The sequence below is a fragment of the Arthrobacter sp. TmtSoilC51 genome (genome assembly GCF_055388015.1).
The window spans coordinates 1888593-2811338 of record NZ_AP035877.1 but is presented as its reverse complement, the minus strand read 5'-3'; the positions used below and the strand labels follow the sequence as shown (position 1 = coordinate 2811338).

Here is a 922746-nt window from a genome sequence, read left to right as displayed (position 1 = left end):
GCGGGGGACCGGCGGGCAACCATGGGAAACGTGATCGCCAGCAGGCACATTGAGAAGGTCTTTCCCGCGGACCAGTATTCGGTGCTGGGCATTGCCGGTACAGCTGGCCTGGCGATCGACATTACGCGGCTCTTCCAAGTGGAACTGGAGCATTACGAGAAGATTGAGGGCACCCTCCTCAGCCTGGTTGGCAAGGCCAACCGTTTGGGTGCCATGATCCGCGGCAACCTCCCCATGGCAATGCAGGGAATGGCAGTAATTCCCTTGTTTGCCGGCTTCGACCAAGTATCAGGCACCGGACGGCTGTTCTCCTACGACGTCACTGGTGGGCGCTATGAGGAACAGGAACACCACTCCGTGGGTTCGGGTTCAGTCTTTGCGCGGGGTGCGCTGAAAAAACTTTGGAAACCCAACCTCTCGGAAGAGCAAGCTGTCGCCGTAGCGGTAGAGGCGCTTTACGACGCCGCAGACGACGACTCCGCAACGGGCGGCCCGGACCCTGTCCGTCAGCTGTGGCCCGTGGTGTACACCGTCAACCGTGCCGGCAACCGCCGGGTACCCGAACGGGACTTGGCTGCGATAGCTGGTACCATCGTCGAATCCCGTGCCATCGCCGGACGGGAGGCCTGAGATGACGCAGCAGTTCTATGTCTCGCCCGAACAGTTGATGAAGGACCGTGCGGACTTTGCACGGAAGGGCATAGCCCGCGGACGTTCCGTAGTGGTGATCAGTTGCGCGGACGGCATCGCGCTGATCGCTGAGAATCCGTCACCGTCGCTGCACAAAATCGGCGAGATCTACGACAAAATAGCCTTCGCGGCAGTGGGCAAGTACAACGAGTTCGAAAGCTTGCGCCAGGCCGGCGTACGGTATGCGGACGTCCGTGGCTACTCCTACGATCGCGAAGACGTGACCGCGCGGGGGTTGGCCAGCGTGTACGCGCAGAGCCTTGGCGCGGTGTTCACGGCCGAACAAAAGCCCTTTGAAGTGGAACTGGCCGTGGCTGAAGTAGGCCTGACGCAGGAGCAGGACCACCTGTACCGGCTCACCTTTGATGGTTCGATTGCCGACGAGAACGGCTTTGTGGTGATGGGCGGCCTTGCCGACCAGATTTCCGACGTCGTTAGCGGGGCTTGGGAGCCTGAGCTTGGTTTTGCTGGGGCAATGCGGCTGGCTTTGCGCGCTTTGGCGGCAGACAAGGAAGCCGACGCCCTTCCGGCTACGGCCGTCGAAGCCGCTGTCCTGGACCGCGCTTCGGAGAGCCACCGGGGTTCCCGCCGGGCTTTCCGGCGTCTGCGTCCCGAGGACATGACACAGCTGCTCACAGAGGAGGCTTGAGATGGACAAGCGCATATTCGGCATCGAGACGGAATTTGGAATTTCCTATTCCAGCCCCGACTCACGTCCCTTGGCCCCCGAAGAAGTGGCCCGCTACTTGTTCCGCAAGGTGGTGAGCTGGGGCAGGTCTTCGAACGTCTTCCTGACCAATGGCTCACGCCTGTATCTGGACGTTGGTTCGCACCCGGAATACGCCACCGCAGAATGTGATGACCTCGCGCAGCTCATCGCCCACGACAGGGCAGGGGAGCTCATCCTGGACGACCTCGTCGATGAAGCCCAGGCCCGCCTCGCTGCTGAGGGTTTCAACGGAACTGTCTACCTCTTCAAGAACAACACCGACTCTGCCGGAAACTCCTACGGCAGCCACGAGAATTACCTCATACCCCGCCGGGGTGAGTTTTCCAGGCTGGCCGAGATTCTTATCCCGTTCCTCGTGACCCGTCAGCTCATCGCAGGAGCGGGCAAAGTCCTGAAGACGCCCCACGGTGCAACCTTCGCCTTTTCGCAGCGGGCCGACCACATCTGGGAGGGCGTGTCCTCCGCCACCACCAGGTCCCGGCCCATCATCAACACCCGCGACGAGCCGCACGCCGATGCCGAGTTCTACCGCAGGCTCCATGTGATCGTTGGTGATTCCAACATGTCTGAAACCTCCACACTCCTCAAAGTGGGTACGGTGGATCTCATCCTGCGAATGATAGAGGCAGGCGTGATCATGCGGGACATGCGAATGGAAAACCCCATCCGCAGCATCCGCGAAATATCCCATGACCTTTCGGGCAGCGCCTTGGTACGCCTGGCCAACGGCAGGCAACTGTCGGCCCTTGACATCCAGCGGGAGTACCTGGCAAAGGTCAAGGAGTTTGTGGCCGCGAACGGCGCACACAACGCCCATGTGCCGCTCATTCTTGATCTCTGGGAGCGGACACTGGACGCCATTGAAAGCGGCGATACCAGCACCATCGATACCGAGGTGGACTGGGCCATCAAGAAGAAACTGATGGATTCTTACATGCGCCGGCACGACCTCAGCCTGGACTCGCCACGCATTGCCCAGCTGGATCTTACCTACCACGACATTTCACGGCAGCGCGGTCTCTTCTTCCTGTTGCAGTCACGCGACGCCGCGCGGCGCCTGGTCCCTGAAACCGAGGTCAAGGACGCCGTGGATACTCCTCCACAGACCACCAGGGCAAAGCTGCGGGGCGACTTCGTCCGCAGGGCGCAGGAACTTGGACGCGACTACACGGTTGACTGGGTTCATTTGAAGCTCAACGACCGCGCACACCAGACGATCCTGTGCAAGGACCCGTTCCGCAGCGTGGATGACCGCGTTGATGCGCTCCTTGACTCCATGGGCTAACGGGTTTTCTGAGGGGACTCCCAGCTTCACGGGCTATTCTTGACTGTGGCCTCTTACCAAGAGGCCATTGCCTTGGATCTGCCATGCGCCTTTCCGAGTGTCCTTTGCCCCGACGAAAGTGTCTTTTTTGTGCGCCGACTCCTAGCAATTCTTCTTCCTGCCCTGCTGCTCATCACCGCGTGCGGGGGAGGGGGCACGCCAGCCGCCGAGCCCACCAGCCAGTCATCCGGCGATGTCTCCAAACTTGATTCCGTCAAGGTAACGGACAACGGAGATGACAAAGCACCCGGCCTGGACTTCACCAAGCCGCTCACCGTCACTGAACCCACCATCAAGGTAGTCAGCGAAGGCGACGGCGATCGCATCAAGGCCGGCCAGGTAGCCGAACTCGCATATATCGCCGTAGACGGCAACGACGGCAAGACCGTTGAAGATGTCTACAAGAATGGCCCGCAGCCCATTGAGCTGAATGACGAGCTCAAGAAGGGCAACGAACTGATCTACAACGCCATTGTCGGCGCCAAGATCGGCTCACACATCGCTTTCGCCGCACCGGGCTCGGCCGCCACTGGGGCGGCAGCGGGCTCTACGCAGTTGGTCGTTTTCAAGCTGCTTTCCGCCAAAGAGGCGGCACCGGTTCTGTCGAAGCCGGAAGGCGAGACCATTACCCCTCCGGCTGGGCTCCCAACCGTCAAGGAAGACGACAAGGGCATCCCGCAGATCTCCGTTGACGGCGCAGCCGCTCCGAAGGAACTCATCGCCCAGGACCTGATCAAGGGTTCCGGCGCTGCCGTGAAGGCAACTGACACCCTGACCGTCAACTACGTCGGCGTCAATCTTGTGGGCGGCCAGAAGTTCGACTCGAGCTTTGACCGCGGGCAGACAGCGAGCTTCGCGCTCTCGGGCGTCATCAAGGGCTGGACCCAGGGCCTGGAAGGCAAGACGATCGGCTCCCGGGTCCTGTTGGTTATCCCGCAGGACCTTGCTTACGGCGCGGCCGGACAGGGTGAAGCCAAGGGCGATCTCGTCTTCGTCGTTGACATCCTCGGCGTCAAGTAGCAGCCACATAATCAGGGACTGGCTAAGCTTGTTCCTGACACCATTCATCCCCCAAACCAAGGAGCAACCATGTCATTTGGTCAGCGTGACTTCGACCGCACCAAGCCGGAAATCGACTTCCCGGAAGGCGATGTCCCCACCGAACTCGTCATCACGGACCTCATCGAAGGTTCCGGCGCCGAGGCCAAGGCCGGCGATACCGTTTCCACCCACTACGTTGGCGTCGCCTGGTCCACGGGCGAAGAGTTCGACGCTTCCTGGGGCCGTGGCGCACCGCTGGACTTCCGTGTTGGCGTAGGCCAGGTCATCCAGGGCTGGGACCAGGGCCTGCTGGGTATGAAGGTTGGTGGCCGTCGACGCCTGGAAATCCCTTCAGAGCTGGCGTATGGATCCCGTGGCGCTGGCGGAGCGATCAAGCCCAACGAGGCCTTGATCTTCGTGGTTGACCTCGTAGCTGTCCGCTAGGACGCAAGCTTCCTGACAAGGCGCGTTACCTTCCGGCTTTGCCGGGCGGTGACGCGCCTTGCTGCTTTCGCCCAGGACTTTAGTAACGTAGCAAGCGTGTCCGCATCCCGCACTGAACGACTCCTGAACCTCCTGCTTGCCTTGCTCAACACCAGGGTGGGCCTTCCGCGCGCTGTCCTGCGGGAAAAGGTCTATCACGACTCCGCCGAAAACGATGTCGCCTTCGGGCGGATGTTCGAGCGCGACAAAGCGGAACTGAAGCAGTTCGGCTTTGAGATCGAGACTCTCACGGACCCCCGCGCCTTTGGGGGCGACGACCCGGCATCAACCCGATACCGCATCGGCAAGGATTCCAACAGACTTCCTGATGTCAGCCTGACGCCGGCTGAATGCACAGTCCTCCTGCTGGCCGCCCAGTTGTGGGAACGGGCTGCACTCGGCAACGCCGCAGTCAACGCCGTCCGGAAGCTGCAGGCCGCCGGTGGATTCACCGACGTCGACCTGCCTGCCGGCGTCCAGCCGCGGATCAAGCCCGCTGGGCAAGCATTCGACGACGTCGTGGCGGCGATGCACGGCCGGCATGCGGTCCGCTTCGGCTACCTCGCCGGAAGCACCGGGCGTGAAGAAGTCCGCGAAGTGGAGCCCTGGGGCCTGGGAAGCCGGTTCGGACAGTGGTACCTCGTGGGATTGGACCGGGGGAGGGCAGCCAAGAGGATCTTCAGGTTGTCGAGGATGACCAGCGCCGTCTCGGCCATACCGGGGAGTTCCTTCGAGCCGCCTGCAGGTTTCAACGCCCGCGCTGAGCTGGACTCACTTAACGAACTTCCCTTGCAGCAGGCGGTCATGGACGTGGACGCCGGCCGACTGCTGGCACTGCGTAAGCGGGCTGTTTCCACAGAAGCTGACAGTGGCCAGGGCGGCCGGGACCGTGTGGTCGTGGAATTCCGGGATCCCGAGCAGCTTGCCGAGGAACTGGCCTCGTACGGCCCCCACGTCAAGGTGGCTGAGCCTGCCGAGTTGCGTGCCGCCGTCGTACGCAGGCTCAAAAGCGCCGCCGCGTTCAATGCGTCTCCTGCCATCCCGGTGGAATTCCCCGAGGCTGCGCGCGCGCAGCGATCGCGGAAACGAACGTCCGAAGACCAGCTCACACGCATGCTGCAGCTGGTGCCGTTCCTCGTCCACCACCAAGGCCTGCACGTCCAGGAAGTAGCGGACCGCTTCGGCATCAGCCGCAAAGCCCTCATTGACGATCTCAAAATACTGATCTGCTCCGGGCTGCCCGGGGGCTATCCGGACGACCTCCTGGACATCCAGTGGGAAAACGACCATGTGTACATCACGGAGCACCTGGACCTGAACCGTCCTGTGCGGTTCAGCGAGGACGAAGCCGCGGCGTTGCTGACTGGATTGTCCATGCTCGGTGACCTGCCCGCACTCGCAGGTTTGCCTGAGGACGAACCGGGAAGCGCCTTGGAGTCAGTGACGATCAAACTGACGGGTGCCGCAGGGCAGGCCGGCCGCATGGCGGGTGCCGTCGCCGGCCAATCAGTAGCCCCCGAGCAATCGGAGGCGTTCGCTACCATTACACGCGCCATCAGGGATGGCCAACAGCTGCGCCTGGACTACCTTTCCCCGCAAAGGGATGAGGTAACGGAACGCGACGTGGACCCCCTGAGGCTCTACTCGTTGGACAACACGTGGTACTTCGAGGCGTACTGCCACAGCAAGTCCGGACTCCGCAATTTCCGGCTGGACCGGGTTCAATCCCTGGAGCCCAATGGCCGGGCCGTCTCCGGAACAGCAACTGCTGACGCAGACTTTCCTGCGAGGCTTTTCACTCCCAGCGACGACGACGTCCTGGTGGTGCTTGAGTTGACCCGGCAGGGCGTTGGCTTGGCTGATGACTACTACGCCGAGCGGACCGCGGAATTGCCGAACGGTGGGCTCTTGGCTGAGGTGCGCTTTGGAAACGTGGAATGGCTGCCCATGTTTGTGTCCCAACACGGAGGAACGGTGCGCGTGCTGGATCCTGCCGAGCTGCGCCAGGAAGCCCAGACGTGGCTCATAGCGGCCCTTGCGCAATACGACACTGACCAGTACGGCACTGCCCAATACGACGCGGTTTCCTCCCCGGACAACGCGGCTGGCTAGACTACTCAGATGCCTTGGTGGTTTTGGATCCTGTTGTGGATCGCGCTCATAGCCCTTTCGTTGCTCCTCCATGTGACCCTGGGTTTTCGGTTGTTCAGGAAGTTCATGGCTACTGTTCACGAATTAGGGGACGCAGGGAAACGTTTCGGCCATATTTCTCCTGCCGCGGAAACCTCCGATGTTGAGGCCCCTGATGGTCGCCCGGAGCCGGGTTCCGCAATTTTTGCCTCGCCGGAGCAGATGCGTCATGATTACCTGACGGCCAAAGCCTTCCGCCAGGAAGTTCGTCGCCAGAAGCGCGTTCAGCGCAAAGCAGAGCGGGGTCAGCCCCAATCCCTGCACGACATTGAATTCAGATAGACGTAGGATGTATCCAAAAGGAAAGGAACTCCCCACATGAGGCTCGAAGGCTGGCATCTCATCATCATCATCGTTCTGGCTCTGGTGCTTTTTGCTGCACCGAAGCTGCCGTCCATGGCGCGCAGCATTGGCCAGTCGATGCGTATTTTCAAGTCTGAAGTCCGGGAAATGAAGAAGGACGGTTCCTCCGAAAAGAAGGAAACCGAGGACCCCTCTGACGCCGTCGAAGGCAGGGTTGTAGACCACCCGGACGTCAAGGCCAAGAACACTGGCGAGACCGACGTTCCGCCCTCCAACCGCGTCTAAGAAGAAGTGGTAGAGACGAAGGGGCGCAAGGCCAACCCCGAAGCCCGGATGGCGCTCCTTGACCATCTTAAGGAGCTGAAGAACCGGCTCTTCAAGGCTGCCATCGGCGTTATTCTTGGGACGGTGCTGGGCTTCATTGTCTATCAACCCCTCTTGGAAGCTTTGATCAAGCCGATCAAAGACCTGAACGAAAAAGAGGGCCGCGCAGCCAGCCTCAACTTTGATGGCGTAGCCAGCTCATTCGACCTCATGGTGCAGGTCTCGGTTTTCCTTGGCGTGATCCTTTCCAGTCCCGTCTGGATCTATCAGCTGTGGGCCTTCATAGTCCCGGGCCTGCACAAAAAAGAGCGTCGGTTGGCTCTGTCCTTCGTTGCGGCTGCCGTTCCGCTGTTTATCGGCGGCGTCCTGTTGGCATGGCTGGTGCTTCCCAACGCAGTGCGTGTCCTGACGGACTTCACGCCCACCGGCGCTTCAAACTTCATTAGTGCCGAAATCTACCTTGCGTTTGTCCTCAGGCTGCTTCTGGCCTTCGGCATCGCCTTCCTGGTGCCGGTGGTGCTGGTGGGGCTGAACCTGGCCGGAATCATCAAGGGCAAACAACTCGTCAAGAGCTGGCGTATTACCATCTTCCTGGTCTGCCTGTTCGCGGCAATGGCTGCCCCGGGTGCAGATGCCATGAGCATGTTCTACTTGGCTGCGCCTATGCTGCTTCTGTTCTTCGCTGCAATCGGCGTATGTCTCTGGAACGACCGCCGGCGGGAACGTCGTGCCATCAAACGGGCTGCTGAGACCGAGGCCACGGCAGATATTGCCACCCCGGCCTCGGATCTGGAGAATCTCTAGACCCCGGGCCATTAGGCTTGGTGCATGTCCTCCATTTCCGGGTCCCAATCACCATCAGAGAGCTACCAGGCGGCGGCGCACCGGGCAGCTGAGGCCAAGACGTATCTTGGTGCCTTTGCCCGTTCCCTGGACTTTGAATTGGATGACTTCCAACGTGAGGCGTGCCGCTCACTGCAGGAGGGCCGCGGCGTCCTCGTTGCGGCCCCAACGGGTGCTGGAAAGACGATCGTTGGTGAATTCGCTATCTACCTGGCCTTGGAACGTGGCCTCAAAGCGTTCTATACGACGCCCATCAAGGCGCTAAGCAACCAGAAATTCTCGGAGCTCGCAGCGAAGTACGGCGCTGCCAACGTTGGACTGCTGACGGGCGATACCACCATCAACGGTGAGGCACCCGTTGTGGTCATGACCACCGAAGTCCTCCGCAACATGCTGTACGCGGAGTCCGAGACACTCGGGGACCTCGGCTTCGTGGTGATGGACGAGGTCCACTACCTCGCAGACCGCTTCCGCGGTGCGGTGTGGGAAGAAGTGATTATTCATTTGCCCACTGAGGTACAGGTCGCTTCGCTGAGCGCCACTGTGTCCAACGCCGAAGAGTTTGGTGCTTGGCTGGATACAGTCCGGGGCGATACCGATGTCATCGTTTCCGAGCACCGGCCTGTCCCGCTCTGGCAGCACGTCATGGTAGGCCGGGAGATCGTTGACCTCTTTGCCGGTGATACCACTTTCGATGAAATCGCCCCTCAGATACCGGACACCGAGGTACCGGATCTCAGCGATGTTGAGGATGCCGTGGACGAAGCCACCCTTCCGGCAGAAGCACGAAAGATCGCTGCCAAGAGTTTTGTGACATCCACGGCCCGGCAGGCAGTAACTGGACCTGAGTTCGAAGTGAACCCGGACCTGCTGGCAATGGCCCGCTCCGAGAGCCGGATGAATTTCAACGGCCGCTTCGGCCATGGTGGCCGGAGCCGCCGTCGGCAGGACCGCTACCGGGATGAGCGGCAGAACACTGAGCAGCGCAGCCCGGTCCGGAAAGCAAGCCGCCCCCAGGTCATTGAGAGCCTTAACCGTCAGGGCCTGTTGCCCGCCATTACTTTCATTTTCTCCCGGGCCGGTTGCGATGCTGCGGTGGCCCAGTGCGCGGCGTCCGGCCTGTGGCTCACAACTGAGCGCGAGCAGCAGATCATTGCCCAGCGGGTGGATGAAGCAAGCCACGAAATTCCTGCGGACGACCTTGACGTCCTTGGTTTTTGGGGTTGGCGGGACGGCCTCATCAGGGGCTTCGCGGCTCATCACGCAGGCATGCTTCCCACCTTCAAGGAAGTAGTGGAGAAGCTGTTTGCCGATGGCCTGGTCAAGGCGGTGTTCGCTACGGAGACCTTGGCACTGGGCGTCAACATGCCTGCGCGTTGCGTGGTCCTTGAAAAGCTCGAAAAATTCAATGGGGAAGCCCATGTCAACATCACCGCGGGGGAGTACACGCAGCTGACCGGTCGGGCCGGACGCCGCGGTATCGACGTCGAAGGCCACGCAGTGGTCCTGTGGCAGCCCGGGACGGACCCAGCAGCAGTGGCGGGCTTGGCGTCACGCCGCACGTATCCGCTGAACTCGAGCTTCACGCCCACCTACAACATGAGCATCAACCTGATTGCCCAATTCGGCCGGGTGCGGGCGCGCGAGATCCTGGAGTCGTCCTTCGCGCAGTTCCAGGCTGACCGTTCCGTGGTGGGCCTGGCCAGGCAGGTCCGTGGACGTGAAGAATCACTGGCTGGCTACGCCAAGTCCATGGAATGCCACCTTGGCGACTTCACGGAGTACGCCCGGCTCCGCCGCGAACTCAGCGACACCGAGCAGTTCGCGGCGCGCGACCACCAGCGCGCCCGGAAATCCCGCGTAGCTGATTCCCTGACCCGGCTCATACCAGGGGACGTCATTAGTGTCTCCAGTGGCAGGTTGGCGGGGCACGCCGTCGTGCTTGATGTCGATCCCAATGCCCGCGAACCGCGGCCGTCCGTCCTCACGTCGGACAACCAGCTGCGTCGTATCGGCGTCCATGACCTCGACGGCCCCATTTCCCCAGTGACCCGGATTCGGATTCCCAAGTCGTTCAACGCCAAGGTGCCTAAGTCGCGGCGCGATCTTGCAGCCTCCATGCGGCACGCGGTTAGCGATGAAGCACCGCGGGCCAGGCGCAACAGCAGGCACGAGGACTTCGGCCTGGGTTCGCGTGCCCAGGACCAGGAACAGAAGATCACGGAACTACGCAGGGCGCTCCGGGCGCACCCGTGCCATGGCTGCAGCGAACGCGAAGACCATGCCCGCTGGGCGGAGCGGTGGTGGAAACTCCGCAAGGAGACGGACGGCCTGATCCGCCAGATCCAAGGCAGGACCAACACGATTGCCAAGACGTTCGACCGCGTGTGCGACGTCCTGTCAGCCTATGGGTACCTGGAAACGAACGACGCCGGAATGGTCACCATCAGCACCGATGGGCAGCGGCTTCGGCGCATTTACGGTGAAAAGGACCTGCTCATCTCGCAGTCCATCCGGCGGGGCGCCATCAATGATCTCGACGCCGCTGAGCTTGCCTCTTTGGCCAGCACCCTGGTGTACCAGGCAAAGCGCGAAGACCGGGGTCTTCGCCCCAGGATGCCGTCGGTTTCACTGGAGGCCGCGGTGGATATAGTGGTCCGCGAATGGTCACAGCTGGAGGACACCGAGGAGCAGAACCGTCTTCCGCTGACTGGTGAACCGGAGTTGGGCCTTATGTGGCCCATGTACAAGTGGGCCAAGGGCCGCCATCTTCAGGACGTGCTCAGTGGCACGGATCTCGCCGCCGGCGATTTCGTCCGTTGGGCAAAGCAGGTGGTTGACCTCCTGGATCAACTGGCCAAGATTCCGCAGCTGGATCCGCGCTTGACGCGGATCTGCCGCGAATCCATCGATCTGGTCCGGCGCGGCGTGGTGGCCTACTCCACGGTCGCCTGAACCAGAACCGTTTTCGATCCCAGACTTTTCTTCAACGCTCGAGGAGCACACAGCATGAGCCAGGCAGGCCTGTCCGCCGGGGACCACCCGCACAATAACGACCGCAAGGTCACCATGTACCGGAATGGTTCCATTTACACGGCTGCCGATCCTTTCGCTACTGCCATGGTGGTGGATGGCGACACTGTCGCCTGGGTGGGTTCCGAGCAGGCAGCGACGTCCATAGCGGATTCCTCCATGGAAATCATTGATCTCAGGGGTGCCCTCGTGGCGCCGGGTTTTGTTGACTCGCACACGCATCTGACGGAGACGGGCCTCGCCTTGGCCGGACTGTCCCTGACCGGCGTGCGCTCTGCCCGGGAACTGCTCGACGCCGTTGCTGCCGCCGGCGGTTCGGGTACCGTCATTGGCCACGGTTGGGATGAAACAACCTGGCAGGATCCCACCCTTCCAATGCTTGAAGAGCTTGAACAGGCCTCGGGCGGGAGGCAGGTTTACCTTTCCCGCGTGGACGTCCACTCCGCTCTCGTATCTTCCTCCCTTGCCGCCGCGGCAGGGCTGGCGGGCATGGATGGCTTCACGGGAGTCGATGCCCGTGTAGTAAGGGCTGCCCACACGGCCGCCCGCCTGGCCGCGCGGCGCTTTAGCGACGCCGAACGGAGTGGGTATCAGGAGCAGGCCCTCCATCATGCGGCTTCCAACGGGTATGTTGCCTTGGCGGAAATGTCGGCACCACACATTTGCGGGCCGGAAGATCTTCACATGGCGACGTCCTGGAACAGGCAGGCCGGAAAACCGCAGGTGCTGCCGTATTGGGGTGAGCTGGCGTCCTCCGAAGATCACGCCCGCAGGATCCTGGAAAGTGTAGTGCCCGGAGTCCTGGGCTTGGCAGGAGACCTGAACATCGACGGTTCCATCGGGTCGCGCACAGCTGCCTTGAGGCATGACTATTCCGACGCGCCAGGGCAACGTGGCAACGTGTATCTGTCTGTGGATGAGGCCGCCAAGCACCTTGCCGCTTGCTCACTCCTGGGTGTCCAGGGTGGTTTCCACGTCATCGGTGACGCGGGCCTTGATGCTGCGCTTGACGCATTGGATGCCGCAGCTGCCGAGGTGGGGGAGCAGCGTATCCGCGCAGCAGGACACCGCTTTGAACACGTTGAGCTCGCCGACCAGTCTGCCGTGGAGAAACTGGCGAAGTACTCCGTGACGGTCAGCATGCAGCCGGCATTCGATGCTGCATGGGGAGGCCCTGGAGGACTCTACGAGCAGCGACTGGGCGACCGCAGCAAGGCTATGAACACGTTCGCGGCGTTCTACGCCAACGGAGTTCCGATCACCTTTGGCAGCGATAGTCCCGTGACGCCACTCAGCCCATGGTCCAGCATCCGTGCCTGCTTGGAACACAGCAACCCTGAGCAGCGCATTTCAGCACGCGCGGCCTTCCTTGGCCACACGCGGGCAGGCTGGCGGGCAGCTAAGCACAGGAACCCCCTCATGGGCCAGCTAGTGCCCGGTGCGCCAGCCAGCTTCGCGGTATGGGAAGTTGAGGAACTTATGGTGCAGGTAGCCGATAGCCGTGTGCAGTCGTGGAGCACCGATCCGCGCGCCCGCACGCCCTTGCTCCCGGCCCTGGATACCGGGAGCGATCCTGTGTGCCTGCAGACCGTGAGGGAAGGCCAGGAGCTCTTCGCGCACCAATCTCTTCGAGTCTGAGCGCATATTTCCCCACCTTCGGCTGTCCCCTGCTGAACTGGGACGATGCACGAATGGGCAGGTCAGCCCGTGGTTGACAGCTTTTGTAAAGTCCGTAACATTGAGGCTCAACAGATCATTAAGGCTTGGGTTCACCCGGGAGTAATTATCTGGTCGCGGCCAGGACTTGGTCTGGTGGCGGTACGCGAGTGGGCAGGCCCATAGGGCCCCAGAAAACGGTTCGTCCGGCAAAATACCTGTCCGGACAACACTGGTCCTGGGTCTATGGACCTGCCCGCAGCACTTAACTGTGTGTGGCCAGGGCCACAGCTGCCTCAGCAGTGCACGCAATCGCCCTATAATGGAGAGTTGCGCCAGAACGCCAGCCCTGAGGCTGGTCCGGCACACTGACCGCTCCATCAAGGAAAGGCCTCTTCTTGCGTGTCCTGACGATCATCCCTACCTACAACGAGCTGGAATCGCTCCCCAAGACCCTGGGCCGGCTGCGGACAGCAGTCCCAGAGTCGGACGTCCTGGTGGTTGATGACAATAGCCCGGACGGCACGGGACAACTTGCCGACGGCATAGCCGCCGAGGACCAGCAAGTGCACGTACTGCACCGTAAAGGCAAAGAAGGCCTCGGCGCAGCCTACATCGCCGGCTTCAAATGGGGCCTCGCCGCCGGGTATGACGTCCTGGTCGAAATGGACGCCGATGGCTCCCACAAGCCCGAGCAATTGCCGCTCCTCCTGGATGCTGTCAAAGAGGGCGCGGACCTGGCGATGGGCTCACGCTGGGTACCGGGGGGCAGCGTTGTTAACTGGCCGCTCTACCGCCAGGCGATCTCACGTATCGGCAGCACCTATGCCCGCATCATGCTTGGCTTGAAAATCAAGGACGTCACCGGAGGCTACCGTGCATTCCGCCGCAGCACCCTTGAAGCCCTCAAGCTGGATGAAGTGGACTCAGTAGGCTACGGCTTCCAGGTTGACCTTGCCTGGCGCGTTGCCAAGCTCGGCCTGCGCATTGAGGAGCGCCCCATCACCTTCGTTGAGCGGGAACTCGGCGCATCCAAGATGAGCGGCAACATCGTGGTGGAAGCCATGATCAACGTGACCAAATGGGGCCTCGCAGCACGCTGGGCCAAGCTCACCGGCAAACAGCCGGCCCTCGCAAAGTAGGGGTAGCTTCCAAAAGAAAAGGCCGGGCCGGTTCCCGAAGGAACCGGCCCGGCCTTTCTGCTTGAGTCTGAAGACTAAGCTGAGCGGCGCTCTCCGCGGCGCTCACGCAGGATGTTCAAACGATCCTCAAGGATCTGCTCCAGCTCTGGAAGGCTGCGGCGTTCCAAAAGCATGTCCCAGTGTGTACGGACTGCTTTCTCGTTGGCATCCACGGGACGCTCGCCATCTACAAGCAAGGCTTCCTTGCCGGTCTTGGAAACCCAAACAGGGGGGATCTCGGCTTCAGCAGAGAAGGTCACGAAGACCTGCTCGCCGTCCTCGCAACGGTATTCAACCCGCTGGCGCGGTGCCGGTTCAACGCCGGACTCGGTTTCCATGCTTTGGGCGCCAAGACGCATACCCCGCAGGCTGCGATCGCTCATGATTACTCCCTCTGTCTGTTCGCGGAGCCTGAAACCCCGCGCTAGCCGTAAGCCGTTTGCACGTTCCTTACGGACTACTTCTGCACACCTTGCATCACTAATTGCAACGCCTGGCCAAGCCTTAATGTTCCATCCACACTGAACCAGCCGGACAAATATCCCATTATACCCGGATGGATAGCGAGCACCCAAAAGCTGTATGAACGCATCGAGCGGCCAGCCTCGCTGGCTGGCCGCTCGCTTGCCTCAAAAGGGAGTTAGTCTGGGGGCCTTGACGCTACTCTGTGGGCCTCGACTGTGCTGCCGGGCTGGACTCGACTGGCGTTGCCGGCACCGGAGCTGCAGCTTTGTTGCTGCCGCCAAAGAGGCCAGCAGTATCCGAGTCGCCGTTGGTGCCTCCGAGCGCGCTGCCGATGCCCTTAAGGGCTTCGCCAACTTCGCTCGGAATGATCCACAGCTTGTTGGAACTGCCCTCTGCGAGCTTGGGCAGCGTCTGCAGGTATTGGTAAGCCAAAAGCTTCTGGTCCGGGTTGCCCTTGTGGATGGCGTCAAAGACCTTCTGGATCGCCTGGGCTTCGCCGTCTGCCCGAAGGATGGCCGCCTTCGCATCACCTTCAGCGGCGAGGATGGCCGCTTGGCGCTGGCCTTCTGCCGTGAGGATTTGCGACTGCTTTGTTCCTTCAGCGGTCAGGATGGCTGCTCGACGGTCGCGCTCGGCACGCATCTGCTTTTCCATCGAGTCCTGGATGGAGTGGGGCGGATCAATAGCCTTCAGTTCAACGCGTGAGACGCGGATGCCCCAGCGGCCGGTCGCTTCGTCCAACACTCCACGCAGCTGGCCATTGATCTGGTCGCGGGATGTGAGCGCCTCTTCGAGGTTGAGGCCACCTACAACGTTACGAAGCGTGGTAGTGGTCAGCTGCTCAACCGCCTGGATGTAATTGGCGATTTCGTAAGTGGCTGCCCGTGGGTCCGTCACCTGGAAGTAGACCACGGTGTCGATCGAAACAACGAGGTTGTCCTCGGTGATGACTGGTTGCGGCGGGAAGGACACAACCTGCTCACGGAGGTCAAGCAACGGCAGGAGCCGGTCGACGAACGGAATCAGGATGGTAAGGCCCGGGTTGAGCGTGCGCTGGTACTTGCCGAGGCGTTCAACGACGCCGGCACGTGCCTGCGGGATGATCCTAACCGACCGGACCAACACGATGATGACAAAAATGACGAGAACAATCAGCACAACTGCTGCCGCTGTTCCTCCTAAACCGTCCATGCGTCTCCTTCATTCCCCAATTGCGTGGCTTGCTATGGCCTTTTGCGGGCAGGCTACCAGACCGTCACCCGCGTAATTCTGATTGTCTTGGCTAAATCAGCGTGGGCTGTTTTCGGCAGGCGAGGCGACTACCGCCGTCGCGCCGTCAATCCTGGTGACCTGAACGGTGGCGCCTGCGTCGAGGACTCCCGCAGTGCTTCGGGCGCTCCAGACATCGCCGCCGATCTTGACCAGTCCACTGGTGCCTGTGACGGCTTCAATGACCAGGGCGGGCTGACCGATGAGCCGGTCAATGTTCGTCCGCTGTTCCGCTGGTCCCTTATGCAGATGCTTCAGGGCGACCGGCCGGACGAAGGCGATCATCAAGAGGGAGACCACGCTGAAGATGACGATCTGGAGCCAGAAATCGGCGCCGGCGAAGTCTGCGATCAGTCCCGCAAGTGCTCCGCCGCCAAGCATGATGAAGAAGAGGTCGAGGGTAAGCATCTCCACCACCGCGAACGCGAGGAAGACGGTGAGCCAGAGGGCCCACCAATTCTCGCCGAGCCATTCGAACATCAATTCCCCCTTGGTCCCGGACCCCGCTGGCGGGATCACAGTCGCTGTTCCTCCATCCTAGCCCGACGCGTAGTCCCTCGTCAGGAAGCCGAAGCCCCCACTGTGAAGAGGCTGATTCGGAACTTCGCTGTGGTTGCCACGGTCCCATCCGCATCGGCCAGCAGTGCGAGTTCTTCGGGCTTGATGTGGTGGCCGGCCGGTCCCATGTAGGCGATGTCGGCCAATTCGGAGCCCGTGAGGAGCAGGGGTACGTCAAGGTCGAAACCTGACGTTGCATGAAAATAGCCTTCCAGTGACTCGGCCAAACGCGCGGCCTTGCCTTCCTCGATGCCAAGCATTCCGGTTCGGGCAGCGATTTCAGCCAGGTGTCCCGGCTGCGGCGTCACGACAATCAGTGTTCCACCCGGCCGCAGCACTCGGGCGAACTCTGCCGGATTTCGTGGGGCAAAGACCACGATGACGACGTCGACCGCGTTATCGGCGACGGGCAGCGGACGCCAAATGTCCCAGACGAGGTTGGCAGCGTGGCCGTTGAGCCGTGCGGCACGCCGGAGTGCGAATTTGGAGATGTCCAGCCCTATGGCTGGAACCGGAGCCTCTTCCAGGACCCTGTGCAGGTAGTGCCCGGTGCCAGTTCCGGCGTCGAGAACCAGGGCCCCCGGCCGCTGCAGCGATGCGGCTGCCAAGCCGGCAACGCGATCAGCCAAGGCGGCATAGTGTCCGCTATCCAGGAACCGCTGGCGGGCTCCAACCATCCCTGCCGAATCAGCTTCGAAAACCGTGCCTTTGCCCGTGAGCAGGTTGAAGTAACCCTGTTTCGCGGCATCGAAAACGTGCCCTGAACCGCAAACGAGCCTCCGCTGCGGATCCTCGACCAGCTGAAACGGCCCTTCGCAAACGGGACAACGGAGGGCGGCAACAGCGTTGGACAACATGGGTTCAATCCTACGGTGGGCCGGAGTGTCTGGTGCCTGTGGCAAGGTGGCAGGGCTAGGCTCACCAACGTGAAACCCGAGCAACTGCCTTTGTTGAACTCCGTCTCCGCCCCTGCCATCCACCCGGACGGCACCAAAGCGGTGGTATCCGTCGTCAGGCCCGATTTCGACGCCGATACCTACGTAGGTCAATTGTGGAACGTGCCGCTGGACACCACCAAGCGCCCACGGCGTATCACCCGCGGGTTCAGGGACACGTCGCCGGCTTTCTCGCCTGACGGCCTTGTTTTGGCCTTCCTGCGGAGTGATGCCGAGGGAAAAGCACAACTGTTCGTCGTGGAATCAGCAGGCGGCGAACCACAGCAGGTCACGGATCAGCACACCGGGGTCAACGGTTTTGCGTGGGCTCCCGATTCCCATCGGCTGGTCTTCACCAGCCGCGTTGCGGAACCGGGACGCTATGGAACCGTCGACGGCGTTGATTCCGGAAGCGAAGACGCCCGGCTTATCGCCGTGAACCAGTACCGGATGAATGGTGTGGGGTACGTCCTGGACCAACGCCAGCAGCTGTTCCTGATTGACGTGCCGGAATTGGGCGGCGAGCCTGTTGTCATTCCACGTGGCAGAGCCGCCCACGAACGGTCTGGGGCCAAGGTGACCGGAGTCCCCGCCGCCAAGCAGATTACGTTTGGCGAATCGGATCATGAGGCGCCCTGCTTCTCGGCAGACGGCAGGTTCCTTTACTTCATAGCCGCACTGCACGACCGGCACGATGAAGACCTCGTGACGTCCGTGTACCGGGTTGATGCATCAGGCGGCCAGCCCTGGCTCGTCAAAATTAACAACCAACGTCTGCAGACGGTCACAGCCGTGCGGGCATCCACCGATGGCCGTTGGCTCTTCTTCACGGCGCAAGACCTCGGCCACACCGGACGGGATTTTGTGGCGCGCAACGGAGTTCTCTATTCAATGCCCGTTGCCGGGGGAGACGCCGTTGCCTTGACCGACGTCGAGCATTTGGACATCTCGGGGCCGCTGGAACCGAGCGGGCCGGACAGCGTCCTTGTGTTGAACACGGCGCTGGGCAGCGTGGAGCTCCTCGATATCACCGCGGAAGGAAGCATCACTCCTCTGGTCCATGGAGCGCGGGTAGTCACTGGAGCCACCGTCGCCGCCAATGGCGAAATTGCCGTGAGCTTCCAGGACGCCTCCACCGCAGGCGACGTCGCCTCCCTGGAGCGAGGTGAACTGCGCCTGCTGACGGACTTCTCGGCGGAACTGCGGAATAGTTCCCGCGTCAGTGAGCCCATGGAATTCCAGGCAGATACCAGTGACGGGTACCCGGTGCATGGTTGGTTGGTGCTGCCTGACGGACCAGGGCCACACCCTGTCCTGCTCACCATCCATGGTGGACCGTTCTCCCAATACACGGGAGCCTTCTTTGACGAAGCGCAAGTCTATGCAGCTGCGGGATATGCAGTAGCAATGTGCAACCCCCGGGGTTCGTCAGGCTATGGACAATCCCATGGGCGCGCCATCAAGGAGCGCATGGGGACCCTGGACATGCAGGACGTGCTCGCCTTCCTGGACGCCGCCTTGTCCACGCATACAACTTTGGATGCTGATCGTGTGGGCATCATGGGCGGATCATATGGCGGCTATCTCACGGCATGGACCATCGCACACGATCACCGTTTCAAAGGGGCAATTGTGGAACGTGGATTCCTGGACCCGGTCAGCTTCGCGGGCACTTCCGACATCGGTTGGTTTTTTGGTGGCGAATACGCCGGAGCGACACCGGGGCAGCTTGTGGCACAGAGCCCATTGGCCGTAGCCGCCTCGGTCCAGACACCGACTCTGGTAATCCACAGCGAAAACGATCTTCGGTGTCCACTGGAACAAGGGCAGCGGTACTTCGCGCTGCTGAGGGAGAGAGGAATTGAGACCTCGTTACTGGTCTTCCCCGGGGAGGATCATGAATTGTCGCGCTCCGGGACCCCGCATCACCGCAAGCAACGGTTCGAACACATCCTGGCATGGTGGGCCACCCACCTGCCTACGGCATCGAACCGCATGCCCGACTGAGGCACGTCACGGAACGGCTAGCTGTGCAGGAAACCAAGGGTCCTGCGCGCGTCCTCAATATCCGGATTGGACCACCGTTCTGAGTGCTCCGCGTTGCTGGAAAGTGATCGCAGTTCCGCCTTGTCCAGGTAAAGAATCCCCTGTAAGTGGTCCGTTTCGTGTTGCACTATGCGTGCCTGCCACCCCGAGAACCATTCCTCCACAGGGCGCCCCTCTGGAGTGAGATAGCTCAATTCCACGTTGCGGTGCCTCGTGACCACTGCCTGGTAGCCGCTGACTGACAAACACCCTTCGTAGAACGCCGCCGTCTCGTTGCCCAACGGCCGATACTGCGGGTTGAGGACAGCCAGGAACTCCAAGGGCTCCCTATGCCGGACCGTTGCCGACTCGGGATCCACCTCGTACTTGTCTTCGAGTACTGCCAACTGCAACGGAATGCCCAACTGCGGTGCTGCCAGCCCGACCCCCGGTGCTGCACGCATGACGTCCCGCATCCGCTCGATGAACGCCGCCAATTCAGGGCCATCAAGCTGGCCGTCATACGGCGCCGCTTGCTGCCTCAGGACAGGATGTCCGGCTTGAACGATCGGCGGAAGTTCCTCTGATTCAAGTAGCCGCAGGACTGCGTCCCTGATCTGAAGGGGATTGAAGTCAGTAGCCGGGCTCGGCGCCTCGGGGTGAGGTTGGTGCGTCATGACTTGAGCCTAACGCGAAGGCCTCGCCTCGTGCCTGGGCATTGCGCTTCCGTTCGCCCTGCCGGGCCGCGCCGTCCGCGTTTCGGCTAGGCTCGTCGGATGAGTATTAGCAACCCTCTGGAACATGTACTCGGGTTTGTCAGGACGGTTGAGGCTGGTGGCGGCGCCGCTGAGATCAGCCCCTACCTGGCCCACGACTTCACACTCACGGAGTGGCCGCACGCCTTGTCCAAAACAGGTTCTACAAGAAGCCTTCAGGAGACGCTCACCGGTGCCGATCACAGCAAGAACATTGTTTCGAACCAGCGTTTTGAGGTGGTCCGCACCACGTGCCAGGGAAACCGCGTTGTGCTTGAAATGAACTGGTCAGCCACTTTGCTCCTGGACCTTCCGCACTGGGATGCGGGTGAGACCATCCGGGCGCGCAGCACTGCCGTCTTTGAACTCCGCGACGGACTGATAGTCAGTCAGGATACGTACGACTGCTACTACACCCTTCCTGATTCGGAGCCCGGCGCTGGGTGACTGAAAACCGACGAGCTAGCGCATAGTGAAGCGCCGCTCGACCAGCGCGGAGACAGCCGGCAGCTCCAAGGCATGGGCAAAAAGCAGGTTTCGGGACGCCATAATTGCCGGATGCAGGGGCCTGCCAAGGGCCATGTTCAACCCGGCCTGCAGCGAAGCACGCGATGCCGCCCGGCGGCGTTTCTCTTCGAACTCCCGGAGTCGCACGCCCACCGCTTCACCCTTCAACGAAGAATCAACTATGGGTGCCAAGGCAGCGGCATCAAGCCATCCAAGGTTCATTCCCTGGCCTCCGATGGGGCTGATCTCGTGGGCGGCGTCGCCCAATAAAACCGTCCTGCCATGGACCATTCTCTTCGCGAGCCTTGATTGGACCTCGAAGGCGCTCAGCATGGTGCTGCTGTCGGGGTCCACGACAACCCCCGTCCTGGCTTCCACCAACGCAGCCAAGCCTGCCGCCGTCGGGCTTCTTGCGGGGACGCCAAGCCGCACCACCCAGCGCCGAATATGGCCGGGCAAGGGGAAAGACTCCACGATGCCATCCGGCTCAAGGTAAAGAACTGCGTCATCTCCGTGCCCTGTGTGGTCGATGAAGTCTCCCATCAGATAGCAGTCCGGATAGCTGCGTACGGAAAGGCCTGGGAGAAGGCGCCGGCGTATCATCGAGTGCGCTCCGTCGGCCGCCAGCAGCAAGCGGCTTGTGTAGGCGAGGGCACCGGACGGCGAGTCGGCCAGGACGCTGACGGTTCCGCCGTCGTCGCTAAATTCCCTGACGGTGGCGCCACGGACAATCGCGTCCGGATCCAATGCCAGTACTGCCTGTTCAAGCACCTGTTCCGTTATTGGCTGCGGCACGGCAAGAATGAACGGAAAGTCGGGGTCCCCGCTAAAAGGCAACTCGGCGACCTTTGCGCCTTTGCTGTACGCAACGCCCCGCTCGATGCGGACGCCGGATGCCACCAAAGCGGGCGCGAGACCGGCATGGTCCAGTTCCTTTAGCGCCGGAGGGTGAATCCCTATCGCCCGGGAACGGCGGCTTCTGTTCGGCCGACGTTCAACTATACGGACGCGGTGCCCCTGTTGGAGCAGGAGAACGCCCATGAACAACCCAACGGGCCCGGCCCCAACGATGACGACGTCAAGCATGCCGGTAGACGAGCAGGTTGTGCCATGGACCGTTGCGTTCCACGTTCCAGCCCGGCGGAGCCGCCTGCTGGAGCTCTGCGGCGGTAAAGCTTCGCTTGATGGAAACCAAGCCGTCCCCGCAAATATAGGAGCCGATACCCAACGGCCAAAAGCCGGCGGCGAACAGCACGTACGCCGCGTTGCTGCGTTTGAGGTCGTTGTGGAGCACTAGTCGCTTGGCGAGCGCCTCGGAGTCCTGCAAGACTGCGGCGAGTTGATCGGCGTCGAGGTGGTGGAGGATGTGGTTGGACAGGACAATATCGAACGCACTGCCTTCAGCGACGAGCTCGGCACTATGGGCCCGCCGGAAACTGACACCCTCAACAGCTGGGGCCCGGCTGGCAAAGCTATAGGCGCGCTTGTCAGGATCGATGGCCGTCACCAGCAAAGAGAACCCGTCCCTCGCGGCCCACTGGGCAAGGCTTCGAGCGACGTCTCCACCACCGCATCCGATGTCCAGGACCGACGCCGTACCGGTAGAGGCCAGAATCGGCCGAAAACGGTCACGGTAAATGCGGTGCCATCCTGAAAGGAGGCCGTTTACCACCGGGAAGCGGGCATAACTACGGTTGAGGCGCTGGAGGTCGCAGTCAGATCGGTCCATCTCCTCAATGATCTGCAGATCCCTGTCCCGCAGGGATCCCCACGGGCTCACAGGCTGGGGGAGACCAGCGTAAACAGGCCCGTCTCCACCGTGAGGCCGGGGCCAAATGCCATGGAACAGATTGGTTCCTCGCGCTGGCTTGGCGTTTCTCCGAGCATGTATTTGAGGACAAAGAGCACCGTGGCACTGCTCATGTTGCCGTATTCCCTGAGTGTTTCCCTTGCTGGAACCAGTTGCTCCTCAGTCAGTTCGAGCTTGGACTCAACCTTGTCCAAAATGCTTCGTCCACCCGGATGGATGGCCCAGTGCGTTATTTCGCGGTAAGGGAGTCCCGCCAGTTGTGGCGCCTTAGCCAGCAACGGCTCCAACGCGCCAGTGATGTGTTCCTCGATGATATGGGGCACATAGGAACCCAACACCATTTCGAATCCTTCGTCGCCGATGTTCCAGGCCATGGCTTCTTCGCCCACGGGCGTGAGAACCGTCTCGAAGTGGTCCAGCCTGATCACCGGCTCAGGCCCCTGGGGTTCCTTGGCCGTTACGATGGCCGCCGCCGCGCCGTCGCCGAATATCGCTGAACCCATAATGGTGTCCGGGTCGTTGGAGGTCCGCACGTGCAGCGAACAAAGCTCCACACAGATAACAAGGACGACGGCGGCCGGGTCAGCCAGGCAGAACTGCTTTGCTGCCTTCAGGGCAGGGAACGCGGCATAGCAACCCATGAAGCCCAGATGGTAGCGCTGCACAGCAGGATTCAGTCCAAGTGCCCGGACTACTTTGTAGTCGGGACCGGGGTTGAAGAATCCCGTGCAGGAAACGGTTATGACGTGGGTGATGTCATCGAGGTCAATGTCAGGGACCCGGGCCACTGCAGCCTTGCCGGCCTCGATGAAGAGTTTGGTGGCTTCCGTAGCAAAGATCTCGTTCCGGACTTTGGTGCTGGGGCTGAGCACTTGGTTGGTAGCGGGATCGAAGAAGCGCGGATTCTCTGGGTGTGCATCCAGGCTTAACTCTTCCACAGCGGTGTAGCGGGTATCGATGGCAGCTGAGTCGAAGCAGGTGGAGACAAGCCGCGATCCCAGCCGCGTCAGGCCTGGTTGGGCTGCGAAGACGTCGCGTGCCTGCGACTGCACGAGGATGGTTGGGGGCACTGCGGTTTCAAGGGACCTCATGTATACCGGCATGCTTCATTGTTAGTGAGTCCGTGGCTGATGACAATGGTTGGCGTGGGTTCCGCTTCGCGTCCTCCCCGAGGCCCGTGGCGTAGGCCGTTAGTGTGGACAATGACCGTTGCCGCATTCGCGACGACGAACGAGAATTTTTACGTACTGACCGAGGCTGGTCAGTCCTAGCCAGGCGACGCCGACGGGGGACTGTTGGGCAGCGCCGCCTAACAGATGGAGCGATCATGAGCATTGCCACGAGCACCGACACTCAGTCTCCTGCGTCGCACGTAGCAGACACCCACGACCTCATACGGGTGCAAGGTGCGCGTGAGAACAACCTCAAGGACATCAGCCTCGAGATCCCCAAGCGTCGCCTCACCGTGTTCACCGGCGTTTCCGGTTCGGGCAAGAGTTCGTTGGTCTTTGGGACCATCGCGGCAGAGTCCCAGCGAATGATCAATGAGACCTACAGCGCTTTTGTCCAGGGCTTCATGCCGTCGTTGTCGCGGCCGGACGTGGACATGTTGGAAGGCCTGACCACAGCCATCATCGTGGATCAGGAGAGGATGGGATCGAATCCGCGCTCAACCGTGGGCACTGCGACAGATGCCAATGCCATGCTCCGCATTCTCTTCAGCCGGCTCGGGCAGCCCCACATCGGATCGCCCAACGCGTACTCGTTCAACGTGCCAACCGTTAAGGCCAGCGGGGCCATCACAGTGGACCGCGGTGAGGGTAAAACCAAGACGGAGAAGGCCAGCTTCCATCGCCTGGGCGGCATGTGCTCACGCTGCGAAGGAATGGGCTCGGTCAACGATTTCGATCTCACCGCGCTGTACGACGACAGCAAGTCCTTGAACGAGGGCGCTCTCAGCATTCCCGGATACACGATGGATGGTTGGTATGGCCGGATCTTCAGCGGGTCAGGCTTCTTCAACATGGACAAGCCAATCGCCAAGTTCAGCAAGAAGGAGCTCCACGACCTCCTGTACCGGGAACCCACCAAGATCAAGGTAGAAGGCATCAACCTCACCTATGAAGGCGTCATCCCCAAGATCCAGAAATCGATGCTCTCCAAGGACGTCGACGCACTTCAACCGCATATCCGCGCCTTCGTCGAGCGGGCCATCACATTCACCACCTGTCCGGAGTGTGAAGGTACAAGGTTGAGTCCGGAGGCCCGATCTTCCAAGATCAAAGGCAAGAGCATTGCCGATGTCTGCAAGATGCAGATCAGTGACCTGGCCGTTTGGATCCGGGAGCTCGAAGAGCCTTCAGTGGCACCACTTCTCAAGGGACTGCAGCACCTTCTGGACTCCTTCGCCGAGATAGGCCTCGGATATCTGTCGCTTGACCGGCCTGCCGGCACGTTGTCCGGGGGAGAGGCGCAGCGGACCAAGATGATCCGGCACCTGGGCTCATCCCTGACTGACGTCACATACGTCTTCGATGAGCCAACTATCGGGCTCCACCCGCATGACATCGAACGCATGAACCAGCTGCTGCTGCAGTTGCGGGATAAGGGCAACACGGTGCTGGTGGTCGAACACAAGCCGGAAACCATAGCGATCGCCGACCACGTAGTAGATCTGGGGCCCGGCGCGGGCACTGGCGGCGGCACCGTATGTTTCGAAGGCGACCTGGACGGGCTGCGGGGGAGTGACACCATCACCGGACGCCATTTGGACGACCGGGCGTCCATCAAGGAGCGGGTTCGTTCAGCCTCCGGCACGCTTGAGGTCCGTGGCGCATCCACCAACAACCTTCAAAACGTGGATGTTGACCTTCCGCTGGGCGTGTTGTGTGTGCTCACCGGCGTGGCCGGATCCGGCAAGAGCTCACTGATTCACGGCTCAGTAGCAAACCGCGAAGGTGTCTTGGTGATCGACCAAGGTGCCATACGGGGTTCACGCCGAAGCAATCCTGCAACATACACGGGACTCCTTGAGCCCATCCGTAAGGCGTTCGCCAAGGCCAACAATGTGAAACCTGCACTTTTCAGCTCCAACTCGGAGGGGGCGTGCCCCACATGTAACGGCGCAGGAGTAATTTACACAGACCTGGGGGTCATGGCCACTGTGGAATCCACCTGTGAGGAATGTGAGGGAAAGCGCTTTCAGGCAGCCGTATTGGAGTACAGGCTTGGTGGCCGCAATATTGCAGACGTGCTTGCAATGTCTGTGGACGAGGCTGAGGTTTTCTTCAGTGAAGGCGAAGCGCGCACACCCGGCGCCCATAAGGTCCTGGACCGCCTGGCCGACGTCGGACTCGGTTACCTGACGCTTGGACAGCCTCTCACCACCCTCTCAGGCGGCGAACGCCAGCGGCTCAAGCTTGCTACGCAAATGTCCGAAAAGGGCGATATCTACATCCTGGACGAGCCGACTACAGGCCTGCACCTTGCCGACGTCCAAAACCTGCTGGGAATGCTGGACCGCTTGGTCGAGTCGGGAAAGTCGGTCATCGTGATCGAACATCATCAGGCTGTCATGGCGCATGCCGACTGGATTATCGATCTCGGGCCCGGCGCAGGACACGACGGCGGCAAGATCGTCTTCTCCGGAACGCCAGCTGACCTTGTGGCTGATCGCTCAACGCTTACGGGTAAGCATTTGGCGGCCTACGTCGGCGCTTGAGACTCAAGTTTGGCCTGAAAAAAGGCCAATCATTCTGGCTTCGACACGGCCGGTGATGGTTGCGGCTATGCACGTTGGCTCGAATTCCTTGACTATTGTAGGTGGTGTACCTCACACTTACTCAAGACATTTGGACTATTTACAGACCATTAAGACTCTTGAGAGCAGGGGGAAAGCATGTCCGCATCTTCGTCAGGGCAGGTCAGCTATGTCAACATCCACAGGAAGGAATCCCGCAGGAGACACTATGTCCGCCTTGCAACCTCCGCAGCGATAGTGACCACGCTCATGTCGGCCACGTCCTGCGCCACGCCACTGGCAAACAACGCCGGGACAGCGGCTGAATGCCGGCAACTTGAGGCCCAAATGGCGTGGCCTGGGGAGGTCCGCGAACAACTACAAAAGACCATTGACGCCCACAGCAGCTGCACCGGAACGGCCCGTGGAGACAAAGCCCCAGTGGCAATCTTCGACTGGGACAACACCGTAGTGAAGAACGACATTGGCTACGGCACCAACTTCTGGATGCTGCGCCACGACAAAGTCCTGCAACCGGCTAACAAGGACTGGAAGAGCACAAACCGCTACCTGACGGACGCGGCCGCTACGGCGCTGTCAACGGCATGCGGCACCGACACGCCCGCTGGCCAGCCCCTCAAAACCAGCAGCAACACGGACTGTGCTGATGAAATCCTCGCCATCCTCGAGGACAAGACGCGCTCGGGCGAACCAGCTTTTGAGGGCTTCAATGCCCGCCACCTCATAGGCGCCTACGCTTGGGGTACGGCCTTGTCTGCCGGCTATACCGAGGAGCAGCTCGGCCAGTTCGCACTCGCAATGAAGCAGGAGAACCTGTCCGCAGCGGAGGGCAGCATGCAGACCGTTGGAAGTCAGCAGGTGGACGGCTACATACGGATCTACCCACAGATCAAGGACCTCATCGGAACCCTCCAGGCGCACGGCATCGAAACCTGGGTGGTGTCCGCATCCCCTGAGCCGGTGGTCAAGGCGTGGGCCAGCGATGTCGGCATCGATGCCGGGCACGTCGTTGGCGTCCGCAGCGTATATGAGAACGGCATCCAAACCTCCCATCTGAAAGGCTGCGGCGGAATACCCGACGGCGAAGATTCCGTCATGACCTACATCGAAGGAAAACGTTGCTGGGCCAATCAGGTGATCTTCGGCGTCGAGGGGCCTTCAGCCTTTGAGCAGCTTCCCGCTGAACGCCGCCAGATCCTGGCCGCCGGCGACTCTGGCACGGACGTTACATTCGTCGGCGACGCCACCGAAGCCAGACTGGTTGTGAACCGGAATAATGCCGAAATAATGTGCCGCGCGTACGACAATGAAGATGGCAAGTGGCTGATCACGCCTATGTTCATCGACCCCAAACCACAGCGTAGCGAGCCCTATGCATGCGCCACCAAGGCGTATACCAATCCGGACAACAGCAAGGGACCGGTGCTCCGCGAGGACGGCAGCGTCATTCCGGACCAGGTGGATCGCGTCCACTAAACGGGAGTTCATCGGTGGCGAGTTGGCGGAGCGCCGCGGTCAACTCGCACCTACTTCTACTCCCGTGGATTGAACGCCGATAATGGACCATATGTCGGGTTGCACTCGGCGAACCCATCCGTCGAATCATACGCGTCCGGCCTTCTCACGGGGTGACCGCGGTCCGTCGGCATCTCGAGAGCTAGACGTTTCCTCAAGGGATTCAATTTGCGTGACCGTCAGCCGAGAACGGATTCCAGCTGTTGAGGTTCGGCATTACCTGTCCTCGGTTGTCGTTCGTTAGCTGAAGCGTTGGACTCGCGGGCAGAGGCAAACGCCGCAATGCATTGTGCGTAGTAGGGCGTCTCCAGCAGGCAGCGCTCACCTAAGGCTCGCTTACAGGCGGCAGCGGCATCCTCGAACGTTTGCCCGCTCCCAAATATTATCGTCAGGAAGTCTTCAGTAGGGTGCGACGTCACGGTGTTAGTAAACCGCGATTCATCACCCTCCAGCTGCTCGATACTAAGCTCCCAGATGACCCGCGTGGTGGCCCAAACGGAGGATGGGAAAGCATGGGGGACTGACACCATTTTGCAGTAGTGGGGGGTGCCGACTTCCATGCGGTATTGCTCGATTACGATGCCTGTTCCAATTACCTCAGCATTGATCGACATCACGTCGCTGTAGCCGGCGTTCTTGTTATGCCCAGCTGGGCGCTGCTGATATTCAAGGGCCTGCTGAGTTTTCAACCATTGCTCAATATTGGCCTGCGCAAACGGCGCGCTCACGTCTGCAGTGACGATCGCGCGGGAGAGGACTAAGTCGTCCCGAACAACAGCACTCATCGGCTCTGCCCTTCCAGCTGTGTCGTGATCCGGCAGAGCTTGCCGTGGACAGTACTTCTCGTTCCTAGACTGACAAACGACAGTGGGTGGGTGTAATACACCCGTCATGCCCGTTTGGTGGAGAAACTTGCGTCATGGTGATCGGCGATCGCCTGTTCGGCGACCCGGAACGAGGCCAGGGCAGCAGGGGCACCACAATAGACCAAAGTCTGCAGCAGTACTTCCTGGATTTGTGCTTCCGTGAGCCCGTTGTTGAGGGCTGCGTGGACGTGTCCTGCCAGTTCCTGAGGACGGTTCAGTGCCGTGAGCATGGCCAGATTGAGCATGCTGCGGGTCTTGTGGTCAAGTCCGGGCCTGGACCAGATTTCTCCCCATGCATACTCGGTAACAAGTTCTTGAACGGGACGGCAAAATTCACTGGTTTGTTTGAGAGCCAGTTCCACGTGGGCACTCCCCATTACTTTTGTTCGCAGGCCCAGACCTTCCGCGTACCTCTGTGATTTTTCCTCGCGTTGTGACACGGCATCCTCCTTTTCTTTTTCAGCTGCTGAGGTCCTGCTCGGTCGTTTGTGTTTGTTTGAACCGATGCAGGGTTGCCTCGGCATGCTTCAGGATCGGACCGTCGATCATTTTGCCGTCGAGCCGGAACACGCCATTTTCGGCCTTGGCCGCCGCTTCTAGGATCCTTTGTGCGGCTAGAACCTCAGTTTCGGAGGGCGCGTATGCAGCGCGCACTACATCTACTTGGTTCGGATGGATGCACGCTTTGAAACCGAAGCCCGAGGCGGCGGCATCGCCGGCTTCGACGGCCAGCCCGTCAAGGTCGAAGATATCCAAGTAGACCGAGTCGATTGCGGGCTTGCCAGCCGCCGCCGCTGCTATGAGCACAGAGGATCGTGCCTGGACCGCGACGTCCCGGTAGCTCCCGTTAGGGCGACGGCTTGATGTCCCACCGATAGATGCCAGCAAGTCTTCGGCGCCCCACATCATGGCCACTACGTTGGGCTCAGCAGCAATGGCGTTTGCATATGCCACGCCCGCGGCGGTCTCGCACAGAGCAACCACTCGGTAGCCATCCAGGACGCGGATCTGTGTGGTGTCCTCGGTTTTGGCCAGCATTATGGTGCGGTAGGGCGTGAGTGCTAGCCACTGCAGGTCCTTTTCAAAGTCTTCGGTGCCTACGCCACTTATCCGAACAATGGTCCTGTCGGGCTCCAGACCGTGGAATTGTCCATGATCGCTAAGCCGGGAGAGGATTTCCCGCCTTGCACCTACCCGATCTTCTGATGCCACGGCGTCTTCGAGGTCGAGAATGACCGCGTCTGAGCGGGCGGCGGCCTTGATGAACCGGTCAGGTCTGTCGGCTGGGCAAAACAGGAGTGCAGGGCCGGTAGATAATTCGATATTCATGAAAGCCGCCTGGAAGCTTTGTGAGCGTCTTCAGTCCACATGAGGGCGCTTCGTGTCGCTACGGCGACAGCAACCATGTGTTGATTTCTGCCGGTGTGTTTCATGACGGCGATCCCCTGCCCGGGCCTGGTGGCGGACAGCCGCTTTTCGAGGACAACGGTCTCGGTGTACAGCGTGTCCCCGTGAAAGAGCGGATGAGGGAAGGAAACGTCGGTCAGCCCTAGCTGGGCAATGATGGTTCCCTGCGTTAATTGAGTTACAGACTGTCCCACCATTGTGGCCAGGGTAAACATGGAGTTGATCAGTCTTTGACCAAGGGGCTGCTGGGCGCTCCATGCGGCGTCCAAGTGAAGAGGCTGGGTATTCATTGTCATGGTGGTAAAGAGCACGTTGTCTGTTTCGGTGACGGTTCGGCCTGGGCGGTGGGCATAGGTGACGCCCAGGTCGAGTTCATCAAAGTACAGCCCACGTTGTTCGACGAGTGGGGGAGCGTGCCCGGGTGAGGGCACAGGGATCTGCGTCATGGTTCTATCGCTCCGCTACAGACCGAGTTCACGGGCGATGAGCATCAGCTGGACTTCAGTGGTACCTTCGCCTACCTCCAGGATTTTGGAGTCTCGGTAGTGTCGAGCTACGGCGAATTCGTTGATGAAGCCGTAGCCGCCGAACACCTGGGTAGCATCTCGCGCGTTGTCCATGGCTGCCTCGCCTGCAACCAGCTTGGCGATAGCAGCTTCGGTCTTAAAGGGTTTGCCGGCTAGCATCCTGGCGGCGGCATCGTAGTACGCAAGGCGCGCTGTGTGGGCTCTGGCCTGCATACGCGCGATTTTGAACTGGATGGCTTGGTACTTGCCGATGTTCTGTCCGAATGCGCTGCGTTCCTTGGCGTACTTCACGGACAGGTCCACGCATCCTTGGGCTGCACCGGTGGCCAGTGCAGCGATCGCGATTCGGCCCTCATCCAGGATAGCGAGGAAGTTTGCGTAGCCGCGTCCTTCCTCTCCAAGCAAATTCGACTCAGGTACCCGGACGTCCTTCAGTGTTAGAGGGTGCGTATCCGAAGCGTTCCAGCCAACCTTGTTGTACGCCTTTTCGGCGGTGAACCCTGGTGTGTTGGTGGGGACCAGGATGGTGGAGATTTCTTTCTTCGTGGCGCCGTCCTCGCGCTCCCGTTGGCCGGTGACAGCGGTGACCGTGACGAGCCGGGTGATGTCCGTTCCGGAGTTCGTGATGAACTCTTTGTTACCGTTGATCACCCATTGGCCTCCATCACGGTGGGCGTGGGTTCGGGTGCCGCCGGCATCCGAACCGGCCTCCGGCTCTGTGAGCCCGAATCCTGCCAGTGCTCGTCCGGACGTCAGCTTAGGCAGCCATTCGTTCTTCTGGTCCTCAGTTCCAAAACGGAAAATCGGCATGGCGCCGAGCGAGACGCCGGCCTCCAAGGTGATGGCTACAGACTGGTCCACTCGCGCGAGTTCTTCCAGAGCAAGGGCGAGTGCGAAGTAGTCGCCGCCCATGCCCCCATATTCTTCAGGAAAGGGGAGCCCGAAGAGGCCCATATCCGCCATCTGGGAAACTACGTCGTACGGAAAGCTGTGTTCCTCGTCGTGTTTGCTTGATACGGGAGCGACGACTTCATCGGCGAAGTCCGCCACCGTCTTCCGGAGTTCTTGGTACTCCTCGCTGAGTTCAAAATCGACCATTTTTGATTCCCTTCTTATTATCTTCTGTCTGCGTTTTGTTTACAGCGCGTGAGTTGAGCTGTTGCGTCCGGCTGCGTCTAAGGAAGAAGTGCCATCCGGTGTGAAGTTCTAAGAGTCAACGGCTTGTGGACCGCGGACCGTCGCCAAAATCTGGTTCGCCCTGACCAGTGCACCGGTGTGCGCGTTTATTTGGACGGTTCCGTCTTGCGGGGCCAGTAGTTGATGTTCCATCTTCATGGCTTCCACGGAGAGGAGGACTTGGCCGGCAACGACTTCTTCGCCGGTACTGACTGCTACAGATACGACAGTTCCCGGCATGGGGGACCGGACTTCGGGGTCTACCGTGCCCTCCGCTCGTCGGATGCTTCCTAGCATCCGGTCGAGGCGGGCCTGACGCGTCAGAATATCCATGCGGCAGGCCCAGCCGTGTTCGCCCAGATACAACGCGGTCGGGTAGTTGATTACTTGTTGTTGATACGAGCTGTTGGTGATGGTAGCGATGGAGTACTTACGGACTTCGCCGTTGTAGCTCAGCAAAATGGCATCGTCGCCCAGCTGGGAGAGAGTAGCGGTATGCGGCGGACCGTTGTCCACGCTTACCTCGAACTCGCTGCCATTGCAGTCCCCGTGGGTGACTGACACAGTCCTCACCTCACCACTGGAAGCACTTAGACTAATGCGCCGTGGCGCGTGCTCTCCCAAGCGCCAGCCTGTGGGTTGGGTCCAAACGTCGGCTTCCAACGCCGGTCGGCCGGCGTCCATCGCGACCAGGTACAGGGCTGTCGCCACAAATTCTCTGTCGGCAGCTGCCCTGAAGGAGAACCCCGGCATCTTGCGTTCGATAAGTTCCGTATCGAGCTTTCCTGCCCGGACCTCGGCGTCGTTGATCAGCAGGCGCAGATACTCCACATTGGTCTCGACGCCAAGTAGCCTGTAGCCCGAGAGTGCGTCATCGAGGGTATCGAGCGCCGACTCACGGTCCTCGCCCCAGGCGATTACTTTGGAGATCATCGGGTCGTAATGGGGTGATATTTCAAGGCCGGGCAGCAGGGCTGAATCGATCCGAACTTCACCTTTCGCCTCTGCCCCGGCTGCCGTCCAAGTTGCCGGTTCGTGTAAGAGCTGAACCGTGCCGGTTGACGGTAAGAAGTTCTGCTCGGGGTTTTCCGCGTAGATCCGGGCCTCGACGGCGTGACCCTTGAGTTCGACATCGGATTGCGACAAAGTAAGTTCTTCACCGGCGGCGATCCTTACCTGCCATTCGACGAGGTCCACTCCGGTGACCATTTCCGTGACGGGGTGTTCCACCTGCAGCCGGGTGTTCATCTCCATGAAGAAGAACTCGTCCGGAGCATCATTGGAGACGATAAATTCGACAGTACCTGCACCGCTGTAGTCGACGCTGCGCGCCGCTTGGCAGGCCGCTTCCCCGATCCGAGCGCGGACGGCTTCCCCATCGTGAAGTCCTCCAAGCAGCGGCGAGGGGGCTTCTTCGATGACTTTCTGATGGCGGCGCTGCAGCGAACATTCGCGTTCGCCTAGATGGATCACGTTGCCGTGATTGTCGGCCAGGATTTGGACCTCGATGTGCCTGGGAGTGCGGACCAGACGCTCAAGGAAGAGAGTGTCATCACCGAAAGCACTGGCTGCGACGCGGCGGGCAGTAGCCAGGGTAGCCGGCAGGTCCGCTGGATCTTCGACAACGTGCATGCCTTTGCCGCCACCACCCGCGGAGGGCTTGATCAGCAGCGGAAATCCGACAGCAGCTGCTTCGTCGATGAGTTGTCCGTCTGTCATACCGGGCTGCGCGATGCCTGGGACGACTGGAACGCCGTAACCGGCAACATGATTCTTGGAACGGATTTTGTCGCCCATGACGTTTAGCGATTCGACTCCGGGACCAATGAAGGCGATGCCGGCCGCTTGAAGTTCACGGGCGAAGTCGACGTTTTCGCTGAGGAATCCATACCCAGGGTGCACAGCGTCGACGCCGGATTCCCGGCAGGCTCGGATTACGGCGCCAATGTTCAGGTAGCTCTCAGTGACAGAGGCGGGGCCGATCCGCACCGCTCGATCTGCCTCTTGCACATGCCGGGCATGGGAGTCAGCATCGCTATACACAGCTACTGACTGGATGCCCAAGGACCGCAGGGTCCGGATGATGCGGCAGGCTATCTCACCACGGTTGGCAATGAGCACAGTTTCGAAGAGGGGTCTAGTTGAGCCGATGCCGGTGGGATTGTGAGCGGAAGAGGTGAGTGAGGGATGAGTCATTGTGGGCTCACATTCTGAAGAGACCGAAGGAGGTCTCCGGCAGTTGTTGGCGGGAGACGACGTCCAGGGCCATCCCCAGGACACGGCGGGTGTCAGCGGGATCGATGATGCCGTCGTCCCAGAGACGTGCGGTGGAGTAGTAGGGGCTTCCCTGGTCTTCGTATTGCTGTTTGATGGGGGCTTTGAAGGCTTCCTCGTCCTCGGTGGACCATTCCTGGCCGGCCGCCTCGTACTGGTCCCTTTTGACCGTGGCGAGGACGCTGGAGGCCTGGTTTCCGCCCATCACAGAAATACGGGCGGCCGGCCACATCCACATAAACCGCGGCGAGTACGCCCGCCCGCACATGGAGTAGTTGCCGGCCCCGAAGGAACCACCGATCACTACAGTCAGTTTCGGCACGCGTGCCGTAGCTACGGCGGTGACCATTTTTGCGCCGTTCTTGGCGATGCCGCCTTGTTCGACGTCTTTGCCCACCATGAAGCCGGAGAGGTTCTGCAGGAAGATCAGGGGAATGCCGCGTTGATCGCAGAGCTCGATGAAGTGGGCGCCTTTGAGCGACGATTCGCTGAAGAGGACGCCGTTGTTGGCCACGATGCCCACTGGATGGCCGTGCAGGTGCGCGAAGCCGGTCACCAGGGTGGTGCCGTAGTTCTTCTTGAACTCGTGGAATTCGGATCCATCAACCAGCCTGGCAATGACTTCGCGGACGTCGTACTGGGCGTTGACGTCCGTGGGAACCACGCCGTAGATCTCTGAAGGATCGACGACGGGCGGCAGGACGACGTCGGACACGTCCCAGGCCGGCTGCGCCGGCTTCGGCAACGTCGCTACGATGTCCCGGACAATTTCCAGCGCGTGCTGATCGTTCTCGGCCAGGTGGTCCGTTACGCCGGAAATCCGCGAGTGAACGTCGCCGCCGCCCAGGTCCTCGGCGCTGACAATCTCACCAATGGCTGCTTTGACCAAGGGCGGGCCACCCAGAAAGATCGTGCCCTGGTTCCGGACGATGACCGTCTCATCGCTCATTGCAGGTACATAGGCGCCGCCGGCCGTGCACGATCCCATGACAGAGGCGATCTGCGGGATCTTGGCTGCGGACATTTTGGCCTGATTGAAGAAGATCCGGCCGAAGTGCTCTTTATCCGGGAAAACCTCATCCTGCTTCGGTAGGAAAGCTCCGCCGGAGTCCACGAGGTAGATGCAGGGAAGCTTGTTCTCCAAGGCGATTTCCTGGGCCCGGAGGTGCTTCTTCACGGTCATGGGATAGTAGGTACCGCCCTTGACGGTGGCGTCATTGGAAATCACCAGAACATGGCGACCATGGACCAGGCCAATACCTGCGATAACCCCGGCACCTGGCGAATCATCGTTGTACATGCCATTCGCAGCCAGAGGCGCGATCTCAAGGAACGGGCTGCCGTCATCGAGCAAGTAGTCGATGCGTTCCCTCGGCAGCAGTTTCCCGCGGGAGATGTGCCGCTCACGCGACTTGGCTGGGCCGCCGAGGGCCGCCGTGGCCAACTTGGACCGGAGCGTGGCTACGAGATCCCGTTGTGCAGCATGATTTGTGGCATATGTTACATCGACGAAATCTGCTGAGCTTTGCAAGGCATGCATGCACATCTTCCATTCCACATAGGTTTCTTGCCCCAAATGGGGGCTTCCTTCACGTCTTTTCGAAAGCCACTGGAGAGCTTTCCGGAGAGATGCTGTGAGGGGCGACTGATACTCAACTACTTCGGTATCACCGCTTTACAAATTGGTACTACCACTCTACGAGTTGTGGACCCGGTGTCAAGAGCTCTGAAGTGGCTACCTATAGAATCGGAGGGTCCGCCAAGAGGTGAATGAGGTAAGGGCCGATGACAATACATGATGGGGAAGTCCACTCCCTCGCCAGCGTCTTCGCGAACGACCCAGTCTCTGCAGCTCTCGCGCGGCTCATTAGGGAACTGCGTCCTGGCGATCGACTTCCTAGTGAACGCGACCTTGCCCTTGAACTGGGAGTGAGTAGGACGGCGTTACGCGACCGTTTGGGGGTGCTCGAGGGTTTGGGAATCCTGCGGCGCCGTACCGGGTCGGGAACATTTGTTGAGACTCTAAACCCAGATGCTCTGGCACTGGCTCTGAACTTGGCCATTGCTTCGTCGCACCTTCCGGTATCTGCTCTTGAATCTGTCCGGATCGCGCTAGAGCGGCAAGCGGGCCGTGAAGCGGCTACATCATCGGATCCCGTCCTTGTTGCTTATATGCAGCGCGCCATTAACACGATGGCATCCACAGATGTCCGAGCAGACGTCATGGATGCCGATCTCGCATTCCACCAGTCCCTTCTTAGGGCGGCAGGGAATCCCGCACTGTCCTTCTTTGCTGAAGCACTCTCTGATGTCTTCGCCCAAGACCTCGCATACCGCAGCGCGCGTCTAAACAGCACGAGACTCACTGACTCCGTCCAAACCTTGTTGGTCGAGCACCATCAGAGGATCCATGACGCAATCGTTGCCGGTGATCCTTCTGCTGCGATGCAGGCAATCGATGACCATTTCGACGCCCTTCGCATCAGTTGAAGCATTCCTGGCCAGCTTCTAACGGGTGACCGACCCTGTCATAGCGGCCACCGGGCGCAGGAACAGAGGTCGCGCCAATCCCCACGCGGCGACCATAGCGGCCAGGGAAGCGGAGAAAATCCAGAAACCAACCCAGCTTTCACCGTCCTGTGCGGCGTACATATGGTTTAGGTTTCGCAGCGTACCCGTGGCCAAAACCAGAGTCACGTGAACAGCAATGAACGAAACCAGATAGAACATCACCCAAAGATGCACCTTGCGGCAGATCTCCATGGGGAGAATGCGACTCAATATGGCGGGGGCCTTTGTCCAGGCCGGGGACATTCGTAGGCCTGTCACTATGGATAGAGGTGAAGCAACGAAAACTGTTGTGAAGTACGCCAACAGTTGCAGCGAGTTGTAGTTGTTCCAGCCGTTCTCCACAGGCCAATTTAGAGAAATGTACTGCAGGGCAGCTGACGCCGCGTTGGGCACGACGTCCCACCCCGTGGGTACAAGCCGCATCCAGTGCCCCGTCGCGAAGATGAGAACGAAAAACACGGCACCGTTGAGTACCCAGAGCGCATCAAGGGAGAGATGAAACCAAAGGTCCAGGCTGATCTTTGTGAGCCCCTTCTGGGACTTCTTCGACCAAATCAGTCTCTTGGGTGTCCAGTACGCAGGCGGTTTGCTTCGAGTTCGAACAAGCCACCCTGATCGGATGATCAGTACGATCAGCAAAGAGTTGAGGAAGTGCTGCCATCCCACCCACGCCGGAATACCTGGTTGCGCTCCTTCGGGCTGGTGCGACTCACCGGGATACGCCGCGATGAAATCTTGTATCGGGCTCATCTCGCGGAGCCACAGTCCCAACAGGACGAATACAAGCAGGATGCCGAGAGCCAGCGCAACCCTGCCTGTTATGTGAACCCAGCGTCGCCTGGCTGTGGGTGGGGCTTTGGACTTAGTAGACATGACAGATTCTCCGTGCTTCCGTGAACCGCGGCAGTTAGCGGATTCCCGAGGATTCAATGAGTCGACAGAGTTCCAAGGTGTAGTCTCCTGCGGTGGCTCCATCAATTACACGATGGTCGAACGTTACGGTGACGTTCGAGAGTGTCCGAACAACCACTGCACCGTCACGGACCACAGGGCGTTGGACAGCCCGGTGGACCCCAATAATTGCAGTCTGAGGATGGCTGATGAGCGGAGTCGCCAAGACCCCGCCTCGTTTCCCGGGGCTGGTGAGCGTGACTGTTGCCCCGGTCATGTCAGCTGGAGTGAGCTTGCCGTCGCGTGCGAGTGCAGCCAGCCGTCGAATCTCTTCCTGGATATCGTCGACTTTTCGGTTTCCTACGTTGCGAATCACCGGGACCATGAGGCCGCGTGGGGTATCTACGGCTATGGCCACGTTGCACTCGTCGAAGCAGACAATTTCCGAGTCCACGACATGGGCGTTGAAGTAGGGGTACGTGGCAGAAAGTTGTCCGATTGACGAGCAGGTGATGGCCACGATCCTGCTGAGATCAACCTCAGTGACGTCACATTCCTCGACAACGTGGACACCCGGGATTTGTGTGTGTGACAGGACCATGCGGTCTGAAATGATTTTGCGGATCCCCGAAATTTTAATGCGACGTTCCCCGGGAGCCGTCGTCGTACTCATATCGGTCACGCTGCGCCTCCCTCTGCGGGAACGGCAGTGGACCTGGCGATCGCGTTCCTTCCGTGTGCCTTACTGACCGCGGCTGCGATGTTTTCGATGCTAGGAACGAAAGCCGCTTCCAACTGTGCCGCGAAGGGAACGGGGGTGTGGGGTGGCTCCACGAAGTCGACAGTGAAACTTGGGAGACCGTCCACCGCACGGATCAGTTGTGCGCAAATTTCGGACGCCGGACCCGCGACAGGCCAGGACTCTTCGGCTATGACCAGGCGGCCTGTTCGTTGCACCGACTTCAGAATGGTGGAAATATCCAAAGGGGCCATCGACCGGGTATCAATAAGCTCAACGTCGATGCCTTCGGCCGCTAAAGCCTTGGCAGCTCGAAGTGCGCGGGAGACCATCAAGCCTGAGGCTACGACAGTGACGTCATTCCCGGGCCGCCGTATGCTTGCTGTTCCTATTTCGATGCTCAGCTGTGTGTCCACCTCTGCCCGTGCACCGTGGAGCAGACTCATGTGTTCGAGGAAGACGACCGGATTGTCATCTTGAATAGCTGCGCGCATCAGAGAGTAGGCATCCTGTGGACTGGTCGGGATGACGATCTTCAAGCCGGGAAAGCCCATCAGCATGCCAATGCACGACTCGGCATGGCCGCGGTGCGGCCCAATCCCAAATTTCGCCCTCACGACAAGGGGAACGGTAACCCCGGACCGGGTGCGATAAGCCACCGATGCGCCTTCAAGAGCCAGCGGCGTCATGGTGAGGGCGAGGAATTCAGCAAACATGAGGTCGATAATGGGGCGGCTGCCGGCCATTGCTGCCCCCACAGCACTGCCAACCATGGACGCCTCAGAGATGGGCGCATCAATGAGTCGGCCGGCGGGACCGAACCGTTCCCACAACCCCTTTGTTGACTGCATTGGACCCTCGAAGATCCCAATGTCTTGCCCCAGAAGGTACACAGAATCGTCTGTGTCCATTGCATCGCCGATCGCCGCAACGATGGCTTCACTGATGGTCATCCTGGTCACGATGCGATTCTCCAGTCCTCGGCAAAGGCCGACGGGTTCAGTACCAAGTTCTCTGTCGGCGGAGCATCTTTGGCCGCCGCAACAATGTCATTCATTTCCGCCATCAGGGACAGCGTCTCCGAGGCAGCTTCGTCGGCCCCTAATTCGCCAGCAACAATCAGCTTCTGCTCGAAGCGTGTGATGGGATCCAGCTTCTCCCAAGCGGCCACTTCGTCTCTTGTTCGATATGTCTCCGGATCATTCATGTAGTGCCCTCCCATCCGGTAGGTGAGCGCGTGGATCAAAGTAGGACCTCCGCCCTCGCGTGCCCGCGCGACCGCTGTGGCGCGGGCACTGATCACTGCCTCGAGATCGTTGCCGTCAACGTCAACGACCTCAAGTCCCAAAGCCTTTGCCCGGTCAGATACTGTCCCCCCGGCAATGGCAGTGGTCGCCGGAAGAGAGGTGGCGTACTGGTTGTTTTGGCAAATGAAAACCAGCGGCAGCTGCAGCATGGATGCAAGATTCATTGACTCAGCCACAATGCCCGCGTTCGCGGTGCCGTCGCCGAATGCACAGACGGCGACGTTTTTCAGGTGTCGCTGCTGCAGATGGAGCGCGGCTCCGGTTGCGTACGCGACGGTGGTTCCGAGCGAACCAGAGAACATCCCGATAAAGCGCTCACTGGGAGTGGGACAGATGTCCCCGCGCCAGTTTCCCCCCGAATTGCTACCATCCGTGCCGAAGACCCCGGCAGCCAGCTCGGCCGGATCACTGCCACGCATGAGGCTAACGGCGCAAGCACCGCGGAAGTGAGGTGCGACGATATCGTCTGCTTCAAGTTGGGCGAAACCTCCGATGAAGACCGCTTCTTCGCCGCGGGCCTCATGCCAATGGTTGTTGTGCCGGCACATGGCTTGATCGAAAGCACGACCCCGGACCATCGCCCGCCACAGGTTCATTCGGCCCTCTGGTGTTCCGTGGTCAAAGCTCATGATGCCTGCACATCAATCAAACCGATGACCTGGCCAAGGCGGACAATGTCCTCGGGCTCACAATCCTGGCTCGCAAGCACGCCGGCCACGGTTGACTCGATTTCGAGGTTGACCTTGTCGGTCATGACCTCGGCGATTGCTTCACCGACAGCGACGGAGTCTCCGACCTCCTTCAGCCAAGCAGCGAATACAGCCTCTTCAACTCCGTCGCCTAGGTCATTAATAGACACCTGAGCACTCATGTGACACGTCCTTTCCGTTCGAAGTCGCCGCGTGTAGAGTGGTACCACCGCCTGACGAATTGGTATCACCACTCTACGAGACGTGAGCTTTCTGTCAAGGGCCTCGTCTCGACGCCATCGCGGGCCATACACGAAGGAGTGTTCATTGAAGATCATCGTGCTCATCAAGCAAGTTCCGGATACCTCCGACGAACGATCGCTCGATATGGCCACCGGCCGCATTGAACGAAGTCCGGACAGTTGCGTCGTCGACGAGATAAGCGAGCGGGCGCTCGAAATGGCTCTGCGATTCAAGGACGCTGACAAAAAAACTGAAGTTGTAGCGATGTCGGTCGGGCCGCGGCAGGCTAACGCGGCACTGCGCAAGTGCCTGTCAACAGGAGCGGATTCGGCCATTCATGTCTGCGACGACGGACTTATCGGAGCTGACTCAGTCTGGACTTCCCAGGTCATCTCAACTGCTCTGCGCGACTCCACATTTGACCTCGTAATCGCCGGAAGCCAGTCCACAGACGGCTGGACCGGAGCGGTGCCGGCCATGATTGCCGAGTACCTGGGCCTGCCTTTGCTCGGCTTCGTCGACGATGTGGAAGTCTCGGCACATCTTGTCAGCGGTCAACGCCACGGAGATGGAACAGTCATGAAACTGCATACGACGCTGCCGGCCCTCGTGACAGTCACAGAACGCTCGCCTGAAGTACGCTTTCCAAACTTTAAGGGCATTCTGTCGGGCAAGCGGAAATCCATCACGAACCTTTCCCTCGCTGACTTGGGCCTGGTGGCATCGGACCGTAACGGGAGCGGCCAATCGGTCGTCGTGTCCACCAACGCCAAGCCGGGAAGGACTGCCGGTAAAAAGATCGTCGATGATGGCGCGGCCGCCAACGATCTGGCCGAATTTCTTATCTCCAGCAAACTCATTTGAAAGAGGAAGCGACGATGCCCAACGTACTAGTGTCAGTTGACACTTCTCCCGAAGGAAAACTCAGCCGGAGCACCCGGGAGGTCCTCGCTGCGGCTTCGCAGCTAGGCTCGCCGGTGGCCGTTCTGGTCGCTTCAAGACCCATAGAGGACAGTGTCGTCGCGGAGCTGGGCAACCTCGGAGCCGAACACGTATTCGCGGCTTACTGCGAGGACGCCGAATCTCTCCTGTTGGCACCTCAGTTGGAGGCGCTGCACCTGGCAGTGGAACACTTTAAGCCTTTAGCAGTTCTTTTGGCCGCTACTCCAGGAGGGCGGGAACTCGCTGGCCGTCTCACAGTCCGCACGAAGGGCGGACTGATCGCCGATGCGGTCGACCTGCAGCTCACTGACGGAACAATAATTGCCACGCACGCTGTTTTCGGAGGATCCTACGCGGTTGAGTCCACGGTTGCCGACGGCCTACCGGTAATAACGCTCCGAGAAGGAGCGATCGAAACACAGGCAAGGCCGGCTACGCCTGCCATGACCACGGCAACGGTACTTTGCGAAAAGAGCAAATCAGTGGTCATCGATGGCTCCTCTGCAATGACAGTTTCCAGTCGCCCAGAACTGCGTGCTGCGACTAAAGTCGTCTCAGGTGGCCGAGGCCTGGCCTCCAAAGAGAATTTCTTGCTCGTCGAGCAGCTTGCCGATGCACTCGGAGCAGCCGTTGGCGCTTCCCGGGCAGCTGTTGACGCTGGTTTTGTCGGCCGTGACTCGCAAGTTGGCCAAACCGGAGTCAGCGTGACCCCGGACCTGTACGTGGCGCTGGGAATTTCCGGAGCGATCCAACATCGGGCCGGTATGCAAACCGCGAAGACGATCGTAGCCATCAACTCGGATCCGGATGCGCCCATCTTCGATATTGCTGATTTCGGTGTTGTTGGAGATGTCTTTTCCTTGGTTCCGAAGCTGATCGAGACCATCAATTCCCGCCGCTGAAAAGACAACGCCATCCGGCAGGCTTCACCTCTCGAAGTCTGCCGGATGGACAACAAATCTGGATGCACCGGCCAGCTTTCCGGTCACGGCTGTCGCGATGCTAGTGGGCCGGCTCCAAGCGAATGAAATGATGGTTTACCGCTGCCATCGCTCGCTCTGGGTCCCGGGCGAGAATAGCTTCGTGGATTTCACGATGTGCATCCAAAAAAAACTCAGTGGAGCTCTGGGAACCTTCTCCGGCAAGCGCCTGGCTGGAGCGCGTCTTGACATCTTGAGTAAGAACGCCAGCTATGGCGTCCGCGAAGAAGGTCAAGGCGGGATTGGAGGCGGACCGGAGCAGCGCCTGGTGGAATTGCCTATCAGCCTCATCCCTCGTTGCCTGATCTTGCGCTGACGCCATAAGGTCCAAAGCGCGATGCATATAGGCGACAAGCACCGGGTCAGCACTCGTCGCAGCCTCCATCGCCGCCTGTCGCTCCAGCGCAATGCGTACCGACTCCAGCGCCTTGAGCGGGAGTTGGGCGGAACTGATGCCCAAATTCAGGGCCATCGATACGGAGGCCGGATTGAACTCCTGCACATAAGTGCCCGAGCCGGGCCGACGTTCCAGTATGCCCAAGCCTTCAAGGACACCCAACCGGTCACGCAACGCGGTTCTACCGACGGCAAGCTGCTTGGTGAGTTCTCGTTCCGTCGGCAATTTATCGCCAGGCTTGAGGCTCTTAACAATGTCCGAGAGCGCAGCAACGAGCGGGTCTTCCTGAGCAAGTGCGTCAAAAGGATCTTTCGCCGGCTCCAAGGCCGGTTCTACCAGTTGTGACATGAACCCTTCAGCTCTCCAGTCGGCCCGCACTCCGCGGGCAGCTCCAGTTGTTGGATGATCGGTCGAATCTACCCCAATCATAGCAACCACGGTCTACCAAATTAAAAAATTGGTGATACCGACCACAAATTGGTAACACCAGGGTTAGACTGGGTTTCATCGGCCCTAGTGGGCTAGGACACAATCAGGAGGTTTTCGAGTGGACCCCGCAACGATGACTCACGAGGACACCAGAGTCTTCCACCGTGATGTCACCAACGTACCCGTCCGGGTAGAGCGCGCTGAAGGCGTGCATATCTGGGACGAGGCTGGAAATCGCCTCCTAGACGCATCTTCGGGCCTCAACGTCGTTGTCAACATTGGCTACGGCGTACAGGAGGTCCTTGACGCCATGCAGAAGCAGGCCGCCCTGGTAACCTTCTGCGGCGGATTTACCAGCGCACCACAGGAGGAGTTGGCCAGAGTTCTTGCCAACATGGCCCCCGGGGACCTCAACCACGTTCGCTTCACATCGGGGGGAGCTGAGGCGACAGAGACAGCCATCAAGCTGGCCCGTCATTACTTTGTCGAAATCGGCCAGCCCTCCAAGTGGAAAATCATCAGCCGATGGAAGAGCTTTCACGGCAACACTTTGGGGGCCCTTGCTGCCTCCGGTTACACGGCGCGACGGCTGGAGTACACCCCGTATCTCAGTAACTTCCCGCACATTTCGCCAGCTTATGACCTGGCAGCAGCCGAGGAACTCGAGGCTGCGATTCTCAACGAAGGACCCGATGAGATAGCAGCTTTCATAGCCGAGCCTGTGGTGGGCTCAGCCGACCTTGCCCGGATACCTCCCGAGGGCTACTTCAAGCGTGTCAGGGAGATCTGCGATAAGTACGACGTTCTCTTCATAGCCGACGAGGTTTTGTGCGGCATTGGCCGCACCGGCAAGAACTTCGCGATTGATCACTGGAATGTGACACCGGACATGATCATCTTCGGCAAGGGCGTCTCCAGCGGTTACACCCCCTTGGGCGGGGTCATCACAACTGACGGTATCTACGATGCAGTCTCAGAAGGATCGGGACTTTTCGACCATGGCTACACATACAGCGGCAACCCCCTTTCGTGCGCGGTTGGCCTAGCTGTGCTGAATTACCTCAACGAGCACCAGCTGGTCGAACGTTCCGCAGAGACAGGTCAATACCTCCTGAATTCGCTTCGGCGGGCCTTGGCAGAGAGCCCGATGGTCGGAGAAATCTCCGGACTGGGGATGCTCACAGGTATTGAGCTGGTTTCAGACAAATCAACACGCACTCCTTTTGCCGCAGCGAAGCGAATCGGAGCAAGGATCGGCAAAGCAACCCGTGACCGGGGTGTGCTCATCAACCCGGGTTTCGGGGCACCCAGTCTTCCCACGGACCCCGAACGGATTGGCGTCTGCCCGTCATTTATTTTCACCAGGGAACACGTCGACGAAGCCGTAGCCGCCCTCTCCGCTGCAATCATGCAGATCGCCCAAGAAGAAGGTCTCGCTTAGTTCCCTGCCTTCCTTTTCCCCAACACCCCAGTAAGGACTCACTATGCGCATTATCAAGCCTTCGGCTCTCGCCGGCCTTTTCGGCGTGTCCGTTTTAGCACTCTCTGGCTGCTCAAGTCCGTCACCGGCAGAGAGCTCAAATCCGTATTCGGGCAAAACCGTCTGCATCGACCAGTACGCGACGGCCACAGCGATCACGGACATCATGGCCGGGCTGGAGACCGGCTTGGCTGACGCCAAGGCTAATGGACTCAAAGTCGTCATCGAGAACCCCAACGCTGACCCGGCCACCGAGCAGAGCATTGCTCAGAAGTTCATCAGCAGCGGTTGCGATGTCATCGGGGGAGTAGGAACTGCAGCAGCGCAGCTACAGGCGAACGCTTCCAACGGAATCCCGGTCGTGTTCCTTGCTTCGTCCACCCCGGTAGAAGCCGGCCTCGTAGCATCAATGGATGCGCCGGGAAGGCACGTCACGGGCGTGGCCGACGTCCTTGACCCAGCTCCCGATATCGACGCAATGATCAAACTGGATCCGTCCATAAAGACCATCGGTCTTATCTGGAAGACGGGTGACCCTGCGGGAGACACACTTGCGAAAGCCGCGCAGAAACACATGGATTCATTGGGTCTCAAGAACATCACATCCACCATTACGACCGGAGCCGACGTTACCCAGGCGGCTCAAAGTCTCGTAGGCCGTGTTGATGCAGTCATGATCCCGGGCGATACAACCACCATCAGTGCCGCCGCGGGAATCACTGCAGTTACAGACGCTGCCAAGATCCCGGTCTTCGGCGGGACAACGTCGGCCGTCGACGCGGGTGCAGTGCTGGCCTCCGGTTACAACTACGTCGACGTAGGCACCGAGGGCGCCAAGCTGATGCTGGGCATCTTGGATGGGAAGGACCCGGCAACCACCCCGGTTGTCATCCCCCACGTCGGAGGCTTCGACATTGCCAACGACAAACTCTCGACCTTCGGTCTTACGCTGCCTGACTCGCTTAAAGACCAGCTCTTGAAGAAGAAGTAGAACGGAAATTCTGTGCTTGAATCAATCACTATCGCAGTCCAGGTGGGGCTGTTGTACATCCCGCTCGTCCTAGGTATCTACATCACCATGGGCGTCCTAAGCCTGCCCGACTTCACGATGCAAGGATCGTTTGGCATCGGCGGAGCGACGGGAGCCGTCCTGGCGATTAATGGAGCGAACCCACTCGTCGCAATCCTGGTCGCAATGATTGCCGGGGCTCTCACCGGCCTCGTGACCGCAGCGATGCACTTGTGGCTTCGACTCAACGTCCTGCTGGCAAGCATCCTGGTCTCGGCGGCCGCATATTCGGTGGCGCTCGTCATCATGGGCAGCGGAAATCTCTCTCTGATGGGCAAAAAGAGCGTCTTCTCCTGGTTCCAGAGTCTGGGGCTGACCCCCCAGATGTCGACGATACTCGCCGGCTCTGCCATCACAATCCTTCTGAGCGCCGCAATTCTGGTCTTCCTCCGCACACAGTATGGTGTCTCCTTGATCGCCTCCGGCCAGAGTATTCAGACGGCCCGAGGTCTGGGTATCCGAACTGAATCCAGGCAGGTCGTCGGTTTGGCGATCGGCAACGGGCTCGCCGGCGTCTCGGGTGCCTTGATCGTCCAAAATCAAGGCTTCATGGACGTCACCATACAAAACGGAATCATCGTCATCGGACTCGCAGGAATGATGGTTGGGCTCAGCCTTGTTCGCACCAACAAGACGACCCTTGTCCTCATCGGACTCATCCTGGGGGTCTTCATCTACCGGCTCGTTGTGGTCTACGCGATCCAACTGGGCATCAATCCTAACCTTGTTCAGCTGATCACAGCAGCACTTGTTGTGCTCGTCGTGTGGTTGCGTAATAACGGCAACATGCTCACCGGACTTACATCCAAACGCGGACGAAACAATCTCCAAATGTCACGCGTCAAATTCTACGAGGAGGACCGTGTTGCTAGTTTCTTCTAACTCAGCCCCCGACCTGGAGATCGTCCATCTTGCCAAGCAATTCAAAGGGCTTGGCAAAGAAGTCAACAAGGTCATCACAAATTTCTCTCTGACCATCGAGAAGGGAACCACCGTCGCCGTCGTAGGATCCAACGGCGCAGGTAAATCCACGCTTCTGAACATGGTCTCGGGAACAGTTCTGCCAGACTCAGGACGGATCTCAGTCCGGGGAAAAGACATAACTTTCCTCCCTTCCTGGAAGCGGGTTCCCCTGGTTCGCCGTGTGCGTCAGAATCCGCAAGACAACATGATTTCATCGCTAACAGTTGAGGAAAACTTCGCCATGGCCCTCTCTGGTACCCGTCAGAGATACAGGCTGACTCCTGCCAGAAACAAGGCAGTTCGAGAGCTGGCCGTGAGGCAGATCGAGATGCTGGGAATGGGCCTTGAAAACCGGCTTCATGCGACCTCAGAGAGCCTCTCCGGAGGCCAAAGGCAAGCGATCGCCCTTGCCATCGCCGCTCTCGGCTCACCGGCTGTCATGCTCCTCGATGAACATACGGCGGCTCTCGACCCAAACAGTGCCCAACGAATCAAGGAAGTCACTGAGCGCATCGTGAAAGAGTCTGGAACAACAGCTCTCATGGTTACTCACGACATGGCGCATGCGCTCAAACACGCCGACCGGCTGCTCATGCTTCACGCGGGAACCATAGTCATGGATCTGAACAAGGACGAAATGCAGCGCCAGAGCGTCCAGCAGATCTCCGCGCAGTTCGCCGCCCACGCGGGGGAGTCCCTACCTGACGAAACAATGCTGACCGCATCGTGAACGGGTACCGTCTCCGGTTCGGTGCACGACTAGAGCGCTAACCAGTGAATGCAGGTGGTGGGCGTAGGACTCATGTAGAGGCTGCGCCCACCACGCCATAGGCCCTCGAGTCGTGCGCTGTGCCCACCCGGAGAGCGCGCCGCCACAAGCCACGTGATTTTCAGCCCTTTGACAGCAGGTAGTACTCATGATCGAGATGTACAGATATGACGGCTGGTCCCTCCTACGAGGTCACTTCGTGGCGGTAAGACGTCGGGACAACGTTGTGCGGAGAGGTTTCATCGAAGAGGCCACTTCAGATTCGGAAGTTATGTGGCTGACCGCAGACGGCACTTGCACTCGACAGATGTTTGAGAAGGCCGAGGACTACGAAGTTTGGGTTTGCGTGAACGCCGCCCAGCCTCAAGTCCCGGACGAGAAAGGAGCCTTGAAATGAAGAAGCGCAGTAATCATTGGGCCCGGACCGGTGAACATTGCCCTATGACAGGGTGGTGGAGCCCCAACGCAGAAGGCCAGCGCACGATGTTTCTGAGCGAGGGCACCTTGATGCCTCCAGCAAAAAGCGAACCGACCACCTGGCGGATGCTACAGCAGCCATCCCTCGGGACACTGCCGGCGTACCACCCCCTCTATGACCTACCCGCGACTGGGCGCAATCAGACCGGACCAGCTTAGGCTCCATTGTGTGGTCGTGCGCAAAGTCGCGCACAATACGCCCTTTAAGCGGCGCCAATTTGAGTCTCATGGAGAGTCCCCGGCCGGTGGGCTCTGGGAGCTGCTTCCGCTCTCGTTCAACTGGCATGCACGGTTATTCATGAGGCGGGAGTAGACCGTTTTGTCGCACGTGACGTTCAACTAAGTCATTTGGGGTCAGGGCCCTATGGTGTTGCTATGGAATGGTACCAACGAGTGGAATGGCACCACGGCTTCGACGAAGAGCCGATCGTGATCTATAGCGAGATAGATGCCAAAGGGTTCGAGACGCGCAAAGTCGAACAGTTCCGGGACGGCTCCACCACCTTCGCGGACGAATTAACGGCCACTGGGAGCAGTTGGCTCTCGGAAGTTGCCCTTCCTTCCTTGGAGGAGATCAACGAGCAGTCTGAGTTCAAAGCAGAGCCGATCGCAGCATCGACTTTCGAAGCCGTCTGGCGATCCGCTCACGAGGAGCGTGGGTAAACCTTCAAGGTCGTTATTTGCGTGCGGCAATGTATTGAGCATAAGCGGCGGCCGAGTCTGTGGCGTGGCGTTCGATGGTTTTGGGGGAGTAGCCGAGGGTTTCGGCGATGATGGCCACGGGTGCGAGTTTGGTGAGTTCGTGGCGAGTTCCAAGTCGTGCGGCCCGCGTGCTGAACAGCTTGCTGATGCGTGTTGTGAGGTGCCCGGGGTGGATATGTCGGCCGGGATGCGTTCGGGGGTGGCGGTGACCAGCCGGTAGACCTGGCTCTCAGAGAGGTTGATGCCGCGGGATCTCAGAAGGGGCATCAACTCGGTGGTCTTCCAGAGGTTGCGCTTCGCCATGAGGGCGCGCAAGTTCCATCCGTAGCCAGGGTGCGTCAGGTAGGCGCAGAACATCGCCACGGCATTGTTGTACGAGCGCAGCGTCGTCAAGCTGATCGGCTTCTCACCGGAACGCAGCCCGGCCAGAAATTCCTCAATGTCCATTGGACGCCATTGCCACGGAAATTCACCCGTGAACTCCTGGAACCGTTCCAGCAACTGGCAGCGCTGCTTGATGGTCTGCGTCGTGAGCCCACGGGCCAGCATCTGTGCCCGCCAGCCATAACGCCAAATTCGTCAAGGAACGGGAGTTCTCGCATCCACTTCTACTCCCGTGCTTGGACTGGCAGCGGGACGTGTTGATGTGGGACGAGTTCATGCCGTCTCGGTGACGTCTTCCGGGCAGAATGGCATTATGCCGACTAATGAACAAATGGACGTGCTCGGTGCGTCACGGTCCCTGATCGTGAACGAATGGGATTGGCCGGTGCACGGACTTCGCCACCCGCCCTCTGGTGGCACAAGTGGTTGGTACGTCTGGACGGGCGAACTTTCAAAGGAAGATGACTTCTTTCGGCCTTGGCATGCGTCTCATCTGGTGGAGCGCTGCCCTGAACTCGGGCATCTGCTGGATCTGCCGCCCGGGACTCGCTTCTTGGTCGCGCCTGGCTATGAAGACATATGGGAGGACCCTTCGCTGCTCGATATCTAGTGGCCCACGGTAGGTCCGAGCACGTCGAAAGCGACTACCAGCGTGGAACCTCTAGGGGCTGATCCTTAATACGGACATCCGAGCATCGGATGGAGATTCCTGCTTCTTCGGACCACAGCATGAAATCAATCAGCCAAAGGGCCGCAGCGTGATCGTAGTCAGCTTCGACCTGGGTGACCTCGGCATACGACCAAGGCCCTGGGATGTTGCTGGTGAAACGGCATTCAACAACATCACTGCAGATCACTAGGTAGTCTTCGGTCACGCCCGTGTCTAGGACGCGGATCCGGAACTCGCTGCGTTGAGTGATGGGGTCCAGTGCGAAGTGGGTAAGGATGCCACCCCACAAATTATTAATTGCTGCGATGGGGGCGCTTCCTCGTTGAGCGCTATCTTCGGTGTTCATTGTTCTGCTTAAGGACCTTTCTGGCTCTGGGCCCTGGCTACTGATTCGATGTATTGGGCGTAGTTCGCTGATGAGTCGATGGCGTGCCGTTCTATGGTGATGGGGGAGTATCCGAGGGCTTCGGCGATGATGGCAACGGGGGCGACGTTGGTGAGTTCGTGGAGGGTTCCGAGCCTGGCAGCTCGGCTGCTGAAGGCTGTTCTGAGTCGTTCGGTGAGGCTGGAGGCTCGGAGGTGTTTCCCGGGTGAGCCGCCGTGGAAGACCCAGTTGCTGTTGGGGTGCGCGGCGGTCTGATCATGAGTGGGGGCGGCAGCCAACGCGCGCCAGGGTTCATCGAGAGGCCGTGTGAGGGCAATCTCGACGCTTCCGAGGGTGATGGTGACTTCCTCGTCGGTGACCGTGACGTGGTCCCAGGTGAGTTTGACGACGTCCGAGATCTGCTGGCCGAAGACCAGGACGAGGATCGCGGCCGCGCGGTCTCGTGGGCTCATTTCGGTTGTGTGGGTGAGGCTCTGGACGATTTCCTGTTGTGTGGCTGCATCGAGTCGGGGGCTGGTGCCGCGGCGGTGGGGTTGCAGCTTCAGGGCCGGGTCGATGAGGCTGGTTTTGGTTGCCCAGTCGAGGAAGCGTGAGGCGATTCCCCGGGTGGTGGTGCCTTCTGCTTGCCAGCGGTCCAGGTGTGCCTGCGTCATGGTTGGCAGGCCGGTGTTGTGTTCGGTGAGCCAGTTGAGCAGTTCGATGGCGACCGTGACTGATTGTTTGGCTCTGAGGAAGGTCCCTTGGGTGACTTCGTCCATTTGGTTCATGCGGCGTTGGTGGTGCCAGCGGATGTAGCGGCGGATCACGTCGCGATGATTCTGGGTCGTGACTCTGCCGATCGCTTGGCCGGCCCAGCTGGTGAATCGTGTGCTGAGCTCGTCACGGCGGGGCAGAACGTTGTGTTCAACGAGGAGGCCGCGGACGTATTCGCGGGTTGGCGAGGCGGGCAGCTGGTCGAGGCCGGCGTGGGTGATGTCGGGAGACGCCGCCAGTTCGCGGAGGAAGCCGGTGACGTGGGGCTGCTGGATCCAGGTGAGGCCGCTGTTGGCTCGTTTCATGGATTTCAGCGCTGTCGCGATGGCTTGCAGTTCAGGGGAAGGACCATGCTCTTCCCGTGTGAGGAGCCGGTCGACTGTTGCTGAGAGGACGCATGCCCAGCAGCGGTTTCCTGAGTGGATCTCATCTTCGTTGCCGCAGCCGATGCAGTCGATATTGAGTTTGACGTCGGAGCATTTGCGGCAGGCCGGGAGCATGTCTACCCGGCCGGGCAGGATACCTTCGTGGCCGCAGGCGCAGGTGCCCCGGGTTCGTTTGGCTTGTTGGTAGCAGTAACCGCAGATTCCGCTGTCGGGCCATCGAACGACGATTTGGTGGTGTTCTGAGCAGCGTCCGCAGGGTTCGGGCCATTTCGTGGGGTCGCTGGGTTTCCGGGGTCTAGGCATCTTCGTCCGGTGGCAGGACCCTGATCCGGCGTGCGACCGGTGAGCCTGGCTGGATTCCGAGGTCTTCTGGCCGTTTGGGGGCGTTGGCGGTCTTGGCCGCGCGCATCTGGACGTAGGGTTCGAACAGGTCGTTGGGTGTGCATTCGAGGATGTCGCAGAGCGCTGCAAAGGTCTGGGCGGGGATGCGTTCCGGGGTTCCTGTGACGAGCCGGTGGACCTGGGCGTTGGAGAGGTTGATGCCGCGGGCTTTGAGGAGGGGGAGAAGTTCGGTGGTTTTCCAGAGGTTTCGTTGGGCCATCATCTGCCGAAGGTTCCATCGGTAGCCGATCCGTCGCTGTTCAGCCATGGGCCGTTCCCTTCGTCAGTACCGCTGCCGCGTAGCCGCTGAGCGATCATCTTTTGGATGGTCTTCTGTTTGAAGTCCGCCGACACGGAAGTATAGAGGGCCGTGGTCGATGAGTAGCTGTGACCGACTTGCTGCTGGATAAACAACGGATCGTAGCCGGCCTCGATCAGGTGGGTGACGTAGGAATGCCGCAAAGTGTGAAGGGACAGCTCCTCCGGCAATCCAGCGGTTTTCCTGATGCGTTGGAAAGCCCGGTCGAAGTTGCGATAAACGGTGGAACCAGAGCGCTCCGAGGGCCACATGCTGGCTGAACGGTCCGCGGTAGCGAAGCGTTTGCGGCCATCGGGGAGAGCCAGTACTCCAACTGACCGACGACCCAATCGAACTCCGGGACGGTCAGTACGGTCCGGCGCCGGGGCCCTGAGCCTTTTGTTCCTTTGGCCCACCGCACCTGGAGTGCACCGAACCGGCCGAACTGTTCAACGTGGGGGTTAGGGCCGAAGTCGACGTACTCGAGCATAGTCAGTTCCCGACGGCGCAGCCCGTAAGCGTAGGCAACTTTGAACGCCGTCGAATCCCGCAACGCCGGCAACCAACGCTTGGAACGTTTGGCGAACTCCGTATCGACCACATCGTCAGCGACGTCGAAGAACGTTTGCAGCTCTGCCCGGGTGAAGGCCCTGCGGCGGGGCGGCATGGCATCGTCAGTGGTATGCCGCGGTGAGTTCCACTCAAATACGACCTGTACCGGGATGTCGGCGAACACCCGTTCGCAAAACGCTGCCCACCCGTAGCGCCCGTCGGTCAGGTACGCGCAGAACGCCTTGATAGCTCCCGCGTTGGACCTGAGAGTGGACAACGCCAGGCCCTTCTCTGAACTGCGCCGGTCCGCAAAGAACTCGTCCACGTGGTGTGCCGACCATGTCCACGGATACTCGTTCGCGTGCTCCTGGAACCGCTCAACGACGCTGCAGGAGCTTTTGATATACGCGGTCGAGAGCCCGCGTGCCAGCATCTGCGCCCGCCAACCATCAAGCATCGCCTCGAAAACCCGGTCTTCAGCCCGCAGCAGCCTAATGTTCTCAGTGTTCAGAAAGGCAGGAATCCGCCCAGGTTCGATGTTCACATGCCAAACTCTACGCAAGAATCTCTCATTTAATGAGAGATTACGCTGCTATTGCGCGCAATAACGCGCCCGAGCCGCCCGCCGCCGTTCAAGGCGATCGCGAACGCACCCATCCCTGACGTGGGAAAACGCTAAATGACAGGATTGGACGAGTTATCTCATCTACTTCTACTCGTCCCACTCGAACGCCGATAATCTACATTATGTAAAGTAGTGGTTTTTCGTATCTCATCAGATGGATCAATCAGTCCCTCTCCTGCTCACCTCGCCGTCGACGCCATAGCTTCAGACGTGCTCTGGCGTTCGGCACAGCTAGGCGTCACTGTATGACTATGCAATCCCCCAACTAATATGTAGTTTCGTTTGTCAATGGGCGTGGGGAAGCGATCCCGGGTTGGTTCCGGGGTCGCTTCCTTTTTGGTCCGGGGGTGTGCTTGTGTTCGGGGGGTCCAGCGTGTCGTTGGCGACGGCGTGGTCAGACTAATATGCGCGGGTTGATTACCGCAGGACGAGGTGTCCGGCCTGGAGATTATCGCTTCTCTAGGGATCGGGCGTGGCCTTGATGGTTGCCCATAGTTGGGTCGCGGGTTGCTCCAAGCGCTGCCGGTGTAACCGGTGGTCCCCTCCTTTTGTGCGGGTGCTCCCCCGGACGTTTAGAGGTTTTGGTGTTGCGTTGTCCGTTGGGCTTCACTGGCCAGTGACCAGCACCACCCGGCAAGTTCGCGGGCGATCGCGACATCGGCGATCACGGGACGTTTCCGGTGTTCCTGGTAAACGAGCCAGCGTTCGTGGAGGCGTTTGTTGCCGGCTTTGCCACGGGCTCTTGCCCAGGGGGTTGCCGCTTCCCAACGGGACAGCAGCTCTTTGGAGGGGTGGGTGTAGGCGCGGCGGTGGTGCCAGGCCGCTTCGACCAGGAGCCTGCGGGCGTGGGTGTTGCCTGTTTTCGTGATGGATCCCTGGGAGCGGTGCCCGCCAGATGAACTCTCGCTGGGAACGAGTCCGAGATACGCGCCTATCGTCGAGCCGGTAAAGCGGGTCCAGTCGCCGATTTCGACGGCCAGACCGAACGCTGTCAGCGTGGAGACACCCCGCAAGCACTCCAAAGAGCGCACCACGGGAGTGTATTCGCTGTCATAGGCCATGGTCCGGATGGCTTGATCGGCCCTGTCACGGCGGACAAGTGTTTCAATGACGGACTCCACGGCGAGGTCGTAGGCCAGTTGCAGTGCCGGTGAGTCAAAGTTCTGGGAGTAGAGCCAGGACAAGTGCTCATGGGTCCAGGTTCTGCCGCCGGTGTAGTGGATGCCTTGGCGCAGCAGGAGTTTGGAAACCCGGTGCCGGGCGCGCATCAGATCACCACGGATATCCTCGCGGGCACGGACCAAGTCCCGGGCAGCTTCCTGAGAGGGGCTCGGGACCGTGACCTCGGTGATCTGGTCCAGTTTCAACAACCGGGCCAGATGCAAGGCATCGTTGCGGTCTGTTTTGACCCTGTCCCCGGGCGGGCGTTGGAGTTTCGAGGGAGCCGCGACCAGACACTCGATCCCAGCAGCCAGCAAAGCCCTTGCCAGCGGAAAACCGGTAGGACCGGCCTCATACACCACCTGGCACGGGCCCGGCAGTGTCTTGATCCATCCCAGAATCTCCTGATGGTCCGGCGTCAGCCGTGCCCGGGAAATCTCGCCGGTCTGACCATCAATCGCGCACGCGACGACAGTCAAAGCGTGGACATCCAAGCCCACATGAGTACGCTCAAACATAGCTGGAACCTCCAAACTTCAAATGTGGCTCTACCCCCCTAAAACGAGTCTGGGGCAACCCACGGGATGCTTTGAAGAGAAGGTTCCAGCCCCACACCCATAGCCCTGGCCCGCCGGAACCCCCACCCCACACGTCCTTCTGATACGGGCCAGACCCGGCCGGGCAAGGCTCCGGAGCGCCATCAACAAACAAACCCCCCGAAGGCCCGCCCAAAGCTGGCGCTCCGAAACCTTGCCCGGCGACAATCGCCCCCTCAGAAGGAAACCAACCAGCCAAACCGCAGCCAGCCCATACATATCGTCTAGAGAATTGGAGGCGGCACGATGGCAAGTGAACGTAATGTCTTGGTTACGGGTGGCGCGCGAGGAATCGGCCGATCCATTTCCGAACATCTCTCAGGACTTGGCTGGAAAGTTGTTGCAACATACAACACCGGCCTCGACGAAGCCAGGGAACTCAACCGCACGCACGGGGTAGACATGCGCCAGCTTGATCTGACAGATCGATCCCGGACGCGGGACTTCGTTCGACGGATCCGTGATGAATTTCAGTTTCATGCGCTGGTCAGCAATGCCGGGATCCTTGAAAAGGAGTCCTTTGAGGAATTCACGTTTGACGTGTGGGACAAAACCTTCGAGGTAAATGTCACCGCACCCCTGATCCTTGCCCAGGAAATCGGCCTCCGTATGCCTCGCGGTGGGAGCATCGTTAACATAGCCAGTATAGACGCGCACATCGGGTCCTTCCGCAGCATCGCTTACTCAGCCAGCAAGGCAGCTCTTCTGTCTGTCACCCGCAGTCTCGCCAACGTGCTTGGCCCCCGTGGAGTTCGAGTTAATGCTGTGACTCCCGGCTGGGTTGACTCCGGCATCCCGACCGAACGTTACGAAGCGGCACGTCTCACTCCGTTGGGTCGCAATGGCAGCCCGGAAGACATAGCCAGGATCGTCGCATTTCTTCTCAGCTCAGATGCATCCTTCATCACGGGCGCTTCCATCGTCGCTGATGGCGGTTACACCGGTGTGGATTACTTCATGAAGAAGGAGAATGATTCCCTCGGCTGAGCGCTCAGCCGAGGAAGGCAAACTCCGAGGCACCCGTATTTCCAGCGTGGGCGCCGGCATGTTTCATTCGTGACTGAACGTCCACCAACTCAGCCACCACACCTGTGCATTGAAGGCAATTGTCCAAGTGGTGGCGAACCTTGTCGTGGGCCGTCCGGCGCACTGCATTTCGGACGTATTTGCCTAAGTAGCGGGAAAAGTCCGCGCAAGGGTCCGTCGCTGATTCCTGCACATGTTTTTGCAGGTATGCCTGGCGGAGACCTTCCCGTGCCCGGATGAGCAATGACGACACAGCGTTTGGAGTCAGTTCCATAGCCCGGGCCGCTGTAGCCGGCTTCATTCCCTCAACGTCCACGTGCCAAAGTACGGCCTGCCAGCGGGATGGCAGGGAACGGAACGCCAGCATAAGGATCGTATTCTCGAAGTCTTTGAGAACAGGATCATCGTTAACATCCATGACCTGACTCTCAACGCCATTCACCGTCGCCGCTGCTCGTCTGCTTTGAAGATTGCGGCGGTGCGACATTCGCCGGACGGTGGTCAACAGATAAGCCCTGAATGAGTCCACCGGTCCCCTGCCACCCAGCAGGGATTCCAGGATCGATGCAAACGCCTCGGAGACCACGTCGTCAGCATCCGTTGGATTATCCGATTCAGTCCGGGCGACATAGGTGGCGATGCTTTGGTGCCGGCGAAAAAGCTCCTCGTAGGATCCAGAGTCACCCCCGCGCACGGAAGCAAGCAGAAATGTTTCACTCTCGCCCGCCACTATTGGGTGTGTGCCCAGTCCCCTCCCCTGCTGGCTAAGTGCAGGCTTCGGAAGCACTTGTACTTGCTGAGCCGTCGTGGAAGATTGGACGCGGCCGAACGGCAGGATGGGAGCAAGCATGGCTGCCTTCCGAAGTGTTTGAGTGGTGACGCCTAGAATCTAGGCAGCAAGTGATTGGTCACACTCAAAACGCAGGCAATTTGTTGGAAGTAGACGTTCCATGCAGGATTTCGACTTTGATGAACGGGACCTCAAACTCCTGCATGCCCTTCAGATCCGCCCCCGGGCACCATGGACGGCATTGGCACCTGGTGTGCGTGCCGATGCAGTCACCTTGGCCCGACGCTGGAATTTTCTTTCCGGTGAAGGGCTGGCATGGGTAGCAACCTATCGTGGGCGAGGTTCCAATGTCGCCTTCGCCTTGGTGGAAGTTGAGTGCTCGCCTGCCAGCATGGCAGCAGTGACCGAAGAACTCGCGGCGGAGCCGGATGTGCTCTCAATAGATCACACCGCAGGTGGCAGGGATATGGTCATCACCGTCGTGTGCCGCGATGAGGCAAGCCTTGGACGGTTCATTTTGGACCGCCTGCCAACCGTGAACGGAATCCGCAGCACAAGAACCCATCTCGGCATCAATCTGGTGGCCGACGCCCGGAGCTGGCGCTTGCGCTCCTTGCAGGACCACGAGGTAAAACTCATAGAACGCGCAGCACCTCAACCAAGTCCGGCCGTGAAGGGCGCATCGGCGGACCTGGAAGAACAACTTTTTTGGATCCTACGCGCTGATGGTCGGGCCTCGATTACTGAAATATCCCAAAAGCTGGGAATCAGCCCACCGCGCGCGAAGAGCGCCCTCGGGGCAGCCCTTGCCCAGGATCGGATCGTTGTCCGGCTGGAAATCGCCCGTACATTGTCTCCTTGGCCGGTCAACGTTTGGTACTTCCTTCGTGTCCCGGCCACGCAGGTGGAGGCAGTGGCGGCCAGGTTGGTCGGCCTAGGAGAAGTGCGTCTGGTGGTCACCACTGGTGGGCTGTATTCGATTGTCATGTCGGTGTGGCTTCGCCGGCTTGAGGACATGACAATCTTGGAGCGGCAACTGGGCGAACGATTGCCCATGGTGGAGATCATGGACCGTTCCGTCGTATTGCGCACCCCCAAGCACGTCGGGGTCAGGCTGGATCCTTCGGGACGACGGATCATGTAGGTGCCCGGACACGCGAATACCTCGTCCAGCGCGCACTGGATGAGGCATTCGTTGTTTCGTCGTTCCGCGCGGCCTGCTACTGCTCCTGTTGTTGCGCTCCTGCAATGTTGACCAGCCACGCGATGCCAAACTTGTCCACGCACATCCCGAAAGTGTCGCCCCAAGGTGCGCTTTCCAGCGGCATGGTGACGGTACCGCCGTCGGCCAGTTTGTCCCAGTAACCACGAAGCTCGGCCTCGTCCTCGGACTGGCCGCTTAGCGAGACCGACATGTTGTTGCCGGGGTTGTAGTCCATGCCGTTGGGCGTGTCAGCGGCCATTAACGTCAATCCGTTGGGGGTCACCAGCATGGAGTGCATGACCTTCTCAGCTTCGGCGGGGTCTTCGCTCGCCTGGTATTCGCCGAAAGTGCTGAGTGTCAGTTCGCCACCAAAGACGGACTCGTAGAAGTTGATTGCGTCCCTGGCATTGTCGCGGAACGAGATATACGGGTTGAGGCGGGTTGTCATTAGTCAGTTCTCCTCATGGTTGTAATCGGTGCGCACGTCACCGTGCGGTAATGCTAGCAGCGCCCAAGGCGCCTGTCCCCCCCAAACTTTCAGTCGCCGTCGTACGCCCTTTGCAGAACGTTGATATCCAGCTTGCGCATCTTCAACATGGCCTCCATTGCCCGCTTGGAACCAGCTGCATCCGGACCGTTCAAAAGCCTGGGCATCTCAGTCGGGACGATCTGCCACGACAAGCCAAACTTGTCCTTCAACCATCCGCACTGGCTTTCTTCTCCCCCTTCCAGAAGCGCATTCCAGTAACGATCCACCTCGTCCTGCGATTCGCAGTTCACCACAAGGGATACTGCCTCGTTGAAGGTGAAGGCCGGTCCCCCGTTCAAGCCCATGAAATGGCGGCCTTCAATTTCAAAGTCCACGGTAAGGACCTGCCCATCTGGTCCGGGCATCGATGTAAGGATGGACGAATTGTCAAATGTCGATGTGTAGAACTCCGCAGCCTCTGCCGCTGTGCCGTCAAACCACAAACAGGTGGAAATCTTCTGCATTCTGCAAGTCCTCCAGGATCGTGAGGAACCTCTTGTCCCCCGACCGAGGCTAGTCGCGAGCGTTCGCATGCACAACGCCTAAAAAATCTCCACGGAACGGTTCGTTGCCGGCTCTCCTAAACGCCCGGACGTTCCGCCTCAATGACCTTTGAAGGCCTCGGCCAGCCACCACGCGCCACCATCAGAAGCGATCCGGGCGTCAATGACCAGGGGCGCATTCTGTGCACCCGCAACCCATTCCTCAACCGGGGCCAGATCAGCGAGGCACCGGACCGTTACGGCCGTGGCACCGTAGCCTGCTGCGATGGATGCGATATCTGTCGTAGGAAAGCGAACCACTTCCAGGTCTTCATCATCCGCATCGAAGTGATGGACCTCGGCGCCGTACGCGGAATCGTTGTAGACAATTACCACCATCGGGATCCGCTCACGGACCAGCGTCTCCAGTTCGGAAATGGCCATGAGGAAGCCACCATCGCCGGTGCCAAGGACTGGCAGGCGTTCGGGGTGGGCAATTGCAGCGCCGATCGCAGAGGAAAGCCCCAGACCGATCGACTGAAAGGCCTGCGTGAAGCAGAATCCAAACTCATCGGGAACTGAGAGATAGGTGCTCGGGTACCCCATGAAATTGCCGGAATCAACGGAAACAATCCGGTTGGCCGGCAGTATTAGGTCCAACTCGCGGCTGAGCACCCGGGGATCAATCGCCTCGGCAGTGGATAGGTCCGCAGTTTCGACCGAGTTCCAGCGGGCATGCCGAGCGATCCGGTCAGCCATCTGTGGGGTACGCAGGCCAACCGCTTGGTGTCCGGCAGAACGCAGTTCATTAAGCACAGCTAAAGCTGTCTCGCCGCAATCACCCAGTACGCCCAGGTCGATGGGTCGGTTTGCCCCCAGTGCTGAGTCATCAAGGTCCACCTGCACCACTTTTGTTCCAGGCCCAATCAGCGAACCATGGCGCATCGTCCACATGTTCAGCGCGCAGCCCCAGCCGACGATCAAGTCCGCTTCCCGCACGGCATCCGCAGTGAAAGGCGAGGAGAATCCGCCGGAAATACCCAGGCTGTACGGGTCGCCGTTGAAGAGACCGTGAGCGACTGCAGAGGTCGCCACGAGTGCTCCCGCAGGTTCGGCGAGCGCCGCGATTTCCGGGCCTGCTTCGCGGCCTCCACGGCCGGCCACGAATACCGGCTTCTTCGCTCCTTGGATGAGCGCCGCCAGCTTCGTGACTGCCGCCTCTGAGGGCCTAACACGTTGGCGGGGTTCCAAAGGCTCCGTGAGGCCGTTTCCTATCGGCGCTTCCATAGTTTGGATGTCTGTGGGCAGGGAAAGGACCACTGTGCGGCGTTCATTAACTGCTGTCCTGTAGGCCCGGATGGTATCTGCTACCGCGCTTTGCGGCGAGTGGATCCGCTCCGCCACTGCGCCGACGCTCCGGGCAAGTGCATCCTGATCGATCGTGAAGTTGGACCTGACGGCGGATGCAGCAGTGTCCGCGGTAACGACGATCATTGGGGTGCGGCTCTTGGCTGCCTCGCCGATGCCGGTCACAGCATTGGTCAGCCCGCAACCCTGATGCGTAGTGACAACTCCGACCTTGCCAGACATCCTGCCGTAGGCGTCGGCCATGGTGGCGGCGCCGCCTTCGTGCCTTGCTGCGGTATAGGGCACCCCTTCCCGGCGGAGCGCGTTTGTCACGACGAAATTTCCGCTGCCTACAACTCCGAAGACGTGACCGATGCCAAGCCGGGCGAGGGTGATTCCAACGAGTTCGGCCACGCTGTCGCAGCGGGATGTGGCGCTCGGCGGGGTGACGTCCTCGTTGAGTACCGGGCTGCCGGTGGTGATAGTCATCGTGTTTGTCCTTCTTTGAGCGCGAACACGCGGGCTGGGCTTCCGGTTCCGCCGACGATTGGCAGGGGCGCAACGATGAGGATTGCTCCGGTTGGGGGCAGTTGGTCCAGGTTTTGCAATGAGGTGACTCCGTACTTGTCGTTCCCCAGCAGGAAGTGGTGGGCGGGAAAAGGGGGGTGCTGTCCTCCTGCAGCCCCTGCATCGATACCAACTGTTTCCACTCCAATGCCGGACAAAGAGGACTCCTCGGCAATCCATCGAGCGCATTCAACTGCGAGCCCAGGAGAGTGTGGGCCGTTCTTGTCCTTGTTCAGGAAGCGTTGGCGGTCTTGGGAGCGCTTGTCCCACCCAGTTCGAATGAGCAGCCAGCCGCCTTCGGGCAGGGGCCCGTACGTTTCCTCCCAAGTGCGGATGTGGTGGATATCGAGGAGAAAGTCGGAGTCGGCAGCGGCTTCGGCGCTCACGTCGAGGACGAGAGCCGGGCCAATGAGCCGGGTGGGTTCGATCTGGGCGACGTCTTTGCCGCCACGCCCGGTGATCCAGTGCACGGGTGCGTCCACGTGGGTGCCGATGTGTTCGCCGGTGTGGATGTTGTGATGCTTCCAGAAAGGGCCTGGGCTGTTGTATGCGGAAACCTCCTCAAGGCTGAAGTCAATAAGGTTTGCGAAGGGCTCCGGCAGTTCCAGAGTGGGAGTGTTCCTTGAGAGCCGGGTAGTCAGATCAATGACATCAATCCTGCCTGCGACGAGGCCGGCAAGTACCTGGGCAAGGCTGCCTTGGCGCACGCCAATATTGGTGCTGGTTTCCATGAGGGTTTCCTTGGGTGTGGGTTCGCCGTCGATGAGGGCGTTGGTGGCCCGTGGCGGTTCACAACGGGACTTGTGGCTGCGACATTAGCAGCACATTCACATCCGCCGGAACAGTGTTTTGGTCCCAATCGCAAGGGTTACCCGGAAAGGCATATCCCCTGGCTAAACAGGCATTCGACGTTCCCCGGCCCCCGGAGGAAACTGAAATCAGCAGCTGTAACGCCCATCACAATCGACTGTTTCGATCATTAAACGGACAACCCTGGTCCACAGAGTTACGGCCAGGACGCCGGTCCGTGATCGCCAGAGTTTTTCGCACTAAAGGAGCAACAATGTCCCATCACCACCACACCCTGCCGGGGCAACGTCCCGGCGTCCGTCGGTACGTTGTTGCCTCGCTCGTGGGCAATGCCCTGGAGTGGTATGACTTCTTCCTCTACGCCACTGCTTCGGCAGTCGTCTTTGGCCGGTTGTTTTTCCCTTCCGACGTCGACCCGCTCGTTGGTACCATGGCCGCCTTCGCCGGTTTCGCCGTCGGGTTCGCTGCCCGTCCTCTGGGCGGCATCATTTTCGGGCACATCGGGGACAAACTGGGGCGCAAGCGTGCTTTGGTCATGACGCTATCCATCATGGGGATCAGCACTGCCCTCATGGGCCTGCTGCCTACCTATGGCCAAGTAGGGCTGTGGGCCCCTGCCTTGTTGATCCTGTTGAGGGTTGTCCAGGGCATTGCCGCAGGTGGCGAGTGGGGTGGAGGCGTCCTGCTGATCAGCGAGAACTCCTCCAATTCCCGGCGGGGTATGCTCTCCGCCTTTAGCCAAGGTGGAATTTCACTTGGTTTCGTGTTGTCTTCGCTTGTCTTCTTCCTCGTCCAGTTGATGCCGGATGCCCAGTTCCTGGCGTGGGGCTGGCGCGTTCCGTTCCTCCTGAGCGTGGTGCTGCTCGCGGTGGGTGCCTACATCCGCTTCCGGCTGCCGGAAAGCAAGGAGTTCACCGCCACCAGCCACAACAAGCAGCACCGTCTCCCTGTGCTTGCCGCCATCAAAACCCACCCCCGGGAAATCCTCGTTGCCATGGGACTTCGCGTGGCAGAGAACGGTGGTTCGTATATATTCCTCTCCTTCTCCATCGCCTACGGAGTTCACGTGGGCGTGGACAAAGGCCTGCTGCTGATGGCCGTGGCAGTATCGATGCTTGTCTCATTTGGAACCTACATCTTCTTCGGCCACCTCTCGGACCGGATTGGACGGCGTCCGGTCTACGCCCTAGGTGCAGTTGGCATGGGCGCCATGGCATTCCCGTTCTTTTCGATGATTGATTCCAATACCCCTGCCGTGGTCATCCTGGCTTTCCTCTTGGGCAACGGCCTCTGCCACGGGGCAATGATCGGAACGCAGCCAGCGTTTTTCCACGAACTGTTCTCCGCCGAGGTCCGCTATTCCGCAATGGCGATCGCCCACGAGCTCGCTGCGGTCTTCGCCGGCGGATTCGCTCCGTTGATCGCTACAGCTTTGCTCCTGCAATACGGTTCCTCCGTCCCTGTATCCCTTTACGTGATTGGCCTGGTCCTGGTCACGCTCGTAGCGCTTGCCTTCTCCCGTCATGGCATCAAAGTCGACCAGAAGGAAGAGGCTGGCCGCGAGGCAGAAGTCCTCTCGTAGGCAGCCAAGATCCTTCTGCTCTGCTTTCATTCTTAGAAAGGATGGCCATGACGGTCTCCATCATCGGGACTGGGCAGTCCCCGTACACCCGGCACCCTTCAGCAGGCACAACCACCTCCCAGGTTATTGCCCGGGCTGTGAGCAAGGCACTGCATGATGCCGGCCTCCAAACCAGTGATGTGGACGGGTTTGCGGTATCCAGCTTCACGCTCGCACCCGATCACGCCATTGACCTTGCCTGGCGCATGGGCCTTCGCCTCTCCTGGCTGATGCAGGACACCAACGGCGGGGCCAGTGCAGGCGGAATGCTCCAGCATGCCGTCCGTGCCATTGAAGCTGGCGACGCCAACGTTATCGTCCTGGCCGCCGGCGACCTCATGGACCAGTCCGCGTTCCGGCGCCTTGTAGCCAGCTACAACAAGGCCACTGAGGAACACCTGGCGCCCTTGCCACTGAACGGACCGAATGCACTCTTTGCGATGCTCACTTCCCGCCAGATGGAGCAGCTCGGACTCTGCCGTGAGGATTACGGACGCATCGCAGTGGCGCAGCGCCAATGGGCCATGGATAACCCGGCCGCCGTCTACCGCAAACCACTGGGCATGGACGAATACCTTAACGCCCCGATGGTTGCCACCCCCTTGGGCCGCTACGACTGCGTACCTCCTGTTACCGGGGCGGACGCCGTAGTTCTGGTGGCAGATCGGAGCCAGGGAACTCCGCACGCCAAAGTCCTTTCCGTGGGGGCCTCCTACAACTCCGACCAACAATCCGACGACGGCCTGGCAACGGGGCTGCAAGCGTGCGCAGCCAACTGCTGGGAGCAGGCCGGAATAGGCCCCGGCGACGTAGGCCTCGCGTGCGTCTATGACGACTATCCGGCAATGGTGGTGGCGCAGTTGGCGGACTTGGGCATTCTTTCGGACCGGGACAACCCTGCCGACTTCATCGAGCGCCGTATTGCGACGCGGTTGTTGCCCGTGAACACTTCCGGAGGCCAACTTTCGGCGGGGCAGGCTGGGGCAGCGGGCGGCATGCATGGACTTGTTGAAGCCGCCGCCCAGCTAATGGGGCGTGCAGGGGCCCGCCAAGTCACGGCACGCCACGCAGTGGTCAGTGGGTACGGAATGGTCCTCTACCGTTACGGGGCCTGTGCCACGATGTCGGTGCTGGAGGCAGCCCAATGAGCGCCGCCATCCAAGCCTGCCTCGCCTGCGGGAGCCTCTTCTTTCCCGAACGCCTCATCTGTCCAAGCTGCGGAAAGGACGAGTTTTGTAAAGTCCTGGCCGAGCACGCAGACGTTACGCAGACAACGCAACTGGCCGACGGCACGCTCCTTGCCACGGTAACCGTCGCGAATGGGCCTCAACTTATTGCCCGGGTGATGGGCGGCACGACAGTGCCGGGTGAAAGCCTGCCGCTCACCAACAACCCAAACGCCGGCCCCGGCGTCCACGCTTATATACCTGTCCGCTTAGACATAAATGAGGATCAGCCATGAACCCTCGGGTAATCGACCCAAGCCCCCGTCCAATGACTATCCCGGAAATGCTCCTGGAACGAGCCCGGAAAGCTCCGAACGCGCCGCTGTATCGCTGCGGTGAAATTCGCCGGGACGGCCAGATGATGGCTGATGCCGCCGCCCGCACCGGTGGGCTGCTGCGCAGTGCCGGGATCGAGGCTGGTCAAACCGTGGTCCTGATGTCCTCCAACCGCACAGAGCTGCTCGATTTCATCTTGGGCTGCGCCTGGATCGGCGCCATCGCTGTCCCCGTAAATACGGCAAGTAGAGGCGAACAGTTGCGGCACGTCCTGGCCAATTCCCGGCCCGCGCTGGTGGTCGCCGAAACTGAACTGCTGCCACATATCGCCGCACTCGGTCCCGTGCCGAACCTTCAGAAGGTGTGGGCACTTGACGGCCCGACGGCGGACCTCACCACGGTTTTCGAGGTCACCCCCGTCCCTGAACCGGTTCCCGCAGTGGAACCTGTGGCTGCGGCGCCGGCAGACACCGCTGCCATCCTCTACACCTCGGGCACAACGGGGGTATCCAAGGGTGTCCTGTGCCCCCAAGGTCAGTTCTATTGGTGGGCCGAGAATATGTCAGACCAGCTGGGACTCAGGCCTGACGACGTGCTCTATACCTGTTTGCCGCTGTTTCACACGAACGCCCTCAATGCCTTCATGCAGGCCGTCGCCTGCGGAGGCGAGTATGTACTCGGTCCCCGGTTCTCAGCTTCACGATTCTGGGCAGATGCATCATCGGCGGGAGCCACCGTGACATATCTTCTCGGCGCGATGGTGGGAATACTCGCCAGCAAGGAGCCTGGACCTGGCGACCGGAGCCACCACATTCGTCTGGCCCTGTCCCCCGCTACGCCTGCCCGGCTGGTGGAACCCTTTCAGGAGCGGTTCGGAGTGCTCCTCCTGGATGGCTACGGGTCCACTGAGACGAACTCGGTGATCGGGTCCACGCCCAAGCAGTGGCGTCCAGGCTACATGGGCCAGGTGCGGCCAGGATTCTCCATCCGCGTCGTAGACGGCCACGGAGTGCCCGTTCCCAATGGGCAACCGGGTGAGCTGCTCATCCGCAGTGACCAGCCCCATGCCATGGCCACCGGCTACCATGCCATGCCCGAAGCGACAACGAAGGCGTGGCAGGATCTTTGGTTCCATTCCGGAGACAGGGTCGTCCTGGAACAAGACGGGTGGGTCCGGTTTGTTGACCGCATCAAGGATGTCATCCGCCGCCGTGGGGAGAACATCTCCTCAGTCGAGGTGGAGCAGGTCCTGCGGCAGCATCCCGCCGTCCAGGAGGCCGCCGTGTACGCAGTCGATTCCGAACTCGGTGAAGATGAGGTCATGGCAGCACTGGTCCTCCGTGAGCCCGTGGATTTTGCCGAGTTATGCCAATTCTGTGTTCCGCGGCTGGCTTCCTTCGCAATCCCCCGTTTCCTGCGAGTCGTAGATACACTGCCCCAGACGGAAAACGGCAAGGTCCGCAAACAGGTTCTTAAAGCCGCTGGCCGGGAAGCGGCCCAGTGGGACCGGGACGTCGCCTCTCCGCGCCGGGCCGCGGCTGCGGGCACCCGCTGATTGCCCCTCCCGTTGCCGGGTGGCAGCAGCCCGCAGGATATCGACCCGTAGGATGAAGACATGGACCTGCGGGCGCTGCTGACCACCCACGTAAAGCTCCGCCACCTTGTCATTGTGCTCACCGTCGCGGAGCACGGCAGCTTGGTCCGGGCGGCCGAAGAACTCTATCTAACGCAACCGGCGTTGAGCCGCGCTTTACGGGAAGCCGAACACGCGATCGGAGCGCCACTTTTCGAACGAACGGCGCGCGGGATGGTCCCTACGCTGGCCGGGGACGCATGCCTGGAGCATGCAAAGGCCATCGTGGGTCATCTCAGCACCCTGCGGCGCCGGGTAGAGGAACTGGCCGACCCGGCGTCGGGCCTTGTTAAGGTGGGCGCCCATGTCACCGGCGCCAATCTCCTGTTGCCGCGGGCTGTCGCGCGCCTCACCACCGAAAAGCCACGCGTGGAAGTCCGTCTCCGCGAAGCGCCTCCTGAGACGCTGATCCAGGAACTGGGCAATGGTGACCTGGACCTGCTGGTAGGCCGTGTGACTGACCATCCCAGTACAGCCCGGTTGCGGCTCGTCCCCCTGTACCGGGAGGACTTTCGCATCGTCGCCGCCCCATGGCACCCTGCCCACGCTATGCCGGAGGTCTCCTTGCAGGACCTGGCAAAACACCGATGGGTGGTGCCCCTGGCCAACACACCCCTTCGGGATGAGCTCGAACAGAACTTCCGGAATGCTGGACTCGCCCCTCCTGCACAACAGGTCGAATCCGGTGCTCCGGCCACCGTGCGTACGCTGGTGGTTGAGGCAGGATTCCTCGCCCTCATGCCGGAGTCCATGGCGTTGGCGGAACCGGATGTGAAGATACTCAGCCTTCATCTGACCGGGCTCGCCCAACAAGTAGGCCTGTTGCTCCATCCGGACAGGCCCTTGGCCCCCAGCGCGGCACTCCTGGCGGAGAAACTCCGGGAAGTAGGGGACGAGATGGCGCGGGAACTTGCAGAGCGGGCGACCGATCCCCCAGCAGAAGGCTGAACGAGGTCAAGGCGAATGGCTCCCTAGCTATTGTCAACAATTGACGATAAAATGAGGCTGCAACCCGTCCTTGAAAGGTAGCCCCATGCGACAAAGTCGTCGCGCATCGCCCTGGAAATTATCTGAGCCTGGAAAGGTTCCACCGCCGTGCTCAGCGTGAGCGTCATTATCGCCGCTGCGCTCGTGACCAGCTTCAGCGCAGTCTCCTTTATGCCGCGGGGCGCGTCTGGCCGCTTGCGGCGTTTCAAGGAAGGGTCCCTATGGCAGGCCGGCATCGGAATCCTCGCACTGGCGTCTGTACTCCTTGCCCTCAACATTCAACTGGGGGCGTGCCGGTGACGGAATCGCCGTCAAGTACTTTCCCCCGCCGGATGGAAACAAACGGTAAGTAACGCGCCTCGGGCTTGGGACGCCGTGGCACTTGGCACAAAACGGCCATACGTCAGCGAAGAACGCAGTTCAACGGAGCCTGCGGTGGCCGGGTGGCAAGCAGACAACGCAGCGGGTCCTGGTGGGCCAGGTTAGCGGCGAAGGCTCTCTGAAGGAAGCTCGCCGAACGTGTCAAGGTAGAGGGCCGAGAAGCGCCCCTGATGGGAGAAACCGCAGCGCTCCGCGATGGAGACAATTGTCTCCTGTCCGGGGGCGGCAGCAAGAAGCAGTTCCCGGGCCCGGTCCAGGCGCACCCTTCTCAACAATTCCGACGGCGTTGCCCCCACCTCGGAGCGAAGAGCCAGTTGCAGGGTGCGCACCGACACGCCCAGGTTTTCGGCGATGTCCGGAACCGCGAGCTCCTCAGAGGCATGCCGTTCCAGCAGTTCCCGGAATTGTCGTATCAAGCGGCTTTCCGAGGCGGGGCTGGAGTGGTCAACATCCGTCGCCGGATCCATTGCCAGGAGCAGCCGAGAAACCATCGTGTCCGCAAGGAGCTTCTGGACAAAGCCCGGAGCTGTTCTTGGCTCCTGGCTGATCATGTCGTCGTGGAGTTCGACGACGGACCTCAGGAAGGCCCGCCCCGCGGGACCCGTGAGGTCCATGGCATAGCCGAGCTTCACGCTATTCTCCGGATCGCGGCCATAGAGTTGAGCCGCTACGGAAGCAAGCGCGAGGCGGCTCACGTAGACAATCAAGTGAGGGGTTCCACGATCCCACGTCATGGTGAACGGGCGGTCGATCGGCGGAACTGTCGCGGTTTTGGGGCTGGAATCTACGGACGACGAGCCCACTTCCATGTGTGCATGGCCCGCAAGGGGAATCTGGATCAGATGGAAGTTCTCCAGGCCTTCCGGACTGATTCGAACGTCCGCGCCATAGTCCAGGAATTCGATGCCAATATCGCCCCGGTGCAGGGAGCGCAGTTTCATATCCACTGACGTCCCACGGGTCTGCGGAACGAGATCGTGGCCGCAGAACAAATCGGCGATCTTCTGATGGGCATCATCCACGTCCGTCGTGGTCACTGTTGGGCGACCCCTGAGGACATCACGGGGAAGGATCCTCACCATCGCGCGTTCCTTCCCAGGTTTTCGTTTTTCGGATGAGCCCTGCGCCAAGCGGATAGACCCGTTTTTCGCCTCTGAATAGAGTCGCTCTTAGAACAAGTATGACGCACGTCATAGAAACGCAGCAATGAAACCCGATGGAAGGGGTGAGCAGAGATGAAGAACGTCAAGCTGGTGCAGGAACGCCGAATCGAGTGGGAGCGGACTCATCCGAAGCCCGCGCCAAGGCCCACTGTCAAGTAGGCAGATTCCCTCTCAAGTAGGCAGAATCACCGTCGAATAGGCAGTAAGCAGCCACTCCCTCGGCAATGACGAGCGTCATGCATAGAGACAACTTCCACCCCATGGATTCACTACGAAAGGTTTGGCCATGTCAGCACTCTCGGGCAGGACCGCAGTCGTCACAGGCGGCGTCACCAAGATCGGCCAAGGCGTCGCCAGGGCGTTGCGCGATGCCGGTGCCACCGTTGTGGTCGCCGACATCGACGCCGACGGCGGCGCCCAGCTCCACACGTTGGGAAGCGACATCAGCTTTTCACTCACTGACATCACAGATGACGCAGCCGTAGCGCGACTCATGGACGATACGGCAGCCTCGCACGGAGGCATCGACATCCTCGTTAACCTGGCCTGCACCTACAGGGATGACGGTGCGGCATCGGACCGGAACGATTGGCTTCAGGCGCTGAACGTCAACGTCGTGAGTGCCGTCATGGCAAGCAACGCGGCGCGCCCCTACCTCAAGGCATCCCGGCACGGAGCCATCATCAACTTCACCTCGATTTCGAGTTCCGTTGCCCAGACAGGCCGCTGGCTCTACCCTGCGGGCAAGGCCGCCCTCGTCCAGCTGACCCGGAGCATGGCAGTAGATCTCGCCGACGACGGCATCCGTGTCAATTCGGTCAGCCCTGGATGGGTGTGGAGCAACATCATGGACACCCTGTCCGGCGGCGACATTGATAAGACAGATTCGGTGGCAGCCCCATTCCACGCCCTGAAGCGGGTGGGACGGCCAGAGGAGATCGGAGCCGTGGTCGCTTTCCTCGCCAGCGACGCTGCCAGCTTCGTGACAGGAGCCGATTGGGCCGTCGACGGCGGCTACTCCGCTTTGGGACCCGAGCGCGCCGAAGAAGCCATCCCACTCCTCGCCGCCGAAAAGAGGTGACGACACATGAATGACATCAGACTCGTACACATCAGTCTCCCCGGCTGGGAACAAACCCATCCCGAACGCACGCCGAGGCCCGGCCAAATATCCTCCCCCATCATTTACGGATGCAGAGACAGCAGAAAGACAAGGTCAACACTATGACACAGCGCCACATCACCATCGTCGGAGCAGGGCAATCGGGCCTGCAACTTGGCATCGGTTTGCTCAAAGCCGGATTTGGGGTCACCACGATCTCCAACCGCACCGCCGAAGAAATCCATGAGGGAAAAGTCTCCTCCAGCCAGTGCATCTTCCACGATGCCTTGGAACACGAGAGGGCGCTCGGCCTGGACTTCTGGCCTGAAGCTCCCACCGTTGACGGAATATCGTTCACGATCCCCCACCCTGAAGTTCCTGGTGAGAAGGCCATCAGCTGGGCATCCCGACTGGATAACCCGGCCAAGTCCATTGACCAGCGGGTCAAGTTCCCGAGGTTCATGGAAGAGTTCGTGGCGCAGGGAGGCGAGCTCGTGTTCGAGGACGCCGGCGTTGAAGAACTCGAGCGGTACTCCCTTAGCTCCGATCTGGTGATTGTGGCTGCCGGCAAGGGAGAAATTGCGCAGCTCTTCACCCGTGATGCCCAGCGCAGCGCCTATGACTCACCGCAACGCGCTTTGGCGTTGACGTACGTCACGGGAATGGAGCCCAGGGCAGAACACTCGGCCGTTTCCTTCAACCTGATTCCGGGGGTGGGCGAGTATTTTGCCTTCCCGGCGCTCACCACCACCGGTCCGTGCGAAATCATGGTTTTCGAGGGCATCCCGGGCGGACCCATGGATTGCTGGAAGGGCCTGACTCCCGGGGAACACCTGGAGACGTCCAAAAACATCCTGAAGCAGTACTTGCCGTGGGAAGCCAGTCGGGCGTCCGACGTCGAGCTGACCGATCCCAACGGGTTCCTGCAGGGCCGGTTCGCACCCACTGTCCGCCATCCCATCGCCACGCTTCCCAGCGGCAAGAAGGTCCTGGGACTTGCCGACGTCGTGGTCCTGAACGACCCCATCACCGGCCAGGGCTCCAACAACGCCAGCAAATGCGCGGCTTCCTACTTGCAGAGCATCGCGGCGCACGGCGAAGGTGCCTTCGACGCGGCGTTCATGCAGGCCACTTTCGAAACGTACTGGAACTATGCACAGCACGTAGCACAGTGGACGAACGCGCTGTTGGCTCCGCCGCCCCCGCACGTCCTTTCGCTTCTGGGAGCGGCCGGTCAGTCGGCCGAAATCGCCCACCGCTTCGCTAATGGATTCAACAACCCGCCGGACTTCCAGGAATGGTTCATGGATCCGGATAAGGCAGCTGCATACCTTGCAAGCGTGAACGCCGCCGTACCCGCGACCTGAGCGTCGCTCCAATCCCCCTGGCAACAACGTTCCACGAAGGAAAACCAGACATGCGAAAGATCGCAATCATCGGAGCCGGTGAAGCCGGCGCCCAACTGGCCTTGGGCCTGCAGCGGGAGGGGTACCAAATCACCCTGTTCTCGGACCGTTCAGCCGCCCAAATCCGGACTGGCAAAGTCATGTCCAGCCAATGCATGTTCCCAACGGCCCTTGCCGCCGAAGCGCAGCTCAGTTCAGCCCTTACCAGGCTTTACGACGGTGACGACGTGCCCGGGATCAACTCGATCCGACTGCGTGTCGAAGGCGAAACCGGCGCAGAGGCCATCGAGTGGGAGGCACCCCTTGAAGGGACCGCCCACTCGGTGGACCAGCGGATAAAGAGCGCGGCTTGGATAGAGGCCTTCGTGGCTGGCGGCGGTGATTTTCGTATAGAGAAAGTCACGCCGCGCATGCTGGAGGAACTATCACGTGACTACGAGTTGGTGATCGTCAGCACCGGCAAGGGAGAGGTAGCCCAGATCTTCCCGAAGGACAGGTCCAAGTCCCCGTTCGATCGGCCGCAAAGAGTCCTCGCCCTGAACTATGTCTCGGTTGAGGGGGCCTCACTCGATACACCCGCCACCAAGGCGACCGATCAGCCCAGTGACAGCATCCGCATGTCCGTAGTCCCGGGCGTCGGGGAATTCTTCACCTTTCCCGGGCTCACTGTCTCCGGGCCGTGCCAAATGATGGTCTTTGAAGGGGCAGTGGGCGGCCCGATGGATAACTGGACCGATGTTGCAAGCCCGGAGGAACAACTCGCCCGGTCCCTGGAAATCCTGGAAGAGCACTTTCCCCACGAGGCGAAGAATTTCGCCAACGCAAGGCTCACGGATGAGGGCGCAACGCTGCTTGGCCGGATCACCCCCACTGTCCGCTCAGCCGTGGGCGAGCTCGGCAATGGCAACCTTGTCTTCGGCCTGGGCGACGCCGTGCTGCTCAACGATCCGCTAACCGGCCAAGGGTCCAATAACGCGACATTGGCTGCCAAGTACTACCTGGATTCCATCGTCCGGCGCGGCCAGCAGCGCTTCGACAAGCAGTGGATGGAACGCACCTTTGACGAGTTTTGGCGGGGCTGGGGTCAGTGGGCCGTGGCGTGGACGAACGACATGCTCAAACCCCGCCGGGAACACCAACAGGTTGTCCTGGCCGAGGCGGCGGACCACCCCGCGCTGGCCGCGAGCATCGCCGGAGGATTCGATGATCCCCGCACGTTCTACCCGTGGTGGTTCGATCCCGCTGCGGCAGCCGAGTTTGTGCAGGCACGCAAGGACGAAGATTCTGCCGCATTTGATCTGAGGGATTTCAGGGGCGCCCTGGGACAATTCGCCACGGGCGTCACGGTCGTTACCACCCTCGGAGCCGACGGACGGAAAGTGGGAATGACGGCCAATTCCTTCACGTCGGTTTCGATGGAACCACCGTTGGTGCTGTGGTGCCCCAGCAAACGGGCCCCGAGCCTGGTGGACTTCGAGGACGCTACGCACTTCGCCATCAACATCCTGGCAAGTGACCAGCACGTCCTCTCCCGCCAGTTCGCAACGCCCGCCACAGACAAGTTCGCCGGCGCGGAAACCACTGAGGGAATTGCCGGAATTCCATTGCTGGACGGCGCTGTGGCCACGTTCCAGTGCCGGACTGTCTCACGGCACGACGCCGGCGACCATGTCATCTACGTCGGCGAGGTGGAAAAGTACGAGAATGCTGGAGGAGCTCCCTTGGTGTTCCACAGCGGCAAGTACCACGCCGCGACCAACCACCCGGACTTCTGAGATGACGGTGCCCTCCATGACGGACTCGACCGAGATTGCAATCATTGGTTCGGGGATCAACTCCTTGGTAGCCGCTGCGGAGCTTGCGATGGCTGGCAAGCGTGTCTGCCTGATTGAACGTGCCGATAGGTTGGGCGGCTTCATCCATTCAGCGGAACGGACGCTGCCAGGGTTCATCCACGATTCCTTTTCCTCCTGGCATCCCCTGTTCGTTTCAGGAGGCGCCTACCAGGCTTTGGGAAGCGAGCTGCATGCTAGGGGACTGGAATACTGCAATTCCGACGGCGCGGTAACGGCAAGCGTCGCAGCCGATCCAAAGACTCGGCAACACAGGGTGGTGGTGGCCCACCGCGATCCAGCGGTCACTGCATCGGCTTTGCAGGCAAACGGGGATGAAGGCGCGTACCTGGCGATGCTGGAGGACCTCGGCCGCAATGCCGGAACCATCTTCGGTGCCTTCGGCGCGGAACTGCGGTCTTTCAGGGAGGTCCTGACGATCGCCGCGGGCGCCCTGCGGCGGGGAAAGGTCAAAGGCACCGAAGCGTTCGTCCGCGATTCCGTGATGAGTGGCCGCAACTACCTCCGCAGCCGCTTTGACGGTTGGCAAACCGATCAGCTGTGGTCCCCTTGGCTCCTCCATGCCGGCCTCGGCCCGGACCAGGCGACCGGCGGCGTCATGCTTCCGGTCATGGCCCTAAGCATGCATGGCTTTGGCCTCCCCGTGGTGAAAGGCGGCGCCTCGAACTTTGTTGCAGCTTTCGAGGCACTCCTGAGGGATAAAGGCGTCCGGATCATGCTGGATACAGAAGCCGAGGAAATCCTGGTCGACTCCAAGGGTGCAACAGGCGTAAAAACCTCCAACGGACTGGTCACGGCACGGACCGTCCTGGCAAACGTGTCACCCCAGGCCCTGTATTCCAAGCTGTTGCGCCAGCCGCCAGCCGGGTTGGCCGACGCAGCGGCACGCTATCAAAATGGCCGCGGGGCAATGCAGATCCACCTGGCCCTGGACAAGCCAGTCCAATGGCTGGATCCCCGTTTGGACTCGGTGCCCCTGATTCACTTGAGCAACGGTTCGGACAGTACCGGCATTGCGTGCGCGCAAGCAGAGGCGGGGCTGTTGCCTACGGAACCTACCGTCGTCGTCGGGCAGCAGTGCGTCCTGGATCCTTCCCGGGCTCCAGCAGGCAAAGCGACACTGTGGCTGCAGCTGCAGGAAGTGCCGTTCGCGCCAGTGGCGGACGCCGCAGGGGCGCTCGCCGTGAACGGTGGTTGGACGCAGGAACTCAAGGAACAGTACATGGAGCGTGTCCTGGCAAGGCTCGAGCAGTTCGCACCGGGCACCAGGGCCTCCGTTCTGGCCTGGGACATCCTGGCACCGACCGATCTTGCCGCGGAAAATCCCAATGCTGTCAACGGCGATCCCTACGGCGGATCCGCGGAACTCTTCCAGAACCTCCTGTGGAGGCCCTTCCCCCAGGCCGCGAACCACAAAACCCCGGTCAAGGGCTTGTGGCACATCGGCGCGTCCACCCACCCCGGCCCCGGGCTTTCCGGCGGATCGGGGCATCTGGTGGCCCAAAAACTGAAATGAACCCACACACATCAATCCGACAGGAGAACAATGTCTGTTCTAAATGAGCTCACCGCAGCCTTGTCATCCGGCGCCATTGACGTCGTCGACCTCACCACGCCGCTTAGCGGTGACACACCCATTTTGAATCTTCCCCAACCCCTCGCCAATACGGTTGGACTTTCGCTGACCCCCGTCAGCAATTTTGACGACGCCGGACCCGCCTGGGCGTGGAACGACGTCACCGTGGGCGAGCACGCCGGGACGCACCTGGACGCTCCCGTCCACTGGATCACCGGCAAGGACGGGAAGTCCGTTGACCGGATCGAACCGCACCGCCTGGTGGGGCCTGCAGTCGTCATCGACAAGACCACAGAAGCCGCCCAGGATCCTGACTTCCTGCTGGAGCCCGAACACTTCGAGCTGTGGCAGCAGGAGCATGGGCCCTTCCCGGAAAACTGCTGGGTCATCTTCCGGACCGGCTGGTCCGCCCGCGGCGGTAACGCTGCGGACTTCATGAATGCGGACGACGCCGGTCCCCACACACCCGGGGTATCGGCGGCAGGCGCCAAATGGCTTGCCGGAAACGCCTCCATCAGTGGCTTCGGCGTGGAAACCGTCGGTATCGACGCCGGCCAGGCCGCCACACTCGATCCCATGTTCCCCGTGCATTCCTTCCTCCTGGGCGCTGACAAATATGGTGTGACATCGCTCCGGAACGTTGATCGCCTCCCCGTCACGGGCGCGACCCTGGTGGTGGCACCCCTGCCGATCGTGGGTGGAACCGGCAGCCCCAGCCGCGTATATGCCTTGGTTGACAGCTCAGCAAGCGCATCAAGCACGGCATCGGAGCCGGGCGCATGAGCGGGGAAGCAAGGGTCTCCACCCTGGTCGGTCAGACATTGGTGAAGCTAGGAGTCGGGCACGTCTTCGGTGTGGTGGGCAGCGGCAACTTCGACGTCACCAATACGTTGATGCAGGCCGGAATTCCATACACCGCAGCCCGCCATGAGGGCGGCGCTGCTACCATGGCCGACGCCTACTCCAGGATGTCCGGCAAGGTGGGCGTGGTGACCACGCACCAAGGCTGCGGACTGACCAACGCGATCACCGGCGTCGGAGAGGCTGCAAAAAGCCGCACACCCATGATCGTGCTGACGGCCGATACGCAAGCGGCCGCCATCCGGTCCAACTTCAAGATTGACCAGGACGCCCTGGCGCGCAGCGTTGGCGCCGTGGCGGAGCGGATCCACTCCCCCGAAACGGCCATCGCGGATACGGTCAGGGCTTTCCGAACAGCCGTGAACGAACGCAGGACCGTGGTCCTCAGCCTGCCATTGGATGTCCAAAGCGGCACCGCCGCAGATACGGTGAGTACCGTCGTCGCGCCTGTTCCAGCCCGGGTTCGTGCGGACACCAACGCGGTGAACCAACTGGTGGAACTGATCGCAAATGCGAAACGTCCCGTGTTCGTTGCGGGCCGCGGCGGCAGGGGCGCCCGCGATTCCATCCTGGCCTTGGCCCGGCATGCCGGGGCGCTGGTGGCGACCTCGGCCGTGGCCAACGGACTGTTCAATGGCGATTCCCATAATTTGGGCATTTCCGGCGGCTTTTCATCTCCGTTGACTGCGGAGCTCATCACGTCGGCTGACCTCATCGTCGGATGGGGTTGCACCCTTAATATGTGGACCATGCGCCATGGCCGGCTGATCTCTGCCGGAACAAAAGTAGTCCAGATCGACGTCGAAGACTCCTCCTTGGGCGCCAACAGAGCGATCGCGCTGGGCGTGCTGGGTGATTCCGCCCTCACATCGGACGACGCCCTGGAAGTCCTCCAGTCGATCCAGCCGGCCGCGGCAGAAAAGTACCGTACCGAGCAGAACGCCCTCGCCATCAAACAGAGTTCACGCTGGCGGGACGTGGAGACTCCGGACCTCAGCACTGCGACGTCCATCGATCCCCGTGTGATCAGCCGGGAACTGGACTCGATCCTTCCCGCAGACAGGATCGTCGCAGTGGATTCGGGGAACTTCATGGGGTATCCCAGCCAGTATCTGGCGGTGCCGGACGAGTTCGGATTCTGCTTTACGCAAGCGTTCCAGGCCATTGGCATCGGCCTTTACACGGCAATCGGTGCTGCAGTAGCGCAGCCACACCGGTTGCCCGTGCTAGGCGCCGGTGATGGCGGCTTCCTGATGGGTATCAGCGAACTGGAGACGGCCGTACGGCTCAAGCTGCCGCTGGTTTGCATCGTCTACAACGATGCCGCGTACGGCGCTGAGGTACATCACTTCGCTGAGCACCACGTCCAGGACGAACTGGGCAGTGTGTCGTTCCCGGAGACCGATATTGCGGCCATCGCCAGGGGCTTTGGAGCCGACGGCGTCACTGTACGCACGCTTGAAGACCTGCAGCCAGTACGGGAATGGGTTGCTGCCTTCCGCGATGGCGGGCAGGACCGGCCCTTGGTGATCGATGCCAAGATCGCCTCTGACGGCGGCTCCTGGTGGCTGGCGGAGGCCTTCCAGGGACACTGATCTCCGGGGTGGAGAGCTGGGAAAGGGTTGTGGCGCGATGCTGCCCCAACCCTTTCCCGACTATTTAAGCTCCCGCTTGCTAAAGGGATGCGGCTGGTACCGGAGGTGATCCGACGATGGACAGTGCATAATCATGGGCCTTCGGACCCAATAATTTGTGAAGCATATTGAAGTGCTCCTGTGCGGCAAGTCCATGCCAATTTTCAGGCTGGTATTCTCCGGGAGCTCGCGGCCGTGCCCGCGGAGCGCTGTACGCGACGGGTTTTGGTGGAAGTGCGGCTAAATGAAATTCAGGCCGGCCCACGGGGTGGCAACCGGCGTTGTCCCTTCGAACACCGAGCGGAACTCTTCATCGAGCAGAGCGCGCATGGTCAGGTCCTGTGAATTTTCCTTGATCTCTTCAAAGCGTGAACCAGACATCTTTGTCTCCTAGTAAGCGCATGGGGAGCGGGACCACCACTCGTGGCGCTCCAGCATGCTTCCAGACACAATTTTATATCGAGAATATGACGCTCGTAAATAGATCGACATATATTTCTACTTCTGCCAAGAGTCCCTTCTTCGGGACAACATTATGCAGGCCAAAAAAGCGCCCCAGACCGCCTGAATCACCAGCGGTAGCAGAGGGGCTGGAGTGGCGACCTGATTGAGCGTAAATTGGCGCCAGGTCCGGGCCCTCTTCACGGCGGGTCCGGGAGTGGGCTGAAAGTGACATTCAGTGAGCGGAAGGAAATCAAGATTGAGTGAAGTCATAGACCGGCTCTTGGTGGCGATGAACGCCCACGACCTCGAAGCGGTTGCAGCCCTGTTTCACGAGGACTACCACAGCGAGCAGCCTGCCCACCCCGGCCGGACGTTTGTAGGCAGGGGGCAGATGCACGCGAACTGGGCGGCGATGTTCGCTGGAATCCCTGACTTCCGGACAGAATTGATCCGTTCAGTCGACGACGGGAACACCACGTGGACGGAATGGTCATGGACCGGCAAGAGGGCTGACGGGGAACCCTTCCAGGCGCGCGGGGTGACCCTCTTCGAAATAGATCACGGCCTGATCACGTCGGGCAGGCTGTACATGGAAGAGGTTGAACGGGACGTGGTGGGGATCGAGCAAGCGGTCGAAAATCTATCCGGACGTCGCCCGGATTCCTCCGGGACCTGAGCCAGGGAGGACCACCATGCTGATCTGTGCAACCTGCGCCGTCGAACGCGACGAACCCGTGCCGGAGTTCTGCCCGATTTGTACGGACGAGCGCCAGTACGTTCCCGCGGACGGACAGAAGTGGCACACGCTGGAAGAGCTGGCGCAGGCTGGACATCAGTTATTGCTGGAGGAAAACGAGCCGGGACTGATCGGCATAAGAGCTGCGCCGAAAATCGGGATCGGCCAGACCTCCCAACTTGTGGTGACACCAGAGGGTTCGCTGCTGTGGGATCCCGTCGGCTTCGTCGATGAGACCACGGTGAAGGCCATCCTCGAGCGAGGCCCGGTTTTGGCTGTCGCCGCGAGTCATCCACACATGTTCGGCGCGCAGGTGGAATGGTCGCATCGGCTCGGTGGCGTCCCTGTGCTTGCGGCGGAAGCCGACCGACGATGGGTGGGACGCAGTGATCCAGTCATCTCCTACTGGTCCGGCAGCAGAACTATCGCCGAAGGGCTGGTACTGCACCAGACCGGCGGCCACTTCCCAGGCAGCGCGGTGGCGCACTGGACTGCAGGAGCCGGCGGCAAAGGGGTCCTGCTGTCAGGTGACAGCGTGTTTCCCAATCCAGACCGTCGCTCCGTGGCTTTCATGCGCAGCTACCCGAATCATCTTCCACTTTCGGGGGCGGTCGCGTTGCGGGTCGCCGCACAGCTGGGAGAGCTTACATTCGACAGGATCTACGGCAACTTCAACAACGTGATCGCATCCCGAGCCAAAGTCGTTCTGCAGGATTCGGCTCGACGACATGCTGCCTGGACCCGAGGAGACTACGACCAACTGACGTGAACGGGCAACCGGAATGACTGGCCGGCCAGCCTGGGAATACCTGTCGACGATGCACAGTTAAAACTGCGCCGACGATGAAACTGGCCATATGTTGAGGAGGTAGCAACGAACATGGCAACCGATTACGACACTCCCCGGACCCTGCCCGACGACGAACAGGGTCTCCCTCTCGAGGGGCTATCCCCCACCAAGGGTTCGCCCGGTGCGGAAGCCATCGACGTGGACGAAGTGGACCTCGCCGATACCTTCGAACTTCCTGGCGCCGACCTCTCCCGGGAGGAACTCCTGGTTGAGATCATCCCAGTACAGGACGACGAATTCACGTGCATGTCCTGCTTCCTGGTCCACCACCGTAGTCAGTTGGCAAGGGAAAAAGACGGTCAAAAATACTGCACGGAGTGTGAAGGCTAAAGGCATCCGTAGCTCAGTGGTCAGAGCAGGGGACTTTTAATCCTCGGGTCGTGGGTTCGAACCCCACCGGATGCACTCTGGTCGACGGCTAGGTTGCCGGACTGGGTCCGGCAACCGCGGCATCGTTTGGCGAGGCGTGTCCCAACAACACAGGGAAGTCCCGGGCCCTGTCCGACTGCAAGGAGGTTACATGTCCAGATGGCCGAGGAACTCACCTGTATAGGGGCAGAGGTACGCGACGGTATCTTTCACGCGAACCGTAAAGTCGGTACCGCCCGGAACCTCGAACCTTTCGCCTTCCTTGTAAGTCGTCCACTCCCCCCGGCCTGCGGGCTGCTGCACGTCCCAGGTTCCGCGCACCAGGTGCATCCACTCCTTGACCGGCGCCTCAAACCTCCACTCACCCGGCTCCATCACCCCGACGGTGAAGTTGCCCTGCTCATTCTTGAATTCGAGGCTGCGCACTTGTCCCTCAAAGTATTCGTTCTGGCCAATCATGGAATGCTCCATTCGTGTTGACGGTCTTCGGCGCGCTGTTGCGGCCTACTGCGAATCACAGTATTGAAGCTCCTCCGCCCAAGCCATCGCCGGAGCGTACTCTTTGCTGAGTAAATAGTGGCCGCCGCGTACAGTACGACGGCGGTAACATGAGGGCATGGCACTTGATGGACAGACGTTCACGGTCACTAAGCTGATCGCGACCAAGGGACTCGGGCTGACGATGGCCCACGAAGGCAGGGCAGGTCAACGACCAGCCGGCATCCCACTGGCCCTTGAGCGCAAGGGCCCCATTCCGGGCCTGCGCGGCGGGGAACTGGTCCTCACCAGTGGACTGCACCTTGGCTCGGACTGGGGCGCCTGGGAAGCGTTCCTTTCGGAAGCCATGGGCGCTGGCGCCTCCGGGTTCATCATCGGGCTCGGGTCCGGGGCAGCATTCGAGACGCTCCCTTCGCAGGTGCTTAGCCTTGCCAACGAGCATGATGTGCCGCTGCTGACTGCCGACTTCGCCGACATGGGACGGATTGCTCACTCCATTACAGCCCTGGTCTCGGATGCCCAGCGGGAGGCCCTGAGACGACCCCTCGATCTGCAGATGGAAATTACCGCAATCGTGACCCGCGGCGGCTCCGTCGGGGACCTGCTGTCCGGCTGGCAACAACGAACCGATGAGCCAGTAGCTGTTTTCGACCGGCTCGGGCGGGCCATGGCCCGAAGCTCGACGTTCCCATCGAGCCTGCTGGCTCCGCTGGGCGAACGCCTCGCCAGTCATCAAGCGCCCCGGCTTGGTGAGCAACTCCGGCTGTCCGCGTCCACGTTGACGGCACAGCCGGACAATGCAACCGGGGAGGCGGAGGCCACGGTCGAGATTTCCCCCTTTGCCGGCAACGACACCGTACGCGGCTACTGCGTCCGGATTCCCTCGGGCCGCGAGACGGCTGAGCTAGCCGCGCCGGCGCTCCGGTCCCTCCTGGCACTCGAATTCGAACGCCTGTGGTTCCTCGACGAGTCGGCACGTCGGAAACGAGCCGAACGGTTTGCGCGCCTTTTGACGCTCACGGAGCCGGGAGGCGCGCGGACATTCCTGCGGAGCCTTGGGATCGATCCAGGCCCACTCCGTGGCGTAGCCATCGAAGCAAGAAATGAGACACACGCCGAAGTGCTCATCGACGACCTCGCTGTGGTGCTCGCCGCGCCCTTTATCCGGCACCGCCACCGCGTCGTCGAGTGCCTGGCAACAGTGGACCCCCGCCAGGCGCTTGCCGACTACGGCCTGGACGTCCCAACGGGGATCGGCACCTCCGGCGCCCCTGAACACTCCGTCCGGAGCATAAGGCAAGCCACCCTGGCCTTGGAGACCAGCCGTCGGGCCGGCACGCCAATCGAGTATGTCGACGGAGCCTCGCACGAGTTCCTGATCAACGCGGCCCCTTCCGACTACCTGGAATCGTTCTCCACCGCCGTCCTTGCCCCGATCGAGAACTCACGAGGAGGTGAAGCCCTCCTCCGCACCTTGCACACCTGGCTTCTCGAACGTCGATCCATCGAAGCAACAGCCGAACGCATGGGCGTCCACCGGCATACGGTTCGGAACCGGATGCAACGGATCGTCCAGATCACAGGGCACGATCTTGACGGCATCGATGCTCAGACCGAGCTCTGGCTCGCCCTCAAGGCCCGGGGCTTCCGCGACAGCGCTGATACTTCACCACTTGGTCCATAACGATAAGTTCAGGTTCGCCACTGGGGCCATATTCCGGTGCGGGGTTAGCTGCCATGATGGTCGTCACATCCATGCGGATCCACCGCACAGACCCGGTATTCAAACGAGGAACGCCATCATGCCCACAACCCTTGTCACCACCGATTCCGTCCCCCGGTCCATGCTCCGCCGAGTCGTCATAGCCAGCGGGCTTGGAACCTTACTGGAGTACTTCGATTACGCCAGCTATAGCTACCTCGCAACTACCATCGCCATGGTCTTCTTCCCCCCGGAAGACCGCGCTGTTGCACTGATGAGTACCTTCGCGGTGTTCGCGCTCTCCTTCCTGGTTCGCCCGCTGGGCGCTTTCGTCTGGGGCAGCCTGGGCGACAAAATCGGGCGCAAGAGCATCCTCGCCACCACGATCATCCTCATGTCCGGAGCGACTTTCCTCATCGGGTTCATTCCGAGCTATGGCATGATCGGCGTTTCTGCACCGATCCTGCTCCTCTTGCTCCGCATGACGCAGAGTTTCTCTGCCTCCGGGGAGTACGCCGGCGCGGGCACTTTCGTTGCCGAGTATGCCCCCGCCGCCAAACGCGGACTGCTTACCAGCGTTGTACCCATCGCAGCAGCTGCTGGCTTCCTGGCGGCATCACTCATGGCCACCGTCCTCTACGCAAGCACGTCGCCGGAGTTCATGCAGGAGTGGGGCTGGAGGATTCCGTTCCTCGTGGCAGGCCCGCTCGGCATTGTTGGCCTCTGGCTCCGGCTGCGCCTGGAAGACACCCCTCAGTTCCGCCGGGTGCTTGAACTCGAAAAGAAGCAACGCGAGATCCTTGTCGATCAGCACCCGGCCACGAGCCGTTGGTCCGAGACGCGCAAGAGCCTGCCGTCGATGTTCAAGGCACTGCTCGTCATGTCACTCAACGCCGGCGCCTACTACCTTCTGCTCAGCTACACGCCCTCTTTCCTCATCGAGGAAGCAGGTATGAGCGAAGCAAACGCGACTCTGGTGGTCACCATTGGCTTGCTGGCACACATCATCTTCATCCCCCTCGCCGCCCGTCTCTCCGACCGCATCGGCCGTAAGCGCACCCTGATGATCTCGAGCATCGCTTTCATCCTCTTGAGCTACCCGATCATGACGCTGCTCTCCTTCGGCGGAGTGGTCCGCGCCTCGGCCGTCCTTGTTGCGTCGCTGATGTTCTTCGCAATGAACGACGCGGTCTTCCCGTCGTTCTTCACCGAGTTGTTCGGCACCCGCTCGCGCTACCTCGGGTTCGCGCTGCCCTTCAACGTCGGCGCCATGCTTTTCGGAGGCGTCGCACCGCTCATCGGCACGTGGCTGATCGCCACCACCGGCAACGCGAGCTCGCCGGCGTTCTTCCTGATGGGCATCGGCGTACTCTCGCTGGCCGGGCTGCTGATGAGCGCAGAGACCGCACGTCGCCCCCTGGCCGACGAGCAAGCTGGGGTGCGGAAGCAGTCCGTCCCATCGATCTAGGGCCGTGAAGCCGAAAAGCTCTGCCGTTTAGCAGCAGCACTGGGCCGTACAGCACTTGCAGCAGTGTTGTGCGGCCCTCACTGCGGAACGTTCAGGCCCGACCGGCACACGATGGGAAATCGTTTGCCGGTGGGTGAATCCACTGTCTTCCAAGTTCCGTCGTCGCCGCGTTCATTCTTGTGGTCGGCACCGGGCGAGTCAGGGACGGCCAGGACCAGCCTTGCTTGAACCCACTGCTCCGCGTACGATCGTACACATAGCGTTCGGGATGCCGTAACGTCTCCCCTTCTCGTTGTCGTCCGTTTCTGAAGCAGGCCGATAGGCCACGTCAAGACATCGCCAGGGTTACACGAGGACGTTCCACAGTCTTGATCCGGAAGGATTTCCATGCCGCCCAGCCTCCTAAAGCCTCAGCGCGCACTTGTCCGTGCCCGGTGGGGCGTGTTCGGCACGTTTGCCGTAGTCGGGTTCCTTTCGGCAATCTGGCTTGTCAATATTCCGGATATCCAAGAGCGGACCGGGACATCCCATGCCGTTCTCGGCGGACTCATCCTTCTTCTTGGACTCGGCGCACTGGTGTCGATGCAGTTCACCGGTATCCTCATTCGCAAGATCGGTAGCCGGGCCAGTTCCTTGTTGGGACTCGGATTCCTGGTCGTCACCGTGAACCTGCCGGGCATGGCCACCGATGCGGTCTCCCTGGGTGCCGCCCTGTTCATCTTTGGCCTCGGCCACGGAATCACCGATGTGGCGATGAATCAGCATGCGGTCGTTGTGGAACGAGGATACAGCCGGCCGATTATGTCCGCTTTCCATGCCTTCTATTCCTTGGGCGGCGCTGTCGGGGCCGTTGCCGCAGCGGCCGGGCAATCCTCCGGCCTGGACCTGGCGTGGATTCTCTTCCTTGCTTGCCTCGTAGGTGCGGCAGGCGCATCATTCTCTGCGCCCAGGCTGCTGTCCACCGCAACCGAACTCCGGCTCGAAGCCGGAGCCGGTCCTGACCCTGTAAACGAAGATGCATCACAAGGCACTGTTATGCCGGCTCGCAATCGGCGTAGGATCGTTGCCCTCGCCGTCATGGCGTTCCTGATACTGCTTTCGGAAGGGGCAGCCAACGATTGGAGCGCGCTCCAGACTGTCGAGTGTCTCAATGAGTCCGAGGCTGCGGCCGCCTTGGCCTATGGTGCATTCGCGTCGGCCATGACGGTTGGTCGGCTGCTCGCCGACCGGGCGGCGCATGCGCTGGGGCCTGTCCGGGTGATTCGCTACGGTTCTCTTATGGCCGGAGCCGGGATGCTGGCTGTCGTCACATCGACGCTCTATCCGCTCTCGATCATCGGATGGCTACTGTTCGGCCTGGGACTTTCAGGGATCATTCCGCAGATCTACACGGCAGCGGGCGCCGCAGGACGGAACGATTCCGGCAAGACGCTCGCGCGGGTGGTTAGCTGCGGGTACGTGGGACTGCTTGCAGGCCCGGCCATTATTGGCTGGCTGGGTGGAATGGTTGGCCTGACGCTGGCGTTCATCTTGCCCTTGCTGTTTTGCGCCTTCGGAGTCATCCTCGCGAAGGCTGTGGCTCCCGCGAGTGACGAAGTAGCACCCGAGCACATGCACAACATCCAGGCGTCCAGTTCGGAACGCTAGACGGCGGCCGGGAGCTGCGGCGGTCGACGACGGGTTAAAACGCCATGGTCGATGGTCCTTCCCTCAGGAGGCCCATCGACCATGGCGAATGGTGGCTGTTAGTTGGAGGGGAAGTTGTAGGAGGCGCCGGAGGCGTGGGTGGGTTCGGGCCAGCGGGAGGTGATGACTTTGCCGCGGGTGTAGAAGGAGACGCCTTCGGGGCCGTAGATGTGTTTGTCGCCGAAGAGGGAGTTCTTCCAGCCGCCGAAGGAGTGGTAGGCGACCGGGACGGGCAGGGGCACGTTGATGCCCACCATGCCCACGGTCACGGAGCGCTGGAACTTCCTTGCTGCGGCGCCGTTGGAGGTGAAGATCGCGGTGCCGTTGCCGTAGGGGTTGGCGTTGATCAGCGCGATGCCTTCTTCGAGGTCGGCGACGCGGACCACGACCAGGACGGGGCCGAAGATTTCCTCGGTGTAGGCGCTCATTTCGGTGCCCACGTGGTCGATCACGGTGGGGCCGACCCAGAACCCGTCTTCGTGGCCGGGGACCACGAGATCGCGGCCGTCCACGACCATGGCCGCGCCGGCGGTTTCGGCTTCGGTGACGATCCGCAGGATGCGTTCCTTGGAGGCCGGGGTGATGACCGGTCCCATTTCGGCGTCGGGCTCGGTGCCGTTGGCGACTTTCACGGCCAGGGCGCGTTCTTGAACCTTTTTCACGATCAACTCCGCGGCGTCCCCGACGGCGACGGCGACGGAGATGGCCATGCAGCGTTCCCCGGCGGAACCGAACGCGGCGGCGGCGAGGTGGTCCGCGGCGTTGTCCAGGTCGGCGTCGGGCATCACGATCGCGTGGTTCTTCGCCCCGCCCAGGGCCTGGACCCTTTTGCCGTGCCGGGTGGCGGTCTCGTGGACGTACTGGGCGATCGGGGTGGAACCAACAAAGCTGATGCCGTCCACGTCCGGGTGGGTCAGGAGCCCGTCAACGGTTTCCTTGCCGCCGTGCAGGACCTGGAACACACCATCGGGCAGGCCGGCCTGCTTCCACAGCTTGGCCAGCAGCATCGGCGCGGACGGGTCCCGTTCGGAGGGCTTGAGGATGAACGCGTTGCCGGTGGCGATCGCCATCGGGGCCATCCACAGCGGCACCATGACAGGGAAGTTGAACGGCGTGATGCCGGCGACGACGCCCAGGGGTTCGCGGAAGGAGAAGACATCGATACCGGTGGAGACCTGGTCCGAGTAGTCGCCCTTGAGCAGCTGCGGGATGCCGCAGGCGAACTCGATGACTTCCAGGCCGCGGCCGATCTCGCCCTTCGCGTCGGAGAGGACCTTGCCGTGCTCGGCCGTGATCAGCTCGGCGAGTTCGTCCACGTGCGCGGCGACCAGTTCGCGGAACTTGAACAGCACCGCGGTGCGCTTGGCCAGGGAAATGTCACCCCAGGACTCCGCGGCCTTCTTCGCCGCCGCGACCGTGGCGTCCAGGTCGGCTTCGTTGGCCAGGCGCAGCTCAGCCGTGACCTGCCCGGTCGCGGGGTTGTAGACGGGCTGGGTCCGGTCACCTTCACCGGACGTTTCGGCGCCGTTGATGAAGTGGTTAATTGTGGTCATGTCTATCCTTTGGAGTCTTGGTGTTGAACTGGCTTTGCGTGGTTTGCCTGGCAGATCAGGCGAAGATTTCCCTGTAGATGCTCTGAATCTGCTCTGCGTTGGGGACGAGCGGGTTGTTGCCCGGGGAACCTGAGGACAGCGCTTGCTCTGCCATCAACGGGATTTTTGCCTCCCAGGCTTCACGATCGATTCCGAACGCTTCGGGTGTGGGGACCTCAAGGTCCCGGTTGAGTGCATGCAATTCAGCCACCAGGGCCTCAGCTGCATACTGGTCCGTACTGCTTGGACTGGCGACACCAAGGGCCCGCGCGCAGTCTGCGTACCGAGACGCGGCAGCGGTCACTGAAAATTCCGTGACCGACGGAAACAACATTGCGTTGGCCAAACCGTGGGCGACATGGAATTGGGCGCCGATGGGGCGGCTCATCCCATGGACCAGCGCCACGCTGGAGTTCGAGAAGGCGATACCTGCCTGAGTGGCGGCGAGCATCATGGCTTCCCGGGCCTTCGTGTCCGTACCGTCGGCATAGACGCGCCGAAGGTTTGAGCCAATTGTTCGGATCGCCGAAAGCGCAAATGTATCGGAGAAGGGGTTGGCCCTTCGGCTTACATAGGCTTCGATGGCATGCGTCAGCGCATCAATTCCAGTGTCGGCTGTCAACCGGGGCGGCATGGAGACCGTAAGTTCGTAGTCAATAACTGCGGCCACTGGCAGGAACGAGATCCCGGCGCAAAGCATCTTTTCATGCGTTTCCGAGTCGCTGATGATGGTGAACTGTGTTGCTTCCGATCCGCTGCCTGCCGTTGTAGGAATCGCTATGACGGGAATAGCCGGCCCTGTGTTGTTTAGCGGAGCCTTGTAGTCACGCATGGCTCCGCCTTGACGGCTCAGCAGCCCCAGGGCCTTGGCAGTGTCGATGGCACTTCCACCGCCCAAGCCGATGATGATGTCCGCATCGTGGTTCCGCGCGGCAACCACCCCTTGATGCAGGGAGTCTGTAGTGGGGTCCGGCACTACGCCCGAGAAGACAGCAGGCTCCAGGCCACTGCTTTTGATGGAATTCAGAAGGGTGTCGACGCTGCCAGTGGTCAGCATGAAGGCATCCGTGACAATGAGCGGTCGGGCGGCCCGCAGTTCCTCCAGGAGCGACCCAACATGTCCGACGGAGCCTCCGCCAACCTTCATGATTCTGGGTAATGCGATATTTGCGACCATTTTTCCTCTATCCATTTACTGGAGCGCAACAGCGCCCCGGCGGTTGATTTCTAATCCCTGCATACAAGTCTCGGCAAGTTATTTGCCCAAAACAATGGCCAAAGATGCCCGTTCCTGTGCAAATATGCACGGTAGTATTGGAGTGTGATTTCGGCAGACGACCTTCGCTTCTTCCTTGAAACCGCCCGGACGGGCAAACTCGTCGCAGCTGCACGTGGTCTCGGCGTGGACCACACAACCGTCGGACGACGGATTTCGCATTTGGAGCGCAGCGCCGGCTCCAGGTTGTTTGTTCGTTCCGCAGGCGGATGGAAGCTTACAGACGCCGGTGAACGCCTCGCGGTTCACGCAGAAGCGGTTGAGTCCTCGTTGTTGGCGGCGGCGGAAGAACTTGGGTCAGGGCCGGGACGCATATCGGGAACCGTCCGCATAGCCACGCCGGATGGATTCGGCGCCTTCGTCCTCAGCCCGGGGCTAGGTGCCTTGAGAAACAGGCATCCGGACCTGGCAGTTGAGATCGTTACAGCTACCCGGCTGAACCTCTTGGCAACGAAAGAGTTCGATGTGGGAATTTCGTTGGCCAAGCCCACCATTCGTGGCGTCGACGCTACAGAACTGGCCGCGTATCCGTTGGGTTTCTACGCTGCCCCGGCGTATTTGGAAGGGAATCCCGTCATATCCTCAGTCGATGACCTGAAGGAACACGCGGTTATCGGGTATGTGGACTCGCTCCTGGATATCCCCGACTTGCGATTCCTGGATGCAGCATTGCCAGGTGTCCGCCCCGTCATACAGACCAACAACCTCACTGGGCAATGGATGTCGGCAGTCGCTGGCCTGGGTGTTGCTGTGTTGCCAATGTTTGTTGGTGAACCCGACAGACGCCTTGTACGGATCCTTGCAGACTCGGTAAGTATCCGCAGGAAATATTGGTTGGCCATACCGCGGGAACTGCAACGCCTGGCGCGGACAAGGGCAGTCCAGGATGCGCTGGTTGAACTTGCATCTGCCCACCCCTATTTAGAAGCGGCTGCATAAGGTCCTGCGAAGCTGGCCGGAGCCGGTGGAGCGCCCTGAGGGAGCGCCCCACCGACAGGGTGTTAGGAGGCCCAGGCTGGTCGTTCGCCAGCGGGCCGGGCAGCCCGGATGTCTCCGGATCGTGCATGGCCTTCGAAGTTCTCCGCCCGTGCTGCCCTACCAAGTAGCTCTCCGAGCTCAGCACTGGCAGCTACTGAAGTGACTTCCTGGTACGTGACAGTCTTGATGTACTTACCCACCCACAAACCGCCGGTGTAGCGTGCAGCATGGCGTGTGGGCAGAACGTGGTTGGTGCCGATGACTTTGTCACCAAAGGAAACGCAGGTGTTCTCGCCGAGGAAAAGTGCTCCGTAGTTGATCATGCTGTCCAGCGCTTCGCGTGGATTCGCCGTCAGGATCTGCACATGTTCGCTGGCGAACTCGTCGGCAACGGCATAGGCCTCTTTCAGGTCATCGACCAGAATTACTTGGCCATGGTCCCGCCAAGCGACTTCTGCGACTGCGCGGGTGGACAAGCCGACCAGTTGGCGATCGATCTCTTCAATGGCCTGCTCGCCGACTTCCCGGGACGTGGTGACAAGAATGGCCGGTGAGTCGGGGCCGTGTTCTGCCTGGCTGAGCAGATCGACGGCGATAAGGAACGGGTCGGCCGCCTCGTCGGCGACAATCAAGACCTCGGTAGGGCCTGCGAAGAGGTCGATTCCTACTTCACCAAAGAGTTGCCTTTTTGCCTCAGCAACGTAGGCATTTCCTGGGCCAGCCAGGAAATCAACGGGGGCTATGGACTCTGTGCCCACGGCAAGTGCGGCGACTGCCTGGACGCCGCCAAGCAAGTAGATCTCATCTGCTCCCGCGAAGTGCATAGCGGCGATTGAAGCATCCGGAACCACTCCCCCGGCGGCCGGGGTGGCTGCTGCGACCCTCCGGACCCCGGCGACCTTGGCAGTGACGATGGTCATGTGGGCAGAGGCCAGCAGAGGGTAACGCCCGCCGGGCACGTAGGCACCGACTGCGTCGATGGGAATGTTCTTCTGGCCAAGTATGATTCCAGGTTCAACTTCAGCCTCAAATTCCTTGAGCGAGTCGAGTTGCAGGCGGGCGAAGCGCTCAACGTTCCGCTGAACTGCCTTAATGTCATCCACGGTTTGTTCGGGGAGCCGTGCAATGGCCGCATCGATCTCGTCCTGCGACAGCAGGAAGGAGGCGGGGGACCACTTATCGAACTTTTCAGAGTAGGCGCGGACCGCGGCGTCGCCGCGTTCGCGAACGTCGGCGATGACGGTTTCAACGGTTTCCCTGACGCCTACTGGCGATGAAGGGTCCGAGATAGTGACTTCAGCGTTCTTAAGGGAGGTGCGCAATGGTTTTCTCTTTCGTTGCTGGAGCCATAGCGCAGGTAGTGCGTGTGCTCCACGTTACTTGGAAACGACTTAACCATAACATTACCCCCATAAAACCGACAGAGTCGAAAGCTTTTACTTATTATTGATTGGCGGACGATCCCAACTCCAGCCAACTGTGCCGTGGCTACCTATAGGATTGCCTTATGACTTTGGCCCAACTTGAAGCATTTGTAGCAGCAGCTGAGGGACACACTTTTACTGCGGCGGCTGCAGCGCTGGGCATGAGTCAGCCCGCAGTTTCCGACCTCATCCGTCGGCTGGAAACCGAACTCGGTGCGCCCCTCTTCAGCCGGAGTGGCCGGACGCTCGTATTGTCGGCCGCAGGGGAAGAATTACTTCCCTATGCGGAGCAAACCGTTTTTGCCGCCAAGCAAGGCGCAGAAGCGGTAAGCGCCCTCCTCTCCCTGGGCGGCGGAACGGCCACCTTTGGCCTTCTGCGAAATGCGGAGTTCTACATCAAGCAGGACCTGGCGAAACGATTCCGACAAAAGCATCCCAACGTTCGTATTCGGCTGGTGGGTCAGAACAGTGCAGAGACCGTGAGCGACGTTGTCGCCGGGCAATTGGAAGCCGGCCTGGTAACACTGCCCGTGGATGATGACCGCCTCGATGTGCTCCCGCTGGCACGCGACGAAGTGGTCTATGTAAGCGCAGCGCCGGAACGGGTACAAACGCCCCCGGATATCGCTGCAATATGCGCCGCTCCCCTCATTCTCTACGACGCCCATTACGCCCAAACCGATCCTGCCCGGAAGCAGCTCTCCGCCCGGGCTCGACTCAGAGGGATGTCGATTAACGCCGGCATTGAAGTCGAGTATCTCTCAGCGGCACTGTCCTTGGCCGCCGACGGCTTCGGAGACACGATTGCATGCAGGGCCGCCCTGGAGTCCGAGGTCTACCCCCTGGGACTGCAGGCTGTATCCATGGCAGAGCCAATGTTCGACACGCTGGCACTGATCAAAAGACATGGACAGCTGTTGTCCCCTGCGACCAAGGAAATGGCCAGATTGGCACATTCGGCTCTCATCGACCATCAAACCTCTGATCATGGGACGGCCGAGATTCTCAACGGCGGACACGATATAGAGGCTTTCCTGGGCGATCGATAACTTCGGCGGTCCGGGATTCTTCCATGAAAAAGCCCGGATTGGAGCCCAGACGCAATGGTGGGCGGCATCTCCAGGGATGCCGCCCACCATGATCTTGGTCGCCAGGAGACCCCGACGCAGTTGATTGCAGGTTGCGTTGATCAACTACCTGCGGCCCAGCACTACCGGCCGGCCAACGAACCAGCGACGCCGCCGACGCTGAAGTACTTGTTCAGCGTCCCAAAGACGATCGCGGGAGGCAGCATCATGATGACGGCTACGGCCATGACCGAGCCCCAGTCCGTTGCATGCTGTTGGAAGAACGTCTGAACACCGATGGGGAGGGTAAATGTCCCGGACGAACGCAGGAAGATGCTGGCTACCAGATAGTCATTCCACGCCATCAGGAAAGTGAAGATGGCAGTGGAGAGGATCCCAGGCAAAGAGTTTTTGAGCACGATATGCCAGAAGCTGCCGAACACTGAGGCGCCATCAATCCAGGCGGCCTCCTCCAGGCTGTCGGGAATGCCGTCCATGTAGGAAGCCATCATCCAGGTTGCTACGGACATCGAACTGGCGACGTAGAGGATGGTTATGCCGATGAGGTTGTCGGCCAAGCCCATGCCAGAGAAGAGGATGAACAAGGGAATGACTGACGTGATAACGGGAAGAGACTGGATCACGAAGAGCAGTAGCGAATAGCCTTCCACGAGCCGGCTTCGACCTCGGGAGAGGACATAACCGGCAGGGGCTGCGACCAGCACGGATACCACCACCGTGGCCAGTGTTACTTGGAGACTATTGAGCAGCCATGCCACCACCTCGGTGTCGCCGATGACATGGATGAAGTTGTCAAATGTCAGGCTGCCGGTGCCGTTGTTTGACCTCAGGGACAAGACAAATGTTCCGGCGATGGGCACCAAGGCAACGCAGGCGACGAGGACCAGGATCCAGAACCGCTTCCATTTACCGCGGTCGGCCGGGTCTAGATTCCGGCGCACCTGAGTGCCTGTACTTCGGGTGAGGCTGGTGGTTGTCATTCGACTCTCGACTTTCGGATCTGCCGGAACAGGATCGTGGCCACCGTCGCCAGCGCCACGGTCATCATGAATGCGATGGCAACGCCAGGGCCGGTCTGGAAGTTCTGGAAAACCGTCCTGTAGGCGAGCACCACGAGGGTGCTTGTTGAGCCAACGGGACCGCCGTGCGTCAGGAGATAGATTGCCGGGAATTCATTGACGCAGAAGATCGTCATGAGCACCCAGGAAATGTAGGTGGGCTTGGCGATGATAGGCAGTGTCATGTGTATGAACTGCTGGCGAGGCGTGGCGCCGTCGATCTTTGCCGCTTCGTAGATGCTTTCATCCACTGACGTGAGCGCAGCACTCATCATGAGCATCATGAACGGGAAGTTCAGCCAGACGATAAACAGACACACCGTGACCTGTGCGAGCAATGGGTCCGAGAGGAACCGCACTTCGCCCAATCCCAGTGACCTGAACAGTGAGGGTATGGGGCTGGAATCGGTGGCCAGCAGCCAGTTCCATGACGTAGACGAAACCACGACCGGTACCACCCAGGGCAGCAGCAGTATGGTTTTCAGAACGCCACGGGCCGGCACGCGCTTCTGCAGCAGGAGGGCAAGGCCCAACCCTGAAATCCAGCTTCCGAAGACACCGGTGATGGTGAAAACGAGGGTGAAGCCTGCGGCTTTCCAGAACGCTTCCCCGCCAAGGACACGGGCAAAGTTATCCAGTCCCACAAACTCACCGGCGTTGATTAATGAGCCGTTGTGTACCGCCTGGAAGGCAGCATAGGCAATGGGATATGCGTTGGTCAGCAACAGGATCAGCACCGAAGGTGCGATCAGAAGCGCCATGGTGGAGCGGGATTGCCCCGGAACGTGGTGGCGCCGTGGCCTGCTGCGCTTCCTGGCGGGCACCACCCCCCGCTGGACGGCTTCAGGCCGCCCAGCGGGGATACGGACTAGTGAGGATTGAGGAGTCATGACGAGGTAACAGACTTAATATCGCTCTGGAGTTTAGTGAGGGCCGTCTTCGCGTCGGTCTTGCCGCCAAGAAGCGTCTGACAGAAGTCAGCCATGGCCTGTCCGCCGTCGATCGCAGCAAGTTTGGCGGAGGACTGGGACCCCTTGGACGCAAGGGTCTTGGCCACGGGCTGCCACTTGTTGACAATGGCAACGTTGGATTGGCTCTCGGTGAAGAACGGTGCCTCGGCGATGGATTTCAGCGCGGGAAGCTGGGTGACCAGCTTCTTCTCCCACAGCACCTTCATATTCTTCAGGTAGTGGGTGACGAATGCTTCGGACGCTTCCTGCGACGGGGTGTTCTTGTACATCATGATGTTGTTGACGTACTGAATGGTGCCGGTGTCGCCGTGAGGGCCCTTCAAGGGGTCCATGACCACGATGTCCTTGTCAGCAAGCTGGTCATCCAGGCCAAGGTAGTAGAAACCCATTCCAATCTTCTTATTGGTCCACTGGGTGACGAGGTCGTCGTCCTTCAGGCTCACGGCCCCGGGATCAGTCAGGCCTCCCTTCACGGCTTCGATGACGAAATCTGCTGTTTCGGCGTTCCGGTCCGTGACGATGTCAAGCTCGCCTCCTTCGTTGAAGAGGCCACCACCGTTGTTGATCATCAGGCTAAGGATGGCCATGGGGCCGAAGTTGCCGCTGCCGCCGCTGATGCCCCAGGCGTAGAAGCCCTTCGCGGCGATCTTCTTGCCGGCTTCCAGGAATTCGTCCCAGGTGGTCGGGGCTGCCACGCCGACGGCGTCCAGGATTGACTTGCGGTACCAGAGAGTCTGGATGTCCACAGCCCACGGAACGGCGACGTAGCCCTCAGGGGTCTTCATAGCGTCCACTACGTGCGGAAGGAAATCATCGTAGAGACCGTTCGACTTGAACGATTCGATGAGTTTGTCCGCGTATTCGACGGCGCCCTGGGCTGCGAATTGGAACGACTGGAAGCCGCCGCCGGTCGAGACGGCAGGTCCCGTCTTCGACGCGATGGCCGAGGAGTAGGTCTCGTTGAAGCCGTTCCACAGAACCTGCTGGTATCCGACGTCCTTGACGTTGCCAGCGCCCTGGAATGACTTGGCGAGCTTCTCGGCTTCTTCTGCGTAGCCGGAAGGGCCCCAAGGCATGTCCCAGAATTTCAGGGTGGTGGAACCGGCGGCGTTGCCGCTCCCACCGCCTGCTGCACATGCGGACATCGAGGCCGTCAGCGCCGCAGCTCCTGCAAGGGAGATAAAGCCGCGCCGGGACATGTTCGTGACCCGCGATGAGTTGTTGTTCATGACTATTCCTCCGGATTAACTGATGGGTTGGGGAGAGGGTTGACCGACGCGTCGAATCACGTCGCTCAAGTAGTGAAAGCTCTTGGTCGCTGCATCCAACGACCCACACTCGACTGACAGGACCGTGTCATGGTCGGCAGCTGCGAGTGTCCGCACGATGCGTTCCCAGTCGATGACCCCTTCGCCGCAGGCACAGCCGAGCATTCCACGGACTTTGCCGCGGTACTTCCTGGCATCCTCAAAGGAGATGTCTTTGGCGTGGAGGTGCGTGACGTTGGCCACGATGTCCTCCAGCCATGCATGGGGGTCGTTCTCGCTGAGGTAGCTGTTCCCGGTATCCAGGTTGATCGTCAGGGCAGGCGAGTCGATCAGCTTCATCAGCCGGTCCAAGCCTGCAGGGGTGGCTGTATACGGGCCGTGGGTTTCAATCGCAATGGCGATCCCCCGTGGCTCTGCGACCAACGCCGCTTCCTGGAGGGTGTACCTCATGAGGATGAGGTTCTCCTCCTCCGTGGTCCACCCAGGCAACGGGCCGTCGTCGACCATGATCATCGGCGCACCGCACTCGGCTGCGTATCGGATGGACTGTTTCAGGTAGTCCACAGCAATGTCAGGTTTGGCGAGGGGTGCGTGGCTGGAGAGCGAGGAAATCTGCAGCCCCCGGCTCTCCGCTGCATGCTTGAGCTTGAGCGGGTCATCCAGCATTGACCGGCTATGGAAGTACCCTGCTTCGCTGAGAAGTTCCCGGCCCCAGTGGACCATGGGTTCGACGTTGCGGTAGCCGATTTCTGCTGCCCGGTCCATGGCCCAGTCAAAGGAGCCGTTTTCGTACCGCGCGAATTCGAGATTGAGTCCAAGCTTGATTTCACCCATGACGATTCTCCCTCGTCAGAACCCGCGCTGGGCGACGTACTCATCACGGGTTTCGCCGTGATAGGCCGGAACGGTGATATCCCACCAGCCAGTCGGGTGCATTTCGGTCCATGGCAGCTCGGTGGCGCTCATTGCTTCAATGACAACAGGACCTTCGGTGGCGAAAGCCCGCTCAATGGCCCCTGCCAGTTTCGCGGGGTCTTCGATACGTTCTGCAGTGCAGCCAAGGGAACGGGCGAATTCGGCAATGTTGGCGAAGTATGGCTTCCCGTCCGGGGTGCTCCAGTTGGTGACCAGGCGGCGTTCGGCGCCAAAGAGGCTGATTTGGAGGTCCTTGATGGCTTCCCATCCGCCATTGTTCAGGACAACGACGACCAGCGGTGTGCCCAGCATGACCGCAGTGGAGAGCTCAGTGCCTGTTTGGAGGAAGCTGCCATCGCCCACCATGGCAAGGACGGGGGTCTCCGGGACGGCGATTTGCGCGCCGATGGCGGCAGGAAGGCCGAAGCCGATGCCAGACATGCCGCCAGCAACGATGTTGGTCTTGGGACCGTAGATGGGGAACTCATTGAATGCCTGGTTGGCGGGGTTACTGGAGTCCGTAACGAGGATGCCTTCGCGCGGCAGGGCCTTGCGGATTTCGACCAGGGCACGTGAGTTGGTCATGGGCAGGTAGTCGGTCTCACGCATGGGGCGCAGGTGCTCGTCCCACTTGGCCTTGAGTTCCTGGAGTTCAGCGAAGTAGTCGGTGGAGTGGTAGTCGGGGCCGGCCCCGAGGGCATCCCTGATGGCGGCCATTGACGTCTTTGCGTCGCCGACGATGCCGACCTCCACCGGGTAGTTGCGGCCAATCTCAAATCCATCGATGTCGATGTGGATCAGTTTGGTGACTGAGGGGATGTTGAACGTGACGTCTTCCTTGTAGGAGGACGTAATGCGGTCGCTGAACCGGCAGCCCACGGCAAGGATGACGTCGGCTGTCCTGGTGACGCCATTTCCGGGGATTGAACCCATGTCGCCGCAGGGCCATGCGTAGAGGTCGTGGTCGGCAGGGAATGCGCCTTTGCCCATGAAGGAGTGGGTGACCGGGGCGCCAAGGCGCTCTGCGATGGCGCGCAGCTCGTCACTGGCCTCAGCGGCAATAACGCCGCCGCCGGCAAGGATGACTGGGCGTTTGGCTGACTTGAGAAGCTCGACTGCTTCTGCGATGGCTGTTGCGTCACCTGTCGCCCGGGCTTGCGCCCTGCGGGAGCCGGTGACTCGTTTGTAATCTCCGTATTCAGCCTGCAGGTCCTGGGGCACGTCCACGAGCACAGGTCCGCGACGGCCTTCGTACATGGTGTTGAAGGCTTGGTCCATGACCATGGGGATCTGTTCGAGGCGGCTGGGCTGCCACCATCGCTTCACGACTGGTTCTGCCATGCGGGGGAAGTTGTTTCCGTGTGGCCTGTCGATTTCCTGCAGGACACCCCGGTTTTCCATGTAAGTGTGGACGGCACCGGTGATCAGGATGAAGGGTTGCGAGTCGGCAAATGCTGTGACCAGGCCCGTCAGAGTGTTGGTGGCTCCCGGGCCGATTGAGGTGCAGACCGCGGCGACTTTTCCCGATGCGCGGTAGTATCCGTCGGCCATGTGTGCAGCGCCCTGTTCGTGCATGGCGGGGATTACTTCGATCTCATCGGCGCGGTCGACAAAGGCATCCAAGAGTGCGGTGTTGCCATGTCCGGGCACGGCAAAGACTCGATCCACGCCTTCGCGGATGAGGCAGTCGACAATCATTTGTCCGCCGGTCAGCTGCTTCTCAGTCATTTTGGTTACTTCCTGTAAGTACGGGTGTTATCGGTAGAAATTGGTGCTGACGTGTCGCGGCCCAGTGTTGGCTGGCACCAGGCACTATGTGGTCCGCAACGCGGAACGCGTTGGCGGCGATCGTCAGCGCCGGGTTCATCACGGGTAGCGATGGGAAGAAGGACGAATCAACAACAAAAAGGTTGTCGACATCGTGGGTGCGGCAGGTGGGATCAAGTACGGATGTCCGGGGATCTTCGCCTGCCCGGATGGTCCCTGCCTGATGGGAGTTCACGGCAATTCCCGTGGTCTCACTGAAGATCATCGGGTAGCCCATCTTGCGCAGGATTCGCTTGACCTCGCGAACAAGAAGCTGGTGAGCCCGCACATTGTTGGGTTTCCAGTTGATTTGAATTGCCTTGTCGTCCCTGAGGATCACGCGGTTCTCGGGGTCGGGAAGATCCTCGGTGAACAGCCACCAGTCCACGCTGTGGCCGGCGGCGATCTCCAACGCCCATTTGGGAATGAGCGGCTTTTGACCAACCAGCATGGCGCCTTGAAGCTTTCCGATCAGCTGAACGTGGCCGAGTGGGTATGGAAAATCCTTGGTGCCCTTGAGAAGGTAGTCGTTGAAATAGAGCGTCTTTTGGAACTCAACCTTGTTTCGTTTGGGGTGGAAGGCAACCATGATGCTGTTGTTGTGCACCATGTAGTTCCGGCCGAGCATCCCCGAAGAATTGGCGAGCCCATTGGGGTGCTGGTGGTTCGCCGACCTCAGCAACAAAGCTGCGGAGTTGACCGCCCCACATGAAACGACGACCTTTCCTGCCTCGATGACGATGGTGCCGCCACCGACAACGAGCTCGACGCCGGTTGCCTTCTGCCCTGAACTATCCGTCAGAACTTTCTCGGCGTAGGCGCCGGTCAGGATCTCGACGTTTCCGGTTTCAATTGCAGGGCGAACGCAGGTGACATCAGCGTCCATTTTTGCCAGGACGCGGCACGGAAATCCATCGCAGGTACGGCAACGGATGCACGTTCCTCCCTGTCGCCAGTCCAGGCCCAAGGGAATGTTGGAAGGAGTCAGGCCCTGCCGGCGCAGGCCATCGGCGACAGTTTGAATTTCCGGCTCATGCCCAATAGCGGGATAAGGAAACGGTTCAGTCCTGGTCAATGTCGGGTCATCGCGGTGATCACCATGCACTTTATAAACGTGTTCTGCCCGTGAGTAATAGGGAGCCAAGGCATCATAATCGAACGGCCACTGGGGCGAAGTCCCCTCCTCATGCTCTGAGGCGGCAAAATCCTCGCGCCGAAAGCGCACCAGCGAGGAGCCGTAGAACTTCGTGTTGCCCCCAACGTAGTAGTACGTTCCGGGACTGAAGGGCTCTCCGGACGAGGAGTACCACTTCTCGGCGTTCTTGTAGCGCCCATGTTCGAAGACCGCATCAGGGTCCCAGTTCTCAGGCTCTTGGGGCACGAAACCCCCACGCTCTACGATCAGCACGCTGGCTCCGCTGTCCTTGAGTGCGTACGCGAGGGTGCCTCCACCCATTCCGCTGCCGATAATTACCACGTCATAGTTCGTCTTTGCTGGACCTTCGGTCTGCAAAGAAGGCTGAACAGTCATTCTTCAAAACCTCTCGGTTGTAGCCATCGCTGGTTTGCATGAGCTTGGGGCTGCTCCATGGACTACGGAGTGTCGTGATCTTGCCAGTGAGGCGCATCACCCATAAGTAAGAGTACACGGTATCTCGATTTACTCAAGCATGAACTTTGGGTAATGAGCACTTTCCGGCATTAACGCATCCGTTTTCGTGATCTTTGGTGATACCCATCACAGGTTTCTAGGCTTTTAGTGTACGATCGTACCTATTGCATGTCTAGTGGACGTACGTACGTATCCCCCTACTGATCGGCAGATTGAGAGATTGCCATGGATGATCCGCAGAAGGCGGTGGGCGCTGGCACCGGCGAAATTGCCGAAGACAGTTTCAGCACCACAGCCATGACCGGCACCCGATGGACCGTTGCACCAGAACGCCCGCATCGGAGTCGTCGTCGCTTTGATCCCAACCGCAGGGAACGGATCGCGGAGGCGGCGCTGGAAGTGGTTGCCGAATACGGAGTGCCTGAAACAAGCCTCCGACGGATTGCCGCTAAAGCTGACGTTCCCTTGGGGTCGCTCACTTATCACTTCGCCGGAATGCAGGACCTTCTGGCGACCGCGTTCGAGAGGTTCATCGCCCGGGAGTTGGACCTGCTGGAGGGTCGGCTTGAGGGAATCTCCACTTCGGCTGACGCCTCACGGGAAATGTTGGCATTGATCGATGAGGGGGCCTTGAGCCCGGCGCGCAGCCTGTCCTTAAGCCGCGAACTCCAAGCACTTGCACTTAGGGATCCGGAATGCAGGAAACTGGCCAGCGCATGGATCAAAGGGAGCGCCCGGATTCTCGAGCGCTACTTCGACCCCCGCACCGCGGAGATACTGGAAGTTCTTGTAGAAGGCCTGACTCTGCGTCGGTTCCTGTCTTCCACGGACGCCTCAACAGGTCTCGCCAAAGACGCGCTGCGGAGAGTACTTGCGGCCGGGTCTTTGCGGGCACCCTAGCTATCCGCCGGGACCTGCCTAACGGCTACCCGGCCAGCAAGGCGCTAGTGCCTCTTCTTGGCCGGGAACCCGGCAAGCCCGTTCGCAGGAGTGCCGTCGGAGAACAACAGGCCCGCGCCAGCGGACGCAACCGGGATGTGCCGGGTTTCCACGGAGGCCAACAGCTTTTCTACAGCCTCGCTGACCAGCTCGCGATCATAGTCCTGGGGCTCAAAGGCGCGGTGGATGGAGAGCCCTTCAACCAAGGCATCCAGTTGCCGGGCAACGTCAGGCTCGAAGTGCCGCTCAAATGCTGTTCGGCTGCGCATCATCCAGTCGTGCGTGAGGTGCCGGAAGGCGGGCTGACGAGCGGCAAGAGTGTATAACTCCATTGTCAAAACCAGCGCGTTCCGATCACCATAGGTATCCTCGAGGATCATCTCCACGACGGCCTTCTTTACATCCTCAACTGAGTTTGCCTCGTTCATGCGGCGTTCGAAGCGGTCGCTGATGCGGGTTGCGAAGAGCGTGAATGCCTCGTGGAGCAGCTGGTCCATGCCAGCGAAGTGGTATGTCATGGAACCCAACGGAACATCTGCCAGAGCTGCTACCTTGCGATGCGATGTTCCGGCGACTCCTTCTGCCGCAATCAGCTCCAGGGTGGCCTCGATAATCCGGTCCCGCCGGTCGGGGTCAACTCTTCGAGTTGTCATGTGTCCACCTACCCAATTGTTCTGATCACCTTTGCCGGGGTTCCCATAGCCAGGACATTCGCCGGCAAATCCTTTGTAACAACTGAACCTGCCCCAACAACACTGTTCTCACCGATTGACACGCCGGCCAGCACGATCACTCCCCCGCCGAGCCAAACATTGTCACCAATGACAATGGGTTTCGCTGCCTCCAGCTTGTCACGCCGGGGCTTGGCCTCCAGGGGATGGGTGGGCGTCAGAAGCTGTACATTCGGACCGATCTGGCAATGGCTGCCGATCTGAATCGCGGCTACATCCAACGCCGTCAGGTTGTAATTTATGAAAGTACCGGCACCAACGGTGATGTTGAAACCATAGTCGACAAAAATGGGCGCGCGAACATGTGCCTCGGCGCCCATGGCCCCGAGCAACTCACGGGCCACACTTTGGGCGGCTTCGACGTCGTCCAGGAACGCGGCCTGAAACTCCCCAGCGAGCCTTATTGCCCTTTGCTGTTTGGCCGTGATCTCTTGGTCGTCAGAGATGTAAAAGTCGCCAGCAATCATCCGCTCGTAATTACTGCGGGGGTCGCCATGGAAATACTCAGAGGCCATATGTACAACTGTACTAAACGATGGTTGATCGCTGCTCAAACACACGCGGCAGCTAAAAGACCAACAAGAACCTCACCCGTACGCTACGAACTAATGCCGGACCTGAGAAGCCCGTCCGCGACGATGGCGAGCATCGATGCCAGTGACTCGGCGGGAAGCCCACTGTTGTCCGCCACCGTAGCCACACCGCCGACAAGCCTGCTGATCTGGATTGCCTCCACACCTGGGCGCAGGGCAGAGTCGAGCTCGTCAATCAGGCGCTGATTCGCGTTGAGGTAGGTCTGGCATTTCGCCGCAAACGGAGACCCGGGATCGCCCAGCGCGGCAGTGATCCGCGCGGCCGCACCCTTATGTTCCGTCAGCATCGCCGCGTAATCCGTCAACCAGGTTATTAACCGCACCCGCGCGGGGGCGTCAAGGGCAAGTGCATGGTCGACGGCGGCTTTCACCTTCTCTGCCCAGGCCTCCAGCACGGCGTCGTACAGGGACTCTTTGGTGGGGAAGTGCCGATAGAGCGTGCCAGGGCCTACTTCTGCCCCCTTGGCGACCTCGTCCATCGAAACCGCATCGAAGCCCTTGGCCCGGAAGAAGGCGCGTGCAACCTCCACGATGCGATCGCGGTTGCGTTGAGCGTCAGCTCGCACAGAAACACCTTTCAAGACATGGTTGCAAAACGGAGAGTGTCTCCGTATAGTTCTAAGCGGAGCATCTCTCCTCTTAGTGTACGTCAGCCATTCGGCTAGAACAGGACACCCCTCATGACACCCACAACCGCCACAAGGGCGCCCGCCGGCATGGCACCATCCAGCGGCCGCGCCGGCAGCATTGGCCTCTGGCTGGTCATGCTTGCCCAACTCATGCTTGTCCTCGACGCGACGGTCGTGAACGTCGCACTCCCCCACGTCGCCACCGACCTCCACTTCAACCGGGCAGAGCTCAGCTGGGTCTTGAACGGCTACGCCGTCGCCTTCGGAGGACTCCTTCTGCTCGGCGGACGGATCGGCGACGTCTTCGGCCGCCGCCGCACTTTCCTGGTTGGCGTCGCAGCCTTCACGCTCTTCTCCCTGCTCGGCGGCCTGGCCCCCTCTCCCCTGCTTCTCGTCATAGCACGCGCGCTACAGGGACTCGGCGCCGCATTCGCGGCCCCCAGCGTACTCGCACTCGTGACCACGAGCGCGAGGGACGAGGGCGCACGGAACCGGGCGCTTGCCTTATTCTCCGCTATCGCCTCCATGGGCGGCGCACTCGGGCTCATTCTTGGCGGCCTCCTCACAGATTTGACCAATTGGCGCTGGACCCTCTTCATCAACGTGCCGATCGGCATCATCGTGCTCATTGCCGTGCCGCGCCTTATCAACGAAACGCCACGGAGGCAGGGTCGCTTCGACATACTCGGAGCAGTGACCGCAACAGGCGGCGCAGTCGCAATTGTCTGGTCCCTCATTCAAGCAGGCGACGTCGGCTGGTCCAACCCGAACACTATTGGCGGACTCGCGGCTGGCGCGGTGCTGATTGCCGCGCTCGCCGTCACCGAGCGTAAGGTTTCCCACCCACTGCTCCGGCCCGAACTGCTCCGAAGCCCGAGCCGAGTGGCGGCCCTGGGCGCGATGGCCGCAACGTATGGCGGGATGCTTGCGATGTTCTTCCTCATGGTCCAGTACTTCGAAGATGATCTGCACTTCGCGCCCATGGTCACCGGGCTGGCCTTTTTGCCGATGCCCCTGAGTATCTTCGCGATGTCGCGGATCGTCCCTCGACTCGTGGAGCGCTTCGGGGCCGTCCGCCTCGTCATCATCGGTGCAGCCCTTCGCGTCGTCGCCTTCCTGCCACTCACACAGCTCAATCCCGACACGCCCTTCGTGATCGTCATGATTGCCCTGCTGTGCACGGGAATCTCGGCTGGCATGACGTTCATGCCACTGACAAACCTCGCGCTCCGGAATGTCGAGCCCGAGCATGCGGGGTCTGCTTCCGGGCTGTTCCAGACCATGCAACAACTTGGCGGTGCCGTGGGTCTGGCCATCGTGGCCTCCACCTTTGCAGCATTCGCAGTTCCCGGTGACTTCCTGACCGGAGGGCGTGCCGGGTTCTGGTCAGCAACCATCCTCTCCGGCCTTGCCTTGGCAGCCGTCCTTGGGCACGTCATCCGGCGTAGGCCCGCCTAGGACGAAACTGCGACAGGGCTTTGCGTTCCACGCCCGCTAGCCGAAGAGTGCTGGCGTTGAAATATTGAGTAGCCGCCGCGTCCAAGTAAAACCCCCGGCTCCGTTGCCGGGATAGAGCCACATGGAACCAGCTATGTCGCGGGCGATGACATCGCCATGGCCGTCGTAGTCAAAATCCCCGGGAGCGGCAACGAGATCCATCTTTTGCCAGCCCCACCCAACTTGTACACGGCCCAACCACCCGCCGGTCCCGTTTCCCGGATAGAGCCACATTCCACCGTTTGCATCCACCGCGAGAATGTCCGGCCTATCGTCCTCGTTGAAGTCATGTCCGCTGAAGATGGATGCCATGATGTTCCATCCCCACCCAACCTGGATGCGTCCGGGTAACCACCCACCAATGCCGTCGCCACGGTACATCCACAGCACGCCCGAACCATCGCGGGCAAGAACATCGGGGTGCCCATCACCGTTCCAGTCTCCCGGTGAAACCATGGCTGTCATCACATCCCAGCCCCAGCCGACTTGCACGGGCTTAGCCCCGCCGGTGCCGGAAAGCGTGAACAACCCGCCATCGCTGTCGCGGAACATCCAATCAGCGCTGCCGTTGCCATCCCAATCACCGGGCATGACCAAGGCGTCTGCGTCCAGGACGACCGTAGGGCCTGGGCCCAGCCCTTGGCCTTCCCATCCAGTGCCGCCCTCGCCGGGGCCGCCCTCGTAGACGGTAACGTGACCCTCGTCCGTGATCGTGGGGAGATCTGAGTAGACCTCACCAAAGTCCCACCAGATTTGGATGAAGTTGTGCCAGGAGTCGTCGGCACGGGCAGGCGAGGCGAACAAGGGCTGGGCAAGAGCCAAGGCGATGGCAGCAGCAATGATTGTGTAAGAACGGCGCACGGCAGCCCCCCGGCTCTTTGCGAATCCCCCAGCGGAATCACATGCCGCGAGGATACCCGGCTCGTAGAACTACTAGCAATATCGATGCAGGGCGGATTACTTGGTCCTGTTCAGAGCGGAACCAATTGTGCAACACTTCTGCATGGATGATCCAAGAAGCCGGATTCTGCCACTCCTACGCCACGGCGAACGCCTCCTATGGGTTGGTCAACCGGACCCTAAGGTTCGTTTTACGGGCGCTGATGCGTTTCTCGTGCCTTTCAGCATCCTCTGGGGTGGATTTGCGGTTGTATGGGAGGCCCTGGCCATTACCAGAACGCAGTCGCCTTTGTTCATTATTTGGGGAATTCCGTTCGTCCTGGTGGGCCTGTACTTTATTTTTGGCCGCTTCATTGTCAAGAAGGGGCGGAAGATCGCCACAGCCTACGGACTCACCGACAATCGGGCGATCGTTTGCACAGGGAACAGGTCAGTCGCTGACACTCCCGTGAGGGCCATGCCAACCAAGGTGGACAAGTCCAGGGACGGCCAACATGTGAGTGTGACTTTCGGGTATCAAGGCGCCATGGGCCTGTTCGGCATGTATCAGAACACGGGATTGGACCTCCTCAGCCTTGGCCTGGGACAAAATGTCGCCTTCTTTGACGTCCCAGACACTGCCGGCTTACTGATGGCTTTGGACCAGGTCCAGGCCGGGCCAGGTGCAGCCGAGGCATCCACCTAGGGCATATAGCGGGGACGATGATGCATTGAACCTAACCCGTCCAGGAGGGCACCATGTCAGCAACCTACACCTTCGACGTATTCTCCAGTCTCGACGGTTTCGGCGCCGCGAGCGGCAACTGGACCGGCTACTGGGGCAAACAGGGTCCCGAACTCCTTGAGCACCGCCTCGCTCAATACAGCCAGGAGCAGCGGATGGTTTTCGGGGCCAACACATATCGGGCATTCGTGGAGATGCTGTCCTCAAGCAGTGAGGAGTCCGAGGTCCGCGATCCATGGGTGACGCGGATGATCAATCTCCCGGCAACAGTAGTGTCATCCACTCTGCGAGGACCTCTCGGCTGGCCGGATGCGACGCTCGTGACCGGCGACGCCGTCGACGTCATCGCACGACTCAAGGAAGAATCCGACATGCCATTGCGTTCACACGGCAGCCTGGCAATGAACCGGGCACTGATGGCCGCCGGACTGGTTGACCGCGTTCAAGTGACAATTTTCCCTGTGATTACTGGCCAGACCGGAATGAGCCCGATTTTTCATGGTGCGCAGGACTTCGACCTTGAGCTGATCGAGAACCGGACACTCGACGGCCACATACAGGAGCTGATCTACCGGCCCACTCTGCACAATTGAACCCCTACGTCCTTTTCCTCACGTCTTCCTCACTCCTAACGTAGCCGGGCGGAACGTGAATGTCTCCAAGATCATGACCCTGCCGGTCCAGTGCCGCAGCGAGCTGGAACACCGCGTCTTCATCCTCCATCCGCGTGCTGGAAGAGCGTTTGTCTTCCTTTGGGACTTAGACCTGAGCGGGTTGTGGGCTGGTATCGGCAATGTCGCCGATGGTCAAGGCTGCGGCGAGGTCCATTGCGTGGTCCGGGCGGGAGAGGTCTTTCTGCGTAAGGGTCTGTATACGGCGCAGCCGTTGCGCCACTGTGTTCGGATGGACCTGCAGCAGTCGCGCCGTGTCCATGCTTATTTGCCCTGCGGAAAAGTAGGTTCTCAGGGTTTTCAGAAGCTCAGTTCCACGGGACTCGTCGTGCCTACGGACGGGACCGAGGGATCGTTCCGTGTACCGGAGCAGCTGGCTGGAATCGTCGAGTTGCAATAGCAGGCCCAGAAGGCCGAGGTCGTCAAAGGTGACTGATGTGTCAGTTCGGCCAGCCAGAGCGAGCATGTTCAGGGCCCCGGAGGTGGACCTATAGGCCCGGGGGTACATGCTGATGCCCGTGATGGGTCCGCGCGATACAGCGGTCGCAGTGGCGTGTGGCCGGCGTGACGCCGCCATTTTCCGGATCCTCTCCACCATCGTCGCATCCGTTGTAGAACTCTCAAGGGAGGTCGGCAGCAACACGACAATTCTGTCGTGATGGATGGCGCAAAGCGGGCGCGGTTTCAGCGTTGAGGCCCAGGCGTTGATCCGTCGGAGCCCCTGCTGCAGGCACGCGTCCTTATCGCCTTGTGCCACGCCGGACAAAGACAGGCCGACCATCGTATGGTCAATGCTCAAGTCGTGGCCCAGGCGCTCGGCACGGGCATGGATGGTGTCCAGCGCGGAAGGCTCTCCGCCGAGCAAGTCATTCAGGACCTCACCTTGGAGGCGCCATTGAGCTTCTTCGGCGGTTCGCACCCTAAGAAGTTCGAGAGAAGTAATCACCGTGGCGTGTTCAACGGCGCGCGTCTCGAGGGGAGTCAACGGTCCGGCCTCGGTCACGGTCCAAATCCTGGCAACTTCACTTTCATTGAGCAGCACCGGAAACACCTTGAAGTTGGCTGACCCCTCATCCCTCATGCCAGTCCTGGTTCTGTCGTCGGGGAATCCTGCGTCGGGATCGGATCGACCAATCACGGCTCCCTGGGAATCTTCGATCAAAACCGGACGCGATATAAGAATCGACAGTGCAGCGGCTATGCCGGGAACACCGCCACCCCTCAGGGCAATGTCAGTGAGTTTTTGGTGAATATCTTCAGATTTTTCCAGCAGATCCCTCTGCGTGTGGAGCTCCCGGTTGAGTAGCACGAGTTCCTCCATCCGGATGGCTTCGGCCGATCGCAGGCGGGAAGTCGTGAGAGCTATCGCCGCATGGTCTGCCAGTACCGCCAGAAGGGCGATCTCTTGTTGACCAAACTTGTGGATACCACTGCGATAGCAGTTCAGCGTCCCAATGACTCCCTGACCCGACTCAAGCAAAGGCACGGAGATCATGGACCGGTACCCCTGCTCCCGCGCGACGCCTCCCCAGGGCGCAAATTGCGGCTCCGCTTGGATGTCTGCAATCGCAACGGGCGCACCCGTTCGAAAGGCCTTGCTGGAAGGAGCTTCAGGTTCCGCGCTTTGGTTCAACAGGACAGGGTGATCCGCATTGACTTGGTCGATGTACTCACGGGAAAGGCCACTTGAACCCTCAATGGTTAGCCTCTGACCGGAGGGGTCAGGCAAGAGCACTCCACAGAATTCGTAACCCATGAGCCCCGCAGCAGTGTCGGCGATCAGGTCTAGCACAGGCGTGAGCGGCTGAGCTGCCACCACCGTCTGAGTGATGGCCCGAACACTGTCCAGCCAGCGATGAATCTCGAGCGATCCCTGGGCTCCAGGGCTGCGGTGCGTCATTCAAGGAGTCTAACCCACGATGTTCCTAGGCACATAGTAAACAGATAATTGTGTTGCTCAGAACATACTTTTGCGGTGACCTGAATCGCATACTGATAGGGATCCTTTCGAGAACGTCAAAGCTGACGAACGACGAGAAACGAGAAACCATGATCGAGCACCTCATGTTCATCAACGGGAAAGATGTTCCTGCCGAGAGCGGGGCATCTCTGACAATTTTCAATCCGGCCACGGGACGGCCGATGGCCACGGTGCCTGACGGCGTCCGTATCGACGTCGACAAAGCAGTTGCCGCCGCCCGTGTGGCTTTTGAAGCAGGGCCCTGGCCCCGCATGAGCCGGACCGACCGGGCAAGAGTCCTGCTTAAGGCAGCAGACGCGCTGGAAGCTGCAAGTGAAACTCTGTTCACGCTCGAAACACAGAACAATGGCCGCCCCATTACTGAGACGCGCGCCCAGCTCTCACGCGTACCGGAATGGTTCCGCTACAACGCGGCCCTTCTCGCCGCGCAACGGGACGCAGTCCTGCCCAGTGACGGACCGTACCTGACCTACCAAAAGCGCACCCCACTCGGGGTGTGCGGAATTATCACTCCGTTCAACCACCCTGCACTGATCCTCGCTCGAAGCCTTTCTGCTGCCTTGGCCACCGGTAACACAGTGGTAGTCAAACCATCGGAGCTGACCCCACTGACAACCCTCGCCATCGCCAAAATTGTCACAGAGGCGGGCGTCCCCGAAGGTGTCATCAACGTTGTCACCGGCGGCCGCGAAGCAGGGATTGGTTTGAGCGAACACTCGGACGTAGCCAAAGTGACACTGACCGGCGGGACCGAGGCTGGACGTTCCGCGGCCGTGGCCACAGCATCACGGTTCGCACGCATTACCGCAGAACTTGGTGGCAAAACGCCCGTAATCGTCTTTGGAGACTATGAGCCTGTGGCAGCCGCCGAAGGTGCTGCCTTCGCTGCATTCGTTGCCTCCGGGCAGTCATGCGTGGCCGGTGCCCGTTTTCTTGTCCAAAGGGAACGGTATGCCGAGTTCGTTGAGGCGCTGGTCGCCAGAGCCAACGCCATCAAGATTGGTGACCCGGCACAGCCGGAGACCCAAATCGGACCGATGATCAGCGCTACGCAACGCCGCAAGGTCCTGGACTACATTTCCATAGGCCAAGAAGAAGGTGCACGCCTGGTTGCCGGCGGCAATGTTCCCGACCTGCCTGAAGACCTCCGTAATGGGTATTTCCTGCAGCCCACCGTTTTTGCCGATGCAACGAACAACATGCGCGTCGCTCAAGAAGAGATCTTCGGTCCCGTCGCCGTGATCGTTCCGTTCGACACAGAAGCAGAAGCCATAGAGATGGCCAACGACAACCGGTTCGGCCTCGGCGCTGCCGTCTGGACCCACGACCTCGCCCGCGGCCACCGTGTGGCGGCAGCCATTGAGTCAGGCATGGTCTGGGTCAATGACCACCACCGGCTTGAACCATCCCTGCCATGGGGCGGCATCAAGGAATCCGGCGCTGGAAAGGACGCGGGAACAGAATCCTTCGACGATTTCACCTGGATCAAAACAATCGTTGTACGAACAGCCGACACCAATGTCGACTGGTACGGCTCAGACACCCCTGGACGTTTGAACTGAGTCAGCCGGCATCCTCGGAAGGGAGTACAAAGTGACGCAGAACAAACCGACTCAGGTGACGCCTGGCTGGCGACAACAAATCACCCGGGTGCAATGGTTGGTACTTTTCGGCACAACCATGGGATGGGCCCTCGATGGCTTCGCCGGAAGTCTCTACGCGCTGGTCCTGGGACCGGCCATGACGGACCTATTGCCGCACTCGGCAATTATGGTCAATTCAGCACAAATCGGCGTATACGGAGGACTGACCGTTGCCCTGTTCCTTGCGGGCTGGGCTACCGGCGGAATCCTCTTCGGCGTGTTGGCAGATTACTTCGGCCGCGTCCGCGTCCTGTCGATCGGCATCCTGACCTACGCAGTCTTCACCGCCGCTGCCGCGTTCGCAGATACATGGTGGCAGCTTGGCATACTCCGTTTCATTGCCGGCCTCGGGTCGGGCGTCGAAGCCCCTGTCGGGGCGTTGGTCGCAGAAGTATGGCGCAACAGATACCGTGCACGGGCTTGCGGGGTCATGATGTCCGGATACGCAGGCGGATTCTTCATGGCAGCGCTGGCCTACGGCCTGCTCAGTGAAAACGGGTGGCGCTTCATGTTGGTCCTCGCGGTTGTTCCGGCCTTCCTGGTCTGGTTCCTGCGACGCTATGTCCCGGAACCGGAAGAGATCAAAGACGTCATCGCCAAGCGCAAAGAACGCAAGGGCAATACCTCGCGGGGACCTGAGGACCATTTTGTTCTCGGCAGGCTTCTTTCACCGCCACATCTACGGGCGACGCTCATCTGTACCGCCCTGGCCACTGGCGCGCTCCTCGCTTTTTGGAGCGTGTCCACCTGGTACCCCCAAATCATTCGCGACATGACCGTCGCTGAATCGCTCCCAATGCAAGAGGCAAACCACCGCGTCGCCATCTCATCCATGCTGTTCAACGCCGGCGGAATACTCGGGTACGCATCCTGGGGCTTTATCGCCGACGCCATAGGACGCAAGAAGGCCTTCCTTGTCAGCTTCCTCATTGCCGGGGCCAGCGTCGCTTACCTGTTTCCCTTCGAGCACTCCTACGCCACCTACCTGATCATCATTCCAATCGTTGGCTTTGGGCTGTTCGGTGCCCTTTCCGGGAACTTCGTTTACGGTCCCGAAATGTTCGCACCGAGCATGCGGGCAAGTGGGATTGCCCTGGCCAACAGCATCGGCCGTTATGTCACCGCCGCTGGCCCGCTCGTAGCAGGTGTGATCGCATCCACGTGGTTTGGAGGCAATCTCGGAGTGGCAACGGCAGTGTTGGCCTCCACGGGAATCCTCGCCCTCGTTGGCCTGTACTTTGCCCCCGAAACCCGCGACGCGGACCTACCAACGGATGCCCAAGCAGGCGCCCCTGAAAACCAAACCACATTGAAAGGAATTTCGTCATGAGCGCCTATGAAGGATCGCGTGCACTTGTTATCGGAGGATCGATCGGGGGACTCACAGCTGCCCTGCTGCTCCGCGACCTCGGATTCGACGTCGACATCTACGAACGGACACCAACAGACCTGGACGGACGTGGGGGCGGCATCGTTCTGCAACCGGACACTCTGCGATGGTTCCAGGAACGCAGTTCCCAACGGCCCGAAGACGTCAGCACCACAACGAGCTGGGTTCAATATCTCGACGGCGAAAACCGCATTATTGACCGGGAAGCCCGGTCCTGGTCCCACACATCGTGGGGCACGTTCTACCGCGCCTTGCTCACGGACTTCGGACGAGACCACTACCATCTGGGAGAGTTCGCCTGCGGTTTCGATCAGGACGAGGATTCAGTCACCGTACGGTTCGTCAGTGGCAGGGAAGAAAAGGCCGCCCTGGTTGTCGTCGCTGACGGCATCACCTCCGCCAACCGGGCTCGAATCGATCCGGATGTCACCCTTGAATACTCCGGCTACATCGGATGGCGCGGGACCGTCGACGAGGCAGATCTCTCGGCAGAAACGGCAAACCTGCTCAATGACGCCGTCACGTACAACGTCGTTCCCCATTCCCAGATCACGATGTATCCCATTCCCAGCGACAGGGGACTTGGGAAAGGACAGCGTCTCATGAACTACGTCTGGTACCGCAACGTTCCAGAAGGTCTTGAGCTCGACGAAATGCTCATCAGCAAGCAAGGATTCCCCGGGAAAGTCTCCGTGCACCCCAACCAGGTCCAGGACCGGTACGTGACTGAAATGCGGCAGGCCGCGTCCCGTCTGCTCGCACCGGCGGCAGCTGAACTGGTCACCTCCACGGAGTCCCCCTTCATCCAGGTGGTCTGGGACTCACGGGCATCGAAAATGGCCAATGGGCGCGTCGCACTCATCGGAGATGCCGCCTGTGCCGCCCGACCACATGCAGCTGCCGGCACAGCCAAGGCGGCCGCCGATGCTTGGGCCCTCAGTGAAGCCTTGACAGCTGCGGCAGGCAATATCGCCGAAGCGCTCGAGAAATGGGAACCGGGCCAGCTCCAGTTGAGCAGCAACCTGCTCACGCGTGTAAAAGCCATGGGCGAACGGTCACAGTTCACGAACACCTGGACCCCGGGCGACCAGGATCTTCGATTTGGCCTTTACGGCCCCGGACGCTAATCACAACAACCCAGGAAAGGACCTCACTATGACGGCCAACAGCTTCCTCAGCGATCTTCCCCTTGCGGGAACCCTTGTCGGAGAGAACTACGAAGGATGGTCCGAGGACCTCCGCCGAGAGTTCGCATCCCATGCCTTTGACGCACACGTCGGGTCCCAACTGCTCAGCCACAATGACCGGGTCAGGGTCTGGGAAATCCGGCTCGCGCCGGGTGAACGTTGGCATGCCCACCGGCATGTTCTTGACTACTTCTGGACCGCCGTCAACGCCGGCAGCAGCAGGCAGCATACCCATGACGGCACAACCCGTGATGTCTCGTACACCGCCGGTGAGACGCGGCACTTCCACTTCGGCGCCGGCGAGTACCTGCTTCACGACATTGAGAACATCGGTCAGACTGACCTCGTTTTCACCACCGTCGAACACCTCGACTCCTACAACGAGCCGCTGCCGCTGGACGCGGCATGAGCGCGGGTTTGATCGACGTTCACGCCCACTGGTTACCTTCGGACTTGTTCGGACTCCCATCCGGCTCTCCATATGGTGCCATGCGGGACCAAGATGGGGAGTTGTTCCTGGGAGACCTGCCGTTGTCTATCCGGACAGAGGCAATGAGCGACGTCAACGCGATCATCGCCGATATGGACGCCCATGAAATCTCGCTGCGGGCTGTGTCGCCACCACCGTTCGCCTTCGCCGTGAACTCATCGTCAGAGAACTACGTCGAGGACTACAACGCGAGTCTTTCAAAGGTGGTCGCCGAGTCGTCCGGTCGCCTGGCTGGCCTGGGACTGACCCGGCTCGATGACGAATCCAGTGCAGTGCGACAAGTCGCCGGCATCGCCAAAGCCGGCGTCCTTGCGGGGGTCGCCATCCCGCCGCTTCTGCGGGGAGAGTCACTGGACACCGGCGTGCTCCGGTCCGTGCTGGAATCGGCGGCCGAACACCGTCTGGCGGTGCTCGTTCACCCCATGCAGCTGCCACGTCCGGAATGGTCCTCCCACTACTTGGCGAACCTCATCGGCAACCCCGTGGAGACAGCAACGGCTGTGGCTGCGGGGATCCTTGGTGGCGTCCTTGAAGAACTGCCTGATCTGCGGATCTGTTTCGTCCATGGCGGCGGATGCGCTCCCGCACTTCTGGGGAGATGGTCACACGCATGGCATGCCCGGGCGGATGTCCGTGCGGGTAGTTCCAGCGATCCGCGGGAACTTTTCCGCTCCGCGTACTTCGACACCGTCACGCACGACCAAAACACGCTCGATCTGCTGGCGGCACACGCCGGACAAGACCGGATCCTCTGTGGAACCGACTACCCATTCGACATGGCAGAAAGCAACCTGCCCGCTTTCGTGGACGAAGGCGGTTTGGACCGAGCCGCACTGCAGCGTAGTGGTCAGACATTCCTGGGCCTGGCCCGAGATCGAAGGGGCCACGATGACTGAATTGTTCGACCCCATTATTCTTCGGCAACTCACCATACCCAACCGTATTTGGATGTCTCCCATGATGCAGTTCTCATCCAATCCGACTGGCCCCGAAACCGGAGCAGCCACCGATTGGCATTTCCAGCACCTCGCCGCCCGCGCACTGGGCGGCGTAGGTCTGGCCATGGTCGAAGCAACCGCTATCAACCCGAGGGGGCGAAGCAGCCAATATGATCTGGGCCTGTGGAACGACCAGCAGGCAATCTCCCACCGCAGAATCATCGAATTCCTTCACGACCACGGGACCGCCGTCGGCATCCAACTGGTGCATGCAGGCCGCAAAGCCGCCAGCGGCCGCCCGTGGGGAGGCGAACGCCCTGAAGAAATGAAATGGGACCGTGTGGGTCCCAGCGCAGTGCCGTTCGGGACCATCGCAGCGCCGAAGGAACTAACCCGGGCGGAAATCCACGCCCTCGTCCGGGACTTCGCTCACAGCGCCCGTCGGGCCCATATGGCGGGCTTTGATGTGCTGGAACTCCACGGCGCCCACGGGTACCTGATCCACCAGTTCCTATCGCCCGCGTCCAATCACCGCACCGACGAATACGGCGGAGCTCTTGGCAACCGGTTGAGGTTGGCGGTGGAAGTCGTTGACGCTGTCCGGCAGGAATGGCCCGACGATAAGCCCCTGTTCTTCCGCGTCTCAGCGACCGACTGGCTGGCCGGGGACACCGGCGACGAACGCACCGGCTGGACCAGTGACGAGTCGGTCCTCCTCGCGAAGACCCTGAAGGACCATGGTGTCGACCTGATCGACGTCTCAACCGGAGGGTTGGTGCCCGACGCGCAGATTCCCGTCCGGCCTGGTTACCAGGTGGGATTCGCCGATCGGATCCGCAGAGAGGCGTCCATCGCAACAGCAGCTGTAGGGCTCATTACCGAACCTGGACAGGCAGCCGACATCATTGCCTCGGGAAAGGCCGACGCCGTCTTCCTGGCACGGAAGCTGCTTCGCAGCCCCAATTGGGCCCAGGAAGCGAGCGAGCAATTAGGCGGACCGGTGAGGTACCCCCACCAATACGCACGGGCGTTCAGAACACCAGTCCAGACCGCATTGTCTCGGTCCTGATACAGGACCCGAAAACCTGTTAATCCTCAAACCCAAGGAGCCATAAGTGATCACACTCGATCACATTGCTGTCTGGTCAGACAACCTATACCGCACCACCGTGGAACTCAGCCGCGAAACCGGTATCGGTTCCTCCGATGGCGGCTACTTTCCAGGGCTGGGATTGGGCCAAAAGATCATCTCACTGGGCAACTACGTCTACATCGAAGTAGAGAGCATAGTCGATCACCGGATGATCACAGACCGCGCCCCAATGGCCCTGGAACTGGAGCGGCAAACGGCTTCCGGTGATTGCTTCGCAGGCCTGTGCCTGCGCACCGACTCGCTGGACGAAATCCACGAATTCGCCAAAGCGCACGGAATTGCGCCGATGGAAGGAATATCCGGTGGCAAAGTCGCCATGGTCCCCGCAGCCGACAAACCATCAATTCCGCACGCTCCCGACTTTTGGAACTCCTGGCGTTTGGGAAAACCCAACATCTACTACGTCCCCGACTTGGGCAGGCATTCGAGTCTGGCGCCGGTTCAGGTAGGCACGGGAGACCACAAGGGCGGCGGAGTCACATCCATCGAACTCGGCGGCAGCGAAGCCGACCTCCAGAAGTGGCTGGGCGATGTCGCCAGCACAAAAGAACTCGGCACGGAAATTACCTACAACGGCGGACCCGATGGACTATACGCAGTCACCTTCGACTCGTCCGCGGGACCACAAACTATTCGACTGAAACCCATCACTCTCTAACGTTCGCAACAGAAAAAGGAGACAAAATGTCAATAACCATCGCAGACGTTGCGGGGCTACAAAAGGCCCGGAGGGTGCGCCGTGCTGCTATCTCCGGTTTCTTTGGCAGCGCACTGGAGTACTACGACTTCGTCATCTACGGAACCGCTGCGGCCCTTGTCTTCGGCAAAGTGTTCTTCTCCGACATGACGGGCGGAGCAGGGGCCCTGGTATCCATCGCAACCTTCGGTGTTGCCTACGTCGCCCGCCCATTCGGTGCTATCTTCTGGGGCCACATCGGGGACCGTCTGGGCCGCCGGCTTGCCCTGATGCTCTCCATCGGGTTGATGGGGTCCGCCACCTTCTTCATCGGTATCCTGCCCTCCTACCAAACCATAGGTTTAGTCGCGCCGATTCTCTTGGTCCTTCTCCGGCTCCTGCAAGGCATCTCAGCAGGCGGAGAGGTGCCCGGATCCAGCAGTCTGACCGTAGAGCACGCCCCCGACGGCAAACGGGCGTTCTACACTGCTTTCTCCATGAGCGGCATGCAGCTGGGCATGTCACTGGGCACTCTGGTCTTCCTGCCTCTGGCCGCAATGCCCCAGGAACACTTGATTTCCTGGGGATGGCGTATCCCGTTCCTTCTCAGTGGCGTCCTGACCATCATCGCCTACCTCCTCAGGCGAAATCTTGAAGAACCCGAAGTTTTCAAGGAAGTACGCGAGGAAGGCAAAACGGATTCACTCCCCATCGTCACCCTTTTGCGTTATCACTGGAAAGCTACACTTCGCGTACTCATCTGCAGCTGCATCAACGTCGTCGGGACCATTTTCAACGTGTTCACCCTGGCCTATGTGTCGCAGAACCAAGGCGTATCGAGCGTCACCATGCTGGTAGCGGTCTCTGTAGGCAACATTGGTGCCGCGGTCATGGCACCCGTGGTTGGCGTATGGGCGGACCGATTTGGACGACGCCCGGTTTACATCATCGGCGCCTTGGGTGCCACTTCCACCCTGTTCGTCCTCTTCAACGCCATCGACTCGGGCAATATCATGCTCATGTTGATCGCGGCGGTCCTGGGAATCAGCGTCTTCTACAGCATGGCCATAGGCGTCGGCGCCGCATACTATGCCGAGCAATTCCCGGCAAAGGTGCGGTATACGGGGATGGCTGTAGGCCTCATGCTCGGCTTGGTTGCGGCTGGTTTCGCCCCAACCATCGCCCAAGCACTCGGCGCCGGGCCAAGCTCCTGGCAGCCGGCAGTATGGTTGTGCCTGGCCGTAGGGATCCTTGGCGCTATCGCAGCCTTCGCGGGGCCGGAAACCAGCCGAAAAACTACGCGTGAACTCGGATGAGCGACTCAACCCGAAGGGCCCGTACAACACGATCCGTGCACAAAGTCAGGCTTCTCAGCTTTGTTTGTGATCGTGAGCGTGAGTATGGGTTTCACCGACCAGTTCGTGTAGCCCTTCAACGGCGGACGCCAGTGAAAGTTCAGCGGAATCAGCGATAAACGGCATGAGGAGCTTGTTCTCCTTATCCAAGTGCAAGGCGAAGAGTTCTTCTATGACGCCGCCGGTCACCGCAGCCTTCACACCGCGGGAAACACTAAGTTGTTCCACCAGACGGACAATTGCTTTGTGCTCTGCCAACATGCCTTCAACCAGAAGCCTGCCCTCTAAAGCTTTCCTGGGGCCTCCATAAAGGGGACCTTCCTCTGCCAAAGCGTGCGGAATCAGCTCATGCTGGCACCAGGCAAGCAACTCCTCCTGTGCGTGATGCTCGGCGTTGGAGTCACGCTCCTCGACCGCCCGTACGAGCGTGGCCACGAGCTCCCGCAGCTTCCCAAGCATCTCGGCGTGATGATGCTCAACGGCCTGGAGTGCGCGGCGTTCTGCTGCCGGATCTTTGTGCGCGTCGTGATGCATAGCGTCTCCTGTTTCCTGCCACGTGAGCGAGCGGGGTGCCAAAGCCAAGCATTTCCACTCTACGTCGCTGGACGTTTCCAGCAACCCCGTTTAGGCGTCCGGGACCGGCGGGGTTGTTCCGCCGTCGTTTGTCCCTGACATTCGCGGCTCCAGCAGCAGGACCCGGAGCTCCTCAAGTAGTTCCAACTGCTGGCTGTTGACGGCCATCAGCCGATCGATCTCGGTCTTCGCCTGCGTGTCCGTTTCATAATCGTGGAGAGCCATGGCTGCGGCTATCGCATCCTGCCGCTTTGCAGCAATCAGCAGTATGGCACCTTGGAGACCGGCCAGCATGGACAAAAAGAGGTTCAGGAGAATAAACGGATAGGGGTCCCATGCCTGATTGGCAAAAATAAACGTATTCATGGCAGCCCAAACTGACATGAATACTAGAAAGAGCCCAACGAAAGTCCAGCTGCCCATGCCATTCCGAAGGAGGTCTGCCGCGCGCTCACCTCGGCTCAGACCCGCCTTATGCTGCCCATGCCACGTTGTCTTTGTTTCACTCATGAGCACAGCGTAGAGGCATGCTCGGAAGCATAGGGACTTTCAGCACTTGTTGGCCGCTTTGTCCGCGCCGCACGCTATTGCTTAAGGACACATACACGACTTAGGAACAAATACACTACCCAGTCCACGGGGCTTCCAGCTGGCAAAAGGCGAGCCAAACACGGCAGCCGGATTCCTCAAAATGCTGGTTCGGCGTTCCGGGGACCTGAATGTAGAAGGAGCGTCCCATGCCCGCATGGCACGAAGTTGTCACACCTGGCCGGTTTGACGGTCAGACCGTCATCGTCACCGGGGCAGCCTCTGGCATCGGTCGTGCGACCGCGCTGCGCGTTGCAAGGGAAGGCGGGCACGTCATCGCCAGCGATGTGAGCCAGGATGGCTTGGACCGGCTTGTTGCCGATCATTCAGAATTGGACCTCGTGCCCGCGGCGGGTGATATCAGCGCAGAGGACGCCGTGCGGCGTGTCGTCGCCGCAGTGAACGGAAGGGTTGACGCCTTGGCGAACGTCGCTGGCATCATGGACAGTTTTCAGCCTGTTCATGAGGTAGACGACGCGACATGGGAGCGGGTTCTCAACGTGAACCTCACGTCGATGATGCGCCTCATGCGCGCGGTGGTCCCCTTGATGCTCGACGCCGGATATGGCTCAATCGTGAATGTGTCATCGGAGGCCGGACTCCGAGGCTCCGCGGCAGGAGCAGCGTATACCGTTTCCAAGCACGCAGTCATCGGACTCACGCGTAGTTCGGCCGTAATGTACGGGCGCAAGGGCATTCGCGTGAATGCCATCTGCCCCGGCGGAACAAGGACCAATATCCATGCCGAGTTCCAGTCCCAGCTCGCGGTTGAAGTTCTTGGCCCGCTCATGCAGGCCAATGTGCCGCCTATCGCAGAAGCCGAGGAACTCGCGGCCGGCATAGCGTTCCTGCTGAGCCGGGACGGATCGAATATCAACGGGAGTGTGCTCCCCTCGGACAACGGATGGGCCGCAATCTGAGAGGGGGCAGCCGCAAGAGGCGGGCGAACCCGCCCGCACATCGGGTACACAGCAGTGACTGCGTGAGGTGAAAGGTTCTTGTCATGATGTGGGGCTATGGGATGGGCAACGGTTGGATGTGGATCTGGGGGCTTCTCACGCTCATCGGCCTTGCGATACTTGTGCTTCTTGCAGTCCGGATGTTCGGCGCGGGGTACGGAACCGGGTCACGCCATACTTCGGATTTACAGTCCCCCGGACGAAGCCCGGCCCGGCAAATACTCGATGAACGCTTTGCGAGGGGGGAACTCACCGCAGACGAATACCGCGAACGGGTCAAGGTTCTCGGTGAAGGACCCTGATGGAGCCCCTCAGCAGACGCTCGGCGTTGTTGCTGGGAAGTCTGGGGCTGGCGAGCACTGTCATGGGCGTGACAGGCCTCGTTATGACGCTGGCCCGTCCCACCACCTCCACCGCTGAACCCGATTTGACCTACCCGCCCGTTTTGAAAAGCTCGGCAGGCAAGCTGGACGTCCAGCTTGAAGCGAGTCACGGCCCTGTGCAGCTCGCGGGACGACAAGCATCCGCCCTTGCCTACAACCACGAAATACCGGGTCCAACGCTTCGGATCCAACCTGGCGACGTCCTAAGAATCCACCTCGTCAATAACCTCCGTGAAGCCACCAACCTTCATGTCCACGGACTGCATGTCTCGCCCCAAGGCCAAGGCGACAATGCTTTTACCGTGGTAGGCCCCGGCAGAGACTTCGACTACGAGTACCGGCTACCTGACGACCATCCACCCGGCGTGTACTGGTACCACCCCCATCATCACGGCAATGTGGCCGACCAGGTCTTTGGAGGCCTCTTTGGAGCGATCATCGTTGAGGACCCTGAGCCCATCAGCACGGTTCGTGAAAGGATCCTGGTGGTTTCCGACACCACATTGGACCCTTTCGGGAACATCCAACAGGTGTCTCAAATGGAGAGGATGGCTGGCCGCGAAGGCACGCTCCTCCTGGTCAACGGCCAACTCAATCCGCGGTTGGAGGCACGTCCCGGGGAACGTGAAAGGTGGCGGATCATCAATGCGTGTGCTGCCCGCTACCTCCGTTTGAGCATTGACGGCCAGCGCCTTCAGTTGCTGGCGACAGACTCCGGCCGCCTCCCACAGCCACTTGCGACAGAGGACCTGCTGCTCGCTCCCGGCAACCGGGCCGACCTGCTGGTCACAACAGTCACCGGCGAAGCGGTCTTGCGAGCCACACACTACAATCGTGGCGTCATGCCGGGAATGCCGGGCACTGAAGGATCGCGGGTGCCAGGTACTGAGGACAATGACAGTACGCCTTTGGCCACGTTACGGGTTGCGGGCAAGCAAGCAGGGCCTTGGCCGGTGGTGCCCGCGGGAAGCCAACGCGCGGACCTAAGGTCGTCCCCGGTCGCGGTCCACCGTCGCCTGACATTCGGTGCCGGGATGGGTATGGGGATGATGGGATTCACGATCAATGGCAGGCAGTTCGACGCAACCAGGACGGACACCATAGCTTCGGTGGGCAGCGTCGAGGAATGGACCTTGGTCAACGGCAGCTCCATGGACCATCCCTTCCATCTTCACGTGTGGCCCATGCAGATCATCGAAGAAGCCGGTCAGGCACTGGATTTCGTTCGACGTCAGGATGTGGTGAACGTCCCCGCGAACGGCAGGGTCACGGTCCGCGTGGCCTTTGATGATTTCGTCGGGCGCTCCGTTTACCACTGCCACATTCTTGACCACGAAGACCTGGGAATGATGGGCGTGATCGAAGTCCGTTAGGAATCCGGCTCCGACCACACCCAGTTCCTGATCTCTGGAAGGTCTTGGAAATGTTCCCGAATGTAGGCTGCGTGGGCGTCAAGCTGGCTCCGGCAATGTTCCAGGAGTTCGTCGCTGCCCATGAATTGCCTGCGGGCCCGGCGTAGCGCCTCCATAACGAGGTGGTAGCGGCTGACCCTGTTCAGGACCACCATGTCGAAGGGGGTGGTGGTGGTCCCTTGTTCGTTGTAACCGCGGACGTGGAATCTCTCGGGATTTGGGCGCCCATGCAGGAGTTGATGGAGGGCCCGCGCGTATCCGTGCCACGCCATCACCACGTCCACGTCCGTAGTAAAGATCTCATCAAACTTCTCACGTGAGAGCCCGTGGGGATGCGCATCCTCAGGCTGGAGGACCATGGCATCCATGACGTTGACCACCCGCACAGTGAGCTTGGGAACGTGACGCCGGAGAAGCCAGGCGGCGGCCAATGTCTCCTGGGTGGGAACATCCCCGGCACAGGCCAGGATGATGTCAGGTTCTGCAGGGACGTGTGAACTGCGGCCCGATTCATTCCCGGCCCACCCCCATATGGATGCACCAACGGCAGCGTGCTCCCTCGCCTCGGCAAGCGTCAAATACTGGGGGTGGTCCTGCTTGTCGATGACAACGAGGTTTACGTAATCCTTGCTCCTGAGCATGTGTTCCGCCGCAACCAACAGGGTATTGGCATCCGGCGGGAGGTAGACCCTGATGACACTTCCGGACAGGGATAGGACCGTGTCGATGAGCCCCGGTCCCTGATGGCTGAATCCGTTGTGATCGTTTCGCCAACATGTAGAGGTCAGCAGGATATTCAGACTCGGGACAGGCTGGCGCCAGTCCAGCTCCCTGGAATGTTGCAACCATTTGGCGTGCTGGACTGTCATGGAGGCGGCCACCATCGCGAATGCCTCGTAGCTTGCGAAGAAGCCGTGCCTTCCTGTTAGCACATATCCTTCGAGCCAGCCCTGGCACAGGTGTTCCGAGAGGACCTCCATGACCCGGCCGCTGGCCGAGACATGATCCTCGGCCAGGGAGACAGCACCGTTAACGGGCGACTCCAGCAGGCACCTGTCCGTGGCTTCAAAGACTGCACCAAGCCGGTTGCTATTGGTTTCGTCCGGGCAGAAAAGGCGGAATATGGGATCATCGGCAGTCTCGATATAGATGTCCCGGAACATCTCCCCGAGTGGTTTGGTGCTCTCGTGCATCAACGCTCCGCGCGGAACAGCTCCGACGGCGTACCGGCCAAGGTCGGGGATCGCGAGGTCTCCACCCCCTACCCCGCGGCTCGCCGGCAGCGCCCCCATGCGAAGGCCGCCGTCGGGAGCCAAAGCCGCCAGTTCAGGGATAAGGCGCCCTTGGTCGTCGAAGAGTTCCTCCGGACGGTAGGAGCGCATCCAGGTCTCCAGTTGCGCCAGATGCTCAGGCTTTTCCCTTACTCCACCCAACGGCACCTGATGTGAACGGCTGGTTCCCTCAACCGGCACGCCGTCCACTGCGACCGGCCCCGTCCAACCTTTGGGCGTGCGAAGGATAATGGCAGGCCATCGGGCGGGACCTATCACGCCTTCTTGGCGGGCATGCGACTGTATGGCCCGGATGGAGATGTATGCCGAATCCACCGCGGAGGCCAATGCTGGGTGGACAAGGTCCGGATCGTCTCCTGCAACAGTGATGGGGTCCCAGCCATGCGCCGCGAGCAACGCTGCGACGTCCAGGTCCGAGCGACGGCCCAAGACCGTGGGACCTGAGATCTTGTATCCGTTGAGGTGGAGAATAGGAAGGACCGCGCCGTCGCGGAGCGGGTTGATAAATGCCAGCGCCTTCCATGAACCCTCCAAGGGCCCTGTTTCTGCCTCTCCATCCCCGACAACACAGGCAACTATAAGGTTCGGATTGTCCATGGCGGCTCCGGTGGCATGCATTAGCGAGTAGCCCAGTTCACCGCCTTCGTGGATGGAACCGGGCGTGGCCGGGCCGACATGGCTGGGGATCCCGCCAGGGGTCGAAAATTGCCTTACTAGGCGCCTCAGTCCTTCAAGATCCCTGCCAACAGCCGGATAAACCTCTGAGTAGCTGCCCTCAAGATACGTATTGGCAACGACGGCGGGGCCTCCGTGGCCAGGGCCAGTCACCAAGAGGACTTCCGCGCTCGTGCGACGGATAAGTCGGTTCAGGTGGGCATAAATGAGAGACAACCCGGGGCTGGTCCCCCAATGGCCCAGAAGCCGGGGTTTGATGTGCCGGGCTTCCAATGGTTCGCGTAGAAGGGGATTTTCCTGGAGGTAGATCTGTGCCACGGTGAGGTAGTTCGCGGCGGCCCAGTATCGGTTGAGCTGTTCAAAGTCCTCGGACTCCGGTCCGGAAATCTGGCGGGTGTCCGGCGTGCTTGGCCTCATCTTGCAATCCTTCCTATTCGTGTTCAGCGAGAAGTGAAGCCGTTGCTTCCGCGATCGCGCGCTCTTCGTCGCTGGGCACCACAAGCACGGGAAATGTGGAATCATCCGTGCTGACCCCACGGATACCTTTCACATCAGCTGAATTCTCGTCCGCGGAGACGCGCAATCCCAACGGGCCCAGCCAGGAAAGGACCTTGGCCCTGAACAGATGGGAATTCTCCCCCACGCCCCCCGTGAACACTAGAGCGTCGGGCCGCTGAACCACCATCGAGTAGGCCGCGATGTACTTGGCGAGACGGTAGGCAGCAGTTTCGAGGGCGAGAACCGCCCGGGGCTCCCCCCGCCCTACCGCCGCGCCAATTTCGCGCATGTCCGCCGTTCCGGCCAATGCCAGGAGGCCCGATTGGTGGTTGAGGACAGCGTCGACTTCGTCTGCAGTGGCTCCCGCACGTTGCATCAACACGATGATGGAAGGGTCCAGGTCCCCTGACCGGGTACCCATGACCAGGCCTTCCAGTGGTGTCATACCCATGGAGGTGTCCACGCTGCGGCCCTCCCTGACTGCCGTCACCGATGCGCCGTTACCCACGTGCGCCACTATTGCGTTCAGGGAAGGACAGGCCACATCAAGAAACGCAGCCGCATCACGGCATGCCATCTCCACGGAAATGCCGTGGAACCCATACCGCCTGACGGGGTGCTCCGTATAGCTGTCTTCCGGAATGGCATAGCGGGCTGCGAATTCAGGGATGGAACGGTGGAACGCTGTGTCGAAGACAGCCACCTGGGGGACCCCCGGCCAGCGTTCTCCAGCAGTCTTCATACAGGCGGCGCTTGAGGGGTTATGCAGCGGCGCCAAAGGACTCAGCCCTTCAATTGCCGCCACAACGTCTGACGTGACGCATACCGGGGTGCTGAACCGGTCACCGCCGTGAACGACGCGATGTCCGATTGCCTCCGGAGATCCTGTACCCATGTTCTTGGCCACTGCGGCACCGATTTCTTCAAAGGTCTCGTGCAGGCGGGAGGGCTCATAGCGGCTATCCGGTGGCAAATTGACCTGTCCCGAAGCCAGGACGCTGTCCTGCCCTGTGGGGTGCGCGGTGTCCCTCAAGTGGTATTTTAGCGATGAGGAGCCGGGGTTCAGCACAAGAACTTGCACATCATGATCCTTCCCGCCGACGTCCAGTGGGAGCTTCCAGCTCTCTGCTGAGGACCCTAACGCACTTCTGCAGGCGGCGGGAAGGACTTCCGGCCCTTGCGGCTGCGGCCACTCGCGCAGATAGTGGAAACGATCACTGTTGGGACTGCGAGGGGAACGCCGTTACGTGAAGAAGCAGATCGTGGCAGCCCTTGATGGTTCCAGGGCGGGCCGGAATGTCGCAGACTGGGCGGCGGCACATGCTGATGCCCTTGGTCTGGGGCTCAACCTCGTTCATGTGGTTCCGCCGGACTGGGCGTTTCCCGTGGAGGGTGAACGAAAGTTGGCCCTGGAACGTGCCAGCGACCTGTTGGGCAGCGAAATCGGGCGGCTCGCAGAGGCGTACCCTTCGTTGGAGGTCTCATCCACGCAGTTGTCCGGAGAACCCGCAGAAACCCTCGCCGGCCTGTCCCCGGAAGCAGACATGCTGGTTGCCGGAACCGACCGCGGGCCAGGGACGGAAGGCCAGGGATACGGCTCCGTCAGTTTCCAGATCGCAGTCACAAGCAACTGCCCGGTCGCTGTGGTTCCGGACATGGCATCCGGAGTCCGCACGGGCGTGGTGGTCGGAGTTGACGGCTCCGCCGATTCGCTCACTGCCTTGGATCTGGCGGCGAGTGAGGCACAGCGTATGGACGAAGAACTGATCATCGTTCATGCTTCGGGTCCGGAGCCCCGATCTCCCGGGAACAGTGGCATCCTGGCTGAAGCCGTTCGCTGGGTCAACGAACGCTACCCGGGGGTATCCGTGCAGGAAAGGCTGGAGGACGGTCTCGGCCCTGGGGACGCGCTGGTGGCTGCTGCCAGGGACGCCCGGCTGCTGGTCATGGGTTGCCGCGGGCGGGGCGGCCTGCGGGTGCTGCTGGGATCCGTGGCACAGCACGTTCTTCTCAATGTCCAGTGCCCCACCATCCTGACACGGCCGTCCTAAGAGCCGGGCGACAAACCAGAACCGCGGAAACCGGGACGTGGGCACCTACCTGGTTACGGCGTCGTCCCCTTCCGCGGCCTCGTCGTCGTCAGATGCGGCAGGATCCACCGGTGGCCACCATTTGGAGGGTGGTGTGATGACAAACCTCCGTCCGCTGATTTCCGTTGGCGTCACCCGCACCAAAATATCCTTGGGACCGGGCTGCCACGGGGACAAGCCGGCATCCACCGCTTCCTGGATTTCTTCGGGATGGGTCACGAACTCGGGGCGTCCCTTGATGATGACGCTCCAGGCAATGGTCCCGTAGCGGTTGAACCCGTCAGCTTCCATCGCAAGCACGGACCCTTCGCGGAGGGCCTTGTGTTTGGTCCCTTGCCCGGTCCTGAACAGCAGCGTCCCGAAATTGGGGATGTAGTTGACCGGGAAGATCTCTGGAACGTCCCCATTGATGAGTGCCACCCTGCACGTGGACGTGGACTGCAGATACTTCCAGCAGTCGTGAACGCTGAGTTCTTTGGTTTCCTGGTCCGGTGATGTGTTCTCCATGGCGCAGAGCCTAACGCCTCAGACGCGGCACGTGTAGGGCAGAAGGTCCTTTCCCAACCGTGCCCTTTGGCCCTAGACGCGTCCCGGTCACTGGTGGAGCCTTTCATCGAACAGGCATCCTGCATTGGAGAAACGATGTCCCCTGGGAATAAACCCCCTGCACCGCTGCCTGCAGCGACCGGAACCGACGGCCTGAGTTCGCGCGCGGCCGCGGAGTTGTTGGCAGAAGCGGGACCAAACGTCCTGCCACAAGCCAGAAAAGTGCCGCAGTGGCGAAAGCTGTTGGGCGAGTTGACGCACTTCTTCGCGTTGATGTTGTGGGTCGCAGCCGCCTTGGCCTACATCGGTGGCATGCCGCAGTTGTGTGTGGCAATCATCATTGTTGTCATCGTCAACGGGGTCTTCGCCCATATCCAGCAAGAACGTGCCCAGCACGCCGCTGAACGGCTGCAGGGCCTCCTCCCGGCCGAAGTGAATGTACGGCGCGATGGCAGGATCCAAAGCGTCCACGCAAGCGACCTCGTGCCGGGAGACGTCGTCATTCTGGCCGCCGGCGACAGGCTGCCCGCGGACATCCTGCTCGTTGCTGCCTCAAGCTGCACGGTGGATGAATCCATGCTGACCGGCGAAAGTGCAGCAGTACCGAAAGGCTGCAATGACCCCGCCTGGGGCGGAACGTTCCTGGTCAACGGAGAAGCAGAGGGCCTTGTCACCGCCACTGGCGGCAACACCAAACTGGCTGCCATTGCGGCACTCACGAGTGGCACCAAGTCACCACCAACTCCCCTGACCATGGAACTCCGAAGGATAGTCCGGCTCATAGCCTTTGTTGCTTTGACCGTTGCAGGCTTGTTCTTCGTCGTCTCACTCTTGGTAGGGATCGTCTGGCGCGACTCGCTTCTGTTTGCGATCGGCGTTGCCGTCGCGCTGATTCCGGAAGGCCTCCTGCCCACCGTCACTTTGTCGCTGGCCATGGGAGCGCAGCGGATGGCTGAACGACATGCGCTGGTTCGCAACCTGGAAGCAGTGGAGACACTCGGTTCAACCACCTTCATCTGCACGGACAAAACCGGTACCTTGACGCAAAACCGGATGAACGCCGTCGAAGTCTTCACTGCCGACGGTGCGGTGAAAATCGTGGGCGAGGGCTACGGCCCCGTTGCACGGATCGAAGGGCAGGCACGCAGCGCGGCGTTGCTGGCTGCTTTGGGTGCACGGGCAGCGTCGCAAGGACGGGCTGTGCAACATGCAGGTGAATGGACGGCCAGTGGCGACCCCATGGAAGCGGCGATTGATTCCCTGGCACGGCGGCTGCTGGGTCGCGAGCCTGAAACGGTCACCACTATGCGGCGCTTCGCCTTTGACGCCACCAGACGCCGGGAGTCTGTCATTGTCGGGGCCACGCTTTTCGTCAAGGGGGCCCCTGAATCCGTTTTGCCCTTGTGCGGGGATACCTCTGGCAACTTGGCCGACGCCGTGGAGTCGATGGCCTCGCGCGGGTTGCGGGTGATAGCAGTGGCAAGCCGGGAATTGCCTGGTACGGCGGAGGACTGGCTGGAACGATCGGCCGTGGAGGCCGAACGCAACCTTGTACCCTTGGGCCTCATCGGGCTCCATGACCCGCCAAGGCCGGATGTCGGTGACGTGATCAAGGCAGCCAGGGGGGCTGGGATCCGGATTGCAATGATCACTGGCGACCACCCATCAACGGCCGGTGCAATCGCCACGGAGATTGGGCTGATGGGTCCGGACAACCTCGTTGTCCAAGGCGTCGATCTCCCGGGGGACGAGCAGATCCTCGGTGCCCTCCTGGACCGCGACGGAGTTGTGGTCAGCAGGGTTTCACCGGAGCAAAAGCTCCGCGTGGCGAAGGCCTTGCAGGCCCGCGGCCATGTGGTGGCGATGACGGGAGACGGCGTCAACGACGGTCCCGCGCTTCGCCAGGCCGACATCGGAGTAGCCATGGGACTCAGCGGCACAGACGTGGCCCGCGAAGCTGCGGACTTGGTTCTCCTGGACGACCATTTCGCTACGATCGTGGCCGCAATCGAACAAGGGCGGGCAACCTACTCGAACATTCACCGCTTCCTCACTTACCACCTCACCGACAACGTGGCAGAGCTGGCACCGTTCGTCATCTGGGCATTGTCAGGCGGCCAGTTCCCGCTTGCGCTTGGTGTCCTCCAGATCCTGGCGCTCGACATCGGAACAGATCTGCTGCCTGCCCTGGCTCTCGGGGCCGAGCCGCCGGGAAAGCTTGTATTGAAGAGACCTCCCGAAAAGCGGCACCTTCTGGACCGTCTACTCATGCTGAGGGTGTTTGCCGTGATGGGACCCACCGAGGCCTTGATCGCAATGACGGCATTCTCAACAGTGCTGTTCGGCAGCGGCTGGGCTCGTGGCCAATCATTGGATCCGGGTGTACTGATGTCAGCGTCCGGGGCTGCCTTTGCCGCCGTTGTGCTGGGCCAACTCGCTACCGCTTTCGCATGCAGAAGCGCAACGGCTCCCCCGTGGAAGCAGGGATGGTTCACCAACCGACTCCTGCTCTGGGCTGTATCCGCCGAATTGGCGGCACTGGCCCTGTTCCTGTTCGTTCCGCCCCTGGCCGGAATCCTCGGACAGGCGCCGCCTACTGCCTTGGGGTGGCTCGTAGCCGTCCTTGCCATTCCTGGCGTCCTTGGCGTCGATTGGCTCTACAAACGGCTGCGCCACCGGCAAAGCGGAACCCCTTCGCCGGCCTGAAAACGTGTCCTTCGGCCCTATCGTGGCACCGTGCGCAGGGCCAAGCTGGTCCCATGAACTCACAATCACGACCGAATCGAATCGTCGTCGGCGTCGATGGCTCGGAATACTCCTCGAAGACCCTCGAAATGGCAGGGCGGATGGCGTCCGCCCTGGGTGGGCCCATTGACGTGATCACGTGTATCGGCATGTCCGATTTCTACATGGCATCGCGTTTCGAACATGAACTGACCCGCTTCACTTCACAGCTTGAGGACACGGCGAGGCGGTTGGTGGACGAGGCACTTGAACGCGCTTTCGGAGAGTCCCGCCCCGAGGACCTGACGGTCACTGTCAAATTCGGCGAACCAGCGAAGGTATTGGTCGAGGAAAGCCGTGGATCACAGTTGCTCGTCGTAGGCAGGCACGGCGCCGGCGGGTTCCTGAACCAGCCCATTGGATCGGTCAGCAAGGCTTGTGCAGCCCATGCCCACTGCCCGGTTCTTCTGGTGGCTACGGAGGACGACGCCTAGCCTGCTTGCTGCGCCTGGACGGCAGTGATGGCTACCGTGTTGATGATGTCATCCACTGTTGAGCCCCTGGATAGATCGTTGATGGGCTTGCGCAGACCCTGCAGGATGGGCCCGACGGCGATAGCACCCGAGGACTGCTCCACCGCCTTATAGGTGTTGTTGCCAGTGTTGAGGTCGGGAAAGATGAAGACAGTCGCCTTCCCTGCCACTGCCGACGAAGGCAACTTGGAGCTCGCGATCGTCGCATCTACTGCGGCGTCGTACTGAATTGGCCCATCCACCGGAAGGTCAGGACGTGCTTTCCTGACCAGTTCCGTAGCGCATCGCACCTTGTCTACGGCAGTTCCGGATCCAGAGCCTCCCGTCGAATAGGAAAGCATGGCCACCCTCGGCTCTACACCGAAACGGGAAGCAGTGTCAGCGGAAGCGATGGCGATTGCCGCGAGTTGTTCTGCGTTTGGCTCGGGAACCACTGCGCAGTCTCCATAAACGAACACCCGGTCCGGAAACAACATGAAGAAAACAGAGGACACCAGGCCCTCCCCCTCCCGGCCCTTCACGAACTCCAACGCAGGCCGTATGGTGTTGGCCGTAGTGTGAGCCGCGCCGGAGACCATGCCGTCTGCTTCACCGAGCTGGACCATCATTGTGCCGAAGTACGCCCCTTCAAGCATGATTTCCCGGGCACGTTCCATGATCATGCCTTTGTGCGCCCTCAAGCGGCAATACTCGGCAGCGAAGCGCTCCCTGAGCGGTGAACTGGCAGGATCAAGGATCTGGAGCCCGCTCACATCGATGCCATGGGCTTCAGCGAGCTCCCGGATCACAGCAACGTCGCCCAGGACCGTTATCCTGCAAACATCCCGGCGTCGAAGGATCTCGGCCGCCCGCAGGACGCGCAATTCTTCGCCCTCGGCCAGGACAATTCTTCGTTCCTGCTTCCGGGCCCTTTCGATCAGCTCGTTGAGGAAGCGGAGGGGTGTCATCGTGGCCGGATGGGGAAGGGCCAAACGATCGAGCATTTCGGTTTCGTTGACGCATCGGGACCACACACCCAGGGCAGCTGCCAGCTTACGGTTCTCCCCCGTGTGGATTTCGCTGCGCACACCTGCGACTTTTTGTGCTGTGGCATACGTATCTGTCGAGTGTGTGAAGACAGGGAAGGGCGCACGCTCCAACAACGGCAGCACGTGTGCACCGGGAAGCAACCCATCCGTCAGGATAATGCCCGCAGGCGTCGGAAGTTCGGGCGACAGGGCCGAGGCCAGGCAGGCCATCATGACGTCGGAGCGGTCACCGGCAACGATGACCAGATCGCCCGGACGGAGGGTCTCAAGGAAGTTATCCACGTTCATCCCCGCCACCTTGATGCTGCGCACATCACGGTCCAGCTCTGTGCTGCCCGACAGACGGGTAAGGCCCAAGGCGGAAGCGACGTCTGCAACAGTCAGGGTGGAAATATGAGGCACTTCGGGTATCACGTATGAAGGGACCTCCCCCGCAGACGCCCTTACAGCTCGATGGACATCCTCCAGTGCCCCGGGATCGGCGCGATTCACCACCAACGCCAGGACCGGGCAGCGCCCGGCCTTGAACTGCCTGACGGCTGCCTCCGCTGCGCCTGCTGTTTGTTCCACCGAGAGTCCCCTTGCGCCAACCACAGCCAGCACAGGCAGCCCCAGGTTGTTCGCCAACCTGGTGTTGAGGTCAAATTCCCTTCCGGCGTCGTTTCCACGGAGATCCGAGCCGTCAACCACCACCACATCGCACTCTTGCGCAATCCCCCTGTACTCCGCGAGGATCCAGGAGAACACTTCGTCCTGGCGGCCCGCCGCGACGTCAGCCCTCGCTGAGTCGAGGGACATACCGCTCCGGCAGCGGGATGGTTCCAGTTCGTAGAGTCGCCGAAGCATGACGATTACGGGGTCCTCCTGCGCCTCGGCGCGATTGACCAGCGGCCGGAAGAAGCCCAACCGTCCCGTCCTGCGATGCAGGGCATCGGCCAGCCCCAAAGCAACCAGCGACTTTCCGGAACCCGGAGCCACGGAAGCAACGTAAACGCCCTGGACCATATGTTTCCCTCCAGACCTGAACTGGCTGCTTCACAGCTTCTCCCGGACAGGCCCCGGAAGCCAGAGCCGAAGGTCATGGTCCCCTGCCTGCCCACAGGACCTTCGACCCTGTTGGGGCCAACACGGCCAGCCGTAGGATCACGGACATCAGCTGTGAGAGGCCCTCCAGCCCGGCAGCCCCTACCTCAAGTGCAGGAGAAAGACCGTGGAAAATGACGAGCGACCAGGCACTATCCTGTCCGAAGCCGACTCATGGAAGGTCCTCGAACGGAACCAGCATGGTCGTTTGGCCGTCAGCGTCCTGGGCGAGCCGGACATCTACCCCTTGAACTTCATCGCACACGAGAAGCGTTTGCTTCTCAGGACGAATCCGGGAACCAAGCTTGCCGAGCTGACCGTCAATGAGAAGGTTGCCTTCGAAGTGGAAGAGATCGTTGACGCCGAAGCTTGGAGCGTGGTCCTCAAAGGGACGGCGCGCGTGATCGAGTCGCAGTCGGAAATCGACGAGGCCGACAAGTTGCCCCTCAAACCGTGGATCCCGACCCGCAAATACACCTACGTGGAGATCACTCCAACGCGCGTCCAGGGCCGTTACTTTGAACTTGGGGATGAACCCGAGCGCTACTGAACGCGGGGCCAAGGGCCCTTGAATGTGGGCTGGCCAGCCGTGGACCAAGCGCCCTGAGCGCATTCAGGATAGTAGCCAAATCCACGAATTCCTGAAGCAGCGCCCCGGCCACGGCGGGGATCACGCCCAACATTGCCACGGCCATCAGGCCTAAGCTCAGGAGTATGCCTGTCCAGATGCTCGTGCGGGCGATCCGCATGGTGTGCTGGCCGATGTCCACCGCAAACGCGGCTCTTGAGAGGTCGTCGAGCATGATGACCACGTCCGCCGATTCACTTGCCGCAGTGGCACCTTTGGCGCCCATGGCGATGCCGACGTCGGCCGCCGCCAGGACAGGGGCGTCGTTGACCCCGTCACCAACCATCATGACCGGCCGCACAGGGAGGGCTGCAACGGTGGCGACCTTGTCGGAAGGCAGACACTCCGCCTGGACATTGCCGATCCCAGCGGTTTCGGCGATGTGATGGGCGGTCGACGACGCGTCGCCGGTCAACAGCATGGTTTGTGTGACACCAAGCCTGCGGAGTTCCGTAAGTGTTTCCACAGCATTTGCCCGCAAGGGATCACTCATGATGAGCGTCCCGGCAAACTTTCCCCCCACACCCACGTAGACCGCGAGTTGCCCTCCCTCCAGGGGCGTTCTTTCAAAGCCTGCCGTATTTTCCTCGACGAACGCCGGCTTTCCCACCACCACCCTCCGGGTTCCGACATCGGCACCCACGCCATTGGTGGCGTGTTCGCTGGCGTCCGTCGCCGGCAGCAACGGTAAGCCCCGCTCGCGTGCCGCCGCAATGACGGAGGCCGCAAAGATGTGCGACGAATACTGCTCAGCCGATGCCGCCAGCTGCAACAGCTCGTCTATTGACAGGCCTGCCCCCGCAGAAAGGCGAATCCCGGTCAGGACAGGTCTGCCTTGGGTGAGAGTACCGGTCTTATCGAACACAGCTGTCTTCACGCGGCTGAGCTGCTCCAACGTACCTGCATTCTTGATGATGATGCCGGCCTTGGCGGCCCGGCTGGTGCCGGCAAGGAAGGCGACGGGCGCGGCAATCAGCAAGGGACACGGCGTCGCAACAACGAGCACCTGCACAAACCGGACTGGATCCTGGCTAAGCCACCAGGCCGCCCCGGCAAGGACAAAGGCAACCAGGGTGAACGGCACGGCATATCTGTCAGCCAGGCGAACCGTAGGTGCACGACTCGCCGCGGCCTCCCTCACCAAGGCAACAATCTGGCTGTACTGGGAATCGCCTGCAGAAGCCGTGGCCACCATCCGGATCGCGTCGGCCCCGTTCACGGAGCCACTGAGCAGCAAGTCTCCCGCCAGTCGCTCCGCCGGCAGGCTTTCGCCTGTCAGCGCGGACTCGTCAAAGGTCCCGACGTCGGACAGCAGCCTACCGTCCACGGGGACCGTTTCAGCCGGCTTCACCAGCAGAATGTCACCGGGACCAACGTCGTCTACGCCGACATCTTCCACGCTCCCACCGGCTTCCTCACGGTGGGCAATACGCGGGGTACGTTCCAATAGGGCGCGGAGCTCCTTGGTGGCGCGGCCGTGGGCAAAGTCCTCCAACGCTTCGCCACCGGTCAGCATGAGAACAATGACAAGTGATGCGATGTACTCCCCGACAATGGCGGTGGAACAGATGGCTGTTACGGCCAAAAGGTCAATACCCCAGCGTCCTTGAAAAAGGCCCTTGACCATGCCTCCGGCGCGGTAGAGCGCTACCGAGAGCGAGTAGATGGTGGCCGTCCCCTGGGCTGCGGCATTGTTCCCGCTGATAGCCAGCGCCGCCACGCCGAGCATGGCCAGCACAGTGCCGGCCACCAACGGAAAGCGCGCAACCAGCGCCACCAAACGATGTCTCACGGCGAAGGTTCAGTCATGGGGAGTCCTGCTGATTACCACTTTCAATGCCTCCGTTTCGGCGGCCCTTGAAAAGGTGTCATAGGCATCCATGATCCGGTCGAGGGAAAAGTGATGGGTGGCGAACTTCTCTGCGGGCAGCTTGTGCTGGGCAACCAAGCGCAGGAGCATCGGGGTGGTGTTCGTGTTGACCAGGCCCATGCTGATGTTGATATTGCGGATCCACAAGTCCTGCAAGGGCAGTTGAATGGGCTTCCCATGAACGCCGATATTGGCCACATTGCCTCCTGGACGCACCAGCCGCAGTGCCATCTCGAAAGTCTCCGGTATCCCCACCGCTTCCATGGCAACGTCAACGCCGGCACCATCCGTGAGGGCCAGGACGTCGCTGATCCAGTCCGGGCTTTCGGGGTTGACGGTGTGCGTTGCACCGAAATCGGCGGCCCTTGCAAGGCGGCTTTCGTTGGGGTCGATGGCGATGATCGTCGACGCGCCGCAGAGTCCCGCCGTCGCCATGGCTGCCAGGCCAATGGGTCCGGCCCCCACTACGGCGATAATGTCGCCGGGAGCTACGCGGCCATCCAGAACACCGATCTCAAAGGCCGTGGGAAGGATGTCGGACAACATGACGGCCTCATCATCGCTGACACCGTGCGGAAGCTTGTGAAGTGAGTTGTCCGCGTAGGGAACCCGAACGAACTCCGCCTGCGTCCCGTCAATGAGATGACCGAAAATCCAGCCCGTACCCACCTGCCCTTCGTCTCCAAGGCAATGCGAGAACAGCCCTTTCCGACAATTGACGCAGTGTCCGCAGGACTTGATGCAAGAGATGATCACACGGTCTCCTGCCCTGATTCCGCTAACTGAACTGCCAACCTCCATGACGGTACCCACGCCTTCATGGCCGAGGATCCGTCCAGGTTCCACCGCAGGTACGTCGCCTTTGAGGATATGCAGATCGGTCCCGCAAATGGTGGTTGTGTCGATGCGCACAATCGCATCCGTGGGCTCTGTGATGCCTGGATCCGGAACATCTTTCCACGTCTTGGTTCCTGGACCGCCGTAAACAAGGGCTTTCATGGTGCTGATCCGTCCTGTGCGTTGCCTTGCAGGCTGCCGTCCAGCACGCGTGCAAGGCAGTTTGGGAGTGGGTTAGTGGAAAGTATCGGTGCGCGCGTCGTTCAACGGGGTTCCCCAGAGGTCCGGCCGCTTGGTCGTAAAGCGGCGGCCGGTGACGGCGTCCGGAGTAAGGCGCACGTAGTAGTTCTTGCTGCCGGGTTGCCAGGGATCGAGCCCCAGTGCGTCGACCTCGGCCCTTTCCTCCCGGTCCAGGATCAGGGTTGTCCGGCCCCGAACGACCACACTCCAGGCTTTTCCGCTGAGTGCCCGGTAACCGTCGATTTCCAAGGCGCAGGGGGTGGTCATGGTGCTCCAGAATTTTGTACCAGCACCTGTACGGAAGACGATGCTGTCTCCGTCCAGGACGTAGTTCACCGGAAAGACATCGGGGTGTCCATCAACCAGGACGGCAAGCCGGCCAACGTTGGTCTCACCCAACAGGTCCCAACATTCGTCCGGGGCCAGCCGTTCTACTACGGCATCAGGCTTTGTCTTCATGCCCTCGACGCTAGCGGCGGCACGTCGGCGTCGTTAGGGCCGTTGGTCCCGGGCCAGTGCGGGCCGGCCACTACTCCAAACCTGCGCGGGTGGCATCGTCCAAGGGGCTCCACCACGTCAGGGGCGGCGTCACTTTGAAGCGTCGCCCGGTCATGGAAGTTGGGACAACGCGGACAAAATGGTCCTTCCGGCCAGCCTGCCAAGGAAAGAGCAAAAGGCCAACAGTGTCCAGCACATCCTGTGTCAACTTGATGCTTTCTGTTGTCCCCTTGATCACGACGCTCCAGGCAATACCGGATCCGGAGTCCACCCCATCCGCCTCCACCGCTACAGGTGTTGCCCCCAAGGCTGCATGGAGCTTTGTGCCTTCGCCAGTGCGGAACACCAAGGTTCCGTGATCGACCTTGTAATTAATGGGGAAGATGTCGGGATGGTCGCCTGCCCAGACTGCCAGGCGCCCCACTGACACACTGCGCAGCAGTTCCCAGCATTGCTTGATGTCCAGGTTCTCTGCCTCGGGGATAGCTGGTTTGTTCGTCATGCGATGACACTAAGCCGGCCCACGGCATTGCGACAGGGCCCAAAGCCCCCTACCCAGCCAACTGTGGAGGCCTGAATGGCCCCGGAGTAGGCTGGCACCGTAGATGGCTGCGGCACCTCGCAGGGTGTTGCCGGTCCCGGTCGAAAGGCGACGATGAACGACTCTCCGGAGGAAGCACGCAACGAGCCCCCGAGCGCGCCGGGAGTCCAGTTGGAAGATCTCCTGAAAGACTTCATGGCCCGGGCGGGAGAACTGCTCCAGGCGCAGGAGAGAACACGGGGGCTGCTGGAAGCGGTGGTGGCCGTGGCGGAGGATCTGAGCCTCGAATCCGTGTTGGAGCGGGTTGTAAGATCCGCCTGCGATCTCCTCCAAGCACGCTATGGCGCTCTGGGCGTCATCGGCGAGGACAACGCACTCAGTCACTTCATCACCGTCGGCATCGATGACCACCTGGCCAGCCGGATCGGCCCTCTTCCCACCGGCCACGGGGTCCTTGGTCTCCTGATCACTGAGCCCGCGCCGCTGCGGCTCCATGATCTCAGCCAGCATCCCAAAGCGTATGGCTTTCCCCGGCACCATCCTCCAATGAAATCGTTCCTCGGTGTACCGGTCCGGGTCCGGGACACGGTCTTTGGGAACCTCTACCTGACGGAAAAGAACGGCGGCGAGGACTTCACGCCGGAGGACGAGGATCTGGCGATTGCCTTGGCGGCCGCAGCCGGCGTGGCCATTGAGAACGCGCGCCTCTACGAGGACGCCCGTCGCCGGACATCGTGGCTCGAAGCCTGCCTGGACATCACCGGCAGGATGCTTGAGGACGGCCAGCCCGAAAGTGCATCCCTGGACCTGATCGCAAGCAGGGCTTTGCTGGAATCCGAGGCGAAGCTGGCCTTGGTCCTGCTGCCTGCCGCCGAGCGGCCCGGGGGCTACACTGTGGAGGGTTTCGCCGGAATAAACAGCGTCGCACTCAGGGGTCGGGTGCTATCCGTGGATTCCGCGGATGTCGGCGCCGGTACCTTGGACGGGGCAGCCACCACCTTCGATGATCCTTGGAGACTCGTTGACGGCACAGGCGATGGGCAGCCGGGAAAATTGCTCATGGTGGACCTCAGCGCCCAGGGCACCCATCAGGGATTCCTCATACTGGGCCGTTCGCCCGGCACCGGGGCCTTCTCCGCCACCGATATTGATATGGCATCCGTCTACGGCTCACACGTGGCCTTGGCTCTGGCCCTTGACCGTATTCATCGCTTACGTGAGCAGTTGGTGGTCTTTACCGACCGGGACAGGATCGGGCGGGATCTTCATGATCTGGTGATTCAACGGCTCTTCGCCGCAGGACTGAGCATCCAAAGCCTGCGTCGCTTCACTTCCACAGGCTCTGCTGCAGGGCGAATCGATGCCATAACGGACGAGCTCGACACCAGCATCCGCGATCTTCGGAATACTATCTACTCGCTGCGGGCCAATACCCGTGAACGTGAGCTCTTGAGTAGCCGGATCCTGCGGACCATACATGCGGGGGCAAAGGCCCTGCCACATGCACCTCACCTGACACTGACAGGTGCCGTGGACGCCTTGGAAGACGAGGTTGTCGTAGAGCACCTGTTGGCAGTCATTACAGAAAGCCTCAGCAACGCCGTCCGCCATTCGGGGGCAGAAACCATCACCGTTGCCGTGGCAGTGGAAGACGGCGCCCTGATCATGGAGCTGGCCGATGATGGCCGCGGATTCAAGGAGCCCGGGTCCGGCAATGGGCTGGGGAACATGATCCGCCGGGCCGCTGAACTCAATGGTTCATGCACCATCACCAGCACCCCGGGCAAAGGTACCTCGCTGACATGGACCGTTCCGTTGCGGTGAGCGGGTCAACCTGCCTGTCAGCGACCTCGTCCTGAGTCGTCCCCTGGCGTGTGGGCCATGAAAACCGCGGCCTGGGTCCGGCGCTCAAAACCCAGTTTCGCCAACAATGACGAGACATAGTTCTTGACAGTCTTCTCTGCCAGGAGCATCTCCTCGCCAATCTGGCGGTTGGTCATGCCTTGGCCGACGTAGTCCAGGACACGCCGCTCCTGCGGGGTCAGGGACGCTACGCGCGGGTCCAGCCGTTTGGGCTCCGTCAGTCCCTTGATGATCCGAGCCTTGACGGACTCATCGAACAACGATTCGCCGCGGGCTGCCCGTCGTAAGGCGCCCAGGAGATCCGTGCCGCCAATTTCCTTGAGTATGTAACCGGCAGCGCCAGCCAGGACTGCTCCCCGCAGTGCCTGCTCGTCGTCGTAGCTGGTCAGAATCAAACAGTTGAGGCGAGGGTCCACGGAGCGGACGTCCCGGCAAACTTCGATTCCTGTCCCGTCCGGAAGCCGCGCATCCAAGACCGCTACGTCGGGGTGCAGGGCTGGTATCCGGCGTGTCGCCTCCTCGGCAGACCCGGACATGCCAACCACCTCGAACCCTTCGCTTTCCAGCAACTCCTGCAAACCCCGGCGTACCAATTCGTGGTCGTCGAGTATGAAGACGCGGATGGGCTGCGCCCTACTGATGGGCTGAGCCGTGATGTCCTGGCCGGATTCCTCTATGCGATTCATGATTATCCTCTCCGGCGGGGGGCACCGCACATGCCGATCTTTCAACACCTCCAAATTGTTGCCGACCTCCTCGCCGGGTCACAAGGGCCCAAGGACCCTGCCGCCTCGTGACTTTCGGCCCTGTTGTGCCATGTGGTTTGAACGGACGCTGGGAATACGGGAGACCGGAAGCCGTCCTGCAGAGGCAGGCGGTGTTTCCAGACAATGAAGGAGCAAGAACACCATGAAGAAATGGACGCGATGGCAGGACTGGACCGTTGTCGCAGCCGGCGCCTATGCGGCCCTCTCAGTGCTGTGGACCAGTCAAATGGGGTCCTCGACGGCGGTAATGGTCACGCTGGGCATACTCCTTGTCATCGGCGGGGTCGTTAACCTTGCCATGCCGGGGATGCCTGCCGCGGAATGGGCACAAGCCATTATTGCCGTGGCCCTGCTGCTGGCGCCGTGGGTAGCCGGCTTCACTTCTGCCACGGGCGCGGCCTGGAGCGCGTGGATTGCCGGCGCCGTTGCGTTGGTAGTTACCGCATTGGCAATAAAACCCAGTACCCAGGAATACCGGCATCACCACGTCATGCCGTCGTCCTAGCAAGGACAAATATCTGGCGCCGGAGCATCGCCCGGCGCCAGATGCTTCCCCGAATCCCCCTGCAAAAAACTGCCGGCCAACGTTGATAGGTCCCCATGCATAACAAGCACGTCCCCAGACTCCGCTTTCTCGGCGCAACGGATACGGTCACAGGTTCGCGGTATCTCCTTGAATTCCAAGGCTCGCGGGTACTCGTTGACTGCGGGCTCTTCCAAGGTTATAAGCGGCTTCGGGAACGCAATCGCAGGCCCTTCCCGGTTACGCCTTCCTCCATTGACGCCATACTTCTGACCCATGCCCATTTGGACCACACGGGTTACGTCCCGGTCTTGGTCCGGGATGGTTTTCGCGGGCCCGTCTACGCGACGCATGGAACCAACCAGCTTTGCAAACTGCTGCTGCCTGACAGCGGCCATCTGCAGGAAGAGGAAGCCCGCTACGCAAGCCAAACGGGCTCCTCAGTCCACGTGCCTGCCCTTCCGCTCTACACCGCCGCGGACGCCGTCACATCACTTAACAGCTTCAGGCCAGTGCATTTCGATGCCACCGTCGACCTAGGCCACGGAGTTGAGGCCACTTTTGTCCCGGCAGGCCACATCCTGGGGGCGGCCCAAATCCATGTCCGAGTGGGCGGGCACTCCGTCCATTTCACTGGTGACCTGGGCAGGACGGACGATCCCTTCATGTACCCGCCGCGCGAACTTGGTGCTGTTGACATCCTGGTCACCGAGTCCACGTACGGCAACCGTGCACATCCCTTGGGCAGCTCTGAAAATGAACTCGGAGAAGTAGTCAACCGTGTCATCAAACGTGGAGGGGTAATCCTCATCGCGGCGTTCGCAGTGGGACGTGCCGAAACATTGATGCTGCAGTTGGCCCGTCTTCGCCGTAATGGACGCATCCCGGACGTACCGGTTTACCTCAACAGTCCCATGGCCATCGACGCCTCTTACATGTACCAGCAGCATCCGGAGGAGCATCGCTTGCGTCCTGAGGAATTCAAAAACATGTACCAGCTCGCCACCATGACCAGAAGCGCGGATGACTCAAAGCTCCTCAACCTCCGTGGGGGGCCGATGATCATCATCTCAGCCAGCGGAATGTTGACCGGCGGGAGGATCCTGCACCACATAGAGGCGTATGGCTCCGATCCAAAGAACGCCCTGGTGCTGAGTGGTTACCAAGCCGCCGGAACCCGCGGTGCGGCGCTTGCGGGCGGTGCACGTGAGCTCAGGGTCTATGGACACGACGTTCCGATACGCGCCGAAGTGATCCAACTCGAGGGTTTCAGTGCACATGCCGACGCCGACGCCATCATCCGGTGGATGCGTTCGGCTCCGCAGGCGCCAAGGATGACCTACGTCACGCACGGTGAACCGGAAGCCTCAGACGCGTTGCGTCTTCGAATCAAGCGTGAATTGGGTTGGAAAGCACGGGTTCCGGAATATCTGGAGGCCATCTCAGTCGAGGCGCCGGAATAGCCGGGGGCCAACCCGGGACAGGAGAGGCCCCAGTGTCCGCCCGGACTGGGCCTAGTAGGACTTCCGGCCCTAACTCCCAGGAAAAGGAAGGCAGAAACTGGACTCACAAAGCCCCGGCCTCACCCTTCCGGGGAAACATCCAAGAAGAACGGGACCAGCCATGAAGGAAGCAATTGTCGTTGGTGTCAGCGACTCCCCCAGTAGCGACGCTGCCACGCGGTGGGCCATGCAGAGGGCGGCCGCCCTGAAATTGCCGGTCCAGCTTGTTCACGCAGTGGATGACCGCTGGGCATATGACGCCGTTGGGTACAACGAATGGATCCGGGAATCCGGTGACAAATTCCTTGTAACGGCCAAGGACCGGGCCAGCAAACTTGAGCCGACTGTCGAAATAAGCACCGATTTGGTGTCAGGAGGGGCCGGATACGCGCTGCGTAAGAAGTCAAAGAAGGCCTCGATGGTGGTTATCGGGTCCGGGCACAGCTGGGTTGGGGGGTCCCTCACTGACCGTGCGCTGCAGGTTGCCGCCGTGGCCCACTGCCCCGTGGCAGTTATAGGAGAGCACGATCTGGCGAACCGGCACGGCGTCCTCGTCGGCGTGGACGGCTCGGAAGAGTCCACGCAAGCCGTTGCGTTTGCCGCAGCCGAGGCAGATCGGGAAGGGCAGGAACTTACCGTGCTCCACGCCTTCCGGCTGCCCGAGCCGGTGGTTAGCCGCGGCATGCCCCCAGGAAACTTCTCAGAAATCGTCGCCGAGGAAGAACGCGTGGTGTTGGCCGAAACGGTTGCAGGACTTGCCGACACCTACCCAGACCTCATTGTGCATCAGGTTCTGGAGACCCACATGGGACCGGCCGAGGCACTTATCGCCGCCGCCGCTACTGCACGCTTGCTGGTTGTCGGCAGCAAGGGGCATGGCGGTTTCAAGCGTCTTCTGTTGGGATCCACGGCACACTCAGTTCTCAGCAAGCTGCCGTGCCCGACCATCATCACCCGCGTCCATACGGTGAAGCACTCCGAGTAGCCTGAGCGCTGTAGCTTGAACGGGCCCTGGATCCAAACGTTCCGGGGCCCTTCAGGTGTTCGGGGGACCTTCAGGTTCAGGATCCTTCGCTGCCACGACCAGCCTTCTGTTATGGCTTGGTGTGCCTGACGACAATCACCGGGCAGCCGGCGTGGTGGAGCACGGCATGGGCAGTCGAACCAATACTGCCTTTAACGAGGCCGAGACCGGAACTCCCCACAACGACAACCTGTGCATCACTTGCCGCGCTCAAGAGTGTTCCTGCGACGGATGTTCCAGTCAGCAGGACATCCGCCACCTCCAGCCCAGGCGACGTGTTGCGTACGGTACGTAATGCGGAGTCGAGCATTTCCCGGGCGCCAGGGCCCTCAGCCGGGTCATGGCCGTCGTGCTTTCTGCGAACGTGCACAACCCTTAGGCTCGCTTGGGCTTGGGATGCGAAGGACGCTGCATACCTGAGCGTCGCCTCCCAGTCTTCCCCGTCGATTCCGACAACGACGGGTCCGCCGGGACGCTCCACGGGCCCGATGACGGCCACGGGACAGGCCGCCGTGGCGGCCAGCTCGAGGCTGACCGATCCAACCAGCAGGCCCAGGAATCCGCCAATGCCGCGCGTACCCACAACCAGGAGGGAAGCGTGTGAGGCCAATTTGCGCAGGTTCTCTGCCGGCCAGCCATACACCAGGCTTGTTGTGACCTCAACGTCAGCCGACACCTCATGAACGCGGGCTACTCCTTCGGAAACGACCGACTCGGCGGCGTGGCGCAGGCCGCTTTCGGCGATTCCAGGCACAGGTTCCAGGTTGTGGGTTATAACTGGCCAGAGCGAGCAATGCACCACTTGCAGCGGGCATTTTCTCTTGTTGGCCAGCCGGGCAGCCCACTGCACGGCCCTGTCTGCCTCGTGTGAACCGTCGTAGCCAACGACGATCAGCTCGTTGTCATTCATGGTCGATTCCTCGTTCCGCCACGCATGGCCCATGGGTGCTGTCAGGCCAAGTAGACGTGCCGGCCTGTCATCTCGACGACCTGAATACGGACGAAGAGGTCACGTCCACCGCCTGCCCAAGGCTCGGCCATGGCCTTGCCCCAGAGCTCGGTCAACAGCTCAGGCTCTACGACATGGGAAGACGGACCACTGGCGAGCACAGACCAGCCTTCACTCCTGTCCATCCGGAAGTCGTCAACCTGGAACGATACCTGCATCCGTGCAAATGGCTCGCCGATAAGCCCTTCGGCAGCTGTACGAAAGTAGATATTTTTCCTGTGGATCAAGTGGTTAACAGGAAGGATCATCACCCTCCCGTGATGCACGAATCCAACCCTGCCGGTAGTCTGCGAACGGAGCAATTCCCAGCACTGGTCTTTGCTTAGGTCTTCGCTGACATGCCGTGCTCCATCGATCCGGCCAGGCTCAGTGTTTGGCAGTGTCATCTTCATCTCCTCCATTGGGCGGGTGCGTTCACCCGTCGTCTACTGCGAGCCTAGGAAGCCCTGGGCATCGGGACGTAGGGCCAAAAGACCCCGGAACACTTCTACTGGATCCTGCCGTTGTCCGCCGTCGAATCCCTCTCAGGCTCATGCACAACGAGAACCGGACAATGGGCGTGTGCGACGCATGCTGAGCTGACCGATCCCACCAGCAGCCCACCGAACCCACCATGTCCGCGCCGTCCAACAACGATCAGATCCGCGTCGCGGCTTGCCTCGATCAGCCCCTGCCGGGGATGACTGCGGACCAGGCGGGAAACGACGTTGTCCGGAATGGCAGGACCGAATGCTTTTTCCACGGATTGCTTGAGGATCTCCCCCGCGGCTTCCTCGAAGCCGGTGATTCCCATGGCTACGTAGCCGTCATAAACACGGGGATACTCCCAGAACGCCGTCGCAACCACCTCAGAGCCCAAGGGCAAAGCCAGGCGTTGGGCTTCCCTGAGGGCAGCGATTGATGCATCCGAGCCGTCGACTCCTACGATGATGGAGCCTGCGGAACCTGAACTGTTCATAACCGTCCTCCCACCGAGCAAAGCATTTGTCCTGCCAGATTGCCGTGAAAGACCGACGGCGACCAGAGTCTTAGGTCACAACGCCACTTACGGGGCGTCCTTGGATTCGTCCGAGCGGAGTTGCTCAATGGTCTGCCGGAGCGTTCGGATGGTGTAGTCCAGTTCCGACGTCACGTCCTCCATACGCTCCAGCGCTGCAGGATCCTCCATAAAGCGCCGAAGGTTCTGAATCCCCAGTCCAGCGGCAAAGAGGCGTTGGATCACGAGGTCGTGCAGATCCCGGGCGATTCGTTCGCGGTCCGTCAGCAGGAGTGCTTGCTCGCGAAGTGCGCTGACCCGCGCAAGGTCCAGGGCGAGACCGACCCTGCTGCCAAACAAGGCGCTCGATTCGACGTCTGAGCGCGTGTAAAGGGGGCCACCTACAGCACGCGCCAGCAGCAGGACTCCGTTCCCAGTCCCGCGGTGTCCCAGGGCGGAGACCAGTACGGTTCCCAGCTTTTCCGACACGCTGGCCCCGAACACCGTCGCCGCGTCCCGCACCAGCTCGGATTCTCCCGTTTCCAGCACCGATGCCACGACGTCAGTGCCTGGAAGTTCCTGGCCCGAGTACAACCCCTGCACCCCGACGGCCGAGCGGCAGCGCAGTACTCCACCAGGGGTCGGTACGGCAACGACCCCCAGAATGGAGTCAGAGGCCCGCAGGGCAGCTTCAGCAACGCGGTCAAGGTTGCCGGAGCCACCGTCGGACTGATTGGCAATCAGGCGCCCGCCCAGCTCCATTCCGGCTTCCAACCACCGCTGCCGGCGACGACTCTCATCGAAAAGGCGGGCATTCTGGATGGCAACACCGGCTGCCGCTGCAAGAGCGATGGCAAGTTCCTGGTCGGCCGCGTTGAAGTCCTGGCCATTGCTCTTTTCCGTGAGATACAAATTGCCAAAAACGACGTCCCTGACCCGGATCGGAACGCCAAGGAAGGTCTTCATGGGCGGGTGGTTTTCAGGGAATCCCACGGCCATTGGATGATGGCGCAGGTCGTGGAGCCGCAGAGGCGTCGGCTCCCGGATGAGATGCCCCAATACCCCATGGCCAGTCGGGAGATCGCCAATGGATCTGATGCCGTCATCGTCGATACCTACTGTGATGAAGTGGCTGAGACGCTGGTCTTCGCCGATCACCCCCAGCGCTCCGTATTTTGCGTCCAGCAGCACGCAGGCTGATTTGACGACGCGATCAAGGACGGCTTCCAGGCTAAGATCCTCGGCAATTGACACGACTGCCGCGAGCAAACCGTTCATCTGTTCCTGGGCGTGCAGCAATTCGTCTGCACGCTCCACGAATTCGCGGAGAAGCGTGTCCACACGCCCTTTCGCCGGGGAGCTCAAGGTATGTTCATCGCCCATGGGTGCCGGACTCCCTTACGTCGGTCCAGGAGTGTCTTTTGGTTGAGTCTAGGGGAATTCGCGGAATACAGACATACGTCCCGGCAACTTCCGGAGTGAGCCCTTGGACAAGGCCATTCTTCCGCCGATGTCGGGACACTTTCTCTGCGCATTGGGCCGCGGTAGCCTAAGAAGGTCGCATAACTTGACTCACCGATCCGCTATTAGGGGCGACAGCAAACATTCCGTTTGCGCCGGAAAAGGGGGCTGGCGCCGACAATCCAGGCCGGGATGTCCGTTACCGGCCGGATATCTGAAAGCTGGCCATCATGCCGGGGCATTTTGAGATTTTCACTGATCATCGTTTTCAACTTCGTTACCGGCTTATCGCGGCAGGCGGAGAAATCCTGCTCGAGTCGGGACCCTACGCCGAAAAACGCGCCATCGCCGCGGCAATTGCGGACGTCCGCGAATGCGTCGAGCACGGGCTCATAGAGGACCGCAGCGCCAATGCCAGATCAACTACCCCTTCACATCATGCCCAATACCCGGAAGTGAGGTACGGCCAGGCACTTGGCGGGCAGGTAATGACCCTCAATAAACCTCCAGTAACAGCGGAGGCTACCAGTGCGGCACAGCCCGTACTGGACCTGCAGGAAGAGGACATTGGCGAACTCCTCGGCCAGCTTGTCCGTCAGGCCGATGCTGTCATCGCTCGCCGCCCTGGGGTTGAGTGCGGCATTACGCTGCGCCGACCAAGCGGATCCCTTACAAGCGCGTGCACTGGCGCATTGGCCACAACCCTGGTTGATCTGCAGAACAGATTCCACGAAGGGCCGGCACTGGGGGCAATCGCCGACTCGCACACGGTGGTCCTTGGGGACCTCGCCCAGGATGGGCGCTGGCCCCGGTTCAGCCGAACCGCTTTGGCCCAGGGGATCAGATCAGCCGTTTCCGTACCGCTGTGGGCCGAAGATCAGGGAAATGCGGTGCTCAGCGTATGCGCCAACCGTACGGCTGCGTTCTCGGAGGATGAGATTAGCGCAATGGAAAGGTTCGCACTGGATGCCGCCAGGCGCCTTCGCCCAGCCCTACGGATTGCCGACTTGGCTGAAACACTCCAGAATCTCTATGCGGCCATCGCCAACAGAACACCAATTGACCTCGCTGTTGGCATTGTCATGGCGCAGAACCAATGCAACCAAACCGCCGCTGTGGGCCTGCTCCGCCGTGCATCAACCTCACGCAACGTCAAAATGCGGGACCTCGCGCAGTCCATTATTGCTGCCGTCCCGGGGCAGGACGCCGTTTCCGTTCACTTCGAACCCTAGACGAGCCGGGCTCCTTACCATTCGGGGCAGCAACGGTGTTCGTCCACAAAGAATCACAGGCTACCTGGGACAAGTTGAAAACCGCCGCCCTGTGACTTTCGACCCTATGCCAGCCAAACCGTGTCCGGAACCCTTGTACTTCACTGGACAGCGTGGAGGAACCATGCATCGTACGAGGTATGCCAACCACTGCAGTGAGGTTTGCCGACAGTGACCAATCCGTACGGTCCGCCGGCGGGCCTTTCTGCTCAAGAAGTCTCACAGCGGGTCCGCGACGGGATGGTCAATGTCACGCCCATACCAACCAGCCGAAGCTTGCCGGCTATTATCCGTGCCAACGTCCTTACGCTTTTCAACGGCATCGTCCTGTCGGGTTTTTCGCTGTTGCTCTTCCTCGGTCAGTGGCAGGACGCGTTGTTCGGGTTGGCGGCCATTGGGAACGCCCTTATTGGCGTGATCCAGGAATACCGCGCCAAGCGATCACTCGATCGCCTGACCATCATCCACGCGGCGACGGCCCGCGTCGTCCGCGATGGACATGACCACGAGATTCCCGCAACCGGACTGGTGATGGATGACTTGCTGCTGCTTGGTGCCGGCGATCAATTGCCAGCGGACGCGGTTGTCACCGGGGAGGGTTCCCTGGACGTGGACGAGTCATTGCTGACAGGCGAGTCGGCACCTGTCCCCAAGCACAGTGGGGACGTGCTGTTGGCTGGGTCCTTGATTTTTGCCGGTGCCGGCGCGGCCCAGGTCATCAGGGTTGGCCAGGAAACATTTGCCAACCGGCTGACCGCTGATGTCAAGCGCTTTTCCCTTGTGACGTCCGAAATACGAGGGGGAATCGACAAGGTGCTGGGGGTCCTGGCCTGGATCGTCCTGCCCGTGACGTTGCTGGTGCTGAATTCGCAGTTTGTCCGGCAGGACGGCTGGGCGGCAGCAGTGGCTTCCGGGGCGTGGAAGCAGAACGCTGTTTCCACCGTGGCAAGTACCATAGCCATGATTCCCCTCGGCCTGGTGCTCCTGACCAGCGTAGCTTTCGCCGTTGGAGCCGTTCGCCTGGCACGGCAGAAAGTCCTCGTCCAGGAGCTGGCAGCTGTCGAAGTGCTCGCCCGTGTGGACGTCCTGTGCTTGGACAAGACAGGAACGCTCACGGATGGACAGATGGCCTTCGACGCCGTCCACCACCTCCGGGACGACGTTCAGGATGGCTGGAGCGAGGCCTTGGAATGGTTCGGTGCCAACCAACCGGCCAACGCCACCTCGCGGTCCGTCGGGGACGCCTTTCCACTGAAATGGGAGCCTCACGCCTTGGCTTCAGTGCCTTTCGATTCAGCGCGCAAGTGGAGCTCGGTGACGCTCGGCAATCTCCAGGGCGGCTCCTGCACATGGGTACTCGGTGCCCCGGAAGTGGTCCTGGCGGGAGGCTCTTCTGGCTGCAGATCTGCGCGGGAGCGGGCGCAACGGCTGATAGCGTCAGGTTTCCGGACCATGGCGTTGTCCCGCTCCAGCCTGGCCACTGATGGGTCCGAAGTTCCCTTGCCCCCTGATTGTGAACCGGTATTGCTACTGACATTCCGTGAAAGTATCAGGCGGGACGCGCCCCGGACGTTGGCATACTTCCGTGAGGAGGGAGTGGCCATAAAGATCCTTTCCGGCGATGATCCCCGCACGGTTGGCCTGCTGGCCGGCAAGCTGGGCTTGGAAGACACGAATGCAATTGACGCCGGCACATTGCCTGAAGATCCCGCCATGTTGGAACGGCTTGTGGAAGGGCACTCGGTGTTCGGACGCGTCTCCCCGAAACAAAAGAAGGAGCTGGTGCTCGCACTGCAGCGTCGGGGCCACACAATTGCGATGACCGGAGACGGAGTCAATGACACTTTGGCGCTCAAAGTGGCAGACCTGGGCATCGCGATGGACTCCGCAGCTCCGGCAACCAAGGCTGTTGCGCGCATCGTCTTGCTCGATGGCCAATTCAGCAGGCTTCCTGCCGTGGTGGCAGAAGGACGGAGGGTCATCAACAATATGGAGCGGGTTTCCATGTTGTTTCTCAGCAAGACGGCGTATGCGGTTGTTATCTCCCTGTTCTGCGGGACGCTGCTGCTGCCTTTTCCCTTCCTGCCACGCCAACTGTCCGCGGTGGATGGACTGACCATCGGGCTGCCCGCATTCTTTCTGGCTTTGCTCCCCAATTCTCAAGGCTATGCCCGCGGATTCCTGCGCCGCTCGCTGTCCTTCGCGATACCCGCTGGGTTGGCCACGGCAGTCGGGATTACCGTGCTCAATTACTACATCGAGGCCACCGGCGGCTTCAGCGTCGACCAGGCCCGCTCCGCATCGACCCTGGCGCTGGCACTCATTGGTTCGTGGATCCTGGCAGTTATCGCGCGTCCGCTCGATGCACGGAAGACGGCTGTCATAGCGGCGATGTATATCGGCACAGTGACTGTCTTCACTTTCCCGCTGCTGAGTGACTTCTTCCGGCTCGACTGGCCCCCGGGGGATCTATTGCCGGTGACGATCGGAGTCGCGGTGGCGTCCAGCGCCGCCGTCGAGATCGCGGGGCGACTCCGCAGGAAAGTGCCCCCCAGCCCCAATAACCGGATCCTGTGACCTTTGGCTCTGGTTTGGGTCCCTGCGGCCTGCAAACCTCGTGGCAATGAATCGCGGAAGGATTTGGCAATGCATGCATGGTGGGTAGAAAATCCTGGACCGATGCCGACTCGGCCCTTGGTGCAGGGGAAACGGGAAGATCCCCGGCCGAAAGCCGGGGAATTGCTGATCCGGGTGAGTGTTTGCGGTGTATGCCGGACAGACCTGCACTTGGCTGAAGGTGATTTGCAGCCGCGCAGCGCCAATGTGGTTCCGGGCCACGAGGCCGTTGGAACTGTGCTCGAAACCGGCTCGAATGAAAGTAGGTTCGCGCCGGGCGACCGCGTGGGCGTGGCATGGCTCGGTGGCACCTGCGGAACGTGCACCTTCTGCCGACGGGGCAAGGAAAACCTGTGCTTGACACCAACTTTCACCGGATGGGACCGCGACGGCGGATTCGCGGAACTCATGACGGCCCAGGAGGATTTTGCCTACGCTGTCCCGGCCAGCTTCACGGACGAACACGCCGCTCCGCTCCTCTGCTCGGGAATCATCGGCTATCGCGCACTGAAAAGGTCTTCCCTACCGCCGGGAGGGCGCCTGGGCATCTACGGCTTCGGGGGCTCTGCACACCTCACGGCGCAGATTGCGATGCATCAGGGTGCCTCGGTTTACGTCATGACGCGTTCAGCTGAAGCCCGGGCGCTGGCCCGCACCCTTGGCGCCGAGTACGTGGGCGGCGCCTCGGACGTTCCTCCGGTCAAACTCGATTCAGCCATTCTTTTCGCACCGGCAGGAGAACTGGTGCCCTACGCGTTGAGGTCGCTGGACCGCGGCGGAACCCTGGCGATTGCCGGCATACACCTGTCGGACATTCCATCACTCAAGTACACCGACGACCTGTTCTACGAACGTCAGGTCCGGAGCGTAACCGCGAACACACGCACGGACGGGGAGGAACTCTTGGCCCTCGCGGCGGACATGGCATTGACACCGACCACAACGTCGTACGACTTCGAGCGGGCAGACCAGGCCCTGGACGATCTGGCTAACGACCGCATCACCGGAGCGGCCGTGCTCCGCGTCCATTGACCACGCGAACCCTGACAACCGGTTGGCTGTGTTTACGGAGGACTTTCGACTCTGGATGCCCGTTCCCGGCTGAACAAGGCTATAAGTGCGGGGGGACCAGTCCCCACGTTGATTGGATCAGGTTGATTCGACCAGATTGATTGGACCAGATTGATTGGACAAGGAGGAAGACATGACGGACTTGATGAAATGGTTTGACTCGCGTCGCTCGCCTATTGAGCTGATCGAGAGGCTCTTCGATGGAGACACCGGCACGGGCGCGATCAGGGTTGAGGAAGTGGTTGAAGGCAACACCTTGGTAGTCCGGGCAGAGCTCCCCGGTATCGATCCCGAAAAGGACGCCGCAATCACTGTCTCTGATGGCGCATTGACGATAAAGGCCGAAAGGCAGGAGAAGAAGGAGCAAAAGGACAAGGACAGCTATCGCTCAGAGTTCCGGTACGGGTCGTTCTTCCGGCGCGTCCCCCTGCCGGATGGTGTGAAGGAAAGCGATGTGACGGCGTCGTACAAAGACGGGGTCCTTGAGGTACGGGCTCCCATCCCGGAGCAGGTGCCAGCAACCTCCACTTCAAGAATCCCCATCACCAGGGAGTAGTCGTTTGGCCCGGTCTGGCCGGGCCAAGCCTTTGTCCAGGGCCCTGCTGCTCCTGTGCCCTGCTGTGGGGCGGGCGGGGGTACCCTTTCCTTAACCGAAGAGCTCCTCAGCTTCCAAATACAGGGATTCCGGCACTGTTTTGATGGTTTCCAGGGCTTCGTCCAGGCCCACGGTAATAATGTCCGTTCCCCGCAGGGACACCATGGTCCCCCATTCTGCCGCTGCCGCTGCCCGGACGGCGGCCATCCCCAACCGCGTTGCCAGTACCCGATCAAAAGCAGTGGGCTCGCCACCGCGTTGAATATGGCCAAGAACGGTTGCCCGGGTCTCGATTCCCGTAAGGTCCTGCAGTTGCTGTTCCAACAGCATCGAGATACCTCCGAGGCGGGGGCGGCCGAATGTGTCCAGTCCACGCGGCGAGTACGGAGCGTCCTGGCCCGCAGGCACAAACGCCTCGGCGACAACCACCAGGGGCGCACGGCCGCGGTCATTTGCCGAATTGACCCATGCCGCAACTTGGTTCAAAGTCACTCGATGCTCGGGAATCAAAATGGCGTGTGCACCTGTGGCGATTCCCGCATGCAGCGCGATCCAACCGGTGTTGCGTCCCATCACCTCAGCAATCATGCACCGATGATGCGACTCACCCGTAGTCCGTAGCCGGTCGATCGCTTCCGTGGCGGTCTGTACTGCGGTATCGAACCCAAAAGTGAAGTCGGTAGCGCCCAGGTCATTGTCGATGGTTTTCGGCACCCCGATGACCTTGATCCCCGTATCCGACAGGATCCTGGCAGCAGCGAGCGTGCCCTCTCCCCCTATCGCAATCAAGCCATCCAGGCCGTGGCGGCGCAACGAGTCGGATACAGGTGCGGGGCCGCCGTCCTCCTTCAAAGGATTGGTCCGTGACGTGCCCAGGATTGTTCCACCGAGCCGGGAGATTCCCCGAACGGCCCGACGAGGCAAAGGGAGGACGTCATCGTCCAAGACGCCTCGCCAGCCGTCGCGAAATCCAATGAATTCGTACCCGTGCGTCAGGGCTCCGCCCAGCACCGCCCCTCTGATGACAGCGTTCAAGCCCGGGCAGTCGCCACCGCTTGTCAGGATGCCCAGTCGCTTCATCGATGTTCGCTTTGGCGCGTTGGTTGCATCCGGAAGCTTCGGGTGTCTCCACATGCGAGCATCACGGTTTGCCCGTGGACCTTGACCCTGACCGGTTGGGCGCCGCCGGCGGCAGAGGAAATTCGGATGCGTCCATCTTTAAGTTGGATGTCCATCAAGTGTCCCCGATAGGTCACATGGAAGGAGACCGCTCGAAGGCCGTGGGGCATGTTCGGCGTAAACGACAACCCCGTCCGGTCCAGCCGCAGGCCAGCGAAGCTTCTTTGGACGACATCGATGGTTCCCGCCATCGCTCCCAGATGTATTCCCGCCTTTGTGGTGCCGTGCTGTGTGTCATCAAGGTCAGCGTCAAGGGCTTCCCTGAAACTGTCCCATGCCCGTTCCGGGTCCAACGCAGCCAATACTGAGGCGTGCGCCACCCTGCTCAAGGTGGAACCATGGGCCGTCCGGGCCAGATAGTACTCAATCGTTCGATCCAATTGTCCCTGCTGCAAGGCGTAGCCCAGACGCTTCAGAAACGAAATAAGCCCTTGGCGTCCCAAGAGGTAGGGCAGCATGAGGACGTCTGCCTGTTTGGCCAGCTTGTATCTGTTGACGTCGTCGCCCTCTGCTTCGAGAATGAGGTCCAGCCGCTCAATGTTGTCGTACTGTTGGCGGTACTTGTCCCAGTCCAGTTCCTCCAATTGGTCATAGCCGGCAAATTGGCTAATGATTCCATCGTTGGTGAAGGGCACAAACATGGCACGGGACACGTGGCTCCAACGGTCAACTTCCTGTTCAGTAATGCCCAGGCGTTCCAGGAGGTCGGCCAGCTCATGACCCGAGAAAGTTTCGGGAATCCCGGCCGCACAGGCGCAGACCCAGGCAGCCATGACGTTCGTGTACGCGTTGTCATCGAGACCTGGGTTCCCGTATCCAGGTAACTGCGTGTGATACTCGTCCGGTCCCATTACGCCGCGGATGTGGTAACGGTGGTCACCGGTATCGTAGTTGGCGACAGCGGCAAAATAGCGGGCAACTTCCACCACCAACTGTGCCCCCTTCCGGGCAAGCCATGCCAGGTCGTTGGTGGCTTCAAAGTACTGCCACGCATTAAAGGCAACAGCAAGCCCCACATGCCTTTGAAGGTGGGAGTGGTCCGGCACCCAACGTCCGGACATCGCGTTGTATAGCCACCGCGGAGTTTCTTCAGTTCCGTCGCTCCCGCTCTGCCACGGAAACCTGGCACCGGGAAGACCGCCGCTGGCCGCGGCCTGCCGCGCCGCAGGGAGCCGCCGCCAACGATAGTCCAACAATGCCCGGGCAACGTCAGGTGTCCTTGAGGTGAGAACGGGAAGTACGAACAGCTCGTCCCAGAAAACGTGGCCACGGTACCCTTCCCCATGCAACCCCCGTGCGGGAACGCCAACATCGAGCTCAGTCGTATGCTGCGTCAGCGTTTGCAGCAAGTGGAACAGGTGCAGGTTCAAGACAAGCTGTACCTGTGCCGGAGCGTCCAATTCCACCTTGAACGGACGGACGGTCCGCTGCCATGCAGACTCATGGGCCCGTAGGAGTTTGTCAAAATCGGTGCCGGCCCTTGCCAGGCATGCGGCGGCCGCTGTGCCAGCCGACGAAATGGGGCGGTCCCGGGACGTCGCAACGGCCACGATCCTCGTCACCATGACTGCTGCCCGATCAGAACAATGGGCTTCGAAAGTCCGGAAGTGGAACGCCCCTTTGCTCCCGGGGGTCCCCTTGGTGCCGGCGACATCAACATGAAGGCCCACGCCAATCCGAACCTGGCTTTGGCTGGTTTCCGCTTCAACCATCAGGGTGTTTCCTTGACCGCGGCCCGCGCCGTCAAAGGTTGTCCGGTCGATCAAGTGTTTCTGGCCCGTCAAAGGTGGTTCCGGAAGGTTTGCGTTGCGTATGCCGGCATTGACACCCACACGGATTCCGATCAAACCACTCCAACCAACGGGCATAATGCGGGTCTTGATGGCGAGCACGTGAGGATCTGCCATGGAGACGAGTCGCGTCTCACTGACTTCCAAACGCCGCCCGTCGGGTGACTCCAGGACGAGCCTCCGCTTAAGGACTGCCTTGTCCATTTGAAGTGTTCTCCGTTCATGGACAACCCGCAGCCCGTCACGGGACCACCATGGACTGCCTTCCAGCCGCAAGTCCATCGGGAGGCAATCGGGACCGTTGACCATGTGTTCTTCGATGGCTGTCTCTTGACCAAGTCCGGCGGAGACACGATTGAATACCCCGGCCAGATACATACCGGCATACCGTGTGCTCCGGTTGGATTCGGCCACGGCGCCGCGGACGCCCATATATCCGTTGCCAAGTGTTGTGAGTGCCTCACGATGCCCTTCGTGGTCCGGATCGGTGCCTTCGAAAATCAGCTGCCAGGGGTCACCCATGACCAGCCCAAGATCAAGTTCGCTGACGTCATTGAGCACGACACTTGCTCCGGCGGCCTCGAGTTGGTTCCGGCTTCCCCTGCGATCGATCCCCACTACCAGGCCGAACCCGCCGCGATGGGCAGACTGCACCCCTGCAACAGAGTCTTCTATGACCACCGCGCGCTTTGGCGGGACGCTCAACCGCCGGGCTGCTTCCAGGAAGACATCGGGCGCAGGTTTGCCGGGAAGGCCCATCGCAGCGGCTGCCGTCCCATCAAGGACTACGGCGAAGGTATCTTCCATGCCGGCCGCCGTGAGTACTGGAGTGGCATTTCTGCTTGAGGTCACCACCGCCGCTGGAACCCCCGCTGCCCTCAACCCCGCCAGGAACTGGACTGTTCCCGGATAGGTTTGGACGCCGTCGTTCCTTAGGCGCGCCAGATAGGCCTTGTTTTTCAGTGCACCCAACCCGAATGCGGTCCATGCACCTGTGTGGTCGCTTGGAAGTCCAAGCGGGATGCGAACACCCCGGGATGCCAGGAGATCCATCAAGCCTTGTTCCCTTGGCTTTCCGTCCAGGAGTGTGAAGTAGTCGTCCGGCGTGAAGGCCCGGTGGTCGGCGTCCGGCGGAAAGCGGGCATCACGAACGATCGCATCGTAGGCGTCTTTCCAAGCCCCTTGATGGACACTTGCCGTGCTGGTCACTACCCCATCCAAATCAAGAATGACAGCGTCATAAGGAGGCCTGGCCGCAGCAGCGGTGGGTGATCCCTTCATATGGCCCTGTCCTGGGCCGGGCGCTGTTCGGCGGCTGCTATCACCGGCAAAGTGCGGAGGAAGGTATCCGGGTTCAATGAGATTGAGTCAATGCCCTCACGAACCAGGAACCCGGCGAAGTCCGGATGGTTACTTGGTCCCTGGCCGCAGAGGCCGATCTTGATGCCCGCATCGTGGGCTTCCCTGATGACTTGGGAAATCATTGTGGTGACGGCGGGATCCCGTTCATCGAAAAGGCCGGCCAACTGTTCCGAATCACGGTCCACACCCAGAACCAACTGGGTAAGGTCATTCGATCCCACTGAAAAGCCATCAAAAAATTGCGCGAACCTTTCTGCCAGGACGACGTTCGAAGGCACCTCGCACATCATGTATATCTTGAGCCCGTTTCTCCCCCGCACCAGTCCGTTGTCAGCCATGACAGCCATGACCGTCTCCGCTTCGTGGATTGTGCGGCAAAAAGGGACCATGACGATGACATTGGTAAAACCAATATCGTCACGGACGCGCTTCAAGGCCCTGCACTCCAGCTCGAAACCTTCCTTGTACTCGTTGCTGTAGTACCTGGAAGCGCCACGGAAGCCCAACATGGGGTTTTCTTCGGGACGCTCAAAGTATTGGCCTCCCATGAGGTGGGCATATTCGTTGCTTTTGAAATCGCTAAGCCGGACTACCACGGGCTTGGGATGGAACGGGGCCGCAATCTTCGCAATTCCAGTGGCCAGAACCGAAACGAAATATTCCTCAGGAGTTTCATAATCGACAGTCAGGTCACGGATCGACGCGGCCTCGGCAGCGTCGGTGACCCGCTCCGGATGCACCAAGGCCATCGGATGGACCCGGATCAAATTGTTAATGATGAATTCCATTCTGGCCAAACCCACGCCAGCTGCCGGCAGCCGCCACCAGCGAAACGCTGCCGACGGGCTGGCGACATTGATCATCACTTCTGTCCGGGTGGCAGGAAGCGTTCCCACATCCACTTCTTCGACGTCAAACTCCAGCAAGCCCTCATAAACCCGGCCTTGCTCACCTTCAGCGCACGACACCGTCACTTGCGAGCCAGGTTTGAGGACTGCCGTCGCGTCACCGGTTCCAACAATTGCGGGGACTCCGAGTTCCCTGCTGACGATGGCAGCGTGGCTGGTGGGGCCACCGTGATCCGTGACAATGCCAGCCGCACACTTCATGACAGGGACCCAATCGGGATCCGTCATCTGTGTGACCAGAATAGAGCCGTCCACGAACGATTCGATATCCCCCGCATCCCGGATGACGCAGACCGGGCCCTGGGTGATCGAGTCGCCTACCGCAGCACCGGTTGCCAGTATCTTGCCAGGGCGCCGCAGGTGGTGCATTCGGAAACTGGACGCCGATCGTTGGGCCTGCACAGTTTCCGGACGCGCCTGGACCATGAACAGCTCGCCGGTGATGCCGTCCTTGGCCCATTCCATATCCATGGGACGGCCGTAGTGCTCTTCCACGGCAACAGCCCACCGCGCCAGCTGCAGTACCTCCGGATCCGTCAGAACCAACGATCGCTGCTCCCGCTCGCTCGTGTCTACGAGCCGGGTCCTGGCGGTACCACCCTGGTTGTAGACCATCTTCCGTTCCTTGGCTCCGACATCCCTTTGGATCACTGGTGCCAGCGCCGGGTCGCCCAGGAGCGGCTTAAACACCTGGTACTTGTCAGGGTTGATGGTTCCTTGAACAACCGTCTCCCCCAGACCCCAGGCTGCGCTGATCAGGACGCTCCGTGGAAAACCGGACTCTGTGTCAATGGAGAACATGACCCCGGACGCCCCGACGTCGGAGCGGACCATTCGCTGCACGCCTACGGAAAGCGCTACGTCGAGGTGCCCAAAGCCCTTGATCTCCCTGTAGCTGATGGCCCGATCAGTGAACAGGGAGGCGTAGCACTGCTTGCATGCCTGAAGGACGCCACGCTCCCCGGAAATGTTGAGATAGGTTTCCTGCTGGCCGGCAAAGCTCGCATCCGGCAAATCCTCTGCCGTGGCGCTGCTCCGAACGGCCACCGCGAGTTTTTCCTGCCCTGCGCGTTCGCACAGCATGCTGTAACTCTGCTGAACGCTTCGGGCGAAGTCCGGCGGGAATTCGGCTGACAGGAATGCTTCCCTGATAGCGCTTCCCGCCTGTCGCAAGGATGAGCGCCCGGAACGGTAACCGTCCAAAGAGTCACTGATCACCGATTCCAGGCCATTCGCGGAAAGGAAATGGCGGTAGGCGTCAGCAGTGGTGGCAAATCCATCAGGTACCTTCACTCCCGCCGATCGAAGGGACCTCGTCAGCTCACCTAATGAGGCGTTCTTGCCCCCGACGGAGGGGATGTCCTGGATGCCTGAATCTTCAAACCACAAGACGTGGGCGCTGTTCAACGAAGCTTCACGTACTGAATCCATGCCTTGATTCTGGACGCCGGGCTACTGCATGGGGAGGGTCTTTGGTCCTCTGGCCCGCTGTGACTTTTGGCCCTGTTTCGCCACCTGACAGCCGCCCATGCTGGACAAGAGAGCAGGAGGTAAAAACCATGGAACTATCCAACTTCGAGAGGCTGGAACTGGACAAGATCGCGCGGGGTCTCGAAGAAGAGGACCCCAGGCTGGCCGCCCTCATGAGCATGGAAGACCTGGGACGAATCCGCTGGAAGCATGCCGTCCGGGGAGTCCTTGTTGGCCTGTCAGGACTGGGTTTGCTGCTGGCTGGCGTCGCGCTGGGTGAACCAGTACTCGGAATAACTGGCTTCATGGTGATGGGCGGTGGCACCTACTGGGCAACTCTCTTCATGGATGCCCGTCCCTCCCGCAGGAAGGCCGCAGCCTCCAGGCTCGAGTACTACGGAAAAGACGAGGAAACACCATGAAGGCGGTTATTGTTTACGACTCCGCTTACGGAAACACCAAGGCAATCGCGGAGGCTGTGGCCTCTGGTCTGGGATCAGCGAATGCCAGGACAGTGCCGGCAGCACAGTTCCGGCGTGGGGATGTGTCGGCTGGCGACTTGTTGGTAGTGGGTAGCCCCATCAACGGCTGGCGGCCTACACCCAAGACCATGCAAGCCTTAACCGATGTTGGGACTCAGGGACTTTCCGGAATCCTTGCCGCTGCCTTTGACACCCGGGTCAAGTTATTCATCCACGGCGATGCGGCCAAGAAGATCTCCCATCAACTGAAAAAGGCAGGTGCAACTCTCGTGAGCAAGCCCATGCCCTTCTACGTGGGGGGCACGGAAGGTCCACTCCTGGCCGGTGAGACCGAGCGGGCGCGTACTTGGGGCGGGGAGCTCCTAACGCTAATGAAGACCAAAGCAACCAAGAGGAGTGCCTGATGGCTGGACGTTTGGATCCCAGCAAGATCATCGTGGGCGTCGACGGCTCCCAAGCGTCAGTGGAAGCGTTGCGCCAAGGCCAACATTTGGCAACGGCCCTCAACGCGCCTATGGAAGCGTGGGCCTGTTGGGAACTTCCCCTCGGATACGAGGCCTACCTGGCGATGGGCATCGACGGGTTCGCCCATGAAGCCGAGAAGCATTTGGAAGACGCCCTCGTGGAGGCTTTCGGGGCCGACCTGCCAAAGAACGTCAGCCGGCGACTTGTCCAAGGCTCGGCCCGGGCCGCCCTGGTAGAGGGCAGCAAGCATGCAGCACTCGTCGTCGTCGGCCGCCGCGGACACGGCGGCTTTGGTGGCCTCCTTCTCGGCTCAGTGAGTTCCGCAGTCGTCGCGCACGCCCACTGCCCCGTCGTCGTCGTGCATTCTCCCGAAAACGCTACCTGAGATGGAACCGGACCAGAAGACGCGGCTTCCAGCCAAAAAAGCTCCTCTCCCGGAGTCAGCAAGCCCACGTGCTGTGATCGAATGCACGGGCTTGACCAAAGCATTCGGACGCAAAATTGCCCTCGATGCGGTCAACCTCAGCGTGCCCGAAGGGTCGATCTTCGGTTTCCTGGGCCCCAACGGTGCAGGAAAGACCACTCTGCTCCGCATCATGACGGGCCTGTCCCGCGCTACGTCCGGCGGCCTACGCATACTCGGCATGGATGTCGCCTCGGAAGCCCCCCAGGTCCGTCGCGAGGTTGGCTATCTCCCTGATGTTCCGGCCTTCTACGGCTGGATGACCGCTTCCCAAACCCTGCAGCTCGCTGGCGGGCTACGTGGGCTCAAGGGCGGACCTCTGGCCGATCGGGTCCAGGAGTTGCTGGGCTTCATGAGATTGGACGGAAACAACCAGGCAATCGGGAAGTACTCCCGGGGAATGCGTCAACGCCTGGGCGTGGCACAGGCCCTCATCAACGCGCCCAAACTACTTTTGCTGGACGAACCCACCAGCGCGCTGGATCCCGGCGGCCGGAGGGAACTCCTGGATTTCATCGGTGGCCTGCGGGGGCAGACTACTGTGTTTTTCTCAACGCATATCCTCAGCGACGTGGAGCGCGTTTGTGACTCAGTGGCCATCCTTAACAAGGGCAGGGTCCTCTCCCAATCCTCGATGGAAGAACTCCGGTCCAGGCACGGACAACAGACAATCGCAGTGGAGGTCAGTACGGGCGCCGAGAGGCTCGCCCAAGCAATCGCCGGAAGGAACTGGAGCACATCGGTGCATCCCGGTCCTCGGGGCGAAATCCTGGCGCGGGTATCGGATGTGGCTGCCGCCCAGCACGAGATTCCCACCATGGTCAGTGACCAGGGCACGGGCCTGGTGCGTTTGGAAAGCACCGAGATCAGTCTGGAAGACATCTTCCTCGAACTCGTTGGAGACCCGGTGCCGTGAACAGCTTTTCAGTCCTCGCCCGCAAGGAAGCCCAGGAGATAGTCCATACGTGGCGCATATGGGTGCTTCCTGCGATGGTGGTCTTCTTTGCCGTCACCGGCCCGCCGCTTGCCCGGATAACTCCTGAACTCCTGGGATCACTCACCGCCGGGTCCCAAGGGTCGATCACCCTGCCCCCGGCAACGTTTGCCGACGCGTACGGGCAGTGGATCAAGAATCTGTCCCAGATCATCCTGTTCGCCATCATCATCATGTACGGCGGAATGGTCTCCACCGAGGTCCGCGAAGGCACTGCGGCATTCGTACTCTCCAAGCCTGTGCGGCGAAGCACGTTCATCACCGCCAAAGCAGCGGCCCACGGGCTCTTCCTCACCGTCGCGATTAGCTTTGGCACCCTGGCAACGTGGCTGGTCACGCTACTTGTCTTTGGCGACGCACCCGCCGGCCGGCTTTGGGGTCCGGCGATTCTGCTCCTCCTCTTCGCCCTCCTGATCCTCGCCTTCATGGAACTCTTTTCGGTCCTGATTCCGGCCCCGGCAGGCGCCGCCGGGGCTGGCCTTGGCCTGTACGCCCTGTTGGCAGTGGGCGGAGCATGGGATCCGTTGGCGAGCTATTCCCCGGCGGGTGTCCCCGGGCTGGCTGCCGCCATAACAGCGAACCAAGCACATCCTTCGCCGGTTTGGCCTGTGGTTACGGGGCTTGTTGCCGCAGTGGCCGCCGTCGTGTTGGCAACGTTGGCTTTTAAGAGGAAAGAACTGTAGCCATGCCAAAACCAGCGTCAATCGCAATGCTCGTCGTCGGGATCATTCTGTCAATCTTCGGATTCGCGCTCACTACGGGAGGGGCAGCGGCCGGTCTACTGGCCTCGGGCCAGGGCGATGAAGGCTACTTCACTTCCCGTACGGAACGCTACACCGTGGCATCGTACGCGTTGGTCTCTCCACAACTGGATGCCATCGGCGAGGGAACTCCCGAAAGGCTCCCCTTTGACGTGGGCACGCTCAGGCTCAGGGCAACACCGGACAAACCTGATGGCCGGCTTTTTATCGGCGTTGCGCCCCAGGCCGATGTTGATGCCTATCTGAAGGGAGTCCACCATACGGAGCTGCAGGAAGTTAAGTTCCAGCCATTCCGCCCCGTCTACCGGGACATCCCCGGGTCGTCCACACCGGCCCCACCCGCCAGCCAACCCTTGTGGGCAGCCTCCGCTTCCGGTCCGGGACGACAGGAACTCACATGGAACATTTCCGCGGGCAGCTGGACCGTGGTTGTCATGAATGCCGACGCAAGCGAGGGCGTTTCCGCCGACCTCCAGGCAGGCTTCCGATCAGAGCTGATTAAGCCCGCGGCAACGGGCCTGCTGCTCGCCGGCACACTTGCCCTGGTCCTCGGAGTGCCGCTCTTGGTGGCCGGCGCCGTAGGACTTGGCAGGCACGGCGGCACTTCTGCGCCGGCGGTCCAACAAGCGCCCTTCGTGGCTGGGCAACAGCCAGCAGCCGCAGGGACCATTGGCTATCCGGTTCGCTTGGGGGGCTATTTGGATCCGACCCTCACACGATGGATGTGGCTGGTGAAATGGTTCCTTGCGATTCCACATTTCTTCGTGTTGTTCTTCCTTTGGTTTGCCTTCGTGGTGACCACCTTTGTAGCGTGGTTTGCCATTCTCTTCACGGGCCGCTACCCGCAATCGCTCTTCCAGTTCAACGTGGGCGTCCTCAGGTGGACCTGGCGCGTGGCTTTCTACGTCTACGCCGCCGGCGGCACGGATCAGTACCCGCCCTTCACACTTGCACACGCCAACTACCCTGCCGACCTGGACATTGACTATCCAGCGCGTCTTTCCCGTGGCCTGGTGCTTGTTAAGTCCTGGTTCCTGCTTATCCCGCACTTGCTCATTGTCGGGGCGATCACTGGGACAGCGACGTGGGCGTGGCGCACGCAGGACGGAGCCGCCGGTCTGGTGGGCGACCGCGGCGGAGGATTGTCGTTGCTTGGCTTGCTGGTGCTTGTCGCCCTGGTGATCCTGCTGTTCACCGGCAGGTATCCCCAAGCACTCTTTGCTTTCATCATGGGCCTGAACAGATGGGTGTACCGCGTCCTGGCGTACGGCGCGCTCATGCGTGACGAGTACCCTCCGTTCCGGCTTGACCAGGGCCCTGACGAGCCGGACGTGGTGCGGCCTCCGGGTCCAAACCAACAGGACGGCTACCCGTGACCGGGAACGGCCTGCCGTCACAAGACCTGCCGCCCAGGAGCAAGGCACGACGGCGGGTGGTCGCCGTCGTGCTTTTGGCCGCCTTGGCGGTGCTTGCGGCGGGCGTTACGCTGATGCTCACCTTGCGGCCAAATGGATCACCTGGCGCCGCGACCCAGGGTGCATCACCGGAGACACATGCGGCAAGTTCCCCTGCCAGTCCAACGCCTTCCTCCCCAGACGCGACGCCAACCACGGAGCCATCCCTGGTTCCCCTACCGGATCCAGTGCCCACCGTACCCGGATCCACCACGGCCGCGCCGCCTGCCCTCCCCTTTCCAGAGTGGCTCCTTGGACAAGACGTGACGTCGATTCCAGGAGCTGGAAACCAGATTGCCTTGACCTTCGACGGCGGCGCCAATGCGGCCGGACTTCAAAGCATTCTGTCCACGCTCGACCGCGAACACGTCCGGGCGACGTTCTTCCTGACAGGAACCTGGGCAGCAGCCAATCCGGACGGCGTGGCACGGATAATGGCAGCAGGGCACCGGCTGGGCAACCATTCGATGACCCACCCTGCTTTCACCCAGCTGACGGACCCGATGATCGCTGACGAAATCGGCCGCGCCGAATCGGCGATAGTTGCGGCAGGTGGTGCGCCCCGGCCTTTCTTCCGGTTCCCCTTCGGAGACCGCGACTCCCGGACCATCAACACCGTCAACGGCCTCGGCTATGTGCCTGTGCGCTGGAGCGTGGACACTCTCGGATGGAAGGGAACCAGCGGAGGCATGGCCCGTGAATCCGTAGTCCAACGGGTCTTGGGGGGTCTGCAGCCGGGCGGCATCATCCTCATGCATGTCGGTTCGAATCCTGACGACGGCAGCACCCTGGATGCGGACGCTTTGCCGCTCATTATTGAAGGGACAAGGTCCGCCGGATTCGATTTCGTGACTCTCGATGCGCTCTTGGCCGGCTAGACCAAGGATGCTGCCCGATGAAGAATGGCACCGAGCCGGCCCACCATAGCCTGCACGCCCATGAAGTGGTGCTGCTCCTGGAAGCGGATGCGTTTCGCGGCCTCAGGGTGGAGGAAATTGCGGGCCGGAGGCAGGCATACGGACTGAACGTGCTCCCGCGCGCTGCCCGGAGCGGGTTTCTGCGTTCGGCGGGCCACCAGTTCAACAATCCCCTGGTCTACGTACTGATTGCTGCGGCCATCGTGACCATGGTTCTCGGCGAGTACGTGGACACCGGAGTCATTGTTGGTGTTGTGATCGTCAATGTCGTGATCGGACTCATCCAGGAAGTCCGCGCAGAGGCGGCGTTGGAGGCGTTGCGCTCACTTGTTCCGACGCGCAGCGTCGTGGTCAGAGGGGGTAACCGGATGGAGGTCCCCTCGGAATACCTTGTACCGGGAGACCTCGTATTGCTGGAAGCAGGCGACAAGGCTCCTGCGGACATCCGGCTGGTACGTACTTCCGGCCTACGGGTTGACGAGTCCGCCCTGACAGGGGAATCCGAACCTGTGAGCAAAGACGAAGTCGTCCTGCCGCTCACCACACCTGTGGCCGACCGCCGCAACATGCTCTACGGAGGCACCCTGGTCACCACAGGCACCGGTGCCGGAATCGTCGTGGCCATTGCCGGCGAGACGGAACTCGGGGAGATCCAGCGGCTCATGGGGGCAGTCACCCCGGCACCCACCCCCCTTACCAGCAAACTGGCCTCATTCAGCATGACACTCACTGTGGCAATCCTCGGATTGGCCGCAGTTGCTTTCATCATTGGGGTGGGCCGGGGCCAGCATCCGGCCGGAATGTTTACGGCCGCAGTCGCCCTGGCGGTGGGTGCCATACCTGAAGGACTGCCGGCTGCCGTCTCCGTGACGCTGGCCATTGGAGTGAGGAGGATGGCACGCAGACGCGCCGTGGTGCGGCGGCTTCCTGTTGTAGAGACCTTGGGGAGCACCACGGTGATCTGCTCGGACAAGACGGGCACATTCACTGAAAACCAGATGACCGTGACCGCGATCAGGACGCCCGCCTGCCACTACGAGGTCACAGGAACCGGATACGGTCCCGAAGGTAGTATTGTGCCTATTTCCCCTGGGCAAACCACAGGCAAGGCCACCGCGGGTGACGCTGCGCTGCAGTGGTGCCTTGTAGCCGGTGCCGTCTGCAACGATTCCACCGTCTTCCAGGAAGATGGCCAGTGGCATGTACGGGGTGACCCTACCGAAGCTGCAATGATCGTCGTTTCGGGCAAGGACGGGGTGGACATCCCGCGCTTCGTTTCCCGGAATCCCCGGCAGGGCAGCATCCCGTTCACCCACGAACGCCAATACATGGCAAGCTTCCACAAGGACGCTGGCGAGAAATCGGGTAGCCTGCTCCTTGTCAAGGGAAGCCTCGAACGTGTTTTGGAACTCTCTTCCAGCCAAATGGGCGCTGACGGCAGCTCCCAGCCGCTCGACGTCGGGACCATCGGCCGGGCTGCTGAGGAACTCGCCGGACGCGGCCTGCGAATACTCGCAACAGCCATGAATCGCCTGGACGAAGAACCGGCAATCGATGCTGCACCACCGCTTGAAGGACTCGTGTTCACCGGCTTTCAGGCGATGTACGATCCTCCGCGGGCGGCAGCTGCAGGCGCTGTACGATCCTGCCGGGACGCCGGCATCGCGGTCAAAATGATCACGGGAGACCACCTCGGAACGGCCACCGCGATCGCCGCAGCTGTTGGTCTTGACGGCGGAAAAACCGCCGCCACAGCCCTGTCGGGCACCGACCTTGAAGGTATGAGTGAGGATGAACTGCTGGCGGCCGTCAACACGGCATCAGTTTTTGCGAGGGTGTCTCCGGAGCTGAAACTGCGCCTAATCGATGCACTGCAAAACAAAGGCCATGTCGTCGCCATGACAGGCGACGGCGTCAACGACGCACCGGCACTTCGCCAAGCCAACGTCGGCATCGCCATGGGCCATTCCGGAACAGAGGTAGCCAAGGAGGCATCGGACATTGTGCTGACCGATGATAATTTCGCCACCATTGAGGCCGCGGTCGAGGAAGGCCGGAACGTTTTCGACAATTTGGTTAAATTCATCATCTGGACCCTCCCAACCAATATGGGAGAAGGCATGGTCATCCTGGTGGCCATCGTCATGGGGCTGACCCTGCCCATCCTGCCGACGCAGATTTTATGGATCAACATGACGACGGCTGTCGCCCTTGGCCTCATGCTCGCCTTCGAGCCCAAGGAGCCCGGCCTGATGTCCAGGCCTCCCCGGGATCCCCGCCAGTCCCTGCTGACCTGGACGCTTACGCTGCGGATCCTGCTTGTCTCGGTTCTCCTTGTTGGTGGTACCTGGTGGATCTTCGAATACGAAACAGGCCAGGGATCCACGCTTGAGGAAGCGCGGACGTCAGCCGTCAATCTGTTCGTCATGGTGGAGCTTTTCTACCTGTTCAGCTGCAGGTCGCTGACCCGCTCCGTGTGGAAGCTCCGTCCGTTCAGCAACCGTTGGCTTGTGGTGGGTGTTCTCATCCAAGCAGCCGGACAGGCCGCCATAACCTACTTGCCCTCCATGAACGCCGTGTTCCACACCGCTCCGTTGTCAGCAGAAGCGTGGCTGCGCATCCTCGGCGTCGCCCTGCTGGCTTCTCTGGCGGTGGCATTGGACAAGCACTTTCGCCACAACATCATTTAGGAGGAAAACATGACCATTGTGCTGCTTCTGATCATTCTCGGCTTCGTAGCCGCGACTTCCATAGCCGGTGGCCTCACCATGGCCCTTGGATCGTGGCTCGGTCCGGAACGCCTCGGACTGCCTGCGGAGATACAACTGCCGGCTGAATACCTGGAAGGCTCCCCTTTCAGCACCTATCTGGTTCCCGGAATCTTGCTCGCATGCGTTGTGGGAGGCCTCCATACGGCCGCCTTCGTCCTGCTCCTCAAGCGCAGTCGCTACGCCAGTCCTGCAGCCACCACAGCTGCCTATTCCATCCTGGTATGGATCTTCGTGCAGATGTCCGTCATCCCGTTCAGCGCGTTGCAAGCCGTTTACTTCGGTGCGGGCCTGGCAGAACTGGGGCTGCTGTTGCTTCTGCTCGGTGTCATTCCCCCAACTGGTCGGCAAGACCCGGCATCGCGCGTGGCAGCGAACGGATCGCGCGACGGGACTTTGGGCCCTGTTAGGCGCAAACGAGCCGCCGTAGGATCGCCGCATGACCGACAAGAACATAGTGCCTGAGGCAGAAGTCCTCGAAGCCGACGATTGCTGGAGGCTTCTTGGCGAAACGAATGTTGGGCGACTCTCCGTGATCGTGGACGGCCACCCGGACATCTTTCCGGTGAATTTCGCCGTGGACAACCGGACAATCGTCTTTCGGACCAGTATGGGAACCAAGCAGCAGGCTATTGAAGACAACGCCGTTGTTGCCCTTGAAGCCGACTCGGTGAGCGCAGAATTCGGCATGGCCTGGAGCGTAGTAGTGAAAGGCGCAGCCGGCCAGGCAGGTCCGGGCGGTCCCACCTTGGATGAAGTCAAACGTTCCCTCTTCCCTTGGCAAGGCGTTGGCCAAGACCTTTTGTACCGGGTAGTCCCCCAATCCGTCACCGGCAGGCGCTTTGATCTCTCGGCTCCCATGTCGCTGCGAACTCCGCTGGACGACGCAACCCGCGCAGGCTTGGAGTAAGTCCGGCCGCTGCAGCCATAGCGGGCGGTGATGGCACTGGGCGCCAGACTGCTGCTTCGAAGCCTTGGCAGGGCGTTGTGAGCCCTGCCCTTCCATCCGATGCTGTGGCATTTTTCGATGGATCGCCCCAAGGACTGGCGATCTGCAACGCGGTCTTCAACGCGATCTCCGGCCTCGGGCCGATATCGGTCCGCGTTTCCAAGAGCCAGATCGCCCTCCGACGCCGGCGTGGTTTCGCCTTCCTTTGGCGCCCTGGCAAATATGTCAAATCAACGGTTCCTGTCGTCTTGTCCTTGGTGCTGCCGCACGAGCTCGGATCCTACAGGTTCAAGCAGGTAGCCCACCCCGCCCCCTCGGTGTGGATGCATCATCTGGAGCTTCGGGATCCTGGGATGGTTGATGAGGAAGTGGCCCAGTGGCTGCAGGAGGCCTTTGATGCTGCATAAGACCGGTACGGACGTTCACTGCCTACGTTTTAGAGTCGTTCGGCCCTGTCGGTTGCTGCATGGTCAGGGAAATCTTGAGACATGAGCACCATCGATCTAGAACCCAGACTGATTAAGACATCCGAGCAGCCCACTGCGGTGGTCCGCGAGCGCGTGCCAATGGCCAACCTGACAGAATTCTTCGGCCGTGCCTTCGGTGCAGTCATGGCCGCTGCCCAGGCCCAACACGCCAGCCCCACAGGCCCACCTTTTGCCCTCTACCACGGCATGCCTACCGACACCGTGGATGTGGAGGCGGGGTTTACTGTTACCCCGAACTTCTCCGCTGCCGGGGACGTCATCAGTGGCCGGCTGCCGGAGTCGGACGCGTTCGAGGCCGTCCACAAAGGACCCTATGACACTTTGGAAAGGACGTACGCACTTATTCTTGAGCGAATGAGTGCGGAAGGAATGACGCCCTCCGACACAATGTGGGAGTTCTACCTGAGTGATCCGGAAAAGGAACCGAACCCCGGCAAGTGGCAGACCCGCGTCGTCTGGCCCGTAGTCGGAGCAGTGCAGGCTGACTGACCATGCCGACCCGAGACGACAATCCACGCAAGGGTGACCGTGGCCTCCATCAAGGTCACAGGGCAGACGGTCATCAGCGACGCGCCCAAGGCACCGGGAAACTGCAGATGGTGGTCAAGTTGGAGCCGGACTATCCGGCTGCCTGCCTCATTGTCCGCGGTCACATCTCCACCCAGAACATCCCGGTCATCTTTGCGGTGGTGCGTCGGGTCAACACGGCCGTTCCCGGCGTCGATATCTCCGTGGATCTCAGCCTTGCCAGCATAACCGCCGAGGCACTGGGCCAGCTCAAGGAGGTCTCCAGGAACGGCATGCTGCCCCTCGCGACGGATCCGGCGAGGGTCCCCTGCCACGTCCGGATCCTGGAATCCTCACGACAAATGGCCTGAACGCCACTCACTCCAACTTGACGAAAGCAGGCAACAACAATGAGCAACGACCACACCATCGCCGTCGGCGTAAAGGACTCTACCCAAAGTGAAGCCGCCCTGCTTTGGGCTGGTCGGCGTGCCGAAAAACGGCATGCGCCGCTTGCGATCCTCCATGTCATGGATGATCGTTGGCTGGTTGAGCCCGCTTCGTGGAGGCGTTCCCTCGCCCAATCCGGCGAAAACCTCCTGCAAGCGGCTGAGGCACGTGTCAGGCAGCGTTTCCACGTCAAGTCCACAACCGAGCTGCTCACCGGAAGTGTGGCAGCGGCACTTGGTGAGTACGCCCGGAAGACGTCGCTGATGGTGATCGGTTCGGGCAGCCCCCACCTTGGCGGCTCCATGACAGACCGGGCCCTGCAAATAGCCGGCGCTTCGGCGGGCCCGGTGGCCGTTGTCGGAACGGCAAACGACGAAGAGGACCGGCACGGAATCGTGGTTGGCGTGGACGGTTCGGAGCACTCCCTCAGGGCCGTTGCCTTCGCAGCCGCGGAAGCGGACCGCGAGGGCCAGGAACTCACCGTGCTTCATGCGTACAACGCCCCTGATCCGGTCACGGATGCCGGTTTGGCACCAGCGGAACTCAAGCAGTTGATCAGCGAACAGGAGCGCATTGTATTGTCTGAGACGGTTGCCGGACTCAGCAACTCCTATCCCGACCTGACCATCAAGAGGGTTTCGGAGCCACACAAGGAACCGGTGCGGGCATTGGTGGAGGCAGCCGCCAACGCAAGGTTGCTGGTGGTGGGGAGCCGGGGACGCGGAGGTTTCGCACGCCTGCTGCTTGGTTCGACGGTTCACGGAGTCCTTACTCATTTGCCGTGCCCCACCATCGTCATCCCGCCGGAAAACACTCCGGAGATGGACTAGCCTGAGCCGGTCCTGACGCGGGGTTCGCCGCCAGCCACAACGGAGTTGGCAATGCGTTGCGCGGCGGGCCCGGTCAGGGCTGCCACTGTGGCAGCCATGAGGACCCCGGCCACTGCGTAGCATGCCAACAGGACCGGGAATGCCGTTTTCTCGTCCACGAACGGCGAGGGTACAAAGGTCCACAGGAGGCCGGCTGCCCACGCACCTGCATTGATGGGTATCCACCGTAGTGACCGGCGTGCCACGCGACGCAGTACTAGCCATTGCAGCGTCGGAATGGAAGCCAGCAGGAGCAAGGCCCCGGAGATCATCCATGGGACTGCGGACGACGAGAACGGATCAAAGTCCGGGAGGGTGCTGGGCAGCATGCCGATGGACCAGGCGACGGCGGCCCCGGCACCAGTGGCCGCCAGCCACCTCACCCGGGGCACCGTGGAACGGCCGAAACCAACGTACTGCCCGTAGCCCAGCAGGATTCCTTCACAGGCACCCGCGACCACCATGGCTGGATATAGTACGGCGCCCGGCGCCGACGTGAGTGCCAGCAGGCCTCCGACGCTTGCCGGAATCACGAATCCAAGTGCTTCTCCGGCCGTGACTGCCACCATCCAACGGCGCATGAACCTACCGGCCATGAACCTTTGCTCCCTTTCTTCCATGGGACTTTTGTCCCTGTCATCCACGGACCATGATGCGGGATCCTGAAGACGATATCCGCAGAGTGGGCGACGCGCCAGTGGCACCCATCCGACCAAAAGGAGGCACCCCATGACAGAGGTACTTAGGTACGAAGTCGGATCCGGAACTGTGCTCGTCGAAGTCGACGAAAACAGCTATGGAGTGGACCACCCTGCCCGCAACGAGCAGGGCATCCTGGACGTCGACCGGCGGCTTGAAGACGCTTTGGCCAGCGTCCGACCAGCAGCTGCCGCGGCTCTGGAGGCCATGCAGGAGCTTGCGCCCGAGCACATGGAGATCGAATTCGGAATCAAGCTTGCCGGAGACGCTGGTGCGCTCATTGCGAAAGCCACACCCGAGGGGCATTTCATCGTTCGGATGTCCTGGTCTTCCGCCAACCACCACGATGCCGAGGCCGAGATCCACGAGCACGCGGGCACGATCCACTAGCTTGTTTGACCGCGATGTTGCTTGGCCGGGACTAAGCGGTTGTCAGCCGTGGGCCATCAGATACTCGACCAAACCCCTCACGGTGGTAACGGAAGGGTAATCGCGTTCGGGTATGTCGATTCCCGTGTCCGCATCGATGGTTTCCACGATCCGCAGGAAGTCCAGGGAATCGAGTTCGAGATCCTGCCGCAGCCGGGACTCCTCGTCCACGGCGGCCATGTCTACGTCGGGGGCAACTTTACCCATGGCACTCACTACTGCTGCCCGCGCGGCCTGTTCGTTCATAGCTCCTCCGGTCTCTGCAACAGCTCACTGACTTTGTTCAGGTACCGGGCGCCGCGAAGGCCGTCACTGACCCGGTGGTCGCCCGACAACGTGGCGATGGTCATGTGCCGGATGCCAAGCATTCCGTTGTGTGCCCAAGGCTGTTCCGTGACTTTGCCGAACCCCACCATGGCGACCTGCGGCGGATAAATCACGCCGTACACACTTTCGACGCCGAGCTCGCCGAGATTGGTCACTGTCAGCGTAGGATCGGCCATCTCCGCGCGCTGCAGGCGTCCTGCCCTGGCGCGGCCGACAAGGTCCCGCAACTGCTCCATGAGGACACTCAAGGGAAGAGTGTCGGCGTTATGGATCGCGGGAGCCACCAATCCCCCTTTACGGAGCGCCACGGCGACGCCCAAATGAACTGATGTGCTCGGCTTGAATACCCCGTTGGCATAGAAGCCGTTCACCTCCGGCACGTCCCGCGCTGCAACTGCGGCCGCTTTAAGCAGCAGTGCCGATGGCACCAGCCGCGAGCTGACTGGTAGTTGCAGATTCGCCGACTCCATCCATTCGATTGCGGCCTGGAGATCCAATGTTTCAGCCAGATAGTAATGAGGGATGGTCTTCTTGGACTTCGACATCAAGGCACCGATTGCCCGCCGCAGCGTGTCTGTCCGTTCGGATGCCTTTGCGCGGGCCTCCTGGGGCTGAATTGTTTCCTCTTCCACTTCCGGAGTGGTCCCTGCCGGGGATGTGGCGGCGGAGACCAACCCGGGCCCTTGGTGTTGGACACCGGCATACCCATGGACGTCGGCTTCGGTTACGGCTCCGCCCGGGCCGCTGCCGCGAACGGCTTGGATGTCCACGCCGAGTTCACTTGCAACGCGCCGGGCCCGCGGCGAGGATCTGACACGATTGGCGGTCCTCCCCCCGGAACCGGCATGTTCCACATCCTCCCGGGTGATGCGGCCGGCCTTGCCGCTGCCCTTGAGCTTCGCCGTGTCCACACCCAGTTGATGTGCCAGATGCCGTACGGGCGGCGCGGGAGGGGAAGCTGTTGGCTGTTCACGGATGACGTGGCCCGTCTCGGCCGGCGTCGCGGTGATCCTCGCCAAGGGCGTACCTACGGGAACTGTTTCTCCTACATCCACCAGGAGATCGGCGACTACACCTTCCTGGAAAGACTCCACATCCATGATCGTCTTGTCAGTGTCCACTACGGCCATGATGTCACCACGGCGGACGTAATCGCCCGGCTTTACCAGCCACTCGACAAGCTTGCCGTGGTCCATGTCCGCCCCCAAAGAAGGCATCAGGAAATCACCCATGGACGCCAACTGCTTCCCTCACTGCGGCAACGAGCTTGTCCACCGAAGGTAATGCTGCCACTTCCATATGTTTCGAATAGGGAATTGGCACCTCAGCGCTGCACACCCGTCCCACAGGTGCATCCAGGTCAAAAAAGGCATGCTCCGTAATTCGCGCGCTGACCTCAGCCGATATGCTCCCGCTCCGCCAACCCTCATCGACCACTACCGCACGGTGCGTGCGGACGACACTTTCAAGGATGGCGGCTTCATCCAAAGGACGCAGTGTCCGCAGATCCAGGACTTCGGCATCCACGCCTTCAGCAGCCAACTGTTCGGCTGCCTCCAACACCATGGGAAGTGTCCCGCCGTAAGTAATGACGGATATATCGCTCCCGGCGCGCCGGATCCTCGCTGTATCGATGTCCACGGGAATCGTGTCGTCCTCCAGTTCTCCTGCAAGGTTGTACAGCGAGCCGTGCTCGAAAATCAGTACAGGGTCAGGATCCTCCAGCGCGGTCCACATCATGCCCCTGGCGTCCTCAAGAGTGGCAGGCGCCAGGATTCGCAGGCCCGGAATGTGCGCGTACCATCCTTCAAGGCTGTGCGAGTGCTGTGCACCCAATTGGCGACCGGCTCCGGTGGTCATCCGGATCACCAAAGGTACGTGGAATTGTCCGCCGGACATGTGCAGCAAAGATGCCGCGTTGTTCACGATCTGGTCCAGGGCAAGGAGACTGAAGTTCACCGTCATGATCTCCACGATGGGGCGCATGCCACCCAGGGCAGCACCGATGCCGGCACCAACGAACCCTGACTCGGACAAAGGGGTGTCCCGGATACGGTCCGGCCCGAACTCCTCCAGCAAACCCAGGCTGACAGCGAACGAGCCGCCGTAGGCGCCTACGTCCTCCCCCATGAGGAAGACCCTGTGATCGCGTTGCATCGCATCGCGGATACCCGCCCGGACAGCCTCGCGATAACTGATGTTCACGGGACCTTCTCCTCGCTGTAAACAAAGCGCGTCAGGTCCTCGACGGGTTCCAGGGTTCCCCGTTCAGCGAACTCCACCGCGGCCTCCACTTCGGCCTCCACGTCCGACTGAAGCCCCTCCCACGCGTCCGCTGATAGATCTCCAGCGGCTTCCAGGCTGTTGCGCAGCAGCAGGATAGGGTCCCGCTCCTGCCATCGGGCAACCTCCGCCTTGTCCCGGTATCGTTCCGGATCAAACATCGAATGAGCACGGAATCGGTAGGTACGAAACTCAAGAAAATGGGGCCCGCCGCCCAGCCGGACTGCTTCCACGGCCCGACGCGCAGCATCCTGGACGGCGCGCACGTCCATTCCGTCCACGGCCCAAGCCGGAATCCCATAGCTCGCCGCGCGGAGGGCAATATCCGTCTGTGCCTGGGACCGGGCCAAAGCGGTGCCCATGGCATAAAGGTTGTTTTCGCAGCAAAACAGAACAGGAAGCTGCCACAACGCCGCGAGATTCAGGCTCTCGTGGAACTCCCCTTCCGCTACGGCCCCCTCACCAAAAAAGCAGACCGTAACGCCTTGGCGCCCTGACAACTTGTTCGCTAGGGAAAGTCCGACGGCGAGCGGCAAGCCTCCTGCAACGATCGCATTGCCACCATAGAAGTTCGTATCCGCATCAAAGAGATGCATCGAGCCGCCACGCCCACGGCAACAACCCTCAAGGCACCCATACATTTCGGCGAGGATCCTGCCGGCGTCAACTCCGCGCAAGAGCGCGTGTCCATGCTCACGATATGTGGCGACGACAATGTCATCCGGACCGAGCGTATCCATCACACCTGCGGCGACAGCTTCTTCGCCAATATACACATGGAGGAACCCGCGGATTTTCGATGCACTGTAAAGCTCGATGCACTTCTCTTCCAGCTTGCGTATGCGAAGCATTTGGAGGAGCAACCGGTGGCCTTGCCCTGGTTCCAAGGGAACTTGAAGCGGCGTCAGGGGATCGTTCATTTCGCGTCACCTCCTGTGGGGTCCGCAGGTCCGGACTCGATGGTTGAGGTATCTCCTTCCGGAAGTCCCAGGACGCGGGCCTTCAGGAGCCTCCTCAGGATCTTTCCGCTGCGGGTCTTGGGGAGGACGGCGGCGAACTCCAGCAACCGTGGCGCGACGGCGGGTCCCAGCCGCTTCCGCGCAAAGCCAACAATGTCACGGCGGACTTCTTCCGAAGGTTCCCAACCCGGCCTAAGCTCCACGAAGGCCATCACCACTTCCCCAGCTACCGGATCAGGAACCCCGATCACTCCGGCCTCCGCAACAGCCTGGTGCTCCATGAGCAAACTTTCCACCTCGAACGGGCCGATCAGGTGACCGGAAGATTTGATGACGTCATCTCCCCTGCCGACGAACCAGTAATAGCCGTCTTCATCGCGCTTAGCCAGATCCCCGGTGAGGTACCACCCACCTGCAAAACACCGGCGGTACCGGTCTTCTTCGTTCAGGTATCCGCGGAACATGGACGGCCACCCGGGCCTGAGTGCCAGCTCCCCCACGACGCCCGGTTTCGAAACCAGAAGGGCCTCCCCGCCTCGGACAATGGGTTTGTCCTGGTCATCCCGGGCCACCAGAGCGGCCTCGACACCGGGCAGCGGTTTACCCATGGAACCGGGCCGGATGTCAACAGAGGCGAAGTTGGAGATCATGATCCCCCCGGTTTCCGTCTGCCACCAGTTGTCGTGCACGGGGTGCCCGAAAGCCTCCTGACCCAACACCACCACCTCAGGGTTGAGTGGTTCACCAACACTTGCAACGAAGCGCAGGGCGGACAGGTCATGTTCCGCCGCGCGGGCGGCGCCCGCCTTCATCAACATCCTCAAAGCAGTCGGCGCTGTGTACCAGACCGTGACACCTTCCTTCTCCAGGATCCGGTACCAGCGGTCAACATCCATCTCTTCCTGGTCGACGATCGTCGTAACCCCATGGGTCAGAGGTGAAATCACCCCATACGATGTCCCGGTGACCCAACCAGGATCAGCCGTACACCAGAAGACGTCTCCGGGATGGAGGTCGAGGGCGAAGCGACCGGTCATGTAGTGCGCTGTCACGGCGTCGTGAACGTGTATGGCACCCTTCGGTGTGCCTGTGGTTCCGCTGGTGAAATGCAGCAATGCCATGTCCTCGGCAGAGGTGGCAAGCACCCCCTGCTCCGGAGACGCTGCGCTCATCAGGCTCGCAAGGTCCAGCGTTCCCGGCTCCGGATCCCCCGCGCAGTCTGTCAGGAGTACATGCCTCAGTTGCGGCAGCGATTCCCTGATGCCGGCGATCTTCCGGAGATACAACGCACGGGTGGTCACCAAGGCCTTTCCGCCCCCAAGATGCAACCGCTGGCGGACGGGCTCGGGGCCGAATGCTGAGAACAGCGGGCAAAATACGCTGGCATTCTTGAGTGAACCAAGAACGGCCACATATAGGTCAGGAGTCCTGCCCATCAAAGAGAACACCCTGTCCCCACGGCCGACTCCCAGGCTTCGCAGGACCCCGGCAAACCTGTTTGTCAGGGCTGCCAGCTCACCGTACGTCATGGAACGTGCACTGCCATCGGCTTGGATGAACCTCAATGCCTCACGTTCTGCATTACCGAGCGCCACGTGCCTGTCCACAGCTTCAAAGGCGATGTTGACCCCAACTCCACCCGGCAACCCGGCCAAGGACCTTCTTGCGTCGTCCCATGAGAAGGAGGCGCAGGTCGCCTCATAGTCCTCCAGGTTCGGGCGAACACCCAACCGTTCCACATCCTTGTGGATAGCAGGCCACTGAGCAGCTGATGTTCCGGCGGTCATGCTTCCATGGCACTGCAGCGGCATGGAAGGTGCCAGAGTCGAAAGTCCTGTTTGTCACACGTGGCCGGACCACCCGGCGCTCGTGGACAGTGACTTATGGCACTGGTGAATCTTTCCCGGCTTCGCCATCCTCGACAAGCACAAGGCCGTGTGCACGGCAGCAAATCCTTGCCATCCACATGCCACAGGCACGGCCCTATTGAGAGGCAAACGCCATGGGTGGAGTTGTACATTTTGAGATCCCGGCAGACGACGAAAACCGCGCACGGGAGTTTTACCGCACAAATTTTGGCTGGACCTTCGACGTAGTCCCTGGCATGGGATACAGCCTTGCAACTACCGGGGCAACGGGGTCCGGCGACGAGGGCGCGCCGCACGGAATCGACGGAGCAGTATTTCGCCGGGACGATGCCCTCAAATCCCCGGTTGTCACCATCGACGTCCCGGACATCGACGGCGCCCTGGACCTGATTGGCCGCACGGGAGGAGAGATCTTCCGGGGAAAGATGGAGGTCCCGGGGCGTGGCTGGAACGCATACTTCAAGGACAGCGAAGGCAACGTCATCGGGCTCTGGCAGGAGGCGCGCACAGCCGCCGCCTCAGATGACCGCCCGGGGCCGGCGTAGCAGGACGCACACCCGCCAAGGAGGCAACGCACGACGGCGGCAGGCCGGCGTCGTGCGTTCCCTCAGACCGCACTCCCTGGCTGCGGCGGCGGGGACTTTGGTCCCTACCGGCGGCACGTGGACTCTGCGATCTTGGATGGACCAACTGCCCCTCACGCCCGCAGGGCCCTCATATCGTGAGCCTCAGCGCTGGCGTGTCTTTGCGCCCCGAAGACCGGGAAAGGACAAACCCGTGGCCGGAACTTTCGAGCTGTTTACCGACATGCGTTCCCGTATCCGGTTTCGCCTCAAGGCACCTGACGGAACGGTGTTGGCACTGTCCCGGGGGTTCATAGACAAGCGAGCGGCTGCAGCAGGAATCATGGATGTGCGCGAGTGTGCAGGAACGGGACTGATACAGGACCACACTGCGCAGGCTTCAGCCCGTACCGGCCGCGCCCAACAAATCCGCTACCGGAAGGGCCGGAAGTTCGCCGCGACGGGTTCTCTCACGTCTCCCAAGGGACTTCAAGCCCGGCTCCATGAACTCATCCTGGAGAATCAAGGCATTGATGACCTGCTTGCAGGCCTGGCTGACCTTGCCGCGACAACCCTTGCGCGCCCCGGTACGACCGTGAGTTGCGGAGTCATCCTGGCGAGGCCCAAGAAACCTGTGGTCATCGCAAACAGCCAGACCATGGGCAAGTCCCAAGACCAATTGCAAACCGCAATCGACGAAGGACCCACTCTCACCGCCTTGGCACAGGAAGTGACAGTCGTCTTGCCGGACCTGGAAAACGAGACCAGATGGCCGCGGTACGTGCAGCTTACTGCCGGTCGCGGCATAGGATCCGTACTAGCCGTTCCACTTGGCACTAAAGGAGAATCAAAGAGTGTCCTGAGCGTTTATTCCTGCGATAAGGATGCTTTCACCAGTGAATACATTGCGGCAGCCGAGACCTTCGCGGCACGGGTTTCGCGCACGCTCCGCTTCGCAGTCGACGTAGCTGACCTGAAAGACACCAAGAATAATCTCAGCGCCGCCTTGGCACACAGAGCGGTCATCGATACGGCATTGGGTGTACTGATGGGACAGAACCGGTGCAGCCGCGAAGAGGCATTCTCCATCCTCAGAAAGGCTTCAAATAGCCGGAACGTGAAACTATACAGCGTTGCAGCATCCGTGGTTTCTTCGGTTTCAGCGCAAAGAAACTACGCCCCTCACTTTGATTCCTGACTGGAAGCCGCTCGATATTGGGCGCGTCCGGCAGGAGTTCCCCCTCCCCGGATCCCGGGCATTGATGAGAAAGACGCCTATCAAGGGAGGGTGTGGAAGGGCGTCTCCGGCCCTACGCCGCGGACAGGTAGTGCATCGTCGCCGCGCAGAATGGCGCGGAGCAGCCGCCGCTCCTCCCACCGAGGCCATGCGGGGGCCCTGCCGCGCCGCAGCACGAGGTCCCCGGTGGGCGCCGCGTACCGTTTCTGCAGATCCCCCAGCTCCTCGGCTTGCAGCAGCGCTATCGTGCTACCCGTAGCCCGGTCGACCAAGCGGACCAATGCGGAGGGTCCCGTGAGATCGGTCGCAACGAAGCGCTGCTCGCTTGCGGCAAGAACTGTCCTTTGCGCCGCGCGGGTCACGACCAGTGGACGTAACGGCCCGCTCAGCAAACCGCTCAGCACGTCCGCCGCGGCGTCAGGGCGGCCGGTTCGTTGCGCCGCTGCCCTCATTCGTGGCAGGCGGCCTGGCTCGCGCAGCACCTCGTCGATCTTCCAGCCGATCGTCGCGGTGCTGTTGCAACGGACGGCCGCACCCTGCTCCATCAGGTAATCGCCGTTGCGAACCTCTTGACCTGGGATAGGGTTTACAAGAACCATAGGCAAGCCTGCAGCCATGCACTCCGACGCCGAAAGCCCGCCGGGTTTGCCCACAAACAGGTCCGCGCGATGCAACAGCTGCGGCATCTCCGCCGTGAACCCGAGCACGCGGTAGCGGTCGCCAGCGGGCGCCACCAGCTGCTCGATGCGGTGCCGCAGCCTATCGTTGTTCCCGCACACTACGGTGGCCCTGAATGCCGAACGCATGTGCATCGTCTGCCGCACCACTGCCAAGGCATAGTCCCCGCCGGTAGCGCCCGCCGAGATCAGCAGCATCGGCGGCTCGCTGGCATCGCGCACCTGCACTAAATCAGGCTGCGTGGCGATGGGGATACCCGTCGCCGCTACCCGGTCGGGAGGCAGACCAAGCGCCAGGAGCTCCACCCGCCCTTCCTCCCTGGCCACGAAAAGCGCGTGGAACGCGCTTGAGAGCCACAGGCCCTGGAAGTCATAGTCCGTTGTCACGACGGCGGTCCTCGCGTCAACTACGCCGCGTAAGAGCAGAGACGCCAGCAGCTGAGCGGGCAGGAAGTGCGTACACACGATCGCGGTCGGTCGGAACCTCTTGATCGCGCTGACGACAGGACCGGCGTTCACGCGCGTCCAGGGGTCGATTGGGCCGCGGCGGCGGAACGGCGGGTTGCTGACGTCGTAACCCCACTCGACCAGCCAGGGCAGGCCCTCGACCAGGACGAAGTAACCCTTCGCCAACAGTGCGCGGTATAGGACGCTACTGACCTGAAGCACGTCCAGCACCTGCACCTCGGCGACGTCGGCGCGCGCGGTGCACGCCTGCTGCACCGCCGCAGCTGCGCTGTTGTGCCCCGCACCAACCCCTGCAGACAGGATCAGCACGCGCTCCCCTGCGGCGGTATCCGGGGCCCGTGCCGACGTTCTGCTCATGAAAGAGAGGCTAGCGGGCATCCATCTGATTGGAAACGGTGGTACTTCAGGGGGCTCAGCGCCGCTGGTAAGTTTTACGGCCAGGCACCGGCAGCGGTCGGATTTGGGGGTGGCGCCCGACATTACCGTCCGCGGGCTTTGTACTCCTCGTTGTTGCGGGCGCGGTAGCCGTAGACCAACAAGCCGATCCCCGCCAGGATCACTACGGCCAGAACGATGAAATCTCCGGCAATGAGCAGGGCAGCGGACTGGAAGGCGAGAACCCCACCCAGCAGCCCAAGCACTGCGGCCGGAATAAGAGGCCACTTCATTCGTTCGGTGCCACCATCGCCGGGGACCGGAACCAAGGAAAGCAGAGCGAAAGTGGCCGCCAGCCCGAGGAACAGGACTGCTGCAGCAGGTGTGCCCTGCAGCTGCTCAGGGAGGCTTGCAACCACTGCCAGGATCAGCATGACTCCACAGGGAATGAGCGCCCACCAGTGACTGCGCTCCCTGAGATAGACCGCTCCAAATCCCGATGCCATGAACAGGAACAAAATCGCTCCGGCAGCGCGTCCCTCCGCGAATTGGCTGGTGGCGATGACTGCGGCCAGGCCCAAGAACACGGAGGCTGGGATTGCTGCCCACCAATTTCCGCGCCGGCGGACGAAGACGGCCACAAAGATGCCTCCCACCGCGGTGAAAGTAAGCGGCGGCACATATGCCCCGCTTCCAATGAGACCGAGCTGGTCCAGAAGCAATAGAACGCCCATCGTCATAAGAATGACGCCGGCGATGATGCTTGTTGTTGTAGTCTTCACCAAAGCCTCCCGGATCTGGTCAGGCGGACCCGCCATCCTGCCTGTTCAAGGCTAGAGTCCTGTCGCGGCCAGCTGTAGGGCACAAAGCCCTGCCTTCCGCTGTCTTAAAACCGGACGCCTGCCAGACTCTGGGAAGCTGCCGCCTCTGCTTGGACAGCCTGTTGCGCCGCTGTCTCCGCGCCGGAGTGTGCTCAGTTGCGCCTCGCCCCACCTGTTCTAGCGCAGTTGGTCAAGGAGGGCCTTCGTCTCCCTCGCTGGTTGAGTCCCTATAGCGGCCAGGGCCGAGACGCATTCGGTATACATCATCAGCACGTCGTCGTGGGACCCCAACGCAGACGCAGCCCGCATACGCAGGCGCCAGGCTGCTTCCCTGAGGGGCTCGTCCGTTAGCACGGACTCGGCGAAGTTGTCGGCCTGCGCATACGCACCGAGGTCGAAGGCCAACTGTGCGCTTTCAAGCCTCAACGCGGCAGATGTTGCCTGGATTTCTGCGCGGCGAACCTCAAACCAATCCGATTTGGCTTTTGGGAGATATTCCCCGGAAGCCAAGATCGGCAACGCCGCTTGGATTTCCTCAAGTCTTGCCCTCGGATCATTACTCCGCGCCCTTTGCGCGACCTGTTCGAAACGCTTTGCATCACTCTCGACTGAGACAAAGTCGGCCAACCCTACGGTGTCATTGGAAACAAACGGGCCGACTCCGTCGGGAAGCACGGAACGGAGTTGGTGAATGACCTGACGTAAGTAGGAACGCGATGTGTTTGTGTCCTGTCCATCAAACAACGCATCCAGCAACTGGGATCGGGTGGCTGACATGCTGCCGATGGAAGCCAAATAGGCCAAAAGCTCATAACATTTCGCGATTCGCGGTTTCGCTTCCATTTCACCAACGAGAATTCTTGGGGTCCCGAACTCATGCAACTGAACTATGACCGTCGAGGAGAGCACTTGACGGGAGTCTTCATTGAGAATTCTGCTTCCAAGCCGGTGCCAATCAGTATCGCTGTTGGCAAGACCGTCGAGCCTTCGTGAGAGCACTTCCGGAAATTCCCGGAGTGCCCGGAGCAGCACTTCATCTGTTCCCTGTTGGTGGGCCGCCGCCAGGGCAATATCCGACGCGGCGTCCGAGGTTTCCTCGTCATCGCAATGCCATGCAGCTTCGGCCAGGTAGACAGCAGCAATCGGTAGCTCCAACACTCGCCCGGAGACGCGCATCGATTCCATGGCTCGCTGAAGCCGGATTCGGGCGGATTCATACTCCCGGAGGATGAGATTGCAGAGGCCCTGCCAGACATCGATTTGCTCTGCAGTGGACTGATAGGCACGAGAGGATGCATGACCTTCCAAGGCGTCGAGCACTTGGCGGGCTCGAAGGGGATCGCGCCGCAGCCTGAGTTCAAGTTTCGCTTCGGAAAGTTGGGAGAAAAGATCCCACACGAGAGAGCCATTGCGTCTTGCCTCAGCCCTGCCCTGGGCGATGCAAGATCGTGCCTCGTCTTCGCGTCCCATATCGGTGTACAACTCCGCACCGACCACTGCCCTGAGGCCGGCAGTCAAGACCCCTGCCGCTTCAACCCGCTCATAGAGCCGATGAGCCTCGTCCAATTCGCCGACAGCCCGAAGGGCTGCTACTCGCCAAGGTGCCACCACTGCGTCAGTGGCTGGGTTCGGAGTTGGCGCGGATGCTGCGGCGAGCTCGCCACGCCAGTATCGAAGGCGAAGAACGAGTCCGTCAACGTACACGCTTGTTGTTGAGGACGGGAAAACTGTTGCTGGTTGTTCGTCAATCAAAGTGAGGAGGTACCGCGCCGCCTCCAGTTCCGGTCCATCTTGGGCAACCGCCAAGACTCGCGTGATGTCCTCTACGCGACAGGCATGGTAATAGCACCAAATCATCATCGCTGCTGCATTGCTTGAGCTTCGGGCCAAGGCCTCCCGCTGTCCCATGGCCTCGAGTTGATCGGCAATGCGCACGCCCCGCCAGTACTCCTCGCGGGCAACAGCAAGCATGAGTTCAGCCGTCGTAAGGGGGCTGAGGGCGGCTTGACCGTGACCCGCCAGCGCCTCCAGCCACCTATCGGCCACATCGTAGTCACGACGATCTATCAACGTGCCGATGGCCTGTTCGGCGTACGGCAGTGCCTCGCCGTATGCACCAACTGACAGCAGTTCTTCGGTGGCCTCGACCAGGAATCCCTCTGAAGCCAGGAGTTTGCCGAAAAGAATCCTTAGAGCGACCACATCGGCCCGGGGACGCCTCTCCAAAAGAACCAAGAGGTAATCGCGCAGAACGGGGTGATAGCGGACGGTCTTGCCACCAGGCACCCAAACAGCCGGGATCCGGTGGGCACGCAATTCCGTAAGGAATCCCTCGCTACGTTCCAGCCCAAGGGCCGTTGCCCGTGGAGCATCGACGGCGGCAAGCACGGATGTCGTAATCGCGAATTCCCTTAGTTCGTTGTCCAATCCTTGCAGCACATGCGTCCAGAGGTACGCGTGGAGCGGGTCGATCTCTGGCTGAAGTGCGAGTTTGATGGGCTTTGCTGTGGTTCCAGCGAAAAGTACTCCCACCACCCATCCCCCTGTTGATTCCATGACGGCGTCGATGTCATCAGTTGAGCCTCCGGAAATTTCAAGCGCAGCCCGGGCTTCTTCCCGTGTGAAGGCAAGCTCTCGATCGATGAGGAAGTCCAGTCGCTCGGATCCGGGAACAGCGCTCGAGGGAAGAGTGATGGCATTGCGCGAGATCAGGATGATCCTCACGTTCGTTGGTGCAAAGCGCATCAAATGGTCGATAACGTCCATCGCATGGGGGTGATCGGCGATCCGGTCCACCTGGTCCAAAACAAGCGTGATACGGGAATCGCCCAAGAGAGCCTCAACCAACAGGCCTGCAACTTCACCGTGGGGTGCCTGGGAAGAAAACGCATACTTAACCAGCTCAGGGATCTCCGCGGCAAAAGGAGCGAGGGCAGCTGCAATGTAGGTGAGGAGACGGCCTGGTGAAGCATCGGCGGCATCAATGGTTAACCAGGCAGTGCGCTCGTCATATCTGAGCGCATGACGGACCGCGGTGGTCTTGCCCGCGCCGGCGGTGGCACACACCATCAGCACTGGCAAGGCGTCCAGCCTACTCTGAATCGACGTGTCCAGCCGCGGTCTGTTCACAAGGATCTCGGGCAACGGCGGAGGCGTTAGCTTGCCCCGCAATAACGGCAGTGTGTGCTCCATTGACACTCTTAACTCCTGGCACCGGCGGCTGTGAACGGGAACTGAGTCGATGCGTTAACGACAGCCTCGAAAAACCCGAGTGACGGTTTCGGGTCGGTTAACCGGCTCCTCAATACTGTAACGCTATGAAATGGATGCAAGCTCCACAGCGACCCCAAGAAGGCGCAGGTCTCACAGGCCGAGAGGTTCGCAGGCTTGCCGACCTGGTGCTTTCCTCGGATATTCAGCGCCGTAGGATCACACCCTTGAGTCGGATGATCCCCGGCCTCTCCATCGAAGATGCGCGCCTCGTTCGCGACGAGGTAATCCGTCGTCGTATGGCAAGAGGCGACCGGAGCGCCGTACTCATTGGGCAAGGCCATGGCTCTGGGGATCCGGCGATTCTCAATGAACGCATGGTTTCGGTTACCACCGCGAGGATACCGACTGACTCGGTTCCCCTCCTGGTGCGAGGCGTCGTCGGACTGCATCTCAGCCCAGAATCCGTCCGTCAGGCCCTTCTCGGCCATCTTGTGGAAGCACAAGATGGGAAGCTGCAACTCGGCTTGGAAGTGGCTAGCCACCGTTTCGACGATCGGAACATCGAGACTTCTGATCTGGTAGCCGTAAATGGTGGAGTGACCCGGTTGGTGTCATCCGTTTCACATGCACCAACAGGTGCAGAGCCGACATTTCGCATGCTTCGGGACGGTCTGGCCGTGGACGAAGGATGCGTTCCACCTTCCGATACGGTCCAAAAGGCGGTGGAAGACATCACAGCATACGCAATCCGTTGCTGCACGCCTCTGGCGGAACTCTTTGCCCAGGAGAACGACCAACGCCGCGGCCCGGGGATTCTTGTCGCAGTCGGCATTGGTGAGCCGATCGGACTGACATCCAACAACACCGTAGAACTCGAGGTGGCAGGTGCCCGTGTGGCAGCCGTCATCGCCGATACAGACCACTTCATCTAATGGGAGAACACCCAATGAGTAAGACCTCTTTGCCTTCCGCCAGCCCGGATGAGATAGCTGACCAACGAATCAAACCGGCCACGGCCACCAAGTCCACTCCATCGGGTCCAGTCAAGACTGCAGTCCCGCAGGAGTCCCTCTTCCGCCGTCTCACTTACAAGTACGCCGTTCTTGGCGTACTGATCTTCGTCGTTGCCTTCTTTTCCATCGCAGCCCCGGAGACGTTCTTTACGTTTGAAAACCTGCGAGTGGTCACTTCGTCCCAAAGCGTCCTCATTATTGCCGCACTAGGCCTGGTAATCCCCTTCGCAGCCGGCGAGTTCGATCTTTCGTTCGGCCCAATGATCGCATGGTCCTCCATTGTCCTTGCGGTGCTCAATGTTCAGTTGGGGCTCCCTGGAGAGGTGGCCATTCCCATTGCAGTGGGGTCCACCATGCTGTGGGGCCTCCTGAACTCATACTTCATTGTCAAGATCGGCATCAGTTCGATGATTACGACACTTGGTATGGGTACGGTCATTACCGGTCTGACCCTGGCCGTATCAGGTTCCCAGGTCATCGCAGGGGCTCCTGCATTTCTCAATCAGATTGCGACCACGCAACTGTTCGGGCTGCCTCTACCTGTCTACCTTGCGTTTCTGCTGGCCGTCATTGTTTGGCTGTTCATGGAGCACACCCCGCTCGGTCGTTACATCTATTTCACCGGCGAAGGACGCGAAGTTGCCAGGCTCAGCGGCCTCCCAACCGATCGCATCCGAGTATTCGCCCTGACTTCCAGCGCCTTTTTTTGCGGCCTGGCCGGCGTCCTGAACGTGGGACGCCTCGGCAGCGCCGACCCCAACCTGGGTGCGTCCTTCCTGCTCCCCGGTGCTGCCGCTGTTTTCCTGGGCGCCACCGTCATCAAACCGGGACGCTTCAACGCCTGGGGCACGGTCATTGCGGTGTTCTTGGTTGTGACCGGGGTAACCGGTCTGCAAATGCTGGGCGGTGCAGGTTGGCTCGAGAACGTTTTCAACGGCGCCGCGTTGGTATTGGCCGTCTCGTTCGCCGCAATCGTCAGCCGCAAGTCCGCCTCCAGCTCCTGAAATACCCCACCCCATCCCACTCCCCCGAACTAGAAGGAACCAGTGCAATGAAGAACTCGCGTCCCCTGAAGTCGCTCGCTGCCCTTGGCCTTGGCCTCTCGCTCATCGGGCTGACCGCCTGCCAGGCCGGAAACGCCTCATCCCTGGCAAACTCAACAGTCAACGCCTCCGACGGCAAGATTGCCGCGCAACGTTTCGTGGAAGACAGTGCCAAACCCACGGAGTTCTTGCGTCCTGGCGAGCCGATCGATATTTCGAAGTTCAAGGGGAAAACCATCGCAGCCGTCACCCTGGATAACTCGCTGCCGTTTGTCCGCGCGGTGCTTGATGGCATGACCGAAGCCGGCAAGCACGCGGGCGTTCGAGTCGATGTTTACGATGCCAAAGGGTCCACGGACACAGCTGCAAAGCAGATCGATCAAGCGCTGGCTTCCAAATCAGCCGCAATCGTAGCGTTCGGCATCAACTTCAATCTGCTCCCGACTGCCATCAGCACTGCGAATAAGGCCGGTGTGCCTGTCATCGGCGCATTGAACGTTGACGTGAACGCGCCCCTTGAAAAAGGTGCCGCCGGCGAAGTCAGCATCGATTACTTCAAGTCAGGCAAACTGGTGGCCGCATACGCCGTTGCCAACACAGATGGGCCTGTACACGGTGCAGTCCAGAACCTGCCCTCAATCGAAACCTTCACCGCAATGCGCAAGGGTATAGAAGAGGGTTTCAAGGAATTTTGCTCAAAGGAATGCACCCTGCAAGTCGACGACTTGATGCAGTCCAACTTCAAGACGGCAGCCGAGACCTTGACCGGATCCCAGATTTCCCGGAACTCGAAGCTGAATTGGATCTTCCCTGCAATCGACGGGATTGCGCAGTTCACCATTCCAGCCGTTGAACTATCAAGCCGGAAAGCCGACATCCGCGTCGGGAGCATCAACGCCTTCGAGGCAAACCTCGGCTTCATCCGCGACAAGCGGGTGCAGGCGGTCGACGTCGGAAACAGCAACAACTGGCTTGGCTGGGCCATGATGGACCGCACCCTGCGGGCCCTTGCCGGAGAAAAGCCAGCCATCAGTGAGGTACCAGTGAAGCTCTTTGACTCTAAGAACATCGACGGCGTTGATATCTCGTCCGAAGCTGCCTTGTACGACAACGTCGACTACAAGAACCAGTACACAGGGCTCTGGAAGTAAGTGATCGGTGCAACGGGTCGATCTCAAGGGAGAGAAGAATGAAGGATCATCAGATCACCACTACGCGCGACGGAATCGTACTTTCAGGAGTGTCGAAGACTTTCGGTTTGACCAAAGTCTTGCATGATATCTCCCTGACTTTCGCGCCCGGGACGGTAACTGGAGTGCTCGGTGAAAACGGGGCCGGCAAGTCGACCCTGTTCAAGATCCTTGCTGGGATCTACGAGCCCGATGGCGGGGCCACCTTGCGCGTGAACGGCCGCGAAGCGTCTCTCCCGCTTACGCCAACGACCTCGGCGGATCTGGGTTTCGCATTCGTGCATCAAGACCTTGGACTCGCTGGGTCCCTATCTGTCATGGAAAACGTGTTTGTGGGCGCCATGATGCGCAAATACGGTCTTATCGATTGGAAGAGCCAGGCGGCTAAGGTCGATGAACTGCTGGCTGGCTTGGGCGTTCATCTTGATCCGTCAACTCCGGTTCAGGAGTTGACCCAGGCGGAGAAGGCCGTTGTCGCCATCGCAAGGGCAATCTACGCCCGAGGGCGAGGCCACTCGACCCTCCTGGTGCTCGACGAGCCGACCGCCAATCTCACGGGCGTGGAACGTGAACGTCTCTTTGACGCAATGCGTTCTGCTGCTGCGGGCGGCACGGCAATCGCCTTCTGCACACACCGTCTGGACGAGGTGATGACCGCTACCGACTCCGTTCTGGTCCTCCGCGATGGGCGTGTTGTCATGGAGGCTCCCACAAGCACGATCAACGATGAGAAGGAACTGGCCAGGCACATCCTGGGGCGGGATCTCGAATCCCACTTTCCAGTTCGGACCAGCCACATCGTCGACAACGTCCGGCCAGCGATCAGGGTGACCAACCTAAGCGGCGGCGGAGTACGTGACCTCTCCCTTGAAATCTGCCCCGGCGAGGTGGTGGGGCTGACCGGGCTCGCGGGCGCCGGGCATGATGACGTGCCCGACTTGATCCTCGGGAGCATCAAGTCCGACTCCGGCACTGTTCACGTGGACGGCAAGACTGTCAGGACGTCCTCGCCTGGTGCTGCCACGCGTCAGGGTATTGCGATGCTGCCAGCAGACCGAAAGCGCCGTTCGGGAATCATGAGTGCCTCCATCGCAGAGAATCTGACCCTGGCTTCGCTGGGCCGGTTCACCCGACGAGGCTTCATTGACCAGAAGCGTGAGCATAGGAGCGTCGTCAAGGCCATGGAGCACTTCGATGTGAGACCGGCCGGAGATCCGAACAGGGCCCTTGAGACCCTCAGCGGAGGCAACCAGCAAAAAGTCCTCATCGCCAAGTGGGCCGCCAAGGAAGGGATTCGTTGCCTCATTCTGCATGAACCGACGCAAGGCGTCGATGTCGGCGCAAAAAGGACCATCCTTGAACAGGTCGGACTTATGGCCGCACAGGGTGTTGCCGTGCTCATCGTCTCGTCGGAGCACGAGGAGCTCAGCCACCTCTGTGATCGTGTTTTGATCATGCGCGCTGGCCAACTCCGCCGGGAATTGACAGGTGCCGGCGCCAAACAGATCACTGAACAGTGTTACGTCGCGGCATGAGAATCACGCAGACCCCCACGGCAGGTTCATCGTCGCGAACACGCCGGATAGCTGTCATCAATTCAAACTCCTCTGACCGGGTTACTCAACAACTCGCGGACACTGTGACTCCGGAGCTGTTGTCTGGCACAGAAGCTGTGTTCCTGAACCCGGCAGAAGGTCCGGAAGGCATCGACACGCTTTTCGACGTCATCGTTTCTGGCGCCCACACCGCCGCGTTGGTACGGGAATACAGCCATGACTTTGACGCTTTCGTGGTTGCATGCGGCAATGACCCTGGACTGGCTGCTGCGCGTGAACTGACTGACCGCCCCGTCATCGGGATAGCCGAGGCCGGGATGCTCCAGGCCTGCGCCCAAGGCGCGACGTTCAGCGTGGCAGTCCTTGCGCCAGCCAAAGTTGCCGGGATGCGCGCGCTTATCCGAAGCTACGGGCTGGAGTCGAGGCTGGCCTCGATCATTCCGGCCCGAACGACCAGCAGGGACGCGGCCACATCCCCGGGCGAACTCCTTGACCAACTAACAGACGCCTGCCGTAGTCGCTCGAGCGATGAGTTGGGAGATGTGCTGGTTCTGACAGGCTCGGTCATGGGTCAAATCGCTCATGCGCTCTCCACCCGAATCAACCGTCCCGTTGTCGCCGGAATCCTCGCCGGCGTCCGTATGGCAGAAACCCTTGCGGATGCCACTACCCGCCCAACCTATCCTTCCAAGGAGGAAGCATGACAACCCGGTTTGTACTCGGAGGCCCGATCCTCGACACGGACGCGCGCGCCTTTGTCAGCGATCATATGGTGGTGATCGACGGCGGTCGCTTCGTCGGGATCGAGCCGGCCAGCCAATTGCCGTCCGACGCCCACGAGGTAATCGACGTTCGCGGCGCCCACATCCTCCCGGGTCTCATCGACTCGCATTTTCATCTGATGAGTCGTTCCGGTGTGGAAGCCGACCCCAAGCTCGTCACTACCAGCGTCGTTGACGGTGTTATCACGGCGAGACGGGCTATCGAATCCGGCGTCACCACAGTCCGCGATCCAGGCTGCAAACACCGGGGAATCCACGCTTTCCGCGACGAGATCGCAGCAGGCCGGGTCCTTGGCCCGCGTGCCTTCACTGCAGGTCCGAACATCGTAGGCCGCGGCGCCCCGGTGGACTGGCGAAACCACTTCGCAGACGGCGTTGATGAAGTCCGCCGCGCGGTCCGCGAGGAACGTCTTGGCGGAGCCGACCTCATCAAACTCGTGCTGTCTCACACGACCGGCGACTCAGATTGGACAACGTGCCTCCGCTACCTGAATGACGATGAGATAGCCACAGCAGTAGCCGAAGCGCATCTCCTCGGTGCGCGCGTTGGCTGCCATTGCGAGGGCATTGATGCTGCACGTGCGGCAGTGAATGCCGGCATTGACGTCATCGACCATGGACTTACGCTGGACGACGCCCTGGTGGCCCGAATGGCTGACCAAGGGACGTTCTACGTGCCCACGCTCTGGGCGTTCTCAACGAAAACGCACCTCACCGTTGGCAAGACCATCACGGAAGACCGCGCTGCCATTTATGAAGAGCGCATTGCCCGGGTCCATCGCGAATCTGTGCAGCGAGCCATGGCTGCCGGTGTGAGGGTCGCCGCCGGATCAGACCCAATCCACTGGATTCCAGCCCGTGATGTCATGGTCTGCGAACTTGAAGCCCTGGTGGACGCCGGCATGACCAAGCTCGACGCCCTGTTCTCGGCGACCGAAGTTTCCGCTGCCGCCATCGGCGATCCGAGACTGGGCAGCATCCGGTCCGGAAACTTCGCCGACCTTGTCGTCGTCGACGGCGACCCGTCTACCGATCTGCGTGCACTGGCCAGGCCCCGCTTGGTCATGAAAGACGGTGTCGTCGTCGTCGATCTTCTTGACGACGACAAAGCGGCCAACGAGCTGTGGGCGGACATTGCTACCGGTGCTCCTGCTTCAGACCGCCAACCCGAGATCTGGCTTGCACGCAACTAGCACCAAACCACTTTTTCCATCACTTCAGGAGGACCCAATGACTATTGAAATTGCAGAAGACTGGGCCGCTGTTGCGGCTTCGGCGGCACCGGAAGGCGGCGCCTTTATCAACGGCAGATTCGTTGGTGCCGCGTCCGGCGAAACTTTCGAAAACGTGAGCCCCGTCAACGGGCACGTCATCGGACACATCGCTGCCGGCGCCGAGCACGACGTCAACGCGGCAGTCTCCGCGGCCCGTCTCGCCTTCGAAGACGGCCGATGGTCTGCTGCCCCGCCCCGTCACCGGAAGCGGGTTTTGTTTGCCTTTGCTGCCGGCATACGGCGGGAACGGGAACGTCTTGCAACGATCATGACCGCGGACTGCGGAAAGCCGATTTCCGCTTCCCTCGGTGAAGTAGACCACGCAGCGGACGTGCTTGAGTTCTATGCAGAGGCAATCGACAAATGGGCCGGTGAGGTCATGCCGACTGCCCAGTCCGCTCTGGCCCTCGTCACTCGCGAAGCCATAGGGGTCGTTGCTGCAGTAGTCCCTTGGAATTTCCCCATCGGAATGCCAATGTGGAAGATCGCTCCGGCACTGGCAACGGGCAACTCAGTTATCGTCAAACCGGCCGAACAAGCGCCGTTGCCCGTGATCGCCTTGGCACGAATCGCGGCTGAGGCAGGCATTCCGGATGGAGTGTTCAATGTGGTCCCCGGGCTCGGCGAGAAAGCCGGAAAAGCTCTGGGACTCCACATGGACGTGGACAAGATTGCCTTCACCGGTTCCACCCAGGTGGGCAAATACTTCCTCCAGTACTCCGGACAGTCCAACATGAAGGCCGTTTCGCTTGAGTGCGGCGGCAAATCAGCCAACATTGTCCTGGCGGATGCTCCGGACCTCGAAGTCGCAGCCGCAGCCGCCGCTCTTGCCGCTTATGTCAACCAAGGTGAAATGTGCAGCGCAGGTTCGCGTCTGGTGGTGGAAGAGTCCATCAAGGACGAGTTCATTGAACTTGTTGTCACGGCGAGCCGCATGTGGCGCCCCGGCGATCCGTTTGCTGCGGACACGCGCATGGGCGCCCTCGTTGACGCCGCGCAGCTTGATCGTGTTCACGGCTACGTGGATATCGGTCGACGTGAAGGGGCCAGGCTGGTTACTGGTGGCGAGCGGGCACGCCTCGAGACCGGGGGCTACTACTTGGAGCCAACGCTTTTCGCCGATGTGGACAACCAAATGCGGATTGCGCAGGAAGAGATCTTTGGACCGGTCCTCTCCGTGATTACGGCCAAAGATGCAGAGGACGCCGTCCGGATTGCCAACGACTCTGACTACGGGCTGGCCGCAGCCGTCTGGACCAAGGACGTGTCCAAAGCCCATAAGGTCTCCCGGGCCTTGCGTGCCGGCACGGTGTGGGTGAATTGCTATAACCAGGCGGACGTCAATGTGCCATTTGGAGGTTTCAAGCAATCCGGATTCGGCCGGGATAAATCGCTACATGCTTTGGAGCAGTACACCCAGCTCAAGACGAACTGGTTCAATCTCGATGTCTGACTCACCGCGGCAAACCATTGTCAAGGGTGGCCTGGTGGTGACAGCAAGAGGTCTTGAGCGGGCTGATGTCCTCATTGTCGATGGCGTAGTGGCCGAAATTGGAAGCTTCGAGTCCGGCCACGACGACGCTGACGTTCTTCCCGCCGAAGGCTGCTACGTTCTCCCCGGCGGTGTGGACTTCCACACGCACATGGATTCGGTCTTCCGTGGGTCGATCAGGACAGCTGACGACTTCGCGACAGGGACGGCTGCCGCGGTTGCCGGTGGAACCACCACTATTATCGATTTCTGCCGGGCAGCGCCCGGCGAGACTCTTGCCGAGGCCCTCGACCAGTGGCGGCGGAGGGTGGTGGAGCAACGGCCGTGGGCTGATTACGGCGCACACATGGTGCTGGTTCAGCCCGACGACGACACTCTGTCGCAGTTGTCCAGCCTGCCCGATCTTGGTGTGACGAGTATAAAGATGTACTTGGCCTACCCAGGACGCATGATGAGCGATGACCGGGCACTGCTTCGAGCCATGCAGTCCGCGGCCGCGTCGGACCTACTGGTTCTCGTTCACGCCGAAAACGGACACGCCATACAGGTGCTGGTGGAGGACGCGTTGTCCGCCGGCCACACGGAACCTGCCTGGCACGGCAAATCCCGGCCCACGGTGACGGAGGCGGAAGCAGTTTCCCGATCAGCAGTATTGGCGCAGCTCGCTGGCGCCCGTCTCTACGTGGTCCATGTCTCTTCAGCGGCCGCGTTGTCCGAGATTGAACGAGCGCGGGCGACCGGTACGGATATCACTGCAGAGACGTGTTCGCACTACCTGGTCTTTGACGATTCGATGGTGGACGGTGTCCCGAAGGAGGTTGCCTCGCGGTTCGTTTGCTCGCCGCCTACGCGGGACCTCGATGACCAAAATGCTTTGTGGGAGGCGCTCGGTCACGGGACTCTTGATGTGCTGTCCAGCGACCACTGCCCTTTCGCTCTTCAGGGCGAGAAGATCGTTGAAGGGGACTTTACACACATCATGAATGGGCTTCCCGGCGTTGAGCAAAGGCTGGCCATTGCCTACCAGGGCGTCGTCAACGGCCAGTACTCGATGGAGCGAATGGTTGAGTTCGTCAGCACCACGCCCGCCCGACTGGCCGGCATACACCCGAAGAAGGGTGAACTGGCCGTCGGCTCGGACGCGGACCTGGTCATCTTGGATCCGCATGCCACAACAGTGCTCTCTGCTGCGACCCATCACTCTGCCGCCGACTACCTTCCGTATGAAGGCATGGAAGTTGCCGGCCGGGTCACAAGGGTATTGCTCCGTGGCACCACCGTTTACGTCGACGGATCGGTGCTCCCGGAAAACCGACAGGGGACATATCTGCATCGGTCCGCTTCACATCAACCAACAGGAGAAACCCGATGAACCAGACCATCCTGGCGTTGCCGCCGGCACAGGTCTCCACCAACCGCGGCGGCTTTGGCCCTGCACATTACGTCATCACACCCGCCAACCACTTCGGATCGAGACTGCCGGAATTTACCGGCACCGTGGTGAAAAAGCTGACTACTCCGCGAAATGGCTCGGCACGTGTAGCGATGTACCTGCTGGAAATTGAGCCAGGGGCTGGAACGACGGCACCTACCGGTCTCGGCTTCGAGAACTTCCTCTACGCCCTCGACGACGGCGTCACCGGACCGTTCGGAGACAACGCCCCCAGCACTTCATATGCGTACTTGCCGGAGGGAAAGACCTTCGAACTTGCAAATACTTCTGACAATCTTGCACGGGTGCTCTGGGTGAAAAGGAGGTACGAGGCATCCGAGGAAACCTCAGTTCCGTCGGAAATCGTGGGTCGCGCGGACGCCATGACTCCCACGCCCGGGTCGGTTCCCGGGGTCTACCGTCTGGAGTTGCTTCCGGCTTCCCCGGGATTTGACTTCGCCATGAGCATTCTGTCTTTCGACCCCGGCGCTGTCTTCCCCAAAGTCGAGATTCATGATGAGGAACACGTCCTCTACATGCTGAAGGGCCGCGGAGTCTACGTCCTGGACCGGATCCACTATGAGATCCAGCAAGACGATTTCATCTACATGGCTCCTTACTGCCCCCAGTACTACTACCCCGGCGGGCTGTCCCAGTCCGCGTACCTGCTCTATAAGGATGCCAACCGTGACGGATTCTGAGGATCGCGCGAACCTGCTACAGACCCTACGCGACAAGCAGGGTGACCTGATGGCCCGGGTCGAGGAACGTGCAGATGAGTATCTTGCGTGGCTGATTGAGTTCGCCTCCATACCGAGCATCAGCGCCACAGGTGAAGGTGTGCGTGAATGCGCAGAGCATCTCAAATCACGCATTGAGTCCATCGGGCTGAAGCCTGAATTCCTGGAGACCGGATCCCACCCCATTGTCTGGGCAACTTCCGGTGAAAGCCATAGAAAGTTGTTGGTTTACGGCCATTACGACGTGGTGCCCGTAGGTGACGAAGCTGAATGGAAATTCCCTCCGTTTGAACCAACGGTATACGAAGGCTCGCTCTGGGGGCGCGGCGTCGGGGACAGCAAAGGGCAGATGCTTGCGCATGTGTGCGCGTTGTCTGCGTGGCTCGATGTCTTTGGTGAGTTGCCGCCGGTCCAGATCAACTTCATGTTTGATGGCGAGGATGAGATCGGTTGCGGTGATACCTCGCAATACATTCGGACACATGTTGACCAATTCCGAGCCGATTTCCTTTACACCTCCGACGCCTCGACGCTTGGTGTGTGGGACCCAGCGCTATTCTTGGGCATCCGGGGGGCGCTCTATGTGGAGTTGACAGCTACAGGGAGTGATAGCGAGTGGCATTCCGGGAGTTACGGCAGCATCCTGCCGAATCCTGTGACGAGGATGGCCCAGGCAATTTCATCAATGATCGATTCCTCAGGCCGGGTTGCTATCGACGGCTTCTACGACGGTGCGGACACGATTACAGACGAACTCCGTGACTTTGCCGCGAAACTTCCGCCGGAGTTCCTTCCGCCTGCCGAAGATTTCGGGGTGCGGAACTTTGAACGGGAGCAACCCTTGGACTCGATGTTTTTTGAGCCGCGGATGTGCGTGTGCGGCATCGAGGGTGGCTACACGGGCGAAGGCCTGAAGATGGCCGTTCCCACCTCAGCGAAAGCCAAGATCGATTTCGCTCTCCTCAAGGGGCAGCGACCGGGCCACGTGGCGACTTTGCTGCGCAAACATCTCGACCTTAACGGTTATGCCGATATCGAGATCACCGTGCTCTCCGATGCGCCCCCGTCCGGCGTTGACAGCAGCCACCCACTGGTCGCGACCGCGGTCGCTGCGCTGGAGTCGGTGTGGGGCCGACCACCTGTAGTTATCCCTTCGATTGGCGGCGGTGGAGTTTTTGCCACGTTTGTGGATTCGGTGGGACTGGATTGTCTTTTGGTGCCTTACGCCCAGCCGGATATGCAGGAACACTCGGCCCGGGAGCACCTGTCCCTCGAATGGTTTGTGAATGGCATTAAGACCAGCGCGGAAGTCTTCAGGCTGCTCTCGGTTGCTGCCCTGGAACAGGATGAAGGCGGCACAGATGCCGATAATTGACGTTCATACGCACTACGTTCCGGATTTCGTCTTGGACATCCTCAGCGAAGGCTCTGGCGAGCACGGAATCGTTGGAACCTTGGGCTATCTGGAAACCCAGGCCGGCAGGCTCCCTGTGCACTACCCTGAGATGCACTCCCCCAACGAGAAACTCATCGCCATGGATGCGCGCGGAGTGGATGTTTCCCTTGTGTCCTTAACTCCTCATCTCTTTATTTACGGTCCCGAGCACGACCCCGTTGGTTTTGCCCGCAAGGCCAATGATGCACTGGCCGCGTATACCTCAGCCTCGGACCGGCTGTTCGGAATCGCCACTTTGCCATTGGGAAATCCGCCGGAGGCGGCGGATGAATTGCGTCGGGCAGTTTCCGTGCTCGGTCTCGTTGGAGGGATCATCGGCACTGGCCTGTCTGCCGAGCAGCCGCTTGATGCGATTGGACTCGACCCTGTGTTCGAAGCTGCGGCAACGCTTGATGTGCCCTTGATGCTCCACCCCTACTACTGCGGGGTGATCACATCGTCTGAGTTGTTTTTGAACAACACTTTGGGCGTCCCTTTCGACGCGGCCTGGGCGGTGGCTCGGCTCATTGCCTCAGGAACATTGGACCGCCATCCTCGTCTGAAGCTGCTGGTCCCCCACGGTGGCGGAGCCTTGCCGTACCTGTTCGGGCGGATGGAAAACGCCTGGAACAGGCGCAGCGAGGTACGTGAAGCCGCGCAGCGACCACCATCGGCTTACAAGAATCAATTCTGGTACGACTCGATAGTCCACTCCGACGAGGCCTTGCGCTATCTCGTAACATTCGCCGGCGCCGACAGGGTGCTGCTCGGCACCGACTCGCCCTACCTGACCGGGGACCTATCACCAAGCAGTAGCTTCGCAGCAGCAGGACTCGACCCCCAGACCGCTTCAGCCTCCACGGCAGAGCTCTTTCGACTGCGACTTCCACTGCCCGACTATTTAACCCAGCATTCCGGAACTGCGAAGTACGCGGGGGCAAGCGACCAACCGTGATTTTCGCCAATACCAAAGCAAGAGGACCAATGATGCTATGACAACTACAGCTAGAACCTACGCGCGACTCCCAGATGCTCCGAACAGCCCCTGCTGGGCATGGGTCATTGACGACCGTCGGTGGCGGCTCGGGGGCCACGCATACGGTTCCGACCAGGAGAACGAGATCGCCGCCGTACTGGATCTGTTGCGCGAGACCACAACAGTCAGTGAGGATACTCTGTCCATCTCCCTTCAAAATCAGTCGCTGTGGCAACGACTGGAAGTCCCTGATCGCGGTGCCAGCCGCCCCACGGCCGAATCCAGGCTTTTGGATCTCCTCTTCCGTGAATTGGACGGCAGGAACGTGTACTTCACATGGGCTGGGCCTACCCGGGCGGAATCGGGAGTGCATCCATGGTCAGGATCATCACAATTGCGCCGGAAGGTAACAAGCCCCGGCATAGCCATGGCCGACGCAGAATTGCGTGAGGAGATCCTTCGCCATGAATTGGCACTGCTCAGCGCCGAAGGGCGCAATGACAAGGCGAAGCTTGGGCAACTGATCCACCCCGATTTTTATGAAATCGGACGCACTGGGCGCTATTGGGAGCGCGAGGAGGTAATCCGTGTCCTGCACACTATTCCGGATCAGATCAAAAGTGTGACATTCGACCGAGTGGTTGAGCTCCGCCCAGGCGTAGTGCACGTCCGTTTCAGGACTGAAGATGACATCGGGGTCGTGCACCGCAGCTCAATCTGGGCGCGCGAAGGCGATCTTTGGCAACAGCTCTACCATCAGGGGACACCGGACACGCAAGCAGGCTGAAACCAATTCAGGGAAAGGAACGTAAATGTTTGCGGCTTCGGAGTTGTCTCGGATCCAGCAAAGCCCGGACGACGGCATGAAGCGCGTGCAGACCGTCGAGCGGGCGTTCGCCACCCTCGAACTCATGGTCGAGCTGGGTGGCAGCGCCACGGTCAGCGAGTTGGCCAAGTGTCTGGATCTAAGCATGGCCGGCGTCCACCGCCAGCTGCGCACGATGGCGAGGCTCGGATACGTTCATCAACGGGCCAACAAGTCTTACTGTCTCGGCCCCGGGCTGATCCGCTTGGGAGAAGGCGCTGTCGAACAGCACATACTTGCGGCGCGACCAGTTCTCGCCCTGACCGCCCAGCAGTTGGGCGAGACAGCGTCCCTCGTGATGCTGGACGGCGACTACCTTGTTCACGCAGTCCAGGTTCAGTCTTCTCGGGCTTTGCGATCGATCACACACCCTGACGCTACCGTTCCTGCACATGCAACCGGGACGGGCAGAGTCCTTTTGGCCGAGCTCACGGACAATCAGATTTGGCAAGCAATGGCGCGCGAAGGAACGTTGAGTGCTGCTTACCGCCAGCGCGTCATGGCATCGATCAGACAGATCCGCGCCGACGGCTACTGCGTAGACGACAGTGACAATCGTAACGGTCTCAGATCTTGCGCGGTCCCAACACCAAGTAACGGACGCCCCTTCGCCGTTTCTGTTACAGGCTCTCGTGAACGGCTTAGCCACATCAATCTGAACGTCATCGGCTCGCTGCAACAAGCTGCGCGACAGATCGGCCAAAGTCTTCAGCCAGATGCGGTTTGCAACTCGTTGCCATCGCCGTTGGGTCAGTAGTCCCCTGTGCCGCAATTGCCGGCCGAATGTACCTGCAGGAGGAAGAATGCCAAGTTGAAGTAGGGGGCCGTTGTCTTCGTCTCGGCACGACCAGCATTTGGATTACCTCGGGAATGCCGTGCGGCGCCCGGCAACCGCAATGGCAAGCGCGACGCCAGCAAGCGCAGCCATGACGGAAGGCAGAATCAGGCCGTCGAAGTTGCTGATCACCACCGCGCCGGCCACGCCGGCTGCGAAAATCGCCAGATTGAACGCGACGCCGAGCATTGAGTTGGCGACGTCGGCGTTCTCGCCGCTGGCAGCGCTGATTGCGGTTTGCAGTTGGGCTGCTGCCCCGCCGAAGGCGAGGCCCCACAGCACGATGGCGCCAACAACTGCCACCACGGATGCGTTGCCAGCGATGAAAATGACGCTGGCTGCAATGAAGGACCCGAGGCTCAGCAGAATCAGGCGCCGAAGGCCCTTGTCGATCACCGCACCGGTAATCACTATCCCGCCAATGGCTGCTGCCCCGAAAATCACGAGTGCGATGTCCACCGTGACGGGACGGTTCGCTGTGCGGAGGTAGGAGCCGATGTAGGTGTAGAGGATGTTGTGCCCGAGCATCCAGCTGACGATGACGGCGAGTACGACGGCGACACCTGGGGTTCCGAGGACCCTCACCAACGGGACACGCGTCCCGGCGCGCTGGCCAGGTGCGTCCGGGACCAGGAAGAGGGTTAGCAGGACCGTAAGGACTGTGAGGATGGAGAGCACCCCGAAAGACCAGCGCCAGTCGAAGGTGGTTCCCAGCCATGACCCGAATGGTGTCCCCGCTGCCAGCCCGACCGGCGTGCCAAGGGACGCGACGGCCAAGGCCTGGCCAGCATGTTCCGGGGCGGTGATGCGACGCGCGTAGCCCGCAAGCATTCCCCACAACAGGCCTGAGAACGCACCGGCCAGGACACGCGCACCCAGGGAGAGCACAATATCGGCCGAGAAAGCCGTGACAAGATTCGCGGCCAGAAAACCGAGGACCCCGACGATGAATACCGGTTTCCGGCGCATCCCCCGCGTCATGGCGATCGCTGGCATCGCAGCTACGATCGTTCCCAGGGCGTAGGCGCTGACAAATTGCCCCGCAGTAGCCTCGTTGACGGACAACCCGGCGGCGATCTGCGGCAAGAGTCCTGCCGGCATGGTTTCGGAGGCAATAAGGAGGAACCCCATCAGGGCCATGATCAGCAAGGACGCCCACGGAAAGCGCCCACCCGGGGCCGGTCTGTCGCTCTCCAGGAGGCTAGTATCCGGAAAGATGCCGAGGTTGTCGGGAGGCAGGCCGTCAATGGATGCGGCGGCGCTGGTTTCCAGGTCTGCGCGAGTCAAGGTTGTTCCATTCTGTGGTGGTTGTTCGCGGCTAGCCGCCGTGGTCAGCTGTCCGTCCGTGTCCTTTCGGACCTCGGCTGGGCGGCGGTTCCGTACTCGCTGGCCGCCCACGAAGCCAACAGTTGCATGCGCTCGGCCGACGGCGAGCCTGGCTCTGCGGTGTAGATCGTCATGGTCAGGCCAGGCTCCGCAGCCATCTCCAAGCCCTCGAAAGCCAAAGTCATTTCCCCAACAATGGGGTGGTTGAACGTCTTGAAGCCTGTGCCGTGATGCCGGACGTTGTGCGCACCCCAGCGCTTCCGGAACCCCTCGCTCCGAGTCCCGAGTTCGCCAATGAGATCGTGAAGTTCCTTATTGTGCGGGTCCCGGCCCGCCTCGGTACGCAGGATGGAGACAGTGACCTCAGCGAAGGCGTCCCAATCCGGACAGAAGTCGTAAGCGCGTTCGTCCAGGAAAGTGAACCGGGCAATGTTCGCCGGCTGACCCGGCATTTCATAGCAATCCTTATAAAACGCCCGTGCCAAAGAATTGACCGCCAGCAGGTCCATCCGGCCATTGCGAACAAAAGCGGGACCGGCCGTGACCGCATCGAGCGCCCACTGCAGGCTCTTGTGCGGCACATAGCCCTTCGAGCTCCGCCGCCGCGGCGGCCTGGCTACCGGACTGGCCGCGTGGGCGAGGTCGAACAAGTGCGCCCGCTCGGCGTCGTCCAACCGCAAAGCCCGGGCGATGCTCTCCAGCACCTGAGGAGAAGCTCCGCTGATCGCGCCGCGCTCCATACGGGTGTAATACTCCACACTCAGCCCAGCCAGGGCAGCCAATTCACTACGGCGCAGACCATGCACGCGCCTGTTGGTCCCGGCCGGCAATCCAACCTGCTCAGGAGAAACCTGGGCGCGACGCGAAATGAGGAACTCGCGTACTTCCGCTCGATTGTCCATGCCATCCACGCTAAGCCAACCCCCGCGAGGGAGGGAGTCCCTCCCAGGGCCTGTCTCGGGGATCTCCCTGCGCGCACGGCATGGCATGGCATCGACGCCCCAATCCATGAACAGGAACAACGCCCGCCGTGGGACTACTCTTCGCGGTCGATCTCCAAGTAGCTGAGGCCGCTCAAATCCAGCCAATATCGGGTTGGTGTCTCCACCAATCGCAGCAGCACACCTTTGCAGTCGCGACACCGGACCACAATACCGGGCGCGTCCGTGAAGACCACGGCCTCGCCAAAAGCCCTGACTGAGCCGCAATGCCTGCAGCGTCCCAGTGCCGCGATGATGTCGATGCGGAACAGTTCCGACAGGGCGCCGGCCGCGGCGTTCCCGTCCACAAACGGAATCGGGTCATGGGGTCCTGCTGCAATATCTTGGTCTTCGGAGTCAGGGACAGCGAAATCGTCGGTGCCGTTCACCGGATACCTCCCATCCCGCCAAACCGTTCAGTCTTTATCGACTCCGGCGAATAGCCAGCCATTACAAGCCAGTCCGCAACGGTCTCCACGAAGACTGTTTGGCCGCAAACAAAAACATCCGGGTTCTCCTCTGTTGGGAAGATCTTGCCCAAAAGACTCTCCGAGTTAAGGCGCGCTGGCGCGGCCGGCCAGCCCTCCGGCGTCGAACGCGTATAGACGTAGTCCACCATTAACTTGGCTGATTCCCGGTCCAATCGGCGCAGTTCGTCACGGTATAGCGAAGCATCCGGAGACTTGAGGGAATAGAGCAATCTGAACGGGGCTGCGTTATTGGAAGCCTGGTGGGCGCGGATCATCGACATCAGCGGCACCACACCTGACCCTCCCCCAATCAACTGCACCCGTTTCTCATTACTTGGCCGCCAGACAAACCACCCGCCCACTGGTCCCCGGATTTCCAGCCGGTCCCCGACGGCCAGGTCCCGGACAAGGTAAGGCGACACTTCGCCGTCGGGCAGTTCGTCAACGGTTATTTCCAGATGCTCATCCGCGCTCGCGGATGCCACCGAGTAAGACCGGATGGCTGTATATCCGTCGTCTGCGGTAAGGCGGACGTCAATGTGTTGGCCTGCCAGATATCCCATCAAACCATCCACGCGCAGCCTAATGGTCCGGGCTGTCGCGTTTTCCAGTTCCCCGCCGACCACTTCAGCGACCCGCCATACAGAACTCACAGCGAAGGCCTCACGAGTACCGCTCCTCGCGCCATGGATTCCCGTGCAGATGATATCCATTCGATTCCCAGAAACCGGGAACGTCTTCCCCCGTCAGTTCCAAACCATGAATCCACTTGGCGCTCTTCCAGAAATACAAATGTGGCACCAAGAGCCGCGCCGGACCACCATGCGCCCGTTCAAGAGGTTCGTGATCGAACTCCCAGGCCACCCAGGCCTTGCCGCCCAGGAGATCCCATAGCGGAACATTGGTCGTGTAACCGTCGAAGGAATGGGCGGTGGCGAAGTCGCTGGTGGTTTCCACGTTTTCGAAGAGCGTGTCCACTGAAACTCCACGCCACGCTGTTCCCAATTTTGACCAGCTGGTCACGCAGTGAATGTCTTGCGTGACTTCTTCCTGCGGCAAGCCCACGAACTCATTCCAGGACCAAGAGAGCCGCTGACCATTCTCCGTGGTGATGAAGAACTCCCATTCATCGACGGGGATGAGCGGAGCAGGTCCCGCGGTGAGGACGGGAAAGTCGTGCGTTTCATGCTGGCCAGGAGGCAATGCAGGATTCTCGGAGCGTCGTCCGCGGAAACCGGAAGAAATGATACCCATGATGCACCTCCACAGTGGAGCTCCACCCCGGTCAACGACCGTTGATGTCCCAACCATAGGGCAACCTCTGGGCGTGGTCTAGGGATCAACGAGGCCAAGTCAGCGGTCCCGGCGTTTCCGGATTGTTCGACCCCCCTGACAAGGATGGTTGCCCGAATGCGCCTTTCCTGCCCAAAAACTGCGCCAAGGCTGTGGAAAACAACGGCTGCTCTTGATCCACGGGAGCCATGGTTAACCCAGCGGCAACCCAAGGAACCTGAGCCGCTGACGCGGCAGGCAATGAGCAAGATTCCGGGAGCAGGAAGAGCGATGAACCAGGCAGCACCCCTGAAAAAGGTATCCGCCATAGAGTCCGGTCAGGGTGGCTGGCTGAAATGAAACGGATAGCAGAGTACCAACCCGTCTGCCGTCCCTCCTGCGAAGGCACTGACGTTCGCGTGTCCAGTGGGATCAGCTGCCCGGCCACGGTGTGGTGTACGCCGTCGACCGTTACGAAAACATGGACCTCCGGTGACCGCATTCACGACGGCGGATCCGAAATATGGCCTGACTGCCAAGATTGAAACCTTGCCCAGCGGGGCAACAGGCCCCTGGGTTGGGAAACACGCGCTCAATGGGCAGTGTGCACCACCACACACCTTTCGCAAGCCAGGTGAGGCCTCCGATAACCGCCAAAGCCCCGGAAATACGCAACAGCATGAAGGTCCACCTCGCGTCTATGAGAGACATCGAGTCCGCCTCGTCCCGTCAGCGGGTCACACGATTCGGCCAGTGTAAGCCCCCGGAAAATGACCAGTCACCAGGGACGAGCGGCAATCGGAGCGGTCGGAAACTAGAGAGGCCGCCCCCTCCACGACTCCTGATCAACCCTCTTGATCTGTCCGGCCGGGAACCACTCAACGTGGTAGACCCGTTCATCATCCACCCACTCGATGAGCCCATAGGACCTCGTGTACTTCACTGCCCGACCGTAAATCTCACCCACGCGAACCAGCGGCTGACTGCCAGGCTCGAGGTCAATGACCCTACCGTCGTCCGGTTTGGGATGGTTTCTTTCGGCGTCGAGCTGGGCCATCATGCGGGCGAAAGCGGTGGAGTCTTGCTTCGGTCTCATAGAAACAAGATTAGAACATATATTCGAATGTGCTTCCGCTGACAAGACTGGCAGGTTGCAGAACCTGAGACCGAACGCCCCCAACTGCCGCCAAGGTCACCACGCCCCCAACTAGCGCCGACCTTGGCAGCACCTTTTCTCCACCCCTCGTGGGTGTACGGGCGTAGAGGTAGGAGTCTCTGCTCCGAGTCCCTTGACGCAACCGGCGATACGTGAGATTCTCGTCACATCGAATCGGATCCAATTCCTAATTTTCATATCCAATATCAGTTCTCCCCTATGACCGGCTCAGAGAACCTAGTGATCCCGAGAGCCGCACGCAGTGCTGATTGAGAACAGTTAAGACAGCGTTGTTCAGGCATGTGCTCAATCAGCGTTGCGGTTGAAATCACGTTCGTGGGAGAACCACCCCCGTTCGCAATGTCCCTTATACAGGAGTCTTAATGTCATCTCCCGACCTTGCTAAGCCCGCCTCTCCAGGCCGGACGACCAAACCTCAAAGCGGTCGTTCAAGTCTTGCGGAACTGAGCGGCCGAGCACTTTTTTTCCTACTCATTCTGGACCTGTCCTATTTCATCAACGCAATGGACAGGCAAGTCTTCGCGGTACTTCTTCCTGATATCAAGGCAACCTATGGGCTTACCGGCGGTGAAGCTGGAATCATCGCCACAATCTTCACTCTAGGTATGGGGCTTGCTGGCATACCGGCCGGGTACCTTGCGGATCGATTCGGTCGCAAGAAGATCGTCCTTATTAGCCTCCTGATGTTTTCCATCAGTTGCGCATTGCAGGCTACTGCTGTCGGCGCAGCGGACATGGCGCTTTGGCGCATCCTCTCTGGCGTCGGTGAAGGCATGCAGGTCGCCGCGCTGTTTGCGGCGGTCGGCGCTTACTTCAACCGTCATCGTGGGTTCGCGCTTGGTTCCATCAGTGCGGCATTCGGTTTGGGCGGCTTCACGGGCCCGTTACTGGGCGGCGCCATCTTATCGGCGACCGGGGACTGGAGGTCTCCGCTGGTAATTTTTGGTGCTGTTGGAATCGTCATTCTGCTCTTGGTTCTCGTTCTTGTGCCGAAATCGGTGACTGAGATCGGTCGTAACGAGAAAGCCGAGTCGATCTCACAGTCGAGCTCACATGGTCAGCGCTTCCTGAACCGTCGCGTTGTGTGTTGCTTGATTGTTGCAAGCGCCGGTGGCTTTTCAATTTACGGGTACCTCGGCCTCTACCCCACTTATCTTCGTGAATCCCTAGGTTTCACACCCACAGAGGCCGGCCTGGCAGCGAGCATGTTCGGCATTGGCGCGCTTGGTGCCTTGATCGGCGGGATACTCGCCGATCGGATCGACCAACGACTCCTGAATGTAGTTGGCTTGCTCGCCATCATGATCCTTGGAACGGCAATCTTCGCCTTCTCTTCCCCTCTTCCGGTTCAGATGGTCTTCTCGGCACTTCTGGGTGCAGCCTTCAGCGGCGTGTTGATTACGAATACAAGCGCCCTGTTGCAGCGCTCCGTCCACGCTAATTATCTCGGACGTGTGAGTGGCCTGCTGATTGCGGCTATGTACATACCTGCTAGTGCTTCCGGTTATTTTGTAACGTTCATGCAGGGAAATTTCGGTTGGCAGACCGCAGGAATCGTCCAACTGACTGTCATTCCGATTGTTGCCCTAATCGCTATGGGCGTCATGGGGAAGACGTCCTCCCCTAATCTCAAGGTGACCTCCCACGTTTAGCTGCTGGCGGGTCCGATCCGGATAAGTGAGGTGGCTGGTCTCTTTCCATTCGAGAGTAACCAGCCACCTACTCATGTCGCTGAAGGCTTTTAATCCGGATTGGGCAGGACCCTCGATGCATGCGTATCGGTGGCTACCTCAGAAGGGGAGGGGATACGTCGGGAAGCGGTTTCAACAAGGAAGGTTTGTGGAAGCACGCGGCGGTCCGCCCACCTTGGCTCCACGCTTTTTGACGGTCATGGTTTTAGAGTGCGTTGTTTGCACTGATTCTCCGGGAGCAGTTAACCATCGCCCGGAATCTTCCGACAAGGGACCCCAGTGCTCAGATCGCTCTGGAAGGCCGCGCTAACAGACTCTTTCGCAGCATGGCAACCGGTGCAGACATGCCAGCAATGAGGGTGGCAGTCTTGATGGCGATGGTCCGGCCTGTCAGAATCATCTCCGCCCCAGCAGCAAAGGCAGTGGGCCCTGCGGGGTAGCCACGCGGGCCGTGAAAGTGGAGGCGTTGAAGGAGTGCTCCGCGTAGTGGATCATCGAGACGTTGAACGCCGCAACTACCTCGTGCACAGGTTCTTCGCCGAATGTCATCCAGAGGAAGTTCGCGGAGTAGTCCAGGTCTTCCCGCGGTTCGACCACGTCCTGGCCGCGCCGGCGGCGCTGGTCGTAGGCGACTACCGCGGGCATCGCAGCCCAGAGGTCGATTGCCTTCTTCATGTTGGCTTCTGGTGAGGAATCCTCAGCCAGCTCATGCCGGGCTCCCATTACCGAAGCTGCGGTACGGCAAACATCCATGGGGTGGGAGGTGGCGGGCAAGCCATCGATGACGTCCTTTACGGCTGGGTCCAGCGCGCGATGGGCGCGTTCCACAGCAACGAGCGCCGCGAGTTCTTCATCGCTTGGCAGTTCCCCATTCCATAGCAGGTAGGCGACCACTTCGAAGCTGCACTTGGCTGCTGTTGGGGCCCCCGTAGGCGCCGGGGATGGTGAAGTTGAGAATTTCCAACCTCGTCCAGGGCGGCCATCGCTTCGGGGAAGATCGCGTCGGCACCGGCGTCAACGGGGAATTGAGGGCTGCTTGCTGTTGTACGTGGCCGGGTTGAGAAGCTGTCGTCGGTAGGTAGTCAGTTTCTGTAGAGCAGGAGCGCGTCGCCCTGTCCCCCGCCGCCGCAAAGCGCCACCGCAGCTTTCCCGCTTCCTCGGCGAAACAGCTCCAGAGAGGCATGGAGGGCCAGGCGTGCTCCGGAAGCTCCAATGGGGTGTCCCAAGGCAATTGCTCCTCCATGGATGTTGCATGCTTCCAGCGGAATGCCGAGTTCCGTCAGGGACTGAACTGCAACCGCGGCGAAAGCTTCATTAATCTCAACGAAGTCGAGTTCTTCAGGTGTCCAGCCAGCTCTTTCCAGGGCTGCATTGATGGCCCTTGAGGGCTGGGAGTGCAGGGAATTGTCCGGGCCGGCTACCTGGCCGGGGAACCCCACGACGGCAAGGATGTCACAACCGAGTCGCGCGGCGGTGGCACGTGTGGTGAGGATCAACGCAGCGGCTCCATCGGACAGTGGTGAGGCGTTGCCGGCGGTGACGCTGCCGTCCTTCTCGAATGCCGGATTAAGAAGGGAGAGGGCGTGAAGATTGGTTTCTGGCCTTACTTGTTCGTCCTGATCGATGACCCGTTCGGGTCCTTTTCGCTGCTGGATGCGAATCGGAACCAGTTCGTCCTTGAAAACTCCCTCCGACGCAGCTTTGAATGCTCTCTGATGCGAAGCCAGAGCCATCGCGTCCTGCTCGGCTCGACCGATGCCGTGCACCTGATTTCCGCGATCGGCCAAGACTCCCATGGAGACGTTTTCCTGGGCGTCGCTGAGTCCGTCACGGACCAAGGAATCTGCCATCGAACCGGCGCCATACGGCCAACCTTGCCGGGCCCCCAGCAGGAGATGCGGGCTTCTGCTCATGGACTCTTGCCCACCTGCGACTACGACATCCGCTTCGCCGGCTCTGATGAGGCGTGCGGCGTCGATGACCGCTGTCAGACCTGACAGACAGACCTTGTTAACGGTCACGGCTGGTACTTTGAGGCTGATGCCAGCCAATGCAGCCGTTTGGCGTGCGGGGTTCTGTCCTGAACCCGCCTGTATCACCTGTCCCATAATTATCGCGTCTACGTTGTCCGGGCGAACACCGGATTTTTCCAAGGCACCACCAACGGCCGCGGCGCCGAGTTCTACAGCGGTCAGATGTGCTAGCTGGCCGTTCAGTTTGCCCTGCGGGGTCCTGGCTCCACCGACGATGACGACGTCCTCGGGGCGAGGTAGCAGGTGGGTCAACGAGTTCTGGGACATGCTCTTCCTTCGTTTCATTCGTGTCGGCAATGATGTTCTCTTATTGGGGTGACATCCGCAGAGCACCGTCCATGCGGATTGTTTCCCCGTTCATGTAGTCGTTTTCGATGATGGAGAGGGCAAGATGAGCGAACTCGTCGGGACGGGCCAGCCGCTGCGGGAAGGTGACGTTGGCAGCCAAGGTCTGGCGAATCTCGTCACTGACGGTTGCCATCATGGGGGTCTCGACGATGCCGGGTGCGATTGAGTTGACTCGAATGCCATATTGCGCCAGATCCCGCGCTGCGGGGAGCGTCATACCGACAATGGCGGCCTTAGAGGAGGCATAGGCGACCTGGCCGATTTGTCCTTCGAAGGCAGCGATTGAGGCAGTGTTGATAACAACGCCGCGTTGTCCGTGGTCATCTGGCTGCGTCTTGGAGATCGCGTCAGCAGCAGCCGTCAGGACATTGAATGAGCCCATCAGATTGACCTGGATGACTTTCTCGAAGACGTCGGGATCGTGTACCCCTTTTCGGCCCAGGATACGCATCGTGGGGAGAATACCAGCACAATTGACGACGGTCCGTAGAGGAGCTCCCGCTGCAGCCTTGGCTACGGCCGAGCGGACCTCATCAACATTTGTGACGTTGACTGCGAGGTAATGAATGTCAATTCCAGCCGGGATATCACTTATGGCTTCTGGAAGGTCAAGAGCGTACACCTGTGCTCCGCGCCCCGCGAGTGCGCGCACCACTGCCGCGCCGAGTCCTGAGGCGCCGCCTGTGACAATGGCAGCTGTATTTATGAGATCCATGTGTGGGTCCTTTGCATTAGAGGTCGGTGGAGTCGAGAAAAGACGGGACTCAAACGAATGCCGAGATTCCCGTAACAGCACGCCCTACGAGAAGGGCATTAATTTCATAACTTCCTTCGTACGAGTAGATTGCTTCCGCATCGGCAAAGATCTTCGCCATCTCGAAGTCGGTGGTGATGCCGTTACCGCCCACGATTGAGCGCCCGAGCGCCACGGCTTTGCGCATATTCGCGGTGCAGCTGGATTTCGCCAGCGCAGCATGGTCCATCGATAGGCGACCTGATTCGCGGAGACGAGCGAGTTGGATCATCAAGGAAAGCGACATTGTCGCATTGCCCAGCATGCGGGACAATTGCTCCTGAATGAGTTGGAATGATGCGATGGGCTTGCCGAATTGCGTCCTTTGCATCGCGTAGGCGCGGGCAACGTCAAAGGCCGCAAACTGTTGACCGACGGCTTGCCAACTTACCCAAACCCTTGAGTGGAGAAGCAGGGAGTTCGCATCCTGAAATGATGCCGTTCCGGGAAGCCAGTTTTCGTAGGGAATGTGGACGTCGTTCAGCGTGATGTTGGCATTCTGGATGATTCTGACTGCAGTCTTGTTGTTGATCGTCTCCGTGTGGAACCCTGGTGTTCCCTTCTCCACAATGAAACCTTTGATTTGACAGTCAGCTGTGTCACGCGCCCACACCAACACGTAGTCAGCAAAGGTGGCGTTACCGATCCATCGCTTATGTCCATTGAGGACCCATTGGCCGCCTGAAAGAGTCGCAGTCGTTTGTAGCTCACGAGAGATGTCCGAGCCATGAAGAGGTTCAGTCAGGGCAAAGGCGCCAATCTTTTTGAGTGACAGGAGTTCGGGCAGGATCGTCCGACGATGCTCCTCCGACCCAAGATCCTTGATCGCCGTAGTGAAGAGTTCGTCATGAACACCGAAGAACGTCGAGACGGAGGTATCCGCCCGGGCAAACTCCATTTGGATCAAGCCGGCCAACAAATGCCCGCGGTTGCTCATCCCGGTCAGATTTTGTGCAGCAATCGCCGGGAGCAGCGCGAAAGGAAATTCAGCCCGGTTCCAATAGTCCACCGCGATGGGCCGGACTTCACGTTGAAGGAAGTTGCGTGCCTCGGTATACCTCCCGTAGTCCTCTGCAGTCAAAAGATCCGAAAGGAACAGCAGATCTGCTTCCGGGTACGGGGGCGTATCTCCTGGTCCAACATGTGCCGCGAATGCAGGCTGCACCGCCTCCTTGAGCACGGTCATGACTCCTCTTTCTTGATGATGTTTGTTGGTGCTGGAAATGGCCTTGCTGGTGTCATTGCAGCTTGCCGATGCTTTTGAGCTGTTCTTCTGAGATATGGATTGTGAAACCTGATCCTTTGTCCACCAGCTGCCGGCCGAAGCCCTGCCCTTGCTGAAGCCAAACGACTCTCCCGTCGGACGTAAACGCCTCTACGACGCCTTCTCGAAGATGCTGGCGGCCTTGACGGATTTCGATCAGTGCCCCGGTAAGGATGGTCCAGTCATTGACCAGGAAATTTTGTTTTGAGCCCATGTCGTGTCCGCTGTTGTTTGCTGAACCGGGTTGGCCTAAACGAGCGCGAGGCCTGGCTCCCGCAACAAGGCTGCGGTGTCGGCGAGCAATTGAGAGCCCTGCTGGCCGTCCATGATGCGGTGGTCGAACGAAAGGGCCAATTGGAGGATCGAACGCGGCTCAATCCGTTCTCCACGATCATCTTCAACGACCCAAGGTGTGCGGCGGACAGCTCCTACGGCCAGAATCGCGGCTTCCCCGGGGTTCAAAATGGGGGTGCCTGAATCTATGCCGAAGACGCCGATATTGGTGATCGTCACCGTACCGTTGGCCATCGCTTGAGGTTCCGTTTTTCCGAGACGGGCGGTCGTAGCCAGATCTGCGATAGCAGCCGCAAGCCGAGACAGGCCCAGTTCCTGGGCATTCTTGATGTTAGGAACTATCAATCCGCGTGGCGTAGCTGCTGCGATGCCCAAATTCACCCGGCCGAACTGGACAATCTCCTGCGCCGACTCATCCCACGATGCGTTTGCTCCCGGAGTGTTTCGCAATGCGTGGAGGAATGCCTTGGCAACAAATGTCAACGGTGTGAGCTTCACGTCTGCGAACTCACGGCGGCGGACCAGCTGGTCTTTCAATTCGAGGGTTCGGGTGATGTCGACAGCAACGAACTCTGTCACGTGAGGGGCCGTGAACGCCGACTGAACCATAGCTGCGGCCGTGCGCTTCCGGACACCCTTAATCGGAATGCGAATGTCTTCGGTGGTATCCGTTTCAGAATCGGCGGATGAGACGGTTGTGGTTTCAGCGGTCGGCCGGGCTTTGAGAACGTCTTCACGTGTGCAGACTCCGTTATCTCCGGTTGCCTTGACGGCATACAGATCCACGCCGAGATCCTTGGCGAGCTTCCTCACCGGTGGGCTGGCTTTGGGGCGTCTGCTTGCGCCCGCAGCGGGTCGGGTTGCGGTAGTGCCCTCCGGCGCCGGGGCCTTTGTGGCTGGATGGCTGGTGTTGCGTCCGCGACGACGACGGCCGACAACCTCGCGCGCCCCGTATCCAACCAGCAGTTTGGGGTCTTCGATTGTTTCCGGCCGTGCCTGCGGAAGAACGCCTTCGCCATCTGGCTCGGATGAGGCTGTAGCGATGCTGATGATCGCTCGCCCAACGTCAACGGTTTGACCCTGCTCTACGAGGAGCTCATTGACTTCTCCTTCGTAAGGGCATGGGAGCTCCACCAATGACTTTGCCGTTTCAATCTCGACTATTGCCTGGTTGACAACCACTCTGTCACCGCATTTCACCAGCCAATTTACGATTTCTGCTTCGGTGAGCCCTTCTCCGACGTCCGGCAGGGCGAATTCCTTGATGGTCATTGTTTGCCTCCGTTAGTAGGTGAAGCTGCGGTCTACGGCATCGAGGATTCTGTCCAGGCCCGGCAGCCATTCCTCTTCGAGGCGGCTGGCGGGATAGGGCGTGTCGTAACCGGTGACCCTGAGAACCGGGGCTTCCAGTGAGTGGAACGCGGCATCCTGAACTCGCGAAGCGATCTCTCCGCCAAGGCCGCCAGTACGTGACGCTTCGTGGGCCACGACCAGCCTGCCCGTCCGTTCCACAGATTGGATGATCGTCGCATCGTCGATGGGAGACAGTGACCTCAAATCGATGACCTCGATATTGCGGCCCTCCTCTGCACAGACATCTGCGACCTTCAGGGCCACAGGCACCAATGCCCCGTAGGTAACTAGCGTTAGGTCTTCTCCAGGGCGGACAACTGCTGCTTTGTCCAGAGGCCCTGGTGTGCTGGCCCGATTGACCTGACCTTTGAGCCAGTAGGATCGTTTGGGTTCCAGGAAAATGGTGGGATCGTCGCTACGGATCGCCTCCCGGATCATGTCGTATGCTTCCTGTGGAGTGGACGGCATCACTACCTTCAAGCCGGCAGTGTGGGTGAAGTATGCCTCCGGTGATTCCGAGTGATGTTCGATGGCGCCGATACCGCCGCCTACGGGTATGCGGATCACAACCGGCAATGCGACCCTGCCATCTGAGCGGTGCCTGTACTTGGCCAGCTGAGTCGTGATCTGGTTCATGGCGGGGAATACGAAGCCGTCGAACTGAATTTCGCACACTGGCCGGTACCCAGCCATGGCCAGGCCTATCGCGCTTCCTACGATGCCGGCTTCGCCAAGGGGCGCGTCCACTACGCGAAGATCACCAAAACCTTTTTGGAGCCCGTCGGTGACCCTGAATACTCCGCCCAATTGGCCGATGTCTTCGCCGATGAGCATGACCTTGTCGTCGGTCTCCATGGCGGCACGGAGCCCAGCATTGAGGGCGTGGGCGATGGGCATGGTACCCGGCAAAGTCGTCATTCTCCGGCCTCCACGAAAACCAAGTGTTCGTTCATTTGACTCTCAAGTTCTTTCGGCATGTCGGCATAGGTATTCCGGAACGGTTGGTCTGGAGCCGGGTTAGGAAGTTCACGGCAACCTGCACGCAGCTTTTCGGCAAGTTCTTCCTCTTCCTGGGCGACTCCGTCGAGAAAGGCCTGGTCCAATGTGCCGGAGGTCTTCAAATAGTTCTTTAGGCGTTCGATGGGGTCCAAGGCGGCCCAAGCATCGTTTTCAGCCCCGGAGCGGTAGCGTCCGTCGTCGTCGGACGTCGTGTGGGGGTTGCGGCGATAAGTAAAGGCTTCGATGAGGGTGGGACCGTTGCCCGACCTGGCCGAAGCCATCGCCTCCCGGGTTGCGGCAAGGCAGGCAAGGACGTCGTTTCCGTCTACACGGACGCCTTCGAACCCAAACCCTTGGGCGCGCTGCGCCACGGACACGCGGCTTTGAACCGAGTAGGGGGCGGATATGGCCCATTGGTTGTTTTGACAGAAGAAGACAACGGGCAGGTTCTGTGCAGCGGCCCAGACGAAGGCTTCATTGGTTTCACCCTCGCTGAGCGCACCATCGCCCAAGAAGACCAACACTGCCCGGTCTCGTTCCGGATCGCCTGTGCCCACGTCGCCGTCTCGAACGATTCCCATGGCGTATCCAACTGCATGAAGAGTCTGGGCCCCGATAACGAGGGTGTAGAGGTTGAAGTTGTTCTCTGTTGGGTCCCAACCGCCCATGGTCGTGCCCCGAAAGAGTCCTAGCAGGTTCACCGGATCCACCCCGCGACACCAGGCAACGCCATGTTCGCGATAGGTGGGGAAGACGATGTCCTGTGGATGGAGGGCCCAAGCTGCTCCTACCTGAGCTGCTTCCTGACCAAGCAGGGACGGCCAAAGCCCCAGCTCTCCCTGGCGTTGCAGCGCAATGGCTTCTGTATCCACTCGGCGGGTCATGATCATGTCCCGCAAAAGACGCTGCGAGTCAACGGAATCCGGATCCAGGGCAAGCGACTCGTGGGGTTGATACGTTCCCTGTTGAGACAGTAGAGATAGAGGTTCGGCGGTCATGCGGGTATTCCTTCTGCGTCAGCAAGACGGCGCTCAACAAGTTCCCGGGCAGCCTCGGCCGGGGTCCTTGACACGTCACCGGCTGCTTGGAGCATGCCCGTAACGGCTGAGCCGATCATTGCAATTCGGTCGGTTACCTCTTCGGGTTGCAAATCAGTGACCTCAGAGGAGACTTGGATAAGCCCTCCGGCATTTGCCACGTAGTCTGGAATCCAAAGAATGCCAGCGGACTGCAGTTGTTCTTCGCAGTCAGCGTTGAGGAGTTGATTGTTGGCCGCACCGCAGACGATTTGCGCGCGGACCATGGGTATTGTCCTCTCATTCAGAGTGGCGCCCATGGCGCAGGGAGCGTAGATGTCGATGTCTTGGTCCAGGACCCGACGAGAAATCGCAACCCGGGGGTTTGTCTCAGATACGCGCTGCAGTGCTGCCGGGTCGCGGTCGGCCAGATTAACGTGCGCTCCGGCGTCGATCAGCAAGCTGACCAGCTGACTGCCGACTTTGCCAGCACCTTCAACACCGACTCGGCGTCCGGAAAGTCCTTCGCTTCCCCAGACGTGAACTGCAGCGGCCTGCATCGCCACGAAGACCCCATAAGCCGTGGAAAATCCGCTGTCACCCGATCCGCCGGCATCGCGACCGACGACCCATGGCGTCTGCGAACCGATGATATTCATGTCGGTTGCTGTGGTACCCACGTCACCGGCTGTGATGTAGCCGCCCCCAAACGAGTGGACAAACCTGCCATAAGCGCGCAATAGCCCAGGGGTTTTGTGGGCGTGAGGATCACCAATGATCACAGCTTTGCCTCCACCCAAAGGAAGTCCCGCAGCCGCTGCCTTAAGCGTCATACCCTCCGACAACCGGAGTACATCTGTAAGCGCGTCCGATTCTTCCTTGTAAGGAAAGAAACGCGTTCCCCCCAGTGCCGGGCCCAAGGACGAATTGTGGATCGCAACAATGGCCCTGAGTCCGGTGTCCTCATCACGAAGCATCCGAACCTGTTCGTGACCGCTGGTCCGCTCATCGATGATGTCGGTGTGGCCGTTACCAGCAACGCCGGGTCCGCCCAATATTGCCGCACACACGTGCTGCCTCCTGATTGCTCAAGCATTGGATCCAATACCAATGTGTTCCCCAACCTTGAGCCAAGGGGGACGATGTGGTCAACTGATTTATCTCGAACGAATCGAAATGTTCAGGTCGATAGGCTTGGCATGGAAGGCATCTGAACAAAATGATCAGCATTGATCGGCTTGACGCCGAGCTCCTTAGGCGCCTTCACGGCAACGCGCGGGCAGGCGTAGCAGAACTTGCGGGGCTTTTGGGCATCTCCCGCAATACCGTCCTGGGTAGACTCCAGCGCTTGGAAACTGCGGGGATATTGAAGGGCTTCAGGCCTGTCATGGACCTGGAGGCCGCCGGGATACCCGTTCAGGCATTCATTGGCTTGGAGCTGGACCAACGAAAACTCTCCAGTGTCGTAGAAGCGCTTAGTCGCATTCCCGAGGTCTTGGAGGTCACCACTCAAGCTGGCCGGGAGGACCTCATGGTCAGGGTCGCGTCGACAACCCTTCAAGGAGTGCAATCCGCCGCTGCCAGAATGGTGGACATCCCCGGAGTGCGGCACACCAACACGACACTCACAGTTTCGACGCCCTTGCCCTATCGGGTTCAGCCGCTTTTGGACCACCTGACGAGGGATTCCGGTTGGGGAAGGTCAACACCTTTGCCCGTGGAATCTCATCCACCAAAAAGATTCGATTAATTGGATCCAAAACGTCTTGCTTTGAATACAATGAGGGTATGACGCAGACGACTTTCTCCTCCATGACCTCAACACCGCCGGCTTCTCCGACGCGCCCCACACTGAAGGGATCCTTTGGGATGAGCGCCTCAACGCATTGGCTGGCGACAGCCAGCGCGCAGTCGGTTTTGGAACGGGGCGGAAACGCGTTCGACGCTGCTGCGGCCGCCGGCTTCGTCCTGCACGTCGTTGAACCGCATTTGAATGGTCCTGCCGGCGACTTGGTAGCCATTTACGCTCCCCACGGACGTGAACCTCAGGTCCTCATGGGCCAGGGACCTGCCCCCGCGAAGGCAACCATCGAGCACTTCACCTCTGAAGGGCTCACCTCGGTGCCCGGCGCTGGCGCTCTGGCGGCCGCCGTCCCTGGAGCCGTGGAGGCCTGGCTGCTCCTGCTAGCCAAACAGGGAACCTGGGAGCTGGCCGAAGTGCTCGGGTATGCCATCCACTATGCCGAAAACGGCCATCCCATAGGTAAGCAAGCAGCCACGGTTATTGAGACCATGGCTGGTCATTTCGAAGAACACTGGCCCAGCTCCGCGGCCCAGTGGACACCACAGGGCAGACTGCCAGCGGCGGGCGAGAACGTCAAGAACAGCGCCTATGCCATGGTCTTGCGCAAACTGATCGCAGCAGGCCACAACGCGAGTACACGTGAAGCGCGCATCCAGGCAGCACTGACGGAATGGAAGGAGGGCTTCGTAGCTAAGTCTCTGGTGGAATTCGCCCGCGCTCCCCACCGCCACTCGTCCGGCACCGACCATGCAGGAGTGATTCAGCTCAGCGATTTCGCAAACTTCGCCGCTTCCATCGAAAGTCCGCTGGCCTTGGAATTCCATGGCACAGAAATCGTAAAGGCCGGGTTCTGGTCCCAGGGTCCCGTACTGTTGCAAGTCCTGTCGATCTTAAAGAATTTTGACGACAGGCATCTTGACCCCTCAACAGCTCTCGGCGCGCACACCGTCATAGAAGCCATGAAGTTGGCAATGGCCGATCGTGATTCCTATTACGGTGACTCGTGCACGCCAAAGGTGAATCTCGCTGAGCTCTTCTCCGATGCATACGGCAAAGAAAGAGCCAGCCAAATCTCGGACTACGCGTCGACGTCCTTCAGGCCTGGATCCTTGCACGGGATCTCTCCCCGACCTCCCGAGCTTAGAGCATCCGCTGACGAGCCGTCTGTACTCGGGGCGGGCGAACCTACAGTTCGGATATCCGGAGAAACCCGTGGCGACACCTGCCATTTGGATGTCGTCGACAAGGACGGCAATATGATCAGCGCAACGCCCTCCGGCGGATGGTTACAGTCCTCGCCCGTCATACCCGAGCTCGGGTTCCCCCTGGGGACGCGACTCCAAATGTCCTGGCTGGACGAGACTTCCCCGTCGGCGCTCCGGCCGGGCAGAAGGCCAAGGACAACGCTGAGCCCGACGCTTCTTATGCGCAGGGGGCATGCCGTGGCTGCCCTCGGTTCGCCGGGGGGAGACCAGCAGGACCAGTGGCAGCTGCTCTATCTCCTCCGGACCCTTGTGGGTGGCTATACGCCCCAGGAGGCCATCGATGCTCCAACCTTCCATACCAGCGCCTTGGCGAGTTCATTCTGGCCCCGCACGTGGAACGCGACCGGAGTCGTAGCCGAGAGCCGCCTTCCAGCCGACGTAATCGCTGAACTGCGAGAGCGTGGCCATGATGTCACCGTGGTGGACGGCTGGTCTCTGGGAAGGATGTCTACCGTGACGAGGGAGCCATCCACTGGCGAATTAGGGGCAGCCGCCAACCCCCGTGGAAATCAAGGGTATGCCGCCGGCCGATAATCCCTGTGCTCCTGCATAACGGACGCGTCCTATATCTGCGGAGGGCACAAGGCTCGCAACTCAGATAGGATCCAATTGATTGGACCACAAGCATCGACACCGGAGGGCTTTCATGACGGATCCCATTGAGCTCGGAGCCAGACATCAGCAGGTGGACGTCCGCGCAAAAACTGTGGAGTCATTGGTCGACGCCCTGCAGGAACGAATCAGCGACGGAGAATTCGGCGTCGGCTCCTGGATCCGCCAGGAACGGCTGGCCGAAGAATACGGAGTCAGCCGGATGCCCATCAGGGAAGCACTGCACCGACTGCAGGCGCTCGGGGTCGTCGAAATTGTCGCCAACAGGGGCGCCCGGGTTCAGATGCCCTCCATGCGTGACATTGCCGAGGCCTATGAAGTTCGCGGTGTTCTTGAGGGCCACGCAGCATACCGGGCCGCGCGAGCCTGCACACAGGCGGATATCGACCGCCTGCACCAGGCAGGTAAGTGGTTCGATGAAGCTGCTGCCCAGGCGCGAGCCGGAGCCAAGGCAGCGGCCAAGGACCTCTGGTACAAAGCAAATGAACTCTTTCACAGCACCGTTATCCAAGCCGCCGGAAATGCACAGCTCAGCACAAGTATCAGCGCACTCCACCACCGAATGCCCAGAAACCTCACCTGGTCGGCTCTTGGCGGGGATTCGCGGCTGTTGGCCGACAATGCTGCGGAGCATATGAAAATCGCCCAAGCGATTGAGAACCGCGATGCTCAGTCTGCCCGGGAGCTGACAATAGAGCACAGTGCACATGCCCGCGAGCTTGTCGAAATTCACGTGCAACGTTCCACCCCTCAGCGGTGATCCGAAGAACTTTCTCCGACACATTGGATTCAATATTGGTTTTCTTGGATACTATCCTGTCATGACTATTTTCAGGCATCCTCACTCAGTTCCTGCCCACCTGCTTGGAAAGGGAGGACAACTGTGAGCCGTAGGCGTCCCACGGTCCAAACCATTCATTTGGGGTTGATGCTCGCATTGACCTTCTCGACAGGTATTGCTGATGCCGTGGGTTATTTGGGCCTCGATAAAGTGTTTACGGGCAACATGACCGGAAACGTGGTGATACTCGGAATGGCGCTGGCTGGCGCGGACGGGCTGCCGGTAGTCGGGCCGGCAGTGGCCCTCGCAGGCTTCATGGCAGGCGCCGCCGTTGCAGGGCGGGCCCTAAGGGGAATAGAAGCATCATGGACTTCAATTACCACGACCATCTTGTTGACAATCGGCCTGATACTTTGCGCAATGACCGTTTACCTGGCGATTGAACCCAACGCCACACGTGGCGCGAACCACGTGATCGTTGCAGGCGTGCTCGCGACTACGATGGGCGCACAAGCTGCCACAGCACGTCACTTGGCAGTCAAGGACGTTACAACTGTGGTCGTTACTTCGACCATCACAGGGCTCTCCGCAGACTCATGGCTCGGTGGCCGCGTGGCCCAGCCCTGGGTCCGGCGGCTATTGGCGATTCTCCTGATTAGCGCAGGCGCCACCGTCGGCGCACTGCTGCTGAGGCTGCACCTGGCGACGGGGGTTGGGCTATCTGGAGCCATCACGCTCGCTGCTGCACTCGCTGGCCATTTCTATGGACGGGTCGCCAGCGCGCCGACAAGGGATTCACAGAAAATACACGCGTAGGACCGTCGCCTACACAAATCCGTAAAACCGGCTATGCGCATCAAAGGCCGCCGACCAGGCAGTGGTCGGCGGCCTTACTGCAGCATGCTCAATTACACCTTGTCGACGCCAATGCTCTTTACGAATTGCAATGCTGGCACCCTGCTGGGTCTCAAAGTTAATAAGGCCTGCAATCTCGCCCACCGTTTTGGCTGCACCAAGTTCATCACCCATCCGCCACTTCTGCAACGCTGAAGCCAGCACTTCCGGCTTCGAAATGCCAGCGGCCATTCCAACAGCTCCGGAGCGCAGATCATCAATCAAGCCGATGCCGCCGAACCCGCCGATGAGTCGCGAGGATATCCTCGATTCCAGAAAGTTGATCCGCGTGAAGGTGGGTTCCGATTCACACTTGACCGCTTGGATGAAATCCAAACCCGAGAGAGTGTCCGCGAGATCTTCGACACTGATTCGGATTCCTGTGGCCCTGGGCAGGTCCTGGACTATCACCGGTAAGCCCGTGGACTTGTGAACAGCACGGAGAGAGTCCCTGAATTCTCGGGGGTCGCTACTGGAGACGGGCACCATGATGGCCGACAGCTTCCCAGGCAGAGCCGAGGTCAGTTGGCGCGCCTCAAGCAGAGCCTCAGCCCACCCGGGGTTCATAACACTTGCTACGACTGGTAAGCCACCCGCGCTGCCGGCAATGGCTTCCATGGCCATGACCTTTTCCCGCATGGTCAGACTTGCAGGCTCCGCAATCACGCCCAACCCCACGAGGCTGGTGCATCCACGTTCAACCAAGACCCGTGACAGCCGCGACAGCGACTCCAAGTCGATCACTCCCCCACCAGGCCCGAATGGCGTCGCCACCATGCCCCAAAGCTCTAGTGTTTCCTGCTTGCCAGAAATGTTTGGAGTGGAAGTGTTGCCCTTGGCATTCATCTTCGAACCTATCTAGTGGGGGAAGGAGGCACCTGGTAGACCTCCGCGAGCCAGCTGCCCGTCCACGCCTGCGGCAGAGAACGAACTTCCGAAACAACTTGACGCGGAGAGGCTTCTCATGCGATATTCATCACATCAGATCGGATCCAATTCTACATGTTTACATCCAATCCATGCTCGGCGCGAGGCCTTGTGTCTGCCGTCGCCAGTGATTGATCGACCTATTGGAGAGTCATGACCCAGGGAACTTTTCCACCCACTCCCGGCGACAAGCTGATATTCGAGAATGAACGCGTGCGTGTGTGGTCGATGACAATTCCCGCCCATGGAATGTTCGACTACCACCAACATTTTCACGACCACGTTATTCTGTGGCCAGAGGCCGGCCATGTTCAAGGGCAGGAACTCGGGGACCCTGACTGGTCACTTGAACAGATCGCCGAGCCGGGCTACGTGGCATTCAAGACCGTTGGAGCATCCGGCCCATTGGTTCCGCACCGGGTGCGGAGCCTGGACGACCATCCAACGACTCACTACATTGTGGAGCTCATCAGCGAACCTTCCCCTAGCAGCACCGATCTCCCCACCGTTTCGAATGACCTCGGCAAAGTCAGGGACCTGCGCAACAGATACTGACTTTCCAAGGGCCGAAAGCCCGAACCCGTCCACGGCCACGCTAGTTCAGGGCATCTTCGTGCCCATGATTTCGAAACAGAATTCGCTTTCCGTGCTCCCCAACCCAGCAGAACGGAGGCAGCAATGCCAACGAACGACTCACTCGTAACTGACGGCCAAGCGCACATATCATCACTCATGCCGGCCTTCGATTATGAGAAATTGGCCCCTGCGGAACTGCTCGTGGCGCAGCCGCAGAGGTTGCTCCCCGGTACCGCCAGCTTCCTAAACATTCCGTACGCATCACCATTGGGCTGGCGGCCACTGCTGCTTGATGTTCACTTGCCGGACAGGGGACAAGGTCCATTTCCTGCAGTTATCTATGTACATGGCGGCAGTTTCCTGGGGGGGATCAAGGCCATGGGACCATGGCGTTCGCTACCTTTAGCGGGGATTGCGGTTGTATCCATCTCATATAGGTTCTCTGGCGAAGCCCAATACCCGGAGCCCATTGAAGATGTCCGTGCCGCAGTTCGATGGACGCGTGCCAACGCGGCGCAGTTCAATCTCGCCCCCGATGCATTGGCTATGTGGGGTAGCTCAGCAGGTGCGTACTTGGCTTCCATGGCCGCAGTCACCGGAGATTTCCCTCTCGGTCGCCCCGTGGGTCAGGAAACCACTACCTCCGCACGGGTGACATGCGTTGTCAACCATTATGGGATTTCCGACTTCGCTGCTCTTGGCGACGATGCGCTCGAAAACGACGTAGCGCAGAAGGAAGCGTTGGCCCGCATCGTCCGCCAGTTTCTTGGATTTGATCCTGCCCTTGACCGCGAGAGAGCCTTGGATGCCAACCCGATGAGGTTGGCCGCGGAGCATCCGGACACTCCACCTTTCCTCTTCATGCACGGCGACAGAGACCGCCGCGTGGGTTACAGACAAAGTCTTCGTTTCCACCAAGGACTGTTGCAGCTGGGCCGTTCTTCGACTCTGGTAACCGTGCCCGGGGCCGACCACGGGGACAAGATTTTTGAGGAAGAGGACGTGGTGGGCCGAGCGGTGGCCTTTCTGCGTAGCTGCTGGGCCAAGTCAGCCGGCAGAAACCCGTCGGGTTCCGATGACTAGCACTGCGCGTCCCAGAGCCTCCCAGCCGCGAAGCATGCGAACTGCTGGCATGCGACGCCGGGGCTTTCAGTTCCATCAGAATTGCAAGACGTTTCTGCGTCATTCTCTGTTGGGGAGCTGCCCTGCCCTGGCAGCCACAGCGAAAATCGACATTCTCTACGAAATCGTCGTACAAAGCCTGCTTATGCGGGTCACTTCTCTGGGCACCGTTTCGGACCCCAAGCACATGTACGACGGCTTTCCCGACAGGGTCACCTATGAACGAGAACTTATGAAACTGGCTCAACTATCTGGCTTCCGACTCCTGGCGCCCTAGCCAGCCGTAGCCACCAAACGAAGACTCTTCCACTCCAAACACTGAAAGACACCAATGCCACACTCAACACTCTCCGTCCATGACCTCCACACGGGGGCCGCCAACTCCCCAGCCACAGCCCTCGTCGTGGGCGCGAGCATGGCTGGACTTTCAACTGCGGCCCAGCTGACAGATATCGGTTACAAAGTCACCGTTGTGGAACGGGCGCCACACCTGCGGCTCGTTGGCTCCCCCATTGACGTCCGAGGTGAAGCCCTGACTGTGGCCGACAGGATGGGCATTCTGGACACCATACGCCAACACAAGGTCGCCAGTGACGAACGGCCGGTGTTCACCACCTTCGTCGACTTCAAAGGACAAGCAGTAGCCGAGTTGCCCGTGGAAATGGCGAACGATTCCGTGGACGACATCGAAATATCACGCGAAGCCCTCATCAACGTCCTCCACTCGAGAATCGGAACGGCGACAGACTTCGTTTATGGCGATTGGCCTGTCAGCGCGACGGAGGACGGCGCAGGGGTGGCTGTGGCCTTCGCCAGTGGAAGGAATGATAGATACCAGATTGTCGTCGGGGCGGACGGAATCCATTCATCCATCCGCAAGCTGGTTTTCGGGCCTGAATCCATCTTCAGGAAACACCTTGGTGTCTACTACGCCATCGTCGATCTTCCGACTGGCACCAAAAATATAGTCAATGAAAGCCGGACCTATAACTGTCCCGGCGGCATGGTGGGGATCAACGACTACGGGGATCGTGCGTTTGGTGTCTTTGCCTTCCGGGCGCCCGAGAGAGACTACGACTACCGTAATGCAGCGGCACAGAAAGGCCTTCTGATCGAGGCGTTCGCCAATGAGCAAGGCTGGCACGTACCGTTCCTCCTGGATGCAGTTCGTGATGCCGAAGACATCTACTTCGACTCCGTCAGCCAAGTCCACATGCCGCGTTGGTCGCATGGCCGCTTCGTGCTGGTCGGGGATGCGGCCCACGCAGCCTCACTGTTCTCTGGACGAGGAACGTCATTGGCAATGATGGGCGCCGCCATCCTGGCCGAGGCTCTCACGGAATCAGGATATGAACCAACCGCGGCCTTCGAGCGCTACGAAACGCGTCTGCGGCCAGCAGTCCAAAAAGCCCAGGAGGGCGTCAGTGAGGCGCGCGACTTCATGGTTCCCGAAACCCAGGCCGGCATCGACCAGCGCAACCTACGTTTCCCCCTGAAGTCAGCCTCACACCTCGTCTAAGAACCGGCCAGATCAGCAGACCGCCCAGCGGGGCACGCCGGCCCAACAGTATTCGGCAGGTCCCCCACACTGCCTTTCAATCCGTGGCCCGGCAGGCGGCAGGGATCGCAAAGGAACGACGGCGGGCCCCGCCTTGGGAAGGCAACATTCATTTCCGGTCCCCGGTGCCACCTGCGTGCGGTCGTACGTCGCTTCTGGCAGCACGGGTTGTGTCGGTGGCCTGGATGCCAAAGGGCTCGAGAACGCTATGGGTATCTCTGGGTTGCGTTGGGCGGCCAGATACACCTGACTTCCCCCAAAGTCAGGCATTGGCCTGACAGTTGCCACAGGATCCGCTCAGACCAGCCAGCGCCACCAGCGTGACTGTTCCGGTCGTGGCGGTGTCGGTTCCGGCTCCGGCTCCTCGCCCAAGGCCAGCGCGGCCTCGACGATGTCGTCCTCCGTGAGCGTCATGACGGCCTCACGATCGAGCGCGTCGAGACTTTGTTCCTTGTCGCGCGACAGCCGCAGCGCCTGGCGGTTGAGCGCCTGCTCGAACAGCGTGCGGGCGAACCGTGCGTTGCCGGAGTCCTCGCCCGCGTGGAGCCCGGTGAGGATGCGGCGCAGCATCTGGTCCGCACCCGGCTCCAGCGTGTACTCGTGCTGGACCAGCATCTGGTGGAAAATCGTCTGGAGTGCGTCGACGGAGTAGTCGGGGAACGTGATCTCGCGGGCGAACCTGGACCGCAGTCCGGGGTTGGAGAGCAAGAAGGACTCCATCAGCCGCGGGTACCCGGCCACGATCACCACCAAGCGGTGGCGATGGTCCTCCATCCGCTTGAGCAGGACCTCGATGGCTTCCGGGCCGAAGTCCATCCGGCCGTCCTCCGGGGTCAACGCGTACGCTTCGTCGATGAACAGGACGCCGTCCAGCGCACGCCGGATCACCCGGTCCGTCTTGATGGCGGTTGCGCCGACGTACTGCCCCACCAGGCCCGAACGGTCGACCTCGACCAGGTGCCCTTTCTGCAGCAGACCAACTGCTCGGTACATCTCGGCCAGGAGCCGCGCCACGGTGGTCTTGCCCGTGCCCGGGTTTCCGAGGAACACCAGATGCTGCGATGTGGCCACTTCCGGCAGGCCGTGCATCTTACGGCGGGCTTGGACCTGGAGCAATGCGACGAGCGCCCGCACCTGTTCCTTCACGGTCTCCAGTCCAACCAGCGCATCGAGTTCGGCCTGCACCTCTGACAGTGGCCGGCCCGGCCCGGGCTTCGCACCCATGAGGTCGCCGACCAGGTCGTCGACGCGCTCCGAACCGGACAGCTTGAGCTGGTTGGCTAGATGACCGATGGTTTCGCGCAGGTCATCGAGCGGATTGCGGCTGGCAGCCATACATCCACTGTAGTACTCGATTTCCGACCAGCGTGGGGTTGGCCCCACGAGTATCAGCTTCCTGCTGGGCGTCGTGGCCCGCAGGCACACTTCGTCCTGGCACTCCCGACGACGCACGCGCAAGCCACCGACGAGAGGCCAGCGGACCTGGCTCCGTTCAGGGACGACAGCTGGGTGTGGCTTCCGCGCGCGATCTCGCCGGATTATCACGACGAAATGGTGGCAGCCTGCCGCCAGGCAGGATTCAGCCCGCCTCAGCACAGCCGACGGAGAACTCCTCGCCACTGCCACGAGCACGCTGCTCGTGTTTCCCCACAAACCGGGCACTGGGGCAACATGACGGCCTCGCAGGGCTTCTTGGCGCAGCCGTCTGGTATCTGATGTGGCTACCAGATGGTCCGCCAGGATCATTGGACCTGTTGCAGGAAGTTGCCGCCGTCGTCCTTCGATAGGGTGGTTCGGTAGGTTCGGCCACGGGTACCCGGTTCATGGGAGAAGACATGAAAGCGATTGTGTACGAAGAAACAGGTTCGTCCTCAGTGCTGAAGTTTCAGGACAAGCCGCTGGCTGACCCCGGCGCGGGTGAGGTTCGGGTTCGCATCGTCGTCTCCGGGGTGAACCCCACCGACTGGAAGGCCCGGGCAGGCGGAGGACGAAACATCCCGCTGGAAGCGCCGAAGGTTCCTAACCAGGACGGCGCCGGCGTGATCGACGAGATCGGCTCCGGAGTGACAGGACTCAGCGTCGGCGACCGAGTCTGGCTCTGGGACGTCGCCTGGGACAGCCATGAGGGCACAGCACAGGAGTATGCGGTTGTACCGGCCGCCAAAGCAGTGGCGCTTCCGGACGCAGAGTCCTTCGATACGGGGGCGTCCATCGGCATCCCCGCCCTGACAGCGCACCGGGCGCTGACCTCGAACGAGGACGGCCCTGCCAGGCTCTCCCCCGGCGCGTTGGCGGGACGAACGGTACTGGTCACCGGCGGTGCAGGCGCAGTGGGACACGCTGCGATTCAGCTCGCAAATTGGGCCGGAGCAACCATCATCACGACTGTCAGCGGAGATCGGAAAGCTGAACTCGCACGCCTCGCGGGAGCCCATACCATCGTGAACTACCGCACCGACGACGTCGTGGCTGCCGTCCGTCGCTCCGCCCCCGGCGGGGTCGACACCATCGTTGACGTCAACGCTCCAGCCAACATCGATTCCGACGTGAAGGTGCTCAAGCCAAGCGGAACCATAGCCATCTACGCGGCGAACCCCGGAGAAACAGTGACAGTTCCAATCCGCGAAAGCATGACCAAGAACGTCCGATACCAGTTCATTCTCACTTACACCGTGACGGACGAGCAGAAAGAGCACGCCGTGGCAGCCGTCTTTGAGGCGCTGAAGGCCGGCGCGTTGCGCGTCGGCGAAGCGCACGGCCTGCCGCTGACCCGCTTCCCGCTCGAAGATACCGCCGCGGCACATGATGCCGTGGAGCAGGGCACCATCGGGAAGGTGCTCATCGACGTCGCACCATCATCCTGAGACTCGCCATGGCCTCCAGGCCAACCGGGTCGGGGCCCAAACAGGAAATTCAATGACCTACTGCTATGGGAGCCGAACAGCATTGCCCCATTCCGTCCATGAGCCGTCATAGTTTCCCGCCGCGGAGGACCCCCTCCTGCGGGTAATCGGGGATTGAAGTTCGCTCGCCCGTGTATTCCTCAGGGTTGTTGCGGATATAGGCCGCCCACCAGTTGTGCTTGTCACCATAAATGACAACGGTACTGTCCCGTGAAATACCTCGGGAGGTCATCAGGTTGGCAAATTCCTGTCCGGTCAAATAGTCGCGCATCACCTGGTTGTTCAGAAATGTGGATATTGTCCACACTTCGTTTGGCTCGATCGACCACCGAAGAACAAACATCAGCCGGGCCAAGTGCGGCCCAATGGGTCAGCAAATCCCACACCTCAACCTACTTCGAAAAATGGCGAACCCCGCGAAAGGGAGTGAACAGACCGTGATGACAGCCGCCGTCGAGAGTCACCAGCGCCGGCGGGTTTATGGTTGAGGAAGCAGTCAGAGTCCGGCTGTCTTCCAAAAAACAGGAATGGTGGTCGTTGGTGCAGCCGAGCCATCGCGTAAGAGCTGACAAAGCGTGCCTGAGGTGACCTCAGCGGCGGCGTATGGACCCCACGGCGATCTGTGTGCCGCATTCCTCCAGGAACTGCCCATCGACGGCGCAGCTGTTTCCATTTTCGGTGGTTCTGCAGCCGAAACATTGATGTGCGCGTCCGACGTTACGGCCGCCCGGCTTGATGAGCTCCAGTACGATCTCGGGGACGGACCACGGTGGGATGTTTTCCGCACCCAACTGCCGGTCATGATCCCAGACCTCAGCGCCGCCGGAGTGCGCTTATGGCCGGCGTTCGCCGAAGCTGCGGCCACGACCGACGCAGCCGCGCTCTTTGTCTTCCCGTTGCTCGCCGGTGGCCTGGTCATCGGTGTGGCGGAACTTTACTGCACTTCTCCGCGCGAATTCAGTCCCGCCCAGATCAGCCGGGCCACCCACATCGCCAGCCGGACCGCCTGGACTTTGCTGCGGGGATTGATGCCAGACCATGAGACCGAATCCGCGGCCATTCCAGTGGCCCGTCGGGAAATCCACCAGGCAACCGGTATGGTGCTGGTCCAGACCGGAAGCACCGCCGCCGAAGCGTTGCTGTTGCTCCGCGGTCATGCCTTCGCCAGCGGACGTTCCCTGCAGGACACCGCCGTGGACGTGGTGAACCGACGGCTGAATTTCACCCCGGCACCGGACGCCGCCGATAGCGGTCCACAGTAAAATGCTGACATGGTAAACAAAAGCAGAGCCGAGCGTCTCAGCGATACGTTCGTGAAGCTTACCGACACCCTCGTTGCTGACTACGACGTCCTGGACCTCCTCCACACCCTCGTGGAGGACGCCGTCGACTTGCTCGACGCCGCCCATGCCGGACTGTTGCTCTCCGACGCCGACGGGAACCTGCAACTGCTCGCCTCCACCAGCGAGCAAAGCCAACTGGTGGAGCTGCTGCAACTCGAAGCCGGAGCTGGCCCCTGCGTGGAGTGCTACCGCACCGGAACCGTCATCACCGTCGATGACATCGGCACCCTTGGTGACCGCTGGCCGGCATTCCAACACATTGCCTTGGACATGGGATTCAGGTCAGTGCACGCCGTGCCAATGCGCGTCCACACCAGGGTCATCGGCGCCATGGGCCTGTTCGGCGCCGAAACCGGCGCCCTAACCCCCGAAGACGCCTCCATCGCCCAGGCCATGGCCGACGTGGCGACCATCAGCCTTCTCCAGGAACGCACCATCCGCGAAGCGGGCGTCCTCAACGACCAACTGCAACGCGCGCTAACCACCCGGGTGCTCATCGAGCAGGCCAAGGGTGTCATCGCACAGACCAAGAACCTCGACATGGACAGTGCTTTCAATGTGCTACGCGCACATGCCCGCTCCTCCCGGCAAAACCTTCACGACGTCGCCGAAAGCATCATCAAGCGCACTTTGATGATCTAGCACTTTCCGGGCACGCCCCACTTGAAAGGATTGCCCGGCAAGGTCCATTCCCTCTGGACTCACATCGCCCTTCGTGCCTACGCTGGTGTTGTTGCCCCAGACCTCGGCAGCGCATCACCAGCGCGCACGAGGAGGCAACACCTTGACCTCAACCCATCAGCCCCCGCCGGTCGTACCCACGCTCACGCCAATATCCAAGCATGCAACGCCCGGAATCCGGATCAACAAAGTCACCAACAGCTACGCGGGCCTCTTGACGTCAGTCAAGGAGGCCGGGCTGCTTGAGCGGTGCCGGCGCTATTACCTCCTGCTCTTGATGCTCCTGGTCGTCGCGGGCGCCGCTGTCTGGGTGGCGTTCTTCCTTCTAGGCGACTCTTGGCTCCAGCTTGCAGTCGCGGCCGTGCTCGGTGTCGTGTTCACGCAGTTCGCGTTGGTCGGCCACGAAGCTGCGCACCTTCAGGTGTTCTCCTCCCGGGCTGCAAATGAGTGGACTGCACGCCTGATCGCCACCCTGATGGTGGGTATGAGTTATGCCTACTGGACCGACAAGCACTCAAGGCACCACGCCCGACCGAACGTGGTTAATAAGGATCCGGACATCGCTCCCGGCGCCATCGTCTTCCACAACGAAGTGCCGACCAAGCGTGGGCGCTTTTCCCGGGCCTACGGCAAGCGACAGGGCTTTCTCCTTTTCCCGCTGCTTTTGTTCCTTGGATGGACATTGCACATCGACTCGCTGAAGTATCTGCTGCGTCGCGGGCCGGTGAAGTACCGATGGCTTGAGCTTGGCCTGCTGGGTCTGCGCCTCGGCACCTACATCGGATTGCTGTTCCTTGTGCTGTCCCTTGGTGTCGCCGCAGCGTTTATCGGGGTTCAGGTCGCCGTCTTCGGGTTGTATATGGGCGGAACCTTTGCACCAAACCACAAAGGAATGCCGATACTTCCCGAAAACAGCCGTGCCGACTTCCTGACCCGGCAGGTGCTCACTTCCCGAAATATCACCGGCGGTGGATTCGTCACGTTCTTCATGGGTGGGCTCAACTACCAGATCGAACACCATTTGTTTCCCGACATGCCCCGTCGGCATCTTCGCGAAGCCAGCCAGTTGGTCAAAGCACACTGCGCTCTCACAGGCATCCCCTACACCGAGACTGGGCTGATGAGCTCCTACGGAATCGTTATCCGCTACCTCAACAAGGTAGGACTCAAGGCCGCAGACCCGTTCACCTGCCCCCTCGCCCAAGAGCACCGACGCTAACGGGCCATTGCGCTCACACGCATGTCTCCGGCAAGTCAGATCCAAAAGGTCCGGCAACACCAGAACACAATCCGCCCCGGGCCTAAAATGCGGATCTCGCAGCGGTTTGTCCCGCTTAACGAACCGCCACCCTCCGTTCTCCGATGTCGAAACCAGGCCCTCCAGGCACTGAGTCAATAAGGCGCCGGGTATACGGATGCCAGTGGCGGAATCGTCGTCGAAAACCTCATCCAATGCGAAGTCCTTGGCCGAAACCGTGACGAGCTCTGCCTTGCGTTCTGCGATGGAGGGCGTAGCGGCGAGAAGGGCTTTCGTGTAGGGGTGCTTCACCTTGCCGGCAGCGAGTTCTTCGCCGGTGAGCCGCTCCAGGATCTTGCCCCGGCTGCCGGTAAGACCTTCAGGATGATCGCGAAGACCACCACGAGCATGGTCGAAACCGGGTCACATTTGGTCGGAAGTTCTCCGCAGATGTGCGCCACCTCCGTCGACTCTCTTTGACCTGGAAGACCACCGGCCCCATTGGCGCACGGGAGGACGGACCGGCCGCCTGAGTGGCACATCCCGAACCATAGAGCCAACTCGGATTCCATATACATCCCCTTCCACCGCATTGAAGTACGCCAAAAGGCCAATGTGGCCCACTCCCCCGCTAGCCCAAGCCTGACGCGCATGGGATGAGTCAACATGCCCTCGAGGTCACTCGATCGATGGCGATCCGGGCCAGTGAGACCAGCGCCTCTTGGCCGGTGGCAAAGGACAAACGCGAGGTCGCGCGAGTTGCTAAGTTTAAGCATTTGCTTGACATCATGTGAACTGATGTTCGACCTCACCGGGACAGTAGAAAGGGACCGGCACCGAACGATATTCACGGTTCGCTGATCACATCGGGTACTTGCCCGAGGAGCGTGTCTCCCGGACGTTGCCTTCGGCTCGGTGCTTGCAGCGAGCCGAAGGAGTCGTCAGGCTCGCCTCCCGAGGGCGTCGGACCGACCACCGCGGAACGAGTCGCAGGGTCCGGTCGGCACGGTCAGCGGTCGGCTTACGGGAGATGTTGGATTGCCTGCTCGTTTTCAGTTACGGTCCTCGACGCGTTGCTTCAAGGAAGCTCGACGAACACAGACCCCTGCGCGCGCTGAGTGCGTGACGCTTGAGAATTCAGGTCGGTGCACCATGCGGGATAGACGCGGAATCCGCGTTTGCCGGGATGCAAGTCGGAGCTGACGTATCCGAGCGAGGTCAGGTGCTCCGTGGTGAATTGGAAGACCCCGAACCGCTCCTGCTCCTCTACGAAGACGAGCAGTCCAGACATCGACTCGTTAGCCGTGAAGGGCCTGGTGGATCCGCCTTCGCCGCGTTTCCAGACCGCGACGAAGGCGCCCGGCTTCGTCGGTGTGATCCGGGCGGTGCGGATTCGCCACTGCTCGTTCCCGATGCGTGCAACCCCGGATTCGTAGTCGCTGTTCTGTTCTTCAACCTGGACGACAGGCTCTGCATCGACAGCAGCAGGTGCGAGATCGATGAAGCGCTTGAATGCGTGGAAATTCACTCTCAAACTGTAATCGCTCAAGAATCCGGCCTGAAACCTGCCCGCCGCAAGCCAGGACTATGGTGGTCCGGGAGGTCATAGCCGCCTTAAGGTCAGCGTTCAGTTGCTCTACCGCCTCGATCCACAGCGTTCGAAGCGAATCCTGTCACTCCGAGCAGAATCCCGCTGATGTTGGGAATCCATTCCCCTTTTCGCATCAGCTTTTTGGGCGCGGATGTCGAGGAAATCCGGCATCGTAAGTAAACTGACCATTGAGCCGCTGAAGATCATCAACGACACTGGGGATACGGCATGGATGACCCACGGAAGACAGCACGACAGCTCATAGCGAAACACGAAATCACCCTTGAGCGTCTATGGCTCAGGTACTGGGCTGAAGGCGGGAACGCTTCCGAACCCGAATTCGACGCCTTCGTTCACGGAGCACTGCGGTTGCCACGATTCGATCTCCGGGTCCTCACCTGGGCCATGGAAGACCTCGACACCAGCTCTGCGCACTGACCACACATCCCAGCCCCCAAAGCGGTGGAACTAGTCCTCCTCCCGCGATTCCACCGTCCAACGCTCACGGTGAATGCCGCCGCATACGTATAGTGCGTTCCGATCAGCTCAGGACTAGACGAATGCGGATTTTCCGGTGACGGCACGGCCGACAATGAGGGAATTGATCTCGTAGGTTCCCTCGTATGTGTAGAGGATCTCGGCGTCCCCCAGCAGCTTGCCCATTTCGTAGTCGCTGCTTATCCCGTTTCCGCCAAGCAGGGATCTGCCCATGGCTACCGAAGCCCTCGCCATCCGGGTGGTGGTTGCCTTGCTCATGGCGGCTTGGACCATGTCCAGCTTTCCATCGGCCTGTATTCTCGCCAGGTGTGCCATCAATCCGAGGGACGCCGTGGCGTTCCCGATGATCTCGGCCAGCTGTTGCTGTACCAGTTGGAACTTAGCGAGTTCCCGACCAAACTGCTTTCGCTTCAGCGAGTAGGCGCGGGCGATATCAAATGCCGCGAGCTGAATGCCGGCGGCCTGCCAGCCTACCCATGCCCGGGAATCCCTCAAGAGGTCGTTTGCTTTCGAGAAGTCGGTCGCTCCCGGCAGGAGGTTTGCTTCGGGAATCCGCACGGACCGCAACTCGATGTGGGCGTTTTGCATGATCCGCAAACCGATCTTGTTGCAGATTTTCGTTGCCGAGTATCCGGGGCGATCCGTCTCAACAATGAAGCCCTTAATCTGCCCATCCGCGACATCCCGGGCCCAGACCAAAGCGAAGTCGGCGACGGTACCCGAGCCTATCCAGCGTTTTGCACCATCGATGACCCACTCCCCGCCTTCAAGGCGGGCAGTAGTCTCAACGCCGCCGGCTATATCTGAACCATGGTCCGGCTCCGTGAGGGCAAATGCGCCGAGTTGCCGGAATGAGGTCAGACCAGGGAGCCAACGGTCTTTTTGGGCCTGCGACCCCAATGCGTTAATCATTCCCACGATGAGTTCATTGTGGATGCCTACCAGGGCTGACAGTGAGACGTCCGCTCGAGCGACCTCTACATATACGAGTCCCTTAAACAGGACTGACGTTCCGTCCGTTTGCAAGCCTCCCAATCCATAGGCTCCGAGCTTGGGCAGGAGCTCGAACGGGAACTCCTCCCTGTTCCAATAGTCAATGGTTGCTGCGCGGACGTCCTCCTGAAGAAATCTACGGATGTCCAACAGCCGGGAACGCTCGGCCGGTAGGAGCAGATCCAAGATATGCATCATGTCGGCATCAGGGAAAGGCGGCACTATGGTTGGCGCCACTTCGTCGGGCAGGTTGCGGACTCTTTCTTCCAGTTTCATGGGCATGTGTCCTTTCATCCTTGACAGGAGTAGCTTGACTGGGCTTACTGCCAGCAGAAACGCACCAGGTCCTCATAGTAGGACTTCCTAGTAGATACTAGGAAGTCCTACTAAAGGTTTGTTTAGGCAGACATAGTGTGCGTTGATGCACAGGAGGCGAAACGTTGGACTTTAAAGGACTTCCAAGCGCAGACGATCTTCTCGTCCTGCTCACTGTTGCCCGCTTGGGTAGATTCAACGCGGTCGCTGAGGCGCTGGAAACCACCCACACCACCATCTCGAGGCGGATCATCGCCTTGGATAAACGTCTGGGCGGCCGCACCCTGGAACGCACTCCCTATGGTTGGGAGCTGACCGAGTTGGGACGACAGGCGGTCGCTGCGGCAGAGGGCGTTGAGCGAAGCTTGGGAGGCCTTGCGGCCGGATTGGAACGCACTTCCGATTCGCTCTCGGGTTTGGTCAGGATCAGCACCCCCGACGTGTTCGGACCCATGTTCGTGACGCCGGCGCTCGTGCGGCTTCAGCGCAGAAACCCCTTGCTCCGGATCGAAATGCTCAATGCCACACGCAAGCTGAGCCGGAACAGGTCCGGCGTGGATCTTGAGATTGTCGCCGGCATCGTGGAGGCGGGGAGAACTGAGACAATCTTCCTCGCTGACTACGTCCTCCGCCTTTATGCCAGCCCAAATTACCTGAAAGAGCGCGGGACGCCCCAAACACTTCCGGAGCTTCAAAGCCACAGCTTCGTGTCCTACGTGGAGTCACTTCTTCAAGTTGTCGAAATAGGGCACCGTTCGCAAACCCTGACAGAGAGTCCGGCAAACTTTCAGGCAACAAGCCTCTTTGCCCAGCTGGAGGCGGTTCGACATAACGGCGGAATCGGCCTCCTGCCCTCCTTCATGGTCTACGGACTCCCGGGTTTTGTCCCCGTACTGCCGCATGGTTTTGAACGGCGGCTCAGTTTCTGGGCCGCGGCCAGACCAGAATCACTTCGCTCCCCTGCCGTCCAGGCCGTCATCAAGGCCGTTCTGTCGGAAGTCCGCAGCCGCCAAGACGAACTGATGGCCTAACCGTCGGAACAAGGGCCGACCCATCGCTGATGCCATGTGCACGTATGCACATGGCATCTGCTTTAACTGCGCTTGTTCGCACCGTTGAGGCGGTGGGACGCTGAATCAACGGCCCAGCAGAAAGCTGGAATCCCCCAGACCTTCGACCAGATGATGGATCACCCAGCCCACGGAACCGAGGCCAGTGATCCAGAAGCAAAGGAGCATTTCATGGTCAACGTACTCACGCACTACATTGGCGGAACACGCACGGAGGGCACGTCCAAGCGCTTCGGCGACGTCTTTGACCCCTGCACCGGACAGGTGCAGGCACGTGTCCCGCTTGCCACCCCCGCAGAGGTAAGCGAGTCTGTGGCCAATGCCGAAAAGGGTCACGCGGAATGGTCAGCGATGAACCCGCAGCGCCGCGGCCGAATCCTGCTGAAGTTCGTCGCACTCGTCAATGAACATCTGGACGAGCTCGCTGAAATGCTCTCATCTGAGCACGGCAAGACCTTTGCCGATGCGAAGGGGGACATCCAGCGTGGCCTTGAGGTCGTGGAATTCTCAGCTGGAGCGGCTGCTCATTTGTTGAAGGGTGAGTTCTCCGACAGTGTCGGGACGGGAATCGACGTCCACTCCCTGCGGAAGCCGCTCGGCGTCGTCGCGGGCATCAGCCCCTTCAATTTTCCAGCCATGATCCCCCTGTGGCAGGCTGGACCCGCGTTGGCTGCCGGCAACGCCTTCGTCCTCAAGCCTTCCGAACGCGATCCGTCCGTTCCTCTTCGTCTGGCGGAACTACTCACCGAAGCAGGGTTGCCGGACGGCGTGTTCAACGTGATCAACGGCGACAAGGAAGCCGTTGACGCTCTCCTTGAGGACCCGCGCGTCAAAGCAATTGGTTTCGTTGGCTCCACGCCGATCGCTCAGTACATCTACGCGACGGCCGCCGCGCAGGGCAAGCGTGCCCAGTGCTTCGGCGGAGCCAAGAACCACATGGTGATCCTTCCGGACGCCGATCTGGATATGACCGCTGACGCCTTGATCGGCGCGGCTTACGGCTCCGCGGGCGAACGCTGCATGGCGATATCAGTCGCAGTGCCGGTGGGCGAAAAGACGGCCGACGCGCTGGTTGCCAAGCTCAAAGAGCGGATCAACAAACTCACCGTCGGGCACAGCATGAATAAGGCCAGCGACTTCGGTCCGGTCATTGCTGCGTCAGCGAAGGAACGCATCGAGTCCTACATTGCCGCCGGTCAGGACTCAGGAGCCACCCTGGTGGTGGACGGGCGTGGACCAACCGTAGAGGGCTATGAGGGCGGCTTCTGGGTAGGCCCCACCCTGTTCGACCACGTGACGCCGGAAATGAGCATCTACAAAGAGGAGATCTTTGGTCCCGTGCTGAGCGTTGTCCGCGCCGAGGACTACGACGAAGCACTGCGCTTGTGCAACGAGCACGAGTTCGGCAACGGCGTCGCGGTCTTCACACGCGACGGCGATGCGGCGCGCGACTTTTCCAGCCGGGTCGAGGTCGGCATGGTGGGAATCAACGTTCCGCTCCCGGTCCCGATTGCTTACTACACTTTCGGCGGCTGGAAAGCATCTGGCTTCGGCGACCTTAACCAGCACGGACCGGATGCGTTCCGCTTCTACACAAAAACCAAGACTGTCACGAGCCGCTGGCCGTCGGGCATCCGCGGGGGCGCCAGCTTCGTCATGCCTGCAGGAAGTTGAACATGCCCACCGACCAACTCCTCTTCGAACGTCGAGGCCGGCTCGGAATCATCGTGCTCAACCGGCCCCGGAACATCAACGCGCTAACCCCACAGATGGTGGAAGCAATGCTCGCCAAGCTTGGCGAGTGGGCCGAAGACGATGCGGTGAGGACGGTCCTGGTGCGGGGCGCGGGGGAACGCGGCCTCTGCGCCGGCGGCGACATCGTGGCGATCTACCGGGACATAGTCGACGACGGCGGCAGCGCCACCGCGCAGTTCTGGGCCAGGGAGTATCGTCTCAACTCGCTGATCAGCCGCTATCCCAAGCCGTACGTGGCGTTTATGGACGGTCTGGTGCTCGGCGGCGGCGTGGGCGTATCCGCCCACGGATCCCACCGAATCATCACGGAGCGCACACGGATGGGCATGCCGGAGACAACGATCGGGTTCGTTCCCGACGTCGGCGGTACCTTCTTGCTCGCGGCAGCCCCTGGTGAGTCCGGAACCCATGCGGCCCTGACAGGTGCCCACCTCGACGGCGCCGACGTCCTGCACCTTGGCCTCGCTGACCACTTCGTTGCGGGCGACAGACTGGACTCACTTGCGACGGCGCTGGAAGAGGAGTCTGCCGACGACGCCGTCGCGCGCTTCGTCCAGGAGCCACCGCCTTCCAGCCTGGCTGCAGAGAGGACCTGGATAGACCATGCGTACGCGAGCGACGACGTCGGCGAAATCGTGCGTCGTCTACGGACCGCATCGGTACCGGAGGCGGACCACGCAGCGGACACTATCGAGGCCAAGTCACCGACGGCCCTCAAAGTCACACTTCAGGCACTTAGATTTGCGCGGGCGCGGGATCTGGCTCTTGAGGAAGCACTGGACATGGAATACCGCATCGGTCTCCGTTTTCTGGAAGGCAACGACTTCCGTGAGGGCATCCGCGCACAAGTCATCGACAAAGACCGGAGTCCCCGCTGGAACCCGGCAACCACGGTCGACGTGACCAACGACATGGTTGCGGCGTGCTTCGCATCCCTCGGCCGACGTGAGCTCGGGCTTGGCAATCAGTTGACGCAACCGAGGCCAGCAACCAACCAATTTTTAACTTTTTCAGGAGTGTGAAGCATTCCATGTCTGCATACGCTGACGCCTATTCACGCAGTATGGCCGACCCCCAATCGTTCTGGCTCGAAGCCGCCGGCGCGATCGACTGGTATGAAAAGCCCCATCGCGCGCTCGACGACTCCGAGGCGCCGTTCTTCAACTGGTTCCCGGACGGCGTACTCAACACCTGTTACAACGCGCTTGACCGGCACGTGGTCCAAGGGAAAGGTGACCGACTGGCCCTCGTCTGGGAATCGGCAATGGCCAATCGAACGGAACGCTATACATACACCGAACTCCTTGACCTGGTCAGCCGGTTCGCAGGCGCCCTTCGCGACCTGGGCGTAGGCGCGGAGACCGCGTGCTGATCTACATGCCGATGGTTCCCGAAGCCGCCATTGCGATGCTGGCGTGTGCTCGGCTAGGCGCAATTCATTCGGTGGTCTTTGGTGGTTTTGCCGCTCCTGAACTTGCCTCGCGAATCGACGATGCCGAGCCAACAGTCATCGTGGCTGCATCCTGTGGCCTCGAGCCAGGCCGTGTTGTGGAATATACCCCTATCATCCGGGCTGCATTGGAAAAGACCAGCCACCGTCCCGATGCCACGATCATCCTTCAACGTGAACAGTCCATGTCGGAACTGGGAGAAGGCGAATTCGATTGGGATGCCGTCATTGCCGCTGCCGAACCGGCCGAATGCGAACCCGTCATGTCAACCGATCCCCTCTACATCCTTTACACCTCGGGAACCACAGGAAAACCCAAAGGTGTAGTCCGGGACAACGGCGGCCACGCCGTCGCCCTGGCTTGGTCCCTGCCCAACGTGTACAACGTTCAACCAGGGGAAACCATGTGGGCGGCCTCAGATGTCGGATGGCAGGTCGGCCACACTTACACGGTGTATGGGCCCCTTATTTGCGGAGCCACTACTGTCATGTTCGAGGGAAAGCCTGTTGGAACTCCCGACGCAGGTGCGTTCTGGCGCATCATCGAGAAGTACAAAGTCAAAGTATTGCTCACTGCACCTACGGCCATCCGGGCAATTAAACGGGTTGACCCCGACGGGAAGTGGTTGGACGGGCACGATCTCAGCAGTCTGGAGACCCTGTTCCTCGCAGGCGAAAGGCTTGATCCAGACACTTACTCGTGGGCTGGCAACATCCTGGGCGTTCCGGTGGTCGACCACTGGTGGCAAACGGAAACCGGATGGCCCGCATGCGCGAACCTCCGCGGTCTGGAGCCTATGCCCCTCAAGCCGGGGTCGCCCTCGGTTCCTGTTCCCGGGTTCGACATTCGGGTGCTCTCACCGGACGGCAATCCGGTTGAGGCCGGTAGCGAGGGGATGCTTTGTATTAGACTGCCGCAACCCCCAGGCATGCTGAGCACCCTCTGGAAAGACAAAGAACGCTATCGCAAGGCGTACTTGAGCAGGTTTGACGGGTACTACCTCACCGGCGACAGCGGCCTGATCGATGAGGACGGATACGTGTTTGTCATGGGACGCACTGATGATGTCATCAACGTTGCCGGCCACCGTTTGTCCACTGGGGTCATGGAAGCGGTATTGGCTGCTCATCCGGCCGTCGCTGAATGCGCGGTCATCGGAGTACCCGACGCGTTGAAGGGACAGGTGGCCCGGGGCTTCGTGGTCTTGAAAACCGGGGCCAACATTGCCGAGGACACCTTGCGAGAACAGATCATCGCCTCTGTCCGCGCAGAGGTTGGACCGGTTGCGGCCTTTCGCGAACTATACGTCGTGGACGGCCTCCCGAAGACGCGCTCGGGAAAGATTCTGCGCCGCAGCATGCGGGCAATCGCCGAAGGGCGCAGTGAAGCGCTGCCGGCGACCATCGAGAATCCCGAAATCTTCACTTCGCTGAGCCCAATACTTCAGGGTAAGCACGCCAATCACTAGTCGCTCGACATGCCCGACCAAAAGCACTCATCGAAACGCGAGGAAAACTCATGACAACACGAATCGCCTTTATCGGACTGGGCCACATGGGTGGTCCAATGGCAGCCAATCTCGCAAATGCCGGGTATGAGGTAACTGGGTTTGACCTGGCAGCTTCTTCCCTCGATCAGGCCCGCACCCACGGAATCAAGATTGCTGAGTCCGCGGTATCGGCCGTTGACGCTGCCGATGTGGTTATCACGATGCTCCCAGCAGGCCGCCACGTTCTGGAACTTTACAAAGGAACGGATGATTCCAGGGGGCTGTTGTCGGCAGCCTCCCCAGGAACCCTCTTTATTGACTGTTCCACCATTGCGGTGGGAGATTCCCTGGCCGCACACGAGTTGGCGGCTTCGGCGGGCCAAAGGTGCTTGGAGGCTCCTGTTTCCGGTGGGGTTGCCGGCGCCACTGCCGGCACATTGACGTTCATGGTTGGAGGACTTGACGCTGACTTTGCCCAAGCGGGCCCGCTGCTCGACACTATGGGCAAACGGAAGGTGTACTGCGGCGGGCCCGGAGCCGGCCAAGCAGCCAAGATTTGCAACAACATGATTTTGGGCATCACCATGATCGCCGTCAGTGAAGCCTTTGTCTTGGGCGAGCAACTTGGGGTTGGCAACGACGCACTGTTCGATGTGATGGCAAATGCGTCCGGTCAGTGCTGGGCGCTGACCTCCAACTGCCCCGTACCAGGTCCTGTGCCTGCCAGCCCGGCGAACCACGATTTCCGTCCCGGTTTCGCGAGTGCCCTCATGGCCAAAGACCTGGACTTGGCAGCCGACGCGCAGGCTTACGCCGGCCTGCAGGACGTTGGACTTGGGGGAAGGGCTGCCGATATGTATCGCGCGTTTTCCGACGGCGGCGGTGCAGAACAGGACTTTTCTGCGATCATCAACGCCATGAGGGCAAAAGCGGACGAATCAGACTTCGCCGGTCAGCCTACGGTTACTGCGACGGACGCCTCATGACGGACTACAAAAACAGGGCTGTCGGCAAGTCCAAGGGAATGGACATGCTACTGACTGATCGTATGATTGGGCAGAAGAAGCTGAACGTTCAGGTTTGGTGAGCCAGGTTCTGCCAGCGGCGGAACTCATGTCGCACGCTCTGGAGACAGCAACCGCTATATCCAAGGCGTCCGCCGAGCTTCCTTCACCAGTAGCGGGTACGTTCATGCAGCCTAACGACTACTACCGCCCCGATGACCGCGAGTTGCTCCGCGCCGCGATGCGCGAACTGGCCCAACGGTTCCGCCCGGCAGTGTTGTTCAGTGGAATGGTGGCCGGCGACAGCCTCCAGCTCTCGGATTTCATCGGGACGACCACAGCTAGCTTGCGCAACGTCAGTGTTTTTCCTGGCACTGGTCTGGGTGGCTGGGTAGTCAGTCAGCGCCAACCCTGTCTGGTGACGGACTACATCGGTTCCGACCGGATTACCCACGAATACGATGCTGCGGTGAAAAACGAGCGCATTAGGTCGCTGACTGCGGTCCCCGTTCTAGTACGGGGCGAGCCGCGCTCCGTCCTGTACGTCGGAAGTCGGGAGAACGTCCCCCTCGGTGAGCGGGCAATGGAGAATGCAATGGCTGCGGCCACGGCAATAGCTTCGGAACTCCGGATCAGGGATGAGGTGGACCGGCGAGTTTCCGTCATGAAGCATGTCCAGGCCGAACCAGCCTTGGCGTACGACCTCAACTGGCTGGAGGAAGTCCGGCAGGCACACGCCGAGTTGCGGTCACTTGCCAGCATCGTCACGGATGTAGAACTCGCTCAGCAGCTCGATGGCATCGGCGCGCGCCTGGCCCCGTCCCCCGCCAGCGGGAAGGAGCCCCATGTCCGGCTCGCACCACGGGAACTGGATGTGCTGGCTCAGATTGCCCTGGGCTGCTCCTATGCCGAAACCGCAGACAGGCTGAGTCTGAAGCCTGTCACCGTGAAGAGTTACCTTCAAAACGCCATGGCCAAGCTTTCGGTGCATAACCGGCTCGAAGCGGTATCGGCGGCACGAAGGCTCGGCCTGCTGCCGTAGTTGACCGCTGAAACCGCTGTCCATGTCCTCCCGGATTCCCGGGAGGACATTCCTGTCTCTGCCCTTGCTCGGGCCCTTTGGTTCCTGGGGCTCCATGGAACACCGAGCATCAACGAGTGCGGGGCCGCCGACGTGTCGGCGGCCCCGCGTCGTCCAGTGGGGTTTCTATACCACCGTCGTACGGTCTTCCGTCAGGGTTCCACCGGGACGTTCTTCAAGTCCCGTCTTTTCCTTGTTGGGCAGGGCCATGGTGCAAGCGATGCTGAACACGCCAATCGCGGCGAGCAGGACGCCGATGCCCCAGCCTCCTGTGCTGGTAATCAGCTGCGCCGCGACGAGCGGAACAATTCCACCGCCCAGGACGCCGGCGAGGTTGTAGCCCATGCCGGCACCGGTGTAGCGGTACTTGGTCTCAAACAGCTCGGGAAGGAGCGCACCTGCCGGGCCGTAGGCGATCGCGAAAATCACAAGAGTGACGGTGAGGCCAATGCCGAAGGCCAGAACAGTGCCCGTGTTCAGCAATGGGAACAGCACCAGGGACCATGGCACAGCGAAAATGCAGGACGCTGCGATGACCTTCTTGCGACCGAATCGATCGGAAAGGATGCCGGAGGCCATCGTGGCGGCGGCAACGAAGACTGATGCGATGATTCCAGTGGTAAGGACAACCGGACGGCTCAACTGCATGCCGGTGGGACTCGTGGCGTAGCTGGTCAGGAACGCCGTTCCGATGTAGAAGAGGGCAAACAGCAGTGTCAGGGAACCGCCGGCCAACAGGATTTCCCTGGGCTGGCCCTTGATGGATTCCACGATGGGCAGCTTGGCAGTCGTTGCGGGGCGGTTGGCATTCCTGAATACCGGGGTTTCCTCGATGCTGGTCCGCACCCAGAAGCCCACCAGAACCAGGACGGCGCTGAGAATAAAGGGCACCCGCCAGCCAATGGTGATAAATGCCTCGGACTTATCGCCCAGGGTGAGGCTGGTAACCAGAAACGTGCCACTGGCCAATGCGAAAGCCACCGATGGACCTAGCTGCGGGAAAGAGCCGAACAGTCCTCGTTTGCCTCGTGGCGCGTATTCGGCTGTCAGCAGGGTGGCCCCCGCCCATTCCCCGCCGACAGCCAAGCCCTGTACGAATCGAAGGACCACCAGCAGGATCGGTGCTGCAATGCCGATGGTGCTGGCATCCGGGATCAGGCCGATCAGCACCGTGGCGATTCCCATCATGAGCAGGGTTGTGATCAGCGTCTTTTTGCGTCCGATCCTGTCTCCGTAGTGTCCGAAGATGATCGCCCCCACCGGCCGCGCGATGAACGCGACTGCGAAGGTGCCGAAAGATGCGACGGTTCCGGCGGCGGCACCTAAGGCGGGAAAGAAGACTACCGGAAAGACCAACGCCGCTGCCGTTCCGTAGATGAAAAAGTCGTAGAACTCGATGGTGGTGCCGGCCGCACTGGCGAACGCTACTTTCCTAAGCGTCTTGCGGCTGTGCGGCGGTGAAAATGCAAGGGATGAAGCTGAGCTCATGGGAATCTCCTTTGATGTCCGGCTCGTTTTCTCACAGTGTGATGCAGAGCACCTTAGCGAGAAGCGAGGACATCCAACTACCTCCCGAAGGAGGTATTCACGAGCATCACCCCAATGTATACAAAAACCTGCAAATAGTCGTGTCGATTGCCATAATGCAGCACCTGTGTATACATTGGTTGCATGCGCGCCAGTGATCGGGCCTATGCGGCTCTCCGTGAAGACATCATTGAGTGGCGCCTTCGTCCTGGCACGGTACTGGCGGAGGTGGAACAGTCCGAGCGGCTGGGGGTGTCCCGGACGCCGGTGCGGGAGGCGTTGGGCCGGTTGAGTGCTGAGGGATTGACGACGGCGGCCGGCGGCCGTGGGGTCGTCGTGACCGATATTTCGCTGGAGAGCATTGATGAATTGTTCGAGTTGCGCGAAACGCTGGAGGTGAGGGCTGCGGCCCTGGCCGCTGAGCGGGGAGAGCCGGCCGTTTTCGCCCAGCTGCATGCGCAGCTTCTGCAGGCGCCGGAGCTGCTCAGCGAGAAGGATCCTGCCCGTCACGAGTATTACGCGTTGGTGGGACGGCTGGATGAGGCCATCGATGCTGCGGTCTCCAACTCCTACCTTGCCCAGGCCATGCGGAGCCTGCGCGTCCATTTGGTCCGGGTCCGCCGGCTGGCAGCGGACGACGCTGCCAGGCTCCACGCTGCTGCCGCGGAGCATGCGGCCATTGCCGAGGCCATCGCCGCCGGGAATCCCAGGCTGGCCGAGGCCGCCACCACACTTCATTTGCACCGCAGTCTCACCCACGTCAAAGCCGCCCGCTGGGCGCACTGAACCGTCCCACCAGAAGGAGCACCATGGTCAAGAACAACCACGTCCGTGTTTACAAGTCCGAAGAGAACCTCCCGCGTGAGGAGCAGCTGGCGCACAAGATCGCCGTGGTCGCCGCTGACCCCGTCGAGGTCACCCCGGAGGTCACCGATATGGTGATCAACCGCATCATCGACAACGCCTCGGTAGCGATCGCGTCGTTGAACCGGGCCCCGATCATCGCAGCCCGCGCCCAGGCCCTGACCCACGCCCCGTCCGCGAACGGCAAGGGCGCCCACGTTTTCGGCATCACCGACCGGGTCTCCCCGGAGTGGGGAGCCTGGGCCAACGGTGTGGCGGTCCGGGAACTGGACTACCACGACACGTTCCTGGCCGCGGACTACTCCCACCCCGGGGACAACATCCCGCCGATCCTCGCCGTCGCGCAGCACGTCGGTTCCACCGGCAAGGACCTGGTCCGTGCCATCGCCACCGGGTACGAGATCCAGGTGAACCTGGTCAAGGCCATCTGCCTGCACAAGCACAAGATCGACCACGTCGCCCACCTCGGCCCCTCCGCCGCCGCCGGCATCGGCACGCTCCTTGGCCTGGACGTTGAGACGATCTTCCAGTCCATAGGCCAGGCCCTGCACACCACCACCGCCACCCGCCAGTCCCGCAAGGGCGAAATCTCCACCTGGAAAGCCCACGCCCCGGCCTTCGCCGGGAAGATGGCCATCGAAGCCGTGGACCGTTCCATGCGCGGGCAGACCTCCCCCGTGCCGATCTACGAAGGCGAAGACGGCGTGATCGCCTGGATGCTCGACGGACCCGACGCCTCCTACGAAGTGCCCCTGCCGCTGCCCGGCGAAGCCAAGCGCGCCATCCTGGACACCTACACCAAGGAACACTCCGCCGAATACCAGGCCCAGGCCTGGATCGACCTCGCCCGCAAACTCCACAACGAACACCCCGAAACCACCGACCCGGCCAACGTGGCCTCAGTGCTGATCAAGACCAGCCACCACACCCACTACGTCATCGGTTCCGGCGCGAACGATCCCCAGAAATACTCCCCCACCGCGTCCCGGGAAACCCTGGACCACTCCATCCCCTATATCTTCACCGTGGCCCTGCAGGACGGGTCCTGGCACCACGTAGACTCCTACGCCCCCGAACGCGCCGCCCGCCCGGACACCGTGGAACTCTGGCAGAAGGTCACCACCGTCGAAGACCCGGAATGGACCCGCCGCTACCACTCCCTGGACATCGCCGAGAAAGCCTTCGGCGGCACTGTTGTCATTACCCTCACGGACGGGACGGTTGTCACGGATGAGATCGCCGTGGCCGACGCGCACCCGCTCGGTGCCCGGCCGTTCGCCCGGGAACAGTACATCAACAAGTTCCGCACCCTTGCTGCCGGGTTGGTGGAGGAGCCCGAAATCGAAAGGTTCCTCGCCGCCGTCGAACGCCTCCCCGAACTAGGCCCCGGAGAGCTGGACCAACTGAACATCACCGCAGCACCCGGCGTGATCAACCTCGAAGCAGCTCCGAAGGGACTGTTCTAAATGCTGTACTCCACAACCACACCCGAACAGAAACGCCTCAAACTCCGCGAACTGCTGAACTCCGGGACCGTGCAGCAATTCCCCGGCGCGTTCAACCCGCTCTCCGCCCGGCTCATCGAGGAAAAAGGCTTCGCCGGGGTCTACATCTCCGGCGCCGTCCTCGCCAACGACCTCGGCCTGCCCGACATCGGCCTGACCACCCTCACCGAAGTCGCCACCCGCGCCGGGCAGATCGCCCGCATGACCGACCTGCCCTCACTCGTGGACGCAGACACCGGCTTCGGTGAACCCATGAACGTAGCCCGCACCATCCAGGAACTCGAAAACGCCGGCCTGGCCGGCTGCCACATCGAAGACCAATTCAACCCCAAACGCTGCGGACACCTCGACGGCAAAAACGTCGTCGACCTCGACACCGCCACCAAACGCATCCGCGCCGCAGCAGACTCCCGCCGGGACCCGAACTTCCTCATCATGGCCCGCACCGACATCCGCGCCGTCGAAGGAATCCACGCCGCCCAGGACCGCGCCAAAGCCCTCGTCGACGCCGGCGCCGACGCGATCTTCCCCGAAGCCATGGCCACCCTGGACGAATTCCAAGCCATCCGCGACGCCGTGGACGTGCCCATCCTGGCCAACATGACCGAATTCGGTAAAAGCAAGCTCTTCACCGTGGACCAACTCCAAGGCGTCGGCGTGAACATAGTCATCTACCCCGTCACCCTGCTCCGCAGCGCTATGGGGGCCGCCGCGGAGGTCTTGAATACCTTGAAAAGCTTGGGCACCCAGGAGGTTCGGGTTCCCCAGATGCTCACACGGGCACGCCTCTACGAACTCGTGGATTACGAGGCATACAACCAATTCGATACCGGCGTCTTCAACTTCGCAGTACCGGGCGTCCGGTAACGCATTCAACACAGAACGAAGGAGTTCAAACATGCCTGAATCAGACATCCGCAGGGGCCTTGCCGGCGTCGTGGTGGACTACACCGCGGTCTCAAAGGTCAACCCGGACACCAACTCGCTGCTTTACAGGGGCTACCCGGTCCAGGACCTGGCCGCCAAATGCAGCTTTGAAGAGGTCGCCTACCTGCTATGGAACGGGGAACTGCCAAGCGATGAAGAACTCGCGGCGCTCGTTGCTGTGGAACGCGCCCATCGCGCGCTGGACCCAGCCGTAAAGGACGTCATCGATGGCCTGCCCGCCACCTCCCACCCCATGGATGTTTGCCGTACCGCAGCTTCGGTAATGGGAGCCCGGCATGAGCTGGCTGAGGATTCCTCACCAGAAGCCAACATGAAGAAGGCAATCGACCTCTGGGCTGCCATGCCCGCGGTAGTCGCCTACGACCAGCGCCGCCGGCGCGGCCAGGACGTGGTCGAACCACGCGACGACCTGGACTACTCCGCGAACTTCCTCTGGATGACCTTCGGCGAAGAACAGGTCCCGGAAGTGGTGGAGGCCTTCAACGTCTCGATGATCCTCTACGCGGAGCACTCCTTCAACGCCTCCACCTTCACGGCCCGCGTGGTCACCTCCACGCTCTCTGACCTGCACTCGGCTGTGACCGCTGCCATCGGCGCCCTCAAAGGCCCACTGCACGGCGGCGCCAACGAAGCCGTCATGCACACCTTCGACGAGATCGGAATCCGCAGCGAAGAATCCCTCGAGGAAGCCGCCACCCGTGCCCGCGCCTGGATGGAAGACGCCCTGGCGAAAAAGAAAAAGGTCATGGGCTTCGGGCACCGCGTCTACAAGCACGGCGACTCCCGCGTGCCCACCATGAAAGCCGCACTGGACAAAATGATCGCGCACTACGGACGGCCCGAACTCCTGGGCCTGTACAACGGCCTCGAACAAGCCATGGACGAGGCCAAGGCCATCAAACCCAACCTCGACTACCCCGCCGGGCCCACATACCACCTCATGGGCTTCGACACCCAGACCTTCACCCCCATCTTCGTCGCCAGCCGCATCACCGGCTGGACAGCCCACATCATGGAACAACTGGCATCGAACTCCCTCATCCGACCCCTGAGCGCATACAACGGTGCGGAGCAACGCTCACTCTAATGCCGCCGTCGAGCCCCTGAACTGGTGGTGGGGCACCGGATGATCACCCGGATCATCACATCTATCGCAACGTTTCGGTGCCCCGCCTCCGCTTTTTGATGCTGCTCGTGCAGCCAGAGCCCTTGAAGAAAAGAGGAGCCAAACCGTGGACTTGCACCCACAACCGGACTGGGGCAGACTCTTGGGCCAACATGTGGAAATCCGCCAGGCCGGACACTTTGTCAGAAGCGGCATCGTGGACGCCGTGATGCCCGACAACTCGATCATTTGGCTTTCAGCCGAGGGGCCATGGCCCCGGGAAATGGTCGAAAAGTCAGGCAGCCGGGAGGTCTTCGCCCGCTACCAGTGGGATGTCCCGAAACAGAACACGGCTTGAGCGCGCGCTGCAGGCCATCACAGTGTGGGAACAAATCTTCTCACGCCAGTCCAACGCGAAACGTGGGGACGAGCTGGCTAGTGGCCCCCGGCACCCGTAGCTAGCTCATCCTTGCCCTGCCAACCCGCTGGTGGCTGCCTCTCGATGAAGCTTCATGAGCGCCTGCGCCAGCAAGGGAAACGCCTCTGCCCTTGTTTCCGGACGGAGACCGAGGTTGATCCGCACCCGCCCGGGGACACCGAAGCACGCATTCCCCGGCGCCACCAGGAGGCCAAACTCCTCCGCTATGCTGCCGCACCACACATCCACGTCAGGAACGTCCACTTCGGGAAAAACGGTGGTGCCGCCGTCGGGCACCGTGAGCCGAATTCCGGGCACCCTGTCGCACAGTGCCGCGAGTTCGACGTAACTGTCGTAGACCAATGATTTGGCCCGGGACAGCAGTCCTTCGCTGTTGTCCAGTGCTACCTTCCCGATCACCTCGCTGGTCACGGCGGGCGACCGGGACGTCCAGCGCTGGATTGAGCGCAGGTCGTCAACAACCATCATTGGCCCGGCTGCCCAGCCCAAACGGAGTCCCGGAAGACCATAAACCTTGGAAAGGCTTCCGATCGAGACACCGTTGGGCACCAAAGCGGCAACAGCCGGCGGTACCTCCTGGACCCCCAGTGGCAAACCGCGGTAGACCTCGTCAACGACTAGAAGCGCGCCGACGCTGGCGAGCTTGGTGGCGATCTCTGTCAGCATGCCCGCGGTCAGAACTTGGCCGGTGGGATTATGTGGGGAACTCAGGAACACCGCGGTGGTCGACGAACGCACATGTTCGCTAATCGACTCCGCGGTCACTGGGGCCCTTAGCAGGGAGACGGCGCAACCCCGCCTCTGCGCAGTCATCAAGGCACTCTCATGCGTGGGGATTTCGATGATCACGTGAGCGTCCGGATGGCAGAGGAGCTCGGCGACCATCGCCAGTGCGTCCCCGGCCCCGGCAGTGACTGTCACGTTGTCCGCGACAAGCCCCGGCATGGCGGAGGCTATTTGCTCCCGGAGCTCCAAGGAACCGCCTGGTGGACCGTATTCAAACAGCAATCCCGGCGGGGCCAGGTCCGTGACAGCCAAGCCGGCGATTGCCGCCAGTTCGCTGAGCTCCAAGGGAGCGACGACGCTGGAGCCAAGCACGAGCGGGGCAACGGATTGGTAGGGCGCCGCCCAAGCCGAGTGGCCAAACGGACGCCGAATATCGCTTTGCAATTCAATCCCCTTTGATTTGGGCTCCTTGGATCCCGGTTTCAATCCGGCAGGACCACGAAGTGTTCGAAGCTGCCTGTGCCCGACCCGGCGCCGCAGGAATGCGCGGTGAACAAGTGCTGGGCATCCCCGGTTGCCGGATGACCGTAGACGCTCCGCACCACCAGACGCCCCTGCATATCCCTAACGACGACGTAGGTGCCGCCCGGTTTCGGATCACGGTCCAGCCTCACTGTCTTCCTCGTGAGTTCATGCTGGGCGTACCAGACCGGTGCCCGGCAAGCCTGGCATTGTTCTTGATTCATTCGCCCGGCCCCTCTGCTCTCCCCGGCCGGGTATGCCGGCCCGGCTGGCGTCTTCGCTGTCCCTTCCCCCGCGCTGCGGGACGGCCGGAACCTAAACGGCGGCGCGCTCGAATGACGTGGCCTTTAGCTTGCGCATGTGTTGTGTCATTGCCGTTTCCGTAGGCAGGCGCTCCACGCTCGAGGCTCCGAAGAACCCCACCACGCCGCTTGTACGGTCCAGGACGTACGCCACGTCCTCTGCGTCAGCGATTGGCCCGCCGTGGCAGAGGACGATGACTTCCGGATTTATCGCGTGACCTGCATCGGCAATGGCCTGGACCTCTGCGACACATTCGTCAAGGCTTTTTGCCGTCCGGGCACCGATGGTCCCCGAGGTTGTCAGCCCCATGTGTGCCACGAGGATGTCCGCGCCCGCTTCGGCCATGGCGCGGGCGTCCTCGGCGGAGAAGACGTAGGGCGACGTCAGCAGGCCCAGGCTGCTGGCCTGGCGGATCATCTCGACTTCGAGGCTATAGCTCATTCCTGTTTCCTCGAGGTTCTGCCGGAAGGTCCCGTCGATGAGTCCCACCGTCGGGAAGTTCTGAACGCCGGCGAACCCCAGTCCCTGCAGTTCGCGCAGAAAAACGTTCATGTTCCGGAACGGATCAGTGCCACATACGCCGGCCAGGACGGGGACATCCTTCACGATAGTGAGGACCTCACGGGCCATGTCGACCACCACTGCGTTGGCGTCACCGTAGGAAAGCAGTCCTGCGAGGGACCCACGCCCGGCCATCCGGTAACGACCGGAGTTGTAGATGATGATGAGGTCGGCTCCGCCAGCTTCCGCGCACTTGGCTGAGAGCCCGGTTCCCGCACCGGCGCCAACAATGACGCGGTTGGCTGCGATCTCGTCCTGGAGTCGCTGGACTAGTGGGTGTCGTGTCATGGCGTGATTGTCCTATCGTGATCGGCTTCGTTGTGGATATCGGTGTACATGTTGTGCAGGCGGGTGGCCATGGCTAGGCCGAACCCGGGTTCGTTGATGTCACAGTCATGGGCGTGGATCTCGATCCCGTCTCCGCTGTTTTCCTGGATGGCGGTCCACAACCGGGCGTCCGCGGCGGGATCGTGGAACGTCTTGCCTTCGGTTGCGATGCCGGACGTGCCCTTCAACGGCAGGTAGAGGGCCACGGGCCCCTTGGCGGCGTTCAGCTTCACGGCAATTTCCCGCCCGAGCTGATCGCACTCTTCGCCTGTTGTCCGCATGAGCGTGACAGTGTCGTTGTGGCGATGGAAGGTGCGGTTCTCGAACTTTTGCGGCACCGTTGAGGCCGCCCCGAAGTTCACCATGTCGATGGCCCCAACGGACACGACCTGCGGGATTCCCGCCCGTGCGGCGGCGGTCAGGCGCTCCGGACCCGCCGAGAAGACGCCCCCAACAAGGTTGTCGGCAAGTTCAGTGGTGGTGATGTCGAGCATCGCGTCGACCATGCCGGCGTCGACAAGGTTCTCCAAGGCGCGTCCACCGGAACCCGTGGCGTGGAAAACGATCACCTCGTAGCCGCGTTCTTCCAGGTACTGCCTGGCAGTCGTTACGCAAGGTGTTGTGAGCCCGAACATCGTTGCCCCTACCACCGGCCGCTGGCTAGTATCCTCGGGGGGAACAACCTTGGCCATGCCTGCCACAGCTCCAGCGGCGTTGGCGATTATTCTGCTGGAGATTCGGTTGATGCCTGCGATATCGACGATCGAATTCATCATGGTAATGTCCGTGTCCCCGACGTAAGGGCGTGTATCTCCGGAGGCAACAGTGGATACCAGCAGTTTGGGAACGCCGACAGGCAGGGTCTGCATGGCGCGGCTGATCAGGGTGGAGCCTCCAGTGCCACCCAGGCCCGCCACGGCGTCGAGCTTTCCGTCGCCATGCAGACGCCGCAAGATGGCCGAAGCGCCGAGCGACATCACATCCAGTGCGTGGGCCCTGTCGTTTGCCTCGATCAGCTCAGCGATGCTTGAGCCTCCCAGCCGCGAGACTTCATTGCGATCGACGTCGGGTTCAGGGCCCTGCGGCTCGTGGATGCCCGTGTCGACCAGGATGACGTCGACTTCCGCTTCGGCCAGGCACCGCCTGAAATAGTCGTACTCGGTACCCTTCGTGTCCAGCGTGCCCAACAAAACAACTGTTGGCCTCATGATTACTCCTTAAGTGCATGGGTTTGGTATTGCAGCGGATTGCGGAGGAGCGCCTAAACCCGACGGCGGGCGGTGACTGCGACGGCGAGGATAATGATCGCCCCTCGGGCTACCTGCTGCTGGGCGCTGTCGAGGCCCATGAGGATCAGCCCGTTGTTCAGAAGGCCGATCATCAATGACCCAAGAAGTGCACCGACCACGGAGGCGCGGCCGCCGAAGAGGCTCGTGCCGCCCAGGATCACGGCTGCGATAACCGACAATTCGTCACCGGTGCCCGTGTTGTAGCTGCCGGTATGGAACCGCCCCGCGTAGAGCATTCCGGCAAGTGCCGCGAGGACGCTGGACAAGAGCAGTACCAGGAAGACCACGCGCTTGGTGTGGACGCCACTGAAAGCCGCGGCTTTGCTGTTGCCGCCGGTGGCCAGCACCTGGCGGCCGAAACCCGTCCGGCGAAGGCCGAAATGCCCGATCAGCACTATCAACAAAGTCCACAGGAGCAGCCCGGGAATAGGCCCGATGTTGCTGTCGCCGAAGAGGAAAGTGAAGTCGAGGTCGTTGATGGCCTGGGGCGCCGCGCCGGTTATCCACATCGCCGCACCCTGGGCCATGCCGAGCATGCCCAGTGTTGCAAGGAATGACGGGACTCCCACGACGCTGACGAAGAAGCCATTAAGTAGCCCAACGATCACGCCCGTGGCCAGGCCGGCTACGATGCCTGGCACCAGTCCCACAGAGTTGATCGTCATCGCCGTCGTGACGGATGCGAGGCCCGCGGTGGCGCCCACCGAGAGATCGATCTGCGCCGCGGCTATGACGAATACGACGCCGACTGCCATGACTGAGATGGTTGAGGTCTGCCGGACGATGTTGAGCAGGTTGTCCGACGTGAGGAAACCACGGTCATTGAGAGTGATCGAAAAGAGGACGAAGATGACTGCGAAGCCAACGTAAATAAGGTTCTGGCGCCAGCTGAAGGTCGAGACGATCCGCTTGATCGAATTCTTCGATGACTGGTCGACCGGTTCGAGAATAGTTGTCATGGTCAGACTCCCTGAATGGCACGATGGAGTGCCTCTTCTGATGTGAATTGATGGCCTCGATACGCGTTATCAACGCGCCCGTTTCGAAGCACTAGGATGCGGTCACTGACCTCCAAAAGTTCTTCAAGCTCTGACGAGATCACGATGACTGCTTTGCCCGATGCGGCAAACTGACGGAGAATCCGCATGATCTCCTTTTTGGCGCCGATGTCGATCCCCGCCGTGGGCTCGTCGAGCAGGAACACTTTCGGCTCCGTCAGGAGCCATTTGCCGATGACGATCTTCTGCTGGTTACCGCCGGAAAGCAGCCCTACGGCTTTCCCGGTGGACGACGTTCGAACGTCCAGGCGCTTGATGACGGCCTGGGCGGAGCGGAGCGTCTCGCTTTTGTTGATCCAACTCCTGCGCCCCGACGCTATGAGGGGCAGTTCGGAGTTCATCTCAACGGAATGGTCCAAGACCAAGCCCTCCATGCGACGGTCTTCGGGCACGAGGGCAATGCCTGCCCGGATGGCGTCGCGGGGGTTCTGGATCTTCACCTCCTGGCCCTGGACCCGTATGGTGCCCTTTGTAATCCTGTCGATCCCGAATATGGCGCGCACCAGTTCGCTACGCCCGCTGCCCATCAACCCGGCGAGACCGACCACCTCACCAGCGCGGACGTCGAGGTCAAGGCCGCTGATGCCATTGGCGCAATGCAGGTCGCGGATTTGCAGGAGCGGAGTGGTCTGTCGCGGACCTTTCGGCGCTGGAACGGACGACGCCGGACTGGACACCAGCGGATCGGGCGCGGTGGATCCGTGTTGCTTCTTTTGCTCGCCAAGCATGTCAGCAATAACTTCACCGACGGGGTAATCGGAGACAGCCTCGGTCCGGACCCTGCGGCCGTTGCGCATCACGGTGATTCGATCGGCGATGTCGTAGATCTCCGCCATGCGATGCGAGATGTAGACGATTGACATACCGGCGTCGCGCAGCATCCTGATCCGCTGGAAGAGCGTCTCCGTTTCATCCTTCGTCAGCGATGCGGTTGGTTCATCCAGAACGAGGACGTTCGCGTCCTGGGACAGTGCCTTCGCAATTTCCGTAATCTGCCAGTAGCTGGCAGGGAGCGGCCCTACCTCGGAGCGGGGGTCCAGTTCGACGTTCAGCTCGGCCAGGATTTTCCTGGCTTGTGAAATCATCATGCGTTCATCGATGAATCCCAGACTGGTTCGGGGCTCCCGCCCCAAAAGGATGTTTTGCGCCACCGTCAACGTGGGAATGAGGCTGAACTCCTGGAAAACCATGGTGATGCCGTTTGCCTTGGCATCCAAGCCGGATTCAAGCGGCACTGACTTTCCGTTAATAAGGACTTCTCCGCCGTCGGGAGTGTAAACGCCCTCAAGGATCTTCATCAATGTTGATTTGCCGGCACCGTTTTCGCCCAGAAGAGCGTGGACTTCACCCCGAGTCACTTCGAAGTCGACTTCCTTCAGGACCTGCACGCCGGCGAAGCTCATCTTCATTCCGCGCATGGCCACCGCCACCGGCGGTCCGGCAGTCTCTGTGGTTTCTGTTTCCTGCACCCGTGTTCACCCCTTTGGGAACTGTTGTGTGGGTAGGTTCGAAAGTTCCGGCGGGTGTCCGGACGCCCCCAAAAGGCATCCGGAAACCCGCCCGAGCCTCCTATTTCTTGTTGACTGCGTCAGTGATTTCCTTCGGCGCTTCAGCGTTGTAGATCTGTTTCCACTGCTCCACCACGTTGGAACGGTCAACCGGGAGTGCGTTCCATGCGTAGTAGGGGTTGAGATCTTTTCCGAGCAGCGAGTAGGCAACGGCCATCGCTTCGGCCACGCCCTGGTTGTATGGCTGCGACCCGCCGACTCCCTTCACCATGTCGTCCCTGGCTGTGCTCACGGCAACCGTCTTACCGAGGTCGATCGTGGTGATGGCGAAGTTCGAACCGTTCTTACCCCTCTCGCGCGCTGCTGCGATGACGCCCTCGGCGTGGGTATCCCAGACAGCCCAGATTCCGTCGAGATCCGGGTGCTGGCTTAGCATGCTGTTCGTAGCGGCTGCACCCTGACCGGTAAAGTCAGGGCCCGGGCTCCCCTTTTCCTCCACGACCTGGATGTCGGGGTATTCCTTCAACACTGCATGCACCGCATCAAGCCGCTGCTGCGTGGCGTAGTAGTGGGCGGCGTGGTAGATAATGCCGACCTTCCCCTTGCCGTTTACCGCTTTCACCAACTGGCATGCCGAGGCCACGCCGGTACCGTAGTCGTCGGAACCGACGACCGTGAGGTAGTCCTTGCCTGCTTTCATCTCGGGCGGCGCATTGAGCGCGAAGACGAGCTTCACTCCGGCTGCGGCAGCCTGCTGGTAGATGCCTGTCTCGGAGGGCGCGTCAACCGGAAGGGACACCATGAAATCCGGCTTGCGTGCCAGGATCGTCTGAATGTCGTTGGTCTGTTTGTTGACTTGGAACTGGCCGTCCGTGGTAGTCAGGACCTCGATGCCCAGCTTATTAAACGTGTCTTTCAGGGCCGCTACCTGGGCTGTGGAATAGTCGCTGCCAAAGACATGCCATGCGATGGCGACCGTCTTCTTCATAGCCCTGACTTTGTCGATTTCTTCCTGCGTCAATGTCAGTTGCGAAGCGGGCGTCGCCGTCTCGCCTTGTGGACCCTTGTTGTAGACCTTTTGGGCTACCTCGGTGAGGCATTTTTCGACCTTGCTCTGGATGGCCGGGTCGACGGTGGCGACTGCTGTGCCAGCCCCGGTACCGCCGGCACTACAACCGGCGAACATGGTAATTGTCATGGCGGAGGCCGCCACGAATGCTGCGCCTTTGATTCGGCTCTTTATCGACATTCTGAATGTGCTCCTAGCGAATGGATGGCAAAGGTGGAGGGGAGCCCTGAGGGCGGCGGCGCAGGAAAGCGACGGACCCTGCCGCAGGTGTCCGGGTGCCTGCTGATTCCACTGCATCGGCCATCTATCTACGCCTATGCGAACGAATCAGCAGGCAGACCGGGCAGCTGCATGCTCCTGTTTGGTTACTTCGACGCGGCGGCTGGCCGCGGCGTGAAGTCGCGCCACGTGTACTGGGGGTCATAGCCGAGGAGATTGCGAGCCTTGCTGATGTCGTAGAGGGGGTACTGGGGTTCCGCCCGGTACAGGTCCTCGTTCACCCGTGCCTCCGGGTAGTACTTCCTGATGAGGTCCAGCGAGTCCCGGGTCGAGAAGACATCGCCGGCCCCGATGTTGAAGTTGTCCCACTGCACGTCTTCGTTACCGATCCGGCCCGTCTGCACTGACTCCAGTGCGAGACGGAATGCCTGCGCAACGTCCCGCGGGTCGACATACTGGTAGACGAAGTCGGTCATCGTCATGTCTCCCGCGGAGGGTAGTTCCGGGTTGGCCACGGCTGGGAGCACATGTTCCGGGTTGTCGATGTCGGCAACGGCGTCGATCCAGTAGTCCTGGTCGAAGAGACCCACCGTTGCCAAGCGGAGGGACGCGATGCGCTGCTTGTAGCGGCGGCTATACCCGTAACCGAGGACTTCGCCGATGATCTTGCTCATCCCGTACATGTCGTCGGGGCGGTTGGATATTTCCTCGTCAATCGGGAAGTATTCCGGAGTCTGCGGGGTGGACCAGAAGATCGGGCCCCAGGCGCATACGCTGCTGGTCAGAACGATGTCCTGGACACCGGCCCGACGCGCAGCTTCGAGGACGTTGAACGTGCCGTCGCTATTCACGCGCCAAATCTTTTCTTCTTCGCCTTGCCCGGTGTAAACGGGGATAGCGGCCAGGTGGACTATGGCGTCGGCGCCCTCGAAGGCGCTTGCCAGGTCATCGATGGACAGGATGTCGCCCTTGTGGAAATCCCATTCTGAGTTCGGGGGTTCAATGGCGTCGAACACTTTGATGGAGTGGTCCTTCGCGAGTTCCGGTACAACGAACTCACGTCCGAGGCGGCCGGAGCCGCCGGTAACGACGATGTTACTCATTTGCTTTTCTCACTTTCCTGGTGGCCCTCCAACGGAAGCGGCCATCTAGAGGGGTGTGCTGCCCGGAGAAGAAGGCCCGGGCCGGTGGTTTCACCCATTGCGGGGCGACCTGCAGCAAATGTACCAACACTGTACCGAGAGTCAAGGAATTTTGACTTTTCTTTTTGAAAACCCGCAAATGACAGCATCCATTGACCAACCTGGAACATAACTGGTACACATGCTTTAGCGTCAGAGTGGTCGCACGCTTGTCGCTGGCAGACGCGGGCGAAGCCATTCGGCCGCTTGTATCTCCATCCAAGAAAGGTAGGACTATGGCGTACCCAAACCTGCTACGCGAGGGCAGAATCAACCGCATGCGGACAAAGAACCGCATCATCACCGGTCCGATGGAACGGGCCATGGCTAATCGCGATGGCACCCTGAACCAGCGCTACATCGACTACTTGGTCGAACGGGCCCGGGGCGGTGCGGGCCTGGTGAATGTCGAGTCCACATACGTTGACCCTCGTGGCCAAGGGAATCCGTTCCAGGTCGGGTGCCACGACGATCGGGTTATCCCAGGCTTCACCCGGCTCGTCGACGCGCTCCACAACGAAGGGGCAGTAGTTTCGGTTGAGCTGTATTTCGCGGGTCGACAGTCTGCATCGACCGCAACGCTGCGTCAGCCCTTGGCGCCAACCGCGATACCGTGCAGCTTCTTCGACCCCATGCCGCTTCCACTGGAAATGACCCAGGCCGATATCGACGACGTTGTCCGCGCCTTCGCAGACGCCGCAGCGCGGTGCCTCAAGGCCGGCGTCGACATGATCCATCTGCACGGTTCGCACGGTTATCTCCTGGAACAGTTCCTTTCTCCCTGGAGTAACAAGCGGACTGACAAGTATGGAGGGTCGGCCGAAAACCGGGCCCGATTCGCCCTCGAGGTCGTCGCCGCTGTCAGGAACGTCGTCGGGCCGGACTATCCCATCGGCTACCGCATCTCCATGGAGGAATACGTGGAGGGTGGCCTCACGACAGCCGACACCATTCCCTTCTGCAAGCTCCTTGTAAAGGCCGGCATCAACCTGATCGACATCACCGCCGGCATCTACGAGACGGGAAGCGAAATCTTTCAGGGCCCCGAAAGGGGACACGGTGGTTTCGTACCCATCGCCGAACAGCTGAAGAAGGCGGTTGGAGACACAGTACCGGTCAGCGTGACGCAGAAACTCAACGATCCTGACCTTGCTGAATCCGTGCTGGCGGACGGCCGGGCCGATTTCATTTCCATGACACGTGCTTTCCACGCGGATCCCCATTTCGTACGCAAGATCGAGCAGGACCGGGCCGAGGACATCGTCCCCTGCATCGCCTGCCACACCTGCCTGAATCTATTTTTCGGCCGCAAGGTGGCGCATTGCGCCGTGAATCCCCAATCGACGTTTGAGCGCACGCGGGCCCTACGCATCACGGAACGTCCCCGCCACGTGACGGTGATCGGCGGCGGGCCGGCCGGAATGACCGCCGCCCGGCTCTTGGCACGCCAAGGAAACAGCGTGGAGCTTTATGAGGCGCGGCCTGTGCTTGGTGGTCAGCTGAACCAGGCCGCCCTCGCCGCGCACGACTATGGCTACTTCGTCAGCTATCTTTCCCGGCAGATGGAAAAACTCCATGTCGACGTAAAGCTCGGTCAGACACTGGACGCAGCCACACTGGCGGACCACGACACAGATGCGATCATCATCGCCACGGGCGCACGCGGCGGTTACACCTACGCGACGACCAGTGGCGGCCGCCCGGTCTTCAACGTCATCTCGGCCTTTGATCGTGACATCACCGCTTGGTCCGGCCGAGTCGTGATAATCGGCGGAGATGCCGAAAGCTGCTTTCTCGCCGTACGTCTTGGTACAGCAAGGCCGGATCTCCGGATCGACATCGTGGACCCTGACAGTGGGTTCGCGCTCAACAAGGCCGCGCCCGCACGCAATCTGTTGATTGCCCAGGTCGACGCACTGGAGAACGTCCACCTGCATCCGGAACGCACTGTCGAGGAAGTTGGGGATGGGTTCATCCGCCTACAACACCGGGGCGTGCCGGAAACCTGGAATGACGTCCAGGATGTTGTAACCGGTGGGCGGGTTTCCAACGTTGAGCTTTACGAGAGCCTGATGGAAATCAATCCCGAACTGGAGGTTTACCGCATCGGGGACTGCATTGAGCCGCGGGATATCCACGAAGGAACCCAAGAGGCTGCGGAGGTGGTGGAGCTTATTCGTTTGCGGAGTTTGGAACGCCGCGCAGCTCCCGCAGAGGCCGGGGCGGGCATCCGTTGATCCCCGAAGCCGCCCCGAAAAGACAAAAGTCCGGGCGCTGACCACCAAACAATGTTCCGGCCACCACAAAAATGGTGGCTGGAACATTGTTGTGTTGGCGGCTTGAACATTGCCGGTGCCCTTGCCCGATCCCCCGGCACCAACGACGCCACCCAGGTCACTGTGCAGGCAGATCGATCTTCGTGTGGTCAGTCGTGGTCTCGGCTGTTGCCGCTTGCCCCAACGAACCTGCAAGCCGGGACCGCAGGAAAGTGAGCTCCGCAAGGGAGATTTGGCACCGGTAGCGGGCCGTCGGGAGATTGCCGGTGTCGGCCACCATCGCCTCGGGCAGGAGCAGGAGCGCTGTATCTCCGAGCTCCCGTGGTATTTCCGTATGGCTATGGATGGAAAGGTCCGATCGCAGTTCTGAGACCTTGTCCATCACGGCCCTCAAAACCCGTTGGTCCTCCGAGACAACTGCCACACTTGTCTCCGAGGGAAGGCCGGCCACCGCAAGCCGGAGGTCGGTCTCGAGTGTCAGGCCGATGGCAAAGACGTCTGCCCGGCCGGCCATCCTGGTTCGGGCCTTGGTGGCATCGGACGCCAACGCGACGAACACCGTTCGTGGGGCAGGCTCGATGGCCTCAAGGCGTTCGCTGGAAACCGGATAGTCGAGAAGGCGGGAAAGATCCTCGGCACCCATGCCCGGAACCTCGACCTCGGGTTCAACAAAGACGACGCGTATGTCCGCCATAGCCGCGGCGCGGAACATTTGCCGTGCCAATTCGATGAATGCGGATTCGGAAAGCCCATCGCGGACAGCCAGGCCGGCCGTGGTCCTCAGGCGCCCGGCAAGGGCTGCTGCTCCATCTTCTCGAACTGTGGCCACGAAGTTTGCGACAAAGCGCCCATTAGCAATTCTGGCGAGGGTTCCCCTGTCGACCAGGATTTCGAAGGCCCCCTGAACGGTGGCCCGATGAACGCCCCATGCGTCCGAGAAGTGCCGCGCTGAAGGAAGCAGTTGATGGGGCGCGCGATGTTCCAATAGCCACTCTTCGAGGCCATCAGCCAGACGCCGGCGCAGATCGCGGCGGTCTGAGACGTCGACCCTCTTCGCTACATCAGTGACTATCGCCGAATCCACAGCCGTCAAGGGTCCAGCGACGGGAAGCTCGTCAGTCAGGCCCTGCTGCGTCGTCCCATCCATGCATCAAGGCTATCACCGCCACGCCGAAATTCCGGGCATTGCATGTACCGGATTCATACCAGCCCTGCGCTCCTGGAACAAGCAGACTCCTCTTGGGTCAAACCTCAGCGGCTCCTAACGCCGGAGCGTGGGGTTCCCTTAAGGGCTTGAGCGAGAACTGGAAAGGCCTTCGCCCTCACCTCCGGCCGTAAGCCCAGGTTGATGCGGATCCGGCCGGGGATTCCGAAGCATGCGTTGCCAGGCGCTAACAGGACCCCGTACTGCTCTGCGACCCGTCCACACCATGCATCCACATCACCAACATCAATCTGCGGGAAGGCGGTAGTCCCTCCGTCCGGCGCCGTCAGCTGCATTAGCGGCGACCTGTCGCAGATGGCGGCCAGTTCGGCGTAGCTGTCGTACACGATTGATCGGGCGCGGGAGAGAAGAGCCTCGCTGTTGTCCAAGGCGATCGTGGCGATCACTTCGCTGGTGGCTGCCGGAGACCGCGAAGTCCAGCGCTGCATGGATTTCACGTCATCGACCAAGAGGGCGGGGCCTGCTACCCACCCGAGGCGCAACCCAGGAAGTCCGTATACCTTGGAGAGGCTACCTATAGATACACCGTTGGGGACGAGGGCGGCAACGGCCGGAGGGACCTGTGACATTCCCAGGGGCAGTCCTCGATAGCTCTCATCAACAACAAGGAGCGCGTCGACCTTAGCCAACTCCGCTGCGATCCGGGTCAGGGCGTCAGCACCCAGTACTTGACCGGTCGGGCTGTGCGGGGAAGTCAGGAAAACGGCCCTTGTGGTTGGTCGTAAGCTGCTAACGACCAATTCCCAAGTGATCGGGCCCTGGAGCAAGGTGACGGACGCGCCTAGTCTGTGTGCTGCCATAAGGGCACTTCGGGGAGCCGGAGTTTCGATAACAACATGGGCGCCAGGAAGGCAGGCCGCTTCGGCGACCATGGCCAGCGCTTCGCCGGCTCCAACGGTGACGGTGATGTTATCTGAGATGACGCCAGGCATTATGGCGGCGATTCGTTGACGGAGCTCCACCGAGCCGCCAAGTGCCGTGTAATCGAGGCTGAGCCCTGTGGCCAGAAGGGGGTCTGGGTCGATGCGGGCGATGGTGGTCAGCTCCCCCATCGTGAGTGGAGCTATGGCGCTTGACCCAACGACTAGCGGAGCAAGTGATTCGTACCGCGCTGACCACTCGGCATGGCCCAAAGGTAGGTAAAGGTCGGCTGGCAATGCGGTCCCCTTGGGGTCGGTTTGGAACGGCCCCCGACGCCGTGCTTACGTCTGACTTCGAGCGCCGCCGCCGAGAGGCGGAGGTACTCCCCGTATCGGCGGACGCTCGCCCGGGATGTCCGGTCTTGCGGACAGTCAAAGTTTCGCGCTCCGCACTGATCAGACCTTGCTGCTGAAGGCTGCGTCGAAGCTGGTTTGGGATGCGGGGAAGTCGAACTTCTTGAGGGCGGCGAGGGCTTCGGGGGCGCCGTGGAGGCGGTCCATGCCGGCGTCTTCCCATTCCACGCTGATGGGGCCGTTGTAGCCGATCGCGGTGAGGGCGCGGAAGGATGATTCCCAGGGCACGTCGCCGCGTCCGGCGGAGACGAAGTCCCAGCCGCGGCGCGGGTCGCCCCACGGCAGGTGGGAGCCCATGACGGTGTTCCGGCCGGTGGGGCGGAGCTTGGTGTCCTTGCAGTCCACGTGGTAGATCCGGTCCTTGAAGTCCCAGATGAAGGACACGGGATCGATGCCCTGCCACATGAAGTGGGAGGGGTCCCAGTTCAGGCCGAACGCTTCCCGGTGGCCGATCGCTTCGAGGGTCCGGACGGTGGTCCAGTAGTCGTAGGCGATCTCACTGGGGTGGACTTCGTGGGCGAAGCGGACACCGCATTCGTCGAAGACGTCCAGGATGGGGTTCCACCGGTCGGCGAAGTCCTGGTAGCCGGCGTCGATGACTTTTTCGGGGACGGGCGGGAACATGGCCACGTACTGCCAGATGGAGGAGCCGGTGAACCCGACCACGGTGTCCACACCCAGGGCTTTGGCGAGGCGGGCGGTGTGTTTCATTTCCTCGGCGGCGCGTTGGCGGACGCCTTCGGGGTCCCCGTCGCCCCACACGCGCGAGCCGACGATCGCTTCGTGGCGGAAGTCGATGGGGTCATCGCAGACGGCCTGGCCTTTGAGGTGGTTGGAGATGGCCCAGACCTTCAGGTTGTACTTTTCCAGGACGGCGAGTTTGGACTCGACGTAGCCGGGTTCGTCCCAGCGCCAGGCGTCCAGGTGGTCTCCGGAGACGGCGATTTCCAGGCCGTCGTAGCCCCAGCCCGAGGCTAGGCGCGCGACTTCCTCGAAAGGGAGGTCGGCCCACTGGCCGGTGAACAGGGTGTACGGGCGGGGCATGTCAGGCTCCTTCAGTGATGAGTGACTTGTGCTCGACGGCGGTAATGATGCTTTTGTTCTTGGCTGAGGCTTCCACAGCATCCAGGACACGTTGGACCTGCAGCCCGTCTTCGAACGACGGTGACGGCGCCTCCCTGGTCTGGACGGCCAAAAGGAAGTCCCGGATCTGGTGCGTGAAGGTGTGTTCCCAGCCGATGATGTGACCCTGCGGCCACCACGCTTCCATATAGGGGTGTTCGGGTTCATTGACCAGGATCCGGCGGAAACCCTGCTCACGGACAGGTGCGGTCGCGTCCAGGAAGTTCAGTTCGTTCAGGTTTTCCAGGTCGAACGTCAGGGAACCTGCGGTGCCGTAGACCTCGATCGAAAGGCTGTTCTTCTGGCCGGTCGCGACGCGGGATGCTTCGACCGAGGCGCCCATGTCACCGGTAAGCCAGAACGTTGCCCATACCGCGTCGTCCACAGTGACGTTTTCTAAACCGCCCGGACCGGGCCGCTGAGACACGAACGTTTTCAGCACCCCCGATGCCTCGAGGATGGTCTGTCCGGTCAGGTACTGGATTTGGTCGATGGCGTGGGAAGCGATGTCGCCGAGGGCACCGGAACCGGCCGTTTCCTTCCGGAGCCGCCAACTCATCGGGGACTCGGCGTCGGAGAGCCAGTCCTGCAAGTACGCGGCGCGCACGTGCCGGATAGTGCCGAGCCGGCCCTCGGCAATGAGCTCCCGGGCCAGAGCCAGGGCAGGAACGCGACGGTAGTTGAAACCGATCATCGACTGCACCCCCTTGGCGCGGGCCCTGGCAGCAGCCGCTGTCATCAGCTCCGCCTCACCCAGAGTGTTCGCCAGCGGCTTCTCCACCAGCACGTGCTTGCCGGCTTCGAGCGCGGCGATGGCGATTTCGGCGTGCATCCACCCCGGGGCGCAGATGTCCACGATGTCGATGTCGTCGCGTTCAATTACGGAGCGCCAGTCGGTGGCGGACTCTGCCCAGCCGTACTTGGCTGCGGCCTCGGCTACCTGGGTGGCGTCCCGGCCCACGAGCACTTTCTGCTCGAAGGCCGGGACATCGAAGAAACTGGCCACGTTCCGCCACGCATTCGAATGGGCCTTCCCCATGAAGGCGTAGCCGATAGCCGCTATGCCGAGCCGTTTGTCTTTCACTGCTGTTTCTCCTGCCTGGGGTTTGCTGCTGGTAAGAGTTTGTTTGGGATGGACTCCGTGCTTGGTGGCCTCCGATGGTCGTAATCAGGGCGCTGAATCTCGTTTCATGCATTCTTTGATGTAAGCGTCGGAGGCGCGGAGGTGTTTGCTGATCTTTTCAAAACTCCAGCCCCCCGTTCCGTGGCATTTAAGGCTAGCCACGCCTTCATATCCGACACGGCGCAGAGTGCCCAGCATGACGTAGTGGTCCAGCGTCCCATCGGAGCGGGGAAGTTGTTGTTCAGCGGGGCCGAAGTTGAGTCCGTCCCTGCCGTGACGGTAGGCCCGGTCTATATCCCAGATGTAGTAATAGAAGAGCCGTTTGCGCTCGGCGAGGAAGGTGATGGCCTCGCTGATGGTCTCCTGCATAACCCATAGGTGCGGGGGTGCAATGCATACTCCAAGGTAGGGGTGGTCGATGTCGCGGATCAGTCGCTTCATCTGGGCCAGGGTGTCTACGCCTTCGTGCCACCGATTGTCTTCATTGGCGCCGGATTCGAAGTCCTCAGAGAAAGGCACCGTGAGATGGTTCTCAACGGCTATCCGCACACCCCTGCGGGCTCCAGCCTCAACGATTGGAGGCAGGAAGGTGGAGACGAAATCGGAATAGTTCGCCTCACAGTCAAAGATCAGGGTGTCGATGCCCAGGTCGGCGGCGAAATCGACGCGTTCCAGGATTTCGTCTTGGGTCTTGCCGTAGACGGTCAGTCCGCACGGGGTGAGTCTGTATTTATTGAGCAATCCACGGATGGTGCCCGGGTCGTCGCCGGGGTTGACGTGATGGGCCAGCGGTGCCGCTGACGACCAAAGGTTGACTTCTTTGAAGCCGATGTCAGCGAGGACGCGGAGCGAATCCTCCAAGTCGTAATCGTGGAAGGGGACCAGTTCGGCAGCATATCTGAACATAGACTTTTCTTTCGAAGAAACTGATTTCTTGGGACTACCAGATAAAGAGGGCTTTTTCGGTTTCGCGACGATCGAAGGCTTGGAAGGCTTCTTCTGCCTGGTCGATGGAGAATTCGTGGCTGATGAGCTTTTCAACCGGGACCTTGTGATCAAGGACAAGGCGAACGATTCCTTCCCAGTCACCTGCAGGGAAGTACCAGCCCCCGACGACGGTGAGAAGCTTGCGTATGATCTGCTCGCTTTGGGTGGATTTCCGTTGCTCGGGATTCTCCGACGAAGGCGACGGCTCCTAGCTTCGCCGCAGCATCCAGGGCAGAGTTTTGCCCGGCCGGATTGCCGGAGCAATCGATGCAGATCTCGGCACCACGGCCTTGGGTGAGCTCAAGGACCCGCTGGAGGGCGTCGTCGGCCGCGCTGTTGATGACGACATCTGCCCCGAGCCGGCTAGCCTGTTCCAGACGGTCGGCAATGACATCGACGGCGATGATACGGGCGCCGAACGCCCTCCCAACAAGTACCGCGGCCAATCCCATTGGACCCATGCCGAAGACGGCGACGGTCTTACCGCCTGCAACTCCAAGTTGCTTTTGTACGTGGTACTGGCTGCCGAGCATGTCGGTCATGACTGCTCCTGCTCGGAAGGAGAGCTCATCGGGAAGATGTAAGCAGTTCCGTTCAGGCAGGACGAAGTAGTCGGCGTCGCCGCCGTCGACATCGAATCCCAAACACTTCCACTGCTTGCATAGCATCATGTAGCCGCTGAGGCAGTATTCGCAGAAGTTGCAGCCCAGAGCGAGGTACCCCGCTACGCGATCACCTTCCTTTACCTGGGTGACGGAATCGCCGATGCGGACGACTTCGCCCGCGGCTTCGTGTCCCGGGATCACGGATCCTTCTCGGGCGCCTTCACCACCGACAATCGGGCTGCCATGGTAGAGGCTCATGTCGCTGCGGCAAATGGCCGACGCGCGGGTGCGAACCAATACGTCATGCGGGCCGAGGTCAGGGATTTTCCGCTCTTCCACGATGACTCGCTCGTCACCGGGAAGGATGACTGCTTTCATTCTCAATTCTCCATGTTCCTTATTCGATGATGCTGATGAACGCTTCGCCGGATTATGACGCGTTCCTAACGGTCCGGAAGCCGCAGTTGCCGCTGGAGGAATCGGGCGTGTTGAAGGTGCGTGCAGCGACGCGGTAGCGGTTGCAGTAGGAGTCATGGCAGAGGTAGGAGCCTCCGCGCATGACGCGTCCGGCACCGATCGTGGGCCCCTGCGGATTGTCCATGGGTGACTGGCGGTAGTACTTGGGCAAGAACCAGTCGGCGCACCATTCCCAGACGTTGCCGGCCATTTCGTAGAGCCCGTAGCCGTTGGCGGGGAAGGTCTTCACCGGCGAGGTTCCAAGATATCCGTCTTCGCTGGTGTTTGCTCCGGGAAAGACGCCTTGCCAGATGTTGCAGTGGTGCTCCCCGCCTGGGGTGAGCTCGTCACCCCAGGCGTATCGCTTGCCTTCGAGTCCCCCGCGGGCGGCGTATTCCCACTCCGCCTCCGTGGGTAGCCGCCGACCGGCCCAGACGCAATAGGCCAGGGCATCGAAGTGGGAAACCTGCACGACCGGATGATCCGGGCTCTCGGACCAGTGGGAATCCGGGCCGAAAGGATGGGCCCAATCGGCACCGCGAACGTTGAGCCACCATGGCGCTCCCGCCGCGGTGCCGACGATATCCCGCCCCGTGGCACGGACGAGCAGATGGAAGACAGCGGAGGAGCCGTACTGCTCGGCCTCAGTCCGATAACCGGTTTCCTTTACAAAGGAGGCGAACATGCTGTTGGTGACCGCTGTCGCGTCGATTCGGAAGGCGTCCAGCCGCACGCTGTGAACCGGTGTCTCGCCGTCGGCGGCGTATCCCTCATCGAATACGTCGCCCATGGAGAACACTCCTCCCGAAAGCAGCACTTCGTCATTCACTGACAGGCAGGGCCGAGGACTTCGATTCTCGTCCTGAACCACGGGACGCTTCTTGTTGTCACTTCCCGGCCTGATGGATGTGGAACAGCAGCCGACCATCATGCTTCTCCTATTTCTTACTTTCCCCCGTCACCGCTGGGCGTGGGCTCGCGTTTGCACGGGTTCCACCTTTACCCACTCGTGCGTGGCTCCTGATGTCGCGATCGCTTCATCGACGAGTGCCGCTTGGTAGCCGTCGGCGAAGTCCGGCCGAATCCGTTCTCCCGTTTCCACGGCCTTCATGAGTTCGTAGGCCTCGATGATCTTGGTCTCGCCGTATCCGATGCCCAGTGCGGGAATGGGCCAGAGCGCTTCGCCGTATGGCGTGGCCGGCCCGGTGTACACGGTCCGGAAGCCTCGCCGGTCTGCAGGATCATCCGCGAAGGCGACTTGGAGTTCGTCCCGGCGCTCGTAGTTGAATACCAGGGAGCCACGGGTGCCGTGGATCTCAAACGTCAAGAAATTGTTCCTGCCCCAGGCATTCCGCGTGGCTTCCAGCGACCCTACTGCGCCATTGGTGAACCTGACCAGAGTCACGGCCTCATCATCGACGTCCACGGTCCCGCGTGGTCCCGAGGAGACCTTGGCGGTGCCGAGGGAGTCGAAACCGCCACTTTGCAGCGGACGCTCCTTGATCCAGGTCGAGACTACGGAATTTACCTCGGCAATTTCTCCGACGAGATAACGTGCGAGGTCAACGACATGCGAGCCGATGTCGCCGATGGCACCTGAACCTGCGATCTTTTTCTGGAAACGCCAACTGAGGGGTGAGTTGGGGTCCGCACTCCAATCCTGCAAGTACGTACCGCGGAAGTTGAGGATGTCACCAATCTCTCCGTTCTCGATGTACTTCCTAGCCAGCACCACGGCAGGAGTTCGCCGATAGTTGAAGGCGACGGCATTGACCACTCCGGCCCTTTCGACTGCTTCGAGCATGAGCCGTGCTTCGTCTACCGTTGGTGCCAAGGGCTTCTCGCAGATGACGTGCTTGCCCGCGTTCGCGGCGGCAATTGCGATTTCCGCGTGGAGATGATTGGGCGTTGCGATGTCGACGACGTCAATGGTTGGATCTTCAACGATCTCCTGCCAGGACGAGGAGTGCCGCTCCCAGCCGTAGCGATCGGCCGCGGTCCGGGCCAGTTCGTCAGTCGCGTCGACCACCACCTTTCGAATGGGGCGGGCCGGGGCCGGCCAGAAGAACATTGGCATCGCGGCGTAGGCCAGAGAATGGGCTTTGCCCATGAAGCCTCCGCCGATGAGTGCGATATTTACATCACGCATTGGTAGCCTCCTGAAGGAATTTGAAATTTTCGGCAGCTGCAGCGCCCGGATCACCCGGGTAGCCGTCGAGTTCCACTCCGATCCAGTCGGAGTAACCCCGGGTTGTTATCGCAGCGAGGATGGCACGAATGTCGAGATCCCCATCCGCCAGAGGGACAAACGTGCCCGAAGCTGCGACGTAGTTCTTGAGATGGACATAGGTGAGCCGGTCTGCGTAGCGGTCGATGATCCTGATCGGATCGCCACCACCGGCGGCGAGATGGGCGACGTCGGCGCAGAGGCCAATGGATGAGGCCGCAAGGAGGGCATCAATCTGCTCCGGGTTTTCAGCGAGGCTGCCCAGATGGGGGTGGTAGCTGGGGATGAGGCCCTCCGCCGTCGCGCTTTCAGCTACACGCTCCAGCAACTCCGCCATAACCCGGTAGTCCGAATCGAGCCGACCACGGGTCCTCACTCCACCTCCCCCAATAACGAAGTGGCGGGCACCCAAGGAAGCGGCAACCTTGATGGAGCGCTCGAAACGCAGGTATTCCTCCTCGTGTGCGTCTGGATAGATGAAGTGGCCGCCGGAATAGACACCAGCCAGAGCAAGGCCATGGGTTTCCAAGCGGCGTCCGAACGATTGCGCATCGTCACCCAAGGCCAACAGGTTGCCGTCGAAGATTTCGATGCCGGGAAACCCTGCTGTTGCTATCGCTTCGAGTGCGGGGTCCAAATCTCCTGGCGTGAAATAGTGTCCGGAAGCCACATCAGTGACCGCTCCCGGGGTGCCCACAACGTCACCCCAGGCATTTACCTGGTACGCATACATGGTTTTAGTCCTTTCTTGAAAGTTTCCGTTCATCGGGCGTCGACATTGCCTTCGAGCCACCAAAGGCGTCCATCGTCATGGGACCTGTCGATGGTTCCCTCCTGCTGGTCCATGAGGCGGCTAAGCTCGACGACGACGTCGGGATGCCTCCTGCTGAGGTCATAGGACTCGCCGGCATCAGCCTCGATATCGAACAGTTGTGGCAGGGACATGGTGGCGAATCGCTCCGCTCCCCAAGTCTGTCGACGACGGTGCAGCTTCCACTTGCCTTTGCGGACCGCGTTCAGTTCATATCCGTCGAAATACCAGATGGGGTCGTGTTCGGAGGCTTCCCTGCCCTCAAGGGCATCCGCAATGATCTGGCCATCCACTGGCTTTCCGTCGGGATCCAGCCCAAGGTAATGGCAAATGGTCGGCAGTAGGTCAACCGACGCCAGAGGCGCGTCCACAACCACTGACCGTGGAAGCTGCCTTGGCCACGACGCCAGGAACGGGACACGCGTACCCCCTTCCCACGTCTCGAACTTTCGTCCTCGCATACCGCCCGTTGACCCCTCGAACCATGGGCCATGGTCAGCGGTGAACACGAAGATCGTGTCCTCGAGAATGCCTCGCTCCTCAAGGGCGTCGCGTAGCACTCCGACATGATGATCGATGCTCTCAACAGTGTCCCCGTAGGGACCGCCCGCAGACCTGCCCTCAAACTCGGGGTCCGGCTCCAAGGGGTAGTGCGGAGTGGTGAAGGCGACATATGTGAAAAACGGCTGTCCCTCGGGAACGTTGTCAATGAACTCGATGGCTTCTTCGACATAGCGGCGAGTCAGTGACGACATCTCCGGGCCGTCCTCGAGCACTTCCTCATTTCGATACAGGAAGTATGGTGGCGTGTCATTACTGAACGGCAGGCCGAAGTAATGATCAAAGCCGAAACGAAGCGGACCCCTTGCGGGCATCTGTCCCACATGCCATTTGCCGAATGCTCCGGTGGCATAACCGGCTCTGGACAGGTAGGACGCGATGGTCATCTCGTCCTTATGGAGACCCGTATCCTCGTCCGGGAAGAGCACCCTGCCTACTCCAGTGCGCGGTGCCACCCGGCCCGTAAGCAGCGCCGCCCGGGAAGGTGAACATGTGGGGCCCCCGCTATACATGGCCGTGGCACGCACTCCGTCTGCTGCAAGCTCGTCGAGCCGGGGTGTGCCGATGACTGTACCGCCATTGCAAGAGAGGTCACCGTAGCCGAGGTCGTCGCAGATGACGATCACTACATTTGGCCGGGCATGTGATGGTTGTGTCATTTGCCCATACCTTCCACGACGGAGGATGTGACGAAGTCGGCGACGTTCGGAGCGGACTTGAGAATGCCGAGTTTGGTCATCGTTTCGACCATCTTTTGGGTTATCTTCGTGAAGCCGGCGCCCGGCGTCAGAGAAACGGGCGAACCAGGGTCAGCAAGCGTGGAAGAGACCAGGCAAGGCGATGGCTGGTTGTCGTAGATGATCTGGGCCTGATCGCCGGCAAGGCCGATGCCCTTCTGGAGCGCCTCGATGTAGGTCGCCTTGTCCTGATTGACGATGGGAGTCGCCTCGTCCACGGCCGCAAGGAACTTCTGCAAGGCAGCCTTGTTGCCGTTGATATAGTCCTTCGACGCGATGAAGTTGCCGGTATCTGGGACGCCGAGCTCGGTCGACGTCGTGCCTTTCACGATCTTTGCTCCGCTGGACAGGAACTTGGCGCCGACCGAGGCGAACATGAACACGGCGTTAAGGTCCCCGCGGTCGAAGCCGGCCACGAGGCCAGCCGGATCGTAGAACTCAATCTGAACATCCTTGGGAGTCATGCCCGCTTTTTCCAGGGCGATCAGCAGGAAGATGTGCGCCACTGTGTTCTGGGTGGTCGCCACCTTCTTGCCTCGAAGATCCTGAATGGATTTGATGTCGCTGTCCGGCTTCACATATAGGGCAGCCATATCTCCGGCGTTGTTTGCGATGCTGAAGACCTGGAGCTGTGCGCCCTGCTCGTTGGCTGTAGCCATGGCAGGAACTCCGAAGTAGCCCACATCTGCGCTGCCGCCCACCAGGGCGGAGATAAGGGCAGGCCCGGAATCAAACTTCGTGCCTTCAACCTTGACTCCGTGCTTCGCGAAGAGATCATGCTGGAGGGCATAGTAGAAGTTGGCTTGCAGGCCCTGTGCGTAGGCAACCCGGATGGTGGGCGTCTCGCCCCCTCCCCCGCCGGAGGAACCGGCGGAAGAACAAGCTGAAAGTCCGAGGACCAGCGTCAGGGCCGCCGCCAGGGCAGTGGCATACCGACGCAGACGAAAGGTAGACATTTTCGATCTCCGTTGATTCGTAATTGATGTTTATGGGTTTGGCTAGGATGTGGTGCCGGTGGTTGTTCTGGTTTCATTCCGGCGCGCGTTGAGCGACCTGAGGAGCGCTGCTTTGAGCTCGACGTAGTCGGGCTCACGCTGCAGGTCCTCCGCCGACTCCGCCATCGCTGCGAGTCCGCTGCGATATACCGAGGTAATGGTTCCCGGGATACCCGAGATGATCATGATGGTTCCGCACAGAGTGATGGCCTCGTCGACGTCGTGGGTGACCATGACCGTAGTGAGCTCGGGTGATGTCGACACGAGATCGCGCAGGAGCACGTACATCTCGCGACGGGTCAGGGCATCCAGCGCGCCAAACGGTTCGTCCATGAGCAGCACCTTCGGCCGGGTGAGGAAGACCCTTGCCAGAGCCGTACGGGCCCGCATTCCCCCTGAGATCTGATAGGGGAAGAGGTCCGCCGCGTCGGAAAGCCCGACCCGGTCCATGAAGTACTCGGCTTGGGAGAACATGGCCTGCTTATCGGCACCGTACGTCTTTGCGTGCCTGGCCCCAAACAGCACGTTCTCCTTTACCGTCATCCAGGGGAACAAAGCCGGTTGCTGGAAGAGGTACCCGATGTCCGCCGCGGGCTCCGCGAGGCTGCTCCTGCCGTCATTCCATAGCTTCACTTCGCCACTGGTCGGACTCTCAAACCCTGCGATCAGACGGAGCAGCGTGCTCTTGCCGACGCCGGTCGGTCCGATAACAGCGACGCTTTCGTTTGTCTTGATTTCGATGTCAAGGCCGGTGAGTACTTCCCGGCGTCCTCCGCGAACGGAGTATGCCTGGGCTGCACCGGCCAAGGTGATCTTCGTGTCGCCGATCGCGCGGGCCGGCGTTTTCTCCATGCCGTTCATGGTCTGCTCTCTGATGGGTCGGGACGAGAGGATGTTCTTCTGGTTCATCGGGAGACCTGCCAATGCAACAGCCGGTTCTCGAAGTAACGGAACCCGTACTCGAAGGCAACGCCAACCACGCCGATAAGGAGAATCCCCACGTAGCCCGTGTTGACGTCGAAAACCTGGGATGAGTTACGGATCATGTAGCCGAGGCCCTGCGATGCGCCGATCAACTCCGCCGCGACCACAACCGCCCAACCGACAGTCAGGGCCGTTCGCAGCCCCGCAAGGATCTGCGGGAGTGCCGGTGGAAGCACGACTTGCCTCAGGAACTGCAACCGGCTTAGTCCATAATTGCGGGCTACAAGGTAGAAATCCTGAGGTACTGCCCGAACACCAAGAGCCGCGCCCGTCGACACGAACAGCACCGCCGTCATGAAGATGACGAAGACCTTCGACTGTTCACCGATCCCCAGCCAGATCACGACAATCGGAATCCAGGCAAGTGCCGGGATGGGCCGAAGGAAGCCGATGATCGGGCTAACCAGCCGGTCAAGGAACCTGTTGAGGCCGATACCCAGTCCCAGCGGCACCCCGATGACCGTAGCCAGCCCCACCCCGAAAAGTGTTCTGCTGATACTTGCCAGGAAGTGCTGCCACAACGGGGTTCCGGTGTAGCCGGACTGTACGAGCGTGACGAGTGCATCGAGGATCCCCCCGGGAGAACCCAGGTACCTCGAAGGAATCCCCAAGAAATTGACCCGGGTGAGCACGAACTGCCAAAACAGCAGGCCGAGGACTATCAAGACGACAGTTGGGCCAAACCGTACGAACCAGGTCCCAACGTGTCGACCCGCAGATGGGGACGCTGGAGCCGGGCGGGAAGGACCAGTCTCCGTGACGGCCCGCCGCTGAGGAGCTTCAAATTCCTTGGTCCACAACATCAGATGCACCTCTTTCCAATTGAACGAATGACTCAGCGAGAGAGCTGCGAACAGGACCTTTCGATCTCAAGAACGTCGGTTCCAGCCCAGGTCGGCAGGAGATTTTTTCTAACATGAGTCCAGTCTGAAACTCCCTGATCAATAAGTCGATGGGGTGCAGGTTCTCATGCGATAATCTGTCCTTATGGACCTAAAGGACATGCTGGCCTTCCGTACACTCGCCGATGAATTGCACTTCGGAAGGGCCGCCCAGCAGTTGGAAATAAGTCAACCGGCGCTCAGTCAGAAGATCCGCAAGCTCGAAGACGAGCTGAACGTTCAACTGCTTACACGGACCAGCCGGGACGTCGGTCTGACGCAGATCGGCGAGCTGTTCCTCCAGTCATGCCGTCGAACTCTTGCCGAGGCGGAGCGTGCGCGGGAGACCGTGCTCGATGCACGGGACGGGCTTTTTGGCCGCCTGGTGATCGGGTGTCTCGGCGCCGCCGCCAATGGCCCAGTGCCGGACCTTATCCGTCGCCTTCTTGGGAAGGAACCGGGGTGCATGGTGGAACTTCAGCATTTCCTGGATGCCGGGGCCCAAGTGCGCGCAGTGGTAGCAGGGAACATCGACATCGGATTCGTACGCTCGGCTGCGATGGACGACAAGGTTGTGTCCACACATCTTCTTGACGAATCATTCAAGGCATTCATGCCTGAGGAACATCCCCTTGCTGCACGCACCAGCCTCAAACTCGTAGACCTGCGTGAGCAGCCGATGGTCTTCCTGCCGCGTGAGTACAACCCTTCGTACCACGACCTGATCGTCTCTGCCTGCAGGTCTGCGGGCTTCGAGCCATTGGTTAAGGGATACGCCACGAGCCTGGAGACGCAGCTGGCCCTCACAGCCGCCAACGTAGGCATCGCCCTCCTGTCGACCTCGAATGCGAACATCTCCCGCACCGGAGTCGTGGCCGTGGACATCGACCCAGATGACATCATGGCCCCTCTATGGATGATTCACGCCCGGTGGCGGCGAAGCCGCCTCGCCGATCTCTTCATAGACGTTGTAGCCTCGTGAGCCACGACTTCCAGCGATAACGAAGAAGTCGTCCGGCAGCTGCAGCAGCCATGCCCCACCTTCAGCCGACCGATACCTCTAACGCGAAGTCCGCCGCGCCCCGAAGGGCACCGGGAGAGACGATCTGCCCGGCCTTGATGACAGTGCGCGCCTTACTTTCGTCCCAGAGGACCGAGGGGTCACGGAAGGGATTCCCGTCCAGCACAACCAAGTCAGCACAGGCCCCTGCGGTGATGCTTCCCAGGTCAGCGCGCCGAAGCAGGGTGGCGTTGGTGGACGTTGCCGACCGGAGGGCGCCGTACACGCCAAGCACTTCACACTGCAGGCGGAGTCCGGCCAGTTGCTCGTCCTCCAGTTCACCCATGAGGTCTGTTCCGAATCCGATCCGGACCCCGGCGTCCCGGGCCAGTGCCAGCGCGTTCCTCCCGGCCTCCAGTACTTCCCGGTTCTTGGCCGCTCCCGTCTTGGTGAGGCCGACTTCCTCTCCGCGTCGTTCCATGGCCTCGTAGGTCACCAAGGTGGGGACGAGATAGACATCGTTATCAGCCATGAGCTGGGCGGTTTCCGCATCCATCAGATTGCCGTGTTCGATGCAGCGGACCCCACTAAGTACTGAATGGCGAATGGCCTCGGGCGAATATGCGTGGGCCGTGGCGTAGCTGCCCCGCCGGGAAGCCTCGTCCGTCACGACGCGGATTTCCTCCGCGCTGTACTGCGGAACCCGAATCGGATCGACCGGTGAAACGACCCCTCCGGAGGTCATGAGCTTTATCGCGGTGGCGCCGGTTCGGAATCGGTGGCGCACGGCCCGCAGCAGGTCATCGGCGCCGTCCACCACTTCGCACATGTGGCCGCCATGGAAGCATCCTCCGTCGTTCGCGGCCCGGATATCGCCGTGGCCTCCTGTTTGGCTTAGCGCCGGTCCCGTGAAGAAGTAGCGTGGACCAGGGTACAGTCCCTCCTCGATGGCGTTGGCAAGGCCGACGTCACCGCCCGCCACGTCACGAACCGCTGTGAATCCACGGAGCAGTGCAGCAGCGAGGCGCCTTGCCCCAGCCAGTGCGGAATAGCTAAGTGGTCCCGTCTCGTTCGTGGCAGACGTCAGGCTGAGCGCGTAAGCATGAAAATGTGCATCGATAAGTCCTGGAATCACGGTGCGGCCGCCGGCGTCAAGGACGATGCCGGCCTCTTCCACCTCCTGCCCTGCCCCTGTGATCCGGCCGTCCCGGATGCTGATGGAGCCCTCAATCAGTTCGGGTGATTCACCGTCGAAGATCAGGGCATTCCGTATTGTCAGGCTTCCCGGAGTGGTCACGTGTAGGTCCTTCCTGTGGCCCAGCGCGGGCGGGCCCCCAATTGGTACCCGCCCGCGAAGGAACTAGTTGGCGGTGGTAAGGGCTTCTTCAAGCAGATGGACGGAACGGCGGGCGACATCCACGGCTGCCTCTACGGAGTCCTGGTCATAGCTGCCCTCAGGGGCGAGGAAGTTCATGGATCCGATAGTCCGGCCGCTGCTCACGACCGGAACGTTCACGATAGCCCCGCAGCCCAATGACTCGATCGTTTCCGAATCAAAGAAGAATGCGCGGACCGCTTCCTTGTCCGCCCCCAGGAACGGCTGCTGTCCCTTGAGAACCTGTTCAAGCCACACCCGGTTCGTGTCGCCGTCGAGCGTCTTCTTCCCGCCTACCGGATAGACATCCGGATGGGTGGTGTAGACGCGGGCCATGCTGGCGCCGTCGTCGGCGATGACTGAGACGGTAAAGAGGGTGACGCCGACTTCTTTCCGGGCGTTTTCGTAAACGTCGTCGAAGGATTGATATTGGGAACTCATGGAGTCCTCCCTTCTGGATGGGAACCCATCCGCTGGTGGGGCTTAGTAGCCGTAGTGCGTCTTGGCGAAGTCCTCGGTGATGAATCCATTGACTATGTCGTATGTGATGTCCTCGCGGGAGCGCTTGGAGACCTCTCCGAAGCCGCCGCCGCCACCCACGGCGAGGCGGACGACGTCGCCGGCCTTGACCTTGTGGGCGTTCGCCTTCAGGGTGCGGACCTCATCACGCCGCCCGGGGTTGATCACAACTTCCGGGCCTTGGGCGTCCGAGCCGCCGAAGAGCCCCCAGGCGGGCGTCTTTGACCGTTCGAACCAGAGCCCGACCACGCAGTCGGCCAGGAATTCGTATTCGCGCACCACGCCGTTGCCGCCGCGGTACTGCCCGGGGCCGCCGGAGTTCGGGCGGATGGAGTACTCGTTGATCCGGAACGGGTAGCGGGTCTCCAGCATCTCGATGGGCAGGTCCTTGAGTGAGCCGTTGACGTTGTTGATCATGGCGGATTCACCATCCGTGCCCTGCCAGGCACCCCAGCCGCCCAGAGTGGCTTCCATGGTGACGAAGTTCCGGCCGAAGCGGGTGTCAAAACCGGCGGCAGTGATGATCATTGAGTCACCGTGGCTGGCGCTGGCGACGCGTTCGGGCATGGCCGGGGCCATGGCCTTGGAGACGAGGTCGATCAGCAGCCCAAGGTGGGAGAAGTACCACTGGCACGGGGCTGGCGTTACGGCCCCGAGCACTGAGCCAGACCGCACCTGAGTGGTCATTGGCCGGAATGATCCGCCGTTGGAGTTGGAGTCCGGGCTGACAAGGAGTTTGTAGCCCACGCGCAGTGCCGAGACGGCCTGGGCGGCGCCGCAGTTGACCGGCCCCATGGTCTGGTCCGCCGAACCGGTGACGTCGAAGTCAACGGTGTCGCCGGCTACGGTGATCCGCAGCTTGATCGGAATCGGAGTGTCCAGATTGATGCCGTCGTTGTCCAGGAAGCCCTCGGCTTCGTAAACCCCGTCCGGGATGTTGCGTACGGTCGCACGCTCGATTTCCTCCGTTTGGCGGAAGATCTCATCCCGGGCGGCATCCAACTGCTCCATCCCGTACCGGCCCACGAGCTCCTTCATGCGGGTGGTCCCCATCCGGAGGGCTGCGATCATCGCGTGCATGTCACCAATGGTCTGGTAGGGGAAGCGCACGTTGGTCCGGATCAGGTCAACGACAGAAGTCTCTATACCGGCTTCGACCAGCTTGACCGGCCCCATCCTGAAGCCTTCCTGGAAGATGTCGGTCGAATCCATCGAGCCGCCCACATCTTTGGACCCCATGTCCATCCAGTGCGCACGGGTGGCCGCGAATCCGACCACCGCGCCCTCGTCGAAGATCGGAGCGAAAAGGGTCACATCGTTCAGGTGGGTGCCGCCCAGGTATGAGTCGTTGAGGATCCAAATGTCTCCTTCCTGCCAGACCGCGCGGCCGTACATCTCCTCCACGGCGATGGAACAGGTTTCGAGGTTGCCGAGGAACAGCGGTAGGCCGGCGGACTGTCCGAGCACGCGGTGTTCGGTGTCCAGCAGGGCCACGACGCAGTCCCCGCCCTCGTAGAGGATGGGTGAGTAAGCGGAACGGATCAGGGTGGCGTTCATGTCATCCGCGGCGCTGGTGAGCGCGTTGCGGATGATTTCCACGGTGACGGGATCCAGGGTTTTGACTGCTGTAATTGTCATTTTTAGTACCTCAGTTTCCTTCGACGTTTTCAGAGCGGATGACCAGTGAGCCGAACTCGTCGACCTTGACGTTGAACCCGGGGGGAACCACGGTGGTGGCGGTCTGCTCCACGATGATGGCGGGTCCTTCGAATGTGTGGCCAGCGCCGAGGTCGTCCCGGCGGACCACGATGGTGTCGTGCTCGACGTGGTCAAAGACCACTTGGCGGATTTCGTGCTTGAACTCCGGCCCCCGTGCAGTGACGTAGCTCGGAGCTTCCAGCCGTCCCAGGTCGCCGACGGCCTGCGTCCGCAGCGTGACGATTTCGATCGGGGCGCCGAGGTTGGAGTGGCCGTAGCGCTCGTGATACATCGCGGAAAAGCGAACAGCGAGGTTGGCGATGAAGTCGGGAGACTCGGGTTCGTCAGCGGACGTCAGCGGAACGTTCAGGGAGAACTCCTGCGATTGATAACGGACGTCCACGGACGCCGTCGTGGCGCGGCTTTCCTCCGGGACCCCTTCCGAGACCAGTGACGACAGGCCTTCGACTTCCATCGAGCGCAGGATGCCAGCCATATCTGCCACATCGATGTCTTCGTCGAGGTAGAAGTAGGGTTCGGAAAAGTCCTTGCGGATGTTGGTTTGCAGCATGCCCCAGGCCGAGAAAGCGCCGGGGAAGCGGGGAACGACCGTTTCCGGGATGCCAAGCTCCTTAGCGAGGAAGACGGCGTGCATGGGTCCAGCTCCGCCGAATGCCACGAGGGAGAAGTCGCGGGGTTCGATACCCCGGGAGATGGTGATGGTCCGAATGGCCTGGGCCATCTGCGAGTTGGCGACGTCGCAGATGCCTTCGGCCATGGCAATGGGGTCCAGCCCGAGTTGGTCACCGACTGTTTTCAGGGCTGTTATCGCGGCTTCACGGTCCAAGGCGACCTGTCCGCCGGCGAACCAGTCGGGGTCGACACGGCCGAGCACGAGGTTTGCGTCGGTAACGGTGGGTTCCGTCCCGCCGCGGCCGTAGCAGGCCGGCCCGGGATTGGCTCCTGCGGAACGTGGTCCGACCCGGAGGCCGCCGGCTTCGAGCCAAGCGACGGAGCCGCCACCAGCGCCGACGGTGTGGATATTGACAACGCTCATGAGCATCGGCAGACCTTCAAGGTGGGCCTCCGTGGAGACGTCCGGCTTGCCGTCAACCACTAAGGAAACGTCAAAGGATGTGCCGCCCATGTCCACACCGATGAGGTTGCGGCTGCCCGAGACACCCGCCAGTTCGACATCGCCCATGGCACCGCCGACGGGGCCGGAAAGCAGCGTCTGCAGCGGGCGCTTACGGGCGGACTCGGCGGTGAGGACGCCGCCGGAGGACTGCATGATGTGCAGCGGGGCTTCCACTCCCCGGTGAGCGAGTTTCTCTTCCAGGTCCAGGAGGTAGTTGCGTACAACCGGCCCCGTATAAGCCTCCACGACGGCGGAGGACGTGCGTTCGTATTCGCGCCATTCCTTGGCTGCTTCGTGCGAAAGGGAGACTGTGAACTCTTGTCCGAGTTCCTCGATCAGGATTTCGCGGGCCCGGAGTTCATGCGAGGGGTTCTTGTAGCTGAACAGGAATGCAACCGCGACGGCGCCGTACCCCTCATCCACTGCCCGGCGCGCTGCCTGGCGAACTGCCAGTTCGTCCAAGGGCACGAGTTCCTGGCCTTGACTGTCCAACCTGCCACCGACGCCGATGACGTCCTTGCGCTCAATCAGCGGGGCAGGCTTGCGGTACTGAGCATTGTAGAGCTCAAGACGGGGGCCGCGGGCGATGTGATAGGTATCTTCGATGCCGGCCGTTGACAGCAGTAGCACGGGAACCCCACGACGTTCCAGAAACGCATTCAGGCCCTGGGTGGTGCCGTGGACCAGGAAATCGATGTCCGATAGATCATCAACTATCGATTCGAGGCCGGCAATGACTCCGGCACTCAGGTTTCCCGGTGTGGTGGACGCTTTCGTAGCCGCGTAGGTTCCCGCGTCCTGGTCGTACGCCACAATGTCAGTAAAGGTTCCGCCGATATCCATCGACACCCTGTAGTTCGGCATGTGTATCTCCTCATGGTCTTGGAATGGAACTTTGTGTGTGAGAGATCACGGTACATACGGGGCCGACCAAGATGGTGGGCATACTGCATGATTCAGCTACAGCTGGACGGGCAGTGTGCATAATGCCGGTGTTCGGGCACCAGAACTGTTGAGGCCGGTGGGTTCGGCGCCATCGGCGTGAGGTTTACTGAATTGGCGCTTGCCACTCCTCAGGACGACAACGAAGACCCTTCCGGGTGGGATGTAGCGGCACGAGCCATTCTGGTCGGGGCAGGCACAAGTGCTGGAAACAAACCGTGGCTCCTATTGACCTGCGCAGAGAGTGCGCGTTTAGACGAGCAGTGCTTTACGCCCAATCGGTTGGATCAAGAAAGTGCAAAGTGAACACTGCTTGAGCGCACCTCGTTTGTAGTGTGAGTGCAATCACTCGGCGGGAGGCTAGGACGACCTGCCCAGTGGAGGCTTGGTGAGCTGCTCCGAGGTGAATTCACTGATATCCGGACTGTTCTCCGTGCAGAACCCTGCGTGTACTTCTTATCCTGTCCAAAATATCGGAGGTCAAGACATGTCCAGTATCGACCCACTCATTTCAGGGCAAGCGCCCGGGACGGCGAGCCCACCTCGCTCCATGGCCGTCGGGCACGCGTTCCGCGACATGCCTTTCGGGTCCATCCACTTCAAGATCTGCGCGGTCCTCTTCATTGCTTTCGCGATCGAAGCCTGGGAGATGCTCATGCTCACCTACGTTTCTGGTGATCTGGCTACTAGCCTGCAGGTCGGCATGACGCAGGTAGGAATCGCCATCTCGGCGCTCTTCCTGGGCATGATCCCCGGCTCACTAATTTGGGGGCCCATCTCTGACCGGATCGGCAGGAAAGCTACGTGCGCATGGAGCTTCGCCGGTTATGGCGTCTTCACGCTCCTGAGTTGCTTCGCACCGAACTTTGAGACCCTCTCGGTGGCTCGCTTCCTCGCAGGTCTGGCGTTCTCCGGCGTGTTCACCGTGACTTTCCCCTATTGTGAAGAACTGCTCCCGGTTAAGGTCCGCGGAAGGGCCACGGTCTATCTTGCCGCAGGGTGGCCGATCGGTATCCTGGCCGCCCTCGGCACCGCTGCTCTGATCGGAGGGCACGGCTGGCGCTGGGTCATTGCCGTTAGCGCACTTGCCAGCCTGTGGGGCATCGTTCTGTACAAAGTCGTTCCGGAATCCCCGTACTGGCTCGCGAGGAAGGGGCGGAACGAGGACGCGCACGATGTCCTCGACCGTCTGGGAGCACGCGACATCTCCCGTAGCACCATTTTCACCGTGTCGGAGGACAAGAAGCAGTCTATCTGGAGCCTCTTCAAGGGAAAGATGGGCCGGATCACGGTCATCCAAATCCTCATCAACTTCACCTTCTCCTGGGGCTACTGGGGACTTCAATCGTGGATGCCAACATTGCTTGAAGGGCGAGGACTGAGCGCCTCATCAAGCTTTTCCTTCATTGCCCTGAGCGCGGTCCTCATGATCCCCGGATACATGACAGCTTCCTACCTAACCGGACGGTTTGGCCGCAAATGGATATTCACGATCTACGTCCTCGCAGCGGCAGGCGGCGGTTTCTTCTTCGGTACAGCCGCAACCGAAACCGAGATGTATATCGGCATGTTCGCTCTTGCCTTCTTCGCCCTGGGAGCCTGGGGTGTCTGGGACACGTGGATGGGCGAACTCTATCCCTCGGCCATGCGTGGCTCAGGCTACGGGTTCGGGATTTTCGGTCAGCGCGTCGCAAATACGGTCGCACCGAGTCTTGTCGGTTTCCTCCTAGCCTCCGCCGCCGGAGCCACCTCGACGATTCTGTTTATCAACATGTTCTTGTTTGCCACGGTCATCCTCGGCCTGTTCTTGCCCGAAACCGAAGGAAGTGAATTGGAATGATCACCACCACCGACAATCTCTACGATCTCTCGGAGAACGCCCGAATCCTGTGGATCAACCCGCTCTACACCGATGTGTACAACCGAGCGATGGCGGATTCCTTCCGCCAGATAGTCCGTCCCGGCACCGAAGTTGATGTCGTTTCCCTTGACGGAGAGGGACCCTCCCACGTTGAATACAACGCTTTCGAGGCACTTATGCTTCCACAGCTGCTGCGGACGGTGCGGTGGGCGGAAGAAGCAGGCTATGACGCCGCCGTCATCGGTTGTTTTTACGACCCGGCCCTGCGAGCCGCACGCGAAATCACCGATCGCATGGTGGTTGTAGGCCCGGCGCACTCGGCGCTGAGCATCGCCGGAAGTCTGGGCGAGCGATTCTCCATCCTCGTCGGACGGAAAAAGTGGATTCCCGAGATGGCCGAAAACGTCCATCGTTGCGGCGCATCAGAGCGTCTTGCCTCATGGCGCGTGCTCGAGATGGGCGTCGATGACTTCCAGGCGGACCCGGCACTCACGGAACAGCGGATCATGATCGAAGCCCGCAAGGCCGTGGAGCAGGACGGCGCAGACGTCGTCATCCTCGGCTGCACGGCCGAATTCGGATTCTTCCGAACGGTTCAAGAGGAAATTGGCGTACCCGTGATCGACGCCACTGTGGCCCCGCTCAAACACGCCGAGCAGCTCGTCGACTCGGTTCGTCGGTTCGGTTGGACGCACAGCAAGCGCCTGGGCTACGACGGGCCCACGGCTCAAGAACGCCAGCGGTTCTTCCCGGCTCTCGAGCCAAAGCACATGGTGTCAATGACCACGGTGTCCTCGTAAATACATTGCACCACCCGTCACGCCGACTGCTTGCGCGGCACAGAGCCCCTGCGCCGCTCGCGCATCTTTGGCCGGAGTTACTCCGGTGCCCTCGCTTGCCTCGACATCCCGTGATCGAGGCAGGCGAGGGAACCCTTGCGGATCACCAGCAATGCGGGGACGGGTAACCGCATCCTTCCCGTAACCCCGGCGGCAGCAGCGCCGGCTAACCAATCAAAATCAAACGTGGCATATAGCACCACGCATAAACGGAGGTACGGCTATGTCCAGACGGATCCTATGTATCAACCCCATGGTGACCCACGCTTACCATGTCCCTATCGGACGCCTGTCCCCCCTTAAACCCAACTGCTCGCTGGTCCAGCGATGAGCAGGCCGGAATCCGCGGTTGTCTTCCGCAAATTAGGCGGCCCCGAAGTGCTCGCCGTCGAAGCCGCTTCTCCACGTCAAGTCGGCGAAAACGACGTCCGCATCGACGTCGCAGCATTTGCGCTCAACCGGGCAGATCTAATGTTCATTCACGGGGAGCACTACACGATCCCGGTGTTCCCCTCGCGCATTGGTTCCGAGGCAGTGGGAACCGTCACCGAGATCGGCGGGAACGTCACCGCCTTCAGCATCGGCGACCGCGTTACGAGCATTCCTTTCTTCACGACAACCGACGGCGTGCAGGCAACAACGGCCGTCCTCCCGGCAGACTACCTAACCCTTGCACCGCCGGAACTTTCGGATGCCCAGGCATGCTCTGTGTGGATGCAATATCTCACTTCTTACTTCGCCTTCGCAGAAGTAGCCACCGTCGGATCTGAAGACACAGTGCTCGTCACGGCCGCCGCCAGTTCGGCCGGTCTTGGCGCCATCGAGATCGCACGCGCACTGGGAGCGAAAGTGGTCGCGACGACGCGCTCGGAGAAGAAGCGATCGCTGCTCCTCGAGGCAGGCGCGAACGAAGTAGCCCTCGTGGGAGCCGAGGACCTCGGCGAGGTCATCGACCGCGCCACCGATGGCAAAGGCGTGCGGGTCGCGTTCGATCCTGTCGGAGGAGAGTCCCTCGACACCTACGTCCATCACCTCGCACCCGGCGCCATCATTTTCGGATACGGAACGTTGAGCGATCTACAGCCTGTCATCCCTATGGCCGCAATGTGCAGGACTCAATCGGTTTTCCACCCGTACTCAATGTTCAACCACGTCGGACGGGCCGATGAGCGGCAGCGAGGTGTCGAATTCGTCCTCGAGGGGATTAGCTCCGGCGCCCTGAGGCCTAGAGTCGACCGCGTCTTTGCTTTCGACCAAGTGGTTGGCGCCTACCGCTATATGGAGTCAAACGAACAGTCAGGGAAGATTGTCGTCGAAATAGGTTAGCCCTGCCGTAAGCCAGGGTCCGTGTCCGTGCAGCAGTCCGGCGGGCACGGACCGGGGTCGGGCTCAGGAATGGACCGCACCGTTACGGACTGCTGACGGATGAAGATGCGCCGACGGGGTCTTCGGAAGTCGTTTTGTCTGGCATGGAATGCCGCAGCACTTTGACGATGAGGTGGACGGACAGCATCTCAGAGGGGATATCAAGCGGGACACCGAGTTCCCGTGCCCGGTTAAGCCGGGCCTGCAGGGTGTTCCGGTGCAGGTTGAGGGATTTCGCAGCGAGGCTGACTGAGCCGCGGTGATCGAGGAAGGCGGCCACTGCAGTAATGATCACGTCGCGGTCAGGGGACGTCACCAGTCGCGGCAGTGATAGTTCTGCCACGAGCGCGACGGCGTCCATGTCGACGAAGGTCGTGGCCGCGACCACCCCGAGGCCGGCGAAGCCTAGAACCGTGCCGGACCCCATTGACCGGGCAGATTCAGCAGCCAGCCGCGCCTCACGCACGATCAACGCCACCGCCGGGGCATCCTCCTGCCACCTGGACAATCCAGCCACCAGGCCTAGCTCGACAAGAGCTGGCCCCAGACGTGTCCTGATTCGGGTTTCAAGTTGGGCCGAGGCGTCCTGGTCCCCGGCCGGTACGAGCGCCAGCCAACCGCCTTGAACCTCAGCCAGGGGGCTGCGTACTGCGACCTTGCGCCAGAGCAGGCGCAACACGGCCGTCAGCTCGGGCCTATGGTCTTGCACCTGCCCGCTGCGGAACCACACGGCCATGTACGGCTCCCCTTCGCGCCAGCCCAACTGGGTCAGAAGATGTCGGTGCTTTTCCGCGAACTCCGCGCCCGACGCGGCAAGGTCCTGATCCAACCCGGCGATCGCCGCCGTGGGAACGGCCCGGGCAGTGCTAAGCAGTTCCTCCAACAGCCAGGCGGCCTTCACCGCGGGGGTGGCCACCTCAAGGATTGAGCGCACCAGCCGCAGGTTGTGGACGCCGGAAGCCGGCACGCGGGCCGTGAAGGTGCAGCGGACGGCGCTATTGGCCCCGCCGACTTCCACGGTGATGACTTCGTCAGTCTCCCGTGGAGGCATTCCGGCGGAGGCCAGAACCACGCCGTCGTACTCCAGCGAAACTCCGACCCCGTCCAGTTCCCTGGAAATGGTCTTGAGAACATCACCGAGTGTGGTGTCCTTTGCGACAGTCCGGGCGACCCTGGCCAGTTCCGCATCGACCACCGACAGGGCCGCGCCGATCTCGGCCGCCAGTGCCAGGGCAAGCGCTGCAGGTTCCGCGTCAGTGGCCAGCAGCGTGATGCCCAACCGCTCCGCCAGTCCGACCGCCGCGCTTGCATAGGCGCTGCCGGCCACGACGACGGCGCTGGCCCGCCGCTCCCACGCATGGCGCAGCGCCGCGGACACCAGCCAACCCCCTGATCCCATCTCTGAGGAGAGGACCACCACGGTATTGGGCCGCACCTGCCGGATCGCCTCAAGCTGGGAGACGAGAACAACACTTTCTATCAACCCGCTGGATGGCGTGAGATACAGCGGCGTGGTGCCACGGAGGGAACCGTGCGCCAATAGCCCGGCGACATCGAGCCGGGTTTCATTTTTGGATCTACGCATGTCGCCGCCTTGGGTGCACGATCGGAATGCCGAAAGCCTTGGGCTCGGTGAGATCAAGGCCCGCCTCCGAATACCACTGCGCGGCTGCCGTGATCTTCAAGATGTCGATGACGTCGCCCACCTGGACGTCGTCGAGGTTGACCACCGTGCCCTGCTCGGAATTGAGCAGCGTCACCATGTCCGGAACGGCTGCTGTTACCGCACCATCCACGAGGACCAGCAGGATCTCATTCTGGATTTCAAGACGGACGATGCGTCCGGTGGTTTCGTCTTCGAGCGTTACGCTGGACGGCTGCGCCGGCAGGCCGAGGTCGGTGGGCCGGGAGAGGCTTTCGATGTGGCTCACGCGGGCCCGGGCGATGCGAGTGGTGCCGAGGAGATCTGTCAGCAACAACAGCTTTCTCTCAACCGAGGTGTCCCCGCCAAGGATTTGCCCAATCCGGATCATCCGGCTGATGGAGCCATGAACGCCATGCTCGCTCAGCTGTTGTGCGGAACACGGATACATGGCGGTGGCTGCCCAACCGCCGAGTTCGGTCACCAGTGCACGCACCAGCGTCTCGGCCCGCTGCGGGCTTTCGACCTCAACCACCGCCCGTTCCCCGGTGACCCCCATGAGCGCGATAGGGCCGATCGCCACGTTTCCAATGTTCAGAGTTGTTTGACTGATCAAGGGGAAAACGCGGCCCATGGGGTCGGAATCGATGACGGGCAGCGAGGACTGCAGCCCAACCATGAGGGGGACGATTCCGTTGATGTTGGCGGCGGCGAGCGAATAGATCGCCCTCACCCTCCGGCCGAGGCTGGCCTCGATGGCACTGATGCAGCCGAGGAACTCATCGCCCACGGGAGGCATGTCGGCGATGAAAAGGCCCTGCGTGACCATTCCGACCGCCACCACCAGATCGTCGGGAGCAAGCTCGTCGACGCTGATGAGTTCCAATGACCGGTCCTCCATCGCCCGCTGGATCATCTCTGCATAGATGTAAATGGCCGTCGGGTCGATGGTGCAAGCCAGGAAGTGGGCACCTGTTCTGAGGTTCCGGACGTCCTCGGTGGTGAGTACGGTGCTCATGGGTTGGTTCCCCGCGCGGCTGCGGTCAGCACGCGTTCCTCGTCAGCGGACGTTTCTCCTGCTGCCTGGACCCGGATTCGAACGATTCCGGGGTTGCCGTAGGGCATCGCAAAGACGTTCGATTCAATGATGTGGGTCTGCCCGGGGCTGGCGCCCAACTGGACCGCCGCTGAGTGGGCGTCCTCTTCGGCGAGGTTCTGCACGCGTTTCAGGTCAACCCGTCCGCCGACGGTCTCGAGCCTGTCGATCCACGCCGTCAGCGGGGCCACGGCAGATCCTACCAGTGCGGCGTCCTGCACCGCCGGCAGAGTGGGCACCAGCCCGAAGGGCAGCGCACTCTCCTGCCACTCGCGGAGATCGGCAATCACGGAGGGGATGTCGGTGCGAACCGGATGGTGGACGGTGTACGGCTCCAGAATGGCGGCGTTGCTGGCGAGGCTTGCGTCAAATCCTTGGCGAATGAGGCTTCTGGCGACAGGGAGGCCTCCCCGGGTGTGGCCCACGGTGACCCCGGCCTCCGTGCAGAGAATGACTTCCCCGTCGGGGATTCCCGCCAACGTTGCCGCGCCAAGGATTCCCATCGCGGGCTCAGCGCGCAAACCGTGTACAGGCGCCAAGGCCAGCCGTGACAGAGGTGCGCGGCCGCCGTCGTTCTTAGCAAACGACAAGAGGGCGGCCGGGAACTGGCGCCGGCCTGCCTCCTCAAGCATGGCGGCCAGCTCTTCCCCCGTCTCCATCAGGGCGCTGTTAAGGATGGCGGTGTAGTCGCGGTCCCGGAAAACGCTGGAATGGAAGTCACTGGAAATACTGATCCGCATATCTCTGTCGTTGCTTAGGATGGCATCGGCTATGCGCGTTTCATGGTCCTTTGACGCCGTCGAACCGACGGCAGTGATCGCCACGTTCCGCACGTCGCTGGCAAGGATGCCCGGGAGATCGGCCAGGAACGCCTCCAGGTCCAACCGGGCCAGAGGCCGTCCCCGCAGGTCGTGACCCCCGCGGACGTGCACGGTCCGGATCACTGCCGGCTCAACAAGGGCTGGAAGGACGGTCATGTGGAAGTCGTCCGCGGGGGGACGGGGCGATATACGGATGGCGACGACGTCGGCCGGTTTCCGCTCCACCAAGACCCGTCCGACGTCGGCAGTGATTTCCGTGATGCCTGACCCGAACTCCCGACGGAGCCCGGACAAGGACGACTCCAATGCTTCCGACAAGCTGCCCGCCTTCACCTCCCGAGCGGCGGAAACTACGGTCCGCCCGTCCACTACAACGGCCCGGCAGCTGGTTCCCTGCAGCCGCAGTCCCACTCTCATTGTTCAGTTCCTGTCTGGCGTCTACCAACGATGAGTATCTGCCTAGTAGTCAATATCTTCCATGCGTATAGAGTGCACTAGTCGTCCCATAGTGCTCCCCAAGTCGCCGAAAGAGTATCGTTGCGTGTTCCTCGGCCTATCGAGACGTGGCCGCAATGTGCAGGACTCAATCTGTTTTCCACCCGCACTCAATGTTCAACCACGTCGGACGGGCCGATGAGCGGCGGCGAGGTGTCGAATTCGTCCTCGAGGGGATTAGCTCCGGCGCCCTGAGGCCCAGAGTCGACCGCGTCTTTGCTTTCGAGCAAGTGGTTGGCGCCTACCGCTATATGGAGTCAAACGAACAGCCAGGGATCGTCGAAATAGATTAGCCCTGCCGTAAGCCACGAAGCCCTATTTTCACTATTGCAAGGGATGAACTACAGCATCATTGGCTTTGGTCCCCCATTCCCCCCGGCACGCCAAGGGGCATGCATCCGGGGTGGGGCCCTAGGCATCGGGCTGGCCTCCCTGGGACCTTGGACTCTACCCGCGGGAGTCGATACTACGGAAGGATCACCACATGGAACGAGTTATAGACAAAGTAGCGTTGGTCAGCGGGGGTGCACGCGGGATTGGAGCTGCTATTGCAGCCAGGCTTCATGGCGAAGGGGCAAGGGTCGTCATAGGTGACGTCCTGGACGACGAAGGAAAAGAAACCGCGGAGCGCATCGGATCTGGCGCGCTCTACGTTCACCTTGACGTGACCATCCCGCAGGACTGGGAGGCTGCGGTGGGCAGCGCCGTCGAGGCGTTCGGAGGCCTGAATATCTTGGTCAACAATGCCGGGATCGTCAACTTTGCCTCCATCGAGGATTACACCTTGGAACAGTGGAACACAGTCATTGCCGTCAACCTGACCGGCACCTTCCTTGGGATCAAGGCGGCAATTCCGGCCCTGAAACAGTCCAAAGGCGGGTCGATCATCAATATATCCTCGATTGCCGGTATCCGCGGCTACGAGCAGATCCCCGGATACACGGCCTCGAAGTTCGGCGTGCGCGGACTCACCAAGAGCGCTGCCCTGGACCTGGGACCCCATGGCATCAGGGTCAACTCCGTCCATCCCGGAGTCATCTCGACCCCGATGACGGCCGACGTGTCAATAGACATGAGCCACGTGGCACTCGGCCGCATAGGCCATCCCGGAGAAGTCGCGGACCTCGTCCTGTACCTGTCCTCCAACGAATCTTCGTTCGCCACCGGATCCGAGTTTGTTATCGATGGTGGTGACACCGCGGGGACAGTAACCCCGCACGAGGAGATGTAACACTCACGGTGCGTGGCTTGGCGGCAAGGGAAAGACAAATTCCCAGCACAGGTTCGTTCCTGATTATTGTTGGTTGACGGTTCCAGCCTCGATGTCGGGAACCAGGCTGCGGCTGTCGAGCACCCCTGCACGGTCCTCCACGACGATGTCCACAGGTGGGACAGCAGACGCCGCCGGGGCGCTGATAAAAGAGCACAGCGATCGCCAGGAGCATGCCACTCAGCCTCTTGCGCGTGATCCCTTCCTCAAGCTCTCGTCCCAAATAGCCCGGCCAGGATCTTCTTAGCTTGTCGTCGACTCCAACCCAGATAGAGGGCTAAAAGACATCGTCTAACCAAGGCGAATGAGCCATACTGGCGGCATGAACGCTGCGGCGGGAAAGCCAGATAGGATCCTCATCGTCATCGTATCCGCAGTCGCGTTGTTGGTGATCGTTGCATTGGCTGTTATTTTCTCCCGTGGGGAGCCCGAAGGGCTGGACGAGGGAACCCCGGCCGGTGTGGTACAGCGTTACAGCATTGCCGTCATTGAGGGCGACACCAGCACCGCCGATTCTTACCTCACGGAATCGGCGCGTTCCTTCTGCAGCGGCTTCAAGGGCGGGCCGCCGCCCTCAAGGGTTGTCTTGATTTCGACGAACGAGCGGACCGATTCGGCGACTGTGAATGTCTCGATCGTCTACTCTTCCCCGAATGGACTCTTCGGGCCCTCCGACTATGAGATGGAGGACCGATTCTCGCTGGTGAGGGTCGATGGCAGATGGCTTGTGGACCAGGCCCCCTCGCAGCTCCTATCCTGCATCCCCTCCCCGGTGAAGCGATGAGCTCCCCTACTGCCGCAACGGCTTCGCCTGTGGCATCGGTACAAGCCACCCTGCGCCGATTGATTCTCTACGTGCTGTTGTTTGCCTTGGTGGTTATCGCAGCAATAGGTCTCACCGGCCTGTTGGAGCGCCTTTTCACCACCGATGCAGTGCTCGCGTCCGGCGATGTCGCTGCCCTTGCACGGGCCCTTGCCTTCACCCTGGTCGGCGCTCCGCTTGCCGGGCTCCTCTGGTGGCTCGTCTGGAAGAGGCTCGACGACGAAGCGGAGCGCACTGCTGTCGGGTGGGGCCTCTACCTGGCCGGCATGTACGCTGCTTCGCTCATCCTCTCCACCACAGCGCTTCTGGCAGCGGCGGCGTCCGTCATCGGCGGGCGGGATTCGAACTGGTCATCCCCGCTAGCCAACGGTCTTGTGTGGGCCGGGATCTGGGTCTGGCATCGGTGGATGTGGCAGCACCCCGTCAAGCGGCCAGTAAGTCTTGGCGACGTACCGGCCGTCATCGGATGGGTCTTTGGGCTGCTCCTCGGCGCCGGTGCCGCCATCACTGCTCTCGCCGGCTTGTTCGATATCGCCCTTCGCGGCTTCACCAGTCTGACGCCCGCTGCGGAACGTTGGTGGGAGCCGATAGTCCGGGCCCTGATTTGGGCCATTGGCGGAAGCATCGTGTGGTGGTGGCATTGGTTCAAGGGTGACGCACGCAATCTGCAGGCCGGTCTGGTCGATGTCGCGCTAATCGGCGTCGGGATCTTCGCGGCGGGCGTCACGGCCCTCGGCGGCGCCGGTCTCGCCCTGTTCGTACTCCTTAGGCTGGGGTTCGACGCACGTGACCCGATGAACGAACTGCTGGCTCCCTTGGCTTCGGCTATCGCCGCTTTCGCCATCGGCGCCTTGGTGTGGCGCTATTACCGCGTCAGCGGGGCTCATCGCCCTGTCGCGACCAGGCGTGCAAGCATACTCGTGACATCGGGAGTGGCATTGGCCGCTGCTGCCTCAGGCGTCGGCGTTGTCGTCAATGCAACGCTTGCCCTGGCGGTTTCAGCCCTTGCCGGGGGCGGAACACGAACCCTGCTGTTGGGCGGCATCAGTTCTCTCATCGTGGGAGGCCTCGCCTGGTGGCAGTCGTGGAAGCCGACGAGGCCACCGAAAACCGGGGACGCCTTTCCTCCAGGCAGGCGCGTCTACCTCATAGTGTTCTTCGGCATCAGCGCCGTTGTGGCACTTATAGCCCTCCTGGTGATTGGTTACCGACTTTTCGAATATGTCCTGGGTGACGTGACGGGAGGGAGCCTGGTGGACCGAGTTCGTGCCTCGGTCGGCGTCTTGGTAGCCGCGGGCGTCGTTGCCGCCTATCATTTTTCCCTTTGGCGGCGCGAGCGGATCCTGTTGGCAGCAGTGTCCCCCGCCCAGGGAGCGACCATCGGCCGAGTCACGCTGGTGACCGGCTCCAACGCGGAACAGTTGTCCAAAGCCATCACCGAGGCAACCGGCGCCAAGGTCGTCCTGTGGAAACGGGTCGGCGGCCGCCAGCATACAGAGTACGCGGAAGGCGACATCCCTGGAACGGGGACTCTGATCGAGCGGGTAACCCAGGCGTTGTCCGGAATCGCCGCCAAGCACGTACTGCTGGTTATCGGCCCGGATAGCGGTCCGAGCACATACATAGAAGTGATTCCTCTGGAAACCGGCGGCATCATCCAATAAGGGGAAAACCATGGCAGCCTTCGATGTAACCCACCAAAGTCTCATCGCATCAAGGAACAGGAAGGCGATTCCTACTCTTACTGTGAATCCGGCTCTGGTCGTCAGTACTTCGACCGAGCAGGTTTTCAGCGGTCATAAGCTGCGGTGCAGCACAAGCCGGGTTGATCCGGGTGGCGGCGGCGTAAACGTGGCAAGGGTAGTCCAGCGCGTGGAGCGCCTCGAAGGAGAACTTTCTGGGGCCGCAGTTTAGGGGCCGAAGCTCACCCCCATATCGTGCCCGCCTGGTCTACAGTCGTCAGTATCACCACAGCCTTGCAGAAGGCCGACGACGTCGGAGCAGCCCCCGGCGCGATGCCGGCTTTTGCCGGATCCTTGGAAGGGTTTCATCCATGCGATATGTAGTTGGATATACGCCCAACGCCCGCGGTGCGGATGCCGTTGCCCTCGGCTCAGCAATGGCACGCGCGCAGGGAGCTCATCTTGACTTGGTTTACGTGATTGACCTTGGGATCAGGCACGCAGTCACTCATCGCGACTTCAGCGTCGGCAATGCTGAAGAAGACCACCTGCAGGCCATGCAGCGGATGGCCCTGGGCCTTGTTCCTGAGGAGGTGAGTGTTGAATTCCACGTGCGCCGTGCCGATTCCTTCGCTGAAGGCCTGATCGATGCCGCCGTGGAACGCAAGGCAGGACTTATCGTCGTGGGCGCCGCCAGCAATGGGCCTTTCAAACGCCACTCTGTAGGCAGCGTGGCCAACGCACTCCTGCACGCCTCGCCGGTTCCTGTGGCGCTGGCACCCTCGGGCTATCACCGGACGGAGCCGATCTCCCGACTGACCTTGGCTGTGGGCCAGCGTAAGGGAGCCGGCGCCGCTATTGACGCAGCTATTGATTGGTCGATACGCCGAGGCATACCGCTGCGACTGGTCTCCCTGGTGGAGTTGGACGCCGAAGGGGACAGCGGTGAAGCGGTCAACGCGGCCCATATTCACGCGAACACAGTGTTGACAGAGGCCGCTCACGGGTTGCCCGCGGGCCACAAAGTCAGCGTCGAGGTAGCCCACGGCCGCACCATTGAGGAAGCTATCGACGACCTCGAATGGGATGACAATGAAATCCTGATGGTGGGTTCATCGCGCCTTGCGGAACGGAACAAGCTGTTCATCGGCAGCACCGCCAACAAGGTGCTGCGGGCATTGCCCGTTCCCATGGTGGTGGTCCCGCGTGACTACGAGCGTAGGGACGCGTAGGCAAGCCCAGCCGCTTCAAGAGAGAAGGTTCACCAATGAATGTCCTCGTCGCCTTCGCCACCAGACACGGTGCAACCGCCGAGATAGCCGGGCGCATTGCAACCCGTCTCCAAGCGGCTGGCGTACCGGCCGAAGCCCGCTCCGTAAACGAAGTTAACGACGTCGGCCCGTACGACGCCGTCATCATCGGCGGTGCCGCCTACATGTTCCATTGGCTAAAGGATGCCACTACCTTTGCGAAGCGGCATCAGAAGGATCTGAACCGCCGCCCCGTTTGGCTCTTCAGCAGCGGCCCTCTTGGCAACGATCTGGTGGATAAGGACGGCCAGGACGTGGTGGTGGCCAGCAGGCCGAAGGAGTTCGACGAGCTGCAGGCGCTACTCCACCCACGCGATGAGCGCGTCTTCTTCGGCGCGTGGGACCCGAACGCGCCGCCAGTGGGAATCGGCGAGAGGCTCCTGCGACTCATGCCCGCCGCGAAAGAAACCCTGCCCGCCGGCGATTTTCGTGACTGGCCCGTCATCGACGCCTGGGCCGACCAGATTGCAGCGGAACTAGGTCCCTAAGGTTCGGCAAAAGCACCTCCGTCGAACAGGCGCCGTCATTCTGCTGAGCCAGGGTTGTTGTCCCAGCAGCTCAGGATGCGGAGGCATCGCAGGGTGGTAATGCGGCTCGCCCCGGGTGGTTCGAGTATGAACCACTGCCTGCCGGGATAGGTAGCGCTTCCACTTGCCGTCCGCGCCCCGGGATGAACGTACTGTTTCCACAGCGTCTGTGAGGCCAGCCACCGTCGGGAAGCTGGTCCTGCAGCAGCCACGATATCGCCGCATCAATTCGGGAGTCCTGAGAGCGGTAATATTGTCGACGACGTACGTGGACGTCCCCGGGGGAGGGCAACGGTCCGGTCACGAAAGACTGGATGTCACGCGCTCATATTTCAGTGACCACGGATCCCTCCCGCGAGAGGTCTCCCTCCAGCCGTCCCTGGCCAGATCCCGCTGCAGTTCTTTCAAAGCAGCCCTCATCCCCGGAGCCCATTGCTCTTGAGGGGAGATCGGGCCGACCGACCGCGCCACGGGGAAGGTAGAGCTCTTGTAGCGGGTCTTCCCGTCGACCTGGCCCACAAAACGCTGTTGGGTGCTCCCGTACTGGGATCCAAGGATTGTCAGGATCCTGGCCCACCATGAGGTGTCTCCTACGTCTTCCAAGGCCACGGTAAGGGTTTCTGTATGTGGGGTCATCCACCAATCGTTACTCCGGCCCTGCGCAGTGTAAAGATTTGGCTGCGTAACGGTGCAGGGTCGATCACCCGAGGTGCTCGGAGGCTATTGGCGCTCCTTCGCGGCCTTGTTCGGCACGTTCGTACCGGTCCGAGGGCGCTACCTGCGTGACCGCATTGCGATCGCTTTTCCGTTGCCCCCAGCTTCCTGAACGTGGAAGTGTGGAGATTTCTCACGCAGCGGTGGTGTATGCCTTCCGTTCGTCCCGGTCGGCTGCCCCGCCAAACAAAAAATTCAGGAAGGGCCAGGCCGGTCCTGACCAAGCAAAATGCTTGCTCTTCGTCTTCGCCAGTTTCCCTGACTGCACTACCTGAGGCTGAGCACCTCGTCGATCGGGCGTCCGTTGACGAAAACTTGGGCGCTCGCGGCCCCGGACGCAGCCATGGCGGTGAACTCCAGCTGGGCCTTCGCACGCGGGATATCGCACACGCCTGACAGCATGAACTGCCCGGAGAGGTAGATCGTGATTGTGCTGCCGTCCAGCTCACCCCCGAGGTAGGTGATGTTCGATTGATATAGGACGTTTACGAGCCCGGACATGCCGACGGAGCGGCTCTTGTTCGCGAGCAAGGTCTTGATGCTGGGGCCGACCTGGTCCGTGAAGTGGACCGGGGCCGTGGTCGTGGCGACGAGACTGTCGCCGCAGCCGATCATCGGCCCGGAAATGCCGTTGTCGCCGATCGCGACGTAGTAGACCGTCAGCGGGGCCACCTGCTCCGGGAGCCCGACGGATGTAGTCTCCTCCGTCGGGCTCCCGGGGGCGGGCGACGGCGGGGCGGGCGCTGTAGGGGTCGGTTCTATCGACGGGCTGGTCGGCGCGGATGGGCTCGCCGTCGCGATCGGGGCGGCGGAAGGGGTTTCCGATGCACTTGGCGTGGAGGAGCTGCTCGTGGGCGCCGAGGCGGGAGGGCCGAAACAGCCTGAGAGCGCGAAGAGGGCACAGACCCCCACAACGCTGAACGCCGAAAGCCTGCCTCTGGTCATGATGCCCCCTTGGGTGCGGGCCCCGGGTTTTCAGGACTCCACTTTGAACCTACGCCGGGGCCGCCCTACGAAACAGGGACTTAAGTCCGACGTCGACGCCGGTTATTGCTGTGGGCTCGACCAGCCAGGATCTCGACCTTCCGCCGCCCCGGCCACTCCAAGGCTGGCCCTGCGGACTTCAGTCCCCTGTTCGCAAGGGCGGCGTCCTGAGTCTGCCGGAACCGGAAATGCAAATGACCCGGCAGCTAATCGCGGCATGCCGGGGAGTACGGCCGGGCACCCAACAGTTCCCCCCACTCCTGCTCCGTCAGCACGCGTCCTGCGATCCGGCACGCACGGTCCTCCCACGCCGCCGGTTCGGCGACGACCACCTGAGTGCTCCCGTCGGACCGTTCGAGCACGAGGGTGCGCTCATCGTTCCCCTCTACGACCTGAACCCCTCCAGCGACCGGGCCGGTGCGAAAGCTGGCCGACCAGTCGCCGAGGTTCCATGTAACGATAGCGCCGTCTGCTCCAGCCGTCACCAGCTCACCGGTCGGCCGGAACTCGACGGCGGTGACCGCGCCATCGTGGTTGCTCAGAGTCTCCGCGATGTCGCCGGTCTCGGTGTTCACGACCACGACGCGGGTGCCAGAGGCGACAGCGAGCTGATGGCCGTCAGGGCTAAAGTCTGCCAGAGATGGAGACACCGACAAAGGGATGGTCTTAGATTCAGCGATTCCGGAAGAGTCGACGATCCGGACCGCGAGCAGGCCATCCCGAACTGCGATTCGGCGGCCATCCGGGCTGACGGCAAGAAGCCCGTTGCCGGCTATCCGATCGATCTCGTTGCCCGATGATGTCTCGAACACTACGGTCGGTCCGGACCGGCTCGCATACAGCCGCGAACCGTCCGGCGCGAACTTCACCGCACCGAACTGCCCACCCGCCCTGGATGCTCCGCCGGGATCAGCACCGTTCACGTTCAAGTCCAGAAGCATCGGGTCGCTCGCGCCGCCCCGCCAGAGGGCGACGCTCCCGGACGGTTCGAACCAAAGTGTCGCCGCCAGTGCCGCAAAGAGGGATCCGTCGGCCGAGTATTCAACGTCTGCCGCCGTCTCAGCCAAGCCTCGGTAGGTCTTCATGCCCGAGCGGCCCCCATTGGCGAGATCGAGCGTTCCCGTTCGTCCGCGGTCACAGGGCAGTGCGTCGCAGAGACCCAAAGTCGCGCTGAACGCGACGGCGCCCGAGACCGGGTCGACGGCGGTTGTTGCCACCTTCCCTCCGATGGGTGAGTATTCGCCGAGCTGCGATCGGCTGGCGAGATCGAGCAGCCTTAGATCGTCGTCACTGTCGATCACCGATGCGCGGGTTCCGCTCTCTGCGAGCGACATGCTCGCCGGCGTCACTCCGTCTTCCTGGATGCGGGTGATGCTCGTGACGCGGGGTGCGCGTGAGAAAACCCGCACGAGGTTGGTTCGTGTTTCGGAGCTGTCCCAGATCTGGATGGCCTCGACGGCAAGCAAGAGCGCCCGATCGAAGTCCGGATCCTCCAACGCGGTCGCTGCAACGCGCCGAGCGTCTGCGACCGTTGCACGCTCGCCTGCGAGATTTGCCTGCAACCCTGCCACAAGACTCGCCGTGACAGCAACGACCGCGAGTCCCGCTGCACCGGCCGACACCCAGGACAGTCGGCGCACCATACTGCGTTCCTTACTCAGCTGTCTCTCGGTGGCCGCGAGCCCTGCGGTTTCAGCCGCAGCGCAGGCATCTAGGAATTCGCGCTCAACCACTGTGAGGGCGGGATTGACTGCATCGCGCCATTGCTGGGCGGCCGTTTGCCGGCTGCCGCGGTAAAGCTCGCTATTTGGGCGTCCCATCGCGTCCCAGGCGGTGGCGGCGGAACCAAGATGCCGCATGATCCGTTGACCCTCGACATCTTCGGCCAGCCACTCCTTCAACCGTGGCCATTCCCGGGCAACCGCTTCGTGGGATAGCTGAACCGTTTCCTTATCAGTCGTGAGCAGGCGTGCATCGACCAGTCGATCGACGATCTTGGCGTGGGCGGCGTCGATTGCGATCCGCGTGCGCCCGATCCGACGGGAAACCACCACACCTTCTGCAGATGCTTCGACGAGACGGAGAAGGATGTCGCGCAGGAACCGCTTGCCCTCTCCTGAGAGTTCGGCAAAGACCTCTTCCGCGGTCTTCGCTACAGCACCCTCGATCTCACCGGATGCCCGATAGCCATCTACGGTCATGACGCGGCCCTCACGACGCGACCATACTTGGCGCAGGGCATGGGACAACAGTGGAAGGGTTCGCCCATCGACGTCGCGGACCAGGATCTCGACGAGGCCCGGTTCCAGAATGAGTCCAGCCTGCTCGGCAGGCTTCTCGATCACGGCACGGAGTCCGTCCGGGCCGAGCGGGGTGAGCATGAGCATATGGGATTGGATGATCTCGGTAAAGCCTTTGTACTCAGCCAGCTCTCCCAGACGGTCGGCGCGGATAGTGACGACGAGCTTCCCGCGGATCACCTCTCGCGACAGAGCGTCGAAGAAGTTCCTGATCTCGGCGGGGTCCTGCGCGGCGAACGCCTGCTCGCATTGGTCGACGATGAGTAGCGAATCCCCGTGGCTTCGAACTGCACCGCGAAGGGCATCGATAGGTCGCTCGCCCGGCGTTACTATCACGACCTGCGTGCCACGTGCGGTGAACTGCGCGCCTATCCCGGCCCTAACGAATGAGGACTTGCCAACGCCTGATGCACCCGCGATGAGGAGTACGCCGTGTTGCTCCAGCGCCCGCAATGCTCCGGTCAGCTCCTGCTCGCGACCGAAATACCACTCGGCGTCGGCTACGCCCGCGGGAGGCAGGCCGAAGTACGGACACTCGGAGCTCCCGGCCCGGAATATCTGGTCGGATAATAGGGAGGGATCCTGCCTCAGGATCGCCTGCTCCAGTTCCGCGAGCTCTGTGCACGGATCCAGACCAAGATCGGAAGCGAGGAGACCCCGCGCCCTGCGCACGGTGGCCATCGCATCTGCTTGCCGGCCTTGGCGGTACTGCGCCACACCCAGTATGACCCAGCGTCGCTCGCGCAGCGGGGCTTCGGCGACGCGGGCGCGTGCCAAGGCAGCGACCTCCTGAACCTCGCCGGCTTGCAGCCTTGCATCGAGGAGCAGCTCCTCGGCCCCGAGGCGAATCTCCTCCAGACGGCCGGACGCGATCTGAGCCGGTCCCCAATCGATAACCTCGACGTACGCCTCACCACGCCACAGAGCAAGCGCCTCCGAGAAGGAGTGTGCGGCGCGTTCCGGTTCACCAAGCTTCAGCTGTTGGGTACCCCGACTGACAAGCCGCTCGAACTGGTCGGCATCGACCTCGATGTGCTCCGCGGTCAGTCGGTACCCGAACGGGGTTGTTTCGATCTCTGCAGGCGCGATGAGCCGCCGCAACCGCATGATGCAACCTGGAATGACCTTCGACCACGAGGCCGGCAAATCAGCTCCCCAGAGCGCCTCAGCGAGGGATTCGACCGACAGTGATGCACCCAAGCGGACCGTGAGCGCACCCAACACCACACGATCGCGCGGTGCCAACGGAATGCGACCCTCATCGAGCGTCAGCACTCCAAGAACGCTTACCTCCATGAGGCCACCATCCGCCCCGACCCCACATCCGTCAAGGCGGCTGATATCGGTCTGATACAGCCTTCTGGGCCCCGGTATCCTGCTGATATCGGCCCGCCGTTTACTGATAAGCAAGCAGCTCAGCCTGCACGAATCAGAAACATAGGAACTGACATGTGGACATTGGACCAGCGCTCCATTGCGACGCGCTCGTGGCACATAGGTATAACCGTCGCCCTGCTGGCATGTTTCGGCCTCTCGGCGTGCACCCCCGCACAGATACCTCCCCCATCAACCGCAGGGACCACCAGCATCGCGCCCCTCCCGGAGAACGGCGCCCTTGAGAGCGGGACCTATCTCTCGACCGGTTTCACGGTGCCGTTCAAGATCACCGTCCCGGCTGGCTGGGAGGCTTACGAGGGCTGGTCCCTGGGCAAGGAACACTCCTTTGCCAAGGGAGTATTGCTGACCTTTTTGAACCCCCTCTACGTGCCGTCGGACGCATGCTTGTGGAGGGGCAAGCTCGTCGAAATCGATTCGTCGGCGGAGGCGTTCGTCGATGCGTTGACGGCGCAGACTTCAACAGTGAGCACTCCTCCTGTAGAGGTCGCTGTGGGCGATTATTCCGGCCTCGAGTTCGGCCTCTCCGTCGAGGGCAATGTCAACATCGCCGACTGTGACGACGACAAAATTTGCGTCCACTCAGAATCGTCGTACGAATGCACACGCTGGTACTCGGCCGCCATCGAGCGCGAAACCTACCGAGTAGTCGATTTGAGTGGCGAGCATGCTGTGTTCACGGTAGGCGAGTTCAACCCGGTGGATCCGGTACTGGAGGCAGAGGCCCGCGCCGTCTTCGACTCGATTACATTCGAACGCGCCCACTCCACTGATGAAAACAGCTCACCAGCCCACGCCACAGGTACCATCCCTTCGAACACGACGGCGGCCGCAGGGTTTGAATTCGTAACCACCGATCCCGACACAAAGAGACTCGCACCGGTTGAGCAATCGGATGACCTTGTGGCTGCCTGGGCCGAAGAATATTGCGAGCAGGCCGATCTGACGCCGTGCACAGGTATTAAGGATCGAGCCGTCCCGCTCTGCATTGAGAAATGGGACTGCCACCCTGCCCTGTTGGTGCCGTTCAAAGAAGGAACGGCTGCGTTCGTCTCGGGTGGGATTTTCCAGGAAGCCCGGGTCTTCGCGGTATGGCGGGCAGAATCCGACCCCGCCCTGGCTCAGTACGGCGGCGCACGGAAGCTCCTGGAGGCGTACCTGCTCACCGTGGGCGTGTGCCCACTCGAAGAGGGTGGGCCCCCACAGGGGAAGACCTGCCGGTAGATGTGAGCAAGAAGATTGTTCCAGCAGCCAGCGGCGGCACACTGGGGGAACGTTGCGGTCTTAGTCGTCATTTAGAGCATCGGCAGTCCCTAAATGAGCCTGGTGTCATTCCTCGTCCCCTGATCACAAGGAAGGATTTCACAACCCCAGCACAGAGCATGCGAAGGCTCCACCAGCCAAACCCGGTTCCGGCCACCAAGTCGTGCAGGCCGCGGATCTGCTCCGCATGTCCCGTAGTGTCGATGAGCCCAATGCCAGGGGCGGCTCCTTCTGATAAGCGCGCATTGAACGATCTTTTCAACGGCGGCATCATAAGTAGTCCAGGGCACTTGGTCCGGCCCTGACATCGCCAGGAAAGCCCCGCCGAGCCCAACCTCCCTGCCCAGTCCCGCGGCATGAGGCCGCACACAACGAGCAACGGCGCAGCCCAAGCCACGACCGAGAACAGGATGCTGCCAACGCTAGGTTGGCCGCGACGTTCGGAAATGTTTTAGTTCCGGAGTTTCAGTGCCGCTTTCGGATTCCGGGCACGCCAAATCAGCGCTCCTGCGTAGAGCACGACACGCTGGCCTACCGATCAAGCCAGGGCGTGGTTCCCGCTTCCAACTTCCAGAATGGAGCGGCTCAATGCCACCGCGTGGTCCAGGAGGATTTCAAGTTCCGCGTCACCGCCGCTCCAGGCAGCCCAGCGTCCCGCGCCGTCGAGGAGCGTAAAGATCAGATGGGCACTCTGCCTGGTGAGCCGGAATCCCATCTCTTCGGCCGCAGCGGCATACATGCCCTCATGCAGCCTCAGCCAGGACGCCGCTTCCTCCCGTAAGTCATCACTGAGGAATCTGGCCACCCTGTCCGTTGCAATCAGGAGGCGCCAGAGATCCGCCTCCGGGCGCTGCAACTGTTGGGCAAGATGGAAACGGACGAGCGCGGCCCAGTACTCCTCCGGTGTCGTGGCTGCTTCAGTTGCAGCAAGCAGGTCGTGGGCGAATCTGTGGGTAAACCAACTAAGCGACTCAGCAACAATCTCATCTTTTCCACGCGGGAAGCTCGAGTAGAGACTGGGCGCTTTAAGGTCCAGTTCGTGGCTCAACGTCCGCATGGTCACCGAACTGAAGCCTTTGGCAGTAGCCAAGCGGAGGAAGGCCGCAAGGATCCGCTGCCGGGCAGGGGTTTGCGCCGACCAATCTCGACTGGACAGGAACTCCTCAACGGCAGCGTTTGCTTGGGCGCGCGGCGACTGATTCATTTCCTCCTCACAGCATTGGTCGATTACCATCAGTGTAACTAACGGTCGTTAGGTAGTCGGCCACTCCCCCGAACGCAACCACACCGAGTCGCCCAACCCGATCTCCGGGAGTCTTGACAACAAGGCTTCACTGACCCTGCCCACCACAAGTTCATCCGTGTAGCCGGTGCAGCTTGTCACGGTCACCCCGAGCGGCGAAAGCGTGAGAGAACCCTGCGGGGCCACCCTGCCGGCTTTGCCGACGTGTGCGTTTTGGTGCCAGTCCGCGGCCCAAGGAACCTCGATCAGGGCGGAGGCACCCGGCGCGGCGAACATCCTGACGGTGTGCTTTGTCCGGCATACCCTCCGAACCAGGGTCCGCTCCGGAGTGTTCAACAGCACGCAAGCCATGGACAGATCCGGACCGGCGGATCCTCCGAATGTCACGGGCAGAACGAGGGAGGAAGGGGAATAGTCCCCCATTGCGTAACTAAGCTTGGAAAGGGCAGCCATAAGTATGGGCCGAAGGTCGTCCAATTCCAGCGCCCGAGCGTCGTAGTCGACAATGACGCCGTCTTTCAGTCGTCGGAATCGTGTAATTCCCAGCAGTTCAAAGGACTGCAGGGCGTCCACGAACGCTGCTACGCTGAGCCCCCCACATTCAGGCTGCGGCAGTTCCACCAGCAGCTTGCCGGGCTCGGTGGCGTGGACCGCGGGTCCGGGATTAGCCAACTCTTCCTCCTGCGTTGAGACGGGAAAACGGGAGCTAGGTGCCCGGTATTGGCCACGGCGACGCATCGCTGATGTCGCGGCCTTCCGCCATATCCTGGAGGAGTCGGTGAATGAGCTTCCCGGAGCGCTTCGGCTGCAGGTCGGTGCGCTCACCAAGATCTGACTCATTGAAGTGTGCTGACGCCCGCAACCATTCGACGTGCCGTCCTTGCGCGAGCTTCCTGTTCATCATCGAGATCAACCCTTGTTACTGGTAGGACTTTTGGGGTCACTACCAGCATCGGACGGTGGCGATGGGACCGATCGTGTCACTTTGAGACACTGCTTCGGTGGACGGTCCCGCGTAGTGCTGCCCGGCGAGGCGCAGCCCAGGCGCCACAAGAATCAGGAAGATCCCAACGTACTCCACTAGTCCACCCAGCGGGCGCTATATGGATCCATCGCCACAGCCAGGTGCTGACTCGGACGCCCCGGGTCTATCTGTGAGACCTGCATGGCACAGCTGAATCCGTCGGTGAGGACCAGAGCGCCGGCCTCGCCCTTCACAAGAGCAGGAATGACGGAGTGCTCGGCAACTTTCATGGACATGTCGAAGTGCTCGGCTTCAAAACCGAAGTTGCCGGCTACGCCACAGCATGAGGACGATTCCACGAGGTTAGGAACTCCCCAGGCTTTGAGTACGCGTCGCTGGGCGGCTGAGCCGAACACGGCGTGCTCATGGCAGTGGGTTTGCAACACGGCTGTCTCGGGCGGCGGCGCCTTCGGCTTCCAACCACGCTGGATGGCTTCATCCACGGCCACGGAGAACGAGCGCACCCTTGCGGCGACCCTCGCAGCAGCGGCACCGCCTACGAGTTTCGGTCCTTCATCCCGGATGGTCGCCGCGCAACTGGGTTCGAGGACGATGATGTCCCGCTCCGTGCCGTCGTCGAGCTTGCTGATCAACCCGGACAGCCGCCGTCGTGCCCCATCACGTTGCCCTGTGGAGATCCAGGTCAGGCCGCAGCAAGCGTCCGGCGTACACCCCACGGAGCTGCCGGAGTCGCGGAGCACCCGGGCCGCCGCCGGGACGACCTCGGGCCGGAATGCGCGCGTAAAACTGTCGATGAACAGAAGGACGTCTGCGTCGTCCGCGAATCCGGCTTCCCGCACCCGCCTGCGGATCCTGCCGTTCGCCGCAAAAGCCGGGAGCCGCCGTCGGGCACTGATGCCCAACCATTCCCCCACAAGCCTTAAGGGACGGAAAGCCGTGCCCACATTGGCCAGAGGTGCCACGCGCGTCATCAACGGAAGCCACCGAGGCAGCCAGCCAATCGAGTAATGCGTAAACGGTCGGATCCTCCCGCGATAGTACTCGTCTACCAGTTCCGATTTGGCCTCGGCGATGTCCACACCTGTTGGACAGTCGGTGGAACAGGCCTTGCACGACAGGCATAGATCCAACGCTTCCCGGACTTCGGGGCTTGACCATCCGTCCTTTCTGCTGCCCTTGGTCCGCGTCAGTTCCTGCAGCACCCGGGCCCTGCCACGGGTGGAATCCTTTTCATCTTTCGTGGCCCGGTAGCTGGGGCACATAAAGCCACCGGTGGTGGAACGGCACCGGCCTACGCCGATGCAGGCGTGGGTATTCCCGACGAACGGACTCGCCACCGGGAGCAGCTCACGCTCCCCGGAGGAAGGCACGACGGCGCCCCCCGGGTCTGCGGTCAACTCACCGTGAGTGGGTCCCGGTTTAACAACGCCTTCCAAAGCCAGCGAGGCAGAGAAGGGAGCGGGGTGGACGATGATCCCGGGGTTGAGGATTCCTGCCGGATCCCAGAGATGCTTGAAGGCCCCGAAAATGCCTAGCATCTCCTGGGAGTACATCACCTCAAGCAACTCGCTGCGCGCCCGACCATCACCGTGCTCCCCGGACAACGAGCCACCATGGGCCACCACCAACTGGGCTGCTTCACGGGTAAAGTCACTGAATGTCCGGCGTCCGGACTCGCTGCGTAAATCGTAATCCAATCGCATGTGGACGCAGCCCGCACCAAAGTGGCCGTACATCAGGGCCGAGTAGCCGTAATTTTTCACCAGTGGGAGCAGGTCTGACAGATAGTCGGCAAGCCGCTCCGGAGCGACGGCAGAATCTTCCCACCCCGGCCACGTTTGCACCCCGTCGATCCGCCGCGAGGACAGCCCTGCGCCGTCTTCTCGCACCCGCCACAGCTTGGCCCGCTCCGCGGGGTCAGTGAAGATCAAAAAGTCAACCACACGGCCGTCAGTATGGAGCTTGTCCACCAAATCCTCACAGGCAGCAGCCGCCTGCTGAAGGGTGTCACCAGAAAACTCGACCAGGAGGAAGGCCTTGCCATACGGCAAGAACTCAACACTGGCCGCTCCCCGCCGGTGCCGCATGATGTCCACGATGGATACGTCAAGGCCTTCGATGGCGCTCGGTTTTGCGGACAAAATGGTCATGACATCGCGGGCGGAATCAATGGTGTCCCGGTAGCCAAGGCACAAGAGCGCGGTGGCGCGGGGCTTGCGCACCAAACCTACCTTGGCCCTTACAACAACGGCGCACGTACCTTCACTGCCAGCCAGCGCGCTAGCCACGTCGAAGCCGTGCTCCGGCAGCAGGTGGTCCAAATGATACCCGGAGACCTGCCGGGGAATGTTCTGCAACTCGACGCGGAGTGACGCCAGATTTTGCGCAGCCAGCGCCTTCATGCCCTTCAACAGCTCCTGAGCCCGGGCAACTGACTGACTATCCGATTCATCGACAGCGCGAAGGAAATCGCGCCCCGCTCTCAGATGTGCGCCGTCAGCGGTGACCAACTCCACTTCCTGCACATGATGGGTCATGCGGCCATATGCCACCGAGTGATTTCCGCAGGCGTCATTGCCGATGGAACCGCCAATTGTGGCACGCGTTAGGGACGAAGGGTCCGGGGCAAACGTCAACGTCCCTGTGGTTTCGTTCTCAACCTGCGCGCGCAGCTCACCAAGGACGACCCCCGCGTCCGCCCATACCGTCGCCTGGTCGGCGTCGAGGGTTCCTACCGATTTCATCCACCGGGAGAGATCGATCACCAAACCAGCGCCGATGGCGTTGCCCGCCATCGACGTGCCCCCGCCGCGTGCGGTCGTCGGCACCCCCAAGGCCGAACATACCCGCAAAACTGTGCGTACATCGTCGACGTTCTTTGGGAAGGCGACGGCGGCAGGCCGTACCCGGTAATTCGATGCATCATAGGAGTACTCAGAGCGTCTACGCGGGGAGTCGTCCACCTCTATCCCGTGATGCTCCAACCTGGCGAGTAACTGCCTCAGTGTCGTGTCGCCGTCGTCGCCATGGGGCATGGTCGCATTCTCCGTTCGTCGTGTTCCGCAGGAAGTGTAGGCAGGTGTGGTGGGGCGTGGATTGTGCCAAAACAGAACGGGCACAGCGGATGAATCCGCTGTGCCCGTTGAGTTGATGGAACTTCTTACTTCAAGAACTCAGAAAGGTTGTCCTTGGTGATGAGCGTGAACGGCAGCGTGTAGCGGTTCTCCACATTCCCGCCCTTTAGGAAGTCAGTGACAACCTCAACTGCTTTGACGCCTTGTCCAGCAGAGTCCTGGCGGACTGTCGCCGACATCGTCCCAGCCTTGATGTCCTGAAGGGCGGGATCGGTACCATCGACACCAACTACCGCCTTGAACTCGGCAGTGCGGCCCGCGTCAGCAATAGCAGAGGCTGCACCAATGGCCATTTCGTCGTTGTTGGCCACCACGGCATCGATCTGGCCCGCGCCAAACCGCTGAAGAGTGTCCTCCATGTTGCGCTTGGCATCGTCACGGCTGCCCTTGGCCTGGAACTCAGCCACGACCTTGAAGTTCTTGTTGATCTTGCTGTCGAAGCCACTCTTTCGGCGATCCGTCCAGGAGGCTCCGTAGATGCCAGCGGCGAACACGATGTTTCCGCCTTGCGGAAGCGTCTTGTTCAAGTACTCAGCCTGCATTTCGCCGGCCACGGTGTCGTCCACACCGATGTAGCTCTTGTAGGCGACGTCAGCGCCCTCCGCAAATTCAGTGGACAGGATGAACAGCGGAATGTTGGCGGCGATGACCCGTTTTGCTGCGTTCTGGCTGGCATCGCCATCCAGTGGCTGCATGATGACTGCGTCAACCTGGCGCGTGAGCAGGTCCTCAACCTGGTTGAGTTCGCTGCCAACGTCCTTCTTGGAGTCGGTGATGTTGAGCTTGACGCCCTTTTCGTCAGCCGTCTTCTTCATTGCGTCCGTCATGTGGGCCAGGTCCGGGTCCTGGAGGTCAAGGACCACAACGCCAATGTTGTAGGTCTTGGCTGCCGCCTCGGAACTGCCTGCCGTGCTGCTGCCCCCACAGCCGGTGAGGGTGAGAGCGCCTGCAGCCAGCATTGCGGTGGCCACAGCGAGCTTCTTTCGAATTTCCATAATCGTTCCTTTCAGTGGTTCTGATTGCTTAAGGAGATTGTTTTCTTTATAGAAAGCAGCCCGTTGATTTCGGACAGCTCCGGTGAAGGCGGTGGTTAGTCCGACTTCCAGCGGTTCAACAGCACGGCCAGCACCAGGATGATGCCTTGGACTCCCTGCTGGTAGTAGGACGAAACCCCCATCAGGTTCATGCCATTCATCACGACACCCAGCAGGAGGACACCAATGACTGTTCCGCGAATGGTGCCGACGCCACCGAACAGACTTGTGCCTCCAATCACGACGGCGGCAATCACCTGCAGCTCGTAACCGGTACCGGCCACCGGGGCCGCCCCATCGAGACGGGCAGTCAAGACGAGGCCGCCCAGAGCGGCAGTGACACCGCCGATGAGGTAGACAGTGAAGAGCACCCGACTGGTCGAGATGCCGACTTTCTTTGCGGACTCTTCATTGCCCCCCACTGCATAGACGTGGGAACCGAACTTGGTCCTGCTGAGCACGAACTCGCAGAAGACAGCGACGACTAAGAAGATGATGACCGGAACCGGGACGGGACCAATGAAGCCCGAACCGAGCCATTCTGCGGGGCCACTCAGTCCGGAGACAACCTGTCCATCCGTCATGACCAGCGCTGCCGTGCGGGCTATGGCCATCGTTGCCAACGTGGCCAGGAAGGGAAGGATGGCTCCCCAGACCACCATTGCCGCACTCAGGAAGCCCACCAGCAAACCAACGCCGAGGCCGGCGATCAGAGGCAGCCAGAAAGCGCCTCCACTGGCAGGAGCAAGTATTGCGAAGGTCATCCCGGCAAGACCCACTACGGATCCTACCGAGAGGTCGATGCCGGCGGTGATCATGATGAATGTCATTCCAAGGGCGATCAGTCCGATGATGGACGACTGCCGAACGACGTTCACGATATTGTTCAGTGTCAGGAAGTTTGGTGCCGCGGCCGCCAGGAAAACGAGGATCACCACGAAAAGGATGATGATCCCATAGTCACCGATGAAGCGCTTGACTTTGGTTGCCGTGAGTCCTTCCTTAAGGTCTGCCGGGCCCAGCTTTGTCTTGAGGTTTTCCATTGTGAGGCTCACGAGTCGCTCCCATTCGTAGTGCCGCGGGCAGCCATTGCATCAACGACATCCATCGATGACGTGCTTCCGATTTTGCGGCGGTCTTCGGGGATGCCGGCGCCGTCATCGACGTAGTCGTCCAATGTGCCGTGGGAAATCAGGTGTGCAACCTGCGCCTCGGATACCTCTCCAACGCGGAAGCGGCCCACTACCTGTCCTTGGCGCATGACAGCGAAGCGGTCGGCGACCGCGAACGCTTCATCCAAGCGGTGCGTAATGATAATCACTGCGATACCCAGGTCTTTGAGCCGCTGCGTTACTTCGATGAGCTTGTCCACCTTGGCTACCGACAGGTTGGCCGTGGGCTCATCCATGATGATGAGACGTGCATCAAAAGCAAGCGCCCGGCCAATGGCGACGGCTTGGCGCTGCCCTCCGGACAGCCGCTTTACCTTGAGCCTCGGGTTGATGGGGATGTCCAAACGTTCAAGCACGCGCTTGGTCTCGGTCTCCATCTTCTTGCGGTCGATGATCCGGAGGAACGGGCCGAGGATGTTCTTTTGCGGTTCCCGTCCGAGGAAGATGTTGGTACGAACATCCAAGTTGTCAGCCAGGGCAAAGTCTTGGTAGACCATCTCTACCCCTTGGTCACGGGAGGCTGACGGGGTGGGAAACTCCGTCGTTTTTCCGTCCAGCTCGATGGAACCCCGATCGGGTTGGTAAACGCCCGTAAGTACCTTCATGAGCGTGGATTTGCCGGCGGCGTTATCGCCAAGCAGTGCAAAAGTTTCGCCAGGTTGGACATCGATGCTGACGCCGCGCAATGCGGACACCGCCCCGAATGTCTTGTGTATGTCTCTGAGGGCAACCAGTGGAGGGGTCGCCGGTGGTGCGTCGGTCATCTCATCCTCGTTCGATAGGGCCATGTGAATGATCCGGTGAAACACGTTGAGCGACGGCCAATCTAACTGCATTGTTTGACCTGCTGATTAGGGGGCAATTCCGGGGAAGCCCCAAAACCTCGTGACCTTCGCCACACTGTTTCACTTACTTGAACTTTGACGGATTCGGATCCGGGGCATGTGTGCCACTTTGGAACACGGGCATGAATCGTTTCAAACCAAGATAATATTAAATCCGAATAACCTGCTCTGGGCCGCAAATGTTGTTGCGAAACATCCGCGGCCCAGGCAGGCGGCTTTATTGGCCCTGCTAGCCCAGGTCCACTGCTATCGCAGAGCCGGTCCGGGCAGATTTCTCAGCGGCGTCCGCCAGGATCAGGGCGGCACGGCCGTCGTCGAATCCTGGACTTCTCGAAGGGAGGCCCCGGACCGCGCGGAGGAATTCTGCTACTTCCAGACGGTAGGCCTCGGCATACCGTTCGAGGAAGAAATTCTGGTACGGCCCCACCGATTCGACAGACCTGGCCCCCCAGTGCCTGACCATGTTGTCGTTCTTGTTGCCTACATGGAGCAATCCGGTTGAACCGAACGCCTCGATGCGCTGGTCGTAGCCAAACGCCGAGTGACGCGAATTCAAGATCGTCACGAGTTCATCTTTGGAACCCCGCAGTGTGACCACAGTTGAATCGAAGTCATCAGCGTGGCGGATGCTGTCGCTGAATACGTTTGCACCGTTGGCCGAAACCTCAACAATTTGGGGGATAAAGTACCTCGCCATATCAAGGTCGTGGATGGTCATGTCGCGGAAGATTCCGCCGGATTGAGGGAGATAGGCTGCCGGCGGCTCCCCCGGGTCTCGACTGGTGATCACCAGTTGCTCCAACGCTCCGATTTCGCCGGCAGCCACGCGTCGTTTCAGCTCCACGAAGTGCCTGTCAAAGCGTTTGTTGAAACCCAAGGCTACCGGCACTCCTGAAGCTGCGACCTTGCCCCGAAGGGCGTCCACACGAGCTATGTCCAGATCGATCGGTTTCTCGCAAAGCACTGGCACGTTCGCGTCAATGGCCTTTTCCACGAGGTCCAGGTGAGTTGCCGTAGGCGAAGCCACAATGACGGCGTCAATTTCCCCCGAGGCGAAAACTTCGTCAGGATCCTCGCTCACGCGGCCGCCGAATTCGGCGGCGGTTTGTTTTGCACCTTCTATAAAGGGATCACATACCCAGGACAGTGTTGCCTCGTCCAAAGTAGCCAAACTCATGGCGTGTACCTGGCCTATTCTCCCGGTTCCGAACAGGCCAACCCTGATCTGTTGCGTCATTGCAGGTCTCCACATGGTTGAAGTTGAGGTGAGGTCGAGTTTCTAGTCGATCTTTTGCCGGCCCAGGCGTGCATAGACATGTGGACGCTTGGAACGCAAGAAGTATGCGTAAACAATCCCGCCGAAGAACAAGGCAAAGGTGAAGGTCATGAAGATGGCGGTCATGACTGCCGAACCGCCGATGAGTTCCGGGTAATTGGTGATTGCCAGATAGGTGATCAGGCCAAGGAAGATAACGCTGACGATCGGCGCAACAATGGTCTTCCACACAGATTCCGGGGCAAAACTGCGGCGGCGGACAAAATACACCAACACAGCGAAGCTGGTGATGAACATCAGGAGCAGGACCGCAAAGGTGCCGCTTCCGCTGGCGATCGGGTAGAGGGCCTCCGGCGCAACTCCAATAACAGTGAAGACCACAGTGGCCGCCGCCCACAGGAGGCCAACTGCCAGCGCGGAAACGTAGGGCGACTTATGACGGGGGTGGACCCGTCCGAGCACTGAGGGCAACGCCCCGTCCGCGGCCAGCGAAAAGCTGTATCTGGCGGCGATGTTCTGGATCGAGAGCATTGAAGCCAAGATCGACGTGATGAGGAGGACTACCGCTATATCGGCAAAGATCTTGCCGACCAGTACCGTGGCGCCGTCATTGAAGAGGTTCACCGTGTTTGCTGCAGCTTCACCCTGGACTTTGTCCGGACCGATGAAGGCCGTGTAGGCCCAGGCCGCCACGGCGTAGAAGAGCCCGATTCCAACTACCGCAATGTAGGTGGCCCGCGGAATGGTGCGGTCCGGATTCTTGACTTCGTCCCTGTAGATGACCGTAGCTTCGAACCCGAAGAAGTTTCCGACGGCGAATAGCAGTGCCAGCCCCAGACCGGCATCCGTGATCCACGGCATGGAGAAGCCGATGCCCTGAACGACCTCCCCGGGTCCTGTAGCGAATGCGGCGATGTCGAAGACAACTACTACGGTCGACTCCAGCAGCATGACTACCGTGAGTACTTTTGCCGAGAGATCAATGCGGTTATAGGCAAGGAGTGTGGTGACGGCTATGATCCCTAACCCATACCAATACCAGGGGATCTCGGGACCGTTCAGCGTATTCACCACGAAACCTTGGAGTGTCAGCGCGAATAGGGAGGGAGCAAAGAACCCAATAAAGACATAGCCGAAGAGGGCCAACAGCGCGCCTCCGAGGCCTGCAGGCTTACCCAGGCCCGCTGTGACAAATGAGTAGAATCCACCGGGCGCTTCAACACTGCGGCTCATTTTCACGAAGCCAACAGAGAAAATCAGCAGCATGAGAGTCACCAGAACGTAGATGCCCGGTGCCGTGTGGCCGCTGAAAAGAAGCATCACAGGCAAGGTGCCCGCAACGGTGGTCAGCGGAGAGGAGAAGGCGAGAACGTTCATCACGAGCTCACCCACGCCCATATTGCCGCTGAGCTTGTGTTCCTGGGTTTGGGTCGGCGTTGTCGTCGTACCTTTTGTTGTGCTTGACATGTAATCCTCGTCACGAAATTTTGAGTGCTGAATCACACTATCGACGAGGATCGTGGGAGCACTGTACCAGCTTGGGACACGGGATCCCATGGGGTGTTGCGGCGTTATTGCGTGTGACCGGAATACCCCATGGGCCGACCTTGATTAGGGCGTTTCGACCACCAGCGAAGGAGTAGCCGGACCAAGCTTCTTCAGGTCCACCACATCCTTCAGCGGCTCGTGCGCCTTCCACCGCCTGAGATTCCGCGCGAAGCAGTCCACCACTCTTCCCCGCCAGCCGATGAGGTCACCGGAGGCATGGGGAGAGACCAGGATGTTCTGTCGGCTCCACAGCGGATTCCCGGCATCCAATGGCTCATGCTCGAACACATCCAGCGCCGCCGCGCCCAGGTGCCCGGAGTCAAGGGCATCGAGGAGGTCGTGCTCGAGCACCACCGCCCCGCGTCCGACGTTGACCAGACGCGCCCCGGGCCTCATAGTGCGGAACCGCGACGAGTTGAAGAGCCCACGAGTTTCCTCCGTGAGGGGCAGTGTCAGCACGACGTCATCGGCTTGGCCAAGGAGCCGGTCAAGCTCATCAAAGCCTGAAATGAAACCCAGTTGCGCATCATTCCTGGCAGACCTGCCCACGACGTTAACGTCCATTCCCGCAGCGCGCAGGAGAAGGACGGTTTCGCGGCCAACTGGCCCGGGCCCCACAACCAGGACTTTGCGACCCAGCAGCGGCTCGGTCTCTCGATGCTGCCAGGTACGGGCCTGCTGCAGCTCTATGGTGCGGCGCAGGTCCTTGGTAAACATCAGCAGGACACCCAGGACCCACTCGGCTATCGGCCGCTCACACACACCGCGCGAGTTGCTCACAACGATGTCGCTGTTGATGATCTCGCCGGTCATCAGGCTGTCAACGCCGATGCTTGACGTATGTATCCATCGCAACTCCCCCGGCCCCACCTCCCGCAGGAGCTTGGTTCTAAAGTCGTTCAGGAACAGGATTTCCGCTCCAGACTGCGCGGCCCGGAATTCGTCTGCGGTACGCACCACCACGACATTCGCCTCGGCTTCCAACCGTTCAACAGGAGGGAGCGGCCGACCCTCCTGGACAATCGCTATCACTTTTGGTCGTGACACAACTTCCTCTTTCCGGGGCGATCCCACAGGAGCATCCCCCGCTTGTTCTCTTGTTTGGTGATTGCTGCGGTTTACCAACCGCCCTGCCAACCGCTCATCAGGCCGTACGGCAAGCGCTGTGGCTCCTCGTCCGGCAGGCCCTTCAAGAAGTCGAAGTCGCAGCCCTCATCGGCTTGGTTCACGTGATCGATGAAGAGTCGTCCATAGCCGCGCCGGTATTTCGGTTCCGGAAGCTTGAGATCCGCCAGCCGGCTCTCGATCTCTTCGGCAGGGATGTCCAAATCCAGCCGCTGGTTCTCAACATCCAGCACAATAGGGTCACCATCCCGAACAATCGCCAGCGGTCCACCAACTGCGGCCTCTGGCGAAACATGCAGCACTGTGGTGCCAAATGCGGTACCGCTCATTCGAGCGTCCGAAATGCGGACGATGTCACGGATCCCGCGCCGCAGGAGCCTTTCGGGAATGGGGAGCATGCCCCATTCGGGCATGCCGGGGGCTCCCACAGGGCCACTATTACGCAGGACCAGCACAGAGTCTTCCGTGATGTCCAAATCAGGGTCGTCGATTCGACGTCCAAGATCGTAGATGTCCTCGAACACCACTGCTGAGCCCTTGTGCTGCAGCAGGTCCTTGGACGCCGCACTTCGCTTGATGACCGCACCGTTGGGAGCCAGGGAGCCGCGGACGACGGCGATGCCTCCGGAGGCATCAAAGGGGGCCGCGAGAGTGCTGACCACGACGCCATCAGGTTCGGGGGCCGAACTGTAGCCATTCTCGAGGGACTCCCCCGTGACTGTGATGGCGTCCTTATTCAGCAGTGGTGCCAGTTCCTTGAGTACGGTGGAGATGCCGCCGACCTGGAACAGCTGCTGCACCAAGTACTCGCCCGATGGACGGACGTTGACTATGCGAGGGGTACGTTGCGAGATCTCGTGGAAGCGATCCAATGGCAGCTCGTATCCGACGCGCCTCGCCAGTGCCAGAAGATGCACCACGGCGTTGGTGGAACCACCTACAGCCATCAGGAGGGTAATGGCGTTATCGAACGCCTCTTTCGTCAAAATTTCGCTGGGCTTTGGCCCCTGTGACATGGCCATTTCCACTGCCCGGCGGCCTGTGGCTTCGGCCGCTTGGGCGCGGCGCGCATCCACTGCAGGGATTGACGCAGTACCCGGCAGGCACATGCCGAGCGCTTCAACGAGGGACGTCATGGTAGAGGCCGTGCCCATCTCGCTGCAGTGTCCGGCAGAGGGCTTCGCGGCTGACTCAAGCTCGTCGAAGTCCGCCTCCGTGATCTTCCCTGCACGCAGCTCATCTGCATACTTCCACGTGTCCGTGCCCACACCGAGCTGCTTACCCCGAAAGTGTGCAGGCTCTTGGGGCCCACCGGTGAGCATGATGGTTGGAACATCCGCACTGGCAGCACCCATGAGCTGGGCCGGAACGGTCTTGTCGCAGCCACCCAGGAGCACGATAGCGTCCAACGGGTAGGCGCGGATGGACTCTTCAACGTCCATGGCCATGAGGTTTCGGAACTGCATGGCCGAGGGCTTCATCAGACTCTCGCCCAAGGAAATGGTGGGGAACTCCAGCGGCAGACCGCCGGCCATCAGGACACCGCGCTTAACGGCATCTGCCAGCAGCTTGAAGTGGATATTGCAGTTGACCAGCTCCGACCACGAGTTAGCGATGCCGATGACCGGCTTGTCCTTGAGGGCGAAGCGCGAGAAGCCCTCAGCCTGAATCGCTGTCCGGTGAACGAATCCCGTGAGGTCGTGAGGTGCAAACCAGCGCGCACTGCGGAGGTCCTTGTAGTTCGACTCTTCCATGTCTTTTAACTCCTTGGGCTTGATCGGTCTTGACAGGTAATTGGTGACGTTCCTACGCGGCCGATGTGCCGCCGTCGAACGCCATGCTGGTTCCGGTAGCGAAGGTTCCGTCGACCGCCAGGAAATAGATAGCTGCTGCCACCTCGTCCGGATCCGCGAGCCGGTTAAGCGGCACTGTGCTTTCTTTCAATCGCCGGGCTTCAATTGGATTCGGCGCCGCAGCCAGGCCCTCACGCACCATGGGCGTGTCAATCGGCCCTGGGCAAACGGCGTTCACGCGTACCAGGGGAGCGAGTTCCAGGGCCATGGCGCGGGTGAGTCCCACAACGCCTGCTTTCGCTGCACAGTAGTGAACAAGCCCGGGCACGCCCATGGCAGCGAGATCGGATGCCACGTTGACGATCGAGCCTCCGCCGGACCGCCTCATGTGGAGCGCGGCCTCCTTTGCTACATAAAAAGTGCCGGACAAGTTTGTCTGCAGCACCTCGTGCCAGTGGTCCTCGGTGAGGTCTTCCAGAGCAACATGCCCTGCTACACCCGCAGCGTTGACCGCGACGTCCAGGCCGCCCAGTGCGTGGACCGCTCCCCGCACTGCATTCTTGACCGCTCCGGCATCGGCGACGTCGGCAACAACGGCGTGCGCACCGTCGCCGATCTCTTCTGCCACGCGCTGCAGTTCCGCAGAACGCCGACCCAGCAGTGCCACGCGAGCGCCTCGGCTGGCGAAAAGCTTTGCGGTCGCTTCCCCGACGCCTGATGTGGCACCGGTGATGAGTACGCGAAGCGGTTCCGTTCGAAGTTGTTGGTTGCGGTCCATCATCGTCGACGGGCTCCTCTTGCTTGGCAGTGGCGGACTAGTACGTTCCACTAAAACAGCGCTACTCTGCCGCTGGCTGTCTCACATTGAGACACAGCGCACACGGCCAACGTTCCTAGGCTGATCAACAGATGCCGCCATCCGTCTGCGGCACAGCACCGCCGGACAGCGGTAGAGACTAAGGAGTGCACTTGGAACAGCAAAACCGCATTGGGGTTGGCTTGATTTCGGTCGGATGGATGGGGAGACTGCATTCGCGCGCGTACCTGGCGACCAAGCAGTTCTTTCCGGAATTGCCCCGCCATCCGGAATTGGTGATAGCGGCCGACCCGGACGACGCCGGACGCCATCACGCCGAAGACGCACTCGGCTACAAGGAAACGGCCACGGATTACCGCAAAGTGCTGGAGAACCCGGACGTAGATGTTGTCTCCATCTGCTCCCCCAACTTCCTCCACCACGAAATTGCAATGGCCACCATCGAGGCTGGCAAGCACTTCTGGATCGAAAAGCCCATGGGCCGCAGCGCCCAAGAGTCGCGCGAGATTGCCCAAGGAGCCGAAGCCGCCGGCCTCATCACGTCGGTTGGGTTCAACTACCGCCATGCCCCGGCAGTGGCGGAAGCGCGCAGGCTGATCCGGTCCGGAACCCTGGGCAAAATCACCAATGTGCAGATCCGTCTCCTCACCGGATACGCCTCGGATCCAAGCCAAGTATTCACCTGGCGCTACGAGCAAGCCCGTGCAGGTTCTGGCGTGCTGGGCGATGTACTGAGCCACGGCTTTGACCTCGCTCAGTTCCTGGTGGGTCGCATCACGTCGCTGAACGCCGTCACGGAGACCTTCATCAAGGACCGACCGCTCCCTGCCGGCAACTCCTCGAATTCCTTCGATATGGGCCAGGCTTCCGAGGTCACCCGCGAAGTGGAGAACGAGGATTACACGGCCATGCTTGCCCGCTTTGAGGGTGGCGCGATCGGCATGTTCGAATCCACGCGCGTCGCCATCGGCCCGCACGCCGAGTACATCATCGAGGTCTACGGCACCGAAGGGTCTTTGCGCTGGAACTTCGAACGGATGAACCAACTGGAACTCGCCACCGACCGGAGCGGCTACCGCACGATCATGACTCCCCCGTCCTTCGGCGAGTTCGGACGCTTCCAACCCGGCCCCGGCCCGGGCATCGGGTTCAATGATCTCAAAACCATTGAGGCGGCCTTGTTCCTGCGTTCGGTGGCCGAAGGAAAGCAACTTGGTCCATCCGCCGCGGACGGCTGGTCAGCATCCGAGCTCGTGGATGCCTCGCTGCGTAGCGCCGACTCCGGCGATTGGGTCCAGATTCCGGAAGTCTCGGGGCAGACGACCTACCAGGCCTAGGCACCACCACACTCCACCCACGACAAGAGGAGGCCGGATCACCATCGCGATCCGGCCTCCTCTTGTAGCGTTTCTCCAGTTACTTGGCGAAGCGGAACAACTTCTTGTTCGCGAACTCGAGCATCCCAACCTTGCCCAGTTCACGTCCATAACCGGACTTCTTAACGCCGCCGAACGGTACGTCGGCTCCGCTGAGGTCATAGGCACCAACAAAGACCATTCCGACGTCGAGCTGGTTCCCGACGCGCTCGGCACGCTCGTGATCATCGCAGATCACCACGGAGCCGAGGCCATACGGCGACGAGTTCGCGAGTTGGATGGCCTCTTCGTCACTACTGACCTTGTAGAGCTGGGCAACAGGTCCGAAGAGCTCTTCGCTGTAGACGTCCATGGCAGGAGTGATGTTGGTAATCACCGTCGGGGTGAAGACATTGCCCTGCGGTTCATTGTTGCCTACGAGGATCTCGGCACCTTGATCGAGGGCTCCCTGCACCTGCTCTTTCAGGAACTTGGTGGCAGAGTCTGAAGAGAGCGGACCAAAGTCTCCGTTCTCGTAGGACTGACCTGCAATCGCTGCTTTGAACTTCTCGGAGAACTCGTCGAAGTACTTGTCCAGCACGACGATCCGCTTGGAGCCATTGCAGGACTGGCCAGTGTTGCCCATCCGGCCCATGACAGCTTTTCTCACGGCCTGATCCACGTCCTCAGTGTCCAGCACAATGAATACGTCAGCGCCGCCGAGCTCCAACACGCACTTCTTCAAGGCACGGCCAGCCTGCTCCGCCACAATGGCGCCCACCTGTTCCGAGCCCGTGAGAGAGACGCCCTGGATGCGGTCGTCCGCGATGATGTCCGAGATCTGCTGATGCGTGGCGAAAAGGTTAACGTAGGCACCGTCCGGGAAGCCGGCGTCGCGGAACAGTTCTTCAAGAGCCAGCGCGGACTCCGGGCATTGGCTCGCGTGGCGGACTATCACGGTGTTGCCCAGGATGATGTTGGGAATCGCGAAGCGTGCCACCTGATAGTACGGGTAGTTCCACGGCATGATGCCCAGAATCACGCCCAGGCCTTGGTACCGGAAGAAAGTCCGCAAGCCATCGGCTACCTCAATTTCCTCGTCAGCCAGCCATTCCTCTGCGTGCTCGGCGAAGGCTGCGGCGATGGCACCGGAGAACTCCGCTTCTCCGGCTGCCTGTGGGAGTGGCTTGCCCATCTCCCGGTTGATGATGGCTGCAAGCTTGTCCTTGCGTTCCACGAACAGCTCGGCCAGGCGCTTGGCCAAAGCAGCCCGCTCAGCCACGGTGGTGGTGCGTGACCAGTCCCGGTAAGTCGCCTGCGCTGCGCTCAGGCCGGCTTCTACCTCTGCGTCTGTGGCCGCGGGGTAGTGTGCGTGGGTGGTTCCGGTGGCTGGATCAATAACGGCAAATGCGCTCATACTGCTTACTCCTTTGTCGGAAATTTGGGATGGGGTTGCCCCCTTAAAGGGACGGGCGGGACCGTCGCATGACGGTCCCGCCCGTTGCGTCTAATGCGCGTCAGGTGCAGTGGTGGCTGCGTAGAAGCGCTGGCGGGCGCGGCCCTCGAGGTGCTTCGCAGTACCTTCCTGGCTACCCGGACGCTGCGAGGTCATGGGCACTCCCACATCCCAAAAGGCACCGTTGCCGGACAAGTAGCGCCAAGGCTCGACTCGAGCCACGATGACCGCAGGCCCATCCACTTCCTTGGCCTCCGTGAGCGCAGTCTGGAACTCCTCAATGGTGGAAGTGGACCATGCTGCACAACCCATGCTGGCAGCATTGGCTGCAATATCGAAGTCCAAAACGGCCCCGTCAAGGCGACCGGACTCGTTGCTACGTTCCCGGTACTGGGTACCAAACTCACGGCCAGGGCCGCCCTTTGACACCTGCAGTGGCCAAATGCATTGGTGCCCACGGTTGTCGATCACAATGGTGATGATCTTCTTGCGTTCCTGTACCGCAGTGACCAGTTCCGTAGGCTGCATGAAGTACGTGCCGTCACCAATCAATACGTAGACCTCCCCTGGCGCGTCCCCACGTGCAATGCGGTAGCCGAGGCCGGCCGGGATTTCATGGCCCATGCACGAATTGGCGTACTCGAAATGGATTTCGGCGCCGTTGGACGGATCCCAGGCCTTGTGGATACCCTCAACCACACCACCGGAGCCCAGGATAAGGGCGTCCTGGTTGGTTGCCGTGCGGTTCAGCACGTCGATAACCTGGGCCTGACTCATGTTTTCACCGGGGAATGCCTGAAGGTCGTGCTTGCGAACCTCGAAAGTGGCCTTCCGGGCGTCCGCAATGTCGCTGCGGTAAGCATCGGAGGTGCCGTAATTGGCTGCTGCCAATCGTTCCCGCAGCGCCGCAAGGGAAAGTTTTGCATCGCCGATGACAGGGAAAGACCCCATCTTGTGGGCATCGAACGAGCCAACATTGAGGTTTACGAACTTCACGTCGGGGTTCTGGAACAGCGAGTGTGATGCGGTGATGAAGTCCTGGAGTCGTGAGCCCACAGTGATGACAACATCGGCACCGTCGGCGATTTCGTTGGCTCCCACCGTTCCGGTCACACCAAGCGCGCCCAGATTCAGCTCGTTTATGGGGCCGCTGCCCTTGCCTGCATAGGTCTCAGTGACAGGGATGCCGAACTCAGCGCTGAAGCGTGCCAGTTCGTCCTGGGCCTTCGAGTACCGGACGCCACCACCCGAAATCAGCAGGGGACGCTCGGCCTTGGCGATGATTTGGGCAGCATCCCGATATTCGTCCTCCACAGCCGGGCGACGACGAATGTGCCACACCCGCGGCGTAAAGAAGGATTCCGGGAAGTCGAATTCCGCTCCCTGAATATCCTGCGGCAGACACACCACAACGGCGCCGGTTTCCACGGGATCGGTGAGGACACGCATGGCCTCAGGAAGGGTGGACAGCAGCTGGGCCGGATGAGTGATCCGGTCGAAGTAGCGGCTGACCGGACGGAAGCAGTCGTTGGCGGAGACGTCCCGCTCTACCGGATGTTCGATCTGCTGCAAAACAGGATCACCAAAACGGTTGTTGATGATGTCAGCAGGGAACAGAAGCACGGGGAGCCGGTTGGTAGTTGCCGTGGCGGCACCGGAAACCATGTTGGTGGACCCGGGCCCTGCGGAAGCCGTGCAAGCAAGGGTTGCTGCGCGGTTGGAAGCCTTTGCAAAACCGATGGCGGCATGGACCATGGATTGTTCGTTCTTGCCCTGGTAGTGAGGAAAGTCCACGCCGTACTCGTCGATTCCCTGCGCCAAGCCAACTGAGTTGCCGTGGCCAAAGATGCCGTACATTCCGGGAACGAGGCGCCGACGTTCACCGTCCAATTCGCTGTATTGGACCTGAAGGTATTCAACGATTGCTTGTGCGACAGTGCGACGGCGGACGGCCCTATTGTCGACCACGGTGCCGATGTCAGCAGCGGCTGTGCTAGTCATGCGATCTCCTAAATTCGAAGGTGCGTCGGCATTTGCAAACCGATTCGCCCGAACTTCAGGTTTTCACTGTGGTGAAGCGCTGGTGTGTCCCACTTTGATACGCGGCCGGGATCTTCAGCGGAAAACAGCAGAGGTCAGAAAAAAGCAGCCGACGGCGGCACGTAAGTACCGTCGTCGGCTGCTGTTTCTTGTTGTCTCTTTAGTCGAAGCGGAAGGGCTCCTGCGGCCCCACAGATGGCAGCGGCCGTGGCCGCTCGCAGGTGCTTTCAATCTCAATGTGGCGGCTCTGCTCCGAGGAAGCCTCGAAAGCGAGGAGGACTTCGAGCACGTGGTACGCGAAGGCGCCTCCTGTGCGAGGTTCCAGACCCTTGCGGATGGCATAGCCGAATTCAGCCAAGCCGATGCCGCGATAGGCGTCATCCCGGTGGGTGATGGGCGTTTCCCGCCAGTCGCCTCCACCCGGAGGAGTCATGTCCAGAGCCAGGTCACCGGGTTCGCCACGGCGAAGCACGGGCGCGCCGGAGAAGTGGTCCGGGTTCGGTGCAGCCAGGGAGCCACCTGTTCCGTAGATCTCCAAGTGCGGCAGATTGTGGTTCCAAATGTCCCAACTGACAATGACGGTGGCGGTCGCACCGGACTCGAAGTCGAGAGTGCCGGTGACATGCGTTGGGGTTTTGACGTGAATGACTTCGCCCTCTTTGCCCGGACGCGGCCGGGTCTCAGATGACCGCGGCGTGGTCGCAGAAACCCGCTTAACCGGACCGAAGAAGTTCACCAGGTTGGTGATCAGGTAGGGCCCAATGTCCAGCATCGGGCCGGCACCGGGGCTGTAGAAGGGGTCGACGTTCGGGTGCCAGTGCTCGTAGCCGCGGCATGCGAAGGACGCGAAGGCGGCCAGTGGCTCACCGATCCAGCCGTCATCTATGAGCTTTCGGCTGGTCTGCATGCCTGAACCCAGGAAAGTGGTTGGCGCCGAACCCACTCTCACCCCGGCCTCGCGGGCTGCGTCCAGGATCTGGCGTGCTTCCTCCAAGGAGGTGGCAAACGGCTTTTCCGAGAGAACGTGCTTGCCTGCGGCGATGGCTTGGAGGGTTACCGGTGCGTGGAGCTTCGGGGGCGTGAGATTGAGGACCAACTCAACCTCGTCATCGGCGAGCAGTTCGTCCGGCGTGAGGGCCTTGGGAACCGAGTATTCTGCTGCCCGGGCTTTAACAGCCTGTGCGTTGACGTCGGCGAGCGCCACGACCTTTACGTCCGGGTGGACGCCGATCTTGTCCAAGTATTGGTTGAGAACGTTTCCGACGCCGATGATGCCGACTCGAATGGGTTCCATGTGTATCTCCGTCAGTAGTTAGTGAAACCGTCCGGGGCGAGGACTATACCTCGCCCCGGAATGAGTTGCTATGGCTGATACGTCTAGCCGACCAGACGCGCTTGGCGGGTCTTTGCCGTGGCTGCTTCGTCAATGGCGCCGTTGGTGATGACCACGCCGTATTGTGCAGCTGCCGCTTCCAGGGAAACCCGTGATTCGCGGTAGTCGTCAAGGACCGCCAGGACGTCGCGTTCCAGCGGATCACCGTACCCACCACCACCTGGGGTGATGGATACGACCTTTTCACCGGACTGGAGGTCGTATCGACCCACCACGGGGATCTCACGGCGTTCTCCGGTCTTGAGGTCTTCAACCCAGGCTGACGGCTCCGATCCGTCGTAACCGCCCCGGACGCCCTTCGGCGGATTGATCTTGCCCTCAATGCCGTACGTAAGAGTGACGCTTTCCCCACGGGGTTCCATTGTCACCCGGGTCGCGAGACCTCCTCGCTGCCTGCCGGCTCCCCCAGTGTCAGCCACCAGAGTGCGTTCGTGAACCAGGATGGGGTAGCGCTGCTCGTCTACCTCGACGCTGTCGTGGTAGAGGAGTGCGCCACAAACAGGACGCTGGTAAGTAGGCCAACCGTCAACGTAAGGTGTGGCCGGTCCGCCGACGCCGCCTACCAGAATCTGGTTGACGTAGGCGTTGCCGTTGCGTTCGTCGATTCCGGAAATGACCGACTTTGCGGGTGCCTGCCCGGCAGCCCCCTCGGCAGTGCCGTAGCCGTCGTCGATTTGGGAGAAGGCGGCCTGGACAATGTTTACCACCCGGTCGGCGAGGTTGGTGGTACCCGACGAGCAGGAGTACGGGTGCTTGGGGACTCCAACGGCGCAGCCGTCACGCAGCAGCACTTCCACCCGGCGGAAGGTCCCCGCGTTACTCGGGAGGTTCTCCGGGATGCCGGACAGAATACCTGCCAGTGCAGCGCCAGTGGCCGTGGCCTTCGTGAGGTTCAGGCCGTTGGGGAGGTTGTCCGGGTTGTCGCGCAGGTCAATGACGATCTTGCCCTGCTTGGGTTTCACCTCAAGGGTTGCCTGCAGGTGGACACCGTCCGGGCCGGTGCCGGGGAAGGGATCGTGGACCGATGAGCCGTGGAGGACGTACTCGGGGAGTGTTTCGATCGCACTGGCGGTGAGGCGTTCGGAGTAGTCGAACCAGGCGTCCACGAAGTCCACAAGGTCTTCCACTCCGAACTTTTCGGCGAGCTCGTGGATGCGGCGTTCGGCGATGCGCGATGCACCGACTGAGGCGAGGTAGTCTCCGTACCACTGGTCGGGTACGCGGATGCGGGACCGGCACATGCGAATGATGTCGTCGATGTCCGTGTAGTCCCGCTGAACCCGGACACACGGGAAGATGAGGGCACCTTCTTCATACACGTCCCGGGCTGTCGCGAAGAAGGTTGTGGGCAGCGAGTTGCCGCAGTCGGCTTGGTGGGCCTTGGTGACGGCGGTGAAGAGGTGGCGTCCCTTGATGAAGACGGGCACCAGGATCACGTGGTCGGCAGCGTGGGAGTTGCCCATGTAAGGGTCGTTGTGGAGGAACGCGTCACCTTCCCGGATGTCGTCATGCAGTTCCACCATGTCTTCGCCGAGCGGGCCGGCCCCGAACACATGTACTGGGACACCCTCTGCTGCTGCCAGCAACTGGTTGTCTGCTGTTAACACGGCGCAGGAGAAATCGCGGGCCGTGTTGATGACAGAGGAGCGGGCAGAACGCAACAGACCACTGGTCATTTCGCGGACAATGCCGTCAAATGCGTTGGCGAGTACCGAGAGCTTTACGGGATCAAATTCGCGCGTCACTTCTTACGCCTCCTTACGGGTGAGGTAGATGTTGGATCGTTCGTCGAGCGTGGCGTTCCACTCAGGTGGCACCACGATGGTGGTTGTGGGTTGGTCGATGACGGCAGGACCTTCGATCTTGTCCCGCGGTGCAAGGGTGACGCCGCGATAGCGCTGGGTGCTGAAGCTCGCGCCGCCGAACACGATGGAGTCGGTACGGTGGACTTCGGTTTCACGACTGACCTCGGCTTGATCCTTGGTATGCTCTGGCCGCGGGATTTCCACGCGGACGCCCCAAGTGATGATCTCCACTCGGCTATCCGGATCGTGGGTACCGTTGCGACGGTCGTGCTCTTCGTGGAAGGCGCGCTCAATAATTCCGGCAGCGTCGCCCCCGGTGTCCGGCGCAGCGTCCAGGTAAACGCGCAAGTCCCATGCCTGGCCCGGGTAGCGGGCATCGACGAAGTAGGTGACGTTGGGTGCGTCGCCCACGCCGTCGAACCGCTTCACGAAGACCCCGGCCTTGGCCGTCAGGTCCTCAACAGCCCGGGAGGCGGACCCGGCGTCGAAACTACGGGTGTCGTTGTGCAGTGGTGAGAGGAATTCCGTAGCGATCGGAGCACGATGGGCACCGTACGCGGCGAGCACGCCGGCGGTCGCGGGAATCAGGACAGTGTCAGCCTCCAGGAGGACACCGATGGCGGCCGCCACCATGGCACCTGCGCCACCGCCTGCCACAATCAGGGCGCCCCGGGGGTCGACACCCTGTTCCAGTGAAGCCTGGCGGATTGCTGTGGCCATATGGTTGGCGGAGACGTCCAGGATCGCCTGTGCGGCCTGCAAGGTGTCCATGTTCAAGGGGCCAGCGATGCGGGTATCGATGGCACGCACAGCCGCCTCGCGGTCCAGCGTGAACCCACCCTCAAAACCATCAGCGTCAAGGTAGCCCAGTGCGACGCACGCGTCAGTCACGGTGGGCTCCTCGCCACCGCGTCCGTAGGCGGCTGGACCTGGAGTACTGCGGGCGCTCTGGGGACCCACGCGAAGCAGGCCACCGCCGTCGATCCACGCAATGCTGCCGCCACCGGCGCCAATGCTGGAGACGGCCACGGACGACAGGCCGGTCAGGTGCCCCACAAAGGGCTCACCCAGCCATGCTTCCCGGGTATGGCGGACAACGCCCTCTTCAACAAGGGATACGTCGAAGGTGGTCCCGCCCATATCGCAGACCACTACCGTGTCCCGCTCCGGAGCAGCTGCCGCGCCAACAAGCGGTGCCATGGACGGACCGGAGTTAAGCAAAAGTACCGGCCGGTCCAGGACATCCGCGACGTCGAGCACCGCACCTTCGGAGGTAACCACCAGCAGGTCACCACCGAAACCGTACTCCTGGAGGTCGGCCCGCAGCTTGCCCAGGTGGTCTGCCATGAGCGGCTTCAGGGAGGCGTCGATCGAGGCTGCCGAGGAGCGGCGGTATTCGCGGATGGTCGGGTTGGCCTCGTTGGACAGCGTGTAGGGAACACCAGGCAGGATTTCCTGGATGAGCTCCGCGACGCGCTTTTCATGTGCGTCGTTGATGATCGACCAGAGGAAGGAAACGGCCACTGCTTCGATTCCCTTTTCCTTGAAGGATTCCAGAACCTCACGCACTTGCTCTTCATCCAGCGGCACCAGGAGATCGCCCTCAGCAGAAATGCGTTCGGTGATCTCAAAGGTCAGGTGACGCGGGATGTACGGCGGCGGGTAGGCAGCCTTGGAGTCAAAGGCATCCCGGCGGCCGCCTTCACGCAGCAGCAGGGTGTCGGCGAACCCGTCCGTGGTCAACAGGGCCGTCTTGGCAACTTTGCCCGTCAGAACTGCGTTGGTGGCGTGCGTCGTGCCATAGACAATCACATCCGCGTTGCGCAGGACGTCATCCCCGCTCCAGCCAACCGATTCGGCCGCCCGGCGAACAGAGGCTTCGAAGCCGGTGAAAACGCGGTCATAGGTGGTCAATGCCTTACCAACGGCCATGTCGCCTGTGTTCGATCCGACCACCACGTCCGTGAACGTGCCACCGGTATCGACGGCGATGCGGTACCTCGCTTCACCTGATTGTGTCTGTACTTCACTCATGGGTTTCTAACTTTCGTAGAGTTGGAGGGGTTATAGCTGGGGCTTGCCGACGCGGTTACGGAGCAGCCCTACTTTTTCGATCTCGATTTCCACCGTGTCCCCCGGCTCAAGCCAAACGGGAGGATTCCGCTTTGCACCAATGCCTTGCGGAGTACCGGTGGCAATGACGTCTCCCGGTTCAAGGGTGAGGAAGCTCGACAGATAGGAGACGACGCGGGCGATGGAGAAGATCTGGTATCGCGTGTTGGAACGCTGCACTTCGATGCCGTTCACCCGTGTAGCGATGTCCAGTTCCTGCGGGTCTCCTACTTCGTCCAGCGTCACCAGTGCCGGGCCCCAAGGGGTTGAGCCGTCAACGGCTTTGCCGGCCAGCCACTGCGTCCCGCGGTACTGGAGGTCGCGTGCTGTGACATCATTCAGTGGAGCAAGGCCTGCAACGTAATCAAGTGCTTCCTCTTCAGGGACCACACTTGCCCGCCGGCCAATGACAACGGCAACTTCTCCTTCGAAGTCGAGATTGCCGCTGACCTGGGCCCCTCCGATTTCGTCCTCTGGACCCACCATGGTGGAGGCGAATTTTGCGAACACGTCCGGATATTCCGGGAAGGCCCGGCCGGTTTCCGCCACATGGTCCTTGTAATTGAGACCGATGCAGAGCACCTTGGCTGGATCCGTGACCGGGGTGCTCAACCGAACCCCCGTCACCGCGCCCACCCGGGCCACCGGGTCTTGGGCGGCGAGACTGCTGATCCCGGCCGAGATCGCAGGAACAAGGTCGCCGTAGAGCTCCAGGAACTCACGGACCGAAGTAGTCGCACCGTGGACTGCCTCAGTTGAGCCCTGGAGGAGCAGTTCCAGATCAAAGACAGCATCGTCGATCAGCACTCCCCCACGGACGCCTGACTCATGGTGGTACGAGACAATCTTCATGGCTACTTCCCGCCTTCCATGCCCGGGGTCCGTCCCGCAACGGCGAGCACGGCCTCGACCAGGCGCTCTGCGATGTCCCCCGCGACCTTCTCGTCCATGGGGGTGGACAAGGACAAGAGGTTGGCAGGCGAACCGAGCAATCCCCGCTCGTAGGAAGCCCACCAGAGCTCGTGCTGGGTCTTTTCGTCAACCTTCTCCGCGCCAGCTGGAACCGCGCGGAGCAGCGAACCTCGGCCTCGGACTTCCCAACCGGCGTCGGCGATCTTCAGGTTCACAGCGTCGCGGGTGGTGTCACCGAGGTGGTTCAGCCTCTTCACTTCCTCTTGAGTGAAGAGGCGCAAGGCGACTGCTCCCGCAGCCATGCTTACCGGATTTCCGGAGAAAGTTCCGCCGTGGGGCAGACTGCCCGGATGGGTCGGGTCGACCTCTGCCATAAGCTCAGCCCGTCCGGCCACAGCGCCGACGGGGAAACCGCCGCCGATCAACTTGCCGGTGGTCAGCAAGTCGGGTGAAACGCCGTATTCACCGCTGAAGCCCTTGAATCCGAGGCGCAGGCTGATGACTTCGTCAATGATCAGCACAATCCCGTACCGCGTCGCAAGCTCACGGGCAGTGCGTACAAAGTCCTCGGAGATCCTGAGAAGACCTGCCCTGTTGGGCAGCAGGTCCAAGATGATCGCGGCGTAGGAATCCGGTGCGGCTTCAACTTCCTGGCGCAGGATGTCGACGTCGTTGAGCGGCACCGCGGTGACGTCCTTGATCACGCCGCGCGTGACTCCGCGCTGATATGCCGGCCCGCCAGGAACCAAGGCCACCTCGGACGTACCGTGGTAGCCGCCCTTGGTGACGATGACCCGTTCGCGCCCTGTGCTTGCCCTGGCGATGCGGATGGCGGACATCACGGCTTCGGTGCCGGAGTTGGCAAATCGTACCTGGTCAAGATCAGGCAGCCGGGACAACAAGAGATCTGCCAGTTCCCACTCGTAGAGGTTGGGAATTCCCCAGCTGGCGCCGGCGCTGAGCGCCTTCGTAGCGGCCTCGGTGATCTCGGGGCGCGCGTTGCCATGGATGAGCGACGTGAAATTGTTATTCGCGTCGATGAGTTCCCGGCCACGGTCATCCCAGACGCGGTACCCCTCCCCTCGGATGGCGTACGGGCTCGGAGCTCCCGTGTAATACGTTGAACGGCCGTAGCCGCCAGGCAGCAGAGGGAAGCCGCGGGGTCCCCTGCGCAAATGTGGATCCTCCGCGGGCTGGCGCTCCGCGACCTTTTCCAGGTGGTTATTTGTTCCCAATTGGTTTTTCTCCAGTCTTTTCAGTTCACGAGGTCGATGAGCGGTTGCCCGGTCAGGGCCAGGCGAACCCGTTCCACGGCTCCGTCCTGCAAGGCCCCGGTGGAGCGGTTGGAACGCCACGCAATGTGCGGAGTCAGGATGGTGTTCGGGGCTGAGCGGAGAGGGTGCCCGTCACGCAGGGGCTCCTCTGCAAAGGTGTCGATGCCTGCACCGGCAATGTGACCCGAGGCGAGGGCTTCGGCAAGAGCCGATTCATCGATGAGTCCGCCGCGGGAAACGTTGACCACCACTGCCCCCTTGCGCATTCGTGCCAGAGCACCCCCGGAAACGAGGTTTGCCGTGTCTGTGGTCAGCGGCAGATGCAGCGAAACGACGTCGGAGTTTTCGAGAATGTCCTCGAGTCCGGTCAGCTCTACAAAGCTGTCCGTCACGAACGGATCGTAGGCCCTTACCCGGGCGCCAACAGCTTGGTACATCCTGGCCACGTGCTGGCCAATGCGCCCCATTCCGAGGACGCCGACTTCGAGCTCGGACAGTACCGGCGTGTCGTAGCCAATGGTTCCGGCCCAGCCGAGATCCCGGATCGATGCATCTCCTGCGGGCAGCCTGCGGGCCAATGCCAAGCCCATGGCGAAAGCGTGCGAAGCCACTTCCTCCGAAGCTGTCCCCGGGACAATCGACACCGGGATGTCTGCCGCCGTAGCTGCGGCGACATCGATGTTGTCATAGCCGATTCCATAGCGGATGACAGCCTTGCACTTGGACATCACAGGGAAGTCCGCAGCGGTGAGTTTCGCGTAAGGAGTGATCATCACAATGTCGGCTTCGGGAAGTCCTTCACGGAAGGCTTCGACATCGGCAGCCGGGTTTAGCGTGTAACCGAACTCCTCCGCGAGCGCGTGCTCGCGGTCCAGGTTCGGAAAGTGGTGGGGGGCCACAAGAATGGTTCCCTGGGCATCGCGGGTCATAGTCGCCGTCCTGTTCGTTTTGTACCCTCTTCATCTGCCAAGCACCCCTTGGAAGGTGCCGGTGTCCGGGTGAATTCAAGTAGAACGCGATATGCCCAGGCCCATCCGTACCAAATCGAGACACGTGGGTGGGATACTGTCCCACCCATCCGCCTGCAGGGATCGATGGAGACACAAGGCAGCCGGCCACACGCGGTGGCCGGCTGCTTTTAACCGGTTTCAAAGTTAGAGGTCGAACCCTCGGCTGCGGAAATAGTCCATGCGACGGTAAAGGGTGGAACGGCCAATCTGCAAGGTCTCCGCCGCCAGGCTTCGGTTACCGGCGGCTTCCTGGAGAGCGGTCCGGAGTTCGCTGAGTTCGGCGTCCTCCAGACGGGACAACCGCCCCTTGGTGAAGACCCTCTGGAAGCCCTGCGGGAGGTCGTCCACGGTTACTTCTGCACCACCGGCCCGTTCAACAGCATTGGACACCACTGCGCGTAGCTGGTCGATGTTTCTGGGCCAGTCTGCGTGCGTCAACGTTGTGAGAAGCCGGCGGGACAACCTGCGATCCCCCATCTCTTCAGCGATCGCGTTCGCAAGTTGCGGAATGTCTTCCCTCCTGTTGCGCAAGGGCTCAACTGAGATCTCGAGGACATTGAAGGCTTCAGAGAGAATCAGGGTGGCGTCGGTCGGGTGCGTGATAGTGAATGCGAGTTTGGTGGTGGCGTTGCCCCGCAGGTTCCGGGCGAGTTCAGTGGCTTCGCTTTGTGAAAGTTCGTCGGCATGTTCAACGATCAGCGTGGATGGCAGTTCCGTGGATACACGATGGATGACATCCCTGAGCTGTGGATTCCGGAGCGCGCCACCCCTGGCATCAACCACCATCTGCTCGCCACGCATGGCGGCAATGGCGCCAGCAAGCCTCCGCTTCCCGCTACCCAGCTCGCCGATGACAACAACCGAACGATCCTGTTCTACAGCCTTTCGAGCCAGGTTCAAGGTGCGTTTGAATCCCATACTCGTCCCGTCAAGATGCTTTAGGAGACGGCCCGCCGTGTCCGGCAGGGAATTCTGCGGGTTGACCTGGCTACTTCCCGGCTCGGCAGTGCGCTCCTTGGCGGGCGAATGGGGCCGGACAACCACGATCGCCCCGACATTAGCCGCAGACAATGTGACTGGTGATACTTCCAAGGTGGAGAGCCCAGGCCCTTGGAGCGACACCTCGCAATTCAGCTCGCGGCCTGAGGACATCACCGCTTTCGCGTACCCAGAGATGACGGAGACGTCGCCGTCCTCCAACGTAGCCGTTGCGGAAGCATTGAGGAGGGAGTTCTTGCCGTCAAGCGCAATCACGGCACGGTTTCCCCTGCGGCGGGAGACCCTCAAGTACTCGCTGAGCAGCGCCCGTTCCTTGGACGACGTCCGGACCTCAATGTCGCGCTCAATCCTGGAAGCCACCCCCTCGAGCATCAACAAAGTGGACGACGGCTCCAGCGTGGAGACCCTGTTGGCAGGCAGAGTGAGCCCGATGACAGCCCGAACCCTGTTGTGGAACGGGTCCCGGACCAGGGAAGCAAAGCACCAGTTACCCCGCATGTCCTCGCGGAAGTGCTCCTCCGGCGCGAGCCAGACACCGCGTCCTTCTTCCAGTGCCAGACCTTCACCGTTGCTCCCGCAGCTTTCCTCCAGCAGTGAATATCCGGCAGGGAAGCCGTCATCCCGCAGGAAGTCCGCTTTGACCAGTACACCGTTAGGCGCTGTCAGGTTGACGTAGCCGCCAAGGTCGGCGGCAACCTCGTCCAGTTTCTGGAGGTGTGGACCGGCCGCCTGGATGGTGTATTCGTCCACGCGGCCCTCGTCAAAGAATCCCCGGTCCACCACGGCATCGACACCCGCAGCCCGACTTCTGTACCAGGAGCGCGCCACGATGGGACGAACACCGGTGAGGTCGGCGTGGGGTTGCATGAGGAAGAGTTCACGTAGCCGGTTTATTTGGCGCATCGACTCTTGCGGCAGCCAGGGGGAAAGTACTTCGGCAGAGGCCATGGCATTAGTTCTTTCTGGTGGAGCCCGGAATTCAAGAGACGGCGGTAGTAGTACCACCGCGGCGGGAGGGAAGCCATCTACTTACCCAGCCTTGGCCCTTAGGTCGAAAGGCTTGCTGCGCGTGCCAGCTTTCGTTGTGAGCTGCATCGTCTTCCAGCGCCTTGGCGCTGATATATGCGGCAACCATGCCCGAAAGCCCACTGCCAAAGATCATGCTGCTTCCTCTGGCCCCCCGGTTCGAATCGTCGCCTGACATGATTCGTTCCTTCCCGCTATTGACTCATGACGGCGGAGCCAGCAGGTGCTGCTTTGCGCCTCTTTCAGGATAGCTAACTAATGGTCGTTAGCCAAGAGTCTTCATGAAATTCGCTTCATGTTTGGATGCCGAGGGTGCGTCCGTCAGTCAGGCTGCCGGCATCACAACTGCTAGGGTCAAATCATGAGCAGCACGTCCTACAAAGCCGCCCGCGACGCCTTCGCCCACCGCTTGGAGGAGTGGGACTGGGCGGGTCAGGGAGCTTCTCGGCGACACATACTCGAGGCTTTCTTGCAACTCGCCATCGCCAACGGGTTCAACTCCGTATCCATGCGGACCATCGCCAACGCCGTCAACATCAAACCGCCGAGCCTCTACTCGCATTTTCCAGGCGGCAGGGACGAAATCGTGGCGGAATCACTACGCTGGCACTTTCACCGGTTTGGCGTGGCACTTCTAGAGGCCGTTGACCAAGCGGAATCGGCAGGGGCGTTCTGGGACGCCATGGTCAGGCTGCACTTCACTCGACAGGTGACGCTTCCGGAAAGCAACCTGTGGGACCTATTGGTGGCCACCGACAGGATGGCAACAATCCTTCCGGCGGACTTGCGCGCCCAGGTGGATGATTGGGTTTCGCTCCACGAAAACATGTACGTAGCCGCCGCCGTTGATATGGGATTTAAGCAACCTGAAGAACGCGTAAGAGTGGTGATGACCCTTCTGGAAGGTGCCACACGGTGGGCATCTACAGACGCTGACGACGAAGAACTCACGGCTCTTACCGACCGCGCCATCGCGCTATCCAGAACTATTTTGGAGATGGATTTCTAGAAGCGGGACCCAAAAAGGGATGCCTCCGGGGCTTTAGGCATAGCCCTGGTGGCAATTCGGAGAGACCCAGGTTCATCCCAATATCGGTCCGACTCCGCGAAGATAATTTCCAACCCATGCCGCTAACCGGACTTAAGAAGGCTCCCCTTTGAGTTCCTATTAAAAAACTTTGAGTTCCTATTAAAAAAGGGGGCAGCGCGTCCTCGCAGCCCCGCCCCCGACATAGGTACCGTCAGCGGCGAACCGAGCGCTCCGGAAGCAACCGGTTCAACCGCTGGGTCCTGGGCGGATCCGCCACATACTCTTTCGCGGGTTCGCCAAGTTTGACCCTCCAAGAAGCAGCCGAAGCCCTGAGCGTCTGGCCCACCACACTGTCCCGTCTGGAACGAGGACTGTCCCACCCTGCGACGTCCACCACCGCTACGAAACCTGGCTCAACTCCCAATCCACCGCGCACGCGCAGACGCCCTATCCACCGGTGAACCGGGTGCTTCCAACCTGACCGTGGACACCGAGGCTCCGGGGTCAAGGGCGGCCCCAGGCCGTCGCGCAGCGATCGCGGCAGCGACCCTTGAAGCCGGAGTGGAGGCCACAGTAGCCTAACGGCGCCTGGTCCAGCGACCATTGACAAGAATAGGAGCATCAATGTCCACACTGCTCATTTACCTCCGCCTACCCCTGACCTAGTAGCAGGGACACAGCAACTTCGTATGTTTTGCGTCAAACGAAGCCGCCCCCTCTGTCGCGCTGAGCACGGCCCGACGCGACGAGCTGGCGCCCCTTAGCGTTTCGACTATGAGACGCCACCGGTCAACCGCCGGAAATCAGGCTTCCAGCGTCACCGTCGTGGCACCGGTCACGCGCCCAGCCTGGAGTTCCAGCAGTTCGGCCCGGAGTGAGGTGTCCAGAGCCGCATCCAGAACCGTTAGTGCCAGGACGGTGGCGCCGTCGAGGATGGCTTCGTCCGCCTCCGGTGAGATGGCGGCGGCGGTGAAGTCCGGGTGGTGCGGCACCGCGGTGCTGTTGCGGACCACCACCATGCCGTGCACGGACGGGACTACCTGGGAAACGTTGCCCATGTCGGAGGAACCACCCCCGAAGATGGGCGTCGTGTCCACGGGCCTTCCGACGGCTTCCATGTTGGCGTCCCATGCCTTGCCCAGCCCGGCGTGGGTGTCGATGGGAGCGTAAGGGTGTTCGGTCTGCCGGTGCGTCCATGTGCAGCCGGTGGCGATGGCTGCACCTTCGAAGCACGCGAGGACGCGCCGCTTGAGGTCCCGCCACACATCAACGTCTCCGGCGCGGACTTCCACCTGAACGGTGGAGTCGCCGGCGATGACGTTGGTGGCACCGCCGCCGTGCGAGATGAAGGCGTTGGTGTTTGCGTTCTCCGGCAGGTGCTGCCGCAGGACGGCCATGTTCATCAGCGCCAGACTCGCCGCCGCGCCAGCGTTGATGGCCTTGTCCGGGGCGCCTGCTGCGTGGGCTTCGCTGCCTTTGAATTGCACTTCGAAGCGCTCGACGGCGGCCATGCCGATGGCCGCCGCGCTCCGCTCAGTGCCCGTCATGCCATGCACCATGAGGGAGAACGCTGCGTCCTCCCACGCTCCGGCCTGAAGCAGCGAGACTTTTCCGCCGCCGTGTTCCTCCGCGGGAGTGCCGAGGAGTTTGATCCGCAGTCCGGCGGCGTCGGCCACGGGCTTAAGGGCCAGCGCAGCGCCGACGCCGGCTGCGGCGATCATGTTGTGCCCGCACGCATGGCCGACTTCGGGGAGGGCATCGTATTCGGCACAGATGACCACGGTCAGTTCGCCGGTCCCGTAGACGGCCTCGATCGCCGTCGGAACATCATAGGCGCGTTCGGTCACCTCGAAGCCGCCGTCGCGGAGGACAGCGGCCACGGCCGCTGCTGAGTCGTGTTCCTCCCAGGAGATCTCTGCCAGTGCATGGACCTTGTGGCTAAGTTCAAGGATGGAAGGCCCGACGGCGGCAGCGGACTCGCGTACGGTGTCGCGCAAGGTGTCTTGGGAGGTGGTGTCGATGGAAACGGTCATTGTTGATCCTTCGTGTCGAGGTGAATTAGTTGGCAGGTTCGAGGACGTCGTCGACATTCGATGACGATGTGGTTGATTCGACCGGTGTGGTCTGGGCTTGGCGGATGAAGAGCACGGCCACTGCGAAGAGGACGCAGACTCCGGCGCAGATCCACCAGACGGCGTGGAAGGACAGCTCGGTGGCCGCCCGCGTTCCGGCGGCGGTTGGAGTGGTGAGCGCTGCCATCAGAAGCGCGAAAAGTGCTCCGGCGACTCCTCCGGCGGCGGTGCGGGCTGTGTTGTATAGCCCCGAGGCGATACCTACTGAATCGGTTGCTGCGCGCTGGACCACCAAAGTGGGGAGCGTGCCGCTGACCAACCCGGAGCCGAGCCCGGCCATGACGAGCCATACCGCGAAGGTCACCAGGGTACCTGGTGCAAGGATCATCAGGACGTACGCGATGGCGCTGAGCCCTCCTCCAAGAGCGACACTCCGTGGGCCGCCGATCAGCCGGGATGCCCGGTCGCTGAATGAGGCACCCAGGAAGGCTGCAAGCGCCATGATGCTGAGCATTGTTCCCGCGGCAGAGGCTGCAGCGCCGAAGCCGAATCCCAGCGTGGCCGGATCGGAGCGCAGGTAGACGGAGATGGGTGCTTGCGCGCCGAACAGTTGCGCGCCGTAAAGGAAGGCGACGACAATCGGGAGACCAATGCCGCCACGAAGGAGCATGGTGAGGTCCACCAGGGGGTGTTCCGTCCTGCGGGCTGAAACCACCCAGCCGGCCAGGAGGGCAATGCCGACCGACATCGCGAGGGCCGTGGTCAGCGGCGGCCATGTTGAGAGATTTGAAGCGCCTCCCAGGAGAGCAGCCAAGCCACCGCCAAGCAGTGCAGCACCGAGATAATCCACCCGGCCTTTGCTCCGCAGCGGGCTTTCCTTGACGAAGAACGCGATGCCGGGGACGCACAGGGCCATGAAGATCGCTGGCATCAACAGAGTGATGGACAGGCTCTCAGTCGCGTCGAGGACAAATCCGGCCAGGAAACCGCCGATCGTTGCGCCGAGGGTCAACGCCGCCACGAGCCTGCCGATGCTTCGCCCGGAGCGTTCAGAATCGCGTTGATGGACGATGGCGAATTCCAAGGGGAGGAAAACGGCCAGCGGGGCTTGGATAGCACGTCCCAGAAGGAACAGTTCGTAGTTTGGGGCGAAGGCAACCAAGACGGAAGCCGCGGCAACGATAGCCGTGGAGATCATGAGTATCCGCTTGTGGCCGTGGATGTCACCCAGCTTGGACAGCAAAGGGACCACCAACACTGTCGCCAACAAGTAGGCGGCGCTGATCCAATTCAGCGATGCTGCCGAGACTCCATGGTGTTCACCAATGGAAGAGAACAGAGGATTCAGCCAGCCCTGAAGTATGCCACTGCCAAGCTCCATGACCACCAGGAAACCGACGGCTCCTGCCGCCGTGGTGGATTTCTGCGCCGTTGTACGCATGTGCGCTCCGATGTGATGAGAAGTGAACGGGATCACAACATCATGGAAGTGCCGTGTTTCCAATTGATGAAATTGCAGCTTTCCGTGGATAATCTGTTGTCTATGCCGGAAAACATGCTTGATCCCCTCGAAGAGCGTCTCATCCATGCTCTTCAGATCGAAGGTCGGGCGCCGTGGAGTGAACTGGCCCCCATGATCGGAGTCGACGCCGTAACCCTCGCCAGGCGCTGGGACTCCCTGAGGGAACGCGGGCTCGCATGGGTCACCGGTATCTTCCCCGACGGAGCATCGGCACTGGTGGACATCACGTGCAAACCCCAGCAAACGGGCGAAGTGGCCCGCCAACTGGCACAGATCCCGGAAGTGATGACCCTCGACCACACCTCCGGCGGACGGGATCTATTGGCCACGGTCCTCGCCGACACCCCGCTCTCCATCTGGGACACAGTCACCAACCGCATCGGCGGCTTGGAAGGCGTCAGGAACACCCAGACGCATCTCGTTACCGAAGTAGTCATGGAGGCCTCCGATTGGAGGCTCCGCGCCCTCACAACGCAGGAGGCAGCCAGGGTCCCCCGCCCTCGCCCACCACGGGCAAGGGCGCCGCGGACCGTGCACCCTGACGTCGAAGCAGCGCTCCGCCATTGCCTGGCCGAAGATGGCCGGCGCCCCGTCAGCCGGATTGCCGCAGAACATGGACTAAGCGAACAGCGCGTCGCGGATGGGCTGGCCCGCATGCGCGCCGATGGCATGCTGCGGATACGCACGGACGTCGCACGCACGGTCACGGGTTGGCCTGTCTACGCCTGGTACTTCATGCGGACCGCCGCCAAGCACGTTCAGCAGATGAAAGGACTCATGGCTAAGATTCCTGAAGCCCGAACGGCTCTGGCCGTCGCGAGCCAGTACAACTTGGTGGTGGCCGTCTGGCTGAAGGAAATGTCCGATGTCATGCGCTTCGAGGCTGCCATGGAAGCTGCTGTGCCGAGCGCCCGCATCGTTGACCGCAGCGTAGTGTTCAGGATGAGCAAGCACCTCGGCCGGCTCATCGATGAACAAGGGGCCGCGACGCTGGGATTCGTCCACCCGTCCTCGGAAAGTAGCTGAGGCCTCAGTTCTGAGGTTAAGTGGTCCTAAACCCTGGGAGGTCCCGTGCTCGAAATCCGACGCCTGCAAATACTCAAGACCCTTGAGGTTGAGGGAACCATGACGGCCGTTGCCGCCAAGCTCCATATGACAACGTCGGCGGTCAGCCAGCAGTTGGCCGTGCTGGAACGGGAGGCCGGGATGGCGCTCCTGATCCGCGCCGGCCGGAAAGTGCGGCTGACGGAAGCTGGAGTCATGCTGGTGAAGCATTTTGGCCGGATAGCTGCGGAAGTTGAGGCAGCCGAGGCGAACTTGAAGAAGCTTCAGACAGATGTCCGCGGACACCTCGCCATCAGCGCTTTCCCCAGCTTTTGCAGCACGGTGCTGCCCGCCGCCGTCATGTCCCTTCAGGCCAGCTACCCGCGACTCGACGTCACCGTGTCCGACCTTGAGCCGTTCGAGAGTGTGGCCCAGTTGAGAGAAGGGCACATCGATGTCGCAGTGGTGGACGACCTGCACGACATCCAGGATGAGGGGCTCGTCAAGACTGTGCTGGCCCGCGATGAAATTATCCTCTGCCTACCACAGGACCGGGAGGCCCCGGATGCAGCGACGCTGGCCGACTACGCCGATGAACGCTGGATCCTTGACCAGGAAGGCAGCGTTTTTGAGCGATTCGTTCTACGAACCTGCCGTGACGCTGGATTCGAGCCGAACGTCATAGCCCACTGTCGGAACCTGATGGCCACCTTGGGGTTGGTCCGTGGTGGCCTCGGAGTCGCCCTGATGAGTGAACTGAACCTCGGCCGGGAAACGGAAGACCTGGTGGTGCGTCGAGTAGATCCAAGCTGCGGCCGCAACATCATTGTCTTGCACCGGGCGGCCAGCCGGGAATCGCCGGCAGTAGCCGCCGTCGTCGACGAACTGCGGAAAGCGACCGACGCCCGCCCGAAAGCGTGACGCGCGTTGGCGATCAGGCGAACTGTTAAGTTCTGCTTGACGTTCCGTTCAAAAGTTTCCGATAGACGCTGGCCGCATTCCCACCCAAGCTGGTAGAAGATCCCTATCAACCCTGCTTCGGAGGTATTCCATGGCTTTGAGTGCCCTTGACCTTTTTTCGATCGGAATCGGCCCCTCGTCGTCCCACACTGTGGGGCCAATGCGCGCGGCCCGCTCGTTCGTCGAAGACCTTGAAAGGGAAGGAAAGTTCGACGCCGTTGATCGCCTTAATGCCGGACTGTTTGGTTCCTTGGGGGCTACCGGACGCGGGCACGGTTCAGACAAGGCGGTCATTCTGGGATTCATGGGCGAATCGCCGGAAACCGTAGACACACTGACGGCAGACAGCGTTGTTGACGAAGCCACAGAGGCCAGGAAGATACTGCTTGCAGGGCGCCGAATGATCACGTTCAACAGAACCCAGGACGTGGTGCTCCACCTGCGCAAGTCATTGCCGGCGCATCCCAACGGAATGCGGTTCCAAGCCTTCGACAATCAGGGAAGAGTGCTGAGCGAACGCGTCTACTACTCCGTGGGTGGCGGATTCGTCGTTGGCGAGGACGGAGTTGGAAAGTCGTTCCCCGAGGCGGTACAACTCCCCTACCCGTTCTCCAACGCCGAGGAATTACTGGCCCACTGCAAGCGTGAAGGCCTGGCCATCAGCGACATCATGCTCGCCAACGAGGGCGTCTGGCGCAGCGAACACGAGACCCGCGCAAAACTGCTGCACATTTGGCAAACCATGAAAGAGTGCGTGTCACGCGGCTGTAGCCGAACGGAAGAACACCTGCCCGGGAACCTGATGGTCCGCCGTCGTGCGCCGCGGCTGCTGGCGGACCTGCAAGCGAAAGACGACACCAGCGATCCTTTGCGTGCGGTGGACTGGGTGAACCTCTTTGCGCTGGCGGTGAACGAAGAGAACGCCACGGGCGGGCGCGTCGTCACCGCCCCTACCAACGGCGCTGCCGGAATCATTCCAGCGGTATTGCACTACTACATGATGTTCACACCCGGAGCCACCGAAGAATCAGTGATCCGTTTCCTCCTCACCGCAGCTGCCATAGGTGTCCTGTTCAAGCAGAACGCCTCCATCTCCGGCGCCGAAGTGGGTTGCCAAGGGGAGGTCGGTTCTGCGTGTTCCATGGCCGCGGGCGCGCTGTGCGAAATTCTGGGCGGCACACCCCAGCAGGTGGAGAACGCCGCCGAAATCGGGATTGAACACAACCTTGGCCTCACCTGCGACCCCGTTGGTGGCCTGGTCCAGATACCCTGCATCGAACGCAACGCCATGGCCAGCAACAAAGCCATCAACGCTGCACGGATCAGCCTGCGCGGAGACGGCGTCCACCACGTCTCGCTTGACACCGCCATCAAGACGATGCGCGAGACAGGAGCAGACATGAAAAGCAAGTACAAAGAAACGTCCCGCGGAGGCCTCGCTGTTAACGTGATCGCTTGCTGATGCCCGCTGTTGCCTCCCCTCATGGGCGAGCTGGAGGACTTGTCGATGGAGGGGGCTTAATGGAGATACTTGAAAGCGCTCCGGGGGCGGGCACTAAGTAGACAAGCTTTGTCGGGCTGCGCGCCGAAGGTAGGACACCGTTTGGATAACGCTGTACGGAACGTTGCTTTCTGTCCGCACGCAAGAAAAACATCAGATGGCGGCGCTCCTCCTGCCAAGACCTTTCCATCCGATCGAATTCTTCGGCGGAGATGTCCTGGCTATCGAGGAGACTCAGCGTGCGCTTCATGGACCCGATGCATTCTTGCCACCCTGGTGCCTGGTCTAATTCCACCCTGTTTTACGTCTGGATCGAGCAGGTAGATCAGCAGTCCTCCTGCTTTTGGGCCTGAAGCGGGCTCCACCGGTTCCGACAATGCACCGTACCCAAGCTCCATCATGTCGGCGAACACCTTCCCGACCTCAGCCCCAGCAAAGGCAAGATGCGCAGTTCCTGGCTGTGCCTGTGATGGATCGACGGCAGGCGGAGGATCCTCGACCTGGGCAAGTTCCAGCCGGAAAATGCCGTCACCCGTGGTGAGCATCAGGGCTCTGACCTTCACATCGGGACGGCCGTAAAGTTTGCCTACGTAGGGTCCCGACGTCCATGCATCCAATCGGCGTAGCCCGAGCCCATCGGCGTAGAACTGACGTCACGGAACTTCTGGTCGGAGAGTCCCTGCAAGGCGTCCGATTCGACGCTGATGCCGGCGGTGTTGATCAGGAAAATGACGTCCCGTGCCTGGGTAACGGCAGCCGAGATCGAGGGGTCGGTGGCGTCAAGAATGAGGGGGACCACACGTTTCACCTGCAGCAGAATCCAACGTTCCAGTTCAGGGGGTAACGTTCCCGATGCAATCGACTAGAACGGAACAAGTGAATCCCGTAGCGCCCAGACCAGCACGCCAAGCCACGGGCTGTTCACTCTGGGCTGCTCGACCTGTGTTAGTGGGCGGCGAAAGGTTCCAGCTTTCAAAGGTCAACACCTAGGGCTGAGTCAGGGATTTAGCCCGTTCGTGATCTATATCAAATCTTTCCTTGACAGAGCCATCCCGCGGCCCTAAATTTAGTGCAACCGATCTCAGCAACCGATCTCAGTCCAACTTCTGAAAATGCAACCGATCTCAAAGGAGAGACTCGATGAACCAATCGGCTTCTCCCCACCGTCGAAGCCCCGCATTTAGCACGCGTCGCTTGAGCACGGCATGCTCCCACATCAGCACACTCATTCACAGGAGAAATTCATGATCAAAAAGCGATGGGGCTTGGCGCTCGTAACAGCCGTTGTGGCCGGCCTTGCCCTCAGTGGCTGTTCACCCTCAGCTTCGGAACCCAAAGGTCCCGTGACGCTGAACTACTGGGACTTCCTCGATCCCAGCCAGGCTAATCCGCGTTCAAAGGCACTGAAGGAAAACATTGCCAAGTTTGAGGCGGCCAACCCCGACATCAAGATCAACCTCTCCGTCGTTTCGTTGGGCGACATGTTGAACAGACTGCCGCAAGCCGCGGCAGCAGGTCAGGCCCCTGATGTCTTCAAGATGTTCACTCCCGTCGTTCCCCAGATGGCATCTGCCGGCGTCTACTCCCCGCTGCCTGACGCCGCTTCGAAGGTAACTGATTGGCTGCGTCCCACCGACACTCTTGCGGGGCCCGACGGCAAGCCGGTTGCCGTGCCGTACGAATACCGAACCTGTGCCCTGTACTACAACCAAAAGATCCTTAACCAGATCGGCGCGACCGTCCCGACCACATACAACGAGGTTGTTGAAGTTGCCAAGAAGGCTGCTGCCGCTGGCTTTACCGGGTTCGGGACGGGCTTCTCGGACACAGACAACTCGGCCATCATCAGTACCTTCTTTAACTGCTTCATGTCCCAGGTGGATCAGGAAATCTGGAACAAGGATGGTCAAGCTGATTTCGCGACGGCCAAAGGCAACGAGTTTGGTGACTTCCTGGCCAAGCTCAGGGACGCAAAGGCTCTTGGTAGCAACGTCGTTTCTGACACGTACGGCACGGTAGCTGACGGCATGGCGAGCGGCACTGTCGCAATGGCGGTCTTGGGCACAGAACGAGCGGTTTCCTTCGGCTCGCAGAACAAGGACCTCAAATGGACGGCCCTGCCTAAGGCGAGTACCGGCGACACGACAGGTACCACCATTGGGTGGACCTTGGGCATCGGCAACGGCAGTAAAAACACCGAGGCTGCCTGGAAGTTTATTGAGTACATGACCGGGCCGGAAGCCGGTGCACTGATGGCAACCGGCGGTGAGGTACCCACCCGTGCCGCCACCTACCAGCAACCGTTCTTCTCCACTCCAGAGGCGAAGACCGTCAACGACATCGCGGCCTACGTCAAGACCAACAGTGAACCACGCACGTATTCCAACACATGGACCGCGCTTGCCACTGGCCTCTCCCAAGCCGGGCAGAAGCTGACTCTCAACGGCTCATCAGGCAACGACTTTATTCGTTCCGCCCAGGACGCGGCCAACAAGAAGTAGCCGCCCGAAATAGGGGGAGCCTGGGAAATCAGGCTCCCCCTGAAAGGGACAGATAATGTCAACCAAAAGCCCCACCCGCAGCCCACGCAAGACCGCAACGTCTCCCTTAGGCACCCAGACCTTTCGCCGAGTCCGTAGGGATCGAATGGTATGGCTCTACGTCCTCCCGGTTAGCGCCGTCTTCCTCTTTGTATTTGTGGGGCCGCTCATCTACACAGCGTGGACGGCCCTACACGAGACGTCGTATTACCAGATTGGCAAATTCTCGGGTCTGAATTCCTTTGCCCGATTGTTCTCAGACTCCGACCTGCCGAGCCGCATATGGACAACCTTGGTGTTCTCGCTCGGGGCCTTGGTTATCGCTTTGCCGGCGGGGCTGCTATCTGCAATCGTGCTCAACAACCTTCACCGCTTCAAGCGTTCGGTCCGGAGCCTCTTCCTCCTTCCCTGGCTGATGTCTCAGGCCACTGCAGGAACAATCTGGCTCTGGTTCCTCAACCCCAACTATGGTCCGGCTTCAGCGATCACCAAGTCCCTCGGGTTCGGTCCCACTGACGTGTTCTCATCTCCGACCAGTGCGCTGGTTGCAGTAACTCTGATGACAGCCTGGTGGTCCTACCCGCAAGCCATGCTCCTCTTCTTGGGCGCCCTTCAAACGATTCCTGAGGAGCTCCGGGAAAGCCTCAAAATGGACGGCGGCGGCATCTGGCACCAGTTTGTGAATATCACACTGCCCTACTTGCGCAACACCATCGTCTCCGTTGTGGTCGTCCTTCTCATGCTTTATGTGCAGATGGTCACCATCATCCTGGTCACCACAAGAGGAGGCCCCATCGGGTCTACAGAAACCTTGTCCATGCGGGTCTACAACCAGATGTTCGACAAGTTTGATCTCTCCGGAGCATCAGCAACGGCAATCCTGCTTTTCGCTGTCAACATCGTCCTGACCCTCGTCGCCATTCGCTTCCGACGGAAGGAAAGCTTGTGAGCATCACAACCCCGCGCCGCCAGCGGCGCTTGGGCAGTTTCATCCGGGCAGTCCCTGCCTGGGCGTACATCATCCTCTCCGCAGCGGTGGTACTCCCCCCGGTCGCATGGATTGTGTCCACGTCACTCAAGACCGGTTCAGGCACACTGGAATTCCCGCCAAGATGGATACCGGCCCCATTCTCATCCGAGGGCTATGTCGGTCTTCTGACCTCGACCAACATCCGATTCTTCGTAAACTCCCTCATCTATGCCGGCGGCTCTATCGTCCTCGCTCTGGCCATCTGTATCCCTGCAGCATATGTGGCCACGAGGTATCGGAGCCGCCGCATGGAAACTCTGATGACAGGGATTCTGGTCCTGTCCATGGTCCCGGCCATCGTAGTCTTTATCGCGCTGTACTCGATGTTCGTCAAAACCGCATTGATCAACACTTACCCCATGATGATCATCGTCTACACGGCAATCATCTGTGGACAAACCATCCTGTTCTTACGTAATTTCATCGAGAATATTCCTGTGGAGATCGAGGAAGCGGCCGCTATCGATGGATGCTCCCGCATGCAAATCTTGTGGCGCATCATCCTCCCACTCATCCGTCCTGGTATCGCTGCCGTCGCCATCTTCATCTTCGTGTTCGTTTGGAACGACTTCCTTGTCGGCACTGTCCTCGCCACCACAGAAGACATGAAGACCGTGCAGAACGGCATAGTGCGATACATAACCACCGGCTTCGGTAGCTTCTGGGGACTCTTCGCCGCATTCATCGTCGTTGCCTTCATCCCTGTTCTCTCAATCTTCCTGGCATTCCAGCGCTGGTTTGTGGCCGGCATGACCTCCGGTGGTGTCAAGGGGTAAGTCGACGCACCAATCAGCCGCACTCTCCCGCAATACACAAAAAGCAGGCCCTGTGACCGTCACCGACGGCTCACGGGGCCTGCTTTTGCGCAACATTGAGCGGAGCTCTTGCACCCTTAAAGCAGTCGGGGGTGGCAGGGCCGGGCGCGTCATTCAGCCAGCGAGCGACTTACGAGTCCTGGCTTGGGCGCCAGTCTGGCGGCTGAATCAGCTCAACGCGATTTCCGTCAGGATCGAGGAGGTAAACCAACCACCCGCCTGCAATGGGGCCCGAGGTCGGGGCAACGGGTTCGGATACCGCGCTGTAACCAAGCGCTGTCATCCTGGTGTAAACCTGCCGCACGTCAATATCTGTAAAGGCAAGATGAGCCGTGCCCGGTTGCGCCTCTGATGGATCGACTGCTGGCAGTAGCGGCTCAGCATGTGCTAGTTCCAGCCGAAAGGATCCGTCACGGGTAGCGAGAAGCATGGCTCTGACGGTCACGTCAGGACGGCCGTAAAGTTCTCCGATATATGGTCCCGACGTCCAGGCATCCAAACGCGCCAGTCCGAGGCCATCCACATAGAATCGCTCGCTCCGCTCCATATCCGTGACGTGCAGGGCAGTGTGGTGATGTCGCATTAACTGTCTCCTTCGTAGGTCAGGGACCCGTCTCTGATTGCTCAATTGCCTTTCCAGGATGAGAGCAGCCCTATGGCGTTGATGTTGCTCTGGGTGAGTCAAGGGCACACAGGCACGGCCCGCCAATGGACAAGCGCTGTCGGGTGTTTCAGGTTCCTATGCCCAGATGTGCCCCGCCGGCCACATCCAAGGACACTCCCGTGATGTAGCGGTTGTCGGGATCTGAAAGGAACAGGATGGCCCGGGCAACTTCATCGGGTTCGGCGAACCGGCGCATCGGCAGTTCCGCCGCCCTCTTCGCTCGGTTGGCTGCTGCGTCCGGACCAGCATCCCGGGCAAATTGTGCCCACATGGGTGTGTTCACCGGTCCTGGTGCGATCGCGTTCACAGAGATTCCGTTGGGTCCGAGCAGTTCGGCAAAGGACCACATGATGTGGAGGACGGCGAGCTTGCTCGCGTTGTAGGGCAGGTAGTTGAGGCGTGATTCTTTGGCCGCAACTGAGGACAGGACCACGATGGCGCCGGCTGTGCCGGTCTCAAGCATGGATTTTGCGGTCTCCCGGACCATGGTGAAGGTCGCGGTGGCGTTGATCCTCAGGATGGAGTCGAACTCTTCGGTGGTTGTTTCCATGATGTCCGGGGTGGGGCCAAGCACTCCTGCTGCATGGATGAGGACATCAACACGGCCGTGTTGGGCTTGGATGTCCTGTATGACCGTGGCGCATTGTTGTTCTGAGGTGATGTCGAGGGGGTAAAACGCTTCCAAGGACTGGCCCTCCTTGGGGGAACGATCGGCGCCGATGACGATGGCTCCGGCGGCTATGAGTGCGGTGACTGCGGCGTCACCGATCCCTCCGCTTGATCCGGTTACCAGGACCACTTGGTCTTTGAGGCTCATCGGTTCTCTCCGTTCTGGGTGCAGCTCGAGCGCAGTGCTCCCGCGGTCGGAGTGTGAGGTGCTGGTTTCATGTTCATTTTCCTTACTCGATAATGCTCGGTTCGGCGGGTCGACCTTTGTTCGGTTTCATTGATGCTTAGGGGGCTGGCACCTCCCGAGCGCCGGAGGCCGAGGCTGCCTGGACGGCGTCGGCGATTTCCGTGGCGCGGAGCGCCTGGGCAAATGTAACGGCAGGCGCTTCACCCGCGCAGAACCTCACGGCTGCTGCTGCCTGGCGCAGGAAGAGGTCCGAGGGCTCGAAGTTTTTCTCCTGTTGTCCGCCGTCACGGTTCCACACGTGAAGGGAATCGTTTGACCACAACATACGGCCGCCAGTGGCCAGAACATCCATGGTGAGGCTCCAATCCCCCTGGTTGAGCCCTTGGGGTTCCTGCCAGGGAGACCAGTAACTCTGCAGAGTGAACACCACGCCAGACGGGAATTCGAGGGTGGAAACGACGTGTTCCGGTACCGGAGACCCGTACAGGCTGCTGCTGACGCTTGTGGCCAGGACTTTTGGGTCACCCTCGAACCACGAAGAGACCAGTTCGATGGCATGAATGCCGTTTACCACCGCAACGCCGCCCTCACTCGGATCAGCGCGCCATGAGTCGATGGTCTCCTTGTGGGCGACCGATCGAACGTTGACAGCGATCACGTCGTTGTCTCGGATCCACTGGGAGAGGAGTTCGACGGCGGGATGCTGATGGAGTGTATACCCCACCATGAGTCGTTGGTTCACTCCTGTAGCGGCGGACACGACGGCGGCACCTGCTGTATCTGCCGCCACGGGCTTTTCCGTCAGCACCCGGAATCCCCTGTTCAGCAGATCTGCACAGATCTCCGGTTGCAGAGTGGTGGGTAACGCTACGACGACCAAGTCCAGTTGATCAGAATGAAGGTCCTGGATGCTGGGCACCACCTGCGCGCCCAGCTCGTCAGCCAATGGGACCGCCCGTTTGTCCTTCTCCACAAGGTGGGTGACGTTGGCGCCCACCTGGGCGAAAGCTCGGGCATGACGGGATCCTGCCCACCCGGCCGCGCCCACCACGGCGACGCGCGGGGGCTGTGTCGCCGTCGTCATGATGTCGGACGCGCAAAGATCAGGCCTAGGGTCATAAGCGGTGCTCATGTAAATCTCTCCTTTGAGTTGATTCGGAAATCAATGAATCGGTTGCTTGGAACGGCGGCACCAAACTGTGGTGTCTTCAAGAAGGGGTGTCAAGGAAGTTGTTTTGTTCGGTCCCTGCCTGGAACCGACCTTGGTCTTCAAGCATGCGTGGCTTGTTGACCATGATGGCCCCTGCCACAAGCACCAGGAGCCAGACACCGAGCATGCCGAACGAGGGAAGCCATCCATCCCCGGGAGTGTGCAGGAGCGCGAAAAGGAACGGGCCGACGCTTGCGAGGGCATAGCCGGTTCCTTGGGAAAACGCGGACAGACTTCCTGAACCGGACTGCGTTCGTGTTCGCTTATTGATCATGATGAATGCAAAGGAATAGGCGCCCTGGCCCAGTCCGGCAGTGATGACCCAGAACGCTGCCGAAGCTGGCGGCGCCAACATGATTCCGCCGTAGCCTAAGGCGAAAGCTACGACAAACAGGACGGCAACAGGTAGTGGCCGGGACATTCTTACAACAACCATGGGCACAATCAGAGCGACCGGCAGAGCAAGAATTGAATAGAGCGCCAGCATGGATCCGGCAGTTTCCTGGCTCATTCCTCTGTCAACGAGGACAGCCGGGAGCCAAGTGAGCGCCGCAAAAGTATTGCTGGAACAACCAGCAAAAACCAATGCCGTGCCCCAGCCGATTGCTGATCGCCACGGTCTGACCCCGTTCGCAGAAGGCAACTGCATACCCTCCGCTGCATGGTTCCCGGAGCGGGCAACGGTCCGTCTGGCCACAAGAAGAATCAGCCACGGGACCGCAGCCAACGCGCTGAGGGCAGCCCAAATACCGATGGAGAACCGCCAGCCATAAAGAGCCCCCAAGGGAATGGCGAATTGGGCGGCCACTGCCGTGCTGACACCCAGGAGTGTGACGTGGATCGCTGCGAGAAGCCCGATTCTGTCTGGAAAGTACTTCGCCAGGAGAGGTGGAGCCACGACATTGACCAGACCAATCCCGAGCATGGCGACGCAGGTGAACGCCAAGAATGCCAGGACATTCCATCCCACTGCGCGGCCTAGCTGACCCAATGTTGTTAGCAGGATCGCTATCACCAGGAGGTGTTCCAGCTGGAGGCGCCGCAGGAGCGGCAGCGCAAGGAAGCCCACCACTGCAAAGCTGGCGGTCGGCAGCATTCCGAGAATTCCTGTGGTCAGGGCGTCAAAGGGAAGGTCTGTGCCTATTCGGCCCAGGAGCGGAGACGCCGCCGAAACCGCTTCCCGAGCGCTAAAGGCAACCAGCAGGATGCCTGCAAGCGCGGTGAAACGCCCACGAAGTGGCCGCTTCCCCGCTCCGAAGGCTTTTGGTGCATCCCTACGCGCACGAAGGAGAGCGATGGTGACACCTCCTTACGTGAGTAAAGATTCAGCTTGCGTTGACTGCGTGGCTCGCCCATTCGCGCCCGGTTTGCTCCTCTGTGGGCAGGCCGGCCGCGGCGAGGATCTGGTCCAGTAGGCGCTGGGTGCGTACTGCTTCGCGGCCTGAAGTCAGCGGCTGGGCCCTGTCGGCCACCCGGTCCAGGAAATGGTGAACGGCGGCTGAGAATCCGAGAGTGTCTGTCGCAGTAGCCCAGCCGTACGCTTCGGCGCTGAGTTCCCGTGAGGTAGTGACGCCGTTGATGGTGGTGGAAACTGTCTCGGGCGCCCTGACTTCGACGGTCTTCCCGTCACCGTAGGCGTCCAGTTTCTCGTTCCATGCTCCCGCTGTTCGGGCTGCCATCAGGACGCCGGTGTTACCGGTGCTGAAGCGGATGGTCGCTGCGATTCCGTCTTCTTCCCAAGGATCTTCACCAGCAGCGTGGGCGGCCACGTGCTCAGGTTCGCCCCCGCAGTACCAGCGCAGGAGATCGACCATGTGGATGGCGTTCTCGAACGTTGCACGGTATTCGGATCCAGGGCGGTTCTTCTGGGCAACGCAGAAGGTGGCGCCTTTGTCGCCAAAAGCCTCCCGGCCGGCCGTGTAGACGGGTGCATAGCGCCGGTTGAAGTCAACCATGAGTATCCGTCCCCGCTCGTCGGCGAGGTCTGCCAGATGTTCTGCCTCATCTGTCGCTGGGGCAAGCGGTTTCTCGCAGAACACGTCCACGTCGTGTTTGAGGCAAAGCTCGACGGCGTGCGCGTGCTCTGAACGCGGGGTGAGTACGAAGACGGCATCCAGTTCCTGCGCGGCCAGCATCTCCTCCACTGTCTTGTAGGCGGCGTTGAAGCCCCAGCGGCGGACCAGGCTGCTCGGATCTTCGCGCCGGGAAACCAGGGCAGCCAACTCGACGTCGTCCCGTTGGACGAGGGTGGGCAGTTGCGCGATGGTGGCGATGTTGCCGGCGCCGATAACTCCGACACGGAGGCGATTGGTGTTCATCAGGCGTTCCTTACTTGGGCCAAATCAGTGAGCATTGAGCGCAGGACTGCGACGGATTCCCGGAATCCATCCTCGGGGGTGGGGAGATCTTGCGGGTGCCAGCGGTATTCGAGTTCGATGCTCAGTACATCGTCGTAGCCGTGCTTCAGCAGTGCGGCGAGAATCGGGGACCACGGTACAACGCCGCTTCCGACCACACGTGACCGGACTGCACGCTCTGAGGCGTTGACCCTGGCCGTCTCCGAGGCTCGGAAGGTCGCCGTCGGGTCGGTGAAGACAAGGTCCTTGACGTGGACGTGGCCGATCAGGTCACCTTGGACAGCGAAGGCTTCTTCGTAGCTTTCGTCGTGCGTGAAGGTCAGGTTGGCCTGGTCGTAGAGCACGCGGACGGACGGCTGGGCAATTTCCCGGACGAGTGCCGCGGTGTCCGCTGCGGTCTGGGTCATCGTGCCGAAGTGGTTCTCCACGCAAAGGCGGACGCCAGCTTGATGTGCTTCGGGTGCGAGGGTCTCCAAGGCTTTGCGCAACTGCCCCCACCGCGCAGCGTGGTCGGTGTCTGCGGGGTGCCAGGAACCGGCATAGACACGGACCCGGTCAGCGCCGAGCAGTTGTGCGGTATCTATGGCTCCACGGAATTCGTCGACGGCTTTGCGCCATTCGGCATCGTCCAGTGAGTTGATGGCGGTGGTGTAGGGCGTCAGGCCCACGATGGGTATGCCTTCGCCTTCGGCCGCTTTGAGTGCTTCCATCGCGGAGTGCCGGTCCCCTAAGGGCAAGCCGGACTTGTAGTCGTCCTGGTAGATGACTTCTGCCGCTTCGAGCCCTGCTGCCTGGAAGAGACTCAGTGCTTGGGGAACCGTGTGGTTCGGGGTGCCAAGTGTGTGACCCGCTAGCCGCATTGTTCTATGTCCTTTCTGAAGTGTTTGGAGATGCTGTCCAGTCCGAGGGACCGACCAGCCGGGGCGGGGCCGGGACGCGGGATCGATCCACGATCTCCATCAGCAGGCCCCAGGGGGTTATGAAATAGGTCCAACGGTTGCCGGCTACGCGCGGGCTATCGCCAGCGACTTCCTTGCGTTCACCGAGCACACGAACCCCAGGCGTTTCCTTCAGCACGGCGATGGCGTCATCGACGTCGTCCACGACGAAGCACAGATGGTGCCCTCCAGCGTCGCAATGCCTCGGTGGTGTCTCCCGCCGCTCAGCGCTGCTCCACTCGAAAAGTTCGATATTGAGATTCGGTGGCAGGCGCAGCATGGCAAGTGTGAGCTTGGCATCTGCAGGGACTTCGAAGTTCGTGGGCATGAATTCTTCGTCTGGCCCGCGTTCGGAGCGGTATAGCTCTTCAGCTCCGAGGACGTCGACGAAGAAGCGAATGCCTTCTTCGAGGTTTGGAACTGTCAAGCCGACGTGGTCCGTGTGCTGGAGGCCCGGCAGAGGCCGGAGCCTCTGCTCCTGCGCGCCGCTCATTTGCGCGGCCCGGAAGTGGAGCCACGGACCAGAAGCTCAGGTTCGAGGACGATATGGTCCACCGACCCGTCCAGATTCTGTTTTTCGGCCAGTTCGATGGCGATGTGTCCCATGTCAGCGATGGGCTGGCGGACCGTTGTCAGTGGTGGGTTGAAGCGGGCACCGAGAGCCAGACCATCGAAGCCGACCACCGAGACGTCGTCCGGCACCCGTAGGCCGCTGCTGCCCAGTGCCGAGATCACGGCAAAAGCCACCATGTCGTTGGCCGCGATGATAGCTGTTGGCGGGTTGTCCATTTCCAGGAAATGCTCCGCACCGCGCGTGCCCGCATCAAGGTCTGACCCGCTGTCGAGCACTACAGGAGTGCTTCCGCTTTGGGCGGTGAGCTCCAGATAGGCGTCCATCCGGTCCTGGGCCGTGTGTGTCCCGGCGATACCGGATACGTATCCGATCGAGGTATGCCCCAGGGAATGCAGATGATCCAACGCCAGCATGATTCCTTTGCGGCTGTCGACGGTAACCGTTGGAACGGAGTCGTCGCCTTCCACGCGGTCAATCACCACCACCTTGTGGCCGAAGGCGAAACGCTTCAGCGCCTCGGTGTCCACCTTTGTGGAGGGTGCCACAATCCCGAACGGGGCATACATCGCCTGCATGGCCGTGAAGTATCCGTCGGATTTGGCAGGGTCGCCGTTGGTGACGCAAAGCATGAGCTGGTAGCCGCGCTCGTCAGCTGCTTGTGTCATCGTCTTGGCAAGTTCCGCGAAGAACGGGTTCGTAATGTCAGGGACGATCAGAGGGATGATGGTGCTGGTCTTTCGACGGAGCGCCTGCGCCAACGGACTCATGGTGTAGCCAAGTCCCTCGGCGACCCGAAGGATATGCTCGCGCGTTTCACTTTTCACAGCCTCAGGGCGCGAGAACGCCCGGGAGACCGTTGACCGATGGACACCAGCGGCTTTTGCGACGACGTCGATACTCAAGTCAGGCATGTTCTCTTCCTCCGTGCTGATCGTCATAGGCCCGCCAAATGGGGCGCATGACATCTTCGAGCTGGGCCAGCGTTGTCAGGCCCTGGAATCCATCTTCCAGCGTCCGGGCGACACTTCGGACAAACGGATCGTAGAGTGGGTCGCTATCGACATTGATCTTGTCGACTTCCGTGGTGCCGTCCGTTGACGTGAAAGTAGCTGTGCCGTCGGAATCAACGGCGGCGAATCCCGCTTCGCCGACCGATGTGAAGCTGCAGTACCGCTTCAGCGGCGAGCCCGGGAATGCGTAGCCGACTTCCACGATGGTTTCGCGGCCCTCGGGCGTGGTGAGGATAAGGCTCGCGTGATCCTCAATATCTTGGCCGTGAAGGACTGTTGAGAGCCGGGATTGCACCTGCAGCTCTGATTCGCCGGTGCCCCTTAGAAACAGGTCAACAAAATGTGGGGCTAGGTTGGCCAGGCAGCCTCCCCCAGCCCTGGAAGGATCGAGCATCCAGGGATTGGCATTGTGGAGGTACCGGGATGGCGGACCAGCAATGAACGAGGACCGTTGATAACTTGGCCGGCCTGCCTTGGCGAGCCATTGGTCCGTCGGGCCGCCACGCTGCACCAAGGGCACAGTGGCCGGTACGCCTGCTGCTTCGGCGGCTTGGCGCACGGTGGCTAGCTCTCCAAGGGAGGTGCCCAATGGCTTTTCCACTACGAAAGGAATACCCCGCTCGATCAGGGCCATGCACTTTTCTGCCATACCCTCGTGGGGACCAAACACATAGGCGAGTCCGACGTCGGGCAAATCCAGCAGTTTCTGCCAGTCAGCTTCAACCGGCGCTCCCCAGCCGTTTGCCAGTTTCTGCACCTGCACACGGGAGACATCATCGTCGCCTACTGCGATCATGTCGTGTTCTTCGGCCATGGCCTGTGCGCAGAGTGGAACATGCCAATGGGAAGCACCAAGAATGATTGTTCGTACTTTAGTCAACCGCAATACCCCCTTGTATGAGATCGGTTGCTGAGATCGGTTGCAATAACACTATGGATGGTGGGAGAGTTTGTCAACGAAACATCAATAGAGCCGGGGTTGGCTGGAGCAAAAGAGCCACCCGGCCAGAGAGGCCATCATGAATAAAAAACTTCGTACCCTGCAGACCATCGATGAGTCCGGGGCTGTCCTTATCGTGCGACTTGAGAGCGCCGAGGTTGCCGAGAAGGTCGCGGAGGCTGCCATCGAGGGGGGCTTCCGGGCATTGGAGATCACCCTGTCGATACCCGGGGCCGTTGAGGTGATCCGGCGCCTGGCCGCAAAACATGGACCCCGCGGCGTGGCGGTCGGTGCAGGAACGGTTCTTGACGAGCACTCCGCGTACGAGTGCATCCGCGCTGGCGCCGAGTTCCTCGTCAGCCCCCAGTTGAACCCCGCGATGATCCGGACCGCGAACCGCTATCAGGTGCCAACCATCAGCGGAGCCTTCACACCCACGGAATTCGTTGAGTCCGCCGAGGCAGGTGCTGACATCCTCAAGCTCTTCCCCACCGAGGCCGGCGGGGTGGCCTATGCGAAGGCAGTGCTGGCACCTCTGGCGCACCTGCCGATCATGCCCGCAGGTGGCGTCACACTGGAAAATGTTGGCGAGTGGTTCGCCGCAGGCGTAGCAGGTGTCGGCGTGGGCAGCTACGTTACCAAGGCATGGCAGCCTGACGGGGACTTCACCCGCGTCACCGAAGCAGCCCGAGCCTTCCTCGCAGCAGTAGCAGAGGCCCGCGGATAATGTCTCCCCAGGTCTTCATCGTCATTGGACCAGCCGGCTCAGGGAAAACAACCATCGCTCAACAAACGGCTGAGAAGCATCAAGCGGCTTACCTTGACAAGGACCGGGTGAGCGGCCGCTTCGTCGAATTCGCACTGACCGCCACGGGGCATGACCCAACCGACCGCGAGTCAAACGATTACTATCGTGCCAATCTGCTGCCCCTTGAGTACGAGACCCTCATGGATGTGGCAGGAGTAAACCTGCGCCTCGGCCGCTCCGTAGTCCTCGATGCCCCCTTCGGGGCCTATTTTGGCGATCCGGACTACCTGACCCGTGCGGTAAATGACTTCCACTGGCCCTCTCCCGAGATCACCGTGATACGAGTCCGGGTGCCGCAAGACGTCCTGCGTTCGCGACTCATCCGGCGTGCTTTGGAGCGCGACAACTGGAAACTCGCACACTGGGATGACTACTGGGCCACCTACGGCCGCCTGGAATGCACCTGGTCCGGCGTGCAGTTTCAGGACTTCGACAACGAGGCACCGCTTTCCCTCGATTGATGCAGCCTCGCGACGGGCCGTGAGTGGCGTTGGCATGGGACGAAGCGTCTCTACTGCACATTGACAAAGATCACATTCCATCCGTATCGTTGAATGCAACCGATCTCAGCAACCGATCTCATTCGGAGCCTGGAGGTTTGTGAAAGCTTTCTTCGCTTATTAGCAAGCAGCGCCGCCCGCCCCGCACCGGCCGCCTCCCCTGGCATTTCGTCATCCGGTCGGACGCATTTACAGGCGGCCCTGTCCCGCACACCAGGTGCCCAGATCCAGCACTATAACCACAGCGCTAAACGTGAAAACATGGAGAGTTCAATGAAGACCTCAAAAGAAGCAGTCGGCAGTCCCGACACTTCGGGGCGTCCCGAAACGTCCAAACATCCGCGCCGCACCCTGAACCTGATTGCAGGCACGATCGGCCACTTCGTCGAGTGGTACGACTGGTACATCTATGGGCTGCTCGCAGCGGTATTCTCGTCGCAGATATTCCCCAGCGACTCCCCGTTCGCCTCCCTGATCGCCGCACTCCTGACATATGCCGTTGGGTTTGTTGTTCGGCCTCTTAGCGGCATCATCATCTCGCCACTGGCTGATCGTTTTGGACGGCGGCTCATCCTGACTCTATCCGTCTCCGGGATGGCGCTCGGCTCACTCATCATCGGCCTCACACCATCATTTGCGAGTATCGGCTATGCGGCACCCGTCCTCTTCCTGGTTGCCCGCGTCATCCAGGGCATTTCGGCCGGCAGCGAGGGCCAAAGTGCCATCGCGTTCATGGTCGAACACGCTCCAGCGAACAGGCGAGGCTTGTTCGGTTCCTTCACCAACATGGCAAGTGGCCTTGCAACCCTGGCAGCTACGGGCGCCGCAGCGATGGTGACGTCATCGTTCTCCACCGCCGATCTCGCCGCATGGGGATGGCGCATCCCCTTCGTTGTGGGCGGCTTCCTCGGCATTGTCGGCCTGATCCTGAGGGCCCGGGCTGAAGAAACCCCCGAATTCGAAGCAGAAGCCCTGGTCGACCAGAAGTCCGCTGCGGCACGCCTGATGGACCTGCTTCGCGAGCACCCGAAGGCCCTGCTTCAGGCAGCTGCACTCTCCGCACCAGCCGTGGCCTACTACACCTGGGCCACCTTCCTTCCCACGTACGCCAAACTCACCAGCGGCCGGGACCTCTCGTCCACACTCGCCGGAAGCGTTATCGGGCTGGCCCTGCTGGTGATTATCGTGCCGACATGCGGCGCACTCTCTGATCGACTCGGCCGGCGCAAAATCTTCCCAATCATCGGCGCCATCGGCATGATCGTTCTCTTCTACCCATTGCTCCTGCTCCTCAACCAGCCGGGCTTCTGGGTATACGTCCTGGTCTCGGCCTCCGGGTGGGTAGTTCTCGGCATCTGGCAGTCGGTCTATCCGACCATCCAGGCCGAACTGTTCCCGGCCTCCGTCCGGGTATCAGGCATCGGCTTCGCGCATCAGATCGTGATTGCCGTCTTTGGTGGAACCGCACCTCTGATCGCTGCCGCATTTGTCGGAGCCGGCCAGCCGATGCTCGTCGCTGTCTACATGATCGTCGTCGTCGCATTGTGCCTCGTCGTGTACTTCACGCTGCCGGAGACCGGCAACCGCGGTGACCGTTCCACCGTGGCACTCGCAGACCCTGAGGTACTCGAAGGCGAAAAGTTGGTTTCGGGCACGACGTCGATGGTCGACGTCTCCCGGCACTCCAAATAGACGGTCGGCTCGGAGCTGCGGCAGCTCGGCTGCAGCTCAAGATTAATAGCGCGTTATGAAGGTAAGCCTTTTCTCCATGGCGCGGAATTGAGAGGACTTCTCCTACGTGAACAGCATGATTATCAATACGTTTTCATATCTTTGGTCAGCGACGGCGATCGATGCGATAGCCGAACTTGTCGACAACGGCTACAAAACGTTCGAAGTTCCAGTCAGTTCCCCGCACTGCTGGCCGGATGAGCTACCGCCCTCCGAACGCACAGCAATCCAAGACAGGCTCAGCCGGTACGGCGCGAAAATACGGTCCTTGAACGCCGGCGGATATGACATCAACCTGGCCAGCCCCGGGGCCAGCATGCGCCGCAAAAGTATTGATCACATCAAGTCGGTCATCGACTTGGCGGCCGCATGGGACGTACCCGAGGTTGTGATCTCCCCCGGCACCCGCCGTCCTATGATCTCGCCGTCGCTCGAAAGCGTCCACGGATGGATGTATGAAAGCCTGGAAAGTCTCATCCCGGTGGCCAAGCAGGCCGGCACACGATTGCTCTTCGAAAACACCCCGTACTGCTTCACTCCCACAATTCAGGACTTGGCAGGTGTCGTCAGCACGATCAACGACAATTCTGTCAAGATCGTCTACGACGTCGCCAACGCCGCTTACATCGGAGAAGATCCCGTCGCTAGTCTGCGGGAGCATCACCAGGCCATCGGACTGGTGCACATTTCCGACACCGGCGTGGACACTTGGGGTCACGACCCCATCGGCACGGGAGTCATCAACTGGAATGGGCTGGGCGACGCCGTCAAGGACACGTGCGGCGTCGGGAACGTCGTTCTGGAGATCATCCGTGAGGACAATCCGGTCCACGAATTTGCGAAAGCAATGCAGGACCTCAAGAACCACGGATGGGAACTGGAGAGCTAACTCCTCACGCCGAAAACCAGGCTCCACCAAGAATTTATCTAAGCATGGAAGAAACCAGCATTGTTGAGGTCTAATTTTCAATGCGAAACAACCTGAAAAAGGAGTTTGTGTAATGAGGGCTTTGGTCAGTGGCGGAAGCAGCGGAATCGGCGCAGCAGCCTCCCTGAGACTCGCGGAGGCAGCCCTTGCGCGCGGGGAGCAGCCAATGATTGCAGTCTGCGGACACGAATCAAACAGCAGCCAAGAGCAGGTCGTTCGTTCAATCCAGGCTATGGGAGGCACCGCCATCGCACTGGCAGGTGATCTCGGCGACCCCAACGTGCCGAGCCAGCTGGTCAAAGCTGCAGTTGCAGAATTCGGTGGCCTGGACGCGTTGGTAGCCAACGCCGGAATCGCCAACCCGGGACCCATATGCGACGTCTCACTTGAAGACTGGGACGCAATGTTCTCCGTCAACCTGCGCGGCCCATGGCTTCTCGCCAAAGCAAGCTACCAGCACCTGAAGGACAGCCACGGCGCCGCCTGCTTCACCTCGTCCATGTCCGGTCAACAACCACACGCGGGATCCGGCGCCTACAGCCCAAGCAAGGCCGCGCTGACAATGTTGGCCCAGACACTGGCATTGGAATGGGCACCCGAGGGCATCCGCGTCAATGTAGTCTCCCCCGGCATGACCCATACTCGGATGACCGAAAAAATGTATGAAGATCCGAAAATCAAGAAGGCACGGGAGGAAATTATTCCGCTCGCAAGAATAGGAGATCCGATGGACATCGCCAACGTGATCGAATTTCTCGTAAGCCCACTATCCGGCTATGTCACCGGTCAAGATATCTGCGTCGATGGCGGCTTCTCTAAGTCCATTCTTAGCCATATCCCCGGACGACCCAGCTCGAAATGACAGACCTGAAGGCCGGTCATGGGCCGCAGGGGCTACCTGCGGCCTATGACCTTCAGACGGCCGAATCGTCTCCAGAACAAAGATGGCACGCAATGAGGTGCCAAAGACTTATCCCGCCCAGACTGGTGACCGGCCACCTCGCGGGATACCAGCGTTCGCGAGGTGGCCGGCGGCGGAGCTTATTGATGGCCGTTCGAACTTCAGTTAGCGATACACGAGGAGGCACCTTGTATATGGCAAAAAGCATATTGGATGGCACGGAATGGACCGCAGGGCTTCTTCCGGAAGAGCAGAGAGCAACCCGCCAGGAATTGGCATGCCTTTCTTGTGACGGACGGGCCGTGTTCCGAGCGGGACAGCAGCGTCAGCCGTCGTTCGCAGCCCGACACCGGCAGGACTGCCGATTGGTTTCGAGGCCGTGGAGCGCCTTTAGATTCCTTGCAGAAGCAGGACGAGGTACTTAGCGTGCCGTACGCATGGTTCCGCAGATTGATCACCACACTTTGCCGGCCGTTTCGAGCACTGACGGCTTGTCATGGACACCATGACGAGTTTGAGCCTGGACTTGAGCAACTCCTATACGCCTAGATCAATTCAGCTTCGTTGCTCGGAGGCGGCAACAGCTCAGGGGCTGCCAAGCGGGTTGTCCCGGACTTCGGTGCCTACCGTCAGCGCGTCCGCCCTCCGCAGGGGGTCTGCACTCGCTGTTTGTCACTGTCCATGCGGCTAGTTGCTGACCTTACATAGGTGCTCATCACATGTGTGCATATCGGCTCTAGACGACCCCTCCATGGTGATAAGTCAAGCCATGAGTGTCTGGAGTTGGCGGAAATCTGGCGGGCGATGAGGCGTTTGAGGCAGTGGCGGACTTCCCTTGGGCTCCTGCCTTCTGCGGTGCGACGCTCGATGTAGGCACGGGTGGCGGCGTCTGTGCGGCTTCGGGTCCGGGCGACGACGTCTAGTTGTACTAACCCTCGCACTCAACGCAGTATGCGTGACCGTCTTTTTCGCGTGCGATCTGGGACCTGTGCCGGACCAGGAAACACGAGAAGCATGTGAACTCGTCGGCTGCCGCCGGAATCACCTGGACGATCAATTCTTCGGCGATGATCTCGCCGCCAGGGCCTTCCTGGTCCAGGCCATCAGCCTGGTCGAGCTCCAGAACAACACTGCGTGCATCGGGTGCGTTGGCTGACTTCAAGGCATCAAGCGAGCTCTCCTGGGATTCCTTGACGTCAGACCGCACCTCGTCGTAATCAGCTGCCACAGTCTTCGCTTCTCCCTCTTCCGTTCGGATCTTCGACTGCAACATACACAATGTCGCGAAAATTCCGCGAAGCCACAGAACGCGAACGCTCAGAGGACCAGGCTGATGTAATCCGCAGGCAACAGGGGTACATTCAGAATCACCACGACACGCAACAGATGTTCCGTCTGCACCGACGACCTTGGGTGGGGTCGCCTCGAATCCGGCACTTACTGCATGAGAACGAGACCCCATGAGACCCAACAGAATTGCGTCCTGCCCGTTCTTCGTCTTCGTCCTATTCTGCTCGGCGTGTTCGTCAACGCCCAAGGCAGGAGGTCCAATCCCCACGTCTCCTTCGCGTCCTACGCGCCATCGACTTCCGTGTCCCCGTCCGTAACTCCGACGCCAACGACTCCATCCGTTACGCCCTCAACCAAAACCGTCACCCCGCAGCCGAAAAGCTCTCCACCTGCAACCTCACCGGCCACCACGAAGCTCCCACAACAGCCGGCTACCCGGGAGGGACAGCAACTGAGATCCACAGGCAACACCGTGGCCACGATGGCTTCATTCTTGACGGTGATTGTGACTGACGTTGATAAGTTCTGGACAAAGGTCTGGTTTGGCGCGGGCAATCAGGCGCCCTAGGTGAACGTGACCTTTCCCGGCACGAACGAGTCGGTATTTACACCCTGCTCCAAGTCAGGCGTCGGTAGGATGACAACGTACGACGATGCCTTCTACTGCGATACCGACAACACCATCGTCATTTCCCGGATCATGGCAATAAAGATCTGGAATGGACAAGTCACTGCAAATACCGATGCTGACGCTCCTCGGTGACTACCACTTCCAGGATCCAGGGCACCACGGTACCCCGGATCAGAGGTCCAAGGCATTTATGGCCGGATATAATTCCGGCGTCCCCGCCAGCTGCGACCCTTGGTTGGTGAACAACTACTGAGTGAACCCCTGCGCACAGTGCCGGGAGCGGCAGCGCCTCCTGCACTGGATTCTTCGTATGACCCCAGTCACCGAAGCCGAAGCCGAAGCCGTGACCATGAAGCGGAGGGAGCCGCTGTCAGCGTGATGCCGGGCGCATTCGCCAGCTTCCAGGAATGGGAAGCGGCTCTGAGCCAGTACAGCACAGCGCAGGCTGGCTCCCCGCTCGGCACCGATGATGCAGCGCCCCATTACCCGGTGTCCCAGTTCGCTTACCCGAACGAGAGCAGCCTCACGGTACCCTCGGAGGCGAGGCTCACGTGCTCACGGCCCAAAGCCTTGTAAACGCGGGCCGTGAGCGGCGGACAGTTGGCGAAAATTCCGACGGCGGACCGGTCCGGCACGCCTCGACCGGCAGCCCGCGGACCAATCGACCGGGCCGGAGACCGACGTGGTTATACGGCGGTGCACCGTACTGGCTGAAGCAGGTGAAAGTTGGAGCGCACGCTATGGCGTGACCTTGAGCTCACGAATGGTCAGTGCCCGAAACGTGGCCGCCCCATCCTGGGCGTAGAGGCGGATGCCATTGTCTCCTTCAAGGGGGAACACCCGGTGTGAGTGCACCACGCGCCCATCTCCGACAAACATCTCGACGCTGGTGCAATCCACCAGGATGCGTAGCGTGAGTCGCCCGGTTGAGGGGTCCACCGGGGTTTGGGTTTCGCCCGCCGTAGGGTTGATGGTGGGGCAGCGATTGACGTAGGTGAATGGGCCACGCAGGTAGGCACCGGCGGCGACGTGCCTGCCTCCTCCTGGTGGGCGACATAGCTCAAGACCGAGATTGGCGGGTGGTGCGGCGGGGTCCCAGACGAGCTCGCAGGTCAGATCGTAGGCGTTCGAGCGGACATTAACGTCCTTTGTACCTGCTACCGCCACATCGCCCAGGCGGTGTGTGCGCGTCACGTGGTTTCCCAGCGCAGACGTGGGGGCGGAGGCGAGGTAATAGGCATCGTTTCCACGCTTGAGCTGAACATCGCGCACGATCATGTCGTCACCGTTGTAACCGTCAGTTGCCAGTGTTGGTGTGTTGTGGGGATAGTCCCAGAAATTTGCCCACCCGATCGCCCGCCGGAGAGTTGGGTCCACCGCACCCGATGCATCGTGATGTGGGTAGGTCACTGCGCCATAGAAATCGAAGCCGTAATCGAGCCATTCCGGCTCGGAACGGTCGGGCGTGAAGGAACTGCCGTCAAAAGCTCCAGTCCAGTAGGCATACGTCGCGGGCAGTCCGCGGCCCTTCCCGTTCGCGCTGGTGCCCAAGACCCAATGCGAGGTGCCGTCGTCGGCAGTCATCCGAAAGACGTCAGGGCACTCCAGAAGCCCCAAGTCGCTGCGAAAAAACTCGCCAACACGCTTCCAGGACCGCAGGTCCGGGGAAGCGTAGAAGCCCAGCTTTTGCCCCTCCGCATTGGCCATGAACCACCGGCCACGGTCCTCATCCCACATCACCTTGGGATCGCGGAAATCATGCACCCCCGGGTTGGGCAGTACCGGCACCACACCTCCGGGCTCAAAGGAGCGCCCCCGTCCGTGGAGTACCAGAGGTACTGCGCTTGTCGGCCTTCCGGCGCCTGGGTGACAAGAGCAATGACCGAACCCGCCCCGTAGCCCGCAGTATTTCCCTCATCAACCACCAGGCATCCGGACCAACAGTCACCGTTGTCGTTGCTGAACTTCGGTATCGCCACACCCCGGTCCCGGAACGCGACGTGATCAGTAGTGGTGGCACGGCGCCAGGACGTGCCGCCGCCGCCACTGATGTAGTCGGCGTTGTACAAGTAGTAGTAGTGGTACTCCCCGTCAAGGTAGATGGGTCGTTGGGGGTCGTTCTTCCAGTTGTCGGGCACACTGAAGTGATAGACCGGGCGCATCCGGGATGTTCCCTTCGAGAGTGAGCCGCCCGTTGCAGTGGCTTGGGTCATTGGCGTGGCTGCCGCGGCGGGCCCGGCCTGTCCTGACAGCGCAATCGAGCCGGCGAACGCAACCGCACTGCCTCCGGTGAGTAGTACACGACGCGAGACCGATGGTAATGCTTCCATGAGTTTCAGCTTCTTTCCGGGCAGCATCGGTGCTGCCACACAAGTGGGTTCTGATGATCTGTCCAACGAGGCCGTGTGTCAGGGCAACAGGCCCCGGGTAGTCCCAGGGACCCCGGCAGCCGTCCATGCGTAGAACGAGAGGAGACACACCGTAACTTTGGCGGTGACCGGCCTTACCTACTCCCCGCCCAGGGCCGGATGACGCGTGGCATGAGCGGCTTACCGCTGGCGACGATTTCGACGGCGGAATCTTGAATGCTGCGGGCTTTTCCCTGATCTGGCTGCTCGGTCAGGGTAACCAGCAGTAACGCGCGTTACTGGCCGAACATGTGACTGACATTACCCGCGTTACTTCGTATCCGTCAACAACCCCAGTTGGCTCGCATAGGGTCTGCCTAACTAAGTTCGTTGCGCGCCCGGGCTTGCGGCTGGGGTAATCGAGGTGACAACGATGTCTGAGTGCTCGAAATTCGATCGATGGACCCTTCAGGGCATAAGAAACCGTTGACTTGTCCGCTGGACTTGTCGTAGCTTACAGGCACTGACAACGTTGTCTACGTGGGGATGGGCACGCTCAATGAAGGGCGAGCAAGAAGAACAATGACTAAATTCAAGATCAGTAGGATGCGGGCAGCGACGTCTGCGTTGACATTGGCGGGACTGACGCTTTCGGGCGTCATGGCCGGTGTGGCGCCAGCCTCTGCGGCACCAGAGGTGGGAAGTGAGCAATATCGACCTGCCTACCACTACACGCCAGAGAAAAACTGGATGAACGATCCCAACGGGATGGTTTTCCACAAGGGTGTCTATCACTTGTTCTACCAGCACAACCCCTCCGGCAACACGTGGGGGAATATGTCGTGGGGCCATGCGACGTCGAAGGACCTGGTTCACTGGCAGGAGCAGCCCCTGGCCCTGTCCACCGATGCGCAGGAGGATGTGTTCTCCGGCAGCATCGTGGTTGACAAGGACAACACCACGGGATTCGGGACGAAGGAAAATCCCCCGCTGGTGGCCATCTACACCAGCGCCTACAAGGAAGCCTCCCCGCACCGCGGCCTGCAGGCCCAGTCTCTGGCCTACAGCCTGGATGATGGCCAGACTTGGACCAAGTACTCCGGCAATCCTGTGCTGAATCGCAATTCAGCCAATTTCCGCGACCCGAAGGTCTTCTGGTATGACAGCCCGTCCGGCGGTGGCTATTGGGTCATGACCGCAGTCGAATCGCAAGATCACAAGGTTGTCCTCTACAAGTCCGGCAACCTCAAGGACTGGACTGCCTTGAGCGAATTCGGGCCCGCGAACGCGACCGGCGGCCAGTGGGAATGCCCCGATTTGTTCCCGCTCGCGGTGGATGGGGATAAGAACAACATCAAGTGGGTCATGGTCGTGAACATCAACCCCGGCGGGGTCGCGGGAGGCTCGGGCGGCCAGTATTTCGTGGGTAACTTCGACGGCACCACGTTCACCTCCGAAACCACCGAACCAGCCACAGCGGCACCGGCTGGCACTGTCCTGGCCGGCTTCAACGACGGCACCTACAACGGCTGGACAGTAAACAACGAGCCGGGCAACTGGAAGAATGGCCCTTTCGGCGACGCTCCCGCGGCCGGTTCCCTGCCCGGTCAGAGCCCGGTGACCGGATTCGGCGGCTCAGGACTGATCAACTCATTTAACGACGGCGACTGGCCTCTGGGTTCCATGCAGTCACCAACCTTCACCGTGACCGAGGACTACCTGAACTTCCTTATCGGCGGCGGCAAGCACCCCCGCGTCTCCGACAAATTGGACAATACCCCGCCCGTAGGAGAGCTGAAGTTTGACGGCTTCGAGGTACCCGAAGGTACAACGCTGGCCGATGCCGGCTGGACCGGGACAGGAGACCTGACCCCCAATTTCCAGCCGGCCACTAGCGGTGGGGACTTTTACCTTGGCGCCAAACGAATCAACACGTTCGAAACCGGCACCGTACCCGGTGATGACCGTCAGGGTACCCTGACATCCCCCGAGTTCCCCATCACGAAGAACTTCATGAGCATGCTGGTCGGAGGCGGCAACCGCTCGGCGGACTCCGGTCAGACATTGGCCGTCCAACTACTCGTCAACGGCAACGTGGTCCGCTCCTTGGCGGGCGATAACGCCGGGGTGCTGAACTGGAAAGGCTGGGACGTTTCGGAATACGCGGGACAGAATGCACAGCTGCGGGTCGTTGACCAAGCTACCGGCGGGTGGGGACACCTGACCCTTGACCACGTCATGCTCACCGACACCGCCGCCGTTCCCAGGTCTGACGAAGAAACGGTGAACTTGGTAGTCAACGGACAGGTGGTCCGCACGGCCACCGGCAACGACAGCGAAACCCTGGATTGGGCATCGTGGAGTGTCAAGGAATTCGTTGGCCAGCAGGCACAAATCAAGGTTGTCGATAACAACAGGTTCGGCTGGGGGCATATACTCGCGGACGAGTTCACTGCAAGCTCCACAGCAGCGCAGTCCCGGCTGGAGTCCTATGACTGGCTGGACTACGGACGCGACTACTACGCGGCCGTTTCCTTCTCCAACATGCCCGACAACAAGCGGGTCATGCTGGGTTGGATGAATAACTGGGACTACGCCAACAACATCCCAACCAGCCCCTGGCGCAGCGCCATGTCACTGCCCCGGGAGGTGCAGCTGACCCAGACACCCTACGGACCACGCCTTACCCAAAGTGCAGTTAAGCAAGTGGACGACCTCGCGCAAAAGCCCAGCTACGCCGATAAGAAGGGCGGCGCTGTCGCGGCCGGAACAACGTCGCTGCCGGCGACGACTTCGGGCCAGGTCCAGCGCTTGGACATCACCTTCGCCCCCGGCACCGCGAAGAAGTCCGGCATCACCGTACTGGGCGACGGCAACTCCTCCACCATCATCGGCTACGACGCCACAACCGGAAAGATCTTCGTTGACCGCACAAAGTCCGGGAACACCACTTTCCACCCGGCATTCGCTTCCGTGGATGACGCCCCTGTCACCCTGGACAATAAGGGCAACATCACCCTGCGGATCTACCTCGACCACTCATCAGTAGAGGTGTTCACCGCCGACGGCCTGCGGACCATCACCGACCAGGTGTTCCCGAACGCCGGAGCGGACAAGATGGCGCTCTTCGCGGAAGGTGGAACAGCGCAGTTGAAGTCGTTGACCGTGACGCCGATGGAACAGTCCATGTTCCTTCCCGGAAAGAAGTAAGCTCCTGTGGGCCCCTGGCTGCATGCAGTCCGGGGACCCACAGCAGCCCACGATCGGCTACGCAGGAAACACCCGGGCAAGCTGGCGATGCCAATGTTGGCACCGTCCCAGTGATGCGCTCGTGCAGCCTGTCCGTCGGCGCCGAACCATCAAGGCTCGAAGGCAAGGACGGCGGCCGGCTTACGCCGGCCGCCGTCCTTTTCGCGTTTCTGTGCCGCATTGGGGAACTGTGGCTACCCCTGGAGGTGCGCGCAAGAGTGTGCCGAGTGTGTTTCGTTTGAAGGATGCCCGATTTAGCCGTTGCACGTGTCGCGACTGGGGAGGGCTGCATGGGGCTAGATCAGTGGCCTGAGCCAGGTGAGGACGGATCCGTCGCCTTCGATGTGTTGGGCAAGTTCGGTGTTGAACTTTTGGCCGTATTCCGCGCTGATGTGTTCCTGGAAGGCTTCCTCGTCGCGGTAGACCTCGAACACGAAATATTCCCGTGGATTGGTTTCGCGGGTGTAGGGCAGGAAGGTGACGTTGCCGGGTTCGTTGCGGACGTGTCCGGTGAGTTCTGCCATCATTTCAGCGACTCTGGTTTCGCTGCCTTCCTTGACGGTGAATTCTGCGTACAAGGTTTTGGTCATGTCCGGTCCTTTGGTCGGTTGAGTGGGATTGCTTTTGGTTAGTTCGGGGGCAGTATCTCGCCGGAGCCCCTGGGGATGAGTTCTGTTGGGACGATATAGGTTTGCGGTGCGCGGTTGTCACCGTCGATCCTTGCAAGGATCCTCTCGGCAGCGAGCTTTCCGATGCGTTCAGGGTGCTGGGCAATCACGGTGACTCCGGGCTCCATCATGTCGGCCAGGGTGAAGTCGTCAAATCCGACCAAGGCAACTTTATGGTGCAACCCGAGGGATTTCAGTGCCCGCATGGCACCGAATGTCACCAGGTTCTGACTGGAGAAGATCGCCGTTGGAGGGTTCTCCGAAGTGAGCAGTTCGTGTGCAGCCCGGAGGGCAGTTTCCTCGTCGTGGAGATTCTCGCGGACCGCAACCGTGGAGGTCGCGATGCCGGACCTGCCGATCTCGTCCAGGAAACCTGTGCGCCGTTTCACGGCAGTCTGGATATCGGTCCGGTCCCCAAGGTAGGCCAGTTTGGTGTGGCCATGCTTGATGAGATGCGCGGCTGCCGCCGCGGCGCCCACCTCGTTGTCCGTGACTACCGCATCTGCCTCGACCCCCACGGGCTCGCGGTCGATGAACACCAAGGGCATGTCCCGTGAGTGTTCCGGGATCATGTACGCCTGGCTCTTGGCGATCGTGGTCAGCACAAGTCCATCAACCCGGCGCCCCAGGAAAGCCGAGATCAGCTTCCTTTCGCGGTCCGGATCGTCATCCAGGCTTGAAGCGAAGACGGCGATTCCCCGCACAGCCAAAGCGTCTTCCATCGCGCGGTGGATCTCGCCGCTGAAGGGGTTGGACACACTCGGAAGCAACAATCCTATGGATTGGGTCTTGCGGCCGGAGCGTTTCAGGCTGCCGGCTGTGATGTCCAGGTGGTACTGCAGTTGTTCCGTTGCCCGGAGGACCTTTTGCCGTGTTTCCTCCGAAACGCCGGGTTCGTCGTTCACCACTCTTGAGACCGTCTTGATGCCCACCCCGGCAAGGTCTGCGACATTTTTCATGGTGGGGGGCTTGCGCACAGAATCGGGTTGGTAACGATTAGACATCGTTGTCAACGAACTACTCCTCAACTTCAATTAACACTTGACTGCACCGTGTGAGATTGGTTACATGTTACCTGACAACGTTGTCATGGGGGAATCACTCGCCATGAGCAGCCACAAAAAACAGGAGTTTCAATGTTGAGTTCCAAATCGGCCAAGACCCGCCTTCTTGCCGCTGGTGCAGTCCTGACCCTGGGCGCACTAAGCCTCACAGCATGCGGCGGCGGTTCCACGCCCTCGTCCAGCGGAAACACCAATGAAAAGATCGGCGTTTCGCTGATCGTGAAGACCACGTCCAACCCGTTCTTTGTGTCGATGCAGGATGGCGCCAAGAAGGCTGCCGCGGCGGACGGCGTTGATCTCAAGCTTGCCGCAGGCAAGGCCGACGGCGACGAAGACACCCAGATCCAGGCCATTGAAAACGCGATCTCCAAGGGCGACAAGGGAATTCTCATCACGCCCAACGGTCCGTCGGTAGTGGATGCCTTGAAGAAGGCCAAGGACGCCGGCTTGTTCGTGATCGCCCTGGATACCCCGCCGGACCCCGCCGATGCCGCTGACATCACGTTTGCTACGGACAACTTTGCCGCCGGTGAGCTGATCGGCAAGTGGACCGCCCAGCAGCTGGCGGGCAAGAAGGCTGTGATCGCACTTGTGGACCTCTTCGATGACAAGGTTGTGTCCGTTGACTATAACCGTGACCAGGGCTTCCTGACTGGACTGGGCATCGACACTGCCGATAAGAAGAAGAACGGCGACGAAGCCAAGACGGGCAAGTACACCGGCGGCAAGGGCGGCGAGTACGAAATCGTCGGCAGCCAGGCTTCCCAAGGCGCCGAAGACGGCGGACGTACCGCCATGGAAACCCTGCTGGCCAAGAACCCCAACATCAACGTCGTCTACACGATCAACGAGCCTGCCGCTGCCGGTGCCTTCGAAGCACTGAAATCCGCGGGCAAGGAAAAAGACGCCCTGATCGTCTCCGTTGATGGCGGCTGCTCAGGCGTGAACAACGTCAAGTCCGGCGTGATCGGCGCCACGGCACAGCAGTACCCGGTGAAGATGGCCGAGCTTGGAGTCAAGGCCATTGTTGACCTGGCAAAGACCGGCAAGAAGCCTGCCAACTCCGAGGGCCTGGACTTCTTCAACACCGGTGTCGAGCTCGTCACGGACAAGCCCGTCGACGGCGTGAAGAGCATCACCACCACTGAGGCGTCCCAGATCTGCTGGGGCAAGTAAGTTCAGGAGCAACCTAAAGTGACCCAGCAACAAACCGCCGGCCCCCCGAGCGCCGGGCACGCTGACCTGGCCGAGGAATTCCTCGACCGCCAAACACCCCTCAGCAGAATCCGCAACGTTCTCCACCGCTACCCCGCCCTCAGCCCGGCCATTGTCCTGCTGATCGCGGTGGTGGTCTTCGGACTCCTCAACGACCGCTTCCTGCGGGTGGAGAACCTCTCCCTGATCACCCAGCAGGTCGCCGTCGTCGGAACCCTGGCCATTGCCCAAACACTCATCATCCTGACCGCCGGAATCGACCTCTCCGTCGGCGCAGTCATGATCCTGTCCTCGATGGTGATCGCGCAGATGGCTGTCGGCAGTGGTGTCCCCGGCCCGCTGGCGCTCATCGCCGGTTTGATCGTGGGACTTGCGTCAGGTGCACTGAACGGTTTCCTCGTGACACGTTTCCGGCTCCCGCCGTTCATCGTCACGCTTGGAACCCTGAACATCTTCATCGCCCTGACCCTGCTCTACTCCGGCGGCAGCACCGTCCGCGGGTCCGCCATGCCCGGTGTGCTCACCTGGCTGGGAAGCACCTTCCCGATCGGGCCGGTCCGTATCTCCACCGGCGTCGTGATGATGCTCCTGCTCTACATCGCCGTCGCCTTCATCCTCGGCAAGACCGCCTGGGGACGGCACGTCTACGCCGTGGGCGATGACAAGGAAGCGGCCCGCCTGGCCGGCATTCCCGTCAACCGCGTCCTGATGAGTGTCTACCTTGCCGCAGGTGCAGTCCTTGCCGTTGGCGCATGGATCCAGATCGGCCGTACCAACGCCGCAAGCCCCAACGCCGGCGTCGACCTGAACCTGGACTCCATCACCGCCGTCGTGATTGGCGGAACCAGCCTCTTCGGTGGCCGCGGCTCCATCTGGGGTTCCTTGCTCGGAGCGCTGATCGTCGGTGTCTTCCGCAACGGACTCTCCCTGGCCGGCCTGGACGTCCTCTACCAGACCCTCGCGGTGGGCATCCTGATCATCATTGCCGTGTCCGTCGATCAGTGGATCCGAAAGGTCAAGTCATGACCATGACTGAATTTGCAGCCTCACAGACAGAGACCCGCGAGCCCATCCTTAAAGCCAGGAACCTCGTGAAGACCTTCGGCCGGGTGGTTGGCCTCGACGGCGTCAACCTTGACCTCTACCCCGGCGAAGTCCTGGCCATCATCGGCGATAACGGTGCCGGTAAGTCCACGCTCATCAAATGCCTCACCGGCGCCGAAGTTCCCGACACAGGAGAACTCTACGTCTCCGGCCAGCAGGTGCACTTCAAACGGCCACAGGACGCCCGGGTCCACGGCATCGAAACGGTTTACCAAAACCTGGCCGTCTCACCGGCCCTCGATGTCGCGTCCAACCTGTTCCTCGGCCGTGAAGAGCGTCTCCCCGGGCCCCTGGGGAGCCTGTTCCGGATCCTCGACACCAAAGGCATGCGCAAGAAGGCCAAGGAAGAGCTGACCCGGCTGGGCATCTCCACCCTTCAGGACGTCACCGTACCGGTGGAGAACCTTTCCGGCGGCCAGCGCCAAGCCGTCGCCGTCGCCCGCGCCGCAGCATTCGGATCCAAGGTGGTTGTCCTTGACGAACCGACAGCTGCACTGGGCGTTCGTGAATCGAACCAGGTGCTGCAGCTGGTCCGGGACCTTCGTGATCGCGGCCTGCCTGTCATCCTGATCAGCCACAACATGCCCCACGTGTTCGACGTCGCAGACCGCATCCACATCCAGCGCCTGGGCAAATGCGCGGCCACCATCACCCCGCAATCCCACACCATGACCGACGCCGTCGCCATCATGACAGGTGCGGCCAAAGCCTGACGGCCGCACCGCACCTTCCGTGCCAAACGGAACCCCCTTCTCCGTCCGCGGACCTGCCCACAGGTCCGCGGACGGATCCACACCCGGACCTCCAGCCGGTACCGACGAAAGAACCGAGATGCACAAGCCTCCCCCCGGCACCTCCGCCCACGACCAGCTGGATGTTGTTGTTATCGGCGAAGCCCTGATCGACATCGTTAACACGCCCGAAGGAACCATCAGCTACCCAGGAGGATCCCCGGCGAACGTGGCCTATGGCCTTGGCCGGCTCGGCGTATCCACGGGGTTGCTCACGGCAATCGGCGAAGACGACCACGGTACCGCCATCACCAACCACCTCCAGAGCGCAGGCGTCCGGCTTCTACCGGGATCAACATCCCTCGAACACACAGCCACCGCAACTGCCACCCTGGCCGCAGACGGCTCGGCCAACTACGAGTTCGACATCGCCTGGGAACTTGCACCGGTAGCGCCGGCCATGATCCCGAAAGTCCTGCACACCGGATCCATCGCCACATTCCTCGCCCCGGGAGCCTCCACCGTACGCTCCCTTCTCGAGCAAAGCCACAAGTCATGCCTGGTCACCTACGACCCCAACATCCGCCCCGCCCTCCTTGGCAGCCATGCCGAAGCAAAGAGCATCTTCGAGGACCTGCTCCCGCTCACCGACGTCGTCAAACTCAGCGACGAAGATGCCCACTGGCTCTACCCGACGGCGTCTCCGGACGAGGTCACGTCCCACCTGCTTGCGCGGGGGACGCGGCTGGCGGTCATCACCATGGGCGCAGACGGCGCCCTCCTCGCCACGCAAAGCGCGAAGCTAAGCATCCCCTCCGTGAAAACCGAGGTTGCTGACACCATCGGCGCCGGCGACTCCTATATGTCCGCCCTCATCTTCGGCCTTTTGGCAGAGGGCGAAGAAGGATTTGCCCCGGAAACATTGGGAACCATCGGAAGAACTGCCTCCATGGCCGCAGCAATCACGGTCAGCCGCTCCGGCGCCAACCCACCCACCTCCGACGAACTTCAAACGCGGCTAAGCGAGCTCCAACAGCAGCCTTTCGCCGCCGTATAGTCTCTTCCAGCCTGCTCGGTAGCCACGCCAACCCACCTTGGCGAAAAACGACGAAATCCGGTCCGTTCCGCGCCCTCACCTCCGATGGGCGTGCGCGAACATATGGGTCCTTATCAGTAAACCGGTCGGCTTCCGCATGCTCAGCCGACAATCGCGTGGGCAGTAGCGTTCCGGCGGCCGAGCTACGGCCTATAAATCTGTGGGGAGACCACTCGCCTTTTCATTCGTGTCGTCGCGTCGATGGCGCGCACGAAACCAACCCGAAGCACTCGGTCGGCAGTAGCCAATAAACTCTCGCCCCGAAATAGCCCTGGCCATGGAGAGCTTGCGCGTCACCGTCATGTCGCAATGGCCACCCCCATGCAATGAAGGGGCAGATGCAGCCAAGGAGGGACAAGCCAATGATGGGCAATAGTCGCAATAAAGCAGACTTAAGTGTGCACACTGTACACACCCCTTGTGGCCTGACAAAGCAAGTATTCGGCGCCGTGACATGCCGGAAATCTCATGGCTGAAACCGACGAGACGGAAATCTGTGGAAGTCATGTCGTACCTAATCCCCTAGCCCATGAACAGGTGTAGGCCGCTCCAGACCAACCGGGCAGAACCGAAAGAAGGAACTCGAATGACCCCAGCTCAGAGCCAGCGGAGCGCCCACCAGTCTGGGCGCTGACCCCGCTCCCCCATCCAAACTGAACAGGCCGCGCCCGGCGGCCAGGCACCCTCCGGGAAGATGACGCAGAGGCACTTGTCAAGCTTTGTACACACGTTAAAGCAAAAACCCCCTCTGACGAGGGGGTATGCCGTGCCCGAGGTGGGACTCGAACGGGCTTCCAGGCCTTGGAAACAGTGGGAAATGGCGGAAACCTGCGGAACCCGGGGCAATCCGGCCGATGTACGGGCCAGTCCAAGGTGGAAGGCGTGGACATTGTCCACACTTCTCGTGGGCGCGGTGTACCACCGATAACGAGGGCCCGAGCTTCCCTTGCGCACTGATTAACAGCGACCGGGAACCAACCGCTGCCGCCAATGCCTGCGGGGTGGTACCTCTCAGTCCTTATAAATCCCCCGAGCCAAGATGACGCCGCCGCGCTCTCCAAGGCAGGACTTCCCAGCGGCCGGCAGAACACTCCAAATCCGACCAACCTATCCCAGCCAGAACTATGAATATCCCACACAGGAGCTGAACCTCCTTCATTTACTACATGGCGGAGACGACACCGAGCATCATGACAAGGCCTTCCGGCCTGGCCGACGACAGAAGGCTGGTTATCGGTTATTCGAGTCGGGCCGCCCGAATGTCTCCGGCGGGTAACGGCTCGTCCCTGCAGGGTTTCAGCCCGACAGACCCGCTGGTTTGTTTAGCCTTCCAGCGGCCTGCTGCCGCCGAGCATGCCGGTTGTAGTTTGCCATTGTTGTACTTGTGGTACTGCTGGGCGCGTGAGACCACTGCGACTTCATGGCTGAGACGAAGCCTGGCGCCGGCGTTTGCCTGGAGGAATTTCATGGCGGCCATGAAGGTGGCGACGTGGGTCGGATGCCATTCCGCGCATCTCTCCATGTCCTCCAGGCTATGCCAGAAGCGTATCCCTTGTGGCCGGCCATCGGGAGGATGACCCCCTCGACGGCGGCCGCAGCGTCGCGACTGGATCCAGAAAGAACCGCTACATTGCGAGGGTGACGCATGGGTGTTTACCAAGCCACTCCAGAGCGCCCCAGACCTACCTGTTCCTTCGGAAAGACCCGCCCGCTCAACTGCAGTCAGTCGATCAGCGCTACGCCGAACTCGGCGACAACGGCCCGCAATTCCTTGAGGTAGCGCTGCGCTTGGTCGGTGAGCGGAATCGCTGCGTGGCCGATCCAGCCGATCTCGATGCGTTCGTCAACGTCCAGCGGGATGGCGACGATCTCCGGGTCGAGCTGCCCGCTGATGATGCCCGTTGAGATCGTGTAGCCGTGGAGCCCGATCATGAGGTTGAAGATCGTGGCACGGTCAGAGACCCGGATCTCCTGCTTGCTGGACAAGGTGGAGAGAATCTCCTCGGCGAAGTAGAAGGAGTTGTTCGCACCTTGATCGAAGGTTAGCCGCGGCATCCCGGCGAGATCGGCGAGAGTCGCGCGCTCTTTTGAGGCGAGCGGGTTGTTGCGAGAAATGAAAATGTGCGGATCGGCGAGGAAAAGCGGAGTGAACGCGAGCCCGGAATCCCGGAGCAGCTTGTCGATGACCTTCCGGTTGAAATCGTTCCGGTAGAGGATGCCTATCTCGCTGCGAAGCGTACGGACATCCTCGATGATGTCCCAGGTGCGGGACTCACGCAGCGAGAACTCGTATTCGGCCACGTCAGTGGTCTTGACCATACGGACGAAGGCGTCCACCGCGAACGAGTAGTGCTGCGTCGATACCCCGAGCAGACGTCGCGTCGGTGGCGTACCCAGGTAGCGCTGCTCGAGGAGAGCGAACTGCTCGACAACCTGCCTCGCATAGCCGAGGAACTCTACGCCGTCGGCGGTGAGGGTGACCCCGCGGGCGGAGCGAACCAGAAGCGCACGGCCCACCCTGGCCTCAAGGTCCTTCATCGCTGCGGACATGGTGGGCTGCGCGACGTAGAGAAGATCGGCAGCTGCCGAGATCGACCCCTCAGCTGCAACTTCTATGAAGTAGCGGAGCTGCTGCAGCGTGAGTCCGCTCGAAATCTGGGGCATAGGAAAAGTCTATATGAATGCATAGTAATGCCTAGTTACCCGATACCCGCAGAAAGGTTGCACCATGAATACATGACCTTCGGAAAGGCCGTCTCCGGCCCATCAACGGATTGGCAGCACATGGCAGACGACTTCACCTTCAGTATCACCACCACCCCCTTCGACGAGGACTACTCCCCGTCCGAGGGATCGCGGATCACAACGAACTTCGCCAACCTGGCACGGGGCGAGCACCGCCAGGAGAACCTCCGCAACGCCTTGACCATGATTCGGCGCCGCTTCAACGATCTCGCAAGCTGGGACAACCCGGACCGGGACCGTTACACGCTCGAGCTTGAGATCGTTTCCGTGCAGATTGAGTTCACTGCGGAAGGTACGGATCAGCAGTTCCCGCTGTTCGAGGTTCTCGACATCCAGATCGTCGACCAGCTGAACGGGGTCCGCCACCAAGGGATCGTGGGGAACAACTTCTCCTCCTACGTCCGTGACTTCGACTTCAGCGTCGTACTCCCAGCGGCAGCAGCGGAGTCAGGCAAGCCCACCGTTCCCGAGGACTTCGGCGATCTTCACGGCAAACTGTTCCAGCAATTCCTCGATTCCCCGGCATGCCAGGAACGCTTCCCGCAGCCGCCAGTGGTGTGCATCAGCGTCTCAACGAGCAAGACGTACAGGCGAACGGAGAACCGTCACCCAGTCCTGGGCGTCGAGTACCAGCAGGACGAGTTCTCGCTGACGGACGCGTACTTCGCAAAGATGGGGCTGCAGGTTCGCTACTTCATGCCACGCGGCAGCGTTGCGCCGCTCGCCTTCTACTTCCGCGGCGACCTGCTCAACGACTACTCCAACCTGCAGCTCATCGGCACGATCAGCACCATGGAGACGTTCCAGAAGATCTACCGCCCGGAGATTTACAACGCGAACTCCGCCGCCGCCGTCGTCTATCAGCCGAGCCTGGGAGAGCAGGATTACTCTCGAACCCAGATCGCTTACGACCGCGTCGAGCGCAGTCAGCTCGCGATCACTCAGGCGAAGTACACGGAGGAACACTTCATCACGCCCCACAAGGATCTATTGGACCAGTGGACCGCCAAATACCCAGCTCTCGTCAACTGACCCACGGAGAATCGTCAATCATGAACACACTTTTGCCCACCACCGTTGTCGGAAGCCTGCCGAAACCATCGTGGCTCGCACAGCCGGAGACTCTGTGGTCCCCGTGGAAACTGGAGGGAGATGAGCTGCTCGAGGGCAAGCAGGATGCTCTGCGCATCGCCATCCACGAACAGACCCGACGCGGCATCGACATCGTCAGCGACGGCGAGCAAACCCGCCAGCACTTCGTCACCACCTTCATCGAGCATCTCAGCGGGGTCGACTTTGAACAGCGCAAGACCGTGCGCATCCGCGATCGCTACGACGCGAGCGTGCCGACCGTCGTCGGAGCGGTGCGCCGCGAGCGGCCGGTATTCGTCGAAGACGCTAAGTTCCTCCGCGCAACCACCGACCGGCCGATCAAATGGACTCTTCCCGGCCCAATGACCATGGTGGACACGCTCTTCGATGACCACTACAAGAGCCGCGAAAAGCTGGCCTGGGAGTTCGCCACGATCCTGAACCAGGAAGCGAAGGAACTAGAGGCGGCCGGCGTGGACATCATCCAGTTCGACGAGCCCGCGTTCAATGTCTTCCTCGATGAGGTCAAGGACTGGGGCGTGGCCGCGCTTGAGAGAGCGGCAGAGGGGCTGCGTGCGGAGACCGCCGTGCATATCTGCTACGGCTACGGGATCAAGGCGAACACTGACTGGAAGGCGACGCTCGGCTCACAGTGGCGGCAGTACGAGGAAACATTCCCGCTGCTTCAGAGCTCCAGCATCGACATCATCTCGCTGGAATCCCAGAACTCCCACGTGCCCATGGAGCTCATCGAACTCCTCCGCGGCAAGAAAGTCATGCTCGGGGCAATCGACGTCGCAAGCGAGATTATCGAGACCCCGGAAGACGTCGCCAACACCCTCCGCAAGGCCCTGCAATTCGTCGACGCGGACAAGCTCATCCCCAGCTCCAACTGCGGCATGGCACCGTTCCCCCGCGACGTCGCACTGGCCAAGCTGAGTGCTCTCAGCGCAGGGACGAACATCATTCGCGAAGAACTCGCCCGCTCTGCAACCACGGTGTCATAACCATGTTTCACGCTTACCCCCCAGACACCTGGCTCGAGGCTCCCAAGCCAGGCTTCCCGTCCTCCCTCTCGGCCGACGACTTCAAAGCACTGTTCCGTGGCCACCCGGGAGGTGTCGCCGTCATCACGGCGGATGCCGGCGAAGGACCGGTGGCCCTGACGGTATCATCGGTCGTGTCAGTGAGCGCGGAACCTCCGTTGCTGATTTTCTCGGTCTCGGCACTGTCCTCTGCCTCCGATGTGCTTTCACGCGCCGAAACCGTCGTCGTGCACCTGCTGGACGCACACGACGTCGACTTGGCGAAGTTTGGAGCGACCCCCGGCGCCGACCGCTTTGACCAGACGCACCGCTGGTCGACCCTTGCAACCGGCGAAGCGGTTTATGACGATGTCCGCGCCTGGGTGCGCTGCGCCGTCATCAATCGCATGGAGGTGGGAACCTCCACAATCATCGCCGTTCACGCCCTGGAGTCCCGCGTGATGCGTGACGTCCAAGCGGGCGAACCCGGCGACGCTCTGGTTTACCACAACCGCTCATGGCACCGTCTGGGTGAGCATTCCAAGCATGAAGGCTGAGCGCCGCGCCAACAATGCGAGGCAGCAAGCCGAACGGCGCACGACGGCGGGAGCATAACTCCCGCCGTCGTCCTCGTTAACATCGGAGCATCCATCGACTTCCTGAAGTGCAACCCTGGTCTGCACACATGCGACGCTTCGGTTCGCCTTCGAGAAGCTCCCACCGGAAGCGTTTTAACGGCACCGTACTGGCGATCGATGAGTTCTAGGCTCAGACGTATGAGTACTTATCGGCGTCAAGAGTACCGGGTGGAAGAAGCGCGGGGACTGCGGTTCGCGGCGAATCGGACAATTACAATCAGCCGCGCTTTGCTAGTCCGTCGGCAGGAATATCCTGTCGAAGCAAGAACGTTCGCGCACGCTTACTCATCATGTAATTCGGGCTGGTAGGTGCCGGCGCTCCACTCCTTTCCCTTGGGGATCGAGCATTCGGCAGCGAACAGGGCGACTATTGAGATGAAAACCGACGATTCTCAAGTCCTTTGAGTAGTCGGCCAAGCAACCGGGTGGCGAGCCTTTCATTGTCGGGATGGCGTCCTAGCCACGCCACCATCGCCGGCAACGGACAGACATCATGAGCTCCAGACGTCGTGAGGGTCACAGCCACTCAAGGAGCCGTCCGCGAAGAACGGGACGCCCACCCGGCGCCAATAAGCTGTGGGAATCGACCGTTACGCCAGGCCGTGCCACGGCGGAGACGGCTGACTTCGGCAGCTTTCCCGTGCCAGGCATAGCCCGTGTGGGGCGGGGTCCATCTGCCCAAGCCCTGGATGTCATACAGAGCAGGCATCGGCGACAGTACGCTGGCCAGTCACCGCAAAGTGATGTGAATACGGGCAACCAGCCGCAACAAGGAGATGGAAACGGCGCGCACCCTACGTCTGCAGCTCCTCCGGGAGACAGCCCTACAGCATCCGCTGACAGACGACCGTTCTCCGCGTTAGCGATCACCAAGCTGCTGATTGGGCCGTAACCGCCAAACAGCTTCATCGACCGCGGATCCAGTTCCGGTATGCGTGGGCCTCATTCTGCACGCCTTCGCAACAGCAACCCGATAGTCGGGCGCAGGGCAAGGCCAACGCGAAGGAGGCAGGGCGGCGGAATGCCCCCTGCCTCCTCCACTCATCCCCGGCTAGAATGGCGCGACCTGCCCGACGCGAACTGGACCCACGAGGTCCGCACCGCCCAAGGTCGCACCGTCCCGGCGTCGGAAACTGTGTGGATGCGCACCCGCGAAGTATGGGTCCACGCCGTGGACCTGGACAACGGAGGAGCTCGGCAAAGCCGTCGGAGCGGCAACTCTGATGACCAGTGAAGCATGGCGTCTTCGGGATCTCCGTCGGGTCAACCACCTCTGAGCCCACAGGCTTCCAAGCCCCCAGGCGGGCATTGATGCGGTGCCGGACCGTCCAACCCCGGCGTACCTGGCGACCCGCCAACCATGGACTGGCCGGGGAGTCAGCCATCCGCCACGTCCAGAGCTGTATGTCTGACTCCCTCTGGCCGATAACAGCGCATATGACACGCACCAAAAGCGATTCGCGCGCTGGGCACTCATCGCTTGCCCAGTTGCAGGGCACTTCCGGGGTCCCACAACGAAGTCCACTTCGTGTCGATCCGAAGTTGGGCGGACCCCAACGCCCCAGCCGGCTTACTCGTCTGCCGGCGTGAGGCGTTGGGACCCATCAGCAACTCAGACGGCAACGCCCAACCGACGGTTCGCCAGAACCGGGATCACCTGGCGGGCTTTTTCCACGGCCGCGACGTCTACTGTGACATCCAGCTGACCGACCTTTTCGTCGAGTTCTTGCAGGACGACACCCATTGGGGAGACCACCAAGCTGTGGCCCACGCCGAAGCGGGGGCCCGCCGGTTCTTCAATGCCTGCCTTGGAAGCATCCGCCTGGTCGCAGGCGACAACCCAGGTGGTTGAGTCGATGGCCCGCGCCTGGTTGAGCAGGCGCCACGCGTCGATCTTGCCCTCCCCGGCGCCCCAGTGGGCGGTGACGATGATGACTTGGGCGCCACGGTCGGCCAGTTCGCGGAAGAGCTCCGGGAAGCGCACGTCGTAGCAGGTGGCTACGCCTACCGTGACGCCGTCCACCTCAAAGGTGAAGGGATCGCTTCCGGGTTCCACGTCGGCTGATTCAGAGAACCCGTAGGCGTCGTAAAGGTGGATCTTGTCGTATCCGGAGTGGATGTTTTCACCGGTAACGAGGATGGTGTTCCGGACGCGTCCATCAGCTGCTGGCTGGAAGGTTCCAACCAGGACAATGACGCCAAGGTCCTTTGCCAGTTGCTGTACAGCCGATGCCCATGGCCCGTCGATGGGTTCGGCGTGCGGCGCGGGCGCGGCGCCGAACCGGACCAGTGAAGCTTCGGGGAGCACAACGACGCGGGCGCCGGTTTCCGCGCCGCGGCGAACTGCGTCGAGGACGAGTTCAAGGTTTTGTGCTGGGTCGACGGTGGTGGCGAACTGCTGGACGGAGATGGACAGGCTTGCAGAAGACATGGGTGTTCCTTATCTGAATGGCGGTGGTGCGAAACAAGAGCAGAGTTAGCGGGTCAGGTCAGTAGATGGAGTGTCCAGCGACTTCGCGGGAATCCGGGTTCTTCGCGAGGCTCACGCCGACCAGGGTGATGACGGAAACGACGACGATGTAGAGGGCCAGGGGAAGCCAAGTGCCGTACGTCCCCAGCAGCCAAGTGAACAGGAGCGGTGCGATGGCGCCGCCGAACACGCCGCCGATGGTGTAAGCGAGGGAGCTGCCTGCGTACCGAAGCCGCGGACTGAACTGTTCGGAAACGAGTGCGGCCTGGGGTCCGTACATGAGGGAGTTGCAGAGCAGGCCAAAGATGACAGCCAGCACTATTCCAATGAAACCGATGCTCATCAGCGGGAAGAAGATGAATGGGAACGCGATCGAGCAACCTGCGCCGATGGCGGTAACTAGTCGGCGGTTCATCCGGTCGGAGAGGTGTCCGGCGGCCGGAACCATGAAGACCTGGAACGCGGAGCCAATCACGACAGCCAGGAGTGCCTGCCCAGGCTGGAGCCCGAACTGACGGGTGGCGTACGTGAGGATGAAGACGGTTGAAAGCGCGTACATCACGTCGGGCGCGATCCGGGACATCGTGGCCGCCAGCAAGGCCCGGCGTTCGGTCCGGAACACCTCAGCCAACGGTGATTTCGGGGTGAGGCCTTGTTCTTTGATGGCTTCGAAGACAGGGGTTTCTTCAATTTTGAACCGGATCACCAAGCCAACCACAACCAGCACTGCGGAGAACAGGAAGGCAACGCGCCATCCCCAGGACAGGAAGTCCTCCTTGGGTAGCAGCGCGAGGAGCGCCAAGGCGCCGTTGGCGAGCAAGTTGCCAAGGGGCGGGCCGATCTGGGCTGCTGAGCCGAACAGGCCCCGCTTCCCGGGATCTCCGTGTTCGCTTGAGATGAGGACCGCTCCTGCCCATTCACCGCCGACGCCTACTCCTTGGCATAGCCGGAGGAAAACAAGGGCGATAGGTGCGGCGACGCCGATGGTGTCATAGCCCGGCAGTAGACCTACCGCGAAGGTGGCGATTCCAATGAGGAGAAGGGTCCAGACGAGGACTTTCTTACGGCCGATGCGATCACCTAGTCGCCCGAAGAGGACGCCGCCCAGGGGCCTGGCGACATAGCCGACAGCGTAGGTGGCAAAAGCTGCCAGCGTGCCGGCGAGGGGGTCATCGGAGTGGAAGAAGACCTGGCCGAAAACCAGGGCCGAAGCTGCCGAGTAGATCGCGAAGTCGTACCACTCCAGGCTTGTCCCGGTCAGGGCGACAATGAAGCCCCTTTTGCCTTGGCCGGGCCTTGCCGGAGTTTTTTGTTGCGAAGTGGATATCTGTTCAGTCACGAGATGCCTCCTGAATAAGAGTGCCTTGAACGACAGAGCGCCGGAAGGGCGAATGTCCTGTCACAAGCTGCTTCTTTGCCGAATCCCACAAGTGTATGGGCTGCGTATACAGAAACGTATGGGCTGTGTATACTCACACTATACTGTGATGCAGATCGCAGCAATACCAAGCCAAATCAATTGTTTGAAGGAGTCCTCATGTCCTTGCAGTTCACTCTCCCCAGTGGTGAATCCCTAGATGTCGACGTAATCCACCTCCTGAACGGTGGATATGCAGGCCGCCACCAGGAACACGTCCGCGCCCATGTCGAGGAGCTCGCACTGCTGGGCGTCCCGGCCCCCACGGTCACCCCGACCATGTACCCGGTCTCGCCCTACCTGGCCCAGCAGGCGCGTGTCGTTCCGGTCCAGCACGGCAAGACTTCCGGCGAAGTGGAGTGGGCCATCGTCGTGGCCACGGATGGGCGGATTCTCCTGACCCTCGCGTGTGACCACACCGATCGCGAGCTTGAGGTCCACGGAATCGCCTGGTCCAAGAACGCTTCCCCGGACGTCCTGGCGAAGGACGCCTGGCTGCTCAGCGAGGTGGAGGACCACATAGATGACCTGACGCTGACCGCATGGGTTACCAACAACGGAGTCGAAGAGCAGATCCAGAAGGCCACGCTTGGCGACTTGCTCCCACCGGCGCACTGGGTCGGCGTACTCAAGGACCGGGATTTGCTCAACCCCGGGACAGTGCTTATTTCGGGCACCGTCAACATGGTGGAGGGCGTAAACCAGTTTGCCGATGGCTGGCGGGCGGAACTGACCGATCCCGTCCTGGGCCGGACCATCAGCCTCGCCTACGATGTAGTGCCGATGGCCACCCCGATCGGCTGACTTTCCGGTGTCGGCGGGGCGCGGCTCCACCTCGCGGCACGCGCCCCGCCGCCACCACAAACTGGTCCACCCCGACTGTATGCGGAGAGTATACTTTGACTATGCAGACGCCAAGCCAGTCCAATCGCGACAGAGTGTACGACTACATCCGCGACACCATCCTCCCGGACGGCGCCTACCACGGCAGCTTCCTCACCGAGGAACAGGTGGCCGAAAAAGTCGGAGGAACCTCCCGCACACCCGTCCGGGAGGCGTTTCTTCTCCTGGCCTCCGAAGGGCTACTGCAGCTGGTTCCACGCCACGGAGCGTTCATCCCGCCGGTCACCCGACAGGAGATCAGCGAGGCCCTTGAGTTCAGGACAGTATTGGAAACCAACGCCGCCGAAGTCGTGATGGAACGCGGCACCGCCCCACTCGACGCGATGAAGCTGGCGCTGAAGCACCAACTGGAAAGCTCCGACGCCGGCCACGAACGCGAGTTCGTTGACTGGGACAGCGAATTCCACATCGCCTTGGTCAGGGCCGTGGGCAACTCCCTCATGACCAAGTCGTACACGGACCTTCGCGCCCGACACATCCGCATTGGCATCCGGGCCCTCATGAACACCCCCGCCCGGCAAGCCGCCGTCATCGCAGAACACCAGGCAATCGTCGACGGGCTCGAATCCGGAGATCCCGAGCTGGCCAAGGCCGCACTTCGCAGCCACATTCGAACCACCGCATCAGGTCTCTCGGAAATCTGACCCACGAAAGGTTCCCATGGACCAGCCCTCCCCTGCCGGGCTCACAGCACCTGAAATTGCGTATCAATGGATCACCGCTTTCATTGCCGGTCTGCCCCGGGACGAGGAGACCTTCCTGAACGAGGCCACGCTGGCTAAGGCCACGGGCACTTCCCGAACACCGGTTCGGGAGGCCCTTCTACGACTTGAAGCCGAGGGATTCATCAGGCGCGTCCCCCACAAGGGCGCTTACGTTCCACCCATCACGGACCAAGAGGTCCGGGCTAACCTCCAGGCCCGCTCCGTGGTGGAACGCTGGGCCGTCGACACCCGAGGGCACTTCGATCAGGCCACCCTGGATGTTCTGCAGAGCCTCATCGACCAGCAGCGACTGGCCGCCTCCGATCCCGGCAGGTTCATTGAGCTGGATACGGAGTTTCACAACACCATCGTCAGGGCAGCCGGCAATCCAGTACTCTCGGATTTCTACGCGTCCTTGCGGCAGCGGCAGCTAAGAATCGGGATCCAGGCCATCAGCAGAGGCGGCAGCCGAACGGACGAGGTTCTGTCCGAGCACCAAGCCATCGTGAACAGCCTGGGCGGTGCAAGCCTGACCGCTACCTGCGCAGCCATCGACTCGCACCTGGAGGCTACCCGACGAGCAACCATCGGGTACTGAGACGGGCATTGGAACGGCCCCTGGAGAATACTCAGCCAGAGGGCTGCTGTGAGGCAGCCTCGCGGGTCTCCAACTCAAGTTTCCAGCTAACGCTGCTCCCCCGGAGCCCTGGCATGACGGCACCCTTCTGCACGTAGCGGAACGGCACTGTTTCACCGTCGGGCCGCCACCACCCGCTGACAGGAGCGTAATGCCCCGTCAGGACGAGGGCGGGTACGGTGGCGGCTCCCGGATAGCGAGGTGTCATGGCGTACTGTTTGCCGCTGGTGCCCGGCCCTGATCAATCGCCGGACGGTTCGCCAGCACGGGAAGGTTCCCTGTGTAGCCTTCGCGTTCCTTGGCCGCGGCAGCTATTCCCTCACGGGCAGCAAACCACCCACCGATCAACAGCGGAATCAGCACCAGCAGCGAGGCCAGGACCCAGCGGCCGGTGTCGGAAAAGCCCATGGAGACGAGCACGAAGACCAGGAACGTCAAGGTCAGGTAAGAGGTATACGGTGCCCCGAACAAGCGGAAGGCCGGGCGCGTAATCAGGCCGGACCGCGAGAGCTTGTGCAGTTTCATCTGGCACAGGATGATGGTCGCCCAACAGCCGATGATTCCCAGCGCGGAAATCTCCAGGACGATCTCGAAGGCCTGCGACGGGACGAGAGCGTTGAGACCGATGCCAAGCAGTGCCACCACCGTGGTGAACAGGATGCCGCCGTACGGGACACCTTTGCTGTTCATCCGGCCCGAGAATCGTGGCGCGGATCCATTGACGGCCATGGATCGCAGGATTCGGCCCGTGGAATAGAGACCTGCGTTCAAGCTGGACAGGGCCGAGGTCAGCACCACGAAGTTCATGATGGATGCGGCCGTTGCACCCGCCTGCGGGTCGCCGAGGTGCGAGAAGAACGTGACAAACGGTGACTCACCGCCCTTGTAGGCGGTGAACGGCAAGAGCAGGGAAAGCAGCAGGATGGACCCGACGTAGAACACGGCGATCCGGAAGACGACACTGTTGATCGCCTTGGGCATGACCTTGGCTGGTTCCTTGGTTTCACCGGCGGCCGTGCCGATCAGCTCGATGCCGGCGTAGGCGAAGATGACCCCGCTGGCGGCGAGCAGCGGAGCGATGCCACCGTTCGGGAAGAACCCGCCGTTGTCCGTGAACAGGACCAGGCCTGTGGGGCCGACATCGGTGGCGGCACCGCTGAGGAGGAAGACGACGCCGACCACCAGGAACGTGACCAAGGCAATGACCTTTACCAGCGCAAACCAGAACTCCATCTCGCCAAAGAGCTTCACCGAAACCAGGTTCAGGGAAAGCACCACCACCAGGGCAATCAGGGCCAGCAACCACTGAGGTGTTTCCTGCAACGGCAGCCAATACGGTGCCCAGAATTTCAGGTACAGGGCCGCCGCGGTGACATCGACAATGGAGGTCATGGCCCAGTTCAGGAAGTAGAGCCAACCGGCCGCGTAGGCCATCTTTTCACCGTAGAACTCACGGGCGTAGGAAACGAAGGAGCCGGACGATGGCCGATGCAGGACCAACTCCCCCAACGCCCGGAGAATGAGGAAGCCGAAGAAACCGCAGACTGCATAGACCAGAACCAGTGCCGGCCCACTTCCGTTCAGGCGGGCGCCGGCTCCCATGAACAGGCCTGTACCAATGGCTCCGCCGATGGCAATCATTTGAATCTGCCGCGGCTTCAGCGACTTGTGATAACCGTGCTCCTCGCTGGAGAAGTCCCGGACGGCGGAGGCAACATCGCCAATCCGCTCGCGTTCGTTTTCCAGTTCATCCGCGCGGTCGTGTGCGGGTTTTTGCATGTTTTTCTCCAGGGGGAACGAACCGCACGTCATCGTGCGGCTGACAACAGGCCGCCCGGAGCACCGGGCGGGTGGCCAATCAGCTAGCTGCTGACATTGGCCGAGGGTTTGGTGCGGAACTGCAGATCGCGGGGACTGATCCAGACCTCGTAGCCTTCCTTGCGGACGAAGGCACGGCGTGGCTGGACGCCGTTGCTTCTTAGCCAGAGCGTGGATGAGTCGGCCATGGCGTGATCCACGATCCCGGAGTGAACCGGCTCCCCGAGCTTGCGGATTTGCACGTGACCGCCGATCAGGGCGGTCCAGTCGTCGTACCGGATGAACTGGGGCGCGTCCCGCCTTTTCATGCCTGCTCGCTGCCCAGGAAGAATGCTGTGAGGCGGTCCCACATCTCGGGTGCGTTCGAGTACATGGGGAAGTGCCCGCTGCGGGAGACCTCTGCGAGTTCAACGCCCTTTTCTGCCAGCAGGGGCAGGTAGCTCAAGGTGTTGTTCTGGACGCCGTACATGTACATCCGGGGAAATGGCAGCGCCAGGAATCGATCCATGAGGCCGCCGTGGTCGGACAGTTCCACCATGGATTCGAAGATGGGCCGGACCGCCCCGGGCCGGACCTTGTGGGGAAGGCTCGCTGCGTAAAGGCTGCTGGAATAGAACCGGGACTTCCAGACCCGGTCCTGGAAATCCTTGAAGAAATCCTCGGGATCCGGGTGGGAGTGGCTGATGATCTGCCGGCTCAGGAAGCAGTCTTCCGGGGCCACGTTTCCTTCGATATCGGCGAAACTGAGAACGCGGGCTGGGTCTTGGTCCGCCAGCAGGAGTGCTGTGAGCCCGCCCATGGAATGGCCCACCAAGTGAAAGCGGTCGATGTTCTGCGCGGCCAGGACTTCCTTGGCGACCTGAACGAGGAAGTGCACTGAAATGGCGTTCAGGTCCGGGCAGATACTCGCGCCGCAGCCTGGGGCGTCGTAGGCCAGGACCGGGCGGCCAGCGAGAGCATCCTGCTGGATGACGTCCGCGTAATCTTCCTTGGTGGAGCCGAAGCCGTGCAGGAATACCAGCGGCGTGCCGGAGCCGGCGCGGTACATGCCGGCGATCTCGACGTGGACTCCGTCAATGTCGAGCGGGAGAGTGAAAGGCTCAAGCTTGGTCAGGCCAGGCAAGGAGTCCTCCTATCAGGTGACTAGGGTGTTGGGAATCATGCCTGCGGTGTGACCCACGCATGATGGTTCTTGATGTGTCTTCGGTTGGTACTGGCATGTGACTGCTGGTAGGTCTTGCCCGCGTCATACACAGCCAACTGGCGCCCCCTAACGGCCAGGGCTTCTTCGATGAGGTCCAAAGACCCCTCGCCGAGCCCGATGACCTGCCCCAGCAATTCCAGCCGGGACCACGTGACAAGCACCTCGACGCTCCGGATACCATGCCGGGCCAGAGCATTCTCAGCCCGGGACGGCAACCCCAGGCCGGAGACCGCAATTGTCAGTGCCGCCGTCGTCATCGCGGGAAGTCCGCAATAGTTGCGACAAACCGGTCAAGACCTTCCGTCAGGGTGGCGATGTCAGTGGCGAAGGAAAGCCGGACGTGTCCTTCGCCGGAGGGACCAAACTCGCTTCCGGATCGGACCAGAACACCGGCCGCAGCGAACCGGGCCACCATCTCATCTGAAGTCAATGAGGTGGATATCCGGGGAAACGCGTAGAAGGCGCCTTGAGGCGCGAGGATTTCGACGCCGGCAACTCCGCCCAGTGCCTCCAGCACCAGATCACGCCGATCCTGATAGGACGCTGTGAGGACTCGAAGGTCCTCTTCCGGGGTCTCCAATGCTGTCAGCGCAGCATCCTGCACGAAGGTGTTCAACGGACCGTTGATGGTGCGGTGGATGAGGTTGATTTTGTCAGCGAGAGGGCCGGAGGCAACAACGTATCCAAGGCGCCAACCGGTCATGGCGTAGGTCTTGGACAGTGTGCTGCAGTAGACCACCTGGGATGAGACGTCATTGAGGTCCAGGGCTGAAACAAACGGGAGCTGGTCGAACACGATGCTGCCGTAGGCCTCGTCGGAGAGGAGCAGCAGGTCCGGGTGGTCGCCCAACACGGCGCCAACACCGGCGAGGTCTGCCGCCGAATAGATCCGGCCTGTGGGGTTGCCCGGGTTGCAAAGAATAATCATCCGAGCCGTGGCAGCCTCGTGCCGGAGCGCGTCCAGGTCCAGCGACCCGTCAGCGCGCGCTGCTATCCAGACCACTTCCGCGCCGACCATGGCGGCATGGTCGGCGTAGAGGGAGTACGTCGGTTCAGGGATTAGAACCCGATCCCCGGGCTGAACGAGGGCCAGCATTGCGGCGGCCAACCCGGCGCTGCCGCCGTGCGTGAGCACCACCTCGCGCGCTGTGGTGGGGCGGGGGTGCCCGGCGGAGATCTTCCGCGCGAGCACCTCCCGCAGTTCCGGCGCTCCGGTCATGGGCGAGTACCGGGTCCGTCCCTTCACCAGGGAACGGACGGCAGCGTCGACTACCGCGTTGGGGGTCCCGGCGTCGGGCTCCCCCATGGCGAGTGAGATGGTGCCGGGTGCTGCCGCGCCCAGGGTGGCGGGGCGGCGGCTGGAGGCGGCGATCCGTTCAGGAGCGCCCAACTGTGGAGGGGACATAACTCTCATGTGCTCTTCCGTCTAGAGGGAGTAGATCTCAAGGGTGGTTTTGCCCTCGCGGATTTCGCCGAGGAAGCGTTGCTCGTCTGCAACGCGCTGGTCGGCCTTGTCCAGGACTGCGTCGACGGCATCCCGGGGCAGGACGACAACTCCGTCGGAGTCCCCGACCACCAAGTCACCGGCGCGGACGGTCAGGCCGCCCACGCGAACGGGCGAGGAGAAGTCGCCCGCGTAGTCCTTGGCGGTTCCGACGACGGTTACGCTGCGCGAGAAGACCGGGAAGTCCATCTCCGCCATTTCCTCGGTGTCACGGACGCCGCCATCGATCACCAGTCCGAGTATTCCGCGGTGCTGGGCGGCTGCGGCGAGGATTTCGCCCCAGTGCCCGTGCTCGGCGCCTTGCATGTCCACCACCAGGACGCTGCCCGAAGGCGCGTTCAGGACGGCGTGGTGCAGGGCGAGGTTGTCGCCGCCGACTCCGCGGACGGTGAAGGCTGGACCGGCCACCTTGGCTCCGCGCCAGGCCGGCTTCAGGCCGGGATCGCAGGCGCACGGGAGTTTGGCGGCTTCATAAAGGGTGGCGGAAGAGTGACCGCGAGCAGCGTTGCTCATTTTTTGCCCCACTGGAGGTCGTGGTAGCCGAGGTCTTTGCGGGCCTGGACCAGGGTGGCACCGGCCTTGACTGAGGCTATAATTCGGGTTTCGGTTTCTTCAATCTTTTCGGCCAGGTCGGCGACTTCTTCAGCGCGGGCGCTGGGTACAGCGAGGGCGCCGTCGGCGTCGGCGCAGATGATGTCCGCCGGTGAGATGGTGACATCGTTGATGGTTACCACGGTCTGGACGGCGACGAGTTGCACACGGTCTTTGCCGGTGCGCATGAACTTGCCGCGGCTGAACAGCGGGTAGTTCTGCTGCAGGGAGGTGGAGATGTCACGGCAGACGCCGTTGATGATGGTTCCGGCGATGCCGCGTTCGGCGGCGACCTCGGTCATGATGCCTCCCCAGACGGTGACGTCCGTGCGTCCTCCGTTGTCAATGGCAATCACGGCGCCGGCCGGGACGTCGTCGAGGAAGTCCCCGACGCTTCCGCGGGACTCGCCGGCCGGCGCGTATTGCACCGTGAATGCAGGTCCGGTGGCGCGGAAGTCGTAGGTCAGCGGGGACAATCCGTGCAGGGTCCCGTGTAGGCCGAGGGCGTCCATGGCATCGGAGATGGATGCTGTGGGCAGAGCTGCCAGACGTTCGATGACGTTGGTTTCAGTGGTGGTGTTCATCAGTGATCCTCGGTGATTCCAGCCAAACGCGCGTCGCGCATGGCTTCGTGAAGGGCGACGCCGGCGCGGAGATCGACGGCGATGGCTTGCTCGCGTGCGGCCACGCCTTGGGCGCGTTCGAGCACCTCGTCAACGTGGGCGGCGGGGACGACCACGACGCCAGTCTCATCGGCAAGAACCAGGTCACCGGGGGTGACTGTCACCTCGCCCAGTTGGACGGGTTCGCCGGTGGAGCGTTGCTGGAGCCTGCCGCGGGCGGTGGCCGGGATGCGCCCCTTGGCGAAGACGGGGAAGCCGATCTCGCGGGCTTCGTGGACGTCGCGGCAAGCGCCGTCGGCCACCACACCGCGCACGCCGTTCAGTGATGCACCTAGGCTAAGAAGCCCACCCCAACAGGAGACGTCGGTGCGTCCTTCGTTGGCCACGACGATGACGTTGCTGCTGTTGGCGTCGGCAACCGCGGTGGCGCCGATGTGTGCACCGGAGGGACCCGGGACGTAGGGCTCAAGCTGCACCGTCACGGCGAAACCGACGATCTTTGGGGTTCCCCAGACGGGGAGGAATCCGGCTTGCCCTGGAGGGAGGCCGAGGGCGTCGAGGGCGTCTGACACGGCGGCTGAATCCAGCGTTGTGTAGTGCTCCAGGAGTGTTTTTTGGGAAGTCATGCTTCCAGTAGACCGTTCCCGATCGATATAGTGAAGGTCTGGTTAGCTATAGATGGAAGAGGTATTGCGACTCAATGATCGAGGTACGCCAAGCCCGGTACTTTGTTGCCGTGGCGGAGGAACTGCATTTCGGCCGGGCCGCCGAGCGGCTCACCATGTCACAGCCACCCCTCAGCCAGGCCATCCTGCAACTGGAACGGCAGCTCGGGACCAGTCTGCTGACCCGTTCCAGCCGCTCGGTTCTTCTCACGGATGCAGGGAAACTCTTTCTGGACGAATGCCGGCTGCTGGTCCAGGCGTCCGAGAGGGCGGAGGAGGTGGCCGCCCGGGCGAAGTCGGGCAGGGCAGGGACATTGCGCCTCGGGTCCGTCACTTCTGCTTTCGATGGCCTGCTCCCCGACGTCCTGGACAGGTTCCGGAGCGCCTGGCCGGCGGTGGAGTTGGAAGTTTCGGAAATCGACACCCATCACGGACGCGACCGGTTGCTGCGGCGGGAACTGGACGTCGCCATCATCCGCCAGCCCGGCTTCGACAAGGGGCTCCGATCAGTTCCCCTGCGTCGCGACCGCTTTGTCCTGGCACTCCCGGAGACGCACGCCAGGGCCACAGACCAAAGACCGGCGGATCTGGCACAGTTCAGGGACGACAGCTGGATCTGGCTTCCACGCGCCATCTCGCCGGACTATCACGACGAGATGGTGGCAGCCTGCCGGCAGGCAGGATTCAGCCCGCAGGCCAAGCACTTCGCGAACTCCATCCAGTCCCAGCTGGCCATGGTTGCTTGCGGCCTAGGGGTCACGCTGGTGCCGCTGTCATCCTTGGGCACTCGACGAGGCGTGGTGGCATTGGAGTTGTCGCAGCGCGTGGACCTCGTGGAACTATCACTCGTCAGCCGGGCCGGCACCTCGGAGACCATCGCGGACCATTTCATCGAGTGTGCCAGGTTGGCTGGGACGGCGATTAAGCCGCCAAGGCGAACGGACGACGGCGGGAGGTAACCGCCGTCGTCCGCTCGCCTTGTGTTGGTGCCCGGCTGACGTTACTCGACCGTGAGTCGGCCGATATCCTCCCCTGTCTTGACCGTGCTTCCTGCCGGGGCCAGGACCTCAGTAAGAACACCAGACTCCGGCGCTGGAACAACGTTTTCCATCTTCATGGCCTCTAGGACAACCAGCGGCGCACCTTCCTCGACTGACGTGCCGGCGTCGACAAGCCACTTGACCACTTTGCCGGAAAGGGGCGACTGGACCAGCCCTGGATCCACAACTTCCTCATAGCTTGCTGAGTCGCCCTCATCCGCAGATTCCAGGCCAGCGGCGCCCAGCATGAGTGCCAGGTTTCCCGGGAAGCCGACCATCACGCGCTTGCCGTCGATGTCCAAGGGGACGGTCACGGTTCCAGTGGGCTCGGCCTGGTTCGGGTCATAGACCGAGTCCGGGGTGATGCCGTGTCGAAACTCTGTCTCGATCCATCGGGTGTGGATGGCGAAGGAGTCTGTGAAGTCGGGCGATTCCAGCACTGCCCGGTGGAAGGGAACGAGGGTGGGCAAGCCGGAGATGGTGAAGTTCTTCAACGCCCGGCGCGCCCGCCGAATAGCCTGCTGTCGGTCCGCTCCGGTGACGATCAGCTTGGCCATGAGTGAGTCGAAATCTCCGGAAATCTCCGAGCCCGCAGCGATCCCGGAGTCCAGCCGGATGCCGGGACCGGTGGGGACGGTGATGGCCTCCACGGTCCCGGGCGTCGGCAGGTAGCCGCGACCCACGTCCTCGGCGTTGATCCGGAATTCGAAGGAGTGGCCGCGGGGTACGGGGTCTTCCGCGAGGGCGAGCGGCAGTCCTTGGGCAATCCGGAACTGTTCCTGCACCAGATCCACGCCGGAGGTTTCTTCCGTGATGGGATGCTCCACCTGAAGCCGCGTGTTGACCTCCAGGAAGGCGATGGCGCCGGATTCGGACACGAGGAATTCCACGGTTCCTGCACCGGTGTACCCCGCCTCCGAACAGATGGCCCGGGCGGCCTCATGGATTGTGCGTCGTTGCTCGTCGCTGAGGAATGGGGCCGGAGCCTCTTCCACGAGTTTCTGGTGCCGACGCTGCAGGGAGCAGTCCCGAGTCCCCACCACGATGACCTTGCCGAAAGTATCGGCAAGGATCTGAGCTTCGACGTGCCGGGGGCGGTCAAGGTACTGCTCTACGAAGCATTCTCCCCTGCCGAAAGCCGTCACTGCTTCGCGGACTGCTGAGTCAAAGGCTTCCTCCACGCCGTCCAGGTCCCGCACCACTTTCAACCCGCGTCCGCCGCCGCCGAAGGCAGCCTTGATAGCGATGGGCAAGGGAAAATAACATCGAAGCGTGAATATTAACTAAGTACGCTTCGCGGGTCGAGGCAGCAATAATTCTTGATCCCGCACGCCTGGATTTGCATCAGGACCCCCCGACCTCCGACCTGACACCGGACGGCCGCATCCTCGAAATGATGCCACAATAACCTGTCGGGACTGATGGCGCGCGGCCGGCCGAATCGATCCGAGAAATCTGGTTGCGTCAACTTGATCGGTACCCACGTCTAGTGCTGCGGTTCTGCCCAGCGCCAATTCCTGACGCTGCTTCCTCGGCGCTGTGGTGTCCTCAATCAACATCGCATCGATCGCTGACTTGAAGGGCTCAAGCCCGGGGTGAGATTCTCTGCGGCGTCTGTCGAGGAGGGGAAACCGGGGAGCTCAAGGCCCGTCGGACGGTCTTCCGTGATACCTGATAACTTCGCGCAAGCTCCCGAATCGATAGCTCCTCAACCCTGGCGTCGCTCCGAATCGCCGCGGACAACTCCCACTCTTGACCCCATCCTGGTCCTCCCGTGGCAGATCCCAACTGCATGGGATCAACGTTCACAGGTGGGTGCCAATCAAGCCGTCATCAGGTCCGGCATGTCGCAGAGGTGGGCTGAAGTCACCATGGAACAGCCGTCCCCCTCCCGACCGGAGACGAGGACGCGGTCGGATCTGACCAGCCTGCATCCGTCAGGCCAAAGGTCGCCGCAAGCCGCTGGCCCGGCCGGGGCTCAGTCGGTCAGTTCGCGGGCGCCACGTTCGAGTACGGCTAAGGATTTGGCCTGCAGTTCAGGCGTGAAGCGGGCTGTGGGTAGATATATGGCCAGCATTGCAACAAGCTGTCCGTCGTTCCGGACAGGGTAACCGAGGCCAGCAAGTCCTTCTTCGAGCTCGTCAACCACGACCACGTACCCCCGCTGGCGGATGTCTGCGATGACTTGGCTGAGCAGCGCCCGGTCCGCTTTGGTTTTTGAGGTGTGACGGACAGGGTCCATCCGGCTAATGATCTTGTCGGATTCCGTTTCGGGTAGCTCGGCTAGTAGCAGCCGGACGAAGCCGGAGGCTAAAGAGCTGATCGTTTCGCCGGCCCACGGATCGAAGACGCCGACAAGTTTGCGCCCTCGGACTTCGTCGATGACCCGTGCGGTTGCCGGGCCGGTGGGCACTGCCAGCATCGAGGTTTCCCCGATCTCGGCGGTGATCCTCTCGAGTACCTCACGGCTGCGTTCCTGCAGGCCTGCAAGAGGCGCGACGGCGTTCGTGAGCCGCATGATCGTCGGCCCCAGCACCCATTTGCGGTGATTGCCGGGCCGGGAGACAGCGCCTGCGTCGAAGAGCGAGGCAAGCAGCCGGGACACGGTGGAGCGCGGAAGGTCCGAAGCGCTGCAGAGTTCGGCGATAGAGGCGCCTTGGGGGTGCCGCGCGAGCAGCTCGAGCAAGTCGAAGGCACGCCGGAGGGACTCATTGCGGCCGGTCCCTGGCAGCAGGGGATTTGCCACCATCGTACTGCCGTTCGCACCCGTCATCAGTTCGACCCCCTCGTAAAGAAAATGCACTGTTTCGAGCATAGTCGATTCAACTTCGACCCCATAGTGGTTGCTTTATAACCGACAAGCGGTCATTATTGTTATGAGTTGAATCACATCCAAAGCTTTCAGCAGGTCCCCCACAAAAGTGGCCAGCGTCCCTACACGTCACCTGACGGGGCCGACCGCAGTTCGTCCCCTATCCCCTCGCAGCGAAGCTGGGGATCATTAGATCGAGGAGCAAACTCAATGCAACAGGAAACCGGCCCTTCGCCTTCCGCCGAGCCCACCTCCAGGCTCGTCGAGAAACGCGCCATCGAATACATCCCGCTCCGGGAGCGCCACGGCAAGGCGTGGCACGTCACGCCCGTGTGGATAGCTTGCTCGGCCAATCTGACAGGCCTGGCCATCGGCGGGCTCGGGATCGCCAGCGGACTCAATCTCGGCTGGTCGCTGCTCGCGATCGTCATCGGCGGCTTCGTCGGAACGTTCTTCGCGGCATTCCACGGCACCCAGGGTCCCCAGCTTGGCATCCCCCAGATGATCCAGTCCCGGCCCCAGTACGGCTACGTAGGTGCCGTGCTTATCTATATCGTCGCGGTCCTGGCATACCTAGGCATCAGCATGTTCGCGATCCTACTCATGGGTCAGGCCCTGGGAACACTCCTGGGCATCAGTCCGGAGGTTGGCATGGTGGTGATGACGGCGCTGGCCACCGGGCTGGCAATCGCCGGCTACGACCTGGTTCACAAGTTCTCCCGCTGGTCGACCATCGCCTTTGTCGTGGCCCTCCCGTTGCTCGCAATCGCGACGCCGTTTGTCACCAACCTTCCCGCCGGAAGCGCGGCGTTGAGCTCCGACGGATTTAACGCGGCCGCCTTCATGATGGAGGCCAGCGCGATGGCGGTGGGCACGCTCTCGTGGGCTCCATACGTCTCGGACTACACCCGCTACCTTCCCCGCATGAGTACGAAGGCCGCCTTCTTCGGCACATACCTCGGTATGGCCATCACAGGAATCGTTGTCGCGAGCGTCGGGGCCCTTCTGACGGCAGGTCTGCCCGGGGTTGATCTCGGGCGGGCACTGGTCACCGTCGGCGATGGGGTCTTCAATGGCCTTGGCAGCATCCTGCTGATCATCACCCTCGTCGGCACCGCGGTTCTGGTCTGCATGAACACTTACGGCGGCGCGCTGACCGTGATGAGCATCGCCGACTCCTTCAGGCCCAGCAAGCCCCGTCCGATCGCGCGCCCGATTGTCGCCACCGTCTTCGGCGCTACTTCGCTGATCCTGGCGTTCCAGGCCACGGGAGCGTTCGCGGAAAACTTCTACAACTTCCTGACGATCCTGTTCTACGCCCTCGCCCCATGGACGGCCACCAACCTTGTCGACTATTTCTTCGTCCGGCGCGGACACTACTCCATCCGCGAGATCTTCAACCCGCGAGGGATGTACGGGCGTTGGAACTGGCGAGGCTACACCGCGTACGGCGCGTCCCTGCTGGCCATGGCCCCGTTCGCCCTTACTGCCTGGTGGTCGGGACCGATCGGCAGCATGCTCGGATTCGACATCGCACCGTTTGTAGGTATGGCCGTGTCGGCCCTCGTTTACCTCGGCCTCGCGCGCAGCCTCGACCTCGAGGGAGAGCGCCGGAAGATTGCCCAGGCAGACACCGGCCTCGAGGACTGGGCCGAGACGAGAACGCCCAACCCGGCGGAAGATCCGGGTCTGGCTTTGGCCGTAAAGAAGGAGGGCATCTGACCTTGGCATCCATCAAACTGGGCTCCCTTCAAACCGGCTATGACGTGGCTGGCAGCGGACCTACGATCATCTGGGTCTCCGGCGGGGGCGGAGCAGCTGCGGACTGGGCCGACTATCTCACGGCCTTCTCCGACCGCTACCGGTCCATCTCCTTCGACAACCGGGGAACGTCCGGCACATCCTGCACGCAACCGCTCCCGTGGACAATCGCGGACATGGCCTGCGACACGGCCGAGCTGATCGAGGAGCTCTCAGACGAGCCCGTGGTCGTGGTCGGCCACTCCATGGGAGCGATGATCATGCTCCAGCTCGCGACCGACCGGCCCGACTTGGTCCGACTCGGCATCTCGCTCGCGGGCGCCGCTCGGGGCGATCAGGGATGGGTCGGGGACTACATGAGGGCGGAGATCGAACTACGCAAACGGGGCCAGCACCTCGACCCCGCGTTCTCGGCAGTGCACTACGCCGCCATGATGTACCCGGCGAAAGCGCTGCAGGACCAGCAGATGTGGAATGTGATACGCCAGAGCCTGGGGTCCGAGGCGGTCGCCCAAAACACCGAGGACACAGTCATCTCGCAATGGCAGCCGTGCGTGGAATTCAACCTGGCCGACAGGCTGCCATCGGTGACAGTCCCGCTGGAGGCCGTGTGCTTCTCTGAGGACGTATGCTCGCCTCCGGCCTACAGCGCCCAGATCGCCGCGCTCGCCCCGAACGCCAGGCTCCACGAACTGGAGGGAATGGGGCATGGATCGCTGTTCGGCCACCGCCCGGCCGAGGTCGCCGCGTTCATCCGAACCCTCATCGACGAGCACTTTGCCGGCAAGCCCCATCAGCCCGCGGTAGATCAGCGGCCTTCCTCCCGGCTCGCTGTCTAGCCTTGGTCGCAGGCGGGCGACGCCCTTGCGCGTCCTCGTACTGTCCAGCGTCATCGTGCACCGGCCCCCTGCGTCCATGGCGGCAAGGACCCCTCGAAGATGCATTCACGAGGCTCCGTCCCTTCACCGTACGCGCGCATGCCGCCATTGGCGGCTGGGATCCCGTCCATAAGTCGACCACACTACGGTTGAAAATGAACCGCTATATGGTCATAGTAAAAGCGTGAGCTACATCATGGCAGGATGCGGTGGCCCGCCACAGATCCCTGACTGGTCTCCACATACGCCGCTACTCCATTGACCCGCGACGACTCCGATGTACCCGAATGGGTCGGAAAGCAGAACCTGAAAATGAATCAGAACCAAACCGTCCAAGGCACGAGCCCCGCCAACCCCCAGTGGTTCCGCCAGGTCATGGGCCGCTACCCGACCGGAGTCGCCCTGATCTCCTCCACGGAAAACGACGGCACGCCGGTGGGGATGGTCGTGGGCACCTTCACCTCCGTCTCACTCGACCCGCCACTGGTCGCCTTCCTCCCTGCCCGTACCTCCACGTCGTGGCCCCGGATCCGCGCGACGGGTCAATTCGCCGTCAACATCCTGGGCGCCGGACAGGAAGAGGTGTGCCGGGCGTTCAGCAGCAAGACGGGCAGCAAGTACGAAAACATGCCGTGGCACCCGTCCGCTTCAGGCGCACCCTTCCTCGAACAGGCTGTGGCCTGGCTCGACTGCACCATCGAGTCCGTCATGGACGCCGGCGACCACGAGATCGTCCTAGGCCGCGTCGAGGCCATGGATATCGCTTCCCTCGACCTGCCCCTGCTGTTCTTCCAAGGCGGCTACGGGCGATTCACACCGCACTCGATGGCGGTAGCGGGACCAAACCTTGGCCGCGAACTCGCCCTCGTTGACAGCGCCCGCCCACGCATGGAAGCCCTCGCGGGAAGGCTCGGATGCGATTGTCTCGCCGGAGCGCGGTCAGGGGAGGAATTCGTCATACTGGCCAGCGCCGGCCCCGGAAAGACCCAATGGATCTCCTCGGCGGTCGGCCAGCGCGTCCCGGCCGCTGCACCCTTCGGCCGCACTGCCATGGCCTGGGCCGACGACGCGGACGTCGAGCGCTGGATCGCCGCCTCCGATACGCTCACCAGACCGGAGGCCTACGCCATGCTCGACCGAATCCGGGCCAGAGGCTACTCCGTCAGCGTCGGCGCAGGCGAGTTCGGCACGGCAGCTCCTTCAAGCGCCGTTCGCGACGCCATGGATCCAGGGTCAGAGGCCCTCGGCGCGCGCGCCAAGGAGAAGGTCCATTCCATCTCGGCCCCCGTATTCGGCCCCGACGGGACCGCAGCCCTCGTCCTCTCGCTCTACGGACTCCCGCCGGAGCTCGACGCCGGCGGGGTAGAGCGGTGCGCCGCCGAGCTACTAGCAGCCACCCGGCAGATCTCCGACGCCGCCGCTTACCAGACGCTCTGAACCGCACGCCGAAACATTCACTGCACCGACTCCAGAACGGAAACATCATGGACACCAACAGCACTGCCGGCCGCCAGATGGTCCTTGGACTACTGCTCTCGCCAGCCAGCTCACACATCGCCGGATGGCGCCACCCCGACGCGATCTCCAACGCAGGCTGGGACTTCTCCGACGTGCTTGGCGTCGCCCGCTCTGCCGAAGACGCCAAGCTCGACTTCGTCTTCCTCGCAGACGAACTATGCGCCCCCGAGGGCAACGCGCAAACACTGAGCCGAGATCCCGTGGTCTACCGCTTCGAACCCCTCACCCTCCTGGCAGCCCTGTCCGTCAGCACAGACAGGATCGGGCTCGTCGCCACCCAGACCACAACGTATAACGAGCCCTATCACATCGCCCGAAAGTTTGCCTCGCTAGACCACCTCAGCCACGGCCGGACCGGATGGAACCTTGTCACCTCCTATGTTGAGGCCGAAGCCCGGAATTTCAGCAGCTCCGAACATCTGAAGAACGCCGACCGCTACGAGCGCGCGGAAGAGTTCTTCCGCGTGGCCGCTGGATTGTGGGACAGCTGGGACGACGACGCCTTTGTCCTGGACAAGAGCTCCGGCCGTTATTTCGACCCGGAGAAGATGCACGTACTAAACCATCACGGTAAGCACTTCTCGGTCCGGGGACCGCTGAACGTACTCCGTCCCCCACAGGGCCGCCCCGTCCAGGTCCAAGCCGGCTCCTCCGAGGCCGGAAAGGAACTCGCCGCACACTACGCCGAGGTGGCGTTCACCGCCCAGAACAGCCTCGAATCGGCCTTGGCCTTTACCCTCGACCTCAAGGACCGCACCGAAAAGGCCGGCCGACCACGGGACAGCATACGCGTCATCGCCGGAGTGCAGACCATCATCGGTGACACCATCGAAGACGCCCAAGCCAAGTACCGTCAGATGCAGGAGCTCATCCACCCCGAGGTAGGCCTGGCCAGGCTCTCGCAACTCCTAAGCTTCGACGTGACCGCGCTCCCCCTGGATGAGCCACTCCCTGAATACATCCCGGAGACCGAGGCCTACAAGAGCCGCCAGCAACTCATCATCGACACCGCCAAAAGGGAGAACCTGACATTGCGCGAGCTCTATCGCCGAGTGGTAGGCGCCTACGGGCACCGCGTCGTCATCGGCACCCCCGACTCCGTCGCCGGAGAGCTTGCCGCCTGGTTCGAAGCGGGCGCCGTCGACGGCTACATCCTCTCGCCCGCGTACCTACCGGAGGGATTCGAGGAGTTCCAGAGCCGGGTCCTGCCTCTCCTCCAGGAACGAGGACTGTTTCGCACTGAATACACCGGGACGACCTTCCGCGACCATCTCTGCCTTCCAAAGCCGGAACGCGACCAGTTCCAGCACCCGGCACAAACCGCAGCAGCAATGTGATCCAGGGTGGGATCTTCCGGGTGTTGCGGCCAATCAGGAGTACGCACGGGCCACACGCTCATCAGATTCCACCGCCTAATGGGAGACTGTGCCGACTGTGTCCAGCGCGGTTGCCGAGGCTCTGGTCGAGCGCGCCGGACACCTCTTCGGCCTGATGGGCAATGGCAACGCCCACCTGATCAGCCACCTGACCGGCCGGGGGTTGCCATTCACCTCGGCCCGGCATGAAGCCGCAACCATGGCCATGTCGGACGCCTAGACCGCGCCAACGGCAGAATCTCCGCTGCCAGGCGGGATTCACCAACGCCGTCCATTTCGCGTCTCGGAGCCCCGTCCGATTTCACCCCATCACCGCCCTGGAGTAGCTGCTCGAAACCCGTCAAGAAAAGTTCTGACCGGATCCACGCCAGCTTGACGGAAGGCCGCTTTTCGGCAGACCAGTCCGCGTCGACGTGCTCAGCCGACATTCGCGTGAACTCCAATGTTCCGGAGGCGCCACTGGGAGCAGTCATCTGCGTCGGGCCCGCGTCAGGCACGATTTCGCGGTGTGCTTCGATGGTACGGCCAAGACCCATTTGAAGGCACGCGGCAGATCGTGGCCGCTGAACCCCCACCTAGGAATGACCCTGCATATGCAGAGGGCTTCCGGATCCGCGTCATGTCGCTATGGCCACGCATATGCATGAGTAGATGTAGGCCCAAGGAGGCAAGAGTCAATGGCCGTAAACAGGCGCAATAACGAAGATCTAAATGTGGACAATGTCCACACCGACTTTGGCCTGACAAAGAAACTGCCATCCACGTCTCCTCGCTCCAAAAAAGAACCAAAGTCAGGACCTTTATTGCAAGTTCCCAAAGTCATGTTGTGTTCAGTCCCCCTACCTATGAAGAGGTGTAGGCCAACCACGACTTACCCGGATGCACCGAAAGAGGAAGATGTTGCCGTAGTACAGAGCAAGCGGAGGGCCCACCAGCCAAGACCCTGAACCCGCTCCCCCATAACTGAACAGGCCAACCGGCGGCCTGGCGACAGCCGGCACCACATCCGAGGCTCCTGTCAACAGCTGTCAACACGTTAAAGCAAAAACCCCCTCTGACGAGGGGGCATGCCGTGCCCGAGGTGAGACTCGGACGCGATTCGGGGCCTTGGGAACACTGGGAAGACGCGGAAACATGAGGAATCCGGGCGGGTCCAGTGTGTTTACGGGCCAGTCCGAGGCGGAAAGTGTGGACATTGTCCACGCTTCCTTTTTGGTCGATGGACACCGATAACGAGGACCCGATGCATCCCCTGCACACTCATAGCCTGGGCCGGGAAATCGGCGCTCCCTCTGCAGATTGCCTGCTGGATAGCACCGCTCAGTCCGCGCGAAGCCTCGAGTCAGGATGAGGCCCCGACCTCCAAGGCCTGACTGGCGCCCTCGACCGTTATGACAACCCAAAACGCGACGGCACCCCACCCGCCAGAAGGCTGAATAACTCGACACAGTGGGGACACCTCCTTTATCAAGTACACGGCCGAGACAGCACCGAAGAACATGACCAAGTGCTTCCGGCCAGCCCGACGACAGAACGACGGTTATCGGCATGCCAGTTGATGTAACCACCTGGAGCGACGCTGTTTCTCCTGCAGGCGTTCCGCCCCTGCCGTCATCCTCTACCGGATGGCTGGCGACCCATCCATCGGCTCCGAGGACGGTGAGCACACGCTGGCTTCGCTGCCAGGATTTTCCAATAGCCACTGCTAAGTTGATACTTCAACCTGACTCATCGGTATTAATTCTGGAGGTTCCTTTCAGTGGCCACTTCATATCCGCTCCTGTCGGATGAGCCCGCCCTCCGGGATCTACTAGCTTTCCGTGCTGTAGCTGAAACTGTTGCTGACGCCATCTTCGACGACGAACTGGATCCTGTTGCCGTTGGGCTCTCAGGGGCGTGGGGTAGCGGCAAGACCAGCGTCCTTGAGCTGGTTAAGTCCGAAATCGAGGATCGTTCTGCAACTGCTGACGGCAAGGTCTTGGTGATCCCGACGCAGCCCTGGGGTTACGACCCGTCAGTTGGGCCGAAGGAGAGCCTAATAGCCGAGGTGCTCGGCGCACTGAATGAAGAGTTCAACACCGAGGACCCAATTGGCAAGGCGGGGCTAGAGGCCTTCAAGAAGCTCGTAAAAAAGGTCAATTGGTCGAAGGCCGTCAAGATGGCTACCCGTACCGCCATCACAATGCAGCTCCCAAATGTGGATGACGTCTTCGACCTCGTCAGCGATGATCCCGAGAGTCTCGAAACCGAAAAGGGTATGGCCGCCTTTCGAAAGGACTTTGAAGGGCTCCTGGCCGACCCAGCCCTCCAACACTTGTCTCGTGTGGTCGTGCTTGTCGACGACCTTGATCGGTGCTTACCTGACACCGTCGTTGACACGCTTGAGGCCATCCGACTCTTCCTATCTGCGAAGGGAATGTCCTTCGTTATCGCGGCAGACGAGGACCGTGTCGCCGAGGCCATTCAGCAAAAGTTTGGCACCCGCCTTGGTGGCCCAGAAGACGAAGACCCAGCGAAGCTTTATCTACACAAAATCGTCCAGACCACGATTCCCCTGCCAGCTCTGAGTCGTTTCGACACAGAGGCCTATCTCTTTCTCTTGCTTGCCAAGAGTGACAGTGAAGTAGGTGAGGCCACCTACGAAGATCTCGTTGCTCAGTGTGATGATCTCCGAATTGACGGCGGCAGTCTTGATGACATTGAGGTACAGGAAAGCGGTGCATTGGGCGAACACCTAGTCACAGCAGCCCGCCTGACACCAATTCTCTATGAAAAGTTCCATGGGAACCCGCGACGCATCAAGCGCTTCCTAAATGACCTGAATGTCCGTCGTGCTATCTCAAGCCGCCGAGGGTTCACGCTGAAGGCGGACGAAGTAGCCAAGCTGATGGTGCTGGAGCGAATTCTTACTGATGACTTCCGTACCGTCCTCGGTTGGCTGGCTTCTAATCAGTTGCGCGATAAGCTTGAAGCCCTTGAAATCGCTGCCAACGGCACCGCAGAGCCAATGGACACTAAGAGTACCAACGCGACCGAGGAAACATCCGTCAAGGGCATGCGCTCATCAACCGCAAAGCCCGAGGAGAAGACACCTGCCGCAACGCGAGAAGACGCTTTCACAGACACTCTCCGTCGCTGGGCAAAGCTCCCCCCTGCCCTGGACGCAACGGCAATTTCGGGCTACCTGTACTTGGCGGCGTCGTTCGCAAAGATCGAAGTCATTGATACTGGCCTGCCGGAACGTCTTCGTGACCTTGCCGCTGCACTGACATCCGGCCTCAAGCTAGATCGCGCAGGCGTTACCGATACAACCCTCAAGGCACTTCCCGAGGTCGATGCTCAGACATTAGTGAGCCATCTCGGCCGACGCACCCGTGATCAGCCAAGCATTCAGAAATTCACCGTAGAGAGTCTCCTTCGTATATCACACGAACACCCCGTCACCCTGCCGAACGTCATTGCTGCACTCAAGGGATTGCCTGCTGCCGACGTAGAGCCTGCAACCATCGTTAAGCTGCGGCCGCTCGAAGCTGCATCATTCCAACCTGTACTCGACATCTGGAAGACATCAACTGACGACGAGCAGCTACAGGCGGCAATCAGAGTTGTTGAGGGAGGATGGAGCAAAATCAATGGGAACTAGCGGCTCATTTGGGGGAAGCGGAGGGAAAGACGCTAGAGACCTGCGCGATAACATCGCCGACTGGCTCGATGGGCCTGGGCTACCTGGAGCACCAGATGGCGCCGAACCCGGCAATCCTGGCGAAGCTTCGCCTTCCGGTACTCCTGCTCAGGGGCCTCAGATAGACCTGGGACCAGCACTGCGTATCCTGCTGCGGTCACGTGGAAGCGGCGGTGGTGACGGTCCTGGTTCCGGCGGTGGCGGTGGCCGCGGAGGAGGCGGAGGTCGCTTCTCCGGCGGTGCAACACGCTCTGTGGGACGAGTGTCGAGAGCTGCCGGACGCGCTGGTCGCCTCGCCCTGGCGTACTCCGGCGGCAATCGGGAAGCTCTCCGAGAGGCTGGGCTCAACTACGACGACCTGCAAGCACTCGGTGACCCCGTCGCGATTAGCATCAAGATCATTGAAGCAGCCTTCGGAGCTCCCGCAGATAGCACCATAGCTGACGCTGAGGAGCGTTGCATCGTAGCCGATGTCGTGACATGGATCCTTGAGCAGCCAGTGGATCAACCGCCAACGCCTGAAGAAGTTGTACGGAAGTCGATCGAGACAACCATTGCCGAGACCGCATTGACGGAAGTTTCATCCACCATCTACACCAAGGATGTTAGCTACGAAAAGCGCATCGGTGTCGAGCGACAGATCCGGGATGTCGCCGCCGAATATGCGGCGCAGGCATCTCTCACCCCCACCGGGGCCACGGAGCAAGAGATGGCTCGAGCCATTGAGACTGGAATCCGGGACATCGGAACGATCTTCGGGGTGCAGTCATGACACGGATACTCCTGACCCTCTCTGACGCAGCCGCTAACGTAGCTCTTCAAAGTGGCAGCTATGACGAAACGTTCTTATGGACACGTGACGGACGATCGACATTTGTGGGCGCCGTTGATCCTCATCTGGGCGGACTCGGTGCGGTTAACCCACTGAACGTCGATCTCGTGCGGATAGCGCTGGCTGTTTTCAGTGCCGACCGATCAGTGCTCCGGGAAGGTCGCGGATCGAGCTGGAACGCACGCAACTTCGACATCACCGTCGAAGTGAATGATCCCGCCACATGGACCGCGCACACAAAACAACTCAGTCAACTCGTTGGCTTCCTCTCGGGAGACCACTGGGATTTTCAATTCACACAAGCTGCCGCCCCTGAAGTGGGAGTGCTGCCCCTTGAGGAACAACACTTCGACCGTACGGTCTTACTGAGCGGTGGCGCCGATTCGGCGGCGGGCGCGTTGCTGTCAGCCATAGAACTAGGTGCAGGGAAATCTCATGCTCTAGTCTCCCAGTTCAGTTCGACAGCACTCTCGCCTATCCAGCAGAACATCGTGTCTGCTATCGAACGGCTCGCGCCGGGAGTGCAGCAGGTGCACCGCCAATTCAGACTCCACCGTGGCTCGAAGCGACTGGATGGGACACGATTCAAGGATGAACCCTCGAGTCGCTCACGCTCATTACTGTTCTTGGCCCTGGGACTGGCCGTCGCTGAGCGAGCCAACTCGAAGTTGTGGATACCTGAAAACGGCTTCGCTTCGCTAAACCCGCCTCTCGGCGCTGATCGTCGTGGAAGCTTGTCTACGCACACCACCCACCCACGATTCCTTCGAGAACTGAGCGACCTGATGCGAAGTATCGGTGGCCACGGAGAGATAGAGAACCCCTTCGAAGGCCTCACCAAAGGTGAGATGTTTCAGCGGGTGGCGGCTGCAGTGGGCACCGACGCGGCATCGGCGTACCTGTCCGCGACGAACTTGTGTTCACACACGGATGCTCGCTATAGCGGTGCGCCAGCAGGCGCCTCTTGCGGGGTGTGTTTCGGGTGCCTCATAAGAAAGTCGTCGTTCAATGCCTCAGGAATGCCAGATAAAACGAGCTACCTCGTGGACGATGCTAGTGGCCGCTTCAGCGCCTTCGTGAAGCAGAAATCGATAGTAGAACCTATGCGGGACTTTGCCCGTCGCGGCATCCATCCACGCGACGTGATGACGATGTCACTCCCCCAGGACTATACCGCCAAGGATGCACTCGCGCTTTGCGAGCGAGGCATCGAGGAACTTCGGAGCTTGCTCGGATGACCAGACAACTCCCGCCGCTTGATTTACATGCGCATATTGACCCAAAGACGAGCGCCGCCGACCTGGAGCGGCTAGGAGCCGTTGTTTTTGCCGCCACCAGGACCCTCGACGAATACAAGAGCGTCAGGGGACGGGACGATCAAGTCACTATCTGGGGCGTGGGATGCCATCCCAGTCTCGCCGAAGCGCAAAGCGGCTTTGACCGAGATATTTTCGCCGAACACATCTCCTCAAGCGCCTTCGTCAGCGAAGTTGGACTCGATGGTCGATCCAAAGTGCCGATGACTCAACAACGCGAGGTCTTCCGGTCGATCCTTGCTGAGCTACGGAAGACGCCCCGTATCCTCTCCATCCACAGCTCAGGCGCTACAGCAGGAACAATTGAAGCCCTGGAGGCAGTACAAGTGAAGGGCGCAGTGCTGCACTGGTGGCGCGGCACTGAAGCGCAGACGCAACGAGCGTTGGACCTCGGTTGCCGATTTTCAGTCAATGCGGCAAACATGAAGGCGGCTAGCGATCTGGCGATGATTCCTTTGGATCGTCTCCTCATTGAGACCGATCATCCGTCGGGAGATCGCAACTCCCCCGCCCCTAGGCAGCCAGGTGCCATAACAGATGTCGAAGAATCGCTCGCCAAATTGCATGGAACAACAACTGTAGAGATCCGCCGCCGAACTTGGGTCAACTTCTCCAACCTTGTTGCTGAGGTTGGCGTGGATGCGCTACTCCCGAACCCTATTCAACGAATGCTGACCGCCGTACGAAAGTAGCTTGCACCCCTCATACTGATGAAGCTGCGTTGCGACACTATCGTGAGTCCTAGCTGCCCCAGGCGAGAGTCGTGGCCCGGTTAGCCGGGACGCATGCACTTTCACCCACGTGAAATGAATCGCCGCGCACGCCACACAGCTCAGTCTCCGGGCCAATCTTCCATTACCGGATAGTGCCGATAACGGCGCATATGTCGGGACTGGAAGCAGCCCCCCGACCGACCCGGCGCAGCGATCCCGCCAAGTGATGGCACACACCGAAGAATATGGCAGCTCACGTCATGGCGCCGCGCGTCAGCCGGCCCATGAACAGACAGAAGCAACAACGCTGTTTGTCATTCTGATATCCCGATCATCGCTGGACGGTACACCGCCTAACCAGGGCGCTGACGCGGCGGACCCGGTCCCCTGAATTGCACTTCAGCCTCTATCAGAACGGCCCAAATACCAAAGGCACAGCGCACGCACAAAGGAACAGGACAATGAATGCGCTCACCATCAAAGACCCAGCCGATCTACTCAGCTTCATCGGGCACACCCTAGGCTTCTGGCCCCAAGAGAGTCTCGTCTGCATCACCCTGGACAAAGGCAAGGTCGGCGCCACCCTCCGCATCGATCTGCCCCGCCAACCCGGAACGGAACTCCCCTATGCCCGAACCGTCAGCAGCTACCTCACCAGTGACGCCAGCGCGACGAGCATCGTCTTCGCCCTCTACACCTCAGCCCGCTGCGAACCCGGCCAGCCCAAACCACATGCAGCGACCATTGCCGCGCTCACCGGAGTACTCGCCGAGAACGGCATCAGCATCCGCGACGGCATCTTCGTCAGCGACACCACCTACTCCCCCTACGACAGCGAACCCGGACAAGACATCAGCCTGCCCATCAGCAGCACTGAATACAGCCGCGTCAACGCCGAATTCATCTACCGCGGCAGCACCATCGAACCCACCAACCGCATCACCCTCCCAACACCGACCCACGAAGCAGACCACGCCACCGCCGTCGAAAACCGCATGAACACCATCCGAACCCAGGCACCCCATCAAGCCGCGCTACAAGCCAGCCAGCTCTGGACAACCATGCTCGGCACCAACAACTTCCCCACCGACGAAGACTGCACCACGCTCATCGCGAACTTCCAGTTCCCTCACATCCGCGACCGGCTCATGGCAGACATCCCCGGCATCAAGGAACCACCACAGCACATCCTCTTCGCCCAAACCCAGTCCACGCCCAAATGGTCGAGGGTTGAGTGGGCACAACAGCTCCTCATTCATGCCTACACCAGAACCAGCCCACAACACGCAGCACCCATCCTCACCACCATCGGCTACATCAACTGGTGGGAAGGCCGAGGATCCAAAGCACACCAATACATGCAACTCGCCCTCGACACAGACCCCAGCTACCGCTTCGCACGACTCACCGACCAAATGCTCGGAGCCGGAATCATCGCTGGCTGGAACACCAATAAAAACACCGCCTACAAAACACGCCTCGATATGCCGTAGGTCGAGACCGCGGTCAGCTTACAGCTAGCTCGTCACGGCCTCCAACAGACCATTTGTGGTTTGACTCGGAGTCCGCGGCTTCGCCTATAGGGCTCCCCTCTACTCCCCATATTTTCGCTACTTGGCTCCCGGGATCATGCGTAGCCCCACAGCCATCTGCCTTCGCAACATCTCTGACGGGACGCCGTCATGCGCTCGGAGTGCAAGTCCTTCGGAAAGCATGTTAATCGCGTGCGCGAGCGCGAGAGTGTCTGTCCCAGCGATGATCTGGCCGCTTCGAACACCCAAATCGAGCTTGTCCTGAAAACGGCGCACTCCGTCGTCTCCGATAGCTGCGAGTGCGCGTGCGACGTCACTATCGCGGTCTTCCAAACTCACAGCAGAATGGACTACCAAACACCCGAGGTGAGGCCCTGGCGCCGTTATTACGTCCACAAAATCTTCGAAGAATCGTTTGAAGGCTTCTGCGACCCGAGGTTCTTGATCGAAGGTATCCCATACGGGATCCCAGAAGGTGCGCTCATAGTGGTCAACGACGTTAATGAACAGCTGCGCTTTGCTGCCGAACGCCGCATACAGGCTCGGTGGGTTGATTCCGATGCCAGCGCACAGCTGGCTTACCGACGTCGCCTCGTAGCCGTGCTCCCAGAACATGTCCATCGCAGCCTCAAGCGCTTGCTTCTCATCGAAGGCCCGTCGTCGACCGCGCGCGGCATCCCGGGGCTTCGCGCTGGACGTGGACATAAGCACCTCACAGAGTTGACGACTAACTGTAGCGCTCACTACAGTATCATCTGTAGCGACCGCTACAGAATGCTTTTGAACACAAGGAGTGCTGGTGTCCGAGAAAACCTACGTCCAGGAATACAATGCCGTGCTGGAGGCGCTGTCGAAGTACATCGAAGGGTGCGCAAAAGCTGACGGCTCCATCATGCGGCCAGCGTTCCACCCCGAGGCGGTGATGTTTACCACCGCCGAATCCACGGTTTCACGGGTTCCGATCCAGACACTGTTCGACGAGATCGAAACAGCGTTCAACCCTTCGAACCCGAACTCTGCAGTCGTAAGTGTCGACATTGTGGGCAGTGTTGCCAGTGCGCGGGTCGACACCGACAACCTCGATGGTTTCCGTTTCAGCGATTTCTTCCACCTGCTGAAGGCTGACGGTGAGTGGCAGATCGTTGCGAAGACTTTCCACACACACTCCACCCCTGCGAGCTGACACTCGCTGGCATCGGGGCTGGCCCTCCACCCGCCCCGATGCCCTCACCCCAAGGGCTAAAGCTTCGGCTATCCGCTTTAGCGCGCCTGGCACGCCCCCGACTCAACAGGCCTTCACCGCACTATTTCAAGGAGTTTTCTTGACCGCAACACTTTTCGATCCCTATACGATCCGTGGGGTCTCTTTCCGGAACCGCATCGTTATGTCCCCTATGTGCATGCACTCCGCGACAGCCGATGGAGTCGCCACTGACTTCCACGTCCTGCATTATGGATCCCGTGCACTAGGTGGCACTGGTCTGGTTATCACCGAGACTGCAGCGGTCACCCCCAATGGACCGATTGGGCCTGGAGACCTTGGGATCTGGGACGATGCACACATCCCGAACCTCCGCCGCATCGTGGACGCCGTCCACATGGTCGGCGGCCGCATCGGCGTGCAGATCGGCCACGCCGGCCGACAAGTCGGCCTCCCCGAGCAGACTGCCGTCGCGCCCTCCGCAATCGCGTGGGGACCGGAATCCCGGGTACCCGAGGAACTCACCCAAGACGGAATTGCAGAAATTGTCGATGCGTTCCGCGCCGCGGCAGCGCGCGCAAAGATGGCAGGCTTCGACGTCGTCGAGGTACACGCCGCCCACGGCTTCCTCCTCAACGAGTTCCTCTCCCCGATTTCGAACAAACGCACCGACGAGTATGGAGGAGACCACGCGGGCCGGTACCGCATCGTCCGCGAAGTCCTCGATGCAGTCCGCACCGAATGGAACGGGCCGCTCTTCGTCCGGATCTCCTCTACCGACTACGTCGACGGCGGCAACACCCCCGAGGACTTCATTGTGTTCGGTGCGTGGATGAAGGAACAAGGCGTGGACCTCATCGACGCATCCTCCGGCGGCACGGCACCCGTTAAGGTGTCGTCCTTTCCCGGATTCCAGGTCCCCGCTGCCGAGCTCATCCGCCGGGAAGTCGGTATCCCCACCGGCGCCGTGGGCCGCATCGAGAACGGGCAGCAAGCGGAGGACATCGTCAGGAACGGACGCGCCGACCTGGTGTTCATCGGCCGCGAGATGCTCAAGGATCCCTTCTGGGCACGAACTGCCGCGGACGATCTTAGGCATGCCATCCAACCGCCGGCACAGTACACACGCTACGGCTCCGTGTGGCAGCGCACTCAGCCACCGCTCCCCGCAGCCCCGCTTCATGAAACAGTCGCGGCCTAGGAAAGGCTCTTTACCTTCCGGCTGCAGAGCCGTGCAATTGGGCGCTACGAACTACGCAGGCAGAAGCCGGGGATAGCTCTGCCTGCGTAGCTGTAGATCAAACCTGCGGACGCACGACTGTCGTGCCGAACTTCCCAGTTCACTACGACGGCCAGGGGCGAAAGCCGGAATCACAATTTGGCCTTAAGATGGAACCATGCCCAATGAAGTGAATTCAGTCTCAGTTCCCCAAGGCGTGGCAGAGTACGTCAAGGGACTGATCCGCCGGGGCGAACTCGGCCCTGGTGACAGGCTTCCCCCAGAGCGGCAACTTGCTGAATCCCTCGGTGTAGCACGGGTGAGTCTTCGGGAAGCGTTCAAGCAGCTGCAGGAAGAGGGCTACATTGTCGTCCGGCGGGGCAAAACCGGCGGCAATTTCGTCACCGCCTTGAGTCAGCCACTTGCTGAGTGGCGCCGCAGCATGCTTGAGCAAGAGGAAGAACTGGACGACCTGACCACCGTGAGGGTCGCCATGGAGTCCCATGCTGCGACTCTGGCAGCCACACGGCGGACGCAAGACGACCTTGACGCCATGATGGCCGCCATCAACCAACAGGCGGCGGCATCCAACCGGGCCGAATACAGGCTTGCAGATTCTGCTTTCCATGACGCAGTAGCGAAGGCGGCAGGGAGTAAGCGACTGGAAGCTGCCATTCGAAATGCCCGCAGTGAGTTCTTCAGCCCGGCAGACATGCTGGACCACCCGGATCCTGTTGAGGACGATCAGCGACAGCACAAGCGTGTATTTGAAGCCATCAAGGACAGGGCTCCCCTGCTTGCACATGAAGCCATGCTGGATCACATCGAGCACACGCGCCACGAGATCCTGAGAATACTCAAATCAGAAGCTGAGCAGGTCTCCTAGAGACCTTTCCATTGAAACCGCGCAAGGCAGGTTCACCTGGCCGCGGTCAACGAAGACCATGACGAAAGCCCGGCAGGCCTCCACGGATGGACGACCTGCCGGGCTCGGGACTAACCGCTCGCGGGCAGAACCGGAGCTTACAGGCGCCCGGCCTCCACAATCTGCCGAAGGAATTCGCGTGTGCGTGGCTGAACCGGGTCACCGAATACCTGCTCGGGCGGCCCTTGCTCCAGGAGCCGTCCCTGTTCCAAGAAGACGACGAGGTCGGATACTTCGCGAGCGAAGTGCATTTCGTGGGTGGCAAGCATCATGGTCATCCCATCTGCCGCGAGCTCACGAACGATGTTGAGGACTTCGGCAACCAGTTCCGGGTCAAGCGCGGAAGTGATTTCGTCCAGGAGCACAGCTTTGGGCTCCATCGCGAGTGTCCGCATGATCGCTACGCGCTGCTGCTGACCACCGGATAGCTGCTCCGGAAAGTAGCTCGAGCGATTTCCAAGGTTGACCCGTTCGAGCAGAGCGTAGGCACGTTCACGCGCTTCCTCAGGGCGAAGTCCCAGGAGTTTGATGGGACCGATGGCAACGTTGTCCAAGACGCTCATGTGCGGAAAGAGGTTGAAGGACTGGAATACCATTCCCACGGTCCGGCGCAGACTGTTCACATTCACGCCAGGTCCACTGACTACGTCTCCGTCAATGCGGATCTCACCTGTATCTATCGGCTCCAAGGCATTGATGCATCGCAGCAGAGTAGATTTTCCGGATCCGGAGGCACCAATCAAAGTGACCACCTGATGCTGCTCGACCTGCAGGTCGATACCTTGCAGCACCGTATGGACGCCGTAGCTCTTGTGGAGGCCAACCAATTCAATGAAAGACATTATTTGCTTCCCTTTCGTCCACGGCGGGAAACGCCTCGCGCCAGCATCCAATCGACGAAGCGGGTCTGCGGGATAGTGATCAAGATAAAGAGGACGGCTACTACTGTGACTGACGAAAGGTTGAAGTTCGCCGATGAATAGAACTTGGCCTGATTGAACGCGTCCATCGTGCCAATAATGTTCACCAGCGAGGTGTCCTTCTGTAGTGAGATGAACAAACTGAGCAGGGGCGGGATGACCCCCCGAACGGCCTGGGGCAAGATGACGAACCGGAGCGTCTTTCCGAATGAGAATCCGAGCGAACGGGAAGCGGACCACTGCGACGGGTGGATTGCTTCTATGCCTGCCCTGTACGTCTCGGCGGTATAGGCGCTGAACGTCAGAGTCAGCGCAATAATGGCGAACCATTCCGGCGGCAGATCCGACAGTACGGGCAGCTGTAGTAGTGGCAGGCCAAATCCCACCAAGTAGATGACAATGATGGCTGGCACGGCGCGCAGGCAGTCGATGTAGGCGATAGCAATGGCCCGTACAGGGCGCCAGGCATTTCCGGGGGCAAGGCGGGCTACCGCCAACAGCAGCCCGAAAGCGAGGACGAAGATCTCGGTGATGACGGCGATCCAAATATTGAGGCCGAAAGCAGCAAGGACGTCGCCGGCGCTTTGAGCCATGAAATCCCAGCGGAGGAATGTCTTCTGGATGATTGCATCATTGACGGTGAGCATCACAGCGCCGGTGATGACGATAAGTACGGCAATGCCAAGACCGAAGGTGAAGGTTGCATCATGCAGCGATGCTGCACCGCTCGCCCTGGCGTCGAGAATCCGCCCTTCACTCACTTCCCTGGAAGCGCGAAGGGACCGACGTAGTGACCGCACCGCTATCCAGAGCACCGCGCCAGCCAACAACACACCGACAGTGCTCAAAAGCCAGCCAATTGCGTAGGGGGTGGCGCCCTCCTCTGATCCATTCATCGCAGCTGCGCCCAGGGCAGCGACAGCCACAAGAAGGGCCAAGGCGAAGACAGCCGCCGCCGATGAAAGCGCTCGACTCTTAGGCGGAGGGCTGAGACGTGGGGCCGCAGCTAGAGGCGAGGCAGCAACCGAGGTCACTTCACTACCCAGAACGGGACGGAATTAGGGTCAACTCCGAACGTCGGCTGAAGATAGTCCGCAGCCAGAGTCTTCAGCGTCCCGTCAGAGTCCAGTTCGCCAATGGCCTTGTCAATGGCGGCTGTGTTCTCAGAGTTTCGCGGAAGTACAACCCCGTAGCCTTGGTCGAGGGCTATCTGCCCTGTTACCGCCAGAGCACCACCGGTTTCTTTAACGCTGGTCAGAGCGATCGTTGTGTCTGTAACAACTGCGTCGACCTGCCCGGCTTTGAGCGCTGTGAAGATGTCCGCGGCGGACTGAAAGACTGCTGCCGGCTTGGTGGGCTTGAGCACATCCGCCACCCACTGTGCGCCAACATTGCCCTGCAGAACGGCGATCTTCGAGTCACGGAGGGTGTCCGCGGTGACCTTTGAATCCTTTTTCGTAGCAATGCCAAGGTTTGACGAGAAATACCGCTGTGAGAAGTCGAATACTTCCTTCCGCTTATCGGTGATTGTCACCGTCGCCAATCCGATGTCGTAACCTGATGCGGTTCCAGAGATGAACTGGTCCCACGCGAAGTTTTTCAGCTGGACTGATTTGAGTCCTGCTCGATGCGCGATATCGGCGGCCATGCAGTACTCAAATCCGCTCTTGACCGTGTCCGGGCTGGTTCCATTGGACCACCCAGGGTTCGGCAGAACGACGGCGACCGTCAGGACATCAGGCTTTTGGGTTTTGAGTTTGATGCTGTCTGGCTGCCCAGTGACTTTACAGTCCCCGAAGCCGGAGGCGTTACTGGGCGAGCTCGAGTTTGCAGAGCCACCGCATGCGGTGAGGGCGAGGACGCCGATTGTCAAAGCGACGGCGGCTAAGGATTGCTTCTTCATCTAATGCTCCAGGGAGTAGTGAGAAAGGGCGACGGCCTTCAGTTGCGACTGAGACCGCGGTCAACGGACATCCCATCCTCGCCGTAAAGGTCTGAGGTGTGGTCCATTAACCTTCCAACTATGAAACATGACACACTTTCAGGTGTCAAGAGTTCAGCAAATAGAGCCATAGCAGTGTTCTTGCATCCAGTTGACAGTCTTCAGCAGATGCGGCCATCCTGTTAAGGTATTTGGCTCGTACCTAATACCTCATGTTTCGCAACCAGTAATTGCTGGTCGACACCACACTCAGGAGCATATTTTGGCCACATCTGCATCGATTTCCCCGAGGATTGGCATTCCAATCCGCCTCTCTGGCCTCGGTTGCGGAGTCTCGGACCCGGTCCTTAAGGAAGCTGAGAGGGCCTTTGACGCAGTGGTCTCTCTAATACTGGAATCCGGCGCTGAACCGGTCCTTATCGGCCCCGCCAGCGATCTGGAGCTCGAAGAAACCTTCGCTTCCTGCCATGGATTCGTGCTTCCAGGCGGCGGAGATGTCAACCCGGTCCTTTTCGGCGCGTCCGCCGAGGATCCTTCTCTTTTCGGAGTCGATGAGGCACAAGACAGCCTTGACCTCGCCGCCATCCAGTACGGCATCGACCATGGCATCCCCGTGTTGGGCATATGCCGCGGCATGCAACTACTCAATGTTGCTTACGGCGGGTCCTTGCACATCGATTTAGGGCCCAGCAGCGTCTCACATGTAAGGAAGGGCGAAGAAGGTTCGAGAGACTTCTCCGTCCATGAGGTGGAACTCAAGCAGGGAAGCCGCGTTGCCGTCGCATTCGACGGTGAATCCCGAATCCCGGTGGCGTCGTTCCACCATCAGGCTGTTGATCTTCTAGGCGACGGACTGCGTCCCACCGCAGTGGCCGATGACGGTCTCCTTGAGGCCATCGAATCGGTGGACGATAACTGGATAGTCGGCATCCAGTGGCATCCGGAAGCGGACCTTCCTGCACCAACTTTGCGGCAGCCGCTGTTCGCCGCCCTGAAAGCCGAAGCCGAAAAGATGCTCCTTGGAATCAGCTGAACAAGAGCTCTGCCTGGATTTAGTTGGGTCGACCGCCTCATGCTCACGCATGCGTGGTGGCCGACCCACCTAACTCGCAAACGTTCAGCCCCCGTCGTTAGCGTTTGAGTGGGGCATGAGCCGGAGGCTCATCCGACACTGGCCCTAATTACTATCGGAGTCCTCATCCTGGATCGGGATCGGCATCGATTTGTAGAGCCCATCACAACATGCTTCGACAAGCCCCCTCCACAACATTCGGAGTCGCTCAGGGAATATCATGTATCCCCCCATTTTCGGCTCCGATCGACCAGCGGCCTGCATGGCCCTGGATGGCACTGCCTAGCCAGCATGGATGTCCTTCTTGAAAGTCTCCGGGAGCCACTTCAGAAGGATGGGAGCCGCGATGAGTGCCACCACTGCCATGTACCAGGCCGCCGACGTCGATGTTCCGGTCGAGCTTGCCAGCGCTGCCGCAATCAGCGGTCCAGGGCCGGCGACGATGGCGAGTCCCAGGTTGTAACCGAGTGCGCTGCCGCTGGACCGGGTGGAGGCCGGGAAGAGCTCCACGAGCAGTACCACGTTGGTTACACTGCACAGTGCTTGGCAGGCCCCGAAGAGGATGAGCCCTGCAACGATTGCCACGCCGTTCCCTGTTCCCATGAGCAGGAAGGACGGGATGGACAGCACAACAAAACCTACGGTTCCAAGAATATTCAGGCTGCGACGGCCAAAGCGGTCTGACAGGATGCCCGCCAAAGGGCACATCAGCAGATAGATGAACAAGCCGGCACCGCTGAGCATTAGCGCAGAGGCGCGGTCCAAACCAAGCGAGGTGGTCAGGTGGTTGTTCATGTACGTCGCCAGGTAATAGATGCCGAGCCCGGAGACGCTGGAGAACGCGAACGTGATCAGGATCGGTTTCAGGCCCTTCGTGCCTGCCTTGGCCAAAGGTGACCCAGCCAACCGGTCCTCCGACTTCATATTTTCAAAGACCGGGGTATCCCCCAGCTTCATGCGGATATAGAGACCGGCCAGGGACATGGGTGCCGCCAGGAGGAACGGTAGCCGCCATCCCCAGCCCGATAGGTCGTCCGGGGAAAGTGCAGAGCTAAGCCCGAGCGCAACGAAGCTTCCGACGATGAACGCCAAGGCAGCGGTACCGGAGATGAGGCTTGCATATAGCCCACGCTTATTGCTCGGGGCGCTTTCCACCAGGTAGGCGGCGGAGCCACTCCACTCACCACCAGCGGCGATACCCTGCACGCAACGGAGAAGGACCAGCAGAATGGGGGCCAGAAGACCGGCCACTGCGTACGTGGGAAGAAGGCCCATGACAGTCGTCGCCCCGCCCATGAGCAGAACTGACCATACGAGCGCGGCCTTGCGACCATGCTTGTCACCGATGGGGCCGAGAATGAATGCTCCCAGAGGGCGCATGATGAAGCCCACCGCAAAGACTGCGAACGCACTCAGCAGGGAAAGAATTGGGGTGCTTTCGGGGAAGAATAGTTTGCCGATGATGCTGGCAAAAAAGCCATAGACGGCGAAGTCGAACCATTCCATGAAGTTGCCGATGCCCACGGCGAGGGCAGTCTTGCGGCGGGTGGCTGCGGATGGTTCTGTGGTGCCGGGAATCGTTGTTGTGCTTGAGCTTTGCATAAAGACAACCTCTCTGTTGACGTCCGTTTGGGCATGAAATGGCCCCCGCCCCTGTTGCGAGCAAAGGGCGGGGGCCAATGTGTGGGCAATGCTCCGCGCTTACAAAAACGCGCGCATCGCGTTTAGTCCGCGTAAGGGTCCGCGATGGCGATGTACTGCGCGGTGGTGTATTCGGCGAGCCCTTCTGCTCCGCCTTCCCTTCCGAGCCCGGATTGTTTGACTCCGCCGAATGGGGCGGCTGCGTTGGAGATCATGCCGCTGTTGAAGCCGACCATGCCGAACTCGATTTGCTCGGCTACACGGAGCATCCGTGCATGGTCACGACTGAAGAGGTATGCAGCCAGACCGTACTCGGAGGCATTTGCCAGCCGGACTGCTTCTTCCTCGTTGCGGAAGGTCGTGACCGGAGCAACGGGACCGAAAATTTCGCTGGCCAGAATCGTTGCATCGTGCGGGACGTTGGCCAGAACAGTCGGCGGATAGAAGTAGCCAGCGCCGTCGCGCGGTGCGCCGCCGGTTGCCACAGTGGCCCCTTGCTCTACTGCTTCGGTGACCAGAGCGTGGATGTCCTTGCGGGCACCACCATCGATGATGGGCCCGACGGCGGTACCCGGGTCAGTGCCTCGGCCCAGCGTCAGTGAACCCATGGCCGCAGCAAACTTCGAGGTGAAGTCATCTGCGACCGATTCGTGCACCAGGAAACGGTTGGCTGCGGTGCAGGCTTCGCCCATGTTGCGCATCTTCGCTGCCATCGCGCCCTGGACTGCCTTATCCACGTCCGCGTCCTCGAACACGATGAAGGGGGCATTGCCGCCCAACTCCATCGACGTGCGCAGCACGTTGTGAGAAGCGTCCGCGAGCAGTCGTCGGCCAACCGGCGTCGAGCCCGTGAAGGAGACCTTCCGGAGGCGCGAGTCCTTCATCAGGGGGCCCGAGATTGCTGACGCGGATGATGAAGCGACAACGTTCAGCACACCGGCAGGCAGACCCGCTTCCTGCATCACCTGGGCGAACAACAGCGACGTCAGCGGCGTGAACTTCGCTGGCTTGAGGACCATGGTGCAGCCTGCCGCTACGGCCGGGGCAACCTTTCGAGTGGCCATCGCCAGCGGGAAGTTCCACGGTGTGATCAGCAGGCATGGTCCCACGGGCTTGCGTTGGACCAGGATCTTGTTCTTCCCCTCAGGGGACGTGAGGTAGCGGCCATAATCGCGTACCGTTTCCTCGGAGAACCACCGAAGGAACTCCGCTCCGTAGGTCACTTCGCCGCGGGCCTCGGCAAGAGGCTTTCCCATCTCCAGGGTCATCAGCAGCGCAAAGTCTTCGGCCCGTTCGGTGACAAGTTCAAAACCGCGACGCAGGATCTCCGCTCGGACGCGAGGGGCCGTCCGCGCCCAGGACGCTTGAACAGCGTCGGCAGCATCCAGTGCTGCCATGGCGTCGGCGCTGGTGGCGTCCGCGATCTCCAGGAGCTTCTTTCCCGTTGCGGGGTCTTCGACGGCGAACGTCCCGCCGCCGCTGGCATCGCGCCACTCGCCATCGATCAGCAGGCCTGTGGGGATAGTCGAGAGCAGAAGGCGCTCAAGTTCAGGGGTTACAGTAGCCGTTTCAGGCATTGCGGGTTCCTTCCAAAGCGAGTGAATCAAGATCATTACCGACGACGTCCGCGTGGAGTTCTTCGAGAATCGGCAGGAGGTAGGTTTTGAACAGCGGGTAGTTCTCCGCCATCGGGAAGTGCCCAATGTCCTTCATGGCACCACCCTTAGCCCCAGGGATTTCGGTGATGGCATCTGCCGTGTCGGCAGGAGTACAGGCGTGGTCGTACTCCCCCGTGAGCAAATACACCGGGCAGGCATTTGTGTCGATCTCATGTCCTCTGCCCCGGAGATCCAGGTCCTGGGAGTAGAAGTAGGTGTCACCGCGATAGATACCGGGGCCGCCTTGGCTGTAAATCCACCAGACTTCGCGGCGGGAAACCTCGGGGCTTTGCGGTGCCATCAAACTCGACGTCCACGTGGGGACAGACTGCTGGGCATTGACGTCCGGCCGCAAGGACCAGTCCTGGAAGCGCCCGTTGACCTTGAGCGCCCCCGACAACCCTATGACTGCCCCGATTTCATCAGAATGCCTTCGGGCCAGCTCCAACACAAGGGACCCCGCCATAGAGCAACCGATAACTGTGGGTTGCTCTATATTCAGTGCCGCCGCGAAGTCTCGGACAGTTGCGACGTAGGCGTCAGCCGTGAGGAGGTACTCTTCTTCCCACCAGCCTTCGGGCGGGAGGGACCGGCCATGCCAGGGGAGGTCGAATGCCACCACGCGGAAACGGCTGGTGATCTCCGGATCATTTAGCAGGTGCCGGAACTGGCGGGAGTCTGCACCCGCAGTATGCAGGCAGAGCAGGACCGGTCCGCTGCCGGCTTCTTCGAAGTAGATGCGCTGGTCACGGCCGGATGAGCGCAGGTTTACGTAGCGGCCAACGACATCTTCGATGCTGGCTACTGGTGTGTCAGTGCTGGACATGGAGGGCCTTTCCGAGGTCCACGAGGCGTGAGAGGACCCTGAGGTTGCGGACGAGTTCGACGTCGGAACCACCTAGAGTTACATCCGGGCTGTTCTTTCCGAGCGCAAGTAGGTCATGCAACAGCGGTTTAGGTTCTGGGTCGAAGATCTGTCCCCAGCCGGCTGGAGTGGCCGAAATGACAAAGTGCTCAAGCGGCAAGTCTTTCCAGGGTGTGGGAATGAGGCTGGAACCGTGGAAGTTCAGGGCAACGCGCCAGTTTCCTGGCGAAACTGCGTCAATCCAGAAGTTGCTGTATTTGCCGATGACCTGAAGCTCACGATCACTGTGCACTGCATTGGCGAGATGGGTGAACCACAATTCCGAAATGGCGGGAGGTGTGCCGGTAGTTGAAGTCATGAATGTCTTTCTGCGTTCGGGGAACGGACTCACCGTGCTCGGTTGCGGGGCCGGGGACACTAGCCCCCGCCTTGCAACCGCGATAAGACTCAGATGCTTAGTTCGTCCACGCGGACGGTGGAGTTGGCTTTGCTGTCTCGAATGGTTTTTGCAGTGGCGATGGCGATGAAGCCCAGCACTGCCGAAATGACCATGTACCAAGCGACCGCGTCGCTGGAGTGATACTGCTGAATCAGGAGGGTTGCGATGATCGGCACGGGTGCTGATGTGACGATGCCACCGAGCTGGTATGCGAGGGACGTGCCTGTGTAGCGGACTTCCGTGGGGAAGAGTTCTGCCGTGAAACCGGAGATCACGCCGTACGAGACGCCATGAAGTATCGGGAGCGCGATCACGAGCGCCAGCAGGATTCCCCAGAAGGTTCCTGTGCTGAACAGGGCGAAGACCGGGAATGCGCCCACTCCTACCAGGACGCAGCCGGTCAGCAGCACCTTCTTCTGGCTGTACTTATCCGCGAAGGTGGCGAAGAAGGGCAACGTGAATACCTGAAGGGAGGCGGCGATCATCAGCGCGACGAAGATCGTGCTTGAAGGGATGCCGAGTTGCTTGGGGCCGTAGCTGACCAAGAATACGGTTGCGATGTAGAACGTGAAGTTCGGCGCGAAACCGCAGAGAATACCGTGCATCAGGGAGCGCTTGTGGTGCTTGAAGACTTCAAACGCCGGCACCTTGGGGACTTCGTTCTTTTCCTGGATTTCCAGGAACTCAGGAGACTCGGTGACCTTGAGCCGGATCCACAGGCCAACGATGACCAACAGGATGGAGGCAACGAACGGGATCCGCCAGCCCCACGACAGAAGCTGGTCTTGAGGCATAAGTGCAATCAGCGCAAAGGTGCCGCTGGATAGGACAGTGCCGGCTGGAACGCCCGCTTGGGGGAAGCTGGCAAAGAAAGCCCGCTTGTTGGCTGGTGCGTGTTCCAGAGACATGAGCACAGCACCGCCCCATTCCCCGCCGACTGCGAAGCCCTGCAGGAACCGGCAGACCACGAGCAGAATCGGAGCCCAGATACCGATGGTGGCGTAGTTAGGGAGTAATCCCACCACGAGCGTGCCGAGTCCCATGGCCAGGACAGACCAAACGAGCATCTTCTTCCGGCCGATCTTGTCACCGAAGTGTCCAAAGAACGCGCCACCGAAGGGGCGGGCGATGAATGCCACCGCAAAGGTGGCGAATGAAGCAAGCGTGCCTGCAAACGGGTCAAGGGTGGGGAAGAACTGGCTGTTCAGCACCAAGACAGTGGCAGCGCCAAAGATGTAGTAGTCATACCACTCGATCGTGGTGCCGATGAAGCTGGCCATGGCGACCTTCGCCGGTGAAGGCGGCGACGCCAGTGTCGCGGATGATGCGCCCATTACGCTCAACCTTTCGAAACAGAGAGTTGGGGATCCAGTACTTATTGGAATGTCATAAGACCGTATTACGGTGTTATGAGCTTAGAACGCACATGTGATCCACGTCAACTCGCCATGAGGCAAAACAAAAGCTCCGGTTCACCATGGGCGAACCGGAGCTTGGAGGATGTGGAATCAGCTGGCGTGAAGTTTGCGCATCTCCCCCAGGGCCGCCTCTGCAGCATTGCGGACATGTTCTTCGCAGGCCAAGCGGGCTTCATCGGGATCGCGGTTGACTGCTGCCGCAGCTGTGATCCGGGTGATCTCAGCGATGGTCCGGGCATCACGGCCCGGAGCAGCCAGAGAGAGCGTACGGAGCATCTGAGTCCGGGCATTCACGCTTCGCAACATCCGTGCAATTTCCGCATTGCCGGTGCCATCGAGAAGCACGTCGTAATAGCGATCTTTAGCGGCCAGGCGCTTTTCAGGGTCCCCCGAGGCCACGGCGACCTTGACCTCACCAAGCCTGGAAACCAGCTCGGCACATTGCGCGTCACTCGCCCGCTCGGCGAAAAGGCTGCCGGCCAGTGATTCGAGTGCACGGCGTACCTCATAGAGGCTCTCCGCGTCGTGAATGCTGAGCGTGGCAACTTCAGGGCCTCGATTCGGGACCATCGTTACGAGCCCCTCGGACTCGAGCTGTCTGAGGGCTTCACGAATCACGGTCCGGCTCACGGAATACTTCTCGCACATTACCGTCTCGACGAGGCGGTCCCCGGGCGCAAATTCCTGGGCAACGATGGCTCGACGCAGCGCGTTGACCACTTCCGTGCGAAGCGGCGCAGCTGTTCTGCGGATGGCGTCAATAGTCATGGCATTCCTTCTAAAGGGTTTCACCATCATACGCGATAACGCCGAATGTGGGACTGGACACGTCTACAGGTATTACTGTAATACTGGATTAGCACAAATGCGGCTCACAGAGAATGATTCCGCCGGCGACGGCGGCGACTGGAGGAGAACGATGAAGTTCAGAGGAGCAGTTCTGGAAACCATCGGGGCGCCCACGCCCTGGGGGGACACCACTCCCATCAATGTGGCGGAGTTGACACTTGACGCACCGGGCCGCGGCGAAGTGCTCATCCGCATGGAAGCCGCGGGAGTCTGCCACTCGGATCTCTCGCGCGTCAGCGGTGTGCGCGTATGCGCCGTACCCATGGTCCTTGGTCACGAAGGTTCAGGCATCATCGAGGAACTCGGCGAAGACTGTGGCGACCTGAAGGTCGGACAGCGTGTCACGATGACCTTCATGCCGCGCTGCGGTGAATGCACCGCATGTACTTCCAGCGGCTGGGCGCTGTGCCTCGAAGGCACCAAAGCCAACGCGGAAGGAACGCTGCTTCACGGCGACCGACGCCTGCGCATCAACGGCCAACCCCTGGACCACCACGGTGGAGTTTCGGCGTTTGCTGAATACGCCGTTGTGGACAAGCATTCTGTCGTCCCCCTGCCCGAAGGTGTACCCGCCGACGTCGGCGCTCTTCTTGGTTGCGCTGTCCTCACTGGTGGCGGCGCGGTCATCAATGCCGCTAAAGTCCGCCCAGGTGAGTCTGTTGCAATTGTTGGCATGGGCGGCGTCGGCCTTGCAGCTGCACTTGTGGCAATAGCCGCTGGTGCAGGCGAAGTGGTTGCCATCGACATGCTCCCGTCCAAGCTGGAAACGTCGCTGGAGATTGGTGCCACTGCTGCTTACACACCCGCCGACGCAGCGGCCGCCGGCCTGAAGTTCGACGCCGTGATCGAGTGCGTGGGAAACCCCGCTGCGCTCTCCGGCGCCATCGAAATGACCAAACCAGGCGGCCGCACTGTGACCGTCGGGCTTCCCCGGCCCGATGCACGACTCGAAATCTCGCCCTTGAGCCTGGTTGTTGAGGCCCGTCAGATCATCGGCTCCTACATGGGCTCCGGTATTCCGTCGGAAGACATTGCGCGTTACGCCCAGATGTACTTGGACGGCGTGCTGCCAGTCGAAAAGCTCATCTCCGGCACCATCGCTCTGGACGACATCAATCACGCCATGGATGAACTCCGCGAGGGCAAAGTCATCCGTCAGATCATCGACCTCAAGGGAAACGCCTCGTGAATTTCACAGACCAAACCGTCATAGTCACTGGCGCCGGCAGCGGTATCGGCAGGGCAGCTGCCCTTCGATTCGCTGAGCTTGGCGCCAACGTGGTCATCGCTGACAAGAATGAAGAGGCGGCCCGGGAAGTTGCGAACGAGGCAGGCGCCAAGGCACTTGCAGTCACCGTCGACGTCAGCGACTCGGCCAGTGTCCGCTCCATGATCAAGACTGTCGTGGATAACTTCGGAGGCATTGATGTCCTGTGCAATAACGCGGGATTCGGGTTCCCAGGAAACGTGCTGGACATCGACGAGGACAACTGGGACCGCCTCATGTCCGTCAACCTCAAAGGCGTGTACCTCTGCTCTAAGTACGCCATCCCGGAACTCGCGAAAACGGGTGATGGCAGGATCGTGAACACGTCCTCGTACACAGCAAACGTTGGCATCCGCGACCGCGCCGCGTACGTGGCTTCCAAGGGCGGCGTATCGGCGCTGACGCGGGCTATGGCACTGGACCACGTGGATCAAGGCATTCGCGTCAATGCCGTGGCTCCAGGAACCATCAACTCGCCCTACTTCGACAAAATGATCGCCGAGTCGCCGGAACCGCAAGAGCTCGTTGACTCCCTCAACGGCCGTTCGCCCATGCATCGCATGGGGCGCCCGGAAGAAGTTGCCGAAGCCATTGTCTGGCTGGCAGCCAAAGAGTCCAGCTTCGCTACGGGATCTGTGCTCACCATCGATGGAGGAACATCAACATGGTAATCGCCGACACGCACGCATCCCTTTTTGTAGGACTCGGGAACATGGGCCGGCCGATGGCCATCAACTACTCCCCCGGACGCGAACTGTTCGTCTACGACACGAACCCTACGGTCGCCGCGGAGGTAGCTGCGGCTACGAACGGCACCGCTTTGCCGGACCTCGAGAACATCCCGTCCCACGTAGGGACCGTGATCCTCATGCTCCCCAACAGCAGGATCATCGAGTCCCTACTGCGCACCAGCCCGGGACTCCTGAAGCACCTGACGGCTGGAACCTTGATCATCGACATGAGCTCCTCCGAACCCGAAAGCACTGCAACCCTTGCTACTGAAGCAGCTGCCCTCGGCATCGATTACGTGGATGCACCGGTGTCGGGTGGCGTCGCAAAGGCTTTGACCGGGAAGCTGGCCATCATGGTAGGTGGCGACAGCACCGCCGTCGAACGCGCCAAACGGCATCTTCGTAACCTCGGCGAGTCCATCACCCATGTTGGGCCCGCTGGAACGGGACACGCAGCCAAAGCGCTGAACAACCTGCTGTCGGCCACCAACCTCGCCGCCGCCGCCGAGATTCTGACGGTGGCCGCAACGGCTGGAATTGCACCGGAGAAAATGCTGGAAGTCATCAATGGCTCCACAGGCCGCAGCCAGGCGTCGGAGTTCAAGTATCCCCGCCATATCCTGACTGGCACTTTTGATTCGGGCTTTGCCATGGACCTAATGCTCAAGGACCTGAAGATTGCCAGGAACCTTATTTCCCAGCAATCCGCCGAAGCGCCGATCGTACTCACCGCGCAGGAAACCGCCGAGAAAGCACGTGAGCTCTTGGACAGTGACCACCCGGACCACACCGAATTTGCCCGATACTACGAAAAACTCAACGGCACACCGCTGCGCGCCAGCTGATCGCCGCACCATCCGGAAGGACACCACTATGACCATTGATCTGAACGACCAGATCGCCGAGGCCCAGACCTACATCGACGACATGGCGCGCAAGCGCGGATATGTCCTCGATTACCACAAGGTAATGGCCAAGCACGATTTTCCCGTACTCCAGGCGGCCAACCATGTGGTCTCCGCCGCCTATTTGGATGAGCGCACGCTGGACCGTAAGACCAAGGAACTCATCTTCATTGTCAGTCTCACGGTCATGCGCGCCTCCAAGGGGCACATCCAGTCCCACATCCGCGTAGCGCTTGACCTTGGCCTGACGCCCACTGAAATCCTGGAAGCAATCGAAATTTCGCTTCCGGAGGCCGGAGTCGTTGCATTCCAGGCCGGGTTCGAGGCATGGCGGGAAGTTGTGGGGGCCGACGGACTCGAACCATCCGTGGCAGTTCACGAGGGCGGCAATGGCGCCGGCTAAGAACGACGGCGGCTACCGGGTTGTCGTCGTTCGCGTCGGCACCCGGGCCACTGAACGCAGCGATGTCTACCTTAACTACCGTCTGTACGGGGAAGACGACGGTCCGGCCACCGTCGACTACTACTTCTGGGTCCTTCAAGGGCCAGGGGGCACCATCGTTGTGGACACAGGCTTCGGCGAAGAAGCCGGGCGCCGGCGCGGCCGTACCCTGCTGCTGCACCCCCGGGAAGCCCTTGCCCACCTGGGCATCGACCCGAATGATGTTGGTGACGTCATCGTGACCCATGGCCACTACGACCACATCGGAAACCTTGATCTGTTCCCGAACGCCCGGATCCACATTGCCGAAGCTGAATACCGGTTCTGGACTTCGCCTACAGCGGGACACGTCCAGTTCTCCTTCTACGCCGAAGACGGTGAAATAGACCAGCTTCGCCTCGCCGAAACCCAGGGGCGTCTCAAATTATTCTCGGGCGAAACGTCACCGGCTCCGGGCATCAGGCTGCTCGAGGTCGGCGGACACACTCCCGGGCAAGTAATTGTCTACGTCCCCACTTCGGAGGGCGACGTTCTGCTGGCCTCAGACGCTGTCCACTTCTACGAGGAGCTTGAACGCGACATGCCCTTTACGGCAATCAGCGATCTGCCGGCCATGTACGAAGCTTTCTCTTTCATCCGTGAAGAGGCGAGTCAACGCCGGCTTACTGTCGTCGCGGGCCATGATCCGGATGTTCTGACTCGATTCAGTCCCTGCCAGGAACTCCCGGCCGGGGCCGCCGTGGCCATCGGCTCAACCAACCAAGACCAAAAGGAGAAATCATGACCAGCACCTTCAATGTCGTTGCCAGATACAGAACCAAGCCAGGAACCACGGAAGAGGTTCTGGGACACCTGCAGAAAATGGCAGCCCAAACCCGCGAAGAACCCGGCAACATCTCCTACGAATTCTTCCGCGGAGTCGAGGATGACAGGAAAATCGTCATCCTCGAGAGCTACCACACCGCCGAAGACTTCGATCTGCATCGACAGACGCAACATTTCCTCACCATCGGAGCTGTCCATATCATCCCCGAGCTGGAAGCGCGGACCGTTTCCACCTATGTCACTGCCAATAGCCCCGCAGAAGCTCCTTAGGAAGGCACGCGGATGAAAACAACTTCCACCACCGAAGCCCGGATCAGACAGAACTGGTCCGGGCTTCGGCCTGCCCAGGCCGTCCTGGTTCGCGAATTAGTAGGTGAGCGATACCCAGCGACAGTCGACACGATCACCGAGGACTGCACCGTCATCTGGGTAGTCTCAGACACCACTCATCAGCGCAAGGCTTTCGACTACCGCGAAGGCGTCATCGTCTCCCCGGCCTAGTCACTAGACCCGCACAGAACGCACATTCGGAGAAGCCATGGAGCATTCACCACCCGGCACGTCAACAATGCGTGCACTGGCAGTCAGCCCTGAGGCACCTGGACGAATCGCTATTCAGGATGTCCCTACGCCTTTAGTAAATCCTGATGAAGTCATTGTCGAGGTTCATGCCATTTCCCTCAACCGAGGCGAGATGCGTGCGCTTCGCAGTGCGCGCCCAGGCGTCATCCCCGGCTGGGATTTTGCCGGGGTCCTCCTCGAAGACGTCGGTGACGAGCTAAGGGCTGGCTCGAGGGTCCTCGGCGTTGTAGAACACGGTGCCTGGGCAGAGATGGTCGCCGTGCGCCGGGATTCGATTGCGGCAATTCCTGATGAGGTCACGTTCGCTGAGGCGGCAGCCTTGCCAACGGCCGCCCTCACAGCTTTGCGCACATTACGGCTGGGCGCGACGGGCCTCGGTGATCATGTCCTGATCACCGGGGCCTCCGGCGGTGTTGGCCAGTTCGCTGTTCAACTCGCCGCACAAGCAGGAGCTGTGGTTACGGCTCTAGTCTCCCCGGGAACGGACGCCGAGGCGATCAGTTCTTTGGGTGCCAAGAACGTTGTTACCAACATCGAGCGCGTCCGCGACCGTTTCGACGTGATCATTGAGTCGGTTGGAGGCCAAGTGCTTGGCCGCGCGCTGTCCATGCTGGATTCACGTGGCCGCTTGGTTGCCTTTGGCAATTCGTCAGACGAGCCAACTACCTTCAACGTCCGCGACGTCTACAACGGGGCTCTGGTCAAGATCCTGGGTTTCGAACTGTTCTTTGACCCGCTTCCATTCGGACGCGACCTGGCAACACTTCTGGAACTCACGGAGAAAGGTGCGCTCAAACCGCAAGTTGTCGACGTCCTGCCATGGGATGACATGGCTGTCGCGCTTGGAAGGTTGGGGAACCGCGCTGTCGGCGGAAAGTTGATCCTCACGACTAGGAACTGAATAAAGTCGCCGTCTGGCTTGCAACAAAACGAACGCCAAGAATGCCGCCCCCAAACGATTGGGGCGGCATTCTTGGCGTTGACGAGAACTACGCCTGGCTAGGCGTCGTCGGCCGTCGTCGATAGCACGCGGCCGAGCCCTTCGTACGCCGCCGGGCGCTTGGACTTCAACCAGAATGCGATGAGGAGGCTGAAGACAAACCAACCGATGCAGAACCACGGGATGAGACTGACCCAGATGATGTCGCCCCCAAGAGTGCTGAGATTCGACCACAGCAAGTACAGGGCACCGCCCAGACCAAGTGCTCCGATTCCCGGGGCCAGCATGGTCCGCCACCAGTGAGCGTGCATTCGGTGCTCTGGCAGCCGGTGGTAGCGAATGGTAGCAAGGGAGCACAAAATCTGATTAAGCATGACCCAGAAGGTACATGCGATCGCGAACCAGCCGAAGACCTCGGAGTAGGCGGCCGTGTTGAAGTCGTGGCCAGCGAATTCCTGGGCCGAAGGAGCAGCAAAGTAGAAAGCCGTGAAAAGTGCCAGAATGAACGCCGCTCCAAAGAATGTCGCAACTGCAGCGTGGTGCGGGCTTCCATGACGCGGGTGTGTGTGGCCCAACTTGCCGGGGAATAGCACACCCTCACGTGCAATCGCGTAGATGTAGCGAGAAACCGTTTGGTGGAAGGCCAGCACGGACGCGAAGCAGCCGGTTATCACAAGCCAGTTGATGCAATCGGCAGCCCAGGCGCCTACGTAGGTTTGAGCGAGCGAGATGTAGGACTGACCCAGCAGGCCGGTTGTCTCATCCACCACTTTGCCGGTTCCGAAACCAGTGATTGTTGCCCAGGCCGTGAGGAACAGAATAAGGCCGATGCCAATGACCGCAAGGTATGTCGCCAACGGTACAAGCTTTTTGGGGTTTTTGGATTCTTCCGCGTAGTTGGGTACCACCTCGAATCCGAGCCAGGACCAGAAGGCGAAGAAGATACCGATGCCCGGAGCGATCCCTCCGAAGGCGTTGATGGGGTTGATCGGCTCAAGGCTTACCCCCTCCGGTCCACCATTGATGAAAATGGCGCCATTGACGATAGCGAGAATGATAATTTCCCCGATGAAAAGGACGCCCAGCACCTTGGCTGAGAGTTCGACGCCGAAGTACGATGCCACAGCGGCAAGGACCAACGCAATGCCGGCGATGACAAGCCAAGACACATCCATACCGGTGGACTGCTTCAGGGCGGCAGAGCCGAAGTAACCGATCGCCCCCAACACCGCAACCTGGACGCACAGGTACCCCAGCATCAGGGACAGTCCTGACGCCAGCCCGAGCGGTTTACTCAGACCGTTGCTGATAAAGCTGTAAAAGCCGCCGGTTGCGCTGAGTCGTCGTGTCATGGCTACATAACCGACTGCGAAACAAAGGAGCACGCCCATTGCGACGATGAATCCAGCCGGAGCTCCTACCCCGTTGCCGAACGCGACCGCAAGCGGAATGTTGCCCAAGCAACCCACCAAGGGGGCTGCGCTGGAGAAAGCGAGAAGAAGAATGCCGACGAGTCCGAGTGACCCTGATTTGAGGCGGTGCACGTCGTGTTGTTCGGTTGCCACTGGTGCAGCACTGGGTGTTGCCATGATAGATCCTTCTGAGGAATTTCGGGCTGCTTTGGATACCAGGCCGAAGAGTTCTTTGAATTGATGTTGGATAGGGGCAGCTAGGAGTTGGGGAAAGATGCTGCTCCGGAAGGCACTGGGACAGCCTCCGGGTCCGGGTTCACCGCGCTGGAAGTTGGTTGTGCCGTGATTCGCTCCAAGACTTCTGCTTCCAGCGACTCCGGAGACTGAAACATATTCATGTTTCGTCTTTGCTGAGTATGGGGCATATGATGCACATCACGCAATAGGAAATCCGAAACTTGCCACGGAAGCGAAAATGTCCCCTTAGACTTGGCGGGATTAGCGGCTAACGGGCCACACGGTGACGCAACAGGTTGGAGGCGACCTCATTGGGCCAACGCTCGGGGCGCAGCGAAGAGGAAGCGCAGTCATTTTCCACGAGGGACGCCGGGGCGGTCGTCAAGCTCCTTCCGGATTCGCTACCAGAGCTCTTGTCGGAAGCCTCAGAAACGTTCGGCGCCCACCGCAAGGCAGTCCAAAAGCGCAGCCGATCAAAAATGGCCAAGGTCCTTGCCGCCGCCGTTGAGCTTTTGGTCGAAAGTGGACTTGAGGCGGTCACGACCACTACTGTCGCTGCCCGGGCAGGCGTGTCGGTCGGCTGGCTCTATAACTTCTTTGACGGTCGCGAAGCCATTCTGGAGGAAATCCTCGTCTCCTGTCTCCAAGATCTCGATAGTCGTCTGGCCGATGTCAACTTTCACCTCGGGGGTTCCGACTGGAGGACGGGTGCCGAAGCCGGTGTTGATGCCCACATCAAGTTCTTCAACGAGACACCGGCTTTTCGCGCCATCTGGTTCTCCACGGAGTTCACTGGTCGGATGCTTCGCGCGAACCGAATTCACGACGACGAACTTGCCACGTATTTGGCAAGGAGCATCACCGCGGTGCGGGCGGATGCCCCACAAGTCCCACTCGACGTTGTAACCCAGATCTTCGTTGGCATGCTCGACAAAGGCTTCGACCTTGCCTACCGAGAGTCACCCGATTACGGCAACACGACGCTTCTGCGCGAAATGAGACGCTCGAGCATCGACTACCTGGCGGCGTACCTTCCATAGCGCGATCCGTGGTCAGCGCCCGCGAAGAGCGGGAAATTACCGACCCAAAGCTGCTGGCTGCGACCGCGCATAAACGCGCAACGGAACTTCGGCGGTTATGAGATACCCACGCGGGAGGTGGGGCCAGGGAATGAGCCCCAGGCCGCAGCCCCCTTAGTAAACGAAAACTCTTGGACGACCGTCCACTTAGGCAAGCACCCATGAGTTCCCGATCTGCTCCAGCACCGCGGGTCACCAGCCGCCTCCACCACATCTCGACGGAACGAGAGAGAGGCCCGGCGCCACCCAGAAAGAAATCCTCGCCCGGGTCTAGAAATTGAAATATATTTAGGTTTCAATAGTGATGTAGCCCACGCGGCACCACTCCAACCAAACTAGACAAAGGAAGCAACATGTCTGATACCACCGTAAGCAAGAACATCAAGGTCATCCCCACGGGCGAGTTTGAAGCTGTCAAGGCTGCCATGGCCGGCTACTTGGAGGGCCTGACTGTCGGCAACTTCGACCGCATCACCGACTCATTCTGGGACGACGCCACCATGCATGGCTTCACCGCTGCAGGCCTGACGGAAGGCACCTACAAGAACCTCAAGCCCTACGTTGACCAGTTCGGCGCAGCGCCGGATTCAAAGTGCCACCTTGACGTCCTGGCGATCACTCCCAGCACCGCCGTCATCCGTATCGACATGGAGGATAACGCCGACGGAACCGACTACACCGACTTCCACACCTTGATCAAGCAGGACGGCACCTGGAAAGTCATCGCCAAGGTCTTCCACCAGTACGGCATCTAGGACAAACCAGCAGGCGCCAGGGGGAACGCGTCTCCCGCTGGATGCAGATGGTGAACCAGCAGTGCAAAGTATGCATACTTTTGCCATTCGTATCACATTTTGAATCATTAGACATTCAGGCCCCAGCTGGGACCATTACTCTTAGGAGAACCCTGCGTGAGCATTGCAGATATGACAAGGCCAACTCAAGGGGTCGATTTCTTCGACTCCTACGCCCTGTCCGTAAACGGTGAACTTGTCACATCAGAGACCACATTCGAGGTCCACAACCCCGCTACTGGGGAGGTGCTCGCTCTAGCCCCGGATGGGACGCGACTGCTCGACGAAGCAGTTCAAGCCGCGAAAACGGCCTTTCCAAGCTGGTCTTCACTTTCTTGGGAGGATCGTGCGGAGTACTTGAACCGATTCGCTGAGGCCTTGGAGGACCAGAAGGATGATCTTGCGCGACTCCTAACGCTGGAGCAAGGCAAGCCGCTCGCCACTCAGGCAGCATTTGAGGTGGGACTTGGCATCGGCTGGGTTGCCGAAGTTGCGAAGCGTCAACTTCCCGCCGAAATCGTGGAAGACACGAAAGATCACACTGTTGAAGTCCGTCGCACCCCCCTCGGCGTTGTGGGCGCCATTGCGCCCTGGAACTACCCCGTGTTGCTGGGTTTGTGGAAGATCGCGCCTTGCCTAATCACAGGCAACACCATGGTGCTCAAGCCCTCGCCGTACACACCCCTAAGCACGCTGAAGTTCGGCGAGATCGCCCAGCAGATTTTCCCTGCCGGGGTACTCAATGTGCTTTCCGGTGGCAACGAACTCGGGCAGGATATGACCGAGCATCCTGACATCGCCAAGATCAGCTTCACTGGTTCCACAGCGACGGGCAAGCGTGTCATGGCCAGCGCTGCGTCGAACTTGAAGAGGATCACCCTGGAACTTGGCGGCAATGACGCTGCAATCGTCCTGCCGGGAGCCGATCACAAAGCGTTGGTGCCGACCCTCTTCTGGGCGGCTTTTGGCAACTCGGGACAGTGGTGTGTCGCTGTGAAACGGCTCTACATCCATTCCAGCGTCTACGGTGATTTCCTTGATGCGTTTGTCGCCTACGCAAAGGAACGCGTGGTAGGCAACGGCCTGGATCCCGAAACCGAGCTCGGGCCCGTACAGAACACTATGCAGTACAACAAGCTGATCGATCTCTTCGCCGATATCCGAAAGAACGGCTATAGCGTTCCCGTGGGTGGCACCATCGACGAACAGCGGCCTGGCAATTTCGTTCCGGTGACAGTCGTTGACAATCCGCCTGACACCAGCCGGATTGTGCGAGAAGAACCCTTCGGACCCGTTCTGCCGATCCTGAGCTACGACGACATTGACGAAGTGGTCGGTCGGGCAAACGACACCCAGGCAGGACTTGGAGGATCTGTATGGGGCCCTCCCGATCAGGCTGAGGCCGTGGCCCGACGTCTCCAGACTGGAACTGTCTGGGTCAACGAGATCCACATCCACGGTGTCGATCTTCCGTTCGGAGGCCACAAGCAGTCCGGCATGGGTGTCGAGAACGGCGTCGAAGGATTGAGCGAGTTCACCAACCCTCAAACGCTTATGTTTAAGAAGGTTAAAGTCTAGCCTGACACTGGATCGTTCGCTGATCCGTGCACTCCAACTGGCTGAATGATCACCCCGGGGGCGGAGAAATGTGTTTCTCCGCCCCCGGGGTTTGTCGTTTAAGTAAGCTTTCGAACACTGGCAAGCAGGACGTTGCCTCACTCTTCATGGCACACAAGTCCCGTGACATAGACCCCACGGCCCAAGCAGGTCCGGCTGGCCCGCGGCAGTCTGGTACGAGACCCACGTGTGGGATTGAGGGTGACGAACAGATTTACTGATGTCCTGGAGGTTCAGCACTATGGTCTCGCAACTATTCACAAGTTGAGCGGAGCACGCGCGCAGGGTTTGGACTCGACCAGCGTGGCGTCGCTGCGGCTCCTGAATGGAGCCCGGCACGACGTCTTGGCGCGCTGGTACAAAATGAGCCGTCGGAGCCAGCGACGCTTGCCAAAGCGACAGTCCATGTCTTCCCCACTGCGCTGAACGTCTCAGGACTCTCTTGAGCATCTTTGCATTTGCCATTGCCGAGGGTTCAAGCGAAGAGAGTCCGCTGGAAACACCGCGTGCACTAGGGCCTGGAAGTCATGACAGTCGAGTCATCCAAAGAATCAGGGCGATCCGACGTTGCCCCCGCAGTGATGACCGGCATCAATTCGACGAAGTGACTGCCGGCGCGTTCGTGACTGAAGTCCTTCCGTCCGATCCGTCATGCATTGTAGGTCCGGAATAACTGTTCGTCCGCACGGGCCGAGTTGTTCCCACGAGGCAATTGACGCTCTCAGCTTTTTCAGCGGCCATTTCCTACTCCTGGCTGCCGTTGATATCCCGGCCGGCCGTCTCCCCAGCTGGAATCGATCCACATCTGCACCCCGTCTACTCGACAGAACATTACTCGTGGCTGGGCGCCATCGGCGGCAAGCCATAACATCTGATCATCGAGGGTGACCGAGTCGACGATTCCGGATCCTATAACGGTGAAGTTTCGGCGCAATTCCACGAACTGGCCCACCACAGGGGCCCACTCCCGCTGAAAGTGCAGTGACAAAGAGCTCTCCTTGAGTTTGACAATCCAGCCTTGCCGGCGTCCTTCGAATTCCGTGTTTTGCCGGCAGGCAACTTCTTCGCCGGCAAGGCGAATGATGGCGGACTTGGTCTCGCGAATGACGGTCAGGCTGGCCGGTGCGGTTTCCCCTTTAAAGGAGTCAGGAGCTCCTGGTGGCGCCCAGCGTCAGGAAGGTGCTTTTGTCCTTGCGGAAGAAGTCGTTGCCCTTGTCATCGACGACCAAAAATGCGGGAAAGTCCTCGACCTCGATTCGAAAAACGGCCTCCATCCCGAGCTCCGGGTAATCGATAATTTCAACGGACTTGATGCAGTCTTGGGCGAGCCTGGCCGCAGGCCCCCCGACGGACCCGAGGTAAAAGCCACCGCGCCGACGGCATGATTCCGTTACAGCGGAGGATCGGTTTCCTTTGGCCAGCATCACCAGCGATCCGCCCAGAGCCTGGAAATCTTCCACATACCCGTCCATCCGGCCCGCAGTCGTCGGCCCAAAGGACCCCGAGGGCAGGCCTTCCGGCGTCTTCGCTGGACCTGCGTAGTAAACGGGGTGATCCAGGATGTATTGGGGAAGCCCTTCGCCACGCTCGATCCTGGCCCTAAGTTCTGCGTGCGCAATATCTCGCGCGACGATCATCGTCCCGGACAATGAAAGGCGGCTGCTGATGGAGCACATGCTCAACTGCTGACGTATCTGCTCCATGGGCACATTGAGGTCAATCGGGATCGCGGCTGAAGAATCGGTGATCGCTTCAAGGCCGGTGCTCGGGATGTACCTGGCTGGATCGCGCTCCAATTCCTCAAGGAACACACCCTCGGGACTAATCTTGCCCAGAATCTGCCTATCGGCGGAACATGAGACAGCGAGGGCAATTGGTAGTGAACCTCCGTGCCGTGGGAGGCGTACCACTCTCACATCGTGGCAGAAGTATTTCCCGCCAAATTGAGCACCAAAACCGATGTTTCGCGTTAACTCGAACACCTTTTCTTCGAAACCTTTGTCGCGGTAACCGTGACCAATATCGCCTCCCTTCTCCGGCAAAGTGTCGAGATAGTGGGCCGAGGCAAGCTTCGCCGTCTTGAGTGCGTATTCCGCCGACGTTCCACCTATGACTACCGCCAGATGGTACGGCGGGCAGGCGGCGGTACCGATACTTTCGATCTTTTCCTGAAGGAAAGTGAGCATGCGTTGTTCGTCCAGGATGGCCTTTGTCTCCTGATAGAGAAACGACTTGTTAGCGCTTCCGCCGCCCTTGGCCATGAAGAGGAACTCGTACTCGAGCCCCTTGCCTAACGAAATTTCAATCTGGGCAGGAAGGTTGGTTCGTGTGTTGACTTCCTTCCACATGTCCAGAGGTGACAGCTGGGAATAGCGCAGATTGAGCTGCTGGTAGGCGTCAAAGATCCCGTGAGAGAGGTGTTTCCCGTCGTCTCCATCCGTCAGAACGCGGTGGCCCCGCTTAGCCGAAACGATGGCCGTTCCAGTGTCCTGGCACATTGGAAGTACTCCGCCCGAGGAAACGTTCGCGTTCTTGAGGAGGTCCAGGGCGACGTAGCGGTCATTCGGTGAGGCCTCTGGGTCATCGAGAATTTGTCGAAGCTGGGCTAGGTGATCTGGGCGGAGAAAATGGGAGATGTCCCTGATAGCTTCGTTGGCAAGCAGTTGAAGCGCACGAGGCTCAACTTCCAGGAAACGATTCTCCCCCTCCCCCAAGACTCTGACGCCGTCGGCCGTAAGCCTCCGCATTCTGGCGGACGATGGCCGCACGGGCAGAAGATCGGTGTAGTGCTCATCTGCGAACGTGTCCATGGGCTCTCAGTACACCCCTTCCTGCTCCAAACGTGCGCGCGCCGCCTCGTCGTATCCAATGGATTCCAGAATTGCTTCCGTGTGCTGGCCTACATCTGGCACTGGATCCATGCGTGGAGTGTGACCACTCAACGTGATGGCGGGCAGTACGGCCCGAACTGGCCCAGCAGACGTCGCGACGCTCTGCCACCGGTTTCGGGCCACTAGCTGAGGGTGCTCAAGTACGTCGACAACGGGTCGGAGTCTGGCATGGGCAATTTTGGCCTTACTTAGCCGCTGTTCCATTTCTTCGCCGGTGTTCAATCCGAAAATGCCGTTAATCGCTTCATCTAATTCAACCCGATTCGACACTCGTTTGCTACCGGAATCAAAGCGGCAGTCCACAGCGGTCTCGGGCAACTGAAGAACGGTTTCGCAGAAGGACGTCCATTCGCGGTGGTTCTGGATGGACAGGACGATTTCGGTACCGTCACCTGCTACGAATGTGCCGTAGGGGGCAATTGCGGCATGGCTCGTACCGGCCCGGGCGGGCTGCTTCCCCCCGTATTCGGTGTAGTAAATCGGGTAACCCATCCACTCAATGAGGGAATCGAAAAGGCTGATCTCGACATGGGTTCCTTCGCCAGTTCTCTCCCTGTTGTACAGGGCGGCGAGGAGTCCAGCAAACGCATACATGCCAGCGCTGATGTCTGCAGTTGGGATACCCGTTTTCGCCGGGGCGTCCTCCGAACCGGTGATCGATACAAGTCCGGTCTCGGATTGAATCAGAAGATCGTAGGCCTTGGCATCACGATATGGTCCGCTTGAGCCATATCCGCTGATGGAGCATGTGATCAGTCTAGGAAATTTACGCCGGAGTTCAGCGTCGCCCAGCCCCAGACGCTCGGCTGCAGATGGCGCGAAGTTCTGAATGAAGACGTCTGCCTCGCTCAATAGGCGATACATGATTTCCTGCGAGTCGGGGCGCTTCAAATCAAGGGCGATGCTCTCCTTTGAGCGGTTTAGCCAAACGAAATGGCTCGATAGCCCCTTGACTGTTTCATCGTAATCCCGTGCGAAGTCGCCGCGCCCGGGCCTCTCAACCTTGATGACTCTGGCCCCAAGATCTGCCAGGTGTCGCGAGGCGAACGGCGCAGCCACGGCTTGCTCGCAGGAGACGATCGTAATGCCCTCCAACGGAAGTCCAGGAACCATCTCATATCTCCTTGGTGTAATGGATCTAGTATGCACCAATTTAGCATGTATGCATGATCTGCGAAATCCTACATACATGCGACCCCGAAGCCTAGTGCTCAATCCGTCGTCTGACTCGTCGGCCGGGGAGGTGCTACCCGCAAGGGCTGATGAGAGGTGGATGCCCGAGCGGCCGAGCCACGAGGACCTTCGGGTCATATATCGATTGGCGGCGCGATGTATAATATGCGTAAGAGCGTATTAAGCGGGCATGACCACGCGCCTGGAAGACTGGGGAGATCACAACGTGCCGATAAACCCGATTACTAAGCGTGATCAAATAATCATGGACATGCGGGCGCTCATTCTTTCAGGTGAGCTCCCCCGCGGAACGCGGCTCCCCCAAGACCACTTGGCGAAGCGCTTTGACAGCAGCATCACCCCGGTCCGCGAAGCGCTCCGGGCCCTGGAGTCGGAGAACTTAGTGGTTTCCGAACCGCACCGGGGAGTGCGGGTCGCTGGCATCTCGTTTGAACGCATTAAGGCCACCTATATTGTGCGCCGCCTACTGGAGGGCTATGCGATCCGCCGGGCCGCCACCCGCCTTTCCCCGCACGACCTGAGGCAGGCGGAGCAAGTTCTTGAGCACTTGAACGAAGCCACACTCCATCAGGACTCCGAAGCCATTCGAGAACTTAACCACCAGTTTCACTTCTTCTTCTACGAGCGATGCGGCATTCCGGCCCTGGCGGACGAAATTGAGAACCTGTGGAGGGCGTTCCCATGGGACATGATGCTGTCCTCCCCCGAGCCTTCCTACACATCGGAAATGGAGCACGCAGCCATTCTGGATGCAGTTAAGGCTGGCGACCCGGATCGCGCATCTCACGCGCTCGAAGTACACCTCGGACGAAGCTTTGCCGATTTGGCCCAGCGAATTACCGGAGAGGTGCGCCCGGACCCGTTCGACATAGATAACGACTAAGACGTCAAACCGCTCGTCGTTGTCTTCGATCGCCGACTGGGCGGTCCTCTCCGCGTGGCACCACATCCACATGGGCGTGTAAACGACGGCGCCGGCCCCCTCAGCTTCTTTGCTCGCGTAAACAACACCGACCAAGAGTGCCTCCACCGCAAGGCACGAACCCATCTATGCCCATGAACCCAAACGTTTCTTTATCGGCGAGGGCGATTAACCCGCACGTCCGTCCAGAGCGTCGCACAGGCCTTCGTCGGTTCGGGCGACGCCGGGCAGCCTTCATGGGCCGCAGATCAATATCGATGGCCTCGCCCGACTTCCACAGCCACTACTCCGGGTTGAAGCGGGGTGGGGACCACGTGGAACCACGAGACCGCGGGGTTGGACAGCGATTCCCCTGTTCACCACATGACGCGCCGATTTACCAATCGCAGCCCCTCCTGAACGGGGCGCCTGCCCTCCGAGGTAGTTAGCCAGACCTCGGGACACCGGGAAACGATGCATCCCCAATAGTCCTCGGCACACCAAGGGCTCCGTCGATCCGTTGACATCCGCGCGCTCGGTGGTCCAGTATTGAGTCTACAAATCATGCATTCTTTTTTGTTTTATGTATGAAATACGTGGATGGACGCCCGGCAAAGGCGGACCCCGAACAGTCACGTGCTGAGCATGTGAAGGAGAGAGATAATGCGCGGCATAACGACGGTGTTAACTGCCCCTAATGAAGTGGAGCAGCGAGAATACGAACTCCCGAAGCCCCCGGCCGGAGGACTGCTGCTGGAAATGCTCCGCGCCAATGTCTGTGGAACAGAGGTACACATTCTTCATGGGCAGCATCCGCTAATTCAGCCAGGTTGTGTGCTGGGTCATGAAGGGGTGGGTAGAGTCCACCGTTTGGGCGAAGGGGTTCGACGCGACTTCGCTGGTGAGCCTCTCAAAGTGGGAGACCGTGTGGTTGCTACGTACTTTCAGGTCTGCCGGCGCTGCCCCGAATGTAATTCAGGACACGGGAACTTGTGCAGAAACGCCTACAAGGGCTGGTCATCCCCTGCCGAGGTGTCTCCTCATTTCCACGGGACCTTCGGAACTCACTATAGCGTTGGTCCCGGGCAATACGTGTACAAAGTTCCAGACACCATTTCCAGCAAAGCGGTGTCCTCAGCGAATTGTGCTCTATCCCAGGCCTACGCCGGGTGCGAAGTGGGCGGCATTCGCCGCGGGGACAAAGTAGTCATCTTAGGCGCGGGAGGACTGGGCATCTGCGCATCAGCCGTCGCAAGTCAGATGGGCGCGGAAGTCTTTGTCGCTGAAATGACACCGCAGCGGTTACACAAGACCTCAGATTTTGGGGCGCACCATCAGATCGACCTATCTCCAGCGAAGGACGGTAACGAACGTATCGAGCTTATGCGCCAAGCAACTGGCCACGGAGCGGATGTCGTAATCGACATGACTGGTGTACCTGATGCGTTTTCCGAGGCGGTCGGATCCGTCCGGCCCGGAGGCACGATGGTCTCCATCGGAAGTATCAGCCCCAACAGGTTTACACAGTTCGACCCGGGCTCATTCACTCGTTCCGGCATCCAGATCCGGGCGTCCATTCGCTACCCCTCGACAGTCTTGGGAAAGGCTGTTTCATTCATCGAATCAACCCCACAGTTTCCGTGGGAAGTCTTAGTTGACGCCGACTTCGATTTCGAGCGCGTCAACGATGCCCTGAAGGCAGCCGACGCGCGAGAGGTAACCCGTGCCAGCTTGGTGATTGACAATGGCTGAGGCCGCGAACCATAGACAGGACCACGTGCCGCCGCGAATTACAGAATCGGCTGATCCCATTTCCCCTCATCACGTTGTGGCCGATGCTGTGACGGCACTTTTTGTTCCCGGCAGTCGCCCGGACCGCTATGCGAAGGCCGCCTCATCACTCGCCGATCTGGTTATTCTCGATCTTGAGGACGCCGTGGCACCCGCGGACAAGGCAGATGCGCGCACGCACGTAGTCTCGGCCCTGAGCAACCGCGGAAACCTCCGAGCAGTGGTCCGTGTCAACGCAGCAGGAACTCCCCACTACGCCGCGGATGTAACGGCGCTCTCTGAGCTATCGGAGTCCGCGGATCATGGGCTACTCGGCGTCATGGTCGCCAAAGCCGAGGACTGCGACGCACTCCAGCAACTCTCTCGCTGGACGCAGCCACTCAATCTGGCGCTTGTTCCGCTGATCGAATCAGCGGTTGGCTTGGTCCACGCACTTGAACTGGCCAAAGTGCCGGGACTAACGAGGTTGGCATTCGGAGCCATAGATTTCGCACTGGACATTGATGCTGAGTTGGACGACCGCTATCTGGACCATGCGCGATCCTCACTTGTCTTAGCATCCCGTGCTGCTGGCATCAGCGCGCCTCTCGACTCCCCGTCCACAGACATCAAGGCGATGGAGCGGGTCAGCGATTCTGCACGGCTGGCTCGCAGTTTCGGATTCGGTGGAAAGCTGTGCATACATCCCGCCCAAGTCGCCGAAGTCAATTCCGCGTTCAAGCCTACGGACGGGGATGTTGCTTGGGCGGAACGCGTCGTTGGCGGCGACCTGGCCGTTCTCCAGGTGGACGGACAGATGATAGACAAACCCGTCATCGAGCGTGCGAAAAGAATTCTGCGGCGCGCCACGAACCGTAAGTAATACCCACGCCCCGCCACTCCTGGGGGCCAGAACGGCGGCCTGGTGAAGGCCGCCTGAAGAACGACGTAACGGAACTCCGAAGGGAACAAGTATGGCAAATTCGAGAATCACACTGGCCCGCGAGCAAGAGCTGCTCGCATCAGTGCCTACGAGCCTCCTGATCGATGGTCAATGGCGGGCGTCGGCCGGAGGAGGGACCTTCGAAGTTGAAGACCCTGCCACGGGTAAGGGCTTAGCCATACTGGCAGATGCCACCAGCGACGATGCTCTCGCGGCGCTCGATGCTGCAGACAAAGTCCAGGCGGGCTGGGCGCGAACGGCGCCCCGCGAGCGTGCCGAAATTCTACGTCGCGCCTTCGAAAGCGTCCTGGCCAAGGCGGATGATTTCGCGCTCCTTATGACATTGGAAATGGGCAAGCCCCTTGCAGAGGCGTACTCAGAAGTGGCTTACGGCGCGGAGTTTCTTCGCTGGTACTCGGAAGAGACCGTGCGGGACTACGGCCGCTACCTTACGAGCCCCGACGGAAAGAATAAGATCATTGTTCAGCGCAAGCCTGTAGGTCCGTGCCTGCTCATCACACCGTGGAACTTCCCGCTTGCAATGGCGACTCGCAAGGTAGCGCCGGCGGTTGCCGCAGGGTGCACGATGGTTCTGAAACCGGCCGCCCTCACGCCGCTCACATCGCAGCTCTTTGCGCAGGTCATGATGGAGGCAGGCCTGCCAGCTGGGGTACTCAACGTCGTAGCATCCTCAAACGCCGCCGGAATCTCTGGCCCTTTACTGAAGGATCCGCGTCTTCGGAAGATTTCGTTCACAGGGTCGACAAGTGTCGGTAAGCGCTTGATGGCAGCCGCTTCAGAAAATGTCTTGAGGTCGTCCATGGAACTTGGCGGTAACGCGCCGTTCATCGTGTTCGAAGACGCCGACCTGGACAAGGCGATCGAAGGTGCAATGGCCGCCAAGATGCGCAACATGGGCGAGGCTTGCACTGCTGCAAACCGTTTCCTCGTTCACGAGTTGGTGGCTGACGACTTTACTCAACGCCTGGCTAAGCGGATGGGCGAACTGAACCCAGTCCGTGGCACCGAGCCCTCGTCCACCCTTGGCCCGCTGATCCACAACGAAGCGCGTGAACAAATTCATGGCTTGGTCGCCGCGGCTGTGGCGGAGGGAGCGACAATTGCTGCAGGAGGAAAAATGGTGCTTGGTGAGGGCTATTTCTACGAGCCGACAGTTCTCGGGAATGTCCCCGGTACGGCTGCCATCCTCAGCCAGGAAATCTTCGGACCGATCGCGCCCGTGACGACGTTCGCCTCCGAAGAGGAGGCCATCCAACTGGCTAATTCGAGTGAATACGGCCTCGCAGCTTATCTCTTTACACGCGACTACAGCAGGCTTATTCGAGTCGCCGAACAAATCGAGTTCGGAATGGTGGGCTTCAACGCGGGGATGCTGTCCAATGCCGCGGCCCCTTTCGGCGGAGTCAAACACTCCGGGCTCGGAAGGGAAGGCGGCGCCGAAGGGCTTTCCGAGTACACGAGCGCGCAGTATATCTGCGTTGCTGATCCTTACGCTGACTAGATTCCACGTGGCGAGACAGTTCCAACTCCGGTAGACGGGCTTTGATCCAACATGTGTCGTGAGCCAACTCCGTCCGCCTAATGACTGGGCGGACCGTCAGCTGCTTATGCAACCAGGCTGCCAGCGCCGGGCCGGGTTGCATCAGCTGCGTCGTTCGAGCCCCGTGCTTTCTACAGAGGAGGAGTCATGACCTGCTCCCCTTGCTTGGGGCTCAGTGCAATACGAATATGCAAATCGACCGAAACTGCTGACTGGAGAACGGAACGGTAGATGCAGGTATTTCAGATGGACGCCGCCGCTGGAGGCATCGGCTGCCGCCTTGCAATGAAACTGGCGACTTGTGGCGACACAGTTACAAGATTGCTTCAAGATCATGGACAGCATCCTTCATTGGGCGCGCCAGGGACGAGATCAGACGGCAGGGGACGGGTCGGTGTCACAGTCGAAGAACTGGCCGGGATGATGTCAGGCCATGACGCCGTGGTGTTCTGCGGTGGTCCGCACCAAACCGACTCAGAACACACGACGGCTATCGACAGCAAGGGACTGGAGAAAGCAGTCCAAGCTGCAATCCAAGCGGGAGTCTTTAGATTTCTGCTGGTTTCCTCCTTTCCCGAGGCCTCACGCGATGCACGGACGGCCGAAGGGTTTGAACACTCCCTCAGGGTCTCGAAGGCCTCCGAGTCATATCTGGTCTGCAGCGGGCTGGACTGGATCATCGTAAGACCAGGGTATTTGCTGGAGGGGCCGAGAGGTGGTCGCGTCAGTGCTGACTTTGCTTTGCCGTATGGTTCAATTCCGGAAGAGGATGTGGCAGATTTTGTTCATTTAGCATTGCACGAAATTGGTTTACACCAGCGAATTATCGAACTCACGGCTGGCGGCGTGCCCATCCTTGAAGCGGTCCAACGACTTGCTCGGCAGTTTTAGAGTCTCTCATACGTGTACAGCTCTTATTTTGTGTGCACGATCCGTCACGGCGCCACACGGCCTTCGGTGACCCGGCAGGCGTCCTTCGCAACGTAGCATAGGGGGGTGACACTTCGAAACATCATGGATGACATCCCTATTCAAGTGGGAGTGCACAAGGAAGCACTGCAGCATCGAAGCCGCAAAAAACTGGCACTCACCCTTGAAGTTACCCGCGGTCTTCTCGAAGAAGGCGGGCCACAGGCCGTAAGCACTACGGCTGTTGCTGCTCGAGCTGGTATTTCAGTGGGCTGGCTTTATAACTACTTCGAGAACCGCGACGCCCTCTTGGAAGAGATACTCGTTGGTTGCCTAAGAGGTCTCGACGGCGCCATGGCGGACGCCGGGATGGACTTGAGTGGGCCCGACTGGCGTCCCAAAGCTGATGCCGGCGCGCAAGCCTGCCTTGACTACTTCAGCAAAGACGCTTCTTTCCGCGCCATATGGTTCTCAGGGGAGTTCTCGGGACGGATGATTCAGGTCAACCGTCTCCACGACGACGCCTTAGCGGCTTGGCTGGCCGGGACCGTCACAGATCTCCGGCCAGATGCGCCAAAGGTCTCGATAGGAACCGTCATGGAGATCTTCGTCGGAATGCTCGACAAGGGGGTCGACTTGGCTTTCCGTGAAAGCCCGCAGCATGGTGATCAGGAGATCCTAGACGAAGTACGACGCGCCAGCGTCGATTATCTGGCAACGTACCTGCCATAGGCTCCTGCTGAAGGCCGCAACATGCCGTCAACAGATAGCTCAGGTTTGAATCCCTCCGGGATCACCACCGTTTGGCCGGGCTATCCGTGGAAACGAACGCATGGATACGGTGCCTTCCTGGCTAAGTTATCGCGCGGCGAATTCCTGCCCTTCAGGGTGCCTTCGTCCGCAATCCCGTCCGTTGCTCCTAAATCCGCAGCCGGCCCCTCCGTGGGAACAATTCGTCCCACTCCCCCGTTCCTTGGCTCATAGTTGGCGCTATTCTCAAGGCGGTGGTGCGCGGACGTGTGGCAAGCACGCTTTGGCGCAGGATCCAGTCGATGGACTCAGAACCCCGGGTGCCCGGCAAGCAGTGAACTTCCGTGGAGCAGTACGTAACAGTGACCGAACAGACCATTGACCCCTATCCGACGGTCATCGATGAGATGACCAGAACGAAGACGTACTCTGGGTGATTACGAGTCCGCGCACCTTCGCCGTGCCTTCGACTACCGCCAAAGGGTGGTAATCGCCCCCGCTCAGCCCGGATTCGTATAGGACTCACGCGCCGAGGGTGCAGCCATCCAACGCGCAGCCCTGCCCGCGTGCCGCCCATTCGGACGGATGATCATCTGCGGGAGAAAGACCACGGAACGTCCACTTCTCCCCATACTCCTCAACCTGCCCGGCCGTGCCTACCGTGGCCGGGTCAAGCCTGAGCCGATCCGCCGCCAGCTCCATTAATTGCACGGCCCGAGCTGCGATTCCCGGGTCCTCGAGGCCGAATCGCGCAGCAGTTTCCCAGCCCTGAGAGCCAGCACAGATGCCCCTAGCTTGAGCAGTGGTTGCAGGATCAGCGATGAGTGCGGCAACTACGGCTGCTGGAACGGCCCACCAGCAGCCAGGCTGCGCATCGATGTACCTGACCTCAAAGTAGCCTTTGGGTCGAACGTGTGGAAACAGTGTGCTTAGATGCTGCTGCAGGTCCGCCACCGTGGGCGGTTGTCTATCGGGAACCACCGACTTCCCCATCAGTAGCCACTCCCGAAACGTCAGTCCCGCCGGAGCTCGCCAGTCACCCTCCGACCGTCGGATCATCATAAGTGGAGCGTCGAGGGCCCACTGGGCATAGCCAGTGCCAGGATCGCGATTATCGCTGAAGCTCGGCACACCGGTTCGGGTCGGGTCCAGAGCGAGCCATGCGGCAAGTCGTGTGTTCTTCCATCGGCTCCGTCGACCGCTAACCCAACCGGAGTTTGCGAATGTGGCGGCCAAAACCGGCCCAATGGAATACAGAAGCTTCCAACGCTCACGGATTTGGCAGGCATTGGCGCCCGCTTCGACGTTGACCTGAACCGACGCAGTCGAGCACATCATGGTGGCGCCGGCCGGGGCCCACTTTTCGAAATACTGCTCCATCGAAGAGTAGCGTGCGGCCCGCGTAATCCGCTTGGGCTCCCCATAGGGCGCCAGCCCAGCGCCTACCAAGGACGCTCCCAGACCGTCCGCCCGTTCCCTCATAAGATCCAGGCTGTCGTGTACGGAGCGGATGACTTGCTGGAGACTGGCTTCCGGGCGCGAACTGAGCTCAAGCTGCCCGCCGGGTTCAAGAGTAAGACTTCCCGCAACATCCAGATGCCCCAGTTCCGAGAACAAACGCCGGTAGTCATCGTCATGAAATGGGTGTTGGAGAGACGGGTCTCCGACGCGTCCGGGGAGGAATTCCAGTTCGAGTCCGATGCGTCCGGCTGGGCCGGCTGTGAAGCAGGAGCGCGCGATCCACTCCTCGGCACCAGCGACTGTCAGGGGTTTATCCTGATGATTCGCCAACTGATGGGTACGAGTCTCGGTCGAAGTCATTGGTTTGGGAGTCCTTATTCAACTGAGGGTTGGGCGTGCCGCCCCCAGACGCGACACACCCAACCCCGATTTTCATGCTTGCAGCACGTGCGCCTGGATCAGGCGGGAATGTCGCCGTCGTACCGCTCGGCACCGGGGAGTGCCTCAACCCACGGCTGCGCCGAACGGCACCAGACCTCTACCGTGGGCTTAAGCCGCGAAGTGTCGTTCAGTGTCCCTGCCTTGACGAAGGCCAGACCGGGCATCGCGTCGATGCGGCCGACAATCGGCGAACCGCACTCGCCGCAGAACGAACGGTTGGTGTTTGTTCCGTGCTCGGTGCCTACGGTGACAAAGGTCTTCACCGCGTCGCCGGTGATCTTCAGGTTCTGATCATCTACGCCAATAACGAGGGAATATGCGCCCCCGGTTTGGCGCTGGCAGTCGGTGCAGTGACAAAGAGCCGTGAACTTCGGCTCGCTATCGATCGTGTATGTCACTTCGCCACAAAGGCATTGTCCGTCGAGTTTCATGGGTGCTCCTTGAGCGTCGTTGATAAGGGAGTTACGGAGTACGCCTTCTCGTGGCGTCGATCACATCCTAAGTTGAAACATTATCGCATTTCAATATTTGGCGAAAGATCTTGATCCCCCAACAGTGACCCGCTAAGGTGAAACATGAATCTGTTTCAGCATTCTTCCAATCGCCGGCTTACGGCACAAGACGCAGCACAACAGGAGAAGCACATGGGAGTTTCCATCACAGAGGGTGCCCGCACCATCACACCCCCGAACTTCAACGGACCCTACGGACTGCTCGTTGATGGCAACATCGTCCACACTGAGGACCATTTTGACGTCTACAACCCGGCGACGAACTCGGTCCTCGCATCCGCACCCCAGGGCACACGGGAACACATGGAACGCGCCATCGGTGCCGCCAAGCGGGCTTTCCCCGCGTGGGCAGCGCTGACCGCAGACGAGCGCGAAGCGATCATCGTCGAATTCTTCGAGGCCCTCGAAGCCACCAAAGAAGAGTTCATTACCTTGCTCTCACTGGAGCAGGGCAAGCCACGACACAATCAGGCGACGTTCGAAGTTAACCTTGCCAACCCCTGGATCCCCAACACCGCCAAATCGAGGCTGGAGGACAAGGTGCTGGTGGAGGACGATGAAAAGCGCGTGGAACTTCGCCGCTCACCACTCGGCGTTGTGGGGGCCATCATTCCGTGGAACTACCCCTACCTTCACGTTCTGTGGAAGACCGTCCCCGCGCTGATCACCGGCAACACCGTAGTTCTCAAGCCTTCTCCCTACACCCCGCTCTGCGCATTGCGGATCGGGGAGCTGGCAGCCCAGGTCTTCCCTCCCGGCGTCTTCAACATCGTCACAGGCGGCAACGAACTTGGGCAGATCCTCACCGAGAGCCCCGACGTCGGGATGATCACCTTCACAGGATCCACGGAAACCGGTACCAAGATCATGGCTTCGGCTGCCGGCACCATCAAGAGGGTCACCCTCGAACTGGGTGGAAATGATCCTGCGATCCTGCTCCCGGACGCGGACTGGCAGGACGCGGTGCCGCAGGTATTCAACGCCGCCTTCGGAAACTCGGGTCAGTGGTGCATCGCGGCCAAGCGCATCTACGTGCACCGCTCCTTCCACGAAGAATTCGTCAACGCACTCGTGGACTATGCCAAGACACAAAAGGTCGGCGACGGCATGGATCCCACCAGCGATCTTGGTCCCATCAATAACCGCATGCAGTACGACAAGCTTCGCGACCTCTTCGAAGACACTCGCCGCAATGGCTACGACGTCCCGCTCGGGGGCACCATCGACGAGTCCCTGGACGGGAACTTCGTCCCCGTCACCATCGTCAACAACCCTCCCGAAAACAGCCGCATCGTCCAGGAAGAACCTTTTGGGCCGATCGTACCCGTCCTTGTGTACGACGACGTGGACGACGTCATCGAGCGCGCCAACGCAACCATTTTCGGCCTTGGCGCAACTGTGTGGGGACGCGACGAGGAGCGAGCACTGGCCGTGGCGGATCGCATCGACTCGGGCAACGTCTGGGTCAACCAGGGCCAGAGCCACCCGGACCACGCACCGTTCGGTGGCCATAAGCAGTCGGGCCTGAGCGTCGAACACGGTGATGAAGGCCTGGCCTCGCACACCAACAACAAAACCGTCGTGATTCGTAAGCGCTGATCCACCGCGTTTCCTAAACCCAACCAACCGCCGGGTGCCGCCGTGGGACCCGCTCATTCACAAGGAGAAACCATGCCCAAGAACCTCAAAGTCGTTCCGACCGACGAATATGACCAGATCGTCAGCACCGTTCAGAAGTACGTCGAAGGCCTGCGCGTTGGCAGCCCCGAAGGCGTCGCGGAAGCCTTCCACGCAGAAGCCACCATGTACGGCTTCACCAACGGCCAGCTTCTGGGCGGCCCCGTTAAGAACCTGTACGACTTTGTTGCGGAAAACGGCGCCGCTCCGGACGTCAAAACCCGCGTGGACATCGTCGGCATCACGCAGACCACTGCCGTCGTGAAGGTTGACATGGAAAACGATGCCATTGGTGCTGACTACACCGACTTCCACACCCTGTTGAAGCAGGACGGCGAATGGAAGATCATCGCCAAGGTCTACCACCAGTACGAGGCATAGTCGAAGAGAACCGGGGGAGGCTTACCGCCTCCCCCGGTTTTTTCGTTGTTACTGGTATCCAACACGCGAGGGGCGAGAATGATTTCGGAGACAATCCAGCGAACGGCCGCGCCATTGCGCCAAGAGGTGGTCGCCGCCCTTCGACGGGCGATCGTTACCTCCGAGTACAGTCCTGGGGAGAGGCTGGTCGAGACTGCGCTTTGCGATAAGTTCTCCGTCAGTCGGACAGTGGTTCGTGAAGCACTGCGGCAGCTGGAATCCGAGCAATTGGTAGTGACGGTGCCGAACCGTGGGCCCGAGGTGGCAACCCTCACACCCACCGAAGCCCGGAGCCTCTACGAAGTTCGTGGCGCTTTGGAATCGCTCGCCGGAAGCCTGTTCGCCCAGCGAGCCACAGAAGCTCAGCGCGGGCAACTCGTTGCAAGACTCTTTGACATCCGAAGAGCAGAGTCAGCAGGCGGGGCGCAGCAGTTGCTCGCCGCGAAGGACAACTACTACGAGGTACTTCTGGCCGGCGCTGGCAACAGAGAAATCTCGGGCATGCTTCAGCAGATCAATGCCCGCACTCAGGTACTTCGGGCCCTCTCGACGAGTTCCCCTGGGCGGAGTCAACTAATGTTGTCCGAGTTGACGGACATCACCACGTCAGCGGCCATCACCAGAGATCCCGAGGCGGCCCGGCGGGCTTGCGAAGTACATGCGTCGAACGCCGCGGACGCCGCACTTGGTGCCATGGCACCCTAAGCCTGGACACCCGTGAAGGAATGGGTAAACACGAGGGAAGGGAGGCACGCGTATCACGTGCCTCCCTTCCCTCGTTGGAAAAATGGTCCCTGCCTGTCAGCCCATCAGCGTGGACACAGCTTTGTCCACCGGAGTATCGCCATCGGTTAGCTCGACGATGGTCCGATTCAACTGTGGGTTGTGAAGCGCCGCGTCAATGAATGCCGCGACGTTATCGCGTCGAATGTCTCCATACTCAATCGCAGGACCCGCAGTGACCCGCCCATCCCCGGGGTCGTCGGTCAAAAGCCCCGGCCGAACTATCAGCCAGTCCAGATCAGTGCGTGTGAGGTAGACGTCTGCTGTCTTCTTCGTGCGCATATAGTGCTCAAAACGTTCGTTCACCGACTCACCGCGCCCCGACTCCGGGAAGGCGGACACCAGGACAAAACGGGACACTCCTGCGAGGGCGGCGGCATCGGCAGCCTTCTCCAGCCCCTTGCCGTCGATGAGGGTGGTTTGGTCCACTCCAGTGCCATGGGCACCCGCCGAGAAGACGACGGCATCGTGTCCCTTGAATTTTTCGGCCAACACCTCAGTGGAGTCCTTAATTAGATCTCCCTCTAAGGGCGTCGCGCCGCTGGAAGCAACGGTGTCAGCCTGAGCGGGATTCCTGAACATGCCTGTGACGGTATCACCGCGGCCACTCAGCAGTTGAGCCAGACGGCGGCCAACTCCCCCGGCTGCGCCAACTTGGAATACCTTCATGTGCATCTCCCTTCACTTTAAGTACGGTCATCATCGTACTACCACCAGTATGGGACTTGTTATCGCCACGTCCTTGAACTTCTTGGATAATCGAGGCATGCGAACTCTGGACCACCCTACGCCCGACGAGATTCATATCGATGGCGTGCTGTCGGCGCTGGCCGATCCGATCCGGCGTCGAATCGTGAGCCAACTGGCCGATGGCCACGACGACCAGGCATGCATCGCGTTCGAGTTACCCGTGAGCAAGTCCACGTCAACCCATCACTTCCGCGTGCTTCGCGAGGCGGGAATCATAGAACAGCACTATCAGGGAACGGCGATTCTCAACACTCTTCGAACCGGCGTTATGGAATCGCTGTTTCCAGGCTTGCTCAGTGTCGTCATTGCGGCTGAACGCAGTTCTGGACTGAAGCAACGAGCGTCCTGACTTATGACCGCCCCGCAGCTAGGTCTGAGGAACCAGGACATCGCCAACCTTTGACTCGGCAGGAGCCTTGCGGCCGCTTCGGAGTCGAAGCTCAATGGTCGTTGCAAGTCGCGAGAGTCCGAGATTGATGACAATCATCACAAGCGCGATCACTACCAGTGCCGGTATGTAATTCGAATACGCTGAGCCGGCCTGGATGCCTTGCCGCACTGCTTCCACGTAGGTGATTTGGTAACCAAGCGCGGTGTCCTTCAGCGCCACTACCAATTGAGCGACGATTGCCGGGAGCATCGCCGTGATCGCCTGGGGCAGGAGAATCATACGGAGCGTTTGTCCAGTGCCCAGACCAAGGGCCACAGCAGCTTCCCCCTGGCCTCGCGGAATTGCCTTGATTCCTGCGCGCACAATTTCGGCAATCACGGCCCCGTTGCTCAGGGCCAGGCCGGTAACTACTGCCGCAACTGCCAGATCGGTTGAGGGGAAAAGGTCGTAGTCGGCGAAGAGCTGAAAGCAGAAAATCATCAGAATGAGCAGCGGAATTGCCCGGAAGAACTCCACAACAGCGGCGCACGCGTAGCGAACGAACCGTTTGTCGGAGAGACGCCCGACGCCGAGCAGGATACCCAGAATTATGGCCAGGATGATGGCAAACACCGCAGCCTGAAGCGTTCCCACAATCCCGGGCAGAAGGTACGTCTGCCACATTTCGGGCGTGAGAAATGGCTGCCACTTCTCAGGCGCCAGCTGCCCCTTGTCTGCCAGGGCTGACATCACGGACCATCCGGCCGCTACCAGCCCAACGACGCAAATAGCGCTGATGACGACGTTCAGAATTTGACCCTTGGGCCCGGGGACGTCATACAGATTGTTGATGGGTGCTTGAGTGTTGCTCAACGCTTGACCTCAAACTTCCTACTTAGGTATCCGAAAGCCGCGCCGGTCGGAAGAGTCAGGCACATGAAGCCAGCCCCGAAGATCAGCCCAACGACGATGAGGGCGGAGGTATTCTCGATCATTTCCTTCATCAGAAGGGCGGCTTCAGCCACGCCTATGACGGAGGCAACCGTCGTGTTTTTCGTCAACGCAATGAGGATGCTGCCCAAAGGCGCAATGACCGCCCTGAAAGCCTGCGGCAGGACGATGTGGCCCAATCCCTGCATAAAGTTCAGGCCCAACGACCGGGCCGCTTCCGACTGGCCGGGAGGGACCGTGTTAATACCGGCCCTTAGCGCTTCGGATACGAATGTCGACGTGTACATGCTGAAGGCCAGGACGGCCAGCCGGAACGAGCTGTCTGTGATGGATGTGGGGGACTTTGGATCTGCCAAGGTGATGCCGAGTTGCTGTGCCAATCCGAACGATGCGAAAAGCACCACAAGGGTCAATGGGGTATTCCGGACAATGTTCACGTACCCGGTAGCAAGCGTCCGCATCGCCCAAATGGGTGAAACCCGCATGGCAGTCAGGACAGTGCCCAATACCAACGAGCCCAGCGCAGACAGCGCTGTGAGCTGCAGGGTGATCAGGAAGGCCGCCAGGATCTGATCCCCGTATTCGTTGAGGATGTTCATGTTGTATATCCAGTCTCTTGTCTGACTGCTCCGGCTAGTAGCGGTCTACCACTGGTGTGGCGGGCAAAGCATAACCGGACGGTCCCACGTTGCTCTCAAACGCTTTGGCCCACGAGCCGTCGTCGATCATGGACTGAATGGCGTCGTTGATCTTGGCACGCCCCGCGGTGTCATCCTTCTTCAGACCAATGCCGTAGTTCTCCTTGCTGAAGGTACTGCCAACAAGCTTCAGCTTTCCCTGATTGGCAGCTGCATAACCGGCAAGTTGAATATCATCCGTGGTCATTGCGTCAACGGCGCCGCTCTTCAGCGCTTCAACGCATGCGGAGGGGGTGTCGTACTCCTGCAACTGCGCGTCTTGGCTGTAGTTCTTCTTGATGTTCTGTGCAGGAGTGGAACCGGTCACCGAGCACAACTTTTTGCCCCCATTCAGGGACTCCGGGCCGGTGATGTCCGTGGAGTCAGAACGAACCAGGAGCGACTGGCCGGCAAGGAAATACGGCCCCGCGAAGGCAACCTTCTCTTTTCGGGCGTCGTTGATGCTGTAGGTATTCACCACATAATCCACCTGCCCGTTCTGGATCAGGCTCTCACGCTGCGCCGGAGTCGCTTCCTTCCAGTTGATGGAAGACTCCTCGACGCCAAGCTTCTTGGCGACGTACTTGGCAACGTCAACATCGAAACCCTTGAATGATCCGTCCGGAGTCTTGATTCCAAGCCCAGGGCGATCAAAGGAAATACCGATGGTGAGATGGCCTGATTGAGCGCTTGCTTCAACTGTTGTCGCTTTGTCGGATGCACCGGAGCAGCCGGCGATCGAGCTGGCAAGGAACAGCGCTGCGGCCGGAATGGCCAGGAACTTGAGCTTCACGATGTGCTGCTTTCTACGTTGGGGTGGCTTGTCAGTGGCTGAGGATCTTGCCAAGGAACTCTTTGGCTCGCTCGGTGGTTGGGTTGTCAAAGAACCTGTCGGGGGTTGTGTCTTCGAGGATCTGGCCATCGGCCATGAACACCACCCGGTCTGCGGCGCGTCGAGCGAAGCCCATCTCGTGCGTGACTACGAGCATCGTCATGCCTCCTTGTGCCAGCGACGTCATTACATCCAGCACTTCAGTCACCATCTCCGGGTCAAGAGCCGAGGTGGGTTCATCGAAGAGCATCACCTTCGGCTCCATGGCCAACGCCCGTGCGATGGCTACGCGTTGCTGCTGGCCACCCGAAAGCTGGGCAGGGAGCTTATGCGCCTGATTCGCTATTCCTACTCGCTCGAGCAGGGCCATTGCCCGCGTTTGAGCCTCGGCCTTTCCGATTCGTCGCACCTTGAGGGGCGCAAGCATGACGTTTTCGAGAATGGTTTTGTGAGCAAAGAGGTTGAATGACTGAAAGACCATTCCGACGTCGGCCCTGTAGCGCGTTAGCGCCTTGCCTTCCTGGGGAAGCGGCTTACCGTCGACGGCGACTGTGCCGGCTTCGACGGTCTCCAACCTGTTGATTGTTCGGCAGAGCGTCGATTTGCCCGAGCCTGAGGGGCCCAAGACAACCACTACCTGACCCTGATCAACCTCAAGATTGACATCACGGAGCACGTGCAGAGGCCCGAAATGCTTGTTAACCCCCCGGATGGAGATCATCGCCTTCTTCTTATCGCCAACTCCTTCAGAAGTGCTGTCAACAAACTTTTGCAGTTCCATGTTCGCCATTCGTTCGGGGATATTTCGTCTCGACGGTCGCGACGGGAAGTCGCAGGGCTTCTCACCCTCATTTCCATGTGACCTAAGTTACGAAAGTAAGAATGTTAACATTTGTACGGCAAAGAATCGTAGAGGGCAAGTCCGCCCCGAGACCTCCGGGCGTGGGCGAAGCCGGCACCGCGGTTCGTCCGCCGGCGGACTTTCAGGAGGGCATGTGACTAGCCCGCCCCCTGGAGGCGCTCCTTGCTGTCGAGATCGGCTTTGATTCTTTCGAACGCAGTCTCGATGTGCTCACGCACCAGCTCTTCAGCCTTCGCACCATCCTTGTCGCGGATGACGCGGAACATTTCCCAGTGCTCAGGGCCGATGCGGGCCCTGTAGTCATCATGGCCTTGCTGTCGATTAAGGAGAAGCAAAGCGATCTGCGAACGCAGACCCAACCAAACCTGCTCCAATCTCTCGTGACCTGCACAGGCGTAGATCGCATCATGAAACGCAATGTCCGATTGGAGCATGTCGCCCCTATCCCCCAGGGCGGCCGCCCGCTCAATGTCCTCGGCACGCAATTGCAGTAGGTCCAAATCCTTCTCGGTGCGGTGTGCAATCAGTCGCTGAACGGCGAGCAACTCTATCGAGTACCGGAGCGAGTAGATCTCTTCGAGGTCTTTGTGCGTAAAGACCGTAACCCGCGACCCTCGGTGCCAGTCGCCTTGAAGAAGGCCTTCCTGCCGCAGCAAAACGATGGCATCCCGCACTGGCCCACGACTGACGGATAAGGACGCAGCCATCTCCACTTCATTGATCCGCTCCCCCGGAGGTATCTCCCCGGCCAGAATTGCGTCCCGGATTCGGTCCGCAACGTCCTGGGCCATACCGCGACGTTTCAGGGGTGCGCGAAGGGTTCCGTTCTTGACATTTGATGTGGTGTCAGATTTCATAATGTTAACATTCTTGCAGTTGGAGGGCTTGCTGGTCACGTCTACCACACTATCCCAGCACTCCATTCGGAACCTGTCCGGATCGCGGGATGCTGCATCCAAGAAGACCGCCTGCCTTCGAAGCAGGCTCCATTCCACCGCCTGTATCCCCTGAAATTGGAGTATCCCTATGAGTACCGCTACCACTACACGGTTTGGACGGTTTGCTGATCGGTTGCGGGACATTGGTCCGTCGCCGATCCGGGCGATCTTTGATAAAGCCGCGGCGTTGGAAGCTGCGGGTGAGAAGGTGTATCACTTCGAGATCGGGCGCCCGGATTTTGATACCCCTCAGGTAGCCAAGGACGCTGCGGCTGCGTCGTTGGACCGCGGGGAAGTTCATTACGGCCCGAACGCCGGAACGATGGATCTTCGCGAGGCAATCAGCGGATATCTTCAGGACCGCCGCGGGACCAGTTATGACCCGGGCAGCGAAGTGCTCGTCACGATCGGCGCGAACGAAGCGGTGTTTCTGGCATTGATGGCTTTCTGCGGGCCCGGTGATGAAGTGATCTTCCCCGTCCCGGCGTGGGCGCACTACGAGTCCTGCATCCGCCTGGCCGGTGCCACCCCTGTCCCTGTCCGGCTCGACGCGGACAATGATTACCGCCTCGACATCGACGCGATCGCCGCCGCGATCACCCCCGCGACACGCATGGTGATCCTCTGCACCCCGAACAACCCCACCGGCGGTGTCGCAACGGCCGGGGAAATCGAAAAACTCGCCACCGTCCTGGAACCCACCGACGCGCTGCTGATGTCCGATGAAATCTACGCCGACCTCGTCTACGACGATATCCGCCACCAGTCCCCGGCCGCAGTAGGGAGCCTCCGCGAACGGACCCTGGTCATCGGCGGCTTCGCGAAAGCCTTCGCCATGGACGGCTGGCGCCTCGGCTGGCTCGCAGGCCCCAAAGAACTCATCACCCCGGCACTAAGGGTCCGCCAATACACCACGGTCTGCGCCCCCACCTTCCTCCAACCCGGCGCCGCCGCAGCGCTCCGCTACGCGGGCGCCGACGCGGAAACGATGCGCACCCAATTCCAGGAACGACGCAAAGCCGGCCTGAAGATCCTCACCGGTGTACCCGGCGTCACGGTCAGCCAACCCGACGGCGCCTTCTACTTCTACCTCACCTACACACCCGACACCGCCGAACCAGCCGAACAGCTGGCTCTACGACTCCTCGAGGAACAACGCGTCGCCGTCGTCCCAGGCACAGCATTCGACCCCGAGGGCGGAACCCACTCCATCCGCATCTCCTACGCCTGCCACATCGATGACCTCACCGAAGGCCTGCGACGCATCGTCCAGACCCTCACCACACCACACCCCAAGGGAGCCTGACCACCCATGACCACCACCATTACCCAGGACCGCCATGCAGAGGTGGTGGACGCGATCGTGGGCCTGGCCCCCGACGGCGTCGCCTACGTCCCCTCCGCGTCCATCGCCCCGATCATCAACGGCGTCCTGACCGCCCAGACCAACGGGGACCTGCCTCTGGTCTACCCCGTCTCCCGCGAAGAAGAAGCCATCGGTGTTGTTGGCGCCTACCCGCTCGCCGGGAAATTCGGGGTCATCATCATGCAGGACAACGGCTTCGGCAACGCCCTGACCGCATTGACGACGTTCGCCGTGTCCTACCACCTGCCGTTGCTCATCGTCGCGAACACCCGCGGCGGGCTCGGCGAGTACAACTCCATGATCCACACCATCTCCGCACCCGTCCCCGCGTTGCTGGCCTCCACGAACATCCCCGTATTCCAGGTAGACCGACGCAACACCGCCCAGGACTGGGGCGCGACCGTCGCCGAAGCCGGCAACCACGCCCGCATGACCTACCGACCCGTCGTGGTCCTCATGGAATTCTTCGACCCCAAAGACGCAAAGGCAAAAGCATGAAACGCATCGAAGCCCTCCAAGCCATCGTTCAGACCACCCCGGACGTTCCCGTGATCGCGACCTGCGCCGCGACCTCCCGCGAACTGGCCTCCGTCGAAGACCGCCCCAACCACCTCTACCTCCTGGACGCCATGGGCCTGGCCATCTCCGTGGGCACCGGCATCGCCCAAGCCATCAAGGACACCCGCGTCACAAGGGCCGTGGTCATCGAAGGCGACGGCTCCCTCCTGATGAACCCCGGCTCAGCCATCACCGCCGGCTACCTCGCCCCCGAAAACCTCGTCATCATCCTGCTCGATAACGGCGTCTACGCCTCCACCGCCTCCATCCCCACCCAAGCAGTCACCATCGACCTCGGACGCTTCGCCGAATCCGTGGACCTCAAAGTCCTCCGCGCCGAAACCCCCGAAGAACTCACCCTCGCCCTGAAACAAACCCTCACCCAAGACGGACCCTGGTTCATCCACACCCGCACCGAACCCGGCAACGAACCAGGCACCAAACTCCTCCTCATCGACCCCGTCACCCACGGCAACCGCTTCCAAAACTGGCTCACCCCACAACTAACCGAAGCGTCCTAACCACACCCACACCTTTCCTGCCGGGCCTATCGGCCCGGCAGGAACCCAATCTGCTGAAAGCACGAGAACTTCAATGGAAACCACCACCACTGCCCCCGCTCCCCCGCTTGGATTTCCGGAGAAGCGCATGCCCATCGGCGGCTCATGGACCTCCTCCAGCAACGATGCAACGATCACAGTCACCAACCCGGCCACTGGAGAACCCATTGCGGAAGTTCCCTCTGCAACGGTTGAGGACGGCATGGCTGCTGTCGATGCCGCGGTCGACGCACAACCAGCCTGGGCCGCCACCCCTGCACGGGAACGCGCCGACATCCTCTTCCGCACCTACGAAGGAATCCTCGCCCGCCGCGACGAGTTCGCGGCACTAATCACCGCAGAAATGGGTAAACCCCTACCGGAAGCCCAAACCGAAGTCGACTACGGCGCCGGGTTCTTCCGCTGGTTCGCCGAATCCGCAGGCCGGATACACACCGAAGGCCAATACGGCGTCGAACCCGGAGGCAACTACCAGATCGCCGTCTCCAAACGCCCCGTAGGCCCCTCCCTGCTCATCACGCCCTGGAACTTCCCGCTCGCGATGGGCGCCCGGAAAATCGCCCCCGCCCTCGCCGCAGGATGCACCACCATCCTCAAACCCGCCGAGCTGACACCCTTGACTTCGCTGCTACTGGCCCGGGTTCTCGAAGAAGCAGGCGCCCCCGCCGGTGTTGTCAACGTCATCACCACCTCCAACTCCCGCGACGTTATCGCCGCCATCATGAAGGACTCACGCGTCCGGAAGATCTCCTTTACCGGATCTACACAGGTTGGGCGTGCGCTCTTGGCCCAAGCAGCCGAGAACGTCATGAACACCTCCATGGAGCTCGGGGGCAACGCTCCACTGATCGTGTTCGATGACGCCGACCTTGACCAGGCCGTCGAGGGCGCCATGCTCGCCAAACTCCGCAACGGAGGCCAATCCTGCGTCGGCGCCAACCGCATCTATGTCCAAAGTGGCATTGCGGCCGAATTCACCGCCCGCTTCACCGAACGCATGGCTGCTGTTCGTCTCGGCGACGGCGCACACCCCGACACGGACCTGGGTCCGCTTGTGGATGCAAAACAAGTAAAGACGGTGGACGCATTGGTTGCCGACGCCGTTGCCAAGGGCGCCGTTTGCCTGACGGGCGGAACTATTCCCGAGGGCCCTGGTTCTTACTACCCTGCGACGGTCCTGACTGACATCCCAGCAAACGCAGACATCCGCACCGAGGAAATCTTCGGCCCCGTCGCAGCAATATACGAGTTCGCTACTGAAGCCGAAGCCATCCACGAGGCCAACAACACCCCCTACGGGCTGGCCTCCTACGTCTTCACCGAAAACCTGTCCCGCGCGCTGCGCGTCGCAAACGCCATCGACGCCGGCATGACCGGCATCAACCGCGGACTCGTCTCCAACCCGTCCGCACCCTTCGGCGGAACAAACGCCTCCGGACTGGGACGCGAGGGCGGAACCGAAGGCCTCGACGCCTACCAAGAAACCAAATACACCGGGATTCAGCTTTAGCCGGATGGAAGTCGCTCAAGTCGACCAGGAACATGGGGCTGATCCATGCAGACGGTGATGATTTTCCTGGGGATAGGTGCGGGTGTTGCTTCAGTGGTCCTGTCCGTTCCGTCTCTCCGTCGTCGTACCAGTGCCGGAGAGTCGCTGTCGGTGGCAGCAACCGGGGCCGTGGTATCCGGTTTACTGGCGTTGGCCTTTTGTGGTGACGACCTGGCCGGTCCTGTGAGTCCGCTCAATCTATTGGCGTCGGCGACCGGTGCCACAGCATTGCTGGGCTTAACGCTCACGTCAGGGCGGACAGGTACCCCACGTCACCAGCGCGACTGACTGCACACACGCGACTAACTGCACAGGGAAGGGGCCGCCCCAAGGAACGGCCCCTTCCCGCATCTGATGTCACCAATTCTGGCGAGTTGGGGAGATCACCAAATCGTTGACGGTGGTATTTGCTGGTTGGTTAAGGACGTAAACCACGGCGTCGGCGACGGCCTCCGGAGTAATAGCCAGTGCATTGAGCTCTTTGGCTGCTGCACGTCCAGCGGGGTCGCCCACTTTGTCGGCCCACCCGGTATCTATGACTCCGGGGCTGATGGTGCTGGCTTGAATACCATGCTGTGCTCCCAGTTCCTTGCGCATGCTTTCGGTGATGGCTCGCACGAAGAACTTAGTTGCGCTGTACACCCCGGCAGATTCACCAATCTGATGACCAGCCACGGACGCCATGTTCAAGATATAACCTGCTTGACGCTTCAGCATGATGGGCAGGACAGCTTGAATTCCGTTGAGATACCCCCGGATGTTCGTATCGATCATCCGGCCCCAGTCGTTCACAGCCAGATCTTTCCAGGCGGAGAACAACATTAGTCCCGCGTTGTTGACCAGGATGTCGACGCCACCAAAGGTCTCGACGGCATACTGGGCCAGGGCTTCCATATCTGCAGAATCCGTAACGTCGGCGACCCGCGCCGCCGCGGTTCCCCCGGAAGCACGAATCTCCTCGACAAGTGCGTCAAGGCGATCCTGGTCCCGGGCAGCGAGCACCAGTTTCGCGCCATGTGCTGCCAAGGCCTTGGCTGCTGCGGCACCGATGCCTGATGATGCGCCGGTGATAATGATGGTCTTGTTGTGCAAGTGATTCATGGAGAGACCTTCCTATTTCTTGCGACGTTGTACGGCGTAGCCATACTGTGCGGGCCACTGCGGTTCGATGCCGAGCTGACTGGCAGCCTGCTGCGGCCAGTACGGGTTGCGGAGTAGCTCACGGCCAAGGAATATCGCGTCTGCCTGTCCAGCAGTCAAAATGTCCTCCGCTTGGTGGGCGTTGGTGATGAGCCCCACGGCGCCGGTAGCAATTCCAACCTGGTCGCGTGCCTTTGCTGCAAACGGCACTTGATAATTTGGGCCGGCCGGAATTTTGGCGTCCCGTACGATGCCTCCGGTGGAGACATCCAGGAAGTCCACCCCGTGAGCCTGTAGTTCTTTGGCCAGACGGACGGTGTCGTCGGCGGTCCAACCTTCGCGGGGATCGTCGTCGTTCTCGCTTAGCCAGTCGGTGGCTGAGGTGCGGAAGAAAACCGGGAGCTCTTGAGGCCAGACCGCCCTGACGGCCTCCACAACCTCGAGCGCAAAACGCATCCTGTTTTCGAAGCTTCCACCATAGGCATCCGTGCGCTGGTTGGACGCTGGAGACAAAAATGAGTGGATCAGGTATCCATGTGCCCCGTGGACTTCGACAACCTCAAAGCCAGCTTTGAGAGCCCGCTTCGCAGACTCGGCGAAGTCGGTGACGAGCTGCTTGATTTCGGCGACGGACAGCTCCGTTGGAAGAGACAGTCCCTGGAAGGCTTTCGGGCTGGGGCCCACCGCAGTCCATCCGCCGTCGCTTTCGCCCAAGTAGCCGTCAGAAATCCAAGGCCTGTCAACGGACGCTTTTCTACCCGCATGTGCCAACTGAATAGCGGGCACTGACCCGTAGGACCGGATTGCCGCTGCTATGCGGGCAAAGGACTCTTCTTGCTGGTCATTCCACAGCCCCAGATCCCACTGGCTGATGCGCCCGTCCGGCCTCACAGCGGTCGCTTCTACCATGACCAGGCCGGCACCGCCCGCCGCACGGCTCGCCAAGTGGATCAAATGGAAATCCGTCGGAACGCCCGTTTCCGGGCCCTCGGCAGCGGCCGAGTACATACACATCGGGGACATCCAAACCCGGTTCGGAATTGTTAGATCCCGCAGCTTAAGGGGAGCGAAAAGGCTACTCAAGTAAATCTCCTTCTTGGTTCTGTACGGAGGACGGCAGCCAACGTTGTTCGCAGGCCGACCTAAGTACGATAAGTCTCGTAGTATGCCTATTGTCAAACTACGATGATTGTCGTACCTTTATATTGACCAACGAAAGGGACACCATGCGCTCTGCCGCAGCTACATCTGAGGCGCGGCTCTTGGATCACCCCGAGCCTGAAGAGATTCGACTCGAAGCAGTTCTTCATGCACTGTCGGATTCCATCCGCCTGAAAATTGTCCGCGACCTGGCGACGGGTCACGACGACATGGCTTGCATCGCATTTGAGCTGCCTGTGAGCAAATCCACGTCGACGCACCACTTCCGCGTGCTTCGGGAGGCAGGCGTCATTCGACAGCGCTACCGAGGGACATCGCGGATCAGCAAACTGCGCGACGACGACCTTCAGTCGAGATTCCCGGGTTTACTGGATGCCGTACTGCTGTCGTCAGCAGACATGACAACAACGACGACGGAGCGCGCCGGGGATTAGCGCCCGGACCGGACTACTTTGCCCCCACGGCCGAGTGTCCGCTGGGCGTACCTTCAGCGTCAGGGGTGCTGAAACTGGCGAGAGCGATGTCACCGGCATTCTTGACGTGGGCACGGCACAGCCTGCTTGCTTCATCAGCATCCCGACTACGGACGGCCTGAACGATTTCATCCAACTCAGCCACCGTCTGGTCAAATCGACCCGGAGACGACAAGGTCATCCTCCGCAGCATGGTTACGCGATTGTTCAGCTGCTGGAGCATCTGCGCGAGTACGTGGTTTCCGGACCCAGCCAAGAGAACCTCATAAAAGCCGTTCTTCGCCTGGAGTACGTTGATCTGATTGGACGCTATGTCCGACTCGTGGAGAGTTCGGACAGAGGCGGCGAGCTTGTCGATTTCGGCGTCTGACGCCTTGAGCGTGAAGCAATATGCGAGGTGCCCTTCGATGAGCCCCCGGGCCTCATAAATTTCACGGGCATCTTCTTCGGTGATCACCGCTACCGACGGGCCTTTGTGGACCACATTGGTTATCAGACCTTCGGCCTCCAATTGCTTCAGCGCTTCCCTCAGGAGAGTACGACTAACACCGAGCCTGTCGCAAAGGTCCCGTTCTATCAGCTTTTGCCCGGGCGTGAAGGCGCCATACAAGATAGCGTCCCGCAATGTGTTTTCGGCCAGTTTCCGCAGCGACATGTCGTCGCGCTGCAGCCTCAAACCCAATGGTGACTCCATGACAGCCTCCCCTCCCGTCGTGAACATGCCTTGACCTAGGGTACTACGGCCGGGGCCAGCCCGGCCATAATGACTGGCGATCGGATTGTCCGACATATGGCGCCCAGAGTAGCCAGGCTAAGCCGCGTCAGAAGTCTATTGCCCTGACACGTTAGCGCTCCTATACTCGTGCCAAGAGCTGTTTTGTATGACAAAAATGCATTGGGACAATCGTACTCAGCAGTTTTGGTGTGATCTGTAATCCATCCCGAGGAGGGGATGGAGCAGATACCGACCTTAAGGACAAAGTAATGGTCAATGAAGACCTGAACCTCGATTCGGCCCTGGAAGCAGTGGCGGCCGAGAATCACGAGACAGCTGTAGCAATCCGGGACGTGAAGAAGTCCTTCGGGGAGACACAGGCCCTGCGGGGAGCTAGCTTCTCCGCGCGCGCAGGGGAAATCCACGCGATTGTTGGTGAGAACGGCAGCGGGAAAAGTACGCTGGCGAAAATCATGTCCGGCATCGTTCTCCCCGACGAGGGATCCGTGGACATCCATGGTCACCACGTGTCTAGTCCCGCCGAGGCACTTAAGACAGGCGTCGCGACCGTGTTCCAGGAAGTCCTCGTCGCAGAAGGCGCCAGTATTTCGGACAACGTTTTCATCGGATCGCAGGGCGTATGGCGCTCCCGCATGTCCAGGAGCGAGCAGCACCGACGTGCAACCGATGTGCTGGAGCAGCTTATGGGCCATCCCGTCGACACCTCGGCACTGGTGGAAACCCTGAGTCTGGCAGACCGGCAATGGGTCACCATTGCGCGCGCCCTTGTGCGTTCCCCGAGAGTAGTGATCTTCGATGAGTCCACCGCGGCACTCGACCTATCGGGGGCCGCACGGCTTTACGCCCAAATGGAGCGGCTGCGTTCCGAAGGTGTCTGCGTGGTGATTGTTACTCACCGTATCGCTGAGCTCACGACTTTCGCCGACAGTGCAACGGTTCTGCGCGACGGAATCGACGTCGGGATCCTCAGAGGCAGCGAGATTACCGAATCCCGCCTCATTGAACTCATGACTGGCGTCAAGGAGCGGAACGGCCTGGCAACTCAATCGCGCAGACTCTCCAAGGGCGGAACAGCAGAAATCGTCCTTCAAGCCGCCGGGCTCGTGGCAACGCTGGGAGCACGGCCTTCGGACTTTGTGCTGCATAGTGGCGAGATCGTCGGCTTTGCCGGGCTGGACGGTCAAGGCCAGGCTGAATTCCTCCAAACCCTCACCGGCGTTCGACAAGCGATCAACGGCGAAGTTACCGCCATTGCCAGGACCGGCGCAGAGCACCAAATCAGCAACCTGGCAGAGGCTATCGCAGCGAACGTCTCCTATATTTCAGGCGATCGACGCAAGGAGGGGATTTTCCCTAATCTCAGCATTTTCGAGAATTTCGGAATGCCGTTGTACCGTCATCACCGCCGTGCCGGCGTCATCGACAGGGCTGCCATCTCCGCGCGCTTTGATGAGATGTCCAAAACCCTGAAGCTACGGGCAGGTGCATCGTCGAATCCCATCACGTCCCTCAGCGGCGGTAATCAACAAAAGGTCCTCATCGGTCGGGAACTGGCTCAAGATCCGCAGGTTGTTGCCCTCAACGATCCCGCAAGGGGAGTCGACATCAGCACAAAACGTGAACTATATGCCCAGCTGGAACATCTCGCTCTTGAGGGTGCCGGAATCATTTATCTCTCTACTGAGATCGATGAACTCATCGGGCTCTGCGACCGTGTGGCTGTTTTCCGCGACGGCGCACTCCTTGGTTGGGTGACCGGCGACAACATTACCTCCGACCGCGTTCTTGCCGGAATGTTCGGTCACCTTGAAGCAGACTTCGACGTCGAGAAAGCACTGGTGGAGCAGCAATGAAACAACAAAGCCGATTCGGCAGGGTCACCAGCAAATCTGCCTACTCATTCGCCGCGTGGGGTTTGCTTGCCGTCCTTCTCATCGTGTGCGCGGTACGCGCGCCTTACCTCTTCACCGCCAGCGGAATCGGAGGGCTGCTGGTCTCCGCCGTACCTCTGGTCCTTGTGGTGATGGGAATTACCGTCACGGCCTTGGTGGGCAGCGGTGTTGATCTGTCCGCAGGTCCGCTGATGATCTTCGTCAATGTCACCCTCGTCAAAGTCCTCTTCGACCAACAGATAGGGTCCCCTGTTGCGGTCATCGCATGGGCACTTGGCATTGGAGTCCTGATACAAGTCATCCAGGCCATCGTCATTACGGTCGCCCGCATCGAACCTGTGATCGTGACTCTGAGTGCGTTCCTGGCATTGTCCGGGATCAACCTGGTCATCCTTGCACAGCCGGGCGGACAGGCTCCGAGATGGCTCGCTGAATGGGGATCCGGCAGGTCGATACTCGCCCCCATGACGATAGTTCTGATCACGGCAATATTGGGTTGGTGGGCATTCACCAGGACCCAACTGTTCACGAACCTAAGGCTCGTCGGGTCGAACCAGCGCACCGCGTTCGTCAGCGGAGTACCCGTAACAATGATCCGCGTAGTCGCCCACGGTATTTCCGGGTTGCTGATTGGTGCGGGCGGCTTGGCCTACACCGGTCAGATAGCGTCGGGAAACCCCACCCAAGGAGGCACCTACACACTCGCAGCGATCACGGCCCTGGTGCTTGGAGGTATCAGCCTTGCGGGTGGCCGCGGCGGCGTATTGGGCTCCATTCCCGGGGCCATAGCCGTCACCCTTATCTCATTCACTCTGACCACGTTCTCGCTGGGGTCGATGGCTTCATTCGTTGTGCAGCTCTCGTACGGCCTCATCCTGGTCGCCGCACTCCTGATCAGCGTGATAATCCCATCACTGTGGCGCAAGCGCCAGGAGGTAAAAGCATCATGACAACCGTCAAAGCGCAGCAACGCACCATCCGGGTACCACTGCTGTCCAAGGCCTCGGGGCAAAAGAACGTCATCCTCGGGCTCATCATGCTGGCGGCTTTACTTGCCGTCGGCGCCGCCACAGTACAAGGTTTCCTCTCCGGCTCGAATGTTCGCTCCATGCTGCTACTCGGCGCATTTCTTGGCCTGGCATCGGTTGGGCAGACTCTCTGCGCGTTGCTCGGCGGGCTTGACCTCTCCATTCCCTACTTGATTGGGTCAGCCAACATCGGGACCCTCTACATGATCAGCTCTGGCGTACCGGCAGGCATGGCGATCGTGATAACTCTTGTTCTCGGCATCGTTATCGGAACGATAAACGGCCTCATAAGTCTCCATCTCCAGAATCAAGCTCTCATCGTGACACTGGGTGTTGGATTCGCCACGGTAGGGGCAACACAGATTCTCACCAGCTCAGGCGCATCGAATGCCGGGGGCACGAGCGGAGTGGTACCTGATTGGCTCGCCAACATTTCCTCACTGAGCGGAGAGACGTTGGGCCTCCCTGTACCTCCAGTCATCCTCATTTGGCTTATTCTCGCCGCTGCCCTGATCTTCATCATGCGTTCAACGTGGTTTGGTCGGAGCACATACGCGTTGGGTGGAAACCGCTCAGCCGCGCGGCTCATGCTCATCTCGGAACCGCGCAGGTGGGTCACTGTCTACGCGCTTAGCGGTCTCTTCTCAGGAGCCACAGGAATACTCCTGCTCGGCTTCACTGGTGGAGCGTTCGTGCGCGTGGGCGATCCCTACCTCTTCCTCACTGTGGCCGCAGTAGCCGTGGGCGGAACCTCCTTGCTTGGCGGCAGGGGCGGATATGGCAGCACTCTCGTCGGCGTGCTCGTCCTGATCGCCTTGACCTCGCTCTTGGTGGGCTACGGCCTGAACAACAACGCGCAACAATTCGTACTCGGCCTACTGATCGTGCCTCTCGTCGGCTTCTACGCGCGCAATCCCCACATCAGGCAGCAAATCTAATTCCAGACATCCACCTCAACTGTCTGCCCAGGGAAACTCCGGCATTGGCGCCGCAACCCGGGAACGACTGAATACATGAAGGACCGAAATGACTAACCAGTATGAAGCAGACGAACACAGCGAACTATGGAATGCCGGAATCAAGGTACGCCGGGAGGTCCTCGGGGATTCATACGTCACTGGTTCCCTCGAGCGCACAGCCGGAACCGAAAGTGAAGCCCTGCAAACCCACATCACCGAAACAGTGTGGGGTGCGGTGTGGACGAGACCCGGCCTGGACCGTCGAAGCCGTAGCCTCCTCAATATCGGCATGCTGGTCGCGCTCAACCAGCACCACGAACTTTCCGTACATGTCCGGGGTGGCCTAAGGAACGGTTTACAACCAAGCGAGATCGTAGAGTCAATAGTCCAGGCCACAGCCTATTGCGGCGCCCCTGCCGGTCTCGCAGCGATGCGCGTCGTCCAGGAAACGCTCAATGAAGTTGCCCGCTCCGCCGACGCCGACGCCGACGAAGTCACAGGCGCCGATGCCGACGTCGACGAGATCAAGGCCATATAGGGCCCGCACAATGTCATGATCGCCATCGATCGAAAGTACGCTCAAGCTCGGCTGGGAACCCCGCCGGGCTTTTGCGTGCCCTTTCGCGATTCCCAATGAGGCCCCAAGTCGATTGTCGATTGGCGCTGCGGCGGACCGTGCCAAAGCAACCGGCTAACCAACGGACAGTCTGGCCGTGTGCCAGCTTATGCAACCTCCTGTCAACGTTAAAGAGGTCGGTCGCCGCGGCCCCAATTATTTGGGTGTCGCGACGACCGACGGGAACTGCTGATTGCGAGCCTGGGCATCTATTGCGATGCACGAAGGAGAACCACGTGTTCTCCACTTTGCACGCAGCCGGCTAATAGGCCTTCTGTAAGAGCTCCCTTACATCATCGGCAGATACCGGTCGCGGTGCTTGACGAATGACGGCTTCCGCCTCGCCCATCGTGGCACGCACAACGTTCTCCAGCGCCTCAGGGCTCAGACCAAATTCACGGATTTGCCTCGGTACGCCGAGCTTGGCGAACAGAAGCTCGAGCTCCTCAGGAGCCGACATTGCCTCAGTTGCTCCTCTTGCCGCGGCCAAGACGGTGGCCATAATGGCCTGTTGGCCTGCGGTCGCTTCCGCATAGAACCGCATAACGTGCGGCAGTGTTATGCAGGACGTTACGCCGTGAGGAACGCCGGCCGCACCCAACTGGTGGCCTATGGCATGGGATAGCCCCACTGGTACGTTGTGAACGCCGACCAGCGACATCCAGGCCGCCTGCTGACAGCGCAGAGCCGCTTCAAAGTTATGAGGGTCAGACGCCGTCAGGGGAAGATCCTCGGCCAGGGTGCGGAGAGCCGCAGTGCACAGCGCGGTAGTGAACGGGTGCGCATTCGTGGCATAAGCAATTTCGACCGCATGATCGATGGCCCTGACACCGGTTGTGATCCACAATTTCCTGGGAGTTAAGGCACACAGCTCCGGATCCAGCACAACAATCCTGGGTGTAAGGGCGAGGTATCTGGTGAGTTCCTTGGTGTTGGTGGCATCGTCAACAAAGGCGGCAACGCCATTCCATTCTGCCGCCGATAGCGTTGTCGGCACGGCGATGACAGGAAGCGGGACACCCTGCAGCTCCGGCAGGCCGTGGGAAATACTGTAGCGCAGGAAGTCCTGCGCCAAATGAATTCCCTCCCCCACTCCCAAGGCGGTGAGCTTTGCCGCGTCAACAGCGGACCCTCCGCCGACGCCTATAACGACGTCGGCATGTGCGTTCTGAGCAATCTCCACAAGCTCAGCTAGTCGCTCTACCGGATTATGGGCCTCGACCCTGCTGTAAACCGCTACGGCTTTGGCCCCCAGCGCACTGACGAGATCATCGAATTGTTCGGTGGCGCTGATGGACTTGCCTGCTACGAGAAGGGCCCGTTTGAGTCCTCGCCGCTCCAGTTCGGCGGGAATTTGTTGGATAGCACCACCACCCTCGATGACTCGTTCGATACGCGGCATGTCGAAGACACGTGGTTGACTCATTCTTTCCTCCAATAGGGAATGGCACGCCCCGTTCACGAGGCGTGCCAACTCCTGTTATCTAGTTTTGACCCAGTATGGGGACTTAGCGGGGTAACCCCACGGCAGGCCCGCCACCTGCATCATCTACCGCCTGCTTCCGGCCGCCTCAGCAGCCTTCGATGCAGCTTCGGACTCCGGCACTGCCGGGATGTCTGAGCCTTGGCTGTCTGCCGCCTCAGCAGCACGGCTGGCGGGTGGAGTCGCCGGCCCCGCAGCGGAAGAGTCGCCTGATTCAAGCTCGTTCAGGTAGCTCACAGCGTTTGCCCCTGCTACTCGACCAAAGGTCATGGAGCGAATTGACGACGTCGCCGGCGGGTACTCGTGGTAGAACAATCCCGTGATTTCGCCCGCTGCGTAGAGGCCTGGGATTGGCACTCCCCCGCCGGAGATGACCCTCGCTTCGGTGTCTGTCTTGAGCCCACCAAAAGTGAACGTGATCCTCGCCTCAAGCGGGTATCCGTAGTATGGCCCGGATTCGATCCGATTCGCCCAGTTGGACTTTGGCGGGACGAGACCTTGCGTGCTCAACCCGTCGAGGATTTCCGGCTGGAATGGTCCCCCGGCGGTGGCGGCGTTGAATTCCTGAACGGTGGCTTCGAGTGCTTCCGGGCTGAGACCCAGCTTGCCCGCCAGTTCAGCCAGTGTCGCGCCTTCCTCAGGCTCCATATCGGTGGTCTCGTAGACCCAGCCTGGACGCATGCGTTCCATGACAGGCTTATCAGTGATGAAGTAGGCCTTCTGGTTCTGGTTTTTCCAGACTTCGTAGGCGAGCAGTTCGAAGTGCGCAAACAGGTAGTCTTCGCCTTCGTCGAAGAAGCGCTTGCCCTGTTGGTTGACACAGATGCCGTAGTTGTGGCCCCAAATGACAGAGTCCGGGCGGCTGGTCCGGGAGTCGACTACCTCCGAGTGGAACATGTCGAACTGTCCGGCCGTGTCGGCCCCGATGTCCATGGCCATACGGATACCGGCACCCTTATTGCGGTGCAGGCCCGGAACGATGGGCTTGATGTCGACGGCGTTGTTGCCAAGGTACTGCGTCAGCATTTCGGGGTTACCTTCGAACCCGCCCGATGCAATGACCACGGCCTTCGAACTGAGCGTTCGAAGAAGCCCATCCTTACCGCGGACTACTACGCCGTTGACACGCCCTTCATCCGAGATGCTGAGCTTCACTGCCTCGGTCTCGTAGAGAATTTCGGCATTATCGAACTTCTTGAAATGCGCGAGGAGGTTGTTGACGATTTGAAGGCCGCCTCCGACCGGCCATTTGATGCTCTTGTCCGTTTCGTATTCAAGAGCGACATCGTTTTCCCAGTGCTGGTAAAGCTCAACCCCGTGGGCTTCCAGATACTTGATGGTTCCGGGGACTTCGCGCTCGAGTGCCAGGCAGTATTCCAAGTCAGCCAGTCCCTTCGACGTCTCCTGTACTCGGTCCTTCCAGGATTCGTCGAGCCTGCCGTCTTCGTAGACGCGCAGCCAAGCCATGGTCCAGCGTGATCCTCCGGACCGTTCGTCTTCTGCCCCGACCTCGACCACTGCTACACGGCCGGACCGACCTTCGTCGGCTGCTTTTTCGCAGTAGCTCAGAGCCGCGGAGGCCCCAGCAAAACCGCTACCAATTACGACCAGATCATACTCAGACATTTCCCGTATTCTCCATCCATCATCTTTGATGTCTGTCAGCGCATCTGACAGCTTCTTGGGTTTGTTGTTTTGTTGACTACCGCTTCCGGTGATCGGTGACCTCGGGAGCGGAGAATGCCCGACTTCTACGGCTTCTTCCAAGCAAAAGGATCACTTGGCTTCTCGAAGAAAGAGTCAAGCTTGGTTCCTGTAAGCCAGCCGCCCTTGGGCTCCAGCCAGCCGTCGGCGTTGGCGTCACAGCTCGACCCAAGCGCCTCCTTGGCTTCGTCGTAGCTTATGGGAGACACACTGAGCACGATGGATTGGATCTTAGGCCCCTGCTGCTGAAGGATGCGTACCGCTGTCTCGATGCCAAGTTCCATTTCACCCTTAGGCGGCCAAATGTTGTAGCCAGTGTCCGCGAATTCCGGATGGTTCACCCAATAGCATGCAGCGCCCGTTTCTCCACCGATATTGATCGGCACCACAGGCCGGCCGGACTGCTGAAGCGCCTGCAAGGCGCCCGTAGCTGAGGCAGGCTGCGCGACGATGCCATCAAGCTGGCCGGGATGGGTAGCGAGAAACTTCTGCACCTCGGTTTTCGTCACAGGCGCAGACCACATGCCGTTGACGGATCCAACGAGCTTGATGTCGGGGTACTGCTTCAGTGCATCCTGAACCCCGGCTTCGAAATCGATGGCATTGGTGGCTCCTGGAACGCCTTGGACGTCCAGAACGTTGCCTTTGCCGCCGATCTTGTCGAAGACCGACTTAGCAAAGACGCTTCCGGCTTGACGGTAGTTGGTCACGGCGCTGACGGCGTAAGGCGAATCCACGTGCCCGCTCCAGGCAACGAAAGGAACACCTTTTTCGTGGGCGTACTCAATTGACTGGTTGAGGGCAGTTTTTGCTGAGCAGCAGGCGATCAAAATGTCGGCTCCTTGGTCAACGAGTTGCCGGATCTGCTGGTTCTGCACGGTGTCGTCGCCACCTGACTGGGCAACAATCACCTCTTTGATCAAGCCAGCCTTCTGGTACCGCGGGACCACATCTTTCATCAGGTGGTCCATTGCCGTTGTCTGCCAGGAATTTCCTGCGTACGGACTCGTATAGCCAATGGTCCAGGGTGCCGGCCCCTTGGGCTGCCACCCCTCGCCGTAGGGCGTTGTTCCGATCAACGCATCAGCATTCTCGTAGGCGGTCTGCGCATCAGCTGGAAGGGATGACAGTGCAGACTCGGAAGACGTTGCAGCCCCCGAACCACCTGCCGGACCGAAGTCATTACCGCCGCCACAGGCAGTGAGCGCCAAGACCGAAGCCAGGGCAAAAGCTGCTCCCGTACGCATGGCCAGTTTCTTCCCTCTGTTGGGAGGAGAAACACAATCGTGGTCTTCTTTGACCATTCTGAACTCCTTAGATGTTGGCTGACAACCACTACACGTCAGCCGGCGACGGATACGCGCCAACTCGTTTGTATGAAGAACGAATGTATGACAATCATAACGAGTGGTTCCATGAGTATAGGTGTGAGGCCGGTCACGCGCAATAGCATTTTGGGAGTCCCTCAGCCTTGAGGATTGGCCGATCGTCTGACAGTATGGCGATCGATCGCTGTACACCTTGAGTGTTGGGAATGGAGTGGCATGGAGAAGGATCAGCTGAAGGTCCGTGTACTTGAGACCGGGGTCATGGAAGCAGACATGGCCTGGCTGCTGTTGAAGCCGGGAAGGATCATTGCGGACCGCAACAATAGAGAACGACGGCGTGAGTGGGGCGAGATTCCAACCCATGCAGTCTTGATTGAGCATCCCGAGGGTCGAATTCTTTGGGACACGGGCGTCCCCCGGGATTGGAGTTCCCGCTGGCAAGAGAGCGGCATGGATAACTACTTCCCAGTCAAGACTGAATCATCGAGTGAATCCGGATTCCTGGACTCTTCTCTTGCCCAAGTGGGTCTGGAGCCCGCCGATATAGACCTGCTCATACTTTCCCACCTGCATCTTGACCACGCGGGTAACGCGCGACTATTCGACAACGGCAAGACCAAGATCGTCGCCAACCGCAAGGAACTCGAGGGGGTGCAGGAAATAATGGGCTCGCACCTGGGTGGGCATCTAAAAGCGGACTTTGAAGGTCTGAAGATCGATGCCATCGAAGGCGACACCGAAATTGTTCCCGGGGTTTCTGTCATAGACACCCCCGGCCACACCTGGGGAACCATGTCTCTTCAGGTCGACCTCCCGGACGACGGAACCAAGATCTTCACCTCGGACGCAGTCTACTTGCGGGACTCATTCGGCCCACCAGCCGTAGGTGCCGCCGTTGTCTGGAACAACCTCCTCTGGCTTGAATCAGTAGAGAAACTTCGGCGGATCCAAGAGCGGACGAACGCCGAGATGATTTTCGGACACGAGTCCGAGCAAACGAGCCAGATTCGGTGGGCGCATCAGGGGCACTACCAGTGATTCTCTACGACTTCCGTTGCGTCCAGGGACACGATTTCGAAGCAGGCCTCATTTCGATGTTTGCCGATGACCCCACTTGCCCCATGTGTTCTTCCGCCGCGAAGAGGAGACCTCCGCGCGTAGGCCTGAGTGGCCGAGTCGATCCCGGGCCATCAAAAGAAGACCGCCCCCGCAGCTGGCAACAGGTTAACGGTGGAGACCCGGACACTGTCCGCGCATGGCAACGAAGCATTGAGAAACGGGAAAAACTCGAAGATCACTATGCCGAACTTGCTGGAGATAATCGGCCAGTGTTGGCGCACGAGGGTATCTTTGCCGGCCAACCCCTCAGAGTTGGAGACGATATCAATTCCGCCATGAAGAGCCTTCCAAAGCATGGTGAACCGTGACAGGCCACGGATCAGCCGGAAGGGGGCTCCCATGCGCTTTGTGCCGGATGACTTCTCAGTGACAGCCGCAGGAGGCACGCAAGATCAGTTCCGCAGGGAAGACCTTGGTCTGGACTTCCTCTGCGGGAGGTTCCAGGAGTGCGTCCAGAGCGGCTCGGGCCATATCCGCAACCGGCTGGGCCACCGTGCTAAGCCGCGGCCATGAGTATTCAGATTCGGGTGAGCCGTCGAAGGAAAAGACCGCGATATCCTCTGGCACTCGAACGCCGCCCTCGTGAAGTGCGCACAATAGAGCAACAGCCTGCTGGTCGGAGCTGACAAAGACTGCGGTGGGACGCTCAATTCGGGCAAGCAGCTCCTGGCCGGCATAGTACCCACCCTCGCGCGTAAACGGAACCCGAAGGACAGGGCCGGGGATGAGGCCAGCGTTCTCGATACCTTGGCGCCATCCAGCCTCGCGCGCGTCCCGATCACCACCGGCATTGGTGCCCATCACGAGCCCAATGCGTTCATGGCCGTGGCCGATGAGATGCTCCACCGCCCTGCGCGCACCATCCTGGAAGGCCACGCCCACGGAGTTTGCGCCGTGCCCCTCCGCAGTGTGTTTCATGCGGACGGGATCGCCTGCCGTCGCAAGGTCGGTGCCGTGGTTCAGGAGGACAACGGGAATATCGGCCAATTCGAGGTCGATCAAATCGGGCTCCAACAATTCACTCCACAGGAACAGGCCATCCACTCTTCGTGCGGCGAAGTTCTTTATCAGGCGGCGCTCTGTTCGCAAGGAAGCCTGCGAATCCGCCAATAGGAGGGTGTAGCCACGCTCGGCCGCGGCGTTCTCAACGGCGCGGGCGAGCATGGCGAAAAACGGATTCATGGCGTCGGGAACGATCATGGCGAGCATCTCGCTGGACCCCAAAGCGAGCGCTCTGGCTGCCGCGTTGGGCCGATAGCCCAGCGCCCTGATTGCCTGCCGCACCTTCGCTGTATTCGCAGGCGAGACTGCTCTGGGCCCACCGTTGACTACATAACTGACGACGGCGCTGCTGACCCCCGCCATCCTGGCGACGTCGTCGCGCGTGATGGGCTTGGCCTGTGGTGTCGGGTGCGGCATGGCAACCATGCTAGCTGTCTTTCACTAGGCGGATTCGCGGAGTACCGGGTTGGGCAGCTCTGCGGGGGCTTCGCCGAAGTCGGGCACGGGCAGTCGCTCACCACCGCGGAGGGCCGATTGGTGCGCCACGATGCCGGGCAACGTGTAGCGGGCCGCTTCCCAAGCGTTGACCGGAGGGAGAGTGCCGGTATTGATGGCGGTGACGAAGTCATCAACGAGGAAGTGGTGGCTGCCCTCGTGGCCGTTGGGCATGCCGCGGAACTCTGCTGGCAGCCGTTCGGCGTCGTGCACGGGCGCCATGCCGGAGATAAAGGCATCGCGTAGTGCGGGCGACACATCGGCCAGCATGGGGTCATCAGGATCCATGGTGGCCTGGGTCTTCAACTGGTCACTAATGTCGGTCACTTCATGCTTGTCCTGCCAGACGCTGACCAGGGCGAGCTGTTCCATGCTTGCCTCTGTACCGAAGTAGCGGAAGCGGCTCTCACGCAGGTGGGACGGGTACCCCACCCTGCGGAACTCGTTGATGCGCATGGACCCGCCGCCGTCGAGTTCGAACAAGGCGCTGGCGTTGGAGAAGTCGTTGCCAAACATGCTTACCTCGCGGTCAAAGACGCCATCTCCGCGCTCGTCCCGGACCCCGACGCAGCTGACACTCACGGCGTGGCCGCCGGTTGCTCCGAGCACTCCTCCCACGGAGTGGGTCGGGTAGAGCATGGGCGGGTAGCTGGCTGTGGTCTTCCAGTTTTCTCCGCCGCTGAACTGGTACGCGTCGTAGAAGCCGAGGTCCATGTCGTGGACGTAGTCGCCTTCGGCGTAGAAGATCCGCCCGAAGGCGCCCTCGGCGTTCTTGTTGCGGGCAAAAACGGTTGCCGGGTTGTAGTAGCTGGTCTCACCCATCATGTACGTCAGCCCGGTCTCCCGAACCGCTTCGATGATTTCTGCGATCTCCGCTTCGGATATGGCCATCGGCACGGCGGAATAGACATGCTTGCCAGCCCGCAGCGCCTGGACCACCAGAGGGCCGTGGGTCCAGCGCTGGGTGAAGATTGCGACGGCATCGACATCACTTTCAAGCATTTGCTCAAAGCTGTCGAATGTCCCTGCCGCACCTGCGCTGAGGCTTTGGGCCTCCGCACGCTCGGCGACGAGGTCGGTGAAGTAGATCTCTGAGATTCCGGGGTGGGCGGCGAAGAGCTTGGCAAAGACGCCCGAGAACTGTCCGGCACCAACGATTCCAATTGAAGAAGTCATGACTAGAAGTATGGGGAGAATTTCTACGCGCGTCAATCTTGACCACAAAGTCAGCTCGTAAAGCTCACCGTTTCCCGCAAAGTGTTGCCATATTCAAAACTACGCGCGTAGAGTAGCCGTCAATTGTTGCCTGCCTCACAGGAGAGGGATCGAAGATGACCACCATCAGCAAACACCCACCCACCGCACCGCCAAAGATGCCGCAGCGTTCAAGTCCGGGCCACCGGAAGGTCAAACTACCTGACACGAAGGTCGCACTGCTGTTTATACTTCCGGCGATGATCGGCCTGGTTGCCTTTTCACTCGTCCCCACCATCCGCGGCATCTACCTGAGCTTCACCGAATACAGCATCCTGGGCGAGCCCACGTGGGTCGGGGTGGACAACTACACCGCGATCTTCAAGGATGAACTCTTCTGGAACGCCATGGGCGTCACCCTCCAGTACGTCGCCCTCAACATTGTCTTTCAGACCGTGATCGCCCTGGGCTTGGCCTTACTGATGCATCGGGTCGCCAAATCCACGTTCATCCGCGGGGCGCTGCTGCTGCCGTTCCTGGTGGCCAACGTCATTGTCGCCCTCCTCTGGTTCTGGATGCTCGACTATCAAATCGGCATCGTCAACGAAATCATCAGCTGGATGGGCCTCCCCCGGGTTGCCTTCTTCGGCAGTGAGCAATGGGCCATTCCCACCATCGCCTTCGTCAACGTCTGGCGGCACATGGGCTACACCGCACTGCTCATCTTCGCCGGGCTCCAGGCCATCCCCCACCATGTCTACGAGGTGGCTTCCTTGGACGGCGCCTCCCCCTCCAAGACCTTCTGGAGCATCACCATGCCACTTTTGCGCCCGGTCTTGGCACTGGTCCTTGTGGTCACCGTCATCGGATCATTCCAGGTCTTCGACACCGTCGCGGTTACCACTGGGGGCGGTCCAGTCAATGCCACCCGTGTCATCCAGATGTACATCTACCAAAAAGCCTTCGGCGAATCGGACTTCGGCTACGCCTCCGCCTTGTCCGTCATTCTCTTCGTGATCCTCGCACTTGTGGCCTTCCTCCAGATGAAGTTCCTCAAGGGCAACGAATCAGATCTGGACTAAGGAACCCAAGCCATGACTACTCAAACACTCAAGGTCCGCAAAGCACTCAATTGGCGCCGTATCGGCGCTTGGATTGCCATCGTCGTCGCGCTTGTCATCACCATTTTCCCGTTCCTCTGGATGCTGCGCACCGCACTCTCCAGCAACCACTCCTTGGCGTCCAACTCTGGGAGCCTCCTGCCTGCAGACTTCTCCTGGGGCGCCTTCAAGCGTGTCTTTGGAATGCAGACCACGGAGGAAGCCATCGCTGATGGAGGCTCCGGTGCAGCGATCGACTTCTGGCTGTACTTGCGCAACTCGATACTCTTCTCCACCGTGACTACTGCAGCGCAGGTCTTTTTCAGCGCTCTGGCCGCCTACGCCTTTGCCCGCCTGCGCTGGCCGGGACGCGAGAAGGTCTTCTCGGTGTTCCTGGCCACCATGATGATCCCCGGGATCTTCACAGCGCTGCCCAACTTCCTCATGATCAAGAACCTCGGGCTGCTGAATACGTTCGCCGGTATGACACTGCCGTTCCTCTTCATGTCTGCTTTCGCCATCTTCTTCCTGCGCCAGTTCTTCCTGAGCATGTCCCGCGAGGTTGAGGAAGCGGCAATGCTCGACGGCGCCAAGCACCTGCGCATCTTCTTCCAGATTGTCCTTCCCAACGCCGCCGCCCCCATCGCCACCCTGGCGCTGCTGACCTTCATCGGCCAGTGGAACGAATACTTCTGGCCCCTGCTGGTGGGCAACGATGAAAGCATCCGCGTGCTCACCGTGGGACTCAGCGTCTTCAAATCCCAGTCCCCCCAGGGGGCCCCGGACTGGTCAGGCCTCATGGCCGCCACCATCGTTGCGGCAGTGCCCATCCTCATCCTGTTCCTCGCCTTCGGCAAGAAGGTAGTCAATTCCATCGGATTCTCCGGCATCAAATAGCTCGCTGATCCCAACCGCTTTACGTCACTCCCATTCCGCCCCGGGCATCCTCATGCCCTCTTCGAAAGGTCCATCATGAAAAGAACTCTTGGTACCGTCGCTGCCGCCGCAGCCATCGCCATCTCGCTCGCCGCGTGCAATGGCGGGTCCTCCACCACCGCAGGTGAGGCCAAAGGCGACATCAACTACTGGCTGTGGGATGCCAATCAGCTCCCCGCTTACCAGCAATGTGCGTCGGACTTCACCAAAATCAACCCGGACATCAAAGTCAAAATCACCCAGCGCGGATACGGGGACTACTGGACCACCCTGACTAACGGCTTTGTGGCCGGAAACGCCCCGGACGTCTTCGCCAACCACCTGTCCAAGTACCCCGAGTTTGCCGACAAGAAGCAACTTCTGGCCCTCGACGACGCCGTCAAGAAAGACGGCATAAAGCTGGACGTCTACAACGAGGGCCTCGCTGACCTTTGGGTGGGCCAGGACGGCAAACGCTACGGGCTGCCCAAGGACTGGGACACCGTAGCCATGTTCTACAACAAAGCCATGACCGACGCAGCCGGGATCACCCCGGAACAGATGGCCAACCTCGATTGGAACCCCAAGGACGGTGGCAGCTACGAAAAAGCCATCGCACACCTGACCCTGGACAAGAACGGCAAGCGCGGAGACGAAGCAGGGTTCGACAAGAACAACGTAGCCACCTATGGGCTCGGCCTGGAGAGCTCAGGTACCGGCCAGGGCCAGACCCAGTGGAGCTTCCTCACCGGCACCACCGGGTGGACCCACACGGACAAGAACCCGTGGGGCACCAAATTCAACTACGACGACTCGCGCTTCCAGGACACCATCAAGTGGTGGGCGGGCCTCGCGGACAAGGGCTACATGCCCAAGCTTGAAACCACCGTTGGCGCCAGCGTTTCTGATGCCTTCGGCGCCGGCAAGGCTGCCATCAACACCCAGGGTTCCTGGATGATCGGCCAGTACACCAGCTACAAAGGCATTGAAACCGGAATCGCACCCACCCCCAAGGGACCCGACGGCAAGCGTGCCAGCATGTTCAACGGTCTGGCCGACTCCGTCTGGGCCGGCGCCAAGAACCCAGCCGCGTCCATCAAGTGGGTCGAATACCTCGCCTCCAGCGCTTGCCAAGATGTCGTGGCCTCCAAGGCCGTCGTCTTCCCAGCCGTCAAGTCCTCCTCCGAAAAAGCCGCCGAAGCCTTCAAAGCCAAAGGTATCGACGTCAGCGCCTTCACCACGCAGGTGACGGACGGAACCACATTCCTCTTCCCCATCACCGACAATGCGGCGAAGGTCGAAGGCCTCATGGGCCCCGCCATGGACGCAGTGGTGTCCGGCAAGAAGGACGCAAGCAACCTGAGCGAGACCAACGAAAAGGTCAACGCTCTCTTCAAGTAAACGTCCGAGTCGCAGCCACGCTCACCCCATGCCTTACGTTCCCCCTTATGAAAGGACATCACCGTGGAAGCCCTCCACCTCCGATCCTCCGGCACCAGCTTGGTCATCAGCATCGACAACCAGGAAGCCGAGGTCATTCACTGGGGCGCAGATCTTGGCACCACCCTGCCGGACCTCGCCATCCTCACAGCGGCTATTCCGCCGTCGTCTCTTGACATCCCCGTACGCACTGGACTCCTGCCCCAGGCTTCAGCAGGCTGGCGGGGACGTCCCGGCCTTCGCGGCCACCGCGTCACCGACGGCGTACCCGGCTTTGATTTCTCAGTGTGCCTTCGCGTGGTGAGTGCGACGACGGACGGAACCACCGCCGTCGTCATTCAATCCGATCCCGACGCCGGTATCACCGTGACCAGCAACCTCACCTTGCACCCGGGCGGACTTCTCGAACTGAAGCACACCGCCACCAACAATGGCATGTCGCCATTCCAGCTGGATGAGTTGGCGACGATGCTCCCGGTGGCGCCGGACGCCGTCGAACTCCTGGACCTCACAGGCCGCTGGTGCCGCGAACGGCACCCACAACGGCGAGCCATCCACCAAGGGACGTGGGTCCGCACTGGCCGGCACGGCCGAACAGGGCACGACGCCTCGCTGCTCTTCGCCGCGGGTACCGCGGGCTTTGGCAACCGTCACGGCAAGGTATGGGCCACGCACCTGGCCTGGAGCGGCAATCACGAGCAGTTCGCAGACAGCATTGGCGACGGACGCACCATGATTGGCGGCTCCGAGCTCTTGGGCCCTGCCGAGGTCGTCCTCGCACCAGACGCCAGCTACACCACGCCGGCGCTCTTCGCTGCGTACTCGGACCGCGGCCTGGACGGCATCAGCGAGGCTTTCTACAGCTGGTTCCGGTCCCGCCCCCATCACGTTTTACCCGACACTACAACCGGTCTCCCCGAAGGTAAGGCCCGGCCGGTAGTGCTGAACGTCTGGGAAGCTGTCTACTTCGACCACGATCTTGCCACCCTGGTGGAACTGGCTGAGTCAGCTGCGGAGCTTGGTGTCGAGCGTTTCGTACTCGACGACGGCTGGTTCCGCGGACGCCGTGACGACCGCGCCGGCCTGGGCGACTGGTACGTCGACGAATCACTCTGGCCCGAAGGCCTTACGCCGCTGATTAATGCGGTGACGTCCAGTGGCATGGAGTTCGGCCTCTGGGTGGAACCGGAAATGGTCAACCTCGACTCCGATATTGTCCGTGCGCACCCCGAATGGATTGTCGGCCCATCCTCCCAAAGCTACAAGGACGGCGGGCGCCTGCCGCTTGAATGGAGGCAACAGCACGTCATCGACCTCGTCAACCCGGCGGCGTGGCAGTACATCTACGATCGGATGGACGCCCTCCTGAGGGACAACAAGATCAGTTACCTCAAGTGGGACCAGAACCGCGACCTGCTGGAACACGGGCATGCCGGACGCTCCTCCGTCCACGAACAGACCCTCGCCGCTTATCGTCTATTCGACGAACTCCGCAAGGCCCATCCCGGCGTCGAAATTGAGAGCTGTTCCTCGGGCGGTGCCCGCGTTGACCTCGGAATCCTGGAGCGTACGGACCGAATCTGGGGCTCGGACTGCAACGACGCCTTGGAGCGTCAGACCATCCAGCGCTGGACCGGAATGGTTGTTCCGCCGGAGTTGGTTGGCGCCCACATTGGGCCCACGACGTCACACACCACCGCCCGCACGCACGACCTCTCATTCCGAGCCATCACGGCCCTGTTCGGTCACTTTGGGATGGAGTGGGATGTCCGGACTGTCATCGGTGCTGAGCGCGAGGAACTCAAGCGCTTCATCGGCCTCTACAAGGAACACCGCGGTCTTCTACACAGTGGACGAATGGTTCGGGCGGATGTGCCGGATGAGTCGCTGATGCTGCACGGCGTCGTGGCGCCCACCGGCGGCGCGCAGGGTACGACGGCGGGGCTCTTCGCCCTGGTCAGTACACGCACCGCGGCCGCCGAACAGCCGGGCCGGATCTCCATCCCGGGGTTGGAGCTGACCAGGGAATACCGCGTGAAGGCCATCTTCCCGGCTTCGGGTGACGCGGACTATTCGCACACGTTTACCCAGGTCCGGCCTCCGGCGTGGCTGGCGGAAGGCGCGGTAGCAACCGGGCGGTTCCTGGCCAAGGTTGGGTTGCCCATGCCCGCCCTCAATCCGGAACACGCAGTGCTGCTGGAACTCACCGCAGTGTAAACAGCGCGGAGGGACAGCCCCGCCGTATCCGCCGCTCTTGGCGGACGTGGCGGGGCTGCACCGTCGTTTCGGTTCAGTCTTGCGAAGTGCGATCAGCGCGCAACGTCCACACCGAGGGTCCTGAATCGGTTGAAGGGAAGATAGCGCCCTCTGCGATGAATCGAAGGATTCCGAAGCGGTCCTCCCATACACCGGTAACCGGGTAATGCGACCCGGTTGAGCAACGGCTATTGGATGGCTTTTTTGTGGGCTGAATCTTGCCGGTGACGTTGCTGATTCTCTTCATGACTGATTCCTAGTGCTGAGGGACGGGCTAGTGCTCTGGGACGGGCTTGTTATCGAAGACGAACATGTGTCCTGGATAGTGGGTTATGAGAGTGTGCATTCCCAGCGTCGGCAACACGAGTTGGGGAGTGACACCACATGCCCAGAACATCGGGACTTCGCCGTCGGGAATTTCGGGTGTGGGACCAAAATCGGGCGTCAAAAGGTCCGTGATCCCAAGGCCGGATGGGTCACCAATGTGGATTGGTGACCCATGACCGGTGGGATAGCGGGCGGTGAGTTTCACGATCCCGGCCACTTGGCCGGCAGGGAACGATCGCATGCTTACAGCCAAAGGTCCGTGAATCTTTCCCGCCGATACAGTCTGCCGGTTCGTTACGTAGACAGGGGGTGCCGGGCTGGCGTGCTGGCGAACTGTGTATCCGGCATCGGCTAAAGGGCCTTCGAAGGTATGTGAACATCCCAGCAGGAATCCCACCATGTCCCAGGTCCAGTACTTCGAAACTTCAACCGGCTCCTCGACGAGTTCTCCGCTTTTCCATACCCGGTAGCGTGGTATGTCCGTGCGCACATCCGCTGTTCCACTGTCCAAATTGACCCAAGGGTCTCCATGGGCGGTCACTGCTATGACCGGACATACTTGAGGATTGCGAACACAGAAGAGGAGGAAGTCGAAGGCGTGCGCTTCAGGCACTGCCACAAAGTTTGCCTGCTGGTAACCCCTGAGCATGCCTGCCGTCGGTCCTGTCCAGTTAGCCGCCCTGATCTCGTCTCGAAGTTGGGCCGGGGACGTGATCATCTTAGAGGTCGTCCTTGGACGTCTCGCGGATCCAGATCAGGGTGATAAGGGCGACGGCGCATGCGCCGATCAGGATAAATCCCGGGGCAAGCAGGTTGCCCGTTGAGGCGATCAAAGAAGTTGCGAGAAGCGGGGTGAGCCCACCGCCCAGAATCGTTCCGATGTTGAAGCTAAGTGAGATTCCTGTGTAACGGACCTGGGTGGGGAATTGCTCCGTGTAGGTCGGATAGCCAACGGATTGCACGATCGGCATCGGAAGGGCAAGAACGACCATTGCGGCGATTGCCAAGGGTACATTCCCGGAGCCCATGATCAACATCATCGGTACTACGAGAATCAGGTACCCAAAGAAGCCAATAGCGAGGACTTTCCGACGACCAATTCGGTCAGAGAGACCACCCCAAAACGGCATCATGACCGCGACTGCAATCCCGATGCACGCCATCGTCCAGTACACGGTGGTGCGGTCCAGCTTCACGTACTGCGTCATGTAGATGTTCATGAAGATGAACCCCACCCAGTAGCCCACATTCTGTCCAAACGAAACCAGGATCACGCGAAGCACGTTCTTCCAATGTTTGGTGACCACTGTCTTGAGGGGAGATTTGGGCAGTTCGTTCTTTTCCTGCAACTGCTCAAATGCATGTGCCTCGGTAATCTTGCGGCGGATCACAACTGAAAGGATCACCAGGGGTATGGACATCAGAAAGGGAATGCGCCAACCGAACTCGCTCATTTGTTCGTTACCCAGTAAACCGGAGCAGACTCCTGCCACGGTCGCCGCAGCGGCGCCACCAATTGCGACACCCATGGGTGTGAAGCCACCCCAGAAGCCGCGGCGGCCGTTAGGAGCCGACTCCGCAACATAGGTCGCAGCGCCGGTAACTTCACCACCAGCGAAGAAGCCTTGGAACAAGCGGATGATGAGGAGCAATACGGGCGCCCACAAACCCGCCGTTTCGTGCGTGGGCAACAGACCGGTCGCGGCCGTCGCCGACCCCATCCCGATCACGGTGATCAGAAGCACGATACGGCGACCGAATAGGTCTCCGAGCCGGCCGAGGATGATTCCTCCCAATGGCCGGATAACAAAGGCGCTGCCGAAGACTGCCAACGTAGAGAGCAAGGCTGTTGCTGGATCCTCGCTTGGGAAGAACAAGGGACTGATGATTACGGCAAGATAACCGTAAACGCCGAATTCGTAGTACTCGATAGCCGTTCCAACCATTGCGGCGATAGCGGCCCGCCGTGGTGTCGAATGGGTCTTGGCGGCTGTCATGCTTGTATGTGTACTCATGGAAACCTCAAAGGGGTTGAGGCAGCTGAACGCTGCGAAAAATGAGTGCGGATGGGGAAGCCGCCGCCAAGGCGGGATTTCATTGGCGTGAACAACGCCTGGCGGCGGCTTTCCCTGTTGTTGTTTCGTTGGGATTTTCCGGGATCTTAGGCCGGGATGAGGGCCAGCTTGCTGCCCGGTCTTGCTTGCGCGATGATGCCGAGATCGGCTTCAGTCACGACACCTATGACGGGATAACCGCCAGTCACCGGACGGTCAGCCATGAACACGATGGGCTCACCGGAAGGTGGTATCTGTATGGAACCCAAGGCAGTACCTTCGCTCGGAAGAGATCCAAGCTGGGTAAGGATTCGCTGACCAGTCAGGCGGGTGCCCACCCGATTCGTCTCTGACGACACGGTCCACGGCGAGCCAACCAGAGTCTTCTTGTCCTCTGCAGTGAACAGTTCGTCACGCGGGCCCCAACGGAATCGGATCCTTGCGATTCCAATGGGGACTCGGCTGAATACTGAATCTGTGTCCCAGGTCGGGGTCTCCGCCGGGCCGATTCGTAGATGGGACCCATCCTGAACCACTGATGGGCCAATTCCTGAGAGCGTGTCAGTTGAACACGAACCAAGTACAGGTTCGACAACTATGCCGCCACAGATGGCCAGATAGCTGCGGAGGCCAACCGCTGGCGTGCCTATCTTGAAGACCGCATCAGCGGGAATCCAAAACAGATAGGGATCAGGAACACTGCGTCCGGCTACGGTCACCGGGGCCGGCGCGCCAGTGACCGATGCCCATCGACCCTGATTGAGGGTTCCGGTAAGACCTCCCAACGTCAGCTCCAGGGCGGGACGGTCGGCGCCGTTTCCGACAAGCCGGTTAGCCATGGCGAAGCTTTCTTGATCGAGGGCTCCCGAGGTTGTTACGCCATAGTGGGCGTACCCCGTTCGGCCGAGATCTTGAATTGTGGTCAAGGGACCTGCATTGATTAGGCGCAGAGTTGTGTCTGCGGTCACGAGGGCGCCTTGCGTGTCGACATCTGAGAGCAGTGTCACGGAGTGCCTTCCACTGATTTGAAAATGATCTTGTCGCCCGCGGAGAGTTTGGCGGGGGGTTCTTCCCGTAGATCCCACAGCTTGGTGGTCGTTCTTCCTATCAGATGCCAGCCACCTGGTGTGCTGCCTGGATAGACAACGCTTTGATTCGCGGCAATAGCAACCGATCCGGCAGGTATATCCGTGCGCGGGCTCTCCCGTCGTGGGAGATGAAGCCTCGGCGACAACCCATCGATGTAGGCAAACCCCGGGGCAAATCCGAAGAACCCAACCTGATGCTGGGTTCCAGTGTGCTCCTGGACCACGCCTTCTACAGTGAGACCGCATTGCTGTGCAACGAAAGCGAGATCAGGACCGTCGTAGACCACGTGGATCGTGACGGTCCGCCCCTGAACGTCCTGTTGATTAGCCAGCAGGTCCTCTTCAAGCAGCGCTGATACGTCAGCCTCCAGGTCGAGCAAATCCTGCGCGAAACGCGCAGATACAAGAACCGAAGAGGACGTGGGGACAACTGCCTCCAGCCGCGACGCCCACTGTCCGTGCCTTAGATCATCGGCAAAGGTACTCGCGGATCTGTCACCCACGTCAATGAGCAGGCTCCTGTCGCCCGCTTGATGAATCGCTGGGTTGGTCATGTTCGTACTCCTATTCCAACAAGTTCCACTCCGTGAGCACGCATATTCCGTGCCACGCGGGCAGCGATCAATGATGCCCCTGGCGTGTCGCTGTGGATGCATATGGCTGCCGGAGGCTGTCCAAATTCGACCGTCTCCCCCGTGATGGCCCGGACGGTGCGCTGCGTAACCATTTGCAGGCAGCGGTCGGCGACTTCCTCCGGGTCCGTGACGACTGCGCCGTGTTGCGACCTGTCGACCAGCAGTCCCTCTGCTGTGTAGGCGCGATCGGCAAACACCTCCGCCAACGGGGTGATACCTGCCGCGACTGCGGCTTTCCAGGTCTCGGTCTCAGGCTGGCAAAGCACAGGTAGGCCAGTTGACGCAGTGGCCACGGCTTCAACGATTGCTTTGGCGTGCTCCTCATTGCGGGCGGCCACGTTGTAAAGCGCTCCATGCGCTTTGACGTAGCTGATGGTGCTACCGGCAATCTCGGCAAAGATCCTCAGGGCCCCGATTTGGTAGATCAGGTCATTGACTAAGTCGACCCGAGAAATTCCCATAAAGCGCCGACCGAATCCGACGAGGTCGCGGTAGGACACCTGGGCCCCGATCGTCACGGACCGTTCGGCTGCTTTAGCGCAGACGCTTCGAATAGTGCTGGGATCCCCCGCATGAAATCCGCACGCAACGTTCGCAGCCGTGACGTGCTCCAAGATCCCGTCATCGTCTCCAAAGCTCCAAGCGCCGAAACCTTCTGCTACATCGCTGTTGAGCGCAATCTGATTCATGATTCAGCCCAGTTGTGGGGTGAGCCAGTTTTGGAAGCGGTTGCCGTGGGTGATGGGGTCGATGAGGAGGAGTTTGGTGCCTGGTTCGTTGCCGGGTTCGGTGCGGGTGTGGATGAACCAAGGTCCGTCTTGGGTGAGGGTTTGTTTCAGGGCGAGGGTGAGTTCTTCGGGGTTGTTGGCGCGGAGGACTTTGAGGTCCACGGATTCGGCGAAGCGTCCGAGGTCGATGGTGACTGCTTGGGTGGGGATGGAGGCGGTGGAGGCGTAGACGCCGTTATCGAGCAGGATGATGACGAGGTTTTCGGGGGCGAGGTAGCCGGCGGTGATGGCTGAGCCGGGGTTCATCAGGAGGGAGCCGTCGCCTTCGATGACCACGGCCCTTGTGACGCGGGTGTCCTTGATGGCTTGGGCGATGCCGGTGCCCACGGAGATGGCCAGGCCCATGGCGTCCAGGAGGTAGAGGTGGTTGGGGCGGTCTTCGACGGAGGCCAGTTCGCGGGAGGTCGCGGCGCAGGTCGCGATCACGGGAACGTCCGGGGTGGTCTGAACGATGGCTTGGAGGGCTTCGATGCGTTTCATGCTTTTGCCTTTGCGTCTTTGGGGTCGAAGAATTCCATGAGGACCACGACGGGTCGGTAGGTCATGCGGGCGTGGTTGCCGGCTTCGGCGACGGTCGCGCCCCAGTCCTGGGCGGTGTTGCGTCGGTCTACCTGGAATACGGGGATGTTCGTGGAGGCCAGCAACGCGGGGACGGGTGCGGAGATGGTGTGGATCATGGAGTTGTACTCGCCGAGCCCGCCGCGGGTGTTCGCGACGATGAGCAACGGCAGGTGGTAGGACACGGCGAACGTCGTCAATGCGGTCAGGGCGTTGCCGAAGCCGTTGTCCTGCATGATGATGACCCCGAATTTCCCGGCGAGCGGGTAGGCGCCAACAACACCGATGGCTTCTTCTTCGCGGGAGACGGGGTAGACCAGGGGCAGGGTGCCGTTGGTCTGGGCGGTCAGGACGCCGTTGATGATCGGGGCGATGGACGCGGAGGGGACGTAGGCGACGCCGTCGGGGGCCAGGCCCACGATCGCGTCCACCACCTCTGCATGGCGGTCCTGGGTGATGGTGGTGGTCATGGGTGGTCAGGCTCCCTTGGGGTGTGGTGTGGTGAGGGTCTGGACGATGCGTCGCAGGCCTTCGGTGAGGTCATCGATGTGGCAGGCGTAGGAGATCCGGATGGAGTGGGTTCCGCCGTCAGGGTCAAACGCGGTCCCCGGAACGACGGCGAAGATCTTTCAGGCCGGCTTTGCGGCGTCCCTGGACTTGGTGCGCGTCATTAGCGCGTCGCCGCCCGAGGAGCGGATCGCTGCGTCGGCGATGAAATGCTGGTCATTTCTTTGCTTCCAGAATTTCAAGGCCTTTATACGTCGCTGGCATGTTGGCCCACGCGCTGTGCAGGCCTTCCTGTCCGCCGTCAATATGGGCGACGATTTGGCGAGCCAGATGTTCGGCATCACCCTCGCGGAGGGCATCGACAATTTCGTGGTGTTCGCACTGAACCCGCCCCAGTGCGTGGGTTGAGTGCACGTAAAACCGGGAATAGGGCTCGAGTTGGTGGTAAAGACGAGAAATTACCTCATATCGGAGGGGCAAATTTGCCAGCCGGTATGTGTCCAGGTGGAAGGCGAAGTTGATCCGCGACCACGCATCGCTGCCGATCGAGTCAATGTCGTCCATGCTTTCGACCATCACGGCGAGACGAGTGATGTCTGCCCGCGAACAGTTCTCGACCACGTGTGCCGCGAAACTTGGCTCGACGAGTCGGCGAAGATCGTAGATCTCATCCACTCTGGCCAGATCCAAAGCCGTCACGAACGTGCCGTTATAGGAGTCGTTGGTAAGTAGGCCCTCTGCGATCAGTGTCCTCATCGCTTCTCTGAGGGGGATCCTGCTGACGCCGAACCTATCCGCGAGTTCATCCTGGAGGAGACGCTGCCCCGGTCGATAGACCCCCTCGGCAACAGCGACGCGGATGGAGTCAGCGATACTGTCGGGAGTCGGTCGCAGGGATTTCGACTTCGGCGTTGAACTGTTCATATACAACGTATACACTGCATAAACGGGATGTGGCAAGTGTCACAATGACGGACATATCCTGGAAATCTTCCGGAAACATCTCTCGTCCTTGGCGTGCACCAGACGCCAGAAAACCCGGTGCTTGAAAATCCTCAGAGCACGATGGGCCTCCCACACCGCCACGGTCGAGAGGGCATCGCCTACACGTCGTGGTCTACACCGTGAAGCAGCACAACCGAAAGCAGCACACATCATGAACACCACCCAACAAATCGATAGAGACGCAGCCATAGCCGCTCCTCACCGAATCGACGCGTTGATTGCCGCGCTTTTTGACGACGAGTCGTTCCTGCCCCTCGGCGGCGTACCCGCCGAACCCGGGGGAAAAACTGAGACACCATTGGCCGGTGTAGGTCAGGTGCACGGTAAATCTGTGGCATTTGCTGCCGCGCCGGCGCATACAGGCACGCAACGTCGCGCTTTCGTCGGCATCCTCGACCAGGCTCAGAGAACAGGATGCCCCCTTGTCTTGGTAAGCAACTTTCCAAGCGGGAACAAATCATCCGCGGTGATGCCCGCACCGATGACGGGCATAGCCCGACTTGTCGAGCTCTCCGGTCTCGTCCCCATCGTCGCTATAGAAATCGGCGAAGGCTCAACATCCGGAGAGCTGGTCAGCGCGCTGGCTGACTTCAGGGTTCAGATAGCTCCAAAGGATGGACGGAACAGTTCTTACACCGCTGACCACATAGAGGACGGTGCGGCATGGGTTCGGGATTTACTGGACGTACTCCCCCGCAACAACTGCGAATTCGCCGCCCCAACCGAACAAGACGGGCCAGATCCGTCGTCGACGTTGTGCGGCATAGTGCCGGACAACCCTGCAGAGCCTTATGACGTCATGCAGGTAGTCAGTGCGCTCTCCAGCAACGCTCCCGTTGTCATCAACGGCGAGGGTCCCGCCCTAATCACCGCGTTCGTTACCATCGGTGGACTGACCGTAAGCGTTGTGGCGAATCAGCCTGCGCACCGGGGCGGGTTGCTCGGCCCCGACGAAGCGCTGAAGGCTTCACGATTCATAAGGTTCTGTGACGCTTTTAACCTCCCCCTCCTGTTTCTCATTGACACACCCGGCCCATCAGAGCCAAGAACATTGGACTACGCCCCGTACGCACAGCTTGCACACGCAACTGCCGCGGCATCCGTTCCCATCGCATCGGTGCTTCTGCGTCGGGCGCATGGCCTGCCAACCAACGTTTTCGGCGCCAAGGCCCTGGGCGCGGATGTAGTCCTTGCCTGGCCATCGGCTACTCTCGCCCCCGCAGGTTTACACCGGCTCGTAAGCGCTGATCAGCCAAAAGAAATCGACGACACCAGCCGCGCCGACGCCTTGGAACAATTCCGCCGTACTGCGGCTGACATGGACAGGGCGTTGACCGATGGGCTCATCGACCAGGTAGTAACCCCCGATGAAACACCCTGGTTGTTGGCGCGCTGGTTCCAAACCTTGGAAAGCAAACGAAAGCAGGGCCCGGCGAAAAAGCACGGGAACTTTCCGCTATGACAAGCTTCAGCCCCAATCAAATTCAAATATCAGGCAATCCCGACGAACACGAACTCGCTGCCCTAATTGCCCTTCTGCCTTACCTCCGACGCGATTCCCTCGGACCCAGCACTGACACACGTCCAAACCAACGTCCCGGATCCTGGACTGGGCCTGCCTGGAGCCGAGCAAGCCGAGGCCTTTCCGGTTGGAAGATCACTACTCTGACACTGAAACACTCCAAAAGGACCTAACCACGATGACCACGATTGCAGAACCAAACCCGCACAAAAATGCGCTGCCCGGCAAAGTACTCATCGCCAATCGAGGCGAGATCGCGGTGCGCATCGCGCGAACCTGCGATGACCTAGGCATACGAACCGTCGGAATCTACTCCACGGAGGACCGCGACGCTCTACACGTCCGAAGCGTCGACGAGGCGTTTGCCTTGGAAGGTACGGCTCCCTCAGAGACCTACCTCGACATCGACCAGATCATCGGAATTGCCTTGCGCTCCGGTGCAGACAGCGTGCATCCTGGCTATGGATTTCTGGCAGAGTCGGCCGAGCTTGCAGAGGCCGTTACTAATAGCGGGCTCGCCTGGATCGGGCCTCCCCCCAGTGCAATCCGAATGCTGGGTGACAAGGTTCAAGCCAGGCATCTGGCCATGAGAGTCGGTGCACCACTGGCACCTGGAACGCCCAGCCCAGTTGAAGGTGTGTCGGAGGTAGAAGACTTCGTTCGGGAACACGGACTTCCGATCGCCATCAAAGCAGCCTTCGGCGGCGGCGGGCGTGGCCTAAAAGTTGTCCGCGAAGCATCTGAAATCCAAACGGGATTCGATTCCGCTGTTCGAGAAGCGACAGTCGCTTTCGGCCGGGGCGAATGCTTCGTTGAGAAGTTCCTGGACCGGCCCCGCCACATCGAAACCCAATGCCTGGCCGACATGCACGGAAACGTCGTTGTCGTTTCCACTCGTGACTGCAGCCTTCAACGCCGCCACCAAAAGCTGGTTGAGGAGGCGCCAGCACCCGACCTGACATCAAAACAAATTGACCAAATTACTCAAGCAAGCACAGACATCCTTCGGGAAGCCGGCTATGTGGGAGCCGGGACCTGCGAGTTCCTCATCGCCGACAACGTCATCTCGTTCCTCGAGGTCAACACACGCATTCAAGTGGAGCATCCTGTGACTGAGGAAGTGACGGGATTGGACCTCATCCACCAGATGCTACTCATCGCCATGGGCGCATCCCTGCCCGACACTGCGCCCAAGCCACGAGGATGTTCGCTGGAATTCAGAATCAACGCCGAGAACGTCGGGGCCGGCTTCACCCCTTCCCCTGGACGGATAACGAAGATGGTTTGGCCGGCAGGTCCCGGGATCCGGGTCGATGCAGGATTCGACGGCGAGTCGGACATTCCACAGATTTATGATTCCCTCATCGCAAAACTCATCGTGACTGCGCCCACGCGCGAGATGGCCGTTCGAAGGGCCCGGCGGGCCCTTGAAGGCACTGTCATTGAAGGCATACCCACTACCCTCGACTTCCATCGACAAGTTATCAACGAAGAGATCTTTACCTGTGCCGAACCCTACGCGGTATACACAGGCTGGATCGACACGGAGTTTCAGTACAAGGGACCGGACCGGAGATCCGCTAGTGCCACCATGGGCCCGTCTGAGCTGGAGACCCTCACTGTCGAAGTCGATGGCCGCAGGCTCTCTGTCCGCTTCCCGAAACCTGCCTTTCAATCTGGGGAGCCGTGCGAGACGAACCACAACGCGTCAATTCGTGGCAAGAGGAAAACCAGCAATCAGCCTGCCGACGTCCCAGGCGGCATTATTGTTCCTATGGCCGGAACCGTTGTGAAGGTCCTCTGCCATGAAGGTCAAGAAGTGATGGCAGGCGAGCCGGTCATGGTCCTCGAAGCGATGAAAATGGAACAGTCACTCAGCGCACCCGTCCACGGCATAGTTCGCAACCTGACCCATGCCGCCGGCGACAAGGTGGCCGCCGGAGACCTGGCCTACGTGCTGGAACCCAGCTGAGACCGCTAGAACACTTGCGCTTCTAGCGGGTCCGAAGCCTGACCGCAAACCCCGCTGGAAGGACCGCCATGTATCACCTCCCTCCCTCATCTGAGGCGCCTGTTTCCTTGGTGCTGTCGGGCTTCGGTCCCGTTGGCAAATGCTTCATCGAGCTGACCCGAGCCAAGCAGCATCAAGGGCTGCTGAACATCGCAGCAATCCGAGGTCACACTTCGGAAATACACCTACCCCCATCCGCCGACGTACCGGACCGCAGTTTGTGGGGTCCGCTCTTGCCTCCCGCCGAGTCTCTCCGAAAAAGTGGCGCAACCATCCTCGTCCAGGCAATCCCTTCGTCTCCCGAAGCGCACAAACGTGCGGGTGAAGAGGCTATGACTGCACTCAGCAACGGCATCGACGTTGTTACCGCGACCAAGAGCCATCTCATCACGCACTGGGCGAAGCTCCAGGCGGCGGCAACGTCCGGAGGCAGTCGAATACGCATCTCGGGCGCTACCGGCGCAGCGTTGCCGACCGCCGACTTGGCCATGGTGGCCCTGACCGGCCTGGACTGCGAGGCGATCAGAGCGTGTCCAAACGGCACATCAACATTCGTACTAGATGAGATTTCCCAGGGAAACACCTTGGAAGAGGCCATCATTGAAGCCCAGAGACGCGGAATAGCCGAATCGGAAACCCAATCAGATCTCTCAGGATCCGATTCGGCCACGAAGGTTCGGCTCATTGCCGGTCTTCTATGGGGATGGGACGTGGCGCGCATCAACGTTGAAACGGAGGCCATCGACCAGCGAACAGCTGCCAAGGTCGAGGCCGCAGCCCACCAGGGCGGTCGACTCCGCGCAGTTGCGACAGCCTCAACGGAGCAACCAATGTTGGTGACGGTCAAGTTGGAACAGGTGAAACCTGCTGATCCACTGTTCCACATCACTGGACCCGAAAAGGGCATGGTCTTTCGCTGCCCCATCGCCGGTGACATTACGGTCCAGGGTGGGCGCTCCAGCCCCGCTGGTGCAGCTTTGGCCATGCTCAAGGATGTTCTCAACCTCACCAGCAACAATCCGACGGGATTTCGCTGATGACGGTTTGCCAATTGACAGACCGTTCACGACGACCGCAACGGCGAGTCCGCGCTAATTCACATTCAGCGTCGAGATGTCGATGACGAACCTGTACCGAACATCAGAGGCAAGCACCCGTTCGAAGGCCACGTTGATCTCACTTGCCGTGATGACCTCAATGTCCGAGCCGATGCCATGCTCTGCGCAGAACTCGAGCATCTCCTGGGTCTCGGGGATGCCGCCGATGATGGAGCCTGCATAGGATTTGCGGCCTCGCAGCAGGGAAAACACATCCAGTGACATTGGCTCGGCCGGTGCGCCCAAGTTCACGAGGGCTCCGTCAAGCGACAGTAGGGAAAGGTAGGCGTCGACGTCAATCGCTGCACTGACCGTGTTGAGGATCAGCTCGAACGAGCCCCGCAGCCGCGCAAAGGTTTCGGGGTCACTGGTGGCGTGGAAGTGGTGTGCGCCCAGGCGCAAGCCGTCGTCTTGCTTCGCCAGCGTCTGGGACAAGACGGTGACTTCGGCGCCCAGTGCACGAGCCAACTTAACTGCCATGTGCCCAAGCCCGCCTAGGCCAACGACGGCAATCTTGCTACCCGGGCCTACCTTCCAGTGCTTCAGAGGCGAGTACGTGGTGACCCCAGCGCAAAGGAGAGGAGCCGCGACATCCAGCGGCACGGCGTCAGGTATCTTGAGAACGAAATGCTCCGAGGCAACAATGTGCGTCGAATAACCTCCCTGAGTCGTCTCACCAAAACGATCCGTCGCCCCATAGGTGGCCGTGTTCCCCGCCAGACAGTACTGCTCCTGCCCCTTGAGGCAGTTTGCGCACGTCCGACAGGAGTCGACCAGACAGCCGATCCCTACGCGGTCGCCAACTGCATGTTTGGTCACCGCAGCACCCACCTTCGTGACTACGCCAGCGATTTCGTGGCCCGGAACCAAGGGGTACTGCTTTTCGCCCCAATCCCCTCGAACGGAATGGATGTCCGTGTGACAGATGCCAGCGTAGGCGATTTCAATCAGGACGTCGTCGGGTTCCAATTCGCGCCGCGTGATGGTGTAGTGCTCGAGTGGGCGGGAGGCGGAGGTCGCGGCTATCGCTTTGACTGCGATCATGGGGAGTCCTTTCGGTGCATCAATGGATGTGAGCGGAGGTACTGCAAGCCCGTGGGCTTACCGTGAAGCGCGGGTCGCGATCCTGTCACTAATGGCCAGCAGATCGTAGGTGTTCTTCGCCTGCGCCAACGCGGCCTTGATCCAGTGATAGTGGACGCCGATCATGATTCGGGGAGCCTCGTTCTCCAAGGCGAAGATCTGTTCGGCTTCGGTCCATGCCGGGAAGAGCCATGATTTGCCGGCGGCCTTGAATGCATCCACGCAGCGGATGATGTCGGCCCAGTCTTCCTCGGACTGGGTGTACTCGCGCCCACTGGTGATGGCCAGATCGCTCGTGCCGATCTGGAAGCCGTCAACTGTGGGCAGTGCTGCAATCTTTTCGATGTCACGCACGGCCGAGGGGTGCTCCACGAGCGGGAAGCACAAAGTGCGTTCGTTAATCTCGGCAGTTTGTGCTCGCGACCAACCCTCGTAGGAAAAGACGCGCCCACCGGCCAAGCTCCTGTCGCCCAGAAGCGGGTATTTGGCGTGTGCAGTAATGCGCGCTGCATGATCGACGTCCTCAATGTGGGGAATGATCACGCCGTCCGAGCCGAAGTCGAGGGCCTGCTGAACGGGCGCTTGGGAAGGGCCGTGCACCTTGGTGAAGATTTCCAGGCCGAGTCCCTTCAGCACGGGTATGTAGGCCTCCAGAGTGGCGAGGTCGAACATGCCGTGTTCTGCGTCGAGGACTACGAAGTCGAAGCCGAGTGAGGCCACGATTTCGGCCATCGGAACGCTGTCGTCGGTGAGCCAGAAGCCGGTTTTTGACGGTGCCATGGGGTTCCTTTCGCGGTGCCAGCAAGTACGCGTGGCGTATGCATAGAGAATACACAGCAGGTGCGATGGTGAAAAGATCTAAAAAAATTCTCTTCACATGCTAGACGCACACGTCATGTATACATAGGATCTGAATCACACTCAGTTTTGACCGAGTGACTCCAAGCATTCGAAGGAAGCAGATCATCATGCGCATCAGCATCGGCCAGCTCGCTCCGGGCACCGATAAGACCGCCAACCTGGCGGCCATTGCCGAACAAGCGGCCAAGGCTGCTCAGGAAGGCGCGGCCCTTGTCGTCTTCCCTGAAATGGCGATGTTCTTCAAGCACGGACTGGACGAGGCGTTTGCCGCGAACGCCGAGTCAATCCCAGGTCCGTTCACGGTGGCCCTTGACGGGATCGCGAAGAAGTCCAACATCGCGATCGTGGCAGGAATCCTGGAGACGGTTCCGGGGGATGACCGTCCCGCCAACACGCTGTACGCCACCTCCAGCGAGGGTGAGTTCATCGCCTCCTACCGCAAGGTCCATCTCTACGATGCGTTTGGCCTCAGGGAGTCGGACGTCATCTGCCCGGCTGCTGTCGTTGAGCCTGTCGTCTTCGAGCTGGGGGGCCTGAACTTTGGGCTGCTGACCTGCTACGACCTCCGCTTCCCGGAAAGTGCCCGTGTGCTCGTAGACCGCGGGGCCGACGTTTTGGTCCTCCCCAGCGCCTGGACACCCGGCGTCCGAAAAGAGGACCACTGGGAAACCCTTGTCCGCGCCCGCGCGATCGAGAATACCGGTTACGTGATCGCAGCCAACCAAGCACCACCCCTATCGACCGGAGGCAGTCTTGCTGTGGATCCGATGGGTATCATCCTGGCTGAACTCGGCGAGCAGGTCGGACTTGCAACGGTCGAAGTCATCAAAGAACGCATCGATGCTGTGCGCAGCATCAATCCCTGCCTTGTAAACCGCCGCTTCCGGGTTGAACCCGTTGCTGTTGCCGCGACCGCCTGAAAGGCACCATCCATGTACCGAATTGGCCCCACTCCCCCACCCCTGTCCGCTGAAATCATTGAGCGAGCCGAGCGGATTGAACCGGCAACCATTGGCCACTACCTCAACAAAGGCTTCGCCCCGGGCGTGCTTCCCCTGACCCACGCAAAGACGGTTGTCGGCACAGCATTTACCGTCAGACTTGCTGATATGGACTGCACCGCAATGCACTATGCTGCCGATCTGGTCGAACCCGGCCACGTCGTGGTGGTGGACATGGGCACCGATCTGGACCGCGCCTCCATCGGAGCCATGGCATCCTTCGCCTTCGCTCATAAGCAGGTCGCCGGCATCGTCATCGACGGCGCAGCCACCGACATCAAAGACCTCGAAGCTACAGGCCTTCCCATCTTCGCCCGCGGTCTCAGCGCCATGACAACGCGGATCCGGGGTATAGAGGGCGATATCAACCTCCCCGTCAACTTTGGCGACGCCGTCGTCACCCCAGGCCAGCTGGTGATGGGCGACGACAACGGCCTCGTCTTCGTTGACCCCCTGGAATTTGACGACCTCTACGACAACCTCATCGCGGCTCAGGAAATGGAACCGGCTGCCCGTCAAAAGATCCTCGATGGCGTGAAGTTCTCAGAAATCTTCGGAGCCGCGGAACACATCCGACGCACTTCGATCACAGTCCCCTAAATCCACCCTCAACCCCACAAAAAAGAAGGACCTTCGATGAAAAACACCACCAAGGGCTTGACCACCCTGACAATCGGTGCCGGCATGATCGCCGCACTGTCCGGCTGTTCAGGTGGCGCTGCCGCCTCCGATAGCGTTCAGAGCGCCATGAGCAGCATCAAGTATGACTGCAGCAAGCCGAATGCGGACACGAAGAGCAACATTTCCCTCACCGCCATGCCGCTCGTAAGCAACGGCGCCATCTACGCCGGCATCGACCAAGGCTTCTTCGCCAAGCACGGCATCACGCTTGACATCAGCACGGTTTCCTCCCTGCCAGCCACCATCTCAGCGGTCCAGGGTGGCACCACGGATATGGCATTCGCCGGCAATATCTCGCTCTTCCAGGCATTGGATAAGAACATTGACCTGAACATTGTCGCCCCGTTCGCGGGCATGGCACCCAAGTATTGGAACAAGATGCAAGCAGGCGAAGCCGGCTTCACCCGCGAAATTACGGCACTGATGGTTGCCCCGGATAGCCAGTTCAAATCCCCTGGCGACCTCAACGGAAAAACTGTCGCCGTCGGTGACGCCCAGGGACAGGGAGAGCTGACCCTTCGCAGCGTGATCAAGGAACATGGCGGCGATCCATCCACAGTCAAGTACGTGGTCATGTCATCCGCTGACGCGACTAACGCGCTCATGGCCGGCAAAGTGGACGCCGCGATGACCACCGAGCCTGCAATGGTCAAAGCTGAACAGGCGGGCTACAAGATCCTGTCATGGCCCGTCGTCGAGACGCTCAAGGAAGGCCCGACATCCTCCATTGTCGCTTCAGCGGATTACATCAAGAAGAATCCCGAAACAGTAGCCCGCTTCAATTGCGGCATTCGTGAAGCCAATGCCTACGCCAACGATCATCACGACGTGATCCGTCAACGTATCGCCCAAGAGCAGAAAGTTGACCCGGCCACCCTGGCAAAAGCGGTCGTACCCTACTTCTACACCTCGATGGACATAAAGGGCCTGGAACGGTTTGCCGGCGTGACCAAGTCCTTCGGCTTCATCAAGAAAGACATCGACATGAACGCTTTGGTGATCCCACAGGCCAAGCAGGGCTAAAAGCTCATAAACCGACGATGCTGCGGGCTTCCTCCAGTAGAGGAAGCCCGCAGCATCGTCATACGAGCATCGGTCGTAAGCTACTTCGGAATAGCTGATGAAGTGGCCACAAGGCCGTTGTTGGGAAACGAACGGATGTCTGACATAGACAGGCGGAGATGCTCGGAAAGAGCCTCGATCGCTGCGTCCTTGTCCTTGTTGTCCAGGGCTCTGAAGATGGCGTGGTGCTGCGAAGAGACGGTCTTCCGGAACTCTGGAGAGCGCAGCCAACCTGCTCTGGATATGGAGGCAAATTGGCTGGTTCGCCATAGCGACTCGAAAAACTCAATGATCGCCTGATTGCCCAGTGTCTGGACGAGAGCAGAGTGGAAGGCGTGGTCAGCCTCCAAATACCGGAGGATAACGTCGTCAGAGCTGAAGTCCTCAAGTTCATCCATAATCCGCAAGTTCCGGCTCATCCCCTCCGGAAGCACGGCAACAGAGGTGCAGAACTCAGATGCAGCGTGGGACTCAACCATGAACCGGGCATTGAACGAGTCGTAGAGATCTCCCGCGTTCAGGACCCTCACCTGGGCACCACGCCGCGGTACACGCGTCAAAAACCGCTCACCTTCCAGACGGTTGAACGCTTCACGCGCGGGGGTTCGGGAAACGCCCGTGGCCTCGCAGACGGTTTCCTCTTCGATGAAAGACCCCCCGGGGAGCGTTCCATCCAGAATTCTCTGGCGCAACCATTCATAGGCTTTGTCAACAGCGCTCGGCTTCATGTGTCGGCTCCTTGAGGAAATGCGTTCCAACGATGTTCAACCCACCAGCAGGTGCGAAGTCGCTGCCTGACAAGCATGGTCACGGCGGGCAACCATACCCACTCTTCGCAACTCATTATCGCACAGACCAATACGCTTTACATGGACGAAATGTGAAAGTAACATGGATCACGTACACTCCATGTATACATAAGAATCGAAGGTGAATCTTGTGATTGAGACCACAGACTTGTTCAACGGGAAGGTGGTCCGTGTGAGTAAAGCACCGATATCAGATTCGGTCGGCGGTTCCAGTCATTGCCTGGCTCCCGCAACACCGTCCCCTAGCCCGACTCTGACCAGCGCGGCACGCCGCGCTTACTGAGGCAGGAAATACATTGAAAAGCACTAGAAAACGAACGTCAGTGGTCCTCGGCGGTCTCGCCGGCGCGGTCATCTGGGTGACCCTCTGGCAGCTCGCGACTACCGTGGGGCCGCTGAAGGGCATGTCAGGAATTCCCACAGCATCGGCCTCTTTTGGTCAGGCCTTTAGCCTTGCCGGACAGCCCAGATTCTGGTCGGCTGTCGTTGAGACACTGACCATGGCTTTGACCGGCCTGGCCATCGCCCTGGCCATCGGCATCATCGTGGGCGTCATCACCGGCCTGAGCAGGGGCGCCAACGACGCCCTCGACCCCATGATCCAGTTCCTCCGCCCGTTGCCGGCCGTGGTGATTCTGCCATTGGTCCTTCTGATCTTTGGACCAACTCGGGATCTGGGCATCTTCCTCGCCGCATTTGGTGCGGTGTGGCCAATTTTGGTGCAGGTTCAGGTGGGTGTCCGGGACGTCGATCCCGTTGCCCTTGATACAGCACGTTCGATGTCGCTTTCGTGGCGGAAGACTCAAACGGCGGTCGTCCTCCCCAGCGCACTCCCCTACATCGCAACCGGCGTCCGCATCGCAGCAAGTGCCGCACTGCTGCTCTCCATCGGCGCCGGGCTGCTGGCTGGCTCGCCGGGACTCGGGAAGCTCATCCTGATCGCTCAAGAGGCAGCTCAAGCCGACGTCGCCTTTGGGCTGATCGTGTGGAGCGGCCTGATTGGTACCGCGTTCGCCATTGTTCTTTCCCTGGCCGAGAAGTCCCTTGTTCACGGCCGTCGCACAGTTGAGGTGACAGCATGAAATTTTTGCGCAAGGTTGGTATCGGCCTTATCGTCCCGATCATAGTCGTGGTGGCGTACACCCTTTGGACCACCAGTACGCCGAGTCCGTTCTTTCCGCCGCCGAACGAGATAGCGGCTCAATTCCAAGCCCTCTGGCTCTTTGACCGGTTTCTCTCGGACGTGGTTCCGAGCCTGACGAATCTGATCATCGGATACGCACTGGCATCGGTCCTCGGAATCGCCGCGGGCCTGGCCATTGGACGTATCAAGCTCCTCCGCCTTCTGGTAACCCCGCTGCTGGACTTCGGCCGTTCCGTCCCGGCTATCATGCTGATCCCGCCGCTGGTTCTGGTCCTTGGTATTGGAGACGAAGCGAAGATCGCCATCATCACTTTGGGTGCGTTCTTCCCCGTGGTTGTCTCCACCATCGACGGGTTGGGGCAGACCGACCCCGCTCTCATCGATGTAACCCGCTCCATGCAGCTTTCACGGTGGCGTGAATTGCAGGTCGCCTGGATACCGTCTGCCGCACCTTCGATTGCTGGTGGTATGCAGACCGGCCTCCAGTTTGCGCTGGTGCTGATGGTTGCCAGTGAGATGCTGGCTGCCGTCCGTGGCCTGGGCTACCTCACCATGCAGGCACAGCTCACTTTTGATTCCGCCAGTGTCTGGGCGGGCATCGTCCTGCTGGCCATCATCGGGTTCCTCGCGAACGCTCTCTTCGTTGCAATCCGGGACCGCGTGCTCTTGTGGCACGTTGCCATGCGCGCTGCTACCCGCAGCCGCTGAGACCAGATCACACGCCTCCATCATCTTGAAAGAGACATTGCCATGAAAACATCCCAACCCGTCCGCCTTTCCATCTCGTCCTTGTCCAAAACATACGGCCAAGGCCCGATGGCAAATGAGGTCCTCAAGGACATCAACTTCGACGTCCACGTCGGAGAATTCGTCTGCCTGGTCGGCCCTTCGGGCGCCGGCAAGACGACTTTGCTGCGCTGCCTGACCAGCCTCATGCCTTCCACCAAGGGCGACGTTCTTTTGGACGGACAGAAACTTAGCGGACCGAGCCCCAAGATCTCCATCGTTTTCCAGGAGTACACGCGTTCGCTCATGCCTTGGATGACGGCGGAAAAGAATGTTGCGCTTGCCCTCACTAATAGAAAGCTGCCCAAGACCGACGTCAAGCGCATGAGCCGGGAAGCCCTTGCAAGCGTTGGGCTGAATGGTTCCGAAAACAAATACCCATGGCAACTGTCTGGCGGCATGCAACAGCGTGTGGCGATTGCCCGCGCGCTCATCACAGAACCGGAAGTTCTTGTCATGGACGAACCCTTCGCCTCCATTGACGCCCAGACACGTCTGGAGCTTGAAGACCTCACACTTGAACTCCAGCGCTCACGCCACATGACAGTAGTTCTGGTCACCCACGACATCGACGAAGCGGTGTATCTCTCGGACAGGATCGTCGTTCTCTCCAAGAACCCGGCCAGCGTCCAGGAGATTGTCAACGTCGAACTTGGCGCGGAGCGCGATCAATTCACCACCCGCGAAAGCCCACTCTTCGGCGAACTACGCTCGCACATCCTCGGCCTGATCCGGCAGTCCCAGGAACGAGCCAGGGCCCAAGCCTGAACCTCCCCAACAAACTAGCTGTCTAATTGTCGCCCACTTCATAAGGACCAAATTCATGTCTACGACTATTACCCAGGACCGCCATGCTGAGGTGGTGGACGCGATCGTGGGCCTGGCCCCCGACGGCGTCGCCTACGTCCCCTCCGCGTCCATCGCCCCGATCATCAACGGCGTCCTGACCGCCCAGACCAACGGGGACCTGCCCCTGGTCTACCCCGTCTCCCGCGAAGAAGAAGCCATCGGTGTTGTTGGCGCCTACCCGCTCGCCGGGAAATTCGGGGTCATCATCATGCAGGACAACGGCTTCGGCAACGCCCTGACCGCATTGACGACGTTCGCCGTGTCCTACCACCTGCCGTTGCTCATCGTCGCGAACACCCGCGGCGGGCTCGGCGAGTACAACTCCATGATCCACACCATCTCCGCACCCGTCCCCGCGTTGCTGGCCTCCACGAACATCCCCGTATTCCAGGTAGACCGACGCAACACCGCCCAGGACTGGGGCGCGACCGTCGCCGAAGCCGGCAACCACGCCCGCATGACCTACCGACCCGTCGTGGTCCTCATGGAATTCTTCGACCCCAAAGACGCAAAGGCAAAAGCATGAAACGCATCGAAGCCCTCCAAGCCATCGTTCAGACCACCCCGGACGTTCCCGTGATCGCGACCTGCGCCGCGACCTCCCGCGAACTGGCCTCCGTCGAAGACCGCCCCAACCACCTCTACCTCCTGGACGCCATGGGCCTGGCCATCTCCGTGGGCACCGGCATCGCCCAAGCCATCAAGGACACCCGCGTCACAAGGGCCGTGGTCATCGAAGGCGACGGCTCCCTCCTGATGAACCCCGGCTCAGCCATCACCGCCGGCTACCTCGCCCCCGAAAACCTCGTCATCATCCTGCTCGATAACGGCGTCTACGCCTCCACCGCCTCCATCCCCACCCAAGCAGTCACCATCGACCTCGGACGCTTCGCCGAATCCGTGGACCTCAAAGTCCTCCGCGCCGAAACCCCCGAAGAACTCACCCTCGCCCTGAAACAAACCCTCACCCAAGACGGACCCTGGTTCATCCACACCCGCACCGAACCCGGCAACGAACCAGGCACCAAACTCCTCCTCATCGACCCCGTCACCCACGGCAACCGCTTCCAAAACTGGCTCACCCCACGTTTGACCGAAGCGTCCTAACCACACCCACACCTTTCCTGCCGGGCCTATCGGCCCGGCAGGAACCCAACCTGCTGAAAGCACGAGAACTTCAATGGAAACCACCACCACCGCCCCCGCTCCCCCACTTGGATTCCCGGAGAACCTCATGCCCATCGGCGGGGCCTGGATCCCGGCCGCCGAGGGCCGGACCGTTCCCGTTATCAACCCAGCCACCGGCGGTCTCGTCGCTGCAGTGGCGGATGCCTCAGTCCAGGACGGTTTGGCCGCGTTGGATGCTGGCGTCGCAGCCCAAGATACTTGGGCTGCGACGCCGGCCCGGGACCGCGCCGACATCCTCTTCCGCACCTACGAAGGAATCCTCGCCCGCCGCGACGAGTTCGCGGCACTAATCACCGCAGAAATGGGTAAACCCCTACCGGAAGCCCAAACCGAAGTCGACTACGGCGCCGGGTTCTTCCGCTGGTTCGCCGAATCCGCCGGCCGGATACACACCGAAGGCCAATACGGCGTCGAACCCGGAGGCAACTACCAGATCGCCGTCTCCAAACGCCCCGTAGGCCCCTCCCTGCTCATCACACCCTGGAACTTCCCGCTCGCGATGGGCGCCCGGAAAATCGCCCCCGCCCTCGCCGCAGGATGCACCACCATCCTCAAACCCGCCGAGCTGACACCCTTGACATCGCTGCTACTGGCCCGGGTTCTCGAAGAAGCAGGCGCCCCCGCCGGTGTTGTCAACGTCATCACCACCAACAACTCCCGCAACGTTATCGCCGCCATCATGAAGGACTCACGCGTCCGCAAGATCTCCTTCACCGGATCTACACAGGTTGGGCGCGCGCTCTTGGCCCAAGCAGCCAACAACGTCATGAACACCTCCATGGAGCTCGGTGGCAACGCACCCCTGATCGTGTTCGACGACGCCGACCTTGACCAGGCCGTCGAAGGCGCCATGCTCGCCAAACTCCGCAACGGAGGCCAATCCTGCGTCGGCGCCAACCGCATCTACGTGCAAAACGGCATCGCTGCCGAATTCACCGCCCGCTTCACCGAGAGGATGGCCGCTGCTCGCCTCGGCGACGGCGCACACCCCGACACGGACCTGGGTCCGCTTGTGGATGCAAAACAAGTAAAGACGGTGGACGCATTGGTTGCCGACGCCATCGCCAAGGGCGCCGTTTGCCTGACGGGCGGAACTATTCCCGAAGGCCCAGGCTCGTACTACCCCGCCACCGTCCTGACCCACATCCCAGCAAACGCACACATCCGCACCGAAGAAATCTTCGGCCCCGTCGCAGCAATATACGAGTTCGACACCGAAGCCGACGCCATCCACGAGGCCAACAACACCCCCTACGGGCTAGCCTCCTACGTCTTCACCGAAAACCTCGCCCGCGCACTACGAGTCGCAAACGCCATCGACGCCGGCATGACCGGCATCAACCGCGGACTCGTCTCCAACCCCGCAGCACCCTTCGGCGGAACCAACCAATCCGGACTCCACCGCGAAGGCGGAACCGAAGGCCTCGACGCCTACCAAGAAACCAAATACACCGGCATCCAACTCTAAAACCACCACCACCACGCGACCGAGCCGCGCCATTGAGGCTCAAGATACCGGCAGGGCTTGCGAACCGACCGTAAAAATTGACACCAAACGGCGGTGAGCCCTCTTGTGGACGTTCGCCCACCCCTCAGCCAAAAGGAGCTCCGTAAAGTGAAAGCCATTGGATTTAGTCAGTTCGGAGGGCCTGAAGTCCTGCATGTATTCGACCATCCAGACCAGCACGCCGGGCCAGGAGAGGTCCGCATCCGTGTGCGGGCAGCCACGGTCAACCCCGCAGACTCGATGGCCCGCGCCGGCATGAGTCAGCAAGCCATGACAACTTTGGAACGGCCCTACGTCGTCGGCATGGAGGCGGCTGGAACGATTGACGAGGTTGGTGAAGGAGTATCCCTAAGGGTTGGCGAGGATGTCACAGCGATCGTCCTTCCGTTCGGCCCCCGTGGAGGCGCTTATGCAGAGCACGTTATCGTGAGGGCCTCCCACGTGTTTCCAACACCGAAGGGGATGGATAGCCTCGCCGCCGCAACTCTCCCGATGAATGGACTGACTGCTGTCATGGCCTTGGACACCTTGGCGCTCTCGAAGGGCGCGATAATTGCGGTGACCGGTGCAGCTGGGGCACTCGGTGGATACGTCGTTCAGCTCGCGCGGGCTGCAGGACTACAAGTTATTGCAGATGCTTCAGAGGCTGACGAAGCACTAGTACGAGGTTTGGGAGCGCACCATGTTGTCCGGCGCGGGGTGGACGTCGCAGGACGTATCCGAGATCTTCAACCGGCCGGCGTGGCCGGATTGGTGGACGCGTCCGTGCAGAACATTGAGGTCACTCCTGCCATTGCCGACGGCGGAACAATGGTCATCGTCCGGGCGTGGAGCGGAGACCCCGGGCGCGGAATCCGGAAGGAACACGTCTCTGTCAGCCAGGGCGCTGGCCGGGGGGACCTCTTGGCGAAACTGAGGCAAAGCATCGAGAAAGGCGTTCTTACCCCGCGGGTGGCCAGAAGTTACCCGGCCGAGGAAGCAGCCGCGGCACATCGCGCGATTGAGGCGGGCGGCGTTCGAGGCCGTCTGGTTCTAACCTTCTAATGCTTGCCATCTGGTGCTTCGAGCTCCTAAGTACCCGGTTCCTTATGCTGCTTTCGGCCACACGTGCAGCACAGCCGTATGCCGACTGGAAGGCTGGCGGGAAGCCTCCCCGGCACCCTAATTTTCTTCACTCAGGCACGCCCAGAACAGCCATAGATACTTTTGAAGATCGTAAATACACCCGCAGGAGAAACGGTGACCGCCGCAACCGAAAACCCCATCCGCTCAAGGGAACCGATAGCACCGCTCGCTGTCGCAATGCTGGGGTTCTTCGTCATCGCGCTGGACGCGCAGATTGTTAACGTAGCGCTACCCGACATCCGAATCAGCTTTGGTGGCGGCCTAGCTGGACTTCAATGGGTCGTGACAAGTTACCTGATCACTTTTTCTGCGCTTCAACTGTTCAGCGGGACCCTCTCAGATGGCATGGGAGCTCGGCGCACGTTCGGGATCGGCTTGGCCATTTTCATCGTCGCCTCAATGGCCTGCGCCCTTGCGCCATCGCTGATTCTCCTAGTCGCTGGGAGAATTCTGCAAGGGGTGGGAGCCGCGATGATGACCCCGAGCTCGCTTGGGTTGATTCGGGAGTCCTTCCCAGAGGCCACGGAGCGAGGAAAGGCGATCGTCAGGTGGGCGTTGGGAGGTTCAATCGCTACCGCGGCTGGCCCCATAGTAGGCGGTGCTCTCACCCAATTGGACTGGCGCCTCATCTTCATCATCAACATTCCAGTCGGTGCTGTTGCCCTCTTAATTTTGTCTAAGGTTCCGAGGTCCGCAGTGCAGCCGCGGCCCTTTGATTGGACCGGACAGATAACAGTCATGCTGGGACTCGGCGGACTGACCTTTGGAATCATCGAAGGAGCAGAGCAGGGTTACGAAAGTGCCCAAGTCCTCGGGTCCTTTGCCCTCGGAATTGTTGGTTGTGTCGTATTCGTATTCTCGCAAGTTCGAGGACGGCACCCAATGATTCAGCTGAGTCTCTTCAGCTCGTCTGCCTCAGTACTAGGGCTAAGTGTTGCCTTTGTGAATATGGCCGCCTTCTGCGGGGTCGTCTGCCTTCAAAGCCTCTACTTCCAGCAGTACCGAGCCCTCGACCCCCTGACCACGGGGTTGCTTTTCCTTCCCATGAGCTTGCTTGTCGTCCTCCTCAATCCGTTGGTTGCGCTTGCCATGGAACGATTCGGCAAACTGCAAACCGTAGTTGGCGGTCAAGTCAGCGTAGCCACCGGACTTGTGGCCCTCAGCCTGCTACCGCAAGACGCACCAGTCGTCATCGTGGCGCTTGTGATGGTTCCCATTGGTGTTGGTGGGTCGTTTACTGTTCCACCGCTTACCACCCTCATTGTGGACCGCGTTCCAGCCCAACGCGCGGGAACCGCCGGAGGAGTCCTCAATTCAGCACGGCAGCTGGGCGGCGCCCTGGGCGTCGCGACTTTTGGTGCCGTGCTCACCCTGCAGACGGATTTTTTGACTGGACTGCTCCTCAACTTCCGAGTCGCCGCAGCCCTCGTGCTCATCGCTGCTGTCTTGCTATTGCTGATGGGCAACTCCTCGGAGCGACGAGCCATCTGAGCCAGGCAATGTGCTGCACGAGCGAGTAAACCTAAGGTCCAGATCCAACGAACGGAGACTCCCATCAGGCTAGGCGCGTCTAACTTCACCGATATTTGTTGATAGCGGATTACAAGCCGGGAAAGTGGCTGGTCGAATCTTCGTTGTGCCATATGTATGGAGTTAGGTCCTGGCGGCGAACTGGACCTTACACGGTACTGGGCGGTGGCCACAGAAGTCGCCCAGTGGTCCCTGAATCGACGTCAACGAGCAGTGGCCGAGCCTGCCTAGGTTGAACTTAGCAATCATTGCCTACCTCTCGGCTGTAGCAAAAAGGAGCGGCATCCCGCTGCGGCCAAGGGCGACATATGCACGCCCTACCGGCAAAGCGATCGTCTTGGACATGCTCAACCGACGATGGCGTGAACTGCGATGTGCCGGAGGCACCGCTAGGGGAGCGGTCGTCTATGTCCGGCGCGCGCCCCATTCAGTCGTGTCACGGCGACAGCACGGATGCGACTACCAATCCTGAAGGCACTCGATCGAACGTAGCGACTGAACCCTCACGTCGAGGGTGAACCTCGAGGGTGCGTTTGCGAATCGGCGTCATGTGGCTATGGGCACTCACGTGCATGAGCAGATATGGGCCCAAGGAGGGAAGACCACATGGATGCAGTTGGTCGCAATAAAGAAGATTTAAGTGTGGACAATGTACACACCTTCTTTGGCCTGACAAAGCATCGGCATGGCCGGCTTCCTCGCCCAAAGAACGAGCCGAAACCAACGCCTTAGACGCAGGATCTCGAAGTCATGTTGCGCGCACTCCCTCTACCCATGAAGAGGTGTAGGCCAACCGCGACCTACCGAACGGACCAAGAAAGGAACCTATAGCCCCAGTTCAGAGCAAGCGGAGGGCCAGCCAGCCACGACCCTGAACCCGCTCCCCCACAACCAAACAGGCGACCCGCGGCGCCAGGCACACCCCGCGGCCAGTGTCAGAGGGACCTGACTACCTAATTTGTACACACGTTAAAGCAAAAACCCCCTCTGACGAGGGGGTATGCCGTGCCCGAGGTGGGACTCGAACCGGACTCCGGCCCTTGCAAATACTGGGAACTCCCGGGAACATGCCGGGTCCGGGCCAGTTCGCCACCAGTACGACCCGATCCGAAGCCCGAAGTGTGCACATTGTGCACACCCCCAAAGGCCGTGGCCACGTCCGGTTCTGGGCCGGAACCGGGAGCAAAACATCCGCAGAACTGATGACGAGAACTGTTCCCGCGATCAGTCGACGACTCTGGGGCACCGCGACGCGGCTGCGGCCGTAGTGGCAAAGCCAAGGGACAGTGCGCCCGGCCATGCTCCAGCCTGACTTTCCACGCCACCGTGCCGTCAGCTACTTGTGCTTCTTGTTCACCTTGATCGGCGAGGCGTGCGAGTCGTAAGAGTTCACCGTTCCGTGTAGCTTCATGCAATCGAGCAGAACACGATCCGCCGCGGTGTTTGGGATCCTCGGCTTGTCATGCCCGACCGAAGTCAGCTTAGGGTAGTCGCCGCCGAGCGACTGCAGGATCATGAACAGCCGTTCCCGTGCGATCGAGACAAGATGCGGCTCGAGTAGGAGCACGATGTACTGTGCGGGGACGGAACCGAGCGCCATCTTGTAGACGACATCTTCGGAAACGTGACGCTTGTTCTGCGTAGCGAATCGCGCAAGCTGACTCAGCCCGCTCGCCCCGAGCCCCTCGGCGAACTCGTCAGCACGCTCAACGATCATCGCCTTGATCGCGGTGTCGACCTTCTCGCTCTGAAAAAGCGCAGCGAGATCGCTCTGTACATGAGCCGGTGTCGCAAAGTCCTTGAACTTTTTCGACTCGTGGATAAACGCCTCGCGCGTTGGCCAGTCCGTTCCGGCGAGGCGCTCATATGAAGTCGCGTCGTCAGCGATTAGGTCATGGCTCCGGAGAAGGGCGAAGAGCTCACCGGTTTCGGCAGGAATGTCATCGACGTCGAGGTAGTCCTCGAGGTCCAGGCTGACAACGAGTCGGGCACGGAGCCCAGCGGAGGGAAGCACCGCCTTCGCTGTCAGGATGGTCTTGGCAAGTGCTTCTTTCGCGACCTCTTCCGCGGCATCGATTCCAGAGACTGACCCGGCTGAGGTGAGCAACTTGGCCAGCTTCGTGTCGAGGGCACCCACGGATTCGATGTAGCGGGTTGTGTTCTCGAAGGTGGCCGGGAACCGCTCATGCTCCGCGAGGATTTCCCAGGCATCCGTCGAGACCTTCCCGAGATCATCGATGATACAAGCCTCCGCAGAGCCTCCAACCACTTCGCCGAGGTGGGCGCCGCCGGCGCGGGCGAGCACGTCCTCGATGACGCCAACGAACCGGTCGGCGGCGGCAACGGTCGGGACTGCCTCATCAATTGCCGACAGGTACGCCTCAAGGTTGTCAACACAGTATCCGTAGATGGTCTGGTCCGCAGCGCCAATGGAGTCAAGTGCGAGGCCCTCGTCAACACCAACCGCGGCCTGAAGATTCTCGCGCACAATCTCATAAAGGCTGCGTTCGATGAACTGACGTTGGACGTTCATGGCCAGCGGAGAGAGCAAGGGCAGCTTGATTCCTGCGGCATCGAACAGTACCGCGATACGTGCCGCCTGGAAACGGCTCGTCTCCACCGCAGCCATCGCCGGGATGTCCGCGTAGTTTTCACGCAGGAACACCGCCACGTTCTCATCTGTGAGGTACTTCGTCCCCGCGGCAAGGTTCTCCAAGGCAGCGTCAGCGAGATCGAGCAGTGACGCATCGTCCAGTTCTGCCTCGTTGACGAGGTACTTCAGCACTCGCGGCGACATGGCGGTCAAGCGTTCAACCAACGACCTGCGCTGACTCCCAGAGCTGAGAAACGCCTGGAGGAACTTCATCTGGCTCTCACCGAAGCTGATGAAGGAGCGAATCATGACGTCGGCAGCCTCGACATCGGAGTCAAGCAGGTGATCGAGGATCGCGATGTTGTAGAGCGCAGACTCCTTGAGCACCTGTTTGCCTCGTTCGCGAACGACCATGTCGACATCGGCTGGAGTTAGCTCGAAGTGTTCGTCCATCGAGTCTCGCTCGACATGATGAATGATGAAGTTCGTCGCCGCCGTGCTCACCCGATCGCCGTGGAATGTCGAGGTGTACTGAGTGAAGTTGCGGTTGATAAATCCAGCGCGGACGAGCTGGAAAGCAAGACCCGGCGTGAGCAGGTCGCGGGCAATCGCATTGAGTGACTGCGCTTCATTTTCGTGCTCCACGTGGAACTCGGGACGCTGGATCAGCGCACCCATGTCCGCGCCGCGCAGGAACTTGATCGCCTCTGACTTCTCAGCGATCTCCTCGTTCATCGCGGTGCGATCTGCTTCGTTCCAATTCTCCATGTCGAGAGGGTCCCTGAGCGCGGCAGCGAGACTCGATCGAGAGAACGATAGCGGGTGGCCGGACGTCATCTGCAGACGCAACACCGGGTCACCATCCGCGGAAACGAATTCTGTCCAGAACTCCGCACTCCTGAGGTCGGCGTCGGACTTCGAAGTGCCATCGCCCGAATACGTCACAGCGTTCTGTCGCTGACTCCCAAGGACCGACGCCGAAAGTGCTGTTCGCTGCATGTGCGCAAGAAGCAAGTCGCCTAGACGAGCACTGCGAGTGTCTGCGCTATTGAGACGCACGAGGGCTTGGAGGTTCACACGTCGTTCTCGTTCGATCCGTTGGATATTCTCGGCGACAAGCTTGCGCTGCACATCATAGAGGGCGTCGAGCTTGCTCTTTCCGATCCGGATCCCTTCGAAGTCGGTGAGGTGGGTGCTCTTGTAGAGCATCATCGCGAAGAGGTCCGTCTGGCTCAGGTCGAGTTGCGCGCCATCTCCCGAGAAGATCCGGTCACGGAACACGATGAACTCATTGCGAACATTCTTGAGAAGCCGCATGTCGGGCACGTACTGTGCCGCCAGATCGAGCAGTTCTGGCTTAACTGTGTGGTCTAATTTGCCCAGGAGCTGCGACACCAGGTTTCGTGCGCTTCGGTGGGTAATGAACGGCACGACGGGAATGACGAGGTCGAAGAACTTGGTGCGGTTCGCCCGAATCGTCTCGGCTTGGGCGGGATCATCAGCCTCGATGATGCTCTGATCGAGCTTGCGGCCTTGGTCCTCGAGGCCGATGCGGTCAAAGATACTGTCCTTGATCGCGTAAATGAAGCGGATCTTCTTCTTGATCTGAGGAGCACCGTTAAGGAGGGTGTTCAGCGATCGGAGGGTCTCGAAGATGTGGGAGTTGTTGAAGCGATCGATGTCCTCGAAGATCACGATATCTTGCTTCTTTGAGACTTCGAAGAAGTGGACAATCTCATCAAGGTACTGGTCGAAGTAGGACACCGACTTATCGTCGAGCGTGACCGTCGCGGAACCTGCAGTGAATTGCTTAATATGAATCCGCCCGTAGAAGAGGCGGCGGACACCCAACGCTGCCAATACGGCAAGCAGCAAAATAATCAGGTGGATCCAGAGACCGAGGTCGATGAGAGGCTTGAACACCGTCGCAATCTGAGCCGACCAAGTCGTGAGCAGGAACACTACCGCGCCGGCGAACCCAACCAGTCCAGCAACTGCCAACTCGCGCTTCCAGCTAATGCGCTCGATCCGCTCAAAGCGTGATCCCGGCGTCTTTCCCGGCTCCACGCGGTAGAGAAGTTGCTTAACGATCTCCTGCTGAATCCGGTTGGTCGGGGTGGTTGCCTGCTTGGGCACCGAAACGTCAAGATCGGATGCCTCAACGGGAGCGAGCGTCGAGAGCGACAACTCAACGACCCGGCCATCTTGCCGTCGAGCTACTTCTCGTAGAATGCTGCTCTTGCCGACGCCATAATTTCCCGAGAGGGCGATATTGAGGACCAGTTCATCATCCAGCGCCGCCTCGATCGCATCGACGTATCCGCCGTGCTCGTCGGGCAGGTACTCGGGCGTGAGCGGCACAAGCCCCCAGGCGTTCTCACGCTCGGACTCCTGCACGAGATCGCTCACGGTCGGCCCTCGCGCTCATCTATGGTATCCACGGTCGGCAACCCCATGGCGCAGGTCGGGAGCTCCGAACCACCGGTGGGGTCGTCGCCCTCAATCTTTGATGCCGACAAGCTGTAGGCCTGCACAAAGTTGGTGGCGGACTGCACGATCATGCCGCCTGAGCCACAGGCCGGGTCGTAGACGCGACCCTTGTACGGTTCAAGCATCTCGACCAGCTGTTCAGAACCGACCCCATCCAGATTGCCGAGCCAGTCCTGCATGCCGGCGTCACTCCCCTGCCAACCGCTACTCCAGCGGCTAGGCTCAGCCTCGGTCATTCCCATTTCCTGTAGGAAGCGGAGCTCGTCTTTGCTCGGCTGGTCACTCACGGTTGTCCCCCTTAGACATTGATGCACCGATCCTAACCGCCAGCCTGCGTGCGGCCGGTCAAGTGGCGGAGGGATCCGGATATGCTGCTGCACTGGCCAGATCAACGTAGCGACGCGATCAGCGCCTCGATCCACAGCATGCCCCGACCAATTCGGTAAGGTGCATACGGCTATCCAGCCAACCACCGTAGGGGACGCATGAAGAAGATTGTCGGGACCGTATCGCTTGCCGCACTGGCTATCCTGCCCGCGGCTGGTTGCTCTGGCGCCCCGAACGCTGAGGCCCCGGCAAGCACGATCGCTGCCGCCGGTGTCTAGTATGCCCGCTGGGCGCTCGCTGCCGCCCCGGCCTGTGCTGGGGCAGCGCGCGCAAGAAACTCCTTGATGATAATTCGGAAGGGCGGTGATTTCAGCCAACTTCAGCCGCGTCGGTTCGGCCCATTGCGACAATGTGTACTTCTACTGGAGTCTGTCAGTCACGGGTCAGACTGGCAGCGGGACGTGTTGATGTGGGACGAGTTGCTAGCTTGAGCTCTTCGGCAGGTTCTGCGCTGATGTGATGTTCAGGAAGTGCCCGGATCTTTTGAACTGCCAGATGGAAAAAGTGAAGAGCCCCGGGAAGAGTGCGGTCAGGACGGGCCAGATCCACGAAATGCCCTCGACGCCTTGGCGGACGTTGAGCAGCAACTGCGCTGCGCACATGAGTATGTATCCAGGCGCCAGCAGAAGCTGCAGGGCAAAAGCCTGTCTGGTCTGTGCAGCGATTCCTCGAACGGCGGGCAGGTGCTCAGGACTAGGGGGACCTTTCCCGAATATCTGATCACTCACGTTCTTGCGTTCAGGCTTTTCCAACCAAATCGCTGCACTTTGTCGCTGGGAACGCACCAGCGGGTTTACTCTTTTCCTGGCATAGACGAACCCACCTATGAAAGCTCCCAGCGACGCGGCGGAAACGCCAACTCCAAGAGGTCCAATCCAATCGTCGAAGTCGATTTGAAGTGCAATGGCAGACACGATGAAGCCAAGGCCGATCAGGAGCAAGGTTCCTACGGGGAACAAGACCAGGTAGGAGGTCCTCAATGCTCTCGCCATGGCGAGTGTCTGAATAACGGTGGATTTGTGGTTGGCCTGACACGCCGGGCGTTGCCTGGCGGGGAGGACTGATCATGAGCGGAACCATGGATCCCATGGCGACTGATGTGGATCAGCAAGAGTTAGCGCAGCAACTCCTGGCCCAGGCCCGGGAGCAGGGCATCGAGCTCGTCGGTCCGGATGGGCTGTGAACCGGCTGACGAAAAACGTTCTGGAGACCGCGCTGGAAGCGGAGATGGACGAGCACCTCGGATAAGGGAAACACGACGTGTCCGGGCGCGGGAGCGGGATTTCCCGCAACGGTACCCGTACCAAGACCGTGCTGACCGAGATCGGGCCAGTGGAGATCGATGTGCCGCGGGACACCGGTTCGACGTTCGATCCGCAGATCGTGCGCAAACGGCAGCGCCGGCTAACGGGCGTGGATGAGATCGTGCTGTCTTTGAGCGCGGATTGCGGAGGTAACGAAGCGATGAGGCATCAGCGACGAATGCGCTCCGGACCCAGTTGATCGCGGCTCGGCGAGGAAGAGGTCTCGGCCCCCATCGAGGCAGAGGCCTGGCCGTCGTGCTGAGCGGCGGCCAGGGATTCGGGGGCGGATTCGCGGAACCCGCAGCACGTCGTGGCGCTTGTACTCTTCCAGGAACGCGTTCGCACATCTAATTAGGTTCCTTTTATTCGCAGCTCTAAGGGCTACTCTCAATCGCATAAGGGGGTTGCTATGTACTCAAATAGCACCCTATTTATATTCACCCTGAAAATGACGAAGCAGCACCGCTACGTTCATGCTTTGACGAGTCCGTCAGGAATCGTCCACCCCTACCCACTTTAGCGATCCAAGGGAGCATCGTTATGAAAGAAGCAAAGACCCGCGCTAACCGCGCATTGATTGGATGCATCCTTCTAGTCTCAATGAACTTCGGCACCTTCATCGTGCTCTCGAACTATATCGGCGGGCTATCGGTGCAGTTCAGCGCAACGGTGGGCCAGATTATCTTGCTGTTTTCTATCTCATCGATTGGCAGCCTGATCGCGAACCTCAGCCTGGCGCCCATGTTCCGCCACATGAGAATCCGCTCGATTCTCATGATCGGGATCTCCTGCTATGCGGCTTTCTTCCTCCTCATGGCTTTCTCCACATCGCTTCCGCTGCTCTATGTCGCCGCCCTCCTCTTTGGGATGGGTGTTGCTGGGTGCGGATTCGTCGTAGCCCAGGCCGTCATCATGTGGTGGTTCGTTCGCGGTGTTGGGAAAAAGATCAGCTATCCCTCAATCGCATACCCGCTAGTTTCCCTTGCTCTCTCTCCGGCGATTGCCTGGGGTATTCAGTCGATCGGTTTCACTCCGACGCTCTTGATGCATGGGCTCCTTTGCGTTGTGGTGATGCTCTTTGCTGCTCTAGCGCTCATCCCTGAGCGACCCGAATTCTACGGACTAACCGCGTATGATCCCGCACCAGGAACGAGGCTTGATGCCTCCTCCGCCGAAGTTCGGGAGGCGATCCACGCGGCATCTGAAGCGGGACCGGAAGCACTTTCTAACTCTGGGATCCACATGCCATCAGTGGCAGCTCCGGCCGGCCTCACTCTCAAGCAAGCATTGAGGACGCCTTCGTACTGGTTGGTGAGCGTCGCCGTATTCTTGATCGTCGGTGTGGCCACGGCATTCGGTGGACAGGCGGTCGTAATTTTCGAGACCGCCGGCGGCGTTACAGCCATCGCTGCCGCCCTCATCCTTTCTGTGAAGAACTTCGCTGCGATGATCTGGAACTTCGCGTACGGTGCTCTGGCTGATCGTGTCGGCGGTCTTCCCGCCGGTCTTGTCTTCGGCCTAGGCGTGATGGTCTTCAGCTCAATTGCGGTCTACGTGTCCGGAACGGGGGGAGCAATCTTCATCGCTGCAAGCCTCGCGATCACGCAGTTCGGCGGAATGTACGCTGCCATGATTCTCCCTCGGATGTTTGGGCTGAAAGAGTTCGGTAGCATTCTTGCTTCAATCAATGTGAGCGCAGCACTTGGTGGCGCCGTCGTCGGAGCTATCGGTGGTTTTATCTACGATGCCACGCTCAGTTACACGATGTTCTTCATCTTTTTCGCAGCAGCTGCAGCAGCCATGGTGGTCCTCCAAGTCGTGGCTACACACCCGCGAGCCCTGAAGCGACTTGAGGAGACAGCTGCCGAGGAGCCAATCGACGAGCGAATCGCGGCCTGACTTCTTGTGGAGAATGGCCATGTGGTCGCAGAGCAAAACTGAAGATCTCCAGGATCGGCCGGATCGATTCGTTGCTCACTTTGAGACCCCCACGAAGGTCGTAAGTATCTGCCTGGACTGAGCCTCGGGCTGAACTCCGCTTCATCCGAAATATCAGGCATTTGCGCACGTTGGCCCGTCCGATGGCGAACGCTGCGGGGTGGTCGCGGTTTCTTACGCCTCGTCGCTCGCGCCGTTGCGATGCTTCAACACGAGCACCTGCCGGGGCAGGCGCTCGTGTTGAAGCACTGGTTTACGCGGCTTTGATACCCGAACGCACGAAAACATTGCTGCTCTGCAAGCCGAAGTTCACGGCGGGCACGTGCAGATAGGACAGACTCCTTCATAGGAGGAGCGATGATCATGCGGCCTCTTCGCCGACCTCCTGCGTCTCACACCAGTTACAACCGCATGGACGAAAGCGGAGTCGGGGAGCTCACAGTTGATTCCCCAGGAATTTCAACCGAGTGGCCGCCCGAGACACCCAACCTCAGAACATACAGGCTTACACGTGCAAAAGGGCCGGATCCTGACCGAACTGGTCGAGCTGGTGGGGTTGGGCTTCGGTGACCTGACCATCGCGTCAGCCATGATCGACCGGATCGTCCACCACGCGACGTGATCAGCCTCAAAGGCAACAGCTACCGGCTTAAGAAACACCAATCCGACGCCAGTCCGGCACAATAGAACCACAACCCCGTGGCCCCGTTTTCAATTGGCACTAAGGGCCCTATTTTCGGTTGGCGCTAACACCTGGGCGCGAGCTCCTCGGCTACCGAGGTTACGACAGGGCGAGCTCAGCTGGGGCGGTCCAGCTCCCCAGATCTCGCTCGAACGGCTCCAGAGCTGCGAGCAGCCTGTGAAGACCTCACGATGTTGCACCCAACGTTTGTAATGGCCGTGGGCGGGATAACAGCAGGCAAGGCGGGAGAGTGTCTCGCGAAAGAAGTTGAACAGAGCCGGCCCCGTCCTGTCGGGCATGGTTCCGGTCCGCTGTTCAAGATTGAACCGAGTGCTCGTGCTCGGTTGTTGCGGGTTCTGACGGACGGTCGAAACGCCCGACCCACCCGTAACCGCTCGTAACCCCTTCTGCTGAGCCAGTGATCCGGGAAATCCGTATGGTGTCGCGATGGCTTGGCTCAAGCCAGGGCAGAGGACCCGATGTCGTATGGTGAGTCCTCCAACTCCCGGCACGCAATGGCTGGTCCGGAAACCACTGACCTGAAACCCATAAGCGAGGGCGAGGATCATTAAGGCGGATCAGGCCGTGGCAACCTCCTCGCGATAGCGACCCGAGTGCTGCCCCTGTTCCCAATAGTCCTACGAATAACTGACGGCCACCCTTCCGCCGGTCAACAACATATCCAGTGTAGGAATGGCAAGGTCGCTGGCCCCGATACTGAGGGGTGCAGCACGATGAATCCCGGCAGAACCGGGTTGCGGCGCCTGAGGTGGCCAGCTGCAGCAATTCGTCCTCCCACAAGGACTGGCACCCTCCGAACGATCGCAAGAGGAGTTACTCCGGCGTCCTTCCATCAACGCATCACTTCACGACGCATTGTTGGCCGGTGGAGCTGAATTCTACATAACGGCGGCAAGCCCCCTCGGCCGACCGCCAGCAGTCGGGATATGTGACCGACGGCGTGTCAGCGGAACTCGTAGCGGAACGGCCTTGTCACTGGAAATACGCGAAGAAGGACCCGCACCGCCGAGCGGTACGGGTCCTTCCTGGGCTTGGTGACGCCGACCTCATGCTATTTGAAGGAGAAGGAAGAGTTCACTCGGATGAGTTAGGTGGCAAAAGGGGCTTCGAGGTCGTCGAGGAGATTGGGCGGCTCGGCACCGTCCGGGAGGTAGTATGACTCCTCCATGTAGTGGATAAACCTCCACTGGCCATCGCGTTCAAGCTGGAGCACCGCAGTGACACGGGCAGCGGCGACTCGCGGCTCGTCGGACTCGATGCTGCGAATACGCCATTTCACGACGAAGATCGCGAGCATCGTGTCCGGTGCAATCTCACGAATCCAGGATCTGGGGATGGAGACGGAAGCGTCGACGATCCTGGAACGTGTGCGCGCCAGGTGACCGGCGATGGCAGTCCACCCTGAGAGGATGTCGTCCAGTTCCGGGGCCATGTAGGTGACATCCGCAGAGTGCGCCCACAGACCGGCCAGCGCGTCCCATTGCAGCGCTTCCCAGAATTGCTCGAACCGCTGGAGCACGGTCTGGACGTCGGTTTTTTGGGTGGTAAGAGGCATGTTGGAATCTCCCGGCATCAGTAAGATGAAGTCATTGTCGCTAAGCGAGCTTCGGCGCCGGACGCCTTCAGCTGCTGCTCAATACCTGCAGAAACGAGTCGGTCGCCGTTTGCGAGGGTGAGCATGGTGAATCCGAGTTCCCGGAAAATGTGGGCGAGCGTTGCGTCCCCTGCATGGAGGGCCGCAATTTTCCTCGTTCGCTGTGCGGCATCGGCGATGGCTGTGAGTGCGGCGCGCATTGGCTCGGACGGTGGAAACTGGTTTGGCCCGTGTCCAAGAGCGATACCGAGGTCAGCTGGTCCTACATAACAGCCGTCGATGCCGTCGACGCTGAGGATGGCTTCGACGTTGTGTAGCCCACTTTCGGTCTCGATCATGACGAGGATGGTGACTCTCGAGTCGAGCTCGGAGACGTCACGGTTGAGCCATGTGGACACGGGCCCGTAGCTCCGGTCTCCCCGAGGCGGGTATTGGGCTGCGCGAGTAATCATCTGTGCCTGCTCCACGGAGTTGACCATTGGGACGATGACGCCGTCCGCGCCTAGGTCGAGGGCGTATCCGATTTTCTGCGCGCTTGAGTCGGCCACACGAACGTAGCGGGGGACGCTGCTGGGTACTTCGAGCATTCGGCGCAGGGTGTGGTCCTCGATGCCGTGTTGGCAGTCGATGCCGACGAAGTCTGCTGTGCTGCGTTCGATGGCCCTTAGTACCCCGATGTCGTCATTGGCGATCCAAAAGCCGGTGGCCGTCCCGGGCGGGATGTCAGTGGACATGATCGGCTTCTGCGCTGCGATCCGGAGCAGCCATGGCTGCGGTAGATGCTGTCTTGTGGTGCTGCAGTACGAGAGCTGCAATCCCCGTGAGAACGAGCAGGATGAGGCCTGCTCCGGCGAGGACCGTGAAACCGGTGACGTACGCCCCTGGTGCAGCCAGTGTTTTGGTCCCAAGGGTGACAGTCTGAGAAGCAAGGATTGCTGAGAACATGAGAGGCCCGGCGGCGAGCCCGACGGACTTCATCACCTGGTTGACGTTGCCGGCTTCGCTTGTGCGCTCGACCGGCACACCGGTCATCAGCAGGATCGGGATTGCGGCATAGAGGAATCCTGATCCGATGATCGCGATCCCGCCTCCGACGGTCAACAGGAGGGGTGAGACCACGGGCGACAGCAGCAGAATCAGCGCTCCTGCCAGGACGAAGACGCTTCCTGTGCCGAGCGCCGTAGGGATGCCGAACCTTCGGGTGAGAATTGAGGACAGTGGGCTGGCAATGGCACCGCCGAGAATGCTGGCGACACCCATGACGGCGCCCGCTGCGGCGGCACCGAGACCCAGACCGAGTCCAGCGGACGGCGGTGACTGCAGGGCGACCGCGAGAACAAGCCAGAACGCCAATACGCCGAAAGCCATCACCAGCATCATGGCGTGGGCAACCGCTACCCGGCCGTCCTTGAACGTACGGAAGTCCACTGCCGGGTGCGGGCTTCGAAGCGAGAGAACGACAAATGCGGTGAGGGCAATCGCACCAGCGGTGATAAGTGCGATGACTATTGCCCCGTTGGTCTTACCGATGAGGGTTATACCGAGAAGTATGGCAGCGACGGCGGCGGCAAAGATCAATCCGCTTCCAAGGTCTACGTCGCGGAGCTTGCCTGTGACAGGGCTGGCGGGGAGCAGAATCCATACCAGGATCACGGTAAGTGCGGCGAGGCCTGCGCTGAACGCGAAGATAGCTCGCCACCCGACCCCGTCTATGAGGAGGCCGGCAACGAACTGGCCTATGGGGCCGCCGATGAGGGCCGTTCCCGAGAGCAACGACAGCACCATGGCCAGGTTGCGGTCGCCGAGCCGCTCGCGGGCAATGCCGAACGCGAGCCCGAGGATCGCCCCGGTGGTTCCTTGGATCGCCCGGCCTAGGATAATGCCAGGAAGAGTGGGCCAGAGAAAAGCAACCATTGATCCGGCAGTGCCCAGAAGCAAAGCGGCGATCAGCACACGCTTTCGCCCTAGGACGTCTCCGAGCCTGCCTGCGGTTGCAGCGGTGGCCGCAGCGACCAGAGCGTATCCGGTTATCGACCATCCAACAGTGACGGGATCACCGAAGTCGGCATAGAGGTGCGGCAGGGCAAGCTGAATCATGTTCTGCTCGAACGCGTGATTCATCTCCGCCAGCATCAAAAGACCGATCAGCACGGGAGAGCTGACTTGTGTCCACGAGCGGGTTTCACTCATTCCTTGACTCCTTTGTCTGGGCAACGATGGAGACATGAGCTGGTGCCCACGTCAGGGAAGCGGCCTGTGAAAGGTGAAGAACCGAGTTGTGGTCCTTCACCTTTCACAGGGATCATTCAGAGGTCGAGAACGAGCCGACCCGATGCGCATCGGGATACGCAAATAGCCATGGTGCGGTCTTCATCGTGCTGCTCGGGAGACTTAGCCGAATCCAGGTGCACCGGCGTGCCACGGACTACGCGCGTCTCGCAAGTGCCGCACATGCCTTCCTCACATGAGGTAAAGACCAGAACGCCCGCCTCGCGGGCGACCTCGACGATCGTCTGGTCTTCCGGAACGTTGAGCACAAGCCCGCTTTCGACCAGCTCAATCTCGAAAGTCCCTGTCGGCCGGCTGTCGCTGACGTCGCGGGCAACGAAGCGTTCCAGATGCAGGTCCCGGGCTGACTTGCCCACTGCATCGAAGGCTCCCCCGACGGCATTCAACAGCGGCTCGGGTCCGCAGGTATAGACGAGTGCGTCGCCGCTCTCCGCTATGACGTCCTTGAGCGGGATGAATCCTCTCTCGTCCTCGGGATAGATATTGACTTTCTCTCCGTAGGCCAGCAGCTCCTCGAGGAACGCCATTGTTGAGCGGGTACGGCCCCCGTACCAGAGCGACCAGTTGGCACCGTTCGCGTCGGCGGCGCGGATCATCGGCAGGAGAGGCGTGATGCCAATGCCGCCGGCCACGAACACATAAGTTTCCGCGTCACGGAACGTGAAGTTGTTCCTGGGCCCGCGGATGCGTATCTCTGCACCTGCCGACAGTGTGTCATGAACCTCCAAGGAGCCTCCGCGGCTGTGCGGATCGAGCAGGACGCCGAACCGGTAGAGGCTGCGGTCACCGGGGTCGCCGGCGAGCGAGTACTGTCGCACTAATCCGGACCCAAGAATGAAGTCGACGTGGGCGCCGGGAGTCCACTCGGGAAGCAGCGAGCCGTCCGTTGCAGATAACCTGATTTCGGCGACGCCGTCGGCGGCAGCCTGTTTCATGGTGATCGTGGCATCGATCTCGGTTTCGACTGACGTTGCCGGGTTAGTAGTTGAAATACTCATGGCTGGCTTCCGGTGGTTGTCTGAGCGCCGATGGCGTTCAGGGCTGCCGTGTTCCCGAGCGCACGGAGCCGCGGCTCGTATAGATCGGCGGCGTTCCGCGACAGGATTCGTTCCCGGCCCTCGCTGGAGAGTCCGCTGGGTAGATCTGTCGGATTCATTGAGGACCAATGCGGGTAGTTGCTGCCGTAAATCAGGAGCTCTTCAGCCCGGCTGACTTCCAGCCATGCCTTCTCTGATGCCTGGTCTGTCGGGGCTTCGAAACGGCTGGTCCGGAAGCGGAAATGGTCCAGGTGCTCGGACGGTGTGTCAGTGACCCACGGGGTTTCATGCCGGGAGATCCCCCAGTCCCCGTCCATCCGCCAAAGGAACGGCATAAGCAGGTCGAACGCACCGTCACCGAAGACGACGCGGAGGTCAGGGAGGCGGTCAACGACTCCTTCCAGGATGAAGCTGGCCAGGTGGTACAGGCCTGAGATGTTCTCCTGGGAGGCGTACTCGATGTGCTTGGTGGGATACCCCGCCATGGTCGGCTTGTAATTCGCCGCCGCACCGCCGTCAGCATGGATGACGACGGGAAGCTTCAGCTCCGCAGCAGCCCGCCAGATCGGAAAGTAGTTACGGTGGCCGTAGGGGCGCCACGCGTCCAGGGGGACCCCGACCTGCACCATACGGGGGTGGTCAGCCCACTTCTCGATTTCGGCGATCGCTTTATCCGGGTCTGTCGGGTTAACACGGATGGTGCCAAGGAAACGGTCACCGGCCTCGGGCTCGTCCAGCCAGGTTTTCGCAAGCCACTGATTGGTGGCGCTGCACAGTTCGGTGGCCATGTCGATGTCTGGCTGCGGGCCACGTGTGAGCGGCGATAGCACGCCGACACGGGCGTTGTCCCGGTCCAGCTTCGCCAGAATCTTGGAAAGACTCGACCCGGGAAGCGCTGACGCGTCGTCTTCCGGACGTGCCTCTTCAAGGTATTCCCCATAGGGCGCAATACCAGTGGGCGCGGTGTACATCTGACGGAGGACACCGGGCATGTGCCGCTTACTTGCCCAGGGCTCAGACATCCACAGGTGCGGCTCGACCTCGGAGCGCCAAAAGGGTGTCACGCAGGTGTCGATGATGGGTGCGTTCTCGGACATTATTTATGCAACTCCAAGCAGGATCACGTAGCCGTCCTCGACGACCACTTCGTAGCTTCGGACCTTTACTTTCGCGGCGGCGGCCTGGCCGGATTCGAGTTCAAACTCCCATCCGTGCCATGGGCACTTGATGAACTCGTTCTCGCGCGAGAATTTCGAGGAGTAGGGCTCCTCCCCTGCCGTTGTTTCACCGGTGAGCTGCCCGACACACATGGGTCCGCCCCGATGAGGGCAGTAATTGGCGATTGCCGAAAGCTTGCCGTCGATGTTGTAGACACCGACGCCGAACTTGCCGGCTGGCACGACGACCATTGACCCGGGCGGGAAGTCATCGACCTTGGCGACGACAGTGCGTGAGCCGACTGTTACAGAGTTATTTGATGACATCAGTCCGACCCCACAAACTCGTGCATGACCTGGAGCGTGTTCACCTGGGAGATCACGTGTCCCGAATTGTCGACCTTGTTGGTGTTCACGCCATGGCTGTAGCGCGTCATGGGGTCTGCGGTGATGTCGAGTTCGTCGACGGGTCGGAACTCCGGAAGGTTGTACAGTTCACGGGCATTCTCGAAGAGCACCTTGTCCCGCCAGCTAGCCGGGAGGCGTCCGGCGATAAAGCGCGGGTCGTCGTAGTCCCAGTGGGGGTAGTCGCTCGAGAACATCAGCATGTCCTGGAGTCCGCCGGCTTCGATCAGCTTGATCACATCCCGGGGGTTCTTGGGCTCTTCGAACGGCTGGGTGGTGATCCGAATCTGTTGCCGGATGGAGTCGCTGGGGCGTCGCTTGACGTTGGGAACCTCGGCGCCGAGCTCCTGCCAGTAGCGATCGAACCGCCACATCGCCGGTGTGAGCCAACTAAAGCCGCCCTCGACGAAGACCACACGCAGGTCGGGAAGCTCATCGAAGACACCGTCGAAGATGAGGCTGGCGAGGTGGTTGACGTAATAGTGCGACCACGAACCCATGACTTCAATGTGGTACGAGCTGTAACCGACGGGGGTCATCGACTGCATCGAGCCTTCACGCGTGATGTGCATCGCGATGGGAAGACCGAGGCGGGCGGCCTCCCTCAGGACCGGGCGGTACAGGGGGTGTCCGACGGGATGTACGAGTGCCTCGGGTGCGAACTGGACCTGCGGGAAGAACCCGTGCCCGACCCATTTGTTCATCTCGGCGATCGCTCCGGCCGGGTCGCCGGGTGAGATGCGGATTCCGGCGCGGTAGCGACCGTGTGAGTTGTTGGCCGACCCCAGCCAGTCGGCAGCAATGTACTCATTGATGCCGGTGCAGCGGGCAGTTTCCCACTCGGCATCCCACCACTTTGCCCGGGTCAGGGGAAGAAGCATCGCGTAGTCAGTGCTGGATTCCTGGAATACTTGTTCGGCGTAAAGCTGCTTGTCTTCACCCGGACGCATGCCGGTGACCAGCGCGTCGGTCCGTGCAGGGGTCGGGGACGCGTAGAAGAGGCGGGCATTCTCCACGTCCGCCGCTCGGTTGGTGTAGTAGCGTGACCGCCACGGCTCCGGGATGTAGTCGATCATCTCGTGCATGGGGACGTCCGGATGCGTGTCCGCGTCGATCGTGGCGACGCGCTTCAGGTCGCCGATCTTCAGGTCGCTCGTTTCTTTCGTCATTGAGGAACCTCCTTGTCCTTCAAATAGGGGCCTATTTACGGCCACTCGGGCCGTTGTAGTTGATGAATCTACGCGTGATACTGGTCATAAATAACGTCCTATTTAGGAGGTCGATGATGATCGGGACGGGTGAATTCGACAAGGCCGGCGCAGTGACTGCTGACAGGATCCAAAATTGGATCAGCAATGAGGGCTGGCCGATTGGGTTGCATTTGGGAACCGAGCCGGACTTGATGGCCCGCTTCACTGTGAGCCGGGGAGTATTGCGTGAGGCGCTGCGCATGCTTGAGCAGCGGGGCGTCGTTGAAACCAGGCGCGGGCGTGGGGGCGGGGTGGTGGTTTCCCGACCCTCAACAGATGCGGTTGTGGAAGCGGCCGTCCCTTATCTCCGGTTCCGCGGAGTTCGACCAAACCATACCTTCGAGGCGCGCCGCGCTCTCGAACTATCCATGGTGCCGCTGATCATCGACCGCATGAACAATGACAATGCCCGCACCCTTGAGCAGTTCGTGGAATGGGAAGGGACGCTCGCCAAGGCACCGGACGAATTCTTCGAACGTAAACACACAGCCTTCCGGGGATTCCACACCATCCTCGCGGCCCTCACCGGCAACCCGGCACTTGAGTTGTTCGTCCACGTCCTAGAGTCGCTCACCTTCGCCGCCTACCGACGAAACCGGAATATGGGGCAAATTCAGTTGGACGACGACACGATCTACCAGCGGCACTGTGCGGTAGCAGCGGCACTCATCGCAAAGGACGCAGAACGCGCCCTGCGCGAACTCGACGAAGCAATGGTGTTGACGCGGGACCTTTACGGGGAACCAGACCCCGTCGAACGTCTGAAGGCACGGGCGGCCAGCATCCTGCTGCCCGATAAATAGGACACCATAACGCTCGTCAGCTAGTGCCACTGTTATCCAAGCAGTCCGCACGGGCTGTTCGGCTATGGAGCCTTGGTACTTGGCTCCTCGAAATAAAATAGGAGCCTCCAACGATGACGATGGTGAGCAACCCGACAGAGTCGACGATCATGTCCGACCAGCCAAAAGAAAACGAAGCGTGGTCCAATTGGGCACAGAACTTCACTTCGAACCCGGCGTTGACCTTCTACCCTGATTCCGAGACCGGAGTGGCCGATGCCGTCCGAGTGGCACTGCGAGAGAACCTCACCTTGCGCACGGCGGGCAGCAGCCTCTCCTTCTCTCCGCTGGTAACGACGCAAGGCGTTCTGCTACACCTCGACAAGCTGTCCGGGATCACGTCAATCGACGAAGAGAAACAGCGCGTTCGGGTCAGGGCAGGTACAACGATCAAAAACCTGGCGGCGGAATTGTGGGAGCGCGGCTGGTCTCTGCGCAATCAGGGCATCATTTGGGAGCAAGCGATTGCAGGCGCCTTGAACACCTCCACACACGGAACAGGCCAGGGCCTTCGCGGATTTTCCTCGATGCTGACCTGGGTGCGTCTGGTCGACGGCCGCGGCGAGATCATCGAGATCGGTGAAGATGACCCCCGCCTCCACGCTGTGCAAACCGGCCTCGGACTCATGGGAGTGTTCCTTGAGGTCGAACTCGAGGTCGTCCCGCGCTTCTTCCTGGAGGAAAAATTTGAGTTCCCCCATTGGGATGTGGCGGCCAACTCATGGGAGCACGAGGTTGCGAATAACCGTAACCACGGCCTGATGTGGCTCAAGAGCGACACCTCCGCTGAGGAATATAGCCTGCCCTCACCAGATGGCGAAAGTATGGCGAACCGGACCGTTTACTTCCAAGCGAACGAAATTGACCCTATCCCCGAAACTGAATGGTCCGATGTGATCGGTGCCCGCCGCGGTCCCGCATACCGCGTGCTCTCAGCCTCGATCGGCACAACCACCAAGCCGTTTTACGAACTCGAGTATGCGGTCCCGTACGAGGACGTCCTCGAAGCAGCGGCCCTTGTTCAGCGCCAGAGCGAGGCCCACTCGGAGCAGAACCACCCTATGTTTATGCGGGTAATAGAAGCCGATGACTCGTGGATGTCGCCGTTTTACCAGCGGAAGTCAGCGACAATCTCGGTAGCTGGAATGCCGGGAACCGACTACTGGCCTTTCCTGCGCGCCGTGCACAACACGCTGCTGCCGTTTAAACCCCGCGCCCATTGGGGCAAGCTCCATCTCATGACCCGTGAGCATCTTCAGAGCACCTATCCCAAATTTGACGAATACGTCGCACTCCGACGTGAGCAGGATCCAAACGGCATCTTCCTCAACGACCACCTGCGGCCCCTGTTCGGCTAAATTCCCGGGGGCCGGCGCAGCGTTAGGATGCGCCGGCTCCACCTCGCCGGGGTCCCCAGGGTATCCAGGCGACGGCACTTTTGAACCCAGACGCGATATCGTGCACACCATGTTTATCGCCGCCGCAACTTGAAAGCAGATAGAAGTGAACAGAATGACCGGCAAAGGAGCTGTTGTTACCGGAGCAGGTTCGGGGCTGGGACGGGCCGCCAGTGTGGCCCTGGCCAGGGAAGGAGCAGCAGTGCTCCTCGTTGACATCGATGCAGCCGGGCTGCAGGAAACCTCAGAGCTCATCCAGGAAGCAGGCGGCAGAGCCATAGTCTTTGTCGCAGACGTCTCCGACCCCAGTCTGGTGCGGGACTACGTGAACCGGGCGCGACAGGAATTCGGAACAATCGATGCGTTCTTCAACAACGCTGGGATCATGGGACCGCAGGCATCCCTCGTCGACTACCCCGAGGACAGCTTCGATAAAGTCATGGCAATCAACGTCAGAGGGGTCTTCCTTGGTCTCAAGTACGTGCTGCCTGTCATGATGGAGCAAGGGTTCGGAGCCGTCGTCAATACCGGCTCCATGGCTTCCACAGGCGCTTTGCCTGGTAGTACAGCGTATGCGGCCGCCAAACATGCAGTAATTGGGTTGACCAAAACCGCTGCCGTTGAAACCGCCGCTACCGGCGTACGGGTCAACGCGATCCTTCCGGGCAACATCAAGACGAACATGGCCCTGGCCGGTGCGCCCGGTGAGACCGTGGGTGAAAAAGAAGCAATCCTCGGCGCCACGGTGCCTCAAGGACGGGCAGGGCTGCCCGAGGAAATCGCTGAGGCGGTGCTGTTCCTTGTGTCCATCGGGGCCAAACACATCACAGGCATACAACTCCCTGTGGACGGTGGCATTACCGCGCAGGTCTATCCCTCAGCTTCTACTTCCCACGCAGCGTCACTGACCTGAGCGCACCTGGTTCAGACGCCATCGCGCCGACGCGGCGTCCTACAGCGCACGCCAAATCCAGTCGGAGCGCTGACGGACTCGGCGACGACCGTCAACAACATCAAGGGCGCGCGAACAGGCGCACGCCTACCAACTGACAATAAAGGACTCTCATGCGAACACTCCGCCTACATGGCCCCCGGGACGCCAGGATCGAGGACGTACAGCAACCCGACCTCCGACCCGGTACGGTCCGGATAGACGTCGCTTTCGGCGGGATCTGTGGATCCGACCTGGCGCTTTACCAAGACGCACCCGTACCTCAGGATTACGCGAACCCGATCATGGGAGAAACTGGGCCTCATAGCCTCGGCCATGAGTTCGCTGGCTACGTCGTCGAGGTTGCAGACGATGTCGACTCGCACGCGATAGGGGACCTCGTCGCAGTGCAGCCAAACTTTGCCGACGGGACGTGTCCTTCCTGCGTGGCCGGTCACCCCAACATGTGCGATAACTACGCCTTTATTGGAATTCACGGCTGGGGCGGCGGCTTCAGCGAGTCGCTTGTCGTGCCGGCGGACCACGCCTTCAAGCTGCCGTCCGAATTTGCGCCCGAAGTTGCCGCTCTCATTGAGCCCCTGGCGGTCGCATGGCACGCGGTGAACACCGCTGTACTACCCGACGGCGGCACGGCCCTCGTGGTCGGCGCCGGACCCATCGGGTTGAGTCTGTTGCTGTGCCTTAAGGCCCAAGGCGCTGGACCGGTCATCGTCAGTGAACTCAGCGAGGTGCGCAAGCAGCTGGCGCTGGAGCTCGGCGCAGACCTGGTTATCGATCCGCGGGAAGAAGATGTCGCGCAAGCCGTCTTCCGGGTTACGCACGGACGCGGGGCGGACGCTTCGTTCGACGCCTCCGGAGTCGGAAAGGCGAGCCTTCAGGTCGCAGTAGACTCACTCGCACCCGCGGCTCGGGCAGTCATCGTCGCAGGCTTTCACCATGACGTGCCACTAGACGTAATGCCTTTCCTCTTCAAAGAGAAGATCCTTACCGGCTCCTTCGCGTACACCGCACAAGAATTTGAGGCCGTGCGTGACGCTATCGTCGACGGCAGGATCAAGCCAGAGAAGCTTATCAGCAGCACCATCAGCCTCTCCGAGGTCGTCGAGAAGGGCATCAAACACCTGCTTGGGGAGGGACGCTCCTCGGAGGTAAAGATTCTGGTTCAACCCTAAGCCACGAGATCGGGCGGACGCGCAACACTCGTTGTATACAACCTTGGTCTACATCGCTGAGCAGAGCCTTCATGCAATTGGCCCAAGAGGGTAACGCCTCGAGCAAGCTCCCTCCGGCTCTTTGCGGCGCGTCCTCCGGCTCACTGCACCGCTTACTAATAGTGGTACTTAACCGGCTGGCAAGCACGTAACCAGCGGCACAACATTCCCAGCCGCTCTTCGGCTCTAACCAATTGATGTGTGCCGCCGCAGGATATTCCGCCCGTTGAGCCATCAAGCCCTCTTAGTAGACACGACCAGCACAGCCAAGGACCCATATGAGTTCACCAACAGGACATCTAACCGCGTGGACGGCCAACGTCGACCACCGGGATCTCATGTCAGGAACAACGCACACACTCTGCCTTCACGACTGGTCCGACCTCCGGGGAGCAACCGTGGAAGTGCGCCGGAATGGAGCATACTTCAGAACTGGTCGCGTGGAAGAGGCAACTTCCGCGCTGCTATGGCTCGCGCAGGAAGGCGTCGAGTCGAGAACGATAATCGACAAACTCGATGGCGATGAGGTCTGGATTGAACCCCAGCAGCTTCCCTTCCTAAAACTCCGGAGAAAAACGAAGGTGGCATTCACGCCCGCCATCAACTGTCCTTCACTGCATCCCTAACCTGAAAGGACCTGAGAAATGAGAAGCTTTGTGGCCGACCTCCGTGTAACCTCCAAAACGGATATGGAAAGCCGCCTCTCGCACGCGGTTGCAGGAGCTATTGAAAGTGCAGAAGCAACCGGACGCTTCGGCGTTTTAGTCACCAGGCACAATTTCTCCCGCTTCACTGTGGAGATCAGTCCGGGTGTCCCATTCCGCCTTGTCAGGGAGCGCGACATGGTTGGAGAAGCTCTCTGATCCCGAGAGGCCTTGTCGCCCTTTCTTGGCGCTTGCCATAGGCGACAAACAGCCCCGTAAGACGCCGGTTTCCTAATCCGCACCAACCCGGCGCGGCTCGCGCCCTTCGGAGCCAGACTCTCCACACTCCACCAACAATTGGTGCTATTGGCGCCAGCATCAGAGACCAGTTCGACTATCAATCGGCCGGCTACGCCGGCTATGGCTCATAAAAGCCTATTTTCAGAAATCAGAGGAGCGATCAATATGGCACGGTTCACAGGCAAAGTGGCACTCGTAACGGGAGCGGCATCCGGCATCGGAGAAGCGATAGCGAGGAGGCTCCACGCAGACGGGGCGACAGTTATCATTGCCGATGTGTCCGAAGCCCGCGACGAGATCGCGGAGTCCTTGGGAGAGAGGGCCGTTGCACGAAGGCTCGATGTCGCAGATGAAGCAGACGTGCGCGCCACGGAGGAATGGATTCTGGCCGAGTACGGCAAGCTCAACATTCTTGCCAACAACGCCGGTATTGGCGGAGCCCAGGCTCTCACGCACGAGTATCCGGTTGAAGAATTCGACAAAGTGATGGCGGTCAACGTCCGCGGACAGTTCCTGGTACTTCAGGCCGGACTGCGACTGATGCTGGCCAATGGCGGCGGCGCTATCGTGAATACGGCCTCCGTCGGCGGCTTCCGCGCTACCCCGACCTCGATCGCGTACATAGCTTCGAAAGGTGCCGACGTGATGCTCACCCGCACGGCCGCACTGGAGTACGCCCAGCAGGGAATCCGCGTTAACGCGGTCGGACCGGGTACGATCGCCACGCCGATCCTTTCGAATTCACCTGAATCGTTTGTCGCCATGCTGGAGTCTCAGATACCGCAGGGCAGGCTCGGCCGCGCGGAAGAAGTCGCCAACGTGGTTGCATTCCTCGCCGATGATGACCAGGCCTCGCACGTTACCGGACAGGTCTGGCTCGTCGACGGCGGCCGTTCAGCCGGCTAACACAGCAGGCAAACAATCGCCCCGAGGCGGGAGGACTGTAAGAGGTACCAGAAGCTCTTGGGGGCCGCCCGCCGCACCCCAGGAGTTCTTGGTGTCCTCGCAACCCTGCCATAGGCTTCGCCTGCGCTGACCTCCTGTCCAGGGGGTTGGCGACCGTGTCTCGAGCCGGAGATTCGGTTTAGCTTACACCCCAACCTGACGTCAGGCGGGTGACCAGGGGTCGTCCGAATAGGGTCAAATTCTTCTTTGCTGACGAGGACTAGACACAGTCTTAGACCGCAACCTGACAACTTAGTCGTCCCTGACGGCACTTACGACACAGGCAGGATATGGGCGTCTCCCAAAGATGCCAGGTCAAGGGTTCGTCGGAGACGTTCAGCTTGATGTCACAGTTGTCGTTCTGATCCACATCATCGCTGGGCGGATCCTCCGCGCAACCAGGGCGCTACGCGCCGCTCACGATCCAACGTTTCGCTCGGCGCTCCTGCGTCGCTTATTTCCTCACGAAACGTTGAACCGCTCCCGGTCCCCCAAGTTGCACTCCGGACCCTCAAACCCAGCGGTGACTCCTGTATCAGAACGACGCCGGAATCTGACAGACACATCCGGTGCCGGCAATGGCCGGCCGCGCCGCCAGCGCCACCGACGTGCTCGTCGCCCCGTTCAGCGGAATGACCGTCGGTGGCCAGCCCGGACCTGAGGGGCGCCGCAGCCGGTCGTATTCGGCCAAGGTCTGCGCGGGACGCCCTTCCGACTAGGAACGGCACTGACCCCATGCATAGGAGCAAAACGACAGGCGCGCGTCCACCACCGACCGGCCAGGACGGATCACGAAATCAGGACCGCCGCCGGAAGGAGAGTCCGGATCCCACACACCTCCGCTCTGTCGACGGATAATACGCCGGTCACAGACACCGCCGGGAACGTTTCCGCTGAACCCGGATCGTCCTAATAACCGCGGCTCTTGGGCGCAATGTCATGTCGCCTGGAACAGAGACCTTCATGAAGTAGTGAAGGCCGAACCAGGAGAAAGGGCCCAAAATGCACGCCGAAAAGCCTCCCGCGCACAAAGGTGTGCACAATGTGCACACCCCCTTTGGCCGGACAAACACGCGCTGAGCGCCCTCTGCCTGCATCGCAGAAGCCGCTATCCGAGGAAAATCCACAAAGGAAATTCGGCTTCGTCATGTCGTCACCACAACTCCTGACCATGAACGAGTGAAGGCCAACAACTAGCGGCCGAGCAGCAAGAAAGGACGACCCATACCCCTAGATTCCAGCAGACGGAGGGTCCACCAGCCAGGACCCTGACCCCGCCACCCACACAACCGAACAGGCGACCGCGGCGCCAGGCCAAAGCCGGGAACAGTGTCAGAGGGACCCGCCGGGACAATGTCCACACATTAAAGCAAAAACCCCTCTGACGAGGGGGTATGCCGTGCCCGAGGTGGGACTCGAACGGGATTCCGAGCCCTGGAAACACTGGGAAGTGGCGGAAACATGCGGAATCCGGGCCAGTCCGACGGCAGTACGGCCAAGTCCGGGGCGGAAAGTGTGGACATTGTCCACACTTCTTTTTTGCCCTGTAGCGACCACTCCCGAGGCCGTAACGGGGCATGAAAGTTCGAGCGAAAGCACCGTGTTCCCGATGGGCAACAACGCAGCAATTTCCATCAAATCGATTCCCCTCCTTTCATATCCTTCATGGCGTGCCCGCCCTGAAGCACATGACAGAGATCAGCAACCCGAGTGCCACATCGGAAGCCCATGCGCTGGGTCAGCCAACCGTGGGTTCACTGGACCGAGACAGGATTTGCCTACGTGGAGTTCAGCGGAGGTCGGTCCTGTAACGATGCACCGTCCGGGCCAACGGCTCAACATGTCGAGTCATGAAACCGCTATCACTCCACCCTGTTAGAGCGAGTCAACCACCGCACTGTCGATCGACTCGATTCGCTCGTGGATCGAGCTCAAACCTGCATCGCCGGCCACATGAGCGGATGCTGCGGCGATAGCAAGATCGATCGGCTTCAACTTCGTTGGCCCTTGTCCGGACGCTCCAACGCAATACCCCGCGACGAAGGCGTCACCGGCCGCAACAGCTACCCGCGCCTCAGCGACCGGACAACTTGTGAGCATGATCGCGTCATCCCAACGGTGGACAATCCCGCGCGCCCCTAGGATACGACAGGCTCGTCGACCCCGTGTGATGCCATCCAACGCAGCCCGGCGATCGCGCGTGACAAGAGTGGGTCATCGACTCGCACACCAGGAATCGTGCCCGCCTCATGCTCATTTGGCTTTGTCATCGCCACGACACCCGTGCGTACAGCCTCGACAAGGGCAGCCCCCTGCCCGTCGACAACGACAGAGCCGCCGGCGGCCACGACAGAGTGTGCGATGCGAGCCCATGTGTCGACGTCCAGACCGTCTGGGATCGCACCGCTCAAGACCACGATATCGCCAGGGCTCACGTCGCGAAGCAGCTTTGAAAACAGCCGATCAACCTCACCAGGATCGATGCGGTCAACATGTACCTCGTGGTCAAATCCTGGACTAAGGGTTACCGTGCGGATCATGCGCTGGCCGCTGCGAGCCACGTCTCGAGGTAGGCTGCGACACCGTCATCGTGATGGCGCGCGGTAGTGACCGTCGCCGCGTCGAGCACTGCCTGTTTGCCGTTCGCGACGGCGATAGAAGTTCCCACGGCGGCGAAGGCCGGGATGTCGTTGTAGTTGTCGCCGAAGAAGTAGCAGTCGCTCTTGTCATAACCAAGCTCTTTGGCGGCAGCCTCGACCCCAAGTCCTTTCGAAGAAGCCGAGTTGGCGATCTCGAGGTAGGTGTCTTTCGAACGGTACGTTACGACACCGGGCTCGGTGCTGAGGAGCGCCTCGATCCCATCTACCAACGACTGCTCACCCATGCACATGACCTTGTGCGGCGGATGTGCATCCACGCGACCGGAGGAGATGTATGTCTTCGACGGCACCGAGTTCGGCGAAACCCCCGTGTTGTTGATTTCACGAGCCGTCCACTGATCATCGCCCCAGACGTGCCAATCCTCGCCTGGCGGAGGGCCGCCCCGTGGGAGAACTAGTCGCCGAGCAGTTCGGATCCGGTTCGTCCGAGGTCGAGATGGCGGCCGTGAGCGAATCAATGTCTGCTGATCCAGCCAGCCGCAGAGAGGCCATCGTGGCCACTTTCACCAACGTGATCATGGGTGACTATCGCAAATCCGGATCCTCGCCGAGGCTACTGTTCATTGACGACCTCGAACACTTGGACGTCGGCAGCGCTGACGCGCTGATCTGTTTGGTCTCGCGTCTCAATGAAGGTCCTGTCGTCATCCTCGGGGCATTTCGCTCCGACCGGGTGGCGGAACCTACACACCCCGTCCGTCCTGTCATCGCTTCGGCACGGCGTATGGAAGGCATCTACCAGAATCACGAGATCCGGGGCTTCGGGTCACTCGTTGAATCGTTACTCGGTGGTCCCGCTAAACTACCGGAGACGGTCACCAGGAAGCTTTACGAAGAGACCGAGGGAAATCCGCTCTTTACCCGTGAGCTGATCCGAATGCTTTGCTCTCGCTGACACCATCCCTACCGCAGCTCAGACAACGCTTGTATAGGGCTCCGTCCTCGGCATGCTCGAGGTGCCATTTGTGGCGGATATTCAGTCGGCACAACCAAGCCTGGATCACGGCCAACTCCGATCAGAAAATTAAGGCTCCGTGTCTCCCAATGTTGATCCTTAAACCGCATCAATAGAAGAGATATCAGCACTCACGAGCTCGGCCGTGCGGAAGTGTTTATGTTCGTTCTCTCCTCGGCCCGCGGATCTGTCACAGCCACCGCTCCGCGGTGGGGACCATAACGACGGCAGACTGAAAGCCGCCCATGAGGCCTGGGCACCATGCGAGGCCGTGGGCACTGTTTTTGGATCCATCAACAAAGGGCAACTTGCCTCATCAAGGTTCCCGGTCTTCGACCAGAAAGCGAAGGGAAACTCGAGGACACTCTGGGGTCGATAGAGCGCATCTTGGGTCGCGGTGAGGTTCGTATTTTCGAGCAGTGTTGATGCAACCAAGCGCATGTCCCGCAAGCTGCGGATCAAGGACTCCGAAAAGATTCTGGAGGACGCAGGCGTATGAGCCGCGGCGGAGGTGGATCCGGCCGGGAACACGGAAGTACTCCATGTTTGCACCGTTTCCGGCTATTCCGGCTGCTATGTCCATCCCAGAGCATTGCCCGAACTGCTCACCTCCACCGTCCGGCCGGTCAGCATTGACCAGTCCAAAGACATCAGCGGACTCAAACCTGGGCCTGCAAACCGCACCCCAAAAACACGGCCGGTCCATCAGGGGGACCACCGTGACAGCAGCACGAGCAGTAGCACTTTCAGAAGCCGACTGGGAATCCATGGCTTTGGAACTCCTGGCTGAGCCACTTGGCCGGCAGCCGAAATCAGGGCAAGCCATAGCACCTGGCACAGACGACCGGAACTCTTGGGATGGGCTGCTGATCCGGCCACGACTGCTCGCAGCAATTCAGAAGTTCAACCCGAAGGTCCCTGCGGAATACCTACAGCAAGCCCTGGCCGAGATTGCTGCACCAAAGTCCAACGATGCTATCGCTGAGAACAACGAATCCACAGCTGCCTCGTGGAGGGTTGCCGGCTCAGCTACATCGATTCGGACGGCAACGAGGCAACCCCACCACCCACCTGATGAGTCAGGATCCGTCCAGAACGATTGGCTTGCCGTCAATCAAGTCACTCTGGTGCAGGGCGACTACAATCCCCCCTTCGATGTCGGCCAAACCCCGCTAGCGAGGTCCTGGCCTGACAAGTCCGTGGCGAAAAGCAGCTGCGACGGCCTGGGATCGATCTGTCACACCCAGCTTCATCAAGATCCTGTGCACATGGGTTTTGACTGTTGCTTCGCTCAGGAAGAGCGTCGAAGCGATCTGGGCATTGTTCATGCCATTGGCCATTGCGGTGAGGACTTCGATCTCACGCCTGGTCAGTTCGCCGAATTCGACGCCCGCGGGAACCATGTTCTCCCGCTGGTTGGAGAACTGTTCGAGAAGCCCCTTCGTCACGTTGGGGTCGAGCCAGCCCGCTCCTTTGGCCAAAGCACGGATTGCCGAAGCGAGTATGTTCGGCGCGGAGTTCTTGAGCAGAAAGCCCGACGCTCCGGCCCGCAATGCCGCATGGACTGCGTCGTCGTCACTGAATGTACTGAGGATCAGCACTGGGACCCTGTCCGTCTGCGAAGAGGCCTCGGCCATTAGCACTTTGGTCGCTGCCACGCCGTCCATGATCGGCATGCGGATGTCCATGACGATGACGTCCGGTTGCAGCTCGGCAACAACTTCCAGGCCGCTGCGTCCGTTGTTCGCCTCACCCACGATCTCAATGTCTGTTTCAGCTGCCAGCACCAAAGCCAGGCCGGCGCGGATCAGTTCCTCGTCGTCAATCAGTACGACACGGACCTTTCCATGACCGTCGGCGCCGTTCACGGATGCCTCCGACTCAGCTGGGCCTGCATGTGGCAAAGTATCCCGCAACTTGGAGCTGGTGTCAGCATATGTCTGCATACGACGCTGAGCGGCCAGCATAAACTTTATGCAAACATTCGCTCCAGCGCAGACATGAACCTCGACTCTGCAGTCGAGGTTCATGTGGAGGAATTCCTTGGCCTCAGGAGACCTTGGTGATCTGGTAGTACAACTCGTAATGGCCTGCGAACTGCGGCGCATCCTTGAAAGTCAGCATCCTGACGCCTTTGCCCCAACCAAGATCGGAGGTCGAAACTTCCTCGGCCTTTGCGTAGTCCAAAGTCACGATCTGGGGATCAAAACTGTAACCTTCTCTGTCCTGTCCCTGGATGCCGATGGGGCGGTCACCGGCGACGCCGAAGAGTTTGCTCAGCGTGTCACCAAGGTTCATCGAACTGGCTGCTTTACCAACCCCTGTGGCCGGACCGAGAGCTTCGGCCGGGACCTTTTCGGCCGCCTTGTCAAACCATTTCGTGAACTGGGTGAACAGGTCGCTACCGCCGTCCCATTCCCAGACGGTTGGCGTAATCAATGCCTTGTCCTGCCCTTCTGCCAAGGTGATCTCGCCGCCGTTCAACGGCAGTTGTTCAGGGATTGGTACGCCCTCTATGGCCCACGGTTTAGCAGTGGGCATCTTGTCCCCCGTGATGATTCCGCCTTTCCCACCGCGCGCAGAACCCGCCTGGATCCGTCCCGCTTGTTGATTGGTGTCACCCATGATGGATGTGGTGACTTGCCGGCTCTCTTTTTCGTCCCCATCGTTGTCAATTACCTTAGTACTGAGATCCACGTAGACCTCGTCCCCTTTTCCGTCTTGCTCCAGGGCGTGGTCGTTTGTCTGGCTCTTCACGGAGACGCCGTTGACGGTAATCCTGTAGGTTCCCTGTTTCGGTTCGGATGGTTCGGATGGACGGGGTGGCACGACCGATCGTGTCGGTTCGGGTCCTGGGTTCGGGCCAGGATCCACGGGTATGTTCGTTAGTGAGTCTGTCGGCTGAGGGTTTATCGGAGGCTGGGACGGACCGTTTGGCGTCCATGGACCCGGATCTATATATATGGGCCCACAAGCAGCCAAAGGCACAATTACTGCCGCCGACGAAAGAAACACGATGGCGCGATGGAATTTGGGCATGAATATCACTCCTGAGTTGGAATTTGAACGGCGCTCAGATCGAGCCCCGGCGTTAATTGCGGCGAAGGCCGCACGGTGCCCGTGTGGCGGACGAACCTACTTCACGTAGGCCTGGTCACCCAGATGAAGGGTGGTGAACGTGAAGCCGTAGACTTCCGGCGACACTGACAGGGAGTATCGAAACCTCATTGACTTCCCTGTAACACTCGACGTCAGCGTCATGGTGGACCCATCAACAACGACGACACCGCCGTCAAAAGGACCGAGCCGACGGTGTTCCCACGCATAAGTGCCGTCCTCCGCGAGCTTGAGGTAATAGTTGTCACCGACACCCCCGTGCCATGTGCCGACAAGGTCGGCTGGAAGCGGCGTCGCTACTGACACATCAAGTTGGTCACCGGGGCCGACTGATTCAAAAGGCGTTTTCGTTTCGTAGGGCGCGGGCGTGTATTCGGGTTCCTCAGTCGGCCCACAGGCAATGACATTCAATGCAGCGAAACCCCGTCCGCCCGCGAGCCCGCCACAAGGAATGACCTCCTGATGTCTACCGGGGTCATTGTTTACAGGCACGATGGGGACGCAGGCCGTTACAGCCCCCAGCAACAACGTCGCTACTGAAATGCCTGCAACGGCGCCGGCAGGTTTCCTGCCGCGTGGTATCGGAGCAAAGCTCCGAGGGATTTCGTTGGTTTGGATTTGATTCAATAGCCGTTTCATCGCTCTTTCCTTTCACTCGATGTGCAATCAGAATGTCCGGCGAGAGCTGGTAAACGCGTCCAACTGACGGATGGAATTCATGCGTACAACTTCGGGAGCACTGAGAGCAGTGGATTAGACCGTGCCATTGACCACCCAACGGTGGAACCCTCAGCAGCTCACATATCACTCACGAACGTCATTTGACTGGGCTCATGCGATAAATCGGGAGAGCGCTCAGTGGATGTGCGCGGCTTGGCGGCGCAACACTGCATGTACTCCATCCTGGGATGCATGCCTGAATCAATCGCGGGATGGACGCGTACTTCACAGGTCGGGTTCACCCTGATAGTAAGAGCAGATGGCTGCCATTGAGAGTAGTCAGACCAGAAACAGACGGGACAGGTAACGTGACACAGAGATCAACTTCAAAGGAGTCAGATCACGGCGACACCAAGAAGACTCCTGACCGCGTTACCGCCGTCTGCGCAATCCTTGGAGGGTCTCTCCTAACGACCCTTGCGCTCATCATGGTCACTCTGCCAGAAGGCTTGCCTGACGGTCCGTACAGAGACGCAGGCATACTGTACGGCGTACTCTTCTTGCCCGGCATGATCTGCATCACCGGCGCAGCACTCGGACTCTATTTCCTTCACCCGACAGGTGGAAGTGCAGTGAAAGTCGTCAGGATTGCGGCATTGGTCGCTGGAACATCCTTCTTTTTCGGCACCACCGTCCTGATAGGTGCTTGGTACGCAGGGGCAATTCTGATCTACGTCTCTATTTTCGCCTTCGTCGTTACCGGCATAGCTATCCTGGAGGCACGCACGCTACCCACATGGGCAGGAGGTCTACTGGCCATAGGCTCGCTGCTGTTGCTTGGTTTTAATACAGAAGATTCAAGGGTCCTTTTCCTTGTTCCGTTCGGAGTTTCATGGGCGATTCTGGGAGTTCTTCTGCTCGCCGGCAAATTCAATCGTTTCGGCCGATTATCAGAAACACAATCAACTGCGAGATCCCGGAATCGAGACCTCTGACACCCCGTGAACGTCGAAGCTCAGGACCAGGCCGCGTTGCGGAGGCGTCCGCAATCAGTATCAAACGCTGGCAACGGGAAGTGTCAGACTCACAAGAAACCCCGTTTCTCGGGGCCCCCACAAGATTGTTCCACCTGCTACCGACACGCGTTCCTGCAAGCCAAGCAGCCCATATCCAGATCCGGACACAGTTTCGATTGCCGGTCCCGCCGGGCCCGTATCCAGCACGTTGATCTGGAGCACGTCCGATTTCCATTCAATATCGACAGAGGCGCTGGTGCCCGGACCCACGTGCTTCGATATATTCGTAAGGGCCTCCTGAACTGCACGATAGGCAGTATGTCCTACACTCGCATCAAGTCTTGCCGGTGTACCGGATTGGCTGACTTCGACGTCTATCCCGGCCGATTGAACGGCTTCGACCAAAGGCCCAATGTCATCAAAAGTCGGCAAAGACTTCACCGTATTCATATGCTGGTTTGCCTTCAGCAATCCCAGCAAGCGCGACAACTCCTGGGTCGCTTCAGTGCCCACTCTGACAATGACCTCTAACGCTTGTCCGGCGCGCACAGGATCAGTCTCGATGATCCGGCGTCCGCCTGCAGCATGGAGAAGCATAACGGTGACGGCATGGGAAACAATGTCGTGCAATTCAGCCGCGAGGTGGGCCCTTTCGGCCTCCATCGCAGCTTCTAGGCTAAGCCTTTCCGTCTCCAGGTCGGTAATCCGTTGTGTACTTCGGTTAACAAATCTTCCGAATGACCACGCCCCACCAATCCACAACACCGAGGCCAGGACATACCATGATGCATCCCATGGATGGCCGGCCGTAAAAATGACTGGCGGGAGGATGGCAGCTGGAACGCAGAGAAGCGCAGAAATCCAAGGCTGACAAACAGATCCTACGGTCACGATGGCGACCAGCACGACAAAAAGCGGTATGTACGGAATCACAAACGCCTGTGTTGGATTGAAAACCATGCTGTCGGGAAGAAACAGGCTCTGGTGAAATATCGGTGCAAACAGGGCTTGGTGCACGAGCAAAGCGACCAGAACCGCTTTGGGAAACCGCCGCCGCCAGAGAAGAAGTACGAAAGCAACTGACAAGTATGCCAACGCCTGCCAACGCACGCTGGCCAAAACAGTCACGAGACTTGGAGCGATGTTGATCAGTTCCAGTGGCACAGCAACGGTAGTGATGATCCAGTCAATCTTCGTGAGGCTGAGGTAACGCACAATTTGAAGCAGGTGTTCACCTGTGTCAGGATCCAGGCGATTCTCACTTTTCATTTGGATCGCACCTCCAACGCCAGCACTTGACCCAGCGTCCATGGGCAAAGTATGGCGCAGACCTGGCTCGCTGTCAGTACCTCAGCGTTAACCAAATGCGACCTCATGTCCCGAAAGCCACTGACTGCCGATAGACACCGGACGAACCTCTGGATGTGTGCTGGTGCAAGCACCCTTGTGCTAGTTGGGGGGACTTCACGCCAGAACCCTGGCGACGTAATCTTTGCAGATTTGGCCAAATTGCACCGCGCGGTCGTAACGGCGGCTCGTTCTTGGATCTGGATGGCCCATGCTGTCTTGCAAGGCATGAAGCTACCTACCACTATCCAGCGCAATCGTGGCGAAAGTGTGCCGCAAGCTGTGAGGGCTGATCCGCCCCTCGATGCCAGTAGCATTCGCGAGCCGATGGACAGCGCGAAAAGCTTCCGACCCGTGCCAGCGCTTGCCCGAACCAGTGGTGAACAGCGGGACTCCCCCGAAGTCTGAGCACTGGCGCTTTCCCACTGGTTCCAAAGTAAGCATCCAGAGCCACGACCGCGGGCGCCGGCATCTCGACCTTGACCTTGACCTTGACGAACCTTCGGCCCGTCCGCCGGATCCGTAGAACTCGGCCGCCCGAGTCGAACGCCCGAGGCATCCTCCCTGACCGCATAATGGTAGGAACTGGACACGGCCGAGAGCGCCTTGGCCACTGTGGAGGGGAGCACCCCGAAGAGGGTGCCCGTATCCATCAACATGAACCGTTCGGACTTCCAGCAAATCCAGGCCGCGGGTATCCAACGAGGTGCAATATCCCCGAGATCGCGTCTGTAGGCCCTAAAGGTGTGGATCGACTTCTGCGCCAAGTTGCCATGCGGCAATGAGATGCCTGTGGCGGCCAAGGGTTGACTGCTTGGCCGCCCATGTGAGTTCCACGCTTCAGCTTAAGCGCACCAGCACAGCACTAGGTATGAAGCTTTCAAGCCACCTAACACCCACAATTGCACGTGCCCGGCCGACGCCCAGGCTCTCTTTAAGACTGCAACCTGGCTACGACCGCAGCAGAGGAAGCGGCACGACGTAATTACTCTTTGGCCTTTGAGTTAGTGATGGCTAACGAGCCCTTCCTTCCAACTACACACCCCACCGGGCTATCCATCAGGTTCAACCGAGCGATGTATTCGACTATCACCCTCAAGATTGATGACGAGCCGCATTCTACCCGGCTCATATCGATGGCGCCTGTTCGTGCTTTCACTGGGCAAGGGCCGAACAGAAATTTTCTGGCGTCCACGCGCGGCCGACGTCATCCCTAAGGCCCGTAATCGTCCGAAAAGGTCAGTCCTGTCCTTAATGAAACCATCCGGCATCAACCCTGCGATTGATCTGAATATATCGCCAGTCATTCCAAGGAAAGCCATCGTCAGATTGATGCCCCCGGTCGCCTTGAGAGCGCACGCTTATAGCACCTTCCCAAAGGGAAGCATGAATAAGTGAAGGAAGGTCAATGAAATGACCCCTGCCAGAATAATTGGACAAAGACTACGAGATCTTCTCCAAAAGATGATAGTTATCACTCCGTTTATGGGCTCATCGCATTTGAGGGTGTATCCGGGGTCTGAACCCGTCGGTCTCGAGGAGTGATCTGGCGATGTAGTTGGTGAGGTTGCGGAATCCGAGGGCGCTTCCTCGGAGGTGTTCAAGGCGGCCGTTGATCGTTTCAGTCGGGCCGTTCGAGGTGTCGGGGCGGTCGAAGAAGGCGAGCACGTCGGCCGTGCGGCATTTCAGTGTCCGGCCCGAGGCTGATGAGCTCTGTCAGCGCGGCAGGGATGCCCACTACAACCTCAATTCTGAAGAGCCCTTTTACAATCGAACGGATTTGACCATGTCCAGATTAAGAAATGCCGTGGCGGCCGTACTAGTGATGGTGCTTTGCGCTGTATGCGCTGCCTGCGACAACGGTAGTCCAAAGCAAGCGGTCAGCAGCATAAAAATTCATCTGAGGTATCAAGACACAACGGGACCACGCGATATCGTGGGAAGCCGTGTCGAGGTATGGCGCATCGCCCCAGTAGGGGGTTGGGCCAAGATAAAGGAAGGCCCAACCGACGGCAATGGCTCGTATTCAACGGATGTACCCTATCAGGGTGGTGCGAGATATGCCCTTAGGCTTTTTGCCTCTAACAAAGGTGCCATGTGTTGCACAGGAAACAGTTCATCAATCCTGCCTGAACCGAGATACAACAATGTTTTTCCCGGTAACAATCCAACTTTCCTGGAGCCGAAGGACGCGAATCATGCCGATGTTCAGCTGAGCTCCTCCGCACCAGGTGAGACACTGAATTGGGGAACCTTCACTATCGCAGACCCCTATTGGGCCAGGGCCTTCAACATCGTGGAGACAATGCGCCGGGCCTACGAGTACGTTGTGCCGCTTCGGGAAACTGCTGAAGCCGCGCGTCAAACACTTCAGCCTGCCCACGTGGCGCTTGGTGGGTGTGCACATTTTGTTGTTACAAGCTGCATGTACCCTGTAAGCGGAGATCTGTTCATCACTTCTCCCGATGCATTTAACGATTCTGTGCTGATCCACGAGTACGCGCACTGGCTCCAGTACAGCATCGGTAGCCTAGGATGGATTCTCAGTGAGCACAATGGCTGCGTACCTACCATGGCATACACTATCGGCGGCGGCCTGCCTCAGACTCGGGAAGACCAGCTGAGGCATCTAGCTTGGATGGAGGGGTTTGCTGACTGGTTTGCGTTCATACTTGATCGAAAAATACAGGTGGCGGCAAACCTCGATGGAACAGGCGGTGTTAGCGGGGCTGGCGAGACCGATACCTGCGCCGAATCAAATGTGAGCCATCCTAAATTTACGGTAGCGGATAAACTAGAGAGACACGTAGCGAACATGCTGATTGATCTCTCGGATCCCCTGCCGCTGGCCTCAGGCACTCTGCCTACCGATGATACGGGCGACCGCGCCAAAAACCTGGACTGGCTGATAATTCAGATAATGGATACGACACTGGGCACACCGACCACCTCGGCATGGCCAACCACTACTGATTTTTATTGGGCGGCCCGCTCGCGGCACTTTAACGATATTACCCAGCCGGAGTCGGACCTCGTGGATATTTACAACCTGAACAAGATACCCACTCCCTACGCGTAGACCAATGCCGGCGGCCGGGCATCCCTTGCTGCCGGCATCTTCTTTGAGCGTTAAGCATTGATAAAGTAGTTAACCCACAACCTTACCTGCATTGAAATAAGGTTCCAGCAACAAAAAAACCACCTTGCGATCGCTTTTTGGATAATTGCTGGAGGGCCATCTGGGGCTCGAACCCAGGACACGCTGCTGAAGCGATCAACGGCCGCCTCGAACACCTCCGAGGAAGCGACCAGGACTTTGGTGCGAGCGGCCTCGGGCCGTCCAGTCCGGTTCGACCGCCAGCGTATGCATTGGATGAGCATATCGATGGCTTGACGGGCAAGATCACCGTTGTTGGGCAATCCGACGGGCAATTTGCAGTGGTTCGGCTCCGAGACAGCGGTGCCTTCGCACCATTCGGCGATAACGGCAGTGTGGTAACGCGCATGGGAACCGCACATGAGTCAAGCATTGCGCAAGCCGTGGATATAGACCCGTTCAGTCGCATCGTCGTCGCAGGAATGGCAGGTGGCCGCATACAAGGCACGAAGCGTCGGCCCCCGGCCGGTTCGGAGGCAGCCGCCATAAAGGACGATTGACCCGCGGCGCCGATGTCCGGCCATCCCGCCTCAAAGAGCCGTTGCCAGTTTGGCCGATCGTCCAAGCCCACGAAACGGATCACTATTCGACCAGCTCTGAGAACGCGTGAGCGAGAGAAAGGCGTCCACTGACGGTCTGAAACTTCTTTCGAGGGCTCAAGACGCGATTACGAACTTCTGCCTGACTGCCCTGCTGGTTCGCCTCCAAAGCCCACCACGAGTCCGCACCCCAATGGCAGTCGCCGCCAGCCGCAAGGTTGGCGGCCTCCGTTTACTACTGATGGTACAAGCAGATGCTCCCCCACCGTCGCATAATCAGGACTTCGGAGATCAGTCGCGGTGCCATGCACCCAGAATAGTTTGTTGTGTGCAACCAAACTCGTTGCGGTTCCTACCCTTCGAGGCACGGAGAAGAATTTGCCGAAGACCCGCTGAGTGCTTCTTCGAAAACTGACGCCTCGACTGATTCTTGCGTTGCTTCTGGACCTCCATGTGGCCAACATACGTCGTTTGGCCGCGACTCCGGTCACCTTTGATCCTCACCGCGCACTACCCATATGTGTCTCAAGAAAGTACAGCTTCCTGAGACAGCCCGATTCTCCCCCTGACCTGAAGAATGGAGGGCGTCTTTTCAGGTCCGCCCATGTCTCCGTATCTCGTCTCAGTACAGCCCGTCTCAGGAGTGTCCAACCAGGTAACCCGATCGCCAAGCGCTTCCGCCTCGTCACACCCGCGGACGGTGAGTAGGCCACGCAAAGCAGAGGACCCCATCCGCTGGCCGGTCCCCTGCAATCGCTGCGGCCAGCACTACCAAGCCGTTGCACGATGGCCCGGGCGGCGGAGTCTGCGGCTACTGCTACCAGCAAGCCAAACGCACCCAAGGCACCTGCCCCTCCGGGCACGAAGGAGTCCTGGTCGGCCTCATCGATAACCAACCCCGCCTGCCGTCGATGCTCAGGCATCCGACTCAACATAGACTGCGAGGCCTGCGGAGCCGAAGACGAACTTCACAGCGGCGGACGCTGCTGGACCTGGACCTGCGTCCTTGGCGCTGTCGTACATGACCTGCTCACCGACCCGGCCACAGGATCCATCGCCAACGATCTGATCCCGCTGGCGGCCGCGCTACAGTCGATGAAACGCGCCAACAGCGGCATGACCCGGTAACGATGTGTCTCAACACTAAAAGCCGAACGCGGTGGGACACTGTTTACATGGATGGGGAGACTATACGGTTAATCGTTGTCGCCTGTGGAGCGATAGTGGCTGGTATTTCGGGCGCATTGATCGCTGGAGCATTCAGCAGTGAGAACACTCAGACGACGATTGCCGCGGCCAGGGACGCAGCACAGGCCCAACTGGATGCTGAACGTGACCTGGAACATGATCGTTGGCTGCGCGACCGAAAGGTTGAGGTCTATTCCAAGTTTCTCGAAGAGGTGCACGAACTGGAACTCTCCATTGCCGAGGTCGAAGTGGGTTTCAGCAAAGACACGGCCGCACTGGTCCAGAAAGCCAGAGACTTGTCGTTGCTAAATCTGCGCGTACTTGCCCCAAGACTGGTAGTAGAAGCGGCGCAGGATGTAATCAAGACGATAAGAGCCATGATGACGGAGATGATTTCCATAAAGGATAGGTCGGCCCCCAACAAGGAAGGATACTACGCTGCGAGGGATGACTTTCAGGACAAGGTAACGCTCCTTGAATTACGAATCTCGAAAGACCTGGGAATTGACGTGATTGGCTGATGGACTTCAACCCCGACACTTTGGGGAACCGTCGCTGATTGGGTCGCCGGCCTGGGTACGACAGCAGCGTTCATAGTCACGGTGTCGTTATCAATTGCGACGCCCAAGTCAGACGAATGGCTCAAGCTCGGAAGGTAGTCTTCGTGTCGGAGGTGATGAGGCTGAAAGTACCCACGCTAGGACGAACGTATCAAAAGAAGTACACGCTGCAGAACCACAGCGATGAGCCCATATCGCATCATGTTTACACCCCTGACGGGTTCAAGGATCAGGACCCCAGCGATGCGAAACTCGTTCTGCCACCAGGCGATTTACATACCTGCGTTGAGAGCGGTTTCGACAATGACCTCCCAATCACGGTTACCTTCCGAAACAGTTCTGGCCTCGGCTGCGTACATGATGTCGCAGGGGAAGTCCACCCAGACCGAAAATACAACTCATATCGAAAGCGTCGGAAACGCTCGAAGCGCTACTAGCTCCGCTTCTTCTGCCGACGCAGTGATTTACCGACGATTTCCCAAAGAACGGCTCGGTCATGGTCAAAAGCCCGCCCACTACCGCCGACTCCCTCGCTCGCGCATAGCTTGACGGAAGGCGGCTTATCGGCAGACTGGTCCGCGCCACGTGCTCGGCCAACATCCGCGTGCGCTGCAGTGTTCCGGAGGCACCACCGGGAGCGGTCATCTGCGTCGGGACCGCGTCCTGGTCGATTGCGTGGTGCGCCTCGATGACACGGCCAAGACCCACTTGATGGCACTCGGCCGATCGTGGCCGCCGAACTCTCACCTCGGAATCACCCTGCACATGTAGAGCGCTCCCGGATCCGCGTCATGTCGGTACTGCCACTCACATGCATGAGTAGATGAAGGCGCAAGGAGGGAAGAGCCAATGGCTGCGATCTGTCACTATAAAGAAGATTTAAGTGTGGACAATGTCCACACTTCCTTTGGCCTGACAAAGCAGCCACCATCCACGTCTCCTCACTCCAGGTACGAACCGAAGTCACGATCTTTGGTGCAAGTTCGCAAAGTCATGTCGTGCCCAGCATCCCTACCCATGAAGAGGTGTAGGCCAACCACGACGTACCGAACGAACCAGGAAAGGAACGCATAGCCCCAGTTCCGAGCAGGCGGAGGGCACACCAGCCACGACCATGAACCCGCTCCCCCACAACCAAACAGGCGACCCGCGGCGCCAGGCACACCCCGCGGCAGTGCCAGAGGGACCTGACCAACCAGAATGTACACACGTTAAAGCAAAAACCCCCTCTGACGAGGGGGTATGCTGTGCCCGAGGTGGGACTCGAACGTGATTCCAGGCCTTGTGAACGCTGGGAAGTGGCGGAAACATGCGGAATCCGGGCCAGTCCGGCGGCTGTACGGGCCAGTCCGGGGCCAAAGGTGTGCACATTGTGCACACCTTCTTTTGCTTACTTGGAGGCACAACGGCGGGAGGCCGACGGCACCGGGCGACGGCACACGATGTGGCAGTACGACGGACCTCAGCGCGGGCTGGCCTAAGCGCGTATCCCTCATCGTTCCCCTCCTTCACTCGTCCATGGCAAAGGAGACTCCGCACGACATGACTTGTCCAGAGGGATTTCAACTGGAGAAGATTGGAGCATCTCTCAGATGACTTCAACGGAGCCATACAGTTCCTAGCGCCATCCGGCGCGCCTGTTTGGTACTGGCCAACAGCGAGATGCCGCATGGCCATTACCAAATTTCGGAGCCGACACTGTTCCGGTGAGCGGGTTCCGGCTCTTCGCCACGGGCCAGGCCATGTCGCACGTTCCGGCCTGTGTCCTTGCTGGAGTGCAACAAGCCGCTGCCACCGAGCGTCGGCTGCTCTCGCTCATTCAGTCCCGTCACGACATCGGAAGTCGGCTAACTCCCTCCTGACGAAGGACATCTGCACCGTCACTGCTTATATGCAGGAGATACTTCGTAGTGGGCTGCCCACGGCAGCAGGGCTGGTACGGGATGCGGCCCGTTAGCCAGCCAGTCGTTGCTGATGTCAGTGGCTTTGGTCGCGTGGAGGACGAGTTGGGCGGCGAGGGCGGAGCCAGTAATTTTTGCGTATGCGACGGCGGTTTCGCCGACCGGCTCAGTGTGTTCGAGTAGCGGAAGCAGGTGCGCGGAGGTGACGTTGCTAAGTTCCCCGACTCGTTTCCCATCGATCCGTACTTCAACGAAGGAGCGCTCGTTGCCGTTCTTCAGGGTGCGGGTCTCTTTGTGAAGGCTCACCAGCAAGAGGCCAGTGCCCGTGGGTGGCACATAATTCGACAGGACGTCGAAGTGGTTCTCTTCCTTGAGCACTTGCATTGCCGTCCCCCACGGAACAAGGGTTGTCACACCGGCAGGGGGCGCGTTGAAAGGTGCTATCAGCTCAGGTTCAGGTAGTGCAAGGGTGACCCTGGCCTGTAGCTGGCTACCGTCGTCGTAAGCCCAAATGCGGGCCGAAGCCACGGCAGCGAGGCCACTGGAAATGATCCTTCTGACGGGCTGGGCAAACCGCACAGCGTCCTCGCGGCTGAGGTAGCCGAGAACCTTACCGTCCCAGCGGACGCTAATCGCACTCGAATCGTAAGGGTTGTCCGGCTCGGCAACGAGCTCCACAACGAAGTTTTCGGCCTCTGCATCCCGCCCCACACCTACCTTCGCTCCGCTGGCCCGCAGCGCAGCCCGGATGTCATGCCCATACGCGTGTTCGCCGACGACTTCAACGTTGGGCCATTCCGAGCGTCCGAGCGAGACGGCGTAGGTCTTCGTGATTCCAGGCGCACGCGCTACCACGGCCTCCTGGCTAGGAATCCATTGTTCGGGCAACGTGTCCTCAGCGGCTAGAGGGTGCACAAGTCCGTGGGGGCTCGCGGTCTCGTGAGGGGCTTGCAAGGGGTGAATTGACCAATGCTCGTCTTCCCATGCCTGCCTGGTACGTCGCCGCTTCCTCAAGAGGAAGACCAATCCTACGATTCCTAATGTCAGAACGAATCCTGCGGGCGACGAGAAAGTAACGACCAACAAAAGAAGACCAAAGAGAACCCACTTCGCGATGACTCCGGCCTTTTCCACGGCCGGGACGCCCCGTCCCCCGCTGGTCAGCTTGGTCGGATCCTGACCAATATGAGCCAGAACCCGCGCGGCCTGACCGACTGTCAGGTGCATGAGACTCGGACGTGTCCCCGTGGCCCGGCCAACCGAAGCGCGAACAAAGTCCCGCTGAAACTTCGACGCAGGCGCAGTGCCGTCGGCCGCGAGCAGCCCTCGCCAGGTCTCGTCGCTGACGACCTGACGGACCTTCGGGGCGCCGGACGGCTGCGGTGAACGGCTAGATAGCGCCCTCTGGGAACGACGGCGAGGCGCGCCCGACACGTAAGAGACCCCCGTCCCAGGAACCCTTACCGTGCTCGTTGTGCGACCAGACGCCGTCCTCGTGACCCGAATCGGGCCCGCGCCGATGCTTGCACTCAAACCCCGCTTTGACGCCGTGATCCGCACCGGCCCAAAACTCTTCGACTTACGGTATCTAAACGCCAACTCTGCCCCCATAAATACGCACACGAAACCAATTTCCTCGATAAGAGCGATTCTAGGACTCTGCCAGCCAGGACGACACACATTTCGTATTTCCAGTGGGATACGTCGCGAATCGAAACATCGCGGGTTAAGCACGGGCTTCAACGACGAGCCAAAGTACAGCACCTAACCCGATTCGAGTCATGATTCCGGGCGCATTGCCATCCATGAACAATCACAGCCCTCCGACCGTCTTAGGAAGTCAGTCATGAACCCCCTCACCATCAAGGACCCTGCCGATCTGCTCAGCTTCATCGGCCACACCCTCGGCTTCTGGCCCACAGAAAGCCTCGTATGCATCACCCTCGATAAAGGCAAAGTCGGCGCAACGCTACGCATCGACCTCCCCAAACAACCAGGTTACGAAATCCACTTCGCCCGAACCGTAGCCGCCTACCTCACATCAGACGAACGAGCCAACGGGATCGTCTTCGCCCTCTACACCGCGGAGCACCCAGACCCGGGCGAGGCCCGGCCCTACCGGGCCACCATCGCAGCCCTAACAGGAGTCCTTGCACAAGAAGGCATCACTATCCGGGACGGCATCTACGTCACGGACACCACCTACTCCCGTTACGACTCCACGCCAGGTGACAACATCGCCCTCCCCCTCAGTAGCACCGAATACAGCCAGGTCAACGCCGAATTCATCTACCGCGGCAGCACCATTCAACCCACCAACCAGGTACACCTCCCGGCGGCGACCTATAAAGCAGAGGGCGCAGCCGCCGTCGAACACCACATGGAATCCATCATGAACCGTCCGCCCGCGGCAGCCATCGAAGACGCCCACCAGCTGTGGGCCAACATGCTCGACACGAAGGACTACCCCGCCGACGAGGACGTCCTCCAGCTTGTCGCGTACTTTCAGCTCCCCCACATCCGCGACCAACTCATGGCCGACATCCCCGGCATCGACGAACCACCCCAACGCATCCTCTTCGCCCAAACCACCACCGCCCCGAACTGGGCACGCATCGAATGGGCCAAACAACTCCTCACCCACGCCTACACGAGAACCAGCCCACAACACGCGGCACCGATCCTCACCACCATCGGCTACATCAACTGGTGGGAAGGCAGAGGCTCCAAAGCCCACCAATACCTCCAACTGGCCCTCGAAACCGACCCCGGCTACCGCTTCGCACGCCTCACCGACCACATGCTCGGCGCCGGCATCATCGCAGGCTGGAACACCAACAAGGACACCGCATACAGAACCAACCTCGACATGCCCTAGCTGGAGGAAGTCTGGGCGGAACACCTCGTCCAACTGTGCAGAGGCAAGCCAGTCATCTATTCCTGAGCGCTTTGAAGACTCTCACAGGCTGCGCCAAGCGGGGGGCTTCCCAGCGAATAACATCCCTTGGCAAGACGTCGACTTCCACCGGCCCGATCTCGGTCGGCACGGTCCTCGAACGGGCGCCGATACGTGAGTTCCCGATCCCGAGACCTGCCACAGCGTGCTAGCCACATCCCAGATGCTCGTCCATTTGCGCTTCGAGAGCGGTCCCCAGGACGTTCTTGGTTAGTTGTTAAACAGCATGCTCGGGCGAACAATCTCCGATCCCTCTTCCTTCTTCTGGGACGGGAGCTGCTGTGCCAACTCTTGCTGATCCACCTCAGCAAGCCAGGGTGTCAGGCCGACTCACGATCCACCGACATTCCGACACTTCCGACTGTCCGGACGCAACTTCGGCGCGGGAGGAAATTTACCGCGCGCGAATTGCGAACGAGTGTTGCCGTTGGAGCACGCATGAGGCAGTTCCTTCATCTTCCCGAGTCGAGGACTTCGCGCCTATCGCCGAGGGCCGACGGAGGATGCAACTCCTGCTACGGCATCTGGGATGGGTGTCCGCCCGTCGGTGACCTCGACGATCGTCCGACTCAAGTTGGGGTTTTCTAGGGCAGCGATGATAAACGACGCCAGGTTCTCGCGTCTGATGTCCCTCTCTCGCAGTGCTAGTCCGGCCGTGATAAGACCGTCTCCGGCGCCGTCGAGGAGATGGCCTGGTCGAACGACCAGCCAGTCCAAGTCCGTCTGGGTGAGAAAGATTTCGGCGCCCCGCTTTACACGGATGTAATGCTCGAAATCATCGCCGAGTCCCTTCCCGCGCTCTGAGTCCGCAAACGCAGAAACCAGCACAAACCGGGGCACTCCCGCCAGAGCTGCAGCCGTCGCGGATTTCTCAAGGCCCTTTCCATCGATCAAAGTAGTAAGGTCCCGACCGGTTCCGTGAGCGCCAGCGCAGAACACGACAGCATCGTGTCCGCTCATCTTTTCAGTTATCCCTGAGATGCTCGATTCGATCAGATCAGCCTCGGTTGGGACGGCTCCGGCCCGTTCGACAATATCGCGTTGCTCAGGGTTTCGATGCATTCCGGTCACGCTATGGCCGGAAGCTACCAAGCCAACTGTGAGCCTCTGTCCGACGCGACCTGCAGCACCGATCACGAATACCTTCATGCTTTTCTCGCTTTCCATATAGTCGCGCCTAGCGGCGATCTTGAGTTGGGACGAACGATCCTAGGCATGAGATAACCAAGCCTTGAGCGTCTTGGGGTGGGGGCCAGATACCGTTCTACAGCAGGGATGACATTTGGCTCCGTCTTTCCTTAGATCATGGACGTACTAGTACTTTGAGAGCCTGGCGCGAATCCATTAACCGATAACCCTCAGCGATTTCACTGAGCGGGAGCACTCGGTCGAAAACGCGGCCAGGGTTGATTGTTCCGCTCAGCACCCGGGGTATTGCAGCTTGCAAGTAAGCGCGGACCGTGGCCGGACCACCGGTTAGAGTGGCATTCTTACCGAACAACGAGGAGAATCCGACGGCGGCGTATTCGTACTGGGGCACGCCAACGCGCGAGATGACACCGCCAGGGCGGACTATTCCTTATGCCTGCTCGTAGGCCGGCATGTGCCCCACAGCTTCGAGCACTACGTGTGAGCCCTCGCCCCCGGTGATTTCGAGGACCTTGGCGACGCCTTCTGATCCCCGCTCGGCGACGATGTGCGTGGCACCGAATTCCCTACCCAAAACGGTACGTGCGGTATGACGGCCCATGAGGATGATCGTTTCGGCGCCCATCTCCTTCGAGGCGAGCACCGCCGAAAGTCCGACCGCCCCATCACCGATGACTGTGACGATCTTCCCAGGTCCCACTTTGCCTTCGGCGGCGGCGTGGTAACCAGTGAGATACACATCTGCAAGGGTGAGCAGCGAGGGCATGAAGGACTCATCGGTACCGACGGGGATGACAACAGCCGTGCCATCCGCTTGAGGCACTCGCAGTATCTCGGCCTGGGCGGCGGAGGGGGCCGCATCGAAGAAGCCCCCATTGATGCAAGACGTGGTGACTCCGTCACGGCAAAAGGAGCAGGTTCCGTCTGACCAGGCGAAAGGGACTATAACCGTATCGCCCGGCGTCATGGTCGTGACGAGATCGCCCACTTCTTCGACCACGCCGATCGCTTCGTGGCCCATTCGACGACCTTCCGGGGTTTCCTCAAGGTCATGGTAGGGGTGCAAGTCTGAACCGCAGACGCAGGCATACGTCACGCGGACCAAGGCATCAGTTGGTTCCTGAATTACAGGGTTCGGAACATCAATTACGCGGACGTCGCCGGAGTTGAACATGACAGCGGCTTTCATGGCGATTGCCTTCCTTTAGATGTGGGGAACGGTTGGCGGGTTGAAGGACCAAACAACGCTGATGCTCAGCGCGTCGGTGTAACCACCCGATCCCTATCCGGTTGCTCCATAGATGCTGATTTTCTTCGGGCGCGATCAATTTTCGCTAGGAGAATTAGTGGAATGATGAGGAGCACAGCAAAGACGGTGCCTACAACCGGGATGGCGGAGGTGCCGCTTTCATTGATGGCCTGCGCGGTGACCCAGCTCCCACCAGCAGTTCCCACGTTGAACATAGAGGTGCTTAGGGATGTGGCCAAGGTGGGTGCCTTCTTGGCGTAGCGAACGGCCAAGGACATCAGCACAGGGTTTGTTCCCATGCCTGCAAGCCCTGCCAGGCCCAGCAACAAAATCGCCGGAATAGCCAAAGTCGACAAGAAACAGAGGAGACCCAGGGCGGCTACGACGACCGCACCTCCCAGGAGTGCAGTGGCGTAGGGCGCGCGGTCGCCGAACCGGCCGCTGCCGAGGGACCCGAGTAGGGAGCCCACCCCAAATACAGCGAGTCCCATGGGCAGGACATCCGTTGTGACTCCCGCAGATTCGCTCAGGAGCGGCGCGATAAAGGCATAGGTTGAAAGCACGGCGGCATTTATCAGCGCACACGCCAGCAGAAGCAGCCAGAGACGCCAAGTTCGTATGTCAGCCAACTGTGTACGCAGGGACGTATGACCGGCTTCAGGTCGACCTCCAGGAACGAAGCGGGCCAAGACTGCTGCTGCCAAGACCGCGAGGATTGCCAGGACCCAGAACGGACCCCGCCACCCTGCCATTTGGCCGGCCATGGATCCCAGCGGAACACCGACAACTGTCGCTAATATGCCTCCGCTCACAACGTACCCCATGGCTCGTGCACCGGCCCCCGGGCCGGCTACGCGCGCGGCGACGGCTGCCGCAATGGACCAGAAAGCCCCGGTTGCCAAGGCAGTGCCGAACCTAGCCACGAGAATAGCCGGCAAGTCGGACGCAGATGCAACGACCAAGTGTCCGGCCGCGAAGACCAACAAGACTAGAACCAGAGTCGTTCGCTGGGGAATCTTGGCGGTGGCCAACGCAACCAAAGGGGCTCCGATCATACCCACCGCAAAGGCAGTGACTAGAAGGCCAGCATCGGCAATGCCGATACCCAGTTCTGCGGCGATATCGGGCAAAAGACCAACCACGACGAATTCAGAGGTCCCCATCAAGAAGGTCCCGAGGGCAAGGAGCGTGACTAGGAACGGCATGCGTTGACGAGTACGTGAGGAAGTGGCCGAAATCACGGAATGCCTTTCATGAGGTCAAGATTCCAAAAAATCCCACTATGCGGGAATTCTTATCTTACACGAGCCATTGCCGCCGCGCCTTTCCCTGCGGTATCAGCCATAGGCCCTACCAGCCTCGCTAGTCCCAGCACCCAGCTAGGGGCTTCCCACCACCCGGGCACAAGCACCCGGCGCCCAAGACTCGGCAGGTCGACTCAACCTACCCACGAGGGAAGAAGGTCCCGAACATACCGCCGAAACACCAGCCGCATCTTTGTCGCAAGTACGCAAGGCCGGCGAGTGCCGGGTGTTGACGAGAACACCCTTCACGACTCGAGCCGGCCGCCCAACTAGGCGGGTGCTCGATAACAAGCGACGGCGGAAGATCCTGCGGGCAGGTCACTTCCAGGCAGCAATCCGTTCGAACTCCGCATGCGTCAGCCCGACGAGTTGTCCATGGCATCGCATTCCGTCAAGCGCCCGTCCCCAGACCTGGCTCGCCCATCCGACTCCAGATGTCATGGACTCGTCACGCTCAAACGCAGGCTCCACAAGGCCGTATCGGTGTTTTTTCGACAGACAGACAACTTTTGCTTGACGAATGGCATAGAGTACCCCGGCGGTCCGGCTATCTCGGAACGCTTCGCCGCTTTGGGCCTGACCCCACAAGCAGAACCGGAAGAGCACCCTGCCCGGTGGTTCGCCGAAGACGGGGTCCTCATCGGCGAACAGGACACCCCCGGCAGTGGCTACGGCGGCTACTTAGTGACCGAGCAGGCTTACGGCGACTTTGAGTTGCTGATGGAGATGCGTCCCGATTGGCCCGCAGACACGGGTGTGATGCTGCGGCGTCGGCCGGACAGCTGGGAAGGCTTCCAGGTCCTCGTCGACCATCGACCTTCGGGCGGTATCGGGGGCTTCTTCGGCAACGGGCTGGCAAGTTTCTCTGCCGTTCCGTTCGCAGTGGACGTTGCCACCGACGACGACGGCCGGCCAGTGGGGCTGGTAGCCGACTATCCGGAGACCTCCGTGGAACCCGTTACGGAGGAAAAGCGGGCCCGCTTGGCGTACGCGGCCGACGTCGAAGATTTCCTCAACGTCTGGCGCTGGGACGACTGGAACGAGCTCCGGATCCGCTGTGTAGGTGCGCTCCCGGTGATCAGCACCTGGATCAACGGACTCAAGATCGCCGAGCTGGATACCGCGACGCTGAATTCTCCGAATTACAACCCCACGGACGTCCTGGGGGTGCTCGGCGAACGCGGGCACATCGCCCTCGAAGTGCACGACAACGACGCCATGTTCGGCGAAGCCCGCTGGGGCAAGGGTGCACAATGCCGCTGGCGCAACATGCGCATCAAAGAACTCGACCACGACACAGAAAAGGACACCGCGTGAATCGTATCCTGCCAGCAGGCCAGCGCAGTGAGGTGTGGATCGCGTCAGTGACCGGCGAATCCACTCTGCTCCACTCCACGGATGACGTGCTGCTCGAAGCGCCCAACTGGATCCTCGACGGCAGCTCGTTGGTCCTCAACGGGGACGGGAAGTTGTGGACACTGGAGGTAACCGGCGGTTCTCCGGTGGAGGTCCCGCTGGTGGCGTCCCGGACCTCAATAACGACCATGTCCTGGCACCTGATGGCACGAGCATTTTTCTTTCGGCAAACGACGGCCACATCTACCGCGCCTTACTTTCCGGCGGCCCGGCGACGCGTATCACCGAGGACGACGGCTCCTTCCACTTCCTCCACGGTGTCAGCCCGGACGGCAAGGAACTCGCTTACGTGGGCATTGAGTCGGGCGACTTCACGCAGCCGGGCCGCCTCATGACCGTAGCGTCCGACGGCGGTGCTGCCGCCCGCTTAGATGTCGGTTCCGGCCACTGCGACGGTCCGGAATACTCGCCGGACGGGAAGTGGCTCTACCTGAACACCGAGTCCTTCACCTCGGCACCCGGCCACGCACAACTGGCCCGGATCAGGGTTGACGGCAGCGGTTTCGAGCGGCTGCTTGAGTCCGATGCCGTCGACTGGTTCCCGCACCTCTCCCCCGACGGCCGCTACGCCACGTACATCCGTTTCCCCAGCGGAACGGAAGGCCACCCCGCCGACTTGCCTGTCGCCGTCGTACTCGTTTCCACCGCGGACTGGACCACGCCGCTCCACACATGGCCGCTGTTTGGCGGCCAAGGTACCCTCAACGTCAACAGCTGGTCGCCGGACTCAACGCACTTTGCGTTCGTGGCATACCCAATTTCTGACTCCACAAAGGACTAAGCACGTGACACTCAGCAATGGCACCTCAGACGGAACGATCCGCTGGGGAATCGTCGGCACCGGCTTCATCGCCGGCCTCCAAACGCAGGACCTGAAGGAGAATGGCTTCACGGTGCAGGCCGTGGGGTCCCGTTCGCTGGACTTGAGCACGGCGTTCGCCGAACAACACGGCGTTGCCACCGCGCATGGCAGTTATGAGGACCTGGTAGCTGACCCGCTGATTGACGTGGTGTATATCGCCACGCCGCACCCGTTCCACCATGCGAATGCACTGCTGGCCCTGAATGCGGGAAAGCACGTGCTGATAGAGAAGTCGTTCACCATGAACGCCCGCGAAGCGCAGGAAATTGTTGACCTGGCCGAATCCAAAGGACTCGTCGCCCTCGAAGCCATGTGGACCCGGTTCCTGCCGCACATGATCCGCATCCGCGACATCATCGCATCCGGCACCATTGGTGAGGTCCGCAAGGTGGTGGCCAGCCATAACCAGAGCCTCCCCCAGGATCCCTCGCACCGGCTCAACGACCCCGCGCTGGGCGGCGGAGCGCTGCTGGACCTGGGCATCTACCCCATCTCCTTCGCGTTCGATATTCTCGGCACGCCAGCCACGATCCGGGCAAGTGCCTCCATGTCCGCCACCGGCGTGGACCGGCAGACCGCGGCTATCTTCGAATATGCCAATGGCGCTCAAGCTCTGGTGGATTGCGAGCTCGACGCTGCCAGCGCCAACCGGGCCATGGTGATCGGGACCGACGGCTGGATCGACATCGAGCACACTTGGTACAACCCGGTGCCTTTCACTGTCCATGCCGTTGATGGAACCGTTGTTGAGCGGTATGACCGGCCGGTCGGCAGCCGTGGGATGCAGTTCCAAGCTGCTGAGCTGGAGCGCCTGGTTCGGGATGGTTCCACTGCCGGGACCATTCTTCCGCCTGCCGAGACCGTGGCCATTATGGCCTCGATGGATGAGATTCGCCGGCAGATCGGTTTGAGCTATGAGGCGGACGCACAATGACCGACTCGCCGCGCCTCGCCGAGCTACGCCAGCAGGAAGAGGAACTGGTCTTCGCTTCATTCGATCACCATGACGCCTGGCGCTTGGGTTCCCTGATCGCCAACCACGCCATCTCGTCCGGGTTTGGCGTGGCAATTGATATCCGCAGGCACAACATCGTGCTCTTCCGCTGTGTCCTTCCAGGCGCAACTTCGGACCAAGAGGAATGGATCCGCCGTAAGTCCGCGTCGGTGCTGAGGTTTGAGCACAGCACAGCATTGTTGTCGGAGGACTTCGCCGCGCGCGGCCACAGCCCTGTAGGTGGCGGCTGGCTCGCCCATGCGGACTACACCCTGGCCGGCGGTTCGTTCCCGATCCGTGTCCGCGGAACCGGCGTGATCGGCGCCATCACGGTGTCCGGGCTGAGCTCGGATGAGGACCACCAGCTGGTGGTGGACGGAATCCGAAACTACCTGAAGACAGTGGGGGGCACAGGCATGAGCTCTATTACCCACACCGTGGTTTTCTCCCTGATCCACGGGCCCGGATCGGCCGAAGAGACAGACTTTCTCACAACGGCGGAACAAACACTCACGGCGATCGACGGCGTGGAGGACTTCTGCGTCAGACGTCAGGTCAGCGCCAAGAGCGATTTGAACTGGCAGTGCTCCATGGTCTTCGCTAACCAGATAGCATACGACGCATACAACAAACATCCTGCCCACGTATCGTTCGTCGCATCCCGGTGGCTGACTGAAGTCGCCGCGTTCCAAGAATACGACTTTGCATCTTGGGGCGCACTGTAGTTGCAGACACTTCCCAGTACATGTCCAACCGCAGTGTTGAAACGGAGTCTGGTTCGGCCCACACGAGATTGAAAGGCTCGTATCGGGCGGAGCAGCCGGTCAAGAGACAAATTGGGTGCTGAGGACAGAGGCGCATTGAAGCTAAGGGCGACCAGCATCAAGCCGCCTAACAGCGAAATGGCAAAATGCCGCCGTCGTGAAATTACGACGGCGGCATCTGCCGGGCCTAGTGAGGTCATCCCCGCCAGCCGGAAGTCCAACTCTCAGTTCAGATCCCGGGAGCGGTTTTCTTGCCTGCAGTCCTTGGGCGACCTGTCAGACCAGCTTCGAGCGGAAGAAGCTCGTGAGCTTGTCGAAGGGGATAAGTCCCGCACGGTCGTAGAGATCAACATGGCCAGCCCCGGGGACAAGAACGAGTTCCTTGGGCCCTGCAGCAAGCCGATAGGCGTTCTCGCTAAACTCACGCGAATGCGCTTGGTCTCCGGTGATGAACATCAGCGGGCGCGGGGATATAAGGTCCATGTCGTTGAAAGGGTAGAACGTCATGAACTTCGTGTTCGTCGCCAGGGCGGGGTGCGTCGTCGTGTTTGGGCACCAACCACGAGCAGTGCGGTAGAAGTCGTAGAACTCCCGGTCCACGTCGGTCGATTCCGGGGTGAGGACCTCAGGAGTGCCGCCGGTGTAGGCGAACTTGCTGCCGTCGAACTCGACGTCCCGTTGGGCCGCGGCCTGCGCGATAACCGCTTTGCGCTGTTCCAGGCTTACGGACTTGCGGAGGCCGTCACGGTTTGCGGCTCCCATGTCGTACATGCTCACCGTGGCGATGGCTTTGATGCGCGGGTCGATCTTGGCCGCACTGAGCACAAAGCTGCCGCTTCCGCAGATGCCGATGGCGCCAATCCGTTCCGTGTCCACGAAGGACCTCGAGCGCAAGTAGTCCACCGCGGCACTAAAGTCCTCGGCGTAGACGTCAGGCGAGACCGCATTCCCGGGTTTCCCGTCGCTTTCGCCCCAGAACGACAGGTCGAAGGACAGTGTGACAAAGCCTTGTTCCGCCATCTTGGTGGCGTATAGGTTGGCGCTCTGTTCCTTCACGGCACCCATTGGGTGGCCAACAACAAGGGCCGGGTTGCTCAGCCGGCGGTCGAGATCGTTCGGGACAAACAAGTTGCCCACAACCTTCATCTGGTACCTGTTCATGAAAGAGATCTTCCGTACAGTGACCTGGTCACTGGTATAGAAGTTGTCCGCGCCGTTAGACGTGTCACCGGGCTCGAGGTCTTTGCGGGATGCGCCAGGTGATGCCGTGGAAGGAGCGGCTGTTGCCATGCCGGTGACACCGGAGAGTCCCAACGCCGTGGCGCCCGCGCCTGTCAGTTTCATCAGTCCGCGGCGTGAAACCTCGTCCCCTGCCAGGCTCGCACGGACTGCAGTTTTCTTGATTCCGTCGGTGTTTGTAGTCATGTCTATGTAATCCTCGTAAAGTGCGCTATCGAATGTCGTTGTTTACTTATGCGTTTCAAGAAGATCACGGTTTACAAACGTGAGGGAGGCCCTGTTAAGAGAGGTACGGGCGGGGCCTCCATCAGCAAATTCCCAGCTCAGGCGCCACATTCTCACAGGATTCACGCCAAAAATACGGTCGTCGTCAACCCCAGGAGCGCCTCAACCGTCGGTGTTGTTCGTGACAAACCAAGCGTCCCGTCCGCAGCTTCCGTCACGTCCCGCATACGGCCGAATCCGCCGTCGAAGTAAGTCTCCGACGTGCAAGGCTTGGCCCACGTTGACGCCTTCGGGTGCAAAGTGCCGCGCAGCGGCCAGGACCAGCCCCGGACCTGCACCGATAATCGCGAGAGTTGTGTCCATGGAATGGCTCGTTCATTTGAGGGGACGTCTAGCGATCGCGAGGCCGACGAAGGCGATCAGAGTACCAGCCACGATCAGGGTAGCCATAGGTACAGCTGTTTGGCTGCCGCCGATCCCGGCGATGGGTGCGGCAACGCCTGCCGCAACCCACTGCGTCATGCCTAGAAGCGCGGAACCTGTTCCGGGGTGTTCCGGAGCTGCCTCCGCGGCCAAAGCTCCGGCGTTGGCGCCGAGAAGACCCTGGGCGACCATCACGGCCAGGAAACAGCACAATGCCGCAAGAAGCGGAGTGCCGAGCCACAGTGCGCTAATCAGCATCACCCCACCAGCAGCGAGGTCAACGACCAAACCCGTCCTGATGATCTTTCGGGTGGACACCCGGCCGGCCAAGCGGGCGGAAATCAAGGCGGTTAAGGCGGCCCCAGCCGCGTTGGCCGCGAAAACTACGGAGTACGCAAGGGGCGAGAGTCCGTTCATCGACTGAAGAACGAAGGCCGAGGTGGCCACGTAGGCGAAGAGGGCGATCATCACCGCTGAGCTGACAATCATGTATCCGACGTACTCACGGTTGCCCAGCAGCGCGCGGGCGGCCCGGACCGAATTGCCCAACCCGCCGTTGTGCCTCCGCTCGCGAGGCAAGGATTCTGGAACGATGAACACCACGCACAGCGCCATCACGATGCCCGTAGCGGCGAGCGCCCAGAAAGCCGTTCGCCAATGAGAGACCTGGAGGATTCCGGCGCCGAGCAGTGGGCTTATAACGGGAGAAATCCCACCGACGCCGGCAACGATGTTCAGCACCCGAACCAGTTGGGACCCCGAAATCAGATCGATGATTATTGCGCGGCCGATCACCATGGCCCAGCCTCCGGCGAAACCCTGGACAAACCGGGCGACCATCATGGCCACTACCGAGGGGGCAAGCGCACAGAACACCGAGGCAACGAAAACCACCAGAGTGCCAGCAAGCAGAGGCCACCGGCGACCACGTTGATCGGAAAACGGCCCGCCGACAAGCTGCCCCAAACCCATCCCCGCGAAAAACGTGGTCAACGTCAGTTGCACTTGGGTTGCGGTCGCACCGAGATCGGCAGACACCATGGGGAACGCGGGAACATACATGTCCGTCGCCAACGGAGCGATGGCCGTAATAAAGATGACGGCGGCAACAAGTGACGCCGAAATCACATTCTTTGAACCCGCGTTTGCCTGTGCACGGTGGAGCCTTGGGTCCACGGCCGCTGTCTTCATGGCACGCCCTTCCGTTGGCGTTTTGGTTAGTTGACTCGTACCTTAACGCAACCAGCCTTCCCCGAAGGAAGGGAGTCCCCCTTGATAGGGGTACTAGGAGGGTCTCCTTGGAACGAGATAAATCACCTAGCGTGTAGCCCATGGATAACCGTGCAGACGTTCGTGAGTTCCTTACCTCGCGCCGCGCCAAGATTTCACCGGGGGAGATGGGGCTGCCCGCCGGTAGCAACCGCCGTGTGGCGGGATTGCGCCGCAGTGAAGTGGCCACCCTTGCTGGGGTGAGCATTGAGTACTACACCCGGCTTGAACGCGGCATCATCAGCGGCGCCTCGCCGGAAATTCTGGATGCGATTTGCCGGGCGTTGAAGCTCGACGACGCCGAACGCGCCCACCTTTTCGATCTCGCCCACGCGGCGAGCCCAGTGGCCCGGCCACCCAAGCGGCGCACCGCCAAGGGCTGGAGCCCGCACACCAGCCTCCAATGGGCTCTGGACGCCGTCACGGGGGGACCTGCTTTCGTCCGCAACGGGCGCATGGATCTCTTGGCCGTCAATGCACTCGCTCGGGCCTTCCACAAGGATGTGTACGACATGCCCGGCCAGCCTCCCAACCTTGCCCGTTTCACCTTCCTTGATGAGCGCGCCCATGACTTTTATCCCGACTGGGATGCGGCCGCTGAGGTAGTGGTTTCCATCCTGCGCACCGAAGCCGGAAGGGACCCGCACAACAAGGAACTCCACGATCTCATCGGTGAACTGAGCACCAGGAGCCAGGAGTTCCGTCGCCTTTGGAGTTCACATAACGTCCGCCACCACGGAGCCGGCAACAAGGTTTTCCACCATCCGGTGGTGGGCGAAATGACCATCGCGTACGAAGGCCTGGAGATGGCTGCCGAGCCTGGCCTCACTCTCACCATCTACTCCGTCGAACCCGGATCCGATTCCGAGCAAGCCATGCGCCTACTTGCGTCCTGGGCTGCCACCGAATACGCCCCGGACACACCGAAGATCATCAACTAAGAGGGCTCCCGGCCAGTGAAAGCAAAACGAAGGAATTCATTACCGGTTGGACGGCCTTTGCTGGCTGAGTTTTAGGAGTGGGAATGGCACAGAAACATCGGAGAGCGAGGAGACTGCGGGCGATGGCCGGCCTGTTGGTGCTGGGGTTCAACATCGCTGCCTGCGAGGGAGCGCCAACAGAGGGCGATGGTGGATCCGCACCTCCCAATCCCGGCACCGGGTCTGGGGCCCAGCGCCCCGCCTCGGCTTCTGACCGTAAGGTGGCCGGAACCGTGGTGCACTTCACGGCAGGCGCCACGGTAGTGAAGGCTGTAATCGACGAAGACACTCCAACGGCGCGTTCCCTCGTGGACATGCTGCCCATGACCCTGCGCTTTTCAGACTTCGGCGGGAGAGAGAAAGTCTCCTCACCTCCGCGCCCCTTCGATTTCATGAGTGCAAAAGGGATGAAACCGGAAGCAGGCGACCTGTTCTCGTACCGGCCTTGGAGCAACCTCGGATTCTTCTACACCGCCGACGATTCAAGCTACTCTGACTCCCTCGTTCGGATCGGGCGGAGCGTAGACATCGACCAGATCATCAAATTGGATGGCCAGGACGTCACTATCGCGATCGCCAAGTAGCTGACTCCAACCGTGCCGTAGAAGGCAGCCACTGCTGTGCCTTCGATGACCAGGTGCCATCTGATCATCTCTACAGCTCGGCACGGGCTACCTCCGCGTCGGCAGTCGTGCGAGCAAGGCCCTCTACGATTCAGGACGCCGGCCAGAGTGGATGAAAAGCTCTTTGGCTCAGGATCCCCAATGACGCTGACGGCATAAGGGCCCGGACCCGGCCACATGATCAGCGTCGATAGGCTCAATCGGCACTCGCCTGAGCTTCCACGCCCCGAGGGCCCGACGGGCTACTAGTCTCGCGGTCCAACAGCATGGACCATTCCCCAGTATGTCAATAGTGGATATCCTGAACTATAAGATTTATTCGAAAGCTCTATGCCGGGCTGCTACGGACCTTGTTGATGCTAGGCGGTGGACCGACCGCCTGGTGGATAGTCGAATCCCAGGGGAGGCAGGATCCAGGAGTCGTCGCGACGTCTACTCAAACCCACAGAGCCAAACCTATCCACGTCAGCTCGTGGCCGGTTTCCGATCCCTACGGTCAGCCCTGGTGAAGATTTCAGTTGGCCCCTTCATCCCGCGGCGAGGTTCGGGCCAGAATGCTGCGGGCGTGCGGATCCGAATGGATCCCGCACACCCGCAGCACCAGCAAGCATTTAACGCTGCTTACAGGACAAACTCATGGCGTCCCTTTGGCGCCAACGTCTCCTTGCCGTTACTCGAAACAAGGATCACCGGCACAGGACTGTCAACCGAGACATCTGATCCGTCCACTTCCACGGTAATGTAGCCATGCGGTGTAGGAACAGCGCCTGAGAGGCGCCCAACAACGCCGGGTTGTGGCGCGATACGCGCTGCGGCGTATCCTGCTTCGGCCGGAGTCACGCCAAGGACGTACCAAACGAGATCCTTGACGGGTGTGGCGCTCCATGCGTGGACGGGGGTTCCCCATCCCCAGCATTCACCGAAAGTGTCATATCCGTCCTTGAGAAACACACTCCACCGGCGGAGCAAGCCTGGGAGGAGTGAAGCCTTCCCGGCCTGCGCGACGGCGTCGTGCACGACGTAGCTGAAGAACGGCTCAGCCATCACCACTTCACGTTCCACGTCCCAATCGATGCGGTAGATTCCCCGCGCTTGGTCCTGTTCTTTCTGCATGTCGTATCCGCCATCGTCGCCCCCAATCCAGGAACGTATGACCACGCTGGACGGGTCAGTTATGACATCAATGATCCGGCCCCATCTCTCCTTCGGCGCGAGACCTGAAACGATCGCTACGGCGCCTGCAGCCTGGGACATCGCCGGCTTTCGCTCACCATCGATGATGTGGTCCACATAGCTTCCCCGGGCATCATCCCAAAAATCCTCGAACCCTGCTCGGGCGCCTTCTAGAAGGTTTTTCGCCCACGTTGCGGACCCTTCGTTGCCCATCCACGATGCCATTTCGGCATATTCGGACAGCCCTCGAGCCCACAGCCCGGTTATGAGGGAGGAACGACCATTCGAGAACACGCTGGACCAGTCGATGAGATTCCACTCAGGAACTTCACTCAGCGTTCCGTGCGAGTCCACAAACGGTTCATACCAGCGCAACACTCGCTCAGCCACCGGTAGGAGCGATCGAAGCGCCGAACGGTCCCCTTCGTGGCGGAAAAAGTTCCAGACGCCGTGTAGCCAATGGAGTGACCAGTCCGGAATTGAATAGGTGCTGTTGTATTCAAACTCTCCAGCAACACTCATCGGCAGCAGACCGTCAGCCCTGGGGGAAGCCGCCAGTTCAAGGTAGTTTCGCGCAAGTCTCCAGTCTTCATTGGCGACCAGATGCACCATTTGGTGGACAACGCCGTCGCCTACCCAAGCTCGTTGCTCACGTGTAGGGCAGTCGGTAAAGGAATCAAAGGAGTTCATGGCAGTGGTGCGGATACCGGCCCTGTACAAAGCGTTCAACTCATCGTCGCTGGAGTGGAACGAGGCTTTGCCGGAGAACGGGTAGTGATACTCGCTAACCGACAATTCGTGGAGCACCACCGGTGCTTCGCCCGGAGGTATAAGCACGAAGATCTGGCGGAGTCCGCTGATCTCCATTGCTTTATAGTGATCGTCGACGCCACGCGTGGTGTAACTGGCACTCGCCCGCGGTGCAGAATCGACCGGTCCAGCCACGAAATCGAAGTCGATATTCTCCTGGTAATAGAGGTCAAGACGAACGCCCTCTGGAGCGTCCACTGCGAATTCCACATGCCCGGCCACGATGCGACCGAAATCGAAAGCCACAACCGTGGCGACGTCCGGCTCTTGCTGAACGGTCAGCGGAAGGGTTGCAGTAGTCGCTTCACCAACAAGCTTCAGCTGATTGATCAATCTATCGGCCGGGTGGTCAGGAAGATCACTCAAGGCCGGCGCGGTGTAGGCCTTGCCCTTGCTCGGAGATACGCGGTCGCCCCCCAGTGCACCGATGCCCCTGGGAAGCATCGGACCATACGGATCGACCGGCGGACGCGATTCTCCAAGACCGCCGTGATGGCTGACCCTAAGTATGTTGGAAGCGGGCCACTCCGAGTCATCGAAATCTTCGGCGACCCACGACGGATCCAGCTCCCTCGCGTCCAGAAGTTCGATCGGGACTCCGTTCATGGCGTCATCCGTCTCAGGCGAACGCCACGCCTTGGACCGGAATGCTTTCCAGCCCTCATTCGTAACAAGCCACTGGTCACCGATCCGCGCCTCCAAGACGAGCTGCGCGTCGCGGCCAACAATCCCCCGCGAGTGCGCCGGCTGCCAGAAAGAATTGGCCTCACCGTAGTACGTTACGAGAACTGCCACGGTGTTGGTTCCCGGCCGAAGGTGGGATGAGATTTCGTATTCGTCATAGCGCAGGCGGCGGGGTTGGGAGCGGATTGGTCCTCGTCCCACTTCGACGCCGTTGACCCACAAAACATACCGGGAGTCTGACGTTAGTCTCAGCGGCACCGGGCCATTCAGTTCACCAACTTCGAACGACTTTCGAAATTGCACTCGCGAGAAGCCTGCATGGGCAAGGTCCGCCCGGCTGCTTCGGTGATGAACCTCTAGATCAACGTCGCTAGGCCCAATCCAACTTCCGTGCCAGCGGAGCCCGGGGAAACTTTGGGTTGTCAATTCTGCCTTCCTAACTTTTTCGGCAATTCAAATCCTGAAATGAAAGATCAAGAACCCTTGTAGGCGCTGTCCATTTGCTTGAGGCCTGATGCGGGATCCGTCTTCCCGGCGAGCATGTCCTGAATGACCTGGAACAGCGTCTGCTGGACACGCGGGTTAGGCCAAGCCGAATCCATGTAAGGGTCGGTCTTACCCTCCTTGTTGTATTCCTGCAGCGCTTCCACGGCTGGGTCAACCTTGAATGCGTCGTTTGCGACAACGGGCAATGCCCTGTTGGTCTCCGCGTAAACGTTCATGCCATCCGGGCTCTGCAGGAAGTTAATGAACTTAATCGCAAGATCCTTGTTCTTAGCTTTGGCGTTTACAGCGTAGGAAGCACTGGCCGCACCGGCCATGCGGGTGTCACCGGCATTGTCCGTTGCTGGTACCGCGAGCAGCTTTAGCTGGGTACCCGGGGCTTGCTTGCTGAGCGCGGCGATTGCTGAACTGGTTTGGACAACGCCAAGAGCCTCGCCCTTTGAAACCATGGAGAGCGTTGCCTCGTAGTCCGTTCCGAGGGGGTTTGCCTGGAAGCAGCCGTTCTTCTGCATCTCAAGGTATTTGTTCATGGCTTCGGACCACTTCGAGTCAGCGAATGAAGCCTTGCCGTTTGCCATGTCATCGGCAAATCCCGGTTCAGGGCCATAGACCAAGGTGGGGGTGAGTGCATATGGGATGAGCTGGGTCACCCAGTTGGTTTGGGCGCCGAGAGCAAAGGCTGTCTTACCTTTGGCCTTGGCCTGCGAACAGAACTGAAGAAGTCCGCTCCACGTAGTCGGCGGTGTCAAGCCAGCCTCGTTGACGGCATTCATGTTGTAGATGGCGCCGATGCCCGAGAAGGTCACCGGAGCGCTGTATGTCTTGCCTTCGAACTGGGTCACGCGCTTGATCCCAGCTGGAACGCTGTCTGCCCATGGTTGACCCGACAGGTCCTCAAGGAAGCCGGCCTTGGCAATGATTTGCGTAGCCAAAGGGTTACCCAGTCCCGGCCAGACAAAGAAGACATCCGGCGCCGTGCCCGACGAAAGCTGTGTGCGTGTGGTGGTTTGGTTCTGGTCGACAGCGGAGGTGGTGTATTTGACGTCGACACCGGGGTTCTTCTCTTTGAACTTGGCGATGACAGCGTCCAGCGCGGCCTTTTCATTGGTATTCGAGGCAATCGTGAGCGTCTTTCCGTCACCACCGCCGGAGGAACTACTGGCTCCGCCACCGCAGGCGCTAAGGCTGAGCGCGGCAGCCAGGCTCACCGATAGGGCCAGAAGGGTCTTCTTGTACATCATGTTCTCCTTTGAACTGCAGTGCATGCTGATTCTGAGCATGCGGTTGCTGGGATACGGTCTGATCCGGCTGGAGTCGGACCGGGGTAATACGGCTTGGCTAGCCCTTCAGTCCGCTAGCGAAGCCTTTGATAATGGTCTTTTGCATCGCAAAGTACGCGATGAGTATGGGAGCGACGGTAATAACCAGCCCAGCGAACACAAGGTTCCATTCCGATACGTACTGTCCTACAAACGAGAACAGGGCTACAGGAACCGTCTGCTGGGAACTGCCACTCAAATAGAGGAGCGGCGTCAAGAAATCATTCCAAACGGTCAGTACATTCAAAATGACCACTGTTCCGGTAATCGGTCGGACCAGCGGAAAGATGACGGAAACGAAGGTTTTGACGGGGCCGGCACCGTCAACAGCAGCGGCTTCTTCATAGTCGAGCGGAACAGCTCGAATGAATCCCGTGTAGAGGAAGACGGAGAAGGGCACTTGGTGGCCGGCGTAGTACAAAACCAGCGAAATCGGATTCCCAATGAGGCCCAGGTCCCGGATGGTCGTATAGAGGGGTATGAGCGCCAGCTGGAACGGCAGAGCGAGCCCAAGCATGAACAGGAAGAACATCCAGCGTGACCACCGCTTAGTGACGCGGGCCAGAGGGTAGGCGGCGAGAGCCGAAACGACTACGATGATGCCAACGCTGAAGACGGTGACGAAAGCGCTCGTCAGTAGTGACTGACCGAGGCCCGCCTGGTTCCACGCGTTCGAAAAGTTCTCAAAGCTTGGAGCAGTAACCGGTGCAATTGGCGCTGACTGATCATCGGGCTTCTTCAGAGCGATGTTAATTAACATGTAGATAGGAAAGAAGAAGACTGCCGCCGCGAACACCATCACGCCTTCGAGAGCGAACGTTCGCCATGTATAGCGGTTCACTTGGAGCCTCCCTGCTTGCTCAGCAGCTTATTCTGAGCTGTGGACATGATGACGACGAAGACAGTCAAGACCAGCGCCATGGCGATGCCATAGCTGAAATCACCGAACTGGAAGGCATTCTTGTAAATCAGCGTCGACATCGTGTCTGTTGCGGTACCAGGACCGCCCGAAGTCATGACCCAAATCTGGTCGAACAGTTTCAGACCGCCAATAATGGACAGCATCAAGTTGATCGTGATTGCCGGAGCCAACTCAGGCCGAACGACGTACCAGAAGCGTCGAATGGCGCCGGCGCCATCGATGCGGGCGGCCTCGAGCACATCCTCAGGTACGCCTTGGAGCCCTGCCAGGTAAATCACCATGGAGTAGCCCGAGAACTGCCAGATCACGGTGGCAATGATCGACCATATTGCGATGTCTGCGTTGCCGAGCCAGTCTTGCTTCAGCCCTTCAAGGTTCAAGGCGGCCAGCAAGTTGTTGATAGCTCCGTCGGGCGTCATGAGGTACTTCCAAAGGAAGGCGGTGGCCACGGGAGTTATCACGGCGGGAGTGAAAAAGAGTACGCGTAGAAGATTCCGGCTCTTGATCTTCGAATGCACCCCGAGAGCCAGCAGAAGGCCAACGAGGTTCTGAAGGACTGTGGTTCCTCCCGCAATCAGCAGGGTATGTCCAACCGCGCCGACGCCAGCAGGATCCTGCAGAAGGCGTTGGAACTGCGCCAATCCCACGAACTCCAGTGTGGTGGACAGCCCGTCCCAGTTGGTAAAGGCATATCCGGCCCCCTGCAAACTTGGCCACAGCACCACGAAGACGTAAAACGCCAGCGCTGGCAACAGGAACCACCAAGGGATGACCCCAACGCGGCTCGGCAACCTTCTCTTCCGCGACATTGACGAGACAACAGCGACCGGCTCTGCGATGCGAACAGAAGGACTCGTCGCTGAGTCGACCCGGTTCATCTGCCCAGCCTCTTCCGGTCTGTAGATAGCGATGACATCGAATCCTTCTTTCTTTGGATCGTTTCAATTTAGTGATTGGAGACCTCCCAACCACTTTGGGCTTTGGGGGGTATGTGAGTCGAACCACGTTCTTGTAAGAAGATATCCCAGATAGCGGGATATTGTCTAGATGTTCCTTTCGACGCCCGGTCGGTGCCTGACGCGCTTGGCGGACTATGCGATGCGTCGCGGAAGCGCAGCCTGAACGACGGCTCGAAGAGAAGGCTCAAAGCTCGAGGGCGGTGCGCGAATGGGAACGACGCCCATACAGGCAACGGGACAAATGGAGTAACCCGACCGGCTTCGGCGGCAAGTAAGGCACTAGCGCCAGTAAGCGCGTCCGCGAGTCATTCTCATTGCTTGACGTCTGGCAGCAAGAGCGAGCCAAGCATGTCCGCGACGGGGATCCTCGAAAGCTTCTCGGCAACTTCCTTCATGACAGGCAAGACCGCTTGGGCCGCCTCCTCATTAAAGCGGAAACTCGGGCCGGAGACAGTGAGCACGCCAACGATCCCGACGCCGCCGGCGGCCCTGATCGGGTACGCCAGGGGCGCTACGCCCTCCTCATGGATATTGGGAATGTAGAGGTACCCATCGGTTCGGGCTTTGCGAATAAGCCGAAGCGCCTCATCGGTGCTTCGTGGGGCCGCCGAACCGTACTCATTAGGGCGCGGGAATCCCTCAGCCTCAAGGCGGGCGATTGCCTCCTCCTCCGAAATATTGCCGAGCAAGAGCAGACCACTTGCCGTACTTGCCAAGGGCAAGTTGCCGCCATGGAGTGGATCATATTTTAACCCCGAGCGCCTGCCTTGAGCCTTGGCTACGCGCACCAAATGCGCTCCCTCGACGAGGTTCAGCCGCGCCAACTCACCGCTCGCCGCCGCCAACTCCTCCAGCAGGGGCCGGGCAAGCTCAACCAACGGAATGAGCTCAATATATTGGAGCGCGTGCGACGTTGATTTGAGGGTCAAGTGGTAGCGGCCGGCGTCATCGAGTCGGGAGTAACCGAGCCGCGTCAGTTCTCCCATGAGCCGGTGCGTGGGACCTTTCGCTACCCCCAAGGCCGACGCAATCTCCGTGAAGCTCAGCCCACGAGGAGCATGGCTCAGCAGTTCGATAGTTTGAAGCCCGCGCTCCAGTTCCGCGCTCACGCCTACTCCGCTTCATTCGATTTTGGTTCCGACTCGTCCCGTACGCACCCATGTAGTGCAGGACTCGACTTTACCTCTTCAACTTCATGCCTCTCTCAGGATGCGACGAGAACACCGCTTCAATTCAGCGAGGGCACACATCTCACCCCAGCATTGACCATGTCCAGCATTGTGGGATATTGTCTTTCGTGTTGGAACTAAGTTCCACATTTGCATTCACGTCGACCCACGGCACCAACTGCCGCGTCCATAGGACCCTGCAGAGTTCGCACATCTGGAGTGTCCACAAAGGTCCAAATGAAAGTTCAGCACACAGAGTCGTGTTCGGGTCACGTGTGTAACAAACAGCGAGATTGAGGCAATAGAACGCATGACGGAGACATTATCTAGCCGCGGACGCGACATCGTCCATGATCTGGCTGAGTTTGCTGGGGAAGCGCGGTACGAGGACCTGCCCGCGGACGCGATCACCGGCGCCAAGAAGACCATCCTTGACACGCTTGGGGTGATCCTGGCTGCGAGCGGCGTGGAACCGGCACTGTCCCCCATCATTGAATTGCTCAGGGAAAGCGGTGGCCGGGCCGAGTCTTCCGTATTGGGCTTCGGCGGAAAGGCGCCGGCTCTTATGGCTGCGTTTGCCAACGGCGCCATGGCCCACTGTCTTGATTTTGATGACCAGACACCATGGGGACAGCATGCCGGCAGCAGTATTATTCCTGCGGTCTTCGCTGTAGCAGAAAGGAAAGGTGGTGTCACCGGCCAGGACCTCCTGGCCGGAGTGGCGGTTGGACAGGACATTTTCGCCAGACTCCGACGCAACATCGACTGGCGCAAGGACTGGAATCTTTCAACAACCATGGGCGTCTTTGCAGCTACTGCCGCCGCGTCCCGAGTGCTGCGCCTCCCGCCAGAACAAGTGGCCAATGCGCTAAGCATTGCCAGCATGCAATCTTCCGGGGTCAACGAGACCGTCTTCGCAACGGGCAGTGATCTTCACGGAATCTACGCCGGTTTCTCTGCTAAAGGCGCCGCGCTCGCCACCCTGCTCGCCCAGAAGGGTACAACCGGCGTGTCCACACTCTTCGAGGGTGAACACGGCGTTTTCAACACATACTTCGCTGGCCGCTACGATCGCGAGAACATGGTCAAGGATTTGGGCCAGGTCTTCCACGGCGGGACAACCCTCTACAAGTTCTGGCCTTCCGTCGGAACATCGCATGGCCACATACACGCCGTCATTCAGATCCTGGCTGAACAGTCGCTCCACATTGACGAAGTCAGCGAGATCCGCGTCTTCGTGGGCGATCACCATGAGTTGATGTGCCGCCCCCTACCTGCCCGACGCACCCCGGCTACCGCTGTCGATGCAAAATTCAGTCTGCCCTTCCTAGTAGCTGTTGCCGCCGTGCGAGGCACCGTAGTCGTCTCGGACTTTGACGAAGCGACTCGACAAGACCCAGCGATCCTCGCCGCGGCAGAGAAGGTCGTCCCAGTGGCAGACACAACCCTGGACTGGGAATACGACATGTTGCCGGGACGGGTGGAAATTCGCACTCGTGATGGGCGCAGCTTCACGAAAACAGGAAATGCACTGCCTGGAAGCCCTGAGTCCCCATTGACATGGGATCAGGTTGCCCTGAAGTTCGGCACGTGCGCCGCAGCAGCCATGAACCAGCCCACTTACAAACAGATCGCCGAGGCCCAGGAAATCGCCCGCACCATGGAGTCGCAAGCGGACGCAACGAGTCTTATCAGGGCAGTCCAAAACGACTGACGGTTCGGATCAATTCAACAAAACGCCACTCCGAGGGCGATCCACAAGTTTCAAAGGAACTCAAAGAGGAGAAACCATGAAAACATCGAAGTCCAAAGTCCGCCCACATCAGAGACTGATGGGCGGCGCCATCGGCAACGTCGTCGAGACCTTTGACTGGTCCGTATACGCACTGACAGCACCTGCTCTGGCCCTTCATTTCTTTCCCAAAGGCGATCCAGGCGCTGCACTTCTAGGAACCTTTGCTGTATTTGCAGCCGCGTTCTTCGCTCGGCCACTCGGAGGAGTTATCTTCGGCATCCTCGGCGACCGTCTCGGCCGGCTTCGTATCCTGACTCTGACCGTTCTGATGATGGGTGGCGGCACACTTGTGACGGGTCTGCTTCCGTCGTACGAGACGATCGGCCTCGCTGCACCGATCCTGCTGGCAACTTGCCGCATCATCCAGGGGCTGTCGATGGGTGGTGAATCTTCCGGTGGCTACACCTATGTCATTGAATCCGCTCCGGCAGGCAAGCGAGGACTGTGGATCGGCGTGGTCATGTTCGCCATCTACTTGCCTCACACATTCCTTTCCCTCACGATCGTCGGTGTCCAGGGCGCCATGGGAGATGCCTACATGGACTGGGGATGGAGGGTGCCCTTCATCTTTGGCGGTGTGCTCGCATTGGTCGGATTCTGGTTGAGGAAAAACCTCGATGACCCTGAGGAGTTCTCAGACGCGACGGCCCAGAAAGTCACCATCAAAGACACTCTCAGGGGACTTGCTGCCTCCTGGAAATCCATCGGGCGCATTCTCTTGCTCCAGGCTCCCCAGGCAGCAGTGGCATACCTGATCGTCGGATACATGTACACCTTCGTCGTAACTGAAGGCGGCCTCAAGCAGATCGACGCCCAGTGGACGAGCGGAGCGGCAGTACTGCTACTGGCATGCCTTGGTCCGGTATTCGGCAAGCTCAGCGACAAGGTGGGCCGCAAGCCCGTCATTTGGACGGGATTCATTTGGCTGACAGTTACCGCCTATCCGGCGTTTGCCTTGGCATCGAACGGCACAGTCATTGGCGCTCTACTCGGCCAGTGCATTCTTGCAACCGCCAGTGCGCTCATTACCTCCGCATACTTCGTGGTTGCGGTAGAGATCTTCCCGACGCGGGTGCGGTATGCCGGGCATGGACTTGCTTTCAACCTCGCCGCTGCTGTCTTTGGCGGAACGACTCCACTCGTCGCCACAGCTTTGGTAGACCAATTCAACACACCTGTGGCACCTGCCTTCTACGCCATCGGGATCGCGCTGACCTTGGGCGTTGTTGGATTGATCCTCACCCCCGAAACACGGCACGTCAGCCTGCGCCACTCGCTGCTCGGCAAGGGCGACGAAGACACTCACGACAGCGCTGAAAAGTCCGACGTCGCCTCACGGTGAACATGACCGCAGCAACCTGCATTAGTCCATCAACGCAACCCATATCCACTCCCCCTGTAGTTCTGGAGACGACTCAAAATGACAACCAGCTTGATGACTGCCCATGATTCGCTCTTTATCGGTGGTGAATGGATCGCTTCAACAAGTCCTCACCGCATCGAAGTGGTTTCGCCCTGGAGCGAGGAGGTCATTGCAACTGTGCCCTCCGCATCCCGGCAAGACATGGACCGAGCCGTCGCTGCAGCGAGGCGCGCACTGAATGTAGGTCCTTGGGCAACCATGGCCTTGGAGCAGCGGATCCAGATCCTTACGCGGTTCCGCGAGCTACTTGTCCAGCGTGCCGAGGAACTCTCGCAGCTCATCACGGCCGAAATGGGCTGTCCGATAACGCAATCCCGCAACATTCAGGTCGTCAATCCGGTCGGCATTCTGGACGCTTACCTGGAGACCGCCCGGACATACTCCTTCCGAGCGCTCCGACATTCCGCAAACGGCCATGCTCTCGTTACCCGGGAACCTGTCGGTGTCGTCGCAGCGGTTGTTCCTTGGAATGTACCGGCATCCCTGACTGCCCAAAAGCTTGTACCGGCGTTGCTAACCGGCTGCACCGTCGTACTCAAACCTGCGCCTGAGACACCCTTGGATGCATACTTTGTGGCACAGCTGTTCGAGGAAGCCGGACTGCCCCCAGGTGTCTTGAACGTTGTGCCAGCTGATCGCGAGGTCAGCGAGTACCTCGTTGCGCACGCAGACGTGAACAAGGTTACCTTCACGGGCTCGAGCGTTGCCGGACGACGCATTGCGGAGCTTTGTGGACAGGATCTAAGGCGTGTCACCTTGGAGCTGGGCGGCAAGTCGGCAGCCGTCATTCTGGAGGACGCCGATCTGGATTCTGCAGTCTCAGCCTTGCGCCTGGGTTCGTTCCGAAACAACGGGCAAGTGTGCAGTCTCAAAACCCGCCTGTTGGTGCCTTCAACTCTCAAGGACGAGTTCCTGGACCGTGTGGACGCGTTGATCGACACCATGGCAGTTGGCGACCCGAGGGAAGAAAGTACGGAGATCGGGCCACTCGTGAGCTCCCGCCAGCGGGATCGGGTGGAGAATTACATCGCTTCGGGCTCCTCAGAAGGGGCAAGGCTCGTCCGGGGTGGCGGCCGACCCGCCGGGCTGGACAAGGGATGGTTCGTTGAGCCCACAGTTTTCACCGATGTGGACCCCAACGCAACCATTGCGCAAGAGGAAATCTTCGGACCGGTGGTGGCTGTTATTCCCTATAAGGACGAGGACGAAGCAATCGCGATTGCTAACAACTCCATTTATGGGCTCAACGGTTCAGTCTTCACGTCCGACTTAGAGCGTGGCTTGCGTGTTGCCAGCCAACTGCAAACAGGAACAGTTGAATTGAACGGAAGCCCTGCCGGATTCGGTGCCCCGATGGGAGGCGTCAAACAAAGTGGGCTGGGGCGCGAATTTGGACCAGAAGGACTTGACGCTTTTGTGGAGCTGAAGGCAATTGGAATTCCGCAGGAACTTGCCGCTTCGCTTCTGTGAGTCGCCCACCAACAGGGCCTGCCTGTAACCCCCATCCCGTCGACAGCACAATCAACGGCAAACGCGCGCCCAAGAGTCGCGTTAGATGTAGAGGAGAGAATTAGATGCAAGGTGCGTTGTTCACCGGAGACCGCGGAATTGAGATTCGTGAGTTTCCCGATCCCGTCCCAGGTCCGGATGAAGTTGTTGTCGAAGTACGTGCATCGGGGATGTGCGGCTCGGATTTGCATGAGTACCGAAAGCCTCATGGGCAGACACACGCTGCCATTGCCGGGCATGAACCGGCGGGAGTAGTCGTTGCGGTTGGCAGCTTGGTGCCGGAATCTTGGATCGGGCGAGCAGTGATGATCCACCATTACATAGGCTGCGGACGCTGTGACCAATGTCGGACGGGATGGACACACCTGTGCCGCGTGGAGCACCGTGCCCTCGGCTATGCAATAGACGGAGGACATGCCAACTTCATCAAAGTCCCATTCTCCGTTGTCATGGCGCTACCGGAGGGGCTTTCCTTCGAAGCAGCCGCCGCCATCAGTTGCGGGACCGGAACAGCGTGGGGGGCCTTGGAAATGATCAACCTCCGTGGCGACGACACGATCGCCATCTTCGGTCAGGGACCGGTTGGACTCTCTGCGACGCAACTGGCAACAGCCTTGGGGGCAAAAGTCATAGCCTTTGACATTGAGCCTCATCGCTTGGAACGTGCACGGGAGTTCGGCGCTACCGAAGCCATCAACCCCCTTGAGGTTGGGTCCGTCAGAGATGCGGTGCTGGAACTCACCAACGGCCGCGGTGTGAACAAAAGCCTGGAGACGTCCGGCGCTCCAATCGCAGCCAATCAGGCTCTCGAAGTACTCGGACTCTGGAGCACGGTGTGCTGGGTCGGGCGCGGGGCTCCACTCAAGGTTGACTTGACTGAGCTGCTTTCGAAGCAAGTCACGGCCAAAACCTCCTGGACCCTGTCTACGGAGCAAATGGGTCGCTTGGCTGATTTCGTTCTTGACCGCGGCGTTGAGGTCGATGCCCTCTTCACCGATCGTTGGAAGCTGAGCCAGGCGGCGGAAGCCTACTTGTGGTTTGACCGGCAGAGCAGCGGCAAAGGCGTCATCGTACCGTAGGGCAACGTAGCTGGCGCAGCGGAACTTGCCACGTCTAGTTGATGACCGGCACCGGTGGAGAAGCGGAAGAGTCAGGTTCAGCAACATGGGTCTATTCAGTAGCCAGATCCCCACGGAGCCCGAGTCCCCCACGGCAGCCGGAAGTTTGGCGCCTATGCTCCAGGTTCTGGCGCTATTCGACGGAGAGGAATCCGTTAGATCCGCAGCTTCTCTTATCGAAGCACTTGGAACGTCACGAGCCACTGGATACCGCCACATCAAGACCCTCTACGACGCCGGCCTGCTCACGACTGTTCGGAACGGCTACTACAGCCTCGGACCCCGGATCATTGAGCTGGATCTGCAAATCCGGGAAGCCGATCCTCTTTTGCTGGCGAGCCATGGCATCTTGGAGGAATTGGCTGGCAGGGTCGGCCGTTCAGCGTTACTCCTTGCGGTATTTCCCGACTATTCCGTCCTTTGCCTCGGCGAGAGCAACCCAACCTGGCCCTCGTCGGGTCGCTCCCGCCGGGGGCAGAGGCAATCGCTGTTTCACGATGGAGGTTCAATAGTTATTCTGGCTCATTTACCCCATCACCGACTGAAATCGATTTATCGCGTCCATTCCAAAGAGATCGAAGCGCGTGGCCTTGGCAGCACGTGGAGCGACTTTCGCCAAGGCTTGGCGGCCATCAAGCACGACGGCTTTCACGTGACAACCGCTGAATACGCTCGCGTCCATGGCGTTGCCGCGCCGATCCTCTCCAACCGCAACATGGCGGTAGGCAGCATTGCAGTCGCTGACGTCATCTCGACGACGGACATTTCCGACGTCATCCGTTACGTCAAAGAGGCGGCCGCGGGCGCGTCAGAGAAGCTTCTCAAATTGACAGCGCCTGCATAGCGTTGGCGGCTGGGTCCCTAGACGCCACCACGGCCAAGCGATTCCCCTTGGAACTACATACGATCTCACCGCTGTTTGGCTGGAAGATTTGGAGGCTCGTGCGTTGCGCGAGGGACAGAGTGGCCGCCCTTGAGCGCCCGGTTTCTCTGAAAAAGCCACAAAATCAGCGCAAAGGTGACGACCAACGCTGAACACGTCATGATCGCCGACCATTGACCGACGTGCCAAAGTCCAGCCGCGAGTGTTGAACCGGTTGCCCCTCCAATGAAGTTGCTGACAATGTGCGCGGTGTTGAGGCGGCTCCGGGCAGCGGGGTTTATTGAGACCATCATTGTTTGGAGTAGGACCAGTGAGGACTGCGCGCCCACAGACAACAGAGCGACTGCAATTAGTATTGCGACGATGGAGCTGGCGCCAAATCCAGCAATAGCAACCGCGGCCAGCGTGAGAACCAGCCCAACTCCGATGGCTGGGACGGCCCATCCACGGTCATAGAGCCTACCCGTTGCTTGGGCGCCGACGACCCCCACGACGCCCAACAGACTAACAAGTCCAATGTTCGACGCGGGAAAGGAAAACGGAGGAGCCGCTAAAAGGAGGGTAAGGCCTGTCCAAAAAGCCGTAAATACGCACATTAGGGCGGCTCCGAACAGCGGGATGACCCTGCCGCGCCTGTTCTGCAGCGCTACCCGGACAACAGAGCAGAGAAGACGACCATACGGAATGCGTTTTCGGGGCTTCGTGCTCGGTATGGCCCTCCACATGATGGCGGACAGCACAAGTATGACTACTGACGCCAGTGCATAAATCATCCGCCAACCGAAAGCGTCTCCCACCATTCCACTGATCACCCTGGATAAGAGAATCCCCGTTAGGAGTCCGGACGCAACGGTGCCGAGCACGCGCCCCCGTTGTTCATCCGTGGCCAAGTCCCCCGCAAGAGGAAGGAGCATTTGCCCAGCTACGTTCGTGAAACCAACCAAGGCCAGTGTTGATAACAAGACCGCGAAGTTGGGCGCGAGGACGCAACCCGCCAACGCGATGGAGCAACCGACCATGATTGCCGGGATAAGACGCTTTCGGTTGGTGGTGTCTCCCAGTGGCACCACCAGGAACACGCCAACCGCGTAGCCGATCTGTGTAAGAGTTACCAAGAGGCCGGCAGTACCGGGCGCCACCCCAAGTTCTCCAGCAATATCACCCAACAGTGGTTGGGCCCAGTACAGATTCCCAACACCGGCACCGCCTACGACGGCAAAGAGAACGGTTAATCTCAGTCTTATCCCGGGATTCTTGGCAGCGGATTCTTGACGGGCGATCATCGAGTGATCCCTTTCCAGGCGGTCAGCAGTAGTTGGGCTTCTCTCCTGAACAAGCAATTGTTGCAGCTCGTTCTCCTTGAGAATATCCCATAGTATGGGATTTCATTAGGGATTGTGAGCATCGACACCCTCTTTGCTCTACTCCGATCCGTCGGTCCGTTCCACCAACCCCGTCGCCCGCGGTCGGATTCCGTGATGGAAGACCATACCGGGCGGCAGCCCCGTCACTCTCGCCCTGGAGCGTGTGATGTCAATAGTGATACGACCCTCCGCCAAGGGGGCATTAGCAATATGCAGGTCCCCAAACGACTCCGAGAGCGCGGGATCCATCCAGAGTCCTCCGCGCGCCACGTCGGCGTAGTAACCCATCAACGTTTTGATCAGCATGATTGGGGTGGTGGCTGCCCACGCCTGTGGGGAACATGCGGTGGAATAGGGAACCGGCTCGTCGAAGTGGTCGCGGCCGAACCCACCAAACAGTTCGGGCAGACGGCCGCCGAAGAAGTCGGCAGCCTCCAGAAGTGCTGTGGAGATCCGTTGACTATGGCTTTTGAAGCCATAGCGCAAGAGCCCGGCCGCAATGATGGCATTGTCATGCGGCCAAACGGAACCATTATGGTAGCTGATGGGTTCTAGCGACCATATCGCTGGCCAGGATCCGGACGCCCCGTCCGCTGAACATTTCTGGAGACATGAGCCTTTCGGCCACAAGCGGCGCCTTGTCCTCATCTACGATGCCGAACAAAAGGCAGTGGCCCATGTTGGAGCTGCAGGCGTCGACAGGGCTCTTCTTTCCGTCCAATGCAATCGCGTGGTAACCCCCGTCAGGCAACCAAAACTGCTCGTTGAATCGCTTCTTCAACTGACCTGCGAGGTTCCGGTACGTGACCGCCAAACCGGTGTCGCGGGCGTCGTATGCCAACCACGATCGCGCCACGTAGGCCCCGTATACATAGGCTTGGACCTCGCACAACGCGATAGGCGGCTCGGCCAACCTGCCATCGGCAAATTGATGCCATCCCACTAGTCTTTCCACCCCTGATTGATCAACCCATGGGCGTTGAGGCGTGCACATTCGACGAAACCGTCGCCGTCTTTGTCGCCATACGTCTGGACCCACTCCAATGCCCGGTCCACGTGGGGCAACAGGGCCTTAACCGCTTGGGGCGCAAATCCCCAGCGGCTCATTTCACCAAACAAAGCGACGAACAAGGGTGTTGAATCAACGCTGCCGAAATAGGTGGATTTGCCTCCCAGGGCCATTCCGCTGGTCACACCGAATCGAACTTCGTGCAGTATTTGCCGGGCTCCTCCCCGCTCATGGCATCCATGACGGAACCTTGGTGGTCGGCCAAGGTCTGAAGGGTACCGAAGGCCAAGTGTAGGGTCGACCGGCAATGCCATGAGGGACGCCCCACAACGAGTCCCTGCCGAACAAAGTCATGAACCACGGCGCTCCAGCCGCCACGACTTCGCGCAACGCCATAGAGCCAGGCCATTATTTGACTCAACGTCACAGTGACGTTACGTTTCATATATAAAACTTCTCCGGCTAGTTCGTCCTTCAATCGGACGGGAAGAGCGAGGCTGCACGTGACCGCCGAGGCTACTGACAGCAAGTATCGCGCTCCAGCACTGTCCAAAGGCCTCGATATCCTGGAGCTGCTGTCGACGGCCGACAATGGACTCAGCCAGTCTGATATAGGTAAAGAGCTGGGCCGGACCACCTCGGAGATTTTCCGGGTACTGATGGTACTGCGCGAACGCGGCTATGTGGATCTGGACGACGCCGAACGCTACCACTTGACGACCAGGTTGTTCGAAGTTGCCCATAGGCACCCGATCATTAAGCGGTTGACTTCGATCGCTGGCGACGAGATGCAAAAACTTGCCAACCGAATCAGCCAAAGCATCCATCTCTGCATCATGAACTCAGGCAGACTGTTGGTCATTGCACAGGTTGACTGCCCAGATACCAACGTCAACACAGTGAGGCTTGGATCCCAGATCGCCATCGACGATTCCGCTTCCGGCCGCGTCCTGGCCGCCTTCATGGACGACGACGAGCTGGCCAACCTCCTGACGCTGGCTGGCAATGAAACCAGCTCCAGGAGGGCACGATTCCTTGCCGACCTGCCGGAGGTGCGCAGTGCCGGCTACTGCCAAGGAAAGTCCCTCACCATTGAAGGGGTAACCAACATCTCCGCACCCGTGTTCGATTTCACCGGAAGAGCAATCGCAGCGGTCACAGCACCCTATATTCACCGGCTGACTGGAACGAACAATATGCCGGTAGACCAGGCGCGGGAGCTGCTTGTGGCAACATGCAAGGAGCTCTCCCGTCGCATGGGCGCCGGGGTCGTAAACGGCGGCTAAGTCAGCCCTTTCCTGACTGGAATCCCCAGGAGTTACCTGCCTTCCGCAGCGCGGGCCGCGGGATGATGAGACGCCCGAAAACTCCACATCTCTCATGAGCCCGACAGCCATGCTGCCAACGTCGGCGTCAGCCTGCCACGGAATGCGCCTCTAGGCCCGCCCGAATCCTTTGCGCCCCAAACTCGGCATGCCGACGTATCTGCCCCATAGTTGGCCCGAAAAGATGGCCCCGACCCTACTCGTCGACTGCTGCGATTGCGGGTTCGGTTGAGGCCGGGCGCCTGCGTGTTCAAACATCCCGCATAGTGACACTATTGACACCCCAATTCATATATGGAAGTCTATTTTACATACGAAACACACTTTTTTGCCGCTTCCCTTGATGGTCTAGAGAACGCAGCAGAATCACATAAGGAGTCTCAATGAAGCGATTCGATGGGCGTACCGTCGTTGTTACCGGTGCCGGAAGTGGCATCGGCGCCGCAAGCTTGAAGAGGTTGGTGGCCGAAGGCGCCAGGGTTGTCGCCGTCGACGTGGCCCAAGAAGGCGTTGAAGCTGCCCTCAAGGCTGCCGGCGAACACGCAGACCGGGTACAGGGCGCGGTGCTGGACGTTTGTGACCGGGACGCGGCGGTAGCTCTCCTAGCTGAACTGCGTACCTCGCTTGGGAGCCTCAATGGCCTTGTCAACTGTGCAGGTATCACCGGCGAAGGTAGCATCGTTGACACCAATCCCGAAAAGCACCAAAAAATCATGGCTGTCAACCTCGACGGGACGATCAATATGTGCCAGGCATTCGTCCTTGCTGTTAAAGATGATTCCGAACCCCGCGCAATCGTCAATATCTCATCAGGTGCAGGCGTTTTGGGCGTACCGAATCGCCTGTCCTACGTCGCATCGAAATTCGGCATATCAGGTATTACGAAGTCCATGTCTCCGGAGCTCGGTCCGCTGGGGATCAGGGTTAACGCTGTTGCACCCGGCATGACAAGGACGCCGCTGATCGAATACATGATGAAGGATCCAGACAACGTCGCGCGTTTCAATGCGAAGCACCCCATTGGACGCATCGGAGAGCCTGAAGAAATTGCCGCGGTGATCACATTCCTGCTCACCGACGATGCAAGTTTCATGACCGGATCAGTTGTCTCGGTCGACGGCGGACAGACCGCCTGCCTCTGACCGTCCCATATCAGGAAGAGGGAGAACGTCATGTCCGACATTCAGCTTCTGGTCAATTGCAGGAATCATCTCGGTGAAGGTCCGTTTTGGGATCCACGCGAGCAACGTCTCTACTGGATTGACAGTACAGCGTGCGAAATCTGGAGTTGCAATGAAGACGGAAGCGATGTCCGGACCTACTACGTTCCGACCTACATCGGTTCAATGGCATTGCGCGAACATGGCGGCGCTGTTCTGGCGCTGGCAACCGGGTTCGCTTTCTACGACTTCCAAACTCAAGAAGTCACCCCAATAGCAAACCCTATTGCCGACAAGCCGGGATACCGCTTCAACGACGGCAAAGTGGACAGGGCGGGGCGGTTCTTCGCCGGAACAATGGGACATGATTTCGAACCGGCTGATGTCACGATCGCCAGAAATCCCGGAACCCACGGGTCCCTTTACCGGCTCGACCCCGACCTGTCTGTGACCGAGGTAGAAACGGGGATGATCTGCTCCAACGCTCCTTGCTGGAGCCCCGACAACAAAACGTTCTACTTCGGCGATTCAGAACACAAGGCAATCTGGGCCTACGACTACGACCTCGAGAGTGGCAGCGTCTCCAACAAACGACTGCACATTTCGGACGAGAACTACTCTCGTACCGTCGACGGGGCCACGGTTGACTGCCAAGGCTTCCTCTGGAACGCAAAAGTTCTGGGCGGCCGTATCATCCGCTATGCGCCGGACGGCTCCATTGATCGCCAAATTGAAGTTCCCGTTCGTAACATCACAAGCCTCACTTTCGGCGGTCAGAACATGGACGTCCTCTTCTTCACAAGCATGGCCAAACCAGTCAGGGGCGTTCCCACCACCCAACCAGGCGCGGGTGGGCTTTTCGCTATACGCGGACTGAGCTTTCAGGGCATCCCCGAACCGCGCTTCGCCGGCTGAGCCCTGTGGCTGCAGCGCTGAACCGATTAAACACAACGAAGAAAGATTACGACAATGGGCACCACCGTTGATCTCTCACGAGATTTAGCTGACTTTGCAGCCAAGACCCGCTTCATTGACCTACCTGAACCCGCAGTTGACGCAGCCAAGAAAAGTATCCTGGACACTCTCGGGGTCATGCTTGGTGCCAGCGGCGTGGAACCGGCCGTCAAACCAATCATCGAGTTGATTACAGATGCCGGGGGAAAGGAAGAAGCCCGGATCTTTGGATTCGGGGGGCGCGTACCCGCTGCAGCCGCGGCCTTCGCCAATGGAACCCTGGCACATGGCCTTGACTTCGACAGCCAGACACCTTGGGGAGCGCACCCTGACAGTTCACTCGTACCCGCGCTTCTTGCCTTGGCAGAACGCAAAGGCGACGTGACGGGCCAGGAACTGATCACTGCGGTGGCCGTAGGACAGGAACTATTCATCCGGCTGCGTTGCAACGTCGGCTGGCGGATGGACTGGAATCTTTCCAGTGCCGTCGGCGTCTACGCAGGCGCAGCTGCCTGCGGGTCCCTGTTGGGTCTAACCTCCCAACAAATTGCGCACGCAATGGGCATCGTTAGCCTTAACGCCGGCGGAATCATGCAACAAATCTTCGGTATTGGCAGCGATTTGCGCGGCCTTTACGCAGGATTCATTGCGCAAAGCTCCGTGAATGCCGCCCTGCTCGCTCAAAAGGGAATGCAGGGCATGAAGGACCTGTTCGAAGGTGAGGCCGGCATATTCAACGTCTATTTCAACGGTGAATACAACCGCGAGAAGATATTGGAACGTCTAGGCAGCGAATACCTCAGCTCCGGGATGACGTACAAGTATTGGCCGGCAGTTGGGAATGCCCATACTTACATTCACGCGGCCATCGAATTGGTGAAAGAGCATCCGCTCAAACCCGAAGAAATAGAAACCGTGAACGTGTACGTTGGAGACTTCGCCCAACGCATGAGCCAGCCTCTGAGTGAACGGCAGGCCCCACAAACCATGATGGACGCCAAGTTCTCCCTCCCGTTCACGGTCGCCCTGGCACTTGCCAAGGGCAGCATGAAGATCTCAGACTTCTCAACCCATGCTCTCAGAGACCCAGAGGTTCTGGCATTGGCCGAGAAAGTACGGCCGATCTTTGACCCGGCCTTCAACTGGAACCTCAAGTTGCCCGCTGGCAAGGTTGAGGTCGTAACCCGCGAGGGCCGTCGCATCGAACGGGAAGGCACCGATGTGCCCGGTACACCCGAGCGGCCAATGACGTGGGACGAACTCCTACAGAAATTTAGCGAATGCGCACAAGCATCCGTTCAGCCAGTTTCCCCTGAGAGCATCGCCAAGGCACAAGGCCTCATCAGGTCCATGGAAAACTGCGCGGACATCAGCCAGGTCTTGGAGCTGGTCCGCTAAACACGGCACCGGAAAGTGACAACTCGTCAGATCCCCGCCCCAGAATGGGCACACCTATCAGGAGAGGTAGCAGCGTGGCTACAAAATCTGTGCCGGCCAAGTTGGCCGTTGACCGGAAATCCGTCATAAGTAAAGTCAAACGAACAATCCTGCCAGTCGCATTTCTACTATATGCCTTCAACTATATGGATCGTTCGTCCATCAGCTACGCCCAATTGACCATGGGCAAAGAACTCGGCATCGACGTAGCAAAATATGGCGCAATTGCGGCCATCTTCTTCATCGCCTACGTGTTGCTTGAAGTTCCCAGCAACATGATCCTGGCCAAGGTTGGTGCCCGCCTATGGTTGGCCCGGATTGCCATTACATGGGGCCTGGTCACCGTCGCAACAGGATTCGTGCATGACGTTACACAGCTTTACATCGCCCGCATTTTGCTGGGCATCGCTGAGGCCGGACTCTTCCCGGGACTCATTCTCTTTCTCACGTATTGGTTCTTGAATCACGATCGCGGCCGCGCCATAGGCGCGATGGCACTCGCGATGCCGGTCGCCCTCATTGTTGGCAGCCTCAGCGGCGGGGCGATCCTAGAACATGTCGACTGGTTTGGACTCAGCTCCTGGCGTTGGATTTTCATCCTTCAAGGCCTGCCGCCTGTACTCCTGGGCATCTGGCTGCTTCTCACGCTCGCGGACCGGCCAAGCAAGGCAAAATGGCTCAAGCAAGATGAAAAGGATTGGCTCGAAGGCGCCATTGCCGATGAGTATGCGGCCATGCCGCAAGAAAAGCACGACTCCAAGAGCGAGCTTCGAGCGCTTCGAAATCCGAAAATCCTGTATCTGGGTCTGATCAACGCCCTCGCCGGAGTCGCGACCTACGGTATGACCTTCTTCCTTCCGCAAGTGGTGTCCCAGCTGAACCCCTCATACTCTCCCACTAACATCGGCATCTTCGGCGCGATACCCTATGTCTGCGGTGCGATCGTTATGCTGCTGCTGGTACGGTATGCAGATATCAGTGGCCGCCGGAAGTTCATCGTGCTTGCCTGCTTCGCCACCGCAATTATCGGGCTAGTCATGACGGCCGTCTTCCGCGGCTCTCCCGTACTCGGGATGATCGGCCTCATTCTGCTCGCATGCGGCGTCATAGGGAACATTCCCACGTATTGGGCTCTGATCAGCGAAGTTTTGACCAAGCGCCAGGCCGTAGTTGGAATCGCCGTCATCAACGCCCTCGCCTCGGCCGGAGGCTTCTTTGGACCGTTCCTCATCGGCAAGTTGGCTACGCCGGGCGACACGATTGTCGGAATGACCGTACCGATGGTGGCCCTGTCCCTGGCGTTCGTCCTGCTTCTCTTCGTCAAGGTACCCACCCGAGGCGACGCGAGGGCTGGCACGACACTTGATTCACAAGCCAAAACCTTGGACGGCGCAACCGTAAACAACGCATAACCGCTCCCGAACACGTATTGGTTCCGCACTTGCCAAGTGCGGAACCAATACGGCGTTAACCGGGCTAAGGGCACTGCCCAACGCAGGGGCTAGCGGAGCCTAGGCACATCCGAAGCCACTATTGACCAAGTCTCACAATGTAGGATATTGTTCAATTACATCCAATGGACGGAATACCTCAATACCTAGCCAGGCTGTCCCAAGGGCAGGGGCAGAACGACTCAAGTACCTGGCCTTCACGGCCACCTATTTGCCTGTCGAGAACCGCAGTACACAACGCCGTGTTCGCGGCCACCCGCGCGTCGAACACCAAGCCGAAGATGGTGAGACCAATGACCGAACAGTGCCGATCGAAATCATGCAAGGCCTGCACGTTCAGGCCGACTGAGCACGCAAGCGCCCGGCCCAGTCCTGAACTAACGCTACTTCCCCTGAATCCACACAGTTCCATCTCGACGGCTTGCCAGGACTCGCCCTCGGCCGGGCAAGCGAACGGGGTGGTTCGATGACCAGCCGCATTAGGGCAAGCGAGCGATTGGACAACCTCCCGATCGGCAGGTTTCATCGCCGCATGGCATGGCTGGTCGGCCTGGGCTTGTTCTTCGACTCGTTCGACAACACGCTCTCATCTGCCGTGCTGGCTTCGATGCTCCCCACAGGATTCTCAACCCTTGAACTGAATTCGTTGTTTCTGTCGGCAACATTCGCAGGGCTTGCCATTGGTGCAGCCTTCTCGGGCTGGCTCAGCGATCGCGTCGGGCGTGGCTTCGCGTTCCAATTCAACCTGGCACTCTTCGGCATTCTGGCCGTCGCGGCGGCGTTTGCGCCGAACATGGAATCATTGATTTGCCTGCGATTCCTGATGGCTGTGGGCATGGGTGCCGAGTACGTCATCTGCTACGGCATGATTACTGAGTTCTTTCCTCGTGGACATCGCGGAAGGTATCTGGGTCTCCTCGGGATCTTCGGCGGTGTCGGCGTCTCGCTGTCCTCACTCGTCGGATACTTGGTAATTCCCGTGTGGTCCTGGCGCGCGATGTTCATCATCGGTGGCCTCGGAGCTCTTGTCGCATGGTGGCTGAGGCGCAGCATGCCCGAGTCGCCGCGCTGGCTCGAGTCACGTGGACGGCTCGAAGAGGCTGAAGCCGTGCTTCAGCGGATCGAGAAGGAATCGGGCGTCGCAAGTCCCCAAGTGAGTGCTGATGCGATCAACCAGCTTGTCCCCGATGACCAGAAGGCAAAATACGTACCGATCACAGTCTTGTTCTCACGCAGTGTGATCCGTCGGACCATGCTCGCCCTCACCATCACCATCATCTGCCTTTTCGGCTCTTACTCTGTAACTGGATGGATGCCCACGTTCTTCGTTAAGCAAGGGATGACGGTTACATCCTCCCTGGGGTTCAACGCGGCCATCATGTCCGGATACGTCGCAGGTCCACTGCTGTGCATGCTCCTGGCGGACCGCCTCGGTCGACGCCGCAGCATTGTCCTCTCGGGTACGCTCGCGGCCATATTTGCCGCAATCTATCCATTCATGAACGCACCCGCCTTGATCATCCTGGTCGGCTTCATCCTGGTGGCCATGGCCGCGTCTTTCCTGACCATGTGCCTCGGAACCGTCCCAGAGTTCTTCCCAACAGCATTCCGCTTCCGCGGCGGAGGACTCGCCCAGACGGTTGGACGGGTCGGGCTGATTTCCTCACCCTTCATCGTGTTGTCGTTGTTCAACAGTTTTGGCATCTTCGGCGTGATCCTGACCGTATCGGGATTCTACGTGGCTGCGACTGCTATCTACGCGGCGGCCCGGGTTGATACTTCCAGCGAGGCTCTAGCTCAATTGGCGCCTGCAGGTGACACCGCCGAGGCGCTGGAGGATACAACGATAAACCGGACATAACCTCCGGCGGCTGAACGGTTCGTGCGCCCGGAAGCCGCTGACCCAGCCTGGCGTCCCGAACCGGATTAACCGGTTCGGGACGCCAGATCCATCCACCGGTCGTCCGTAGCCATGGCGGCGCCCAAAGCCGCTGGCCACGCCGACAGCCCATTTCCACTCGCAGCCCCCAACGGATCAGGGGTAGCGGTACACAACGAAAGAACTCCGGCGTCGACGTCGATCATCTTTTGACCATTGAGGAGCATCAAAATGAAAGCCGTAGTTTTCCAAGGCGAGGGTAAGCTCGAGGTCCTCGACTACCCGGACCCCATACCAGGGCCTGACGAAGTGGTGATCCGCATCAAGGCCTCAGGAATGTGCGGAAGCGATCTTCATCACCTCCATGGGCCGATGCGAAGCGGAGCTGATCTGGTTATTGAAGGCCACGAACCCTGTGGTGTCATTGAGCTCGTCGGCAACGCCGTCAGGCCCAGCGAAGCGAAGGTTGGCGACCGGGTCATGGTCCACCATTACGACGGATGCCGCACATGCCAGTACTGCCGCTCCGGATGGACGCAGTACTGTCCTAATGGCCGGATCGTCTACGGGGGGTTAAACGGCGACGGCGGGCATGCCGATTTCATGAAGGTCCCCGCGCACACACTCATCAAATTGCCGGACGCTTTGTCCTTCAAAACAGGCGCCGCAATCTCATGTGGAACAGGAACCGCCTACGCTGCCATCAAAAGGGTCGAGCTGTCCGCCGATGAGACAGTGGCGGTGTTCGGTCAGGGACCCGTCGGGCTCAGCGTCACGATGCTGGCGAAGGCTTTCGGGGCGCAGGTTATTGCCGTCGACGTTGAACCCTCAAGGCTGGATTTCGCCAAGCAACTAGGAGCCGACCATGTCGTGGACTCCCGGGAGCAGGACCCTGTTGCCGCCATACGGGAATTGACCCGCCGAGGCGAAGGCGCTGACAAGTCGATCGAGTGCAGTGCCATCCCTGCGGTTCGCCGACAGGCCATCCAAGCGGTGCGGCCATGGGGAACCGCCTGCATGGTCGGAGTCTTCGGCAAGATCGATTTGGACAGTGAGGAACTGATCCATCTGCACAAGACTGTGCTGGGTTCGCTCACTTTCAGCAAGAACCAGCAGGAAGACTGCGCTCAGTTCGTTGCCGAACGCGGCCTGAATGTGGAATCCCTGTTCACCAATGAATTCCGGTTGGACGAAGCCGAGAAAGCGTACAAGCTTTTCGATCAGCGTCAGATCGGCAAAGGCGTCTTCATTTTCGACTGACGCACGGCTAGGGTCAATTGAGAGGAACACCATGACCACAACCCAACACAGCTTCGCTCCCTCGGAGCAGGCACAAAAGTTCTTGTCCCGGGAAGTACATCACCTTTTCATCGACGGCCAGCGCGTGCCAGCCGAGTCCGGGGAGACACTGACCACGACTAACCCCTCGACGGGTGAACTCCTTGCACGATTCTCTGCGGGAGCCGCATCCGATATTGACCGGGCAGTCCTGGCAGCCCGCAGGGCGTTCAACGGACAGTGGAGCACTTGGAGCCCCTACGATCGTCAAGCCCTGCTGACGCGCATCGCCCAGGTACTTGACCAGCGGTTTGAAGAGCTTATCCAGATTGAAGCCCTTGATATGGGTGCGCCGGTGTCCAGACTGCGCAACTCGAAGGCCTCCCTGATGAAGATGTTGTCTTTTTTCGCCACCCAAGCAACAAGCATCTCCGGCGAGACGTTAATGAACGGCATTCCAGGGAACGTTTCCACTATGACTCTGAAGGCACCGGTGGGCGTTATAGGCGGGATCATTCCGTGGAATGGCCCCCTCAATGGGCAGTTCTGGATCATCGGCGCTGTACTGGCCAGTGGCTGCACCGCGGTCCTTAAGCCAGCGTCCGAGGCCTCGCTTTCGGTGCTGCGCGTTGCTGAAATCCTCCACGAAGCCGGTGTCCCGGCCGGAGTCATCAACGTTGTCACGGGCTCCGGCAGCGCGGCCGGAAACGCATTGGCGGCCCATCCCGACGTCGATCGGGTTGCATTCACCGGCTCCACCGAGACCGGCCGCCGCATCATCGAGGCGTCCACTGTCAACATCAAGAAACTCCAGCTGGAGCTGGGTGGAAAGTCAGCGGACATCGTCTGCGCAGATGCCGACCTCGACAAGGCCGTTCCAGGGGCGGCGATGGGCGTTTTTTCCAATTCAGGTCAAATATGCTTCGCCGGAACCCGGGTGCTTGTCCAGCGACCGATCGTAGAACAATTCACCGAACGACTGCTCACTTTCATGGACACGCTCAGGGTTGGACACAGCCTGGATAATGCCGCCACCTTGGGACCGGTTATCTCCCAGCCCCAGCTGGACAACGTCCTTGAATACATCAACATCGGGCGCAATGAGGGCGCCGAACTGCTCTACGGCGGTCATCGTCTCGGAAATGAACTCGGCAACGGGTACTTCGTTCAGCCCAGTGTCTTTGGCGGCGTGAACAACGAGATGCGCATTGCCCGCGAAGAGATCTTCGGACCGGTGCTTTCCATCCTTCCATTCGATGACATCGATGAGGCCATCGCCATCGCCAACGACAGCGAGTATGGCCTGGGAGGAGCAGTCTGGTCGCAAAACCTCTCCACTGCACTCCGGGCCGTCCATGGGGTTCACACAGGCACAATGTGGGTGAACTGCTACGGCTACATTGATCCCCTGGTTGGTTTTAGCGGAACCAAACTCAGCGGATACGGATATAAGGGAACATCTGCCCACATGGACACCTATCTCTACACCAAGAGCGTCTACATCCAGCTCTGACAACGTAAAATGCAATTGGCCGCCGTCCACATGTGGACGGCGGCCAATTTCGTTTACGTGCCCGCAACCGGAGCTCAAACAAACGTGGTGCCTATTGCTTTAGACCTGATCCGCCCACCCAGTGGTGAGTGGGAGAGAAGTGTAGACGAAGGTAGCCGGGCGGGCCTGAATATTCCTCAAGTCGTGCATGCTGCCTCGTAGAACGATCGACTCACCTGGCCCCAGCGTTACCTCGCCTTCCTCCAGAATCACTATGAGTTCACCATCGGTCATGGTGATCACGTGCAACGATAAATCGGTGTGCAGGTCAGGTGCGGTCACCGCTCCCCCGCTTGAGGCCGGTACGGTCAGTATCCGGACGACTACCCCCTCCCTCGGCGCCTCCGGACCAAGCGTCCAAGTCGTATCGGGCAAGTCGCCGGGCTTGGCAGGAAGCGTTCGCTGCTGCCACAGTTCCTGCAACAGGATCCCGTTGGAGAGTCGGGTGGCCGGCAAGTCCCGGTCGTCGGAAATGATTGCGGAGGCCCCTGAAGCGTTGACGCCGACGACAACGCGACGGGCTGGAATGGCCTGGTTGTTGCTCATGTCCATGGTCGAACCCAGTCAGCGAATCACGCTGATGTGAACGGCAGAAACGACGCACGGTTTGTCCGAGCGGTTTTGCCAAGCATGCTTGGTTCCCCGCTGGACAATTGTGTCGCCTTGCCTCATCGTCTTCTCCCCGGAGTCAAGCAAAACGCATGCTTCTCCAGAGATAATGGTGACAATGTCCACGGTGTCAGTTGTATGCATCCCAGGGGGATCGTTGGGGTCAACCGCGTCGCCGGCACCGGATTCTGCCAAGATTCGCGCGTACCCGCCCACGTAGTCCCACTCACTGTCGGGCGCAAAGGCCGTAATTACGTAGTTATAGCCAGCCGGCGGCGGCGGAATGACGGCAGCATCGCCGGGCCCGTTGGGCGCCATGACGGGCGTAGGAACCTCAGTGGCCTGCCAGAGATGGTTGCGGGTAAAGCCGTCGGCTACGAGCCGGTCAGTCGTCGGACCATCACTGACGAACGTCGACTTTCCGTCCTCAGTCAATCCGGTCACGATCAGGCGTGACTGATAGTCACGATGTTCTCCCACCACGGTTGTGGTCCTTTCCATAGATGAAACAATTCTTCGCGCTCCGGTACCCGGGGTCGCCTTCAAGCCACTAGCTTCGTCCGACCAGTCCTTTTTCCTGAGCCAGCGCAACAAAAACTGGTTCGTTGTCAACATAAATACGCTGATCCACGAACTGCCCGTCGACCATTGTGATTTTCGAGGCTGCTTTGATCTCAATGACGGCACCATTTTTCAAGGTCCAACGCCCGATGGACTCAAAGAAGACGACTCCTCGTTCTTCCTCCCACACGTTCACGAGGTCATGGCCGAGGGATTCCACTTCGTTGAGCTTGTCGCTAAAGGCAGCGACGATGGCATCCTTGCCCTTGATTTCCGCACTGTTCCCGAAGGTCAGCGTCATGTCCTCGGCGTAATAGGACCCAAAAACGTCGGGTTCGTTGGCTTCCATGGCCGCATAGTAAGCAGTGAGTGTTTTCAGCGTCTCGGTTGTTGCGCGCATAGCTTCCAGGCTTTCTGTCCTAATCAGAGCCGACACCCTGCTACCGCTTCATGCGGCCAACCAGGGGATCCAACCCTCAAACTGTTGACTGAGTCTCATAATACAGGATATTGTTGAGATTGACATCACCTAGAGTGTGCATCATCACAGCAACATACAGGGCATCAAACACCCGCGCTGACCGGCAGAATGACCTGTCCCAGCACCCATGATCCATCGACGTTGACAAGGATCAATCTGAAGCAAGTCGTCGGATTCCGTATACCGGCACCGACACCCAGGCAAGGCAGTAGGACACATGAACGGTCAACGCCGATCGACCCCCAGGGGACACCTGCTTCCGGCGCCTGTTACCACAAAGGAGACCTCGTGTCCGTAAAACACCACTCGGCCACCACCGCGACCGCCACCGGCAGTCGCGAAGACCCGAGAACTTTCATGTTCCGACTGACTCTGATCGCCAGTCTGGGCGGCCTGCTGTTCGGCTTTGATACCGGCGTGATCGCAGGGGCACTCGTTTACCTTCAAGAAGACTTCCAGCTGACCGCCGTCACCGAAGGCCTGGTGGTTACGTCGCTCTTGTTCCCCGGCGCAACGACCGGCGCCCTTCTGGGTGGGCCAATTGCCGACCGTATCGGACGAAAGAAGTCGCTCGTCATTGCCGGCATCATTTTCGTCGCCAGTACGGCAGTCTGCGCACTGGCTCCCAGCGTGGCTATCCTCGTCCTGGGTCGCATCGCACTTGGCTATGCCGTGGGAGTCGCATCAGTAGTCGTCCCGCTGTATCTCGCGGAAATGGCCCCTGCCTCCCAGCGTGGCCGCATCGTGACCGTGAACCAGCTGATGCTCGTCATCGGCCTGTTCCTTGCGTTTGTCATCAACGCGGTGCTGGCAAATCTGATCAACGACCACGTGGTCTGGCGCTACATGCTCGGCGTCGCACTGGTTCCGGCCCTTGGGCTGCTTGTCGGAATGCTCACTCTTCCTGATACCCCGCGCTGGTACGCCAGCAAGCAAATGTGGGAGGAGGTGCGCCAGACACTAAAGCGGGCGCATGTCGAAGAACGCGTCGAAGACGAGTACCGTCAGATTTCGGATATCGTCACTGCGGACAAGTTGAGCGGCAAAGTCTCGGTCCTCGCCACCCTTCGCAATGCACCCTGGATGAAACGCCTGATCGTGATCGGCATCATCTTGGCCGTTGCCCAGCAGACCACGGGCATCAATGTGGTCATGTACTACGCACCAACGGTGTTGGAGGACTCAGGCCTTACGCGATCAGCATCTCTCCTGTCATCCGTTACCGTCGGTGTGGCAATGATCGTCTTCACCGTAGTAGGCATGTGGATTCTAGGCCTCATGGGTCGTCGCAAGATGATGCTCCTCGGCTTCGGAGGCGTCGCGGCTTCGCACTTGGGCCTGCTCGTAACATACCTGCTTCCCGATTCCACTGTTCGCTCCTACCTGATCCTGGCCTTCATGCTGCTCGTGACCGCCTTTATGGTCACTTTCTTGGGGACCACAGGATTCCTGGTTCTTTCCGAACTGTTCCCTTTGCCAATCCGAGGTTTTGCCATGGGTGCTTCCTTGGGCGGACTCTGGATCGCGAACTCTCTCATCTCGTTCCTCTTTCCGATCCTCGCCGAAAGATTCGGCTCCGTCTCCGTCTTCTCCGGGTTCCTGGTGCTGAACGTACTCACAGCACTGTTTGCGTTCCGGTATATCCCCGAGACCAAGGGCCGTACGTTGGAAGAACTGGAAGTAGAACTCCACGAACGGTTCACAAGCTCAGCAACGACGCGGTCCTAGCACGCACATTGCGTGGACCCGGCACTTGCCAGTCAACGCCTCCCAAACATCAGACCCAAGCAGCAGAAAGTGAGACCCCAATGACACAGCCCAGGTTCGCCGGAAAGGTGGCCTTCGTGACCGGTTCCGGCAGCGGCATCGGACGAGCCACCGCCGTCGCGTTCGCAGCCGAAGGAGCCAGTCTCGTCCTGGCCGACATCGATACCTCCGGCAACGACGAAACCGCCCGCCTCGTCTCAGAGCACGGCGGCAAAGTGCTTGCCGTAAAGTGCGATGTGACTTCTTCGGACGAAGTCCGGGCCGCCGTGGATCGGACCGTTCAAGAATTCGGCCGCCTCGACATCGCCTTCAACAACGCGGGCATAGAGCAGCCGCCGGCTGCATTGGTCGACATCTCGGAAGATTCATGGGCTCGACTGCTCGACGTCAACCTCCGCAGTGCATACCTCTGCATGAAGTACCAAATTCCTGCGATGCTCAAAAGCGGTGGTGGATCGATCGTCAACACTTCCTCAGGCGCCGGAGTGGTTGGAATCAGCGGTCAGGCGGCCTACGTCGCCGCCAAACACGGACTCATTGGCCTGACGAAGTCGGCCGCTTTGGACTACGCGTCGCAGGGAATCAGAGTCAACGCGATATGTCCGGGCATCATTGAAACGCCGATGATGGACCGCTTTTCAGGTGGAACTCCCGAGGGACGGGAACGCGTGATTGGCCAAGAGCCAGTGGGGCGGATGGGCAAGCCCGAAGAAATCGCCTCCGCGGTGCTCTGGCTTTCCTCGGATCTGGGCAGTTTTGCCACGGGTCATGCAATGGTGATCGACGGCGGCCAGACTGTCGGCATCTAAGGTCCAGCGATAGCTTTCGCACTGTGGCGGGCACTCGACCACGTCCGTGCCCGCCACACTGGGGCCATATACTGGTCACCAATGCCGCCGGCGCGGACGTCGTCTTTGCCGGTAAAGCCATACGGTTTCGAGGAAGGTTTGGGGCTCACATCATGAGTGGACGCGGTTTACCGGAGGAGGCCGTGGAAGCGGCAGAAGCTTCGGACAGCGCCGGCAGTCTGGCCAGGATGCTCACCATTCTTGAGCTGTTCTCGGAAAAGGAGCCAGTGTGGTCGACGGCTGAGCTGATCGAGGCACTCGACACCTCCCGGTCCACCGGCTACCGCTACATCAAAACCCTGCACGACGCCGGACTACTCACCACAGTCCGCAACGGCTACTACAGCCTCGGGCCCCGCATCATCGAAATGGACCTCCAGATCCGCCAGACCGACCCCCTGCTGCTAGCCAGCCACGGCGTCCTGGAAGACCTCGTCGAAAACGTCGGACACTCCGCACTGCTGCTGACCGCCTTCAGAGACTCCGTCCTGTGCATCGGCGAATCCCGCGCCCCCAACAGCCCCGCAAACCGCTTCAGCCGCGGACAACGCCGCCCCATGTTCCAAGGAGCAGGCTCGAAGGTGATCCTCGCCTACCTCCCCCACCACCGCCTCAAAGCGATCTACCCCCGCCACACCGAGGAAATCGAAAAAGCAGGCCTGGGCTCCACCTGGAGCGAGTTCCGCAAAGCACTCGGGGAAATCAAAAAAGACGGATACCTGCTCACCCGCGGCGAATTCAACCCCGGAGTCTACGGCGTCGCCGCCCCCATCCTCACCGACCAAAAAACATCAATCGGCAGCGTAGGCGTCGCCTGGGACGAACACATCCGCGACATCAACATCGACCAAGCCATCGAAGCCGTCAAAAAAGCAGCCACCACCATCTCCGACCGCCTCACAGACAAACAAAACAACTCCTAGCTTTCTCAAGGTTTTGCTCGACGAGGGGACGCGAATTGCCGCGTTCCCTTAGTGTCTTGGTGGCGCGACCACTTCCGCATCGACGCAGGTGCCCCTTTCTACCCGAGGGCACGGATCTTCCGGGCTCTCGTTCGCGTGTAGGCGGCCCACGCTGCAGAGCATTTACGAGCCTGGCCACTGCGTGCAGGCTGGCCCCGATCCCGCCTCGGCTCTCCCTGTCGGACGGGGTTGCCATTCCCACGAGCAGCCACGAGACGGCATTAGCTGTTGCTGTGACTTTCAACCAGCTCCTCTCAGCGTCACAGATTGATTGGCGCCAACCACGCAACGAGAGCCAGCTCAAAGGCACAAAGCCCGCCAGGCGTACCTTCACGGACACAAACTTCAAACAAGCCCGAAAGGATATTGACGATATCCCGCAATATGGGATACCGTTGATTTAGAGCGGTTGGCCGGCACGTTTAGCGGCGGCCAGCCAACCGCCTTTCCCACCCGGCTGATCTCGCCGGGGATAAATCGACTTTTGTGAAGGAGCAGGAGATGCGCGTAAGCACAGCAGCAAATACCGACATCGAAGCAGTCGGATCCATGCGCGAGGGGAAGCTGGACCAGAAGCACCTGCTGTTCGGTGAAGACGGATCGCCGAACAACTACGATCTAAACATGGGCCACACAGGCGGCGGTGGCTGGCGGACGCCGCGTCACCGTCACAACTTCGACCAGGTGCGCTACGTCATCGAGGGCCGGCTCCCCTACTCCGAGAACGACTACTTGGAGCAGGGCTGGGTAGGGTACTTCCCCGAAAGCGTCCACTATGGTCCGCAGGAACGCGCCGAAGGTCTCCGCACCCTGGTTCTCCAAGCAGGCGGCGCAAGCGGCCAAGGCTACCTCAGCGTCGCCCAGCGCGAAGCGACCAACTCCGAGCTGGAAAAGACCGGCGAATTCAAAAAGGGTCTTTACCACTACACCGACGCCAACGGCGAGGCCCAGAGCGTGGACGGATCGCAGGCGATCTTCGAACACGCAACCGGTGGCAAGCTCGAGTTCGCTACCCCGCGCTACGAAGACGTCATCGCCATCAACCCCGAGGCCTACGACTGGTTGCCCACGGGCGAGGAGGGCGTCTCCGAAAAGTGGCTGGGCAGCTTCACCGAGCGCAACTTCCGCCTCGGCCTTGTTCGATTGGAAGCCGGAGCCGTTTACCAAGCCGGCCGGTTCCCCTCGATCGAGATCCTGTTCCAGACCAAAGGCCAGGTCACCGCAGGCGGCGAGAAGTACGGCCCGGAAACGGGCTATGAGTTCCTCGCCAACGACCCCGCGGCACTCGAAGCCATCGAACCCACGGAATTCCTCCGCTTCGTGCTTCACACCTTCTAAAGCAGCACCGATCAACGGGCAACACGGACAACCGTGTTGCCCGTTGGCGTACTTGCCTGTCCGCGCAGGCCCCGTTCTCAAACAGCATCTTTCCCACGATGGAGTGTCCCATGATCCTTGAAGCCGACGTTCTGGCCGCTTTCCCACCCGAAGTCCCAATTTCAGCTGCGGCCGTGGCCGACGCCGTTGCGGCGTCCTCGGAGACCAGCCCTCGCGTCTTGGTGGTCCTCGACGACGACCCCACCGGCACGCAGTCAGTTGCGGATCTGGCGGTCCTCACCCGTTGGGACGTCGCGGACTTCACCTGGGCTTTCACCCACATCCGCGAGAACCAGACCAAGCCTGCCGTCTACGTCCTCACCAACACCCGCAGCCTGGACCCCGCAGAAGCGGCAGCGCGCAACGAGGAAATCGTTCGCAACGCACTGGCAGCAGCTGCCGGCAACGTGGAGCTCGGCTTCATCAGCCGCAGCGACTCCACCCTCCGCGGCCACTACCCGCTGGAGCCGGACGTCATCGCGGCCACCGTGGCCGCCGAGACTGGCGAAGCCACCGACGGCGTGGTGATTGTTCCGGCATTCCCCGACGCCGGTCGCGTCACCATCGGCGGTGTGCACTACATGCGCGGCGACGCCGGTTCCCTCACCCCCGTTGCAGAGACGGAATTCGCCAAGGACGCGAGCTTCGGCTTCGCCAACTCAGAGATGGCCAAGTATGTGGAGGAGAAGTCTCAGGGCCGCTTCCCCGCCAGCGACGTGATCGTCCTTGACCTCAACATCATCCGCGCCGGTGCCTCCGCCCAGGACCCCACCATCTCCGCCAAGGCCATCGCCGACGCCATCGAATCGGCCACCAACTCCACCCCGATCGTGGCCGACATCGTCACCGAGAACGACTTCCGCGCACTGGCCCTCGGTCTCGAAGAAGCCGAACGCCGCGGCAAGAAACTCCTCTACCGAGTTGGCCCGCCGTTCGTTCGTGGCCGCATCGGCCAGGAAATCCGCTCCGCGTTGACTTCCGAAGAAGCCTTCGCGGGCAACACCCCCTCCACAGCCGGCGGCCTGATCGTGGTCGGCTCGCACGTTGGCGTGACCACCCGCCAGCTCAATGACCTCACGGCACAGCACAGCTCGGCCCGGATCATCGAGATCGACGTCGAGAAGCTCCTCGCAACAGAGGCTGACGCATACATCGGAACCGTAGTGTCCGACGTCGTTGACGCCCTCCGCAGCGGCGACGTGATCGTCCACACCAGCCGCCTGGTCATCAAGACCGACGACGCCGCAGCGAGCCTGAAGATTGCACGCACCGTCTCGGCCGCCGTCGTGGCTGTGGTGAACCGCACGCTGAAGACGTTCCCGCCGCGGTTCGTCATCGCCAAGGGCGGCATCACATCCTCGGACGTCGCCGCACACGGCCTGGAAATCCGCCACGCCATTGTCCGCGGTCCCATGCTCCCGGGCATCGTCTCGCTGTGGGAGCCGGTGGACGGCCCCGCAAAGGGCATCCCGTACATCGTCTTCGCCGGCAACGTGGGCGACGACCAGTCCCTCACCCACGTCACCCGCAAACTCAGCGCCACTTTCTAGAGAGGAAAACATGAGCGCTCACCGCAGTTCCCATGTCCAGACTTCTTGGTCTCCGCGCGCGGAAGCTAAGGGTTTCTGATGCGCAGTCGACTCGATGAACTTGTTGCTGACGCTTTGGCTCGCGGCTCTTCTGTCCCGGCGTTCACATGCTACGACTTCACCACGGCGACGGCAGTTGTTACGGCAGCTGAGGAAGTGGGCAGTGAAGTCATTCTGATGGTGGCGCCGAAGACGGCAGCGACGCCACATGGCCTCCGACTGATTTCTGCCCTTCGGGTTCTCGCCGACTCCGCCACAGTTCCTGTTGCCGTGCAGCTCGACCACGCAACGGATCTCCGGGTCATGACGGATTCCGTTGCTGCAGGGGCGGACTCCGTCCTTGCCGATGGCTCGGCGTTGCCGTACGGAGAAAACGTTGGGCTCGTCTTGGCGGCACGGGATTTGCTTGGCCCCGATGTGGTCCTTGAGGCCGAGCTGGGCGGCCTGGCCGGAGACGAAGACCGTGCTTTCGGCGCAGACCAGGCTGGAGTCGAAGTTGCGGGCATGACCGACCCTTCCCAGGTGAGCGATTTCGTGACCCGCACGGGAGCTCAACTGTTGGCTGTGGCGATAGGGAACGTTCACGGCAAGTACAAAGGTGAGCCTCAGATTCGTTGGGATGTATTGGAGGACGTTTCGAGGAGGACGAGCGTGCCGCTGGTTTTGCACGGAGCATCCGGCATTCCACAGACGGAGTTGGCCAAAGCATCGACCTTGAACGTCGGAAAGGTCAACTTCAACACCGAGTTGCGGACGGGCATCCTCACCGTCCTCGAACAAAAGCTGCCCGAGCATCGCAAGGATGGTGAGAATATTCAGGGCCTACTCGGCCTTTGGAGCGAGGCAGCACAGGAATTTGCAGCATCAGCCTTGGCTACATTGGCAGCGAGGAAAGGAAGTGCGGTCCTCAGCGCCCGTTAAACAAAGATGCCCGGCGCCAGTGATAACACTGCGCCGGGCATCATTTTTACTTGGGCTAACACCGCACGGCCTGGCCCGCTCACGGTCTTGGCCTGTGGCCTGAGTCCCGTCAGGCAGGGAGTTCAGCTACTCGGTGGGCCAGGTAGTCCACACCAATACGAGGGCTGGACAGGACAGTGAGGTTCGTCCTCTCTTGGAGAACGCCGGCAAGACGGTTCATCGATGCCTGTGCCAGGACAATAAGGTCCACGTTCGCGGCGAGGTCTGTAGCCTGCTCCACGATCATCGCATCATGCTTTTCCCGATCTCCGGACATGAGAACCGCGAAGGCACCCTCACACAGGCGCTGCTCGATGGAGATCGTCCGTCCAAGCTCGTCAGCCTTCGCCTGGATCAGATCCGACGTCGGTCCAAGCGTTGTTGGGACTGTGGCCAGCACGCCGATACGGTTGCCATCACGGGCTGCGCGGAGCGCCATAGCTTCATCGATCTTCACGACCGGCGTCTTTACATTGCGAGCGGCTACGTCAAGCGCTGGCCCGAGGGAGGAGCAGGCGGAGAAGATGATATCGGCGCCCGCGGCTTCAGCAGCCTGGGCCAGATGCGTCATCCGTTCTTCGCTCTTCTGGGAAATACCTTGCTCGCGGACAACGGTTGCGAGCACATCAGAATCCACGAAATGCATGACCTCAGCATCGGGGATCAATTCAGCGATCAGGTCGTTAATCACAGGTTCGACGGAAACAAATACGAAGCTCGTGTGCAGAATCGCGATCTTCTTTGACACGCTGGTACTTCCTTCTGGGTTGTTTATCAGGCCCTTCGAGTGTTTAGGGCGCTGGGCTGATGTGTGTCTTGACTTCCGATTCACAAGAAGCTGAATGCCAAAGTCTAAGATAGACAATATCCCGCTATGTGGGATAATGTCAATAGAGTGCGCGTTTGTGAGGAGTTTCAAGGGCCCAGCACCCGGTCTCCCAACCAAAGGAACCGCTTCAAGTTGACTAGTGACTCCCCGTTACCGGCTGCCAGGAGAAGATCATGAAAGAAACGTGTGATTGCCCAGGGGTTACCCAGCAGTTCGTGGGATCGGCTGTGGTCGTCGGTGCCTCTGTCGGCGCCGCGAGCACGGTCTTGCACCTCCGAACCTTCGCTGGCGATGACATCGACTACCCGCTGGATTCCCTGCCCGATCCCGAAGGGGCCAAGGCCTTGCGCGACTCTGAACTGCGCCCCATCTCGGTCAAGATACGAAACATGGGCCAGCGCTGCAGCGTTATTGCCCTGGCAGCGGATGGCCCTCGAAGCGCAGCCGTTACCCTGAGCACAGCCTTGGCACTCTCTCAGGCAGGCGTGCACGCAGTCGTCGAAGGAGGACTTCGACTGGAATTGCCATGCTCCAGGGCAGAGCGGCTCGCAAGCACGATCTGCTAGGTCACATACGTACCTACCACAAGCCCGGTTAAGAGCGTGAGGCCTGGACCTCCTCTTGCTGCACCGCTATTCGGCCAACGAAACCCACCCGCAGCAGACCTGTCTGCGCCTGATGAGATAAGAATCGATGACAACTCAGCTGAACACCGCGAATGAACCCGGTCGGCCCGTACTCACGAGTCCTCGGCACGAGCCTGCACCTGTTGGCCCCACGACCCCGGAGCCCCATGTTGAGTCAAGGTCGGCCGGCCACGTCATCGTGGACTCCCTGGCCGCACACGGAGTGAAGCGCGTACACATTGTCCCGGGGGAAAGCTTCCTCGATGTCCTGGACGGCCTGCACGATGCCGACATAGAAACGGTCGTGTGCCGACATGAGGGCGGAGCGTCGTACATGGCCGAAGCGGATGGAAAGATGCACCAACTGCCTGGCGTTGCCATGGTAACCCGCGGGCCAGGGGCCGCTAACGCTCATGTCGGCCTACATACGGCCTGGCAGGACTCGACTCCCATGGTGTTGTTCGTAGGTCTGATTCCGTTCGCCCACAGAGACCGTGAAGCATTCCAGGAGTTCGACGTCAAAGCATGGTTCGATACGGGAGCCAAACGGGTGATGATTCTTGACCACGCGGAGCGCGCGTCCGAGATTGTAGCCGAGGCATTCTTCGCTGCCATGAGCGGCCGCCCCGGTCCCGTCGTCATCGGCCTCCCCGAAGACGTCATCCGCCAGCAAGTACCGTCCACCCTGCATCCGCCAATCCCAGTCGCCGCTGGCGGTATGACAATTGCAGATTCACAGGCTCTGGCCGAAGCCTTGGCCGCCTCAGACAAACCCCTGTTCGTCACTGGCGGCAATGACTGGACGCAAGAGGGCGCAACCCAATTGACCGGCTGGCTGGAGAAGCACCACATCCCGGCAGCAGCCGAATGGCGGACGGAAGGAACGGTCCCGTTCAGCTCCCCTTCCTACGTCGGGCCGATCGGTTACGGCCGCCCCCGCCCCACCTATGACTTGCTCGAAGAGACCGACCTGCTTGTTTTCGTCGGAACTGTGCCAGGCGACGTCATCACTGACGGCTTCCTTTGCCGCCAGGATTGGAACAAGAAGAATTTCCTGGTAACTATCGATCCCTCCTTGCGGGGCCGCTCAGGCCCTGTCTCCTACCAGATTGTGGCAAAACCGGATGTATTCATCCGGGACCTCGTCAGACTGGACTTGCCGGTCAAAGACGAATGGAGGAAATGGACGGCCCAGATGCGGCAGGAGCAGGACACCTTCGCCGCCTTGCCCTCAACCGTTCCTTCCAAAGGTCGGGCCCGGATGGACACTTTGATTGCAAACCTTGTTCCGACTCTTCCTGACGATGCAATGGTGACCCTTGGAGCCGGCGAGCACACCAACTGGGCCCACAGGTACTTCCCGACCCAGAAATATGCTTCCATGATCAGCGCCAGGAACGGCTCCATGGGATATTCCATCCCGTCAGCGATTGCGGCCTCACTGGCCTATCCGGGTCGCAGGATCGTGACCATCGCAGGCGATGGAGAGTTCCTCATGAATGGCCAGGAACTGGCCACAGCGGTTCAGTACGGCGCCACTCCACTCGTGGTCGTGATGGACAACCAGGAGTACGGAACAATTCGCACTCACCAGGAGCGCCATTACCCTTCCCGGGTTTCCGGAACTCAGCTGAAGAATCCGGACTTTGCGATGATGGCACGCGCTTTCGGTGGATTCGGAGTGAAAGTTGAGAACGACAGCGACGTCCCGGCCGCCCTGGAAGCCGCAATAACAGCCATCGACGAGCAAGGAACTTTCGCTTTGATCCACCTTGTCGTTGAACAAGGCGTCAAGGCCTACTAGGCCCTGACCTCGCCACAACTCCAAATCGCCGGGCCCATAACCTATGACATGGCCCGCTCGACTTCACAGCGCAGAAAGAGAGAACCCATGTCCGCTCAGACACTTGTCGAACTCGCCCTCTTGGATTCCGTGCCCTCTGGTGTCCTGATCAACGGGCACTGGCGCCCTGCTCTCACCGGCAATACCTTCGACGTGGAGGACCCAGCCACCGGCAAGGTCCTGATGAGCATCGCCGATGCCTCCCCTGAAGACGCCATGGCCGCCCTGGACGCCGCCTCGGCCGCTCAGCAGGACTGGGCTGCCGTGCCGGCCAGGGAACGTGGTGAAATCCTGCGCCGCGCGTTTGAGCTGGTGGATAAACGGACTGATGATTTCGCTCTGCTCATGACCATGGAAATGGGCAAGCCACTGGCGGAGGCACGCGGCGAGGTAGCTTACGCCGCCGAATTTCTCCGCTGGTTCTCTGAAGAAGCAGTGAGGACTTTTGGCCGCTATTCGGTGTCCCCCGAAGGCAAGAGTCGACTTCTGGTGCAGAAGAAGCCGGTGGGTCCGTGCCTGTTGATCACCCCTTGGAACTTTCCACTGGCCATGGCTACCCGCAAGATCGGCCCCGCAATCGCGGCAGGCTGCACGATGGTGTTGAAGCCGGCCAGGCTGACGCCATTGACCTCAATGCTCTTCGCGGCAACCATGCAAGAAGCCGGACTGCCGGGAGGTGTACTGAATGTCATTCCGTCCACCAGCGCCGGTGCGACGACCGGCCCCCTGATCCGGGACCCACGTCTGCGTAAGCTGTCCTTCACTGGCTCCACTGAGGTGGGGAGGCGTCTCCTGGCCGATGCCGCAGGAACGGTGCTGCGCACCTCAATGGAGCTCGGCGGGAACGCTCCATTCCTCGTCTTCGAGGACGCTGACGTAGATGCCGCCGTCGAAGGGGCGCTCCTGGCTAAACTTCGAAACATGGGCGAGGCTTGCACGGCCGCCAATCGATTCATCGTGCACGAATCCGTGGTCAACGAATTCGCTAAGAAGTTTGCTGCGAGGATGTCCACGATGACCACGGGGCGTGGAACCGAAGAATCGTCCAAGGTGGGCCCGCTGATCGACGCCAAGAGCAGGGACAAAGTCCACGACCTTGTATCCGACGCGGTCGCTTCCGGCGCGACTCCCGTCTTGGGCGGCGCTGCCATTGACGGCCCGGGCTATTTCTACCAGCCCACTATCCTCACCGGAGTCCGCGATGGCGCACGGATTTTGACAGAGGAGATCTTTGGTCCTGTTGCACCTATCGTTACCTTTGGCAGCGAAGACGAAGCCGTCCGACTGGCCAATGACACCGAGTATGGGCTGGTCGCCTACGTCTTCACGAAAGATCTGAACCGCGGGCTGAGGATGGGTGAGCGCCTGGAGACAGGCATGCTCGGGCTGAATGCCGGCGTCGTGTCCAACGCAGCGGCACCATTTGGTGGGGTCAAGCAATCCGGGCTGGGTCGTGAAGGAGGCCTTGAAGGCATAGAGGAATACCTGTATACGCAGTACATCGGAATCAACGATCCCTACGCATCCTGAAAATGCAGGGCAGCCCTCCGTGCGGAGGGCTGCCCTGCCGGGTTGATCACCTAAGCTGCACGTGCCTCACCTGAGTCAAGCAGCTGTATATCGTCCTGGCTGAGCTCAAGCTCAGCCGCCGTAGCTGAGTCAAAGATAGACTCGGGCCGTGAAGCTCCCGGCAAGGGAATCACGACCTCTGACTTCGCCATCTCCCACGCCAAAGCCACTACCTGCGGCGATACACCGAGGCGCTGCCCCACAGCACCAAACCCGCCGTGCAGCCAACCTAACTTCGGAGCGGACGAAATGCCTCCCAGTGGACTCCACGGCATAAAGGCAACGCCGAGTTCCGCGCAAAGTCTCAATTCCTCTTCGCTGGAACGAAATCTTGGCGAAAACTGATTCTGGACGGATGCGAGTCTTCCGGTCAACACCATGTTTGCTTCTTTGATCTGGTGGACGTTCACATTCGATATGCCCGCCATCCGTATCACCCCCTCGTCCAGGAGTTCAGCTAAGGCGCCGATCGACTCTGCATAAGGTACTCCGGGATCCGGTCGGTGATATTGATACAGATCGATTGAATCGACGCCGAGCCGCCACGCTGAGGCCTTGGCTGCCTCTTTGAGGTACGCAGGGTCACCGTTTAGGGCCCAGGGGCCCTCAGCCGGTCGCAGGTGGCCTCCCTTGGTCGCGACGATCACATGAGATGTATCGCCAGGGTACGTACGCAGTGCTTCCCCAATGAGCGCTTCACTATGCCCAACTTCATCCCGTCCCGCCAGATGATACGCGTCGGCCGTGTCAATCAGGCTTACTCCCACCTCGATGGCAGCATGGACTGTGGCGATGGACCGTTGCCTCTCTGGTCGTCCCTCAATCGACATTGGCATGGCCCCGAGCCCGATGGCACTGACGCTGAAGTGTCCGATTTTGCGTTGCTTCATTTGATCTTTCCCTTCCTTTTGAGTCCTCGACAGCCCGGGACTGGACCTAATGAAAGGTCCGCCCCCCATCTGTTGCCAAGGTGGCTCCAGTTACGTACGAAGATTCCTGACTCGTCAAAAATAGAATCGAATGAGCTATTTCCAGTGGGTCTGCCAGACGGTTGAGCGCGTAGTTTCCGACGTTGCCTCTGTGACCGTCGGCCATGGCCGTGTCCACCATGCCCGGACAAATCGTGTTGACGCGGACTTTGGGAGCCAGTTCCGCGGCGAACGCCTTCGTGAGGGCTATGACCCCACCCTTGGACGCCGCGTAGGCGGTATAACCAGGAGAGTTGGGCAGCAGGCCTGCCGCCGAAGCGATGGTGACTACCGTCGCCGACGGCTCACGAAGCAACCAAGGAACACAACCGCGAACGACGTTGTATGTGCCGGTGAGATTGACGTCAATTACCCGGCGCCAGTCCTGGGCCGCGACATCCGCCGCAAGTCCGCGGAACATGATCCCGGCAGCATTCACCACGCCGTCGATGCCGCCAAAGCTGGCGGCAGCTTCTTCGATCGTTCCGCCCACTGCTTCATCGTCCGTGATGTCCACCGGGAATGACCAACCGCCAATTTCGTCCACGACAGCCTGGAGTTTGCCTTTGTCACGGTCGACGAGACCGACAGTTGCCCCCTCGCGGAGGAAAAGTGCGGCTGTGCTCCGTCCAATGCCGGAGGCCGCACCGGTGACCAGAATTCTTCTCCCGATCAGCCGCTGCGAAGGTTGTTCTGAAGAGTTTTTCATTCCGTTGCCTCTTTGGATTCTTGTCCGGGGATGGATGACACGTTCACGGCTGCTGTACTTCTGTGAACCGTCTGGCTTGATGGCCCTGAATGGTCGATAGACGTCTGCGTAGTGGCCCGGCGCCCGTTGTTGGTCACGGGAGCCGGGCAACACGGTGCCGAGTCGCTATTGCTTGACGCGATTGGGAATTTCGATCCCGTGGAGGACACCCATGCGTTCGAAATGACCGTAAATTCGATCTACATACGTACCGAAATCCGGGGACTCCGCCAAGGCAAGTGGGCGTGGCCGAGGCAGGTCCACCCTAATCTCGTCTACCACTTCACCCGGGCTCGGGCTCATGACGAAGATGCGATCTGAGAGCCCGACCGCTTCCTCGACGCTGTGGGTAATGAACAGAACCGTTGGCCTGTTCCGCAACCAGAGTGCCTCAAGATCTGCCCTGACCTGGAGCCGGGTGAGCGCATCAAGTGCGCCGAAGGGCTCATCGAGCAGGAGTACTGATGGTTCGTGGACGATTGTTCGAATCAGCGAAACCCGTTGTCTCATGCCACCCGAGAGTTGGCGTGGGTACTTGTCCATGGCCTTCTCCAAGTGAAGCTGCTTGAAAAGGTCCGTTGCGCGGGCCCGCAGGGCCTTCTTGTCGAGGCCCCGTATGTCCGCCTGAATAAGGACATTATCCATGGCGCTGCGAAAGTCGAGCAGCAGGTGATCCTGGAAAGCAATGCCTATATCGGTGAAGGGTTTGCTGACGGTTGTACCTCCGACCATAATGTTGCCCTCGGTACGGGCAAGGAGACCGGCCACCATGAGCATGAGGGTACTTTTGCCGCAACCAGAGGGCCCAACAATTGAGATGAACTCCCCGGGCTTGATGTCCATGGACACAGGCTTGAGGGCCTCGAAAGACTTGCCCGATGGACTCGTAAAGGTCTTAGCGACGTCGTCGATCGAGATTGGTAGGCCTGCCGCTTCGGCTTGTCGACTTCTGTCAGTCAATGGGTATCCTTTCTTGGGTCCGTGTGGGCACGGACCCTTAGCATCGGGCTCTGCTTACTTGCAGGAGTGCAATTCGGATGCCGGTGGCAGGAAATCGTAGGAGACTGATTTCGCAGTGTCCAAAGGAGCAGGCAAGAGCTTTGCACGCGTCAGCAACTCATTGCTTTGCTGCCAATGTGCCGTCTCCGCCCGGCCGATCACCTCGGCGCCGGCACCGCAGAGCAAAGGAAGGAGGAATTGGAGTTCGGCGCTTACAGTGTTGTCGACTGAGTCAGGCAACAGTTTCTTCACTGCCGCGACGGCCCTTCCAGGGTTGTCTCGGGCGGCCGACCAGCCCTTCAGGCTCGCAGCGACGAACTTCTTGACGGCGTCAGGGTGTTTCGCCGCGAAGCTTTCTGTAGTGAAGATGGAATGGGCCACCGGCGAGACGCCGTAGTCCGCAAACAAGAAGTCCTTGAAATTTGCGTTCTGCTGGGAGAGCGAGACATGCGTGTCCTGTCCACCGACAATCGCGTCGACATTTCCCTGCAGCAGCGCTGCGGGCATGGAGGCGAATGGAACGTTGGAAATGGTGACATCGCTTTCCGAGAGGCCGTTTGCTTGTAGGAACACCGGGAACAGGAAGGCATGGGCGCTGCCTTGCGGAACAGCAACCGTCTTGCCCTTGAGATCCTGAACTGAATTTATCCGCGACGACTCGAGTACTTGCATAGCGATGTTGGTCACCTGGTTCACGGTGGCGACGATGACAAGCGGGGCGCCTTTCTCAATCTGCTGGCTGATGGGTACCGCGTCCGCGACACCAATGTCAGATTGGCCATTGGCAACGAGCTGGACGGCGGTTCCCGAGCCCGTCCCCTGCTCGATCTTCGTGTCAATGCCGGCTTCCTTGTACATGCCTTCGGTCTCGGCCACAGCGAATCCCGCTGTGGAAGCAGACCACGACCAGTGCATCTGAAAGCGGACCGTGTTCTCCTTACCGGCCGCATCCGTTGAGGAAGCCGAGCAGCCTGAAAGCACGAGTGCAACGGTTGCGGCAGCTACGACCAGTTCTGAAATACGTCTTTGCATACTAAATCCTTTGAAGTGAAGTTTGTCGCACTGGAGGGAGGCAGCTGAAATACGCGGCTACGCTGAGCGTCGCTGCCACGGTGTCATCAGCCATTCAGCGGCCTCGACGAGATAGTTCAGGATCACGCCGATGACGGTAAGTATGACCAGAATGGCAAACATATACTCCGTGTCCATGGCCCCGCTTGCCCGTAGCAGCGCGTAACCGAGGCCGCTGTTCGATCCGAGGAACTCGGCGACCAAGGCGCCGGTAATTGCGATGGTCGCCGATGTCTTAATTCCTGAGAAAATCACCGGAAGGGCTGCGGGGAAACGGAGAGACCAAAACGTCTGCCAACTGCTGGCACCCATCGAACGCGTCAGATACAGAAGTCTGTCATCGAGAATCTTGAAGCCGCTAATACTTGCCATCAGCAATGGGAAGAAGGTGATTAGGACGACTAGGGCAACCTTGGTGTCGAGGCTGAAACCAAGCCACACCAGAAGCAGCGGTGCCACTGCAATCTTCGGCACGAGCTGGAGAACGATAACCGGCGGGTAAAGCAGCTGCTTTGCCGTCCTCGAAAGGGCTATGACCAAGCCCAAGGGTATTCCGATCAGGATGCTGAGCAGCAGTCCGATGATCAGGACAACCAGGGTCGATTGGGTATGATTCCACAGACTGCCGGCATCTGTAAAGAGCCGTTCGAAGACTGCAAGAGGGCCGGGAAGAAGGTAGGCGGGAACTTTAAACAGTTGAACTGCGCCCGCCCATCCAGCCAGGATCGCCAGAAACACCATGGGTGGCAAGGACGACCAGGCAAGGGAGCCGATTCTGCGTCGAACTGGTGATGAATTCCGTGTATCGGGACTCGTTCTTTTCGGCTGCCGCACGGCGACCGGAGTAGGAACTGTTGGCCTGGTGTCGGTCATTGAGGTCTTATTCTGCATGAACCTTCTCTTCGTTGAGCGGAGCTGTAAGGCGCCGCCCGATTCGTTGCCCACACTTACCAACGAATCGGGCGATGCAAATTACGGACTGTCCAGTGGTAGGCGATCCTCAATTGACGTCACGGTTTGGGTCGTACCTCCGGATGGATGAGGAACACTAACGTTTCAGTTAGTCGGCGTACGGCAGGTCGCGTTCGGGGCTCAGGTCCCAAACCACGGCTTTGCGGCGGGTGTACATGGCGACGGAGTCGAAACCGTTTTCTTTGCCGAAACCGCTCTGCTTCATTCCTCCGAATGGCACCGTGGGGTGGAACGAACGGTACGTGTTGATCCAGACCGTTCCAGCGATGAGTTCCTTGGAGAGGTGTTGGATGGTGCGTGCGTCATTGCCCCAAATTTGGGCGCTAAGCCCGAATTCCGAGGCGTTGGCCCGCGCGATGACTTCGTCGGTGTCGGCGTACGACAGAACGCTTGCCATCGGGCCAAAGGCTTCGTTGCGCGCTGCTGGGTTGTCATCGGCAACTTCTGCCAGGACTGTTGGCTGGTAGAATGCGCCGTTCTCCAGTTCGCCTTCTTCTGCCGGTCCGCCGCCGGACAGGGCTACCGCACCGGCCTGAATAGCGCTTTTGACCAAGGCGTCGACCCGGGAACGATGCTGGCGGTTGATAAGCGTTCCCATCTGTGAGGATTCCTTCGTCGGCAACCCAACGCGCACCGTTTGTGCCTTTCGCCCAAGCCGGTCAGAGACCTCGGAGTACATCGAAGCCGGGACGAAGATCCGGGATCCGGTCACGCAGCTTTGGCCGCTCTTGGCGAAGTTCGAATGCAGCAGCGACGGAATCGCGATGTCTAAGTCCGCGTCCGGAAGAAGAATCGCGGGGCTCTTGCCACCCAATTCCAAGAACGTTGGAACGATGTTTCTCGCCGATTGTTTGATGATTGCCCGCCCGGAGCCCGGACCACCTGTGAACGCGATCATCCCAATGTCGGGGTGTTCGGTCAGCAGAGGCCCGACCTTTTCTCCTCGGCCGGTCACCACGCTGACCACGCCAGCCGGAAGGCCCGCCTCAAGCGCCAACTCGATCATCCGATAGTTCAGAAGCGGTGCTACTTCCGGGGCTTTGATGACGATGCAGTTGCCGGCGACAAGCGCGGGACCTGCCTTCAGCGCCACGAAGTTCGCGTTTCCGTTGTAGGGGCTAACGCCGGCAACGACGCCGAACGGCTCATCAATGCCGTAGGACAGCCGGTCGGGTAGTTGGGCAAACGTACGTCCTTCCAGCTTGTCGGCCAGTCCTGCGTAGTAGCGCAGCACCCGTGCACTGTTGTCGATGTCCGCCAGAGCCTCGCGACGGAGATGACCCACATCGGCAACCTCAATGTCAGCCAGTTCTTCGCGGTGGGCGGCAATAGTGTCTGCCCAAGCGGTAAGCATCCTCGCGCGGACCTCGGGTGCGGTCCGACGCCACACCCGCTCGTATACCCGTTTTGCGCCGGCGACTACGGCGTCAATCTCCGCCGGGCCGGCTTCAACGATAGTGCCGATGAAGGCCCCCGTAGCAGGGTTGAGAATCTCCATCTCGAAACCGGCTGGCGGAACAGTGACCCCTTCGCTTGAGATGAGCCCAATCCGGCGACCACCCGTGGCGCTCTCGGCCGTAAATGTCTCTGGCAATTTCGTCTTCATTTGGCGATCTCCTTGAGGGAACGTTCCCTGGCCTAGCTCTGTCAGACCTGGGTGGCCTCGGATTGATTGATGAGGCCGCGGGCCGTCGCACGGAGCACGTCGAACCGCACCATGGGTCCAGCAAGCACGTCTTCATTGATGGACCCGCTAAGGACCGGGGTAACATCCCAAGTCATTTTCTTATGTAAAAGAGAGTTCCATATATGAATTACGTAGTCAACAGCCCATCCAGGTCGACATCCGATCGGGCACTTCTTGAGTCATATCCCAAAATATAGGATTTTGTAAGAGATCGAGCTATGATAGCCGCTACTGTAACGCGTGAGGACTGAGGGTCCGCCGCGGGAATTGCGAGGTGCGGTGATGGATAGGCAGAGAACTCCTGAAGGACTTATCGAGGCTGCAGACGCTCACGATGGCCTAGGCAGTCTGGGCAGGATGATGCACATCCTGGAGCTATTCAGCGCGTCGGTCCCGTGTGGTCGACGGCTGAGCTGATCGAGGCACTCGACACCTCCCGGTCCACCGGCTACCGCTACATCAAAACCCTGCACGACGCCGGACTACTCACCACAGTCCGCAACGGCTACTACAGCCTCGGGCCCCGCATCATCGAAATGGACCTCCAGATCCGCCAGACCGACCCCCTGCTGCTAGCCAGCCACGGCGTCCTGGAAGACCTCGTCGAAAACGTCGGACACTCCGCACTGCTGCTGACCGCCTTCAGAGACTCCGTCCTGTGCATCGGCGAATCCCGCGCCCCCAACAGCCCCGCAAACCGCTTCAGCCGCGGACAACGCCGCCCCATGCTCCAAGGAGCAGGCCCAAAGGTCATCCTCGCCCACCTCCCCCACCACCGCCTCAAAGCGATCTACCCCCGCCACACCGAGGAAATCGAAAAAGCAGGCCTGGGCTCCACCTGGAGCGAGTTCCGCAAAGCACTCGGGGAAATCAAAAAAGACGGATACCTGCTCACCCGCGGCGAATTCAACCCCGGAGTCTACGGCGTCGCCGCCCCCATCCTCACCGACCAAAAAACATCAATCGGCAGCGTAGGCGTCGCCTGGGACGAACACATCCGCGACATCAACATCGTCCAAGCCATCGAAGCCGTCAAAAAAGCAGCCACCACCATCTCCGACCGCCTCACAGACAAACAAAACAACTCCTAAGCCTTCGGCGCATCGGCGCATCGGCGTCAGGACGCACCCCAAGGCATCTGGAGGCGGCAGCTCATGTGGCTAATTTCGACAACCGACAACCTTCGCCGACTTCCCCGGACGGCGCGCATCGGGCGGCTAGGTGTACTCAGTCAGTAGGTTGTTTGCACCTGCTGATGGGTGGTTTGCCTCCGAGGCTGCCGTGCGGCCGGTGGTTGTTGTAGAAGTCTAGCCATGGCTGCAGGGCGTCTGTCCGGGCCTGGTTGGAAGTGAATGGTTGCCGGTAGGCCCAGCCTTCTTGAAGGGTGCGGTTGAAGCGTTCTGCTTTGCCGTTCTGCCAGGGATGGCGGGGTTTGATCAGGACGTGCTTGGCGCCCAGTGCAGCGAGTGCGTCCTGGAAATCTTTCGATAACCGGTAGGCAAAGGCGTTGTCGGTCATGACCCGTCTGACTGGCGCGCCGTTGGCTGCCATGGCCGCTGCGGCCCGGGTGAGGAACCCTGCGCAGGTCGGGCCTTTCTCGTCGGGCAGGACCTCGGCGTAGGCCAGACGAGTGTGGTCATCGACGGCCACGTGGACGTAGTCGAAACCGACCCTTGTATGGCCTGTTGAGTGGTTGCGGGCGGATTGGTTCGGGTCTGCCCGCCAGCCTCCGCCGTCGGGAATCCGGCCTAGTTTCTTGACGTCGATGTGGATCATGTCTCCGGGAGCGTCGCGCTCGTACCGGCGGTCCGTGGCACGGGATGCCCGGATCCGTTCCCCGGTCACCGGGTCCAGGTCCCACAGCCGGGGCATGCCCGCGCGGGTCAGAATCCGGGAGACCGTCCGGGCGCTCGTCCCGCACCGGGCTGCCAGGCCCGCTGGCCCTTCGCGGTGCTTCACGCGCTGGGTCAGGACATCGGCAACCAGCGCAGCAGAAGTCGCGTGTGGGCACGACCTTGGGCGGGAGCTGCGGTCCTCGAGGCCGGCCCAGCCATGGGTGCGGTACCGGCTGATCCAGCGGTGCGCGCAGGTCCTTGAGATGCCCATTTCTTTGGCCACATGGGCCACGGGACGGCCGGCGAGGACGCGCTCGATAAGGATCCGCCTACCGGTCGGGGTCAAGCGGGCATTACGGTGGGACATGAAGACCTCTTAGTCGTTGGCTGTGTGTGGTAACCACCAACCTAAGAGGTCTTCACCTATTCACGATGTAACCAACGTCCTGACTCAGTACAGCTAGGCGGTTCACGTCCATTATCGGAGTATTGACGGAATCCCATATGACGGGATATTCTCATTCGAGAAGCTAGACTTTAGTAAGCCCATTGGCTGAGGCGCGGATGACTGCGGCTCTCGTGTCTGGGCTTGCCTATATTCCTAAACACCCATCCCGACAAAGCCTCAAGGATCGACTATGACGACGACACCTCAGACCCACGCTCCACTCGATTCCGGCGCGCCGGCGTCTGCCCGGGACTTCAGTGTTGAAGGGCGGGTCGTCATCGTTACGGGCGCCGCTCAAGGCATTGGCCGCGAACTCGCACGTCAGTTCGCGGCCGCCGGTGCCATCTCGGTCGTTGCGGATCTGGACTTTGATAAGGCCGAAACCGTCGTCAAGGAAATCCACGACGCTGGCGGCGTCGGCCTGGCCGTCAAGGTCAACGTTGCTGACGAACACTCCGTCAACGCCATGGTCGACACCGTCATCCAGGCTTGGGGCCGGATCGACGTACTCATCAATAACGCCTCGATCTTCGCGACTCTCGACAAGGTCCCCTTCGACCAGATACCGCTTGCGCAGTGGGACCATGTCCTAAAAGTGAACATTACCGGGACGTACTTGTGTGTCCGGGGGGTCGCGGAGCACATGCGCCAAGCAGGGTTCGGCCGTATCATCAACATCTCGTCTGACGCCGTGACACGAGGGACCGTGAACTACCTTCACTACGTCACATCGAAGTCCGCCGTGATCGGAATGACGAACTCCCTGGCCCGGGAACTGGGCGGCCACGGCATTACAGTCAACTGCATCCGGCCAGGCAGTGTTGCAACCGAAGTCGAGCGCACGGTCAATCCCACAGTCGAGGTCCGTGAACGCGCCCAGGCTTTGCAGTGCATCCCGAGGGGCATGGTTCCCACGGACCTCGTCGGCATCATGTTCTTCCTTGCCACGCCTGCCGCTGCCTTCATCACGGGCCAGACGATCGCCTGCGATGGCGGCTACACCCACAGCAGCTAAATCCAAGACTTACACCGCCACAGGAGAATCCGCTCATGAAGCAGTACCCACACCTGTACATCGATGGCCAATGGATTGATCCGCTCGACCCGCGCGACGTGGAGCTCATCGACCCTACCCGCGAGGAGGCATTCGCTCGGGTTACCTTGGGAAACCGCGCCGACGTCGACCGGGCGGTCGCGGCAGCCAAGAAGGCCTTTGAAAGCTACTCCCGGACTTCCGTGGAAGAGCGCATCGCAATTATCGACCGGATCATCGAGGCCTATGAGTCCCACATCGATGAGTTCTCAGAACTGATCGCCCGCGAGGTCGGGATCCCGGTCAGCAACCGGGCACAAGTCACCGGCCCCATTGAACATATGAAGATCGCCCGCGACGTTCTGCGTGACTACCCCTTCGAAAGCCGTGTCGGAAACGCTGTTGTCCGCCGCGAAGCCATCGGTGTCTGCGCGCTGATCTCCCCGTGGAACTGGCCTATCCAGACCGGAGTCATCAAAACCATCTATGCTCTGGCAGCAGGTTGCACGGTCGTGGCCAAACCCAGCCTCAACTCGGCAGCAAGCGGTACCTTGATGGCGAAGGTTTTCGACGAAGCCAACGTGCCCCCAGGAGTTTTCAACCTCGTGAACGGTGCCGGCCGCGAAATCGGTGACGCCCTTTCCCGGCACCCGGACGTTGACATGATCTCCTTCACCGGGTCAACCACAGCCGGAAGGCAAGTCGGAGAAGCCGCCGCGGACACCGTTAAGCGTGTGTCGCTGGAACTGGGTGGCAAGTCTGCGAATATTGTTCTCCCGGACGCAGATCTTGAAAAGGCTGCCCGATGGAACATTCAGCGTTCGTTCTTCAACGCCGGTCAGTCTTGCCACGCTCCAACCCGGATGCTCGTACACAAAAGCCAGATTGATCAAGTTGTCCCGTTCCTCGTTGATGAGGCACGGACTTTCAGGCTCGGTGACCCGCTGGAGGCCACGACGACCATGGGTCCCGTGGTCAGCGCAGCGCAGTACAAATCGATCCGGGATCTCATTCAATCCGGCATCGACGAAGGAGCACGGTTGGTTACCGGCGGCACTGATCGCCCGGAGGGGCTTGACCACGGCTACTTCATCCAACCCACGGTGTTCACGGATGTCTCGCCCGACATGACAATCGCCCGGGAGGAGATCTTCGGACCTGTCTTGGCAGTTATTCCCTACAACGACGAAGACGACGCCCTTCGCATCGCCAACGATTCCCCCTACGGACTCGGTGGGTACGTCTTCGGTGGTGACCGGGCTTCTGCCCGGCGCGTGGTGAACGGTCTCCGCGCAGGCCGTGTCAGCTTCAACGGCGCCGCAACGGATTCCTACACCCCCATGGGCGGATACAAACAGTCTGGCATCGGACGTTCGATGGGCCGTATCGGACTTGAAGAATACCTGGAAATCAAGTCGGTCTACGGCTTCGGGGACGAAGCCAAGACCCTGCCGGCTCTGTTCGGCTAAGCCACCACGTCGAACAGGAGACGAAAGAATATGAACAACGTAGCAACCCCCGTACTGCGGAACCACGTTAAGGACAAGTTGTCCAAGGGCGAAACGGTGTACTCGATGACTGTGCGCCTGGTCCGGACTGTAGATATTGCATCCATCGCTTACACAGCGGGATTCGACTCCGTCTACATTGACATGGAGCACAGCAGCTTTTCGCTGGAGGACGCCGGGCAGATCTGTATGGCGTGCAACCACCTCGGCGTGACACCACTGGTCCGGGTGCCGGGCCTTGATCCCGCATTCATCGCGCGGGTCATGGACTCGGGGGCCATGGGCATCATCGTTCCCGATGTGGAGTCCGCTGATCAAGCGCGCGCCTTGGTCCGTGCCGTAAAACACGCGCCGTTGGGTTCACGTTCACTTGCCGGCGCCGCGCCCCAGCTCCTCTACAAGGCATACCCGGCCGAGCAGGTTGTCCGCGTACTTGATGAGGCGTCCATGGTCGTGCCGATGATCGAATCGCGTGCGGGACTTGAGGCAGTTGAAGACATCGCTGCGGTAGATGGTGTGGACATGGTCCTCGTCGGAGCAAATGACCTCAGCGTCGAACTCGGTATCGCAGGACAAATGGACCATCCTAAGATCCACGATGCTTTCCTTCGGGTCATCAAAGCATGCCAAGCCAACGGCATTTCGATTGGTATCGGCGGGCTGGGTGGCTGGCCGGATCTCATTCGCCAATACCTGGAACTCGGCGGCGGGTACGTTTCCACAGGAAACGACATCACATTTCTGGGATCTGCTGCAGCCCAGAAGCGCCAGCAATTCGCCTAAGTCAAAGGACAGGAACACCGGATGAGAATCTGCGTATACGGTGCAGGCGCAGTCGGCGGGCACATCGCCGGACGGCTGGCAGCAGCTGGCGAGACTGAGGTTTCGCTGATCGCGCGCGGTAAGCAATTGGCGGCCATCAAGGAACACGGGCTCCGCGTGGAAACCCGGGAAGGACCCCTTCTTTCCCACCCCACGGCCACTGACCGCCCCTCTGATTTGCCAGCACAAGACATCGTCATCGTCGCCGTCAAGGCCCCCGCGCTGCCGTCCATTGCGGAAAGTATTGCTTCGCTGCTCCACGACGACAGCCGGGTCGTGTTTGTGATGAACGGTATCCCCTGGTGGTATTTTTCATCACACGGCGGGCCCTTGGACGGAATCAAGCTTCGACGCCTTGACCCTCTGGGCTCGCTCTGGGACCTCATAGGGCCACAGCAAGTTGTGGGCGCCGTGGCCTACACCGCCTGTACCGTCACGGAGCCAGGGGTGGTCCACGCAGAGAACGCCCGCAACCGGCTGATCATTGGCCGTCCTGACGGGAAAGCAGATGCCACTCTGGAGGCACTGGCTTCGCTTCTGACCCCGAGTGGTTTGGAGGTCACAGTCACCTCGAAGATCCGTGACGCGATCTGGACAAAACTGGTGATGAACCTCATTGGCGGTTCATTGGCTGTCCTCAGCGCATCACCGATGAAGGACGTACTCAGCAAAGCCTCCATTGCCGGCACTGCAAAGTCGATGGCGGACGAAGGTGTAGCCATCGCACATGCTCTTGGGTGCGATCCAGGAGATCCGGAAGAAGGGCTAAAGAAGCTAGCCACGTCAAGCCATTTGCAGAGTATTGCACAGGACTTGTTGGCCGGACGGTCCATGGAAATCGACGGCTTGTTCCGTGTCCCGCTAGACCTCGCCGAGCTTGTTGAAGTCCCCACACCCAATCTGGAGTTTGTGATAGAGCTGGCCACGCAGCGTGCGAGGTCAGCAGGCCTATACGAGGACACCCAAAAATGATCGTGCGAATACCCTCAAAAGGAGACCAGGTTGAAGTGCGTAGACCCGACTGTGTCCGCCGAGGGATTGTCGAAGCCGTTATGGTCGAAGCCGTTATGTACGACAAGTCAGGGTTCTGGCTAGCAGCGGATGGCGCGGAGCCTCGCGTATTTGTATTCCCGGAGGAAATGATCGCCAAGGTGCACATCACCCAAAGCCCGGCGTGAGCGCGTCCTGGCGTGCGGCCCTCAGCCACCACTCAATAGTGACACAGGCTGCTTGGGGTGGGATTCGCCTGATCATCGGATACCGAGCGCTGACGCAGGGGGCGGAACCACTTCAGCTGGGTTTGCTCGCGTCGAGTTTCGCGCTGCCGGCACTGTTGTTTGCTCTGACTGCGGGCAGGATCGCTGACAGATGGGGCGGTTCGCGAGTCTTTCTTTGTGGATCCCTGACCGCCGCAGCCGGAACGACTACAGCCTTGGCGACTGAGGGCCTGCCACTCCTGCTCATTGCAAGCGCCATCATCGGACTTGGCAACCTCATGGTGATGGTCGGTGAGCAAGCGTTCGTGGCCCACATCAGCAAGGGGAAATCTCCGGAGAGCGCATTTGGAATACTAACCGCAGCCGGGTCTGTCGGCCAGATGATCGGTCCACCCGCCGTCACATTCATAGCGACTACCACTTCAGGTGGCCGGACAGACACCAACTTAGGGCTTCTTGCGTGCCTCGGCTTCAACGCCTTGGCTATCCCCTGCTACTTCCTGCTTCGTCGTACTGACGCTCAGATGAGGTCCGCCAGAGGCCAAGTCGCTTCGAGGGCGAACATAGCTGGCATCCTCAAAGCACCTGGCCTCTGGCGGTCGCTCGTCGTCAGTGGTGCGGTTCTTGTAACCGTGGACCTGATGTTCGTATTCGTTCCTGTGTGGGCCTCGGAGCAACAGGTGAGCGCCGCCGTCGTAGGACTGTTGTTGGCCCTCCGCGCCGGAGTTTCGGTCATTAGCCGACTCGGTCTGACGCGCCTCATCAACCGTTTCGGGCGCAAAGCCATTTTGATGGCTTCCATCGGGGCCGCAGTAGTCTCACTCATAGTTTTGCCTCTTGTCGGTCCGTTGCCCGCCTTCGCCGTCATGATCGGGATGGGCCTGGGCATTGGAATTCCGCAACCCCTGACCATGGCATGGGTAGTGTCCCTGACTGCCGCGGCCAACCACGGCGCAGTCTTAGGACTGCGGATGACGGTCAATCGCCTCGCACAAATCTCACTGCCTGTGGCTGTAGGAGCTTTGGCAGCTCCCCTCGGGGTTCTTGGAATTTTCTGGGCCAACGCCGCCATCTTGGCAGGTGCAATTGCAATTGTCGCTGGGTCCGACGGCGGCCAAAGCAAACAAATCAATCCTGATTCGCAGGAAGATTAGCCCCCGCCGCTTTCACGATCCCTGGAGTGCGGCCTGCACAAGGTTCTCCGTTGCGGCCCAGGATGCCAGAAGCTTGATGGCCTCCTCGGTTGGGCTGCCTGGAACAGCCGGGTACACGGTCAGTGTGTGGCCTGGATTGTCTTCAAGTTCCATTGCTTGGTAGTTCAACTCAAGGAGGCCGACCACGGGATGGTTGAAGAGCTTTGTTCCCGAGTAGTGGCGCCGGACGTTATGCGCGGCCCAGCGTGCGCGGAAGTCGTCGCTTCGCATCGACAGCTCCCCCACAATCGCAGCGATGCCCTTGTCGTGTGGATTCCGCCCACTTTCACGGCGCAGGATCGCTACGTTGACGTTCGCTGCACGTTCCCAATCAGGGTAGAAGTTGTGTGCCCGTGGATCGAGGAAGATGAATCGGGAATGGTTCGCCGGCCTGGTGGGGTTCCGGTACATGTCCGCATACAGCGCGTACCCCAGTGCATTCGCCGCGACTATGTCCATACGGTTGTTGCCAATGAACGCCGGCGCGCCGGTGATGGCGTCAAGCATGTATTGCAGCCCCGGGCTCACCGTGGTTTCCGTTTTGGTGGCCGCGCGCTTTCGCCCACCCGCATTTGCCGTCCTGGCGAGATCGTACAGATGGTCATGCTCTGCCTGATCCATCTGCAGGGCCTGCGCGATGGCATCCAGAACACTGTCCGAAACGCCGCCGAGGTTACCCCTTTCCAGCCGCGTGTAGTAATCAATGCTGACCCCGGCAAGCCGAGCCACTTCCTCCCGTCGAAGTCCGCTGACGCGACGACGGTTGATGCTGGGTTCGAGCCCGGCGCGCTCGGGTGAAATGCGTCCTCGGCGAGACGCAAGGAACTCGCGGACTTCGGCTCGGTTTTCCATGTGGAAATCGTAGGTTGAAAACATTTGCGTCTGGGAGGTTCTGTCATAACCCGTTTAGACAGTACCCTCGCTAACCGTTCCGAGACCCGGTTTCATGTAAGTGGAATACCAGAACTAAAGGAAATGGAGACCTACTTATGCGCGCTACAGTCATCCACGCACCCGGCGACGTGCGGGTGGAAGACCGCGAAAAGCCCGCGATTCAGAAATCCACTGACGCGATCATCAAGATCGTGGCGGCCTGTGTTTGCGGCTCGGATCTTTGGCCGTACCGCGGTGCCGACACCATCGACGAACCCACTCCGATCGGCCACGAATACGTCGGTATCGTTGAGGAGATCGGCGAGGACGTCACGAACATCCAGGTTGGGCAGTTCGTAGTGGGGTCCTTCTTCGCTTCGGACAACACCTGCGAGATCTGCCAGTCCGGTTATCAGTCCGGCTGCATCCACCGCGAAGGCGTCCAAGGTGCACAGGCCGAGTACATGCGTATTCCTTGGGCGGACGGCACCTTGGTTGCAACCCAGGAAACTCCCGACGAAGACAAGGTTGCCTCGCTGCTGGCCGCCTCTGACGTCCTGGGGACCGGTTGGTTCGGCGCCAAGGCCGCGGAAGTAGGCCCCGGGAAGACCGTCGCGGTGGTGGGCGACGGCGCCGTCGGACTCCTCGCCATTCTCGCCGCTAAGCAGATGGGAGCCGAACGCATCATCGCCATGTCCCGCCACGCCTCACGGCAGGCCCTGGCCCGCGAATTCGGCGCCACGGACATCGTCGAAGAACGCGGCGACGACGGCGTCGAGAAGATCAAGGAACTCACCAACGGCCTGGGTGCCCACTCGGTCATCGAGGCCGTCGGCACCCAGGAATCCATGATGCAGGCCATCCGTGCAACGCGCCGCGGTGGTCACGTCGGCTACGTCGGAGTCGCTCACGATGTTGAACTCCCCGGTCTGGAAATGTTCTTCTCCCACGTGCACCTCCATGGCGGACCGGCGCCCGTCCGCGAGTATCTCCCTGAATTGATCGACCTCATCCTAAAGGGCGACATCAATCCGGGGAAGGTCTTCGACCTGGAACTGCCCCTAGACGAGGCCGCCGATGCGTACAAAGCAATGGATGAACGACGGGCCATCAAGGTCCTGCTGCGCCCGTAATGCAACAGCCGGGCCGGACACGGTGTCATCCCGTGTCCGGCCCGGCTTCCGCGCACAATCAGTCTTTTGGACACATGGAAGGACCCAAATCAATGCGCACTATTGCTATTGTTGGCGCCGGCACAGGTCTCGGCCTCGCCGTGGCACGCCGTTTTGGCCGAGAGGGCTTCTCTGTCGCCCTCATTGCCCGCAACTCAGAGCACCTCTCTTCTCTCGAGGCCACACTTGCGGCCGAAGGTATCAAGGCTCGAGGTTTCACTGCGAACGTTCGGGAGGCTGAATCCCTGCGTTCAGCACTTTCGGAGGCTGCGGCGCAGTTCGGCCCCATCGAGGTACTCCAGTACAGCCCGGTTCCGGCCAAAGAGTTCATGCGACCTGTCTTGGAAACCACAGCCGACGACTTGGTCGGGCCCATCGAGTTCTCTATTTTCGGACCGGCAACAGCAGTGCAGCAAGTCCTTCCAGACATGAGAGACATGGGACGGGGAACAATCCTCTTCGTCAACGGAGCCAGCGCCATCCGACCCCGCGGTGCGGTAGCCGGGACCTCCATCGCTTTTGCGGGTGAAAGCGCCTATGGGCAGCTTCTCCATGATGCTTTGGCTCCCGAAGGAATCCACGCAGCGCAACTGATCATCCCCCTCGGGATCGGCGGCGGGGACCCTGCCCATGAACCCACCGCACTCGCTGAAAACCTATGGGATATCCACCTGAATCGAGGACCGTTCCGAACATTTGCGGCTCCCCTTTCTGACTAAGGTCAGTTTGGATGCAAAACCAATGAAGAGTGCCCAGGTAGTTACCTGGGCACTCTTCATGTGACTGACCGTTGCGACGAAGCCATAGTCCTCGGACAACGCTGGCTTCAAAGAATGAGGGTGTTCGGCTTGCTCACGCAGGACGGACACCCTCATTCTGGTTCGAGTCAGCCCCTACTTGCGGGCACGGACTCGCTGGGCGACGGTGTAGCCGGCCACGGCCACCAGCAGGATGACGCCATAAATGACTTGTTCGGTCGCGTTGGGGATGTTGAGCAGAGGCGTGACGTTGTCCAGCAATGAGAGGAACACTGCACCCAGTACAGCTCCAATGAAGGACCCGCGACCTCCTGTCATCACGGCACCGCCGAGGAACACTGCGGCGAACGCGGGAAGGGAATACGTCGCGCCCACTGCGTTGGAGCCGATACCCGTCTGGGATGCCAAAAGCACGCCTCCCACGACGGCGCCAAGAGCTGCAACCAACAGCCCGACGGACCTGATGACCCCGACCCTCCGGCCAATCCTGCGGATAGCTTCAGGGTTGAATCCTGCACCGCGGACGGCCAATCCTGATCGGCTGCGATGGAGCCACAGCTCCAACCCGATCGTCAGAACGACGAGCGCGATGAAGGGAGCAGGCACAAAGGCAATTCCGAGACTTACAGCAGTTCCGAGTTCTGGGGCGATGACGCCCTCCGGTGCCGGACGCAGAATGATCGCGATGCCTTGAACAATTCCCATCGTTGCGATGGTGGCCACCACAGCATTGATCTTCAACCACCCAATCAGCACCGCATTAAATCCACCAATGGCGGCCGCCACCAGCAGGAGCAGTGGGACGGTGGCGAGAAGTGAACCCGCACTAAGATCTGGCAGCGTCATTGACACTAAGACAACGGTCAGACTCATGGTCGACCCAACTGACAGGTCAAAGCCCCGGGACAGCATGGTGAATTGTTGTCCGAGCGCTACGAAGGCCAAGGGCAAGCTGATGATCAGCATGTTGGCGAGGTTTGGCCATGACCAAAAGACTGGCGACTGGCTGCCGGTGTAAGCAGCCACAATGGCCATCAGTATCAGGAGAACGAAGATGGGAAACTGCGAAGAGGCCCGAGCTACAAGCCGCGAAATGAAGCCTGCGTCGCTTGGCACCTGATCAACGTGATTCTCATCAACGCCTGCTGCGCTGACAAAACTTCGGACAATCGCTGTCTCAGTTGTGGGGCCAGTAATTTCTTGAACAACAGTTCCTCGGGACATGACGTATACCCGGTCGCAAAGGCCCGCGAGTTCTGATGAATCCGACGAATTCACTAAAACAGCCATTCCCTCTTCGGCCGCACTCGATAGGACCTTATAGATATCCATGCGTGCCTTGGCGTCAACACCTTGCGTTGGTTCGTCGACAACAAGGACCTTGGGTCGGCGCAGAGCTGGCCTGGCCAGGACAGCCTTTTGCTGATTGCCTCCAGAGAGGCTGCTTATCGGCTGATACGGCGACGCAGCCACGATGCCAAGTTGTTTAGTCACCTTGCTGAATGACTCACGCAGCCGGCCCGGCAGCGCCAGCCCGAAAGGACCACTATCGGCGCCAAGCTGGGCGGTAGCATTTTCCATCACAGACAGGTCGCCGTAGACCGACTCAACCGCACGGTCACCGCTTTGGAAGCTAATGCCAGAATCAAGTGCCGCGGATGGGCCGCCGCGTCCAACGAGTTTGCCCTCAACCAACACCTCACCCGAGGTGCGTTTCTCGCCGATAAGTCCCCGCAGGAAGGCACGCTGCCCGTTGCCCTCAGCGCCTGCAACTCCGACAATTTCGCCTGGGCGCACGGTGATCGAGACAGGTCCATAGCCTTGGCCGGAAAGGTCGCGGACCTCTAACTTATTGCTTTCAGCGGGTAGAGACGCCCTTGTTGGGAACTCAAGATCGGTTGGCGCGCCGACCATTAATTCCACAATGTCATCCACCTGCCAATTCTTTCCACTGTGGGTTCCTTGCATCACTCCGTCGCGCAGAACTGTCAACCTATCAGCCAGACGTCGAACCTCTTCCAAGCGGTGACTGACGTATACGATCGCCACGCCTTCGTCTCGGGACTGCTTGATCAATTCCTCCAGATGCGCCGCATACTGCATATCCAAGGCCGCAGTCGGCTCGTCAAGCATGAGAACCCGAGGTTGATGACTCATCGCCCTGGCCACTTCAAGAAGCTGACGTGCCCCAGGACCGAGTGCGCCGACGAGATCGGTCGGCTTAAACGGAAGGTCGTAGCGGGCGAGTAGTTGGTCCAAGTTCGTCGGTCGCGGCATTCCAACTGCGTTGAATGACAGTGCAATGTTGTCGGCGACGGTCAGTTCCTCAACCAAGGAAGTGTCCTGGTATGCGGTAACCAACCCGAGCTTACGGGCACGCTGGACTGTCCCGCCGGCCAGCGGTTGTCCTCCGATCAGCACTTCCCCTGAATCAGGAGAGAGTACGCCCGAGGCGATCTTAATGAGTGTGGATTTGCCGGAGCCGTTTTCGCCCACCAGAGCATGAACCTCACCGGGGTGGCAGTCAAAGTCAACGTCCGCAAGAGCTTTCACACCGGGGAAAGACTTAGACACACCCGTCAAGACAACAGCTGGCTGGTCGAAGTCAACCCTCTTTCGGACGGGACTGGCATGTGAGGGTCCAAGGTCAACTGTCTCCGACATTGCGGATTCTCCTTTAGTGCTTCGTGCGGACGGCGTCAGTTGGTCCGTCATTTTTCTCGCCTTACTGCTAGCTGCGTGCGGAGTCTCTTAACGCCCGCAACCCCGTACTGGCTGATTGTTATTGCCGCAACGGCGACAACCAAAGCGAATCCCTGAATAACGATCCGCGCCCCATTTGAGAACCCGGCGACCACCAGTGCTTGGTCAAGCAGCTGCAGGAAGACGCAAGAAACGAGCAAGCTAAGTACGCTCGTCGGGCCGCCGCTGAAGACCAGACCGGCAATCGCGACCGCCGTTACCGTAGCAAGCTGGTATGGTGCGCCGATCGAGATGTCGGGCGTTCCGATGAATCCGGCGAGAAACACACCGGCAATTCCATAGAGAAGCCCGACGGCCGCGAATGTGCTCATCTGCACGAGTGTCACCTTGACGCCAAGAGCAGTCGCTGCGCGTCGATTCGAACCGACTTGAGCTACTCGACGGCCGGCACGTGTCAACGAGAGCACAGCTGCGAGAATCATCCCCACGACGATCGCCGCAATAAAACACGTGTTGATGTTGAGGAACGACCACTGGCTCACCTGCTGCAACGCCTCAGGTGCTTCACCCGTCAGGGAAAAGGACGACCCCGACCACAACAACATGCCGCCCGTAACGACGCCATAAGTTGCCAGCGTAACGATGATCGAGTTCAGTCGAAGCACGCAGATGAAGAAGCCATTGACGACTCCTACCACCACAGAAACAACCAGCGCCGTCAGAATGACAAGCCCCAGATTTGATCCTGGAACACCGTAGTGCACGACCACGCCAGCAGAAGCTGCCAGCACGGCAGAAACTGAGAGATCGATAGCGCCCAGCATGACCACCAGCATCTGACCCATAGCGGCGAGAGCAAGAATTCCGGCCAACCCGCTGACCACTCTCACTGAGTTCCCACCAAGGCTGGCCGGGGCCACTACTACGGCGAAGATCAGCAAGAGCAGAAGCGCACCCCAGCTTGCCAGATACCGTGGCGGGAAACGGTACTTCAGATCTGTGAGCCGGCTCTTGGCCACTGATTGACGGCTCCAGGACGGAACGTCGCGACTAATACCTGTCGTCATAGCAGATCCCTGCGCATTAACATCAGCACTTCCTTGTACCTCCGGGTCAGAAGCAACTTTGCTTCGGTGAAATTCGGCCACGCGGCCGATGATTCTGTGATTGTTGAGTGCGTTCGCTGCATTGGGTGCCCATGGGCAGCCATGCGTTGAAATGTGAGATTCGATCGCCGTCGGTAGGCCGCTTCTCCTGCTCGCTCCACTTGCTGAGCCCCGCCGGCGAACGGCCGGTCCAGGCCTTGGTGTACGCCTCGGGTCTAGCAAGATCGCACATCACTTATTGACAGTTATCCCATATAGCGAGATATTGTTCAATAGTGAGCAGGAACACACCACTCCCAGCACTGCAACTCGGCACCACCTGCTGAAGTCCCACAGACCTTCCAGGCCAGCTACATCGCATCGGCGTCCCTTCAATGAAGAGTTCACGGACGCCATCACATCCCAACGAGGAGACAACATCCCATGAAAATGGCATCCCCAAGCCGTCCCTGGACAAAGTCCCGGCCGGCACTCCAGTTGCTGGCAGCATCCGTGCTGGCAGTGTCACTGGCCGCCTGCTCAACAACAACCGGCCCGTCCGGCAGCTCAAACACGGCTGCTTCAGGCTCTGGCAGTGACATCACCGCACAGAACGTCGATCAGAAGGCCCTTGCTGACACCATCAAGAAGACCTTTCTAACGGACATCAAGTCCTCGGATTTGGACCCAGTAGTAGCCGACACAATGGCGGCAGCCTCCCAGCCATTCACTTCCGACCAAGAAGCATTGTTCAAGACGTGCCTCCAGCAGGGTTCCTGTGACACAGGCCGCGGCTCCCTCACAGTTGCGATCGCCCTTCAGACTGCCAATTCGTGGAACAACATCTTCCGCGGCGAAGCGACCGCCCAAGCCTTGGCCTACCCGCAGGTAAAGAAAATCGTCTACAACAACGCCAACGGGGATGTCGCGGCAGTGCTGGCAAACCTGAGAAGCTTGATCGCCCAACGCGTGGACATCATCGTCACTGACCCGGTTTTCGGCGGGGCGATTGCTTCGGCGCTGCAGCAAGCCAAGCAGGCTGGCATCACCGTGATCACGGTCAACACACCGTTGCCGGACTCTGCAGCATCATCCGTTGCGGCTCAGGTTCCGCTGGCTTTGTGCGACCTTTACACCGAGGGCGCCGAAGCCCTAGTTAAGAAGCTCGGCAAGAACTCCACGTATGCCCTCTATACCGGCATCCCAGGCAACAGTAACGCTGCTGCATGGCAGCCGTGCCTACGGAAAGTCCTCGACGACGCCGGATGGACAATGGTCACTGAGGGATTCACACAGTGGACCGCCCAGGGCGCCGCGCAAGCTGCGAATGCGTTGTTGGCTTCGGGTAAACAGCCAGCCGCAATCATCTACGACTACACCACGGATGACTTCGTCAAGCCTTACGTCGATGAGCGCAAGACGCCTCCAGTATTCCTGAGCGATGTCATGAACTACTCCTGGCTCACCCAAGTTCAGCAAGCGAAGCAGGCCGGAGTCGAGGTAACGTCCTGGCTCGCCAGCAGTCACGTTTGGTTTGGTCGCTTCGGTGTGACCGCCGGAATCAAGATCAAGGAAGGCCAGCAGGTACCAGCTCAAGTCTCCGTCCGTGTTCCCGTTGTCACGACCGACTCGGTTCTGGAAACCAACAGCGCGGAGATTCCTTCGACCGTTCCGGTTTCAAGTCTCCTCACCCCGGAGCAGATGACCCTCGCGCTGGCTGCGCCGTAGGGACGTAGCGAGAACTAGCTGACTATTTCCGAAGGGCCGTTGACGGGCAGTCAAGTACTGTTCGTCAACGGCCCTTCCAATTGCTTGCTACGTGACCATCATCTTAACCCCCGACCTGTGTCGGTGAAGCTCGAAAACTGATTCATCGTGACGGTAGAAAACTGGACCATCTGTTCCAAACGATTGAATGGGTGATCGCTGTGGAGGATTTGGCCCTTATTCGGCTGTCACAAACGTTGGCGGCCGACTAGTTTCGATGTTCCGGACGCCTTCCGTTGGAAATGTGAACCCTGTGGGCGCCAGCAATGAATGGCGCCCACAGGGTTCCTTGAGCTTACGCGTGCCCGTTGACAGATGCCGGACCGGTCAAAACGGTTGAGCTGAGGCCTTCGGCAAAGAAATGTTCGATCTTATCGAACGGGATGATGTCCGTCCGATCGTACAGGTCGATGTGTCGTGCCCCCGGGACCACGACGAGCTCCTTCGGTTCGTCGGCCCGCTCCAAAACGGCATCGCTGAAGTAGCGCGAATGAGCGTGCTCTCCGGTAACGAGCAGGATTGGCCTGGGTGCTATGTCCGGCAGGTGAGCGATGGCTCCGAAGTTGACGTGAGATAGTCCGCTGGTGACCGTAAAACCACCGATTGAACGAGGATGACGGCCACGATCTGCAACATAGTACTCGTGGAATTCCGCCGTAATCGGATCGAGGCCCGCGGGGTTGAAATCTTCGGGGAACACCGGGGTCAGCGCGGGCTCTCCGGCATCTACGTCAGCCCAGCGTTGCGCCGCGATGCTCCGAAGTTCCGCGCGACGCTCCTCATCACTCTGTGAGTCCATCCATCCATTTCGTTTTACACCGCTAATGTCATACATGACTACCGCCGCGACTGCCATGATGCGGGTATCTACCTGGGCGGCGTTCAGTGCGAAGCCCCCGCTACCGCAGATACCAAGGGCACCAATCTTTTCTCGGTCTATGTATGGCAGTGTCCCAAGGAAGTCGACGCCGGCGCTGAAGTCCTCGGCGAAGATATCTGGGGAGGACACGTGGCGGGGCGCCCCGCCACTCTCGCCGTTGTAGGAGGGGTCGAATGCAAGGGCAACAAATCCACGACGGGCGAGCTCGTTGCCATAGATTCCAGGACCTTGCTCTTTGACTCCGCCATATGGTGGGCCGATAACGACGGCCGCATGCAGTCCGGACTCATCCAGATTGCCCGGCGTGTACAGGTCTGCTGCGATATCTATCCCGTACCGGTTCTGGTATCGCACTGGTGTCCGAGTCACCTGGGAGTCGATGGCGAAGGTGAGGCTGTCTTCGTGTAGTGGCATTTTTTGGTGATCCTTAATGAGGGCTTTCACTGCATAGGGACGGTAGCGCACTCGTCACGCTGTCGTGCGCCGCCATGGCAATCTAAACCTGAATGTCAGCAGGTAAGGAGATCTCTGGCAAAAGGGGTTATGACAGACCCCCGTTGGGACTGAATTCGCTGGGAGGGTTCATTCCCCTGCGTATCAACACGACCGTTAGCTATGGCTCCGAGCGGAAGACAATGCACCCGGCCCTTCAAGTTTGCGATGTCTGGACCGAGATTTCACAGTAGTTCAGCGCCGAGCCAGTTCCACGACGTTTTCGGTGGCAGCCCACGACGCCAGGAGTTTGAGTGATTCCGCGGCCGGGCTGTCCGGGACCGCAGGATAGATCGTCAAGGTGTGCCCCAGGTCCTCCTCCAATTCCACAGTCTGGTAGTTCAATTCCAGAAGTCCGACAACCGGATGCTGGAAAGACTTTGACCCGGAGTAATGGCGCCGAACGTTATGCGCCGCCCATCGGCTGCGAAAGTCCTCGCTTCGCATCGAAAGTTCACCGACTAGCTCCGCAATCCCCTTATCGAAGGGGCTGCGGCCTGCCTCGCGACGCAGAATAGCTACGTTTACATTGGCTGCGCGCTCCCAATCGGGATAGAAATCATGTGCCCTAGCGTCCAGGAAAATGAAACGGGAATGGTTGGCCGGTCGTGCGCTCCCACGATACATATCCGAGTAGAGGGCGTACCCCAGAGCGTTGGCGGCCACGATATCCATGCGGTTGTTGCTTATGAAAGCAGGCGCACCCGTGATGGCATCGAGTAAATGCTGCAAGACAGGCCGAACCGTGATGGGTGGGGTGCCTGAAGTCCGCTTCCGCGACGAGGTGTTAGCCACTCGGGCGAGGTCATAAAGGTGGTCCTGCTCAGCGCGATCGAGTTGCAATGCGCGGGCGATGGAATCCAGGACACTGTCCGAGACGCCAGTAAGATTTCCACGCTCCACTCGGGTGTAATACTCGACGCTGACCCCGGCCAAGCGGGCAGCTTCCTCCCGACGAAGACCGGGCACCCGCCGTCGGCCGCCATTCGGCTCTATTCCTGCCTGCTCAGGGGAGATCCTTCCGCGTCTCGTGGAAAGGAACTGCCGCACTTCAGACTGATTATCCATACACCAAACGTAATGTGAATGCGAATAGCGCTGGGAGACTCTGCCAGAACCCCTTTCAAGAGACCCTCCGTCAAACTTCAGCAGCTGCTTCCATGAACATAACCACTCTGAAATGAAGTCGTTGTGCTGGCACGCTACACCGCCACGAACAAAGCCACCGCTAAGCGCCTGAACGTCCGGGTCGTGCACCACTTCGTCGTCCGCGGCGTGCTGATCGTCCGCTTCGAACAGTTCGTCGACACCGTAAAAGTCCTCGAAGCCATGCAGGACTAACTAGGTCGCACCGGAACCACCCAGGGGGCACACCTATTTCGACCCTCTGGGGCGACATGCGTCCGCAGCTGCTCGCAGGACCGGACTGGAACGCAGCACGCGAGCAGACGTTCGCCTTGTTGGACCTCCTTAAGGCTGTTTGGACCATGTTGACGCTAACTACATCCGCACGGAGACCCACGCTGCTGGGAACGCCCTCCAAGTCGCCCGGCAGAACGACCGAACCATCTGGGACACAAAAGGCGACATCGTACGGAACGGAACCATGCTCGACGTCGTCCGCGTTACCGACCCGCGGTGGCTCTGTGGTGGCCGTCCGTCGGGACAACGGGGCGGCGGTGGAGCTGCCGCACCATTGCGTCTTGTCCTCACTTGAGTTGGGCCACGCGACGACGGCACATCGTTCTCAGGGCCTCACAGTGGATAGCGGCCACACCGTGGTCACGCGCGGGCGACTCACTCGGGAACTGCTGTATGTGAGCATGATCCGGGGCAGGGAGGGCAATTACGCCTACATCAGCGAGAACGATCCCTCATCCGCAGCCAGCGCCCGGGCACGGCGGCGACAGCGACGTTGGACCGCAACCTCTTGTGGATCCCGTGAATAGCGAGGCGGAGATCGTCGACGATATCTTGCCTCCTGCGAAACGGTCTGTAGGCTCCGATCGGCTCGCACCATGGAGACGGGGTGAAGGCGGTGGAGGTTGCAGCAGAAACCGACGACGCGGATACTCCCCCAACTTGCAGTAGGTCGCTTCCTGGGGCCCGTTACCGATGGACGAGGGCGCCGGGCGCGGCGATGATGGATCATGTGGGGGGATTCTGCCTCAACGTACCGTCTCGGGGCGGCTCCACCTGCGGGAGGCGCAGGGGTTATGACTGACGAAGACTTGCCGAGCGACGCGTCTACGCGCGAAGTCGATCGAGCCAAGATCGAGCCGAGCCTGTTGCGGGCGTTGCACTGGGTGGAGCAACTCAACGACGCTCTGCACGCTCGTATGCCCGAGGCGGCCGCCCGCCTCTCCGCCCTGTGGTCAGCAGCCTTCCCACTCGACTATCGAGTAGGGGTCGACGTCACGGCTGCTGTCGACGACATCGAACGATTCGAGCAGTTCGATCTCGACGGAAACGGCGGACGGCCGTTGGAAGATCCCCTTCTGATCGTCTCCGCGCACCCCGCGCGCATTCGGCTCTATCTCACACGACCCCGGAGCCTGACGGAGATCCTGCCCATCTTCCACAATCTAGGCCTCGTGGTGATGGACGAGCGTGCGTTCGATATCGTACGCGCGCCCGACCGAGCCTTGTTCCTGTACGACCTCGGCGTGACCTACCCGGCGGGGGTCGATGCGCTGGAGTCGGGCTCGGTGCTTGCTGATGCATTCAGCGCGGCCATGCAAGGAGAGGCAGAGTCTGATCGTTTAGACGCTCTCGGGCTGACGGAAGGGCTTAGCTGGGGTGAGGTTTCAATCCTGCGGGCGTATGCGAAGTACCTGCTCCAGCTCGGGACGACGAACTCATACGACTTCATCGTAGATGCGCTCCTGGCGAACGCACAGGCGACCCACGCACTGCTGGGCCTGTTCCAGTCCCGGTTCGATCCTGCTTTCGGCAGTGCTGGTCGTGGCCGCACCGCCACGGCCCGTACTGCAGCAGCAGAGGCGATTGACGCCGTCGCCTCCTTGGATGCGGATCGGTTGCTACGGACGTTCCTGGGCCTGATCGAGGCCACGACCCGGACGAACTTTTACCGGGCCCGGCCGTTTGTGAGCTTCAAGCTCCAGCCCTCCCACCTTCCCTGGGCCCCCTACCCGCGGCCGCGCTCCGAGGTCTGGGTGTACTCGCCCCGTGTCGAGGGGGTGCACCTGCGCTTCGGGCCGGTGGCCCGTGGTGGGATCAGATGGTCGGATCGGCGGGAGGACTTCCGCACGGAGGTCCTGGGCCTGGCGAAGGCGCAAATCGTGAAAAACTCGGTGATCGTACCCACCGGCGCCAAAGGCGGTTTCTACCCCAAGCGCCTCCCCGACCCGGGGGTGGACCCGGCCGCCTGGGTCGCCGAGGGCGCAGAGGCCTACCGCGACTTCATCCGCGGACTGCTCGACGTAACGGACAATCTGGCCCTGCCAGACGGCCGGGTGGTACCCCCCGAGCGGGTGGTGCGGCACGACGAGGACGATACTTACCTCGTAGTGGCTGCGGACAAGGGCACTGCGGCGTTCTCCGACACCGCCAACCAAGTCGCCGCGGAATACGGGTTCTGGCTCGGAGACGCCTTCGCCTCCGGCGGGTCGGTGGGCTATGACCACAAGCGGCTAGGCATCACCGCTCGCGGCGCATGGGAGTCCGCGAAGGCGCACTTTCGCCAGCTCGGGGTGGACTGCCAGGCTCAGGACTTCACTGCCGTCGGCATCGGGGACATGTCCGGGGACGTCTTCGGCAACGGCATGCTACTCTCCGGGCACACCCGCCTCGTGGCCGCATTTGACCACCGCCACATCTTTCTGGACCCCGACCCCGACTCTGCGGTCTCGTTCAAGGAACGCCGCCGTCTCTTCGACCTGCCCCGCTCCTCCTGGGATGACTACAGCCCTGCGCTAATCAGCCCCGGCGGGGGCGTCTACCCTAGGACCGCCAAGTCCATCCCCCTGTCCCCGCAGGTGCGGGCCGCCCTGGGGACCCCGGGGACGGCGGCGGCGCTGACACCGTCCGAGCTGATCCAGGAGATCCTGGCAGCCCCGGTGGATCTGCTCTACAACGGCGGGATCGGCACCTACGTCAAGGCCGCGGCCGAGGCGAACCGGGACGTGGGGGACAAGGCCAACGACGCCATCCGTATCAACGCCAGTCAGCTGCGGGCCCGGATCGTGGTCGAGGGCGGCAACCTCGGCCTGACCCAGCGAGCCCGCATCGAGGCCGCACTGAATGGGGTGCTGGTCAACACTGACGCGATCGACAATTCCGCCGGGGTGGACTGTTCTGATCACGAGGTCAACATCAAGATCTTCCTGGACCGCATGATCGCGGCCGGGCGAATGGACCCGGGCGAGCGCGCGGACTTCCTGCATTCCCTCGCCGACGACGTCGCCCGCCACGTCCTGAAGAACAACCGCGACCAGAATACGCTCCTGCGCAACGACGTGGTCCTCGTCAGGGACTGGAGCCCCTCATTCGAACGATCCATGGACTGGCTCGAAAAGGCAGCCGACCTCCACCGCACCCTCGAGGCCCTCCCCACAACCGACGAGCTCCACGCCCGCCTCACCGCCGGTCGCAGCCTCACCGCTCCCGAACTCTCCGTCCTCGCGGCCCACGCCAAGATCGAACTTGCCCGCGAACTCACCGATACCGATGTCGCCGACGACCCCTGGTTCGAGCGCATCCTGAGGGACTACTTCCCCCACCAGATCGTCGAACGCTTCGGCTCCGACCTCCCCGCCCATTCCCTGCGCCGGCAGATCATCTGCACCGTCCTAGCCAACGACATCATCAACCTCGGCGGTATCACCTTCGCCTTCCGGGCCCTCGAGGAGAACACCGGAGACGCGGCCGCCCTCGCGAGAGCCTTTACGGTAATCCGGGAGTCCTTCGGTCTCGACTGGGTGATGGAGAGGATTGCGTCACTGCCTCCCGCCGTTCCTACTGAGCGGGGGGTCGAACTAACTTTGTATCTACGAAGGATGCTGGACCGCTCGGTGCGCTGGTATATGACCCACGATCACCGTGACCAGGCAGTGGAGGTGGCTCTCAGCAGGATCCTGCCCGCCATGGGTCTTCAACGGAATGGAAATGTCATCGGTGCGCGGGGAGATGAGAATGCATTTGAACAGGATCCTGCGGCGCGGTGGGAAGCAGTCGGCTTCCCGAGCGACCTCGCACATCGCGCCGTCGAAATTTCCTCCGGCTTCCCAGTCTTGGATATCTCGCTCATCGCGGAGCAGAGCGATCAGCCTATTGAGCAGATCGCTGATCTCTATTACGCCGTGTTCCAGCGCACCGGCGCCCAGAGGATGCTTCTCAGAATCACGGATCTTCCCGTTCAGACTAGGTGGGAAACTCTGGCTAGGTCAGCTCTCTACGACGACGTCTTTGCTGCTGTAGCCGATGTGACCGTCTCGGCGCTCCAAACCATCCGCAATCTCGGTTCCCAGCACGGGCATCCCAGCGAGTGGATAGCGCAGTGGGAGCACACCCATCGAGACCAGCTCAGGAAGGTCAAGGAGACGGTTATCGAAGCCACCGCGCCTGGTCAGACAGATCTCTCCTCGGTTTCTGTGGCACTTAAGCTCCTGAGGACCCTTGTGCGGGGGTGAGCGACGAGGCTGGCCGCCTGTCTCGTGACTCCATCCTGTGCATCACGGTGTAGGCCTCGAAGCCACGCTCTCCGGCCCGGCAGTTCCGACGCCCACCCCATCCTCAAGGCATACCTGCCCTCATAGGCGGCTGCTTCTGCTCGCCCATGTCAAATTGCTGGGTGTGGCCCTCGCATCTAACTAGCTTCGCCTCCCCACCAACCAGCCCGCCCCTGCCGCTGCTCCGTGTGCTGTGCGTGTCCGCACACCTCTGGCATCCAAGGCCAGCAGCCCGGGAAATCATGCGGAGTTTACCCGGAGACCACATGAACTGGTGTGAACAGACACAGCCCCGGACAGCCAACACACGGTGAGCCCGAATGCGACGCCCGCATGGACCGGCTCATAACAGAGTTACGGTCGCAGTCCTCAGAACTGGAACGTCTCCACGCCATCTACGACGAGCTGGAAACAAGGAACGGCCTCCTCCACAACGAAGTCTTGCGTCTGAAGCGCGCCCAGCGAACAAACGTCCAAGACCTTGCCCGTGTTGCGGCCGTTTTGCTCCAAATTTCGCGCGCTAAAGGCATCGCCCTCGACCCAACGACACTCAATATCTTCCGTCGGCGAGGATGGCTGCCCGGCAGGTCTCGCACGGGAGCCCGGCCATGACGATGTCCATTGCCAGGCTCTCCATCCGGTCAGGGCTCAAGTACCTGTTCAAGTCCACGATGCTGGACGACCTCTCCCCTACTCCCCCAGATACCATCAGCTACTACGTGAAAACCGGAACACCCCAAGGCCGCTGGCTAGGCAAAGGTCTCCAAGGTATCGCCCGGGGCCCCGGAGACAAAGTCACTCAATCCGATGCACGTGCCATCTTCCAAGACGCAACGCACCCCGACAGCAGAGAACCGCTAGGCAGGCCTCACGGGCAGTCACCGATCAGCCAAGAGGCCAGCAATCAGAAAGCGACAAAGCACGCCGTCGCCGGCTTCGACCTCACGTTCAGCGTCCCGAAGTCAGTCTCCACACTGTGGGCACTTAGTCCGCGACACCTCCAGGAGCAGATCCTTCAGACCCATTACGTAGCCCTTGAAGCAACCCTGGCCTGGCTGGAAGAGCAGGTCATCAACACCAGATCCGGGCGAAACGGAGTAGCCCACGTCGGCACACGAGGAGTCATCGCCGCAGCATTCGACCATTGGGAATCCCGCGCAGGAGACCCTCAGGTCCACACCCACCTTGTCATCGCAAACCGGGTCCAGCGCGTCACGGACGGCGCCTGGGTCACCTTGGACTCCCGTTCCCTATACAAAGCCGTCGTCGCCGCCAGCGAGCATTACAACGGGCTCCTCTTTGATGCCTTGCACACGAGCCTGGGCACTGAAACCGACATCCGAGCGCCCGCGCAAAGCACTCATAATCCAAGCCAACAACTCACTGGCATCGCTGAGGCCCTCATACGGGAATTCTCCAGCCGTTCACGGCTCATCGACATCGAAACCGATCACTTGGTCCAACAGTGGACCACCGAACACGGAACTCCCCCGACGGCGACAACCACCCTGAGGCTGCGCCAGCAAGCCACCCTCTCGACTAGAACTCCCAAGACTGCTTCGCCGTCACCGTTACGAACCCTGTCCGCACAGTGGCGCGACAGAGCAAAGACCAAGGGTTTTGATCCCGAATCCGTCGTAGCTTCCACTATTCGGCGCTCACACTCTCGCCCGTTCCGCATCGGCGACCTCATCCCCGACTGGATTGCCGCCGTCGGGCTTGTCACCCGACAGCGTGTAGCGGCCAGGCGCTCAACCTGGAATCGCTAGAACCTGATCGCCGAAGTTGAGCGCGTGTGCGCTGAGATCCGCTGCGCCTCCCCTGCCGACCGCAATGGGCTGATCGATGCCGTGGCCACCGCGGCGGAGCGTACGTCCGTGCCACTCAACGAGTATCGGTACGGTGTCCCCGCGGGTGCCGCCGATGATCTGCAATTCGCCGGGCGCAGCGTCTTCGATTTCCAAGGGTCGCGCCTCTACACGGATGAGTCGACACTCGGCTTTGAGGACGAAATCCTGGCAGCGAAGAACGACGACGGCGGCCCGGCCGTGCCGGTCGATCTCACCTTCCAGACGCTCACCTCGTACAGAAACAGCAAAGGGTCACCGCTGAATGATGACCAACTGACCGCTGCGTCGGATGTCCTGCTGAGCTCCAACCGGCTCGATGCGATCGTCGGTCCCGCCGGGACCGGTAAGACGACAACCCTTGGCGCGGTCAAAGCAGCCTGGGAGGCATCGTACGGGATGGGTAGCGTTGCTGGTCTGGCGCCAGCTGCTGCGAGCGCCGAGGTTCTCGGCTCGGAGCTGCGCATGGTTACTGAGAACGTCGCGAAGTGGCTGCATGAATCCGTTGGGTCTGGTGCAGCCGAGCGGGCAGGGCGGTTTTTCCAGGCGGACGATCGACTCCGTACGGCCCGCACTCCCGGCGGCCATATGATCGACCGGCTTCAACAAGAGGTCGCTCGGCTGGCGGCCGAGCAGTCACTTTGGCAGTTTCATCCCAATCAGCTGGTGATAGTCGATGAGGCCTCCATGGTCTCAACATTCCAGCTCGCAGCCCTGGTCCGCCAGACGACGGCAACCGGTGCCAAGATCCTGCTGGTTGGCGATCCAGCTCAACTCGATTCAATCGACGCCGGCGGCGTACTTGGATGGCTTGATCGGCAAGGAAGGGCAGCGCGCTTGAGCACGATCTGGCGTTTCAAGCATGCGTGGGAACGGTCAGCTTCTCTTGGACTGCGCGAGGGACGTACGTCTGCGCTCGCAGAGTACGAAGAACACGGACGCATAAGACATGGCAGTTACCCGGACATGGTCGATGGCGCTTACTCCGCTTGGCACTCGGATATCCTGGCTGGCCGTGTCTCAGTGTTGATTTCGCCCGATAACGAGACGGTGCAAATGCTCAATGAACGGGCCCAAGCCGACCGGGTCAGACTGGGCGACGTGGACGCTGAACATACTTTGGTCCTTCGGGACGGGCTTCGAGCCGGACGTGGCGACATCGTTATTGCCCGTCGGAATGACCGATCGATTCGCGACGATCGTGGTGAGTTCCTTCGCAATGGAACGCTCCTCGAAGTCACCGAAGTGGATAGACGACACGGTGCTCTGCGGGCGACACGTAAAGACAGCGGAGCTGCCTTACTCTTGCCGAGCACTTATGTTGAGGCATCCCTGGAGCTGGGCTACGCCACCACAGCCCATCGCAGTCAAGGGCTCACAGTGGACACCGGCCACACCGTCGTGACTCCCGGCCGCCTCACGCGGGAGCTGCTCTATGTCAGCATGACCCGGGGGCGGCACTCCAACACGGCCTATGTGAGCGAGAACGACCCAGACGAGGACGAAGTACTGGACCCGAGTGCGCGTTCGAGCTGGCGGGTGATCCTTGGCGAGGTCCTTGCAGCTGAAGGTGCGGAACGAACGGCTCACGAGATACGGGACTTCGAACGGCAGCACGCAGACAGCCTCGAGCGTCTGTACCGCGAGTACGATTGCCTGGCTCAAATCGCTGCGGGTCTCGAGCTCGGGAAGAGTATCGACGGTCTAATGCCCGGCCGCTCTGAAGAGATGCGCGAATCTCCGGCTTGGGGCGCCGCCGTCGCAGCCTGGCGACGAGCGAGCCACGTCAACCGTCCTGGAGCCCTTCGTGCCTTGAACGAGGCCCTGGGCTCTGAAGCCAATGCGCGGGACCTAACCGCAGTCGCACATGCCCGACTAAGCAGATTCTGCACTTCAATGCCCCCGTCGCCTGTCGATCCGTTGAGTGAGCAGATGTCGATAGACCGGCCAGACCTGTCAGCGTTGCTGGACCAAGTACGACGGCGGATTGCGAACCGTGCGGACCGCGTCGCCAAGGCGGCACTTCTTGATGAGCCTGAATGGGTCACGCAATTCCGCCAAGGCTTCGGCGAGCACACGAATCCCGCAGTGTCGGCAGCGTTGATTCGAGATGTGTCCGTCTATCGAGATCGCTGGGGCGTCAACAGCGCGACTCTCCCCCTCGGTCCGGCTCCCGCGGACTGGGAATGGGAACAACACTCACAATGGGACAACCTGCAGCGAGCAGTTAGCCTGGCGGCCACACCACAGTCCGAGGTTGAAGATGTCCGCAGCCTGTATGAGTTGGACTCCCAAATAAGCCTGACAAGCGCTGGCTGGCAGCTTTAAACTGGAAGTTGGAGCAAGTATGCAGATGAATCCAGTCATCAAGCCGAAAACAGCAACACCCGCTCTAATCATCTGGAGCGCAGTGACGCTGGTGCTTGCCGTAATTCTAGGGATCCTGAGCTTCACGGTTTCCGGCACGGCCTGGTTACTGGTCGCCGTCACGACCCCTTGTGTAGTAGTCCTGCTCTTTTGGGTCCAACGCTTTCGCAGACAACGGCAGTGGCAGGACGATACCGCAGTTCAATGGAAGCGGCTCGAAAGCCTGAAGGCGGCTGGCGGGACCACAAGCGAGATCACTGTGCTGAGCGTTGACGCCGTGCAGCCGACAGGTTCCTGGATCACCATCCGGTGGAACCGCTTCGACTACATTCAGCCCGCCTGGATCGAAGCACTCCCCGAGCCGATCTGGCCCGGTTCAGTACTCCTGATTCGACCAGATCCAGCGCAGGTACGACCGGGATCTCCGTGGCCTTCCACCTACAACATTGCGGCTGATCACGTACTCGCTTGGGCACCACTATCCTGAGGTGAAGCGTTCCTGAAAATTTGCGTCACGTGCGCAGTTGGCTACTAGGAACTGGTGGGCTGACTACGATTAGAGCGCAGGCTACGCGGGATAGACATCGTTTCGTCTGCGACGTGCCGCACAAGCGCCTAAGACCGAGGATGGTATGAGACGGACGATCGAGGCACAAGCCTCTCACTTCAAGGTCACGCAGGTTTTTGGGTTCGATTCGGCAGTCAGCATTGAATCGACGCTGGATCCCGTTTCCTTGCAGTCAGGTGGAGAACGGAAGAAGGAATTTCAGTCAGCCCTAGCCGAGGCAGTCACCGTTCAGACGGATCGAATCTTCACGGGAGATGTCAAGGCAGATCTGACTTGGTTCATTTCTGAAGAGCGCCGCTACAGCACGCACATCGTGGCAGACCTGGACAACGTCATCAAGCCCTTGTTTGACGCTGTGACAGGGACCGGCAGGATAATGATCGACGACAATCAAGTCCAACAAATCGGAGCATCATGGATCGACGCACAACCCGGGGATCTTAAGTTCAGGTTAGTGATCAGCGCCCTATCCGCACATGAGTTCATCCTTAGGCAGGGCATTGAATTCGTCGACCTTGGAAGTCCATATGGGTGCATGCTTTTGGCGGACATGCCAGCGGAGATGAAACTGATGATGATAGAGGGGGTGACCGCCGCAACCCAGCGTCAAAAGGACCTCCTAAATTTGGGAGTAGACCCAGACGTGGCGAGAATGCACATGCCCATGCAACGGTTCTATCCATCGGCGCGGTTAAACGGCTTTGTGGTAAAGACACTGGCTGAGGCACTGCATTCGCAGGTATAGCCTTCAAAACGATCCCCGGAAATTGTACTGACCGTGATGATCTGGCAGTGAACCGGCTGACTGGATAGACCGGTGAAACCTGCCATCTCACGCCTGCTAGGAAAAATACATATACCTGCAGAGATAGCCTTCTGCTTTAGGCGGCTAGCAGTGCAAGACTATCGTTGGAAAGCAAGGCCACCCCCCCGGCCCGAGATTTGGGCTCGAGCAGTGCCCAAGAGCACGGAATACGGGCCTCCGTAATGAGAGGCGTTTCCTAAGCTGAGCTCTACAGCGGCCGCCCCCTCCACGACTCCTGATCAACGCGCCTCACCTGCCCCGCCGGGAACCACTCAACGTGATAAACCCGCCCCTCATCCACCCACTCGACCAGTCCAAAGGTCCTGGTGTACTTGATCGCTCGACCATAGATCTCCCCCACGCGAACCAGTGGCCGGCTACCAGGCGCCAGCTCGATGATCTTGCCGTCGTCCGGCTTGGGATGATTGCTGTCGGCCTCCAACTGGGCCATCATTCGGGCGAAAGCGATGGAGTCTTGCTTTGGTCTCATACCAACAAGATTAGAACATATATTCGAATACGGATCCCGCCGGCAATAAGGAGCCCACGTCTCGTGGAACGAGACGTGGGCCGAGAACAGCAACGGCGAGTCAGGCAGTCATGTCATTCGCCCGAACTCCGCCGAAAGGGGATGTCACCACCGGCCCCTTCGTGGTGACGTTGTACGCGGGCCAGCCAGTCGCCGTCGTGGCTTGTGGTCCCGTTGCCTCAACAGCCGCTTCAGGTTCGGCAACCGCGCGCGCCGACCGTTGATACGTGGCGGTACCAAAGCGAAGGTCCGGGCCAATCGTGTCAGCGATGATCCGCCGAGCTTCACGTCGTACGCCGTCCTTCTCGTACGCGCGGAACTCAAGCTCCCCCGACACGGTCACGGGGTCGCCCTTCTTGAGTGATGTAGCGGCGTTCTCCGCGAGCATTCGAAACGCTGACACGTTGTGGAAGACTGACTCGCCGTCCCTCCACGTGCCATCCGGGTTCTGAATCCGCTGGTTCACGGCAACGCGGAGCTTCGCGTGCGGAGTTCCGGATTCCCCGATCGTCAGTTCAGGATCTGCGACCAGGTTCCCTGCGATAGTGATGGGGATCTTTGTATTCATAGTGGGTTACCTTCCTTAGTCGACGGGCTTCTCCCGACGGACATCTGTGCGTTCAGGGACCAGCAATCTCAGGACCGTTCAATGACGCGCCCGGTCCAGGAATGCCGGCATATGTCGGAGCGGCGGCAACGGACCGGTCAGCACCGGCGGCGGCGAACTTTCCTCCGAAACCAGGAGGATCCGAGACTGCCAAAATTCCCTTCACAGCCGCCGTCACCCGCCCCAGCACCGACTTGGCGATGTCGACGCGCGACGTCGGCACTCGTCCCTCCGAGGAATCGTGCCGCATGTCCTTCTCCGCGCTGATCACCGCATCGGCCCAACCAGCCAGATAGGACGCCGACTGCGGACCACGATCGACGCCGTGAGCCCTCAGGACGGTATATGCAACCGATTCGGCTTCCACTTCCGCCAGTCCGCGATGGTTCGCGCTGCTTCCATACAGTCGCCCGAGGCGGTCGTCGGGTCCGTGCAGAAGGACGTGACCGAGTTCGTGGGCAAGAACCGCTACCCGCTCCTCGTCGTTCATCCAGAGACCAACTTGAATTCGACGCGCATCAAAGTCCGTGTAGCCACTCGTATATCCGTGTTGGAATCCCGACACCTCAACCCGGAAGCTGTGCTCCTTCGCAACCTCCCGGAGGGAACTCCACAGATCACCTACGTCCGCCCCAGCTTGAGCACCGGCGCGAGGCACAAGCAGCGGCGTGCCTTCGGTTTGCGTAACGTCAAAGACAGCCTGCCCGCGCCAACCGGTGATGACGTTCTTCTTGCCGTTGCTGACGGCATCAACAGGTGCCGTCTGATTCGCTGGCAGGAGCTTGCGCTGTCCGTCAGCGAAAGTCAGTTCCTGCATCGAGGCTGTCCGGGGCGCGATGATCCAGAGCGCGTGCTCTCCGCGCAGAACCGTTCGCCCATGCCGGGCCCACTCTTTGTAGCCGGCCACCAGAGTCGGCTCTTCGGTACCGCGTTGTGCCATCTGCATCATCAGCAAGGCGACGTTACCCCCGGAGTACCGCCACAGAGTTGCGGAGGCGTCGAGCAGGACTTGCCAGCGCGTAGGCGAGTCGATTGCCTCCTCGAGCGCGGTGTGAAGTCCCTTGGTCAGCTCGGCTATGCGTTCCTCGGGTGACAGGCGAACGTTCGACGGCGGCGCGGCGGCTTCGGCAGCCCCGCTTGCGTCAGCGTTGAGTTCAGATGCAGAGGCCACGACAGCCATCCTTCGTACTTCTAAGACGGGCCCAATCAGGGATCACCCATTCATGTCGAGCGAACCAGGCAACTGCATGACGAAATCAACTGCGGGCCTGATGGGTGCCCAACTTCCAGTCCTCGAAGTCCGGCTCGGATGGCATTAGCCTCAGTACTGGCTCCTTATGACACTGCAGCCCGACGCACCCGGCGGTCCGTGTGTGGGTTCGGAGACGTTCGACGCCGTGTGGCAGCCTCTCGTGGAAGGCCAGCGGGCCGAACCCCGAGTCGTCTGACGTGAAGGAAGCCGCTTCCGCCCGCTGAAGCGCATACAACTCGGCCACGATCTCCGAGTGCCGCCACCAACAATCCGGTACTACCGACGTCGTCAGCTGATACGTGGCAACGAACCACCGAACCCAATCGAAGAGGCTCTGCCACACCACTTCCGCCTGCGCCGATGACATGTCCCGCCAACGGTGGGTAACCCCTACTTGGCGCGGCGACGGCTGGAATGAAGACCGGAACAGTTCCGCGGTTAGTTCATCATCCAAGTCAGGTATCCGTCCTACCTCGAAGTCAGAATCGTCAGCCTGGGTGCTCATGAATCACCCTCGCCGTTCACTTCTTGCCGGCTCAGATGGCCGGCGGCCAGCTCTCGCTCGGTCTCCAACTTCGAACGCCCCAGCTCAGCGGCATCCTTACGCTTATGCCAATCACGGAGGTCCAAAAGTATGGGACGAGTCCGCCGCCCGAGCATGAGCGCCGTACCAACAGGAAGCCGTCGTATCTCGTCCAGGCGGATCACCGGACTTTCTCGAATCTGCTCTCCGTCTTGCCGTCCCTGCGAGGACCACGATCGGGTGTTCAGGACGAGACTTCGCTCGCCCAACAGTCCTGCCAGCGAGCGCAGATCACGCTCGTCAGACCCGCCTCCGAAGATCACCTTGATGATCGCCGAATCCCAGATGGTGGCAGCCTCTTCAATGGACCATCCGCTTCGAGCCTGTGACAGCGACTGGAGGACAACAAGCGTTGAGATACCAATCCCACCGCCGTCAGACAACACAACTGGAAGGCCTGGCCACGGCGACAGGTTGGCGATTTCATCCAGAATCAGTGACAACGGTGGATCCAGCCGGCCTCCCGCAGATACGAAGGCCATCTCGCGTGCAGCGTTATCAATGTCGTCAATGAGCGCCGAGAGATACGGGCCGGCCGCCGCGGCTCCGGAGCGGGTCCCCATCAGATACAGCGTCCCTCGCTGCCTGATGAAACTCTTGGGGTCGAACTCCTGCGCCTCATCCTGTGGATCAAGCGCCGCCATATCCCTCGGCGAGGACAGCGGTGCGACAGCTGCCGAGACCCCGATCCACGAGTTTGAGGTATTCCGGGGGTCATCCTCCAGGATCCCCATTAGGTCCGCTTGCCAGCCAAGGGCGGCTCCTGGGCGGCCAAGGACGTCCAGCGCCTCCCGGGCCAATACCGGGCTGGAGGACCATCGACGGAATGCCTTAATCCCCTCCCCAGACAGAGCCGACGCGTGTAGTAGACACTGCAGCACAATGAGGGACCGCTTCTGCCACGCCGCGTTCTCGCCCTTCATCTCCGTGTCCGCGGTAATCACCAAGGCCCTGCGCGTAGCAATGTCCGGATCACCGCACCCGCGGACCGGTGACCAGCGAAGCGTCGAGGGCAGCCCCGACATTCCCTGCGGATCGAACACCGTCACGGGGCGGCCCTCAGACTTGCGGGCTCGCATTGTCACCACCAGGTTGTCCGCGCGGGTGGAAGTCGTCACCACCGCGCCAGGGGCGTCGAGAATAGCGTTGATCACGACGTACAAGCCTTTGCCTGACCTCGGCGCTCCCTGGATAACCATCGATTCTTCCGTCGACACGTGGATGGTCACTCCCCGCGAGCGCCCGAGCGTCCACGAGACGTCGTGAATGCTGGGTTTTCTGAGTCCCGGACGTGTGTACTGCCCTCGTCGTCGAACAGCACGGGCGCCAAAGTCGCGGACTATCTCCGCTCTGCCTGCCACACCGTCGCGCTTGAGAATGTCCTGTCGCAGCCAGGCACCCGATTGCTTCCACATATGCCAGCCGACTGCTCCCCCGCCTGCGAGCGCCGCGACCAAGACAAGCACCAAGGTCACGATCCACCAGACAGCCTCCAAACGAAAAGCGCAGTTTCGCAAGATCCAATCAGAGCGCCCTGCAAACAGGCCCAGGCCGGCAGTCGGATTGAAGTACGACGGCGACCTGCCGCCGCACTGCGGCGGCGCCACCGCAGATGCCGCCACTTGGACGAGTATGCAGAACGCCACATAGGAGGCAATCACCCAAAGGCCGAACGAGACCGTCGGCGTCGAGTTGCCGGATCTTGTCTTCACAAATGCATCCGATCGTCCGTACCGAAGACCTCCAGTTCGTCGGTCGTCACTCGGTTAGCGACAATGAAGGACCGGTTCCCCACCTTCCAGAGGCCAACACCTTTAGGAAGATTCTCAACGTGGTCGCACTCCGCCTCAGTCAGGCCCAGAGCTTCCTTAGTCAGGCGCATGGCGTCATGCTTCTGCCGATAGATGATGCGTGTATCGGCCTCGGTCAGCAGGCCGAGCGCTTTCTGTCGATGGCCACTGGTGCTGTCGCCGATCTCGTTGAGGTCTGCCACCTTGTGCATGATCAGCAGGTTCGCGATCCCATAGGTACGGGCAAGCCTCCATTGCTCGCTCATCTTCGCCAACATGTACGGATCGGCAAGCATCCGCCAACCCTCGTCGTACACCACAAGCCGCTTGCCGCCGTCAGGATTCGTCACCGCCGCCTCCAGCCAGGTGGCGCTGCAAGCGGCTGCAAGCGACAACGCCTGCTCGGACGCGCCGATCAGCGCTGACGTGTCCATCACCATCATGGGCGCGTCTGCGTCGAACGCCACCGTGGAAGGCGCGTCGAACATCCCTTCCAAGCGCCCGAAACGGTCCGCCTCAACGAGTGGCTGACCGCAGTTCCCCCTTCCTTGCCGACAAGGGCCAGAGTTTCAGAAGACGGGTTCAACAGGTGGTCCAGCACCACGGGCAACGTCGGCGTCGAATTCTCAGCAGTCGTCTCCATCAACGCCATATCCAGGGCCGTGTGCTCCACCGGGTGCAGCGGAGTGCCTTGTCGCATGAGGGAGACGAGCGCAACGAGCAGTTGCCGGCGACGCTGCCGCACCACGGCCTGCCACTGAGTGTCCGTCAAAGAGCTGGGCCTGGGCCCTGCGTCGAGTGGATTCACCCGAGCCGACCGGCCCGGACCAACGGAGATGACTTTCCCGCCGACAGCGTTGGCTACGGCTACCCACTCGCCTTTAGGGTCGGACGCAACGGCGGCCTTCCTACCGAGGGTTATGGAACGCGCAACCAACGACTTCCCGCACATGGACTTACCCGTACCCACCGTGCCGATGACGACGATCGACGGGCCGCTGATGATTCCTTTGTCGTAGAGGATCCAGGGATCGTACGAGAACGCCCCGGAGCCAAAGACGTCAGTGCCAATGTAGGTTCCTTCGTGGCCCAGGCCCGATTCGGTAATGAAGGGATAGGCCGCGGCGAAGGTCAGCGTCGATGCGCGGTGAGGTGCTGGTTTCAGCCGATGCGGACCCCACAACGACTGCGTCTCCCGGCTCCCCCAGTCACCGAACAAGCGCTCGCGGTCGGCTTGCGGCTCGGGTCCCTTATCGAGGCGTTGGAACAGTCTTCTCTTCAGCGGGGTCTCGCCCTTGCGTTTGCCCCGCTTCTCGCGCTGCTCGCTGCGAGTGCCCGACGGCGTATACGTCACCTCTTGCTTGGTGAGGCTCATCGGAGTCCACGTCCCAACGGAAGTCCACCGGCAATGAACGCGGCCCACTGCTGTCCCGCCAGGAGTCGTAGTTCTAAGAAGGCGCCCGCAGCTGCGGACTCAAGCTCGTGACGGTGCCGGGCAAGGTCTTCCAGTGATGAAGCAGTGATCGTGACGAATGCCGTTGGCCGGACATCCCCGTGACCGGCGACAATCTCTTCCTCTCGCTGGGACACTTCCTCTTCCTCGGCGCGTTGCTCGCGTGTGCTCGGTCTGTCGAAGCGGGCGTTGATGCGCCGACGGGTTTCGTGAGCTTCCTGGGCTGAGCGAATGTCCCTTAGCGCCTCCAGCGTCGGAACCGCGCGTATCACCTGAGTGACGGTGTGCCGGAAGTCGCCGACGTAGACCAGCGGGTGCAGGAACCCCGGATACACCCTCTGGCGAGGCCACTCTGCGACCCAGAAGGTCTGGTGGAAGCCGGAGTCCGTGCGGAGATAAGTCCAGTGCTCCTCTACGGCCATCGGGCTTGAACTCAGACGCCGCTTTCCGTTTAGCTGGGCATCCTGTGGGTCGCTGTCCTTCCTCACCGACCCTCGGGAGACCGTTTCAGGATCAAAGGAGCCCCTGAACACTTCAAGGAGCCGGGACTCTGAAAGCCACTCGTCCACGCGCACTCCATGAGTTGCCAGGGATGTGGTGATCGCCTGTACCTCCAAACGTAGAACACGCTCGAGTCCGGCTATGCCTCCGCCCGACTCCTTGATGCGCCTCCTCGACTTGGCCGTATCCACAACAACGGACAACAAGACATCGTGACTCATGGCGGATCCTGCAGCAGCTATCAAGTCCTGATACGCCAATGCACCCCACGAATTGCCGCCCGGTCTGCCGCCGTTGTGCACGATGGTGTTGTTATAGAAGTCCTGAAGGGCAGACGAAGGATACGGAACTGTGTAATCCTGAACTGCGATTCTTGCTATGTCCGACCGTTGGGCGAGCCCGGCCTGGACACGTGACCATGCTTGGGCAGCCCACGCTTTGTCATCGTCGTCGAGGAGAGCGAAGGACCTGGTGGTGCAGCGCATGACGACCGTTGCTTCTTTACCCTGCGGGTCAACGATGAAGCACTCTCCACGTCTGGTCGTCTGGAGTTTGAGGCTGCCAAGCCCACCTGGCAGCGCAAGCCTCCCCGCTTTCAGCGCATTCTCGGGGCGGGCGAGGTATCGGGTCTGACCCAGGATCAGTCGCACGAGGAACAGCGTGATGAGGCTGACCCAGATGGGATACGGAATGCGAGCGTGCTGAAGCACTCCCATCAGCACGAACAGCAGCCAGATGGGACTCATTGTCGTAAGTCCGACTGGGCCGCCAGCCGCAGAGGCAATAATCGCCGTTAGGATGCCGACGACCAGCAACACAAGCTGGTACCACTTCAGCCCCATGAAAATGCCGCGGCGCTCGTAGCGGGGAAACTTAACGGCCTCAAGGGCCCGGGAATCTTCAGTCATAGGGTTTCTCCGGAGGGAAGTGCCCCTCAGAAGCCTTCGGCCTGATGGGCGGCAATTCGGATGACGGCAGAGCGCTGCCGGAACTTCGTACTTCGGGCGGCGGGGCGGTCCTCGGCCCGTTTGCCTTTGGCGGTCCGGCGTCCGGGGTCCGGTCTGTCTGCGACTGTGTCGCAGGCGACGATTTCCTACTCGACTCGGCTACGACCTCTCCGCTCACCACGTCGTCCAGTCTGGCGGCGCCTCCGCGGGCAGAGCCTGCTCCGTTCGACGCCGAAGGGTTTACACCTGAGGCGGGTACCGACGTACTCGTGAGGCCGCGCGGCAGAGGCACTGAAGGTGGCAGCACGCGCGTGGGGATGTCCTTGCGACTTGAAGGAATTGGTCGGGCTAGTGACGATCTGCCCAACATTGAGGCAATCGTCATGCGACCACCGAGCTGTCGGCTGAACTGCCGGGAGGCAACGCTGCTGCTGCGAGCAAGTACGTGACCGCCGCCAGCCGTTTGAGCCGCTGCTGCGAGCTCGCCACCCGCGAAGCTCACCAGCCTCAGCGCCATCAATGGTGCTCCGCAGGCAAGAACCATGCCGACAGTGCCGGCTGCCAAACCCGCAAAGGACGTCGAATCCGCAAATAGTTTGATCGCCGCCGCAAGAACTGTCGCGGCCAGAGGTTTCGCCAGCAAGAGCGCGACGACGACTTCGCACCACCGTCCGGCCCAGCCCTTTGACTTCTCCCAAGGCATCATCATGAGGGCGACCGGTGCGACGGCCGCCAGGACGGCGAGGGCGAACGTCCTAAAGATCATCGAGCACATGAGGATAAAAGCCAGAATCCACACGACGATGACTGCCATCGATGTCACTATCGCGCCGCCGACGGCTCCGCCTTGATTGCCCGGCGCAAGGGAGATGACGTTCCATTCGCGCTCGGAGCCAGCTGGAGCCCGTTCGAAGCCGAAGAGTCGCATGAACACGACGTAAGGATCAGTTCCCATTGATTCCAGCAGTGCCGCCGACGCCGCGTCGCTGACCTTGGTGAGCTGCCGGAGCACGTAGACGGCCGCAGCCACGAGCGGCACTGCCGCAGCTCCCCCGACGAGCGCCCTCAGCAGTCGTCGTGGTTGCTGGCTAATCAGACCGGACAGGAGTTGCAGGATCATCACGACGACGAGCGGCGTCATCATTACGATCACCCACCAGTTCGTCAGGCCGCCAATCGCGGCCCATGGGGAGTCGTCGACATCCGAGACGGTGAAGGCTCCTGTGATGAAGCCCCACATCCAAGAGGCGATGTTCTGAAGAACGTTCGCGAAGATGGACGTGATGGAGCCTTGAACGCCGTCGTTGGCTTGTGAAACCAACCCGCAGCCGGGCGGCCACCAACCGTTGAGGTCACACTCAGTAGGCATGATCGCAAGCGGCTAGAAGCCCAACGGAAAGGCCGTCTGGGACCAGAGTATGTAGCCGTTGATACCGCCGAGAATTGCCGCGACAGGGCCTGTCCAAAGAAGGATTACTCCGCCACCTGAGGCAAGCCGCGACGATTGGCTGAGCTTGCCGGCCAACAGCATCGCAGCTCCGATAATGGCCACTATCGCGATGACGATGAAGGCGCCGACGAGGATGCCGCCGCCGATCTGCTTGAGTGACTCAAGAAAAGGAAAGTTCGCGTTTGGTGTGATCCCAGGATCCACCGCTGCCAGTACCATCTGGTGCTCCATCCAGTCGTCTTCCAATGGAATGAGCTGATTAGGCTCACGACTTCATGGGGGTGATGGGTGGGAACGACATGACGCCTGCCATTTTCTACGGAGGACTTGATCGCATGGGTTATGACCCACCGTCACCGCCAATGAGAAGGCCCTGCTTCCCTTACAAACAAAGGGAAGCAGGGCCTTTCTTCATGTCAAGGTTGGGTCCAGCAGTAACGCAGCAGCAACAGAAATCTAGGATCCCGCGATGAGCCCAATTCTGGGGTGCACCGCTCGGCGCAGAAAAACGATATGCATGGGTCTAGGGAGCACCCCTCCGCTGAGCACCCCCAACCGGAGGATCGTGGACGTCATGACCAAGCCTGCTGGCCGCAGCTCAGATCAAACTCACGTCGTGAATGGTCGGCTGACGACTCCAACGCAGGAGTCTCCTCCATATTCGAGGAGTTTGTCGCTGTGCGAGTCAATTTTCTCGAGCTCGTCCACCTCCACAAGTCACTGTCCCACAACATAACCGTCATTATGTTGTGGTTGTAGCGGTGTCTGGAAATTTGACTATTTTCCGAAGAATCTGAAACTTCTTGAGTGTAACGCTTGACTTTTCGCCGCGTCTATTCCCTTCAATAGCCCCGCCTATCCCCTGCGGCGTGCAACCCAACCCATGCCCTGCTGGAATCGCTCGCACCCTTGCCAATCGGCATGATCATACGGCGCGGTCAAGAGACGTCGGCACAATGAGGGGCCGGTCGTCGACCATTTATTCTCGAAGGTGTCCTCAACTGGGGCAATGTATCTAGCCACCAGAACGCCGTCCACGAGTTTGCGCGAATGCTTGACGGGTCCGATCGGCGGGGCCAGAATGAGCCCAATTGCCATCATGGTCTCCCCGGATGAATTGGGGTCTCACCATGCGCGGATACAAGTCCAATGGTAAGCAAAACTATCAACGTTCCAACCGCGCAGCCGGGAAGTCCCTGCGATCCTTCGTTGCCTCCGGAGCAGCGCTCGTGATCGTCATGTCGTCACTTCTTCCCTCGGTCCATCAAGCGTTCGCTGCAGAGGACCCACTACCACCAGGGGCCACCTTCGAAGTCAGCAACCTGAACGACTCCGGGGCTGGGTCCCTACGGGCGGCCATGACCTCGGCGCGCGCCAACGACAACACAGGAAACATTGACCACATAGTCTTCGTACCCGGAGAACCCGGCACGATCGCTTTGAAGACCGCACTGCCGCCGATCGATGAGCCGCTGTTTATCGATGGATTATCGCGCGGCATCTACGTCGACCGTCCACTGATCGAGCTGACACTCGACACTAGCGTAGCCACTGCAATATTCCCCGGACTATTCATCTCCGGCGGGAAAAGCAAAGTCCAAGGGCTAGCGATCAATGGGTTCAAGGGGGCTGGGGTTGACATCAGAGGCGCTGGGGGCAGCATTATCGAGGGGAACTTCATCGGCACGCATCTAGATGGCACTCTCGCGTCGCCAACAAATCGCAACGGAGGTGTATGGATCCAGGATTCCGCAAACAACCTGATTGGTGGCACCGTTGGTGTAACCGAGGGCGGCCCATGCACTGGGTCATGCAATCTGATCGCAGGTAACGACAAAGTCGGTATCTTCGTCGGCAACGGCAGCTCCGTTGACAATCAAATCCTCGGGAACTATGTCGGAACTGATGTGTCCGGCAAGCTGCTCAGAGACGCAACGGGGCGGAACTTCGGCAATTCTGACCATGGCATCCTGGTCAGCTTCATCACTGGAACCGGCGCGGTTGCCGCTTCCAAGACGACGATTGGCGGCGCCGGGGTTGCCGGCAATCTGATCTCTGGAAATGCTCACATGGGAATCGCCTTCTCGCAGGCACACGACAACAAAGTCTTGGGCAACAAGATCGGCACCGATGTGACCGGAACCGCTGCCCTCCAAAACGGCCTTTCGGGTCTTGCCCTATTTGACGCACCCAGCAATGAAATCGGCAGTACCATTATTGGAACGGGAAACATCATCTCGGGTAACGCTAAGAACGGAATTGAAGTCGTTTGTGCCGCCTCAAAACAAAACACAATAGTCAACAACGCGATCGGTCTTGACCACACCCGGCTTGCGGCAATCCCAAACGACGGCCACGGTGTTCTCATCAGCAGTGACTCGACTCAGTGCAGCGGGGCGGCATCCAACAATACAGTTGGCCCAGGAAATACCATCTCGGGAAACGTCACTGATGGAGTTCAAATCGGATTCGGCGCCGCCAGCAATACGATCCGCGGAAACTACATCGGCACTACAGCTCTGAATGAACACCGAGGCAACGGACGCCACGGCGTGGCCATCTTTGACTCACCCGGAACAATCGTGGGCGGAAAAGTTTCCTCAGACCGAAACGTCATCGGAGACAATGCAATGCATGGAGTTTTAGTCGGCATTGGCGGTGACGGCATGGGTTCTGACAACACAGTCATTACAGGCAACTACATCGGAATCGGCGCTCCAGGAACTGAGCCGGGATCGCTAGAGATCGGCAACGGCAATGGCAGTGACCTCACCTCTTCTCCTCCGGGGGACGGCATCGCCATCATCGACGCCAGAAATACCAAAGTCGGTGGCGTTGATCCGGGAGAGTCCAACGAGATCGCGTTCAACATCGGGGCCGGCGTTTCCGTGCGTGGTGATAGCTCATCCGGCAACACGGTGAGAGGCAACTCAATCCACACGAACGAGGGTCTCGGGATAGACATTGGCGATGTCGGCGAAGATTTGAACGACGGAAGACCCGATCCCACCAACACGAGTGGCCCGGTTGACCAAGACGCGGGACCGAATGGGAAACAAAACACGCCAGAAATATCCACCCTGCGTACGCTTGCCGGAGGAGCCGGAACAAACGTGACGGGCTTCCTCAACAGCATGGCAGGCACTTACACTATCGACGTTTACCGCAATAGCATCACCTCAGGGCACAGCCTGAAGGTGGAAGTTGGCGAAGGCAAAGTTGCAACCACGAACCACGCAACGACGATCACAGCGGACAAGAAGTCTTTCGATTTTGACCTTGCGGGAGTAACTCTTTCTGCCAACGAGTTTCTGACGCTGAGCGCGACCGACTCAAACGGAAATACTTCAGAGTTTTCCCACGACGCAGATAACGATGCACTGTACGATACGTGGGAAATGAGCGGAGTCGATGGAGACGGTGACCGAAAACCAGACTACAAACTTCCCGGCGCAAACGAATTCCATAAGGACATTTTTGTTGAAGTTGACTCGATGACCCCTTGGGCCTTTACTAATGAGCAATACACACGCATCAAGGATTCCTTCGCTGCCGCCCCGTCCGATTTGGTGTTAAATCCCGATGGTCTGAAGGGCGTCAATCTGCATATTGACAATTCTCAGAATAACCTACTGGATCAGGTTTGGACCAGCGACTGGATCGAGTTTGATGTGATCAAAGCCGCCAATTTTGCGCGAAATGACCCAGCCGCTGTTAAGGCCGCAAAAATTCTCACCCATCGATATGCCGTCGTCGGCAACACCAAGCAGGGCATCGACATTTCAGGCCTCACGGAAGGTTTAGAAGGGGCCGCGAATGATTTCCAAATCACTCTCGCCCAAGCATTTGCAACTCGAACGCGCCATGGAGGTACGTCCAAGGAACGCGAGGGCACATTCATGCATGAACTTGGACATTCGCTCGGGCTTCAGCACGGCGGCGCGCAAGTGGATTCCGTCGATAGTCGCTACAACTACAAGCCCAACTACCACAGCGTAATGAATTATACATGGCAAGTTCCTGCGACGTGCTATTTCGGCTGGACGCTAAACTATTCTGAGCAAGAACTGCCCGCATTGAACGAGAATTCTCTCGATGAGAATGATCCTGATGGTATAGGTGGAAGCACAAGCTCTCAGGCCATAATAGGTCCCCCGGGACTGACAACATCCACCAACCTCTGCGATGCCGCTACTGGAAAACCCTACCCGCGCGCAGTCAACGAAAACGGCGCCGTGGACTGGGATCCGGCAAACAGCGGTGTTGTCTCCCAGGACGTCAACCGGGTAGTCCCTGGCACCGCCTCTTCGATGGACACCCTGGAAGGCCATGAGGACTGGTCTTCACTGTTGTACAACTTCCGCGAATCGCCTCTATTTGTTGATGGGCGTCACGGGGCTAGCGTGCCCGAACGCACAGTATCTTCATTCCAGTCCAACTGGATGGAAGTGCTCGGCAATGGAGCCGCCATAGTTGACGGCAGTCAGACTGCCAATGCACACGACGGAACGGACCTCGGCACAGTTGAGACAGGGACCACAATCTCGAAGACCTTCACCATAGCAAACTACGGCGACATGAACCTCAATCTGACCGGGGGCCCCGTTGTGGACGTCGTCGGGGCAAACGCCGCCGACTTCGTCGTGATGGTCGCCCCAGCTGACGTCATCCCTGCCGGCGGATCGAGTACTTTTCAGATCCGTTTCCAGCCCTCTACTCTGGGGGCGAAAGCAGCGATGGTTAGGATCGCCAGCGATGCCTTGGATGATTTCGGCAAAGAGATTTACGAATTCGCCATCACCGGGGTCAGCGTAACGCCCGGCATCGCTCCGGCCTTCAAGACCACCAGCAGTGGCCGAAACGTTGCCCTTGCAGAGGCTGATTCGACGGTTGTGAGAACCTCCAGTCAAGCGACCAACGTTACGTTCTCACCACAAAGCATGTTCAATTACTCGCCTACGGACAGCCCTTGGCGGACCGCCACCGGGCAGACAACGGGCCAATACACCGTCCTGCAACTCGCTGGCGGAGGCACATATCTCATCGACCGTGTCAGGCTGATGCCAGACGCAGTTTCTTCAACCGTCCGTGTCAGGGATTTTGCGATCGATGTCTCCACGACGACGACCGACGACGCCGCGTTCACGACAGTACTCACAGCGACCGCAGCAGACAACGCCACGCTGCAGGACTTCCAGCTCCCCCAGCCGGTGGCCGCAAAGTATATAAAGTACCGTCCCCTCAACAATCGTGGCGGCACGCAGATCGGCACCCAACAGCTGAAGATCATGACCTCGACAGAGGGCGGGACCGCGGTTACCTTCCTCGATCGGACGGCAGCTCCTACAAGTCCGATCACAGCATGGTCATGGCAGTTCGGGGACGGCACCTCCAGCACGGAACAGAATCCCGCACACACGTACGCTGCCCCCGGTACTTACAACGTCACTCTTGTGGTGACAGATAGCAACGGCCACACCAGCACCGTCAGCCACGCTCAGCGCGTGCTTGCACCACCAACGGCAGCCATCAACCTCACTCCGGTTACCCCCACCGAGGGACAAATCGCTACTTTCAGCGCCACCGCGTCGGATCCGGACAACGGAGCGATCGTCTGGCTCACTTGGGACTGGGGTGACGGCTCGACCCCGACGGCAAGCAGTTCGGCCGGTGGGACCTTCCCGCACCGATTCAATGACAGTCTTTCTTACGGGGTAACCCTTACTGCCGTTGACGCACAAGAGCAGTCGGTGGTTATGCAGCGAACTGTAACGCCAGTCAACGTGGCACCAACAGCCACGTTCACTGTGCCGAGACTCGTATCACCAAACGGCACTCTTCGTCTGACGCTACAAAACGTATTTGATGCAGTAGGTGATCGTGACGCAGGTATTGCCTTCACCTTCGATTGCGGTGCCGGCTACGGCGCACCTCAGGTCTCGCCGGATACCAGCCTGTCCTTCAGCTGCCCTGCGCAGGGGCCCGTCGTTTACGCCGTCCGAGGCAAAGTCACTGACAAGGAAGGAGCCTCGACTGAATACAGCACGACCGTGCGGACTGCCACGATTACATTGAATCCCGGAACGCAGACCAATACGACAGGCTCTCAGACAACCTTGACTGCATTGGTCGTCGACATAGCCGGCCAGAGCGTTCCCGGCGTACCAATCATCCTCAACAGCGGTCCTAACGGCGCAGACAACGGGATTTCTACAACGACCAATGGCCCGGTCACCGGCACGACGAACTCGGCAGGTTCCGTGGCGCTGCGATACACAGGCGTGGTTTCTGGCATCGACACTTTGATTGCAAAAGAAACCCAAATCGTGGGGGCAAATCCTCCTCCGAACGCCGTGACATCCAACATTGCCACCGTGGTTTGGCGGCCGCTGATTCAGGCCGACGTCCTCGTCCTGTCTGCCCCGATTTTCGACCCATCAAGCACAGGTGCGGGAATCGAAGTACAGCAGGCGATTGCCCAGGGACTAACCGTGGAAGTTATCGGGCGGAACGGCTGGTTGGCCAAGACAACGGAGGGATTCTCCGCTTATCGAGCCTTACTCATTGGCGACGACGACTTCCTGTTCCGAAGCGATTTCAGCAGTCGGCTGGATGCGCTGATTAGTTCACGTAACGCTTGGGGCCCAGCCGTGACCGGCAACGTCCTTGTCGTCATGGCTAATGTCGCGTCAAGGTCAACGGATCCGGCGACTCAGACGCTGGTGCGGAACGCAATCAGCTTTGCTTCAGCTGTGCCGTCAGATACGGGCATGTATATGACCTTGGGGCTTGATGATTCGTTGCTTGCCCCAGGCATCGATGAATCTCCCACCTCCAGGCTCCTAGACGGACTCCATCCTGACGGCTTTGCGGTCACCAACCCAACCTGCACTCTGACTCATGATGTGCATCTTGTCGCCACACATCCTGTGCTCAATGGTTTGACGGACAGTCAACTCGGGTTGTTGCATCCGAACGCATGGTCCGGCTCTCCTGGCAACACGTGCGGCAAGGTCATAAGCCAATGGCCGGTCGAGTTCAACGTACTGGCCATCGACAAAGTGAATCCCCGTGTATTCACGGCGCCGGACGGGACGAGTGGCGTGCCCTTCATCTTCGCTCGTTCCGCCGTAGCCTCCAACGGCGCCCCGGTTGTGAACGCCGGTGACGACATCGCGATTACACTGCCCAGCCAAGCCTCACTTACCGGCACGGTCGGCGATGACGGCAAACCTGCAGGATCAACGCTCGCGTCAACATGGTCAAAATTGAGCGGCCCAGGCACGGTGACGTTCGGCAATGCCTCCGCCGCCGCCACCACGGCCACATTCAGTGAGCCCGGTGTCTACGTACTCCAACTAACTGGTGACGACAGCGCACTCTCCACCATGGACACAGTTCAGGTCACGGTCTCGTCCCTGCCCGTTCTGACCGCACCGGCTGATTTCATCGTGGCCGAGGCACCAGCGGGATCCGGGAGCGCGTCCGTGGCATTCACATTCACCGCTACAGGGACACCGGCACCCACCACGGTCTGTCAGATTGGAACCACGACAGCGGTATCGCCGGTGACGCTGCCGGTCGGATCCCACAAAATCACCTGCACCGCCACAAGCAGCGCGGGATCAGATACCCGTTCCTTCACGGTGACTGTAACTGCGGCCAACCTACCCCCGCGGGCGGTGGCGCCAGGGCCACAAACAGTGTCCGAAGGCGCCGTGGTAAACCTTGACGGCTCGGCTTCGACCGACCCCGAGGGAAACCCCCTTACTTACAGGTGGGAAGTGGCCGCGTCATCGCCAGGTGCCCCATCGATCAACATCTCACCTTCGACGTCAGCAAGACCTGTATTCACAGCCGTCGACGACGGCCAATACACGATCCGGCTGACGGTCACTGACTCTGCGGGCGCGACCAGCACTGCCGAGACCAGCGTTACAGTCAACAACGTTGGCCCCGTAGTCACGTTGGTGGTCCCTGACAACCAACTGAATAAGGGCGAAGCCGTGTCAGGAAGCGGTTCGTTCACCGACCCCGGGAACGACCAATGGAGCAGCACCGTTGACTACGGCGACAGGACAGGACTCCAGCAGGTAACGCTAACCCCCGACAAGACCTTCACTATCGCCCACACGTACAGCGCGCCCGGTGAGTACGTGATCACCACCTGCGTCGCCGACGACGACGGCAGTAAGGTGTGCGCCAACGTCAGGGTCACTGTCGCCGCAGTCTACGCGATGTACACCAGGAAGGATTCCTGCTCAGCCCCAGCCAGCATCGACTGGAGCGGCAGCCGCGGCCGGATAACCGGGGATGTTCACGCCAATGGCAGCCTCGCTATCGGCGGATCAAACAACGTCATCAACGGATCAACCACGTACCGCTGCAATCAGATCATTACCGGCAAAGGAAACACGTCCATCGGAGGACTCAACCCGGTAAATTCGGCGCCTCCACCACATTCGCCTACGCGCGCTGATTTCACTTGCACCTACACCGCCGCCGGGCTTCTTGACCTGTCCCAGAACGGGCCATGGTGGATCAACGGCAAGAGCAGCAGCGGCACGCTCGTTAGCGGAACGATCTGTGCCGACGAGATCAAGCTCAGTGGCACCGGGGTAAAAGGCAAAGTGACGCTGGTCGCCACGAAGATCAGCATCTCTGCCTCGGGCTCGGTGCTGACACCATTTGATGAAGAGGTCATCGCGTTTGCTACAGGCAGCAGCCCCGAGGCCATCAAGATTGGAAGCTCGAACAGCTCCCAATCCGGCGCCCTTATTGCACCACTGGGCGGCGTGGTTCTGGCAGGTTCCAGTAATACCATCTCCGCTGGCGGGATAGATGCATGGACAATCAACATCACAGGCAGTGACTGGAAGGTTGCCAGATGATTGCCGGCTGATGGAATCTGCCAAAGCAGAAAGCGGGCCGGCTGAGCAACTGCCGAAATGTAGCGGGCTGCGAAGCCTACGCCCAGGTTTCCGATGACACTTCACGGACTTTGAACGAGGATGCCGACACCGCCCGACCCCATCAACGCGTAGTCGGAGCCCATGACAGGAATCTTCAACACCCTCGGTGCAGCAACCAGATAGGCGCATCCTCTTTCGCGCGACCAATCGTTAGTCACATTGAAGGCTCGTTTGCTGGCGACATCCGACATCCTATCCTTGTGCCATGAGCCCGCAGCATGGGATTCTTCCACCGTCACTGCGTCGGCCCTTGAGCGTTGCACTGGCCAAGGCCGTGCCTACGCTGCCGGGGCCGAACGCCCTGCCTGGAGGCAGCTGGTACGAGCCCAAGTTCGACGGCTACCGATGTGTGCTCGTCGTCGATCAAACGGTCGCCCTATGGTCCCGACAGCGCAAGGAGCTCACCAGATACTTCCCGGATCTAGTCTCGGCCGCAGAGCGACAGCTTCCAGAGGGCTGCATCGTCGACGGCGAGGCTGTCATCTGGAACAACAACCGGCTGGACTTCGACGCCCTCCAGCGCAGGATGGTCACCGCCAAGGCAGAACTACCCGCTCTGGCCCGTCAGTTGCCGGCGACGTTCGCTGCCTTCGATGTCCTGGCTGTGGCCGGGCAGGACACCCGCAGTGTGCCGTTCTCAGATCGCCGGGCGCTGCTGGAAGAACTGGCCAAAGACTGGACGCCGCCATTGGAGCTCTCCCCCGGCACCACTGATCCTGAGCTTGCCCACACGTGGTTCGAAGACCTTCCAGCCACAGGTGTAGAAGGCCTCATGGTCAAGGGCCTCTCTCAGCCGTACACCCCTGGAGTGCGCTCCTGGATGAAAATCAAGCACCGCGATATTACTGACGTGGTCTGCGGGGCCGTCATTGGCAGTATTTCCCAGCCGCAGGCCATCGTTGCCGGGCTAAATATGAATAGCCAACTCCGCATCGTCGGGCGCTCAACCGTGCTGGCAACCAGCGCTTCACGTGAGCTGGCACGGTACCTGCGCCCTGCCCAAGCAGATCATCCATGGCCCTCAGAAATCAACGAGAGTCTGCTGAACAGGTTCACCAAGGACAAAACGGCAGTGCGTCTTACCCGCGTGGAGCCGCTTGTCGTAGAAGTATCAGCAGAAGTCGCCTGGTCCGGGAATGTCTACCGGCATCCGCTACGATTCCTGCGTGCCCGGCCCGAACTGGATCCGGCAGAGGTGGAACTACCTTGGCGGGGATGATGCAACCGTCCAGGTATGCAATTAGCAGAAAACTCCCCATGGTCCTGTTAACGCAAGAACCCACGCACGTGGCGTGGGCTCTTCGAAGGGGCGCGCAATCCATTATTTCAGGAACCGCTACCGAGGTAATAATATGCAGGACGCCATCGGTAAAACAAAATGGATTTACACGTTCGAAAGACTAAAGTGTCGTCCGACTGACCTTGCTCGAGCCACTCGTTGTTTAAGTTTCCGCAGACGTCGCCCGGTCCGGGCAGGCTTTTCAGGCATTCGCTGCGCTTTCTGCGCGCCAGACCGGAACTGCCTCCCCATGACGTGGTCTTGCCCTTTGATAGGGATGAAATCCGCTGACTGGACGTGACAATTTCATCAATTGCGCGCAGGCTGGTCCAATGGGGGAAAGGGAGCGCGGGCAGGCCGCTGGGCAGCGGCGCGAGGCGCGGTCGGCGTCGTTTGCCGTTGCGATCCTCTACGTAGCCAGGGTCGTCACTTCTCTGATGTTCATCTGTGGGCTCGGTCTGGTTATCTGGATGTACTTGTGGTCCCGGGCGGTCATCGAGACATACCCAGTCGAGCCTGACAATGACGTAACACGCGGGTTCTTCATCGGCATGGCTGGCGGCCTTGGAATAGCGGGACTCTCCCTCGTGGCCCTTATGGGCTTAACGCGCGGAAGGCGCTGGGGCGGCATTGTTGATGTGTTCCAGTGGGTTGTCATTTGGTTGCCCTTCTCATTTGGCCTTCAACAGTTCACTGCTAATGCCTTCGCAATCTCCACCACCGTGTCCCTGGTGGGTGCGCTGGTGGGCGTGCTGGCGTTCGTTGTTGCACCGCGAGGCCGCCTCCCCGCAGGCTGGCGCGGCATGAGAATTGGACTTGAGAGCTCTGAAGCGAGTGCCCCACAACTCTATCGTCGGCCAAATGGCGGGCGTAATCTGAGTGGAATTCACTACCATCCAGCAAAAACCGGCAGAAGGGAACGTCCACGGCATGAGCATTAAACACGAATGGAATCGGCTCGACTCCGAGATCCGTACATGGCTCTTGGAGAATCCGGCAAGCCTCGTTCTGCCCGAAGCTCTATCGAGCAGGATCGGCAACGAAGAATACAAGGACGTCGAGTACGACGTGCACGGGCAGGTTGTACTTACCCGCGATGATCATGATTTCCTCCGGGACAAAGCGGAGGCCGCCGGCACAATCCGCATTCCGGACACGGAATACCGCTTCTTCGACACGGCGCCAATACCAGTCATCGGGACACCGTCCTCTGGAAAGCATGCCCAAGAGTCGGCCGATAAATCAAGGTAGGGATCAATGAGCCCACACTTTGCCGCATACAAGTTGCTGCTGACAGACCGCTAACCAAGCCGGGCATAGATCGTGCCCAAATACCAAGCGGCAAGACCGAAACCAACAAACCACGCCAAGGAATGAGGCCACCTATCCCGATGCTGCTCCTCAGGGGGCTTCGACCTCGCTCCAGTGGCCGGGCTGATGGCCAATGGGAGTCTCTGGACCTTAAAGGGGAAAAGTGCCAACGAGGCGAGCAGGGCGACGGCGGATATATAAGCGGTTCCTGGTAGACCCTCAAAAGCAGTCAACAGCGGCAAGGTGAGCATGACCAGGGCAAGGAGCGCTATACCGACGAGGTGGATTGTTTGTAAAGTCCATTCTGTCCTGGAACCACTCTTGAGAATTAAGCCGAATCGCCCGGACCAACCGAGTCCGTATCCAAAGATCACGAACACTACGAGAATGATGATCTTGGTCATGAGCAATATTTTCGCATCTGAGAAATAGTAGTGCGAACCAGCGATGAATCATTGCTGTTCGGAAGCAATGGCACGGAGTTATCCAAACACATATATCCACCTGTGCACAGCGTTTGCAACTTCGAAAGCCAGCCTCGAGCCCTACATCGCTGCGTCCTGAACAGCACGGAAAACGAAGCTCGCTATCAGAACCTATAATTCTGTAATGGTTCAAACACGAGTTATTGCGATCCTTGATGATCTTGACGGAACACCATACGCCGCTCCGCATGAATTCAGCCTTGATGGAGTGCTATATGAGATCGACCTGTCTGAGGAAAAATTTCAGAAGCTGTCAAGTGGCCTGGGCCCGTTCATAGCCGCCGCCCGGAAAACAAAGTCCCCCAGCCGACGCAGTCAGCAGGCCCCCCGCGCGACAAATCGCGAGGAACTCACGAAGATCCGCGAATGGGCCAACTCCAACGGTTACCAGGTCGCCCTCCGTGGCCGCGTGCAACACCATGTCATCGACGCCTACAGAAGTGCCGAGTCCTGACACGATGACTGATACTTACAGGGATCCCGGGAGTATGTCGCCGATGACATCCGCACGCTGATTTCCGAGGTGATGCACGCCTGCGATTCGGCCGGCGGACCACTTTCGGGAACGCATTTGAGCTCTTTGAGGAATATCCAGGGTTCGGAAGCTTCGCTGTGTGCCGCGCCGTCAAATGTGTCAGTGTGATGGGCGAACAGGGACTCTGGGGTGCGCCGCCAATTTCGATGAAATTTCGCGGTGCATTGATGCTGATCCGTTGTCGCTATGGGTTCAGCCGAGTAAGGTCATGAACGCCATGGTCACGAGGTAACACTATTGGGGGATCAAATGCGTCGCTTAAGCCGACCTGCTGCCGCTATTTTCGCGATGATCGTTACCGCTTTGGCCCTTGCTGCCCCTGCGAAGGCCCAGGACGATTCGTGGCATAACTACGTCCAGATTTGGTGGGATTACGGCGAAGTCTACGCCGATCTCCTTGCTGCCCGGGACGACGGGATGATGATCTTCTATGAAGGCAAGCCCAATTGGGAAAGCCAACCACTTACGGCTGGTCGCGGCGTCGGTACGGAGGTTGATGCCTTACTCACCCCGGGAGACTGGAACGGGGACGGCGCTGCTGACTGGATGTATCGAAACAGCGATGGTGGGTTGCATGTTCGCGGTGGATGGGGCGACGGATACGCCAACAGAGATTATTCGGGGCAAATCGGCTGGGGCTGGGACGTTATGACGGCACTTACTTCACCGGGCGACTGGGATGGGGACGGATCCCCCGACGTCCTTGCCCGGGACAGCACAGGTGCCCTCTGGATGTACAGGGGCGACGGCACCGGTGGATGGATTCCGGGGCGGATACAGGTTGGCTGGCAATGGAATGTCATGACATCCATCTTCAGTGGCCACGACTTCAACGCTGATGGCTTCGGCGACGTGATTGCCCGGGACAACGCAGGGGGCCTGTGGCTCTACCCTGGGAACGGGAGCGGCGGCTGGAAGCCCCGGACGCAGATTGGCTGGGGCTGGGACGTAATGGACCTCATGGCCGCACCGGGTGACTACGACTATGACGGGAACGGCGATGTTATCGCGCGAGACCACCAGGGTACGATGTGGCTCTATTCAGGCAACGGTAGCGGCGGATTCACCTTTACCAGCAGGACCGTCAATATCACTACACCGAAGGTGTTCGGCTAACCTCAAACCCACCAACAAAGCGCGCTCCCCAAGGCGTGCGTGCCCTTGCGTTGCACCCCCCCGCGACGCCTGCTGCTGCTCCGGCCACCTTGAATGCCGGTTCATTTTTGATCCCTTAGTTGTTGTCCTCAAGGCGGGGTCGCATCCAAGGGTTACGAACCTCAATCTCGGGGTGATGTTCCGTGACCCACTCCGCCATCCGACGCCCCCGTCCCGCGATGAACTGGAGCGTGGCCTCCCGGTATGTCACGTATTCATCTCTTGTGGCCGGTGTCCCGGGAATCTCGAATTTGCCGAAGGTCATGTAGAACCGAACGGCTTTGTAGTCGGGCGTCACAAGGTCTTGAAAGTGGAAGAACTCTACGAACTCCTTGAACCCGTCGAAGAGTGCGAAGAAGTCCTTGTAGGCGTCGATGACGGCAAAGAAGTCCCTGTAGGCGTCTTTGAGGGCGCCGGCCGGGGGATCCTCCGCCTCTGTGCTGTAGTGACGCCGAATGCACTCAAGGGTGAGGTCCATGCGATCGCCAATCAGCTGACCTGAGGGACCGAATCCCCTCGCCTGGTTAAGTGTGGTTTCGCCCGCCCTGACGGGCCAAATCATTGCACTTCCGATGGTGTACGGAGGGTCAAGGTAGCGGGATTTCTGGCCCTGGCTCAGGTCGGCCATAGCTTTGGCCAGAAGCGCCGGACGCGACCTCCCGGTGTAGGAGCTGGTGATGGCGTCGCTGCCGTAGCAATACCTCTTCTCGGAGGCGTCAGTAAAGATGAGGTACTCGCTCTTTCTGGGTGTCACCTTTGGCGCGAAAAGGACGCCGGAGCGCAGTTCCTTGGTCCACAGCAGCTCGTGGTCCCACCGGAGCAACTGGCTGTCACTGTCAGCGTCAGGTTTGGTCCTTGAGGGTGTGTCCGTCTTGTAGTCGAACGAAGTGTCGAAGACGCGTGGCAGATGGTGCTGCGGGTATTTCGGATACCTCAAGATTCCCCCCAAAGACCAGAGTGATCAGACGCGTTCATCGTACGGGAGACAGGATGTCACCGCACTGGTTTCCACGGACTTTAAGATTTGGTTGACGAGGCCAGAAGCACCGCCGGGCTGACCCGAATGGCGCGCGTAGTGACTGATCAAACCTCACTGCCCGGCTTACTTACAGTCGAGCGGGCAGCCGAGGAGCTCAACGTGAAGTCGAGCCTCGTCCGGTGGCTGACAGGGTTGGAATTGGGGATCCACTCAAGTGTTTATTCGCAGGCCCACCATGGCGGGAATCGTTCCGGCACATCATGCAGTCGGCTGCAACTTGGTGGAGCGCCTACTTTGTCGGAGCTTGGCAGTACACTGAACTATCGAACATATATTCGAAAAAAGGTGTGTTGTGGGCGTGATGGTTGGCCCCCGTGTGATAGATGCGGGACTCTCTGTATTGACGGTGTTGCTGGCACCCGTTGCGGTGGCTGCAGGTTTCCCCTCGCCGGCCCAGGACTACTTCGATGGCCGTATTGATTTGAACGAGCACCTCATCAAGGATGTGACCAGCACGTTTATCGTCAGGGTCACCGGCCAGTCCATGGAGCAGGCCGGTATCAGTGACGGCGATGAGCTCATCGTGAACCGCGCGCTGGAGCCCACGGACGGTTCTGTGGTCGTGGCTGTCCTTGATGGCGAGCTGACCATCAAGAGGCTCAGGATAACCGCCCACGGTGTGGTCCTGCAGGCCGACAACCCGGACTTCCCTGACATCAAGGTTCCAGCGCTCTCGGACCTGAGCATCTGGGGCGTTGCGACACGGTGTTTGCACTATGTCTAAGCCCGCGGTGATGCGCCGGATGCAGGAGATAGCCCACGTGGACGTGAACTGTTTCTACGCCTCGGCTGAGCGCGCGTTCAATCCCGCGCTGGAGGGCAAAGCGGTTATCGTTCTCTCCAATAACGACGGCTGTGCTGTTACACGGTCGCCGGAAGCCAAGCGCCTGGGTATTGCCGTGGGCGACCCGTGGTTCAAACTGCGTCCGAGGGCCAAGGAATGGGGACTGGTGGCCCTGTCCAGCAACTATGAGTTGTATGGCGACATTTCGGCGCGCGTCATGAACCGTGCACTGTTGCAACGAATGCAACTGTCGACGTTTGCAACCGAACACTATTGATGATCATGCGAGACGCCACGACCGACGCTATCAAGGAAATTCCGCGGCCCACGCGACGGGATTTGACCAGATGATGCATCTGTCCGTACTTTGTTGTATGTAATGCAACAACATGACAGCCCCGCACGCGCCCTGAAACTGCTCTCGTCTGCGTCGAACGTCGCGATGATGAACCCCGAGCAGACGGTTTTCGAGGCGATGATCGATGGCTGGCGGAACCAGCAGCTAAGCCGCGGCCTGAACGTGGCGACGATCCGATCACGATGCGCGATCATCGCCCGGTTCCGCGAGTTCTCCGACAAGCCTCCGTGGCAGTGGAGGGTCAGCGATGTTGATGAGTTCACCGCTCAGATCGGCGGTGACGACAGGGCCCTGTCTACGATTCGGCACTACCACGGCGCGATTCGCGTCTTCTGCGAGTACATCACCAGCCCGCACTACGACTGGATGGAAATCTGCGAGGCACAGTTCGGAGAGGTGCCGTCACAGGTGTGCCTGCCCTGGAACACGGTCGCGCATCGCTTCGAGTTCGAAGGCCGGGCGGCTCGGCGCCCGCTCACCTACGAAGAGCTCCAGGCGCTGTTCGACACGGCTGATGCGCGGGTTGACACACTGGCGGCCTCAGGCCGGAAAGGTGCTCTCGGGGCGCTGCGTGACGCCCAGCTCTTGAAGACGGTGTATGCCTTCGGTCTCCGTCGCACGGAAGCGGTGAAGCTCGATCTCGCTGACCTTCATCACAGTTCCGCGGTGCCGGCATGGGGACGGTTCGGGGCGGTTCATGTCCGGTGGGCGAAGGCCGCTGGAGGCGGTGCTCCCCGGAGACGAACGGTCCTGCTGGTTCCCGAGTTCGACTGGTGGGTGCCAGGAATGCGGCAGTGGGTCGACGACGCACGGCAGAGATTCGCACCCAGCGGCCTTGAAGCGATCTGGGTCACTGAGCGACGCACGCGCGTGTCAGCTGGCTTCCTCGACCGCCGTTTCGCGGCGTTACGGGACGAGGCCGGCTTGCCGAAGGCCCTCACCCTACACAGTCTTCGGCACTCCTACGTCACTCACCTGCTCGAGTTCGGTTACGCCGAGCGCTTTGTGCAGGAGCAGGTCGGTCACATGCAGGCCTCATCAACGTCGATCTACGCGTCGGTGAGTTCTGATTTCAAGAACCGGGTACTCAAGAAGGCATTAAAGAATCTTGTAGAAGGAGATGGTCGTGATGATTGAACTGGAGACAACCTGGAATCTCCGGTCGGTGATGGCTTCCCGGGGAATCTTCCAGACTTCGAAGCTCGGACCGCTTCTGGCCGAGCGAGGAATCGATCTATCCCGGGAGCAGGTGTACCGGCTGGCTGCCCAGACGCCGCAACGCGTGCGGTTGGACGTGCTCACTGCCCTCTGCGACGCTCTGGAATGTTCCCTGGATGACCTCGTATCGGTGAAGCGCAGCGAGGTGTCGACTGAGCGCATTACTGTCGGTGAGCAGACACGGGGTTCCATCGGTGATCTCCGTCCAGTCCGCGCCACGATTCGGCGTCCTGGACCTGGACAGGTTTGAGGTGGCCGATCAGGGCTCTGCACAGCAGGTGCTGGAGATCGTCTCACTCATCCACGACGCGGCTCCGGAACTCTTAGCGACAGACATCGAGAAAGTCGTCATGGAGGTCGCTCCCGTGGAGCGAACACAGCGCCTCCTCCAGCTTGCGCTGATCAAGCAGCCAGGGGTCCTGCAAGGCGAGCATCGGAACGTCCCAATCACCGTTCAAGACCTGTGCCATGCGCTCGTCACGGCCGGCGCCCGCGGCATCGTCCTTCCAGCCTGCGAAGGGTGCGGCCGGCACCTGCGGCTGCCCCACAAGGCACCCGGTGGAGGGCGGCACTGCTCACGCTGCGCCCGCAATCACAACTCCACGGCCTGCGCAAGGTGCGGTCTCGTCCAGCCAGTACAGCGCAACATCGATGGGGAGCGATTCTGCAGGGCGTGCTGGCGGGCCGACCCGAGGTCATTCGATACCTGCTCACGTTGCGGCGAGCTAGCGACCATCGTTGTTCGTCGACCGGCGTTGGTGTGCCTCGAGTGCTACACCGCGCCGGTGAAAGCATGCTCGTTGTGCCACCGGCCCGGTCGGGTGGCAACCCACCTCGAAGGACAACAGGTTTGTGCCCGCTGTTACTACGCCATGCGGAACCCACGCCAATGCCCCGGGTGCGGTCAGCGGCGGATGCTGACGAACCTCTGGCATGACGAACTGGTCTGTGCCGAATGCGCAGGTGCCCCGGTCACACTGGCCTGCCCCGGCTGCGGTTCGGTCGAGGAATCACGCAAACATCACCTCTGCGCTCAGTGCCGCCGACCCATCATCGTCCGTCGGCTTCTCTCCGACGAGACGGGCGAGGTCCGGGACACCCTGCGACCCGTGGCCGACTACCTCAGCTCCCACCATCCAAGAGCAGAATCACTGAGCCGCTGGGCAGACAAGAGCAGCGGCGCAGCCACACTCCGCGAACTCGCCAACGGCACGCTGCCGCTGGACCCGGACGCAATCATCGAACGCGCAGGCTCAGCCCAGTCAGTCTCATTCTTGCTCTCACTGCTCGTACTGTCCGGCATGCTCCCTGACCTGGACGTCCAACATTCACGCTTCGAACATTGGCTTCGCAGCTGGCTCGCGTCTCTCAGCGAGCCAGAGGACCGGCTCCTCCTACGCCAATACAGTGCGTGGGGACTCAACTCCACAGCTCGCAGCACCCCGCGGGCCAGCGCCAAGGCCCGATATCAGAAACAGCGCGCCACCCTGAGGTACTGCGCCGAGCTCCTTCAATCCATCCGCGCCCGCGACTACTCGCTGACGACCTTTCCGCAACGGGAACTCGATGCCTTCCTCACAGGCTCACCGGGCCAACGGGACGCGCTGGCGCCCTTCACGCGGTGGCTTCGTCAGAACCGGATGAGTCGCCTCCGCGTTGAGCACCGCAAGAACCAGCTCGCAGGGCACGGATTCGCGTCCGACCACCGCTGGCAAATGGCACGAAGGTTCCTGCAGGACAAACAGATACCACCCGTCGATCGGGTTGGGGCCCTCCTCGTGCTGCTCTACGGCATGCACCTGACCAGGATAGTGGAACTCGAACGCACCCAAGTAAATGCCGGGCCGGGACGGGTGACCCTGACCATCGGCAAGGACCCCATTGAGCTACCCGGTGCGCTCGGAGAGGCCATCACGGACCTTCTCAAGCAGAGCCGTCATCGTTCGGACAGATGGCTTTTCGTCGGCAGGAACCCTGGTGCGCCCCTCACGGCCGGCGCGCTCAGAGGCAGGCTCAGCCGTCACGGGATGCAGGCCGGCAGCGCCCGAGCCACGGCGCTCCTTGAGCTCGCCCAGCAGATGCACCCTAGGGTTCTGTCGGATCTCCTGGGAATATCAACAACCTCAGCAACCGCGTGGTGGCGTCTCGCCGGCGGCGACTGGGCTTCCTACCCCGCCCTCCGCTGAGATCGTCGTGCTGCCCGGGCGGCTGCACAGACGCGCGGTGACCTTCAGTCAGCTACTACACGAACAAGAGCAGTGGGTTTGTCCAATTCGTTTGTGGGGGTGTCGTGGTCCCGGTGCAGCATCGTGCCACCGACTGTCCCAGGATTCGGGGCGGCGGCACGATGCTGTCTTCTAGGATTCCAGCTTGGTGGCCTGCCGCTTCCTGGCGAGAAGGATGAGCCCGCCGACGGTGGCGACGATGGCCGCCGCGATGCCTACGGTGAGCGGGGCATTGTCGTCGTTGGGCGTGATTTGCGCCGCGGACGCCGGGGCTGTCGTGCTCGTTGCTTGAGATGGCGTCACGGATGCTGTCCCCGAGGCGGCCTGTGCGGGGTTCTGGACGGTGAAGGAGTAGGAGCCTTCGATGGGGTGGCCGTCCGAGGAAACTGTGCGCCAGAGGACTTTGTGTGGGCCGTTGGCGCCTTTTGCGATGGTGGTGGAGATGGTCGGTCCGTCGACGGTGACCTTCCCGTCGCTGAGGGTTTTTCCGCTGGGGTCGGTGACCATGATGGTGCTCAGATTCAGCTTGGAGGCATCCAGGGGTGGCTCAGACAGGGTCAGGGACACCGTGTCGGGTGCTGTTGTGACGGTGGCGTCTTTGCCCGGTGCGGTGGATGTTATGGCGTCGTGGGCCAGCGCGGGCCCGGCAGTGAAGGCCGAGATGAGGACGGCTGCGGCGAGGGCCAGGCGGATGCGGGTTCGTCGTTTGTTACGAGTGTCCATTGTGGGTTCTGCAATTCTTCTCTGCGATGGGATGAACGGGTTTCGGCCTGCCATGGCAGGCCGAGGACCGTAAGGTCAGGGCGTGCCCGGCGGGCGGACAGCATCCTCTGGAGGTCCTCGCACAGGCGGCCGATCGAAACTCCATGTCCGGAGCATCCTCGTGTCATCACCGGTCACCGGCAGCTGGACTTTGGCCCCGAGGGTGGCCGCTTCCAAGGGGGCAAAGAGGGGCCGAAGCCAGCGGGCCAAGGCCCAGAGGGCCGCTTCGCCGCGTGCCATAAGCAAGGCCGTGGCCAGGGTCGCGGCAAGGTGCAGCCCGAGCATCACGGGGCTGGTGTCCGCGGAGAGATGCTCGTGCGGCACCGCCGTGCCCGAGGGAAGGGGAAGCGCTGCTTGCAGCCCGTGCCCATGATGGGCCGTGCCCGAGAGCGGACTGCTGGTTCCGGCAAGGGCGGAGAAGGCCAGGTGCAGGGTGAACTGTCCAGCCGCCAGGTAGACGGCAAGAACAGGGAAGGTCATTTTTCTGCCGGCCAGCATGACGGCGGTCAATACGACGACGGCCCAGAGGGCGGCCGTGACCGGGGCCGCAGGAAGCTGGCCGCCGGCGAACAGGTGCGCCGTCGTCGCCAGGAGAAGGGTGCTTGCTGCAACAACCAGGGCTCGCGGAATCCGGAACGGGGCCTGCGCACGGGCCGTCATGCAGTGTTCCTTCCTGTCCTGGGTCATGCATGGCTGTTGCGCCCGCTGACTGGGCGGGTGTGGAGTGGTTGCTTACTTGGTAGCGTCGGTGAGCAGTTGGCGGAACTGTTCTTCGCTGTTGAGGGTGAGCATTTCCCCGTCGAGGAAGAACGTCGGGGTGCCCTTCACACCCAGGGCGGTTCCGTCCGCAACGTCCTTCTTGATCCGTTCCTTGGTCTTGTCATCGGCCACGGCGGCGTCATAGGCGGCCAGGTCCAGTCCCAGTTCCTGGGCGAAGGTCCTGAACAAAGGCGCCTGGGAATCCTGTTTCTCGCCCCATTGCGGCTGGGTCTCGAACATCTTGGCGTACATCTGCTCGTATTTGCCCTGCTGGGCCGCGGCCTCGACGGCCAGGGCCGACGTGGCCGAGTTCCGGTGCCCCGGGAGCGGGAAGTAGCGGTTGACGAAGGTGATGCGGTCCCCGAATTCCTTCTTCAGTTCCTCGACCAGCGGCTGCGCGGCCCGGCATGCTTCGCATTCAAAGTCCAGGAACTCGACCAGCTGGGCCTTCTCGGTCGCCGGTGAGGTGACACGATGGCTGTCTTCCCGGACCACCTGGGCCTGTGCTGCCGGCGTCGGTGCGTCCGGAGCGGGCTTGCTAGCGGTGAACACGGCATACCAGATCGCCCCGATGCCGACGAGGAGGGCAAGAAGGACCCAGGTGAAGACGCGTACCTTCTTGGCGGTGTCCATCGGCGGGGGCGGGGTCTTGACTGTCTGGGTCATCAGTGGTGGATGCTTTCCTGGTCGCGGTGGGCGGCGGGTTCTATTTGAAAAGTGGAGTGTTCGACGCTGACGTCGAAGTGTTCGGCCACACAGCTTTGGAGATCCCCTAGGATGCCCGCGGCGTGGCCATCGGTCATGCAGCCGTCTTCGACCGTGACGTGGGCTGACAGCACCGGGGTTCCGGAAGCCACGAGGGAGGCGTGCAGGTCGTGGACGTCGATGACGTGCGGCAGCGCCAGGATGTGCTCACGCACCTTGGCCAGGTCCAGACCCTTGGGAGTGGCCTCCGTGAGGACGTTCACGGTGTCGCGCAGCAGCTTCAGGGTGCGCGGGATGATCAGGACGCCGATGAGCAAGGACACGACGGCATCGGCTTGCAGCCACCCGGTCACGGCGATGATGATGGCCGCGATGATGACAGCCACCGAACCCAGGGCATCGTTGAGGACCTCCAGGAATGCGGCCTTCATGTTGAAGTTTTGGTTCCTGCCAGAGGACAGGACCACCAGGCTGACGGCGTTGCCGGCCAGGCCGATGATGCCGAACCACAGCATCGCCGATTCCCCGACGTCCGGGGGTTCGAAGAGCCGTCGGATGCCTTCGACAATGACGAAGCCACCGACCGCAAGCAGCAGGGCGGCCTGCCCCGCCGCAGCGATGATTTCGGCCCGCTTGTAGCCCCACGTGCGCGTGAGCGTGGCGGGTTTCAGGGCCAGGGACGCCGCGATCAGGGCTATCAGCAGCCCCGCCGAATCGGTGAACATGTGTCCGGCGTCGGCCAGCAACGCCAGGCTTCCGGTCAGGAATGAGCCGATGATTTCGGCCACCATCACCGTGAAGGTGATGGCAAAAACGGTGATGAGTTTGCCGCGCCGGGTCGTTCCGGCGTCCGCATGGTCGTGTCCGCTCATGCTCCGGAACCGGAACTGCGCACGGCGGCGCGCAAAGAGTCACGGGACGGCAGTCCCGCCATCCCGTGTTCAGTCAGGTACACGCGGCATGTCACCGCGGGCTCAGCCTTTGAGGGAAACACGTCCCGTCCTCCCGCGATGAATGATGGCGAGCCGTGGAAGCCCAGCTCCCGGGCCTCGTCCTCGGAGCTCACCTCGCGGACATTCACCTCGACGTCCCGGCCCTCCTCGGCCACGACGCTGCGGTAGAGCTCAAGGGCCGGAGCACTGTTGGGGCAGTCCGCAATGATGCGCACTTCGTAGTTCGTCATAGCTGAACCTTCCCGAGTCCAAAGACCACGGATTGGGGACGGGGTTCGGATCCGCACTCGTCGCAGCAGCCGGAATCGGCTGCGTCCGCATTCACCATGACCTTCTCCGCTGCGGGGTCAGCTGCGGCCGGATGCTCCGAGGCACCGGAGTTTCCCGCGTCCGCATCCGCGGCCGTGCAACAGTCATCGCTTTCTCCGGCGAGGGCTGCCTCGGTGTGCGGGAAAGTGCAGCAGACATCGCCGCGCCAGGCGTTGATGCCCTCGCGGACGGCGATGACGGCAATGACCAGGGCGGCGCCGGCGTCGGCCCACCACCAGCCCAGCGTGCTGTTCAGGACCAGACCAGCGAGCAGCACGGCGGAGAGGTAGGTGCAGAGCAGGGTCTGCTTGGAGTCGGCGACGGCGGTCCGGGAGCCGAGTTCGCGGCCGGCGCGGCGCTGGGCCCAGGACAGGACGGGCATGATGGCCAGGCTCAGTGCCGCGATCACGATGCCGGGCGTGGAGTGCAGTGCCTCGCCGCCGCCCGTCAGTGACCGGACGGCGTCGACGGCGACGAACGCCGCCAGGGCGAAGAAGGAAACGGCGATGATCCGTAGCGTCAGGTGTTCGCGCCGCTCGGGGTCCTTGGCGGAAAACTGCCAGGAGAGCGCCACAGCGGAGGCCACCTCGATCACGGAGTCCAGTCCGAAGCCGATCAGCGCGGCGGAATCCGCGACGCCGCCGGCCCAGAGCGCCACGATGGCCTCGATGACGTTGTAGGTGATGGTGGCGGCGGCGAAGATCCGGATGCGGCGGCTGAGGACGGCGCGGCGGGCCAGGTTGGGCACAACCTGCAGTGCGGTCATACCAGGCACTCGCCATCAGGGGCGCAGCAGGCGGGATCCACGGCGAGCACGACGCCGAGCAGGTCCGTGATCGCATGGCCCAGCCGGGCGTCGGCCAGCTCGTAGCGGGTCCGCCGCCCATCCGGAACGGCCACCACCAGGCCGCAGCCGCGAAGGCACGTCAGGTGGTTGGACATGCTTTGCCGCGACACCCCGAGGGAGTCGGCAAGGTCCGAGGGGTAGCCGGGTTCCGCGGCGAGGGCCAGCAGGATCCGAGCCCTGGTGGGGTCCGAGACGGCGTAGCCGAACCGCGCCAGGACCGGGGCGTGCGTGAGGGTCTCCATACAACCAAATTACATCGATGCGTGAATTCACGCAATTGTGTACTAATGGCGAGCTGCTCTCACGCATGCCTGGTCAGGCCTGGACGAGCAGGCCCGTCGCGTACATCACGCCCAGCCCCAGGACGATGCCGGCGCTGGCAAGCGGCGTGAAGGTCCTTCCGGCATGGTCCTTCATCATGGGGAGGAGCTTGATGGCTACCTGGGCCACTGCACCTGCGCCGACGCCCAGCAGGAAGGCAGACAGGGCGGGCTGGTAGACCGTGGCGCCGATCAGCGCGCCGGCGATGGCGGGAGCCCCGGCGATCAGGCCCAGCACTGCCAGCCGGACCAGACTCGGCGGCGCCTTGGCCAGCGGCGTGACGATGGCCAGCCCCTCGGTGGTGTTGTGGATCGCGAAGCCGACGATCAATGTCGCCCCGAGAGCCAACGATCCCACGGCGTACGCGGACCCGATCGCGAGTCCCTCGCCCAGGTTGTGCAGCCCGATGCCGATCGCGATGAGCAAGGCCAAGCGCTTGGGGGGCAAAGCCCCGGGCCGTCCGGAGGCTCCCAAATCCTGGTGCCGCCGCATCCACGCATCCGAGCCTTCGAGCACCAGGAAGGCAACGAGCGCGCCAAGGAACACAACCAAAGGCCCGCCAAACGCACCGCTTCCTGCCACGAGTTCCATACCTTCAAACGTGGCGTCAATGGCGAGGAAGGCCAGCAGCCCTACCGTGACGCCAAGCAGCAGCCGGATCCACGACGCCGAGGAGCGGCGGATGAACGGCATCCACAACATGCCCAGGGCAACCGGGATCACGCCAACGTAGATGCCGAGCAACGCCATCAGCCCAAAGAAGGACGTTCCGCGTTCGGGGCTCAGTGCCGCGGCATCAATGGCGGCTGGGATCTTGCCTCCAACGGAGGTGACCAACGCGATGTCGTAAGGGTCGCCCTCCACCCAGTGGTAGCTGATGGTCAGCGTTGTCGCCTCAAGGGGGGCCATGGTCTCCCGCGTCTGGGTGAAGTCCGCGTAGTAGTCCGAGACGTTCACCTGGGCGATCGAGACCGGGTCCGGCCCCTCGTTTCGCGCCGTGATTTGGATCTGGCCAGGCAGGAGGCGAACGTCTTCGACGGCGACCTCCTCCTTGGGTGGGATGCCTTCGGACAGTTTCGCCATGCCCGGGCCGTTGAACACGGCGAATGCCGCCATCAGCAGGGCGATCAGGATCAGTGGGCCGAAGCCCAGCAGCCAGCCAGGCAGGGAAGGGCGAGGTTCGCCGGGCTGGGTGACTGCCGGCGTCGTCACGGTCTTTTCTTCAATACTCATTCCGCCTCCACCTCGAAGAAGCCCATCCAGCCCAGCTCCGCGAACTCGGTCTTGTGGGCGTGGAACATAAATTTGCCAGGATAGGGGAATCGCATCTCCACGATCCCCCGCTGGCCCTGCACCTGCGAAACGGTGTCCGTGAACTCGCTGGGCGTGAGCATGGTCCCGGTCGGGTAGTAGTGGAAGAAATTGCCGTGCACGTGGAAGGAATTGATGGGATCGTACTCGAGCACGTTGATCAGGTGGATCCGCACCAGCGCGTTCTGCTTCACCTTCACGGGGAAGTCCATGAAATGGAACGGGAGGCCGTTGACCGAGTAGAACTCATTGTCGTCCCCGCCGTCCGTGTTGTAGCCGTTCATCACCATCACCATCTCGTCATCCGCCGGAGGCCGGCCCTCCTTTGGCTCTATGATGAAGCCGCCATAGAGGCCCTTGGCGATATGCGGCGCCAGCGGCGACTGGTGGCAGTGGTACAGGTGCGTGCCGAACGGGGTGGCATCGAATTCGTAGGTAAATGATTGGCCTGGGGCGATCGAGCCGGCGCCGATCCCCGGCGTGCCGTCCATTTCCGCCCGGTGGACGCCATGGAAGTGCATGGTGTGCGGGTGCGAACCGGCGTTGGCGAAATTGATCCGCAGCACGTCTCCCTCCCGCGCCCATAGCGTGGGACCGGGGATCCTGCCGTTGTAGCTCCAGCCCGGGAACGTCACGCCGGGGGCGATTTCGAAGTCCTTGTCCACGGCCACGATGTCCCACTCACGCAGTGTCCGCCCGTCCGGCAGGGTGCTGGTCTTGCCGCGGTCGAAGTCCCGCAGGATCGCGGTGGGGTCGATGCCGGCCCGCTCCGGCGGCACCGAACCGCCCGCGAAGCCCGCGTGGCCGGCATGGTTGGTCATCGCGGTGGGGCTGGTGCCATGGGCGCTGCCGGCGGGCTTGGTGCCCGCTCCCGCGGCACTGGTGTCCGACGCCGGCGCGGAACCGCCTGTGGAGCCGGAGCCGGAGTGCTGGTCGTGGCCCCCGGAAGCCTGCAAGGCCGGGATGGCGGCCAGGGCCGCGGCTCCGGAGAGCATCGACCGCCTGCTGAGGAGCTTCTCCAAGCTGAATTTCGGCACACCGACTCCTAGGTTTCACCGTTGAAAACAAAAATGTTCGTTAAGCCTAACATTCGAAGGGTTGGCAACGTAACATGGGGGTCATGCTCGTAACTGACTTGTCCACCTCAGCCCAGGACTATCTGAAGCTGATCTGGTCCGCCACTGAATGGTCCGCCGCCCCGATCACCGTCAGCGTCATGGCCGAACGCCTCGGCATCCGGCCGTCCACAGCATCGGACGGCATCAAGAAACTGGCCACGCAGGGCCTCGTCACGCACGCACCCTACGGCAGCATCGAACTGACCGAGGAGGGGCGCGAACACGCCGTGGCGATGGTCCGCAGGCACCGCCTGCTGGAGACGTTCCTCGTCCAGGTCCTCGGCTACGGCTGGGACGAGGTCCACGACGAAGCCGAAATCCTCGAACACGCGGTCTCGGACACGTTGATTGAACGCATCGACCGCCGGTTGGGCCGTCCCACCCGTGATCCGCACGGAGACCCGATACCCTCCCCCGAGGGACGCCCGCACCTTCCGGACGCAACACAGCTCTCCTCCGCGACGGCCGGCAGCACCGTCGCGGTCACCCGCATCTCCGACGCCGACCCCGACATGCTGCGCTACTTCACCGAGCTGGGCCTCACCCCGGACACCCAGCTGTCCGTGCAGGAACACCGGCCGTATGCGGATCTGACCACCATCCGGCTACTGGGGCGAGACCAGGACATCGATCTGGGCGCCTCGGCTTCGGAAGCGATCTGGGTCGTGGCTGTATAGGCTGAACCCTGTGGTCGCCTAGCCGGCGTTGCGTGGGGCGAACATGATGACGGCCACGCCAAGGATGCAGATCACGGATCCGGCGATGTCCCACCGGTCGGGTCGGAAGCCGTCGAAAACCATGCCCCAGACAAGGGATCCTGCGACGAACACGCCGCCGTACGCGGCGAGGATGCGCCCGAAATGTGCCTCGGGCTGCAAAGTCGCCGCGAAACCGTATATTCCCAGTGCGATGACGCCCAGTCCGGCCCACCACCAGCTCTTGCCCTCACGGACGGCCTGCCAGACGAGCCAGGCTCCTCCGATTTCCGCCGCAGCGGCCAGAATGAACAACAGCACGGTTTTCGCGATAGTCACGGATCAATCATGGCAGCGCCGCTGGTTCCCTGGTTCTGATGGACCGGCTCTTGAGAAGCCGGAGTGGATGGCGGAAGGCTCTGCCGGGCCAGGCGACGTCGGCAGAGATCTTGACGACGTCCGGTTCACCAATGTCAGGGTCAGTCGTGGGTGGGTTCGCCGGTGACCTGATGGTCGGCGTGGTTGATGGTTTCCTGGATGACCCGGGCCAGGTGGCCGTCGTGGAGGGAATAGATGACGTGCCGGCCGTCCTTGCGGGTGTCCACGAGTCCACTGAGCCTCAGTTTGGCCAGGTGCTGGCTGACCACTGTCCGCGGGGCAAGCGCTGCGTCCACGAGCTCGGTGACGGTCTTCGGGCCCTGAGCGAGCTGCCAGAGCAGGTGCAGACGGGTCGGTTCGGCCAGCATCCGCAGCGTTCCGGCAGCGCTCTCAAGCAGCTCCGGCCCGGGTGTGACCGGGTGGAACAGCGAGGGTTGATCAGGCGCGTCGCTGAACGGTCTGCTCGGCTGGCTGCTCAACACTCTGCTCCTTGGTGACGGATTCCGCGGCTCCCACGGCAGTGGGCCTCGGCCAGGACAGGAAGGCTCCTGCACTGCCTAGTATCGCAAGAATTGTCAGCGCCAGCGCAGTCCACCCCAGGCCGGCAGCAGCGCCGAGCCAGCCTGCAAGCGGGTAGCTGATGATGTAGCAGGCATGCGAGAGCGAGAACTGGGCGGTGAACACATACGGCCTGGTCTGCTCCGTGGAGGCGTCCCGCAGCAGCCGCGAGGACGGGGTGAGGATCGTGGAGTTGCCCGCCCCGAGCAGGAACCACAGCCCCAGCAGCCACGACCACCCCGCACCCGGTGCGGCCAGAAACGTCACCGCCGTGGATCCCGCCAGGGCGATTGGGATCGCTGTGGCGCCGGTGAGCATCACGGCCCGGTCCCCGAAACGCTCCAGCACCCGCGGGGCCGAGATGGCGACGATCATCGATCCGACCCCGAAGCAGGCCAATGCCAGGGCCAGGTCCGTCTCGGGCCGACGGAGGACCTCCCGGACATAGACCACGGAGTTAACCAGCACAAGGGCCGTTGGCGCGGCGACCACCAAGTTCAGGGCCAGCAAGGACCGCAGCCTACGGTTCTTCCAGAAGATCCGGGCACCCAGGGTGGTCCGGTGCCAGAGAGATCCTGCCGTTCCTGTGTCCGTAGGGGCTTTGGGCAGGGCGGTGATGGCGACCATGCCGGCGGAGAACAGGAATCCCCCGACGGTGCCCAGAAACAGGTTGTTGTAGCTGACCACGCTCAGCAGCAGTGCCGCGGCAGCGGGGCTGACAAGGGCTTCCATGTCATAGGCCAGGCGGGACAACGACAGGGCGTGGGTGTAGTCGCGCTCAGCCTTGAGCACCGTGGGGATGAGGGACTGGAACGCCGGGGTGAAGGTCGCGGAGGCGGACTGCAGCAGGAAGATCACCACATAGATTTGCCAGGCCTCCGTGATGAACGGCAGGCACAGGGCCATGGCGGCCCTGACCAGGTCCGCGCCGATCAGCACCGGCTTCTTCGGCAACCGCGCCACCAGGGCATTGATCACCGGGGCGATGCCCACATAGGCCAGCATCTTGATCGTCAGCGCCGTGCCCATCACCGCCCCGGCGTTGCTGCCGGCCCGGTCATAGGCCAGCAGTCCCAGCGCGACTGTGAGCAGGCCGGTGCCGATCAGCGCCACAACCTGCGCGGCGAACAGCCGCCGGTACGTCACGTTCCCCAAGACTGCCAACACCAGCCCAACTCCTTAAGTGCATATGTGCACATCTATGCACTTATGCTACCCCTGGATCTGATTGAAACCGGCATGGACTCCTACCGACGACGTATCCCGCGGAGTACGAAATCGGCCTTGGCCAATGCCTCGGGAGACACCCGACTTGCCGACATTCACAGTTGAATAGTGAACTTTCGAGTACACGTCGCTACCAGTAGAGCTGCTGGGCAGGTACTCCGCGTGGCTGGAAGTGTACTCGATCGATGAGGCATTCCTGGGCGTCAAGGGCGAGCCTGATGAGCTGCTGCAGCTGGGCCGGGCAATGAAAACAGCCTGTCGCCGCCACGTCGGCGTGCCCGTATGTGTGGGCATCGCGCCCACCAAGACCCTTGCGAAGTTGTGCAATAAATGGGCCAAGAACAACCCGGCTTTCAATGGCGTCTGCCGTTGGGAGTCTGTGCCCCTGGATCAGCGCGAGACGCTCATGGCGAAACTGTCGGTGATTGAGATCTGGGGCGTGGCTACACGGCTGACTAAACGCCTCAACGCGATGGGAATCTTCTCGATCCTGGACCTCAGCCGGGCGAATCCTGTGGCGATCCGGGACAAGTTCTCGATCGTCATGATGCGTACTGTGCTGGAGTTGCAGGGAACACCGTGCATCCCGATGGAGGAAGAGCGCATCGGCCGGGACCAGTTGATCTTCTCGCGCTCGTTCTCAACGCCCATCACCACAGCTTCCGGTCTGCGGCAGGTGATGAGCGTCTACGCGCAGATGGCCAGTGCCCGCCTGGCCAAACATGATCTGCAGGCCAAAGTGCTCACGGCATTCGCCGCGACGTCACACTTCAACCCCAACGAGAAGTCCTTCCCGTCGGTGTGCCTGGCGCTGCCGATGCCCACTGCGGATCCTGTCTTGCTGACCAGGGCAGCCCACGCACTGCTCCCCCAGGTGCACGAGGGCATCAAATACGTGAGGGCAGGCATCATGGTCACCGACCTGCGGCCTTCCGGGAACCAGAAACCCCTGGAACTGTTCGAGAACCCCCACGAAGAACGCGGCATTGGCATGCTCCTGGAAGAAGTCAGCAAACGATACGGCCGCGGCTCTATCGGTCTGGGCCATGCCGGGATTAAAGGCGGACCGGACTGGACCATGAAACGCGACATGCTCTCCCCCAGATACACCACGCACTGGGATGAGCTCCCCCTCGTCAGAGCCGCCTGACCGGCGGCTCACGAACAGAAAGGAAACCACCATGACCATTGCCCCTGAAACACCCACGACCGGCCACGAAGTCGCTGTCCGGTTCAGCCCCGACGGAACGCCGTTGGCGATCAGGTACGAAGGCCGGATCTGGATGGTCGATCCGGAGGTGCATACAGCACACTGGTTCGCCAGGGACGCCTGGTGGGAAACCCGGCACCGCGTAGCCGTCGGTACCGGGGACGTCGTCAGCGTTGAGTACTGGCAGGTCCAGGCCCGACCGTCTGGAGCCCATGCAGAGCTACAAACGTTCACCCTGCGCCGTGAGCCCTTGGCTACCGTGTGGCAGCTGGAGTCCATCAGCTAGTGCGAGGTGACATTTACCGCCAGCCCATCCCGGACCAACTCTGGGAGCGGATCAGGAATGAGTTCACGCTACCCAGCCTGGAACAGGTCCGCGAACGGTACTCCATCATGCATGAGGATCCCGAACCGGTGATGCGTCAGCTCTTCCGGGTATTCGTCGACGACTGCATCTACTGCCCTGGTTTCCAGTTCCGCCCTGACCTGACCCTGGAACCGTTGGTGGTGAGACTCTTCAAACGCGCGATGGAGTTGCGGATCCTGCACAACTACTTCGCACTATGGATGATGGTCCCCTCCCCCGACCTGCAGGGATCACGGCCAGTGGACCTGCGCGGCAGCGGCGATGCCTCGATACTGCATGCGGTGCTGGAACAAGCCTTCACGGATATGGCGGCCTAGCATACAGGAGTGAAAGTGATCCTGACCGTCAAGGCCCAGACGGCCAGCCCAACCACGTCGACGCCGAAGCCGAGACATATGAGGGACCAAGGCAGCCCCCGAAACGCCGATCCCGGAAATCTGCCAAGCAATTGGCATCCACGCCGCATAGGCACGGCACTCGTCCTACGTTTTGGGCACTCGGGCTGGATCCGTCATCTTGGGGACCGGAATACTCAGCATCTCAATCGATGCTGGTTCCTTCCTCAGCGCTGGCCGGAGCCGGGATATTCGTGCTGCTCGAAGTTTGCGCTCGGCGGCCGCCCACCCGATCTCGTCATCACAGAACTGTTCAGGTTCATCCGGTAAGACCCTCTGGGCTTGGAGGGAGAAGACGAGGGCTCGCTGGTCCGGAGTGGCTGGCACCATGTGTTCAGCCGTCTTCGCACGGTGACAGGACTTGCAGAGTAACTGGAGGTTACCCGGATCGCTTGAGTCACCCTCAATGTGGTCGATCTCGTCACCGGGGGCTCCGCACTTCACGCAGACCTTGTCCCGGCTCTTCACCAGGGCACGGACAGACGGCCGGATGCGACGTGCCTTCACGTTGTAGCCGCCGCCAAGAAACTGAGCGATCCGTATGTCGATCGCATAGCGGACGGTGGGGTCGAAATGGAATTTGCCGTTCCGTGTCGTTGTCCGCCAGTAACGGATGGTGCCGGCCAGTTCTTGGCACAGTACTGAACAGAAGAGCCATGGACGGTGGGTGTATTCGTCTGGCAGGGGCTCGAAGCAGTTCGCGCACCGGTCGGCCTCAAAGCGTCTTCCCATGGGCGGCTGCAACGAACTCATGTCCTCGATTGTGGCAGACAATTGCCCGGCCGCCGCAGTGATTTGGCGTTGGTCATTATTGGAGCCATTCGGGAGGCTGGTTGGGATTGATCACGACCATTTGGTCCGGGACATCTTCAAGATGGCCGTAAAAGTTCTGCCCCGGCCTGTCCCGTAACTCCGGGACGATGTCCGTGCAGGGCACTGCCGTCGAGGACAAGCTGCCGGGCATCCAGTCAGCCCTTACCCGGGACGGTTCAGCGCTAGCTCTACAGCCCTCCCAAAAGCTCCGTCTTCTTGCTTTCAAATTCTGCTTCAGTGATGATACCTGCAGCCTTCAATTCCCCTAGTTTCGTCAGTTGCTCCATCACATCACCTTGGGCTGCTGGAGCAGTGGGGGGAATCTGCTGTGCTGTGCAACGGACGAAACTGCGGTGCGGCGACAGTGGCCCTATGCCTTTCAAGTCGAAATCGACCAAAGCAACTGATACCGCTCCTTCAGAACGCTTGAATCCTGTTCTTCGGCTCGATGGTGCAGGCCGCCTTGGTATAAGTTCAGCTCAGGAACATATCGTCGGCCTCAAACGGGTCGCCTTAAGTGAGAGAAAAATGACTACGACTTATGTGGTGAGACAGGGCACCGGCGGGATAAATGCCCTTGAGATGATCGAGGAAGGATACCTGGGTGTTGACTTCATCGGCGATTTCGATATCCGTCCGCATCTTGGCAAAGGAGCCGATGCGTTCCGCAGTGCCCTCATTCCGGTTTTCCTGACGATGTATCCGGGGAAGTCGCGGATTGCCGCCGGCCTCTCAATGGGCAACTTGTGGGCCGCCTGCGAAGGCATCCATGAAGGTGACATCGTTCTTGCACCAAAACCTGACCGGACGTATCAGTACGGAGCTGTCACATCAGGCTACGAATATCACCCAGGGACAGCCCTGCCCCACCGCCGCCGCGTCGACTGGAAGGGCTCTTTCAGCCGTGATGAAATGAGTCCAGCGTTGGCTTCCTCGGCTGGATCCATGATGACCGTCTTCCAGCTGGCAGCCCACGTCGACGAAGTAGCCACGCTTACCCAGCTCGCGGATCCGGTCCAGCCAATTGTTCAAGCTATCACCGCGGATGTTCAGGACCAGCTCGCATTCCAGATGGAGAAGCAGCTGGAAGACTTCCTGGTCCATAACTGGCGCAGCACGTCTCTGGGCCGGGAGTACGACATTTACGAGGAGGACGGCCAGGTCAAGGGCCAGCAGTTCCCAACGGACACCGGTCCGATGGACATTCTAGCCGTCAGCAAAGACCGAACCCGGTTGCTCGTCATCGAACTCAAACGGGGACGCGCAAGCGACGTCGTGGTGGGCCAAATCCAGCGGTACATGGGCTTCGCCCAGGAGGTCTTGCTCGAGCCCGGCCAAACGGTGGAGGGTATCATCATCGCGCAAGAGGACGACATGAAGATCCGTCGTGCGCTCTCCGTTGCACAAAACATCCGGTTCATGAAGTACCGGGTCGAGTTCCACTTGGAGTCATAGGCAGGGCAATCCTATCTGCTGCGGAATGACAGCATGAGGCCATCCGTACCGCGACCGGCAGCGAGGACTCTTTGACAGCTGCTGCCACTGAGGAGACCCGGCAGATGCATGGCATTGACGTTGCTGACGTTTGCTTCCGGCGACGACCCGTCGATCGCGCCCAGTCGCCGACGTTGAACTCGTCGACGTGCTTTTTGAAGTCACGGAACGCTGGAGAAACGCGGCCTCTAAACCCGGCGGTTAAGGAGCCGCTCCTTCTGTAGCACGAACTCCTCCTGCGTGAGGACGCCGCGGTCCAGCAAACCCGCCAAACGCTCAAGCTCGTCGGCGACAGCTGGCGGCTGGGCCGAAGCGAGGTTCCCGCGACCGAGCACTGTCCGCAACACCAACCCGAGAACGACAACAGCGGCGCCAAAACCCATGATGCCCCAGTAGATTCCCGATTGCTGGCCTGCTGCGAACTGGCACTGGTCTGAATAGTATGTGCGAGTTCCGTTCATGGCGCGGGCAATGTCATATGCCGCCGCGGAAGTTTGGGAGGTGAACGCACCGTCACAGTTGGGACCTACCGGAATGGTGAACCCGAGGATCATGCCAAGGACAATGATCGCGAGCCCCATCAGAAGTGGCCAGACGGGCGTTCGGCCAGTGTCATCTTGAGTATGCGCCGACTGGATGTGGATGGTTTTGACCGTTTCGCCCGTCCGCGTCGTCTTCGACAACCTGCGCAGGCCAGCGACAGCTATCCAGACGAGGCCGGCAACGAGCAGGAAGACGCCCGCCACTACAACAGCCCACCAGATTGGTGCATAGCGGTCCGCGTTTGTATGGCACGTCGTGAGGGCGGCGACAGCAGTCATGCCGTCAGGGGCATCCTTGGAGGCCTTTTGAAGTCCGAAAGCCCCTGTGCAGTACAGCCCGACAGGAAGAAAATAGCCAAGGGCAATTCCGATGACTGCCGTCATTAGGCCTGCTGCGGCCATTATGAAACGCAGTTTGTTCACGTATCCCCCTGTGAAGTGTGCAAGCAACTTGGCAGAGCATATGTCATGCCTGGTGCTGATTCAGAAACGGACACGACATCGCCCTCTACTCGACGTCAGTAAGCTGACTAAGCTCAAGCCGCAGCAGACCACACTAACCGATCTATTTGGATCAGCCGCCCGCATTGCACAGGACTACTGAATACTGCCCCGTGGACGTTTGCTTCGAGACCTCACGGCCATCGAGCAGAATGCGGCAGGTCACCGAACCCGTTCCCGCACCAGCTTGGGCACTGACCCCCAGAGACCAAAGGCCGTAACGCGATTCAAAGTCCGAAGAAGCGAACTCGTAGGACTTTTCAACGGGCCCCCAGACTTCGTCTGACGCCTGCTCCTGGCCCATTTTGTTGCCTACGAAGTTGGTGTAAGTAATGAGACCGATCGGCCCGTCCGCCTCGACAATGTATTGAACGAGCGATTGCTTCGGCTTGGGTGGAGTATGTACCACAGTCGGCACTGGCGTCGGTGACGTGGCCGGAACAAGCGGCGTCACAGGTGGAGGAACAGGGATAGGTGTTGGCGATGGCGACGGCTTGGGATTTGGGGGATTGCCGGGGTTTGGAATGAGGTACAAACTGATGATTGCATCCTTCGGCAAATCAAACCCATGCGCCGGCTTTGACGACTCGACCAGATACCTGGGCAGATCGTCCGAGCCTACGGCGTTGGGTTCGAAGACCCCGTCGATCATGTAGACGTAGTTGGAATAGCCCGCGCTGCTCAACGTAACTGACGCCTCTGCCAAGGATTTACCGGTGACGTCAGGCACGCCGTTTGCCGACGAGGACATGCTCGACCCTGGCGACAGTTCTGAGGTGGAACTGCCGCTCCCACATCCAACAAGCCCAAGAGCCAACGCCGCAGCAAAAACTACGTTGATCTTCGAAGTTTCCCCCATGTCCCACCCATCTCCGACCAGAACCCGCAAGGTGGTTCGTCTATTAGCTTCGAGTCTGTGCCCGCTCCACATTTCCTTGCTCATCATAATGAGCTTCGAGGACACCAAACAGTTGATCGGCCCCATTTCGCAGATGACAATCCGCCATCTGCAGAGCGATGGCAAGGACAGTATTCCCCCTGGATAGACCGCTGAAGCCTCATACGACGACCAAGCGGTCGCCCTCAAGCCTGGTTTGCTGCGTTCAATGCGAGCCGGACTAGAAGGTGGAATAGCCTCGATCGCGTAACTGGGCACGACTGCGACCTGCCACAAAAAATTACCCCAAAGCCTGCAAGGCCCCGGGGTAATCAGAATTGATGGTTCAGCTTCGAGCGCTACTTGTCAGTGAGATCCACGACAACGGATTGTGCATTCGCCTTGACTGAGTCGATGCCCTTTTGAGCAGCGGCTTTGCTTGAATAGGACTCGCTGGTGGCGATGACCTCGCCATTGCCAGCCTTCAGTCGAAAACGAAAGCCCTGAGACTTGTCTGAATAGATTTCGTACTTACCTGCCATGCGTGATCCTCCTGCAACTATGCCGCTCCAAGAGAGCGAACGTACCGGCGAAATGCTTGAACACCGTCATCCTAACTGCTTGGAATTGCATTTGGGCTGGAACATGAGCTGAGGAAGTTTATCTCCGCTTCGTTAGCAGCGAATGTCTAGCCCTCGCACTCAACGCAGTACGCGTGACCGTCCTTTTCGCGCGCGATCTGGGACCGGTGCCGGACCAGGAAACACGAGTAGCACGTGAACTCGTCGGCCGCCGGCGGAATCACCTGAACGATCAATTCTTCGGCGATGATCTCGCCACCGGGGCCTTCCTGGTCCAGGCCATCAGCTTGGTCGAGCTCCAGGACAACACTGCGGGCATCGGGTGCATTGGCTGACTTCAGGGCATCAAGCGAGCTCTCCTGGGATTCCTTGACGTCGGACCGGACCTCGTCGTAATCAGCTGCCACTTTGTTCGTTTTCTCCCTCATTTGGTCGGATCTTCGACCTGCAACATACACGATGGCCGGAAAATTCCACGAAGCCCACGCCCTCCAAACGGATGCCTCGGAGCAGGCAATGCTCCTGAGCGGTTTGCTGAGTTAGTGCGTGGACGCCACTACGGCACTGTGTTCCACCAACAAATGACAAGCCAACTCCTTGGCCAAGGAAGCGGAGTCTTCCCGGAAACCACTCCCTTGGACTAATGAAGAAGGACCGGACCTCCAGCCGGCGTTGACCCACGCGAGATAAACCGTTCAGGGCAAAGTGTTATCCCAGCGGTCGCGCCAGTTCCCAAACAATCCGTAAGCCAAGCCGGTAGAAGGGTCAACCCAATGCCGACCGCTCGTCGGCAGAGCAGGCAGCCGATCTGCGTCGTACGGAGACGTAGATGCGGCGCTCCGAGGAGCAGCAGAAGTTGGCTCCTCGTTCTTTTTCTCGGAAGGCGCCCCTGGCACCGACTGTTTCGAGACAGGCCTGACAACCCTCTTCGTCGGTCGCAGGATCTTCCGGTGGCGTTTGATGAACTCGACGTCCCTGGCGACACCCTTGAACCCTTCGGTACTTCTTTGGATCCGAGTAAGGTCGAGCAGCTCGTTCTCCCGCCAGTACTGCCTGAGCAATGACCCTGCTCCAGGGAATCCCATGCCTTGTGCCATTATCAGCGCGTGGCCGGCTTCCGCCAGCAACTCAAGCCTGGCAATTTCCCGGTCTGACGGTGTAGCCGCCCTGCCGTACACTTCAGCCAGCGCGCCCCACGTGTTGAGCAGCGCGTCGAGGACGTATTCGTCTTCCAACGTTTCGCGCACCTTTGAGTTGCCGAGTTCCAGGATGTCCAGGACCAACGCATTGGGCATTGCGGTCGTGTGCTCGCGGATATGCCGGAGGAAAGCATCGACCCGCCCGGCTGTGATTCCGTAAGCCCTCAGCCACGCCACCGTCGCCTGGGACGGACTGACGCCCTGCCTGCACTCCTTGATGTAGGTAGATGCGGTCCAGTCGATGAAGTGTGCGTATTGGTGTGTTTTCATGCTTACCTCCTGAGTCTGAAGGCGTCTGGGGCGCCCGGAATGATCGAAAAAGAGAAAAAGAAAAGGACCGTCCTGTGGACGATCCTTGGAAGAAGTGATTCTGCTGTAGCTGACATGATGTGAAGAGGCTGGCAACTCCTTTCTGTACTTAAAGCGAAAGAACCTCTGCGGTCGCAGAGGTTCGGAGGTTATCTAGTCAGTATCGCGGGTGGCCGCTACCAATTCAACAGCCGCTCCGGCCTTGCACAGGAGCACAGCGACTGCTTGGCGTTCAGGATGCCTATATTCCCATTATGCAGGGTCGTGTCAATAGTTTTTGGTTACGCGGAGCAGCGCAAGTACCTACTACCTACGCTAGCAGTCGCTCCAAATCAACCGACGACGCACATCGTCAACAGCGTTTGTTATACGCATCTAAAGCAAAAGACCCCTGCGGCCGCAGAGGTCTTTTGTTGATCTAAGTCCACTATGGCTTCACTTCCGTTACACCTGCAAATCGTGGACTCAGGCGCCGCACAAAGCACCACTCAAGCGATACTGGCTGGTCAGTGGCTCCGGCAGTCGATTGATTCGAAAACGTGGATCAGTCGCTGAGCTCTGCGCCACACAAAAGTACCGTCGTCCGTTGACTCTTGGACTATACGGGGGCATGTCAAGAATTTTTGCGGACGCCAGCCCTTCGACAGCGGACCGCGGCATTGTCTTCACTTTAAGAATATCCTGCGCACCAAATTGCCTGCGTACGCACTTGCCACCCAGGCGATCAACCAACCCTTCACTGTCCCCTACCGGTGGCCACGACCAAGGGTCGGCAAGCCACCCGAAACAACGGGGTCCTCCCTTGCTGAAGCTCAGCTCTTGGGGAACTGCAACGTAGCCTGATGTCGCTGGTTTCACCTGATCGCCGCATATATCGACCACCACGCGGCTATAAGCAGCACCGAAGCTGTAACTTCAGCCATCACCGTGTATCCAACCAAGAACGCAGTCTTTGCTTGCGATTGCGGCTGTGACAGCTGCGGATGTCTTGTCCCGGGCAGCCCAGTAGCACTAGCGCTCCGCTCGGCCGGTCCCCAGACCAGTTCATCGAATCTCGGCAATGCTGTCGGCTTCGGCGGCGCTGTATGAACACGGTCATCACCATCCCAGTACCACCTGGGCACACCATCCCGAGGTGCGACCAGTGTTTTGCTGTTACACGCGGCAAATCCCCTGCCCACGAATTGCGATGGCGGCGGCGTGTACCCACACCGCGGCAAACTCTTTTTCGGTGACTCCACCACGATCCCCTTGTCTAAAGCCCGTCCATGTCCGGAAAGCAACCCCGCAACTACCGGATCGGCCTGCCGACCCAATTCTGTTCTTCGCGCGAGAGCGCTTTCGTACGCACCCGGATGTTGTCGCGGGCGGCCACAGCGCGCTTCTGCGTGACGTCGATGTTCTCGGGCAGAACGCCGTCGGTTTTCAACACAGCTGCTCGTTCGGCCAGCGCATAGGCCTGCCCCATCTCCAGGACGGTTGCCGTTTCAGCCACACCGCCCAGCCGTTCGAAAACCTTCTTCAGCACGGCCTCGACTTTGACCTGCTGCGCCAGCAGGTCTTTGGTGTGCTGCTCGATCGCCTCGGTTCTGACGTCGATCGCCCGAAAGGCCTCTACTGCAAGAGCCGTATTCTCGTCGGTCTCCAAATCTATGCCGAGTGAGGCAATGACGAACGTCGTCACGGTGCTGTTTTGCGAGAGGTCTGCGGCAAACGATGGGCCCAACGAAGGCGTAAGCAACGACCGCAGCATTTCGATCAATGCCTTCGGGAACTGCTTCAGATGTGAAGTCTCCCCCTCGAAGGTCAGCCTGGTCTTCTTACGGGAAATGACCGGGAACCCGGGTGCCCGCTCGACCGGCCCATACGCCGTCGGGACGGTGTTCTCAGCGGCATCCACCTGCTGAGCTACGTCAAGCTCCGGCTCAGATCCAGGGGCTTCTTCTTCAACTTCTGCCGCAACCGCTTCTTCCGCGTCGCTGCCCTCGGGCAACTGCGGGGCAGGCTCGGGCGCATTCCCGGGTCGAGTAGCTGTTGCCCCATTCATGGACTCTGGCACAGACGTCCCGCGAACCGTTCCCCTCTCGCGAAACGCGATGTGGCCTGCCAATATCAGCCGCACTGCAAGATACGATTCGAATCGCTATCCAATAAAAGGGGAAAAATGAGAGTCTCTCTACTTGGTGTCATGCTGGTTTTCGCGGCGGCTATGACACTAACTGGCTGTGTAGTAGTAACGGCACCTGCGGCAGCACCAACGACCGCTACTGCTACACCAACCAAAACAAAGGATCCGTACTTCGTCGCCGAAGCTGACAAGATCCTGAACCCCAAGCCTTTCCCGACGACCGGCAACGTCGTTGCTGATCTCGAAACAGCCGGCATGGTTCCCGCAGCGGATTTCGAGATGGTGTTTGATGTGGCTAAGGAATCCTTGTGCGACCCAGCCAACACCGACACGAGCCCCAACTTCGTCAACCTCGTGGAGAAGTTTGATGCAACGAAGCCGGAACTGGTCCGCGTCGCGATCGCCTATGGCTGCCCCGAACGACTCAAGCCAGCCTGGACCTACATCAACAAGACATACGTCAAATAGCACAACAGAAACAAACACCCCGCGCGCTCCTGAAGAGCCCACGGGGTGTTTTCGTTGTTGGACGACGCAACCAGCAACAGCTGCACACATTATCTAGTCTCGATTGAGGAGCTTCTCTTCCTGCTCAACAAATTCCCCCTGCGTCAGGACACCGCGTTCAAGAAGTTGTGCGAGATGATCCAGCTCGGCAGCAACAGAGCGTTCAGATGGAGCAACCGGCTGCCGGCGCCCAAAGACTGTTTGGAGGACCAGGCCCAGAATAAACACCGCTGCTCCGAAGCCAATGATGCCCCAATAAATTCCGGCTTGTTGACCGGCGGCGAAACGGCACTGATCGGAATAGCTCGTCTTGTTTCCGGCCATTGCATTTGCAATATCCGCACCTGCCGCTGACATTTGCGACGAAGCAAGTGCTCCACCACAGTTCGGGCCGACGGAGACCACATTGCCAAGCAGTATGCCCAGGGCAATTATCGCCAACCCCACCAGAAGCGGCCACAACGGAGCTGATCGGCGGGCTGGTGTTCTTGTGCCGTCGTGGTGCCTCAAACCAGCCGCACGGGCTGTTACACCGCCGTTGGACGCCGTCTTGCGGCCGTCAAATAGTTGTTGCCCGGCCGGGTTCTGGTGGATTTGATGTGTCCAGCGGACTCGTTTGAGCCCGGACAGACACCGGCCCATGACGCCAGATGCGCCGAGGTCGGGAAGATGCTCATGTCCGCACCAGTCTCGGCGATGATGACGTCGGCGACCAGACTGGAGACCCCAGGGATTGTGATTAGTGCCTCTCGGGCTGTACGAAAGGGCTCAATGGCCATCTCGATGCGCCCGGTGTAGGCAGTGATGGCGTTGGTGTGGTGATCGATTTGGTCCAGGTGCACCCGGACCCATGATCGCTTGGTGTTCTCCGAACCTGCCGGTGAGCGCTTCGACCAGCTCAGGGATCTTTGAGCGCATGCTTTTCTGCGCGTATTGCGCCAGCACTTCGGGGTCCCGTTCACCGCCAACGAGTGCCTCAAGCATCGCCCGGGAAGAGACACCGGTGAGGCTGCTCACGACGCTGGAGAGCTTGATGCCGCTGCCCTCCAGAAACTTCTCCAGACGATGGATCTCCCGCGTTCTGTCCTGCACGGCAATCGCCCGGGCCCGGGTCAGGTCCCGCAGCTCCCGGATCGGTTCTGGTGGAACGAAGGAAGCTCTCAACAAACCATGGGCGGCGAGCTGGGCCAGCCACGACGCGTCGGAGACATCGGTCTTGCGTCCCGGGATGTTCCTGGCAGCCTTGGCATTGACCAGCATGACCGGCAGAGAAGATTCCAGCAGATAGTAGAACGGCTTCCAATAGTCACTGGTCGCTTCCATCACCACCGTTGTGACCTGCTGCTCCTCGAGGAAAGAGCGTAACTGCAGGATCTGATTCGTGGTTGAGCCCCAAGTGGTGACCGTCGACGTGAACCGGCCCCGCTGGCTTCCCGGGACACGCACACACACCTTCGCGTCGCGCTTCGAAATATCCATGCCGACGGCGCGCTCATGCACAATATCCATTGCTCTGCCCCTTCTCTTGTATTTAGCGGATTGTCTACCGCGGGAAGGACAGGGCAAATTCAGGAATCTAGCACTCGTGCTCGAAGCAACAATCCACGGTTCCCGTGGGAGTCCTTCACACCACGCTTAGAAGCGAGCTCAACCTCGGCACCAAGGAAATCCGGCGTCATCCGCGATAGACACGGCCATCATGCACCCGTCACCCGCAGGAAAACAGAGCCGGAAAGCCAACCAGGCCCACATTTTCACACCCCACGGCGCGGCAGCGCCCCTAAGCCGCTTGGAAGTGGTACGCCCGGGATGGGACAACTGCCCGTCCGTCCAGTACCTCGGGATCTCGCGAAACATAGCCGTCCCGTATGTAGTCCCGAAAGTCTTGCAAAAACTGCCTGTTGCGGAGGCCACCCTCGGTACAGCACGCGTGTAACACGCGCGGACATATCAGTTAGTGCAGAGAAGCCTGGATCCGATCGTGATGTCCTTTATCCAGGACGGCACCAAACCCCAGCGGGCTATCAGTAGTCGGCGGTCAGGTGTGCCTTCATCCAGGCGTTCGGCTACGATCGGCGCGTTCTGGGTCGGAGCGACGTTCCAGATCGGCCCTGGAGGGCTGCCTTCAACTTCTTTGGCCGAGCAGTGGGACTGAAACGGTCCCGACCGGGAGTGAATATCATGTGTCAATGACGGAGAGCCTGAACGAAGATGCCAGCAGCAGGACCCTCGGAGCGGCAGAGTTCGAACTTGCTCCCCTGACCCCCGAATACAGGGAACAAGACCACGGAGACTACGTCAGATATCTTGAGGCTGCTCTGTCACGTCCTCCGAAGGAGAATCTCCTCGAGCGCCGGCCCAGGTTCAGGAAGGCCGGACGCGAAGCCCGGGCCGAGAAGCTCCGGGCCGATGAGACCATGGCTCTGAGGAGTGCAAAGAACATCGCCCTCACAGGTAGCTATGGCATAGGCAAGAGCAGCATCCTGCAGGAAGTGAAGCGGCGGCTTTCGGAGCGGGTTGTGACGCTCTCACTCTCGACGCTGGGAAACCAAGCGACTGTTCCCAAAGAGGGCCTCCCCGAGGAAGGACCGGGGAAGGTCGTAACCAACGACATCCAGAAGGAGATCGTCAAGCAGCTCCTCTACCGGGAGGTACCGTCCAAAGTCCCGGGTTCCCGTTATCGTCGCATCGAACCTTTCAGACATCCCAGAGCAATGGGGGGCGCGCTCCTTATCGCCATCGTCCTTACAATCGTGGGATTTCTGACGGGCGCTACCGACCGGATGAGCAAACTGGTCGGGGACGGCTGGGCAGTGGCCGGGCTCCACGTCATCCTGGCTGTTGTGTTTTTTGGCCTCTCATATTGGGCATTGACCTTGCTGCACAACCGCGTCTGGATCAAGGAGGTCAAAGGCGGGCCCGCATCAATTGCGCTGTCGGACACCAACAACAGCTATTTCGACGAGTACCTTGACGAGATTGTCTATTTTTTCGAAGTAACGCGGTGTGATGTAGCAATTTTCGAAGATCTGGACCGGTTCGAGGATCCACACATCTTTGAAACGCTCCGCGAGCTCAACACCATCCTGAACAACTCCAAGCAGCTATCGGGCATCAGATTCGTCTACGCCCTCAGAGACAGCATCTTCGATCAGGGCTTCAAAGACACCGACGACAACGCCGTCGACGAAGGTGCCAGAAGGAATCTGGCACTGACGAATCGCACGAAGTTCTTCGACCTGGTTATCCCGGTCGTCCCCTTCATCACTCACCGCAGTTCACGGGATCTGATGAGCCAGATTCTCAACGAGTCCGACAATGTTTCGTCGAGACTCGTCAATCTGGCAGCTAAACACATCGTTGATATGCGCTTGATGAGGAACATCCACAACGAATTCACGGTCTTCAAACGCAAGCTTCTGGACGTAGAGGGCGGCATCCAGGAACTTACCGAAGATGGCCTTTTCGCCATGATGCTCTACAAAAACCGGAACCTGTCCGACTTCGAGAAAATCAAAGACGGCGGAAGCGTTCTCGATGATCTCTACAAAGCTCACGGAGCCATCATCACCCAAGGAATCCAGAACCTGGACCTGAAGATAAGAAAGATAAAGACCAGGCAGGCAACTCACAACGCGCTAGATTCCCGCAGTGACGCGCTCGGAACCATGTTGGAAAGCTATGTCCAGGGGTTCGCCAATGCATCCACGGCTTATAGAGGGGTGAGTTCCTATGGGTTTCCGGGCCTCCCCTCCACCCCAACGTTGCTGCATGAACCTGCTTTCTGGGAGAAATTCCTCGCCGATGATGCCCCTGGGCTCACCGTCAACATGCACAATGGACGTTCATTGGTCCTCACATGGCCCGCCCTGCGCGGGGTATTTAACGCCTTCGACCAGCAGCCCTCGCTCAAGGACTGGCAGGACATTGACGAAGCCGCGATGCAGGTTGAGCAGGCACGTCTCGAGAAAGAAAAACGGCTGCTGAGGGAATCGGACATGGAACGTCTCATCTCCTCCCCGCAATACAGCCTGGACGGAGAACCCTCGAGATCCTTCGACAATATTGCTCAAGAGAAGCTCTCGCCCTTGGCCTACGATCTGGTGAAAGCCGGCTACATCGACCAAAACTTCACCCTCTACATCTCCAAGTACTATGACGTCCACGTGAGCGCCACAGCCCGGAACTTCATTCTCCACACGGTGCAAACCCACAGCACCAGGCCCTTCTATCAGTTCCAGAAACCAACAGATATCGAATCGGTATTGGCAGAAGAGGGCCGACGATCCCTCTACGAAGGAGAGTGGATGTACAACGTCCAGATCTTCGATCACCTGCTTACTGACCACGACGTCCGGATTAGACCAGCCATCAGGAAGTTGGCTGGTTCCAACAATGAATTTCTCCAGCAATACATCGATAACGGAAGCAAGACGTTCGAGCTCTTCCGACAACTCAGTGCCCACTGGGCGGACATTTTTGCACTCGTTGCAGCATCTCCCGGCATCTCCGAGGAGATGAAGCCATCTCTATTCAACGCTGCCCTCTACGGGGTATCTCCGGATACCAAGTACAACGCCGGAGATCGTATCAATGCATTCATTCACGCTTGCTACGACGAACTCAGCGCGCTCAGAAACCTCGCGGACCCGCGTACGGCCCAAGCGCTTGGAGAAACGATGGCAGGCTTCGCCATCAAGCTTCCCTCCTTGAAGGACCTCAGCCCTCTGATGCGAGAACAAATCATAGCCAGGAACCTCTACGAGCTAACTGAAGCGAACATCAGGGAGGCGTTGCCGGAGGGAACGAACCTGGCACTGGACAGGATCGAAACCACGAGCCCTGCAGTGTTCGTCTACCTCCTTGAGAACCTCCGGCAGTATCTGGACATCATCGAGGCCGGGGAAGACTCCTCGATCCTGGATCCCGGAAGTTTCATCCGGCTACTGGAGATGGCCGCCAGCGAGGACGAAGATGCCCCGCTTGGGCAGCTCGTGAAGGCAGCGGCTCCGGAGTGTCGTGTGGAAACGTTGGCAGAGGTCGAAAATCAGATGATCTGGCCGGCCCTTGCACTGGATTTGAGGTTTCCAGCCACCTACCGAAACATTCGCTCGTACATAGCGGCGCACGAGGGAATCGACTCCGCGCTTGCGGTACTGCTGGAGGCACAGCCCGAAATCCTTTGGGTTGATGACGAGGGCGTTGAGATGGAATATGTTGATGCGGAGGTTCTTGCAATGGCGGTCGACGTGCTCAACCGACGTGACCTTTCCCCCGGAGCAAGGGTGAAGGTAGTCCAGAGTCTCCAGTTGGAGGAGCCTTCCCGGATCCCGGCGGTAAGCCTGCAACCTGAAGAAGGCGAACTGTTCAGCCTGCTTCTGGAGAAGGACATCATTGAGGATGAAGCGGCGTCTTACGAGCGGATCGAGGGCTTGTCGTGGCAGACCAAGGAAGGATACATCCGCAAATCAAAGAATTTCGCGGATTATCTACCCTCGCTGGTGATCCCCAACGATGATTTGATATTGATGATGCAGAGCCGCAGGGTGCCGGCAGAGGTCAAAGCTGCGATTGTCGGCCAACTGCCGGACACTGGCTTCTTGGCCAGCGCCTCTGCTCTGAGCACGATTGCAGAGTACGCGCTCGACTCCCAGGTTGAGTTGCCGGCCGCTTCCCTGCAACGGCTGGCAGATGGGCGGGTCCAGCCCATGTTGGTCGTCAAACTCATGGCGCCCGTGATGGAGGATCTCTCGAAGCTGGAAATTACAGGCATCCTGAAAGGATTGCGTGGAGACCATGCAAAGCTTGCGACGCCCGGCGGGTGGGTGAGGCTGCCGGATACGGACGAATATCTGGCGCTTTTCCAGAAGCTTTTTGAGTTCGATCTGGTCAGCACCTGGCCTCAAATCGAGGAGACCAACCTGCGCAGGGTGAATATGCGGAAACCAGCCAGACCTTAGCTTCTCTGGCTATGCATGCGGGGGACCACGTCAACGCGTGTTGGGGCACGTAGGATCACCCAGTATGAATAGAAAATTCCCGCGCGACAGGTATGCAGGCCCCGGCGGCGGCCTTAATAGCGGTCCAGGTGGTGGCCTCTACGCCTCTAACGGCGGCGGGATGGACCCCTTTAACGGCGGCGGGCTCGACCCGTTCAACGGCGGCGGGATGGACCCGTTCAACGGCGGCGGGCTCGACCCCTTCAACGGCGGCGGGCTCGACCCCTTCAACGGCGGCGGGCTCGACCCGTTCAACGGCGGCGGGCTCGACCCCTTCAACCGTGGAGGACTGGATGCATCACCTGGCGGAGGACTCTACGATGGTCCCTGCGCAGAGCCGTACAAGTCCTGCACCCCGCCGATGCACATTTACATTCCGGAGCTCAGAGCACGTGGCTTTCATAGGGAGGCAGATATTCTAGCCAAAGCTCACGGCTTGGAAGCCTGAGCAGCCGGGATCACTTCATCTGGCTGAGTCGGGCTGACGCTGCCCCGGCATGGAAAGGGCCACCGGACGAGAGTCCAGTGGCCCTTCCTGCTCTTTGCCGCAATCCAGAGTTAACGGGATTGAGTGCGTGCTTTAGTTTTTGCCTGTGCAAAGGGGCCGGATTGCTGGCCTTGGTCTTTCCGGCTTTGGCGCCCTTACCGGCCGCCTCTTGGGCAATGGGGTACTTCTGGATCTTCTCGGCCTGCACACGGGCACGGATGGCCTGCTCGGGCGCGCCCTGGCTGCGCATCGTGGAGGCCAGCGCCTCCCGGTGCGCTGCCGTGCCGTTCGTCGCCGTTCACCGTGGGCCTACGTGCCGGTACTCTTACGGGCGGCCAGAGCCTGCTGATGCCGGTATAGGGTCGCCCGGCTCCAGCCCACCAGGCGCGCCGCGTCCTCGGCCGTGCGTCCCTTGGCCCTCGCATCCTGGACGACGGCGAGTTTGTCTGCAATAACAATCGGATCGGAGGCTGGTCGGCCGAAGCGCGTGCCGCTCTGTTTCGCCGCCAGGATGCCGGCGTTGACGCGCTCAACGATCAGCTCGCGTTCGTATTCGGCAAGGGTCGCCAGCATGTTCAGCATCAACCGGCCGGTCGAAGTGGCCGGATCGATTCCATCAGAAATGGACCGGACGTGGATCCCGCGTTCCCTTAGCAGGTTCACCGTGTTGAGGACATCAATCAGCGACCGGCCCAACCGGTCCACCCGCCACACCACGACGGTATCGCCTTCCTCTGCGTAGGCGAGGAGTTTCTTCATCCCGGGCCGTTCGGCGGCGGTCTTACTCCCGGAGGTGACATCGGCGAAGACATCACGCTTCTGGACTCCTGCAGCGACCAATGCGTCGAGCTGCAGCTGAGCATCCTGACTCCAAGTGCTGACGCGCGTATATCCAAGATGCCTCACCCGGCCATTGCGCCTCAGAAAGTCTGTGAAAGCACTTGGCTAAGACGGTTTTCATCGAGACGACTTTCCAAGACATTGAAAGGGGTGAAGCGGCGGGGCTGTCCCCTGAAAATTCCGATGCCAGGCGAGTGTCTCGGAAATCTTTAGTTTTTTGAGACGCCCCTCCGGAGATCATGCCCGAATTCTTGGCCGAACCCATGTGACTTCTGGATAGGAAAGCTAACAGCGGTGCATGAAACGCCCGCACCTCCCTGGTCACAGAACGTCAGTCCCTGAGCGAGGTGCGGCTACTAATCTTCGAAAGCCCATCAAGGTAGTGAGGGCTTGAACAATGCATTCCGCGTAGACCGCACCTTGCGATGCTCCATGGCGTGCACAATCAGCGTCGTTTTGGGTGGCAGACTCTAGGTTGAGCGCGCGGCATCCGGGCGGCACGCTACGTCTCCTTGGAGGATATGCGTGAGCGACCAAGCTTTTGGCTTTGACGAATTCGGCATGGACGGTGAAGATTTCGACGATCACGACGTGGATGGTGAAAACGACGACGGTTTCCACCTAGCTGACCGACTTGGTCTGATCGAACAGCACGACGAGGCCGATGAGCTGATACTGGTACGTGTCCCCCGAGACAAGAACAAGAGCAGTTTCGAAGCGCTGCGGTTCGACCGCGCCGAGAAACTACTGCGGTTCGCGCCAAAGGTAACTCACTACGGTCGCCTTGAAAATCAATTCGACCGGATCACAGAATTGCAGATCGAAAGCCCAGGGTGGGATCCCGATAATCATTCGGCGGAACACGGCCAGTACGACCTTCTTTACGTCCGCGGCCTACCTAGGGGTTTCGGTTCAATGTACGAGTACGGACTAAGTGTGCGGCGTGACTATCAGGATCTAATACGTGGGGTCGAGAAACGCACGCAGTGCAAAACAGTGCGCTTCGTGACGTCGGGCGCCGAAGGTATCGACAAAGCAGGCACTACCTTCCGGATCTCCTTGCAGCGTTTCGACGACTACCGCGCTGCCGTCGACCGGAGTCGAGAGCGAGGCCGCACCGCCGTCCGACGGGTGATCGATGCCGACTCTCATAACGCCATTGCTGATCTATTCGGGCTAGAACTCGTAAAGCCAAAGTTCGCCAGGAATCCGGTCATTCGCGCGCTTACGGAGGAGGTGTCTAACGGCCATGTGACCGACGCTGCCGATCGCTCCATATTGGCCGATGAAATAACGACCGCTGCTCCCGTCATCGCCCAAGAGGCACCCGAACGGCTCGTCCGGCTTCGCGAAGACATTGAGTTAGTCTCACTCGAAGCCCTAATCGAGCAGTTTGAGAAGGATCTTGACGGGCCCTTCTCGCGCGATGAAGATCATTGGCAGAAGTTCTTTCAGGCCAACCATTTCGCGCTGCAGCTGGTGTTCTCAGCCCCCGTAGTCGTGGAACTTCAGCACGCCACCGTTCAGGCCGGGGATATTCAGGGACGAGGGGCACGTATCACTGATTTCCTTTGCGCGAACACGATTACACGTACCGTCCTTATCGTCGAGATCAAGACACCAGGCACTCCACTCATGAGCACCGCACCGTACCGGGGCAAGGGAAACGCCGGTGTCTATCCACCCCATATGGAGCTCAGCGGACCAATTACTCAGGTGCAATCGCAGATGGCTTCCGTCCCCAAGAGCCTCGCGCCCCGGCTCACCCCCGATCTCAACCTAGACGCGTGGAATGACCCACGCGGCGCTGTGATCACTGGACGCGTATCCAGTCTCAACCCGGAGCAGCGGGAGTCCTTCCTTCGATATCGAGCTGGTCTTTCGACCGTGACTGTGCTCGGCTACGACGAAGTCCTCGAACGACTCAAGGCCTTGCACTCGACGCTCAGTACCCCTATTAATGCACAAGAGGATCCTGCGGAAGCTGAGAGATCGTAATGTTCACGCTTGATGCCTACGAGTTTCCCAGTTCTGAAGGTTTGAACGAGCCCCTTACTGAAATCCAACTGCGGTGTACCCCGCCGGATGTCAGAAACGATGCCCACACTTTTAGACCAACTTTGATACCGGCATTGAGTTCTGATCTAGCTTCGTGGGCGTGCTCCTGGGGCAGCCCCCCGCCAGCGTTCGGGTTTCGGTCAAGTCAGTAACGGTCGTATCGTCGACCAACCATTGCCCCGAAGTCTCATCAAAGGATCCTTTGTAAAGAAAGTCCCGATCCCTCGCGCTTTCGTCATGTTCCCGCAGTGACTTGCAGGAATGAACAGCCAAGGTGAATCAACGACGAGGTTTGACATGGACTTGGAATTTTTCGAACCTGCCGAAGCTGCGGCAATCATGCGCTGCAGTGAAGGATGGCTGCGCGATGGCGCGGCTGCCGGACGCTTCCCACACGCGTGCTGGGGCAAGGGCAAGATTGTGTTCACGTCGGAGCACATTGCGGAGATCGCGAGACTTAGTGAGATATTGCCCGATGCCCGCCCATCTTCTACGGCAGCCGGCGGTAGCAACTCCAGCACGCGACTCATTGGGACGAGAGCCCGCAACCGCTTGGCTTCCTAATGGAACACGAAAAGCTCAACGCATAAACGCCGACACCGAACGCTCCGTCGCATCTGCCCCAGCCTGCAGAGCCTCCGGCATCAGGTGCCCATACACACCCTCTGTAGTCCTGGTCGACGCGTGCCCCAACCGGCGAGAAATCGTGAAGATGGGGACACCGTCCTGAATCAGCCATGAAGCATGTGTATGCCTAAGGTCATGAATACGGGGGTTCTTCCGCAGTCCGCGATCCTGAGCGGCCTTAACCGCCGGCACCCAATAGTGGTGCCAGAACAATTTGTGGACGATCCGCTCCCCCTTTGGCGTCGTAAACAGCAGATCGCTGCTCTGACGCCCAGCCACCAGAGGAATCAGCAGGTCAACCAGCGCGGGGTTCAAACCAATGGTTCTCTTACCAGCACCCGTCTTCGTCGGCCCAATGTAGAACTGGTTCTGCCCGTCCCGCTTCCATGCCTTGTTGATCCGAGCCGTGGCGGGCCTACCCAGCAAATCGACGTCCGCGACGGTTAGCGCCGTGGCTTCGCCAAAACGTGTCCCCGTCATGACCAGGAAGTTAGTGAAGTCCTTGTACCGCTCCCCCATGCCGTCCATAATCAGGCCGAACTCCGCATGAGTGAGGAACATCATTTCGTCCTCAGCCTTCTCGACGCTCGGCAACTGTACGCCTCGGCAGGGATTCCGCGTGATGTATCCGAGCATCTCCGCTGTGTTCATCGACGCAGAGATCAGCCCATGGACGTTCTTGATCGTCTTGGGTGACCGACCTTTGTCCATCATCGACTTCATCCAGTAGGCGATCATCCGGTAATCCAGCTTGTCTACAGGCACGTGCCCGATAACCCTTTTCACGTGGAGGTCGAGCATGGTCTGATAGGTCTTCACGGTCCCGCTCGAGGGCCGGACCAGCAGGTCGATGTGTTCCTGGATCACTTCGCCGACAGTCGGAATTTTTGCCCTGTTGTCCAGCAGTGCTTGCTGCGCGATTTCGAAAGACTGTCCGTTCGCATCGAGCAACCGTTTCAGAGTTTCAGCCTCATGCGCGGAGTCGACAGTGATGCCCTGTTGCTTCCGGATCTTGGGGTCGCGCCAGACCACCATGAAGGACGAAGAGCCGTCCTTTTTGACGCGTTTCCGGATACTAGCCACATAAAAATGCTAGATCCGTGTCAACAGATTTGGGGGTTTTGTCAACAGTCAGGGGCCATATAGGCCCCTGACCTGCGACAACACGGTGCCCGAGGTGGGACTCGAACCCACACACCTTTCGATACCGCATTTTGAGTGCGGCGCGTCTGCCAATTCCGCCACTCGGGCGCGGATTACCGGGAAGTTAATTCTCGCTGACTGCTCTCTTGTCTGTGAGCAACGCGATCCTTTCCCAGCACGCGAAATTACTATACATGCAGATAGGCTGTTTTTCAGAACTGGGCGCGCGAGTGCAACAAAATCATGTGCCGCAGCGGTCCACACTAAGATGGACATGAACCCGCCGAACCTTTTCAAGGAGATCCCGTGACCGAACAGACGGAGTCCACACCCGCAGCCCAACCGGCCCGACGCGTCGTCGTAGCCGAGGATGAGACCCTCATCCGCTTGGACATTATCGAGATCCTGAAGGGCGAAGGGTACGACGTCGTCGGCGAGGCAGACAACGGCGAGAAGGCCGTGCAGCTTGCAGAAGAGCTCAAGCCGGACCTGGTCCTCATGGACGTCAAGATGCCCGTCATGGATGGCATCTCAGCGGCTGAGAAGATTGTTAAAGCACGCATTGCGCCCGTTGTCCTGCTGACCGCTTTCAGCCAGAAGGAACTTGTGGAGCGTGCCCGCGACGCCGGCGCCATGGCTTACGTCGTCAAGCCGTTCACGCCTGCCGACCTCATCCCGGCCATCGAGATCGCCCTGTCCCGCCATGAGGAGATCAAGGCGCTCGAAAACGAGGTCTCTGACCTTCAGGAGCAGTTCGCCACCCGCAAGCTCGTGGAGCGCGCCAAGAGCCTCCTGACCACCAAGATGGGCCTTACCGAGCCGGAGGCGTTCCGTTGGATCCAGAAGACGTCCATGGACCGTCGCCTGAGCATGCGTGAGGTTGCTGAAACGATCATCAACCAGGTCAACTAGCACCAAGCAGTCAACGACGGCGGCCGGTCACCTCAGCGAATGGTGACCGGCCGCCGTCGTGCCCCAGGGCAGAAGCCCGCCCAAGGGACAAAACAACACAAAACAAAGTGGGCCCCGCCAACCGGCGGAGCCCACAACGCTCAAACGTCAACCAGGGATTTAGCCCCGGGTCTTGCTCTTCTTTTCGGGCCAAGGGCCCACCGGCTCCTTGCGGGACGCGTCGATCTGGGACGTGTCCGCGAGATCGCCCACCTTGTGGACCTTCAACGAGTTCGTGGAACCGGCCTGTCCGGGAGGGGAACCGGCAGCGATGACCACCAGGTCACCTTCGTCCACAATCTTCATGTCAAGGAGGCTGCGGTCCACTTGGGCGGTCATTTCGTCAGTGTGGCCCACGGTGGGGACCAGAACCGGCTGGATGCCCCAGGTGAGGGCGAGCTGGTTCCAGACGTGCTCAACCGGCGTGAAAGCGAAGACCGGCTTGACAGGGCGCAGACGCGAAAGGCGACGTGCAGAGTCACCGGACTGAGTGAACGTACAGATGTACTTTGCGTCCAGCTGGTCGGCGATTTCGACGGCGGCACGGGTGATGGCGCCACCGCGGGTCTTGGGCTTGGTGCCCAGCGGGGGGACGCGCTCGAGGCCATGTTCTTCGGTGGACTCGATGATACGGGCCATGACTTTGACGGTTTCGATGGGGTACTGTCCCACCGAAGTTTCGCCGGACAGCATGACTGCGTCGGCGCCGTCGAGAACTGCGTTTGCGCAGTCCGAAGCTTCGGCACGCGTCGGACGCGGGTTGTCGATCATGGATTCCAGGACCTGCGTTGCCACGATGACGGGCTTGGCCCAGCGGCGGGCCAGCTCGATTGCACGCTTCTGGACGATCGGCACCTCTTCGAGCGGGAGCTCAACGCCGAGGTCGCCACGGGCAACCATGATCGCGTCGAACGCGTCGATGATTTCGTGGAGCTGGTCCACAGCCTGCGGCTTTTCGATTTTGGCAATCACCGGAACGCGGCGGCCTTCTTCGTCCATGATCTCGTGGACGCGCTTGATGTCTGAGGCATCCCGGACGAAGGACAGGGCAACCAGGTCCACGCCGCGCTTGAGGGCCCAACGGAGATCGTCCTCGTCCTTTTCGCTCAGAGCGGGAACGTTGACGGCAACACCAGGCAGGTTGATGCCCTTGTTGTTGGAAACCTTGCCGCCGACGGTAACGGTGGCCACAACCTTGACGTCGTCAACCTCGATGGCGCGGAGTGCAACCTTGCCGTCGTCGATCAGCAGGGCGTCACCCACATTGACGTCTTCGGTGAGGCTCTTCAGGGTGGTGGAGCAGATGTCCTTGGTGCCGGGGACGTCTTCGGTGGTGATGGTGAAGGTGTCGCCAACAGCCAGTTCGTGCGGGCCGTCGATGAAGCGGCCAAGGCGGATCTTGGGACCCTGAAGGTCAGCCATGATGGCCACGGGCTTGTGCAGCTGCGCCGCAGCCTTGCGGACATTCTCGTACGTGTTGTCGTGCACGGAGTAGTCGCCGTGGCTCATGTTCATACGGGCAACGTCAACGCCGGCTTCCAGCACCGCGAGAGTGTTGTCATAGCTGGAGATTGCCGGACCGAAAGTTGCCACAATTTTCGCGCGTCTCATATACCTACCCTAAGTAGTGTGCTGCTGATTGAGTTAAAGATCATTCCTACCGGCGCTATAAGACCGCGATTGCCCGGTCAGTGGGGGCGACCGGTGCCGGAAGGATTGTGCTTCCCATGAGGAACTTGTCCACTGCCGCCGCGCATGCACGGCCTTCGGCGATGGCCCACACAATCAGGGACTGGCCACGTCCGGCATCACCGGCAACAAACACACCGTCGGTGTTCGTCATGTAGTAGCCGTCGCGGGCTACGTTGCCCCGACCGTCGAATTCTGCACTGACCTGCTCGGTAATACCGGACGGTTCAGCACCGGTGAAGCCAAGGCTCAGGAAGACGAGGTCAGCGGGAATGATCCGCTCGGTGCCGGCCTTCGGAAGGCGTTTGCCATCCACGAACTCCGTCTCGGCAACCTTGACCCCGGTGAGCTTGCCGTTCTCGCCAACAAACTCCACGGTTGAGGCGAGGTAAGTACGCTCGCCGCCCTCTTCGTGGGCGCTGGCGACCTCGAAGAGTGTGGGGAACGTCGGCCACGGCTGGTGCCCTGCACGCTCAAGGGGCGGCTGCTTGCCGATCGCGAGTGTCGTGACGGACGCGGCCTGGTGACGGTGTGCTGTACCGATGCAGTCTGCACCGGTATCGCCACCGCCAAGGATGACCACGTGCTTGCCACGGGCGTCGATGTGATTTTCCGGGTTCTCCCCCGCCACTACGCGGTTGGAAGGAACCAGGTAATCCATGGCGAAGTGGACACCCTCAAGGTCGCGGCCAGGAATGGGCAGGTCGCGCGGGACGGTTGCCCCGGTAGCGATCACCACGGCATCGTAACGCCGGCGCAGCTGTTCCCAGGTCACGTCGGTGCCGACTGCGACGCCGGTGCGGAAGCGGGTGCCTTCGGCCTTCATCTGCTCCAGGCGGCGGTCAACCTGTTCCTTCTCCATCTTGAAGTCGGGGATGCCGTAGCGGAGCAGGCCGCCGATCTTGTCGTCCCGTTCGTAAACGGCAACGGTGTGACCCACGCGGGTCAGCTGCTGTGCAACTGCGAGGCCGGCAGGACCGGAGCCCACCACGGCAACCGTCTTGCCAGTGAGGCGCGTCGGCGGAAGGGGGTGGACCCAGTCGTTGTCGAAGGCTTCATCAATGATGGAAACCTCAACCTGCTTGATGGTCACGGCAGGCTGGTTGATGCCCAGCACGCAGGACGCTTCGCAGGGTGCCGGGCACAAACGCCCGGTGAACTCCGGGAAGTTGTTCGTGGCGTGGAGGCGTTCAATCGCTTCCTCACCCTTGTCCCGCCACACGAGGTCGTTCCACTCAGGAATGAGGTTGCCCAGCGGGCATCCCTGATGGCAGAACGGTACGCCGCAGTCCATGCAGCGGCCGGCCTGGCTCTTCAGGACGCCCTTTTCCTGCGCTTCGTACACTTCCTTCCAGTCCATGATGCGGACCGGAACGGGACGGCGTGGCTGCGTCTCGCGCTGCCGGACTTTCAGAAATCCGCGTGGATCAGCCACCGGTTACCTCCAGGATTCGAGACCATACTTCTTCGCCGTCAGGGTCAAGGCCCTCTTCGATGGCGTCGAGACGGGTTTGCAGGACTGCAGCGTAGTCGCGCGGCAGTACTTTGGTGATGCGGGCGGCGGTGTCGTCGAAGTTCTCGAGCAGACGGCCGGCCAGGACGGAATCGGTTTCCTCAACGTGCTTGGTGAGCAGGCCGTGGACGATATCGCGGTCCTCTGCGTCCAATTCAAGGAGCTGGAGTTCGCCGGAATCCAGCGCATCCTTATTGACGCGCTCATGCTGCAGGTCCAGCACATAGGCAGTACCACCGGACATGCCGGCACCGAAGTTGCGGCCGGTACGGCCGATGATCAGCGTTTGGCCACCGGTCATGTACTCGCACCCGTGATCGCCAATACCTTCGACGACGGCGGTTGCGCCTGAGTTACGTACCAGGAAGCGTTCGCCGACCTGTCCGCGCAGGAACATTTCGCCGCTCGTTGCGCCATAGCCGATGACGTTGCCGGCAATGACGTTGCGTTCTGCCTGGAACACATTGGTGCGGTCCGGGCGGACGATGATGCGCCCACCGGAGAGGCCCTTGCCCACGTAGTCATTGGAGTCGCCGTACATGCGCAGCGTGATGCCGGCAGGCAGGAAAGCGCCAAGCGACTGGCCAGCGGTGCCATTGAGCGTGATGTCGATGGTGTCCGTCGCCAGCACATCGGTACCGAACGTCTTGGTCACCACGTGGCCGAGCATCGTCCCCACGGAGCGGTCCGTGTTGATGACGTCCAGGGTGATCTTGACGGGCATGCGGTCGCTGAGCGCTTCGGCAGCCATAGTGATGAGCCGCTGGTCGAAGTGCTTGTCCAACTCGTGGTTCTGGGTGGTCATGTTGCGCAGCGGCACGTCGTCGTCAAACTCAAGACCGTGCAGGATCGGGTCCAGGTCCAGGCCTTCAGCCTTCCAGTGATCGATCGCTTCACGAGTGTCCAGTACCTCAGCGTGGCCGATCGCCTCTTCGAGGCTGCGGAAACCAAGCTCGGCCAGGATTTCGCGGACTTCTTCTGCGAGGAACTCGAAGAAGTTGACCACGAACTCCGGCTTGCCATTGAACCGTGACCGCAGTTCCGGGTTCTGGGTGGCAACACCAACGGGACAGGTGTCCAGGTGGCAGACGCGCATCATGATGCAGCCCGAGACCACCAGCGGAGCCGTTGCGAAACCAAACTCTTCGCCACCCAGCAGGGCGGCAATGACGACGTCACGGCCGGTCTTGAGCTGGCCGTCAACCTGGACAACAACACGATCGCGGAGTCCGTTGAGCATGAGGGTCTGCTGGGTCTCGGCCAGGCCAAGTTCCCACGGCACACCGGCATGCTTCAGCGAGTTCAGCGGCGAGGCGCCGGTACCGCCGTCGTGACCTGAAACGAGCACGACGTCGGCCTTCGCCTTGGTCACGCCGGAGGCCACAGTTCCGATCCCGACTTCCGAAACCAGCTTGACGTGTACACGGGCCGAAGGGTTGGCGCGCTTGGCATCGTAGATGAGCTGCGCGAGGTCTTCGATCGAGTAGATGTCGTGGTGCGGGGGCGGGGAAATGAGTCCGACGCCAGGCGTGGAGTGGCGGGTCCGGGCTACCCAGGGGTAGACCTTCTGGGCCATCAACTGGCCGCCCTCGCCGGGCTTGGCGCCCTGGGCCATCTTGATTTGGATGTCGTCCGCGTTGGTCAGGTACAAGCTGGTGACACCGAAGCGGCCCGAAGCGATCTGCTTGATGGCAGAGCGGCGCTCTGGATCCAGCAGGCGGTCAACGTCCTCGCCACCTTCACCCGTATTGGACTTGGCGCCCAAACGGTTCATGGCGATAGCGAGTGTCTCGTGGGCTTCCTTGGAGATGGAGCCGTAGCTCATGGCGCCAGTGGAGAAACGCTTGACGATGCTGGAGACGGGCTCCACTTCCTCAAGCGGCACGGCCGGACGGACGTCACTCTTGAACTTGAGCAAGCCGCGAAGGGTCATCAAGTTCTCGGACTGATCGTCAACGCCCTTGGTGTAGGCCTTGAAGATGTCGTAACGACGCTCACGGGTGGCGTGCTGCAGGCGGAAGACAGTCTCCGGGTTGAAGAGGTGTGGTTCACCGTCACGGCGCCACTGGTACTCGCCGCCACCCAGGAGCGGACGGTGCGGGTGCTCGATGCCGCCCTCGGGGTATGCCATCTGGTGCCGTGCGGAAACTTCCGCCGCAATAACGTCCAGGCCCACGCCACCCAATTGGGAGTGCGTACCTGAGAAGAACTCGTCCACAAGTTCCTGCGACAGGCCCAGTGCCTCAAAGGTCTGGGCGCCGGTGTAGGAAGCAACCGTGGAGATGCCCATCTTGGACATGATCTTCAGGACACCCTTGCCGAGTCCCTTGATGAGGTTGTAAACGCCGTCTTCCGGAGTTACGCCCTCGACGTCGCCGTTGGAGATCAGCTGTTCAACGGATTCCATGGCGAGGTACGGGTTGACGGCCGATGCGCCGTAGCCAATCAGCACGGCGACGTGGTGCGTCTCGCGGACGTCGCCGGCCTCAACCACGAGTGCCGTCTTGGTGCGGTTGGCACTGCGGAGCAGATGGTGGTGGACAGCGCTGACCAGCAGCAGCGACGGGATAGGTGCCCATTGCGCGTTCGAGTCGCGGTCGGACAGCACAACGTACTGCACGCCGCGGTTGATCGCGCCGGAAACCTGCTCGCAGATCTCTGTCAGGCGGGCACGCAGAGCTGCTTCCCCACCCTCAGGGCGGTAGAGGCCTCGTACCTTCATGGCGATGCGGTCGCCGTCGGCGTTCTCGATGTTCGAGATCTTGGCGAGTTGATCGTTGTTGATCACGGGGAACGGCAGGGAGATCTGCGGCTGGCGGACCTGCTTACCATCCAAAAGATTGCCGTTGGGGCCGATGGCGCACTTCAGTGACGTCACCAGTTCTTCGCGGATGGCGTCCAGCGGCGGGTTGGTGACCTGGGCGAAGGACTGCACGAAGTAGTCGAACAGCAAGCGCGGGCGCTTGGACAGCACGGCGACCGGTGTATCCGAGCCCATGGCGCCCAGGGGCTCGGCCCCCGTACGGGCCATGGGGCCGAGCAGGATCTTCAGTTCTTCCGTGGTGTAACCGAAGGTCCGCTGGCGGATGTTCACCGATGCAGCGGTGTGGCGGACGTGCTCGCGCTCGGGGAGCTCGTTGATGTCGATCAGGTTGTCCTTGAGCCACTCGGCCCACGGGTTGGCTGCAGCGACCTCGGCCTTGACCTCGGCGTCGTCGATGATGCGGCCGGCCTCGGTGTCCACCAGGAACATCTTGCCCGGAGCTACGCGACCCTTCTTGACCACGTTGGACGGCTCAACCTCGATGACGCCCACTTCCGAGGCGAAAACGATCAGGCCGTCTTCAGTGATCCAGTAACGTCCGGGGCGCAGGCCATTACGGTCAAGCGTTGCACCGACGAGGTTGCCGTCAGTGAAGGAGACAGCGGCGGGACCGTCCCACGGCTCCATGAGCAGCGAGTGGTACTCGTAGAAGGCCCGGCGTGCCGGATCCATGGTGGCGTGGTTCTCCCACGCTTCGGGGATCATCATCATGATCGAGTGCGTGATCGGGCGGCCGGAGAGCCAAAGGAGCTCAGCTACTTCGTCGAACGAAGCTGAGTCCGAGGCACCCGGGGTGCAGATCGGGTACAGCTCTTCAGGCGTGTCACCCAAGAGCGGGCTGGCCAGCTGCGACTGGCGTGCGCGCATCCAGTTGCGGTTTCCCTTGACCGTGTTGATTTCACCGTTGTGGGCGATGGTGCGGAACGGCTGTGCCAAGGGCCACGACGGGAACGTATTCGTGGAAAAGCGTGAGTGGACAATGGCAAGCTTGGTCTTGAAGCGCTTGTCCGAAAGGTCCGGGTAGAACGGCTCCAACTGGGCCGTCGTCAGCATGCCCTTGTAGACAATGGTGCGCGAGGACAACGACGGGAAGTACACGCCGTACTTGTTCTGGGCGCGCTTGCGGATTCGCCAGGCGCGGGAGTCGAGTTCGTTGCGCTCAAGCTGCTCACCGGTGGCGGATGCAAAGAAGGGCTGCGAGAAGTACGGCATACATGCCCGTGCCATGGCGCCCACGAGGTCTGCGACCACGGGAACTTCACGCCAGCCAAGGACCGTGAGGCCCTCATCCGCTGCCAGGGCTTCGATACCGGCTTTGGCAGTGGCTGCTTCGCGCGATTCAGCAGGAAGGAAAGCGGTGCCCACCACGTACTGGCCGGGAGCGGGCAGTTCGAATTCTGTGACGGCCCTGAAGAACTCGTCCGGAACCTGCATGAGCAGGCCCGCGCCGTCGCCAGTACCTTCATCGGCGCCCACGGCGCCGCGGTGTTCGAGATTGCGGAGGGCAGTCAGAGCCGCTTCCACGATGTCGTATCCCGGTTCCCCGCGGAGCGTGGCAATGATTGCCAGGCCGCAGGCGTCCTTCTCCTTATCCGGGTTGTAAAGACCCCGGGCCTCCGGAAGCGCGGCAAAGCGCTTGAACGGAGACATGGCACCCTGCGGTTCGATATTTTCGGACCAACCGGGGTTATGAAGATGGGTCATGGGAGACGTCCTTCCTCGTGATCGTGCGTATGGAAGGGACAACGTTGGCCCCACCTTGCATGCCCTTGTGATGGGCACAACAAAGCGCTAGTTATTGGAATTGTAGGCCAGCCAATCATGCGCAACTAACAGTTACGCAGACCACTGGCCCCGGCTTGACCAGTGAACATCGGTATGCTGCGATCCGGTTTCCGGGGTGCCACGACGCTGTGGACTGGGCCCGACGAGCGGTGACTCTGTTGCCCCTTTGCCGGAAGCGACTACTTGGTGTCGTCAACTTCCAGCGAGGATCCGGGGGCCTTCCTCGCGGCAGTCGCAGCAGATTCCGATTCCGCTTTGGACGTGCTGTCCTTTGCGGAATCTCCTGCTGCATCCTGCGGCTCGTCAACGTGGCCCGGATCGCTTTGGTTATCTGGGAGATTACCACGGGAACCACTATCCGAGACAGATGGGTCCACATCATGACTGGTGACGCTCGTCACGGATGCCTCATCTTTGGCCGGCGTGGATTCAGGTTTCCGGCCCGGTAAATAAGGGGTATCCGGCTGCGGCCGCCCTCCCCTGCCGAGAACAAGGAAGATAACCAGCGCCGCAATGAAGACGAAGATGCTCGTCCACACGTTCAGCCTGGTGGTGATCCCGAAGAGGCTGATCTGCTCGGCGTCGTCAATCCTGAGCGCTTCGATCCAGACACGGCCAAGCGTGTAATACATGGCGTAGAGCCAGAACAAGCGTCCGCGTCGGAAGTTGAACTTCCGGTCCAGCAGGAGCATGATGGCGACGCCCAGGACATTCCACAGGAACTCATAAAGGAACGTTGGGTGGAAAAGTGTGTCGGCGGGCATGCCCGCCGGGAAGTTGGCATTGGCGGGGTCGATTTGGAGTCCCCAGGGCAATGTTGTGGGGGCGCCGAAGAGTTCCTGGTTGAACCAGTTGCCCCAGCGGCCAATGGCTTGGGCAAGCAGCAAACCGGGAGCCGCGGCATCCAGGAACGCCGTGAGCTTGACGCCCGCCCGACGGCATCCAATCCAGGCACCCACGGCGCCGAGCAGCACAGCGCCCCAAATACCGAGGCCGCCCCGCTGTATTTGCGGAATCAGGGAGAGGTCACCTGTGCCGTCGAACCCAGGACCAAAGTAGGCATCCGGGGACGAAAACACGTGGTAAAGGCGTCCACCGATGATGCCGAAGGGAATCGCCCAAATAGCGATATCCCAGAGAGAGCCCTCCGGGGCTCCACGGCGCTTCCACCGGGCGGACGTCAGCCACAGGCCGATGATGATGCCCGCCAGGATGCAGAGGGCGTAAGCGTGGATACGCAACGTCCCCCACGGCAGCGGAATGTCGAAACCGGACCACGATGGGCTCGGGATGCTCAGGGGAACCATTGCCGCTGCCTGGAGGACGGTCTGCATGGGCTTCGCTGTTTCCTTTTCCTAGACGTCTGCAGCTGCGCGGCCCAAGCCGGCGCTGAGGTTCTTGGTGAGTTGGCCGACGGCGTCAACGCCGCCGTCGCGGAGGGCCGCTACCAGCGCGGTGCCAACGATCACGCCGTCCGCGTAGGCAGCTATCTCGCGGACATGATCCGGGTTTGACACACCAAGGCCAACACAGACCCGTTCAGCGCCCGCAGCGTGGGCGCGTGCCACGACGTCTTCAGCCGTGCTGCTGACGGACTGGCGTGTACCAGTCACGCCCATGATCGAGACGGCATACACAAAGCCACGGCTGGCCTTGACGGTCATGTCCAGACGCTCGGGCGTGGACGACGGTGCCACCAGGAAGACCCTGTCCAGTCCATACTTGTCCGAGGCCTCGAACCATTCGCTGGCCTCATCCGGAATGAGGTCCGGAGTAATGAGGCCCGCTCCCCCGGATTCGGCCAGGCGGCGGGAGAACTCATCGACGCCCATGCGCATGACCGGGTTCCAGTAGGTCATGACCAGCACGGCGGCGTCAGTAGCGGCAGTGATCCCCGCAACGACGTCGAAGACGTTGGCCACGCGGAAACCGTTGCTGATCGCTTCGGTGGTAGCAGCCTGGATCACAGGTCCGTCCATCACGGGATCGGAGTAGGGAATACCGATCTCGATGAGGTCTGCACCATTGCGTGCCAGGGCAATACCGGCCTCAATGCTGTCCTGGACCGTGGGGTAGCCCGCCGGAAGATATCCGACAAGTGCGGCCCGGCCCTCGGCCTTGGCACGGTCAATGGCGGCAGCGGACTTGCTGGCAAATTGTTCAGTCATCAGTTCTGGTCCTCGTTTACGTCCACGGCTGCTTCGGAGGTGCGCTCTGCAGGACCTTTGGGCTTGCGGGTAGACAGGGTTGTGCCCCTGACGTGACCTTCTTCGTCCAGCATGTTGAACCATGCGGCGGCGGTTTCCACGTCCTTGTCACCACGCCCTGACAGGTTCACAATCACGGAGATCTCCGATGGGTCCTCTTTGCCCTCGGTGAGGCGCTTGCCCACCTTGATGGCACCGGCAAGCGCGTGCGAGGACTCGATGGCGGGAATGATGCCCTCGGTCCGGCACAGGAGACTGAAGGCATCCATGGCTTCGGTGTCGGTTATGGGCTCGTACGTCACGCGTCCGATGTCCGCGAGGTAAGAGTGCTCGGGTCCCACACTGGGGTAGTCCAGTCCGGCGGAGATCGAGTGGGATTCGATCGTCTGGCCGTCTTCGTCCTGCATCAGGTAGGAACGTGCACCATGCAGCACACCAGGACGTCCCAGGGAGATTGCTGCAGCGTGACGCCCGGTCTCCACGCCTTCGCCGCCTGCCTCGAAGCCATAGATCTTCACCGATGCGTCGTCCAGGAAACTGTGGAACAGGCCGATGGCATTGGAGCCACCACCAATGCAGGCACAGATGGCGTCGGGCAGCTTGCCGGTCTGCTCCAGGATCTGGGCGCGGGCTTCCTCACCAATCACTTCGTGGAAGAAGCGGACCATGGCCGGGAACGGGTGGGCTCCGGCAGCGGTACCCAGCAGATAGTGGGTGTTGTCCACGTTGGAAACCCAATCGCGCAAGGCATCATTGATGGCGTCCTTGAGGGTCTGCGAACCGTTGGTCACGGGAACCACAGTGGCGCCGAGCAGTTGCATGCGGGCAACGTTCAACGCCTGGCGGCGGCAGTCTTCCGCGCCCATGTAGACGACGCACTCGAGGCCAAGGAGGGCAGCTGCCGTGGCACTGGCGACGCCGTGCTGGCCGGCGCCGGTTTCCGCGATGACGCGGGTCTTGCCCATGCGCTTGGCAAGGAGCGCTTGGCCCAGGACGTTATTGATCTTGTGTGAGCCAGTGTGGTTCAGGTCCTCACGCTTGAGGAAAATCCTGGCGCCACCGGCGTGCTTGGAGAACCGCTTGGCCTCGGTGAGCAGCGACGGACGCCCGGAGTAGTTCTTGTTGAGGTCCTTCAACTCCGCCAGGAAGTCGGGGTCGGCCTTGGCTTTCTCGAACGTGTCCTGGACTTCGTCGAGGGCGGCAATGAGTGACTCGGGCATCCAACGGCCGCCGTAGTTACCGAAGTACGGCCCGGGTGCGTTGCGCAGCGAAACGCCGCCTTGCAGGAATGCGTCGGCCGCATTCTCTTCCGAGCTGGCTGTTGGCGCGTCCACCATCAGTCTCACCGTCCTGTTCCAGTTAGTTCATTGGGTAGTTCCACGTGCCACAAAGCAGCCGCAGGCACATGCCCGGGCTGCCTTATGGCTGTCGCCTTGCTTCAGGTACTGCCTCAGTTCCTGACGGCGATGGCGGCAGCTCCAGCTGCCTTGAATTCGGTGATGCGTTCGCGCGGTGTCGCGTCGCTGACCAGCGCCTCGCCCACCAAAATGGCGTTGGCGCCGCTCGCCGCATAGTGCGTGACGTCCTCAGCCGTCCGTACGCCTGACTCCGCGACAATTACTGACTCAGCGGGAATCAAACCGGCCAGCGAACCGAAAACTGAACGGTCGACGTCGAGCGTCTTCAGGTTGCGAACGTTGATGCCGATGATCTTGGCCTGCGCCGCGACGGCGCGCTCAATTTCGTCTTCGGTGTGCGTTTCCACCAGCACGTTCATGCCAAGCTCGTGGCTCAGGGCGCTGAAGTCAGCAAGCTCCGAGTCGGACAGGGCTGCAACGATCAGCAGGATGAGGTCCGCACCATGGGCGCGGGCTTCCCAGATCTGGTACTCGTCCACCGTGAAGTCCTTGCGCAGCAAGGGAATATCGACGGCGGCACGGACGGCATCGAGATCGGCCAGCGATCCCCCGAAACGTCGCTTTTCGGTAAGGACGCTGATGACGGAAGCTCCGCCATGTGCGTACTGCACCGCCAGCGAGGCGGGATCGTCGATAGGGGCGAGGTCGCCTTTGGAGGGGCTACGGCGCTTGATTTCGGCGATGACCTTAAGATCGTCGCGGCTCGAGGACGGGCCTCCAAGAGCAGACCATGCATCGCGTGCGGGCGTTGCGCCCGCAACGCGATCCTTCAGCTCAACGAGGGAAACAAGCCGGCGACGGGCTTCCATGTCCTCCTTGACGCCGACGATGATGTCGTCAAGAACGGTCACGATTAGTGGCCGTTGTTCTGCAGCTTGCTGCCACCCACTCCGTAGCCAGCCTTGCGCATGGCCCAACCTACGATGAGGCCGGCAACCATGACCACAACACCACCGATGAAGATGGGGGTGCTGGCGATGACGAAAGCAATGGAGGAAATCAGGGCGCCAACAAGCATCACAATCACGCAGGTCCAGGCCGCCGGGCTGTTGCCGTGGCCGATGGCGTCAGCGTGGCTGGCCATAGTGGAGCTGGCTTGGGTTGCGGACACTGTGGTTTTGCTCATGTGGAATCTCCTCAGGATGAATACTGCTTACATTCTGCCATTTATTGACGGCGGCCGGGACATCGTCCGACGTCAGGACCGGCGCTGGCGCGTATGTTGCGCCATACCGGCCCGAAAGACTGCCCGGTGTCCTACGTGGGGTCTTCGCCCCGGGAAAGACTGTCCCAGCTGTCAATCTCGTCTACTGGTCCGCTACGGCGTTCCCTGACGGCAGCGGCATCATACTTGGTCCGGGTTTTCCAATGCCGCCCAGCCAGCGGCAGAACCACCGCGCACACGGCAAGCAAGGCACCGGCCACGACAGCCAGGACAGGGAAGACCGTTGTGGCCACGTTCGCCTGGCCTCCTGAGATACCGGTGGCTGCAGCGATGGAACCTTGGGCTGCCCCGAGGGGATCGACCAGGACCGTGGCGGCCGCGAGGATAATCCCGGCGGCGGACAGGACAAGGATGGCAGCGATGATCCAGCGTGCGATCCGCCCTGCGATGGAGGCCGCCAACCCTCCGGCGAGTGCTACGAGTGCCAGGGCGGTCACGGCTGTGGCTGCCTTGCTGCCCTGAACGTGGAGGTCGCTGATGGAGGCTGCCGTAGGGTCCAACCGAACTTCGATCCACGTCTGCGTGGTGGTTCCAAAGACGGCGAGGGCCAAGAGGGCTGTGGCCAGAACAAGCGTGGACTTCCGTGCCCAGCGCGGCGATGTGGCCGCCGTAGGCCTCGGCGCTTCAGCGGTCATGAGCCGGGCGTCCCGCCGTCGACGGTTCCTGCATCCCGCACTGTCTCGGCGGAAATATTCTGCAGCGAGCCGGCTGTGTGGACGGCCCGAAGGGGCGCAGCAGCCTTGTTTACGGTTTCAAGGGCCTCAGACGGCTTGTGTGAGTCGGCAACGATCCCGCCGCCGGCCTGCACGTAGGCGCGGCCTTCCCGCAGCAACGCAGAGCGGATGGCAATCGCCATGTCCATATCACCGGCGAAGTCGAGGTAGCCCACTACGCCACCGTAGATACCGCGGCGGTGCGGTTCGAGTTCGTCCAGGAGGCGCAGGGCCCGCGGCTTCGGGGCGCCGGACAAGGTGCCTGCCGGGAACGTTGCCTTCAGAACGTCGTATGCCTTGGCATGCGGAGCCAACTCTCCCACCACTGTGGACACCAAGTGCATGATGTGGCTGAACCGCTCCACCTCCATGAACTGGGTGACATCAACCGTGCCGGCAACGCAGACCTTGGAGAGGTCATTGCGGGACAGATCCACCAGCATGAGGTGCTCGGCCCGTTCCTTCTGGTCGGCCAGCAGTTCCGTGGCCAGGGCCTTATCAGCTTCAACAGTCTTGCCACGTGGGCGCGAACCGGCGATGGGGTGTGTAATCACTTCGCCTCCGGTTACGGTCACCAACGCTTCGGGCGACGAACCAACAATCGAGTACTCGCGGCCATCGGCATCCTCAAGGCTGAAGATGTACATGTACGGGCTCGGGTTGGTGTTGCGCAGCACACGGTAAACATCCAGTGGATCAGCCGGGCATTCCATCTCGAAACGACGCGAAATGACCACCTGGAAGACCTCGCCATCGACGATCGCTTCCTTGCCGCGATCGATGGCTTCCAGGTACTTGTTTTCGTCCCAGCGTTCCTGAACGCTTGAGGCGAAGTCCAGGGCTGCCGCCTCCAGCACAGAGACCGGCTGGGCGATTGGCGTGCTGATCTGGTCCAGCAACGACTTGACCCGTGCAACAGCGTCGTGCCAGGCGTCGTCCACGCGCTCGGAACTGTTGTCAAAGTTGATCGCGTTGGCAATCAACAGGACGGTACCGTCCACATTGTCATGGACTGCCATGTCGGTGACCAGGTTCAGGGCCATCTCGGGCAACTGAAGGTCGTCCTCCGGCGGCGCTGTCAGCTTCTCCCAGTGGCGCACCGCTTCCCACCCGAGGAAGCCGACCAGCCCGGACGTAAACGGAGGAAGTCCTTCGAAACGATCCGTCTGCAGGGCAGCGATGGTGTCGCGGACCGCTTCTACCGGGTTCCCATCAACGGGCACGCCGACGGGAGGTTCGCCGATCCAGTGTGCCTGGCCATCCTTGGTGGTCAGCGTGGCGCGGGACTTGGCACCGATGAAGGAGTAACGGGACCAGGCTCCACCCACAGCTGCAGATTCCATGAGGAAAGTACCCGGCTGGCCTTGGGCCAGCTTCCGGTACAGGCCGATGGGAGTCTCGGCATCGGCCAGGACTTTGAGTCGGACAGGGATAACACGGCTGTGGACGGCGAGTTCCCGGAACTCTTCCAGGCCCGGGCTGATGATTCCAAGGTCCTGCATGGCTATTGTTCTCCGCCTTTGGTCTGAGGTGGTGCGTCAGGGAAAGTAGGGGGTGCCTTATTCGCGGTGGCCCGTTACGACTGAAAGGTCGCGCCCGTCGAAGCAGGTCCGGGTACCGGTGTGGCAGGCTGCGCCGATCTGGTCCACGCGGACCAGGAGGGCGTCGCCGTCGCAGTCAAGGGCGACTGACTTCACGAACTGTACGTGTCCGGAAGTGTCACCCTTGCGCCAGTATTCCTGGCGGGAGCGCGAGTAGAACGTGACGCGTCCCGTGGTCATGGTGCGGCGGAGTGCCTCGTCATCCATCCAGCCCAGCATGAGGACCTCGTTGGTGTCGTGCTGCTGGATGATGGCGGCTACAAGGCCTGCGGAATCGCGTTTGAGGGCACTGGCGATCTCCTGCGGCAGGGTGTCCGCGGGGTCGCTGGAGAGCTCCACGGCAGGAGTTGGACTGGGGGCGGACTGCTCTGACATCAGATCAAGTCTAGTGCCTTTGGTGGGAGCCGGATTCTGCGGCGGTTCCACTGCGCAACCAGGCCCTGATCGTGCTAGTTTCACAAGTGATGCATTTCGTCGATCCTTCCCGAGAAGTACTGGCCGAAACCCTGCTGGCGGCCGGACCTGACTCCCCCACGCTCTGCCAAGGGTGGCTCACCCGGGATCTCGCGGCGCACCTCTACCTGCGCGAGCGTAAAGCGGCCGTGGGCATTGGCCTTCTGATCCCCAGCCTCGGTAAGGCCTCGGACAAAGCAACGGCCAAACTTGCTGCCAAACTGAAAACCACTGAGGACTACGCAGAGCTCGTCAAGACGTTCCGCGCAGGCCCGCCTGCCCTCTCCCCTTTGAAGATCAAGGCACTGGACGAAACGTCGAATCTCATCGAATATTTCGTCCACACCGAGGACATCCGCCGAGCCGGTGACCGTTGGGCGCCCCGGGCCCTCGACGAAGCGTACTCGGACGCACTCTGGGATGAACTGATCAAGCGGGCCGCTTACCTTTATCGGGGCGTGGACCTCGGCATCGTTCTGGTGCGGCCTTCCGGCCCGCGCCATGTGGCCAAACGCGCCCCGGTGTCGGTTGCGATTGTTGGTGAACCTGGGGAACTGCTGATGCATGCCCACGGCCGCACCAGCCAGGCCCTCGTCACCTTCGAAGGCCAGCCGGACGCCGTCGCGCTTCTGCAAAGCGCAGACATCGGCCTTTAAGGCAAGCAACGCGGGGTCACTTATGGCCCATCATCCTTGCGGAGATGGGCCATAAGTGACCCCGCGTTGCTTTTGGCAGACGGAGCTACCTGACTTCGAAGCCCGCGTCGCGAATAGCGGCCTTGACCTGGGCGATCATGTCATCCGGACCGAAGTGGAACACGGAAGCCGCCAGCACGGCGTCGGCTCCGGCCTCCACGGCTGGAGGGAAGTGCGCCGGCTTCCCGGCACCACCGGAGGCGATGATCGGAATGTTGACAGCCCCACGGACAAGGCGGATCAGTTCGAGATCGAATCCGTCCTTGGTGCCGTCGGCGTCGATCGAGTTCAGCAGGATCTCGCCCACGCCCCGGTCCGCTGCTTCCTTGGCCCAGGCAATGGCGTCGATTCCCGTCCCGGTTCGGCCACCGTGGGTGGTGACTTCAAAACCGGACGACGTCGGTGCGTCGCCTTCGCGGGTACGCCGCGCATCCACGGACAGCACCAGGACCTGCGAACCGAAGTGGCGCGTGATTTCATCGATGACCTCTGGCCGGGCGACGGCAGCGGTATTAATCGATGCTTTGTCCGCACCGAAGCGCAGGAGTTTATCCACCTCCGCAACGCCACGGACGCCGCCGCCTACGGTCAGCGGGATGAAGACTTCCTCTGCGGTGCGGCGAACGACGTCGAACGTTGTTTCCCGATTGCCCGATGATGCGGTGACATCAAGGAAAGTCAGTTCATCCGCACCACCATTGTCATAACGGTGTGCCAGTTCCACCGGGTCTCCGGCGTCCCTCAAGCCCTCGAAGTTGACGCCCTTGACCACGCGGCCGGCATCGACGTCCAGGCAGGGAATGACGCGTACGGCTACAGCCATGTGCTTACTCCTCGAATTCTGCTCTGCTCGATAGTGATGCTGGATCAGATACGGCAGGCGTGGATGCTGCTCACCAGGATGGCCCGGGCGCCGAGATCGTACAGCTCATCCATTATGCGGTTGGTTTCCTTCTTGGGAACCATGGAACGCACCGCCACCCATTCCGAATCCCGCAGCGGGGAGACGGTGGGTGATTCAAGGCCTGGGGTGAGCGCGGCAGCATCCTCCACCAGGTCCTTACGAATGTCGTAATCCATCAGCACGTACTGGCGCGCCACAAGGACGCCCTGCAGGCGACGGATGAGGACCTCGATTTCCTTGGCAGTGCCATTCGCGGCACCACCGGGGCCTGTGCGCCTGATCAGCACGGCCTCGGACTTAAGGATGGGATCGCCAAAGATTTCCATCCCGGCTGCCTTGAGGGTGTTCCCGGTCTCGACGACGTCGGCAATCGCGTCCGCGACGCCGAGCCGAACCGACGATTCAACCGCACCGTCGAGGCGGACAACCTTGGCATTGACGCCTCGCTCGGCGAGGTAGTCACGCAGGAGGCCGTCGTAGCTGGTGGCGAGGCGCTTGCCTTCGAGCTGCTCGACGCCGTTGAAGTTTCCAACGGGCCCTGCGAAACGGAACGTGGATGCCGCGAAACCCAAGGGCAGCAGTTCTTCTGCTTCCACCTGGGCGTCCAGCAGGAGGTCGCGTCCGGTGATTCCGACGTCCAGGGTTCCCTGGCCAACGTACACCGCGATGTCGCGGGGGCGGAGGAAGAAGAACTCGATGTCATTGTCGGGATCGACCATGACCAGTTCGCGGGTGTCGCGGCGCTGGCGGTAACCTGCCTCGGACAACATCGCCGACGCGGCTTCGGACAGGGATCCCTTATTGGGGACTGCTACACGGAGCATGGGGAGACTTTCTGTTTGGAATGGAGGTTTTCAGGCACATCGGCCACGCAGGTGGCTCCACTTGGGGAAAGCGGAGTGGCGTGGCTAGAGATGCTTGTAAACGTCTTCCAGCGTGAGGCCCTTGGCAAGCATGAGGACCTGCAGGTGGTACAGCAACTGGGAGATCTCCTCGGCAGCGGCTTCATCGGATTCGTACTCGGCGGCCATCCAGACTTCGGCGGCCTCTTCGACCACTTTCTTACCGATGCCGTGGATTCCGGAGTCCAGTTCGGCTACAGTGCGCGAGCCTGCCGGGCGGGTCGCTGCTTTCTCACTCAGTTCTGCGAACAGCGTCTCGAAATTCTTCACGCCCTACAGCCTACTTGCTTCCGGGTTGGCGCCGCTTGTTGGGGCCTTGCATGACGAAGGGGATGTGAGTGAAGACACACCCACATCCCCTCCGCGGTACCTCTTATGCGCCTCAGCTGTACTGCTGGAGTGTCAGTGCAGTGGCAAGAGCCGCCGTGACTGCCTCGTGTCCCTTGTCTTCGTTGGATCCCGGAAGGCCTGCGCGGTCCAGACCTTGCTGTTCCGTATCGCAGGTCAGGACGCCGAACCCGACCGGAACGCCGGTGCGGACGCTGACATCGGTGAGTCCCGACGTCGCGGCCTGGCATACGTAGTCGAAGTGCGGCGTTCCGCCGCGGATAACCACACCGAGCGCAACGACGGCGTCGAAGTGCGGTGCGAGCCTCGCCGCGGCAACAGGGAGTTCGAAGCTGCCAGGGACGCGAAGCAGGGTGGGCTCGGCGATGCCGGCTTCCTTGGCCGCGCGGAGTGCACCGTCAACCAGCCCATCCATGATCTGGGTGTGCCAGCTTGCTGCCACAATGGCGAGCTTCAGCTGCGAGGTTTCCTCGGGCTTAAGGGTGGTGAGGTCGATAGTGGGGGCGCCGTGTCCGCTCATTGTTTGCTGGAGTTCCGTTCAGTCTTGTTCGTTGTCAAAGGGGCTTCGGGACGGTGTCTTTCCGTTGCCGACGGGCTCGGTTTCGAGCGTCAATCGGTGATCCATCCGGTCTTTCTTGGTCTGCAGATAGCGAACGTTCTGTTCACGCGAAGGAACCTCGGTAGGAACCATTTCCACCACCGAGACACCTGCCTGGGCAAGGCGGTTCTGCTTGTCCGGATTGTTGCTGAGCAACCGGACCTCGTGCAGGCCCATCTCGGCCAGGATCTGACCCGCGGCACTGTAGGAGCGCGCGTCCACCGGCAAGCCAAGCTGTTCGTTGGCCTCGACGGTGTCGAAACCGGCTTCCTGCAGCGCGTAGGCCTTGATCTTGTTGGCCAGGCCAATACCCCGCCCTTCCTGGCCTCGCAAGTACAGGAGCGTTCCACCTTCAGCGTGGATGAGCTCCAGGGCAAAAGCCAATTGTTCGCCGCAATCGCAACGATAAGATCCGAAGACATCTCCGGTGAGGCATTCCGAATGCAGGCGCACCAATGGTGCCTGGCCATCTTTGGGCGGGTTGGGGGAACTCACGGCGAGGTGTTCCACGCCCGTAACATGGTCCGTCCAAGCCTGGGCTACAAAGTCGCCAAACGCCGTGGGCAGCTGGACAATCGGGCCGCCGCTCACCGGGTGGGGTGTGGGCTCGGTGTCGTCGCTGCTGCGCGTTGTCGGTGCGGTCATCGCTTCTCCTCGTCTGCCACTGAAACGTGTGCCGCCTGGGACTCTACCGCGTCAACGTAGGCCACCAGATCCTCAATGGAGATGAGGGGGCATCCGTGTTCCGCAGCGAAATCGCGCAGGCTGTCCAGGCGCATCATTTCACCATCGTCATGTACCAACTCAGCGATCACGCCCACCGGAGCCAGCCCGGCAAGCCGACACAGGTCCACAGCTGCTTCCGTGTGTCCCGGACGTTCACGCACTCCCCCCTTAACCGCCCGCAGCGGAAAAATATGCCCGGGGCGCGTAATCGCCGCTGGAGTGCTCTGCGGGTCGGCGAGGATCCGGGCAGTCAACGCGCGGTCCGTGGCCGAAATACCAGTGCTCACGCCGAACGCGGCGTCGCAGGAAACAGTGTAGGCAGTACCTTTGGCATCCTCGTTGACTTCCACCATGGGCGGAAGTGCAAGGGCATCGGCACGCTCCCCTTCAAGCGGCACGCAAATGACGCCTGACGAATACCGGATGGTCCACCCCATAAGGGCCGGCGTAGCGTGCTCGGCGGCGAAAATGATGTCGCCTTCGTTCTCGCGGTCTTCGTTGTCCACCACGATTACTGCGTGGCCGGCTGCCATCGCCGCGATCGCAGCTTCCACAGGATCCAGTCCTGTACGACCCGTCGCCGTCGAAATCGTCTTGGTAGGAGTACTCATCGCGCAGCCTCCGCGTTCCCGGTAGAGTCGCCGGCCAGCTCCACGCTGGCCGTCTCCGCGCTGGCCGTCTCCGCGCTGGCGCGGTGCGCCGGGGAGCCCTGGGGAGCAAAGGACAGGAGCCGCTCGGTGTATTTTGCGAGCACATCCACTTCAATGTTTACCCGTGCGCCAACCGGCTTCGCCCCCAGGCCCGTCTCCTCCAACGTCGTAGGGATAAGCCCTACCTCGAACCACGGAGACGGTTCAGCCGCGGCGCTCACTGCCGTCACGGTCAGGGAAACACCGTCGACGGCGATTGAGCCCTTCTCGGCGATGTACCGAGCCAGCGGCCCAGGGACGCCAAACCGCAAACGGTCCCAGTTGCCCAGCGGCTCACGTTCCAGCAACTCGCCCACGCCGTCAACGTGGCCTTGGACCACATGGCCGTCGAGGCGTCCGCCTGCAGGGACGCAGCGCTCAAGGTTCACGGTATCGCCTGCGGCCAACTCGCCGATGGTGGTGCGGACCAGGGTCTCCCCCATCACGTCGACGCTGAAATCCTGTCCGTCAATCTGTGTTGCGGTGAGGCAGACGCCGTTTACTGCGATGGAGCCCCCCAAGGTCAAGCCATCGGTGCTGGTGGGAGCCTTAAGCCGCAGTGTCGCGCTGGCGTCGCCATCGCGGTCAATGCCCAGGACGGTGCCCTGCTCGGCAACGATTCCGGTAAACATCAGTGTCCTCCTGTGACGTATTCCGCAGCTTCACTGCGCGGAATGGAATTCTTGGCTGTGCTGGCTGCCGATCGCATGGAGCGCAAATGCAGCCGAAGGTCGTTCCCGAGGCTCCGGACGGCTCCGCCACCGGCATCGTCCCAGGCCCATTGCTGGGCCTCGGCCAACGTGGTAATGCCGAGGTCGTCAAGGGCAGGCGTTCCGGAGCCCAGAAGAGTTGGAGCAAGATAGACGATCAGTTCGTCCACCAATCCAGCAGCAAGGAACGTACTGAGGATGCTGGAGCCGCCCTCCACCATGACGTGCCTGACGCCTTGGTGGAACAGTTGGCTGAGCGCTTCCGCCGGGTCCCTGGTTTGCAGGTGCACAAAAAGGCCATCGGTTCCGCGCACCGCTGCGTCTTCGGGAACGTCCCTCAAACCCATGACGGCGCGGAGCGGCTGGCGCTGCGTCAGGCTGCCATCGGATGCCCGTGCCGTCAGCCGGGGGTTGTCAATGAGTACCGTGCCAGTGCCCACCAGGATCGCGTCGATGAGGCCCCGCAATCCGTGGTTGTCCGCGAGGGACTCCGGACTGGAGATCCACTGGCTGGTACCGTCCACTGCGGCGATGCGGCTGTCCAGCGTCTGGGCAATGTGCAAGGTAACGAAAGGACGTTTGGTTGCGACGGCGTCGAACCATTCACGATTGAGGTCATACGCTTTGCCGGCGGCGAGCCCGGATTCGACGTCGACTCCCGCTGCTTGCAACGTGCGGGCGCCGCCCGCGGCGGGATCGTGGGGATCATCGACGGCGTAAATCACCCTGGAGATGCCAGCCTCAATGATGGCTTGGGCGCAGGGTCCTGTGCGGCCCACGTGGTTGCAAGGCTCCAAGGTGACCACCATGGTGGTTCCTGCAAGGTCCACGCCCTGACGGCGTGCCTCGAGAATGGCATCTGCCTCGGCGTGGGCTGTGCCGGCTCCCCGATGGTAGCCAACGGCGAGCTGTTCGCCCCCAGGACTGAGCACAACGGCGCCCACCAAGGGGTTGGCTCCACGCGGCCCGCCCAAGGCCGCTGCAAGGGCCACATCCATCGCCGCAGTCTCGGCGGTATTGAAGAATTTAGGGTTCAGGGTCACGGAGCAACTCCCACAACAGCCGGAGCGGGGCCAACCGAGGCACGTTCGCGCTTCTCTGCCCGCCACCACACGAAGAAACCGGTCAACGTAAAGAAGCCATAGAAGAGGTACATGACGGCACTTGCGTAGTATCCGGCGCTGAAGAGCAATGGGACGCCAACAATGTCAACGGCTACCCAGATGAGCCAGAACTCCGTCCATCCGCGGGCCATACCGTATGTGGCCAGCAGCGAACCTGTGAACGTCCAGGCATCAGCCCATACGGGCGGGTAGGAGCCCAGCGCGTCAAAGAGCGGTGTCAGGGCGGCCGTTCCAGCCACCATTGCCGCAAGAAGGGCGATGCGGACTCTGTTACTGGCCCAGCCCGGAACGATTGCACGTCCGCGGGTGCTGGCCTGCCGGCCTTGCTGCCACCGGTACCAACCGTAGACGGCGACGGCTATGAACATGATCTGCCGTGCAGCCTGTCCCCATAGGGTTGCGGGGGCGGCTGCGCCGAAAACGTTCCCGAGGAAGACCGTCAGCAGGAGGATATTCCCCACAATGCCTATCGGCCACGCCCAGACTTTGCGGCGCATTCCGCCGAGGGCGCTGGCGAGCCCAAAGATGTTGCCAAGCACTTCGCGTAGAACAAGCGCAGATCCTCCAACGGGAATCTGTGCTTCGAAGAGCCATCGCAGAAAGTCCATGCCGTTCCTTCCCAGTAAGCCGCGATGGCTCCGGGGGTGTACGACAGCGCAATGCCAGGCGTCCCTAAGGACGCACACAGCATGACTGTACGTGCTTCTCCCATCCAGACTTTAACTGTCGGTACCGGAATTCCACCGGTTCAACCGTTTGCCAGCGGTTTCCAATTACTTGGATTCCAAAGGCGTGCGGGTCGCGGACTATAACCGCCGGTTCGGACTTACACCGACCCCGGAGCACGTATGTGTGTTGCTATTCTGCCACAACTGCGGAGATGCCTAAGCTATTCCCTGCAATCTTCGTAACATCGGATGACGGTCGTCACGGTTTCGCCGGGCCGCCCGCCATTGCGGCCTTGGATCCGGCCGCACGGAGCCGATCGATTGCCGCGGCTGGGTCTTTGTCCCCGTACACGGCTGAGCCTGCCACGAACACGTTCGCGCCTGCCTCAGCTGCCCGGAGGATGGTTTCCTCGGTGATCCCGCCATCCACCTGGATGGCCACACCGATTCCGGATCCGTCAATGGCTGCGCGGGCCCGGCGGATCTTGGGCAAGGTGATGTCCAGGAAGGACTGGCCGCCAAAGCCCGGCTCAACCGTCATGATCAGCAACATGTCCAGTTCACTGAGCATGTCAAGATACGGCTCAACCGGAGTGGCAGGTCGCAACGCCATACCTGCTTTTGAGCCTCGAGCCCGCAGCTCGCGGGCAAGCTTGACAGGCGCCATGGCAGCCTCGGCATGAAACGTCACCGATGCGACGCCGGCATCCGCGTAGGCAGGTGCCCAGCGGTCAGCGTCTGAAATCATCAGGTGCGCGTCCAAGGGAACCGGGCTGACGGCCTGGATCCTCTGTACCACCGGCAAGCCAAGCGTCAGGTTGGGAACGAAGTGGTTGTCCATGACATCCACGTGCACGGCATCGGCATTGCCGATCCGCTTCAGCTCCGCCTCAAGGTTGACGAAGTCTGCGGAAAGGATGCTCGGGTTGATACAGCACTGAGACAAGGCAGCCCCTTTGGGTCAGTCGTTTTATCGATTGTGTTCAAGCGAGGGTGGCGGCGGGCTAGGACTTCTTGCGGATGAGCGCCATGAACATCGCATCCGTGTGGTGAACGTGCGGCCACAGCTGGGCGGTGAGTTCATGCCCGGCCCCAAGGCCTCCGGTGAGGCTGGCATCGTCCAGTGCCTGGCCGGCGTCCAGCAGTTCAAGGTCATCGCGCTTTCCGAGGACGTCACCCACAACGGCAGTGGTTTCCGCCGGGTGGGGAGAACACGTCACGTATGCAACCACGCCACCTGGCTTGACGGCGTCGATGGCCGAGGCCAGCAGTTCACGCTGCAGCGGACCGAGGTCCGCAATGTCCTTGGGTGCCCGGCGCCAGCGCGATTCGGGACGCCTGCGCAAGGCGCCAAGACCACTGCAGGGAACGTCCACCAGTACCCTGTCAAAGGAGTCGGGCTGTTCGCCGCCAACCTCCCGCCCGTCACCGGTCCGCACTGTCCAGGATTCGCCAGGCACCGCAGACAGCGCCTGCTGAACCAGCTTGGCACGGTGCGGGGCGGGCTCGTTGGCCAGCAAGGTGGCGCCCTCACGGTGTGCCAAGGCGGCAAGCAAAGCAGCTTTGCCGCCCGGCCCTGCACACAAGTCCAACCATTGCTCGCCTTGCCGGGCAGAAGTGCCGAGATCCACACCCGCGAGTGCGCGGGCTACGAGTTGGGAGCCGACATCCTGGACACGGGTAGTCCCCTTCCGGACGGACTCCAGCCGGCCAAGATCGCCTCCGGCCGAGAGCGCCGAGTCCTCCACCAGTTCCCCGGCAGTTGCCCCATTCTCGAAAGCTTCCTCAAGGTTCCCCAGCCCTGGCAGGGCCACCAGGTTAACCACAGGCGCCGCGTTGTCTGCCTCCAGCAGGGCCTCAATGTCTGAGGAGGGCCGGCCGTGGTTAACAAGGGACTGACGAAGCGCACGGACGATCCATTCCGGATGCGCGTGCCGCAACGCAGCGATTCTGGTGGCATCAGTCTCCTGCTCCAGCAGGATGTCCAGCCACTCGGCCATGCTGTGCGCCGTGACCTTGCGGAGGACAGCATTGATGAGTGCCGACGGTCCAGCGCCGATGACTGCTCGGGCCAGACCCACGGTCTGGTCCAGTGCAGCATGGGCAGGCACCCGCATGGAGAGCAGCTGGTGCGCCCCGATGCGCAAGGCATCCAGGATCGCGGGGTCGAGCTGCTCGAGGGGCCGGTCCACGCACCGGGCAAGGATGGCATCGTAGGTGCCCTGTCCACGCAAGGCCCCGTAACTCAGCTCGGTCGCAAAACCGGCATCGCGCCGATCGAGCCGGTGTTCGCGAATTCTGGCGGGAAGGACAAGATTGGCATAGGCATCTTCCGCCGCGACGGCGCGGAGTACCTCGTAAGCTACCAAACGCGCCGGATCCGCACGGCGCGTGCGCTGGGACGGGGCGTTAGTAGAGAAGCCCTTCTGGGGTCCCCGGTTTCTTTCCCTCCCTTGGGCATTTCGCTTGCTGTCGCCGCGGCCTCCACGATTACCGTGCCCGCCACCGTCCCGGCTCCCGCTGTTGTTGGGGCCTCGCCGGCCGGACTCGCTCATTGGAATACCACTTTCTCAGGTGCAGCCAAGCCGCGGGCCCAGTCGGCCGGCGACATCATCTTTTTGCCGGCAGGTTGTATCCGCCCCAATTCCACCGCGTGGGAACCCGTACCCACCATCACGGACTTTCCATCGACGCGGATGGCCCCAGGCGCAATGTCCTTGACGTCGGGCCGGAGTCCCACGGGTTCAAGCTTGATTCTCTGACCCTCCAGCGTCGTCCAGGCACCGGGCTCGGGCGTAACGCCACGCGCCCTGCGATTCAGGGCCAAGGCGGGCTGCTGCCAGTCCAACCGTCCGTCCTCCAGCGACAATTTGGGAGCCAGTGAAACCTCGCCGGATTGCGGTTGCGGTGCCGCCTGCCCGGCGTCGATGGCGGACAGCGTCTGGCTGAGGAGGACGGCGCCACTCAGCGAAAGACGCCCAAGAAGGTCCCCAGCGGTGTCATCCGGCCGCACGGTTTCGGTGAGCGTGCCAAACACGGGGCCGGTATCCAGCCCTTCTTCCAGCTGGAAGGTGGCCGCCCCGGTGACGTCGTCGCCTGCGATGATGGAGCGCTGCACAGGAGCGGCGCCCCGCCACGCAGGAAGGAGTGAGAAGTGGAGGTTGACCCAGCCATGCCGTGGAACGCCCAAAGCCGCGCGGGGAACGATGCCCCCATAAGCCACGATGGCGGCTACATCCGGAGCAATCTCAGCAATTCGAGCCGTAGTGTCAGCGTCCACCTTGGCCGCACGAATAACGTCGATGCCAAGTTCCTGGGCACGGGCAGCAACCGGTGACGGTGTCATGACGCGCTTGCGTCCCAAAGGCGCATCCGGACGGGTCAGGACGGCAACGACGTCGAAGCCTGCCTTGACAAGGGCGTCCAAGGACGGAACGGCGACTGCCGGAGTTCCTGCAAAGAGCACCCTCACTCGGGCACTCCGAAGCTACCGGCACCGAAGCTGGAGCCAACAGAGCTTGCTCGCTTGGACGTGGTCTTCTCAGTGACGGCATGGTAATTGGCGTTTCGGATGGCACGAAGCGCGGCTTTTCGGTCCTCGCCCTCAAGCCTATCCGTGTAAAGGACGCCGTCCAGGTGATCGGTCTCGTGCTGGAAGCAACGTGCCAGCATTCCCTCTGCGTCCACCGAAACAGGATTGCCATGGAGGTCCACGCCGGTTGCCCGGGTTGCACGATAACGCCGGACAGGGAAACCGAGACCAGGGATGGAAAGGCAGCCTTCAACTTCGTCCGGCTGGAAATCTTCGCTGTTTTCCAGGACGGGGTTGATGATGTGCCCCTCTACGCCCCCGATGCGGTAGGTGAAGACACGCTGACTGACGCCCACCTGGGGGGCAGCAAGGCCAGCGCCATCTACGTCCTCCATGGTTTCCATCATGTCTGCTACCAGCTTGGCGAGCTCGGGACCGAATTCAGTGACGGGATCGGCTACGGTGCGCAACACCGGATCCCCGATGATTCGGATACTCAAAATTGCCATCTGCTGTCAGTCCTCACGATCGTCACACTCTGGTCCGGCTGTTGCGGAGCCTAAGCCAGTTTAGTTGAGTGCAGGCTGCTGCCGCTGTCGCCAGCCCCAGCGGATCCAGTGGCCGCAGACACAAGCGACGCTGACTCAAACGGCGGTGACACGAATGACGGCGGTGGGACGGGCATGAGTGCCTGCCCAGCCGCAGTGACATCGGCTGACATCTCCCAGACGCGCCTCAGGGCACAGAACTTCCACCAATGATGCTTAAGGACATCCGGGTTGGCTCGTTGCGGCCGGACTTCCGTTTCTCCGATGGCGACCGCCAACAACATGGGGTTCTCACCAAACTTCCACGGCTCCCACTCCCCCGCTACCGGGTCCACGAGGCTCTCCTCCGCTTTCATCCCCGCCACCAGCTGCATCACGACTTTGTCGTCGAGTGCCTTTACAGTGCCATCGCGTGTAGTGCCCTTGGTCTTGTAATCGATGAGGCAGATGCGGCCGTTAATCCGCGCAACGAGGTCCAGCGTGCCGGCATAGCCCACGGTCTTGTTCCAGACAGTGATTTCCGGGGCCAGCGGCTCCACCCTGTACAGCTCCCACCATTCGTCAAAGCGGGCTGCGAAGGCCTGTTCACCGTGGGAGGCAAGCTCATCGCGGCATTCCTGCATCCGATGCGGACGACCCAGGGCGCGTAGGGCCACCTGCTCACAGTAGTTGTGGACGCGATCGCCTCTTGCCGCAGCCTGGTCCCTGTAGGCCTCAGCAGCTTTGGAGGCCTTGTTGACCGCCTGCCGGATCCTTGCCGGGCTTCCAAGCAAGGCGGGAAGTTCGGGATCTGCGGCCAAGCTGCTTGCCCCCATGTAGCTGAACCAGCCGTCCAGGGAATGCGCCTGCTGCCCTATCACCGTGGTGATTGAGGGGACAGAGAATTGCTCTGTTGTGGAGCGGGCGTACATACGTCCGTAGTCGGTAGCGTGAGCAAGAAGTGGAGCAGTCATACAAAGACTCTGACACAGAGCACCGACAGAATTCCCCTCAGCTGCCAGGCGTGCCTGCCCTGGATGGGCTAACACCGCCTTCTGTGGGCCGTTCCCCAAGAATCATGGCCGCTTGTTCAGCCGGCAGGCGGGCGAGCTTTGCCGCAAGGATGGGCGACGTTGTCGCCAGGTCTTCCAGGATGGGTTTGGCGTCTTCGGCTTCTTTGGGTTCCTCCACAATGTTGCTGTGCAAAGGGAGGCAGGTTCGTGACGCTGGAATGCTCTACAGAAGTACGGACAAGAATACGAGTGGGGAAGAGCACCTGGTTGGCGTTCTTCCGCATCGTGGGATCACTGCGGGGGCGTATCACTGCGGGGGCCGGGATAGCGGCCGCCGCAGTGATGCCTACAGTTGTTGTTGCTGGTGGTGGTGCTCGCGCGAACTCTTATCAAGCAGTGATTGACTCGCGCCGGCGGCGGTTTGTTGCCAGTGCGAGGGCGCCCAACAGCAGGACGGATCCGGCCGTGGTGAACGGCCACCAGCCGATGCCGCCGGACTCGGGAAGCTGGAGTGCCGGCACGTCGCGGACTGTGAGCAGGAAGATCCCGTCGCCGTCGGCGTCGGTGCTGGTCACTACTCCGCCGCTGGTGCCTTGGCCCAGGGACACGGCACCGTTCGCTGCGATGGTGAATTGCACGGGCTCGGCCAGCAGGCTGAACCCGTCCGGCGCTGCGGTTTCTTCGAGCCAGTACGTTCCTGGCTGGATTCCCTCGAGTTGGAACCGGCCTGTTTGCCCGCTCACAGCGGTGACGGCTGGGCTGGCCAGCACGGCACCGGGTGCGCCGTTGTTGTCGGTATGCACGGCCCAGGTGGAGCCCGCCATCGGAACCCACGTACCGCCCGAGGACTCGCCGATCTTCTCGATCAGCACTTTGCCCGGGGTGTGATGCGTCGTGGTGCAGTCAGGTCCCGGCCCTGCGGAGCTTGGTGCGCAGGTCTGCGGTGGCGTGGTAGTTGCTGTGCCCGTCACCACGTTGACAAGCTGTGCGTTCCACGCGCCCGTTTTGACCACGACGCTGTACTTCAGGGTGGCTGTCTGACCGGCAGGCAGCGGGAACGCGGCGGTGCTCAGCAACGTGGACGGCGGCACAGGATCGGCCACAGCCACAGGTGATCCCGTACCGATCACCAGGGTCGCTGAACCGGGCACGAACGTCGCGTCATCCAGGACCTGTGCCAGGTTGTCCTTGAGCACGACCCCGGTGATGGTCCCGCTGATGCTGGTGGCCGTCACGGTGTACACGATGGTCTGCCCCGGGGTGATGGACCCGTTCGCGGGAACTGACCCGTTGACGGTGGCGCTCTTTTTGATCTTCCAGGCCGGAGGTGCCGTGACCTGGGCATCATCGGTTGCCGTGACGGGCAAGCCAAGGGGCGGGTTCCCGGTGACCTTCGCCGTGTTGGTCAGTAGCCCCGTGGTGACGTCCGCCTGGGTGACCACATATGTTGCGGTGGCAGTCACTGACTGTCCGGGCAAAAGGACCCCGGGAAGGCCAGGCCAAGTGTAGGAAAGGGCGGTCATGGTGCCGGTTCCGGAGAATTGGGTCTCGGTGATGACCACCGAGGTGAGCGTCACGTTTCCCGTGTTCTTCGCCACGAACGTGTAGGTTGCGGTTTCACCGGCCACCAGCGTGGTCTTGTCCGCTGTCTTGACCAGCGTGATGGCAGGAGCGGACGCCGGAGCGATCGTGAAGATGTAGTCTTCCACCTCGCCGGAATTCGAGGCACCGATCGGGACCTGGATCTGGCTGGCGGTGTAGCCGATCCGGAACCGCGCATACGTTGTCCCGGCGGTGACCCCGGCAGGGACTGTCCAGGTAAGTGTTGCGGTCGTGGCGCCCGCAGCGAACGTGGCGCAAGCACGCTCGGCGGTGTTATTGAACAGGCCGTCCTTGTTCAAGTCAATCCACCCGCAGGTCGTTCCGGCTTTGCTGGCCCCACTGATCGCCACGGTGGTTGAGTAGCTGGTAGCACCTTGCGTCATGGGCGCCAGAACCACGCCGTCGTCCATCAGGTCCTGGGCCGCCGTCGCACCCGCATTCGGCGACGCAGTGCCGTTGGCGACCTGAGCGTTATCCTCAGTCACGTTCGCCCCAAGTGCCACATCGGAAAGAACAGCCCGGGCAGCATTGCTCTGATCGTACGAAGCAGGCGCGTCACCGAAATCCTGGGGGACAGTCATCGCCATGACGAAGTTGTCCCTGTTGTGCAATGGGTCCGTACTGTCATTGATGGTGTAGGCCGGCAAGGCAGCAGTGGTTTGGACAAAAACAGCACTGATGTCGAAAGTCAGCGTGGTGACGGTTCCATTGATGCGAGCCGAACCGCAGCCGGCGGTCGCCTGGGCGTCGACAGGGTCAGGTGTGCCGGTCTGCACACTTGTGTTGCACGCAGTTCCCGCATTGTCGTTGGTAGTGGTGATCGAGTTTCCAGAGACGGAAAGGTTTCCACCGGAGAGCTTGGTCATCGTCAGGCCTGCAGTTGCAAGGTTCAACACAGCGTGCTGCTGGGACTGCTTGTCGACGGTCCCGTTATTGCCGACGTCATTCAAGACGTATCCGCCGAGGCCAGCGATATTGAGCACAGGATTCCGAACTGGCTGGCTGAAAGTGATAGTGATGGTCCCCAAGCCGGTACAGGTGCCTACCGCTGGGCAGTTGTTGATCAGGTTCGATGAGAACTCGACCGCAGGAGCGGTGCTTGTAATGCTGGGTGTGAAATCAGATGCAAGGTAGCCCCTGCTGTCGAGTGTCGATCTGCCTACGAGTTCAGTCAGGCCGGATTGATCATAGGTAGCCGTCAGACCGGATCCCGGCATCGTCAAAACAGCCGCCCCACCGGTGACGCTTGCCTGGTTGGTTGCTACTTCGTAGGCGTGAGCTGGTGCACTTAGGTGGAGCACCCCCAATGAAAGGGCGCCAAAAATAACCATTAAAACGGCAACGCAGGCTGATATTTTCCCAAGCAGAAACTTCAAGGGATTCTCTCCAATGAACAGTGACCGACAGACCCCACAGCCGACGGCCAAACATATGTTGCGGAGACTGACCGATTGCGTCCGGCAAGGCCGTCTCCAGTCAAAGGAGTGCAGAATAGGAATAGTTCATGCCGCAAAAAATGAGAACTTTTTGAGAGACAGCTCTCGGGGTTCATGCAGGGCAGGCTGCGGGCCAGAGCTTGGACCCTGGATGGAAGCTGCCGAGAGAGACCTGGAGCTCCTCACAGCATCGTGGCGAGGGAAAAGTACTGATGCGCTCCATGCGGGATCACGTCGCGGGCCTGCCGTAAGGTGATGATTGAAACTACCTGGCGGCTACTTGGGAGTCGTCTTTTGACATGATGCGCAGGCCCACGTGCTGTGGGATGGGCTGGTGACCTCAGTCGTGAATGAAGGCTGATGGTGTGCCTGCGGCTGGCCGCCCAATGGTCCGAAATGGGAATGGGCGAACGGTCCATTGTCCTGGACGGCGAACCCCGCTTTCCAGGCGTGAACGTGCCAGGAAATACCTCCAGATGCGCTTCGGGTCCAAGGTTTTGCAGTTCACGGTGGGCTTGGGCGACCATGTCCCCCTTGTATTTGACCACCTGTAGTCGATCCTCAATATAAACCTGGACCCAACATCCTGCCGTCGTTCCTGTCCTCGAAAGCCTCCCCCAGGGGCTTGTGGACGACGCCAGCTCTGAATTCACTTATGACTCGGCCTCGCCGAGCGCCTCCTCTTGAGCGTCCGGACATCGAAGCGGATACTGGTTGGGCCAACCGGCTTAAGCCGGTTGCAAAAAGACCGACAAGGATGACGGGGTGTTCGATATGGGTGCTGCGAGTTTCAATGCTTGAAGACTTCAATTCCGGCGTCCAATAGAACCTTGCATTGAGGCTTAATCGGCCAGCACGGTGCCATAGCTGGCTTCCAAAGTCCGCATGCGGTCGTCGGCCGCGGGCCCAAGTTTGACGTGGACCGCTGCGATGAGGGCTTCCACCAACACCGTTGCCGGCACGATGCTGTCGAACGAACCAGCTGCCTCCACCCGTGCCGGCAGCACGACGTCCGCGACAAATGAAACCGGAGAGAGCCAGGGGTCCGTGATGAGGATAATCTTCGCCCCCTTCTCACGGGCCGCCTTTGCCAGGTCAACTGTGTCTTTCTGGTAGCGGCGAAAATCAAAGAAGACGCAGACATCGCGTTTGCTGAGGTCAGCTATGAACGTGGAGTCATTGTTCGGATGCTGGGCGTGCACCACGGTGTTGGGCCGCATCAGGCGAAGGTGCAAGTCCAAGTACGTGGCCAGGAGGTGGGAGAACCTGCCGCCGATCGAAGTAATGTCCAGTGACGTATTGCATAGAAGCGCCACGGCACGGTCGAATTCATGCTCCGGAAGGGAGGCGACCGTGCTCTCGATGCCCTCCACCGCCGTCTCTGCCACTGACTGAGCCAATTCTGGAGCCGCTGAATCAACTCGTATTTTGCCTTGGAGGGTCAGCGGGGATGCCCTCCGCGCCTGCACTTCTTCACGTAGGGCATCCTGGAAGTCCCGGTACTTGTTGAAACCCAATCTGCTGACGAACCTGAGCACGGTGGGTGCACTGACGTTTCCCTTCTTGGCAAATTCAATTGTGGATTCCAGCCCTGCCGTCGGGTAGTTGGCGAGGAACACGCGGGACAGCTTGTGCTCCGCCGGGGAAAGCGAACCCTGAATTTGACGGATTCGGTCCGCCAAGGTCAACCGGGCAGATTGGTTCTCAGACTGTTCAAAATGTCCGGACTGCGTCATGGCGTTCCTTTCTTGCATAGACGGCAAAGCTGCAAGCGAGTTGTGGCGTCCGCCGCTTTTTATCCCCATTCAATCAGGAAACGCTGAACGGCTTGAGCCTGGCCTGCCGTCAGCTTGTTGGGGCAGCGACCAGGGGCGGCTCGTGGGCGGGCAGCAACGTCCTGGCGGCGCCAACGTATCCAGCCAGCAGCGCATGCGCTACATCACGAACGTGAGAGTCATCGGGCACGAAAGTGCTTGAGTGCAGCCGTTCTGCGCTTCCGCTGGTACCTACGAACATCATCAATGAAGGCATCCTTTCCGAAAAATACGAAAAATCGTCGGAGCCTGCCGACCTGAGATTGCTGTCCACTTCCAAGCCCAGAGCCAGCAGTAGAGGGGCAGTCGCCTTCACGATGTTCGCATCATTTTCCAGGACGGGTTCGCCCTGGGTGACGCTGACTTCGCCGCCGCAGCCGTGCGCAGCTGCAACCAGGTGCACCGTCTCGGCAAGACGCCGCAGAACTTCCTCCCTCACTGGGGTGGCCATGGTGCGGACGGTTCCCCGGGCGGCGGCGGTACCCGGTATGACATTGGCCGCGGTACCAGCCTGAAGGGTAGCAATGGTGAGCACGACCGAGTCCATGGGATCCACGTTCCGGCTCACGATGTTTTGCAAAGAGACCACAACGTGGGATAGCGCCAGGACAGGATCCGCTGCAATGTGCGGGTAGGCAGCGTGGCCGCCCCTTCCATTAATGTTGATGATGAACTCGTCCGATGAGGCATTCACGGCCCCCGGCGTGCACGCCACTGTCCCTCCGGGTAGCAGCGGCTGAACATGGGCCGCGACTGTGGCGCGCACGTCTTGCTCCGCGAGTATCCCTGTTGCGCAGATATCCTTTGCCCCGGACGGGTACGTTTCTTCCCTCGGTTGCAAGACCAGTGCCATGGGAGCTGCGCCCGGCGTTGAGTGGACAGCCCTGGCCAAGGCAACGACGGCAGCCAGATGGATATCATGCCCACAGGCGTGCATGACACCCGGTCTTTGGGAAGCCCAAGCGACTTCGGAATCTTCCATGGCCGGCAGCGCATCCAGCTCAGCCCGGATGGCGATTGCCTTGCCGGGCCCGCCGATTCGCAGTACTGCCCCCGTTTCAGCCACAAACCTGGTTTGCAGATCGCCTGGCAATGCGTTCAAGACCAGATCAAGGGTCGGCCCCTCGGAACCGGATAGATCCGGCATGCTATGCAATTTGTGGCGCAGTTCTATTGCACGCGGAATCTCCTGGTCTATGCGTCTCCTGAGCACCTCAAATAGTTCAGAGTTCACTTCTCCCCCAGCTCATAGACGCGCACCGCGTTATCCCTTCCGACCATGTGAACTACTCGAATGGCATCCTCCTCAGCCCAGTCCCCATCGCGAACCCAAGCCCCCAGGACCTTGCCCATTCCTTCGCGCCATAGTCGCGCCCCGAGGTAATGGAGTTCCGGAGGTCCCCATGCATCCGTTGAAAACAGGATCTTGGAGAACGGTGCCAACTCGAAAGACTCCTTGATCAGTTCCAGAGACTGAACGCCTGTGTAGTTGGTCCCAAGCCCCACATCGAAGTAAACGTGCGGAAATATCTGCGCAAGGTAGCCCGCGTGACGATGGAACGGATAGCAATGAAGAAGGAGTACGTCCACCTTCAATGATTCAATCAGCTTCAACCAAGGAACCAGCAGCAACGGGTCGCAGGCCTCCAGACGCAAGTCAGGATCGCCGTATCCGGTGTGCATTTGAATGGGAAGACCACGGTCGACGCCCGACCAGAGAAAGAAGCGCAAAAGCACAGGATCCGAAACACGGAGCGAGTAGCCGGCTGCTACCAGACGGAGCCAGGAAGCAGCCGCCTTGGCCACTTCTTCTTTGGACGGCCGGATTGGATCAAAGTCGAACCCATGCCGGTAGGCGATGATGCTCTTGACTCCCACCGCGTTCTCCGTTGCCAGCGCTAGCCGGGCCGTATAGGCGCTAGCAAAATCGGCGGCTGACACGCCTTCCCAGGCCAGGGACTCCGCTATGGATTCGAGTCTGACGACCTCGCCCACCGTGGCTGAGCTGATGCTCTCCATCCCCGAAAGGCCGTGGATTTGATCACCGCGGAATCCGGTTTCGATCAGGAAATGGCCTATCCCCGCAGACTTGAGCAGGCGTGAGGTTACTTCCGGCGTCCCGAGCTCCACACGCCGTTCAAAGTACGCATCGGCGCTCGCATGTGCAGGAAGGCCCAGCAACGGCGCACACCACCGACGAACCGCGAATCCCAACTGCGAATCGAATTGCGTCATCCATTGAGGAATGGGCCTGTCCGACTCCGTCAGCAGTTCTTCCAGCGAGGACCGGTCAACGTCATCCTTCAACGCTCCATGGACATGGTGGTCCACCAAGGGGATTTCCTCAATGGTGGTCAGGAGAGCTTCTACGGAATTAGTAGACATCAGATACCGCTTTGATTCGGGCAGCATCGTCGAGTGTGGCCACATGAGCGAGTTCATGCCGCTTGACCCCCAAATAGGTTGCCAACAGATCAGGATGGAACCAGGAAGTCACAGCCTGGTCCTTTTCCAATGCCAGGAGTGCGTCCTCGAGTGTACGAGGCAGTTGAGGTACGTCCTTCAATTCAGCGGGGCCTGCCGTTTCTGGAAAAATGTCGGGTTTGGGGTACTCGTCACCGCCTACGATTCCGGCCAAGCCAGCCCGGAGCAGGACACCAAGCGCGAGCCACGGGTTGGCGGTTGCATCGGCTGCCCTGTACTCAAGGTTGAATTGGTGGTCCGGAGCAGATCCACCTGCCGAACTGGTCGGACAAATTCGTAGAAGAGCCTCCCTGTTTCGTTCCGCCAGAAATATTCCCCCTACGCTCCATCGATCCGGGGCCAGGCGCATGAAGGAAACCGGGCTTGGTGCTGTCAGGGCCGTCAGCGCTTCGGCGTGACGCAGGATTCCTGCACTGAATCTGTGTCCAACGTCGGAAAGACGGCCCGGACGGGTGGCGTCGAACAGAACCGGCTTACCGCCGTCGTCCACCAAACTGATGTGGACATGGACGCCGGTACCGGTACCGCCTGGTTCCTGAAGTGGTGCGAAGGAAGCCCTGAGGCCGCGTCGGATTGCCAAATCGCGGACCAATTCGCGCAAGAGCACCGCCCTGTCTGCTGCAGTGAGCGGGTCGCTCGGTTCCACCGTGATTTCAAACTGGTTCGCCCCGTATTCAGGCAACCAGTTCTCCGGTGCGAGACCACAGTCCGTCAAGCGACGCACCAGGTCCATTCCGAACGGATCGGCGTCGAGGTGCCTGCGCAAGGAAAACGGAGCCGATTGAGGCAGGCCCTCCACAACGAACTCGTGTTCGAAAGTGGCGATTACGCGCAGGCCCGTTTGCTCTCGAAAGTCGCTGATGGCCCGGCGCAGGAAGGTCCTGGGACAGCACTCCCAGTCGGTTCCGTCAGGTTGTGTTTGGTCGGCGAGCAGAATCCTGAGTCCAGCCTCATTGGGGACATCCGCAACGGTGATTTCCGTAGCCTCGTCCGGCATAAGGCGCAGGTCGCCGGTTGAACCGAAGGCGCTGCCTGGCGCAATGCTGCCGAAAGCCGAAATGCCAAGGTTGGCCGGCACCCAGCCCAGTCCGGAGCGAAGGACAGAACCGTAGGCTTCGCCGGGTGCGCCTCGTCCTTTGACCTGTCCAGCGAGATCGCAGGTAGCAACGAATATATCGGGGGTGTTCACGGGAGCCTCCGGCCGGTCGTAGGTGGATTGATGCTGGATTCAGTACCTGAGACGCCGCAATAGTCCATTGCAGATAGGGCGTACGTCTTTACTGCGGTGATGATCTGGTGGATTGGCACGTACTCGTTTTCCGCGTGCGCGGTTCGGCCAACGCCCGGACCGTAAACGAGCCCGTCGATACCTTGGGCGTCCATCCATGTGAGATCACAGACACCGAGGAATCCCTCTTGTTTGGGAGGTGTGGCCAGGTCAAACCCGCCGACGGCATCACTGTGGGCCTTCATGACCGCCGGGACAAGTTCATGGCTGGCCGGTGTGGTGTACGGCGGCCATAGGAGCTTCCAGTCGAATTCAGGACGGTGGGTGCTCAGCCAAGGATCGTTGGCACAGGCCTGACGCACGGTTCGTTCAATCTCGTCGATGACTTCGTCGTTGCTTCGCTCAGGATGATGGTAGACGCAGTATTCGACTGTGAGTGTGTCCGCAAGGAAGAACGGGACAAGGACGCCCTCGGGGTTTCCACGGATCACCCCGGGCAAGAGATTGAAGTAGCCCGGCTGGAACAGTGGGTGCCTGTCACGCCGCGCCCACGTATCTTCCAATTGCCGTAGGGCGTGATAAATGATCCAGAACTTATCGATGGTATTGACGCCCAAGGCTTCACCTTCAAGGGTTGGGTGAATGGTAAGACCCCGCAGTCCGGAGTGCGCAGCTTTGCCGACAAGGGACAGCGAGAACCACAACAGGCCCGGCGTGGTGGGAACCAGATTGGGGGCTGCGTCAGAGAAGTTCGACGGTTCGCAGACGATTGCGGCTTCGGCCCCGTATCCTGCCTGTAACGCTGCCGTTGTACCAGAGAGGTGGTCACCGACTTCTTCTCCGACGACCGCCTGCAGTACGAGATCTCCTTTGAGCCGGACACCTGCGGTGGCTAATGCGATGGCGGCATATGCCGTGGCGACAGTGCCGGCTTTGTTATCCGTAGCGCCCCTGCCATGAACCGCGTCATCGGTAATCAACCCGGAGAACGGCGCGTGGTCCCAAAGACCTTCCCGGTTGGGCGGCACAACATCGACATGCCCGTTGAGCAGCAGCGAGCGGCCACCGCCCGTTCCGGCAATCCGTCCGCAAGCATTGTCCCGGCCTTTCTCAACTGTGACGAGTTCCGTAGAGGCTCCTGCTTCGCGATGGAGATCGTTCATGAGCGCGCTCACCTCACCCTCACCGCCCACGAGCTTCTGGTAGTCCTGACCGGGATACTTGGGGTTTATGCTCGGGATCCTGACTGCGTCGGCGACGGACTGCACGATCCTGGGTGCCAGACGATCCACAGCGTCCAGGACCGCCTTTCGCTGGTTCTGCTCTGCTCGGGCAGTGGCATCAATGGACATGCGTGCTCTCCTCGACTTCCATAGTCTGGTTTGCGGGTTTTTGGAGTGCTCTATGGGCGGATTTGTTCGGGTTTCCCGGAAGTAGCCTCCGCGCTCTGGTCCATACGTCTTCAAGGAGCCCGGAGATGCCGCGTGGAAGGAAAATAAGAACCAGAAGGGTTCCAACGCCGATGATGATCGCACGCGCAGGCCCAAGGTCCGTGAGTTGGCGGTCGATGACTGTGACTACCAGTGCCCCCAGGACCGGACCCCAGATGTGGCCGGTACCGCCCAGGAAGATCATGCTCAAGCCAAGGGTGACGAATCCGAAACTGAAGAGTGTGACGTCCGCAACACGGAAGTATGCAACATAAAGGGCTCCTGTGACGCCGGCAACTGCTCCGCTGAGGATGAAGGCCAGGAGATGCTGCCTTATGCGGTTCATTCCGCGGCTCACGGCAAGGTTTTCATTGTCGCGCAGCGCGATGAGGCTCTTGCCGAACGGGCTGCGGAGGGTGGTCCGGAGCAGAACCAGGAGCAGGACCACTGCCCCGCCGAGCAACCATAAGTAGCCCAATCCCGAGTACTTTGCGAAGGAAAAATCTCCTACGCTCAGTGCAGGTACGCCTGTCAGCCCACTGGATCCGCCGGTGATTCCGGGAATAGCCAACACGAGGTAGTAGCAGAGCTGCACGAAGACGAAGGTGATCAGTGCGATATATATGCCTCGCATGCGTATCACGGGGATGTAGGCCAGTGCACCGGCCAGCCCGCCCGCAGCGGTTGCCAGTATGAGCCCAAGCCACGGATTCATATCCCATGTCACTGTGGCAACGGCCATCGTGTAGCCACCGACACCGAAGAAGCCAACGTGGGCGAAGTTGAAGATGCCGCCGATACCCAGCGTCAGGTTCCAGCTGGCGGCGAGCAGGGCGTAAATGAGCGCTGTGGCGGCCAGCAGGCGTGCAGAGCCGCTGATGACGACATATGGCAGCAAGGCGGCGGCAAGCAAGAGCAATGGCCACGTCGCGAAGCGCTTGAGGGATCCAAGACGGTTCATCACGAACGTCCTTTCACTAGACCTTGGGGGCGGACCAGCATAATGAGGACCAGGACGAGGAAGACAGCTACAGGGCTCCATTGGAGACCGAGCCAGTACGTTGTGCCCGCCTCCAACAGGCCTATTGTGAAGGCGCCGACCAAGGTGCCCCACAAAGTGGCCGACCCACCAAAGACCAGGACGACAAAGGCAGTCAGCAGGGGTTCGAAACCTTTTGTGGGCGTAATGGTGGTGGTCGTTCCGTAGACGAAGGCAGCGGCGCAGGCCAGAATTGATGCCACCGCAAATACGCTGGCGTATATGCGCACGGGCCTGATTCCGACGAGCATTGCCATGTCCCGGTTCTGTTCCACGGCCCGGACGGCCATCCCCCACTTCGTCTTGCGCAGCAACGTGATCAGTCCTATGACCAGAACTAATGCCAGAGCCAGGGCAATGAGGGTAGAGCTTGCGATTCTTACGTCGCCCAGGGCAAATGTTGAGGCGCTCACGGACTTTATCTGCTTGTTCTGCGGTCCCCAGATTAGTTGTGCTGCGCCCTCGACTGCGTTGGCGATGGCGAGGGTCGAAACCATGACCAAGAGAGTTCCGTTTGGCCTGCTGATGAACGGCCGGACCGCTACGAGGTCCAGGAGCATACCCAGCAAGGCCAGCAAGGGAATCGCAGCGGCGAAAGCGAGGAGTACCGGGAGCCCCACCTTTTCTGAGAACGTCCAGATGAGGTACGCGCCCAGAAGCAGGAGCGCGCCGTGAGCGTAGTTGAAGACCCCCAACGTGGACCAGATGAGGGACAGTCCGCTGGCCATCAATGAGTACAGCGACCCGAGCACGAGGGCTGAGACCAGGATGGAAAGGAGCGCGTCAGACATGCTTGTCTCCCTCAATGTTGTTGTTAGCGGATGACGGGTGGGAGCCGACGTACATATCCATGACTTCCTCGTGGCTGGGCTTGATGTCCGTGGTTCCGCTGGAGACGATCCGCCCGAGCTCCACAAGATGCCACCGGTCCGCGAGTTCGAAGAGGAACTCAATATCGCCGTCGGCGACTATCAACGACAGACCCAGTCGGCGGACTTCGTGGAGTGTGTCAAGGATTTCGTATCGGATCTTGGGTGCCAGCCCGAGAGTTGGTTCATCCAGCACAAGAAGCTTGGGCTTGGCCATAAGGCCCATCCCGATGGCCACCATTTGGCGTTCGCCTCCAGATAGCGTGCCCACAAGTTGCCCGCGACGTTGCAGGAGCTTGGGAAAGAGTCCCTGGACCATTTCCAGAGTCTCCTCCCGCTGACCCCTGGCCGCCGGGATCCCACCTGCCAATGCCAGGTTCTCCCTGACGGTGAGCCTCGGAAAGAGCTGATTGCCTTGGGGCACATGCATCATTCCCTGGTTGACTACCTTGTAGGCGGGCATCCCGGTGATATCGCTGCCATCGAAGAGAACCTGACCTGAAGAGGTCCTGCCCAGACCCGAGATGGCGCGCAGGGCGGTCGTCTTTCCATGACCGTTGGGGCCCAAGAGGGCCAGAGCCTCACCCGGGACGACCTCGATGGAAAACGACCGGACCACAGGCAGGCGGCCATATCCGGCCTCCAGGGCACTGACGCGGAGCAGTGGGTCAACCGTCTCCTGATCGGTGTTCATGCCGCTGCCTTCCCCAGATATGCCTCCATCACCCGCGGATCCGAAAGAACCGCGTCGGGGGTTCCTTCAACCAGGACTTCGCCGGACGACATGATGACCATCCGTTTGGCCAGATCGCGGATAAGGCTGAGTACATGCTCAATGATCAGCAGTGTCAGGCCGCCCTTCTGAAGTTCCCGCAAAAGCAGGATCAATTCAGCCTGATCTTCATCGTTGAGGCCTCCAGCTGGTTCATCCAGCATCAGGAGCCGCGGGTGTGAGACAAGGGCGCTGGCTATCATCAGCTTCTTTTTTGCCAGCAGTGGTATATCCGCCGCCCGCTCATCCCTGTACCTGCTGATTCCCACGGTCTCCAAGGCCGTTTCCACGTCCCCTTTGGTGCGCCGATGCCCTCCGAGGTAGTGGTTGGCCACGGCGATGTTGTCGGAAACACTCAACGAAGGGAACAGCTGTTCCGCTTGGAAGGTTCGACGCATTCCCGAACGAGCGATTCTGTGCGCGGAAAGCCTGTCAATACGTACACCGTCAAAGAAAATCTCTCCGTCTGTCGGGCCGAACGGCACCCCGGAGATCAGGTTGAAGAGAGTACTTTTTCCCGCCCCATTAGGACCGGCAATCCCCAAAATCTCCCCCTCGTCAACATTCAGCGTGACGTTTTCCACGGCCACGAAACCCCCGAAGCGCCGACTGACCTGTCGTACTTCCAGGAGGTGCCCTTTGGAAGTGCCGGGTCCAGGTGACTTGGCGATCCTCATTTCATCCACTCGGGCTTGTGGAACTTGCCGTCGGCGAACTCTTCGGGAGCGATGTTCAGACGTTTGCCGTTTTGGATTTGGTAGTACGTCATCGGGATACCGTCTCTCCCGGCTACGGCCAGATGGGTTGTCGGATCAAAATGGACACGACCAAGCGTGGTTTGTTTGTCCAGCTTGCCCAATGCCTCACCGACTTCCTTACGTTTCCCGGGATCACCGACTTCCTTAACGGCGTCGGCCCACAAATGGACCTGTTCGTAGAGGCCATAGCTGTACAGGCTAGGTTCGTTTCCGTATGCCTCCGTCAGCTTCCGGGTGAGGTCCTTGGTTTCCGGCAGTGCCGGCAACGGGGCAAACGGAAGGTTGTAAAGCACGCCGTCAGCGTTCTTCCCTGCGAGCTCGGTGAACTCCGGGACGCTTGGGGCGTACTGCGAAAACACCAATGACTGCGTGGGATTCTGGCGGAATTGAGTGAGGAATTTTGACGCATTTGCAGTCAGGTAGTCGAGGTTGATGATCACAGCCGGATCAACCTGCCGGATTTTGGTAATCTGCGTGGTCCAGTCGTCCACTTCCCCAAAGGGAACAGTGTCGGGTCCAGTGACGTCCCAGCCTTTTGCCTTGAAGTTCTTGTTCAACCCGGAAGCTATGCCATTGGAGTACGCATTATCGCTGGAGATAATGTAAACCCGGCGGTTAGTGAGCGGAAAGGTGCCATCGGCGTTCCATGTATCCAATTGTTCAGGAATGCCAGTGCTGTAGCCCTCGTATGAAGGGGCAAGGGACCAAACACCGGGATACTTCTCGGGGTTCTTGGAAATAATGTCCTGCGTTTGGGCGCTGTTGCCGCTGAGCAGGTACGGAATTCCAGCTTCTGCGAGCTGATCGATTTCGAAGTTGGTCGTGCTGGCGTAGCCCGTGACCACTGCCGCAACATCGGGGTGTGAGGTCAGTTGCGTCACAGCGGACGAGACCGCATCCGACTTCTGGTCCCGTACGTCAAGTGCTTTGAGTTCAACCTTCCTGCCATCGATGCCGCCTTTGGCGTTGATTTCGTCGACCGCGAGTCGTGCACCCTGTTCCATGAGCTTGCCATCGGCAGCGGCCACACCTGTGAGCGGGGCCAATAGACCGAGCGTGATGGGATCTCCGGATGCCCCGGAGTCACCGCCTTCGCCCGTGGGAACGGTACAGCTCACCATCGAGATGGCGATGACCGTGGCGGCTGAAAGGAGTAGGGAAGAACGTAGGCGGGGCTTGATTGAGGTAGACATAGCGCTCCGTGGGAAATGGGGATTTTGGTCCGGGTTCGGGAGTCAAATCTGGATATATTTGGTGGAAGGTGACGACGATGGAGTTAGTCGTTTAACCAACGGGTGATAAGGCACCGACAAGACCGAACAGGTCTTTGGGATCGTCCGGATTGGCAACGAGATCTATTTCTTCAAAGAATTCGGTGCCGTCCACGGAGTCCCGCAGATAACGCAGGGCTGAGAAGTCTTCCACCGCGAACCCGACGGAATCGAAAATGGTGACTTGATCTTCTGACGTGCGCCCTGGTGCGGCACCGAGGAGGACCTTCCAGAATTCGGTTACGGCGAAGTCGGCCGGCATCTGCTGGATCTCACCTTCAATCCGCGTCTGGCTCTCGTACTCGACAAAGACGTCACCGATCTCCAGGATCGACGGATCCAGTTCCGTCTTTCCGGGGCAATCTCCACCGATCGCGTTGAGATGGACGCCAGGAGCAACGTGCTGAACGCTGAGGATCGTGGCCTGGGCTTTGTCTGCCGTGCACGTCGTGATGACGTCGGCGCCCTGAACCGCTTCCAGAGCAGAGGAAGCGACGTCTATTTCGAATCCAAGCGGAACCATGTTCCGGATGAACTTGTGTACAGCGGCAGGATCGGTGTCCCAGACCCGCAGCTTCGCTACGCCCAACGCTGTCCTCATGGCCAGTGCCTGGAATTCAGCCTGGCTGCCGGTTCCAATCATGGCCATGACCCTGGAATCGGGCCGCGCCAGGACCTTCGCGACCATGGCGGACGTGGCGGCGGTGCGCAGCGCTGTAAGGATAGTCATTTCGGCAAGGAACGTTGGGTAGCCGTTGTGGACATCTGCCAGAACGCCGAAGGCCGTGACAGTTTGGTAGCCACGGGCTGGATTCGACGGGTGCCCATTCACATATTTGAATCCGTAGGTCTCATGATCGCTGGTGGGCATGAGTTCTATAACGCCATATGGGGTATGGCTGGCGACACGTGGTGTTTTATCGAACCGCGCCCAGCGTCGGAAGTCGTCTTCCATGTAGTGAATCAGGTCTTCGATGATCGTTTCGGGGCCTTGGGTTCTGACCCAGCTGATCATATTGCTTACATCAACAAAGCGCGTCATCTGCGCTCCCTTCTGGTTCGTGCCGCTCACGTCCTCGGGATCGGCTGATTCCATGATGCGTTACAAAGGATTCAAAGTCACGTCTTTTGAACAATTTGTTATATTTCTTTCACACTGTGTGGGGTAAGGGGTTGTGCAACCAGCGGAGGCTCCCAAGTGACTCGATCCGGCTTGAACCGCTGGAAGTGTGGTGAAGACACCCAGATGGAACACCGGATCTATGACGTCGAAGCTGGTGCCGGTGCAACGGAACTGCCGGGTTGCCGCATCGCCAGACGTGAATGCCCAGCCAGCGGGCTTAATGAGCTTGCCCGGGACCATGTCGGCACCGTCCGAGATCGCAAAGATCACCTCAGCCGCGGCCGGAGCTGTTTGGTCCCTGGACGCCGAAGATGCAAACGACTGATATGTAGGTTCTGGTGTCAAGAGGGCGTGGATGAGCGGCTCCTGGGTTTGTTCGGGGGCCGCTCATCCTGTGCCGGTCGGTTGTGTTGGGAAGTGCGGGCGAGTCGTTATCGACGGGCAGTGTCAGACTGATATTCGCGGGTTGATTACCGCATGACGATGTTCGGCTGGAGCTCTGCCAGGTGTCTAAGGTCGAGCGTTGGCGGTTATGATCCGCCTGCTCATAGTCGTTTTCCCGGGTTGGCTCCGCGTGCTGCCACGTCACTTCCCATCACGGTTGAGGGGCAGGTTTCGGTTTAGGCCACGGTCATGCGGTCTCCGTTGCTGGAGCGGTGCGGCCAGTGACCAGCACCAGCCCGCGAGTTCGCGGGCGATCGCGGTGTTGGCCTTGACGGACGGTTTGTGCCGTTCATCGAAATGTTCCCATTTGTGGTGGAGCCGGTGGTTTCCTTCCAGGGCATGGATCCGGGTTGCCAGGCTGTCGAGATCAAGTTGGCGCAGTAGCCGTTCGCAGGGCCGGGCATATGGGCGTCGGTGCTGCCAAGCCGCTTCGACCAGGAGCTTTCGTGCGTACGTGTTCCCGGCTTTCGTGATCGGACCCAAGTGCCGGGATTGGCCGGAGGAATTTTCGCTGGGAACGAGTCCGAGGTAAGAGCCGATCGATGATCCGGTGAAGCGGGTCCAGTCGCCGATTTCCACGGCCAGCCCGAACGCTGTCGTTGTCTGAAATCCCGCGCAAACACATTAACGCGTTGATGACCTGGGTGTAGCGGCAAGCGTTGGCTGTGGCCGAGATGTGTTTGTCGATCCGGGACAAGTGCCCGGCGAGCAGTTCGGCCTGCTCGATATGCGCTTCGTATGTGAACTGCAGCGGCGGTTGGTCAAAGTGTTGGCGGTGCAGCCACAGGTAGTGTTCCTTCGTCCACCGGGCGTCCTTAGGGTAGCGGATGCCGTGGCGCAGAAGGATGGCGTTCACGTGCTGCCGGACGTGTGCGAGATCCTTGGCAGTGCCCGAGCGGAGCCGGGACAGATCCCGGAGTGCTTCCTCGTCCAGGTCAGGGACCCGGACCTCGGTCACTGAGCCGACCGCGAGTATCTCGGCGAGCACCCGGGCGTCCCGCCGGTCGGTTTTGACTCTGTCACCGGGAGCTCGCAACAGTTTCGAGGAAGCTGCCACTACGCAGTCGATGCCCTGCGCACGTAGGAACCGGGCCAGGACGAACCCGGTTGGGCCTGATTCGTAGACGACCTTGACCGGCGGCTCGAACCTATGGACCCAGTCCAGGACCACGGGTGGTTCAGCGACCATAGTGTGGGTGCTGATTTCACCGGTACTCGGATTCATCGCGTGGCCAACGATATTAGCCGCGTGAACATCGAGCCCGATGAAAGTATGCTCAAACATAGCCGGGACCTCCCAAGCTTCACATGTGGCACTACCATTGCACCCCCGATGAGCCATCCGGCCAAGGGCACCGTTAATGGCAACCCACGGAACCTGTGACACAGAAGGCCCCGGCCCGTCCCGGGCAAAGGACATCACCGCCGGGGATTCAGGCCCGGAAGCGCCGCCGTCCACTCAGTGGCAACCGAACAGATAAAGCCGGCGCTGCCGGACCGCCCCCGGCGATAATGCCCGCAGACCGCCACGGGCCGGCATCAACAACGCGGGCCCCCACTTCATATCGTCTAAGCCGAGACCGTGGTGATTCAATCCCCAGAGAACGGGGAGCGATTCCGCGCTGCAGTCCTACCGGGCCTGCGGGCATTTGATCGGGGGCCGTCGGTCGTATTACCAGCAATTACTCGCTCACGGGGGAACCGGAAATGGTCTCGTCCCCGCTGCAGCAACGCACGTCATTATCGCGGGACGACAAGATAATGCACATGGCGATCTAAAACAGCTGACTCACGTTGGTCCCGCCCGCAGTTGTCGGCATCAGTAGGCACGTTCGTTGGAGATGAGAACCAGTACACAATCGACGGCGGCATGCAGTCAGTTCGGCGGTCGCGTTGTCCGGCCCAAGCCTGTCGGAAGCATCCCATCGTCCCCGCACTACCAGGTCACCGTTCGGGACAGGAACTGCTCCGAACTTTCCATTTCCGACTCCACGGATGAAGCAGCGGTTTTGCGGGAATTGGTCGACTCCGGTGTCGCCGTGCGCAGTTTCGCCACGACAAAAATATCCCTCGAGGACATCCATCAGGGTCTGCCGTGAGCAGAACGATGCTGCTGACAGCGACTATGCGATGGTTGGTGAATAACCCACATGGCACAGCACAACCTCGGCATCGTCTTTCATTTCGAATTCACGCGCGCTGTCAGCACGAAACGATTCTGGCCAACGACCCTGGCCGTAAGTCATGAGTGCATTGGCTACTCGGTGGCGGAGGCGTTCTTATTGGCTCGGGGCAACTGCATTCTCCGCGGCTTTGGTTGTCGCCGTGGGCGGACCCTCCTGGCCCGGCTCCTTCAACCGCTTCGGCCCAGGCAGCCACAGAGTTCCTGGAAAGCAGAGTCCAGCATTTCATGGATGGGGCGCGACATCCGTTGTTGTGCAGTTGAGGTGGCCGGACGGAGAATCGTCCAAGGCCTATAGAGTGCGAAACCTGGATACCAAAGATCCGGCCCAGCCCCAGGACAGGGTATCAGTTGCCAGTATTACGAAGTCGATGATCGCCGGTGCCGTCCCGAAACTCGTTGACCAAGGACTTATCGGGATCGAGGACCCGGTGAACAACGTTCTTGAGAGCTTCCAATCCACACTCCGCCCGCCTGGTCCGATCACCGTGCGCCAGTTGCTGAACCACACCTCCGGCATGCCGGATGTCGCAGACTCGGAGTTTGCTCAGGTTCCACCGAAGCAGGTTGCAAACACTCGATTCACTATCCAACGAGGACTCGAATTAACCGCCGCGCTCCCTTGGGAGGCCAAGAACGTTGGCCGCTATTCTTACTCGAGCTCCAACTACCTGGCTCTGGGCCAGCTGATCGAAAAGCTGAGGGACCGGCCCGTTGCTGATCTTCTGAAGGAAGATATCTTCGGTCCTCTGGGACTTGGTCACACTTCGCTGAGCGAACCAGACCGCGCCGCCGCGGACAACATCCATGCCTACATCGTCGTCCTCGGTGAACGGATCGATGTCACCCAGCCGGAAGTTTTGTGGGCTCGCCCGAAGGCGGCGTCATCTCCACGGCGCAGGACGTCAACACCTTCTACCGGGACCTTCTCCGCGGCCGACTCCTCTCCCCAGCATCGCTTGAGGTACCGGCACCCCACGTAGCTTGCCTCGGGCGCGTCGCTTGCATACGACGCGGCCAACCAACCGACGCAGTACTCAGTGGGCGGGACAACGACGGCCATCACCCATGACGCCCAGGGCAACCGCCTCACCGGTCCAGCACCAACGATCGGCACGTCAACCTACCTGGAACCAGGCCAACAGGCTCAAGTCCGCGAACGGGACATCGTTCACCTACGACGCCACCGGGCTTCGCGCCAGCCGGATGCCTGGAGCCGGGCCATCCCAGAGCTACGTCTGGGACACGAGCCGCGCTGTGCCGGTGATGCTCACTGACGGCGCCTTGAGCTACCTCTACGACGCAGCAGCCTCTCGAGTGCTCAAACGAATGGCGGGTGTGGAAGGAAATCCGCACCCGCCAGCCCCCAACTACATTCAGCTCAACGGGATTCGGTCAGCGCCTGGTTGGCCTTTTGCGTGTCCGAACCCGACACGGTGAACTCTCCGATCACCGTCTTACCGTCAGCTTCGTAAACGGGTATCGACCGGTCAGCTCGTCCTTCGGTTTCCGTCCACTTCACAGCGTCTTCGGGAGTCTTGAACTCTCGTGAAGCTGCCGTGCCATTGGCGACGTCCAGCTCCGCTTTCGAAACGTAGCCTCGCTTGCCGTCGGTCGTGAGAGCTGCAATGAGATCCGGCTCAGTTTCGGGTGATACGGAATCTATGGCGAACCCGTAGGTGTTGCCGTAAGCGTTCCTCGGATACTCCGGTGCGGCCTTTGTCTCGGAAGCCAGGTTGGAGGGAGCTAATCCGCCTGCAGCGGTAGCCACAGATGCGCCAGCTCCCAATCCCAGAACTGCGCACAAACTGACGGCAACCACGTAGCCACGCTTGGACATTTTCTGAATCTTCATGATTCCCCCTACCAGTTTCCTTGAATAACCGACTTGAATGTGTAGAAGTCGTTGTATCCACTGCCAGTCCATCCTCGGGCAATACCCCAGCTGTACCAGTTATAGGATTGGTACTGACTGCACGAATTGGCATTGGCTACTGTCCCTGGAGAGGGATTGTACATATTTAAGCCTTCGCAGCTCAGGTAGTTATCTTGTGTAAACAAACGACCCCTGGCTCCAGCCCACCCAGTGTACGTACCCCCACCGGAGAATGAACTCATGGTGCCGGCCACCGCATACGACTGGGACTGTGTATAGATAATGGGATACGAGTCGTACCAGTGGCCTGCCACGTAGTAGTTGTTGATTTGGCCGTACACCGCCCCGTACGCCAAGGCCGATTGGGCGCCAAACATGACGGCAAAAGCGACAATAAAGGTTGTAACCATTCCTATCACACGCTTACGGAATCGCGCAGAAGAGTGATTATCACGGGTAATTTCAGAACTTTCCATTGCCTCCACCTAATTGATATTGAAAGGACTTAAGTATCCTATAATGAAGGCTCGGGAATGGCTATCAAATAATGCAGAAACTTTTTTATTACCCTGGCGCCATAAACACTCCTACTTGTGTGGTGCCATCGCTAAGGTAAACCGGAATTTCCCGCTGAGGATTAGCAAGGTTCTTGGCTGCTGCCTCTGGGCTTGGCGGATCAGTTCCCTTCATCTGGTCCGAGTAGGCGTAGCCCCTTGCCCCGTTAGTGGCTATTACTGCCAGCAAGTCCGGGTCTCCACGCCCTGGCACCTCAACGCCATAGGTCTCACCTTTTGCGTTGACTTCCCAATCGGTGGCAACCTGTGAAATGTACTTGCCGCTGATCTGCCACCTGTTTCCTGAATCGGTCATGATGGTCACCCCTTGTGTAGAAGGATCCAAGGGCACGACATACTTTGACCAGGCGCCATGTGTTCCCAGATCGGCCGAAGAGCAGGTGACGATGGCGCCATCAGGGAAAATGAACTTACCGACGGTGAGGCAGGTTAGTTCCACCTCAATACCCGTTGCCCCATCCGGAGCCGGTCCAAGGTCAGCTGTTGCTGTGCCGCTGTAAACGGCAGTCGATGGGGAAGACAGGACAGTCGTTGTGGGCACCCCGGGCAGGGTAAAGAGTCCCGCAGCCGTTGCGCCTACACCGCCCAGCATTCCTGCGCCAACCAGGGCGCCCGCGAACAACAGCCACCGTCGCTTTTGTGCCCGGGGTTTTGAGGTCGTCCGAACCTGGGCAAGAAGTACTTCACGGAGCGCCCGGTCGAACAGCGGATCAATGCGAACGTCGTTCATGACGGATCTCCTTTCAATGCCGGCGAGTGAAGGTGGTGAAGTGACCGTGGCAGGGCAGCCTTCAGCTTCTGGCGAGCACGGTGCATGCGGACTTTGGCTGCCCCCGGTGAAATCCCAACTGCCTCAGCTGCAGCCGGCAAGGGCAATTCTTCGAATACGACAAGGCTGATCAGCCTCAGGTCCAGTGGCTTCAGAACAGCCAGGGCCTGCGCGACCTCGTCATTCATTGACTGATCGTGGTTGGAAAGAGCGGGGTCCAGTTCCGCTTCGGCCTCACCGAGTCGGGGAATTGCGTCCAAAAGCCTTCGATGGCGGACCCTTGCACGCTGAAGATTCCTCGCAGTGTTTGTCGTCGTCACCAACAGCCACGGAAGGATCGAGCCGCCAACTAGCCTTACGCGTTCCCTGCGGCGCCATAACTCAAGGAAAGCCGTTGCCGTGGCGTCTTCGGCGTCGTGCCGTCCGCCAGCCAGGCGATAAGCATGACGAAAAACGCGACCGCGGTGCCGGTCGTACAAAAGACCAAACGCCTCGGCGTCACCCTTCAAGGTATCCGCCCACAGGACGTCATCCCCCAGCTGAACGTTCTCCATGCCCTGTATTGTCCGGGACTCCACTGATAGTTACACATTGAAAGAAGTTTTTCCTGGTGCCCGCACGAATGCTCCGCTCTGCGGAAGAATCGGGTTCATCACCAAACGGGATTTCCGGCAGCCAGTTACACCCCCGTACTTTGCTAACCAAGCATCCCCTGGCGTGTAAAGCTCGAAGCAGTCAACGCCCGTATCGTGACCTTTGAGCAGGAGTTCTACGCTCACACTGTTGTGCCGAACGGCCTGACCGACTACGAACACACCAGTGACTCGGTGAGCCAGGCCATCGCCTCCCCCAGCGCAAACAACCTCAAGAGCCTCGGCCAACTCGCCATATGAGCCCTGGCAAGAAGGGCAGTGTCCCTGAAGCCCAGGCGCAGCGCATATTCGACGGCCTGGCCGCACGTGCCGAGGCACAGCTGACGATGGAACAGGCTGTTTCTGATGCCCTGAAAGCCGCGGCAGCGTGCGCGAAGTAGCTGCGCTCTCAGGGCTGTCCGGGACGACGGGGCAGAAGTATGGCCACGCCCGCGGCTGGCCGCTGACCTGACATAGTTCAGCCAGTTAGCGCAACAGACCCTGGATACGCTGCAAATTGGCCAGCCAAGCGACGTAATCCTCATCGTCTTCGCCTAGCTCGGCCCATACGTCGTGCCCATCGACTTCCGGATCGTCGATGATGACCTGGATCGCATCTGCAGCGGCCAGTTTCAGGGCAGCCGACGGAGCCCGCTGACCAGTGGCCCATTGGATGACATCACGATCGATTTCAGTGTGTTCGTGTCCGCTGAGCACTGCCAATACAGCACTGGCAGCGACGACACTTTCGGTCGAACCGGACCTCAGGGTCTCCTCGATGAACGGCCACACCTCAGGTGCTTCTTGCAGGTCACCAAACCAATCAAGAGCATCGTCGTTTCCGAAACTACCTGTAGACCAAGCACCCATTACAAACTCCCTCATCAGTTGTGTTCGTCATTCAGCTTTGTTGCCGGTGGCGCCGGACAGGCGTATCACCCGTTGATTCTCACGGCAAAGACGATTCGCTTCGGCCTCGCATCCGCACCGATGGCCAACGAAAATCAATCTTGACTGGCCTCTTTCCCATCTTTGGCTCTGGTACACCCCGCTCCCGTCGCCGTGCCCGGGCGTCACAGTCCTGACGCGCCCAAAAGACGAGAAGCGCAGCGAAGAGACCAAAACTACCTGGCAGGAACAGCCGGGCCCATTGACCGTCTGATGCAGAGAACACCACTGACATGACCAGCGACAAGAGAACCAAAGCGACAATTACTCCGGCGAATATTGTCATGGACCACCATGGCTCCACTACCGGTACATACTTCCCGCCGAGCGTGATTTCATCCCGACGGTAGCTGTGGAGATCACCGTCCGCAGTCCAGGCAAGGACTCGTTCCTCCCCCGTGGCAACAGCGCGGTCATACCAGCGCTTGACGCCCTCTTCGGTCTCGCGGCCGGAGTCGACATCTGCCGACTCGATCCAGCCTGGCCCTGCCAAGTCGATCTCCTTCCAACCAGCCCTGCCCGACCTGGACACGTGCCATCCAACTGTTTCCGTTGGCGCGAGGATACAGCCCAGGATTCCCGCGCTGTCGCGTGCGAGGAGGTCGGCCCGGCCGTCACCGTTGAAGTCGCCCGGCGCGACGATGGTATTCATGGCGTTCCAGCCCTGGCCTGCCTGAACCCGCGGCTTCCAGCCGCCGGACCCGTCTCCAGGGTATATCCACAGCAGGCCTGCCGCGTCGCGGGCCAGCACGTCGGGTTCTGTGTCTGCCGTGAAGTCTCCGCAGCCAAGAATCGTTGTCATGACGTTCCAGCCTTGCCCGACTTGAAGGCGGCCAAACCAGCCGCCGATCCCGTTGCCCGGATATAGCCACAGCACACCGGCCGGGTCCCGAGCAAGGACATCGGGGAAGCCGTCGCCGTCGAAGTCACCCGGGCCGACAAGGGCAGTCATCGACTGCCAGCCTTGCCCGACCTGAACCCTTGGAAGCCAGCCCCCGGACCCGTTCCCCGCGTACAGCCACAACGCCCCGTCTCCGTCTCGTGCCAGCACGTCCGCTCGTCCGCCGGTGTTGAAGTCGCCGGCTGCCACGATGGAGGTCATGGAGTTCCAGCCCTGGCCCACACGTTCAGGGGCAAGCCAGCCTCCGGTGCCGCTGGTCGGGTACAACCAGAGGGCGCCATGTGTGTCCCTTGCCAACACATCTGCACGACCGTCCGCCGTGAAATCCCGGTTGGATGGATCCCGGATGACCGACACTGATCCGCTCCGGGAAGGCACATAGACCGCGTGGGTTGCTGGATCTACCACGGGCGTGCCCGGTTGCGGGACGTCGAGCGTCTTCGTTGTGGCGCTGCCGTGGATGACTGACACGGTGTCGAGGCCGATGTGAGTGACGTACAGAGCGTGCGTGGACGAATCGACAGCCACGAAGCGCGGAAACTCCATGTACGTGTCGAAACTCGATGGTCCTTACGACTCGGTCCCCGTTGATCACTGAGTTGGTTCCGGCGAAGACCCCCGGAACATAGACGTCGTGGGTCACTGAATCTACCGCGACCGACAATGGACCGCCGCTCTTGGTGGGGATGGTCTGTGTGACCACTCCATTGTTGATGACCGAGACCTTGCTGTTGGAATAGTTGGCCGCATACACGGTGTGAGTGGAAGTGTCCACAGCAACCGACCACACGTACCCGCCAGTAACGGGAATCGAGCCGGTCACTTTGTCGCCCTCAATGACGGTCAACCCGGTTGTTCCGTGGGCAACATAGACCTTGCCGGTGCCAGGGTCCAGAGCAACTCCCATCGGCTGGTGGGCCACAGGGATAGTGGCTGTTACCGTGGTGCCGTTGATGATCGAAACCGAGTCGCTGGCCGAATTGACCACGTACACAGAGTGAGTCCGCGGATCCAGCGCCGTTGCGGCTGGGTGCTGTCCGAGGACAACTTTCGTCGTCAACACGCCGTCTCTCAGAACAGAGACGGTGTTGCCGCCCAGATCTGCAGCGTAAAGAGTTCGTGTGGCGGGGTCATATTCAAGGGAGGTGAGATCACCGGAGACCGGATAATTGGTGCTGACTTCAGGAGCTGCCGCTGCAGGGTTTCCACCCGGAACTACGGCAGCGCAGAAGAAGGCCAGAACCAAGACAATGCGATACGAGCCAGATAACTGCGCATGCGCCTCACCCTACCGTTACGCATCAATCCCAACGGGACGATTCGGACGATGGATGTGAAACGTGCCGCTTTCCCCCATGGATCGTTGCGCCGGGTACAAGACCTTCAAGGATAAGGAACTGCGCCCGAAGAAGGACCTTTAGTCCTCTGGCCAGACAATCTTCTCCCCCATGGCGCCAAGGAAACCCGCGAACTCTTTCATGCTCAGGTCGCTATGCTTGGCTGCACTGGCGATACTGTCCCGCCGGGACCACAGGAACTGCGTGCCGTCTTCCCGCTGGACTGAATGAATGCTCATGTCCATCTGTGCGAGCACCTCGACCAGCCCGGGGGGCATCCGTTGACCTTCCACGACTTATGACATCGTGGACTGCGTCCCGTTCACGTTCGTATTCCGCATAGGTCAACGATGTCGAGACCACCCCATGAGTGCGGCCGCGGGGGCTGAGCCCGGACAACATCCGGGCCATTGGTGTCGGCTCCACACCCATCAACCGGTTCAGGCAAAAGCGCTGGTCCGCGGCGTCCTCTGCTCGTTCTTCCAATGTATAAGGGCTGCGGCTACGGGCGGCGTAGATCCGGGTGGTGTCCAAGGCGCGCAGCTCATCAATTGGGAAGATCGAGTTGTACATGCTCCGTCCGTAGATCAGCCGGTCGAAGGGTTTACGGGCACCCCAATGCTGCTTGATCCGCTTCCTAATGTCCCACGACTGACCCGATATAGAAGTGCTTGTACTCGTCGAAGACCATGATGCATGCGCCCTCCTTGCCGTCCAGAGCCGGCAGTGACTCCACCGGTTTGAAGGTGCGGCCCTTGGAAAGGAGTGCTGGAGTGCTGTCTCGAACTCGTCAGCATCCAGCGAGCTGAAATAGTCCCTGGACAGGTCAAAGTTTCGCAACCCCACATCGCGCTTCCACAAAAGGTACAGGTCCGAGTGCTGGGTATGTTCATCATCCCGGTAGCACAAGGCCGTGTCTTCCCACGGCTGCTCCCCTAGCACTTCGCGTTTCGGCCGCTGCTTCTGGGCACGGCTCGGGTACGCATACATGTCCCGCGTCATCTTGTGCCCGAACTTCGAGGCGCGAAGCCTCTCGCCGAAATGCTCAATGGGTCCGCGACCAGCCAGCTCAGTCCGGGGGTCACCGGCGGCGATCCGTTCAGCAGTGAGCCTGTATGCCTCAGCGATGTAGTCCTCGACATCGCTTGCAGCAATGCACCAAACATTCCGTCCGCCGATCTGAATGCCCCTCAGATCACCTGCCTTCAACAGCGCCCGTATCTGAACTGCGGAGACGTTGAGTTCCTCAGCGACTTGTTCAACGGTCAGGAAACGGTGCTTCTTGATTTCATCAGGGCATCCGTCCATCGTAGAGCGACGAGGGCGCGCAAATCTGTATCCGGCTGCTGGGGTGCTCTGTCTGTTTGCTACTTGATGGAGCTAGTACGGGGAAACAACAGAACGGTCCAGCGTTGGCTTCACGAGCAAGAGCCTGACTGTCTGAACGCAGATACCCAAATTCAGGAACAACATAAACAGACTCGGAATCCTGCCGCTGGTCGTCGCGAAGTCAAGGATGTTGATAACAGTGAACGTCAGCGCTAGGCACGACAAGACAAGCGCAGCAATGAGCGGCAGTTTGGATGTGCTACGCCTGGCAGCGACATTCCAAATGCCAACCGCAGCAAGCGCCATGAAGTAGAAGATGTTGAGGGTCACGAAGACTGCTTGTTCAGACCTATCGCTGTCGTTGAGGTTGGCTAGCCCAGCCCCATACAACGAATGCAGCCAAATCATTGCCGCCGCGCTGATCACGGCGACAGCAATGAGGCCGATGCCAACGGAAGTGCGGGCTTTGCGGTTTTTCTTCGGGTCCTCGTCAGTTGTCGCTGTGGGTAGGTCGCCAGGGCGCGGAATCTGAAGGCTCATACGGGAACTCCTCGGCGTGCAGGAAGCACCCTTTGCCCCCCGTCGGAAACAATGTAGCAGTGAGCGCAGTCACATTCGGAGCTTCTCGCCCACTCCGGGTTCATGATCTGTTTCGTGGAACCCGCTGGAGCATTCCTAGCTCTTGGACCGATGTAACCCACGCGATGACAAACTCATCCCCGGCGCGATAGCGATCGATGCGACGCCCTGGGCGTAAAACGAAGAAACCCCCGGGAAGTCCGGGGGTTTCTTTTGGTGGGCGATACTGGGTTCGAACCAGTGACCTCTTCGGTGTGAACGAAGCGCGCTACCACTGCGCCAATCGCCCGGGTGAAACCTGCATCAGCTCGCTGGTGCATACAGAAGACTAGCCCACCGTGGCTGGAATGCAAAACGCATCCAGGCCACATTGCCCAGACCGAATCACAAGGCTGGAATTACAGCCGTGAAACTCCCCGCCAACCGCGTAAATTCAAGGATCCAAGCCCCTTAAGAAGCCAAAGCAACCAACCGATTTGGAGTTTCAAGCAACCTCCTATAGAGTTTTTACTCGTCGGAAAGCGACGGAATGCCTACTGGGCAGGCCGGCGTTACGGCACTGCGGACGTAGCTCAGCTGGTAGAGCACCACCTTGCCAAGGTGGATGTCGCGAGTTCGAATCTCGTCGTCCGCTCGCAAGGCACTGTCAAGGCACGAATTCCTCGGAATCTGCTTACACGGTGGGTTGGCCGAGAGGCGAGGCAGCGGCCTGCAAAGCCGTATACACGGGTTCGAATCCCGTACCCACCTCGGTGAAAACCATGTCTTCCAGTCACGGCTGGATGCATGGGCGATTGGCGCAGCGGTAGCGCGCTTCCCTGACACGGAAGAGGTCACTGGTTCGATCCCAGTATCGCCCACCAGAACAAGGCAACTTGTTTGTTGTTGAAGGCCAGGCACCTGCATGGCAAGCAACATGTGCGGACGTAGCTCAGCTGGTAGAGCACCACCTTGCCAAGGTGGATGTCGCGAGTTCGAATCTCGTCGTCCGCTCTCCTTTCATAAGGACCCGGAAACGGGCGATTGGCGCAGCGGTAGCGCGCTTCCCTGACACGGAAGAGGTCACTGGTTCGATCCCAGTATCGCCCACCAGAACAAGGCAACTTGTTTGTTGTTGATGGCCAGGCACCTGCATGGCAAGCAACATGTGCGGACGTAGCTCAGCTGGTAGAGCACCACCTTGCCAAGGTGGATGTCGCGAGTTCGAATCTCGTCGTCCGCTCCAACAAAAAAGGCAGCTCCTCGGAGCTGCTTTTTTTATGCCCAATGAGAGCCATATTCCATTCGTTATTTGAGGTAACTGATACACCTAAGAAAAAGTCGCTTTATCTAATGTGATTCGTCTCGCACAATGTAATGCGAGCTCATCACCGTTCCACGCCAACTGGCAGGAGTACCCCCATGAATCAACAGACGGCTTCCCAATCCGTCATGAGGCGCAAGCCCATCGACGATATTGAGGAAGAAAGCAAGCACAGCGGACTCTTCAAGAGTCTTGGCCTTTGGCAACTGACGGCCATCGGCGTCGGCGGCATTATCGGCGTCGGCATTTTCTCGCTGGCCGGCCTTGTGGCCCATGGCGACGCAAACAACCCAGGCGTCGGACCTGCGGTACTCGTCTCCTTCCTTATTGCCGGGCTTGCTTCCGGCGCCGCAGCACTGTCCTATGCCGAATTTGCCGGCATGATCCCCAGGGCCGGCTCCGCCTACACCTATGGCTATGTGGCTTTGGGCGAGATCATCGGCTGGTTCATTGGCTGGGATCTCCTGCTTGAATACATCGCCATTGTTGCCGTTGTGGCGATCGGCATCTCCGGGTACTTCGACGCCTTCTTGTCCGGGATCGGGATCCACATGCCCACTTGGATGACGTCCACGGCCGATGAAGGCAAAGGCGGCATCATCAACCTCCCGGCCATCCTCGTCTGCCTCTTGGTGACGTGGATCCTCAGCAGGGGAACCAAGGCATTCGGCCGCTTCGAGTTGGTGGCTGTCGCCATCAAGGTAGTGCTGATCCTGTTCATCATCGGGTTGGGCATTTTCTACGTCAACACTGAGAACTTCAATCCGTTCATGCCCAGTGGTTTCGGCCCGGTCTTTGCCGGTGCGGCCACCGTGTTCTTCGCCGTCTTCGGTTACGACGCCATGAGTACAGCCGCGGAAGAAGCCAAGGACGGCAAGAAGCACATGCCCAAGGCGATCGTCCTGTCGTTGATCATCGCCATGCTGCTGTACGTCGCAGCTACGCTTGTCCTCACGGGCATGCAGAACTACAAGGACATCGATCCCAAGGCCGGCTTCGCCTCGGCCTTTACCGGGGTTGGTTTGCCTATCATCGCCACCATCATTTCGGTGTTCGCTGTCCTGTCCATCCTGACCGTTATGCTGACGTTCCTCCTGGGCGTCACCCGGGTGTGGTTCTCCATGAGCCGCGACGGCCTGCTGCCGGGCTGGTTTGCCCGCACCGACCGTCACGGCACGCCGCAGCGTGTGACGTGGATCGCGGGCATCGCCTCAGCGTTCCTTGCGGGCGTATTCCCCATCAAGGAAGTGGCCGACCTCACCAACATCGGCATCCTGGCAGCATTCGTTGTGGTTTGCATCTCCGTCATCGTCTTCCGCTACAAGAGGCCTGAGGCCCCCCGCACATTCCGTTTGCCGTGGATGCCCGTCGTTCCCGCCTTCGGCGTGCTGGCGTCCGGGTTCCTGATGTCCCAACTGCATTGGGAAACCTGGCTCCGTTTTGGCGTCTGGCTCGTTGTTGGCCTGGTGATCTACTTCTCCTACGGCCGTAAGCACTCCCTCATGAATCCGGACAGCCCGCGCCACCTGGAGCTCAGTAAGCCCTTGGCATAGCGCGCCTGGAATCCTTGGCACACCCTGAATCTGGTGTTAGGGTCGGACGCGGAGGAGCGAACTGGCTCCGCGAAGGAAGGGAGGTGCCCGTGGGTTTAATTGACGACCTGAAGGGTAAGGCTCAGGGTCTCATTCAGGGCAACGAAGAAGCCATTCAGAATGGCATCGAAAAGGCCGGAGACTTCGTCGACCAGAAGACAGGCGGCAAGTTCGCAGGTCAGGTTGACGCGGTTCAGAATGCCGCTTCCGACTTCGTGGCTACAACAGACGGAGACGCCGCACAGGCTCCCGTCGCGGATGAGCCGAAGCAGCTCTAGCTGCCTGAGCCCGCCGTACCAGATACGTCAAGGGGGCACCGGTCCCGCCGAGAGGCGCCACCGGTGCCCTTGGCGTTTAACCGGTCCGCAGCTTCTTGTCCGGTATTTTGGTCTTCATGCCTTCCGCCTCTTCCGCAGTCCAGCGCCCCTCCAGCCAGGACACGTTGGGGCCGCCCATTACTGCGGGCATCGTCACCGCACTCGTCGGTTTCACGTCCTCCTTCGCTGTGGTCCTTGCCGGACTGCGGGCTGTGGGAGCCAGCCAGGCGCAAGCCTCCAGCGGCCTCCTGGCCCTCACGCTGACGTTCGGAGTGGGCATCTTGTGGCTGGCGTGGAGGTCGAAAATGCCCGTCACCCTGGCGTGGTCCACCCCCGGTGCGGCGCTCCTCGCCTCGGCAGGAATGGTCGACGGCGGCTGGCCGGCAGCCGTGGGTGCGTTCGTCGTCGTCGGGGTGCTGATCGTCCTGACTGGGTTACTGCCCACCCTTGGCAGGCTCATGACGAAGATACCGACAGCGCTGGCGCAGGCCATGCTTGCGGGCGTGCTGCTCCCCCTTTGCCTGGCGCCTTTCCAATCGCTGGGAGAAGCGCCCCTGCTGGTTGGCCCGGTGGCCCTTAGTTGGTTGGTGATGATGAAGTTCGCGCCCCGATGGGCGGTACCTGCTTCACTATTGGTCGCCCTCGCCGTCATCGGCATCCATATCGTGACGAACGGCGTTCAGATTCCCGGCGATGACATGTTGCCACGGCTCGAATGGACCACGCCGAAATTTACTGCGGAGGCAGCAGTGGGACTTGCCCTGCCACTGTTCATTGTCACGATGGCATCGCAGAACATTCCCGGCGTCGCCGTGCTCAAATCCTTCGGCTACACAACGCCATGGCGGGCATCCATGCTGGTCACTGGAGCTGGAACCATCGCGGGCGCTGTTTTCGGAGGCCATGCCATCAACCTGGCAGCGTTGAGTGCCGCCTTGGCCGCGGGCGAGGAAGCGGGGAAAGATCACGGCAGGCGTTGGATCGCCGCGTTCGTGGCCGGACTGGGCTACCTGATACTGGCCGCGTTCTCCGCGGCCCTGGTGACGGTGGTGGCTGCCGCACCGGCGGGTTTGCTGGAAGCGGTCGCAGGGCTTGCATTGCTCGGTACCCTGGCCTCAGCTGTCTCCTCCGCATTATCAGTTGCCGAGGAGCGCATACCCGCTTGCATCACTTTCCTGCTTGCGGCCTCAGGGATCAGCTTCGCCGGAGTGGGTGCCGCCTTCTGGGCCTTGGCAGGAGGCATCCTGGTCCGCTGGTTGCTGAAGGACCGGGAACCGCTGACGCCTTCACCCAAGTAGCGCGGGAACCCATTCAGGCAGGTTCGTGGTTCTGTCCCTCGCGGGCAAGAGCCGTAAGCCTGGACACGGCACGGAAGTATTTCTTCATGTACCCACCGGTCATCATCTCTTCAGTGAAGAGTTTGTCGAACGGGACGCCGCTGGCAAGAATCGGAACATCTTTGTCGTAGAGGCGGTCGGCGAGGACCACGAAGCGCAGTGCTACTGCCTGCTCGGTAATCGTCTCGACGTCGCGCCACACCACGGCTTCGATGCCTGAGATCAGCTGCCGATAGCGGCTGGGGTGAACGCCGGCGAGGTGGTGCACGAGAGTGCTGAAGTCATCCACGGCAACTGTTTGTCCGTCGAACTCGGCGTGCATGCGGTGCTTGAGCTCTTCAGTCTTCAACGGTGAAGGAGCTGCGGGCAGGCCACGATGGCGGAAGTCCTCGCCGTCAATCCTGACGACGTCGAACTGGTCGGCAAGGACCTGGATCTCCCGTTGGAAATCCACCGCGGCGAAGCGGCCTTCGCCCAGGGAACCCGGCAGGGTATTGGAAGTAGCTGCCAGCTTCACGCCGGCGTCGGCCAGTTCGCGCATGAGGCGGGACATCAGCACGGTGTCGCCGGGATCGTCGAGTTCGAATTCGTCGATGCAGACCAGCTTGTAGTTGCTGAGGGCTTCCACGGTCTTGCGGAACGAGAGCGCGCCCACGAGGTTGGTGTACTCAACGAATGTGCCAAAGGCCTTGGGACCAGGAGACCTGTGCCAAAGGGAGGCCAGGAGGTGGGTCTTTCCGACGCCGAAGCCTCCGTCAAGGTAAATGCCCGCCCGGGTGGCTGGGGTCTTCTTGGCGAACAACTTTTTGAACAGGCCGCCACCGTCATCGGCGCCAACGCCATCCGCGAAAGCCGACAGCAGCTTGACCGCGTTGGCCTGGCTGGGCTGGGCCGGGTCCGGACGGTAGCTGTCGAACGATACCTCTCCGAATCGCGGAGACGGGTAGAAACCCTTGAGGAGTTCCTCCACGGAGACTGCCGGCGTGCGGGCAGCCAGTTGTTCGATCTGTACCACGGTGGTCCGTTCTTCCAGTATTTAGGTCCCCAGCAAGAATACCGGCATCAGGCATCCCTAAAACGGCGACGTGACCAAGGCCATGTTTCACCATGTGACCAGCGGGGAAGCATTCGTCGCGGCCCGTGGTTAGTGTTGGAGCACGCCGGGCCGGCAACTGATGCAGCTTCCAGGGCCTGGCTCCGCCCGTTGTCAGTGAAAGGCCATCATCATGTCCTACCCCGTTGAACAGAACGAAAAGTTCGCGTCCTATGCGAACCCTGAACGACTTGTATCCACGCAGTGGCTTGCCGAAGCACTTGCCGAAGGCGCCACCGCCGACGGCAAGCTGGTGGTTGTGGAGTCCGATGAGGACGTCCTCCTGTACGAAACCGGCCACATTCCGGGTGCCGTAAAGATCGACTGGCACACGGACCTGAACGATGAAGTGACCCGCGACTACGTCGACGGTGCCGCATTCGCCGCCTTGGCAGCATCCAAGGGCATCTCCCGCGACACCACCGTGGTGATTTACGGCGACAAGTCCAACTGGTGGGCTGCCTACGCCCTCTGGGTCTTCACGCTGTTCGGCCACGAAGATGTCCGCCTGCTGGACGGTGGCCGCGATAAGTGGATCGCCGAGGGCCGCGAATTGACCACGGACGTACCGACGCCGGCTCCGGGCACCTACCCGGAGGTTGAGCGCAACGACGCTCCCATCCGGGCCTTCAAGGAGGACGTCCTCGCGCACCTGGGCAACCCCCTCATCGATGTCCGTTCACCCGAGGAATACACGGGCCAGCGCACCCACATGCCCGCCTACCCTGAAGAAGGCGCACTGCGTGGCGGCCACATCCCCACCGCCGCCTCGATTCCCTGGGCCCGCGCTGCGGCCGAGGACGGCACCTACCGTTCCCGTGAGGAACTGGAAGCCCTCTACCTGGGCGAAGCCGGCCTGAAGGCGGGCGACGACGTCGTGGCCTACTGCCGCATTGGCGAGCGGTCCAGCCACACGTGGTTCGCGCTGAAGTACCTGCTGGGCTTTGAGACTGTCCGCAACTACGACGGTTCCTGGACCGAGTGGGGCAACGCGGTCCGCGTACCCATCGTCAAGGGCGCCGAGCGCGGTTCCGTGCCGGCAGCCTTGGTCCGTAACTAGCGATGCATTCAGCGCCGTTGTGCGTAAGCTGGAAGTGATGAGTACCAACACCTTGCCCGCCGCACTGGCGGAAATCGTCGATGACTTCCAGGCACTGACGGAGCCTGACCGCCTGCAACTGCTGCTCGAGTTTTCCCGTGGGCTGCCGGAACTTCCGGAGCGCCTCAAGGACCACCCGGAGCTGCTGGAGCAGGTTGTGGAGTGCCAGTCACCTTTGTTCCTCACGATCGAATCCGAGAAAAACAAGGACAACGCCGAAGGCCCCCGCGCCTACCGGTTGTTTTTCAAGGCTCCTCCGGAGGCTCCCACCACGCGTGGATTCGCCGGCGTGCTGCACGAAGGACTCGATGGGTTGACGGCCCAGGAAATTCTGGACGTTCCGGATGACATGCCGGAGTTGCTGGGATTGACCAGGGCCATCACTCCCCTGCGTATGCGCGGCATGACCGCCATGCTCGGCCGTATCAAGCGGAAAGTGGCGGCTGCCAGCCGTTTGGAACACTGACGCTTTCCGCAAGGCAAGGCTGAAAGGCATCCGACGGCATGGCCAAGAAGATGGCATCACAGGGAACGCCGGCAACTGCAGCACTCGCTGCGGCCGGCGTTCCCTTCGTGCTGCACCCGTATACCCATGATCCGTCGGCGGCCAGTTATGGCGTGGAGGCAGCTGAAGCCCTGGGTGTCGATCCCGCCCGGGTTTTCAAGACACTGATGGTGGAAGTGGAAGGCAAGCTCGCCGTGGGCATCGTCCCCGTTTCCGGAAACCTTGACCTCAAATCCGTGGCGGCAGCCCTTGGCTCCAAGAAGGCAGCCATGGCCGACCCCAAGGCCGCGGAGCGCCGTACCGGCTATGTCCTGGGCGGAATTTCACCGTTGGGACAGCGCCAGCCCTCCCCTACTGTCCTGGACGAATCGGCGTTGTCCTTCGATACGATCCTGGTGTCCGGTGGTCGCCGCGGTCTCGACATCGAACTTGCTCCGCGCGATCTGCTCCGGCTGACAAAGGCCGTGACCGCGCCAATCGGCGCGCCCAAGGGCTAACGCCAGCCGGCCCAACACCTTCTTTAAGCTTGCCCAATACCTCCTGGCTGGCCGGTTTTATTGGTATCCAGCGTTATTGCTGTCCGGGGTTATTGCGGGGAGCCAACTGACGCTGCAGCCAGGAGTGGACCAGCCGTTCCCATTTCTCCGGATCGACGTTCCACTCCTTGGTGTGCCTCGCACCGTGGAACGGTTCGAACGTCACCATCTCCGGATTCTTCTCTGCCAGGCTCGCGGAAGGCTCAAAGGGGACATAGTCGTCGTCAACGCTGTGGATCAGCAGGGTTGGCGTGCGCAGTTCGACGGCGCGCGCTTCCCAGTCCATCGCTTTGAAATCCACGGGTGCTGAGAGTCCGGTGAGCCTGCGGCCCAGCGGATGTCCCAGCATCAACTGTCCGTATCGGCCTACGTTGTAGGGAATCCTGTTCATCTCCGCGTGGTGGGCCATCACGTTGACCCAATTGATCACTGGCGCGTCCAACACCAAAGCACGGATCAGGTGCCTGTGCTTGGACAGATCGGCCGTCTGCAGGCTGATCGCCCCACCCATGGACCAGCCGAACAACACCACTTCCCCCGCGCCATGTGCCAATGCGTATTCGATGGCAGCTTCTACGTCCCGCCATTCGGTGGAACCCAGGCCGTAGCGCCCATCGAGCGCCGAGGGTGCGAGTCCATCATTGCGATACGAAATCAGCAGGCTGTCCAATCCCAGGTCCCGCGCCGTCCGGACGGCCCTCAGGCCTTCAAGCCTCGTCGCGCCGCGGCCGTGCACCATGATTGCCCAGATGGGCGCGCGCGAAGCCGCGTCGGCGCGGACCAGCCACGCTGGCGCCTTCCCGCCGTCGACCTCAATCTCCACATCCTCAGCGGCCAGGCCAATGGTGGCCGGGTCCGGGTAGGTGGCGCCGCTCCACCATCCACGGCGGGCTTCAGACAGGTTGCCGCTGTAGACCTCTTCGACTTCGCGCAGCACCGTTTGTTCAGCCGGAGAATAGGACACGATCCTGCCAATCCTGGCATGGCCCTTGCCACCTTCGAAGAAGAGGCTGAACACGCCGTCGATGGTGGTGTCAGGTGTGGCTGCAAGGATGACCTGCAGTCCCTTGTCGCCACGGATCACGGCGAGAACCTCCTGGTCCTCATGACGGGCGGCCGGCGTAATGACGCGACGGGCAAAATACACCGCGAGCGCGGAGGAACCGGCACCCACCAGGCCGGCAAGTGTCCCTCCGGTAAGGATCCCTGCAATGGCCCATTTGGCGCGCAAGGACATTTTCTTCTCTGCAGCGTCGCTCGCTGACCGGATATTCAATGCCATGGCTCCATTGTCGCCGTTCAAGCGCGGTGGGCCATGCATGTGGAGGCCGCGCGGCGGATTGGCTGAAGGAAGTGGCCGGGAGAATTGAGCACCGAAAATCTGCGTCGTCCGGTTCGGCGGGACTACGCTGTAGCCATGAGCGATCCCATCGTCATCCTGACAGAAGAGCCCCTTGGTCCCGACGACCGCGTCAACATCGCCAAATTGGTCGACGGCGGCGACGCACCCTTGGTTGTCCTTGTCCCCGCCAATACCGAGCGACATCTCCTGGTTGATTTCCTGGAGAACCTTTCCATGCTCGATATCGCCAAAGCGTTCCGGGAACTTGGTGCGCAGTCCCCCAACCTTGAGGCTGAGAGGGCTGAGGCGTCGGAAACCCTGGCCACTTCTCTGGCGGCACTGGATGGTTTGGGTGGCGGCGTCACTGGCGAGATCATCGACGGCGGTGCCGTGGCCGGCTTGGTAGCGAAGGTCCGGGCCCTGGACGCCGCCCAAGCGGTAGTGGTGACCCGCCCGCATGCAATCGCTGATACTTTCCACACGGATTGGGCCAATAAGGCACAGGATCAGTTGGGGCTTCCTGTTCTCCACTTGTACGCGGGTTCGGGATTTATCGGCGACTCGTGAGCGTTGCATAAGACATGAACACTCCTGAGAACACCAGCAAGACTACGGCCGTGCCCATGGAGAAGTCCGACGCCCAGTGGCGTGAAGAGTTGACTCCTGATGAGTATCGTGTGCTGCGCCAAGCGGGTACTGAGCGGCCCTATACGGGCGAGTACTGGGACACCCATACGGAAGGCGTTTATCAGTGCCGCGCCTGTGGCAGCCAGTTGTTCACGAGCCGGGAAAAGTTCGATTCCCATTGCGGATGGCCGTCCTTCTGGGCGCCGTTGGCCGAGGGCACAGTGCGTTATCTCCATGACCGCACCATGGGGATGGACCGTGTAGAAGTGCGGTGCGCCAACTGCGACTCGCATCTGGGCCACGTGTTTGAAGGCGAGGGCTACGGCACTCCCACCGACCAGCGGTTCTGCATCAACTCGATCTCCCTGCGGCTCGTTGAATCCGACGAGGCAGCTGAATCCGAAACGAAGTAGCAGCTTTCCGGGGCGGCCCGGTTTATCCGTCCGCCCCGGAACGCACTCCTGCTGGATCTCGGACAGTGCGAAACAACCCTTTGCCACAGACTTGCTTATGCTCAACCCATTTTTGGATTAGCTAAACTTTTCGGTTGCTACGCTCACATCAGAAGCATGAACGACTTCTGAAAGGACGAGCATCAATGACCATTACCGCCACAGCCGCCCTCCCGCGTGTCACCGCAGACAACGCGGAGTGGGCCGCGCTCAAGGCCGCCGCCACCACACTTCAGGCCTACCAGGAGCAGGACGGTTCCATTGCGGACCCGGCCGCCCACGACGAAGCCGCCCAACTGGTAGCAACAATTTCGGATGCCATCACCAGGCTGGCCCCCCACTTCCCACACGACGCCCTCTACCTCGAACTGCTGGTGGAAGACTTCAGCCGTTGGGTCCAAAGCGGCTTCGGAGTTCCGGACTTCCTGGACTCCCTTCAGGCGTTCCAGCCGCAGGAACAGCGGGTCGATGGTCTCCAGCACCTGGTGGTCTTCCCTATGTACACCCAGAACGGCAGCACCAACAGGCTGGTCGAAGCTGTCTTGATCGAGGTCATTTGGCCGGAGTTCATTGGCGGACTGGAAGCCGGCGAGTACTCCAACAAACTCTTCGTTCCCATCCGTTTCATTGATTTCACGCCGGGCTACGACACCAACTCGGCGGTCCTCTTCCCGGAGACAGTGGCTGTCCGTGAGACGCCAACCTTCACGTGGGGCGCCATCTTTGCAGACCGCGAAGCGGCCCGGTTCCGGCGCGTCCTCAAAGCTGCGGCTGCCACCACGTCCCTTGAACTCCCTGCGGACGCCGCGGAACTCCTTGGCGACCAGGAACTCACCCAGCGCACGTTCGTTATGTGGGACCTGATCCACGACCGCACCCACATGCGCGGCGATCTTCCCTTTGACCCGTTCATGATCAAGCAGCGCATGCCGTTCTTCCTCTACTCACTGGAAGAGCTGCGATGCGACCTCACGGCCTTCCGCGAGTCCGTGCGCATTGAGAAGGACGAGAACGCCGATCCTGATGCCCGCAAGCACGCCAAGCTTGTGCAGTACGCCGTGATTTTTGACCGGATCTTCCGCTTCGCCATCACCGGCAACCGCGTCCGCAACTACGACGGCCTTGGCGGCCAGCTCCTGTTCGCGTGGATGCACCAACACCACGTGCTGCACTGGACGGACAGCAAGCTCCGCATCGACTGGGACGAAGTGGCAGACGTGGTTATCGAGCTCGGTGCCAGGATCGAAGAGCTGTACTGGCGTTCCATCGACCGCCCGAAGACCGCCCACTGGCTTGCAGCCTATGAGCTTATTTCCGGTACAGTGACTCCACACCCGGCGTCGCTTTGGGCCAAGGGCCCTGAAGCGCTGCCTTTGAACGGCGCCCCCCGCGGCCTTACCGACCAAGTCCTGGACGACGAGTTCCCGCTTTCGATGTTCTACGAAGCACTGGAGAAGAAGATGCGCCCTGTTATCGAATCCACCACCGGCATCACGGGCGCGACGGCGGCCTGATGACCCCACTGACAGTCCTCGTCACCGGCGGCAGCAGCGCGTCCGGCGTCGCTGCGGCGCGCGCTTTGGCGGCCGCCGGTCACAGGGTGTTCACCGTAGGTTCGGACGATGTGCGCATCAAGGCCGCAGCTTTGGAAGCCGGAGACGGGGTGACCCCGCTGGTTTGCGACCTCGCAAGCCTTGACGCCGTCCGCGAACTGGCAGAGACGATTCACCTGCTGGGCGTGCAGCGCATAGATGGCGTCATCCATCTTGTAGGTGGATGGCGAAGCGCCACCGGCATCGAGGACCAGTCCGACGACGACTGGATCTCCCTTGAAGAGGGCGCGATTACTACCCTGCGCAATGTCTCCCGCGTCTTCTACCGCCAGTTGGAAGAATCACCAAATGGCCGTTTTGCCATGGTCTCGTCCACTACTGCGTCTGCCCCCACAGCCGCTACCGCCAGCTATGCGGCCGCCAAGGCCGCCGCGGAAGCCTGGACACTCGCCGTCGCGGACGGCTTCCGGCAAGCGCAGGCAGAAAACCCGGACACCACGGAAGCCGCCTCGGCGCAACACAGCGCCGCAGTCATTTTCGTGGTCAAATCCCTCGTCGATGCCGCCATGCGGCGCGAGCACCCGGAGCGGCGATTCCCCGGCTACACCGACGTCGAAGAACTGGCCGCTGCCGTCGTCGAACTCTTCGACAAACCGGCGGCCACCATCAACGGCCAGCGCATCCTGTTGGCCAAATAGACTTGAAAGCGTGAACGAACAAGTGACGAGTACAACAGAGGCAATCCCGGGCGCCCCCGCCACATCCGGTCAACTCCACGATCCCTCAGTCCGGGGCTTTGCATCGGACAATTACTCCGGGGTCCACCCCGAGATCCTGTCTGCCCTGGCTAACGCCAACGGAGGCCACCAGGTCTCTTATGGAGAGGACGTCTACACTGCCCGGCTCCAGGAGGTCCTGGAACAGCAGTTCGGAAGCGGCATCGAAACATTCCCGGTCTTCAATGGCACAGGCGCCAATGTCCTGTCCCTGCAGTCGCTCCTCCCCCGCTGGGGCGCAGTTATCTGCGCTTCCACGGCGCATATCAACATGGACGAGAATGGGGCGCCTGAGCGCGTGGGCGGCATCAAGCTCCTGCAGGTACCCACGGAAGACGGAAAGCTCACCCCCGCGTTGATCGACCGTGAAGCCTGGGGCTGGGGCGACGAGCACCGCGCGCAGCCCTTGGTTGTTTCCATCACACAAACCACCGAACTGGGCACGTGCTATACGCCCGAAGAAGTGCGGGCGATCGCCGACCACGCCCACGCCAAGGGAATGAAGCTGCATATGGACGGAGCGCGGCTGGCAAACGCAGCCGCACACCTCGGCGTCCCCCTGCGTGCGTTCACCCGCGACGCCGGCGTGGACATCCTGTCCTTCGGCGGCACCAAGAACGGTCTGCTTTTCGGTGAAGTCGTGGTCGCCCTGAACCCTGAGGCCGCGGACGGCCTGAAATTCCTTCGCAAGATGAACATGCAGCTTGCTTCGAAGATGCGCTTTATCTCGGCCCAGTTCATCGCCTTGCTGGAGGACGGCCTGTGGCTGCGGTCCGCTGCCCACGCCAACGCCATGGCCGCGCGACTGCGCTCGGCCATCGAAGGTATCGACGGCGTGGAACCCACCCAGGCCACGCAGTCGAACGGCGTCTTTGCAATTCTGCCCGCCGGAGTCGCCGACCGCCTGCGCTCATCCTTCGCCTTCTACGATTGGGACGCTGCCCGCCGCGAAGTGAGGTGGATGTGCTCCTTCGATACCACGGAGGAAGATATCGACGCCTTCGTCGCCGCCATCAAGCGGGAGTTGGCCTCCGATTCACCCGCCAACTAACAAGTGAACAAGGAATCGTCCGGGGCGGCGAGCCTACAGGGATTCGCCGCCCCGGACGCATAATCTGCGATGGTGAACGCCCTCGCCCAGGTTCCCTCGGATTTTCTCTTCGCCTTGGGAACGCTACGAAAAGCACAATGCCGCAGCGAATTGCGGTTGGATGAAATCCCCGCGCCCGCCCGACTGGCACCCTACGCCGTGGCCCTTGGAGCCGAAGTCTTCAGCCCCACCGCAGCCACCCGCCAAGTACCGGTCCACGGCCCTGCAGCCAAAGCCTTCGCAGAAAAACAGAACACCAGCCCGTCCCATGAAGAGGACGACGAACTGGCCACGGGCCGTTTCATCCTGCTGTACGATCCCGATGGATCGGCCGTATGGGAAGGCGAATTCCGGATTGTCACTTACATCCGCGCCCAGATGGACGCCGAGATGGGAAACGACACCATGCTCGGTTCCGTCGCGTGGACCTGGCTGGTGGAAGCCCTTGAAAACCACGCAGCCCAGTACCGCGCTGCGGGCGGTACCGCTACCCGGATTCTGTCGGAGAGCTTCGGTACTCTGTCAGATCGGCCGGACACCATCGACATTGAACTGCGGGCCTCCTGGACACCCGCCACGGCAAATGTGCAAGCACACCTGGAGGCTTGGTCTGACATGGTTTGTACGTTCGCCGGACTGCCGCCCTTGCCACCAGGCGTCACCGGACTACCCAACAGGAGGCTCAATTGATTGCCCCGAATTCGTCAGCAAGGGCCTGCGGCAGCAGGAATCGGTAAGCTTAAGCCACCATGACCCCTGAAAACCTGGATAAAACCACAGCCGGCGATCCGGCTGCTGATCCCACGACCCACATCAAAGTTGAAGGCTTCGACAGCCACATCCCTGAAGTCATCGATCTCGATACCCCGCGCGAAGGCGTGCCCTTGGTCATCGACACCCTGGCCGGACTGGAGCGCTGCGCCGCGGCCATTGCAGCCGGAACCGGGCCGGCCGGTGTCGACGCCGAACGCGCTTCCGGATTCCGGTACGGCCAGCGCGCCTTCCTGGTGCAGATCCGCCGTGAAGGAGCCGGCACCTGGTTGATCGACCCCGAACCCTTTGACAACCTGGACATCGTCAACGATGCGCTCCGCGGCGTCGAATGGATCCTGCACGCCGCCACCCAGGACCTTCCGTGCCTTTCCGAGCTGGGCATGTGGCCAGACAAACTCTTCGATACCGAACTTGCCGCCCGGCTCGCCGGGCTCCCCCGCGTCGGCCTTGCTGCCGTCATCGAGCAACTTCTTGGCTTCGGCCTCGCCAAGGAACATTCCGCCGCTGACTGGTCAACCCGGCCGTTGCCGGAACCCTGGCTTCGCTACGCGGCCCTGGACGTCGAGGTCCTGGCCGAACTCCGGGAAGAACTCATCGAACTTCTGGAGGCGGACGGCAAGCTCGGATTCGCCGAGGAGGAATTCGCGGGAATCCTTGCGGCGGGGATCGCACCGCCACGGGTGGATCCATGGCGAAAGACATCCGGACTCCACCAGATCCGTGACCGCCGCCAGCTGGCCGCCGTCCGGGAACTATGGCAGGAGCGGGATCAACTAGCCCGCAAGCGCGATGTCGCTCCCGGCCGGCTCATCCCGGATTCCGCTCTCGTCGCAGCAGCCAAGGCACTGCCCACCACCGTTCCCCAACTCCTGGCAACCAAGGGCTTCCATGGCAGGTCCGCCCAGCGCGAAGCCCCGAGATGGCTGCGGTGCATAACGACCGCCCGCACGCTCACCGAACTGCCTCCCCTGCACTTGGCCACCAACGCGCCGCCCCCACCACGCGTGTGGGTGGACCGGGACCCGGCGGCTGCAGCGCGCCTCGCCACGGCCCGCCCCGCGCTCCAGGAAAAGGCCGACGAGCTGAAACTTCCCATTGAGAACCTGCTCACCCCGGACTACCTGCGGCGCGTGGCGTGGCGGCCGCCGTCGGACGTCTCACTGGAAACAGTGGCAGCTGAGCTACGCACCCTTGGTGCCCGGGAATGGCAAATCTCCATTGCGGCACCCATCCTGACCGAGGCGTGCCTGAACCCCAAGCCGCTCCCGGGCAAGGAGTCCAAGCCGAAGGAAGCACAGCAATCCAAGGACCCTGCCTGAATTACTGCCTTGCATCTGGGCCCGCCACCCGAACTTCGGTTCGAGGTGGCGGGCCTTCTGCGTCCCACGGCACCTTGCAAGCTAAGTTACTCGCGAGTAACATTGCATCAATGCCAACCGGAGATCCGCTCTGCGGGATCCGGCACCATGTCTCAACGAGGAGTTAACACATGAGTCCATCACGCAGTGCTCAGAGGAACGTCCGCGACGTCGTGTTCGTGGACGGTGTGCGTACGCCCTTCGGCAAAGCGGGCGAAAAAGGCATCTACGCCGGTACCCGCGCCGACGACCTCGTCGTAAAGTGCATCCGCGAACTGATGCGCCGCAACCCATCGTTGCCTGCGGACCGCATTGACGAGGTAGCCATCGCTGCGACAACCCAAACCGGCGACCAAGGCCTCACGATCGGCCGGACGGCGGCCCTCCTGGCGGGCTTGCCCCGCACGGTACCCGGCTTCGCAATCGACCGCATGTGTGCTGGCGCCATGACGGCAGTGACGACGACGGCGAGTGGCATCGGCTTCGGCGCGTACGACGTCGTCATTGCCGGCGGCGTGGAGCACATGGGCAACCACCCCATGGGTGCAGGCGCGGACCCCAACCCGCGATTCATATCCGAACGGCTCGTGGACCCGGCAGCGCTGAACATGGGCAACACAGCAGAGAATCTGCACGACCGTTTCCCTGCAATTACCAAGGACCGAACCGACGCTTACTCGGCCGCCTCGCAGGCCAAGCTGGCGGAAGCTTATTCCAGGCAGCAGATCCAGGAAGACCTGGTCCCCGTGGCCACCATGAAGCCAGGCCAAGGCTGGGCACTGCACACCATGGATGAGCCGCCCCGGCCCGGAACAACGGTAGAGGATCTCGCCGGGCTGCGTACACCGTTCCGCGCCCATGGGCGGGTTACCGCAGGCAACGCAGCGGGGTTGAACGACGGCGCCACCGCTGCGTTGCTCGCTTCGGCAGAGGCCGCAGATGAATTGGGCCTGCCAGTGAAAATGCGGTTGGTCTCCTATGCCTTCGCGGGTGTGGAACCTGAAGTCATGGGGATCGGCCCGGTACCAGCTACGGAGAAGGCCCTCAGGAATGCAGGCCTCGGCATCGACGACATCGGATTGTTCGAGATCAACGAGGCATTCGCCGTACAGGTCCTGAGCTTCCTTGACCACTTCGGCATCGCGGATGACGACCCCCGGGTCAACCGCTACGGCGGGGCGATCGCCGTCGGACATCCGCTCGCTTCCTCGGGCGTTCGACTGATGAACCAACTGGCCCGGCAATTCCAGGAAGATCCCTCGGTCCGTTATGGCATCACCACCATGTGCATCGGCCTGGGGATGGGTGCCACGGTGATCTGGGAGAACCCCCATCACGCTGACTTCGAATCCTCCGTCCCGGCTTCAAGCCACGCCACCACAGAAGGAGCCGCCGCATGAGCGCCGCAGAATTCCAGAAGCTCGCCTCCCTCTTCCCTGACGAGGTAGTGACGCATTCCTACGTCCAGGACATCCAGCTTCCAGGTGGTGCCGGCACCTTTGCCCTGATCACCCTGGACAACGGCCTGGACCACTCCAAGCCCACCACCCTTGGACCAAACACCCTCGTGGAATTGGGCAACGTTCTGGAAGGGCTCAAGGAGCGCGCCACCAAGGGCGAGATCGTCGGCGTCGGCGTAACCGGCAAACCATACTTCCTGGTGGCCGGCGCGGACTTGTCTGCGGTGAAGACCCTCAAGGAACGTGAGCACGGCTTGTGGATGGCCCAGCTCGGACATGCGGTGTACTCGACCTTGGCCGACCTTGGGGTGCCCAGCTTCGCCTTCATCAACGGCCTGGCCCTTGGCGGCGGCCTGGAGATCGCCCTGCAGTCAACCTATCGGACCGTCTCCACGGGCGCGGGTGCCCTGGCCCTGCCTGAGGCGTTCATTGGCCTTGTTCCGGGCTGGGGCGGCGTTTATATCCTCCCCCGCCTGATCGGACCCGAGAATGCCGTCAAGGTGATGATCGAGAACCCGCTCAGCAACAACCGCACCCTCACTGGCCCCGAGGCGTTTGATCTCGGTATTGCCGATGCAATCTTCGAGCCGGCCGACTTCGTGGAGCAGTCCCTGGCTTGGGCGGCCCGTGTCATTGCCGGCGAAGAGACACCGGCGCGGGAGAACGCCGTCGATCCCTCGGACGAGGGCATCGCCCGCCGCTGGACTGCAGCCGTCTCGGCGGGCCGTGCGTTTGTGGAGGCGAAGACCTCCAATGCCTCGCCCGCGCCCGCCAAAGTGCTGGACATCATGGAAGCAAACCGCACCATGAGCCAGGGCGAATCGGCGGAACTGGAATGTGAGACCCTTGCCGGACTGATGCAGACGGACGAATTCCGTTCCACCGTGTACGCGTTCCTGGACCTTGTCCAGAAACGATCCAAGCGGCCTGCCGGGGCTCCGGACCGCAAGCTGGCCCGCCCTGTCACCAAGGTGGGCGTGGTAGGCGCCGGACTCATGGCAAGCCAGTTGGCGCTACTCTTCGCGCGCCAACTCAAGGTGCCCGTCGTCATGACAGACATCGACCAGGCCAGGGTGGACAAGGGCGTTGCGTACGTCCACGCAGAAGTCGACAAATTGCTGGCAAAGAAGCGAATCAAGGCCGACGCCGCCAACCGGACCAAGGCGCTCGTCACCGGTTCGGTGTCCAAGGAAGTCTTCGCTGATGCCGACTTCGTCATCGAGGCCGTGTTTGAAGAGCTGCACATCAAGAAGCAGGTCTTCGCGGAAGTGGAGGAGATCGTCTCCCCCGAGTGCATCCTTGCCACCAACACTTCCTCGCTGTCCGTGACCGCCATGGCCGACGACCTCCGGCACCCGGAGCGGGTGGTGGGCTTCCATTTCTTCAACCCTGTTGCCGTCATGCCGCTCCTGGAAATTGTCCGGGCGCCAAAGACTGACGACGCCGTACTTGCTACGGCTTTTGAACTCGCCAAGGGCCTGAAAAAGACCGCAGTCCTGGTTAAGGACGCCCCGGCGTTCGTCGTGAACCGGATCCTGCTCCGCCTCATGGGCGAAGTTATCGCCGCCTTCGACGAAGGCACCCCGGCCGAGGTCGCAGACACCGCTTTGCGTCCCATGGGCCTGCCGATGACTCCCTTCACCTTGAGCGCCATGGTGGGCCTGCCGGTGGCACAGCATGTGCAGGAGTCCCTCCATAATGCTTTCGGAGACCGTTTCCCGGTATCACAGAACCTGCAAAAGCTCATCGACAACGGCGTAAAGTCACTCTGGGTACCCGGTCCCGATGGAAAGCCGGTCATCCCCGCAGAGACCCTGGCCATCATGTCCTTCGGCAACACTCCCTCTACAGGAGCGGAGGTGTTGCGGCGCACCCAGGACGCACTGGCCGAAGAAATCGGACTGATGCTTGAAGAAGGTGTAGTTGCCGGGCCTGAGGACATCGACCTCTGCGTCATCCTTGGAGCGGGCTGGCCCATGTTCCTGGGCGGCATCACTCCATACCTGGACCGTGTCGGGGCCTCCGAACGAGTCAATGGCAAGCGCTTCCTGGCACCAGGCGTCGCGTCCGCTCCTGCCTAGGCCTTTCTGCACGCAACGAGGCTTTTACGGAAAAGGGAGGGCCGTGACAGGAGCGAAAGCTTCGGCCACGGCCCTCCCTTTTTACGGCTAGAAGAGTGCCACCTTGGGAGCACGCGGGAAGATATCGTCCAGTTCCTCGCGCTCCTCCTGGCTCGGGACCCAGCACACGGCTTCGGCGTTCTCACGAATCTGCTCCGGACGGGTTGCCCCTGCAATGACGCTGCTGACGCCCGGCTGGGCTGCCAGCCAGGAGAACGCGAGCTGCACCTCGGTGATGCCCCGCTCCTTGGCGAACTGGCTAAAGCGGCCCAGTTGCTCCCAGTCGGCGTCATGCACGAGGTTGGTCCGGGTGTGGCTCAGGCGGGTGCCTTCCGGGGCATGGCCCGCGGAGTACTTGCCGGTAAGCAGACCGTTGGCAAGAGGGAAGTAAGGGAGCACACCAAGCGAGAAGGCGCTGGCGGCCGGAAGTACCTCAAGCTCGGCACGGCGGTCCAGCAGGTTGTAATGGTTCTGGGTTGAAATGAAGCGGGCCCCGCCAGACTGCCGCCCAACGTACTCGGCTTCGGCGATCTGCCACCCGGCAAAGTTAGAGTGACCGATGTAGCGGACCTTGCCGCTGCTGACCAGGACATCCAACGCTGCAAGGGTTTCCTCGATGGGCGTCTGTGTGTCTGGTGTGTGGAACTGGTAGAGGTCGATCCAGTCCGTACCAAGCCGGCGCAATGAGGCTTCCACCGCCTTGAGGATGTAGCGCCGGGAACCACGCGCACCAAAGTCGTTGCCATTGACCCCGTGCATATCCATACCAAACTTGGTACCGATGACGACGTCGTCGCGATGCCCCTTGAGGGCTTTGCCAAGCATGACCTCGCTGAGGCCAGGCTCACGTCCGTAGACATCGGCGACGTCGAAGAAAGTCACCCCGGCATCAATTGCGGCGTGGACAACGGCATCCGTGCCTTCCTGCGACTCCGTGGGAGTGTTGGCGCGCCCCAGGTTGTTACAACCCAGCCCGACAGCTGAGACGGTCAGTCCGGAATGGCCAAGGCGTCGATAGTCAGTCATAAAACCCAGCCTATAACGCACTTCCGTGCGCTATGGTCGACGTTAGCGCGAGCCGAAGGAGATGCCGGATTCCTCCATGGCCTCCTCGAGCTGGGCTATGGCTACCGGACCCATGCCGTGGAGCTTGGAGGCCTGCAGTTCGCCAAACTCGGCCAACTGTTCCAAAGTTTCGATGCCTTCGTGGGCCAACGCCCGTTTCGCTGGCGCCGCCAGGCCCTTGGGTAGCGGCGTATGTCCGGGCCAATTGCTCTTGGACGACATGGAACATCCCTCCTGCGTGCGTTAGGTCCTACTTAGAGGGTAAAGCCCACGCCTTGCTTGGGCGAGTGCTTTAGGCGGAATGCGGTGGGGTCGCCGTGCGGAGCCGCTGCGACGGAGAGCTTGGTGAAATCGAGGTCTTCGTTGCGTACACAGATCTTGATGGCATTGACGGCTTTGTTGACATCCGGGCAAAGGCAAAAGACGTTCAGGTGTGAGTTGCCTATCTCCGTGCGATCCACGATTCCCAGTCCTCGCCACGCCAGTTCACCAGTGAGCGCAGCCTTTGCCTTGCGCTCCAAGTAGCGGTCACGTTCAGTGCCGTCCTTGGTCTTCAGCGCAAACTGTGCCACCACCCAAAACTGCTCGGACTCCGGGATCTCGGCGTACCCGTCCTCTTCACACTGGACAGCGAAAGCCGCCATCAACCCGTCAACCGAAGTGTCGTCGTCGACGCCTGTTTCATCAGTCCTGCTTTGGTGGCCCACCACGCCGTGATTGATCACGAACTGGTGGTCGTCGTCGTCATACCAGGCTTCACGGAAGTGAAGTACTCCCTCGTCGTCGCGCTTGTACATGCGGATAATGCCGCTCATGCCCGTCCTTTCCTGAACCACTCTGCACTGGTATTGCTGGCGCCCTCGACGTCGAATGGAGCCCTCATGGCGTCCACTGCATCACGAAGGGCTGCGCATTCTGCACGCATGGTTTCCACGGTTTCTGCGGGATAGCCCATGCCTACCCTGTGGTCCTCAAACTCATCTTCGTCATCGACGAACACTCCATGACGGGTGGAACGGATGACATCCAGGTCCATGTCGATCATATGGAACTCGGTGACGCCTGGCCTCAGGGTGTTCCATCCATGATCAGTTGCCAGGTCTACGTAGATCCGGAAGTCACCCGGGTAGCTGTCGTCATAGAAAGTCGCGACGAATTCGCCGGTACGCGGTACCAGCAGAACGGCATCCGAGGCCGTGTAGAAGGCAGCGCCGGGACGCGAACAGAACTCCCCCGCACCTTGGAAAATCCACCAGCCGTGGATGTCCTCACCCAAGTAGCGGCCAGGCACAACCCAGTGTGCCTTGCCGTTCCACTTCCTGTTTCTCGCCACCACGAGGTCGCCAGGCTGCAGGGAGCCGGGCTCGCGATCGGAACTCACAGTTTGGGCAAACTGCCGGTGGTGGGGTGTTCCTGACCTGGCAGGGGCCGTGCAAAGGGGACCTTGGTCCCCAAAACCTGGGCTACGACGTCGTGGGCTATTTTCTGGGCCGTCAGTCCGACGCGCTCCAGGACCTGGCTCCTGGATCCGTGCACCAGGAACTCGACCGGCAAGCCGACCTCATTGAGTGCAGTATCCACGCCTGCTGCGCGCATCTCCTGCCGAATACGGGAACCCACACCGCCGGCGCGGACGCCGTCCTCGATGCAGATGACCAGGCGGTGCCGGGCGGCAAGGGCGATGATCGATCTGCGGACAGGCAAAAGCCAGCGGGGGTCAACCACTGTGGAGCTGATCCCCTGCGCGCCAAGACGGCTGGCGACATCCAGGGCGAGCTCGGACATGGCACCAACGCTGATGATCAGGACATCGTTTTCGGTGGAACCCTCGGGACGGCGCGCAAGGATATCCACGCCGTCGTGGAGACGCTCAATGGCCTCAACTTCAGAGCCGACGCTTCCTTTGGAGAACCGCACTACGGTGGGGGCGTCATTGATGGCGACCGCCTCGCGAAGTTCCTCCCTGAGCCGGGTGGCATCGCGCGGGGCGGCCAAATGGAGCCCGGGGACAATCTGGACCATCGCCATGTCCCACATGCCGTGGTGGCTGGGACCATCCGGCCCCGTGACGCCTGCGCGGTCCAAGACAATCGTGACGCCTGCCTTATGGAGCGCGACATCCATCAGGAGCTGGTCGAAGGCCCTGTTCAGGAAGGTGGCATAAACCGCCACGACCGGGTGCAGGCCGCCAAAGGCCATGCCAGCCGCTGACGTGAGCGCATGCTGTTCGGCAATGCCGACGTCAATGACGCGTTCAGGGTGGCGCTCCGAGAATTTGTGCAGGCCAACAGGAATGAGCATTGCCCCGGTGATACCGACGATATCGGGACGTTCGTCGGCGATGTCGGCGATTTCCTCCGCAAAAACCGAGGTCCATGACCTGGCACCGGGCGTCTCGGTCGGCTCGCCCGTCTCGGGATCGATGATTCCGACGGCATGGAATTGGTCGGCCTCGTTGGCAAGGGCGGGGGCATATCCATGGCCCTTTTCGGTCATGGCATGCACGATCACCGGGCCGCCGTAGGCTTTGGCAGTGCTGAGGGCGTGTTCCATGGCGTGAAGGTTGTGTCCGTCAACCGGACCGATGTACTTCATGCCCAGGTCCTCGAACATTCCCTGGGGCGCCCACCAGTCCTTGATGCCCTTCTTCATGGCGTGCAGGCTCTTGTAGGTGAACTGACCGACCGGGCCGCCGTTCTGGAGCTTCTTCTTCCACCAGTCAAGCATCCGCTCGTAGGCGGGCGTCGTCCTCAGTGAGTCGATGGTAGGGCGCAGCGAGGCCAGGTAGTCGGCAAAACCGCCCACGGTCGGCGCGTAGGAGCGGCCGTTGTCATTCACGACGATGACCACGCGGCGTCGCTTGTCCGCGGCAATGTTGTTGATGGCTTCCCATGTCATGCCGCCGGTCAGGGCGCCATCACCGACCACCGCGACGACGAACCGGTCGCCTTCGCCAGTCAACTGCCGGGCGCGGGAAATACCGTCAGCCCAGGACAAGGACGAGGAAGCATGGGAACTTTCGACGATGTCATGCTCGGATTCGGCGCGATCCGGGTAACCGGAGAGCCCGCCCTGCTGGCGCAGCGTGCTGAAGTCCTGCCTGCCAGTGAGGAGCTTGTGGACATAGGACTGGTGCCCAGTATCAAAAACGATGCTGTCCCGGGGCGACTCGAAGATCCGATGCACAGCAAGCGTGAGCTCGACGACGCCGAGGTTGGGCCCCAGGTGTCCACCCGTAGCGGCAACGTTGGTAATCAGGAAGTTCCTGATCTCGCCGGCCAGCTGTTCCAGCTCATGGCTGGACAGTTTGGCCAGGTCCTGTGGATCCTTGATGGTTTCCAAGAGTCCCAACGGCCCTCCTTAGGGTGAATGACGTGCTTGTTAACTTTAGCGCGTGCCGGGGCCAGCGTTTTCGCGCGCGCGTGCGAGGTGAATATGCCTGCGAGGTGGATACTCGCCCTGGGACGCCAAAGCCCCGGCTGGTCGGGCGACCAGCCGGGGCTGCCTGGCATCGGAATCAGCTGGAGACCAGCCGGTTCACTATGCTGCGGAGATCTGGCGCAGAACGTACTGCAGGATGCCACCGTTGCGGTAGTAGTCCGCTTCACCCGGGGTGTCGATGCGCAGGACGGCGTCGAAGGACTTGGACGTGCCGTCCTCGGCCGTTGCAGTCACCTTGAGCGTCTTCGGCGTCGTGCCGTTGTTCAGCTCGGTGACGCCTTCGACTGCGAACGTCTCCGTGCCGGTCAGGCCGAGCGTTGCTGCCGACTCACCAGCCGGGAACTGCAGGGGAAGGACGCCCATGCCGATCAGGTTGGAGCGGTGGATGCGCTCGTAGCTTTCGGCGATGACAGCCTTGACGCCCAGGAGGGCGGTACCCTTTGCTGCCCAGTCACGGGACGAACCGGAGCCGTACTCCTTGCCTGCCAGGATAACCAGCGGCGTTCCCGCTGCCTGGTAGTTCTGTGCGGCATCGTAGACGTAGGCCTGCGGTGCGCCTTCCTGGCTGAAGTCGCGGGTGAAACCACCCTCGACGCCGTCCAGGAGCTGGTTCTTGATGCGGATGTTGGCAAAGGTACCGCGGATCATGACCTCGTGGTTGCCACGGCGTGAGCCGTAGGAGTTGAAGTCCTTGCGCTCCACGCCGTTGGCCAGAAGGTACTGGCCCGCCGGGGTGTCCGACTTGAAGGAGCCGGCCGGGGAGATGTGGTCCGTGGTGACGGAATCGCCGAGCTTCAGGAGCACGCGGGCTCCCTGGATGTTCTGGACGGGATCCGGCTGCGCCTTCATGCCCTCGAAGTAAGGGGGCTTCCGCACGTAGGTGGAGTCCTCGGCCCATGCGAAGGTGTCACCGGCGGGGGTGTCGAGCGCCTTCCAACGGTCGTCGCCGTCGAAAACGCCTTCATAGCCCTTGGCGAACATGGCCTTGTCGATGGAGGAGTCGATGACTTCCTGCACCTCGATGGGGTTGGGCCAGATGTCCTTCAGGAACACCTCGTTGCCGTCCGAATCGGTGCCCAGGGCATCGGTGTCGAAGTCGAAGTCCATGGAACCGGCCAGGGCGTAAGCGATGACCAACGGCGGGGAAGCCAGGTAGTTCATCTTGACGTCCGGGTTGATGCGGCCTTCGAAGTTGCGGTTACCCGAGAGGACAGCCGTCACGGAGAGGTCGTTGGCCTGGATGGCTTCGGAGATCTCGGGCTCCAGCGGGCCGGAGTTACCGATGCAGGTGGCGCAACCGTAGCCCACAATGTAGAAGCCAAGCTTCTCCAGGTACGGGGTCAGGCCGGACTTCTCGTAGTAGTCCGTGACAACCTTCGAGCCCGGGGCGACGGAGGTCTTGACCCAGGGCTTGGAGGTAAGGCCCTTGTCCACGGCGTTGCGGGCGAGAAGCGCCGCTGCCAGCATGACCGAAGGGTTGGACGTGTTGGTGCAGGACGTGATCGACGCGATCGACACCGCACCGTGGTCCAGCTCGAACTCGCGGCCGTCGGCGGTCTTCACGTGCACCGGGGAGGACGGGCGGCCGTGCGCACCGTTGGCGGCGGACGCAACGCGTGCCGTCTCCGTGGTGTGCGAGTCGGCGTGCGTGAACGACGGTGAATCGGAAGCCGGGAAGGACTCGTCCAGGGATTCGTCTACGCTGCCGTCTTCAATGGCGACATAGTTGTGGATGTCCTTGCGGAACTGCTCCTTGGCATCCGTCAGCTCGATGCGGTCCTGGGGACGCTTCGGACCGGAGATGGACGGAACAACCGTTGACAGGTCCAGCTCGAGGAACTCGGAGAAGCGCAGTTCGCGGGAGGGATCGTGCCAGAGGCCCTGTTCCTTGGTGTATGCCTCCACAAGGGCGACATTCTCTTCGGACCGGCCGGTGAGACGCAGGTAGTCAAGGGTGACGTCGTCGATCGGGAACATGGCAGCCGTGGACCCGAATTCCGGGCTCATGTTGCCGATGGTGGCGCGGTTGGCCAGCGGCACTGCTGCGACGCCTTCACCGTAGAACTCGACGAACTTGCCAACAACACCGTGCTTGCGCAGCATTTCGGTGATGGTCAAGACGACGTCTGTGGCGGTGGCGCCGGCCGGGATGCTGCCCTTGAGCTTGAAGCCAACAACGCGGGGAATCAGCATGGAGACGGGCTGGCCAAGCATGGCAGCCTCGGCCTCGATGCCGCCGACGCCCCAGCCCAGGATGCCCAGGCCGTTGACCATGGTGGTGTGGGAGTCGGTTCCAACGCAGGTGTCCGGGTAGGCGCGGAGCACGCCGTCGATCTCGCGGGTCATGACAGTGCGGGCCAGGTACTCGATGTTGACCTGGTGGACGATGCCGGTTCCGGGGGGAACAACCTTGAAGTCATCGAAGGCCGTCTGGCCCCACCGCAGGAATTGGTAGCGCTCACCATTGCGCTGGTATTCGATCTCCATGTTGCGCTCCAGCGCGCCGGAGTTACCGAAGGCGTCGATCTGGACGGAGTGGTCGATGACCATCTCAGCGGGTGCCAACGGGTTGACGCGCTTGGGGTCTCCGCCGAGTTCCTTCACGGCCTCGCGCATGGTGGCGAGGTCTACAACGCAAGGCACGCCGGTGAAGTCCTGCATGATGACTCGGGCCGGGGTGAACTGGATTTCGGTATCGGGCTCCGCGTTGGGGTCCCAACCGGCCAGGGCGCGGACGTGGTCAGCCGTAATATTGGCGCCATCCTCAGTCCGCAGGAGGTTTTCAAGCAATACCTTGAGGCTGAACGGAAGGCTGTCTGCGCCCTCTACGGAGTTCAACCGGAAAATTTCATAATCGGTGCCGGCTACATTCAGTACGCCTTTGGAACCGAAGCTGTCCACAGTGCTCATGGCAGGACTCCTCTCGCAACAGTTTCATCTTTGTCGCGTGGTTGGCCGCTAGCCAGTTAGGCGCACCTTACTTAGCCTGGCGGCACTCTCAGTTGGTCACCCCTGTCCGCCGTGCGGAACCATGCGGAGTGGGGCTACTATGCGGGACTACTACGCCCATCGTAGTGGCATCGATCACGTTCAAGCACTGCTGGAGGGCAGTTCCGCCGAATGCTGCACGGCCCGCATCGCCCGCCATGCGCTGGCATGGCGGGCGATAACCTGCCTAAGCAGCGGGAACGATGAGCGCGACGGTCTCCAAGTGATGGGTGTTGGGGTACAGGTCGAATGCCCTCAACGATTCCAAGCGCCAGCCGCCTTGCTGGAAGTAACCCAGATCACGTGCAAAAGAAGCCGGGTCACAGGACACATAGGCAATCGCCCGGGGACGCGAAGCCATGAGTTGGTTCACCACGGCCTTTCCGGCCCCTACGCGCGGCGGGTCCAGGACCAAGGAATCGAAGTTCCGGGGGCGTTGGTGCAAGACCCGTTCCACCCGTCCCTGCACGATTTCAACGTGGGATTCTCCGTGCAGGTTCTTGCGCGCATCACGGCTGGTGCCAGGCGCCCCTTCAACGGACAATACCGAACCCGTAACTCCTACTGCGTCAGCCAAAGGTGCAGTAAACAGGCCTGCGCCTGCATAGAGGTCCGCTACAGCAGCACCTGGTTGGAGGTACCCTCCGCCCGCGAGGTAGCCGGTCACCGCGTTGACAAGGGTGTCCGGCGCGTCCTTGTGGATTTGCCAGAAGCCTTCGCCTGTGACGCGGTATTCGTGACCGGCTGCCGATTCCTGCACCCAGGTCCGGCCCCGAAGCTGCAGCACCTGGCCCTTGCCGGGATCAAAGCTGGCCACTGAAACATCGTGCGGCAACTGCGAAAGGATGCTGTGGAGCCGCTTTGGACTGGTGGCTTCCTCCGGTGCCAGCAACACAAGAGGCCTGGAGCCATTGGCCGGCGACGCCACTTCGATACGTGCTATCCCGCTGAGGTCCAGGTCCCACAACCGGAGATCGTTGATTCCGGGAAGGGCCAAGGGCATCTCCCGGATGGGCACCACCACGTCTGATCGGTGGGCATGCATACCCAGCCGCCCCTTGGGTGTGACGGCAAAGCTGGCGCGGGTACGCCAGCCGAGTCCGCCGTCGGGGGCGCCCACCGCTTCAACCTCGACGGCGAGGTCCAGGCCAGCAAGTCTCTTGAGTTGTTCCGAGAGCACTTCAGCCTTCAGGGCACGCTGCCGCTGCAGGGAGATGTGGCCGAGTTCGGCACCGCCAACAGGCGGATTTCCCTGCCGCCACGCCGCCAGCGAGTCGGCCAGCTTCCAGAAGTGCGGCACGCGGTCCGGCGAGGCTTCCAGGACTTCGACGACGTCGGCACGCCAGAAGCGCGACGAGTCACCGGAGTCGGTCAACCGGATACGGACCTTCTCCCCCGGAACGCCGTGGCGTACGAAGATGACGCGGCCTTCATGGCGTGCCACGAAGTGCCCGCCATGCGCGATGGGGCCAACGTCAACGATCAGTTCGGTGCCCGGCGTGCCTTGGCCTCCGCTGTTTTCAGTGAGGGGGGAAATGCTGTGGGAGGTCATTGGGTATCCTGCAGTGCCTTTGCTTCTTCGGACGACTTCAGCTGCCACGGAACGCTGGCAACCATGACTCCAGGTTCAAAGTGGAGCCGCGTCTTGATTCGGAGTGCCGTCTGGTTGTGGACCAGCTGCTCCCACCATTTGCCCACGACGTACTCAGGGATGTACACCACGATCAGGTCGCGGGGTGAGTCGCGTCTCATGTTCTTGATGTACTCCATGATCGGAGTCACGGTCTCGCGGTAGGGGCTGGCCAGGACGGTGAGCGGTACTGGAATTTCCAGCTTTTCCCAATCCCGGACGGTGTGTTCTGTCTCTTCGGAGTTGATATCCACGGTAATCGCATCGAGCCGCGATGGCCGCGACGCCCGGGCGTAAGCCAGGGCACGGAGTACGGGTTTGCGGACGTGCGAAACAAGCAGCACGGCGTGGACCCGGGTAGGCAGCGCGCGCGGCGAGGAATCCTCGTCAACGGCCAGTTCCTTGGCAACATTGTCATAGTGCGCCCGGATACTCCACATGATCAGGAACAGCACGAACATGGCCAGCAGCGCGATCCAGGCACCTTGCTCAAACTTGGTGATGAGGACGATCACCAGAACCAGCGCAGTCATGCCGAACCCCACCATGTTGATGGTCCGGGACTTGATGATCCTGCGGCGGATGGCTTTATCCCGGGCCAGCTTCAATTCGCGGCCCCAGTGCCGGACCATGCCGAGCTGGCTGGCGGTGAAGGAAATGAAGACACCTACGATGTACAGCTGGATGAGCTTGGTGACATCGGCGTTGAACGAAAGGATGAGGACCAGCGCCCCGGCCGCCAGGGCAAGCACGCCGTTGCTGAAGGCCAACCTGTCGCCGCGGGTGCGGAGTTGCCGGGGAAGGTAGCCGTCCTGCGCCAGGATGGAGCCCAGTACAGGGAAGCCGTTGAACGCGGTATTGGAAGCAAACACGAGGATGACGCCAGTGGCAGCCACCACGACGTAAAAGGGAATGGAACCCGCCCCAAAAATAGTGTCCGCGATCTGGCTGATCGCCGGGTTTTGGATGTAGCCCTCGGGCAACGGCTTGCCATCAAGGAGGAATTCCTTGGCGGGATCCAGGACAATGTGCACCTTCGTGGCGTTTGCGAGATACAGGATGCCCGCAAGCATGGCCGCCGCGATCGCGCCAAGCAGCAACAGCGTTGTGGCTGCGTTCTTGCTCTTGGGCTTTTGAAAGTTGGGCACACCATTGCTGATCGCCTCCACACCCGTCAAGGCGGCAGCGCCCGAGGAAAAGGCCCGCAGCAACAGGAACGCACCGGCAAGGCCAACCAGGCCTTCATCGAAGCCGGCCTCGGGCACGATGGTGAAGTTGGCGGATGGTGCCTCGCCCAGTTGTCCCGTAAGGGCCTGGAAAATGCCGACGAGGGTCATTCCCAGGATGGACGCCATGAAGATGTACGTGGGAACGGCGAAGACCGTTCCGGCTTCCTTGATGCCCCGCAAGTTGACCAACGCGAGAATGATCACGCCCACAGTTGCGATCATCGCCTGTTGGCCGTGCAGCGAAGGGATTGCTGTTGTGAGATACGCTGCCGCGGACGACATCGACACTGCAACGGTCAGGACGTAGTCCACGAGGAGCGCCGAAGCGACTGTGAGCCCGGCGTACTTGCCCAGGTTGACGTTGGCGATCTCATAGTCGCCTCCGCCCGATGGGTAGGCGTGCACATTCTGCCGGTAGGAGGCCACTACTGTAAGCAACACCACCATCACGGCCAGCCCCACCAGCGGCGAGAACGCAACCGCACTGACGCCGGCAAGAGCCAGGGTCAGCAGGATTTCATCCGGCGCGTAGGCCACTGAAGACAGGGCGTCCGAGGCGAAGATGGGCAAAGCGATGCGTTTGGGCAAGAGGGTGTGGGATAGGCGGTCATTCCGGACTGGCCGGCCCACCAACACCCGCTTCGCTGCATTCAGTATTGTCAACACTTTCGCAAAACTACTCTGAATCCCCAGCGATGTCATGACGGCGGTCTCCGCTTTACGTCCATCGCACCGGTAAAGTCTTACGCAGCGGCACGGTAAACACACATAAGGAGACACGGTGGCTCACTTCGTGATCATGGGTTGCGGCCGTGTTGGCGCAACCCTGGCACACACTTTGGAAGACGCCGGCCATTCGGTGGCCATCATCGATCAGGACGAACGGGCGTTTCGTCGGCTGCGCAACACGTTTACCGGCCGCAAGGTCACTGGCGTTGGTTTCGACAGGGACACCCTGAAACAGGCCGGTGTGGAAGAGGCTTACGCATTCGCCGCTGTTTCCAGTGGTGATAATTCCAATATCCTGGCCACCCGCGTGGCACGCGAGACCTTCCATGTTGCACACGTCGTGGCCCGCATCTACGATCCCGGCCGCGCGGAAATTTACCAGCGCCTCGGCATCCCCACCGTGGCCGCCGTGCGCTGGAGCGCCGACCAGGTCCTCAGGCGCATCCTTCCCGAGCAGCATCTCGCCGGCGACTACCGTGAGCCATCCGGGCGGCTCGTCCTGGCCGAAGTGGATCTCCACGAAGGGTGGATTGGCCATAACCTGACGTCCATCGAAGCTGCCGCAGGCATCCGCGTCGCCTTCCTGACGCGCTTTGGAGAGGGCCTCCTGCCCCAGCCGGGTACGGCCTATCAGGAAGGCGACACCGTCCACGCAATGTTGAGCCTGGACAGGACCTCGGAGATCAGCCGGGTCCTCGCCAAAGCACCGGCCAAGGAGTTTTAGTGAAAGTTGTCATCGTTGGCGCAGGCAGCGTCGGCTCGTCCATCGCCCGTGAGCTCTTGGCCCACAACCACCAGATCTTGCTCATCGACCTCAAGCCCGAGGTCATTGGCCGCAGTGGCCTTCGGGGTGCGCGCTGGCTGGTGGGCGACGCCTGCGAACTCAGCACCCTGCAGGACGCGAAACTTGAGGATGCCGACGTCGTGGTTTCCGCAACGGGTGACGACAAAGTGAACCTTGTGGTGTCGCTGCTCGCCAAGACGGAATTCGCTGTGGGCCGCACTGTTGGGCGCGTCAACAACCCCAAGAACGACTGGATGTTCAATGACTCCTGGGGTGTGGACGTCGCCGTCAACACTCCCCAGCTCATGACTGCCCTGGTGGAGGAGGCCGTGGAAATCGGCGACATCGTACGGCTGTTGACCTTACAGACCGGCGTCGCCTCGATCGTGGAATTTACAGTCCCCCACGACTCCCACGTCATTGGGAGCACGGTGGGCGCTATCGAGTGGCCTGAAGATGCCACCCTGGTAGCCATCCTTCGCGATCAGGCGCCCATCACCCCAAGCCGCGATGACGTCCTGGATGGTGGCGACGAACTGTTCTTCGTGACCACCATCGCAGCAGAGAACGGCCTCCGGGCCCTATTGTCACCAGCGTCCATGGCGGGCCAAGGGCCCCGCGATGGCGCATCAGACGTTGCGGATCAGGCCGAGGACGACGGCTTCGACGGTTGAGGTGCCGGCTTGGTCACAAGCCAAGCCACCCAAAGGCCGAGGATATAAAGCGGTGCACCCATCACGAGCCGCGTGGTAGCCAATGCCGTCAACCCTGGCTCACCCAGGAAGTACAGGGGCACCTGCACCACTAGCCGCAGCGCGAGTACGGCTATAACAATCCAGGTGCCAAGCTGGTAGGCCCGCAGCCGCTCAGGATCTTTGCGCCATTCAAGGCCCTCGTTCCGGACAAATCCAAACAACAAGCCGGCGATGGGCCATTTCAGCACGATGGACAGCACCATGCCGGTGATATAGGCAATGTTGGTGAAGAAGCCGAGAACGTAGAAGTCTTCAGCCTTCCCGGTGGTGTTGGCCAACCACGCAGAAATCCCGACGCCGACCACACCGGCGAGTGCCTGCGTCAAGGGACGTCGTTGGATCAGGCGGACAACGGTGAAGATTGCCGCGGTAGCCAACGCCGCCACAAGGGAAACCGTCAGGTCCCGGCTGACAGTGAACACCACGAGGAAGAGAAGGCCCGGGAGGATGCTCTCCGCGATGCCTTGGACTCCTCCGGCGGACTTCAACATGTCCACATGGCCGGCACTGTTGCGGTGGAGTCCCGCCTTTTCTGCATAGCCAGCAGCTAAATCGGCAACGCCCGGGCTTTTGCTTGCCGGCGTCGTGGCTGACCCCGTAGCCGTGGTTTCACTCTTCCCCGGCCCGGGATGGGTGGGATCCTTCGGCTCTGGTCCGTTGGCCATGGTCATAGGTGCTCCTGACGGGAAAGTATCTCGTAGCGTGGATTGAACATCGCAGGCAGGCCGTCCAGTTGGGTCACCATGCCGTTCAATCGCAGTTCCACTCCCGCTTCAATTCCGGGCACCCGGTCCCTGCCCAACCAGATGACGCGGAGCCGCGTGTACGGCTTCTTCACTCCCCCACCGCCAATCGACGATTGCGAACTGTGCTCCAAGGCATCCACAATGATTGCCGAAAAGAAGGGTTGCTCACTTGGCGGCTGATGCGTGACAGATTCGATGAATCCGGTGCACGTGGCCCTTCCACGGGCGGGTAGGTCGCGGATGCCTTGATGGGGATGCTCGCTGGCAGGCCCCGACGAGCCTGGCGTATCAGCCAATCTGGGTGATCTCCGGTCCACGCTCCGGCTGCTGCATGGCGGGCCCGCCTTGCTGTGCGCCGGGTTCGGCAGCTGCCGCCTGGGATTGGGCTGGGCCCTGGGCGGCAGCATCCTTGGGCAGGCGCAGCTGCAGCAATTCGCGCGGCGGCATAGGGTTGTCACCGCGGACAACAACCACGCGCCGGAACAGTTCTTCCAAGCCTGCCGCGGCCTCCCGGTCCAGTGCCGCTTCGCCACCGAGGACACCACGAAGGAACCACCGGGGACCATCCACACCCATGAAGCGGGCGGCGCGGAAACCCCGGCTGCCATCGGTAGCCTCGGCTGGCAGCTTCGCCACGAGCTCCGTGCCAAACGTTCCAGGCACTTCTTCAGTCTCGCCGCCCTGGCTGGCTACGGATTGTCCGATCTGCTCGCGGATCTCATCCCAAAGGCCTTCCGAACGCGGGGCAGCGAATGCCTGGAGCTGGAGGCTTGAGCCGGCCAGGTCCATGGTAACGGCCACCACGCGCTGGGTAGCTTCTTCCACTTCCAGCCGTAACTGGAGTCCGTCGGCCGGGGCGATCAGGAGTGCGCCAAGATCCACGTATCCATCGCGGTCCTCGATCTCATCGATGTCCCAAGGGCCTTTGCCAAGCCGGAAATCACCCTTGGTGCCGGACTCGCCAGCTGCAGGGATTCTTGCCTCAGCCGCGTCGTTTTCCTCGACGGTGCCAGCGGTTTCCGGCCGCTCGGCCTTGGACTTTTTGCCGCGCCCAAAAAGCATTGGGTTGTCTCCTTAGTAGTGGTCTATCCCCAAGTAAACCGCAACCCCGTGGGTTATCCGGCCACCGGTGCGTTGAATCCGCCGGTGGAACCAAAGCCGCCGGTTCCCCGGGCGGAGTCGGACAGATCATCAACCATCACGAAGCGCGCGTACTCAACCCGCTGAATAACCATTTGGGCAATTCTATCGCCGCGCTTGAGCTCAATGGCGTGGTTTTGATCGGTGTTGAGCAGTGTGACCGCGATTTCTCCGCGGTAACCTGCGTCCACAGTTCCGGGTGCGTTGACAACAGTGAGGCCGTGCTTGGTCGCCAGGCCGGACCGCGGGTGGATGAGTGCCACAAAGCCGTCCGGGAGGGCAATTGAAACGCCGGTAGGAACCAATTTCCGTTCTCCAGGGGCAAGTTTCACATCCTCACGGGCCCGCAAGTCCGCGCCGGCATCGCCGGGGTGCGCATAGGAGGGGGCTTCCAACCCGGCGTCGAGCATCTTCAGCTGAACGTCCAAAGTGGGCGCGCCGTACGCTGCGGTGGTCTCATTACTGAATACTGCGGTCTCGTTGCTCACAGTGGACTATTCTACTGGGCCCATCTCTGCTGGGCCCATCCATGAAGGCACTCCGGCAAGTAGCCACGCCAAGGGCCGATAAGCTGGACCCATGCCTACGTCTGACCAGTCCGCTCCCGTGCCTGCCCGGAACAATCCCACCGCCTCCGAGGTACTGTTCACCGAGAAATTATGGCCAACCATTTGGATCTGGATCGTCGTCGTGGGCCTCTCGGGCGCTGGAATCCTGATGTTCGCACCCATCAGCGCCGCTGCGGGCATCATCGCCGCCCTGGTTCTCCTGGCGATCATGACCATCCTGTTGGTGGTCTCAACGCCCACCATCATCGTGACGCGGGACAGCTTGAGGGTGGGGCGGGCCACCATCGAGCGAAAATTCGTCGGCACCGCGGAGGCGTTCAAAAAAGAGGAGGCCACCGCCGAGCGTGGCCCCCGCCTCAATGGGCTGGCGTACATGTGTTTCCGCGGGTGGATCGATCCCGTAGTCAAAATCGCCATCACCGATCCCGCCGACCGAACGCCTTATTGGTTGGTGTCTTCCCGCAGGCCGGACGAACTCGTCGCCGCGTTGAGCACGCGATAGGGCGCCTCACCGGCCAGTCGCGTCACCAACCAACCGGGTTAGTACAGCTAGCTCTCGCATTCGGTGCAGTACAGGTGCCCATCCCGCTCTGTGGCAATCTGTGAGCGGTGTTTGACCAGGAAGCAGTTGTAGCACGTGAATTCGTCAGGCTGCGGGGGCATGACCTGAATAAGGAGCTCTTCTCCGGAGAGGTCCGCTCCCGGGAGCTCGAAGCCATCGGCAAGATCGGTCTCATCGACGTCCACCGCGGAGGATTGCTTCCCCGACTGGCGCGTCTTGAGTTCCTCAATGGAGTCCTCGCTGACGTCTTCCTCGGTCTTTCGAGGGGCATCATAATCCGTGGCCATGGTCCTTCTTCATCCTCCGTACTTGCTCCGGGTGGGATTCCGGCCTGGCGGATTTCCTGCCCGCCGCCGGTCTAAGGGTGTAACGCCGGACGCCCCGGATTTGTGCCCGATATCGGCCAGATTGTCCTCCCCTGTCCAGCGATTGTCCAGAGGCGCCAAATTGTCCTCCGGATAACGGAAAGGATCCGCCCGGAAATCTGCCATTTTCGCCGGAATATCACGGCACGCCCTTTGTCCTAGTAGGAAAAGGGCAGTCTGGGTGGCAGAGTTTCGAATGTCAGTTATGCCATGTGGTGGAGGGTGTTATGCAGGATCTACGGCTGGTAGGCGTCCACGACGACGGCGGGCATCTGCTCCTGAGCGGACCCGGCGGTGCGATGTTCCAGCTTCCGATCGACGAGGCACTTCGTGCCGCGACGAGCCGGACCCCTGCCCAGGTTGCCGCGCGGGCTTCAATCACTCCAATTGCCATGTCCCCCAGGGATATCCAGTCCAGAATCCGCAGTGGATCCACGGCTGCCGAAGTCTCCGAGTTGTCCGGGCTGCCGCTTGCCAATGTGCAGCGTTATGAGGGCCCCGTCCTCGCTGAGCGCGAGTACGTCGCGCAGCAGGCCCGCAACATCGAAGTAGCGTCCCCCGCCCCGGGGCATGACATCTACCGCTCTGTCTTTGGCGACAACCCAGCGACGCTTGGCGAAATGGTGGCCCACCGGCTATCCGCGCACGGCATCGATTCTTCGACGGTTGAATGGGACTCCTGGCGCCGCTCGGACGGTTCCTGGACCGTCGTCGCGCGCTTTGACGCGGTCCCTGGCACCCACGGAAGTATTGGCGAGGAGCCACCAGCGATGTGGACGTTCAGTCCGCAACGGAAATCCCTCCAAAACGCCAACCGCTGGGCCCAGCAGCTCAGCGAACTGGAGCCGCTGGACGGCCCAGTTCCTGCACGCCGGCTTGCCGCTGTTTCGGATCGTCCCTTCGATTTCGAGACCGACGCCGAAACCGCAGCTCGCGCGTCTGCGAAGGAATCCGACAGCCTGCTGGAAATGCTCCGCTCGCGCCGCGGGCAACGCCTCGGTGTGGACGAAGACGGTGACGACGCCCTGGCTGTCCTGCTCAGCAACGTTCCGGCAGCCCACCCGAGGACCGGCGCGGAAGACCAGCAGCCCGCCGAGGAAGCAGCCCCGGATCAGCAGGAATCCAGTGCCCCTCCGGCGACTGAGCCGTTACGGAAGGATGGACGGCCATCGATGCTGTCCCGGCTGAGCCTGGCGCCCCGGAACCATGACTCGAACGAGGAAGACCCCCTGAAACTCCACGACGGTGTCAGCACGGAAACACGTGAAATAACTGTTGTGGCCAGTCCGCTGCGGCCTGTCACGTCTTTGACTGGACGCAAGCCGGCTGCTGGCAGGGCTCCGGAAACCACCGACGCGGAGGCGCCCGCCCAAGAAAAGGGACCCGCCCAAGAAAAGGGACCCGCCCAGGAAAAGGGACCCGTCCAAGAAAAGGGACCCGTCCAAGAAAAGGCGACCATGCAGCGGGCGGGTTTGGATGAGTTGCTTGGCGGGGCTGTGATCCCGGAGGCACAGGTTGATCGTCCTGCATCCGGTGCCCAGTCAGTTGCACAGGAGAAGGCATCACTCGACGCCAGGGAAGGAGGCGCGCACAAGGACGCTGAGGCAACCGTAGAGCGCCAGCCCTCCCGGCCTAAGCGGTCAAGCATTCCCAGCTGGGACGAGATCGTCTTCGGCGCCCGCGGCGACTAGTCCAGCACAACGGCAACAAACGCAGGCAGCACCACGGCAACATCGCAGGCGACAACAGTTCCAGGCCGGCTAGCGCCGCATCGAACCAGAGCCAGCACCGGGCCAGAGGCAGGCATCGACGTCGAACGGAAGAGTCTGGTCTGCGCCGGCCATCAGGTTGGCCCCGTGGGCAGTCACGCGGCGCATGTAGTGGCGTCGGCACAACGTCTCATATCCAACCACGGGTTCATCGCCAAGAGCTGCTTCAAGATCTGCCCCTGGCTGAACGGCATCGCTCAAGCCCGGGACCTCGCTGGCGTGCTGGGGAGCGACGTCGCCAACCATGACCTGGTCGCCTTCCACCACCATGATGCCGTCCACCGTTCGTGCATTTTGGGTTGCGCGGCGCCCGCACCAGCACAAGGCCTCGACCTGTAGGACCTGCACTTTGTCGGCGAGCTCGATCAGACGCTGCGAGCCGGGAAACAAGGTGGTACGGAAGTCCGAGGTGATCCCGAACGCGAAGACGTCCACGTCCATCTCATCCACCAAGCGTGCCAACTGCTCCACTTGGACAGCCGAATAGAACTGGGCTTCGTCACAGATCAGGTAGTCCACGCGAAGCCCGCTGGTCCGGCGTACAACTACTTCCTCCCAGAAATCGGTGTCGGTCCGGACTTCAACCGCGTCTGTCTGCAGGCCCAACCTGCTGGAGATTGTTGAATCACCGGCACGGTCGTTGCAGCTGAAACGTACGCCACCCCTGCCCCGCGCGCGGTGGTTGTAGTCCATTTGCAGGGCGAGCGTGGACTTACCGCAGTCCATGGTGCCTGAAAAGAAGACGAGTTCAGCCACGCTTGCCCTTTTTACCGGCTGCGGGGAAGCAAAGGAACGGCACTTCTCGTTCTGCCTTGGTCAGGGAACCATGTTGGCCTACTACTTCCAACGATGCCGGGCGGACCCTGCGGGTGTCATAAAGTGCCAAGGTGTCCCGGGCGGCGATCATAACGTCGCCGATGCGAGCGGCTACCTCTGGCTGGACATCCCCAAACAACCCAGCGCGGATCGCCTGCTCACGGGTGAAGGCCCAGATGCGTTCACCGAACCGTGTCCGCCACGCGGAAATCAGCGACTCACGCTGCGCATCGGGAAGGCCGGGCTCAAGGTAAAGGTGCACCATGCGGGGTTCACCGGCAGTATGGCGGACTCCGGCAACGAGTGAAGGATCTGCGGAGTAGTCAATGCGCTGGGACTCAGGAACGTCCAGCATTCCGTGATCCCCGGTCAGCACAATCGTGGTTCCCGCGGGCAGCGTTGCGGACAGTCTCTTCACCGTGGAGTCGAGTTCTTCAAGCTGGTGTTCCCAGCGGTCGGACTGGCAGCCGTAGCGATGACCTGCTTTGTCCAATTCATTGACGTAAAAGTACATGAGGGAACGGCCCCCGCCGGACATCGCCTCCGCTGCGGCGGCAGTACGCGCATGCAGGGTGGTACCGCCCACGAAACGGCTGCCGCGGAGGGCTGCCTGGGTCATGGGGGAATTCCCGAACTGCGGGAGGCTTACGGTGACGACGTCGACTTCCGCCGATATGCGCTCGAACACCGTGGCGTGTGGCTGCCAAACAGCAGGATCTACGTGTGCGTCCCAGTTGCCAAGCAGGTTCACCACTTTGTCCTGCGAAGGATCCAGGACGTCGTAGCCCACCATGCCATGCTGCCCCGCGGGGAGCCCGGTGCCCAGGCTGGCAAGGGAAGCTGCAGTTGTACTGGGAAAGGCTGAATCAATCCAGTTGGGGACGCTGCCTTGCCCGGCGGCAAGGACGGAACGCAGAAACGGTGTATGCGAGGCCTTTTGCTTGAGCAAGTTGCGACCCAGTCCATCGGCAAGGACTACGCAGACGCGTTGCGAGGCAGGCAGGTGAAGCTGGTTGGCGAATCCGGGAAGGCCCATGCTCGCGGCCGCACTGGTGAAGACCTCGGCGATCGACCTGCTCCCGAAGAGCGGAGCCGAAGGGAGGTCGGCGGCCGGTGCCGCACCCGGGGTTGTTTGCATGTGCTCCTGTGCAGTGACCCTCAACGCTGGTGTCCGCGGCTCAAGCGGTTGCTGAAGACCCCTGAACGTGGCCGCGGCGCGGGGATGCCGGCGTGCGGAACGGGTGTGGGATTGGCCGTGTTCACGGCACGCAGAGCGCGGGCGAAGACCTTGGCGTCCTGGACCGCTTGGAGGCCGTCCGCTTCGGCACTGATGCGCAGGACGATGTCTTCCTGCGCGATGGTTCCGCTGTAGCCGTGGTCTGCCTCGCACTGGGGATCCCCACAGCTTGCCGGCCCCATGTCCAGGCGCTGCCCGCCGGACCAGGCTATGGACACCGTCATTTCCCGCACGGGATCGGACGGCTTGTAGTCCTGTGGCTGGGCGTACATGTAGCTCAGGACCACCGAACGGATCTGGGCCACGGGCACGGACTCCGTGGAAATCTGGGCAACGATCTGTTCCCCGGCTTCATCCAGCTGCTGGTCGTCAACGTGGGTGATCACCAGCATGTCTTCCGTGAGCACGAGAACCGTGATGTGACGGCGGACCTCGGCGCGATCAAAGTGTGTCTCAAGGTGCACCAGGTGTGACAAGCATTCGCGGCCGTCCAACGCGTCATCAACGACGTCGGCAACCAGCCGGGGGTAGAAACCAGCCTGCTGCAGCGCTTGATCCAGGCTCTGTCCCTGCGAGCTATGGTTGTGGGCGGTGTGGTGCCCGGTATTGGACGGACGGGACTGAGGCGTCGGAGACTGGGTGCTCATTCCCCCATTTTCACAGATCCACTGGGGACTTCCTAACTGCCTGCCCCGCCGCCAAGCCTGTCGCTGGCGTGCAGGGAACGCTTACCCACGCATCGCCCGCCGGGCACTGTCCGTGCGCCGCGCCGCGTTTCCGATCCACACATCGGCACCCAGAATCGTTGCACCGGCAGCACCAGCGAGAACCGGATTGAACTCCACAAGGGCGATTCCGGGGTGGTCATCCTTGAGTTTGGCCAGCCTGGCAGCGATGTCCTCGAGGGCAGGCACGTCCACTGCAGGGAGTCCCTGGTAGCCGAACAGCTTTCTGGACGCCCGCGGCGAGCGGATGAGATCGTGCAGGTCTGCAGCGGACAGCGGCGGCACCCGGTGGGCCCAATCGTCCAGGAGATTCACTGCATCTCCGGCCAAGCCGAAAGATACGACTGGACCCAGCAAGGGATCCTCCATGGCGCGGAACGTGCATGCCTGGCCTACCGGGGCCATTGCCTGGACTTCAAGTGACGGCGAACCATAAGGTTCCAGTGCGCGCTTCATCTGGGCGATGTTCTGCCGCAAGGACTCGGCATCCTGGATATCCAGCCGGACGCCGCCCAAGTCCAAACGGTGCCTCAGCGCCGGATCAGTGGTCTTCAGGACCACCGGCCAGCCCAGGTTTTCGGCAGCTTCAACAGCTTCTCCGGGTGTCCCAAAGCCGATTGTCGGCACCACGGCGATACCGTAGCGGGCCAGTAACTCCGCGGCAGCACCGGCGTCGAGCTTCCGGAGTTTCTCGCCGGTCACGCCAGCCAGCATGCCGGTCAATGCCTCCCTTGTCCCGTCCACGTCGCAGCCACCGGGTTCGACGAAAAGACCTTGGTCGCGGTCCAGCCATTGTGCGTAGCGAACAATCGCGGCCAGCGCCCCCACAGCGGCACCTGCGTTGGAATAGCACGGCAGCAACGGGCCGCCGGAGTCCCCCAGCATGCCTTCTACGGGAATGGAGGGGTCCAGAATTCCCGTGAACACTGCCACTACCGGTTTGCCGGCCTCGGCAGCACACTCAGCCAGGACACCAGCCAACGCTTCCACGGTCAGTCCCCGTGCAGGCAGGAGTGCGGCCACGATAGCGTTGACGGATTCGTCCGCGAGGCTTTCCTGCAGGCTTTTCCGGAGCGCTGGAAGGGCAAGCGACATGCCGGCGTCGAGATCGATGTCGGTTACCATCCGGTTCACATCGAGACCAAGGGGTCCCGCACTGTCAGCGACAACTTTCCCCAAGGCGACGGAGTTGGAGTAAACGGCCACGCCAGGGCCAGCGGGCAATGCCTGCGAGGAGACGATCTGGGCGATGTCCATCAATTGCTCAATGGTCCCCACCCTGATGACGCCAGCCTGTCGCATCATTGCATCGACCGCGGCGGCGGGTGCCTGCGTGGTCCGGACCTCATGTCCTGGCGGCAGGCGCAGGCCCGTGACGTCGGACTTTGCCACGATCACCGGTTTGCTCCGGGACAACCTGCGGGCAAGCCGGGAGAACTTGCGCGGATTGCCGATTGACTCAAGGTAGAGCCCTACTGCGGAAGTATCGGCGTCGTCCTCCCAGTACTGCATGGCGTCGTTGCCCGAGACATCTGCGCGGTTCCCTGCGGAGAGGAAGGTGGACAAGCCAAGCCGACGCCGCCGGGCCGCGGCGTAGACGGCCACACCCACAGCGGCCGACTGGCTGAAAAGGCCCAGTCCGCCGCGGGGCGGCATGCTGGGAGCCATGGAGGCATTGAGGGACACGGCAGGGTGCGTGTTAAGGATCCCCAAAGACTCGGGCCCAATCACCCGCATGCCGTTGGCACGGGCGCGCCGCACCAACTCATGCTGGCGTGCAAGGCCCCTCTCGCCGTCGTCGGCAAATCCTGCGGTTGCCACCACGATTCCCTTGACGCCTGCTGCTGCGCAGTCGTCCACCACCTTGGGCACTTCCTCGTAAGGAACTGCGATGATGGCCAACTGCACGGGGCCTGGGATCTCCGATAACCGCGCAAAGGAGATCATGCCAGCGAGTTCGAAAGCCTCGGGATTGACCGCATAGACCGGGCCCTTAAAGCCGCCCTCGATGATGTGTTCCAGGAGTTGGTAGCCGACTGTCCCCCATTTGCGGCTGGCACCGATCACCGCCACCGACGACGGCGCCAGCAGGTCGCGTACGCTGCGCGCCTCTGCGCGGTGCTCGCGTGACTCCATAACTGCCCGCGATTTCTCGGTGGGATCAATATTGAACTCAACGCTCACGACGCCGTCATCGAACCCGCGCTTGAGGTCATAACCGGCATCGGCGAACACCATGAGCATCTTGCGGTTTTCGGGCAGGACCTCGGCGATGAATCTACGGATTCCGTTCTCCCGTGCGGCGGCCGCCAAATGCTCCAGGAGTATCGAGCCGATGCCACGGCCTTGATGGGCGTCGGAAATGTTAAAGGCGACTTCGGCTTCGTCGGGGTCTTCCAGCCGGTCGTAGCGGCCCACTCCCATGATTTCGCCGCCGATCGTGATGACGAATGCCACCCGGTTCACATGGTCCACTTCGGTGAAGCGCCGCACTTCTTTTCCGGAGAGCTTGGGCTTGAAGGAGAAGAATCTCATATAGATGGAGGCCTGCGACTGGCCCGCGTGGAACGTCTGCAAAGCCTCGGCGTCCTGCGGCCGTATGGGGCGGAGGTGGGCTGTCCCGCCGTCGCGCAGGACGACATCGGCCTCCCAATATTCCGGATAAATGCCGACGCCGGGCTGATCCACCATAGGCTTAGCCTAGCTAAAACATCCGCAGTACATCTTTAAGGATCCACCGACCCCATGGCCCGCAGCCAAACTCCCGCACGCAAGGGCGAGCCCCTCGGCGATTTTACCGAGAACATCGTCGACATCGACGTCACTTCCGAGATGGAGGGCTCCTTCCTGGAGTACGCCTACTCGGTGATCTATTCGCGTGCCCTTCCTGACGCACGTGATGGCCTGAAACCGGTTCAGCGCCGCATCCTCTACATGATGGCGGACATGGGCCTGCGCCCGGACCGGGGCCATGTCAAGAGTGCCCGAGTCGTGGGCGAAGTCATGGGAAAGCTCCACCCGCATGGCGATGCCGCGATTTACGACGCCATGGTGCGTATGGCCCAGGACTTTTCCCTCCGCCTGCCGTTGATCGACGGGCACGGCAACTTCGGCTCACTCGACGACGGTCCCGCAGCTCCGCGTTACACCGAGGCTCGCCTGGCAGCGGCTGCGCTGACCATGACGGACCACCTCGATGAAGACGTAGTGGATTTTGTCCCCAACTACGACAACCAGCTGACGCAGCCCGAGGTCCTCCCGGCAGCGTTTCCCAACCTGTTGGTCAACGGCACCACGGGCATTGCGGTGGGTATGGCCACCAACATGGCTCCGCACAACCTTGTTGAGGTCATTGCTGCCGCACGTCATCTGATCGCCAATCCGGATGCGACGCTCGATGACATCATGAAATACATCCCGGGTCCGGACCTTCCCACGGGTGGCCGCATCGTGGGCCTGGACGGCATTCGCGATGCCTATGCCACAGGTCGCGGTTCGTTCAAGACGCGCGCCAAAGTTGAGGTGGAGCAGCTCTCCGCCCGCCGCACGGGCCTGGTGGTGACCGAGTTGCCGTACATGGTGGGCCCGGAAAAAGTCATCGAAAAAATCAAGGATGCCGTCAACGCCAAGAAGCTGACTGGCATCAGCGACGTCGTGGACCTCACCGACCGCAACCATGGGCTGCGCCTGGTCATCGAACTGAAGAACGGCTTCAACCCCAACGCCGTGCTCCAGCAGCTGTACCGCTACTCGCCCATGGAAGACTCCTTCGGCATCAACAACGTCACCCTGGTGGACGGCCAGCCGCAGACCCTGGGCCTGTTGCAGCTCCTGCAGGTGTACGTGGACCACCGCCTCAACGTAGTCCGCCGCAGGACCGCGTTCCGCCTGGGCAAGAAGAAGGACCGGCTCCACCTGGTGGAGGGCCTTTTGATCGCGATAGTGGACATCGACGAGGTCATCCAGATCATTCGTTCCTCGGATGAAGCCTCCGCAGCGCGTGAGCGGCTGATGTCCATCTACGATCTCACCGAGATCCAGGCCAACTACATCCTGGAACTGCGCTTGCGGCAGCTGACCAAGTACTCGCGCCTTGAATTGGAGAAGGAGCAGGACGAGCTGCGCCGCGAGATCGAAGCCCTTGAGGCCATCCTTGGCTCCGACCAGCTGCTCCGCGACCTCGTTTCAGGTGAACTGGCCGAAATCGCTGCGAAGTACGGCACTCCCCGACGGACCGTGCTCCTGGAGTCCGAGGCAGTCTCCCCCACGGTGGCTGCGTCCCTTGCGGCTGCGGCCCCGGGCCCCAAAGGCAAGGCCGCGGCCCTCCCCCTGGAAATCCCGGACGATCCTTGCTGGGCGCTCCTGAGCGTGTCCGGACAGATCGCACGTACAACCAACCAGGAACCGCTGGCCGAGGCTGGTCCGCGGGCGAAGCACGACGTCTTCCGTTCGGTGGTGAAGACCACAGCGCGCGGTGAGATCGGAGCGGTCACCTCCCTGGGCCGCATGCTGCGCCTACAGGTCATGGACATGCCCGCCCTCCCCCCTGTTGGAGGTCTGCCAAACCTGGCCGGTGGAGTTCCGGCCAAGGATTTCATCACCTTGGTCAAGGGCGAGACTTTGGTTGCGTTGGTTCCGTTGGATGCCATCCTTGCCGTAGGAACGGTGCAGGGCGTGGTGAAGCGTGTTCAGCCGGAATACCCGTTGAACCGTGAGGACTGGGAAATCATTTCCCTCAAGGACAAGGACACGGTCCTTGCCGTGGAACCCGCGCAGGAGGACGACGTCGAACTCGTCTTCGTGACCAAGCAGGCCCAGTTGCTGCGGTTCAGTGCGTCCAACGTGCGTCCGCAGGGACGAACGGCGGGCGGTATGGCGGGGATCAAGCTTGCCGCTGACGACGAGGTGATTCACTTCGGCACCGTGCGCGCCAACGATCCTGCCGCCGTCGTGGTGACCATTGCCGGTACCAACGGCGCCCTGCCAGGCACCGCGCCCGGAACCGCGAAGGTGACGGCCTTCGAAGAGTATCCCGCGAAGGGCCGGGCCACCGGTGGCGTGCGCGTCCACCGCTTCCTCAAAGGTGAAGACACCCTGCTCCTGGCGTGGGCCGGACACGGACCAGCAAAGGCGTCATCGGCGGCCGGAGTGGCAAGGGCGCTCCCCCATGAGCACGGCCGCAGGGATGGTTCAGGCGTGCCCCTTTCTCAGCCCGTGGAGGCGATCGGTCCGAGCATGGCGTGGCCTGAAACGGCTGCGGCAACCGAGTAGCAATCCTGTAAGGAAATACAGCAAGGCCGGCGGTTTGCAGACCGCCGGCCTTGCTGTTGCCTTGGCCCCGGTGAGGCCTTTCCGGCCGGGTTAGCCGTTCTGGTTGATGCTCAGTATGTTTCCTTCAGTGTCCAGGAACCACGCTGCGGCGCTTCCGTCAGGCATTGTGGCGATGCCGTTTTCAGTCTTGAGCCCGGGGAAGTCGTAGTCTTCGAACTCGACGCCCTTCTCGCGGAGTTCCGCCATCGTGGCCGCGACATCACTGACCATCCAGCCCATCTGTGTGTTCTTGGCCGTACCTGCATTGGGTGTTTGGTAAATGAAGAATCCCGTCCCGTCTCCGCACCTGTACTGCAGGTTGTCGTCGGCGTCTGGATTTTCCGGTTCGAGTCCGAGTTTCTCGCTGTAGAACGCGCGCGCCCGGGCAATATCCGATGCCGGCAGAACGGCACCCACTTGCTGATCCTTGAGCATATTTTTCTCTTTCCGGCTCTCCCCCCGGAACGAACTTTACTCCTGGGCGGGCACGAAGTAATGGGCAAATGGCTGCGGATTTTACGCCTTGTCCGGGGTTGCCGGGCGGTAACGCCATAGACTGGCGGCATGCCGATCATCCCTGACGAAAAAGACTGGACATGGGTGCTTTCACGGCCCTGCCCCGAGTGCGGCTTTGACGCCTCAACCGTCACGCCGTCCACTGTCCCCGGAACGGTCCTGAACATGCTTCCAAGGTGGCGTGCCGTCCTCCGCCGCGAGGACGTAGCAGTGCGCCCCAACGACCACACCTGGTCACCCCTGGAATATGCGTGCCACGTGCGCGACGTCTTCAGCCTCTTCGACCAAAGGCTGAACCTGATGCTTAGCGATGACAACGCCGCGTTTGCCAACTGGGACCAGGACCAAGCGGCGATCGACGCCGAATATGGACGTTCGGATCCCCGCGTTGTTGCCGACGAACTGATCGCGGAAGGGGAGCAAATTGCCGAGTCCTTCGCCCGGGTGGTGCAGGACGAGTGGCAGCGTACCGGGCGGCGCAGCAACGGTTCCGAATTCACCGTGCTGACGTTCTCGCAGTACTTCCTGCACGACGTCGTCCATCACCTCCACGATGTTGACGGCTAAGGAAGCCAGCTAGAGCGTCTTTTCCCACATCATGCTTCGGTTCACCGGCTGGTATCCCATTCCGAGATAGAGAGCCAGTGCTCCGGTCGGATTGGCAGAATCCACATCCAGCGACGCAATATCCATCCCTGCGGCGGAGAACCGCCGCAGGGCGTCGGCCAGCAGCGCTTGCGCTATGCCCCGGCCACGATAGGCCCGCCGGACTCCAAGCAGCTCGGTGTAACCCTCCTTGAAGCCGCGGACGGCTGCTGAGTCGGGATCGTGGCTGGCCAGCTGGTATCCAGCCACTTCGCCCGTAGCGGCGTCGACCACCACGGCGCTCCAATCGTGCCTTGCCGTGGGTTCCTCAATGGTGAACCGCCACGTCTCTTCGTCGCGTGGCTCACTTCCCCAGTGATCCCTGAAGGCATCGTTGTGGGCTTGGCGCACGGCTTCTTGGAGGGATGGCTGGAACGTGCCCAGCTTGAGTCCGGGTTCGAGGCGTGCATCGGAGGCAGGGATCGACAACGGCCGGTGCATTTCGTTGAACCAGCGCACAATGCCATACCCCCGCGCCCGGAGCAGCGCTGCCTGGTGATGGTGTTGTTCTTCCGTTTGGATGCGGAGGCGGGGCGGCGCAGTGGTGTGGCCTGCCTCCGTATCAGCCCGGAACCGGTTGCGGGCCTGTGCTTCCTGCCACGCAAGCAGCGCCGAGCCGATGCCCCGGCGCTGCCAGTCCGGGTCTACGCAACCCATGCCTGTGGCTTTGTCCCCTTCGGGGTTTTTTGTGATGCGTCCGTAGGCCCGCGCAACGCCACCGGCGTCGAATCCCAGCAAGGTGTTGGTCCTGGGGTCGTTCTTGGTGGACTCCAGGACGTGGACAAGGTCGCCGCGCTTTTCGAACCAGACGGGATGCTCGACGGCGGCAGTCCGGGCGATCAGTTCCGCCCAGTTATCGAGGTCTCCAGTTGTGGCAGGCCTCCACTGCAGACCGGTTCGGCTGGCATCGGGCTGCATCAGGGGTGGAACCTCACAAGGCATGCCAACAGGCTACTGGTGAGTAGGCCATCCCACCAGCTCAGCCGCGCGGGCAAGCTCGAGCCTTGCGTCCGCGGGATCGATGTCCTCGGGATTGTGGGTCACCAACACAACTGTCACGTCCCTCAGACCCCGACGCAGCGCGGCCATCATGTCGCGCGCAGCTGCAGCGTCAAGGTGCGCTGTAGGTTCGTCCAGCAACAGCACGCTGGCCCCCGTCAGGAGAGTCCTGGCCATGGCGAGGCGTTGTCGCTCACCACCGCTGAGGAAAGCCCCGGCGGGTCCGATGCGTGTATCGAGCCCCTCCGGCAAAGTGTCCACCAAAACGTCAAGCCCCACATCCTTCAAGGCCTTGTACATTTCCTGTTCTCCCGGCTTCTTCCCAGCGGGCCTTGCCAGGAGGAGATTGCCTCGAATGGTGGAGTCGAAGAGGTGGGCTTCCTGCGGACACCAAGCGGCCGTACCTGTAAGCCGTACCGTTCCCGCCGACACGGGAAGGAAGCCGAGGAGCACCGATAGCAGCGTCGATTTGCCGGCTCCAGAAGGCCCGGTGACTGAGAGCCAGCGGCCGGGCCCAGCCTCAGCACTGACTCCGGAGAACACCGCCGGGCCGCCGGGCCACGCGGCAGCGATTCGTTCCAACTCAAGCCCCGCCTTACCGGGCCGGTCAGGCAACGGGTGCGTACCGGCGTCGTGATCATCGGGGTCCGGACCTGCGGGGACGGACAACGCGCCCGTAGCTGCCACCCGCCCCAGGACGTCTGCGAGCGCCGGGCCTTGGCGAACGGCGGAAACGGTTGCCGCGTAAGGCTCTACCAGGGCCAGCTGCATCAAAACGACCACGGCGACCAGGGCAGGCGTGGCGGAACCATCCTGCACGGATCCGGCACCCAGGAGGGCCGCCCACAGGGCGGCGAGCGAGCAGGCGAGGACGGTGACGGCCTGGCCAAGGCCTTCGGCCCAGGCGGAACGTTGCGCGGAAACAGTGGCATCGCGGTCTTTGTCGCTGAGTATGGCGAGGATGCGTCCGGCCACGCTGTTCGCGGTCAGTTCGGCGCGGGCGTCGAGGGCGGCCGCAACGCCGCGGAGCACCCCCGAGCGTAGCTGTTGTTCGGCCTTGGCGGCGTTTCGGTCAGCCAGGACGGCCAGTAGCGGCGCAAGGATGAGCCCTACTACGGTGGCAGAGGCAACCGCTGGCACGGCAGCGGGCAAAACCATGGCCGTTGCCACGATGGCCGCAGCGGCGACGCCCACGGCCGTCAGCGGAGGGAGGGCGACCCGCGGGAGGAGGTCCCTGAGTGTGTCCACATCGTCCACGATCGAGCCCAGGACGTTGCCGCCCTGCAAAAGCCGGCGTAGTGCCAGTGCCCGGCGGCTCAGTGTGGCCCAGAGCGCGCCCCGCAGCCGTGTCATCGCAGCGAAGACGGCATCGTGGGTCAGGAGCCGCTCGCAGTACCGCAGGACCGCCCGGCCGATGCCGAAGAAACGTACGCCAACGATCGCGCCCAGGAGGTAGAGGATGGGCGGCTGTTCGCTGGCGCGGATGATGAGCCAGCCTGACAGGCCGGAGAGGGCAACTGCGAAAAGTGCGGCGAGGACTCCGACGACGCCAGCTGCGGCGAACTTTCCTTGGACCGGGCGCAGGACCAGCGCGAGCCGTTGCAGGCTTCGAAGCCGCCCTTGGTTGACGTGTGCGCGGAGGCCTTCTTCCAGTGCTGCTTGCCGGCTGCCTGGATCCGTACCGGCGATGACGTTGAGCGAAGGCTGGTGCATGTCGGTTGAAACGACGTCCGTGGTGGAGGCAGCGTTTAGTGTCGGTGTGCGGCTGTGCGGCTTCACGGGGACTATGTGGTCGGCGAGCGCACGGGTGGCGGAATCGTGTGCTACGAGGATGACGGTGGCTGAGCCGCGGAGGGACGTGATGGCAGAGCGGACCACGCTGGCGGAGTAGTGGTCCAAGTGTGCGGTGGGCTCGTCCAGGAGCAGCAGGGTAGCCCCTGAGTCCATTCGTGCCAGACCGCGGGCAAGTGCCACGCGGCGCAACTCCCCTGGGCTGAGTTCGGCAGGGTGCTTGGTGGCGAGGTGCTCGGCGGAGACCTTCCGAAGGATGCGCGCCACAGCATCTGCGGTATCCGCTGGGTGTTCCCCGCCGAGGTACAGTTCCATTTCCTCCTGCACGGTGTTGGCCACCATCACGGGGTGTTGCGGTACCCAGGCCACCGCTCCGGTGGCCGCGCCGGTGATGGTGCCGGTCACGGCTGCGCCGGGGCCTGGCCCGACGAGGCCCGCCAGGACACCCAGGACTGTGCTCTTGCCGGCGCCACTGTCGCCGTCGAGTGCGGTAATCGAGCCTGCGGGGGCAGTGAAGTCCAGAACCTCGACGGCGGGTGCGGACCGTCCGGCGTAGGTTACCGTGAGGCCTGTCACGACAACGTCGGCCGGCCCGGCGCTGGGCGGCTGGTTGTCGGTAAGGCGTTGGTGGCTGGGCGCCTTCAACACTGCAGTGGCCGTTTCCAGGGCCGCCCTGCCGTCATCGCTGGCATGGTGGGCGGTGCCGAGATCGCGCAGGGGCAGGTAGCAGTCAGGCGCAAGGATCAACGCCAGTAGCCCAGCTTCCAGGGCCATGTCCCCGGCTACCAGCCGCACGCCAATGAAGACGGCGACAACGGCCACTGAGATGGTTGCGATGAGTTCCAAGGCCAAAGCCGAGAGGAACGCCGTCCGGAGCGTCACCATGGTTCGGCTACGGTACTGTTCGGAAATGTCTTCGAGTGCGGCGCGCTGTTCGCTGGCCCGTCCCAGGCCCACCAGCACAGGCAGGCCCTTGGCGAGTTCCAGGATGTGCCCGGACAACCTGCGGAGGGTGGTTTGGGCATCCCTGACGTTCTCTTCCGTGTGCCGGCCTATCAGGATCATGAACAGCGGCACCAGCGGAACGGTCAACACGATGACGACGGCGCTCACCCAGTCGGCAAGGAGAATCCGGGCTCCGATGAGCAGCGGAACTGTGGCGCAGTTCACCAAGGCTGGCAGGTACTGGGTGTAGTAGTCGTCCAGTGCGTCCAGCCCCCGCGTAGCGAGGATCGCCAGTCCGCCGTCGTTTGTTCCCTCAACTGCCGTTGTTCCGCCGTCGGCCAGTGAGCGCTTCAGGAGCTGCGACCGCAGTTCCTCCTTGACCCCCAGCGCGGCGCGGCGCGACGCAACTCCCTGGCCCCAGACAGCCAAGGACCTTAGCACCGCTCCGATGGCGCCCAACAGCAGCCCGTTGGTCCAATCGGACGGGCTTCCGGCCAAGCCAGCCAGCGCACCCGCTACGGCTTGGGCCAGGAGCACCAGGGACAGCGCCTTAAGGGCTGAGAGCAGGCCTATACCGTAGAGGGCGGCTCGAGTGGCCGGGCCGGAGGGAAACACGGGCTTCATGAGGCGGCTAGGCTCCCGGGTTGGAAGGGGTGGTGTCCTTGGCAACCAACACCTTCGCGGCGATCGCCGGAAGGAAACCGTGGGCTTCGGGAATGTGGGCTGCACTGACACGGCGCCGGAACACCCAGTACGTCCAGGCTTGGTAGGCAATAACCAAGGGAAGTCCGATCGCCGCAACGATGCTCATCAGGCCCAGCGTGTAGTTGGATGATGAAGCGTTGGAAACAGTCAGGCTGAACGCGGGATCCACGGTTGAGGGGATGACCACTGGGAATGCTGCCCCGAAGATCGATGCGGTGGCGCAGACCACGAAAACTCCGATCGCGCCGAACGCCCGCCCCTCGGATCCCTTGCGGGCCCACTGCCAGGCCAAAGCTACTGCCGCGACTCCGGCCACAACGATGACCCACGTCCACGGCTTTCCGGCAAGGAGCTGCACCGCGACCATCCAGGCGAGCATGGGCAGGACAGCAAACGGCACCAGTCGCACAAACCACCGGCGGGCACGGAGCCGCACGTCGCCGTCGGTCTTCAACGCCAGGAACGCCAAGGCGTGGACCAAAGCGAACGCGACGACACCGAAGCCGCCCAGGAGCGCGTAGCCGCTGAACCATGCGAACGGTCCGCCACTGCGGTCCCCGTTGGCGTTGAGTGGCAAGCCCGTGGTGGTAAGCGCCAGGGCCGCGCCGATGCCGAAAGCGGCCACGAAGGATCCGACGGCGATTGCCCAGTCCCAAGTGGTGCGCCAGCGTTCACTGTCCACCTTGCCCCGGTATTCGAAGGCGACCGCCCGGAAGATCAGCGCCACCAGCACGCCGAGGAGCGGCAGGTAGAGCGCCGAGAACAAGGAGGCGTACCACAACGGGAAAGCTGCGAACGTGGCCCCGGCCGCAGTGAGCAACCAAACCTCGTTGCCGTCCCAGACCGGCCCGATCGTGTTGAGCAGGACGCGCCTGTCCGTGTTGTTACGCGCAAACAGCTTCATGAGCATGCCTACGCCGAGATCGAATCCCTCAAGGAAGAGATAGCCGGTCCACAACACGGCGATGGCCACGAACCAGATGGTTGGCAACAGTTCCATTGTCTATTCCTCTGCTTCTAGTAGGCGAACGCCAGGACGTCGTCGGCTTTGTCAGGACCCGGGGTGCCGTCGTCGTTCTTGTCGCGCGGCTCCTGCTCCTTGCCGTGCGCGAGTTCCGGCATGGCAGAGGCGACGCCGCCGCGGACGTACTTGACCAGGAGCTTGACTTCCACCACCAGCAGGACGGCGTAGATGGCGGTCAGGACAACCAAAGAGCTCATGAGTTCGCCTGCACTGACGCCGGGTGAAACGGCGGCGGCAGTGAACATGAAGACCTGGTCAATACCGTTCATGTCAGGGTTGGGCGCCACGACGAAGGGTTGTCGGCCCATTTCGGTGAAGATCCAGCCCGCGGCGTTGGCCCCGAACGGTGCCAGGATTCCGAAAACGGCAAGGCGCATGAGCCACTTTGACTCAGGAACGATGCCCTTGCGGGTGACCCACAGGGCTATCAGCGCGGCCAGGGCCGCGACGCCGCCGAAGCCGATCATCATCCGGAAGCCCCAGTAGGTGACCTCCATGACGGGGACGTACTGGATTTCCTGGCCTGCGCGGTCGCCATACAACGGGTTGTCCGGCAATTGCGTGCCGTACTTCTCCTTGTACTCCCCAAGCAGGCTGTTCACGCCCTTAACCTCGGTGGTGAAGTCGCCCTTGGCGAGGAAGGAGAGGATGCCGGGCACTTCGATGACGGCCACAATGTCGTCACAGTTCTTGGCGCCCAAATTGCCGACGCTCAGCACGGAAAATCCGGTACCGTCGTGGCATGCCGCCTCCGCGGCAGCCATCTTCATGGGCTGCTGCTCGAACATGAGCTTGCCTTGCAGGTCACCCGTCAGGGCGGTGCCGGCGAAGGAGATCATCGCCACCACCGCGCCGATCCGCAGGGAACGCATCCACACTGTGTAGTCACTCTTGTCGCGGCCCGCGATGTCGGCCTCTCCTGCGACCAGCCGACCATCCTTGCCAACCACGTCAATGCCGTCATGGCGGCGGCGCCACAAGTGGTACCAGGCGATGCCGAGCAAGAAGGCACCTGCAACTCCAAGGGCACCGAAGAGCGTGTGCGGTACGGCAACGAGCGCAGTGTTGTTGGTAAACACCGCCCAGGCGTCGGTCATGACGGGCCGTCCATCCACCATCTCAACGCCCACGGGATGCTGCATCCAGGAGTTGGCCACAATGATGAAGTAGGCGGAGAAGACGGAACCGATCACGGCAATCCACAGGCAGGCCAGGTGGATACTTCGCTTCAGTTGCTTCCAGCCGAAGATCCAGAGCCCGAGGAACGTGGACTCGACGAAGAAGGCGAGAAGGGCTTCGAGGGCCAGCGGTGCGCCAAAGACGTCTCCAACGAACCGGCTGTATTCACTCCAGGCCATGCCGAACTGGAATTCCTGCACGATGCCCGTTGCCACACCCATGATGAAGTTGATGAGGAAGAGCTTCCCCCAGAACTTGGTCATCCGTAGATACTCTGGCTTGCCCGTGCGGTACCACAGGGTCTGTATGACGGCTACCACCAAGCCCAGGCCGATAGTGAGCGGCACCATCATGAAGTGGTAGACGGTGGTGATTCCGAATTGCCAGCGTGCGATTTCCAAGGCGTCCATGGCTGTCCTTTGTCCGGCGGCCCGAAGAGCGGTGTACTTACTTCTACGTTACGTAGAAAACTAATCTTCTACACAGTGTAGAACAAATGGCAAAGCCACACGCCCATTCTTCAAGCGGCGTAACGCACCTGCAAGGGTAAATGGGCATCCGCGGCGCGCCGATAGTTCTACCTCACGTAGAATGAAGGGCTGAAAAGCGGTAGATTTGTGGTGGAATGTTGGATCATCGCTCCCAGGCTGTGGCTTTTGCCACCGGGGCGCGGAAGGTAGGGACGTATTGATGGCGAGTCTTGGGGAACTGGAACGGGCAGTGATGGACCTGCTCTGGGCGGGCCAGGAGGCTGCAACTGCCAACACCCTGCGTGATCTTCTCGCGCAGGACTCCGAAGCCGGCGACGGCACAGCGGGACACCAGGGCAAGGACCTGGCAGTGACCACGGTCCTGACCGTGCTCTCCAGGCTGGAGAAGAAAGGCTTGGTGGAACGCGAACGCGGAACCCGGCCGCACCGCTACCAGGCAGTTTCGAGCCGCGCGGACCATACTGCCGAACTTATGCACGAGGTCCTCGGCTCGGCTCCTGACCGCGAAGCCGTCCTGGCACGCTTCATTGGTTCCGTCTCCGAAAGTGAAGCCGCTACCCTGCGCAAACTGCTCGGCTACAATTAGCCAGTATGTTCTGGACCTCATACTTCCTGGCGGTCCTGGCATTAATACTGGCGTGGCCGGTACCCGTTTTGCTTTCGCGCGCGCAATGGCCTGCCCGCTCCCCTTTCACGGCCATGGTCTTGTGGCAGGCGATTGCCCTCGCAGGTGGCTTGTCCATGATCGGCGCCATGCTCGTCTACGGCCTCGAACCGATCGGCGACAACCTGATCGCGGGGCTCAGGAGCCTGGCGGGCATGGTTTTCAACAACGAGCCAACCACCGCACTAGGCTTCTGGCACCTCTTCGCCCTGTCTGCGGCCGCACTATTGACGGCGCACCTGGTGTTCACGTTGCTGTTGACTTACTACAAGATTGAACGGCAACGCAGTCGACACCGCGAACTGCTCACGCTTCTGGCCTCACCCTCCGACGACGGTCCGGGCACCGTAGTGATTAACCACGATTCCCCCGTGGCATACTGCTTGCCCGGCGGTGCACGCTCTGTGACAGTCTTGTCCGACGGCCTCATGGCCGCCCTCGAGCCGGCAGAACTGCGGGCGGTGCTCATCCATGAAAATGCCCACCTCTCCCAGCGTCACGATCTCCTCCTCTGGGCCTTCGCAGCCTGGCGGCAGGCGCTCCCTTGGTTCCCCACCACACGGCTTGCCCAGACGGCCGTGAACTCCCTGATCGAAATGCTGGCTGACGACGTCGCGCTCAGGACCGAAAGCAAAGGGACCTTGATCAAGGCCATCGCCATTGTCTCCAGCGGGTCCTCAACACCAGGACTTGGCGATCAGGCGCTAAAGGGGAAGGCACTTGGCGGCGCACTGAGCCCACAGGCGCTCGGCGGGGGCGCCGTCGTCGAGGGTGGCACCGTCAGCGCCACCGGCGGGGCAGATTCACCGCGTACGACGGCGTCACGCGTCAGCCGCCTTCTCTCGCCGCAGCCTCCGCTCGCCAAAACTCTTCGCGCCCTGGTGTTGGCCGCCTCGGCACTGCTCCTCGCCGTACCCACGGGGCTCCTGATCGTCCCGGGGTTGCTGGGCTAAGTACGAAAATTGCCCGGAGGCCCCAGGCTGCGTCTCAGGGAAGCGTCGCGTCATAGACCAACGACGAGTAACCCTCCAGGGCGGTCACGCACCGTGCCAGGCCAGCCGAAGCTTGGTCGGCTTGCGGGAGCCGCAGCACGTCCCTCGATTTCAAGCCGCGATACCAACGCCGCAAGCGCTCCAGGCTCTGCTCTTCCTCCTCCAGTTCCGCGAACGTGAACTTCTTCCGCGAAATTTCCTTGGCTATCTCCTGCTCGAACTTTCCGCAATCCACCATGAACTCCGCCCATTCGTCAGCGCGGGCGGCCTCAAACGCCGCCCGAAAGGTATCGGCACCATCGCGGGGCGAAGCATCCACCAAGGTCCATTTGCCATCGCTTTTGGAAACCAGGGAACGGGCCTTGGCGAGCCCGGCCTCAAAAGCGGAGTGTGCAGGCACCAACCACGTGCCCGGCAACAAGGGAACCGCCCCGGTCCGCCTAAGCTCCCGCCACACGGCAACACGGTGCTTGGACGGTTGCGAGGGCACCTGGACAAGGATGAGCAACCATCCCAATTCGTCATCAGTCACAGGAGCGAATGTAGCAGCTGTTACATTGAGGGCGTGAACGAGGACAACTCACTCTTGACTGCAGCCGTCTCCCCCAGCCACCGATGGCCCCTCTATGCGGCCGGCTTCACCACAGCTTTTGGCGCCCACGCCGTGGCTGCCGGACTTGGGGCAGAAAGTGCGGACATCGGTTTGAGCCTGCTTGGCCTGGGCGTGCTGTTGGCCCTGTACGACATCGCGGAAGTCTTCCTCAAGCCGGTCTTTGGGGCGATCAGCGATCGTATTGGGCCGAAGCCTGTGATCATCGGAGGCCTCCTTGCCTTCTCCGCCGCCTCCCTGATCGGACTTTGGGCCGATGAACCCCTCCTGCTGGCTGCGGCGCGGCTTGGCCAAGGCATGGCCGCCTCGGCCTTCTCACCGGCGTCCTCTGCCGGCGTTGCCAGGCTCGCGGGCAAGCACACGGGACGATATTTCGGCCGCTACGGCTCATGGAAGGGGCTTGGCTACGCGGTCGGTCCCCTGCTGGGCGCCGTAGCGATCATCGTCGGCGGGTTTAAGCTTCTCTTCCTCATCCTGTCCATACTGGGCTTGGCAGTAGCGATCTGGGCTGCCGTCTCCGTGCCCCGCATGGCTCCCCTGCCCCGCCCCAGATACACCATCGTTGATGTCTGGAAGCAAAGTACCGAGCGATCGTTCCTTGGCCCGACCTTGGTGCTGGCGGCGTCGACTGGCGCCTTGGGTGCCGCTGTGGGGTTCCTGCCGGCCCTGGCGGCAAGGGAAGGGCTCGGCACCACCGGCAGCGTCGCCGTCGTGACCGTGCTGGCCTTGGCGTCGTCGCTGGTCCAGCCGAGGATCGGAGGATTACGCGATCGGGGAGTCATCGCAGACAGGCCAGGTATGGTGGCCGGCTTGCTGGCCATTGCCCTCGGCGTACTTATCGCGGGCTTTCTTCCCGGATCGGCGGCTATCGACGGTGCGATTTCCCTGTATCGCGGCGTGCCCATCTACGGCGGTGCCGTCTTCATAGGACTGGGAATTGGCATTGCCACGCCACTGGCATTCGCGCACTTGGCGGATGCCACTCCCGCTGAACGACTCGGCCGTACCATGGGTTCGGCCGAGCTGGGACGGGAGCTTGGTGACGCGGGCGGCCCCTTGTTGGTGGGCGGGGTTGCCGTAGCGGCAGGCCTCCCCTGGGGCCTGGGCGCACTGGCTCTCGCCGTAGGAGCAGCAGCCTTTGCCGCACCAGCTTCCGCGGCTTCCGGGTCCGCGACGAAGGCGGCCCGGAAACCGCAGGTCTGAACTCAGGCGTCGATGCGTTCCCGGTCCAGCGTCGCTGCCCCGGCAATGATGAATTCCTTACGGGGAGCCACGTCCGAACCCATAAGGAGATCGAAAACCTCTTCAGCACGCTGTGCGCTGTCAATGCCCACCTTCCGCAAGGTCCGGTGGCGCGGATCCATGGTGGTCTCTGCGAGCTGCTGGGCGTCCATTTCACCCAAGCCCTTGTACCGCTGGATTGGCTCCTTGTAGCGCTTGCCCTCCTTGGCAAGGTTGGCCAGGAGGACATGCAATTCTGCCTCGGAGTACGTATAGATCATCTCGTTGGCCTTCTGGCCCGGGTTGATGACCTCCACGCGGTGCAGGGGCGGAACAGCGGCAAACACCCGGCCAGCCTCGACCATGGGTCGCATGTAGCGGAAGAAGAGTGTCAGCAACAGCGTACGGATGTGGGCGCCGTCGACGTCGGCGTCCGTCATCAGGATGACCTTGCCATAACGCGCGGCGTCAATGTCGAAACTGCGCCCTGAGCCCGCACCCACAACCTGGATAAGTGCGGCACATTCCGCGTTGGAGAGCATATCCCCTACCGAAGCCTTCTGGACATTAAGGATCTTGCCTCGAATAGGAAGCAGGGCCTGGAAATCTGAAGACCGGGCAAGCTTGGCGGTACCCAGCGCAGAATCACCCTCAACGATGAAGAGTTCGGATCGCGCCACATCATCAGTACGGCAGTCGGCAAGCTTGGTGGGCATGGACGAGGTTTCCAGTGCGTTCTTTCGGCGCTGGGTCTCCTTGTGCACCCGGGCCGAAATGCGCGACTTCATTTCGCTGACGATCTTTTCCAGCAGCAGCGCCGATTGTGCCTTGTCGTTGCGGTTGGCAGAGCCCAACCTGCTGGAGATTTCCTGCTCGACCACCTTGGCAACGATGGCACGAACAGCAGAAGTGCCAAGAATTTCCTTGGTCTGTCCCTCGAACTGTGGCTCGGCCAAGCGGACTGTGAGTACCGCCGTGAGGCCGGCCAGGACATCGTCCTTCTCGATCTTGTCGTTGCCCGCCTTGAGCTTCCTGGCGTTCGTTTCCACGGCCTTTCGGAAGGTTTTCAGCAACGCCGCCTCAAAGCCCGCCTGGTGCGTACCGCCTTTGGGGGTCGCAATGATGTTGACGAAGCTACGCATCGTGGTCTCGTAGCCGATCCCCCAGCGCAGGGCAATGTCGACTTCGCAATCGCGTTCGACTTCGGCAATCTTGCTGTGCCCGTTTTCGTCAAGGACCGGAACGGTTTCCTTGAACTTTCCCGAACCGTGGAGGCGCCACACATCCGTCACTCCGGAGTCAGCTGCCAAGAACTCCACAAATTCCGAAATGCCGCCGTCGTGGTGGAAGACTTCCTCGTGCACACCGTTCTCACCGGGCGTGCCCGCAAGCTTGCGTTCATCGCGGACAGTGATCTTCAAGCCGGGGACAAGGAACGATGTCTGGCGTGCGCGCGAGGCGAGGTCGTCATAAGAGAACTTGGCATCGGGAGTGAAGATCTGGCGGTCTGCCCAGTAACGCACCCTTGTACCGGTGACGCCGCGTTTGGCCTTGCCAACAACGTCCAGCACAGAGTTTTCAACGAACGGCTCAAAGGGCGCATTGGGGCTGGGCTTGGCTCCGGAATCGATGAAGCGTCCGGGCTCACCACGCCGGAAGGACATTTGGTACGTCTTGCTGCCGCGGTCCACTTGAACATCCAACCGGCTCGACAAAGCGTTGACCACCGATGCACCTACGCCGTGGAGGCCACCCGACGCCGTGTATGAACCGCCACCGAACTTGCCACCTGCGTGCAGCTTCGTAAAGACAACTTCGACGCCGGAAAGGCCAGTCTTCGGTTCGACGTCAACCGGGATGCCTCTGCCGTCGTCATGGATTTCGACTGAATTGTCCGCGTGCAGGATCACTTTGATGTCATGCCCGAAGCCGGCCAGGGCCTCATCGACAGCGTTATCGATGATCTCCCACAGGCAGTGCATGAGTCCACGGGAGTCGGTGGAGCCGATGTACATGCCCGGGCGCTTGCGAACGGCTTCCAGGCCCTCAAGGACAGAAAGATGCCGGGCGTTGTATTCAGAACTCGGTGCCACTCGCGGTGTGCTCCTTCGGGGTATATCTCAAGGTGTCTTTCAGGGCCTGTTCACGTGCTGATCCATGTGCTGATCCATGTGCTGATTCATGTGCTGATTCAAGTCCTGATCCAAGGCAAACACTGCCCATCTTAGGCTAGTCGCGGCCGCCCATCCCCACCGGTTGCCACTCCCGGCAACCAGCATGTTGCTTCGTTACGTTACGCACATGTGATACGCGGACAGCGAAAGTGATCCATCCTTGCCATGGTTCTGCTCCGAATACTGGTTATATGGATGTACAGAACTACTAAGGAGGCCGACATGACAACAGCAGTTGCAGACCGCACACTGAACGCAGCTGACCGATGCGATCGTTGCGGGGCTCAGGCATATGTCCGCGTTGTACTCGAGTCCTCCGGCGGTGAGCTGCTTTTTTGCGGCCACCACGCACGCGCAGTTGAGGCCACGCTTCGGCCCCTGACCTCCGACTGGCACGATGAGACCGAGCGCCTCAACGAGAAGGCACCCGTCCCTGTCGATTAGGCAGGAAAGCCCGGCCACAAGACCGGCAAACACTTCGAGCATTCAACAGGGCTCCTCCCCACCAGGGAGGGGCCCTGTTGTGTTGGCCTCGATTTTTCCGAAACAAGAACAGCCCAGCCGGATGATCCGGCTGGGCTGTTCTTGATGGTGAAGGAAAATCCTAGTCCAGGTAATCCCGCAGGACCTGCGAGCGGGACGGGTGCCGCAGCTTGGACATGGTCTTGGATTCGATCTGGCGGATGCGCTCACGCGTAACGCCGTAGACCTTGCCAATTTCGTCTAAAGTCTTAGGCTGGCCATCGGTCAAGCCAAAGCGCATGGCGACGACTCCGGCCTCACGCTCGGACAGCGTGTCCAGAACCGAGTGCAGCTGCTCCTGGAGGAGCGTAAAGCTCACGGCATCAGCCGGAACAACAGCTTCCGAGTCTTCAATGAGATCGCCGAACTCGGAGTCGCCATCCTCACCCAGTGGCGTGTGCAGCGAAATCGGTTCACGGCCGTACTTCTGGACCTCCACGACCTTCTCAGGCGTCATGTCCAATTCCAACGCCAATTCTTCAGGCGTGGGTTCGCGACCCAGGTCTTGAAGCATCTGGCGCTGGACACGGGCCAGCTTGTTGATGACTTCCACCATGTGCACCGGGATGCGAATGGTGCGGGCTTGGTCGGCCATGGCGCGCGTAATGGCCTGGCGGATCCACCACGTTGCATACGTGGAGAATTTGAAGCCCTTGGTGTAGTCGAACTTCTCAACGGCGCGGATGAGGCCCAGGTTGCCTTCCTGAATGAGGTCCAGGAAGAGCATGCCACGGCCGGTGTAGCGCTTGGCCAGGGAAACAACCAGGCGAAGGTTGGCTTCTAGCAGGTGGTTCTTGGCGCGCTTGCCATCGTGGATGACGAACTCAAGCTCACGCTTGAGCTTCGGGTCCATCGAACCGTCGTCGGCGTTGATCTTTTCTTCAGCAAATAGTCCGGCTTCGATGCGCAGCGCCAAGTCGACTTCCTGCTCAGCGTTCAGCAGGGCGACCTTACCGATTTGCTTCAGGTAGTCCTTGACGGGGTCAGCGGTGGCACCGGCGGACATGACCTGCTGGACAGGGGCGTCGTCGTCATCAGCGTCCGAATAGACGAATCCGGATCCGGGTGCCGCGGGCTTGTCTTTGCCGGTTACGGCGCCGTCCTCGACGTCGTCGTCTCCGACTTCAACTTCCTCGGCTGCTGCGGGATCGAAATCTTCGTCCTCGACAGCCACTTCGTCGGTGTCGGGCTCGGAGTCCGAAGACTTGTTCGCGGCTTCGGCCGCGGCCTTGGCGCCGGGCTTGGGTCCACGCTTCTTTGGTGCCGGCTTGTCAGAGTTGTCCTCTGAAGCCTTGGTGGCAACACGTGTCGCCGCACGCTTTGCCGAAGTGGCCGCCTTGTTTTCCTCAGCGGACAGTTCGGCCTGGGCGGCGGGTTCCTTCTCGACGGAAGACGGGGTCACAGAAAACCTTTCTAGCGGCGGTCTGTGGAATCACCATGCGGGCAACACCACTATGACCCTGTCAAGTCCGCGATCAATTTCAAATGCGATCGCCGTCCGCAGAGTCACTATGTACAACTGCCAACGACACCGTAATGTTCCCCGATTCCGGGCCCATTGCGGGCATTCAAACGCGGACCCAACCGGGTCTCGGCATCCATTGTCTCACGGTTTTATGAATCCGACGCTTGATGAAGCCCGAGAGCTACTGAAAGCTAGTGCAGGGAGCCTTTGTAGCTTCCCCATGCGGACTCGGGACGGCTGGCCCAGGCGCAGATGCTGCCTTGCCCGAGGATCTCATCCAGCAATTCGGCTAGCCTGTACCCCGGCCTCGCCGAATTTGCACGCACAAGGCAGGCGTGTGCGTAGGATCCACTTCCCTTGCACCAGGCAACCCAGCCCTGCAGGGTCAAAGCGGCAGCAGCTACTTCCCCCACTTCTCCTTCAACGCATAGATACGACAGCACGCGCTGCAGGGCATCCAGGTGACCCCAGTCCGGCACTGCCGGTTCAACTCCCAGAAGGATGTCAGCGTACGCAAAGATGTTCCGCTTCCCCCTTGTTCCAAGGGTCCCGTCAGCGGACCTGTGGGCCTTTGTGGGCAATCCCAGCCCGTTGGCATCGAAGGGCAGCGGCTCGGAGCTGTCACTGCTGCACAACCCGAACGCAGCTGCCCCTGCCTTCGCGGAGCCGGTACCCGCCGCCGCCATAATCATGAGACCGTCCCGCCAGGCCGGGACACCGAGTGTCGATCTCAGAAAACCGGTGAGTTCCGGGGTGAATGCTTCCATGGCGTTGCCGTCGGGTTGGGTCCGCGTGTGGTCCAGAACCCGTAGCCACACATCCAGAACGGCATCAAAGCAGCTACCGTTTCGCCACGACAACCGCATCCGCTTGGCGAAATCTGATTCGGCAGCAGACACCGCAGCATCCAGAACGCCCGGGCGGGCAAGGACCGGTGGATTTGCCCGGCTCCGTGGAGAGGGTCCAATGGTGCTCCCTCGATAAACCATCTCAGCGCTGAGCTGGCTGTTCCGAATGCGGTCTATCGGCAGACCGGGCGCAGGGCAGCACTCCTGATCAGCGCAGAAAGCGTTGCGCCAATACTCGGGACCAACCAACCATGCATCCCGGACAGACAAATCAACGTGGTCAAGGGTTTGTTGGAGCTGGGCCAGCAGTGGAAGTGACCTCCTGACAACCCTGCCGTCGTCCCAACCCCTCTCCGTGTAAACGGCAAGCACCACGCCGTCGGCGAGAGTGTCCGCAATCAAGTAATTACGTACGTGCTCGGCAAAGTCTGCGAGCGCGCGGCCCGAACCCGCGGCAGGCAGGTCCACCCGAAGAGCCGCTCCGAGTAACTTCCCCTGCATTGTGATGGCCACAAGGCTGTCTTCGGGCCAATAGCCCAACAAGTGCGGGATGTAACCGAGGATGTCTTCTGGTTGATGAATGCTTAGCGTCTCTTTGGCGGTCATGGTTCAAGCTTGGGTAGCACCCACGCGTGAAAACAGGGGCCATCAGGCTTATGTGGATAAAGGTGGACACAGATGGGCGAACCACCGAAACTGCGCTCCCGGAGGTTGGTGCTTGCAGTTATCCGTTGTTGCCTTCATCCGACTGTGCACGCACCGCACGCCGGCGCTCGATCCTTTCGCGGCGCTGCTTGGCCAAGGTTGCCGCAAGCGGAGGTACGTGGATTCCCTGCTCTGCCATCTGCAACCGGACTTTGCGTCGGGTGAGCATGATAAGCAGTGTGCCTATGCCCAGAAGGACGAACTGGACGCTGAGGGCGACGCGGAACGGATCAAGGCCGTACAAATCCCCGCCGGAGAATCCGCTCGCGTTCAGGACGTCGAGCACCAGGCCGATCAGGTAGATCGCCACCAAGGCAGCGATGAATCCTCCTACGTTGACGATCCCGGTGGCCGTACCAATGCGGTGCGAGGGATTGAACGTACGCGCGAAGTCGAATCCAATCATGGAGCCCGGGCCACCAACGGCCAGCACCACCACCAGGATCACCAGCAGCCACAACGGCGCCCGGCCCGGAAGGATGAGCACTGCAGCCCAAGCCAGTGCAGTGGACGCGGTGATCAGGAGGACCATGGCCGATCGCCGCATTGGATGTTTGGAGACAAAGCGTCCAAATCCAGGTCCGGAGACGATGGCAGTTGCCACGAACAGGGCCATCAAGGCAGAGACCGTCCCCGCATCGAGTCCCTGAGCGGAGAGGAGGAAGGGATAACCCCACGTCATGGCAAAGAGGTTGCCGCTGAACTGGACGGCGAAATGGCTCCACAAGCCAAGACGCGTGCCCGGCTGCTTCCAGGCGCGCGAAAGGGAAATTCCGGTAGCCCGCAGGCCCTGCCCGGTTTCCCGCGGCGGGTGTCCGGGAGGCAGGTCCCGCAACAGCGCGAGGACCAGGATGATGGCCAGCACGGACATCGCCGCGAGTGAAGCGAAGGCGGGCGTCCAGCCGGCGGAGTGAAGAAGCAGGGCGAAGGGAACCACGCTGAAAAGTTGGCCCAACTGCCCGCACATGCCGGTGAGCTGGGTAACCAAGGGAACCCTGGCCGGGCTGAACCACAATGGAACGAGCCGGATGACGGAGATGAACGTCATGGCGTCACCGGCCCCCACCAGGACGCGGCCCAAAACCCCTCCCGGGACGCTGTCCGCGAAGGCGAGCTGCAACTGCCCCAGGCCCATCAGAATGGCACCGCCGGCAATCATGACGCGCGATCCAAACCTGTCTACCAGGACGCCTACCGGAATCTGCAAGCCGGCATAGACAAGCAACTGCAACACGGTAAAAAAGGAAATGGCCGAAGCACTGGCATGGAAGCGTTCCGTTGCTTCCAAGCCGGCGACACCAAAAGAGGTTCGCTGCGCTACGGCCACCAGATAGGCAAAGACGCCGATCGTCCAGATAAGCCAGGCGCGGGGAGCAGTCACCCCTCAATTATGCCTGTCAGGAGTTCAAAGCTGATTTATTGAGGCGAGTCTTTACGCGCCAGGTACGCTTCCACGGCAGCCCCGATGTCCTCGGCGTTAGGCAATTCGTCGTTCTCGTCGGCGAGCAGAGACCGCCTTACGATGCCCTCGGATTTCTCGTCGTAGCGGGCCTCCAGGTTGGCCACCACAGCCTGCACTTCTTCTGAAGCTTCAATCTGCTCGGCGATCTGGCGGCCGACTTCCCGGCCAGCTTCCCGGAGCCGGTCGGTAGGAAGCATCAGGGACGTCGCGGCTCCCAGGTACTCCAGCCCTGCCACCGCGGCTGGCGGGTATTCGGCTTCGGCCAGGTAGTGCGGCACGTGGATGACATAGCCGGCCACGTGGCGTTCGGCTTCCGTGAGCCGGAGTTCAAGGATGTGTCCAATGGCGGCGGGAACATCCACCGTTGGCTTCCAACTGGAGATGCCTTCGATGAGTTCGGGACGATTGCCGTGAACAGTTACTCCCACCGGCCTCGTATGCGGTACGGGCATGGGAATCGAATGGATCCAGGTGACCAGGTTGACGTCGAGCTTCTCCACGATTCCCACGACCGCACGGGAGAAACGCTCCCACTGCAGGTCGGGTTCGAAGCCGGCGAGCAACAGGAACGGCTGGCCCAGGCCGTCCGTGAGCCTGTAGAGCGCCAGCGTGGGTGCGTGATAGTCCTGCAAATGGTCTTCGACGAAGCTGATGTGGGGGCGCCGTGAGCGGTAGTCGATGAGCTGGTCGGCGTCGAACATGGCTACCACCTCGGCGTCGAGTTGGTCCAGGAGTTCCGCGTTGATCTGCCTGACCACGTGACCGGCATCGGCAAAGCCCGTGAAACCCATGACCATATTCAGCCCGCGCAATTCAGGGCTGTGGAATATCTCGATGTTGCTCGCGTAGAGCGCCTCGGGGTCCAGGAGGGAGCCGGATATCCGTTCAAACACGGCATGTTCCTTTCGCAGTGGCAAGGTTCGGTGCCCCCATCCATCGTCGGTCATGGCGTCGCTGACTTCATGAAGGTGATGTGGGGACTTTGTTTCTCTTGGTACAACGCTGCACGCTCAAGTGGCATTCCTGCCACTGGTGTGCCGCAGCTCTCATTTAATTGCTTTCCGCAGCCTGCGAGAGACTACGATCGAAACGGGCCGACGTCCTTTTGCGACGCTGGACCTGAAGACCAAGGCCGCCGTCGCAAGAGGACGTCGGGCGCGTACCGGGGCAGGCCGCCAAACATACGGCCCCGCCATGCAATGCAGAGAGAAGTGAGGAAACATCCTCGTGGTCAAGACTACTGACATCATCCTCGGCGTCATCGCCAAGGACCTGAAAAAGTCACCCAGCGACGCACTTGTGATCGGAGTTGCCCAAGGCTCGGACGGACCAGTGCTGCTCGAGAACCCGCTCAGCGCCAAGGCCGCTGAGTCCATGGAGGGATCGCTGAAGCTCCTTGGGGTCACCGGGGCTCCTGATCAGGCGCACCGCCTTCCGGGTTTGCCGGAAACGGGCTCAGGGATCCTGGTCCTGGCAGGCGTGGGCAAATTGTCCGAGGACGGCAGCCTGACTGAAGAGGCGCTGCGCCGGGCCGCAGGGTCCGCAATCCGGCAGCTTGCCGGGGTCCCATCGGTGACCTTGGCGTTCCCGACGGCGTCCGTCACCGACGTCGCTGCAATCGCCGAAGGCGCCGCCATGGGCGCGTACTCCTACACTGAACACCGTTCAAGCAGGGATGGGCTCAAGGATCCGGTGGCCAAGGCACTGATCTTCACCGGCGTGGACGCCAAAGCTGTACAACCTGCGCTTGACCGGGCAACAGTACTGGGCAGGGCCGTCAACGCGACGCGCACGCTCGTCAACCAGCCACCGAGCCACTTGTACCCCGAGTCATTCGCCGAATCCGCCAAGGAACTGGCCAAAGGACTTCCCGTAAAGGTGACGGTCTGGGATGAAAAGCGTCTGGAAAAGGAAGGCTTTGGCGGCATCCTCGGTGTCGGCAAGGGTTCAACCCGCCAGCCACGCCTGGTCAAGGTCGAGTACGCTCCGGCAAAGGCAACCCGGAAGATCGCGCTCGTCGGCAAGGGCATTACCTTCGACACCGGCGGTATCTCCATTAAGCCTGCCCTCGGCATGGGTGACATGAAGAGCGATATGGCCGGCGCCGCCGTCGTTCTTAATACGGTCCTCGCCATCGCCTCGCTGGGCCTGCCCATCAAGGCAACCGCGTGGCTTTGCATTGCCGAGAACATGCCATCCGGCGCTGCCCAGCGGCCGGCCGACGTTCTTACTGTCTATGGTGGAAAAACGGTCGAGGTCCTGAACACGGACGCCGAGGGCCGCCTGGTCATGGCGGACGGCTTGGTGGCCGCGAGCCTGGAAAAGCCGGACGCCATCATCGACGTCGCTACACTCACCGGCGCCCAGCTCATCGCGCTCGGCCTGCGCACGGCAGGCGTCATGGGGTCCGACTCCGTTACTGCGGCGTTGAAGTCTGCCGCAGACCGCGCAGGCGAGCTCGTCTGGCCGATGCCGCTCCCGGAAGAGCTTCGCCCGAGCCTGGACTCCCAGGTTGCGGACCTGGCCAACATCGGCGAGCGTAACGGCGGCATGATGACCGCGGCCGTGTTCCTGCGTGAATTCGTGGGCAAGAACGGCGACGGCCAGCAGATCCCGTGGGCCCACGTCGACATCGCCGGCCCATCGTTCAACAACGGCAGCCCTTACGGCTACACGCCCAAGCAAGGGACAGGATGCACCGTCCGTACCTTGGTGGCCTACGCAGAGGATCTGCTGGCCCGCTCCGAGTAAGCACCCGGCTCCACCGCACTTAAGCGGATTGTGCGGGTAGTGCGGATCCGTCCGCACTGCCCGCACAGCCCCGGAATTATGCGGGGTGTAGCGCTGTGTCACAAGTGAACGTGAGTCTCGACACAAGCGCTCCACAAACGCCCGTGGAGGGTGGAGCATGGGTAGGTGGTTCGCTAAGGTGAACTCGATAGTCACAAATGCAAGAGAACTTAGGTGCTGGCATAATCACGGCAGAACAAGTTCCAAAGACCCGATGACACGCAGTCCCGTGTCATCATTCACGCGAGGGAGCGTTTTAGTGGCCGATCAGGCAACTGCGCAAGAATTCGACATCCTGGTACTCGGTGGCGGCAGCGGCGGCTACGCCACTGCCCTGCGGGCCGTACAGCTTGGGTTCACCGTTGGCCTTGTGGAAAAGGCAAAGCTCGGCGGAACCTGCCTGCACAACGGCTGTATCCCCACCAAGGCACTCCTGCACTCGGCCGAACTGGCCGACCATGCACGCGATTCCGCCAAGTATGGCGTGAACGTCACGCTCGACAGCATCGACATGTCTGCCGTGAACGCATACAAGGACGGCATCATCGCCGGTAAGTTCAAGGGCCTCCAGGGACTCATCAAGTCCAAGGGCATCACCGTCATCGAGGGTGAAGGCAAGCTCCAGGGCAACAACACCGTCGTCGTGAACGGCACCTCTTACACGGGCAAGAACATTGTCCTGGCCACGGGTTCCTACTCCCGTTCACTCCCCGGCCTGGAAATCGGCGGCAAGGTCATCACCTCGGACCAGGCCCTCACCATGGACTACATCCCCAAGAGCGCGATCGTCCTCGGTGGCGGCGTCATCGGCGTCGAGTTCGCTTCCGTTTGGAAGTCCTTCGGCGTGGACGTCACCATCATTGAGGGCCTCCCCTCCCTCGTCCCCAACGAGGACGCCTCCATCGTCAAGAACCTTGAGCGTGCCTTCAAGAAGCGCGGCATCAAGTTCACCACCGGCATCTTCTTCCAGGGCGTTGAGCAGAACGACGACGGCGTCAAGGTCACCTTGGTTGACGGCCAGACGTTCGAAGCCGACCTCCTGCTCGTGGCCGTTGGCCGCGGTCCGGTGACCGCCAACCTTGGCTACGAAGAAGCAGGCATCACCATCGACCGAGGCTTCGTCATCACCAACGAACGCCTCCACACCGGCGTTGGCAACATCTACGCCGTTGGCGACATCGTCCCTGGCGTCCAGCTCGCACACCGCGGCTACCAGCAGGGCATCTTCGTCGCCGAGGAAATCGCCGGCCTGAACCCGGCAATCGTCGAAGACATCAACATCCCCAAGGTCACCTACTGCGAGCCGGAAATCGCAACGGTGGGCTACACCGAAAAGGCCGCCAAGGAGAAGTTCGGCGACGACCAGGTGCAGACCCAGGAATACAACCTTGCCGGCAACGGCAAGAGCTCAATCCTCGGCACCGGTGGCATCGTCAAGCTTGTCCGCCAGAAGGATGGCCCCGTGGTGGGCATCCACATGATCGGCTCCCGCATGGGTGAGCAGATCGGTGAAGCCCAGCTCATCGTGAACTGGGAAGCCTACCCGGAGGACGTGGCCCAGCTGGTCCACGCCCACCCCACCCAGAACGAAAGCCTGGGCGAAGCCCACCTCGCCCTCGCGGGCAAGCCGCTCCACGGCTAAGTCTTTACCCAAGACAAACGGACAGGGTGCATGCGGCGGAATCCGCCGCATGCACTCTGTCCGGACCAGCAGAATTCATCCGCACAAAAGATCAATAAGGAGAACGGGGACGACATGTCTGAATCCGTTAACTTGCCCGCCCTCGGTGAGAGTGTCACCGAAGGAACCGTCACCCGCTGGCTCAAGCAGGTTGGTGACCGGGTAGAGATCGACGAGCCGTTGCTCGAGGTTTCCACCGACAAAGTAGACACCGAAATCCCTTCTCCGATCGCAGGCGTCATCGAAGAAATCCTCGTCGCTGAAGACGAGACCGCAGAGGTTGGCGCCCCCTTGGTACGCATCGGCGACGGCTCCGGCTCCGCCGCGCCAGCGGCTGAAGAAGCGCCGGCCGCCCAGGAAGCACCTGCGGCTGCCGAGCAGGCTGCCCCCGCCGAAGAAGCCCCCGCTGCGCCCGCTGCTGAGGAAGCCCCTGCTGAAGCTCCTGCGGCCTCCGGCGGCGAAGGCCACGAAGTAACCCTCCCCGCCTTGGGTGAAAGCGTTACCGAAGGCACCGTCACGCGCTGGCTCAAGGCTGTTGGCGACACCGTTGAGGTGGACGAGCCCCTTCTTGAGGTTTCCACTGACAAGGTCGATACCGAGATTCCTTCCCCGGTTGCAGGCACTTTGCAGGAAATCCGCGTCAACGAAGACGAAACCGCCGAGGTCGGATCGGTTCTCGCCGTCATCGGCTCCGGCGCTGCCGCGCCTGCTGCGGCTCCAGCGCCCGCCGCCCCCGCGGCTGAAGCTCCCGCAGCTGCTCCCGCTCCTGCGGCTGATGCTCCCGCGCCGGCTACCGCTGCAGCGCCAGCTGCTCCTGCTGCCGCCTCCGCACCTGCGCCCGCTCCTGCTGCACAGGCTCCTTCTGCTGCACAGGCTCCTGCTGCACCGGCCGAAGCTGGCTCGTCCTCCGAGTCCGGCTACGTCACTCCCCTGGTACGCAAGCTGGCAAACCAGCAGGGCGTGGACATCGCTTCCGTGTCCGGCACCGGCGTCGGTGGCCGCATCCGTAAGCAGGATGTCCTTGCCGCAGCTGAAGCCAAGCAAGCCGCCGCAGCAGCGCCGGCCGCGGCCCCTGCTTCTGCTCCTGCCGCCAAAGCTGCGGCACCCGTTGTTGCCTCGTCCCTGCGTGGCACCACGGAGAAGGCTCCGCGTATCCGTCAGGTCATCGCCCGCCGTATGCGCGAGTCACTGGAAGTCTCCACCCAGCTGACCCAGGTGCACGAGGTCGACATGACCAAGATCGCCAAGCTCCGTCTGAAGGCCAAGAATTCGTTCCAGGCACAGAACGGTGTGAAGCTGACCTTCCTGCCGTTCATCGCCAAGGCCGTGGCGGAAGCACTGAAGCAGCACCCCAAGCTGAACGCTGCCTACGACGAGTCCAAGCAGGAAATCACCTACCACAACGCCGAGCACCTGGCTATTGCGGTAGACACCGACAAGGGCCTCCTGGTACCGGTGATCTCCGACGCCGGTAACCTCAACCTTGCCGGCCTGGCCGCTAAGATCGCGGACGTCGCAGGACGTACCCGCGATGGCAAGATCGGCCCCGACGAGCTGTCCGGCGGTACCTTCAGCATCACCAACATCGGTTCCGTTGGTGCCCTGTTCGACACCCCGATCATCAACCAGCCGCAGGTGGGCATCCTGGGTACGGGCGCAATCGTCAAGCGCGCCGTCGTGGTCGCCGACGAAAACGGCGACGATTCGATTGCCATTCGCTCCATGATGTACCTGTCGCTCACGTACGACCACCGCCTGGTGGACGGTGCGGACGCCGGCCGCTTCCTGCAAACCCTCAAGGCACGCCTTGAGGAAGGTGCTTTCGAAGCAGACCTTGGTCTGTAGCGCCAAGCACGTCTAGTCAACGGCAGGGCCGACTCCGGGGCAACCCGGAGCCGGCCCTGCCGCGTTTAATTCCCCATACGTGGCTTTGGCGAACACATGCGGCTTTGGGGAACCCGCGTGGCTTTGCTACAAGGCGTAGAACCAACTGGATAAGCTGGGGCCATGAGTATTCTCTTCAGCATTCTGGTGTTCTTGCACATCGTCGGCGCGGCCATGATTGTGGGCTACTGGATCGCCACCATCAAGACGCCCACCGTTCACCCCCGCCAGCGGGACGGCGCATTCCTGCAGCTGCTCACAGGCATCGCGATGATGGGTATCCTGCCACTGATGCCGGATGCCGATCCCAACTACTTCAAGCTCGGCATCAAGTTCGCGATCGGCGCGGCCGTTGCTGTCCTGGCAGTTATCGGTTCCCGCAAGGTCAAGAATGGCGAACCTGTCTCCACAGGGTTGGCCCACGGCGTTGGCGGACTGGCCTTGGTGAACATCGCCATCGCCACGATCTGGAACTGATCGCGCAGCAGAAGTAGCCGATCCGCCTTCGCCGGGCGGGTCGGCTGCTTTGTCCCGTGCTGGCCAGGGGTCACAATCCACTGACAGCGGAATGGCTGTGCAGCACGCGGGCCAAATCCATAGGATTGATCCGGTGGCAACCGCCGAAGGCTGGTTGCCGATTCACAACGACCCCAGAGGAGTGGACATGGCAGCAACACGCACCGCACACACGGTTTGGAACGGCAACCTGATTGAGGGCTCCGGCAACACGACCCTGGACAGCTCGGGCCTGGGCACGTTCGATGTCACCTGGAAGGCCCGCACGGAGCAGGCAGGCGGCAAGACGAGCCCCGAAGAGCTGATCGCCGCAGCCCACTCCGCATGCTTCTCCATGGCTTTCAGCAACACCCTTGCGCAGGCAGGATTTACCGCGGAGGAAATTCAGACGCAGGCCGACGTCACTTTCGTTCCGGGCACCGGCATCACTGGCAGCCACCTGACCATGACCGCCAGGATTCCGGGCATCTCGGAAGAGGAGTTCCGCCGCATCTCCGAAGAAGCCAAGACCGGCTGCCCCGTTTCGGGTGCGCTTGCCAGCATTGAGATCACCCTGGACGCAACGCTCGCCGCATAGCTCAGGCAGGCTTCGCAGCACCAACACAGCATCACAGCAAAGGCCCCGCGGCCTCCCGGTCAGGGGGCGGTTTCAAGGGGTCGTTGCAACACCTGCTGGTTAGGTGGTTAGTAGTAAATCACGTAAACGCTCGGCTGGAGTCTTCCAGCCGAGCGTTTTGCGTGGGCGACCGTTGAGTTCCTGGGCGACGTGTTCGAGATCTTCGGGTCCGTAAACGGACAGGTCGGTTCCTTTAGGGAAGTACTGTCGCAGCAGCCCGTTGGTGTTCTCGTTGGATCCGCGTTGCCAGGGGCTGGCGGGGTCGCAGAAGTAGACCTGCATGTCAGTGGCGAGGGTGAACGATTTGTGTCCTGCCATTTCCGCGCCCTGGTCCCACGTCAGGGAGCCGCGAAGGTGCGCTGGCAGGGTGGCCATGGTCTTGATGAGTCCATCGCGGACAGTTTCTGCGCTGTGGTCCCGTGGCAGGTGGACGAGCATGACGTAGCGGGTGGTGCGTTCGACTAGGGTCGCGATGGCGGACTGGTTGAGTGTGCCGGTGATGAGGTCTCCTTCCCAGTGGCCGGGTATGGCGCGGTCCTCGATTTCTGGCGGGCGTTCGGAGATCATGACCATGGGGTCCACAAACCTGGGCGTGCGTTGCTCGCCGGATTGGTGGGGTTTACGCCGAGTCCGTCCCGTGCGTAGGGCTGCCTGTATCTCGCGTTTAAGCCCGCCTCTGGCTTGGATGTAGAGGGCTTGGTAGATCGTCTCTGGGCTCACACGCATCTCCGGTCTGTCGGGGAACTCGTCGACCAACGCGTGGCTGATCTGCTCCGGTGACCAGCGTAAGAGCAGCTTGTCCTTTACGTAGTCCCGCAGGCGCCTTCCTCGCCCATTGACCGCACGTATTCCGGTTCAGGCCAAGCTCCTCAGCAGCAGCCGTCACTGTCCCTAACCGGTCCAGGGCAGCAAAGAATTGATCCTTCTGCTGCTGGGTGTACTTCCTTCCTGACGGGGACGTCCCCCTTAAAGACGACACGGTCGTTGCAACTCCCAAAAATGATGGGTGTTGCAACGACCGCTAGAACCCGCCGGGAAGGCTACGGGGCCTTTCGCAATTTTCATCGCGCCGCGAACTTGAAACGGCGCAGCTAGCCCTTTTGTGGACGGGCAGGCAACGGGGCTGGCCGCACCTGGCGATAACCTTCTCGCAACGGAGGTCGGTCAGTGGGTAGCTCCTGGATCATTTCCTTGAGCGCGCCAATGCCGTACTCAAGTTGCGGATCTGTGCCTGCTGCGTAGGCATGCGGCGGGAAGAGAACTTCGATGTCGGGTTCCACACCGCGGTTTTCAACATCCCAGCCGATCCCACCGCCAAACCATGTGGCATAGCGGGGCTGGGTCACCCCGGTACCATCAGCCAGCGCAAAGCGGTTGTCAATGCCCACCACTCCGCCCCAGGTCCGTACGCCGATGACTGGCCCGATGCCCCTCAGCTTGGACACTTGCGTGATGATGTCGCCATCGGACCCAGCAAATTCGTCGGCCAGGATAATCACGGGGCCCCGGGGAGCATGGTGCGGGTAAGTCCGCGGCTTCTCGCCACGCGGCATGCTCCAGCCAGTGACCTTCCGGCCAATGAGCTCGGCCACCAGTTGTGAGGTGTGCCCCCCACGGTTACGCCGGACGTCTACAATCAAGCCGTCCAAGGCGGTCTCTGTATCGAGGTCACGATGCAGCTGGGCCCACCCGTTGGCCATCATGTCCGGAATGTGCAGGTAACCGAACTTGTCGCCTGACGCCTCACGAACTGTGCGTCGATTGGCCCGGACCCAGTCCTGGTAGCGCAACCGCTCCTCGTCACGGATCGGAACCACGGCAACCCGTCGTTGGACACCCGCGGCCTCGCCATGTCCGGCGCCATTCAAAAGTGTCAATTCAACGGTGCGCCCCGCTGCACCCACCAACTGCATGGCTGGCGGCAGCGCCGCGGAAAGCTCGACGCCGTCAATCGCCAGGAGGACGTCGCCCACCTTCGCATCCGCGCCGGGACGCGTTAACGGCGAGGTGGCCAATGGATCAGAAGACTCTCCAGCCAGGATTCTGGTTATTTCCCAGCCCTTGCTGCCGAGCTGCAACTCGGCCCCCAGTCTGCCTTGACCGTTGCGGCCAGGTTCAGTCACCGGAAGAGGCCGCACATAGGCATGCGAGGTGCCCAGTTCGCCGTGGATCTCCCACAACAGGTCCACGAGGTCGTCGTGGGAACCGAGCCGGTCCACAATCGGACGGTAGCGTTTATAGACCGAATCCCAGTCCTGCCCGGCCATGTCCGGAGCCCAGAAGAAGTCCCTCTGCAGGCGCCATGCTTCGTCGAAGGCCTGGCCCCAGGCAGCCACGGGATCCAGGATCACGCGGATCCTGTTGAGATCCACTTTGACCAGTTCCCCGGATTCCTCGTCCACCTTGGTGTCTGACGGAATTGACATGATCTGCTTATCAAGGACATAGACCACCCTCTTGCGATCGCCCGACAACCGATAGCTGTCCACGGCGGCAACGAGGGTGGATTCCTTGCGCTTGGCAAGGTCGAAGCGCACCAAGGACGGGGCAGTCTTCTTATCCTGCAGGGTGCCCTTCCCTTCGCCAGTGACACCCGACAGCTCAGTATCAAGCCACAGCAGCGCCCCGTCGCCTGCTGCGAGTGCGGAGTAGTTTCCCTGCGCCACAGGCACCGTGATGACACGGTGCGCAAGGCCATCTGCATCCACGCGCACAACTGGCGCGCCGCCGTCGTCGGGCTTTGCTGTGGTGGCCGGCAGATCCTCAAGCTCGTCCACGGACGGCCCGAACGGGGACGGCGTATCAGCAGCCAAGGCCAGCAGGTACGGCTTGATGGGACTCGGGAAGGAAAGGTCGAACGAATGTCCGTCATAGACGGGGTCAAAGCTTCGGTTGGACAGGAAAGCCAGGAACTTCCCGTCCGGCGTGAACCGGGGTGATTCATCGCAGAAGCGTCCGTCAGTGGCATCGATGATGCCGGCGTCAGGTTCCGCGGGGCGGACCAACCGAAGCTTGCTGCGGGAACCGAACGACGTCACCGGCTCGGACCAGGCAAGCCACTGCGAATCAGAGGACCACGACAATTGTTCAACGCTGCCTTCGCCAATACTCACCAGACGCGTCAGTGTCCCGGTGGTCGTGTCAGCTACGAAAACGTCACCAAAAGCCGTGCCGATGGCCACCCAGCGACCATCAGGGCTGGCTTCCAGCGCGCTCGTCCTTGTAGGTGCAGGGAAGTCCAGGCGGAGGTCGTCCGCTTCCTCGACAGCTATGGGAGCGACAGGTACCCCAGTTCCCCCCACAGTGTCTGCTGAGGGGTGGGCATGAGCGGCTTCATCGGGGTTTTCCGCCGCAAGGTCCGTATTCGCGGCCTGGTTGGCTGACGCGTTCATGGAGGAACCTTGCGCCAGGACGTTCGTCGCAGAAACCGGTTTGGGGAGTTCGGCTTCACTGGAGACAACAGCCGGCTCCGCAGCCTTCGGCACGTCAACGACTCCGGACAAACGGGCGGCGATGCGCTTGACGTACAGGGCCTCCACTCCCCCGTGGTCGGCCACGTAGGCGATCCGGCCATCCGTCAAGGGGCGCGGAAGGCGGGCCCGGACACCCGGTGTCGCTTCGACCACCCGCGACGGCCCGTCCTTGTGGCGGAGCCAATGGATGGTGCCATGTGACTCAACGGCGCTGGCCGTTCCTGCAGTGTTCGGAAATACATCGCCCAAATGCGCAGACGCTTTCAGTGGTGCGGGGCGCCGTGCCGGCGATGCAGAGCCGAGCGTGATGTCCAGCTTCACGGCTTCAGCATCGGCGTCGAGTGAGGGCAGGATCCAGAGTTCACCAGCAGATTCGAAGATTATCCGCTGGCCATCCGTGCTGGCGTGCCGGACATAGAAATCTTCATGGTCAGTGTGACGGCGCAGTCCTGAGCCGTCGGGAAGCACTGAATAGAGGTTTCCGTAGCCTTCGTGGTCTGAAAGGAAGGCGATGCGTCCTTGGATCCACAGCGGGTCAGTCAGGTTGCCCTCAACCTCGGGGATCAAACGCTCGAACTCACCGTTACCGTCAGCGTCAATCCACAACTTGCCTGCGGTGCCGCCCCGGTAACGTTTCCACCAAGCCGGCTCCCGGGAAAGGACGCTCGCCAGGACCACGGGCTTCTCGTCACCGATTTCCGGTCCGAACGCCACCGCCTCCACCGGCCCGAAAGGAAGTTCGACGGCGGCACCTCCGTCCAAGGGGAGGCTATAGGCGTACGTGTGGCGGCTCTCGGATTGCTGGAAGGCACTGGTGACGAGGACGTTTCCAGCCGGCGTGAAGCCCTTGACCCGGGTTGTGCTGTGTCCGAAGTAGCTCAGCTGCCTGTACCGGCCGCCGTCGACGTCCGCCGTGACAACCTCCGGTGCCGTACCAACAATGGCAGTCCACACGAGCCGTTTGCCATCGGGAGTGAAACGGGGATTCCTTGCCGGCAACTGCTGGGACGAAACACGCCATGCCCTGCCACCAGAGATGGGGGCGATCCAGATGTCGTCTTCGGCCACGAACGTGACCAGTTCGCCATGCACATGCGGGAAACGGAGGTAGCTGGAGGAGGTCATTGTTCGATCATAGTCAAGAGGCACGCCGTCAAGAGGCACGCGCCCCGCGCTTCGCGCGGTGTTTCCGCCACATGCCGGGATCGTGGTGAGATGGGTCATGCGAATCGTTTTGTCGGGAGCCTCAGGCATGATTGGGACGGCTTTGTCCGCGCATTTGAGAAGTGAGGGCGATGAGGTCATCCGGCTGGTCCGGCGGCCTGCCATGGCAGCCGACGAAAGAACATGGGATCCAGCCACTGGAGTCTTGGACGAGGCATTCCTTGAGGGCGCAGACGCGGTGGTCAACTTGTCCGGCGCTGGAATCGGAGACCGGCCCTGGACCAAGCGAAGAATCAACATCCTTCGTGAGTCGCGTCTTCAGCCAACCCGCACACTCACTGCGGCGATGCGTCGCCTTGGCCAGCCAACCTTGTCCTTTGTCAGCCAGTCCGCGTCCGGCTATTACGGTGCCTCCCGGGACGGCGTGCTCCGTGAGGACTCCGGTCCAGGCGCGGGAGTGCTGGGTCCGCTGTGCGTCGAATGGGAGCATACGGCCAGAACCGCCCCATCCAGCGTAAGGGTAGTTACCCCCAGGACGGGCGTGGTTTTGAGCACTTCCGGCGGTGCGCTCGGCCCGATGCTTCCCCTGCTCAGGCTTGGGCTTGGCGGACCCTTCGGAAACGGGCGACAATTTTGGCCTTGGATCACGCTCGCCGACGAAGCCGCTGCACTCGCTTTCCTCCTCAAGTCCGATCTGGAAGGCGCAGTCAACGTGTGCGCCCCGGAAAGCGCAGACGTTAACGCCATTGTCGGGCGGCTGGCGAAAGCGTTCCACCGACCTGCCTTCGTCCGCGTCCCACGGCCTGCCCTGCGGCTTGTCCTTGGCCAACTTGCGGACGAACTCGTCCTAGCCAACCAAAGAATGGAACCAGCCAAGCTCGCCGCCGCTGGTTTTCACTGGCAACACCCGAGCCTCGACGAAGCCATGGCTTGGCTGACAAGCGGCTCTTCGCGCTGAATCGTCCAACCCACCGCAAGCAACCTCGTTGGCAGTACCGCTAGCCAGGACCAAGAATCTCGGAGATCTTCCATTGTCCAGTCGAACGGACAAGGACGAGACGCAACTCCTGGGGTTTCCCGACCGCCTGGGACTTCACCAAGTGATCGGAGGCATCGCGCTCTTCGTAGCCAGAGGTCGTTGCGGTCAGGGCAATGACGGCCTGACCGGCCTCCACCGTGCCGGTCACTGCCACGCCGCTCAGGCTCGTGGTGAGTCCGGCAAAGCGGATACCGGTGGCCCTTAATTGCTGCCCCAACGCGGCGTCTGCCGCTTCGGCAGGAGAGCCTGCTGCGTTGACGCTTGCAAGCAATTCGTGACGATCCAGACCCAGCGCCATGTCCCGTACAACCGAAAGCGCATAGGCCGCCGTTACCGGATCCTCGGAGCCGAGCGCGTCCGAAAGCGCGTCCGGAAGCGAATCCGAAAGGGACCGACCGTCCACCACCGTTGTCCCTTCGGTTGCTACGGACGTCGAACCCGCTGCAGGCTCCTGGATTCCCAGCCAGGTGGCCCACCCAACCGCACCAGCCAGCACTCCCGCAGCCACTACGAATGCGACGCGGACGCTGGCACGTGGCCCACGCTGCAGTTGCCTTTTTCGCTTGCGGCGTTCGGGACGCGGAGTCATTGTTGTCCGCAGTGCCCGGAGCTGCAAGACGGCACCGAACAGTCGGCTCCTTCGCCGTGGTCGCCCGCCGGCCTGCCGCCGGGTGATCAACTCAGGGATCACCGATGGGTGTACGGACCCGGCAAGATCCACTGGTTGTGCCGCGGCGCTGCGATAGATCGCAGTGCCCAACTCCCTGGCGGTAGGACGCGCCCGCGGATCAGGATCCAGTCCCGCCTCAAGGGCAGCGGCGAGGCCTTTGGGTACATCGGGGACCAAAAGAGGAAGCGGTGGGCGATGCTTGGCGGGTTCCGGCGCCGCGCCAGTCAAGCAATACCACCCAAGCGCGGCTAACGAATAGACGTCCCGTTGCGGCTGCAGGGTTTCTTCTACTCCATCTCCGGTGAGCCGCGCAGCAACATAACCGTCCATGAAGCCAGCCGTGCCGACGTCGAGGCTTTGGTTCTCTTCCCCTACAACGCCCGCCACACCAAGGTCTGTCACCAGGGGCTTGCCTTGGGCGGTGAACAACACATTGCCCGGCGAAATATCCCCATGGGCCGTCCCCTCGGCATGGAGGTAGGACAATACCTGGGCAACAGGGGTCAGTATCGTCACGGTTTCCCCGACTCCAAGCTTGCGCCGGACGCCCACCAGGTTCGCAAGGGAACCTCCGGACGCATAGTCCATCACCAGGCCAAAACTGCCCCGGCGCCCGCCACCCAACTCCACCACGTCGTGAATCCGGATAAGGTGCTCGTGCTTAAGCCTGGACAGGATCCGAACCTCACGGAGGGCACTTTCGTGGCCCGGTGCCGCCAGCCCCCGGGACTCCTTGCCCGGCTTGGCTGTGACGCACTTGATGGCGAAGCGGGCGCCGTCCTTGTCCCTGCTGGCAAGCCAGACTATCGAGGAGCCACCCGTTCCCAGTGGACGTGATGGCGTGTATCCCGGAATGTGCGGGACCAAGCCGGCAGAAGCATCCGTAGTTTCCATATCCAAGGTCTACCGGATGATCGGATTTCCCGCAGAAGTTATCCACAGGCACTGCCAGGCCGCGACGCCGGACGGCCACGATGACGGATGCGACTGAGAGGTTCACCACAAAATCATGGTGAGTGACGTGCTGGGTCTAAGCTTGAACCCATGACTCTTGAGTTTTCACAACTGGGTCTTGCCCCGGATTTCGTTGATTACATGCAGGGCTGGGACCTACAGCGCGAAATCCACAACAAAGTTGTTGCCGGCGAGAAAAACAGCACCGTACTGCTCCTCGAGCACGCCGCCGTGTACACGGCAGGCAAGCTCACCGAAGACCACGAGCGCCCCTTTGACGGCACGCCCGTGGTTCCCGTGGATCGCGGTGGTAAGTTGACGTGGCACGGCCCCGGACAACTCATCGCCTATCCGATCCTCAAGCTCAAGAACCGCGCAGGAATCCGGGACTACGTCGAGCGGCTCGAAGCCACCATGATCGCCGTCATGACGGACTACGGGATCCCCGCAGTCACCGTGAAGGGCCGGGCCGGCGTATGGATCCTCGCCGATGACAAGGGACCGGACCGCAAGATCGCAGCGATCGGCATCCGGGTCCTGGACGGCGTCACCATGCATGGTGTGGCCATTAACTGCAGCAACGACCTCGCGCCCTATGCGCAGATCATCGCGTGCGGCATCACCGACGCCAGCGTCACCACCATGTCGCTGGAAACCGGCCGGACCATCAACCCGGCTGACATCGTTGACCGCTTCGTGGAAGAGTTCCGCAAACATGAAGAAGCACTCGTTTCCACCCCAGAAGGAGCACTCCAGTGACCCTGGCACCTGAAGGCCGTAAGTTGCTGCGCGTTGAGCAGCGCAACTCGGCTGTCCCGGTTGAACGCAAGCCCGAGTGGATCAAGGCCAAGGTCCAGATGGGGCCGGAGTTCGTCGGGCTGAAGAACCTGGTGAAGAAGGAAGGCCTGCACACCGTGTGTGAGGAGGCCGGCTGCCCGAACATTTTCGAGTGCTGGGAAGACAAGGAAGCGACGTTCCTGATCGGCGGGTCCGAATGCACGCGGCGCTGTGATTTCTGCCAGATCGATACCGGCAAACCTTCCCCGGTGGACATGTTCGAACCCACCAAGGTGGCCCGGAGTGTCCAGGCCATGCAGCTGCGCTACGCCACGGTGACCGGTGTGGCCCGTGATGACCTCGCCGACGAGGGTGTGTGGCTGTACGCCGAAACGGTCCGCAAGATCCACGAACTGAACCCGGGCACCGGGGTGGAGCTGTTGATCCCGGACTTCTCCGGCAAACCCGAACACATCAAGGCGATCTGCGATTCCAAGCCCGAGGTGTTCGCGCACAACGTGGAGACCGTGCCGCGGATCTTCAAGCGGATCCGCCCGGCGTTCCGGTACGAACGCTCCCTGGATGTCATCACCCAGGGCCGGGACCTGGGCATGGTGACCAAGTCCAACCTGATCCTGGGCATGGGCGAAACCCGCGAGGAAATCTCCGAAGCGCTGCGGGACCTGCACGCCGCAGGGTGTGACCTGATCACGATCACCCAGTACCTGCGCCCGTCCGAACGGCACCTGCCCGTGGACCGGTGGGTCAAGCCGCAGGAGTTCGTGGACCTCCAGCACGAGGCCGAGGAGATCGGCTTCCTCGGCGTGATGTCCGGGCCCCTGGTCCGCTCCTCGTACCGTGCCGGGCGTTTGTGGGCCACCGCGATGCGCAAGAAGGGCTGGGAAATCCCCGCCGCCCTGGCCCACATCGAGTCCTCCGGCACCACCCGCCAGGAAGCCTCCACCATCCTCGCCGCACACGCCTAAGCCCACAGCAAAAGGCATCTCAGCAGCAGCACCAGCGAGTAGTACCGAAGGGCCGGATGCCGTGCGTAATGGCGTCCGGCCCTTCGGCGTCCATCACGTAGAATTAAGGCACTATGGCGAATTCCTCTGATTCCAGCAAATCGACCCCCTCGGCCGACGCCCCCAAGCGTGGGCTGTTCCAGCGCAAGCCCAAAGAAGCCAAGGCCAAGAAGCCGAGCCAGCTGAAGCAGATCGCTGAAGTCTTCAAGATGACGCGGCGCAATGATCCACAGGTCGTGTGGATCATGTTGCTGGCGTTCCTGGCGGTAGTTGCCGTCGCCTTCCTCATCGGATTCCTCCTGGAAAACTGGGTCACCGGCCTAATCATCGGTATTCCGCTGGGTCTTCTGGCCGCCGTTTTTATCCTCTCCCGTCGCGCAGAGAAGGCTGCCTTCGCGCAGATCGAGAACCAGCCGGGTGCTTCCGGCGCGGCCTTGGGCACTCTTCGCCGTGGCTGGGTCACCCAGGATCAGCCTGTCGCGGTTAACCCGCGCACCCAGGACGCCGTGTTCATGGCAATTGGTCGTCCAGGCGTGGTTTTGGTCAGCGAAGGCCCCACGCACCGGGTTAAGCCGTTGGTGGAAGCTGAGCGCAAGCGCCTCACGCGCATCCTGCCCAACGTCACCATCCACGTTCTGGAATCCGGTCGCGGTGAGGGCCAGGTACCTTTGAACAAACTCGCCAAGACCATGGGCAAGATGAAGAACGAACTCACCAAGGTGGAGGTCAACGCTGTGTCCAAGCGCATCAACTCCCTTGGTACCCGCCTGCCGATCCCCAAGGGCATCGACCCCTACAAGGCCCGCCCGGACCGCAAGGCCGCACGCGGACGCTGATTGTCTGTAGCCGCTGATTGTCCATAACGAAAACCGCCCCCGTCTCGTGAGAGACGGGGGCGGTTTTCCTTATGGACCCTACATCCGAATCAGGATGGTATTCATGGCTTTATCGTGAAGTCCACGCTGGTCGGGGTCAAAGATGACGGCAGGGATAACCAGGCACAGGAGCAAGGTACGCACCACAGCGGCAAGGGGGCCTGCCGGACCTCCGCCCAAGCGGACCACATGAATACCGGCAATTCTGTGTCCGATGCTGTAGCCCAGGGTGCCGATCAGCAGAATCTGTTCCACGGCAAAGACTGCGAGCGTCGCCCACTGGTTGCCGCCGAATGCGAAGTTGCTGATGACCAGGGCAATTGTCCAGTCGATCACAATGCCCAGGATCCGGCGTCCAGCCCTCGCCATCGAGCCTGGTCCGGCCTCAGGAAGGCCGAGTCTCTCGCCCGGATATTTGGAGATGCCGGAAGTGTCCGGCCCGCTCAGCCAGGAGCCTATGTCTTTTCGATCAACCACACTCCAAGCCTAACGGCTGGCCGACGGATGGTCCGACGTCGGAGGCCGCCTTTCGTGCCTGCGGCTGGGCAGACATAGCGCCAAAGTGTTCGCCCACTGGACCCGCGTAGACCTGGCACCGGAAAGCCGACTACCGTTTACACAACAGATGATTCTGTAACCTGCCCGAAACAATACTGACACTCCCGGGAAATCCCATCTCTCTAGGGTGGTATGAGTTGCTAGCCACCGCGGCAAGGGGAATTTTTTGTGTCTCCGGGCCTCCGGCATGGGCTGGCCCACGCGGCCTTCCGGGCCTGTTACTTGATATGCATAAGGAGCATAGATGTTCAAGACTGCGGACGAAGTCCTCAAGTTCATCAAAGACGAAGACGTCAAATTCGTCGATATCCGCTTCACCGACCTTCCGGGCGTCCAGCAGCACTTCAACGTGCCGGCGAAGAGCGTAGACCTCGACTTCTTCGTGAACGGTCAGCTCTTCGACGGATCTTCCATCCGCGGCTTCCAGGGCATCGCTGAGTCCGACATGCAGCTCATCCCGGATGTGACCTCGGCTTTCATCGACACATTCCGCATCGAGAAGACGCTTGCACTGAACTTCTCCATCGTGAACCCCCGTACGGGCGACCCCTACCACCGCGATCCCCGCGGCGTGGCAGAGAAGGCTGAAGCGTACCTGGCTTCCACCGGCATCGCCGACACCGCGTTCTTTGCTCCCGAAGCCGAGTTCTTCGTCTTCGACAACATCCAGTACCAGTCCTCGCCGCAAGGCAGCTTCTACAAGATTGATTCCGAGGAAGCCCACTGGAACACCGGCCGCAAGGAAGAGGGTGGAAACCTCGGCTACAAGACCCCCGTCAAGGGCGGCTACTTCCCGGTTTCCCCCACCGACAAGCAGGCTGACCTCCGCGACGCCATGTGCGTTGAGCTGGACAAGGCCGGCCTCGAGGTCGAGCGCTCCCACCACGAAGTTGGCTCCGCCGGCCAGGCAGAGATCAACTACAAGTTCACCACGCTGACCGCAGCTGCTGACGACCTCCAGAAGTTCAAGTACGTCATCAAGAACACTGCAGACGCATGGGGCAAGTCCGTCACCTTCATGCCGAAGCCGGTCTTCGGTGACAACGGCTCGGGCATGCACTGCCACCAGTCGCTGTGGAGCAATGGCGACCCCCTGTTCTACGACGAGAAGGGCTACGCTGGCCTCTCCGACACCGCTCGCTGGTACATCGGCGGCCTGCTGAAGCACTCCTCCGCAGTCCTCGCGTTTACCAACCCGACGGTTAACTCCTACCGCCGCCTGGTCAAGGGCTTCGAAGCTCCGGTCAACATGGTGTACTCGCAGGGCAACCGCTCTGCTGGTATCCGTATCCCGATCACGGGTTCCAACCCGAAGGCCAAGCGCATCGAATTCCGCGCTCCGGACCCCTCGTCCAACCCGTACCTGGCGTTTGCTGCCCAGCTGATGGCCGGCATTGACGGCATCCGCAACCGCATCGAACCGCCGGCTCCCATCGACAAGGACCTCTACGAGCTCCCGGCCGAGGAAGCCAAGGACATCCCCAAGGCTCCGGGTTCCCTCGAAGAGGCCCTCGAAGCCCTGCGCGAGGACAACGAGTTCCTGCAGGCTGGCGGCGTCTTCACCCAGGACCTGATCGATACCTGGATTGAATACAAGTACGAGAATGAGATTCGCCCGCTGTCACTGCGCCCGAACCCGTACGAGTTCGAGCTCTACTACGGCGTCTAGCAACACCGGCGGCTAAACCAGGTTTAGTCCACAGGGATCCCCCGGATTCCCGAGAGAGAAGGGCCGGCAACAGGCTAATACCTGTTGCCGGCCCTTCTTTGTTGGCCGCCGATGGCGTTTGGAGGCCGCAAAATGCCCGCAACGCTATGGCGTGCTGCTGTCTACTCGGATTCCTTGCCCTGATCCCGGTCGCGGATGTTCTTTCCGAACTCGTCCAGTTTCTCCCTGACGGCCTTTGCGGCGTCTGAAAGGCCTTTTTCTGCGCTGCTCAGGGGATCCAGTTGGAGGTAGACGTGCTGATCAATCGGGAGGTCGTACTCATCCTTCAGATGCGTGCCGCCGGAGACGCCTTCAAGCGATAGGTATACAAGCGCCTCGGTCCTTGCGATGCCCGCGATCGTCCCGAAGACAACCGTGAAATCGTTGGGTTGAAAGCTAATGGACTGACCCACGTGGCGGCGATCCAACTCTCCAGCAGGAATGGCCTTCTCAAACGAACTTCCGTTGTATTCCATGTACTTCTCCTAAGGCATCGAGAGTAGTTACGGAACGAGTCTATAAGCGTTGCCAACGGACGAGCCAGCACCTTGGCCTAAGTTCTTTAGTGCCCGGTTTTCGGGACTTCTCCGGGTTTCTGCGGGGCTGCGCACTCCACGCAAAAGACCCGATCGGTTTCTTCACCGCAGCACTGACAGCGGTGAATCAGTGCCGCTTGTTCAATCACATAGGCTGTCATAGCAAATATGCTGCCCAACAGGAGTACCTGAGGACACGAGTAGTGTGTACTCGTCTTTTAGGCCGCGAGCACAGGTACTACTTGGTTTCGAAAAGACCCAGCCCCTCCGGGCCAGCAGCAGGGGCAGCAGCAGCCATCAGTGAAAGGCCTTGCGCTCCCCCGTCAGCTTGTCCCGATTCGGCGTCGGCAAACGTTGCGAAACAACGTCGGCACGCATAGACATCGCCACGGCCATGCCGGGAAGACCAGTGCGGCCCCGCCTGCTCACAGCGGAAGCACGACGCATCTGAGAAGAGTGCACCCTCCGAATCCCGCCTGACTGTCACGCGAGAATCCTAAGGGACACCGGGCCCGGACGAACAGACCCCATGGGCGGCGCCGTTCCCCCGGACTGGTCCTACTGCTTCCCGTACTTCTTGTGTACCGCCTGCTTCGTAACACCGAGGCAAAGTGCGATTGCTTCCCACGACAAACCGGCCTGCCTGGCTGCACGCACCAGGGAAGCCTCAGCCCTGCCAACCTCCTTGTGAAGTTCAGCTATGGCATACAGCGCCTCCGCGGGCCCCATGCCGTCCATTGATCCAACAAGGGTTTTCATTCTGTCCACCTCCATGGCGTCAACCATAATTGACGCCATGGTGTTCGTCAACCTATGTTGACGGTAACCCTCGAGACCTAAGCGCCCTCAAAGGCCCTGTACATAATGCGCTGCGGACCGGAGTTGCCGCCGAGGTAGCGCCCGGATTCCACAAAGCCCGCCTTTGCATAAGCCGAGAGGCCTGCAAGGTTGCGTTCATTGACGGAAAGCACGACGCCGGCCTGGCCGCCACCCTGCCTGGCCGTCAGTTTGCGGGCTTCCTCCACTGCAGCCTTTGCGGCGAGGGTGCCGAGGCCCCGACCTTGGGATTTCGAGTCGATAAGGAATCCCCGAAGGAGCCAGACGGAATCGTCATCCTGCCATCCCGCGAGGCGCGCCGCTCCGGATTGCAGGGTCAGGACTCCCACGCCCAGCCCTCCAGCTTCAATCACGTAGGGGAACCGGGATTCCTCTTCGAGACTCACCAGCATCATGCGAAGGGGGTCGCCGACAAAATCACGCTGGGCTGGCTCCACCGCCATTTCCGCCACTGCGCCCAACTGGATGGCGCGCGCGTCATCGTCCAGCAGCTTGAGGGCTATGAGCCAGATCATCGCGCCGTGATCATTATCGATCAAAAATCCTTCATTCGAGTCATAATCGAGCATTCCGGGACCACTCACACTTATGGTTGATCCAAGAGATTCCTACGACTAAAGGAACCACCCCGATGCCCCAGCCTAACGTCATCCTGATCTGCGTGGACGAGTGGAGGGGCGACTGCTTATCCGCGGAAGGCCACCCTTATATGGAGACTCCCCACCTCGATGAACTGGCCAGGAACGGGGTCAGGTTCTCCAAGGGTTACTCTGCAACGCCATCGTGCGTGCCCGCGCGCGTTGCCCTCTTCACCGGCCAATCGCAGGAGCGGCACGGGCGCGTTGGCTACAACGACGGCGTTCCTTTCCATGCCGCACACCCGTTGACAATTCAGGACGAGTTCCGGAAGGCCGGTTACCATACCCAGGCCATTGGAAAGATGCATGTTTGGCCGGAGCGTTCCAGGCTTGGATTCGACGATGTCATCCTCCACGATGGCTTTCTGCACCATGCCCGGCGTAACCACCAGCAGCACTTCGCCATGTTCGACGACTATGTCCCTTGGCTGCGGAGACAACCTGGAATGGGACCGGACGCTGACTACTTTGACCATGGCGTGAACTGCAATTCACTGGTCGCGCGCCCTTGGGATAAGGCTGAGAACCTTCACCCGACGCACTGGATCGGATCACAAGCCATCGAGTGGATGCACCGGCGCGATCCCGTGAAGCCGTTCTTCCTCTACCTGTCCTTCCATCGTCCGCACCCACCGTACGATCCGCCGTCGTGGGCGTTCGATCAGTACCTCAACATTCCTGCCTATGAGCCGGTGGAAGGGAACTGGGAGCATCACTGGGATGAGCACAGGCAGGACGGCAACTACCAAGCAAGCATTGGCAACATTCCGGACCGCGTTGTCCATCGGGCCCGCGCGGGCTACTACGGCCTGATGGCGCAAATCGACCTCCAAATCAACCGGATCAAGGAGTCCTTGGTTGACTTCGGGCTCTACGAGGATACTGTCATAGCCTTTACCAGCGATCACGGCGAGATGATGGGTGATCACCACATGTTCCGAAAGGCAGTGCCCTATGAAGGTTCTGCCAGAGTGCCTTTCATCATCGCCAACGCAGCGTCAGCACAGGACTCGGCCCGTGGAGCAGTAGTGGACCACGTTGTCGAGCTCCGGGACATCATGCCCACGCTCCTGGACCTCGCAGGGCTGCCGATACCGGAATCAGTGGATGGGAAGTCCCTGGCGCCCATCGTGCGCGGCCAGAGCACAGAAGCGGTCCGCGGTGTTCTGCATGGAGAGCACCTTTACTGGGGCCAAAACCTGCACTGGCTGACCGATGGCCGCCACAAGTATATTTGGGGTTCCGGCAAGGGCACCGAGGAACTGTTCAACCTCGACGACGACCCCCAGGAATGCGCGAACCTCGCCGGGGACGAGGCACACCAAGCCACACTTGAGCACTGGCGCGGCCTTATGGTGGAAACATTGCGGGAACGGGAAGAGGGCTTCGTGATGGACGGCAAACTCGTGCCTGGGGCACAGGTAGTCGCCATGCTGCGGCACGTCCGTGAGGCGGTGGCAGCCGCTGGAGCCGAAAAATGACACAAGTGGACTTCAGCAGTGGCCAAGCCCTGGCCCGGCTGGCCTCAATTGCCGTAGAACTCCTTTTCGAAGACGGCCCGGGCCCGGCGGCTGAGTCGCAGGTAGTCCTCCTCGAACTGTCCTGCAGTTCCGGGCGCATAGCCACACCAACGTGCCACCGCTTCAAGGTCCCTACGGGACGATGGAAGTACGTCCGATGCCCGGCCGGTCACAATGACGTTCGCCGACCGGATGCGGCTGGCGAGCTTCCAGGCCTCCCGTAAGAGCCCGGCGTCGTCCTTGCCCACAAGCCCAAGTTTCTCGGCGGCGGCAAGTGCCTCCAGAGTCGACGTGGTCCGCAGCCCGGGGTGCTTGCCCGCGTGCTGCAGCTGGATGAGCTGGACAAGCCATTCAACATCGCTCAATCCACCGCGGCCAAGTTTCACGTGGCGGGCCGGATCTGCGCCGCGAGGCAGCCGCTCCGATTCCACCCGGGCCTTGATGCGCCTGATTTCCCTGACGTCCTGTTCAGAGAGTTCAGCCGGGTAGCGGATGGGATCGATGAGCTGAAGGAAGTCTTCTGCCAATTCGTCCGAGCCGGCCATGGGACGCGCACGCAACAGCGCCTGCGCCTCCCAAATCAGGGACCACCGCCGGTAGTACTCGGCATAGGACTCCAACGACCGGACCATAGCACCGTTCTTGCCTTCGGGTCGCAGATCCGCGTCCACCATCAATACCCGTTCTGCCATGATTGCGGGCTTGAGCGGCTGGGTCAGAAGGCTGGATACTTTGGCGACAATCGCCGTCGCCTGCTCCTGGGCTTCCTCATCCGTGAATCCGGGCCGGGCACGGTGAACATACATGACGTCCGCGTCTGAGCCGTAGCCGATCTCACGGCCACCCTGCCTGCCCATCGCTACGACCAGGACCTCGGTTTTCAAAGGTTCCGATTGGGTAGCAATGGCTTCTGCCACATGCAAGGCTCCAAGCACGGCCGCGCGGTCTGTCTCGGCCAACGCCAATCCCACGGCATCCTGGTCAAGCAATCCGGCGCTGTCAGCAATCGCGGTCCGCAGTATCTCCCGGCGACGGATCAACCTGATGAGGCGCATGGCACTTTCCGGATCCGGGTGCCGGGATAGTTTGGACCGGATTTCCTGCCATTGTGCCTCGAAGGGGATCGGCGCGAGATCCTTGTCGCTGCCAAGCCAGGCCACGGACTCCGGCGAGACTTCCAAGAGATCTGAAATGAGCCGGGAATTGGCAAGCACCTGGCAGAGGCGCTCAGCTGCCGCTTGCGAATCGCGAAGCATGCCCAAATACCAGTGCGTGGTCCCCAAGGCCTCGCTGACCCGTCGGAATGCCAGTAGGCCCGCGTCCGGATCCACGCCCTCGGCAAGCCAGCCAAGGAGAATGGGCAGCAGTTGCCGCTGAAGTGCCGCACGCCGGCTGACACCGGCCGTCAGCGCCTCAATGTGCCGCATTGCGCCCTTGGGATCCAGGTAGCCAAGGGCAGCAAGACGGCCTTGGGCTGCTTCCGGGCTCAGTTTGGCGTCTTCGCTGCTGAGTTTCGCCGCGGTATTGAGCAGGGGCCGGTAGAAAATACGCTCGTGCAGCTCCCGCACGGACCGCTTGGTCTTCTGCCAGGTTGCCATCAGCTGGTCAGGATGTGGGCGTTCCAGGGAAAACGGACCCAGGACAGCCTTGGCCAGCACACGCTGCGCATCCTCCGCCACGGGCATGAGGTGGGTCCGTCGTAACTGAAATAACTGAATCCGGTGTTCCAGGAGCCGAAGATACCGGTAGGCGTTGTCGAACCCTGCAGCGTCGATGCGTCCGATGTAGCCGCCCGCGGACAACGCGGCAATGGCCGAGGTCGTGTCCCGGCAGCGAAGCGACTCGTCCGATTTGCCATGAACAAGCTGCAACAACTGCACAGTGAATTCGACGTCGCGCAGGCCGCCACGCCCCAGTTTGATCTGCCGCTGTTCCTCGGCTGCCGGAATGTAATCAGTGACCCGACGCCTCATGGCCTGGACGGACTCGACGAAGCCATCGCGTCCGGCGGAGGCCCACACGAGTGGTTCCACTGCCTTTTCATACCGCTGGCCCAGTTCACGGTCACCCGCAATCGTCCGCGCCTTCAGCAATGCCTGGAATTCCCAGCTCTCAGCCCATCGGGCGTAGTAGCTCAAGTGTGAGGCGAGGGTCCGCACCAACGGCCCTGATTTCCCTTCCGGGCGAAGATTGGGGTCCACTTCCCACAAGCCCGGTTCAGGCGCCGACGAGGAAATCGCCCGCGAGATTCCGGATGCCAAGGCGGTGCCGATGGTCGCGGCGCGGGCGTCGTCCAGCTCCTCCGCCTCGATAACGTAAATGACATCGACGTCGGAAATGTAGTTAAGCTCGCGGGCACCACATTTGCCCATGCCGATGACTGCGAGCCCGACGTCGGCCACCTCCGAGGCGTCGAACTGTGCAGCCGCCTCGGCCCTGGAAACGGCCAGTGCAGCTTCAATGGCAGCACCGGCGAGGTCTGCCAGCTCTGCACCCACGGCAGGCATGAAGTCTTGCGGCGACGCCGCACAGAGGTCCTTGATGGCCAGCTCTGTTAGCCCGCGGCGGTACGCCGTCCGCAACGCCGCATACGCCGGAAGCCCGGTCAACCCCGCCACGGGGCGCTGCGCCCCTGGCTCGGCCTTGACCGAGCGAAGGAGCAGGGACCTGAGCTCTTCGCTTGATGTCGGGAGCGGCTCCGGGCTTACCCGCGCGTCAAAGACGTCCAGATGCTCCGGCCTGCGCATGAGGAACTCCCCCAGCGCCTCCGATGCCCCCAACAGCCGGTACAGGGATTCGCTCGTGTCCGGATCCGCGGCGGCCAACTTCTTGAGGCCAGGATTCTTCTCAATCAACCGGACCAGTGACTGCAGCGCGGTATCCGGGCTCGCCGCCAAGGAGAGCCCGGCGAACAGGGCATCTTGTTCGATGCCTTCCAACTCCGGGGCAGCAAGAAACCGCTCGCCCTTTTCCAGGTCATTGAATCCGGCTGAGATGAGCCGACGTGCAAGGCTCATTGGCCCTGCCTACAGAATGCCGAGGTTGCGCTGCAGCTCGTACGGCGTGACCTGGAGGCGGTAGTCCTGCCATTCGGCGCGCTTGTTGCGCAGGAAGTGTTCGAAGACCTGCTCACCCAGGATCTGGGCTACAAGCTCGGACTCCTCCATTGCCCGGATGGCGTCGTGAAGGCTGGCAGGCAACGGGGCGTGGCCCATGGCTTTGCGCTCGGCCGTGGTCAGCGACCAGACGTCGTCTTCGGCAGCTGCCGGAAGTTCGTAGCCCTCCTCGATGCCCTTCAAGCCGGCACCCAAAAGGACGGCATAGGCCAAGTAAGGGTTGGTGGCGGAATCGATGCCGCGGTATTCGATGCGCGCCGACTGGCCCTTGCCGGGCTTGTACAACGGAACGCGTACCAGCGCGGAGCGGTTGTTGTGGCCCCAGCTCAGATAGCTCGGTGCTTCACCGCCGCCCCAGAGGCGCTTGTACGAGTTCACGAACTGGTTGGTGACGGCGGTGAATTCGGGAGCGTGCTTGAGGATACCGGCGATGAATTGGCGGGCAGTCTTGGACAGCTGGAACTCAGCGCCGGCCTCGAAGAATGCGTTGGTGTCGCCCTCGAAGAGTGAGAAGTGTGTGTGCATGCCGGAGCCGGGGTGGTCAGTGAACGGCTTGGGCATGAACGTTGCATACGTCCCCTGCTGCAGGGCAACTTCCTTGATGACCGTGCGGAACGTCATGATGTTGTCCGCAGTCTGCAGGGCATCCGCGTACCGGAGGTCAATCTCGTTCTGGCCCGGGCCGCCCTCGTGGTGGCTGAACTCCACCGAGATACCCACCGATTCCAGCATGGTGACTGCGGTACGGCGGAAGTCCTGGGCCACACCACCCGGGACGTGGTCGAAGTAGCCGCCTTCATCAACGGGAACCGGCGAACCGTTGGGGCCAAGGTCCTTTGACTTCAGCAGGTAGAACTCAATTTCAGGATGCGTGTAGCAGGTAAAACCCATATCCGCGGCTTTTGCAAGGGTCCGCTTGAGGACGTTGCGGGGATCCGCTGCCGACGGTTCGCCGTCCGGCGTCAGGATGTCGCAGAACATCCTGGATGTTTGTTCGGTCTCGCCGCGCCAGGGCAGGATCTGGAAAGTGGAGGGGTCCGGCTGTGCCAGCATGTCCGACTCAAACACCCGGGCAAGGCCCTCGATCGCTGAACCATCAAATCCCAGGCCTTCTTCGAAGGCGCCTTCAACTTCGGCGGGCGCAAGAGCCACAGATTTCAAGGAACCCACGACGTCGGTGAACCACAAGCGTACGAAGCGCACGTCACGCTCTTCGATCGTCCGCAGAACGAACTCTTGCTGGCGGTCCATAGGGCCTCTTTTCCGGTTCGGTGTCCATGCCGCGGTTCCCATCATTGAAGCCGCGGCAGCTCAGACTTCACTCTACTAAGCATTCGGTGGGATTGCCGCCGCAGTAGCCCCGCGTAACACAGCGTTTACAAATGGTGACCCTTGGCACACTGCTGGCAGGCGCCGTCGGCACGGCTTAGGCTCTATCCATGGCCCCAAGCAACCTTCCTGAGTCCACCACGCCCGCCGAACTTACCGCTCCTTACGGCACCGGTCCCGCAGCGGCGGTCCAGGCACCGTCAACAGGCGGTAAGAAGCCGGTCAGCAGGGTACGCATACATCACCTTCAGCAGGCCAAGGACAACGGCGAGCACTTCGCAATGCTCACTGCCTACGAGCAATACACCGCTGAAATCTTTGACCAAGCTGGTATCGAAGTCCTCCTGGTGGGCGATTCTGCCTCCAACAACGTCTTCGGCAATGAAACCAGCCTTCCCGTCACTGTGGACGAACTGCTGCCACTGTGCCGCGCGGTCAGCCGTTCCGCCAAGCGTGCCTTGATCCTGGCGGACCTGCCTTTTGGCAGCTACGAGGTCTCAACCGAGCAGGCAGTGGCCACCGGCGTCCGCTTCCTCAAGGAAGGATTGGCCCACGCCGTCAAGATCGAAGGCTCCGCCTACTATGCAGAGACTGTGAAGGCCATGGTCCAGGCAGGCATTCCCGTCATGGCCCACATTGGATTCACACCCCAGAGTGAACATTCCCTGGGTGGCTACCGGGTCCAAGGCCGGGGTGATGATGCCCAGCGACTGATCGAGGACGCAGTCGCCTTGCAGGACGCCGGCGCTTTCAGCGTCCTTATGGAAATGGTGCCCGCGGAGACCGCTGCCGCCGTCGACGCAGCGTTGCGCGTGCCGACCGTAGGCATCGGAGCCGGCAAGAGCACAACGGGCCAGGTGCTGGTCTGGCAGGACATGGCCGGACTGCGGGGCGGCAAGATGGCGAAGTTCGTCAAGCAGTATGCAGACCTGCGCACCACACTGACGGATGCCGCCGCTGCCTTTGGAAATGACGTCAGATCCGGAGAATTCCCCGGACCTGAGCATTCCTTCTAGTCGTCGTCCTGGGCCTCCCAGGCATCGTTGCGTTGCTTGACCTTTTCCAACGCGTGCTCGGCTTCTTCCCTGGTCTTGTAAGGGCCAATCAGCTGTGTCCAATCGGACAGGGCGTCCTCTTCGACCTCATGCGTCTTGACGTTGTACCAGTACTCCGTCACGTCTCCTCCTCGTCCCGTGGGCCCTCCGACGCGTAACGTTGGCGCAGTCACGTGGACCCGGCCGCTCTTTGTTACTTACGTCTCTTGAGTGCCTTATATGATCAATCTATGCCTTCTCTTGCTTCGACCGCACCCATCGGCACGCTCACTCCGGGAATCATCAGCCCTGAACGGCCTGTCCCGGCGTCGATCCCCCGCCCCGAGTACGTCGGCAAGAAGGCGCCCAGCAAATTCACCGGCTCCGAGGTGAAGTCAGCTGAGACCATCGAGAAGATCCGCATCGCCAGCAGGATCGCTGCGCAGGCCATCGTTGAAGTTGGCAAGCACATCCAGCCCGGCGTTACTACAGACCAGCTGGACAAGGTTGGCCATGAGTTCCTTCTGGACCACAATGCCTACCCGTCCACACTGGGCTACCGCGGCTTCCCGAAGTCTCTCTGCTCGTCCCTGAACGAAGTCATTTGCCACGGCATCCCCGATTCCACGGTGGTTCAGGATGGCGACATCCTGAACATTGACATCACCGCATTCATCGGCGGAGTGCATGGAGATACCAATTACACTTTCCTGGTTGGCGACGTGGACGAGGAGTCCCGTTTGCTGGTTGAGCGTACGCAGGAGTCGCTCAACCGGGCCATCAAGGCCGTGGCCCCGGGCCGCGAAATCAACGTAATCGGCCGTGCGATCCAGTCCTACGCCAAGCGCTTCGGCTATGGCGTGGTGCGGGACTTCACTGGCCACGGTGTCGGTGAGGCATTCCACACGGGCCTCATCATTCCGCATTACGACGCAGCCCCGGCGTACAACACCGTGATCGAGGCAGGCATGGTCTTCACTATCGAACCCATGCTGACCCTTGGCACGATCGAATGGGACATGTGGTCCGACGACTGGACGGTTGTAACCAGGGACCACAAGCGCACGGCCCAATTCGAGCACACCCTGCTGGTCACTGAGACCGGCGCGGAAATCCTGACCCTTCCCTAAGCTGTCCGGAAGGTCAATCGCAGCCCCCGGGCGGCTGCGCCATGCCCACCCCTCCTGCCATGATCGGAATTGCATTGTCCAAGAAGGATGAGAAGACCCACAAGAACGCCCCGCTGATCGGAATCGACATCGGTGGCACAGGCATCAAAGGCGGCATCGTCGACCTGAAGAAGGGCAAGCTGATCGGCGAACGCTTCCGTGTTCCCACGCCGCAGCCGGCTACCCCCGAGGCAGTAGCCGAAGTAGTGGCGGAGATCGTCGAAGAACTTTCCAGCCGCCCGGATGCCCCTGCCGCAGATTCGCCGGTGGGCGTCACCTTCCCGGGCATCATCCAGCATGGTGTGGTCAACTCTGCCGCAAATGTCGACAAGTCCTGGCTTGGCACCGACATCGACAAGAAGTTCACGGAGCGGCTCGGCCGGCCCGTTGAGGTCATCAACGATGCCGACGCCGCGGGTCTGGCAGAAGCCCGCTACGGCGCTGGCGAGGGCGTCGACGGGACGGTCCTGGTGATCACGCTCGGCACCGGCATCGGCTCAGCCTTCATCTTCAATGGTCAATTGGTTCCCAACGCAGAGCTCGGCCACCTTGAGGTGGACGGTTTCGACGCCGAAACCAAGGCATCAGCCGTGGCCCGCGAACGCGACGGTTTGAGCTGGGACGAGTACGGCGTCCTGCTCAACCGCTACCTTCAGCACGTTGAGTTCCTGTTCTCCCCCGAGCTTTTCATCATCGGCGGCGGCATCTCCAAGCGTTCGGATGAATACTTCCCGCACCTGCAATTGCGCACCAACATTGTCACCGCCAAGTTGAAGAACGACGCCGGCATTGTTGGTGCCGCCCTTGAGGTCGCCTTGCACCACAAGCTGGCAAAGTAACCAGTACCACGTGATCGACAACGACGCCGTACATGGAATCGCGATCGTCACCGGCGCGAGCCGGGGCATTGGCGCAGCCGTAGCGCTGGCTGCCGCCCGGAAAGGGTACGGCGTCGTCGTCAACTACTCCTCGGACGCCCTCGGCGCCGATAACGTGGTGGGGAAGATCCTCGCCGAAGGAGGCAAAGCGCTGGCCGTGCAGGGCGATGTCAGCCAGCCCGCCGACGTCGGGCGTTTGTTCGACGCCGCCGCTGCCTGCGGGCCACTGACAGCTGTCATCAACAACGCGGCCATCACCGGCAACCTGATTGGAACACTGGCGGACGTGCCTGCCGAGACCGTGCGGCGCGTCATTGACGTGAATGTGTCAGGCATGATTTTCATGTGCCAGGAAGCCGTCCGAAGACTGTCCACGGACAATGGCGGCCCGGGTGGCTCCATCATCAACATCTCGTCGACGGCCACAAAGGCCGGCTCCCCCGGGACATGGGTTCACTACGCTGCGTCCAAGGGTGCCGTGGATGTCTTGACGGTGGGCCTGGCTGCGGAAGTGGCCAAGCAGGGCATTCGTGTCAACGCGGTCGCTCCGGGCAGCACCAACACTGGACTCCATGCCGCCGCAGGAATGCCCGACCGCGTAGAGCGACTCAACCCGACCATCCCCATGGGCCGGGGCGCTGAACCTGAAGAAATCGCAGCGGCCGTCATGTGGTTGATGTCCGGCGACGCCGGATACATCACGGGGGCAATCCTCCCCGTTTCCGGCGGACGCTAGAGTTGGCTTTTTTCGGAGCCCTTGGCTTCCTTGGCCCCCGCTTTGCCGTGGGCCTCGGCCTCGTGCCGTAGCAAGGAGATTGCGGATTCGAAGTCTTCCAGCGACTCGAACGCCTGGTAGACGCTCGCGAAGCGCAAGTAGGCCACCTCATCCAGCTTCCGCAATGGACCGAGAATGGCCAGGCCTACCTCGTGGGCGTCGATTTCGGCAGCGCCCGAAGACCTGATGTTCTCCTCGACTTCCTGCGCCAGCATGGCGAGGTCGTCTTCTGTAACAGGGCGGCCTTGGCACGCTTTCCGCACGCCGCTGATGACCTTGATCCGGCTGAAGGGCTCGCCGACTCCTGAGCGCTTGATGACGGACAGACTGGTGGTTTCCACAGTGGTGAAGCGGCGCCCGCATTCGGGGCATTGCCGGCGGCGCCGGATGGAAGTTCCGTCGTCGGCCATGCGGCTGTCAACGACGCGCGAGTCAGGATTCCGGCAAAACGGACAGTACACGCTGGGCCTCCCCTGATCAGCTCCGGCCCGCGTCCCACCGGCAGGTGCCGGAAACGCAAAGGTGCCGGAAGATTCTCTTCCGGCACCAGTTTACGTTCGATGACACCCTAATGACAAGCGTGTAATTACTACATGTAGTACTACCGACCCGTACATATAGTGGTCAGGTCCCGTTTAGCTTGGTGTTGGTTCCCTGGCACCTTCGTGTTGGTTCCCCGTCAGCTTTGCTCCTTGAAGCGGATCCTGACCGCATCTCCGTGGCCCGGAAGGTCTTCGGCGCCAGCCAAACTCACGATGTGGCCGCTGACTTGCTCCAGCGCGGCGCGGTTGTAGTTGATGACCTGCACCGCGCGCAGGAAGGTGGTGACGTTCAGTCCCGAGGAGAAGGCCGCCGTGCCGCTGGTAGGCAGCACGTGATTGGATCCGGCACAGTAGTCGCCAAGGCTCACCGGGCTGTAGTCCCCAACGAAGATGGCGCCCGCGTTGCGGATCCGGGCCGCCACAGCGGGGGCTTCCGCCGTCATGATCTCAAGGTGTTCTGCGGCATAGGCGTTGCATACCGCTATCCCCTGTTCCAGGTCATCCACCAGCACCACGCCCGATTGCGGCCCCGAGAGTGCCTCAAGGACGCGCGCGGTGTGCTTCGTGGCGGCCACCTGGCGCGCCAATTCACCCACGACGGCGTCTGCCAGTTCAGCTGAGTCCGTCACCAGGACGGAAGCGGCCTTCGGATCGTGCTCGGCCTGGCTGATGAGGTCGGCAGCCACCAGGGCGGGCTGGGCCGTGGAATCGGCCAGGATAGCGATTTCGGTGGTTCCGGCCTCGGAATCGATACCTACGATTCCCTTCACCAGCCTCTTGGCAGTGGCGACGAAGATGTTGCCGGGTCCCGTGACGAGATCCACAGGTTCGATAGGAGGTTCTCCCTCCGAACCCGGGATGCCGTAAGCAAACGAAACGATTGCCTGGGCGCCACCAATTGCGTAGACCTCGTCGATCCCCAGCAGAGCCGCCGCAGCAAGGATGGTGGGGTGCGGGAGCCCGCCGAAGTCCTTTTGGGGCGGGGATGCCAAGGCGATGGATTCGACGCCTGCAGCGACCGCCGGAACAACATTCATGATCACCGACGAGGCCAAGGGCGCCAGGCCGCCGGGGACGTACAGCCCAACGCGCCCCACGGGAATCCAGTTCTGGCTGACAACTGCCCCATCAGCCAAAGCGACGTCAACATTGGCTGGACGCTGCTGATCGGCGAACTGCTTGGCACGGCTGATCGACTCTTCCAGCGCTGCGCGGACAGTGGGATCAATGTCGGCCAGGGCCTTGGCTAGCGCCTCCGCGGGCACGCGCGGGTGGGACTGCTCAACGCCGTCGAAGTTCCTTGCAAGTTCAGTCAGCGCGGCAAAGCCGCGGCTGCGGACAGCTCCAATAATGTCCAAGACCCTCTGCTCCGCATCTGCCATCGTCTGATGCTTCGCCCTGGGTACCGCAGCGCGCAGCTCAGCCAGGGAGAGTTGGCGGCCGCGGAAATCGATGCTGCGGAAATTCAAGGACGCAGAGGCAATGGCGGAACTATCCGAAGAAGTGGTCACCCGGCTATTTTACGGGTTTCCCCGAAAGAACCCCGAACAGGGCCAGTACGAACGTTACGAAGGCGATCGCTCCTGGCCACAACACGAGAACGGCGTAGGAGCGAAGGGTGAAGCCGGAGTCCGTGCCCTGGGAAGGGTCCGGAGCTGTGCCCCAAAGCTGCGCCGCTAACAAGCCAAGCAGCCAAGCGACGACTGCGCCGGCAGCGCCGCCTACCAGTGCAAACGCAAACCGCCGTCCCGCTCCAGCCCCCTGAAGCTTTCCGTCGAGCAAAAGGCCCGTGACACATCCCGCCACCAGCATCAACCCGGCGAGGACCAAGTCACGGGGCAGCCATGAATCAGGGTTTGCGGGATTGGCCAGCGCAGGATTGCCGGATAGCAGGTTGAGCCCGCCCGGCGCCAGGATCCACCAGAGAATGCCCACCACCACACCCGAGGCCGCTGGCAGGACAAGCCACAGAGCCTCGCTGGAACGCCTGGGATTTGCGGTGGCCGGTTCGGTCTCCGCGGGAACGTGCACAGTGGACTCAGTCATGGAACTCACATTAACAAAGGTTCACGTGTGCTCCTTAAAATGGGGAAGTGGGGCACAGGGAGGAATACCCTGAGAGAAAGACGCCCCAGACCCCAGTTCAGGAGATTCATCAACGTGGCAAGCGAACTATCCGGCTTCGAAAAGACGTTCAGGGAAATGTTCCGCCGCCATGCCGCCGGGGTGGCAATCATCACAGCCAACCTGAATGGCAAGCCCTTCGGCTTCACTGCCACCTCCGTTGCGTCCCTGTCCGCCGAGCCTCCACGCTTCACCTTCAATATGGCCCGGAGCTCAAGTTCCTGGCCGGCCGTGGCCAACGCCAACTACATCGGCGTCCACATGCTCGGCCTGGAAAACCAGGCGCTGGCAGATCGCTTCGCAAAGACACGTGACCGCTTCGAGGGAGACCACTGGGAGCCCGGTCCGCACGATGTCCCCATCCTCAAGGACGTCGCAGGTTGGCTTGTGGGAAAGATCCAAATGAGGTTGTCGTTCGAGAACAATGCAGTGGTGGTAGTAGAAGTCGTGGACGGCCAGGTGGGCGATGACGGCACTCCCCTGCTGTATCACGGCGGCGGCTATAGTCAGCCGACACCCCTGGACTACGAAATCTAGCCCTCTTCCGGATATTCAACCTTCTTCCGGGCTCTGGCCGGTTTCAAAATTCTGGTGGGGTAAATTCCGGGTGGGCTAATTATCCAGGCAGGCCGGGCCCAACAAGACTTTCAGGTCACCGAAGAGGGACGGACTTGGATTGACCCGCATATGAACGGGAAGGCCCATAACCTCAACTTTGGTATCCCCCATAAGCTTGAGGCGGACCTCGGAGTTGCCCCGATGTGTTCGCAGGACGTCCCGAAGATCCGTGACCACTGCCTCGGTAGCCTTGAACGATGGAATGGTTATCACCACCGGGCCATTCACGCTTTCGCTAAGGTCCGGCACCGAGAGCTCCATACAGTTCAGCGTTACGGCTCCATCATCCCTGCGCTGCAGGCGGCCCTTGACCACCACTATCAGGTCCTCAGCCAGGACGGAGGCGATGGGTCCGTACACCTGGCCGAAGAACATGACCTCCATGGATCCGCCCAGGTCCTCGATCTCTGCACGGGCATAGGCGTTGCCGCTTGCCTTCGCGATCCTGCGGCTCAGCGAGGTGATCATGCCCGCAATGGTGACAATCGCGCCGTCGTGCGGTCCGTCCTCGGCGATGATAGACGTGATGGACTGCTCTGCATGCTGGCTAAGGACGCCTTCCAACCCCTGCAAGGGGTGGTCCGAAACATAGAGTCCCAGCATGTCGCGCTCGAAGGACAGCTTGTCCTTCTTCTCCCATTCCGGAAGGTCCGGGATCTCCGTGGTCAGGGAAGCTTCAGGTTCCTGGTCCTCGAAGCCGGCGAAGAGGTCGAACTGGCCGATTGCCTCGTTCCGCTTGAGCGTGATGACGGAGTCGATGGCCTCTTCATGGATCATGGCCAAAGCGCGGCGGTGGTGTCCCAATGAATCGAAGGCACCAGCCTTGATCAAGGATTCGATGGTGCGCTTGTTGCAGACAATGGCAGGAACCTTCATCAGGAAGTCCTTGAAGGATGTGTAGCTGCCTTCCGTGGTCCGGGCAGCGACCATGGCTTCCACCACGTTCACTCCAACGTTGCGGATGGCGCCCATGCCGAAGCGGATATCCTGGCCCACAGGCGTGAAGTTCAACGAGGATTCATTGACGTCCGGCGGAAGAACGGTGATGCCCATGCGGCGGCACTCGTTGAGGTAGATAGCGGACTTGTCCTTGTCATCGCCCACGGAGGTCAGAAGGGCAGCCATGTACTCGGGGGCATAGTGCGCCTTCAAGTAGGCCGTCCAGTAGGAAATGACACCGTAGGCGGCCGAGTGCGCTTTGTTGAAGGCGTAGTCGGAGAACGGCAGCAGGATGTCCCAAAGAGTCTTGACGGCCGCCATGGAGTAGCCGTTGTCCTGCATGCCTTGCGAGAAGCCCGCGAATTGCTTGTCCAGCTCCGACTTCTTCTTCTTGCCCATGGCACGGCGGAGGATGTCGGCTTGGCCCAGTGAGTAGCCTGCAAGCTTCTGCGCCACCGCCATAACCTGTTCCTGGTACACGATCAGCCCGAAGGTTCCACCCAGGATGTCTTCCAGCGGCTCAGCGAGCTCCGGGTGGATGGGAACGACTTCCTGGATCCCGTTCTTGCGGAGGGCGTAATCCGTGTGGGCGTTGGCACCCATGGGTCCCGGGCGGTACAGCGCCAGGACAGCCGAGATGTCTTCAAAGTTGTCAGGCTTCATCAGCTTGAGGAGGGACCGCATAGGTCCGCCATCGAGCTGGAAAACCCCCAGGGTGTCTCCCCGTGCAAGGAGTTCGTAGGAAGCGGCGTCGTCGAGTTCCAGGTTTTCCAGGTCCAGGTCCACGCCGCGGTTCATCTTGATGTTTTCCAGGGCGTCCGAAATGATCGTGAGGTTTCGGAGTCCCAGGAAGTCCATCTTGATCAGGCCAAGGCCCTCGGACGTTGGGTAATCGAACTGGGTAATGACCTGGCCGTCCTGGAACCGGCGCATGACGGGGATGACATCGATGATGGGGTCCGAGGACATGATGACGCCAGCCGCGTGGACACCCCATTGGCGCTTAAGTCCTTCGATGCCCAGTGCAGTCTCGAAGACCTTGGCGGCCTCGGGGTCCGTGGCGATGAGCTGCCGGAAGTCTCCTGCCTCGCTGTATCGCTTCGACTCGGGGTTTTGGATATCTGCGAGGGGAATGTCCTTGGCCATGACCGCGGGCGGGAGCGCCTTGGTCAGCTGCTCACCCATGCTGAACGGATACCCCAGGACGCGGGAAGAGTCCTTGAGCGCCTGCTTGGTCTTGATGGTTCCGTACGTGACGATCATGGCCACGCGCTCGTCACCATACTTTTTGGTGACGTAGTCGATGACTTCCGATCGGCGGCGATCATCGAAGTCGACGTCGAAGTCAGGCATCGAGACACGGTCCGGGTTCAGGAAGCGCTCGAAGATCAGGCCGTGCTGGAGCGGATCAAGGTCAGTAATTCGCATGGCATAGGCGACCATGGAGCCCGCACCGGAACCACGTCCCGGACCAACACGGATCCCGTTATTCTTGGCCCAGTTGATGAAGTCGGCAACCACCAGGAAGTACCCGGGGAAGCCCATGGACGTAATGACCTCGAGCTCGTAGTCGGCTTGCTTGCGCACCTTGTCCGGCACACCCTGCGGATAGCGGTACGCCAACCCCTTGTCCACTTCCTTGACCAGCCAGGAGGTTTCGTCCTCGCCGGGCGGGCAAGGGAAGCGGGGCATGTAGTTGGCATCGGTGTTGAAGGACACTTCACAGCGCTCTGCGATGAGCAACGTGTTGTCGCAGGCATCCGGGTGGTCGCGGAAAAGCTCACGCATCTCCTGCGGAGATTTCAGGTAGTAACCGCTGCCGGAGAATGCAAACCTGGACCCGCCATTATCGTAGGTGGGCTCAAGGAGCGTGGAACCGGACTGAATAGCCAGCAGTGCCTCGTGTGCTTTGGCATCGTGCTCGTGCGTGTAGTGGAGGTCGTTAGTGGCTACCAAAGGAAGGTTCAGGTCCTTGGCCAGCCGCAGGAGGTCTCCTGTGACGCGGCGTTCAATGTCCAGGCCGTGGTCCATCAGTTCACAGAAATAGTTCTCCGCGCCAAAGATGTCCCGGAATTCCGCTGCAGCCTCCAGCGCTTCGCGGTACTGCCCAAGCCTCAGGCGGGTCTGGACTTCGCCGGACGGGCAGCCGGTAGTGGCAATGAGCCCCTCGGAGTACGTATTGAGCAATTCCCGATCCAGCCGGGGCCACTTACCAAAAACAGAATCCAGCGAAGCAATGGACGAGGCCCGGAACAGGTTCCGCATGCCCACGTTGTTGTAGCTCAGGAGCGTCATATGGGTGTAGGAGCCACCACCGGAGACGTCGTCCTTGCGCTGGCTTTCATCTCCCCAGCGGACACGTTCTTTGTCCCCCCGCGCAGTTCCGGGCGTCACGTAGGCTTCTACGCCGATGATCGGCTTGATGCCCTTGTCCGTGGCCTTGCGCCAAAAGTCGAAGGCACCGAAGAGGTAACCGTGGTCCGTGGTCGCCAGGGCCGGCATGCCCAGGCGTTCCGTTTCATCGAACAGCTCACCCAGGCGCGCCGCTCCATCCAGCATGGAGTATTCAGTGTGGGTGTGCAGGTGGACGAACGAATCATTGCTGGAAGTCACCACGACAGTCTACCGTCCTGGCCCCGACAAAATGTGGACCCTTGGACCCTCCTGGCCCGGAAACGTTGCCTAGGCTGAGCCTGTTGCCAGCAGGTCCAGGGCGTACTGCAGGTCCGGCGGATAGTCACTTGTGACTTCCACCCATTCGCCAGTGCGGGGGTGCGCGAAGCCAAGTTGCCGGGCGTGAAGCCACTGCCGGGTGAGCCCCAGGTTGGCCGCGAGCCGGGGGTCGGCACCATAGGTGAGATCGCCTGCGCAGGGGTGCCGCAAGGCGGAGAAGTGGACCCGGATCTGGTGGGTACGGCCCGTTTCCAGGTGGACCTCCACCAAGGTGGCTTTACCGAAAGCCTCCAGGACCTCATAGTGCGTCACCGACGGCCGTCCGTCTTCGATCACCGCAAAGCGCCAGTCATGTCCGGGGTGGCGTCCGATCGGGGCATCGATGGTGCCCTCAAGGGGATCGGGAAGCCCCTGCACAACCGCATGGTAGACCTTGTCCACCGTACGTTCCTTGAAAGCCCGTTTGAGCACCGTGTAGGCGTGCTCGGTCTTGGCCACGACCATCACGCCGGAAGTGCCGACGTCGAGCCTGTGGACGATGCCCGCGCGCTCGGGTGCGCCTGACGTGGAAATACGGTAGCCAGCTCCGGCGAGGCCACCCACCACTGTGGGCCCAACCCAGCCGGGCGATGGATGCGCTGCCACTCCCACAGGTTTATCGATGACGACGAATTCCTCGTCATCCAGCAGGATCTTCAGGCCTTCCACAACTTCCTCCACGACTTCCAGGGGATCCGGCCGCTCAGGAACCGTGACGTCCAACACCGCACCGGCAACAAGCTTTGCTGACTTGCCAACAGCCAGGCCGCCGCTGGTGACATTGCCTTCGGCAATGAGCAGCGCCGCAGCCGAACGGGAAATGTCCAGCAACTTCGCCAATCCGGCATCAGCCCGTGCTCCAGCAAGTTCTTCGGGCACCACAAGTGGTTCACTCACCGACAGGCTCCTCGCTGGAGCCAGCAGCAGGCTGGGCTGGCTTGGCTGGCTTGTCCGGCTTAGGCGTGGCAAGTTGCCGGGTGCCGTCCATGCCAACTCCCCGCAGGGTCAGCAGGCAAATGATGACGACGCCGGACACCACGGCTGAGTCGGCGATGTTGAAGATGGCAAAGTTGGGTACCTGGATGAAGTCCACCACGTGGCCCATGGCGAAGGACGGTTCACGGAACAGCCGATCAGTCAGGTTTCCCAATGCTCCGCCGAGCAGAAGCCCTAGCGACAAAGCCCACCAGGCGGAACCCAGCCGCCGCAACTGGAACAGGATGGCCACGGAAACGCCGGCCATGACGATCGTGAAGATCCACGTGACATTTTCACCAATGGAAAAGGCTGCCCCTGAATTCCGGATGTAGTACCAGTGCAGCAGTGGTGGCAGCACTGGAATACGCTCGCCTTCTGTCATGGTGCTGGTCACCCAGAGCTTGGTGAGCTGGTCAAAGGTGTAGGCAAAAACTGCGAAGCCGGCAAAGAGCCAGAGCATTGCAGGACGCCATTTGCGTCGGACGGGCAGTGCCGGCCGCGATGCGTCGTCGGTGAGGTCGTCGGTCATAGTGCTTTCGTTCGTGGAGCGTTGCGGGTTGCTGCCAGGGCGTTAACAGCAAAAGCCGGTGGCAGAGGAGACCTCAGCCACCGGCTTTCAGAATACTTGCTAAACGTCAGCGGTTGCTTCGCCGACCTCAGGGGCAGCGACGGAACCACGGGCGTCGAGGTCGCGCAGCTGGCCCTCGATGTAGGCCTTCAGGCGCGAGCGGTAGTCGCGTTCGAAGCCACGGAGCTGCTCAACCTTGCGCTCGAGGACCGAGCGCTGCTGCTCAAGGGCGCCAAGGATCTTGCGGGACTTCTCCTGGGCGTCGTTGACCAGGCTGGAAGCCTCGATCTGCGCCTCAGCGATGATCTTTTCCTTCTGCTGTGCACCGTCGGCAACGTGCTTGTCGTGCATCTGCTGCGCCATGGCCAGCAGGCCTGCAGCGGACTCAGCGGAAGGCGTAACACCGTTGCTGGGTGCAGGTGCCTTGGCAGCCGCAGCGGCCTGCTCGGCTTCCTTCTTCTTGGCAGCTTCAGCAGCCTTGGCCTCGGCTTCCGCCTTGGCCTCGGCTTCCTTGTCCACCTTGACCGGGGCCGGAACCTTCTCGACGACCGGAGCCGCAGCAGTTGCCGCCGGCACGGCCGAGCCAGCTTCGCCGAGCTTCTTGCGAAGTTCGTCGTTCTCCTGGTTCAGGCGGCGCAGTTCAACCACGATCTCGTCGAGGAAGTCATCTACCTCGTCCTGGTCGTAGCCTTCGCGGAACTTGGTCGGCTGAAAGCGCTTGTTGACAACGTCTTCTGGCGTCAAAGCCATCTGGTCACCTCGTTGGTCTAGTTAGTCAGTAGGCCTTCCGGCCGTTCAAAACTACGGTACCTAAATATCATCTGGTTCCTCCAATTCAACACCATCGTGTTGAATTGGAGAATTTGCGGCCTTCGGACCATTCGTAAGGCCCTGGTTCCGCGGTACAGCCATCACCGCTCAGCTATGCCAGGCTGCTGCTCACCGCCATGGCAATGCTTACGGCGATAATCAGGATCAGGAAGCCCAGGTCAAGGGAGATACCGCCCAGTTGCAGTGGCGGTATCAGCCTGCGAAGCCTCCTCAGTGGTGGGTCTGTCACGGAGTAGACAACATGGGCTGTTACCAAAGCCACACCGCGGGGCCGCCATTGACGGGCGAACATCTGAACCCATTCGAAGATCAGCCTGACGATAAGGGCAATGAAAAACAGCAACAACACAATATAGATAAGGCCGAAAACAATGCCCACGAGTTAGCTCAGATCTCCCACTTGTTCCGGAATGCCGATCAGTCCCTACTCTTGCAACGCCGATCGGTCCTTACTATTGCAACACAGATGCCAGGCAGGTTGGCCCGCCTGGCATCCTGGCAACGATCGTTCTTAGCTTTGGTTGAAGAAGCTGGCCTGGGTTTCACTGGCCTTCTTGTCGTCCCCGATGACTTCGACGTAGGACGGCGACAACAGGAAGACCTTGTTCGTCACCCTCTCAATGCTGCCGTGGAGGCCAAAAACCAAACCGGCGGAGAAGTCCACCAGGCGCTTGGCGTCTGCCTCGCCCATATCAGTCACATTCATGATCACGGGAATGCCATCCCGGAAGCTTTCACCAATAATCTTGGCGTCATTGTAGGAACGTGGATGAACTGTGGTGATCTGCCTCAAGCCAGAGGCATCTTCGCGGCTCGACGCCGGACGCTTGATGGGTGTCACGGGTGCGCGGTATTCCTCTTCGGCGTCAACAGTGGGCATTTCACGGACAACTTCCCGGACGGGTGCAGGAGCTCGGCGCTCTTCCCGGTCCTGTGCCTGGGGGCGTTCTTCGTCGTGGTGCGCGACGGCCTGCTCAGATTCGTAGTGTTCATCGCCGTCGGCGAGCCCAAGATAGATCATTGTCTTGCGCAGAGCGCCAGCCATGGTGCACTCCTATCGTTTCTGCAGTAGGCGGGCCGCCATGACTTGACATATTGGAACCCCGGCCCGTTATTCCAATACTTTGACGCTACCCCACGGCCGGACGCGAACCGAGAATATCGGAGCCAATTCTCAGGTGTGTCGCCCCAAACTTGATAGCGGCCTCAAGGTCCTGGCTCATCCCTGCTGATATCCCGGCTGCGTCCGGATAATTAGCCCGGAGTGCTGCGGAAATGACCGCCAGTCTTTCAAACGCCGCTTCGGGATCGGCACCCAACGGCGCCACGGCCATCAAGCCGGCCAGCCTCAGTCCGGGCGCGGAAGCGATCTTCTCCGCAAGGGATTCCACCTCCAAGATCCGGGCGCCGCCACGGTGGGCACCGGCGTCCTCATCCAGGCTGACCTGCACGTAACACTCAAGGTCATCTCGCCCGGTGGCATCTTTTTCACGGGAGATTGCCTTTTCCAGCGCGTCAATCACCTGGGGGCGATCCACGGACTGTACAGAGTAGGCGTATTTGGCCACTGACTTCGCTTTTTTGCTTTGCAACTGTCCAATGAAGTGCCATCGGACGTCCAGGTCTGCGAGCTCGGCGCTCTTGGCTGCAGCCTCCTGGTCCCGGTTCTCGCCTACGTCCCGGACGCCTAATCCGGCAAGCCTCCGGACATCCGCTGCCGGGTGGAACTTGGTCACGACGATCAGCCCCGGCGGATCCTCACGTCCTGCCGCAGCTGTTGCCGCTGAGATCCGTGTGCTGACCACCTCAAGACGCCGGGCGAGTTCCGTGGTGCGGGGATCCGAAGCTGCGTCACCAGGCAAGGCGTCGTTGCTTCCAAGGCTAGTCATGCCTCCACACCAAACCTGCGAATCGGCCGGTACGGGAATTCCGCCGGTATGAAAATAGGGACTCATTTTCCAGGGTGCATTCCCCTGAGTACTCAACGGTGACGCCACCTTCAGCCAGTTGGGAGCGAACACCGGCTGGAAGATCCAAGGCCGGCGTTCCCCACGATGTCCTCGACCACGCAGCAGGTACCACCGCGGCAACATCCTCGCGAAGCTGCTCGGGAACCTCGTAGCACGAGCCACAGATGGAGGGCCCAAGCCAGGCACTGATGTTCCGGGCACCGAGCCTGCGCATCTCTTGGATGGTGGCAGGGACAACGGCGGAGGCTACACCAGGCCTGCCAGCGTGCGCGACTGCGATGACCGGATCGCGATCGCCGGCGTCACCGACGAAGACCACAGGAACACAGTCCGCCACCATGACAGACAAAGGCTGGGCAGCCTGAACACCCCGGGTCATGGAGACCATTGCATCGGCCGTGGGTCCAGGGCCGTACGTCGAAATGACCGCGACCTCGTTGCCGTGAACCTGGTCCATGTACTGAAAGCCACGGCCGCCGAGGCTTGCCGCATCATCCAACCGGGCGCGACGCGCAGTCACATCCGCGGAGTTGTCCCCCACATGGAGGGCCAGGTTCCCGGCGCCTGTGTCCGTGAAGGCAACAGAAACGCCGGGCCGTACTTCATTGCGCCACCAAAACACGGGATATTGACTCTCCGCAGCCCGCTTACTTCAGGAAATCCGGAACGTCGAGGTCATCCGAGCGGCTGCCCGAGAGGTCCGGCTCCACAACGGCCGGAAGGTCGACGTCGAAGCCTGAGTCAGCGGGAAGCGCCGACGGACGCTGCTGGCCCCAGTTGCTCAGGCCTGCGGCGCCGATGCCGGCAGTTGCATGCTGCGGCGCGTTTGCATTCGAAGGAGCTGTGCTCGGAGCCGCAGGACGTTCGGCGGGCACGGGGTTCTGCGCGGGACGCGACTGGTCCATGGACGGAGAGGTTGCCTTGACGTCGTCGAATCCAGCAGCAATGACGGTGACGCGGGCTTCGTCGCCGAGGGCGTCGTCGATGACCGCACCGAAGATGATGTTCGCCTCAGGGTGGGCAACTTCCTGTACCAAGCGGGCTGCCTCGTTGATTTCGAACAGGCCGAGGTCTGAACCACCCTGGATGGACAGCAACACGCCATGTGCGCCATCGATGGAGGCCTCCAGGAGCGGCGAGGCGATGGCGAGTTCTGCAGCCTTGACGGCACGGTCTTCACCGCGGGCGGAACCGATACCCATGAGCGCCGAGCCGGCTCCCTGCATGACGGACTTGACGTCCGCGAAGTCGAGGTTGATCAGGCCCGGAGTGGTGATGAGGTCCGTGATGCCCTGGACGCCGGAAAGAAGTACCTGGTCAGCGGAGCGGAAAGCGTCCAGGACGGAGACGTTGCGATCGCTGATGGACAGGAGGCGGTCGTTGGGGATGACGATCAGGGTGTCGACTTCGTCACGCAAGGCGTCGATGCCGGCTTCAGCGGAGCCCGCACGACGGCGGCCTTCGAAAGTGAAGGGACGGGTAACCACGCCAATGGTCAGCGCACCCAGGGAACGGGCGATGCGCGCGACGACGGGAGCTCCACCGGTACCAGTGCCACCGCCTTCGCCAGCCGTTACGAAGACCATGTCAGCGCCGCGGAGAACTTCTTCGATCTCGTCAGCGTGGTCTTCGGCAGCCTGCTTGCCGACCTCGGGGTTGGCTCCGGCGCCGAGGCCACGGGTGAGCTCACGACCGACGTCGAGCTTGACGTCGGCGTCGCTCATGAGGAGCGCTTGCGCGTCAGTGTTGATGGCGATGAACTCGACGCCCCGGAGGCCGACTTCGATCATGCGATTGACTGCGTTCACGCCACCGCCGCCGATGCCGACGACCTTGATGACGGCCAAGTAATTCTGCGGTGCTGCCACGTTTCGTGCCCCTTGCTTGTGTCCTATAGCGAAACTGATCGAGTCCAACTTGAATTCTTGGACCTTAACCCTCTAGTTGAAGGTTATAGTTATGTCAAGTAACTCTACTGCGACGGTATTTCCTCCGCTTCGCACATGCAATGACCGCTTGCGCGTGTCGCTTGATTGTCGCGAAATAAGGTCACCGAGGCCCGCAGGTTACGCGCTCAATGCTCTTTATTTGGTGAATGGATGCCGGGGCACACTGACGTCGTAGACGTTCACGGGAACTTTGGGATCCGGCGGCATCTTCAGCAGGGCCTCAAGCGCCTTCGCCTTCAGTTCCTTGTCCTCGGCATTGCCCCACACTACCGTCTTTCCATCCACGAGTTTTAGCTCAACGGCATCGACCGACGCGGCGGAGGCGGTGGACATCCGGGCAAGCACATCGGCCGGCAAGGTGTTCAGGACCGCCGCAATCGCTTTGAACAACCCAGTGTTGGTGGCACCTGCGCCGGGGTCGATCAAGGGCAACGCCACGGATGACTGGTCCTGCGTGGCTCCCAGCTGTACGCCGTCGACGTCCACCATCGTGAACGAGTCACCTTGTTTCAACAGCGCCACGGGCACGCGCTCGTTGACGTGGACCAGCAATTCCGACGGCGGCCTGGCCTCCACCGTTGCCGAACGGACCTGGACCAAGGGCTGCAGGAGCTCATTGATTTCCTGCTCGTTCACCTGCGGCAATGGCTTGCCCTGCATCCCTGACAAGGCCTTCTGCACAGCGTCGGGCGTCAGCAGCTTGGTGCCGTCCACAGTGATGGTCCGGACCGCGAGTACAGGCGAATAGATTGCGCCCGCTATGAGCGCCGCCACGAAGGCGGCCACAATGGAGAACGTCCACACGGCCAGCCTGCGTTTCCGGCGCCCCTTCGGCTCCGGAAAAACAATGACATTGTCCGCGGTGTCCGGTTTATTCGCGCCCTGCGGTGCAGATGGCTCAAGGGTGCGCTGGGCGCTGATGACGCTTTGCGGGGAGCTCCCGGCAGGACGGCTCTTTTTCTCCCGGTTGGATTCCAGCCCGGGCTTGAAGGTCGGCTTGCGGGTGCTAGCCACCCAACGCCTCCACAATCACCGGACCGTAAGCGGTAACATCTCCGGCTCCCACGGTCAGGACTATGTCCCCCTCGCCGGCTGCGGCCACAATAGCTTCCACGGCTTCGTTACTGGAGACCAGCCGCCCCTGCGACAACCGGTCGGCGATCAACGAACTGGTGACCCCAGGGATGGGGTCTTCACGTGCAGGATAGATGTCCAGGACCAGCGCCGTGTCCGCGGTGTCCAGGGCCGCTGCAAACTCCGCGGCGAACTCCCGGGTACGGGAAAACAAGTGCGGTTGAAAGAGAACGTGGACCTTGTGGCCGCCAGCCACCGAGCGTGCGGCGGACAAGGCGGCACGGACCTCGGTTGGGTGGTGGGCGTAGTCGTCGTACACGCGCACTCCCCTCCCCTGGCCTTTGAGTTCAAAGCGCCGGGACGCACCGGTAAAGTGCCCCAGTGCTTCGGCCGCCCTTTCGGGCGCTACGCCAAGTTCCAGCGCGACGGCGAATGCGGCGGCCGCGTTCAAGGCGTTGTGCCGTCCGGGAACCTGCAGGTTCAGCGTGTGACGGGCGCCGTCCACCGCAACGGAGACATCACCCGGCCCCCCATCCTGGAGGAGGATATCGGCGTCGTGACCTGTTCCGTACGTAAGAACGCGCGTGGTTCCCTTGGCAGCTGTCCGGTCTGCAAGGGCGCGGGCGCCGGCGTCGTCCGCACATGCCAGGAGGACTCCGTGCGGCGGCAGGAGTGCTACGAAGTTGTCGAAGGAGGCAAAAACAGCTTCCGCGGTTCCATAGTGGTCCAGGTGGTCGGCTTCCACGTTGGTAACGACGGCGATGAGCGGACGGTAATTGAGGAACGAGCCATCGGATTCGTCCGCTTCCGCGACGAAAATATCCGAGGATCCGTGGGCCGCGTTGACCCCCAGCGCCGGGACGTTCGCGCCAATGGCGAACGACGGATCCAACCCTGCTTCCTTGAGCAGGACGGCGACCATGGACGTGGTGGTCGACTTGCCGTGGGTGCCGGCGATAGTGACAACCCTGTGGCCGTCCATTGTTGCAGCCAATGCCTCGGATCGATGCAGCACGGGCAAACCGGCCTCGCGTGCCGCGGACAACTCAGGATTGTCCGAACGGATTGCGGAACCGGCCACCACGGTCTGGGCATCGCCCAGGTTGCCGGAATCGTATCCGACGGCGATGCGGGCACCCGCGGCAGAAAGATCGTGCATGACCGGCAGGTCCTTGGCGTCCGTACCACTTACAGGAACGCCACGAGCCACCATGATCCGGGCGATGGCAGACATTCCCACCCCACCGATGCCAATGAAATGTACGCGTCCGAGGGACTCTAGAGGTGCATTTGCGTGGGTCATGCGGATACCGCTTCCAAGACAAGATCAGCCATGCGCTGATCAGCGTTTCTGATGCCGAGCGCCTCGGATCTGCGGGCCATGTCGTCCAGCCTGCCGCGATCCAAAACGAGTGGAATAAGTTCGTCTTTGAGCCATTCCGGGGTGAATTCTTTGTCGTCGACCGTCAAGGCGCCACCAGCTTCCACCAGGGCGGCTGCGTTGAGCGCTTGTTCCCCGTTGCCGATGGGCAAGGGCACGAACACAGCAGGAACCCCTACGGCTGCTACTTCGCTGACGGTTGCGGCGCCGGCACGCGCCAGCAGGATGTCTGCGGCAGCATAGACATTCTCCATCCCGTGTACGTACTCCACCTGCCTGTAGCCATCAGCGGCGAGGAGGCCGCCGTCGTTATCCAGGACGGCCTTGCCTGTACCGGTGATGTGCAGTGTCTGGATCCCGGCAGCAGCCAAGGCGGGCAAAGCGGAAACGACTGCCCGGTTGATACTCAGTGCACCCGAAGACCCGCCGGTCACGATCAAGGCAGGACGGTCCGGATTAAAGCCCAGCGAAGCCTTGGCAGCCGGGCCGCTGGAGGCTCGATCGAGTCCAGAGATCGCACGTCGCATCGGCATTCCAACGTGGCGGGCACCCCGGAGCCGCGTGCCGGCAAACGCTACGGCGACGTGGCGGCTGAAGCGTGCGCCTACGCGGTTCGCAAGCCCCGCTTTCATGTTGGCCTCATGGATCACGATAGGCGTACCGCGCCTGCGCGCCGCAAGGTACATGGGCGTGCACACGTAGCCTCCCACCCCCACAAGGACATCTGCTTGTGCGTCGTCCAGGATTCGACCCGCTTGCTTGATGGCTCCCGCAAGGCGCCCGGGAAGCCTCAGCAAGTCAAGGCCCGGTTTCCGTGGGAACGGGACGCGGTCGATAGTGGCGAGCTCGTACCCGGCGGCCGGGACAAGCCTGGTTTCCAGGCCCGACGGCGTGCCGACAGCCAGGATGGCAGCTTCCGGACGCTTTTCCTTGATTGCGTCCGCGATGGCCAGCAACGGACTGACGTGGCCGGCCGTACCGCCGCCTGCAAGCACGACGGACAACGGCTTGGACACGTGGGGGGAATCTGAAGTCATGAAGTGCTATTTACGCTTTCGTGCGGTCTTGGACAAACGACGCGGCAGGAGCCGGGGACGCTGTTGTGGTGGCAACTGTCCGCGGGCCAAGGACAACACTACGCCCACGCCGCACAGCGACATCACCAAGGCCGAGCCGCCTGCTGAAATGAAAGGCAGTGGGACGCCAATCACGGGAAGCAGTTGGGTCACCACGGCCATGTTCATGCTTGCCTGTCCCAGAAGCCACACCATAATGCCACCGGCGAGCGTGCGCTGGAACGGATCGGTCTGCCGGACCACTACGCGGAAAATGGCGATGCCAAGGATGGCGAACAACACGAGGACCACAAGAGTCCCCACCAGTCCAAGTTCCTCGCCGATGATGGCAAAGATGAAGTCGTTATGGGCCTCAGGAAGCCAGTTGTATTTTTGCCGGCTTTGCCCCAGTCCGAGTCCGGTCCAACTGCCCTGCGCCAATCCGTACATGCCATTGGTGGACTGGTACGTGAAGTCGGAGTCTGCGGTGCAGGAATCCCCTGCCATGCCCAGCCAAGCCGTCACCCGGCAGATCCGGTTGGGACTGATGATTGTCATGGCCGCAGCGCCGACGGCTCCTGCGACGCCGGCAATTGCCAGCATCTTGGTAGGAACCCCGGCAAAGTACAACCCTGCAGCCACAATGGCCATGACAACGATCGCGGTACCCAGGTCATTGCCAACCAGGATCAGCCCAAGGACCAGGCCAGCGCCGGGGACCACGGGGATGATGACGTGCATCCAGCGATGCAGGTACTTCTCCTTGCGCGCCAGGACCGCCGCGATCCAAACACAAAGAACCAACTTGGAAATTTCCGAGGGCTGGATGCTGATGCCGCCGATGTCGATCCAGTTCTGGTTGCCCAGGGTGCTGCGACCGAAAACCTGGACAAGTATCAGCAGGACCACAACGGCGCCGAGTCCCCACCAGGACAATCTCTTCATCCAGCTGACGTTTGTCCGGGAGATCAGGTACATCGCCACGAGTCCGACCACACCAAACATCGCCTGCTTCAGGGCGTCGGCATACGGCGACTTGCCTTCCGAGATCGCTTCGACGCTGGAAGCGGAAAGCACCATCATCACACCGATGGCCGTGAGGGCCAGGGCGCATCCAAGAATGAGGTAGTACGTGGAGCTGTTGGGGGCTTTGCTCTTGCCCTCCAGGCCTTCCCAGAAGGAGCGAAGGTGTCCCCGGAGCCGGGCGGGCTGTTTGGGGGCAGCCTGCGGAGCCTTGGCTTCGACGTCCCCGGAAACCTTGCCGCGGCCGCGGGTGGGCGTGCTGACCATTGCTACTCCTCGGTGGTCTGTGCCTGCCCTTCCACGAGCTCGCGTACTGCCTGGACGAAAGCGTCGCCACGGTGAGCGTAGGAAGAGAACTGATCCATGGATGCAGCCGCTGGGGCCATGAGCACGGTGTCACCTGGCTCAGCCACGCCGGCTGCTGCCTCCACAGCCTGGGCCATGATGGTCTCACCGAAAATCGGCGAGGAGGCGTTACCGTCCGCGGTCTGCACACTTTCAGTGTCGCCCTTGGGCTGCGCTATCACCGGGACATCCGGTGCGTGTCGCTGGAGGGACGCTTCCAGGGCCTCCGTATCAGTGCCGATGAGCACCACGGACTTCAAGCGGGCCGCGTGCTCCTTGACGAGGTCGTCATAGTTCACGCCCTTGGAGAGCCCGCCGGCAATCCATACCACGTTGTGGAAAGCGGAAAGAGCGGCCGAGGCAGCGTGGGGGTTGGTGGCCTTTGAATCATTAATCCATAGGACGTCGTTGTGTTTGGCCACGAGCTGGATACGATGCGCGCCTGGCAGATAGTTGACCAAGCCCTGCCTCACGGCGACAGGCTCAACCCCATAAGCTCGCACGAGGGCTGCGGCGGCCAAGGCGTTGGCCACCATGTGGCGGGGTGCCACTGGCCCAAGATCGGAGATGGAGGCGAGTTCGGCGGCTGAGTCCTTACGCTCTTCGATAAAAGCGCGGTCAACCAGCAACCCGTCCACGACTCCCAACATGCTGATGCCAGGCGTGTTCGTGGTGAATCCGATCGCGCGGCAACCTTCCACGACGTCGGCGTTCTCCACCATGCGTTCGGTTTCGATTTGGTCGGCGTTGTAGATAGCTGCTTTTTGGGTGTTCTCGTAGACCTTGGCCTTGTCCGCAAGGTACGAGGTATAAGAGCCATGCCAGTCCACGTGGTCTTCTGCGACGTTAAGGCACACGCTGGCTACCGGAGACAACGATTGGCTCCAATGCAGCTGGAAGCTGGAGAGTTCCACCGCAAAAGCGTCGTACTCCACTGGATCCCTGAGCGCGTCAAGGATGGGCGTGCCTACGTTGCCCACCGCGATGGCTTTGAGTCCGGCTGCCTGCAGCATGGATTCGGTCATGCCCACCGTGGTGGTCTTGCCGTTGGTCCCGGTGATGGTGAGCCAGTCAGCAGTCTTCCGGCCGGCACGTTCGCGGACGCGCCATGCCAATTCGACGTCTCCCCACACGGGAATGTGCTTGCGCTTGGCAGCGGCCAGCAGGGCCTGGTCGGGACGCCATCCCGGCGAAGTCACAACGAGTTCCGGCTTGTTTCCGTCGATGAGCGGCAGAACCTTGACTGCTTCTTCGCCGAGCAGGACATCCACCGCGCCCACGATTTTCAAGGTGTCCGCTTGTGCCTTGGCTTTGGCCGTGGTGGCGGCATCCACCACAACAACCTTTGCGCCAAGTTCGATGAGCGTATCTGCGGCAGCAAAACCGGATACGCCAATCCCCGTCACCACCACGCGCAACCCGCTCCAGTCGGCGTCCCAGCTGGTGAGATCCTTGAGCCGGTCGTTGGCCGACGGCGCGCTCTCCTGGTTTGCGTTCACAGCAGTACCACCCATTCAGCGTAGAAGATTCCAAGACCTGCAGCCACGAAGAGCCCCGCCAGGATCCAGAAGCGGACAACAACCGTGACCTCCGCCCATCCCTTCAGTTCGAAGTGATGTTGGAGCGGGGCCATCTTGAAGACGCGTTTGCCACCTGACAGCTTGAAGAAACCCACCTGGATGATGACAGAAAGGGTGATCAGGACGAACAGCCCGCCGATGAAAGCCAGCAAAAGTTCCGTGCGTGACAAGATCGCGAAGGCGGCAACAGCGCCACCGATTGCCAGGGAGCCGGTGTCCCCCATGAAGATCTTGGCCGGTGAGGTATTCCACCACAGGAAACCCACCAAGGCCGCGCTCAGTATTGCCGCCAGGAGCGCCAGGTCCATGGGGTCCCGCACTTGGTAACACCCACTGCCAGCCTCACGGGGCGAACCGCAGGCCTGGTTGTTTTGCCAGATTCCCATGATCGTGTAGGCGCCGAACACCATGATCGATGCTCCCGACGCAAGGCCGTCCAGGCCGTCGGTCAGGTTCACGCCGTTGGTAGCTGCGGTGATGATGAGGTTGGACCAAACAACGAAAAGGATGGCCCCCAGGACGGTACCGCCGAAGGCAAGGTCCAGCCAGGGAATGTCGCGGACAAGGGAAATCTGTGTGGAAGCCGGACGGAGTCCGTCCTCGTTGGGAAACTGCAGCACAAGAACGGCAAAGATAATGCCAACTGCGGCCTGCAGGATCAGCTTGGCGCGGGCATTCAGCCCCAGGCTGCGCTTGTTGGAAATCTTGATGTAGTCATCCAGGAAGCCAACAAAGCCCATTCCGACCATGAGGAACAGCAAAAGCAGGCCGGAGGCGGACGGGCCGGGAGAGCGCGGGTTCATCATCCACATGATCAAGTGAGTCACGAAGTAGCTGATCAGCACCGCGGCAACAACCACCGTTCCGCCCATGGTGGGCGTGCCGCGCTTGGTGTGGTGCGAGGTGGGTCCGTCGTCGCGGATGAACTGTCCATAACTCTTGGTCACCAGGAACCTGATAAACAGCGGCGTCCCTATCAGGGCCACCAGAAGAGCGACGCCGGCGCCGATCAAAAGTGCAATCACAGCAGCTCGTTCCCTTCGCTTGCGGCATCTTCAACCGCGCTTTCCCCGGTGGGCTCGGCCCGTGGGGGTAATGCTATCCGATCACCCAAATGCCTCAGCCCCACGCCGTTGGAGGACTTGAACAACACCAGGTCTCCGGGTTGCAGCTCTCGTTGCAGGAGTTCGTAAGCTTCTTCGGCTGTTTCCGTGAACGAACATTCGTCCCCCCACGAACCTTCCTGGATGGCCGAAATATATAGGGCCCGGGCTTCGCGCCCCACCACCACCAGCCTGGAAATGTTCAAGCGAACCACTTGCGTGCCCACGGCAGTATGTTCCCGGATGGAATCCTCTCCGAGCTCGAGCATGGCGCCAAGGACAGCCCATGTCCGCCTGCCCTGGCCAAGATCAGCGAGGGTGCGCAGTGCAGCCCGCATCGACTCGGGATTGGCGTTGTACGCATCGTTGATGATTGTGACACCGTCAGGGCGTTCGGTTCGTTCCATGCGCCACCTGCTGGCAGCAGACTGTGAACTAAGCGAGGAAGCAATGTCTGCCGCCGGGATGCCCGCGGCAAACGCTGCAGCAGCCGCCGCCAACAGGTTCGTCACGTGATGGCCGCCGATCAGGCGGCTTCGGACGTGAACGGAAGGGCCGCCGTCGGGCAGTACAAGTTCAAATTCGGGGTGGCCCTCGGCGTTGACCACAACGTTGCGGGCCTCGACGTCCTCGTTGGTCGCCGGGGAGGCACTAAAGCCCAGGACCCTGGCCGTGGTCCTGGTCTTCATGGCGGCAACGCGGCCATCGTCCAAGTTCAGGACTGCCGTGCCGTGCTCACTGAGCGCTTCAACGAGTTCGCCCTTGGCCGTGGCGATGTTCCCGACACCACCAAATTCGCCTGCGTGGGCCGTGCCGACCACCAGCACCACACCAACATCGGGCTGCACCATCTCAGCGAGATACTTGATGTGGCCGATGCCAGTGGCGCCCATCTCGATGACGAGGAACCTGGTCTCCGTATCGGCAGCAAAGACCGTCAGGGGCACGCCGACCTCACCGTTGTATGAACCCTGCGGCGCAACCGTGGGCCCCGCCTGGGACAACACACCGGCAAGGAGGTCCTTGGTGGTGGTCTTGCCGGCAGAACCAGTTATGCCGATCACCGTGAATTCCTCGCCGCGCTGCTCCCGGGCAGAGCGGATGCGGCGGACGGCTTCGGCAGCTAGGGCCCCCATAGCGAGGACGGCGTCGTCAACGACGACGGCGGGATACGGCTTGCCATCGACGTCGGTGACAGCGCGTTCTGCCAGGACCAGGACGGCACCCCGCTCGAAGGCAGCGTCAACGAAGTCATGGCCATGTGCGTGCTCGCCGGGCTTCGCCACGTAGAGCGAACCAGGTGTGGCTTCCCGGGAATCAGTAACGACGGACGTGGGCACGATGTCCCCGTCTCCGGTTAGGCGGCCGTGGGTGATGTGGGCGATATCCGCCGCAGTAAGTGCAATCATCTCGGTTTAGGACTCTATCCGCTGGTCCGTTGAAACGCTGAATCCCCTGGATGTCAAGGCGGCTCGCAATTCCACTCTGTCGTCCAGGGCCAGGTTGACGCCCTTCACCTCTTGCCATACCTCGTGGCCTCGACCTGCGATGAGGATAGTGTCCTTTGCTGTGGCCAAGTCGACTGCGAGTCGGATAGCGGCATCCCGCGGCGAGGATTCGATGATTTCACAGTTCAGGTTCCCGGCCTCACGGGCTGCGTGGGCACCACCAAGGACCTCTGACCGGATAGCCGCTGCATCCTCATCATGGGGGTCGTCGTCACTGACAATGACGATGTCTGCCAAGCGAGCGGCGATGGCCCCCATCGTCGGACGCTTGCTTTGATCCCGTTGCCCGGTAGCCCCGAACACCACGATCACCCGCGAGCCTTCTTCACGCGACCGGACAGCCTGGAGTGCGCGGGCCAGTGCATCAGGATTGTGGGCAAAGTCAACCACGGCGGCCGGCGCAGTGGAGATCAGTTGCATGCGTCCAGGAACGGCAACGGTAAAGGGGTCATGGGCATCGAGTGCGGCCTGGAGTGCCTCTACGTCTGTGCCCGATGCCAGGACCATAATGGTAGCCAGGGCGGCGTTCGCAACGTTGAAGTCACCCGGCAGGCCGGTGTGTACGCGCAGGATACGGCCGTCTGCATGCCGCAGTTCAAAATCGGTGCCGAGTCCACGGGCGGTGGTTGAGGCGACGGACCAGTCCGCCGGGACGCCTTGCGTTGCAGCCAGGGTGGTGACCGGGATGTCCGCTGTTCGCGCCAGCTCGCGGCCCCACTCGTCATCGACCATCACCACAGCCTTGCGTGCCCGTCCGGCGGTGAACAGCTCCGCCTTGGTACGGAAGTACTCGTCCATGCTGCCGTGCAGGTCCAGATGGTCCTGGGTCAGGTTCGTGAACCCGGCGACGTCGAACATCACAGCGTCCACCCGGTGATAGGCAACGGCATGGGAGGACACTTCCATGGAGGCCGCCTCCAGCCCGCGTTCCCGCATCTTGGCCAGCAGTGCATGGACGTCGGTGGACTCCGGCGTGGTCAACAGGCTCGGAATAGGATCTCCGCCGGCCAGGATCTCGATCGTTCCGATGAGCCCCGGCGTTTTGCCCAGGGCACGGAGCAAGGAGTTGATGAAGTATGTCGTGGTCGTTTTGCCGTTGGTCCCGGTCACGCCAAACAGCGTCGGGAACCCGCCGTCGTCCGGTTGGCTGCGGTAGATCAGGGCCGCCAAGCGCCCGACGACGGTCCGCGGCTCTTCGACGATAAGAACCGGTACGGGCTGCTCGCCTGCCAGCGCAAGCTGCCGCGCCCCGGCGTCGTCCGTGACAACGGCGACTGCGCCGGCGTCGACCGCCTGCGGGACGAAGTCAGCACCATGGCGCGAGGCCCCAGGCAAGGCCATGTAAAGATCACCCGGTTCAACGGCCCGGGAGTTCAGCGAGATACCCGTCACTCCCCTGCTGTCGCCGTCCTCCGGGACGGCGACACCCAACGCTTCTGCAAGGGTGGACAAAGGCACGGCAGCCACAGATGCCGGGCGGAAGCCGGATGTGCTTGCCTCCGGCGTCGCGGCGTGGGAAGCGGCCTCATTGTGCTCTGACACGTGGTTCTCCGTTGATGCTCGGTGGAACGACCGGCTTGGGGCCAGCGGCGCCCAGTCGGTAGTGATGGATCAAATTCTTTGGCCGAAACAGACGCCCAAGAAGCTTACTTGACGAACTGCGGCAGGCGCGCGGGGGTGCCGGTGGATGGCGCCACGTTGTAGGTCCTGAGGACCTGGGACATGACGGAACGGAACACCGGCCCATTGGTGATGCCGTAGATATTTCCCCTCGGACGCTGCAGGACGACTTCCACAATGAACCGGGGGTCATCCATGGGCGCCATGCCCACCATCGAGGCCGTGTAGCCGTCGAAGCCTGCAAGGCCATCCTCGCGGGGCGCCTGTGAGGTTCCTGTCTTGGCGCCCACCCTGTAGCCATCAATGGCTGCGTCCTTGATCTGCCCCTCGGTCACTGCGCTTTCCAGGATGTCCCGCATTTGTTGGGCAGTTTCCTTGGACACCACCTGCCGGGACTCTTTGGCGGGAACCTTCTGCTCTTCACCCTCCGGGGTGATGTAGCTATCGATGAGCCTCGGCTGCAACATCACACCGTCGTTGGCGATCGACTGGAAGGCCCGCACGGTCTGCAGCGTGGACTGCGAAACGCCCTGACCGAACAGCACCGTGTATTGCTGGCGTTCATCCCACTGATCGGGCTTGGCGAGGATACCCGTGGCCTCCGCGGGAAGGCCAATATCCGTTTGTTCGCCGACGCCAAATTTCTTCAACCATTCGTAGCGCTGCTCTTTGGTCAGCCTGCTCCCGGCCATGACGGTACCGGTGTTCATGGACCAGCCCAGGATTCCGGCCAGCGTGCGTTCTTCGGTGCCGTGCTCGAACGCATCGGTGAACGTCTGGCCATCAATGGTGTAGGACGGTGGGATGGTGAAATGGTCCAGCGGGAAGGACTTACCTTCCTCGATCACCGCAGAGGCAGTAATCATCTTCTCGACCGACCCGGGCTCGTAGGCGGCCGTCACAGAACGCACACCCCTGTCCTTGGCATCAACTTTTCCGGGGTCGTTGGGGTCCGGAGCGTTCGTGTCCGCCAAGGCAATGAGGTTGCCCGTCTTGGTGTCGATCACAATGATCGAACCCCACTCGGCGTTCATCTTGTTGACCTGGCTTTGGATAGCCTGCTGTGCGAAGTACTGGATGTCCGTGTTGAGGGTCAGCTTGACGTCGCTTCCATCCACTGCCGGCGTGAGCTCATCGGTAGCCACCGGGATTCTGAGGCCATCGGCACCGATCTCGAAAACGCGCTTGCCCTCGGTACCCCGGAGAACTTCGTCCTGGGTTTGCTCGATGCCCGCCTGGCCCGTGGTGCCGTCCTGGAGGAATCCCACCACCCCGCCGGCCACACTGCCGTTCGGGTAGACACGCTTACTGACGCCTTCGGCAGCTACACCGGGAATATGCAGCTTGGAGATTCGGTCTTCAAGCTCGGGTTTCACATCCTTGGCCACCGTGAAGTACTTCTTGTCACCGGTCACCGACTCCCTGACCTTGGCAGCGTCGGCACCAAGGAGCGATGCCAACTCGGAGATCCCTTGGTCGCGCGAGACCGTCTCTACTTCTTCAGTCTTCTCGTTGTACCGCTTGAATTCAGCAGTGGCAGTGTTCAGGACCTGATCCACAACGATGTTGTAGCGGATGACGCTGCTGGCCAGGACGGTACCGTTGGCGTCCAGGATCCTGCCGCGTTCGGCTGGCAGTACCTGTGGCGTGAGGCGGTTGGCAAGGGCGGCTTCCGCCATGCCACCGACATCAAGGCCTTGGACCATGAAGAGTTTCCCGCCCACCACCAACAGCAGTGTCAGCATGATGCCAAGACCAACCCGGAGCCGCTTCCTTGCCGCCGGCACCTTCGTCTTTTTTGATTTGCCGGGGTTTTGCGCCACGTTGATTCCTTGCTGCTGGCCTTGCTTCGGTGATCTTGCGGGCTAGTGCCCTGGTGCCTTCTGCTGGGGAGCGGGAACGGATCCCCCGTGAAGCTCCGCGGGCGCGGCTGCCGGGGTTGCCGGCTTGGCAGCAGGCGCAGCCGATGTGGCCGCGGGCGCTGCAGGTGTTGCCGGCTTGAGGTTCTCCAATGGATCCCTGGTAGTCACCGAGGGAACCACATCAAGCTGGCCAGCAACGGCCGGAGGGGCGATCACGGCCGCGGGGTTGTCTCCCTTGACAGCCGGGGTTGCCTTTCCGGTGACCGCCATGGTGTTCAGATCAATCTGGCCCTTGACGGTGGACTGTACCATTCCCAATTCTGCAGCCTTTGCAGCCAGATTCTGGGGAGCCTCGAAGTTCTGCTTCTTCTGTGTCAGGTCCTGGTTTTCCTTGTTCAGCGTGGCTGCTTCAGATTTGAGCTGCACCAACCGGTACTGGGCTGTGGATACGGAAATGTTCAGCACGAGCACCGTCAGCAGTGCAGCCGCCATGACCACGAAGCAAAGGACAACAAACGGAGTACGCCGCTTCCCTGGGGCGCTGCGCACAAGCGAGAGCGGCGTACGCACCCTGCGACCGGCGTCAGGCTTACCGGCCGGAGCCGGGAGTGCCCGGGCGGTGTTGCCCACCACGGAGGGCAGTGTCTTCGCTGCGGCGGTGCTCATGCGACTCTCCTTGGCTTGATGCGCTCCACGGCCCTGAGTCGGGCAGACGCCGCGCGCGGGTTCTCGGCAATTTCTGCGGCCGTGGGCACTTCCGTGCCCTTGGTCAGCGTTTTCAGTTCGGGTTTGTGTTCTTCGAGTTCAACGGGGAATCCGAGCGGAGCAGAGGACTTGGATCCGGCCTGGAAAACGGCCTTTACGATCTTGTCCTCCAGCGAGTGATAGGACATGACGACGATCCGCCCGCCCATTGCGGTCGCAGCGACGGCGGCCGGAACGGCCCGTTCCAGGACATCGAGCTCTTCGTTGACCTCGATACGCAGCGCCTGGAAGGTCCGCTTTGCCGGGTGGCCACCACTCTTGGCGGCAGCAGCAGGTACTACACCACGGATTTGCTCAACGAGTTCTCCGGTGGTGGCGAAGGGCTTCTCCGCGCGGGCGTTCACAATGCGATTGGCAATCCTGCCGGCAAACTTTTCCTCACCCCATTTGCGGATGATGCGAACCAGGTCTTCTTCGCTGTAGTTATTGACGACGTCCGCCGCTGTCTGTCCGCGGCTGGTATCCATCCGCATGTCCAGTGGCGCGTCATAGGAATAGGCGAAGCCGCGTTCACGCTCATCCAACTGCAGGGACGAGACACCCAGGTCCATGAGGATGCCGTGGACTTCCGGGATGCCGAGATCGGCAAGGACGTCCTCGATTTCGTCATAGACCGCATGAACCAGATCCGTGCGGTCGGAGAACGGTTCCAGCCGCGCGCCGGCCAAGGCCAACGCTTCCTCATCGCGGTCGATCCCCACGAGGTGCAAGTCCGGGAAGCGCTGCAGCATGGCCTCGGAGTGGCCGCCCATGCCCAGGGTGGCATCGATAGCGATTGGAGTCTCACCTCTGGACCGCGCCGCTTCGAAGCCGGGGGCGAGCAAGTTGATGCAGCGGTCCTTCAGGACGGGCACGTGGCGCTCAGATGTGGGCTTTGCCGCGTCCTGCTCTTCCACGTTGCCTCCTCTTTCCTCAATCGCTTGCATTCAGTTCCTTGGATCGGATCCCCATCCGCGCCTATCGTTCCGCCGGCCTGGCTCAGGGGAAGTTGAGCCAGGAAGACAGTTCGATGGGCGGCTGGAGATCCCATCCAAGAACCAGGGCCAGGGCCCCATCCGACCCGGCTAGATGAACCCAGGCAGATTGTCGTCGTCGGTTTCCGAGAAGGCTGCTTCCTTCTCGGCGAGGTATTCATTCCAAGCCTCGGCGTCCCAGATCTCCGCACGGGTGCCGGCACCAATAACTGCCAATTCCCGGCCAAGCCCTGCATAGGCCCGGAGCGCCGGTGGAATCGTCACGCGCCCCTGCTTGTCAGGTACCTCGTCAGAGGCTCCAGACAGAAAAACCCGAATGTAATCACGAGCCTGCTTGGAGGACAGTGGTGCCTCCCGCATCGATTCGTGAATGCGCTCGAATTCCTTCTGGCTGAAGACGTAAATGCAGCGTTCCTGACCCCTTGTGAGAACCAGGCCCTCGGCAAGCTCCTCGCGGAACTTCGCGGGAAGTATGATCCGGCCTTTTTCATCAAGGCGTGGGGAATGGGTGCCAAGAAACACCGGCCCACCGCCCCTCAGTCAAGGTGCCCGTTCATACCCAACACTGCCAATACCCTCTTATGCGCTCCACTTTACTCCACAAAGCCCCACAGTCAACGCACGTTCGGGCGTTTCTCCACCACTTTGAGTTTCGACAGCCGCGTAATCGCGCGGATCCAAGCGCGTGGGGGGAAGTGGAGGACTAAGGGAAGGCCTGGAGTGGCTCCGTGCGCCTGGGTGGAATCAGCGCCAAGGCTGGTCGCGCTGCGGATCCATAGCGGGCTGCCAAGCCTCCGGGGGGTGGAAAGTGGAGGACAGCGTTGTTAAACGCAAAAAGACCCGCCAACGGGTCTTTTTTGTGTCCCCTGCAAGTCAGGGGCGTGCACCATTTACTGGCACAGGTAATTAAGGAAACGTCGCTTCGAAAGGATCCAGTTCCGGGTTAATGCAGGTAGCCACGCTCAATTGTCGTCGCGGCGACGCTCGTCCCAGCGCTCCTCAAGGTTGCTCATGAACGAACTCTTGGACTTTGGTTTTCCGGTTTTACCCTTCCGGGCCTTGCCGAACGCCGCACCCCGAAGAGTCGCGAAGTAGACACCCGCGCCCATCACGACGAAGCCGAGGACACCAACGAAAATCTGTTGGAGTGACACGCCGACAAGCAGCAAGAGAATGCCGGCGATGGCACCGAGTACACCAATTATCACGTGCCGGGTTGACCAGCTGCGGATGGGATCCGAACCCATGGTGTTGGCAAACTTCGGATCGTCCTCATGAAGCTGCTTCTCAAGTTGCTCAAGCAGCTTCTGTTCATGCTCCGAGAGGGGCATCGCGACCTCCTTTAGTCAGCCAGCGTCTGGACGAATCGCGGCCTGTGCGTCTGCTTCCAAAACGAACGGGCCAAGAAAAGCGTTCCCAAAAAATTTCCGCTTTGTTAGCGGACATCCCGGGACCGACTGCTCAGGAAACAGCTGTCCAGACGATCTAAATATCTGTACTAATTAGGATAGTTTGTCGGACGCTGTTCTGAAAGACGCGTGGAAGGCACCTGCCCGGCATCGCAGGGCTGGCTCATTGAGCGTCAGGAGCCTTGCCCGGTTCCAGGAGCTTGCCCGGTTCCAGGAGCCTTGCCGGGAGCAGCGTTTTGGAGCCGAAGCGTTCCGCAACGCGGTCAAGGGCCTGTTCCGCGGCCCGCCAGTTGTCATCCCGCCGGTCAAGGCTGAGCTGCATGGACGCTTGGTCCGCAGGTTCCAACTGCTCCGCGCGGACACCTACAAGACGGACGCTCATGGAGCGGGTTCCCAGGGACTCAAGTAGTTGCACGGCCACTTGGTAAATCAGCTGGGCGCTGTCAACGGGAGTGTGCACCGTCCTACTGCGGGTCACAGTGGAAAAGTCGGCGAATCGGATTTTCAATGCCACGGTCCGGGCCAGCATCCCCGAACTGCGCAGCCGTGCCGCCGTGCGATGGGACAACCTCAGGAGCTCCCTGTTCAGCAAGGCGTCGTCTGCGGAGTCTGTGGTGAAGGTCTCCTCCGCCCCGATGCTCTTTTCCAGCCTGGTGGGAGTGACTGGCCTGGGATCCATCCCCATGGACAGTTGGTGCACATGCTCTCCGCTGGCGCCAAGGACCTTTTTCAGCGATGCCACAGGCGTAGCCGCCACGTCAGCCACTGTCCGAATGCCCAGGCGAGCCAGTACCTCGGCCGTCTTGCCGCCGACGCCCCAGAGGGCATTGACCGGCAGGCTGTGGAGGTAAGGAATGGTGTCCTCGGCGTCGATCTGGAGAATGCCGTCCGGCTTGCAACGGGTGGACGCGATCTTCGCCACAAACTTGGTCCCGGCAATCCCCACGGAAGCGGTGATACCAAGTTCAGTCCGAACCCGACGGCGGATGAGGTGGCCGATGTCCAAGGGCGATCCGAGCCGCCGGATTGCACCGCCGACGTCCAGGAAGGCCTCGTCAACGCTCAGGGGCTCCACAAGATCCGTGATGGACGCGAAGATCTCCATGAGCTGCGCGGAGACCTCATAGTAGAGCTTGTGGCGGGGGTGGATGATGACAGCGCCCGGGCACATGCGCATGGCAATAGCCATGGGCATCGCCGACTTCACACCTGTGGCCCTGGCTTCGTAGGATGCCGACAACACTACGGAACGTTCAGCAGGAAAGCCGACGATCACTTGCTTGCCACGCAGTTCAGGCCTGCTACGCAATTCCACGGAAACGAAAAACGCGTCCATGTCCACATGCAGGATGCTGGTTCGCCGCTGTTCCCGCAGGGCATCTTGAGCGCTGCGGGCTGGCTCGCGACCCGCGCTTTGGGCGCTACCGAATGCTTCCTGCCTCACAACGGCAATACTATGCCCGGCCACTGACTAAACTGGAGGCACAGTCCCCCGTCAGCCCAAGGAAGGATACCCCTGTGAAGCTCTTTGGAACTCCTCAATCGCGAGGGTTTGCCCTGCTCGCAGCGAGTGTCGCCCTGGCGGTCTCCGCCTGTACTCCGTCCCCCAGCAGCCCGGCGGCCACATCCGGATCGGGGAACCCCTCTGATTCCGCCACGGCAGCGCCCTCTTCCCCAGCCACTTCCCCGTCTTCGTCACAGACTCCTGGCTCGTCCGGTTCAGCCGTACCGGCACCCGGTGCGACGGCCACAGTCGGCGCACTGGTCCCCGGCTTTCCGGAACAACTCATCGCTGTGATGCCCAAGACGTCGGTTCGTTCCAGCAGCTACGACAAAAACGCGTCTCCTGCCACAGTTGCCCTCGTGGGAACTGTCAAAGCTCCGCCGGAAAGCGTGGTGGACTACTACAAGACCTCGCTTGAAGCCCAAGGATTCAAGGTTGTTCCGGGCGCCCAAGCCGTAGGAAACGTCACGTCGATCGACTTCATTCGCGGTGACGGTGAAACAGTAAATGTGTCTGTAAGGCAAAAGGAAGGCGTTTCCACATTCACCATTGGCGCCAACGTGGCGGCCGGGTCCGTCAAGTGACGCCCGTTTCCCAACTCCACACGGAGCAACACGAGTTTATTGGCGGCGTAGCCGGGAAGTTGAACGAGTTCCTGGCGGTCCAGCAGGACATGATGGCCACGATTTCACCGGATGTCGCACCTTTGATGGGGTCGATATCGAATCTCGTCACAGGCGGAAAGCGACTTCGTGCGCTGATGTGCTACTGGGGTTGGCGCGGTGCGGGCGGCACGGCAAGGGACGCGGACATCTTGACAGCCGGTTGTGCCCTCGAACTTTTCCAAGCTGCGGCCCTGATCCATGACGACATCATTGACCGTTCCGATACCCGCCGCGGGGGTCCCAGTGTGCACCGTCGCTTCAGCCAACTCCACGAGGCCAACGGATGGGCCCTGGACAATGAACGGTTCGGGCATGCAGCGGCAATCCTGACCGGCGATCTTTGCCTCTCCTTCAGCGAGCAATCCTTTACGGAAATAGGTCCCAGGGCAGCATCCGGAAGCGAGGCCCGCCGCATATTCAATCTCATGCGTGCCGAGGTGATGGCCGGGCAATATCTGGACATCCTTGAGGAAGTAGCTGGCCCTGTACGCGATCGCGCGGGTTCAGTGGAACGGGCCACCTCCATCATTCGCTATAAGTCCGCAAAGTATTCCACCGAGCATCCTTTGGCGTTGGGCGGAGCGTTGGCAGGCGCCTCAAAGGAGTTGCTGAAGGCATATTCAGCATTTTCATTGCCGCTCGGCGAGGCCTTCCAACTACGTGATGACGTCCTGGGCGTTTTCGGTGATCCCGAAACAACGGGAAAACCTGCGGGGGATGACCTCCGCGAGGGCAAACGGACTGTGCTGGTTGGATTTGCCATTAACCTGGCTCCCACGGATCAAGCGGCATACCTGGACGAAATGCTGGGAAAGCAGGATCTGGGCGAGGACGAAGTCTCCAGAATCCGCCATATTATGGTCCACTGCGGAGCCCTTGACGCCACAGAGTCGTTAATTGCCGAGCTGAGCGACCAAGCGTTTGCGGCTCTGGAACAGCTGCCGCTGGAAGAATTACCGCTCACGGCACTGCGCCAACTGGCTGAGGCGGCTGTCAGTCGGGCCGCTTGAGCGGGCTTATTCCAATTGACTAACGGGGCTATTCCCACTGGTTGAGACGACGACGGCGGTCAGGAACCGCCGTCGTCCGCTCTTTAACTGCTTCTAACGGAATTCAGGCTGCCCGTTAACCAACTACCAAGCGAGGGACTGGGCGCGACGCCGAATCTCCGTCTTGCGTCCTTCGCGCAACGCATCGATAGGCCGTCCCCGCAATGAATCGTCGGGCGTAAACAACCACACGATAAGTTCTTCGTCGTTGTAACCAGCATCGCTGAGGACCGCAATGGTTCCCTTCAAGCTGTCCACGACGTGTCCATCCTGGATAAACAACGCCGGGATCGACCGGATATTCCGTTCTCCCCGCCTGATAGCCACGAGCGCGCGCTCATCCAGCAGTCCGTGGACTTTGGTGATGGAAACTCCCAGCAGCTCGGCGACATCCGGCAGCGGCATCCAGTCGGAAACAAGGCTTTCTACATTACTCACGGAACAAGGTTGCCACGCCGGGCTGCCACTCGCCTAGCCGGAGTGCGACGGCGGTCCCTGCGGGCGGGCGAAAGTCACCTTTTCATGCGGATGAATTCGGCGAGGTGATTTCCGGACGGCGGGAATTGTTGTGCCGATTGAATAAGTGTGAGAGATTCACACTGATCACACTTGCATCATTGATAACATCAGTAACATTGGCAACACTGGTAACAGCGGCAACACAAACCTATTCCCGCTGCTGAGATGAGGACACACTCCATGACGACGCCCCGCTCGCCGAAACGAACCATGAGCATGCCGGTAATTGCGGCAACCACGGCTGCGCTTCCCGCTGTGGTTTTGTCCTCGCTTGCCTTGGCCCAGCCAGCCATGGCGACGCCGGCACCTCAGCCCCGCAAGGTTCCCGCCACCCTCGCTGCAGCCATGCAGGCCCAAGCGGCCAAAGCGGGAAACGTCATTCCTGCCCAGGCGGTTGCCGCAACGCTTCCTGCCGCCCTGCAGCCCATGGCCCCCTCCGTGCCGGACACGTACAAGATCGTCCGCGGAGACACGATCAGTGCCATTGCGCGGCGCTTCAACCTGGACACGTCCGCTGTCCTGCAGTTGAACAAGCTCACGGCAACAACGCTGATCTACCCTGGCCAGACCATTAAACTGACAGGCACCGCTCCGGCCGCCCCTGAACAGTCCCCGGCCCCGGCCCCGGCTGCACCCTCAAACGCCACCACCTACACTGTGGTTTCCGGGGATACGCTGGGCGCCATCGCTGCCCGGCACGGAGTACCACTGTCCAGCATCTTCAGCTGGAACAACCTCAGTGGCAGCTCCATCATCTACCCTGGCCAGAAGATCAAGGTCAGTGGCGGCTCTGCACCGTCAGCTCCCTCGGCTCCTGCACCGGCGCCAGCGGCCACCCCGGTGGCCAGCACAGGTTCCTACACCATCAAGGCGGGCGACACCCTGAGCTCGATTGCGTCGCGTCACAACGTATCGTTGTCGGCGTTGATGAGCGTCAACACAGTTTCTGCTACCACCGTGATTTACCCGGGACAGAAGCTGACCATCCCGGGCACCACGTCACTGCAGCCGGCCGGGGAGACCAAGCCACTGGTGCCGAGTTCATTCCTCGGCTTCACTTACCCGCCGGCGGTGGTCAGCTCGGCGAACGAGAACAAGGCGCTGCTGAACGCTTCGCCTGTCCCCAGCCGGGATGAAATGAAAACGATCGTGGCTGATACAGCCCGCCGAATGGGAGTCAGCCCGTCATTGGCATTGGCATTTGCCGAGCAGGAATCCGGCTTCGACCAGCGTGCGGTCTCCCCAGCCAACGCCATTGGCACCATGCAGGTCATTCCTTCCTCCGGGCAGTGGGCATCTGATCTGGTGGGGCGCAAGCTCAATCTCCTGGATCCGTATGACAATGCGACGGCCGGCGTCGCGATCATCAGGGCACTTGTCGCCACCAGTAAGGATCTCGACAACGCCATCGCCGGTTATTACCAGGGGCAGTACTCGGTCAGCAAGTACGGCATGTACGACGACACCAAGCGCTACGTCGAATCGATCAAAGCCCGGCAACGCACTTTCGGCTAAGCCGCCCCAAGCACCTTTGGACGAGGCCCGGATCCCCGCGGATTCGGGCCTCTTCCCTGCCTCGTTTAGGATCGTATGGTGCAAGAACCAACGCAGGACCACCTCATCGGGACCACTGTGGACGGGCGCTACCACGTCCGCTCACGGCTTGCGAGGGGCGGGATGTCCACTGTTTACCTGGCCACGGACCAGCGCCTGGAGCGCGACGTGGCCCTCAAAGTCCTGCACCCCCATCTGGCCAATGACGAGACGTTCCTGGAGCGACTCAGCCGCGAGGCCAAGGCCGCCGCGAGCCTTTCACATCCTCATGTTGTCAGCGTGCTGGACCAAGGCGAGGACGGGCACATCGCTTATTTGGTGATGGAGTATGTCAAAGGCCATACGCTTCGTGACGTCATCAACCAGCAGGGAGCGCTTCCACCGCGCTTGGCCCTGGCTTTGATCGATCCGGTCATCGAAGGTTTAGCGGCAGCCCACGGCTCAGGGCTCATCCATCGCGACATCAAGCCCGAGAACGTCCTGATAGCCGAAGACGGCCGGATCAAGGTAGGCGACTTCGGATTGGCCAGGGCTGTCACGGCCACCACAAGTACCGGTGCCTTGATCGGCACGGTCGCTTACCTGGCTCCCGAATTGGTGCTCGGCAAAGCAGCTGATGCCCGGAGCGATGTCTACTCGGCGGGCATCATGCTCTACGAGATGCTCACGGGCAAGCAGCCCTATGCTGGCGAGTCGCCGATCCAGGTGGCATACCAGCATGTCAATGCCGTGGTTGGCCGCCCTTCCGAGGCCGCTCCCGGACTTGCTGAAGACCTGGACGAACTCGTTCAGTGGTGTACTGCGGTAGATGCCGAGAACCGGCCGGTGGACGGCTCTGCCTTGCTGTCCGAGTTGCGCCACATCCGGACCTCCCTCAGCGACGAGCAACTGGACCATAGGCAGCCGTCCTCACGCCCGCTCTCCCCCGCCGGTTCCGCTGCGGCGGTCAGCTCGCCGGCCAATCCCCAGGAAAATCCAACCGAGGCCCTTGCCACGTCAGCGTCGCCCACCGAATTCATTTCCCACCAGAGCAACCCGACAACCGTCATGGCAGCGTCTGGAACGTCAGCGCGGCAACCGCTCAATGCCGCCCTGGCCCTCCCCGGTGTGGACGATGACCTGCGTCAACCCGGCAAGCGGGAGCAGAAAAAGCTGGAACGGCAGCAGGCTAAGGAGCGGGCCCGGGCTGCCTCCACCCCAATGCGTCCCCTGCGTGAAGGCAATCCCCGCCGCCGCGCTGCTATTTGGACGGTCGTGATCGTGATCCTTGCGCTGCTGGCAGGTTCTGCCGGCTGGTTCTTTGGCATGGGCCCTGGGTCTCCCGGCACCGTTCCGGACGTCAAGAACAAAACCGTAGCTGAAGCCCAGCAACTCCTGCGCACAGCAGGATTCCAATCCGAGCCCCAGGACGTGTTCGACGACGACGTCCAGGCTGGACTCGCCGTCGGGACGGAACCCAAGTCCGGGGAGGTGGTGCGGAAGTTTCAACCCATCGCGCTATTCGTCTCGAAAGGCGCACAACTCTTTGCCCTGCCTGGGCTGGCAGGCGGGACGTTGGATGAAGCAAAGACAGCGCTGAATGCCGCCCAAATGACCCTCGGCACCGTCACTGATGCATTCGACGAAAAGATCCCAGCAGGCGTTGTCATCTCCCAGGACCCCGCCCAGGGCAAGGAAGTACGCCACGGCACGCCGGTTGCCCTTGTGGTGTCCAAGGGACCCCAACCCATCCCTGTCCCCGATGTGCGCGGCCTGCCCCAGGACGCAGCCGTGAAGGCCATCCAGGATGCTGGCCTGAAGGCAGTCATTGCCCCAGAGACGGTCAATGACAAAACCGTGCCCAAGGGCGCCGTGGTGGCACAGACGCCTGGCAATGGCACACTTGTCCGCGGCGAAACAGTGACCCTTACCGTCTCCAAGGGACCCAAAATGGTCAAACTCCCCAATTACGTTGGCCAGCCGGCCAAGAAGGCCGTGGAGGAGCTTGGCAAACTGGGTTTCGAAGTCAAGATCACCAATGTCCTCGGCGGTTTCTTGGGAATCGTCCGCGACCAGAGCCCAGCAGGCCCAGAAGCGCCGGAAGGTTCAACCGTTAACCTAACGGTGGTCTAGCCGTTCCACCCTAGCGCAGACTATAGAAACTGGGGCGGTCTGGATTCGTCCGGACCGCCCCTTTTCTTGTATCTACTACCTCTTTGAGAGGGCGCCTGCCACCAGGAATGCCATCTCGAGGGACTGCATGTGGTTCAGACGTGGATCGCAAACGGACTCATAGCGGTCCAGGAAAGCGTCCTGATCGATGGGATCTGCGCCACCCAGGCACTCGGCGACGTCGTCGCCGGTCATTTCGACGTGCAGGCCACCCGGCACCGTACCCAGGGAGTGGTGTACTTCAAAGAATCCACGTACTTCATCAATCACGTCGTCGAAGTTGCGGGTCTTGTATCCGTTGGGCGAGGTCACTGTGTTGCCGTGCATCGGGTCCGTCACCCAGAGTACCTGGGCACCTGAAGCAGTGACGCGCTCGACGACGGCTGGCAGCTTCTCGCGGATGTTCTTGGCACCCATGCGGGTAATGAATGTCAGGCGGCCGGGCTCGCGGTTCGGGTCCAGTTTGTCGATAAGGCGCAGGGCGTCGTCACCACTGGTGGTGGGGCCAAGCTTGACGCCAATGGGGTTCCGCACACGGGACAGGAAGTCCACGTGGGCATGATCGAGTTCGCGGGTCCGCTCGCCAATCCAGAGGAAGTGGGCGGAAGTGTCGTACGGCAGGCCGGTACGCGAGTCGATGCGAGTCAGGGCTCGCTCGTAGTCCAGCAGCAGTGCCTCATGGCTGGCGAAGAACTCAACACGCTTGAGCGCCTCGAAGTCAGCGCCACACGAGTCCATGAACATGATGGCACGATCAATGTCACGGGCAAGGGACTCATACCGGGCATGTGCCGGGTTCTCCGTGAAGCCCTTGTTCCACTGGTGGACCAGGCGAAGATCTGCGAAGCCGCCCTGGGTGAACGCCCGGATGAGGTTCAGGGTGGACGCCGAGGTGTGGTAAGCCTGCAGCATCCTGCCGGCGTCGTGCGCGCGGGACTCCGGTGTGAAATCGTAGCCGTTGACGATGTCTCCGCGGTACGCGGGAAGCGTCACGCCGTCGCGCGTTTCATCGTTGGACGAGCGGGGCTTGGCAAACTGGCCTGCCATCCGGCCCATCTTGATCACCGGCATCGCCGCACCATACGTGAGCACCACGGCCATCTGGAGGATCGTTTTGACGCGTGCGCTGATCTTGTCGGCCGTCGCGGCTTCAAAGGTCTCCGCACAGTCTCCACCCTGCAGAAGGAAAGCCTTGCCCTGGGCGGCCGCAGCCAAGCGCTCCCGTAGTACGTCCACCTCGCCGGCAAAGACCAGCGGCGGAACGACGGAAAGTTCCTTAACGGAGGCCTTGAAGACTTCTGAGTCAGACCACGTGGGCTGCTGGGAAATAGGCAGGTCCCGCCAGGCGTCGAGCCCGGGGTAATTTGCGGCCCCGCTCTGGGCGGTGCTGGCGAGTGGGTCTACTACAGGGGTTGCGGTGTTCGCGGTTAGCTCAGTCACCCTTCAAGAGTAGTAGCCTCCGCCAAGGTTGGGGCACTGCAGGCGTAACTGTCACTGCCGGATGCGTCACAGTGCCCCGCTGCCTGCTCCCCCATCCTCCTTGGGTTCGTCCTTGTCATCGGCAATGTCTGAAGGTGCCTCCTCGGCTGCCTTGACTTTCCCTACCGTCCCAGGGCCTTTGCCATCCAACCGGGCCTTGACCACTGCGGCATATTCGTCCACATACTCCTGGCCGGAAAGCCGCATGAGTTCGTACATGATTTCGTCAGTTGCGGCCCTTTGAATGAGCCGGTCATCCTCCATGCCGTAGTAGCGGCTAAAGTCCAAGGGCTGCCCGAAGATCACGCCGATACGCCGGATGCTCGGCAACCTCTTGCCAATGGGCTGGACCTTTTCCGTGCCGATCATGGCTACCGGCACCACAGGGACCCGGGTTTGTAGTGCGAGTCGTGCAACACCTACCTTGCCGCGGTAGAGCTTGGCGTCCGGACTCCGGGTGCCTTCCGGGTAGATGCCCAACAGCCCACCGGAATTCAGGACGTCCTTCCCGGCTTGCAGGGATAGCTCCGATGCGGCGCCGCCGGAACGGTCCATGGGCAACTGGTTGCTCAACCTGAAGAACAGCGCGGTCAAGCGGCCCTTGAGGCCCTTGCCGGTGAAGTACTCGGACTTGGCAAGGAAGATCACCGGCCGATCCACCATCAGGGGAAGGAAGATGGAGTCCGAGAAGGACAGATGGTTGGACGCCAGGATTGCGGGGCCGTTTTCGGGGACGTTGTCCAGCCCTTTGACCCATGGCCTGAACAGGAGCTTGAGAACAGGACCAAGGAAGATCCTCTTCATGACCCAATAGAACACGTTTGTCCTCTCACGGCCGTTTTACTGGCGTCCGTCCGGGCTGCTCGGCGGCACTCAACAGCAACCCTACTCCAGTGAGAAATGTCGCGAAGAGTGACACGATGGAGCCATGACGGAACGCAACCAACCAGCCGCGCCGCTCGCCTTCCACCATTCCGGCCACGGAGCCAACGCTTCCACCGGAGTAGCCATCTGCCACGGATTTACCGGTAGCCCGCTGAGCATCCTGCCCTGGGCGGAGTACCTGGCCGGTCAAGGCTTTGCGGTTTCAGTTCCCTTGCTTCCCGGTCACGGAACCAGCTGGCACGATCTTGCTACCACCCGCTGGCAGGACTGGTACAAAACGTTTGAGCGAAGCTATCTGGACCTTGCCGCCAAGACCGAAACGTGTTTCGTGGCAGGTTTGTCCATGGGCGGGGCCGTGGCGCTCCGTGTCGCTTCACGGCACGATGTTCCAGGACTGGTCCTGGTGAACCCGGGGTTGAGTTTCTATGACCGCCGGGTGCGGTACGTGGGAGCGCTCAAGTACGTCATGCCGACCACCTCGCCCATTGAGGAAGAACAACCGACGGCGACCGCCACTGACGACGGTGACTACTCGAAGACGCCGTTGAAGTCCGTGCATGAGCTGAAGAAGTTGTTCCGTCAAGCAACCCGCGCACTGCCGCAAATCCAAGCACCCGCGCTGGTCTTCAAGTCTTCGATGGACGGTGTGGTCCCGCCCAGTTCCGTGGCCATGATCACCAGGCATATGGACCCATCCCGGCTCAAGGTGGTTACCCTCCCGGCCAGCGGCCACGTGGCCACCCTGGATGTGGATGCACCCACCATCTTTGAAGAATCAGCCGAGTTTTTCCGTCAGCATGCCATGGACAGAGTAGCCTCAGAGTCATCATGAAAATGCTTCCCGATTTCTCCCCGTTCCTCAGCAACTGGACTGGCTCCGGCCCCCGCGTTGGTGTCGTCATGTCGCACGGGTTCACGGGAAGCCCGCATAGCGTCCGGCCTTGGGCCGAGCACTTGGCAGCGGCGGGATATGCCGTCAGGGTTCCGTTGCTCCCCGGTCACGGAACAACCTGGCAGGATATGGCCACCCGTTCATGGCGCGAATGGCACCGCGCTGTTGACGATTCCTACAGGGAACTGGCTGGCGAATGCGATTTCGTTTTCGCGGCCGGGCTCTCCATGGGCGGCACGCTGGCGCTGCGCATTGCGGCGACACGGCCTGTGGCCGGCACCATCGTGGTCAACCCGGGCTTGGTGCTTGATGACCCGCGAGCTGTCATCGTTGCTGCACTCAAGTACGTCATGAAGAGCACTCCGGCCATCGCCAATGACATTTTGAAGCCCGACCAGGACGAAGGGGCGTATGCCCGTACCCCGGTTGCGGCGGCCCACGAGTTGAAGAAGATGTATAAGGACACTGCCGCGATGCTGCCGCGCATTACATCGCCCGTCCGGGTCTTCCGATCCACTGTGGACAATGTCATCTCCAACGCCAGCCTTGAATTCCTCCGGGCACGGGTCCAGGCTCCCGTTGACGTCACGTACCTCGGCAACAGCCATCATGTTGCGACCCTTGACAACGACGCCCCTGAGATCTTCGCGGGAACTGTCGACTTCATCCAAAAGACCATGGCGGCCCTGGCCGGCGACGGGTCTTCCCTCGAGAAGGACAAAGCCGATGAACAGGCCTGATCCCAACTCTGCCGATCAGAGCGCCAACAAGGATGACGACGCCATCTGGTTGGATTTGGTGGCCCGGCTGGAAGCAACGGAATCGTCGACGCTCAATGATGCCCCGGAACGGGGTCGGCAGGGACCTGATGGGGCAGGAGCCGGACCAGCCAAGGAAGACGCACCAAAGGGCTTCAAGGACTTTGATCCGCTGGGACTGTCGTCTCCGGCCGCGGCAGCAACGCCTGATGCCCAAACAGCGGACGGGGGACCCGAAGAATTGGAAGGCAGGTCCCTGGGTCCCCGGGATTTCGAGGTGGACGATGACGACGACGGCTTCGTCCCCGAGGATCCTCCCAGCCTGGTTGGAACCGAGCCGCTGACCATGCTGGCATGGATCGGTGCCGTGGGTGGGCCGCTCGCGCTGCTTTTTACCGCGATGTTTTGGCGTTCGGCACCCTTGGTGGCCATCCTTGGCATAGTGGCGGCCTTTGCAGCTTCCGTCATCTACCTCATCATGCGGCTACCGCATGAGAAGAATGAGGACGACGACGGCGCACGCATCTAAGTGCCCCTGCCGGCTGGACTGGTCATGGGCAGCCGACTGGCCTGGTCACGGGCCGCCGGCCTAGTTATGGGCACGGCCACTGACCCGGGAAAGGTCTGCAGCGCCAATCATGCCGGCACGGGGCCCCAGGGCGGCAAGCTCAATCCTTGCCATCGGACGAAATCCGCGGCCCGTAAGGTTTCTGGCGAATGCCTCACGAGCAGGCCCGACAAGCAGGTCCCCGGCGTCGCACAAACCGCCGCCGATCACGAACATGCCCGGATCCAGGGCCGCGGCGAGGTTCGCCAGCCCCAGGCCCAGCCATTCGCCCTGGTCCGCCAGCAGTTCCCGCGAAGTGGAATCCCCTGCAAGAGCCAAGGCTGTGACTGCAGCGCCCGTGATGCTCTCCTCCACACCGCCCGCCCGTTCCAGGAGTGCGCGGCCCTCAGGCGAGTTGGTCCGCACCAATTGGCGGGCTTCACGGCCGAGTGCGTTGCCCGACGCGTACTGCTCCCAGCAGCCGCGGTTGCCGCATTCGCAACGATGTCCGCCCGGGAAAATGATCTGATGGCCGAATTCGCCAGCCACGCCGTAACGGCCGCGCTCTACCCGCCCGTCCATCACCATGGCACCCCCGATGCCCGTGCCCAAGGTGATGCACACCAAGCGGCTCTCACCCTGGCCGGCACCAAAGCGCCACTCAGCCCATGCGGCCGCGTCGGCGTCGTTTGTCAGCAGAACCGGCCTCCTCAACAGAGTCTGGAGGCTTTCCCTCAGCGGCTCATTACGCCAGGCCAGATGCGGACTGAACAGGACCGTACCGCCGTCGAGGTCCATCCAACCCGCAGCGCCAATACCCACGGAGGCAATCCGGTGGTCCGCGCTGAGCTCGTCGACCAGTTCCACGATTGTCTGCTCCACGGCCCGGGGGTCGGCACCGGGCGTGGACCTGCGTGCCTCAGCAAGGATCCTGCCCTCGGCATCGACTACGCCGGCAGCTACTTTGGTGCCGCCGATATCGATGCCGATGGCAAGCCCTCGCCTGCCCAAATGACTCCTGCGCCCAGCCCAGGGAACGTCCTTCAAGGCAGCGACGGGCGGCCGGGGCCGGGCACGGGAACTGGACCGTAGTGAAGGCATCCCAACATCCTATTCTGCTGGCATCGGCAGCCAGACATCTGAACCGGCAGATGGCGCCAAGTTGCTCGAAACAGAGGCTCATCCGTAAAGTTACTCGCCAGTAGGTGAAATAGGACACACCTCCGCGAGTGGGCATACTAGAGTGGAACCAGCCCCCTCGTGGCCCGTGGATATCAAAGGAGCTACCGTGCGTGAATTCAGTGTTCCGCCTCTTGTCAATGTTGCCCCTGAAACCAACATCACGGACCTCGTAGTCCGGGAAGCCGCCAAGGCCTCCAACCCGGCACTGTTCGCCAAGCTGGACAGCAATGCACAGTGGCAGGACATCCGCGCCACTGACTTCCTTGCCGACGTCAAAGCCTTGGCCAAGGGCCTTATCGCCAGTGGAGTGGGCGCCGGCGACCGCGTGGGCATCATGTCGCGCACCCGGTACGAGTGGTCCTTGGTGGACTTTGCCATCTGGTTCGCTGGAGCCGTTTCCGTCCCGATCTATGAGACCTCTTCCCCTTCCCAGGTGGCATGGAACCTGGGCGACTCCGGCGCTGTGGCAGCCTTCGGTGAAGCCGCGCACCACGAGGACATCATCCGGCAGGCCGTCGCCGCCGAAGACATACAGTCAGTGGCCAACGTCTGGCAACTTGAGGGGGCCGGCCTTGATGCCCTCCGCACCGCCGGGGCCGGCGTGACGGATGAGGAACTCGAGGCCCGCCGCTCGGCCGCAGGCCTCTCGGACCTGGCAACCATCATTTACACCTCCGGAACCACGGGCCGGCCCAAGGGCTGCGAGCTGACCCACGGAAACTTCGTGGAACTCTCCGAGAATGCACGTGCGGCACTTGGCGAGATCATCAACGAGTCGGCCAAGACCATCATGTTCCTCCCGTTGGCCCACGTTTTTGCGCGCTTCATCTCCGTGCTGGCCGTGGCAGGAGGCGTCAAAGTTGCCCATACTCCGGATATCAAGCATCTGCTGGCCGATCTCCAAAGCTTCCAGCCAACGTTCATCCTTGCCGTACCGCGTGTCTTCGAAAAGGTCTACAACTCAGCGCTGACAAAAGCGGAGGACAGCGGCAAGGGCGCCATCTTCCACCGGGCCGTGGACACGGCGATTGAGTACTCCAAGGCGCGCCAGGCAGGTTCCCTTGGATTGGGTTTGAAGATCAAGCATGCGGTCTTCGACAAACTCGTCTACGGAAAGCTCCGCCACGCCATGGGCGGCCACGTGGCCCACGCCGTCTCCGGCGGTGGCCCTTTGGGCGAACGCCTGGGCCACTTCTTCCAGGGCATAGGCCTCCAGATCCTGGAGGGATACGGCCTTACGGAAACCACGGCCCCGATTTCCGTCAACACGCCCTCCATGATCAGGATCGGCACCGTGGGCGCCCCGCTTCCCGGCAACGCCGTCAAAATCGCTGACGACGGCGAGATCCTCGCCAAGGGCGTCTGCGTCATGCGTGGTTACTACAAGCGGGAAGACCTCACGGAGGAAACCTTTGCCGATGGGTGGTTCCGCACCGGCGACATCGGTGAGCTGGACAGCAACGGATTCCTCAAGATCACTGGACGCAAGAAGGAAATCATTGTCACTGCAGGTGGCAAGAACGTGGTTCCGGCGCTGTTGGAGGATCAAATCCGCGCGGACGCCCTGGTTTCCCAGGTACTGGTGGTGGGTGACAACCGTCCCTTCATCGGCGCCTTGGTGACTTTGGATGAAGAGGCTTTGCCGGGATGGCTGGAACGCCATGGGCTCGCTTCCAGCACCACGCTCGCTGAAGCCGCGGAGAACGCCATAGTAAAAGCGGCCGTCCAGGACCTCATCAGCAAAGCGAACCAGTCCGTTTCCCAGGCGGAGGCCATCAAGTCCTTCAGGATAGTTCCGGCGGACTTCACGGAAGCCTCCGGCCACCTCACTCCATCGTTGAAGGTCAAGCGTGCGCAGGTCATGAAGGACTTTGAGGCCGTGATCGAAGAAATGTACTCAGCGCCCCGCGCACACTAGGGCCCAGGCACCTCCAGTAAACAAGCCCAACGCGGCAAACGAAAAACCCCTTCCGGAATTCTTCCCGGAAGGGGTTTTCGTTGGTGGATCGCTAGCCGATCACCAGCAGCAAGTCGCCGCCTTGGACCTGCTCCACCGAGGAGATGGCGAGGCGCGAGACCGTGCCGGCCACAGGCGTCGTGATGGATGCTTCCATCTTCATTGCCTCAATCGTGGCAACGGTGTCGCCCGCGTTGACGACGTCGCCCGCTTTCACCGTTACCGTGACGGCCCCGGCGAACGGGGCTGCGACCTGGCCGGGCTGTGCGGGGTCGGCCTTCTCTGCCGCCTTGACGTTGCTCACCACGGAACGGTCACGGACAACGACCGGACGCGACTGGCCGTTGAGCGTGCACATGACCGTGCGCATGCCCTTCTCGTCGGCCTCGGAGACGGCTTCCAGCTGCGCGATCAGCCGTACACCCTTCTCCAGCTCGATGACGTGCTCAGCGCCGCGCTGCAGCCCGTAAAGGTAATCGCGGGTGTCCAGCACGGAGATGTTGCCGTAGGTCTCAACGCTCTTGAGGTAGTCCTTGGTAGGACCTGCGAAGAGAAGCCGGTTCAGCGTGTGCTGGCGGGTCTTCGAATCACCCTTCAGCGCGGCACTGTCCTCGGCGCTGATCTCGACGTCACGCACCTTGATGCTGCGGCCTTGGAGGGCCTTGGTACGGAACGGCTCAGGCCAGCCTCCGGGAGGATCGCCGAGTTCGCCGGAAAGGAAGCCAATGACCGAATCCGGGATGTCGTAGTTCTGCGGATTCTCATTGAAGTCCGCGGGATCTGCGTTGATTCCAACCAGGTGCAGGGCGAGGTCGCCCACCACCTTGGAGGACGGAGTCACCTTGACCAGGCGGCCCAGGATGCGGTCTGCAGCCGTGTACATGTCCTCGATGGCTTCGAACTGCTCCCCCAACCCCAACGCAATGGCCTGCTGGCGAAGGTTGGACAGCTGGCCGCCGGGGATTTCGTGCTGGTAGACGCGGCCTGTGGGACCGGGCAGGCCGGACTCGAAGGGCGCGTATACGCGGCGGACAGCCTCCCAGTAGGGTTCCAGCGCACTGACGTTTGCCAGGTTAAGCCCGGTATCGCGCGGTGTGTTGGCCAAGGCTGCAACGAGGGCCGATGCGGCAGGCTGGCTGGTCGTGCCTGCCAGCGAAGCAGCGGCGACATCGACGGCGTCGACTCCGGCATCGACGGCTGCCAGCAGCGTGGCGAGCTGGCCACCGGCGGTGTCGTGCGTGTGCAGGTGGACCGGAAGGTCGAAGCGCTCACGCAGGGCCGAGACGAGCTTGGAAGCCGCAGCGGGACGCAGGAGTCCTGCCATGTCCTTGATGGCCAGGATGTGGGCACCGGCGTCGACGATTTTCTGGGCAAGGTCCAGGTAGTAGTCGAGGGTGTACAGGTCCTCATTCGGGTCAAGGAGGTTGCCTGTGTAGCAGAGTGCGACCTCTGCGACGGCAGTCCCCGTTGCACGCACAGCCCGGATTGCCGGAGCCATCTGGTTGACGTCGTTGAGGGCGTCGAAGATGCGGAAGATGTCAATACCGGTGGCCGCGGCCTCGTTGACGAACGCCTCGGTCACCTCTTCCGGGTACGGCGTGTAGCCAACGGTGTTGCGCCCGCGGAGCAGCATTTGGATACATGTGTTCGGCAGCGCCTGGCGCAAAGCAGCCAAGCGGTCCCAGGGATCCTCGCCAAGGAAGCGGAGCGCGACGTCGTACGTTGCACCGCCCCAGGCCTCCACCGAAAGCAACTCCGGCATCAGGGCGGTGGCTGCCGGGCCGGCAGCCACGAGGTCGCGGGTACGGACACGGGTGGCCAGCAAGGACTGGTGGGCATCACGGAACGTGGTGTCCGTAACGGCCACAGCCTGCTGTTCGCGCAGTGCCTTGGCGAATCCCTCAGGACCGAGCTCCAGCAGCCTCTGGCGGGAACCGGAGGTGGGGACCGGACCTTCAACGACGGGCAGCTTGGTGGCGGGGTCGGAGTGGACCGTGAGCTCGCCATTGGGCTTGTTGACGGTGACATCGGCAAGCCACGTCAGCAGCTTGGTGCCGCGGTCCGCGGAGATGTGCGACTTGAGCAGCTCCGGACGCTTGTCGATAAAGTCCGTGGCCACGTTGCCGGCGTTGAAGTCCGGATCGGCGAGCACGGCCTGCAGGAAAGGAATGTTGGTGGACACGCCACGGATGCGGAATTCCGCCAGGCCGCGTCGCGCACGGGCAACGGCGGCCGGGTAGTCGCGGCCACGACAGGTCAGCTTGACGAGCATCGAGTCGAAGTGCGGGCTGATCTCGGCGCCGGAGTAGACCGTGCCGCCGTCGAGACGCACGCCGGCGCCACCAGCTGAGCGGTAACCCGTGATCTTTCCGACGTCAGGACGGAAGCCGTTGGCCGGGTCCTCTGTGGTGATGCGGCACTGCAGGGCGGCACCCTTGATGGAGACCGTTTCCTGGCTCAACCCGAGATCTGCCAGGGTCTCGCCGGAGGCAATGCGCATCTGCGCCTGGACGAGGTCCACATCGGTGATTTCCTCGGTGACGGTGTGCTCCACCTGGATGCGGGGATTCATTTCGATGAAGACGTGCTGGCCTGCACGCTCGCCTTCGGTGTCAACCAGGAACTCGACGGTTCCGGCGTTGACGTAGTTCAGGGCCTTGGCGAAGGCCACTGCATCACGGTAGAGCGCTTGGCGGATGTTTTCATCCAGGTTCGGTGCGGGCGCGATTTCCACGACCTTCTGGTGACGGCGCTGCAAGGAACAGTCACGCTCGAACAGGTGCATCACGTTGCCCTCGGCATCCGCCAGGATCTGCACTTCGATGTGGCGCGGACGCAGCACGGCCTGCTCAAGGAACATGGTGGGATCGCCGAAGGCGGCATCGGCCTCGCGCATTGCTGACTGCAGGGCTTCGGGGAGGGCTTCACGTGTCTCCACGCGACGCATGCCACGTCCACCACCGCCGGCCACAGCCTTGGCGAAGATCGGGAAGCCGATTTCGTCTGCTGCCGCGATCAGTTCGTCGAGGTCCTTTGACGGCTTGCTCGACTTCAACACCGGGACACCGGCCCTGCGGGCAGCTTCCAGTGCGGCAACCTTGTTGCCTGCGAGCTCCAGGACCTCCGCAGGCGGGCCTACGAAGGTGATCCCCGCGGCCTTTGCTGCACGCGCCAAGTCGGGGTTTTCCGAGAGGAAGCCATAGCCGGGGTAAATGGCGTCGGCGCCGGCTTCCTTGGCGACGCGGACAACCTCCTCGACGTCCAGGTAGGCGCGGACGGGGTGGCCCACCTCGCCGATCAGGTAAGCTTCGTCGGCCTTCTGCCGGTGGATCGAGTTACGATCCTCGTGCGGAAAGACGGCTACGGTCTTGGCGCCCAGTTCATAACCAGCGCGAAACGCCCTGATCGCGATTTCGCCGCGATTGGCCACCAGAATTTTCGAAAACATACTTCTCCTGCATCATTGCGGGTGGATCGGTCGGTGGTCACAGTGTGTAGTGCCGCCAGCATCAAACACAAATCTTTGTGGCAACCATCACAATGGAATCGTCATCTGGGCTGTATATGCGTGCGCGCGACTCCCCACCGTGCTATTACCAGCACTATCCCCCAAGCGCCCGGGCGCGTAGAAAGCGGGAATCCACGGCCCTGCCCCATATGATGTTGGAGGGGCTTCGGCAAGCCCCGGCTCCGGCGGTCCCGGAGCGGAAAACAGCGCGATACGGCAACCGGCGTTAGGTTTTGGGTTTTCAAGTGCAAGTAGTCAGCATCAGCAGCCTCAAAGGCGGAGTGGGAAAGACGTCCGTGACCACCGGCCTGGCGTCCGCGGCCCTCGCAGCCGGCATTCCAACCCTCGTGGTGGACCTCGATCCCCATGCCGATGCTACGACGGCACTCGGTGTCCAGCGCGGCGAGCAGCTGGATATTGGCCACATGCTCAAGAGCCCCCGAAAAGCCAAACTCCCCGAGAACGTTGCCAGCAGCAGCTGGGTCTCCAACGGTTCCAGCGGCGGCACGCTTGACGTGGCTGTCGGATCGGCGTTCACGGGCATCTATGACCGTCCGGACCTCGGTCGCCGGGACTTACGCAGGCTCTCGGCCGTCCTTGCAGGAACAACCAACTACGAACTTATCCTTGTCGATTGCCCGCCTTCGTTGAACGGGCTCACACGGATGGCATGGAGCGCGAGCGACCGCGTAGTACTCGTCGCCGAGCCCGGCCTCTTCTCAGTCGCCGGCACCGAGCGGACCATGCGCGCCATTCAGTTGTTCCGGCAGGAGTTTGCTCCCAACCTGGCCCCGGCCGGGATCGTTGCCAACCGGGTCCGCACCGGATCGGCAGAGCACACGTTCCGCCTGGCTGAGATGGAATCCATGTTCGGGGAACTGCTGTTGACGCCGCACATCCCCGAGCAAGCCAACTGGCAGCAGATCCAAGGGGCGGCCCATTCGGTACACCATTGGCCAGGGGATTCAGCCAAGAACTCCGCAAAGCTCTTCGATGCGCTCCTGCAGAGCCTGCTCCAAGGCCAAACGGCCACCCGGGATCGCCAACGGCGCTAGCCTCCCTATGTTCCAGCCAGAGCAACTGCCAGCAGCAGCACGTGCCGGCAGCAGCCACAACGGAAGAAGCCGCCTCCTATGCCTAGGAGGCGGCTTCTTCGTTAAGAACCAGATTCGGTGAGGTAGCAACCAGGTTTGGTGGGGCGCTCTAACCGATACGGCGCGCAACGCGCCGCTTGCTCAATTCGTCGTCCGGAAAGGACTGCTCTGCGGCGTGTTCGCTCGGAAGCGCGGCAAGGCTTCCCTCAACTTCCCGCCATACACGTCCCACGGCAATACCAAAGACACCCTGTCCGCCTTGCACGAGGTCAATGACTTCATCGGCAGAGGTACATTCGTAGACACTCGCGCCATCGCTCATCAGGGTGATCTGAGCGAGATCTTCAACGCCGCGCTCGCGAAGGTGCTCGACGGCTGAGCGGATCTGCTGCAGGGACACACCGGTGTCAAGCAGACGCTTGACCACCTTGAGCACCAGGATGTCCCGGAAACCATAGAGGCGTTGCGAGCCGGAACCCGCAGCACCGCGGACGGCTGGCTCAACCAAGCCCGTGCGCGCCCAATAGTCCAGCTGACGGTACGTGATACCTGCAGCCTTGCACGCAGTCGGGCCGCGGTAGCCCGCGTCCTCGTCCAGCACAGGAAGGTCCTCTGTGAAGAGCAAACCTTGGGCGCCGGATGCGGGCGCAGCAATGCCGGTCGAGGCCTGCTTCAGCTCGCCTGCTTCGCCTTTCGGACTCACGTGACCTCCTTGTTCTCAGTTCCCTTGGGGACGGTGCGTACCACTGATCACAACGCCGAAATTCAGCCGTGTAATTCCCACAAGCCGCACCTTCCAGTGTGACTTGCGCGGGCAGTGTATGCAACGGGAACTTGATACCTTCGACGTTAGGCCCGGGAGGCCCCTAGGTCAAAGACCCCGGGCGCAAAATCCGGTCGTGTCGAAAGTTTCACCCTCAACTTTAGGCTTAGGGTGGCTCAGCCTTCGAAATCCTCAGGTTCGACGTCGTCCAGGAACTCCCGGAAACGCCGCATTTCACGTTCTTCGTCCACGCTGGGACCTGGCTCTGAATCTTCGCCTTCGTCGTGCTCGGTGATCCGGACCCCGGCCTCGTCCATCACAGCGTCCGCACACCAAATGCGGCACTTCGCCCGCAATGCAAGCGCCAACGCATCAGAAGCGCGCGAACTGACCACGGTGCCGTCGTCGAATTGCAGCTGTCCATAGAAGATGTTGTCTTCGACTGCCACGATGTTGACGCTGATGATGGAATGCCCCAAGGACTCTACGACGTCGATCAGGAGGTCGTGAGTCATCGGCCGCGGTGGGACAACGCCTTGCTGGGCCAAGGCGATGGCACTGGCTTCAGGTGTGCCGATCCAGATGGGGACGTGCCGCTCCCCCTTGATTTCCCGCAGGAGTACCAAGGGCTGGTTGGACGGCAGTTCGATCCGGACGCCGACAATTTCAACTTCGATCATCAGGTGTCCATCCGGGAGATACGGTCGTGGACAAGCGCCCTGTGCAGTGTCAGGCACAGTTCGCTGATTTCACGCGCTGCCTCGGCAGCGCGTGCTTGGGACGCGGCGTCGCGGCGGGACGTCAGGGGCGCAACTGCCCTTTCCACCAGGCCGAACTCGCGTTCGGCTGCAGCCTGGAACGGCCGGAGGTGGCGTGGCTCCAGGCCGTGACCCTCCAATTGGACGCAGGCGCGCGCCACCTGGAGGGCGTGTTCGTCGAACTTGCCGCCAACGTGGCTGATCAGTCCGAAACTCAGGAGCGATTCCAGCAAAGGCACGCTTGCGCCCGATTCGGTGCGGAGTTGCTCTTCGGTCAACGCGCGGGCGCGCCCCTGGATTTCCGCAGCCATTTCCGCCGAAACCACCCGGGGGGACACCGTGACGCCCGGAGGCAGGTTCTCGGGCCGTTCCCCGCGATCGATCGCGTCCAGGTAATCCTTGATGACCTTGAGTGGCAAGTACTGGTCACGCTGCAGGGCAAGGACAAAACGGAGGCGCTCAACATCACTGTCCGCGTACTGCCTGTACCCCGCAGGGGTCCGCTTGGGATTAATGAGGCCCTTTTCCTCAAGAAAGCGGATTTTGGACGCTGTCATCCCGGGAAAGTCGTCGCTCAATTGAGCCAGGACTTCCCCTATGTTCAGGACCTGCGGTCCGCGACGTTCCGGCTGGGCCATTGCCACAGGCAGGTACCCCGGGGTCAGACTTGGCCAGCCGGGCGGCCAGGGCTCAAGTAGTAGGTCAGACGGAACTTGCCGATCTGGACCTCATTGCCACTCTTCAGCTGCACACGGTCCACGCGGTCGTGGTTCACGTAGGTTCCGTTGAGGCTACCCATGTCCACGAGTTCGAAGCCCGTTGGGGTGCGGTGGAACTCTACGTGCTTCCGGGACACAGTGACGTCATCCAGGAAGATGTCGGCATCGGGGTGCCGGCCGGCCGTCGTGGTATCGGCGTCCAGGAGGAACCGGGCTCCCGCGTTTGGTCCGCTGTGCGCAATGAGCAAGGCAGAGTCCGGCGGCAGGGCATCAACGGAGGCACGCTCTTCGGGTGCAAGCCTGGGGGCAACGCTTGGCTCATCCCACGTTGGCGTGATGCTGATCGAGGTGGTCTCCGACGAAGGTTGCTCGTCCGCGCCTTTCCCGACATTGGCTTGATTCTGTTCGCCGCCAACCATGGAATTTCCTCCTCATCCGCCAGCAGTTCCATACTCTGCCAGCCACTTCCGCCTCCCGGTACCGCCGGGCAAATCGGTTGCTGGCCCGCCTTCCCGCGTCCCCAGCTAAAGGAATGCAGCCGGGCGGGCCAGATAACTTTAGCCTACCTGTTGTTCGTACTCCGATGCACTGAGCAGGGAATCCACTGCGTCGGCTTCTGCAAGCTTTACTTCAAAAAGCCAACCGTCGCCGTAAGGATCGGAGTTGATGAGTGCCGGATCCTGGTCCAGTGAGTCATTCCGATTAATGACTTCGCCGCTAACAGGGGCATAGATATCACTGACGCTCTTGGTGGATTCAACCTCGCCAACAACTTCATTCCCGGTGATCTTGGTCCCGGGTTCCGGCATCTGGGCGTAGACAACGTCGCCCAGGGCGTCCTGCGCGAAGTCGGTAATACCAATCCGCACCACGCCATCGGCGTCAGGTGCTGAAACCCATTCGTGCTCTGCGGTGTAGGAAAGATCGGCTGGGATATTGCTCATGGGTCGCCTTTCATCGGGACATTTACGGATCTCGACGGCGGCCCGGGCATCCGGCCACCGCTGAAAGTATAGGCACAATTCCCCCGTGCCTGATGAGGTCTCTGCCATGATTGACCCATGACTGAACAAGCACAAGTACCGGCTCGGAAAAAACGCAATTGGGGCGTGAAAATAATTCTGATCCTGGTGGCATTGCTTGTCGCTGTGGCCGCCTACTTCATTCTTGGGGCCATACTCCCCCGGTGGTGGTCCGACGTCATAGCAGGACAGATCCGGCGCGATCTCGGCGCAAGCGTACTGGTGGGCATGTTTTACGGCTTCGTCTTCACCTTCATTCCGCTCTTGGTGGCGTGGCAGGCTACGCACAAAGTCATCGCCTGGCCGTGGAAGATCGTGATCCTGCTTGTAGCGGTGGCGATCGCCACGCCGAACCTCTTGACTGCGGGCATCGTCTTCGGCACAACGGAATCCGCCCACGCGGGACAACGCACCTTGAGCGTGGATGCCGGCTTCTTCACCACGTGGACGGCAATCTCGGCCGTAGCGGCTGCCGTGATTTTTGTTGTGCTCACTGTTCTTGGGGCCCTTTGGCGCAGGCGGGGCAAGCAAATGAAGGTGTTGAAGCAGGCCGAGAACGAACGTAGCAGGGCTGCGAAGAGCGCAGAGCAGGAAGCCCGGGACAGCACCCCCAAGCCATAGGTCGGCCAAAGGGAACTGAAAAGCCCGCCGTGGAACGCTTGAACCGTTCGCGGCGGGCTATCACTTTCTCGTATCAAGCGTCAGGAGACGGTGGCCCCCTGAGGTTCGCGTTCGACGTCGGGCGTTGCTGCCTTTGCTGCCATAGCCTCCTTGCGCGTGGCTGCTGCAGAGGCGGCAAGCATGACCAGCAACGCGGCGACAGTTAAGGCAGCTCCCGCCCAGATGGGCGAGGTGTAGCCGAGGCCGGCCGAAATTGTGACTCCACCGAGCCAAGCACCCAGCGCATTACCCAGATTGAAGGCGCCAATGTTGGCACCGGATGCCAGGGTGGGCGCGGAGGAGGCAAAGTGCATCACGCGCATTTGCAGGCCGGGCACCGTAGCGAAACCGAAACCACCCATGAGGGCCAACGAGACCAAGGTAGCGATGCTGCTGGACGCCGTGAGGGCGAAGAAGACCAGGACCAGCACCAACCCGCCCAGAATGGCAACAAGCGACTTGTCCAGCGCCTTGTCAGCGGCCTTGCCGCCGAGGAAGTTGCCCACGAACAGGCCCCCGCCGAAGATCACGAGCAGCCACGGGACGGCGCCTGGCTCGAATCCGGAAACTTCAGTCAGCGTGAAGGCGATGTACGTGAAAGCGCCGAACATGCCACCAAACCCCAGAATCGTGACGACGATGGAAAGCCACACCTGGCCGGATGCGAAGGCTCCCAGTTCACCGCGGAGGCCCTTGGTCGGATCCCCACTCCCCTTCTGGACCATCAACGCGACACCTAGCAGGGCGATGACGCCTATGCCTGTAATGGCCCAAAACGTTGAACGCCAGCCCAGGTTCTGGCCGAGCAGGGTGCCGAAAGGTACGCCGAGGACGTTGGCGGCAGTGAGTCCGGTGAACATGATGGCAATGGCCCCCGCCTTCTTGTGGGCAGGAACCAGGCTGGCCGCAACAACCGATCCGATTCCGAAGAAGGCTCCGTGGCACAACGCCGCGATGATCCGGCCGAGCAGCATTGCCATGTACGAGTCGGAGATGGCCGAGAGGAAGTTGCCGGCGATGAACAGGACAAGCAGTCCAACAAGGACCGGCTTTCGCGGAAGCCTGGTGACGGCGGCGGTAACCAGGAGGGCACCGACCGTGACGCTTAGTGCATAGCCGGAAATGAACCAGCCTGCCGAGGCCTCGCTCACCCGGAAATCTGCCGCTACCTCCGGCAAGAGGCCCATGATGACGAATTCGGTCAATCCGATGCCAAATCCGCCGAGGGCGAGGGCAATCAACCCTGCGGGCATATGGAACTCCTTAAATGGAATGGTCCCCGGGAGAAAGGTGGAGGTGCGCACCTGGGAACCCGTAGAATAATAGTTGCAGACGCTGTATATATAGTTGCACACGCTAGTTAATTGCGCAAGCAACTACTTTCGGGCGGCTGCACTGAGACTCAAACCAAGGCAGGAGCACAACAGCGTGGGCATCAAGGATGACGCCGTAGAAGTACGGGCACAGGGATGGCGCACCCTCGCTGCCCTTCACGGAAGCATTGAGGCTGAACTCGAGAAAGCCCTCCAGGCTTCCAGTGAGCTGTCCGTGGTGGAATACACGGTGCTTGACGCGCTCAGCCGACAGGACGGATGGCACATGCGCATGCAGCAGCTTGCCCGGGCCACGGCTCTTTCCAGCAGTGCGACCACCCGCTTGGTCAACCGTCTTGAGGACCGCGGGCTGCTAACGCGGATCCTCTGCGCCGATGACCGCCGCGGGATCTACACCGAACTCACAGTGGCCGGGCAGAAGCTCCTCGAGGCCGCCAAGCCGGTCCACGATGAGACGTTGGCGTCCGCCCTGGAGGCCGCTGAGCAGGTACCCGAACTCGAACCCCTGGTACGCGCGCTCGGAGCGCTCCAGAAGGCTTAGCCGAATCCCGGCCTTGTTCGTTTTTCCCGGCGCTGAACGGCGGGTGCAACGAACAAGCCCGGGCCCTTCTTAACCATTAACGACCAAAGGCCGGAACCACGTGTTTCCACGTGATTCCGGCCTTCATGGTCGGGCTGACAGGATTTGAACCTGCGACCCCTTGACCCCCAGTCAAGTGCGCTACCAAGCTGCGCTACAGCCCGCTGGTTCCACCGTTCTCCGCCCAGGTTTTCCTCCGAAGAGTCCCACCTAAGCAGTCCGGCCGAACCACCTCCAAAAGCTTACACGAAGTTGGAGGGTGCCAACGCCATCACGGCCAAACTCGGCTGTGATGCCCGTCTCATTTAGCGCTTCTTGCCACGCTTCTCGCGGACGCGCATGTTGACCTCGATGGGCGTGCCTTCGAAGCCGAACGTTTCGCGCAAGCGACGCGTGATAAAGCGCCGGTATCCCGGATCCAGGAAGCCGGTGGTGAAGAGCACGAACTTCGGCGGGCGGCTGGAAGCCTGGGTGCCGAAGAGGATACGCGGCTGCTTGCCACCACGGACAGGGTGCGGGTGGGCAGCAACCAGTTCACCGAGGAACGCATTCAGGCGACCAGTGGGGATGCGACGGTCCCAGCTCTCCAGCGCGGTGTCCAAGGCAGGAACCAGACGGTCCTTGTGCCAACCGGTCTTTGCAGAGATGTTGACGCGGGGAGCCCACTCAACGTGGGCAAGGTCCTGCTCGATTTCGCGCTCAAGGTAGCGGCGGCGCTCGTCGTCGAGCAGGTCCCACTTGTTGAACGCGAGTACCAAGGCACGCCCGGATTCAATGGCCAACTGCAGGATGCGGACATCTTGCTCGCTGAGGACCTCATCGACGGCCAGAAGCACGACGGCGACCTCCGCCTTTTCGAGTGCGGCCTGAGTACGCAGGGACGCGTAGAAATCGGCACCCTGTGCCATGTGCTGGCGGCGGCGGATACCCGCGGTGTCCACGAAGCGCCAGGTCCGGCCGCCGAGTTCGATGAACTCGTCCACGGGATCACGCGTAGTGCCGGCCAGTGGATCTACAACAACGCGCTCGGAGCCGGCCAACTTGTTCAGCAGCGAGGACTTGCCAACGTTCGGACGGCCGATCAGGGCGATGCGGCGGGGGCCACCGGACCTCTCCACGCCCTCCACCAGTGAGAACTCGGGCAGGGTGTCCATGACGTGGTCCAGGAGGTCGGCGACGCCGCGGCCATGCAGGGCGGACACCGGGTAGGGCTGGCCGAAACCAAGGCCCCACAACGCTGCGGAGTCAGCTTCCTGCGCAAAGTCATCCACCTTGTTGGCCACCATGATGACCGGCTTCTTGCTCTTGCGGAGCATCTTCATGACGCCTTCATCCGTGGCGGTCGCGCCTACGGCGGAATCCACGACGAAGAGAACGGCGTCGGCAAGCTCAACAGCCATCTCGGCCTGTTCGGCGACGCGGGCGTGGATGCCCTTGGCATCGTGTTCCCATCCACCGGTGTCTACCAACGTGAAGTTACGGCCATTCCAACGCGCGGAGTACATCACGCGGTCGCGGGTGACACCCGGGGTGTCCTCAACGACAGCCTCGCGGCGGCCCAGGATGCGGTTGACCAGGGTGGACTTGCCCACGTTCGGACGGCCAATGATGGCAAGCACCGGATCCAGCTTGAGGGGACCTTCGTCGCCCTCGTCGTCGTAATCGCCGCTAAGCAGCGCGGCGTCGTCTTCGTCGAGGTCGTAATCATCCAGGCCGGCCCGGAGGGTGGCTGCACGGAGTTCGGCCTCTTCATCGTCCAGGGCCGCCAGGTTTTCAGCCACCTGGTCGGTGCCGGTGGGCGTGTATTCGTCGTCGCCGGCTCCGTGGAGGCCGGATTTTTGAGTCGTATCGCTCATTGCACGTTCCTTAATGGTGGTCTGCCGGCGTCCCGGCTACTTCTGTTTGGCGGTGCTGCGGTGTGGATGGTCCGGACGGAGGTTCCTGGGGAAGGCCCTGCCCTGTAGTCCTGACTGCATCCTGGACGTGTCCGGCCAGTGCATCGCGGATTGCCGCAGCCGCCCTGTCCATTGAAACACGCCCCGGTTCGCCCTTCCGGCGCTGCACCGTGAGGGGTTCTCCGAAGCTGACATACAGCCTGCGGCGGGGTTTGGGAATATGGTCGCGGTGCTCATCGTCCTTGCGGGTTCCGAGGATCGCGACGGGTATGACGGTGGCTCCGGAATTAATAGCCAGCCACGCGACACCGTTGCTGATGCTGTCGGCAGAGCCGCTCCCCCGGGTACCTTCGGGCAGTATCCCAACGCAACGGCCGGCGTCGAGCAATTGCTTGCCCACGTGCAGGGCGCTGCGGTCACCGCTTCGGTCCACGGGAATCTGCCCTGATCCCTTGAGGACGCACCCAAGGAATCCACGGAACATCTCTTTCTTGACCAGGATGTGCATGGGACGCGGCGAAGCGCCGAACATCACTGGACCGTCCAGGAAGCTGATGTGGTTGCCGGCAAAGATCACTGGACCAGCAGCGGGTATGTTGCTCTTGCCCCCCACGACAGTGCGGTAGATGACATGATCCAGGATCCAGCCGACGGGACGGCTCCAGATGCGTGTCCACTTGGCTGGAAGGCGGAGCTCCGGAAGCTGGTTACTAGTCGCCATAGATGACCTTGCTAACGATCGCCAGGGCTGTTTCCACTGTTTCCTCAAAGTCGAGGTCAGAGGAATCGAGGGTCACGACGCCGTCGGCCGCCTGGGTGAAGTTCACCACCGTGGAGTCCTTGGCATCGCGTTGTGTCACCTGTGCGGCAAGCTGTTCCTTGCTCTGTGTGCCGCCCAACTGGATACCACGACGCCGGAGCCTTGCTTCTTCGCTCGCGGTCAGGAGCATGCGGACCTCGGCGTTGGGAGCCACCACTGTGGTGATGTCGCGTCCCTCGACCACCATCCGGTGGTGATGTTGGTCGATGAGCTGGCGTTGGCGGCGGATCAGCTCCGTGCGGGCGCCCAGCGTTGTAGCGACGGCGCTCACGGAGGACGAGATCAAGGGATCGCGGATTTCATCGGTGATATCAGTGCCGTCTACTGCCACGTACTCGGTAGCCGTGCTGGTGCTGATTTCCAAGGGCATGACCTTGGAAGCCTGCTCCACCGCGGCGCCGTCCTGAAGGTCGAGGCCTGTTTTGAGGCAGTACCACGTGAGTGCGCGGTACATCGCACCGGTATCCAGGTACGCCAGCTTCAAGCGTCGGGCAACTTCCTTGCTGACGCTGGACTTGCCGGACCCCGAGGGGCCGTCGATCGCGATCACCAGCGGCTTGCCGGGGCGGGCGACTGTCTCCGGCCCAAAGAATTCACGCGTCATTACTGGAGTACCCGCCATCCACGATCGGTCAAGGCTTCAACAAGGAGGTCGTGCTTGCTTGGCAGGACTGAGAGCTCCACCATGCCCACGTTCTGACCCGACGAATGGTCGAGCCGGAGGTCTTCGACGTTCACTCCGATCTCGCCAATTTCGGTGAGAAGCTGCGCGATCTGGCCCGGCTTGTCATCTACGAGGATAGTCAGCCAGGAATACGCCTGCGGAGGTCCACCATGCTTACCCGGTATCCGGGCTTGCCCAGCGTTGCCTTCACTGATGAGCTGGGCGAGATCCAAACGCGCTCCGGGTGCAAGCGGCGCTTCCAAAGTCCCGATCAAGCGATTCAGGTCCTCTCGGACGCCATGCAGGATGGAGACGACCTTTTCCGCATTGCCACCCAGTATCTGTACCCAAAGGGTGGGATCGCTGGCAGCGATGCGTGTTGTGTCCCGCAACCCGTTCCCGGCCAAGGAAAGGGCATGCAGGGGTGTCCCCTGCAAACGGCTCGCCAGGAGGGAAGACATGATCTGCGGCAGATGGGAAACCAAAGCCACTGCTTCGTCGTGCTCGTCGGCAGTGAACTGGGAGACGATAGCTCCCAGGTCCCCTGCCAGCGAACGTGCCGTTTGCAGTGCGACGGTGTCCGTTTCCTCGGATGGGCAAACCACCCAGGGCATGGACGTGAACAGCTCGCCCCTGGCGGCAACCGGCCCGGACTTCTCCCTGCCGGCCATCGGATGGGTCCCCACGTACCTGGCCAGGTCCACGCCGCGCTCCCGCAACTGGGATTGGATCGTGGCCTTAACGCTTGCGATGTCAACCACGACGGCGGACGGGTAGTCCGCCAGGGCTTTCTCCACGACGTCGGCCGTCACGTCGGGCGGCGCGGCGACCACAACCAACTGAGGCTGCTCGTCAAGCTCAGCCAGGGGCCGGCCTGCACCAATGTCTACCGCGACCGCCTGGTTCGTCGGCGAGGGATCGAAAAGGAAAACCGGAACGCCGCGTCCGCGCAGGCCGAGGCCGATGCTTGCCCCGAGCAGGCCTGTACCAAGAACCACGACCGGACCATCAAGATGGCCGCGGCCGTGCGTGCGGAATGCCGACATGCCCTAGAGCCCCACGGATGCCAGGAGGTGACCGACTTCCTGCCTGCCGAGGTTGCGAATGCTCCCCTGGCGCTGGTCTCCCAGGCCAATGGGGCCGATCTTGACACGGACAAGACGCTCTACCGGGAAACCCACAGCATCGAACATGCGGCGCACAATACGGTTCTTGCCGGAGTGCAGGACAACCTCGATCAGGACGTGCCCAGGGGTGGAGTCAACCAAGCGGAAGGAGTCCACGGTTGCCAGCCCGTCTTCAAGCTCCACGCCGGACTTCAGCTGCGCGCCAACGCCCTGCGGGAACGGACCGCGCACCTGAACCAGGTACGTCTTGGGCACCTCATACGAAGGATGGGTCAGGCGGTTGGCGAGTTCGCCGTCGTTGGTCAACAAAAGCAGGCCTTCTGTGGCGACGTCCAGGCGCCCGACGTGGAACAGCCTCTCGCCTTTGGCGTTCTTCAGGAAATCGCTGATGCACGGGCGACCCTCGGGATCCTCCATGGTGGAGACAACGCCCTTGGGCTTATTGAAGACCATGTAGACGAGGGTTTCATCAAGCTGGATGCGAATACCGTCAACGTGGATCACGGCGGTTTTGGGGTCGACCCGCATGCCGAGCTCCGTGGTGACCTGGCCATCGACCTCGACGCGGCCTTCGAGGATCATTTCCTCGCATACGCGGCGGGAAGCCACGCCGGCCTGCGCCATGACCTTCTGCAGGCGCACGCCGTCAACATCGTGAAGGTCCGACTGCGGGACTTCCTGGCGCGGACCGCGGTTGCGGGCAGGCTTGCGGATGGGGCCCAGGTTCTGGCCGAAGCGTTCGCTGCCGAAGGCTTTTGAGCCGTACTGCCTGGCGGGCTTCGCCTTGGGCTTCAACGCACCGGGGGTCCCGGGAGCCTTGCCATAGCCGGGCTTGTTGGAGCCGGGCTTGCGGAAAGGCTTGGCCGGCTTGGCGGCCTGGCGGGCGTCGTAGCTGCCGGCGGTCGTGGGGTTGTCAGGATCGAAAGGGGCCGCTTCCCGGGGCTTCGCAGCCTTGAATGGACGGCCTTCGCCCTGGTTGAAATTGCGCTTTCCAGCGCCGGCACTTCCGCCGCGGCCAGAGAAGCCGCCGGCGTTGGAGCGGCCCGTGCCGCCCCTTGCCTCATTGCGTCCAGAACTGTTGCGTCCCGAACTGTTACGTGGTGAACCCTGGCGTCCCGCCTGTGTCATGACCCGTCCTTGTGTAGTAATGGCCGGCATTCGGTGCTGCAATCAACACTAGCCAGCCGGGCAGACATCGTCTGCCCCTTGTTGCCGTGGCACCGTCCGTGCGGTGCCGTGAATCAGTATGTAGTTCTCTTGGAGTGCCGGCTTACATCCGGCTGGCGTCGTAGTACTCGTCGATCCCTTCCAAACCCGGAAGGTGCGGCGAGAGCTGGGGCAGTTCCGCCACCGAGCCTATGCCCATCCGTTCCAGGAAGTAGGAGGTTGTCCTATACAGCACAGCCCCGGATTCAGGATCGTTTCCGGAGTCTTCGATCAAACCACGTTGGGTTAGAGTCCGAACCACGGAATCGACGTTGACGCCTCGAATTGCGGATACCCGGGCCCTGGAGACCGGTTGCCGGTAGGCAATGACCGCCAGTGTTTCAAGCGCTGCCTGAGTGAGCCTGGTGGTCTGCCCTTCGAGGACGAACCTGCCCACGATGTCCGCAAAATCGGACCGTGAATAGATCCGCCACCCACCGGCGACGTTCCGCAATTCAAAACCCCGGGGGGCAGAGCTGGCAACGGCAAAGCCGACAGCATCCACGTCCGGGGCTTTAACAGTATAGCCGCTATACTCCCGCTGCAGGTTCTGCAGCAAATCCTCGACGACGGCGACCGTTACGTTCAATCCCGCGGCCAACTCTTCGGAGGTGGCTGGCTCGTCGATGACCATGAGCACGGCTTCCAACGCTGCGCGTGCCCCGCCGGGCAGGGTTTCGAGCTCAGCAAGGCCGGCTGCGGCCACGTCCTGCTCAGTCACTGGTTTTCCCTTCGCTCGTTTCCTCGTATTCTTCGCTCAGGTTCGAGCTGTCCCATTCGGCCACGTCCCCCGTCCACCTAACAGTCAGTTCTGCCAAGGGACCGGGCTGTTCGAATGCCACAACACGGTCGCGGAACATCTCCAGCAAGGCCAGGAAGCGGGCCACCACCACCAGGGTTGTCTCGGCGTCGGCTATCAGTGTGCGGAAGGAGAGCGGGGCCCCGAGTTGCAGGCGGTATCCGATGATCTCGGCTTGCTCCTTGACGCTCACCGGCGGTGCGTGGAGGTGGTCCAAATCCACCTCTGCGGGCGCCACGTCCTTGGGCTTCAGCGCCTTGGCTGCAAGCTCTGCAAACTGTGCGGGAGTGTGCCGCCACACCAGTTCGGGCAGCAATGCGGCGAAATGTCCTTCCAATGCAACTTGGCGCGGATACCTCCGGCCTTCCTGCTCCAGCGTTTCGCTGATGAGGCCTGCCACTTGCTTGAACGCCTTGTACTGGAGCAAACGGGCAAAGAGCAGGTCCCGGGCCTCGAGGAGGGCAATGTCTTCGTCGTCTTCCACTTCGCCGGCAGGAAGGAGCCGGGCAGCCTTAAGGTCCAGGAGCGTGGCAGCGATCACCAGGAATTCGCTGGCCTCATCCAACGCCCAGTCCTCCCCCAGTTCCTGGAGGCGGCGAATGTACTTGATGAACTCATCGGTGACGGTGGCCAGCGCCACTTCTGTGATGTCCAGCTTGTGCTTGGATATCAGGCCGAGCAGGAGGTCGAAGGGACCGGTGAAGTTGGCAAGCCGAACCTCAAAGCCCGCCTTGCGGGCGTCGGAGGAGCCGGCGTCGGGCATTTCTTCCGGTATGACCGCCGCGGCGGGCGGGGCGAGTGACCGTCCCACGCGGTTCGCTACGGTGCGCCGCCGCGCGAGATAAGTTCCTTTGCGAGGCGGCGGTAGGCGTCTGCTCCGATGTGGTTGCCGGCGTAGCTTGTAATGGGCTCCGCGGCGACTGTAGCGTCCGCGAACTTAATCGAACGCTTGATGACTGTCTCGAAAACTTTGTCACCGAAAGCCTCCACGAGGCGCGAGATGACTTCGCGGCTGTGCAGGGTGCGGGCGTCGTACATGGTGGCAAGAACGCCGTCCACCTGCAGCCGGGGGTTCAAACGGTCCTGCACCTTCTCGATGGTTTCCACGAGCAGGGCCACAGCACGAAGTGCGAAGAACTCGCAGATCAGCGGGATGATGACGCCGTGGGCGGCGGTCAGCGCGTTGACGGTCAGGAGGCCCAGCGAGGGCTGGCAGTCGATCAGTACGACGTCGTAGTCGTCTTCGACACTCTTGAGTGCACGGTCAAGGACCTGTTCCCGGGCGACTTCGTTGACGAGTTGCACTTCGGCAGCGGAGAGGTCGATGTTTGCCGGTAGAAGGTCCACGCCGTCAACTCCGGTCTGCTGGATAGCATCCCGGATATCCACCTTGCGGTCCATGAGGACGTTGTACACGGTGAGATCGAGTTCGTGCGGATTGGCGCCAAGTCCTGCGGAAAGGGCACCTTGGGGATCGAAGTCCACCAAGAGCACCCGCCGCCCATACTCCGCGAGCGCCGCTGCGAGGTTGATGGTGGACGTGGTTTTGCCCACCCCGCCCTTCTGGTTGACCATGGCGATGACCCTGGCCGGGCCGTGGGAGGCAAGCGGAGCCGGTTCCGGGAAGTCGCGGTGAGGGCGGCCCGTAGGCCCCATGATGGCGTCTTCCAGATCGAGCTCGGTGTCTCCCAGCGTAGCTGTTCCCCGTTCGCTGCTCACGTATCTAACCACTCTTTCGACGACGATCTTCCCTGCCGCTGTTCCCCTGGATACAGCGCTGCTACCCACCTAGGCTACAGCGCCCGACACGGCATTTCGGGGAACTTGACTTTCGCTGCCCTTTGAGCCTTTACCCTCTAGTTGAGGTCGAAGGTTGCCAGCGCGGGGCCTTTATTACTTGGACTCCCCGGCGAACGGCAGAGGGCCGACACCCTTCAATCGGGTGTCGGCCCTCGTGCGGTACGAAGCTGAGCCTGCTAGATGCTTGCCTTGTCCCGGGCTTCAGTCTCTGGAGCAGCCTCGGCGCCGTGGGCGATCATGGTCTGCTCGTCGAACGGCTCGCTTCCGGAGAGAACCCGCTCCACCTGGGCATTATCGATTTCCTTGACCCAGGTGCCGATCAGAACGGTGGCAACGGCGTTACCGGTGAAGTTCGTCAGTGCACGGGCTTCTGACATGAAGCGGTCGATGCCAACGATCATGCCCACGCCACCCAGGAGCTCGGGCTTGTGCGCTTGCAGGCCAGCCGCGAGCGTTGCCAGGCCAGCTCCCGTGACGCCTGCGGCGCCCTTGGAAGCGATGATCATGAAGATCAGCAGCGAGATCTGGGCGCCCAGGTCCAGCGGCGTGCCCATGGCGTTGGCGACGAACAGCGAAGCCATGGTCAGGTAGATGGCCGTGCCGTCAAGGTTGAAGGAGTAGCCGGTGGGCACTGTCACGCCGACAACCGGCTTGGAGACACCCAGGTGTTCCATCTTGGCGATAAGGCGCGGCAGGGCTGCCTCGGAGGAGGACGTGGAGAAGATGAGGAGGTATTCCCGGGCCAGGTACTTCATCAGTTTGAAGATGTTGACGCCGGCCACCGCACGGAGCAGCGAGCCAAGGATGACCACGATGAATACTGCGCAGGTGATGTAGAAGGCCAGCATCAGGGTAAACATGCTGAGGATTGCCTGGGCGCCAGTGGCACCAACGACGGCGGCGATCGCACCGAAGGCGCCGACGGGAGCCAGCCACATGATCATGATGAGGATTCGGAAAACAAGGCGCTGTCCGTGGCCGATTGCCGTGAGGATGGGGGTGCCCTGCTTACCCATCTTCTGGAGTGCGAAGCCGACCAGGATGGCTGCAAGGAGCGTGGGAAGGACGGGAATATCGCTGGGGATGATGCCCAGGAGGAAGTCCACGGTGCTGTCCGTGGCCGCCTTCTTGTTGGGATCATAAGGAGTCAGCTTCAGGCCTTCGCCCGGGTGGATGAGGTTGCCGACAACGAGGCCGATAGCCAGAGCGAAGGTTGACATGGCCACGAAGTAGCCCAGTGCTAGTCCGCCCACCTTGCCGACTGTTGCAGCTTTGGCGATGGAACCGATGCCCAGGACGATGGTGCAGAAGATGACCGGGGCGATCATCATCTTGATGAGCTTGATGAAGCCATCCCCGAGTGGCTTCAGGGACTTTCCAACCTCAGGGAACATCAGGCCGACCACGGCACCGAGCACAACGGCCAGGATGACCGCGATGTACAGGTAATGCGACTTGTCGAGCCCCCTGCGTCCACCGGTGGCGGCTACTGCCGACTCTCCTCGTTGAGAGGTCATGGGATTCTCCTTCTGGATACTGTGTAAGGCGCTGCGGTCCTGCACTTGTGTCCAATCCGCTGCCCTTGTGTGATATCCATCATTGAGCCATTGGTGACACACATCACCGTTGCGGTCATATTGGTCATGGGAGGCCTATTTGTTTCATCGCTGGAGCATCGCCCGCCGCTTGTTTGTGGCAAACCTGCTGTTCGTGCTGGTGCTGACGGCTGTCTTCGGCGCGTTCTCCGTACTGGAGGCACGGGACCGGGCATACGAGGACGCGGGCAGCCGGATGCTTGCCATCGCCACGTCCATTGCGAACAACCCACTGGTGTTGCAGGCGGCGGCGACTGCCGACCCATCGGCAACCCTGCAGCCCTATGCGTTGGAGGTCATGAAGGATGCGGACGCGGATTTCATCACCATCATGGCTCCTGACCGGACGCGCTGGACCCACCCCCGCCCCGAAGAGCTGGGCAAGCCCTACATCGGCACGATCGAGCCCGCCCTGCGGGGTGAGACTTTCACCGAAGTCACCGCCGGTACCTTGGGCCCCTCGGTCCGGAGCATCGTGCCCGTCAAGGATTCCGACGGCACCGTCAAAGCCCTGGTGGCGGCAGGGATCACAGTAAGGACGGTGGATACCGATGTCGCCGAAAGGCTGGGAGTGATCGGCGGCATCGCCCTGGTGGTGTTGTTCTTCGGTTCCATCGCCTCATGGCTGCTCGGACGCTACCTGCGATCCGTAACCCGCGGCTGGGGTCCGGAACAGCTCGCCCAGCTGTTCGCCTACTATGAATCTGTCCTGCACTCCGTCCGCGAAGGCGTGATCCTCATCGACACCCACGGAAAAGCAGTGATGTACAACGATCAAGCCGCTGAGTTGCTGGGGCTGGAACCTTCCGACGCCGACCGTTCGCCCGATGAGGCTCCCAAACTGTCCGACCTCCCCTTCGACGGGAGCCTGCGAGCGCTTTTCGAATCCGGCAGGCCAGCCCACGACGAAATCCATTTGACCGGTTCACGGATCCTGGTGGTCAACCAGGCCCCTGCCGTTGGTCCGGTTCCTGCCCGCAGCCGGCAGAAACCATCGGTCTACGGCACAGTGGCCACCATTCGCGATCGCACTGAGATTGAGTCCCTGGGGACAGAGCTGGAGACCATGAAGACACTTTCAGACGCTTTGCGGGCCCAGACCCATGAACATGCCAATCGGCTGCATATGATCGTTTCCCTGCTTGAGTTGGGCCGCACGCACCAGGCACTGGAGTTCGCCACCAAGGACCTGGAGCTCAGCCAGCAGCTCACGGACGACATGCTGGCTTCCGTGGACGAACCGGTGATGAGTGCCCTGGTGATGGGCAAGGCCGCCGAAGCACATGAGCGCGGGGTTGAACTGGTGGTTCGAACGTCCGGAAGCTCGGGGGTCCGTGGTTTGGAAATCAAGGACCTCGTGACGATTCTGGGAAACCTCCTGGACAACGCCATTGATGCTGCGGCGTCCGGTGACATGCCGCGAAGGGTGGAACTGGACGTTGAAGCCGGCACTGCAGCGGTTGAATTCACCGTTCGGGACTCCGGCGCCGGTATTGATCCTGATTCAATCGATGACGTGTTGCAGTACGGGTACAGCACCAAGTCATCCCAGGATGATCCCCGCGGAGCCCATGGCCGGGGAGTTGGCCTTGCCTTGGTCCGGCAGGCTGTCGAACGGTTGAACGGTACTATGGCGATCAGCAACCCAGGCGGCGCCCAGTTCCATGTTGTGCTGCCCGCGACCGTTCCCCAGGAAGAGAAGGCATGACAGACATCCGCGTCCTGGTGGTCGAGGACGAGCCCATCGCTTCGGACGCCCACTCCATTTATGTGGGCAGGCTCCAGGGGTTCACTCTGGTGGGAACGGCTCCGGATGGTCAGTCTGCCCTGCGCATCCTTGGCGAATTCGCGGCGTCGGGCTCCCCAGTGGACCTGGTGCTGCTGGATATGAACCTGCCGGACCTCCACGGCCTGGATGTTGCCCGGCGCATGCGTTCGGCGGGAATCTTCGCCGACATCATCGCCATCACGGCCGTCCGGGAACTGAACATCGTGCGCAGCGCCGTTTCAATCGGCGTCGTGCAGTATTTGATCAAGCCTTTCACCTACGCGACCTTTGCCGACAAGCTGAACAGTTACCGCACTTTCCGTGATCAATTGGCGGGCTCGGTGTCCGGCAAGTCCAAGGCCGGAGCTTCGCAGAGCGACGTGGACCAGGCCTTCGCCAGTCTCCGGGCCCCGACGGAACTTCCACTGCCCAAGGGCTTATCCGGTTCAACGCTGGAATCGGTCAAGGATTTGGTCCGCGCCCGGCAGCAAGCTGTATCCGCCAGTGAAGTCATGGATGCTTTGGGGATGTCGCGGGTCACGGCCCGCCGGTATCTGGAGTACCTGGCCGACGCCGGGACGGTTACGAGGGCGCCGCGCTACGGAACACCGGGACGTCCGGAGAACGAGTACGGCTGGAACCGGGGTTAGCCTTCTCCCGATTGAACGGGTCCAGCAGTAAGCTGGACCCGAACCCGTGGAGAGCCCATGTCCCAAGAGCTACAGCAACTTTCCAAGGCCCGCGATGCGTTTGCCCGTGGGGAATGGGACGTGGCGCGTCGAAGCCTGGAACTGGCATCCGAGGACGCCCCGCTCAGCTTGCCGGACCTTGAGATCCTTTCCCGTTCAGCGTGGTGGCTGGGAGATGTTCAACGGTCCATGTCCCTCTCGGAAGAGATCTTCCATCGCTTGGACAACGACCATCAGGCGCAGGCCCCGGCCCGGACAGCACTGACGCTCTCCATGCAGTGGGGCATCCGTGGCAATCTCGCGGTTTCTTCGGCCTGGCTCAACCGGGCGCGGCGGCTGCTGGAGAACATGCCCGAAGTGCCCGAACACGGGTATCTGCTCTACCTTGAGGCCAACGACGCAATGAACCTCGAAGGTGATCCGCGCCCAGCACTGGCGGCCTCGGTGTCCCTCAAGGAGATGACCCGGCGGCACGATTCACCCGAGCTCGCCAGCTTTGGGTACATGCTCTCCGGCTTGGCAGCGGTCCGGACAGGACAGTCCGCACGCGGTTTCCAGGACTTGGACGAGGCCATGCTGCCGGTGATCGCGGGCCAGGTATCCGCTGAGTGGGGCGGAGACATCTACTGCTCCATCATCCACCTCTGCTACGAGATGGCTGACTTCGCGCGAATGAGGGCTTGGACCGATGCGCTGGCCACCTGGTGCGCCGGCCTCTCCCAATCCTTCATGTACAGCGGCATATCGCGCGTTCACGAGCTTCAATTGCTCGGCACGGAGGGCCACTGGGGGCAGGTCGAAGCCGAAATGCCCCACGAAGCCGAACGCCTCAGAAATGCCCACGGCTGGATCGCCGCGGACGGATACTGTGAGCTCGGAGAGATCCGTCGACGCCGGGGCGATGTGGCCGGGGCCGAGTCCGCGTTTGCATTGGCCCGCGGACTCGGCGTGGATGCGCAACCAGGAAGTGCCTTGCTGCTCGCGGATGCAGGAAAGACAGACGCCGCAGTGGAAGCCCTTCGGGCTGCCTTGGCGGATCGTGGAACCCTGGGGAGGGCGGGCCTTCTGTTGCCCTTGGTGGAGTTGCTGGCTCCCCGGGACCCCGGCGCGGCGGCCACGCATTGCCTGGAACTCGAACAGACTGCCGCTTTCTACGGAACCCCTGGCTTCCTGGCGTGGGCCCATCATGCGCGGGGTGCTTTGATGATGGAGGAGCGTCGCTGGGCTGAGGCGATGAATGAGCTTGAATCCGCAGCACAGACCTACCGCTCCCAACACATGCGATACGAGCTGGCACGGATCCACGAACGCCTGGCAACTGTCCGGGCTTCCCGGGGTGAAACTGGGCGCGCGGAGGCTGAACGCGCTACTGCGGCGGCCATCCGGAACCAGCTCGGCGCCAAGCATATTTCCTGGACGGCGCCTCCCCGGGAGCCGGGTGGCTTAACCTCCCGGGAAGTGGAGGTGCTGGGCTGCGTCCTTGCTGGTTCCAGTAACCGGCAAATTGCCAAGTCGCTGACCATTTCGGAGAAAACAGCCGGACGTCATTTGGCGAACATCTTTACCAAGATCGGGGTCACCTCCCGGACGGCCGCCGCCGCCTGGGCCCACCAGCACGGCATCCCGGAGCGACCCGGATCGTAGATGCCGCCCCACGGGGCCCTGCATGGTTCGCCCCACACCCGCAGAAAAAATGCAGAAAATGCCCGAAGAAGCCCGTCGGGGCGTGAATCTACCGTGGGATATGGGCAACAGGCCGGAGCCACCGGTCCCCGAAGATCAAGGAAAAGCCATGGAAAGCACCCAGTCCGGGCAGTATGAAACCGCCACGATGCCCGAAACGACTTTCGGAGAAGCGGGACAGGACGCTGTCCAGGAAGCAGCCGGCAGGTTGATAGACATCCTGAACACCTCATCCATCGGACTGCTTATTGCCGTCGGGCACCAGACCGGCATCTTTGAGACGCTTGCCTCCCTGCCCCCGGCGACAAGTCAGCTCGTCGCGGATGCAGCCGGAGCGAACGAGCGCTATGCTCGCGAATGGTTGGGAGGGATGACGACCGCAGGACTCGTGGACTTCGAACCCGGCGATTCCACCTACCACCTCCGTCCTGAATTTGTTCCTGTTCTGTGCGGGACCGGAATGGAAAACCTGGCGCGCACGCTGCAGTATCTCCCACTGATGGGTGAGGTGGCCCCCAAGATTGTCAGGGCTTTCCGGGAGGGAGGTGGAACAAGCTACAGCGACTATCCGCAATTCCACCACATTATGGCTTCCGAAAGTGCGGCAGTGAATGACGCCTCGCTCCTGGAGGCGATCGTCCCTTTGACCGGTTGCGAAGACGACTTGAAGTCAGGGATCGCCGTGGCTGACATCGGCTGCGGGGAGGGCCACGCGGTGAACCTGCTTGCCGCCACCTTCCCCCGCAGCAGCTTCACGGGCTATGACTTTGCTGACGAGGCGCTGGCGGCGGCCAGAGCCGAATCCGCAGCATTGAGACTTCCAAACGTCCGGTTCGTGCCCAGGGATGTCACCCGGCTTGAAGAAGAAGCTCGATACCACCTCGTGACGGCCTTCGACGCCATCCACGACCAAGCGCACCCGGCCCAGGTCCTGAAAAACATCCATAAGGCGCTCAAGCCCGGTGGAACATTCCTCATGGTGGACATCAACGCCTCCAGCAACCTCGAAATGAACGCTGGCCTGCCGTGGGCTTCCTTCCTCTACACCATCTCCACGTTTCATTGCATGGCCGTCTCCCTGGGGCAGGGCGGTGACGGGCTGGGAACCGTTTGGGGCAAGGAATTGGCGACAGCCATGATCCGTGACGCTGGCTTCAGCGCCGTAGAGGTCAAAGAACTCGAGGAAGATCCGTTCAACGTGTACTACGTCGCCAAGCGCTAGGCGTGTATACACAGATCAATATATATGGCTACTTTGGTGACTATTTCGATAGTTTTGTATACACTGAGGGCATGCGCGCCAGTGATCGGGCCTATGCGGCTCTCCGTGAAGACATCATTGAGTGGCGCCTGAGGCCAGGTACCGTCCTTGCCGAGGTGGAACAGTCCGAGCGGCTGGGGGTGTCCCGGACGCCGGTGCGGGAGGCGTTGGGCCGGTTGAGTGCTGAGGGATTGACGACGGCGGCCGGCGGCCGTGGCGTCGTCGTGACCGATATTTCGCTGGAGAGCATTGATGAATTGTTCGAGTTGCGCGAAACGCTGGAGGTGAGGGCTGCGGCCCTGGCCGCTGAGCGGGGAGAGCCGGCCGTTTTCGCCCAGCTGCATGCGCAGCTTCTGCAGGCGCCGGAGCTGCTCAGCGAGAAGGATCCTGCCCGTCACGAGTATTACGCGTTGGTGGGACGGCTGGATGAGGCCATCGATGCTGCGGTCTCCAACTCCTACCTTGCCCAGGCCATGCGGAGCCTGCGCGTCCATTTGGTCCGGGTCCGCCGGCTGGCAGCGGACGACACTGCCAGGCTCCACGCTGCTGCCGCGGAGCATGCGGCCATTGCCGAGGCCATCGCCGCCGGGAATCCCCGGCTGGCCGAGGCCGCCACCATACTTCATTTGCACCGCAGCCTTACCCACGTCAAAGCCGCCCGCTGGGCGCACTGAACCGTCCCACCAGAAGGAGCACCATGGTCAAGAACAACCACGTCCGTGTTTACAAGTCCGAAGAGAACCTCCCGCGGGAGGAGCAGCTGGCGCACAAGATCGCCGTGGTCGCCGCTGACCCTGTCGAGGTCACCGCCGAGGTGAAGGACATGGTGATCAACCGCATCATCGACAACGCCTCGGTAGCGATCGCGTCGTTGAACCGTGCACCGATCATCGCAGCCCGCGCCCAGGCACTGACCCATGCCCCGTCCGGGAACGGCAAGGGCGCCCACGTTTTCGGCATCACCGACCGGGTCTCCCCTGAGTGGGGAGCCTGGGCCAACGGGGTGGCGGTCCGGGAACTGGACTACCACGACACGTTCCTGGCCGCGGACTACTCCCACCCCGGGGACAACATCCCGCCGATCCTCGCCGTCGCGCAGCACGTCGGTTCCACCGGCAAGGACCTGGTCCGGGCCATCGCCACCGGCTACGAGATCCAGGTGAACCTGGTCAAGGCCATCTGCCTGCACAAGCACAAGATCGACCACGTCGCGCACCTCGGCCCGTCCGCCGCCGCCGGCATCGGCACGCTCCTTGGCCTGGACGTTGAGACGATCTTCCAGTCCATAGGCCAGGCCCTGCACACCACCACCGCCACCCGCCAGTCCCGCAAGGGCGAAATCTCCACCTGGAAAGCCCACGCCCCGGCCTTCGCCGGGAAGATGGCCATCGAAGCCGTGGACCGCTCCATGCGCGGGCAGACCTCCCCCGTGCCGATCTACGAAGGCGAAGACGGCGTGATCGCCTGGATGCTCGATGGACCCGACGCCTCCTACGAAGTGCCCCTGCCGCTGCCCGGCGAAGCCAAGCGCGCCATCCTGGACACCTACACCAAGGAACACTCCGCCGAATACCAGGCCCAGGCCTGGATCGACCTCGCCCGCAAACTCCACAACGAACACCCCGAAACCACCGACCCGGCCAACGTGGCCTCGGTTCTGATCAAGACCAGCCACCACACCCACTACGTCATCGGTTCCGGCGCGAACGACCCCCAAAAATACTCCCCCACCGCGTCCCGGGAAACCCTGGACCACTCCATCCCCTATATCTTCACCGTGGCCCTGCAGGACGGGTCCTGGCACCACGTAGACTCCTACGCCCCCGAACGCGCCGCCCGCCCGGACACCGTGGAACTCTGGCACAAGGTCACCACCGTCGAAGACCCGGAATGGACCCGCCGCTACCACTCCCTGGACATCGCAGAAAAAGCCTTCGGCGGCACTGTTGTCATCACCCTCAACGACGGCACCATCATCACGGACGAGATCGCCGTGGCCGACGCGCACCCGCTCGGTGCCCGGCCGTTCGCCCGGGAACAGTACATCAACAAGTTCCGCACCCTTGCTGCCGGGTTGGTGGAGGAAGCCGAAATCGAACGGTTCCTCACCGCCGTCGAACGCCTCCCCGAACTCGCCGCAGGCGAACTGGACCAGCTGAACATCACCGCAGCACCCGGCGTCATCAACCTCGAAGCAGCTCCGAAGGGACTGTTCTAAATGCTGTACTCCACAACCACACCCGAACAGAAACGCCTCAAACTCCGCGAACTGCTGAACTCCGGGACCGTGCAGCAATTCCCCGGCGCGTTCAACCCGCTCTCCGCCCGGCTCATCGAGGAAAAAGGCTTCGCCGGGGTCTACATCTCCGGCGCCGTCCTCGCCAACGACCTCGGCCTGCCCGACATCGGCCTGACCACCCTCACCGAAGTCGCCACCCGCGCCGGGCAGATCGCCCGCATGACCGACCTGCCCTCACTCGTTGACGCAGACACCGGCTTCGGTGAACCCATGAACGTAGCCCGCACCATCCAGGAACTCGAAAACGCGGGCCTGGCCGGCTGCCACATCGAAGACCAATTCAACCCCAAACGCTGCGGCCACCTCGACGGCAAAAACGTCGTCGACCTCGACACCGCCACCAAACGCATCCGCGCTGCAGCAGACGCCCGCCGGGACCCGAACTTCCTCATCATGGCCCGCACCGACATCCGCGCCGTCGAAGGAATCCACGCCGCCCAGGACCGCGCCAAAGCCCTCGTCGACGCAGGCGCCGACGCGATCTTCCCCGAAGCCATGGCCACCCTGGACGAATTCCAAGCCATCCGCGACGCCGTGGACGTGCCCATCCTGGCCAACATGACCGAATTCGGCAAAAGCGAGCTCTTCACCGTGGACCAACTCCAAGGCGTCGGCGTGAACATAGTCATCTACCCCGTCACCCTGCTCCGCATTGCCATGGGCGCTGCAGAGCGTACGCTGGAATCGATCAAGGCTGCGGGGACCCAAGAGGCACAAGTGGAAAACATGCTCACGCGTGCGCGCCTCTATGAACTCGTGGATTACGAGGCATACAACCAGTTCGATACCGGCGTTTTTAACTTCCAGGTCCCTGGCATCCGCTAGGTCCGGGAATCACCAAGGGGAAAGCAAGCACTCCGGATTAACGGGGCTCTTGCACAATGAACGAAGGAGTTCAGCATGGCTGCTGAAGACATCAAAAAGGGCCTTGCCGGCGTCGTGGTGGACTACACCGCGGTCTCAAAGGTCAACCCGGACACCAACTCCCTGCTGTACCGGGGATACCCGGTCCAGGAACTGGCCGCCAAGTGCAGCTTTGAAGAGGTCGCCTACCTGCTATGGAACGGCGAACTGCCCGACGATGCCCAACTGGCTGAATTTGTTGCCCGCGAGCGGGCGGGGCGTGCCCTTGACCCAGTGGTCAAGTCAGTCATCGACACGTTGCCCACCACCTCCCACCCCATGGATGTTTGCCGTACCGCAGCTTCGGTAATGGGAGCCCGGCATGAGCTGGCTGAGGATTCCTCACCAGAAGCCAACATGAAGAAGGCAATCGACCTCTGGGCTGCGATGCCCGCGGTAGTCGCCTACGACCAGCGCCGCCGGCGCGGCCAGGACGTGGTCGAACCGCGGGAAGACCTGGACTACTCCGCGAACTTCCTCTGGATGACCTTCGGCGAGGAAGCAGTAGTGGAGGTTGTGGAGGCGTTCAACGTCTCGATGATCCTCTACGCGGAGCACTCCTTCAACGCCTCCACCTTCACGGCCCGCGTGGTCACCTCCACGCTCTCGGACCTGCACTCGGCTGTGACCGCTGCCATCGGCGCCCTCAAAGGCCCACTGCACGGCGGCGCCAACGAAGCCGTCATGCACACCTTCGACGAGATCGGCATCCGCAGCGAAGAATCCATGGAGGAAGCCGCGGTCCGGGCCCGTGCCTGGATGGAAGACGCCCTGGCGAAAAAGAAAAAAGTCATGGGCTTCGGACACCGCGTCTACAAGCACGGCGACTCCCGCGTGCCCACCATGAAAGCCGCACTGGACAAGATGATCGCCCACTACGGACGGCCCGAACTCCTGGGCCTCTACAACGGCCTCGAACAGGCCATGGACGAGGCCAAGGCCATCAAGCCCAACCTCGACTACCCCGCGGGGCCCACTTACCACCTCATGGGCTTCGACACCCAGACCTTCACCCCCTTGTTCGTCGCCAGCAGGATCACCGGCTGGACAGCCCACATCATGGAGCAATTTGCTTCCAACTCGCTGATCCGTCCGCTGAGCGAATACAACGGGCCCGAAGAGCGGCACGTGCCGTAGCTCGTTGGTGCCTCTGCACGCCATAGCAGCAGCTACCCCGGCGGGCCGGTCACCGAAAGGCGACCGGCCCGCCGTCGTTCACCTAGTAGCCCGGAGGGTGAGTCTCCGTTGGCTAGTCCGTTGCAACCCAATCGATGGTGTGGACCTCGGCCACGCTCTCGTTATCGGCAGCCAAGTCCACTCGAACTGCAATCCGCTGGCCGGAAATCATCGCGGGGAGCCAATGCTCGGCGTCTGCCCACATCCGTTCCACCGGCAACTTGGACACGGGGAACCATTCCGGCGCAATCTCGTCGCTTTCAGACGGTTCCCCTTCCCAAGCACGGGTCAGATACACAGTGGTGGCCATGTTCCACTCAGGTCTGGCAGGAAACACGAAATCAATGATGCCGGCCGGGATGAGGTCCGCGGCGTTGACCACCACGCTGATTTCTTCCATGACCTCGCGGCAGACGGCCTGGATTGCGGTCTCCCCAGGCTCCACGTGGCCGCCTACGCCCACCACTTTCCCACGTCCAAAACCGGTCTTCTTGGTGCCGAGGAGGACGTGCTCCCCGTCCCCGCCGTCGCGGAGGAGGAAGCACAATGTCACATGGGCTGCTGTCATGCTGCCTACCTTAACCCGATCTCCCGTGCCGCGACTGCCATTGCTTCGGCGCAATTGCCACACTCAGTCCAATTGCTACAGTGAGCCCATGAGCGAAGGTGGGGGCGAAGCGCACGCCGAGGCAGCGGCCATCAAGAACACTGTGAAGCCGCACGTCGCGGACGATATGGGTGCAGCCCCCGTGGCCGAATCCGAGGCACCCACCAAAGCAGCACCGGAGCGCGACGGATGGCTGCCCGGTTGGGTGGTTGCGCATCCGCTCTACGCCGGCTGGGCCTGGACAGTGGTGTGGGCAGGACTCATCGTCCTTGATGAAGTGGTGAACCTGGCTGGATGGACCTGGTACCTACTCGTCCTCGCCGCTGCGCTGCCGACGCTGCTGTCCACGCTGGCCGTGCTGCATGCCACGCCACGCAGCCACCTCAAGGCCGTGGACGCCACCGTCCTTGGCCACTTTTTCGTCCGCTTCCTAGCCCTGGTGGCGGCCTTTATGGTGTGGGCCGCTTCGGTGGTGATGAGTGCTTCCATCTCCACAACTGTGCAATCCGTTATAGGCGATTCCGAAAAAGAGGTGACCGCACTCGGCTTCAACCTCATGCTGGCTTCGGTCCCGCTGGTTCTCTCGGTCCTGTGGATGGCGTTTATCGTGCGGTGCGCCTGGTTCCTCCGGCGGCTACGCGGTTGGCGGCAATTACCGTTGAAAACACGGGTACCCAAGAAATTCCTCAAGGGGCGTCCGCGCTTGAAACGGGTAGTGGTGGGACTCGCCCACCCCGGGCTTTTGCTCGTGGCCGGTTTGGGGACGTCGCTGCTGGCACTGTTTGTGGATGCTGTGGAATTGACGTTCAGCGTGCTGGACTAGCTGCTGGCGCCTACCGGAATACAGCTCAGCGCAAGCTCAGCCGAGCGCCCTGGGATGGGCAGCTGCGTAGACCTCACGAAGGGTATCGGCCGTGACCAAAGTGTAGACCTGGGTGGTGGTCACCGATGCGTGCCCCAACAGCTCCTGGACCACGCGTACATCGGCCCCGCCCTCCAGAAGATGCGTGGCAAAAGAGTGGCGCAGGGTGTGCGGCGAAACATCCTTGGTGATGTTGGCCTTCTCTGCAGCAGTCTTCAGTATGGTCCAGGCACTTTGCCTGCTGATCCTGCCGCCGCGGGCATTCAAGAACAGCGCTGGTGTCCCTTTGCCCTTGGAAGCGAGCATCGGCCTGCCACGGACCACATAGGCCCCGACGGCGCGCGCACCGTAGGAGCCCAAGGGGACCAAACGCTCCTTGGAACCTTTTCCGAACAACCTCACGATCGCCGGCCCGTCGCCAGTATCCTCAAGGGAAACGTCGTCGACGTCCAGCCCTACGGCCTCGCTGATACGCGCCCCCGTGGAGTAGAGAAATTCAAGCAGCGCCCGGTCCCTTAAACCCGTCGCAGAATCCGAACCTGCAGCTTCAAGGATCCGCGTTACTTCACCCACACTGATGGCTTTCGGAAGCCGTTTGCCCGGCATGGGTGGGTGGACATCGTTGGCGGGATCCGACGTCGTGGTTCCTTCAAGAGCCCAAAACTTGTGGAGCCCCCGGACCGCCACTACGGTCCGGGCTGCCGACCGAACGCCCAGGGCCGCAGCGCCATCGGATCCATCGGACAAGGCTTGGGCGAAGGCGGTGACATGGTGCCGCGTGATGTCTCCGGGCCGTTCCAAACCTTGGCCGGCCAGGAAGTTCGAATATCGGGCAAGGTCCCGGCGGTAGGCAGCCAAGGTGTTGGCAGCCAGACCACGCTCCACTCCGACGTGCTGAAGGTAGTCGGTGACTCCGCGATCAATGCCGTTGGCGGTGCGGGTGGCGGCCTCGGCCATTCTTAGCGCTGGCTCGGGTGCGCAGGCCAGGGCGCGTCCGCGGGACGCAGGCTGGAAAAGCCATCGGCCTTCGCGGCAGCAGCGGCAAGGATTCCCAGGACCGCAGACGGATTGTGCAAGCGGCCTTCCAGTACGGCCTTCACGGCGTCGTCAAGCGGAATCCAGTGGAACTCAATTTCTGACTCTTCATCGGTGCGGACATGCAGGTCAGCCTCGGGAACATCGCTCAGCCCCCGGGCAAGATAGATGCGGACCGCTTCGCTGGAGGATCCGGGAGAGTTAAAGAAGTCCACCAGGACATTCCAAGTCGCCGCAACAAGGTCA

The 922746-nt window shown here is 60.9% G+C and carries 812 protein-coding genes, 10 tRNA genes, 19 pseudogenes and 1 riboswitch (2 of these 842 running past the window's edge); of the genes and pseudogenes, 390 read left to right on the top strand and 451 right to left on the bottom strand.

Annotation, left to right across the window (positions count from 1 at the left end):
• The 12 genes from prcB to ACZ5G6_RS12750 all read left to right on the top strand — a co-directional run.
• Window positions 1–630: the 3' portion of a proteasome subunit beta gene (gene prcB, locus ACZ5G6_RS12805; RefSeq protein ID WP_223932797.1), read on the top strand. It extends 180 nt beyond the left edge of the window; the window shows 630 of its 810 coding nt (coding positions 181–810); its start codon lies beyond the left edge, outside the window; the stop codon is at window positions 628–630.
• 1 nt (window position 631) lies between these two features.
• Window positions 632–1339, top strand: a complete 708-nt coding sequence (gene prcA / locus ACZ5G6_RS12800; protein WP_223932796.1) for a proteasome subunit alpha — start codon at window positions 632–634, stop codon at window positions 1337–1339.
• Between the two features lies 1 nt (window position 1340).
• Window positions 1341–2705: a Pup--protein ligase gene (pafA, locus tag ACZ5G6_RS12795; protein WP_223932795.1), complete on the top strand. Its 1365-nt coding sequence runs from the start codon at window positions 1341–1343 to the stop codon at window positions 2703–2705.
• A 129-nt stretch (window positions 2706–2834) separates the two neighbouring features.
• Window positions 2835–3764, top strand: coding sequence for an FKBP-type peptidyl-prolyl cis-trans isomerase (locus ACZ5G6_RS12790; RefSeq protein WP_223932794.1), 930 nt, complete (start codon window positions 2835–2837; stop codon window positions 3762–3764).
• A gap of 69 nt (window positions 3765–3833) precedes the next feature.
• Window positions 3834–4229, top strand: coding sequence for an FKBP-type peptidyl-prolyl cis-trans isomerase (locus ACZ5G6_RS12785; RefSeq protein ID WP_216925697.1), 396 nt, complete (start codon window positions 3834–3836; stop codon window positions 4227–4229).
• Window positions 4230–4325: 96 nt separating this feature from the next.
• A complete protein-coding gene (locus ACZ5G6_RS12780) occupies window positions 4326–6380 on the top strand; it encodes a helix-turn-helix transcriptional regulator (RefSeq protein ID WP_223932793.1) in 2055 nt (684 codons plus the stop codon).
• A gap of 9 nt (window positions 6381–6389) precedes the next feature.
• Window positions 6390–6740: a hypothetical protein gene (locus tag ACZ5G6_RS12775; protein ID WP_223932792.1), complete on the top strand. Its 351-nt coding sequence runs from the start codon at window positions 6390–6392 to the stop codon at window positions 6738–6740.
• 36 nt (window positions 6741–6776) lie between these two features.
• Window positions 6777–7046 carry a Sec-independent protein translocase subunit TatA gene (gene tatA, locus ACZ5G6_RS12770; RefSeq protein WP_223932791.1) on the top strand — a complete coding sequence of 90 codons (270 nt, stop codon included), beginning with the start codon at window positions 6777–6779 and terminating at the stop codon, window positions 7044–7046.
• A gap of 6 nt (window positions 7047–7052) precedes the next feature.
• On the top strand, window positions 7053–7889 hold the full coding sequence (tatC, locus tag ACZ5G6_RS12765) for a twin-arginine translocase subunit TatC (RefSeq protein WP_224090396.1): 837 nt from the start codon (window positions 7053–7055) through the stop codon (window positions 7887–7889).
• Window positions 7890–7913: 24 nt separating this feature from the next.
• The gene (locus tag ACZ5G6_RS12760; RefSeq protein ID WP_498685865.1) at window positions 7914–10883 is read left to right on the top strand and encodes a DEAD/DEAH box helicase; all 2970 of its coding nucleotides are present in this window, start codon (window positions 7914–7916) and stop codon (window positions 10881–10883) included.
• Between the two features lie 54 nt (window positions 10884–10937).
• A complete protein-coding gene (locus ACZ5G6_RS12755) occupies window positions 10938–12599 on the top strand; it encodes an amidohydrolase (RefSeq protein WP_498685864.1) in 1662 nt (553 codons plus the stop codon).
• A 416-nt stretch (window positions 12600–13015) separates the two neighbouring features.
• Window positions 13016–13759: a polyprenol monophosphomannose synthase gene (locus tag ACZ5G6_RS12750; protein WP_223932787.1), complete on the top strand. Its 744-nt coding sequence runs from the start codon at window positions 13016–13018 to the stop codon at window positions 13757–13759.
• Between the two features lie 74 nt (window positions 13760–13833).
• On the opposite strand, the gene ACZ5G6_RS12745 is transcribed toward ACZ5G6_RS12750, so the two are convergent.
• The 4 genes from ACZ5G6_RS12745 to ACZ5G6_RS12730 form a co-directional block, all read right to left on the bottom strand.
• Window positions 13834–14181, bottom strand: coding sequence for an RNA polymerase-binding protein RbpA (locus tag ACZ5G6_RS12745; RefSeq protein ID WP_021470504.1), 348 nt, complete (start codon window positions 14179–14181; stop codon window positions 13834–13836).
• A gap of 277 nt (window positions 14182–14458) precedes the next feature.
• Window positions 14459–15454 carry an SPFH domain-containing protein gene (locus ACZ5G6_RS12740; RefSeq protein WP_498685863.1) on the bottom strand — a complete coding sequence of 332 codons (996 nt, stop codon included), beginning with the start codon at window positions 15452–15454 and terminating at the stop codon, window positions 14459–14461.
• 96 nt (window positions 15455–15550) lie between these two features.
• Window positions 15551–16012 (bottom strand): NfeD family protein, encoded by a 462-nt coding sequence (locus tag ACZ5G6_RS12735; protein WP_216925837.1) that lies wholly within the window; start codon window positions 16010–16012, stop codon window positions 15551–15553.
• Between the two features lie 80 nt (window positions 16013–16092).
• The gene (locus ACZ5G6_RS12730) at window positions 16093–16947 is read right to left on the bottom strand and encodes a methyltransferase domain-containing protein (protein WP_223932785.1); all 855 of its coding nucleotides are present in this window, start codon (window positions 16945–16947) and stop codon (window positions 16093–16095) included.
• Window positions 16948–17016: 69 nt separating this feature from the next.
• On the opposite strand from ACZ5G6_RS12730, the gene ACZ5G6_RS12725 reads away from it, so the two are divergent.
• The gene (locus tag ACZ5G6_RS12725) at window positions 17017–19032 is read left to right on the top strand and encodes a S9 family peptidase (protein WP_498685862.1); all 2016 of its coding nucleotides are present in this window, start codon (window positions 17017–17019) and stop codon (window positions 19030–19032) included.
• A 17-nt stretch (window positions 19033–19049) separates the two neighbouring features.
• Here ACZ5G6_RS12725 and ACZ5G6_RS12720 read toward each other — a convergent pair whose 3' ends face one another.
• The gene (locus tag ACZ5G6_RS12720; RefSeq protein WP_223932783.1) at window positions 19050–19727 is read right to left on the bottom strand and encodes a peptide deformylase; all 678 of its coding nucleotides are present in this window, start codon (window positions 19725–19727) and stop codon (window positions 19050–19052) included.
• Between the two features lie 99 nt (window positions 19728–19826).
• Between ACZ5G6_RS12720 and ACZ5G6_RS12715 the strand changes: the two genes are divergently transcribed.
• Window positions 19827–20252 (top strand): nuclear transport factor 2 family protein, encoded by a 426-nt coding sequence (locus ACZ5G6_RS12715; protein ID WP_223932782.1) that lies wholly within the window; start codon window positions 19827–19829, stop codon window positions 20250–20252.
• Between the two features lie 15 nt (window positions 20253–20267).
• Here ACZ5G6_RS12715 and ACZ5G6_RS12710 read toward each other — a convergent pair whose 3' ends face one another.
• Genes ACZ5G6_RS12710 through ACZ5G6_RS12700 form a run of 3 tightly spaced genes read right to left on the bottom strand, consistent with a single transcriptional unit; the run spans window position 20268 to window position 23225 of the window.
• The gene (locus ACZ5G6_RS12710; protein WP_498685861.1) at window positions 20268–21398 is read right to left on the bottom strand and encodes an FAD-dependent oxidoreductase; all 1131 of its coding nucleotides are present in this window, start codon (window positions 21396–21398) and stop codon (window positions 20268–20270) included.
• A complete protein-coding gene (locus tag ACZ5G6_RS12705) occupies window positions 21391–22041 on the bottom strand; it encodes a class I SAM-dependent methyltransferase (RefSeq protein WP_498685860.1) in 651 nt (216 codons plus the stop codon). Before ACZ5G6_RS12705 ends, ACZ5G6_RS12710 begins: the two co-directional genes overlap by 8 nt.
• Window positions 22042–22088: 47 nt before the next feature.
• A complete protein-coding gene (locus ACZ5G6_RS12700; RefSeq protein WP_498685859.1) occupies window positions 22089–23225 on the bottom strand; it encodes a type III polyketide synthase in 1137 nt (378 codons plus the stop codon).
• 224 nt (window positions 23226–23449) lie between these two features.
• Between ACZ5G6_RS12700 and ACZ5G6_RS12695 the strand changes: the two genes are divergently transcribed.
• Complete coding sequence (locus ACZ5G6_RS12695) at window positions 23450–25843, top strand: ATP-binding cassette domain-containing protein (protein ID WP_498685858.1); 2394 nt, start codon at window positions 23450–23452, stop codon at window positions 25841–25843.
• Between the two features lie 177 nt (window positions 25844–26020).
• A complete protein-coding gene (locus ACZ5G6_RS12690; RefSeq protein ID WP_498685857.1) occupies window positions 26021–27358 on the top strand; it encodes an HAD family hydrolase in 1338 nt (445 codons plus the stop codon).
• A 218-nt stretch (window positions 27359–27576) separates the two neighbouring features.
• Here the strand turns inward: ACZ5G6_RS12690 and ACZ5G6_RS12685 are convergent, their stop codons facing one another.
• The 7 genes from ACZ5G6_RS12685 to ACZ5G6_RS12655 all read right to left on the bottom strand — a co-directional run bounded on the left by ACZ5G6_RS12685 (window position 27577) and on the right by ACZ5G6_RS12655 (window position 35187).
• Window positions 27577–28182 carry a hypothetical protein gene (locus ACZ5G6_RS12685; RefSeq protein WP_498685856.1) on the bottom strand — a complete coding sequence of 202 codons (606 nt, stop codon included), beginning with the start codon at window positions 28180–28182 and terminating at the stop codon, window positions 27577–27579.
• A 104-nt stretch (window positions 28183–28286) separates the two neighbouring features.
• Window positions 28287–28703 carry a carboxymuconolactone decarboxylase family protein gene (locus ACZ5G6_RS12680; RefSeq protein ID WP_498685855.1) on the bottom strand — a complete coding sequence of 139 codons (417 nt, stop codon included), beginning with the start codon at window positions 28701–28703 and terminating at the stop codon, window positions 28287–28289.
• A gap of 19 nt (window positions 28704–28722) precedes the next feature.
• Entirely contained in the window at window positions 28723–29592 is an 870-nt protein-coding gene (locus ACZ5G6_RS12675; RefSeq protein ID WP_498685854.1) for an HpcH/HpaI aldolase/citrate lyase family protein, read from the bottom strand.
• Window positions 29589–30116, bottom strand: coding sequence for a MaoC family dehydratase (locus ACZ5G6_RS12670; RefSeq protein ID WP_402940818.1), 528 nt, complete (start codon window positions 30114–30116; stop codon window positions 29589–29591). The genes ACZ5G6_RS12675 and ACZ5G6_RS12670 overlap by 4 nt, the downstream gene beginning before the upstream one ends.
• Window positions 30117–30131: 15 nt before the next feature.
• Window positions 30132–31295, bottom strand: coding sequence for an acyl-CoA dehydrogenase family protein (locus ACZ5G6_RS12665; RefSeq protein ID WP_498685853.1), 1164 nt, complete (start codon window positions 31293–31295; stop codon window positions 30132–30134).
• 108 nt (window positions 31296–31403) lie between these two features.
• Window positions 31404–33569: an acetyl/propionyl/methylcrotonyl-CoA carboxylase subunit alpha gene (locus tag ACZ5G6_RS12660; protein ID WP_498685852.1), complete on the bottom strand. Its 2166-nt coding sequence runs from the start codon at window positions 33567–33569 to the stop codon at window positions 31404–31406.
• A 7-nt stretch (window positions 33570–33576) separates the two neighbouring features.
• Window positions 33577–35187, bottom strand: a complete 1611-nt coding sequence (locus ACZ5G6_RS12655) for a carboxyl transferase domain-containing protein (protein WP_223932772.1) — start codon at window positions 35185–35187, stop codon at window positions 33577–33579.
• A 245-nt stretch (window positions 35188–35432) separates the two neighbouring features.
• Here ACZ5G6_RS12655 and ACZ5G6_RS12650 point away from each other — a divergent pair, with 245 nt between their 5' ends.
• Window positions 35433–36137, top strand: a complete 705-nt coding sequence (locus ACZ5G6_RS12650; RefSeq protein ID WP_223932771.1) for a FadR/GntR family transcriptional regulator — start codon at window positions 35433–35435, stop codon at window positions 36135–36137.
• An 18-nt stretch (window positions 36138–36155) separates the two neighbouring features.
• Here the strand turns inward: ACZ5G6_RS12650 and ACZ5G6_RS12645 are convergent, their stop codons facing one another.
• Genes ACZ5G6_RS12645 through ACZ5G6_RS12625 form a run of 5 tightly spaced genes read right to left on the bottom strand, consistent with a single transcriptional unit; the run spans window position 36156 to window position 40026 of the window.
• Window positions 36156–37091: a cytochrome b/b6 domain-containing protein gene (locus tag ACZ5G6_RS12645; RefSeq protein ID WP_223932770.1), complete on the bottom strand. Its 936-nt coding sequence runs from the start codon at window positions 37089–37091 to the stop codon at window positions 36156–36158.
• Window positions 37092–37125: 34 nt separating this feature from the next.
• On the bottom strand, window positions 37126–37782 hold the full coding sequence (locus ACZ5G6_RS12640; RefSeq protein WP_223937578.1) for a 2-oxo acid dehydrogenase subunit E2: 657 nt from the start codon (window positions 37780–37782) through the stop codon (window positions 37126–37128).
• Between the two features lie 5 nt (window positions 37783–37787).
• Window positions 37788–38801 carry an alpha-ketoacid dehydrogenase subunit beta gene (locus tag ACZ5G6_RS12635; protein ID WP_223937577.1) on the bottom strand — a complete coding sequence of 338 codons (1014 nt, stop codon included), beginning with the start codon at window positions 38799–38801 and terminating at the stop codon, window positions 37788–37790.
• A gap of 5 nt (window positions 38802–38806) precedes the next feature.
• Window positions 38807–39784, bottom strand: a complete 978-nt coding sequence (locus ACZ5G6_RS12630) for a thiamine pyrophosphate-dependent dehydrogenase E1 component subunit alpha (RefSeq protein WP_498685851.1) — start codon at window positions 39782–39784, stop codon at window positions 38807–38809.
• On the bottom strand, window positions 39781–40026 hold the full coding sequence (locus ACZ5G6_RS12625; RefSeq protein ID WP_498685850.1) for a lipoyl domain-containing protein: 246 nt from the start codon (window positions 40024–40026) through the stop codon (window positions 39781–39783). The genes ACZ5G6_RS12630 and ACZ5G6_RS12625 overlap by 4 nt, the downstream gene beginning before the upstream one ends.
• Before the next feature lie 145 nt (window positions 40027–40171).
• Here ACZ5G6_RS12625 and ACZ5G6_RS12620 point away from each other — a divergent pair, with 145 nt between their 5' ends.
• Together ACZ5G6_RS12620 and ACZ5G6_RS12615 are read left to right on the top strand one after the other, a co-directional pair.
• Window positions 40172–40951, top strand: coding sequence for an electron transfer flavoprotein subunit beta/FixA family protein (locus ACZ5G6_RS12620; protein ID WP_498685849.1), 780 nt, complete (start codon window positions 40172–40174; stop codon window positions 40949–40951).
• 14 nt (window positions 40952–40965) lie between these two features.
• Window positions 40966–41931: an electron transfer flavoprotein subunit alpha/FixB family protein gene (locus tag ACZ5G6_RS12615; RefSeq protein WP_498685848.1), complete on the top strand. Its 966-nt coding sequence runs from the start codon at window positions 40966–40968 to the stop codon at window positions 41929–41931.
• 100 nt (window positions 41932–42031) lie between these two features.
• Here ACZ5G6_RS12615 and ACZ5G6_RS12610 read toward each other — a convergent pair whose 3' ends face one another.
• Window positions 42032–42730, bottom strand: a complete 699-nt coding sequence (locus ACZ5G6_RS12610) for a FadR/GntR family transcriptional regulator (protein ID WP_498685847.1) — start codon at window positions 42728–42730, stop codon at window positions 42032–42034.
• Between the two features lie 223 nt (window positions 42731–42953).
• Here ACZ5G6_RS12610 and ACZ5G6_RS12605 point away from each other — a divergent pair, with 223 nt between their 5' ends.
• From ACZ5G6_RS12605 to ACZ5G6_RS12580, 6 genes are all read left to right on the top strand, one after another.
• On the top strand, window positions 42954–44276 hold the full coding sequence (locus ACZ5G6_RS12605) for an aminotransferase family protein (RefSeq protein WP_498685846.1): 1323 nt from the start codon (window positions 42954–42956) through the stop codon (window positions 44274–44276).
• A gap of 43 nt (window positions 44277–44319) precedes the next feature.
• On the top strand, window positions 44320–45306 hold the full coding sequence (locus ACZ5G6_RS12600) for an ABC transporter substrate-binding protein (protein ID WP_498685845.1): 987 nt from the start codon (window positions 44320–44322) through the stop codon (window positions 45304–45306).
• 12 nt (window positions 45307–45318) lie between these two features.
• The gene (locus ACZ5G6_RS12595; protein ID WP_179018264.1) at window positions 45319–46266 is read left to right on the top strand and encodes an ABC transporter permease; all 948 of its coding nucleotides are present in this window, start codon (window positions 45319–45321) and stop codon (window positions 46264–46266) included.
• Window positions 46250–47077 carry an ABC transporter ATP-binding protein gene (locus tag ACZ5G6_RS12590; RefSeq protein ID WP_223932763.1) on the top strand — a complete coding sequence of 276 codons (828 nt, stop codon included), beginning with the start codon at window positions 46250–46252 and terminating at the stop codon, window positions 47075–47077. The genes ACZ5G6_RS12595 and ACZ5G6_RS12590 overlap by 17 nt, the downstream gene beginning before the upstream one ends.
• Before the next feature lie 891 nt (window positions 47078–47968).
• Window positions 47969–48256: a DUF6881 domain-containing protein gene (locus tag ACZ5G6_RS12585; protein WP_498685844.1), complete on the top strand. Its 288-nt coding sequence runs from the start codon at window positions 47969–47971 to the stop codon at window positions 48254–48256.
• Window positions 48257–48992: 736 nt separating this feature from the next.
• The gene (locus ACZ5G6_RS12580; RefSeq protein ID WP_498685843.1) at window positions 48993–49289 is read left to right on the top strand and encodes an immunity protein Imm33 domain-containing protein; all 297 of its coding nucleotides are present in this window, start codon (window positions 48993–48995) and stop codon (window positions 49287–49289) included.
• A 34-nt stretch (window positions 49290–49323) separates the two neighbouring features.
• On the opposite strand, the gene ACZ5G6_RS12575 is transcribed toward ACZ5G6_RS12580, so the two are convergent.
• Together ACZ5G6_RS12575 and ACZ5G6_RS12570 are read right to left on the bottom strand one after the other, a co-directional pair.
• Window positions 49324–49695 (bottom strand): hypothetical protein, encoded by a 372-nt coding sequence (locus ACZ5G6_RS12575; protein ID WP_498685842.1) that lies wholly within the window; start codon window positions 49693–49695, stop codon window positions 49324–49326.
• Between the two features lie 8 nt (window positions 49696–49703).
• Window positions 49704–50792 (bottom strand): Fis family transcriptional regulator, encoded by a 1089-nt coding sequence (locus ACZ5G6_RS12570; RefSeq protein ID WP_498685841.1) that lies wholly within the window; start codon window positions 50790–50792, stop codon window positions 49704–49706.
• A gap of 114 nt (window positions 50793–50906) precedes the next feature.
• Between ACZ5G6_RS12570 and ACZ5G6_RS12565 the strand changes: the two genes are divergently transcribed.
• Window positions 50907–51116, top strand: coding sequence for a hypothetical protein (locus tag ACZ5G6_RS12565; RefSeq protein ID WP_498685840.1), 210 nt, complete (start codon window positions 50907–50909; stop codon window positions 51114–51116).
• A 52-nt stretch (window positions 51117–51168) separates the two neighbouring features.
• Here the strand turns inward: ACZ5G6_RS12565 and ACZ5G6_RS12560 are convergent, their stop codons facing one another.
• From ACZ5G6_RS12560 to ACZ5G6_RS12550, 3 genes are all read right to left on the bottom strand, one after another.
• On the bottom strand, window positions 51169–51522 hold the full coding sequence (locus ACZ5G6_RS12560) for a helix-turn-helix domain-containing protein (protein WP_498685839.1): 354 nt from the start codon (window positions 51520–51522) through the stop codon (window positions 51169–51171).
• Window positions 51474–51824 (bottom strand): tyrosine-type recombinase/integrase, encoded by a 351-nt coding sequence (locus tag ACZ5G6_RS12555; RefSeq protein ID WP_498691848.1) that lies wholly within the window; start codon window positions 51822–51824, stop codon window positions 51474–51476. Before ACZ5G6_RS12555 ends, ACZ5G6_RS12560 begins: the two co-directional genes overlap by 49 nt.
• 1477 nt (window positions 51825–53301) lie before the next feature.
• Window positions 53302–54408, bottom strand: a complete 1107-nt coding sequence (locus ACZ5G6_RS12550) for an IS110 family RNA-guided transposase (RefSeq protein WP_498685838.1) — start codon at window positions 54406–54408, stop codon at window positions 53302–53304.
• Between the two features lie 324 nt (window positions 54409–54732).
• On the opposite strand from ACZ5G6_RS12550, the gene ACZ5G6_RS12545 reads away from it, so the two are divergent.
• Window positions 54733–55473 (top strand): SDR family NAD(P)-dependent oxidoreductase, encoded by a 741-nt coding sequence (locus tag ACZ5G6_RS12545; protein ID WP_498685837.1) that lies wholly within the window; start codon window positions 54733–54735, stop codon window positions 55471–55473.
• Window positions 55474–55477: 4 nt separating this feature from the next.
• On the opposite strand, the gene ACZ5G6_RS12540 is transcribed toward ACZ5G6_RS12545, so the two are convergent.
• Window positions 55478–56362, bottom strand: coding sequence for an RNA polymerase sigma factor (locus ACZ5G6_RS12540; RefSeq protein ID WP_223932759.1), 885 nt, complete (start codon window positions 56360–56362; stop codon window positions 55478–55480).
• A 100-nt stretch (window positions 56363–56462) separates the two neighbouring features.
• Here ACZ5G6_RS12540 and ACZ5G6_RS12535 point away from each other — a divergent pair, with 100 nt between their 5' ends.
• Entirely contained in the window at window positions 56463–57446 is a 984-nt protein-coding gene (locus ACZ5G6_RS12535; protein WP_498685836.1) for an Lrp/AsnC family transcriptional regulator, read from the top strand.
• Window positions 57447–57522: 76 nt separating this feature from the next.
• On the opposite strand, the gene ACZ5G6_RS12530 is transcribed toward ACZ5G6_RS12535, so the two are convergent.
• The 4 genes from ACZ5G6_RS12530 to ACZ5G6_RS12515 form a co-directional block, all read right to left on the bottom strand.
• Window positions 57523–57954: a VOC family protein gene (locus tag ACZ5G6_RS12530; protein WP_223932757.1), complete on the bottom strand. Its 432-nt coding sequence runs from the start codon at window positions 57952–57954 to the stop codon at window positions 57523–57525.
• Window positions 57955–58043: 89 nt separating this feature from the next.
• Complete coding sequence (locus ACZ5G6_RS12525) at window positions 58044–58499, bottom strand: VOC family protein (RefSeq protein ID WP_498685835.1); 456 nt, start codon at window positions 58497–58499, stop codon at window positions 58044–58046.
• A 138-nt stretch (window positions 58500–58637) separates the two neighbouring features.
• The gene (locus tag ACZ5G6_RS12520) at window positions 58638–60353 is read right to left on the bottom strand and encodes a thiamine pyrophosphate-binding protein (RefSeq protein WP_498685834.1); all 1716 of its coding nucleotides are present in this window, start codon (window positions 60351–60353) and stop codon (window positions 58638–58640) included.
• A complete protein-coding gene (locus tag ACZ5G6_RS12515) occupies window positions 60350–61162 on the bottom strand; it encodes a cyclase family protein (protein WP_498685833.1) in 813 nt (270 codons plus the stop codon). Before ACZ5G6_RS12515 ends, ACZ5G6_RS12520 begins: the two co-directional genes overlap by 4 nt.
• A 332-nt stretch (window positions 61163–61494) precedes the next feature.
• Between ACZ5G6_RS12515 and ACZ5G6_RS12510 the strand changes: the two genes are divergently transcribed.
• The 6 genes from ACZ5G6_RS12510 to ACZ5G6_RS12485 all read left to right on the top strand — a co-directional run bounded on the left by ACZ5G6_RS12510 (window position 61495) and on the right by ACZ5G6_RS12485 (window position 67284).
• Window positions 61495–62823, top strand: coding sequence for an MFS transporter (locus tag ACZ5G6_RS12510; protein WP_498685832.1), 1329 nt, complete (start codon window positions 61495–61497; stop codon window positions 62821–62823).
• Window positions 62824–62870: 47 nt separating this feature from the next.
• Window positions 62871–64010 carry a thiolase family protein gene (locus tag ACZ5G6_RS12505; RefSeq protein ID WP_498685831.1) on the top strand — a complete coding sequence of 380 codons (1140 nt, stop codon included), beginning with the start codon at window positions 62871–62873 and terminating at the stop codon, window positions 64008–64010.
• The gene (locus tag ACZ5G6_RS12500; RefSeq protein WP_498685830.1) at window positions 64007–64324 is read left to right on the top strand and encodes a zinc ribbon domain-containing protein; all 318 of its coding nucleotides are present in this window, start codon (window positions 64007–64009) and stop codon (window positions 64322–64324) included. The genes ACZ5G6_RS12505 and ACZ5G6_RS12500 overlap by 4 nt, the downstream gene beginning before the upstream one ends.
• 32 nt (window positions 64325–64356) lie before the next feature.
• A complete protein-coding gene (locus tag ACZ5G6_RS12495) occupies window positions 64357–65919 on the top strand; it encodes an ATP-dependent acyl-CoA ligase (RefSeq protein ID WP_498685829.1) in 1563 nt (520 codons plus the stop codon).
• 60 nt (window positions 65920–65979) lie between these two features.
• Window positions 65980–66945 (top strand): LysR substrate-binding domain-containing protein, encoded by a 966-nt coding sequence (locus ACZ5G6_RS12490; RefSeq protein WP_498685828.1) that lies wholly within the window; start codon window positions 65980–65982, stop codon window positions 66943–66945.
• A gap of 147 nt (window positions 66946–67092) precedes the next feature.
• The gene (locus ACZ5G6_RS12485; protein ID WP_498685827.1) at window positions 67093–67284 is read left to right on the top strand and encodes a hypothetical protein; all 192 of its coding nucleotides are present in this window, start codon (window positions 67093–67095) and stop codon (window positions 67282–67284) included.
• Window positions 67285–67466: 182 nt separating this feature from the next.
• Here ACZ5G6_RS12485 and ACZ5G6_RS12480 read toward each other — a convergent pair whose 3' ends face one another.
• A complete protein-coding gene (locus tag ACZ5G6_RS12480) occupies window positions 67467–68447 on the bottom strand; it encodes an AraC family transcriptional regulator (RefSeq protein ID WP_223932747.1) in 981 nt (326 codons plus the stop codon).
• A gap of 367 nt (window positions 68448–68814) precedes the next feature.
• On the opposite strand from ACZ5G6_RS12480, the gene ACZ5G6_RS12475 reads away from it, so the two are divergent.
• The 6 genes from ACZ5G6_RS12475 to ACZ5G6_RS12450 all read left to right on the top strand — a co-directional run bounded on the left by ACZ5G6_RS12475 (window position 68815) and on the right by ACZ5G6_RS12450 (window position 76921).
• Window positions 68815–69609, top strand: coding sequence for an SDR family oxidoreductase (locus ACZ5G6_RS12475; RefSeq protein ID WP_498685826.1), 795 nt, complete (start codon window positions 68815–68817; stop codon window positions 69607–69609).
• Window positions 69610–69752: 143 nt separating this feature from the next.
• Entirely contained in the window at window positions 69753–70997 is a 1245-nt protein-coding gene (locus tag ACZ5G6_RS12470) for a styrene monooxygenase/indole monooxygenase family protein (RefSeq protein ID WP_498685825.1), read from the top strand.
• Between the two features lie 50 nt (window positions 70998–71047).
• Window positions 71048–72811, top strand: a complete 1764-nt coding sequence (locus tag ACZ5G6_RS12465; protein ID WP_498685824.1) for a flavin reductase — start codon at window positions 71048–71050, stop codon at window positions 72809–72811.
• Between the two features lie 16 nt (window positions 72812–72827).
• Window positions 72828–74405 carry a phytoene desaturase family protein gene (locus ACZ5G6_RS12460; protein ID WP_498685823.1) on the top strand — a complete coding sequence of 526 codons (1578 nt, stop codon included), beginning with the start codon at window positions 72828–72830 and terminating at the stop codon, window positions 74403–74405.
• Window positions 74406–74435: 30 nt separating this feature from the next.
• The gene (locus ACZ5G6_RS12455; RefSeq protein ID WP_223932742.1) at window positions 74436–75248 is read left to right on the top strand and encodes a cyclase family protein; all 813 of its coding nucleotides are present in this window, start codon (window positions 74436–74438) and stop codon (window positions 75246–75248) included.
• Complete coding sequence (locus ACZ5G6_RS12450) at window positions 75245–76921, top strand: thiamine pyrophosphate-binding protein (protein WP_498685822.1); 1677 nt, start codon at window positions 75245–75247, stop codon at window positions 76919–76921. Before ACZ5G6_RS12455 ends, ACZ5G6_RS12450 begins: the two co-directional genes overlap by 4 nt.
• A gap of 279 nt (window positions 76922–77200) precedes the next feature.
• On the opposite strand, the gene ACZ5G6_RS12445 is transcribed toward ACZ5G6_RS12450, so the two are convergent.
• The gene (locus ACZ5G6_RS12445; protein ID WP_223932740.1) at window positions 77201–77341 is read right to left on the bottom strand and encodes a hypothetical protein; all 141 of its coding nucleotides are present in this window, start codon (window positions 77339–77341) and stop codon (window positions 77201–77203) included.
• A 319-nt stretch (window positions 77342–77660) separates the two neighbouring features.
• Here ACZ5G6_RS12445 and ACZ5G6_RS12440 point away from each other — a divergent pair, with 319 nt between their 5' ends.
• From ACZ5G6_RS12440 to ACZ5G6_RS12425, 4 genes are all read left to right on the top strand, one after another.
• Window positions 77661–78080 (top strand): nuclear transport factor 2 family protein, encoded by a 420-nt coding sequence (locus ACZ5G6_RS12440; protein ID WP_223932739.1) that lies wholly within the window; start codon window positions 77661–77663, stop codon window positions 78078–78080.
• Window positions 78081–78096: 16 nt separating this feature from the next.
• On the top strand, window positions 78097–78909 hold the full coding sequence (locus ACZ5G6_RS12435) for an MBL fold metallo-hydrolase (RefSeq protein WP_223932738.1): 813 nt from the start codon (window positions 78097–78099) through the stop codon (window positions 78907–78909).
• 111 nt (window positions 78910–79020) lie between these two features.
• A complete protein-coding gene (locus tag ACZ5G6_RS12430; RefSeq protein WP_223932737.1) occupies window positions 79021–79320 on the top strand; it encodes a DUF4193 domain-containing protein in 300 nt (99 codons plus the stop codon).
• 2 nt (window positions 79321–79322) lie between these two features.
• A tRNA-Lys gene (locus ACZ5G6_RS12425) sits at window positions 79323–79395 on the top strand.
• A 111-nt stretch (window positions 79396–79506) separates the two neighbouring features.
• On the opposite strand, the gene ppnP is transcribed toward ACZ5G6_RS12425, so the two are convergent.
• Window positions 79507–79818, bottom strand: a complete 312-nt coding sequence (gene ppnP, locus ACZ5G6_RS12420) for a pyrimidine/purine nucleoside phosphorylase (RefSeq protein WP_223932736.1) — start codon at window positions 79816–79818, stop codon at window positions 79507–79509.
• Between the two features lie 157 nt (window positions 79819–79975).
• On the opposite strand from ppnP, the gene ACZ5G6_RS12415 reads away from it, so the two are divergent.
• The 3 genes from ACZ5G6_RS12415 to ACZ5G6_RS12405 all read left to right on the top strand — a co-directional run bounded on the left by ACZ5G6_RS12415 (window position 79976) and on the right by ACZ5G6_RS12405 (window position 84674).
• Window positions 79976–81541, top strand: coding sequence for a helix-turn-helix domain-containing protein (locus ACZ5G6_RS12415; protein ID WP_498685821.1), 1566 nt, complete (start codon window positions 79976–79978; stop codon window positions 81539–81541).
• A gap of 118 nt (window positions 81542–81659) precedes the next feature.
• Entirely contained in the window at window positions 81660–83027 is a 1368-nt protein-coding gene (locus ACZ5G6_RS12410; RefSeq protein WP_498685820.1) for an MFS transporter, read from the top strand.
• A 387-nt stretch (window positions 83028–83414) separates the two neighbouring features.
• A complete protein-coding gene (locus tag ACZ5G6_RS12405) occupies window positions 83415–84674 on the top strand; it encodes an MFS transporter (RefSeq protein ID WP_498685819.1) in 1260 nt (419 codons plus the stop codon).
• A 98-nt stretch (window positions 84675–84772) separates the two neighbouring features.
• Here the strand turns inward: ACZ5G6_RS12405 and ACZ5G6_RS12400 are convergent, their stop codons facing one another.
• Window positions 84773–86266 carry a CoA-acylating methylmalonate-semialdehyde dehydrogenase gene (locus ACZ5G6_RS12400; protein WP_498685818.1) on the bottom strand — a complete coding sequence of 498 codons (1494 nt, stop codon included), beginning with the start codon at window positions 86264–86266 and terminating at the stop codon, window positions 84773–84775.
• Window positions 86267–86321: 55 nt separating this feature from the next.
• Window positions 86322–87482: an iron-containing alcohol dehydrogenase gene (locus tag ACZ5G6_RS12395; RefSeq protein ID WP_498685817.1), complete on the bottom strand. Its 1161-nt coding sequence runs from the start codon at window positions 87480–87482 to the stop codon at window positions 86322–86324.
• Between the two features lie 144 nt (window positions 87483–87626).
• Here ACZ5G6_RS12395 and ACZ5G6_RS12390 point away from each other — a divergent pair, with 144 nt between their 5' ends.
• On the top strand, window positions 87627–88520 hold the full coding sequence (locus ACZ5G6_RS12390) for a LysR family transcriptional regulator (RefSeq protein ID WP_498685816.1): 894 nt from the start codon (window positions 87627–87629) through the stop codon (window positions 88518–88520).
• Window positions 88521–88582: 62 nt separating this feature from the next.
• On the opposite strand, the gene hisD (ACZ5G6_RS12385) is transcribed toward ACZ5G6_RS12390, so the two are convergent.
• The gene (gene hisD, locus ACZ5G6_RS12385; protein WP_498685815.1) at window positions 88583–89881 is read right to left on the bottom strand and encodes a histidinol dehydrogenase; all 1299 of its coding nucleotides are present in this window, start codon (window positions 89879–89881) and stop codon (window positions 88583–88585) included.
• A gap of 185 nt (window positions 89882–90066) precedes the next feature.
• On the opposite strand from hisD (ACZ5G6_RS12385), the gene ACZ5G6_RS12380 reads away from it, so the two are divergent.
• Complete coding sequence (locus ACZ5G6_RS12380; RefSeq protein WP_223932728.1) at window positions 90067–91032, top strand: LysR family transcriptional regulator; 966 nt, start codon at window positions 90067–90069, stop codon at window positions 91030–91032.
• 161 nt (window positions 91033–91193) lie between these two features.
• Here the strand turns inward: ACZ5G6_RS12380 and ACZ5G6_RS12375 are convergent, their stop codons facing one another.
• The 6 genes from ACZ5G6_RS12375 to ACZ5G6_RS12350 all read right to left on the bottom strand — a co-directional run bounded on the left by ACZ5G6_RS12375 (window position 91194) and on the right by ACZ5G6_RS12350 (window position 98620).
• Window positions 91194–92051 (bottom strand): carbohydrate ABC transporter permease, encoded by an 858-nt coding sequence (locus tag ACZ5G6_RS12375; protein ID WP_498685814.1) that lies wholly within the window; start codon window positions 92049–92051, stop codon window positions 91194–91196.
• Window positions 92048–92890 carry a carbohydrate ABC transporter permease gene (locus ACZ5G6_RS12370; protein WP_498685813.1) on the bottom strand — a complete coding sequence of 281 codons (843 nt, stop codon included), beginning with the start codon at window positions 92888–92890 and terminating at the stop codon, window positions 92048–92050. The genes ACZ5G6_RS12375 and ACZ5G6_RS12370 overlap by 4 nt, the downstream gene beginning before the upstream one ends.
• A 125-nt stretch (window positions 92891–93015) precedes the next feature.
• Window positions 93016–94329 (bottom strand): ABC transporter substrate-binding protein, encoded by a 1314-nt coding sequence (locus ACZ5G6_RS12365; RefSeq protein WP_498685812.1) that lies wholly within the window; start codon window positions 94327–94329, stop codon window positions 93016–93018.
• 15 nt (window positions 94330–94344) lie between these two features.
• On the bottom strand, window positions 94345–95202 hold the full coding sequence (locus tag ACZ5G6_RS12360; protein ID WP_498685811.1) for a sugar phosphate isomerase/epimerase family protein: 858 nt from the start codon (window positions 95200–95202) through the stop codon (window positions 94345–94347).
• 15 nt (window positions 95203–95217) lie between these two features.
• Window positions 95218–97011: a thiamine pyrophosphate-binding protein gene (locus ACZ5G6_RS12355; protein WP_498685810.1), complete on the bottom strand. Its 1794-nt coding sequence runs from the start codon at window positions 97009–97011 to the stop codon at window positions 95218–95220.
• Entirely contained in the window at window positions 97004–98620 is a 1617-nt protein-coding gene (locus ACZ5G6_RS12350; RefSeq protein ID WP_498685809.1) for a GMC family oxidoreductase, read from the bottom strand. Before ACZ5G6_RS12350 ends, ACZ5G6_RS12355 begins: the two co-directional genes overlap by 8 nt.
• A gap of 306 nt (window positions 98621–98926) precedes the next feature.
• Here ACZ5G6_RS12350 and ACZ5G6_RS12345 point away from each other — a divergent pair, with 306 nt between their 5' ends.
• The gene (locus ACZ5G6_RS12345; RefSeq protein WP_498685808.1) at window positions 98927–99601 is read left to right on the top strand and encodes a TetR/AcrR family transcriptional regulator; all 675 of its coding nucleotides are present in this window, start codon (window positions 98927–98929) and stop codon (window positions 99599–99601) included.
• A 44-nt stretch (window positions 99602–99645) separates the two neighbouring features.
• Here the strand turns inward: ACZ5G6_RS12345 and ACZ5G6_RS12340 are convergent, their stop codons facing one another.
• The 3 genes from ACZ5G6_RS12340 to ACZ5G6_RS12330 form a co-directional block, all read right to left on the bottom strand.
• Complete coding sequence (locus tag ACZ5G6_RS12340) at window positions 99646–100293, bottom strand: TetR/AcrR family transcriptional regulator (protein ID WP_498685807.1); 648 nt, start codon at window positions 100291–100293, stop codon at window positions 99646–99648.
• Window positions 100294–100301: 8 nt separating this feature from the next.
• Window positions 100302–100886, bottom strand: coding sequence for a sugar O-acetyltransferase (locus tag ACZ5G6_RS12335; RefSeq protein WP_223937575.1), 585 nt, complete (start codon window positions 100884–100886; stop codon window positions 100302–100304).
• Window positions 100887–100969: 83 nt separating this feature from the next.
• Entirely contained in the window at window positions 100970–101530 is a 561-nt protein-coding gene (locus ACZ5G6_RS12330; protein WP_223932719.1) for a TetR/AcrR family transcriptional regulator, read from the bottom strand.
• Window positions 101531–101644: 114 nt separating this feature from the next.
• Between ACZ5G6_RS12330 and ACZ5G6_RS12325 the strand changes: the two genes are divergently transcribed.
• Entirely contained in the window at window positions 101645–103051 is a 1407-nt protein-coding gene (locus ACZ5G6_RS12325; RefSeq protein WP_498685806.1) for an MFS transporter, read from the top strand.
• A 36-nt stretch (window positions 103052–103087) separates the two neighbouring features.
• On the opposite strand, the gene ACZ5G6_RS12320 is transcribed toward ACZ5G6_RS12325, so the two are convergent.
• Window positions 103088–103951: an FG-GAP repeat domain-containing protein gene (locus ACZ5G6_RS12320; protein ID WP_498685805.1), complete on the bottom strand. Its 864-nt coding sequence runs from the start codon at window positions 103949–103951 to the stop codon at window positions 103088–103090.
• 253 nt (window positions 103952–104204) lie between these two features.
• Here ACZ5G6_RS12320 and ACZ5G6_RS12315 point away from each other — a divergent pair, with 253 nt between their 5' ends.
• On the top strand, window positions 104205–104675 hold the full coding sequence (locus ACZ5G6_RS12315) for a hypothetical protein (protein ID WP_498685804.1): 471 nt from the start codon (window positions 104205–104207) through the stop codon (window positions 104673–104675).
• A gap of 53 nt (window positions 104676–104728) precedes the next feature.
• On the top strand, window positions 104729–105307 hold the full coding sequence (locus tag ACZ5G6_RS12310; protein ID WP_498685803.1) for a dihydrofolate reductase family protein: 579 nt from the start codon (window positions 104729–104731) through the stop codon (window positions 105305–105307).
• 166 nt (window positions 105308–105473) lie between these two features.
• Here ACZ5G6_RS12310 and ACZ5G6_RS12305 read toward each other — a convergent pair whose 3' ends face one another.
• Window positions 105474–107285 carry a helix-turn-helix domain-containing protein gene (locus ACZ5G6_RS12305; protein ID WP_498685802.1) on the bottom strand — a complete coding sequence of 604 codons (1812 nt, stop codon included), beginning with the start codon at window positions 107283–107285 and terminating at the stop codon, window positions 105474–105476.
• Window positions 107286–107434: 149 nt separating this feature from the next.
• Between ACZ5G6_RS12305 and ACZ5G6_RS12300 the strand changes: the two genes are divergently transcribed.
• Genes ACZ5G6_RS12300 through ACZ5G6_RS12265 form a run of 8 tightly spaced genes read left to right on the top strand, consistent with a single transcriptional unit; the run spans window position 107435 to window position 116159 of the window.
• The gene (locus ACZ5G6_RS12300) at window positions 107435–108928 is read left to right on the top strand and encodes an aldehyde dehydrogenase (RefSeq protein ID WP_498685801.1); all 1494 of its coding nucleotides are present in this window, start codon (window positions 107435–107437) and stop codon (window positions 108926–108928) included.
• A 31-nt stretch (window positions 108929–108959) separates the two neighbouring features.
• Window positions 108960–110339: an MFS transporter gene (locus ACZ5G6_RS12295; protein ID WP_498685800.1), complete on the top strand. Its 1380-nt coding sequence runs from the start codon at window positions 108960–108962 to the stop codon at window positions 110337–110339.
• The gene (locus ACZ5G6_RS12290; protein ID WP_223932711.1) at window positions 110336–111526 is read left to right on the top strand and encodes an FAD binding domain-containing protein; all 1191 of its coding nucleotides are present in this window, start codon (window positions 110336–110338) and stop codon (window positions 111524–111526) included. The genes ACZ5G6_RS12295 and ACZ5G6_RS12290 overlap by 4 nt, the downstream gene beginning before the upstream one ends.
• A gap of 28 nt (window positions 111527–111554) precedes the next feature.
• Complete coding sequence (locus ACZ5G6_RS12285; protein ID WP_223932710.1) at window positions 111555–111995, top strand: cupin domain-containing protein; 441 nt, start codon at window positions 111555–111557, stop codon at window positions 111993–111995.
• Window positions 111992–112972 carry an amidohydrolase family protein gene (locus ACZ5G6_RS12280; RefSeq protein ID WP_498685799.1) on the top strand — a complete coding sequence of 327 codons (981 nt, stop codon included), beginning with the start codon at window positions 111992–111994 and terminating at the stop codon, window positions 112970–112972. The genes ACZ5G6_RS12285 and ACZ5G6_RS12280 overlap by 4 nt, the downstream gene beginning before the upstream one ends.
• On the top strand, window positions 112965–114083 hold the full coding sequence (locus tag ACZ5G6_RS12275) for an NADH:flavin oxidoreductase/NADH oxidase (RefSeq protein WP_498685798.1): 1119 nt from the start codon (window positions 112965–112967) through the stop codon (window positions 114081–114083). Before ACZ5G6_RS12280 ends, ACZ5G6_RS12275 begins: the two co-directional genes overlap by 8 nt.
• 46 nt (window positions 114084–114129) lie before the next feature.
• The gene (locus ACZ5G6_RS12270; protein ID WP_498685797.1) at window positions 114130–114825 is read left to right on the top strand and encodes a VOC family protein; all 696 of its coding nucleotides are present in this window, start codon (window positions 114130–114132) and stop codon (window positions 114823–114825) included.
• A gap of 26 nt (window positions 114826–114851) precedes the next feature.
• Window positions 114852–116159, top strand: coding sequence for an MFS transporter (locus ACZ5G6_RS12265; protein WP_223932706.1), 1308 nt, complete (start codon window positions 114852–114854; stop codon window positions 116157–116159).
• A 54-nt stretch (window positions 116160–116213) separates the two neighbouring features.
• Here the strand turns inward: ACZ5G6_RS12265 and ACZ5G6_RS12260 are convergent, their stop codons facing one another.
• Window positions 116214–116732 carry a hemerythrin domain-containing protein gene (locus tag ACZ5G6_RS12260; protein ID WP_498685796.1) on the bottom strand — a complete coding sequence of 173 codons (519 nt, stop codon included), beginning with the start codon at window positions 116730–116732 and terminating at the stop codon, window positions 116214–116216.
• A 90-nt stretch (window positions 116733–116822) separates the two neighbouring features.
• Window positions 116823–117137: a DUF1003 domain-containing protein gene (locus ACZ5G6_RS12255; protein ID WP_498685795.1), complete on the bottom strand. Its 315-nt coding sequence runs from the start codon at window positions 117135–117137 to the stop codon at window positions 116823–116825.
• A gap of 371 nt (window positions 117138–117508) precedes the next feature.
• On the opposite strand from ACZ5G6_RS12255, the gene ACZ5G6_RS12250 reads away from it, so the two are divergent.
• From ACZ5G6_RS12250 to ACZ5G6_RS12240, 3 genes are all read left to right on the top strand, one after another.
• Complete coding sequence (locus ACZ5G6_RS12250) at window positions 117509–118279, top strand: SDR family NAD(P)-dependent oxidoreductase (RefSeq protein WP_223932703.1); 771 nt, start codon at window positions 117509–117511, stop codon at window positions 118277–118279.
• 83 nt (window positions 118280–118362) lie between these two features.
• Entirely contained in the window at window positions 118363–118620 is a 258-nt protein-coding gene (locus ACZ5G6_RS12245) for an SHOCT domain-containing protein (RefSeq protein ID WP_223932702.1), read from the top strand.
• Window positions 118620–120074 (top strand): multicopper oxidase family protein, encoded by a 1455-nt coding sequence (locus ACZ5G6_RS12240; protein WP_498685794.1) that lies wholly within the window; start codon window positions 118620–118622, stop codon window positions 120072–120074. Before ACZ5G6_RS12245 ends, ACZ5G6_RS12240 begins: the two co-directional genes overlap by 1 nt.
• Here ACZ5G6_RS12240 and ACZ5G6_RS12235 read toward each other — a convergent pair.
• Complete coding sequence (locus ACZ5G6_RS12235) at window positions 120071–122497, bottom strand: phosphoketolase family protein (RefSeq protein ID WP_498685793.1); 2427 nt, start codon at window positions 122495–122497, stop codon at window positions 120071–120073. The two genes, ACZ5G6_RS12240 and ACZ5G6_RS12235, sit on opposite strands and share 4 nt — an antisense overlap.
• Window positions 122498–122510: 13 nt before the next feature.
• Window positions 122511–123659, bottom strand: a complete 1149-nt coding sequence (locus ACZ5G6_RS12230) for an acetate/propionate family kinase (RefSeq protein WP_498685792.1) — start codon at window positions 123657–123659, stop codon at window positions 122511–122513.
• A 166-nt stretch (window positions 123660–123825) separates the two neighbouring features.
• Here ACZ5G6_RS12230 and ACZ5G6_RS12225 point away from each other — a divergent pair, with 166 nt between their 5' ends.
• Entirely contained in the window at window positions 123826–124629 is an 804-nt protein-coding gene (locus ACZ5G6_RS12225) for a universal stress protein (RefSeq protein ID WP_498685791.1), read from the top strand.
• Window positions 124630–124674: 45 nt separating this feature from the next.
• Here the strand turns inward: ACZ5G6_RS12225 and ACZ5G6_RS12220 are convergent, their stop codons facing one another.
• The gene (locus ACZ5G6_RS12220; protein ID WP_498685790.1) at window positions 124675–125175 is read right to left on the bottom strand and encodes a pyridoxamine 5'-phosphate oxidase family protein; all 501 of its coding nucleotides are present in this window, start codon (window positions 125173–125175) and stop codon (window positions 124675–124677) included.
• A gap of 135 nt (window positions 125176–125310) precedes the next feature.
• On the opposite strand from ACZ5G6_RS12220, the gene ACZ5G6_RS12215 reads away from it, so the two are divergent.
• Together ACZ5G6_RS12215 and ACZ5G6_RS12210 are read left to right on the top strand one after the other, a co-directional pair.
• Window positions 125311–127920 carry a cation-translocating P-type ATPase gene (locus ACZ5G6_RS12215; RefSeq protein ID WP_498685789.1) on the top strand — a complete coding sequence of 870 codons (2610 nt, stop codon included), beginning with the start codon at window positions 125311–125313 and terminating at the stop codon, window positions 127918–127920.
• A gap of 53 nt (window positions 127921–127973) precedes the next feature.
• Window positions 127974–128432 carry a universal stress protein gene (locus ACZ5G6_RS12210; protein WP_498685788.1) on the top strand — a complete coding sequence of 153 codons (459 nt, stop codon included), beginning with the start codon at window positions 127974–127976 and terminating at the stop codon, window positions 128430–128432.
• Here the strand turns inward: ACZ5G6_RS12210 and pta are convergent.
• On the bottom strand, window positions 128429–130504 hold the full coding sequence (gene pta, locus ACZ5G6_RS12205) for a phosphate acetyltransferase (protein WP_498685787.1): 2076 nt from the start codon (window positions 130502–130504) through the stop codon (window positions 128429–128431). The genes ACZ5G6_RS12210 and pta overlap by 4 nt on opposite strands.
• A 205-nt stretch (window positions 130505–130709) precedes the next feature.
• Between pta and ACZ5G6_RS12200 the strand changes: the two genes are divergently transcribed.
• Window positions 130710–131132 carry a pyridoxamine 5'-phosphate oxidase family protein gene (locus ACZ5G6_RS12200; RefSeq protein WP_223932693.1) on the top strand — a complete coding sequence of 141 codons (423 nt, stop codon included), beginning with the start codon at window positions 130710–130712 and terminating at the stop codon, window positions 131130–131132.
• On the opposite strand, the gene ACZ5G6_RS12195 is transcribed toward ACZ5G6_RS12200, so the two are convergent.
• From ACZ5G6_RS12195 to ACZ5G6_RS12180, 4 genes are all read right to left on the bottom strand, one after another.
• Entirely contained in the window at window positions 131071–132939 is a 1869-nt protein-coding gene (locus tag ACZ5G6_RS12195; protein WP_498691846.1) for a heavy metal translocating P-type ATPase, read from the bottom strand. The two genes, ACZ5G6_RS12200 and ACZ5G6_RS12195, sit on opposite strands and share 62 nt — an antisense overlap.
• A gap of 72 nt (window positions 132940–133011) precedes the next feature.
• Window positions 133012–134079: a zinc-dependent alcohol dehydrogenase family protein gene (locus tag ACZ5G6_RS12190; protein WP_223932692.1), complete on the bottom strand. Its 1068-nt coding sequence runs from the start codon at window positions 134077–134079 to the stop codon at window positions 133012–133014.
• 72 nt (window positions 134080–134151) lie between these two features.
• On the bottom strand, window positions 134152–134616 hold the full coding sequence (locus ACZ5G6_RS12185) for a pyridoxamine 5'-phosphate oxidase family protein (RefSeq protein WP_223932691.1): 465 nt from the start codon (window positions 134614–134616) through the stop codon (window positions 134152–134154).
• Between the two features lie 70 nt (window positions 134617–134686).
• Window positions 134687–135157: a pyridoxamine 5'-phosphate oxidase family protein gene (locus ACZ5G6_RS12180; protein WP_498685786.1), complete on the bottom strand. Its 471-nt coding sequence runs from the start codon at window positions 135155–135157 to the stop codon at window positions 134687–134689.
• Window positions 135158–135310: 153 nt separating this feature from the next.
• Between ACZ5G6_RS12180 and ACZ5G6_RS12175 the strand changes: the two genes are divergently transcribed.
• Window positions 135311–137020 carry a GAF domain-containing sensor histidine kinase gene (locus ACZ5G6_RS12175; protein ID WP_498685785.1) on the top strand — a complete coding sequence of 570 codons (1710 nt, stop codon included), beginning with the start codon at window positions 135311–135313 and terminating at the stop codon, window positions 137018–137020.
• Window positions 137021–137037: 17 nt separating this feature from the next.
• Here ACZ5G6_RS12175 and ACZ5G6_RS12170 read toward each other — a convergent pair whose 3' ends face one another.
• The gene (locus ACZ5G6_RS12170) at window positions 137038–137745 is read right to left on the bottom strand and encodes a response regulator (RefSeq protein WP_223932688.1); all 708 of its coding nucleotides are present in this window, start codon (window positions 137743–137745) and stop codon (window positions 137038–137040) included.
• Window positions 137746–137968: 223 nt separating this feature from the next.
• On the opposite strand from ACZ5G6_RS12170, the gene ACZ5G6_RS12165 reads away from it, so the two are divergent.
• The 3 genes from ACZ5G6_RS12165 to ACZ5G6_RS12155 all read left to right on the top strand — a co-directional run bounded on the left by ACZ5G6_RS12165 (window position 137969) and on the right by ACZ5G6_RS12155 (window position 140836).
• Window positions 137969–138331, top strand: coding sequence for an SPW repeat protein (locus ACZ5G6_RS12165; RefSeq protein ID WP_223932687.1), 363 nt, complete (start codon window positions 137969–137971; stop codon window positions 138329–138331).
• Window positions 138332–138426: 95 nt separating this feature from the next.
• The gene (locus ACZ5G6_RS12160) at window positions 138427–139812 is read left to right on the top strand and encodes an MBL fold metallo-hydrolase RNA specificity domain-containing protein (RefSeq protein WP_498685784.1); all 1386 of its coding nucleotides are present in this window, start codon (window positions 138427–138429) and stop codon (window positions 139810–139812) included.
• A gap of 160 nt (window positions 139813–139972) precedes the next feature.
• The gene (locus ACZ5G6_RS12155; RefSeq protein ID WP_223932685.1) at window positions 139973–140836 is read left to right on the top strand and encodes a universal stress protein; all 864 of its coding nucleotides are present in this window, start codon (window positions 139973–139975) and stop codon (window positions 140834–140836) included.
• Window positions 140837–140945: 109 nt separating this feature from the next.
• On the opposite strand, the gene ACZ5G6_RS12150 is transcribed toward ACZ5G6_RS12155, so the two are convergent.
• From ACZ5G6_RS12150 to ACZ5G6_RS12135, 4 genes are all read right to left on the bottom strand, one after another.
• A complete protein-coding gene (locus tag ACZ5G6_RS12150; protein WP_498685783.1) occupies window positions 140946–141785 on the bottom strand; it encodes a universal stress protein in 840 nt (279 codons plus the stop codon).
• A gap of 41 nt (window positions 141786–141826) precedes the next feature.
• Window positions 141827–142270, bottom strand: coding sequence for a pyridoxamine 5'-phosphate oxidase family protein (locus ACZ5G6_RS12145; protein ID WP_223932683.1), 444 nt, complete (start codon window positions 142268–142270; stop codon window positions 141827–141829).
• A gap of 101 nt (window positions 142271–142371) precedes the next feature.
• Window positions 142372–142842 (bottom strand): universal stress protein, encoded by a 471-nt coding sequence (locus tag ACZ5G6_RS12140; RefSeq protein WP_223932682.1) that lies wholly within the window; start codon window positions 142840–142842, stop codon window positions 142372–142374.
• Window positions 142843–142929: 87 nt separating this feature from the next.
• A complete protein-coding gene (locus ACZ5G6_RS12135) occupies window positions 142930–144243 on the bottom strand; it encodes a sensor histidine kinase (RefSeq protein ID WP_223932681.1) in 1314 nt (437 codons plus the stop codon).
• A 308-nt stretch (window positions 144244–144551) separates the two neighbouring features.
• On the opposite strand from ACZ5G6_RS12135, the gene ACZ5G6_RS12130 reads away from it, so the two are divergent.
• The 4 genes from ACZ5G6_RS12130 (at window position 144552) to ACZ5G6_RS12115 (ending at window position 149835) form a co-directional block, all read left to right on the top strand.
• On the top strand, window positions 144552–145553 hold the full coding sequence (locus ACZ5G6_RS12130) for an ANTAR domain-containing protein (RefSeq protein ID WP_498685782.1): 1002 nt from the start codon (window positions 144552–144554) through the stop codon (window positions 145551–145553).
• A gap of 210 nt (window positions 145554–145763) precedes the next feature.
• Window positions 145764–148169, top strand: coding sequence for an HAD-IC family P-type ATPase (locus ACZ5G6_RS12125; RefSeq protein ID WP_498685781.1), 2406 nt, complete (start codon window positions 145764–145766; stop codon window positions 148167–148169).
• Window positions 148170–148238: 69 nt separating this feature from the next.
• Window positions 148239–149240: a zinc-dependent alcohol dehydrogenase family protein gene (locus ACZ5G6_RS12120; protein WP_498685780.1), complete on the top strand. Its 1002-nt coding sequence runs from the start codon at window positions 148239–148241 to the stop codon at window positions 149238–149240.
• Between the two features lie 172 nt (window positions 149241–149412).
• Complete coding sequence (locus ACZ5G6_RS12115; protein ID WP_498685779.1) at window positions 149413–149835, top strand: Hsp20/alpha crystallin family protein; 423 nt, start codon at window positions 149413–149415, stop codon at window positions 149833–149835.
• 90 nt (window positions 149836–149925) lie between these two features.
• Here the strand turns inward: ACZ5G6_RS12115 and ACZ5G6_RS12110 are convergent, their stop codons facing one another.
• From ACZ5G6_RS12110 to ppsA, 3 genes are read right to left on the bottom strand one after another with little or no spacing between them, the layout of a single operon-like run.
• A complete protein-coding gene (locus tag ACZ5G6_RS12110; RefSeq protein ID WP_498685778.1) occupies window positions 149926–150954 on the bottom strand; it encodes a 6-phosphofructokinase in 1029 nt (342 codons plus the stop codon).
• A complete protein-coding gene (locus ACZ5G6_RS12105) occupies window positions 150951–154124 on the bottom strand; it encodes an HAD-IA family hydrolase (RefSeq protein WP_498685777.1) in 3174 nt (1057 codons plus the stop codon). The genes ACZ5G6_RS12110 and ACZ5G6_RS12105 overlap by 4 nt, the downstream gene beginning before the upstream one ends.
• On the bottom strand, window positions 154121–156544 hold the full coding sequence (gene ppsA, locus ACZ5G6_RS12100) for a phosphoenolpyruvate synthase (RefSeq protein ID WP_498685776.1): 2424 nt from the start codon (window positions 156542–156544) through the stop codon (window positions 154121–154123). The genes ACZ5G6_RS12105 and ppsA overlap by 4 nt, the downstream gene beginning before the upstream one ends.
• A 128-nt stretch (window positions 156545–156672) precedes the next feature.
• Between ppsA and ACZ5G6_RS12095 the strand changes: the two genes are divergently transcribed.
• The 14 genes from ACZ5G6_RS12095 (at window position 156673) to ACZ5G6_RS12030 (ending at window position 168111) form a co-directional block, all read left to right on the top strand.
• Entirely contained in the window at window positions 156673–157005 is a 333-nt protein-coding gene (locus ACZ5G6_RS12095; protein WP_223932673.1) for a DUF3040 domain-containing protein, read from the top strand.
• Window positions 157002–157469: a flavodoxin family protein gene (locus ACZ5G6_RS12090; RefSeq protein ID WP_223932672.1), complete on the top strand. Its 468-nt coding sequence runs from the start codon at window positions 157002–157004 to the stop codon at window positions 157467–157469. The genes ACZ5G6_RS12095 and ACZ5G6_RS12090 overlap by 4 nt, the downstream gene beginning before the upstream one ends.
• Complete coding sequence (locus ACZ5G6_RS12085) at window positions 157469–157915, top strand: universal stress protein (RefSeq protein ID WP_223932671.1); 447 nt, start codon at window positions 157469–157471, stop codon at window positions 157913–157915. Before ACZ5G6_RS12090 ends, ACZ5G6_RS12085 begins: the two co-directional genes overlap by 1 nt.
• Before the next feature lie 73 nt (window positions 157916–157988).
• Window positions 157989–158909 (top strand): ABC transporter ATP-binding protein, encoded by a 921-nt coding sequence (locus ACZ5G6_RS12080; protein WP_498685775.1) that lies wholly within the window; start codon window positions 157989–157991, stop codon window positions 158907–158909.
• Window positions 158906–159670 carry an ABC transporter permease gene (locus tag ACZ5G6_RS12075; protein WP_223932669.1) on the top strand — a complete coding sequence of 255 codons (765 nt, stop codon included), beginning with the start codon at window positions 158906–158908 and terminating at the stop codon, window positions 159668–159670. Before ACZ5G6_RS12080 ends, ACZ5G6_RS12075 begins: the two co-directional genes overlap by 4 nt.
• A 2-nt stretch (window positions 159671–159672) precedes the next feature.
• On the top strand, window positions 159673–161124 hold the full coding sequence (locus ACZ5G6_RS12070; RefSeq protein WP_498685774.1) for a DUF4389 domain-containing protein: 1452 nt from the start codon (window positions 159673–159675) through the stop codon (window positions 161122–161124).
• A complete protein-coding gene (locus tag ACZ5G6_RS12065; RefSeq protein WP_498685773.1) occupies window positions 161121–162080 on the top strand; it encodes a polysaccharide deacetylase family protein in 960 nt (319 codons plus the stop codon). Before ACZ5G6_RS12070 ends, ACZ5G6_RS12065 begins: the two co-directional genes overlap by 4 nt.
• Before the next feature lie 17 nt (window positions 162081–162097).
• Window positions 162098–164809 (top strand): HAD-IC family P-type ATPase, encoded by a 2712-nt coding sequence (locus ACZ5G6_RS12060; protein WP_498685772.1) that lies wholly within the window; start codon window positions 162098–162100, stop codon window positions 164807–164809.
• A 9-nt stretch (window positions 164810–164818) separates the two neighbouring features.
• Window positions 164819–165352 carry a hypothetical protein gene (locus ACZ5G6_RS12055; RefSeq protein ID WP_223932665.1) on the top strand — a complete coding sequence of 178 codons (534 nt, stop codon included), beginning with the start codon at window positions 164819–164821 and terminating at the stop codon, window positions 165350–165352.
• Window positions 165327–165797: a pyridoxamine 5'-phosphate oxidase family protein gene (locus ACZ5G6_RS12050; protein ID WP_498685771.1), complete on the top strand. Its 471-nt coding sequence runs from the start codon at window positions 165327–165329 to the stop codon at window positions 165795–165797. The genes ACZ5G6_RS12055 and ACZ5G6_RS12050 overlap by 26 nt, the downstream gene beginning before the upstream one ends.
• A 77-nt stretch (window positions 165798–165874) precedes the next feature.
• A complete protein-coding gene (locus tag ACZ5G6_RS12045; protein WP_498685770.1) occupies window positions 165875–166243 on the top strand; it encodes a DUF5655 domain-containing protein in 369 nt (122 codons plus the stop codon).
• An 81-nt stretch (window positions 166244–166324) separates the two neighbouring features.
• Window positions 166325–166813, top strand: coding sequence for a GyrI-like domain-containing protein (locus tag ACZ5G6_RS12040; RefSeq protein WP_223932662.1), 489 nt, complete (start codon window positions 166325–166327; stop codon window positions 166811–166813).
• A 2-nt stretch (window positions 166814–166815) separates the two neighbouring features.
• Window positions 166816–167202: a hypothetical protein gene (locus ACZ5G6_RS12035; protein WP_223932661.1), complete on the top strand. Its 387-nt coding sequence runs from the start codon at window positions 166816–166818 to the stop codon at window positions 167200–167202.
• 39 nt (window positions 167203–167241) lie between these two features.
• Complete coding sequence (locus tag ACZ5G6_RS12030; protein ID WP_498685769.1) at window positions 167242–168111, top strand: universal stress protein; 870 nt, start codon at window positions 167242–167244, stop codon at window positions 168109–168111.
• Here ACZ5G6_RS12030 and ACZ5G6_RS12025 read toward each other — a convergent pair.
• The gene (locus tag ACZ5G6_RS12025; RefSeq protein WP_498685768.1) at window positions 168108–168746 is read right to left on the bottom strand and encodes a hypothetical protein; all 639 of its coding nucleotides are present in this window, start codon (window positions 168744–168746) and stop codon (window positions 168108–168110) included. The genes ACZ5G6_RS12030 and ACZ5G6_RS12025 overlap by 4 nt on opposite strands.
• Before the next feature lie 133 nt (window positions 168747–168879).
• On the opposite strand from ACZ5G6_RS12025, the gene ACZ5G6_RS12020 reads away from it, so the two are divergent.
• The gene (locus tag ACZ5G6_RS12020) at window positions 168880–169239 is read left to right on the top strand and encodes a CU044_2847 family protein (RefSeq protein WP_498685767.1); all 360 of its coding nucleotides are present in this window, start codon (window positions 168880–168882) and stop codon (window positions 169237–169239) included.
• 42 nt (window positions 169240–169281) lie between these two features.
• On the opposite strand, the gene ACZ5G6_RS12015 is transcribed toward ACZ5G6_RS12020, so the two are convergent.
• From ACZ5G6_RS12015 to acsA, 5 genes are read right to left on the bottom strand one after another with little or no spacing between them, the layout of a single operon-like run.
• A complete protein-coding gene (locus ACZ5G6_RS12015) occupies window positions 169282–169524 on the bottom strand; it encodes an acyl carrier protein (protein ID WP_498685766.1) in 243 nt (80 codons plus the stop codon).
• Window positions 169521–170837 carry a dihydrolipoamide acetyltransferase family protein gene (locus ACZ5G6_RS12010; protein WP_498685765.1) on the bottom strand — a complete coding sequence of 439 codons (1317 nt, stop codon included), beginning with the start codon at window positions 170835–170837 and terminating at the stop codon, window positions 169521–169523. The genes ACZ5G6_RS12015 and ACZ5G6_RS12010 overlap by 4 nt, the downstream gene beginning before the upstream one ends.
• Window positions 170830–171810: an alpha-ketoacid dehydrogenase subunit beta gene (locus tag ACZ5G6_RS12005; RefSeq protein ID WP_498685764.1), complete on the bottom strand. Its 981-nt coding sequence runs from the start codon at window positions 171808–171810 to the stop codon at window positions 170830–170832. The genes ACZ5G6_RS12010 and ACZ5G6_RS12005 overlap by 8 nt, the downstream gene beginning before the upstream one ends.
• A complete protein-coding gene (pdhA, locus tag ACZ5G6_RS12000) occupies window positions 171807–172808 on the bottom strand; it encodes a pyruvate dehydrogenase (acetyl-transferring) E1 component subunit alpha (RefSeq protein ID WP_498685763.1) in 1002 nt (333 codons plus the stop codon). The genes ACZ5G6_RS12005 and pdhA overlap by 4 nt, the downstream gene beginning before the upstream one ends.
• The gene (acsA, locus tag ACZ5G6_RS11995) at window positions 172805–174634 is read right to left on the bottom strand and encodes an acetate--CoA ligase (RefSeq protein WP_498685762.1); all 1830 of its coding nucleotides are present in this window, start codon (window positions 174632–174634) and stop codon (window positions 172805–172807) included. The genes pdhA and acsA overlap by 4 nt, the downstream gene beginning before the upstream one ends.
• A gap of 215 nt (window positions 174635–174849) precedes the next feature.
• Here acsA and ACZ5G6_RS11990 point away from each other — a divergent pair, with 215 nt between their 5' ends.
• Together ACZ5G6_RS11990 and ACZ5G6_RS11985 are read left to right on the top strand one after the other, a co-directional pair.
• The gene (locus ACZ5G6_RS11990; RefSeq protein WP_498685761.1) at window positions 174850–175260 is read left to right on the top strand and encodes a VOC family protein; all 411 of its coding nucleotides are present in this window, start codon (window positions 174850–174852) and stop codon (window positions 175258–175260) included.
• A 232-nt stretch (window positions 175261–175492) separates the two neighbouring features.
• On the top strand, window positions 175493–176476 hold the full coding sequence (locus tag ACZ5G6_RS11985) for an ANTAR domain-containing protein (RefSeq protein ID WP_498685760.1): 984 nt from the start codon (window positions 175493–175495) through the stop codon (window positions 176474–176476).
• A gap of 80 nt (window positions 176477–176556) precedes the next feature.
• Here the strand turns inward: ACZ5G6_RS11985 and ACZ5G6_RS11980 are convergent, their stop codons facing one another.
• The 3 genes from ACZ5G6_RS11980 to ACZ5G6_RS11970 form a co-directional block, all read right to left on the bottom strand.
• A complete protein-coding gene (locus ACZ5G6_RS11980; RefSeq protein WP_498685759.1) occupies window positions 176557–178017 on the bottom strand; it encodes an MGDG synthase family glycosyltransferase in 1461 nt (486 codons plus the stop codon).
• Window positions 178018–178139: 122 nt separating this feature from the next.
• On the bottom strand, window positions 178140–178817 hold the full coding sequence (locus ACZ5G6_RS11975; RefSeq protein WP_223932658.1) for a hypothetical protein: 678 nt from the start codon (window positions 178815–178817) through the stop codon (window positions 178140–178142).
• A gap of 216 nt (window positions 178818–179033) precedes the next feature.
• Window positions 179034–182048, bottom strand: coding sequence for an AfsR/SARP family transcriptional regulator (locus tag ACZ5G6_RS11970; protein WP_498691844.1), 3015 nt, complete (start codon window positions 182046–182048; stop codon window positions 179034–179036).
• A 245-nt stretch (window positions 182049–182293) separates the two neighbouring features.
• On the opposite strand from ACZ5G6_RS11970, the gene ACZ5G6_RS11965 reads away from it, so the two are divergent.
• The 13 genes from ACZ5G6_RS11965 to ACZ5G6_RS11905 are packed head-to-tail and all read left to right on the top strand — an operon-like array spanning window position 182294 to window position 196624.
• On the top strand, window positions 182294–183001 hold the full coding sequence (locus ACZ5G6_RS11965) for a hypothetical protein (RefSeq protein WP_223932656.1): 708 nt from the start codon (window positions 182294–182296) through the stop codon (window positions 182999–183001).
• A gap of 14 nt (window positions 183002–183015) precedes the next feature.
• The gene (locus ACZ5G6_RS11960; RefSeq protein WP_223932655.1) at window positions 183016–184086 is read left to right on the top strand and encodes an ABC transporter permease; all 1071 of its coding nucleotides are present in this window, start codon (window positions 183016–183018) and stop codon (window positions 184084–184086) included.
• A gap of 47 nt (window positions 184087–184133) precedes the next feature.
• A complete protein-coding gene (locus ACZ5G6_RS11955; RefSeq protein ID WP_223932654.1) occupies window positions 184134–185276 on the top strand; it encodes a sugar ABC transporter substrate-binding protein in 1143 nt (380 codons plus the stop codon).
• Between the two features lie 38 nt (window positions 185277–185314).
• Window positions 185315–186850: a sugar ABC transporter ATP-binding protein gene (locus ACZ5G6_RS11950; protein WP_498685758.1), complete on the top strand. Its 1536-nt coding sequence runs from the start codon at window positions 185315–185317 to the stop codon at window positions 186848–186850.
• Entirely contained in the window at window positions 186847–187575 is a 729-nt protein-coding gene (locus tag ACZ5G6_RS11945) for an aspartate/glutamate racemase family protein (RefSeq protein WP_223932652.1), read from the top strand. Before ACZ5G6_RS11950 ends, ACZ5G6_RS11945 begins: the two co-directional genes overlap by 4 nt.
• The gene (locus tag ACZ5G6_RS11940; protein WP_223932651.1) at window positions 187572–188846 is read left to right on the top strand and encodes an amidohydrolase family protein; all 1275 of its coding nucleotides are present in this window, start codon (window positions 187572–187574) and stop codon (window positions 188844–188846) included. Before ACZ5G6_RS11945 ends, ACZ5G6_RS11940 begins: the two co-directional genes overlap by 4 nt.
• A 37-nt stretch (window positions 188847–188883) precedes the next feature.
• On the top strand, window positions 188884–190380 hold the full coding sequence (locus ACZ5G6_RS11935) for an aldehyde dehydrogenase (protein WP_223932650.1): 1497 nt from the start codon (window positions 188884–188886) through the stop codon (window positions 190378–190380).
• A complete protein-coding gene (gene hydA, locus ACZ5G6_RS11930) occupies window positions 190373–191791 on the top strand; it encodes a dihydropyrimidinase (RefSeq protein WP_498685757.1) in 1419 nt (472 codons plus the stop codon). Before ACZ5G6_RS11935 ends, hydA begins: the two co-directional genes overlap by 8 nt.
• Entirely contained in the window at window positions 191788–192552 is a 765-nt protein-coding gene (gene allE, locus ACZ5G6_RS11925) for a (S)-ureidoglycine aminohydrolase (protein ID WP_498685756.1), read from the top strand. The genes hydA and allE overlap by 4 nt, the downstream gene beginning before the upstream one ends.
• Window positions 192539–193966 carry a M20/M25/M40 family metallo-hydrolase gene (locus ACZ5G6_RS11920; protein ID WP_223932647.1) on the top strand — a complete coding sequence of 476 codons (1428 nt, stop codon included), beginning with the start codon at window positions 192539–192541 and terminating at the stop codon, window positions 193964–193966. Before allE ends, ACZ5G6_RS11920 begins: the two co-directional genes overlap by 14 nt.
• Window positions 193953–194981 (top strand): amidohydrolase family protein, encoded by a 1029-nt coding sequence (locus ACZ5G6_RS11915; RefSeq protein ID WP_223932646.1) that lies wholly within the window; start codon window positions 193953–193955, stop codon window positions 194979–194981. Before ACZ5G6_RS11920 ends, ACZ5G6_RS11915 begins: the two co-directional genes overlap by 14 nt.
• Window positions 194982–195018: 37 nt before the next feature.
• Entirely contained in the window at window positions 195019–195789 is a 771-nt protein-coding gene (locus tag ACZ5G6_RS11910; RefSeq protein ID WP_223932645.1) for a nuclear transport factor 2 family protein, read from the top strand.
• Between the two features lie 25 nt (window positions 195790–195814).
• Window positions 195815–196624, top strand: coding sequence for an IclR family transcriptional regulator (locus ACZ5G6_RS11905; RefSeq protein ID WP_498685755.1), 810 nt, complete (start codon window positions 195815–195817; stop codon window positions 196622–196624).
• A 102-nt stretch (window positions 196625–196726) separates the two neighbouring features.
• Here the strand turns inward: ACZ5G6_RS11905 and ACZ5G6_RS11900 are convergent, their stop codons facing one another.
• The 6 genes from ACZ5G6_RS11900 to ACZ5G6_RS11875 form a co-directional block, all read right to left on the bottom strand.
• The gene (locus ACZ5G6_RS11900) at window positions 196727–197989 is read right to left on the bottom strand and encodes an MFS transporter (protein WP_498685754.1); all 1263 of its coding nucleotides are present in this window, start codon (window positions 197987–197989) and stop codon (window positions 196727–196729) included.
• A gap of 44 nt (window positions 197990–198033) precedes the next feature.
• On the bottom strand, window positions 198034–198930 hold the full coding sequence (locus ACZ5G6_RS11895; RefSeq protein ID WP_498685753.1) for a helix-turn-helix transcriptional regulator: 897 nt from the start codon (window positions 198928–198930) through the stop codon (window positions 198034–198036).
• A 134-nt stretch (window positions 198931–199064) separates the two neighbouring features.
• Window positions 199065–199397: a DUF6510 family protein gene (locus ACZ5G6_RS11890; RefSeq protein ID WP_223932641.1), complete on the bottom strand. Its 333-nt coding sequence runs from the start codon at window positions 199395–199397 to the stop codon at window positions 199065–199067.
• Entirely contained in the window at window positions 199394–200131 is a 738-nt protein-coding gene (locus ACZ5G6_RS11885) for a ferredoxin reductase (RefSeq protein WP_498685752.1), read from the bottom strand. Before ACZ5G6_RS11885 ends, ACZ5G6_RS11890 begins: the two co-directional genes overlap by 4 nt.
• Window positions 200132–200141: 10 nt before the next feature.
• Complete coding sequence (locus ACZ5G6_RS11880) at window positions 200142–200732, bottom strand: molybdopterin-dependent oxidoreductase (RefSeq protein ID WP_223932639.1); 591 nt, start codon at window positions 200730–200732, stop codon at window positions 200142–200144.
• 832 nt (window positions 200733–201564) lie between these two features.
• The gene (locus tag ACZ5G6_RS11875) at window positions 201565–201846 is read right to left on the bottom strand and encodes a hypothetical protein (RefSeq protein WP_223932638.1); all 282 of its coding nucleotides are present in this window, start codon (window positions 201844–201846) and stop codon (window positions 201565–201567) included.
• A 443-nt stretch (window positions 201847–202289) separates the two neighbouring features.
• Here ACZ5G6_RS11875 and ACZ5G6_RS11870 point away from each other — a divergent pair, with 443 nt between their 5' ends.
• Window positions 202290–203579, top strand: coding sequence for an MFS transporter (locus ACZ5G6_RS11870; protein ID WP_498685751.1), 1290 nt, complete (start codon window positions 202290–202292; stop codon window positions 203577–203579).
• 474 nt (window positions 203580–204053) lie between these two features.
• Here ACZ5G6_RS11870 and ACZ5G6_RS11865 read toward each other — a convergent pair.
• The 9 genes and pseudogenes from ACZ5G6_RS11865 to ACZ5G6_RS11825 form a co-directional block, all read right to left on the bottom strand.
• A pseudogene (locus ACZ5G6_RS11865) lies at window positions 204054–204533 on the bottom strand (citrate/2-methylcitrate synthase); the annotation flags it as partial.
• 167 nt (window positions 204534–204700) lie between these two features.
• Window positions 204701–205918: an acetyl-CoA C-acetyltransferase gene (locus tag ACZ5G6_RS11860; protein ID WP_498685750.1), complete on the bottom strand. Its 1218-nt coding sequence runs from the start codon at window positions 205916–205918 to the stop codon at window positions 204701–204703.
• Between the two features lie 40 nt (window positions 205919–205958).
• Window positions 205959–206714 carry an SDR family NAD(P)-dependent oxidoreductase gene (locus ACZ5G6_RS11855; protein WP_498685749.1) on the bottom strand — a complete coding sequence of 252 codons (756 nt, stop codon included), beginning with the start codon at window positions 206712–206714 and terminating at the stop codon, window positions 205959–205961.
• Between the two features lie 49 nt (window positions 206715–206763).
• The gene (locus tag ACZ5G6_RS11850) at window positions 206764–207978 is read right to left on the bottom strand and encodes an acyl-CoA dehydrogenase family protein (RefSeq protein WP_498685748.1); all 1215 of its coding nucleotides are present in this window, start codon (window positions 207976–207978) and stop codon (window positions 206764–206766) included.
• Between the two features lie 52 nt (window positions 207979–208030).
• A complete protein-coding gene (locus ACZ5G6_RS11845; RefSeq protein WP_223932633.1) occupies window positions 208031–208270 on the bottom strand; it encodes a hypothetical protein in 240 nt (79 codons plus the stop codon).
• 35 nt (window positions 208271–208305) lie between these two features.
• The gene (locus ACZ5G6_RS11840) at window positions 208306–209622 is read right to left on the bottom strand and encodes a dihydrolipoamide acetyltransferase family protein (protein WP_498685747.1); all 1317 of its coding nucleotides are present in this window, start codon (window positions 209620–209622) and stop codon (window positions 208306–208308) included.
• 12 nt (window positions 209623–209634) lie between these two features.
• On the bottom strand, window positions 209635–210621 hold the full coding sequence (locus ACZ5G6_RS11835; protein WP_498685746.1) for an alpha-ketoacid dehydrogenase subunit beta: 987 nt from the start codon (window positions 210619–210621) through the stop codon (window positions 209635–209637).
• Window positions 210618–211700: a thiamine pyrophosphate-dependent dehydrogenase E1 component subunit alpha gene (locus ACZ5G6_RS11830; protein ID WP_223932630.1), complete on the bottom strand. Its 1083-nt coding sequence runs from the start codon at window positions 211698–211700 to the stop codon at window positions 210618–210620. The genes ACZ5G6_RS11835 and ACZ5G6_RS11830 overlap by 4 nt, the downstream gene beginning before the upstream one ends.
• On the bottom strand, window positions 211697–212788 hold the full coding sequence (locus ACZ5G6_RS11825) for a Glu/Leu/Phe/Val family dehydrogenase (RefSeq protein WP_498685745.1): 1092 nt from the start codon (window positions 212786–212788) through the stop codon (window positions 211697–211699). Before ACZ5G6_RS11825 ends, ACZ5G6_RS11830 begins: the two co-directional genes overlap by 4 nt.
• 149 nt (window positions 212789–212937) lie before the next feature.
• On the opposite strand from ACZ5G6_RS11825, the gene ACZ5G6_RS11820 reads away from it, so the two are divergent.
• The 4 genes from ACZ5G6_RS11820 (at window position 212938) to ACZ5G6_RS11805 (ending at window position 216996) form a co-directional block, all read left to right on the top strand.
• Window positions 212938–213468 carry an Lrp/AsnC family transcriptional regulator gene (locus ACZ5G6_RS11820; protein ID WP_223932628.1) on the top strand — a complete coding sequence of 177 codons (531 nt, stop codon included), beginning with the start codon at window positions 212938–212940 and terminating at the stop codon, window positions 213466–213468.
• A 38-nt stretch (window positions 213469–213506) separates the two neighbouring features.
• On the top strand, window positions 213507–215321 hold the full coding sequence (locus tag ACZ5G6_RS11815) for a gamma-glutamyltransferase family protein (RefSeq protein ID WP_498685744.1): 1815 nt from the start codon (window positions 213507–213509) through the stop codon (window positions 215319–215321).
• A gap of 112 nt (window positions 215322–215433) precedes the next feature.
• Window positions 215434–216159 carry a GntR family transcriptional regulator gene (locus ACZ5G6_RS11810; RefSeq protein ID WP_223932626.1) on the top strand — a complete coding sequence of 242 codons (726 nt, stop codon included), beginning with the start codon at window positions 215434–215436 and terminating at the stop codon, window positions 216157–216159.
• A gap of 123 nt (window positions 216160–216282) precedes the next feature.
• Window positions 216283–216996: a YoaK family protein gene (locus tag ACZ5G6_RS11805; protein ID WP_498685743.1), complete on the top strand. Its 714-nt coding sequence runs from the start codon at window positions 216283–216285 to the stop codon at window positions 216994–216996.
• A gap of 9 nt (window positions 216997–217005) precedes the next feature.
• Here the strand turns inward: ACZ5G6_RS11805 and ACZ5G6_RS11800 are convergent, their stop codons facing one another.
• The gene (locus ACZ5G6_RS11800) at window positions 217006–217920 is read right to left on the bottom strand and encodes a dihydrodipicolinate synthase family protein (protein ID WP_498685742.1); all 915 of its coding nucleotides are present in this window, start codon (window positions 217918–217920) and stop codon (window positions 217006–217008) included.
• Between the two features lie 234 nt (window positions 217921–218154).
• On the opposite strand from ACZ5G6_RS11800, the gene ACZ5G6_RS11795 reads away from it, so the two are divergent.
• The 3 genes from ACZ5G6_RS11795 (at window position 218155) to ACZ5G6_RS11785 (ending at window position 221218) form a co-directional block, all read left to right on the top strand.
• Window positions 218155–218556, top strand: coding sequence for a cupin domain-containing protein (locus ACZ5G6_RS11795; RefSeq protein ID WP_223932623.1), 402 nt, complete (start codon window positions 218155–218157; stop codon window positions 218554–218556).
• Window positions 218557–218679: 123 nt separating this feature from the next.
• Entirely contained in the window at window positions 218680–219660 is a 981-nt protein-coding gene (locus tag ACZ5G6_RS11790) for an alpha/beta hydrolase fold domain-containing protein (protein ID WP_498685741.1), read from the top strand.
• 370 nt (window positions 219661–220030) lie between these two features.
• Entirely contained in the window at window positions 220031–221218 is a 1188-nt protein-coding gene (locus ACZ5G6_RS11785) for an FAD-dependent monooxygenase (protein WP_498685740.1), read from the top strand.
• 336 nt (window positions 221219–221554) lie between these two features.
• On the opposite strand, the gene ACZ5G6_RS11780 is transcribed toward ACZ5G6_RS11785, so the two are convergent.
• Window positions 221555–222592, bottom strand: coding sequence for an AAA family ATPase (locus tag ACZ5G6_RS11780; RefSeq protein WP_223932620.1), 1038 nt, complete (start codon window positions 222590–222592; stop codon window positions 221555–221557).
• A gap of 500 nt (window positions 222593–223092) precedes the next feature.
• Here ACZ5G6_RS11780 and ACZ5G6_RS11775 point away from each other — a divergent pair, with 500 nt between their 5' ends.
• Window positions 223093–224121 (top strand): NADPH:quinone reductase, encoded by a 1029-nt coding sequence (locus ACZ5G6_RS11775; RefSeq protein ID WP_223932619.1) that lies wholly within the window; start codon window positions 223093–223095, stop codon window positions 224119–224121.
• Between the two features lie 109 nt (window positions 224122–224230).
• Here the strand turns inward: ACZ5G6_RS11775 and ACZ5G6_RS11770 are convergent.
• Window positions 224231–224452, bottom strand: a pseudogene (locus tag ACZ5G6_RS11770) (hypothetical protein); the annotation flags it as partial.
• A gap of 283 nt (window positions 224453–224735) precedes the next feature.
• On the opposite strand from ACZ5G6_RS11770, the gene ACZ5G6_RS11765 reads away from it, so the two are divergent.
• The 4 genes from ACZ5G6_RS11765 (at window position 224736) to ACZ5G6_RS11750 (ending at window position 227901) form a co-directional block, all read left to right on the top strand.
• Window positions 224736–225422 (top strand): GAF and ANTAR domain-containing protein, encoded by a 687-nt coding sequence (locus tag ACZ5G6_RS11765; RefSeq protein WP_223932618.1) that lies wholly within the window; start codon window positions 224736–224738, stop codon window positions 225420–225422.
• 9 nt (window positions 225423–225431) lie between these two features.
• Window positions 225432–226145: a GAF and ANTAR domain-containing protein gene (locus tag ACZ5G6_RS11760; protein ID WP_223932617.1), complete on the top strand. Its 714-nt coding sequence runs from the start codon at window positions 225432–225434 to the stop codon at window positions 226143–226145.
• Between the two features lie 73 nt (window positions 226146–226218).
• Window positions 226219–227403, top strand: a complete 1185-nt coding sequence (locus tag ACZ5G6_RS11755) for a fatty acid desaturase family protein (protein ID WP_498685739.1) — start codon at window positions 226219–226221, stop codon at window positions 227401–227403.
• Between the two features lie 321 nt (window positions 227404–227724).
• Window positions 227725–227901 (top strand): hypothetical protein, encoded by a 177-nt coding sequence (locus tag ACZ5G6_RS11750; protein WP_498685738.1) that lies wholly within the window; start codon window positions 227725–227727, stop codon window positions 227899–227901.
• 598 nt (window positions 227902–228499) lie between these two features.
• Here ACZ5G6_RS11750 and ACZ5G6_RS11745 read toward each other — a convergent pair.
• Complete coding sequence (locus tag ACZ5G6_RS11745) at window positions 228500–228949, bottom strand: MepB family protein (protein ID WP_498685737.1); 450 nt, start codon at window positions 228947–228949, stop codon at window positions 228500–228502.
• Between the two features lie 291 nt (window positions 228950–229240).
• Here ACZ5G6_RS11745 and ACZ5G6_RS11740 point away from each other — a divergent pair, with 291 nt between their 5' ends.
• Window positions 229241–229450, top strand: coding sequence for a hypothetical protein (locus ACZ5G6_RS11740; protein WP_223932613.1), 210 nt, complete (start codon window positions 229241–229243; stop codon window positions 229448–229450).
• Window positions 229451–229564: 114 nt separating this feature from the next.
• On the opposite strand, the gene ACZ5G6_RS11735 is transcribed toward ACZ5G6_RS11740, so the two are convergent.
• Window positions 229565–230779 carry an acyl-CoA dehydrogenase family protein gene (locus ACZ5G6_RS11735; RefSeq protein WP_498685736.1) on the bottom strand — a complete coding sequence of 405 codons (1215 nt, stop codon included), beginning with the start codon at window positions 230777–230779 and terminating at the stop codon, window positions 229565–229567.
• Between the two features lie 164 nt (window positions 230780–230943).
• On the opposite strand from ACZ5G6_RS11735, the gene ACZ5G6_RS11730 reads away from it, so the two are divergent.
• The 6 genes and pseudogenes from ACZ5G6_RS11730 (at window position 230944) to ACZ5G6_RS11705 (ending at window position 238629) form a co-directional block, all read left to right on the top strand.
• The gene (locus tag ACZ5G6_RS11730; RefSeq protein WP_223932612.1) at window positions 230944–231849 is read left to right on the top strand and encodes a LysR family transcriptional regulator; all 906 of its coding nucleotides are present in this window, start codon (window positions 230944–230946) and stop codon (window positions 231847–231849) included.
• A gap of 210 nt (window positions 231850–232059) precedes the next feature.
• Window positions 232060–233562 carry a CoA-acylating methylmalonate-semialdehyde dehydrogenase gene (locus ACZ5G6_RS11725; protein WP_498685735.1) on the top strand — a complete coding sequence of 501 codons (1503 nt, stop codon included), beginning with the start codon at window positions 232060–232062 and terminating at the stop codon, window positions 233560–233562.
• A gap of 2 nt (window positions 233563–233564) precedes the next feature.
• Window positions 233565–234665, top strand: coding sequence for an enoyl-CoA hydratase/isomerase family protein (locus tag ACZ5G6_RS11720; RefSeq protein ID WP_498685734.1), 1101 nt, complete (start codon window positions 233565–233567; stop codon window positions 234663–234665).
• Window positions 234666–234673: 8 nt separating this feature from the next.
• Window positions 234674–236562: pseudogene (locus ACZ5G6_RS11715) on the top strand (propionyl-CoA synthetase).
• A 50-nt stretch (window positions 236563–236612) separates the two neighbouring features.
• A complete protein-coding gene (mmsB, locus tag ACZ5G6_RS11710; RefSeq protein WP_223932609.1) occupies window positions 236613–237569 on the top strand; it encodes a 3-hydroxyisobutyrate dehydrogenase in 957 nt (318 codons plus the stop codon).
• Between the two features lie 97 nt (window positions 237570–237666).
• A complete protein-coding gene (locus ACZ5G6_RS11705; protein ID WP_498685733.1) occupies window positions 237667–238629 on the top strand; it encodes a helix-turn-helix transcriptional regulator in 963 nt (320 codons plus the stop codon).
• Between the two features lie 165 nt (window positions 238630–238794).
• On the opposite strand, the gene ACZ5G6_RS11700 is transcribed toward ACZ5G6_RS11705, so the two are convergent.
• Window positions 238795–240156 carry an MFS transporter gene (locus ACZ5G6_RS11700; RefSeq protein WP_498685732.1) on the bottom strand — a complete coding sequence of 454 codons (1362 nt, stop codon included), beginning with the start codon at window positions 240154–240156 and terminating at the stop codon, window positions 238795–238797.
• Between the two features lie 183 nt (window positions 240157–240339).
• Here ACZ5G6_RS11700 and ACZ5G6_RS11695 point away from each other — a divergent pair, with 183 nt between their 5' ends.
• The 5 genes from ACZ5G6_RS11695 (at window position 240340) to ACZ5G6_RS11675 (ending at window position 244975) form a co-directional block, all read left to right on the top strand.
• The gene (locus tag ACZ5G6_RS11695) at window positions 240340–240981 is read left to right on the top strand and encodes a GntR family transcriptional regulator (RefSeq protein ID WP_498685731.1); all 642 of its coding nucleotides are present in this window, start codon (window positions 240340–240342) and stop codon (window positions 240979–240981) included.
• A 23-nt stretch (window positions 240982–241004) separates the two neighbouring features.
• Complete coding sequence (locus ACZ5G6_RS11690) at window positions 241005–242525, top strand: MmgE/PrpD family protein (protein WP_498685730.1); 1521 nt, start codon at window positions 241005–241007, stop codon at window positions 242523–242525.
• Window positions 242526–243431: a methylisocitrate lyase gene (gene prpB / locus ACZ5G6_RS11685; protein ID WP_498685729.1), complete on the top strand. Its 906-nt coding sequence runs from the start codon at window positions 242526–242528 to the stop codon at window positions 243429–243431.
• Window positions 243432–243462: 31 nt separating this feature from the next.
• Window positions 243463–244599: a bifunctional 2-methylcitrate synthase/citrate synthase gene (locus ACZ5G6_RS11680; protein ID WP_498685728.1), complete on the top strand. Its 1137-nt coding sequence runs from the start codon at window positions 243463–243465 to the stop codon at window positions 244597–244599.
• 145 nt (window positions 244600–244744) lie between these two features.
• Window positions 244745–244975 (top strand): hypothetical protein, encoded by a 231-nt coding sequence (locus ACZ5G6_RS11675; RefSeq protein WP_477513425.1) that lies wholly within the window; start codon window positions 244745–244747, stop codon window positions 244973–244975.
• A gap of 105 nt (window positions 244976–245080) precedes the next feature.
• Here the strand turns inward: ACZ5G6_RS11675 and ACZ5G6_RS11670 are convergent, their stop codons facing one another.
• The 8 genes from ACZ5G6_RS11670 to ACZ5G6_RS11635 all read right to left on the bottom strand — a co-directional run bounded on the left by ACZ5G6_RS11670 (window position 245081) and on the right by ACZ5G6_RS11635 (window position 253741).
• Window positions 245081–246226 (bottom strand): pyridoxal phosphate-dependent aminotransferase, encoded by a 1146-nt coding sequence (locus ACZ5G6_RS11670; RefSeq protein ID WP_223932601.1) that lies wholly within the window; start codon window positions 246224–246226, stop codon window positions 245081–245083.
• Between the two features lie 38 nt (window positions 246227–246264).
• Window positions 246265–246528 (bottom strand): hypothetical protein, encoded by a 264-nt coding sequence (locus ACZ5G6_RS11665; RefSeq protein WP_498691714.1) that lies wholly within the window; start codon window positions 246526–246528, stop codon window positions 246265–246267.
• 91 nt (window positions 246529–246619) lie between these two features.
• Window positions 246620–247456 carry a phosphoenolpyruvate hydrolase family protein gene (locus ACZ5G6_RS11660; RefSeq protein WP_498691712.1) on the bottom strand — a complete coding sequence of 279 codons (837 nt, stop codon included), beginning with the start codon at window positions 247454–247456 and terminating at the stop codon, window positions 246620–246622.
• Window positions 247453–248703 carry a Tm-1-like ATP-binding domain-containing protein gene (locus ACZ5G6_RS11655; protein ID WP_223932598.1) on the bottom strand — a complete coding sequence of 417 codons (1251 nt, stop codon included), beginning with the start codon at window positions 248701–248703 and terminating at the stop codon, window positions 247453–247455. Before ACZ5G6_RS11655 ends, ACZ5G6_RS11660 begins: the two co-directional genes overlap by 4 nt.
• Window positions 248704–248756: 53 nt before the next feature.
• Entirely contained in the window at window positions 248757–249743 is a 987-nt protein-coding gene (locus tag ACZ5G6_RS11650; RefSeq protein ID WP_223932597.1) for an ABC transporter permease, read from the bottom strand.
• 2 nt (window positions 249744–249745) lie between these two features.
• Window positions 249746–251311, bottom strand: coding sequence for a sugar ABC transporter ATP-binding protein (locus ACZ5G6_RS11645; RefSeq protein WP_223932596.1), 1566 nt, complete (start codon window positions 251309–251311; stop codon window positions 249746–249748).
• A gap of 100 nt (window positions 251312–251411) precedes the next feature.
• Window positions 251412–252599, bottom strand: a complete 1188-nt coding sequence (locus ACZ5G6_RS11640) for a substrate-binding domain-containing protein (protein WP_223932595.1) — start codon at window positions 252597–252599, stop codon at window positions 251412–251414.
• Window positions 252600–252784: 185 nt separating this feature from the next.
• The gene (locus ACZ5G6_RS11635; RefSeq protein WP_223932594.1) at window positions 252785–253741 is read right to left on the bottom strand and encodes an NAD-dependent epimerase/dehydratase family protein; all 957 of its coding nucleotides are present in this window, start codon (window positions 253739–253741) and stop codon (window positions 252785–252787) included.
• Window positions 253742–254055: 314 nt separating this feature from the next.
• Between ACZ5G6_RS11635 and ACZ5G6_RS11630 the strand changes: the two genes are divergently transcribed.
• Window positions 254056–256056, top strand: coding sequence for an oxidoreductase (locus tag ACZ5G6_RS11630; RefSeq protein WP_498691709.1), 2001 nt, complete (start codon window positions 254056–254058; stop codon window positions 256054–256056).
• A 157-nt stretch (window positions 256057–256213) separates the two neighbouring features.
• Here ACZ5G6_RS11630 and ACZ5G6_RS11625 read toward each other — a convergent pair whose 3' ends face one another.
• The 13 genes from ACZ5G6_RS11625 to ACZ5G6_RS11565 form a co-directional block, all read right to left on the bottom strand.
• Complete coding sequence (locus ACZ5G6_RS11625; RefSeq protein WP_498691707.1) at window positions 256214–257242, bottom strand: hypothetical protein; 1029 nt, start codon at window positions 257240–257242, stop codon at window positions 256214–256216.
• 104 nt (window positions 257243–257346) lie between these two features.
• Window positions 257347–258372, bottom strand: coding sequence for an aminotransferase class I/II-fold pyridoxal phosphate-dependent enzyme (locus tag ACZ5G6_RS11620; protein WP_498691705.1), 1026 nt, complete (start codon window positions 258370–258372; stop codon window positions 257347–257349).
• A 264-nt stretch (window positions 258373–258636) separates the two neighbouring features.
• Window positions 258637–259638, bottom strand: a complete 1002-nt coding sequence (locus tag ACZ5G6_RS11615; RefSeq protein WP_498691703.1) for a sugar phosphate isomerase/epimerase family protein — start codon at window positions 259636–259638, stop codon at window positions 258637–258639.
• Between the two features lies 1 nt (window position 259639).
• Entirely contained in the window at window positions 259640–260755 is a 1116-nt protein-coding gene (locus ACZ5G6_RS11610; RefSeq protein ID WP_263422393.1) for a Gfo/Idh/MocA family protein, read from the bottom strand.
• A 129-nt stretch (window positions 260756–260884) separates the two neighbouring features.
• Window positions 260885–261745 (bottom strand): sugar phosphate isomerase/epimerase family protein, encoded by an 861-nt coding sequence (locus ACZ5G6_RS11605; protein ID WP_498691701.1) that lies wholly within the window; start codon window positions 261743–261745, stop codon window positions 260885–260887.
• Window positions 261746–261924: 179 nt separating this feature from the next.
• Complete coding sequence (locus tag ACZ5G6_RS11600; RefSeq protein ID WP_498691699.1) at window positions 261925–262809, bottom strand: zinc-dependent alcohol dehydrogenase; 885 nt, start codon at window positions 262807–262809, stop codon at window positions 261925–261927.
• Between the two features lie 52 nt (window positions 262810–262861).
• A complete protein-coding gene (locus tag ACZ5G6_RS11595) occupies window positions 262862–263818 on the bottom strand; it encodes a formylglycine-generating enzyme family protein (RefSeq protein ID WP_498691697.1) in 957 nt (318 codons plus the stop codon).
• Window positions 263819–263845: 27 nt separating this feature from the next.
• Window positions 263846–265036: a levoglucosan dehydrogenase gene (locus ACZ5G6_RS11590; protein WP_223932586.1), complete on the bottom strand. Its 1191-nt coding sequence runs from the start codon at window positions 265034–265036 to the stop codon at window positions 263846–263848.
• The gene (locus ACZ5G6_RS11585) at window positions 265029–265847 is read right to left on the bottom strand and encodes a sugar phosphate isomerase/epimerase family protein (protein WP_498691694.1); all 819 of its coding nucleotides are present in this window, start codon (window positions 265845–265847) and stop codon (window positions 265029–265031) included. Before ACZ5G6_RS11585 ends, ACZ5G6_RS11590 begins: the two co-directional genes overlap by 8 nt.
• A 29-nt stretch (window positions 265848–265876) precedes the next feature.
• Window positions 265877–267145, bottom strand: coding sequence for a sulfatase-like hydrolase/transferase (locus tag ACZ5G6_RS11580; protein ID WP_223932584.1), 1269 nt, complete (start codon window positions 267143–267145; stop codon window positions 265877–265879).
• Window positions 267142–268179: an ABC transporter substrate-binding protein gene (locus tag ACZ5G6_RS11575; protein WP_498691692.1), complete on the bottom strand. Its 1038-nt coding sequence runs from the start codon at window positions 268177–268179 to the stop codon at window positions 267142–267144. Before ACZ5G6_RS11575 ends, ACZ5G6_RS11580 begins: the two co-directional genes overlap by 4 nt.
• Window positions 268180–268221: 42 nt before the next feature.
• Window positions 268222–269127, bottom strand: coding sequence for an ABC transporter ATP-binding protein (locus ACZ5G6_RS11570; RefSeq protein ID WP_223932582.1), 906 nt, complete (start codon window positions 269125–269127; stop codon window positions 268222–268224).
• Entirely contained in the window at window positions 269124–270005 is an 882-nt protein-coding gene (locus ACZ5G6_RS11565) for an ABC transporter permease (RefSeq protein WP_223932581.1), read from the bottom strand. The genes ACZ5G6_RS11570 and ACZ5G6_RS11565 overlap by 4 nt, the downstream gene beginning before the upstream one ends.
• 184 nt (window positions 270006–270189) lie before the next feature.
• Here ACZ5G6_RS11565 and ACZ5G6_RS11560 point away from each other — a divergent pair, with 184 nt between their 5' ends.
• Window positions 270190–271065 carry a LysR family transcriptional regulator gene (locus ACZ5G6_RS11560; RefSeq protein WP_223932580.1) on the top strand — a complete coding sequence of 292 codons (876 nt, stop codon included), beginning with the start codon at window positions 270190–270192 and terminating at the stop codon, window positions 271063–271065.
• 61 nt (window positions 271066–271126) lie between these two features.
• On the opposite strand, the gene ACZ5G6_RS11555 is transcribed toward ACZ5G6_RS11560, so the two are convergent.
• The 4 genes from ACZ5G6_RS11555 to ACZ5G6_RS11540 form a co-directional block, all read right to left on the bottom strand.
• Complete coding sequence (locus ACZ5G6_RS11555; protein WP_498691689.1) at window positions 271127–272380, bottom strand: metal-dependent hydrolase family protein; 1254 nt, start codon at window positions 272378–272380, stop codon at window positions 271127–271129.
• 63 nt (window positions 272381–272443) lie between these two features.
• Entirely contained in the window at window positions 272444–272899 is a 456-nt protein-coding gene (locus ACZ5G6_RS11550; RefSeq protein WP_223932578.1) for a GAF domain-containing protein, read from the bottom strand.
• A gap of 42 nt (window positions 272900–272941) precedes the next feature.
• Window positions 272942–274615 (bottom strand): hydantoinase B/oxoprolinase family protein, encoded by a 1674-nt coding sequence (locus tag ACZ5G6_RS11545; protein WP_223932577.1) that lies wholly within the window; start codon window positions 274613–274615, stop codon window positions 272942–272944.
• Window positions 274616–274625: 10 nt separating this feature from the next.
• A complete protein-coding gene (locus ACZ5G6_RS11540) occupies window positions 274626–276677 on the bottom strand; it encodes a hydantoinase/oxoprolinase family protein (protein WP_498691685.1) in 2052 nt (683 codons plus the stop codon).
• Window positions 276678–277242: 565 nt separating this feature from the next.
• Between ACZ5G6_RS11540 and ACZ5G6_RS11535 the strand changes: the two genes are divergently transcribed.
• The 3 genes from ACZ5G6_RS11535 (at window position 277243) to ACZ5G6_RS11525 (ending at window position 280781) form a co-directional block, all read left to right on the top strand.
• Window positions 277243–278595, top strand: a complete 1353-nt coding sequence (locus tag ACZ5G6_RS11535) for an MFS transporter (protein ID WP_223932575.1) — start codon at window positions 277243–277245, stop codon at window positions 278593–278595.
• Window positions 278592–279416 carry an aspartate/glutamate racemase family protein gene (locus ACZ5G6_RS11530; RefSeq protein WP_498691679.1) on the top strand — a complete coding sequence of 275 codons (825 nt, stop codon included), beginning with the start codon at window positions 278592–278594 and terminating at the stop codon, window positions 279414–279416. Before ACZ5G6_RS11535 ends, ACZ5G6_RS11530 begins: the two co-directional genes overlap by 4 nt.
• Window positions 279417–279782: 366 nt before the next feature.
• Window positions 279783–280781 carry a zinc-dependent alcohol dehydrogenase family protein gene (locus ACZ5G6_RS11525; protein WP_498691675.1) on the top strand — a complete coding sequence of 333 codons (999 nt, stop codon included), beginning with the start codon at window positions 279783–279785 and terminating at the stop codon, window positions 280779–280781.
• 82 nt (window positions 280782–280863) lie between these two features.
• Here ACZ5G6_RS11525 and ACZ5G6_RS11520 read toward each other — a convergent pair whose 3' ends face one another.
• From ACZ5G6_RS11520 to ACZ5G6_RS11510, 3 genes are read right to left on the bottom strand one after another with little or no spacing between them, the layout of a single operon-like run.
• On the bottom strand, window positions 280864–282405 hold the full coding sequence (locus ACZ5G6_RS11520; RefSeq protein WP_498691673.1) for a helix-turn-helix domain-containing protein: 1542 nt from the start codon (window positions 282403–282405) through the stop codon (window positions 280864–280866).
• Window positions 282398–283480 (bottom strand): DUF917 domain-containing protein, encoded by a 1083-nt coding sequence (locus ACZ5G6_RS11515; RefSeq protein ID WP_498691671.1) that lies wholly within the window; start codon window positions 283478–283480, stop codon window positions 282398–282400. The genes ACZ5G6_RS11520 and ACZ5G6_RS11515 overlap by 8 nt, the downstream gene beginning before the upstream one ends.
• Complete coding sequence (locus ACZ5G6_RS11510) at window positions 283477–284697, bottom strand: hydantoinase/oxoprolinase N-terminal domain-containing protein (RefSeq protein WP_498691670.1); 1221 nt, start codon at window positions 284695–284697, stop codon at window positions 283477–283479. The genes ACZ5G6_RS11515 and ACZ5G6_RS11510 overlap by 4 nt, the downstream gene beginning before the upstream one ends.
• 290 nt (window positions 284698–284987) lie before the next feature.
• Between ACZ5G6_RS11510 and ACZ5G6_RS11505 the strand changes: the two genes are divergently transcribed.
• The 6 genes from ACZ5G6_RS11505 to ACZ5G6_RS11480 all read left to right on the top strand — a co-directional run bounded on the left by ACZ5G6_RS11505 (window position 284988) and on the right by ACZ5G6_RS11480 (window position 290447).
• Window positions 284988–285167, top strand: coding sequence for a zinc-binding dehydrogenase (locus tag ACZ5G6_RS11505; RefSeq protein WP_498691668.1), 180 nt, complete (start codon window positions 284988–284990; stop codon window positions 285165–285167).
• A gap of 191 nt (window positions 285168–285358) precedes the next feature.
• On the top strand, window positions 285359–286105 hold the full coding sequence (locus ACZ5G6_RS11500; RefSeq protein ID WP_498691667.1) for a glucose 1-dehydrogenase: 747 nt from the start codon (window positions 285359–285361) through the stop codon (window positions 286103–286105).
• A 343-nt stretch (window positions 286106–286448) separates the two neighbouring features.
• Window positions 286449–286928: an LpqB family beta-propeller domain-containing protein gene (locus ACZ5G6_RS11495; protein ID WP_498691665.1), complete on the top strand. Its 480-nt coding sequence runs from the start codon at window positions 286449–286451 to the stop codon at window positions 286926–286928.
• Complete coding sequence (locus tag ACZ5G6_RS11490; protein ID WP_498691663.1) at window positions 286925–288631, top strand: DUF5671 domain-containing protein; 1707 nt, start codon at window positions 286925–286927, stop codon at window positions 288629–288631. The genes ACZ5G6_RS11495 and ACZ5G6_RS11490 overlap by 4 nt, the downstream gene beginning before the upstream one ends.
• A gap of 389 nt (window positions 288632–289020) precedes the next feature.
• The gene (locus ACZ5G6_RS11485; RefSeq protein ID WP_498691662.1) at window positions 289021–289881 is read left to right on the top strand and encodes a universal stress protein; all 861 of its coding nucleotides are present in this window, start codon (window positions 289021–289023) and stop codon (window positions 289879–289881) included.
• 35 nt (window positions 289882–289916) lie between these two features.
• The gene (locus tag ACZ5G6_RS11480) at window positions 289917–290447 is read left to right on the top strand and encodes a flavodoxin domain-containing protein (protein ID WP_498691660.1); all 531 of its coding nucleotides are present in this window, start codon (window positions 289917–289919) and stop codon (window positions 290445–290447) included.
• Window positions 290448–290786: 339 nt separating this feature from the next.
• On the opposite strand, the gene ACZ5G6_RS11475 is transcribed toward ACZ5G6_RS11480, so the two are convergent.
• From ACZ5G6_RS11475 to ACZ5G6_RS11465, 3 genes are all read right to left on the bottom strand, one after another.
• Window positions 290787–291122, bottom strand: a complete 336-nt coding sequence (locus ACZ5G6_RS11475; RefSeq protein WP_498691658.1) for a hypothetical protein — start codon at window positions 291120–291122, stop codon at window positions 290787–290789.
• 345 nt (window positions 291123–291467) lie between these two features.
• A complete protein-coding gene (locus ACZ5G6_RS11470; RefSeq protein ID WP_498691656.1) occupies window positions 291468–292145 on the bottom strand; it encodes a hypothetical protein in 678 nt (225 codons plus the stop codon).
• A 245-nt stretch (window positions 292146–292390) separates the two neighbouring features.
• Entirely contained in the window at window positions 292391–295780 is a 3390-nt protein-coding gene (locus ACZ5G6_RS11465) for an nSTAND1 domain-containing NTPase (protein WP_498691654.1), read from the bottom strand.
• Between the two features lie 153 nt (window positions 295781–295933).
• On the opposite strand from ACZ5G6_RS11465, the gene ACZ5G6_RS11460 reads away from it, so the two are divergent.
• Window positions 295934–297103: a hypothetical protein gene (locus ACZ5G6_RS11460; RefSeq protein WP_498691652.1), complete on the top strand. Its 1170-nt coding sequence runs from the start codon at window positions 295934–295936 to the stop codon at window positions 297101–297103.
• Window positions 297104–297680: 577 nt separating this feature from the next.
• Here ACZ5G6_RS11460 and ACZ5G6_RS11455 read toward each other — a convergent pair.
• The 12 genes from ACZ5G6_RS11455 to ACZ5G6_RS11400 all read right to left on the bottom strand — a co-directional run bounded on the left by ACZ5G6_RS11455 (window position 297681) and on the right by ACZ5G6_RS11400 (window position 312078).
• Complete coding sequence (locus ACZ5G6_RS11455) at window positions 297681–298346, bottom strand: TetR/AcrR family transcriptional regulator (protein WP_498691651.1); 666 nt, start codon at window positions 298344–298346, stop codon at window positions 297681–297683.
• A 48-nt stretch (window positions 298347–298394) separates the two neighbouring features.
• Window positions 298395–299057, bottom strand: coding sequence for a carboxyltransferase domain-containing protein (locus ACZ5G6_RS11450; protein ID WP_498691649.1), 663 nt, complete (start codon window positions 299055–299057; stop codon window positions 298395–298397).
• 34 nt (window positions 299058–299091) lie between these two features.
• The gene (locus ACZ5G6_RS11445) at window positions 299092–299289 is read right to left on the bottom strand and encodes a hypothetical protein (protein ID WP_223932546.1); all 198 of its coding nucleotides are present in this window, start codon (window positions 299287–299289) and stop codon (window positions 299092–299094) included.
• A gap of 176 nt (window positions 299290–299465) precedes the next feature.
• On the bottom strand, window positions 299466–302405 hold the full coding sequence (locus ACZ5G6_RS11440; RefSeq protein WP_498691647.1) for an FAD-binding and (Fe-S)-binding domain-containing protein: 2940 nt from the start codon (window positions 302403–302405) through the stop codon (window positions 299466–299468).
• Between the two features lie 125 nt (window positions 302406–302530).
• Window positions 302531–303499, bottom strand: a complete 969-nt coding sequence (locus ACZ5G6_RS11435) for a sugar ABC transporter substrate-binding protein (RefSeq protein ID WP_498691645.1) — start codon at window positions 303497–303499, stop codon at window positions 302531–302533.
• Between the two features lie 95 nt (window positions 303500–303594).
• Window positions 303595–304593 (bottom strand): ABC transporter permease, encoded by a 999-nt coding sequence (locus ACZ5G6_RS11430; protein ID WP_498691643.1) that lies wholly within the window; start codon window positions 304591–304593, stop codon window positions 303595–303597.
• Complete coding sequence (locus ACZ5G6_RS11425) at window positions 304590–305474, bottom strand: ATP-binding cassette domain-containing protein (protein WP_498691641.1); 885 nt, start codon at window positions 305472–305474, stop codon at window positions 304590–304592. Before ACZ5G6_RS11425 ends, ACZ5G6_RS11430 begins: the two co-directional genes overlap by 4 nt.
• Before the next feature lie 310 nt (window positions 305475–305784).
• Complete coding sequence (gene iolG / locus ACZ5G6_RS11420) at window positions 305785–306792, bottom strand: inositol 2-dehydrogenase (RefSeq protein ID WP_498691639.1); 1008 nt, start codon at window positions 306790–306792, stop codon at window positions 305785–305787.
• A 42-nt stretch (window positions 306793–306834) separates the two neighbouring features.
• Window positions 306835–308298, bottom strand: coding sequence for an APC family permease (locus ACZ5G6_RS11415; RefSeq protein ID WP_498691637.1), 1464 nt, complete (start codon window positions 308296–308298; stop codon window positions 306835–306837).
• Window positions 308299–308442: 144 nt separating this feature from the next.
• The gene (locus tag ACZ5G6_RS11410; protein WP_223932539.1) at window positions 308443–309426 is read right to left on the bottom strand and encodes a D-2-hydroxyacid dehydrogenase; all 984 of its coding nucleotides are present in this window, start codon (window positions 309424–309426) and stop codon (window positions 308443–308445) included.
• A gap of 71 nt (window positions 309427–309497) precedes the next feature.
• Entirely contained in the window at window positions 309498–311258 is a 1761-nt protein-coding gene (locus ACZ5G6_RS11405; protein WP_498691634.1) for an IlvD/Edd family dehydratase, read from the bottom strand.
• A gap of 52 nt (window positions 311259–311310) precedes the next feature.
• A complete protein-coding gene (locus tag ACZ5G6_RS11400; protein ID WP_498691632.1) occupies window positions 311311–312078 on the bottom strand; it encodes an SDR family NAD(P)-dependent oxidoreductase in 768 nt (255 codons plus the stop codon).
• Window positions 312079–312266: 188 nt separating this feature from the next.
• On the opposite strand from ACZ5G6_RS11400, the gene ACZ5G6_RS11395 reads away from it, so the two are divergent.
• On the top strand, window positions 312267–313451 hold the full coding sequence (locus ACZ5G6_RS11395; RefSeq protein WP_498691631.1) for a Gfo/Idh/MocA family protein: 1185 nt from the start codon (window positions 312267–312269) through the stop codon (window positions 313449–313451).
• A gap of 79 nt (window positions 313452–313530) precedes the next feature.
• Here the strand turns inward: ACZ5G6_RS11395 and ACZ5G6_RS11390 are convergent, their stop codons facing one another.
• From ACZ5G6_RS11390 to ACZ5G6_RS11350, 9 genes are all read right to left on the bottom strand, one after another.
• Complete coding sequence (locus tag ACZ5G6_RS11390; RefSeq protein WP_498691629.1) at window positions 313531–314886, bottom strand: aldehyde dehydrogenase family protein; 1356 nt, start codon at window positions 314884–314886, stop codon at window positions 313531–313533.
• A gap of 90 nt (window positions 314887–314976) precedes the next feature.
• Window positions 314977–316926, bottom strand: coding sequence for a 3D-(3,5/4)-trihydroxycyclohexane-1,2-dione acylhydrolase (decyclizing) (gene iolD / locus ACZ5G6_RS11385; protein ID WP_498691627.1), 1950 nt, complete (start codon window positions 316924–316926; stop codon window positions 314977–314979).
• Window positions 316927–317125: 199 nt separating this feature from the next.
• Complete coding sequence (locus tag ACZ5G6_RS11380) at window positions 317126–318259, bottom strand: Gfo/Idh/MocA family protein (protein ID WP_223932533.1); 1134 nt, start codon at window positions 318257–318259, stop codon at window positions 317126–317128.
• Window positions 318260–318342: 83 nt separating this feature from the next.
• On the bottom strand, window positions 318343–320103 hold the full coding sequence (locus tag ACZ5G6_RS11375) for a hydantoinase B/oxoprolinase family protein (protein WP_223932532.1): 1761 nt from the start codon (window positions 320101–320103) through the stop codon (window positions 318343–318345).
• A gap of 3 nt (window positions 320104–320106) precedes the next feature.
• A complete protein-coding gene (locus ACZ5G6_RS11370; RefSeq protein ID WP_498691625.1) occupies window positions 320107–322197 on the bottom strand; it encodes a hydantoinase/oxoprolinase family protein in 2091 nt (696 codons plus the stop codon).
• A 30-nt stretch (window positions 322198–322227) separates the two neighbouring features.
• Window positions 322228–323127 carry a fumarylacetoacetate hydrolase family protein gene (locus ACZ5G6_RS11365; protein ID WP_498691623.1) on the bottom strand — a complete coding sequence of 300 codons (900 nt, stop codon included), beginning with the start codon at window positions 323125–323127 and terminating at the stop codon, window positions 322228–322230.
• A gap of 2 nt (window positions 323128–323129) precedes the next feature.
• Window positions 323130–324422 (bottom strand): aspartate aminotransferase family protein, encoded by a 1293-nt coding sequence (locus ACZ5G6_RS11360; RefSeq protein ID WP_498691621.1) that lies wholly within the window; start codon window positions 324420–324422, stop codon window positions 323130–323132.
• Between the two features lie 20 nt (window positions 324423–324442).
• Window positions 324443–325390 (bottom strand): C-terminal binding protein, encoded by a 948-nt coding sequence (locus ACZ5G6_RS11355; protein ID WP_498691619.1) that lies wholly within the window; start codon window positions 325388–325390, stop codon window positions 324443–324445.
• A gap of 225 nt (window positions 325391–325615) precedes the next feature.
• On the bottom strand, window positions 325616–327418 hold the full coding sequence (locus tag ACZ5G6_RS11350) for a sigma-54-dependent Fis family transcriptional regulator (RefSeq protein WP_223932527.1): 1803 nt from the start codon (window positions 327416–327418) through the stop codon (window positions 325616–325618).
• A 439-nt stretch (window positions 327419–327857) separates the two neighbouring features.
• On the opposite strand from ACZ5G6_RS11350, the gene ACZ5G6_RS11345 reads away from it, so the two are divergent.
• Entirely contained in the window at window positions 327858–328505 is a 648-nt protein-coding gene (locus tag ACZ5G6_RS11345) for a TetR/AcrR family transcriptional regulator (RefSeq protein ID WP_498691616.1), read from the top strand.
• A gap of 824 nt (window positions 328506–329329) precedes the next feature.
• Here the strand turns inward: ACZ5G6_RS11345 and ACZ5G6_RS11340 are convergent.
• On the bottom strand, window positions 329330–330559 hold the full coding sequence (locus ACZ5G6_RS11340; protein WP_223932525.1) for an amidohydrolase: 1230 nt from the start codon (window positions 330557–330559) through the stop codon (window positions 329330–329332).
• 25 nt (window positions 330560–330584) lie between these two features.
• Window positions 330585–332039 (bottom strand): MFS transporter, encoded by a 1455-nt coding sequence (locus ACZ5G6_RS11335; protein WP_223932524.1) that lies wholly within the window; start codon window positions 332037–332039, stop codon window positions 330585–330587.
• A 102-nt stretch (window positions 332040–332141) separates the two neighbouring features.
• Between ACZ5G6_RS11335 and ACZ5G6_RS11330 the strand changes: the two genes are divergently transcribed.
• The 3 genes from ACZ5G6_RS11330 (at window position 332142) to ACZ5G6_RS11320 (ending at window position 335586) form a co-directional block, all read left to right on the top strand.
• Window positions 332142–333146 (top strand): Lrp/AsnC family transcriptional regulator, encoded by a 1005-nt coding sequence (locus ACZ5G6_RS11330; RefSeq protein WP_244296961.1) that lies wholly within the window; start codon window positions 332142–332144, stop codon window positions 333144–333146.
• Between the two features lie 45 nt (window positions 333147–333191).
• Window positions 333192–334085 carry a LysR family transcriptional regulator gene (locus tag ACZ5G6_RS11325; RefSeq protein WP_223932522.1) on the top strand — a complete coding sequence of 298 codons (894 nt, stop codon included), beginning with the start codon at window positions 333192–333194 and terminating at the stop codon, window positions 334083–334085.
• 130 nt (window positions 334086–334215) lie between these two features.
• Complete coding sequence (locus ACZ5G6_RS11320) at window positions 334216–335586, top strand: L-serine ammonia-lyase (RefSeq protein WP_498691612.1); 1371 nt, start codon at window positions 334216–334218, stop codon at window positions 335584–335586.
• Between the two features lie 260 nt (window positions 335587–335846).
• Here ACZ5G6_RS11320 and ACZ5G6_RS11315 read toward each other — a convergent pair whose 3' ends face one another.
• Window positions 335847–336242: a VOC family protein gene (locus tag ACZ5G6_RS11315; protein WP_498691611.1), complete on the bottom strand. Its 396-nt coding sequence runs from the start codon at window positions 336240–336242 to the stop codon at window positions 335847–335849.
• On the bottom strand, window positions 336212–336424 hold the full coding sequence (locus tag ACZ5G6_RS11310) for a hypothetical protein (RefSeq protein ID WP_498691609.1): 213 nt from the start codon (window positions 336422–336424) through the stop codon (window positions 336212–336214). The genes ACZ5G6_RS11315 and ACZ5G6_RS11310 overlap by 31 nt, the downstream gene beginning before the upstream one ends.
• 445 nt (window positions 336425–336869) lie before the next feature.
• Between ACZ5G6_RS11310 and ACZ5G6_RS11305 the strand changes: the two genes are divergently transcribed.
• The 3 genes from ACZ5G6_RS11305 to ACZ5G6_RS11295 all read left to right on the top strand — a co-directional run bounded on the left by ACZ5G6_RS11305 (window position 336870) and on the right by ACZ5G6_RS11295 (window position 339971).
• Window positions 336870–338126 carry an ABC transporter substrate-binding protein gene (locus ACZ5G6_RS11305; protein WP_223932519.1) on the top strand — a complete coding sequence of 419 codons (1257 nt, stop codon included), beginning with the start codon at window positions 336870–336872 and terminating at the stop codon, window positions 338124–338126.
• A 145-nt stretch (window positions 338127–338271) separates the two neighbouring features.
• Window positions 338272–339114, top strand: a complete 843-nt coding sequence (locus ACZ5G6_RS11300; protein ID WP_498691606.1) for a carbohydrate ABC transporter permease — start codon at window positions 338272–338274, stop codon at window positions 339112–339114.
• Window positions 339111–339971 (top strand): carbohydrate ABC transporter permease, encoded by an 861-nt coding sequence (locus ACZ5G6_RS11295; protein ID WP_498691603.1) that lies wholly within the window; start codon window positions 339111–339113, stop codon window positions 339969–339971. Before ACZ5G6_RS11300 ends, ACZ5G6_RS11295 begins: the two co-directional genes overlap by 4 nt.
• Before the next feature lie 169 nt (window positions 339972–340140).
• Here ACZ5G6_RS11295 and ACZ5G6_RS11290 read toward each other — a convergent pair whose 3' ends face one another.
• From ACZ5G6_RS11290 to ACZ5G6_RS11250, 9 genes are all read right to left on the bottom strand, one after another.
• Complete coding sequence (locus tag ACZ5G6_RS11290) at window positions 340141–340593, bottom strand: VOC family protein (RefSeq protein WP_498691601.1); 453 nt, start codon at window positions 340591–340593, stop codon at window positions 340141–340143.
• 148 nt (window positions 340594–340741) lie between these two features.
• The gene (locus tag ACZ5G6_RS11285) at window positions 340742–341491 is read right to left on the bottom strand and encodes an SDR family NAD(P)-dependent oxidoreductase (protein WP_223932515.1); all 750 of its coding nucleotides are present in this window, start codon (window positions 341489–341491) and stop codon (window positions 340742–340744) included.
• A 136-nt stretch (window positions 341492–341627) separates the two neighbouring features.
• Complete coding sequence (locus tag ACZ5G6_RS11280) at window positions 341628–342662, bottom strand: Gfo/Idh/MocA family protein (protein ID WP_498691596.1); 1035 nt, start codon at window positions 342660–342662, stop codon at window positions 341628–341630.
• A 76-nt stretch (window positions 342663–342738) separates the two neighbouring features.
• A complete protein-coding gene (locus tag ACZ5G6_RS11275) occupies window positions 342739–343941 on the bottom strand; it encodes an MFS transporter (protein ID WP_498691841.1) in 1203 nt (400 codons plus the stop codon).
• Between the two features lie 124 nt (window positions 343942–344065).
• Window positions 344066–345058 (bottom strand): Gfo/Idh/MocA family protein, encoded by a 993-nt coding sequence (locus ACZ5G6_RS11270; protein ID WP_498691594.1) that lies wholly within the window; start codon window positions 345056–345058, stop codon window positions 344066–344068.
• Window positions 345058–345957, bottom strand: coding sequence for a sugar phosphate isomerase/epimerase family protein (locus ACZ5G6_RS11265; RefSeq protein WP_498691592.1), 900 nt, complete (start codon window positions 345955–345957; stop codon window positions 345058–345060). Before ACZ5G6_RS11265 ends, ACZ5G6_RS11270 begins: the two co-directional genes overlap by 1 nt.
• A gap of 4 nt (window positions 345958–345961) precedes the next feature.
• Window positions 345962–346528 (bottom strand): VOC family protein, encoded by a 567-nt coding sequence (locus ACZ5G6_RS11260; RefSeq protein ID WP_223937446.1) that lies wholly within the window; start codon window positions 346526–346528, stop codon window positions 345962–345964.
• The gene (locus ACZ5G6_RS11255) at window positions 346525–347520 is read right to left on the bottom strand and encodes a LacI family DNA-binding transcriptional regulator (RefSeq protein WP_223937445.1); all 996 of its coding nucleotides are present in this window, start codon (window positions 347518–347520) and stop codon (window positions 346525–346527) included. The genes ACZ5G6_RS11260 and ACZ5G6_RS11255 overlap by 4 nt, the downstream gene beginning before the upstream one ends.
• Window positions 347513–348499 carry a Gfo/Idh/MocA family protein gene (locus ACZ5G6_RS11250; RefSeq protein WP_498691587.1) on the bottom strand — a complete coding sequence of 329 codons (987 nt, stop codon included), beginning with the start codon at window positions 348497–348499 and terminating at the stop codon, window positions 347513–347515. The genes ACZ5G6_RS11255 and ACZ5G6_RS11250 overlap by 8 nt, the downstream gene beginning before the upstream one ends.
• A gap of 139 nt (window positions 348500–348638) precedes the next feature.
• On the opposite strand from ACZ5G6_RS11250, the gene ACZ5G6_RS11245 reads away from it, so the two are divergent.
• The 6 genes from ACZ5G6_RS11245 (at window position 348639) to ACZ5G6_RS11220 (ending at window position 354350) form a co-directional block, all read left to right on the top strand.
• Window positions 348639–349286 carry a bifunctional 4-hydroxy-2-oxoglutarate aldolase/2-dehydro-3-deoxy-phosphogluconate aldolase gene (locus ACZ5G6_RS11245; protein WP_223937443.1) on the top strand — a complete coding sequence of 216 codons (648 nt, stop codon included), beginning with the start codon at window positions 348639–348641 and terminating at the stop codon, window positions 349284–349286.
• Window positions 349286–349828, top strand: a complete 543-nt coding sequence (locus tag ACZ5G6_RS11240; protein WP_498691586.1) for a P-loop nucleotide/nucleoside kinase family protein — start codon at window positions 349286–349288, stop codon at window positions 349826–349828. The genes ACZ5G6_RS11245 and ACZ5G6_RS11240 overlap by 1 nt, the downstream gene beginning before the upstream one ends.
• 312 nt (window positions 349829–350140) lie before the next feature.
• Window positions 350141–351559, top strand: a complete 1419-nt coding sequence (locus ACZ5G6_RS11235; protein ID WP_498691584.1) for an MFS transporter — start codon at window positions 350141–350143, stop codon at window positions 351557–351559.
• A gap of 115 nt (window positions 351560–351674) precedes the next feature.
• Window positions 351675–352487: a sugar phosphate isomerase/epimerase family protein gene (locus ACZ5G6_RS11230; RefSeq protein ID WP_498691840.1), complete on the top strand. Its 813-nt coding sequence runs from the start codon at window positions 351675–351677 to the stop codon at window positions 352485–352487.
• A gap of 112 nt (window positions 352488–352599) precedes the next feature.
• Window positions 352600–353388, top strand: coding sequence for an SDR family NAD(P)-dependent oxidoreductase (locus ACZ5G6_RS11225; RefSeq protein ID WP_223937440.1), 789 nt, complete (start codon window positions 352600–352602; stop codon window positions 353386–353388).
• Between the two features lie 812 nt (window positions 353389–354200).
• Window positions 354201–354350 (top strand): hypothetical protein, encoded by a 150-nt coding sequence (locus ACZ5G6_RS11220; RefSeq protein ID WP_498691582.1) that lies wholly within the window; start codon window positions 354201–354203, stop codon window positions 354348–354350.
• Between the two features lie 5 nt (window positions 354351–354355).
• On the opposite strand, the gene ACZ5G6_RS11215 is transcribed toward ACZ5G6_RS11220, so the two are convergent.
• A complete protein-coding gene (locus ACZ5G6_RS11215; RefSeq protein ID WP_223937438.1) occupies window positions 354356–354655 on the bottom strand; it encodes a DUF4193 domain-containing protein in 300 nt (99 codons plus the stop codon).
• Between the two features lie 699 nt (window positions 354656–355354).
• Between ACZ5G6_RS11215 and ACZ5G6_RS11210 the strand changes: the two genes are divergently transcribed.
• The gene (locus ACZ5G6_RS11210) at window positions 355355–355480 is read left to right on the top strand and encodes a hypothetical protein (protein ID WP_498691579.1); all 126 of its coding nucleotides are present in this window, start codon (window positions 355355–355357) and stop codon (window positions 355478–355480) included.
• A gap of 243 nt (window positions 355481–355723) precedes the next feature.
• Entirely contained in the window at window positions 355724–355924 is a 201-nt protein-coding gene (locus ACZ5G6_RS11205) for a hypothetical protein (RefSeq protein ID WP_498691578.1), read from the top strand.
• 162 nt (window positions 355925–356086) lie between these two features.
• On the opposite strand, the gene ACZ5G6_RS11200 is transcribed toward ACZ5G6_RS11205, so the two are convergent.
• Together ACZ5G6_RS11200 and ACZ5G6_RS11195 are read right to left on the bottom strand one after the other, a co-directional pair.
• The gene (locus tag ACZ5G6_RS11200; protein WP_498691838.1) at window positions 356087–356626 is read right to left on the bottom strand and encodes a GH32 C-terminal domain-containing protein; all 540 of its coding nucleotides are present in this window, start codon (window positions 356624–356626) and stop codon (window positions 356087–356089) included.
• A 24-nt stretch (window positions 356627–356650) separates the two neighbouring features.
• A pseudogene (locus ACZ5G6_RS11195) lies at window positions 356651–357510 on the bottom strand (glycoside hydrolase family 32 protein); the annotation flags it as partial.
• A 792-nt stretch (window positions 357511–358302) separates the two neighbouring features.
• On the opposite strand from ACZ5G6_RS11195, the gene ACZ5G6_RS11190 reads away from it, so the two are divergent.
• On the top strand, window positions 358303–360906 hold the full coding sequence (locus tag ACZ5G6_RS11190) for a GH32 C-terminal domain-containing protein (RefSeq protein ID WP_498691836.1): 2604 nt from the start codon (window positions 358303–358305) through the stop codon (window positions 360904–360906).
• Window positions 360907–361241: 335 nt separating this feature from the next.
• On the opposite strand, the gene ACZ5G6_RS11185 is transcribed toward ACZ5G6_RS11190, so the two are convergent.
• Both ACZ5G6_RS11185 and ACZ5G6_RS11180 read right to left on the bottom strand, forming a co-directional pair.
• Window positions 361242–361535, bottom strand: coding sequence for a putative quinol monooxygenase (locus tag ACZ5G6_RS11185; RefSeq protein ID WP_223937434.1), 294 nt, complete (start codon window positions 361533–361535; stop codon window positions 361242–361244).
• A gap of 38 nt (window positions 361536–361573) precedes the next feature.
• Window positions 361574–362572 carry a LacI family DNA-binding transcriptional regulator gene (locus ACZ5G6_RS11180; RefSeq protein ID WP_498691575.1) on the bottom strand — a complete coding sequence of 333 codons (999 nt, stop codon included), beginning with the start codon at window positions 362570–362572 and terminating at the stop codon, window positions 361574–361576.
• A gap of 177 nt (window positions 362573–362749) precedes the next feature.
• Between ACZ5G6_RS11180 and ACZ5G6_RS11175 the strand changes: the two genes are divergently transcribed.
• The 4 genes from ACZ5G6_RS11175 to ACZ5G6_RS11160 all read left to right on the top strand — a co-directional run bounded on the left by ACZ5G6_RS11175 (window position 362750) and on the right by ACZ5G6_RS11160 (window position 366784).
• The gene (locus ACZ5G6_RS11175; protein ID WP_223935676.1) at window positions 362750–363853 is read left to right on the top strand and encodes a substrate-binding domain-containing protein; all 1104 of its coding nucleotides are present in this window, start codon (window positions 362750–362752) and stop codon (window positions 363851–363853) included.
• 18 nt (window positions 363854–363871) lie between these two features.
• A complete protein-coding gene (locus ACZ5G6_RS11170) occupies window positions 363872–364918 on the top strand; it encodes an ABC transporter permease (RefSeq protein WP_223935675.1) in 1047 nt (348 codons plus the stop codon).
• Window positions 364915–365709, top strand: coding sequence for an ATP-binding cassette domain-containing protein (locus ACZ5G6_RS11165; RefSeq protein WP_223935674.1), 795 nt, complete (start codon window positions 364915–364917; stop codon window positions 365707–365709). Before ACZ5G6_RS11170 ends, ACZ5G6_RS11165 begins: the two co-directional genes overlap by 4 nt.
• A 118-nt stretch (window positions 365710–365827) precedes the next feature.
• Complete coding sequence (locus tag ACZ5G6_RS11160) at window positions 365828–366784, top strand: carbohydrate kinase family protein (protein WP_498691573.1); 957 nt, start codon at window positions 365828–365830, stop codon at window positions 366782–366784.
• Window positions 366785–368060: 1276 nt separating this feature from the next.
• On the opposite strand, the gene ACZ5G6_RS11155 is transcribed toward ACZ5G6_RS11160, so the two are convergent.
• On the bottom strand, window positions 368061–368345 hold the full coding sequence (locus ACZ5G6_RS11155) for a hypothetical protein (protein ID WP_498691572.1): 285 nt from the start codon (window positions 368343–368345) through the stop codon (window positions 368061–368063).
• Window positions 368346–368545: 200 nt separating this feature from the next.
• Window positions 368546–369487, bottom strand: a complete 942-nt coding sequence (locus ACZ5G6_RS11150) for a LysR family transcriptional regulator (RefSeq protein ID WP_223937430.1) — start codon at window positions 369485–369487, stop codon at window positions 368546–368548.
• Between the two features lie 120 nt (window positions 369488–369607).
• On the opposite strand from ACZ5G6_RS11150, the gene ACZ5G6_RS11145 reads away from it, so the two are divergent.
• From ACZ5G6_RS11145 to ACZ5G6_RS11130, 4 genes and pseudogenes are all read left to right on the top strand, one after another.
• On the top strand, window positions 369608–370600 hold the full coding sequence (locus tag ACZ5G6_RS11145) for a DUF1852 domain-containing protein (RefSeq protein WP_498691835.1): 993 nt from the start codon (window positions 369608–369610) through the stop codon (window positions 370598–370600).
• A 20-nt stretch (window positions 370601–370620) separates the two neighbouring features.
• On the top strand, window positions 370621–371667 hold the full coding sequence (locus ACZ5G6_RS11140; RefSeq protein WP_498691570.1) for a methionine synthase: 1047 nt from the start codon (window positions 370621–370623) through the stop codon (window positions 371665–371667).
• A gap of 2 nt (window positions 371668–371669) precedes the next feature.
• Entirely contained in the window at window positions 371670–372242 is a 573-nt protein-coding gene (locus ACZ5G6_RS11135) for a flavin reductase family protein (RefSeq protein ID WP_223937428.1), read from the top strand.
• 1162 nt (window positions 372243–373404) lie between these two features.
• Window positions 373405–373503, top strand: a pseudogene (locus ACZ5G6_RS11130) (maleylpyruvate isomerase); the annotation flags it as partial.
• Between the two features lie 432 nt (window positions 373504–373935).
• On the opposite strand, the gene ACZ5G6_RS11125 reads toward ACZ5G6_RS11130, so the two are convergent.
• Both ACZ5G6_RS11125 and ACZ5G6_RS11120 read right to left on the bottom strand, forming a co-directional pair.
• Entirely contained in the window at window positions 373936–374754 is an 819-nt protein-coding gene (locus ACZ5G6_RS11125) for a carbon-nitrogen hydrolase family protein (protein WP_498691566.1), read from the bottom strand.
• Window positions 374755–374812: 58 nt separating this feature from the next.
• Complete coding sequence (locus ACZ5G6_RS11120) at window positions 374813–376132, bottom strand: MFS transporter (RefSeq protein WP_498691561.1); 1320 nt, start codon at window positions 376130–376132, stop codon at window positions 374813–374815.
• Window positions 376133–376330: 198 nt separating this feature from the next.
• Between ACZ5G6_RS11120 and ACZ5G6_RS11115 the strand changes: the two genes are divergently transcribed.
• From ACZ5G6_RS11115 to ACZ5G6_RS11105, 3 genes are all read left to right on the top strand, one after another.
• Window positions 376331–377014: a DUF2848 domain-containing protein gene (locus ACZ5G6_RS11115; RefSeq protein ID WP_498691559.1), complete on the top strand. Its 684-nt coding sequence runs from the start codon at window positions 376331–376333 to the stop codon at window positions 377012–377014.
• Window positions 377015–377115: 101 nt separating this feature from the next.
• On the top strand, window positions 377116–377757 hold the full coding sequence (locus ACZ5G6_RS11110; RefSeq protein WP_131134350.1) for a GntR family transcriptional regulator: 642 nt from the start codon (window positions 377116–377118) through the stop codon (window positions 377755–377757).
• 16 nt (window positions 377758–377773) lie between these two features.
• Window positions 377774–378415, top strand: coding sequence for a GntR family transcriptional regulator (locus ACZ5G6_RS11105; RefSeq protein ID WP_498691556.1), 642 nt, complete (start codon window positions 377774–377776; stop codon window positions 378413–378415).
• A gap of 31 nt (window positions 378416–378446) precedes the next feature.
• Here ACZ5G6_RS11105 and ACZ5G6_RS11100 read toward each other — a convergent pair whose 3' ends face one another.
• The 9 genes from ACZ5G6_RS11100 to ACZ5G6_RS11060 all read right to left on the bottom strand — a co-directional run bounded on the left by ACZ5G6_RS11100 (window position 378447) and on the right by ACZ5G6_RS11060 (window position 384820).
• Window positions 378447–378662 carry a hypothetical protein gene (locus ACZ5G6_RS11100; RefSeq protein ID WP_498691554.1) on the bottom strand — a complete coding sequence of 72 codons (216 nt, stop codon included), beginning with the start codon at window positions 378660–378662 and terminating at the stop codon, window positions 378447–378449.
• On the bottom strand, window positions 378659–380233 hold the full coding sequence (locus tag ACZ5G6_RS11095; protein ID WP_498691550.1) for an amino acid permease: 1575 nt from the start codon (window positions 380231–380233) through the stop codon (window positions 378659–378661). Before ACZ5G6_RS11095 ends, ACZ5G6_RS11100 begins: the two co-directional genes overlap by 4 nt.
• An 83-nt stretch (window positions 380234–380316) precedes the next feature.
• Window positions 380317–380580: a hypothetical protein gene (locus tag ACZ5G6_RS11090; RefSeq protein ID WP_498691548.1), complete on the bottom strand. Its 264-nt coding sequence runs from the start codon at window positions 380578–380580 to the stop codon at window positions 380317–380319.
• Window positions 380577–381395 (bottom strand): alpha/beta fold hydrolase, encoded by an 819-nt coding sequence (locus ACZ5G6_RS11085; RefSeq protein WP_498691547.1) that lies wholly within the window; start codon window positions 381393–381395, stop codon window positions 380577–380579. The genes ACZ5G6_RS11090 and ACZ5G6_RS11085 overlap by 4 nt, the downstream gene beginning before the upstream one ends.
• Window positions 381396–381430: 35 nt before the next feature.
• A complete protein-coding gene (locus ACZ5G6_RS11080) occupies window positions 381431–381733 on the bottom strand; it encodes a DNA-directed RNA polymerase subunit alpha C-terminal domain-containing protein (RefSeq protein WP_498691546.1) in 303 nt (100 codons plus the stop codon).
• Window positions 381730–382881: a pyridoxal phosphate-dependent aminotransferase gene (locus tag ACZ5G6_RS11075; RefSeq protein WP_498691544.1), complete on the bottom strand. Its 1152-nt coding sequence runs from the start codon at window positions 382879–382881 to the stop codon at window positions 381730–381732. Before ACZ5G6_RS11075 ends, ACZ5G6_RS11080 begins: the two co-directional genes overlap by 4 nt.
• 21 nt (window positions 382882–382902) lie before the next feature.
• Window positions 382903–383493, bottom strand: coding sequence for an RraA family protein (locus ACZ5G6_RS11070; RefSeq protein WP_498691542.1), 591 nt, complete (start codon window positions 383491–383493; stop codon window positions 382903–382905).
• Window positions 383490–384155, bottom strand: coding sequence for an RraA family protein (locus tag ACZ5G6_RS11065; RefSeq protein WP_498691540.1), 666 nt, complete (start codon window positions 384153–384155; stop codon window positions 383490–383492). The genes ACZ5G6_RS11070 and ACZ5G6_RS11065 overlap by 4 nt, the downstream gene beginning before the upstream one ends.
• Window positions 384155–384820, bottom strand: a complete 666-nt coding sequence (locus tag ACZ5G6_RS11060; RefSeq protein ID WP_498691538.1) for an RraA family protein — start codon at window positions 384818–384820, stop codon at window positions 384155–384157. Before ACZ5G6_RS11060 ends, ACZ5G6_RS11065 begins: the two co-directional genes overlap by 1 nt.
• Before the next feature lie 74 nt (window positions 384821–384894).
• Here ACZ5G6_RS11060 and ACZ5G6_RS11055 point away from each other — a divergent pair, with 74 nt between their 5' ends.
• Entirely contained in the window at window positions 384895–385818 is a 924-nt protein-coding gene (locus tag ACZ5G6_RS11055; RefSeq protein ID WP_498691536.1) for a LysR substrate-binding domain-containing protein, read from the top strand.
• Window positions 385819–385859: 41 nt separating this feature from the next.
• Here ACZ5G6_RS11055 and ACZ5G6_RS11050 read toward each other — a convergent pair.
• Window positions 385860–387152: pseudogene (locus tag ACZ5G6_RS11050) on the bottom strand (ATP-binding protein); the annotation flags it as partial.
• A 725-nt stretch (window positions 387153–387877) separates the two neighbouring features.
• A complete protein-coding gene (locus tag ACZ5G6_RS11045; RefSeq protein WP_498691534.1) occupies window positions 387878–388672 on the bottom strand; it encodes an IclR family transcriptional regulator in 795 nt (264 codons plus the stop codon).
• Between the two features lie 249 nt (window positions 388673–388921).
• Here ACZ5G6_RS11045 and ACZ5G6_RS11040 point away from each other — a divergent pair, with 249 nt between their 5' ends.
• The 10 genes from ACZ5G6_RS11040 to ACZ5G6_RS10995 all read left to right on the top strand — a co-directional run bounded on the left by ACZ5G6_RS11040 (window position 388922) and on the right by ACZ5G6_RS10995 (window position 402280).
• On the top strand, window positions 388922–390433 hold the full coding sequence (locus ACZ5G6_RS11040) for a purine-cytosine permease family protein (RefSeq protein ID WP_498691532.1): 1512 nt from the start codon (window positions 388922–388924) through the stop codon (window positions 390431–390433).
• 2 nt (window positions 390434–390435) lie between these two features.
• Window positions 390436–391311, top strand: a complete 876-nt coding sequence (locus tag ACZ5G6_RS11035; RefSeq protein ID WP_498691530.1) for an alpha/beta fold hydrolase — start codon at window positions 390436–390438, stop codon at window positions 391309–391311.
• A gap of 351 nt (window positions 391312–391662) precedes the next feature.
• Window positions 391663–392787 carry a flavin reductase gene (locus ACZ5G6_RS11030; RefSeq protein ID WP_498691527.1) on the top strand — a complete coding sequence of 375 codons (1125 nt, stop codon included), beginning with the start codon at window positions 391663–391665 and terminating at the stop codon, window positions 392785–392787.
• Window positions 392788–392834: 47 nt separating this feature from the next.
• Complete coding sequence (locus ACZ5G6_RS11025) at window positions 392835–394205, top strand: LLM class flavin-dependent oxidoreductase (RefSeq protein WP_498691525.1); 1371 nt, start codon at window positions 392835–392837, stop codon at window positions 394203–394205.
• Window positions 394206–394302: 97 nt separating this feature from the next.
• Window positions 394303–394464 carry a hypothetical protein gene (locus ACZ5G6_RS11020; protein WP_498691522.1) on the top strand — a complete coding sequence of 54 codons (162 nt, stop codon included), beginning with the start codon at window positions 394303–394305 and terminating at the stop codon, window positions 394462–394464.
• Window positions 394465–396003: 1539 nt separating this feature from the next.
• On the top strand, window positions 396004–397887 hold the full coding sequence (locus ACZ5G6_RS11015; RefSeq protein ID WP_498691520.1) for a KAP family P-loop NTPase fold protein: 1884 nt from the start codon (window positions 396004–396006) through the stop codon (window positions 397885–397887).
• A gap of 301 nt (window positions 397888–398188) precedes the next feature.
• Window positions 398189–398698: a hypothetical protein gene (locus ACZ5G6_RS11010; protein ID WP_498691519.1), complete on the top strand. Its 510-nt coding sequence runs from the start codon at window positions 398189–398191 to the stop codon at window positions 398696–398698.
• A complete protein-coding gene (locus ACZ5G6_RS11005) occupies window positions 398695–399996 on the top strand; it encodes a hypothetical protein (protein WP_498691516.1) in 1302 nt (433 codons plus the stop codon). The genes ACZ5G6_RS11010 and ACZ5G6_RS11005 overlap by 4 nt, the downstream gene beginning before the upstream one ends.
• Complete coding sequence (locus ACZ5G6_RS11000) at window positions 399993–400766, top strand: TatD family hydrolase (RefSeq protein ID WP_498691513.1); 774 nt, start codon at window positions 399993–399995, stop codon at window positions 400764–400766. The genes ACZ5G6_RS11005 and ACZ5G6_RS11000 overlap by 4 nt, the downstream gene beginning before the upstream one ends.
• Window positions 400767–401248: 482 nt before the next feature.
• Window positions 401249–402280: a DUF4192 domain-containing protein gene (locus ACZ5G6_RS10995; protein WP_498691509.1), complete on the top strand. Its 1032-nt coding sequence runs from the start codon at window positions 401249–401251 to the stop codon at window positions 402278–402280.
• Between the two features lie 117 nt (window positions 402281–402397).
• Here ACZ5G6_RS10995 and ACZ5G6_RS10990 read toward each other — a convergent pair whose 3' ends face one another.
• Window positions 402398–403024, bottom strand: coding sequence for a TetR/AcrR family transcriptional regulator (locus ACZ5G6_RS10990; protein ID WP_498691507.1), 627 nt, complete (start codon window positions 403022–403024; stop codon window positions 402398–402400).
• 94 nt (window positions 403025–403118) lie between these two features.
• On the opposite strand from ACZ5G6_RS10990, the gene ACZ5G6_RS10985 reads away from it, so the two are divergent.
• The 3 genes from ACZ5G6_RS10985 to ACZ5G6_RS10975 all read left to right on the top strand — a co-directional run bounded on the left by ACZ5G6_RS10985 (window position 403119) and on the right by ACZ5G6_RS10975 (window position 405625).
• Complete coding sequence (locus ACZ5G6_RS10985; protein WP_498691506.1) at window positions 403119–403502, top strand: nuclear transport factor 2 family protein; 384 nt, start codon at window positions 403119–403121, stop codon at window positions 403500–403502.
• 139 nt (window positions 403503–403641) lie between these two features.
• Entirely contained in the window at window positions 403642–404721 is a 1080-nt protein-coding gene (namA, locus tag ACZ5G6_RS10980; protein ID WP_498691505.1) for an NADPH dehydrogenase NamA, read from the top strand.
• A gap of 196 nt (window positions 404722–404917) precedes the next feature.
• A complete protein-coding gene (locus ACZ5G6_RS10975; protein WP_498691503.1) occupies window positions 404918–405625 on the top strand; it encodes a FadR/GntR family transcriptional regulator in 708 nt (235 codons plus the stop codon).
• A gap of 137 nt (window positions 405626–405762) precedes the next feature.
• On the opposite strand, the gene ACZ5G6_RS10970 is transcribed toward ACZ5G6_RS10975, so the two are convergent.
• The 3 genes from ACZ5G6_RS10970 to ACZ5G6_RS10960 all read right to left on the bottom strand — a co-directional run bounded on the left by ACZ5G6_RS10970 (window position 405763) and on the right by ACZ5G6_RS10960 (window position 408487).
• Window positions 405763–406506: an amino acid ABC transporter ATP-binding protein gene (locus ACZ5G6_RS10970; protein ID WP_039240889.1), complete on the bottom strand. Its 744-nt coding sequence runs from the start codon at window positions 406504–406506 to the stop codon at window positions 405763–405765.
• Window positions 406506–407480 carry an amino acid ABC transporter permease gene (locus ACZ5G6_RS10965; RefSeq protein WP_498691498.1) on the bottom strand — a complete coding sequence of 325 codons (975 nt, stop codon included), beginning with the start codon at window positions 407478–407480 and terminating at the stop codon, window positions 406506–406508. Before ACZ5G6_RS10965 ends, ACZ5G6_RS10970 begins: the two co-directional genes overlap by 1 nt.
• 134 nt (window positions 407481–407614) lie before the next feature.
• Window positions 407615–408487, bottom strand: coding sequence for an ABC transporter substrate-binding protein (locus tag ACZ5G6_RS10960; RefSeq protein WP_498691495.1), 873 nt, complete (start codon window positions 408485–408487; stop codon window positions 407615–407617).
• Window positions 408488–408788: 301 nt separating this feature from the next.
• On the opposite strand from ACZ5G6_RS10960, the gene ACZ5G6_RS10955 reads away from it, so the two are divergent.
• Window positions 408789–409559 (top strand): gamma-glutamyl-gamma-aminobutyrate hydrolase family protein, encoded by a 771-nt coding sequence (locus ACZ5G6_RS10955; protein ID WP_498691492.1) that lies wholly within the window; start codon window positions 408789–408791, stop codon window positions 409557–409559.
• Window positions 409560–409880: 321 nt separating this feature from the next.
• Here ACZ5G6_RS10955 and ACZ5G6_RS10950 read toward each other — a convergent pair whose 3' ends face one another.
• The 6 genes from ACZ5G6_RS10950 to ACZ5G6_RS10925 all read right to left on the bottom strand — a co-directional run bounded on the left by ACZ5G6_RS10950 (window position 409881) and on the right by ACZ5G6_RS10925 (window position 416387).
• A complete protein-coding gene (locus ACZ5G6_RS10950) occupies window positions 409881–411200 on the bottom strand; it encodes an MFS transporter (protein ID WP_498691491.1) in 1320 nt (439 codons plus the stop codon).
• A gap of 122 nt (window positions 411201–411322) precedes the next feature.
• Entirely contained in the window at window positions 411323–412816 is a 1494-nt protein-coding gene (locus ACZ5G6_RS10945; RefSeq protein ID WP_498691489.1) for an NAD-dependent succinate-semialdehyde dehydrogenase, read from the bottom strand.
• Window positions 412809–413723 (bottom strand): alpha/beta fold hydrolase, encoded by a 915-nt coding sequence (locus ACZ5G6_RS10940; protein ID WP_498691487.1) that lies wholly within the window; start codon window positions 413721–413723, stop codon window positions 412809–412811. Before ACZ5G6_RS10940 ends, ACZ5G6_RS10945 begins: the two co-directional genes overlap by 8 nt.
• Window positions 413710–414120, bottom strand: coding sequence for a hypothetical protein (locus ACZ5G6_RS10935; protein ID WP_498691486.1), 411 nt, complete (start codon window positions 414118–414120; stop codon window positions 413710–413712). The genes ACZ5G6_RS10940 and ACZ5G6_RS10935 overlap by 14 nt, the downstream gene beginning before the upstream one ends.
• Window positions 414121–414209: 89 nt before the next feature.
• Entirely contained in the window at window positions 414210–415535 is a 1326-nt protein-coding gene (locus ACZ5G6_RS10930; RefSeq protein WP_498691482.1) for an MFS transporter, read from the bottom strand.
• Window positions 415536–415709: 174 nt separating this feature from the next.
• Complete coding sequence (locus ACZ5G6_RS10925) at window positions 415710–416387, bottom strand: GntR family transcriptional regulator (RefSeq protein ID WP_431114760.1); 678 nt, start codon at window positions 416385–416387, stop codon at window positions 415710–415712.
• Window positions 416388–416538: 151 nt separating this feature from the next.
• On the opposite strand from ACZ5G6_RS10925, the gene ACZ5G6_RS10920 reads away from it, so the two are divergent.
• Genes ACZ5G6_RS10920 through ACZ5G6_RS10885 form a run of 8 tightly spaced genes read left to right on the top strand, consistent with a single transcriptional unit; the run spans window position 416539 to window position 422121 of the window.
• Entirely contained in the window at window positions 416539–417657 is a 1119-nt protein-coding gene (locus ACZ5G6_RS10920; protein ID WP_498691479.1) for an alcohol dehydrogenase catalytic domain-containing protein, read from the top strand.
• The gene (locus ACZ5G6_RS10915; protein WP_498691477.1) at window positions 417654–418406 is read left to right on the top strand and encodes an SDR family oxidoreductase; all 753 of its coding nucleotides are present in this window, start codon (window positions 417654–417656) and stop codon (window positions 418404–418406) included. The genes ACZ5G6_RS10920 and ACZ5G6_RS10915 overlap by 4 nt, the downstream gene beginning before the upstream one ends.
• Window positions 418400–419311, top strand: coding sequence for an NAD(P)-dependent oxidoreductase (locus ACZ5G6_RS10910; RefSeq protein WP_498691475.1), 912 nt, complete (start codon window positions 418400–418402; stop codon window positions 419309–419311). The genes ACZ5G6_RS10915 and ACZ5G6_RS10910 overlap by 7 nt, the downstream gene beginning before the upstream one ends.
• A 28-nt stretch (window positions 419312–419339) precedes the next feature.
• Entirely contained in the window at window positions 419340–419774 is a 435-nt protein-coding gene (locus tag ACZ5G6_RS10905) for a carboxymuconolactone decarboxylase family protein (RefSeq protein ID WP_498691473.1), read from the top strand.
• The gene (locus ACZ5G6_RS10900) at window positions 419761–420597 is read left to right on the top strand and encodes an N-acyl homoserine lactonase family protein (protein WP_498691471.1); all 837 of its coding nucleotides are present in this window, start codon (window positions 419761–419763) and stop codon (window positions 420595–420597) included. Before ACZ5G6_RS10905 ends, ACZ5G6_RS10900 begins: the two co-directional genes overlap by 14 nt.
• Complete coding sequence (locus tag ACZ5G6_RS10895) at window positions 420594–420908, top strand: putative quinol monooxygenase (protein WP_055976432.1); 315 nt, start codon at window positions 420594–420596, stop codon at window positions 420906–420908. The genes ACZ5G6_RS10900 and ACZ5G6_RS10895 overlap by 4 nt, the downstream gene beginning before the upstream one ends.
• 12 nt (window positions 420909–420920) lie before the next feature.
• Window positions 420921–421139, top strand: a complete 219-nt coding sequence (locus ACZ5G6_RS10890) for a hypothetical protein (RefSeq protein WP_498691466.1) — start codon at window positions 420921–420923, stop codon at window positions 421137–421139.
• A gap of 37 nt (window positions 421140–421176) precedes the next feature.
• The gene (locus ACZ5G6_RS10885; RefSeq protein ID WP_498691464.1) at window positions 421177–422121 is read left to right on the top strand and encodes a zinc-binding dehydrogenase; all 945 of its coding nucleotides are present in this window, start codon (window positions 421177–421179) and stop codon (window positions 422119–422121) included.
• Window positions 422122–422219: 98 nt separating this feature from the next.
• Here ACZ5G6_RS10885 and ACZ5G6_RS10880 read toward each other — a convergent pair whose 3' ends face one another.
• The gene (locus ACZ5G6_RS10880; protein ID WP_498691463.1) at window positions 422220–423749 is read right to left on the bottom strand and encodes an APC family permease; all 1530 of its coding nucleotides are present in this window, start codon (window positions 423747–423749) and stop codon (window positions 422220–422222) included.
• A gap of 371 nt (window positions 423750–424120) precedes the next feature.
• Here ACZ5G6_RS10880 and ACZ5G6_RS10875 point away from each other — a divergent pair, with 371 nt between their 5' ends.
• The 3 genes from ACZ5G6_RS10875 to ACZ5G6_RS10865 all read left to right on the top strand — a co-directional run bounded on the left by ACZ5G6_RS10875 (window position 424121) and on the right by ACZ5G6_RS10865 (window position 427260).
• Window positions 424121–424849, top strand: a complete 729-nt coding sequence (locus ACZ5G6_RS10875) for a TetR family transcriptional regulator (RefSeq protein WP_498691462.1) — start codon at window positions 424121–424123, stop codon at window positions 424847–424849.
• Between the two features lie 392 nt (window positions 424850–425241).
• Complete coding sequence (locus ACZ5G6_RS10870; RefSeq protein ID WP_498691460.1) at window positions 425242–425643, top strand: nuclear transport factor 2 family protein; 402 nt, start codon at window positions 425242–425244, stop codon at window positions 425641–425643.
• Between the two features lie 156 nt (window positions 425644–425799).
• Entirely contained in the window at window positions 425800–427260 is a 1461-nt protein-coding gene (locus tag ACZ5G6_RS10865) for an aldehyde dehydrogenase family protein (RefSeq protein WP_498691459.1), read from the top strand.
• Window positions 427261–428444: 1184 nt separating this feature from the next.
• Here the strand turns inward: ACZ5G6_RS10865 and ACZ5G6_RS10860 are convergent.
• Complete coding sequence (locus ACZ5G6_RS10860; protein ID WP_498691457.1) at window positions 428445–430109, bottom strand: FumA C-terminus/TtdB family hydratase beta subunit; 1665 nt, start codon at window positions 430107–430109, stop codon at window positions 428445–428447.
• Window positions 430110–430115: 6 nt separating this feature from the next.
• Window positions 430116–431303, bottom strand: coding sequence for a CaiB/BaiF CoA transferase family protein (locus ACZ5G6_RS10855; RefSeq protein ID WP_498691454.1), 1188 nt, complete (start codon window positions 431301–431303; stop codon window positions 430116–430118).
• A gap of 250 nt (window positions 431304–431553) precedes the next feature.
• Between ACZ5G6_RS10855 and ACZ5G6_RS10850 the strand changes: the two genes are divergently transcribed.
• The 6 genes from ACZ5G6_RS10850 to ACZ5G6_RS10825 all read left to right on the top strand — a co-directional run bounded on the left by ACZ5G6_RS10850 (window position 431554) and on the right by ACZ5G6_RS10825 (window position 438200).
• Window positions 431554–432267, top strand: a complete 714-nt coding sequence (locus ACZ5G6_RS10850) for a GntR family transcriptional regulator (RefSeq protein WP_498691451.1) — start codon at window positions 431554–431556, stop codon at window positions 432265–432267.
• A 681-nt stretch (window positions 432268–432948) separates the two neighbouring features.
• Window positions 432949–434037, top strand: a complete 1089-nt coding sequence (locus ACZ5G6_RS10845; RefSeq protein ID WP_498691449.1) for a zinc-binding dehydrogenase — start codon at window positions 432949–432951, stop codon at window positions 434035–434037.
• A gap of 25 nt (window positions 434038–434062) precedes the next feature.
• The gene (locus ACZ5G6_RS10840) at window positions 434063–434938 is read left to right on the top strand and encodes an HpcH/HpaI aldolase/citrate lyase family protein (RefSeq protein ID WP_498691446.1); all 876 of its coding nucleotides are present in this window, start codon (window positions 434063–434065) and stop codon (window positions 434936–434938) included.
• A 91-nt stretch (window positions 434939–435029) separates the two neighbouring features.
• The gene (locus ACZ5G6_RS10835) at window positions 435030–436520 is read left to right on the top strand and encodes an NAD-dependent succinate-semialdehyde dehydrogenase (RefSeq protein ID WP_498691445.1); all 1491 of its coding nucleotides are present in this window, start codon (window positions 435030–435032) and stop codon (window positions 436518–436520) included.
• Window positions 436521–436790: 270 nt separating this feature from the next.
• Window positions 436791–437450: an SDR family oxidoreductase gene (locus ACZ5G6_RS10830; RefSeq protein ID WP_498691442.1), complete on the top strand. Its 660-nt coding sequence runs from the start codon at window positions 436791–436793 to the stop codon at window positions 437448–437450.
• 105 nt (window positions 437451–437555) lie between these two features.
• Window positions 437556–438200 (top strand): TetR/AcrR family transcriptional regulator, encoded by a 645-nt coding sequence (locus ACZ5G6_RS10825; RefSeq protein WP_498691440.1) that lies wholly within the window; start codon window positions 437556–437558, stop codon window positions 438198–438200.
• A gap of 540 nt (window positions 438201–438740) precedes the next feature.
• Here ACZ5G6_RS10825 and ACZ5G6_RS10820 read toward each other — a convergent pair.
• On the bottom strand, window positions 438741–440039 hold the full coding sequence (locus tag ACZ5G6_RS10820; protein WP_498691438.1) for a glutamate-cysteine ligase family protein: 1299 nt from the start codon (window positions 440037–440039) through the stop codon (window positions 438741–438743).
• A gap of 98 nt (window positions 440040–440137) precedes the next feature.
• Entirely contained in the window at window positions 440138–440551 is a 414-nt protein-coding gene (locus tag ACZ5G6_RS10815; protein WP_498691436.1) for a GFA family protein, read from the bottom strand.
• A 213-nt stretch (window positions 440552–440764) separates the two neighbouring features.
• Between ACZ5G6_RS10815 and ACZ5G6_RS10810 the strand changes: the two genes are divergently transcribed.
• The 3 genes from ACZ5G6_RS10810 (at window position 440765) to ACZ5G6_RS10800 (ending at window position 443434) form a co-directional block, all read left to right on the top strand.
• The gene (locus ACZ5G6_RS10810; protein WP_498691435.1) at window positions 440765–442231 is read left to right on the top strand and encodes an aldehyde dehydrogenase family protein; all 1467 of its coding nucleotides are present in this window, start codon (window positions 440765–440767) and stop codon (window positions 442229–442231) included.
• Between the two features lie 72 nt (window positions 442232–442303).
• Window positions 442304–442690, top strand: a complete 387-nt coding sequence (locus ACZ5G6_RS10805) for a nuclear transport factor 2 family protein (RefSeq protein ID WP_498691434.1) — start codon at window positions 442304–442306, stop codon at window positions 442688–442690.
• Between the two features lie 78 nt (window positions 442691–442768).
• Window positions 442769–443434, top strand: a complete 666-nt coding sequence (locus tag ACZ5G6_RS10800; RefSeq protein WP_498691433.1) for a GntR family transcriptional regulator — start codon at window positions 442769–442771, stop codon at window positions 443432–443434.
• 96 nt (window positions 443435–443530) lie between these two features.
• On the opposite strand, the gene ACZ5G6_RS10795 is transcribed toward ACZ5G6_RS10800, so the two are convergent.
• A complete protein-coding gene (locus tag ACZ5G6_RS10795) occupies window positions 443531–444181 on the bottom strand; it encodes an SDR family oxidoreductase (RefSeq protein ID WP_498691431.1) in 651 nt (216 codons plus the stop codon).
• 49 nt (window positions 444182–444230) lie between these two features.
• Between ACZ5G6_RS10795 and ACZ5G6_RS10790 the strand changes: the two genes are divergently transcribed.
• Window positions 444231–444611 (top strand): ArsR/SmtB family transcription factor, encoded by a 381-nt coding sequence (locus tag ACZ5G6_RS10790; protein ID WP_498691429.1) that lies wholly within the window; start codon window positions 444231–444233, stop codon window positions 444609–444611.
• An 18-nt stretch (window positions 444612–444629) separates the two neighbouring features.
• On the opposite strand, the gene ACZ5G6_RS10785 is transcribed toward ACZ5G6_RS10790, so the two are convergent.
• The 5 genes from ACZ5G6_RS10785 to ACZ5G6_RS10765 form a co-directional block, all read right to left on the bottom strand.
• Window positions 444630–445505, bottom strand: a complete 876-nt coding sequence (locus ACZ5G6_RS10785; RefSeq protein ID WP_498691426.1) for an amino acid ABC transporter permease — start codon at window positions 445503–445505, stop codon at window positions 444630–444632.
• Window positions 445502–446182, bottom strand: a complete 681-nt coding sequence (locus ACZ5G6_RS10780; RefSeq protein WP_498691422.1) for an amino acid ABC transporter permease — start codon at window positions 446180–446182, stop codon at window positions 445502–445504. The genes ACZ5G6_RS10785 and ACZ5G6_RS10780 overlap by 4 nt, the downstream gene beginning before the upstream one ends.
• Before the next feature lie 34 nt (window positions 446183–446216).
• Window positions 446217–447053: a glutamate ABC transporter substrate-binding protein gene (locus tag ACZ5G6_RS10775; protein WP_498691420.1), complete on the bottom strand. Its 837-nt coding sequence runs from the start codon at window positions 447051–447053 to the stop codon at window positions 446217–446219.
• Window positions 447054–447084: 31 nt separating this feature from the next.
• Complete coding sequence (locus ACZ5G6_RS10770; protein ID WP_498691833.1) at window positions 447085–447813, bottom strand: amino acid ABC transporter ATP-binding protein; 729 nt, start codon at window positions 447811–447813, stop codon at window positions 447085–447087.
• A 278-nt stretch (window positions 447814–448091) separates the two neighbouring features.
• Window positions 448092–448811 (bottom strand): GntR family transcriptional regulator, encoded by a 720-nt coding sequence (locus tag ACZ5G6_RS10765; RefSeq protein WP_498691418.1) that lies wholly within the window; start codon window positions 448809–448811, stop codon window positions 448092–448094.
• Between the two features lie 169 nt (window positions 448812–448980).
• Between ACZ5G6_RS10765 and ACZ5G6_RS10760 the strand changes: the two genes are divergently transcribed.
• The 5 genes from ACZ5G6_RS10760 to ACZ5G6_RS10740 all read left to right on the top strand — a co-directional run bounded on the left by ACZ5G6_RS10760 (window position 448981) and on the right by ACZ5G6_RS10740 (window position 453213).
• On the top strand, window positions 448981–450198 hold the full coding sequence (locus tag ACZ5G6_RS10760; protein ID WP_498691416.1) for a pyridoxal phosphate-dependent aminotransferase: 1218 nt from the start codon (window positions 448981–448983) through the stop codon (window positions 450196–450198).
• Between the two features lie 6 nt (window positions 450199–450204).
• Window positions 450205–450756, top strand: coding sequence for a thiamine pyrophosphate-binding protein (locus ACZ5G6_RS10755; protein WP_498691413.1), 552 nt, complete (start codon window positions 450205–450207; stop codon window positions 450754–450756).
• Window positions 450753–451337 carry a thiamine pyrophosphate-dependent enzyme gene (locus tag ACZ5G6_RS10750; protein WP_498691409.1) on the top strand — a complete coding sequence of 195 codons (585 nt, stop codon included), beginning with the start codon at window positions 450753–450755 and terminating at the stop codon, window positions 451335–451337. The genes ACZ5G6_RS10755 and ACZ5G6_RS10750 overlap by 4 nt, the downstream gene beginning before the upstream one ends.
• A 73-nt stretch (window positions 451338–451410) precedes the next feature.
• On the top strand, window positions 451411–452886 hold the full coding sequence (locus ACZ5G6_RS10745; protein WP_498691408.1) for an NAD-dependent succinate-semialdehyde dehydrogenase: 1476 nt from the start codon (window positions 451411–451413) through the stop codon (window positions 452884–452886).
• 45 nt (window positions 452887–452931) lie between these two features.
• Complete coding sequence (locus tag ACZ5G6_RS10740) at window positions 452932–453213, top strand: hypothetical protein (protein ID WP_498691406.1); 282 nt, start codon at window positions 452932–452934, stop codon at window positions 453211–453213.
• Between the two features lie 69 nt (window positions 453214–453282).
• Here the strand turns inward: ACZ5G6_RS10740 and ACZ5G6_RS10735 are convergent, their stop codons facing one another.
• Window positions 453283–454026: an SDR family oxidoreductase gene (locus ACZ5G6_RS10735; protein WP_498691404.1), complete on the bottom strand. Its 744-nt coding sequence runs from the start codon at window positions 454024–454026 to the stop codon at window positions 453283–453285.
• A 12-nt stretch (window positions 454027–454038) separates the two neighbouring features.
• The gene (locus ACZ5G6_RS10730) at window positions 454039–455148 is read right to left on the bottom strand and encodes an NADH:flavin oxidoreductase/NADH oxidase (RefSeq protein ID WP_498691402.1); all 1110 of its coding nucleotides are present in this window, start codon (window positions 455146–455148) and stop codon (window positions 454039–454041) included.
• A gap of 143 nt (window positions 455149–455291) precedes the next feature.
• On the opposite strand from ACZ5G6_RS10730, the gene ACZ5G6_RS10725 reads away from it, so the two are divergent.
• On the top strand, window positions 455292–455660 hold the full coding sequence (locus tag ACZ5G6_RS10725; RefSeq protein ID WP_498691400.1) for an ArsR/SmtB family transcription factor: 369 nt from the start codon (window positions 455292–455294) through the stop codon (window positions 455658–455660).
• A 13-nt stretch (window positions 455661–455673) separates the two neighbouring features.
• Here the strand turns inward: ACZ5G6_RS10725 and ACZ5G6_RS10720 are convergent, their stop codons facing one another.
• Window positions 455674–456393 carry a GntR family transcriptional regulator gene (locus tag ACZ5G6_RS10720; RefSeq protein ID WP_498691399.1) on the bottom strand — a complete coding sequence of 240 codons (720 nt, stop codon included), beginning with the start codon at window positions 456391–456393 and terminating at the stop codon, window positions 455674–455676.
• Window positions 456394–456683: 290 nt separating this feature from the next.
• On the opposite strand from ACZ5G6_RS10720, the gene ACZ5G6_RS10715 reads away from it, so the two are divergent.
• The 4 genes from ACZ5G6_RS10715 (at window position 456684) to ACZ5G6_RS10700 (ending at window position 460852) form a co-directional block, all read left to right on the top strand.
• Window positions 456684–458288, top strand: coding sequence for a sugar ABC transporter ATP-binding protein (locus ACZ5G6_RS10715; protein WP_498691398.1), 1605 nt, complete (start codon window positions 456684–456686; stop codon window positions 458286–458288).
• Window positions 458285–459277 carry an ABC transporter permease gene (locus ACZ5G6_RS10710; protein ID WP_498691395.1) on the top strand — a complete coding sequence of 331 codons (993 nt, stop codon included), beginning with the start codon at window positions 458285–458287 and terminating at the stop codon, window positions 459275–459277. The genes ACZ5G6_RS10715 and ACZ5G6_RS10710 overlap by 4 nt, the downstream gene beginning before the upstream one ends.
• Window positions 459274–460293: an ABC transporter permease gene (locus ACZ5G6_RS10705; RefSeq protein ID WP_039242825.1), complete on the top strand. Its 1020-nt coding sequence runs from the start codon at window positions 459274–459276 to the stop codon at window positions 460291–460293. Before ACZ5G6_RS10710 ends, ACZ5G6_RS10705 begins: the two co-directional genes overlap by 4 nt.
• 88 nt (window positions 460294–460381) lie before the next feature.
• Complete coding sequence (locus ACZ5G6_RS10700) at window positions 460382–460852, top strand: carboxymuconolactone decarboxylase family protein (RefSeq protein WP_498691391.1); 471 nt, start codon at window positions 460382–460384, stop codon at window positions 460850–460852.
• 340 nt (window positions 460853–461192) lie between these two features.
• Here the strand turns inward: ACZ5G6_RS10700 and ACZ5G6_RS10695 are convergent, their stop codons facing one another.
• The 3 genes from ACZ5G6_RS10695 to ACZ5G6_RS10685 all read right to left on the bottom strand — a co-directional run bounded on the left by ACZ5G6_RS10695 (window position 461193) and on the right by ACZ5G6_RS10685 (window position 465364).
• Window positions 461193–462356: an iron-containing alcohol dehydrogenase gene (locus ACZ5G6_RS10695; protein WP_498691390.1), complete on the bottom strand. Its 1164-nt coding sequence runs from the start codon at window positions 462354–462356 to the stop codon at window positions 461193–461195.
• A gap of 123 nt (window positions 462357–462479) precedes the next feature.
• Complete coding sequence (locus tag ACZ5G6_RS10690; RefSeq protein ID WP_498691388.1) at window positions 462480–464039, bottom strand: FAD-binding protein; 1560 nt, start codon at window positions 464037–464039, stop codon at window positions 462480–462482.
• A 125-nt stretch (window positions 464040–464164) separates the two neighbouring features.
• A complete protein-coding gene (locus ACZ5G6_RS10685; RefSeq protein WP_498691384.1) occupies window positions 464165–465364 on the bottom strand; it encodes an ABC transporter substrate-binding protein in 1200 nt (399 codons plus the stop codon).
• A gap of 297 nt (window positions 465365–465661) precedes the next feature.
• Between ACZ5G6_RS10685 and ahlD the strand changes: the two genes are divergently transcribed.
• Entirely contained in the window at window positions 465662–466483 is an 822-nt protein-coding gene (gene ahlD / locus ACZ5G6_RS10680; RefSeq protein WP_498691381.1) for an N-acyl homoserine lactonase AhlD, read from the top strand.
• A 152-nt stretch (window positions 466484–466635) separates the two neighbouring features.
• On the opposite strand, the gene ACZ5G6_RS10675 is transcribed toward ahlD, so the two are convergent.
• From ACZ5G6_RS10675 to ACZ5G6_RS10665, 3 genes are read right to left on the bottom strand one after another with little or no spacing between them, the layout of a single operon-like run.
• Complete coding sequence (locus ACZ5G6_RS10675; RefSeq protein ID WP_498691379.1) at window positions 466636–466905, bottom strand: hypothetical protein; 270 nt, start codon at window positions 466903–466905, stop codon at window positions 466636–466638.
• A gap of 22 nt (window positions 466906–466927) precedes the next feature.
• On the bottom strand, window positions 466928–467983 hold the full coding sequence (locus ACZ5G6_RS10670; protein ID WP_498691832.1) for a LacI family DNA-binding transcriptional regulator: 1056 nt from the start codon (window positions 467981–467983) through the stop codon (window positions 466928–466930).
• A 24-nt stretch (window positions 467984–468007) separates the two neighbouring features.
• Window positions 468008–469237, bottom strand: coding sequence for a Gfo/Idh/MocA family protein (locus ACZ5G6_RS10665; RefSeq protein ID WP_039242829.1), 1230 nt, complete (start codon window positions 469235–469237; stop codon window positions 468008–468010).
• A 155-nt stretch (window positions 469238–469392) separates the two neighbouring features.
• On the opposite strand from ACZ5G6_RS10665, the gene ACZ5G6_RS10660 reads away from it, so the two are divergent.
• The 4 genes from ACZ5G6_RS10660 to ACZ5G6_RS10645 all read left to right on the top strand — a co-directional run bounded on the left by ACZ5G6_RS10660 (window position 469393) and on the right by ACZ5G6_RS10645 (window position 474927).
• Window positions 469393–470337 (top strand): carbohydrate ABC transporter permease, encoded by a 945-nt coding sequence (locus ACZ5G6_RS10660; RefSeq protein WP_498691378.1) that lies wholly within the window; start codon window positions 469393–469395, stop codon window positions 470335–470337.
• A gap of 12 nt (window positions 470338–470349) precedes the next feature.
• Window positions 470350–471252 (top strand): carbohydrate ABC transporter permease, encoded by a 903-nt coding sequence (locus ACZ5G6_RS10655; RefSeq protein ID WP_039242831.1) that lies wholly within the window; start codon window positions 470350–470352, stop codon window positions 471250–471252.
• Window positions 471253–471327: 75 nt separating this feature from the next.
• Entirely contained in the window at window positions 471328–472671 is a 1344-nt protein-coding gene (locus ACZ5G6_RS10650; RefSeq protein ID WP_498691375.1) for an ABC transporter substrate-binding protein, read from the top strand.
• 63 nt (window positions 472672–472734) lie between these two features.
• Window positions 472735–474927, top strand: a complete 2193-nt coding sequence (locus ACZ5G6_RS10645; RefSeq protein ID WP_498691373.1) for an alpha-galactosidase — start codon at window positions 472735–472737, stop codon at window positions 474925–474927.
• Window positions 474928–475240: 313 nt separating this feature from the next.
• Here the strand turns inward: ACZ5G6_RS10645 and ACZ5G6_RS10640 are convergent, their stop codons facing one another.
• The 8 genes from ACZ5G6_RS10640 to ACZ5G6_RS10605 all read right to left on the bottom strand — a co-directional run bounded on the left by ACZ5G6_RS10640 (window position 475241) and on the right by ACZ5G6_RS10605 (window position 481847).
• Window positions 475241–476011 (bottom strand): D-glutamate cyclase family protein, encoded by a 771-nt coding sequence (locus ACZ5G6_RS10640; RefSeq protein WP_498691372.1) that lies wholly within the window; start codon window positions 476009–476011, stop codon window positions 475241–475243.
• A 1-nt stretch (window position 476012) separates the two neighbouring features.
• Window positions 476013–477308, bottom strand: coding sequence for an MFS transporter (locus ACZ5G6_RS10635; protein ID WP_498691370.1), 1296 nt, complete (start codon window positions 477306–477308; stop codon window positions 476013–476015).
• A gap of 146 nt (window positions 477309–477454) precedes the next feature.
• Window positions 477455–478273 (bottom strand): 5-oxoprolinase subunit C family protein, encoded by an 819-nt coding sequence (locus tag ACZ5G6_RS10630; RefSeq protein ID WP_498691368.1) that lies wholly within the window; start codon window positions 478271–478273, stop codon window positions 477455–477457.
• 77 nt (window positions 478274–478350) lie between these two features.
• A complete protein-coding gene (locus ACZ5G6_RS10625; RefSeq protein WP_498691366.1) occupies window positions 478351–478989 on the bottom strand; it encodes a 5-oxoprolinase subunit B family protein in 639 nt (212 codons plus the stop codon).
• Window positions 478986–479759, bottom strand: a complete 774-nt coding sequence (locus ACZ5G6_RS10620; RefSeq protein WP_055975464.1) for a LamB/YcsF family protein — start codon at window positions 479757–479759, stop codon at window positions 478986–478988. Before ACZ5G6_RS10620 ends, ACZ5G6_RS10625 begins: the two co-directional genes overlap by 4 nt.
• A 3-nt stretch (window positions 479760–479762) precedes the next feature.
• Window positions 479763–480338: a thiamine pyrophosphate-dependent enzyme gene (locus tag ACZ5G6_RS10615; protein WP_498691363.1), complete on the bottom strand. Its 576-nt coding sequence runs from the start codon at window positions 480336–480338 to the stop codon at window positions 479763–479765.
• Window positions 480335–480886: a thiamine pyrophosphate-binding protein gene (locus ACZ5G6_RS10610; protein ID WP_498691361.1), complete on the bottom strand. Its 552-nt coding sequence runs from the start codon at window positions 480884–480886 to the stop codon at window positions 480335–480337. The genes ACZ5G6_RS10615 and ACZ5G6_RS10610 overlap by 4 nt, the downstream gene beginning before the upstream one ends.
• A gap of 253 nt (window positions 480887–481139) precedes the next feature.
• Window positions 481140–481847: a GntR family transcriptional regulator gene (locus ACZ5G6_RS10605; protein ID WP_498691359.1), complete on the bottom strand. Its 708-nt coding sequence runs from the start codon at window positions 481845–481847 to the stop codon at window positions 481140–481142.
• A gap of 232 nt (window positions 481848–482079) precedes the next feature.
• Between ACZ5G6_RS10605 and ACZ5G6_RS10600 the strand changes: the two genes are divergently transcribed.
• From ACZ5G6_RS10600 to ACZ5G6_RS10590, 3 genes are all read left to right on the top strand, one after another.
• Complete coding sequence (locus tag ACZ5G6_RS10600; RefSeq protein WP_498691357.1) at window positions 482080–483390, top strand: carboxyl transferase domain-containing protein; 1311 nt, start codon at window positions 482080–482082, stop codon at window positions 483388–483390.
• Window positions 483391–483628: 238 nt separating this feature from the next.
• Entirely contained in the window at window positions 483629–485422 is a 1794-nt protein-coding gene (locus ACZ5G6_RS10595) for an acetyl/propionyl/methylcrotonyl-CoA carboxylase subunit alpha (RefSeq protein WP_498691355.1), read from the top strand.
• Window positions 485423–485793: 371 nt separating this feature from the next.
• Window positions 485794–486498, top strand: coding sequence for a hypothetical protein (locus ACZ5G6_RS10590; RefSeq protein ID WP_498691353.1), 705 nt, complete (start codon window positions 485794–485796; stop codon window positions 486496–486498).
• A 54-nt stretch (window positions 486499–486552) separates the two neighbouring features.
• Here the strand turns inward: ACZ5G6_RS10590 and ACZ5G6_RS10585 are convergent, their stop codons facing one another.
• Both ACZ5G6_RS10585 and ACZ5G6_RS10580 read right to left on the bottom strand, forming a co-directional pair.
• Complete coding sequence (locus ACZ5G6_RS10585; protein WP_498691350.1) at window positions 486553–487602, bottom strand: NAD(P)-dependent alcohol dehydrogenase; 1050 nt, start codon at window positions 487600–487602, stop codon at window positions 486553–486555.
• 57 nt (window positions 487603–487659) lie between these two features.
• Window positions 487660–488421: an HpcH/HpaI aldolase family protein gene (locus tag ACZ5G6_RS10580; protein WP_498691348.1), complete on the bottom strand. Its 762-nt coding sequence runs from the start codon at window positions 488419–488421 to the stop codon at window positions 487660–487662.
• A 188-nt stretch (window positions 488422–488609) separates the two neighbouring features.
• Between ACZ5G6_RS10580 and ACZ5G6_RS10575 the strand changes: the two genes are divergently transcribed.
• From ACZ5G6_RS10575 to ACZ5G6_RS10565, 3 genes are read left to right on the top strand one after another with little or no spacing between them, the layout of a single operon-like run.
• A complete protein-coding gene (locus ACZ5G6_RS10575) occupies window positions 488610–489422 on the top strand; it encodes a carbon-nitrogen hydrolase family protein (protein WP_498691346.1) in 813 nt (270 codons plus the stop codon).
• Between the two features lie 12 nt (window positions 489423–489434).
• Window positions 489435–490103, top strand: coding sequence for an RraA family protein (locus tag ACZ5G6_RS10570; RefSeq protein WP_498691344.1), 669 nt, complete (start codon window positions 489435–489437; stop codon window positions 490101–490103).
• Between the two features lie 36 nt (window positions 490104–490139).
• Window positions 490140–491207 (top strand): ABC transporter substrate-binding protein, encoded by a 1068-nt coding sequence (locus ACZ5G6_RS10565; RefSeq protein WP_498691342.1) that lies wholly within the window; start codon window positions 490140–490142, stop codon window positions 491205–491207.
• Window positions 491208–491287: 80 nt separating this feature from the next.
• On the opposite strand, the gene ACZ5G6_RS10560 is transcribed toward ACZ5G6_RS10565, so the two are convergent.
• Entirely contained in the window at window positions 491288–491974 is a 687-nt protein-coding gene (locus tag ACZ5G6_RS10560) for a GntR family transcriptional regulator (RefSeq protein WP_498691339.1), read from the bottom strand.
• Between the two features lie 377 nt (window positions 491975–492351).
• On the opposite strand from ACZ5G6_RS10560, the gene ACZ5G6_RS10555 reads away from it, so the two are divergent.
• The 8 genes from ACZ5G6_RS10555 to ACZ5G6_RS10520 all read left to right on the top strand — a co-directional run bounded on the left by ACZ5G6_RS10555 (window position 492352) and on the right by ACZ5G6_RS10520 (window position 500145).
• On the top strand, window positions 492352–493137 hold the full coding sequence (locus ACZ5G6_RS10555; RefSeq protein WP_144401349.1) for an ABC transporter permease: 786 nt from the start codon (window positions 492352–492354) through the stop codon (window positions 493135–493137).
• Window positions 493134–493907 (top strand): ABC transporter permease, encoded by a 774-nt coding sequence (locus ACZ5G6_RS10550; RefSeq protein WP_498691335.1) that lies wholly within the window; start codon window positions 493134–493136, stop codon window positions 493905–493907. The genes ACZ5G6_RS10555 and ACZ5G6_RS10550 overlap by 4 nt, the downstream gene beginning before the upstream one ends.
• A gap of 42 nt (window positions 493908–493949) precedes the next feature.
• Window positions 493950–494753 carry an ABC transporter ATP-binding protein gene (locus ACZ5G6_RS10545; protein ID WP_498691333.1) on the top strand — a complete coding sequence of 268 codons (804 nt, stop codon included), beginning with the start codon at window positions 493950–493952 and terminating at the stop codon, window positions 494751–494753.
• A 55-nt stretch (window positions 494754–494808) separates the two neighbouring features.
• Window positions 494809–495360, top strand: a complete 552-nt coding sequence (locus ACZ5G6_RS10540; RefSeq protein ID WP_498691329.1) for a thiamine pyrophosphate-binding protein — start codon at window positions 494809–494811, stop codon at window positions 495358–495360.
• A complete protein-coding gene (locus ACZ5G6_RS10535; protein WP_498691327.1) occupies window positions 495357–495941 on the top strand; it encodes a thiamine pyrophosphate-dependent enzyme in 585 nt (194 codons plus the stop codon). The genes ACZ5G6_RS10540 and ACZ5G6_RS10535 overlap by 4 nt, the downstream gene beginning before the upstream one ends.
• Before the next feature lie 73 nt (window positions 495942–496014).
• Window positions 496015–497490 (top strand): NAD-dependent succinate-semialdehyde dehydrogenase, encoded by a 1476-nt coding sequence (locus tag ACZ5G6_RS10530; RefSeq protein ID WP_498691325.1) that lies wholly within the window; start codon window positions 496015–496017, stop codon window positions 497488–497490.
• A gap of 147 nt (window positions 497491–497637) precedes the next feature.
• On the top strand, window positions 497638–498573 hold the full coding sequence (locus ACZ5G6_RS10525; protein WP_498691323.1) for an NADP-dependent oxidoreductase: 936 nt from the start codon (window positions 497638–497640) through the stop codon (window positions 498571–498573).
• 195 nt (window positions 498574–498768) lie between these two features.
• Window positions 498769–500145 carry an MFS transporter gene (locus ACZ5G6_RS10520; protein WP_498691322.1) on the top strand — a complete coding sequence of 459 codons (1377 nt, stop codon included), beginning with the start codon at window positions 498769–498771 and terminating at the stop codon, window positions 500143–500145.
• Between the two features lie 1375 nt (window positions 500146–501520).
• On the opposite strand, the gene ACZ5G6_RS10515 is transcribed toward ACZ5G6_RS10520, so the two are convergent.
• The 3 genes and pseudogenes from ACZ5G6_RS10515 to ACZ5G6_RS10505 form a co-directional block, all read right to left on the bottom strand.
• Window positions 501521–505186, bottom strand: a complete 3666-nt coding sequence (locus ACZ5G6_RS10515) for a YobI family P-loop NTPase (RefSeq protein WP_498691320.1) — start codon at window positions 505184–505186, stop codon at window positions 501521–501523.
• Window positions 505187–505299: 113 nt separating this feature from the next.
• A pseudogene (locus tag ACZ5G6_RS10510) lies at window positions 505300–505401 on the bottom strand (N-6 DNA methylase); the annotation flags it as partial.
• 675 nt (window positions 505402–506076) lie between these two features.
• Window positions 506077–506646, bottom strand: a complete 570-nt coding sequence (locus tag ACZ5G6_RS10505) for a hypothetical protein (protein WP_498691318.1) — start codon at window positions 506644–506646, stop codon at window positions 506077–506079.
• Between the two features lie 86 nt (window positions 506647–506732).
• Here ACZ5G6_RS10505 and ACZ5G6_RS10500 point away from each other — a divergent pair.
• Both ACZ5G6_RS10500 and ACZ5G6_RS10495 read left to right on the top strand, forming a co-directional pair.
• Window positions 506733–507097, top strand: a pseudogene (locus tag ACZ5G6_RS10500) (transposase); the annotation flags it as partial.
• 401 nt (window positions 507098–507498) lie between these two features.
• Window positions 507499–508857: an MFS transporter gene (locus ACZ5G6_RS10495; protein WP_498691316.1), complete on the top strand. Its 1359-nt coding sequence runs from the start codon at window positions 507499–507501 to the stop codon at window positions 508855–508857.
• A gap of 1829 nt (window positions 508858–510686) precedes the next feature.
• On the opposite strand, the gene ACZ5G6_RS10490 is transcribed toward ACZ5G6_RS10495, so the two are convergent.
• From ACZ5G6_RS10490 to ACZ5G6_RS10460, 7 genes are all read right to left on the bottom strand, one after another.
• Entirely contained in the window at window positions 510687–511154 is a 468-nt protein-coding gene (locus ACZ5G6_RS10490; RefSeq protein ID WP_498691315.1) for a YybH family protein, read from the bottom strand.
• A gap of 17 nt (window positions 511155–511171) precedes the next feature.
• A complete protein-coding gene (locus ACZ5G6_RS10485) occupies window positions 511172–511927 on the bottom strand; it encodes an HpcH/HpaI aldolase family protein (RefSeq protein ID WP_498691312.1) in 756 nt (251 codons plus the stop codon).
• Window positions 511917–513383 (bottom strand): MFS transporter, encoded by a 1467-nt coding sequence (locus ACZ5G6_RS10480; protein WP_498691310.1) that lies wholly within the window; start codon window positions 513381–513383, stop codon window positions 511917–511919. The genes ACZ5G6_RS10485 and ACZ5G6_RS10480 overlap by 11 nt, the downstream gene beginning before the upstream one ends.
• Before the next feature lie 116 nt (window positions 513384–513499).
• Window positions 513500–514480: a PDR/VanB family oxidoreductase gene (locus ACZ5G6_RS10475; protein ID WP_498691308.1), complete on the bottom strand. Its 981-nt coding sequence runs from the start codon at window positions 514478–514480 to the stop codon at window positions 513500–513502.
• Window positions 514477–515616, bottom strand: a complete 1140-nt coding sequence (locus tag ACZ5G6_RS10470) for an amidohydrolase family protein (RefSeq protein WP_498691305.1) — start codon at window positions 515614–515616, stop codon at window positions 514477–514479. Before ACZ5G6_RS10470 ends, ACZ5G6_RS10475 begins: the two co-directional genes overlap by 4 nt.
• A 3-nt stretch (window positions 515617–515619) precedes the next feature.
• Entirely contained in the window at window positions 515620–516003 is a 384-nt protein-coding gene (locus ACZ5G6_RS10465; RefSeq protein WP_498691304.1) for a Rieske (2Fe-2S) protein, read from the bottom strand.
• Window positions 516003–517250, bottom strand: coding sequence for an amidohydrolase family protein (locus tag ACZ5G6_RS10460; RefSeq protein WP_498691300.1), 1248 nt, complete (start codon window positions 517248–517250; stop codon window positions 516003–516005). The genes ACZ5G6_RS10465 and ACZ5G6_RS10460 overlap by 1 nt, the downstream gene beginning before the upstream one ends.
• A 113-nt stretch (window positions 517251–517363) precedes the next feature.
• On the opposite strand from ACZ5G6_RS10460, the gene ACZ5G6_RS10455 reads away from it, so the two are divergent.
• The 6 genes from ACZ5G6_RS10455 to ACZ5G6_RS10430 all read left to right on the top strand — a co-directional run bounded on the left by ACZ5G6_RS10455 (window position 517364) and on the right by ACZ5G6_RS10430 (window position 523583).
• Window positions 517364–518134 carry a FadR/GntR family transcriptional regulator gene (locus ACZ5G6_RS10455; RefSeq protein ID WP_498691298.1) on the top strand — a complete coding sequence of 257 codons (771 nt, stop codon included), beginning with the start codon at window positions 517364–517366 and terminating at the stop codon, window positions 518132–518134.
• A 113-nt stretch (window positions 518135–518247) separates the two neighbouring features.
• Window positions 518248–519531: a D-arabinono-1,4-lactone oxidase gene (locus ACZ5G6_RS10450; RefSeq protein WP_498691295.1), complete on the top strand. Its 1284-nt coding sequence runs from the start codon at window positions 518248–518250 to the stop codon at window positions 519529–519531.
• A gap of 154 nt (window positions 519532–519685) precedes the next feature.
• Window positions 519686–520483: an SDR family NAD(P)-dependent oxidoreductase gene (locus ACZ5G6_RS10445; protein WP_498691831.1), complete on the top strand. Its 798-nt coding sequence runs from the start codon at window positions 519686–519688 to the stop codon at window positions 520481–520483.
• 152 nt (window positions 520484–520635) lie between these two features.
• Complete coding sequence (locus ACZ5G6_RS10440; protein WP_498691293.1) at window positions 520636–521694, top strand: 2,3-butanediol dehydrogenase; 1059 nt, start codon at window positions 520636–520638, stop codon at window positions 521692–521694.
• Between the two features lie 317 nt (window positions 521695–522011).
• A complete protein-coding gene (locus ACZ5G6_RS10435; protein ID WP_498691291.1) occupies window positions 522012–522359 on the top strand; it encodes a hypothetical protein in 348 nt (115 codons plus the stop codon).
• Between the two features lie 483 nt (window positions 522360–522842).
• Window positions 522843–523583, top strand: a complete 741-nt coding sequence (locus ACZ5G6_RS10430; protein WP_498691289.1) for an SDR family NAD(P)-dependent oxidoreductase — start codon at window positions 522843–522845, stop codon at window positions 523581–523583.
• Between the two features lie 1914 nt (window positions 523584–525497).
• Here ACZ5G6_RS10430 and ACZ5G6_RS10425 read toward each other — a convergent pair.
• The 3 genes from ACZ5G6_RS10425 to ACZ5G6_RS10415 are packed head-to-tail and all read right to left on the bottom strand — an operon-like array spanning window position 525498 to window position 526512.
• Window positions 525498–525722, bottom strand: a complete 225-nt coding sequence (locus ACZ5G6_RS10425) for a hypothetical protein (protein ID WP_498691287.1) — start codon at window positions 525720–525722, stop codon at window positions 525498–525500.
• A 38-nt stretch (window positions 525723–525760) separates the two neighbouring features.
• Window positions 525761–526162, bottom strand: a complete 402-nt coding sequence (locus ACZ5G6_RS10420; protein WP_498691285.1) for a 1-phosphofructokinase family hexose kinase — start codon at window positions 526160–526162, stop codon at window positions 525761–525763.
• Complete coding sequence (locus tag ACZ5G6_RS10415) at window positions 526159–526512, bottom strand: HAD family hydrolase (RefSeq protein ID WP_498691829.1); 354 nt, start codon at window positions 526510–526512, stop codon at window positions 526159–526161. The genes ACZ5G6_RS10420 and ACZ5G6_RS10415 overlap by 4 nt, the downstream gene beginning before the upstream one ends.
• A gap of 155 nt (window positions 526513–526667) precedes the next feature.
• On the opposite strand from ACZ5G6_RS10415, the gene ACZ5G6_RS10410 reads away from it, so the two are divergent.
• The gene (locus ACZ5G6_RS10410) at window positions 526668–527177 is read left to right on the top strand and encodes a DUF8739 domain-containing protein (protein ID WP_498691284.1); all 510 of its coding nucleotides are present in this window, start codon (window positions 526668–526670) and stop codon (window positions 527175–527177) included.
• 1232 nt (window positions 527178–528409) lie between these two features.
• Here the strand turns inward: ACZ5G6_RS10410 and ACZ5G6_RS10405 are convergent.
• The 3 genes from ACZ5G6_RS10405 to ACZ5G6_RS10395 form a co-directional block, all read right to left on the bottom strand.
• On the bottom strand, window positions 528410–529105 hold the full coding sequence (locus ACZ5G6_RS10405; RefSeq protein ID WP_498691282.1) for a response regulator: 696 nt from the start codon (window positions 529103–529105) through the stop codon (window positions 528410–528412).
• A gap of 181 nt (window positions 529106–529286) precedes the next feature.
• Window positions 529287–529994, bottom strand: coding sequence for a hypothetical protein (locus ACZ5G6_RS10400; protein WP_498691280.1), 708 nt, complete (start codon window positions 529992–529994; stop codon window positions 529287–529289).
• Window positions 529995–530372: 378 nt separating this feature from the next.
• Window positions 530373–530993: a hypothetical protein gene (locus ACZ5G6_RS10395; protein ID WP_498691278.1), complete on the bottom strand. Its 621-nt coding sequence runs from the start codon at window positions 530991–530993 to the stop codon at window positions 530373–530375.
• A 389-nt stretch (window positions 530994–531382) separates the two neighbouring features.
• Between ACZ5G6_RS10395 and ACZ5G6_RS10390 the strand changes: the two genes are divergently transcribed.
• Window positions 531383–532009, top strand: a complete 627-nt coding sequence (locus ACZ5G6_RS10390; RefSeq protein WP_498691276.1) for a hypothetical protein — start codon at window positions 531383–531385, stop codon at window positions 532007–532009.
• A 60-nt stretch (window positions 532010–532069) separates the two neighbouring features.
• Here ACZ5G6_RS10390 and ACZ5G6_RS10385 read toward each other — a convergent pair whose 3' ends face one another.
• The 3 genes and pseudogenes from ACZ5G6_RS10385 to ACZ5G6_RS10375 all read right to left on the bottom strand — a co-directional run.
• Window positions 532070–533299, bottom strand: a complete 1230-nt coding sequence (locus tag ACZ5G6_RS10385; protein ID WP_498691272.1) for a sensor histidine kinase — start codon at window positions 533297–533299, stop codon at window positions 532070–532072.
• A 312-nt stretch (window positions 533300–533611) separates the two neighbouring features.
• Window positions 533612–533821, bottom strand: coding sequence for a tyrosine-type recombinase/integrase (locus tag ACZ5G6_RS10380; protein ID WP_498691270.1), 210 nt, complete (start codon window positions 533819–533821; stop codon window positions 533612–533614).
• A 1047-nt stretch (window positions 533822–534868) separates the two neighbouring features.
• Window positions 534869–535112, bottom strand: a pseudogene (locus ACZ5G6_RS10375) (transposase); the annotation flags it as partial.
• A 51-nt stretch (window positions 535113–535163) separates the two neighbouring features.
• Between ACZ5G6_RS10375 and ACZ5G6_RS10370 the strand changes: the two are divergent.
• The 3 genes from ACZ5G6_RS10370 (at window position 535164) to ACZ5G6_RS10360 (ending at window position 538782) form a co-directional block, all read left to right on the top strand.
• A complete protein-coding gene (locus ACZ5G6_RS10370; RefSeq protein ID WP_498691268.1) occupies window positions 535164–536456 on the top strand; it encodes a hypothetical protein in 1293 nt (430 codons plus the stop codon).
• 1403 nt (window positions 536457–537859) lie between these two features.
• Entirely contained in the window at window positions 537860–538201 is a 342-nt protein-coding gene (locus tag ACZ5G6_RS10365; RefSeq protein ID WP_498691266.1) for a hypothetical protein, read from the top strand.
• A gap of 95 nt (window positions 538202–538296) precedes the next feature.
• Entirely contained in the window at window positions 538297–538782 is a 486-nt protein-coding gene (locus tag ACZ5G6_RS10360; RefSeq protein WP_498691264.1) for a hypothetical protein, read from the top strand.
• Window positions 538783–540701: 1919 nt separating this feature from the next.
• Here ACZ5G6_RS10360 and ACZ5G6_RS10355 read toward each other — a convergent pair.
• Window positions 540702–541577: an HIRAN domain-containing protein gene (locus ACZ5G6_RS10355; RefSeq protein ID WP_498691827.1), complete on the bottom strand. Its 876-nt coding sequence runs from the start codon at window positions 541575–541577 to the stop codon at window positions 540702–540704.
• A gap of 639 nt (window positions 541578–542216) precedes the next feature.
• Window positions 542217–542333 (bottom strand): annotated as a pseudogene (locus ACZ5G6_RS10350) (DUF4236 domain-containing protein); the annotation flags it as partial.
• A gap of 235 nt (window positions 542334–542568) precedes the next feature.
• Here ACZ5G6_RS10350 and ACZ5G6_RS10345 point away from each other — a divergent pair.
• Window positions 542569–543600 carry a DUF4192 domain-containing protein gene (locus tag ACZ5G6_RS10345; RefSeq protein WP_498691261.1) on the top strand — a complete coding sequence of 344 codons (1032 nt, stop codon included), beginning with the start codon at window positions 542569–542571 and terminating at the stop codon, window positions 543598–543600.
• A gap of 558 nt (window positions 543601–544158) precedes the next feature.
• Here ACZ5G6_RS10345 and ACZ5G6_RS10340 read toward each other — a convergent pair.
• The 3 genes and pseudogenes from ACZ5G6_RS10340 to ACZ5G6_RS10330 all read right to left on the bottom strand — a co-directional run bounded on the left by ACZ5G6_RS10340 (window position 544159) and on the right by ACZ5G6_RS10330 (window position 547281).
• On the bottom strand, window positions 544159–544845 hold the full coding sequence (locus ACZ5G6_RS10340; protein ID WP_498691260.1) for an SDR family oxidoreductase: 687 nt from the start codon (window positions 544843–544845) through the stop codon (window positions 544159–544161).
• Window positions 544846–544981: 136 nt separating this feature from the next.
• Window positions 544982–546016: pseudogene (locus ACZ5G6_RS10335) on the bottom strand (zinc-binding dehydrogenase).
• A gap of 65 nt (window positions 546017–546081) precedes the next feature.
• Complete coding sequence (locus ACZ5G6_RS10330) at window positions 546082–547281, bottom strand: MFS transporter (RefSeq protein WP_498691259.1); 1200 nt, start codon at window positions 547279–547281, stop codon at window positions 546082–546084.
• A gap of 612 nt (window positions 547282–547893) precedes the next feature.
• Between ACZ5G6_RS10330 and ACZ5G6_RS10325 the strand changes: the two genes are divergently transcribed.
• From ACZ5G6_RS10325 to ACZ5G6_RS10310, 4 genes are all read left to right on the top strand, one after another.
• On the top strand, window positions 547894–548697 hold the full coding sequence (locus tag ACZ5G6_RS10325; RefSeq protein ID WP_498691255.1) for a 3-keto-disaccharide hydrolase: 804 nt from the start codon (window positions 547894–547896) through the stop codon (window positions 548695–548697).
• 154 nt (window positions 548698–548851) lie between these two features.
• Window positions 548852–549577, top strand: a complete 726-nt coding sequence (locus tag ACZ5G6_RS10320) for a TolB family protein (protein ID WP_498691253.1) — start codon at window positions 548852–548854, stop codon at window positions 549575–549577.
• 4 nt (window positions 549578–549581) lie between these two features.
• The gene (locus ACZ5G6_RS10315) at window positions 549582–550592 is read left to right on the top strand and encodes a Gfo/Idh/MocA family protein (protein WP_498691251.1); all 1011 of its coding nucleotides are present in this window, start codon (window positions 549582–549584) and stop codon (window positions 550590–550592) included.
• A complete protein-coding gene (locus tag ACZ5G6_RS10310) occupies window positions 550589–551377 on the top strand; it encodes a heme-degrading domain-containing protein (RefSeq protein ID WP_498691250.1) in 789 nt (262 codons plus the stop codon). The genes ACZ5G6_RS10315 and ACZ5G6_RS10310 overlap by 4 nt, the downstream gene beginning before the upstream one ends.
• 315 nt (window positions 551378–551692) lie before the next feature.
• On the opposite strand, the gene ACZ5G6_RS10305 is transcribed toward ACZ5G6_RS10310, so the two are convergent.
• The 3 genes from ACZ5G6_RS10305 to ACZ5G6_RS10295 form a co-directional block, all read right to left on the bottom strand.
• Window positions 551693–552841, bottom strand: a complete 1149-nt coding sequence (locus tag ACZ5G6_RS10305; protein WP_498691249.1) for an alpha/beta hydrolase — start codon at window positions 552839–552841, stop codon at window positions 551693–551695.
• A gap of 201 nt (window positions 552842–553042) precedes the next feature.
• Entirely contained in the window at window positions 553043–553243 is a 201-nt protein-coding gene (locus ACZ5G6_RS10300; protein WP_498691247.1) for a hypothetical protein, read from the bottom strand.
• A gap of 12 nt (window positions 553244–553255) precedes the next feature.
• The gene (locus ACZ5G6_RS10295; protein ID WP_498691245.1) at window positions 553256–554494 is read right to left on the bottom strand and encodes a multidrug effflux MFS transporter; all 1239 of its coding nucleotides are present in this window, start codon (window positions 554492–554494) and stop codon (window positions 553256–553258) included.
• Between the two features lie 140 nt (window positions 554495–554634).
• On the opposite strand from ACZ5G6_RS10295, the gene ACZ5G6_RS10290 reads away from it, so the two are divergent.
• A complete protein-coding gene (locus tag ACZ5G6_RS10290) occupies window positions 554635–555513 on the top strand; it encodes a helix-turn-helix transcriptional regulator (RefSeq protein WP_498691244.1) in 879 nt (292 codons plus the stop codon).
• An 83-nt stretch (window positions 555514–555596) separates the two neighbouring features.
• Window positions 555597–556136: a cyclophilin-like fold protein gene (locus ACZ5G6_RS10285; RefSeq protein WP_498691242.1), complete on the top strand. Its 540-nt coding sequence runs from the start codon at window positions 555597–555599 to the stop codon at window positions 556134–556136.
• 660 nt (window positions 556137–556796) lie between these two features.
• Here the strand turns inward: ACZ5G6_RS10285 and ACZ5G6_RS10280 are convergent.
• The 5 genes from ACZ5G6_RS10280 to ACZ5G6_RS10260 form a co-directional block, all read right to left on the bottom strand.
• Window positions 556797–559043, bottom strand: a complete 2247-nt coding sequence (locus ACZ5G6_RS10280) for an alpha-L-rhamnosidase-related protein (protein WP_498691241.1) — start codon at window positions 559041–559043, stop codon at window positions 556797–556799.
• A gap of 272 nt (window positions 559044–559315) precedes the next feature.
• A complete protein-coding gene (locus ACZ5G6_RS10275) occupies window positions 559316–560587 on the bottom strand; it encodes an ABC transporter substrate-binding protein (protein ID WP_498691239.1) in 1272 nt (423 codons plus the stop codon).
• Window positions 560588–560684: 97 nt separating this feature from the next.
• Window positions 560685–561506: a carbohydrate ABC transporter permease gene (locus tag ACZ5G6_RS10270; RefSeq protein ID WP_498691237.1), complete on the bottom strand. Its 822-nt coding sequence runs from the start codon at window positions 561504–561506 to the stop codon at window positions 560685–560687.
• Window positions 561503–562465 carry a carbohydrate ABC transporter permease gene (locus tag ACZ5G6_RS10265; protein ID WP_498691236.1) on the bottom strand — a complete coding sequence of 321 codons (963 nt, stop codon included), beginning with the start codon at window positions 562463–562465 and terminating at the stop codon, window positions 561503–561505. The genes ACZ5G6_RS10270 and ACZ5G6_RS10265 overlap by 4 nt, the downstream gene beginning before the upstream one ends.
• Before the next feature lie 392 nt (window positions 562466–562857).
• A complete protein-coding gene (locus ACZ5G6_RS10260; RefSeq protein WP_498691235.1) occupies window positions 562858–563655 on the bottom strand; it encodes an IclR family transcriptional regulator in 798 nt (265 codons plus the stop codon).
• A 370-nt stretch (window positions 563656–564025) separates the two neighbouring features.
• Here ACZ5G6_RS10260 and ACZ5G6_RS10255 point away from each other — a divergent pair, with 370 nt between their 5' ends.
• The 5 genes from ACZ5G6_RS10255 to ACZ5G6_RS10235 all read left to right on the top strand — a co-directional run bounded on the left by ACZ5G6_RS10255 (window position 564026) and on the right by ACZ5G6_RS10235 (window position 570404).
• On the top strand, window positions 564026–565429 hold the full coding sequence (locus ACZ5G6_RS10255; protein WP_498691233.1) for an MmgE/PrpD family protein: 1404 nt from the start codon (window positions 564026–564028) through the stop codon (window positions 565427–565429).
• Between the two features lie 76 nt (window positions 565430–565505).
• Window positions 565506–566852, top strand: coding sequence for an MFS transporter (locus ACZ5G6_RS10250; protein WP_498691229.1), 1347 nt, complete (start codon window positions 565506–565508; stop codon window positions 566850–566852).
• 78 nt (window positions 566853–566930) lie between these two features.
• Window positions 566931–568403, top strand: a complete 1473-nt coding sequence (locus tag ACZ5G6_RS10245; protein ID WP_498691227.1) for an aldehyde dehydrogenase — start codon at window positions 566931–566933, stop codon at window positions 568401–568403.
• 104 nt (window positions 568404–568507) lie between these two features.
• Window positions 568508–569521 (top strand): zinc-binding dehydrogenase, encoded by a 1014-nt coding sequence (locus ACZ5G6_RS10240; RefSeq protein ID WP_498691225.1) that lies wholly within the window; start codon window positions 568508–568510, stop codon window positions 569519–569521.
• Between the two features lie 85 nt (window positions 569522–569606).
• Window positions 569607–570404: an IclR family transcriptional regulator gene (locus tag ACZ5G6_RS10235; RefSeq protein WP_498691224.1), complete on the top strand. Its 798-nt coding sequence runs from the start codon at window positions 569607–569609 to the stop codon at window positions 570402–570404.
• A gap of 65 nt (window positions 570405–570469) precedes the next feature.
• Here the strand turns inward: ACZ5G6_RS10235 and ACZ5G6_RS10230 are convergent, their stop codons facing one another.
• Together ACZ5G6_RS10230 and ACZ5G6_RS10225 are read right to left on the bottom strand one after the other, a co-directional pair.
• Entirely contained in the window at window positions 570470–571726 is a 1257-nt protein-coding gene (locus ACZ5G6_RS10230; protein ID WP_498691222.1) for an MFS transporter, read from the bottom strand.
• Between the two features lie 138 nt (window positions 571727–571864).
• Window positions 571865–573203: pseudogene (locus tag ACZ5G6_RS10225) on the bottom strand (amylo-alpha-1,6-glucosidase); the annotation flags it as partial.
• Between the two features lie 116 nt (window positions 573204–573319).
• Between ACZ5G6_RS10225 and ACZ5G6_RS10220 the strand changes: the two are divergent.
• The 8 genes from ACZ5G6_RS10220 to ACZ5G6_RS10185 all read left to right on the top strand — a co-directional run bounded on the left by ACZ5G6_RS10220 (window position 573320) and on the right by ACZ5G6_RS10185 (window position 583813).
• Window positions 573320–574102 carry an IclR family transcriptional regulator gene (locus tag ACZ5G6_RS10220; RefSeq protein WP_498691219.1) on the top strand — a complete coding sequence of 261 codons (783 nt, stop codon included), beginning with the start codon at window positions 573320–573322 and terminating at the stop codon, window positions 574100–574102.
• A 422-nt stretch (window positions 574103–574524) separates the two neighbouring features.
• On the top strand, window positions 574525–575283 hold the full coding sequence (locus tag ACZ5G6_RS10215; protein ID WP_498691217.1) for an SDR family NAD(P)-dependent oxidoreductase: 759 nt from the start codon (window positions 574525–574527) through the stop codon (window positions 575281–575283).
• A gap of 30 nt (window positions 575284–575313) precedes the next feature.
• Window positions 575314–576216 (top strand): SMP-30/gluconolactonase/LRE family protein, encoded by a 903-nt coding sequence (locus ACZ5G6_RS10210; RefSeq protein WP_498691215.1) that lies wholly within the window; start codon window positions 575314–575316, stop codon window positions 576214–576216.
• Between the two features lie 54 nt (window positions 576217–576270).
• Window positions 576271–577653 (top strand): MmgE/PrpD family protein, encoded by a 1383-nt coding sequence (locus ACZ5G6_RS10205; protein ID WP_498691212.1) that lies wholly within the window; start codon window positions 576271–576273, stop codon window positions 577651–577653.
• 74 nt (window positions 577654–577727) lie between these two features.
• Complete coding sequence (locus ACZ5G6_RS10200) at window positions 577728–579104, top strand: MFS transporter (RefSeq protein ID WP_498691210.1); 1377 nt, start codon at window positions 577728–577730, stop codon at window positions 579102–579104.
• Between the two features lie 505 nt (window positions 579105–579609).
• Entirely contained in the window at window positions 579610–581004 is a 1395-nt protein-coding gene (locus ACZ5G6_RS10195; RefSeq protein WP_498691208.1) for an MFS transporter, read from the top strand.
• A gap of 249 nt (window positions 581005–581253) precedes the next feature.
• The gene (locus ACZ5G6_RS10190) at window positions 581254–582282 is read left to right on the top strand and encodes a zinc-dependent alcohol dehydrogenase family protein (protein ID WP_498691205.1); all 1029 of its coding nucleotides are present in this window, start codon (window positions 581254–581256) and stop codon (window positions 582280–582282) included.
• 31 nt (window positions 582283–582313) lie between these two features.
• Entirely contained in the window at window positions 582314–583813 is a 1500-nt protein-coding gene (locus ACZ5G6_RS10185) for an aldehyde dehydrogenase family protein (RefSeq protein ID WP_498691203.1), read from the top strand.
• A gap of 99 nt (window positions 583814–583912) precedes the next feature.
• On the opposite strand, the gene ACZ5G6_RS10180 is transcribed toward ACZ5G6_RS10185, so the two are convergent.
• The 3 genes from ACZ5G6_RS10180 to ACZ5G6_RS10170 are packed head-to-tail and all read right to left on the bottom strand — an operon-like array spanning window position 583913 to window position 585422.
• Window positions 583913–584398 carry a cupin domain-containing protein gene (locus ACZ5G6_RS10180; RefSeq protein WP_498691202.1) on the bottom strand — a complete coding sequence of 162 codons (486 nt, stop codon included), beginning with the start codon at window positions 584396–584398 and terminating at the stop codon, window positions 583913–583915.
• A gap of 18 nt (window positions 584399–584416) precedes the next feature.
• A complete protein-coding gene (locus ACZ5G6_RS10175; RefSeq protein ID WP_498691201.1) occupies window positions 584417–584962 on the bottom strand; it encodes a cupin domain-containing protein in 546 nt (181 codons plus the stop codon).
• Window positions 584963–585011: 49 nt separating this feature from the next.
• Window positions 585012–585422 (bottom strand): nuclear transport factor 2 family protein, encoded by a 411-nt coding sequence (locus tag ACZ5G6_RS10170; protein WP_498691198.1) that lies wholly within the window; start codon window positions 585420–585422, stop codon window positions 585012–585014.
• 369 nt (window positions 585423–585791) lie between these two features.
• Between ACZ5G6_RS10170 and ACZ5G6_RS10165 the strand changes: the two genes are divergently transcribed.
• From ACZ5G6_RS10165 to ACZ5G6_RS10140, 6 genes are all read left to right on the top strand, one after another.
• On the top strand, window positions 585792–587231 hold the full coding sequence (locus ACZ5G6_RS10165) for a sugar porter family MFS transporter (RefSeq protein ID WP_498691196.1): 1440 nt from the start codon (window positions 585792–585794) through the stop codon (window positions 587229–587231).
• 80 nt (window positions 587232–587311) lie between these two features.
• On the top strand, window positions 587312–588079 hold the full coding sequence (locus ACZ5G6_RS10160; RefSeq protein ID WP_498691194.1) for an SDR family oxidoreductase: 768 nt from the start codon (window positions 587312–587314) through the stop codon (window positions 588077–588079).
• Between the two features lie 152 nt (window positions 588080–588231).
• Entirely contained in the window at window positions 588232–589041 is an 810-nt protein-coding gene (locus tag ACZ5G6_RS10155) for an IclR family transcriptional regulator (protein WP_498691193.1), read from the top strand.
• Between the two features lie 540 nt (window positions 589042–589581).
• Entirely contained in the window at window positions 589582–590418 is an 837-nt protein-coding gene (locus tag ACZ5G6_RS10150; RefSeq protein WP_498691191.1) for a hypothetical protein, read from the top strand.
• Window positions 590419–590528: 110 nt separating this feature from the next.
• Window positions 590529–592007 (top strand): four-carbon acid sugar kinase family protein, encoded by a 1479-nt coding sequence (locus tag ACZ5G6_RS10145; RefSeq protein WP_498691189.1) that lies wholly within the window; start codon window positions 590529–590531, stop codon window positions 592005–592007.
• Window positions 592008–592085: 78 nt separating this feature from the next.
• Window positions 592086–592967, top strand: a complete 882-nt coding sequence (locus ACZ5G6_RS10140) for a class II fructose-bisphosphate aldolase (protein ID WP_498691188.1) — start codon at window positions 592086–592088, stop codon at window positions 592965–592967.
• Window positions 592968–593076: 109 nt separating this feature from the next.
• Here the strand turns inward: ACZ5G6_RS10140 and ACZ5G6_RS10135 are convergent, their stop codons facing one another.
• Complete coding sequence (locus ACZ5G6_RS10135; RefSeq protein WP_498691186.1) at window positions 593077–593754, bottom strand: aspartate/glutamate racemase family protein; 678 nt, start codon at window positions 593752–593754, stop codon at window positions 593077–593079.
• A 254-nt stretch (window positions 593755–594008) separates the two neighbouring features.
• Here ACZ5G6_RS10135 and ACZ5G6_RS10130 point away from each other — a divergent pair, with 254 nt between their 5' ends.
• The 3 genes from ACZ5G6_RS10130 (at window position 594009) to ACZ5G6_RS10120 (ending at window position 597834) form a co-directional block, all read left to right on the top strand.
• Window positions 594009–594401: a hypothetical protein gene (locus ACZ5G6_RS10130; RefSeq protein WP_498691184.1), complete on the top strand. Its 393-nt coding sequence runs from the start codon at window positions 594009–594011 to the stop codon at window positions 594399–594401.
• A 127-nt stretch (window positions 594402–594528) separates the two neighbouring features.
• A complete protein-coding gene (locus tag ACZ5G6_RS10125; protein WP_498691183.1) occupies window positions 594529–596265 on the top strand; it encodes a thiamine pyrophosphate-dependent enzyme in 1737 nt (578 codons plus the stop codon).
• Window positions 596266–596352: 87 nt separating this feature from the next.
• Complete coding sequence (locus tag ACZ5G6_RS10120) at window positions 596353–597834, top strand: NAD-dependent succinate-semialdehyde dehydrogenase (RefSeq protein WP_498691182.1); 1482 nt, start codon at window positions 596353–596355, stop codon at window positions 597832–597834.
• Between the two features lie 50 nt (window positions 597835–597884).
• On the opposite strand, the gene ACZ5G6_RS10115 is transcribed toward ACZ5G6_RS10120, so the two are convergent.
• From ACZ5G6_RS10115 to ACZ5G6_RS10085, 7 genes are all read right to left on the bottom strand, one after another.
• Window positions 597885–598763 carry an aldo/keto reductase gene (locus ACZ5G6_RS10115; RefSeq protein WP_498691180.1) on the bottom strand — a complete coding sequence of 293 codons (879 nt, stop codon included), beginning with the start codon at window positions 598761–598763 and terminating at the stop codon, window positions 597885–597887.
• A gap of 46 nt (window positions 598764–598809) precedes the next feature.
• Complete coding sequence (locus ACZ5G6_RS10110; RefSeq protein WP_498691178.1) at window positions 598810–599550, bottom strand: SDR family NAD(P)-dependent oxidoreductase; 741 nt, start codon at window positions 599548–599550, stop codon at window positions 598810–598812.
• A gap of 165 nt (window positions 599551–599715) precedes the next feature.
• On the bottom strand, window positions 599716–600549 hold the full coding sequence (locus tag ACZ5G6_RS10105) for an ABC transporter ATP-binding protein (RefSeq protein ID WP_498691175.1): 834 nt from the start codon (window positions 600547–600549) through the stop codon (window positions 599716–599718).
• 54 nt (window positions 600550–600603) lie between these two features.
• Window positions 600604–601620: an ABC transporter substrate-binding protein gene (locus ACZ5G6_RS10100; protein ID WP_498691174.1), complete on the bottom strand. Its 1017-nt coding sequence runs from the start codon at window positions 601618–601620 to the stop codon at window positions 600604–600606.
• Between the two features lie 57 nt (window positions 601621–601677).
• On the bottom strand, window positions 601678–602532 hold the full coding sequence (locus ACZ5G6_RS10095) for an ABC transporter permease (protein ID WP_498691172.1): 855 nt from the start codon (window positions 602530–602532) through the stop codon (window positions 601678–601680).
• A gap of 187 nt (window positions 602533–602719) precedes the next feature.
• On the bottom strand, window positions 602720–604237 hold the full coding sequence (locus ACZ5G6_RS10090) for an aldehyde dehydrogenase family protein (protein WP_498691169.1): 1518 nt from the start codon (window positions 604235–604237) through the stop codon (window positions 602720–602722).
• Between the two features lie 41 nt (window positions 604238–604278).
• Window positions 604279–604413: a hypothetical protein gene (locus ACZ5G6_RS10085; protein WP_498691167.1), complete on the bottom strand. Its 135-nt coding sequence runs from the start codon at window positions 604411–604413 to the stop codon at window positions 604279–604281.
• Window positions 604414–604713: 300 nt separating this feature from the next.
• On the opposite strand from ACZ5G6_RS10085, the gene ACZ5G6_RS10080 reads away from it, so the two are divergent.
• Window positions 604714–605409: an IclR family transcriptional regulator gene (locus tag ACZ5G6_RS10080; protein WP_498691166.1), complete on the top strand. Its 696-nt coding sequence runs from the start codon at window positions 604714–604716 to the stop codon at window positions 605407–605409.
• A 136-nt stretch (window positions 605410–605545) separates the two neighbouring features.
• Here the strand turns inward: ACZ5G6_RS10080 and ACZ5G6_RS10075 are convergent, their stop codons facing one another.
• Window positions 605546–606520, bottom strand: a complete 975-nt coding sequence (locus ACZ5G6_RS10075; RefSeq protein WP_223936064.1) for an IS481 family transposase — start codon at window positions 606518–606520, stop codon at window positions 605546–605548.
• A gap of 271 nt (window positions 606521–606791) precedes the next feature.
• On the opposite strand from ACZ5G6_RS10075, the gene ACZ5G6_RS10070 reads away from it, so the two are divergent.
• The 6 genes from ACZ5G6_RS10070 to ACZ5G6_RS10045 are packed head-to-tail and all read left to right on the top strand — an operon-like array spanning window position 606792 to window position 612335.
• Window positions 606792–607616, top strand: coding sequence for an SDR family NAD(P)-dependent oxidoreductase (locus ACZ5G6_RS10070; RefSeq protein WP_498691165.1), 825 nt, complete (start codon window positions 606792–606794; stop codon window positions 607614–607616).
• Window positions 607617–607651: 35 nt separating this feature from the next.
• The gene (locus tag ACZ5G6_RS10065; protein WP_498691164.1) at window positions 607652–609103 is read left to right on the top strand and encodes an aldehyde dehydrogenase family protein; all 1452 of its coding nucleotides are present in this window, start codon (window positions 607652–607654) and stop codon (window positions 609101–609103) included.
• A gap of 30 nt (window positions 609104–609133) precedes the next feature.
• The gene (locus ACZ5G6_RS10060) at window positions 609134–609925 is read left to right on the top strand and encodes an HpcH/HpaI aldolase family protein (RefSeq protein WP_498691162.1); all 792 of its coding nucleotides are present in this window, start codon (window positions 609134–609136) and stop codon (window positions 609923–609925) included.
• A 21-nt stretch (window positions 609926–609946) separates the two neighbouring features.
• The gene (locus tag ACZ5G6_RS10055; protein WP_498691161.1) at window positions 609947–610936 is read left to right on the top strand and encodes a ketopantoate reductase family protein; all 990 of its coding nucleotides are present in this window, start codon (window positions 609947–609949) and stop codon (window positions 610934–610936) included.
• Window positions 610937–610971: 35 nt separating this feature from the next.
• Entirely contained in the window at window positions 610972–611142 is a 171-nt protein-coding gene (locus ACZ5G6_RS10050; RefSeq protein WP_498691160.1) for a hypothetical protein, read from the top strand.
• A gap of 38 nt (window positions 611143–611180) precedes the next feature.
• Window positions 611181–612335, top strand: coding sequence for an MFS transporter (locus ACZ5G6_RS10045; RefSeq protein ID WP_498691158.1), 1155 nt, complete (start codon window positions 611181–611183; stop codon window positions 612333–612335).
• Between the two features lie 12 nt (window positions 612336–612347).
• On the opposite strand, the gene ACZ5G6_RS10040 is transcribed toward ACZ5G6_RS10045, so the two are convergent.
• On the bottom strand, window positions 612348–613226 hold the full coding sequence (locus tag ACZ5G6_RS10040) for a helix-turn-helix transcriptional regulator (protein ID WP_498691156.1): 879 nt from the start codon (window positions 613224–613226) through the stop codon (window positions 612348–612350).
• Between the two features lie 137 nt (window positions 613227–613363).
• Between ACZ5G6_RS10040 and ACZ5G6_RS10035 the strand changes: the two genes are divergently transcribed.
• Together ACZ5G6_RS10035 and ACZ5G6_RS10030 are read left to right on the top strand one after the other, a co-directional pair.
• Complete coding sequence (locus ACZ5G6_RS10035; RefSeq protein ID WP_498691155.1) at window positions 613364–614380, top strand: zinc-dependent alcohol dehydrogenase family protein; 1017 nt, start codon at window positions 613364–613366, stop codon at window positions 614378–614380.
• Between the two features lie 92 nt (window positions 614381–614472).
• The gene (locus ACZ5G6_RS10030; protein WP_498691152.1) at window positions 614473–615138 is read left to right on the top strand and encodes an SDR family NAD(P)-dependent oxidoreductase; all 666 of its coding nucleotides are present in this window, start codon (window positions 614473–614475) and stop codon (window positions 615136–615138) included.
• A gap of 174 nt (window positions 615139–615312) precedes the next feature.
• Here ACZ5G6_RS10030 and ACZ5G6_RS10025 read toward each other — a convergent pair whose 3' ends face one another.
• Together ACZ5G6_RS10025 and ACZ5G6_RS10020 are read right to left on the bottom strand one after the other, a co-directional pair.
• Window positions 615313–617841 carry an ATP-binding cassette domain-containing protein gene (locus tag ACZ5G6_RS10025; RefSeq protein ID WP_498691150.1) on the bottom strand — a complete coding sequence of 843 codons (2529 nt, stop codon included), beginning with the start codon at window positions 617839–617841 and terminating at the stop codon, window positions 615313–615315.
• Between the two features lie 47 nt (window positions 617842–617888).
• Window positions 617889–618947 (bottom strand): ABC transporter permease, encoded by a 1059-nt coding sequence (locus ACZ5G6_RS10020; protein WP_498691148.1) that lies wholly within the window; start codon window positions 618945–618947, stop codon window positions 617889–617891.
• Between the two features lie 462 nt (window positions 618948–619409).
• Between ACZ5G6_RS10020 and ACZ5G6_RS10015 the strand changes: the two genes are divergently transcribed.
• A complete protein-coding gene (locus tag ACZ5G6_RS10015) occupies window positions 619410–620693 on the top strand; it encodes a substrate-binding domain-containing protein (protein ID WP_498691146.1) in 1284 nt (427 codons plus the stop codon).
• Between the two features lie 334 nt (window positions 620694–621027).
• Here the strand turns inward: ACZ5G6_RS10015 and ACZ5G6_RS10010 are convergent, their stop codons facing one another.
• Window positions 621028–622026 carry an alpha/beta hydrolase gene (locus tag ACZ5G6_RS10010; protein WP_498691145.1) on the bottom strand — a complete coding sequence of 333 codons (999 nt, stop codon included), beginning with the start codon at window positions 622024–622026 and terminating at the stop codon, window positions 621028–621030.
• Window positions 622027–622299: 273 nt separating this feature from the next.
• Window positions 622300–623172, bottom strand: coding sequence for a helix-turn-helix transcriptional regulator (locus ACZ5G6_RS10005; RefSeq protein WP_498691143.1), 873 nt, complete (start codon window positions 623170–623172; stop codon window positions 622300–622302).
• A gap of 123 nt (window positions 623173–623295) precedes the next feature.
• On the opposite strand from ACZ5G6_RS10005, the gene ACZ5G6_RS10000 reads away from it, so the two are divergent.
• The 7 genes from ACZ5G6_RS10000 (at window position 623296) to ACZ5G6_RS09970 (ending at window position 633321) form a co-directional block, all read left to right on the top strand.
• Entirely contained in the window at window positions 623296–623445 is a 150-nt protein-coding gene (locus ACZ5G6_RS10000; protein WP_498691141.1) for a hypothetical protein, read from the top strand.
• A gap of 139 nt (window positions 623446–623584) precedes the next feature.
• Entirely contained in the window at window positions 623585–623821 is a 237-nt protein-coding gene (locus ACZ5G6_RS09995) for a hypothetical protein (RefSeq protein ID WP_498691140.1), read from the top strand.
• 499 nt (window positions 623822–624320) lie between these two features.
• Window positions 624321–627755, top strand: coding sequence for an NAD-glutamate dehydrogenase domain-containing protein (locus ACZ5G6_RS09990; RefSeq protein ID WP_498691139.1), 3435 nt, complete (start codon window positions 624321–624323; stop codon window positions 627753–627755).
• 647 nt (window positions 627756–628402) lie between these two features.
• Window positions 628403–629563: a MobF family relaxase gene (gene mobF / locus ACZ5G6_RS09985; RefSeq protein ID WP_498691137.1), complete on the top strand. Its 1161-nt coding sequence runs from the start codon at window positions 628403–628405 to the stop codon at window positions 629561–629563.
• A gap of 24 nt (window positions 629564–629587) precedes the next feature.
• Window positions 629588–631969, top strand: a complete 2382-nt coding sequence (locus ACZ5G6_RS09980) for an ATP-dependent DNA helicase (protein ID WP_498691135.1) — start codon at window positions 629588–629590, stop codon at window positions 631967–631969.
• A gap of 19 nt (window positions 631970–631988) precedes the next feature.
• Entirely contained in the window at window positions 631989–632495 is a 507-nt protein-coding gene (locus ACZ5G6_RS09975) for a hypothetical protein (RefSeq protein ID WP_498691133.1), read from the top strand.
• A 145-nt stretch (window positions 632496–632640) separates the two neighbouring features.
• A complete protein-coding gene (locus tag ACZ5G6_RS09970) occupies window positions 632641–633321 on the top strand; it encodes a RusA family crossover junction endodeoxyribonuclease (RefSeq protein WP_498691131.1) in 681 nt (226 codons plus the stop codon).
• A gap of 268 nt (window positions 633322–633589) precedes the next feature.
• Here ACZ5G6_RS09970 and ACZ5G6_RS09965 read toward each other — a convergent pair whose 3' ends face one another.
• The 10 genes from ACZ5G6_RS09965 to ACZ5G6_RS09920 all read right to left on the bottom strand — a co-directional run bounded on the left by ACZ5G6_RS09965 (window position 633590) and on the right by ACZ5G6_RS09920 (window position 642724).
• Window positions 633590–633871 (bottom strand): hypothetical protein, encoded by a 282-nt coding sequence (locus ACZ5G6_RS09965; RefSeq protein WP_498691129.1) that lies wholly within the window; start codon window positions 633869–633871, stop codon window positions 633590–633592.
• Window positions 633872–633971: 100 nt separating this feature from the next.
• Window positions 633972–634478: a single-stranded DNA-binding protein gene (locus ACZ5G6_RS09960; protein WP_498691127.1), complete on the bottom strand. Its 507-nt coding sequence runs from the start codon at window positions 634476–634478 to the stop codon at window positions 633972–633974.
• A gap of 52 nt (window positions 634479–634530) precedes the next feature.
• On the bottom strand, window positions 634531–635688 hold the full coding sequence (locus tag ACZ5G6_RS09955) for an ArdC-like ssDNA-binding domain-containing protein (protein WP_498691125.1): 1158 nt from the start codon (window positions 635686–635688) through the stop codon (window positions 634531–634533).
• A gap of 85 nt (window positions 635689–635773) precedes the next feature.
• Window positions 635774–636274, bottom strand: a complete 501-nt coding sequence (locus ACZ5G6_RS09950) for a hypothetical protein (RefSeq protein WP_498691122.1) — start codon at window positions 636272–636274, stop codon at window positions 635774–635776.
• Window positions 636271–638064 (bottom strand): type IV secretory system conjugative DNA transfer family protein, encoded by a 1794-nt coding sequence (locus ACZ5G6_RS09945; RefSeq protein WP_498691119.1) that lies wholly within the window; start codon window positions 638062–638064, stop codon window positions 636271–636273. The genes ACZ5G6_RS09950 and ACZ5G6_RS09945 overlap by 4 nt, the downstream gene beginning before the upstream one ends.
• Window positions 638061–638585 carry a hypothetical protein gene (locus ACZ5G6_RS09940; RefSeq protein ID WP_498691117.1) on the bottom strand — a complete coding sequence of 175 codons (525 nt, stop codon included), beginning with the start codon at window positions 638583–638585 and terminating at the stop codon, window positions 638061–638063. Before ACZ5G6_RS09940 ends, ACZ5G6_RS09945 begins: the two co-directional genes overlap by 4 nt.
• Window positions 638582–639517, bottom strand: a complete 936-nt coding sequence (locus tag ACZ5G6_RS09935; RefSeq protein ID WP_498691115.1) for a hypothetical protein — start codon at window positions 639515–639517, stop codon at window positions 638582–638584. The genes ACZ5G6_RS09940 and ACZ5G6_RS09935 overlap by 4 nt, the downstream gene beginning before the upstream one ends.
• Window positions 639514–641004 carry an SCO6880 family protein gene (locus tag ACZ5G6_RS09930; protein WP_498691113.1) on the bottom strand — a complete coding sequence of 497 codons (1491 nt, stop codon included), beginning with the start codon at window positions 641002–641004 and terminating at the stop codon, window positions 639514–639516. The genes ACZ5G6_RS09935 and ACZ5G6_RS09930 overlap by 4 nt, the downstream gene beginning before the upstream one ends.
• Entirely contained in the window at window positions 640997–642412 is a 1416-nt protein-coding gene (locus ACZ5G6_RS09925; RefSeq protein WP_498691112.1) for a type IV secretion system protein, read from the bottom strand. Before ACZ5G6_RS09925 ends, ACZ5G6_RS09930 begins: the two co-directional genes overlap by 8 nt.
• Before the next feature lie 12 nt (window positions 642413–642424).
• Window positions 642425–642724, bottom strand: a complete 300-nt coding sequence (locus ACZ5G6_RS09920; RefSeq protein ID WP_050684098.1) for a hypothetical protein — start codon at window positions 642722–642724, stop codon at window positions 642425–642427.
• Window positions 642725–643605: 881 nt separating this feature from the next.
• On the opposite strand from ACZ5G6_RS09920, the gene ACZ5G6_RS09915 reads away from it, so the two are divergent.
• The 4 genes from ACZ5G6_RS09915 to ACZ5G6_RS09900 all read left to right on the top strand — a co-directional run bounded on the left by ACZ5G6_RS09915 (window position 643606) and on the right by ACZ5G6_RS09900 (window position 653995).
• Window positions 643606–651384 carry a PKD domain-containing protein gene (locus ACZ5G6_RS09915; RefSeq protein ID WP_498691111.1) on the top strand — a complete coding sequence of 2593 codons (7779 nt, stop codon included), beginning with the start codon at window positions 643606–643608 and terminating at the stop codon, window positions 651382–651384.
• 286 nt (window positions 651385–651670) lie between these two features.
• Window positions 651671–652684 carry an ATP-dependent DNA ligase gene (locus ACZ5G6_RS09910; RefSeq protein ID WP_498691108.1) on the top strand — a complete coding sequence of 338 codons (1014 nt, stop codon included), beginning with the start codon at window positions 651671–651673 and terminating at the stop codon, window positions 652682–652684.
• A gap of 392 nt (window positions 652685–653076) precedes the next feature.
• A complete protein-coding gene (locus ACZ5G6_RS09905; RefSeq protein ID WP_498691106.1) occupies window positions 653077–653685 on the top strand; it encodes a hypothetical protein in 609 nt (202 codons plus the stop codon).
• Window positions 653675–653995, top strand: coding sequence for a hypothetical protein (locus ACZ5G6_RS09900; protein ID WP_498691104.1), 321 nt, complete (start codon window positions 653675–653677; stop codon window positions 653993–653995). The genes ACZ5G6_RS09905 and ACZ5G6_RS09900 overlap by 11 nt, the downstream gene beginning before the upstream one ends.
• Window positions 653996–654045: 50 nt before the next feature.
• On the opposite strand, the gene ACZ5G6_RS09895 is transcribed toward ACZ5G6_RS09900, so the two are convergent.
• The gene (locus ACZ5G6_RS09895) at window positions 654046–654459 is read right to left on the bottom strand and encodes a hypothetical protein (protein WP_498691102.1); all 414 of its coding nucleotides are present in this window, start codon (window positions 654457–654459) and stop codon (window positions 654046–654048) included.
• A gap of 205 nt (window positions 654460–654664) precedes the next feature.
• Between ACZ5G6_RS09895 and ACZ5G6_RS09890 the strand changes: the two genes are divergently transcribed.
• On the top strand, window positions 654665–654994 hold the full coding sequence (locus tag ACZ5G6_RS09890; RefSeq protein WP_498691100.1) for a histone-like nucleoid-structuring protein Lsr2: 330 nt from the start codon (window positions 654665–654667) through the stop codon (window positions 654992–654994).
• 330 nt (window positions 654995–655324) lie between these two features.
• The gene (locus ACZ5G6_RS09885) at window positions 655325–656191 is read left to right on the top strand and encodes an FG-GAP repeat domain-containing protein (RefSeq protein ID WP_498691098.1); all 867 of its coding nucleotides are present in this window, start codon (window positions 655325–655327) and stop codon (window positions 656189–656191) included.
• 115 nt (window positions 656192–656306) lie between these two features.
• Here the strand turns inward: ACZ5G6_RS09885 and ACZ5G6_RS09880 are convergent, their stop codons facing one another.
• On the bottom strand, window positions 656307–657167 hold the full coding sequence (locus ACZ5G6_RS09880) for a DUF6994 family protein (RefSeq protein WP_498691096.1): 861 nt from the start codon (window positions 657165–657167) through the stop codon (window positions 656307–656309).
• Window positions 657168–657561: 394 nt separating this feature from the next.
• Between ACZ5G6_RS09880 and ACZ5G6_RS09875 the strand changes: the two genes are divergently transcribed.
• The 5 genes and pseudogenes from ACZ5G6_RS09875 (at window position 657562) to ACZ5G6_RS09855 (ending at window position 661815) form a co-directional block, all read left to right on the top strand.
• The gene (locus ACZ5G6_RS09875; RefSeq protein WP_498691095.1) at window positions 657562–657993 is read left to right on the top strand and encodes a LexA family protein; all 432 of its coding nucleotides are present in this window, start codon (window positions 657562–657564) and stop codon (window positions 657991–657993) included.
• Window positions 657986–658273, top strand: a pseudogene (locus ACZ5G6_RS09870) (Y-family DNA polymerase); the annotation flags it as partial. The gene ACZ5G6_RS09875 and the pseudogene ACZ5G6_RS09870, both read left to right, overlap by 8 nt.
• 222 nt (window positions 658274–658495) lie before the next feature.
• Complete coding sequence (locus tag ACZ5G6_RS09865) at window positions 658496–659548, top strand: tyrosine-type recombinase/integrase (protein WP_498691824.1); 1053 nt, start codon at window positions 658496–658498, stop codon at window positions 659546–659548.
• On the top strand, window positions 659541–659879 hold the full coding sequence (locus tag ACZ5G6_RS09860) for a helix-turn-helix domain-containing protein (RefSeq protein ID WP_498691823.1): 339 nt from the start codon (window positions 659541–659543) through the stop codon (window positions 659877–659879). Before ACZ5G6_RS09865 ends, ACZ5G6_RS09860 begins: the two co-directional genes overlap by 8 nt.
• Complete coding sequence (locus ACZ5G6_RS09855; RefSeq protein ID WP_498691093.1) at window positions 659824–661815, top strand: hypothetical protein; 1992 nt, start codon at window positions 659824–659826, stop codon at window positions 661813–661815. The genes ACZ5G6_RS09860 and ACZ5G6_RS09855 overlap by 56 nt, the downstream gene beginning before the upstream one ends.
• A gap of 171 nt (window positions 661816–661986) precedes the next feature.
• On the opposite strand, the gene ACZ5G6_RS09850 is transcribed toward ACZ5G6_RS09855, so the two are convergent.
• The 9 genes from ACZ5G6_RS09850 to ACZ5G6_RS09810 form a co-directional block, all read right to left on the bottom strand.
• A complete protein-coding gene (locus ACZ5G6_RS09850; RefSeq protein ID WP_498691092.1) occupies window positions 661987–662577 on the bottom strand; it encodes a copper resistance CopC family protein in 591 nt (196 codons plus the stop codon).
• Between the two features lie 75 nt (window positions 662578–662652).
• The gene (locus ACZ5G6_RS09845) at window positions 662653–663276 is read right to left on the bottom strand and encodes a hypothetical protein (RefSeq protein WP_498691090.1); all 624 of its coding nucleotides are present in this window, start codon (window positions 663274–663276) and stop codon (window positions 662653–662655) included.
• 72 nt (window positions 663277–663348) lie between these two features.
• Window positions 663349–664041 (bottom strand): DsbA family protein, encoded by a 693-nt coding sequence (locus ACZ5G6_RS09840; protein WP_498691088.1) that lies wholly within the window; start codon window positions 664039–664041, stop codon window positions 663349–663351.
• Window positions 664041–664952 (bottom strand): cation diffusion facilitator family transporter, encoded by a 912-nt coding sequence (locus tag ACZ5G6_RS09835; RefSeq protein WP_498691086.1) that lies wholly within the window; start codon window positions 664950–664952, stop codon window positions 664041–664043. Before ACZ5G6_RS09835 ends, ACZ5G6_RS09840 begins: the two co-directional genes overlap by 1 nt.
• Window positions 664949–665263, bottom strand: a complete 315-nt coding sequence (locus tag ACZ5G6_RS09830; RefSeq protein ID WP_498691084.1) for a hypothetical protein — start codon at window positions 665261–665263, stop codon at window positions 664949–664951. The genes ACZ5G6_RS09835 and ACZ5G6_RS09830 overlap by 4 nt, the downstream gene beginning before the upstream one ends.
• Entirely contained in the window at window positions 665260–666108 is an 849-nt protein-coding gene (locus ACZ5G6_RS09825; protein WP_498691082.1) for a cation diffusion facilitator family transporter, read from the bottom strand. Before ACZ5G6_RS09825 ends, ACZ5G6_RS09830 begins: the two co-directional genes overlap by 4 nt.
• Window positions 666105–666431, bottom strand: a complete 327-nt coding sequence (locus ACZ5G6_RS09820; RefSeq protein WP_498691079.1) for an ArsR/SmtB family transcription factor — start codon at window positions 666429–666431, stop codon at window positions 666105–666107. Before ACZ5G6_RS09820 ends, ACZ5G6_RS09825 begins: the two co-directional genes overlap by 4 nt.
• Before the next feature lie 73 nt (window positions 666432–666504).
• On the bottom strand, window positions 666505–667743 hold the full coding sequence (locus tag ACZ5G6_RS09815; RefSeq protein WP_498691077.1) for a ZIP family metal transporter: 1239 nt from the start codon (window positions 667741–667743) through the stop codon (window positions 666505–666507).
• On the bottom strand, window positions 667740–668858 hold the full coding sequence (locus ACZ5G6_RS09810; RefSeq protein ID WP_498691073.1) for a multicopper oxidase domain-containing protein: 1119 nt from the start codon (window positions 668856–668858) through the stop codon (window positions 667740–667742). The genes ACZ5G6_RS09815 and ACZ5G6_RS09810 overlap by 4 nt, the downstream gene beginning before the upstream one ends.
• Before the next feature lie 83 nt (window positions 668859–668941).
• On the opposite strand from ACZ5G6_RS09810, the gene ACZ5G6_RS09805 reads away from it, so the two are divergent.
• A complete protein-coding gene (locus ACZ5G6_RS09805; protein WP_498691071.1) occupies window positions 668942–669616 on the top strand; it encodes a metal-dependent transcriptional regulator in 675 nt (224 codons plus the stop codon).
• An 18-nt stretch (window positions 669617–669634) separates the two neighbouring features.
• On the opposite strand, the gene ACZ5G6_RS09800 is transcribed toward ACZ5G6_RS09805, so the two are convergent.
• The 3 genes from ACZ5G6_RS09800 to ACZ5G6_RS09790 form a co-directional block, all read right to left on the bottom strand.
• The gene (locus tag ACZ5G6_RS09800; protein WP_498691068.1) at window positions 669635–669973 is read right to left on the bottom strand and encodes a YnfA family protein; all 339 of its coding nucleotides are present in this window, start codon (window positions 669971–669973) and stop codon (window positions 669635–669637) included.
• A 140-nt stretch (window positions 669974–670113) separates the two neighbouring features.
• Window positions 670114–670491 carry an ArsR/SmtB family transcription factor gene (locus ACZ5G6_RS09795; protein WP_498691064.1) on the bottom strand — a complete coding sequence of 126 codons (378 nt, stop codon included), beginning with the start codon at window positions 670489–670491 and terminating at the stop codon, window positions 670114–670116.
• Complete coding sequence (locus ACZ5G6_RS09790) at window positions 670451–671737, bottom strand: MFS transporter (protein ID WP_498691062.1); 1287 nt, start codon at window positions 671735–671737, stop codon at window positions 670451–670453. The genes ACZ5G6_RS09795 and ACZ5G6_RS09790 overlap by 41 nt, the downstream gene beginning before the upstream one ends.
• Before the next feature lie 193 nt (window positions 671738–671930).
• On the opposite strand from ACZ5G6_RS09790, the pseudogene ACZ5G6_RS09785 reads away from it, so the two are divergent.
• From ACZ5G6_RS09785 to ACZ5G6_RS09775, 3 genes and pseudogenes are all read left to right on the top strand, one after another.
• Window positions 671931–672947 (top strand): annotated as a pseudogene (locus ACZ5G6_RS09785) (DUF4113 domain-containing protein); the annotation flags it as partial.
• A 31-nt stretch (window positions 672948–672978) separates the two neighbouring features.
• A complete protein-coding gene (locus ACZ5G6_RS09780) occupies window positions 672979–673293 on the top strand; it encodes a hypothetical protein (RefSeq protein WP_498691060.1) in 315 nt (104 codons plus the stop codon).
• On the top strand, window positions 673293–673691 hold the full coding sequence (locus ACZ5G6_RS09775; RefSeq protein ID WP_498691057.1) for a hypothetical protein: 399 nt from the start codon (window positions 673293–673295) through the stop codon (window positions 673689–673691). Before ACZ5G6_RS09780 ends, ACZ5G6_RS09775 begins: the two co-directional genes overlap by 1 nt.
• 165 nt (window positions 673692–673856) lie before the next feature.
• On the opposite strand, the gene ACZ5G6_RS09770 is transcribed toward ACZ5G6_RS09775, so the two are convergent.
• Window positions 673857–674522, bottom strand: a complete 666-nt coding sequence (locus ACZ5G6_RS09770) for an HNH endonuclease (protein ID WP_498691055.1) — start codon at window positions 674520–674522, stop codon at window positions 673857–673859.
• Between the two features lie 248 nt (window positions 674523–674770).
• The gene (locus ACZ5G6_RS09765; protein WP_498691053.1) at window positions 674771–674980 is read right to left on the bottom strand and encodes an SHOCT domain-containing protein; all 210 of its coding nucleotides are present in this window, start codon (window positions 674978–674980) and stop codon (window positions 674771–674773) included.
• A gap of 130 nt (window positions 674981–675110) precedes the next feature.
• Between ACZ5G6_RS09765 and ACZ5G6_RS09760 the strand changes: the two genes are divergently transcribed.
• Window positions 675111–676037, top strand: coding sequence for an endonuclease NucS domain-containing protein (locus ACZ5G6_RS09760; protein ID WP_498691051.1), 927 nt, complete (start codon window positions 675111–675113; stop codon window positions 676035–676037).
• 227 nt (window positions 676038–676264) lie between these two features.
• Here the strand turns inward: ACZ5G6_RS09760 and ACZ5G6_RS09755 are convergent, their stop codons facing one another.
• The 6 genes from ACZ5G6_RS09755 to ACZ5G6_RS09730 form a co-directional block, all read right to left on the bottom strand.
• The gene (locus tag ACZ5G6_RS09755; protein WP_498691049.1) at window positions 676265–677002 is read right to left on the bottom strand and encodes an SHOCT domain-containing protein; all 738 of its coding nucleotides are present in this window, start codon (window positions 677000–677002) and stop codon (window positions 676265–676267) included.
• 190 nt (window positions 677003–677192) lie between these two features.
• On the bottom strand, window positions 677193–677870 hold the full coding sequence (locus tag ACZ5G6_RS09750; RefSeq protein WP_498691048.1) for a hypothetical protein: 678 nt from the start codon (window positions 677868–677870) through the stop codon (window positions 677193–677195).
• Window positions 677871–678355: 485 nt separating this feature from the next.
• Window positions 678356–678538: a YegP family protein gene (locus ACZ5G6_RS09745; RefSeq protein WP_477521655.1), complete on the bottom strand. Its 183-nt coding sequence runs from the start codon at window positions 678536–678538 to the stop codon at window positions 678356–678358.
• Between the two features lie 146 nt (window positions 678539–678684).
• Window positions 678685–678984 (bottom strand): DUF4193 domain-containing protein, encoded by a 300-nt coding sequence (locus tag ACZ5G6_RS09740; RefSeq protein WP_498691821.1) that lies wholly within the window; start codon window positions 678982–678984, stop codon window positions 678685–678687.
• 288 nt (window positions 678985–679272) lie between these two features.
• Complete coding sequence (locus tag ACZ5G6_RS09735) at window positions 679273–680046, bottom strand: hypothetical protein (RefSeq protein WP_498691044.1); 774 nt, start codon at window positions 680044–680046, stop codon at window positions 679273–679275.
• 1330 nt (window positions 680047–681376) lie between these two features.
• Window positions 681377–682132: a hypothetical protein gene (locus tag ACZ5G6_RS09730; protein WP_498691042.1), complete on the bottom strand. Its 756-nt coding sequence runs from the start codon at window positions 682130–682132 to the stop codon at window positions 681377–681379.
• Between the two features lie 117 nt (window positions 682133–682249).
• On the opposite strand from ACZ5G6_RS09730, the gene ACZ5G6_RS09725 reads away from it, so the two are divergent.
• Window positions 682250–682681 (top strand): hypothetical protein, encoded by a 432-nt coding sequence (locus ACZ5G6_RS09725; RefSeq protein ID WP_498691041.1) that lies wholly within the window; start codon window positions 682250–682252, stop codon window positions 682679–682681.
• A gap of 93 nt (window positions 682682–682774) precedes the next feature.
• Here the strand turns inward: ACZ5G6_RS09725 and ACZ5G6_RS09720 are convergent, their stop codons facing one another.
• The 3 genes and pseudogenes from ACZ5G6_RS09720 to ACZ5G6_RS09710 form a co-directional block, all read right to left on the bottom strand.
• Window positions 682775–683125, bottom strand: coding sequence for a hypothetical protein (locus tag ACZ5G6_RS09720; protein WP_498691038.1), 351 nt, complete (start codon window positions 683123–683125; stop codon window positions 682775–682777).
• A 146-nt stretch (window positions 683126–683271) separates the two neighbouring features.
• Window positions 683272–684229: pseudogene (locus ACZ5G6_RS09715) on the bottom strand (IS110 family RNA-guided transposase); the annotation flags it as partial.
• 453 nt (window positions 684230–684682) lie between these two features.
• Window positions 684683–684898: pseudogene (locus ACZ5G6_RS09710) on the bottom strand (SOS response-associated peptidase family protein); the annotation flags it as partial.
• Window positions 684899–684909: 11 nt separating this feature from the next.
• On the opposite strand from ACZ5G6_RS09710, the gene ACZ5G6_RS09705 reads away from it, so the two are divergent.
• Window positions 684910–688680, top strand: coding sequence for a YobI family P-loop NTPase (locus tag ACZ5G6_RS09705; RefSeq protein WP_498691035.1), 3771 nt, complete (start codon window positions 684910–684912; stop codon window positions 688678–688680).
• 64 nt (window positions 688681–688744) lie between these two features.
• Window positions 688745–689167 carry a hypothetical protein gene (locus tag ACZ5G6_RS09700; RefSeq protein ID WP_498691033.1) on the top strand — a complete coding sequence of 141 codons (423 nt, stop codon included), beginning with the start codon at window positions 688745–688747 and terminating at the stop codon, window positions 689165–689167.
• A gap of 10 nt (window positions 689168–689177) precedes the next feature.
• On the opposite strand, the gene ACZ5G6_RS09695 is transcribed toward ACZ5G6_RS09700, so the two are convergent.
• Complete coding sequence (locus ACZ5G6_RS09695) at window positions 689178–689456, bottom strand: hypothetical protein (protein ID WP_498691031.1); 279 nt, start codon at window positions 689454–689456, stop codon at window positions 689178–689180.
• 59 nt (window positions 689457–689515) lie between these two features.
• Window positions 689516–690112 (bottom strand): recombinase family protein, encoded by a 597-nt coding sequence (locus tag ACZ5G6_RS09690; RefSeq protein ID WP_498691027.1) that lies wholly within the window; start codon window positions 690110–690112, stop codon window positions 689516–689518.
• 459 nt (window positions 690113–690571) lie between these two features.
• Between ACZ5G6_RS09690 and ACZ5G6_RS09685 the strand changes: the two genes are divergently transcribed.
• Entirely contained in the window at window positions 690572–692044 is a 1473-nt protein-coding gene (locus ACZ5G6_RS09685; protein WP_498691025.1) for a Shedu anti-phage system protein SduA domain-containing protein, read from the top strand.
• 357 nt (window positions 692045–692401) lie between these two features.
• Window positions 692402–692668: a hypothetical protein gene (locus ACZ5G6_RS09680; protein WP_498691023.1), complete on the top strand. Its 267-nt coding sequence runs from the start codon at window positions 692402–692404 to the stop codon at window positions 692666–692668.
• Window positions 692669–692683: 15 nt separating this feature from the next.
• Here ACZ5G6_RS09680 and ACZ5G6_RS09675 read toward each other — a convergent pair whose 3' ends face one another.
• Entirely contained in the window at window positions 692684–693766 is a 1083-nt protein-coding gene (locus ACZ5G6_RS09675; protein ID WP_498691021.1) for a tyrosine-type recombinase/integrase, read from the bottom strand.
• A 134-nt stretch (window positions 693767–693900) separates the two neighbouring features.
• Window positions 693901–693982, bottom strand: a tRNA-Leu gene (locus tag ACZ5G6_RS09670).
• 198 nt (window positions 693983–694180) lie between these two features.
• On the opposite strand from ACZ5G6_RS09670, the gene ACZ5G6_RS09665 reads away from it, so the two are divergent.
• Complete coding sequence (locus ACZ5G6_RS09665) at window positions 694181–694786, top strand: ANTAR domain-containing response regulator (RefSeq protein ID WP_216923235.1); 606 nt, start codon at window positions 694181–694183, stop codon at window positions 694784–694786.
• A gap of 159 nt (window positions 694787–694945) precedes the next feature.
• Here ACZ5G6_RS09665 and pyk read toward each other — a convergent pair whose 3' ends face one another.
• The 11 genes from pyk to hisI form a co-directional block, all read right to left on the bottom strand.
• Window positions 694946–696436 (bottom strand): pyruvate kinase, encoded by a 1491-nt coding sequence (gene pyk / locus ACZ5G6_RS09660; RefSeq protein ID WP_498691018.1) that lies wholly within the window; start codon window positions 696434–696436, stop codon window positions 694946–694948.
• Window positions 696437–696491: 55 nt separating this feature from the next.
• Entirely contained in the window at window positions 696492–697949 is a 1458-nt protein-coding gene (locus ACZ5G6_RS09655) for a glutamate synthase subunit beta (RefSeq protein ID WP_498691016.1), read from the bottom strand.
• A complete protein-coding gene (gltB, locus tag ACZ5G6_RS09650; RefSeq protein ID WP_498691014.1) occupies window positions 697942–702555 on the bottom strand; it encodes a glutamate synthase large subunit in 4614 nt (1537 codons plus the stop codon). The genes ACZ5G6_RS09655 and gltB overlap by 8 nt, the downstream gene beginning before the upstream one ends.
• A 260-nt stretch (window positions 702556–702815) precedes the next feature.
• On the bottom strand, window positions 702816–703970 hold the full coding sequence (lgt, locus tag ACZ5G6_RS09645; protein WP_498691010.1) for a prolipoprotein diacylglyceryl transferase: 1155 nt from the start codon (window positions 703968–703970) through the stop codon (window positions 702816–702818).
• Between the two features lie 21 nt (window positions 703971–703991).
• On the bottom strand, window positions 703992–704804 hold the full coding sequence (gene trpA, locus ACZ5G6_RS09640; RefSeq protein WP_223936997.1) for a tryptophan synthase subunit alpha: 813 nt from the start codon (window positions 704802–704804) through the stop codon (window positions 703992–703994).
• A complete protein-coding gene (gene trpB / locus ACZ5G6_RS09635; protein WP_223936996.1) occupies window positions 704804–706180 on the bottom strand; it encodes a tryptophan synthase subunit beta in 1377 nt (458 codons plus the stop codon). Before trpB ends, trpA begins: the two co-directional genes overlap by 1 nt.
• Before the next feature lie 113 nt (window positions 706181–706293).
• Window positions 706294–707112: an indole-3-glycerol phosphate synthase TrpC gene (trpC, locus tag ACZ5G6_RS09630; RefSeq protein WP_223936995.1), complete on the bottom strand. Its 819-nt coding sequence runs from the start codon at window positions 707110–707112 to the stop codon at window positions 706294–706296.
• A gap of 2 nt (window positions 707113–707114) precedes the next feature.
• Window positions 707115–707387 (bottom strand): HGxxPAAW family protein, encoded by a 273-nt coding sequence (locus ACZ5G6_RS09625; RefSeq protein WP_498691006.1) that lies wholly within the window; start codon window positions 707385–707387, stop codon window positions 707115–707117.
• Window positions 707388–707518: 131 nt separating this feature from the next.
• Entirely contained in the window at window positions 707519–708121 is a 603-nt protein-coding gene (locus tag ACZ5G6_RS09620; RefSeq protein ID WP_223936993.1) for a Trp biosynthesis-associated membrane protein, read from the bottom strand.
• Complete coding sequence (locus ACZ5G6_RS09615) at window positions 708118–709701, bottom strand: anthranilate synthase component I (protein WP_223936992.1); 1584 nt, start codon at window positions 709699–709701, stop codon at window positions 708118–708120. Before ACZ5G6_RS09615 ends, ACZ5G6_RS09620 begins: the two co-directional genes overlap by 4 nt.
• A gap of 57 nt (window positions 709702–709758) precedes the next feature.
• Window positions 709759–710175, bottom strand: a complete 417-nt coding sequence (gene hisI / locus ACZ5G6_RS09610; protein WP_223936991.1) for a phosphoribosyl-AMP cyclohydrolase — start codon at window positions 710173–710175, stop codon at window positions 709759–709761.
• A gap of 89 nt (window positions 710176–710264) precedes the next feature.
• Between hisI and ACZ5G6_RS09605 the strand changes: the two genes are divergently transcribed.
• Window positions 710265–710909 carry a TIGR03085 family metal-binding protein gene (locus tag ACZ5G6_RS09605; RefSeq protein WP_223937536.1) on the top strand — a complete coding sequence of 215 codons (645 nt, stop codon included), beginning with the start codon at window positions 710265–710267 and terminating at the stop codon, window positions 710907–710909.
• A gap of 85 nt (window positions 710910–710994) precedes the next feature.
• On the opposite strand, the gene hisF is transcribed toward ACZ5G6_RS09605, so the two are convergent.
• The 27 genes from hisF to ocd form a co-directional block, all read right to left on the bottom strand.
• Entirely contained in the window at window positions 710995–711771 is a 777-nt protein-coding gene (gene hisF / locus ACZ5G6_RS09600) for an imidazole glycerol phosphate synthase subunit HisF (RefSeq protein ID WP_223936990.1), read from the bottom strand.
• Between the two features lie 44 nt (window positions 711772–711815).
• Window positions 711816–712676: an ATP phosphoribosyltransferase gene (gene hisG / locus ACZ5G6_RS09595; protein ID WP_223936989.1), complete on the bottom strand. Its 861-nt coding sequence runs from the start codon at window positions 712674–712676 to the stop codon at window positions 711816–711818.
• Window positions 712677–712760: 84 nt separating this feature from the next.
• Window positions 712761–713024: a phosphoribosyl-ATP diphosphatase gene (locus ACZ5G6_RS09590; protein WP_024820576.1), complete on the bottom strand. Its 264-nt coding sequence runs from the start codon at window positions 713022–713024 to the stop codon at window positions 712761–712763.
• Between the two features lie 112 nt (window positions 713025–713136).
• Entirely contained in the window at window positions 713137–713622 is a 486-nt protein-coding gene (gene ribH, locus ACZ5G6_RS09585) for a 6,7-dimethyl-8-ribityllumazine synthase (RefSeq protein ID WP_223936988.1), read from the bottom strand.
• A gap of 18 nt (window positions 713623–713640) precedes the next feature.
• On the bottom strand, window positions 713641–714345 hold the full coding sequence (gene ribA / locus ACZ5G6_RS09580) for a GTP cyclohydrolase II (protein WP_223936987.1): 705 nt from the start codon (window positions 714343–714345) through the stop codon (window positions 713641–713643).
• Window positions 714342–715037 carry a 3,4-dihydroxy-2-butanone-4-phosphate synthase gene (gene ribB / locus ACZ5G6_RS09575; RefSeq protein WP_223936986.1) on the bottom strand — a complete coding sequence of 232 codons (696 nt, stop codon included), beginning with the start codon at window positions 715035–715037 and terminating at the stop codon, window positions 714342–714344. Before ribB ends, ribA begins: the two co-directional genes overlap by 4 nt.
• Window positions 715034–715747, bottom strand: a complete 714-nt coding sequence (locus ACZ5G6_RS09570) for a riboflavin synthase (RefSeq protein ID WP_498690998.1) — start codon at window positions 715745–715747, stop codon at window positions 715034–715036. The genes ribB and ACZ5G6_RS09570 overlap by 4 nt, the downstream gene beginning before the upstream one ends.
• Window positions 715747–716823: a bifunctional diaminohydroxyphosphoribosylaminopyrimidine deaminase/5-amino-6-(5-phosphoribosylamino)uracil reductase RibD gene (ribD, locus tag ACZ5G6_RS09565; RefSeq protein ID WP_498691819.1), complete on the bottom strand. Its 1077-nt coding sequence runs from the start codon at window positions 716821–716823 to the stop codon at window positions 715747–715749. Before ribD ends, ACZ5G6_RS09570 begins: the two co-directional genes overlap by 1 nt.
• Window positions 716824–716864: 41 nt before the next feature.
• Window positions 716865–717557, bottom strand: coding sequence for a nicotinamide riboside transporter PnuC (pnuC, locus tag ACZ5G6_RS09560; RefSeq protein WP_223936984.1), 693 nt, complete (start codon window positions 717555–717557; stop codon window positions 716865–716867).
• 87 nt (window positions 717558–717644) lie between these two features.
• Window positions 717645–717799: riboswitch (FMN riboswitch) on the bottom strand.
• Between the two features lie 77 nt (window positions 717800–717876).
• Window positions 717877–718563, bottom strand: a complete 687-nt coding sequence (rpe, locus tag ACZ5G6_RS09555) for a ribulose-phosphate 3-epimerase (protein ID WP_223936983.1) — start codon at window positions 718561–718563, stop codon at window positions 717877–717879.
• A gap of 58 nt (window positions 718564–718621) precedes the next feature.
• The gene (locus tag ACZ5G6_RS09550; protein ID WP_223936982.1) at window positions 718622–720172 is read right to left on the bottom strand and encodes an RsmB/NOP family class I SAM-dependent RNA methyltransferase; all 1551 of its coding nucleotides are present in this window, start codon (window positions 720170–720172) and stop codon (window positions 718622–718624) included.
• Window positions 720169–721089: a methionyl-tRNA formyltransferase gene (gene fmt / locus ACZ5G6_RS09545; protein ID WP_498690995.1), complete on the bottom strand. Its 921-nt coding sequence runs from the start codon at window positions 721087–721089 to the stop codon at window positions 720169–720171. Before fmt ends, ACZ5G6_RS09550 begins: the two co-directional genes overlap by 4 nt.
• Entirely contained in the window at window positions 721086–721658 is a 573-nt protein-coding gene (def, locus tag ACZ5G6_RS09540) for a peptide deformylase (protein ID WP_498690993.1), read from the bottom strand. Before def ends, fmt begins: the two co-directional genes overlap by 4 nt.
• 50 nt (window positions 721659–721708) lie before the next feature.
• Window positions 721709–722650 carry a cytochrome gene (locus tag ACZ5G6_RS09535; protein ID WP_223936979.1) on the bottom strand — a complete coding sequence of 314 codons (942 nt, stop codon included), beginning with the start codon at window positions 722648–722650 and terminating at the stop codon, window positions 721709–721711.
• A gap of 37 nt (window positions 722651–722687) precedes the next feature.
• Window positions 722688–722882 (bottom strand): hypothetical protein, encoded by a 195-nt coding sequence (locus ACZ5G6_RS09530; RefSeq protein ID WP_498690991.1) that lies wholly within the window; start codon window positions 722880–722882, stop codon window positions 722688–722690.
• Between the two features lie 196 nt (window positions 722883–723078).
• Window positions 723079–725319, bottom strand: coding sequence for a CLIPPER-2 domain-containing protein (locus ACZ5G6_RS09525; protein ID WP_498690989.1), 2241 nt, complete (start codon window positions 725317–725319; stop codon window positions 723079–723081).
• Between the two features lie 1250 nt (window positions 725320–726569).
• Window positions 726570–727463, bottom strand: coding sequence for a MurR/RpiR family transcriptional regulator (locus tag ACZ5G6_RS09520; RefSeq protein WP_223936976.1), 894 nt, complete (start codon window positions 727461–727463; stop codon window positions 726570–726572).
• 109 nt (window positions 727464–727572) lie between these two features.
• A complete protein-coding gene (locus tag ACZ5G6_RS09515; RefSeq protein ID WP_498690986.1) occupies window positions 727573–728688 on the bottom strand; it encodes a M20 metallopeptidase family protein in 1116 nt (371 codons plus the stop codon).
• Between the two features lie 83 nt (window positions 728689–728771).
• Window positions 728772–729926, bottom strand: a complete 1155-nt coding sequence (locus ACZ5G6_RS09510; protein WP_498690984.1) for an amidohydrolase family protein — start codon at window positions 729924–729926, stop codon at window positions 728772–728774.
• Window positions 729916–731214, bottom strand: a complete 1299-nt coding sequence (locus tag ACZ5G6_RS09505; RefSeq protein WP_223936974.1) for a glutamine synthetase family protein — start codon at window positions 731212–731214, stop codon at window positions 729916–729918. The genes ACZ5G6_RS09510 and ACZ5G6_RS09505 overlap by 11 nt, the downstream gene beginning before the upstream one ends.
• Window positions 731211–732605, bottom strand: coding sequence for a M20 family metallopeptidase (locus tag ACZ5G6_RS09500; protein WP_498690982.1), 1395 nt, complete (start codon window positions 732603–732605; stop codon window positions 731211–731213). The genes ACZ5G6_RS09505 and ACZ5G6_RS09500 overlap by 4 nt, the downstream gene beginning before the upstream one ends.
• Entirely contained in the window at window positions 732595–733644 is a 1050-nt protein-coding gene (locus ACZ5G6_RS09495) for a branched-chain amino acid ABC transporter permease (protein WP_223936972.1), read from the bottom strand. Before ACZ5G6_RS09495 ends, ACZ5G6_RS09500 begins: the two co-directional genes overlap by 11 nt.
• Window positions 733644–734513 carry a branched-chain amino acid ABC transporter permease gene (locus tag ACZ5G6_RS09490; RefSeq protein ID WP_223936971.1) on the bottom strand — a complete coding sequence of 290 codons (870 nt, stop codon included), beginning with the start codon at window positions 734511–734513 and terminating at the stop codon, window positions 733644–733646. Before ACZ5G6_RS09490 ends, ACZ5G6_RS09495 begins: the two co-directional genes overlap by 1 nt.
• The gene (locus ACZ5G6_RS09485; RefSeq protein WP_223936970.1) at window positions 734506–735285 is read right to left on the bottom strand and encodes an ABC transporter ATP-binding protein; all 780 of its coding nucleotides are present in this window, start codon (window positions 735283–735285) and stop codon (window positions 734506–734508) included. The genes ACZ5G6_RS09490 and ACZ5G6_RS09485 overlap by 8 nt, the downstream gene beginning before the upstream one ends.
• Complete coding sequence (locus ACZ5G6_RS09480; protein ID WP_498690978.1) at window positions 735282–736040, bottom strand: ABC transporter ATP-binding protein; 759 nt, start codon at window positions 736038–736040, stop codon at window positions 735282–735284. Before ACZ5G6_RS09480 ends, ACZ5G6_RS09485 begins: the two co-directional genes overlap by 4 nt.
• Window positions 736037–737314 carry an ABC transporter substrate-binding protein gene (locus ACZ5G6_RS09475; protein ID WP_498690977.1) on the bottom strand — a complete coding sequence of 426 codons (1278 nt, stop codon included), beginning with the start codon at window positions 737312–737314 and terminating at the stop codon, window positions 736037–736039. Before ACZ5G6_RS09475 ends, ACZ5G6_RS09480 begins: the two co-directional genes overlap by 4 nt.
• 91 nt (window positions 737315–737405) lie before the next feature.
• Entirely contained in the window at window positions 737406–738434 is a 1029-nt protein-coding gene (gene ocd, locus ACZ5G6_RS09470; protein ID WP_223937533.1) for an ornithine cyclodeaminase, read from the bottom strand.
• 220 nt (window positions 738435–738654) lie between these two features.
• Here ocd and ACZ5G6_RS09465 point away from each other — a divergent pair, with 220 nt between their 5' ends.
• Complete coding sequence (locus ACZ5G6_RS09465) at window positions 738655–738840, top strand: hypothetical protein (RefSeq protein ID WP_498690975.1); 186 nt, start codon at window positions 738655–738657, stop codon at window positions 738838–738840.
• A 260-nt stretch (window positions 738841–739100) separates the two neighbouring features.
• Here ACZ5G6_RS09465 and ACZ5G6_RS09460 read toward each other — a convergent pair whose 3' ends face one another.
• Together ACZ5G6_RS09460 and ACZ5G6_RS09455 are read right to left on the bottom strand one after the other, a co-directional pair.
• On the bottom strand, window positions 739101–739538 hold the full coding sequence (locus ACZ5G6_RS09460) for a transposase (protein WP_498690973.1): 438 nt from the start codon (window positions 739536–739538) through the stop codon (window positions 739101–739103).
• A gap of 316 nt (window positions 739539–739854) precedes the next feature.
• Window positions 739855–740184, bottom strand: a pseudogene (locus tag ACZ5G6_RS09455) (IS110 family transposase); the annotation flags it as partial.
• Window positions 740185–740800: 616 nt separating this feature from the next.
• Here ACZ5G6_RS09455 and ACZ5G6_RS09450 point away from each other — a divergent pair.
• Window positions 740801–741058: an ATP-binding protein DrrA1-3 family domain-containing protein gene (locus tag ACZ5G6_RS09450; RefSeq protein WP_498690970.1), complete on the top strand. Its 258-nt coding sequence runs from the start codon at window positions 740801–740803 to the stop codon at window positions 741056–741058.
• Between the two features lie 382 nt (window positions 741059–741440).
• Complete coding sequence (locus ACZ5G6_RS09445) at window positions 741441–742124, top strand: serine hydrolase domain-containing protein (protein ID WP_498690968.1); 684 nt, start codon at window positions 741441–741443, stop codon at window positions 742122–742124.
• 398 nt (window positions 742125–742522) lie between these two features.
• Here the strand turns inward: ACZ5G6_RS09445 and ACZ5G6_RS09440 are convergent, their stop codons facing one another.
• From ACZ5G6_RS09440 to ACZ5G6_RS09430, 3 genes are all read right to left on the bottom strand, one after another.
• Window positions 742523–742996, bottom strand: a complete 474-nt coding sequence (locus ACZ5G6_RS09440; RefSeq protein WP_498690966.1) for a hypothetical protein — start codon at window positions 742994–742996, stop codon at window positions 742523–742525.
• 585 nt (window positions 742997–743581) lie between these two features.
• Window positions 743582–744322: a peptidase M56 family protein gene (locus ACZ5G6_RS09435; protein ID WP_223936958.1), complete on the bottom strand. Its 741-nt coding sequence runs from the start codon at window positions 744320–744322 to the stop codon at window positions 743582–743584.
• Window positions 744319–744915: an RNA polymerase sigma factor gene (locus ACZ5G6_RS09430; protein ID WP_223936956.1), complete on the bottom strand. Its 597-nt coding sequence runs from the start codon at window positions 744913–744915 to the stop codon at window positions 744319–744321. Before ACZ5G6_RS09430 ends, ACZ5G6_RS09435 begins: the two co-directional genes overlap by 4 nt.
• A gap of 195 nt (window positions 744916–745110) precedes the next feature.
• Here ACZ5G6_RS09430 and ACZ5G6_RS09425 point away from each other — a divergent pair, with 195 nt between their 5' ends.
• Window positions 745111–745254 (top strand): hypothetical protein, encoded by a 144-nt coding sequence (locus ACZ5G6_RS09425; RefSeq protein ID WP_223936954.1) that lies wholly within the window; start codon window positions 745111–745113, stop codon window positions 745252–745254.
• The gene (locus ACZ5G6_RS09420; protein ID WP_498690963.1) at window positions 745251–745394 is read left to right on the top strand and encodes a hypothetical protein; all 144 of its coding nucleotides are present in this window, start codon (window positions 745251–745253) and stop codon (window positions 745392–745394) included. The genes ACZ5G6_RS09425 and ACZ5G6_RS09420 overlap by 4 nt, the downstream gene beginning before the upstream one ends.
• A gap of 85 nt (window positions 745395–745479) precedes the next feature.
• Here the strand turns inward: ACZ5G6_RS09420 and ACZ5G6_RS09415 are convergent, their stop codons facing one another.
• From ACZ5G6_RS09415 to ACZ5G6_RS09390, 6 genes and pseudogenes are all read right to left on the bottom strand, one after another.
• Complete coding sequence (locus ACZ5G6_RS09415; RefSeq protein WP_223936944.1) at window positions 745480–745863, bottom strand: DUF4259 domain-containing protein; 384 nt, start codon at window positions 745861–745863, stop codon at window positions 745480–745482.
• A gap of 79 nt (window positions 745864–745942) precedes the next feature.
• Window positions 745943–747370 carry an FG-GAP repeat domain-containing protein gene (locus ACZ5G6_RS09410; RefSeq protein ID WP_498690961.1) on the bottom strand — a complete coding sequence of 476 codons (1428 nt, stop codon included), beginning with the start codon at window positions 747368–747370 and terminating at the stop codon, window positions 745943–745945.
• Window positions 747371–747782: 412 nt separating this feature from the next.
• A pseudogene (locus ACZ5G6_RS09405) lies at window positions 747783–747830 on the bottom strand (hypothetical protein); the annotation flags it as partial.
• 502 nt (window positions 747831–748332) lie between these two features.
• Entirely contained in the window at window positions 748333–749487 is a 1155-nt protein-coding gene (locus ACZ5G6_RS09400; protein ID WP_498690959.1) for a helix-turn-helix domain-containing protein, read from the bottom strand.
• Window positions 749488–749559: 72 nt separating this feature from the next.
• Window positions 749560–750048: a hypothetical protein gene (locus ACZ5G6_RS09395; RefSeq protein ID WP_498690957.1), complete on the bottom strand. Its 489-nt coding sequence runs from the start codon at window positions 750046–750048 to the stop codon at window positions 749560–749562.
• Window positions 750049–750301: 253 nt separating this feature from the next.
• Window positions 750302–750376: transfer RNA gene (locus ACZ5G6_RS09390), tRNA-Val, on the bottom strand.
• 272 nt (window positions 750377–750648) lie between these two features.
• On the opposite strand from ACZ5G6_RS09390, the gene ACZ5G6_RS09385 reads away from it, so the two are divergent.
• The 9 genes from ACZ5G6_RS09385 to ACZ5G6_RS09345 all read left to right on the top strand — a co-directional run bounded on the left by ACZ5G6_RS09385 (window position 750649) and on the right by ACZ5G6_RS09345 (window position 754597).
• A tRNA-Gly gene (locus ACZ5G6_RS09385) sits at window positions 750649–750721 on the top strand.
• Between the two features lie 45 nt (window positions 750722–750766).
• Window positions 750767–750837 (top strand) — tRNA-Cys (locus ACZ5G6_RS09380).
• Window positions 750838–750875: 38 nt separating this feature from the next.
• Window positions 750876–750950: transfer RNA gene (locus tag ACZ5G6_RS09375), tRNA-Val, on the top strand.
• A 57-nt stretch (window positions 750951–751007) separates the two neighbouring features.
• Window positions 751008–751080 (top strand) — tRNA-Gly (locus ACZ5G6_RS09370).
• 24 nt (window positions 751081–751104) lie between these two features.
• Window positions 751105–751179: transfer RNA gene (locus tag ACZ5G6_RS09365), tRNA-Val, on the top strand.
• A 57-nt stretch (window positions 751180–751236) separates the two neighbouring features.
• Window positions 751237–751312 (top strand) — tRNA-Gly (locus ACZ5G6_RS09360).
• 176 nt (window positions 751313–751488) lie between these two features.
• Window positions 751489–752943: an amino acid permease gene (locus tag ACZ5G6_RS09355; RefSeq protein WP_223936936.1), complete on the top strand. Its 1455-nt coding sequence runs from the start codon at window positions 751489–751491 to the stop codon at window positions 752941–752943.
• An 83-nt stretch (window positions 752944–753026) separates the two neighbouring features.
• Entirely contained in the window at window positions 753027–753260 is a 234-nt protein-coding gene (locus tag ACZ5G6_RS09350) for an antitoxin (protein ID WP_223936935.1), read from the top strand.
• 116 nt (window positions 753261–753376) lie between these two features.
• Window positions 753377–754597 (top strand): benzoate/H(+) symporter BenE family transporter, encoded by a 1221-nt coding sequence (locus ACZ5G6_RS09345; protein WP_498690955.1) that lies wholly within the window; start codon window positions 753377–753379, stop codon window positions 754595–754597.
• A 13-nt stretch (window positions 754598–754610) separates the two neighbouring features.
• Here the strand turns inward: ACZ5G6_RS09345 and zapE are convergent, their stop codons facing one another.
• Window positions 754611–755651 carry a cell division protein ZapE gene (gene zapE, locus ACZ5G6_RS09340; RefSeq protein ID WP_498690952.1) on the bottom strand — a complete coding sequence of 347 codons (1041 nt, stop codon included), beginning with the start codon at window positions 755649–755651 and terminating at the stop codon, window positions 754611–754613.
• 211 nt (window positions 755652–755862) lie between these two features.
• Here zapE and ACZ5G6_RS09335 point away from each other — a divergent pair, with 211 nt between their 5' ends.
• The 3 genes from ACZ5G6_RS09335 to ybaK are packed head-to-tail and all read left to right on the top strand — an operon-like array spanning window position 755863 to window position 757830.
• A complete protein-coding gene (locus ACZ5G6_RS09335) occupies window positions 755863–756789 on the top strand; it encodes a sulfurtransferase (RefSeq protein ID WP_498690950.1) in 927 nt (308 codons plus the stop codon).
• A 37-nt stretch (window positions 756790–756826) separates the two neighbouring features.
• Complete coding sequence (locus tag ACZ5G6_RS09330) at window positions 756827–757294, top strand: SufE family protein (protein ID WP_216923126.1); 468 nt, start codon at window positions 756827–756829, stop codon at window positions 757292–757294.
• A 38-nt stretch (window positions 757295–757332) separates the two neighbouring features.
• The gene (ybaK, locus tag ACZ5G6_RS09325) at window positions 757333–757830 is read left to right on the top strand and encodes a Cys-tRNA(Pro) deacylase (protein WP_498690946.1); all 498 of its coding nucleotides are present in this window, start codon (window positions 757333–757335) and stop codon (window positions 757828–757830) included.
• A 73-nt stretch (window positions 757831–757903) separates the two neighbouring features.
• Here the strand turns inward: ybaK and ACZ5G6_RS09320 are convergent, their stop codons facing one another.
• Complete coding sequence (locus ACZ5G6_RS09320; RefSeq protein WP_223936925.1) at window positions 757904–759151, bottom strand: alpha/beta hydrolase family protein; 1248 nt, start codon at window positions 759149–759151, stop codon at window positions 757904–757906.
• Between the two features lie 135 nt (window positions 759152–759286).
• On the opposite strand from ACZ5G6_RS09320, the gene ACZ5G6_RS09315 reads away from it, so the two are divergent.
• The 9 genes from ACZ5G6_RS09315 (at window position 759287) to ACZ5G6_RS09275 (ending at window position 769382) form a co-directional block, all read left to right on the top strand.
• A complete protein-coding gene (locus ACZ5G6_RS09315; protein ID WP_223937532.1) occupies window positions 759287–759778 on the top strand; it encodes a hypothetical protein in 492 nt (163 codons plus the stop codon).
• Between the two features lie 14 nt (window positions 759779–759792).
• Complete coding sequence (gene msrB / locus ACZ5G6_RS09310) at window positions 759793–760251, top strand: peptide-methionine (R)-S-oxide reductase MsrB (RefSeq protein WP_498690942.1); 459 nt, start codon at window positions 759793–759795, stop codon at window positions 760249–760251.
• Between the two features lie 185 nt (window positions 760252–760436).
• Entirely contained in the window at window positions 760437–761804 is a 1368-nt protein-coding gene (locus ACZ5G6_RS09305; protein WP_498690940.1) for a DUF6421 family protein, read from the top strand.
• Complete coding sequence (locus ACZ5G6_RS09300; RefSeq protein WP_223936906.1) at window positions 761804–762541, top strand: SDR family NAD(P)-dependent oxidoreductase; 738 nt, start codon at window positions 761804–761806, stop codon at window positions 762539–762541. The genes ACZ5G6_RS09305 and ACZ5G6_RS09300 overlap by 1 nt, the downstream gene beginning before the upstream one ends.
• Before the next feature lie 10 nt (window positions 762542–762551).
• Window positions 762552–763670 (top strand): threonine aldolase family protein, encoded by a 1119-nt coding sequence (locus ACZ5G6_RS09295; RefSeq protein WP_498690938.1) that lies wholly within the window; start codon window positions 762552–762554, stop codon window positions 763668–763670.
• A gap of 69 nt (window positions 763671–763739) precedes the next feature.
• Complete coding sequence (locus tag ACZ5G6_RS09290) at window positions 763740–764399, top strand: DUF3000 domain-containing protein (RefSeq protein WP_223936896.1); 660 nt, start codon at window positions 763740–763742, stop codon at window positions 764397–764399.
• A 59-nt stretch (window positions 764400–764458) separates the two neighbouring features.
• The gene (locus ACZ5G6_RS09285) at window positions 764459–765802 is read left to right on the top strand and encodes an HRDC domain-containing protein (RefSeq protein ID WP_223936894.1); all 1344 of its coding nucleotides are present in this window, start codon (window positions 764459–764461) and stop codon (window positions 765800–765802) included.
• A gap of 170 nt (window positions 765803–765972) precedes the next feature.
• Window positions 765973–767241 (top strand): thiolase family protein, encoded by a 1269-nt coding sequence (locus tag ACZ5G6_RS09280; protein WP_498690933.1) that lies wholly within the window; start codon window positions 765973–765975, stop codon window positions 767239–767241.
• Window positions 767238–769382: a 3-hydroxyacyl-CoA dehydrogenase NAD-binding domain-containing protein gene (locus tag ACZ5G6_RS09275; RefSeq protein ID WP_498690928.1), complete on the top strand. Its 2145-nt coding sequence runs from the start codon at window positions 767238–767240 to the stop codon at window positions 769380–769382. Before ACZ5G6_RS09280 ends, ACZ5G6_RS09275 begins: the two co-directional genes overlap by 4 nt.
• A gap of 87 nt (window positions 769383–769469) precedes the next feature.
• Here the strand turns inward: ACZ5G6_RS09275 and ACZ5G6_RS09270 are convergent, their stop codons facing one another.
• The 8 genes from ACZ5G6_RS09270 to ACZ5G6_RS09235 all read right to left on the bottom strand — a co-directional run bounded on the left by ACZ5G6_RS09270 (window position 769470) and on the right by ACZ5G6_RS09235 (window position 780440).
• Window positions 769470–770447 carry an aldo/keto reductase gene (locus tag ACZ5G6_RS09270; protein WP_223936871.1) on the bottom strand — a complete coding sequence of 326 codons (978 nt, stop codon included), beginning with the start codon at window positions 770445–770447 and terminating at the stop codon, window positions 769470–769472.
• Window positions 770448–770489: 42 nt separating this feature from the next.
• Window positions 770490–770708: a helix-hairpin-helix domain-containing protein gene (locus ACZ5G6_RS09265; protein WP_223936869.1), complete on the bottom strand. Its 219-nt coding sequence runs from the start codon at window positions 770706–770708 to the stop codon at window positions 770490–770492.
• Window positions 770709–770740: 32 nt separating this feature from the next.
• Entirely contained in the window at window positions 770741–771301 is a 561-nt protein-coding gene (locus tag ACZ5G6_RS09260; RefSeq protein ID WP_223936867.1) for a hypothetical protein, read from the bottom strand.
• Window positions 771298–771867, bottom strand: a complete 570-nt coding sequence (locus ACZ5G6_RS09255) for a DUF402 domain-containing protein (protein WP_223936865.1) — start codon at window positions 771865–771867, stop codon at window positions 771298–771300. The genes ACZ5G6_RS09260 and ACZ5G6_RS09255 overlap by 4 nt, the downstream gene beginning before the upstream one ends.
• Window positions 771864–773837 (bottom strand): 1-deoxy-D-xylulose-5-phosphate synthase, encoded by a 1974-nt coding sequence (gene dxs / locus ACZ5G6_RS09250; RefSeq protein WP_223936863.1) that lies wholly within the window; start codon window positions 773835–773837, stop codon window positions 771864–771866. The genes ACZ5G6_RS09255 and dxs overlap by 4 nt, the downstream gene beginning before the upstream one ends.
• A gap of 189 nt (window positions 773838–774026) precedes the next feature.
• On the bottom strand, window positions 774027–776837 hold the full coding sequence (acnA, locus tag ACZ5G6_RS09245) for an aconitate hydratase AcnA (RefSeq protein WP_498690922.1): 2811 nt from the start codon (window positions 776835–776837) through the stop codon (window positions 774027–774029).
• 265 nt (window positions 776838–777102) lie between these two features.
• Window positions 777103–778467 carry a class I SAM-dependent RNA methyltransferase gene (locus tag ACZ5G6_RS09240; RefSeq protein ID WP_223936859.1) on the bottom strand — a complete coding sequence of 455 codons (1365 nt, stop codon included), beginning with the start codon at window positions 778465–778467 and terminating at the stop codon, window positions 777103–777105.
• Window positions 778464–780440 carry an APC family permease gene (locus tag ACZ5G6_RS09235; RefSeq protein WP_498690920.1) on the bottom strand — a complete coding sequence of 659 codons (1977 nt, stop codon included), beginning with the start codon at window positions 780438–780440 and terminating at the stop codon, window positions 778464–778466. The genes ACZ5G6_RS09240 and ACZ5G6_RS09235 overlap by 4 nt, the downstream gene beginning before the upstream one ends.
• Before the next feature lie 115 nt (window positions 780441–780555).
• On the opposite strand from ACZ5G6_RS09235, the gene ACZ5G6_RS09230 reads away from it, so the two are divergent.
• Both ACZ5G6_RS09230 and ACZ5G6_RS09225 read left to right on the top strand, forming a co-directional pair.
• Window positions 780556–781227, top strand: a complete 672-nt coding sequence (locus tag ACZ5G6_RS09230) for a potassium channel family protein (protein ID WP_223936855.1) — start codon at window positions 780556–780558, stop codon at window positions 781225–781227.
• A complete protein-coding gene (locus tag ACZ5G6_RS09225) occupies window positions 781227–781961 on the top strand; it encodes a potassium channel family protein (RefSeq protein WP_223936854.1) in 735 nt (244 codons plus the stop codon). The genes ACZ5G6_RS09230 and ACZ5G6_RS09225 overlap by 1 nt, the downstream gene beginning before the upstream one ends.
• Here the strand turns inward: ACZ5G6_RS09225 and ACZ5G6_RS09220 are convergent.
• From ACZ5G6_RS09220 to dut, 4 genes are read right to left on the bottom strand one after another with little or no spacing between them, the layout of a single operon-like run.
• Window positions 781931–782713, bottom strand: coding sequence for a DUF3159 domain-containing protein (locus ACZ5G6_RS09220; RefSeq protein WP_498690917.1), 783 nt, complete (start codon window positions 782711–782713; stop codon window positions 781931–781933). The genes ACZ5G6_RS09225 and ACZ5G6_RS09220 overlap by 31 nt on opposite strands.
• A complete protein-coding gene (locus ACZ5G6_RS09215) occupies window positions 782710–783084 on the bottom strand; it encodes a hypothetical protein (protein WP_223936841.1) in 375 nt (124 codons plus the stop codon). Before ACZ5G6_RS09215 ends, ACZ5G6_RS09220 begins: the two co-directional genes overlap by 4 nt.
• Window positions 783077–783850 (bottom strand): DUF3710 domain-containing protein, encoded by a 774-nt coding sequence (locus ACZ5G6_RS09210; protein WP_223936833.1) that lies wholly within the window; start codon window positions 783848–783850, stop codon window positions 783077–783079. Before ACZ5G6_RS09210 ends, ACZ5G6_RS09215 begins: the two co-directional genes overlap by 8 nt.
• A gap of 53 nt (window positions 783851–783903) precedes the next feature.
• A complete protein-coding gene (gene dut / locus ACZ5G6_RS09205; protein ID WP_223936831.1) occupies window positions 783904–784416 on the bottom strand; it encodes a dUTP diphosphatase in 513 nt (170 codons plus the stop codon).
• Window positions 784417–784507: 91 nt separating this feature from the next.
• Here dut and ACZ5G6_RS09200 point away from each other — a divergent pair, with 91 nt between their 5' ends.
• Entirely contained in the window at window positions 784508–784999 is a 492-nt protein-coding gene (locus ACZ5G6_RS09200; protein ID WP_223936829.1) for a DUF3093 domain-containing protein, read from the top strand.
• 47 nt (window positions 785000–785046) lie between these two features.
• On the opposite strand, the gene ACZ5G6_RS09195 is transcribed toward ACZ5G6_RS09200, so the two are convergent.
• On the bottom strand, window positions 785047–785346 hold the full coding sequence (locus ACZ5G6_RS09195; RefSeq protein WP_216923072.1) for a DUF4193 domain-containing protein: 300 nt from the start codon (window positions 785344–785346) through the stop codon (window positions 785047–785049).
• A 305-nt stretch (window positions 785347–785651) separates the two neighbouring features.
• On the opposite strand from ACZ5G6_RS09195, the gene sepH reads away from it, so the two are divergent.
• Window positions 785652–787115 (top strand): septation protein SepH, encoded by a 1464-nt coding sequence (gene sepH, locus ACZ5G6_RS09190; RefSeq protein WP_498690913.1) that lies wholly within the window; start codon window positions 785652–785654, stop codon window positions 787113–787115.
• 69 nt (window positions 787116–787184) lie between these two features.
• Here the strand turns inward: sepH and ACZ5G6_RS09185 are convergent, their stop codons facing one another.
• From ACZ5G6_RS09185 to ACZ5G6_RS09170, 4 genes are all read right to left on the bottom strand, one after another.
• Window positions 787185–787949, bottom strand: coding sequence for a thymidine kinase (locus ACZ5G6_RS09185; protein WP_498690911.1), 765 nt, complete (start codon window positions 787947–787949; stop codon window positions 787185–787187).
• A complete protein-coding gene (locus ACZ5G6_RS09180; RefSeq protein WP_498690909.1) occupies window positions 787942–789147 on the bottom strand; it encodes an alkaline phosphatase family protein in 1206 nt (401 codons plus the stop codon). The genes ACZ5G6_RS09185 and ACZ5G6_RS09180 overlap by 8 nt, the downstream gene beginning before the upstream one ends.
• Before the next feature lie 20 nt (window positions 789148–789167).
• Window positions 789168–789893 carry a DUF5998 family protein gene (locus tag ACZ5G6_RS09175; protein ID WP_223936819.1) on the bottom strand — a complete coding sequence of 242 codons (726 nt, stop codon included), beginning with the start codon at window positions 789891–789893 and terminating at the stop codon, window positions 789168–789170.
• A gap of 81 nt (window positions 789894–789974) precedes the next feature.
• Complete coding sequence (locus ACZ5G6_RS09170) at window positions 789975–792662, bottom strand: bifunctional acetate--CoA ligase family protein/GNAT family N-acetyltransferase (RefSeq protein WP_498690907.1); 2688 nt, start codon at window positions 792660–792662, stop codon at window positions 789975–789977.
• Between the two features lie 54 nt (window positions 792663–792716).
• Between ACZ5G6_RS09170 and ACZ5G6_RS09165 the strand changes: the two genes are divergently transcribed.
• A complete protein-coding gene (locus ACZ5G6_RS09165; RefSeq protein WP_223936806.1) occupies window positions 792717–795242 on the top strand; it encodes a DNA gyrase/topoisomerase IV subunit A in 2526 nt (841 codons plus the stop codon).
• Between the two features lie 90 nt (window positions 795243–795332).
• On the opposite strand, the gene ACZ5G6_RS09160 is transcribed toward ACZ5G6_RS09165, so the two are convergent.
• The gene (locus ACZ5G6_RS09160) at window positions 795333–795716 is read right to left on the bottom strand and encodes a VOC family protein (RefSeq protein WP_223936800.1); all 384 of its coding nucleotides are present in this window, start codon (window positions 795714–795716) and stop codon (window positions 795333–795335) included.
• Window positions 795717–795845: 129 nt separating this feature from the next.
• On the opposite strand from ACZ5G6_RS09160, the gene ACZ5G6_RS09155 reads away from it, so the two are divergent.
• Window positions 795846–796364, top strand: a complete 519-nt coding sequence (locus ACZ5G6_RS09155) for a DinB family protein (RefSeq protein WP_223936798.1) — start codon at window positions 795846–795848, stop codon at window positions 796362–796364.
• A gap of 9 nt (window positions 796365–796373) precedes the next feature.
• On the opposite strand, the gene ACZ5G6_RS09150 is transcribed toward ACZ5G6_RS09155, so the two are convergent.
• Genes ACZ5G6_RS09150 through ACZ5G6_RS09135 form a run of 4 tightly spaced genes read right to left on the bottom strand, consistent with a single transcriptional unit; the run spans window position 796374 to window position 803495 of the window.
• Entirely contained in the window at window positions 796374–797384 is a 1011-nt protein-coding gene (locus ACZ5G6_RS09150; RefSeq protein ID WP_498690902.1) for a GNAT family N-acetyltransferase, read from the bottom strand.
• Window positions 797385–797393: 9 nt separating this feature from the next.
• Complete coding sequence (cydD, locus tag ACZ5G6_RS09145) at window positions 797394–800801, bottom strand: thiol reductant ABC exporter subunit CydD (RefSeq protein ID WP_498690899.1); 3408 nt, start codon at window positions 800799–800801, stop codon at window positions 797394–797396.
• A gap of 7 nt (window positions 800802–800808) precedes the next feature.
• On the bottom strand, window positions 800809–801882 hold the full coding sequence (cydB, locus tag ACZ5G6_RS09140; RefSeq protein ID WP_498690897.1) for a cytochrome d ubiquinol oxidase subunit II: 1074 nt from the start codon (window positions 801880–801882) through the stop codon (window positions 800809–800811).
• Window positions 801883–801899: 17 nt separating this feature from the next.
• Complete coding sequence (locus ACZ5G6_RS09135) at window positions 801900–803495, bottom strand: cytochrome ubiquinol oxidase subunit I (protein WP_498690895.1); 1596 nt, start codon at window positions 803493–803495, stop codon at window positions 801900–801902.
• Window positions 803496–803775: 280 nt separating this feature from the next.
• On the opposite strand from ACZ5G6_RS09135, the gene ACZ5G6_RS09130 reads away from it, so the two are divergent.
• On the top strand, window positions 803776–804162 hold the full coding sequence (locus tag ACZ5G6_RS09130) for a BlaI/MecI/CopY family transcriptional regulator (protein ID WP_189016115.1): 387 nt from the start codon (window positions 803776–803778) through the stop codon (window positions 804160–804162).
• A gap of 5 nt (window positions 804163–804167) precedes the next feature.
• Window positions 804168–805193 (top strand): M56 family metallopeptidase, encoded by a 1026-nt coding sequence (locus ACZ5G6_RS09125; RefSeq protein ID WP_223936781.1) that lies wholly within the window; start codon window positions 804168–804170, stop codon window positions 805191–805193.
• 34 nt (window positions 805194–805227) lie between these two features.
• On the opposite strand, the gene ACZ5G6_RS09120 is transcribed toward ACZ5G6_RS09125, so the two are convergent.
• Window positions 805228–805764 carry a Chromate resistance protein ChrB gene (locus ACZ5G6_RS09120; protein WP_498690893.1) on the bottom strand — a complete coding sequence of 179 codons (537 nt, stop codon included), beginning with the start codon at window positions 805762–805764 and terminating at the stop codon, window positions 805228–805230.
• A 33-nt stretch (window positions 805765–805797) separates the two neighbouring features.
• Between ACZ5G6_RS09120 and ACZ5G6_RS09115 the strand changes: the two genes are divergently transcribed.
• Window positions 805798–807045, top strand: coding sequence for an MFS transporter (locus ACZ5G6_RS09115; protein ID WP_498690892.1), 1248 nt, complete (start codon window positions 805798–805800; stop codon window positions 807043–807045).
• 2 nt (window positions 807046–807047) lie between these two features.
• Here the strand turns inward: ACZ5G6_RS09115 and ACZ5G6_RS09110 are convergent, their stop codons facing one another.
• The gene (locus tag ACZ5G6_RS09110; protein ID WP_223936777.1) at window positions 807048–809156 is read right to left on the bottom strand and encodes a DNA gyrase/topoisomerase IV subunit B; all 2109 of its coding nucleotides are present in this window, start codon (window positions 809154–809156) and stop codon (window positions 807048–807050) included.
• Between the two features lie 303 nt (window positions 809157–809459).
• Here ACZ5G6_RS09110 and ACZ5G6_RS09105 point away from each other — a divergent pair, with 303 nt between their 5' ends.
• Entirely contained in the window at window positions 809460–809681 is a 222-nt protein-coding gene (locus ACZ5G6_RS09105; RefSeq protein ID WP_021473125.1) for a DUF7455 domain-containing protein, read from the top strand.
• Window positions 809682–809841: 160 nt separating this feature from the next.
• Here the strand turns inward: ACZ5G6_RS09105 and ACZ5G6_RS09100 are convergent, their stop codons facing one another.
• The 4 genes from ACZ5G6_RS09100 to ACZ5G6_RS09085 form a co-directional block, all read right to left on the bottom strand.
• Window positions 809842–811161, bottom strand: coding sequence for an RNA polymerase sigma factor (locus tag ACZ5G6_RS09100; RefSeq protein ID WP_223936775.1), 1320 nt, complete (start codon window positions 811159–811161; stop codon window positions 809842–809844).
• 254 nt (window positions 811162–811415) lie between these two features.
• The gene (locus ACZ5G6_RS09095; RefSeq protein ID WP_223936773.1) at window positions 811416–812678 is read right to left on the bottom strand and encodes a DUF4192 domain-containing protein; all 1263 of its coding nucleotides are present in this window, start codon (window positions 812676–812678) and stop codon (window positions 811416–811418) included.
• Window positions 812679–812796: 118 nt separating this feature from the next.
• Entirely contained in the window at window positions 812797–814158 is a 1362-nt protein-coding gene (locus ACZ5G6_RS09090; protein ID WP_498690888.1) for an MFS transporter, read from the bottom strand.
• Window positions 814159–814193: 35 nt separating this feature from the next.
• Window positions 814194–815132, bottom strand: coding sequence for a proteasome assembly chaperone family protein (locus ACZ5G6_RS09085; protein ID WP_223936770.1), 939 nt, complete (start codon window positions 815130–815132; stop codon window positions 814194–814196).
• Between the two features lie 334 nt (window positions 815133–815466).
• On the opposite strand from ACZ5G6_RS09085, the gene ACZ5G6_RS09080 reads away from it, so the two are divergent.
• From ACZ5G6_RS09080 to ACZ5G6_RS09060, 5 genes are all read left to right on the top strand, one after another.
• Complete coding sequence (locus ACZ5G6_RS09080; protein ID WP_223936768.1) at window positions 815467–816990, top strand: leucyl aminopeptidase; 1524 nt, start codon at window positions 815467–815469, stop codon at window positions 816988–816990.
• Between the two features lie 298 nt (window positions 816991–817288).
• Window positions 817289–818671 (top strand): dihydrolipoyl dehydrogenase, encoded by a 1383-nt coding sequence (lpdA, locus tag ACZ5G6_RS09075; RefSeq protein WP_498690884.1) that lies wholly within the window; start codon window positions 817289–817291, stop codon window positions 818669–818671.
• 114 nt (window positions 818672–818785) lie between these two features.
• Window positions 818786–820555 (top strand): 2-oxoglutarate dehydrogenase, E2 component, dihydrolipoamide succinyltransferase, encoded by a 1770-nt coding sequence (sucB, locus tag ACZ5G6_RS09070; protein ID WP_498690882.1) that lies wholly within the window; start codon window positions 818786–818788, stop codon window positions 820553–820555.
• Window positions 820556–820717: 162 nt separating this feature from the next.
• Complete coding sequence (locus ACZ5G6_RS09065) at window positions 820718–821071, top strand: hypothetical protein (RefSeq protein ID WP_223936761.1); 354 nt, start codon at window positions 820718–820720, stop codon at window positions 821069–821071.
• Window positions 821072–821258: 187 nt separating this feature from the next.
• A complete protein-coding gene (locus ACZ5G6_RS09060) occupies window positions 821259–821687 on the top strand; it encodes an OsmC family protein (protein WP_223936760.1) in 429 nt (142 codons plus the stop codon).
• A 99-nt stretch (window positions 821688–821786) separates the two neighbouring features.
• On the opposite strand, the pseudogene ACZ5G6_RS09055 reads toward ACZ5G6_RS09060, so the two are convergent.
• Window positions 821787–822545, bottom strand: a pseudogene (locus tag ACZ5G6_RS09055) (IS30 family transposase); the annotation flags it as partial.
• Window positions 822546–822817: 272 nt separating this feature from the next.
• Window positions 822818–826324: a S41 family peptidase gene (locus tag ACZ5G6_RS09050; RefSeq protein WP_498690881.1), complete on the bottom strand. Its 3507-nt coding sequence runs from the start codon at window positions 826322–826324 to the stop codon at window positions 822818–822820.
• A 97-nt stretch (window positions 826325–826421) separates the two neighbouring features.
• Between ACZ5G6_RS09050 and ACZ5G6_RS09045 the strand changes: the two genes are divergently transcribed.
• Complete coding sequence (locus tag ACZ5G6_RS09045) at window positions 826422–827321, top strand: TIGR01777 family oxidoreductase (protein WP_223936756.1); 900 nt, start codon at window positions 826422–826424, stop codon at window positions 827319–827321.
• Between the two features lie 40 nt (window positions 827322–827361).
• Here ACZ5G6_RS09045 and ACZ5G6_RS09040 read toward each other — a convergent pair whose 3' ends face one another.
• Window positions 827362–828966, bottom strand: a complete 1605-nt coding sequence (locus ACZ5G6_RS09040) for a serine/threonine protein kinase (RefSeq protein ID WP_498690876.1) — start codon at window positions 828964–828966, stop codon at window positions 827362–827364.
• 150 nt (window positions 828967–829116) lie between these two features.
• Between ACZ5G6_RS09040 and lipB the strand changes: the two genes are divergently transcribed.
• The 3 genes from lipB (at window position 829117) to ACZ5G6_RS09025 (ending at window position 831664) form a co-directional block, all read left to right on the top strand.
• Window positions 829117–829785, top strand: coding sequence for a lipoyl(octanoyl) transferase LipB (gene lipB / locus ACZ5G6_RS09035; protein WP_223936753.1), 669 nt, complete (start codon window positions 829117–829119; stop codon window positions 829783–829785).
• A complete protein-coding gene (gene lipA, locus ACZ5G6_RS09030; protein WP_223936751.1) occupies window positions 829782–830789 on the top strand; it encodes a lipoyl synthase in 1008 nt (335 codons plus the stop codon). Before lipB ends, lipA begins: the two co-directional genes overlap by 4 nt.
• A 113-nt stretch (window positions 830790–830902) precedes the next feature.
• Window positions 830903–831664, top strand: coding sequence for a DUF4191 domain-containing protein (locus tag ACZ5G6_RS09025; protein ID WP_223936749.1), 762 nt, complete (start codon window positions 830903–830905; stop codon window positions 831662–831664).
• Between the two features lie 78 nt (window positions 831665–831742).
• Here the strand turns inward: ACZ5G6_RS09025 and ACZ5G6_RS09020 are convergent, their stop codons facing one another.
• Window positions 831743–832180: an RDD family protein gene (locus ACZ5G6_RS09020; protein WP_223936748.1), complete on the bottom strand. Its 438-nt coding sequence runs from the start codon at window positions 832178–832180 to the stop codon at window positions 831743–831745.
• A 325-nt stretch (window positions 832181–832505) separates the two neighbouring features.
• Between ACZ5G6_RS09020 and glnA (ACZ5G6_RS09015) the strand changes: the two genes are divergently transcribed.
• Window positions 832506–833930: a type I glutamate--ammonia ligase gene (gene glnA / locus ACZ5G6_RS09015; RefSeq protein ID WP_216923010.1), complete on the top strand. Its 1425-nt coding sequence runs from the start codon at window positions 832506–832508 to the stop codon at window positions 833928–833930.
• A 161-nt stretch (window positions 833931–834091) separates the two neighbouring features.
• On the opposite strand, the gene ACZ5G6_RS09010 is transcribed toward glnA (ACZ5G6_RS09015), so the two are convergent.
• From ACZ5G6_RS09010 to ACZ5G6_RS09000, 3 genes are all read right to left on the bottom strand, one after another.
• Window positions 834092–834445, bottom strand: a complete 354-nt coding sequence (locus ACZ5G6_RS09010) for a hypothetical protein (RefSeq protein ID WP_498690874.1) — start codon at window positions 834443–834445, stop codon at window positions 834092–834094.
• Between the two features lie 618 nt (window positions 834446–835063).
• Entirely contained in the window at window positions 835064–835279 is a 216-nt protein-coding gene (locus ACZ5G6_RS09005) for an AsnC family protein (RefSeq protein ID WP_498691818.1), read from the bottom strand.
• Window positions 835280–835341: 62 nt separating this feature from the next.
• On the bottom strand, window positions 835342–835911 hold the full coding sequence (locus ACZ5G6_RS09000) for a GNAT family N-acetyltransferase (protein WP_498691817.1): 570 nt from the start codon (window positions 835909–835911) through the stop codon (window positions 835342–835344).
• A 62-nt stretch (window positions 835912–835973) separates the two neighbouring features.
• Between ACZ5G6_RS09000 and ACZ5G6_RS08995 the strand changes: the two genes are divergently transcribed.
• Entirely contained in the window at window positions 835974–837461 is a 1488-nt protein-coding gene (locus tag ACZ5G6_RS08995) for an arylsulfatase (RefSeq protein WP_223936744.1), read from the top strand.
• Between the two features lie 44 nt (window positions 837462–837505).
• Here ACZ5G6_RS08995 and ACZ5G6_RS08990 read toward each other — a convergent pair whose 3' ends face one another.
• Both ACZ5G6_RS08990 and glnA (ACZ5G6_RS08985) read right to left on the bottom strand, forming a co-directional pair.
• Window positions 837506–840517: a bifunctional [glutamine synthetase] adenylyltransferase/[glutamine synthetase]-adenylyl-L-tyrosine phosphorylase gene (locus ACZ5G6_RS08990; RefSeq protein ID WP_223936743.1), complete on the bottom strand. Its 3012-nt coding sequence runs from the start codon at window positions 840515–840517 to the stop codon at window positions 837506–837508.
• Window positions 840518–840526: 9 nt separating this feature from the next.
• Complete coding sequence (gene glnA, locus ACZ5G6_RS08985) at window positions 840527–841867, bottom strand: type I glutamate--ammonia ligase (RefSeq protein ID WP_223936741.1); 1341 nt, start codon at window positions 841865–841867, stop codon at window positions 840527–840529.
• 188 nt (window positions 841868–842055) lie between these two features.
• Between glnA (ACZ5G6_RS08985) and panB the strand changes: the two genes are divergently transcribed.
• On the top strand, window positions 842056–842961 hold the full coding sequence (gene panB, locus ACZ5G6_RS08980; protein ID WP_498690872.1) for a 3-methyl-2-oxobutanoate hydroxymethyltransferase: 906 nt from the start codon (window positions 842056–842058) through the stop codon (window positions 842959–842961).
• Here the strand turns inward: panB and ACZ5G6_RS08975 are convergent.
• On the bottom strand, window positions 842958–843122 hold the full coding sequence (locus tag ACZ5G6_RS08975; RefSeq protein WP_223936735.1) for an SPOR domain-containing protein: 165 nt from the start codon (window positions 843120–843122) through the stop codon (window positions 842958–842960). The genes panB and ACZ5G6_RS08975 overlap by 4 nt on opposite strands.
• A 108-nt stretch (window positions 843123–843230) precedes the next feature.
• Here ACZ5G6_RS08975 and map point away from each other — a divergent pair, with 108 nt between their 5' ends.
• From map to ACZ5G6_RS08960, 3 genes are all read left to right on the top strand, one after another.
• Window positions 843231–844109 (top strand): type I methionyl aminopeptidase, encoded by an 879-nt coding sequence (map, locus tag ACZ5G6_RS08970; RefSeq protein WP_223936733.1) that lies wholly within the window; start codon window positions 843231–843233, stop codon window positions 844107–844109.
• A 74-nt stretch (window positions 844110–844183) separates the two neighbouring features.
• Complete coding sequence (gene ppgK / locus ACZ5G6_RS08965; RefSeq protein ID WP_275959816.1) at window positions 844184–844987, top strand: polyphosphate--glucose phosphotransferase; 804 nt, start codon at window positions 844184–844186, stop codon at window positions 844985–844987.
• 10 nt (window positions 844988–844997) lie between these two features.
• On the top strand, window positions 844998–845762 hold the full coding sequence (locus tag ACZ5G6_RS08960; RefSeq protein WP_223936732.1) for an SDR family oxidoreductase: 765 nt from the start codon (window positions 844998–845000) through the stop codon (window positions 845760–845762).
• Here the strand turns inward: ACZ5G6_RS08960 and nrdR are convergent.
• The 3 genes from nrdR to ACZ5G6_RS08945 all read right to left on the bottom strand — a co-directional run bounded on the left by nrdR (window position 845759) and on the right by ACZ5G6_RS08945 (window position 848389).
• Window positions 845759–846262, bottom strand: a complete 504-nt coding sequence (nrdR, locus tag ACZ5G6_RS08955; RefSeq protein ID WP_223936731.1) for a transcriptional regulator NrdR — start codon at window positions 846260–846262, stop codon at window positions 845759–845761. The two genes, ACZ5G6_RS08960 and nrdR, sit on opposite strands and share 4 nt — an antisense overlap.
• A 218-nt stretch (window positions 846263–846480) precedes the next feature.
• Window positions 846481–847854, bottom strand: coding sequence for a histidinol dehydrogenase (hisD, locus tag ACZ5G6_RS08950; RefSeq protein ID WP_498690866.1), 1374 nt, complete (start codon window positions 847852–847854; stop codon window positions 846481–846483).
• 4 nt (window positions 847855–847858) lie between these two features.
• Window positions 847859–848389: a hypothetical protein gene (locus ACZ5G6_RS08945; protein WP_223936726.1), complete on the bottom strand. Its 531-nt coding sequence runs from the start codon at window positions 848387–848389 to the stop codon at window positions 847859–847861.
• Between the two features lie 114 nt (window positions 848390–848503).
• Between ACZ5G6_RS08945 and ACZ5G6_RS08940 the strand changes: the two genes are divergently transcribed.
• A complete protein-coding gene (locus tag ACZ5G6_RS08940) occupies window positions 848504–849004 on the top strand; it encodes a flavin reductase family protein (RefSeq protein ID WP_346347162.1) in 501 nt (166 codons plus the stop codon).
• Between the two features lie 75 nt (window positions 849005–849079).
• On the opposite strand, the gene dnaE is transcribed toward ACZ5G6_RS08940, so the two are convergent.
• The 23 genes from dnaE to dinB form a co-directional block, all read right to left on the bottom strand.
• The gene (gene dnaE, locus ACZ5G6_RS08935) at window positions 849080–852637 is read right to left on the bottom strand and encodes a DNA polymerase III subunit alpha (RefSeq protein WP_498690863.1); all 3558 of its coding nucleotides are present in this window, start codon (window positions 852635–852637) and stop codon (window positions 849080–849082) included.
• 69 nt (window positions 852638–852706) lie between these two features.
• On the bottom strand, window positions 852707–853633 hold the full coding sequence (locus ACZ5G6_RS08930) for an RluA family pseudouridine synthase (protein WP_223936717.1): 927 nt from the start codon (window positions 853631–853633) through the stop codon (window positions 852707–852709).
• A complete protein-coding gene (gene lspA / locus ACZ5G6_RS08925; protein WP_498690861.1) occupies window positions 853626–854243 on the bottom strand; it encodes a signal peptidase II in 618 nt (205 codons plus the stop codon). The genes ACZ5G6_RS08930 and lspA overlap by 8 nt, the downstream gene beginning before the upstream one ends.
• A 99-nt stretch (window positions 854244–854342) precedes the next feature.
• The gene (locus ACZ5G6_RS08920; protein ID WP_223936714.1) at window positions 854343–855032 is read right to left on the bottom strand and encodes a DivIVA domain-containing protein; all 690 of its coding nucleotides are present in this window, start codon (window positions 855030–855032) and stop codon (window positions 854343–854345) included.
• 172 nt (window positions 855033–855204) lie between these two features.
• Entirely contained in the window at window positions 855205–855492 is a 288-nt protein-coding gene (locus ACZ5G6_RS08915) for a YggT family protein (RefSeq protein ID WP_498690858.1), read from the bottom strand.
• Between the two features lie 132 nt (window positions 855493–855624).
• Window positions 855625–856158, bottom strand: coding sequence for a cell division protein SepF (locus ACZ5G6_RS08910; RefSeq protein ID WP_498690854.1), 534 nt, complete (start codon window positions 856156–856158; stop codon window positions 855625–855627).
• Between the two features lie 85 nt (window positions 856159–856243).
• Entirely contained in the window at window positions 856244–857002 is a 759-nt protein-coding gene (locus tag ACZ5G6_RS08905) for a YggS family pyridoxal phosphate-dependent enzyme (protein WP_498690852.1), read from the bottom strand.
• Window positions 856995–857705, bottom strand: coding sequence for a purine nucleoside phosphorylase YfiH/LACC1 family protein (locus tag ACZ5G6_RS08900; RefSeq protein WP_498690850.1), 711 nt, complete (start codon window positions 857703–857705; stop codon window positions 856995–856997). The genes ACZ5G6_RS08905 and ACZ5G6_RS08900 overlap by 8 nt, the downstream gene beginning before the upstream one ends.
• A 25-nt stretch (window positions 857706–857730) precedes the next feature.
• A complete protein-coding gene (gene ftsZ / locus ACZ5G6_RS08895; RefSeq protein ID WP_216922971.1) occupies window positions 857731–858951 on the bottom strand; it encodes a cell division protein FtsZ in 1221 nt (406 codons plus the stop codon).
• Between the two features lie 216 nt (window positions 858952–859167).
• Window positions 859168–860046, bottom strand: a complete 879-nt coding sequence (locus ACZ5G6_RS08890) for a cell division protein FtsQ/DivIB (protein WP_498690848.1) — start codon at window positions 860044–860046, stop codon at window positions 859168–859170.
• Window positions 860039–861409: a UDP-N-acetylmuramate--L-alanine ligase gene (gene murC, locus ACZ5G6_RS08885; protein ID WP_223936702.1), complete on the bottom strand. Its 1371-nt coding sequence runs from the start codon at window positions 861407–861409 to the stop codon at window positions 860039–860041. Before murC ends, ACZ5G6_RS08890 begins: the two co-directional genes overlap by 8 nt.
• Entirely contained in the window at window positions 861406–862524 is a 1119-nt protein-coding gene (gene murG / locus ACZ5G6_RS08880) for an undecaprenyldiphospho-muramoylpentapeptide beta-N-acetylglucosaminyltransferase (RefSeq protein WP_498690845.1), read from the bottom strand. The genes murC and murG overlap by 4 nt, the downstream gene beginning before the upstream one ends.
• Window positions 862525–862530: 6 nt before the next feature.
• Window positions 862531–863832, bottom strand: a complete 1302-nt coding sequence (gene ftsW, locus ACZ5G6_RS08875) for a putative lipid II flippase FtsW (RefSeq protein ID WP_223936699.1) — start codon at window positions 863830–863832, stop codon at window positions 862531–862533.
• 2 nt (window positions 863833–863834) lie between these two features.
• On the bottom strand, window positions 863835–865424 hold the full coding sequence (murD, locus tag ACZ5G6_RS08870) for a UDP-N-acetylmuramoyl-L-alanine--D-glutamate ligase (protein ID WP_223936697.1): 1590 nt from the start codon (window positions 865422–865424) through the stop codon (window positions 863835–863837).
• Window positions 865406–866515, bottom strand: coding sequence for a phospho-N-acetylmuramoyl-pentapeptide-transferase (gene mraY, locus ACZ5G6_RS08865; protein WP_223936692.1), 1110 nt, complete (start codon window positions 866513–866515; stop codon window positions 865406–865408). The genes murD and mraY overlap by 19 nt, the downstream gene beginning before the upstream one ends.
• A complete protein-coding gene (locus tag ACZ5G6_RS08860; protein WP_498690839.1) occupies window positions 866512–868002 on the bottom strand; it encodes a UDP-N-acetylmuramoyl-tripeptide--D-alanyl-D-alanine ligase in 1491 nt (496 codons plus the stop codon). Before ACZ5G6_RS08860 ends, mraY begins: the two co-directional genes overlap by 4 nt.
• A gap of 6 nt (window positions 868003–868008) precedes the next feature.
• Window positions 868009–869643, bottom strand: a complete 1635-nt coding sequence (locus ACZ5G6_RS08855; protein ID WP_498690837.1) for a UDP-N-acetylmuramoyl-L-alanyl-D-glutamate--2,6-diaminopimelate ligase — start codon at window positions 869641–869643, stop codon at window positions 868009–868011.
• A 104-nt stretch (window positions 869644–869747) separates the two neighbouring features.
• Window positions 869748–871544 carry a peptidoglycan D,D-transpeptidase FtsI family protein gene (locus tag ACZ5G6_RS08850; RefSeq protein ID WP_223936689.1) on the bottom strand — a complete coding sequence of 599 codons (1797 nt, stop codon included), beginning with the start codon at window positions 871542–871544 and terminating at the stop codon, window positions 869748–869750.
• Between the two features lie 42 nt (window positions 871545–871586).
• On the bottom strand, window positions 871587–872249 hold the full coding sequence (gene ftsL / locus ACZ5G6_RS08845; protein WP_223936688.1) for a cell division protein FtsL: 663 nt from the start codon (window positions 872247–872249) through the stop codon (window positions 871587–871589).
• Window positions 872246–873274, bottom strand: a complete 1029-nt coding sequence (gene rsmH / locus ACZ5G6_RS08840; protein WP_498690831.1) for a 16S rRNA (cytosine(1402)-N(4))-methyltransferase RsmH — start codon at window positions 873272–873274, stop codon at window positions 872246–872248. Before rsmH ends, ftsL begins: the two co-directional genes overlap by 4 nt.
• Window positions 873275–873412: 138 nt before the next feature.
• On the bottom strand, window positions 873413–873844 hold the full coding sequence (gene mraZ / locus ACZ5G6_RS08835) for a division/cell wall cluster transcriptional repressor MraZ (protein ID WP_223936683.1): 432 nt from the start codon (window positions 873842–873844) through the stop codon (window positions 873413–873415).
• A gap of 440 nt (window positions 873845–874284) precedes the next feature.
• Window positions 874285–874653 carry an SCO2097 family morphological protein gene (locus tag ACZ5G6_RS08830; protein ID WP_223936680.1) on the bottom strand — a complete coding sequence of 123 codons (369 nt, stop codon included), beginning with the start codon at window positions 874651–874653 and terminating at the stop codon, window positions 874285–874287.
• 241 nt (window positions 874654–874894) lie between these two features.
• Window positions 874895–876175, bottom strand: coding sequence for a DNA polymerase IV (gene dinB, locus ACZ5G6_RS08825; protein ID WP_498690827.1), 1281 nt, complete (start codon window positions 876173–876175; stop codon window positions 874895–874897).
• Between the two features lie 74 nt (window positions 876176–876249).
• On the opposite strand from dinB, the gene ACZ5G6_RS08820 reads away from it, so the two are divergent.
• Together ACZ5G6_RS08820 and ACZ5G6_RS08815 are read left to right on the top strand one after the other, a co-directional pair.
• The gene (locus ACZ5G6_RS08820) at window positions 876250–876819 is read left to right on the top strand and encodes a hypothetical protein (protein ID WP_498690825.1); all 570 of its coding nucleotides are present in this window, start codon (window positions 876250–876252) and stop codon (window positions 876817–876819) included.
• Entirely contained in the window at window positions 876816–877910 is a 1095-nt protein-coding gene (locus ACZ5G6_RS08815; RefSeq protein ID WP_223936675.1) for a polyprenyl synthetase family protein, read from the top strand. The genes ACZ5G6_RS08820 and ACZ5G6_RS08815 overlap by 4 nt, the downstream gene beginning before the upstream one ends.
• A 123-nt stretch (window positions 877911–878033) precedes the next feature.
• Here ACZ5G6_RS08815 and ACZ5G6_RS08810 read toward each other — a convergent pair whose 3' ends face one another.
• Window positions 878034–878387 carry an Rv2175c family DNA-binding protein gene (locus ACZ5G6_RS08810; RefSeq protein WP_223936674.1) on the bottom strand — a complete coding sequence of 118 codons (354 nt, stop codon included), beginning with the start codon at window positions 878385–878387 and terminating at the stop codon, window positions 878034–878036.
• A gap of 261 nt (window positions 878388–878648) precedes the next feature.
• On the opposite strand from ACZ5G6_RS08810, the gene ACZ5G6_RS08805 reads away from it, so the two are divergent.
• Window positions 878649–879983, top strand: a complete 1335-nt coding sequence (locus tag ACZ5G6_RS08805) for a lytic transglycosylase domain-containing protein (protein WP_223936673.1) — start codon at window positions 878649–878651, stop codon at window positions 879981–879983.
• 75 nt (window positions 879984–880058) lie between these two features.
• The gene (gene pknB / locus ACZ5G6_RS08800; RefSeq protein ID WP_498690822.1) at window positions 880059–882134 is read left to right on the top strand and encodes a Stk1 family PASTA domain-containing Ser/Thr kinase; all 2076 of its coding nucleotides are present in this window, start codon (window positions 880059–880061) and stop codon (window positions 882132–882134) included.
• A 75-nt stretch (window positions 882135–882209) separates the two neighbouring features.
• Here pknB and ACZ5G6_RS08795 read toward each other — a convergent pair whose 3' ends face one another.
• Window positions 882210–883613 carry a class II 3-deoxy-7-phosphoheptulonate synthase gene (locus tag ACZ5G6_RS08795; RefSeq protein ID WP_223936670.1) on the bottom strand — a complete coding sequence of 468 codons (1404 nt, stop codon included), beginning with the start codon at window positions 883611–883613 and terminating at the stop codon, window positions 882210–882212.
• Window positions 883614–883679: 66 nt separating this feature from the next.
• Window positions 883680–884471 carry a lysophospholipid acyltransferase family protein gene (locus tag ACZ5G6_RS08790; RefSeq protein ID WP_498690817.1) on the bottom strand — a complete coding sequence of 264 codons (792 nt, stop codon included), beginning with the start codon at window positions 884469–884471 and terminating at the stop codon, window positions 883680–883682.
• Between the two features lie 109 nt (window positions 884472–884580).
• Between ACZ5G6_RS08790 and ACZ5G6_RS08785 the strand changes: the two genes are divergently transcribed.
• The 3 genes from ACZ5G6_RS08785 to ACZ5G6_RS08775 are packed head-to-tail and all read left to right on the top strand — an operon-like array spanning window position 884581 to window position 886716.
• Window positions 884581–885369 carry an alpha/beta hydrolase gene (locus ACZ5G6_RS08785; RefSeq protein ID WP_223936666.1) on the top strand — a complete coding sequence of 263 codons (789 nt, stop codon included), beginning with the start codon at window positions 884581–884583 and terminating at the stop codon, window positions 885367–885369.
• Complete coding sequence (locus ACZ5G6_RS08780; protein ID WP_223936665.1) at window positions 885366–886169, top strand: alpha/beta hydrolase; 804 nt, start codon at window positions 885366–885368, stop codon at window positions 886167–886169. Before ACZ5G6_RS08785 ends, ACZ5G6_RS08780 begins: the two co-directional genes overlap by 4 nt.
• The gene (locus ACZ5G6_RS08775) at window positions 886156–886716 is read left to right on the top strand and encodes a hypothetical protein (protein WP_498690813.1); all 561 of its coding nucleotides are present in this window, start codon (window positions 886156–886158) and stop codon (window positions 886714–886716) included. Before ACZ5G6_RS08780 ends, ACZ5G6_RS08775 begins: the two co-directional genes overlap by 14 nt.
• 60 nt (window positions 886717–886776) lie before the next feature.
• Here the strand turns inward: ACZ5G6_RS08775 and ACZ5G6_RS08770 are convergent, their stop codons facing one another.
• Entirely contained in the window at window positions 886777–887835 is a 1059-nt protein-coding gene (locus ACZ5G6_RS08770; protein ID WP_498690811.1) for an ROK family glucokinase, read from the bottom strand.
• 187 nt (window positions 887836–888022) lie between these two features.
• Here ACZ5G6_RS08770 and ACZ5G6_RS08765 point away from each other — a divergent pair, with 187 nt between their 5' ends.
• Window positions 888023–889834: an AMP-dependent synthetase/ligase gene (locus ACZ5G6_RS08765; RefSeq protein ID WP_498690807.1), complete on the top strand. Its 1812-nt coding sequence runs from the start codon at window positions 888023–888025 to the stop codon at window positions 889832–889834.
• A gap of 91 nt (window positions 889835–889925) precedes the next feature.
• Here ACZ5G6_RS08765 and ACZ5G6_RS08760 read toward each other — a convergent pair whose 3' ends face one another.
• Entirely contained in the window at window positions 889926–893321 is a 3396-nt protein-coding gene (locus ACZ5G6_RS08760) for a pyruvate carboxylase (protein ID WP_498690803.1), read from the bottom strand.
• A gap of 305 nt (window positions 893322–893626) precedes the next feature.
• On the opposite strand from ACZ5G6_RS08760, the gene ACZ5G6_RS08755 reads away from it, so the two are divergent.
• The gene (locus tag ACZ5G6_RS08755) at window positions 893627–894436 is read left to right on the top strand and encodes a ParA family protein (RefSeq protein ID WP_498690799.1); all 810 of its coding nucleotides are present in this window, start codon (window positions 893627–893629) and stop codon (window positions 894434–894436) included.
• A 148-nt stretch (window positions 894437–894584) separates the two neighbouring features.
• Here the strand turns inward: ACZ5G6_RS08755 and ACZ5G6_RS08750 are convergent, their stop codons facing one another.
• From ACZ5G6_RS08750 to gcvH, 5 genes are all read right to left on the bottom strand, one after another.
• Window positions 894585–895178 (bottom strand): MerR family transcriptional regulator, encoded by a 594-nt coding sequence (locus tag ACZ5G6_RS08750; protein WP_216922922.1) that lies wholly within the window; start codon window positions 895176–895178, stop codon window positions 894585–894587.
• 236 nt (window positions 895179–895414) lie between these two features.
• Entirely contained in the window at window positions 895415–895918 is a 504-nt protein-coding gene (locus ACZ5G6_RS08745; RefSeq protein WP_223936659.1) for a bifunctional nuclease family protein, read from the bottom strand.
• A complete protein-coding gene (gene ftsR / locus ACZ5G6_RS08740; RefSeq protein WP_223936658.1) occupies window positions 895918–896634 on the bottom strand; it encodes a transcriptional regulator FtsR in 717 nt (238 codons plus the stop codon). Before ftsR ends, ACZ5G6_RS08745 begins: the two co-directional genes overlap by 1 nt.
• 23 nt (window positions 896635–896657) lie before the next feature.
• On the bottom strand, window positions 896658–897134 hold the full coding sequence (locus ACZ5G6_RS08735) for an FHA domain-containing protein (protein ID WP_223936657.1): 477 nt from the start codon (window positions 897132–897134) through the stop codon (window positions 896658–896660).
• A 138-nt stretch (window positions 897135–897272) separates the two neighbouring features.
• A complete protein-coding gene (gcvH, locus tag ACZ5G6_RS08730) occupies window positions 897273–897659 on the bottom strand; it encodes a glycine cleavage system protein GcvH (protein WP_216922914.1) in 387 nt (128 codons plus the stop codon).
• Between the two features lie 117 nt (window positions 897660–897776).
• On the opposite strand from gcvH, the gene ACZ5G6_RS08725 reads away from it, so the two are divergent.
• Entirely contained in the window at window positions 897777–898358 is a 582-nt protein-coding gene (locus tag ACZ5G6_RS08725; RefSeq protein WP_498690796.1) for a hypothetical protein, read from the top strand.
• An 80-nt stretch (window positions 898359–898438) separates the two neighbouring features.
• On the opposite strand, the gene ACZ5G6_RS08720 is transcribed toward ACZ5G6_RS08725, so the two are convergent.
• Entirely contained in the window at window positions 898439–899650 is a 1212-nt protein-coding gene (locus ACZ5G6_RS08720) for an MFS transporter (protein WP_498690794.1), read from the bottom strand.
• Window positions 899651–899825: 175 nt separating this feature from the next.
• On the opposite strand from ACZ5G6_RS08720, the gene ACZ5G6_RS08715 reads away from it, so the two are divergent.
• Window positions 899826–900272 (top strand): MarR family winged helix-turn-helix transcriptional regulator, encoded by a 447-nt coding sequence (locus tag ACZ5G6_RS08715; RefSeq protein WP_498690792.1) that lies wholly within the window; start codon window positions 899826–899828, stop codon window positions 900270–900272.
• Between the two features lie 126 nt (window positions 900273–900398).
• Here the strand turns inward: ACZ5G6_RS08715 and ACZ5G6_RS08710 are convergent.
• From ACZ5G6_RS08710 to ACZ5G6_RS08665, 10 genes are all read right to left on the bottom strand, one after another.
• A tRNA-Pro gene (locus ACZ5G6_RS08710) sits at window positions 900399–900475 on the bottom strand.
• A gap of 141 nt (window positions 900476–900616) precedes the next feature.
• Complete coding sequence (gene der, locus ACZ5G6_RS08705) at window positions 900617–902167, bottom strand: ribosome biogenesis GTPase Der (RefSeq protein ID WP_216922908.1); 1551 nt, start codon at window positions 902165–902167, stop codon at window positions 900617–900619.
• Between the two features lie 10 nt (window positions 902168–902177).
• Window positions 902178–902927, bottom strand: a complete 750-nt coding sequence (locus ACZ5G6_RS08700; RefSeq protein WP_223936653.1) for a lysophospholipid acyltransferase family protein — start codon at window positions 902925–902927, stop codon at window positions 902178–902180.
• Window positions 902917–903630 (bottom strand): (d)CMP kinase, encoded by a 714-nt coding sequence (cmk, locus tag ACZ5G6_RS08695; RefSeq protein WP_216922906.1) that lies wholly within the window; start codon window positions 903628–903630, stop codon window positions 902917–902919. The genes ACZ5G6_RS08700 and cmk overlap by 11 nt, the downstream gene beginning before the upstream one ends.
• Window positions 903630–904736: a prephenate dehydrogenase gene (locus ACZ5G6_RS08690; RefSeq protein ID WP_498690789.1), complete on the bottom strand. Its 1107-nt coding sequence runs from the start codon at window positions 904734–904736 to the stop codon at window positions 903630–903632. Before ACZ5G6_RS08690 ends, cmk begins: the two co-directional genes overlap by 1 nt.
• Before the next feature lie 3 nt (window positions 904737–904739).
• Window positions 904740–905945, bottom strand: coding sequence for a pseudouridine synthase (locus ACZ5G6_RS08685; protein ID WP_498690788.1), 1206 nt, complete (start codon window positions 905943–905945; stop codon window positions 904740–904742).
• Between the two features lie 142 nt (window positions 905946–906087).
• Window positions 906088–906657: an SMC-Scp complex subunit ScpB gene (scpB, locus tag ACZ5G6_RS08680; protein WP_498691815.1), complete on the bottom strand. Its 570-nt coding sequence runs from the start codon at window positions 906655–906657 to the stop codon at window positions 906088–906090.
• Window positions 906658–906736: 79 nt separating this feature from the next.
• Window positions 906737–907633, bottom strand: a complete 897-nt coding sequence (locus tag ACZ5G6_RS08675; protein WP_498690786.1) for a segregation and condensation protein A — start codon at window positions 907631–907633, stop codon at window positions 906737–906739.
• An 8-nt stretch (window positions 907634–907641) separates the two neighbouring features.
• Window positions 907642–908541, bottom strand: a complete 900-nt coding sequence (locus ACZ5G6_RS08670) for a ParA family protein (RefSeq protein ID WP_223936648.1) — start codon at window positions 908539–908541, stop codon at window positions 907642–907644.
• 257 nt (window positions 908542–908798) lie between these two features.
• Window positions 908799–910139, bottom strand: a complete 1341-nt coding sequence (locus tag ACZ5G6_RS08665) for a cation:dicarboxylate symporter family transporter (protein WP_223936647.1) — start codon at window positions 910137–910139, stop codon at window positions 908799–908801.
• A 139-nt stretch (window positions 910140–910278) separates the two neighbouring features.
• Here ACZ5G6_RS08665 and ACZ5G6_RS08660 point away from each other — a divergent pair, with 139 nt between their 5' ends.
• The 8 genes from ACZ5G6_RS08660 (at window position 910279) to ACZ5G6_RS08625 (ending at window position 919957) form a co-directional block, all read left to right on the top strand.
• Window positions 910279–911925, top strand: coding sequence for an ATP-binding protein (locus ACZ5G6_RS08660; RefSeq protein ID WP_498690783.1), 1647 nt, complete (start codon window positions 910279–910281; stop codon window positions 911923–911925).
• Window positions 911922–912635, top strand: coding sequence for a response regulator (locus tag ACZ5G6_RS08655; RefSeq protein WP_223936645.1), 714 nt, complete (start codon window positions 911922–911924; stop codon window positions 912633–912635). Before ACZ5G6_RS08660 ends, ACZ5G6_RS08655 begins: the two co-directional genes overlap by 4 nt.
• Before the next feature lie 57 nt (window positions 912636–912692).
• Window positions 912693–914318, top strand: coding sequence for a LuxR C-terminal-related transcriptional regulator (locus ACZ5G6_RS08650; RefSeq protein WP_498690780.1), 1626 nt, complete (start codon window positions 912693–912695; stop codon window positions 914316–914318).
• A 148-nt stretch (window positions 914319–914466) separates the two neighbouring features.
• Window positions 914467–915579 carry a class I SAM-dependent methyltransferase gene (locus ACZ5G6_RS08645; protein ID WP_498690779.1) on the top strand — a complete coding sequence of 371 codons (1113 nt, stop codon included), beginning with the start codon at window positions 914467–914469 and terminating at the stop codon, window positions 915577–915579.
• Window positions 915580–915650: 71 nt separating this feature from the next.
• On the top strand, window positions 915651–916292 hold the full coding sequence (locus tag ACZ5G6_RS08640) for a GntR family transcriptional regulator (protein ID WP_498690777.1): 642 nt from the start codon (window positions 915651–915653) through the stop codon (window positions 916290–916292).
• 23 nt (window positions 916293–916315) lie between these two features.
• Window positions 916316–917836: an MmgE/PrpD family protein gene (locus tag ACZ5G6_RS08635; protein ID WP_498690776.1), complete on the top strand. Its 1521-nt coding sequence runs from the start codon at window positions 916316–916318 to the stop codon at window positions 917834–917836.
• Complete coding sequence (gene prpB, locus ACZ5G6_RS08630; RefSeq protein ID WP_498690774.1) at window positions 917837–918742, top strand: methylisocitrate lyase; 906 nt, start codon at window positions 917837–917839, stop codon at window positions 918740–918742.
• Window positions 918743–918817: 75 nt separating this feature from the next.
• Complete coding sequence (locus ACZ5G6_RS08625) at window positions 918818–919957, top strand: bifunctional 2-methylcitrate synthase/citrate synthase (protein WP_223936640.1); 1140 nt, start codon at window positions 918818–918820, stop codon at window positions 919955–919957.
• A gap of 112 nt (window positions 919958–920069) precedes the next feature.
• On the opposite strand, the gene ACZ5G6_RS08620 is transcribed toward ACZ5G6_RS08625, so the two are convergent.
• Complete coding sequence (locus ACZ5G6_RS08620) at window positions 920070–920564, bottom strand: 8-oxo-dGTP diphosphatase (RefSeq protein ID WP_498690771.1); 495 nt, start codon at window positions 920562–920564, stop codon at window positions 920070–920072.
• Window positions 920565–920652: 88 nt separating this feature from the next.
• On the opposite strand from ACZ5G6_RS08620, the gene ACZ5G6_RS08615 reads away from it, so the two are divergent.
• Window positions 920653–921426, top strand: coding sequence for a hypothetical protein (locus ACZ5G6_RS08615; RefSeq protein WP_498690769.1), 774 nt, complete (start codon window positions 920653–920655; stop codon window positions 921424–921426).
• Between the two features lie 36 nt (window positions 921427–921462).
• Here ACZ5G6_RS08615 and xerD read toward each other — a convergent pair whose 3' ends face one another.
• Window positions 921463–922422, bottom strand: coding sequence for a site-specific tyrosine recombinase XerD (gene xerD / locus ACZ5G6_RS08610; protein ID WP_223936637.1), 960 nt, complete (start codon window positions 922420–922422; stop codon window positions 921463–921465).
• A gap of 2 nt (window positions 922423–922424) precedes the next feature.
• A protein-coding gene (locus ACZ5G6_RS08605) for an NUDIX domain-containing protein (RefSeq protein WP_223936636.1) crosses the window boundary here: on the bottom strand, window positions 922425–922746 show its 3' portion. It continues 341 nt past the right edge of the window; only the last 322 of its 663 coding nucleotides appear in the window; its start codon lies off the right edge, out of view — the gene reads right to left on this strand; the stop codon is at window positions 922425–922427.

Excerpts from the sequence above, each read along its gene's own strand:
- ACZ5G6_RS10870 (WP_498691460.1), top strand. The coding sequence starts at position 425,242 with ATGTCTGATACCACCGTAAGCAAGAACATCAAGGTCATCCCCACGGGC.
- ACZ5G6_RS12255 (WP_498685795.1), bottom strand. The coding sequence starts at position 117,137 with ATGAATACGTTTATTTTTGCCAATCAGGCATGGGACCCCTATCCGTTT.
- ACZ5G6_RS11875 (WP_223932638.1), bottom strand. The coding sequence starts at position 201,846 with ATGAGACCGAAGCAAGACTCCACCGCTTTCGCCCGCATGATGGCCCAG.
- ACZ5G6_RS11300 (WP_498691606.1), top strand. The coding sequence starts at position 338,272 with ATGGTATGGCTCTACGTCCTCCCGGTTAGCGCCGTCTTCCTCTTTGTA.
- ACZ5G6_RS10010 (WP_498691145.1), bottom strand. The coding sequence starts at position 622,026 with ATGCCACTACACGAAGACAGCCTCACCTTCGCCATCGACTCCCAGGTG.
- ACZ5G6_RS09485 (WP_223936970.1), bottom strand. The coding sequence starts at position 735,285 with ATGAACACCGATCAGGAGACGGTTGACCCACTGCTCCGCGTCAGTGCC.
- ACZ5G6_RS12635 (WP_223937577.1), bottom strand. The coding sequence starts at position 38,801 with ATGACCATCAGTGAAGCCATCGTTGCGGCGATCGGCGATGCAATGGAC.
- pknB (WP_498690822.1), top strand. The coding sequence starts at position 880,059 with ATGGTGCAAGAACCAACGCAGGACCACCTCATCGGGACCACTGTGGAC.
- ACZ5G6_RS10600 (WP_498691357.1), top strand. The coding sequence starts at position 482,080 with ATGAACACCACCCAACAAATCGATAGAGACGCAGCCATAGCCGCTCCT.
- ACZ5G6_RS11605 (WP_498691701.1), bottom strand. The coding sequence starts at position 261,745 with ATGTTCAGATATGCTGCCGAACTGGTCCCCTTCCACGATTACGACTTG.
- ACZ5G6_RS10460 (WP_498691300.1), bottom strand. The coding sequence starts at position 517,250 with ATGACGAAAGAAACGAGCGACCTGAAGATCGGCGACCTGAAGCGCGTC.
- ACZ5G6_RS12055 (WP_223932665.1), top strand. The coding sequence starts at position 164,819 with ATGACCATTGTGCTGCTTCTGATCATTCTCGGCTTCGTAGCCGCGACT.
- ACZ5G6_RS09275 (WP_498690928.1), top strand. The coding sequence starts at position 767,238 with ATGAGCGCCGCAGAATTCCAGAAGCTCGCCTCCCTCTTCCCTGACGAG.
- ACZ5G6_RS11910 (WP_223932645.1), top strand. The coding sequence starts at position 195,019 with ATGACAACTACAGCTAGAACCTACGCGCGACTCCCAGATGCTCCGAAC.
- ACZ5G6_RS12445 (WP_223932740.1), bottom strand. The coding sequence starts at position 77,341 with ATGTCTGGTTCACGCTTTGAAGAGATCAAGGAAAATTCACAGGACCTG.
- ACZ5G6_RS10430 (WP_498691289.1), top strand. The coding sequence starts at position 522,843 with ATGGCACGGTTCACAGGCAAAGTGGCACTCGTAACGGGAGCGGCATCC.
- ACZ5G6_RS12695 (WP_498685858.1), top strand. The coding sequence starts at position 23,450 with ATGAGCATTGCCACGAGCACCGACACTCAGTCTCCTGCGTCGCACGTA.
- ACZ5G6_RS11000 (WP_498691513.1), top strand. The coding sequence starts at position 399,993 with ATGACCAGACAACTCCCGCCGCTTGATTTACATGCGCATATTGACCCA.
- ACZ5G6_RS12090 (WP_223932672.1), top strand. The coding sequence starts at position 157,002 with ATGAAGGCGGTTATTGTTTACGACTCCGCTTACGGAAACACCAAGGCA.
- ACZ5G6_RS11470 (WP_498691656.1), bottom strand. The coding sequence starts at position 292,145 with ATGACCAGAGGCAGGCTTTCGGCGTTCAGCGTTGTGGGGGTCTGTGCC.
- ACZ5G6_RS11255 (WP_223937445.1), bottom strand. The coding sequence starts at position 347,520 with ATGCCTGACTTGAGTATCGACGTCGTCGCAAAAGCCGCTGGTGTCCAT.
- ACZ5G6_RS11405 (WP_498691634.1), bottom strand. The coding sequence starts at position 311,258 with ATGGAAGAGTCGAACTACAAGGACCTCCGCAGTGCGCGCTGGTTTGCA.
- ACZ5G6_RS12465 (WP_498685824.1), top strand. The coding sequence starts at position 71,048 with ATGCGAAAGATCGCAATCATCGGAGCCGGTGAAGCCGGCGCCCAACTG.
- ACZ5G6_RS08720 (WP_498690794.1), bottom strand. The coding sequence starts at position 899,650 with ATGCCCGCAGGGTTGATTGCCCTCGCCCTCGGCGGATTTGGCATCGGA.
- ACZ5G6_RS09160 (WP_223936800.1), bottom strand. The coding sequence starts at position 795,716 with ATGCTCAAGGATCAGCAAGTGGGTGCCGTTCTGCCGGCATCGGATATT.
- ACZ5G6_RS11970 (WP_498691844.1), bottom strand. The coding sequence starts at position 182,048 with ATGGAGCACACACTGCCGTTATTGCGGGGCAAGCTAACGCCTCCGCCG.
- ACZ5G6_RS09280 (WP_498690933.1), top strand. The coding sequence starts at position 765,973 with ATGAGTCCATCACGCAGTGCTCAGAGGAACGTCCGCGACGTCGTGTTC.
- ACZ5G6_RS11090 (WP_498691548.1), bottom strand. The coding sequence starts at position 380,580 with ATGAAAAGGCGGGACGCGCCCCAGTTCATCCGGTACGACGACTGGACC.
- ribA (WP_223936987.1), bottom strand. The coding sequence starts at position 714,345 with ATGACCGCACCGACAACGCGCAGCAGCGACGACACCGAGCCCACACCC.
- ACZ5G6_RS09000 (WP_498691817.1), bottom strand. The coding sequence starts at position 835,911 with ATGCTCGATTATGACTCGAATGAAGGATTTTTGATCGATAATGATCAC.
- ACZ5G6_RS09915 (WP_498691111.1), top strand. The coding sequence starts at position 643,606 with ATGAATTGGGGTCTCACCATGCGCGGATACAAGTCCAATGGTAAGCAA.
- ACZ5G6_RS11950 (WP_498685758.1), top strand. The coding sequence starts at position 185,315 with ATGAAGGATCATCAGATCACCACTACGCGCGACGGAATCGTACTTTCA.
- ACZ5G6_RS10815 (WP_498691436.1), bottom strand. The coding sequence starts at position 440,551 with ATGAAACTCGACGGACAATGCCTTTGTGGCGAAGTGACATACACGATC.
- ACZ5G6_RS08920 (WP_223936714.1), bottom strand. The coding sequence starts at position 855,032 with ATGGCTTTGACGCCAGAAGACGTTGTCAACAAGCGCTTTCAGCCGACC.
- ACZ5G6_RS10090 (WP_498691169.1), bottom strand. The coding sequence starts at position 604,237 with ATGAAGACGAAATTGCCAGAGACATTTACGGCCGAGAGCGCCACGGGT.
- ACZ5G6_RS12215 (WP_498685789.1), top strand. The coding sequence starts at position 125,311 with ATGTCCCCTGGGAATAAACCCCCTGCACCGCTGCCTGCAGCGACCGGA.
- ACZ5G6_RS10575 (WP_498691346.1), top strand. The coding sequence starts at position 488,610 with ATGCGCATCAGCATCGGCCAGCTCGCTCCGGGCACCGATAAGACCGCC.
- ACZ5G6_RS09925 (WP_498691112.1), bottom strand. The coding sequence starts at position 642,412 with ATGCCTACTGAGTGTGACCTCAACGGTTGGTGGCCGCCCGGCTGCGGG.
- scpB (WP_498691815.1), bottom strand. The coding sequence starts at position 906,657 with ATGGTCATCGACGAGCCAGCCACCTCCGAAGAGTTGGCCGCGGGATTG.
- ACZ5G6_RS09620 (WP_223936993.1), bottom strand. The coding sequence starts at position 708,121 with ATGACCGCTGAAGCGCCGAGGCCTACGGCGGCCACATCGCCGCGCTGG.
- ACZ5G6_RS08645 (WP_498690779.1), top strand. The coding sequence starts at position 914,467 with ATGGAAAGCACCCAGTCCGGGCAGTATGAAACCGCCACGATGCCCGAA.
- ACZ5G6_RS11235 (WP_498691584.1), top strand. The coding sequence starts at position 350,141 with ATGAAGACCTCAAAAGAAGCAGTCGGCAGTCCCGACACTTCGGGGCGT.
- ACZ5G6_RS09705 (WP_498691035.1), top strand. The coding sequence starts at position 684,910 with ATGACGGAGAGCCTGAACGAAGATGCCAGCAGCAGGACCCTCGGAGCG.
- ACZ5G6_RS12010 (WP_498685765.1), bottom strand. The coding sequence starts at position 170,837 with ATGGGTGATTTCCTGATGCCTTCTTTGGGGGCGGACATGGACCACGGC.
- ftsW (WP_223936699.1), bottom strand. The coding sequence starts at position 863,832 with ATGGTCAGCACGCCCACCCGCGGCCGCGGCAAGGTTTCCGGGGACGTC.
- ACZ5G6_RS10235 (WP_498691224.1), top strand. The coding sequence starts at position 569,607 with ATGGGTCTATTCAGTAGCCAGATCCCCACGGAGCCCGAGTCCCCCACG.
- ACZ5G6_RS10850 (WP_498691451.1), top strand. The coding sequence starts at position 431,554 with ATGACCACGCGCCTGGAAGACTGGGGAGATCACAACGTGCCGATAAAC.
- ACZ5G6_RS12360 (WP_498685811.1), bottom strand. The coding sequence starts at position 95,202 with ATGGGTGAAATCAAGCTTGGACTCAATCTCGAATTCGCGCGGTACGAA.
- ACZ5G6_RS11855 (WP_498685749.1), bottom strand. The coding sequence starts at position 206,714 with ATGGATCTCATAAATACAGCTGCCATTGTCACAGGCGGCGCCTCAGGA.
- ACZ5G6_RS11795 (WP_223932623.1), top strand. The coding sequence starts at position 218,155 with ATGACCCAGGGAACTTTTCCACCCACTCCCGGCGACAAGCTGATATTC.
- ACZ5G6_RS10415 (WP_498691829.1), bottom strand. The coding sequence starts at position 526,512 with ATGTGCATGGGTGAGCAGTCGTTGGTAGATGGGATCGAGGCGCTCCTC.
- ACZ5G6_RS10245 (WP_498691227.1), top strand. The coding sequence starts at position 566,931 with ATGACAACCAGCTTGATGACTGCCCATGATTCGCTCTTTATCGGTGGT.
- ACZ5G6_RS10160 (WP_498691194.1), top strand. The coding sequence starts at position 587,312 with ATGACACAGCCCAGGTTCGCCGGAAAGGTGGCCTTCGTGACCGGTTCC.
- ACZ5G6_RS11245 (WP_223937443.1), top strand. The coding sequence starts at position 348,639 with ATGAATAAAAAACTTCGTACCCTGCAGACCATCGATGAGTCCGGGGCT.
- ACZ5G6_RS11435 (WP_498691645.1), bottom strand. The coding sequence starts at position 303,499 with ATGGAAATTCGAAAGAAGCTCGCTGTGGCCACCGCAATGCTGGCTGCA.
- ACZ5G6_RS09125 (WP_223936781.1), top strand. The coding sequence starts at position 804,168 with ATGTTCTGGACCTCATACTTCCTGGCGGTCCTGGCATTAATACTGGCG.
- ACZ5G6_RS11455 (WP_498691651.1), bottom strand. The coding sequence starts at position 298,346 with ATGAATCAGTCGCCGCGCGCCCAAGCAAACGCTGCCGTTGAGGAGTTC.
- ACZ5G6_RS09260 (WP_223936867.1), bottom strand. The coding sequence starts at position 771,301 with ATGAGCGGCATTATCCGCATGTACAAGCGCGACGACGAGGGAGTACTT.
- ACZ5G6_RS11530 (WP_498691679.1), top strand. The coding sequence starts at position 278,592 with ATGATCACCACCACCGACAATCTCTACGATCTCTCGGAGAACGCCCGA.
- ACZ5G6_RS12235 (WP_498685793.1), bottom strand. The coding sequence starts at position 122,497 with ATGAGGCCAAGCACGCCGGACACCCGCCAGATTTCCGGACCGGAGTCC.
- ACZ5G6_RS11980 (WP_498685759.1), bottom strand. The coding sequence starts at position 178,017 with ATGAGCAGAACGTCGGCACGGGCCCCGGATACCGCCGCAGGGGAGCGC.
- ACZ5G6_RS10140 (WP_498691188.1), top strand. The coding sequence starts at position 592,086 with ATGCGCAGTCGACTCGATGAACTTGTTGCTGACGCTTTGGCTCGCGGC.
- ACZ5G6_RS08995 (WP_223936744.1), top strand. The coding sequence starts at position 835,974 with ATGCCCCAGCCTAACGTCATCCTGATCTGCGTGGACGAGTGGAGGGGC.
- ACZ5G6_RS09220 (WP_498690917.1), bottom strand. The coding sequence starts at position 782,713 with ATGACCATGGCCAACGGACCAGAGCCGAAGGATCCCACCCATCCCGGG.
- lipB (WP_223936753.1), top strand. The coding sequence starts at position 829,117 with ATGACTCTTGAGTTTTCACAACTGGGTCTTGCCCCGGATTTCGTTGAT.
- ACZ5G6_RS10625 (WP_498691366.1), bottom strand. The coding sequence starts at position 478,989 with ATGACCAACCCAGCGATTCATCAAGCGGGCGACAGGAGCCTGCTCATT.
- cmk (WP_216922906.1), bottom strand. The coding sequence starts at position 903,630 with ATGACGCGTGAATTCTTTGGGCCGGAGACAGTCGCCCGCCCCGGCAAG.
- ACZ5G6_RS10295 (WP_498691245.1), bottom strand. The coding sequence starts at position 554,494 with ATGAAGACAGCGGCCGTGGACCCAAGGCTCCACCGTGCACAGGCAAAC.
- ACZ5G6_RS09005 (WP_498691818.1), bottom strand. The coding sequence starts at position 835,279 with ATGGAGGTGGACAGAATGAAAACCCTTGTTGGATCAATGGACGGCATG.
- ACZ5G6_RS11460 (WP_498691652.1), top strand. The coding sequence starts at position 295,934 with ATGTGGACATTGGACCAGCGCTCCATTGCGACGCGCTCGTGGCACATA.
- ACZ5G6_RS10155 (WP_498691193.1), top strand. The coding sequence starts at position 588,232 with ATGAGTGGACGCGGTTTACCGGAGGAGGCCGTGGAAGCGGCAGAAGCT.
- ACZ5G6_RS09850 (WP_498691092.1), bottom strand. The coding sequence starts at position 662,577 with ATGGACACTCGTAACAAACGACGAACCCGCATCCGCCTGGCCCTCGCC.
- ACZ5G6_RS08905 (WP_498690852.1), bottom strand. The coding sequence starts at position 857,002 with ATGACTAGCCTTGGAAGCAACGACGCCTTGCCTGGTGACGCAGCTTCG.
- ACZ5G6_RS09970 (WP_498691131.1), top strand. The coding sequence starts at position 632,641 with ATGAGACGGACGATCGAGGCACAAGCCTCTCACTTCAAGGTCACGCAG.
- ACZ5G6_RS11285 (WP_223932515.1), bottom strand. The coding sequence starts at position 341,491 with ATGAGCCTCAAAGACCAAGTGGTCCTGGTAACCGGATCAAGCGGAGGG.
- ACZ5G6_RS10445 (WP_498691831.1), top strand. The coding sequence starts at position 519,686 with ATGACCGGCAAAGGAGCTGTTGTTACCGGAGCAGGTTCGGGGCTGGGA.
- ACZ5G6_RS11260 (WP_223937446.1), bottom strand. The coding sequence starts at position 346,528 with ATGAGCGGCGCGCAGGAGCAGAGGCTCCGGCCTCTGCCGGGCCTCCAG.
- ACZ5G6_RS09965 (WP_498691129.1), bottom strand. The coding sequence starts at position 633,871 with ATGAGACCAAAGCAAGACTCCATCGCTTTCGCCCGAATGATGGCCCAG.
- ACZ5G6_RS09910 (WP_498691108.1), top strand. The coding sequence starts at position 651,671 with ATGAGCCCGCAGCATGGGATTCTTCCACCGTCACTGCGTCGGCCCTTG.
- ACZ5G6_RS09130 (WP_189016115.1), top strand. The coding sequence starts at position 803,776 with ATGGCGAGTCTTGGGGAACTGGAACGGGCAGTGATGGACCTGCTCTGG.
- ACZ5G6_RS11185 (WP_223937434.1), bottom strand. The coding sequence starts at position 361,535 with ATGACCAAAACCTTGTACGCAGAATTCACCGTCAAGGAAGGCAGCGAA.
- ACZ5G6_RS11580 (WP_223932584.1), bottom strand. The coding sequence starts at position 267,145 with ATGACACAACCATCACATGCCCGGCCAAATGTAGTGATCGTCATCTGC.
- ACZ5G6_RS10365 (WP_498691266.1), top strand. The coding sequence starts at position 537,860 with ATGGCCCGGGCGGCGGAGTCTGCGGCTACTGCTACCAGCAAGCCAAAC.
- ACZ5G6_RS10475 (WP_498691308.1), bottom strand. The coding sequence starts at position 514,480 with ATGAGTATTTCAACTACTAACCCGGCAACGTCAGTCGAAACCGAGATC.
- ACZ5G6_RS12170 (WP_223932688.1), bottom strand. The coding sequence starts at position 137,745 with ATGAATCGCATAGAGGAATCCGGCCAGGACATCACGGCTCAGCCCATC.
- ACZ5G6_RS10545 (WP_498691333.1), top strand. The coding sequence starts at position 493,950 with ATGAAAACATCCCAACCCGTCCGCCTTTCCATCTCGTCCTTGTCCAAA.
- ACZ5G6_RS11485 (WP_498691662.1), top strand. The coding sequence starts at position 289,021 with ATGCGATATGTAGTTGGATATACGCCCAACGCCCGCGGTGCGGATGCC.
- ACZ5G6_RS11150 (WP_223937430.1), bottom strand. The coding sequence starts at position 369,487 with ATGCCCCAGATTTCGAGCGGACTCACGCTGCAGCAGCTCCGCTACTTC.
- ACZ5G6_RS11475 (WP_498691658.1), bottom strand. The coding sequence starts at position 291,122 with ATGACCCCACATACAGAAACCCTTACCGTGGCCTTGGAAGACGTAGGA.
- ACZ5G6_RS10115 (WP_498691180.1), bottom strand. The coding sequence starts at position 598,763 with ATGAAGCAACGCAAAATCGGACACTTCAGCGTCAGTGCCATCGGGCTC.
- ACZ5G6_RS11615 (WP_498691703.1), bottom strand. The coding sequence starts at position 259,638 with ATGCCCCGCCCGTACACCCTGTTCACCGGCCAGTGGGCCGACCTCCCT.
- hisF (WP_223936990.1), bottom strand. The coding sequence starts at position 711,771 with ATGGCTGTAGCCGTACGCGTCATTCCCTGCCTGGACGTCGATGCCGGC.
- ACZ5G6_RS09170 (WP_498690907.1), bottom strand. The coding sequence starts at position 792,662 with ATGGTGGATCAGCCCGGCGTCGGCATTTATCCGGAATATTGGGAGGCC.
- ACZ5G6_RS09435 (WP_223936958.1), bottom strand. The coding sequence starts at position 744,322 with ATGAACGACGTTCGCATTGATCCGCTGTTCGACCGGGCGCTCCGTGAA.
- ACZ5G6_RS10065 (WP_498691164.1), top strand. The coding sequence starts at position 607,652 with ATGAAGCAGTACCCACACCTGTACATCGATGGCCAATGGATTGATCCG.
- ACZ5G6_RS10585 (WP_498691350.1), bottom strand. The coding sequence starts at position 487,602 with ATGATCGCAGTCAAAGCGATAGCCGCGACCTCCGCCTCCCGCCCACTC.
- ACZ5G6_RS10380 (WP_498691270.1), bottom strand. The coding sequence starts at position 533,821 with ATGCTTACTTTGGAACCAGTGGGAAAGCGCCAGTGCTCAGACTTCGGG.
- ACZ5G6_RS10740 (WP_498691406.1), top strand. The coding sequence starts at position 452,932 with ATGCAGACGGTGATGATTTTCCTGGGGATAGGTGCGGGTGTTGCTTCA.
- ACZ5G6_RS11635 (WP_223932594.1), bottom strand. The coding sequence starts at position 253,741 with ATGAGTAACATCGTCGTTACCGGCGGCTCCGGCCGCCTCGGACGTGAG.
- ACZ5G6_RS10720 (WP_498691399.1), bottom strand. The coding sequence starts at position 456,393 with ATGGAGTCACCATTGGGTTTGAGGCTGCAGCGCGACGACATGTCGCTG.
- ACZ5G6_RS11935 (WP_223932650.1), top strand. The coding sequence starts at position 188,884 with ATGACTATTGAAATTGCAGAAGACTGGGCCGCTGTTGCGGCTTCGGCG.
- ACZ5G6_RS09320 (WP_223936925.1), bottom strand. The coding sequence starts at position 759,151 with ATGGCATTGAATATCCGGTCAGCGAGCGACGCTGCAGAGAAGAAAATG.
- ACZ5G6_RS11440 (WP_498691647.1), bottom strand. The coding sequence starts at position 302,405 with ATGCCCCATGGCGACGACGGCGACACGACACTGAGGCAGTTACTCGCC.
- ACZ5G6_RS11390 (WP_498691629.1), bottom strand. The coding sequence starts at position 314,886 with ATGAGCGCATTTGCCGTTATTGATCCAGCCACCGGAACCACCCACGCA.
- ACZ5G6_RS11550 (WP_223932578.1), bottom strand. The coding sequence starts at position 272,899 with ATGAGTTCCCAATATCAATCCTTCGACGACGTTTACGAAAACGCCCGG.
- ACZ5G6_RS10300 (WP_498691247.1), bottom strand. The coding sequence starts at position 553,243 with ATGGACACAACTCTCGCGATTATCGGTGCAGGTCCGGGGCTGGTCCTG.
- ACZ5G6_RS11725 (WP_498685735.1), top strand. The coding sequence starts at position 232,060 with ATGGTCAACGTACTCACGCACTACATTGGCGGAACACGCACGGAGGGC.
- ACZ5G6_RS10005 (WP_498691143.1), bottom strand. The coding sequence starts at position 623,172 with ATGGATAATCAGTCTGAAGTGCGGCAGTTCCTTTCCACGAGACGCGGA.
- ACZ5G6_RS09535 (WP_223936979.1), bottom strand. The coding sequence starts at position 722,650 with ATGACTGCTCCACTTCTTGCTCACGCTACCGACTACGGACGTATGTAC.
- ACZ5G6_RS11225 (WP_223937440.1), top strand. The coding sequence starts at position 352,600 with ATGAGGGCTTTGGTCAGTGGCGGAAGCAGCGGAATCGGCGCAGCAGCC.
- ACZ5G6_RS12190 (WP_223932692.1), bottom strand. The coding sequence starts at position 134,079 with ATGAAAGCCCTTGTTTACGGCGGTCCAGGAACCAAGACGTGGAAAGAT.
- ACZ5G6_RS12650 (WP_223932771.1), top strand. The coding sequence starts at position 35,433 with ATGACAATACATGATGGGGAAGTCCACTCCCTCGCCAGCGTCTTCGCG.
- ACZ5G6_RS10565 (WP_498691342.1), top strand. The coding sequence starts at position 490,140 with ATGAAAAACACCACCAAGGGCTTGACCACCCTGACAATCGGTGCCGGC.
- ACZ5G6_RS11680 (WP_498685728.1), top strand. The coding sequence starts at position 243,463 with ATGCCTGAATCAGACATCCGCAGGGGCCTTGCCGGCGTCGTGGTGGAC.
- ACZ5G6_RS10895 (WP_055976432.1), top strand. The coding sequence starts at position 420,594 with ATGACCAGCACCTTCAATGTCGTTGCCAGATACAGAACCAAGCCAGGA.
- ACZ5G6_RS12760 (WP_498685865.1), top strand. The coding sequence starts at position 7,914 with ATGTCCTCCATTTCCGGGTCCCAATCACCATCAGAGAGCTACCAGGCG.
- ACZ5G6_RS12615 (WP_498685848.1), top strand. The coding sequence starts at position 40,966 with ATGCCCAACGTACTAGTGTCAGTTGACACTTCTCCCGAAGGAAAACTC.
- ACZ5G6_RS12395 (WP_498685817.1), bottom strand. The coding sequence starts at position 87,482 with ATGGTCGCAAATATCGCATTACCCAGAATCATGAAGGTTGGCGGAGGC.
- ACZ5G6_RS09695 (WP_498691031.1), bottom strand. The coding sequence starts at position 689,456 with ATGCGCAGCCAGGGCGCGCCCGAGCAGGCCATCCGTGCCCGTGTGCAG.
- ACZ5G6_RS09815 (WP_498691077.1), bottom strand. The coding sequence starts at position 667,743 with ATGAGTATTGAAGAAAAGACCGTGACGACGCCGGCAGTCACCCAGCCC.
- ACZ5G6_RS11820 (WP_223932628.1), top strand. The coding sequence starts at position 212,938 with ATGATCAGCATTGATCGGCTTGACGCCGAGCTCCTTAGGCGCCTTCAC.
- sepH (WP_498690913.1), top strand. The coding sequence starts at position 785,652 with ATGCAGGATCTACGGCTGGTAGGCGTCCACGACGACGGCGGGCATCTG.
- ACZ5G6_RS10205 (WP_498691212.1), top strand. The coding sequence starts at position 576,271 with ATGGGCACCACCGTTGATCTCTCACGAGATTTAGCTGACTTTGCAGCC.
- ACZ5G6_RS10530 (WP_498691325.1), top strand. The coding sequence starts at position 496,015 with ATGGAAACCACCACCACCGCCCCCGCTCCCCCACTTGGATTCCCGGAG.
- ACZ5G6_RS12745 (WP_021470504.1), bottom strand. The coding sequence starts at position 14,181 with ATGAGCGATCGCAGCCTGCGGGGTATGCGTCTTGGCGCCCAAAGCATG.
- ACZ5G6_RS09930 (WP_498691113.1), bottom strand. The coding sequence starts at position 641,004 with ATGACTGAAGATTCCCGGGCCCTTGAGGCCGTTAAGTTTCCCCGCTAC.
- ACZ5G6_RS11810 (WP_223932626.1), top strand. The coding sequence starts at position 215,434 with ATGACGGATCCCATTGAGCTCGGAGCCAGACATCAGCAGGTGGACGTC.
- ACZ5G6_RS11335 (WP_223932524.1), bottom strand. The coding sequence starts at position 332,039 with ATGCGTACAACGGCGCAGAAATCCACCACGGCGGCAGGAGCCGTCGGT.
- ocd (WP_223937533.1), bottom strand. The coding sequence starts at position 738,434 with ATGACGCGCTTTGTTGATGTAAGCAATATGATCAGCTGGGTCAGAACC.
- ACZ5G6_RS09770 (WP_498691055.1), bottom strand. The coding sequence starts at position 674,522 with ATGAGTTCGTTGCAGCCGCCCATGGGAAGACGCTTTGAGGCCGACCGG.
- ACZ5G6_RS12175 (WP_498685785.1), top strand. The coding sequence starts at position 135,311 with ATGAACGACTCTCCGGAGGAAGCACGCAACGAGCCCCCGAGCGCGCCG.
- ACZ5G6_RS12460 (WP_498685823.1), top strand. The coding sequence starts at position 72,828 with ATGACGGACTCGACCGAGATTGCAATCATTGGTTCGGGGATCAACTCC.
- ACZ5G6_RS09270 (WP_223936871.1), bottom strand. The coding sequence starts at position 770,447 with ATGACTGACTATCGACGCCTTGGCCATTCCGGACTGACCGTCTCAGCT.
- ACZ5G6_RS08635 (WP_498690776.1), top strand. The coding sequence starts at position 916,316 with ATGGTCAAGAACAACCACGTCCGTGTTTACAAGTCCGAAGAGAACCTC.
- ACZ5G6_RS12630 (WP_498685851.1), bottom strand. The coding sequence starts at position 39,784 with ATGAGCTTTGACCACGGAACACCAGAGGGCCGAATGAACCTGTGGCGG.
- ACZ5G6_RS12675 (WP_498685854.1), bottom strand. The coding sequence starts at position 29,592 with ATGAATATCGAATTATCTACCGGCCCTGCACTCCTGTTTTGCCCAGCC.
- ACZ5G6_RS12210 (WP_498685788.1), top strand. The coding sequence starts at position 127,974 with ATGAACTCACAATCACGACCGAATCGAATCGTCGTCGGCGTCGATGGC.
- ACZ5G6_RS11860 (WP_498685750.1), bottom strand. The coding sequence starts at position 205,918 with ATGTCCCAGAACTCGTTGACCCACCTGCTACCTCGCCCCGAGGACGTC.
- ACZ5G6_RS10110 (WP_498691178.1), bottom strand. The coding sequence starts at position 599,550 with ATGAAAAACTCTTCAGAACAACCTTCGCAGCGGCTGATCGGGAGAAGA.
- ACZ5G6_RS09050 (WP_498690881.1), bottom strand. The coding sequence starts at position 826,324 with ATGACCTCCTCCAGCTACCTCCGTTTCCCGCATGTGCATGGCGAACTG.
- ACZ5G6_RS11210 (WP_498691579.1), top strand. The coding sequence starts at position 355,355 with ATGACAACGTACGACGATGCCTTCTACTGCGATACCGACAACACCATC.
- ACZ5G6_RS12570 (WP_498685841.1), bottom strand. The coding sequence starts at position 50,792 with ATGAAACGAGCCAACAGCGGCCTCACCTGGATCCAGCAGCCCCACGTC.
- msrB (WP_498690942.1), top strand. The coding sequence starts at position 759,793 with ATGAACACTCCTGAGAACACCAGCAAGACTACGGCCGTGCCCATGGAG.
- ACZ5G6_RS12640 (WP_223937578.1), bottom strand. The coding sequence starts at position 37,782 with ATGAGTACGACGACGGCTCCCGGGGAACGTCGCATTAAAATTTCGGGG.
- ACZ5G6_RS10935 (WP_498691486.1), bottom strand. The coding sequence starts at position 414,120 with ATGACTTCAACTACCGGCACACCTCCCGCCATTTCGGAATTGTGGTTC.
- ACZ5G6_RS10435 (WP_498691291.1), top strand. The coding sequence starts at position 522,012 with ATGAGTTCACCAACAGGACATCTAACCGCGTGGACGGCCAACGTCGAC.
- ACZ5G6_RS11760 (WP_223932617.1), top strand. The coding sequence starts at position 225,432 with ATGGTAAACAAAAGCAGAGCCGAGCGTCTCAGCGATACGTTCGTGAAG.
- ACZ5G6_RS10945 (WP_498691489.1), bottom strand. The coding sequence starts at position 412,816 with ATGCCTGAAACGGCTACTGTAACCCCTGAACTTGAGCGCCTTCTGCTC.
- ACZ5G6_RS12310 (WP_498685803.1), top strand. The coding sequence starts at position 104,729 with ATGTCAGCAACCTACACCTTCGACGTATTCTCCAGTCTCGACGGTTTC.
- ACZ5G6_RS12560 (WP_498685839.1), bottom strand. The coding sequence starts at position 51,522 with ATGGCTGAACAGCGACGGATCGGCTACCGATGGAACCTTCGGCAGATG.
- ACZ5G6_RS12015 (WP_498685766.1), bottom strand. The coding sequence starts at position 169,524 with ATGAACGAACAGGCCGCGCGGGCAGCAGTAGTGAGTGCCATGGGTAAA.
- tatA (WP_223932791.1), top strand. The coding sequence starts at position 6,777 with ATGAGGCTCGAAGGCTGGCATCTCATCATCATCATCGTTCTGGCTCTG.
- ACZ5G6_RS11870 (WP_498685751.1), top strand. The coding sequence starts at position 202,290 with ATGTCATCTCCCGACCTTGCTAAGCCCGCCTCTCCAGGCCGGACGACC.
- ACZ5G6_RS10725 (WP_498691400.1), top strand. The coding sequence starts at position 455,292 with ATGCGCTCTGCCGCAGCTACATCTGAGGCGCGGCTCTTGGATCACCCC.
- ACZ5G6_RS09285 (WP_223936894.1), top strand. The coding sequence starts at position 764,459 with ATGACCCCTGAAAACCTGGATAAAACCACAGCCGGCGATCCGGCTGCT.
- sucB (WP_498690882.1), top strand. The coding sequence starts at position 818,786 with ATGTCTGAATCCGTTAACTTGCCCGCCCTCGGTGAGAGTGTCACCGAA.
- ACZ5G6_RS09420 (WP_498690963.1), top strand. The coding sequence starts at position 745,251 with ATGAGCCCTGGCAAGAAGGGCAGTGTCCCTGAAGCCCAGGCGCAGCGC.
- ACZ5G6_RS11515 (WP_498691671.1), bottom strand. The coding sequence starts at position 283,480 with ATGAGCACCGTACTCACCACCGAGGACGTCCGGAACCTCAGAACAGGT.
- ACZ5G6_RS12665 (WP_498685853.1), bottom strand. The coding sequence starts at position 31,295 with ATGGTCGATTTTGAACTCAGCGAGGAGTACCAAGAACTCCGGAAGACG.
- ACZ5G6_RS09095 (WP_223936773.1), bottom strand. The coding sequence starts at position 812,678 with ATGACCGCCAAAGAGACGCTAAGCATTCATCAACCAGAAGACATCCTC.
- ACZ5G6_RS11350 (WP_223932527.1), bottom strand. The coding sequence starts at position 327,418 with ATGGCCTCTGCCGAAGTACTTTCCCCCTGGCTGCCGCAAGAGTCGATG.
- ACZ5G6_RS11030 (WP_498691527.1), top strand. The coding sequence starts at position 391,663 with ATGAATCAGAACCAAACCGTCCAAGGCACGAGCCCCGCCAACCCCCAG.
- ACZ5G6_RS12585 (WP_498685844.1), top strand. The coding sequence starts at position 47,969 with ATGGAATGGTACCAACGAGTGGAATGGCACCACGGCTTCGACGAAGAG.
- ACZ5G6_RS08775 (WP_498690813.1), top strand. The coding sequence starts at position 886,156 with ATGAACAGGCCTGATCCCAACTCTGCCGATCAGAGCGCCAACAAGGAT.
- ACZ5G6_RS12705 (WP_498685860.1), bottom strand. The coding sequence starts at position 22,041 with ATGGACCGATCTGACTGCGACCTCCAGCGCCTCAACCGTAGTTATGCC.
- ACZ5G6_RS09415 (WP_223936944.1), bottom strand. The coding sequence starts at position 745,863 with ATGGGTGCTTGGTCTACAGGTAGTTTCGGAAACGACGATGCTCTTGAT.
- ACZ5G6_RS10055 (WP_498691161.1), top strand. The coding sequence starts at position 609,947 with ATGAGAATCTGCGTATACGGTGCAGGCGCAGTCGGCGGGCACATCGCC.
- ACZ5G6_RS11105 (WP_498691556.1), top strand. The coding sequence starts at position 377,774 with ATGGACCAGCCCTCCCCTGCCGGGCTCACAGCACCTGAAATTGCGTAT.
- ACZ5G6_RS09440 (WP_498690966.1), bottom strand. The coding sequence starts at position 742,996 with ATGAAGATTCAGAAAATGTCCAAGCGTGGCTACGTGGTTGCCGTCAGT.
- ACZ5G6_RS09200 (WP_223936829.1), top strand. The coding sequence starts at position 784,508 with ATGCCTACGTCTGACCAGTCCGCTCCCGTGCCTGCCCGGAACAATCCC.
- ACZ5G6_RS11135 (WP_223937428.1), top strand. The coding sequence starts at position 371,670 with ATGTTTCACGCTTACCCCCCAGACACCTGGCTCGAGGCTCCCAAGCCA.
- ACZ5G6_RS12435 (WP_223932738.1), top strand. The coding sequence starts at position 78,097 with ATGCTGATCTGTGCAACCTGCGCCGTCGAACGCGACGAACCCGTGCCG.
- ACZ5G6_RS11400 (WP_498691632.1), bottom strand. The coding sequence starts at position 312,078 with ATGATGGACCGCAACCAACAACTTCGAACGGAACCGCTTCGCGTACTC.
- ACZ5G6_RS12715 (WP_223932782.1), top strand. The coding sequence starts at position 19,827 with ATGAGTATTAGCAACCCTCTGGAACATGTACTCGGGTTTGTCAGGACG.
- ACZ5G6_RS09520 (WP_223936976.1), bottom strand. The coding sequence starts at position 727,463 with ATGACGCAGTCCGGACATTTTGAACAGTCTGAGAACCAATCTGCCCGG.
- ACZ5G6_RS12520 (WP_498685834.1), bottom strand. The coding sequence starts at position 60,353 with ATGACTATCACCACCGGCAGCCCGGTACTCAACGAGGACGTCACCCCG.
- ACZ5G6_RS11355 (WP_498691619.1), bottom strand. The coding sequence starts at position 325,390 with ATGACCCGCGATGCCCAGGGAACCATTCTTGTGGCCCCCCACCACTTT.
- glnA (WP_223936741.1), bottom strand. The coding sequence starts at position 841,867 with ATGGACCGCCAGCAAGAGTTCGTTCTGCGGACGATCGAAGAGCGTGAC.
- ACZ5G6_RS10910 (WP_498691475.1), top strand. The coding sequence starts at position 418,400 with ATGGTAATCGCCGACACGCACGCATCCCTTTTTGTAGGACTCGGGAAC.
- ACZ5G6_RS10820 (WP_498691438.1), bottom strand. The coding sequence starts at position 440,039 with ATGACTTCGACCGAGACTCGTACCCATCAGTTGGCGAATCATCAGGAT.
- ACZ5G6_RS12325 (WP_498685806.1), top strand. The coding sequence starts at position 101,645 with ATGACACCCACAACCGCCACAAGGGCGCCCGCCGGCATGGCACCATCC.
- ACZ5G6_RS11095 (WP_498691550.1), bottom strand. The coding sequence starts at position 380,233 with ATGCAAAAACCCGCACACGACCGCGCGGATGAACTGGAAAACGAACGC.
- ACZ5G6_RS12580 (WP_498685843.1), top strand. The coding sequence starts at position 48,993 with ATGCCGACTAATGAACAAATGGACGTGCTCGGTGCGTCACGGTCCCTG.
- ACZ5G6_RS11415 (WP_498691637.1), bottom strand. The coding sequence starts at position 308,298 with ATGTCAAGCACAACAAAAGGTACGACGACAACGCCGACCCAAACCCAG.
- ACZ5G6_RS09990 (WP_498691139.1), top strand. The coding sequence starts at position 624,321 with ATGACTGACGAAGACTTGCCGAGCGACGCGTCTACGCGCGAAGTCGAT.
- ACZ5G6_RS12450 (WP_498685822.1), top strand. The coding sequence starts at position 75,245 with ATGAGCGGGGAAGCAAGGGTCTCCACCCTGGTCGGTCAGACATTGGTG.
- ACZ5G6_RS11480 (WP_498691660.1), top strand. The coding sequence starts at position 289,917 with ATGAATGTCCTCGTCGCCTTCGCCACCAGACACGGTGCAACCGCCGAG.
- ACZ5G6_RS09625 (WP_498691006.1), bottom strand. The coding sequence starts at position 707,387 with ATGAGCAAAACCACAGTGTCCGCAACCCAAGCCAGCTCCACTATGGCC.
- ACZ5G6_RS10715 (WP_498691398.1), top strand. The coding sequence starts at position 456,684 with ATGGTCAATGAAGACCTGAACCTCGATTCGGCCCTGGAAGCAGTGGCG.
- ACZ5G6_RS10845 (WP_498691449.1), top strand. The coding sequence starts at position 432,949 with ATGCGCGGCATAACGACGGTGTTAACTGCCCCTAATGAAGTGGAGCAG.
- ACZ5G6_RS10995 (WP_498691509.1), top strand. The coding sequence starts at position 401,249 with ATGAATGCGCTCACCATCAAAGACCCAGCCGATCTACTCAGCTTCATC.
- ACZ5G6_RS09475 (WP_498690977.1), bottom strand. The coding sequence starts at position 737,314 with ATGTCTACCTCAATCAAGCCCCGCCTACGTTCTTCCCTACTCCTTTCA.
- pafA (WP_223932795.1), top strand. The coding sequence starts at position 1,341 with ATGGACAAGCGCATATTCGGCATCGAGACGGAATTTGGAATTTCCTAT.
- ACZ5G6_RS09615 (WP_223936992.1), bottom strand. The coding sequence starts at position 709,701 with ATGCAGGACCTTGGAATCATCAGCCCGGGCCTGGAAGAGTTCCGGGAA.
- ACZ5G6_RS11060 (WP_498691538.1), bottom strand. The coding sequence starts at position 384,820 with ATGACTTCCCAAAAAACACTCCTGGAGCACTACACAACGCTGGATTCA.
- ACZ5G6_RS10805 (WP_498691434.1), top strand. The coding sequence starts at position 442,304 with ATGCCCAAGAACCTCAAAGTCGTTCCGACCGACGAATATGACCAGATC.
- ACZ5G6_RS09450 (WP_498690970.1), top strand. The coding sequence starts at position 740,801 with ATGAGAACCAGTACACAATCGACGGCGGCATGCAGTCAGTTCGGCGGT.
- ACZ5G6_RS10855 (WP_498691454.1), bottom strand. The coding sequence starts at position 431,303 with ATGGTTCCTGGACTTCCGTTGGAGGGCATTACGATCGTCTCCTGCGAG.
- ACZ5G6_RS11785 (WP_498685740.1), top strand. The coding sequence starts at position 220,031 with ATGCCACACTCAACACTCTCCGTCCATGACCTCCACACGGGGGCCGCC.
- ACZ5G6_RS12575 (WP_498685842.1), bottom strand. The coding sequence starts at position 49,695 with ATGAACACCGAAGATAGCGCTCAACGAGGAAGCGCCCCCATCGCAGCA.
- ACZ5G6_RS12350 (WP_498685809.1), bottom strand. The coding sequence starts at position 98,620 with ATGACTGTTCAGCCTTCTTTGCAGACCGAAGGTCCAGCAAAGACGAAC.
- ACZ5G6_RS12785 (WP_216925697.1), top strand. The coding sequence starts at position 3,834 with ATGTCATTTGGTCAGCGTGACTTCGACCGCACCAAGCCGGAAATCGAC.
- trpB (WP_223936996.1), bottom strand. The coding sequence starts at position 706,180 with ATGGTGGACGCGCCAACAGCCAGCTCGGAAGAGAATGCGGCCGACGCA.
- ACZ5G6_RS12185 (WP_223932691.1), bottom strand. The coding sequence starts at position 134,616 with ATGAAGACAAAGCCTGATGCCGTAGTAGAACGGCTGGCCCCGGACGAA.
- ACZ5G6_RS09830 (WP_498691084.1), bottom strand. The coding sequence starts at position 665,263 with ATGACGAACTACGAAGTGCGCATCATTGCGGACTGCCCCAACAGTGCT.
- ACZ5G6_RS10345 (WP_498691261.1), top strand. The coding sequence starts at position 542,569 with ATGAACCCCCTCACCATCAAGGACCCTGCCGATCTGCTCAGCTTCATC.
- ACZ5G6_RS11200 (WP_498691838.1), bottom strand. The coding sequence starts at position 356,626 with ATGATCGTGCGCGATGTTCAGCTCAAGCGTGGAAACGATGCCTATTAC.
- ACZ5G6_RS10540 (WP_498691329.1), top strand. The coding sequence starts at position 494,809 with ATGTCTACGACTATTACCCAGGACCGCCATGCTGAGGTGGTGGACGCG.
- ACZ5G6_RS10560 (WP_498691339.1), bottom strand. The coding sequence starts at position 491,974 with ATGAAGCCGAGCGCTGTTGACAAAGCCTATGAATGGTTGCGCCAGAGA.
- ACZ5G6_RS09105 (WP_021473125.1), top strand. The coding sequence starts at position 809,460 with ATGACAACAGCAGTTGCAGACCGCACACTGAACGCAGCTGACCGATGC.
- ACZ5G6_RS09290 (WP_223936896.1), top strand. The coding sequence starts at position 763,740 with ATGGTGAACGCCCTCGCCCAGGTTCCCTCGGATTTTCTCTTCGCCTTG.
- ACZ5G6_RS10020 (WP_498691148.1), bottom strand. The coding sequence starts at position 618,947 with ATGACGACAGGTATTAGTCGCGACGTTCCGTCCTGGAGCCGTCAATCA.
- ACZ5G6_RS10695 (WP_498691390.1), bottom strand. The coding sequence starts at position 462,356 with ATGAGTCAACCACGTGTCTTCGACATGCCGCGTATCGAACGAGTCATC.
- ACZ5G6_RS11775 (WP_223932619.1), top strand. The coding sequence starts at position 223,093 with ATGAAAGCGATTGTGTACGAAGAAACAGGTTCGTCCTCAGTGCTGAAG.
- ACZ5G6_RS10310 (WP_498691250.1), top strand. The coding sequence starts at position 550,589 with ATGACCGACTCGCCGCGCCTCGCCGAGCTACGCCAGCAGGAAGAGGAA.
- ppsA (WP_498685776.1), bottom strand. The coding sequence starts at position 156,544 with ATGGATTCAGTACGTGAAGCTTCGTTGAACAGCGCCCACGTCTTGTGG.
- ACZ5G6_RS10170 (WP_498691198.1), bottom strand. The coding sequence starts at position 585,422 with ATGCGCGCAACAACCGAGACGCTGAAAACACTCACTGCTTACTATGCG.
- murG (WP_498690845.1), bottom strand. The coding sequence starts at position 862,524 with ATGACTTCAGATTCCCCCCACGTGTCCAAGCCGTTGTCCGTCGTGCTT.
- hydA (WP_498685757.1), top strand. The coding sequence starts at position 190,373 with ATGTCTGACTCACCGCGGCAAACCATTGTCAAGGGTGGCCTGGTGGTG.
- ACZ5G6_RS10465 (WP_498691304.1), bottom strand. The coding sequence starts at position 516,003 with ATGTCATCAAATAACTCTGTAACAGTCGGCTCACGCACTGTCGTCGCC.
- ACZ5G6_RS09900 (WP_498691104.1), top strand. The coding sequence starts at position 653,675 with ATGAGCATTAAACACGAATGGAATCGGCTCGACTCCGAGATCCGTACA.
- pta (WP_498685787.1), bottom strand. The coding sequence starts at position 130,504 with ATGGTCCAGGGCGTTTACGTTGCTTCCGTGGCTCCGGGTTCCGGAAAG.
- ACZ5G6_RS09430 (WP_223936956.1), bottom strand. The coding sequence starts at position 744,915 with ATGGAGAACGTTCAGCTGGGGGATGACGTCCTGTGGGCGGATACCTTG.
- ACZ5G6_RS09935 (WP_498691115.1), bottom strand. The coding sequence starts at position 639,517 with ATGAGCCTCACCAAGCAAGAGGTGACGTATACGCCGTCGGGCACTCGC.
- ACZ5G6_RS10100 (WP_498691174.1), bottom strand. The coding sequence starts at position 601,620 with ATGCAAAGACGTATTTCAGAACTGGTCGTAGCTGCCGCAACCGTTGCA.
- ACZ5G6_RS12555 (WP_498691848.1), bottom strand. The coding sequence starts at position 51,824 with ATGTGGCCCTCGGAGCGCTCTGGTTCCACCGTTTATCGCAACTTCGAC.
- ACZ5G6_RS10060 (WP_498691162.1), top strand. The coding sequence starts at position 609,134 with ATGAACAACGTAGCAACCCCCGTACTGCGGAACCACGTTAAGGACAAG.
- ACZ5G6_RS10605 (WP_498691359.1), bottom strand. The coding sequence starts at position 481,847 with ATGAACAGTTCAACGCCGAAGTCGAAATCCCTGCGACCGACTCCCGAC.
- ACZ5G6_RS12430 (WP_223932737.1), top strand. The coding sequence starts at position 79,021 with ATGGCAACCGATTACGACACTCCCCGGACCCTGCCCGACGACGAACAG.
- ACZ5G6_RS11990 (WP_498685761.1), top strand. The coding sequence starts at position 174,850 with ATGGGTGGAGTTGTACATTTTGAGATCCCGGCAGACGACGAAAACCGC.
- ACZ5G6_RS09780 (WP_498691060.1), top strand. The coding sequence starts at position 672,979 with ATGACCATTGCCCCTGAAACACCCACGACCGGCCACGAAGTCGCTGTC.
- ACZ5G6_RS09210 (WP_223936833.1), bottom strand. The coding sequence starts at position 783,850 with ATGCTTTTTGGGCGCGGCAAAAAGTCCAAGGCCGAGCGGCCGGAAACC.
- ACZ5G6_RS10925 (WP_431114760.1), bottom strand. The coding sequence starts at position 416,387 with ATGACTATTGACGCCATCCGCAGAACAGCTGCGCCGCTTCGCACGGAA.
- ACZ5G6_RS10795 (WP_498691431.1), bottom strand. The coding sequence starts at position 444,181 with ATGAAGGTATTCCAAGTTGGCGCAGCCGGGGGAGTTGGCCGCCGTCTG.
- ACZ5G6_RS10685 (WP_498691384.1), bottom strand. The coding sequence starts at position 465,364 with ATGCGTACGGGAGCAGCTTTTGCCCTGGCTTCGGTCTTGGCGCTCACT.
- ACZ5G6_RS10705 (WP_039242825.1), top strand. The coding sequence starts at position 459,274 with ATGACAACCGTCAAAGCGCAGCAACGCACCATCCGGGTACCACTGCTG.
- ACZ5G6_RS12180 (WP_498685786.1), bottom strand. The coding sequence starts at position 135,157 with ATGACGAACAAACCAGCTATCCCCGAGGCAGAGAACCTGGACATCAAG.
- ACZ5G6_RS12115 (WP_498685779.1), top strand. The coding sequence starts at position 149,413 with ATGACGGACTTGATGAAATGGTTTGACTCGCGTCGCTCGCCTATTGAG.
- ACZ5G6_RS11070 (WP_498691542.1), bottom strand. The coding sequence starts at position 383,493 with ATGAGCAACGCTGCTCGCGGTCACTCTTCCGCCACCCTTTATGAAGCC.
- ACZ5G6_RS11145 (WP_498691835.1), top strand. The coding sequence starts at position 369,608 with ATGGCAGACGACTTCACCTTCAGTATCACCACCACCCCCTTCGACGAG.
- ACZ5G6_RS10665 (WP_039242829.1), bottom strand. The coding sequence starts at position 469,237 with ATGACTTCTTCAATTGGAATCGTTGGTGCCGGACAGTTCTCGGGCGTC.
- ACZ5G6_RS10735 (WP_498691404.1), bottom strand. The coding sequence starts at position 454,026 with ATGAATCACTTGCACAACAAGACCATCATTATCACCGGCGCATCATCA.
- ACZ5G6_RS12060 (WP_498685772.1), top strand. The coding sequence starts at position 162,098 with ATGAAGAATGGCACCGAGCCGGCCCACCATAGCCTGCACGCCCATGAA.
- ACZ5G6_RS12195 (WP_498691846.1), bottom strand. The coding sequence starts at position 132,939 with ATGCTCGGCGTGGCGGCGCTGGCTATCAGCGGGAACAATGCCGCAGCC.
- ACZ5G6_RS12550 (WP_498685838.1), bottom strand. The coding sequence starts at position 54,408 with ATGTTTGAGCGTACTCATGTGGGCTTGGATGTCCACGCTTTGACTGTC.
- ACZ5G6_RS09495 (WP_223936972.1), bottom strand. The coding sequence starts at position 733,644 with ATGAACCGTCTTGGATCCCTCAAGCGCTTCGCGACGTGGCCATTGCTC.
- ACZ5G6_RS11585 (WP_498691694.1), bottom strand. The coding sequence starts at position 265,847 with ATGTATGCGTACCAGGTAAATGCCTGGGGTGACGTTGTGGGCACCCCG.
- murC (WP_223936702.1), bottom strand. The coding sequence starts at position 861,409 with ATGACCCACGCAAATGCACCTCTAGAGTCCCTCGGACGCGTACATTTC.
- ACZ5G6_RS10255 (WP_498691233.1), top strand. The coding sequence starts at position 564,026 with ATGACGGAGACATTATCTAGCCGCGGACGCGACATCGTCCATGATCTG.
- ACZ5G6_RS09165 (WP_223936806.1), top strand. The coding sequence starts at position 792,717 with ATGGCCCGCAGCCAAACTCCCGCACGCAAGGGCGAGCCCCTCGGCGAT.
- glnA (WP_216923010.1), top strand. The coding sequence starts at position 832,506 with ATGTTCAAGACTGCGGACGAAGTCCTCAAGTTCATCAAAGACGAAGAC.
- ACZ5G6_RS12415 (WP_498685821.1), top strand. The coding sequence starts at position 79,976 with ATGGCACTTGATGGACAGACGTTCACGGTCACTAAGCTGATCGCGACC.
- ACZ5G6_RS11125 (WP_498691566.1), bottom strand. The coding sequence starts at position 374,754 with ATGTCTTCTGCAAGCCTGTCCATCTCCGTCCAGCAGTTCGCCACCACC.
- ACZ5G6_RS11240 (WP_498691586.1), top strand. The coding sequence starts at position 349,286 with ATGTCTCCCCAGGTCTTCATCGTCATTGGACCAGCCGGCTCAGGGAAA.
- der (WP_216922908.1), bottom strand. The coding sequence starts at position 902,167 with ATGAGCGATACGACTCAAAAATCCGGCCTCCACGGAGCCGGCGACGAC.
- ACZ5G6_RS10745 (WP_498691408.1), top strand. The coding sequence starts at position 451,411 with ATGGAAACCACCACCACTGCCCCCGCTCCCCCGCTTGGATTTCCGGAG.
- ACZ5G6_RS10835 (WP_498691445.1), top strand. The coding sequence starts at position 435,030 with ATGGCAAATTCGAGAATCACACTGGCCCGCGAGCAAGAGCTGCTCGCA.
- ACZ5G6_RS10215 (WP_498691217.1), top strand. The coding sequence starts at position 574,525 with ATGAAGCGATTCGATGGGCGTACCGTCGTTGTTACCGGTGCCGGAAGT.
- ACZ5G6_RS12490 (WP_498685828.1), top strand. The coding sequence starts at position 65,980 with ATGGACCTGCGGGCGCTGCTGACCACCCACGTAAAGCTCCGCCACCTT.
- ACZ5G6_RS10485 (WP_498691312.1), bottom strand. The coding sequence starts at position 511,927 with ATGTCCACTGACATCCCGCCCGGGACGGCCACCGGCTTTTGGATCGCC.
- lgt (WP_498691010.1), bottom strand. The coding sequence starts at position 703,970 with ATGCAGACCGTCCTCCAGGCAGCGGCAATGGTTCCCCTGAGCATCCCG.
- ACZ5G6_RS09760 (WP_498691051.1), top strand. The coding sequence starts at position 675,111 with ATGACTACGACTTATGTGGTGAGACAGGGCACCGGCGGGATAAATGCC.
- ACZ5G6_RS09395 (WP_498690957.1), bottom strand. The coding sequence starts at position 750,048 with ATGAGCCTTCAGATTCCGCGCCCTGGCGACCTACCCACAGCGACAACT.
- ACZ5G6_RS11600 (WP_498691699.1), bottom strand. The coding sequence starts at position 262,809 with ATGAAAGCAGTCATCCTTCCCGGTGACGAGCGAGTCATCGTGGAAGAG.
- ACZ5G6_RS11345 (WP_498691616.1), top strand. The coding sequence starts at position 327,858 with ATGAGCAGCACGTCCTACAAAGCCGCCCGCGACGCCTTCGCCCACCGC.
- ACZ5G6_RS12275 (WP_498685798.1), top strand. The coding sequence starts at position 112,965 with ATGACTGAATTGTTCGACCCCATTATTCTTCGGCAACTCACCATACCC.
- ACZ5G6_RS09755 (WP_498691049.1), bottom strand. The coding sequence starts at position 677,002 with ATGACGGCAGTCATCGGAATTGCCCTTGGCTATTTTCTTCCTGTCGGG.
- ACZ5G6_RS09195 (WP_216923072.1), bottom strand. The coding sequence starts at position 785,346 with ATGGCCACGGATTATGATGCCCCTCGAAAGACCGAGGAAGACGTCAGC.
- ACZ5G6_RS10535 (WP_498691327.1), top strand. The coding sequence starts at position 495,357 with ATGAAACGCATCGAAGCCCTCCAAGCCATCGTTCAGACCACCCCGGAC.
- ACZ5G6_RS12365 (WP_498685812.1), bottom strand. The coding sequence starts at position 94,329 with ATGAACAACAACTCATCGCGGGTCACGAACATGTCCCGGCGCGGCTTT.
- mobF (WP_498691137.1), top strand. The coding sequence starts at position 628,403 with ATGACGATGTCCATTGCCAGGCTCTCCATCCGGTCAGGGCTCAAGTAC.
- ACZ5G6_RS11040 (WP_498691532.1), top strand. The coding sequence starts at position 388,922 with ATGCAACAGGAAACCGGCCCTTCGCCTTCCGCCGAGCCCACCTCCAGG.
- ACZ5G6_RS11180 (WP_498691575.1), bottom strand. The coding sequence starts at position 362,572 with ATGAAAAATGTCGCAGACCTTGCCGGGGTGGGCATCAAGACGGTCTCA.
- ACZ5G6_RS10610 (WP_498691361.1), bottom strand. The coding sequence starts at position 480,886 with ATGACCACCACCATCACCCAGGACCGCCATGCAGAGGTGGTGGACGCG.
- ACZ5G6_RS12740 (WP_498685863.1), bottom strand. The coding sequence starts at position 15,454 with ATGGACGGTTTAGGAGGAACAGCGGCAGCAGTTGTGCTGATTGTTCTC.
- ACZ5G6_RS11590 (WP_223932586.1), bottom strand. The coding sequence starts at position 265,036 with ATGCGTGATGTAAATATCGCACTCATCGGCGGAGGCTTCATGGGCAAA.
- gcvH (WP_216922914.1), bottom strand. The coding sequence starts at position 897,659 with ATGAGCAATATCCCAGCCGATCTTTCCTACACCGCAGAGCACGAATGG.
- ACZ5G6_RS09335 (WP_498690950.1), top strand. The coding sequence starts at position 755,863 with ATGTCCTACCCCGTTGAACAGAACGAAAAGTTCGCGTCCTATGCGAAC.
- ACZ5G6_RS12625 (WP_498685850.1), bottom strand. The coding sequence starts at position 40,026 with ATGAGTGCTCAGGTGTCTATTAATGACCTAGGCGACGGAGTTGAAGAG.
- ACZ5G6_RS08620 (WP_498690771.1), bottom strand. The coding sequence starts at position 920,564 with ATGACAGCAGCCCATGTGACATTGTGCTTCCTCCTCCGCGACGGCGGG.
- pyk (WP_498691018.1), bottom strand. The coding sequence starts at position 696,436 with ATGAGACGCGCGAAAATTGTGGCAACTTTCGGTCCGGCAATCTCCAGC.
- ACZ5G6_RS09895 (WP_498691102.1), bottom strand. The coding sequence starts at position 654,459 with ATGACCAAGATCATCATTCTCGTAGTGTTCGTGATCTTTGGATACGGA.
- ACZ5G6_RS11505 (WP_498691668.1), top strand. The coding sequence starts at position 284,988 with ATGTTCAACCACGTCGGACGGGCCGATGAGCGGCGGCGAGGTGTCGAA.
- ACZ5G6_RS11570 (WP_223932582.1), bottom strand. The coding sequence starts at position 269,127 with ATGAACCAGAAGAACATCCTCTCGTCCCGACCCATCAGAGAGCAGACC.
- ACZ5G6_RS11740 (WP_223932613.1), top strand. The coding sequence starts at position 229,241 with ATGGATGACCCACGGAAGACAGCACGACAGCTCATAGCGAAACACGAA.
- ACZ5G6_RS11650 (WP_223932597.1), bottom strand. The coding sequence starts at position 249,743 with ATGACAACTATTCTCGAACCGGTCGACCAGTCATCGAAGAATTCGATC.
- allE (WP_498685756.1), top strand. The coding sequence starts at position 191,788 with ATGAACCAGACCATCCTGGCGTTGCCGCCGGCACAGGTCTCCACCAAC.
- ACZ5G6_RS12285 (WP_223932710.1), top strand. The coding sequence starts at position 111,555 with ATGACGGCCAACAGCTTCCTCAGCGATCTTCCCCTTGCGGGAACCCTT.
- map (WP_223936733.1), top strand. The coding sequence starts at position 843,231 with ATGCCTTCTCTTGCTTCGACCGCACCCATCGGCACGCTCACTCCGGGA.
- ACZ5G6_RS09730 (WP_498691042.1), bottom strand. The coding sequence starts at position 682,132 with ATGAATGGGGCAACAGCTACTCGACCCGGGAATGCGCCCGAGCCTGCC.
- ACZ5G6_RS08700 (WP_223936653.1), bottom strand. The coding sequence starts at position 902,927 with ATGGCGACTAGTAACCAGCTTCCGGAGCTCCGCCTTCCAGCCAAGTGG.
- ACZ5G6_RS11290 (WP_498691601.1), bottom strand. The coding sequence starts at position 340,593 with ATGCGACATCACCACACTGCCCTGCACGTCACGGATATGGAGCGGAGC.
- hisG (WP_223936989.1), bottom strand. The coding sequence starts at position 712,676 with ATGCTCCGTGTAGCAGTCCCCAATAAGGGATCCCTGTCCGAAGCCGCG.
- ACZ5G6_RS08615 (WP_498690769.1), top strand. The coding sequence starts at position 920,653 with ATGAGCGAAGGTGGGGGCGAAGCGCACGCCGAGGCAGCGGCCATCAAG.
- pnuC (WP_223936984.1), bottom strand. The coding sequence starts at position 717,557 with ATGGACTTTCTGCGATGGCTCTTCGAAGCACAGATTCCCGTTGGAGGA.
- ACZ5G6_RS10880 (WP_498691463.1), bottom strand. The coding sequence starts at position 423,749 with ATGGCAACACCCAGTGCTGCACCAGTGGCAACCGAACAACACGACGTG.
- ACZ5G6_RS12515 (WP_498685833.1), bottom strand. The coding sequence starts at position 61,162 with ATGGAAACCAGCACCAATATTGGCGTGCGCCAAGGCAGCCTTGCCCAG.
- ACZ5G6_RS11425 (WP_498691641.1), bottom strand. The coding sequence starts at position 305,474 with ATGACCGACGCACCACCGGCGACCCCTCCACTGGTTGCCCTCAGAGAC.
- panB (WP_498690872.1), top strand. The coding sequence starts at position 842,056 with ATGGCCCCAAGCAACCTTCCTGAGTCCACCACGCCCGCCGAACTTACC.
- ACZ5G6_RS11660 (WP_498691712.1), bottom strand. The coding sequence starts at position 247,456 with ATGACACGACACCCACTAGTCCAGCGACTCCAGGACGAGATCGCAGCC.
- ACZ5G6_RS10790 (WP_498691429.1), top strand. The coding sequence starts at position 444,231 with ATGGGACTTGTTATCGCCACGTCCTTGAACTTCTTGGATAATCGAGGC.
- ACZ5G6_RS12160 (WP_498685784.1), top strand. The coding sequence starts at position 138,427 with ATGCATAACAAGCACGTCCCCAGACTCCGCTTTCTCGGCGCAACGGAT.
- ACZ5G6_RS10370 (WP_498691268.1), top strand. The coding sequence starts at position 535,164 with ATGTCCAGATTAAGAAATGCCGTGGCGGCCGTACTAGTGATGGTGCTT.
- ACZ5G6_RS09700 (WP_498691033.1), top strand. The coding sequence starts at position 688,745 with ATGAATAGAAAATTCCCGCGCGACAGGTATGCAGGCCCCGGCGGCGGC.
- ACZ5G6_RS10470 (WP_498691305.1), bottom strand. The coding sequence starts at position 515,616 with ATGTCCGAGAACGCACCCATCATCGACACCTGCGTGACACCCTTTTGG.
- ACZ5G6_RS12530 (WP_223932757.1), bottom strand. The coding sequence starts at position 57,954 with ATGACAACCCGCCTCAACCCGTATATCTCGTTCCGCGACAATGCCAGG.
- ACZ5G6_RS10070 (WP_498691165.1), top strand. The coding sequence starts at position 606,792 with ATGACGACGACACCTCAGACCCACGCTCCACTCGATTCCGGCGCGCCG.
- ACZ5G6_RS10385 (WP_498691272.1), bottom strand. The coding sequence starts at position 533,299 with ATGAAAAGTGAGAATCGCCTGGATCCTGACACAGGTGAACACCTGCTT.
- ACZ5G6_RS08770 (WP_498690811.1), bottom strand. The coding sequence starts at position 887,835 with ATGCCTTCACTACGGTCCAGTTCCCGTGCCCGGCCCCGGCCGCCCGTC.
- ACZ5G6_RS10655 (WP_039242831.1), top strand. The coding sequence starts at position 470,350 with ATGACTACTCAAACACTCAAGGTCCGCAAAGCACTCAATTGGCGCCGT.
- ACZ5G6_RS09265 (WP_223936869.1), bottom strand. The coding sequence starts at position 770,708 with ATGTCGTCCAAGAGCAATTGGCCCGGACATACGCCGCTACCCAAGGGC.
- ACZ5G6_RS12220 (WP_498685790.1), bottom strand. The coding sequence starts at position 125,175 with ATGGAGAACACATCACCGGACCAGGAAACCAAAGAACTCAGCGTTCAC.
- ACZ5G6_RS10940 (WP_498691487.1), bottom strand. The coding sequence starts at position 413,723 with ATGTCCAGCACTGACACACCAGTAGCCAGCATCGAAGATGTCGTTGGC.
- ACZ5G6_RS10180 (WP_498691202.1), bottom strand. The coding sequence starts at position 584,398 with ATGAGCAACAACCAGGCCATTCCAGCCCGTCGCGTTGTCGTCGGCGTC.
- ACZ5G6_RS11695 (WP_498685731.1), top strand. The coding sequence starts at position 240,340 with ATGCGCGCCAGTGATCGGGCCTATGCGGCTCTCCGTGAAGACATCATT.
- ACZ5G6_RS12755 (WP_498685864.1), top strand. The coding sequence starts at position 10,938 with ATGAGCCAGGCAGGCCTGTCCGCCGGGGACCACCCGCACAATAACGAC.
- ACZ5G6_RS11490 (WP_498691663.1), top strand. The coding sequence starts at position 286,925 with ATGAGCTCCCCTACTGCCGCAACGGCTTCGCCTGTGGCATCGGTACAA.
- ACZ5G6_RS08650 (WP_498690780.1), top strand. The coding sequence starts at position 912,693 with ATGTCCCAAGAGCTACAGCAACTTTCCAAGGCCCGCGATGCGTTTGCC.
- ACZ5G6_RS12250 (WP_223932703.1), top strand. The coding sequence starts at position 117,509 with ATGCCCGCATGGCACGAAGTTGTCACACCTGGCCGGTTTGACGGTCAG.
- ACZ5G6_RS10455 (WP_498691298.1), top strand. The coding sequence starts at position 517,364 with ATGATGATCGGGACGGGTGAATTCGACAAGGCCGGCGCAGTGACTGCT.
- ACZ5G6_RS12150 (WP_498685783.1), bottom strand. The coding sequence starts at position 141,785 with ATGAATGACAACGAGCTGATCGTCGTTGGCTACGACGGTTCACACGAG.
- ACZ5G6_RS10185 (WP_498691203.1), top strand. The coding sequence starts at position 582,314 with ATGACCACAACCCAACACAGCTTCGCTCCCTCGGAGCAGGCACAAAAG.
- ACZ5G6_RS12370 (WP_498685813.1), bottom strand. The coding sequence starts at position 92,890 with ATGGCGCTTCTGATCGCACCTTCGGTGCTGATCCTGTTGCTGACCAAC.
- ACZ5G6_RS09180 (WP_498690909.1), bottom strand. The coding sequence starts at position 789,147 with ATGCAAACAACCCCGGGTGCGGCACCGGCCGCCGACCTCCCTTCGGCT.
- ACZ5G6_RS10690 (WP_498691388.1), bottom strand. The coding sequence starts at position 464,039 with ATGTCTGAGTATGATCTGGTCGTAATTGGTAGCGGTTTTGCTGGGGCC.
- ACZ5G6_RS12495 (WP_498685829.1), top strand. The coding sequence starts at position 64,357 with ATGACTATCCCGGAAATGCTCCTGGAACGAGCCCGGAAAGCTCCGAAC.
- ACZ5G6_RS11005 (WP_498691516.1), top strand. The coding sequence starts at position 398,695 with ATGACACGGATACTCCTGACCCTCTCTGACGCAGCCGCTAACGTAGCT.
- ACZ5G6_RS12545 (WP_498685837.1), top strand. The coding sequence starts at position 54,733 with ATGGCAAGTGAACGTAATGTCTTGGTTACGGGTGGCGCGCGAGGAATC.
- ACZ5G6_RS12165 (WP_223932687.1), top strand. The coding sequence starts at position 137,969 with ATGAAGAAATGGACGCGATGGCAGGACTGGACCGTTGTCGCAGCCGGC.
- ACZ5G6_RS09840 (WP_498691088.1), bottom strand. The coding sequence starts at position 664,041 with ATGACCCAGACAGTCAAGACCCCGCCCCCGCCGATGGACACCGCCAAG.
- ACZ5G6_RS12070 (WP_498685774.1), top strand. The coding sequence starts at position 159,673 with ATGCCAAAACCAGCGTCAATCGCAATGCTCGTCGTCGGGATCATTCTG.
- ACZ5G6_RS09135 (WP_498690895.1), bottom strand. The coding sequence starts at position 803,495 with ATGGACGCCTTGGAAATCGCACGCTGGCAATTCGGAATCACCACCGTC.
- ACZ5G6_RS09315 (WP_223937532.1), top strand. The coding sequence starts at position 759,287 with ATGAGCGATCCCATCGTCATCCTGACAGAAGAGCCCCTTGGTCCCGAC.
- ACZ5G6_RS11305 (WP_223932519.1), top strand. The coding sequence starts at position 336,870 with ATGATCAAAAAGCGATGGGGCTTGGCGCTCGTAACAGCCGTTGTGGCC.
- ACZ5G6_RS10670 (WP_498691832.1), bottom strand. The coding sequence starts at position 467,983 with ATGCCGCACCCGACACCACAGGCCAAGCCCATCACGCGCGACGACGTC.
- ACZ5G6_RS08990 (WP_223936743.1), bottom strand. The coding sequence starts at position 840,517 with ATGAGCCTTGCACGTCGGCTCATCTCAGCCGGATTCAATGACCTGGAA.
- ACZ5G6_RS10770 (WP_498691833.1), bottom strand. The coding sequence starts at position 447,813 with ATGATCTCCATCCGGGGGGTTAACAAGCATTTCGGGCCTCTGCACGTG.
- ACZ5G6_RS10595 (WP_498691355.1), top strand. The coding sequence starts at position 483,629 with ATGACCACGATTGCAGAACCAAACCCGCACAAAAATGCGCTGCCCGGC.
- ACZ5G6_RS09480 (WP_498690978.1), bottom strand. The coding sequence starts at position 736,040 with ATGAGGATCGCCAAGTCACCTGGACCCGGCACTTCCAAAGGGCACCTC.
- ACZ5G6_RS11065 (WP_498691540.1), bottom strand. The coding sequence starts at position 384,155 with ATGAACACCACCACTGAAACCAACGTCATCGAACGTCTGGCAGCTCTG.
- ACZ5G6_RS10620 (WP_055975464.1), bottom strand. The coding sequence starts at position 479,759 with ATGAATCAGATTGCGCTCAACAGCGATGTAGCAGAAGGTTTCGGCGCT.
- ACZ5G6_RS11565 (WP_223932581.1), bottom strand. The coding sequence starts at position 270,005 with ATGTTGTGGACCAAGGAATTTGAAGCTCCTCAGCGGCGGGCCGTCACG.
- ACZ5G6_RS11265 (WP_498691592.1), bottom strand. The coding sequence starts at position 345,957 with ATGCGGCTAGCGGGTCACACACTTGGCACCCCGAACCACACGGTTCCC.
- rsmH (WP_498690831.1), bottom strand. The coding sequence starts at position 873,274 with ATGCAAGCGATTGAGGAAAGAGGAGGCAACGTGGAAGAGCAGGACGCG.
- ACZ5G6_RS11365 (WP_498691623.1), bottom strand. The coding sequence starts at position 323,127 with ATGAAGATTGTCTCGTACCACCATGAGTCAGGCGTCCGTGGGGGAGTG.
- ACZ5G6_RS10960 (WP_498691495.1), bottom strand. The coding sequence starts at position 408,487 with ATGAAGAAGCAATCCTTAGCCGCCGTCGCTTTGACAATCGGCGTCCTC.
- ACZ5G6_RS11845 (WP_223932633.1), bottom strand. The coding sequence starts at position 208,270 with ATGGGCTCAAAACAAAATTTCCTGGTCAATGACTGGACCATCCTTACC.
- ACZ5G6_RS12535 (WP_498685836.1), top strand. The coding sequence starts at position 56,463 with ATGCAGGATTTCGACTTTGATGAACGGGACCTCAAACTCCTGCATGCC.
- ACZ5G6_RS09750 (WP_498691048.1), bottom strand. The coding sequence starts at position 677,870 with ATGTCCTCGTCGGCAAACGGCGTGCCTGACGTCACCGGTAAATCCTTG.
- ACZ5G6_RS09960 (WP_498691127.1), bottom strand. The coding sequence starts at position 634,478 with ATGAATACAAAGATCCCCATCACTATCGCAGGGAACCTGGTCGCAGAT.
- ACZ5G6_RS10150 (WP_498691191.1), top strand. The coding sequence starts at position 589,582 with ATGCGCGTAAGCACAGCAGCAAATACCGACATCGAAGCAGTCGGATCC.
- ACZ5G6_RS12290 (WP_223932711.1), top strand. The coding sequence starts at position 110,336 with ATGAGCGCCTATGAAGGATCGCGTGCACTTGTTATCGGAGGATCGATC.
- ACZ5G6_RS10800 (WP_498691433.1), top strand. The coding sequence starts at position 442,769 with ATGATTTCGGAGACAATCCAGCGAACGGCCGCGCCATTGCGCCAAGAG.
- ACZ5G6_RS09725 (WP_498691041.1), top strand. The coding sequence starts at position 682,250 with ATGAGAGTCTCTCTACTTGGTGTCATGCTGGTTTTCGCGGCGGCTATG.
- ACZ5G6_RS11540 (WP_498691685.1), bottom strand. The coding sequence starts at position 276,677 with ATGCCGAACTACAGGGTGTCGATGGATATCGGCGGAACCTTTACTGAC.
- ACZ5G6_RS08785 (WP_223936666.1), top strand. The coding sequence starts at position 884,581 with ATGACGGAACGCAACCAACCAGCCGCGCCGCTCGCCTTCCACCATTCC.
- ACZ5G6_RS11895 (WP_498685753.1), bottom strand. The coding sequence starts at position 198,930 with ATGGACAATCGAGCGGAAGTACGCGAGTTCCTCATTTCGCGTCGCGCC.
- ACZ5G6_RS12140 (WP_223932682.1), bottom strand. The coding sequence starts at position 142,842 with ATGAACAGTTCAGGTTCCGCAGGCTCCATCATCGTAGGAGTCGACGGC.
- ACZ5G6_RS10030 (WP_498691152.1), top strand. The coding sequence starts at position 614,473 with ATGCGCACTATTGCTATTGTTGGCGCCGGCACAGGTCTCGGCCTCGCC.
- ACZ5G6_RS10450 (WP_498691295.1), top strand. The coding sequence starts at position 518,248 with ATGACGATGGTGAGCAACCCGACAGAGTCGACGATCATGTCCGACCAG.
- ACZ5G6_RS10420 (WP_498691285.1), bottom strand. The coding sequence starts at position 526,162 with ATGATCCGCACGGTAACCCTTAGTCCAGGATTTGACCACGAGGTACAT.
- ACZ5G6_RS09010 (WP_498690874.1), bottom strand. The coding sequence starts at position 834,445 with ATGGAATACAACGGAAGTTCGTTTGAGAAGGCCATTCCTGCTGGAGAG.
- ACZ5G6_RS11520 (WP_498691673.1), bottom strand. The coding sequence starts at position 282,405 with ATGCGTAGATCCAAAAATGAAACCCGGCTCGATGTCGCCGGGCTATTG.
- ACZ5G6_RS09680 (WP_498691023.1), top strand. The coding sequence starts at position 692,402 with ATGGACTTGGAATTTTTCGAACCTGCCGAAGCTGCGGCAATCATGCGC.
- ftsR (WP_223936658.1), bottom strand. The coding sequence starts at position 896,634 with ATGGCCCAGCCGGAACGTCGCGGACCGCAGGTCCTGAACATAGGGGAA.
- ribH (WP_223936988.1), bottom strand. The coding sequence starts at position 713,622 with ATGAGCGGACACGGCGCCCCCACTATCGACCTCACCACCCTTAAGCCC.
- ACZ5G6_RS08760 (WP_498690803.1), bottom strand. The coding sequence starts at position 893,321 with ATGTTTTCGAAAATTCTGGTGGCCAATCGCGGCGAAATCGCGATCAGG.
- ACZ5G6_RS08725 (WP_498690796.1), top strand. The coding sequence starts at position 897,777 with ATGACTGAACAAGCACAAGTACCGGCTCGGAAAAAACGCAATTGGGGC.
- ACZ5G6_RS12470 (WP_498685825.1), top strand. The coding sequence starts at position 69,753 with ATGACACAGCGCCACATCACCATCGTCGGAGCAGGGCAATCGGGCCTG.
- ACZ5G6_RS12025 (WP_498685768.1), bottom strand. The coding sequence starts at position 168,746 with ATGGCCGGTAGGTTCATGCGCCGTTGGATGGTGGCAGTCACGGCCGGA.
- ACZ5G6_RS11045 (WP_498691534.1), bottom strand. The coding sequence starts at position 388,672 with ATGACGGGTGCGAACGGCAGTACGATGGTGGCAAATCCCCTGCTGCCA.
- ACZ5G6_RS10810 (WP_498691435.1), top strand. The coding sequence starts at position 440,765 with ATGGGAGTTTCCATCACAGAGGGTGCCCGCACCATCACACCCCCGAAC.
- ACZ5G6_RS09065 (WP_223936761.1), top strand. The coding sequence starts at position 820,718 with ATGAGTATTCTCTTCAGCATTCTGGTGTTCTTGCACATCGTCGGCGCG.
- ACZ5G6_RS09330 (WP_216923126.1), top strand. The coding sequence starts at position 756,827 with ATGAGTACCAACACCTTGCCCGCCGCACTGGCGGAAATCGTCGATGAC.
- ACZ5G6_RS11280 (WP_498691596.1), bottom strand. The coding sequence starts at position 342,662 with ATGAGCACCGCTTATGACCCTAGGCCTGATCTTTGCGCGTCCGACATC.
- ACZ5G6_RS12735 (WP_216925837.1), bottom strand. The coding sequence starts at position 16,012 with ATGTTCGAATGGCTCGGCGAGAATTGGTGGGCCCTCTGGCTCACCGTC.
- ACZ5G6_RS11445 (WP_223932546.1), bottom strand. The coding sequence starts at position 299,289 with ATGATGAACAGGAAGCTCGCGCAAGGACGGCACGTCGAATGGTTGCGG.
- ACZ5G6_RS09735 (WP_498691044.1), bottom strand. The coding sequence starts at position 680,046 with ATGAAAACACACCAATACGCACACTTCATCGACTGGACCGCATCTACC.
- ACZ5G6_RS12305 (WP_498685802.1), bottom strand. The coding sequence starts at position 107,285 with ATGACGCACCGCAGCCCTGGAGCCCAGGGATCGCTCGAGATTCATCGC.
- ACZ5G6_RS11960 (WP_223932655.1), top strand. The coding sequence starts at position 183,016 with ATGAGTAAGACCTCTTTGCCTTCCGCCAGCCCGGATGAGATAGCTGAC.
- ACZ5G6_RS11270 (WP_498691594.1), bottom strand. The coding sequence starts at position 345,058 with ATGAACACCAATCGCCTCCGTGTCGGAGTTATCGGCGCCGGCAACATC.
- ACZ5G6_RS10015 (WP_498691146.1), top strand. The coding sequence starts at position 619,410 with ATGAAAATGGCATCCCCAAGCCGTCCCTGGACAAAGTCCCGGCCGGCA.
- ACZ5G6_RS11780 (WP_223932620.1), bottom strand. The coding sequence starts at position 222,592 with ATGGCTGCCAGCCGCAATCCGCTCGATGACCTGCGCGAAACCATCGGT.
- ACZ5G6_RS11665 (WP_498691714.1), bottom strand. The coding sequence starts at position 246,528 with ATGAATCAAGAACAATGCCAGGCTTGCCGGGCACCGGTCTGGTACGCC.
- ACZ5G6_RS10900 (WP_498691471.1), top strand. The coding sequence starts at position 419,761 with ATGGCGCCGGCTAAGAACGACGGCGGCTACCGGGTTGTCGTCGTTCGC.
- ACZ5G6_RS10650 (WP_498691375.1), top strand. The coding sequence starts at position 471,328 with ATGAAAAGAACTCTTGGTACCGTCGCTGCCGCCGCAGCCATCGCCATC.
- xerD (WP_223936637.1), bottom strand. The coding sequence starts at position 922,422 with ATGGCCGAGGCCGCCACCCGCACCGCCAACGGCATTGATCGCGGAGTC.
- ACZ5G6_RS10580 (WP_498691348.1), bottom strand. The coding sequence starts at position 488,421 with ATGGCACCGTCAAAAACCGGCTTCTGGCTCACCGACGACAGCGTTCCG.
- murD (WP_223936697.1), bottom strand. The coding sequence starts at position 865,424 with ATGGGTGGTACTGCTGTGAACGCAAACCAGGAGAGCGCGCCGTCGGCC.
- ACZ5G6_RS08655 (WP_223936645.1), top strand. The coding sequence starts at position 911,922 with ATGACAGACATCCGCGTCCTGGTGGTCGAGGACGAGCCCATCGCTTCG.
- ACZ5G6_RS10190 (WP_498691205.1), top strand. The coding sequence starts at position 581,254 with ATGAAAGCCGTAGTTTTCCAAGGCGAGGGTAAGCTCGAGGTCCTCGAC.
- ACZ5G6_RS12455 (WP_223932742.1), top strand. The coding sequence starts at position 74,436 with ATGTCTGTTCTAAATGAGCTCACCGCAGCCTTGTCATCCGGCGCCATT.
- ACZ5G6_RS12405 (WP_498685819.1), top strand. The coding sequence starts at position 83,415 with ATGCCGCCCAGCCTCCTAAAGCCTCAGCGCGCACTTGTCCGTGCCCGG.
- ftsL (WP_223936688.1), bottom strand. The coding sequence starts at position 872,249 with ATGAGCACCGCCGCAGCGAAGACACTGCCCTCCGTGGTGGGCAACACC.
- ACZ5G6_RS10505 (WP_498691318.1), bottom strand. The coding sequence starts at position 506,646 with ATGGCGAGAGCATTGAGGACCTCCTACCTGGTCTTGTTCCCCGTAGGA.
- ACZ5G6_RS09820 (WP_498691079.1), bottom strand. The coding sequence starts at position 666,431 with ATGGAGACCCTCACGCACGCCCCGGTCCTGGCGCGGTTCGGCTACGCC.
- ACZ5G6_RS09570 (WP_498690998.1), bottom strand. The coding sequence starts at position 715,747 with ATGTTTACCGGAATCGTTGCCGAGCAGGGCACCGTCCTGGGCATTGAC.
- ACZ5G6_RS11735 (WP_498685736.1), bottom strand. The coding sequence starts at position 230,779 with ATGAAACTGGAAGAAAGAGTCCGCAACCTGCCCGACGAAGTGGCGCCA.
- ACZ5G6_RS12670 (WP_402940818.1), bottom strand. The coding sequence starts at position 30,116 with ATGACGCAGATCCCTGTGCCCTCACCCGGGCACGCTCCCCCACTCGTC.
- ACZ5G6_RS10615 (WP_498691363.1), bottom strand. The coding sequence starts at position 480,338 with ATGAAACGCATCGAAGCCCTCCAAGCCATCGTTCAGACCACCCCGGAC.
- ACZ5G6_RS09025 (WP_223936749.1), top strand. The coding sequence starts at position 830,903 with ATGGCGAATTCCTCTGATTCCAGCAAATCGACCCCCTCGGCCGACGCC.
- prcA (WP_223932796.1), top strand. The coding sequence starts at position 632 with ATGACGCAGCAGTTCTATGTCTCGCCCGAACAGTTGATGAAGGACCGT.
- ACZ5G6_RS11055 (WP_498691536.1), top strand. The coding sequence starts at position 384,895 with ATGATCGAGGTACGCCAAGCCCGGTACTTTGTTGCCGTGGCGGAGGAA.
- ACZ5G6_RS12775 (WP_223932792.1), top strand. The coding sequence starts at position 6,390 with ATGCCTTGGTGGTTTTGGATCCTGTTGTGGATCGCGCTCATAGCCCTT.
- ACZ5G6_RS10340 (WP_498691260.1), bottom strand. The coding sequence starts at position 544,845 with ATGGAAAGCGAGAAAAGCATGAAGGTATTCGTGATCGGTGCTGCAGGT.
- ACZ5G6_RS12380 (WP_223932728.1), top strand. The coding sequence starts at position 90,067 with ATGACTTTGGCCCAACTTGAAGCATTTGTAGCAGCAGCTGAGGGACAC.
- ACZ5G6_RS10905 (WP_498691473.1), top strand. The coding sequence starts at position 419,340 with ATGACCATTGATCTGAACGACCAGATCGCCGAGGCCCAGACCTACATC.
- cydD (WP_498690899.1), bottom strand. The coding sequence starts at position 800,801 with ATGAAGCCCGTGTTTCCCTCCGGCCCGGCCACTCGAGCCGCCCTCTAC.
- ACZ5G6_RS11140 (WP_498691570.1), top strand. The coding sequence starts at position 370,621 with ATGAACACACTTTTGCCCACCACCGTTGTCGGAAGCCTGCCGAAACCA.
- ACZ5G6_RS10130 (WP_498691184.1), top strand. The coding sequence starts at position 594,009 with ATGAAAGAAACGTGTGATTGCCCAGGGGTTACCCAGCAGTTCGTGGGA.
- ACZ5G6_RS10120 (WP_498691182.1), top strand. The coding sequence starts at position 596,353 with ATGTCCGCTCAGACACTTGTCGAACTCGCCCTCTTGGATTCCGTGCCC.
- ACZ5G6_RS09920 (WP_050684098.1), bottom strand. The coding sequence starts at position 642,724 with ATGGAGCACCAGATGGTACTGGCAGCGGTGGATCCTGGGATCACACCA.
- ACZ5G6_RS08665 (WP_223936647.1), bottom strand. The coding sequence starts at position 910,139 with ATGACCTCTCAACGAGGAGAGTCGGCAGTAGCCGCCACCGGTGGACGC.
- ACZ5G6_RS11080 (WP_498691546.1), bottom strand. The coding sequence starts at position 381,733 with ATGACGACGGCGGCACTGACAATTGCGGTCTCCGGCCTGGGGTTGCCG.
- hisI (WP_223936991.1), bottom strand. The coding sequence starts at position 710,175 with ATGTCAGAGCAGTCCGCCCCCAGTCCAACTCCTGCCGTGGAGCTCTCC.
- ACZ5G6_RS10920 (WP_498691479.1), top strand. The coding sequence starts at position 416,539 with ATGAAGTTCAGAGGAGCAGTTCTGGAAACCATCGGGGCGCCCACGCCC.
- ACZ5G6_RS12710 (WP_498685861.1), bottom strand. The coding sequence starts at position 21,398 with ATGCTTGACGTCGTCATCGTTGGGGCCGGGCCCGTTGGGTTGTTCATG.
- ACZ5G6_RS11700 (WP_498685732.1), bottom strand. The coding sequence starts at position 240,156 with ATGAGCTCAGCTTCATCCCTTGCATTTTCACCGCCGCACAGCCGCAAG.
- ACZ5G6_RS12020 (WP_498685767.1), top strand. The coding sequence starts at position 168,880 with ATGACAGAGGTACTTAGGTACGAAGTCGGATCCGGAACTGTGCTCGTC.
- ACZ5G6_RS12300 (WP_498685801.1), top strand. The coding sequence starts at position 107,435 with ATGATCGAGCACCTCATGTTCATCAACGGGAAAGATGTTCCTGCCGAG.
- ACZ5G6_RS09240 (WP_223936859.1), bottom strand. The coding sequence starts at position 778,467 with ATGACCTCCCACAGCATTTCCCCCCTCACTGAAAACAGCGGAGGCCAA.
- ACZ5G6_RS08735 (WP_223936657.1), bottom strand. The coding sequence starts at position 897,134 with ATGGTTGGCGGCGAACAGAATCAAGCCAATGTCGGGAAAGGCGCGGAC.
- ACZ5G6_RS10425 (WP_498691287.1), bottom strand. The coding sequence starts at position 525,722 with ATGCTCACAAGTTGTCCGGTCGCTGAGGCGCGGGTAGCTGTTGCGGCC.
- ribB (WP_223936986.1), bottom strand. The coding sequence starts at position 715,037 with ATGAGTACTCCTACCAAGACGATTTCGACGGCGACGGGTCGTACAGGA.
- ACZ5G6_RS10230 (WP_498691222.1), bottom strand. The coding sequence starts at position 571,726 with ATGATCGCCCGTCAAGAATCCGCTGCCAAGAATCCCGGGATAAGACTG.
- ACZ5G6_RS10095 (WP_498691172.1), bottom strand. The coding sequence starts at position 602,532 with ATGACCGACACCAGGCCAACAGTTCCTACTCCGGTCGCCGTGCGGCAG.
- ACZ5G6_RS10085 (WP_498691167.1), bottom strand. The coding sequence starts at position 604,413 with ATGACTTGGGATGTTACCCCGGTCCTTAGCGGGTCCATCAATGAAGAC.
- ACZ5G6_RS10970 (WP_039240889.1), bottom strand. The coding sequence starts at position 406,506 with ATGTCTTTCATTGAATTGGTTGGCCTCCACAAGAGCTACGGCGTCCAT.
- ACZ5G6_RS10640 (WP_498691372.1), bottom strand. The coding sequence starts at position 476,011 with ATGATCACGTCCCCGGCCCAACTTCGAGACGAGATCAGGGCGGCTAAC.
- pdhA (WP_498685763.1), bottom strand. The coding sequence starts at position 172,808 with ATGAACGATCCCCTGACGCCGCTTCAAGTTCCCTTGGAACCAGGGCAA.
- ACZ5G6_RS12500 (WP_498685830.1), top strand. The coding sequence starts at position 64,007 with ATGAGCGCCGCCATCCAAGCCTGCCTCGCCTGCGGGAGCCTCTTCTTT.
- ACZ5G6_RS12730 (WP_223932785.1), bottom strand. The coding sequence starts at position 16,947 with ATGTTGTCCAACGCTGTTGCCGCCCTCCGTTGTCCCGTTTGCGAAGGG.
- ACZ5G6_RS09060 (WP_223936760.1), top strand. The coding sequence starts at position 821,259 with ATGGCAGCAACACGCACCGCACACACGGTTTGGAACGGCAACCTGATT.
- ACZ5G6_RS10330 (WP_498691259.1), bottom strand. The coding sequence starts at position 547,281 with ATGCCGTTCCTAGTCACGCTCCTTGCCCTCGGGACCTTCTTGATGGGG.
- ACZ5G6_RS11175 (WP_223935676.1), top strand. The coding sequence starts at position 362,750 with ATGTTGAGTTCCAAATCGGCCAAGACCCGCCTTCTTGCCGCTGGTGCA.
- ACZ5G6_RS12335 (WP_223937575.1), bottom strand. The coding sequence starts at position 100,886 with ATGGCCTCTGAGTATTTCCATGGCGACCCCCGCAGTAATTACGAGCGG.
- ACZ5G6_RS11595 (WP_498691697.1), bottom strand. The coding sequence starts at position 263,818 with ATGATGGTCGGCTGCTGTTCCACATCCATCAGGCCGGGAAGTGACAAC.
- ACZ5G6_RS08685 (WP_498690788.1), bottom strand. The coding sequence starts at position 905,945 with ATGACACAGGCGGGACGCCAGGGTTCACCACGTAACAGTTCGGGACGC.
- ACZ5G6_RS12035 (WP_223932661.1), top strand. The coding sequence starts at position 166,816 with ATGCCGACCCGAGACGACAATCCACGCAAGGGTGACCGTGGCCTCCAT.
- ACZ5G6_RS11800 (WP_498685742.1), bottom strand. The coding sequence starts at position 217,920 with ATGAATGCCAAGGGCAACACTTCCACTCCAAACATTTCTGGCAAGCAG.
- ACZ5G6_RS10440 (WP_498691293.1), top strand. The coding sequence starts at position 520,636 with ATGCGAACACTCCGCCTACATGGCCCCCGGGACGCCAGGATCGAGGAC.
- ACZ5G6_RS10125 (WP_498691183.1), top strand. The coding sequence starts at position 594,529 with ATGACAACTCAGCTGAACACCGCGAATGAACCCGGTCGGCCCGTACTC.
- ACZ5G6_RS09490 (WP_223936971.1), bottom strand. The coding sequence starts at position 734,513 with ATGTCTGACGCGCTCCTTTCCATCCTGGTCTCAGCCCTCGTGCTCGGG.
- ACZ5G6_RS11075 (WP_498691544.1), bottom strand. The coding sequence starts at position 382,881 with ATGTCCCCTCCACAGTTGGGCGCTCCTGAACGGATCGCCGCCTCCAGC.
- ACZ5G6_RS09825 (WP_498691082.1), bottom strand. The coding sequence starts at position 666,108 with ATGACCGCACTGCAGGTTGTGCCCAACCTGGCCCGCCGCGCCGTCCTC.
- ACZ5G6_RS09355 (WP_223936936.1), top strand. The coding sequence starts at position 751,489 with ATGAATCAACAGACGGCTTCCCAATCCGTCATGAGGCGCAAGCCCATC.
- prpB (WP_498685729.1), top strand. The coding sequence starts at position 242,526 with ATGCTGTACTCCACAACCACACCCGAACAGAAACGCCTCAAACTCCGC.
- ACZ5G6_RS10930 (WP_498691482.1), bottom strand. The coding sequence starts at position 415,535 with ATGGGCGCATCATCCGCGACACTGGCGTCGCCGCCTTCACCGGCGAAG.
- ACZ5G6_RS11640 (WP_223932595.1), bottom strand. The coding sequence starts at position 252,599 with ATGTCGATAAAGAGCCGAATCAAAGGCGCAGCATTCGTGGCGGCCTCC.
- ACZ5G6_RS10760 (WP_498691416.1), top strand. The coding sequence starts at position 448,981 with ATGAGTACCGCTACCACTACACGGTTTGGACGGTTTGCTGATCGGTTG.
- ACZ5G6_RS11790 (WP_498685741.1), top strand. The coding sequence starts at position 218,680 with ATGCCAACGAACGACTCACTCGTAACTGACGGCCAAGCGCACATATCA.
- ACZ5G6_RS10700 (WP_498691391.1), top strand. The coding sequence starts at position 460,382 with ATGACTAACCAGTATGAAGCAGACGAACACAGCGAACTATGGAATGCC.
- ACZ5G6_RS11940 (WP_223932651.1), top strand. The coding sequence starts at position 187,572 with ATGACAACCCGGTTTGTACTCGGAGGCCCGATCCTCGACACGGACGCG.
- ACZ5G6_RS11915 (WP_223932646.1), top strand. The coding sequence starts at position 193,953 with ATGCCGATAATTGACGTTCATACGCACTACGTTCCGGATTTCGTCTTG.
- ACZ5G6_RS11945 (WP_223932652.1), top strand. The coding sequence starts at position 186,847 with ATGAGAATCACGCAGACCCCCACGGCAGGTTCATCGTCGCGAACACGC.
- ACZ5G6_RS12540 (WP_223932759.1), bottom strand. The coding sequence starts at position 56,362 with ATGCTTGCTCCCATCCTGCCGTTCGGCCGCGTCCAATCTTCCACGACG.
- ACZ5G6_RS10975 (WP_498691503.1), top strand. The coding sequence starts at position 404,918 with ATGCCCAATGAAGTGAATTCAGTCTCAGTTCCCCAAGGCGTGGCAGAG.
- ACZ5G6_RS08860 (WP_498690839.1), bottom strand. The coding sequence starts at position 868,002 with ATGATTGCACTTACTGCGGCGGATATCGCCCACATCACCCACGGCCGC.
- ACZ5G6_RS10240 (WP_498691225.1), top strand. The coding sequence starts at position 568,508 with ATGCAAGGTGCGTTGTTCACCGGAGACCGCGGAATTGAGATTCGTGAG.
- ACZ5G6_RS11655 (WP_223932598.1), bottom strand. The coding sequence starts at position 248,703 with ATGAGGCCAACAGTTGTTTTGTTGGGCACGCTGGACACGAAGGGTACC.
- ACZ5G6_RS09465 (WP_498690975.1), top strand. The coding sequence starts at position 738,655 with ATGACGTCGAAGCTGGTGCCGGTGCAACGGAACTGCCGGGTTGCCGCA.
- ACZ5G6_RS12410 (WP_498685820.1), top strand. The coding sequence starts at position 81,660 with ATGCCCACAACCCTTGTCACCACCGATTCCGTCCCCCGGTCCATGCTC.
- ACZ5G6_RS11230 (WP_498691840.1), top strand. The coding sequence starts at position 351,675 with ATGATTATCAATACGTTTTCATATCTTTGGTCAGCGACGGCGATCGAT.
- ACZ5G6_RS12155 (WP_223932685.1), top strand. The coding sequence starts at position 139,973 with ATGAAGGAAGCAATTGTCGTTGGTGTCAGCGACTCCCCCAGTAGCGAC.
- ACZ5G6_RS10195 (WP_498691208.1), top strand. The coding sequence starts at position 579,610 with ATGACCAGCCGCATTAGGGCAAGCGAGCGATTGGACAACCTCCCGATC.
- ACZ5G6_RS11110 (WP_131134350.1), top strand. The coding sequence starts at position 377,116 with ATGCAGACGCCAAGCCAGTCCAATCGCGACAGAGTGTACGACTACATC.
- ACZ5G6_RS11830 (WP_223932630.1), bottom strand. The coding sequence starts at position 211,700 with ATGACCGCCGAACCTCTATCTCTACTGTCTCAACAGGGAACGTATCAA.
- ACZ5G6_RS12690 (WP_498685857.1), top strand. The coding sequence starts at position 26,021 with ATGTCCGCATCTTCGTCAGGGCAGGTCAGCTATGTCAACATCCACAGG.
- ACZ5G6_RS12040 (WP_223932662.1), top strand. The coding sequence starts at position 166,325 with ATGAGCACCATCGATCTAGAACCCAGACTGATTAAGACATCCGAGCAG.
- ACZ5G6_RS12120 (WP_498685780.1), top strand. The coding sequence starts at position 148,239 with ATGCATGCATGGTGGGTAGAAAATCCTGGACCGATGCCGACTCGGCCC.
- ACZ5G6_RS08805 (WP_223936673.1), top strand. The coding sequence starts at position 878,649 with ATGACGACGCCCCGCTCGCCGAAACGAACCATGAGCATGCCGGTAATT.
- ACZ5G6_RS09905 (WP_498691106.1), top strand. The coding sequence starts at position 653,077 with ATGGGGGAAAGGGAGCGCGGGCAGGCCGCTGGGCAGCGGCGCGAGGCG.
- ACZ5G6_RS09155 (WP_223936798.1), top strand. The coding sequence starts at position 795,846 with ATGCCGATCATCCCTGACGAAAAAGACTGGACATGGGTGCTTTCACGG.
- ACZ5G6_RS09745 (WP_477521655.1), bottom strand. The coding sequence starts at position 678,538 with ATGGCAGGTAAGTACGAAATCTATTCAGACAAGTCTCAGGGCTTTCGT.
- ACZ5G6_RS10710 (WP_498691395.1), top strand. The coding sequence starts at position 458,285 with ATGAAACAACAAAGCCGATTCGGCAGGGTCACCAGCAAATCTGCCTAC.
- iolG (WP_498691639.1), bottom strand. The coding sequence starts at position 306,792 with ATGACGCAACAGATCAGGGTTGGCCTGTTCGGAACCGGGAGAATAGGC.
- ppnP (WP_223932736.1), bottom strand. The coding sequence starts at position 79,818 with ATGATTGGCCAGAACGAATACTTTGAGGGACAAGTGCGCAGCCTCGAA.
- ACZ5G6_RS10765 (WP_498691418.1), bottom strand. The coding sequence starts at position 448,811 with ATGAAATCTGACACCACATCAAATGTCAAGAACGGAACCCTTCGCGCA.
- ACZ5G6_RS12340 (WP_498685807.1), bottom strand. The coding sequence starts at position 100,293 with ATGACAACTCGAAGAGTTGACCCCGACCGGCGGGACCGGATTATCGAG.
- ACZ5G6_RS10860 (WP_498691457.1), bottom strand. The coding sequence starts at position 430,109 with ATGGACACGTTCGCAGATGAGCACTACACCGATCTTCTGCCCGTGCGG.
- ACZ5G6_RS11545 (WP_223932577.1), bottom strand. The coding sequence starts at position 274,615 with ATGACAATTACAGCAGTCAAAACCCTGGATCCCGTCACCGTGGAAATC.
- ACZ5G6_RS12475 (WP_498685826.1), top strand. The coding sequence starts at position 68,815 with ATGTCAGCACTCTCGGGCAGGACCGCAGTCGTCACAGGCGGCGTCACC.
- ACZ5G6_RS12505 (WP_498685831.1), top strand. The coding sequence starts at position 62,871 with ATGACGGTCTCCATCATCGGGACTGGGCAGTCCCCGTACACCCGGCAC.
- ACZ5G6_RS10635 (WP_498691370.1), bottom strand. The coding sequence starts at position 477,308 with ATGAGTACACATACAAGCATGACAGCCGCCAAGACCCATTCGACACCA.
- ACZ5G6_RS10965 (WP_498691498.1), bottom strand. The coding sequence starts at position 407,480 with ATGAATGGATCAGAGGAGGGCGCCACCCCCTACGCAATTGGCTGGCTT.
- ACZ5G6_RS11165 (WP_223935674.1), top strand. The coding sequence starts at position 364,915 with ATGACCATGACTGAATTTGCAGCCTCACAGACAGAGACCCGCGAGCCC.
- ACZ5G6_RS10675 (WP_498691379.1), bottom strand. The coding sequence starts at position 466,905 with ATGGGAGCCCCCTTCCGGCTGATCCGTGGCCTGTCACGGTTCACCATG.
- ahlD (WP_498691381.1), top strand. The coding sequence starts at position 465,662 with ATGGAGAAGGATCAGCTGAAGGTCCGTGTACTTGAGACCGGGGTCATG.
- ACZ5G6_RS12645 (WP_223932770.1), bottom strand. The coding sequence starts at position 37,091 with ATGTCTACTAAGTCCAAAGCCCCACCCACAGCCAGGCGACGCTGGGTT.
- ACZ5G6_RS09950 (WP_498691122.1), bottom strand. The coding sequence starts at position 636,274 with ATGAGCACCCAGGCTGACGATTCTGACTTCGAGGTAGGACGGATACCT.
- ACZ5G6_RS10495 (WP_498691316.1), top strand. The coding sequence starts at position 507,499 with ATGAAAGAAGCAAAGACCCGCGCTAACCGCGCATTGATTGGATGCATC.
- ACZ5G6_RS12130 (WP_498685782.1), top strand. The coding sequence starts at position 144,552 with ATGCCGGGGCATTTTGAGATTTTCACTGATCATCGTTTTCAACTTCGT.
- ACZ5G6_RS09305 (WP_498690940.1), top strand. The coding sequence starts at position 760,437 with ATGACCATTACCGCCACAGCCGCCCTCCCGCGTGTCACCGCAGACAAC.
- ACZ5G6_RS10590 (WP_498691353.1), top strand. The coding sequence starts at position 485,794 with ATGACTGCACTCAGCAACGGCATCGACGTTGTTACCGCGACCAAGAGC.
- ACZ5G6_RS12135 (WP_223932681.1), bottom strand. The coding sequence starts at position 144,243 with ATGGGCGATGAACATACCTTGAGCTCCCCGGCGAAAGGGCGTGTGGAC.
- ybaK (WP_498690946.1), top strand. The coding sequence starts at position 757,333 with ATGGCCAAGAAGATGGCATCACAGGGAACGCCGGCAACTGCAGCACTC.
- lspA (WP_498690861.1), bottom strand. The coding sequence starts at position 854,243 with ATGACCGACGACCTCACCGACGACGCATCGCGGCCGGCACTGCCCGTC.
- mmsB (WP_223932609.1), top strand. The coding sequence starts at position 236,613 with ATGACAACACGAATCGCCTTTATCGGACTGGGCCACATGGGTGGTCCA.
- ACZ5G6_RS12260 (WP_498685796.1), bottom strand. The coding sequence starts at position 116,732 with ATGCATCACGACGCGCACAAAGATCCGGCAGCAGAACGCCGCGCACTC.
- ACZ5G6_RS09845 (WP_498691090.1), bottom strand. The coding sequence starts at position 663,276 with ATGACGGCCCGTGCGCAGGCCCCGTTCCGGATTCCGCGAGCCCTGGTT.
- ACZ5G6_RS08640 (WP_498690777.1), top strand. The coding sequence starts at position 915,651 with ATGCGCGCCAGTGATCGGGCCTATGCGGCTCTCCGTGAAGACATCATT.
- ACZ5G6_RS09400 (WP_498690959.1), bottom strand. The coding sequence starts at position 749,487 with ATGGACGGATGCCCTGATGAAATCAAGAAGCACCGTTTCCTGACCGTT.
- ACZ5G6_RS12525 (WP_498685835.1), bottom strand. The coding sequence starts at position 58,499 with ATGCAGAAGATTTCCACCTGTTTGTGGTTTGACGGCACAGCGGCAGAG.
- gltB (WP_498691014.1), bottom strand. The coding sequence starts at position 702,555 with ATGACCCATCTTCATAACCCCGGTTGGTCCGAAAATATCGAACCGCAG.
- ACZ5G6_RS10890 (WP_498691466.1), top strand. The coding sequence starts at position 420,921 with ATGAAAACAACTTCCACCACCGAAGCCCGGATCAGACAGAACTGGTCC.
- ACZ5G6_RS09300 (WP_223936906.1), top strand. The coding sequence starts at position 761,804 with ATGACCCCACTGACAGTCCTCGTCACCGGCGGCAGCAGCGCGTCCGGC.
- ACZ5G6_RS12245 (WP_223932702.1), top strand. The coding sequence starts at position 118,363 with ATGATGTGGGGCTATGGGATGGGCAACGGTTGGATGTGGATCTGGGGG.
- ACZ5G6_RS09605 (WP_223937536.1), top strand. The coding sequence starts at position 710,265 with ATGCATTTCGTCGATCCTTCCCGAGAAGTACTGGCCGAAACCCTGCTG.
- ACZ5G6_RS12700 (WP_498685859.1), bottom strand. The coding sequence starts at position 23,225 with ATGCCGGTATACATGAGGTCCCTTGAAACCGCAGTGCCCCCAACCATC.
- ACZ5G6_RS12720 (WP_223932783.1), bottom strand. The coding sequence starts at position 19,727 with ATGACGCACCAACCTCACCCCGAGGCGCCGAGCCCGGCTACTGACTTC.
- ACZ5G6_RS11380 (WP_223932533.1), bottom strand. The coding sequence starts at position 318,259 with ATGGAACCCATTCGAGTCGGCATCATCGGCGTCGGAAACGTTCTCAAC.
- ACZ5G6_RS11155 (WP_498691572.1), bottom strand. The coding sequence starts at position 368,345 with ATGGAGAGATGCGCGGAATGGCATCCGACCCACGTCGCCACCTTCATG.
- ACZ5G6_RS09940 (WP_498691117.1), bottom strand. The coding sequence starts at position 638,585 with ATGATGGTGATGGACACGTCAGCGCTGATCGGCGCGTCCGAGCAGGCG.
- ACZ5G6_RS10305 (WP_498691249.1), bottom strand. The coding sequence starts at position 552,841 with ATGACTACAAACACCGACGGAATCAAGAAAACTGCAGTCCGTGCGAGC.
- ACZ5G6_RS12345 (WP_498685808.1), top strand. The coding sequence starts at position 98,927 with ATGGATGATCCGCAGAAGGCGGTGGGCGCTGGCACCGGCGAAATTGCC.
- ACZ5G6_RS11835 (WP_498685746.1), bottom strand. The coding sequence starts at position 210,621 with ATGACGACTTTGCCGGGTACCATGCCCATCGCCCACGCCCTCAATGCT.
- ACZ5G6_RS12240 (WP_498685794.1), top strand. The coding sequence starts at position 118,620 with ATGGAGCCCCTCAGCAGACGCTCGGCGTTGTTGCTGGGAAGTCTGGGG.
- ACZ5G6_RS10285 (WP_498691242.1), top strand. The coding sequence starts at position 555,597 with ATGGCACAGAAACATCGGAGAGCGAGGAGACTGCGGGCGATGGCCGGC.
- ACZ5G6_RS10570 (WP_498691344.1), top strand. The coding sequence starts at position 489,435 with ATGTACCGAATTGGCCCCACTCCCCCACCCCTGTCCGCTGAAATCATT.
- ACZ5G6_RS12480 (WP_223932747.1), bottom strand. The coding sequence starts at position 68,447 with ATGGTGAGGATCCTTCCCCGTGATGTCCTCAGGGGTCGCCCAACAGTG.
- ACZ5G6_RS09860 (WP_498691823.1), top strand. The coding sequence starts at position 659,541 with ATGATTGAACTGGAGACAACCTGGAATCTCCGGTCGGTGATGGCTTCC.
- ACZ5G6_RS08690 (WP_498690789.1), bottom strand. The coding sequence starts at position 904,736 with ATGTCGGCATTCCGCACGCACGGCCGCGGCCATCTTGATGGTCCGGTC.
- ACZ5G6_RS08830 (WP_223936680.1), bottom strand. The coding sequence starts at position 874,653 with ATGCCCCTCTCGGAGCATGAACAGAAGCTGCTTGAGCAACTTGAGAAG.
- ACZ5G6_RS09885 (WP_498691098.1), top strand. The coding sequence starts at position 655,325 with ATGCGTCGCTTAAGCCGACCTGCTGCCGCTATTTTCGCGATGATCGTT.
- ACZ5G6_RS09675 (WP_498691021.1), bottom strand. The coding sequence starts at position 693,766 with ATGGTGGTCTGGCGCGACCCCAAGATCCGGAAGCAACAGGGCATCACT.
- ACZ5G6_RS10755 (WP_498691413.1), top strand. The coding sequence starts at position 450,205 with ATGACCACCACCATTACCCAGGACCGCCATGCAGAGGTGGTGGACGCG.
- ACZ5G6_RS09500 (WP_498690982.1), bottom strand. The coding sequence starts at position 732,605 with ATGTCCATTGATGCCACTGCCCGAGCAGAGCAGAACCAGCGAAAGGCG.
- ACZ5G6_RS12095 (WP_223932673.1), top strand. The coding sequence starts at position 156,673 with ATGGAACTATCCAACTTCGAGAGGCTGGAACTGGACAAGATCGCGCGG.
- ACZ5G6_RS11340 (WP_223932525.1), bottom strand. The coding sequence starts at position 330,559 with ATGACCGTTTCCATCGACACCACCTCCCAAGACACCTTGCGCGACACC.
- ACZ5G6_RS10040 (WP_498691156.1), bottom strand. The coding sequence starts at position 613,226 with ATGGAAAACCGAGCCGAAGTCCGCGAGTTCCTTGCGTCTCGCCGAGGA.
- ACZ5G6_RS11320 (WP_498691612.1), top strand. The coding sequence starts at position 334,216 with ATGGCTTTGAGTGCCCTTGACCTTTTTTCGATCGGAATCGGCCCCTCG.
- ACZ5G6_RS10480 (WP_498691310.1), bottom strand. The coding sequence starts at position 513,383 with ATGAGTGAAACCCGCTCGTGGACACAAGTCAGCTCTCCCGTGCTGATC.
- ACZ5G6_RS11115 (WP_498691559.1), top strand. The coding sequence starts at position 376,331 with ATGTCCTTGCAGTTCACTCTCCCCAGTGGTGAATCCCTAGATGTCGAC.
- ACZ5G6_RS10035 (WP_498691155.1), top strand. The coding sequence starts at position 613,364 with ATGCGCGCTACAGTCATCCACGCACCCGGCGACGTGCGGGTGGAAGAC.
- ACZ5G6_RS09975 (WP_498691133.1), top strand. The coding sequence starts at position 631,989 with ATGCAGATGAATCCAGTCATCAAGCCGAAAACAGCAACACCCGCTCTA.
- ACZ5G6_RS10290 (WP_498691244.1), top strand. The coding sequence starts at position 554,635 with ATGGATAACCGTGCAGACGTTCGTGAGTTCCTTACCTCGCGCCGCGCC.
- ACZ5G6_RS09515 (WP_498690986.1), bottom strand. The coding sequence starts at position 728,688 with ATGCCGGATCTATCCGGTTCCGAGGGGCCGACCCTTGATCTGGTCTTG.
- ACZ5G6_RS12105 (WP_498685777.1), bottom strand. The coding sequence starts at position 154,124 with ATGAAGGGATCACCCACCGCTGCTGCGGCCAGGCCTCCTTATGACGCT.
- ACZ5G6_RS09045 (WP_223936756.1), top strand. The coding sequence starts at position 826,422 with ATGCGAATCGTTTTGTCGGGAGCCTCAGGCATGATTGGGACGGCTTTG.
- ACZ5G6_RS10395 (WP_498691278.1), bottom strand. The coding sequence starts at position 530,993 with ATGAAACGGCTATTGAATCAAATCCAAACCAACGAAATCCCTCGGAGC.
- ACZ5G6_RS12655 (WP_223932772.1), bottom strand. The coding sequence starts at position 35,187 with ATGCATGCCTTGCAAAGCTCAGCAGATTTCGTCGATGTAACATATGCC.
- ACZ5G6_RS12030 (WP_498685769.1), top strand. The coding sequence starts at position 167,242 with ATGAGCAACGACCACACCATCGCCGTCGGCGTAAAGGACTCTACCCAA.
- ACZ5G6_RS10265 (WP_498691236.1), bottom strand. The coding sequence starts at position 562,465 with ATGAACCGGGTCGACTCAGCGACGAGTCCTTCTGTTCGCATCGCAGAG.
- ACZ5G6_RS11370 (WP_498691625.1), bottom strand. The coding sequence starts at position 322,197 with ATGAGTGAAGTACAGACACAATCAGGTGAAGCGAGGTACCGCATCGCC.
- ACZ5G6_RS11840 (WP_498685747.1), bottom strand. The coding sequence starts at position 209,622 with ATGACCATCAAGGAATTCGCCCTGCCGGACGTCGGAGAAGGGCTCACC.
- ACZ5G6_RS11625 (WP_498691707.1), bottom strand. The coding sequence starts at position 257,242 with ATGGATGGGACGACGCAGCAGGGCCTGACTGACGAGCTTCCCGTCGCT.
- ACZ5G6_RS09890 (WP_498691100.1), top strand. The coding sequence starts at position 654,665 with ATGGTTCAAACACGAGTTATTGCGATCCTTGATGATCTTGACGGAACA.
- ACZ5G6_RS11190 (WP_498691836.1), top strand. The coding sequence starts at position 358,303 with ATGCGGGCAGCGACGTCTGCGTTGACATTGGCGGGACTGACGCTTTCG.
- ACZ5G6_RS10175 (WP_498691201.1), bottom strand. The coding sequence starts at position 584,962 with ATGGAAAGGACCACAACCGTGGTGGGAGAACATCGTGACTATCAGTCA.
- ribD (WP_498691819.1), bottom strand. The coding sequence starts at position 716,823 with ATGGATGTGGCCCTTGCAGCGGCCTTGGGCGGGCCGCGTGGAGCCAAC.
- ACZ5G6_RS10490 (WP_498691315.1), bottom strand. The coding sequence starts at position 511,154 with ATGCCTCTTACCACCCAAAAAACCGACGTCCAGACCGTGCTCCAGCGG.
- ACZ5G6_RS11525 (WP_498691675.1), top strand. The coding sequence starts at position 279,783 with ATGAGCAGGCCGGAATCCGCGGTTGTCTTCCGCAAATTAGGCGGCCCC.
- ACZ5G6_RS11330 (WP_244296961.1), top strand. The coding sequence starts at position 332,142 with ATGCCGGAAAACATGCTTGATCCCCTCGAAGAGCGTCTCATCCATGCT.
- ACZ5G6_RS11880 (WP_223932639.1), bottom strand. The coding sequence starts at position 200,732 with ATGGGTATCATTTCTTCCGGTTTCCGCGGACGACGCTCCGAGAATCCT.
- ACZ5G6_RS11630 (WP_498691709.1), top strand. The coding sequence starts at position 254,056 with ATGGCGTACCCAAACCTGCTACGCGAGGGCAGAATCAACCGCATGCGG.
- ACZ5G6_RS08780 (WP_223936665.1), top strand. The coding sequence starts at position 885,366 with ATGAAAATGCTTCCCGATTTCTCCCCGTTCCTCAGCAACTGGACTGGC.
- ACZ5G6_RS10145 (WP_498691189.1), top strand. The coding sequence starts at position 590,529 with ATGATCCTTGAAGCCGACGTTCTGGCCGCTTTCCCACCCGAAGTCCCA.
- ACZ5G6_RS12050 (WP_498685771.1), top strand. The coding sequence starts at position 165,327 with ATGACCGACAAGAACATAGTGCCTGAGGCAGAAGTCCTCGAAGCCGAC.
- ACZ5G6_RS08945 (WP_223936726.1), bottom strand. The coding sequence starts at position 848,389 with ATGACTGAGTCCACTGTGCACGTTCCCGCGGAGACCGAACCGGCCACC.
- ACZ5G6_RS12375 (WP_498685814.1), bottom strand. The coding sequence starts at position 92,051 with ATGACAACCACCAGCCTCACCCGAAGTACAGGCACTCAGGTGCGCCGG.
- def (WP_498690993.1), bottom strand. The coding sequence starts at position 721,658 with ATGGCAATTTTGAGTATCCGAATCATCGGGGATCCGGTGTTGCGCACC.
- ACZ5G6_RS09345 (WP_498690955.1), top strand. The coding sequence starts at position 753,377 with ATGCCTTCCGCCTCTTCCGCAGTCCAGCGCCCCTCCAGCCAGGACACG.
- ACZ5G6_RS11100 (WP_498691554.1), bottom strand. The coding sequence starts at position 378,662 with ATGACACCTCGCTATCCGGGAGCCGCCACCGTACCCGCCCTCGTCCTG.
- ACZ5G6_RS11620 (WP_498691705.1), bottom strand. The coding sequence starts at position 258,372 with ATGGGGGAGCTGACCACCATCGCCCGCATCGACCCAGACCCCCTTCTG.
- ACZ5G6_RS12110 (WP_498685778.1), bottom strand. The coding sequence starts at position 150,954 with ATGAAGCGACTGGGCATCCTGACAAGCGGTGGCGACTGCCCGGGCTTG.
- ACZ5G6_RS12280 (WP_498685799.1), top strand. The coding sequence starts at position 111,992 with ATGAGCGCGGGTTTGATCGACGTTCACGCCCACTGGTTACCTTCGGAC.
- ACZ5G6_RS10830 (WP_498691442.1), top strand. The coding sequence starts at position 436,791 with ATGCAGGTATTTCAGATGGACGCCGCCGCTGGAGGCATCGGCTGCCGC.
- ACZ5G6_RS09150 (WP_498690902.1), bottom strand. The coding sequence starts at position 797,384 with ATGCCTTGTGAGGTTCCACCCCTGATGCAGCCCGATGCCAGCCGAACC.
- ACZ5G6_RS10210 (WP_498691215.1), top strand. The coding sequence starts at position 575,314 with ATGTCCGACATTCAGCTTCTGGTCAATTGCAGGAATCATCTCGGTGAA.
- ACZ5G6_RS11025 (WP_498691525.1), top strand. The coding sequence starts at position 392,835 with ATGGACACCAACAGCACTGCCGGCCGCCAGATGGTCCTTGGACTACTG.
- cydB (WP_498690897.1), bottom strand. The coding sequence starts at position 801,882 with ATGGAACTGTTGCCAACCATCTGGTTCGTGGCCATCGCCGTGTTGTGG.
- ACZ5G6_RS09805 (WP_498691071.1), top strand. The coding sequence starts at position 668,942 with ATGCTCGTAACTGACTTGTCCACCTCAGCCCAGGACTATCTGAAGCTG.
- ACZ5G6_RS10025 (WP_498691150.1), bottom strand. The coding sequence starts at position 617,841 with ATGTCGGAGACAGTTGACCTTGGACCCTCACATGCCAGTCCCGTCCGA.
- ACZ5G6_RS10780 (WP_498691422.1), bottom strand. The coding sequence starts at position 446,182 with ATGAACATCCTCAACGAATACGGGGATCAGATCCTGGCGGCCTTCCTG.
- ACZ5G6_RS12510 (WP_498685832.1), top strand. The coding sequence starts at position 61,495 with ATGTCCCATCACCACCACACCCTGCCGGGGCAACGTCCCGGCGTCCGT.
- prpB (WP_498690774.1), top strand. The coding sequence starts at position 917,837 with ATGCTGTACTCCACAACCACACCCGAACAGAAACGCCTCAAACTCCGC.
- ACZ5G6_RS11850 (WP_498685748.1), bottom strand. The coding sequence starts at position 207,978 with ATGACCGTGCTCAAGGAGGCGGTGCAGCCTGCATTCGCGGCACATGTT.
- ACZ5G6_RS11160 (WP_498691573.1), top strand. The coding sequence starts at position 365,828 with ATGCACAAGCCTCCCCCCGGCACCTCCGCCCACGACCAGCTGGATGTT.
- ACZ5G6_RS09510 (WP_498690984.1), bottom strand. The coding sequence starts at position 729,926 with ATGTCTACTAATTCCGTAGAAGCTCTCCTGACCACCATTGAGGAAATC.
- ACZ5G6_RS10950 (WP_498691491.1), bottom strand. The coding sequence starts at position 411,200 with ATGCAAAGCTCAAGCACAACAACGATTCCCGGCACCACAGAACCATCC.
- ACZ5G6_RS10660 (WP_498691378.1), top strand. The coding sequence starts at position 469,393 with ATGACCACCATCAGCAAACACCCACCCACCGCACCGCCAAAGATGCCG.
- ACZ5G6_RS12085 (WP_223932671.1), top strand. The coding sequence starts at position 157,469 with ATGGCTGGACGTTTGGATCCCAGCAAGATCATCGTGGGCGTCGACGGC.
- ACZ5G6_RS08910 (WP_498690854.1), bottom strand. The coding sequence starts at position 856,158 with ATGGCTGGCGCTCTGCGCAAGACAATGATCTATCTTGGGCTCGCCGAC.
- ACZ5G6_RS12355 (WP_498685810.1), bottom strand. The coding sequence starts at position 97,011 with ATGACTGAGAAGCAGCTGACCGGCGGACAAATGATTGTCGACTGCCTC.
- ACZ5G6_RS10750 (WP_498691409.1), top strand. The coding sequence starts at position 450,753 with ATGAAACGCATCGAAGCCCTCCAAGCCATCGTTCAGACCACCCCGGAC.
- ACZ5G6_RS09865 (WP_498691824.1), top strand. The coding sequence starts at position 658,496 with ATGATGAACCCCGAGCAGACGGTTTTCGAGGCGATGATCGATGGCTGG.
- ACZ5G6_RS11815 (WP_498685744.1), top strand. The coding sequence starts at position 213,507 with ATGACGCAGACGACTTTCTCCTCCATGACCTCAACACCGCCGGCTTCT.
- ACZ5G6_RS11560 (WP_223932580.1), top strand. The coding sequence starts at position 270,190 with ATGGACCTAAAGGACATGCTGGCCTTCCGTACACTCGCCGATGAATTG.
- ACZ5G6_RS11465 (WP_498691654.1), bottom strand. The coding sequence starts at position 295,780 with ATGGAGGTAAGCGTTCTTGGAGTGCTGACGCTCGATGAGGGTCGCATT.
- ACZ5G6_RS10275 (WP_498691239.1), bottom strand. The coding sequence starts at position 560,587 with ATGATGTACAAGAAGACCCTTCTGGCCCTATCGGTGAGCCTGGCTGCC.
- ACZ5G6_RS10075 (WP_223936064.1), bottom strand. The coding sequence starts at position 606,520 with ATGTCCCACCGTAATGCCCGCTTGACCCCGACCGGTAGGCGGATCCTT.
- ACZ5G6_RS09040 (WP_498690876.1), bottom strand. The coding sequence starts at position 828,966 with ATGGAAACTACGGATGCTTCTGCCGGCTTGGTCCCGCACATTCCGGGA.
- ACZ5G6_RS11610 (WP_263422393.1), bottom strand. The coding sequence starts at position 260,755 with ATGGGGAAGGCCCATTCGAATGCGTGGCGGAACGTGGCCAGTTTCTTC.
- ACZ5G6_RS12685 (WP_498685856.1), bottom strand. The coding sequence starts at position 28,182 with ATGAGTGCTGTTGTTCGGGACGACTTAGTCCTCTCCCGCGCGATCGTC.
- ACZ5G6_RS11535 (WP_223932575.1), top strand. The coding sequence starts at position 277,243 with ATGTCCAGTATCGACCCACTCATTTCAGGGCAAGCGCCCGGGACGGCG.
- acsA (WP_498685762.1), bottom strand. The coding sequence starts at position 174,634 with ATGACCGCCGGAACATCAGCTGCTCAGTGGCCTGCTATCCACAAGGAT.
- ACZ5G6_RS12145 (WP_223932683.1), bottom strand. The coding sequence starts at position 142,270 with ATGACACTGCCAAACACTGAGCCTGGCCGGATCGATGGAGCACGGCAT.
- iolD (WP_498691627.1), bottom strand. The coding sequence starts at position 316,926 with ATGACTAGCACAGCCGCTGCTGACATCGGCACCGTGGTCGACAATAGG.
- ACZ5G6_RS11955 (WP_223932654.1), top strand. The coding sequence starts at position 184,134 with ATGAAGAACTCGCGTCCCCTGAAGTCGCTCGCTGCCCTTGGCCTTGGC.
- ACZ5G6_RS09835 (WP_498691086.1), bottom strand. The coding sequence starts at position 664,952 with ATGAGCGGACACGACCATGCGGACGCCGGAACGACCCGGCGCGGCAAA.
- ACZ5G6_RS12600 (WP_498685845.1), top strand. The coding sequence starts at position 44,320 with ATGCGCATTATCAAGCCTTCGGCTCTCGCCGGCCTTTTCGGCGTGTCC.
- ACZ5G6_RS11575 (WP_498691692.1), bottom strand. The coding sequence starts at position 268,179 with ATGTCTACCTTTCGTCTGCGTCGGTATGCCACTGCCCTGGCGGCGGCC.
- ACZ5G6_RS11690 (WP_498685730.1), top strand. The coding sequence starts at position 241,005 with ATGGTCAAGAACAACCACGTCCGTGTTTACAAGTCCGAAGAGAACCTC.
- ACZ5G6_RS10550 (WP_498691335.1), top strand. The coding sequence starts at position 493,134 with ATGAAATTTTTGCGCAAGGTTGGTATCGGCCTTATCGTCCCGATCATA.
- ACZ5G6_RS11905 (WP_498685755.1), top strand. The coding sequence starts at position 195,815 with ATGTTTGCGGCTTCGGAGTTGTCTCGGATCCAGCAAAGCCCGGACGAC.
- ACZ5G6_RS10250 (WP_498691229.1), top strand. The coding sequence starts at position 565,506 with ATGAAAACATCGAAGTCCAAAGTCCGCCCACATCAGAGACTGATGGGC.
- acnA (WP_498690922.1), bottom strand. The coding sequence starts at position 776,837 with ATGAGCACTGTGGACAGCTTCGGTTCCAAAGGCGTACTGAATGTAGCC.
- ACZ5G6_RS09550 (WP_223936982.1), bottom strand. The coding sequence starts at position 720,172 with ATGAGCGAGTCCGGCCGGCGAGGCCCCAACAACAGCGGGAGCCGGGAC.
- ACZ5G6_RS10885 (WP_498691464.1), top strand. The coding sequence starts at position 421,177 with ATGGAGCATTCACCACCCGGCACGTCAACAATGCGTGCACTGGCAGTC.
- ACZ5G6_RS12400 (WP_498685818.1), bottom strand. The coding sequence starts at position 86,266 with ATGACCACAATTAACCACTTCATCAACGGCGCCGAAACGTCCGGTGAA.
- ACZ5G6_RS11500 (WP_498691667.1), top strand. The coding sequence starts at position 285,359 with ATGGAACGAGTTATAGACAAAGTAGCGTTGGTCAGCGGGGGTGCACGC.
- ACZ5G6_RS08745 (WP_223936659.1), bottom strand. The coding sequence starts at position 895,918 with ATGATCGAAGTTGAAATTGTCGGCGTCCGGATCGAACTGCCGTCCAAC.
- ACZ5G6_RS09175 (WP_223936819.1), bottom strand. The coding sequence starts at position 789,893 with ATGAGCACCCAGTCTCCGACGCCTCAGTCCCGTCCGTCCAATACCGGG.
- ACZ5G6_RS08625 (WP_223936640.1), top strand. The coding sequence starts at position 918,818 with ATGGCTGCTGAAGACATCAAAAAGGGCCTTGCCGGCGTCGTGGTGGAC.
- ACZ5G6_RS12660 (WP_498685852.1), bottom strand. The coding sequence starts at position 33,569 with ATGACTCATCCCTCACTCACCTCTTCCGCTCACAATCCCACCGGCATC.
- ACZ5G6_RS11495 (WP_498691665.1), top strand. The coding sequence starts at position 286,449 with ATGAGCCATACTGGCGGCATGAACGCTGCGGCGGGAAAGCCAGATAGG.
- ACZ5G6_RS11720 (WP_498685734.1), top strand. The coding sequence starts at position 233,565 with ATGCCCACCGACCAACTCCTCTTCGAACGTCGAGGCCGGCTCGGAATC.
- ACZ5G6_RS10990 (WP_498691507.1), bottom strand. The coding sequence starts at position 403,024 with ATGTCCACGTCCAGCGCGAAGCCCCGGGATGCCGCGCGCGGTCGACGA.
- ACZ5G6_RS12265 (WP_223932706.1), top strand. The coding sequence starts at position 114,852 with ATGTCAATAACCATCGCAGACGTTGCGGGGCTACAAAAGGCCCGGAGG.
- trpA (WP_223936997.1), bottom strand. The coding sequence starts at position 704,804 with ATGACTGAACAATTTGCCAGCAAGTCCGCTGCCGCCATTGACCGTGCC.